Genomic DNA, 918031 nt, shown 5'->3' on the forward strand with positions numbered 1-918031 from the left:
CTCGTGTACGATGTTAGTCGGTGGGGGCGCTTCCAAGACTTAGACGAAAGTGCTCACTATGAATTCCTCTGCCGAGACGCAGGGGTCAAGGTTGAGTACTGCGCGGAGGGCTTCAAAAATGACTTCAGCATCGCGTCTACCCTAGGAAAGTACATCAAGCGGACACAGGCAGCCGATTTTAGTCGTGACCTATCCGTCAAGGTGCATGCCTCACACTCTAGGGTCATTCGTCAAGGGTTTTCGGTGGGGGCTCCGAGAACTTACGGCCTCAGACGCGAGCTGGTCGACCAGAAACAGCGACCGAAGATGTTTTTGCAGAAAGGCGAGGCCAAGTGTCTGCAATCCGACCGCGTGAAGATTCGGCAGGGGCCGCCCGATCAGGTCGCGATCGTCAAATGGATTTTTGCACAATGTCTCAAGGGAAAATGTGATGCGTGGATCGCGAGAGAGCTGAATCGTCGCGAAGTCGAGACCTCCACGGGGCACCCGTGGAATCCTGCGCTCGTCTATCGCATTCTCAAAAACGAAGCCTTTATCGGAAACCTCCTTTACAATCGAGTATCACGGAAGCTCAAAGGGCCAAGGGTCTTGAATCCACCCGAGCAGTGGGTCCGCGTTGAGGGGTGTATTGATCCAGTGATCAGCGTGTCCGCACGAGCGCGTCCAAAAAATTCTCGCTAACCGGCGCATCGAGATCACGGAAGCCGAAATGCTGGTTCGATTGCGCCGTACCCTTCAGAAAAGAGGACGGTTGAGCACTAATATCATCAATAGCACTGCCGGATTACCGTGCTTCCATACCTTCAAGCATCAACTGTTCATGTGCAGCCTGAAATGGTCACCGATTCCGACTTGACGCCAAACAACCGGAATAAGCTTCGTTGCCAAGTGAGTTGGTAGATCAGCGCCGGGAACCCGGAAAAGAAGAAGAGGATATGCAGGATTCGAGTTCGTGCCGAAGTGAATACTTCAGCCGGCGGAGCCGCGGACAACTCGATAGCTGTCATGGGATGCTCTCTGGAATTGGGTGCGACAACCTAAAGGAGGATCGGTTACCAACATCTGCGGTTAGTTGCATAAGGTGGCCCCATGCTGGCAACCTCGGAAACAAGCTTAAGGAAGGTTAGCGGAAGCTTGTTCCACCCAGAAGGCGTAGCTTCCGTGAACATTCTCAACCCAGGCTCTTGTGGACCACAACGGCAAGCCACCTACATTGATACCATTTCAGAGCGTGGGCGTCGTGTCCGCCGTAAAACCGCCGTGGAAGCTACAGCTTCGGTGAGTTGCTTCCTAAGTCAGTTTCGCCGTGGTTCAAGTCGATCGAAATCTAGAGCAACCACCCGTTCGCACCTCGTGTACGGCAATAGCCTGCTGAGAAGCGTCGACCTCGGCAGGGTAAGTTGCCAACTTCGCGGAGCAGTGCTTCGCAGCCGCGCGCCAACCATATCGGACTTGAGCACCAGGAGTGGATCGCCAAGGCAAGCGCCGACGGTGCCGAGCCGTTGAATGATCTGTGTCAGCTATTCCCGGCGAGGCTCGAAGCTCCACCGTAGGGTCCGAAACGCACCGAGGCATCAGCAGACAACCGCTGCAGGACAGACCGCGTCGCAAGATGACCCGTAGTCACCGCGCAAGCCACAGCTTCGAAACGTAGGGTCGCACGACGAATTTTGCGTTCAGGGACATGGCGCAGAAAGGTCGATCCGCCCGACGTCGGCCTGAGAGGGGAAGACCGTCCGTGAGATCGCAACCCGAACTGTGTCGCAGGCGATTGCGTCTCCAGGATCTGAACCTGCTCGGTAGCTTTCGAAGTCATAGTTGCATCGCGCACGAAGGCTGCATTGGGCCGACTATCAAACCGCGGCCAGTCAAGTTGCGTTGCCCGCCGATACGAGAACAGGGCTTCCAAAAATAGTGGGTCTAGCGCTGTAGAGGTCCGCTGGCTCATACCGCCGAAGGCGCTCGGTCTACTGTTCGGCCATTCCGACGGAGAGAAATTCCATTGCGGGTTGGCCGATTGGTTGATTCAAAAAAACCGGGAAACGACGATGATCTTCATGGCCCCGTTGTTTTGGAAACTGGATTGGCGAGATCTCGAACAACGGAAAGATACGTTTCCCCCTCACGCTCCCAGCACAGGTCATGGGCGGCCCGTTCCAACCCGCTTCGCCATGACGGCTCCAACTCCGTAGTCCTATCGATAGCATCGTCGATCAACTGAGCGAAGGATTCGGGAGTCTCCGTATTGCCGAGCAGACCAATATTGTAGCCCGCAACAATTCTGCGGATCTCGAGTAGGTCCGTAGAAATGATAGGAATCCGCGCCATGATGAACTCGAAGAGCTTGTTGGGCGTGCAGAGTTCTGTGTTCAGACAATTGGCTTCATAAGGAATGACACCGAAATCGGCGCCTTGTGTCATCTCCAACAACTCGGCTTGAGGGACTGCGGGGTGAAACCGCACGCGGTCGGCAAGTCCGTGGATGTGGGCTAGGCGCTGGAGTCCGGCCAGTACGGCACCGTCTCCGAGGATGACCAGCATAGCATCCTTATTTCGCACGCGGCCGAACGCGGCGATCAGCGTCTCGATATTGCGGCGAGCGGACAATCCGCCTTGATAGAGAAACACTTTTGCGGAGGCAGGAATGCCGAGAGCCTGACGAAGGCGGCTCCTATCGCGGTTGGACTGAACCTTCCGGTAGAGTTCAGCATTTTGCACGACGGTAGGTTCGGGAAGACCATGGCGTCGGGAGATTTCGCGCGCAATGGATGGGTTGACGGTTATTATCGCATCGGCCTGGCCGATTAGCCGCGTTTCCACCTTTCGCCACAGGCGCTTTTCCCAATCCGAGAACTCTTGCTCAGGGTAGAGTTCGTGGCTGTCGAGTAATATCCGGCCACCGTGGTGCCCGCGGGCAGCAATTGCGACCGGCAGCATGGGCAGGTCGTGTGCGATGTAAACACGTGCCGCAGCCCGTTCGAGTACAGGAGCGAAGAGCGTAACGAACACATGCTCGGGACTTGGAGTGGCGCGCCAGACCAGCCAGCGAAATGCCCCACGCAGCCAAGGCCATCGATCGGTAACCAGGCGATACAGGTTTAGGCCTTTGCCGCCAGCGCCGGCGGATTGGATGTCAATACGCTGTATCCAATCTGGCTCCTCCCCAAAGCCTGCATAGGCCGGCGCGAACAAGTGCACTCTCAGCCCATTTGCCATCAGGGTTCGTGCGGCAAGCAGGATTCGCCGATCAATCCGCGCGTCCATCGTGAACATGACGACGTCCACTGTCATCAGTCTGATGCTCCGACCAGCACGGCACAAATCCTGTCGGCGGCGTCGCCGTGTCCATACTCGGGAATATCACGACGGGTGGTCGAAGATGCATCCGAACCCCACAGGCGGTTCCAGCCGGCGTCCACTGTTTCAACCCATTCGGTTTCCTTTCGCATGGTGATGCAAGGCTTACGGTGGAAGTAAGCTTCCTTTTGCACCCCGCCCGAGTCAGTGAAAACGGTGGCGCAATTCTCCAGGAGTTGCGCCATGTCAAGGTATCCCACCGGAGGAATGACCATTAGGCCATCGAAAGTGAGACCAAGACGCTTGGCTGCTGCACGAGTTCTGGGATGAAGCGGCAATACGATCGGACGTTCGCGTGCGGCATTTTGTAGATACGCTAGCACCCGCGCCAGAGCCTCGCGTGTGTCGGTGTTGTCGGGCCGATGCACGGTGGCCAATGAGTACCCGCCAGGCGCAAGGTCAAGGCCCCTAAGGATGCGCGATTCGACGCGCGCGAGGCGTACCGCATCGAGAGCCGCGTCATACATAACGTCACCGACGTGGTGCACACCCGAGGCGATCCCTTCGTGCGCCAGATTGGTGAGAGCGGCGTGAGTCGGGCAGAATAGCCAAGTACTCACTCGGTCGGTCAAGATGCGGTTGATCTCTTCCGGCATCCTTCGATTAAATGACCGTACGCCGGCCTCCACGTGAGCAATGGGCAAATGAAGTTTGGAGGCGGCGAGAGCTCCAGCCAACGTAGAATTTGTATCGCCATAGAGCAGCACGATGTTGGGCTGTTCGTCGACCAGGATAGCTTCGATCTCGATGAGCATACGGCCTGTCATCTCGCCGTGTCGGCCACCGTTTATGTTCAGTTGATAATGGGGGGGCGCAATGCCGAGTTCGCGAAAGAAGACATCGGACATGTCCTCATCGAAATGCTGCCCGGTATGCAGCATGACCTCTGTGAGCCCGGGCATTCGCGCGATAGCTCGAGACACCGCTGCAGCCTTTACAAACTGGGGTCGCGCGCCGACGATCGAGACGAGTTTTTTTATCATTTATTGACCGCTTTTATAGGGTACTCCGCTTGAACGCGCTCATTACAGTGATCGCCAGATCAGCGGCATGATTCACAGAGGTCCACCCGTCGGATGGTAGCGGTGCGGAAACATGTGAGAAAGTAAATGGGGTGTTCGCTCATACCGTGGCGTGATCCCCCCGGAGGAGAGCTCGATAATCGGCGCCCCGATCGTGGAAGGTTTGATACCAGAGTTCCAGGCTCAGCAAGCCCCAAGTCTTGCGGGAGAAGGGCTGAGCTTGGCTGAAATTGGCGAGCACCGCATCGGCGTTGATGAACGGACGCCTTCGTTCCTTCATCGTGCCGAATATCTCAGATATCATGTCGTTAAGTGGTCCCGCGAACCACTCTTTGAGCGGCACCGGAAAGCCCATCTTGTCGCGTCGATCGAAGATTTCCTGCGGAACAAGATCCGCGAAAACGTCCTTCAGCAGTTGTTTTAGTCGTCCGCCGGAGAACTTGACGTCGGGCGGCAGCGTCGCCGCAAACTCAACGAGAGGGTGATCGAGAAAGGGCACGCGACTTTCCAGGCCGTGCGCCATGCTCATGCGATCTTCAACAGTGAGGAGCCCGGGCAAGAGACACTTGAAGTCAAAATGCGTCATCGCATCGAAGTAGGCTTGCTTGCGTACGTTCTTGCTGTTGTTGAAGATGCCACGATACGAGTCCAACACGGCCGCCATATCGAGTTCGTCCCAGACGACTTCCTCTTTCATGTCGTTGGCACGGTTAATGAGCCGAAAATAGCGATCGTCCATTGGGCCGAATAGCCCTTCACGCCAAAACTCGCGCATCAAAGGCCAGTAGTCGCGCAACAGGCCCAGGTTAGGCACGATGGATTCTATCGTGACGAGATAATTCCCATTCTTGTAGGAGCCGTCGGTTGCCGCTTTGATGCATTGCTCGAAATACGCGAGAAGATAGCGCGCATAACCACCAAAGATCTCGTCACCCCCTTGTCCGCCGAGGACGACGCGGACTTGGCGCGACGCTAAACCCGAGACCATGTACTGTGCGAATGAGCCTGGCCCGGCAACAGGGAAATCCAGGTGATAGATAACGTCGCGGATGTGACGACGGAAATCGCTATGGCTGATGTCTTTGACGTGGAGGTTTCCATCCACCACCCCCGCCGCCGCTTGGGCGTAGGCGCTCTCGTCATATCCCGGATATTCGGTGAAGCGGCCGTGGAAAAATTGCCGGTTCGCACCGTCGGAGCGTCCGGACATAATTCCCAGAAGACTCGAATCGACGCCGCCCGAGACATAAGCGCCCACGGGAACATCGCTGCGCAAGTGTAGCTTGACGGACTCTTCCGTGATTTCCCGAAGCCTGCGCTGGAAATAGGAAGAGTTATGATCGTGGTCGATCTCGTAGTGGACGTCCCAGTAACGCTTTACCGAGACGGCGCCGCTCTCGACCACGAGTAGATGCCCCGGTGGCAGTTGCTTGATTCCACTGAAGAGCGTGTTCTCGCCGATGCAGCATTGAAAGGTTAGATATTCAGCGAGTGCTGTTCGGTCAGTCTCGATGTTCGGTAGGAAAGGCAGAAGCGCCTTTGCCTCCGACGCAAAATGCAGCACCCCATCCACGATCGCATAGTAGAATGGCTTGATGCCGAACCGGTCGCGTGCGCAAAAGAGGCGCTGCTTGCGCTCATCCCATAAGGCAAATGCAAACATGCCGCGCAGATGGGTTAGGCAATCCATGCCCCAGCGATCGTAGGCCGCAAGTACGGCCTCGGTATCTGTCCCGCTGCGAAACGACCAGCGACTTGCCAATTGGTTTCGCAGTTCCAGAAAGTTATAGACCTCGCCGTTGTGAACGATGCAATTGCCGGACGGCGCCTGCATCGGTTGCGCGCCAGCTTCCGACAGATCGAGAATGCTGAGCCTGCGATGGGCAAACCCGGAGCCCCGTCCGTCGGCAACCCAGACGCCGCTTCCATTCGGTCCGCGATGAGCGACGAGTCGGCTCATGACCGCCAAACGCCGTTCGATGTCCTTTACGGGGCTGCGGTCGATCGCCACAAGCCCGGCAATCCCACACATGCGCTAGCTCCCGCTCTCACAGGCGTGAGGTAGGACAACCATACGCTTCTGGGGAGATTCACTGGGCCATGCGCACACTGGCAACCTCGTTCACTTTCAAGAGCAGCAATTTGAACGTCGCCAGTCGTTCTCTGCTACGGGCTTCCGGGCCCGACAGAATCGCTACCCAGCTGATTTAGATAAATTGGGATTGAAGGTCGTGCCGGAAGGCGTGATGCCGCCCAAGCACATAATACAAACGATACAGATCGCTCCCGCTCCAGTTGTGGCTAGGGCATCGGCCATGGGCTGTCAATTACTTTGTAATGGAAGAACCATCTGCCTAGACTTTTGGACAATTAAGCACACGCTTGCGCAACGCCGCTGCGGGCGCCAGAGACGCGGTCGCGGTTAGATGAACGAATGAGCTTGGCCGATGTGTCCGTCTGTGTGCGTCAATTGCTGAGAGGAAGATGGTACCGACTTTCAACGCAGTTCCAGTTGCCGACGTCGCGGCGCTCGGCGGCGACGACATACGAAGAATGATTGCCCACGCTGCACTGCGGTATGATATCGCTATTCTCAAGGAGCTTCCCTTGACGAAAGACGGGTAGCATTTCTGTGCCTCGCAGATGCAAGCTCGAAGGCCGTTGGAGTTCGCGAATTTTCGAGTATGAACCTGAGGTCCCCGAGGAAGGGAATCGTAAACACTAGCCGAATTGGCGGATCGCCCTTTTGTCCGATGAACCAACCGCCCGGAGAGGATGCGTAATGGATACCTCAGCATCAAGAACTGGGGTGCATCAACGCAAGCTTCCAAAGCAGCTCAGACGCCTGGAGGCCGAGTCCATTGAGATCATGCGCGAGGTGATCGCTGAATTCAAAAGGCCGGTCATGCTGTATTCGATCGGCAAGGATTCCAGCGTTATGCTGCACCTGGCGATCAAGGCATTCCATCCCGCGCCGCTTCCATTTCCACTTTTGCACGTCGACACGACCTGGAAATTTCGCGAGATGATCATGTTTCGCGATGAAACCGTACGCCGTCTTGGCGTCGATCTCCTGGTTCATACCAACCAAGAAGGTTTGGCTCGCGGCGTCGGCCCTATTGTCTCGGGCTCTTCGGTTCATACCCAGGTCATGAAGACGGAAGCCCTCAAGCAGGCGCTCGATCTCCATGGCTTCGACGCCGCATTCGGCGGAGCCCGGCGAGACGAGGAAGTGAGCCGGGCCAAAGAGCGTATCTTTTCTTTCCGCTCGCAGGGCCATGTCTGGGACCCACGCAACCAGCGCCCCGAATTGTGGAGTCTGTTCAACGCCCGCATCCGGCCGGGCGAAAGCATTCGTGTGTTTCCGCTATCAAACTGGACCGAACTCGACATCTGGCACTACATCATGCTGGAGGACATTTCCGTGGTGCCGCTCTATTTTGCCAAACCGCGTCCGGTGATCCGGCGCGACGGCACGTGGATCATGGTGGACGACGATCGTTTGCCGCTCGCCCCGGGCGAACGGCCGGAAATGCGGTTCGTTCGGTTTCGAACTCTCGGCTGCTACCCTCTGACAGGCGCGATCGATTCCGGCGCCACGACTCCCGAAGCTATTCTCACGGAGACGCGGTCGGCGCGCGCATCCGAACGCCAGGGACGCCTCATTGACGGCGACGAGACGGCATCCATGGAGAAGAAAAAGCGAGAAGGCTATTTCTGATGGACGACACCGATCATCCAGTCGTCGAATCGGGCAAAGACCTCTTGCGCTTCCTCACGTGCGGATCTGTGGATGACGGCAAATCCAGCCTGATCGGACGGCTCTTGCACGATTCACGGCTGATCTTCGAGGATCAACTGTCCGCATTGGCACGGGACTCGGTCCGACACGGCACCCTCGGAGATCAGATCGACTTTGCTCTTCTCGTGGACGGCCTCGAGGCGGAACGAGAGCAAGGCATCACGATCGATGTCGCCTATCGGTTTTTCACCACGGCGAAACGGTCCTTCATCGTTGCCGATACGCCGGGTCACGAACAATACACGAGGAACATGGCAACGGGCGCGTCGAACGCCGACCTTGCGATCGTTCTGATCGACGCGCGCAAGGGGGTTCTGGTCCAGACTCGACGCCATTCGTTGATCTGCTCCCTGCTTGGCCTGCGTCATGTTGTGGTCGCCGTGAACAAGATCGATCTCGTTTCTTATCAAGCCGACACCTTCGACAGGATCGTCGTTGAGTACAACGCTTTCGCGTCGCGGCTCGGTTTTTCGTCGATCATGCCAATTCCGATCTCGGCGCGATATGGCGACAATATTACGAGCAGGTCGGAAGCTACGCCCTGGTATCGCGGCCCGGTTCTGCTCGACTATCTCGAGACCGTCGACGTCGAGACCGAGGCCCTGGCAAAGCCATTCCGGTTTCCGGTGCAGTGGGTCAATCGGCCCAATGCGGATTTCCGCGGCTATGCCGGAACTCTCGTGTCGGGGACGATCAATACTGGCGATCCCGTGGTCGTCGCGGGTTCTGGCCGAACCACCTCCGTAAAGCAGCTTCTGGCCTATGAAGGGCCGCAGACCTCGGCGGAGGCGGGTGACGCCGTCACGATCACGCTGGAGGACGACGTCGACATCGGCCGCGGCGATCTACTGGCCGGCCCGGCGGATCGTCCTGAGGTGTCGGATCAATTCGCAGCGCACATCATCTGGATGAGCGATCAAAAGCTCATGCCAGGTCGCTCCTATCTGGCGCGTATTGGCACCAGAACGACGCCGATTACAGTGACTGGGATCAAATACAGAATTGATGTCAACACCGGCAATCACCTTGCGGCCAACACGCTCGGTCTCAATGACATCGCATTTTGCAATCTGGCGACTGGCGCGCCGGTCGCGTTTGACCCGTACGATCAGAATCGCAAGACCGGTTCGTTCATCATGATCGACCGGCTCAGCAATCACACCCTCGGTGCAGGAATGATTGCCTTCGGGCTGCGACGAGGCACCAACATCCACTGGCAGGCGACGCTGATCGGAAAATCCGAGCGCGCCACGCAGAAGCGTCAAAGGCCCGCGATCATCTGGCTGACCGGTTTATCGGCCTCAGGTAAATCGACCATCGCAAACATGGTCGAGCGAGCGCTTCACGCCGGCGGCTATCACACGATGCTGCTCGATGGCGACAATCTTCGTCACGGACTTAATCGCGACCTGGGCTTCACGGAGGCGGACCGGGTCGAGAACATCCGCCGTGTCGGCGAGGTCGCCAAGCTGATGACGGATGCGGGCCTGATCGTGCTGTGCTCGTTCATCTCACCATATCGCGCAGAACGCGAGATGGTGCGGGGCCTGGTGGCGGACGGAGAATTCATCGAGGTATTCGTCGACACGCCGATTGAAGAGTGCGCCCGGCGCGACCCCAAAGGTCTCTACGCGAAGGCGAAGGCCGGCACGATCAAGAATTTCACCGGCTTCGATGCGCCCTATGAAATCCCGCAATCCCCCGAGATACATTTGCGAACGATAGGCCAGCAGCCCGAGCAGCTGGCCGAACAGCTTTTGAGGACGTTGGCCGAGCTCGGTATTGCTGGGTAGATTGTCTCAATCCGCCGCCCGGTGGGCGGATAGTCTCTCCCGGCCAATGGCCGCAATTGTGGGGACTTAAGACTTTTGGCCTACCTTGTCTCCGATCCCGGACGAACAGGCGCCGCGTGCCACACATCGCCCCCTCAGCTGAACTAACTTGGTCACGCCGTCGAGGAGATCTTCATCGAGGTTCCGGGAGACCCGGCGAGGCGGGGCGGTGTGTCTTCCCTCTGGGGTTGTGTCCGCTCCTGCATCCGGCTATGTTAGATATCCGGTCGTTTCGATCGGCCCTCCGATACCTCAATCTAATGCCCGACCGGTAAGGTGACGGTATTGGTCACGATGAAATCGCGGGCGACGTAACGAATGGGTCGAGTTCTATTTGCTGCAATGAATTGTATTGGCTAACGCCGCGGGCGTTTTTACGCAGGCGGGTGGATCGGGGAATGGCGCGGTCAGCGCAAGTTAGATGAGAATTTTTCACGGACTGCAGAACATTGGCGGAATGGCAGGAGTACTAGCCGCTGCCCAGCGATCGCTTGGGCACAATGCCGTCTCGTGGTGCCGGACAACGGGATTCTTTGCCTATCCTGCCGATCGACTGCTGTCGGCAAACCCAATGATCCGCGCCGGCGAAATGCTTCGGCTTTTTCTGCTGGAGTCGGCGAGGTTCGACGTTTTTCACTTCTACTTTGGCGAATCGCTTACGGGGCCACATCTGCTGGATGTGAAATCGCTGGTTGGTCGCGGAGCGAAGGTGTTCTTCTATTTCTGCGGCTGCGATATCAGAGACGCCAAGCATGTGGTCGCGACCCAATCGATCTCGGCCTGTGCCGAATGCTGGCCGGTTGCATGCAGCGCCAATCGGGCGTGGGCCCGCAAAGTCGCTCTTGAGCTTGGAACCGGCACGTTTGTGAGTACTCCGGATCTGCTCGAATTTCTGCCTGGCAGTGTCTTTCTGCCTCAGCCAATCGTGCTGTCTTCGCTCGACTCGATCTCGGCGCTAGAAACGGCGCCGGAGGACAGGGACCCCAATATTTGCAGAATCGTTCATGGTCCCTCCAGCCGGATGTTGAAGGGAACCAAATATTTGCTGGAGGCGGTAGAAAAGCTGCAGGCCAAAGGCTGGCCGATCGAATTGAAGCTGGTCGAGGGCATGAAGTACAGCGATGCGATGCTGGCGTGCCGCAACGCGGACATCGCGGTTGACCAGTTGTTGATCGGTTCCTACGGGCAGTTTGCCGTCGAGATGATGGCGCTGGGCAAGCCGGTGATATGCCGCATTCGTGACGATCTGAGACAGTTTTATCCGGATGATCTGCCGATTGTTTCGGCCGACCCGAACACCATCGAACGTGTCTTGAAGGACTTGGTCGAGAACAGGTCCCGCTGGAGCGAGCTTGGGCGCCAGGGACGAAAATATGTCGAAGCGATCCACGATAGCACAGCTGTCGCCCGCCAAGCGCTGCAGCACTACGTCAAGTAGAATTCCGATGCGTATCGTGATGATCACTGACGACGTTGAGATTGACCGGCGCATCTTGCAGGAGGCCGAGAGCCTGATTGCAGTCGGCCACGAGGTTATCTTGATTGCCGGCCAGGGCGAGGGACGGCCGCGTTTTGAGTGGATCGACAAGATCAAGGTTGAACGTTTCTCGCCGTCCGATCAACTTCAGCCGGTCTTTCCGACCGTCGGCGACGTCAATTTCGTCAAGTATCGATTCGCGTGGATTCGACGCCTCGAGGCTTGGTACCTGGCTTACAAGGTCTCGAAATATTGGGCTCGGCTTTTCTTCCCATATGCGAAATCGATCGCGGTTAGGAAGGCGAGATCTTTTGCCCAGGCGGCCAAGCGATTGGTGGGCGCGATCGTCCGTACAATCGTGGCGGTGCTGCGGTCGGTACGTGCCGGCATCCGCTCGGTACGTGCCCGCATCCGCTCGGCTCTGTCGGCCGTGCGGTCCGGACTAGCCGCTGCGCTCCGTCATGCATGGCGTGGCCTCTCGTCGGCTCTACGATCGATCCGCCAGCTGCCGCGGCGCCCGAAGGTGTCGGTGCCGGTTCCGGTAGCAGTCGCTGTGGTCGAAACGGTGGCGGAGCCCTCGGCACTCAGCGCGCATGAACGACATCTGCTCGCCTGCGTTCGCCGGTATAATCCCGACGTGGTGCATGCCCATGATCTTCCGATGCTTGGCGCCGCCGTTCATCTCAAGCGTGAGCTCGGCGTTCCCGTCATCTACGATGCCCACGAGCTCTATCCTGAAATCTGTACGTTGTCCGCAGAGGACAAGGCGCGGCTCGATCGGAAGGAGCGGGAGCTGATCCGCGAATGCGACACGGTCATCACCGTCAATCCGTTGATCGCGACCGAGATGGCCAACCGCTATGCGATCGCCGAACCCGCCGTCGTCTTCAACGCGTCGTGGAAGCCTACCGGCTTTGATGCCAAACAGCCGCATGCGCTCCTGAGAGAGCATTTCTCGATCTCGGATCGCCATCAGATCCTGCTGTATCAGGGATGGATGTCCAAGACGCGCGGCCTGCAGAAGCTATGTGCGGCGATGTCCGGCGTTCGCGAGGATGTCCATCTCGTTTTCATGGGATATGGCGAAGCAAAGGAAGAGCTCGAGGAGATTGCACGATCTCGCAATTTGACCGAACGGGTGCACTTCAAGAGCACCGTTCCTCAATCAGAGCTGCTGTTTTGGACGGCGTCGGCGGATGCCGGGATCATTCCGTACCAGAGCATCGATCTCAACAACTACTATTGTTCTCCCAACAAGCTGTTCGAGTTCATTCTCGCGGGTCTTCCGATCATCGGCAACGACCTGCCGTTCCTGCGTTCAATCATAGCGGGTGAGGGATTCGGCCTGGTGCACCGCTTGGACGAGGAAAGCGATTATTCCGCGGCCATCAACGCGATGTTCGATGCCTCAGCGGGCGGGCCGGCCCGGTTCCGGCCGCGGTTGCTGTCGGAGCAAGATCGCTATTCCTGGGATGTCGAAAAATCGAAAATCCTCGATTTGTACAGCCGTCTGGGTCTCGATGCTGATAGCGCGAAACGCCAGATCGGCTACAGGGGTTGATCGCGATGTCGACTGCTTTCCACCGTTCGATGGCATCGATCGTTCGGCCGCGGATTCCATGATGGCCTCATTGACCGAGCTGTTTCGGCACCGATCCCTGTTGTTTCGCGTCATGCTGGCAGAACTCCGGAGCCAGCATGCCAGCACGATCTTGGGAACGGCCTGGGTTTTCCTGTATCCGTTGGCGTTCTTGTCCGTCTACGCGTTCGTGTTTCTGTTCATTCTGAATGTGCGACCACTTGGATTTACGCCGGTGGGGTACGTGCTGCTGATCTTCTGCGGGCTTGTGCCGTTTCTGAGCGCGTCGGAATCCATTACCGCAGGAGCCTCTTCGGTCCTCGGCAATATGGGCTTGCTGAGAAATACGCTGTTTCCCATCGAGCTTGTCCCGGTGAAGACGGTTTTGCTCAGCCAGGTGCCGATGACGGTTGGCGTTGTGATGATCATCGTCGCGACCACCGTGTCGGGGCACACCAGCTCGACGTTACTGCTCCTGCCGCCGGTGTGGGTGTTGTTCATCTGCTTCCTGACCGGCTTGGCGTGGACCTTGAGCGTCGTGACGGTTTTCGTGCGCGACATCATCAGGATTTTGCCGATCGTGATATTGCTGTTGATGATGGTGAGCCCCATTGCGTACACGATCGAGATGGTACCGTCCGAGCTGCGTTTCGTCTGTTACGTGAACCCGCTGGCTCATTTCATATGGGCGTTCCAGGACATCCTGGTGCGAGGGAAGGTGCCTGCGGCTGGCGTCTGGGCCGGAATAGTCGCTTGGGGCGTCGTGTCGCCCTTGATCGGCTACGGGTTGTTCATGCGCGCCAAGCGTGAACTGATCGAAAATCTCTAGGTTCGTCATGCAAGAGCCGGCAATCTCGATCGAAAATCTTGGCAAGTTTTACCGGGTCTATGGAAGCCCGCTGGATCAGTTGCTGCACATTTCCGGCTTTAGTGCGAGCCCGCTACGCAAGCGTGCGCTGTTTCGTGAATTCTGGGCTCTTCGCGAATTCGATCTCCGCGTCGAGGGCGGCGAGCGGCTGGGCGTGATCGGAGAAAACGGCTCCGGAAAAAGTACGCTGCTGAAGTTGATCGCCAACAAGCTGGTACCTTCCGAAGGTACGATCAATATCAGTGGCTCAGTGCAGGCACTTTTCGAGGCCGGGACCGGCTTCCATGCCGATCTGTCCGGCCGCGAGAATATCCGGGCCTCGCTGGCCTACAACAATTTGCCTGCGGCCAGTGTCGCTGCCCACGAAGCCGACGTCCTCGACTTTACCGAATTGGGCGCCTTCATCGATCAACCGATCAAGACCTATTCGTCGGGCATGCTGGCGAGGCTGGCCTTCGCCGTCGCTACGTGCATTCGGCCCAAAATTCTGATTGTCGATGAAATCCTCGGAGCTGGCGACGCGTACTTCGCGGGAAAATCGACCGAACGCATGCGCCAGTTGACAGAGCGCGACGACATGACGGTCCTGTTCGTCAGTCATGATCTCGGATCGGTGCAGCGGCTGTGCTCCCGTGTCATCTGGGTCCGCAACGGCCGCAACTTCATGTCGGGTCAGCCGCATGTGGTGATCAAGGAATATCTGAAGTTTATCGAGTCAAAAACCGAACAGCGACTGCGGGCCAGGGAGATGCGGCTGTCCCGTACGCAGCTTCAGGCCATGGAATCGCTGGAGGCATCGGCGGTCCCGCTGCTCCTTCGCCTGCGTACGACGGAAAAGGGCCCACAGCGGGCTTACGGGATTGGTGGCTTTGAGCTTTCGGCCGAGGGGCGCCCTGTCGCGAGGCTCGAACTCGGGGCGCCGATGGACAACAGTGTCGGCAGCGGCAGTTACATTGTCGACGACCCGGCCAACAACAATTGGGGCCGCTCGGTTCGTTCGCAATACGGTCTGACGCGGCAGTACGGCAATTTCGGGGGTAGGGACGGCCACGCGCCCTTTGTACTGTCGGTTGACGCAGCTGATTGGGCGAATGGGAGGTCGTTTGCGCTATCGATCGTCCACGAGGCCGCGTCCGACGAAGCGATCTACGTGGATTATTGGTCGACGCCTGCAAATAGCTATGTGACGCTCGGTCAGCTCGGAGCCGACGGTGCGGGCCTGATAACGACGGTGCTCTCGCTTCCTGGCCATTTGATCGAAGAGGGGATCGAGGCGGACAACGCGCCGTCGGTCGCAGTCGTCGAAGCTCCACCGCCCGCCGATGAGCCCGCTGCTGCAATGGAGACGGAAACGGCGACGCCCGTTGTGACTTTGACTGAACGCCCCGACGGGGCTGGGCGAGACGTCTTGCGGATCACGAGCGTCGAGTTCATCGATGAGCAGGGAATCTCGAAACGAGTGCTCGGCCTTGGCCGTCCGCTGACGGTCCGAATTGGTTACGAGACCAAGCGGAGCGTGGACGATCCCGTCTTTGCGGTCACGTTTTTCGGGCTCGACGGCGTACAAATGACACATCAAAATACCCGTCTACTTGGCCTCGACATGGGAACTGTTTCCGGACGTGGCTCGGTCGATTTCCGGTTTGATCCGTTCCGGCTCGGCGCAGGCGAATATCTGGTCTCAGTCGCCGCTCTTAAGTTCCTCGACATCACAAATTGGGGAGATCCTCCGCCAGCGTACGATCGCCATGATAGGCAGTACGTCATATCGGTGACGGTCGACAGCCGTCACTTCAAGAACCTCGGGCTGGTGGTGCAGGACTGCAGCGTTTCGCATGTTGCGGCTGCGCCGGTGGACCTGGCCGGGGCAGTGCGTGTTGGGACAAGAAATGACGGTTGATGCTCCTATCCTGATCGGCTCGCCGCCGAGCTCCGGTTCGACCCTGCTGAGCGTGATGCTGGATGCGCATCCCGACGTCGCCTGCGGACCGGAACTCTGCATCCTTGGGCATCCGTTGCTGTATCGCGACTTCGATCTGTTTCGCCGTCTTGCGATCGGGATCTACCTGTCCGGAGGCTTCACGTCGCGCGACACGTTTTGCAACGTCAGCGCGGGCCTGTCGCCTTACGCCTTTGCGTATGACGACAATTTTTCGTTCTACGGATTTGATCAGGGGCAGGTCGTCGAGATATTCCAGCGCAATCGCAACGTCGACGATTTCCTTTCCGACCTTTTTGGTCCGTTGCTCAAGTTGGAGGGAAAGAGACGCTTCGCCGAAAAATCGCCCACGAACATTTATGCGGTGCCGGAGTTTCTCGACGCGCTTCCCGCCGGTCGCGCCATCTGCTTGATCAGGGACCCGTTGGACCAGATCTGGAGTCTGAAGCGGCGAGGGTTTTCGTTTGGCCGGGCGTTGTCGATATGGTTGGTAGAGACGGCGATTTGCCTCGAGCATGCCAAGCTGGATCGCGTGATGCTGGTCCGCTTCGAGGAGCTAGTTCGGACGCCGGAGAAGATCTGCGAGGATATCGAGCACTTCCTCGGCATGACACCGGCTGTGGGGCAGATGCTGGATTACGTCAATCGGTCGAAGCGGGTGAAGGTTGACTCTTCGATCGGCCTCGCAAGCTGGTCGCACAATCCGCGCGAAGCGCTGTCGAGCGGCTCGATCGGGAATGGCCGGCCCAACCTCCAGCCTCAGGAGATCTATGCGATCCATCATGCGGCGCTGACCGGCGTGCCGGACGGATTGGCGATCCGTGCGGGAGAGACTGCAAAACTGGTGATCGAGCGTTGCGGCTATGATGTTCCATCGTGCCCAAATCTGGATGTGTCGTCGGCGCGGTCGTTCCTTGCGTCGGAGGGACTTCTGAGTGGCAGCAACACGCCACCGACGAATTTTCAGGAGCGGATGGTTTGCTGCCCGGTGTGACGGGGCGGTGGCGACGTCCGCGCAGGCGACCAATTTCGACCGGTCCGGAGCCCTTGGTTTACAATCCGGCCATTCCGACGGAACAAAATCCTGTAGTGGATTCAATGCCGCTTAGGGCAGTTAATTGTCGGAATGGTCATTGATTTTCCTACGATTTCACGCGTCTCTTAATCAGCAGCTCTGTCGGAAGTTTCCGGGTGGTAATTGATACGACTGGAGGCGAATTCGGCCAATTTTTCCAAACACGGCTTGAAATCGTTGAATGATCAAGCAGGTTTTGATTCCGCTGTGCTTGGGCTCGCTCACGCCAAACGTTGGCATGAAAATCAAGATCCTGCGGTTCGCTTCGGTGTTCGTTTGGAAGCCGTTCATTCGGAACAGCGCGCTTGGTTGGCCCTCTGTAGCGGTGGCCAACGAAGTGTCTCATGCCAAGGATCGAGCGAGGTAGTGTAGTTGCCGAGAAAAGGCGGTAGCGCTCCACGCCGTTTTGCCCGATCCGCAGGACCCTTTTTGAAAAGTACCTTTGCGCCCGAAATGCACCTCAACCTGCTCTTGGCCTCCGTAACCCATTGATATCGCATCAAATGCGGGCGCCCTCCGAGCGCACCATAAACCCACCACGCAGTACGACAGGAAGGATGCGTACCGAACCGGAGAGGGATGAGCAACATCGGCTGGGATCGATACGTCAGAGGCTCCACTGTCAACAACGAAGTTTAACTTCAGAGTGCCGTTTATGAGAGCGGGCACGTAAAAGGTCCCATTGCCTGAAACCATCCTCACGTGCGCGTCGCCCGCGGATAGTTCGGTCATTATCTGAGGTGCCGCGGGCCAAGGGACGCCGAGACGGGCCAATGCCGCCTGGGCAAAACGATTTCCGTGATCTGCGGCTAACCTGTACAGGCGGACTGCTTCGCGCTCATCTTTCACTAACCCGCCATCGCCGCGCTCGTATGCAGCTCCTAGATTTGCCTGACCTAGAGCGTTGCCACCATCCGCAGACATTTTGAAGAACCGTACAGCCTCGACAACATCTTTCGGCAGTCCTCCGACTCCACCCAAATAGGCAAGTCCCAGATTCGCCTGCGCCTGCGCATTCCTGTGTTCTGCTGCAAGTTTATAAAGCCGTACTGCTTCGGTCTCGTCCCTAGTTAAGCCACCGGAGCCGCGCAAATACGCCACGCCCAAGCTATTTTGCGCCTGATCGTTGCCTTGATCAGCTGACAACTTGTAGAGACGCACAGCTTCACGATCGTCTCTTGCTAGACCGCCCTCTCCACGCTCATAGGAAAATCCGAGGTTCGCCTGACCAACGGCGTTACCTTGATCGGCCGAAAGCTTAAAAAGTCGTACGGCTTCATGCTGGTCTTTTGATACCCCAGCGTGACCTCGCGCATAGGCGAGTCCAAGATAAGCCTGTCCGAGAGCATTATCTTGGTCGGCCGATAATTTGAACTGTCGGCCCGCTTCACGTTCATCTTTGGTGACTCCGCCGCGTCCCTCGAGATAAAAGAGCCCGAGATAGACTTGCGCGAAGGCGTTACCGCGCTCTGCGCCTGTTCTGTATAGACGGGCGGCCGCATACTCATCTTTGGCTAAGCCGCCACGTCCCGTTTGATACAATCTGCCGAGATTGTATTGCGCCGCCGGGAAGCCCTGATCTGCGGAAAGCCTAAAAAGACGGGCGGCTTCAGTATCATTTTGGGGAAGCCCGCCACGTCCCCCTAGATAAAGAACTCCAAGGTCGTTTTGACCTTGCGCATTCCCGTGATCTGCAGCGAATTTCGAGAGGCGGAGCGCTTCGGCGTCATCCTTCGGGATCCCGCATCGACATTCCGTCACGCATGTGCTCGAGCACGGAGTGGGTCAGAAACATATCGTTAGCGGCCCACATGACGTGGCTTGAGGCCTTGTAAACAGCTTTCACGAGATCGCTCGGACCGACGCCGAACTGGCGCGCTATGGGGTCCCACTTTGATGGGTTCTTTTCGACGGCCTCTCCAAATCCCTTGGCAAGGTTGTCGAGCGCGTTGCGCGAAATAACTCCGCCGTAAATCGTTCCGGCTCCGCTCTCACGCAATTGTTTCTGCAATTCGTCTTGCGTGACGACAGACTTGATCGCCTTCAGGCCATCCGTGGCAAGGCTCTTATAACCCCCGGTACCGGGGAGCCATCGGAAACCGCGCTCAACGAACCAGTGGGTGCCCACGTTGTTGATGTGCGCCGTCGGCATCCAGAAGATCGTCTTAGTTACAGCTTGGCTCAGTTGGCGCAGTCGATTGATTGCAGGATTGTTGATACCGGGCTGCGCAAAGTCATCCATGACATACGCAAGCTGTGGGTCCATTCGCCAGTTTTGAAAGTTTTTAAGAGTTGTCTCGACGTAGTTGTCTGGCGCCTTCTCCCCTGGTTTTCTGGCGTACTTCAAAAATTCAGGATTTGATTTGAGATCCTGCAAGAACTGCAAATGCCGCGCAATCTCGCCAAGGTCGAGATTTGCTGTGGAGGCGGAGAGGGCGGCGTTGTGATAATATTCGGGCTTGCCACCGCCGACTACACGCGCGTGCTCTTCAATCTCCGGGGTCGTCGCTTCCTTCATCGTGAAGTCGCGGTGACCGAGCTGGTACTGCCCGCCGCTTTCGTATTCGAAGTGCGGGTCGACGACCTTCATCGGTTGGCCGTTGTTCCAAAGTGTGAAGCCGTCATGGTTCAACGAAATGACATAACGACGACCCTCCGGGCTTTCCAATGCGACGAACTTGCGATCCAGCATCGTACCGCGAGGACGCGTGGCCAGCGCATACGTGCCCTCGATCGGATCGGCGCTCTCACCAGGGTTCAGGATGGCTCGCTCTGGTGAGTTGCCTTTTGTAATCCGGTAGATGTGATCCTGAATCTTGGGACCAAGCATGTCGGGATCAAGCTTCGAAATGTCATCGAACAGCCTGTCATTTTCGTCGAAGAGAGGCTTCAGGTGCTGATTGTAGAGCGCCTGTTCATGCGGATCGAGCTGGCCGATCTTGCCGGCCTCGCGCGCGAAATACATTCGCTCAAGCGTCTCTGGGTTGTTCAGCTCTTTCGGCAGCGATGCAGCCCATTTTTGCAGATCAATGACGTGCTGCTCTTTCGCCTTGCGCACCTTGTAGAGCTCGTCTGAGAGCGAGCGTGCATATTCTTCCTGCGGACTGAGATTGTCATCGTGCACGCCGCGGGCGATATAGCTCTTGGTCGGCTTGCGCCCCGGCTCGAGGAACGAATGGAGAAAAGCCGATCCTTTGAGCTTGGACTTGAGGTCGTCGGCAATCTTGCCGTGGTCGACCCAACCGCCTTCGTCGTTCAAAAGTTTTTCCATCAGGCCGCGCACGGTGGGCGACTTGGGGGCGCGCATCGTGTCCGGAAGGTCGGTCTGCGTGTGATTGTCTCCGGATAGTCCTTCGGCGCCTATTTCGCCTTGGACTTTGTCGTCGCCGATCGCACGAGCCGGCATCGAGGCGCTGGGTCCAGGCTCACCGGGCCCAAGTTCGCCCGGCATCTCGTCAAACGACGGCAGCCGCACACCCTCCGCCTGTTGGGCGGGACGCACTATTTGCGGCTGGTCGGGCTCTTGCGCTGGCTGTGGCGCAGATTGGCGCGCTGGCTTCCCCTCAAGTTGGTCCAGCAACGCCGCTGCCGTCGCAGGGTCCACTTCACCGGTCGTCAGCATGTCCCCCTGTTCAGGGGGCGTACTCTCCTTGCCGTAAACCCGATCCGACCGTTCCGGGCTCGACTGTGGATTGCCGATCGTATCCCCAGTCTCCGGAGGGGCGGTCTGAACGGTCGCTGCTTCACCCTCCACAACGGGCTGCTGCGATACCTGCGCTTCCTCCTGCGCTGGTTGAGCGGCCGGGTTGAGATCGACATTGGGACGGCCAGCGACGCGACCAACCGCGCGAGCGCCAGCACCGGACAGGGCTTCACCAACGCGGTTGAAGCGCGGAAACGCTGCGCCGGCTGCGCCTGCGACCGCCAGCTTCGTCGGATCGACCGTGCCTTCGCTGTAGAGTTCCTGCCCGGCTTCGAAACCGCCCATGAGCGCGCCGCCGAGGACACGCTCACCGACGCGAGCGCCCGCTGCGGGAGACATCGTTGCGATGGCCGGAGCAATGCCGCCGACAAACGCTGTCTTCGGATTCGCCTGGATATTGGCGGCACGCTGCGCGTCATCGTTGAACCCAATGGCATTAAGCGCGATCGACTGCGCCCTATCGATCGCCGTTGAACCGCCGATCATGCCGACCAGTCCGCCGATGATCGGTCCGGCCGGAGCAAGGGGGCCAAGGAATGGTGCCGCCGCCGTACCTAGTGCAACGCCGGCTCCGGCACCGCCAATGCCGCCCGCCGCCGGTAGCACGCCATGTGCGGCCTCACGCCCGAACGTCTTCAGTTTGCTTTCGGCTTGGGGACGTTGTGGCGCGCTGTCCGGCATGTCGTCGAACGACGGCAAGTCATCGAACATGAGGGGACGCTGCGGATTATCTCTATGCACCGACCTAAGGTAGGCGTCAGGATCAAACGGCTGCTCAGTACCGGGCCACTGCTGCGCGGAGCGCGGCGCAGCAGAACCGCTCGGCAGGCCTACGTCCTGATCAGACAGATATTGGCGAGTGCGGCCTTGCAGTCCAACGTCTCGGTCAGATAGGTACGCTGGCGCCGCAGATGGGCCTCGTTGAAGCCGGCGGCCACCTCCCTCTGGAAGATCATCGAACATGAGGGGGCCAGCGCTGCCAGACTGGGGTGGAGCGTCGGACCCGTCGTCCGGCATGTCGTCGAACGAGGGAAGGCGATAATTCTCGGCCATTGCAGCATCTCTCTGACGGGATCATTCCTCGTCCGAGCGTGCGTCCAACTGCGTTTATAGGAGCTTTGTGGCCTGCGATTGGGACTCCTCCAGAATCGGACGACGCAGTGGTTTTACGGAGCGCAATTTGTGAACTGGTTCACAAATCAGCGGCGTGAGGGCTGCTAGATCGTGCCTTGCTGGGGGATTTCAGGGGCCCAGTATCAGGGCGCCGTCGGGACAGCTCATTTCGAGCCCGGCGGCGTAGCTTTTATGGGGGACAAAATGCCGAGCCAGAAAGACGGGGAGATGGTGAAGATTGGCTTCACTGTAGCAGCTTTCATTGTCTCCCTAATTTCGCTGCAGACCTCGCTTCAAACGAGAAAGCGGATCGATGACGACGATTTCGAGGGTTTGAAGACTGACACCGCCAAGCTAATGAGAAAGAACATCGTCGCCGCGGAAGCGTTATCGCGATCAGGGCTCGACAGGGGAACTCCACTACTATAACTGCATGAGCTGCTTTTTTACTTTTTCACTATTAGGACTGTGGGCAGATGGTCGCCGACGATTTTATTACCTCCTATCATTTCGGAGGCTGGGACTTTGGAATTGATCCGGATGGCAATGTCATTATGACAGTCATCTATTTGGATCCCAAAACACAACCAAAAAGCCAGGCAGAATTGGACGCTGCAATTCGCAAGATCAGCTTCCGGATGCCAGAAAACTCGCTTTCAGAACTTGGCGGCGCTGCCCTGCGTGCCTCGGAATTTGCTTCCAGTCGCAGGAATTAGTGAGCCAGTTACGGCGCTCCTCGGCCGCAGGTCCGATCGTCATCGGTTGATCTTGGCTTCCACGTTTCAATCATCGGTCAACGATCCTATTGCGCTGGATCGTAATTCACGTTGATCCATTGGTTCGGGCCGAACACGTATATAACTTCGCCGTTCGCCGTTACGATCAGCGAACCATACTTGATGTCAATGCCGAGGTTGGCACCTTTGATGAGAACCGGTCCTTGCGACCGATAGACGGTATAAGCCCCTGCGCCAGCGGTCGCGACGACTTCCTTCATGTTGTGCTTCCCCCCAATCTCAGTCGGTGATGATGGTGCAACCGAAGGACGAGCGCAAGCCTAGCGCGTCGTACAAAAGTGGTCGGTGTTGGCGCGAAGCGGACAGCACCGACGATTTATGAGTACGCGTCCTAGGGCTAGCTCGCAGCAAATGGCGCGAAGGGCCAAAAGCAGTCGCTTCCGATGGTCGCGCCCACCGAGTCTCGCATTCGAAGCCGACCTTAGTCTCTGTTTGCGAACTGAAGTATGAAGAGGTTACCAGGCAATACAGAGTGCAGTCAGGCAACTTGCATGGCGGCCGATGATGCGCGCGCCAGTCCTTTTTTGCCTGGACGCCTGGAGTGTGAGGGATTCACAGTAAACGAGATCTAACGGGGTAGAACTCCTATTGCTCACGCATCGGTTGTGGTGCTACGTTCGCGCTATTTTCGGGGCGGGTACATTTTATGAGCAAATTGGAAGGGGTGACCTCCCGGTCGCCTGCGCTTGGTCTTGCCGACAATCAAGAGTTTTGGAAAATCGTCGTCGCCGTCTTCGCGGTTGACGTGATTTGGCTGTGGTCGTCAGGCATGCGTCTAACCATCGGCTACATACCTGCGGTGGTCTTCACCATGCTGATCGCCACCTATTTGTTTTATACGATCGTGCGACCAAACGAGCGGCTGGCCGCTCTTGCTCTGATGTTCTCGCAGTTTTCCGCCTTGACCAGTGTCAACGTCGTGCTGATCTACCTGACGGCGACCTCAAAATTTAAGTTGACTGATAACTACCTTGCGGCGGCTGACGCCGCCATTGGGTTCGATTGGCTCGTGATGTTCAACTGGGTGCAGACTCATCCGGTGATAGATTTCATCCTCATCCTGGCTTACGCCAGCATTACGATGCAAGCTTGCGCTATGCCGGTCATTCTCAACATGGCTGGCCGACTGGATCGGATGTGGGAATTTCTCTGGCTGTTTTCGGGCACGCTCTTGATCATCTCTTTGATTGCATGGTTGCTGCCGGCGGAAAGCGCATGGGTTTACTATGGTGTGGCCGATCTCACGCGCGCCTATCACCTTGCTGACTTGACCGCGCTCCGCACTGGTCAGATGCGGGAGATCGTCTTAGCCAAGGTGGTTGGATTGATCACATTCCCTTCGTTCCACGCCGCGCTGGGGCTGATCCTGATTTACGTGACCAGGGGAATTAGGATCCTGTTTCCGATCTCACTGGCGTTGAATGTGCTGATGATCCTGTCGACGCCCGTCGAGGGCGGACATTATCTGGTGGATGTCCTGGCCGGACTGGCACTGGTGCCGGCGGTGATTTTGATGATCCAGCAATTGAGGTTCAAGGTGAAAACATTCGGCGGCCCCATTCGCGCGCAATCTTGAATCCGTGGAGCATTCAGCCTTGGCTAGCCCTCCCGCGGAGGTGGCCGGAAGGTTATGCAGCGGCCTATTCCCCGGCTCGGAAGCCCTTTGGCAGCCGTGGCATCTTGCCTTCGTCCGGCTTGTTACAGGCCGGGCAGGGCGCTCCTGCAGCGCCGCACCGGCAGGCGTGGTTGCCGGTCCAGGGTTGGTCCGGATGATTCTCGCAGACCCAACCAGTATCGTCGCAAAGCATGCATGCCGGCTCGGTCATCGCATCAGCTCGAACAGCTCGAGGACGTCGGCGAGCCGCAGCTTGGTGCCCTTCGGCATGTGCTGGATCAGGATGTGCCGAGTGTCCGCAGCGATCTCGTCCCGCTTGAGAGGATCGTACTCCGCTTGGAACAGCCGCATGTTGGTGGCGAACTGCCGGGCGACCTCAGGCGGGATTTCCAGCGGCTTTCGGGTGATCGGCATACCCTGAAGATAGGTATCCGGGGCTGGTTTGGCGAGTTCCGTATAGACCATTGGCCCATTGCTCTGCGCAGGCCTATTTGGGGAAGCTCACGTCACGCAGCGGCGACGCTACAACGCTTGCGGAACTACAGCACCAGCGCTGGGTAGGGGCGCTGGTGTTTTTTATGATGTCTTCCCGGCTGAAGTACCCGCACGAATGTGCGGAGGAGGCTGCTAGCTGGATCACGGAGCATGCTCGAGCCCGCGACGGAAAATGGCACCCTAATAATCAGCCCGGCGGTCGACCGCGACGGGGCAGCTTGGGTCCAATTATTTTGTCCGCCGCCGCGCGAAGAGCGCCGGCAAGTTTCATTGCTTCATTCCGGGCAAGTCCCGGTGGCAAAATCCTCGCCTTGTCGAGAGCATCGATCGCTTCAGCATCAAGGTCGGATGCCGCGAACCCTTCAACAGTTTTCCTCATTGCCTGCCCGCTGTGCGATACTTACCCTTGGTAAGTTGTACGATACGGCATCGGGTCTCCTGAAACTGTGATGACCTTGCAACATCACAATTGTTCCGTTGTGCATTCCCTCTGTTTGAACTTCACATCCCGAAGAATTCCTCGTTTAGATATCGGCGGACCTTCGACAGCGAATTTATTTCCAAGACATTCATTTGAGATTGGGTCCCAAGAGGCCGCTATCGGCGGCCAGCGGCCTCTTCGCTTACTGACGTCATTTGATTGCAAAAGAGAGATTCCGACGCTGAGCTGCGTCATTCCGCCTGCATTAGGTCCAGGAGGACAAAATGATTGAAGGACTCAAACCCTACGTGGCATTCGGCGTCGATCCTGCGGGCGTCGCGCGCGCGACTTACGAATTCCGTTGCAACGACGACGAAGAAGCGAAGCGTCGAGCTGAGGATTATCTGGATGCGCATGAATTCATCGAGTTGTGGATAGACTGTAGGCGGATCGCGCGACTGAAGCGTTCTTGAACACAGCCAGAGAGAGAAGACTTCCTAGCCGGCGGCTATCTGTCTCCCAGCCACCATGTCGACGGTGGATTCATGGTTGAAATCTTTGTGGTCCGCAAAGCCACGAGGTTGCCGCGCTTGAACGGAAAGCCGTTCGATCGAGAGCACTGCCTGCACCGCATGTAGCGCTCGAGCTCGTGGATCGGTGTCCATTTCGGCCGGCGCACGATGTCGAGCGCTACGGCCTGATGGGTCTCGCAGCCGAGACACTTCACCTCGAGATAGCGGTAGCTGGCGTTGAGCGCATCGCCGAGGGCAGGGGACGGCTGGGCCGGTCCCTGAAAGGCGAGCATGCGGGCATTCCGAGCCTGGCAAGCCAGCCCGTCGGCGTCCCGTCGCGCCTCTGTGGCCCGTTCGGCCAGATGCCTGACCGTTGCGCCGAACATGTACTCTCGGGATTTCGAGCCCATTGCACATGATCGCGCCAAATCCCTCGGGAGAGAAGCCGCTAGGGCTATCGGGCAGCCTCCACCATGCCTACAACGACTTGGTCAACGGTCGCCGGCTATGACAGTGGGGCGGAGTGAGAGGTGCATCAGGACAAGTTAGCAAATAGTGACGGACCCGAGTAGCCCGTCACCTTATTCACTATTAGTCGTGATGACAGACGAGCCTTCGAGGAGGATTCGGCCCATTCTCCGAGATCAATTTCGATGGATGGCGTGGAGAATTGAACACGCGCTCCGCCAGATCACCATCGCAACGCTTGATGATCGTCACGTAGTCGCACGTTTCCCAAGCAGCCGGACGACGTAGATGGGGATTCTGATCCGGACACGGCTTGTCAAAGCCCATATAGCCGTCAACAGCCCACGCCGATGAGGATAGCGATGCGATGAAGATCGCGGCAAGAAATTGCTTCATGTGAGCCTACCGCTGCTTCTGCGGGTCGGTCTGATCCAGACCGGCCGCCTGAGCGGCAGGGCTGATCGGCTGGCTGCACCCGGTGGAATTGCAAGAGCGCTCAACAAAGTCCACCGACGAATCTGAATTGCCGCCGCCTTTTGAATCGCCATTGACAATCGTGACGATGGAATTTCCGCCGGATTTTTTGGCTTCACTCCAGCCATACGTCCTCACAATGTGAGGAGCATCGCCTTGGGTTTGGTCGAGTCCTGGCGAGACAGTTACGTGCGCGATGTACATGACATCGCCATATTGATTGACCACAACGAGGTCGGTCGCGCCGGGCGATACGCCGGTTACGGAAAGCAGGAACTTGTCGCCCAAGACAGATGATCGGACGACGTTGTTCACGCTGGCCTGGATATCTCCGATCATCCTGTTGAACTTGATCAGCTTGGCTTGACCAAGCCCGACTTTGACCTGTTCAACGGCAGAGATGATCTCTCCCTTCATGGGAGCACCCTGCGACGGGTCTTTGGCCGTCGTCTGTGCCTGGACAGAAAAGGGCAACGTCAATGCGAATAATGCAACTGCGAAACGGATCATAAAAAAATCCCCGCCTATATGAAAGGCGGCAGGGTACCACCGTAACCGGTGGTTGTGTCAATGGCTTAAATGCAACGGTGGTTAAGCTACGACCAGCTCCTTACAATCGGTCGGGAGGCGTTCGCCTGACCAAACCATCCGGCAGGATCAGTGCAATCGGCTTTCCGCACTTCCTCGCATAGCGCACGGTGTACCACGTTCCGCCGCGTGGCTGCTCGTCGAACTCAGCCGGCGCGGCAATCAGGGCAACAGTGTCGTCCACGATGTCCCGGTTGCGGGTTAGATATGGCCTCTCAGGACGCATTAGATGGCTCGGGGAAGAGCACCACGCGCGTTTGGTGTGATTGGTCGGCGGGTGCAAGATAGGAAGCAGGCCGCATTCCTCCGCGATCTCATGGGCCTCCGCGTCGGCTCCAATGCAATCGCCGTGATGCAGTTCGCCTTTGACGTCGGCCAGGATCGTTCGGAGTGCCGTCTTCTGGGCCCCCGTCATGCCCTTGCTGGTGCCGCTAAAGCCGATGTTGGCCACCTGAGGAGGCTCCTGACTTAGGTGAGGGCACCAGGCAGCCGAAGCCGCCCGGCGCGAGACCTTAGACCTTAGATGTGTTCCCACAGAGTCTCCGAAACCGTCTCGACGCGCAACATGGTGCTGTCGAGATATACCGGTGCGTCAAGCGAAACCGGGCACCGAATGTCACCGAAGGCCTTATAGGAGAACTGCCGATAGCTTGCGGAGAGGAAGCGCGGATAGGCGGCCTTGGCATCGGCGAGATCAAACTCGCCCTCCAGCGCGGCCAGGCACATTGCGCTGACGATCTCCTTGCGGCGCTCGAAGTCGATATTGCGGGGCACGATCTGATCGATTGTAGTGTAGACCTCGTGCGGTTGCGCCGCGATGATACCTGTCAGTGTCGGTCCGCGGTCCACGATCCCCCGCGGAGTGATCAACTTTGGCCGGTTGGCGCGCATGGGCGCGGTCTTGAGACCTTTGGTCCAAGCCAATGAGTGAACATAAGACAACTCCCGGCCGGTCTCTTCGGCGACACGCCGTGCAGTCCATTCGGGGTGCGCGGTGATGACTGCTGCGATTTCCGATCCAGACATGTAGCCCGCAGTCTTTGATTTCCACGTCCCAAGGCGCGATCGGTGCTTCGCGTCGGTATTGACCGCGGACTGATGCCGAACGCGCTCATTGAGGCCCGGGTCTTTGCTCAGGGCAAACGCAAGCGCTTCAAACTTTATGATCCGAGACCGGTCACCTCGCCGCGTTGTCACCTCGGAGATCGTCATGCCCTTATTCATGATGCAGTCGGTTGCGGTCTCGACCTGCTCCGCGGTGTATTTGTAGTTCGCCTTCTCGTAGGACGCACGCCGGCAGGCGCGGCAGGTGCGTCGTGGTGCGCCGGTTTTGGAATCCCGCTCCATGAGAAGGTTGTCGCCGGAGAAGGGATGGCCTTGCTTGCAGTGGGTTTGCTGCGCTTTCAGGGCGCGCGCCGCATTGGCTTTGTTCATCCGACCATTATGGTTGGAAAGGGCGGTGATGCGATTCCACCATACCGGATTGGAAGTCTCGCACTCCTTGAAGGTGAGCATCTTTGGCGCTGTCAGATCCAGTGATCGGATCGAGCCGCCGTTGAAGAAGTGCTTTTCGATCCCGGCTATGTCGCTGTCAGTTAGATCGAAACAAATCCTGCATCGACGGTACGGGTAATTGCCTTTCGTCGAGAACCTGAGCTGAGTGTTCTCCAGTGTGAGCTCGTGACCGTACCTGCAGTGGGTAGTGCCTGCCATTGGATCGCTCCATCATGCGCAGGATGCGCATGCGCGGAGCCCAATCCTGAGTCGCGTCGATGGAGTGTTCCGATCAGGTCGGAATAGCTGCGAAAATGAAGCGCGGTCGCCTTACGTCTTAATGGCGGCGTGACCGTAGCGGTCACTTCTTCGCCTTCAGCCCGATCTCGACCAGCCCGGCGGCCCGATACGAGTAGTCATCCCTCAATGATGAGGCGACCCAGGAACGCATTGCAAGCCCGTTCGGCTTCAGCGAACGTGCTGAAGGGCGATCCGGACACTTGAAGCGCGGGCATATTCAGAAAGTCTGGACGGTATGACGCAACAAAACCCGGCTCTCCATGCAAGCCTGGTCCACTTCGGCTCTCGTTGCTGATAACGAATGAATAGTCGTCGCTGCTTGCGATCCACATCTCCAGATCGCCAGTTTCGACGCGGCTGAAGTGCAGGGCCATTTCGCCCTCCACTGGGAGGCCAAACTTGGTCCTCCGTGGTTATCCAGATGGACGCTCAACCTGCTTTTGTGTGGTTGGCCGCTTCAGCTTCCCGCGCCAGCCGTTCTGCTTTTAGGCGCTCTCGATTATCGTGGAGCGCTTTTTGCTCTTTGGCGTAATCGGTCGTGGCTTCCTTCGCCTTGACCGCTTTGAATATCTTGTGGGCCTCGCGCTCTGCAGCTGTCGTTGTACGCCGCTCTCGGTTGATCATTATGACCTCCCACTTGGGGCTCAATAGTCAACGCGCGGAGAGGGCTTTCGATCCTGTCGGCCAACTCACCTAACCTTCGCCTTCAACCCAATCTCGACCAAGCGGCGGATCGCTTCTGGGCGGGATGGATCGTCATCCTGGCTCTCGCGCCAGCGGTCGATCGCCCCCGTCAGCGTGTCGTCCATCCGAACAAGCTGAGGCGGCTTACGGCCGCCCGTTGAGGGAGGGCCTCGTTTCTTTTTTGGGATATCCCGGTTTGACTTTGCCATGAAACTAGGATATCCCAATTGCAAGCCGAGGGGAAGGGTTCAGCTTCCGCCTCGGCTCTAACCAGGGCCACGAAGGAGTGGAAATCCAATGACCCAGGCTGACAGCGTGCTTAGCACGCCACCCTTAAGCACGTCTCCACAAACGCCAGCGGACTCCGCTAGTGCGCTCTTCCTCAAGACCGACATTCCCTCAGAGCAGATATTCAAGGCCATCTGGCGCCTCCGCCGTGAGGCCATGGACGAGATAGCCCGGCTGATCCGGTTTCTCGACGACACCGACAACCACATGGAGCGGGAGCCGGACGACGACGAGCCGTGGCTTGGTTTCCAGGAGGCGTTCCCCGGCCTTGGTGCGGGCGGTGGAGGCAGTGGCGACGATCGGGAAATGGACTTGGGGACCTTCGACCGTATGCTGGACCAGTCTCACGCCCCCCGGCAGTACCTCGGCGAGGAAACAGTCGTCCCCGACGCCGAGCACGACACGGCAGATATTGAGCCGAGCCTCGGCAGTCTTGACCAGAATGACAGTCAGGAGCGATGGGCCGCGGGCGGGCGACGCGATCTCGAGGGTGACCCGGCGGAGACGGGCATCGGGGACTATGACGGCTTGCTCGAGCAGGCTGGAATGCAGGACCCGTTTCAGGGGACCATGGGGTGAAGGCTAATGCCTCAGGCCGCCGGTTCTTACCGGCGGGCCTGGGGCCCCGATCTCACCACTTCGTGAACGTTTCGCCGGGGTGCAGGGCCGGAAAACCTGGATACCGACCCATTGAATGCGACTCGGCTGGGCCTGATCATGAATTTAATGATTTGCCCCATGGCCAATGGGCTAGCGCGGAATCCACCCTTTCATTGGGCCTCGGTTTCGCGAAATTAGCGAACCACGTGCGCTGTGGCTTGGCCGGCCGAGCGCCCAATGGAGCCTGTTTGATGTCGAAGGGTGCGCACACCTTCAGACAGAGTGACGTCACCAAGGCCGTCAAAGCCTTGATACGTGCTGGTGTGCAAGGTCACGTTGAAATAGCGGACAACGGTCGCCGCATCCTCGTCATAGTTGGTTCACCCGAGGCGCGCGACAACAAGCGCACCGATGAGTGGGATTGAGCCATGTCCGAGGAGGAACTGCCCTACATTCACAAATTCAGGGATGCGCGCGGGAAGATTAGGCGGGTGTTCCGCCGCAAGGGGCACAAGACAGTCACCATAAAGGGGTTGCCCGGCTCATCGGAATTTCTGGAGGCCTATCAGGCGCTGCTCGAACGCTCCGGAGGAGATCCTCCGTCGACAATCGGCAACGGCAACAATGCTGCCGGCACGATCGACGCTGACGTGATCGCCTATTTCAAGCATGAGGTTTTCACGGAAGGCCTTGCCAAGGAAACACAGAGGGCCTGGCGTTCGATCCTGGAACGATTCCGAGATCATAGGACGCCAAGCGGCCGCCGTTACGGCGACAACCGAACTTCAACACTCAGGGAAAAGCCGATTAGGGATTTTCTCGATGGCAAGAGGCCCAACGCGCAGAAGAACAACCTGAAAGCAATTCGCGGCTTTGTCCGGTTCGCGATCTATACAGGAAAGCTCGGCGGCGATCCGACCGAGAACATCAAGCCAGTCAAAGCAGGCATCAAGAGTCGCGGCCACATGACTTGGCTCGAGCCACAATTGGCACAATATCGCGAACGGTGGCCGCTCGGCACAGTTGCCCGTCTTGCTGTTGAGTTGCTGCTCAATATCGCCGCGCGCCGCTACGACGCGCACGAGATAGGAGAACTGCACGTCAAGGCCGGCAACAAGCTGGTATGGCGCCCCCACAAGACGCTGCGGAGCACGGGCAAACTTTTGTCGATCAAGATCCGACCGGAATTGCAGGCGGCGATTGACGCCATGCCGCAGGGAACGCGCGCCGAGGGCGTGGTGACATTCCTGGTCAACGACTACGGCAGGCCATTCGCTTCCGCTGCTGCGTTCGGAAACAAGTTCGCCGACTGGTGCCGCGCCGCGGAGCTCAAGGCCGTCAAGTGCGATGATGGCAAGGTGCGGAGTTATCGCGCGCATGGACTCAGGAAGGCTGCACTGCTCGCTCTGGCACATGCTGGTGCAACGGGTGTCGAACTCATGGCTGTGTCAGGCCACAGCTCACTCGCGCAGGTGCAGGAATATCTCGACGCAGTCGATCAGGAGCGCGCCGCGGAAGCGGCAATGGCGAAGCTCGCGAACAGCGTAGGAACAGGGAGTGGCTAACGCTTTAGGTTTGAGTGGCTAACATCGAAGGAAGTCATTGAGAATGCGAGAGAAGAACAAAGTAGTGGCGATCCCGGCAGGATTCGAACCTGCAACCCGCGGAGTAGAAATCCGCTACTCTATCCAGTTGAGCTACGGGACCGTGGCCGCCTTGTACCACCGCCATTATGAAAAATCCGCCTTTCCGCCAAGTCCGTCCGAACCGATTTCTGGGGGCGGACGACAAAGGCGAGCAGGGGTCTCGCCCTGCGTTGGCCTGTCCAGTCCGCCGAGCCGGCATCGCGCTGCCGCCGGGGCTGGTCGAAGGATGTCGGCAATGCGATCTGCGACGTTTTCGTCCGTTCATGTCTGCGCCTTCACTCCGTCACCTTTTCGCGCATTTTTAGCCCCAACGCGGCGGTCGACCGCGGGGCGTTCAGGAGCTCCATCATGATCGGATTGGTTCGTGCCGCCGCAATTTGCGCCACGCTGGCGCTCGCTCTGGTGAGCGCAGAGGCCGCGGACAAGGCCTTCAAGCGGGACGATCTCGCCGATTCCGCGATCAAGCTGGAGGCCCAGATCAAGAGCGAGGCCGGCGCGGTCAACAAGTCGGCCGCGACCCTGCGCACCGACGCCGACGCCGCCTTCAAGCGCAATGATTTCCGCGGCGGGCTCACGATCCTCGGCCAGATCGCGGCGACCACGCCTGAGGACGGCGCCAACTGGCTGCGGCTCGCCAAAACCGTTTTCCAGATCCGGTCGGCGAGCTCGAGCGAACAGACCTTCCTGATGGAGCGCGCCTCGACCGGCGCCTACATCGCCTATCAGCGCGCCGGCAATGCCGGCGAGGAGGCCGACGCGCTCGCGGTGCTCGGCAAGGCGCTCGCCGAGCGCAAGCTGTGGCGTCCGGCGCTCGACGCGTTGGGGATGTCGCTCGACCTGCGCGAGGTCGCCGATGTCAGGGGCCAGTACGAGAAGATGCGCGACGAGCACGGCTTCCGGCTGCTCGATTATACCGTCGATTCGGATGCGGCCTCGCCGCGGGCCTGCTTCCAGTTCTCCGAGGAGCTCGCCAAGCGCGTCGACTTCGCGCCGTATCTCGCGCTGGCCGGCACCGACAAGCCGGCCCTGTCGGCGGAAGGCCAGCAGCTCTGCGTCGACGGGCTCAAGCACGGCGAGCGCTACAACATCAATTTGCGCGCCGGCCTGCCGTCGACCGTCAAGGAGACCCTGCCGAAATCGGCCGAGTTCAACATCTATGTCCGCGACCGCAAGCCGTTCGTGCGCTTCACCGGGCGGGCCTATGTGCTGCCGCGGACCGGGCAGCGCGGTATCCCGGTGGTCAGCGTCAACACGCCGGCGGTCACGGTCGACGTCTTCCGGGTCGGCGACCGCAATCTGATCAACACGGTGATCGACAGCGATTTCCAGAGCACGCTGAGCCGCTACCAGCTCTCCGATCTCGGCGATCAGCGCGGCGTCAAGGTGTGGTCCGGCGAGCTCGCAACAGCGACCACGCTGAACCAGGACGTCGTCACGGCCTTTCCGGTCGACCAGGCGCTGGGCGACCTGCAGCCGGGTGTCTATGTCATGACCGCCGCGGCCAAGGGGCCGGGCACCGACGACGACGGCACGCTGGCGACGCAATGGTTCATCGTCTCGGACATGGGCCTGTCGGCCTTCTCCGGCAATGACGGTATCCACGTCTTCGTCAACTCGCTGGCCTCGACCGAGCCGGTCGCCAATGCCGAGGTGAAGCTGGTCGCCCGCAACAACGAGATCCTGGCCACCCGCAAGACCGATGTGGCCGGTCACGTGCTGTTCGAGCAGGGGCTGGCGCGGGGTGAGGGCGGCCTGTCGCCGGCGCTGCTCACTGTGACGGGTGAGAAGGCCGACTACGCCTTCCTGAGCCTGAAGACCAGCGCCTTCGACCTGACCGACCGCGGTGTCGCCGGCCGCGCGATCCCGGCCGGCGCGGACGCCTTCGTTTATGCCGAGCGCGGCGTCTACCGCTCCAACGAGACCGTCTATCTCACCGCGCTGCTGCGTGACGGGCAGGGCAACGCCCTGACCGGGACGCCGCTGACCATGGTGATCGAGCGGCCCGACGGCGTCGAATTCCGCCGCGCCGTGCTGCCCGACCAGGGCGCCGGCGGCCGGATGCTGGCGGTGGCGCTGAACTCGGCGGTGCCCACCGGCACCTGGCGAGCCCGCGTCTTTACCGATCCCAAGGGCTCGTCGGTCGGCGAGACCACCTTCATGGTCGAGGATTACATCCCCGAGCGGGTCGAATTCGATCTGACCAGCAAGGAGAAGGTGATCAAAGCTGAAGTTCCAGTGGAACTTCAGGTCTCGGGCCATTTCCTCTATGGCGCGCCGGCCTCGGGCCTGCAGCTCGAGGGCGACATGCTGGTCGCGCCCGCGGCGAACGGCCGGCCCGGCTACGCCGGCTACCAGTTCGGCGTCGACGACGAGCAAACCGCAAGCAATGAGCGGACCCCGATCGAGGACCTGCCGGAGGCCGATGCCAATGGCGCGGCGACTTTCCCGGTGAAGCTCGACAAGGTCCCGGCCTCGACCCGTCCGCAGGAGGCGCAGATCTTCATCCGCATGGCGGAGACCGGCGGCCGCTCGGTCGAGCGCAAGATCGTGCTGCCGGTCGCCCCTGGCGCCTCGCTGATCGGTGTCAAGCCGCTGTTCGGCGACAAGAGCGTGGCCGAGGGCGACAAGGCCGAGTTCGACGTCGTGTTCGTCGCGCCCGACGGCAAGCAGCTGCCGCGCAACGGGCTGCGCTATGAGCTGCTGAAGCTGGAGTCGCGTTACCAGTGGTACCGGCAGAATTCGTCGTGGAACTATGAGCCGGTCAAGTCGACCCGCCGTGTGTCCGATGGCGACGTCAATCTCGCGGCCGACAAGCCGATGCGCCTGACCTTCCAGCCGCAGCCCGGTCGCTACCGTCTCGACGTGAAATCGACCGACGCCGATGGACCGGTGACCTCGGTGCAGTTCGACGTCGGCTGGTATTCCGACGGCAGCGCCGACACGCCGGATCTGTTGGAGACCTCGATCGACAAGCCGGAATATGCCTCGGGCGACACCATGACGGTGTCGGTCAACGCACGCACCGCCGGCAAGCTCACTGTCTATGTGCTCGGCGACCGCCTGCTGACCACCCAGAGCGTCGACGTCAAGGAGGGCACCCAGCAGGTCAAGCTGCCGGTCGGCAAGGACTGGGGCACCGGCGCCTATGTCATGACGACGCTGCGCCGTCCGCTCGATGCAGCCGCCGGGCGCATGCCGGGCCGCGCGATCGGACTGAAATGGTTCGGCATCGACAAGAAGACGCGCACGCTTGCGGTCGAACTGTCGCCGCCCGCCCTGGTGCGGCCGGGCACGACGCTGAAGATCCCGGTCAAGCTCGGCGGGCTCAATCCCGGCGAGGACGCCAAGGTGGTGCTCGCTGCCGTCGATGTCGGCATCCTCAATTTGACCAACTACAAGCCGCCCGCGCCGGACGACTACTATCTCGGCCAGCGCCGCCTGACCGCCGAGATCCGCGACCTCTACGGGCAGCTGATCGACGGTATGCAAGGCACCCGCGGTCAGATCCGCAGCGGCGGCGATGCCGCCGGTGCCGAGCTGCAAGGCTCGCCGCCGACCCAGAAGCCGCTGGCGCTGTATTCCGGTATCGTCACGGTCGGCCCTGACGGCACCGCCGAGGTGAGCTTCGACATCCCGGAATTCGCCGGCACCGCGCGGGTGATGGCGGTGGCGTGGAGCGCCACCAAGCTCGGCCGCGCCAATGTCGACGTGATCGTGCGCGACCCCGTGGTGGTGACCGCGACCTTGCCGCGCTTCCTGCTGACCGGTGACAAGGGCACCATCAGCATGGATATCGACAATGTCGAAGGCGCCGCTGGCGACTATGCCATCAGCGTCAAGGCGAGCGGTCCGATCAAGGCCTCGGGCAACCCGACCACGATGGTGAAGCTCGCCGCCAAGCAGCGCAGCTCGCTGTCGCTCGGCCTCGAGGCCGGCGGCGCCGGGCGTGCCGACTTCGATGTCGACATTTCCGGACCGAACGGGCTGACGCTGGCGCGGCACTATGCGCTCGACGTCAAGCCGGCGACGCCAGTGCTGGCGCGCCGTTCGATCCGCACGCTGGCGAAGGGCGAGAGCCTGACGCTGACCTCGGACATGTTCTCCGATCTGGTGCCGGGCACGGGCAGCGTCTCGATCTCGGCGAGCCTGTCGACCGCGCTCGATGCGGCAAGCATCCTGAAGGCGCTCGACCGCTATCCCTATGGCTGCTCCGAGCAGATCACGAGCCGCGCGCTGCCGCTGCTCTATGTCAACGATCTGGCTGCCGGCGCCCATCTCGCGATGGATACCGCGGTCGACCAGCGCATCCGCGATGCGATCGAGCGGCTCCTCGCCCGACAAGGGTCCAACGGCTCGTTCGGGCTGTGGTCGGCGGGCGGCGACGACGCCTGGCTCGATGCTTACGTCACCGACTTCCTGACCCGGGCCCGCGAGAAGGGCTTTGCGGTGCCGGACGTGCTGTTCAAGAGCGCGCTCGACCGTGTCAGGAACTCGGTCGTCAACGCCAACGAGCCGGAGAAGGACGGCGGCCGCGACCTGGCCTACGGCCTCTATGTGCTCGCGCGCAACGGTGCCGCGCCGATCGGTGATCTGCGCTATCTCGCCGATACCAAGCTGAACAATCTGGCGACGCCGATCTCCAAGGCGCAGCTTGCCGCGGCGCTGGCCTTGGTCGGCGACAGAGCGCGGGCCGAGCGGGTCTATGGCGCCGCGCTCGACGCGCTGAACCCGAAACCCGTGATCGAGTTCGGCCGGGTCGATTACGGCTCGGCGCTGCGCGACGCGGCTGCGCTGGTCTCGCTTGCGGGCGAGGGCAATGCGCCGCGCACCACGCTGACGCAAGCCGTGCTGCGGGTCGAAGCGGCGCGCGGGCTGTCGCCCTATACCTCGACGCAGGAGAATGCGTGGATGGTGCTGGCAGCGCGCGCGCTCGCCAAGGAGACGCTGGCGCTCGACATCAATGGCCAGCCGGTCAAGACCGCGGTCTATCGCAGCTACAAGGCCGAGGAGATGACGGGCCAGCCGCTCAAGATCACCAACACCGGCGATGCACCGGTGCAGGCGGTGATCTCGGTGTCGGGCTCGCCGGTGACGCCGGAACCCGCGGCCTCCAACGGCTTCAAGATCGAGCGCAGCTATTTCACGCTCGATGGCAAGCAGGCCGATGTCACCAAGGCGAAACAGAACGACCGCTTCGCGGTTGTCCTGAAAGTCACGGAAGCAAAACCGGAGTTCGGGCACATCATGGTCGCCGACTATCTGCCGGCCGGGCTCGAGATCGACAACCCGAACCTGGTGTCGTCAGGCGATTCCGGCACGCTCGAATGGATCGAGGACGGCGTCGAGCCGAAGAACACCGAGTTCCGCGATGACCGCTTCACCGCGGCAATCGATCGTGGCGCCAATGACAAGTCGGTGTTCACGGTCGCCTATGTCGTGCGCGCGGTGTCGCCGGGCAAATATGTGCTGCCGCAGGCCTATGTCGAGGACATGTACAATCCCTCGCGCTACGGCCGCAGCGGCACCGGCGCGGTCGAGGTGAAGCCGGCGAAATGAGTGATGGTGAAATGAGCAGCGACGCCCGCTCAGAACTCTCCTCGTCATCCCCGGGCTTGACCCGGGGATCCACGTTTGCCGCGCGCGAGGAAGACGTGGATGGCCGGGTCAAGCCCGGCCATGACAAGCGGGGGCGATTGGCGCTCCGCGTCGCCGCTGCAATGGCTGTCGTGCTGGTCGCGATCACCGGCGCCTTCGCCGCCTGGGTTGTGTCGCTCGGACCGCTCCCGCTCGACCAGGCGCAGCAGGTCTCGACCACCGTGATCGATCGCAACGGCAAGCTTCTGCGCGCCTATGCGATGGCGGACGGCCGCTGGCGGCTGCCGGTCGACGCGACGACGTCAGTCGATCCCGGTTATCTGAAGCTCCTGTTCGCCTATGAGGACAAGCGCTTCTACGAGCATCACGGCATCGATCCGCTGGCGCTGTCGCGCGCCGCGTTCCAGCTCCTTACAAGCGGCCATATCGTCTCGGGCGGCTCGACCATCACGATGCAACTGGCGCGGCTGATCGAGCCGCGGCACCAGCGCTCGGTCTATGCAAAGCTGCGGCAGATGGTGCGCGCGGTCGAACTCGAGCGGCAGCTTTCGAAGGACCAGATCCTCGATCTCTATCTTGCGCTGGCGCCGTTCGGCGGCAACCTCGAGGGCATCCGCGCCGCCTCGATCGCCTATTTCGGCAAGGAGCCGAAGCGGCTGTCGCTCGCCGAAGCTGCGCTGCTGGTGGCGTTGCCGCAATCGCCGGAGCGGCGGCGGCTCGACCGTTACCCGGACGCGGCTCACGCCGCACGCGACCGCGTGCTCGAGCGCATGGTCGAGGATGGCGTGGTGTCGAAGGACGATGCCGCGCAGGCCACCGCGACGGCGGTGCCGAAGATGCGCAAGCAGATTCCGATCCTGGCGCCGCATTCGTCGGATCAGGCGATCGCGACGATGAAGGATACGCCCGTCATCAAGCTGACGCTGGACGCGACGCTGCAACGGAACCTGGAGGCGCTGGCGCGCGACCGCGCTATCGCGCAGGGGCCTGACGTCTCGGTTGCGATCGTCGTGGTCGACAATGAGACGGGCGACGTGCTCGCGCGCGTCGGCTCTGCGGATTATTTCGACGAGCGGCGCGCAGGGCAGGTCGACATGACGCGCGCGGTGCGCTCGCCGGGTTCGACATTGAAGCCGTTCATCTACGGCCTCGCTTTCGAGGATGGCTTTGTGCATCCCGACAGCCTGATCGAGGATCGGCCGATCCGCTTCGGCACTTACGCGCCGGAAAACTTCGACATGACGTTCCAGGGCACGGTGCCGATCCGCAAGGCGCTGCAATTGTCGCTGAACGTGCCGGCGATCGCGCTGCTCGACCGGGTCGGCGCCAGCCGGCTGTCGTCGCGGCTGAAGCAGGCCGGCACCAGTCTGGTGCTGCCGAAGGACGAAGCGCCAGGCCTTGCGATGGGCCTCGGCGGCGTCGGCATCACGCTGCAGGATCTCGCCCAGCTCTATGCCGGCCTGGCGCGGCTCGGCGCCACCAAGCCGCTGCGCGAGATCATGCAGGAGAATGACAGCCGCGACACGATGCGGCTGATGGATCAGGCCGCGGCCTGGCAGGTCGGCAATGTCCTGCTCGGCACGCCGCCGCCGGAGAACGGCGTGCACAACCGGATCGCGTTCAAGACCGGCACCAGCTACGGCTATCGCGATGCCTGGTCGGTTGGCTTCGACGGCCGTATCACGATCGGGGTCTGGGTCGGCCGTCCCGACGGCGCGCCGGTGCCGGGCCTGGTCGGCCGCACGGCGGCGGCGCCGATCCTGTTCGACGCCTTTGCGCGTACGGGGAAAATCCCGGCGGCGTTGCAGAAGCCGCCGCGGGGCGTGCTGGTCGCCTCCAACGCAAAACTGCCGCCGCCGCTGCGCCGCTTCCGGCCGCTCGGCGAACTGGTCCGCAGCGGCAGCGACCAGGCGCCGCACATCCAGTTTCCGCTGAACGGCTCACGCATCGACGTCGATCAATCCGAGGGCGGCCGCAATGCGCCGATGCCGGTCAAGGTCGCCGGCGGCGTGCTGCCGCTGACCGTCCTTGTCAACGGTGTATCAGCCGGGGACATCGATAGCCGGCGCCAGCGCCTGATCGACCCGCCCGGGCCGGGCTTCGCACGGCTCACCGTGATCGACGCCACGGGTGCCGCGGATACCGTTGTGATCCGCGTGCAATGATCGCACGGGAAAGCGGACGGGGACGGTCGGAAAGCGGAACAGCACGGTTGTTTGCGGTGCGGTTTCATCGTATGCGAAACCCATGGTGGATAGCCTCCAACCCCGGCGCTTCGGAGCAGGGCAACAGTCTGTAAAACCTGCGCATTCGAGCCGCAGGCTGTTCATGGCGTTCGAGTTCGCAACGGCCAGCCAATGGCGGTCGATCCTGTTCCTGACACTGACCTGCCTGGTGCTGTTCCTGCCGGGCTTCTTCACCATCCCGCCGATCGACCGCGACGAGGTGCGCTTCGCCCAGGCGACCAAGCAGATGGTCGAGAGCGGCGACTTCGTCGATATCCGCTTCCAGGATGACGTCCGCTACAAGAAGCCGGTCGGTATCTACTGGATGCAGGCGGCGGCGCTGAAGACGATCTCCGCGCTCGGGGTGCCGCGCGCCCAAGTCCGGATCTGGGTCTACCGCCTGCCGTCCCTGATCGGCGCCATCGGCGCCGTTTTGCTGACCTACTGGACAGCGCTCGCCTTCGTGACGCGACAGGGCGCGGTGCTCGCCGCGTTAATGATGGCGAGTTGCGTGCTGCTCGGGGTCGAGGCGCGGCTCGCCAAGACCGACGCGATGCTGCTGCTGACCGTCACCGCGGCGATGGGCGCGATGGCGCGGGTCTATCTGTCCTGGCAGCGCGGCGAGGATCCGGCGCATCCGTCGTGGGGACCGCCTGCGATCTTCTGGACCGCACTGGCAGTCGGCATCCTGCTCAAGGGGCCGCTGATCCTGATGTTCGTCGGCCTCGCGATGGCCGGGCTTGCGATCCTCGATCGCTCGGCGGCCTGGTTCTGGCGCATGCGCCCGGTCTGGGGCCTGATGTGGACCCTGGTGCTGGTGCTGCCGTGGTTCGTGCTGATCTTCCTGCGCGCCGGCGAGACCTTCTTCGCCGACTCGGTCGGCGGCGACATGCTGAGCAAGCTCGGGGCACAGGAATCCCACGGCGCGCCGCCCGGGCTCTATCTGCTGCTGTTCTGGATCACGTTCTGGCCCGGTGCGCCGCTCGTCGGCATGGCGGCGCCGGCGATCTGGCGTGCGCGGCGCGAGCCCGGTGCGCAGTTTCTATTGGCCTGGCTGATCCCGTCCTGGATCGTGTTCGAGGCGGTGCTGACCAAGCTGCCGCACTACGTGCTGCCGCTTTATCCGGCGATCGCGATCCTGACGGTCGGCGCGCTGGAGCGACGCGTGCTGTCGCGCTCGCCCTGGCTGCTGCGCGGTGCCGCCTGGTGGTTCGCGATCCCCGCATTCGGTGCGGTGCTGGTGATCGTCGGCGCGATCAAGGCGATCCACCAGCCGGTGTTTCCGGCCTGGCCGTTGTTCGCCGTCGCGATGGTGTTCGGCCTGGTCGCATGGTGGATGTTCGAGGACAGCCGTGCCGAGCGCTCGCTGCTCAACGCGGTGATCGCCGCGGCGCTGATGGCCGCTGCTACCTACGGCGTGGTGCTGCCGCGACTCACCACGGTGTTTCCGAGCCAGGAAGTCGCACGCGCCTTGCGCAACGTGACCTGCGTCGGCCCGAAGGCGGCGGCCGCGGGCTTCCACGAGCCGAGCCTGGTGTTCATGACCGATACCTCGACGCTGCTGACCGACGGATCGGGCGCGGCTGACTTCCTGGGGCAGGGCTCCTGCCGCTTCGCGCTGGTCGAACAGCGCTCGGAGCGCGCCTTCGTGCAGCGCGCCGAAGCGATCGGCCTGCGTTACAACGCGCCGGTCCGGATCGAGGGCTACAACATCTCGCAGGGCAAGGCGGTCTCGATTGCGATCTTCCGCTCCGAAGGGACGGAATGACATGCCGGCGCCGCCCGCCACCGCGGAACCCGCCACCTATTTCGGACGATTGCTGACGCTGGCCTGGCTGTCGTTGGCCCAGCTCGTGCGGGCGCCGTCGCATTCACGCCGGGCCGAGGCGGCGCGACGCTCCGCCCGCCACGTGCTGTTGCTCGTCGTCATCGTCGGCGCCGTGATCGTCACGCTGATGTATGCGGTCGATGTCGCCGAGATCAGCCTGATGCCGCCGCGCGGCACGCCGAGCCTGTGGTGGGTGAAGATACTTACCGATTTCGGCAAGGACGAGTACGTGCTGAGCGCGCTGGGTGCGCTGCTGATTGTTGTCGCATTGACGGCGCCTGCGCTGCGCGGTGTGCCGCGCGCGACCTTGCTCGGCATAGGGACGAGGCTGCAATATTTGTTCCTGTCGGTCGCGCTGTCGGTGGCGCTCGGTGAAGTGATCAAGTGGATCGTCGGCCGCGGCCGGCCGTTCGTCGGCGGCAAGGCCAATGCCTTCAACTTCCAGCATTTCGCGGGCACCGAGGCCTATTCGAGCTTTCCGTCGGGACATTCGATCACGGCATTCGCGCTGGCGTTCGCCGTGTCGGCAGTGTGGCCGCGGGCACGGGTCGCGATGCTGGTTTATGCGCTGATCATCATCGCGACGCGCCTGGTGCTGTTGGCCCATCATCCGAGCGACGTGGTGGCCGGCGCGGCCGTCGGCGTGATCGGCGCAATGGCCGTGCGCTACTGGTTCGCCGCCCGCCGCCTTGGTTTCGCCATTGATCGAGATGGCACGGTCGTGGCCCTGTCGGGACCTTCGGAAGGGCGCCTCAAAAGGGTTGCGAGGAGCGCCTTCGCCCCATAAAAGCGGTCGCCCGGCGGCCGGATCGGGCGGGTTCCAGCCGCGAACCCCACATCAACCACGAGTGCCGAATTGCCTGTTTCCGACCAGACGCCGGTCGCCGTTTCCATCGTCGTGCCTGTGCGCAACGAGGCGGACAATATCGCGCCGCTGATCGCCGAGATCGCGGCCGCGCTCGACGGGCGCTGGGCCTACGAGATCGTCTACGTCAATGACGGCTCGACCGATGCCTCCGGCGAACGGCTGAGCGCGATCATGGCGCAACGGCCCAATCTCCGGCAGCTCCGTCATGCGGTCTCCTCGGGCCAGTCGGCGGCCGTGCGCAGCGGCGTGCGCGCCGCGCGCGGCGCGATCGTGGCAACGCTCGACGGCGACGGCCAGAACAATCCGGCCTTCCTGCCCGACCTGATCGCGGCGATCGAGAGCGGCAATGGCCGCGTCGGCCTCGCCGCGGGCCAGCGCGTCGGGCGCAAGGACACCGGTTTCAAGAAGCTGCAATCGCGCATCGCCAACGTGGTGCGCGGCATCATCCTGCGCGACGGCACCCGCGACACCGGTTGCGGCCTGAAGGCGTTTCCGCGCGAAGTGTTTCTGACGATGCCCTATTTCGACGGGCTGCATCGTTTCCTTCCGGCGCTGGTTCGCCGCGAGGGGTTGGCGATTGCCTATGTCGACGTCGTCGACCGCCCGCGTCATTCGGGCGTATCGAACTATGGATTCTTCGACCGGCTCTGGATCGGGATCATGGATCTTGCCGGCGTGTGGTGGTTGATTCGCCGCAAGAAGCCGACGCCGGCCGTCACGGAGGTGACGGACGTCACTGAAGTGACTGATGTCACCGAGGTGAAGTGATGCTGATTCAGTACGGTCAGGCGTTGAGCGCCTATCTCTACGACGTATTCATCGCCAAGTTCGACTTCTGGCTGGCGTTCGGCCTAATCGCGCAATTGTTCTTCACCGCGCGCTTCCTGGTGCAATGGATTTCCAGCGAACGCGCCGGCCAGAGCGTGGTGCCGATGGCGTTCTGGTTCTTCTCGATGGGCGGCGGTCTGATGACGCTGGTCTACGGGCTTGCCAAGCGCGAACCGGTCATCATCATCGGGCAGGGCCTCGCCACGCTGATCTATATCCGCAACATCATGCTGATCGTGAAGAACCGCGGACGCGCGTCGAAGACGCTCGACAGCTGATCAATTGCGACCGAATCTGAACGACGGTCAAACAATCGCCCCAAGGCGTATGGCATCTACGGCCAGCCGTGGGCGTAGTGGCATGCCGAGACCGTGCCCCAGGGAATGAGGGGCGTTGATGACCGGCCGTGGCGATGCGACGAAAGCGGGCGGTCAGTCATCGGGCGGCCGCGATGTCCCGTCGTCCGACGCGCCGCCGCTGACCGGCGAGCGCGAGCTGCCGGACCGGCGCGCAATCAGTATCCGCTGGATGGCGGGAACGGTTCTGATCGGGGCCGCGGCGGTCGCTCTCCTAAGCGGAGCGCTTCGCGGGGCATTTGGCGATCACACGCGATTCGCAATCTCGCCGGTCGTTTCACTTCCGCGATTCACGGAACAAGTTGTTGACGAGGCCCGGCGCGGCAACCGTCTGGATCGAAGGGGCGGCGCGCAAGGCAATTCCTCTGCGCTCAAGATCGAGCAGCTGAGCGATACCGGCTCGGTCCGCCCATTTACCCGCGTGTCGGCGCGGCTCGCGGAGATCGATCCCGAACCACAACAGGACCATCGTCGCGAAGCACCGGGAGATGGTAAGGACGACCAGCGACTGAGCTCGTCGCCGGAATTGCCGGCCATCATACGGGCAGGTTCATCACGCGGCGGGCTGCCGGGCGGCACCAGCGCCTATGCGGCCGATGAAGACGCGCCGCATCCGCCGTCGCCGATCGGTGAGGCCGTCAACGTCACCAACCTTCCGAAGTCGCCCGCGTCGTCTCGTCACCATCGGCATGTCGTCATCGCGAGAGCCGGGGACACGCTGTCCGCCATTCTGAAGGCGTTGGCCGCGGCCGCGGAGGATGCGCCGGCGATCCTTGCCGCATTCGCGTCGCCAGGCGGGCAAGCGACGCTATCGGGTGGCGAGAAGATCACGATCATCGAGCAGAACGGCGACACCGTTTCGTCACGCGGCCATGTCGCGAAGGTGTCGATCGAGCGGGCGGACGCCAGTGTGGCCGCCGTCGGTCGCACGGATAGCGGCCAATACCAGGCGATCGTGCCGGAGCAGCCAGACGTCGGCGTGCGGAGCGAGAGTTTGCTGCGCGAGTCGATCGACACGCACGCCGTTCCCGGCGAAACGCTGCGTGATGGTCTCAACGCGCTTGCCCGCTCCAATCACGTCGACGAGGGGATCGTAGCCGAGCTGATGCGGCTGTGTGGCCGCGATTTCGACCTCGATGAGCCGCTCGGCGACGCCGATGTGGCCGAGATCATCTACGCTCCCAACGATATCGGCCAGCCGGAGCTGGTGTTCATCGACCTGACGGCGGGTGGGCAGACGCGGCGGTACTATCGCTTCACGGCGCCGGACGACGGCAGCTCCGATTTCTATGATGAGGCTGGGCAGTCGATCACCAAATTCCTGTTGCGCAAGCCGGTCGTCAGCGGACGTCTCGGCGACGGATTTGGCTGGCGCATTCATCCAGTCCTCGGCGACCGCCGCTTCCATGAGGGCGTCGATTATGCAGCGCCCTACGGCTCGCCCGTCGCGGCCGCGGGCGCCGGCGTCGTCGAGATCGAAGGCTACGAACGCGGCTACGGCAAATACATCCGAATACGCCACGATCGCGGTTACGAGACGACCTATGCCCACATTGCGAGCGTCCCGCCGGGGCTGAAGATCGGAGATCGGGTTCGTCAGGGCGAGACGATTGCCTATGTCGGATCGACCGGGCTCTCGACCGGACCGCATCTCTATTATGAGGTGCGGATCAACGGCCGCAACGTCGATCCGCTTCGTATGAAATTGTCGGGCGGCCGGCTGCTACAGGGCGACCTCCTTGAGTCCTTCGATCGCCAGCGCGACAGCATCGACGAGCTCGCGGCCGCCTTCGCATTTCCGCAGCGGCATCCCGGTTCCGAACACCGGCCGCCGACCTAGCGCAGATCGCGGCTCGCTCGATCAAAGCCGCCCGGGCGCTGGAAGTTCGGCTGGCTCCACCGCCTTCTCGCGATCGGCGGCGGTCTCGCCGCCGGCATCGAGCACCGGATAGGCGACCGAGCAGATGTGCGAGTGGATGCGGCGCAGGTCGCGCAGCACGTCGAGATGCAGCGACGTGGTCTCGATGGTCTCGGGCCGGCCTTCGCGCAGGCGCTCCAGATGGCGTTCGACCGCGGCCAATTCGGCCGCGCGCAGCGCCGCCTTCTCGGTGAGCAGCTTGCGCGCCTCGCCGGCGTCGCCCGACATGAAGACACCGAACGCGATCCGCAGCGAGTCGATCGTGCGCTTGTGGAACGCCGACAGCTCCTCGGCGCCTTCGGCGGAGAATTGCAGGCGGTGCTTGATCTTCTTGGTCGCGAGCTCGCTCAGATTCTTGTCGATGATGTCGCCGATATGCTCGAGATTGATCGCAAACGCGACGATCTCCATGGCGCGGTGACCCTCGCGCTCATCGAGACTGCCGCGGGTGAGCTTGGTGACGTAGAGCTTGATCGCCTCGTTCAGGCTGTCGACGGTGTTGTCCATCTTCGACACCTGGTCGACCAGGGCGCGATCATTGGTCATCATCGCCGCCATCACCTTGCGCAACATCGCCTCGGTGTGATCGCCCATGTGCAGCACCTCGCGCGCGGCATCGGCCAGCGCGAGCGACGGCGTCTCCAGTGCGCTCTCGTCGAGATAGCGCGGCCGTGACGGATCGGTCTCCTGCGCCCGCTTGGGCAACAGCCGCTCGAGCAGCCGCGCCATGTGGTCGAGCACGCCGATGAACAGCAGCGCGGTCGCGACGTTGAAGGCGATGTGGAACAGCGCGGTCGCCTTGGCGAGATCGGGCTGCCAGGCGTAGACGAACTCGGTGATCGGGCGCAGGAACGGCGCCACCAGCAGAATGCCGACAATGCGGTTCACGAGGTTGCCGACCGGCAGCCGGTAGCTCGCCGGATTGTCGCGCCGCGCGCCTTCCAGCAATGGATTGACGGCGCTGCCGAGGTTCGCGCCGAGCACCAGCGCGAACGCGGCATAGGGCGAGATGAACTGGGAATAGGCCAGCGACATCACCAGCAGCACGCTGGCGACGCTGGAATGGACCAGCCAGGTCACGACCGCGCCGATCAGGATGCAGAGCACGGGATCGCCGGTGATCGCGCCCAGGAAGACGCGCACGCCCGGCGCGTTCTCGGCCGGCGCCATCGTATCGAGCAGGATGTGCAGCGCGAGCAGCATCAGGCCGAGGCCGATCGAGACCCGGCCGAGATCCTTGATCCGCGAACGCGGCCCGCTGCGGAACGCGACGAGGCCCGTAATGAACAGCACCGGCGCCACGGCCGCGACGTTGAACGACAGCACCTGCACGATCAGCGTGGTGCCGATATTGGCGCCGAGCATGATCGCGAGCGCCGGCACCAGGCTGACGATCTCCTCGGCGGCGAAGGAACTGGTGATCAGCGCGGTCGCGGTCGAGCTCTGGAGCAGGGCGGTCAGGCCGAGGCCGGCGCCAAGGGCGGTGAACCGGTTGTTCAGCGCCCTCGCCAGCAACAGCCGCAAATCGGGCCCGAACGCACGCAGGATCCCGCTGTGGACCATGTGCAGGCCCCACAGCAGGAGCGCGACGCCCCCCATCAGATCAAGCAGAACAAGACTTCCCATACTTCGTGGATATCCCGGCAAATTCGAGTCGAAGGGGTCACGCTATAGAGCCAAACGACCTGGGATCAACCCCTTTTTGTTCTCGTTGGAACCGGATGGGTCAGGCGAAAGCCCGGCCTGATTCGGACGGCGACACATCGGACAGTGACCGGCCGGATCCGGTAAATGAATCCTAGAGATGACCAATCAATTGCGATTGGTTGCGCTAGGCAGTTCCCAATCTTTCCCGGCTATAACGAGTGGAACGAGACGCTGTCCAGAAAGGCTTGGGGATCAGAATGTTTATGAATCGCCGCAAGAGCGAACGCCGCGCGTGCCGGAGCGTCGCCAAAATTCAGTTGGGCACGGGTTCGTTGCCGCGCGATTGCATGATCACCGATATTTCCGCCGGCGGTGTCAAGGTGATCGCCGAATATCTCGAGATTCCGCCGGAATTCACCATCATTCTCTCGACCGGCAGCCCGCGTCAGTGCCGGCTGGCCTGGCAAATCGGGCACGAATTCGGCGCCCAGTTCGTCGACTGATCCGGCGAGCAGGCTGGCCTGCCAAGAACGCTGCGAAGACGCGCCCGGACCCGGTTTTCGGCCGGATGACGGCGACATGATGGCATCCTTAACCCGGCCTTAGGGTTAAGCTGTGAGCATCTTGGAACCTTCGCTGTTCCGAGTCTCATTGATGTCCGAGAAACTACCCCGACCTTCAGGCCGTGCCCGCCGTCTCGCCGGTTCGGCATCGGCTGTGATCCTGCTGATCGGGCTGTCCGCCTGTCAGACCTCAGGACCATCCGACATCACTGGGTCATTGGGCGATACGGCGGAGGCGACGCCGGCGCCGGCCGATCCCCGTCGCGACATCGCGACCTATCACGAGCGCGTCCGCGCCAATCCGAAAGACACCGACGCCGCCCTGAAATACGCCCGGGCGCTGCGCGCCACCGGCCAGCGCGCGCAGGCCGTCGCCGTCATGGAGCAGGCGGTGCTGGCGCAACCCAGCAACAAGGCGCTGCTCGCGGGCTACGGACGGGCGCTCGCCGACAACGGCAATTTCCAGCAGGCATTCGACGTGCTGGGGCGCGCCCACACGCCGGAAGATCCGGACTGGCGCATCCTGTCGGCGCAAGGCGCCGTGCTCGATCAGCTCGACCGTCACGACGAGGCCCGGCAGTATTACGCGAGCGCGCTGAAGATCGTGCCTGACGATCCCTCGGTGCTCTCCAATGTCGGTCTGTCCTACCTGCTGTCGAAGGACCTGCCGAAGGCTGAGGAGACGCTGCGCCGCGCCCGGGAGCGTGCGCCCGACGACATGCGGGTGCGAACCAATCTCGCCGTCGTGGTCGGCCTGCAAGGCCGCCAGTCCGAGGCTGAAACCATCATGAAGGCCGATCTGCCGCCGGAGCAGGGCTCGGCCAACGTCGCCGCGCTGAAGCGGCTGCTGGCGCGCAGGGACGCGAGCCGGAACGATCAGGACAAGATCCCGGTCGCAGCCAGCCGCCGCGACTAGGGCGTTTTCAAGCGGAAGCCTGCAAGGCTAGCCGGCGCGGCGCCCGTCGTTGCGGCGCGGCTGCAGCCTCTTGAGGATCGGCGACAGGAACGACTCGCGCGCCTCGGCGAGATCGGGACGGCCGGTGAGGCGTTGCGCGATCTGCAGGAAGGTCCTCGTGGTGCGATGACGCGCGGAGACTTCCGCGATCATCTGGCCGTTGTTGGCGGCTTCACCGAACAGCCTGCAATCGAACGGGATGGTCGCAATCGGCTGACTGTCGATCGTCTTGGCGAAGTCCTTGACCTCGATCTCGGGCCGCTTCGACATGCCGACCTGGTTCAGGCAGTAGAGCGGCGGCCGGTCGTTCGGACGTGCGGCCTTGAGCAGGTTCATCATGTTCTTGGTGTTGCGCATGTTGGCGAGATCGGGCTCGGCCACGATCAGGATATCGTCGGCGCCGACCAGCACGCGCTTGGTCCAGGCGGTCCATTGGTGCGGGACGTCGAGCACGATGCAGGATGTGGTCATGCGCATCGTATCGAAGATGGCATCGAACGCTTCGGCGCCGAAATCGTAGACCTGGTCGAGGGTGGCCGGGGCCGCCAGCAGGCTGAGATGGTCGCCGCACTTTGCGAGCAGGCGTTCCATGAAGGCGCTGTCCGGACGTTCGGGCGCGAACACCGCGTTGGCGATGCCCTGTGTCGGATCCTGGTTATAGTCGAGGCCTGCGGTGCCGAAGGCGAGGTCGAGATCGACGACGACCGAATCCAGCCCGAGGTCCCGCGCGATGGTCCAGGCGACATTGTGGGCGATGGTCGAGGCGCCGACACCGCCCTTGGCGCCCGCCACCGCGATCAGGCGGCCGACCGACACCGCTTCCGAGGACGAGAACAGGCCGCAGATCGAGCGCACGATGTCGAGCACCTTGACCGGCCCGATGACGTAGTCGTTGACGCCGCGCCGGACCAGTTCGCGATACGGCGCAGTCTCGCCGGGCATGCCGAGCACGACGACGCGGGTGCCGGGATCGCAGACCGTGGCGAGTTCGTCGAGACTGGCGAGCAGATCGTTGTCGGGCTCGGTCTCGAGCATGATGACATTGGGCGTCGGTGCCTTGTGATAGGCGTCGATCGCCGCGGCGATGCCGCCCATATGAACGGAGAGGTGAGCCTTGGCGAGCCGGCGGTCGTCGGCGGCGGCGCGCGCGGTCGTGGCCGTCGCGACGCTGGCGCAGAAGGCCTGCACCGAAATCCGCGGCGCCGGCGCGATGTGGTCGTTGGCGTGCTGCGGCTCGTCTTGTTGTTCGGTCATTTCGCGGCGTCGCTCAGCTTGGCTCGATCGGCTTCAGGGTAGGTGGTCGCGGTCGTTTCACCCTTGCGGTATTTCTGGAATGCTTCCGACCGGCGCGGCGTGTAGGCTGCGGTCTCGGTCCGCGGCTGTTCGAGGTCGGACGGATTGGCGACCATCGCAGCCAGATTGCGCTGCGTGGCGCAGCCGAAATTGTCGAACTGCTTGTTCTCGTTGTAGGCCGGATTGTAGATCGACGGACCAAGGTCGGCCGGCCACACGCCGCACGGGCCGGCGACCGCGGCCATCTTCGGATAGCTCAGGCGAACGGTCGGAAGCGCGCGCGGGTCGTCCAGGTGATAGGAGCGCCTGGTGATGGCGTGGGCGGGAACGCCCATCGACGCCAGCACGCCGCGGATCTCCTGGTACACCGCCTGCGCCGAGCGCGCGTTCGTGGTGTCGGCAGGCACGTCGATCGCGATCGCGCCGGTGCCTTCGCGGCGCCAGCTGCGGGCCAGTCCCATGACGTCGTCGCGCTGGGTTTCGGTGAGATTGCCGCGGGCGCGGCCGACGAACACCACGATCGACTGCTCACCCTCGGTGACCGCGATCGGATGCCGTTGCCGGTAGTCGTCCGGCACCGTGCCGGTGACGACATCGCCTGTCAGATTGCAGCCGCCGAGCGCGATCGCTGACGTGACGAGGGCGCCGAACAGCGACAGCGTCTTCACGTGACCGGCTTGTGTGTTGCGTGTCGTCATAGGATCCCCCAATCCCTTCAGGTCCGCGCTCAGTCGATGATGAAGCCGAAATTGACCGGCGTGGCGCCGATCGGCTCGGCGCGGGCGGCAACGCCGTAGATGCGATTGACGCGTGCCAGCAGCGCCGACTGCGCATCGGATGCCGGGGCAAATCCGTCATCGGGACGGGACAATTCCTTCTGGGCCACGGCGCGCACCACGTAGGGCGTCACGATGACCATCAGTTCGGTCTCGTTGTTGACGAAGTCCTGGCTCCGGAACAGTTGTCCGAGGATCGGAATCTGATCGACACCCGGCATGCCATTGATGGCCTGCTTGGTCTGCTCCTGGATCAGTCCGGCCATCGCGATCGAGCCGCCGGAGGGCACTTCCAGCGTGGTGTCGGCGCGGCGGGTCTTGATCGAGGGGATCGTCGTGCCACCCTGGCCGCCGGTCAACGCGTTGTCCATCGAGACTTCGGACACCTCGGTCATCACCTTCAGGCTGATGCGTCCCTCGGACAGCACCACCGGGGTGAAGTTGAGCGAGATGCCGAACTTCTTGAAGCTGACGGTCTGCACGCAATTGCCGATCGTACCCGTAGCCGAGGTCTGACAGGTCACCCCGGTCGGAATTGGAAACTCGCCGCCCGACACGAAGGTCGCCGACTCGCCGGAGATCGCCGTGAGGTTCGGCTCGGCCAGCGTCTTGACCACGCCCGCGCTTTCCATCGCGCGCAGCGTCGCGGTGACGGTCGGCACGCCGAGTTTGTTCAGCGCCGCGCCGGTCAGCACGTTGCTGTTGAGTGGTCCGTTGTTGGCTGTGAAGGGGTTGGCGTTGTTGAAGACAACAGCGGCGGTGCCGTAATTCATGTTGGCGCTGAGATCGACGCCGAGCTGCTTGACGACATCCCGCCGCACTTCGGCGACAGTGACCTTCAGCATCACCTGATCGCGGCCGCGCACCACAATGGAGTTGACGACCTTGTCGGCGCTACCGACCAGTTTGGCGGCGATGTCGCCGGCCTGCTGGGCTTCCACCGGGCTCGCCACCGTGCCGGTCAGCACGACGCTGTCGCCGACGCCCTCGATCTTGACGCCCGGCAGCATCTGATTCAGCGCGGCGCGCATGCCGTTGAGATCGCGCTTGATCGCGATGTCGTAGGCGGCGACCTGATTGCCCTCGGCATCGAAGAACACGACGTTGGTCTGGCCGACCGCCGCGCCGATGATATAGGCGCGCTGCGCCGAGCGGATCACGGCGTTGGCAATCTTGGGATCGGCGACCAGAACGTCCTTGGCCTCGCGCGGCAGGTCGACCACGACGGACTTGCCGACGCCGAGCGAGACGAAGCGCGTCTTGGCGGCAATGCTGCTCGTCACCGCGACGTCCGCGTTCTTGTCGGGATCGGCCGCACTGACGAGGGCAGGGACCAGCATCAGGGCGGTGACCGCCGTGAATGACAGCGAGCGGACCAGCGTGGTCCGTATCGCCAGTTGTCTTGCAGACGTTGTCATATCGAAGCCCCCATCACTTCTGTGTCGTCTGAGAGCTCAGGATGCCGAAACGCACCACCTTGATGCTCTCGCCCCGCTTCGGGGCATGATCTCTGGTCTCGTCGGTCTTCTCGTTGACATCGGCGATGCTGCGCAGCGCCAGCGAAAGCGTGCCGCTCTGCCGGGCCCGCGCGAGCGTCTCGGCCTGTTCGGGCTTAAGCTCGAGGGTCACGGTCTTGCCGACGAGGGAGTTGTTGCCGTCCTTTTCCTTCGGCGCCTGGTCGATCGCCAGCACGCGGACGTTGGACAGCAGTATTTCGGTCGTGATGATGTCGCGGCTGCCCTGCAACTGGTCGGGATTCTTGTCGCGTCGCGACAGGATCACATCGACGCGGTCGTTCGGCAGGATGAAGCCGCCGGCGGCGGTCTCCGGCGAGATTTCCGTGGAGATCGCGCGCATGCCCGAGGGCAGGATCGCGGCCATGAATCCGCTTCCATTCGCCTTGACCAGTTTTTGCTCGCGGATCGGTTCGCCGACGATGAAAGGAGCGCGTGCGATCGAGCCGATGACGTCGTTCATGGCGTCGGCATTGGTGTCCTGACGGATGAACGCGCTGCTCGCGCTTTCAGCCGGCCAGCGCTGCCATTGCACGTCTTCGGCCTTGACCGATTGACCGAGCCCGATGTCGGACCGCGCCACCAGAACCTCGACGGTCGGCAGCTGCGCCACTGGCGGCGCGACCGGCGCAGGTTTGCGATCGCCAACGCTCGCGAGATACATGGCCGCGAGGCCTGCGACGCCGGCGATGCCGAGGACCACGATGCGTGCCGTCTTCATGCGATTGTCTGAATGCCCTTAACACAGGGCAGTCACGTCCTTGCGGCACTGACAGCCCTTCCCGGGAGCATCACTACGGCCGCAAAAGTATAAGGGAACTTGATGGAAGGTCCGGACAATTAAGGGATTGGTGGGGATGGTGAACGGCGAGTTATCGGCATCCCTTGCATCTCCGCAGAATCCCGGAGGCCGTGCGCGCCCAACGTGTGCGACGCCAGTCGCACACCGGATCACGGCCGGTCGGCCGTGGTTAACATCGTCCAATGCGCGAGCTCGCGCGGGACGATCAGAGCGCGGCCTTCAACGCGGCAAACCCGCGATCGAGATCGGCCTTGAGGTCGTCGAGGTTCTCGAGCCCGATATGCAGCCGCAGCGTCGGTCCGCCCGGCGACCATTTGGTCGCGGTGCGATAATCGCTGCAGTCGAACGGGATGGCGAGGCTCTCGAAGCCGCCCCAGGAAAAGCCCATGCCGAACAGCGTGAGCGCGTTCAGCATCGCATCGACCGCGCTTTGCGGCACCGGCTTCAGCACGATGCTGAACAGGCCGGAGGCGCCGGTGAAGTCGCGTTTCCAGATCGCGTGCCCCGGATCGGTTTCGAGGGCAGGGTGCAGCACGCGATCGACCTCGGGCCGCGCGCCAAGCCAGCGCGCGATCTCAAGCCCGGAGCGGTGGTGCTGTGCGAGCCGCACCGACAGCGTGCGGACACCGCGCAGCGCGAGATAGACGTCGTCGGGACCGGCGCAGACGCCGAGCAGACGGATCGCCTCCTGCACCATCGGCCAGGTCTTCGCATTGGCCGCGATGGTGCCGAACATGATGTCGGAGTGGCCGCCGATATACTTCGTGCCGGCCTGCATGCTGATGTCGACGCCCTGCTCGAGCGAGCGGTGATAGAGCGCCGTCGCCCAGGTGTTGTCGTCGATCACGAGCGCGCCGCGGGCATGTGCCACGGCCGAGATCGCGCGCACATCGGGCATCTCGAAGGATTGCGAGCCGGGCGCCTCGAGCAGCACCGCGCGGGTGTTCGGCTTGAACAGCGTCTCGATGCCGGCACCGATCAACGGATCGAAATAGCTGGTTTCGATGCCGTAACGCTTGAGCATGTTGTCGCAGAAATTGCGCGTCGGCCGATAGGCGTTGTCGCACACCAGCAGGTGATCGCCGGTCTTCAGCACGGCGAGCAGCGTGGTGCTGATCGCGGCCAGTCCCGACGGGGCGAGGCCGACACCGGCGCATTGCGGCCCCTCCAGCGCCATCAGCACGTCCTGCAGCGCCCGCGTGGTCGGGCTGCCGTGGCGGCCATAGGTAAATTCGGCGCGATGCGCGTGAAGGTCCTCGGCGGTCGGATAGAGCACGGTCGAACCGTGAAAGACCGGCGGGTTGACGAAGCCCTTTTGGGCCTTGGTGTCGCGGCCGGCCGTGACCAGCCGGGTCGCGGCGTCTTGCGGGCGGGAGGGTGTGGAGCCGTCAGAGGAGGTCATGGATCGCTGCCGTTAGACTTTAGACTTCTTGCCGCAGCCGTACCGTGTCGGGAAGACAGGGCCACGCCGGGAGGTGTTACTAACAAGAGGTAGAAGACATGCGTCAACCCCTTGACCCGGCTCGTCAGTCGCTATGTGATGCGGCGCAACTACCAGTCGCCGCACGTTGAGGGGCCTGCCGCGACCTAAGGTCCGTTGCCTGATCGGGTTTGCATCAACCTGCCCGTCAGATAAGCATCTTTTGCTGCAAGGGATCATTGGGATGGCCCGTGAACGCGAGGCGATCACAAAGCAAACGTCCAACGGACGACCCTGAAAGGCCCCGCCCATGAAACGCGTTTCCCTGGCTGTCATCCTTGCCGCCGCCGCCGCCCTGTCGGTCCAGGCGGCCTCGGCGCAAACCCTCAAGACGGTCAAGGACCGGGGCCAGCTGTCCTGCGGCGTCAGCCAGGGCCTGCCGGGCTTCTCATCGCCGGACGACAAGGGGAACTGGACCGGGATCGACGTCGACGTTTGCCGCGCCATTGCCGCCGTGGTGCTCGACGACCCGACCAAGATCAAGTTCGTGCCGCTGTCGGCCAAGGATCGCTTCACGGCGCTGCAATCCGGCGAGATCGACGTGCTGTCGCGCAACACCACCTGGACGGTGTCGCGCGACACCTCGCTCGGCGCCAATTTCGCCGGCGTGACCTATTATGACGGGCAGGGCTTCATGGTGAAGAAGTCGCTCAAGGTCAATTCGGCGCTCGAATTGAACAGCGCGTCGGTCTGCGTGCAGACCGGCACCACGACGGAGCAGAACCTCGCCGACTTCTTCAAGGGCAACAACATGAAGTATGAGGTGATCGCGTTCGGCAGCATCGACGAGGCGGTCAAGGCCTATGAATCCGGACGCTGCGACGTCTTCACCGACGACGCCTCCGGGCTCTATGCCAGCCGTCTGAAGCTCGCCAACCCCGCCGATCACATCGTGCTCCCGGAAATCATTTCCAAGGAGCCGCTGGGGCCGATGGTGCGCCATGGTGACGACCAATGGTTTGATATCGTGAAGTGGACGCTGTTTGCGATGATCAATGCCGAGGAACTCGGCATCACCCAGAAGAACGTCGACACGATGCTCAAATCGGACAAGCCCGAGATCAAGCGGGTGCTCGGCACCGACGGCAATCTGGGCGAACAGCTGGGGCTTACCAAGGACTGGGTGGTGCGGATCGTGAAAGCCGTCGGCAATTACGGCGAAGCCTTCGAGCGCAATGTCGGCACCGGCTCGCCGCTCGGCATCGCCCGTGGCGTCAACAATCTCTGGAACAAGGGCGGTATCCAGTACGCGCCGCCGATCCGCTGATCGATCCAGCCGACGGCTGCGGCGATGAGCATCGCGCCCCGCAAACCACCGCTGCAATTTGCCCTCAGGCTGAAGCGTGCGCTTGGCGGCAAGACCGGCTGGAACGGGTTGGCCGCGCAGATTGCCTTCGCCGCGATCCTGGCCTGGATCGCCTATGAGATCGTGGCGAATGCGCGCACGAACCTGGAGACCCAGCACATTGCCTCGGGCTTCGGCTTCCTCAATTACAATGCGGGCTTTGACGTCAATCAGAGCCTGATCGCCTACAACAATTCCGACACCTACTGGCGGGTGTTCTTCGTCGGCTTGCTGAATACGATCCTGGTCTCGGTGATCGGCATCGTCTTCGCCACCGTGATCGGCTTCATCGTGGCGCTGTGCCGGTTGTCGCCGAACTGGCTGCTGTCGCGGATCGGCGGCATCTATGTCGAGATTGTCAGGAACTTGCCGCTCCTGTTCCAGATCCTGTTCTGGTATCTCGCAGTGCTCGCGGCGTTGCCGGCGCCACGGCAGAGCATCTCGGTCTTCAGTACGTTCTTCCTCAACAATCGCGGCCTGGTCGTGCCGCAGCCGGTCACCGAGCCGGGGCTCTATCCGTTCATGGCCGCGCTCGCGGTCGGCATCGTCGCGGCGCTCGGATTGCGTCATTATGCGCGGCGTGCCCTGTTCCAGCATGGGCGGATGATCCGGATTTGGCCCTATGTGCTGGGCTGCCTGGTAGGGCTGCCGCTGGTCTCGATGCTGATCTTCGGCTGGCCGCTGAAGTTCGAGCTGCCGCAGCTGAAAGGCTTCAACTTCGCCGGCGGCGCGCGGATCATCCCCGAATTCGTTGCGCTGACGGTCGCGTTGTCGACCTACACGGGGGCCTTCATCGCCGAGATCGTCCGCGCCGGCGTCATGTCGATCCACAAGGGGCAGATGGAGGCGGGCTCGTCGCTCGGCCTCAGCCGGGCGGCGACGCTGCGGCTGATCGTGGTGCCGCAGGCGATGCGCGTCATTGTGCCGCCGCTGACCAGCCAGTACCTCAATCTCACCAAGAATTCGTCGCTGGCGGTAGCGATCGGCTATCCTGATCTTGTCTCGGTATTCGCCGGCACCGCAGTAAGCCAGACCGGGCAGGCGATCGAGATCATCGCCATGACGATGGGCGTCTACCTGCTGCTCTCGCTGACGACGAGCGCGCTGATGAGCGTCTATGGCTGGCGCATCAACCGGAGCATGGCGGCATGACGGATATCTCCGCCTCGTCCTTTGTCCGGCAGGAACTGGTCGCCGAGCGTGCGGCGCCGGCGAAGACCACCGGCTTGATCGGCTTCCTCCGAACGCGGCTGTTCAATTCGCCGGGCAACATCCTGCTCACGATCCTCGGGCTCTTGCTGGCCTGGTACATCGTGATCCCGGCGGTCAAGTTCCTGCTGGTCGACGCGGTCTGGGTCGGCAAGGATCGCACCGCTTGCCTCGCCGAAAAGGCGGGGCACGAGGTCGGCGCCTGCTGGCCCTATATTCAGGCCAAGCTGACGCAGCTGATCTACGGCTTCTATCCGGAAGCCCAGCGCTGGCGCGTCAATCTGAGCTACGCGCTCGGCGCCGCGCTGTTGCTGCCGCTGCTGATCCCGCGCCTGCCGGCCAAGGGCCTGAACTCCGGCCTGTTCTTCCTCGCGTTTCCGGTGGTGGCGTTCTTCCTGCTGCATGGCGGCGGCATCGCGGGCCTTGGCGTGAGCTGGACCGCCGGCCTGTTGCAGCTGTTCGAGCAGAGCATCGGCGGCGCCGGGGACCTGCTGGTCAGTCTCAGCAAGAGCTCGGCGATCGCCCCGCTGTTCTGGGTATTGGGCAAGCTGCTCGTCCTGGCGGGCCTGCTGATCCATTGGCTGATCTTTCCGCTGACCTGGCTGCGCGATCAGTTGCAGGTCTCGTCGCAGCCGGTCTGGGGCGATTTCCTCGTCACCGCCGTGATCGTCACGGCCGTGCTGTTTGTGCTCGGCGGTGGTGTGCGGACCGGCCGCAGCGCGCTGATCGGCAGCCTGCTGACGTTTGCCGGGATCGCCGCGGGCATCAAGCTGATGGGGCTCGATCGCGGCGGCTTTCCGATCGTCGACACGCGGCTGTGGGGCGGCCTGCTGGTGACGCTGGTGATCGCCATCACCGGCATCGTCGCCTCGATGCCGATCGGGATTGCGCTGGCGCTCGGCCGTCGCTCGAGCATCCCGCTGATCCGGATCTTCTCGATCGCCTTCATCGAATTCTGGCGCGGTGTGCCGTTGATCACGGTGCTGTTCTTCGCGACCTACATGCTGCCGCTGTTCGTGCCGGGCAATTTCGCCGTCGACGGCCTGTTGCGGGCCCTGATCGGCGTGGCGATCTTCACCGGCGCCTATATGGCCGAGGTGATCAGGGGCGGGCTGGCCGCGGTGGCGCGCGGGCAGGCGGAGGCCGCATCGGCGCTCGGACTGTCGTGGTGGAAGACGACGTCGTTGATCGTGCTGCCGCAGGCGCTGCGCTACGTTATTCCCGGCATCGTCAACAGCTTCATCTCGCTGTTCAAGGATACCTCGCTGGTGTCGATCGTGGCGCTGTTCGATCTGTTGGGCTCGCTGCGGGCTTCGTTCTCCGACCCGAACTGGTCGACGCCGACCACGGCCTTTACCGGCTTCGCCTTTGCCGGAATGATCTATTTCGTGTTCTGCTTTGGAATGTCGCGCTACTCGCTGTTCGTCGAAAACCGCCTCAACGCCCACCGCCGCCACTGAACAGGGTCACCATGTCCACACCTCAGATCGTCAACATCTCCGCCCTCAACAAATGGTACGGCGACTTCCATGTGTTGCGCGACATCAACCTCGAGGTCGGCAAGGGCGAGCGCATCGTGATCTGCGGCCCGTCCGGCTCGGGCAAGTCGACCCTGATCCGTTGCATCAACGCGCTGGAGGAATTCCAGGAGGGCGAGATCGTGGTCGACGGCATCGACCTCGGCCCGAACCTGCGGCGTGTCGACGAGGTCCGCCGCGAGGTCGGCATGGTGTTCCAGAGCTTCAACCTGTTCCCGCATCTCACCGTGCTCGACAATTGCACGCTGGCGCCGATCTGGGTGCGCAACATCCCGAAAAAGGATGCCGAGGCGATGGCGATGAAATTTCTCGAGCGGGTCAAGATCCCGCATCAAGCCAACAAGTTTCCCGGCCAGATGTCGGGCGGCCAGCAGCAGCGCGTTGCGATCGCTCGCGCGCTGACCATGAACCCGAAGGTGATGCTGTTCGACGAGCCGACCTCGGCGCTCGACCCGGAAATGGTCAAGGAGGTGCTCGACACCATGGTCGACCTCGCCCGGGAAGGCATGACCATGCTGGTCGTGACCCATGAAATGGGCTTCGCGCGCGAGGTCGCCAATCGCGTCGTGTTCATGGACGCCGGCCAGATCATCGAGTCGAACACGCCGCAGGAATTCTTCGCCAACCCGCAGCACGCGCGGTCGAAGCTGTTCCTGAGCCAGATTCTGAGATGACCGGCAGGGAGTAGCGAACAGAGCTATTCGCTGCTCACCATTCGCTCCCTAGACGAACGGCAGCTCGATCTTGCTGCGCTTTTCCAGCCATTCCGGCACAGGCAGGTTCTTCGAGCGCATGAAGGCCGGGTTGAACAGCTTGGACTGATAGCGGTTGCCGGAATCGGCGAGGATCGTGACGATGGTCTTGCCGGGGCCGAGCTGCTTCGCAAGCTGGATTGCGCCGGCGATGTTGACGCCGGTCGAGCCGCCGAGGCACAGGCCTTCGTGCTCCAGCAGCTCATAGATGATGGTCACGGCGTCCTCGTCGGAGATCAGGAACGCATCGTCGACATTCGCCGTCTCGATGACAGGTGTCTTGCGGCCGAGGCCGATGCCTTCCGTGATTGAGTCGCCGGGCGTCGATTTGACCTGGCCGTTCTTGAACAATTCGTACATGGCAAAGCCGTGCGGATCGGCGCAGGCGGTGACGATGTCCTTGTTCTTTTCCTTCAGATAGCGGCTGATGCCGGCGAGCGTGCCGCCGGTGCCGACCGAGCAGATGAAGCCATCCAGTTTGCCGTTGGTCTGCTGCCAGATCTCCGGTCCGGTCGAGTCGTAATGGGCCTTGGGATTGTCGAGGTTGTTCCACTGGTCGGCGAACAGCACGCCGCTCGCCTCGGTCTTGCGCAGCTGCTCGGCGAGCCGCCTGCCGAGATGCTGATAGTTGTTCGGATTGGAGAAGGGCAACGCCGGCGCCTCGACGAGCTCGGCGCCGCACAGCCGCAGCATGTCCTTCTTTTCCTGGCTTTGCGTCTCCGGGATGACGATCAGGGTACGATAGCCGCGCGCGCTGGCCACGACCGCAAGACCGATGCCGGTATTGCCCGCGGTCGATTCGACCACGAGGCCACCGGGCTTCAGATCGCCACGCTTCTCGGCCTCCAGGATCATCCCTTTGCCGGCGCGGTCCTTGACCGATTGGCCGGGGTTCATGAATTCGGCCTTGCCGAGAATGGTGCAGCCGGTCAGTTCGGATGCGCGCTTCAGCTTGATCAGCGGCGTGTTGCCGATCGCTTCAATGACGTCTTTGTTGAATACCATGTCGGGGAATTTCTTTGCCGGTCTGTGTCTTGCTTGCCGCGAACCTAGTGTGCTGATCGAAAAAGGGAAGGGCTTTTGCACTGCGGCAAATGGCAGGTTCGACACGCCTTGCCGCGCGAGCGCGGCTGTCGCGGACGCGGGGGAGAACGGTGTTTTGCGGCAGTCGGACCGCCTGGCAGAATCATCCTGCGATCCGCGGTCTTTCGTCAGTTGCGCACGGCAGATCAATTCAAGACCCGGCGGTGGCTGCATGGCACCGCGAGATCGGCGCATCTTGCGGATTCGATGCAACAGGAGCCGAGAAATCCCCATGAAATCTTTGTAAGAATCGTGACTTCCGGCACGGGTCTGAAACGCGCGGAAATGCAGTAAAAATAGGGAAAAGTCAGCGTTCAGGGTAGCCGCGAATCGCTTGCGATGCGATGTCGCGCAATCGTGACAGGGCTGTCCGCCCCAACGTCCCAAGGGTAGGATGGGACAGCCAGGTTCCATTGGAAGCATTACCCGTGAACGTCACCCAGAGCATCGCTGAACGCGTCATTAGTGCGCCGCGGGCGAAGTCTGGCTTCGGCGGAGAACGGGTGTGACCCAGTCCGCGTCCGCGATGTTGCCTGGAGGCCGGTTCGGCCTCGCCGTCCGCGCGCGCCGGCTCGCGGGCCGCGCGCTGGTCGCGCTCGGGCTGGTTGCGGGCTCGGCCGGCTGCATCCTGACCCAGGACATCCCCGATCCGGCGCTCGACGTGCCGCAGGGCTACAAGGCCGCGCGCCTTGGCCGGCCCGGCGACGCACTTCCGACGCTCGACTGGTGGCGGAGCTTTCGCTCCAGGGAGCTGACGCAGCTGATGGAGGAGGCGCAGACCGTCAATCTCGACATCGCGGCGGCCGTGGCGCGCTTCCGCCAGGCCGACGCGCTGGCGCGGCAGGCCGGCGCGGCGCTGCTGCCGACCGTCAATCTGAATGGATCGGAGACCTATTCGCGCACCTCCGGCTCCAGCGCCAGCGGCCTCACCAATGGCGGGCGCGAGGTGGTGAATTACAGCGCCTCGCTCAGCGCCAGCTACCAGCTCGATTTCTGGGGCCAGAACCGCGACGCCGCGCAGGCGGCGGAGGAGACCGCGGTCGCCAACCGGTTCGACCGCGAGGTGGTGGCGCTGACCACGCTGGCGAGCGTTGCCAACGCCTATTTCACGGTGCTTGCCACCCAGGACCGGCTGCGCACTGCGCAGCGCAACATCGCAAGCGCCGAGCGCATCCTCAACGCGATCAAGGACCGCTTCAAGGCTGGCACCGGCTCCGATCTCGACGTCGCGCAGCAGGAGAGCGTGCTCGCCAACCAGCGCGCGCTGGTGCCGCCGCTGCGCCAGACGCTCGACCAGAATATCAACGCGCTCGCGGTACTGGTATCGCGGCCGCCTGAGAGCGTGCGCGTCGCCGGCGGCTCGCTCAACTCAGTCGCGATCCCGCGCGTCACGCCGGGCCTGCCGTCCGAATTGCTCACCCAGCGTCCCGATATCCGCAGGCAGGAGGCGCAGCTTGCATCCGCCACCGCCAATGTCGGCAGCGCGCGGGCGCAGTTCTTCCCGAGCATCCAGCTGACCGGGACGGGCGGCTACCAGAGCCAGGCGCTGGTCTCGCTGTTCCAGCCGCATGCGGCGTTCTTCAACCTGGTCGGCGGCATGACCCAGCCGATCTTCGACGGCGGCCGGATCCTCGGCAATTTCGAGTACAACAAGGCCAAGCAGGACGAACTGCTGCAGACCTATCGCAAGACCGTCGTGCAGTCGTTCACCGACGTCGACAACGCGCTGGTCGCAATCCGCGAGACGACGCGGCGGCTGCAGCTGCAGCGCGACGTGCTGTCGTCGTCGCGGCGCGCCTTCGATCTGGCCGAGCAGCAGTTGAAGGCCGGCACCGCCGACATCGTAACTGTGCTAAACACGCAGCTGACCCTGTTCCAGGCGGAAGATGCCTATTCGCAGGCCCAATTGGCCCGGCTATTGGCGATCGTCAGCCTGTATCAGGCCTTGGGGGGCGGCTGGGAACCGAAGATGGAAAGACCGGTCGATGCTCTTTAAGCCCGACTCCAAGGAAAGCGGCGAGGACGACGAGAAAGGCACGGCGCCGCGCAAGCGGAGCCTGATCTCGCGCCTGCTTGGGCGCATGGTGTCGCTGCTCATCACGCTCGTGATCCTGGGCGGGCTCGGCTATCTCGGCTGGCTCGCGTTCCAGCCCAGGCAAAATGGCGGCGGCGGCCGCGGGGCGGGCGCGCGGCCCGATTTGCCGGTGCCGGTGCTTGCGGCCACGCCGCATGTGCAGGACGTGCCGGTCTATCTCGACGGCGTCGGCTCGGTGAAGGCGTTGAACACCGTGACGGTGCGCTCGCAGGTCGACGGCAAGCTGCTGAAGGTGAATTTCGTCGAGGGCCAGGACGTCAAGAAGGACGACGTGCTGGGCGAGATCGATCCTGCGATCTATCAGGCGCAATACGATCAGGCGGTGGCCACGAAGGCCAAAGACGAAGCGCTGCTGGCCAATCAGAAGATCGACCTCGCCCGCTATCAGCAGCTCGCCGCCACCAACGCGGGCTCCAAGCAGCAGGCCGACACGCAGCGTGCGCTGGTCGCGCAGCAGGAGGCCATCATCCAGGCCGATCAGGCCCAGATCGACAATGCGCGCACCACGCTCGGCTACACCAAGATCGTTGCGCCCATCGCGGGGCGCGCCGGCCTGCGCCAGGTCGACCAGGGCAACATCATCCACGCTTCGGATACCACCGGGCTTGTGATCCTGACCCAGCTGCAGCCGATCGCGGTGTGGTTCAGCCTGCCGCAGCAGCAGATCATGCGGGTCAACGCCGCGGCCGCCAAGGGCCAGCTTGCGGTCGACGTGTTCGGCAATGACGGCGTCTCCGTGATCGACACCGGCAAGCTGACCGGGATCGACAACCAGGTCGATCCGACCACCGGCACGCTGAAGCTGAAGGCAGAACTGCCGAATGCCAGCTACCAGCTCTGGCCTGGCCAGTTCGTCAATGTGCGCCTCAAGGTCGAGACCTTGCCGCAGGCCATCGTGGTGCCGACCTCGGCCGTGCAGCGCGGCCCAGCCGGCACGTTCAGCTATGTGATCGGCGAGGACAACGTCGTCACCGCCAAGCCGGTCACGGTCACGCAGCAGGACGAGCATGAGGCCGTCATCGCCAGCGGCCTGACCACGTCGGACCGTGTCGTGACCACGGGCTTTGCCAACCTCTCCGATGGCGCGAAGGTCGTGGTCGGCAAGGACGAGGGGCCGCCGGCGGCCGATCTCGCGCCGCGCAAGCGCAGCCGCAATCCCGACGGCAAGCGCGGCGGCGGTCAAGGCGAAGGGCAGGGCAAGGACCAGAACAAGGACGGCAAGAAGGACTGGCAGGGCAAGAGCGGCGAGCATCGCGGCCGGCACGAGCACAGCGAAGGCGATCAGAAGGGGCAGACCGGACCGGCGCCCGCGCCGGCGGCAGGGGGCGAACAGTCGGGCGGCGCACCGAAGGCGCAGCCATGACTGACATCCTGACTTCGTGATGTCCGACCTATCATCAGCGAGCACGCAGCCATGAGCGTCTCCGAACCGTTCATCCGCCGGCCGATCGCCACCTCGCTGCTCGGCATTGCGCTGATGATCGGCGGCGCGCTCGGCTACTGGGCGCTGCCGGTCTCCGCGCTGCCGCAGGTCGATTTTCCGACCGTGCAGGTGACGACGCAGTTGCCGGGCGCCAGCCCCGACGTGGTGGCCTCGCTGATCACGGCGCCGCTAGAGCGGCAGCTCGGCCAGATCCCGTCGCTGTCGTCGATGAACTCGACGAGCTCGTTCGGGGTCAGCCAGATCTCGCTGCAGTTCGACCTCAACCGCGACATCGACGGCGCCACCCAGGACGTCCAGGCCGCGATCAATGCCGCGGCCGGCATCCTGCCGAAGACGCTCCCGTACCCGCCGGTTTACGCCAAGGTGAACCCGGCGGACGCGCCGGTCATGACCCTGGCGCTGACCTCGGACACGATCTCGCTGCGCGCGATGAGCGATCTCGCCGATACCATCCTCGGCCAACGGCTGAGCCAGATTTCCGGCGTCGGCCGGGTCTCGATCCTGGGCGGCCTGAAGCCCGCGGTGCGCGTGCAGGCGGACCTCGCCCGGCTCGCGGCCTATGGCATCGCGATGGAGGACCTGCGCAACGCGATCGCCGGCGCCAACGTGTCGGGGCCGAAGGGATCGCTCGACGGCGCCCAGCAATCCTACACCATCGCCGCCAACGACCAGATCGCCGCGGCCGACGCCTACCGGCCGATCATCATCGCCTACCGCAACGGCTCGCCGGTGACGATCGGCGACGTCGCGCAGATCGTCGACGGGCTGGAGAACGACCGCACCGGCGGCTGGTACCAGGGCACGCCGGCCGTCATCATCGACATCCAGCGCCAGCCCGGCGCCAACGTCATCGACGTCGTGAAGCAGATCCGTGGCGAAATCCCGCGGCTGCAGCGCGCGGTGCCGGCCGGCGTCAAGCTCACCGTGGTTTCCGACCGCACCGTGACGATCCGCGCCTCGGTCCGCGATGTGCAGTTCACCCTGATCCTGAGCGTGGTGCTGGTGACGCTGGTGGTGCTGTTGTTCCTGCGCTCGCTGCGCGCAACCCTGATCGCCGGCGTCGCGCTGCCGCTGTCGCTGATCACGAGCTTCGGTGTCATGTATTTTGCGGGCTTCAGCCTCGACAATCTGTCGCTGATGGCGCTGACCATCGGAACCGGCTTCGTGGTCGACGACGCCATCGTCATGATCGAGAACATCGTCCGCCACATGGAAGACGGCGAGACGGTGATGGAGGCGTCACTGAAGGGTGCCAGCGAGATCGGCTTCACCGTGATCTCGCTGACGGTCTCGCTGATCGCGGTGTTCATTCCGCTGCTGTTCATGTCCGGCCTGGTCGGCCGCATGTTCCGCGAGTTCGCGCTGACCTTGACGATTGCGGTCGTGACGTCGGCGATCGTCTCGCTGACGCTGACGCCGATGATGTGCTCACGGCTGCTCAAGAACATCCATGAGGAGATGGCGGTTCCGGGCCTCGCCGCGGTCAGCCGCTTCATCGACCGAATGGTGGAGTTCTACCACCGCACGCTGCTCTGGGTGCTGCGGCGCCAGCGCGCGACGCTCTTGGTGACGTTCGCGACCATCGCGCTGACGCTGATCATGTATGTGCTGGCGCCGAAGGGCTTTCTGCCGTTGCAGGATACGTCTTCGATCACGGCGGTGACCGAGGCCGGCCCCGACGTCTCGCTCGCCGAGATGCAGCGGCGGCAAAGCGCGGTCTCCGATATCATTAAGGCCGACCCCGACGTGGTCGGCGTGGTCTCGGTGATCGGCTCGGGCTCGGTCAATCCGACCACCAATGTCGGCCGCCTGGTGATGACGCTGAAGCCGCTCGACCAGCGGCGCGACGGCGTCGTCAAGGTGATCGAGCGCCTCAAGCAGAAGATCGCGGCCGTGCCCGGCATGACCGTGTACTTCCAGCCGGTGCAGGACGTGCAGATCTCGACCCAGTCGAGCCGCTCGCAATACCAGTACACGCTGACCGCAACCGATGCCGCCGAGGTGTCGCAATGGGCGCAGAAGCTGGTCGCCGAGATGCGGCGCGACCCGATCTTCCGCGACGTCTCCTCGGAGGCGCAGGAGGGCGGCTTGCGCGCGGCGCTCGACATCAACCGCCAGCGCGCCGGCCAGCTCGGCGTCAGCCTGCAGGGCGTCACCGACACGCTGAACGACGCCTTCGCGCAGCGCCAGATCTCGACGATCTACGGCCAGGCCAACCAGTACCGCGTCGTGCTCGAGGCGCTGCCGATGTACCAGCGCGACCCGTCGATCCTCGACAAGCTCTATCTGCCCGGCGCCAACGGCGCGCAGGTGCCGCTGTCGGCGGTGGCGACGCTGGTCCGCACCACGGCGCCGCTCGCGATCTCGCATCAGGCGCAATTCCCGTCGGTCTCGCTGAGCTTCAATCTGGCGCCGGGCGAGGCGCTCGGCGACGCGGTCGAGGCGGTCAAGGCGATCGAGACGCGGATCGGGATGCCCGGCAGCATCGTCGGCATCTATTCCGGCGACGCCGCCGAGTTCGCGCGCTCGCTGGCCGGGCAGCCCTGGCTGATCCTGGCCGCGATCATCACGATCTATATCGTGCTCGGCGTGCTCTACGAGAGCTACATCCATCCGATCACTATCCTGTCGACGCTGCCCTCGGCCGGCGTCGGCGCCATTCTCGCGCTGATGCTGTGCGGGCAGGACCTGTCGGTGATCGGCCTGATCGGCATCATCCTGTTGATGGGCATCGTCAAGAAGAACGCCATCATGATGATCGACTTCGCGCTGGAGGCCGAGCGGCACCAGGGCATGTCGTCCTATGACGCCATCGTGCAGGCCTGCCTGCTGCGGTTCCGGCCAATCATGATGACGACGCTGGCGGCGCTGTTCGGCGCGCTGCCGCTCGCGATCGAAAGCGGCACCGGCGCCGAGCTGCGCTTCCCGCTCGGCATCTCGATCATCGGCGGCCTGCTGCTGAGCCAGCTGCTGACGCTCTATACCACCCCGGTGATCTATCTCGCGCTCGACCGCCTCAACCGCCGGATCGAGCGGGCCGTGCCGGAGCCAGGTCCCAGCGGCGCGCCGATCGCGGGCGCCACCGAGGGCATGCAGTGATCTCGATCTCGGAGCCCTTCATCCGCCGGCCGGTGGGCACCACCTTGCTGGCGATCGGGCTGTTCCTGGTCGGGATCGTCGCCTACGAGTTCCTGCCGGTGTCGTCGGTGCCGAATGTCGACTTCCCGACCATCCGGGTGTCGGCGTCGCGGCCGGGTGCCGATCCCTCCGTGATGGCCGCGACCGTCGCGGCACCTCTGGAGCGCAAGCTCGGCACCATTTCGGGCGTCGACCAGATCACCTCGACGAGCTCGCTCGGCGTCACCAGCATCCAGGTGCAGTTCTCGATCGGCCGCAACATCGACCGCGCGGCGCGCGACGTGCAGGCCGCGATCAACGCCTCGCTCGCCGACCTGCCGAGCGACCTGCCGTCGCTGCCCAAGTTCCGCAAGGCCAATCCGGCCGCGGCACCCGTATTCGTGCTGGCGCTGACCTCGAAGACGATCTCGACGAGCGCGATGTACGACGTCGCCGACACCGTGCTGGCGCAGCGCATCTCGCAGGTGCCTGGAGTCGGCGAAGTCACGGTCAGCGGCGCCGACCAGCCGGCGGTGCGCATCGCGCTCAATCCGGTGTCGCTGGCCAATGCCGGAATCGCGACCGACGACGTCCGGCTCGCGATCATCAACGCCAACCCGCTCGGTCCGGTCGGCATCTTCAACGGCGACCGGCTGAGCGAGACGCTTTCGATCAACAAGCAGATGCGCACCGCGGCCGAATTCCGCGACATCATCATCAAGAGCTCGAACGGCAATTTCGTTCGCCTCTCCGACGTCGCCGAGGTCGAGGATTCCGTCCGCAACTCGCGCTCGATCGCCTGGTTCAACAAGCAGCCGGCGGTGCTGATCCAGATCACCAAGCAGGGCGACGCCAACGTTATCGACACCGTCGACGGCGTTCGCAGGATGCTGCCGGAACTGAAGCAGTGGATCCCGGCCGGCGTCGAGATATCGACCCTGGTCGACCGCACCGGAACGATCCGGGCCAGCGTCGAGGACATGCAGTTCACGCTGCTGGTGACGGCCGTGCTGGTGATGGTCGTGGTGTTCGTGTTCCTGCGGCGGGTCGTTCCGACGATCGCCGCCGGCGTCTCGGTGCCGCTGGCGCTGGCCGGCACCTGCGCCGGGATGTGGCTCGCCGGCTTCTCGATCGACAATCTGTCGCTGATGGCGCTCGCGATCTCCGTCGGTTTCGTGGTCGACGACGCCATCGTGATGATCGAGAACATGTACCGCAATCTCGAGCAGGGCATGGCGCCATATCCGGCGGCGGTCGAGGGCGCCAAGCAGATCGGCTTCACGGTGCTGTCGATCTCGCTGTCGCTGATCGCGGCGTTCACGCCGCTGATCTTCATGGATGGGATCGTCGGCCGGCTGCTGCGCGAATTCTCGCTGACCCTGACCTTTGCCATCATCGTGTCGACCCTGGTGTCGGTGACGATCACGCCGATGATCTGCGCGCACTACATTAAGGAGGCGACCTCGGAGCACGCCACCTGGTACGACCGCGCCATCGAGGGCACGCTGTCGCGGGTGGTGGCATTCTATGCGTCGACCCTGCGGATCGTGCTCGGCTATCCCTTCCTGACGCTGATCGTGTTCTTCGCCACCGTTGCGCTGACCGTGACGCTCTACATCAAGACGCCGAAGGGCTATTTCCCGACCGACGACAGCGGGTTCGTGATCGGTTCGACACGGGCCTCGGCCGATATCTCGTTCCAGTCGATGCTCCAGTTGCAGCAGCGGCTCGCCGACATCGTGATGGCAGACCCCGCGGTCGCCGGCATCGGTTCCTCGGTCGGCTCCGGCGGCGGGCCGGGCGGCGCCACCTCGAACCGCGGCACCATGTTCATCAGCCTGAAGCCGCCGGAGGAGCGGGGAGGTCTGTCGACCGCGCAGGTCATCGACCGGTTGCGCCGCAATCTGTTCATGGTGCCCGGCATCCGCCTGTTCATGTTCGCCGCGCAGGACATCCGCACCGGCGGCCGGCAGAGCGATTCCGACTATCAGTACACGCTCGCCTCGACCGATCTCGATCTGTTGCAGAAGTGGGCGCCGCTCGTCGCCAAGCGGATGGAGACGGTGGAAGGTATCACCGACGTCTCCTCCGACCGTGATCCCGGCGGCCTGCAGCTCAACCTCGTGATCGACCGCAAGATCGCCTCCAGCCTGGGCGTCCGGGTCCAGGACATCGACAACGCGCTCAACAATGCGTTCTCGCAGCGGCAGATCTCTTACATCTACACCCAGCGCAATCAGTACGTCGTGGTGCTCGAGATCGACCCGAAATTCCAGAACGACCCGTCGAACCTCGAGCGCATCTATGTCGCAGGGGCCAATGACGTGCAGGTGCCGCTATCGGCGCTGGTGCACTACCAGCGCGGATTGTCGGCGCTTGCGGTCTACCACTCCGGCGGCTTCCCCTCGACCACGGTCTCGTTCAACCTGCTGCCGGACGTGCCGCTGGAGGTCGCGACCACCAACATCCAGCAGGCGGTCAACGAGCTGCATATGCCCGAAGGCATTCGCGGCAGCTTCGACGGCAATGCCGGCGACTTCAACAAGACCAGCGGGCGGCAGCCGCTGTTGATCCTCGGCGCGCTGGTCGCGATGTATATCGTGCTCGGCGTGCTCTATGAGAGCCTGGCGCATCCGATCACGATCATCTCGACGCTGCCGTCGGCCGGCCTCGGCGCCTTGCTGGCGTTGCAGGTGACCAACACGCCGCTGACGGTGATCGCCTTCGTCGGGATCATCCTCCTGATCGGCATCGTCAAGAAGAACGGCATCATGATGGTCGACTTCGCGCTCGAGGCCGAGCGGCATCAGGGGCTGTCGTCGCGGGATGCGATCTTTGAGGCCTGCCGGGCTCGGTTCCGCCCGATCCTGATGACGACGATGGCGGCGCTGTTCGCCGGCATACCGCTGGTCATCGCGACCGGCCCGGGCACCGAGCTGCGGCGGCCGCTCGGCATCACGATCATCGGCGGCCTGTTCGTGTCGCAGATCCTGACGCTCTACACCACGCCGGTGATCTACCTCCTGATCGACCGGTTGCGGCAGCGCCGCGAGCCGTCAGGCGTGCACGCGCCTGCGGAATAGTTTGAATTGCACGGTCGTGAGCGCGTATAGCGGAGCGATGTCCGAACCGACCGAAGTCAAAACCGACGTTGCCGCCGAGATCGAGGATTGCCAGCATTGCGGCAAGCCGCTGCCGCTCTGCATCTGCGACAGCGTCACGCCGATCGAAAGCCGCATCCAGCTTCTGATCCTGATCCATCCGCAGGAGCAGGACAGGGCGCTCGGCACCGCGCGGCTGTTGGGGCAGCATTTCGAGAATGCCGTGGTGCGGATCGGGCTGTCCTGGCCGAGCCTTGCCAAGGCGCTCGGCCGGCCGGTGCCCGATCCGTCGCGCTGGGCGGTGCTCTATCTCGGCTCGGCCAAGGTCGAAGACCTCGAGACCGATGCCGAGATCGTCGCGATCAACCGCAAGGGCGAGCTCGAGCCGCATCAGCGCGCGATTCTGTCCGACATCGAAGGCATCGTGCTGCTCGACGGCACCTGGAGCCAGGCCAAGGCGCTGTGGTGGCGCAATGCCTGGATGCTGAAGTGCCAGCGGGTGATTCTCGGGCCGAAACGGCCCTCGCTCTACGGCAAGCTGCGCCGGGAACCGCGGCGCGACGGCCTGTCCACCATCGAGGCGGCCGCGATCCTGTTGGCCGGGCTGCAGAAGCGGCCCGATATCGCCGCAGCATTAACGGATAGTTTCGAGCGGATGCTGGCGAGATTCCGCGAAGTCCAGGCCGAAATGCCGGAATTGGCGCCAAAACCCAAGAAACGGGACTACCGGAGGCGCCGGCGTTAGCTGTTGGGCTTGGTTGCCTATCTGAGAGAGGGCGTATATGAAATGCGCCGCAAGGGGCCACGTGGCGGAGTGGTTACGCAACGGTCTGCAAAACCGTGTACACCAGTTCAATTCTGGTCGTGGCCTCCACTCATCTCATCAATGGCTTGCAGCCAACAAATGAGAAGCCGCATTAGCTAGCGGCGTACCAACCTTCAGGAAACGGAATCAGCGGCCACGGCGCCTGGTTGTCATTGGCGGCGCGCGGCGGCGGCTGAATGCGAGGCGAGGGTTGAGCCACGAAATCCTCCTGAGCAATAGGCGCGATCGCCGTTCGGACGGCGTCCAGCAGCAGATCAAATTCGACTTCGCTCATCGCGCTCTCCGAGGTTCGAGAGCGCCATGGTCGCAAAACTGTCTTCGGTCCGGATTGAGCGATTCGTTCGAATTTTATGAAAAGAACGATGGCGCCCGCTTTGGTTAATAAATCTCTGATGACCCCTTTTGGGGAACCTAGGTCGGCATGGCCGCACCTCGTGTGAAGGACATCACATCCCGGGAAAAACTCTTGCCGGATGTCCCGGCGGTATTCATAGCCGCCAAATATCGCAGGAATTTTAGGGTGACGTGACAATGCGGACAAGCCAGCGGGAGTCTTGCGCATGGCGCGTCGCATCGGTCCTCGGCTCCTCCTGACATCGTCCGCCAGCGCGGAATCCACGCCGATGTCTATCGCCTCTGCGCGGGGAAATTCCCGACGCCGGCGCGATCGTCAGGTCAATCCGGCGAGGTCATGCAGCAGCATGGCCTTGAACTGCGTCAACGTCTGCCGCGCCTTCTTCGACGGCAGCGTGATGGCGTGACGCACGGCGGCGGCGATCAGCGTCATCGTCAGCGTCGAGTACGTTGCAAGGGTCGCGGCCGGCATGGTCGGCGCAACCCGCCTGACCGCGTCGGACAACAGGCCGGAGAGCGCAGCCATGTCCTCGGCATCGAGCTTTTGCAGGGCGCGGTCGGCCTGGGTCGCCTGCCAGATGTCGCGCATGACCGGCTCGCGCATGAACATCTCGTAGTAGCTGTCGACGATCCGGCACAGCGCCGGGTGCAGGTCGCGCGCGGTCGCAACAACGGCCAGGTCGCGCCTGACGCAATCGCGCCCGACGGCGTTGTGCCGTTCCGCCAGCGTGCCGATGATCGCGGCCTTGTCCGGGAAATACTGATAGAGCGAGCCGAATGCGACGCCGCTGCGCTCGACGATGTCGCTCATGCGGAAGGCTTCGCTGCCCTTTTCCGCCATGATCTCGGTCGCGGAGGCAAGGATGCGCTCGAAGCGCTCGCGGCTGCGCTGCTGGGTTGGGGCAAGCCGCGCCAGGCCGGGCAGGGGCGCGTCGGCCGCCGGCGCGGCCCTTGCCGCTGCCGCCGGCGCGGCCTTTCGTCTCGCCATCAGGCTCCTCCGTAATCGGGGTTGACGCTTCTAATACGAGAGTCTATCGCATTTTACAAATCCGAGTATCTCTCGCATTTGGAGTGGAGCGATGCGCAATATCCTGACCTCGGGCTTGCTGTGGTTTTCCGCGCTCGGCTGCGGCGTGATGGCCGGCGTCTATTTCGCGTTCTCGGCGTTCGTGATGACCTCGCTCGGCCGCATCGATCAGGCCGCCGGCATTTCGGCGATGAACGCAATCAGCGTCGACATCGTGCGCTCGCTGTTCATGCCGGTCTTCCTCGGCACCACGCTGTCCTGCGCCGTGCTGGCCGTGCTCGGCGGGCCCAGATGGCAGGAGCCGGGGGCGATTGCGATGATTTGCGGCGGTGCCCTCTATGTGGTCGGCATGTTCGTCGTCACCATGGTCTTCAACGTGCCGCTCAACGATCAGCTTGCGGCGGCCGACCCCGCGAGCACGGCGGCCGCGCCGCTCTGGGCACGCTATCTGACCGACTGGACCTTCTGGAACCACGTGCGGACCATCACATCGCTTGCGGCGACCGCGCTGCTCATCATGGCGATTGCTGCGCGCTAGCAGCGCGCTTCGCATTTTGTGCATGATTTTTACTCATGCAGCGCGATCGCTAAGGAGGTGACGCCGCACACCGATGTGCGGCCGAAGGAGGATTTCAATGAAGCATATTTTGACGGTATTGCTTGTGATGGGACTGGCGTTGATCACCGCGCCCGCGTCGGCGGCCGACAACCGCAACGTCTCCGTGGTCAACGAGACGGGATACGCGATCAAGTTTCTTGGCTTCAACGGGCCCGATGACGGCCTCGATGAATGGGAGAACGAGCTCGAGGGCACGCTGAAGAATCAGGACACTGCCTACGTCGAATTCGGTCCCGACGACGAAGGCTGCGTCTGGAACATCAAGGTCGATTGGGCCAACTATGACGAGTCGGTGCTGTGGAAGAACGTCAACCTCTGCAAGCTCAACGTTCTGAGGCTGCGCTACGACCCCGGCACCAAGACCACCTCGTTCATTGCGGAATAATGTTCGGGGCAGCGCGTGCCGAGGCAGAATCACGGGCGTGGCGCGTTCGCCGCGCCACCGCGTCTCCGGAGTGCTTCAAGCGCTGGCGGGCCGGGCAGGGTGGCCGTGCATGGGCTGCGTCCAAACGCCGGCAACCCCTTGGTCCGTAAAGCGTTCACCGTCTCCGCTAAAGTTTGGCCGGAAGTCCCATTTGGTTCTTTGCAAGCCCGAAAGGCTTTGTTATACGCTGCCCGCTCGCGAACAGATGTTCGCCTATTCCTCGGTAGCTCAGCGGTAGAGCATTCGACTGTTAATCGAATGGTCGCTGGTTCGAATCCAGCCCGGGGAGCCAGTTTTGCTGGCCCCATCGACACTCCCTCATCGCCAATCACAAGCCCGTGGCTCGCTGCGCGCAGGCCAAAAACGTCGTCAAATCGACTCAATAGCCGTCGACACTCTGTCTCGCCGGGTCTTGAGAGGTGATTTTGATGGCCATTAACCTGATCGACCTGTCGATGCCGCAGCCGACGCTCGTTCCCAACGATGCCCCCTGCATCAGTGACGATGAGTGTGTTCGCCTGCTCGCCAAGGCCGTCGAGGAGCACGATTCCGAGCATCTCGACGAGGTGGCCCGCCTGATCGGCCGGCTCGCCGTCACGATTGAATAGGCCGCGCCGCGGAGCGCAGTTTGCGCGCCAACGGCGTGTTGCGTTTTGGCGGAGCTTGTTCCAAAAGATGGCCCTGTTCTAGCTTCTCCAGCGGCAATGCCGCGACTTGCAGGGTCCCCGCCAATGACCGGTTTTTCGACCGCGCGCCAGTACATGGTCGATGGTCAGGTGCGTCCGAGCGACGTGACCGATGATCGCATTCTCGAAGCCATGCTGACCGTGCCGCGCGAGGTGTTCGTGCCGGCCGGCAAGCAGGCGCTGGCCTATCTGGACCTCGATCTCGATGTCGCCGAGGGCGGCGCGGCCAAGCGCTGCCTGATCACGCCGGCGCTGCTCGCCAGGATGCTGCAGGCCGCCGAAATCAAGGCCAGCGACCGTGTCCTGGTGGTCGGCTGTGCAACCGGTTACGCCGCCGCGGTCGTGGCGCGGTTTGCTTCGGAGGTCTGCGCAACCGAGAGCGATCCGACGTTGGCTGCCAAGGCGACCGCGACGTTCGCCCAGCTTGGCCTCCAGAATGTGACGGTCAGGACCGCAGCGGCTGCCGACGGCGATGCCGCGGGCGCACCGTTTGACGTCATCGTCCTCAATGGTGCGACCGAGATTGTTCCGACTGGGCTGTTGGCCCAGCTCAAGGAGGGGGGCCGGCTGGTCGGGGTGTTCGGCCTGACGCCGCCGCCGCGCGCCACCCTGGTGACGCACTCCCACGGGGATTTCGGGCATCGCGAGCTGTTCGACGCTTCGGCCCCGGTTTTGCCCGGATTAGAGCGGCTTCCCGCCTTCGTCTTCTGACCGCTGCCGTGGTCCACTGGCTGATAAAATCCCGTTCCGAATCAGAAGTGTGGCCCGTTTGCCCCACGTGAAGAGTTTCGACCGTGTTACGTTGCGGGGTAGTTCCGTTGCCGTTAGCTGCGGACTAAGGTGAGGCCGGACTCACTTCGTCTGAAGCGACCGCCGGAACTTACGTACGTGTGGAGACGGCGACTACAATGATTGGATTACCGGGGATGCGTGGGGTGAAGGTTAACACCGCGGCTGCGATTGCGGTCCTTCTGTTGGCTCAGTTGGGCCCTGTGCCCGCACTGGCCGAAACGATCGAATCCGCGCTGGTGCGCGCCTACCAGAACAATCCCCAGCTGAACGCACAGCGTGCGTTCGTGCGGGCGACTGACGAAAACGTTCCCCAGGCGCTCTCGGGTTACCGTCCGAAGGTCTCGCTGACCGCGAATGCCGGGGGGCAATACACCGATGAGCAATTGACGCCGGGCTCTGCGGCTGTGTCTGGCGTTAGCAGGCAGCGCAGCGTTGGCATCACCGCCAACCAGTCGCTGTACAACGCGCAGAACGGGCCGAAGGTGCGCGCGGCCGAAAGCCAGGTGTCGTCCGCACGCGAGGGGTTGCGTGCGCTCGAGCAGACTGTGCTTTTGAGCGCGGCCACGATTTACATGGACTACCTCCGCGACTCGGCGATCGTCGAAGTCCAGCGCAGCAATACGCGCGTGCTGGAACAGACGTTGAAGCAGACCCAGGACCGCTTCAACGTCGGCGAAGTGACGCGAACCGACGTCGCGCAATCCGAGGCGCAGCTCGCGGCGGGCAAAACCCAGCAGCTCACCGCGGAATCGAATCTGACGACGACCCGATCGAACTACCGCCGCATCATCGGCGTCGAGCCGCAGAATCCCGCGCCGGGCTCGCCGGTCGACCGGTTCCTGCCGGCGTCGCTCTCGGCTGCTGTCGAGCTCAGCCTGACCCAGAACCCGAACGTCACCTCGGCGATGTTCGGCGTCGACGTCAACTTCCTGCAGACCAAGGTTGCGGAAGGCGCGCTGCTGCCGACGGTCGGGCTGCAGGCATCGGTCAGCCAGGGCTACGAAACGCAGTTGACCGTGTACCGCCTGTTCAATGCCTCGGTAGGGGTTCAACTGTCGCTGCCGATCTATCAGGGCGGCACGGAATACTCGCTGATCCGCCAGTCCAAGGAATCGCTGGCGCAGCAGCGTCTCGTGCTGGATCAGACCAGGGATCAGGCGCGAGCCAATGTCGTCACCGCATGGGGCCAGCTGGTTGCCGGCAAATCACAGGTGGCGTCGGCGCAGGCCCAGGTGGCCGCGTCGGAGATCGCGCTGAACGGCGTGCGTGAAGAGGCGAAGGCCGGTCAGCGCACCACGCTTGACGTGCTCAACGCGCAGCAGGCGCTCGTCAACGCCCGCAACTCGCTGGTCACGGCACAGCATGATCGCGTCGTTGCCTCCTACAATGTGCTGAACTACATCGGCCGGCTGTCGCCGCAAGTGATGGGCCTTTCTACCAACGTCTACGATCCCGGCGTTCACTACCAGCAGGTTCGTGACAACTGGGCCGGCGTACGCACGCCCGACGGCCGCTGAACGCCGCCGTCACTTCCGAACACTTCACATCTTCGTCGCTTGTCGCGCCATGTTTGTGGTTCTGAGTTAATCAGGACCACAAGCAGGCGCGTTTGCTTGCAATCGATAATTGGCCTGACATACCGTTTTGTCGGGCAGCAAAGCGATTCGCGGCGCGCCGCAGTAGCGTGATGACAGGTGCGACGCCACCTATGATCACGCTGCATTGGGCGACACGAAGCTTGCACATAGCCTTGGGCGGGCTTGATCTGGGGACAAGTCGGGCGGGAGCCGTGAAAATCTCCGCCCGCATTATCGGAACCGGCGAATCCTCTCGGGCTTGATGTAAAATAGTTTCGATGTGGAGTCGGAGATGACGCAACCTGCGAAGGTCCAAGAGCCCTCGATGGAGGAGATCCTGGCGTCGATCCGTCGCATCATTGCCGACGACGAGGCGAAGCCGGCCGCGGCCGAGAAGCCTGCTCCAGCCGCTGCAGCGCCACCGCCGAAGGTCGAGCCGCCGCCAGCGGCTACCAAGCCCGCGATGAAGAGCCCGCCGCCCGCAGCGCCACCGGCTGCGAAGGCCGCCGCGCCCGCTCCAAAATCACCGCCGGCAGCACCGGCGGCCAGCAACAGTCAGGACGACATCGATTCGCTGCTGGCCAGCCTCGACGAGGCGACCCCCGCGGCCGAGATCAGGCCGTCGCCGCAGCCAGAAGCCGATGTGTTCGAGCTCACCGACGACATGGCGCTGCCGGAGCCGGCCCCCGCAGCGGCGGCCGCGCCGTCGTTCCGCAAGGTCGAGCCGCAGGACGATGTCGAGTTCACGGAGGCCCGGGGCCGGGAGCCGGTCCGGGAACCGCCGCCGATCGAGACCGCGCCGATGCAGCAGATCATCTCGGGAACCACGATGCGGGCGGTCGAGTCCGCCTTCAACTCGCTGGCCAACACCGTGCTGAGCAACAATGCTCGGACACTGGAGGATCTGGTCAAGGAGATGCTGCGGCCGATGCTGAAGTCTTGGCTGGACGACAACCTGCCGGGGCTGGTCGAGCGGATCGTCAAGGCCGAGATCGAGCGGGTATCCCGCGGGCGGTAGCTCCACCGGGCGTTAGCTCCGCCGCGGGCGTCGCTCCGTCCGCAAGGGCTGGCAACCCTCATTCAGCCCCCCAAATTGCCCTAAACGCCGTTTTGACGTGCCGGTCCGGTTGACTTGGTGCGCTCCGGCGGCTTTCTACCCTTTCCCCAAGGTCCACAGCGCATTGTCATGATCGAGAAAAACTATCAGCCCGCCGATATCGAGCTCCGGATGGCCCAGATCTGGGAGGAGAGCGGTGCGTTCAAGGCCGGCCGGCCCGAGCGCAAGGACGCCGCGCCTTTCACCATCGTGATCCCGCCGCCGAACGTGACCGGCTCGCTGCACATGGGCCACGCGCTCAACAACACGCTGCAGGACATCCTGTGCCGGTTCGAGCGGATGCGGGGCCGCGACGTGCTGTGGCAGCCCGGCACCGACCACGCCGGCATCGCCACCCAGATGGTGGTCGAGCGTCAGTTGATGGAACGGCAGGAGCCGGGGCGGCGCGACATGGGCCGTGCCAAGTTCCTCGAGCGGGTCTGGCAGTGGAAAGCCGAGAGCGGCGGTACCATCGTCAATCAGCTCAAGCGTCTCGGCGCGTCCTGCGACTGGTCGCGCGAGCGCTTCACCATGGACGAGGGCCTGTCGCGCGCCGTCGTCAAGGTGTTCGTCGAGCTGCATCGCGACGGGCTGATCTACAAGGACAAGCGGCTGGTCAACTGGGACCCCAAGCTGCTCACCGCGATCTCGGATCTCGAAGTCGTGCAGAAGGAGGTCAAGGGCCATCTCTGGTACCTGCGCTATCCGATCGAGGGCCGCACGTTCAGCCCTGAGGACCCGAAATCGTTCATCGTGGTCGCGACGACGCGTCCCGAGACGATGCTCGGCGACACCGCGGTCGCGGTGCATCCGGACGACGAGCGCTACGCCGATCTGGTCGGCCAGCACGTCATCCTGCCGCTGGTCGGCCGCAAAATTCCGATCGTCGCCGACGCCTATTCCGATCCGGAGAAGGGCTCGGGCGCGGTCAAGGTGACGCCGGCGCACGACTTCAACGACTTCGAGATCGGCAAGCGCCACGGCCTGCCGCAGATCAGCGTGCTCGATCAGGAGGGCTGTCTCAGCCTGGTCGGCAACGAGGACTATCTGCGCGGGCTGCCGATGGCCGCCGAAGAATTTGCCGCCGAGTTCGACAAGATCGAACGCTTCGCGGCGCGCAAGAAGATCGTGGCGCGGCTGGAGGAGTTCGGCTTCCTCGAGCGGATCGAGCCCAACACCCACATGGTGCCGCATGGCGACCGTTCCGACGTCGTGATCGAGCCGTACCTCACCGACCAGTGGTATGTCGACGCCCACACGCTGGCGCAGCCGGCAATGGCGGCGGTGCGCTCGGGCGAGACGACGTTCGTGCCGAAGAACTGGGAAAAGACCTATTTCGAATGGATGGAGAACATCCAGCCCTGGTGCATCTCGCGCCAGCTCTGGTGGGGCCATCAGATCCCGGCCTGGTACGGCCCCGACGGCAAGGTGTTTGTCGCCGAGACCGAGGAAGAGGCGGTCGGCAACGCGCTCGGCTATTACGTCGAGCAGGAAGTCATCACGCCGGAGCAGGGCCACGACATGGCCACTGATCCCGCCAAGCGCGAGGGCTTCATCACGCGCGACGAGGACGTGCTCGACACCTGGTTCTCGTCGGCGCTGTGGCCGTTCTCGACGCTGGGCTGGCCGGACGACGCACCGGAGGTCGCGCGCTACTACCCGACCAACACGCTGGTCACCGGCTTCGACATCATCTTCTTCTGGGTCGCCCGCATGATGATGATGGGCCTCCACTTCATGAAGCAGGCGCCGTTCTCGACCGTCTACATCCACCGTCTCGTCCGCGACGAGAAGGGTGCCAAGATGTCGAAGTCGAAGGGCAACGTCATCGACCCGCTCGGCGTGATCGACGAATACGGCGCCGACGCGCTGCGCTTCGCGCTGACCCGCGAGGCGGCGCAGGGCCATGACATCCGTCTGTCGCCGCATCTGGTCGAGACCAACCGCAATTTCGCGACCAAGTTCTGGAACGCCTGCCGCTTCGCCGAGATGAACGAATGCGTCAAGCCGGACGGTTTTGATCCGAAGGCCGCCAAGGAAACGCTGAACCGCTGGATTGCGCACGAGACCTCGCGCGTCACCCGCGAGGTGACCGAGACGATCGAGGATCATCGCTTCAACGATGCCGCCGGCGCGATCTACCGCTTCGTCTGGAACGTGTTCTGCGACTGGTATCTCGAGCTCGCCAAGCCGGTGCTGATGGGCGAGGAGGGCGCGGCCAAAACCGAGACCCGCGCCATGATCGCCTGGGCGCGCGACGAGATCCTCAAGCTGCTGCACCCGTTCATGCCCTTCATCACCGAGGAACTGTGGGCCGTGACGGCAAAGCGCGACGGTCTGTTGGTGCTGGCGTCCTGGCCGCGGAAGTCGGGCGTGACCGGCGAGCAGCTCGCGGCGATCGCGACCGCGGGGCCAATCGTTGATCCGATCATTCCGCCGGTGATTGCCGCGCTCGACGCCGACGAGTTCAGCGATCCGGCAGCCGAGGCCGAGATCGGCTGGGTGGTCGATCTCGTCACCGCGATGCGCTCGGTGAAGGCGGAGATGAACATTCCGCCGTCGACGCTGACGCCGCTCGTGATCGTGACCTCGTCCGACGAGACGCGCGACCGTGCACAGCGCTGGAACGACACCATCAAGCGCCTCGCGCGCCTGTCGGAGATCTCGTTCGCTGACGCCGCGCCGGAAGGCGCCATGCAGCTTCTGGTGCGTGGCGAAGTCGTCGCACTGCCGCTGAAGGGCGTGATCGATCTCGCCGCCGAACGGGCACGGCTAGAGAAGGAACTCGGCAAGGCTGACGCGGATATCAAGCGCGTCGACGCAAAACTCTCCAACGAGAAGTTCGTCGCCAACGCGCCGGAAGAGCTCGTCGAGGAAGAGAAGGAAAAGCGCGCGGCAGCTCAGGAGCGTCGCGCCAAGATCCTCGAGGCGATCGAACGGCTGAAGAAGGCGTCATAACAGACGCCTTCATGGTAGACGCTTTGGTGCTCAGAACCGCTTGCTGAGGAATTTCGATCCCTTCAGCCCGTAGCGCCAGGGCAGCTCGACCGCCTTGGTGATGCCGATGCGGATTCCGGTGACGATGTCGGGCGTCTCGGTGCGCGTGTGGAGCGCGATCGGCGGACGGTCGAGCGGCAATTCGCTGTGCGCGATCGTGATGCCCATCGCCTCGCAGAGCTTGCCGGGCCCCGAGCACAGCGCGCGCTCGTCTTCCAGCCCGCGCCGCCGGCGCATCGCGGCGAGCCCATGGGTCGGCTCGATCGCACGGATCAAGACGGCGCTGGCCGAACCGGCTTCCTCGCAGACGAAGTTGACGCACCAATGGATGCCGTAGGAGCGGTAGACATAGGAGAAGCCCGGCGGGCCGAACATCACCTGGTTGCGCGGGGTCGGTCCGTTGAAGGAGTGGGCCGCCGGTTCGGTGTGATGGTAGGCCTCGACCTCGGTGATGATGCCGCCGACGCCGCCGACCAGGAAGGTTGCGCCGATCAGGTCGGGCGCAACCTCATGCACGCTGCGATCGAAGAACGAGCGTTTCAGCGCCTTGCCGAGGCGCGGCGCGGTCGCACGGGTGGATCGGGGTTTTTGAACCATTTTGAGGTGGGAATCGGCATGGAACGGACCGCAACACTGCCAATATCCGGGCTGATCTGCTAGGGTCGCGGCGCGGGTTGCGAGCCGCACCAACACCGATTAGCTATGGTTTCTCGCGACTTGCAGGCACCTATGGTCACCATCGTCGACACCATCTCCACCACCCAGCTCCGCCCGCGCCACCCCGAAAAGGTGAACCGGCCCGATGCCGTGTCCCCGCCGAAGCCGGACTGGATCCGGGTTCGCGCGCCGAACACGCGCGGCTATGCGGACACCCGCCGGATCGTGAAGGAGAACGGCCTCGTCACGGTGTGCGAGGAGGCGGGCTGCCCCAACATCGGTGAGTGCTGGGACAAGAAGCACGCCACCTTCATGATCATGGGCGACACCTGCACGCGGGCCTGCGCGTTCTGCAACGTCAAGACCGGCATGCCCGGCGCGCTCGAGGCGAGCGAGCCGGAATACGTCGCGGAGGCCACCGCCAAGCTCGGGCTCAGCCACGTCGTGGTGACCTCGGTCGATCGCGACGATCTCGCCGACGGCGGCGCCGAGCATTTTGCCCAGACCATCCGCGCCATCCGCGCGCGCTGCCCGACCACCACGATCGAGATCCTGACGCCGGACTTTCTGCGCAAGGACGCCGCGCTCGAGCGCGTGGTCGCGGCCAAGCCCGACGTCTTCAACCACAATCTGGAAACCGTGCCGTCGCGCTATCTGACGGTGCGTCCCGGCGCACGCTATTTCCATTCGATCCGGCTGTTGCAGCGGATCAAGGAGATGGATCCGACCATCTTCACCAAGTCGGGCATCATGGTCGGCCTCGGCGAGGAGCGGCACGAGGTGCTACAGGTGATGGACGATCTGCGTTCGGCCGACGTCGACTTCCTGACCATCGGCCAGTATTTGCAGCCGACCCGCAAACATCACGCCGTGATGCGCTACGTGACCCCGGACGAATTCGCCGGCTACGAGCGCGTCGCCTATACCAAGGGTTTTCTGATGGTGTCGGCCAGTCCGCTGACACGCTCGTCGCATCATGCCGGCGAGGATTTTGCGAAACTGCAAGCGGCGCGCACGGCCCGCGGCCGCTAGATTTTTTTTGAACGGCGATAAGCCGGCGCCGCCGCGCGCCGTTGCTTGATCGGCCTCGACCGAACCTTGACCCGAATCTTGGACTGGACCAATGCAGCGCGTTCTGGTGATGGGATCGTCGGGATCCGGCAAGTCGACCTTTGCGCGGCGACTGTCCGTCATGACGGGCATCCCGACCGTTTCAATCGACGCGCTGTTCTGGAAGCCGGGCTGGGTCGAGTCCGATAAGGACGAATTCAACCGCCGCATGACCGCAGCCGCGCGAGAGCCGCGCTGGATCATGGATGGAAACTACACCAAGAGTGGTGCAGGTGAGCTGCGCCGCGAGCTGTCCGATACGATCATCTGGTTCGACCTGCCGCGATCGACCTGCATGCTCGGAATCCTGGGGCGCATTGCCGGCAGCTATGGCCAGGTCCGCCCGGAAATGGCGGAAGGCTGCCCGGAGAAGATCGATCTGGAATTCTTCCGCTATGTCTGGACCTACCGCCAGCAGCAGCGGCCGAAGCTGCTCGAATACTTTTCAGGATTGCGCCCGGATCAATCGCTGGTCTGCTTTACTGCGCGGGCCCAGGCGGACGCATATCTGAACAGCCTCGCACTCCAGCAAAACCGTGCGAGTATCCACTGATGCCTCGATTCTCCAGCAAGCGGCGGGTCCGCCACACCGCGGCTCAAATGTTCGATCTGGTCGCCGACGTCGAGCGCTATCCGGAATTCGTGCCGTTGTGCCAGGCGCTCAAGATACGACAGCGGACTCCCAAGGACGACGGCACCGAGGTCGTGGTCGCGGACATGACCGTCTCCTTCAAGCTGGTCAAGGAAACCTTCACCAGCAAGGTGACGCTCGACCGGCCCAACCTGAAGATCCTGGTCGAATATCTGCGCGGCCCGTTCAGCAATCTGGAGAACCGCTGGAGCTTTGAGCCGAAGTCGGAGACCGAATGCGATGTCGGCTTCTTCCTGAACTACGAATTCAAGAGCCGGATGCTGGCAATGCTGATGGGCTCGATGTTCGATGCCGCGTTTTCACGCTTCGCCGCGGCGTTCGAAAAGCGCGCGGACCAGGTCTACGGCAAGCCTCAGCTGTCGACCTGATGGTCATGGCCGGGCTTGTCCCGGCCATCCACGTCTTTCGTGCAACTGGCGTCAAAGACGTGGATGCCCGGCACAAGGCCGGGCACGACGGAGAGTAACGTCAAGTGGTTACGGGCAGGAGCGGCGCACGCCGCCAGACGCGATGTAGGTACCCGAAGCCGGGTCGTAGGAGCGGAAGCGCTGCGAGCAATAGGCGTCGTTGTTGGCCTTGGCCTGGCTTGCTGCAATCGCGCCGCCGATGATCGCGCCGGCCGCCAGCCCGCCGATGATCGCAGCGCCGTTTCCGCCGCCATGACGGTGGCCATAATACCCACCACGATATCCGCCGCGATAGCCGTAGCGCGGGCCGCCGCCGTGCCAGTGGCGGTATTGCACATGCTCGACGGAAGTGGGTTGATCCTGCAGCCGGGCTGCGGGCGCGAGCGGGGCGGCGAACGAGGGGGCAACGGTCGTCAGCGTCATGGCGCCGGCGGTGATTGCGGCCACGACCATAGTTCCCAACTTCATCATTTTCTCCTTGTTGTGGGGATTTTGCCGTTCGAAGAACAGTTGAAACGGCAGAGTTGGATCAACAGAAAACGGCGAACCGACGTCCGAGTTCCACCTGAGGTCGGCGGCACTGGGTCGCAGTTGACTGGAGGGTAGTGCGAGGCAGCGCTTGGCGCGACTCGACTTGAGTAAGGCCTATCCGCGCGGCGGTCGCCGGCGTTTCGCGGCGTGGCTGCGCGGCGAACGGGCCACTCTCGTCCGCAGCCGGCTGGCGGCCTCGCGGCGCGGCTTTGCGGCCTGCGGCGGACGCGCAAGCTCCATCAGCATGCGCAGTGCTTCCACGACCGAGCGTTGGCGGACTGTGCTGCGGCCGATGGCGCCAAATCGCTGCTCGCGATGAAGGATGCGGCCGTCGCGCGCGGCGACGGCAAAGTGCACAAGCCCGACCGGCTTGCCCGGCGTTGCGCCGCCAGGGCCTGCGATGCCCGTGATCGAAACCGCAAGGTCGACGCCGGCCTTCTCCAGTGCGCCGATCGCCATCGCGGTCGCGGTTTCCTTGCTCACCGCGCCGAACGTCTCCAGCGTCGCCGCCTTGACGCCAAGCATCACCCGTTTGGCCTCGTTCGAATAGGTGACGAAGCCGCGATCGATCACGTCGGACGAGCCGGGGATGTCGGTGAGCGCGCCCGCGACCAGGCCGCCGGTGCAGGATTCGGCGGTCGCAATGGTCAGCTTGCGCATCCGGCACAGGTCGAGCAGCGAGCGGGACAGGGCACGAGCGTCGCTGCCGCCCATGTCAGGCACTCCAGCCCTTATCATCCCAGGGGAGACGGACCGTGGCGCTTGCGGTGGCCGCGATGCCTTCCTCGCGGCCGGTGAAGCCGAGCCGCTCGCTGGTGGTGGCCTTGACCGCCACCCGCGAGATGTGGACGCCGGAGATCTCCGCGATCTTCGCCCGCATGGTGTCGCGCAATGGGCCGATCTTCGGCCGCTCACAGATCAGCGTGACCTCGAGATTGGCGATCCGTCCGCCGCGCGCGGTGACGCGCTCGACGGCGTATTTCAGGAACTGGTCGGAGGAGGCGCCCTTCCACTTGGCGTCGCTCGGCGGGAAATGCGAGCCGATGTCGCCGTCGGCGAGCGCGCCGAGGATCGCGTCGACCAGCGCATGCAGCCCGACATCGCCGTCGGAATGGGCCAGGAATCCCTTTGTGTGTGGCACTCGCACGCCGCAGATCATGACATGGTCGCCGTCGCCAAAGGCGTGCACGTCGTAACCGGTGCCGGTCCTGATGTCGCCGAGCTGGCTTGCGAGCCGCGCTTCCTCGCGCACGAAGTCTTCGGGGGTGGTGAGTTTCATGTTGGCAGGATCACCTTCAAACGTCGCAACCGTCAATCCCGCCCATTCAGCAAGTGCGGCATCATCGGTGAAATCGCTGCGGCCCTCGCGCGCGGCGCGACGATGCGCCTCCAATATTACGTCGAAACGAAATGCCTGCGGTGTCTGCGCGATCCGCAGGCGCGCGCGCTCCGGCGTCGCCTCGACGTCGCCGGTATCGCCAGTGAGCTTGATCGTGTCGGTGACCGGAATCACGGGGATCGCGGCGCCGGTCCGGCCGGCGGCTGCGATCGCACGCGAGATCACGGCCGACGTGACAAAGGGGCGGGCGGCATCGTGGATCAGCACGATGTCCGGCTTCTCGCCGGCAAGCGCCTCGAGCCCGGCATGGACCGAGGCCTGCCGGGTGACGCCGCCCGGCGTTGGCGGCTGGTGGCGGAGGCCTGCCACCGCTTCATCGAACAGCGCAGCGTCGTCGGGATTGACCACCGGCTGCACGGCAAACACATCCGGATGTCCGGAGAACGCCTCCATCGCACGGTAGATCACCGTCTGCCCGCCGATCGTCCGATATTGCTTCGGCCCGCCGGCGCCGGCGCGCAGTCCACGGCCGGCTGCGACAAGGATGGCTGCGGTGCGCTCAGGCTTCGGCATTTTGAACCAATGACAGACGAATCGGGGATGAGGGGAACGGCTGATATCGCCGCGCACAGCCCTTAGCATGACCGCTGCGCAAAAACAGAGCGTTTGCCGATGACTGTGGGAAAAGCAGATTTTGTTGCAGTGCACTTGCGCAGATGGTAGAAATGTCTAAACCGTAGGCATGAACCTTGACTGCACAAGAATTGTGCGCAGAATAGACGATGTCAGCCGCAATGGCGTGGCTAACACAACGACGAGACGGCTGTGACCGGCGTGCAAAGTACTCCTCGTAACCCATTGAAGATAGGCGATATTGCTGTCGCCAACCGGGTTCTCCTCGCGCCCATGTCCGGCATCACCGACGCGCCCTTCCGGCGACTCGCAGCCAATCTGGGTGCCGGCCTGGTGGTCTCCGAGATGACCGCCAGCGACGATCTGGTGAACGGCAAGCCGATGTCGAAGCTGCGTTGTGAGGCAGCCGGGATCGGGCCGCATGTGGTCCAGCTCGCGGGCTGCGAGACCCGCTGGATGGCGGAGGGCGCGCGTATTGCCGAGAGCGCCGGCGCCGACATCATCGACATCAACATGGGCTGCCCGGCCCGCCACGTGACTGGCGGCCAGTCCGGCTCGGCCCTGATGCGCGACCTCGACCATGCGGTGACGCTGATCGAGGCGACGCTGTCGGCGGTCAGCGTGCCGGTGACGCTGAAGATGCGGCTCGGCTGGGACGATCGCTCGCTCAATGCGCCCGAGCTGGCGCGCCGCGCCGAGGCATCGGGCGTGCAGATGATCACCGTGCATGGCCGCACCCGCTGCCAGTTCTACAAGGGCGAGGCGAACTGGAACGCGGTGCGCGCGGTCAAGGATGCCGTCACGATCCCGGTCGTGGTCAATGGCGACATCACCTCGTTCGACAAGGCGGTCGGGGCGCTTCAGATGTCGGGCGCCGACGCGGTCATGATCGGCCGCGGCGCGCAGGGGCAACCGTGGTTGCCGGGTCAGATCGGCCGCCGCCTCGAGACCGGCGTCGCAGAGGCTGCGCCGTCGCTTGCGGAGCAGCTCAAGCATGTTCGTGCGCTCTATGACGAGGTCTGCAGCCATTACGGCCTGCGTGTCGGGCTCAAGCATGCCCGCAAGCATCTCGGCTGGGCGCTGGAGACGGCTGCGGCCTACAGCTGCGCGCCGGCGGCAACGCTGAAGGCCTGGCGGCAGACCATCCTGACCTCGGAGGAGCCCTCCAGCGTGCATCGCGCGCTCGAGGACGCCTACGACGATTTTGCCTGGAGTGCTGCCGCATGACGTCAGCCATGGAGTTTCGCCGGCCTGTGCCCACCGATGGCGAGGCCATCCTCAACGCGCTGCCCAATCCGGTGCTGCTGGTCGCGCCCGACGGGCGGATCGTCGATGCCAACATCGCGGCCGAATCGTTCTTCGAGATCTCGGCGCAGTTCCTGCGCCGCCAGTCGCTCAAGGAACTGGTGCCGTTCGGCAGCCCGCTGCTCGCGCTGATCGAGCAGGTGCGCACCAGCGGCTCGCCGGTCAACGAATACAAGGTCGATCTCGGCACGCCGCGGATCGGTGGCGATCGCCAGGTCGACCTGCACGTCGCGCCGCTGACCGAGCGGCCCGGCCATATCGTGGTGATGCTGCAGGAGCGCACCATCGCCGACAAGATGGACCGCCAGCTCACCCACCGCAGCGCGGCGCGCTCGGTGATCGCGCTGGCCGCGATGCTCGCCCATGAGATCAAGAACCCGCTGTCGGGCATCCGCGGCGCCGCGCAGCTCCTGGAGCAGCAGGCATCCTCCGAGGACCGTCTGTTGACGCGGCTGATCTGCGACGAGGCCGACCGCATCGTGACGCTGGTCGACCGCATGGAGGTGTTCGGCGATGACCGCCCGGTGGCGCGCGGCCCGGTCAATATTCATTCCGTGCTCGATCACGTGAAGCGGCTGGCGCAGTCCGGCTTTGCCCGCAACGTCCGTTTCATCGAGGACTACGATCCGTCACTGCCGCCGGTGCTGGCCAACCAGGACCAGCTGATCCAGGTCTTCCTCAACCTCGTGAAGAACGCGGCCGAAGCCGTCGCCGATCTCGGCACCGATGCGGAAATCCACCTCACCACGGCGTTCCGGCCGGGCGTGCGGCTGTCGGTGCCCGGCAAGAAATCGCGGGTCTCGCTGCCGCTGGAGTTCTGCGTCAAGGACAATGGCTCGGGCGTGCCGGAAGACCTGCTGCCGAACCTGTTCGATCCCTTCGTCACCACCAAGCAGACCGGCAGCGGGCTCGGCCTCGCGCTGGTCGCCAAGATCATCGGCGATCACGGCGGCATCATCGAATGCGAGTCGCAGCCGCGCAAAACCACTTTCCGCGTGCTGATGCCGATGTACAGCGCCGCCAAGCAACTCGACCAAAGCAACCGCGATGACGTTCCGGGTACGTCACCGCCTGCCTCTCAGGATGCACGATGAGGAACACCAATGCCTGCAGGTAGCATACTTGTCGCTGACGACGACACCGCCATCCGGACCGTCCTGAACCAGGCGCTGTCACGCGCCGGCTACGAGGTGCGCCTGACCGGCAACGCCGCCACGCTGTGGCGCTGGGTCAGCCAGGGCGAGGGCGACCTCGTCATCACCGACGTGGTGATGCCCGACGAGAACGCATTCGACCTGCTGCCGCGGATCAAGAAGATGCGGCCGAATCTGCCCGTCATCGTCATGAGCGCGCAGAACACCTTCATGACCGCGATCCGCGCCTCCGAGCGCGGCGCCTACGAATACCTGCCGAAGCCTTTCGACCTGAAGGAGCTGATCACCATCGTCGGCCGCGCGCTGGCCGAGCCGAAGGAGCGGGTCTCAAGTCCCGCCGACGACGGCGAGTTCGACTCGATCCCGCTGGTCGGCCGTTCGCCGGCAATGCAGGAAATCTACCGCGTGCTGGCGCGTCTGATGCAGACCGATCTCACCGTGATGATCTCCGGCGAATCCGGCACCGGCAAGGAGCTGGTCGCCCGCGCGCTGCACGATTACGGAAGGCGCCGCAACGGCCCGTTCGTTGCGGTCAACATGGCGGCGATCCCGCGCGACCTCATTGAATCGGAGTTGTTCGGCCATGAGCGCGGTGCATTCACCGGCGCCAACACCCGCGCCTCCGGCCGCTTCGAGCAGGCCGAGGGCGGCACGCTGTTCCTCGACGAGATCGGCGACATGCCGATGGAGGCGCAGACCCGTCTGCTCCGCGTGCTCCAGCAGGGCGAGTACACCACCGTCGGCGGCCGCACACCGATCAAGACCGACGTCCGCATCGTCGCGGCCTCGAACAAGGATTTGCGTATCCTGATCCAGCAGGGCCTGTTCCGCGAGGACCTGTTCTTCCGCCTCAACGTCGTGCCGCTGCGGCTGCCTCCCTTACGCGAGCGCATCGAGGATCTGCCCGACCTGATCAGGCACTTCTTCTCGCTCGCCGAGAAGGACGGCCTGCCGCCGAAGAAGCTCGACGCCCAGGCGCTGGAGCGGCTCAAGCAGCACCGCTGGCCGGGCAACGTCCGCGAGCTGGAAAACCTCGCCCGGCGGCTCGCCGCGCTCTACCCGCAGGACGTCATCACCTCTTCGGTCATCGACGGCGAGCTGGCGCCGCCTGCGGTCACCTCGGGCAGCACCGCGACCGTCGGCGTCGACAATCTTGGCGGCGCGGTCGAGGCCTATCTGTCCTCGCACTTCTCGGGCTTCCCGAACGGCGTGCCGCCGCCCGGCCTCTACCACCGCATCCTCAAGGAGATCGAGATCCCCTTGTTGACCGCTGCGCTGGCGGCGACCCGCGGCAACCAGATCCGGGCCGCCGACCTGCTCGGATTGAACCGCAATACCCTGCGCAAGAAGATCCGCGACCTTGATATCCAGGTCTACCGGAGCGGCGGCTAGGCGCCTTCGAGCCACGCAGGCACCGGGGCTCGCGTGAAGAAAACGCGCCGGAACAAAGGGCTAGAGTTTCGGTTCTGACTTGATCGGACGCGAAGCTCCAGCGAACCCCGGGGCGGGGCGCCAGGCCCCGCTACCGTTATTGAGTAGTCACAAATGGTTTTGAGGACACGGCGCCGCACCGTGGTTTGCGCCGCGGAAATGTCGCAATTCGGCAACATTGTGATATGATTGCATCAGTTCGCAATTCCCGCGGGCGATCGCCTTCAGCTCAATTGCCGGTATGACCAGCGCAGAGACCACCGCTTCAACGATCCACGCGTCACCGGCCGAGCCCAAGGCAGAGGCGCGGGGTTTCCCCCTGCGGCGCTGGCTGGCCCCGTTCGCCGTCGCGATCGCACTGCTGTCCGCCTTCCTGACCTTCGTGGTCCTGACCGGCCTGACCCCGATCGAGCCCACCTCCGAGGTGGTCCGCTCCTTCCTGATGATCAACGCCGCCACGATCCTGCTCCTGGTCGGCATCATCGTCCGGGAAGTCTGGCAGATGGTGCAGGCGCGGCGGCGCGGCCGGGCGGCGGCCCGACTGCATGTGCAGATCGTCGGCCTGTTTTCGGTCATCGCGGTGCTGCCCGCCGTGCTGGTGTCGATCGTCGCCAACGTCACCATCGAACGCGGCCTCGACCGGCTGTTCTCGGGGCCCACCAAGCAGGTGATCCAGAACTCGCTGACGATCGCCAGCGCCTACATGCAGGAGCACGCCCAGCTCATCAACGGCGACACGCTGGCGATGGCCAATGATCTCGCCCATGCGCGGCCGCTCTACGACCAGGACCGCATGACGTTCCTGCAACTGATGACGGCCGGCGCCGAGTCGCGCAACCTGCCGGTCGCGGTGCTGATGGACAAGGACGGCAAGATCGTCGCCAGCGCCGAAACCGGCGTTCGCCTGAACTACGAGGCGCCGCCGCCGGACATCCTGAAGGACATCAACGAGACCGAGCCGAAGATCTCGGTGTTCCCGGAAAACTATGTCGCCTCCGTGGTCCGGCTGCGGGCCTATGACGACATGTTCCTGTATGTGGCGCGGCTGCTCGATCCGGCGGTCGTCGCCCAGCTCAAGCAGACCCAGACAAGCGCCGCCGAATATGCCCAGCTCGAGACCCGCAGGCTCGGCATCCAGGTCGCGTTCGCGCTGATGTTCGCGGTGATCGCGCTGACCATCCTGATGGCCTCGGTGCTGATCGGGCTGAACTTCGCCAATGGCCTGGTGTCGCCGATCCGCCAGCTGATGGGCGCGGCGAGTGAGGTCTCGACCGGCAACCTCAACGTCCAGGTGCCCGTCAACAAGTCGGCGAGCGACCTCGCGCTGCTCGGCGAGATCTTCAACAAGATGACGCAGGAGCTGCGCACCCAGCGCAACGAGCTGGTCGACGCCAGCGAGACCATCGACAGCCGCCGCCGCTTCATCGAAGCGGTGCTGTCGTCGGCGAGCGCCGGCATCATCGGGGTCGACGCGTCAGGTACCATCGGCGTGCTCAACCGCTCGGCCGAGAAGCTGATCGGGCACGCCGAGTCGGAGACGCTCGGCCATCCGCTCTCGGACGTGCTGCCCGAGCTCGACGACATGATGAAGACTGCGCGCGAAGGCACCCAGCGCCTGGTGCAGGGGCAGGTCACGATCCTGCGCGACGGCAACGAGCGCAATCTGTCGGTTCGCGTTTCCGCCGAGCAGACCAGCCAGTCGCGCGACAGCTACATCATCACGCTCGACGACATCACCGAACTGGTGTCGGCGCAGCGCACCTCGGCGTGGGGCGACGTCGCCCGCCGCATCGCCCACGAGATCAAGAACCCGCTGACCCCGATCCAGCTCTCCGCCGAACGCATCCGCCGCAAGTTCGGCAAGACCATTACGGAAGAGAAGGACAAGTCGATTTTCGAGCAGTGCACCGACACCATCGTGCGCCAGGTCGACGACATCAGGCGGATGGTCGACGAGTTCTCGCGCTTTGCGCGGATGCCCAAGCCGGTGATGGAAGGCGAGGACGTCGCCGACGTGGTGCGCCAGGCAGTGTTCCTGATGAAGGTCGCGCATCCCGATCTCGACATCGAGGCCGACATCAAGCAGTCGCCGCTGCCGGCGCAGTTCGACCGCCGGCTGATCTCGCAGGCGCTGACCAACATCATCAAGAACGCGACGGAGGCGATCGAGCAGGTGCCGCGCGAGGAGCTCGGCAAGGGCCGCATCGACGTCGTGGCGCAGCGCGAGAAGGACGACATCCTGATCGACGTCGTCGACAACGGCATCGGCCTGCCCAAGGTCGCCCGTGCGCGCCTGCTCGAGCCCTATGTCACGACGCGGGCGAAGGGCACCGGGCTGGGGCTGGCGATCGTCGGCCGCGTGCTCGAGGATCATGGCGGCCGCATCGAGCTCAAGGACGCGTCAGATTTCCGCGAGGGGCAGCGCGGTGCCTGGATGCGGCTGCGTTTCGCCGTCACCGGGCAGGCCGCCAAGCCCGAGACGAAGCCCGACAGCAAGGACCAAAAACCGGACGTCAAACCGGAAAACAGCGAAAAAAATCCGCCGGAAGAGCCGACCAACGGCCCGGCACAGGCGACCAACAATGAACCAAAAATCCAAGAACCAGCTCAAGACCCCGCTAATCCTGAACCCAATAATCAAGAGCCAAATGCGCAAGAGCCAAAAATCAAAGCCGCGACGGGCGACTGACAAGACAGGTGTAACCCATGGCCAGTGACATTCTGATTGTCGACGACGAAGCTGACATTCGTGACCTCGTTGCGGGTATCCTGGACGATGAGGGCTTCTCCACGCGCACCGCGCGCGACAGCGACTCGGCGCTCGCCGAGATCGCCAACCGCCGCCCGAACCTGGTGTTCCTCGACATCTGGCTGCAGGGCTCCAAGCTCGACGGTCTGCAGCTGCTGGAGCAGATCAAGAAGGACAATGCCGATCTGCCGGTCGTGATGATCTCCGGCCACGGCAACATCGAAACCGCGGTCGCCGCGATCAAGCGCGGTGCCTATGACTTCATCGAGAAGCCGTTCAAGTCGGACCGGCTGATCCTGGTCGCAACGCGGGCGCTGGAAACGTCGCGGCTCAAGCGCGAGGTGAAGGAGCTCAAGCAGCTGGCTCCCGCCGCGAGCGTCCTGACCGGTCGCTCGGCCTGCATGAACCAGCTGCGCCAGACCATCGATCGCGCCGCCAAGGCCAACAGCCGCATCCTGATCGTCGGTCCGTCAGGCGCCGGCAAGGAACTCGCCGCGCGCACGCTGCATCATGCCTCCGGCCGCGCCGAGGGGCCGTTCGTGGTGATCAATGCGGCCGCGATCACGCCGGAGCGCATGGAGATCGAGCTGTTCGGCATCGAGGGATCGAACGGCGAGCAGCAGCGCAAGGCCGGCGCGCTCGAGGAAGCGCATGGCGGCACGCTGTTCATCGACGAGATCGCGGACATGCCGCGCGAGACCCAGAACAAGATCCTGCGCGTGCTGGTCGACCAGACCTTCCAGCGCCAGGGCGGCACCAGCAAGGTCCATGTCGACGTCCGCATCATCTCCTCGACCGCGCGTAACCTCGAAGAGGAGATCGCGGCAGGCCGTTTCCGCGAGGACCTCTATCATCGCCTCTCGGTGGTGCCGATCCGGGTGCCGCCGCTGTCGGAGCGCCGCGAGGACATCCCCGAGCTGATCGACTATTTCATGGACCAGATTTCGGCCGCCACCGGCCTGCCGAAGCGGCAGATTGGGCAGGACGCGATGGCCGTGCTCCAGTCGCACGTCTGGCCGGGCAACGTCCGCCAGCTCCGCAACAACGTCGAGCGGGTGATGATCCTGGCCGGCGGTGGACCGGAGGCGATCATCACCGCCGACATGCTGCCGCAGGACGTCGGCTCGATGGTGCCGGCGATGCCGACCTCCAACAATGGCGAGCACATCATGGGCCTGCCGCTGCGCGAGGCGCGCGAGGTGTTCGAGCGCGACTATCTGATCGCCCAGATCAGCCGCTTCTCAGGCAACATCTCGCGCACCGCGGAGTTCGTCGGCATGGAGCGTTCGGCGCTGCATCGCAAGCTGAAGGCGCTCGGGGTCGGCTGACCCCGGCACGCCGGATCGGCAATCAGGGGCAGGAGCCGGGGGTGGCCCCGGCTCGCGAGGCTGGGGAGTGACAGAGGGGGCGAGAGCGGGGCCGGTACAACCGGGGATTTATCCACTCTCCACGAGAATATTCGTCTCTTTCCCCGCCCTTTCTTAGAATTGCCACCGTGTTCCTACCGACTGCACCGCGAACCGGCTTGCCTAAAAACCGCGCGTGGCCTCTAATCCTACCGCTACGCCTGCCAGAGGGGGATCTCAGGGCAGGTGGGCAGCCGGAGGAGGCTCCGTCAGAGAGCCGCAACCGGTTCAATAAAAAGAAGCACAAGCTTGCGGGACAAAAACAATGGCGGCAGACCGCGCACAAAATCTACAAGACACCTTCCTTAATCACGTTCGTAAAACCAAGACGCCACTGACGATATTTCTGGTCAACGGAGTAAAGCTGCAGGGCATTGTCACATGGTTCGACAATTTCTGCTTGCTGCTGCGGCGCGACGGCCATTCGCAGCTTGTCTACAAGCATGCGATCTCGACCATCATGCCAGGAGCTCCAATTCAGTTGTTCGAAGGTGGTGAGGACGCACCGGCTTGAGAGTGAACTGATTGGAACCCTTCAATCGTGAAGGGGGCGCCGACCGGACCAAGTCTAGGCCCGGGTCGGCGGGGAACGGCAGCACCGGGCGGGTGATCGTCATCGGCCCGTACCTGCGCACGCGCCGTGGCGACGGCGATGCGCAAACGGATTCCTCTGTCCGCGACTATGAAGCGCGGATCGAGGAGGCCGCCGGCCTCGCCGGTGCGATCGACCTCACTGTGGTGGAAAGCGTCATCGCGCCGATCAGCCAGATCCGGCCCGCGACCTATCTCGGCAAGGGCAAGGTCGAGGAGATCAGCGGCCTCATCGCCAGCAACCAGGTCGAGCTCGTGGTGATGGATTGCGCGCTGTCGCCGATCCAGCAGCGCAACCTCGAGAAGGCCTGGAGCACCAAGGTGCTCGACCGCACCGGCCTGATCCTGGAAATCTTCGGCCGCCGCGCCAAGACCAAGGAAGGCGCGTTGCAGGTCGAGCTCGCCCATCTCAATTACCAGCGCAGCCGACTGGTGCGGTCCTGGACCCATCTCGAGCGCCAGCGCGGCGGCTTCGGCTTCATGGGCGGCCCCGGCGAAACCCAGATCGAGGCCGACCGCCGCCTGATCTCTGAGCGCATCACCAAGCTCGAAGGCGAATTGAAGAAGGTACAGGCGACGCGGCGGCTGCACCGCGCCGGCCGCCAGCGCGTGCCGTACCGCGTGGTCGCGCTGGTCGGCTACACCAATGCCGGCAAATCGACACTGTTCAATCGCCTGACGCGCGCCGACGTGCAGGCCGCCGACATGCTGTTTGCGACGCTCGATCCGACCTTGCGCGCGCTCAACTTGCCGCATGGCGGCAAGGCGATGCTGTCGGATACGGTCGGCTTCATCTCCAACCTGCCGACCCAGCTCGTGGCCGCGTTCCGCGCCACGCTGGAGGAGGTGCTGGAAGCCGACATCATCCTGCATGTCCGCGACATCTCGCATGAAGATGCCGAGGCGCAGGAACGCGACGTCGAGGGCGTGCTGCGCCAGCTCGGGATCGATCCCGACGCCGACGGCGGCCAGCGCATCATCGAGGTCTGGAACAAGATCGACCGCTTCGATCCGGAGGAGCGGGACAATCTGCGCAACATCGCAGCACGCCGGCCGCCAGAGCGGCCCTGCTTCCTGGTTTCAGCCGTGACCGGCGAGGGGATCGACGCGCTCCTGACCGCGATCGAGGATCGCCTCGCGGCCAAGCGCTCGACGCTGCAGCTTTCGATCGACGCCTCCGACGGCGCCGGCATCAGCTGGCTGCATCGCAACGCCGAGGTGCTGCACAAGGAGCTGCGTGGTGAGCGCTTCGACATGACGGTGCGCGTCGACGAGACCAAGCGCGACATCGTGGTGAGCCGGTTCGCCGCGGTGCCCCACGAGGCATAAGCAGGCCGCCGGGCGCCTCGCAATCTCCCGAAATATGACGGCGCCGTGACTTGGCCTCACTCGACCGCGCCTGCGACGCGCGGTCGCACTTTCTGTTTGAAATCTGCGCCGCCTTGGTTCATTGCGCTGCGAGACGCAAAGCCGAGGCCGATCGATGCAGGACACCGAAACCATCACCCACGACACGCCCGCCGGCCAGAACGGTGACCTGGCCCATGTGCGGGCCCCCGAGATCGTCGATGCGCTGAACGCCCGGGAGCCGGAGGATGCGGCAAAGCTGCTGCGCTCGCTGCCGGCTGAGAAGGCGATCGAGGTGCTCGACCTGCCGGGACTCGACAACACCTGCGAGATCCTGGCCGAATTGCCAAAGGACACCGCGGTGTCGCTGCTGTCAGGGGTCTCCGACGACCGCGCCGCCGACATCTTCAAGGAGCTGATCGAGCCGCTGCGCACCACGCTGCTGAACGGCCTCAATCCGGAGACCCGCAACGTCATCTCGGGGCTGTTGGCCTATCCCGAGCGCAGCGCCGGCAGCATCATGACGACCGAGTTCGTCAGCGTGCCCTCGAGCTGGACCATCGCCGAGGTGCTGCATCACATCCGAATGGTCGAGCGCACCCGCGAGACCGTCTACTCGATCTTCGTGATCGACCCGGTCAAGAAAACCCTGATCCAGGCGGTGCCGCTGCGCCGCCTGATCTCGGGCGATCCGCACGCCAATGTGCTGACCGCGGCACCGGCGCGCAAGCCGCTGATGATTTCGCCGGAGGCCGACCGCATGGAGGCCGCGCGGCTGATCTCGCGCTACGATCTGCTCGCGATCGCCGTCGTCGACGGCCCCGGCCATATCCTCGGCATCGTCACGGTCGACGACGTCATCGACGCCATCGTCGAGGAGTCCACCGAGGACGCCCAGAAGTTCGGCGGCATGGAAGCGATCGACGAGCCATACTTGCGGATCGGCTTCGGCGAGATGATCAAGAAGCGCGCCGGCTGGCTGTGCGCGCTGTTCCTGTCGGAAATGCTGACCGCGACCGCGATGCAGTCGTATCAGAGCGAGCTCGAGAAGGCGATCGTACTGACGCTGTTCATTCCGCTGATCATGAGCTCCGGCGGCAATTCCGGCTCGCAGGCGACCTCGCTGCTGATCCGCTCGCTGGCGCTGCACGAGGTGCGGCTGCGCGACTGGTGGCGTGTCGCGGTGCGCGAGCTGCCGACCGGCATCGTGCTCGGCGCCATCCTCGGCCTGATCGGCATCATCAGGATCACGCTCTGGCAGTCGCTCGGCCTGTTCGACTACGGCCCGCATTGGGTGCTGGTGGCCGCGACCGTCGGCGCTGCGCTGGTCGGAATCGTCACCTTCGGCTCGCTGTGCGGCTCGATGCTGCCGTTCATCCTCAAGCGCATCGGCTTCGATCCGGCCAGCGCGTCGGCGCCGTTTGTGGCGACGCTGGTCGACGTGACGGGTCTCGTGATCTATTTCGGTGTTGCCGCCGTCATCCTGCGCGGGACGTTGTTGTGAGGTGAGGGGACTGCGTGTTTGACGCGATCCGCATCCTCACACTCAATGTCGTCCCGGCGAAGGCCGGGACCCATAACCACCGGCCGTCATTGCTGACCGCAGTCGCAGTCCCGCATGAGTACAGGACTGGCACCGTCCATCACCGATAGATCACGCGGTATGGGTCCCTGCTTTCGCAGGGACGACGACGGATTTCGCCTCATTCCACAACGCATCCATCTCTTCCAGCGTCGCGCCCTCGAGCGAACGTCCCTTCGCCGCCAGCGCCTGCTCGATATAGGCAAACCGCCGCTCGAACTTGGCGTTGGTCGCACGCAGCGCGGTTTCCGGATCGGCGTCGACGTGGCGGGCGAGGTTGACCAGCGCGAACATCAGGTCGCCGGTTTCTTCCGCGATCTCTTGCTTGTCGTTGCGATCGAGCGCGGCCTCGATCTCGTCGGCCTCCTCGCGGATCTTGGCGAGCACGGCGCGCGGGTCGTTCCAGTCGAAGCCGACGGTGGAGGCCTTGCGCTGCAATTCCACCGCGCGCGTCAGCGCGGGCAGGCCGGCCTTCACACTGGCCAGCAGCGATTTGTGCGCGGTGTCCTCCGGCGGCCGCCGCGCCGCGCGCTCGGCCTTCTCCTCGGCCTTGATGCGTTCCCAGGCACTCTTGACGCCGGCCGGCTGGATGTTGCCGTCCTTGTCGGCGAACACATGCGGATGACGGCGGATCATCTTTTTCGTGATCGCCTCGACCACGTCGCCGAACGCAAACGCGTTCCGCTCTTCAGCCATCTGCGCGTGATAGACCACCTGCAGCAGCAGGTCGCCGAGTTCCTCGCGCAGATCGTCGAGATCGCCGCGCGTGATCGCATCCGCGACCTCATAGGCCTCCTCGATGGTGTAGGGCGCGATGGTCTCGAAATTCTGAACGAGATCCCAGGGGCAGCCGGTTCCAGGGGCTCGAAGAGCAGCCATGATCTCGATGAGGCGGGCGATGTCGCGGGAGGGCTTCATAATGAAATACTGTGCGCTCTTGTCATGAATTCGATCTCTGCCAGCCAATGGGATGGGCCAAAAGCGGAGGTCGGAAAGACTGCTCCGCCGGACGCCCAGTTTATCGTAGCCGCACGGATTAGCTAAGCAGCGGTGCCAGCTGCGGGCTTCGCGGTGATGAACTCAAAGCAGCTATTCATCGCTTATTTTTCGGTTGTTCGCCTATGCAACCGTTGCTCAATGACTTCCCCCAGCGGGCGATCCGGCCATTTTCGGAAAGCGCTGAGCTTTTTCATCCGACCTTTGCTCAATGCTTTCGATTGTGCTTCGTCGGCGACTTCGTCTGCGACAGTCCCCTGTGCGGCGATAAGAGCTTGTCGCACGGAGCGGCGTTCATCCTGATGTGAAAGCTGTTTGCTGCGCGGAATGTTCTTTCGACTGCTCTTCTGATTTTCTCCATAGGTGTTCCGTCGGTCGCTTTCGTAACTCAGTCGCTTCTTTTCTTGGGGAGTTTTGACCTTACTCACAAATTGCCTCCGAATTCGACAGGCGACGACAGTTTCGTATCAACAGCGTCTGTCCCCAGCAAGATAACAGCCGCCTTCGGGCGGCTTTTCTTTGGGGAGCGGGGGCGCAAAATGTATATTAGTTGCCTCAGGGACAGCCGGTCACGGGCGTGCGCAGCGCGGCCATGATCTCGATCAGGCGGGAAATGTCGCGGGAAGGGGTCATGGGGCACCTGACTGTGAGAGGTGTAGGCCTTATGCCAAATCGGCCCTGTCGATCCCAGCAAAACGGGCCGGAATCGCGGCACTGTCCACCAATTGGCGGTGAACCGAATGAGTGCTAAAGCGCCGTTCATGACCGATCAGAACGCTTCCGAGACTGCGCTGGTGCTGTTTTCCGGCGGCCAGGATTCCACGACGTGCCTCGCTTGGGCCCTGTCGCGCTTTGCGCGCGTCGAGATGCTCGGCTTCAGCTATGGCCAGCGCCATGCCATCGAACTCGGTTGCCGCGACCGGCTGCTGGCCGGGATCAAGCAGATGCGGCCGGACTGGTCGGCGAAGCTCGGTGATAGCCATACGCTCGATATCCCGACGCTGTCTGATATCTCCGACACCGCGCTGACCCGCGACGTCGCGATCGAAATGGGCGCCGACGGGTTGCCCAACACCTTCGTGCCCGGCCGCAACCTCGTGTTCCTCACTTTCGCCGCAGCGCTGGCCTATCGGCGCGGCATCCGCCACATCATCGGCGGCATGTGCGAGACCGACTATTCCGGCTATCCGGATTGCCGCGACGAGACCATCAAGGCGTTGCAGTCCGCGCTCAACCTCGGCATGGCCAAGGACTTCGAGCTGCACACGCCGCTGATGTGGCTCGACAAGGCCGCGACCTGGCGGTTCGCGCAAGAGCTCGGCGGGGCAGGGCTGGTCGATCTGATCCGCGAGCACTCGCACACCTGCTATCTCGGCGAACGCGGCGCGCAGCACGATTGGGGCTATGGCTGCGGCGAATGCCCGGCCTGCAGCCTGCGCGCCAAGGGCTGGCGGGAGTATGTGGCGCAGGGTGATGGCGACAATCATTGAGGTGTCCGGCGACGCAAGCTACCGCGGCGATCGCATCCAACGCCACGTCGTGGGGCACTCTGCAAAAATATCGAAAACAACCCCATGCAAAGGAGTCGCCGGTCGTCGGGGTTCGACATCGCCCTCTTGACACGTCGGGCAAATCAGCCGTATTTTTCCATTATTCCGAAATCGCGCGACTATGTCCCCAACTACAGCTGTCATCGCCCGGCTCGACCGGGCGATCCAGTACGCCGCGGTCTCTCGGCTCAAGCACGACCGTCTCTGGAATACTGGATCACCCGCTTTCGCGGGCGATGACACCGAACAAGTCGGAAAATTGATCCACAAATCCCACCCCGTCATCGCGAGGGGCGAAGCGACGAAGCGATCCATCGTCCCACATCTGCTGAGCGATGGATTGCTTCGCTTCGCTCGCAATGACGGTGAAAGAAGGGGTCCGCCGCTACTCGAAATCCACCGCCGTCAGCACGATCGGCTGACCGTGCGGGGTGCGATCGGCAGCGTGGTCCCAGGCGTCGCGGTAGCGGTGCAGGGTCTCCGCTGTGGTGACGCCTTTGGCGGCCACGAGGTGTTCGAGCGTCGCCAGCCAATGCTGGTAATAGGTCTCGCCGGTGTCGGGATCGCCGGCGGCCTGCGCGCGCTTGATCTGGTCGGCGAGCGCAGCTGCCCATTCGGGCCAGGTGAACACGCCGCGGTCATGCAGCGTCAACGCCATCGCGAACGCCTGCGCTTCCCAGGGCGCACGGAACACCGGGCCGTCCTGATCGCGAGGAATGCTGGTGACGGCGTTGGTGGCGCGCGCGGCGGCGCCGGCATCCATCAGACGGCCTCCAGATATGGCTCGAACGCGTCGATCGAGACCTTGATGGTCGGATCGGAGTCCGGTCCCCACAATTCGCGTCCGTCGAACACGACGGTGTACAGCCACTGCGGATGCTCGCCGGCGTCGTTCGCTACCGTGTCCGGAAACACGTGACAGCCGTGGTCCCGCTCGACCACGCCGACATGACCGCGAACATAGCGCGGCAACCGCGTGTGCGTGGCGGGATGGATGTTCTTCGCCCGCACCCGGTCGCCAGCCTTGAATTTCGCCAGTCCTGGCGCGGTGCGGCCGAACTTGCCGCGCACCATGATGCGCTCGACATCGGGGATGGAGAATTTTCCGTGCTTGAGCGATTTCGCCGGCGCGACGGCATGTCCGGCGGCGACGTCGTCCTTCGAGATAAAGCCCTTGTCGAGCAGCAGGGCTTCCAGCCCAAGGAACCATTTCTTGTAATAGGAGCTCGACAAATAGACCTGCGGGGGCAGGGTCTCGCGATAGAAGCGCGAGGCGTCGATGTTGAAGGCGCCGGCCGCACCCATCGCGCGGACCATCGCGAGCACCCGCGATTCCCATTCCTCATGGAACATCGGCTCGTTCGGCTCGGGCTCGACCTTGCCGAACCCGTCCATGCCGCCCATGTCGTGGACGCCGTTCATGACAGCGCTCCCGGCGTCTTCGGGAAGCCGGTGCCGATCATGGAATCGCGCGTCACAAGTTCGGCGAGCTGGTCTTCGCTCCAGCCCTCAGTGCCCGCAGGCCGCATCGGCAGCACCAGGAAGCGGGTTTCAGCCGTCGAGTCCCAGACCCGGATTTCCGTTTCCTTCGGCAGGCTGACGCCGAAATCGGCCAGCACGCCGCGCGGATCTTTCACCGCGCGCGAGCGGTACGGCGAGGCCTTGTACCAGACCGGCGGCAGGCCGAGCATTTCCCAGGGGTAACAGGAGCACAAGGTGCAGACGACCATGTTGTGACGGCCAGGCGTGTTCTCGATCGCGACCAGATGGTCGCCGACCCGGCTGACATGGCCGAGGGTGCCGACCGCCTTGCTGGCGTCCTCGAGCAGCGCCTGCTTGAAGGCGGGATCGGTCCAGGCCTTTGCGACGACGCGCGCGCCGTTATGCGGGCCGATCTTGGTCTCATAGGCCTGCACGATGGCGTCGAGCGCGGCAGCCTCGACATAGCCCTTCTCGGTCAGGATCGATTCCAGCGCGCGGACGCGCAGTTCGGTCTCCGACAGTTCGGAATGGTCGTGATCGTGGTGGTGATGATCATGTTCGCTCATGCCCACAGAATAGGCGAAACCGCCGTGCTATGTCGAGGCAACCAGTACACAACAATGCGAGCAGGGAGGTATGCGTGGCTGACCATGTGACGATCGAGAAGGGGCTCGGACCGGAGGGCCGCATCGCCGTGGTGCGGTTCGATCGCGGCGACGGTATCAACGCGCTGTCGCCCGACGCGCTGCGGCAGCTGACCGACGCGGCACGCGGCTTCGAGGACGATGGCGAGACCTCAGTGGTGGTGCTGACCGGCGGCGCCAAATCGTTCAGCGCCGGCTTTGACCTGAAGGACGCCGAAGGACGTTCGCGTCAGACCATGGACATGGGCACGCTGCGCCGGCACCTGAAACTCGGACCGCGGCTGACCCGCGCCTGGCAGGACATGGAGCAGGTCACGATCGGCGCGATCGAGGGCTTTTGCGTCGGTGGCGGCGTAGCGCTCGCGGTCGCGCTGGATTTCCGCGTCATGGCGCGTGACGCACATATGCGGGTGCCGGAGATCGCGCTCGGCATGAACATGAGCTGGCAGAGCGTGCCGCGCATGCTGCATCTGATGGGCCCGGCGCGCACCAAGCAGGCCGTGATCCTGGCCGATGACCGGATTTCGGCCGAGGAGGCTTATGAGTGGGGCCTGGTGGAGCAGGTGGCTGATCCCGGCAGATCCTATGAAGCCGCAATGGCGCTCGCGACCAAGGTCGCGGCGCAGCCTCCGATCTCGGTCGCGATGACCAAGCTGACGGTCAACCGGCTGGCGCATGCGCTGGACGATCTCGCCAGCCACATGGATCTCGACCAGTTCGCGCTGGCGAGCCTGTCCGAGGATCACAAGGAGGGCGTCGCGGCTTTCCTTGGACGGCGCAAGCCGCGCTTCAGGGGGCGCTGAGGGGTGTCACTGACGTTTGGCGATCTCGCTGCCGGACAGGTCGGCTTCCCAGCCGAACACCGAGCGCCCGTCGAGCGCAGGCGAACGGGCGCGCTCGTTGGCAACGAAAGCATCGAAGGACGGGCCGGTTGCGGTCAGCTCGAGCCTTCGAGCCTGATCGTCCAGCCGCTTCAACGCCTGCATCTCCTCGTCGCGGGCCGAGTTTGGCCTGCTGCACCGCCGACTTCAGCACGCCGATGGTCTCGTCATAGACCTTGATCGGCACCGGAAACGGATGACGGTCCTTGCCGCCATGCGCGAGCGAGAAACGCGCCGGATCACGGAAACGGTACGGCGTGCCGTGGACGACCTCGGCGACCATCGCAAGCGACTCCACGGTGCGGGCGCCGACGCCGGGCGTCAGCAGCAGCTCGGGAAAGTCCAGCGGCCCGCGCTCCGCGGCGGCGGCGAGGGTGCCGTGCAGGCGGCGGATGAAGACGTCGCTCGAGCGTACATCGTGGTGCGCCGGCATGATCAAATGCAGGAGATCGCCCTGCGCCTCCACCTTCTCGGTCAGGCCGGCATATTCACGCGCGATGCCGTCGGGACCGAGCGCGGCGAGCAGATCGAGCTGCGCCTGGCGCGAGGCATCGGCGCGGTGGTCGGTGAGATTGACGATCTCGCCCTGCACCGGACCGTCGATCGCACTGTGCGGTTCGTCGACAAAGCTGCGCAGGCCCTCGGAATGCCAGTGGTAGCGCCGCGCCTGCCGCTTGTGGTCGTTCATGCCTTGCTGGACCACGGTCCATTTGCCGTCCGCGGTGACGAAGAAGCCATGCAGATAGAGTTCGAAACCGTCCTGGACCGCAGCGCTGTCGACCTTGGCGACCAGCCGGCTGGCGCGGGTGAGGGCCACGCCATCGACCCCGGTCCGCTCGCCCAGCGACGTCAGCTCGTCCGGCGTGCGCCGCGAATGCTTGCCGCGGCCGCCGCAGACATAGATGCCGAGCTCGTCCTGCAGCGGTGCCAGCCCGCGCTTGAGCGCGCCGATGACGCTCGTTGTGATGCCCGACGAATGCCAGTCCATGCCCATCACGGCGCCGAACGACTGGAACCAGAACGGATGCGAGAGCCGCTGCATGAACGCGTCGCGGCCATAGTGATGGACCACGGCTTGCGTGATGACGGCACCCAGCGTCGCCATGCGCTCCGCCAGCCACGGCGGCACGCGTCCTCCATGGAGGGGCAGATCGGCGCTGCCGGTTCGTCGTGCCATCGGTCTCCAAGCCTCGGCGAGCCTCGATATGGCGTCCTTGAGTCGAGGGCAGACCATCAGGCCAACCGGCGAACCCCGGCGTCAAGCGCTCCGGAGCGCCCATATCCATAATTCGCATAAGGTATATTATGGAATATTTATATCTACAATTAGATCAGATATTTAGTGGGAAATCTTCGCACGAGACCGTAGTACGGCGCTGTTCAGGCCTGTCCCGACCATTGCGGCCAGCCGGTCCAAACGGCGCAGCGACCACGCCCACGCGTCTCGTCAGAAAGCCGATATTGCCGCGGCGTACGGACGCTGCAATAAGCGCCAGCTGTGCAGAGATCGCTGGTGACCCCGCGGCATCAGGTCCGTATAGGATGGCATCTCAGAACAACAACAAGCCTCCAAGGGAGCAACCAATGAGCTTTTCACGACGCACGCTGCTGAAGGTCTCCGCCGCTTCCGCCGTCCTGGGCGGAATTGGCGCGCCGTATGTCGCGCGCGCCCAGTCGGCCGAGTTCTCCTACAAGTTCGCCAACAACCTGCCGGAGTCACATCCGTTCGTGGCCCGCGCCCGTGAGATGGCCGCCGCGATCAAGACCGAGACCAACGGCCGGTTTGACCTCCAGGTGTTCCCGAACAGCCAGCTCGGTTCCGATACGGACATGCTGAGCCAGGTGCGTTCCGGCGGCGTCGAGTTCTTCACGCTGTCCGGCCTGATCCTGGCGACCCTGGTGCCGGCTGCCTCGATCAACGGCATCGGCTTCGCATTCCCGGATTATCCCACGGTCTGGAAGGCCATGGATGGCGAGCTCGGCGCCTATGTGCGCGGCGAGATCAACAAGGCCGGCCTCGAGGTCATGGACAAGATCTGGGACAACGGCTTCCGCCAGACCACGTCGTCGACCAAGCCGATCACCGGTCCGGACGATCTCAAGGGCTTCAAGATCCGCGTGCCGGTGTCGCCGCTGTGGACCTCGATGTTCAAGGCGTTCGATGCATCGCCCGCCTCGATCAATTTCAGCGAGGTCTACTCGGCGCTGCAGACCAAGATCGTCGAGGGCCAGGAAAACCCGCTGGCGCTGATCTCGGCCGCGAAGCTGTACGAGGTGCAGAAGTATTGCTCGATGACCAACCACATGTGGGACGGCTTCTGGTTCCTGATGAACCGCCGCGCCTGGGCGGCGCTGCCGGACGATATCAAGACCATCGTCGCAAAGAACGTCAACGCGGCCGCCGTCAAGGAGCGCGAGGACACCGAGAAGCTCAACGCCACCGTGAAGCAGGAGCTGACCGGCAAGGGCCTGGTGTTCAACCAGCCCGAGGTCGGGCCGTTCCGCGACAAGCTGCGCGCCGCCGGCTTCTACGCCGAATGGAAGGGCAAGTACGGCGAGAAGGCCTGGGATCTGCTCGAGAAGTCCGTCGGCAAACTGTCCTGATCGATCAGGCGGGAGGCTTGCCAGCGGGAGATTTGCTATGGCTCATGTCGAGATGACGCCGGCCGTGGCCGGCGAGGCGGCGTCACAGCCCCCTCGCCGCCGCTCTGTTCTCGGTTCCATCGAGACGGCGCTCGGATGGCTGGTCGAAATCCCGGCGGCGATCCTGGTCGTCGCCGAGGTCGTGATCCTGTTCGCCGGCGTGGTGTCGCGCTACGTGCTGCATGCGCCGCTGATCTGGTCCGACGAACTCGCCTCGATCCTGTTCCTTTGGCTTGCCATGCTGGGCTCGGCAGTCGCATTCCGCCGCGGCGAGCACATGCGCATGACGGCGCTGGTCGCAAGCGCAGGCCCAAGGCTGTGGGCCTATCTCGACGTGGTTGCGACCTGCGCCGCGCTGGCGTTCTTGATCCTGATCGTGCGGCCGGCTTATGAATACGCCTACGAGGAAAGCTTCATCACCACGCCGGCGCTGCAGATATCCAACACCTGGCGCGCGGCGGCGCTGCCGGTCGGCACCTGCCTGATGGCGCTGTTCGCGCTGCTGCGGCTGGCGCGGGTCGGCGAGTTCAAGACCTTCCTGCTGGCCGTGCTGACCGTGGCCGCGCTGATCGGCGTATTCTGGCTGGCGCAGCCGCTGTTGCGGCCGCTCGGCAATCTCAACCTGATCATCTTCTTCGTCGGCGTGGTCGGCTTCTGCGTGTTCGCCGGCGTGCCGATCGGCTTTGCCTTCGGCATGGCGATCTTCGGCTATCTGGCGCTGACGACGCGGACGCCGCTGATGGTGCTGGTCGGCCGGATGGACGAGGGCATGAGCCATCTGATCCTGCTGTCGGTGCCGCTGTTCGTCTTCCTCGGCCTGCTGATCGAGATGACCGGCATGGCGCGCGCGATGGTGGCGTTCCTGGCAAGCCTGCTCGGGCATGTCCGCGGCGGCCTGCATTACGTGCTGGTCGGCGCCATGTACCTGGTCTCCGGTATCTCCGGATCGAAGGCCGCCGACATGGCTGCCGTCGCGCCGGTGCTGTTCCCGGAAATGAAGCAGCGCGGCGCCAAGCCGGGCGATCTGGTCGCCCTGCTCGCCGCCACCGGCGCCCAGACCGAAACCATTCCCCCGAGCCTCGTGCTGATCACGATCGGCTCGGTCACCGGCGTCTCGATCTCGGCGCTGTTCACCGGCGGCCTGCTGCCGGGCGTCGTGCTGGCGATCACGCTGTCGGGACTGGTGTGGTGGCGCTACCGCGGCGAGGACCGCAGCCACGTGCAGCGCGCCACCGGCAGCGAGATCGGCAAGGCGTTCGTGTTCGCCCTGCCCGCATTGGCCCTCCCCTTCGTGATCCGCTACGCCGTGGTCGAAGGCATCGCGACCGCGACCGAGGTGTCGACGATCGGCATCGTCTATGCCTTCGTCATCGGCCTCCTGATCTACCGCAAGTTCAGCTGGCGGCGGCTTTTGCCGATGCTGATCGACACGGCGTGCCTGTCGGGTGCGATCCTCTTCATCATCGGCACCGCGACCGGCATGGCCTGGGGCCTGACCCAGTCCGGCTTCTCGCGGGCGCTGGCGGCGTCGATGACCGGGCTGCCCGGCGGGTCGGCGACCTTCATCGCGGTCTCGATCCTGGCCTTCGTGGTCCTCGGCAGCGTGCTCGAAGGTATCCCGGCGATCGTGCTGTTCGGGCCGCTGCTGTTTCCGATCGCGCACCAGGTCGGCGTCCACGAGGTGCACTATGCCATGATCATCATCCTGGCGATGGGCATCGGACTGTTCGCGCCGCCGTTCGGCGTCGGCTATTATGCCGCCTGCGCCATCGGGCGCGTCGATCCGGCCGAGGGTATCCGGCCGATCTGGGGTTACATGCTGGCGCTGTTGATCGGCCTGATCATCGTCGCCATCTTCCCCTGGATATCGATCGGTTTCCTCTAAGCACCTTGCGGATGGGATAGAGCCATGAGTGCAGCTCAAAACCAGTACTCGATCGGGCTGGACAAGACGCCCGCGAACTACGTGCCGCTGACGCCCCTGAGCTTCCTGGCACGCTCGGCCGCCGTATATCCCGACCACATCAGCGCGGTCTATGAGGGCCGCATCTTCACCTGGAGCGAGACCTACGAGCGCTGCAGGCGCTTCGCGTCCTATCTCGCGGGCCGAGGCATCTGCCATGGCGACACGGTCGCGGCGATGCTGCCGAACATTCCGGCGATGAACGAGCTGCATTTCGCGGTGCCGATGACCGGCGCGGTGCTGAACGCGTTGAACATCCGCCTCGACGCGGCGTCGATCGCGTTTCAACTCGATCATGGCGGCGCCAAGATCATTCTGGTCGATCCCGAATTCTCCGGCGTGATCGCCGAAGCCCTGACCCTGATGAAGGGCGCAAAGCCGTTCGTGATCGACGTCGACGATGCCGCCTTCGCCGGCGGCAAGCGGATTGGCGAGATCGAGTATGAAGCGGCGGTCGCGGCAGGCGATCCCGTGTTCGTGGAACGGCCGCCGGCCGACGAATGGGACGCGATCGCGCTGAGCTACACGTCGGGCACCACGGGCAACCCGAAGGGCGTCGTGACGCATCACCGCGGCGCCTATCTCAACGCCGTCAGCAACATCCTCGCCGGCAATCTCGGCCAGCATCCGGTCTATCTCTGGACGCTGCCGATGTTCCACTGCAACGGCTGGTGCTTCCCCTGGACCATCGCAGCGACCGCCGGCGTCAATGTCTGCCTGCGCAAGGTCGATCCGGCCAAGATCTTCGAACTGATCCCGAAGCACGGCGTCACTCATATGTGCGGCGCGCCGATCGTCTACAACACGCTGATCAACGCACCCGATGCGCCGAAGGGTGGCAAGGCCAAGTCCGTCGTCGGCCTGATCGCGGGCGCCGCGCCGCCGGTTGCGGTGCTCGAGGGCGCCGAGCGCATCGGCGTCAAGCTGACCCATGTCTATGGGCTGACCGAGGTCTACGGCCCCGCCTCCGTCTGCGCCGAGCAACCCGGCTGGGACGAGCTGTCGGCTGATGCGCGCGCGCAGCTGAAGCGGCGTCAAGGCGTGTCCTATCCGCTGCAGGAAGGCGTCACGGTGCTCGATCCCGAGACCATGCGCGAGGTGCCGCGCGACGGTGAGACCATCGGCGAGGTCATGTTCCGCGGCAACATCGTGATGAAGGGCTATCTCAAGAACGAGAAGGCGACGCAGGAAGCGTTTGCCGGCGGCTGGTTTCACACCGGCGATCTCGGCGTGCTCGACGAGCACGGCTACGTCATCATCAAGGACCGCTCCAAGGACATCATCATCTCCGGCGGCGAGAACGTCTCCTCCGTCGAGGTCGAGGATATCCTCTACAAGCACCCGGCCGTGCTGTTCGCGGCCGTGGTGGCCAAGCCCGACCCGAAATGGGGCGAAGTGCCCTGCGCCTTCATCGAGCTGAAGGACGGCGCCAAGGCGACCGAGGCCGAGATCATCGCCTATTGCCGCGAGCACATGTCGGGGTTCAAGACTCCCAAGTCGGTGGTGTTCGGCGTAATCCCGAAGACATCCACGGGCAAGATCCAGAAATTCCTGCTGCGCAACCAGGTCGGATCGGCCAAGGCGATCTCGGCCTGATGAGCTGCGGCGCTCAGCCGTCGGCAAGGCGGCTGAGCAGATCGTAGAGCAGTCGCCTCTGGTCGGCCCTGAGCGGCGCCAGCGTCGTCGCGGTGCATGCGATCTCGATCGGAATCAGCTGCTCGACCAGCGTCGCGCCGGTCGCGGTCAGGTCGATCAGGATCAGCCGCTTGTCGGTCGGGTCGCGCCGGGTCGCGACCAGCCGCCGCTTCTTCAGCCGCAGCACGACGTCGCGGATATTGGCCGGCTCCATCGCGACCAGGCGGCCGAGCAGGTTCTGCGACAGCGCCCCGCGCTCATAGAGCCGGGCCAGCGTCGCGTATTGCGGAGCGGTCAGATCGTACGATCCGATCCGCTCGACCAGGTTGGACGAGGCGCGCTGATAAGCCCGCCGCAGCAGGAAGCCGACCTGCTCCTCCAGCCGGTAATCCGAGGCAAGGCGCCTGATGGGCGCTGCTGCCTTAGTCGACGTTCTCGGCATCCCGGTACATCACCTTGTGGCGCGTGGTCGAAACCCATTCGTCGATGTCGGCTTCGGTCATGAAGTGCGAGGCGTCGAACCTGTTCCAGTTGCTGATGTCGGAGAGGCTCTTCTTCCAGCGCTTGTAAGGTGGCTTGGCCGGCGGACCGAAGCACATGATGTCGAGCACGGATAATTCGTCGGGAATGCCGAGCAGCGGCTTCATCGCCTGCTGCGCCTTCTCCTGCCCGATCGCGGTCACCCACCAGACGTTATAGCCGAGCGCGGCCGCCGCCAGATGCGCCGACATCGTCGCCGCCGCGACGCTCTGCAGCAGGATGCGCTCGGCATTCTCCTTGTACATCTTGTCGAGCTCGGAGCCGTCATTGAGCACCGGAAACGCCTTGACCCAGCGGAAGTCACTGGCGACCACGATGAAGCCCGGTGCCGACGCGAGCCCACGATAGTCGGGGGTCGGAAACTTCATCTTGAGCCGGGCACGCGCGACCTGCTCCTCGCGGAAATACTCCGTGATCCTGTTCTTCAGCTCCTGGTCGGTGACGGCAATGAAATGCCAGGGCTGCGCATTGGCGCCCGATGGCGCGTGCCGCGCGGCCTCCAGGATCATGTCGTAATGCTCCGGCGGCATCACATAACTGGAGTCGAACGCCCGGGTCGTCAGACGGTTCTTCACGACGTCCATCAGCGCGTCATAACGCGTGCGGTCGGTGTAATCGCGCGCTGCCACAGCCTCCGCCATTGAGGCCTCCCGATATTGTTATGATCATAACGATATCGACAACGCGCAAAACGGTCAATGGGCGACCATGTTGACGCGTGGAACCGCACTCGCCCGGTGCCGCGCGAGGTCCAACCAGCTCTGGACGATGTGAAGGTCAGCCTGCCCGATCGAGCGTCAGGCGCATGCCGTCATAGGCCGGGATCACGCCGGCCGGCAGGCTCTGCCGCAGCACCTCGTAGTCGAGGTCGGAATGCATGTTGGTGATCACAGCGCGCTTCGGCTTGAAGCGCTCGATCCATGACAGTGCGTCCGCGACGCTGAAATGGCTGGAATGTGGCGCATAGCGCAAACCGTCGACGATCCAGAGCTCAAGACCTTCGAGCGCCGGCCAGCTCTCCGCGGGAATGTCGTGCAGGTCGGGCGTATAGGCGGCATCGCCGATGCGGTAGCCGAGCGCGGGAATTCGGCCATGCTGCACCAGGAAGGCCTCGAGCTTCAGCGGACCGCCCTTCCCCTGCACCGTGTGGCTCTCGCCGGCCTCAATCGAATGCCGGGTCAGGATCGGCGGATAGTCGCTGCCTTCCGGCGAGATGAAGCAATAGGAGAACCGCGCCATGATGTCCTTGGCGGTCGACTGGTTGAAGTAGACCGGGATGCGGCGGCGCTGGTGCAGCACCACCGAGCGCAGATCGTCGATGCCGTGGGTCTGGTCGGCATGCTCATGGGTCAGGAACACCGCGTCGATATGCTCGACACTGGCGTCGATCAGTTGCTCGCGCAGATCGGGCGCGGTGTCGATCACGACCCGCGTGGTGCCGTGCTCCATGGTGCGCTCCGCCATGATCGAGCAGCGGCGGCGGCGATTCTTGGAGTTGCTCGGATCGCAGGCGCCCCAGCCGAGTGCCGGGCGCGGCACGCCGGCGGATGAGCCGCAGCCCAGAATGGTCAGTGTCAGCGTCATGCAGCAACCTTCGGCGCCGGCACCTTGGAGAACAGCCGGAAGAAGTTTTCGGTGGTCTGCCGCGAGATCTCCTCGAGTGAAACGCCGCGGGTCTCGGCGAGCACCTTGGCGACCTCGACGACATAGGACGGCTCGTTGCGCTTGCCGCGGAATTTGCCGGGCGCAAGGTACGGCGCATCGGTCTCGACCATGATGCGGTCGGCCGGCAATTCGGCTGCCAGCGCGCGCAACGTGTCCGACTTCTTGAAAGTCAGGATGCCCGTAAACGAGATCGACAGCCCGAGCGAAATTGCCTTCATCGCGAGCTCGCGCCCGCCGGTGTAGCAATGCAGCACGGCCTTGAACGGGCCCTTCGCAACCTCATCCTCCAGGATGCGGCCGCAATCCTCGTCGGCCTCCCTGGTGTGGATGACGAGCGGCAGGCCGGTTTCACGCGCCGCCGCGATATGCGCGCGGAAGCCGCGCTCCTGGGCCTCGCGCGAACCGTGCTCGTAGAAATAGTCGAGCCCCGCCTCGCCCAGCGCCACCACCTTCGGGTGCTTGGTCAGCTCGATCAGTTCGCTGGCCGGGATGCCGTCCTCTTCATCGGCATGATGCGGATGGGTGCCGACCGAACAGTAGACGTCCGGAAAGCGCTCCGTGATCGCAAGCAGCCCGCCGAGTCGCTTTACCCGGGTCGAGATCGTGACCATGCGGCCGATGCCGGCCGCCTCGGCACGCCCGACGATCCCGTCGAGATCGTCGGCGAAATCAGGAAAATCGAGATGGCAATGACTGTCGACCAGCATGAATTTCGAACCGCTCACTCGGTCTTCGGTTCCACATAGCGCGGAAACACACCGACAGGCGCCGGCAGCACCGTGCCGGGCTTGATCCGCTCCGCGATCGCCGTGAAGTTTCGAGCATCCGCTGCTATGCCGAGGCTGTCGAGCATCTTGCCGCAGGACTCGGGCATCACGGCCTGCGCCATGATCGCGATCTGGCGTACAACTTCGGCGGTGACGTAGAGCACCGTCTTCTGGCGTGCCGGATCGGTCTTGGCCAGCGCCCACGGCGCCTCACCCGCGAAGTAGCGGTTGGCCTCGGCGACCACCGCCCAGACCGCGTTGAGCCATTGATGGATCTGCTGCGTTGCCATCGCGGTCCGCGACGTCTCCAGCATAGCGTCCGCCTGCGCCAGGATTGCCTTGTCGTTGTCGCTGAATTCGCCGGGCTCCGGCAGCACGCCGCCGAGTTGTTTCGCGATCATCGACAGCGAGCGCTGCGCCAGATTGCCGAAATCGTTGGCGAGGTCGGCATTGATGCGCGCGACGATGGCCTCGTGGTTGTAGTTGCCGTCCTGGCCGAACGGCACCTCGCGCAGGAAGAAGTAGCGCACCTGGTCGACGCCGTACTGGTTGGCCAGGTTGAAGGGGTCAACCACGTTGCCGACCGACTTCGACATCTTCTCGCCCCTGTTGAACAGGAAGCCGTGTGCATAGACCCGCTTCTGCAAGGGAATGCCGGCCGACATCAGGAAAGCCGGCCAGTACACAGCGTGGAAGCGGATGATGTCCTTGCCGATGATGTGCACATCGGCCGGCCAATAGCGCCAGTGCTTGTCGCTTTGGTCGGGATAGCCGACGCCGGTGATGTAGTTGGTCAGCGCGTCGACCCAGACATACATCACGTGCTCGGGGTCGTTGGGGACCTTGACGCCCCAGTCAAAGGTGGTGCGCGAGATCGAGAGATCCTTCAGCCCGCCGCGCACGAAGCTCATCACCTCGTTGCGGCGCGAATCCGGGCCGATGAAATCGGGCTGGCTCTCATAGAGGTGCAACAGTCTGTCCTGGTAGGCCGAGAGCTTGAAGAAATAGCTCTTCTCCTCGACCCATTCGACCGGCGTGCCCTGCGGACCGCGGCGGACATTGTCCTCGCCGACTGTGGTCTCGTCCTCGGCGTAATAGGCCTCGTCGCGCACCGAATACCAACCGGCATAGGTGTCGACATAGATGTCGCCGTTGTCCCGCATGCGGCGCCAGATTTCCTGCACCGACTTGTGGTGAGCAGGTTCCGAGGTCCGGATGAAGCGGTCGAACGAGACATTGAGCCGCTCGTCCATCTCCTTGAACCGCGCGGCGTTGCGGGTCGCGAGATCGTAGGGCGTCATCCCCTCGCCCTGCGCGGTCTGGATCATCTTCTGGCCGTGCTCGTCGGTGCCGGTCAGGAAGAACACGTCCTTGCCGTCGAGCCGCTGGAAGCGCGCCAGCGCATCGGTCGCAATCGCCTCATAGGCGTGGCCGATATGCGGCTGGCCGTTCGGATACGCGATCGCAGTCGTGATGTAGTAGATGTTGCCGCGATCGGCGGCAGGTGCCGGAGCGGATGCGGACGCAGGCGCCGCCGCTGCGGGCTTGGGCTGCTTCGGGGCGCGAACCGTTGCTGCCCTCGGAGCCTTCTCGGCGGCCGGAGGCTTCGGAGTTGCGGGTTTCCTTGCAACTGGTGCGACGGCTGCCGCAGCTGCCTTCTTCGGCGGAGCTTTGGTGGCCTTGGCGGCAGCTTTCTTGGCCGTCTTCTTCGCGACCTTCTTGACGGCCTTTTTGGCGACCTTCTTCGCTGCCGACTTCTTGGCTCCCGTTTTGCTCTTGGCGGCCTTCTTCACCTTCTTGGTCACGCGCCCACCCTTCTTGGCCGCGCGCGATTTCGCCGCAGACTTCTTCTTGGTCGCGCGAGCGGGCGATGCCTTCTTCGTCTTCTTGGACTTCTTCGACGATTTCTTCTTAGCGGTCGCCACCACGGAATCCTTTGCAGATCGAAACGAGATTGTCGGGATTTTTGTCGGACAGATGTATTTTCAGACGAAGCGTCTACCGGGTCGCATCCGCGAGCATCGAAAACACCGAGAAAACCAGCGGCTTGCGCTCCAGATTGTAGGCTTCGGTATCGCGCGCGGCGCGGAGGATCTTTTCCCATACCTCCGCCAGCCGTGCAAGGCGCGGCAGATTGGCATTGACGTCGCCGCTGCGCATGCGCTCGCTCATCCAGCGATCGATGCCGTCGATGAAGGCGGCGAGCGCGACGCGGTCGCTGGTGCCGAGCGCTTCGCCCAGCGCATGCAGCTCACGCGGATCGACGCTCGGAAGCGTCGCGAGCAGCGCGGCCGTGCGCTGCTGCAGCTTCAGCGCATCGCCGCCGAGCAACGACAATGCCCGCCCGACGCTGCCCTCGGAGGCTGCCGCGGCTTCAGCCAGCGCCGGATCGTCACCGTCGATATCGGTTGCTGCCGCCGCCGCGCGCACGACATCATCTGTCTCCAGCGGCCGCAACAGCAATTTGCGGCAGCGGGACAGGATGGTCGGCAGCACCCGCGACGGTGCGTGGCTGACCAGGAGGAACAGCGACTGCTGCGGCGGCTCCTCGAGGATCTTCAGTAGCGCGTTCGCGGCATTCGGATTGAGCTCGTCCACGGTGTCGACGATGCAGACGCGCCAGCCGTCGACCGCGGCGGTCGAACCGAAGAATGAGATCGTCTCCCGCGTCTCATCGACGGTGATCACGGTGCGCATCACGCCGCGGTCGTTGAGGCCGCGTTCCAGCACCAGCAGCCCGCCATGGGCGCCCGCCGTGACTTGCCGCGCGACCGGATCGGACGGATCGACCCGCAGCGTCGGCGCCGCCTGGACCTGGGACGACTTCGGATTGCGGAACGCCAGCACGAAGCGCGCCATGCGGTAGGCCAGCGTCGCCTTGCCGATCCCCTGTGCGCCGCCGATCAGCCAGGCGTGCGGGATTCGTCCGCTGCGATAGGCATCGAGCAAGGCGGTCTCCGCCTCGCGATGCCCGAACAGATCGGATGTTTCGCGCGGATGGCGAGCTGCGCTCTCCTGTTCGACCTTGCGCGCGCTCATGCGGGAGTGTCCGCCGTCAGCGTTGCGCGCAGGTGTTCGCGCAGCGCGGCCCATATCCTCGCGGTGACCGTGTCCGGGTCGGCCGTGGCGTCGATCAGCACGCAGCGCTCCGGTTCTTCTGCCGCGATCCGGCGATATGCATCGCGCAAATCCTGATGGAACTTGATGCCTTCGGCCTCGAAGCGATCGGCCGAGGCATTGCCGCGGCGCGCGGCGGCGCGTTGCAGTCCAATCTCGACCGGCACATCGAGGATGAAGGTCAGATCGGGCTTGAGATCGCCGATGGTCACGCGCTGCATGGCGTTGACGAGTTCGGGCGACACCTGCCCGAGCTGGCCCTGATAGGCGCGCGTGGAATCGAAGAAGCGATCGCACAGCACCCAGATTCCCTGGTTGAGCGCCGGCAGGATCACGGTGCGGACATGGTCGTCGCGCGCGGCGGCAAACAGCAGCGTCTCGGCCTCCGGCCCGAGCAGCTTGCCCATCCCCGACAGCACAAGGTGACGGATGATCTCCGCCCCCGGCGAACCACCCGGCTCGCGGGTCACGATCGCGCGCAGCTTGGCGGTATCGAGCCGCTCGGCGAGCTTGCGGATCTGGGTCGATTTCCCCGAGCCCTCGCCGCCCTCAAAGGTGATGAAGCGACCGCGCAGGCTCGGCCGTTGGACTGCTGGTTCCGCCATGTCAGAGCTTCTCGACACCTGCGCGGAACATTCCGATGACGAGCTCTTGGGCGCCATCGAGCGCACGGCGCATCGTCGATCCCGTGCCGACCGCATCCGCCGCGAACACCGGAGCCTCCATTGCAACATTGGCGCCGCGCCAGACGCGCACCACGCCGATCTGCTGGCCGGCGGTGATCGGCGCCTTGACCGGGCCGCTATAGATGACGCGCGCAAGCAGTTTGTCGTTGCCGTTCTTCGACACCATCACCTTGATCGGATCGGGGCTGACGAGCTTGACCGAGCGGCTCTCGCCGCCGAACACCCGGGCATAGCCGACCGGCTGGTTGGCCGCGATCAGCACCCGGGTCTCGAAGCTGCGGAACCCCCATTCCAGCATCTTCTTGGCTTCGGTAGCGCGGTCCTCGGAATCCTCCAGGCCATTGATCACGACGATCAGCCGTGTGTCGTTCTGCACGGCGGAGCCGACCATGCCGTAGCCGCCTTCCTTGGTGTAGCCGGTCTTCAACCCGTCGGCGCCGGGCAAGGCATTGAGCAGCGGATTGCGGTTCTGCTGGCGGATCTTGTTCCAGGTGAATTCCTTCTCGCCGAACAGCTTGTACCGGTCCGGATAGGCCAGGATGATGTGGCGCGCCAGGACCGCGAGTTCCCGCACCGTCATCTTGTTGGCCGGATCCGGCAGCCCGTTGGAATTGCCGAAGGTCGACTTTGTCATACCGAGCTCGCGGGCCCGCTTGGTCATGAAATCGGTCGCGAAAGTATGCTCGTTGCCGGCAATGCCCTCGGCGAGTGCGATGCAGGCGTCGTTGCCGCTCGGAATGATCGCGCCATGCAGGAGATCGTCGACCGAGACCTTGCTGTTGATCGCCGCGAACATCGTCGAGGTGCCGGACGGCGCCCCGCCGCGTCGCCAGGCGTTCTCGCTGATCCGGTACTCATCAGTGAGCTTGATGTCGCCCTTCTTGATGGCGTCGAACACCACCTCGGCCGTCATCAGCTTCATCATGCTGGAGGGCGCGCGCAGCTCGTCGGCGTTCTTCTCGAACAGCACGCTGCCGCTGGAGGCCTCGACCAGGATTGCGGTCGGCGCATCGCCGTCGAAACCGCCCTCTTCCTTCTTGGCGCCCTGGACGCTGTTGTTGGCGGCATAGACCATCCCGCCGCAGCCGATGGCGAGTGCTACCGAGGCCGCGACCAGGCTGCGCCAGCAACGCCCGGCGCGGCTTAAGAACGTGCGGGGAACTGCGGTCTGGGCTGCCATCGGCGATGTCCTGAAAGACTGCGTTCTAACAGCTGGAAGTATCGCAAACAACTGAGGTTTCCGCGCCTGTGCACGGCCGGCTGGATTGCCGGCTGGGCCGATCGCCCGTATCCTTGGAACCAGCTCACGACAACAGAACCGGCAAACAAGGCGGAAACGCGAATGTCATCCTCCCGCACCATTTCCGCCAACGGCATCGACATGTTCGTGCGCGAGGCCGGGCAAGGCCCGCTTGTCGTGCTCTGCCACGGTTGGCCGGAACTGTCCTACTCCTGGCGACATCAAATCGCGGCACTTGCCGCGGCGGGCTTCCGGGTCGTCGCCCCCGACATGCGCGGGTTCGGCCGCACCAGCGCACCAGCCGATATCGGTGCCTACACGATCTTCGATACGGTCGGCGACATCGTCGCGCTGGTGGCTGCGCTCGGAGAGAAGACGGCGATGGTCGTCGGTCACGATTGGGGAGCGCCGGTCGCCTGGCACGCGGCCCTGTTCCGGCCCGATGTCTTCACCAAGGTTGCCGGCCTCAGCGTGCCGCCGCCGTTCCGCGGCCGCGGGCGCCCGCTGGAAACCCTGCGCGAGAGCGGCATCACCAATTTCTACTGGCAGTACTTCCAGCCGCCCGGCGTGGCCGAGGCCGAGTTCGAGCGCGACATCGCTCACACCATGCGGCTGGTGCTGGGCCGTGGCGTCTCCGATCCGAGCTCGATGTTCGTCGACGAGGCCAAGGGCTTCCTCGGCAAGCTGCCCGCTGGAATGCCGCTACCGGCCTGGATTTCCGAAGCCGACATCGCCGAGTTCGCCGAGGGCTACCGGCAGTCCGGCTTCCGTGGCGGCCTGAACTGGTACCGCAATCTCGACCGCAACTGGGAGCTGACCGCGCCCTGGCAGGATGCGCAGATCCATCAGCCGTCGTTGTTCATCGCCGGCTCGAACGATTCGGTGATCACGGGGCTGATCGGCGCCAAGCGGGTCGCGGACATGGAGCGCGTGCTGCCGAACCTCAAGCAGAAGCTGATCATCGAGGGCGCCGGTCACTGGATCCAGCAGGAGCGCCCCGACGAGGTCAATGCGGCGCTGATCGCGTTTCTGAAATGATCAGGCCAAGGGCCTGATTTACAACGGCGGGTCTCAGTAGAGACCGCGCCCGCTCAGGACTTCGGCGGGTCCACGCGCGTCGATCGGCACATAGGCTGCCGCCGGGCTCGGGGCCGCGGCGTAGCGCGGGTCACCCTCATAGGAGACTTCACGCGGATTGTTCGCGGCGCGGCGGTGCGACCGGCTCGAGGCCGACATTTCCGAGGTGGCGCTGACCGAGGCATAGTCGGCCTGGGTGTTGCCGAGGCTGTACGGCCGCCCCTCGGGCAGCGGAACATCGCCGCGGATCCGGCCGGGCGAGGACGACATCTCAGGCACGAACGGCCGTGCCGAGGCGACGCGGACCATCGACGGTGACGGCGCCGGCGTGCCGGTGCGCAGGGTCGCCATCAGCTGGCGGTCGTCGGACCCTTCGAGCGGTGCCCTGCCGACATACTCGACACGGACGCGGGCAACGCCATTGCCTTTGAAATCAAGCAGTTCGGCAGCTTTGTTCGAGACGTCTATGAGGCGGTTGCCGTGGTACGGGCCGCGGTCATTGACGCGCACGATGAGCGACCGGCCGTTGCTCAGATTGGTGACCCGCGCGTAGCTCGGCATCGGCAAGGTCGGATGGGCGGCCGTGAGCGAGCCCATGTCGAACACCTCGCCATTGGCGGTCAGGCGGCCATGGAAATCATCGCCATACCAGGACGCCATGCCTTCGGCGCGGTAGTTCTCGTTCTCTTCCGGCACATAGGTGCGGCCGGCGACGACATAGGGCTTGCCGATCCGGTAGGTGCCGCCGCCCTTCGGCACGGGGTCGCCGAGCGCCACGACGCGCGGGCTCGACGACACGCCGTATTTGGGATCGACCCGGCTGGCGAACTTGTTCGAGGAGGCACAATTGGCGAGGACGAGGCACGTCGCCACCGCAACGGCGCCGCGCGCCGTCCGGATCATCGAATCTGGCCGTCTAGTCCCCATCTGCCCCAAGTACCATTCTGCCGGACCCGCGCCTACTCCGAGACATCGGGATCGTTTTCGTCACTGTGCGGCCCACCTCCGCACCAGAGCTTGACGATATCGCAACCGGAACACGGCGGAAATGGGGAGAGCCTTAACCCTATGGCGCTTTGGTAAACCGCCTGTTGCGCCTCCTCAGTTGTTCTACGGAGCTTCGTCTCCGCAAAACGCCCTCGCCTGTCCCGGGATCAGACACACTGTTGCAGCAAATCATCAGTCGGGGGGCATCTTGGATTCCAACAATTGAATCTTTTTGACTGTGCAAGGCTGCAATCGTTTTCTCTCCCGCGTGGGGCGCAAAGGAAGTTTGCGATGATCGAGACGGTTACAGCGGTGATGGGCCTGGTGAGTGCGGCGATCTTCTTGGCGCATGCCGTGGAAGGCTATCGGTACCGGGCCTGACAGTCCGTTGAAAGGCGGAAAGACGCGTCACCTCTTTCCAGGAGTGAAGTTCGGAAAGCTTTAATCAATTCGGATGAGCATCGGGTCAAGGCAGGTGTATCATGCGTAATCACGATTTGGTCTCCGACGGGTTTCTAACCCTGACCGCAGCAAGCCTGGTGCTGCTGTGCTCGAGCCTGCTGGCGTTCGCTTTCGGCTGAACGTTGTTCGAGGCGCGCACATGGCCCGCCTCCCCTCAAGGCCGCCCACCAGCTCTCAGGTGAAGAAATGGCCGGCCGCACCTGCCGCATGAACGAGCGCAAGGCCGGTCGCATCCAAGAGATGCGTGCTTGTGATGTGGCTGCCGTCGAAGACCAGCTCGGTCTCTATTCCGGATGCGCTCTCGGTCAGAATAGCAGCCGCGCCGTTCTTCAGGTCGGTGACGTCGACAACCGGATCGTAGCTTCCCGATAGCAGGCTGCTTGCGACGAACTTGAAGTTATCGAAAAAGAGCAGATCAATCGCGCCCGTCGAAGACTGCGTCACGATGTCGGCGTGACCATCTCCGTTGACGTCGGCAACCCCTACGACTTTCCAGAACCCCTGGCTCGTCAGCGCACTCGATGTCAGCTTGCCCGCATCGTTGAAACCCAGGAAGTCAATCTGGCCGCTTGTCGCCGACTGGGTGACGAATTCGGCCTTGCTGGCTCCGCTGAACAAGCCGCCGCCCTTCACGTCCCAATAGGTCCCTGTCATCAGGAGCGAGCTTGAAAGCTGGCCTCCGCTGAAGTTGAGCAAGTCAATCTGGCCGTTGGACTGCGTAATAAGGCCCGGCTTCCCGTTCGACGCAAAGTCGATGTTGCCGACGACCTTCCAGAATGATTGCTGCGTCAGAAACGTACTCGTGAGATGTCCCGACGTGTCGTATTGCAGGAAATCCAGACGTCCATCGGCGAGTTGTCCAGCCGTCGAAACCGCGACGCCGGGAAGCACCCCGTAAAGAGCCCGCACACCGTCGATATCCGATTGCGTGAGGTCCGTGACCGCGGGATTGAGCACCGCATTCATGATCGCCGGACTGACGTTGTAATGATCCAGTCCCAGGCTATGTCCGATCTCGTGGAGCGCGACGACGTAGAACGAGACCCCGCCGTTGCTGACAAGCTGGCCATTGACGAGATGCCAGCCCTCATCCATGTCGAACGTGATATCGGCGGCAAGCTCCGTGCCGCCCGAATACGAGTTCTGTTCCTCGCCAACGACGTTGTTCAGGCCATCGATATGGCTCAGTCCAAGGCGAATCTGATTGCTGGCGGCGTCGGCGACTTCATGAAAGTCGATGTTGGCCACCGATTCCCATCTGTCGAAGGCCTCCCTGATCTCGGTCTGGAACATCCCGGTCAGGAAGCTGTCGAACTGAATGAATTGGCCGGTGAGGTTGGCGGTAGCGAAGCTCCAATCGATCTCGCCGGAGGGCGTGCCAAGCGCGCTGGAGCCCCATTTGAAGCCTTCGAGAACGTAGTCGACCATCTAATGCCCCTGGCTCAATGATGCCCCGTGGCGTGAGGCCAGGAGACGCACCCAATCAACCACTGTCCAATGCCTATTTCTACCAACGATTGCCGATTCTCGCCACGCGCTTCATATCTTGACACCAATTCCTGAACATTCCTGCTTGCGTCGCGGGCGAATGACGGCAAGGAGTCTGGAGCGCGGGACTACGCGGTTCCAAGCCGGACCGAGGATGAAGGATCAATGGTGGCGAACCCCGTGCGAGAAGGAACATCCGCGCTTCTCGTCAGCACCGACGGCCGCTTGCTCATGCAGCTGCGCGATGACCTTCCCCAGGTGTCGGACCCCGGGAAGATCAGCCTGTTCGGCGGCCGGCGAGAAGGAACAGAATCCTTCCTGGAGTGCGTCGTTCGCGAAATCCATGAGGAGATCGGCTACTATCTGCCGCCCGAGCGCTTTGAGCTGATCGGCCAGTATTCCGGAACGGATCATTTGACACCAAACGGCACCCTGCACGGCCAGGTGTTCCTCGCGCGTGACGTGCCGATCGATCAGCTGACGGTGACCGAAGGGCGTCTCGAGATCGTCGCCATGGACGACCTCGCGCGCATCGGCGGCAGGCTTGCGCGCCCGGCGGCGTACGCGCTGGAGATATTCCTGCAGCGCGAACCGATTATTTGAGCGACGAAACCAGCTCGCGGATGCGATCGTCCAGCATCGCCAGCGCGACGGACGGATGGGCGACGTCGATATCGTCCACGTGCCAATAGGTCACCCTGCCGGCAACCTCTGGGAACCGCCGCTCGATCAGCGGACGGTGCTCGGCCTCCTTGAGCGCGATCACGAGGTCGACGTCGTCGAAGTCGGCCAATGAACACGGCTGCGGATAGCGTGTTGCGCCTTCCGGAACGATCCCCCCTGCGCGGAGACGGTCGTCGGCGAAGGCCGACATCGGCCCGACATTGTCGGGCGAACCGCGTTCGGCCGCGCCTCTGGAGGATGCGCGCCATGCCAGGCGTTCGGCCGTTGCGAGGTGATTGAACAGCTCTTCTGCATATCGGCTTCGGTAGTAGTTGCCGGTGCAAAGGAACAGGACGCGCTTCATGGGCGCCATGATGGCCAACGTCGGCCCTCGCGGTCAACGGCGTTGCATGCATGCGCGAATGATTTGCGGCGTGGACGCGTCGGCCACCCGACAGCCAGGCCCGTCTCGTGAAACAAATCAGCCGCTTCCAGCGCGTGGACCGCGCAAATGACCGGCTGGCGCTGGCTTCGCCGCCAAGTTCGCGTTGCGTTCGACGCCGCCCTACGCTAAGGGCCTGATCCTATCCGGAAGGGTGGCCGAGTGGTTTAAGGCACCGGTCTTGAAAACCGGCGTGCCCGCAAGGGTACCGTGGGTTCGAATCCCACCCCTTCCGCCAGTACACTGTTCTCCGTTGTTCTCCACCGTTCGGAATCCCCAGTAAAATCAGCGCTTTCGTCGGCCGACTGTATTCCTCAGTTCGCCCGTCGTTCCTCACAATCAAGGCGCAAACCATGGCGTGGGACCGTAGGTTCGGAGGATGGTCTTGATCGGAGGAACACGTGGCTGGAAAACTTAGGCCGCTCGATGTCGAACGCGAAACGAAGCCCGGAAAGTATGCTGACGGCGACGGGCTCTACCTGATCGTAACTGGTCCCGCGGCGAAGAGCTGGTCCTATCGTTACTGGAAGGACGGCAAGGAGCGGTGGCACGGCCTAGGCTCCTTCAAGGAGGTCTCCCTCAAGAACGCGCGGCTCGCAACCATAAGCGCGGTCATGGTGCGTGAACTGAACGCACAAGGCCTTGGGGCTACCGAGATCGCTGGGTGGGAATAGGATCGGCATGGCCTATTGGGCCCTTGCGGAAGCATCATGGCCGGATTGGCGTCTCGTCTCACATCCCGATGCGGTGTTTCGAGTCGGAATGTGAGACAGCGAGACGGAAGTATTCGGTCTCCGCCCTTCGCCCGAACGGCCGCCAGAACCATTCGGGCACGGCGCGGCGATCCGGAATCCAGATCGCCGCGCCACCGCGACAATTGCAGAAGCACCGCCTCTGCTTAGCCCCGGAAGAACGCTAGGAGGTCGGCATTGATCGTAGCCGCCTCGGTCGTCGGCATGCCATGCGGGAAACCTTTGTAGGTCTTCAACACACCCTTCTTGAGCAACTTCGCCGACAGCGGACCGGAGTCCGCATATGGAACGATCTGATCGTCGTCGCCGTGCATGACCAGAACCGGAACGCTGATCTTCTTGAGGTCGTCGGTAAAGTCGGTCTGGGAGAACGCGACAATGCCGTCATAGTGCGCCTTGGCGCCGCCCGTCATGCCTTGCCGCCACCAGTTCTGGATCACAGCCTCGGATGTCTTGGCGCCCGGCCGGTTGTAGCCGTAGAACGGACCGGCCGCGAGATCTCGGTAGAATTGCGAACGATTGGTCGCGACCTGCACCTGGAAACCGTCGAATACTTCCTTCGGCAGCCCGCCAGGATTCCCTTCGGTCTTCACCATCAACGGCGGCACCGAAGCGACCAGCACGGCCTTCGCCGCCCTGCTCTCGCCGTGGCGAGCCAGGTAGCGGGCCACCTCGCCTCCTCCCGTTGAATGGCCGACATGGATCGCGTTCTTCAGGTCGAGGTGTGTCGTCAGCGCCGCAAGATCGTCGGCGTAGTGATCCATATCGTGACCGTCGGCCACTTGGGCAGACCGGCCATGGCCGCGTCGATCATGAGCGATGACGCGGAAGCCGTGATTGAGGAAGAACAGCATTTGCGCGTCCCAGTCGTCGGATGATAGTGGCCATCCGTGGCTGAACACGACCGGCTGTCCCTTGCCCCAGTCCTTGTAGAAAATTTCGACGCCGTCCTTTGTTGTTATGGTGGGCATAGCAGTATCTCCTTCATTTGGGCTCGAACTGAAGAGCTCGTTTGTCAATGTTGATCTTTGCCTGGTGCCTTGTGGTCAGGTCTTGAGAACGGGAAGAGCGCTCTCGATTTCTGCGCGGCGGCTCTCGAGGAAGCCGGGGAGCCTCAAGTCTCTCCCAAGCACATCTGTCGCTTCATCGACGGCGAACCCAGGCTTGTCGGTCGCGATCTCGAACAGGACGCCACCGGGTTCACGAAAGTAGATCGAGCGGAAATAGTTGCGGTCCTTCTGTTCCGTCGGGTGCCTTTTGTGTTCTGCTATAAGCTTCTCGACCATTTTCGCTTGCTCCGCGTCACTCGTTGCGCGGAAGGCGATGTGATGCACTGAGCCGCGGCCCTGATGCCCTCTCGTCACTCCCTTTCGTTCCTCGATGTCGACCACACACCCGTTCGTTTCACCTGATGCAGCGAACCGGATCAGTGCCCCATCGCGGCCGACCTCGCGGAAGCCAAGCACGTCAGTCAATATTGCCGCCGTCCTTTCCGCGCTATCGAGTACAAGCGTCGCACCATGAAGGCCACGGATCGCGTGCTCTACCGGGACATCTCCGTTGCTCCATGCAGGCCCGCTTTCTGCACCGGCAATCCCGACAAGCATCAGAGCTGTCCCGTCCGGATCAGAGAACGGAAGCACCGGCTCGCCAAACCGCGTCTCCATGGCTTGGCACGAGATTTCCCGTTCAGCGAAGCGCCGGGCCCAATAGTCCATTGAACGCATCGGCACGCGAAAGGCTGTCCGATGAACCTCGCCGCCGCCGCGCGAACCCGGTGCCGATCCCGGCCACAGAAAGAAAGTCAGGATGGTCCCAGGACTGCCGGCTGCATCACCGTAATAGAAGTGATAGGTCGAAGGATCGTCGAAATTGACCGTCTTTTTGACGAGACGCAGGCCGACATCGCGCGTGTAGAAATCCAGGTTTCTTGCGGGATCACCGGCGATCGCCGTGATGTGATGGATGCCCGACATTTCATGCCTCCCTGGCAGCCTGCGCGGGGGCGCTCTTCAACTTCCTGGGCAGATCAGCCGCGACTGTCGGTGAGGCCACAGTCTGGAGACGACTGGTGCGGAGCTCGAGGAGTCCGAGCAGAATCTCGTCCCTCTCGGCTTCGAGCTCTTCAATGGTGCGCGATCCGACTTCGGCATGAACGCCGTCGATCAGCTTCTTCTGCAGTTCCGGCGTGAGCACCGGCGAACCCAGCGCCTTCCACGAAGCCGACATCGGGCCCGCGAACTGATGAAAGAAGTGCTCGATACCACCCGGGCCGCCGCCGAGATGATTGAGCATCATATTTCCCATGATGCCCCAGCGGAGACCGGGCCCCCAGGAGAGCGCGTCGTCGACATCGGCAGCGCTGAGCACATCCTCGGCAATGAGGTAATAGACCTCGCGAGCCAAGGCGCCCTGCAACCGGTTGGCGACATGGCCCGGCATTTCCTTGTTGAGGCGTATCGCCTTCTTGCCGATGGACTTGTAGAAATCGATTGCACGCCGGATCGTCTCCTCCGACGTCTTGCCCCCGCCGACCACCTCGACAAGCGGAATCAAGTGCGGCGGATTGAAGGGATGACCGATGACGCAACGTTCCGGATGCAAGGCGACGCCCGACTGAATGTCGCTCATCTTGAGCCCGGACGAGCTCGATGCGATGATGACATCGGGGGGCAGCAGTTCGTCGAGTTGCCTGTAAAGCCCCTGCTTGAAATCCAGGCGCTCCGGCCCGTTCTCCTGAACGAGGTCGGCACCCGCCAACGCTTCCGCGAGATCGTGCGTAAACTTCAGGTTCGATTGCGACGCCCCCGGCGAGAGGCCCAATCGTTCGAGCGCCGGCCAGGCCTCCTTCACGAAGTTCCGCAGCGCGGTTTCCGCGTTGGGCGCGATGTCCGTCGCCACGACTTGCATCCCCTTGGCGAGATACTGGGCGGCCCAGCTCGCACCGATGACGCCGGTGCCGACGATTGCGATACGGCGAATGGTCTTGGTGTTCGACATGATCAATGCTCCTACAGTCAGTTCAGATGTCAGCGTATGCGATGCCGGTAAGATTGCCTTGGGCCGCGAGGATCGTGCGCTCCTCCGACCCATCGAGGCGAGCGGAGTAGAGCGATCCCGCGAAATCGGTCACGAACATCCGATCGCGCCATAGATCGAGCGCAATGCCGATTCCTTCCATCAGATGCTTGACGACGATCTCGGGCGCCTGGATTTCTGTGTCGATCCGCACCCGATTGACGGTGTTGCCGCGCGGTGGATCACCACGGTCGGTCCAATAGAGAGTACGCCTGCCAAGGTCCAGCTCGAGGTCGATCGGCTCCGGCAGATGATCGAGTAGCAGCTCGACGTCCGATCGGTTCACGGCGGTCTCGCCCCTGGGGATTTCAATTCCCGCACGGAAAAGCCGACCCTTGTTTCCCTTGGTCGGGCCCTTTTGGGTCCAGTAGATTTGCTGGCGCACCGGGTCGATCGTAACCCCGACGCACCACCGGGTCTGATCGCGCCGCTCGACGTCGCCGCGGCCTGCTTCAACGAGGGTCTCGATCTGAGAGCCGTCGAGATTGGCGCGCATCACGCGCATCCCCTCCCGATCGCCCCAATAGAGCTTGCCGTTTGGCTTATCGAGATGCAGTTGTTTCGGCGTAAACGTGCCGCCGGGAGGAACGATGAACATGCGGTTCTTGCCGTCAAGATCAGCGCGTTCAATCGAGCCGTCGTTCTGAGCGGGAACGCCCATATTGGTCCAGTAGACGTGACCCGCAGCGCTGTCGACGGCGACCCCGTCGGGATAACGACAGTCGGTCGCGATCACCGTGCGATTCGATCCGTCCGACTCCATTGAGAGAACGCGCCCTCCACTCAAGTCGAGGAGAAACAGCTTGCCGGAGCGCCCAGCAGTCGATGACGATTTTGCCTTTGCGGCGTCGAGCACGCTCATTGCTTGCTCCTTTCCGGGATTTGGCGCTGCACCTGCGCGGCCGTAGGACTGCCTGGTGCCGCAATGGCACCACTCTCGCGCAGGCTCTCGATGCTCCTGGCGTCGAACCCCAGCACGCCAAGTACCTCATCGGTGTGCTCGCCCAAGCCGGGCGCGCGCCGGGCCGGAACCTTCGCGATACCATGCATCTGGATCGGGCTGCTGATGGTCGAGGTCAACTTGCCGCCCGCACCTTCGAGCGGGACGATGATCTCGTTCGCGGTCAGTTGCGGATCGTTGATGACCTCCTGGGGGCCGCGCACTTCTCCGAAAGTGACGTTCACATCGGCAAAGACCGAATGCCAGTGTGCCATCGGCTGGGCGCCGAAGGCCTCGTCGAAGATCGCCGTGAGCTGCGGCATGTTCGCGAGCACCTGCGTGGGATCAGAGAATCGAGGATCAGTCAGCAGGTCCGAGCGGCCCATGGCATTGGCGACTGCCGCAAACCTGTCCGGCGGGATGACAAGGACGAACCAGGTTCCGTCGGCGGCGCGATAGACGTTCATCGCCGCACTGGCGGGATGTTTGCGGTCGTGCATTGGAGGAAATTTCGCGCCGGCAAGCGCTGCCTGAACGGAAACGCTTGCGGACCATACGCCTTCGGCCAGGAGCGAGGTCGTGACATAGGCGCCCTTGCCGGTGCGCTCGCGCCGGTAGAGCGCGGTCACGATCGCCGAATAGAGGCCTACGGCGGTCGCATTGTCTCCGCTGCCGCTCACCGGCCAGGTCGGTGGCGCGCCGGCATCCCGCGTCAGCGACAGCAGACCGCTGCGTGCCCAGAACGAGGTCAGGTCGAAGCCGGGCAGGTTCGCATCCGGCCCGTTCTCGCCAAAGCCGGTCAGGTCGGCGTAGATCAGCCGCGGGTTCCATCCTGCGACGTCTTCATATTCGAGCTTCAGCTTCTTGCGCGCATGATGCGGCGTGTTGACGATGAACACGTCGGCCCAGTTGGCGAGCTCGAACAGGACCTGCTGCGCGCCCGGTGACTTCAGGTCGAGAGCGATGCTGCGCTTGTTGCGGTTGGCGAGGTGCCATTGATAGGGGTCCTCGGCATGCGGCTGGATCGGCGTCGTGTGCCCGTGCCGCCATGGGTCGCCGTGCGGCGGCTCTACCTTGATGACGTCGGCGCCGAAATCGGACAGGATCACGGCGGCGCCTGGCCCCGCGATGAAGCTCGACAGATCGACGACCTTCAGTCCTGAGAAGATGTTTTCATTTGCCATTTGATGGCTCCTTGGTTGACGTGTGGCGTTCGCCCTTCGCAGGCATTAGTGACCGTGAAATTGCGCCGGGCGCTTCTGGAGGAATGCCGATGTACCTTCCTTCTTGTCCTCCGTTCCGGCGCACAGCCCGAAGTAGGAGGCTTCGAGAACGAGACCTTCGCTCTGGCTGATCTCCATTCCCTTGTTGACCGCGTCGAGTGCATATCTGACGGCGAGCGGCGCGTTGGCGACGATCTCCTTCAAGATCGCTTCTGCACGCGGAATGAGGTTGCCCGCAGGGACGATCTCGTTGACGAGCCCGATACGGTAGGCCTCTTGAGCGCTGATGATTGCGCCCGACAGAATGAGCTGGAGCGCGCGGCCCTTGCCGACCAACCGTGGCAGGCGCTGTGTACCACCACCGCCCGGAATCAATCCGAGCTTCACTTCTGGTTGGCCAAACTTCGCGCGTTCCACCGCGATGCGAATGGTGCAGGCCATCGCCGTCTCGCAGCCGCCACCCAAGGCAAAGCCATTGATTGCGGCAACCACCGGCTTGCCGAGATTCTCGATGAGATCGAGCACGCCTTGACCGTGCCGGCTCGACCGCTCGGCATCGATTGCGGTCGCCTGCGCGAGGTCGCCGATATCCGCGCCGGCGATGAAGGCCCTGTCGCCCGCTCCCGTCAGAATGACGCCGCGCACATCCGGGTCGTCTTGGGCACGCGCGAAAACGATGCGCAGTTCTTGCCAGGTCGCCCCGTTCAGGGCGTTCAGCACCTTGGGACGGTTGATGGTTACATAGGCAAGGCCGTTCTTCTTCTCGTAGAGGACGTTCGCAAGCGCCTGTGCCGGCGTCGACGCGACTGATTGCGAGGGAACTATTGCTACTGGTGCTGACATCGTGACTGCTCCTGTCTGATGGATGGGCCGGCAGGACGATGCGGGCCCATTGGTGACGTCACACGAAGGCGCTGAAGCCGGTGGCCGCCTTGGCGACGATCAGGTTCTGCATCTGGAACGTGCCTTCGTAGGAATACAGAGCCTCAGCGTCGGAGAAGAAGCGCCCGACATTGTTGTCGACGACGATGCCGTTTGCGCCGCACACCTCGCGTGCCCAAGCCACCGTCTCGCGCATTCGAGCGGTCGTGAACGCTTTCGCGAGCGAGGCATGCTGATCGAGCAGCTTGCCCGATTCCTCGATCTCCGCGAGCCGCAACATCGTCGACTGGCAGGCGGTGACGTTGCCCAGCATCCTGGCGATCAGATCCTGGACCATCTGGAATGAAGCGATCGGTTTGCCGAACTGCAGGCGCTGCTGCGTGTATTTGAGTGCGGCTTCATAGGCGCCCATCTGCAATCCGGTCGCCATCCAGCCGACTCCGGACCGTGTCAAGCGCAGCACGTGCGCGGTGTCGCGGAACGAATTGGCGTGCTGCAGGCGATTCGCTTCCGGAACGCGGCAGTCCGTCATCGTAATCAGGCCGTTCTGAACCACCTTGAGGGCCATTTTGTTCTGGATCTTCTCGACGCTGAAGCCGGGCGTCGCCTTGTTCTCGACGATGAAGCCCTTGACCTGGTTGTCGTCGACGTCGCGTGCCCAGATGATCGACACGTCGCACCAGGGCGCGTTGCCGATCCATTTCTTCTGGCCATTGAGGATCCAGGTGTCGCCTTCGCGCTTTGCGGTAGTGGTGAGACCGCCTCCGGTTCCCGAGCCGACCAGCGGTTCAGTAAGGCCGAAGCAGCCGATCTTCTCCAGGCGCGCCATCGGCGGAAGCCACTTCTGCTTCTGCTCTTCGGAGCCCAGCACGGCGATCGTGCCCATCGCTAGCCCGATATGGACGCCAAAGAAGGTCGCGAACGACGCGTCGACCTTGGTCATCTCCATGATCAGCATGCCATGGAGCTTGTCGCTGGCGCGCTTGTAACCGTAACCGTCGACGCCGAGGCCGCCGATGTTGAGTTCCTTCAACGCAGGCAGCACTTCGAACGGGAAGGCATCTTCAACCCAATATTTGTTGATGATGGGCGCGACCTTCGCCTCCATAAACTCGCGCACCTTCTTGAGAATGGCCTGTTCATCGGTACTTAAAGTGCCGGTAATCTGATAGAAGTCGCTGTTCGGCGCCGGAAGCGGTTTGTGGGCAGCGGACGGCTTGAGCGCTGTTACGGTCGTCATGTAGATCTCCATTGCGTTTGGCTTGCCTTTGCCGGGTGTCGATCCATCCCGGCGTCCCCCGCGTTATGCGGGCTTTCGTCGAACATGGCTTTGCACTGATTGCGGATGTTTTTTCATTGGTGGCTCTCTAGGTGCGAGCCGTCACCCGAGTTCGCCTTCTGCGCTACGACGAACGTAGTGGTGTCGTCAGCGGCGCGAACACCTTCAGTTGTCAGCCGAGCACGCCCACGGGGTGCAAAAGCCTCGAACGAATCTATCGGGGGGAGCGGGTGAAAGGTGAGCCGGGCTGAATCAGTCCGTCATAAAGCCGCAATTCGGCGGGCCATTCCCCGGTGGCCAAGCACGACATTCTCCGCAGCAACGTGCCGGGCCGTTGGCAGTTTGCGGATATTTAGTGGCTGTGACGTGGAGGTTGAGCTCGCCAACGATCGCCTGTCATTCGAGGCCGAAGTTTCCACCTTGTGGGCTTGACCCGATCGTGCCCCCATGACATTGGCCAGGCGGGCCCTAGCTTTTCGCTCGCCTAGCGCGCAGGTGATTTTGTCTCGGCCGGTCGGCCTTGCTGTGGCTTCGAACGCTTTGCCCGCAGCGCGGTAGCGCTCGCCTCACGACTCCTCGCTGGCTGTTCCGGGATCAACTCCGAGCTGCGCTGTCCGGTGAAATAGGACCACAACCACTGGCGCTGCACGCGTAGTCGGTTCTGCAGTTGGGGAAGCGCCATCAAGTGCACAGTGGCCCAAACGAGCCAGGTGAAAAATCCAGCTACGCGAACGTGTCTCGTCTCCAGGATGGCAAAGTTTTTGCCAACAACAGCCATACTACCCCTGTCGGCGTAGCGGAACGGGCCTTTCGGCGCTCGTCCTTTCATGTAACGCGCAATGGCGCTTGCGACGTAGCGACCTTCCTGGATCGCCGCCTGCGCCACGCCGGGTACCGGTCGCCCATCGCTCACCGTCATGGATGCATCGCCAATGACGAACACCCCGGAAGCTTGCTTGACATTCAGATATGGATCGACGACCACCCTACCCGCACGATCAGATTCCGCGCCGAGCAACTTGAGGAGCGGTGGTGCCGCCACTCCCGCGGTCCACAGGACTGTCGCCGCCGGGATTCTATTGCTGTTCGCTACGACGCCGGTCGCGTCGACGATCTCAACTCGCACTCCAGTCAAGATCCTGACACCGAGCTTCTCCAGCCGCTTCGCTGCCTTCGCCGCCAGACGATCGGAAAACGTCGGAAGAATACGCTTACCGCTCTCGATCAGGATGATCGAACTGTCCGCGGGATCAATATGTCGATACTGTCCGCGCAACGTCGTGGTAGCGAGTTGCGCGATCGACGCTGCAAGTTCAACGCCGGTCGGCCCGCCACCGACCAGTACGAACGTCATCTGCCGCGCGCGCACGGCTTCATCATTGGTTGTCTCAGCCAATTCGTAGGCACCAAGAATTTTCGCTCGAATATCCTCGGCGTCGCCGAGCGTCTTGAGGCTGGGCGCATATTTGGCAAATTCGTCGTGACCGAAATAGCTCGGCTGCACCCCGGTTGCGATGACCAGATAATCGAACGGAATTTTGAGCATCCCGGCCTTCGGAGATACGGCCTCGATCGTTCGTGACTCCAGGTCCACACCGGTTACATCGGCGAGCAATACGCTGACGTTCTTCTGTTCGCGTGCCAACTGACGAATCGGCGCAGCAATCTCAGAAGGAGCAAGCACGGCCGTCGCGACCTGGTAGAGCAACGGCTGAAAGATATGGTGGTTGCGCCGGTCGATGATTGTGACGTCCGCATCCACCCGCTTCAATCCACGTGCGGCGGCGATGCCTGCAAATCCACCGCCGACGATTACGATCTGCTTACGCAGCATACGCGTCGCGCGCACTGGTGACGGGACATTAACGTGCCGCATCGGCGCGCCATTCAGAATGCTTCGAGAGTCTGACCGCAGGATTTTAGGCATTGATTGCTTCCGCTGATGGAATACCTTCGAATAGAGATCGTCCCCGGCGCTTGGTACGGTCAACGGGCGATCAATCGTCTTTGAGTGCACGAGCAGTACGATGCGTGGTGGCCCGCGGCTTCTCGTGGGTTGCCAAAGCGTTTTCGCGTGTTGCTCTTCGCGGAAGTCGCACAGATGTTGCCATTGCTACGGATGCAGCAAATCGTTCGCCAGCTCGACCAGGATGAGACTAGGGCCGCTCGATGCTCGTCTCGTGACGCCCCTCCAATGTGAATCGGAGCGTTGAACGCGTTGTATCGAACACCACGAGGTCGGGCCATTTGCGGTCGGAGCGTATGCGAAGGCTGCCCCTCTCATGCACGAGCTTTTCGGAACGGTGGGGCACAACAGGGGCCGGGAGAAACCAGTCAGCAGCAAATAGTGCCGCGAGAAGGACGCTTCCAACCCAAACGAAGTATTGGCGTAGAGGCATGCCGCAAAGTCATTGATGCTCGTGAAACCATGAGAGGTGCGAAGTCCCCCCGATCTGAGCGACTCCATCGCCACTCATGGAGTCGAAGATAGTAGGACAGCCGCTCGCGGGCTTTTCATTGCGTGCCGTAGCTTTTTCATTTGTTGTTAGGGACCGACCGACACGTTAGGTGCCGGATCTCGGGCCAAGGTCGGCGTCGGTCGGCTGATCCCGACTGGGGAAAAGTCTGATCGCTGCGATCTGGCCATTTGCCTATATCGGCCAGGGGACTGACCTGTCGCTTGGGTAAAAGCTCGCGTAAAATTGGCTTGGCTGGAAAAGCTGAGTCCCAGCGCAATATCCAGTAGCGACCGTTCCCCTTGCAGCAACAGAGCTTTCGCTCGTTCGAGGCGCCTGCCGCTGACATAGCGATAGGGAGATTGTCCAACGGCTCGCTTGAAGGCGCGCGCAAAGTGGTAACGGCTCAGGCATGCGATTGATGCCATGCGATCGAAGGTGATATCTCCTTCCAGGTTTGATTCGATATAGTCCAGCACGCGAAGGAGCCTACGTCGATCGAGACCGGATCCAGAGGGAGGGATGAGTGATTGAGGCGCGCGGATGTGCTTTTGAACCAACCTCACCACCATGCTGTTGGTCAGGGAGTCGACCATGAGCCTGCCGGCAGATGTTTCGGATTTCAGTTCGGTCGCGATCGCGCGAGCCATCTCGCCAACAAGTGGATCTTCGAAGGATGTGTCGTATGCAAGCTGCTCGCCAAGCGATGACGCTTCGATATCGATACCTAGCTTGCTTGGTGAGAACTGGCTCGGCGAGAGATAAAGATGCAGTATGCCCGGCAGGTCGTCGGCGATATCGATCGAACCTTCACGCCAGCGCGGGGGAGTGAGCCAAACAGTTCCGTGGGTAGTGATAATCCGCTGTTCGATACTCGCGCCCTGCCGCGTGATGCGCGATTCCCCGCCGTGCACGTCCACGCAGATATGCGTATCGGATAGCGGCCCCTTCCAGGGGATCACGCCTTTGCCATGGCTCCGCAGTTCGGCTGTAAGGCCCGACCAGCCTCGATGCGCGGAGGATAGCAGCAGCTTCGAGGGACCGTTTTTCTCCCAGAAGTCGCCGCAGTAAGATGGCGGCTCATTTTGGCTCATGGCGAGGGTCGCAGCCATCTCTTTCCCCTACCGCCACAGAGAAGAACTGGACGTGCTGACGACAGCCGCCCGATCACCCGATCGCGCTCCCGGTACCCCCCAAAGTGCTGATCAATCAAGGCGATGGCGTTGTCCTGCGGGTTGGGCATTTCAAGCTCGGGCATGATAGTGTCTCCTTGATCTCCTGCGGTGAATCGAGTTCGCTAGGAACTGAGGCTTCCGCAGGTAAGGACGGCGCCGCCCTGAACAATGATCCGGGGAGGCCAAATGACTGGCTCGGGAACGCCAACGTGTTGAAGAAGGGCACGACCTCGTCCAATTGGGTGCGCGGCATTGCCGACACGCTTTCCGCGCAGGGGCTGGATGCGGCAGCGTTGTTCGCGCAGGCCGGACTTCGAATCGAAAATCTGGATCAAGTCGATTTTTGCTGGCCGAGCGAACGGATCAGCAAGCTATGGACGATCGCCGCCGAACGCGCGGGAAATCCGGATATCGGACTGTTCGATCCTGACAGGCCGCGACCCGACAACTACGGCGTCGTCAGCTATGCCATGATGTCGAGTCCCGACCTGGAGACCAGCCTGGCACGGATGATCCGCTACCACCGTCTTGTCAGCGATGCCGCGACGCTTTCGTTGGAGCCGGGAACGGGCGGCAAGTGGGCGCGCGTAGAAATACTTGGCGGCGAGTATCCGATTCCCCGCCAGCGCTACGATTACGTGATGCAGACCCTTCTCGCTTTCTGCCGCTGGATGCTCGGTCGTCCCCTGCGACCCTTGGCTGCCACCTTCACGCACCAGGTACCGAGCTCGCTTGTTGCGTATAACGAAGCGTTTGGCGCCCCGTTGCGATTCGACGCGCCCTTCAATGGTTTGCTTATCTCCAACGAGGATCTTGCGAGCAAGCTTCTGACCGCCTCCCCTGAACTTGCCGTCTTGCACGACCGCATGGCCGGACAAGCGCTGCGCGCGCTGGAATCGGCCGGCGTCAGCTATCGGGCACGCCAGGCGGTCGCACGCCATTTGCCGAACGGCGCACCAATGCGCGCGACCATCGCCGCAGAGCTGAAGATGAGCGATCACACCTTCCAGCGTCGGCTCACGACCGAAGGCACGTCGTTCACCAAGCTGATCGACGAAACGCGCCGCGAGCTCGTGCAGCACCATCTCGCCGATACGCAGCTGAGCTCTTCCGAGATCGCTTACCTGCTCGGTTATGCCGACCAGAGCACGTTCTTTCGGGCGACTCTTCGTTGGTTCGGCGAGTCGCCCGGCGAATACCGCGCGCGGGTAGCAGCGGGCCCTTAAGGGAGATAGCTCAGGCCGCGATTTTCAAGACTTGCCGTCGTGCGCGGACATCCCCTTCTCTACACGTTGTTGATATTATTGCGACTCGCGATAGTTAGCTGAAAAGCTACGGTCGAAATCCACGGTATCAGCACCACCGATGTGTCCGGCAGCCTAGATTGAGGTTTATTCTCTGTTTCAGTTGGCGTACGCGGCGAAACTGGAGCTGACGGATCGCGTCTGCAGTCGCGGAAAAGTTCTTCACGCGGAAGACGTACGTCAGCCCGTTCAAATACGTGCGTATTGCTTGCTGCAGTCATTCAGCGGTCAGATCATATCGGGCTCAGCCAGGACCTGCCCCGGATGGTCCAACCCTGTAGGAATGATGGCAGAGTTGATGGCCCCGATCGATACGCCCGCAACCCAGTCCGGATCAATTTTGGCTTCATCAAGGGCCTCATAGAGTCCGGCCTGATAGGCCCCGAGGGCCCCTCCACCCTGCAGGACCAGCGCGACACATTCGAATGGCAAACGCTGGTTGGCGTTTCCAAAATACAATTGGCCTTGAACGTCCATGGCGCGTGCTTTCTCATATCTCTGAGGTACGCATCGAAGGTAGAGAGGCTGGCGCCCCGAGGCTTTGAACGACATGCCGTCGCTTTGTCATCTGTTGCTGATCTTGAAGGTGCGTAACGGGGCACACCTCGCATAGTCCGCCGTAGCACCCACGCTTTCGGCTCTGGTCTACCGCACATTCCGGATGACCAACGGTTGGACCGATGGCGCATCCGCTGCTCCTGCACATCGGCCGCTGGCAAATATATCCCAGGCTCACGTGGTAACGCCGTCGACAGCAACCAATGAGAAGCAAAAAGCAAACCAGGCAAAGCGGCAGCGACCAAAAAAAGCGCATGTTGCGAGCACCGCCGAACCTCGACGGCTTGTGTCCTCAATGGAGAAAACCGATGACAAACCTGAAGCTATTTTCGACTGGATTGATTGCGCTTGCGATGCTGGCGACGCCGGCCATGGCACGCGAAGGACACCATACCTACCGGCGGCATGCGGTCGAGACCGGAGTTTCTGCGCCGCAGGCGCCCGTCGTGGCTGACGACCACGCATGCATTCCGGCGCCGCGCGTAGGCGCATTTGCAACGGCGCCGTGGATCGGCGACAACGTTCCCTGCGAACCATACTCGGGTACTTTGTACTGATCGCAGTTGCCGCTTGCCTACCGAACTGCCCGATCAGCAACCTGAGGCATGTTCTGCGCAAGTGCCCAAGAGAGAGCGAACGAAATGGGTTCGCTCTCTCTTTCTCGACGATCGTGGGTTAGCCGCACTTGACCGCACAAGTTCAGCGGCGAGCGATTCTTCCAGAATATCAGGATGACGATCTTCTCGAACATTCCTGAACGCTACTCCGTTGGCAGAACGGCTGCGAATGCATCATGCGGCGCGCTGGTATAGCTCCCGGATTGCCAGCAACAAATGACAAAACGAAAGCACGCCAAGCAAAGCCCGCGAGACGTCTTTCCTCTACCTTCAATTTCCTGAAGCGCAAATGAGACCTGCTTGGCACAGTCGTCGAAATATGCCGGGCCGCACGGCCATCTGGAGGAATTTCTATGAGCGAGCATATAGGGAATGAGACGATCGATGGCGTCATGACGCTAACCTTGCAGCGTCCGGAGAAGAAGAATGCGCTTAGCGGAACGATGTACGACGCCTTATCGAACGCGCTCCGGCAAGCTGAACGTGATGCTTCTGTCCGCACGGTCTTGTTCAGGAGCGAAGGTGACAGCTTTACCGCCGGAAATGATCTGGCTGACTTCGCACGCCAGGCATCGAGCCAGGATGCCGGCGATAGTCCCGCTCATCGCTTCATCAGGACCATAAGCAATGCGAGCAAGCCCTTGGTGGCTGCTGTGCAGGGCAACGCTGTCGGCATCGGTACGACCATGCTCTTGCACTGCGATCTGGTCTATCTCGCCGAGGACGCGCGGCTCATGACACCTTTTGTTAATCTCGCGCTGGTCCCGGAAGCAGCTTCAAGTTGGCTGTTACCGCTGCGAATTGGGCATGCGCGCGCCTATGCCATGTTTGCGTTGGGCGAGCCGATGGGAGCGGCCGAAGCACTTGCGTGTGGGCTCGCCAATGCCGTGGTGCCACGGAGCGAACTTCGCGAAAAGTCCCAGGGTGCGGCGGTCGCGCTCGCGAAACGGCCGCCGGGCTCGCTTGCAATGACCAAGAGTTTGATGCGCGATCCCAACCGGGTCGCGGCGCAAATCGCGGAGGAAGGGCGACGCTTCAAGGAATGCCTGAGGACAGCGGAGGCACGCGAAGCGTTCACCGCTTTCGCCGAGCGCCGGCCACCCAATTTCGCCGTGGTGCCGGGATGAAGCTGTCGACTGGCGCGGCGGCGCCCACCGTTGGCCGTCTCCCCAACGTAGGTTTGAGCCGTTAGTCCGAGGCGGATTGCGTTACCGTGCTGTTCCCCGACCGGAAGCGATCGCAGATGGGCTAGCTCGAGCCAAGCTCCATTTGATCTCTGCTGATTAACGTCTCGATGGCGAAGCGCTCCTCGGATAGACGTCGCTCGACGAAGCGCGTCTCGACGTCGTTCAGCTTGGTGCGCAGCAGTCCCCGATAGCGCTCAACATTTCGCTCATGCGTTCGCAAAAGTGCGATTTCGCGGTCTTGCATGTCCGCCTCCTCGGTCTCGGAAGTATGCATTTCGGCCGAGCTGCCCTAACGAGCGAGCTGCGAAACCAAACAGGTTCCTCAAGGAATAAGAACGCCAGGCATCGGCTGTGTGGACAGCGGTGCAAAGCTGCTCGGCTGGCCCCGGGCCATGGCTAGAACGGCCAGCACAACTGCCGCAACCGCTAAGGATTTCGCCATGATCGTGTTTCGTCAAAAAAATAAGTGACTGCAATTGTCGCAAACTGTAGCACTAGATTTGCGATGCTCATGTGAACCTACCTTTGGTCGTACAGAGGTGAACGGCTCCATCAGAGATTGGCGTCGGGGCTTGGCGTGATGATGAAGTAGGCAGCCCGAGGCCAGACAGCCCGCTGCCGGCGCGTCAGCTTCCCGCCACTCACGCCGATGAACTCTCCACAGCGTTGCCAGCAATTGTTCTACACATTCGGCAATCGCTCTCGCGCAGCCACGACTGGGATCCGCTAGATCATCACGGCGCCCCAGATCCAACTGGATGGAGCTGGAAGATGATCTGGAAAAACATCTTCAGTGCGCATGCAGCCGTACCGGCATCTGCGCGCTGGTCCGCCACGCCGCCAGATCAGTCAGCTTTTGCCGTCAAGCCGAAGAGAGCCCGCCTGACGTCGCTCAAAGACGTATCGTTTTGTCGCGATCCCACGTTCTTGCGATACCGGCCGGGCGCCACCCCGGTCGCTTGCTTGAATGCTCGGGCAAAGTTGGCGTGGCTGGAAAATCCAAGTGTCAACGTGATGTCGACCAGAGATCGATCAGCTTGCATCAACAATGCCTTCGCCCGCTCGAGACGTCTGCCGCTGACATAACGATGAGGCGATTGGCCAACGGCTAGTCTGAAGGCTCGCGCAAAGTGGAAGCGGCTCAGGCAGGCATTCGATGCCATGCGGTCAAGGCAGATGTTACCTTCCAGGTTTGCTTCAATGTAATCCAGCACACGATATAGTCTGCGCGGATCAAGTGCGCCTTTGACAGGAGAAGTAATGGATTGTGCCGCTGATCCGAGCCGGAACGTCGTTTCTCTTCGAGGACGCTTGGCCCATCTGGCTCAAAGCGGCGGGCGTCGAGTCTCTGCAGCCCGAGGTCGATCCGCTCACTTTCGAATATGCGCTGCCGGCAGTCGAGGCCGCCGCGTTTGGACTCGGCGTTGCGTTGGGGCGCTCACCGTTCGTCGACGACGATCTCAAAAGCGGGCGTCTGGTGCGTCCATTCGAGCAGTCCGTCGGGACGGGTCTCGCATACTACGTCGTATCGCCTCTCGAACTCGCCTCGCGACCGAAAGTGCGGATGTTCCGCAACTGGATACTCGATCAATTCAGTACCGTCGAAGTTCGATGAGCGTTTGAGCCTCGCGGTTCAAACAGCGGCTTCAGCGCTGTTGAGTGACGTCGATGATCGTCTGCGCGAACGGCCCGAAGAAACTGTCGGCTCAAAGCTTTGCCCGGCGTGCTGTCGCCTTGTCATTTGCTGCTGGCCTTGGGGGTCACGACGCTTATCTCGTGTGGTGAAGCATTGAGCGGACCGGGCGGCGATGCGATCGACGCTCCTCTCCCGAAATCGCAACCAGGGCGCGTGCCGCGTTGGCAGGCCCAAGCGCGCGGAAAAACCGCACCGCGATACCTATGTTCGCTATGCTAGGATACGCTCAAACGCCCTGCCGAAATCACTTAACCAGAGCGATATGGCCAAGCGACAGAGAAAGAGTGCGTCACCACAGGAAAAGAAGCGCGAAAGCGCCGCGCGACCAAGGGTGCCGTCCTTGCAGGGCCGCGAGCCCGAAATTGCTCTGATCGATCAGTTGCTCGACCGGATGGATCAAGGCGGGTCCGCCCTCGTCTTCAGCGGAGCGCCCGGCGTTGGAAAGTCGGCACTGCTGGAAGAAGCAAAGAGCCGGGCGCGCGACCGCGGCATCATCGTCCTGTCCATGGCCGGCGTGCTGGCAGAAGTGCATCTGGCGTTCGCCGGGCTCGAGCAGGCGCTGCGCCCGCTCATGAAACCGGTGAAGTCCCTGGTCTCCCACCAGCGATCCGCTTTGCTGAATGCGTTTGGCATGAGCGATGATGCGACGGAGGCCCCGGATGTCTGGCTGGTCGCGCTTGCGGCGCTGACACTCCTGACCGGAAGCGCTAGCCGGAAACCGATCCTGCTGGTGGCCGACGACGTCCAGTGGCTGGATGAGGCGACCCGGGAGGTGCTGTCGTTCGTTTCCAGGCGATTGAGCTCGGACTCCATCGTGCTGCTGCTGGCGGCACGCGAGGGCTTCGATTTTCCCTTTGGAGACGTCGACACGCTGCGGCACGTCATTCCGGCGCTTGATGATGCGGACGCTGCGCGCTTGCTTGATGTCCAGGCGCCCGGCCTTTCGAAGGAGTTGCGCAGCCGCTTCCTGCGCGAAGCATCCGGCAATCCGTTGGCACTGGTGGAGCTGCCGCGCGGGTCGCGTGCAGACGATGATCACGAGGCGACATGGCTGCCATTGACGCAGCGGCTTGAACGCACCTTCTCCAGCCGCCTGTCCGACCTTCCCGATGCCGCTCGCACGCTGCTGTACATCGCAGCCGAAAACGACGGAACTTCGCTCTACGAAATCATGCGGGCCGGCGAAGCGCTGCTCGGCCGGAGCATCGCAATCGATGCCTTCGCGCCGGCCATCGCGGTCAAGCTGATTGATCTCGATACAACGGAGGCTCGGTTTCGACACCCGCTGGTGCGATCCGCGATCCATCAGGCCGTCGACATCGCAACGCGCCAAAAGGTCCATGCCGCACTCGCTGACGTCATCGAGGATCAGGATCGCAGGCTTTGGCATCGGGCGACGGCGTCGATCGGCCCGGACGATGAACTGGCTACCGAGCACGATCTGATGGCCGCCCGCGCGTTGCGGCGCGGTGCGGTCGCGATGGCTATAGACGTCCTGCAAGTCGCGGCAAGGCTGAGCAGCACAATCAGCGCCAGGCGGGAGCGGCTACTGCAGGCCGCCGAACTGGCCGCCGATCTGGGGCGCCCGGAGTTGCTCGAGAAGCTGCTGCGCGGGGCCGAGGTAGACGGCACGGATCGGCTCAGCGCAGCCCGGGTCGGCTGGTGTCGCGAGATGAGCCAGTTTCTGATCGTCAGCGATCCCGGAAGGACCCCTACCCTGATCGCCCTTGCCGACCAGGCGCGCGCTGCAGGGGCTGGGGACCTCGCCGCGAACCTTCTGTGGCGGGCGGCCCAACGCTGCTGGTGGAGCAACGCAAGCAGCACCGTGTGCGGCAACGTCCTTGCCGCGACGAGCGAACTGGGATTGCCGGATGCCGATCCGCGCCGCATCGCGATATGCGGCTATGTCGAGCCGCTTCGACGCGGCGGCGAGATCTACGCCAGGCTCAAAGTGCTTTCCGAAGCGCGTGGCAGCGACCCCCATGTTGCGCGAGTCCTTGGAAGCACCGCGAACGTCGTCGGCGCGTTTGATCTGGGTGCGAGCTTTCTCGCCGAGTCCAGCGCAGAGCTGCGCAAGCAGGCACGGATCGGCAATCTGGCGCGCGTGCTGTTTGCGCAGGCCTGGGCCGAAATGGAAATCGGCGATTGGGTCGGGGCGAAGCGGGAAGCCGAGGAAGCGGTCCGCTTTGCCGAGGAGACCGGAAGCACCGTATGGACAGCTGCAGGCACGATCGTGAAGGCAAAGCTTGCGGGCATGCAGGGCGATCTGCGGCAGTCTGAAGCGCATGCGGCTCACGCAGAGCGCTTGATCCTGTCCATCGGCGCCAGTTTCTTGCTGGCGATGCTGCAATTGGCGCGCGGCATCGCCACCATCGGTGCCGGCCGGCATAGCGAGGCTTTCGAGCATCTGCGGCGGCTGTTTTCGCCTGCCGATCCGGCATTCAACGCCGGCCTGCAGTTTTTCGCGCTGGCCGATTTCGTCGAAGCGGCCGTCCAGACCGATCATGCGCAAGCCGCGCACCGCGTGATCGAGGAGATCGAGCGCGTCTCGGCGCCAAGGCCGGTGCCATGGGTCGCGACGATGCTGTCTTACGCCAAGGCACTGGTCGCCGCCAACGAGGATGCGGAGCAATCCTTCCTGCAGGGTCTCGGGCCGGCGGCGAAGAAATGGCCGTTCCTGCGGGCGCGCCTGCTGCTTGGCTATGGCGTTTGGCTGCGCCGGCAGCGCCGATCCGCCAATGCGCGCGCCCCTTTGCGCGAGGCCCGCGACATCTTCGACGCGCTCGGCGCCTCGCCCTGGAGCGAACGTGCGCGCGAGGAGCTGCGTGCATCCGGGGAAACGAGCCTGCGCCGGATCGAGCAAGTCTGGGAGAACCTCACGCCGCAGGAACTGCACATTGCGCAGCTCGCAGCACAGGGGCTTTCGAACAAGGTCATCGGAACCAGACTCTATCTGTCGCACCGGACCATCGGCTATCACCTGCACCGGGTGTTTTCCAAGACCGGGATCACGTCACGGTCCGGCTTGGCATCCATGCTCTCCATGGCGCAGAGCGGAGCGTCTTGACCCGACCTGTCACCGGACTGGTCATTTGACAGATACTGCGCAGGCCATCGGTCAGCTACCTCTCGGCGGGCAACCCGCAAGAGACGGTAGGAGGCCACGTGGCCAGCGCCAATACCAGCAATGCAAGAATCAGCACCGGGCGTGCGACCGAGGTCATTGACCGGGTCGTCACGTTCCGGGGCACGATCCGGTACCGCCCCACCCTGCCTGGGTGGGCGAGCCAATTCTCCGTCGGTAAGACCGGTCCTGATACCGCCGTCGGGACGGCATACGTTGGATCGCTGACCAGCAACATCGCGGCAACGCTGATGCCAACGTGGTCCTTTGCATCAGCCGCCCAATCTGTGAGCTCTCCCAGCGGAAGGGGGCTCGACCGCAGCAGATTTGCGCGCGTGCTGGCTTACGTCGAGTCCAATCTAGAGGGCGACATCTCGCTTGACCGCCTGGCATCGATCGCCTGTCTCAGCCGCTTTCACTTTGCCAGAGCGTTCAAGCAGTCCGTCGGACAATCACCGCATCGCTATGTGAACGCCAGGCGCCTTGGGCGCGCGAAAGCATTGCTGATCGAGGCCGATCGGCCATTGGTCGATATCGCGTTTGCGCTTGGATTCTCTAGCCAGGCCAACTTTGCTCGCGCATTCAAACAGGCGACGGGATTGGCGCCCGGCCAATTTCGCCGCGAGGCGCAGTCGCGGCAACGCGACCCATTGCTAGCGGATCAGGTACGCGCGCTCGGCTTCGACGCGAGGTCGCAAAGACCACTCCATCGCAGCAACAAGTGACAAAACGGCAGCGCGCCGGGCAAAGCCTGCGACCGGACATTCCCTATCCTGCCACCGCGTGAGCCGTTGAGGACGGCTCGCGCCTCACCGCTTGCGAAAGCAAGCCAGACAACGGCACCACCGTCGATGCATCCAACCGGAAGCCAGTAGCGAGGAATCAGGCCATGGCACGCACAGTTGCAGATCAATTCGCCGAGACTCTCACCGCGGCAGGCGTGAAGCGCATCTACGGCATCGTTGGCGACACAGCTCGGGTTGCCGGTGAAAGTCGTCGTCTTCAACAACGGCGCGCCCGACTTCATCGAGCTCTAGCAGAAGTCGACCGGCATCCTCGACTTCGGCACCGACTGAACAATCCGAACTTCGCCGCCATGGCGGAAGCCGCCGGCGTGTGCGGCATTCGTCTCGAGGATCCGGCGCCGCGGTGTCGGCCGCACCCCATGGTGATGAACCAGCGAATTCAAATCGACCCAGATTGACGACGTCGATAGCCACTATCGATCCAATCGGTTTGATCGATAGCGATAGCCTGACCATCTCCTCCGGCAAGGGTTCAACATTGATGCGGTCGTGATACGCCACCGCAAGAACCTGAAGGGATGGATCCTCAGCTTCGGACTCCGCGCCGCCGGGCCAGTGCGTGCTGGTGAAGGCGTTCGACCACTCCGTCAAAGCCATTGAGCAGCGCCACGGAGAGGCGGGATTGCTGCCGGCAGCAGAGCGATCAGAGGATTGCACCGAGATCAATGTTTCCATTGTACCGACTATTGCATCGGATCATACCTAGCTCACTGAACAGATTGCACCGCGCTAAACCCTGCGGGCCAGATGGAGGCGACTGAAATGGATTTGAATAATCTCGATACGTTCCTGGCATTCCTCGGAATGACCTTCGGACTGGTGTCAGCTCTGCCGAACCTCTTCTTCCAACCCAAGGCCGAGGCACACGGTGTGACAAGGCGGGGCTTGACCCGTGACTGATCGGCGCGCGGCCGCGCGTCGCGCGCGCGGACGATTCACACCGACGTCAGAGTAACGAGGACCGCTCCATGTCGACGGCCAGCGCACATCCCATCGCCGAGCGGCGACCAGAACCGCATCAGCATTGCGACTTCTGGCAGAGCCACGGACCGACGGACCTGCTGCTGTCTTCGTCCGATCGCGGCTGGTCAGGCCTGTCGGTCGAAGTGCGGGCGCACGGCAAGAGCGTGATCCCCTGGCGGGGGACGCAATCCGACACCGAAATCTGCGTCGATGTCAGCGGCAACGGATCGCTCGTCACGCGGCGAGCCACTGGAATCTCGGATCAAGCCGTCACCGGCCGCAACACGATCTGGCTCACCCCCGCCGGCTGGCACGAAGGTTCGGTCGATATCGGCGGCGACTTGCCCGAGATCGCGCATATCTATTTGCCGCCGAGCCAGTTCTCCCGCGCCAAGCTCGGCATCGAGGTCGACGCTTCGGCGCTCGGCACGCTGCGGTACGACCGCGCCTTTGAAGATCCGTTGCTCGGCGAGATGGCTCGCGCCATCGCGTCCGAACTGCGGACGGAAACCTCGGTCGGCAGATTGCTGGTGGAGTCGCTGGCGAGCAGCATGGCGGCGCGGCTGATTCAAAACTACATGACTAGCTCGACTGCACGGTCGGCCGCTCCCCTTGCAAGACAAGGGCTGGATCGGCGCAGACTGTTCCGCGTGCTGGACTACATCGATGCGAACCTGGAAGGCGACCTCTCGCTCGATCGCATGGCGTCGATAGCCTATCTCAGCCGATATCACTTTGCCCGTGCCTTCAGGCAGGCGGTCGGACAGCCTCCTCACCGTTACGTCGCGGCACGGCGCCTTCAGCGCGCAAGGGCCCTGCTGACCCAGAGCGACCGGCCCTTGATCGACATCGCGCTGGCGCTCGGCTTCTCCAGCCAGGCCAATTTCAACCGCGCATTCCGGCAAGCGACCGGAATGGCGCCAGGCCAGTACCGCCGCGCGCCGGTTTCACCACGGCCAGAGATGTCGCTGGCCGACATCAGGCAGGCTCTTCCGATCCTGGCGTGATGCGGCCTGGCCGCGCTCGCCGCGCGGCCTTCAGCAACGAATGAAAAAACCACGGCACGCCGGGCAAATCATTCGGCAGCACGCATCGATATTGTCTTTCGCAGCATGGAGCGAGACGCGCGGGCGGGCGCAGCGCGCGTTGCCGTCGAGTTCACGTGTTCAATCAGCAATGGAGACGAACTGCCATGAACCTGACCAATCTTCAAACGCTCGCGACGGTCCTCGGAGCCGTCTTCGCACTGGTGTCGCTGTATACCCGCCGGCTGTCTCAACCCGGTGCCCTTCGCAAGGCGCCGGCAGTCGCCCGACGTCGACAGCAAGCAATGACAAGATCACGGCAATCCGCGCAAAGCGGTCAGGGACCGGACACTCCATAAATCGAACCAAGCCGAGAACCCGACCCAGCCCCAACTACCAGGAGGCTCGCTTGCCCACTGTTGCACCTGTTCACGACTGCGAAGACCACACGCTGCTGCGCGCGCTGACGCACCGGATGCACGGCGACCTCGTTTCGTCGATCAATACAGTCTCTGCCGCCGCGCTCCGCGCGGACAATCCGGCCGTCAAGGTCGCGCTTGCGAGCGTCATCGAATTGCTCGAGCAGCAGGCCGGCGTTCATCGCGTGCTGGCAATGCCGGATCGCGACGGACTGGTCGACGCCGCCGAATCGATCCGCAAGCTCGCGCTCGGCCTGAGCCGGTCCTCGTTGGAGCCGGTTGGGATCCGTATTGCGCTGAATGCGGACAGCCTGCCGCTCGAAGCGGAGCGGTGTTGGCGCCTCGCTCTGGCTGTTCATGAGCTCGTGAGCAATGCCGCCCGGCACGCACATTTCGGCAGCCGGGATGGTGCGATCAAGATCAAGCTCTCACTGAGCGGGACAGTCGTCAATTGCATCGTCGCCGACAACGGTTCGCTCTCGGAGCGCCTGAAGCCGGCCCGCGGCTTGCAGATGGTCAACGACCTGGCCCGGAGCCTCGACGGCCGGATCGAATACGGCTTCGGAGCGCAGTTCTCGTCGTTCCTCGTCGTGTTTCCGCTCAGCGCGCGCGAACGGCGTGCCCACCAGATCGTCATGTCACGCCGCCTGCGGAGCGCCCGGAAAGTCATGCCGCCGCGACCGCGGCCGCAACCGGTACGCGCGCCCGCCGTTCCGGTGCCGGACGCAATACGAACCGACGTCTTCGCCGCTATTGAAAACGCCCTGGAGGCGACATGAAGGATCTCTTCAACATCGCAACGTTCGCCATCGGCGCGTTCGGCTTTGCACTGTTCGTGTCAAGCCTGCGCCCGGATGTGATCGGGCAAGATCGCTCAACGCGCCTAGCCAGTGCAGTCACCCGCCTCCTCATTCCAATCAAGGCCAGCAACGGAGCAGGAGAAAAACCATGACGACCCGCACGACCAATGAAACCATCGATCAGGGTCGCCGCCGGCTGTTGGGGACGGCCGCTATCGGCATTGCGGCGGCTGGCGCCGCCAACCTGCTGCCGTCCGGATTGCGGGGCGCGACCGCGAGCGAGGCCATTCGTCCTTTCCGCGTCGAAGTGCCGGAGGAGCAGCTCGTCGACCTCCGCCGCCGCATCGCCGCGACCCGGTGGCCCGACCGGGAAACGGTCGGCGATGATTCCCAGGGCGTGCAGCTCAAGACCATGCAGCAGCTCATGCAATACTGGCAGAGCAGCCACGATTGGCGAAACGCGGAGGCACGGCTCAATGCCCTGCCGCAGTTCATCACCGAGATCGACGGGCTCGACATTCATTTCATCCACATTCGCTCGAAGCATGCCGATGCATTGCCGATGATCGTCACACACGGCTGGCCCGGCTCGGTCATCGAGCAGATGAAGATCATCGAACCGCTCACCAATCCAACGGCGCATGGTGGGACCGCTGCAGACGCGTTCGACGTCGTCATCCCGTCGCTGCCGGGGCACGGCTTCTCCGGCAAGCCGACGGCGCCCGGCTGGACCCCAGTCCGCATCGCGCGGGCCTGGACCACCCTGATGCGGCGTCTCGGTTACAAGCAGTTCGTCGCGCAGGGCGGCGATTGGGGCAATGCGATCTCGGAGACGATGGCCTTGCAGGAGCCGGTCGAACTGCTCGGCATCCACACCAACATGGCGGCGACCGTTCCGAGCGACGTCTCGCGGGCATTGGCGTTCAACCAAGCGCCGCCGACTAAGCTCACGGCCGACGAGCATCGCGCGTGGGACCAGCTGCGCTACTTCTACGACAAGGGCCTGGGCTACGCCAACGAGATGTCCAATCGCCCGCAAACCTTGTACGCGCTGGTCGATTCGCCGGCTGGGCTGGCCGCCTGGATGCTCGATCACGACGCCCGCAGCCAGGCGATGATTGCCCGCGTCTTCGACGGCAAGACCGAAGGGTTGACGCGTGACGACGTGCTCGACAACGTCACGCTCTACTGGCTGACCAACACCGCGATCTCCTCGGCGCGGCTCTACTGGGACACCCACCAGGTTTCGACCGGCGGCTTCTTCGACGTGCGCGGCGTCACCATTCCGGTCGCCGTGAGCGCGTTCCCCGACGAGATCTACACGGCGCCGCGGACCTGGTCGGAGAAGGCCTATCCGAGGCTGATCCACTACAACAAACTCGCCAAGGGTGGCCACTTCGCGGCGTGGGAGCAGCCCGCGCTGTTTGTCGCCGAAATGCGCACCGCGTTCCGCCCGCTTCGCAACGCCCCATAGAACAATCGGCGGTGCGCGCAGATGTGCACGCCGCCATTCCCGTCGGCTATGCAATGAACCATCCTTCCTCATTCTGGGACCGGCATGCCGCCGCGATCTTCGCGGTGCGGACGTTTGCGGCGGCCATGTTGGCGCTTGCGATTGCACTGCTGCTCGACATGCCCCGTCCCTACTGGGCGATGGCGTCGGTCTACATCACCTCCAACCAGCTGACCGGGGCGACGTCGTCGAAGGCGGTCTATCGCATGCTGGGAACGCTGATCGGCGCCGCCGGCACGATCATGCTGATCCCGAATCTCGTCGACGCGCCCGAACTACTCAGCCTTGCGATGGCGTTGTGGGTCGGCGTCTGCCTGTATATCTCACTGATCGACGGCACGCCGCGCGGCTACGTGTTTCTGCTGTCCGGCTACACGATCGGTCTGCTCGGTTTCCCGATCCTTGCTACTCCCGAATCGACCTTCGACATCGTCACGGCCCGCGTGCAGGAGATCATGCTCGGCATCGTCTGCGCGGGCATCGTGTCAAAGCTCGTGCTGCCACGCACTGTCGGCTCTACCATTGCCGAACGCGCCGAGGCTTGGCTCGTCAGCACACGCCGGCTCGCCGCTGATATCCTGATCGGCCAGGGCAGCGACGCGGAGCACGACGATGAACGCATGCGCCTCGCTGCCGCGGCCTCCGAGATCGACCAGCTGAGCGGGCATCTCGGTTACGAGACCGCGACGTCGGCGAATACTGCACGCGGCCTGCAGCGCCTCCGTCTGCATATGCTGCTGTTGCTGCCGCTGCTCGCATCGCTCGAAGAAAGACGCGCTGCGATCGCTACGTCGGACGGCGCGGCAGCAAACCTCAAAAGCATCAGCGCCGCAGCGGCGCGCTGGCTTGATGCCGGGCGCGAAGACGGTCGGGAAGACGACGCGCTGCGTGCGGAAATCGACCAGGTGCGGCCGGCACTTGGCACGGACACGAGCTGGAGCGAGATCGCGGTCGCGAGCTACGTGGTCGAGCTGCGCCGCCTCGTGGACATCATGCAGGATTGCCGGATGCTACGCGATGCGATCGCAGATGGCCGCGACCCGGACACGCTTGCCCTTGCCGTGATGCCCGACACTCCGCAGGGTGCTGCCTCGCACAGCGATCACGGGCTTGCACTGTGGGCCGCCGCGGCAACCGCGCTTTCGGTCCTTGCCTGCTGCGCGTTCTGGATCGCCACCGGCTGGACCGATGGCGCATCCGCAGCGCTGTTTGCCGGTCTGATCGGCTCGTTTCTCGCCGCCCTTGACGAGCCGCTGCCGGCGTTTCGCAATTTCTGCGTCGTGATCCTGATTGTCATTGCGGTCAACGGCATCTACACGTTCGGCGTATTGCCGCGGGTCACGACGTTCGAGATGCTGGTCGTCGCCCTCGCGCCGGCGTTCCTGCTGTTCGGCTGGATGGCGGCGCGGCCGGCGACCAGCCGCGCCGGGACCTGGTTCGCGATCTTCACCTCGGTGCAACTGGCGCTGCAATCGGCCTACACAGCGGACTTCACCTCGTTCGCCAATTCCAGCGTGTCGCTCATGGTGGGCGTTGCGATCACGGCCGTGACATGCGGGATCGTTCGCACGCTTGGCGCAGCCTGGATCGCAGGCCGGCTGGTGCGGAGCAACTGGCGTACGCTCGCCGAGGTCGCCGGGCGCAATTCGAAGCAGGACCGCGCCGCGGTCGGCAGTCTCATGCAGCATCGTCTCGCCCTGCTCGCCGCGCGCATCACCGTGGTTCCCGCAGAGGCCAGACGCGATGCCGCCAATCTCCGCCAGTTGAGGACGGCGTTGAGCATCATCGACCTCCGGCGGGTGAGCCTTCGCCTGTCACGCACGGCAATGGCAGCGATCGATGAACTTCTCGCCCGTCTTGCGTCGATTTGCCGGAGCCATACGGCCGGGCGGCTGCCGGACGGGTTGGTCGACCACCTCGACGGCACGATCGCATTGACGCTGCGGGAGCCCCCAAGCGAGGAACGCAACGAAGCCCTCATCGGCCTCGCCGGCATTCGGGCCGGACTGTTCCCCGGCGCCGCGTCCTATCAACCGCACGAACCAGACCAAGGAGGAGTTGCCGCATGAGATACGAACTCGACTTGTTCGGCGTGATTGTTCCGAGCCTCCTGCTCTGGTGCATCGTCGCCTACGTGCTCACGCGCGCGGCCAGCAAGGCATTCGCGCGCGCCCGGCTCTACCGCCGCGTCTGGCACGCCGCGTTGTTCGATTTCGCGGTCTTCGTTTGTCTGCTCACGAGCTTCGTCTTCATCTCCAGGGAGTTGGTGTCATGAAATCCGTTCTCGGCGCGCTGCGCCGCGTCTCGCTCACTGCGCTGATGGTTCTGGTCGCGGCCTGGGCCGGCTACAAGCTGTGGGACTACTACATGAACGAGCCCTGGACACGCGACGGTCACGTCCGCGCCGATGTGGTCCCGGTCGCTCCCGACGTCTCGGGCTTCGTCACCGAGGTGCTGGTCAGGGACAACCAGCAGGTTCACCGCGGCGACGTGCTGTTCCGGATCGATCGGGCCCGCTACGAGATCGCGCTGAAGCAGGCCGAGGCTGTGCTGCTAGGCAAGAAGGCCCAGCTCGAGGAGGCCAACGCCGACCTGAAGCGCTACAGCGCGCTGACGCCCGATGTCGTCGTCTCCAAGCAGCGGCTGGACCAGGTGGTCGCCACGCAGGGCTCGGCACAGGCCGCCACCGACCAGGCCGTCGCGGACCTCAATCTGGCCAAGCTCAATCTCGAACGCAGCGAGGTGCGTGCCTCCGTCAGCGGCGTCGTCACCAACAGCGAGCTGCGACCCGGGACCTATCTCACCCCCGGCAAGGGCGTCATGGCGCTGCTCGATTCCGATACGCTGCGCGTCGAAGGGTATTTCGAGGAGACCAAGCTGGCCCGCATCCATCTCGGCGATCCGGTGAGCGTGCGGCTGCTCGGTGCCGACCGCACACTGCGCGGAACGGTGAGTAGCATCGAGGCCGGCATCGAGGACCGCGATCGCAGCGAAGGCGTCAACTTGCTCGCCAACGTCAATCCAACCTTCAACTGGGTGCGGCTGGCGCAACGCGTTCCGGTCCGCATCGCACTCGATCCCACCGCACGAAGCGAACTCGTCGCCGGAGCCACCGCGACCGTCGAGGTGCTCGGATCGCCGCGGAAAGGCGACCCGCACGTCGCCCAGGACCAGGCCAATGCCTCGCCGCGGCGGGTATGCCGATTGGAGCAAGCCGCAGCGTTCGAGCCCTCGTCGCCGTGCAACTGAGGCCCAGCGGCGAGGCTGCGCTGACGAATCCGGCGCAGTCGACATTATTGTACCGAGTTCAATGTTTTAATTGCACTGAACCAATGATCGGAGCATTTTGACTGCATCACTGGATTGCACGCCGCAATCGACCCACGCGCAGATGCGCGGGTGGGAGCGTGGTTCTTATGGAGAGACGAACATGGAACTGACGGTCACCACGGTCCTGATCGCCTTCGCCGGCGTCTTCCTGATCTGCTTCATGAAGGGCGCCTTCGGCGGCGGCTTCTCCATAGTCGGCATTCCGCTGCTGTCGTTCGTGATGGACCCGGTGACGGCCGGCGGCCTGCTCGCGCCCCTGTTCATCGCGATGGATTTGTTCGCGCTGCGCTACTGGAAGCCCTCGACCTGGTCGAAGCCCGATCTTCTTCTGCTGCTACCCGGGCTCCTGATCGGCATCGCCGTCGGCTATCTGCTGTTTCGGGTGATGGACCACCGCGCGGTCGCGATTGTGATGGCGGTCATCACCTTGATCTTCGTCGGCCTGTGGTTGATCGGAGGCTCCGAGGTGAAGATCCGCCCGCGGTCGTCGCCCAAGGCGGCGGCGGCCGGTTTCGCCTCCGGGATCACCACCATGGTCGCGCATTCCGGCGGACCGCCGCTTGCGATGTATCTGCTGCCGCTCGGGCTCACCAAGGAAGTCTATGCCGGCACGACCAGCCTGTTTTTCACGGTCGGCAACGCGACCAAAGCGGTGCCGTGGCTGCTGCTGGTGAAGCCTGCGGGCAGCGTCTGGATCGTGATGGCGATTTGCCTGCTCGCCATCCCCGCCGGGGTCTGGCTCGGTTGGCGGCTTCATGGACGATTGGACCAGCGGCAGATCTATCGGGCGTGCTACGCACTGCTGGTTGTGACGGCCGTGAAGTTACTGTGGGACGGCGTTTCCGGCTATCTCGCGTGAAATGGCTACGCTCGTTTCTCATATCGTCGACTCTGAGGAACTCAGGTCAGAAGTGGGTTCAGAGATATTGGCCAAAGCTGGAGCTCTTGCTAGGGCTATGCGCGAGCCTCGACGCCGTCATCTCCTCCCTCATTTATGTAGCATGGACGCCCTGCCCGTCCAGACAAGCTTCGTCGACGGAACGTCCCTCCTCCGCACGATATTGATATTGTTGCGCTCTGCGGCGATTGGCTGGAAAGCCACGGTTGGATTCCACGATAACTGCTTCGATCGTTGGAAGCAGCTTCTGTGTCAGCACTGTTAGACTGCGATCTTCGAAACAGTCGCCGAGAGCTCAGCGAGCTCAGTTTCAGCCTCTACGATCCCCTGCTCGACGGCACTCTCTAGCCAGTACTGCGCCTCGCGGAGTTTCTGTGGTTCCACGATCCCGCTCCGTAGATAACGTCCGAGCATGAGTTGCGCGTGGCCGTGGCCCCGCTCGGCAGCGACGCGAAACCAGCGCTCGGCAACGGCGCGATCAGCCGCGATGCCATGGCCTCCACTGTAGATCGCGCCCAACGCGAACATTGCGCCGGTATGTTCCTTGGCGGCGGCCTGTTCGCACAGCTTGACCGCCTTTGCGATATCCGCCGAGCCGCCGCGGCCGTTGACCAGCATCTCGGCCAAGGCTGCCTGACTGTCCGCATGGCCGGCCTCGGCTGCGCGCGCAAACCATTCGCGTGCGGCCCTGGGGTCCGCCTGAACGCCGCGACCTTCGCTGAGCAATCGGCCAAGCATGTACTGGGCTTCGGGTAAGCCCTCCGCCGCGCGTCGCAGCCAGATTGCTGCCTGCCGCTCATCCGGCTTCTCGCCGACGCCTTGCAACAGGCAGACTCCAAGATTGAAGGCTGCGACGAGGTCGCCACTTGTTGCAGTTTTCCTGAACCAATCCGCCACCGGCGGTCGCTCACCGGGCAAATTGGCGCCCTTAAGCAGTTCCTGCGCCAGCGTGACTTGTGCATTCGTGTCTCCGGCATCGGCCGCCACACGCAGCCATCTTGCGGCTTCCTCGGAATCTGTCGGCACACCTGCTCCCGTCATATAGAACGAGCTTAGGGACCGCGCTGCGGATGCACTGCCGGCCTCGGCGGCGCGCCGGTACCAGCCAGCGGCCTCCACATAGTTCGGCGGCAATGTTCCACCCTTGGTGCAGAGATCACCGATCATCTCGGCCGCGCGCGGATTCCCGGCAAGGGCTGCACGTCTCAACCATGATTCTCCAAGCACCGGATCCGGAGTGACGAATTTACCTTCAATCAGGGCGGCCCCCCATCTCGTCTGAGCTTCGCGGTGGCCGAGCTCTGCCGCCTTTTGATAAAAGTTGACGGCGCTCGCCGGATCCTTCTCGACGCCGGAGCCCTCTTCGGTGAGAACACCGAGCATATGGACGGCGCTCGGAATGTCGGCGGCAGCGGCAGCGCGAATGTGCTCGGCGATTTCCGCCCTGCGTTCCGACAGGACTGTGTCACCAGCGAGTGCCAGTGCGTAGCCAAGATGACCTTGCGCGCAGCGACCCGAAGCCGACCGCAGATAGTAATCTCTTGCTTCGTCGGGATTGCGCAGGTGGTCAGGACCGTAGGTCAGGACATAGCCAAGCAACGCCTGTCCTTCGGCAGAGCCGGCTTGTGCCGCCATACGCGCCCATTTGTGCGCAGCTTCGAAATCGGGGGCGGCGCTGGCAGCGTTGGTTGCGGCGCCGGAAAAGAGCCGCGCCGCTCCTTCGCCGGCACCCGCCCCGGGAGCAGCCACCAGCCCTTGCAGGAGGAGTGCAGCCAGCAGGCATTGGGCTTCGGCATTGCCATGCGAGGCCGCCTGCTCCAGCCAGCGCACCGCCTCGCTTTGGCTATACGGAACGCCTTCGCCCCGCAGGTAGAGTCGGCCGATCTGATACGCGGCCTCCGGCGCCCCCCCTTGCGCCGCCTGTGCCAGCAGGGGCACAGCCTCAGCGAACTGCTCCTTATCAAGCAACGCAAGACCGCGGCGCAGCGCGGCCGCTGGCGACGCTTTGCCGATCAGTCGATCAAAGAGCATGTTGCAACCGCTTCTGTCGCGGACTTCTCATTCTAGGGCTCCCGCATCGCTTCCTGGGTCACTGGCAGCACCAATCCAAGCAGATACTTCAGCACGGTACGCTGTCCGACCTTGATGTCAGCGGTCACAGGCATGCCGGGCACCAGCTTGAAGCCGGCGGGCACGTCGTGCAGCGCCATACGATCGAGGCTGATCCGGCCGCGATAGAACGGCTCCGTCGTGGCGGCTGCGGGAATTGCGTTCGTCGGATTGCGCGCCTCGGCCTGGGCATTGAAGGCGTCGGGGCTCACCACACGGACGGTCCCTTCCGCCATTCCATATTGCGAATAGGGGAAGGTGTCGAACTTGACCGCGACCGGATCATTGACGTGAACAAAACCGTTGTCGCGGCCGGGGATGTTGGCTTCCACCTCGAGCGGCGCATCGGCCGGCACCAGGGTGATGAATTGCTGTCCCGACTGCATCACCGAGCCGACCGAAACCCTCGCGACCGCCTGAACGATCGCATCCACATTGCTGCGCAATTCGACCAGCTTTCGCCTCAGCCTTGCCTTGGCGACAAGCTCGCGAGTATTGGCCGCCTTGACCGCACTCTCCTGCAGCTTCTGCGACGCCTCGGCCTTCCAGCCGCGGATGAAACCGTCCCGTTCGGAAGCGAGCGCCGATTGGTCGCGCTTGGCGCCCTCGCCGGTCGCAACCGCATTGGCCAGCGCGCGCTCCATTTCCACCCGGGTATCCTTGGCGATCAATGAGTTCAGCCGGCTGCCGGTCTGGGTGGCCTCCAGCTTCCTGCGCATATCCTCGATGCTCTGGGCGACGTCGAGACGCTCGCGATAGCCGGCCGCGTCCGAGTTTGATCGGGCGATGACGGAATCGAGCTCCTTCAGCTTCTGATCGTAGTTCTGCAGTTTCAGATCGAACTGCGCATGACGATGCTCGAAAATTGAGGCCTGCAACATCCAATGCGGATCGCTGCCGTCATTTTTGAAGGCTTGACCATCGGCCTCGGCGCGCAACCGCGCGACTTCCGCGTCCAGGCTGTTGGCCTGATCCTCCAGCGCGACGAGATCGGCTTCCGCAAACGTCGGGTCGAGCCGGGCAAGCACGTCACCGGCGTGCACGCGTTGTCCCTCTCGCACGTCGATCGACCGAACAATTGCGGTCTCGAGCGGCTGTACCAGGATCGTGGGGGCCTGAGAGACCACGATCCCTCGCGCGGAGACCACTTGATCCACCGGCAACACCGCCGCAGTCACGATCAGCGCGACCACCATGCTCGCCACGATCCAGACCATGTGCTGGGCCGAGCGTGGGATCGGAGCGTTGGTAATGGCCGTCGAGGGTTGCTGGAACTCGAGAATGATCGGCAACGTCGGATCGCTTTTCCTCGCGCCGAACAGAGTTGGCAATGAGGGGGTTTGGACCTCGCTCATGCTTCCGGCGCTCCCGTCACCAATCGCGGAGCTGCGCTGGGCCTTGGCGCTACACCGTGACGATTCTGCTGATTCCAGAGCTGGCGATAGATCGCACAGCGCTCCACCAGGACCTCATGCTTGCCGCAATCGACGATGCCGCCCTGCTCCAGCACCAGGATCTGATCGCAATCGACCAGCGAGGAAAGCCGATGCGAGACGATGATCATCGTTCGGCCGTTCGCGATCCGCTCCAGGTTGCCGGTCACGACGGCTTCACTTTCCGGATCAAGCGCGCTGGTGGCCTCATCCAGAATCAAGATGCGCGGGTCGATGATCAGTGCTCGCGCGATGGCGAGTCGTTGACGCTGACCGCCTGACAGATTGGGCGATCCTTCTTCGATGTAGGTTTCGAAGCCATTCGGCATGCGCTCGATGAACTCTTCTGCGCCGGCGAGCCGCGCAGCGTACACGGCATCGGACAGCGTCAGGCCGGGACGTCCCGCGATGACGTTGTCGCGGATCGAACCGCGAAACAGAAAGTTCTCCTGCAGTACGACGCCCAGGCTCTGCCGCAAATGGCGCAGATCGACGTCACGCAAGTCGACGCCGTCGATCTTCACAAAGCCCTTGTAGTCTCGATTGATCCCCTGCAGCAGCCGGGTAATCGTCGACTTGCCGGAGCCGCTGCGTCCGACAATTCCGAGGGTCGTTCCAGCAGGCACCGAGAAGCTGACGCGATCCAACGCCGGGACGGTTGTGTTGCTGTATGTGAAGGTAACGTCCTGGAACGAGATTTCACCCGCGAATTTTGGCCGCAAACCGGCGGATCGCGCGTTGCTCTCGGCGGGCCGGTTGAGCACTGAAGCCGCCTCGCCGATCGCCGCGCCGATCTCCTCATATTCCTCGATCAGTCGCGCCAGTCCGACCAGCGGTTGCGCAGCCCGACCAGAGAGCATGAAGAAGGCGAACAGGCCTCCGACCATGTAGCCGGATGGATCGTTCATGGCGATGTAGGCACCTAGCATCACGGTGCCGATCACCATGATCCGCTCGATCGGTGTGACCAGCGTTTGCGGCCAGTTCGACAGTTTGCTGAATGCAAGCTGCCATTTGCCGGCCTCGGCGATCCGCTCGTCCCACAACGACCGACGCTGCGGTTCCAGTGCCAGCGCCTTCACGGTCTTGATCCCGACGATGGTTTCACCGAGCGTGGCCGATTTCCAGGTCTCCGCCGTGGTCACCCGATTGTACATTTCGCGCATCGGCTTGAGGTAAGCGAGAATCACCAACAGGATGGCGATGGCGCAACCGAGCACGATGCTCGCCAAAATCGGACTGAGATAGAACAGGAACGGCAGCAGCACGCAGAGCGTGATCAAATCGAGGAATGTGGTCAGCAGACGCCCTGTGAGGAACTGCCGTACCTTGTAGACCTGGGCGATGCGAAACATGGTTTCGCCCGCCGGATGCCTCTCAAAATAGTCGAGTGGCAAGCGCAACAGGCGATTGAAGACGTGCAGATTGAGCCTCGCGTCGAGCCGTGCACCGACCACCGCGATAATCAGGCGACGGGCGTGACCCAGGACCGCCTCGTACACCACGACCACCGCCATTACGACGGCCAGCAGGATCAACGTGGAGATGCTGTGGAACTGCAGCACCTTGTTCACCATGGTCATCACGAGAAGCGGCGGGAAAATCGTAAGGAGACTGATGGTGACGGAGGCAATCCCGATGTCGCGCAGCGACCGATGTTCCTGGAGCACCAGGCTCGCCAGCCAGCGCAAGCTGAACGGTGCATCCGCCGCTATCCGTCCTCGGTTGGCGCGCACCAGGATCGCTTCGCCGTCCCAGACCTGCGCGAGGCGCAACTCGTCGACCGCGACGGGTTGCGCCTCCAGCGGCGCGTTCAGGTCTTGCATCATGATGACGTGTTGTTCGGCGCTGACGCCAACCATCAGCCCCGCACTGCCATCCTTGAACAGCAGGATCACCGGCTCGGCGTCGCTCATGCGCATCAAGTTGCGCCAGCCGATACGAACGGCGCGCGACCATAGCCCGGCGTTTTGCGCCCACTCCGACATCGCCGCGGCTGAAGGAAGCGATTGCGACGCGTCACCTCTGAATTCGTTGACGTCGAGTTCCACACCGTGATGGCGCGCCACCCGGATCACGGCCTGCAGCCGGATTTGACGTTGGGGGTTCGCGATATCGACGACATCGCCGTTTGCAATGTCGGGCCTGAAGTTCCGGAGTTGCGCCGCACTGTCGGAGCCGCTCTGTCCCGAAGATTTGCTCCCAGCCCGGTCTCTCCCGGCAAACCAGGAGGCGAGCCAATCGGAGCGGAGTTCGACGCGCGAGAGCGACGTAACCATCCGCTGTTTGGCAGACACCGCTGCTTCACTCAGTTGCACGCGCGCACCGACGGCCGAGCGAACAAGTCGGCCTCCGATCTTGCGTAGCATGTCGGGGCGCCCTTCCGGGCTCGGCCGGCGCCGCCGCGTCCGCTCGCGGGCTTCTCGCCGGGCCTCGACAGCGCGAGAGTCCGGCAAGACCATGGTCGCTGCGTTGGACTGAGGCTCTCGCCGGCCGAACGACACCGCAAGTGCGCGCGCGTTAGCCTCGACCTGGCAGACCGCGTCGTCAAACGTATGAATTTCTACTTTGGCTTCGGCGAGCGTGAGGTCCTTCCGCTCGTTCAGACCATTGATGAGCAACGACCGGCCACGATCATAGAGGTCACGCCGCCCCGCTTCATCGCCAGGGCTCAAGCCGGCGATGGCTTTTTGCAGCAGACGAACAAACTTGTTTTCGCCTGCCTGGTCGTTTCCACTACCCGGGGCGGCCAAAATAAATCTCCAATAAAATACTCCGCAGTTTTTCACTACGCCTCTGTAAAATCAACGTTTTTGCGGCGGCTCTTTCATTGAACTGCAGTGCATGGTTTACGTCACGGTTCGGATCGCGCGCATCAGGCTAGCCGGAGCAATTGTTGCAGCCGTGGCGGCAATTCCCCGCTCGCGCCAATCTCGGCGCAGCTTTGCTTCCAGCGCGCGACATAAGCCTCGATCGGCAGCGAGGTTCGTTCCGGCCAGCGATTGAGCGCGGCGAGATCCTCGACACATGACGGACCGGCTTCATAGACGGCAAGGATGCCGAGGATCGCGGGCCCCCGCGGAACGGAACGGCCCGCTTCCATCTGCGCTCGAGTAGCTTGGAACCACGACGCGGCATCATCAGGCGAACCGGCCGCGCCATCGGATCTGCTGGCCTGAAGCAGGTCGGCGCGGTATTGCCGGATCGCGCCGGCAAACGCCTGGTCGCCGGCAAACGGGGGCGATTGCTCCCAGCTCTCGGCGAGCAGCCGCAGCCCACGAATGGAGAAGGTCTCGACCAGGGCTTCCTCCAGCCATTGCGTCGGCGGTTGCGGTTTCGCCGAGAACTGCCAGCTGTTGGCGAGGACATGCCCGAGCTCGTGGCCGAATTGATAGGCGAGCTTGCACCAATCGGCTGGTCCGACGTTCAGGATGATCGAAGCCGTTTCCGGCTGATCGCGATGCAGCCAGATGGCCGGGGGGCCCTGATGATGGTTTTCGATCGACAGCTTTGCAGGCTGACGATCGGACAACAGGCGAAGCTTGGAGAAATTGACCGCCCTCACCCGCGACAGCACCCGCAGTGCCGCATCGCCATAGTCCCAATCCCCCTGCAACTTGATCGGTGCGGTCAACAGATCGCCCGTGCTTGCGCGCGCGGGCAACGCACTCCCGCTTGCAAGAACGGCGGCCGCCGTCAGTTGCAGGAACCGACGCCGGCCGATAGCGCTCGGACTTGATCTCATCTGCTGACAGGAACGGGCGCAGCCTGCGCCCGTTCCTCTCCTCTTCCTCGTTACGAGTCGTGTTTCGACACGTGGTCCATCCAGTTCGGACGGTCGTCGGTATGACCGACACTGCCGCTGGCATTGCCGTGGTTCGGATCGTTCGCCGAGCCCGCGCTCGACTGATTGAGCTTGGTCAGCAGACTGTCGGCCAAGCCCTTGATGGTGGTGAGATCCGTCGCCAGTTGGCTGCCGCCGTCGTGGTTGAGGCCCAGGATGGCATTTTCCAGCTCCGTCAGCTGCGACTGCAGCAACATCGCCCGCAACGGTCCGACGACACTGCTCTGATCGATCGATGTCGTCAGGTGCGGGTCGTGACCAGACTGTCCGGTCGCGCCGCTGGTACCCGTTGCTCCGCTTGCGCCTGTTGCACCGCTTGCATCAGTTGCACCCGTAGCTCCGGTGCTACCCGTTGCTCCCGACGCGCCCGTGCTTCCGGTGGCTCCCGTTGCGCCGGCCGGCGGATCGAGCGTCCACACCGTGTAGGTGTGACCGTCGAAGGTTGCGCTGCCGCTGTTGGAGTAGAAGCCGGCACCAACCTGGTTGCTGCTGTCGATGGTCACGCGTCCGCCATCGAAGGTCAGCTGGCCGGTACCATTCCAGGTCGGCACCGCGGCACCCACACCTCCGATGCTGTCGCCAGCATTGAAGTTTTGCACGGATGGGTTGCTGCCGGCACTGTTCGACACGTGCAGGAGATCGAGGCTGTTGACGGTTCCCGGCGCCATGTTGATCGTCAAGCCGCCGTTGTTCGTTCCCTCGATCACGACCGTCGCGTTGTAGGCGTCGATCGTTCCGGACAGGTTGTTGCCGGTCACGATCAGCGTCTCGTTCGTCGCAACGATCGTCGCACCGCCGGTCGGGCCGGTCGCGGTCTCGACGTGCGCACCGAGCCCGGTTGCTCCCGTTGCACCGGTTGCTCCCGTCGATCCGGTCGCACCCGTTGCGCCGGTCGAACCGGTCGCGCCCTTCGAGCCGGTGGCGCCGGTCGAGCCGGTCACACCGGTGGCTCCCGTCGAGCCGGTTGCACCCGTCGCGCCGGTCGAGCCAGTTGCGCCCTTCGAGCCGGTGGCACCGGTCGAGCCGGTCACACCGGTGGCTCCGGTCGAGCCGGTTGCACCCGTCGCACCGGTCGAGCCGGTTGCGCCCTTCGAGCCGGTGGCACCGGACGAGCCGGTCACGCCGGTGGCTCCGGTCGAGCCGGTTGCACCCGTTGCGCCGGTCGAGCCGGTTGCGCCCTTCGAGCCGGTGGCACCGGTCGAGCCGGTCACGCCGGTGGCTCCCGTCGAGCCGGTTGCACCCGTTGCACCGGTCGAGCCGGTTGCGCCCTTCGAGCCGGTGGCACCGGTCGAGCCGGTCACACCGGTGGCTCCCGTCGAGCCGGTTGCACCCGTTGCACCGGTCGAGCCGGTTGCGCCCTTCGAACCGGTGGCGCCGGTCGAGCCGGTCACACCGGTGGCTCCCGTCGAGCCGGTTGCACCCGTTGCACCGGTCGAGCCGGTAGCGCCCTTCGAGCCGGTGGCGCCGGTCGAGCCGGTCACACCGGTGGCTCCCGTCGAGCCGGTTGCGCCCGTGGCTCCAGTCGAACCGGTCGATCCGGTTGCACCGGTGTTGCCGGTTGCGCCGGTGGCTCCGGTTGCGCCGGTGTCGCCAGTCGCACCCGTGGCTCCGGTTGCGCCGGTATCACCCATCGCACCGCTGGCGCCGGTCGCGCCGGTGTCACCCGTCACGCCCGTGGCTCCGGTTGCGCCGGTGTCGCCTGTCACACCCGTGGCTCCGGTTGCGCCGGTGTCACCCGTCACACCCGTGGCGCCGGTTGCACCGGTGTCACCGGTCGCACCCGTGGCTCCGGTTGCACCGGTGTCGCCGGTCGCACCCGTGGCTCCGGTCGCGCCGGTGTCACCCGTCACGCCCGTTGCGCCGGTGTCGCCAGTCACACCCGTGGCGCCGGTTGCGCCGGTGTCACCCGTCACACCCGTGGCGCCGGTTGCACCGGTGTCACCTGTCGCACCCGTGGCGCCGGTGTCACCCGTCACGCCCGTGGCTCCGGTTGCGCCGGTGTCACCCGTCACGCCCGTGGCTCCGGTTGCGCCGGTGTCGCCCGTCGCACCTGTGGCTCCGGTTGCGCCGGTATCGCCGGTTGCACCTGTGGCTCCGGTTGCGCCGGTGTCACCCGTCACGCCCGTGGCTCCGGTTGCGCCGGTGTCGCCGGTTGCACCCGTGGCGCCGGTTGCGCCGGTGTCACCCGTCACACCCGTGGCGCCGGTTGCGCCGGGATCGCCGGTTGCACCTGTGGCTCCGGTTGCGCCGGTATCGCCGGTTGCACCTGTGGCTCCGGTTGCGCCGGTGTCGCCTGTCACACCCGTGGCGCCGGTTGCGCCGGTGTCGCCGGTCACGCCCGTGGCGCCAGTCGCGCCGGTGTCGCCTGTCACGCCCGTGGCGCCGGTTGCGCCGGTGTCGCCAGTCACACCCGTGGCTCCGGTTGCTCCGGTGTCGCCCGTTGCACCCGTGGCTCCGGTCGCGCCGGTGTCACCCGTCACGCCCGTGGCTCCGGTCGCGCCGGTGTCGCCAGTCGCACCCGTGGCGCCGGTGTCGCCTGTCACGCCCGTGGCGCCGGTGTCACCCGTTGCACCCGTGGCGCCGGTTGCGCCGGTGTCGCCCGTCGCACCTGTGGCTCCGGTTGCGCCGGTGTCGCCCGTCACGCCCGTGGCGCCGGTTGCGCCCGTCACGCCCGTGGCTCCGGTTGCGCCGGTGTCACCCGTCACGCCCGTGGCGCCGGTTGCACCGGTGTCACCTGTGACACCCGTGGCGCCGGTGTCGCCCGTCGCACCCGTGGCTCCGGTTGCGCCGGTGTCACCCGTCACGCCCGTGGCGCCGGTTGCGCCGGTGTCGCCAGTCACACCCGTGGCGCCGGTTGCGCCGGTGTCGCCGGTCACGCCCGTGGCGCCGGTTGCCCCCGTATCGCCTGTCACACCCGTGGCGCCGGTCGCGCCGGTGTCACCCGTCACGCCCGTGGCTCCGGTTGCGCCGGTGTCGCCGGTTGCACCCGTGGCGCCGGTTGCGCCGGTGTCGCCCGTTACACCCGTGGCTCCGGTTGCACCGGTGTCACCCGTCGCGCCGGTCGCGCCGGTGTCGCCCGTTGCACCCGTGGCGCCGGTTGCGCCGGTGTCGCCCGTTGCACCCGTGGCTCCGGTTGCGCCGGTGTCGCCGGTTGCGCCCGTGGCGCCGGTGTCACCGGTCACACCCGTGGCGCCAGTCGCGCCGGTGTCACCTGTCACGCCCGTGGCGCCGGTGTCGCCCGTCGCGCCCGTGGCTCCGGTGTCGCCAGTCGCACCCGTGGCGCCGGTCGCGCCGGTGTCACCCGTTGCACCCGTGGCGCCGGTTGCGCCGGTGTCACCCGTCACGCCCGTGGCGCCGGTTGCGCCGGTGTCACCCGTCGCACCCGTGGCGCCGGTCGCGCCGGTGTCGCCTGTCACACCCGTGGCGCCAGTCGCGCCGGTGTCGCCGGTTGCGCCCGTGGCGCCGGTGTCACCGGTCACACCCGTGGCGCCGGTTGCGCCCGTGGCGCCGGTGTCACCGGTCACACCCGTGGCGCCAGTCGCGCCGGTGTCACCTGTCACGCCCGTGGCGCCGGTGTCGCCCGTCGCGCCCGTGGCTCCGGTGTCGCCAGTCGCACCCGTGGCGCCGGTCGCGCCGGTGTCGCCCGTCACGCCCGTTGCACCAGTCGCGCCGGTGTCACCCGTCGCACCTGTGGCTCCGGTATCGCCTGTTGCTCCGGTTGCGCCTGTCGAACCGGTGTCACCGGTTGCACCCGTCGCGCCGACATCGCCCGTGGCGCCGGTTGCGCCGGTGTCACCCGTGGCGCCGGTTGCGCCTGTCGAACCGGTGTCGCCGGTCGCACCTGTCGCGCCGGTATCGCCCGTGGCGCCGGTTGCGCCGGTGTCACCCGTCACACCGGTCGCACCCGTCGAACCGGTAGCGCCGGTGGCTCCGGTTGCGCCTGTCGAACCGGTGTCGCCGGTCGAACCCGTCGCACCAGTCGAACCTGTTGCGCCCGTCGATCCTGTTGCACCCGTCGAGCCGGTTGCACCCGTCGAACCCGTTGCACCGGTCGAGCCTGTTGCGCCCGTCGAGCCAGTTGCACCGGTCGAACCCGTGGCACCGGTTGATCCTGTCGCACCCGTCGAGCCGGTGGCACCGGTTGATCCTGTCGCACCCGTCGAGCCGGTGGCGCCGGTCGATCCTATTGCACCCGTCGAGCCGGTTGCACCGGTCGAACCCGTGGCTCCGGTTGATCCTGTTGCACCCGTCGAGCCAGTTGCGCCGGTCGAACCCGTGGCGCCCTGATTGCTTGGAATGGAAGCGCCCGAGAAGGTATCCCCGCTAGCAGTTCCCGGCGTGAAGGTATTCGTATTAGCGTTGTACGTAGCAACAGCGCTCCCGCTTACGTTACCCGCGAAAATCGCGTACGTGTCGGTCGCGCTCGAAACCACGACAACTTGAGAAAAGTTCGTGAAGCCCGTTGGGACTCGATTGAGCAACATAAAGCTGCCGACAATCGTGCCAGTGGTCGTGTCCACCACAAAGAACGTGTTAACCGTCTCGGACCCGTTGTTTTGAGCAATTGTGCCAGTAAATGTCAGGTCGTAAGTCGCCAGCAGACCCGCATAGGCGCCAACACCCTCGACCCGGAGCGGCGGGCAGATTGCTTCAGCGTGGCCTCCAGATAGCTGCCAGGTTCCCCCTAGCGCTGCTGCACCGATCTTGCCGACCGCAGAACTGACCTGAACGTCAACAATTGCTTCGAGACTTTCAACGAAGAAGGCGCCGATTCTTCCCTGGCCAGTCTCGCAGCTCCACAGCCGCAAATCTCCAGCTTCGCGCAACGCTTCGCCGATTGCCGTCAGATGCGCCGCGTCACGAGCAATGGTCTCCGCCGACCACTCACCGCTGGTGAAACAAACCCGCCCAGGCGCGCCATGCGCGACGATGTGGATCGCATCGAGGCCGCTGATCCCCTCGAGGACTTCGGCCATCTGCTGCGCGGCGGGCCGGCGGTGATCGAGCACGACGGCCTGCACCTCGGGCCGCAAATTCTCGAGCAGCGTGTTGAGATCCGGAACGAATGAATCGACAAAAAGAATCTCGGACTTCCAGCCCATCTGCCTGGTCCTTTCGTCAAAAAACAAATGTTGGGCCGCGCGTTGTCGACGCTCGGCCCGAAATCAAAAAAATAACGCCGCCTGGCAAACGCTCAGGCGGCGGGTCCGCGTGCTCCACTCATCGGCGGAGTATCCAAGTCACTTCGAACTGAAAGAAATTCGGCCGGCGTAAATTCGCCGTTCTGTTCAAACGTGCCGATGTCGTAGGCGCCGGACACCCGTGCCACCTTGAGGCGGATCTCGACGGCATTGAACTGGTTCGATGCATCGGGAAGCGTGACCTGCGACACGATCGCTTTCGTATTGCGGTCGACGATGAAGTACGTGACGTTCTGAGTCGTTTGCCCGCGCGGCAAAGTTCCCGATACGAGAATCTCGTGAATGCCCATCGCGGAGAGGACGCCGGCGTAGGCCTCGATGCCCGCCGCCGTCATCGGCGGCCTCGCGTGCGCATGTTTCGTGGAAACGCCCGGCTTAGCTACGCAATCATTCGACATGAAAAAACTCGATACGCTATCCGCGATCGCCCCAAGCCCGGGCGCCGCAGTGAAATTGTCAGTCTGAAAAACACCCATTTCCAAGCAGTGCGGGAACTAAGCAGCCCGGGAACCGCGTTGGCCTCAATCTCAGAAAATTAACGACAACTAGAAGTTTACCCCAACGGGCGAGAATTGCTCTTTTAAAGCCGATTGAATCATTCCTAGCAAGAGATTTTTAATCAATGTCAGGTTCCGCTGCATCCGAGCAAATACGGGGCGGTCGCGTCACGGTGCTCGATTCACCGTAAAGCGGCTTTGCTTTCCTCATCGGATGATTTTGCATTAGTGTGAGAGATATCGAGGGGATGCGGACGAAGATTGCTCGTCCGTCTCGATCCGATCGGCAGATTTTCGCCGATCTGGAACCGGGATTAACCATAGTTCATAGAGTTCGCGCCGTGTCAGATGCCAAGCGGCTTTGCCTCAACAGGATCGTCGAAGACGAGACGGCAAGCCTGCGTCGCCGTCTTAAATCTGTCGCACTCCATGCCGGGCGTCTTCCCAGATCCGCCGATCCATGCGCCAGGCGCACCGATATCGGCGGATCACGGACACTTTCTTGAACCGGTTGGCACCACACATGGCCAGGCAAACCATTTGTCTAAGCATGATCGTCAAGAACGAGGCGCCGGTCATCGAGCGTTGCCTTCGATCCGTGCTTCCAATCATTGACGATTGGCTGATCTGCGACACGGGCTCGACCGACGGCACGCAGGAGATCATCCGCACCTTCTTCGTAAAACATGGCAAGCCGGGCGAATTGCACCAGCGGCCGTGGAAAGACTTCGCGCATAATCGCAGCGAGGCCCTCAGGCTTGCGCGCGTCAAGGCCGATTACACCCTCATCATCGATGCCGACGATACGCTCGAGCTGTCTTCAGATTTCAAGCTGCCGCGGCTGACCCTCGATTCCTATTCGTTCGATATTCTCCATCAGCAACTGCGATATCCTCGCACCCAGCTCGTGCGCAACACGCTGCCATGGATCTACGAGGGTGTTCTGCATGAGTTTCTGGCCCGGCGCGACGCCAAGGGAGACCGGATATTTCCAGAGAACCGGTCGCACGGTCCGCTGCCGGGTGTTCTCATCCATATGACGGAGGAAGGCGCGCGGCGACGCCAGTCACAGGCCGACCGGTACAGCCGCGACGCCGCCGTGCTGGAAGCCGCCCTGACGACAGAGACCGATCCGTTTCTCGTGGCGCGCTACACATTCTATCTCGCTCAGAGTTATCGAGACGCAGGCGAGCGGGAGAAAGCGCTCGCGCTGTATCTCAGGCGCGCGCAACTCGGCTTCTGGCAGCAGGAGGTTTACGTCAGCCTGTGGGCGGCGGGCAGATTGAAGGTCGAGCTCAATTATCCCGCGGAGGAGATCATCGAAGCCTTCGTTTCGGCCGCCCACGCCGACCCCGAGCGTGCCGAAGCGCTGCATGATGCCGCAAGATATTGCCGGGACCGGCAGCGGTTTCAGCAAGGCCATGATTTCGCCAGTCGCGCCATAGACCTTCGCTCTCCGGACGGCGCCTTGTTTGCGGAGCCATGGATCTATGACTACGGCGCACTCGATGAATTCGTGGTCAACGCCTATTGGGCGGGAAGATACGAGGACGCGGTGAAGGGCTGCCGCTTGCTTCTCGCACCGAGCAGCAAGCTTCCGGAATCGGAAAAGCAGCGCATCGAGGCCAACCTGCGATTTGCCGTGGAGGCGATCGAGAAGCGCAACAGTGCCGCAGATCCCGAGCCTCCCGAGGCCGAACCGGCCACCGTATCGCGTCCGTCGGACCAGGTGACCCAAACTGATCCGAGTCCAGTCGCACCAGCAAATGACCAAGTGAACGTAGTGCCTGCAAATAGGATCCACGTCCTCGGCGTTGCACACACCGTACCCCATGTCGACTATCTGGTGTGCGCCTTCACGGCTAAGGTGTTGTTGTTCTCGGACGTAATTCAGCCTTATGGATGGCATGTCGTCGAGTACAGCAACGAAGGCTCCAGTAGCTCTGCGCGGGAGCATATCGTAATCCTCAGCGCGGAGCGGTTGCGAACGTTGAGTAAGCGCACCTCGCGCGAAGAGCCAATGGACGCTGACGTCAACAATCAAGAGCTGCAGCGCGAGTTCCAGCACATCCTTGTCGAAAAGCTCAAAGGGCGCGTCCGAAAAGGCGATATCGTCTGCCATGTCTGGGGACCCAACATGGAGGTCTATGAGGCATTCCCGGATTGTCACCACGTCGAATTGTGCGTCGGCTACACGGCCTCGCCCGGATTGCCGTTTCGCATCTACGAAACCAGCGCCTGGATGCATTGGCATTACGGCAAGGCCGGGCACGAAGACGGCAACAACTACAAGTGGGCGATTCCTTCGCCCATCGACACGGAGATATGGAAGTATTGCGCTGCCCCCGGCAACTACGCGGTATTCCTCGGCCGCGTGACTTCGAGAAAAGGCATCAATACGCTCGTCGAAATCGCCCGGCGCCTTCCTGAACTTCCAATCCACATCTATGGCCCCGGCGACACCTCGCCGTGGGCTGATGCACCCGCCAATATCGTGTTCAAGGGGCCCGTCTTCGGCCAGGACCGCATCGAAGTGGTCAGACGCGCGCGCTGCATGTTGATGCCGACCGTCTTCATCGAGCCATTCGGAAATTCCGGCGTCGAAGCTCAGCTTTGTGGCGTACCGCTGATCGGAACTACGTTCGGCGCATTTCAGGAGACGGTCATAGATGGCGTCACTGGCTTTCGGTGCAACACCTTGGCCGACTGGATCGAGGCGATACGTGTCAGTGCCACCCTCGACCGCCGCCGGATCGCGGAGATTGCACGCACCCGCTATTCCAAGAACGTCATAGGACAACAATACGATCGCGCCTTCAGGCAGCTTGCGGACTTGTCGGGTCGCGGCTGGTACGCGGAGCAATCGCACAAGTTCGCCCATCCCTCCAATGCGACGGTAAACCCGGCTGAAGAGGTGGCGATCAGCAGTCCGCGGAAACCGAGGATCTGGCTGTACATGCCGTATTTCGGCACGTTGCCGAACTACTTCCAGCTCTATCTTGATTCGCTTGCGCGAAACCAGGATTGCCTCTCGGTCATTCTCGTCACGGACATCGATCTGGCCGGCTATCGCGTGCCGGCGAATCTGATCCGGGCCTCCATGACGCTCGACGAGATCCGGGAACGAGCCGCTCGCCTGCTGGCCGAGGAGTTTGGCGTTTCGGCAGCGCCCGACACGCTCATCAAGGGACCCTATAAGCTCTGCGATTACAGGGTGACCTATCTCAGATTGTTCTACGATATCAGTCAGCGATTGGGTCTCACTGACGAAGATTTCGTCGGCTGGGGTGACTGCGACGTCATTTACGGGCGATTTTCGGACTTCCTCGATCTGACGGACAATTACCAGATCATCGGCGGCTATCACGGACATCTGACGGCATTTCGCAATATCGAGCCTTTCCGCAACCTGTTCAGATCGATCGATGGATTATCGGCGCTGTTGATCGACGATAAATCGCACATTGTCGACGAAGTCGCTTTTCGAAAGCCGCTCCTCGAATTCCTGGAGCAACGCAAATACAGGATGTTCTACGCGAACAGATATCTCTGCGACATCGTTCCTCAGCAGTTCTTTGGCCTTTTCCGGCATGATCACGCGCAGCGTCCCAGCAACTTCTTCGATGCGTACAACCCGGACAAGGACATCGAACACGTATGCTGCGATCGAGAGGGCCGGCTATCGGTCGCCTACAAGGGCGGCGAGTCGCGACGGGCCATCTATTGTCACCTGCAGAAGCGCAGCGTCGCGGTCCAGCCCGATGGCTACGAAAATGGATACTTTATTCAAGAGAACGCCTTCATGCCCATCGATGCCGTGAACCAGAGCCCGCCCGATCCTGCGCTCAAGGCTTATCTGAGCGAGCCCGGCCCCCATCGTCTGGAAGTCGGCGCCGGATGGAATGTGAGGGATGGATGGTTCTCGACCGACCTCGATCCGCCACCGGGCCTGCCTTGCATGAAGCTCGACGCGACCAAGCGCTTCGAGATTCCCTCCGACGCTTTCGACTACGTCTATTCGGAGCACATGATCGAGCATGTCCCGTTCGACGATGGCCTGAACATGCTCGAGGAGTGCTACCGAATATTGAAACCCGGCGGAACGATCCGCATTTGCACGCCGTCGCTCGGCTTCCTGTCGCGCGTCATTTCGTCCGACCGGGGACTTGTCGAAGATCAATACCGCCGCTGGTCGGTCCAGACCTTCGTCCCGAATGCGCCGGCGGTGACGAACGCGTTCTTTCTCAACAATTTCGTCCGCAACTGGGGTCACAAATTCATCTACGACCGCGAGACACTCGAGCTCGCCTTGCAACTCGCGGGCTTCGAAAAGATCATCGGCTGTGAACTCAACGAGAGCGCACATCCATCGTTGCGGGGCTTGGCGAACGTCGAAAAGATTCCCCCCGGATTCCTCGATCTCGAAAGCATGGTGTTTGAGGCCACCAAGCCGGTAAGTACCGAAAGCAGCGCGAGGGGACGGATCATCTCGACCGGAAAGCACGCGACACAGAGCTCGATTTCGCCGTGGTCGCGCGAAGCGACGCCGGAAGCCGACGCCGGCAGGGTCGTAAGTGGCACCTTCACCGGTTCTTACAACAGTCATACGAACCTCGATTCCCCAGCGTGGTGGCGAGTTGATCTGGATCGGGTGCAGCAGATCAACGAAGTCCATATCTACAATCGCGTCGACGCCAATCCGGCGATCAGGGCACGTCTGAGCAGGCTCGAAATCCAGGTGTCCGACGACGACAGGAACTGGCACACGGCGTTCCGCAAAGAGACGGCCGTCCCCCTGGGCGGAAGACACGGACGAACTCCGTTTATTTGGAAGCCGGATGCAGCCGTCTCGGCCCGCTTTCTGCGTATTCAGCTTCTGGAGCGGCAGTATCTGCACCTGGAGCAGGTCGAGATTTTCGGTCCATGAGGCCGACCCGGAGTGGTCGCTACGCGGTACCAGCCTGCAAAGCTCAACAGAACCGTTTGGCAACCACCTGCGAGTTCGGAGACCAGATCAGGCGCATTCGATGAAAGTACAGGTTCAAGAACGCATCGACGGCGGGCTTGGGCGTATCGAGAATATCTTTGAACGGCGCATTTGGATGCCTCCATAGATAGTCGTCGAATACCATGTGACCACCAACCTTCAAGAGCTCGAACGACAAAACGGCATCAGCAAGAACATCCGGGGCTTCATGCGAACCGTCAATGTAGATCATATCGAAGTATTGCTTGAACCCCTCGCCTATCAGTTTCGCAAGCTGATCGGTTGACCGGCCCTTGCGAGCGATCAGTTTCACAGGGTGTTGCGCCCGCTTGGCGGCATCTGCGACGTTGTTTTGGAAGCGGATCTCGACAGCTGACATGTTAACACCGTCAGCCTTATGCTCGGAGCCTCCTTCCCACGTGTCGATGCATTGGATCTCGATTGGACGCTGCGATGCACAGGCGTCAATCAGGTAACAGGCGCTTGCACCTTCATAGCTGCCAATTTCCAGAATTCTTTCCGGTCGAATTTGTGGAATCAGTTGGTCCCATACCAGACGTGCGGTGACGTCAAACCAGTTGTTGGTAAATCCGGAAACAGTGTCAGTCATCGAACACACCTCATGCCAATCTGTGCGGAGTTCGGATTAGGCGATACCGTGATTTCCAAGCAGAGGCCGTCGGGCCAGGCTTCGCTCGAATTTGACACTAGCAGCTTTTCGAACAAGCCAGGGTGGCGGGAGGTCGCCATAAATCGATCTTGCCAGCGGATCACGGCAAGCAGAGCAATGCCGATTTCGGGGATCGATCTGGGACGTAGACCGTTATGCTTGTGCTGGCTGTCATCGCCAGCACAAATGGTGGGATTGCCATGGGCATTTCGAAACGCGTCTTTCGGTCGAAGCCGGTAGCAGCCATCATACCCCCGAACCCGGATCGGCTGACCCTCCGTTCGGTCCCGCTCGAGCTCGCCGGTGACTGGGGCCGTATGCTTCCCGCCTCGGTGCTGCATGTGCTCGAGCGCATGCGTGCAGCCTGCTTCGACGCTGTGCGCCTCGTCTCGGACGACCAGCCCGAGCGCCTGCGGGTTGACGAACACACATCCGGCGGCCCACCTGCGATCTGGCTGCATTCCGGCGAAAGCGATCTCGCCTGGATCATTGTTGATGTCGGCGAGCGTGACTGGTCGAAGCTTGCTTATCAGTTTGGCCACGAGCTCGGTCATGTTACCGCGAACTCCTGGCGATTTACCGCGAGGCCGGGTGGGCCCTGTCAATGGCTCGAAGAGGCGATGGTCGAGGCGTTCGCGCTGCGCGGCCTCGCGCTGCTGGCTGATAGCTGGTCGCGCGATCCGCCATTTCGGGATGACAGCGGCTTTGGTGCCGCCGTCGCCATGTATCGGCAGAACATCGTCGAGCGCTACGGGAAGCTGGCCATCGAACAGGGTAACCCAAAGGAGTTCAACGCTTGGTTCAGTCAGCATCGCGCTGCGCTCGAGGCCCAGCGGGGCCTCAGCTCCTTCGCTCAAGTGGCCTCACTTTCGATACTCACCGAATACGAGCGCGCTCCGAGCGCGATGGAAGCACTTGGGGCACTGAACAAATGGCCAGGGCGCAGTTCCATCGCGTTGGAGGAATATTTTGATGCTTGGCAGGCGAGCTGCCGGAAGTTGCGTGCCGCGGCAGATCTCCCACTTCGGCTACAAATGCTGCTCGGTCTTAGCTAAGCCCGCCGAATGGGGTGTTCGGGCGAACTCGAACGCCCGGCCAGCCGTGACTTGAACCGTAGCAATTAGAAGGCACGGTTCGAAAAATCCCAGCTAACTCAGTGGAGTTGACAGGATACCCCTTCCGCCAGATGTTGGGGGCGCCAGCCCAACGAGCCGGCAGCCCCCGACACCTACAAACCCATCGAGTCAGTCAGCGCCAATCTCCGCACCGGAGGTTGCGGCGCCTGAGTGATGCTCGTCACGGCGCTGGGCAATGGAAAGCTTCAGGATGCAGGGCATGGGAGACCAAGGGGTCTCTTCTCAAACCAGGAGGGAATGCCATGGCCTGCGGAATGCGAGAGACGATTACGGTGAGTTACTGGGGTGTGTGCTGGAAGTGGGGCTTCATCCCCTACCCCTGCAAGAAGACGAAGACGGAAGTGAAATACCAGTATGACTTCCGTCCCTGGCGCACCAGGTTCAGCTGGTCGCCCTTCCGTCGCAGCTACGAGGGCTGTTGCAACGGCGCGCTGTTCGGATGGTCGTACTGGACCTGGTCGCCGTTCGGCACCGGCAACGGACCCTGGATCGACCAGACCTTAACGTATTTCTCCGACTCGCAGATTGGTTCGACTGGCCCCTGTCCGTTCCAGAGCACATCCAGTCAGCCTGCGAAACGGTCGGAGGCAGCTAGCGGCTCAATCGTGCCGGCTGAAACTGCCGATGAGCTCTACGAGGACCATGGCTGTCCTTGTGTCTAGGCGCATCCGGGTTCGCTGCGGACCCGCTTCGCCTACCCATCGTCGAGCGCTTGCAGCCCGGCCGGTGAACGCCGGTCGGGCATCTTTCCAACGGTCGCGCGCAACAGAGGTAACGGGTTGCGCGCTGCCGTATCCCATCACCTCTCGTGACGTGCGTTCCGCAGAATGTGATCGCTGCGGCACGATGTGATTGTTTCCGAGTATTGCTCTGGCCGGAGCCGCGATGCTACCTCTGGCGAGCAATGCGTCGTGCACTACCTTGGGTTTTGGCCGTCACTTTCCTGATTGGCTTTGTCGCTTCCTTCACTGAGCTGCAAAGGATGCGCGACCGCTTCGGTGAAGTGTCCAGGCACGCCTTTCACGATCATGCAGCGGTGCGCGAATTCATGATACGTGCCGCGCTCGCCGACGCATCTGCCCCGATTGTCGTGCTTGGCGACAGCATCACCGAAATGGCTCCGCTGCCGCGGCAGCTCTGCGGGCGTCCGGTAATCAACGCCGGCGTCGGCGGCCAGACCATCCGCGAGGCCAAGCAACTCGCCCGGCGCCTGCTGGACGACCAAGGCGCGTTCCTGCTCGTCCTAGCGGTGGGCGCGAACGACGCGCGATCGCCAACGGCGCAGCGCGATTTCGCCGATCTCATCGAGACCGTGAAGCCGCTGTCGACCCGGCCACTGGTGGCGATCGCCGTCGCAGCCGACGCAGCAACCAATCAGGCGATCGAAGCCGCCGCAGTTGCGGGCGGCATTCGGTTTATCGACCCGCATTTGCCGCCTGGCGCGAAGATGGCCGACGGCATTCACTTCACCGCAGCCGCCTACAGAGCCTGGGTACCGGCACTCGACGCAGCGATCTCGGCGGAATGCACGATGTGATGTGCGCAGGGCCGAACCCCGGCGTGCTCTGCTCGCAGCGTTCGATCGAACACGCGCTCAGGTCTGCCGGACGAACTCCGCGATCAGGCCACCGATTTGCTCGGGCGCATCTTCGAAGCAGTAATGCCCGACGCCGGCAAGGCGCCTGACCGGTGCGGCCGGAAAGATCGCGGAAAACAGCGGCAGGAAATGCTCTGCACGCAGCGTGCGGTCCGCTTCGCCCCAGATCGCGAGCGCCGGCTTGCCGCGGATCAAGCGGTCGGCAGCGGGATCGGGCGTCGCGAATGCATGTGCACCGGTGGCAAAGCCCTTGGCCCATCCGATCGCGCCAAGGCAGTCGGCCGGACGCGCGAAGGGCGCTCCGTAAGCCGCGAGCCAGGCGTCGGTGATGACGGCGTTGTTCTCGAAGCCGTTGAGCTTGAGTGTGCTCAGGATGTTGAAGCCGAGTTGCCCGAGAACCGGCTCGAGTTCGCTGCGCGCGTCGGCCTTGGCGATCCATTGAAACCAGGGCGACGCCAGCGCATTGGCCGTGACGCGCTCGAACAGGTCGCTTTGCCCGAACGGCGTCGGCCCGTTGGCCGAGATGATGCGGCGGATACGCTCCGGATGGCGGGCCGCGAAGCCCATGCCGACCGGACCGCCGAAATCATGCATGATGAGGGTGATGTTGCTGAGATCGAGCGCAAGGACCAGCGCTTCGAGATTGTCGACATGGTCCTGCAGCCAATCGCTGCGCTGCGCCGGCGTCGCGCTCTTGCCGAAGCCCATGTGGTCCGGAACGACCACGCGGTGCGTCGCGCTCAGCACCGGTACCAGGTGGCGGAACAGATAGCCCCAGGTCGGTTCGCCGTGCAGGCAAAGCACCACCTCGCCGTCGCGTGGACCTTCGTCGACGTAGTGCATCCGGAAGCCGGGAGCCGCGCTGAAATGCGGCGCGAATGGAAAAGTGCCGTCGAACGTGGCGTCGGCCTGGATCATGGTAGTCCTCGCATGGTTTTAAGTTGAAACCGCTGTGTATCGCTTGAGGTTTTACTTTGCAACCGGTATATCGGGCTCACATGGTGGTGCCCCTACGCGCACCATCGATCGACACGCGAGATCAGGAGCGCCAGGCGAATCGCGATGGCCAAGAGAGTGAGCCACAGGGACTCGATGTGCGGCGTGGCCCGGCCGCTGGATGCGATCGGCGACTGGTGGTCGCTGCTGATCGTCCGCGATGCGTTCGAGGGGCTGCGCCGGTTCGGCGAGTTTCAGAAGAGCCTCGGGCTAGCCAAGAACATCCTGTCGGCCCGGCTCCGCAATCTGCTGGCGCACGGCATCATGGAGACGGTGCTCGCAGCCGACGGCAGCCCCTACCAGGAATATGTGCTGACCGAAAAGGGACGCGGCCTGTTCCCGCTCCTCGTTGCGCTCCGGCAATGGGGTGAGGATTTCTTCTTCGAACCCGACGAGGCGCATGTGCTCCTGGTTGATCGCAAGAACGGATTGCCGGTGCGGCGGCTCGAGCTGCGCGCGCAGGATGGACGCGTCGTTGGCGCGGAAGACACGATGGTGCGGCTACCTTCGATTGCACCTGAGTGAGAACACGCCTGCCGCCTACGTCGTCGGCCGCAACCGGATGTTAACCCTCCTTGCCGCAGCATCGGCCGCGTGGAGGTTCGATCAATGCAGACATTCCGGATTTCGCTGAGCGATGGGACGCGGCAATTCCACACGGCGATTCAGGCGCCGGATCCCGCCTCCGCGCGCATCAAGGCCGCCTACTTCTTCGACATATCGAAGTGGCGAATCCTGAGTGTGTCGCTGAGCGGAGCCAGTGCCGCGGCGGCCTAGTCGCTGCGCGCCCTACGCCATCCGGTCGAGTTCGGCCGCGGCAAGCCTTGCAATCTGCAGGTCGATTTCGGCGAGCGGATCACCATCGCCGAGAAACCATGCTGCCGACAAGCCGGTCCAGGCGACGATCCATGACAGCAGGCGCCGGCGATCGAGCCGCGCTGCTTCTACGACAATGTCCAGACGTCGCGCAAAGCGTCCGGGTTCGGTTGCGACCGGCCGTGTCGGATCCGCGAGATCCGGATTGGTGAAGATGTTGGCGAAGTCGAAGCCACGCTCGCCGACGAGATGCTTTGGATCGATCGCGAGCCAGCCGCGCGTGCCGAAGTCGAGCACATTGTCATGGTGCAGATCGCCATGCAGCACCACGATCTCGCGCTGATCGCCGAGCAACGCTTCGGCAATCTCCGCCGACCGATTCAAGATGCCGCCATGCGCCCTCGCCGCCGGCCAGAGCTCGCGAAACCAGTCCTTGAGTGGCGTCAACTCCGGCTGCGGTTTCGCGCGCCGGGCGTGCAGCCGATCGGCCGTTGCACAGAGGATTCGGCAGGCCTCATCGTCCCTGCCGGTGCGCGCCATCTCGCTGAGCGAGGCCGGTCCCGTTGCCCTTTCGAGCAGGAGTGCATCGCCGTCACGGGCAAGGACGCGCGCCGCGCCGTCTCCGTCCCACCACGCCATCACGACCGCGCCGAGGCGTTCGTCCGGCTCGTGCGAGACCTTGAGCATGGCCGGCTCGCCGTGCCGCCGCACCGGCAGTAACCGCGCGGCGTGCGTCACGATCGGGTCGCCGTCGGGGACGAGGCTCCAGGCTGAGAGATAGGGGGTGAACATTCGGGCGGACCGGCTGGCGACGAAGAAGCGAGACTTGAGGTTCTAATCATTGCGCCCACGCGCTGCCATGCTGGTTCCCCGCGGCGCATCGTGGCAGGCAGCGCGAACCAGTTCCCTGCTTGCCCTGCCCATGTTGGCTGATGACAGCCCCCACCCTTCTCGCGTTACAATGTCGCAGCCGGTGGTACGGAGGATGTGGCGATGCCGCGAAAGGGAATTACCGGACACGACGATTGGGTGCTCACCGAGGCCCTGGCCACGGCGCTGGTCGCGCTCGAACAATTGCCGTCGAAGCACCAGCCGCGCGCGCATATGGAGGATGTCCGGAAAATCCTCACCGCGCGATGCGAGGCCGGCGCCGTCACGCTACACCTCGCGCAAGCCAAGTGCCGGTTGTTTCCGGATACCGACCCCCTCACGATCTACGAGGAATACGGCCTCAAGGATGGACTCGGATAGCGGCAGCCGATCGAGCGGTTAGTCGCGGCTGACGCGCCAGATCGTGCCGTTGCCGTCTTCGGAGACCAGCAGCGCGCCGTCGCGCGCCACGGTTACGCCGACCGGACGGCCCCAGACCTCGTTGTCACCGAGGACAAAGCCGGTGACGAAGTCCTCGTACTCGCCGGTCGGCACGCCGTCCCTCAACCTGATGCGAATGACCTTGTAGCCGGTGCGCTTCGACCGATTCCAGGAGCCATGTTCGGCGGCAAAGGCATCGCCGCGATACTCCGCCGGAAAACTGCTGCCGGTGTAGAAGGTCAGGCCGAGCGAGGCAGAGTGCGCCTGCAACAGCACGTCGGGGACCGTCACCTTGTCCTTCAGATCGGGCCGCTCGCCGGCATGCGCTGGGTCTTCGTTGGCGCCGATATAGTACCAGGGCCAGCCGTAGAACGCGCCTTCGCGAATCCGCGTCACATAGTCAGGCACGAGGTTGTCGCCGCGGCCGTCGCGCTCGTTGGTCGAACACCACGGCGTGCCGCTACCGGGCTGGATCGCAAGCCCCACGCAGTTGCGGATCCCGGTGGCGAACAGCTTCTGGTTCTTGCCGTCGGGATCGAAGGCGAGCACGGCGGCGCGATCGGTCTCGGCTCCCCAGGCTGCGCCAAGCGCATGGTCGCGGCTCCATGCCTCGATGCCACCGGGCGGCTGGCCCAGCCCCTCGCCTGCGTTGCCGGCGGAGCCGACCGACACCAGCATCCGCTTGTTGTCCGGTGTGAACACGATGTCGCGGGTCGAATGGCCGTAGCCGTGCGGCAGGTTGGCGACGATCGTCTCAGGCTTTCCCTGTGCCTTGAGATCGCCGTTGCTGTAGGCAAAGCGCACGACGCTGTCTGTGTTGGCGACATAGAGCCATTGCGGATTATCGCCGCTCGGGAAGAACGCGACGCCGAACGGCCGATTTAGTCCGGTTGCGTAGATTTCATTGGCAAAACCCTTGGCACCACCGGCGCCGCGCAGGACGCGGATGCGGCCGGGGCCGGTTTCCACGACGATGATGTCGCCATTGGGAGCGGTCCGGATGATCCGCGGTCCGCTCAATCCGCTCGCGAACAGCTCGATCTTGAACCCCGCCGGCACCTGCGGCACTACGGAGGCGGGTCGCTGCACGACGCGCGATGAATTGCTGCTGGAGGCCGTCGCCCCCGGCTTCGGCAGGTCTTGCGGTGTGATCAGACGCACCGTGCCCGGTCTGTCGCGCTGCCAGTCGCCGAACGCTTCCGTGCCTTTCAGGACCGGCTCGGCCGCAGCGCCCGTGATGCCGATCGCTGCGAGGAGGATAACCGACAGACCTGCGCCGGCCAGATTTGTCTTGGGCATATGCTCCTCGCGCGATGTCCCTGTCAGTTGCAGAGTTCATAGCGCGGTTCGACCGCCGGCCGCGGTCACAATGTCGTCTGCCTCGTTGTCGTTGGAGGCGCTGCGTGTCGGATCGAGGGCCCGATGATCGATCTGCGCCGGATCAAACCCTGGAACTGACCATCGGCTTGCGCTCGGCCGCCGCCGACAGGTCGCGATAGGCCGCGGCTTCTCCAACCAGCGCCTTGAGAGGAACCGTGAGCCGGCAGATCAGGCCCTCGGCGCGCCAATCGAAATCGGCCTGGCCGCCGAGCTGGGTCTCGATGCTGGCGATGACGCTACGGGTACCAAAACCCTTCTGCTTCGGCTTGGTCACCGGAGGCCCGCCGGATTCCACCCAGGCCAGGATCAACGCGTCGTCCTGTACTTCCCAGGTGATGGCGAGCCGGCCCGGCAGTACCGACAGGCTGCCGTATTTGGCCGAGTTGGTGACGAGCTCATGCAGCGCCAGTGCCAGCGTCTGCGCGGTCGCGGGCTGCAACTGCACCTCCGCGCCCTCAATCTGGATCTGCCCGGCCTCGGAATACGGCGCGATCTCCTCGGTCACCAGCCGCCGGATTTCCGCGCCCTGCCAGCTCGACAGCGACAGCACGGTGTGGACGCGCGCCAGCGCCGTGATGCGGCCCTCGACCGCCCGCACATAAGCAGTGACGTTCTGCGCACGCGTCAGCCGCACGATCGATTGCGCGAGTGCGAGCGCATTCTTGGCGCGATGATCGACCTCGCGGGTCAGGAGACTCTGCCGCTCCTCGGCCTTCTTGCGATCGGTGATGTCGACGGTGACGCCGCTGACCCGCACCACCCTGCCGTTCCTGTCGCTGGTGGCGGCGGCCGTGCCGACGCACCAGCGGATCTCGCCGTCCGGCCGGACGACGCGGAATTCGGCCTCATAAGATGTGTGGCCGTTGCCGAAGCCGGTCCAGCCCTGCCGGAGTTGCTCGACATCATCAGGGTGAAACAGCGCCTGGATATTGTCTGAAGTCAGCGCGAAGGATTTCGGGTCGACGCCGAAGATCTTGTACTGCCCCTCGTCCCACATCCAGTCGCCGTTGACCCAATCCCAATCCCACGAGCCCATCTTGCCCGCGGCAATCGCCATGCTGCGGCGCGCCTCGCTCTCGACCAGCCGCGTCGTCGACTGCTCGAGCTCGGCGGTGCGGGCGCGCACCCGGTCCTCGAGCTCGGCATTGAGGCGTTCGAGCTGCCGTGTCTTGCGGTAGAGCTCGGCGAACACGCGGATCTTTGCGCGCAACACTTCCGGGACGACCGGCACCGGGACGTAGTCGACCGCGCCCATCTCATAGCCGCGCAGCCGGTCGATGTCGCTGACTTGAATGGCCGAGATGAAGATCATCGCGGTCTTTTGGAAGCGCGGATGCTCCCGGATCATCGCCGCGAGCTCGAAGCCGTCGAGCTCGGGCATGCAGACGTCGACCAGGATGACCGCGACTTCGTTCTTGAGCAGGAACTCGAGCGCCTCGCGGCCCGACGATGCCGCGACGAGCGTTTCACCGAGCTCCTTCAGGATGACCTCATAGGCCAGCAGCTTAGCCGGCTGGTCGTCGACCAGAAGGATGTTTACCTTTTCGTGGTCCATCATGTTCGATCGCCGATCAGCGGTGCAGCCACATGCGGATCGCCAGCAGCAGTTGCTCTGTATTCACGGGTTTCGCCAGATAGTCGGACGCGCCTGCTTCCAGGCATTTCTCGCGGTCGCCTTTCATCGCTTTCGCTGTCAGCGCGATGATCGGCAGCCGCGCAAAGGCGGGATTTTGCCGGATGGCGCCGATGGTCTGGTAACCGTCCATCTGCGGCATCATGATGTCCATCAGCACGATCGCGATCTTCGGATTGGACTCGACCAGCGAGATCGCCTCGTGACCCGTTGTCGCAGTCAACACCTTCATACCTCGCCGCTCCAGCACGCTCGACAGCGCGAAGATGTTGCGAGCGTCGTCGTCGACCAGCAGCGCGGTCTTACCAATCAGATCCTCATCGGAACTATTGAGCTTCTCCAGCATCCTCTGTTTTTCGACGGGCAATTCCGTGATCACACGGTGCAGGAACAGTGACGTTTCGTCGAGCAGGCGTTCGGGCGACTCCACGCCTTTGACGACAATGCTGCGGGCCATCGTGTGCAGTTCCGCGTCTTCCTCCGCCGAAAGTTCCCGCCCCGTAAACACGACAACGGGAATATTGGAGAGCGTCTCGTCCTTGCGGATCTGATCCAGCACCTCGAAACCGCTCATGTCGGGCAGGCGCAAATCGAGCACGACGCAGTCGCAGGGATTTTCGCGCAGCGTCGACAGCGCCCCTGCCCCGGTACCGCTGGTCACGATCTCGATATCCTCGTGCCCGAGCAACTCGGTGATGCTGAGTTGTTCCGCCGCATTGTCCTCCACGATCAGGAGGCGCTTGCGACGCGGCCTTGCATATTCCTTGATCTGCGACAGCGCCGCACTGACGCCTTCGGTCGTGGTCGGCTTGTTGACGAAGGAGAACGCGCCGCGCGCGAGTGCGTGTTGCCGATCCTCGTCGAGCGTAATGATCTGCACCGGGATGTGACGGGTCAGCGGATTGTGCTTGAGCTGGCTCAGCACGGTCCAGCCCAGCATGTCCGGCAGGAAGACGTCGAGCGAGACCGCGCTCGGCTGGAACTGCTTGGCGAGATCAAGCGCCTCGGCGCCGCGGCTTGCGACCAGGACCTTAAATCCCTTGTCGCGCGCCAGATCGATCAGCACCCGTGCATAATGCGGGTCGTCCTCGACGATGAGCAGGATGGTGTCGCCGGGCTCGAGATTGAGCCGGTCGTCCGGCAGCTGCTCGATTACGCGCTCCTGCGTGCCCGAGGCTTGCAACGACGGTGCCACCGTGTGCGGCATCGCGATCGGCTGGGCCTGCGGGCGCAATGCCACCGACGGCCCGGCATATTTCAACGGCAGATAGAGCGTGAAGGTCGAACCCTTGCTTGGCGCGCTGCGCAGATGGATCTCGCCGCCGAGCAGGCCCGCCAGCTCACGGCTGATGGCGAGGCCCAGACCGGTGCCGCCATATTTGCGGCTGGTGCCGGCGTCGGCTTGCTGGAACGCCTCGAAGATCAGCTTCTGCTTGTCCTGGGGAATGCCGATGCCGGTATCCGACACTTCGAACGCCACGACCGCGGGTGCGGCATTGAGGATCGGATGCTCCGCGCTCCAGCCGCCGAGCGCGGCCGATACCGTCAAACTCACGCCGCCGTCCGCGGTGAACTTGAATGCATTCGACAGCAGGTTCTTCAGCACCTGCTGCAGCCGCTTCGAGTCGGTGACCATGCTGCGCGCAAGGTTGGCATCGACATCGATGCTGAAGGTGAGATGCCGGTTCTCCGCCTCGTGCCGGAACGGCCGTCCGACGGTCTCGAGCAGGCTCGATGTCAGGATTTCCTCGGCCTCGACCGTCACCGTGCCGGATTCGATCTTGGACAGATCAAGAATGTCACTGATCAGGTTCAACAGATCGGTGCCGGCGCCGTGAATGGTGCGTGCGAACTCGACCTGCTTGCCGGTGAGATTGCCGTCCGGATTCTCGGTGAGCTGCTGACCCAGGATCAGGATCGAGTTCAGCGGCGTCCGCAGCTCGTGCGACATGTTGGCGAGGAATTCGGACTTGTACTTCGAGGTCAGCGACAGTTCGGTCGCCTTCTCTTCCAGCGCGCGTCGGGCCTGCTCGATTTCCTGGTTCTTGCGCTCGACGTCGACGTTGCGTTCGGCGAGCTGCTGGGCCTTCTGCTCGAGCTGGTCGTTGGTCTGCTGCAATTCCTTCTGCTGGGTCTGCAACTCGCCGGCGAGCTGTTGCGACTGTTTCAGCAGCGCCTCGGTCTGCATCGTCGCCTCGATGCTGTTGAGCACGATGCCGATGCTGTCGGTGAGCTGTTCGAGGAAGGTGATCTGCGAGGTCGTGAACGACGAGACCGAGGACAATTCGATCACCGCCTTGACCTGGTTCTCGAACTGCACCGGGAAGACCACCAGGTTCTTCGGCATGATCCGCATCAGCGCCGAATTGATCGGCACCGCATCGCCGGGAATGTCCGAGACCAGGCGCTGGCGCTTGTCGAGTGCGCACTGCCCGATCAATCCCTCCCCGAACTGGACGATCTGCGGATGCGGATTGCTGCTGTCGCTGGCATAGGCCGACAGCAGACGCAGCTGCGCATTCTCGGGATTGTCGACCTGGTAGATCACGCCCATATGCGCGTTGATCAGCGGCGCAAGCTCCGTCAGCAGCAAACGGCCGACGGTCGCGAGGTCGCGCTGGCCCTGCAACATGTTGGTGAAGCGCGCCAGGTTGGTCTTCAGCCAGTCCTGCTCGGTGTTGCGCTCCGTCGTGAGACGGAGGTTGCCGATCATCGTGTTGATGTTGTCCTTGAGCTCCGCGACCTCGCCGCGCACGTCAACCTGGATCGAGCGCGTCAGGTCGCCCTTGGTCACCGCAGTCGCGACTTCCGCGATCGCGCGCACCTGCGAGGTCAGGTTGGCCGCCAGCAGATTGACGTTGCCCGTGAGGTCCTTCCAGGTGCCGGCGGTGCCGGGCACGTTGGCCTGACCGCCCAATCGCCCCTCGACGCCGACCTCGCGCGCCACGCTGGTGACCTGTTCGGCAAAGGTCGCAAGCGTCTCCGTCATGTTGTTGATGGTGTCGGCGAGCGCGGCCACTTCGCCCTTCGACTTCACCGTGAGATTTTGCTTCAGGTCGCCGTTGGCGACCGCGGTCACCACCTTGACGATGCCGCGCACCTGCTCGGTCAGGTTCGCCGCCATGACGTTGACGGTGTCGGTGAGGTCCTTCCAGGTGCCGGCGACGCCACGCACCTCGGCCTGGCCGCCGAGCTTGCCTTCGGTGCCCACTTCGCGCGCCACACGCGTTACCTCGCCGGCGAAGGCGTTGAGCTGGTCCACCATCGTGTTGATGGTGTTCTTCAGCTCGAGGATCTCGCCCTTCACGTCGACCGTGATCTTGCGCGACAGGTCGCCGCGCGCCACGGCGGTGGTGACTTCGGCGATGTTGCGGACCTGGGTGGTCAGGTTCGCGGCCAACAGGTTGACGTTGTCGGTCAGGTCCTTCCACGTGCCGCCGACGCCGGGCACCACAGCCTGGCCGCCCAGCCGGCCCTCGGTGCCGACCTCGCGTGCCACGCGCGTCACTTCGGCGGCGAACGAGCGCAGCTGCTCGACCATCGTATTCAGGGTGTCCTTGAGCAGCAGGATCTCGCCGCGCACGTCCACCGTGATCTTCTTCGACAGGTCGCCGCCGGCGATCGCGCTCGCGACCTCAGCGATGTTGCGGACCTGGGCGGTCAGGTTCGACGCCATGAAGTTGACGTTGTCGGTGAGGTCCTTCCAGGTGCCGGCGACGCCGGGCACCTCGGCCTGGCCGCCGAGCTTGCCTTCGGTGCCGACCTCGCGGGCCACGCGCGTCACCTCGCCGGCGAAGGCGTTGAGCTGGTCCACCATCGTGTTGATGGTGTTCTTCAGCTCGAGGATTTCGCCCTTCACGTCAACCGTGATCTTGCGCGACAGGTCGCCGCGCGCCACGGCGGTCGTCACTTCCGCGATGTTGCGGACCTGCGCTGTCAAATTGCCGGCCATCGAGTTGACGTTGTCGGTCAGGTCCTTCCAGGTACCGGCGACGCCGGGCACGTTGGCCTGGCCGCCAAGGCTGCCGTCGGTGCCGACCTCGCGCGCGACGCGGGTCACCTCGCCCGCGAAGCGGTTGAGCTGGTCGACCATCGTGTTCAGCGTTTCCTTCAGCTGAAGGATCTCGCCGCGCACGTCGACCGTGATCTTGCGCGACAGGTCGCCGCCGGCGATCGCAGTCGCCACCTCGGCGATGTTACGGACCTGCGCCGTCAAATTGCCGGCCATCGAATTCACGGAGTCGGTCAGGTCCTTCCAGGTGCCGGCGACGCCGGGCACCTCGGCCTGGCCGCCGAGCTTGCCGTCGGTGCCGACCTCGCGCGCGACGCGCGTCACTTCGCCGGCGAAGGCGTTGAGCTGGTCGACCATCGTGTTGAGCGTTTCCTTCAGCTGAAGGATTTCGCCCGACACGTTCACCGTGATCTTCTTCGACAGGTCGCCCTTCGCCACCGCAGTCGCGACCTCGGCGATGTTGCGGACCTGCGCCGTCAGGTTCGAGGCCATCGAGTTGACGCTGTCGGTCAGGTCCTTCCAGGTGCCGGCGACGCCGCGCACCTCGGCCTGGCCGCCGAGCTTGCCCTCGGTGCCGACCTCGCGCGCCACGCGCGTCACCTCGCCGGCGAAGGCGTTGAGCTGGTCGACCATCGTGTTGATGGTGTCCTTGAGCTCGAGAATTTCGCCGCGCACGTCGACCGTGATCTTCTTCGACAGGTCGCCATTGGCGACCGCTGTGGTGACCCCGGCGATATTGCGGACCTGTGCGGTCAAGTTCGACGCCATGAAGTTGACGTTGTCGGTCAGATCCTTCCAGGTGCCGGCGACGCCGAGCACGTTGGCCTGGCCGCCAAGCTTGCCTTCGGTGCCGACCTCGCGCGCCACGCGCGTCACTTCCGAGGCGAAAGCGTTGAGCTGGTCGACCATCGTGTTGAGCGTTTCCTTCAGCTGAAGGATCTCGCCCGACACGTTCACCGTGATCTTCTTCGACAGATCGCCGCCGGCGATCGCGGTCGCGACGTCGGCGATGTTGCGGACCTGCGCCGTCAAATTCGACGCCATGAAGTTGACGTTGTCGGTCAGATCCTTCCAGGTGCCGGCGACGCCGGGCACCTGGGCCTGGCCGCCGAGCTTGCCTTCGGTGCCGACTTCGCGCGCCACGCGCGTCACTTCCGAGGCAAACGAGTTGAGCTGATCCACCATCGTGTTGATGGTGTCCTTCAGCTCGAGGATCTCGCCGCTGACGTCGACCGTGATCTTGCGCGACAAGTCGCCGCGCGCCACGGCCGTGGTCACGTTGGCGATGTTGCGCACTTGGGCGGTCAGGTTGCCGCACATCGCGTTCACCGAGTCGGTCAGGTCCTTCCACGTGCCGGCGACGCCGGGCACGATCGCCTGGCCGCCGAGCTTGCCGTCGGTGCCGACCTCGCGCGCCACGCGCGTCACTTCGGAGGCAAATGAACGCAGCTGATCGACCATCGTGTTGATGGCCTCCTTCAGTTGCAGGATCTCGCCGCGGACGTCGACCGTGATCTTCTTCGACAAGTCGCCGTTGGCGACCGCGATCGTCACCTCGGCGATGTTGCGGACCTGGCCGGTCAAATTGTTGGCCATCGAGTTGACGCTCTCGGTCAGGTCCTTCCAGACGCCGGTCACTTCCGGCACCTGGGCCTGACCGCCGAGCTTGCCCTCGGTGCCGACTTCGCGGGCGACGCGGGTGACCTCGGAGGTGAACACCGAGAGCTGCTTGATCATCGTGTTGACGATGTTTGCCGACTGCAGGAATTCGCCGCGCAGTGGCCTGCCTTCGACATCGAGCTGCACCGTCTGCAGCAGGTCGCCCTGTGCCACCGCGGCGACCGCGCGGGTCACCTCGCGAGTCGGCCACAGCAGATCGTCGATCAGGGTGTTGACCGAGCTCTCCATGTCGGCCCAGGCGCCGCTGGCGAGGCCGAAATTGACGCGCTGGCGGGTCTGTCCCTCACGGCCGACGACCTGTCCGACGCGCTCCAATTGCTGCGCCATGCGCTCGTTGGCAGCTGCGATTTCGTTGAAGGCGTCCGCGATCTTGCCGTCGATGCCGAGATAATCGCCGCGCATCCGGACCGAAAAGTCGCCGGCGCGCATCGCCTGCAGCGATTGCAGCAGATCGTGCGAGGAGTCGAGACTTCCGTTGGATGATTGGGCGCGGCGGGTATCAGCACGGGGACGAGGCGGCGAACCGAGATCGGTCATGGAATTTCCCCTACGCGCTGGCAACGAATCCAGGGACTCGGAAAAGCCAGTGTGACCATAAGAATGACTGCCCTTGATCTATTCAAGCGGGAAAACGCCAAAACCGCGATTTGTGACGCAAACCGAGTACCTTAATCGCGAGTGGAACCAAAAGTTCCCACGTGCATTGGAACTTTTTGGCTGACGGCGCAAACCGTTCGTATTGCTTGGTCCCCGCGGGCACGCGTGGTCTCATTGGAACATTGGCCTCGCCGGAACGTTCCGGCCGTTGGCAGGATTGGTGATGGTTAAGAAATCAGACCAGCTCAAGCGGGGCATCTTCGAGAGCGAGCGCAGGTTCCGGCTGTTAGCCGGAGGGGCAGTCGACTATGCGATTTGCACCCTCGCCCCCGATGGGCGGGTGATCCACTGGAACAAGGGCGCCGAGCGCATCACCGGCTATCCGGCCAGGGCAATCCTCGGCCAACACTTCTCGATCTTCTACCTCGAAGAGGATCGCGCATCGGGGCTTCCCGCCAAGGCGTTGCAGATGGCGCGGAAGGAAAAGCACGCTGTCGCTGAGGGCTGGTGCGTCCGCAGGGACGGATCGCAATTCTATGCCTCTGTGGTCATCGATCCAATCTACGAGAAGCGCAGGCTCGTCGGCTATGCGATGGTCACCCGCGATATCACCGAGCGCCGGCAGGCGCGTGCCGATCTCGATGCCAGCGAAAGCCAGTTCCGCCTGCTGGTCGGCAATGTCACCGACTATGCGCTGTACATGCTGACGCCTGCCGGCATCGTCGCCAACTGGAACGCCGGCGGCGAGCGCATCAAGGGCTATTCGCCAAGCGAAATCATCGGCCAGAGCTTTGCGCGGTTCTATACGCCCGCCGATCAGGCCGCGGGCAAGCCGGCCCGCGCCCTCAAGATCGCGGAAGAGACCGGGCACTACGAGGAGGATGGTTGGCGGGTCCGCAAGGACGGCTCGTTCTTCTGGGCCAGCGTGGTGATCGATCCGATCCGCGACAGCGACGGCAGCCTGGTCGGATTCGCCAAGATCACGCGGGACATTACCGAACGGCGCGAGGCGCAGCGGAAGCTCGAACTGGTGCAACGACAACTGGCGGAATCGCAGAAGATGGATGCGCTCGGCCAATTGACCGGCGGCGTCGCGCACGACTTCAACAATCTCCTGATGATCATTTCGGGCAATCTGCACCGCATCAGGCGCGAGGTGACGAGCGAGCGCGGCCGGCTTGCAATGAGCGCGATCGAAACCGCATCGGAACGCGCAGCGTCCCTGACCAGCCAGCTTCTCACCTTCGCACGCCGGCAGAGCGTCAACCCCCAGGCTATCGAGGTCACCGAGAGGATCACGGCGTTGCGCGCGGTCTTGACCAGTGCGCTGGGCGGCCTGGTCAGGCTCGACGTGGACGTCCCCTCCGATATCTGGCCGGTCTTCGTCGACCCGACGGAATTTGAGACGGCGCTGATCAACCTCGTCATCAATGCGCGGGATGCGATGACTGACGGCGGCACGCTGACCATTGCGGCGCGCAACGTTCCCGCCGAAGCCCAGGTGGCCGTCAGCGTGACCGACACCGGCGAAGGCATTCCCGACGATGTGCTGAGCAAGGTCTTCGACCCGTTCTTCACCACAAAGCCGGTCGGCAAAGGGACCGGCCTCGGGCTGTCCCAGGTCCACGGTTTCGCTCATCAAGCCGATGGCCGGGTCGAGATCGCAAGCGCACTCGGCAAGGGCACGACGGTCAGCATTTATCTGCCGCGCGGGACCGCCGCAGCAAAGCCCACGGCTGCCGGCCATAGCGTGGGCGGCTCCGCGACCGTTCTGCTGATCGAGGACAATCCTGCCGTCGCCGATGCAAGCATCGGCCTGCTCGAACAACTCGGCTACACCGTACGCTGGGCGTCCAACGCAGAGGCCGCCTTATCGGAAGTCGACGCGAACGGGATCGATGTGGTGTTCAGTGACATCGTCATGCCCGGCCGGATGGACGGGTTGAAGCTGGCGCGCGCGATCCGGGAGAGGAAGCCCGACCTGCCTATCCTGCTGACGACCGGCTACAGCGAGAGTGCGCGCGACGCGAGGTCGGACTTTCCGGTCCTGCGCAAGCCATACCACATTCAAGACCTCAGCCGCGAACTCTCGAAGCTGACGGCGCACGGTCCGGGCGGGGTGACGAACAGTCCGTCCGCTGACGCGCCGCGCGAGTTCGATGCCGCCGATCATGATCGGGCGACCAGGCCAAAGGCCAAAGCGCGCTCCTAATTCACTCCAAAGGTCAGCGGTCCGCAGGCCAGCTTCGCCGCACCAGCAGGATCCGCTCGATGCGGCTGCATTGTTCGCAGCGGTATTGAAGGATGTCCCTGCCCTCGCTGCCCGGAGAGCTGCTCTCAAGCCGCATCGTCCTGATGCAGCTGATGCAGGAGATCAGCGTCAGCAGCGGACTGCGATCGTCATTCATCGATGCCCGCGGTGGCGCGGTCGGATCGGCGATCATGGCGCTGGGCGATGCTAAGGTGTTGGCTCTCACTCCAAGAAAATGCCGATCCTGCGGATCGGGTTCCAGCCTGGAAACCTGATTTGGCGACCGACGGCGATCGGCCGGTCCGCCTTATACCCTGGCGCTGCTTTGGCTGGGCTTCGGCTTCGCCTTGTCCAATTTGACCTTCGGACCGGCGCGGTCCTCGTAGCTTCGGCTCAACCGCTCCCGAACCGTCGGCAAACGCTCGCCGCCGCCGGCGGCCTTCCAGCGCCCGATCAGTTCTGTCACCTCGGCGCGCATCGCCATCAGCCGGTATGACGCTTCGCTGCAATCGAGGTCGCGGTTGACCTGATCGCGGATCGACGCCTCGACGAGCGTCATCTCGGCTCGCAAGGTGCTGATCTTCCGGCGAATTTCATTGATTTTGTTGTCCATGGCTTGTTAGAACAAAAATAGAACATATTGTCAAGTCACGATCCGGCAAGCGAGGTGAGCTATGAGCATGGCAGCGGTGAGATTTGGCGGGGTTGCGGAGCACTTTGGCGGGCTGATGACCCGCTCCCAGGCGCTGCGGTTGAGGAGCCTTGCCGAGGAGGCCTACCAGCCCAACCAGTACGCGCGTGACCTGACGTCCGAGGAAGCCCAGCGACGCATCGATGCCCTGAAGGCTGAGATCGCGCTGGCGGACTCTTTCTGAACCGCCGACCCCGGCCGGGCCGGACACCCCCTTAAGGCTTTGATATAGCGGCGCAGCTAGTTCTGTTCCTGTTATTGCTGCTTTGTGCCTTTTGGGGGAGCCTGACGTGCTGGAGCTGGAGAAGCGATCGCCGCTTGCGTTCCCGATCACGCTGAAAGACGGCCGGACGCTCGCGACCGTTGGCGACGCCGCGGACTATCTGTCCGCCCTGAACGTGGATCAGCGCGATCGCAGCTACTGGAAGACGGCGATCATGATGTTCAACAACGCGATGCGCGAACCGAGCTATCTCAGGATCGCGACCATGAACCTGCGCTCTGCCCTTGTGTATGACCGCCTCGTCGACGATGTCGGCCACTGATTGTGGTGTAGCGGCTACAGCCGAATCGACGGTGGTTGCGTAAGGCGCTGTCCGTTATGGCCGCAAACAAGGTAACGGCGGTACACGCGACGGCTGGATGCGCATTGCGCTTCGGCCGCACTTTCGGGCCGCCTTGGAGGGCAAGGCGGCCCATTTCTTTTTCAATTCGTTTTCAAAGCAATTTTGCGCGGACGAACAGCGTCCGCAACGCGTTGGTTGCCTGCACGGTCAGCATGGCATTCCCGGCCGCGCGCTCCAGCGCAACAAGGGCGTCGTCGTGCAGGGAGCGGAACTCCATCCATTCGACGGCGCTGAGATTGCTGATGAAGCGGTAGGCCTGGCCGACGGTCGCAAGCGTCACCGTCTCGCCGTTCAGCCGCACCTTGAACGTCGCCTTCAGCGGCGTGTCGGATTTGGATACGTCTCCCATGGCGCGGTTGTGCTCCGCGCCGCGTTAATGTCAATCTAATTTCTCTGCGCCCGCGCAGCTGCGCCAGCCCCGCTGAATCGCATTGTCTGTTAGCGTTTCGTGGGGGTGATTCGTGCCTGATCTTGCCAACACAGCCTATCTCGATGCGCTCAATTCCGAGCAACGACGCGCCGTCGAGCACGGCGTCGGCAAGGATTGCATCGTCGGCGCGCCGCTGCTGGTGATCGCGGGCGCGGGCTCCGGCAAGACCAACACGCTCGCCCATCGCGTCGCGCATCTGATCGTCGCAGGCGCCGATCCGCGTCGCATCCTGTTGATGACCTTTTCGCGGCGTGCCGCCGCCGAGATGGCCGGTCGCGTCGAGCGCATTGCGCGGCGCGTGCTCGGCGATCGCGCCTCGGTCATGACCGACGCGCTGAGCTGGGCCGGCACGTTCCACGGCATCGGTGCGCGGCTGCTGCGCGAATTTGCCGAGCGTATCGCGCTCGACCCGGCGTTCACGATCCATGATCGCGAGGACTCCGCCGATCTGATGAACCTGGTCCGCCACGACCTCGGGTTCTCCCGCACCGAAAGCCGGTTCCCGACCAAGGGCACCTGCCTTGCGATCTATTCGCGTTGCGTGAACGCGGAGATGCCGATCGAGGCCGTGCTCGGCCAATTCTTCCCCTGGTGCTCAGGGTGGGCCAGCGAGCTGAAACAGCTGTTCGCCGCCTATGTCGAAGCCAAGCAGCGCCAGAACGTGCTCGATTACGACGACCTCCTGCTCTACTGGGCGCAGATGGTGACCGATGCAGCACTTGCCGAAGAGATCGGCGGCCGCTTCGATCATGTGATGGTCGACGAATATCAAGACACCAACCGCCTGCAATCCTCCATCCTGCTCGCACTCAAGCCTACCGGGCACGGGCTCACCGTGGTCGGCGACGATGCCCAGTCGATCTATTCGTTCCGCGCCGCTACCGTGCGCAACATCCTCGACTTCCCGACCCAGTTCAGCCCGGCCGCCGAGATCGTCACGCTCGACCGCAACTATCGCTCGACGCAGCCGATCCTGTCGGCCGCCAACGGCGTGATCTCGCTCGCCAAGGAGCGTTTCACCAAGAACCTGTGGACCGACCGGACCTCGACCCGCCAGCCGCTATTGGTCACGATCCGCGACGAGGCCGATCAGGCGCGTTACATTGTCGAGCAGGTGCTGGCCAACCGCGAGGAAGGCGCGCTGTTGAAGCACCAGGCGGTGCTGTTCCGCACCTCCTCGCACAGCGGGCCACTGGAAGTAGAACTGACCCGCCGCAACATTCCCTTCGTGAAATTCGGCGGGCTCAAATTCCTCGACGCCGCGCACGTCAAGGACATGCTGGCGCTGCTGCGCTTCACCGCCAATCCGCGCGACCGCGTCGCCGGTTTTCGCATCCTGCATCTGTTGCCGGGCGTAGGTCCGGCCTCGGCGCAGCGCGTGCTCGACCGCATGGCTGAAGCCGCCGATCCGATCGCCGCGCTCGTCGCGCTGCCCGCCCCGCCTCGCGCCGGTGCGGATTGGCGGCTGTTCGTCGAGACCATCGAGAACCTGCGCTACTCGGAATGGCCGGTCGATATCGAGCGCGCGCGGCTCTGGTACGAGCCGCATCTCGATCGCATCCACGAGGACAGCGAGGTCCGCCGCGCCGACCTCATTCAGCTCGAGCAGATCGCGGCCGGCTACCCGTCACGCGAACGCTTCCTCACCGAGCTCACGCTTGATCCGCCCGATGCGACCAGCGACCAGGCCGGTGTGCCGCTGCTCGACGAGGACTACCTGATCCTGTCGACCATTCACTCCGCCAAGGGGCAGGAATGGAAATCGGTCTATGTGCTCAATGTCGTCGACGGCTGCATGCCGTCCGACCTCGGCGCCGGCACGTCGGCCGAACTTGAGGAGGAGCGCCGCCTGCTCTATGTCGCCATGACCCGCGCCAAGGACGATCTGCATCTGTTGGTGCCGCAGCGCTTTTTCGTTCACGGCCAGGCCGCCAAGGGCGACCGCCACATGTATGCGTCGCGGACCCGCTTCATCCCGGAACGACTGCTGCCGATGTTCGAGCGGACCGTCTGGCCGCGGGCCGCCGCCGCGCAGGCCGCCTCCGCCAACCGCGCGGCGCCGATCGACATCGGCGCCCGGATGCGGGGCATGTGGCGCTGACGCCGGCTCGAAAGATTTTCAGGATATCTGGAACGAAGCTGGCGGCCTGGCGTTGAAGCGGCGTTCGTAATCGGCAAACGACCATCCCAGACGGCTTCGGCACGCAGCTGCGTGCGGGAGCCGTCTTTTTTGCGTCGCATCAATTCACGCCGGGAACAACGTAACGGGCTGATCGAAGCCCTTCAGCGCGTAGTCGGAACCTTCCGCCGTGACCATGTCGCGGGTTCGATCCCGCACCGCCGTCGTGACCAGGATCTCGCCGGACTTTGCCATCGCCTGGGCGCGTGCCGCGCGATTGACCACGGTGCCGACCGCCGTCAGGTCGCGATGGCTCTTGCCGAACTCACCGAAATTGGTGTCGCCGCTGTCGATCCCTATGCCAATGCCGATCTCGACATCGCCGGCGCCGATCGTGCGCACCAGCGCGTCGTGCCGGTCGCGAAAACTACTCTGAATGTCACGTGCCGCCTGCAACGCCCGCGCGGCATGGTCGTCGCGCTTCACCGGAAAATTGAAGATCGCAAACACGGCGTCGCCGATCGTCTTGTTGAGCAGGCCGTCATAGCGCCAGATCGCGGCGGCGCAGTCGTCGTAGAAGGCGTCCAGCAGCGACGTCAGCCCCTCCTGCGCGATGGTCTGGGTCAGCGTGGTGTAACCCCGCAGGTCGGCGAACATCACAGTGGCGTCGATGGTCACGGCGCGCGCCTTCATGACCTTCGAGAACGCCATCTCGCAGATCGTGCAGGTGTTCGGGTTCATGCGGCTTGGCTTGATGCCGAACAGGCGGAACGGCGCCGACAACGGGCCGCGCAAGGGGATCGGCATATGCAGGTTCTGCCAGCAACCGAGGCAGATCGATGCAGGTTCCGGAGTCATCGGCGTATCACCTGCTGTTCCAGCGACGAAACACCAGCCTAGCACGGTCGATCATGGACGTCCCCAGTCGAGATTGCCGCGCTCAGGCGGTCGTCACGAAACTCAGTCCAATCCGCGTCTTCTTGCTCCAGACCACCTGGCACTCGTAGACAACCGAGGCGTCGCGGGCCATCACCAGACGGAATCTGTGCGGGACGAAGGCGGGATTCTCGACCTCGATGGCCGCGCCTTCCGCCGATATGTTCACGATCGTGCAATGCATCACCGAACCGCCCGACGAGACGTAGCCGGGTTCATTGACCTCGGTTCGCGGATGCTTGCGCTTTTCGTCCACCCGGCCTTCCCCCTGAGCCTTCTTCACGCAAACGTGGGCGATCGGCATTGCAGGAGTCAACGGCTGGAGCGGCTCCCTTCGGGCTTTCGCACCATGATTTGTGCGCAGCAGTAGGCCGAATTGCTTATCGCGTCCGTGCAGATGAGCCCCGCGTCGGCACCGGCTTGCCGTTCGCGACGGCGCGAGGATAGCCTCATCCCATGAGCGATGCGCTGGCGCGACGCACGTTCCAAGAACAATGAACAGGCGCCATGGGGAAACGCGCCATGTTCGAGATTCTCGATCGCCGGACGACTCTGACCGGCAACCAGATCAAGATCCTTGCGGCGGCCATCATCGGCGATGCGCTGGAATTCTTCGACTACTTCCTGATCGGCTTTGTGCTCGCGTTCCTGATCGGGCCCTGGAAACTCACCTTTGGCCAGTCGGCCACCGTGCTGATGAGTTCCGGCATCGGCGCCATCCTCGGCGCCTATCTCTGGGGCTGGCTTGCCGACCGGATCGGGCGCCGCATCGTCTTCATCGGTACGGTCCTGAACTTCTCGATCGCGACCGGCCTGCTCTATTTTACGCCCGACAATGGCTGGGTTTACCTGGCGATCCTGCGCTTCTTCGTCGGCACCGGCGTCGGCGGGCTCTATTGTGTCGACCTGCCGCTGGTGCAGGAGTTCATGCCCTCGCACAAGCGCGGCTGGGTCGGTGGCCTCGTGACCTGTGTGATCCCGCTCGGCGTCGGCCTCGGCGCGGTGCTCGGAGCCATCATGGGCACCGACCAGTGGCGGCTGTTGTTTGCGATCGGCGTGCTGCCGGCCGTCGTCGTGCTGCTGGTCAGGCTCTGGGTTCCTGAGTCGCCGCGCTGGCTGTGCCGGCAAGGCCGCTACGACGAGGCCCGCAAGTCGCTCGCCTGGGCACTGGAAGTGCCGCCATCCGAACTGCCTTTGCCGAGCGCAGCCGACGCTGGGCCGATCGTCAAGACCAGCTGGTTCGACCTGTTCAAATATCCGCGCAGCCTGATCGTCTCGTGGCTCGGCAATGCCGGCGCGCAGACCGGCGTCTACGGCATCACGCTCTGGGCGCCCGCGCTGTTCGTGCTGCTCTTGAAGGTCACGCCGCAAGAGGCCGCCAAGATGATGATCCTGCTCAGCATCACCGGATTCATCGGCCGCGTGTCCTTCTCCTATTTCTCGGAGCTGATGGGACGGCGCGTCGCCGGCGGTCTGCTCGGTTTCGGCGCCGGCGCGCTCACGATCATCGCCGGCTATCACTACGATACGACGCTGTTCGGCATGTCGGCGTTCTGGCTGCTGCTCGGCGCCGCCTTCTTCTTCGCCGACGGCGGCTTTGCGATCGTCGGGCCCTATGCCGCGGAGGTCTGGCCGTCGCATCTGCGCACCACCGGCATGGGATCGGCCTATGGCTTCGGCGGCATCGGCAAGATCATCGGGCCGGTCGGCCTCGCTCTGATCGTCGGCTCGAACAACTACCTCAAGCCGGATGTGCCGCTGACCCAGATCCCGACCGCGTTCGTCTATCTCGGCTGCTGGTTCTTGATGGCGGGCGCCGTCTATTTGTTCTTCGGGCTCGAGACCCGGGGCAAGTCGATCGAGCAGATCGACAAGGAGCTCAACGCGACGGCCGATGTCGCGGCCTCTGCCACGACGATCCGGCGCGCTTGAGGGAGGCGGACATGACTGTGACTTCAGCCGATCTTGCCGGCGATCGCGACGTGATCGCCCGCGCCGAGGCGATCAGGGACACGGTGGCGGCGGCCTCCAACGAGATCGAAACGACGCGGCGGCTGCCGCCCGATCTGCTCGACCGGCTGCACGAAGCGCGGCTGTTCCGGCTGCTGTTGCCGCGCTCGGCCGACGGGATCGAGACCGATCCCGTCACCTTCTTTCATGCCATCGAAACCATTGCCAAGGCCGATGCCTCGACGGCGTGGTGCCTGAGCCAGGCCGGCGGCTGTGCGATGTCGGCGGCCTATCTCGATCTGCCGGTCGCACAGGAGATGTTCGCCGACCCGCGCGCCGTGCTGGCCTGGGGCCCGGGCCCGAAGGTCAAGGCGATCGAATGCGAGGGCGGCTACCGCGTCACCGGGGTCTGGTCGTTTGCGTCAGGCGGACGGCACGCCACCTGGCTCGGCGCCCACTGCCCGATCTACGCCGCGGACGGCTCGCCGCGACGCGACGCCAATGGCGAGCAGTTCGAGCGCACCATGCTGGTGCGGACCGAGGACGTCGAATGGACCGACATCTGGACCACGGTCGGGCTGCGCGGCACCGCCAGCGACCAGTTCGCGCTGAACGACGTCTTCGTCCGATCGGACCATTCGATCACCCGCGAGTTCGATCGCGAATGCCGCGAGAACGGTCCGCTGTACCGGATGAGCAATCACACCTGCTACCAGGTGGGCTTTGCCGGGGTCGCCTGCGGGATTGCCCGCAGCGCGCTGGACAATTTCGTCGACGTCGCCCGCAACAAGGTGCCGCGCGGCATGAAGAAGACGCTGCGCGACAATGCCGTCGTGCAGTCCGGCCTCGCCCAGGCCGAGGTCAATCTGCGCGCCGCTCGCGCCTTCCTGCTGCAATCGATGGCGGACATCTGGAAGGATCTGGTCGCCGGCCACAGCATCACGGTGGCGCAACGCATGACGATCCGGATGGCGGCAACGCACACTATCCACAAGGCGCGAGAGGCTGTGGATTTCGCGTACAACACGGCCGGCGCCACCGCGATCTTCGACGGCCATCCGCTGGAGCGGCGCTTCCGCGACATCCACACTGTGACCCAGCAATTGCAGGGCCGCTTCAGCCATTTCGAAACCGTCGGCGCCTGGATGCTGGGCGTCGATGCCGATCTCAGCTTCGTCTAATCTGAATTCTCAAGGAGAAGAACCATGCCATTGGGCGGACTACAGCATTACACCATCGAACCGCAGGACCTCGAGCGCACCAAGGAGTTCTATTGCGAGGTGCTCGGGCTCGAAAACGGCGATCGGCCGCCGCTCGATTTCCCGGGCTACTGGCTCTATTCCGGCGGCCAGGCCACTGTCCATTTAATGGGCACCCGCAAGCCGCGCGACGGCATCGTCGTGCGCGGCACCGCGAAGAAATATGAGGACACTGGCCGCCTCGACCACATCGCCTTCGCCGCTACCGACGTCGATGGCGTGCGCAAGCGCCTGCAGGCGAAGAACGTCACCTACCGCGAGCAGATCGTGCCGCGCACCGGCGACACCCAGATCTTCCTCTACGATCCCGACGGGGTCGGCGTGGAGCTGAACTTCCCGAAAAGCTGAGCGCCAGCATTCGTCGCGGTGACCCCTGTGGATAGTTCCCGACAAGGCCCAGACTCGGCCATTAGTCGGGCGTGATCCGGTCCGTTTTTCTTCAACATTGAATGACGAATTAGCCGGGCCGCGCCGCTGCGGCAGAATAGCCGGGTGCTGCGCCTTTAACCTACCCCAGGGCCTGGTGGCCCGGCTATTCGTCCCCACTTCGCCGACGACGGAGCGTTTTCGACCGAAGTGGGCACCGGTTCGCGTGAAGCAAACGCGTCAGATCCGGAATCTGGAGCCCCGTTCCGATTTCATCGGAACGGAATGGCTCTAATCGAGCCCGCGTTCGTGGCTGAGGCGGACCATTTCGTTGATGAAGATTTGTTTCTGCTTGTCGTCGAGGCTGGCAAACAGCGGCTCGGCGGCGTCGGCGACGCCGCGCTGATCGACCGCGCGGTCGTTGAGGAATTGAGCCTCGTTGCGCATCTGCTCGATGATGTCGTCGGGCGGATCGCGCTGTGCGCGCGCAATGCGCAGGTTGAGGCGGTCGGCGCCGTTATGGCCGAGATAGTGCATCGCACTGTTGAAGCCGGCCCAATTCTTCTCCTGCTCCGGCGTCAGGTTGAGCTCCTTCTTGATCCGCTCGATATTGGCGTCGCTGTTGGCAACGATCTGTTCGGCTGTGAGCTGCGGCGCGCCGGCCTGGGTCAGCACGGTCGGCGCTTGCTTCGCGCCCTTGTCCTTGGCGGCGGCGGTCTTGGCCGATTTGGTGGCCTTGGCACCCTGCTTGTCGCCTGACGCCGGGGCCTGCGCATTCTTGCCGTTGCCGGCATTGGGGTTGGCGTTATTGCCGGTCAACACCCCGGTCACGCCGGTCACCACCCCGACAACGCCGCCGATCGCGCCCCCCAAAACGCCGCCGACCGGTCCAGCCGCCTTGTTGCCCTCGCGCGCGCCTTTCTCGACGCCCTGCACGACCTGCGCATCGACCATATGAGGCACTGCGAGCAATGTGACGGTGGCGGCCCCAACCGCGGCGCACAATCTCCATTGTGCTCGCAGCTTCGCAACCGGGATGAGCATGATCGGGTCTCCGTGATCGATGTTGGATTGCAGATTTGATGCGGGGGTACGTCCGGCGAGTCCGAACCTTATCGTTTTCCGCTTCGGCAAGTCTATCGGTCACGCCGGGCATCAACATGACGGAACACGGCTCGATCAGGCTCGGCCGCAAACCTGCGGCTCAACGGCGCACCATCTGCGCGCGCATCTGCGTCGAACCTCGCGTGCGTCGCAGCATGATCGAGGAAATGCCGAAAACCATCCGCAGCGGCGGCGAAGCTAATGGCACTGCCTGCGATTTGACCACAACGTTAGTTCTACATGGCACAGGCATCTCGTTTCTCGACAGCAGCCGGCAATTCTGTTCTGATCGGTGTGAACGAAATCCCGCGACGTCGCGTGAACGCGGCGCACAAAAACAACAACGGGATTCAAAAAGTCTTTTGTCCGTCGGCTACCAGGGAGGGAATGCCATGTCACGGAAGAAGCTTTCGCGCCGAGAATTCGTTGCAGCGACAGCGCTGTCATCGGCGGCGCTCATCACAGCCCCCTACGTGCGTGGCGCCTACGCAGCCGGAAAGCTCTCGATGGGCTTCTGGGATCACTGGGTGCCGGGTGCGAACAGTGCGTCCACCGAGCTGGTCAATGAATGGGCCGCCAAGGAAAAGGTCGAGGTCCAGCTCGACTACATTACGAGCCAAGGCAACAAGAACCTCGTCACCATCGCCGCCGAAGCGCAGGCGAAATCCGGTCACGATATCTTCCAGATGCCGACATGGTGGCCGCAGTCCAATGCCGAACTGCTCGAACCGGTCAACGACATCATGGAGCCGCTGCTCAAGCTGAACGGCGACGTCAACGGCACCGTGAAATATCTCGGCCAGGCCGACGGCAAATGGCTCGGCGTTCCCGCCAGCGTCGGCAGCCAGATCAAGGGCCCCTGCTCGCGCATCGACCTGATGAAGAAGCATGCCGGCATCGATGTGCAGGAAATGTATCCGGCCGGAAGCCCGCCGAAGGCTGATCACTGGACCCTCGATACGTTCCTCAAGGCGGCTGAGGCCTGCCACAAGGCCGGCTTCCCGTTCGGCATCGGGCTCGGCGAAACCAGCGACAATGTCGACACCGCCGGGGCGATATTCCAGTCGTTCGGGGCGCAGCTGGTCGACGCCAAGGGCAACCTCACGGTCAAGACCGACGCGGTGCGCCAGTCGCTCGACTTCTACAAGAAGCTGCTCGCCTTCCTGCCGCCCGACGTCTCCGCCTGGGACGATGCCTCCAACAACAAGTGGCTGGTCGCGGGCAAGGGCGCGATGATCATGAACCCGCCGAGCGCCTGGGCGGTCGCCAAGCGCGATGCGCCGCAGGTCGCGGAGCAATGCTGGACCCACGGGTTCCCGGCCGGACCGAAGGGACGCTTCGCGCCCTATCTGCCGTTCTTCTGGTCGATCTGGTCGTTCTCGAAGAACAAGGAGGCGGCCAAGAGCCTGCTGTCCCACCTGTCGCAACCGGCATCGATCGAGAAGATGGTGGTCGCGAGCGGCGGCTACGACCTGCCGGCCTACGAAAAGCTCACGACGCTGAAGGTCTGGGAAGAGATCGGGCCGCCCAAGGGCACGCTCTACCACTACCCGAACCCCTACAAGCACCAGACGCTGTCGATTGCGGCCTCGCCGGCGCCGCCCAAGATTGCCCAGCAGATCTATTTCCAGGCCACCCTGACCAAGATGTGCCTGCGCTACTACCAGGGCGAAAGCATGGAAAAGACGCTCGCCTGGGCCGAGGGCGAGTGCGAAGGCTTCATGCGAAGCTGACGAAGAGCGAGCCCCGCACGGCCGCCTCCAGTGCAGGCCGCGCGGGGCTCCCTTGCATCCGCGCCGCTGAGAACCGGCGCGCTGTGCAACCAACCCGCGCGAGGGACCTGCGTTATGGTTGATGTCGCCTTCCAATCCAACCGCGCGGCTGCGGCCCAGACCGGGCGAAGGCGCGTCGGCCTGCGCAACGCGCTGCGGCGCAAGTCGATGTCGGCGTTCCTGATGACGCTACCGTTGATTCTCCTCATCGCGGTGCTGGTGATCTATCCGGCGCTCTACTCGCTGCACCTTGCGACCCTGAACAAGGCGATGACGAAGTTCGTCGGGCTCGGCAATTTCGAGTTCCTGTTCAAGCGCGAGACCTTCTGGCTGGTGGTCAAGCAATCCTGCATTTTCGCGATCTCGGCGGTGGTGTTCAAAGCGCTGATCGGCTTCATCGTCGCGCATTTCGTGCACAATGTGCCGGCCAACAAGCAGCGCAAATGGCGCGGCATGCTGCTGGTACCGTGGGTGATCCCGCCGGCCATGAGCACGCTGGCCTGGCTGTGGCTGTTCGATCCGTCCTACAGCGCCTTCAACTACACGCTGTCGTTCTTCGGGATCGGGCCGATCCCGTGGACCGGCGATGCGATGTGGGCGCGCTTCTCGGTGATCCTGGTCAATGTCTGGTACGGTGCGCCGTTCTTCATGATCATGTATCTGGCGGCGCTGAAATCGGTGCCGGAGCAGCTCTATGAGGCGGCGGCGATTGACGGCGCCAATTGGTGGCAGCGGATCTGGTACGTGACCCTGCCGATGATGCGCAACATCATCGCGATCACGACGCTGTTCTCGCTGATCGTGACCTTCGCCAATTTCGACATCGTGCGCATCCTGACCGCGGGCGGGCCGCTCGACCACACCCACATCTTCGCGACCTGGGCATTCCGCGTCGGCATCGAGGGCAGCGACATTCCGCTCGGCGCTAGCGTCTCGCTGTTCATGGTGCCGATCCTCGCGATCGCGGCGATCTTCATCCTGCGCGACATCACCAAACGCGGGAACGAAGCCTGATGAGCACGGTGACGATCGACAAGTCCGGACCGACCCGCAAGGTCAAGTACGGCAGCATGAGCCGCGATCGGACCTGGGCACTGCGCTGGTCCTATTTCTTCCTGGTGCTGTTTGCGATCTTCTCGCTGACGCCGCCGCTCTACATGCTGATCACGTCGCTGAAGAGCAGCGCTGAGATTTCGGCGGCGACCAACCCCTGGTGGGTCTATCATCCGACACTCAGCAATTACATCGAGCTGCTCACCTCGAACCAGTTCCTGCGCTTCTTCTGGAATTCGGCCTGGGTCTCGATCATCGTGGTCACCATCACGATGCTGATCTCTGTGCCGGCGGCGTTTGCGCTGGCGCGGATGAAGTTCTGGGGGTCGGCGACGCTCGCGACCGGGGTGTTCCTCACCTATCTCATCCCGGACAGCCTGCTGTTCATTCCGCTGTTCAAGATGTTCGCCGTGTTCGGCGACTGGACCGGAGTCCAGCTGGTCAATCGCTGGTACGTGCTGCTGTTCATCTATCCGACGCTGACGGTGCCGTTCTGCACCTGGATCATGATCGGCTATTTCGCCTCGATCCCGAAGGAGCTCGACGAGGCCGCGATCATCGACGGCGCGAGCTGGTTCCAGACGCTGACCCGGATCTTCATCCCGGTCGCCCTGCCCGGCCTGATCGCGGCGACGATCTTCGCCTTCACGGTCTCCTGGGCCCAGTTCCTCTATCCGCTGGTGTTCACGACCTCGACCGACCAGCTCGTGCTGCCGGTCGGCATCATCACGACCCTGATCAAGGGCGACGTCTTCAACTGGGGACAGATCATGACCGGCGCGCTGCTCGGCGCCGCGCCGCCGCTGATCATCTACGCCTTCCTGATGGACTACTACATTGCCGGCCTGACCGCCGGTGCGACAAAGGGTTGAACGCGACAAAGGTAGGATTCATGGCCGACGTCAGTTTGCGCAAGGTGGTGAAACGTTACGACGAGGTCGAGGCGGTGCGCGGCATCGACCTCGATATCGCCGACCATGAGTTCGTGGTGCTGGTCGGGCCGAGCGGCTGCGGCAAGTCGACGACGCTGCGGATGATCGCCGGCCTCGAGGATATTTCCGACGGCGACATCATGATCGGCGGCGACGTCGTCAACGACGTGCCGCCGAAGGACCGCGACATCGCGATGGTGTTCCAGAACTATGCACTGTATCCGCACATGACCGTCGCCGAGAACATGTCGTTCGGGCTGCGGCTCAAGCACTATCCCAAGGCCGAGATCAAGAGCCGGGTGACGGAGGCCGCCCGCATGCTCGACATCACCGACTTGATCGACCGCAAGCCGAAGCAGCTTTCCGGCGGCCAGCGCCAGCGCGTCGCGATGGGACGTGCGATCGTGCGCAATCCAAAGGTGTTCCTGTTCGACGAGCCGCTGTCCAACCTCGACGCCAAGCTGCGCGTTCAGATGCGGATCGAGATCAAGAAGGTGCACCAGAAGGTCCGCACCACGACCGTCTACGTCACCCACGACCAGGTCGAGGCGATGACCTTGGCCGACCGCGTCGTGGTGATGAACCACGGCAAGATCGAGCAGATCGGCACACCCAACGAGCTCTATCACAAGCCGGCGACCCGGTTCGTCGCAAGCTTCATCGGCTCGCCGGCGATGAACTTCGTGCCGTGCCGGCTCGAAGATGTCGGCGGCAAACTCAACGTCCGGCTGACCGATCGCCTCGCCTTCGCGCTGCCGCCGGCCCGCGCCGCCCGCTACCAGGCTCTCTCCCGCACCGACAGACTGCTGCTAGGCATTCGGCCCGAGCATGTCATGGAGGCGCGGCCGCATGCCGAGCCCGGCGTCGAGCCGTTCGATACGGTGCTCGACGTGACCGAGCCGATGGGCATGGAGACCCTGGTCTATTTCACGCTCGAGGGCACTCAGGTCTGCGGCCGGGTCAACCCCAATGCCGGCGCGCAGGATGGCAGCCCGCTTCGATTGGCTGTGGACCTCAACAATATGCATTTGCTAAACGAGGTGACCGGCGCCGTCCTTTGACGGTGCACAAGAAACCCCAAGGGCAGGAAATGGCCACCAACAAGAAGAAGATTTTCATCACCCAGACTCTGTCGCCGGGGGCACGGGTGCTCCTCAACGAGCGGGACGACGTCGAACTCATCGAATTTCCCAACCTGATCTCGGCCAAGGACTTCCAGGCGATGCTGGAGCAGCATGCGCCGGTCCACGGCGTGGCGCTGGGCGCGACCCGCTTCGGCGAAGCCGAGCTCGAAGCCTCCAAGGGCATGCTGGTGGTGACCCGGATCGGCGTCGGTTATGACGCGGTCGACGTGCCGGCGCTGTCCCGCCGCAAGGTGCCGCTGATGGTCGCAGGCACCGCGAACTCGCCGTCGGTCGCAGAGCATGCCCTGTTCATGATGTTGACGCTGGCCAAGCGCGCGCAGGAAATGCACACCATGGTCAAGGACGGCACCTGGGCGAGCCGGCTCGGCGTGCTGCCGTTCGACCTCTACGGCAAGACCGTCCTGATCGTCGGTTTCGGCCGCATCGGCACCCGCACCGCCAAGCGCTGCCTGGCGATGGAAATGAACGTGCTGGTCTACGATCCCTACAAGCCCGCCAGCGAGATCACCGCGGCCGGTTGTGAGGCGGTGCCGAGCCTCGAAGCGGCGCTGCCGCGGGCAGATTTCGTCACGATCCATTGCCCGAAATCGCCCGAGACCGTCGGCCTGTTCAACGCGGCGCGGATCAGGCTGATGAAGCCGACGGCCTATCTCATCAACACCGCCCGCGGCGGCATCGTCGACGAGAAGGCCCTGCACGACGCGCTGGTGTCGGGCAAGATCGCCGGCGCCGGTCTCGATGTGTTCGAGGTCGAGCCGCCGCCGGTCGGCCAGCCGCTGCACGCTTTGCCGAACGTGATCATGGCGCCGCATGTGGCGGGCGTCACCGTCGAGGCGGTCGACCGCATGAGCGAGCAGACCGCGCGCAATATCCTGAGCGTGCTGGACGGCAATCCGCTGCGCCAGAACGTGATCAACCAGGACGTCCTCGGCTGAGCTTCAGCCTTCCCCGGAGCGTGATGAGGTCATCGCGCTTTGGTTTGTTGTTTGAGCACGATCTTTTCGGAAAAGCCGCTTCACACTTTTCCGGATCGTGCTCTAGTTGCGCCTCGGCTGATCTTGCGAGGTCGGCCCGGCGATGCGGAGCATGCACATGGCCTTCAAGGAATTCGGCAACTACGATGCGGTCGGTCTGGCCGAGCTCGTCCGCAAAAGGGACGTGACGCCGAAGGAGCTGCTCGACGAGGCGATCGCGCGCACCGCCGCGATCGACCCCAAGATCAACGCCGTCGTCGTCAAGCACTACGACTACGCCGAACGCCAGATCGCCAACGGTCTGCCTGACGGCCCCTTCACCGGCGTTCCGTTCCTGCTCAAGGACCTCGATCTGCTCGAGGGCACCCGCACCACCTCCGGCGCCAGCCTGCTGAAGGACTTCGTCGCCGACCACAACGGCACGCTGACCCAGCGCTTCCTCGATGCGGGTCTTGCGATCTTCGGCAAGAGCGCGAGCCCGGAGTTCGGCCTGATGCCGACAACGGAATCCCGCCTGTTCGGCCCGACCCGCAATCCCTGGAATCTCGAGCATTCCTCCGGCGGCTCGTCTGGCGGCGCGGGCGCGGCGGTTGCCGCGCGCATCCTTCCCGTCGCGCATGCCAGCGACGGCGGCGGCTCGATCCGGATTCCCGCATCCGCCTGCGGCGTGTTCGGCATGAAGCCGACCCGCGCCCGCAACCCCTGCGGTCCCGACCGCGGCGAAGGCTGGGGCGGTTTCTCGGTCGGCCATGTGCTCAGCATCAGCGTCCGCGACAGCGCGGTCATGATGGATGCGATCCACGGCCCGGAGCCGTCGAGCCTCTACGTCGCGCCGCCGCCGGAGCGGCCGTTTTCCCAGGAGGTCGGCCGCGATCCCGGCCATTTGCGGATCAGCTTCACCGAAAAGTCGCCCTATGGCGATGCGATCGATCCCGAGATCGCGGAGGCGGTTCGCGACGTTGCCAAGCTGCTCGCGGGCCTCGGCCACCATGTCGAGGAGCGCGCGCCGCCGCTTGCGGCCGATCCCGCCGCGCTCATGACCACGATCGTCAGCGGCAATACCGCCCTGACGATACGCCTGCTCGAGCAGCGCGTAGGCCGCACGCTGACGTCTGATGATGTCGAGCGGTTGACGCTCGCCAGCGGCCAGAACTCGGCCAAGATGACGCCGGCCGACTATGTCGCCGCGCAGCTTGCAGCATTCCAGGTCTCGCGCGGGCTTGCGACCTTCTTCGAGGGCTGCGACGTCTTCCTCAGCCCGACCCTGTGCGCGCCACCGCTGCGTCTTGGCGAGCTGAACACGATGTCCGAGGATCTGTCCCACATCGCGCCGGTGTTGCGCCGCTACATGCCGGGGACCTCGATGTTCAACATGTCCGGGCAGCCGGCGATGTCGGTGCCGTTGGCCTGGAACAAGGCCGGATTGCCGCTCGGTATGATGTTCGCGGCCAAGCTCGGCGAGGAAGGGCTGCTGTTCCGCCTCGCCGGCCAGCTCGAACAGGTGCGCCCCTGGAAGGACCGCCGCCCGCCGATCTGTGCCTAGCGCCGGGCTGACAAAGGGCAGTCCGATCAGGTAGATAGGAAGGGCGTCGGCGCGATTCCGCCGGCGTCATGCCTGGGAGACCGAACCGTGAGTGACCCGACCGACAATGCGCTTGCCGCGATCGCGAGCATTCTCGATCAGACGACGACACCTCCCGAGAAGGCCAAATCTTCTGAGGAGGACAAGTCGCCCAACAAGGCTACGGACAAACCTACCGAGGACGTTGAGGCGCCACCGGTCTCAATCGCAATGCCGCCGCCCCTACCTCTCTCCGCTACAGTCGTGTCCGTTGAAGTCGTATCCGTCGAAGTCGCGCCCGCCGAGCCGGCGGCGATCGAGCCGGCACCGATCGAAGAGCCCGAGCCGGTCGAACAGCCAGAGCCGAGTGAACCCGAGCTGAGTGAACCCGAGCCGAGCGCGGCGGAGCCGGAGCCGATCCAGCCGCCGCAGCCGATCGAGGCCAACGGCTATTCCAAGTCCGGCCCGGGTCCTATGGCCGCGCTGCGCTTCCGCTGGACGGTGCGCGAGGACGGCGCACAGTACTATGTCGACGAGACTGTCGGAGAAGGGTCGACCCCGCTGGTCAACGGCCCGATGGACAGGGACGCCGCGATCAAATTCGTCGACGATCGGGAGGCCGAAGCGCGACGCCGCTTCGAGCACTTCAAGCACGAGATGATCAGCCGCAGCGCGACGCTGATGCAGGCGAGCAAGAACAATAACGAAGCCTGAGTCACGATGCGTGCCCGTCGGCGCGCGAATGGAGAAAGCCCCGATGTTTCGCGCGCTGGCCGGCCTGGCCCTCGTCTTGTTGCTGTCTGCCGCACATGCGCAGCCGGCTCCGTCCCGGCTCGACGAGATCGTCAAGCGCGGCACGCTGCGCGTCGGCATGACCGGCGACTACCTGCCCTTCACGGCGCTCGACAAGGAGACCAAGACCTTCCGCGGTTTCGACGTCGACATGGCGCAATCGCTCGGCAAGGCACTCGGCGTCAAGGTCGAGTTCGTGCCGACATCGTGGCCGCAGATGATGAAGGATTTTGAAGCCGACGATTTCGACATCGCGATGGGCGGCATCTCCATCACTTTCGACCGGCAGAAGAAGGGGCTGTTCTCGACCCCGATCATGCGCGAAGGCAAGACGCCGATCGTGCGCTGCGCCGACAAGGGCAAGTACGACACGCTCGCCGAGATCGACAAGCCCGGCACCCGCGTCATCGTCAATCCCGGCGGCACCAATGAGCGCTTCGCGCGTGCCAATGTGAAGGCCGCCGACATCCGCGTGTTCAACGACAACACCAAAATCTTCGACGAGATCGCCAACGGCGACGCCGACCTGATGATGACCGATGCCTCCGAGACGCTCTATCAGCAGAAGCTGCATCCCGGCGTGCTCTGCGCTGTGCATCCCGACAAGCCGTTCGACTTCGCCGAGAAAGCCTACTGGATGCAGCGCGACGTCGCCTTGAAGGCGTTCGTCGACCAGTGGCTTCACATCGCGCATGAAGATGGCAGCTACGCGAAGATCTATGCTGCGTGGTTCGAATAGCTGCTCACGATCTCATAAATTGATACACACGGCCTGAAACCAGACCGCAATCCCGGGATTTGAACCTAAGCCGCAAGGACACGACTCATGTTCTGACCGTGATTTGGGACACGTTCAAAGGGGCGGTCACCGGATAGCCTTGCGAACGGGGTTCCCTGCACCGGAGGTCGAAATGAGAAAGCTTCTGGCGATCGCCACGCTCGTGCTGGCGAGCACGGCCACGGCGCAAGCGCAGTACACTTTCGATTATGGCGGCCGCACCATCCGCATCGATCCGGATCGCGGAACGGTTTCGATCCCCGGCGTCTACGACAATACCGGCCGCCGCACCAAGCGCGCCAAGGGCGAGGACGCAGAGCAGAAGCGCAAGGCTCCGAAGGACGCCAAGACGGACGCCAAGACGGATTCACAGGCTGCGCCCGCCGCGGCTGCACCGCCCGCTCCGGCTGCCGTTGATCAGGCCGCTGTCCCGCCGGCGCCGGTCGTAACGCCGACGGAGCCGGCCAACACCAACGTCGCAGCCACGCCTCCCTCGGCAACGGCCGCGACCGCACCGCCGCCACCCGCGCCGCCAGCTGTGCAGCAAAACCCGGCGCTTGCAGCAAAGCCCGCCGCAGCGCCAACCGTTGGTGCCGCCTCGCCGAACTCCGTGCCCAAGCCGGCGGCGAGTCCCGTGCAAGCCGCCAACTCACCGCTCGGCGTCTGGCTGACCGAAGAGAAGGAAGGCAAGGTCCGCATCGAGCAATGCGGCGCCAATCTCTGCGGTTACTCCGTCGACAAGAAATCGAACGCCAACGGCGAACAGGTTCTGATCAACATGAAGCCGGGCAAGGACAAATGGAGCGGCCGCATCTTCGATCCGAACAGCGGCAGCACGTATGATTCCACCATCGCGATGAAGAGCCCGGACACGCTGCGCGTCCAGGGCTGTGCATTCGGCGGCATGTTCTGCGGCGGCCAGACCTGGACCCGGGTGAACTGATCGCTCGACCTCGTAGCCCGGATGCAGCGAAGCGAAATCCGGGTTCTTGCCGCGGGTAAGATTGCCCCCGGATTGCGCTGCGCTTCATCCGGGCTACAGACGGCGCATAAAAAAGCCCCGCAGCTTGCGGGGCTCTTTCTTTCGTCGAGGCAGCGGGCTCAGCCGACCTTGCCGTTGTATTCCTCGTCGGTGACGTGCTCCATCCAGGTCGAGAACACGCCGTCGAGCGCTTCCTGCATGGCGATGTGGGTCATGCCGTTGTCCGGCGAGGCGCCGTGCCAGTGCTTCTCGTTCGGCGGAATCCAGACGACGTCGCCGGGGCGGATTTCCCGGATCGGGCCGCCCTTGGCCTGCACGCGGCCGATGCCCGAGATCACGTAAAGCGTCTGCCCGAGCGGATGGGTGTGCCAGGCGGTGCGCGCGCCGGGCTCGAACGACACGCGCGAGGCGTTCAGCCGGGCCGGCGCCGGCGCCATGTTGATCGGGTCCTGCAGCACGCTGCCGGTGAAATTCTCCTTCGGCGCGCGGCGGGTCGGCCGCGAGCCGGAAACGTGGATATCCATGGGGTTACCTCCCTCTCTTGACGTTATTTCTTGGTCGCGGCGTAGCGCGCCTTGGTCTCGGCATTCATCGGATACAGGCCGGGCAGCTGGGCGCCGTTGTTCACCTCGTTGACGATCCAGGCTTCCATCCGTTCCTGCTCCGGCCCTTCCGCCAGCACGTGATCGAGGAACGCCTGCGGGATCAGCACCGCGCCGTCCTGGTCGGCCACCACCACGTCGTTCGGAAACACGGCAACGCCGCCGCAGCCGATCGGTTCGCCCCAGCCGACGAAGGTCAGGCCCGCGACCGACGGCGGCGCGGCATAGCCGTCGCACCACACCGGCAGGCCAGTCCCGAGCACGCCCTCGACGTCGCGCACCACGCCATCGGTGATCAGCGCCGTCACGCCGCGCTTGACCATGCGCGCGCAGAGAATGTCGCCGAAGATGCCGGCGTCGGTGATGCCCATGGCGTCGACCACGGCGATGCAGCCCGCCGGCATCGCCTCGATCGCGGTGCGGGTCGAGATCGGCGACGACCAGGATTCCGGCGTCGCCAGGTCCTCGCGGGCCGGCACGAAGCGCAGCGTGAAGGCCGGGCCGACCAGCCGCTTCTGCCCGGGCTTCAAGGGCTTGGTGCCGCGCATCCAGATGTTGCGCAGGCCCTTCTTGAGCAGGACGGTGGTGATGGTGGCGGTGGACACGTGCGACAGCGTCGCGATCGCTTCGGCGGACAGTGACATCTGGAAAGCTTGCTCCGATGGGAGGAAAAGACCGGCGCATGTTGCCGGGCAAAGGCGTTGCGTCAAGGGCTGCGAAAGAATCCTCCGATCATCGAAATTTATCGCCGGCATACCGATTAATTTATTGAAGTTGCTGCATCATTTTGCACGAAGCGAATTCCGTTTTTGATCGAAACACGCTAGCTTGATGGCCACCCAAGTCCGCTTGATCCATATGGCCGAACCCTTAAGTCCTCCCCGCCTTTTGCCGAGTGGCGATGCCGCCATCACGGTGGAATTCAGCCGCACCATCGACGACGCCGCCAACCGGCGGGTGCTTGCGCTCGACCGCGTGATCTCGGCCGAGCCGATCGCAGGCATCACCGAGACCGTGCCGACCTACCGCTCGCTGCTGGTGCATTACGATCCCGTACAGATCAGCTTCGATGCGCTCGGCGAGCAGCTGCTTGCGCACGCCGCCAAGGCACTGCCGACCGAGACCGGTACGCGGCGCTGGCGGATCCCCGTCAGCTATGGCGGCGAGCACGGCATCGATCTCGAGGATGTCGCGAAGACGCTCAAGACCACGCCCGATGAGATCGTCGCGCGCCATGTCGCCGGCGACTATCGCGTCGCCATGATCGGCTTCACGCCGGGCTGGTCCTATCTCAGCGGGCTGGAGGCGTTCCTGCACATGCCCCGACGCAAGGACCCGCGGCTCTTGACCCCGGCCGGCACGATCTCGATCGGCGGCATCCAGACCGGCGTGCAGTGCCTGGCCGGCCCGAGCGGCTGGCACCTGCTCGGCCGCACCCCGGTGAGGACCTACCAACTGCATCGCGATCCGACCTTCCTGCTGGAGCCGGGCGACGCCATCACCTTCACGGCGATCGATGCCAAGACGTTTGCCGAACAGGATCGCGCCGCCGAGGCTGGCGCGATCGTCGCAGAACTGGTGACGCCATGAGCAAGCTCGTCGTCGCCTCGATCGGACCGGCAAGCTCGGTGCAGGACGGCGGCCGTCCGGGGTCGCAGCGCTACGGCCTGACACCGAGCGGCGCGATGGACCGGCTGTCACTGGCCGCCGCCAACACGCTGGTCGGCAACGTGCCGCTTGCTGCGGCAATCGAGATCGGCCCGTTCGGCGCCACCTTCACCGCGCGCGGCGGCGGCGTACGTGTCGGGCTCGCTGGCGCGCCGCGCAATGCGGATATCGGCGGCCGGCCGGTTGCATTCGACAGTTCGGCGACGCTTGCCGAAGGCGAGACACTCAATCTCGGCTTCGCGCGCGGCGGCTCGTTCAGCTATCTCGCGATCGAGCACGGCATCGAAGGCGAGCCGATGTTCGGGAGCCTTGCGGTGAATGCGCGCGCCGGGCTCGGCAGCCCCTACCCGCGGCCGCTGCAAAGCGGCGACGAATTGAAGACACAGGCCGCCAGCACTGCACCCGAACGCCGTATCGAATTGCCGGCCGCAACCGATGCGCCGATCCGCATCGTGTTCGGCCCGCAGGACGACGAGTTCGCGGAGGACAACAAGAAGCTGTTCCTCGACAGCGAGTGGAAGATCTCGGCCACCAGCGACCGCATGGGCTATCGTCTCGAAGGTCCCGTGATCAAACACCTCGACGGCCACAACATCGTCTCCGACGGTACCGTGAACGGCAGCATCCAGGTGCCCGGCAACGGCCAGCCGATCGTGCTGATGCCGGATCGCGGCACCAGCGGCGGCTATCCGAAGATCGCGACCGTAATCACGGCCGATTTCGGCCGCTTCGCGCAGATCTCGGCCGGCCGGCCGTTCCGCTTCAAGGCGGTGACGATGGCGGAGGCGCAGGCCGAGGCGATCAAGTTCCACGCACTGCTGCGTTCCCTGCCCGATCGCCTGCGCGGCATCGAGGATTTCGGCCTCAACATCGAGGCTTTGAGCGATGCGAACGTTGCAGGTCAGGCCGTCAGCGCGGTTGATGCTTCGACCTGGCAGGTAGCGGTACCCTGAATCAATCAACAACAACGGATCGATCGTCATGACCTCAACCATCGACCTCAATTGCGATCTCGGCGAAAGCTTCGGGCCCTGGGAAATGGGCAATGATGCCGCGATGATCGAGCTTGCGACCTCGGTCAACGTCGCCTGCGGCTTTCACGCCGGTGATGCCGACATCATGCGCAAGACGGTCGAGCTCGCGAAGGCGCGCGGTGTCAGCGTCGGCGCCCATCCCGGCTATCGCGACCTGCATGGCTTTGGCCGCCGCCCAATGCCGGGGCTGACATCCTCGGAGATCGAGAATTTGATCGCCTATCAGATCGGCGCATTGCAGGCGATCGCGACCGCGGCCGGTCACAAGGTCACCCATGTGAAGGCACATGGCGCGATTTCCAACGTCGCCTGCGAGGACGACATGACGGCGCGCGCGATCGCCAATGCGATCAAGGCCGTCGATCCGAGCCTCGTGTTCGTGGTACTCGCCAACTCGAAGCTCGTGCGCGCCGGCGAAGCCGCCAACCTGCGGATGGCGCATGAAGTGTTCGCCGACCGCGCCTATGAGGACGACGGCAACCTGGTGTCGCGCAAGAAGCCCGGCGCCGTCCTGCATGATCCCAAGGCGATCGCCGAACGCGTGGTGCGGATGGTGCAGGATGGCGCGGTCGTCTCGGTCACCGGCAAGGTGATCAAGATGCAGACCGATACAGTGTGCATCCACGGCGACACGCATGGCGCGGTCGAGATCGCGCGCGATCTGCGTGCAGCGCTGAAGCAGGCCGGCATCACGGTTGCGCCGTTCAAGACCGCGCACTGAGCTGCCTGTGCACGAATCGACGAGGGCCGGCCGCCGCGCCGGCCCTTTAGATTCCGTTAAGAGTCTTCTTAAACCCAAACTTGCCGTTTGATTGCTAGGTGCAGCTTCCGAGCCTTTGATTGTCCTCTCAGGAAATTGGGTACGAAAGCATGTTCCGCACCAGCCTCTCCCTCGCCATTGCCGCGGTTGCCACCGCCGCCTTCACCAGCGCGGCGTCCGCCGGCTGCTACAGCTGCTATACGCCGCCGCCCCAGCCCTGCACGACCTGCTATCAGGTGCAGACCGTGCCGCCGCAATATCGCACGGTGCAGGAAACCGTGATGGTCGCGCCGGGCCGCGTCGTCGCCCATCGTACCCCGGCGCAGTATCGCACCGTGATGGTGCCGAAGACCGTGATGGTCGCGCCCGAAGGCGTCGCCTATGAGCGCATCGCGCCGCAATACGCCACCCAGGAACGCACCCAGATGGTCTCGCCGGGCTATTCCTACTACGCGCCGGTGCAACAGACCTGCAGCACCTGCGGCGGTGGCTACGGTTACGGCTACGGGTATGGTCGCGGCTACGGCTACTGAGCCGTCAGCATCCAAAGCGCGATTGTCATCGCGCATTGGTTATTGTTGAGCATGATCATTTCGGAAAACCGCTTCGCACTTTTCCGGATCATGCTTTAGCATCCAGCCAACACAAAGCCGCCGCCTGAGGACATCAGACGGCGGCTTCGCAGTTTCTCTCAGGGCCTCAAAACGGGTGGACGGACAGCGTGCCGAACACAATGGCCGCGATCACGGCAAAGGCGCTGTACAGCGCCGCCGTGTGAATTCCGGTCCCGGTTTTCCTTGAAATTTGTCGCGCGTAAAAGTGCAGGCGGGCTTCCGCCGATAGCTCGCGCATGGTCGATCTCCAACGCCCCATTCTCACGCATATGGAATATCGTTCGCGCAGAGATTCAAGCGGGCCGCCAAAATAGCGATGCCGCCGCCTCCGGGAACCGGGTTCCGAGAGGAATATTCCTTCTCGCGCGCAGGCCCGAGAATCTTATTCGTTGCAATTCGAGGCGTCGGGAACCCGGGCCAGTCCCGCAACAACCGAAAAATCTCGAAAACAACCCCATGCAAAGGGGCTGGAGCTGGCGGCCGCTGCCCGTTCAGGGCTTCCAGCGCCCGATCCTGAACGCCGCCAGGTGGCCCGGGACGTCGGCCGGATCGAACGGCGGGCCGGTGAACGCGCCGATGGCGTTGGAGGTGCCCAGCGGGCGCCCCGACGCGGCGTCGTAGAGGTCCGGCCTGAACACGGCCATGGCGGCCTTCAGCGCCTCCGGCCGGTACGGCGTCTGGCCCCAGCGAACCATCTGCGCGTAGAGCCAGGCCGCCTGCCCCGGGTCCGGCCGCGCGGCCGCCTCGCGCCCAACCAGCAGATAGCGATCGCTTTCGCGCATGGTGCCATCGGATGAGATCTTCAGCCGACCATCGAGCGTGCGCTGGATGACGCTGGCATCGACCCCGAGCCGCTCGGGTGAGCTGAGGATGCGCGCGACCTCGCCCCGGTTCTCGGGCTGCTCGATGAACTCGGCGGCGCGCAGATGCGCGCGCACCAGCGCCGCCACGGTCTGGGGATGCTTCTCCGACCAGCTCTGGCGTACCGCCAGCACCTTCTCCACCGCACTGAGCAGAATGTCGGAGACGAAGTGCAGGATGTGGCCGACGCCGAGATCGACTGCGATCGAATTCCAGGGTGCACCGACGCAGAACGCGTCGACGTGGCCGTTGGCGAGACTGTCCACCATGTAGGGCGGCGGCAGCACCACGAGCTGGACGTCCTCGTCGGGATCGACGCCGCCGGCCGCCATCCAGAACCGCAATTGATAATTGTGGGTCGAGAACGGAAAGGTCATGCCGAAGGTCAACGGCTCAGCCCCGCTCTTCCGCCGCTTTGCCACCACGCGGGCAAGCGCCTGCGCGGTGGCCATCGGATCGAAGCGGTCGCCGTCGATCTCTTCCATCAGCGCGGCGTGTAGTACCGGCGATACCGTGATGGCGTTGCCGTTGAGCCCGAGGTTGAAGGGCGCCGCGATCGGCACCTTGACGTGGCCGAGCCCGAGGTGTGATGCGATCGCGACCGGCGCCAGCAGATGGGCGGCGTCGAACAGGCCGATATTGAGCTTGTCGCGGACGTTCGACCACGACACTTCGCGCACCAACGTGACGTCGAGGCCCTCGGCCGCGGCAAAGCCCTTGTCGGCAGCAACGATCAATGCGGCGGCGTCCACCAGCGGAATGAACCCGATGTGCAACGGTGTGGTCATTTCAGGAGCTCCGACGCCGTCAGGATCGATTGCGCGATCTCGCCGATCTTCTTCTTCTCGCGCATCGCGGTCGAGCGCATCAGCACGTAGGCCTCCTCCTCGGTCAGCCCCTTCACCTTCATCAGGATGCCCTTGGCGCGGTCGATCACCTTGCGCTCCTCCAGCGCATGCTTGGTACGGTCGAGCTCGTCCTGCAGCTTGGCGAAGGCATTGAAGCGCGACACGCAGAGGTCGAGGATCGGCTTCATGCGCTCCTTCTTGAGGCCGTCGACGATGTAGGCGGAGACGCCCGCCTCCACCGAGGCCTGGATCGAGGCGGCGTCGCTCTGGTCGACGAACATCGCGATCGGCCGGCGGACGGCGCGGCTGACCTGGAACATCTGTTCCAGCACGTCACGGCTGGGATTCTCGAGGTCAATGACGATGATTTCGGGATCAAGCGCATAGATCCGCGAGAGCAGGCTCTGCATCTCGCTGATATGGACCACGTCCGTATAGCCGGCCTCCCGAAGCCCCTCCTCCAGGATGGCCGCACGGATCGGGCTCTCGTCGACAATGACGATCTTGGGAGACGATTCAGCGCTCATCGACAACTCTTAAGGCCCGGCAAAGACCATCCATATCACGCCGGAAGCCCCCGGAAAGGGTTGTAATTCTCGGCAATTGGGACTAGCTCCTGCCCATCAATCAGGCAGATTCAAAGATATGCAAGAGGCCGCCGCGCCGAAAGACGACGGCGTTCATGCATCATCGATGGCGTAGCGGATCAATCGACCGCAGACTTCCAGGCTGACATCGCTTGTCGATGCCCCCAGATCGTCAAGAAATTCGCGAGCGACGAAGCCCTCAAGGAAGTAGGCATAGTGCTTGCCCGACCGAAAAATCGAGTCGGTCGCGCTGGGTGCTTCACTTATCAGGAGTGCCTCGGCATCAGGGCTCCAAGGCTCGACCACATAGATGACTTCCTCTTCAGTCCAATCGTGCCGAGACGTGAGCAACTCCCGCAGAGTCATATTGACCTCCGATCCTAACCAGCAACCAGTACCTTGCCGGAGGGCTCCGCCGCCAGCTAAGTTCTGCCGGCAATGATCACCAAAAATGACATGTTCGACCCAATGCTCGTCGCGTGTCCGGCATTCGTGCCGGCCTGGCACGCTTTCGTCAACGAATGGGAAGGTAGCGAGGACGACCTACCATACTACGTGGCGCTCGGAGATTTAGCTCACCATCTCGTGGAGCAGCTCGACGCCGGTGCAACCCAAAATTTCGAAGCGGTCTTCGATGTGGTTGAGCGATGGCATTGCCAAGGGGATTCCTACGTGAAGGAGGCCGCCACGATTGGTCTGCTCGAGGGTATCCAGAACATCTCTCTGAATAGAGGCACCGATCCGAGAAGGTTCGAATTTTGGCTTAAACCTGAATCGAAGCGCCGGTGGGATGAGCTCAGTCGTTTCTGGAACGGCGAAAATGTCCTCTCCGACGACTGAATACCCATTCCAAATTGGCGGATATCCACCCTTTGGGTAGCGGTTGAATTTTTCCGTCAGATCAATTAGTTGGATCGCTATACCCGAACAATTCAGATCAGGCTCCAGGCGACCAGATGGAAAGAGCGCCCCATATTTCGTTCGTTAGTCTCAGCTGCTCCTGAGACAATGAATATAAACCTTCTGAGCTGACTATTCGCAAAACAAGACTACCGCCGGTCGCGGTTGTCGTCTGGCTCCGAACTCTAGCTAGCTTTGTCGGGCGGTGAGCTGATCCGACGGATTTCGCGAACGACAATCGACAGCCCGGCAGAGCAGTGGTACGCAGCCTTTGCTAAGTAACTGCCTGGACGTAACGCCAGAGCTTGATGATTGCCGCGCAGATCGGAGCCGCGCTCCGATGCATCAGTCAGCCACATTGCGCCGGACGCACCCGTCTCAAATTCCAGCCGCTCAGCGTCTGAACTTGCCAGAAGGTCCCGCAGTTGCGCTGTGTGCAATGCAGGCTCGATGAGTCGTTCGTCATCAACGCCAAGCCACTGGACGAGAGAGCCTCCGTCACCCTGACCATTGCTGTACCATGCCATGTCGCCGGCATCGCCAGATAACACAACAGCGCGGCCCTTGTGGCAGGCAACTGATCCCAGCCAAGTCGTTACTCTGCACGCACGAGCATAGTCACTCTGGTCAGCCGGATCTCTATGATCGCGCCATCCGTCGATACCCTGCCAATGAGAGAGTTGTTCATCAGCAATCAGCAAGTGAGGACCGCCGGTTGTCGCTATCCAGTTGTGCGTTCGGATCATGCGTCTAGTGATAGCAGTATTTTATCGTTGGCTGGCAAATGTTCGCTCTTTTGCCGGTAACGCGCGCTGAATTGTGGCATCCCTAGGAACTGGCGGATCCCAGATGGTCACGAACGAACAAAACTTTATCGCCGCCGGAACATGCCAGTGGTTGAATTTTGCCATCGGATCAATTAGTTGGATCGCACAATCCCAGCAATTCAGATGCAAGATTCATGGAAAGAGCGCCCCATATCTCGTTCGTTAGTCTCGGGTGCCCCAAGGCGCTGGTCGATTCCGAGCGCATCATCACCCGGCTGCGCGCGGAGGGCTATGAACTCGCGCGCAAGCATGACGGCGCCGACATCGTCATCGTCAACACCTGCGGCTTCCTCGACAGCGCCAAGCAGGAATCGCTGGCGGCGATCGGCGAGGCCATGGCCGAGAACGGCAAGGTCATCGTCACCGGCTGCATGGGCGCCGAGCCGGAGCAGATCGAGAGCGCCTATCCCGGCGTGCTCTCGATCACGGGGCCGCAGCAATATGAGAGCGTGCTGGACGCCGTGCACCGCGCGCTGCCGCCGGCGCACAATCCTCACCTCGACCTGGTACCGCCGCAGGGCGTCAAGCTGACGCCCCGGCACTACGCGTACTTGAAGATTTCCGAGGGCTGCAACAACCGCTGCAGCTTCTGCATCATCCCGAAGCTGCGCGGCGACCTGGTGTCGCGGCCGGCCAACGACGTGCTGCGCGAGGCCGAGAGACTGGTGAAGGCCGGGGTCAAGGAATTGCTGGTCATCTCGCAGGACACCTCGGCTTATGGCGTCGACCTGAAATACGCCGAGAGCCCGTGGCAGGATCGCAGCGTGCGCGCGAAATTCTACGATCTGGCAAAAGAGCTCGGCGAGCTCGGCGCCTGGGTGCGACTGCAATATGTCTACCCCTACCCGCATGTCGACGAAGTCATCGGCCTGATGACCGAGGGCAAGGTGCTGCCCTATCTCGACATCCCGTTCCAGCATGCGAGCCCGGACGTGCTGCGCGCGATGAAGCGCCCGGCCGCCCAGGAGAAGACGCTGGCGCGGATCCAGAAATGGCGCGAGCAATGCCCGGAGCTGACGCTGCGCTCGACCTTCATCGTCGGCTTCCCCGGCGAGACCGATGCCGATTTCGCCTATCTGCTCGACTGGCTCGATGAAGCCGGGATCGATCGCCTCGGCTGCTTCAAATACGAGCCGGTCGCCGGCGCCACGTCGAACGCGATTGCCAATGCCGTGCCCGACGAGGTCAAGCAGGAGCGCTGGAATGCGCTGATGGCGCGGCAGCAGAAGATTTCGGCGAAGCGCCTGAAGCGCAAGGTCGGCACCCGCCAGCAGGTGATCATCGACGAGGTCGGCCCGACGGTTGCAAAAGGCCGGTCAAAGGCCGACGCGCCGGAGATCGACGGCGCCGTCTATCTCAGCAGCCGCCGCCCGCTCAAGGTCGGCGAGATCGTCACCGCCAAGATCGAACGCTCGGACGAGTACGACCTGCATGGCAGCGTCGCGGGATTCTGACGCCGCCTAATTGGTCGTCGGCGGCGCGGCGAGTGCCGGGTCGAGCGTCCGCAGCACGCGATGGATGCGGACTGAACTGGCGATGCCCGCGTTGCGCACATAGGCATCGATGACCGCCTCGCTCTCGACCACGACGAGGCCGAACAGCTTGCGATCGTCCGTCGCATAGGTGCAGAGCCAGTGCATCTTGCCCTGCGTCGCGATGATGGCGTCCAGCGCAATCCGCGCGTGACGCGCCGCCTGCGCGTCATCGGTCACGTCGAAATTGGCCGGAAGATCTCGTTCGATCAGCAGCTTGATCACGGCCCACCTCCAAGATTACTCCAAGATTGCCTCGTCGCAGTCTAACACGCTCCGCGAGCCGACTGCGTGCGATATCACCTGCCGCTTGACACCACCGCCCTTTCGGCTGTATGGCCCTGCGCCATGAAGCTGAACCGGACCCACCGCCGCGCCATCAACCGTCGTCGCACCTGCGACGATGCTGGGCTGCGCCGTGTCCGACGCCATCGCTGATTTGAATAATCAGCCAAGGTTTTCGAGAAGGCCGCGCCCGCAAAGCGCGGCCTTCTTGCTTTTCGGCCTGCCCTTTTTCCCAACACTGACCCCAGAGGAGATCGACATGACCAACGCTACCCCTCCGTTCGACGCGCTGATGGACATCACCGCCCGCCCGGAGGTCGTGTTCGTGCGCGGCGCCGGCTCGTATCTCTGGGACTCCAATCGCAACCGCTATCTCGACTTCGTGCAGGGCTGGGCGGTGAATCCGCTCGGCCATTCGCCGGTCATCGTGGCCGATGCGCTGGCCGCGCAGGCCAGGCGGCTGCTGACGCCGAGCCCGGCGTTCTACAACGAGCAGAGCCTGAAGCTGGCAAAGATGCTGGTCGACAACAGCTGCTTCGACCAGGTGTTCTTCGCCAATTCCGGCGCGGAGGCCAATGAAGGCGCGATCAAGCTGGCGCGGAAATTCGGCGCCAAGTACAAGAATGGCGCGCACGAAATCATCACCTTCGAGGGAGGCTTCCACGGCCGCACACTCGCGACCATGTCGGCCTCGGGCAAGAAGGCATTCGAGCCGCTGTTCGAGCCGAAGGTGTCGGGCTTCCGCAAAGCGCGGCTGAACGACATCGCGTCGGTGCGGCAGCTGATCAGCTCGTCGACGGTCGCGGTCATGCTGGAGCCGATCCAGGGCGAAGCCGGCGTGTGGCCTGCGAGCGATGCATTCCTCAGGGAGTTGCGGGCTTTGACCCAGCAGCGCGGCCTGCTCTTGATCGTCGACGAGATCCAGACCGGCATCGGCCGAACCGGAAAGCTGTTCGGCTATGAGCACGCCGGCATCGAACCCGACATCATGACGCTCGGCAAGGGCATCGGCGGCGGCGTGCCGCTCGCAGCGCTGCTCGCGACCGAGCACGCTTCGTGCTTCGATCACGGCGATCAGGGCGGCACCTTCAACGGCAATCCCTTGATGTGCGCCGCGGGGCTCGTCGTGCTCGATCAGATCGGTAAGCCGGATTTCCTGAAGTCGGTTGTCGATGCCGGCCTGCTGCTCGAGCGCGAATTGCAGCGGCTGTCGGCGCGGCACGGGCTCGGCGAGATCAGAGGCCGCGGCCTGCTGCTCGCGCTCGATCTCAAGATGCCGATCGGTGCCGCTGTGGTCGCCGAGGCGTTCGCGGCCGGCGTGCTGATCAACTCGCCGCAGCCGGACACGCTGCGCTTCATGCCGGCGCTCAACGTCACCAAGGAAGAGATTTCCTTGATGATCGACTGCCTCGATACGGTGCTGACGAAAGTCGGCGCCGCAAGGCGGGTGGCGTAGCCGCCACCGCCGTCATTGCGAGCGAAGCGAAGCAATCCACCTCTCCGCGTATGCGGGACAATGGATTGCTTCGTCGCTTCGTTCCTCGCAATGACGGCTGAAACTACGGCCGGAGAATCGCCGCGCCCGTGGTCGCCCGGCTCTCCAGGTCGATATGCGCCTTGGCCGCGTCCTTCAGCGCATAGGCGTGGTTGATCGGCACGTGCAGCTTGCCGTTGATCACGGCGGCGAACAGCGTGTCGGCGCCTTCGAGCAATTCCTTGCGGGTGCCGACATAGTCGTTGAGCTTGGGCCGCGTCGCGAACAGCGAGCCGTGGTTGTTGAGCTCGGAAAGCGCGAATGGCGGCACCGGGCCCGACGCGTTGCCGAACGAGACGAACAGGCCGCGCGGCCTGAGGCAGGACAAGGACCCCGGGAAAGTGGTCTTTCCGACGCCGTCATAGACCACGTCGCAAAGCTCGCCGCGGCTGATCTGCTTGACGCGTTCGACGAAATTCTCCTCGTTGTAAAGGATGACGTGGTCGCAGCCATTGGCGAGCGCGAGGTCGGCCTTGGCCTTCGAGCCGACGGTGCCGATGACATGCGCGCCGAGCGCCCGCGCCCACTGGCAGGCGAGCAGTCCGATGCCGCCGGCCGCGGCATGGATCAGCACGCGATGGCCCTGCTCGACCTTGAAGGTCTTGTGCAGGAGGTACCAGACCGTGAGCCCCTTGAGCATCAGCACAGCGCCCTGCTCGTAGGTGATGTGGTCGGGCAGCTTTACAAGTTTGTCCGCCGGTATGACGCGCTCGGAGGCGTAACCGCCGAGGTTGTAGTAGTAGGCGACGCGATCGCCGGGATGGAAATTGGTGACCCCGGGGCCGACGGCCAAAACCTCGCCCGCAGCCTCGTTGCCGGCGACGAACGGCAGGCCGGGCGCCTTGTACAGGCCGGTGCGGAAATAGACGTCGATGAAGTTCAGCCCGACCGCGTGCTGGCGGATCCGGACCTCGCCGTTCCCCGGCGGGCCGACCTCGACGTCCTCATAGGTCAGGACCTCCGGGCCGCCCACCTTGTGCACGCGCACAGCCTTGGTCATGTCGTCGCTCCCCTCAGAAAACTCGCGTCAAGCGAGCGAATGCCATCGGGCCCGCCTTGTCAACCAAGCAGCCCGGAACTGGCCTGGAGCCTGATGAGATTAGGTTGAGCTGGACCAACAGTGGAGGTTCACCTCTCCCTAGGGAGAGGTCGGCGCGTCGCGCCGGGTGAGGGGTTACGGTCTCTCAATAGGGCTGCGGCCCCTCACCCGATTTGCTTCGCAAATCGACCTCTCCCCATCGGGAGAGGTAAAGCAAGTGGCCGAGCCGATTCGATCCAAGCTCATCTTGCGCTAGCCGGCCACCTTCTTGCGGTTGCGCTTGGCCAGGACGTTGAACGCCTCGACCGCGGCCGAGAATGCGATGGCGAAATAGATGTAGCCGCGCGGGATGTGGAAACTGAATCCGTCGGCCACCAGCGCCACGCCGATCAGCACCAGGAAGGCCAGCGCCAGCATCTTGGTGGTCGGATGCTCCGCGACGAAGCGCGCCACCGGTCCGGACGAGACGTACATGATGATGCACGCGATCACGACCGCGGCAATCATGATCTCGATGTCCTGCGCCATGCCGATCGCGGTGATGATCGAGTCCAGCGAGAACACGAGGTCGATGATGATGATCTGCACGATCACCCAGAAGAACGCGTTGGGGCTCGGCTTGTCCTTCTCCTCGACGTCACGCGCCTCGACCTCGGCATGGATCTCGTGGGTCGCCTTGGCGATCAGGAACAGGCCGCCGCCGATCAGGATGATATCGCGCCAGGACAGCGCGACGCTCGTGACGGTGATCACCGGCTGGGTCAGTCCGATCAGCCAGACCAGAACGCTAAGCAGGATGATGCGGAACACCAGCGCCAGCAGCAGGCCGATCTGCCGCGCGCGATTGGCCTGCGGTTGCGGGATCCGCGAGACGAGCACCGACAGGAAGATGACGTTGTCGATGCCGAGCACGATCTCGAGCGCAGTCAGGGTCAACAGCGCCGCCCAGGCTTCCGGGCTGGTGATCAATTGCATCATGCTCTGAAGGCTTTCATCCTGCGGATCAATGTATCGCTGCCGACGATGTAGACGGCAATGGCGCAGAGACCGAACGTGATCGGGGCTCCGACCACGAAATCATTCGCGAGCGTATACGCGCCGAGCAGCGCCCAGGCGGCGAGCAGCCACAGCGTCAGCCAGCGCAGCCGCACCACGCGGAACGGGTGCAGCACATGGAACGGCGCGAAGGTCAGCACGATCAGGAGCGCGACCACGATGGTCGACAGCACCGGCGGCAGATGCAGCAGGAACAGATAGAACGCCGCCGCATTCCACAGCGCCGGGAAGCCGCGGAAATGGTTGTCGTCGGCCTTCATGCGGCGATCGGCGAAATACAGCGCGCTGGAGACCACGATGCCGATGCCGAGGATCGGCGCGGCCAGCGGCAGCAGCATGCCGCTCGCGGTGATCGCATAGGCCGGCACGAACACATAGGTGACGAAATCAACCACCAGGTCGAGCACCTCGCCCGACCAGTTCGGTTGCAGGCGCACCACGTCGAGCCGGCGCGCCAGCGGGCCGTCGATCCCGTCGATGATCAGCGCGACCCCGAGCCAGGCGAACATGTTGGCCCAGTGCTCGCGCACGGCCTCCAGCATCGCCAGCAGCGCCACCCCGGCGCCGAGCGCCGTGAAAATATGAACGGAGAATGCGGCGGTCCGCATCCGTTCTGGCAACGCATCGGGCTGGCTCGAATGCTCCATCGGCCGAAGTGCTATCAGGAATCGGGCCGCTTTGCATATGCGGTCTTGCGGCGTTCCGCCGCGCAAGGCGTTGGAAACTCTTGGTGGTTACCGATGGCTTGAAAATCGGGCGGAGCATGTCAAATGTCCTGATATGACCGACAGCTCGCAGGATTATGACGTTATCGTAATAGGCGGCGGCCCGGCCGGATTGACGGCTGCGATCGCGCTTGCCGATGCCGGCGCACGGACCGCGCTGTTGGCGCGCCGTGTGCCCTATGCCGACAACCGGACCACCGCATTGCTCGGCGCCTCGACCGAGATCCTGGAGCGGCTCGACGTCTGGCGCCGTTGCAGCGACAAGGCGGCGGCACTGAAGACCATGCGCCTGGTCGACGACACCGGCCGCCTGATCCGCGCGCCGGAGGTGCGGTTCTCCTCCGACGAGATCGGCCGCGAGCAGTTCGGCTTCAACATCGACAATCGCGCGCTGGTCGCAGCGCTCGAGGACCGTGCCGGCGAGATGGCGGCACTGACCCGGTTCGACGACGAGGCCGCTTCGGTGCAGCCGGACGAGGCCGGGGTCACCGTGACGACGCGGCAGGGCCACGCACTGCGGGCCCGGCTCGTGGTCGGCGCCGACGGGCGCAATTCATTATCCCGCGAGGCCGCCGGCATCGAGGTGACGAGCCGCGAGCTCGGGCAGTCCGCCCTCACCTTCAACATCACCCATAGCCGGCCGCACAACAACATCTCGACCGAGTTTCACACCGAGCACGGCCCCTGCGTGTTCGTGCCGCTGAGCGGCAACCGCAGCAGCGTGGTCTGGGTCTCGATGCCCAAGGAGGCCGAGCGGCTGATGGCGCTTGGTGACGCCGAATTGTCTGACGCCGCGGAGCGCCAGTCGCATTCCATTCTCGGCCGCGTCGAGGTCCAACCCGGCCGCAACGTGTTTCCGCTTGCGATCGAGCGGCCCCGGCAGTTCGCCAGGGACCGTGTCGCACTGGTCGGGGAATCCGCCCATGTGCTGCCGCCGATCGGCGCGCAGGGCCTCAACATGGGGCTGCGCGACGCCGCCGATATCGCCGAGATCGCAGGCCAGGCGATCGGCCGCGGCGAGGATCCCGGCGCGCCGAACGTGCTGGCGCGCTATCAGGCGGCGCGGCGGCCCGACGTCGCCAGCCGGACCTGGGCGATCGACATCGCCAACCGCTCGCTGCTCAGCGACTTCCTCGGCGTGCAGACCGCGCGTGCCGCCGGCCTGCATTTGCTCGGCGCCTTCGGCCCGCTGCGGCGGCTTGCGATGCGCGAGGGCCTCGCGCCGTCATGGCGGCGCTAGACCTCTGGCGTCCTAGGGAAACACCAGCCGTCCGCTCTGGATGAACCACATCACGCTGGTCAGCGTGACCACCGAGGCGAAGGTGCCGATCAAGACCGCGACCGACGCCGGCTCGATCCAGGTGTCGTTCTGCCGCGCGATCACGAACACGTTGAGCGCCGGCGGCAACGAGGCCATCAGCACCGCGGTCGCAGCCCAGGGCTGTGCGAACGGACCGAACAGCAGCATCAACCCGAACGCCAGCAACGGGTGGATCAAAAGCTTGATCGCAACCACGCCCGGCACCTCCCACGGCACCCGTTCGAACGGCCGCAGCGCCACCGTGATGCCGAGCACGAACAGCGCCGTCGGCGCCGCAGCGTTTTGCAGGAACTGGATCGTCCGGTCGAGCGCTGTCGGAATCGGGATGTGAAACGCGGCGACCAGCGCGCCGAACACGGCCGACATGATCAGCGGGTTCTGCGCGATCTGCCGCAGCACCACGCCGAAGGCGTGCAGCAGAGAGGGATGGTCGCGGTCGGTGAGCTCGATCAGCAGCGGCACGATCGAGAACAGGAAGATGCTGTCGCAGCAGAAGATCAGCGCGGTCGGCGCCGCTGCGTTGGTGCCGAGCACGGCGAGCGCGAGGCCCGGGCCCATATAGCCGATATTGCCGTAGGCGCCGGATAGGCCGGCCAGCGTCGCCTCGCGCAGCGAAAGCCCGCCCATCAGCTTGCCCACGACCATCGCCAGGAAGAACGCGAGCACGGTTCCGAGCGAGGTGGCGATCAGGAATGGCGGGTTGTTCAGCTCGGCGAACGGCGTCTTGGACATGATCCCGAACAGCAGCGCCGGCAACGAAACGTAAAGCAGGAAGAAATTCATCCAGGCGAGCCCGCTCTCGGGCAAACCCCTGGCTTTTCCGCACGCATAACCGATGAAGATCAAGCCGAAATACGGCAACGCCAGATTGAGGATATCGATCATTCTGAAAGTAGTTTCTCGGCCGGCTTTCGGGTCGTTTTTGCAGGGCTGGAATCGGTAAACCCTGGGTTAATTCGGAGCTTAGCCCCTAGCATCGGCCACAATGTTGGTCTATCGACGAACCATGATCAAAGCGCGCACCGCCAAGTTTCAGATCGGGCAGATCGTCCGTCACCGGGTGTTCTCCTTCCGGGGCGTGATTTTTGATATCGACCCGGAGTTCAACAACACCGAGGAATGGTGGCTGTCGATCCCCGAGGACATGCGGCCGCACAAGGACCAGCCGTTCTATCACCTGCTCGCGGAAAACTCGGAGACCGAGTACGTCGCCTATGTCTCGGAGCAGAACCTGTTGCCCGACGATTCCGGCGAGCCGATCCGGCATTCGCAGGTGGCGGAGATCTTCATCAAGGACAAATCGGGCGGCTACCGTCCGCGCAATCCGTCGCTGAACTGACATTTGGCGCGGGCGCTCACACGCCCTCGCGCCTCGCCAGCACTACCGCAATCGCCCAGACCACGAAGCCCGCCAGCGCCAGACCCGCGCCGACGAGGCCGGTCGACGTCCAGCCATAGCCGGCGGCAACGGCCATGCCGCCGAGCCACGGCCCCAGCGCGTTGGCGACATTGAAGGCGGAATGATTGAGCGCCGCAGCGAGGCTCTGCGCCTCGCCCGCGACATCCATCAGCCGGGTCTGCAGCACGGTGGCTAGCGCCCCGCCAAGCCCGATCAGGAACACGTCGGCGCTCAGCGTCCAGACATTCATCGCCGCCAGCGGGTACAGCGCCAGCGTCGCCGCCGACCACAGCAGCAGGCCGCCTGCGGTCGCCATCAGCGCGCGATCGGCAAAGCGCGGCACGATGATGTTGCCGGCGGTGAGGCCGGCTCCGAACACGCACAGCGTGACCGGCACCAGCGCGGGCGATGTGTGCGTGACCGCCAGCATGGTCGAGGCGAGATAGGTGTAGACCGAGAACAGCCCGCCGAACCCGATCGCGCCGATCGCGAGCGTCAGCCAGACATGCTTGCGCCCAAGCGCCGACAATTCGCGCAGCGGGCTCGCATTGGAATTTGCGACGTCGCGCGGGGCGAAGATCAGCACAAGGATGGCGGTGAGCAGCGCGAGACCCGCAACGATCGCGAACGCCCAGCGCCAGCCGATCGCCTGCCCCACGCCGTTGGCAAGCGGCACGCCGATCGTGGTCGCGATGGTGAGGCCGAGCAGCACGCGGCCGACCGCCGCCGTGCGCTTGTCGATCGGCACCAGCGAGGCCGCGACCAGCATGGCGATGCCGAAATAGGCGCCGTGCGGCAGGCCTGCGAGGAAACGCAGCACCAGCATGGTGTGATAGTCGGGCGCGAGCCCCGAGAGGCCGTTCATCAGCGCGAAGAAGCCCATCAGCGCGATCAACAGCGTCCGCCGCGTCATCCGCGCCGACAGCACGGCGATCACGGGCGCGCCCACCACGACGCCGAGCGCGTAGGCGCTGATGGCGTGGCCGGCCTGGGGCTCGCTGACGTTGAGGTCACGGGCGAAGAACGGCAGCAGGCTCATGGTCGCGAACTCGGCGATGCCGATCGCAAACCCGCCCATCGCCAGCGCGAGATGGACGATGCCCGGATGAACGCGACCTCGGACGTTGTCCTGGCTGACGCGGATGCCGGCATCTGCCGAAGCACCGCCGCTCGGCCGCTGCAAATCCTCGCTCCCGGGCCGGGACAACGGTTCCCGCCGCTTGGTGTTGACTTGCTGGGACATTGCGCGACTTCCATGACTGCGAACGGCGGCCAGGGGTCGCGGAGAACCACGCGCGCACGTGCGCATCGAAGGCGCTGTTCCGCGCTTTCGTCTGGCCTCCCGTAACGGTTTTATGATTGTGCTTCGACGCCGGACTTGTCCGGACAAGGCACTGATCCGGACAAGGCACTCACGATCCGCGCTGACGGCGCGACGCAACCGGAGCACCCTTCAGCAAACATCGCACACGATGCGCGCGATCACCAGCGCGGCAGGCTGCCATCAGCCAGTCGGTTTCGCATGACAAAAAAGGCGCCCTTCCGGGCGCCTTTTGCTTGCGATGATCTCGCGCTGTCTTGAGCGCCTGATCGAACGTTCTTACTTCGCCGCCGGGTTGGCCGGAGCCGCCGGCGCAGCGCCACCGCCGGCGCCTTCCAGCTTCTTGCGCTGCTCTTCGGCGCGCTTCTGCAACTCTTCCTGCAGCTTCTTCGAGTTTTCCTCGAACACCTTCGGATCGGTCGGCGGGCCGTCATAGGCCTTGGCGAATTCGGTGTTGAGCGGCAGCGGCAGCGTCAGCGGTGCGCCGTTGGAATTGATCGCCTGAACAACGAGGTTCTGGCCCTTCTTCATGTTGGCGATCAGCTCGGGGGTTGCTTCATAGTCGGACATGCAACCGTTCTGGAAGCAGATCACATAGGGTGCCTGCTGCGGCGGGTTGCCGTCGACGATGATGCGGGTGCCGTGGACGAGCTGCATGCCGAGCGGCAGCGTGACGCGCAGGATCTTCTTCGGCTCGCCTTCCGGCTCGATGATCACGGCGGCGATCACCGGCTGGCCCGACTCGATGCGGCCGTCCTTGCCGGTGAAGCAGACCTGCTTGGCGTTGGCTTCCTGGCCCTTCAGACAGAACTTGGTCCAGGGCGCGTAGATCAGCTGGATCTGCTGATCCTGGGGCGGCTGCTGGCCGGCGGCCGCAGCGGGCGGCGCACCTGCGGCCGGTGCCTGGGCTGCGGGTGCCTGGGCTGCCGGAGCCGGCGCCTTCGGAGCTGCCTTGGGTGCCGCCTTGGGCGCTGCCTTCGGTGCCGCGGGCGCCGGCGCTGCCGGCTGCTGGGCCTGAGCGGCAGGAACCAGGAGCGCTGCAGAGAATGCCGTCGCCGCCATCAGGGCAACAATTCGCCCATGCGGCCGGACCGGGGCGGCCAAGATACGGAAATTCATTGCGGAAAACCCTTTCTGAACGGCAGCGCCCGAAACCGCTGCAGGCGCCGACACATAGCCGCGAAACACAGCTGCTCCCGCGGCTGTCTCCTCGTCAATTGAGGCGGATACGTGACAGGCGTTCCCGCCCCCCAATTGCACGCCTTCAATACAGCGGCGCGCGGAAAGATCAATGCCGACAAGCGCATTTGCACGCATCTCACGCCGAGTTTCAGCCGCCTGTGATAAACCTTCCGATGTGACGTTTCGCGAATCAAATCCGGCGCCTCACACACGTGTTCCCGGGCACGTTTGGCGCGCCGTGTCGGCCACCATTCGGCTCGCCTCCGTATTCGTGCTGGCTTTCGTGCTGGCATCGCTGACGGGCGGGCTTGTCCCCGCCGCGGCCGCCGAGAGCCACGCGATCGCGATGCACGGCGCCCCGGCGCTGCCGGCCGACTTTACCCACCTGCCCTATGCCAATCCCGACGCGCCCAAGGGCGGTCGACTGGTGCTGAGCCCGCGGGACGGCACCTTCGACAGCCTCAATCCCCTGATCGTCAGGGGGCTCGCGGTGCAGCAGCTCAGGGGCTACGCCTACGAGCGCGGCTATGTCTACGAAAGCCTGATGGCGCGGAACAATGATGAGCCCTTCACGCTGTACGGCCTGCTCGCCCGCAGCGTCGAGACCGACGACGCCCGAAGCTATGTGACATTCCATATCGATCCGCGCGCGCGCTTCTCCGACGGGCATCAGGTCACGGCCGACGATGTGGTGTTCTCGCTCGAATTGCTGCGCGATCACGGCCGTCCGGCGCATCACCAGTATTATTCGAAAGTCGCAAAGGCCGAGGTCATCGACCCGCTCACGGTGCGGTTCGATTTCGGCGGCGTCGCGGATCGCGAACTGCCGCTGATCCTCGGCCTGATGCCGATCCTGCCGCGCCATGCCACCGACGTCGCCAGGTTCGAGGAGACGACGTTGGCGCCGCCGATCGGCTCCGGCCCGTACCGCGTGACCGCGGTCAAGCCGGGCACCAGCGTGACCTTCACCCGCAATCCCGATTACTGGGGCCGCGACCTGGCCGTGAACCGGGGCTTGTGGAATTTCGACGAGATCAGGCTCGACTATTACCGCGACGCCAACGGCCAGTTCGAAGCCTTCAAGCGCGGCCTCTATGACTTCAGGACCGAGCACGAACCGCTGCGCTGGCACGACGGCTACGACTTCCCCGCGGCGAAGACCGGCGACGTGGTTCGCGAAACCATCAAGATCGGTACGCCACAACCGTCCGAATTCCTGGTGTTCAACACTAGGCGGCCGAAATTTGCCGACGTCAGGGTGCGCCAGGCGTTGCTGATGCTGTTCGATTTCGAATGGATCAACCGCAATTACTATTTTGAACTTTATTCGCGCGCCGGCGGCTATTTCGCGGGATCGGAATTGTCCGCCTATGGCCGCCCCGCGGATGACCGCGAGCGCGAACTCCTCAATCCCTATTTGTCACATATTACACCCGACATCCTCGAGGGCCGCTACCGCCTCCCGGTCACCGACGGCTCGGGGCGCGACCGCACCGTGCTTCGCGATGCGCTCAAGCTGCTGTCGGATGCCGGCTACGCGCTCGACGGCACGGTGCTGAAGCAACGCGCAACGGGCACGCCGCTGCACATCGAGATCCTGGTGACGAGCCGCGAGCATGAGCGGATCGCGCTCGCCTATCAGCGCGACCTGAAGCGCGCCGGCATCGACGCCGCGGTCCGGATTGTCGACGCGGTGCAGTTCGAGCAGCGCAGGGTCGCCTATGACTATGACATGATCCCCATTCGCTGGGACCAGTCGCTGTCGCCGGGCAACGAGCAGTGGTTTTACTGGGGCAGCCAGGCTGCCGATGTGCCGGGCACAAGGAATTACATGGGCGCCAGGGATCCCGCCATCGACGCCATGATCGCGGCGATGCTGGCAGCGCATGAGCGGCCGGACTTCGTTTCGGCGGTGCGGGCGCTCGACCGCGCCCTGATGTCGGGCTTCTACGCAATCCCCCTATTTAACGCGGGAGAGCAATGGATCGCACGCTGGAATCGGATAGAACGGCCTTCGGCCACGGCGTTGACGGGCTACCTGCCGGAGACCTGGTGGCAGAAGCCCAGCGTGCAATCCAAGTAATCGACCAAGTAATCTGCCAAGTATTCCGCCAAGTAATCCGCCAGGTGATGCGGCATGACCTGGTCCGATCGAAGCGATGCAACCAACGTTGAACCTGTGAACCAGTCGATCACCTCGCCAACGCTCGATACCCTGTTCAAGCGCACGCTGGCGCGGCAACCCGAGGCGCTGGCGCTGGTCGACCCGCTCAACAAGCAGCGCATCACCGGACAGACCCGCAAGCGCCTGACCTATGCCCAGGCCGACCGCGCGATCTCGGCGATCGCGGCGCATTTCGTCGAGAGCGGGTTGCCGGCCAACACGGTGATCGCGGTTCAGCTTCCGAGCACGATCGAATTCGCCCTGACGGTGCTCGCCGCCTATCGGGTCGGGCTGGTGGTGGTGCCGTTGCCGCTCTTGTGGCGGCAGGCCGAGCTGACGTCCGTGCTCAACCGCACCGCGGCGCGGGCGATCGTGACCTGCGGCAGGATCGACGGCGTCTCCTATGCCGACATCGCGATGAATGCCGCAGCCGAGGCGTTCTCGATCCGCCATGTCTGCGGCTTCGGGACCGACCTGCCTGAAGGCATGGCCTCGCTCGACCAGGCGATCCTCCAGGACTCCCGGACCACGCGCCGCATGATCGAGGACGGCCGCAAGCCGGCGCTGATCTCGTTCGACGTCACCAGCGACGGCTTCCGTCCGGTGCCGCGCGCGCATTTCGGGCTGATCGCCGGCGGGCTCGCGATGTCGCTGGAGAGCGATCTCGCGCAAGGCGCGACCATCATGTCGGCGTTCGCGCCGATGTCGTTTGCCGGCATCTGCTCGTCGCTGGTGACCTGGTTGCTGTCCGGCGGAACGCTCGTCATGCATCACCCGTTCGACGAGGAGACGTTCGAAGCCCAGTTCAACGATCACGCCTGCGACACGCTGATCGCGCCGGCGCAGCTTGCGCTGCGGCTCGACGAGCAAGGCCTGTCGGAGCGGCTACCCACTCTGCGCAACGTGATCGGCCTCTGGCGGACGCCGGAGCAGGTTGCCTCCAGTGCGCACTGGACTTCGCGGCGGGTGACCATGACTGACGTCTATCTGTTCGGCGAGGCCGGGCTGTTCGGCGCCCGCCGCAGCGCCGAGGACGGATCGCCGGCCGCGATCAAGCCCGGTCCGCATAGCGCACCGCGTGAGGCGCCCGGCGCATCGATCGCCGGCGAGATCCTGCTGACGCCGAAGGGCACGCTCGGCCTGCGCGGCCCCATGGTGCCGGTCGCCGCCTATGCGCCGCCGCCGCCTCCGGGCGACACCCTGATCGCGCCGCCGCCGCGCGATTACGTCGACACAGAATATGCCGCGCGGCTCGATCGCACGACCGGCGCCCTCAACATCACCGCTCCGCCGTCGGGGGTGATGACCGTCGGCGGCTACCGTTTCCTGGCCCAGGAGCTGCAGGAATGGTCGCGCCGCCTCGGCCAGGGCGCGCTGCTGACGGCATTGCCGGACCGGCTCAGCGGCCACCGGCTGGCCGGACGGGCGCAGGACAACGCACGGGCCCGCGACGCACTCACAGAACTTGGGCTTAACCCGTTGATGGTCGAGGCATTTCGCGACCGCGGCGGCGCCGGAATGAGTTAAAATCTTATCATTGCGTTAGTCTTAGCATTGTGTTGACGGCGCATTAAGCCATGGCATCTAGCATCGCAGCCGTTTGCTGATCTTAAGCATTGGTTTCGAGCGTTCGAATGTCTCAACAAGGTCCGGTTCTCATCGTATCGGCGTCGGCCAAGCCGCCGTTCGCCGCGGTCCTCGATGAGACCAAGCTGTTCCCGGTCGTGGTCACTGACTGGAACGAGGTCGGACGCGCCATCGAGCAGGTCAAACCGGCAGCGATCATCGCAGCCGCCGAGGGCGTCGACTTCGTCACGCTGGCGGGCCTGGCCAAGCGCGCCGCCGCTCGCGCCCCCTATCTGCCGCTGATCGCTGTCGATCCCGCGACCACCCTGCCCGACACCGTGATCGCGTTCTTCCAGAAGAAGGGCCTGCCGGATCGGCTGGTCGCCCGGCTCAACGCGTGCTTACGGGTTCGCGCGCTGCATGCGACGGTGATGCGCCGCCTGGTGCCGCCGGCGCCGATCGCGATGTCCGACATCGATCCCATCGGCGAGGCCACTGCGCTGTTGATCGGCCGCGGCGGCGCCTACCCGACGCTGTCGGTCGCGCTCGGCGAACGCGCCGGCGTGGTCGGCGCGCTCAGCATCGAGGCTGCGGCCAAGCATCTCTCAAGCCGCGACATCGACGGCATCGTGCTGGCCGAAGGCTTCACGCCGCGCGTGATGGACGCGTTCCTGACGGTGCTGACCGAGGACGTCCGCTTCCGCCCATTGCCGGTGATCGTGGCCTCCGGCGAGCTGACGCCGCGTTACGAGCTGCCCAATCTCGAGATCGTCACCGCTGGTCCGACCCGCGTCGCCGACRTGGCGCTGCCGATGATCCGCCAGCACGCCTTCGAGGCGCGGCTCGGCCGCATGCTCAAGGCGATCGACGCCAAGGGCCTGATCGATGCCCGCACCGGCCTGCTGACCAAGGCCGCGTTCGAGCGCGACTTCGCGACCGCCGTCTACCAGACCGCCGAGCGCGGCGGCGCGCTTTCGGTGGCGCGCTTCACCTTCGACAACACCCAGCCGCGCGCGCAATTCGACGGCGCGCGCATCATCAGCCGGCTGATGCGCCAGGCCGATTTCGGCGCGGTGCATGACGACCGCTCGCTCGTCGTGGCATTCGCCGGCACCGATCTGCGCAACGCGCAGGCGATCACGCGGCGCCTGGCGAGCGTGATGCGCCACACCCAGAACGGCCGCCGCGATGTCAGAGCCGAGCCCGCCGTCAGCGTCGCGACGCTGATGCCGGGTGACTCAGCGATCTCGCTGCTCGGGCGGCTGTTCGGCTCGCCGGAGCGCGCGGCGTCGTAATAAGCTCTCTTCGGTCGTTTGATGCACACGCCGTGCGTCATCATAATCGTCGTCCCTGCGAACGCAGGGACTCATACGCCGCGGCGGATGTTGTGAACTGGACTCGTCGTTCCGGTCTCGCGCGACAAGCAGCATTCGTGGTTATGGGTCCCTGCGTTCGCAGGGACGACACCGGATTTGTTGCGCGATTCGTGAGTCAAGCGCGCGCTCCCGGAAGGATGGATTGCTTCGTCGCTTCGCTCCTCGCAATGACGCGGAGAGGCCGATGGCCTCACGCGGCCTTTCCCCACTTCTCAGCACCAGGCCCATCTACAGCCGACGAAGCGATAGTAGTAGATTCTGCGGACGTGATGGACGCCGGTCGTGCGGCGCGGCCCACCTGCATTAAGGTTCTTCGGCACGTTGGGGTCCTGGCTTCCCGGGTCGACCTGGACCGCGCGGCGCCGCAGCTCGGCCGCTTTGGCCGCATCGGCTGGCCCGAGCAATCCCCGCTCCTGCATGACGGCAAGGTATTTGAGAGAATATCCGTCGTTGAGATCGGCCGCCTGCTGAAAATATTGTGCGGCCATGCCGTAGTCGCGCGGCGTTCCCTTGCCGTAGAAATACATCAAGCCGGTCTGGGCGAGAGCGAAGGGATTACCTGCCTCGATTGCCTTCTGATAGAGTTCGAGTGCGCGCGCCTCGTCCTTCCTGACGAAATTGCCATTGGAATACATCGCGCCGAGATTGCTGATCGCGCCCGGCTCTCCCGCTGCGGCCGCCTTGCTGAAGAGCTCGAACGCCCGCGGCATGTCTTTGACGACCCCGCGCCCCGTCGCAAAATAGACCCCGAGCTTGCCTTGCGCCGGCGCGTAACCGGCATCCGCGGCCTTGGTCAAATAGCGTTGCGCCGCCATGTAATTCTTCGTTCCGCCGTAGGCGAGGCCGAGCAGAAATTCCAGGCGTGGCTGATCGGGATTGGCACGCACTGCCGCCTCGCAGATCGGGACCGCGGCGGCAAAATCATGCGTGTTCTCGATCTTCAACTGTTCAGGGCTGGCGAACGGCGGCGCAGGCGCAGCCGCGCGCTCGCATTCGCTGTCGGAGGCGCCGGCGCCACTTTGCGGCGTTGGTGATGTGAGGCGCTGCGCGTCGGTTGGTGGCGTCGCCTGCGGCGCAGCCGCGGCCACCTGCTCCGAGCCGCCCGCCGCCGCTTGGGACGCCGCAGCCGATTGTACCGGCGTTGAGGGCGGCGAGCCGCTGACGACCGGGGACGGCGGAGTCGCCAGATAGACGTCGCCGACCAGCGAGGAACTGTCCCAGGGCGTCTGCTTCTGATCGGTTGCCGCGAGCACGTCGCCGCGAACCCTGGACAACATCTGGCGCACTTCGATGCCGGGTGTCGCGATATGCTTCAACAGCGCGGCGGTGAACGGCGAATTCCGCCCGGCGCCGTCGAGAGCAACGTTGTTCGGCTGCGTCGAATAGACGATCAGCGACCCCTGCCCGCTGGCGTCGACACGGCCGAGCCCGCGACTGGGCGCAGCGCGGCTGCCGCGCGCGAGCTTCTCGAGAAACGGATTGTTGCGGCAGGCATCAAGGATGATGATGTTGGCGCGTCCCGTCCCCTCCATCTCCTGCTGGATGTCGGTCAGGTTCACGGTGTTGAAGCGCACATCCGCCGGCGTTTCGATTTTCGCGTCGACCGGGACCAGATAATTTTCACCGTTCATCTGCAGGCCGTGACCTGCGTAGAAGAACAACGCAACGTCCGCACCGCTCAGTCGCGTGGAAAAGTCGCGCACCGCGTTGGCCATGGCGTCGCGAGTCCCGTCGCGGGCTTCGATCACATTGAAGCCCATGCCGCGCAACGCCGTGGCCAGATCGGCTGCATCATTGGCGGGATTATCGAGGACGGGAACGGCCTGATACTTGCTGTTGCCAAGCACCAGCGCCAGACGCGTGCCGGCGAAGGCTTCGATCGGCAGAATGGTCAGCGCAAGGCAAAGCCCGATGAAAAGCAGCCGGCAATGGAGGTGATGCATCGTGCTTGCTTACGGCTTTCAATACCGACTGCGAACGACTTTGAGATGCAAATCATACCGGCAACACCCAAGCCAGTCAAAACCCTGATCCAACACGACGTTGTGTTGAAACCAAAGGCGCTTGAAGATGACCACTGCCTTGTGCACGGAACCGCACACAGCATTGCAGTTCACGCACGACAAGATCAGTGAGCGAAGTGTGATCTCCGCATGGCCGCGACAGAGCGCAAGCCGACCGCAATGGCGCCGCGAGCGAAATCTCACGCCGCCTTCTTGCTCTCCGCGAGGTTGGCGAGCTGGCGCAAAATCTCCGTGGTGCCGGCGAGCCGTTCTTCCGGCGTGTCCCAGTCCTGGAAGAACACCACCTTCATGTCCGGCCGCACCTTGGCGGCCTGGCCGTGCTGGCGGATGAACGTCACCAGCCGCTCCGGATGCGCGAAGCTGTTGTCGCGGAATGCAATCACGGCGCCCTTCGGGCCGGCATCGACCTTGCCGACATTGGCCCTTCGGCAATAGGCCTTGATCGCCGCGACCTTGAACAGATAGCGGACCTCGTCGGGCAGCACGCCGAAGCGGTCGCGCATCTCGGCGGCGAAGGCATCGATGTCCTCGTCGGTGTCGAGATCGGCGAGCCTGCGGTAGAGCGACAGCCGCACGCTGAGATCGTTGACGTAGTCCTCGGGGATCAGGACCGGCATGCCGATCGTGATCTGCGGCGACCAGCGGTCGGCGGCGGGCTCGGCGACGCCGGCCTTGAGGTTGACGATCGCCTCCTCCAGCATCGACTGGTACAACTCGAAGCCGACTTCCTTGATGTGCCCGGACTGCTCCTCGCCGAGCAGATTGCCGGCGCCGCGGATGTCGAGGTCGTGCGAGGCGAGCTGGAAGCCCGCGCCCAGCGTCTCCAGCGATTGCAGCACCTTGAGCCGCCGCTCCGCCTGCGCGGTGATCTTCTGCTGCGCCGGCAGTGTGAACAGCGCGTACGCCCGCAGCTTGGAGCGGCCGACGCGGCCACGCAGCTGATAGAGCTGGGCGAGGCCGAACATGTCGGCGCGATGCACGATCAGCGTGTTGGCGTTCGGGATGTCGAGACCGGACTCGACGATCGTGGTCGAGAGCAGGATGTCGTATTTGCCGTCGTAGAACGCGGACATGATGTCCTCGATCACGGTCGGCGGCATCTGGCCGTGGGCGACCGCGACCTTCATCTCCGGCACGTTCTTGTCGAGGAAATCCTTGACGCCGGCGAGGTCCTCGATCCGCGGTACGACGTAGAACGCCTGGCCGCCGCGGTAGCGCTCGCGCAGCAGCGCCTCGCGAATCATCAGGGGATCATGCGGCGCGACGAAGGTGCGCACCGCGAGCCGGTCGACCGGGGGCGAAGCGATGATCGAGAGCTCGCGAACGCCGGTCAGCGCCAGTTGCAGCGTGCGCGGGATCGGGGTAGCCGACAGCGTCAGCACGTGGACCTGGGCGCGCAGCTGCTTCAGCCGCTCCTTGTGACTGACGCCGAAATGCTGCTCCTCGTCGACAATCAGTAGGCCGAGGTCCTTGAACTTGATCGCCTTGCCGAGCAGCGCGTGGGTGCCGACCACGATGTCGACGCTGCCCTCGGCGAGCCCCTTCCTGGTCAGGTTCAATTCCTTGGTCGACACCAGCCGCGAGGCCTGCGCGACATTGACCGGGAAGCCCTTGAAGCGCTCGGTGAAGGTGCGCGAGTGCTGCCGCGCCAATAGCGTGGTCGGGACGACGACCGCGACCTGCCGGCCCTCGAGCGCCACGGCGAACGCGGCGCGCAGCGCCACCTCGGTCTTGCCGAAGCCGACGTCGCCGCAGATCAGCCGGTCCATCGGACGGCCGATTTCGAGGTCCTTCAGGGTCGAGGTGATGGCGCCAAGCTGATCCTCGGTCTCCTCATAGGGGAAGCGCGCGCAGAACTCGTCATAGACGTGCGGCTGCAGCGGGAATTTCGGCGCCTCATGCAGCTGCCGTTCGGCCGCGATCTTGATCAGCTCGCCCGCGATCTCGCGGATGCGGTTCTTCAGTTTGGCCTTGCGCGCCTGCCAGCCGCCGCCGCCCAGACGGTCGAGTTCGACGTTGGCGCTGTCGGAGCCGTAGCGCGACAGCAGCTCGATGTTCTCGACCGGCAGGAACAGTTTTGTCTCGGCCGCATAATGCAGCTCGAGGCAGTCATGCGGCGCGCCGGAGACTTCCAGCGTCTGCAGGCCGACGAAGCGGCCGATGCCGTGCTCGACATGCACGACGAGATCGCCGGTCGAGAGGCTCGTCACCTCGGAGATGAAATTGTCGAGCTTGCGGCTCGCCTTGCGCGGCCGCACCAGGCGGTCGCCGAGGATGTCCTGCTCGCTGATGACGGCGAATTCGTCGGTCTCGAAGCCCGACTCCATGCCCAGCACCGCAAGCATGGTCTCGTTGCGCGGCGTCGCCTGCACGATCCGCCAGGTGTTGACGCTGGTCGTATTCAGGAGCTTGTGGTCGCGCAGCATCGCGCCCATGCGGTCGCGCGAGCCCTCGCTCCACAGCGCGACGATGACCTTCTTGCGCTGCGACTGCAACGCGCCGATGTGGTCGACCACGGCCTCGAACACGTTGACATTGCTGTCGGCACGTTCAGGCGCGAAATTGCGGCCCTGCCGCGCGCCGGCGTCGAACACCTCGGTCGAGCCTTCCGGCACGGCGAACGGCGTCAACCGCGCCAGCGGCGCGCCGCCGAGCAGCTTGGTCCATTCGGTCTCGGTCAAATAGAGCTTGTCCGGCGGCAGCGGCTTGTAGATCGCGCCGCTGCCGGGATGCTCCAGCGCCTCGCGCCGTGCGTCGTAATAGTCCGAGATCTGCGAGAAGCGCTCGCGCGCGGCGTCCTCGCCCTGCGGCTCGATCGCGACCACAGCGCCGTCGAGATAATCGAACAGCGTATCCATCCGCTCCTGGAACAGCGGCAGCCAGTGCTCCATGCCGGGATGGCGGCGGCCTTCCGAGACGGCCTCATAGAGCTGGTCGTCGCGCCCCGGCGCGCCGAACGCCGCGACGTAACCCATGCGGAAACGCCGGATGGTTTCGGTCGTAAGTTGGAACTCCGAGACCGGGACGAGGTCGAGCCCGCGCATGTCCAAGAGCGTGCGCTGGGTCTCGGCATCGAAGGTACGGATCGACTCCAGACTGTCGCCGAAGAAGTCGAAGCGCACCGGCTGGTCGAGGCCGGCCGGAAACAAATCGAGGATGCCGCCGCGTACCGCATATTCGCCGGGCTCGCGCACTGTGGACGAGCGCGTATAGCCATTGTGCTCGAGCCAGGCCACGACCGAGTCCATCGGCACGACATTGCCGGGCGCAACCGACAGCGCCTGCGCCGCGACCTGATCGCGCGCCGGCACCCGCTGCACGGCGGCATTCACCGTCGTCAGCACGATCAGCGGCTTGTCGGAGCCGACCAGCCGCGACAGCTTGGCCAGCGCAGTCAGCCGCTGCGCCAGGATGCCGGAATGCGGCGAGACGCGGTCATAGGGCTGGCAGTCCCAGGCCGGAACCTGCATGACCGCGATATCGGGCGCGAAGAACTCCAGCGCGCGGGCGAGCTGCTGCATCCGCGCGCCGTCGCGGCACACCACGGCGAGGCTGACCGCCGACCGCTTCGGCTGCGCGGCGATGGCGCGCGCCAGGTCGGAGATCACGAGCCCCTCGGCGCCCTCGGCGACGTTGGCGATGGTCAGCACCCGGCCGGGCGCGAGCATCGCGGCCGGCGATTTCATCGGCTGTTTCATGCGTTGGGATCCGCGACGCGGAACGCCTTGATGCGGGCAAACAGCGCGGTCGCATATTCTGAAGGCAGCACCCTGTCGCCGGTCAGCGCAGCGTAGAGATCGGGGTCCGGCACCTCGATCAGGTGCTCGAGCTCGCCGAGCTCCTGATCGGACAGGTCGGCAATGGCCGCGTCGGCAAAGCGGCCGAGGATCAGGTCCATCTCCCGGGTGCCGCGGTGCCAGCAGCGAAACAAAAGCCGCTTGCGGCGGTCATCGAGCCCGCTGCTCGATCGTGTCGATCCCGTCATGTCCCAAAATCCATCGAACGCCAAAAGCCCGGACGTGCCGGGCGGGGCTTGATATAGCGATGGCAACGGCCGATGTCAGCCCTCATTCGCCGCCTTTTGGGGTTTCCTTGCGCGCATGCCGTGAGTCGTGTGTAAAGGGCACCGATGCGCCCAGCCCTGCTCAATCCGCTGTTTGCCCAGGTCACGACGCTTTCGGGCGTCGGCCCGAAGCAGGACAAGCTGCTGCGCTATCTGCTCGACCGCAGCGAGACGCCGCGGCTGGTCGATCTGCTGCTGCACCTGCCGGCGAGCGTAATCGACCGCCGCGCCCGGCCGAAGATCCGCGACGCCGCGGTCGGAACCATGGTGACGCTGGAGGTCACCGTCGACCGCCATCGTCCGCCGCCACCGCGCAATTCGCGCGCGCCCTACCTGGTCTATGCCAGCGACGACACCGGCGACGTGGTGCTGACCTTCTTCCGCGCCCAGCCCGGCTATGTCGAAAAACTGCTGCCGGTCGGTGAGAAGCGCTACGTCTCCGGCACGCTTGCGATGTATGACGGCATCCCGCAGATCGTGCATCCCGATCGCGTCGTCGACGAGGCCGGTTTTGCAAAACTCTCCGGAATCGATCCGGTCTATCCGCTGACCGAGGGGCTGGCGATCGGCTCGCTCCGCCGCGCCATTGCGCAGGCGCTGACCAAGCTGCCGGAGTTGCCGGAATGGATCAGCCCCGAGGTGCTGCGCCGCTGCAACTTCCCGCCGATCCGGGAGGCGCTGACGCGGGTGCATGTTCCGGTCGAGCTGACCGACATCCTGCCCGACGGCCCGTTCTGGTCGCGGCTCGCATTCGACGAGTTGCTCGCAGGCCAGCTCGCACTCGCCCTGATCCGCGCCACGCTGCGCCGCCCGGCCGGCGTCCGCAACGCCGGCGACGGCCACCTGCGCAAGAGGATCATCGACGCCCTGCCCTATGCGCTGACCAGGTCGCAGCAGGAGGCGGTTGCGGCCATCATCGCGGACCTGCAACAGCCGGTGCGGATGCTGCGCCTCGTGCAGGGCGACGTCGGGTCCGGCAAGACCGTGGTGGCGCTGCTCGCGGCCGCAGCCGTTGCGGAAGCCGGCAAGCAGGCCGCGCTGATGGCGCCGACCGAAATCCTGGCGCGGCAGCACATCAAGACCATCGCCCCGCTCGCCGAGCGCGCAGGGATGCGGGTTGCGATCCTCACCGGCCGGGAGAAGGGCAAGGAGCGCCGCGAATTGTTGGCGCGGCTCGAGGCCGGCGAGATCGATCTCTTGGTCGGCACCCACGCCCTGATCCAGGACGACGTGATCTACAAGGCGCTGGCGCTCGCGGTGGTCGACGAGCAGCATCGCTTCGGCGTGCGCGAGCGGCTCGCGCTGACCTCGAAGGGCGAGGCCGTCGACGTGCTGGTGCTGAGCGCCACGCCAATTCCGCGCACGCTGGTGCTGACTTATTTTGGCGACATGGACGTCTCGGAGTTGCGCGAAAAGCCCGCCGGCCGCCAGCCGATCGACACCCGCGCGGTGCCGATGAGCCGGATCGAGGACGTCATGGACGGCGTCGGCCGCGCGCTCGGCGCCGGCAAGCTGGTCTACTGGATCTGCCCGCTGGTCGATGAATCGGAGGCAGAAGGTACCGAGCATCTCACCAATGCGACCGAGCGTTTCGAGAGCTTGCGAGAGCGGTTCGGCGATCGTGTCGGCCTCGTGCACGGCCAGATGAAGGGCACCGAGAAGGATCGTGCGATGGCGCAATTCGCCGCGCACGAGATCGGGCTGCTGGTCGCAACGACCGTCGTTGAGGTCGGCGTCGACGTGCCGGCGGCGACCATCATGGTGATCGAGAACGCCGAACGGTTCGGGCTGGCACAGCTGCATCAACTGCGCGGCCGCATCGGCCGCGGCTCGGAAGCCTCGACCTGCCTGTTGCTCTACAAGGAGCCGCTCGGCGAGATGTCGAAGGCGCGGTTGAAAGTGATCCGCGAGACCACGGACGGCTTCCGGATCGCCGAGGAAGACCTGAAGCTGCGCGGCGAAGGTGACGTGCTCGGCATCCGCCAGAGCGGCCTGCCCGGCTACCGCATCGCGCGCTCCGAGGTGCACGGCCAGCTCATCACCCAGGCCCGCGACGAGGCGCTGCGGATCATGAAGGACAATCCGAAGCTGAAGGGCGAGCGCGGCGAAGCCCTGCGCGTCCTGCTCTACCTCTACGAACGCGACGAGGCCGTGCCGCTGATCGGCGCTGGCTAGCTGCCAGCAGTCTCGTCGCCATCCGGCGGATAAGGCACCAGCTCGTGTCCCGCGGCCTGCCAGCCGCGGCAGCCACCCTGGATCACGGAGACGTCGGCAAAGCCGAGCTCGCGCAGCGCCTGCGCGGCGCGCGAGGCCTTGCCGCCGCCACCGCAGGTCAGGATGATCGGCTGCTCGCGATCACCGAGCGCCGGATCGGAGGCCGCGACGGCCGCGATCTCCTCGTGGCTGATATTGCGTGCACCGGCGATGGTGCCGCGCTCGCGCAGCTGCCAAGGCTCGCCGACATCGATCAGCGTCACGCCGCCTTGTCGTAGCTCGCGTTTGGCGTCGTCGGGCGACAGCATGCGCGCGCCCTCGCCTGGCTGCGCCTTGCCGGAACTCATCAGCCCTCAACCTTGGCCGGGGCCGCCGGCTGCAACGAGGCCTGATTGGCGATGCGCGCGGCATTGGCCATGCCGGCGAGTGCCGCGGCGCGCTTCTGATCGGCGGCGCCGGGCTGCACCACGCCGGCCGACATGATCAGCGTCGCCGCGTCCTCGGTGCTCATCTCGATCTCGATGATCTTGCTCTTCGGCACGTAGAAGAAGAAGCCGGTGGTCGGGTTCGGCGCGCACGGCAGGAACACCGAGATATGCTCCTCGTCTCCGGGGAAGCTGGCGGCAAGCTCGGGGCTCGGCGCCTGCGAGATCAGCACGATCGACCACATGCCGGGCGACGGAAACTCGACCAGGCCGACGCGGCGGAAGCTCGAGCCGTTGCCGGAGAACAGCGTCTCGAACACCTGCTTCAGGCCACGATAGATCGCGCGCACCGCAGGAATCCGCCCGAGCAGCCGCTCGCCCAGATCGACCAGGGTTCGCCCGATCAGATTGGCGGTGAGGAAGCCGAGCAGCGTCAGCGCGATGACGGCGACGATCAGGCCGGAACCGGGCAGCCCGAACGGCAGATAGGTTTCCGGCCGGTAGGCCGTGGGCACGAACGGCCGGACCAGATTGTCGACCCAGTTCACGAACCACCAGGTCAAATACAAAGTGATCGCAACCGGCCCGGCCACCACGAGGCCGGTCAGGAAATAGTTGCGGAAACGCGCCATCAGCCCGCGCGGGTGGTCCGGATGCAATTCGCCAGACGGGTCAGGAGGCACTTGGTCGGAGGTCATTGCGGTTCCAGGGTCGTCGAAGCGGCCGTAGTCCACTACCCAGCTAAGCCATTCCAGCGCATTTTTGAAGGGGCCGCGTGACGGGGCCCCTTGCGACTATTCGACCGTGACCGATTTGGCCAGATTCCGGGGCTGATCGACGTCGGTGCCCATCACGACGGCGGTATGATAGGCGAGCAGTTGCACCGGGACGGCATAGACCATCGGCGCGAAGGTCGCCCCCATGTCCGGCATCACGATCGTCACCAGCGACTGGATGGTCGCCTCCGCGGCGCCCTTGGCGTCCGTCATCAGGATGATCTTGCCGCCGCGGGCGGCGACCTCCTGCATGTTGGAGACGGTCTTCTCGAACACCTTGTCGTAGGGCGCGATCACCACCACCGGCATGTGCTCGTCGATCAGCGCGATCGGCCCGTGCTTGAGTTCGCCGGCGGCGTAGCCCTCGGCATGGATGTAGGAGATTTCCTTCAGCTTCAGCGCGCCTTCCAGCGCCAGCGGATAGCTGGTGCCGCGGCCGAGATACAGCACGTCGCGCGACTTCGAGATCTCGCGCGCCAGCTTCTCGATCTGCAATTCGGTGGTGAGCGCTTCCGACATCAGCCGCGGAATCTCGACGAGGCCGTGCACCAGCTTGGCCTCGTCGGCATCGGACAGCTCGCCGCGCGCCTTGCCGGCGGCAACGGCGAGGGAGGCCAGCACCATCAGCTGGCAGGTGAACGCCTTGGTCGAGGCGACGCCGATCTCGGGGCCGGCAAGCGTCTGCAGCACGGTCTCGCTCTCGCGCGCGATCGTCGAGGTCGGCACGTTGACGACCGAGAGCGTGTGCGCGCCCTGCGCCTTGGCGTAGCGCAGCGCCGCCAGCGTGTCGGCGGTCTCGCCGGACTGCGAGATGAAGATCGCGAGGTCGCCCTTGCGCAGCGGCGCTTCGCGATAGCGGAATTCGGAGGCGACATCGAGCTCGACCGGCAGCCGCGCCAGCCGCTCCAGCCAGTATTTCGCGACGAAGCCGGCATAGCTCGCGGTGCCGCAGGCCGTGATCGAAACGCGCTGGATATCCTTGAAGTCGAACGGCAGCTTGACCGGCATGGTGACGCGCTCGGTCGCCATGTCGACGTAGCGGGCGAGCGTGTGGCCGACCACTTCGGGCTGCTCGTGGATCTCCTTCGCCATGAAGTGGCGATAGTTCGCCTTGTCGACCAGCGCGGTCGCCGTCGTGTGCTTGATCGCCTCGCGATGGACGATGGCATTGTCCTTGTCGAAGATCGTCGCGCCCTTGCGGTTCAGCACCACCCAGTCGCCGTCTTCGAGATAGCTGATCGTATCGGTGAACGGCCCCAGCGCGATCGCGTCAGAGCCGAGATACATCTCACCCTCGCCATGGCCGACCGCGAGCGGCGGGCCGTTGCGGGCGCCGATCATCAGATCGTCCTCGCCGGCGAAGATGAAGCCGAGCGCGAACGCACCGCGCAGCTGCGACAGCACCGCCCTCACCGCCTCGACCGGCGCGACGCCGCCCTTGAGCAGGTTGTCGACCAGGTGCACCACGACCTCAGTGTCGGTCTCGGTCGAGAACACCACGCCCTTGGCTTCGAGTTCCTCGCGCAGCTCGCGGAAATTCTCGATGATGCCGTTATGCACCACGGCGACGCGTTCGGTTGAGTGCGGATGCGCGTTGTTCTCGGTCGGCCGGCCGTGGGTGGCCCAGCGGGTGTGGCCGATGCCGGTGTGGCCACCGAGCGGCTTGGCCTCGAGCCGGGTCTCGAGGTTCTTCAGCTTGCCCTCGGCGCGGCGCCGCGCCAGGGCGCCGTTCTCCAGCGTCGCGACACCCGCGGAATCATAGCCGCGATATTCGAGCCGCTTGAGCGAATCCACCAATTGCTCCGCGACCGGAGCGCGTCCAAGAATGCCGACGATGCCGCACATGCGGTTCAATGTCCCCAAAAATCGCCGAAAATTTGCCAAAGCGGCGACACGGTCCCTTAACGGGAATCGCCGGTCGCAAGATACTCAATAATTATTGCCGATTGCGACAGTCTTAAGCGGCAAGGTTGATGCGAAAGGCTGGTTAATCGGGGCTAACCAATTTGGCAAGAGTGCGTCACCCCGACGGACGCCATTGGCCCCCTTCAAGACATGATCTCATACGGGAGCACGAAGGCCGACCAAAGGATCAGCGCCAGTGACATTCCGACTGCTACCGACTGGAGCGCGACCACGCTCCAGAACATTGCCGGGTTCTCGTGACGGACCAGCACGACGCCGACGCCCATGCGGATCTGCATCGTTCGCAGACTGTTGAAGAGCCTCGCCGCAAAGAACACGAAGGGGATGAAGGCCACCAGAACCAGGGGATGATATGCCGCCATGGAGCCCTCTCGCCTCTGCGTCTGACTGTAGACGAACAGGAAGACCGCGCCCCAGAATATCATTCCGCTGATCATCGCCACGACGTCGTACGGCCGCAGGCCGACGAGGCCCCACAGCCCGCGACCGGTCTTCGTGAAGAACATTTCGACCAGAGGCTGGAGCAGAGATTGGATCAGGTCGTTCACGGTTCCCAGCCCCGGCCACGCAGCCAGACGTCGCGGCACGTCACCAGCATGCCGTGCAGTCCGTTCTTGAGGAAAAACAGATAGAGCGCAAACAGCAGCATGAAGCCAGGCCGATCGCCGGCCCAGGAAATAAACTCAGGTTGGTCCTGCGTCTTCCGCGACAGCACCGCCAGCTGTCCGGTCTCGGCCCATTGGTAGAGTCGTGCGGCGCTGAAGTAGGTCACCAGGCTACAGAAGATCCCGGTCAGAACGGTCGCAGCATGTTTGCGCATGATGTGCTTTTGCCCCACCCGCTCCTAAGAGCGATGAAAGCGCTGCCACCAAACGCCGTTGATCGCATCAACGCACCATTAACGCGTTTCGGCGAGGGTGCCGCCGCCGGAGGTAGCCCGATGCACACTGCGCAGGATCGCGAGGCCCGTCGCCTCGATACGCTCGCGGAACTCGACATCCTCGATACGCCGCGTGAACTGGCGTTTGACCGCCTGACCTCGCTATGCCGCAAGATGTTCCGCGTGCCGATGTCGACGCTGACCTTCATCGACGGCCACCGCCAATGGTTCAAGGCCTCCGACGGGCTCGACCTGCGCGAAACCGACCGGCGGCCGGCGCCGTGCAATGTGACCATCACGCTCGATGAGCCGCTGGTCGTCCCCGATATGCTGCGCGACCCGCGCTTCGCGGACAACCTCTTCGTGCGCGGGGCGCCGTTCGTCCGCTTCTATGCCGGCGCGCAGCTCAAACTGTCAGGCGTCGTGATCGGCAGCCTGTGCGCCATCGACACGCGCCCCCGCGATGATTTCGACGCCGAGGCGACCAGCATGCTGGTCGATCTCGCCGCGATCGCCGTCGACGAATTGCAGCTGCGGAACCTGTCGATGCAGGACGCCCTCACCGGCTGCTCCTCGCGGCGCGCCTTCCGCGGCGAAGGCGAACGGCTGACCGCGCTGGCGACCCGGCATGTCAGCCCGCTCTCCTGTTCGGTGCTCGATGTCGATCACTTCAAGCAGGTCAACGATACCTACGGGCATGCGGTCGGCGACATGGTGCTGGCGGGGGTAGCGGATGCCGCGCGCTGTGCGCTGCGCGGCTCCGACGTGATCGGCCGGCTCGGCGGCGAGGAATTCGGCATCCTGCTGCCTCACACCAGGCTCGACCAGGCGATGGGTGTGCTCGAGAAGGTGCGCGCCGCCGTCGCTGCGACGCGGATCGAGACGCCGGCGGGCACGATCGGCGTCACCTGCAGCCTCGGCGGCGCGGTGCTCTCGCCCGGCAATTGTTTCGACGACATGCTGCGCAACGCCGACCTTGCGATGTACGGCGCCAAGCAGGCCGGCCGCAATCAGGCGCTGGCCTGGGTCGACCGGGCGCCGTCGATTGCCCCGACCGCGCGGCGGGTGTTCAAGGCCGGCCAGATCACCTTCAACGCCGGCCATTCCACGATCGACTGCACGGTGCGCGGCTTGTCGCGCGACACGGCGACGATCGAGGTGATGTCGACCTCGGGCATCCCCAACCACTTCAAGCTCGCGATCGCCGCCGACGCACTGTCGCGCGCCTGCAAGATCACCGCGAAGGCCGACAACCGGATCGAGGTCGCCTTCACCTGACGATCATCTCCGATCGTCATTCCCAGGTACGCAATTGCGCACCGGGGAATGACGAGAGCTAGCGTCGCACCGGCGCCCTAATGCTCGACCCGGTAGAGCCGCCATCGCTCCGGCACGCCCTTGAGCTGGTGCGCGCCGCGGTCCTTGAAGCGGATTTCGGATTTCGACATCAGATCCTTGACCGCGCTCGACACCAGCACCTCGCCGGCGCGCGCTTTCGCCGCGACGCGTGCGCCGATGTGAAATGCCAGGCCGATGACCTCCGCCCCGCTCACCTTGTACTCGCCCGCGTGCAGTCCCACCCTGATCTCCAGCCCGAGCGTGCGCACGGCCTTGACGATCGCGGTGGCGCAATTGATCCCGGCAGCCGGTGCGCGGAACGTCGCCAGCACGCCGTCGCCCGTCGTCACCACTTCCTTGCCGCGCAAGGCCTTCAGCTCACGGCGGACGGCGGCGTAATAGTGATTCATCACCGTCGCCCAGCGGGAGTCGCCGAGCCGCGCGGCCTTTTCGGTGGATCGGACGATATCGACAAAGAGGATCGTGGCGAGCGCCTGCTTGAGCTCCGCGTCACGTGCGGCGGTTCGCCGCCGGTTTGCTATATTTCCGACCAGCGGTTCATAGCGATGGCTGCGCCGCCGTGCGACAGCCGCCTTGGTGTAGTCCTGGGCGCGCTGCACCGTGCGGCAGCGAATGGTTTTTTCCTGCGGCGGAAACGTCCAGTAGACCTTTCGCCGGTCGCCGGCACCCTCAACCTCCACGGCGCCCCATTTCAGGAAAACCGTCGAACCCGTGCGCCGAATGCACCATGCCTTCGACGTGTATCCGGAGACGTTCGATTGATGGACTCCGATGCGAAGGAATTTGGGCATGAGCGTCCGGCCGCGAGCGCTTGGTCCTACCTGCGGTGAAGCGTAGTCAGACATTCGCGCGTTGGCAACAGGACTGGTTCACCTGCCGGAGGATTAACCTGCAGCGATCCTCTGCCCGTTCGATGCAGCGTCGGCATCGGCGGACAGGATCGCCTGAGCTTCGGCTCCCGGCTGTTGTTCATCGCGAAACCGCGCCGGGGTCAGCCGGCTGCGATCGATCGTGACGCCAAAAATGTCGAAGCGGTTGTAGTAGCCGACCACGTCGTGAAACTGTTTCGGCTCGACGCAACGATTGAGATCGATCTCGGCGTAGGCGATCCCCTCCTGATCCTGCAATTCATCGCCAAAGACGACGCCCGTCGGATCGACGAAGAAGCTCGCCGCACGTGGCGTCCGGTCGATCACGTCGGCGATGGTTCTGTCGCGTTCAATGAGGAAGGTGCGCATTGGCTCGTCCATGTAGCCGGCGGTGACGATGCCGAACACCTTGGCTTCGAAGCAGTGCGCGCTGGCCCGGATGCGATTTGCGGCGACGTTGTCGAAATTGCCGCCGCCGGCCGGGCGCCGGGTCGGCCACATCGGCGGCCAGCTCGAGATGTGCACCTGTTCACCCTGCGCCATCAGCGCGAAGCGGGCCAATGGATTGGTGTTCTCGCCGCAGATCAACCCGCCGATGCGGCCCTGCCGTGTCTCCGCGACCACGAGGCCCGCACCGTCCCCGGACGACCACACCAGCTTCTCATAGAAGGTCGGAACCAGCTTGCGGTGATGGACCAGAACTTCGCCGGTCTCGCCGATCAACAGGTTCGAATTCCACAGCCCGCCTACGCTGACGGCCGAGCGCTCGCTGATGCCGATCGACACGGTGACGCCGAGGGCGCGCGCCTCGGCGCAAAGCCGCGCCACTTCCGGCCCGTCCGCCAGCACGGATTGCTCGGCCATGCGCACGAACAGGTCGTGATTGTCGATCGGAGGCCACAGCGCGGCCCAGACCGGAAAGGCGGGAATATAGGTTTCCGGAAACGCGATCAGCTCGGCGCCGGCCCTCGCCGCCTCGCGCATGATGGAGATCGCCTTCTCGGTGGTCGCCTGGCGGTCGAGGAAGACGGGTGCGGCGTGGACGGCAGCAGCCTTGAAACGAGGGAGCATGTCGAAAATCCCGGCTAGGATTGAGGGAGCGAAGCGGTATCATCCCTGCCTTGCGGGCATGCATCGGAATTGTCGCAAGCCCGGTTGCGAAGGATCGGAGTCCGTCGCGGCGTTGGAACGGGAATTGCTTTGCCGGCAAGGGCCGCAATCGGGAGGCAAGTCATGTTCGATACGATCAACTGGGACGATTTGCGGGTATTCCTCTGCGCCGCCCGCGCCGGCAATCTCAGCCAGACGGCGAAGCGGCTGCGGCTGGACCATTCCACCGTCAGCCGGCGCATCGCGCAGATGGAGGCCTCACTCGGAATTGCGGTGTTCGAGCGCCATCGCACCGGGCTCAAGCTCAACGAAGTCGGCGAGCGGCTGTTGCGTCATGCCGAGCGGGTCGAAAGCGCCGTCATCGCCATTCGCGAGGAGGCCAGCGCCAGCGACACCCAGGAGCTCGCCGGGACCGTGCGGCTCGCGACCATGGAGGGGATCGCCTCGCTCTATCTGGCGCAGCGCTTCGCCAGACTGCGGCGCACGGCGCCGCAACTCTCCGTCGAACTCGTCACGTCCGCCCAGACGGTCTATGTCCACAAGCGTGAAGCCGACCTGTTCGTGTCGTTCTTCCGGCCACCCGGGCCGGGCCTGATCTCGGAGCGCATCGGCAAGTTTCGTCTCGGCCTGTTCGCGAGCCAGGACTATCTCGACAATCACGGCATGCCCACAACCCTGCGCGACCTCGGGGATCATTGGTTCGTGTCCTATATCGGGGACTTGCTCCAGGTCGATTCGGTGCGCTGGCTCGCCGACGTCATCGAGGAGCCGAAGATCGCCTTCCATTCCAACAGCATGATCGCGCAGATGAATGCCGCGGCGGGCGGCCTCGGCATCGTGATGCTGCCGAGCTTTGCCACCAGGGACCGGCCCGACCTGATCCCCGTGCTGCCTGCCCTCGCCGGCACGGCTCGCGAGGTCTGGCTCAACGTCCACAGCGACCTGCAATTTGCCCCGCGCATCCGCGCCGTCCGCGCCTTTTTGAAGAATACCCTGAAGCAGGACCCCGACATGCAGGTCACGCTGGCCGATGCCGTGCCGCAGCCGCGCACAGCAGATTGCAAAAATCCATAATTCCCTTCCGTTGCAGCCCGCCTGAAGCTCGTCCGATTGGCGCTAGGCAAAGCGCGCTGAAGCTTTAAGGGGACCAACATGAACCTGGTTATTCCCGGCAATGCCGATCCGGCGTCGCGTGGCGTCGCATTGGCCAGGAAACTGGCCAAGACGCGGCTGACCGTCGCGCTGGTTCTGAGTGTTGCGATGATCGTGATCTATTTCGGCTTCATGGCGCTGTTCGCGTTCGACAAGCCGTTGCTCGGCACCATCCTGATGCCAGGCCTGTCGCTTTGCATCGTGCTCGGTCCGCTCGTCATCATCTCCTCGTTCGCGCTCTGCCTGATCTACGTGCTGTGGGCGAACCGGGTGCTCGATGCCGGCATCCGGGACCTTCGCTAAAGGGGCAGGCAAAGATGGGCAGCAGCACGCTTTCGATCGGGTTCTTCTTCGCCTTCATGGCGTTGACGCTGGGGATCACCTATTGGGCCGCGCGGCGCACGCGTACCACCGAGCACTTCTTTGCCGCCGGCGGCCAGGTCACGCCGTGGCAGAACGGCTGGGCACTCGCCGGGGACTTCCTGAGCGCCGCCGCCCTGCTCGGAATTGCCGGGATCGTCACCTCGAACGGCTTCGACGGCATGGTCTATTCGATCGGATGGCTGGTCGGCTGGCCGATCATTCTGTTCCTGATCGTCGAACCGTTGCGTAACGTCGGCCGCTTCACCTTCGCCGACGTCGTGGCCTATCGCCTGCGCCAGCGCCCGGTGCGGCTCGCCGGCGCCGTCGGAACACTTGCCGTCATCCTGTTCTATTTGATCGCCCAGATGGTCGCGACGGGATCGCTGATCAAGCTGCTGTTCGGCCTGCCCTACACCTGGTCGGTCGTCGTGGTCGGCAGCGTGATGCTGGTCTACGTGCTGTTCGGCGGCATGCTGGCGACGACCTGGGTGCAGGTGGTGAAGGCTGCGCTGCTGATGGGCGGCGGCATCCTGCTTGCCTTCCTGGTGCTGACCCATTTCGACATGAACCCGCTGAAGCTGTTCGCCGCGGCGTCCGAGAAATACGGCACCAAGGTCCTGCAGCCGGGGTCGAAGGTGGTCTCGGGCCAATGGGATGCGATCTCGCTCGGGCTCGGCCTGATGTTCGGGACCGCCGCGATGCCGCATGTGCTGATGCGCGCCTATACGGTGAAGGACGCCAAGGCCGCGCGGCTGTCGATCCTCTATGCCACCGGCCTGATCGGCGTGTTTCATCTCATGGTCTTCATCATCGGCTTTGGCGCCATGGTGCTGGTCGGCGCCGACGCGGTGGCCAAGGCCGGAGGTGGCGGCAACATGGCCGCGCCGCTGCTCGCACTCACCGTCGGCGGCAACGCCTTCTTCGGCTTCATCTGCGCGGTCGCGTTCGCGACCATGCTCGCCGTCGTCGCAGGGCTGACGCTGTCGGGCGTCGCCACGCTCTGTCACGACGTCTGGACCAATGTGATCCGCAACGGCGCCGCGTCCGAGGCCGAACAGCTCAAGGTCGCGCGCGTCGCAACGGTTCTGATTTCCATCTTCGCCATCATGCTTGGCATCGCCTTCGAAGGCCAGAACGTCGCCTTCATGGCGGGCCTCGCGTTCTCGATCGCCTGCGCCGCGAACTTCCCCTCGCTCGTGCTCTCCATCACCTGGCGCCGCTTCACGACGCCCGCGGCCGTGGCGAGCATCCTGGTCGGCACGCTGAGCTCGCTGGTGCTGATCTATCTGTCGCCGACCATCCAGGTCGACATCCTCGGCAAGCAGCTCGCCGCGATCGAGCATCAATGGTGGTTCGTGTCGCTACGCAATCCGGCGATCATCAGTATGCCGCTGTCCTTTGCGGTCGCGATCCTGCTGTCGCTGGTGACGCGGGAGAAGAACGCAAATCTCGCCTTCGACGAGATGCAGCGGCGCATCCTGCTCGGACCGGTCCAGCCGACCACCAGCGAGCCCGCCGAGGCGAAGAGCGCGGCGTGAGGCGCGGCGCGCAGGACGATCGGCCCTAGGCCGCGGAACATATTCGGTGTTGTCCCGGCCTTGCGCCGGGACCCATAACCACGAATGCCAACTGGTTTGCAGCGCTGGGGCCGCAGCTCACTTCGACAACATGACCCTGTGGTTATGGGTCCCTGCTCCCGTGCGCAATCGCGCACTAGGCAGGGACGACATCTCATGTGTGAAACAAGGTGCGATCACACTGGGAGAAGATCACTTCCCCTTCGCCGCCTTTTCTTTCAGCTTGGCCGCGCGGTAGCGCGCGGCGCCGCCTTCGCGGATGGACTGCTCACTGCGCTCGAGCGCCATCGCGTCGTCGGGGACATCCTTGGTGATGACGGAGCCCGAGCCGATATAGGCGCCCTTGCCGATCGTCACCGGCGCCACCAGCGACGTGTTGGTGCCGATGAAGGCGCCCTCGCCGATCAGCGTCTTGTGCTTGAGGAAGCCGTCATAGTTGCAGGTGATGGTGCCTGCGCCGAGGTTGGAATTGGCGCCGACATGGGCGTCGCCGACATAGGCGAGATGGTTGACCTTGACGCCGGCCTCCAGCCTCGAACCTTTGGTCTCGACAAAGTTGCCGATCTTCACGCCGTCGCCGAGCGAGGTGCCGGGCCGCAACCGCGCGTAGGGTCCGAGCTCCACCTTCTTGCCGATGCTGGATTGGGTGATGTGCGAGAAGGAATGGATCAGGGCGCCGTCGTCGATTGAAACGCCGGGACCGATCACCACGAACGGCTCGATCACGACGTCCTTGCCGAATGTGGTGTCGGCGCCGAGATAGACGGTCTCCGGCGCGATCAGGGTCACCCCGGCCTTGAGCGCCTGCTTGCGCAGCCGCGCCTGCATCACGGCCTCGGCCTCGGCGAGCTGCGCCTTGGTGTTGATGCCGCGCACTTCGTCTTCGCTGGTCTCGATCACGACGGCCTCCAGTCCCAATTCCCTGACGATGCCGACGGCATCGGTCAGATAATATTCGCCCTTGGCGTTGGCGTTGCCGATCTTCTCGATGATCGCGAGCGCCTTCCTGCCGTCGAACGCCATCACGCCGGCATTGCACAGCGTGATCTTGCGCTCTTCAGGGCCGGCGTCGGCCTGCTCGCGGATCGCAACCAGACTGCCGTTCTCGACCACCAGACGGCCGTAGCCGGTCGGGTCGGCGGCATGGAAGCCGAGCACGGCGAGCGCCGCGCCGTCGCGCAATGGAGCGCGCATCCGCGCAAAAGTCTCGGCCGAGATCAGTGGCGTGTCGCCGAACGCGACCAGCAGGTCATCGGCGCCGCGGGCGATCGCCTCGCGCGCGGCCAGCACCGCATGCGCGGTGCCGAGCCGCTCGCGCTGCACGAAAGTCTGCGCGTCGGGCCGCACCCGGCGCGCCTCGGCGGCGACCGCCTCATGGTCCGGCCCGATCACGACCGCAAGCTGCGATCCATCGCCGGTGGCGGCGGCATTGAGCACATGCGACAGCAGCGCCTGGCCGGCCACGGGGTGCAGCACCTTCGGCAGCGATGAGCGCATCCGCGTGCCCTCGCCGGCCGCAAGGACTACTGTCAGGCTGGTTCGCGCAGTCATTCACAATCCTCGATGTCTCGCGCAGGTCGCTGCGCCAAGCTTGGTTCGAGGCCGTCTTTAATTGTTTTCCCCGGCAGAAGAAACCGATTCGCCTCCGCGGCGCCTCAGATTCAAGTTCCCGGTCCATTTCCTGTTAATCTTTGCCTCGTGATTCGGCGGGCCTTGAGGAGGGCCAAGCGGGCTTTGGCCAAAGATCGCGACAATCTGGCGGCGGAATTCGACACCGAGAGCACCACCGGCTTTTTGGCCGAGGAGGATACTTTCGATCGCCGTATGCTGTGGCGGCTCGGGTCGTGGGGCGTGGCCGCGGTCGGCGCCGTCACGATCGCCGTGATGGCCAACCAATCGGCGCTGACGCTGCGGCGCGACCAGGTCGCCGCATCTGATATCGCGCGCCAGGCCCAGCAGTTGCAGACACTGGCGAAGGAGAGCCACAACGAGACGCGCCGGCTGGCGTCCGCGATCGATACGCTCAACGGCGATCGCGACCGGCTGTACTCGCGCGTCACCACGCTGGAGCAAGGCCTGGATTCGGTGACCGGCGCGATTGCCAAACAACCGGCGGCACCGGCGCCTGCACCTTCGCCCTCCGCAGCCGCGCCCGGTACGCCGCCGGCGACAGCCAATTCGGCTTCCGCCGCCCCGGCACCGGCCGTCGCCGCCGTGGCGACGACATCGCCTGCCGCGTCGGACAAGCCGGCGGCGGCCGATAAGGCGGCCGCATCCACCGACAGCAAGGCGGCCGCAGCGGTTGRGAAGCCGGTCGCGGCGGCCGAGAAGCTCGTGGCCCCCGACAAGAAGCCGGCCGCCGCGCCCCGGCTACTGGCCGCCGCGGAGAAGCCGTCAGCCTCGGACAGTTCGCCGCCGGCTTCTGCATCCACCGCTGCCGTTGCCAGTCCGATGAGCGCCGCCGCTGCCGCGGCCAGAACCGAGGACGAAAGAGCGCCAGTGGTCTCGGCCGCGCCGGTCGCCGACAAGCCGCCCGCTGAGAAGCCGCTGCTGGCCTCGCTCGAACCCGCGCCGAACAAGCCAACCGAGGCGGTCAAGCCAGTGACCGCCAACGATGTCAGCGCCGCGCCGATGCCGCCGCTGGTGATCACGGCCGATCCGGATTCCGACGTTGACGACGACGCGCCCAAGGCACAGATCCACCGCACCGAGTTCGGCGTCGATCTCGGCACCGCGAATTCAGTCAATGGGCTGCGCGCGCTGTGGCGTGGCCTGCTGAAGTCCAAGGCCAACACGCCGCTGGCGGCGCTGCGGCCGATCATCGTCATCAAGGAAAACAGCAATGGGCTCGGCATGCAGCTGCGCCTGGTCGCCGGACCGCTGAACGATGCCGGGACCGCCGCCAAGATCTGCGCGGGCCTCAGCCTGATCCAGCGGACCTGCGAGACGGCGATTTATGACGGCCAGCGGCTGGCGCTGAACGAACCGCCCCCCGGAGCCAAGCCGGCGCCAACGCACCGGCGGCTGGCACCGAGGCGCACCACCATCGCCCCGCCGCCGCAGCCGGTCGTCGAGGAAAAGAAGCCGGAGCCGACAACGATCTCCTCGATGTTCCGGCGAAACAGCCAATAATCATGTGAGGCGAAGGGATTGCGGCCAAATTCTCAACCGATTTTGCTGCTTTGACCGAGCCTTGTCCCAGTCCCCGTTCCCGACCATAGTGCCGCGATGACAAAACCTCCGTTCCGCCTCTCCCCCTATCAGGTCCAGTTCCTGATGGTCGTGGGCTTCGTCACCGTCGGCTACGCGCTCTACGTGCGCTACCTGGCGATCGAGTTCTCGCCGGTCGCGCTGGCCTGCGACGCCGGCGCGCAGACCATGCTCTGCAAGGCGCGCGCGCTCTCGACCGTGCTGTTCAAGAGCTCGGTGTTCGGCATCACGGCGCTGGTGATCGCGGTGTTGAACCTGATGCGGCCTTCGATCGTGCTGCTCACCGGCGGGCTGATCGCCGCCGGGCTCGGCATCGTGCTCTACAACGTGGTGCTGTCGGGGCTCGCGATCGGGCTGTTCATCCTGGGTTTTGCCCGGCCCGCGCCCGCCACAGCGTAGCTGCCAGCAGCAGGTACATCACGCAGGTCCAGTCCGACTGCCAGTTGATCGTGCCCTCGTTGTAGATCGTGTAGGCGGCGGCGATCGCCAACAGGCCGGCAAACACCGATTCCGCGATCGGCCGGAGACCTTCCTTCGGGCGGTTGAGCATGGTCAGCAGCGCAAACGGCACCACGGCCATGGTCAGCGAGGCGTACGGGAAATCGCGGTAGCGCGGATCGAAGGTGAAGCCGAGCGCGGTTTCGGCCGCGATCACGGTGGTGATGGCCAGCACGACCGCCAGCAACGCGCCGAACCTGCCCTTGCCGCGATAGTCGCGCGGTCCGACCAGCTCCAGGAAGGTCGGCAGCGAGCGCCCGGCGATCAGTGCATGCGCCGTCAGCAAGGGTGAGAGGATCGCAGCCGCGAGCAGCACGCCCCAATGCAGCCAGCCGCTGACGCCGTAGCTCTCGTAATACATCTTGTCGCCGGCGATCCCGAGCAGCGTCCCCGCTGTCGTCGCCGAAATGCCGACCGCAATCCAGGCCGAGGGCCGCGGTGTCCACGGCCGGCGCCGCAGCGTCAGCCAGGCCACGAGGAAGGTTGCGACCGACAGCGCCATGCCGCCCGCCATCTGCAGCTTCCACTCCGGATAGTTCGTGATCGCAACGCCCGGCGGATACTTCACCTGCCGCTTCACCGAATCGAACAGGCCCCAATTGCCGCCGACGGTGCCCTCGAGCTTGCGCTTCCAGGGCTGGTCATAGGCCTCGATCAGGTTGACCCGAAAACCCTCGCGCTTGGCGAGGTCGAGGATCTCGGAGACCACCCGCGCCTGGTTGGTGCGCGACGGCAAGGCGCCCTCCCGCATCCGCCCTGCGCTCGGCCAGCCGGTCTCGCCGATCAGGATCTCCTTGCCGGGGAATGTCACCGCCATGCGCTTGCGGATGTCGTCGACATGCGCGGCGGCGTATTTGGCCTTGATCGGGATGTCCTCCCAATACGGCAGGATGTGAATGGTGACGAAGTCGACCGCGTCATAGATCTCGCGGTTCTTCACCCAGTATTCCCAGACGTCGGCATAGGTCACCGGAAGATTGCCCGCCGCGGCCTTCACCGCGCGGATGTTGCCGGCAAGATCGTTGGCCGTCATCTCGCCGCGCAGCAGCACCTCGTTGCCGACGATCAGCGAGGTGACCACGCCGGGATATTCCTTGGCGAGGCGGACTGCGATCGCGATCTGCTGCAGATTCTTGAAGCGGTTGCTGCTGAGCCAGATGCCCTGCATCACCTTCAGCCCGACCTTGGCCGCAACGCCCGGCACCTGGTCGAGCCCGTTCTCGATCGAATAGGTCCGCACGCAATCGGTGACCTTGGCGAGATCGGCGAGGTCCTGCTCGATCTGTTCGACCGGAATCTGCGTGGTGGGATCAAGCGGCGTCTGCGCGCCGCGGAACGGCGTGTAGGACACGCATTGCAGGTTTGCGGCCGGATCGATCGGCGCGCGCACAAGCGTAATCGGCGTGGCGAGCCACCACCACACGGATGCAATCACGGCGAGCGAGATCAGAAGAAGCGCCAGCGGCGTACGAAGCGAAATCGGTTCCATCCTCCGGGGGACCGTCGAATTAGCCGGTCACAGCCCATCTGCCAAGTGTAGGAATCGGTCAATACCATGGTTGTCCTGCGACAGTTTTGCGCTGGATCGATAAAGTTGTGAGTTTGCTGGACAAAATACGAAATTCCAGTCATGGGATTCCGCCAGAGTCTCCGCCGCACTGGAGACCTATTTGGACGGCATCACGCGAGCCGTTAGGATGATCCCGCGGGGGCAGGAACATTATCGGGGAATACATGCGTCGACGGCTGCTTGAGTTGAAGAACACTGCTTTGCGTCACATTGCCGTAACGGGCCTTGTCACAGGCCTTGCGCTCCTGATCGGGGCCGGCGGCGCTTTCGCCCAGAGCGGCACACCCAATCCGCCCGACCAGGCCAAGCAGCAGCCTGGAAACCAGGCCGACGCCAACGCCAATGCGGCGCGCGAGGCCAACCAGCGCAAGGTCGAGGAATTCGTCGAGGCCCAGCAGGCCATCAACGGTCCGGCCGGCAACCCGGAGTGCGTCTGGCTCGGTCGCCGCGTGGTCCGCCTGATGTGGAACGACGACCTCGATACCGCGTTCCGCCATCTCGACCTCTATGACCGGTTCGGCTGCCCCGGCGGTCACGTCCAGGCCGCGTTCCGCTGCCTGACCCGGTTCGGCGCCCAGATCGACGACAAGGTGCGCGGCAGCCTCGACGGCCGCATCCACGCCTGCTGGATCAACCCGGGCGCCCAGCCACAGGCCGCGACGGCCGCCGCCGCGCCGACCCCGGCGCCGTCGACGGCCGGCAACGCCGCGCCCGCGCCGGCTGCCTCGCCCTCGCCTGCACCGACCCCGTCGGCCACACCAGCGCCGGCGTCGAAATAGCCGCATCGCGCAATCGTGGCCGGCCGCGATTTTTTTTCGCGGCTGGAACGGCTTGCGCCCTTAAAACGCCATCGCGGCACACCAGTTGTTAAATCGGATGGCGGAGATATCTTTCCCTCCGCCGCCATGTTGGTCGAACCCAGGGGACGGGTTCGCTTAGTCCTCAATCTCAGGCCCCGTATGGTTTAACCGCGATGCGCGCCGTCGTCGCCGTCCTGTTGCTTGTCACCGCCGCTCACGCCGCCCTGTGGGGTCTCTTCCAGGAGAAGCAGTCGGCGCCCGATTTCCGTGGCACGCTGCCGAGCCTGTCCTACGCCCCGTTCGAATCAGGCCACAGCGTCGCCGACGTCGCCGCCGACACCGAGAAGGTGCGCACCGACCTGCGGAAGCTGTCGGCGATCACGAAGGCGGTTCGCCTCTACTCGTCGACCGAAGGCAACGAGCTGGTGCCGCCGGTCGCCGCCGAGTTCGGCATGAAGGTCACGGTCGGCGCCTGGATCGACAAGGACGCCAACCGCAATAGTCGCGAGATATCGCAGGCAATCAGTCTCGCAAAGCGTAACAGCAATGTCATCGGCATCGTCGTCGGCAACGAAACTGTGTTCCGCGGCGAGCAGGTTCCGATTGAGAATCTCGGACCGCTGCCAAAGGACGATCCCAGCGCAGACGAGGCAGAGCGCTATCGCGAGGATTTTGCTCGCTTCCTTCGCGACGACGCCCCGCGCATTCAGCGCGAGGAGGATGCACGCCTGCACGACGCCGAATCGCAGCCCGAGGACAAGCGGGCCGAGGCGATAAAGTGGGCGATCGCCGAGAACAACGTGCACCGACTGATCAGGGTGATCCAAACGGTCAAGAAATCGGTCAACGTTCCCGTCACGACCGGTGAAATCTGGAACATCTGGCGCGACCATCCGCAGCTCGCCAATTCGTCCGACTTCGTCGCCGCGCACGTGCTGCCCTATTGGGAGAACTTCACCGACAAGCAGGCGGTCGACCAGGCGGTCGATCGCTACAATCTGTTGCGCGACTCCTTTCCCGGCAAGCGCATCCTGATCGCCGAATTCGGTTGGCCGAGCCAGGGTTACAATCTGCGCAGCGCCGAGCCCGGCCCGTTCCAGCAGGCCACGGTGCTGCGCAACTTCGTGACCCGCGCCGAAGCCATCGGCATGGACTACAACATCGTCGAGGCGATCGATCAGCCCTGGAAGTTCTTCGAAGGCGGCGTCGGCCCCTACTGGGGCATCCTCAACGCCGACCGCGAGGCGAAGTTCGCCTGGACCGGCCCGGTCACCGATCTGAATTACTGGAAGCTCGCCACGGTCGCGGTCCTGGTCGGGCTTTTCATGTCGTTGCCGATCCTGCGGCTGGACCAGCCGACAGTGATGCAGGCGCTGCTGCTGTCGGCCGCGGCCAACGGTGTCGGTGCCTGGGTCGCGACGGTGTTTTCGTATTGGACCACGCACTATTTCGTCTGGGGCTCGGCCTTTGCACTCAGCCTCGGCCTGGTGCTGCTGGTTCCGCTGGTCCTCATCGCGATGGCGCGAATCGAGGAGATCGCGGCGGTGGCGTTCGGCCGCGGCCCGCGGCGGCTGATCGGCAAGAGCGAACCGCTCGCCCCCGCCACGATCGGCGAGAGCGTGAAGTTTCCGAAGGTCTCGATCCACATCCCGGCCTATTTCGAACCGGTCGAGATGCTCAAGCAGACGCTCGATGCGGTGTCGCGGCTCGACTATCCGAACTTCGAGTGCGTCTGCATCATCAACAACACGCCCGATCCCGACTTCTGGCGGCCGATCCAGGATCACTGCCGGCTGCTCGGCGAGCGCTTCAAGTTCATCAATGCCGAGAAGGTGCAAGGCTTCAAGGCCGGCGCGCTGCGGATTGCGATGGAGCGGACCGCGGCGGACGCCGAGATCATCGGCATCATCGACGCCGACTATGTCGTGCATCCCGACTGGCTGAAAGATCTCGTGCCGGCGTTCGCCGATCCGCGCGTCGGCCTGGTGCAGGCCCCGCAGGAGCATCGCGACGGCGACCGCTCGCTGATGCACTACATCATGAACGGCGAGTATGCCGGGTTCTTCGACATCGGCATGGTCCAGCGCAACGAGTTCAACGCCATCATCGTGCACGGCACGATGTGCCTGATCCGCCGCGCCGCGATGGACAAGGCCGGCGGCTGGTCCTCTGACACGATCTGCGAGGACACCGATCTCGGCCTCTCGATCCAGCAGCAGGGCTGGCTCACGCACTACACCAATGTGCGTTACGGCGAAGGCCTGCTGCCCGACACCTACGAGGCCTTCAAGAAGCAGCGCCATCGCTGGGCCTATGGCGGCTTCCAGATCGTCAAGAAGCACTGGCGGCGCTTCCTGCCCGGCGCGAGCCGGCTGACGCCGGACCAGCGCCGCGAATTCTCGCTCGGCTGGCTCAACTGGCTTGGGGCCGAAAGCCTCGGCGTGGTGGTCGCGATCCTCAACCTGATCTGGGTCCCGATCGTCGCCTTCGCCGACATCGCGATCCCCGACAAGATCCTGACGCTGCCGATCATCGCCTCCTTCGTCGTCTCGCTGGTGCATTTCGTCGCGCTCTACCGGCTGCGCGTGAACATCAAGGCCGGCCAGATGCTGGGCGCCATGATCGCGGCGATGAGCGTGCAGTGGACGGTGTCGCGCGCGGTGGCGCAGGGCCTGATCACCGAGCATCTCGCCTTCGCCCGCACTTCGAAGGGCGGCCTGTCGCGGATGTCGATCGAATTCCAGGCGTTCTGGGAAGCCGTGATCGGCGTGCTGCTGTTGATCGGCGCCATCGTGCTGGTCGTCACCAACGGCTACAAGCAGGTGCGCGAGATCTACATCTTCGCCGGCGTCCTGGTGTTGCAGAGCCTGCCGTTCCTGGCGGCGGTCTCGATCGCGATCCTGGAGAATTCGCGGATCAACGAGTTCGCATTCTGGCGCAACAGCGCGATCCGCACCGCGGAACTGATCGGGTTGCGCCCGGTCAGCCTGCCCTCGGTCACCGCCCCCTCGCAGCCGGTCGGCTCCGAAATTCGCCACGACAGCTAGAGCATGATCCGGAAAAGTGCGCAGCGGTTTTCCGAAAAGATCATGCGCCAACAAGAAGCCTGCTTCAAGAAACGGCCCTAACCCGAGGGGCCGGAACGGCAAATCCGCCGCAGCGGTGCACAATTGACCGCCCCTCGGCTATTGACCCGATGGTCCCCGCCCCCTACACAGCGCGGGCTGGAGCATGATCCGGAGCGGTTTCACCGCTCGGTCCGGATCAGATGTTCAGGTGAGTGAGCGCGTAGCTCAGGCGGTAGAGCACGTGACTTTTAATCATGGGGTCGAGGGTTCGAGTCCCTCCGCGCTCACCAAACAAATTCCAATAGCTGACGCGAAACCACCCGGCCGCTTCAACGAACCGGCGGGTTGTAGCGATCCCAGATGACGGTTCTCGAGCCACTCTGCGCCGGTCGCGAGATGGCGTCGTCGAACTTGTGATAATGGTCGAGCTGCTGCTGCTCATCGCGCAGCTGCGGCGCTTGGGCATGCGGCGCTTGGGCAGACGAGTAAGGACTATTCGTACCGTTCCAATGATCAGATCCCGACACGACACAACCCCATCCTGGTTCAGATGTGGGCTGGTTAGCATCGTTGCGCTGGTATCTCTGTATCGTCGCCGCAACAGCGCCGGCAATCCCTGCAATATGAGCACACAGATTGTTTCCGTGGATCTCCGTGCGTGAGGAGCCTGCACATGAAGCTTGCCGGCGCAGTCGCAATTTGGCTCGTGCCTTGCGTATTTGCCGCAACCGCCAATGCACAAAGCTGCCTCACGGGCCCTATCAAAACGAAGGACGGCACGTTGCAGACGTGGACTGTCATCAATCGCTGCGGCGCACCGGTCACACTGCGCTATTCGCTGAACGGTCCAACAGGCAAGGAAACAAAAAGCGCAATCGTCTCCGCCTGCAGCAGACAGCGGATTGTGCAGACCTTCGAGACAGATCGGATCGATTTTCTAGGTACGGCCTATGGTCCAGGCTGGGAGAAGATTTGCCCGTCATTGGACGATGAGATCAGCCCCAGGAAACGACCGGAAAAATCGAACGGGGCAGATCAGATCCCGTTTCCATCCCTAAGCCCTCCGCCCCTTGCCGGCCCCAAGCCAATAGGTCCTGCGGGAGGGAAACCCATTCCCAAGGGATAGCCTTGGGGCTGCGGAACCGATCGGGCGTGCGCCGAGGCGCGACGTCCGAAACCGGTCGGCGGCATGGGCGGCACGGGCCTTGCATTTCTGGCGGTGATGGGAATTCCAGTGTGCTGGTTCACAAATGAACTGTCGCCCAACGTGTATTTTGCAGACGGGCAACCGAACCAATCGGGAGGTATCGTTGAGACATGCAACGCCTCTACAGGCCAGATTCATCGTTCGGCGAGGAAGCACCGCCTGGATGGTTTATGACCGGGAACTCAAAGGGCCGGCACAGGTGAAAAAGGATGGCCATTTCGCCGAGAGGCTGACCAAGGAACAGGCCGAACACATCAGGCAGGCGTTGACGGACGCCCTCGAGCCCAAGCCGTGATCGAGGGTATAACCAGTTCGAATACCCGATCGGTGGGAGTACAAACCGCCAACAGATGACACCCGTGTTACCTCGTAAGGTATATGAACAGAGTTAGGCAACGCGAACGAGGCGCGGCAGAAAGGCGGCGCGCCGGCGAAGCAAAATTGGGCCGTTGCGAAATTCACCTTTGAACACAGGACGTTTTGCTCGGACCGCCGTCAGCCGCTGCGGATGAACGATCCGCGAACAGCCCAAGGGCATAGCTGCACCGCAGCGCACACCCCGAGGGAAGCGGCACGAGAGTGCAATGCCGAGCGCGATACGCATCAAACGCCGAGAGCGCGTCGAGACTTCAAACGTCAGCCGAGCGGCAGTTCGCCCTGCCCGCCTGTCCAGTCGATGATATCGACCTGGAGCCCTCGCTTCAGCATCTCGGCTTCGAGACTGCCGGCATGGCGTTTCCACTCGGGCGTCGCGCGGACCCGGAATTTTGGCTCTTCGCCGATGGCTTCGAATTCATCGTCGGCCTTGAGCGCTCCGCGGACGGCTTCGTACATCATCTTCAAGCTGGCGTCGGTGAAGGCGCCGTAGTCCATCTGACGTCTCCCTCAGCACGGTCGGAAGCCAAAAAGGCCGCCACGAAAACAGTCCGTGGCGGCCTTTTGCACGCGGCCCATCCAGACGGCCCATCGAGAGCGTGGGCGAGTCGGGTTAATGAAACGTTGTTGGCGCGGCGGCGGCATCCCCTCGCGGGAGTTCGCCCGTGAAGAAGGGCCCCGCCGAAGCGAGGCCCTCTCTGGTGATGCATGGTGCTCCACTATCGGCTGCTAGTCGTCGTCCCAGTCGTGACGACGGATCACGACGCCACGCTCGCGATAGTAGTCGCGATGGTGGTACCAGCCGTGGTGCCAGCCGCGATCGTGCTCGCGGTACACGCGCGGACCGTCATATCGATCGCCGTAATAGCCGTGGCCGCTGCCGACATAGACGCCCACACCCTGTGCGCTGGCAATGGTCGGTGCCGCTATCGAGAGTGCCGCAACCGCGGCAAGAGCGTAAGTCAACTTCGTCATGGCATCCTCCTTATCCAGTACGCCGGGATAACGAGTGGCGTCCGCGCATGTTGCAGGAACAAGTTCGGAACTTTCCTGAACGCATGTTCAAGGTCATGGCGAACGCGGCGCGATTTGCAGAGCGACGTTGAGGAACCGCGACAGCGTTCCGTTGGCGGGACCGTGGAGGTTGCCGCGCTTATATCGTGACACGATCGAAGTCGACGGCCACGCGGCTGTTCGGGAAGATGCTCGTCGCCTCCGCCAAAATGTCCTGGTCCGGGTAGCGCCCCGAGATGTGCGTGAGGACGAGTTGCTTGACCCCGCTCCGCGCCGCGAGCGCGGCAGCCTCGGTCGCGGTCAAATGCCCGTACTCGCGCGCAGTGGCCGCGTCGCGCGCGAGAAACGTCGCTTCGATCACCAGCACGTCGGCATCCGCGACGTGACCGTCCAGCCCGTCGGTGGTTTCGGTATCGCCGACAATGACGAGCTTCCTTCGTCCCTCGGCGGGACCAAACACCTGGTCCGGATCGATGGTGCGGCCATCATCCAACCTCACCTGCCGTCCCTCCGCCAGCTCCTTGCGAACCGGCCCATCGGGCACGCGCAGCGCCAGCAGCCGGTCCGGGAGCAGATGCCGGCGGATCGCGCTCTGAAAGGAAAAAGCGAAGCTGTCCGTTTCCCGGTGGCGGACCGGAAAACAATCGATGGTGAAGTCGCCGGCGTCGATGACGCGTCCCTCGCTCAACGGCGCAAGCTCAAGCGGGATCGGCGCTCTGCCCTCGCCCCACAGCCCCGCCAGCATGCGGACCACGACATCGAGCGTGCCGGGCCCGGCATGAACAGTCATCGCATCCGAACTCTGCCGCAGTCGCAGCGTCGAGAACAGCCCGGGAATGCCGAGCACATGATCGAAATGCCCATGCGTCAGCAACAGGTGATCAAGCCGTCGAAAGCCGGCGCCGCTCCGCAGCAGCTGGCGCTGCGTCCCCTCGCCGCAATCGATCAGGATACGACTGCCGCCCGCCTCGACGAGGATGCCCGGGTGATTGCGCTCGGCGGACGGCACGCTGGCCGACGTTCCGAGAAAAGTCAGCGCGAACATCGCAGCACCTCGTCGTTGCCGACTGCCGGCGGCTGCATGCCGCCGGGATGCCGCATCTGATGGCAGCCTCGCCCTCGGTGTTCAAGCGCTTCGATGGCTTGCGTTGGAAAACCGTCAGCCTCGTCCGGGCAGTCGCGCCGTACCCTCTCGATCGGTCACAGCCTTAGGCATCGAAACAGTTGCGCGAGCGCGGTGTTGGCGGATTGGGCGCGGCGCTCGAGGAGCTCGGCGGCAGTGGCGTAGTTGCGCGCCAGGATCTGGAGCGCGCGGCGGGCATCCGGCAGCGTGGATTGCTCGGCCATCTCCAGGCACTGGTGCTCGAAATATCTGAGCTCCTCAAGTTCGGTCATTTGCGATTCGTCCGATCAGGTTCTGTATTGTCGAACCCAGTGCATCTGCGACCTAGTGAAAGTTTGGCAAGATTGTTACGGGCCCCTGACTATCTGGTCGGAGTGTTTCTGGACCCATGATTTGATAATCACCGCTCCGTGACCCGCGCGGATGCGCGCTACGCGAATCGACAAGCGCACCCGATCGCATCAATATGCGTGAGTCTTGCTTGGGGCGCAGCAACGTCGTGACCGGAGCGTGGGGCATCTTCGCGAAATCTGCGGCGGCGCCGCGTTGAGTTGGCTTTGTTGAACCAGATGAAGAAGCGCGATTGGGTCTTCGTGGCGTGCTGTGTCGCAGGTGCGCTGCTGTTCGGTGTCTGGAGCTTCCAGATGGGCCTGGCGTTTCATCGCTCTCAGCAGGGCCCAACCGATCTCTCCAGCTCGCACCGGCACAGCCAGGACGGCTCCCCCGCACCGACGGACTAAGCCCAGGCCAAGCCGGCAACGACGGCGCCGTCATCGTCGTCGGTCCTCGCGCGCGTGGGCTGCCTGCGGCGCGTGCCGTCCCTGGCGCGACGGTGACGCATGTCGAACCCGCGTAGCACGCCCGGCACTTGGCGTACCATGCCGCGGACGAACCCGATGGCCTGCCTGACGACGGCCACGATGGTCGCCACGCGCGTGAACAGGCCGATCAGGAAGATCATCGAGAAGACGTCGATATAGGCCAGCGCGTCGCCGACCAGCATCAGCTCGGGAGGCAGCGGGATCCGGTGCAGATAGGCGCCGATCACGATGACGACCGGGATCAGGGCGATCAGCTTGCGCAGCGTCAGGCGGTCGAGCAAGGCCGCGAGCTCGACGACCAGGATCTGCCAGAGCCAGTCGCCGAACGCCGCCGGCCTGTCGATCGTCCAGGTCTGCCACAACCGTTTCCACATCGCGGCGTCCGCCTCGTCTGGGGGCTGTTAGGGGCAATTAACGGCGGCTACGGTTTCGACGACGCTTCGCTGCCATCGCCCTCGATTGCGGCGCCTTGCCCATCCGCAGCATCGGCCGATGGAAAAATGCGCTCGTAGTTCGCGCGGGCCTCGCGGATCAGACGCGCGCGCTCCCGTTCGGATTTCGAGATGAACCTGATGATCTCACCCATTTGTCTCTCCAACGCAGAGGGTCACTCTGCGGCTATCCGCAATGCAACCATCGTGCCTGATGTCACGGAACCGACGTCCATGCTCCCGCTCAGCGGACCGCCCGCGGCGCCATGCGCTGCTGGCTGAACGCAACCCGCGGATTGACGCCGCAATAGGCGTCGCGGCCTGAGGCCGACGCCTGGCACTGCTGGTAGGTCTGGTAGCCGCAATAACCGGGATATCCCTCCTGGCGGCCCTGGATGCACCAGGGATAGTCATAGGGATCGGCGGCGGCCGGCTGTGCGGAGCCGACAATCCAGCTCGCCCCGAGCGCCGCGAACGCCAGAATTGCCCAATTCGACCTGCGCATGATCCTGCTTCCTTCCTCGATCGGCACCCAGCCGCTGATCTAGGTACGCAGGCGAAATCTGCGAGGTTTCCGCTCGCAGCCTCAAGAAGCTGTGACCCGGGCGTGACGGACCTGATGTCGAAGCGAAAAATGCCGTGAACGGATCTGCAGGGCACAAAAAAACGAGGCCCGGTGTGCCTAGGAGACCGGGCCTCGTTTCTGATGTCCCCCGCCTCGTGGCGGATCAGGGCTTTTGGTTACGCGAGCTTGTCCGCGCGATCCATCCCGGATGACTACGGGGTCGGGCGCGCGAAAGGCCTCACTTGCTGTAGCTGTAGAATCCCTGCCCGGTCTTGCGGCCGAGGTGGCCGGCATCGACCATCTCCTTCAAGAGCGGCGCCGGCCGGTATTTGGGATCGTTGAAGCCGGTGTAGAACACCTCCATCACCGACAGCATCGTGTCGAGCCCGATCAGGTCGGCAAGCGCGAGCGGTCCGATCGGATGGTTGCAGCCGAGCTTCATGCCGGCATCGATCTCCTCCGCGGTCGCGATGCCTTCCTGCAACGCGAAGATCGCCTCGTTGATCATCGGGCAGAGGATGCGGTTCACCGCAAAGCCCGGGCTGTTCTTCGCCGTGATCGCGACCTTGCCGACACGCTTGGCGAAGGCTTCGGCCTTGGCGACCGTGTCGTCGGAAGTCTGCAAGCCCCGGATCAATTCGAGCAGCGCCATCACCGGGACAGGATTGAAGAAATGCATCCCGATGAAGCGGTCGGGACGATCGGTGGAAGCCGCAAGGCGGGTGATCGAGATCGACGAGGTGTTGGTTGCCACCAGCGCGCTCGGCTTCAGCCCGGCGCAGAGATCCTTCAGGATCTTGACCTTCAGCTCCTCGTTCTCGGTCGCGGCCTCGATCACGAGATCGCACGCCGCAAGCCTGGACTTGTCGGTGGTCGCAACGATGCGTGCGAGCGTCGCGTCGCGATCGGCCGCGGTCATCTTCTCCTTGCTGACCAGGCGATCGAGACTGCTCCCGACCGTCTTCAGGCCGCGTTGCACCGCCGCGTCGGAGATATCCACCATGGTGACGGCAAGCCCCGCCGCCGCGCAGATCTGCGCGATGCCGTTGCCCATGGTCCCGGCGCCGATAATGCCAACCGTCTCGATCATTGTTTTCGTCCCTCGTCGCTTGCGCAGCCGCACGGCCGCATCGTCAAAACCGGCGGACCGTGCGGCCCGCGATTGGCGCAGGAATAGCAGTCCGGCCGGACGGCCGATACAGGAGATGGCGGTATTCTGATGGGGTTTATTCGGGGCGCGGCGGCACAGGTCGCCGTGGCGGGACGGCGGTGCGAGGCGGCAGTTCGGTCCGGGTCGGCTCGGACCTGCGCGACGGCTCGAGCGCGCGGTTCAGTCGCACGATCCACCAGGCCAGCCGCCCGTAGCTGCGGCGCAATGCGGGTACGAGCCCGTCTTCGATGTCCTGGTCACGATCCATACCCCTATCGTTAACGTGCATCCTTGAAGGAACGGTGAGCGCCATCAGGCACTGCGCCGGCAATCGTTAGGAACTTGGCAACTATTTCGCGCAAGCCTTGCTAGGTTCAAGCCTCGTCAGGCTGACGGCACCAGCGCCGGTAGTCTCCCGGATTGCACTGGAAAGTCCCTGCGCTGCAGCATGACAATGCCAGTGCGACTCGCATTTAGTTGATCGAATTTTCTGCCTAACGCCGCGACACAAGGAAATTAGACGACGAAGGGCTACGCCCATGCTTTCTGAAAAATTCTTTTTGGTTCTTGAGACGTTGCTGAACGGCCAGACCCATTCCGACGGAAGCCCGCGTGTGGTGAGCACCTCGCCCCACGTCCCGATCAAGCTCCCGCGCGTAAGCCAACCGGAAGGCAAACTCCCTCGCTAGGCCTGTTGCTGACGGCAGCTTGGTCACCACGGGGTTCTCAGCGCGCCGCAGCCGCGCCGCCGCGGAATGCTGGTCGCGACATTGCTGCGCGTGCCGGCTGGATGGTCGCCGCGACGCACGAAGCCAGCGTGACGCATGAAGCCTGGTGGCGGGAGCAGCCCCTCGCCCGTGATCCATCTCATAGTTGGTCGAGCTGAGCCGCGCTACACCGCTCCCGCAACGAAGTGGTGCCGCCGTGGACCATGACACCGACAGCAGGATCGATTTCGGAAGCATCGCCGTCGCGATCTGCGTCGCCGCCTACACGGCGATCATGCTTGCCTATCTTGCCCAATACGATCTCGGCCTATCAGCCACGCAGACGCGTCATCTCTCGATGGCGGCTGCGCTGTTCCTGGCGCTGCCGGTCGCGCTGGATTTGCTGCGCGCCGGAGCCGGCAACGCGCGCTGACGCCGGCATCGGCGCGGCTGCCGCATCTGATCGTCCCCTGCCGCAAACGTCTCTGCACAAACATACCGCTAGGTGAAGCGACGCGAATCAGCGTTACTTTGCAACTGATCGCTTCGTGGGATTTGGCGGCATGACCCAACCCGGCGTCCTTGATCAGAAAGCTCTGGATCAAAAGGCTTTGGATCAGAACATTCGCGAATTGCAGGAATGGCTGCGCAAAGCCTGGCAGCAACTCGCTGACCCTTCGCTCACCGCCTTCTCCCGTCGCGAACTGCGCAACCAGATGAAGCAATGCAACGCCGATCTGCGGGTGCAGCTGCGGACCGTTTCCGAGCGGACGGCAATGCAGCCGGCTTCGTCTGGCAGGACCTTCGCCAAGCCGGCGCTGCGGATACTCGCCTAAAACTTGTTCAGCCGTCACGGACGCCAGCGCGCCAAAATGCCGCGATCTCCTGCTGCATGCGCGCCATACGCACCCTCTGCTTGTGCAGGAACGCCCGACAAGGCACAGCAAAACCGCGCCGGAATGCCTATATAGGGCATCGTAGCGCGGCCAGCGCCGCCAAAGCTTAGGGACTCCCGTGTTATATCTGGAACTTGCGATCGTGGCGGTCTTGATCGTCGTCAACGGTCTGTTGTCGATGTCGGAGCTCGCGATCGTCTCCTCCCGTCCGGCGCGCCTCGCCGCGCTGGTCGAACGCGGCGTCAGCGGTTCGCGCCGCGCGCTGGCGCTGGCCTCCGATCCCGGAAAATTCCTGTCCACCGTGCAGATCGGCATCACGCTGATCGGCGTGCTGTCGGGTGCGTTCTCGGGCGCAACGCTCGGCCAACGGCTCGCGCAATGGCTGTTCGAGGTCGGGCTCGCCGCGAACGTCGCCGATGCGGCCGGTGTCGGCATCGTCGTCGGCGTCATCACCTATGCCTCGCTGATCGTCGGCGAGCTGGTGCCGAAGCAGATTGCGCTGCGCGACCCGGAATCCGTCGCGGTGCGGGTCGCGCCGGCCATGACCATGATGGCGCGGCTGTCGCTGCCGCTGGTGTGGCTGCTCGACCGTTCCGGCAAGCTGTTGCTGTGGATCCTCGGCCATCGCGAGGATGCGCAGGACCGCGTCAGCGAGGACGAGATCAAGACGCTGGTGGTGGAAGCCGAGAACGCCGGCGTGCTGGAGCCCGGCGAAAAGGAGATGATCGCCGGCGTGATGCGGCTCGGCGACCTGCCGGTTGGCGCCGTGATGACGCCGCGCCACGAGGTCAGCCTGATCGACCTCGCCGCTCCCGCGCCCGAGATCCTGTCGACGCTGCAGAAGAGCAATCATTCGCGCTGCGTGGTGTTCGACGGCAACCGCGATCATGCGCTCGGCATCGTGCAGGCCAAGGACGTGCTCGACGTCTACCTCGCCGGCCAGACACCCGACATCCGCGCGCTGACGCGCGACGCGCCGATCATTCCGGAGACCGTCGACGCCCGCGACGTGGTCGCGATCCTGCGCGACTCCGCGGTGCATATCGGCCTCGTGCACGATGAATACGGCACCTTCCAGGGCGTCGTCACCAGCGCCGACATCCTCGAGGCCATCGTCGGCGCTTTCCACACCGAGGAAGGTCCGGCCGAGCCCGCCTATGTCAGGCGCGCCGACGGCTCCTATCTGATTTCAGGCTGGATGCCGGCGCTCGAGTTCAGCGAGCTGCTCGGCATCGCGCTGCCCTCGCCGCGGCCCTACCAGACCGCCGCCGGCTTCCTGCTGCATGCTTTCGGCGCAATCCCCGATGTCGGCGCCAAAACCACCGCGCAGGGCTGGGAATTCGAGATCGTCGATCTCGACGGCCGGCGCATCGACAAGGTGCTGGCCGGCAAGCTGCCGGCAGCCTGACATTGCCAGCCGGCCGACCTGTTGATAACGGGCAGGATGACAAAACAGGCGGCCGCGCTGTGCTATCGGCATAACGGCAGCTCAAGTCCCCCAGACTAACCCCACGGAATGATCCCATGCGCATTACCCTCGTCGGTTCCCGCCATTTCGGCGTGACGACCCTGAACATGCTGCGCAACCACCATGTCACGCTGGTCAGGGTGGTCGTCCATGACGGCGAGGACCGGCTGGCGGCAGCGGCCAGGGCGGCCGGCATCGAAGTCGTCGTCCAGGCCGATCCCAAGCTGGTGACGGCTGCCGAGATCGCACCAGGCACCGACCTGATCGTGACCGCGCACAGCCACGCCCGCGTCAGCAAGGAGGCGCTTGCCGTGGCCAAGTTTGGCGGCATCGGCTACCACCCGTCGCTGCTGCCCCGCCATCGCGGCATCGCAGCGGTGGAATGGACCATCAAGGAAGGCGATCCGATCGCCGGCGGCAGCATCTACCACCTCGCCGACCGCATGGACGCCGGCGCCATCGCCGCGCAGGACTGGGTGTTCGTCAAGAAGGGCGAGACCGCCCGCGAACTGTGGGAGCGCGCGCTGGCGCCGCTCGGCCTGCGCCTGCTCGGCGAGGTGATCGACTACGGCAAGGTCAACGGCGCGCTGCCGGCCAAGCCGCAGGATGAGCAGTTTGCGACCAAGGCGCCCAGTCTGACCCCCGGCAAGCACTAGTTCGGACCTCGGTATCAATATACCGAGGCTCAGAGGCCCGGGATCAGATTCTTCGTTCCAGACCCGGAACCGAATTCACCATGATGTGTTTGAGTTCACAGGAACATTTGGGGACTCTCGCGACGCAGCAAATTTTGAACACATTGTGACAGGATAAGCCGCGTCATCACACGAAATTACAGGGATTTGATTCATGCGTTCGATCCGCATTCGCGACCTGATTTTGGTCACTTCGGTCGCTTCGGCTGCCGCCCTCACCTCCGCTCCGGCCTCTGCTCAGCAGCCTTATGACGGCCTTTGGAGCGTCACCGTCGTCACCAAGACCGGCAGCTGCGAACCGTCGTCCAGCTCGACCGTGACCGTCGCGGATGGAAAGATCTCGGCACAGGGCGCGGCGGTCTCCGGCACCGTCGGCAGCGGGGGACTTGTGCGAGTCTCGATCAATGGTGCATATGCGAACGGACAACTCAGTGGCAACTCCGGATCGGGGAAGTGGAATGGGGCATCAGCTGGCGTACCGTGCAGCGGCCGATGGGAAGCGTCCCGTCAGTAAGATCACCAGCGTATCGAATTTCTTCGCCATCGCGCGGCGGCCAGCATTTGCAGCCGCCGCGTTTTTCGTGACCGCACTCGCAAGCACCGCAGGTCATGCCCAGTCGGGACCGTTCGCCGGCATGGCGGGTACCTGGTCGGGCGCCGGCTCGGTCACCCTCGATGACGGCTCCAGCGAGCGGATCCGTTGCCGCGCGACCTATCATGTCGGCGGGCCGCGGATGACCATGAACCTCACCTGCGCCAGCGACGCCTACAAGTTCAATTTGGCGGCCGACGTGCAGGCCGAAGGCAGCGCGGTCACGGGCTCCTGGAGCGAGTCCAGCCGCAACGTCAGCGGCGACCTGCGCGGCCGCGGCGGCGGCGGCAATTTCCAGGTCGTTGCCAGCGCCCCCGGCTTCAACGCCGACATCTCGATGCGCACCAGCGGCAACAAGCAGTCCGTCACGATCCGGGCCGACAGCCAGTTCCGCGGCGCCAACATCACGCTGTCGAAGTAATCAGTCGATACGCCAACGAGAAAAGCCCTCGGGTCATCCCGAGGGCTTTTTGTTTGGCCGCGCAGCGATCGCCCGCGCGAAATTGGGCGGTGCTATGCCGCAGGCACGAACGCCGTCACCTCGATCTCGACCTTGGCGCGCTGATCGACCAGCCCGTCGATATAGAGCAGCGTGGACGGCGGGAAATTGCGCCCCAGCGTTTCCTTCCACGCCGCACCGATGCCGGCGCCTGCGGCCTCGTATTCGCTGCGGCTGGTCAGATACCAGGTCAGGCGGACGATGTGCTCGGGACCGGCGCCGGCTTCGTTCAACAGCTTGATGATCCGCTTCAGCGCGGTGCCGACCTGGGCGGCCATGTCGGGCGCATACTCGCCCTTCTCGTCGCCGCCGGTCTGCCCGGCGAGCACGATCCATTTGCCGGGCGCGTCGAACGCGACGCCGTGCGAGAAGCCGCGGGGTTTCGACCATTCGGCCGGTTGCAAGACACGCATGAGCAGATCCTCCTGATGTGATTATTCCCGACCTGCTTAGCATCGATCGCACGTCCGGCGCATCACCACGTCGGCAGAATTGCGCGTTGCAAATTCGTATCAGCTCGCGGATACCGGGTGTCCCTTCTCACCTCGTTCCCCGTCATGGATCGCACGCCCTCAAAGACCCGCGCCGCGCTATGGATGTCAGGCTGGCTCGCGCTGATGCTGATCATCGCGGTGGCCGGCCGCGAGGCGACGCGCGAGGTCAACGTCTTCCAGCTGATGGCCGTGCGCGGCGTGCTCGGCTTCGTGATGCTGTATCCGCTGATCCACATCAATGGCGGGCTTGCGATCGTGAAGACGGCGCGCCTGCACGTGCACATCGCGCGCAACCTGGTCCATTTCTGCGCGCAGCTCGGCTGGTTCTATGCGCTGACATTGATCCCGATCGGCCAGGTGGTCGCGATCGAGTTCACGATGCCGATCTGGACCGCGATCCTTGCGGCGAGCTTTCTCGGCGAGCGGATGACGTCCTGGAAGATCGTCGCGATCGTGCTTGGCCTGGTCGGCGTGATCGTGATCGTGCGGCCCGCGACCGGTGCGATCAATCCGGGCCAGCTGATCGCGCTCGGCGCGGCGGTCGGCTTCGGCATCTCCGTCGCGGTGGTCAAGTCGCTGACGCGAACCGAGCAGACGCTGACGATCATGTTCTGGATGCTCGTGGTGCAGTCGCTCGCAAGCATCGGGCCCGCACTCTTGGTCTGGACCTGGCCGCCGCTCTCGACCTGGGGCTGGCTCGCGGTGATCGCGTTCTGCGGCACCTTCTCGCACTATTGCATGGCGCGCGCTTTGCTCCACGCCGACGCGACCGTGGTGATCCCGATGGATTTCATCCGGGTGCCGCTGACGGCGATCGCCGGCTGGCTGATCTATGCTGAACAGGTCGACGCCTACACGGTGCTCGGGGCGGCGATGATTCTGGCCGGCAACCTCCTCAACCTGAAGCCAGGCGCAAGGAAGCCGGTGCACGCACGGTGACGCGCGCGTCGCGCCTTGAACGGCGCCGCTCCACCACGACAGCAAAAAGCCCGGGGATCATCCCGGGCTCCTTGTTTCGGAAGCGTGTTACTTCCCGGCCGCCTTGCGCAGCGCCGCGTTGATGCGGTCCTGCCAGCCGGGGCCGCCCTCCTGGAAGTATTCCAGCACGTCCTGGTCGATCCGCAACGTGACCTGCTCGCGGACGCCGGGGACGGCCGCGGTCTTTGGCACCGCGTCAGCGACCTTGGTGGTGGCGCGTTTGAACGCCGCCTCGGCTTCGCTGCGGGCATCGTTCAGGGTTCGCGGTCGCCTCGGCTGATCGGCCATGTCTTCGATTCCTGTCTCTCAGATTCCTTCAAACAGCACCGTCGAGAGATAGCGCTCCGAGAATGACGGCACAATCGCCAGGATGGTCTTGCCCGCAGCTTCCGGCCGCTTGCCGATCTGCAAGGCGGCCGCGATCGCCGCACCCGACGAAATGCCGCCGGGGATGCCTTCGTTGCGCGCCAGCGCGCGCGAGGTCTCGATCGCGGTCGCGCTGTTGACCTTGACGATCTCGTCGATCACCGAGCGGTCGAGGATGTCAGGGATGAACCCTGCACCGATGCCCTGGATCTTGTGCGGCGTGTGCTGGCCGCCCGACAGCACCGGGCTCTCTTCCGGCTCGACCGCGACAATCCGCAGCGACGGCTTGCGCGGCTTCAGCACCTGGCCGACCCCGGTGATGGTGCCGCCGGTGCCGACGCCGGCGACGAAATAGTCGATGTTGCCGCCGGTGTCGTTCCAGATCTCCTCCGCCGTGGTGCGGCGATGGATTTCGGGATTGGCGAGGTTCTTGAACTGCTGCGGCATGACCGCGTTGGGTGTCGTGCGCACCAGCTCTTCCGCGGTCGCGATCGAGCCCTTCATGCCTTGCGCCGCCGGAGTCAGCACGATCTCGGCGCCGAGGAAGGCCAGCATCCGCCGCCGCTCGATCGACATCGATTCCGGCATTACGAGCTTCAGCCGGTAGCCGCGCGATGCCGCGACATAGGCGAGCGCGATGCCGGTGTTGCCCGAGGTCGGCTCGATCAACACCGTGTCGGCGTTGATGATGCCGGCCTTCTCCATCGCCACGATCATCGCTGCGCCGATGCGGTCTTTCACGCTGGCGGCCGGATTGAAGTATTCGAGCTTGGCGAGGATCGTCGCGTTGACGCCGCCCGCCTGCGGCAGTCTCCGCAGCCGCACGATCGGCGTGGAGCCGATCGCGTCGACGATGGAGTCAAAGACGCGGCCGCGTCCGGGTTGCACTGCACTCGTTGTCGACGGCGCGTCCATCAAGCGGCTCCTGTTGCGGTATGTGCTGGGAATATACGGTCTTCTCCCATTAGAAGCAGCGCATCATGGCGCGCAAGTGAGAAACCGCCGCAACGCAAATTCGTTGCGTTGCAAAATCAGAACCTACGCAAATAACGTAAAACCTACGCATTTGTGTTGCGACAAGGTCAAAGAATTCTGGCTATATACTTAAGTCAGGTACAGCTCAGAACGCAAAGGAGGTCACATGCCAGCTCTCGCTGAAGTTCTGTCGACCACAGCGTCTCGGCCCGATCCGCGTGGCAGCGATCTGCCGACCTGTCCGGTATGTGCGGACTCCATGGTGGCGGCGGAAGCCTCCGCCTACCTTCATGACAATTTGATCAGCTATCTCTGGACCTGCGACACTTGCGGTTATGGGTTCGTCACCAAGCACGCGGTGAAACCGATCGTGTGCAACTGATCACATAAAGCTCACCTCGGAGCGATGTCACCGCGCGCCCAACCGGCGCGCGTTTTCGTTCTGAAGTCCTCGAACGTGCCGTTTGCCACCGCATCGCGGATGCCCTGCATCAGCTCCTGGTAATAGGCGACGTTGATTTCGGACAGCAGCATTGCCCCAAGTGTTTCGCCTGACCGCACCAGATGGTGCAGATAGGCGCGCGCATAGTCGCGTGCGGCCGGCCACGGACTCTCTTCGTCGAGCGGGCGCGGATCGTCGACGTGCCGGGCGTTGCGCAGATTGATTTGCCCGAACCGGGTGAACGCCATGCCGTGCCGTCCGTTCCGTGTCGGCATCACACAGTCGAACATGTCGACGCCGCGCGCCACGGCTTCCAGAATATCCTCCGGCGTGCCGACGCCCATCAGATAACGCGGCCGATCGGCCGGCAGCGCCGGTGCGGTCTCCTCGATCATCGACAGCATCACCGCTTGCGGCTCACCGACCGCGAGCCCGCCGATCGCGTAACCGTGAAAGCCGATGTCGGTCAGGGAGCGCGCGCTGGCGTGGCGGAGATCGGGGATATCGCCGCCCTGCACGATGCCGAACAGCATGTAACCGTCCGGTGCCGCCTCGAAGGCGCGCTTGGAGCGCTCGGCCCAGCGCAGCGACAGCTGCATCGCCCGCTCGATGTCGGCGCGCTCCGCCGGCAGCCGGACACATTCGTCCATTTGCATCGCGATGTCGGAGCCGAGCAGCCGCTGCACCTCGATCGAGCGTTCCGGCGACAGCTCGACCTTGGTGCCGTCGATATGCGAGCGGAAGGTCACGGCCTTCTCGGTCACCTTGCGCAGCTCCGAGAGCGACATCACCTGGAAGCCGCCGGAATCCGTCAGCATCGGGCCGCCCCAGCCGGTGAAGCGTTGCAGGCCGCCCAGCCCGGCAATCCGCTCGGCACCCGGCCGCAGCATCAGGTGATAGGTGTTGCCGAGCACGATATCGGCGCCGGCATCGCGCACCTCGCGCCAATGCATGCCCTTCATCGCGCCCGCGGTGCCGACCGGCATGAAAGCGGGCGTCCGGACCACGCCATGCGGCGTGGTGAGGCGCCCGGTGCGGGCGGTGCCGTCGGTTGCCAGCAGCTCGAAATGATTGGGAAGTGTCATGCGGCTGCTTATTGCGTGTCGGTGATGCCGGATCAACCCGTCGGACAACGCCTTTCGCGCGAGTTCGTGAACGCGATCGGCCGGACGGGAGCTTGCCCCGCAACAGTCCTTCCGTTAAACAAAACGAAACCGTATCGTTTTATGTCAAGAATATGGCAACGAACCTTCCCGCCGCGACTTCAATCCGCGCGAAAGCTGACTGACCGAGATGCCCTCCCCCTCCAGTGCCCGGCCTGACGGCATCCGCCACCGGATGAGCGGGCGCGTGATCCGGCAAGTGGCCCTGCTGTGCGGGCTCGCCTTCGCGCTGACGGCCTGCAGCTCGCTGCCGCGGACGCCCTACACGGCCGCCGACGCTGCCAATTCGCGGGTGCTCGATCTCGACGGCCTGCGCCGCTATGCCGACGAGCCGGCGTCCAAATTCCGGCTCGAGAAGGATAACCTCGCCCCGATCAAGACCTACCTCGCGCTCTCCGGCGGCGGTGCCGACGGTGCCTACGGCGTCGGCGTGCTCAACGGCTGGACCGCGGCCGGCAACCGTCCGAGCTTCTCGGTCGTCTCCGGCGTCAGCACCGGCGGGCTGATTGCGCCCTTCGCCTTCCTCGGCTCGCGCTACGACGACACGCTGAAGGAGGTCTACACGTCAGGCATCGCGGAGAGCCTGCTGCAGGATCCGAGCCTGATGCGGGTGCTGTTCGGCTCCGGCCTGTTCGGCAACAAAAGGCTGCGCGAACTGGTGGCGCGTTACGTCGGCCAGGACATCCTCGACGAGGTGGCGCGCGAAAACGCCAAGGGCCGAAAGCTCCTGATCGTCACCACCGATCTCGACACCCAGCGCACGGTGATCTGGGACATGGGGCGGATCGCCGCCGTCGGCACGCCGGAGGCGCTGCAGCTGTTTCGCGACGTGATGGCGGCCTCCGCCTCGATCCCGCTGGTGTTTCCGCCGATCATGATCGACGCCGAGGGCCAGGGCCGCCGCTTCCAGGAGATGCATGTCGACGGCGGCGTCACCGCGCCGGTGCTGACTTTGCCGGACGCGCTGATGTTCCGCGAGCGCGCCTGGCCCGCCAATGGCCGCATGAACATCTACATCCTCGTCAACAAGAAGCTCGAGGGCAATTTCGAGCTGGTGTCGAATTCCACGATCGATGTCGCATCGCGCAGCATTTCCGCGATCACACAGGCGCAGACCCGCTCCGTGATCCTCTCGACCTATGATTTCGCCCGCCGCAACCGGCTGGGCTTCCATCTGTCCTACATCGAGCGCGATTATCCGGCGCCGGAAACCCAGGGCTTCGACACCGCCTATATGCGCGCGCTCTACCAGTACGGCTACGACAAGGCCGCCGCAGGGCACGCCTGGACCGCGACGCCGCCTTGAGCAGCCTGCCCCGGATACCACCGAATGGACGAATCCGGGCCGCACGGGTTATAGACCGGACGAACCCGTCCGACGCACAACGAGATGAATGGGCAAATGGGATTGACCGCAACCAGGGCCAAGACGGCTAACAAGACGGCTAACAAGGCGGCCAAGCGCGGCGTGATCAAGTCACGCGGCGGCCGGCCGACCCGGGACGCGGCGATCGAGCGCGACCAGCGGCTGATCGAGGTCGCCACCCGCCTGTTCCTCGAGCGCGGCTTCGATGCGACGTCGATCGACGCGGTGGCTGAAGCTGCCCGCGTCAGCAAGCCCACCGTGTACGGCCAATACGGCGACAAGCGCGGCCTGTTCACCGCGGTGCTCCGGCGCGAGATTGCCCGCTGGCTCGCCCCGCTCGCCGCCGCCGCGGCCGAAGCACAGGGCGACGGCAATTGCGATGGCTCGGCCGAGGAACGGCTGATCGAGCTCGGGCGCCAGCTACTGGTGCTGAATTGCAGCGCCGACTCCATCGCCTTCAGCCGGATCCTGACCGCGCAGGCGATCAATTTCCCCGAGGTCGCCAAGCTCGCCGTCGACGAGGGCTGGTCGAAAGCCGTGTCCACGACCGCGGATTTCTTCGACCATCTGGCCGACAAAGGCGTGCTCGATCTCGAGGACACCACGATCGCCGCCGAGACCTTCCTCAACATGGTGGTCGGCCACACCCATCGGATGGCGACATTCGGAATTCCGATCGACATGAAGGCGGCCGAGACGCGGATGGAGGTCTCGATCCGGCTGTTCCTGGCCGGCGCCGTTGGGCCGCGGGATCGCCTCCGCGACGCGGCCAAAGAGACCTCCAAGGCGCGCCGCCGGCCGGCCCGCTGACAGTTTTATAGGATCGTTTGATCATCTTACACGTTGCCGTGATGAGCCTTGAATAAACAGAACGAAACCGTATTGTTTAGTTGCAATGAGACGCGGAACCCAAGTTCAGCCCCCCAGCGGTTTTGCGTCGCCTTGTCACTTCGATCGTCGACGAAGCTGCCGCCATCGCTTCGTCTGAACGTTCGGCGGCCGACCTCTGACTAACAAGGGTCGGCCGCATCTTTCTCCGCCCGGGCGGCGGTTCGACGCGACGGAAGCGACTATGACGACGGGACGACTACACGCATTGCGGCATTCGGCATTCGGAACGCAGCTGCTCGCGGCCGCGCTGCTCACCCTGCCCTTGAGCCTTCCCTTGGGCCTTCCCCTGGCGTCACCGGCCCATGCGGTCACGGGTTCGGAAGCCGCCGCGCTCACCCCGCAGGACAACGACAACGCGCTCGACGTGCACGCGGTTCGCCGCGAGCTCGACAGCTTCCAGGCAGCGCAGATCTCGCTGCGCAAGGCGATGGCGATCGCGGAGGCGCTGCATTCCGGCTCGATCACCGCCGACATCAGCTTCGACGGCGCAACCGAGCCCGCGGTCTACCGGGTCAAGACCATGCAGCGGGACCGCATCTGGCAGCACGCGATTGACGCCTCGACCGGCGAAGTCGTCGGCGGCGAGGCCCCTTCGTCGCTGGCATCCCTCGGTGCCGACGACCGCGACAACCTCATGGTGCTCAGGGCGCTCCGGCATCGCCTCGGCGACGCGGTGCGCGTCGCCGAGCACACCACCTCGGGCAAGGCGATCTCGGGCGGCTTGATGCGCGAACGCGGCAAGCTCAATTTCGTCATCGTGGTGCTCGCCGGCAGCGATCTGAAAGAGGTGATCCTCGAGCCGCCCGGCGTGCGCAGGCGCTGAGGCTGCCCCGGGCAAGGTTCTTCTCTGGCCAGATTTTCGCCCAAAAGCCGTTGACGGACGCCGATCTCTCCCGCATAAGTCCGCACCATGATCACCGCGACCAAACGCACCAGCAAAACCACCAAGCCCTCCGGGGCCTCGGGAGGCGTGCGCGCGTAGTCGGTCGTACCGCATCATCTCTACCCGAAGCCCCGCCTGATGAAGGTCCGGGGCTTTTTTATTGCCTGCAGCACAGCACACCCAGCACATCTGAAAACGGAGGACAAAGTGAGTAACGATCCCGTCGTCGCGATTGTCGGCGTCACCGGCGCAGTCGGCGCCGAATTCATCGCCACCATGGACAAGCGCGGCTTCCGCGTCGGCAAGCTGAAGGCGCTGGCGAGCGCCCGCTCGGCCGGCAAGACCGTCTCCTTCCGCGGCCAGCCTGTCGTGATCGAGGAGCTGACCGAGCGCGCCTTCGAGGGCGTCGACATCGCGCTGCTCTCGGCCGGCAGCGGCATCTCGAAGAAGTTCGCGCCGCTCGCGGTGAAGTCCGGCGCCGTCGTGGTCGACAACTCCTCGGCGTTCCGGATGGATCCGAACGTGCCGCTGGTGATCCCCGAGATCAATGCCAACCGCATCCGCGACCACAAGGGCATCATCGCCAACCCGAACTGCGCTGCGATCACCGCGCTGGTGCCGCTGTGGCCGATCCACCGGAAGAACCGCATCAAGCGCGTGATCATCTCGACCTATCAGGCCGCGAGCGGTGCCGGAGCCGCCGCGATGGATGAGCTCGTCGAATCGACCCGCGCCAATCTCAACGGACAGGTCTACACCCCGAAGGTGATGCCGCACCCCTACGCCTTCAACCTGTTCAACCACAACACGGCTGTCGATCCGGAGACCGGCTACAACGACGAAGAGACCAAGGTCATCAAGGAGACCCACAAGATCTTCGAGGACGAGAAGATCGCGGTCGGCGTCACCTGCGTACGGGTGCCGGTGCTGCGCGCGCATTGCGAGGCGATCACCTTCGAATGCGAGAGGCCGATCACCGAGGATCAGGTGCGCGCGATCATGGCGCAGGCGCCCGGCGTCAAGATCGTCGACGATCGCGCCAAGAACTACTTCCCGATGCCGATCGACGCGTCGGGCCAGGACGACGTGCTGGTCGGCCGCATCCGCAAGGATCTCAGCGATCCCTCCGGCCACTCGATCTCGATGTTCGTCGCGGCCGATCAGCTGCTCAAGGGCGCTGCGCTGAACGCGGTGCAGATCGCGGAGCTGTTGCCCGAACGCGCGATGGCGTGAGGTTAGGACACGACGAAACTAAACCCGTCATCCTGAGGTGCGAGCGAAGCGAGCCTCGAAGGATGCACGGCCCCAGTCGGGCCGTCGCCCTTCGAGGCCTCCGCTACGCTCCGGCACCTCAGGGTGACGGTGAAATGGCTGTGCTCGCGGGCCTAACTCTTCGCCCGAAACAGCAGGCACGCATCGCCGTACGAATAGAACCGGTAGCCATCCTTGATCGCATGCGCGTAGGCGCTCTGCATCGTCTCGAGGCCGGAGAACGCCGAGACCAGCATGAACAGCGTCGAGCGCGGCAGGTGGAAATTGGTCAGCAGGATATCGACCGCGCGGAAGCGGTAGCCCGGCGTGATGAAGATCGAGGTTTCCGCCGCAAATGGCTGAATGCTGCCGTCGGCATTGGCGGCGCTTTCGAGCAGCCGCAGCGACGTGGTGCCGATTGCGACGATCCGGCCACCCTTTGCTCGCGCGGCGTTCAAGGCGGCGGCGGTCTCTGCGGTGATGCAGCCCCATTCGGCATGCATCCTGTGCTCGGAGGTTTCGTCCACCTTCACCGGCAGAAACGTCCCTGCCCCGACATGCAGCGTCAGGCGATGCAGTTCGACGCCGCGGTCCTTCAGCGCGGCTTCCAGCGCCGGCGTGAAATGAAGTCCCGCCGTCGGCGCTGCGACCGCGCCTTCATTGGCGGCGAACATGGTCTGGTAATCGCTGACGTCCTGGTCGTCGGGCGTGCGCTTGGAGGCGATGTAGGGCGGCAGCGGCGTGGCGCCGACGTCGGCGATGGCCTGGTCGAGCACCGGACCATGGAACGAGAATGACAGCGTCACCTCGCCCTCCTGCCCCTTGGCTTCGACCTCGGCGTCGAGATTGCCGAGCAGGCAGACCTTGCCCTCATTGCCGAAGCGGATGGTGTCGCCGGGCGCGAGCTTCTTGGCCGGCTTCACCAGCGCCTGCCAGCGCGAGCCGTCAAGCCGCTTGATCAAGGTCGCCTCGATCTTCGGTTCGGTCTCGCGCCCGATCCGGCGGCCTTTGAGCTGGGCCGCGATCACCTTGGTGTCGTTGACGACGATCTGATCGCCGGGCTCGAGCCAATGCGGCAGATCGGCAATCGTCGCGTCGCGCAGCACGCCGTCCGGATGCACCACCAGCATCCGCGCGGAATCGCGCGGGCTCGCAGGCCGGAGCGCGATGCTCTCGGGCGGCAGTTCGAAATCGAAAAGGTCGGTGCGCATGGTTATCCCGAGCCGTCGTTCCGGGGCGATGCGGCAGCATCGAACCCGGAACCTCGAGATTCCGGGTTCACGCTCCGCGTGCCCCGGAATGACGGAGTGCTTGGCTTACGCCGCGTCGGCGGCCATGCGCGCCTTCACGATCTTGTCCGGATCCTTCACCGGCTCGCCGCGCTTGATCTTGTCGACGTTCTCCATGCCCTCGGTGACCTTGCCCCAGACCGTGTACTGGCCGTTGAGGAAGGAGGCGTCGTCGAAGCAGATGAAGAACTGGCTGTCGCCGGAATCAGGATTGGCGGCGCGGGCCATCGAGGCGGTGCCGCGGACATGCGGCTCCTTGTTGAACTCGGCCTTCAGCTTCTTGCCGGAGCCGCCCATGCCGGTGCCCTGCGGGCAGCCGGTCTGCGCCATGAAGCCGTCGATCACGCGGTGGAACACGATGCCGTCGTAGAAGCCTTCGCGCACCAGCTCCTTGATCCGCGCGACGTGACCGGGCGCGAGATCCGGGCGCATTTCGATCGTGACCGGGCCCTGGGTGGTTTCGAGGATCAGAGTATTTTCGGTAGCAGCCATGCTCGCTTCTCCTGGCTTCGGGGTGGATATTTCTTATTCCTGAACGGGATCGCGAATGGGCGGCCAGCCACTGCGCCGCCCAGGCTCTCGGTAAATGGCAACGGCGTGCAGCGCTGCAACGTCTCCATCACCGCGACCCGGTACGCAATCCGGTCGTTGTCGGTCGCCTCCTGCGATTCATAGCTGATCCTGGGATGCCCGAGGATCGCGCCCTCACGGTTGAAGCTGACAATGAGGGTAATGTCGATCGGACCGGCCTTGTCCGCCGGCGGCGGCCGCCAGCAACGGTGGATGGCCAGGACAACGTCCCTGATCGAATTGAGTTGCTCCGGCTCGGCCTGCGCCGACGTGGTCAGCGCGAGGCACAGCAGCGGCGCGGCGAACCAGGCAAGTGGTTTGCTGCGCGCCGCCATCGCGCCGATCACTTGATGTCGGATGCGACCTGCACCTTCACCATCTTGTCGGGATCGGTGACGCTGCCGCTGGGCGAGCCCGCGGGCGCCTTCTTCAGCTTGTCGACCACGTCCATGCCCGACACCACCTCGCCGATCACGGTGTACTGGCCGTTGAGGCTCGGTCCGTCGGCGAACATGATGAAGAACTGCGAATTGGCGCTGTCGACGCTGTCGCCGCGGCGGGCCATGCCGACGATGCCGCGCTTGAACGGGACCTGCGAGAACTCCTGCTTCAGGTTCGGATATTTCGAGCCGCCGGTGCCGTTGAAATTCTGACCGTCGCCGGTCTGCGCCATGAAGCCATCCATCACGCGGTGGAACGGCACGTTGTTGTAGAAGCCTTCGCGCGCCAGCTGCTTGATGCGTTCGGCATGCTGGGGTGCGATGTCGGTGCGCAGCTTGATGACGATGCGGCCCTTGGTGGTGTCGATCACGATCGCATTGGCCTTGTCGAGATTGGCAGGCAGCGGCTGTGCGACCGCGGGCACGACGCAGAGCAGCGCGGCAACGAATGCAAGAATGCGGATCATGGAAACTCCGGATCTCTGTAACGTTCGGGATGTGGCAGCCGCCGGTATCAGGGGGCGAACTTGGCCTTCAGGCTAGCGGCGACTGATGACGGCACGAATGCAGAGAAGTCGCCGCCCATCTGGGCGATTTGGCGCACCAGTGTGGCGGTGATCGGGCGGACCGCGACCGATGCCGGAACGAACACCGTATGCACTTCGGGCGCCATGGCCTCGTTCATGCCGGCGAGTTGCATCTCGTAGTCGAGATCGGTGCCGTCACGCAGGCCGCGAATCATCAACGTGGCGTTGGCCGCGCGGGCCGCCGCGACCGTGAGATTGTCATAGGTCGCGCTCTCGAAGGCGCAGCCCGCCTTCTGGGCGATGGGGCCGAACACCTCGTGGACCATGGCGAGCCGCTCCTCGGTGGAGAACAGCGGCTTCTTGCCGGGATGGACGCCGATGGCGACGATCAGGCGGTCGCAGAGGAAGACGGCCTGTCTCACCACGTCCAGATGGCCGTTGGTGACGGGATCGAAGGAGCCTGGGTAGATCGCGATACGGGACATGGTCCCTCCTAACCCGCCCCGCTCGCCCCGGCAAGCCGCCCGGGTTCCATGAGCCGGGCGAAATAAATCTCCGCTCGTCCAGTGAACGAGTCCTGGGATGCCAGCGTCTACGTGGGTGAATGTTTCGTCGGCCGGTGGCGGACGAAACAAAACCGGCCCGCGACGAAACCATTTCCCGGGGTGGCGAAGACACCAGGAAACTTGCGGCCGGTAGACATTGCACAACGAAACGACGGGCCCGGGCGGGTCCGTTCATATGGGGACCGTCATGATCAAGGCACTTTCCGCTATCGCCGTTGCCGCGTTCATTGCCGCCGCGCTCACCGTGCTGCCGGGCTTTGCGCCGCAGGTCGAAGCCTCGACCCCGCAGCCGCTGGCCAAGGCCGACCGTCTCGACATCCACCCGGTCGGCAAGGACTGCTCGCAGCAGGCCTGGCCGAATTTCGAAGCCTCCTGCCTGCGCAGCGCCGGCACCAAGACCGTGGTTCGCGAAGCCCGCCTCGTCACCGCCGACCGCACCCCGTAGAACAAATTTCCAACAAGCTGAATGCCGGTCCGCGCGACGACAGCGCATCGAAGCAATTGTTCAGCCTGGCGTAAGGTCAGGCTGTCACGCAAAACCCAATGGTAATTTGCGACGTCCCGTCGCAGACTATCGTCTAAGGCGCCCGGCCGGATCACCCGGCGGGCGCGAGCCATCGGGGGATTGCCGTGACCAGTACGCCCGCCATCGTTTCTTCTGGCCACCCTCCCACCAGCCCGATTCCGGTCGCGGTGACGCTCGGTGCCCTGGGTGTCGTCTATGGCGACATCGGCACCAGCCCCCTCTACGCCCTGAAGGAAGCCGCCAAGGCCGCCACCCATGGCGGGCCGCTCACCGAAAGCGCCGTGCTCGGCGTGGTCTCGCTGATCCTGTGGGCGCTGATCCTCATCATCTCGGTCAAATACGCGATGCTGATCCTGCGCGCGGACAACCGCGGTGAAGGCGGCATCGTCGCGCTCTTGGCGCTGCTGTCGGCGCGCAACGCGGCGCCCGGCACCTGGCGCGCCCATCTTCTGGTGGTCGGGCTGATCGGCGCGGCTCTGCTCTATGGCGACGGCGCGATCACGCCGGCCATCTCGGTGCTGTCGGCGATCGAAGGTCTGAAGGTCGACGCGCCCTCGCTGACGCCGGCGGTGGTGCCGCTCACCGTCGTCATCCTGATCGGCCTGTTCATGATGCAGAAGCAGGGCACCGGCTTCATCGGCAAGATCTTCGGCCCGGTGATGCTGTTCTGGTTCGGGGTGCTGGCAGCGCTCGGCATTCACGGCATCGTCAAGGCGCCCGGCGTGCTGGTGGCGCTGAGCCCGTTCTATGCATTCAATTTCCTGATCCATCAGGATTTTCACGTCAGCTTCGCGATCCTCGGCGCCGCCTTCCTCGCAGTGACCGGCGGTGAGGCGATGTATGCCGACATGGGACATTTCGGGCGCTTTCCGATCCGGCTCGCCTGGTTCGCCGTCTGCCTGCCCGCGCTGGTGCTGAACTATTTCGGCCAGGCCGCGCTCTTGATCACCGACCCGACCGCGATCGACAACCCGTTCTTCCAGCTCTCGCCGGACTGGTCGCATTACCCGCTCGTGCTGCTTGCGACCATTGCCACCGTGATTGCCTCGCAGGCGATCATCTCGGGTGTGTTCTCGCTGACCCAGCAGTCGATCCAGCTCGGCTTCCTGCCGCGCATGCATATCCAGCACACCACCAGCGACGCGATCGGGCAGATCTACGTGCCGCTGGTGAACTGGCTGCTCGCGGCCGGGACGCTCGGCGCGGTGCTCGCCTTCGGCACCTCGGACGCGCTGGCCGGCGCCTACGGCATCGCGGTGTCGCTGCTGATGGCGATCACCACCCTGCTCGCCGCGCTGGTCGCGATCCAGTGGGGCTATTCGCCGATCCTCGTGATCGCGGTGAACGGCTTCTTCTTCATCATCGACGCGATCTTCTTCGCGGCAAACACCGAGAAACTGTTCGAGGGCGGCTGGTTCCCGCTGCTGCTCGCCGCTGCCGTGGCGTTCCTGATGATGACCTGGCGCAGCGGTGTGAAGCTGGTCGAGAGGGCGCGCAGCAAGCTGCGCCAGCCGGAAGAGGATCTGATCGAGACCGCAGTCAACAAATGCAGCGCGCGCCTGCCGGGTACTGCGGTCTTCCTCGCCTCAGCCCCCAACGGCGTGCCGCTCGCGCTGACCCAATTCGTCAAGCACAACCACGTGCTGCATCAGCGCGTGCTGCTGGTCACCGTGCAGATCGAGGAGCGGCCGCGCATCCCCGACGAGGAGCGCGCCGACGTGGTCGAGATCAGCCCGGGCATCACCCGGATCATCCTGCATTACGGCTTCATGCAGTACCCGACGATCTATGAGGGACTGCAGCTCGCCTGCCGGCAAAGCAAGCTGCCCGGCATCGATCTCTCCGACGTGACCTACTACATCGGCCGCGAGACCATTATCCCGCGCGAGGACGTTCCGGGCATGTGGGTGTGGCGGGAATCGCTGTTCGCCTTCCTGCAACGCAACGCCGAGCGCTCCGCGGCCTTCTTCGGCGTGCCGACCGGCCAGGTCGTGGAGTTCGGCACGGAGATCGAGATTTGATTTCACGATCGACGCAGCCCGGATGATGCGAGGCGACAGACCCGGTGAAATCAGTGCGAATATCAAACGATCCGCATCTTCAGCTCAAACGGCGGTTGGCGATCTAGGTTGACCAGGCACAGGTGATCGTTGATCGCGTGCCGCTGCACGCCGCGGTGACCTTGCTTACCACTTAGGCGTGGTTTAGGCTTCTTTCTCACGCCGAGGTTTAAACATGGTCTGGAAGATCATCGCGCTTGCTTACGCGTTCTTCTGCTTCTACCTCTTCTTCGACCCGACATATTACGAGACCACAATTCGGGCCGTCGGGCTCGCGCTATACGTAGGCGGATTGATCGGCCTTTTTGTGTTCGCCTTCAAGAAGCGCATGCTCTCGGCGCAATTTTGGAGGCTTTTTACAGTGGTCTACGTCGGCTATGCGGCAGTCGGCTTGCTGCTGGGGGCTCAGACAATTATCGCCGCGCATGGTGTTCGGACCTACCTTGTCGCGATTGCCATCAACCTTATTTTTCAGTTCCCGATCGTATTGAGCCTGTGGCGGCTTTCCTTTCCGATCATGCAAGTCGGACCGCCGCCCCTTCGCGAAGCAGCCACTCCTTAAGCCAAAATCTCCGGAAATGAGCGGCCCAGTCGAAATCTTTGGGTGTCTCATTCAACGACGACACGGGACATAAGACGCGGGAGGGACTGTGTTCAAATCATGGTTTGGCCGAAAGTCCACCGAACAGCCGAAATCACAATCCCCGGACCGACCGCCTTCGCAAGACCGCGATCAGTCGCCGTTGCTGTCCTCTTCAGGTCAACCCGTACCGCGCTTGTATCTGGCTGGTGATCCCGAGGTGGCAAATCGGCCCAGCGGTCCTCGCTTTCCCATCAAATATCGAGGGCCGGCACTAATCTTGACCGAGGAGATTGAAAGCATCTCGTCAGCGGCCCTCGAACAGGCCATCCGGCGGCGCGCGCCCGACATCCACTTCAAGGCCGAACCGCCGCCGGAGCCGACGAAGCCGGGTCAACGCCCGACAGCCCTCGGTACCTATCCGGACGCCATTAAGGCCTTCCAGAACGGCCGGACACCCCTGCTTTGCGGCGTCAGCTACATCCCCAACATCAATCTCCATGGCATGGACAGGCAAAGCTGTGTCACGACGAGTTGGTGGTGGCCGGAGACGCGCGAGGTGGTGGCCCGGACCAAAGCGCACGCCGTCACCGCTATATTCGGTGAGATCGAAGAAACTCCGCCCAAGGAACGAATCCTCATCGAGATGCAACTGGTCGCAGCGGCCCTCGATGTATTGCAGACGGCGACCGCAGTGATCTGGCCTGACGCAAATGCGATGTGGCCGCCAAAGGCTTTCCTGTCCCAGCTCGATCGCGACAAGGGCGAGATTCCCGTCACGTTGGCGGTCGCCGTGAAGCTTGGCAGGGACACCGAACATCTACACCCAAACGGCACGCCGAAATGGTTCGCGCGGACCGAAGGATTGCACGCCTTCGGCATGATGGAAGTGGAATGGCGCGCCTTCAGCGGTGAAGTCCCGAAACTGGCGAGCTGGATTACTGCCGTCGCCTGGTATCTCATCACGAACGGGCCGATCATTGCCAGCGAAGATTCAATGGGGTCGGACGCACCGGGAGTCATGCCGCCCCTCGTTATCCGTCAGGAGCCGTCTACGACGGTCCTCGGCACACTGGCCTATGTCGTTTACCCGCAGCCGCTGCTGTAGGTCGGCGGTCCCACGCGAGGATGTTTCGGGCAAATGTCCAACGATCCGCCACTTCAGCTCAAGCCGCGGCTCGCGATCTCGATCGACCAGGCGCAGGCCATCGTCAGCCGCGTCGGCCCTCGCACAGCGGTGCGCGACGTGATCGAGCTGCGCGGCGGCGAGATCAGCACGATCCTCGAGATCGCGCTGGTGGACGCGCCTGGCTACATCCTCAAGGTCTATCCCGCGCAGCTGCAATGGAAAATGGCAAAGGAGGTCCACGTCCTCGGCCTCCTGCGCGACGTCGACATCCCCGTCCCCCGAATCCTCCTCGCTGACGACACAAGATCGACGATCGACCTCAGCTTCGTGCTGATGAGCAAGCTCGACGGCGTCGTACTCGGGCAGCGAGAGCCGGAGCTGGCCGATCAGGAGCTGTTTACGGTCTATGCCGCGATGGGCACCGCGCTCCGCAGCTTCAATGACGTCACCCTCGACAGCTTCGGCTATATCGGCCCGAACGGGGTCTGGACGCCTCACGCCAATAACCGCGCCTACATGTCCGCGCAATTCGACCGCAAGCTGACTGAGTTCTGCACGCGCGGCGGGGACGAGGCGCTTGCCGCGCAACTGCGGGCCGGCATTGCCGCGCGCAGCCATCTGCTCGACGCAGTCCACACGCCGCGGCTGTGCCACTACGATCTCCACGCCGGAAACGTGCTGGTGAATCCCGAAGGAAGCCCGCAGCTCACCGGCATTGTCGATTTCGAGAACTGCACCGCCGGAGATCCGCTGATGGATATCGCCAAGGCGCTCTACTATTTCACACCGAAGGACGCGCCGAAGCGTGACGGACTGCTCGCGGGCCACGGCACGCGCGAACGCCTCGACTGGGAGCCGACGATCGCGCTGTACCGGCTCGCCTGTACGCTCGAGCTCTGGTGCTGGTACGCCAAGATTGGAAAGATTGACGAGCTCCCCAAACTCACTACGGAGCTGGAGAGCGCCACGTGAACGCGCCTGCCTGACGAGCATCGGATGCGGCCGAGGCCGGCCTGTGACAGGGCTATCGTCTGGAGGAACTCGAAGAGTCAAACAGAAATGCCGGCTTCCAGGTCAGAGCCTGACTCTTTTCGGCGGCCTCGATCGTCTTGGCTCTACACAGACATGGGAGCCAACAAATGAGCCTCGAGAATAAAGTCGCCGTCGTCACCGGAGGAAGCCGCGGTCTCGGCCTGGGCCTGGTTGAAGCGCTTGTCGCCGAACGGGCAAAAGTCACGGTCGTTGCACGCGGAACGGACTCGCTCAAGGCCGCCCACGACCGGCTCGGCGTCACGACGATCTCGGCGGATGTGACCGATCGCGCCGCCGCCAATCGCATCCTCTCCGAGATCAAGCCGGACATTCTGGCGCTCAATGCGGGCATCACGCCGCGGATGAGTCGACTGGATCAGTTGAGCTGGGAGGATTTCTCGGCAACCTGGGAAACCGACGTCAAAGCGGGTCTGTTCTGGCTTCAGGCAGCCCTCAATCTACCTTTGAAGCCGGGCAGCAGAGTGCTCGTCGGATCAAGCGGCGCCGCTGTCACGGGATCGCAGATGTCGGGCGGTTACGGCGGCTCCAAGCGAATGCTATGGTTCATGGCCAAGTATGCCGACGGCGTTTCGCAGGAATTGAATCTCGGCATCCGCTTTCAGGCCATCGTGCCGCGACAGATGATCCTGGGGACCGGAATCGGAGATGCCGCAGCCGGCGCCTATTCGGGATCGATGGGGATTACGCCCGAACAGTTTGTCGCGCGCTTCGGCGCCCCCATGCCTCCCCGGGAATTCGGTGATCTCGTGATCTCAATCTTGAAAGACCCGCAATACGCCGACGGCATCGTATTCGGCCTCAACGGAGACGCCGGCGTGACTATCATGGAGGGGGCGGCAGCTTGACCGGCGGCGAAGACCATTCGAGCACCAATCGGTGGGCCGCGCTTCTCGCACTGGCCGAGGAACTGCGGCCCGAGCTTCATCGGTATTGTTCGCGTCTGGTGGGCTCGGTGATCGAGGGCGAGGACGTCGTCCAGGACACCTTCGCCAAGGCCTTCGTCGCCATGGAAGCAATGGTCGAACTGCCCCAACTGCGCGCGTGGTTGTTTCGTATCGCTCACAACCGTGCCTTGGATGTCTTGCGCAGCAAGGCCATCCGCGCCGCCGAGCCGATCGAGGCAGCGTACAACGTGGTCGACGGAGCAAGCCCTGATCCCGTGGAGCAGTTGATGCATCAGGAAGCGGTGCGGACAGCGGTATCGCGCTTTGCGGAGCTCCCGATCCTGCAACGTAGCGTGATTATCCTGAAAGATGTCCTCGACGAGCCGCTCGCCGACATCGCCTCCCTGCTCGGTCTCACCATCGATTCCGTGAAGGCGCATCTTGCGCGGGGGCGTGCGCGTCTTCGCGAGATCAATGCAACCGCATCCCCGCCGCCGGACGTCAGATCGCCCTCCGCAGCAGTGATGCGGTATGTCACCCTGTTCAACCAGCGGGATTGGGACGGGTTGCGCGCGATGCTGGCGGATGACGTGAAGCTCAATCAATCAGCTCACCCGGTCCGGATCGGACGGAATGACGTTGGGATGTTCTTCAGCATCTACGGAAAAATGGACCGGATGCGGCTGGCGCCCGCCTGGTTGGAGGGCCGGGAAGTCATTGCGGTGTTCGAGAGCGGCATCGAGACCAAGCCGAGCTACTTCATGTGGCTCGAGTGGCGCGGCGACGAAATTACGTTCATCCGCGACTACAGGTACGTCCGCTACATCATGGCGGACGCGGAGCTCACCTTCTCGACCGACAGCGGAACGCACGCGTAACGAACGGCGCGTCCCGGTTAACGGTTGTTCGAAGAATGTATCCGCACCCTGATGCTCCGGGATGGAGCTTTCCGGCACATCCCGAAGCTCACTCGACTGAGGCCTGATCAGATCAACGGCGGCGCTAGCCGCCGTTGCCGTTCTCGCCGTTTTCCTCTTCCGGAATGTGCTCGACCGAGACCACGTGCTCGTCCTCGGCGGTGTCGAACACGATCACGCCCTGGGTCGAGCGGCCGGCGACGCGGATGTCGGCCACCGGGCAGCGGATCAGCTGGCCCTTGTCGGTGACCAGCATGATCTGGTCGGCATCCTCGACCGGGAACGACGCCACCAGATTGCCGTTGCGGTTGTTGACGCTCATCGCGACGATGCCCTTACCGCCGCGGCCGGTGGTGCGGTACTCGTAGGACGAGGTCCGCTTGCCGTAGCCGTTGACCGAGACGGTCAGCACCACCTGCTCGGCTGCCGACAGCTCGGCATAGCGCTCCTGCGACAGCTGGATCGCATCGTTCGCCGTCTCCTCGCCCTCGGCCTCGACCGGCTCCTCGGCCGTGGCCTCGCCGGCCACCGCGCGGCGCATCTTCAGATACGCCGAGCGCTCGTCCGAGGTGGTCTCGACATGGCGCAGGATCGCCAGCGAGATCAGCCTGTCGGCTTCGGCGAGCGCAATGCCGCGCACGCCCATCGAGGTGCGGCCGGTGAAGACGCGCACATCGGGGACCGGGAAGCGGATGCACTGGCCGCCGGCGGCGGTCAGCAGCACGTCGTCGCGCTCGGTGCAGATCTGCACGTCGACGATCGCCTCGCCCTCCCCGAGCTTCATCGCGATGATGCCGGAGCGGCGGACGTCGACGAAGTCGGACAGCTTGTTGCGGCGAACGGTGCCGCTGGTCGTCGCGAACATCACGTCGAGATTGCCCCAGGAGGATTCATCCTCCGGCAGCGGCATGATCGTGGTGATGCGCTCGCCCTGCTCCAGCGGCAGGATGTTGATCAGCGCCTTGCCGCGCGCGTTGGGCGCCGCCATCGGCAGCCGCCAGACCTTCTCCTTGTAGACCTGGCCGCGCGACGAGAAGAACAGCACCGGCGTGTGCGTGGAGGCGACGAACAGCCGCGCGACGAAATCCTCGTCGCGGGTCTGCATGCCGGCGCGGCCCTTGCCGCCGCGGCGCTGCGCCCGGTAGGTCGACAGCGGCACGCGCTTGACGTAGCCCGCATGCGACACGGTGACGACCATGTCCTCGCGCTGGATCAGGTCCTCGTCCTCGACCTCGCCTTCCTGCTCGATGATCTGGGTCTTGCGCGGCGTCGCGAACTGCTGCTTCACCTCGGCGAGCTCGGTCTTGACGATGCCCTGCACGCGCGCACGCGAGCGCAGGATGTCGAGATAGTCGGCGATTTCAGCCGCGAGCTTGTCGAGCTCCTCGGAAATCTCGTCGCGCCCGAGCGCGGTCAGGCGCTGCAGCCGCAGATCGAGGATGGCCCTGGCCTGCTCGAGCGACAGGCGGATGGTGCCGTCGTCGTTGATCCGGTGCCGGGGATCGTCGATCAGCGTGATCATCGCCTCGACGTCGCGCGCCGCCCAGTCGCGCGACATCAGGGTGTCGCGCGCGGTGTTCGGATCGGGCGAGGTCCGGATCACCCGGATCATCTCGTCGATATTGGCGACCGCAATCGCAAGGCCGACCAGGATGTGGGCGCGGTCGCGCGCCTTGCCGAGCAGGAACTTGGTCCGCCGGGTCACCACCTGCTCGCGGAACGCGACGAAGATGGTGAGCAGGTCCTTCAGGGTCATGGTCTGCGGACGACCGGAATCCAGCGCCAGCATGTTGGCCGGGAAGTTGGTCTGCAGCGGCGTGAACCGGTAGAGCTGGTTCAGCACCACGTCGGGCACCGCTTCGCGCTTCAGCTCGATCACGACGCGATAGCCGTCGCGGTCGGACTCGTCGCGCAGGTCGCCGATGCCCTCGATCTTCTTCTCTTTCACGAGGTCGGCGATGCGCTCGACCATCGTGGCCTTGTTCACCTGGTAGGGAATCTCGGTGATGATGATCGCTTCGCGATCCTTGCGGATGGTGTCGATCGTCACCTTGCCGCGCATCACGATCGAGCCGCGGCCGAGATGATAGGCGGAGCGGATGCCCTGACGGCCGAGGATGATGCCGCCGGTCGGGAAATCCGGACCCGGAATGATGTCGATCAGCTCGTCGATCGACAGCGCCGGATTGTCGATCAGCGCCACGCAGGCGTCGACCACTTCGCCGAGATTGTGCGGCGGGATGTTGGTCGCCATGCCGACGGCGATGCCGCCGGCCCCGTTGACCAGCAGGTTCGGGAACCGGGCCGGCAGGACCGACGGCTCCTGCTCCGAATTGTCGTAGTTCGGCTGGAAATCGACGGTATCCATGTCGATATCCGCGAGAACGGCCAGCGCCGCCTTGGTCAGCCGCGCTTCCGTATATCGGTAGGCCGCCGGCGGATCGCCGTCGATCGAGCCGAAATTACCCTGGCCGTCGATCAGCGGCACGCGCAGGGAGAAGTCCTGCGCCATGCGGACCATCGCGTCGTAAATCGACTGGTCGCCATGCGGGTGATATTTACCGATCACGTCACCGACGACGCGCGCGGATTTGACGTACTTCTTGTCCGGCGTATGCCCCTGCTCATGCATCGAGTACAGGATGCGCCGGTGCACCGGCTTGAGCCCGTCGCGCGCATCGGGCAGCGCACGCGACACGATCACGCTCATCGCGTAATCGAGGTAGGACTTCTTCATCTCGTCGAGAATGGAAACGGGACGAATATCTGAGGGCACCGGCGGCTCGCCGGGCTTGTCATCTTCGTTATCGGACAAAGGGGAAATCCGGTCAGTTTTACTCGGGAATCATATAGCCCATCGGGGGCCTGATAACCACCCTTGCGCGGCTCCCGCAAGCCGTTTTTCCCTTCGTTTTTTCATGGACTTACTGGCGACATTGCAGGCTTGCGACGGGCCCGCCTCGCGCCAGCATTGCCGCCTTGCGAAGACGCCCTGGAACCGGCCCTCGCTGCGGTCTCGATTGCGCATTTAGTGGCCGAAAATCACCGCATGCATGATCCGCCCGGGCATCAAGGTGAACAGCCCGGCGATGATAAGCGCGCCGAAGAAAATGCCGATCATCGTGAACTTGTGGCGGCGGACATTGTGGCTCCGCGCGGCCGTCACGCCGAGCACCAGCATCACCAGCGTGAAGATCGACAGCAGGTGAATCGGGCTCCACGGCCCAAGCAGGCGGATCTGATGGATCCAGAACGAGCTTCCGGCGACCACCAGCATCAGGATCACCCAGATCCAGCCCAGCGTCCGGTGCGGCAGCGTGCCCTTGGGAGCGGCGAGCTGGATGGAGCCGAGCACGAAGGCGGCCATCGCGGCGAAGGCATGGAGCGGGATCGCAGGCGCAGCGTCGAGCAATGGCGCGAGGCTCATGATGGCGGCCCTTGAATTGAGCTGGCGGCCAGACATCGCTCGCCGCAGGCCAATGTAAATATCATTCACATCGACCTGTGTCAAAGTCAGGGGAACCCGCTCCCGCCGTCTCCAGCGATCAGAGAGCGAGCAAGCGATTACCGAGTTATCCTCATAATTCACACGAAGATGTTGCCATCCTGCGCCAAAACGCCGCCCCGCGAAATGATCTTCACCGGACAGCCGCGCAGGGTCTCGGAAATGCGACGTTCAGATCAGAACGGGATGTCGTCGTCCATGTCGCTGTTGCGGCTGCCGCCGCCGGCGGCGACCGAACGGCGCGGCGCCGAGCTGACCGGACCGGACGAGCCAAAATCGCTGCCGCCATCATCGGAGAAGCTGCCGCCTCCACCGCCGCGCCCGTCGAGCATGGTGAGGTTGGAGTTGAAGCCCTGCAGCACGACCTCGGTCGAGTACTTCTCGACGCCGGACTGGTCGGTCCATTTGCGGGTCTGCAACTGACCCTCGATGTACACCTTGGCGCCCTTCTTCAGATACTGCTCGGCGACCTTGCAGAGGCCCTCGTTGAAGATCACGACGCGGTGCCACTCGGTCTTTTCCTTGCGCTCGCCGGTGCCCTTGTCGCGCCAGGTTTCCGAAGTTGCGATGGAAAGATTCGCGATCGGACGGCCGTCCTGCGTCCGCCGGATTTCCGGATCCTTGCCGAGGTTTCCAACCAGGATCACCTTGTTCACGCTTCCTGCCATCGCATCTCTCCACTCAAAAACCGGGCGACCGGACATCGGCCGCCGCTCTCAACCTTCGCCACTTACCTTGCAGGCGCCGTGGATGACCCTATACGCCGGCGCCGGCTTCCCGCCTTCGCCGTCGCGCGGTTATCCACGATAATCAGATATAGCACCGCGGCCGGAAATGTTCCAGTTTTGTTCGCCACAACCAGCCGTAGCGGCGGCCGATGGCCATGCAGCGGCAACCGATTTCGGCTCCGGTCCCCTGCCTGCTCAGCCGTCGTTGAAAAACCATCAACAAATCAATGGCTTGCAGCAGACACACTTCTTCCACGAGTGTGGCTTTTGGGAGACGGCGTTTCCGGTTGAATCAGCGTATAGCTACCACCCATGACGCGGGCGCTCGCGTCTGAGATCGCGCTTCGGGACCATTTGGAAGCCGATTGGGGAGCTGGAAGATTTGATGATGAAGAAGTTTTTGCTCGCTACGGTTGCTCTGATTGCATTTGCGGCTCCTGCTGCGGCCGCCGACCTCGCTGCCCGCCCCTACACCAAGGCGCCCCCGATGATCGCGGCCGTCTATGACTGGAGCGGCTTCTACATCGGCGCCAACGGCGGCTGGGGTTCGAGCCACAATTGCTGGGACCAGGTTCCGGCCGGCATCTTCATTGGATCGGATGGTTGCCATGATGCAACCGGCGGCGTCGCCGGTGGCCAGATCGGCTACCGCTGGCAGGCTGGCGCCTGGGTGTTCGGCCTCGAAGCGCAGGGCGACTGGGCTGACCTGAAGGGCAGCAACAACAGCGCTCTGTTCCCGGGCTTCTTCACCAACCAGTCGAAGATCGACGCCTTCGGCCTGTTCACCGGCCAGATCGGTTACGCCGTCAACAACGTGCTGCTCTACGCCAAGGGCGGCGCCGCGCTGACCGACAACCGCTTCAACACCTACTTCACGCCGACCGGCGTGCTCGTCGGCAGCGCCAGCGACACCCGCTGGGGGGGCACCATCGGCGCCGGCATCGAAGTCGGCTTCGCGCCGAACTGGACCGCCGGCATCGAGTACGATCACCTGTTCATGCAGGACAAGACCTACAACCTCACCGCCCCCAACGGCGTGCTGTTCAGCAGCATCCGTGACCGCCAGGACGTCGACCTCGTCACCGTCCGCGTGAACTACAAGTGGGGTGGCCCGGTCGTTGCGCGCTACTGATCGCGCGAGCGAGATCTGATCCAGACGGAAGGCCGGCCTTGCGCCGGCCTTTTTGTTTGTGCGGGGCGCAGCGCTCCGCAAGCTACACGCCCGCGATCAACAATCGCTCTGAGTGGAAGGACACTTTCCACACCGTCGAGCTCGGCATCAATTACCACTTCAATTCGCCGAGCCTCGTGTCGGTGAAATACTGAGGCGTCGCCGCTCGCGCGCCGCGGCTATGCATCGAAAAACCAGAGCCGGCCTCGCGCCGGCTTTTTCGTTGCGCGTGCGCACGCCGCAACAGGCCCTGTTTTCCGTGCATTGTGGTTTCCCGGATACACAACTTCCAGCATTTCCCTGTAGAAGCACGTGCACGTCGCGCAACACTGCTGTGACACTCCCTTCAGACGTTTGAAGGGACAACAAGAAAATGGGACTGGGTCTTTGAAAATCAGGAATGTTCTGCTGGCATCGGCCGGCATGTTTGCACTGAGCGCTTTTGCACCGGCCATGGCTGCCGATATGGCGGCTCGCGCCCCCTACGTGAAGGCTCCGCCGCCGGCTGCGATCTACAACTGGACCGGCTTCTACATCGGCGGCTTCGGCGGCTATGCCAGCGAGGATTCCGGCAACCCGAAGATGGAAGGCGGCTTCGGCGGCGGCACCATCGGCTACAACTGGCAGGCCGGCAACATCGTGTACGGCCTCGAGGTCGACGCTGCCGGCGGTGACATCGACGCTTCGGCTTCCGCGCTGGGCATCACCGCCCGCAGCAAGATCGACTCCCTCGGCACCGTTCGCGGCCGCCTCGGCTTCGCCGTCGACAAGGTGCTGTTCTACGGCACCGGCGGCTACGCCTGGGCCAACAACGAGCTCAGCGTCACCGCGCTCGGCGTGACTGCCTCGCAGAGCAACTTCCACTCCGGCTGGACCGTCGGCGCGGGCATCGAGGCGTTCATCGCCCCGCAGTGGTCGATCAAGGGCGAGTACCTGTATCGCAGCCTCGGCGGCGAGACCTATTTCGGCATCCCGTCCGGCGACATCAACCTGCACACCGTGCAGTTCGGCGTGAACTATCACTTCGGCGGCCCGATCGTCGCCAAGTACTGAGTTCAAGTACTAAGCTGATCTGACACGCTCAGATCGCACGGAAAGGCCGGCCTCGCGCCGGCCTTTTTGCGTAAGAGCGTTTTCGAGCGAAGTGGATCCCCGGAGCCCCGTTCCGATCCGGTCGGAACGGGAAAAGCTCCGGAGGAACCCGTCCTGCTGACGGCTGCTGCCAACAGGCAAACTATCCGTTGATGGACGCTATTCAGCACTGGAAATTCCCGGCCGTTCTTCCTACGTTCCAGTCTTCACACCCCATCGGCGCAAGCTCCCGGCATCACCGGCGATGCGCGCCCAAAAAGGCGCCCGATCATGCGCCCGGAACTGTCGCTATGGATGAAGTGCTCAAGGCGAAGCGCCAACAGAACGCGGGCTCCTCATCGCGCGCCATCACGATCCGCGGCGCGCGCGAACACAATCTGAAGAACATCGACGTCGAGATTCCCCGCGACAAGCTCGTGGTGTTCACTGGCCTGTCCGGCTCCGGCAAATCCTCGCTCGCGTTCGACACCATCTACGCCGAAGGCCAGCGCCGCTACGTCGAGTCGCTGTCGGCCTATGCGCGGCAATTTTTGGAGATGATGCAGAAGCCGGACGTCGACCAGATCGACGGCCTGTCACCGGCGATCTCGATCGAGCAGAAGACCACCTCGAAGAACCCGCGCTCCACCGTCGGCACCGTCACCGAGATCTACGACTACATGCGCCTGCTGTGGGCGCGCGTCGGCGTGCCCTATTCGCCGGCCACCGGACTTCCGATCGAGAGCCAGATCGTCTCGCAGATGGTCGACCGCGTGCTGGCGCTGCCGGAGGGCACCCGCCTCTATCTGCTGGCGCCGGTCGTGCGCGGCCGCAAGGGCGAGTACAAGAAGGAGCTCGCCGAGTATCTCAAGAAGGGCTTTCAGCGCGTCAAGATCGACGGCACCTTCTATGAGCTGGCGGAAGCGCCCGCGCTCGACAAGAAATTCCCGCACGACATCGACGTCGTGGTCGACCGCATCGTGGTGCGCCCCGACCTCGCCCAGCGCCTCGCGGAAAGCTTTGAGACCGCGCTGAAGCTCGCCGAGGGCCTCGCCGTGATCGAGTATGCCGACGCGCCCGCGGCGGCCGCCACTGAAGACAAGAAGAAGACCGCAAAAATCCACGACAAGAGCGGGCCCGAGCGCATCCTGTTCTCGGAAAAATTCGCCTGCCCGGTCTCCGGCTTCACCATCCCCGAGATCGAGCCGCGCCTGTTCTCGTTCAACAACCCCTATGGCGCGTGCCCGGCCTGCGGCGGCCTCGGCGTCGAGCAGCATATCGACGAGGACCTCGTCATCCCCGACAAGGAGCTGACGCTCGGCAAGGGCGCGATCGCGCCCTGGGCGAAATCGTCCTCGCCCTATTACATCCAGACCCTGACCGCGCTCGGCAAGCACTACAAGTTCACGCTCACGACCAAGTGGAAGGACCTGCCCAAGAAGGTGCAGAACGCGTTGCTGCACGGCTCCGGCGACGACGAGATCAAGTTCTCCTATGAGGACGGCGTCCGGTCCTACGACACCAAGAAGCCGTTCGAGGGCGTCATCACCAACATCAACCGCCGCTACCGCGAGACCGAGAGCGAGTGGGCGCGCGAGGAGCTTGGCAAGTATTTCTCCGACGTGCCCTGCGCCGGCTGCAACGGCCACCGGCTGAAGCCGGAGGCGCTGTGCGTCAAGATCGGCGGCAAGCATATCGGCGAGATCTCCGAGCTCTCGGTCAAGCGCGCCGGCGAATGGTTCGAGACGGTGCCGGAGTCGCTGAATGCGCAGCAGAACGAGATCGCCGCGCGCATCCTGAAGGAGATCCGCGAGCGCCTGACCTTCCTGCTCGACGTCGGCCTCAATTACCTGACGCTGTCGCGCTCCTCGGGCACGCTGTCCGGCGGCGAGAGCCAGCGCATCCGTCTCGCCTCGCAGATCGGCTCTGGCCTGACCGGCGTACTCTACGTGCTGGACGAGCCGTCGATCGGCCTGCACCAGCGCGACAATGCCCGCCTGCTCGACACGCTGAAACGGCTGCGCGACTTGGGCAATACCGTGGTCGTGGTCGAGCATGACGAGGACGCCATTCGCCTTGCGGATTACGTACTCGATATCGGCCCCGGCGCCGGCATGCATGGCGGCCACATCGTCGCCGAAGGCACGCCGGACCAGATCATGCGCAACCCGAAATCGCTGACCGGCAAGTATCTGACCGGCGAGCTTTCGGTCCCGATTCCCGACCGGCGGCCGCCGAACCACCGGCGCACCATCAAGGTCGTCAACGCCCGCGGCAACAATCTGAAGAACGTGTCGGCCGAGATCCCGCTCGGCCTGTTCACCTGCGTGACCGGCGTCTCCGGCGGCGGCAAGTCGACGCTGCTGATCGACACGCTCTACAAGTCGATCGCGCGCAAGCTCAACAACGCCAGCGAGGGCGCGGCGCCGCACGACCGCATCGAGGGCCTCGAGCACATCGACAAGATCATCGACATCGACCAGTCGCCGATCGGCCGCACGCCGCGCTCCAACCCCGCGACCTATACCGGCGCCTTCACGCCGATCCGCGAATGGTTCGCCGGCCTGCCCGAGGCGAAGGCGCGCGGCTACGAGCCCGGGCGCTTCTCCTTCAACGTCAAGGGCGGCCGCTGCGAGGCCTGCCAGGGCGACGGCGTCATCAAGATCGAGATGCACTTCCTGCCCGACGTCTACGTCACCTGCGACACCTGCAAGGGCAAGCGCTACAACCGCGAGACGCTGGAGGTGCTGTTCAAGGGCAAGAGCATCGCCGACGTGCTCGACATGACCGTCGAGGAAGCCGCCGAATTCTTCAAGGCGGTGCCGCGCGTGCGCGAGACTTTCCAGACCCTGCACCGCGTCGGCCTCGACTACATCCATGTCGGCCAGCAGGCCACCACGCTGTCCGGCGGCGAAGCCCAGCGCGTCAAGCTGGCCAAGGAGCTGTCAAAGCGCGCCACCGGCCGCACGCTCTACATCCTGGACGAGCCGACCACCGGCCTGCACTTCCACGACGTCGCGAAGCTCCTGGAGGTGCTGCACGAGCTGGTCGCCCAGGGCAACACGGTGGTGGTGATCGAGCACAATCTCGAAGTCATCAAGACCGCCGACTGGGTGATCGACCTCGGCCCCGAAGGCGGCGACGGCGGCGGCGAGATCGTCGCCTGGGGCCCGCCCGAGGACATCGTGAAAGCGCCGCGCAGCTACACCGGCAAGTTCCTGGCGCCGGTGCTGAAGAAGGCGAACAGCAAGCCGAGGAAGAGCTCAGCGAGCGAGGCGGCGGAGTGAGAATCGAACTGGGGAAAAACTAGACCACGGCTTCCACTCGCGAACAGTTCTCTGTATGTTCGGATTGTTGGGAATCGTTTCTTTTCTGTGACGACCTTCACAACGCCAATTGCTGGGACCGACTTAGCTGACGCGCGCAAGCGTGCCGGCTGCAAAGGTCGCCGACACAACACGTGCGTCATCGACGCAATGGTGTCGCCAACAACGGGCGGAGGTGCCAATGCCTACGGTGCTTAAATTAAAACGGGCTAAGCACATTTGTAACGAGGCCGGAAGCAGCGGGAGGCGGTATCAAAACACCACTCGTTCACTGTTTGTTCTTCTGGCAACTTTTGCCACGTGGACTTACTTTGGCGGGGCTGCGGCGGAGTTTCCCGGTGGGATTGCTCTTGAAGCAGAAGCGACAGCGACAGTCGGGCTGACGCGCGCAAGCGTGCCGGCTGCAAAGGTCGCCGACACAACACGTGCGTCATCGACGCAATGGTGTCGCCACTTCCAGCAGGCTTAGGAAGCACCGGAATGTTTGAACCTAAGCCTGTGGGTAGTGCTGTTCGTATAGGGCAGCCAAAACCCTCGAGAATTTTGTCGAAAAGCAATCTCTTCCATGCTTGGAATTTTTCGCGAGATCGCACAACTCACGCAGCCAGTCCAGGTGTTGACAACGAAACGGCCAAGAACTTCGCCGCAAATCTCGACTCGAATCTGGGCGAGATCAACAAGCGCTTGCGAGAAGGTTCGTTTGGTTTCTCGAAGTTGCGGCCTGTCTTTATTCAGAAACCTGGCTCAGTCAAAGAACGAGTAATTTGCGTTCCGACAGTTCGCGACAGGATAGTTCAGCGAGCGATCGTAAGCTACTTAACAACTTCAGGGAAACTGCCGATCTACAACGCCTCTTCTTTTGGCTTCATTCAAGGGCAAGGTACAGCTAAAGCGATACAGAGAGCCGTAGAGCTCCGCTCAATGTTCGAGTGGTGCATAAAGGCCGACATTGAATCCTTTTTTGACCAAGTGCCGAGGGCATTCCTCAAGCAACGTGTTTCAATTGCTTTGCAAGATCATAGTCTTGTTCCGTTGATACACAACGCGATCGATTGCGATATCAAGGGAACGAAGCAGATCGTAGCGAGAGCGTCGGCTCAAGGAATCAAACCGGGCCTGGGCATCCGCCAAGGCATGCCGCTTTCTCCGATACTTGCAAATCTAACTCTCGCAAAATTTGACCGCTCTGTGGAAGCGAAGCGCATCCCCATGGTGAGATACGCCGACGATATTCTTTTGTTTTTTAGTACCGAAGAAGAGGCACGGAAAGGCCAAGCCTTCGTTGAAGGCCAACTCGGCCAAATCGATCTCAGGCTCTCCGCAACGAAGACAAAGTTGCTCGGGCCGAATAGTAACGTCTTCTTCCTAGGGCTAGAAATTGCGTTCTTAGAAGTGCTCAAGAAGTGCTCAATAAGTATGTTGCACGGGTATCCCGTCCTCAGATCCAGAAAATCAAAAGCCGGCTTGAGGCAGATTTTTCCTACACATCAGCGACCCAATCACTGAGCACACTAACTGAATTGTCGGGGCGGCTATCAAGATCAATTGCGGCATACTTAGGCGTTTATCAATCCGCTCATGATCATTTCATTTTGAAGATGGAATTAGAGAATACCATGAAGACCATACTGTCGAACCTCTACTGCGATATCTTCGGTGAAGATGTTTGCGATGGGCTTGATGAGCGCGCGAAGAAATTCCTCGGCATTGACTTCGATATGCCACAGCCGGCAAGTGACTTGGACTGGTGCTAGGGTCGGGGCCGCCAAATCTCACATTTGAAGCCCGACCTGTCGCGTATCTATTTGCTAACTTGGCCCGCGATCACCTCGTCGATCCCAACGCACCCCTTCCGCGCGATCGTTCCGAGTCGCCCGAACTCGATCCTGCCTTCGTTGAAACCGTCGAGCAAGTAGCCCGCACGAGCGAAGTGATATGCGCGATCTTGTTGGCTGGACACGCTGACGGTTCCCGCGTGTCGCTTCGCTCATGCGAGCTACGGGCTCTACTAGTCTGAATTCCCCCGGTACGTCGCGATCTGCCAGACGTTCGCCCAGCAATCCCGGACCATCGCGCGTCTGTCGCCATAAGGCGTATCCGCGGGGGTCTCGATCGCTTCAGCGCCTGCCGCGATCGCCCGCCGGCAAGTCTCGTCGGCGTTCTGAACATAGACGTAGAGAAAGGCCGGCATTGCCTCGCGCAGGCCACCGCCGTCGCTGATCATGATCATCGAGTCTCCGATGCGCATTTCCGTTGGCGCACCGGACCGGACTTCGCCTTGCGCACCGAAGACGTCTCGCAGAAATGTAGTCAAACCAGCGAGGTCGCGCGTGACAATTCTCGGGATGACGGAAGGCCAGCCAGCGGGCTTGAATTGGGTCATGTGTCTGCCATTGAATACGTAGCCCGGATGAGCGAAGCGATATCCGGGATCACCGGGCGGACACATCGACAGCTCCCGCATGTCGCTTCGCTCATGCGGGCTACAAGACCGCGCCCTCACCTCGACGCTACACCGCCCAATAGTTCGGGTGCGTATACGACTGCGAGCGGTCGCCCCAGTCGAATTCGTCGCCGTCGAACTCGGACGGCCCGGCGCGCAAATCCTCCAGCGTCACCTCGGCCTCGAAGGCCTGCCGCACGGGATCGAAGTGCAGCGCGGTCCATCTGACGGGATGGTGGTGATGGGTACTCAGCACGCCGCCGGTCTTGATGATGGCGTAGGCCACCGTTCCGCTCACCTTGTCGAGCATCAGCCGCTCGATCGACCCGAGCTTGGCGCCGTCGCGTCCATAGACGCAGACGTGCTCGACCCGGTCACTGGGCACCAAGGTATGATGCATGGCATCCTCCCTATTCTCCCCTGTTCCGCGGACATTATAGCACTTGCGCGCGCCGGGTGTGCAGACAAGTAGCCCGGATGAGCGCAGCGATATCCGGGAATCCCTCGTCACATCGTCCCGCATGTCGCTTCGCTCATGCGGGCTGCTTACCTGCGCCTTTCCGAGTCAACGGGTCGCGCGGCGGCGGGCACTTGCACCATTTCGGAATAATAGAAACGTATCACTGAGTTGCCCGACGCGTCAAGTCGCTTTTCCGGGCGCCGGCGGACAACCTGCTCCTTTGCATGGGGTTGTTTTCGATATTTTGGGATGCGTGCCTTTGCGGCGTCGCTTCAGCACGCCGGGCGTGCGGACAATTAGCCCGGATGAGCGCAGCGATATCCGGGATTCTCTCGTCACATCGTCCCGCATGTCGCTTCGCTCATGCGGGCTACGGCCCCTACTCCGTCCGTCTGAGGAACGCCCCGAACGCGCGCGGGCCGTCGCCGACCTTGACCTCGCCGGTCACCTTCATCTCGACGGCATCGATCACGCTGAGCGTGTTGCTCTCCCAGTTCGCGACCAGGATCCGCTGGCCGTCGGCGGTCGCCTCGATGCCTTCGGGGTAATCGCCGACGGTGATCCGCTTCACGGGCTGCAAGGTCGCGAGGTCGAACACGCTGACCTTGCCGTCATACTGATCGGTGACGAAGCCGCGGCCCTGCGCCAGCGCCACCGCATACGGCCGCAGGCCGACATGGACGCGGCCGATCTCGCGCGCGGTGGCGATGTCGATCACGGAGACGTCGTTGGAGCCGACATTGGCGGTGTAGGCGCGCTTGCCCTCGGCATCGATGGTGACGCCGAACGGGCGGGTCCCGACCTTCACGATCCCTCGCCGCTCACGCGTAGCGGTGTCGATGATCGACACGCTGTCGTCGTCGCGGTCGGCCGACAGCAGCAGCAGCCCGTCCGGCGTCACCGCCAGCCCGGACGGTGATGCGCCGACCGCGATGCTGGCTGTGACACGCTGCTCTTTCGCGTCGATCACCCGAACCGCGGCGGCGTACCAGTCGGCGACATAGACCGTCGCGCCATCGGGGGCGACGGCGATGCCGAGCGGCCCGCCGCCGACCTCGATCCGGCCGACCACCTTTCGCGAGGACGCGTCGACCACCGTCACCGCCTTGGCATCGGGGCTAGTCACATAGGCGAAGCGGCCGTCAGTGCTGACGGCAACGCCCGCGGGCTTGCCGCCGATCGCGATGGTCGCGACCGGATTCGCGGTCGTGAGATCGACCACCGTAAGGTCGTCGCTGAGCTGGTTGGTGACGAACGCCTCCTCGGCGCGCGCGCCCGCGCCGCCGAGGCCGGCGAGCAGCACGACCAGCGCGATCGCGCGCATGGTCAGCTTCCGCTCTCGATCTTCTTCTTCAGCGCTTCGAGCCCGGCCTTGTAGAGCCCGCTCACCGCCTTCACCGCGGCCTCGTCGCTCAATTCCGGCGGCGGGTCGTTGTTGGGAAAGCCGCGGTAGAACGCGCCGGCCCATTCCAGCTTCGACTTGCCGTCCGGCGCCGGCGACACCGTCAGCGTCGAGGAATAGTTGGTGACCGGCAGCACCTTCACGTCGACCGCCGTGATCCGGTACGAATAGCTCATCATCTCGGGCTCGTACTTGTAGAGCTCCTCGTCGACGGTGGCGCCGGGCGCCAAGGTCAACCGCCGCGTGGCGCCGATCTCGTTGCCCTTCTCGCCCTCGGTCTTGCTGACGCCGGCGAGCCAGCTCATGTCCTGGAAGTTGCCGATCACCGCCCACACCTTGGCCTGCGGCGCGTCGATCTCGATGGATTCCCGCACCTTCTGGCGGGTCGGCCCGTGCGCCCACGCCGCCCCCAACACAGCCAATGCCGCCACCACGACGCCAGCTCGCGCGATCGTCAGCCTCATCCTTGCTCTCTCCCGATATGTGTCGGCCATGCGCCGCCTGGCGCGTGCCGCAGTTTATGATCGGGGTTTTAGACCGGATCGAGGACCGGCTGCTTGCACCAGAGTGAAGTCGCGGGCGGTGTCTTCCCCGGCAGGCAAGCCTGCCCGGGCACAGTGATCCGGGAAACAACGGCGGCTCACCCGGTTTATGATAGGAGCCCGCGACAATCCCGGTCCATGCCCCGCAAAGATTAGATGCCCCGCAAAGCCGACATGCCCAGCAAGGCCTACGCCCTCTTCCGCAACGCGATCCTCACCGAACAGCAAGCGGTCTGCATCTATGACGGCCAGCCGCGCGAGCTCTGCCCGCATATCATCGGCCACAACAAGAGCGGTGAAGAGGTCGTGCTGGCCTGGCAGTTCGCCGGCGAGAGTTCGGGCCAGCTTCCGCAATGGCGCTGCCTGCGGCTCGCCCGTGTCAGCGACATCAGCCTGGGCAAGGGCCGCTGGTACGAAGGCGGCTCGCACCAATCCGAGCAGAGCTGTGTCAGCGCGATCGACCTCGACATCAACATCCATGTGCGCAGGCGGCGGTGATGCCTCATGCGGGCGCGTGACCAGCGGGCCGCGCAACACACTCGCCGTCGTCCCGGGCAAGCGAAGCGCGACCCGGGATCCATAACCACAAATGCGAATTGGCTTGAGATGCTGGGGCCGCAGCTCGCCTCAACAACGCTGTCCTGTGGTTATGGGTCCCTGCTTCGCAGGGACGACGCGTGGAGAGAACTACGGCTGCTCCGCCTCCTCCAGCACCTCGAGCACGAGCTCCATCGTCATCAGCACCGGATTGTCGCCGCGCACCAGACGTCCCTCGGCGATGCCGCCGAGGTAATCGACCAGCGCGATGTCGATGGCGGCGCGCAGGCGGCGATTGGCATCGGGCGCGATCTCTCCCGCGGTCACCGCGAGCTCGGTCGCGAACGGCACCACGCTGTGGCCGCCGGTGAGGACGGCGCCGATTGTCGAGCCGACACCGCCATGCAGCCGCGCGCGCAGGATGCCGTGCTGGCGGCAGAAGCCCTCCAGCGCGCAGGCGAAATCCTGGTTCGGGCGCAGCCGCAACGCAAAGGCATGGCTCGTGGTCTTCGCCCCCGCCGGTGCGCTGGCGACCGGACCGAACAGCTTGAAATTGGTCTCGCTGTCGGGCTCGGCCAGGAAGGTCGCGCCGTCGATCCCGAACGCGTTGACCTCGAACGGCTCGGCCACGACGGTCTCGTCCGGCATCATGTGGCCGCCGTTGAAGCGGCCGTCGGCCTCGGTCCACAATCCGTGGCAATGAAAGAACGGCGCGCCGTCGCGTTCGCCGAAGGTCAGCGCGGCGAGCTTGAGCCGCGTGACGCCGTCGGGACGGAACGTGTCGCTGTAGAACGCGGCATTGACGCCGTCCTTCGAGAGCGCCGGCATCACATAGGCGAACGGCCCGAGCGCGCCGCCTTTGGCGCTCAGCACGCCGCCGGAAAACCCCTCCGCCGCGAAGCCGCGTCGCACCGCCTCGAGCAGGGGAATGCCGGCCTCGAGCATGAATGAAAAGGCGCGGCCGCGCGCGGCGGCCCATTGGATGCGCTCCGGGACGGGAGCGCCAGGCTGGGCGATGCTGCGCATCGCCTCACGCGCCCGGCGATTTGGCGATCACCTCGAGCAGCCCGCGCGCCTCGAGCTCGTCGCGGATCAGCCGCTTCGGCACCTTGCCGTAGCCGGACTTCGGCAACGCCTCCCAGAAGAAGAAACGCTTCGGCATCTTGTAGCGCGGTACCTTCAGCGCGAGATACGCCGCAAGCTCGGCTTCCGCGACCGCCGCGGTGCCGTCGCGCGCGACGCAGACGGCGACGCCGACCTCGCCCCAGAACGGATCGGGCACGCCGAGCACCGCGACCTCGCCGACCGCGGGATGCGTCAGCAGCTTCTCCTCGATCTCGCGCGGGTAGATGTTGGAGCCGCCGGAGATGTACATGTCGGAGGCGCGGCCGGTGATGTAGACAAAGCCCTCCTCGTCCATGTGGCCGAGATCGCCGGTGCGGAACCAGCCGTCGCGGAACGCCTTCGCATTGGCGTCGGGGTTGTCGTAATAGCCGGCGAACACGCCGGGCCCGATCACGCAGATCTCGCCGGTCTCGTGCGGCTTCAGCTCGCGTCCGTCGTCGCCCTGGATCGAGACCTGCATGCCGGTGCGCTCGAACCCGCAGGTGCCGATCCGCGCATGCGGCCCATCCTCGGGATCGTGCAGGCCGGGCGGCAGCACGGTGATGTTGCCGGTGACCTCGCCGAGGCCGAAATACTGCACCAGCACGCCGCCGAGCTTATGCAGCGCGGCCTTCTGGTCCTCGCGATACATCGGTGCGCCGGCATAGATGATGTAGCGCAGCGAGGAATGATCGTGCTGGTCGGCGGCGGGATGCTCGACCATCATCTTCAGGATCGTCGGCACCGTGAACATGTTGCTGACGCGGTGCTTGGCAATCAGGCGGAACGCCTCGGCGATGTCGAACTTCTCCGACGGCAGCAGGATGGTCGGCACGCCGCGCGCGGTCTGCACCAGCTGATGCACGCCGGCGCCGTGCGACAACGGCGCCACCACCAGCGAGGCGTCGTCCTCGGTGGTGCCGGGCATCAGGTCGGCGAGATGGTTGGTGATCACGAAGGCCATCTGGCCGTGGGTCAGGACCGCGGCCTTGGAGCGGCCTGTCGTGCCGGAGGTGAAGAAGAACCAGCAGGGATCGTCGTAGTCGACGGCCGTGTTCTCGACCACCGCGCTCGCATGCCTGGCGATGACGTCGCCGACGGTCGCCTCGCCGAAGGTGCCTTGCTCGCCGATGCTGTTTTGCTCGCCGATCCGCCAGACGAATTCGAGCGCGGGATTGGCCGCCGCCTTCGCATGCTCGGGGAAATCGGCATGGCAGAGAAACGCCTTGGCGCCGGAGGCCGCCGCCAGATAGGCGACCTCGTCCGGCATCAGGCGGAAATTGGTCGGCACCCAGACCGCGCCGAGCCGGAACGCCGCGAACATCGACCAGAACATCTCGTCGCAATTCTTGGAATGCACCAGGATGCGGTCGCCCTTGACGATGCCGCGTGCGGCCAGCGCCGCCGCCAGCGCCGAGACGTTCTGGTCGATATGGCGCCACGACCAGGCCTTCTCGTTCCAGATGAAGCCCGGACGATCGCCATGGCGGCGGGCGTTCTGGGTCAGGATGTAGGCGAGGTTCATGACCCGGCGCGACACCCGCGCGATCCCGCCGCGCGGCGCGGTAGCCTCCGCCCCGCTCATTGCCGCCCCGCCGAGACGCACAACAGACAGGGCATGGTCAGGACGGACATCGGGGGTTTCCTCGGTCAGAACCGGGCGTCTTCAAGCGCCGCAAGGGGATAGTGCTGCCCGGTTTATCGCCAAGCCGCCGCCCTCGGCAAGGCCCGCCGGGCGCGGCGCGATGATACCGCGCGCCCGGCGGCGGCCAGCCCGTCGGTGCCTGCCCGGGGACCGCTACTGCGGATGCTTGGCGAGTTCCTGCTCGCTCAGGTTCCAGTCCTGCCAGAGCTGCAATGCGCCGATCATGGCGACCAGCGCCCCGAGCAGGATGTGCCAGAGCTGCAGCGCCTGGTCTTCGGAGTAGCCGAAGATGGTCGGCGACGCGATCAGCCAGAGGCCGAGCAGAATGCTCGCCACCTCCTCCCAGCGATGCAGCGCAACATATTCGAGCTGGGCGAGACCCAGCACCAGCATGCCGACCACGAAGCTGTTGAGCACCAGATGGCTGCGCTCGATATCGACGACGTTGCTGACCTGCATCGGAAACCAGGGTGAGACCATGATCAGCACGCCGAGCAGCATGCCGAGCCAGTCCTCCCAGGAGCGGTGAGTGTTGAAGAAGCGATTATCCGACACGACGAACCTCCTTGCGACAAGGGGCATACGTCAGCGGCCGGGTCCCACCACACTGTACCAAACGACCATCGGGCCGCATCAGGGGCGTATGTCTCAGCTCAAGCCTAATCGAATTGCATCGGCCTGCAAGGCCCGATCCGCGCGTGTGCGATGCGGCAAGATCGGCGGCTGCCTGCGCCAGACGTCATTACCCTCCGCCGAGACGCGCCAGCGCCTCCTTGGCGGTCTTCAGATCAGGCTGCAGCTCGAGCGCCTTGCGGAGGTCGGCCGCCGCGCCCTTCTTGTCGCCGAGCCGCAGCTTGGCCTGGCCGCGGTTGTTCCAGGAATAGACGTCGGCGGGATCATATTGCAGCGCCTTGTCGTAATCGGCGATCCCGCCCTTGTTATCGCCCTGAAACAGCCGCATCAGGCCGCGGTTGCGCCAGCCGCGCGCGTCGGTCGGCGCGAGCTTCACTGCCTCGCCATAATCGGCGGCAGCCCGATCGAGCTGCTCGGCGTCGCGATAGACATTGCCGCGGTTGATGTAGGCGAGCACGTTGGGCTCGAGCTTGATCTCGGTGGTGAAGTCGGCGATCGCATGGGCGGCGTCGCGCTTGCGGTAGTAGACGAAGCCGCGATTGCCATAGGCCGTGGAGAGCTGCGGATTGTATTTGATGGCGAGGCTGAGATCGGCCAGCGCGCGGTCGAGATCGCCCTTGTTGATCCAGGCGTCGCCGCGATTGTTGTAGGCCATCGCGAAGCCTGGATCGATCCGGATCGCCTCGTCATAGTCGGCGATGGCATGATCGAGATCATTCTTGAATCCGTAGACGCGGCCGCGATTGGTATAGGCGCAGGCAAAGTCGGGATTGAGCTTGATGGCCTCGTTGAGGTCGGCGAGCGCGGCGTCGAGCTCGCGCTTCTCGGTCAGTCCATGACCGCGGTTGCAATAGGCCCCGGCCAGCCGCTTGCCGGTCTCGGTCTTGCCGTCGATGACCGCGGTGCAGGCGGTCACGCGATCGCCGGGCGCCGTCGTCTGGCCGATGCAGGTCTGCCAGCTCGGGTCATCGGCGGCGGCCGCTGTCGGAGGATGAGGCAGGGTCAGGGCGGCGCCGAGCAATGCGGCGGTCAGGCAGGCCAAAATGCGCATATCGACAATCCACAAATGCCAATTTGCGGGTTGGTCGCGGCTTTGCAGCGGCGGGTTCACGCGCTTAGATCAAACCGAGTGAATCAAATCAGGATTTTGCGATGGCCGTCGTCCGCGACAACAGGGACCAAAACCGCTTCGAACTCGACACCGAGGGCGGCACAGCCTTTGCGAATTACCGGCGGACGCCCTCGGCCGTGATCATCACCCATACCGAGACACCGCGCGCCCTGCGCGGCCGCGGCATCGCATCGGAGCTGGTCAAGGGCGCGCTGGAGCTGATCCGTGCCGACGGCCACAGGGTGATCGCCGGCTGCGGCTTCGTGGTGGACTACCTCGACAAGCATCCGGAATACGCCGACCTGGCGGGCTGAAATCCGCCCGGCGTCAGGCGATCTTGATCGACATGTCGGGCAGGCCCTCGAGCTTGCAGAGCAGCACGTCGCCCTTGACGACCGGGCCGACGTTTTCCGGCGTGCCGGAATAGACGATGTCGCCGGCCTTCAGCTCGAACGCCTCGGAGAGCTTTGCGATCTGCTCGGCGACGCTCCAGATCATGTTCTTCAGATCCGAGCTCTGCCGCACCGTGCCGTTGACCGCGAGCGAGATCGCGCCCTGGGTGAAATGGCCGGTCTTGGTTGCCGGATGGATCGGCCCGAGCACCGCCGCGTGGTCAAAACTCTTGCCGATCTCCCAGGGCTTCTTCTCCGCCGCCATGCCGTTCTGCAAGTCGCGCCGCGTCATGTCGAGGCCGAGCGCGTAGCCGTAGACGTGATCGAGCGCCTTGTCGGCGGGAATGTTGGTGCCGCCGGATTTGAGCGCGGCGACCAGCTCGACCTCGTGGTGGTAGTTCTTGGTCAGCGACGGATAGGGATGATCGGCGACCGTGCCGATCGCGACATTCTGAATCGCATCCGTGGGCTTCTGGAAAAAGAACGGCGGCTCGCGGGTCGGATCGGAGCCACGCTCGAGCGCATGCGCGGCGTAGTTGCGGCCGATGCAGTAGATGCGGCGGACCTGGAACACCTCTGTGGCACCGACGATCGGGATCGTCACGGCCGGGACCGGAAATATCGCCTTCGGCGCGGTCTCGGCATGTGCCGGCGTGGATTGCGCGGCGGCGCCGGCCAGTGCGAGGGCGCCGGTCGCAAGCATGGTCCGGCGATCGAGGTCAGTCACGGAAGTTTTCACGGGGCGTTCTCCTTCTTGTTCGCCGATCTATAGAGGCTCGCCGATCCATAAAAAAGGGCCCGCGCTGGCGCGGGCCCTGGCCTTGTGCGGGACGATGATCCCGTCAGTGCTTGATGTCCGCCGGCAGCACGCCGCCATTGGCCGCGAGCTTGGTCATCACCTGCTTGTGCAGCCAGATGTTCATGCTGGCGGAATCGTTGGTGTCGCCGGTGTAGCCGAGCTCCTTGGCGAGCTCCTTGCGGGCCGACAGGCTGGAGTCGATGTCGAGCGCTTTCATCAGGTCGACGATCGAGGTGCGCCACTCGAGCTTCTCGCCCTTGGCGGCAACGGCCTTGTCGAGAATCGGGGCGACGTCGACGGACTGGGCGGGCGCCGCACCGGCGGGCACTGCAGCAGGAGACGCCGATGCGCTGCCGGATCCGCCGGCGGGAGCTGCGCCGGTGGCCGTTCCCCCGGCGGGCGCTGCGCTGGCGCTGTGGCCGAAGATCGCGCCCATGATTTTTCCGAAAATGCTCATCGTTCGCTCCCAAGAGAGTTGAGATGTGAAGGCCACACGGCAATGCGCCGGCTGACCGAGGTCGCAGTTCAAGTCTATCGCCCCCTCCATAGCTTGCCAATGCGACATTCACTTAAGCGTGAGTGCTTTTGGCGCGGTTTGGGAGTACCCTCACTGCACAGTTCGCGACACGGCCAGTTCCCTGCTCTGTCTTTCGCGTCTGGCTTGCTCGTGATCGCTTCGAGAGGCGGTACGTTTGTGCCCGCTGCCGGGCGCAGAATGCGACCGCCCAGAGGGAGACAACGACCATGGCCACGCAATACCAAGGCAATGTCACATCGGTGACGCAGAGCGGACAAGGCACCGCGTCTGCGCCCATCATCCGCACCATCGGCCTGTCCGATTTGCATCGTGCGCTGCAGCTCGGCTGGGAAGACTTCAAGGCCGTGCCGAGCCACGCCATCATCCTGTGTCTGATCTATCCCGTGCTCGGCATCGTGATTGCGCGCACCGTGCACGGCTATTCCGTGCTGCCCCTGCTGTTTCCGCTGGCCGCGGGCTTTGCCCTGCTCGGCCCGTTTGCCGCGATCGGCCTCTACGAGATGAGCCGCCGCCGCGAGGATGGCGGTGAAGCATCCGCATGGGACGCCATACAGGTGTTCCGCTCGCCGTCATTCGGCGCGATGCTCGGGGTCGGAACATTGCTGTTCGCCCTGTTCGTGACCTGGATCGCGACCGCGCAGGCGATCTACACGGCGGCGTTCGGCTACGCAATCGCGGCCGACATTCCCGATTTTGCCGAACGCGTGCTGACCACCCAGCAAGGCTGGTGGCTGATCGTGGTCGGCTGCAGCGTCGGCTTCCTGTTCGCGCTCGTGGCGCTTTGCATCAGCGTGGTCGCCTTCCCCATGATGCTCGACCGCCAGGCAACCGCCGGCGAGGCCATGGTGACGTCGATGCGCGCCGTCGCGCAGAACCCGGTGCCGATGGCGGCCTGGGGCCTGATCGTCGCGCTGCTGCTGGTGCTGGGTACGATCCCGTTCTTCCTCGGGCTTGCCGTGGTGATCCCGCTGCTCGGTCACGCCACCTGGCATCTCTATCGCGAGGTCATCGTCAAGGATCCGAACGCGCGACCGGTCTTCCCCGAGCCGCGCGAGCGCAAACCCGCCGCGGACTTCCCGGCCAATCTGTTTCCGTGGCGGCGCAGCGATCGCAGCTGAGAGCCGGCTGAACCTGAAGTCGTAAACGTCAAAGCAACCGCCGGCCGATACATTCGGCCGGCGGTTTGTCGTCCCGGACCGTCAAATGGGTGTGAAGTTGGCGTGGCATTTGCAGCGCTACCTGAGATAACGGCTCGATCACGGGCCTTGTTTTGGCCGCTGTTGCCGCGAACATACCCGCCTCCTTTCGCGACCAATCGATGACATCGCAGACTCCGGAGTGAATTGCCTGATGACCTCTCACCTTTCCATTCGCACGCTCGCCATTGGCGCGTGGCTCGTGGCCTCGACCGCGTCGGCGCTGGCCGCCCAATGCGGTACCGGGACGTTCGAGTCCTGGCTCGACGATTTCAAGAAGGAAGCTGCGGCGAAGGGCATTTCGCAGAACGCGATCCAGACCGGATTGAATGGCGTCACGCAGGACAAGGCGATCCTGGCGCGCGACCACTCGCAGCAGGTCTTCAGCCAGACCTTCGAGCAGTTCTCGGGCCGCATGGTGCCGCCGCGGCTCAATCGCGGCTCGGACATGATGAAGCGCTACGGCTCCGTGCTGTCGCGCATCGAGGAGGCCTATGGCGTGCCGGGTGAGATCCTGGTCGCGATCTGGGGGCTGGAGACCGATTTCGGCGTCAACACCGGCAAGTTTCCGACCCTGCGCTCGCTGGCGACGCTGGCCTATGATTGCCGCCGCTCCGACATGTTCAAGGCCGAGCTGATGGATGCCCTGCGCATCGTCGAGCGCGGCGACCTTCCGCCGCAGGAGATGCGCGGCGCCTGGGCCGGCGAGCTCGGCCAGACGCAATTCATGCCGTCGTCCTACATCAAGTTCGCGGTCGATTTCGACGGCAACGGCAAGCGCGACCTCTTGCACAACGTGCCCGACGTGCTGGCGTCGACGGCGAACTTCCTGAAGAGCTACGGCTGGAAGAAGGGCAAAGGCTGGGAGCCCGGCAGCGAGAATTTTGCGGTCATCCAGCAGTGGAATAAGAGCGAGGTGTACGCCAAGACGATCGGCTACTTCGCCACCCAGCTCGCCAAAGCGCCATAAGGTACGTCAAAGGGCCGACTGCCCCAGGCAATCGGCTTATCGCCTTGATCTAAGATTACCTCGCCGTGCTGGGGCGCACGGCGATGCGTTTGCCGTCAGTGGCGCAGCGAAGCGGCGCGGATGTCCGACGGCGTTGCGCCATAATACCGGCGAAACGTCCGATTGAAGTAGGACAGATCGCCGAAGCCCGATTCAAACGCGATCATGCCGATGGTGTCGTCGCTCCGGACCGGGTCCGTCAAGAGGCGATGGGCGTGCGCCAGGCGCTGAGCCAGCACGAATTCCGAGAACGTCGTGTCCGCGCTTTCGAACAGTCTCTGGATGTAACGCGGCGTGAGCCGCAGGCGCGCCGCCACGGCGAGCAAGGTCAGATCGCCGTAGCTGAGATTCTCGGAGATGTCGGCCTTGACCGCGGCGAACCGCGCGGCCGCCAGCCCTCGATCTTCCGCGACCGCCGTCCCGTCCGGACTAGCGCCGACGACCAGCGCCCCAAGGTCGATCAAATGGGTGGCCACGGCCTCGAGCAGTCCGGGTGTCGAAAAGCGATATCCGTCGTCCAATTTCCGAAGGTAAAGCGCGAGCAACCGCAGTGCTTCCGTGTTCGACGGCAAACCACGCATGAGCACGTCGTCGAGATTGGAGACCAGTGGCGCCAACGCCTTGCGGGGCAGCCTGAGCCCGATGAAACGGGCTGGCAATTGCGGGAGGACGGCCATGCGGCCGACTTCCGCGCTCGACATCAGCACGGCTTCACCCGGGCCGAGCGTCACCTCCCGACCGCGTTGTGATGCGTGCATGCTGCCGCTTGTTGCGATCGTCAGGGTGAGGTCGTCAGTGCCGTCGAGCAATTCGCGCGGTCGTACGACCTGCAGATTGGTGCACGCCCAGGATCCGGTGCCAAGGCCAGTGCCAGGGCCGGGCAACTCACGCAACCGCGCTTCGGCATGGAATGCACCTTCGACCAGCGGCTCCGGGTCGAGCCTCATGACCAGCCGTCCGACCTGTTCCCGGAAAATCGCCAATCGGTCTCGTTCGCCCCAATCAGCCGTCGAGAACCGAAATTCGATGATACCTTGCGGCTTCCTTGTCATCGGCACATCCTCGTGGGTGGGGCCCAAGATTCTTGCCATCTGGCCAGCGACTATCGTCGCACGCGCGATGGGGATGGATATTGCGGTTACCGCGAGCGGTCAGAACGACGCGCAAGTGGTCGAGAGCGTGAGGCCAACCGACTGTTGATGAAAGCGCTGCCTGTACGCGGCGCCGATCTGCGTCAAGCGTGCCAAGGTCTCCGGGGTCTCGGCAGCGATGATGCGCACGACAAAGGACTGCTCGCGTGTGATCCGGCCCGTGTCCGGGTCGCGCCACTGGCCGGAAGCCCTGAGCAGGGTCAAGCCATCTGGAAAGCGCGGTGTCACCTCCTTCAGAAGGAAGTCCGACCACTGGGCATCCGATACGCGGCCATGTCCGGCGATACGACGTCCGAACAACAGTTCGGCCTGCATCATCGACTTGCCGTTGATCAGCTGGCAGGAAGTTGCCGCGCCTTCGGCGCTGGACGTGTGACTTCCCGCAACGAGGACAAGCCACGCTGCAGCCTGGATCAGTGCGCGCATGAAGTTCGGACTGTGAGCTTTGTCACTCCGGCCACGATGCCCGTGGCAAGCCTGAGGTCGCCGGGCGCGATATCGGCACGCAAAAGAACTGCTAAAATCACCCTTTGTCCTTCTGCGAGCGGGCCAATCTTGCGCTACAGCGTTTAGTGACTTGTCCGCCCGCCGGCTTGGACAGGCGCGACAGCACATTGGATGAAAACGACTTGGCGGGTCGGTATTTCGCTTTGACAGGGCCGGGTCATTGGCTAGAAGCCCCGCGTCGCGTGCGTTCGTTGCCGCCGAACCGGGTCGCCCTGGTGAACCAGACGCAGCAATCCGGCGACATCTGTTGCGACAGCCTGAGTTTCCCCATGACCTCCCCTGCCAACGACGTTGCAGTTTCCCGGTTTTCCCTGGAAGATTTTGCCGAGCAGGACCGTATGGCCGCATGGCGTGATCTATACGGCCGGCTGGTGCTGAAGGCCGACCTCGCGCCACTGCCGGATCATTCCTTGCATGCGGACGTGACCGTGCGGATGCTGCCCGGGCTATCCATCACGTCGGCCAGCATGTCGGCGTTTCGCTACGAGCGGGGTGCCGAACAGTTGGCGGATGGCAACGACGGGCTTGTCCTGGTGATGGGTTCGCACGATGCCATGATGGTGCAGCGTGGATGTGAGGTCACGTGGCGCGCCGGTGATGCGCTGTTGGTCAGCTCGGCGGATCCGGTCGCGATGGTCTGCCCCGCCCCGGCGAAGATTCTGTGCCTTCACGTTCCACGGCCGGCGCTGGCACCGCTGGTGAGCAGCGTCGATTCCTCCGTGATGCAGCCTATTGCGCGCTCCACCGAAGCGCTGAAATTGCTGGTGAGCTATGTTGGGGCTCTGCAGGATGATTATGCGCTTGCCACGCCTCAGCTACAGCACCACGTGGCCTCGCATGTGCACGATCTGATCGCTGTGGCGCTCGGCGCAACGAGAGATGCCGCGGCTGTTGCCGATGGGCGGGGTGTCCTCGCAGCGCGGCTGCGTGCCATCAAAGCCGATATCATCGACCATCTCAATCACGGCAACCTCACGGTTGCGGCCGTAGCGCGGCGGCACGGCGTCACCCCGCGCCAAGTGCAACGGATGTTTGAAGGCGACGGGACCACATTTTCACAATTCGTGCTTGGGCGCCGTCTCGCACGAGCGCATCGATTGCTCGTCAATCCGCGCTACGCCGATCGGCCTGTGAGCGCGGTCGCCTTTGAGGTTGGTTTCGGCGACGTGTCCTATTTCAACCGCACCTTTCGCCGGCAATACGGAGCGCCCCCCTCGGACGTGCGTGAATCGGCGCGAAGAGAGCTGATCGCGAACAGTGGTTCCTGATTCAATCCGGGCCGCTCGCGCTCCCACCAAATCAAAGGGCCGATCGCCCCAGGCGACCGGCCCCTATCGTCATCGACAATAGCTTACTTCGCCATGCTGGCTTCAGCAGCCTTGCTGAGGTGCGCGCCGCATGCGCCCCACTTGTTGTTCAGCATCGCGTCCTGGGCGAGCGAGACTTCCTTCTCGGCCCCGAATTTGACCTCATTGTCAGCCATAGCTTCGACCGCGGCTTCGGTCTTGCCGAGATTGGCACCGCTGCAGCCGAGGCCCGCATGATGGCGATGAGCGGCCTGCGCGGGGGCGACAGCAAAAGCAACGGCAGCCACAGTCGCTGCTGCGATCAATGTTTTAATCATGGGATGATCCATCTCTTGTTCTTGGACAGATCCCAGCGTGATTGCGGAATCTGCAGAACAATTATTCGCTTGTTCCCGGCGCTGTTCAGAATGAACTTCACGCGATACGAATGTGATCAGCGCTGCGCGCGGATCGCGCATGCGTTGCATAGTGTTTTGATTACATGTCGGTAAGGAAGCGCTGCCGCATTTGGTCTGCCGCGGGCGTTCACTTCAACTGAACAGCATTTCCGGTAATCAGCAGAGCGTTCCACGCGACGTCCTGATCGCGACGGAAACTTCTTCAGGCACAGGACCGAATTACCTTTCACGTCAATGCGACTGATTGACGCTCACCTCATAGGGTGTCAGCGCCGGAATGAACTGAACTAATAATCACTTCTATTGCCAAAAGTTTGCATGCGAATCACGCATGGAGCACATCGTGGTGATCAGGGTCGCAAGTGGGCATTCCGGCTTGAATAAACGGTCCGTAATTACCACATGGTCAGGACCACAAGGTTCGTAGAATTCTTCTCAAGCATCTGATCTATATATCATTTTGTCAAAGCGGACTGTCTCTGCGGAACTTCCGTCTGCGGGCCTGATCCCGATGCGGCAAACGGTTAATCGAAACTTACCGCCGCCATGCGTTTTGAGCTTAGCTGCATCGCAACATTGGAACTACCGCACTGCACTATATCATCTATATTCACTTCAACGATGAGGCTTTGGAAAAGCTGAATCTGAACTACTAGGAGACTACCATGTTGCTCTCGCTCATCCGCATGATCCAGGCTTTCCGGGATTATCAGCGCAATGTCAGCGAACTGTCCCAGCTCAGCGATCGCGAACTGGCCGATATCGGCCTCGACCGCTCGGACATTCCGCGCGTTGCCGCCGGTACCTACAACGGCTAATCGGCCGCAAGCCATCTGCTGAACGGATAACGCCCGCTTCCACAGCGGGCGTTGTCGTTTTTGGTGCGGTTTCAGATGCATATGGGATCGAAACGCGCTAACGCTGCGCGATGACACCGCATCAATCCTCTTCCCAACCCGTGCACATCGTGGGCGCGGGGCTCGCCGGCTCGGAAGCCGCCTGGCAGGTCGCCAATGCCGGCGTCCGCGCCGTGCTGCATGAAATGCGCCCGCACCGGATGACCGAAGCGCACCGGACCGAGGGCTGCGCCGAACTGGTCTGCTCGAATTCCTTCCGCTCCGACGACGCCGCCAACAACGCGGTCGGGCTGCTGCACGCCGAGATGCGGCGGCTGGGCTCGCTCATCATGCGCTCGGCCGATGCCAACCAGGTGCCCGCCGGCGGCGCGCTGGCGGTCGACCGCGACGGCTTCTCCGCCGCCGTCACCAGGGCGCTCAACGAACACCCGCTGATCGAGATCAGCCGCGAGGAAGTCGCAGGGCTGCCGCCGGCCGACTGGAGCAACGTCATCGTCGCAACCGGTCCCCTCACCTCGGCGCCGCTCGCCGACGCGATCAGGCAGCTGACCGACGAGAACGCGCTGGCGTTCTTCGATGCGATCGCGCCGATCGTGCACAAGGATTCCATCGATATGTCGGTGGCCTGGTTTCAGTCGCGCTACGACAAGGTCGGCCCCGGCGGCACCGGCGCCGACTACATCAACTGCCCGATGACGAAGGAGCAATATGACGCCTTCGTCGCGGCGCTGCTCGACGGCGAAAAGGTCGACTTCAAGGATTGGGAGACCAACACGCCCTATTTCGACGGCTGCCTGCCGGTCGAGGTGATGGCCGAACGCGGTCACGAGACGCTGCGCCACGGGCCGATGAAGCCGGTCGGATTGACCAATCCGCACAATCCTACCGTGAAGCCATACGCGATCGTCCAGCTGCGGCAGGACAACAAGCTCGGCACGCTCTACAACATCGTCGGCTTCCAGACCAAGCTGAAGCATGGCGCGCAGCAGCGCGTATTCCGCACCATCCCGGGCCTTGAGAACGCCGAGTTCGCCCGCCTCGGCGGCCTGCATCGCAATACCTTCCTCAATTCGCCAAAGCTGCTCGACGCGCAGTTGCGCCTGCGCGCACAGCCGCGGCTGCGCTTCGCCGGCCAGATGACCGGCTGCGAGGGTTACGTCGAATCGGCCAGCGTCGGCCTGATCGCCGGCCTCTGCGCCGCCGCCGACATGCGCGGCACCGCGCTGACGCCACCGCCGGCCACCACCGCGCTCGGCGCGCTGCTCGGCCACATCACCGGCGGCCATATCGAAACGATCGAAGCCGGTTCGCGCTCGTTCCAGCCGATGAACATCAATTTCGGTCTGTTCCCGCCGCTGGCCAGTGCACCGACCAAGAAGCCGGACGGCTCGCGGCTGCGCGGCAACGAGAAGACCGTCGCCAAGAAGCAGGCGCTCAGCGCGCGAGCGCTCGCCGATCTCGACCACTGGATCGCAGAACATCTGCGCGTTGCGGCAGCGGCCTGACAGTCATGAGCTTGCCGAAAGACGACGACGCCACCCTGTCGGCGCGATGGAATCAGGGCGTCCTGCTCAAGCGCGACGTGTTCTCGACCGTCGAGCGCGGCCGCTTCCGCACCGATGACGGCGAGGTCGACGGCGTGCTGCGCCGGCTCGATCAGGTGCCGTTCTGGTCGTTCGGATTGGCGCTGCATCTGTTCTCGCGCGAACGCCGCGCGCTGACCCTGGCGCGCGACCTCGACGTCGGGCCGAAGCTGTTGTGGGCGGGCCGGCGCGCGCTGGTGCGCGGCTTCATCGATGGCGCGGCGCTGCATCTGGCGAAGCCGCACGGCGACGTCGCCTATTTCCGTTCCGCCAAGGCCGCGTTGCGCAAACTGCATCGCGCCGGCATCTGCCACAACGACCTCGCCAAGGAGCAGAACTGGCTGGTCGGCCGCGACGGCCGCGCCTATCTCACCGACTTCCAGCTCGCCGCCTGCTTCAAGAGCCGAAGCCGGCTGTTCCGCATCGCGGCCTATGAGGATCTGCGCCACCTTCTCAAGCACAAGCGCAGCTACGCACCGGAGGCGCTGACGCCGATGGAGCGCAAGGTGCTCGCGAAGAAGTCGGCGGCCGCCAGCATCTGGCTCAAGACCGGCAAGAAGGTCTACCAGGCGATCACGCGCGGCATCTTCAATTTCACCGACCGCGAGGGCGGCGGCCGCCGCCTGGTCAACGACGCTCCGGTGCTGGTCGATCTGATCCGCAGGAATCCCGACGTGCGCGACACCGCGATCGTCGCCTTCGCCGACCGCCGCGTCGGCGTCGGGCTTTATGCATTTGTCGAAGCGGACCAGTCCGCGCTGGAGAAGACGCTGCGCAACGAGCTTGCCGCGGCCAAGGGCGTCAAGCCGCCGGAGCACATCCAGATCGTGCACGCCTTGCCGCGCGATGCGGCCGGCAAGCCGCGCACCGAAATCCTGCAGCTCGTTGCGATGAACCAGATCGACCTGATCGAGCCGATGATGCGCAGCGACGCCGATCGCGAGTTCCTCAAGGACATCCTCGAGCAACGCAAGAATCTGCGCGATCGCTTCAATTTTGAAGTGGCCGAGATGGATCGGCCCGCCGGCTGATTTGCGCGCATCTTGCTGCGCGCGTGACCCTCGACAAATTCGGCGCAAACCCCCACTGTTGCCAAGGGCTAGCGCGCTCAAGGGACAAGTTTAATGCCACTCACCCGCGGCCGTATCGGGGGATATGATTCCGAACGACTGGCGTTCGGATTCACCATGATGCACGGCGACCAGGAAGTTGAATGCCAGATCAGCGACGCCGCAATGGACGAACTGGCCGGCACGCGTGGAACAGCGAGCATGGCGCGGCAGGCGCAATTCGTCGCGTTGCGCGATGCGGTCGAGCAGATTGCATCCGACATTTATGACAGCGGCCCGATGGTCAAGGGCGTAACGGTCCGGATCTTCACCAAGCACATCTCGAAGGAGCCGAGCTAGCTACCGAACTCTTCGGTGCGCGCGGCTCGCCACAACGTCCAGAGCGCGCGCAGGCGTGACACCGGTTTCGGCAGGAACGGATCGTTATCGGCCCTCCTCGCCCGGTTCAGCTCGCGCCTGACATGAGCGAGCGGCAGGAAGATCGGCCGCACGCCGGACGGCACATCGGCAAGCAGCCCGAATGCGGTCTTGAGATGGCCTTGGGCCTCGTCCGCAAGCTGATCGATCGCAGCGCGGATATTCGGCGTCGGCTTGCCGGCAAACACCTCATCCTTGCTGCTGCCGTGCTGTTGCAACAGCTGTAACGGCAGGAACAGCTGCTGCCGCGAGGCGTCGCGGCCAAGCGTCGCGATGACCTGCGCCATGCCCTGGGCAAGGCCCGCATGACGGGCCAGGTGATCGATCGCCTCCGATGGCCGCGCCACCACGCGCGTGGCCTGCGAGAACAGCGCCGCCGCGGTGGCGTCGAGATAGCCCTCGAGCGCGGCCAGCGTCGGCATCGGGTCGTTGTAGAGATCGAACTGATGCTCCTCGACCAGCTGCGAGAACGGCGACACCGGCAGGCGGTGATTGCGGATCGCATAAAGCAGTTCCGCCGCGACCGGATTGCCCTCGACGCCGCCGCGCCCCGTGCCCGCCAGCATGTCGGTCCACCATTGCAGCCGCATCTCGCCGGGCAGCGGCTGGCTGACCTGTTCGTGCACGCGCGAGACCTCGATATTGAAGGCATACATCGCGAGCAATGCCCGGCGTTCCGGCGCCGGCAGGAACAGGGTCGACGCGTAGCGCACGAAGTCGTGGGTCCGCACCAGATCGGCGCAGAAGGCCGCCCCGTCCTTCGGCGCCTCCGTCGCGCTCATGGCACCGCGATCAGCGCCGCCGCGACGCGCCGCCGCTCACCCAGCATGATGTTGTAGGTGCGGATCGCGGGGCCGGTCTGCATCGGGTCGAGCACCACCCGCACCGCGCGCAGGGCCTCGCGCAGGCCCTTCGGCGGCACCCAAACCTCGGTGCCGCTGCCGACGATCAGCGTGTCGATCGCATTGGCGGCCGCGAACACCTTTTGCAGCGTGTATTCGTCGATGTCCTGCGGCCTGGTCACCGGCCAGGCCCAGATCGCGTCAGGCAGGCACAGCAGCGAGCCGCGGTGCGACATATCGGCAAACGCGAAGCCGCCCTTGCCGTAGGCCTCGATCGGCGCCGACCTCGGAAGATGGGGAGCGTCCGAGGAGTTGCTCATGTCAGCTACTTCTTGGCTGCCGCCGCGTCCGGCTTCTTTTCCGACGCGTCCTGCGCCTCACCCCGCGTGGTGTGAACGCCGAGATAGATCAGGATCGGCGCGGCGATGAAGATCGACGTGTAGGTGCCGACCAGCACGACGCCGAACATCATCACGGCGGTGAAGCTGTGGATCGCCTGGCCGCCGAACAGCAGCAGCGCGAGCAACGCCAGCGTCACCGTGACGTGGGTGATGATCGAGCGCGACAGCGTCGAGTTGATCGATTCGTTGAGGAGCTGCGGCATCGGCATCTTCTTGTAGCGTCGCAACATCTCGCGGATGCGGTCGTAGATGACGACGGTGTCGTTGAGCGAGTAGCCGAGAATGGTCAGCAGCGCCGCGATGCTGGTGAGGTCGAAATCGACCTGGGTGATCGACATGAAGCCGATCGTCAGCACAATGTCGTGGACGTTGGCGATCATGGCGCCGAGCGCGAACTGCCACTCGAACCGGAACCAGAGATAGATCAGGATGCCGACGATCGCGAGCATCAGGCCGAGCATGCCGAACGCGAGCAGCTCGCCGGAGACGCGCGGCCCGACCACCTCGACGCGGCGGTAGTCGACGGAGTCGCCGAGCGCGCCGCGGACCTTGCCCACGGCCTCCTGCTGCGCGGCATCGCCGCCGGGTTGTTCGGCGACGCGGATCAGGACTTCGGCCGGCCCACCGAATTGCTGCAACTGGACCTCGCCGAGCCCGAGACCGTTCAAGGTCGTGCGCATCGCGGCAATGTCGGCGGAGCCCGACTTGGCCCGGACTTCCAATAGCGTACCGCCCTTGAAGTCGATGCCGAAATTCAGGCCGTGGGTGAAGAACAGCGTGATGGCGAGGATCGAAAGCAGCGCGGAGATCGGGAAGCTGATGCGGCGAAAGCGCGTGAAGTCGAAATGCGTATCGTCGGGCACAATGCGCAGCGACGGCATCAGGCCGAGCGCCGCGACCACGGTCAGGACGGCGATCAGGATGCCAAGGCCAATGAGAACGATATGGGTCACGAGAGGCCTCTCAGATCGGCACGGTTTGCGGCCGCTTCCACCGCACCCATGCCGCGACGATCAGGCGCGTCAGGGTAAAGGCGGTGAACACCGTGGTGATGATGCCGATGCCGAGCGTCACGGCGAAGCCGCGGACCGGGCCGGTGCCGATGTAGAACAGCACGGCGGCAGCGATGAAGGTGGTGATGTTGGAGTCGAGGATGGTCGCCAGCGCCCGCTTGAACCCGGCGTCGATCGCCGAGATCGCGTTGCGGCCGCCGCGCAGTTCCTCACGGATGCGCTCGTAGATCAGCACGTTGGAGTCGACCGCGATGCCGACGGTCAGCACGATGCCGGCGATGCCGGGCAAGGTCAGCGTGGCGTTGAGCAGCGACAGCAGCCCGAAGATCATGGCGACGTTGATGGTCACGGCGATGTTGGCGAACACGCCGAACAGCCGATAGGTGATCAGCATGAACACGATGACCAGGATCGAGCCGACATAGGCCGCGAGCTCGCCCTTCTCGATCGAGTCCTGTCCGAGGCCGGGACCGACGGTTCGCTCCTCGATCACGGTCAGCGGCGCCGGCAACGCACCGGCGCGCATCAGGATCGCCAGATCGTTGGCCGACTGCACGGTGAAGCTGCCGGAGATCTGGCCCTGTCCGCCGGTGATCGGCTCACGAATGACGGGTGCGGAGATCACCTTGTTGTCGAGCACGATCGCAAACGGCTGGCCGACATTCTCGGCGGTCGCCTGGGCGAATTTACGCGCGCCCGATGTATTGAACTTGAAGCTGACGATCGCCTCGCCGGTGCGCTGGTCGAAGCCGGGCTGGGCATCGGAGAGTTCGCCTCCGGACACCAGGACCTGCTTCTTCACGACATACGGAACCGGTGGCGGCGACGCACTCATCAGCAGCTCGGAGTCCGGCGGCAAGCGGCCCTGCTGGGCCTGGTCCGGCGACACTGACGTGTCGACCATCCGGAATTCCATCTTCGCCGTCTTGCCGAGCAGTTCCTTGAGGCGGGTCGGGTCCTGCAGGCCCGGCACCTGGACCAGGATGCGGTCCGTGCCCTGCCGCTGGATCACCGGCTCGACCGTGCCGAGCTCGTTGACGCGCCGTTCGACGATCTGGATCGATTGCTCGATGGTCTGCCGGATGCGCTCGGTGACCGCAGCCTGCGGGACCGACAGGCGGATCAGGCCGCCGCCGGCATCCGAAACCTCGAGGCTGCGCTGGCCGCTCGAGCCAAGCAGGCCGCCGAGCGGCTGCGACAGCTCACGGAGCTTCGACAACGCCGTCGCCAAGTCGCCTTCCTTGGAGATGCGAACTTCCACCGCGTCGTTGCGGACGTTGAGGCCGGTGTAGACGATCTTGGCCTCACGAAGCACCTTACGGGTGTCGTCGCGGATCTGGTCGAGCTTCTCCTTCTTCACATAGTTGGAGTCGACCTCGAGCAGCAGATACGAGCCGCCCTGCAAGTCGAGGCCGAGCACGAGGCGCCGCTGCGCCCAGGCCGGCCAGGTCTTCACCTGCGCCTCGGGGAAGAAATTGGGCACGGCGCACAGGCAGACCACCAGCGCTGTCAGGATGATCCCCAGCGCTCGCCACCGCGTGAAATACAACATCGAATTGACCTGTCAGATTCGGCAAAAGGCTTCCGCGGCGATCAGCTCGCGGACGCCTCGTCCTTGGCGTCGCCCTTCGCCGGCTCACCCTTGGTCCGCACGCCCGAGATCATCTGGCGCATCTGCCGCACGCGCACCCCGTCCGAGATCTCGAACTCGATCTGGTCGTCGTCGACCACCTTGGTCACCTTGCCGACGAGGCCGCCCGAGGTCACCACAGTGTCGCCGCGGCGGATGTTCTTCACGAGGTCGGCGTGATCGCGCACCTTCTTCTGCTGCGGGCGCAGAATCAGGAAGTACATGATGACGAAGATCAGCGCGAATGGCAGCAGCGACATCAACATGCTGTTGGTGTCACCACTTGCTCCAGCCTGAGCAAACGCAGGAGTAATCAGCATTCGGACGATCCTCGGATAAGACGGGAAAGAACCGGCAGCGCCCTCGGATTCGAGGCGGTATGGCGGTCCGGACAAATTCGCGCGGACTATAGCGGCCGCGGTCCCAATTGCAACGTTAACGGACCTTCATTTAGGGCGCTTGCGGGACCGCCGCCAGCCCGATAAGGCTGCGCCGTCAGGAACTGGACAAATGCCGAAAAAAGCCAAGAAATCCACTGGTAAAACGACCAGTAAAACAAGCAGCAAAACTGCCCCCAAAGCTGCCGCCAAGCGCGCCGCAAACGCCGCGACAAAACGCCCGGAAACGGCGCTCGATGGTGCGGCCGCCGAGCGGATCGCGAACGCCCTGGAGGCCATTGCCAGCCGCCTCGCGGACGCCTCCCCGGCTCCCGATCCGGCCGAGACGTTCGGCGCCGCGGACGCCTTCGTCTGGCATCCGGACGGACGCCTCGCCCCGGTGCCGCGCGTCAGCCGCGTCGAGATCAGCCTGCTCAAGGGCGTCGACCGGATGCGCGATATCCTGATGGAGAATACCGAGCGCTTCGCCGACGGCCTGCCCGCCAACAACGCGCTGCTCTGGGGCGCCCGCGGCATGGGCAAGTCGTCGCTGGTCAAGGCCACCCATGCCAGCATCAATGTCGACCGCAAGCCGGCCGACCGGCTCAAGCTGATCGAGATCCACCGCGAGGACATCGAGAGCCTGCCCGGCCTGATGGAGCTGCTGCGCGGCTCCTCCTTCCGCTTCATCGTGTTCTGCGACGACCTCTCCTTCGACGGCAACGATGCCTCCTACAAATCGCTGAAGGCGGTGCTGGAAGGCGGCATCGAGGGCCGCCCCGACAACGTCATCCTCTATGCGACCTCGAACCGTCGGCATCTGTTGGCGCGCGAGATGATCGAGAACGAACGCTCGACTGCGATCAATCCGGGCGAGGCGGTCGAGGAGAAGGTGTCGCTGTCGGATCGCTTCGGGCTCTGGCTCGGCTTCCACCGCTGCAGCCAGGACGAATACCTCGCAATGGTGAAAGGCTATTGCGACCACTATGGCATCAAGATCGCCGACGACGAACTCGAACGCGAGGCGCTCGAATGGTCGACCACCCGCGGCTCGCGGTCGGGCCGCGTCGCCTGGCAGTACACGCAGGAGCTCGCGGGCCGGCTCGGCGTACGGCTGAGCGGGAAATAATCTCGAATCAGCTTCGAGCAATCTCGCAGGCGCCCTTCTGAATTCGGCTCGGCATGAGTACACTGTGGTCATGCCGGCCGATCCAAGCGCCACTGCGAGACAATGCGGCGAGTGTACAGCTTGCTGCGACGGCTGGCTGAGAATCCGGATTCGCGATCACGACGTCTATCCCGGGCATCCGTGCCGGTTCAGTTGCGCGGGCAAATGCACGATCTACGACGAGCGCCCGGTCGACCCTTGCCGGAATTTCGTCTGCGGCTGGCTTGCGCCGACGAGCCCGCTACCTGACTGGATGCGTCCGGACAAATCCAATCTCATCTTTCTTCCCGCGAGCTTCACCTGGCGGACGATTGCAGTGGATGTCGCAGTCGCCGTTGGGGCGCGCCCGAAGGCGAAGGCACGCGCGTGGATCGAGGCCTTCAGCCGGGACGCACGACGCCCCCTCCTGCTCCAATCGGATGGGGAATGGCACGCACACGGACCACCCGCATTCCTGCGTGACATGGTCGAGCGTCTCGCCGGCGGCCGCGACCCGCTGCGGTAATATAAAACCGTAATATTGGCATCCAATATGCCAAATATCGCTACTCTTTCCGCGATGCGGTAATAGTACGTCAGCAGACGTGCCTTATTTTTTCACCCAAATTATCTATTTAGATTCAAGCCAATCCGTTGGACATGCGAATTATTCCGAACTCGGCATGCGACAATTTGATGCAGTGCAATAGTATTATGGTACCATTAATGTCACAGCGCAGCTTTTCTTGACGGTACCCGCTTCCGCTACGTGTATTTGGCATTTGGTATACATTAACGTTTCCTCACTTTGCAGCGCTCGGCACCCTGCCGAGGCGATTGGCAAGGGGGGAAACAGATGAAGAAGGCACTTCTCGCTGGAACGGCATACACCGCGATCTGCCTCGCGCTCGGGCAGCAGCCGGTGCAGGCAGCAACACTCGATGACGTGATGGCGCGTCTCGACGCACTCGAGCGCAACAACGCGAAACTCGCCAAGGAGAACGCGCAACTCAGGGATCGCGTGAATCACATCGCTAGCCATCCGGCCGAGCCCGCTTCGACAGCCTCGCCGCCAAAGGGAAACCCGGTGCAGCACGCCTCTGTCGCGCCTTCCCCGAAGCAGCCGCCGGAGCGTCCCATCGTCAGCATCGGCGGCGCGCCGCTCTACAGCAAGGCGCCGGGTGGCAACGCCTTCGTCGACAACACGACCGTCACGCTCTACGGCCACGTGGATCTGTCGGGTGACCTCTTCAACCCCGGCGTGTTCGATCAAGGCACCAAGACCGGAGTGGCGAGCAACCTCACCTTTTTCGGCATTCACGCGCGCCATGATCTTGAACCGTATGGCTACGCCGGGTGGGCCGCCGTCGCGCAGTTTGAATCGCTCGTCGAGGCCGCCGCAGTTCCGACCGAACGCGCCGCGTTTGGAACGCGCGACAGCTTCATCGGGATGCAAACGCCGTGGGGCACCATCAAGGCCGGCAAATCAGATACGCCCTACAAGAAATCCACATCGAAGTTCGATCCGTTCTCGGCGACGCTCGGCGACTACAACTCGATCATGGGCAACACCGGCGGCGACCTGCGCGCCGAGTTCGATTGGCGCGCAGCGCATGCGGTCTGGTACGAATCGCCGGTCTGGAACGGCTTCCAGGCAACCTTGATGGCCTCGCCGGGACAGAACACCTCACGCGACAACAGCGATTTCGCGCTCGGCGACTTCAACTGCCCCGGCACGTCCGCACGCGGCAGCGGCAGCGGCTTCCCGCTGACGTCGGCGCCGGAAGGCTGCACCGACGGCTCCTACGGCAATCTCTACAGCGCATCACTGACCTACAACCAGGGACCGTTCACGGCGGTCGCAGCCTACGAGATGCATGAGGGCACCAACCGTACCGGCGACGAGGCCGTCACGCCGCTGAGCAATGGCGGCGTCTTGATCGTGCCGCCGGGGGCCGTCGGTATTGCAAATGAATGGGCCGCGAAGATCGGTGCCGGCTATCGCTTCGACGACGGCATCGGCAAGCTGCAACTCTACGGCATCTACGAGGTCATGCGGCGCGAGAACACCGTGGCCGACTTCAACGAGCGGTCGCGCGACGGTTACTTCATAAGTGCCACTCAGAGTATCGGCGCCTGGGATGTCAGCGGGTCATGGGCGCACGCGAACGCCTCACCCGGCTCGCCCGGGACAGGCGTGTTCAACAACTACACCGTCACTCCGGCAGCAGGATCGGCCGACTTTGCCCTCAACACGTTGGACAGCAGCGCCGATCAGTATGCAGCGGGCGTCAAGTACCATTTCAGCCCGGTGGTGGCCTGGTATCTCGTCGGCAGTTACCTGCGCAACGGCCCCGGCGCACATTACTGCCTTGGCGTGAGCGGTCACGGCTATGGCGTATGCGGTCGCGACGCCAACAACAACGTGGTCGCAGGCAACAAGGCAAGCGCCGTCACGACCGGCATGACGTTCGACTTCTAGATCAAGCAAAACGGGGGAGGCTTGCGCCTCCCCCGCTGTCTTTGTTGTGAGACTTGGAAGTCCCTTGGAAGTCCGGACGCGTAACTTACGCGCCGTTGAGGAACTGGAGCGGATCGACCGGAGACGATCCCTTGCGAATTTCGAAGTGGAGCTGCGGCGAGCCCGCCTCGCCTGACTGGCCCGACTTGGCAATCACCTGGCCGCGCTTGATGGTGTCGCCCCGCTTCACCAGGATCTCGCTCGCATGGGCGTAGGCGGTGACGTAGCCGTTGGAGTGGCGCACCAGCACGAGGTTGCCGTAGCCCTTCAGCTCATTGCCGGAGTAAGCGACGACGCCATCTTCGGCAGCTTTCACCGGCGTGCCTTCAGGGACTGCGACGTTGATGCCGTCATTGACCTTGCCGTTGGTCTTCGAGCCGTAGGCGGTGATGACCTTGCCGCGTACCGGCCAGCGGAAGGTCGGCAGCGCACTGGTGGTCTCGGCCGGCTTGGCCGCTTGTGTCTCCACGACCGCTGCCGGCTGTTCGACACTGGCGGTCGGCTGGACCAACCGGGCACTCTGCTGCGGCAGCGCGCTGGCGACGACCTTCGGGGCCGCCACGGCCGGCGCCGGAGCAACAGCAGCGACCGGGGCCGCAGCCATAGGCTGCGCAACGGGCGCAGGAGCCGCCATCGCGGTCTTGGCGCCGGGCACGACGAGCTTCATGCCGAGGCTCAAACGAGCCGACTGGTCGAGATTGTTGGCGCGGGCGAGCTCGGCCACCGGGATATGGTGCTGGCGCGCGATGCTGTGCAGCGTGTCACCGCGATTGACGTAGTGGACGCCGGCAGGCGCTGCGGCCGCCACGGCGACAGGCCGCGCGGCCGGGGCGGCCATCGCAGGCGCCGCGGCAACGGCCCCCGGACGCGGAATGATCAGCTGCTGGCCCGGCGACAGCGCGCGCGGTCCCTTGTAGCCGTTGGCGCGCAGGATCTCGGCGGTCGACACGTTGTAGCGGCGCGCCAGTACTTCCAGCGTGTCGCTGGTGCCGACGATGATCGTGGTGCCGGCGTGCCCGGCATGGGCCGCTGCGACCGAATGCGGAACACTGCCGGTGGCTTCGATCTGCGGGCGCGCGGGCGGCGGCGTGTAGGACGACATCCCGCGCCCGCCGCCGGAGACGCCGGCGTTCGCATTGGCGACCGGATAGGACTGCGGCGCTGCGGCGACCGGCGGCGGCAACGGCTGCGACTGATACTGCGAATACTGCGGCTGCGTTCGCGGCCGCGCGTATTGCGGCAGCTCGCGCGGCTGCGGCGCCTGCACGGTGCCGGTCGGCTGCGGATCAAACGCAAACGGATTTTGCGAGTAGGAGTTTTGCGAGAAGCGCGACGACATATCGGCGCTGCAACCGGCAAAAGCCATGGACATCAGCGTCAGCACCGCAACCTGCGGTACGCGACGCGAGCGAAGCAACTCAACAACCCCAGACATGGTTACTCACTCGTACGCAACAAAAGACTGTTTTGAGTAAACACGTACCGAGTAAATAACCGCTTAACCCTGGGAATAAGGCGTTGGCGCCAAGCAGCAAATCGCCGAATTTACAATTCGCGCGCGATTCCCGGCAGCGCCGGCACGAAGCGGACGTCGACCAATTCCTTGCGGTCGAAACCGTTCTCCGTCCGTACCATGCGGATCAGGGTCTGGGTGCCCTGGTGCGGTCCGACCGGGGCGATCAGGACGCCATCAGGCTCGAGCCGCTCCAGCAGCTTCTCCGGGATCTGCTCCATCGCCGCGGTGACGATGATGCGGTCAAAATCGCCCGCGCCCGGTGGGATATCGAAGCCGTCTCCGAGCAGCACCTCGACGTTGTAATAGCCCAACTTCTCGAGGCGCTTGCGGGCGCCGTCGGCCAGCGTCCGGTAACGCTCGATGGTCAGGACCTGCTTGCACAGGCGGGACAGCACGGCGGCCTGGTAACCCGAGCCGGTGCCGATCTCGAGCACGCGGTGATCCCTTTGCAAATGCAGCTGCTCGGTCATGTAGGCCACCACGAAGGGCTGGCTGATGGTCTGTCCGCAGGCGATCGCGAGCGCACTGTCGCGATAGGCGTAGTTGCGATCGCGGGGATCGACGAACAGCTCGCGCGGCACCTCCTCCATGGTGCGCAACACCGCCTGATCGCTCACCCCTCGCCGCCGCAGGGTGAGCTGAAACATCATCTTCTCGGTCGGATCGGGCTTCAGGGCCATGTTCATCAGCGTCTCTGGGCAGCAGCGCGGAATCTTGCTCCAGCTTGATGCCATTGAAATCCGAAATACCGCGTTAAGGAAAAATTTCCCGTCGCGTTTGTTCCCGGCCAGGAACCATAGCCGGATTTCACCTTGGCGCCGGCCCGGCCGCTCCACATATAACCAGTCATGACCCGCGGTCAGTGCCTGGGCGGTGCGAACCGGGGCTCTCGCCGAGCCGCCACCGATGGTTGGCTGCTGAGCGAATCTTGCCCAACATGTCAGTCAAGGCGATCCCGGCGAACGCTGTTGCGCGCTGGAAAGGGACGAATTCCCAAACGTTTGCATTGCGCCTCGAAGTGTTATTTGCGAGCCTTATTCAGGGACGGGCAAGGATTCCATCATGACAGCGATACGGCCGGCGGGCTGTTCAGTTTTCCTCGTGGAGGACGAGGTCATGATCCGGATGATGGTCGCCGATATGCTGGAGGAGCTCGGCCACAGCGTCGCGGCCGAGGCCGGCGAAATCGGTGAGGCGGTCAAGCTCGCCCAATCGACCGAATTCGACCTCGCGATCCTCGACGTCAACGTCAACGGCAAGGTGATCACCCCGGTCGCTGAGCTGATCAACGCCCGCAACCGCCCCTTCATCTTCGCGACCGGTTACGGCTCGTCCGGCCTGCCGCCGGAATATCGCGACCGTCCGGCGCTGCAAAAACCCTTCCAGCTGGAAACGCTGGCCCAGATGATCTCCAGCGCGATGAAGAGTGCGCCGGTCTGATCGTCAGATATTGCGCGTAGCCGCGTAGCCCGGATGAACGAAGCGATATCCCGGACTACTGCTCGCGCTGCCCCCGGATATCGCGGAGCCTGTCATCGGGCGCGCGTTCGCGCGACCGGGTGGCTACGAAGATCATTTCAGCGTATCGATCAGCGTTTCCGAAAACACTTCATCGGTGCGGTCGAGCCGCAGCGGCGTCACCGAGACGTACCGTGCGGCCAGCGCCGCAAGATCGGTGCCTTCGGCCGGCGTATCCATCATCGCCGCGCGCTCGAAGCCGATCCAGAAATACGGATTGCCGCGGCCGTCGTGCCGGCGATCGATCTTCAGAAAACCCTGATTGCGCTTGCCCTGCCGCGTGATCCTGATGCCCTTGACGTCATCGGGCATGCAGGACGGGAAGTTGACGTTGATGACGGTGTTCCTCGGCACGCCCGCGCCGATCACCTTGCGGATGATGTCGGGCCCGAATTTCAGCGCGGTGTCCCACAGCGGCGCGTTGCGCGTCTCGATCGAAAATTCCTGCGACAGTGCAAATGACGGGAAGCCGAGGATGGTGCCTTCCAGCGCACCGGCGATGGTGCCGGAATAGACCACGTCCTCGGCGACGTTGCGGCCCTTGTTGACGCCGCTCAGCACGAGATCCGGCAGCTTGTCTCCGAGAATGTGGCGCGCGCCCATGATGACGCAATCGGTCGGCGTACCGCGCACCGCGAAGTGACGCGGGCTGACTTCACGCAGACGCAGTGGATCGTTGAGCGACAGCGAATGCGAGACGCCGGACTGATCGAGTTCGGGGGCGACGATCCAGACGTCATCGGACAATGCGCGCGCGATCTGCTCGACGACCTGCAGGCCTGGCGCGTGGATGCCGTCATCATTGGTGCAGAGAATTCGCATCCGTCAAAGTGCCTTCTGTTCCGATTCGACGCGGGCCTATCGAGCTACGGCGTCTTGAGTTGATTGCCGTCTTAACCGGCTAGGACCGCGGAGGCAAACCCGGCGAAGGCCCGTGCCATCGCGCCGACGTCACGCGCCACGGACGCACAAATCGGCCGCTGCCGGCAATCTTGCGCTCGAACACCGGCCAGGCCGGTTTGGCCGGCTGCCGAACAACCGTGATCAGAGGCGCCGGCCGCGGCACCTCGGTTTTTTTGACCGGTGTGGCCTGACGCACCTCGGCCCTCACAACCCGCGACATGACAGCTTCTGACCTGGGGGGCTCGGGCTTTGCAGGTTCGGGCTTGGCAGGTTCGGGCTTCAGAGCCGCAGGCTTGAAAACCGCAACCTCGGGAGCTTCGACCTTGGGCGGCTCAGCCCGCCGAGCTTCAGGCCTGCGCGCCTCAGGAGCATTTGGTGCGGTTTGGCGAATCTCAGGCTCAGGAGGCTTCGGAAGCTCCGGTTTGGACAGCTCGGATCTGATGGGATCGGTCTTGATGAGATCGGTCTTGGCGGGCGCAATCGTGACAGGCTCAGTCGGAGCTGCAAACGCGAGGGGTTCAGGCTTGGGCGGCTCGGGGGCGACCGAAGCCGCCTCTGGAAGCTCGGGCGCGACGCGGTCGACCTTCGAAGGCTCGAGATCGGGCGGCTCGGGTCTGGGCGGTGCCGCTGCGGGAATCTCGGCCGGATCTGCGCCCGGCGCCGGTGCAGCCGATTTCGATTTCAGCCTGGCCAGCAGCTCCTCGATCGAGGGCACCGATGTCGCGTCGAGCGGCGCACGCGGCGCGGCCGGCGGCGGCGTCCGCACCGGAGGCGCCGGCGGCGCGAGTGCCGATGGTGGCAGGTCGGCCGGCGCCAATTGGGCGAACTTGCCGCGCGCGATCTCGAGCGCCTTGTCGAAGTCGGGCCTGTCGATCCAGGCCTTCGTCTGCACCTCGGTCACGCGCGCCTCCCACAGGCGCGCGGCCTCGATGTCGTAATAGCCCATCTGCTTCTGATTGATCAGTTGCAGGCCGTGACCCGTGACGGCCCATTGTCGACCAAGCCAGTGGATGTCACGGTGCAGCGGCATCACACTGGCCCTCGCCTCACATGCCGTGCTCGATGACCTTGAGCCCGCCCATATAGGGCTGCAGCACATCGGGCACCGCGATCGAACCGTCCTGCTGCTGGTAGGTCTCCATCACAGCGATCAGGGCGCGCCCGACCGCCGTGCCGGAGCCGTTCAGCGTATGCACGAAGCGCGGCTTGCCGTCGGGGCCGCGGGAGCGCGCGTCCATGCGGCGGGCCTGGAAATCGCCGCACACCGAGCAGCTCGAAATCTCGCGATAGGCGCCGCCGTCGCCCTGCCCCGGCATCCAAACCTCGATGTCGTAGGTCTTCTGCGCCGAGAAGCCCATGTCGCCGGCGCACAGCGTCATCACGCGATAATGCAGGTCGAGTTTTTGCAGGACCTGCTCGGCGCAGGACAGCATGCGCTCGAGCTCGTCCTTGCTGGCTTCCGGCGTCGTGATCGACACCAGCTCGACTTTTGTAAATTGGTGCTGGCGGATCATGCCGCGGGTGTCACGTCCCGCGGCGCCCGCCTCGGCGCGGAAGCACGGCGTCAGCGCGGTGAGCCGCATCGGCAGCTCCTTCTCGTCGAGGATGGATTCGCGCGCGAGGTTGGTCAGCGACACTTCCGCGGTCGGGATCAGGCCGAGGCGCTCGCTGCGCAGATCGGCATTCGGCGTCGAGAGCAACTCACCCTTGATCGCCCAGAACTGGTCGTCCTCGAACTTCGGCAATTGCCCGGTGCCGAACATCACGGCGTCGCGCACCAGCAGCGGCGGATTGATCTCGGTGTAGCCGTGCTCGCCAGTGTGCAAATCGAGCATGAATTGCCCGATCGCACGCTCGAGCCGCGCCAGCCCCTTCTTCAGCACGACGAAGCGCGCGCCCGACAGTTTCGCCGCCGCCTCGAAATCCATGTAGCCGAGCGCGGTGCCGAGATCGTCGTGCAGCTTCGGTGCAAAGCCGTAGTCGCGCTTCTTGCCATAGACGTGGTGCTGAACGTTGCCGTGCTCGTCGGTGCCGTCGGGCACCTCGTCGAGCGGCAGATTGGGAATCGACGACAGCTCCTTGGTCAGCTCGTCATCAGCGGTCTTCGCGGCAAGCTCGAGCTCCGGCATCGTCGTCTTGAGCTCGGCGACCTCGGCCATCAGCTTGGCCGCGCGCGCCTCGTCCTTTGCCTTCTTGGCGTCGCCGATCTCCTTGGAGGCCGCATTGCGCCGCGCCTGGGCCTGCTCGGACGCCAGGATCGCGGCGCGCCGTTTCTCGTCGATCGCCAAGAGCGACGGCGACAGGGGCCCAAGTCCGCGGCGTTTCAGGCCGGCGTCGAAGGCTGTCGGGTTGTCGCGGATGGCTTTGATGTCGTGCATGGTGGTCCTGATGGCGGGCTTGCAGATAACGTCGTACGTCAACGCTTGCGTTGCATGTTTCCACTACCACGACCGTCATCACCCGCGAAAGCGGGTGATCCGGTATTCCAGAGACGTCAATGTGTGACGGAGGGGGCCCAGCGTCCTGGATACCCCGCTCTCGCGGGGTATGGCACTGGATGGGTGACCGAGACGGCCCTACTCGGCCGGGTTGGTCGCCCCGGACGAGGCGCTCGACGTCGCGGCCTTCTTCTCCACAATGCGGACCGCGATGATCGCGCCCTCGTAGAGCGCGAGCAGCGGGACCGCGAGCGAGGCCTGGCTGAGCACGTCGGGCGGCGTCAGCACCGCGGCGATGATGAAGGCGATCACGATGAAGTAGCGCCGCTTCTCCCGCAGCATCTTCGAGGTGACGATGCCGATGCGGCCGAGCAGCGTCAGGATCACCGGCAGCTGGAACGCGATGCCGAAGGCGAAGATCAGCGACATCATCAGCGAGAGATACTCGCCGACCTTGGGCAGCAGCTGGATCTGCGCGGTCTCCGCGCCGCCGGCCTGCTGCATGCCGAGCGAGAACCGCACCAGCATCGGCAGCACGACGAAATAGACCAGCGCCGCGCCCATCACGAAAAACACCGGGGTCGCGACCAGGTACGGCAGGAAGGCGTTGCGCTCATGCCGGTAGAGGCCGGGCGCGACGAATTTGTAGATTTGCGTCGCGACGATCGGAAACGAGATGAAGCCCGCGCCGAACAGCGCAAGCTTCAGCTGGGTGATGAAATATTCCAGCAGTGCGGTGTAGATGAACTTGGAATTCTCAGGTCCCGCGATCCAGACGAAGGGCCAGACCAGCACGTTGTAGATCTGCTTGGCGAAGAAGAAGCAGATGATGAACGCCACGCCGAAGCCGAGCAGCGCCTTGATCAGCCGCGAGCGCAGCTCGATCAGGTGATCCATCAAGGGGGCCTTTGAGGCCTCGATGTCTTCGTCGCTCATGACGCCCTCACGTCCTTGAGCACGTCGGGCTGTGCCTCCGTCGCGTCCTGCGGCTGAGGCTCCGGCTTCACCTCTGCGGTGATCGCCAGCGGTTCGTTGGTGGCCGCATGCGCCTCAGCCTCGACGAAGGTTTCCGGCGTCGGCTCGGCCGGAGTCGTGGGGGTCACCGGGGCGTCGATCGCGGAGGCGACCTGCGCATCGACCGGCTTGTCGATTTGCAGGGCGTCGCTGACGTCCTTTTGCAGCGAGGTCATGATGTTGCCGCTGGTGATGCCGGTCGCGGCTTCCCTGACCTCGTCAAAGCTCTTCTTGAGGTCGGCCATCTCGGCCTCGCGCATGGCTTCCTGGAACTGGCCCTGGAATTCGGAGGCCATCTTGCGGGCCTTGCCCATCCATTGCCCGACCATCCGCAGCACGCCCGGCAGTTCTTTCGGGCCGATGGCGATCAGCGCGACGACCGCGATGACGACCAGTTCACTCCACCCGATATCGAACATGGATTCTTCCGCCTACGCGCCGCCATCGGCCCCACCGCTCCCAACAGGATGTGGGGCTGCCGGCGTCTTTTCTCAATCGGCGTCCATAGCGCGTCTGTGCGACGGCGTCACCGTTTCGCGCAAAGAAAAACGTCGAAATATGTGTCAGTACAAGCGCGTTAGACGGCCTTGCTGCCGACGTCCTGGCGCGCGGCCGACGGCGCCGCATTGTGATCGATCGACTTGGTGGGCTCGGTCTTCTCCGCAACCTTGTCGTCGTCCTGCATGCCCTTCTTGAACGCCTTGATACCCTGGGCGACGTCACCCATCAGGTCCGAAATCTTGCCGCGTCCGAACAGCAGCAGGACCACTGCGATCACGACGATCCAGTGCCAAATGCTCAACGAACCCATCCTGCAACCCTCCAGAAATGGCCGGCGGACCGGCCTGAACATGGCCGGAAGTTAGGCCCGCGGGGTGTCAAAAACAAGGACCTCTGCCGCGGCAAATCGCTGTCGCGGCTACGTAATATTGCTAGGCTTAACCGGGAATATTCCGCCCTATTCGCCCTTCTCGGCGCCGTCGTGATCGCCCGCCTCGTCGGCGCGTTCGTCCGGCTCGTCGGCGTCGGGCTCCTCGGCGGGCTCGGCCGCGTCGGGTTCGTCCGTCTCCATCTCTGCGACGACTTCCGCTTCGGCTTCGATTTCCGCCTCGGCCGACGTTTCAAGCTCGGCAGCCGCCTCGCTCTCGGCCTGCGGTTCCTCCTCGGCCTCCGGCTCGACGGCCGGTGCGAGCAGCAGTTCCAGCGTATCGCCGGGCTCGAGCGGCTCCTCGTCCTCCCGCAGCGCCGCGTCATCCGACGGCGACGGAACGGAGAATCCGGTCGGCAGACGCGAGTCGAGCAGGCCGGTGCCCTTCAGTTCCTCGAGCCCCGGAAGATCGCCGAGCGCTTCGAGGCTGAACTGCGACAGGAACCCGTCCGTGGTTCCGAAGGTCAGTGGACGGCCGGGCGTCTTGCGGCGGCCGCGCGGGCGAATCCAGCCGGTCTCCAGCAGCACGTCGATCGTTCCCTTCGAGGTGACGACGCCGCGGATCTCTTCGATCTCGGCGCGGGTCACCGGCTGGTGATAGGCGACGATCGCCAGCACCTCGATCGCGGCACGCGACAGCTTCCTCGTCTCGGTGCTCTCGCGCGTCATCAGCCACGACAGATCGCCCGCGGTCCGGAACGTCCACTTGTTGGCGACCCGAACCAGGTTGACGCCACGCGGGGCGTATTCCGCCTGCAACTGCGCGAGCGCCTGCTTGATATCGACGCCGTCGGGCATCCGCTTTGCGAGCGTCGCCTGATCGATCGGTTCGGCCGATGCAAACAACAGGGCTTCCAGGAGCCGCAATTCCTCAGGACGCGCCACCGGATCCATAGGAGAAACCTCCTCCTCGGGCTCTTCTCTGCGCACTTCCGCCAAGCTTGCCATGGGCTTGCTCTCCTTCTTCCACTTACTCAACCGACAGGTCCGGCGCGGCCATTGCGGCTTGCGCTTGACGCTTTCGGAAATAGATCGGCGCGAACGCCTGCTTCTGGTTGATTTCCATCTCGCCTTCGCGAACCAGCTCGAGGGCGGCAGCGAAGCTCGAGGCGAACACCGTCGCCTTCTGCTTGGGATCGGCGACGTAATTCATCAGATACTCGTCGAGGCAGCTCCAGTCCTCAGCGAGGCCAACCAGCCGCTCCAGCGAGGCGCGCGCTTCTGCGAGTGACCACACGGTACGCTTTTGCAGATGAACCGTGGTCAGCACGCGTGATGCGCGCTGCGTGGCGTAGGCCGACAGCAGGTCGTACAGCGTCGCGGTGAATTTCGGATGCTTGATCTCGGCGATCGATTCCGGATTGCCGCGCGGAAAGATATCGCGCTGGAACTGCGGCCGGTTCATCAGCCGGTTCGCCGCCTCGCGGATCGCTTCCAGCCTGCGCAGCCGGTTGGCGAGCGCAGTCGCCATTTCCTCGGCGCTCGGCCCCTCCGCGCTCGGCGGTTCGGGCAGCAACAGCCGCGACTTCAGGAACGCAAGCCAGGCCGCCATCACCAGATAGTCGGCCGCGAGTTCGAGACGGATTTTGCGCGCCGCCTCGATGAACGAGAGATACTGGTCGGCAAGCGCAAGGATCGAGATCTTCGACAGGTCGACCTTCTGCTGCCGCGCCAGCGTCAACAGCAGGTCGAGCGGGCCTTCATACCCTTCGACGTCGACCACCAGCGCCGGTTCACCCTCGGCGAGGTCGGCCGGCCGCCCGGTGTCAAACGATAGAATTTCAGCGGTCATGCCGTCCCTACCCGATCCAACAACGCATCCAGTTCAGCCCGTGCCGCCTGCCGGTCGAGCGGCTCAGGCTGCTTCCGCGCAGCGAGCGCAGCATTGGCGCGCTCAAGCGCCTTGCCGGTCAGTTCCGGCGTCTCCCGCGCGACCTCGCGCATCTCGTCGATATTGCCGTTGCAGTGCAGAATCATGTCGCAACCGGCGGTGACGATGGCGCGGGTCCGCTCGGCAATTGATCCGGCCAGCGCATTCATCGACACGTCATCACTCATCAACAAACCCTGAAACCCGATCAGGCCGCGAATCACCTGTTCGATGATTGTCGCAGAAGTCGTTGCCGGATGGGCGGGGTCCAGCGCGCTAAACACAACATGTGCAGTCATCGCCATCGGCAGGTCGGCCAGCGGCTGGAACGCGGCAAAATCGGTCCGTTCCAGCTCGGCTTTGGCGGTATCGACCGTCGGAAGCCGGAAATGGCTGTCCGCCGTGGCCCGGCCGTGGCCGGGAATATGCTTGAGAACCGGCAGCACACCGCCCTGTTCCAGGCCTTCCGTGACCGCACGGGCAATTGCCGCGACCTTGTCCGGTTCGGTTCCATAAGCCCGGTTGCCGATGACCGCGTCGGCGCCCGCCACCGGAACATCGGCCAAAGGCAGGCAATCGACGGTGATCCCGAGATCGATCAGATCGGCCGCAATCAGCCGCGAGGTCAGCCTGGCGGCCGCAAGCCCGAGCTTCGGGTCGAGGTCGTAGAGCACACTGAAGCTCGCGCCCGGCGGATAGAGCGGCCAATGCGGCGGCGCGAGCCGCTGCACCCGCCCGCCTTCCTGGTCGATCAGGACCGGAGCCTCGGCGAAGCCGGCGGCGGACCTGAGTTCCCCAACGAGAGCCAAGACTTGCGCCGGACTCTCGATGTTGCGCTTGAACAGGATGAAGCCCCATGGCCGCTCGGCGCGAATGAATTCGCGTTCAGCGTCATTGAGGGTCAGCCCTGATATGCCCGTGATGAATGCGCGGTTCGTCATTCGGCCGATTAGGCCGTATGCAGCTCACGGGTCAAGGAAACGGCCTTTAATTTCTTTGGATGAGGCACTGCGGCCCACCGGCCGACATCAGGCTTTTGCACACCTGGCTCGCTTCTTCCGATGACGCGAACGGACCGGCGAAGGCACGGTAATAGACGCCCTTCTCGCCGAGATCGACGCGTTTCACCACCAAAGGCTGCGACCCGAGCACGCTGCGATATTTGCCCTGCAATGTCCGATAGGACGCCTGCGCGTCCGCCTCGTTCTTCTGCGACGACACCTGGACCAGATATCCACCGCCACCAACCGAGGCCGTCGAGGTCGACGCTACCCGGGTCGGAGGTGCAGCAGGCACCGGAGCCGGGTCGGCCTGGCCCGGAGCCAGCGACATCGGCGCGTTCACGCTGGCGTTGGCTGCGGCCGGGTTGCCGCGCGAAATCGCCTGCTTCGCGGCGGCTGCAGGCTTGGTCGCCGGCGGAGCAGCCGCGGCCTGCGCGCCATCGGGCGTATCGCCCTTGACCGACAGGGTGCGGATCTTGCGCGGCTCGTTGTTGGGCAAGGTCCCGTTCGCGCTGAGCGGCGCCGGCGCGGGCTGCGCCGTCTGCACGCTGGCCGGCGGCGGCGGATTGGCATTCGCGTTCAGCGGCGGAAACACCACACGCGGTCCGGCGGTCTTCGAATTGACGTCGACCGGGGTCTCTTCGCGCGACACGATCTTCTCGCCGCCGTCACCCGTCGCCATACGATCCGGCGTCTTGGCCGACGCATCGGCCTGGACCGGGATCACCTTGGTCGGCGTGTTGTCCGCCTTGATGATCGGCGGCTCGCCGCTGCGGGGCGAGCCGACATAGTTGCGATACGCGAGCGCACCGCCGGTGCCGACCACCGCAAGCGCCACGACCGCAGCAACCGTCATCAGGCCGCTGCTGCGCCGCCGCGGCTCCGGTTCTTCCTCATCGGCCTCGTAAGCATAGGGGTCGTCCGGGTAAGCCGGCTCCCGTTGCAAATCCTGTTCGCCGGCTTCCAGCTGGCCATACAGCGCGTCGTCATAGCGCGACGGATCCTGATTCTGACCGCCATAGTGCGGCTCGTCGTCAAAGGCCTCGGGCTGCCGGGGCGGTTCGACCGGCCGATAGGTTGCGACCGGCTCGGGCGCCGGCGGCTGCGCCTGCCGCGCGGCATAACGGTGCAACGGATGCACTGGCTCCGGCTGGTAGTCCGGCTCGGGCTCTTCGTATTCGGTGTGCTGCACGGGAGGCGGAACGACCGCCTCCTGCCGCGCTCGCTGCATCCAGGGCGGCGGGCCCGCACGCGGCGTCTCGTCCTCTTCAGCCTGCTGCTCATATTGTTGCGGCCGGGCATTGGCGCGCGACTGCAACGGCCGCGGCGGCGGCTTGTTGGCGGTGCCGAATGGATCCGTCTGGCCGATCAGCCGCGCCAGTTCGGCAAGCGGATCGCTCTCGGCCTTCGGAGCCGTGTCGGCGGGAAAATGTCGGTCCTGATATCGATCAGCCATTGTGATGATGCATCCCCTTCGGGACAGCGCCAACTTCGCCGGCACAGCCGGTCCGAACGAGTTGGCCCCTGCCAGATGCCCTCACAAATCCCCACTCGTGAGGGCCTAATGCCCCTGCCTACCGCATCTCGGTCGGAGCGTGGACGCCTAGAACAGCTAAGCCCGATGCCAGAACCGAGACGACGCCCTGAACCATTGCCAGTCGCGCCCTCGTGATCTCTGCATCATTATTGATAATGAAGCGTAAATAGGGCAAATCGCGCCCCTTGGTCCAAAGCGCATGAAATTCACTGGCCAAATCATAGAGATAAAAAGCGATTCGGTGCGGCTCATGTGCCACCGCCGCAGCCTCGATCATCCGGGGATAAAGCGCAAGCCGCTTGAGCAGGTCGAGCTCGGCCGGGTCGGTCAGCCGTTCGACCGTAGCATTACGGAGATAGGCCAGCCGGGCCTCGTCGGTCGCGGGTAGATCCGGAACCGCCTCCTCCCGCGCGTTGCGGAAGATCGAGTGGCCGCGGGCGTGGCCGTACTGGACGTAGAAGACGGCGTTGTCCTTTGACTGCTCGATCACCTTGGCAAGGTCGAAATCGAGCACCGCGTCGTTCTTGCGGAACAGCATCATGAATCGCACGGCGTCCGAGCCGACCTCGTCGACCACCTCGCGCAGCGTGACGAATTCGCCGGACCGTTTCGACATCTTCACCGGCTCGCCGTCGCGCAGCAGCTTGACGAGCTGCACGATCTTGACGTCGAGCACGGCCTTGCCCGCGGTCACCGCCTTCACGGCCGCCTGCATGCGCTTGATGTAGCCGCCGTGATCGGCGCCGAACACGTCGATCAGATTGGTGAAGCCGCGCTCGAACTTGTTGCGGTGGTTGGCGATGTCGGAGGCGAAATAGGTATACGAGCCGTCCGACTTGATCAGCGGACGATCGACATCGTCGCCATAGGCGGTGGCGCGAAACAGCGACTGCTCGCGGTCTTCATAATCCTCGACCGGCTTGCCCTTCGGCGGCGGCAGCCGGCCCTCGTAGATGTCGCCCTTGGCGCGCAGGAAATCGATGGTCTCGGCGACCTTGTTGTTGCCTGATGTGATCAGCGAGCGCTCGGAGAAGAACACGTCGTGATGGATGTTGAGCGCGGCGAGATCGCCCTTGATCATCTCCATCATCATGGCGATCGCCTTGTCGCGCACGATCGGTAGCCATTCGGCTTCCTTCATGTCGAGCAGCTTCTCGCCATACTCCCCGGCAAGCGCTTCGCCGACCGGCACCAGATAATCGCCGGGATAGAGCCCTTCCGGGATCGCGCCGATGTTCTGCCCCAGTGCCTCGCGGTAGCGCAGGAACGCCGAGCGCGCGAGCACGTCGACCTGGGCGCCGGCATCGTTGATGTAATATTCGCGGCAGACATCGAAGCCCGCGAATTGCAGCAGGCTGCACAGCGCATCGCCGAACACGGCGCCGCGGCAATGGCCGACATGCATCGGTCCGGTCGGATTGGCCGAGACGTATTCGACATTGACCTTCTCGGCCTTGCCGATGTCGCTGCGTCCATAGGCCGAGCCCGCGGCCAGCACGGCGCGCAGCGCGTCGGCCCAGACCTGCGGTTTCAGGGTCAGGTTGATGAAGCCGGGTCCGGCGACATCGACGGAGGCGACCAGCGCGTCGGCGCGCAGCCGCTTGGCGATCTTGTCGGCAAGCTCGCGCGGCTTGGCCTTGGCATCCTTGGCGAGCACCATCGCCGCATTGGTCGCCATGTCGCCATGGCTGGCATCGCGCGGCGGCTCCACCACGACGCGGGACAGATCGATCCCGGCGGGCCAGTTGTCCTCGGCTCCGACAGCGGCACAGATCGCGTGCACGCGCGTCAGCATGTCGGCAAAAAGGTGTGGTGAAGCAGTGATGTCGGCCATGGCAGGGCGCTAACGCAAATCCGGGGTCGAGTCAAAAAGCCTTTGGTGTTCGATCAGGGCGAAACGGTCGGTCATCCCGGCAATGAAATTGCCGATCCGCCTGTTCCGCGCGCTCGCGGTCTCCTGCACGCTCCCCTCGATCCATTCCGCCGGCAGGTCGCCGGGTGACTGCCGGTAGCGCTCGAACAGATTACGGACCACCTGCTCCGCCTCCCGCATCACGATCATCACCCGCGGATGGCGATACATCCGCCGGAACAGGAACGCCTTGATTGCCGCCTCCTGCTCGACCACCTCAGGCGGAAACGCGATCAGCGGCGCGTTGTGGCGGCGCACGTCCTGGGCCGATTGCGGCTGGGCAGCCGCAAGACGCCTGCTCGCCTCGTTGAAGACCGCGCTGATGAAATGTGAGATCAGCTCACGCACCAGCTCGGCGCCGCGCCGGACCTCATCGAGCCCGGGGTAATGACGGTCGATCTCGGCGATGATCTCTGATGTCAGCGGCATCTCCTTGAGATCGTCGACCGCAAACAGGCCGGCGCGCAAGCCGTCGTCGATATCGTGGGCGTCATAGGCGATATCGTCGGCGAAGGCCGCGATCTGGGCCTCGAGCGAGGCATAGCTCCAGAGCTCGAGGTCGTAGGTCTTGTTGTAGTCGGCGATCCCGACCGGAATGCCGCTGTCCAGATAGCGCCCGGCCGGCGCGCCGTTGCGTTCGGTCAGCGGGCCATTGTGCTTGACGATCCCCTCGAGCGATTCCCAGGTCAGGTTCAGGCCGCCGAATTCGGGATAGCGGTGCTCCAGCGAGGTGACGACCCGCAGCGCCTGGGCGTTGTGGTCGAAGCCACCATCCTCTTTCAGGCATTCGTCGAGCGCCCGCTCCCCGGCATGGCCGAACGGCGGATGGCCGAGGTCGTGCGCGAGCGCCAGCGTCTCGGTCAGATCCTCATCGACGCCGAGCTGGCGGGCCAGCGCGCGGGCGATCTGCGCCACCTCCAGCGAATGGGTCAGCCGCGTGCGGTAGTGATCGCCCTCGTGGAAGACGAAGACCTGGGTCTTGTGCTTGAGGCGGCGGAACGCCGTCGAGTGGATCACCCGGTCGCAATCGCGCCGGAACGGGCTGCGGGTCCGGCTCGGCGGCTCCGTGACCAGCCGGCCACGGCTGCGGTCGGGGTCGCAGGCATAAGGCGCACGGGGGGCAGCCATTCCGACCGACACTGTATTTTAGTCCTTATCCATTTGATTCCACGGTCCGACGCACTTAACTATGTCTGAGGCGGCCGACCAAATGAATTGGGTATGACGCCGGGCATGATCCGCTCCGATCGTGCTCAAATAGGGTTTCGGAGACCGACCATGACTGCTGCCATCACTGTCAGCGAACGGGCCGCCCGCCGTATCGGGCAGATCCTCAGCAAGGAAGGCGACGGCGCCAAGCTGCGCATTTCCGTCGAAGGCGGCGGCTGCTCCGGTTTCCAGTACAAGTTCGACGTCGAGCGCACCCAGGCCGATGACGACCTCGTGATCGAGCGCGACAGCGCCGTGGTGCTGATCGATCCCGCCTCGGTCCCGTTCCTGGCGGGCTCGGAAGTCGACTTCGTCGACGACCTAATCGGCGCCTCGTTCCGCGTCGTCAACCCGAACGCCACCGCCTCCTGCGGCTGCGGCACCAGCTTCTCGATCTAACGCCCCACGCCGCCAGGCAGTTTCTCGACGCGCGCCGGTAACGGGTTCGCGTGAGGGATGACGCTATTCCGCCGCGACCACCTGCGGCCGCTCCACCTCGCCATCCGCCTCGGCCTGCGGATCGAGCTTGCGCCGCAGCCGGCGGTCGATGCGGTCGAGATAGATGTAGATGACCGGCGTGATGAACAGCGTCAGCAGCTGCGATACGCAGAGGCCGCCGACCACGGCGACGCCGAGCGGCTGACGCAGTTCGGCGCCGGCACCCGCGCCCAGCGCGATCGGCAGCGTGCCGAAGATCGCAGCGAACGTCGTCATCATGATCGGGCGGAAGCGCAGCAGCGCCGCCTCGCGGATCGCGTGCTCGGCACTGAGGCCGACACGGCGGCGCTCCAGCGCGAAGTCGACCATCATGATGGCATTCTTCTTGACGATGCCGACCAGCATCACGATGCCGATCATCGCAATCACCGACAGCTCCATGCCGAACAGCATCAGCGTCAGGATCGCGCCGATGCCGGCCGACGGCAGGCCGGAGATGATGGTGATCGGGTGGATGAAGCTCTCGTAGAGAATGCCGAGGATCACGAACGCCGCGAACACCGCGGCGAGGATCAGGACACCCTGCCCGCGCAGCGAATCCTGGAACACCTGCGCGGTGCCGGAGAAGCCGGTCGCAATCGTCGGCGGCAAATTCGCGCTCTGCTCGAGCTCGGTGATCTTGTCGACGGCATAACCGAGCGAATTGCCGGGCGCGAGATTGAACGAGATCGTCACCGCCGGCTGCTGGCCCTGGTGGTTGATCTGTAATGGCCCGACCGTCGGCACCAGCCGCGCCACCGCATCCAGCGGAATGGTCTGGCCGTTCGCCGTCTTCATGTAGAGTTTTGAGAGATCGGACGGATCGACGCGGAATTGCGGCTGCACCTCGAGGATGATCTGGTAATCGTTCGACGGCATGTAGATGGTGCCGACCTGCCGCGCGCCATAGGCGTTGTAGAGCTGGTTGCGGACCTGGTCGACGGTGACGCCGTAGACCGCCGCCTTCTCGCGGTCGATGTCGACCGTCATCTGCGGGTTCTTGATGTAGAGGTCGGTCGTGACGTCGAGCAGGCCCGGGATCTTCTCGATCTTGTCGCGCATCTCTGGCGCCAGCCGGTACAGCGCCTCGGTATCGCCGCTCTGCATCACATACTGGTACTGGCTCTTCGAGATGCGGCCGCCGATGTTGAGGTTCTGGATGCTCTGGAAGAACGCCTGCATGCCGGGGATCTCGCGGGCCTTCTGCCGGAGACGGCCGACCACGACGGCGGCGCTGTCGCGCATCTTCTGCGGCTTCAGCGCGATGAACAGGCGGCCGTAATTTGCGGTCGGATTCGGACCGCCGGAGCCGACCGTGGAGTTGATGTACTCGATCGCCGGATCGGTCCGGAGCACCTCGACCAGCGCCTGCTGCCGCACCTTCATCGCCTCGAACGAGGTGTCGGTCGCGGCCTCCGTCACGCCGATCAGGAAGCCGGTGTCCTCCTGCGGAAAGAAGCCCTTCGGCACGATCATGTAGAGATAGATGGTGCCGCCGAGCGTCGCGAGCGTCACCACCAGCATCAGGGCCTTCCTGGCCAGCACCCAGTCGAGCGCCCATTCATAGGCGCGCAGCCAGGCTTCGAACATCGCCTCGAATGCCCGCAGCACGATGTTCGGCCGCTTGGTCGCATCATGCGCGCGCAGCACGCGGGCGCACAGCATCGGCGTCAGGGTCAGCGACACGAAACCGGAGACGATGATGGCGACCGAGATCGTGACCGCGAATTCGCGGAACACGCGGCCGACGATGCCGCCCATCAAGAGCACCGGGATGAACACGGCGATCAGCGAGAAGGTGATCGAGATGATGGTGAAGCCGATCTCGCGGGCGCCCTTCAGTGCCGCCTCGAACGGCTTCATGCCGTGCTCGATATGGCGGACGATGTTCTCCAGCATGACGATGGCGTCGTCGACCACGAAGCCGACCGAGAGCGTCAGCGCCAGCAGCGTCATGTTGTTGATGGAGTAATCCAGCGCGTACATCGCCGCACAGGTGCCGAACAGCGAGATCGGCACCGCCAGCGCCGGAATGAAGGTCGCCGACGCCGAGCGCAGGAACAGGAAGATCACGAGGATCACGAGCCCGATCGCGATCAGCAGGGTTTCCTCGACGTCGCTGACCGCCTGCCGGATCGAAACCGAGCGATCCATCATGACCTGCATGGTCACCGAGGGCGGGATCGCGGCGCGCAATGACGGCAGCTTGGCGAGGACGGCGTCGACCACCGCGACCGTGTTCGCGTCGGGCTGCTTCTGGATCGCGAGCACGATCGCGCGCTCGTCGTTCATCCAGGTCGCGATCTTGTCGTTCTCGACGCTGTCATAGACCTTGGCGATCTCGTCGAGCCGGACCGGCGACCCGTTGCGCCAGGCGACATAGATCTGGCGGTAGTCGGCCGCCTTGTCCATCTGGCCGGAGGCCTGCAGCGCAACGTCCTGCTTCGGTCCGTTCAGCGTGCCGACCGGGGTCGAGGAATTGGCGCGCGACACCGCCGAGCGGATATCCTCCATCGAGACGCCGCGGGCGGCCGCGGCCTCCGGGTCGGCCTGGACGCGGATCGCAAATTTCTGCGCGCCATAGATCAAGACCTGGGCGACGCCCGGCAATTGCGACAGCGCCTGCCCGATCGTGATGTCGCCGTACTCATTGACCGCTGACAGCGGCAGCGTCGCCGATCCCAGCGAGACGAACAGCACCGGGAAATCCGCCGGGTTCACCTTCCGGAAGCTCGGCGGAATCGTCATCTCGATCGGCAGCCGGCGCTGCGCGATCGTCAAAGCCGTCTGCACGTCGAGCGCGGCGGCGTCGATGTTGCGGTTGAGGTCGAACTGGATCGTGATGACGCTGGTGCCCTGCGAGGAGTTCGAAGACATCGAGGAGATGCCGGCGATGGTGGAGAGCTGGCGCTCGATGATCCCGGCGACCGAGGCCGCCATGGTGTCGGCGCTGGCGCCCGGCAGGGTCGCGGTGACCGCAATCGTCGGGAAGTCGACCTTGGGCAGCGCCGAGACCGGCAGCAGGCGGAAGCCGAACACGCCGAATGCGATGATCGACGCCGTGATCAGCGTCGTCATGACCGGGCGGCGGATGCAGAGCTCGGAGAGCGTCATCGGTCAGGCTCCGGCCTTGCGCGCGCGGAGCTCGACCCGCGATCCCTCCGACAGCAACAGCTGGCCGTCGACCACGACGCTTTCATCGCCTGCCAATCCGTCCGAGATCACCGATGAGCCCTGGAAGGTGCGATCGACCTTGACCGGCTGGACCTTGGCGACGCCGTCCTTCACGACGAAGACGAAATTGCCGTTCTGGCTGCGCTGGACTGCAACAGTCGGCACCACGACGGCGTCCTCGCTGCGGATGATCAGCTTGGTCTGCACGATGGTGCCGGGCCACAGCGTCTCGCTGGCATTGTTCATGATGCCGCGCACGGTGACCATGCCGGTGGTCGCATCGACCGCGTTCTCGACCATCGCGACCTTGCCGCTCTCGGAGCGCTGGTGGCCGGGAATTGTCGCGATCACCTTGGAATCGCCCTTCCCCATGGCGTCGCGCAGGTCGACCAGCGCGCGCTGGGGGATCGCGAAGGTGACGTAGACCGGCGCCATCTGGTTGATGACCGCGAGCGGCTGGGTATCGGCGGGACGCACGAAATTGCCGACCTTGACGTTGGCGGCGCTGATGCGCCCCGCGAACGGGGCGCGGATCACCGTGTAGCTCTTCTGGACGCGGAGGTTTTCCAGCGCGAACTGGTCGGCCTTGATGGTGCCGATCAGGACGTCGGACTGGGTCTTGGCGTTGTCGAGATTGACCTGGGTGGTCGCGCCCTTGCCGACCAGCTCGGTGTAGCGGCGGAGATCGCGCTGCGCGCCCTCGAGCTGGGCCTGGTCACGGGCCAGCACGCCCTCGGCCTGCTCGATCTGGGCGTCGATCTGCCGCGCGTCAAGCATGAACAGCAGGTCGCCTTCATTGACCTTGGCGCCGTCCTCGAAATGCACCGAGACGATGGTGGTCTCCAGCCGCGACTTCAGCGCGACGCTGGAGATCGGCGTGACCTGTCCGATCGCGTCGACATCGACCGGCACCGATCGGCGTTCCGCCTTGGCCAGATCCACCGAGACCACGCGTGGCCGCGGCGTCCCTTGCGCGGTGGCGGGACCGCCACCCATCCATGAAGAGCGGGTCATGTAAGCCGCCCCGGCCGCAATGCCGAGAACGGCGACAGTCAGAACCAAATTGCGTTTTTTCATAAGTTTTGCACGTGCGCCACAGGCCACCCTTGAAGGCCGGGACGCGTCGTCACTCCCCCGTCGGCAATTGTTACGCCTTGTTTCCGGACAGGGTTAGCACAGGCGGACAGCCCATGGTATGCCACATAAGTGAAATAGTACGGCCTTCGGTCCGATCCCCGTGCGCGTATCGCCGGACATTCGGGCGTACCGTTTCGCCTTCAGGCCCTCCGAATCGCGACCTCATGCCCGCTTCAGTCCTCATCTGCACCTGGGAACAAGCCCGCGAACGCGCCGCTGCGATCCGGTACAACGTCTTTGTCGAAGAACAGGGCGTGCCGGTCGAACTGGAGTGGGACGACATGGACATGCCGAGCTGGCACGCGCTGGCGTTGACCGATGAAGGCATGGCCGTGGCGACCGGCCGGCTGCTGCCCGACGGCCATATCGGCCGGATGGCCGTGCTCAAAATGGCACGCGGAACGGGCGTCGGCGCGCGCGTGCTGGACGCGCTGATGGCCAAGGCGGCCGAACTCGGCTATCCCGAATTGATCCTCAACGCGCAGACACACGCGGAGCCGTTCTACGCGCGCGCCGGGTTCGAGCGGGTCGGCGACGAGTTCGAGGACGCCGGCATCCCACACATCGAGATGCGGAAACGTTTGAGCTAGCCGAAGCGCTTACCAACGCGCCGCGTCAAATAAAGGACTTCCGATGACCGTTCGCATCGCCACCTGGAACGTCAATTCGGTCCGGCAACGGATCGAATTGTTGGTCAGCTGGCTGAAGGAGTGTTCTCCCGACATCGTCTGCCTGCAGGAGATCAAGTGCGTCGACGATGCGTTTCCGCGGCTCGAGGTCGAGGCGCTCGGCTATAACGTCGTCACCCACGGCCAGAAGACCTTCAATGGCGTCGCGCTGCTCTCCAAGCTGCCGTTCGACGAGACCAAGTCGGGCCTCGCCGGCGACGACGAGGACGCCCATGCCCGCTTCCTCGAGGGCGTGGTCACGCTGAAGCAGGGCGTGGTGCGGGTGGCGTGCCTTTATTTGCCCAACGGCAACCCCGCCAATACCGACAAATATCCGTACAAGCTCAAATGGATGTCGCGGCTTCTTGAGTACGCGAAGGAACGGCTTAAGGCCGAGGAGCCGCTGATCCTGGCCGGCGACTATAACGTCATCCCGGCGGCCCGCGACGTCTATAATCCGGCCGCCTGGGCCGGTGACGCCCTGTTCCGCCCCGAGACCCGCGAGGCCTTCCAGTCGCTGCTCGGCCTCGGCCTGACCGATGCGCTGCGGGCGGTCAATGACGAGCCCGGCCAGTACACCTTCTGGGACTACCAGGCCGGCGCCTGGCAGAAGAACTGGGGGCTACGGATCGATCACCTGTTGATGTCGCCGCAGGCCAGCGACCGCCTGATCGATGTGGGCATCGACAGCTACGTCCGCGCCTGGGAGAAGCCGTCCGACCATGTCCCGGTGTGGGCCGATCTCGATTTCGAGACTGCCTGAAGGTTGCCGGCCGCCCGGGATATCAATCCCGGCGGCCTCTAGTCGCGACGCCCCTGCACCCAGTGCTCGAGCATCTGCAGCGCCATCGCGCGGTCGTCCTCGGAGGCCTTTGCGATCGCCCGGTTGTAGCTTTCCTTGATCCAGGCTTCCTCGGGCGTCGCGCTGTCGCGCGCCAAGGTCAGCCACATCAGGCCGCGGGCCCGCTGCGGCGGCAGCCGGTCGCCGTTGAACAGCATCTGGCCGAGCAGCGCCTGCGCCTGATGCTGGCCCTTCTGAGCCGCAAGCCCGAGCCAGCGTGCGCCATAGCGGAAATCGTCCCGCGAGGCGTCCGGCGTCTTCAGGTACAGCCGGGCCAGGTCGTACTGGGCGTCGGCGTTGCCGAAATAGGACGCCGCATAGGAGAACATCTCCCGCGCCCGCTCGGTATCCGCCTTCACCTTGGAATTGGGAATGCCGCTCAGATAGTAGCGGCCGAGCGCCACGAAGGCGTTGGCCACGATCGAGGCCTGCGGCGCCGACGGGGAATCCTCGGCATGCGCATTGGCGATCCGGCTGAAATACTCGAAGGCGCGTAGGTCGTCCTGGATGACGCCGTCGCCCTCGGCGTACATCTTGCCGAGCTTCCACTGCGCCACGGGGTGACCGCCCTCGGCCTGGTATTGCAGCGTCGAGAACGAGGAGGTCGGAGACGTTGCGGTCGGGGTAACCGGCGCTGTGCCGGCCCGCTTCAGCGCGGCAGCCGTCCCCGGCTGCGGGGAAACCACAGGAAGAACGGTATCCTGGGGGTTGACCGGTGCTCCGTCGAATCCGAATCCGGGGCCCGCCACCGGAATGGCCCCTAACGCAAACGCAAAAATCGTACGCCTAAACGTCCGCATAACACTGTTTCTCGTGCGCGCCACCCGGATGGGTGACTGCGCCATCCACCGCCGGCCCCACTTGCTCGGCGTACTTCCACAGCGCACCAGTTGTATGGTTCGTCGCGCGAGGGGCCCATTTGGTCTTACGATTTGCGAGTTCGGCGTCGCTCAATTTTACGTTAAGGGTGCCGGCGACCGCATCGATCTCGATGATGTCGCCGTCTTGCAACAACCCGATCGGCCCACCGACGGCCGCTTCAGGTCCAATATGTCCGATGCAGAAGCCACGGGTGGCGCCGGAGAACCGGCCATCGGTGATCAGGGCAATCTTGCCGCCCATCCCCTGCCCGGTCAGCGCCGCCGTCGTCGCCAGCATCTCCCGCATGCCGGGACCGCCCTTCGGCCCCTCGTAGCGGATCACAATCACTTCGCCTTCCTTGTAGGTGCGCTTCTGCACCGCCTCGAAGGCGTCTTCCTCGCGGTCGAAGCACCGGGCCGGACCGGTGAACTTCAGGTTGGACATTCCCGCGACCTTCACGATCGCACCCTCCGGAGCGAGATTACCCTTCAGCCCGACCACCCCACCTGTGACGGTGATAGGATTGTCGGCGGGCCGCACCACGTCCTGGTGCGGATTCCATTTCACGCTTTTGAGGTTTTCGGCGATCGTTCGGCCAGTGACGGTCAGGCAATTCCCGTGCAGGTGGCCATTGTCGAGCAGCGTCTTCATCAGCAGCGGAATGCCACCTACTTCAAACATGTCTTTGGCAACATAACGGCCGCCCGGCTTCAAATCCGCGACGTAAGGAGTCTTTTTGAAGATTTCGGCAACGTCGAACAAATTGAATTTAATGCCGCACTCATGGGCGATCGCCGGCAGGTGCAGCGCAGCATTGGTCGAACCACCTGAGGCTGCAACCACGGCCGCAGCATTTTCAAGGGCTTCGCGGGTCACGATGTCGCGGGGCCGGATGTTTTTCTCGATCAGCTCCATCACCTTCTCGCCGGCGGCGGCGCAGAAGGAGTCGCGGATCTCGTAGGGCGCCGGGGCCCCGGCCGAGTACGGAAGCGCCAGCCCAATCGCCTCGGACACGGTCGCCATGGTGTTGGCGGTGAACTGGGCGCCGCAGGCGCCGGCCGACGGGCACGCCACCCGCTCGATCTCGTCGAGGTCCTCGTCCGACATGGCGCCGACCGAGTGCTTGCCGACCGCCTCGAACATGTCCTGCACGGTGACCGGCTGCCCGCGGAAGTTGCCCGGCAGGATCGAGCCGCCATAGATGAAGATCGAGGGCACGTTGAGGCGGACCATCGCCATCATCATGCCCGGCAGCGACTTGTCGCAGCCGGCGAGCCCGACCAGCGCGTCGTAGGAATGGCCGCGCACGGTCAGTTCGACCGAATCGGCGATGCATTCGCGCGACGGCAGCGACGAGCGCATGCCGTCATGGCCCATCGCGATGCCGTCGGTCACGGTGATGGTGCAGAACTCGCGCGGGGTGCCGCCGGCGGATGCCACGCCCTTCTTCACCGCCTGCGCCTGGCGCATCAGCGAAATGTTGCAGGGGGCCGCTTCATTCCAACATGAAGCAACGCCGACAAAGGGTTGATGAATCTGGGCTGTCGTCAGCCCCATCGCATAGAGATAGGAACGATGCGGTGCGCGCTCGGGGCCCTCCGTCACATGACGGCTCGGCAGCCTGCCCTTGATGTTCGTCTTGGCGTCCATCGCGACCCTGTTCCGACGCTCGTTTCCCGCGCTCTTTCCTCCATCAACGCCGGAACCCGAAAAAATGTCCCGTCGTCGGAGCGCTGGCTCTTCAGCTTGGTGAATATCCTTTCATGTCAGGGTGTGGCTAAAAAGCGGCGTGACTACGGATGGGCTGCTTTTAGGGTTAAATGTTCAGGTATCGTTGCAACAACGCAACAATCGTGGCCGCCGGGCAACCATGTATTATCAGTCCTTATGGGAACCCTGACACGAGTCTGACAAGGCAGCCGTAAAGTAGTTGTCTTGGAATTAGGTTCGCTTTGGTTGTGAACCGACCGACGAGCACGAGATACAGCTTCGCGAGCCCCGGAATGACGAGTCTGTGGGATGGGTGGCGCTTCGCTCGATCCACCCTGCAATCTACTCGGCCGCCAGCTTCGGTGGCGCCGGAGGCGTCCAGCACTGCGTACGATTGCGGCCGCCTTCCTTGGCCTGGTAGAGCGCGGCATCGGCGGCCTTCATCAGGGCATCGATCCCGGACATGCTTGTAATGGCCTCGGCAACGCCGACGCTCACCGTCAGTCGCACCGGACGATCATCCGCCGGCAACGTCAACGCTTCCGCCCGCTTTCGAATCCGCTCGGCGACCGTCCGTGCGCGCGACAACGTCGTTTCCGGCAGCAGAACCGCGAACTCCTCGCCGCCGACACGGCCGACGACGTCGGACTTGCGCTTGCCGCGCGTGCAGATTTCGGCGACGGCCTTGATGGCCTCGTCGCCGACCGCATGGCCGAACCGGTCATTGATGCTCTTGAAGTGATCGACATCGACCATCAGGACGGACACGGAACGATAGTAGCGCTGGAACCGGCTCCACTCGGCATCCAGCGTCGTCAGGAAGTGCCTGCGATTGAACAGCCCGGTGAGCGGATCGGTGGTCGCGAGCACCTCGAGCTGTCGTGCATTGTGGACAAGATCGGTGACGTCGACAAAGGTCAGCATCCGGCCGCCGTTCGCCATCGTCGAGCAATGGACCCTGATATTGCGGCCGTCCGGCGTCTGCACGTCGCGCTTGTGATCGCCTGCCTTGATCTCGGCGATCCGCTTCGCCGGAAAAGCCTTGATCTGCTCAGGGGTCGCGCCGCTCGGCACTGCCCGTCGATTGCGCGTGATAAGCGTGATGTAGGGAGGATGTCGCGCGACCTCCTCCTCGCTCACCTCCCAGAAATCCCGCATTCTCCGATTGAGGAAAATCGCATTGAGATCGCGATCGAGCAGGACGACGCCGTCCTCGACGTTCTCGAGCGCACCGGTCAGCACCTTCAGCTTGTCCGATGCGTGCACGATATCGGTCACGGGCGTGTAGCTCACCATCCGGCCGCCGTCGGGCAGCGGCGTGCACTGACATCGCACCACATCGCCATTGCTGCGCCTGAGATCAATCGGATTTACGTCGCCGACGCTCACGAGGCGGACGCGTTCGGCAACATAGGCCTGAAGCTGCGCAGCCGGCAGCTCATAGGCCATGGTCTTGCAGCCGTGATGCATCAGGTCGGTGAAGGTGGGGTTGCGGTCGGCAACCTCGTCCGGAAGCGTCCACATTCTCCGGAACGCACGGTTGATGAACAGGGCCTTCAGCTCCGCGTCCAGCAGCAGGATGCCGACCGGGATCTGATCGAGCGCTGCGCGCAGCGCCAGCATGTGCCCGCGCAGGATATCGCCGCTGCGCCGCTCAGGAATGGCGGCCGGCGCAGAAGCAGCAGGCGTGGACGCGGGCGCGGGAGCCGCAGCGTTGGCCCGCTGCTCCTCAAAGACCAGGCCGAGCTGCCGGTCCGATTGCCACAGCCGTTTGCACGGCCGCACCTGATGGCTTCCGACAAGCAACAGCTGAACGTGGTCGGGAATCCCGATCGTGGTTTCGAGTTCGACGGTCGCTCCCGCGTCGGTGAGCTGCCGGACCGTGCAATCGAAGGCCGACCGGCCGAAGTTGAAGACGATCTTTCCGGCCAAGAATGTTCGGCCCCGAGACGCTGACACCTGTCCGGACATGGCGAGAATCCACCTGGAGCAATTGCGAGCTCGCTCACCTCAGCACTTTTGAGTCACCAAGCGATGAACGCTTTCGGAGGATTTTGAATCGGGAACCGAGGACGCAGGCCGTGTGCGCCGCAACACTGGTTCCATCCGAACGGCCAGTCCACGAGGCGATCTGTGTCGCTGCCCACTCCGGAGTACAAGCCGCTCCACAATCTCGCCGCCGAAGGCGGCGTGCGGGATTTCGACCGATCGGATCGGCCGCCTCTCGGCCAGCCCCAATCACCAACAAACGGTCAAGGTTGCTGTCGAGAAGAATTTAGTTCTATCGTATAATTATGCTGCACTAGACGCAGTCGGAGGAGTAGCGTCGCAGCTCCCTCAGTAACAGTCAGGGAAGCGCCCGCCATGTCTGCTCTTCAAGCGAAGCTGGAACGATTTGAGATCCTCGCCAACGAATGCGAGCTGATCGCTAGCAGGACGCTGGATGGGAGTAACCGCGAACTGTACCAGCGGCTGGGCGGGCACTATCGCGAGCTGGCCACCGATATGCGGGCCGTGATCGCGACGATCGACGCGACGGCGGCATAAGAAAAAGGGCCGCTCGAAAACAACAAGCGGCCCAAGTCTAGGGAGGAAACGCCCTCAAGGAGGGCGGCGCTGGCGCAAGGCGCCGGCGCACGATGCGTATATGGGGTGAGCGTCCGGCTTCGGGAGCCCGGACTGCGCAAGTCAGGCACGCCCTTGTGCGCCTTGAATCTGTGCTTCGCAGTGCATAGCTGCCATTGGACAGGTTGGCCCATCATCTGCACCGCGGATATGAACGATGGGTTTCGCTTCCGCCTTCGCTCTTGGAGCTACGGCGGACAAGTCGCTCTCACCCATCCTGAAAACTACAAGGCGCTGAGCCGCTTCCGTTTCGCGTTGAGCGCTGAGGCGACGCGGCTGACTGGCGGGCGGCCGAGCAGCCCGGCGACCTCGTTTGTCGTGGCCAGCAGCTTGTCCATATCGATCCCGGTTTTCACGCCCATGCCTTCCAGCATGTAGACGACATCCTCCGTCGCGACGTTGCCGGTGGCGCCCGGCGCATAGGGGCAGCCACCGAGGCCGCCGGCGGCGGCGTCGATGACCCGCACGCCCTCTTCCATGCCAGCATAGAGATTGGCGAGCGCCTGGCCGTAGGTGTCGTGGAAGTGCATCGCGAGGTTGGCCACGGGAAGCTCGGCGCCGACCGCGCGCAGCATCTCCCTGGCCTTGAGCGGCGTGCCGACGCCGATGGTGTCGCCGAGCGAGATCTCGTAGCAGCCGAGATCCCACAGGGTCACGGCGAGGTCGGCCACCGCCTTCGGCTTGATCTCGCCGTCGAACGGACAGCCCAGCACGCAGGAGACATAGCCGCGCACCTTGACGCCGTCGACCTTGGCGCGCGCCAGCACCGGCCTGAAGCGCTCGATCGACTCCGCGATCGAGCAGTTGATGTTGGCACGCGAAAAGCCTTCCGAAGCCGCCGCGAACACCGAGACCACCTGGGCGCCGGCCGCACGCGCGGCGTCATAGCCCTTCTCGTTCGGCACCAGCACGTGGAATTCGGCATCCTTGACTTGGCTGACGCCGCGCAGCACCTCATCGGAGCTTGCCATCTGCGGGATCGCCTTCGGTGACACGAAGGCGCCGACCTCGACGGTGTTGAGCCCCGCCGCCACCAGCGCCTCGACGAAGGCGATGCGCGCCGCGATGCTGACCGGCGTCTTCTCGTTCTGCAGGCCGTCGCGCGGCCCCATCTCGACGATGTGGACCTGACTGCTCATGGCGCGGCCGCAGGTTCGACTTCGGCAAGCTCGACGCCTTCGCCGACGATGTCGCCGACCTTGCATTTGAGCTTCTTCAGCACGCCGGCGTAGGGCGCACGCAGCGTCTGCTCCATCTTCATCACCTCTAGCGTAAGGATCGGGGAACCCTTCTCCAGGGTCGCGCCCTCCTCGGCCAGCAGCGCGACCACGGTGCCGGGCAACGGTGCCACGATCTTGTCCTCACCAACCTGCTCCTCGCTCTCACCGCCGAACGGATCGACCCAGTGCAAATCGAAGCGGCCGTTGCGGGTGCGCAGGTAAAGCTCGTGGCCCTCGATGACGGAGGCAACGCGCGACTTGAGGCCGTTGAGCGTCAGGTCGAAGCCGTCATCGCCGGGCGATGAGATGGCAAACGCGAACTCGCGCCCGCCGACCGACAGCGTCGATGGTCCGTTGCCATAGTGCAGCGTGATGGTCTGCGCGGGCTCATGGCCCTGCCGCAACAAGAACACCCGCTGGCGGCGGCCGACCGGCATCCAGCCGAACGCCTGCCAGGGCGAATTCGCCTCGCGCCGCGCGGCCTTTTGCTCGTCATTGACGATGGCTGCCACCGCTGCACAAAGTTCGAACTCGCCGGCCGCGCCGGTGCCGGCCGTCAGGTTCTTCAGCTCCCGCTCGATGAAGCCGGTATCGATCGCATTGGCACGGGTGGCCGGATGCGTCACCAGCGCCGACAGGAACGGAATGTTGGTGACGATGCCGCGGACATCGGTCTGCTCAAGCCCGCGATTGAGCTTCTCGATGGCGCCCTCGCGGGTCGGCGCCCAGGCGATCACCTTGGCGAGCATCGCGTCGTAGTAAGGCGAGACGTTGTCGCCGCTGCGATAGCCGGCATCGATACGCAGGCCGTCGCCGTCCTGCGGCGTCCGCCAGGTCTTGATGCGGCCGACCGAGGGCATGAAGTTCTTCTGCGGGTTTTCCGCGTAAACGCGCGCCTCGATGGCGTGCCCGTTCAGCCTGATCTCATTCTGCTTCAGCGGCAGCGCCTCGCCGAAGGCGACGCGCAGCTGCCATTCCACGAGATCGACGCCGGTAATCAGCTCGGTGACGGGATGCTCGACCTGAAGGCGGGTGTTCATCTCGATGAAGAACACGTCCTTGCCGTCGGAGACGAACTCGATGGTGCCGGCGCCGACATAGTTGACCGCACCGGCCGCCTTGCGCGCGGCCTCGCAGACCGTCTCGCGCTGCGCTGCGTTCAGCGTCGGCGACGGTGCTTCCTCGATCACCTTCTGGTGGCGCCGTTGCAGCGTGCATTCGCGCTCCCACAGCGAGAGCAGATTACCGTGGCTGTCGCCGATGATCTGCACCTCGATGTGGCGCGGGTTCTGCACGTATTTCTCGATCAGCATGCGGTCATCGCCGAACGCCGCCTTGGCCTCGCGCTTGGCGCTGGTGATCGCTGCCGACAATTCAGCCGCCGAATTGACCACGCGCATGCCGCGGCCGCCGCCGCCGGCCGACGCCTTGACCAGTACTGGGAAGCCGATCCGGTTGGCGGCTTCCGCCAGGATCGCCTCGTCCTGCGCCTCGCCGTGATAGCCCGGCACCAGCGGCACACCGGCCTTCTCCATCAGCGCCTTCGAGCCTGATTTCGAGCCCATCGCCGTCATCATCCCGGCGGTCGGGCCGACAAACACCAAACCAGCGTCAAGACAGGCCTGCGCGAACTCGGCATTCTCCGACAGGAAGCCGTAGCCGGGATGCACGGCCTCGGCGCCGGTCTCCTTCGCCGCGGCGATCACGCGCTCGATGTCGAGATAGCTGTCGCGCGCCCGCGCCGGGCCGAGCAACACGGCCTCGTCGGCGAGCGCGACATGCATCGCATCGCGGTCGGCCTCGGAATAGACCGCGACGGTGCGCAGCCCCATGGCGCGCGCCGAGCGGATGACGCGGCAGGCGATCTCGCCGCGGTTGGCGATCAGAAGCGTGCGGAAGCGCCGGTAGAGTTTTGAGCGGTCCATGGTCAGATCCTGGGTCACATCCTGAACAGGCCGAATTTCGTCGGCTCGATCGGCGCATTGGCGGCGGCCGACAGGCCGAGCCCGAGTACCAGGCGGGTGTCGGCGGGATCGATCACGCCGTCGTCCCAGAGCCGCGCGGTCGCGTAATAGGGATTGCCCTGCTTCTCGTATTGCGCGCGGATCGGCTCGCGGAATTTGTCTTCTTCATCCGCAGACCAGCTCTCGCCCTTGGCCTCGATGCCGTCGCGCCGCACTTGACTGAGCACCATCGAGGCCTGCTCGCCGCCCATCACCGAGATGCGGGCGTTGGGCCACAGCCAGAGGAAGCGCGGGCTGTAGGCGCGGCCGCACATGCCGTAATTGCCGGCGCCGTAGGAGCCGCCGATCACGACGGTGAATTTCGGCACGCCGGCGGTCGCAACCGCCGTCACCAGCTTGGCACCGTCGCGCGCGATGCCGCCGGCCTCATACTTCTTGCCGACCATGAAGCCGGTGATGTTCTGCAGGAACACCAGCGGAATGCCGCGCTGGCAGCACAGCTCGATGAAATGCGCGCCCTTCAGCGAGCTTTCGCTGAACAGGATGCCGTTGTTGGCGATGATGCCGACCGGATAGCCCCAGATGTGGGCGAAGCCGCAGATCAGCGTGGTGCCGTAGAGCTTCTTGAACTCGTCGAATTCGGAGCCGTCGACGATCCGCGCGATGATGTCGTGCACGTCGAACGGCTTGCGGCCGTCAGCGGAGACCACGCCGTAGATCTCCTCGGCCGGAAACAGCGGCTCCTGCGGAGGCCGCATGTTGAGCTGTGCCTTCGCCGGTTGCTTCAGCGTGCCGACGATGCGGCGCGCGATCCCGATCGCGTGCGCATCGTTCTGCGCGTAGTGATCGGTCACGCCCGACTGGCGGGAATGGACATCGGCGCCGCCGAGCTCTTCGGCAGTGACGACCTCGCCGGTCGCGGCCTTCACCAGCGGCGGGCCGCCGAGGAAGATCGTGCCCTGGTTGCGCACGATGATGCTCTCGTCGGACATGGCAGGCACGTAGGCGCCGCCCGCGGTGCAGGAGCCCATCACGATCGCGATCTGCGGGATGCCCTGCGAGGACATCTGGGCCTGGTTGTAGAAGATGCGGCCGAAATGCCGCTCGTCGGGAAAGATTTCGTCCTGTAGCGGCAGGAAGGCGCCGCCGGAATCCACCATGTAGACGCAGGGCAGATTGTTCTGCCGCGCAATGTCCTGGGCGCGCAGATGCTTCTTCACCGTCAGCGGATAATAGGTGCCGCCCTTGATGGTCGCATCATTGGCGACGATGATGCATTCGCGGCCCGCGATGCGCCCGACGCCGGTGATGACGCTGGCCGAATGCACGTCCCCGCCATAGAGCCCGTTGGCGGCAAGCGGCGACAGCTCGAGGAACGCGGTGCCGGGATCGACCAGGAGATCGACGCGGTCGCGCGCCAGCATCTTGCCGCGCGAGGTGTGGCGCTTGCGCGAGGTCTCGCCGCCGCCGCCGGAAACCTGCTTGAGCTTGTCGCGGAGCTCCGCGACCAGGCCCCGCATCACCTCGGCGTTGCGGGCGAATTCTGAAGATGTGGGATCGATCGTCGAATGAAGCGGCATCGGTGTTGCACGTTTCGTTGGAGGACACGGTAGGACTACGAGCGGAGGACTCTTCTGCCACCGTTGATGCGGTGACGCCCCTCACCCCAACCCTCTCCCCGCAAGAGCGGGGCGAGGGAGAGAAGAGACTAGGCCGTCTTGGCGAACAGCTCGCGGCCGATCAGCATGCGGCGGATTTCGCTGGTGCCGGCGCCGATCTCGTAGAGTTTTGCGTCACGCAGCAAGCGGCCCGTGGGGTAATCGTTGATGTAGCCGTTGCCGCCGAGCAGCTGGATCGCATCCAGCGCGCATTGGGTGGCCTTCTCGGCGGCATAGAGGATGGCGCCGGCGGCGTCCTCGCGCGTGGTCTCGCCGCGGTCGCAGGCCTTCGCCACGGCGTACACGTAGGCGCGCGAGGCGTTCATCGTGGTGTACATGTCGGCGATCTTGCCCTGCACCAGCTGGAACGAGCCGATCGGCTCGCCGAACTGCTTGCGCTCGTGGACGTAGGGCAGCACGACGTCCATGCAGGCCTGCATGATGCCGATCGGCCCCGCCGCCAGCACCGCGCGCTCATAGTCGAGGCCAGACATCAGCACGTTGACGCCGCGGCCGACCTCGGAGAGCACGTTCTCCTCCGGCACCTCGCAATTCTCGAACACCAGCTCGCAGGTGTCGGAGCCGCGCATGCCGAGCTTGTCGAGCTTCTGCGCGGTCGAGAATCCCTTCATGCCCTTCTCGATGATGAAGGCGGTGATGCCGCGCGGGCCGGCATTCGCATCGGTCTTGGCATAGACCACGAGCGTATCGGCGACCGGGCCGTTGGTGATCCACATCTTGTTGCCGTTGAGGACGAAGCGGTCGCCCTTCTTGTCGGCGCGGGTCTTCATCGAGACCACGTCCGAACCGGCGCCGGGCTCCGACATCGCCAGCGACCCGACATGCTCGCCCGAGATCAGCTTGGGCAGATATTTGCGCTTCTGCGCCTCGTTGCCGTTGCGGCGGATCTGGTTGACGCAGAGGTTGGAATGCGCGCCGTAGGACAGGCCGACGGAGGCCGAGGCGCGCGATATCTCCTCCACCGCGATGCAGTGCTCGAGATAGCCGAGGCCCGACCCGCCATACTCTTCCTCGACGGTGATGCCGTGCAGCCCGAGCGCGCCGATCCTGGGCCAGAGGTCGCGCGGAAACTGGTTGCTGCGATCGATCTCGGCGGCGCGCGGCGCGATCTCGTTGGTCGAGAAATCATGCACCGTCTCGCGGATCGCATCCGCGGTCTCGCCAAGGTCGAAATTGAAGATTGCCGCCTGGTTCGAGGCCATGATCCCTCCCGTGAGATTCATCCTGCAATTAAACGATCATACGTTTTTTTCTTTGCTTCGCAAGCAATCGTGCTATGGTTCGGGCATGAAATCCGCAGTTCGTTGAATTCACTGGGGTTTCATGCGATATACATACGGTCGTTCGCTTGTTTCCTCCGTATTCCGGCAAGCCAACACCCTCCGAGGCCCCGATGGCACGCACGATCGGCTCACATGGCCCCACCACGCTGGAGGCGATCCGCAAGGCCGGCGTGCGCCTGATCTTCGAGCGCGGCTATGAAGCCATGAGCCTGCGCCAGCTCGCCGCCGAGGTCGGCATCCAGGCCGGCTCACTCTACAACCATATCTCAACCAAGCAGGACCTGCTGTTCGATCTGGTTCAGGACCATATCAACGATTTGCTGCGCGAGCTCGATCTGGCGCTGGCGGGCAAGGCCGATCCTGTCGAGAAGCTGCGCGCCTTCGTGGCCTTCCACGTCACCTATCACATGACCCGCAAGCGCGAGGTCTTCATCGCCAATTCCGAGCTGCGCAGCCTCGATGCCAAGAACTACGACGCCGTGGTGGCGCTGCGCGGCGCCTATGAGGCGCGGCTGGCGCAGATCCTGACCGACGGCGTGGCGGACGGCGTGTTCGAGGTCATCGACATCCAGGTCGCGACCTTCGCGATCCTGGCGCTGCTGACCGGGCTGTGCACCTGGTATCGCCCCGGCGGACGGCTGACCCGCGACGCCATCATCGCGGCGCATGAGAAGCTGGTGCTGTCGGGCGTCGCGCCGCGGGCCGAGACCGGTCAGGCGAGCCACGGCAGCAGGACCCCGCGGACCGCGGTTGCGGGTTCGTGACTGTGACAGAGCGCCCACAATTCGATGACATCGATCTGCGGATCCTGGCCGAGTTGCAGCGCGACGGCCGGATCAGGATCAACGAGCTCGCCGAGCGCGTCGGCATCACCGCCCCGCCCTGCCTGCGCCGGGTCCGCGCGTTGCGCAGCCGCGGAGTGGTGCAGGCGGTCCGCGCCACGCTCGACGAGCGCATGCTCGGCTACGAGGTGACCACGTTCGTGCTGATCCAGCTCGACAGCCAGAACCTGGTGGCGATCGAGGCGTTCGAGGCGGCGGTCGCGGCCGTGCCGCGCTTCCTGCAATGCTGGCGGATCTCGGGCGACGCCGATTTCATGCTGCGATGCGTTGCGCCCAGCGTCGACGACATGCGTCAGCAGCTGCTGCAATTCGCCGGCCTGCCCAACGTGCGGAAGATCAGAAGCTTCCCGGTGCTCGGCGTCTCCAAGGACGCGCCACTGCCGATCCCGGGCGCCCTCGCCGCGAACCCGGCCAGCTGATCGCCGGCCCCGGCGAGGCCAGACTTAGTGCGTCCAACCTTAGTGCGTCCACGGCTCCCAGCGGCGGAACGCGAAATTGTCGGCATAGGCGATCTGCCGGTGCGCCGAATCCTTCGGCTCGATCACCTGGTAGGCGATGCCCTTGCGCTCGCAATAAGCGACCGCCTCTTCCTTGGTGTCGAAATGCAGCGTCAGCTGCTGCTTCATGTCGGTCGACGAGGTCCAGCCCATCAAGGGCTCCACGGTGCGCGGCTGCTCCGGCTCGAAGTCCAATTGCCACGCCTTGGTCTTGGCACGTCCCGATTGCATCGCGTTTTTGGCGGGCTTAAAAATGCGTGCGGTCATGGATGGTCGGCCCCGTGGGATATGCGACATGGAAGCGATTTGAAGGAAACCGCCGGGATAGTATAGAGACACCATTCAACGAATGAATCGGTGATTCCTCGATCTCGGAGGTAACCTTCGCCGGACCGGTATAGTCATTCTACCGCGCTGTGACAATCTGGCCCCGGGAGGCTTCCATATGGACTCCCCTCGGCCCGCGGCCAGATTGTCACACCACGGTCTTCTCGACAGCATCATCTCGAGGAAACGGCGCTCCCATGGAAATCCACGCTCACCTGCCTGAAAAAGGACGTGACCTCCGGCTCGACCTGTTCCGCGGGATCGCCAACTGGTACATCTACCTGGACCACATCCCCGACAACGTCGTGAACTGGATCACGACGCGGAATTACGGCTTCAGCGACGCTGCGGACCTGTTCGTCTTCATCTCCGGCTACACCGCATCCTTCGTCTATGCCCGCATGATGCTGGAGCGCGGCTTCATCGTCGGTGCGACAAGGCTGACCAAGCGGGTCTGGCAGCTCTACGTCGCCCACATCATCCTGTTCGTGATCTACATCGCTTCGATCAGCTACCTGGCGCTGCGCTTCGGCGATTCCGAGATCATCAACGAGTTCAACGTCGCCGGCCTCGTCGACAACGCCACCGAGACGCTGCGCCAGGGCCTGTTCCTGAAATTCAAGCCGGTCAATCTCGACGTGCTGCCGCTCTACATCGTGCTGATGGGCCTGTTCCCGCCGGTGCTGTGGTTCATGCTGCGGCAACCGAACTGGACCATGCTAGCCTCGATCGCGCTGTGGCTGGTGTCGCGCCACATGGGCTGGAACCTGCCGGCCTACCCGGCCGGCACCTGGTACTTCAATCCGTTCGCCTGGCAGGTGCTGTTCGTGTTCGGCTCGTGGTGCGCGATGGGCGGCGCGCGCCAGAACATGCACATCATCAATTCGCGCTACACGCTGTGGTTCTGCATCGCCTACATGATCTTCGCGCTGATCATGACCATGGCCGGACGCTTCCCGGAATTCGGCGCCCAGTTCCCGGACTGGCTGTATTCGGCGTTCAACCCGAACGACAAGACCAACCTCGCGCCCTACCGCTTCCTGCACTTCGTGGTGATCACGGTGCTCGTCATCCGCTTCATCCCGAAGGACTGGGCGGCGCTGGAGTGGAAGGTGTTCGATCCCCTGATCGTCTGCGGCCAGCAGTCGCTCGCGGTGTTCTGCGTCGGCGTGTTCCTGTCCTTTGTCGGACATTTCGAGCTCTCGATGAGCTCGGGCTCGCTGTTCGCGCAGATCTTCGTCAGCATCTCCGGCATCGCGATCATGACGATCGTGGCCTATTACATCTCGTGGTCGAAGCGGCAGGACAAGCCGGTCAAGCCGCCGGCGCCGAAGCCCGCGGCACCGGCGAAGGCGGCGTAAGTTCCTTTACCCAAGCATGGCCTTCTCGGAAAACCGCTTCACACGTTTCCGGGCCATGCTTCAGCTGCCTCCCCGGCTGCCGTCCGCCGTGGTCGAGGAGACGATGGTGGCGACGTCGCCGAACGTCGTCATCACGGGTGTCACGACCTTGTGCATGGCGGTCTTCGACACCAGCGTGTCGTGCATCACGAGGTGGTCGATCCCCGTCGTGAGGAAGCAGCTCACCGCGTCCTGCGGCGTCTCGATGATCGGCTCGCCCTTGACGTTGAACGAGGTGTTGATCAGGACCGGCACGCCGGTCAGCGCCTCGAACTCCTTGAGCAGGCGGTAGAGCATCGGGTTGGTCTCTTCCCGCACGCTCTGCACCCGCGCCGAGCCGTCGACATGCACGATCGCCGGGATCCTGTCGCGCCATTCGGGGCGCACCGGCTTTGCGATCAGCATGTAGGGCGAGTCCTCCTCGCCCTCGAAGATCTCCTTCATGCGCTCCGCCAGCACGATCGGCGCGAACGGACGGAACGCCTGGCGGTGCTTCACCCGGCTGTTGAGGATGTCCTTCATCTCGGCCTTGCGCGGATCGGCGATCAGGCTGCGGTTGCCGAGCGCACGCGGGCCGAATTCGGAACGGTCCTGAAACCAGCCGATCACCCGCTGGTCTGCGAGCAGTTTTGCGGTATCGCGGCAGACATTGTCGCTGCGTTTGGCATCGACCTGGATCCGGACCAGGAAGCTTTGCAGCGCGGCCGCGACCTCGGCGCCGCTGTAGGGCCGGCCGACATAGGCGTGGTCCATCACGAACGAGCGGCGCTGCTTGAGGAGCTCGAGCCAGCCGTAATAGGCGCAGCCGATCGCGATGCCGTCGTCACCGGCGGCGGGCTGGATCCAGACATTCTCGAAACCGGCCTCGCGCGCGACGCGCCCGTTGGCCACGCAGTTCAGCGCGACGCCGCCGGCGATGCAGAGGTTCTTCGCACCGGTGGTCTCGCGCAGCCAGCGCGCCCGCGCCAGCAGCACATTCTCGGTGTCGTCCTGCACCCGCCAGGCGATGTCCTCCCAGTGCCGCATCGTCGGGCTCTTGTCCCAGCTGCCGCCGTCGAGCACGAAGGGCTGCTGGTTGTCGGCGCCCCAGAACGGCACGTTGAGCCTGCCGTCCTTCATCTCGAGGAGACTGCCGACCTGCTCGCGGCGGCCATAGGGTGCGAGCCCCATCAGCTCGCCGCATTTGTTCCAGTCGCCGAACACGTAGGTCGAGACCCGGCTGTACAGCGCGCCCAAGCCCGGCATGTTGTAGAACTCGTCCGACAACAGCCCGCGCGCCGGCTCCATGAACACCTTCTTCAGGCATTCGAGCCTCGTATCGTCGAACCTGTAGTAGCTCTCGGACTCGCGGGCGAGCGGCGACGCGCCGTCCTGCGGATAGGACTCCATCGCGTCGGCCTGATAGTTGCCGACGCCGTCGACGATCATCACGACGCCGTCCTTGAACGGCGACACCGCGAACGCGCTGTAGGCATGCGCGAGGTGATGCGAGATCGACACCACCTTGTCGGATTTGGAACGAAACAGCGGATGCTTGATGGCCTCGTTGCGCTCGGCAATCGGCAGGAAGCCCGGCATGTCCTGGTGGAGCATCCGCTCCTCCATCTCGGGCACCGGCAGGATGTAGCTGTTGCGCACCACGAGATCGACGTCGTCGAGCGTGATGCCTTCGGCCGACAGGCAGTAGTCGATGACTTCCTTGTAGAAGCCGGAGGCGTGCTTCTCGCGGGTGATGCGCTCCTTGGAGATCGCGTAGGCGATCGCACCGTCACGCAGCAGGCAGGCGCTCACGTCATGGTCGTAGACGTTGAGACCAAGGACGTAGGTGTGTTGTTTCGGCATGGGCACTCTTCAGGAAGGATTCTGAAACGCTCAGAGAACAGGATCGTGTCGACTTCAAGTTCTCGATGGCATTTTCCGCGGCTCGCAAATCTCTGCTTCTGCGATGCACAAATCAAACCGGCGCAGTGCAAGATGAACAGAATGAACGGCGGATGAACGACAAGATGAGCGCAGCAACCACATCATCCTTTGCAGGTAGGAACGTAACTTGACCTTACCTGTTGGCCTCAATAGAGTCGTTAAAGCTCGCAAGAACCTTAGTGAAAATATTGTCTTAGCATGCTCGAACCGGATGCCGGTCTCGCGCGTCTAAGCGAGACAGCCAGCATCAGTTCAGATGTTTGGAAGTGACTGGAGATCTTCAGAATGACTAAACGCTACAATATCCTGACTCGTTGCCTTGCAGCAGTCGCTTTGTTGTTCGTCTATGTCGCAAGCACCTCTGCCATCCTGGTCGGCGCCACCACATCGTCCGCGCAGGCCTACTGGCGCGGCGGCGGACGTGGCTATGGCTATCGCGGCGGCTGGGGTCGCGGCCGCGGATGGGGCTATGGCCGCGGCTATGGCTACGGTGGTTACGTCGGTCCTCGTTGCTGGTGGACCCCGCGTGGTGTTCGCGTTTGCCGGTGGTAACAACCGCCGACACTCAAGCACATTACCGATACAAGCGATTTTGAAGACATAAATCAGGTGCGTTGGTCCCGGCGCACCTGATTTTCTTTTGGAGCGTGCCCGCTCGCGGCACGCAAGAAAGAGCCCCGGGAGACGCGCCGGGGCTCTAGTCACGGGAGAGAACGCTTCAGAAATCGGGACGCGGGGACGAGCCGCCAGCCCGATCACCCAATGCATCTACGACGTGCATCTGAGCAGATTCGGCTGCTTCAAGCTGTAGCCGTGCCGCAACAACCCACCGGAATGAACAGGCTGTCCACCGGTTCCCGCGCCTAGCCGTCAAGGATCGCAACCGCCCTCGTCCAGCCTGCCGACGCGCGCTCGATCTTCACCGGGAAGCACGACACCATGAAGCCGGCCGGCGGCAAAAGCTCCAGGTTGTGCAGCTTCTCGATGTGGCAGTAGCCGATGTGCCGCCCGGCCTTGTGGCCTTCCCAGATCAGGCTGGCGTCTTTCGTCTCGGCGTATCGCTTCGCCGTGAAGACGAACGGCGCGTCCCAGCTCCAGCCGTCGATGCCGGTCAGCCGCACGCCGCGCTCGAGCAGATACATCGTTGCCTCGTAGCCCATGCCGCAGCCCGAATTGACGTAATCGGCCTGGCCGTATTTCGCGCCGGCGCTGGTGTTGACGACGACGATCTCGAGCGGCGACAGCGTATGGCCGATCCGCTTCAGCTCGGCTTCGACGTCGCCTGCGGTCGCGACGTAGCCGTCGGGCAGATGCCTGAAGTCGAGCTTCACGCCCGGCTGGAAGCACCACTCCAGCGGCACCTCGTCGATGGTCCAGGACCGCTCGCCGCGGTTCATGGTCGGATGGAAATGCCAGGGCGCATCGAGATGCGTGCCGTTGTGGGTGGAGAGCGAGACCTGCTCGACCGCCCAGCCCTGCCCGTCCGGCAGATCGGCGGCCTTCAGCCCATCGAAGAACTGCAGCATGCGCGGCAGCCCCTGCTGATGGTCGATATACTGGATGGTCGGATGATTGCCCGGCGGATCGGCCGGGACGTCGTTCTGCAGGGGGACGGAGATATCGATCAGTCTGCGCGCCATGGTGCCTCCTCGCGGAATTGTTCTTGTCAGGCAGAGCTTGCGATGCCGGCGCCGAACGCTCGGCAGGATGTTCTTCCCTAATCGGGAACGACAAACGTCTCCGGCGCCAGGCCGGCCTGGCCGCGTTGATACATAGCGATGTAGGCCGCCTCGATCTGCCTGGTAAAGCGCTTTGTATCGAACAGCGGCGCGGTCAGGCGATTCTGCGCGAGCTTCGTCTTTATCGCCTTGAGCGTCTCCGGCTGCCTTGCGATCTCGATCGCCAGATCTTCATAGGCTTTTGAGTTGTGCGTGATCAGTTCCGGCAAGCCGACTGCGTTCAGCAGGCTCGCAGCGACCCTGCCCGCCAGGGCCTCGCCGGCCTGCGTCAACACCGGCAAGCCTGCCCAAAGCGCATCGCTCGCCGTGGTGTGCGCATTGAACGGCAAGGTGTCGAGAAACAGGTCCGCCGCACGATGGCGGGCCAGATGATCCGAGAGCGACGCCACGCGCTTGGCGAATACGATACGCTCGGCGCTGACGCCTCGTGCTTCCGCGTCCTTCTTCAGATTGATTGCCGCGGTGGCGTTGTCCTCGCGGAGCCAGAGCACACTTCCCGGCACCTTGCTCAGGATCCGCATCCAGAGATCGAAGACGACCGGCGTGATCTTGTAGAGGTTATTGAAGCAGCAGAAGACAAAGCCATGCTCGGGGAGTCCGCATTCCTCCCTGGTGAACACCGTCTCCGATATCGCCCGCGTTGAATCATTCGCCTGGTAGCTGTTCGGGAGATACGCAATCTTTTCCGAGAAATCGCCCTGCTGCGCGTCCGGAATGATGGTGCGATCCGCAATGATGTAGTCGATGACGTCTGCGCCTGATGTGCCGGGATAGCCGAGATAGCCGACCTGGATCGGTGCCGGCCGCTGCGCGAAGATGTTTGTACGACTGCCGCGGGTGTAGCCGTTCAGGTCGACCAGGATGTCGATCTCCGCAGCCCTCAGCTTCGCAGCGACTTCGGCGTCACTGAGCAGGCTGGCTTCAAGGAACTCGCCGAAAGCACCTTGCAGGCGTCGCCGCATCGCGGAGTCATTGGCCGGACCAATCGAGACTGCCGTCGTTTCGAACCTAGATGTGTCGTGATTTTCAAACATGCCGGCCGTCAGATGGGCGACCGGATGTTCCTGAAAATCAGACGACACATAGGCAATGCGGATCTTGTCGTGCTGGTAGATTTCACCATTCCAGAGCAGGGTTTTGGCTGGCGGGTGCCACTTGCCGACCCAGCGCCTCGCATAGTCGTACTGGTCCTTGCCGGACGGACTGACCGCAACAAACGTAAATGGATCGGTGAATGGCTTGTCGTCTCGGGCCGCGCCGATCACTTGATTGCAGTCGGAGGCGAAGCTCTCCCACCTGCAAAGATTCATCTTGAGCTGCAGATGAACGCCTTCGAGACCCGCCAGATCAGGCTTCAGCGCCAACGCCTTGTCATAGGCGGCAAGGGCCTCGTCATAGCGTCCCCGATCCGTGAAGACATTGCCGCGGCCGCACCACGCCTCGGTTAGTTCAGGATCGAATGCCAGCGCCTTGTCGTGGGCGGCAAGAGCTTCGTCAAATCGCTTCAGCTTGTGGAGCACATTGCCGCGACCAAGCCATGCTCCGGCAAGATCGGGCTTGAGTGCGAGTGCCTTGTCGTAGGTGGCGAGGGCTTCGCCGTAGCGATCCAGTTTAAGCAGGCAAAGGCCGCGGCCGAGCCATGCCTCCGCCAGATCGGGCTTGAGCTTCAATGCTCGCTCGCAGGCGGCAAGGGCTTCGTCATAACGCTCCAGTTCGACGAATACGTTGCCGAGGCTGAGCCACGCCTGCATCAGATCTGGCTTCAGTGAAAGCGCCTTGTCGTACGGCGCAAGAGCCTCGTCTTGACGATCCAGTTTGACGAGCAGATTGCCGCGACCGAGCCAGGCCTCAGCCAGATTGGATTTCAGCGCGAGCGCCTTGTCGTAGGCCGCGCCGGCTTCGTCATATCGCTTGAGCTCGGTGAGCAGGTTGCCACGACCAAGCCACGCTTCAGGCAGGTCAGGCTTGAGCGCCAGCACCTTGTCGAACCCCGCAAGGGCGTCGTCGAGACGCGCCAGTCTAAACAGGACGTCTCCCCTGGCGAGCCATGCTTCGATCAGGTCCGGCTTGATTGCCAGCGTCTTGTCGTAAGCGGCAAGAGCTTCACCGTAGCGCTGCTGGCTGGCCAGCAGATGACCGAGCCACGGGGCGGCCGCGCCTGGCTCGAGTGCGAGCGCCTTGTCATAGGCCGCGAGCGCCTCGGCGTAGCGCTGTAGCTTGACCAGTGAATGGCAGCGGCCAAGCCATGCCTCCGCCAGGTTGGGCCTCAATGCGATGACCTTGTCGTAGGCGGCAAGCGCCCTGTCGAAGCGCCCCAGGTTGGTCAGGAGATGACCGAGCCACGGCCCCACCAGATCCGGCTTCAATGCGATCGCCCTGTCGAACGCGGCGACGGCTTCGTCATGCCGCCCCATTCCCGCGAACGCATTGCCCCGGCCGAGCCACGCCTCAGCCAGGTCGGGCTTGAGTGCCAGCGCCTTGTCAAAATGCGCGACCGCCTCGAGTGGCCTCCCGCCATTCATGGCATTGATGGCATTTTGGTATGCTTTTTTCGCCGCGCTCATCCTGCGTCCCGTCGTTCAAGGAGCGGGACACTAGCAGGCAACCAGAACGGGACAAGGTTCCCGCATCGCGTTGCCGCCGCACGAACGACGCTTGCGCGATCACCCGTCCCCGCCAGCCTGCGCGCGCACGCCGCATCCGCCCGCGGCCGCGGCGGGGCCTGCGACATTACAACGGCGCGCAAGGCCGTCATGAGGTTGAACCTATCCTCCGCCCGGACGACCCATTGGCACTGGGGATTTCAGGGCCCAGTATTCCGACGGCGCCGTCTGGACGAACATATTCCGTCCAGGCGGCGTTGTTGCGTCAGGCAAGACAATCAAAGCCTGCTCGCACGGCGGCCGCGACTTGCCGCGGCAGGTCTTGCGGTGAAGCCCTGGGATGGGATGGTCGGGGCAGCTGGATTCGAACCAACGACCTGCAGTACCCAAAACTGCCGCGCTACCAGGCTGCGCTATACCCCGACATTTCCGAGAGGCCCCGTGGATACACGCTTAGGCCAGCGCCAGCAAGGCGCCGGTGCGGGGCTTGCGGCGGTGAAATCGGCACTGGTCTCCGCCGGAAAATCGCGTCGAAACAGCGCCCTATCGGCCGCCGAACAGTGGATGCCCGACCCGGTCGCCGGGCTGGATGCCGTATTTCTGCGCGGTGCCAGCAATGACCTCGAGCACGCCCTTGGCGAGCCCGCGCGACGGAATGATCTTGGTCGAGAGCGGCTCGGTGTTTTCAGCGATCCTCAGGATCCGCCCGTCGGCACGGATGAAGATCATGTCGAGCGAGATGTAGGTGTTCTTCATCCACATCGACACCTCCTGCTCCGGCGTGAAGTCGAACAGCATGCCTTTGCCGTCCGCGAGCTCCTTCCGGTACATCAGGCCGGTCTCCTTCTCCTGCTCGGTGGTCGCCATTTCGACCGAGAAGACGTGCACGCCTGATTTTGTGACGATCTCAAGCGGCTGGACGCTGGCGGCCTGCGCGGCCTGGGTCAGCAGCGCCCCGACCATCATGACGAGGCAGGCCAGCAGCGACGGACGCAGCCGCCCAACAATGCGAACGAAATTCATCGACGAATACTCACACCGGGGAAGATTTTCCGGCGGGACCCTAACCCGATGATTGCGGCAAATGCCAGAGCCCAAGCGGCTCGCCGGCGGCTCACGTTTCCGTCAGGGAAGCCGATGGGATTTAGTGCGACGACAGCGCCGAGGGGCCGGTCTCCGGATGGATCTCGGCGGCCATCATGCCCTTGGAGCCGGGCCCGAACCGCACCAGCACATATTGGCCGGGGCGCAGCTCGGTCATGCCGAAGCGGCGCAGCGTCTCCATGTGCACGAAGATGTCGGGCGTGCCCTCGCCGCAAGTCACGAAGCCGAAGCCGCGCAGCCGGTTGAACCACTTGACCTGTGCACGTTCGAGCCCGCTGGTCGCGGTCACCGTGACATGGGTTCGCGGCGGCAGCATCTGCGCCGGATGGATCGCGGTCGACTCGTCCATCGAGACGATGCGGAAAGCCTGGTAGCCCTTCGCGCGCTGCACGCATTCGACGACGAGCCGCGCGCCCTCATAGGCGGTCTGATAGCCGTCGCGCCGCAGCACCGTGACGTGGAGCAGGATGTCGGGCCAGCCATTATCGGGGACGATGAAGCCGTATCCCTTCGAGGCGTCGAACCATTTGATGACGCCGGAGACTTCGACGAGGTTGGCCGCGGCGTCGCCGAGACCGGAGAAGGCATCCATCGCCGGATCGCGCGGCGCGTTGCCGTACTCGCCTTGTCCAATCCTGCTTTGCCCAACTCCGCCGATCGGCGGTCCGCCGAGCTTCTTGGACTCAAATCCGTCCGACCCCATGACCCCGGACCCCACACATCAAATGCAGATCGCCGACATTGCGGCGCACCCTGTACACGCTGCTCTCCATGACCAACTCACTCGGACTGATTTTGGACGCTGCGCGAATCTCTCAACCAAAAGATAACACTCCCGCTTGCCGGGCATAGCTAAAAAACGATTCTTGCGGGAACTATGAACAGGCTTGCACAGCCGCGAATCAATCAGGCGTCAATTGCCTACGAAAGGACCAAGCGTGTCGCCGATGTCGTGGCGGATCACCAGGTCGGCGAGGTCGTCCTGATCGGTCGGCTCGTTGTTGATGATCACGAGCCGCGCGCCGCTCTCCTTCGCCATCATCGGAAAGCCCGCGGCGGGCCACACCACCAGCGACGACCCGATCGCCAGAAACAGGTCGCAGTGCCGCGCGAGTTCCGCCGCTCGGCGCATCGCATCCTCGGGCATCGATTGTCCGAACGAGATCGTCGCGGTCTTCACCGGGTCGCCGCAGTCCGCGCAGTCGGGTGCATGACCGGTCTTGTCGAAATGCTGCTGCACCCACGAGAGGCCGTAGTCCTTGCTGCACCCGATGCAGCGGGCGTAGGTCGTGTTGCCGTGCAGCTCGATCACGTCATCGGATTTGAAGCCCGACGTCTGATGCAGATTGTCGATGTTCTGCGTGATGATGCCGGGAATCTTGCCCGCCCGGTAGAGCGAGGCCAGCGCGCGATGCCCGCGACCGGGCTTAGCTGCGGCAAACGTCGGTTCCATCGCGAAGCGGCGGCGCCACGACTCGTCGCGCGCCTCCTGACTGGCGACAAACTCGTCGAACGGAATCGGCCGGTTGCGCGTCCACAGTCCGCCCGGCGAGCGGAAGTCGGGAATGCCGCACTCGGTGGAGATGCCGGCCCCGGTGAAGGGCACGATCGACGACGCCTCGGCAATCATGTTGCCGAGCTGCTCGACGCCGCTGCGCAGGTCTTTTGCCATCGAGCCCTTTGCCATCGAGTCTTTTGCGATCACTGGAAACAATCCGGTTGGACGATGCGACTATAGCACGATCGAACCGATTGCGAGCTCAACCATGACGCGAGCGATCGGGCCGCCTACCGCCTTGGCATCATCACAATCCCGCAATCCCTGCTCCGCATTCACGCCCAATTCGCCGACGCCAATGCGCGCGGGATAGGACCATGATCAAGAGGATGGGCAATGACCGATCTGGAAGACCGTGTCGCGCGCGAGCGCGAAGAGATCGTCGCGCGCGTTGCCAGCTTCCGGGCGACCCAGCGGAAGTTCGAGCGCGATCGCGAAGAGTACTACGACAACACGCTCGGCAATGTCTGGAGTGGATTTCAGCGCAAGAGCGCTTGATAAGGCGCATGCCGCGCGCTCCGCGGACAGTCGATGCGGGCGCACTCATTTGGCGCTGACACCGTGACGCGCAAATGAGAAAGCCCGGAGCGGTGTGCTCCGGGCTCGTCGCCATTACCAATAATGGCGGTAGTAGTGGTGCCGATAATACGGCCGGCCATAATAGGCGTATCCGTCGTCGTAATAGCCATAGCGCGGGCCGTAGTAACCGTAGCCGGGCCCGTAGTAGCGTGGGCCGTAATAGGCACCGGCCGCGCCCGCGGCGAGTGCGCCGGCGGCCAGACCGAAGGCCAGGCCAGGTCCGATGTGACGCGCCTGCGCCGGCGCACTGACCATCGTTGCGCCGACCGCGGCAACCGTCGCCAAAACTGCCAATACCTTTCTCATCGCAACCTCCTCACGTAAGTTCGCAGGGCTAACGCCGGCTCGTTGGGATGGTTGCAGCGAAGCTCAGTCCGGGCGCGCGTTCCGGTTCCACAGCCATGCGATTGCGCAAAGCTACCATCGGTTAGCGCGGGAACAAAAATGCAACCTCAGAGATTAGCTTGTGAATATGCGAGGTTGGCACTGATGCCGGCGTGGATGGAACTGCTGCTGAATGTGATGGGCTTTGCCGGTTTCGTCGGCATCGCGATGTATCACAAGCACCCGAACGGGAAGCTGCCGGACTGAGCGTCGGCAGGACGCTTCTCAATTCGCCTTGCGTGGCTCTCCCGCCGTGCGGGTCAGCCGGTCGGCCTTCACAAGCACCTTGCCGCTGTCCGGCTGCGGCCGCAGCCAGAAGCTGATCACGACAAAAGCGGAACAGAACAGCAGGCCCACCACCATCACTCGCCGGTGGGTCGGTCGATCCGCGCTGTGGAACGATGGCATCATGGCTGTCACCCGCGGCCATCCCAATCACAATCGCAGGTGGCAGCAACAACAGGCTGCGCTTAACCTAACCAGGTAGGGTTAGCGGCGATCGGGTCCTGCCTCGTTCGATGCACCCGATCGCTGTGGCGTCCACAGGATATCCCATGCTTGTCCGCAGCAAATTCACAGCGTCAGCGGCACCATTTCCCCAGCAAATTTCGGCTCTTGCTGCGCAATCGTCCACAGCCTGCATCGCGTGCGCACGGTCAAGCATCCGCCAGCCATTTCAGGGTCGCCTGGAAGCCCAGGCTGCGGGTGCCGACCAACACGGTGCCGAACACCTCGGCCTCGCCGCCGCTGAAGGTACCGGAAAAGCCGCTCGTGACCTCCTGCCCCGCGAACAGCGGACGGGCGAACGGGTCGGAAAACGGCGAATGCTGATTGGTGCTGAGGTGCCCCTTCCAGGTCCCCTCGCCGACCGTGTAGGCGCCGATCGACCAGAAATACGGCCCGCCGCCGACCAACAGACCATCGCGCAGGATCAGGACTCCGCTGTCGCGGCCGCGCACGCCGTCGGTCATATGGATATGGATCGAATAGAGCCCATTCTTCATCGGTCACGCCGCCGGTCCCCGAAGGCACCCCAGTATGGCCCCAACCCGGACGGCGCGCGAGCGGCCGAGGCCGCCAGGGCCCGCGATTCGTCACAAAAGGCGCCGGTTCCGGGCGCTTACAAATCGTTAAGAAAGCCCTGACAAGGTTCGACCACCGGAGGGAGAGAGCCATGCTCGTTTACCCCGTACCCGTCGAAGTGACGCAAGCCAGAGTGCACCTCGTTCTCGATCAGACGGCGAAGGAGCAGCCGCGCATCATCAATGAGGATGTGCTTGACGTCTTCGCCGCCAAGAACCAGGCCGACCGTGACGCCGTCGAGACCATTCTCGACATCAAGGTGTGAGACCGGCATCGGGCTAAAGATCCTTGCTTTCGGCCGAGTGCGATGCGCCGGCGCGGCTCTCGCTTGAGCAGCACTGAATCGCCCGCGCTGCAACGCGAGGAGCCAATCGCTCAAATTTGAACCTTACGCGCGGTGCCAAGACAAAATGACGCTGGGAATTTCAGGGCCAGCATTAGGCACAGCGCTGTGGGACGAACATATTCCGTCTACGCGGCGCTGTTGCATTTTACAAATTCAACCTTAAGTTTGATCCCCAACAGTTGGCGGCTCACGCCCTGAGAGATCCCCAGTCCGTCAACTGGGAAAGCCCCGCATCCAGCCTGCGGGGCTTTCTATTTCCAGGACCAGACTCTTCGATCCGGAGGAACCTTCTGCACCGCGAGCCGTTGGATGCCCGGTTGCCGGTACGATCTCCCCAAGGCCTGCTGGCATCAGACCTCGCGAGCCCACTCGCGGGGTTTTGCTTTTTAGAGGACGTCCAACCTCGCGCGTCCTTGATTGGCTGTGATGGGCAATCGATGAGATAGAGGCGCAGCCTCCAAGGCTCGACCACGAAAGCCCTGTCCCGGATTTTTCCCGGGCGGGGCTTTCTCGTTACTGGTCTCGTGCGAGCATGTCGCCGGCGCGTCCGTTCGCGGCAGGCTGCGCGATGGCGCGGTCGCTCAACGGCAGTGCGCGCTCGCGAAAGCTTGAGAATGCGGAGGCGGCGTGCAGTCGGCAAAACGCGTGCGCCCCCCTGCCCCGCGCCGCGTTTAGCTGCTATTTCTTGGCCGTCTCGCCCGAGCCCAAACAAAATCTCTGAATTCCCAGGAGGACAAGAAAATGCGCTATCTGCACACCATGCTGCGCGTCCGCAATCTCGACGTCGCGATGAAATTCTATCAGGACGCGCTGGGGCTGAAGGAAGTGCGCCGTATCGACAATGAGAAGGGCCGCTTCACGCTGGTGTTTCTCTGCGCGGAGGAAGACCTCCATCTGCTCAAGTCGCTGCCGCAGACCCGCGGTGCACCGCTGGTCGAGCTGACCTACAATTGGGACGAGGAGAAGTACGGCGAGGACCGCCATTTCGGCCACCTCGCCTACGAGGTCGACGACATCTACGCGACCTGCGAGAGGCTGATGAAGATGGGCGTCACCATCAATCGTCCGCCGCGCGACGGCAACATGGCGTTCGTCCGTTCGCCGGACCTGCACTCGATCGAGATCCTGCAGAAGGGCGACCCGAAGGCGCCGGCCGAACCGTGGGCGTCGATGCCGAACACCGGCCACTGGTAAACACCGCACCCGCGCGCACGTTCCTATCTGCGCCGCTCGCCCGGTGAGGAGCGATCGCGAGGAACGTGCCGCGGCCGTTGACGTTGCCTCCTCACAATCGACTGCGAGGAGGCAATGAGATGGGAAAAGGAATTTTACTTTGGCTGTTGGGTGTACCGATTCCGGTGATCATCGTGTTGTGGTTGTTGTTCGGTCACTGACTGCGTTCTAATGCCTGCGTATGAGCGAGGCTCTGCCGCGATGCGGCGGAGCCTCTTTTTTGCTCTCGATACAATTCATCACGGGCTTTTCCCTGACGCTTCAGCTAAGAACGCGCGCAAAGCAAAACAGCGGGAAAGAAACGCGTGATGGACAGCAAACTGACGATCTGGGGCCGGGCCAACTCGGTCAATGTGCAGAAGGTGCTCTGGTGTCTCGCCGAGCTCGACCTGCCCTATCATCGCGTCGATGCCGGCATGCAGTTCGGCAAGAACGATCAGCCTGACTATCTCGCGATGAATCCGAATGGCCGCGTTCCGACGCTGGTCGACGGCGACTATGTGCTGTGGGAATCCAATTCGGTGATGCGCTATCTCTGCATGGCCTATGGTCAGGGTTCGCCGATCTATCCGCACGCGCCGAAGGCGCGCGCCGCCGTTGACCGCTGGCTCGACTGGACGCTGTCGACGCTGCAGCCGGTCGACCGGCCGGTGTTCTGGGGGCTGGTGCGCACGCCGCCGGAGAAGCGCGACATGACCCAGCTCCAGCAGGCTGCCGATGCCGAGGCCGTGGTGTGGCGCGTCGCCGACGCGCAGGTCGCGTCCCGCCGCTTCATCGAGGGCGATCAGTTCACGATCGCCGACATCGCGATCGGCGCCTTCGCGCGGCGCTGGTTCGGCGTCGAAGGCGTCACCAAGCCGAAGCTGCCCAATCTCGAACGCTGGTTCAGCGAGATCGCCCGGCGGCCTGCCTTCGTGCGCTTCATCGCACCGCCGATGTCGTGAGCCGCACGCCGCTCAGCGTCCGCTGGACATCCCCGCACCGACACTGATGCCGCCACCGAGCTTCACGCAGGTGTCGGAACCCTCGACCTTGACGAAGCCCGGTCCGTACGACGCGCAGGGATTGCTCCGTGCCGCGGGTTTCGACGGCAAGGTTTTCCCGGCGCCGGGAGGTGTCTGGAAATTGCGGCGGTCGGCCTGCTGCGCGAATGCAGCGGCGGGAAGCAGGATGGCGATGGCGAGACAGATCTTGCGCATCCGGCCTTCTATCGCGTGCAGTCGAACGAGGCTAGCGCACGAATTTGACGCCGAACGTCTTGCCCTCGCGCCACACCACTTCGCAGGCGCGCCCGGTGCGGGCGTCGCGCGAAAACGCCAGCCGCAGCTTGGCCGGCAGCGTGTTGTTGTCCTGGACGGTGATCTTTGCGCCCGACGCGGACATGTCCTCGACCACGCAAGGCCGCGCGGCGAATCCGCCGTCGAGCGTGATCCAGCCGGATTGACGCAGCGATTTGCGCGTTTCGCGCTTCTTGGACCCTAAAGCCATCACATCATTCCCGGGCACACGCGTATCGCCGGTCGCTTTACAAAAGGTTGCGAAATCGCCGCGGATTGCAGCGATTGCGGGGTTGTTCACACCTGCCGGGAGGCACGGCAAAGCGCTCGCTTCCGCGATAATCCCTTGAGTTTGCTGGATTTCCGATTTGGCGCTGATGGCGCTCCCTAGCGGAATCGAACCGCTCTCTCCACCGTGAAAGGGTGGCGTCCTAACCGATAGACGAAGGGAGCAAAACTCCCGGCAAATCAACACGTTAGGTGTGATATGCGCCGGACTGGCCGCAACCGTCAACGGCCGCGACGGGCGAACGTATAGTGGCGATTGGCCGGGCGGGCAAGCGTCGAGACACGCTTTTCCCGGGTTGCCGCCCAGATCACACGCGGGAGGTCACCTGCAGGACAATCCGGCCTCGATCGAGGTCCAGAAGCCGCAATGCGGCGGCACATGCGCGTGCGCCCGCGAACCACCGACATGAATCAGGATAGCGGCAGCAAGCGCGACGACGACGGCAGGAACGATGAGTCTGCGGAACGACATGGGGCTGCGCATCGAACGACATCGTGGCCTAACTAAGGCCAGCGGACACGGACCGACATTTCGGAACGGCGCCCCCTCCGATCGCTAGTGATTGCTCGCGACATCCTGCCGGTTGTTCACCTGTGCCGCGACCGGCGTCGTCCGCTTGATGCAGGTGCTGCAGATCACGAGTTTGCGCGCGAGCCGATCGTCCGCATCCTCTTCCGACAGTTGCGCGCCGGAGGTCTCGGCGACGGCCGGTGACGCATTGCGCGCATGGCGGCGCGGCTGCGGCGAATTGGGGTCTTGTCCGGCACCGTCCCAGGCCAGCGGACCTGTTCCGGGCGGCGGTGCCGTCATGCTGTATTGCTGTGAATATTGCGCGCAGGCGCCGAGCGCGATCGGAAGAAACAACACGGCGGCCTTGCGAGCCCAGTTCCGGAATGCAGACATGATCACACTCACACGCTATTCGTACTGCGACCTAAGAGCAGAACCGCTAAGAAATCGTTTGCCCTGATTGTTCCGTCGCATCCAACCGCGACGGCATCAAGACGGGATTGAGGCGTCAAGACGCTAATCCGGAGTCCAACCATGCCAGGCATCAACGGTCGCTTCGACGGCAAGCGCGTGCTCGCCGATCTCAACGCGCTGCGTGCGATCGGCGCCTACAAGACCGGCGTGCACAAGCCGACATTCTCGGAGCCGCATCTGGGCTCGCTCGACTGGCTCGCGACACGCCTGCCCGACGCCGAGCTCACCGCGACGATCGACGGCATCGGCAACGTGTTCGGCACCAGCGCGAAGGCAGGACCGAAACTGCTCGCCGGCTCGCATCTGGAGAGCCAGAATCATGCGGGCTGGCTCGATGGCCCGCTCGGCGTGATCTACGCGCTGGAAGCCGCGCGCGTCATCAATCCCGATCCGGACATTCACGGCGCGGTCGAGGTCGCCTCGTGGTGCGATGAGGAAGGACATTTCGGCAGTTTCCTCGGCAGCCGCTCGTTTGCCGGCAAAGTGACCGAAGCCGATATCGATGCGGCGCGCGACCGCTCGAGCGATCGCACCATGCGACAGGCGTTGCACGATGCGGGCTTCGCCGGACGGCCGCGCCTCAACGCAGAAGCCGGCCGCCATATCGGCTATCTCGAAGCCCATATCGAGCAAGGCGATACGCTCGAAGGCAGCGGGCTCAAGATCGGGATCGTCACCTCGATCGTCGGCATCTGGCAGTATCGCATCAGCTTCACCGGCGCGCAGAACCATGCCGGCACCACGCGGATGGCGGTGCGCAAGGATGCGGGCCTGGCGCTGGCGCGGTTCTGCGTCGCGATCGACGACAGCTTCCCTACCCTGTGCGGACCACGCACGGTCTGGACCACCGGCCGCATCACGCTGGATCCGGGGGCGCCGAGCGTCATCCCGGGCGGCGCCGAGATGCTGTTCCAGATCCGGGACGACAATCCCGAGGTGATCGCTCGTCTCGAGCAACATCTGAATCAGATGGCGGCCGAGGTCACCGCGCAAGGCCGCTGCGCCGTGACCGTCGAGCGCATCCGCACCGGCGTGCCCGCGATGATGACATCAGCGTTCCAGGATACGATCGAGGCCGCGGCTGCAGCCTGCGCCGGCGGCAAGTCGATCCGCATGCCGAGCGGCGCCGGCCACGACGCCCAGGTCCTCGCCACCATCATGCCGGCCGCGATGCTGTTCGTGCCGTCGATCGGCGGCATCAGCCATCACTGGAGCGAGAACACCGCCGATGCCGACATCGTCACGGGGGCCGAGGTGTTTGTCGAAACCTGCCGCCGCCTGCTGGCGGGCTAGCCTCCTCGCGGACGTCCCCCACGGGCAGTGTCGCCGTCAGGTCGGGCCGCCCCGCTCGCCCGATCTCAGCGAAGCCAGCGCATGCGAGCTCTGTACCGTCCCTCTTCGCGCGGTGAAGAAGACGTACAGCAGGCAGACGTCGATCAGGATCGTGCCGGCCATCACGCTGTAGGCCCACGGGCTCTCCATCAGCTTCACTTCGATCAGCACGCGCGACAGACCGAAGCCCACGACCCACGCGTCAAAGCTCATGCAGATCCGGCGAAACGTCTCCGCATCCAGCCGCCGGATCAGCCAGGCGCCGAGCGGTATGCCGACGACAACGCAGGGAACGAGCACGAACAGGATGCTCCGGCTCTCTTCGATGAACAGGCCGAGCTTGTAGTACGCGATCGCAGTCAGGCTGGACTCCGTCACACGGACCAATGCAAGGCCGGCCCGAAACTCGTCTTTGACGAGGCCCTGATTGTTGAACAGGATCGCCAGCGGCGGTCCCGAAATGGTCGTGACCGAGTACAGGATCCCGAGCGTCGTCCCAAAGGGCAAACCGACCAGCCATTTCGACTGGATCGGCCTCCGCCAACCGGCCGCCTGCAGCAGGATCAGCGGCAGAATGATCGAGTAGGTCGCGAACTTGGTCCAGCCGGGCTGCAGCGACGTCAGCGTGAAGGCGCCGACTGCGATTCCCGGCACGAGGCCGATCAGGATCGGCAACACGCGCCGCCAGACGGCCGGAACGCCGCTCAGGTTGATGCAGAGAACATACAGGTTGACGAAAACTTCGACGATGACGACCGCGGGATTGAGGATGCGGTTGGTGTAGAAGACAAGCGCGACCGGCACGGTAAGCGAGGAGAACCCGTAACCCAGCGCACCGTTGACGAAGGCCGCAAACAAAGCGATCACGGCAAGAACGATCACAGCAGAATCAATTGAAAGCATCTTTAGCTTTTACCGGATCTGTCCCTATGCCCGCGACATTATAGCCCAACGCGTGGGGACACTGTGCCGAAACTTGCGACTGCCGGGCGTTACGAAGCTCCCGGGATGTCGTTGGCGGCGGCCACCTTGGCGCCACAGCTACGCACCGTGAAAGTTCGCGGCGATCTGCTGCTCGATGATGCCGTCATGGGCCAAGTTACCGCGCCGGTGCGCCCCTATCGTCACAGCAACCCAGACGCGCCACCCATCATGGTTCGAGGCACCGCCCCGCTCCGCATGGGGCTTCCCCGTCAGGAACCAGGCCCGATAGCCGTTCTGGTTTGATCTGCAACGGCACGCTTCCGCCCGCTTTCGCGAGCCACCGTGGCATATTGGACACGAGAACGGCGTCGGTCGAACCGATTTCCCCCATCGCCCGATTTGCAATCCGCTGAACTTGCTGCCATTTCTTCGGCACGCATCACTTTTGGTGCCATCAAAGGGGCCCGTCCGGCTCATGTTGTTGCTTGAGTCACTTCCGACCGTGATCGGCGCCGCCGCCATCGCTCCCGCACTGCTGGTGTTATGGCTGGTGATTGCCGCCGACGAGCGCCCCGGACCGCCGGTACAGGTGTGGCTTGCCTTCGTGCTCGGCGCGGCCAGCATTTCCCTGCTCGGCCTGGCGCGAATTCCCTTCAATGCGCTGCTCGCCATTCCCGATAATCCCTGGGCGACGCAGGCGGTCCGCGCGGCGTTCGGCGTCGCGGCGCCGGAGGAGATCGTCAAGGTTCTGGTCATCGTCGCCATCTCGACGCGGCGCCGCGCCTTCGCCGATCCGATGGATACGGTGGTCTATGGCGCGGCTGCCGGACTTGGATTTGCCGCCTACGAGAACCTCGCCTATCTGGTCCAGCACAAGGACATGTGGCGCGCGCTCGCCGCGTTGCGCAGCGTACTGACTGTGCCGTTTCACGGCGCGCTCGGCATCATCGCCGGCGCCTACCTTGCGATCGCGCGCTCCGGCGGCGCGCTCGGCGCCTATCGGGGCCACCGCGACTGGGCCCGCATCACCAACTGGGCGCTGGTGCTGGTCGCGCCGGTCGCGCTGCACGCAGCATTCGATTTTCCGCTGCTCGCGCTGCAGCGCATGCCCGATCTCGGCCCGACCGCGCGGCTGCTGCTCGGTTCGGCCAGCGTGCTGGTCGGCTTCTCCTCGATCGGTTTTGCGATCCGCCTGGTGCGCCGCCTCGGCAAGCATCATGCCCCGCGCACTGACGTGGCGCGCGAGCGGCTCAGCCAGCTGCGGCGGATGTGGGCACTGCTCTTGATCGGCGGCGGCACCGGCTTTGCCGGCGTCGCCTTCCTGCTCACCTCGCTGCATCATTGGTACGTCAATCCCGAGCGCAATGCGTCGTTCATCCTGGTCCCGATCGGCTTCACCTCGATCCTGATCGGACTGGCGCTCCTGATCGCGACCACCGCGGTCTACTTCCTCGGCCGCAACCGGATGCGGACCGCCTCGGAGGGCTTTCCGTCCGCGCCCGGCCAGGGTTAGGATAGGTCGCACGCGCGCAGATCCGGAGAGCCGCGATGACCCTGTCCAACGACCTCGACAAGCTGCGATCGCAGATGCAGGCCGCCGTCAAGGCGCACTGGAAGGCGTTCCTGTTCGAAGGCATCCTGCTCGTGGTCCTCGGCATCGCCGCGATGATCGTGCCGGCATTCGCGAGCCTCGCCGTCACCATCTTCCTCGGCTGGATGTTCCTGATCTCCGGCATCGGCGGCTTGATCGTGACGTTCTGGGCGCGGAACATGCCGGGCTTCTGGTGGTCGCTGATTTCGGCCGCGCTCGCCGTGCTGGCCGGCATGGTGCTGCTTGCCCGTCCGATGCAGGGCGTGCTGACGCTGACCATCGTCGTCGGCGCCTATTTCGTCGCCGAGGGCGTCGCCACCATCATGTACGCGCTGGAGCATCGCCGCGAATTATCGGGACGCTGGTCCTGGCTCCTGATCGCCGGCCTGATGGATATCGTGATCGCCTTCTTCATCATCGCCGGGCTGCCCGGCTCGGCAGAATGGGCGATCGGCCTCCTCGTCGGGCTCAACCTGATGTTCGGCGGGGCGACCCTGATCGGCATGGCGTTGGCGGCGCGCAACACCTGACGGCGAACCGCGGCGGGCTTGCATTTGGGGGGTGACAGCCCCAAATGGCTGGGTTATAGAGCCGCCCCATGATCACCGTCGCCACCAGCTATTTTTGGTACTTTAGCTACGACAGCTCGCTGGCGGCAGGAGGATCGCGCTCAATCTGAAGAATTGCAGCAAACGTCCAAAACAAGCCGCCAGACCTGGCGGCTTTTTTGTGCCGGCAGGTCCGAAAAATCCAAAAGGAGCCAGCCGTGTTGAGTACGACAGACGATCTTCGCATCAAGGAATTGAAAGAGCTCAGTACGCCCGAAGAGGTGATGCGGGAGGTCCCCCGCACCCTGACGGCGACCCGCGTCGTGATGGGCGCCCGCAACGCCATCCACGCGATCCTCAACGGCACCGATGACCGCCTGCTGGTCGTCGTCGGCCCCTGCTCCATTCACGATCCCGCGGCGGCCGTCGATTACGCCGAGCACCTCGCCAGCCTGCGCGAGCAGCTCGCCGACCGCCTCGAGATCGTGATGCGGGTCTATTTCGAGAAACCGCGCACCACCGTCGGCTGGAAGGGGCTGATCAACGACCCCGGTCTCGATAACAGCTTCGACATCAACAAGGGCCTGCGGCTTGCCCGCAATGTGCTGTCGGCCGTCAACAATCTCGGCCTGCCCGCCGGCACCGAATTCCTCGACATGACGACGCCGCAATACATCGCCGATCTGGTCTCCTGGGCCGCGATCGGCGCACGCACCACCGAGAGCCAGATCCATCGCGAGCTGGCGTCCGGACTATCCTGCCCGGTCGGCTTCAAGAACAGCACCGATGGTGGCGTGCGGATCGCGGCGGACGCAGTGAAATCGGCGTCGCACCCGCACCACTTCATGGCGGTCACCAAGGGCGGCCGTTCGGCGATCGCCGCAACCAGCGGCAACGAGGACTGCCACGTCATCCTGCGCGGCGGCCGGATGCCGAACTATGATGCCGCAAGCGTCGATGCCGCCGCCGCCGAGCTCGGCCGTGCCGGTGTCGCGGCGCGGCTGATGATCGACACCAGCCACGCCAACAGCAGCAAGAAGCCGGAGAACCAGCCGGCGGTTGCCGCCGACATCGCGCGCCAGGTCGCAGGCGGCGAGCAGCGCATCGTCGGTGTGATGATCGAGAGCAACCTTGTTGCGGGACGCCAGGACGTCGTGCCGGGCAAGGCCCTGACCTACGGCCAGAGCATCACCGATGGCTGCATCGACCTCGCGACGACGGCTGACGTGTTGAAGCAGCTGGCCGATGCCGTCGACGCAAGGCGCAACGTGCGGCGCGACGGTCTGCAGGAGCGTTCGGCCTGACGCGGCCGAACGGATTGAGCGTTGCCGGCGGGGTGGATAGCGCGCTCCGCCGGCCTCTCGCGTGGGTTAGCAACCGCGGCAGATGCTCTTGATCTTCTTGTCGAGCGCAGCGTCTTCCTTGTTGGCCTGGCTGTTCGGATCGCTGATGTTCTTTTCGCTGCCAACGTCGCCGCGGCGCGGCTGACGGTGACCGACCGGCGCCTCCGGCACCCCCGTATTCTTCTGCATGGAGGACGATCCGCCCTGCTGCTGCGCCCAGGCCAGCGACGTTCCAAGCTGGGGCGTTCCGGCCACAACCATCGTCAGAGCCATCAACAAAACTGTCTTCCGCATCTCGCGTCTCCGCTTCTCAACCCTATCGCGCCCGTTCCGGCACCTCGACGGTAGCACAGTTGCGACGCCCCTGCGCTGCGCAATCCTGTACCTTCCGTATATCGGCCATCGCCCCAAGGAGCCAGATTCCCGCGGCCACCAGCACCACAAAGAAGCCGAACATCACAGCATTTTCGATGCTGCGGCTGCCCTCGTGCTCGGGCGGCTCCTGCCGTCCGTCCCCGGCCCCGCCCATATCAGCCTCAGGATTGCGGCGGATAAAGATGAACGTCTCCGCAATAATCCACGATGCGGTAGCGCCGTTCCCCGGAATCTTCACGTTCGCGGGAGGCTGGCTGCGACAAATAGGTCGGGCCGATCGGCGCCTTGCCGTGGCCGCCGGGGATGTCGAGCACATAATCCGGCTGACAGAGCCCGGAGACCCGTCCGCGCAACGCCCGCATCAATTCCTGCCCGTCCTCGATCGTGGTGCGCAAATGCGCGGTGCCGGGCGCAAGGTCGCCGTGGTGCAGGTAGTAAGGCTTGATCCGGCACTCGACGAAGGCGCGCATCAGCGCCGTCAGCGTCGCAGCATCATCATTGATGCCACGCAGCAGGACCGACTGGCTGACCAGTGGAATGCCGGCATCAACGAGGCGCGCGCACGCCGCGCGGGCATTGGCGCCCAACTCGCGCGGATGGTTGGCGTGGATCGCAATCCAGGTCGAAGCTCCTTCGCCCCGCAGTGCCGCGATCATCTCGGGATTGATGCGGCCGGGATCTGCGATCGGGACACGGGTGTGAAGACGGATGATCTTCACGTGATCGATGGCGGCGAGATCGGCCATGATCTCGGCCAGCCTGCGCGGCGACAGCATCAAGGGATCGCCGCCGGTCAGGATGACTTCCCAGACTTCCGGATGGGTGCGGATGTAATTCAGCGCCGCGCGGTAGGCGTCGTCGGACAAGGCCGAAGCCTTTCCCGGTCCGACCATTTCACGCCGGAAACAAAATCGGCAATAGACCGCGCAGACATGGACGAGCTTGAACAGCACCCGGTCCGGATAGCGATGCACGATGCCTGAGACCGGCGAATGGGCATCGTCGCCGATCGGATCGGCGTTCTCGCCTGGCTGCTCGACGAGCTCGTCGGCGCTCGGGACGAACTGCCGCGCGATCGGGTCGGCGGGATCGGCTGGATCGATCAACGCAACGAGCTCCGGCGTCACCGCGACCGCGTAGCGCAGAGCGACCTGCTCGAGCTCGGCAAGGGTGGCAGCCGGCGCGAGGCCGGCATCGACCAGCTCGCGCGGCTGGCGCAGCGTCGCCGCCAGTTTCGGATCGATCCTGTTCATGGCTCTCCTGCAGGCGGTGTCCAGACCACCTGATCAATTCGCGGCGCGCCGCTCGCCAGCATCACCAGCCGGTCGAAGCCGAGCGCGACGCCGCTCGCCTCCGGCATCTGGCCGACCGCGGCGATGAAATCGTCGTCGAGCGGATAGCGCTCGCCGTAACGGCGCGCCTTCTCGTCCATCGCTGCGGTGAAACGATGGCGCTGCTCGGCCGCATCGGTCAGCTCGCCAAAGCCGTTGGCGACCTCGACGCCGCAGGCATAGACCTCGAAGCGTTCGGCGACGCGGGGCTCACCCGCCTTGGTGCGCGCCAGCGCCGCCTCAGGCGACGGATATTCGAACAGCACCGTCAGGCGGCCCTGGCCCAGATTGGGCTCGACATGCTCGACCAGCACCTTGCTGAAAATGTCCGACCAACTGTCGTCATCGGCGATCCGCACCCGCTCGCGTGCGGCCGACGCCAGTGCCTCGCGATCGCCCTCGCCGCTCGAGATCGTCGCCAAGAGATCGATGCCGGCGAAGCGCTCGAAGCCTGCCGCGACGGTCAGCAGCTCCGGCTCGGCAAACGGGTCGGCCATTCTGCCGCGGAAGGCAAACCGGCCGATCCCGGTCGCCTGTGCCGCATGGGCGATCACGACGATCGTATCGGCCATGATCGCGTCATAGCCGGCATTGGCGCGGTACCATTCCAGCATGGTGAACTCGGGCAGATGCAGGTCGCCGCGCTCGCGATCGCGGAACACCCGTGCGAACTCGTAGATCTTCGGCTCGCCGGCCGCGAGCAGCTTCTTGCAGGCGAACTCCGGCGAGGTGCGCAGGTAGCGCGTCGCATGCGAGCCGTCGGCCCGCCTGAGCTCGGTGCGGGGGGCGTGCAGATGCGTCTCGTTGCCAGGCGAGATCTGCAGGATGGCGGTCTCGACCTCGGCAAAGCCCTGCTCCTCGAACCAGGCCCGCAGCGCCCGCGTGATCGCGGTCCGCGCCTGCAGGAATGGCCTGCGGTCGGCGTAGCGTTGCGGCGTCCACCACGGCGAGGGCTGGTCGTGAGCGGTCATCGCCAGTCTGCTCCGGCGGTTGCGGATTCAACATCAACAAGCCCCCGCCTCCAATTAAGAGTCGAATGCAAATGGTTGATTCCAAACAGATACATGATCCACACGGCCTGGGCCTCCGCGGAACGCGGCGAAGCTGATCCCTTTCTTGTCGAAAGATGCCGGCGTTGTCCATGCGCAGTCTCGGCTGAACCTGATCGGGTGGTCCAGCGTCCCACACCCAGTTCAACTGGAACGGATCAAGCCATGTTCCGCCGATTGCGAACCGCTGGATGCACTTTGCTGCTCGGGTTGGCCCTGCTCGCGCCGGCCAATGCCGACGGCCCGGGAAAGCAGTTCAAGCGCGTCACCGATGCACCCACCTTCACCTCACCGGACGGCACGGTTCGGCTCGAGCAATACGCGCGCGACATGGGCGATGATGGTCTGCTGTTTCAGTTCTGGACCTTCGACCTCACCCACAAGCACACCTCTCTCCTGAATAAGGGTGAAACCACCGATCAGGCCGGATATCAGGCCGGCTTCCGCTTCAGCCCCGACAGTCAGTGGCTGGTGCGGATGCAGAAGATTGGCTCGGGGGTTCAGACGCTGTTCCTCTACAAGCGCAGCGGCGACCGGTTCGCACCGGCAACCGCAAAACCGCTCGGCGATGCCGCCTGGGACTATTTCTTCACCCAGCCGGCCGCCACAGGCGTTCGACACGATCCCAAAGACCCCTATTCGCTCGATCATATGCGAGTGGGCCTGATCAAGGGGCTGGAGGACAACTACGCTGGGCTCGGCGAGCATTGGCCCGATAGCCGCTACCTGGTGATCGGCCTGTCGTTCGACATTCAGGGCGAGGAGACGCCGTTTCCCTGGGTCGAGGACTGGCGCTGCCTCTATGACCTGAAAACCGGGACATTCTCGGTTCCTGCGAGCTTCGCCGAGCACAACGAGAAGGCACGAAAAACGCCCGATCCGGCCCGAAAATAGCGCCTGATGGCACGGCCAGAACGGTTGGCAACCTGCCGAAATTAGCCGCAAAAGACTGGCATCTCAGCGACAAATCAGTATGTTGCAGCCCGAAATCGCCGCCATGGCCGAGGGCTGCCGAACCGGTTTGCGCCCTTAGGCTCCCAAATTCAGGAAAACACCTTTGAAAGTCATCGCCAGTTCCATCCGCAAGGGCAACGTCATCGAGCAGGACGGCAAGCTCTACGTGGTCCTCTCCGCCGAAAACATTCATCCCGGCAAGGGCACCCCGGTCAGCCAGATCGAAATGCGCCGCATCGGCGACGGCGTGAAGGTGTCGGAGCGCTACAAGACCACCGACCAGGTCGAGAAGGCCACCGTCGAGGACCACAACTACAACTACCTCTATGAAGACGGCGACGGCTTCCACTTCATGAACAACGACAATTACGACCAGGTCCAGGTCTCCAAGGAGATCATCGGTTCGTCGGCGCCGTATCTGCAGGAGAACATGACCGTGAAGCTGTCGATGCACGACGGCAATCCGGTTGCGATCCAGCTGCCGCAGCGCGTGACGCTGGAAGTGGTGGAGACCGAGCCCGTGACCAAGGGCCAGACCGCCTCGTCGTCCTACAAGCCCGCGGTGCTCTCCAACGGCATCCGCACCGGCGTGCCGCCGCACGTTTCCACCGGCACGCGCATCGTCGTCATGACCGAGGACGGCTCCTACGTTGAACGCGCCAAGGATTAAACAAGGATTAGGCGCTAGTTTCTCTGGAGATTCGAACCGGGGGGTGCAGTGAACAGGAAGGTGGTCAGCTTCATCAGTTGCTGGCTGGCAGCCCTGCTCTCGCCTCCTCCCGGCGCCCATGCCGACGAGTTCCGGACGCCTTCGATCTCGGCCATGCGGGTCGAATGGCGTGCGGTGGTTGACCAGCTGCGGCAGGAGATCACCGCCCACCCGGCCATCGCGGCGAACTTCACCTTCGCCGGACAACGCCGCGTCCCCGCCACCGATCCGCGCGCGACACCCGCGCTGGTGCAGCTGAACGCGGTGACCGCAGGGTTCTTCCCCGGCATCGCGCGCAGCCCGATCCCGGTGCTGCTGCCGTTCGACGCCGCAGGCTATCTCGAGGCGCGGCAAAGCGGCATCCCGGACAATGCGCCGGTCGCGCGCTTTCAGGCCGATTTCCGCGCTGTCGACTTCTTCGACGCCGGTGCGTCCGGCTACGACGCGGTGTTCTCGCTCGACCCCGGCGCCGGCGACGGCATGCCGCCGCGGACCTTTGCAAAGCCGGTCGAGGTGCAGATCTCGGGCTCGATCCTGGTCTACGACCTCGCCGACCGGCTCGGCGGCAAGGGCGAGCCGGTCAAGACGCTGGCGGCACAGTTTCCGGACATGCGCCGCTTCATCCGCGAAGGCTATGTCCGCTACGCCTTCACCCGCTTCGGGATTCCCTATGTGGTCTCGATCCAGTGCCTCGACAGCGCGCCGCGGCCGAAGCGGCTGGCCTGCCGCGAGGCCACGCCGGTCGCCGAACGCTTCCTGAAGGCATTGCGCATTGCCGGCGGCCAGCCGTCGCGGCCGCGCAGCGACATCGCCTCCGGCATCGCCGAGCGGCCGATCACGCCATCGGCCGACTTCACCTACCACCCGAGCGGCGACATCATCGCGGGCAGCGGCGGCCGCAGGCAGCAAGGCGGCCATGCCGACTTCACCGTCTATTCGCAGATCCGCTTTCCGCTGCAGAAGGCGCCGGCCTTCGCCCACTCGCAATCCTTTCCGAAGCGCGGGCGGCTCGACGCGTATCCCTGGCAGGACAATTTCTGCGAGGCGCGCAGCTTCGAGGTCGGCCAATGCGCGAGCGGCTACGGCCATCAGGGCCAGGACATCCGCCCGGGCGCGTGTCCGGCCGACAGCACGGATGGTTGCGATCCGCGGCAGCAGGCGGTCGTCGCGGTGCGCGACAGCATCGTGATCCGCTCGGCGCAGCAGCAGGCCGCGACATTGCAGGTCAACACCCGCACCGAGCACGTGCGCTTCCGCTACATGCACATGAACCCGTCGGTGATGGACGCTGACGGCCTGCTCAACGGACGCCGCGTCAGCGAGGGCGAGAAGGTCGGTGTGGTCTCGAACTACCTCGACCATCCCAACGGAACGTCACGGCATCTGCATTTCGACGTGCAGGTATTCACGCGCGACGGCTGGCTGTGGGTCAATCCCTACACCACGCTCGTGTCGGCCTATGAGCGGCTGATCCGCGGCCGCGGCCGCGAGATCGGACCGGAGCCCGGAGTTGCGGCCGCCGTGGCCCACGCCCTGCCCGACGACGTCGTGCATCGGATCGACACCCAGGAAGGCGGCGGCAACTAGCGCATGATCCGGAAAAGTGCGAAGCGGTTTTCCGAAAAGATCATGCTCAACGATGACGCTAGGGCGCGACGACGATTCAATTCAATCTCGCCGCGACGGTCATTCCTGCCGGCGTGAGTAGGAGACCGGATACGCGGCCGACCGCGCCTCGATCATCGGATCCTGCACCTCGATGCCGGACGGAAGCGCGTTCGGCAGGAACAGCAACTGCCGCTGGGCGGCGTCGCTGTCCTGGACCGCTTTCGTGATCGAGATCGTGCCGAGTTCGACGGTCTGTCGCGTGTCGGGCCAGGAGATCGACGGATCGTCGAGCTTGTCGTCGGCCGCGGCGAGTTGAAGCAGCAGCCTGAAATTGACCGGCCCCTGCGCGACCCGCGCCCGGATCTCCGTGCTCAGATAGTCCGCCGCTTTCTTTGCCGCCTCCTCGTTGCTCAGGAAGTGCGCGCCGGCCACCGGCTGGAATTGATAGCGGCCATAGGTGGCCTTTCCGGCGCCGTTGACGAACTTGAAGGTGTTGACGCCGAAATATGGCAGCGTGCCGTAGCTCTCGGGCGCCGGCTTCGGCGCGGTCAGGAAAGCCTTCGCGACGGGATGCGTCGCCAGATACTTGTCGAGCGGCGTCGGCTTGGCGGCGTTGGCACCGCTGCTTCCCAACGCAACCAGCAAATCGTGAAAGTCGTCCGCGTTGGGCGAAGGAAAGCCGTTGAACGAGTGCGCAACGATGTCGCTGTCGCTGCCGTCGGGTAGCTTGAACTTGATCGCAAAGCCGCGCGGACTGGCCAGTTCGTGATTGTCGGGAATGTCGGGAATCCCGGCAAAGTCCGAGAAGCGCACTGTCACGGGCACCGCCGTGCTTTGCAGATGCGGCGCCTTGCTGATGCTTGATGCCTGCGCGCCGGGTGTGAACGTGCCCTCCAGCACAATGCCCTTGGCGTGAACCGCACGCGCACCGGGGTGCTTGCCGAACACGCCGTTCAGGGCATCGACCAGTTGCTCCGGCGTCGATGTCTGGGGAGCCGGCGTCTGGGCGCCGGCGGCGCCCGTGAAGCCGAGCGAGATCGCAAGCATGAAGAACGGCAAGGAACGAGGCATGATCCGACTCCAGGATGAGAGAAAACGAGATCGCCGTTTCACGGCTCCGCCGCCGCGTCGGCAAGATTAGTCCAGAACGGAAGGCGAAGTCGGATCTATTTCAGTTCGCCGGTGATGAACTGCGCCCGCCCCATGCCGAACGACCAGTCCTCGTCGTCATTGATCACGAAATTGATGACGAGATCGCTCGGCGCGATCCCGCAGGCCGACGACAGCCGCTCGGCGAGGACCCGATAGAAATCCAGCTTCAGCGCCTGGTCGCGCGGCCGGCTGGTCAATTGCAGCATCACGAGCTTATCCGTCCGGCCGATACCGAGCCCGGTATCGAGCGCGACGACGCGTGATCGCGGATGAACATGCACGACCTGGTAGCGGTCACGCGGCGGCACGCGGAGGGTTTCGACCAGCACTTCGTGAGTGACGTCCAGCAGCCGCTGGACTTCGGCATCGCTTCGTCCCTCGATCAAATCAAAACGCAGAAACGGCATGTTGGTGGCTCCTTGCTCGACCTGCCGAGGACATAGGTTTAGGTGCAACTGCCGGCGATCAGTTGCACCGCGCGCGGCGAGCCGACTGGAGCGGAGGTGATCCGTTCTCCATCAACTTCGATGTCTTGGATTTTTGCCGTGCCCGTTCGCCGATCTCGACGTCGGCCTTCAGAGCGAACTGAACCGCGCTCTCGCAGGCTGTTTGAGCATGCCGCGGAGCAAAAGAACAATTATTATGCGAGATGGTTGCGATCTGAATCGCAGATCACGTCTCGACGCGGCGCCAAACCGAACGAGCCGATGGCCCTTATTTCTTCCAGGGCGCATCGCCGCGCGCCGCGGCTGCCGCGAAGACGCCCTGCTCGTAATCGATGAAGGCGCGGATCATCGCGCGATAGGCGGCTTCCGCGACCTTCGGCGACAGCCCGTCCGCTTCCGCCAGCGCCATCGCCTTCTTCACGACCGCCTCGGCGCGCTCAGGTGCCTCGACCTGCGCGGGGTTGGCCTTGAAGCGGGCGGCTTCATGGACGTAGCGGCCGCGCTCGGCCATCAGGCGCACGATCTCGCGGTCGAGCCGGTCGATATTGCTGCGCACCTCGCCAAGCGTCTTGCAGCAGGCACCGTTGTCGACGGTGGGGCTGCCCCACAGCGCCGGCGCATTGGTCGCGGGCTCCTCGGCCCAGACCACGACGGGAACCAGAAGCACCAACAAAACGACCGGCAATCGCATCGAACGCCTCCCCGTCAGCGCGCACGCCCCGGCGATTGTTATGCCGATTTTGTACGCCTATGGAAGCCACGATGGCCGGATGCTGCCTTGGAGCGGTCAACCGATGTCCATTGCGGCCAGCACCTCACCCACCTTCTTCTGGGCATCCGGGGGCAACGGCAAGATCGGCCGCGGCGGCTCGGCCGCACAGATCCCCTTGAGATTGGCGATCGCGTAGGCAACCCGCAAGCTCGAGAAGGTCTTGAGCAGGTGCCAGACCGGCTCGAGACGCGCGTCAAGCTGCCTCGCCCTGGCGGCATCGCCGCTCGCCGCGGCTCGCACGATCTCAAAGCAGATCCTCGGGAACACACCTGCGAGAACGCTGTACCAGGTCTCGCCGCCCGCCAGCAGCGCCTCGGTGCAGTTCCAGTCGGCACTGTAACCCAGCGAGAAACCGCTCGGAACGATGGCGCGCAATTCGGCGATATGGCCGGCGAGCGTGGACGCGTCCAACGCGGGGCTCTTCACCGCGATGATCCCGTCCAGTTGACTGAGGCGGCCAACCAGGGCCGGCGTGAAGCGAAAATGCGTGGTGCCCGGATTGTCGTAGATGCAGATCGGCAATCCGCTCTCGCGTACCACGGTTTGAAAATGCTCGAACACCTCGTCATCCGTCAACGGTGTGTAGGAGACCGCGGCCAACAGGCCTGCCGCCGCGCCGGCATCACGCGCATCCTGCGCCAGCCGCACCGCATCGTCGGTGCGTAGCGCGCCGACGCCGACCAGGATCGGCGTCTTGCCCGCCATGGCGACAGCGGCCTGCACGGCGCGCCGACGCTCGTCGCGGCTGAAATACGGATACGAGCCGGTGCTGCCGAGCAACCCGATCGAATCCACCTTCGCGGCGATCAGCGGCTCCAGCAACGCGCGGAGCGCTCCCGCGTCGACTTCCCCGTCCCGATTGGAGGGCGTGATCGGGAAGGCAGAAAGCCCGTTGAGATTGACCATCGGTTGCTCCTCTTCGGCGGCCAGCGCGCGGCGAAATCGCGCGCCGACGTCACTGCCGCACCATCAATCGCCATGCGCAGTCCCGCTTGCAAGGTCCAGTTTGCTACCGAGTTCACGGCAAACTGGTCCAGTGCGCGACAGCTCCCGCGCCCGCCGATTATTCCAGCATCGTCGTCAGCTGCGCGCCTTCATCCGCCACGAACACCGCGATCAGCTCCGCCGGCTCCGTGGTGCTCGCATTGGCCGAGACCATGTGGGTCGACCCCGGCGGCTCGAAGAAGGACTGCCCGACATGGAAGGTTTCCACCGGTCCGCCGCCGAGCTGCGAGCGGATCTCGCCCTTGGTGATGTAGGCCGTTACCGAGCCGGAATGGCGGTGCGGCGGCGTGAAACCGCCCGGACCGTAGAACACGCGCACCACCGTGACACGCTTGCCCGCGACGTTCGGCAGTGCATGCGAGGTGATCACCTCGACCTTGTCGAGCGGCGACGCCGCATTGGCGCTGGCGCAGAGCGGCGCGATCACCGCCGAGATCGCATCCATCGGGGTCGGCAAGGCCTTCCCGATCACGAAGGCGCAGGAAAGTCCCGCGACCACGGCCAGCATGACCGGCCGCGGCGGCCGGGCGAATGGAAGAGATGGCGTCATCGTCATCGAGGTCATCGGTTCGTCTCCCCTGTCAGTTGCTGTTTGATCCGTTTCGACTTGCGCATCCGCTCACTGCCGGCGCGGTGGCGGGGTCCAGCGATAGGCTGCGCCGAACCGGTTCCAGACATTGATCGAAGCGATCGCCGAGGTCAGGTAGGTCAGCTCCTGCTCGGAGAATTCGGCGGAGACCTCGGCATAGACCTCGTCGCTGACGCCGTTCGGCATGGTCGTCAGCGCCTCGGTCCAGGCCAGCGCCGCGCGCTCACGGGCCGAGAATTGCGGCGCCTCGCGCCACACCACGACGAGGTTGAGCTTGTCTGTGGGCACGCCGAGGCTCTCGCCCTGCAGGATGTGATACTGCACGCAGAAGGCGCAGCCGTTGATCTGCGAGGCGCGCAGCTTGACGAGCTCGAGCAGCTGCTTGTCGAGGCCGGCCTTCGCCGCGAACTGGCCGAGCGCGCGCACGGCGGCGAACACATCTGGGGCGAGCTTCTCGAAGTCGGTGTATTCCTTGCGGGCATGTGACATCGGCGTGGCCTCATGTTATCAGTGAACTGACATATTATCAGAGCTCTGATATCGAGCAAGACGCGACATTGGCGAAGGCAACATGGCGGCAATGCAGAAACGAGGGAAATCCGGTGCCGCCGAGCGGCGGCCGGCGGGGAAAGCGGCGGGCAAGGTTGCGCTGGGATCCGGATCGGCCGCCGACGCCCCGCTCGCCTCCCCGGTCCCGCCGCCCGGCGAAGGCAAGCGCGGCGAACAGGGTTACCTCGCCTATCTGCTGCGCCAGGCGCATGCCGCCTCGCGGCTGTCGATGGAGCGCGAACTCGGACGCCTCGGCGTCACCTCGCCGCAATTCGTCGTGCTCACCATGCTGAAGGCCTATCCGGGGCTGTCAGGCGCCGATCTGGCGCGAGTCGCGCTGCTGACGCCGCAAACCGTCAGCGTGATCATCCGCAACCTCGAACGCGACGGCGCGATCCGCAAGACACCGCACCCCGTGCACGGCCGGGTGCTACAATGGACGCTGACCAGTCATGGAACCGCCGTGCTGGAGAAATGCCGTCATATCGCCCAGGCCCAGGAGCGCCGGCTCGCCGCCAGCCTAGACGCCAAGTCGGAGCAAATCGTCCGGCAATGGCTGTCAAAAATCGCCATAGATTTGCAGGATACATAGCCTCCTGCGGCGGCGTGACTTTTGGCTCACCCGATCGGCGCCGCTAGACTGGGCGCATGAAACAGCCTGATTCTCCTGAATCCCCGGCCCGCCGCACCGCCCTCAAGGCGGGGCTTGCAGCGGGCATCACGCTCGCCACACAGTTCGACGTATTGGCGGCCGCCCCTCCCGGCTTCGACCAGTGGCGCGACAATTTTCGCGCCCGCGCACTCGCAAAAGGCATTTCGGAGGCGACCTGGAATCGCTGCATGGCACATGTCGAACCCGACATGAGCGTGTTCAAGCAGATGCGCAACCAGCCCGAATTCCACGAGCAGATCTGGCAGTACATCAACCGCCGCGTCTCCGACTGGCGCATCATCCATGGCAAGGAAGCGCTGAAGAACAATCAGGCGCTGTTCGCCCGGATCGAGCGCGATTTCGGCGTCGAGCGCGGCACGCTGCTCGCGCTGTGGGGCGTCGAGTCAGCCTATGGCGATCCGCTGGTGCAGCAGAACCACATGACGCCGGTGTTTCCCTCGCTCGCCGCACTCGCCTGGAACGAGCCGCGCCGCAAGGCCTATTGGGAGACCGAGCTGATCAACGCGATGAAGATCGTGCAGCGCGGCTGGAGCACGCCGCAGGAGATGAACGGCTCCTGGGCCGGCGCGATGGGCCATTCGCAATGGATGCCGGAGGTCTGGCTCAATGTCGGCTTCGACTATGACGGCGACGGCAAGGTCTCGCCGTTCGGCCGCCCCGACGACGCGCTGGGCTCGACCGCAAAGTATCTCGTCAATCGCGGCAAGTGGCACCGCGGCGAGCACTGGGGCTACGAGGTCCGCGCGCCCGGCGGTGGCGCCAGCGGCAGCCGCAGCTATGCGGCCTGGGCCGGCGCCGGCGTCGTCAGAGCCGACGGCCAGCCGTTTCCGCAGCCGAATGCATCGGCGCAGCTCTGGATTCCGGTTGCGGGCGGCCCGGCCTTCCTGCTCGGCCCGAACTTCAATTCGGTGAAGAGCTACAATCCCTCGATGAACTATGCGCTCGCGATCTGCCATCTCGGCGACCGCTGTCTCGGCGGGCCGCCCTTCATCCAGCCTTTCCCGGGCTCGGAGCGCGCGCTGACGCTTGCCGAAGTGCAGGAGATGCAGACGCGGCTGACCAAGGCCGGCTTCGACACCGGCGGCACCGACGGCCGCGTCGGCAACGACACCATGAAGGCGATCAAGGATTTTCAGAACAAGGCGGGCCTCTTGCCCGCCGACGGTTACGGCGGGCTCAAGGTGCTGGCGCGGTTGCGGCAAGGCGGTTAGCCATCCTTGCGATCCGCGTAGCCCGGGTGAGCGAAAGCGACACCCGGGAAGGTATTCCCGCATATCGCTTCGCTCATGCGGGCTACAAACTAACTGCTCGGAGGCTGCCGCACCACGCCGCCGGCGTTCATGCCGCCATCGATCACGAGTTCGGAGCCGGTGACGTAGCGCGACGCATCCGAAGCGAGATAGAGCACGCCCTGCGCGATCTCGATCGCCTGGCCGGCACGGCCGAGCGGCGTGGCGAACCTTGCGCGCTCCTCGGGATCGATCCGTGCGTTCTGGCCGGCGCCGGTTGCTCCGGTCGGGATCTTACCCCAGATCGGTGTGTCGATGATGCCGGGATGCACCGAGTTGACGCGGATGCCGTCATTCACCTGCGCACATTCCATCGCAATCGACTTGGCGAATAGCCGCACCGCGCCCTTGGTCGCGCTGTAGCCCGACAGGTTCGCCGCGCCACGCAGGCCGGCCAGCGACGACATCATCACGATGGAGCCGCCGCCATGCTTTCGCATCAGCGGCAACGAGTGCTTCACCGACAGGAATACGCCGTCGATGTTGATCGCGGTCTGCCGGCGCCAATCCGCAAGCGTCATGTCGACGATCGAGGGCACCGCGATGCCGATGCCGGCGTTCGAGACCATGATGTCGAGGCGGCCGTGGCGCTTGCCGATCTCGGCGATGATTTCGCTCCAGCGCTCCTCGCTGGTGACGTCCTGCTGCAGGAAGGTCACGTTGCGCCCGGCCTTCGTGAGCCGCGCGGCGAGCTCGGGTCCCCTCAACTCGTCGATATCGGTCGCAATGACCGTCGCGCCCTCCTGCGCCAGCAGCTCGACGATCGCTGCACCAATACCCGATGCGCCGCCGGTCACCAGCGCGACCTTGCCTTCAACCTGTCCTGACATGTCCTCTCCCAACGTTTCTTATCGGATCACCGTCGGGCCCTGATCCGGCACCGCGACGTCGAGGACACGGAATTGCACACGTTCGGTGCCTTGCCAACGGTCGACTGCAAGAGAGCCCGCCACGTGCAATTGCTGGCCGCGATTTTGCGTCAAGGCGCTGCCGAGCTTCTGTCCGACCGAGCGGAATGCGATACCGTTGACGATCGAACCGTCGCCGGACTTGAAGCGCAGCCGCAAATGCGCCTGCCCGACCTCGTCGGCATAGACCAGCTGATGCGACGGCAGCGCGATCACCGGCTCCGGATTGGCGCTGCCGAACGGACCTGCGCGATTGAGCATCGCGGCGAATTCAGGTGTCACGGCGCGCGCGGTCACCGCGCCATCGATGAACAGCTCGTTCTCGTGACGCGAGTTGGCGACGTCGGCCGCGAGCGCGCTTTCCATGTAGGCGCGGAATTCGGCGAGCTTCTCCTTGCGCAGCGTGACGCCGGCCGCCATTGCGTGTCCGCCGCCCTTCATCAGCAGGCCGTCATGCACCGCCTGGCGTACCGCCTTGCCGAGATCGACGCCGCCGATCGAGCGGCCCGATCCGGTGCCGATGCCGCCGGGCTCGAGCGCGATCGCAAACGCCGGACGCGCGAACTTCTCCTTCAGCCGTGCCGCGACAAGCCCAACCACGCCGGGATGCCAGCCTTCCGCCGCAGTGACGATGACAGCGCCCTTGTCCTCGAGCCCGAGCGAGGCCAGCGCTTCCGCTTCGGCCTGCGCCTCGGCCGCCTGCTCGATCACGCGCCGCTCGGTGTTGAGGCGATCGAGCTCGGCCGCGATCCGCGCGGCCTCCGACACATCGCCTTCAAGCAGCAGCCGGACGCCGAGATCGGCGCGCCCGATGCGGCCGCCGGCATTGATGCGCGGCCCCAGCATGAAGCCGAGATGCCAGGCCTCCGGCGGGCCGTTGAGCCGTGCCACATCCATCAGCGCGGTGTGGCCGACGTGGTCGCGGCGGCGCATCGCGATCAGGCCCTTGGCGACGAAGGCCCGGTTCAGCCCGATCAGCGGCGCAACGTCGGCGACGGTGCCGAGGGCGACGTGATGCAGCACGCTGAGCAGGTCGGGCTCCGGCATCTCGCTGGTCCAGAAGCCGCGCTGGCGCAGCTCGCGGTTCACCGCGACCAAGGTCACGAACACCAGGCCGACGGCCGCGAGATGACCGAGGCCGGAGAGATCGTCGGGCCGGTTCGGATTCACCAGCGCGTCGACCTCGGGCAAATCATCGCCGGTCTGGTGATGATCGATCACCACGACCGACATGCCGAGCCTCTTGGCTTCCGCCAGCGGCTCGATGCTGGTGGTGCCGCAATCGACCGTGACCAGCAGCGTCGCGCCCTTCGCCGCTAGCCCGCGGACGGCATCGACGTTCGGGCCATAGCCTTCGAAGATGCGGTCGGGAATATGGATCAGCGGGTCGAGCCCGCAATGGCGCAGATGCCAGGTCAGCAGCGCCGCCGAGGTCGCGCCGTCGACGTCATAGTCGCCGAAGATCGCGACCTTCTCGCCACGCGCTGCGGCGTCAGCGATGCGCTTGGCGGCATGCTCCATCTCGGTGACCGTGTGGGGATCCGGCATCAGCTTGCGGATGGTCGGGTCGAGGAAGTCGGTGACCTCGTCGATCGCGACGTCGCGCCCCGCCAGCACCCGCGCCAGCATTTCCGGCAGATTGTGCCGCTGCACGATCGCGAGCGCCCGTGCCGCCCCGCGCGCATCCAGCCGGTCGCGCCAGAGCTTTCCGGTCAGCGACCGCGCCACGCCGAGGAACGCCTGTGGCGCCTCGATGGGCAGTGCGGATGCGTGGAGCGTCATGATTCCTTCCGAACAGAGCGTTTTCAGGCGAAGCGGATACCGGTTCGCGTGAAGAAAACGCGCCAAACAAAAATCCGGAACATCGGCCCTGATCCAATCAGGGCCGATGCGTCCGGAAGGAATCGTAGCGCTTCAGTGAATCCCAGGCCAGTTCTAGCAGCCCATCCGGCTGGCGATTTCCCCGAAATCCTTGGCCACGATGTCCCACTCGCCGGTGGCCTCGAAATCGTATTTTTGCAGCGGGCCGTATTCGGCCGGACGCGCCACGAAGGCGGTCTTCAGGCCGAGCTTCTGCGCGTGCTTCAGGTCGTAATTGTGGGCGGCGACCATCATCACCTGCTCCGGCGGCAGGCAGAGCAGTTTTGCGGCGCCGAGATAGGTTTCCGGATCGGGCTTGTAGTGCTCGAACAGCTCGGCCGACATCACGAGGTCCCACGGCAGGCCTGCGAACTTCGCCATGTTGGTGAGCAGCGCGACGTTGCCGTTGGAGAGCGGCGAGATGATGTATTTGGTCTTCAGCCGGGTCAGGCCGGCGACGCTGTCGGGCCAGCCGTGCAGGCGATGCCAGCCCAGCGTCAGATGCTGCAGATCGAGTTCGGTCAGCCCCTTGATGTCGAACTGCGCGACCAGCTTCTCCAGCGAGCGGCGGTGCAAGACGTCGAGGATGACATAGCCGTTCTGCGGGTTCTTGCGCACCTCGTCCATCGAGGCCGCGTAGACCGCGCGCCAGCCGTCGACCAGCGCGGTCCAGTCGGCCTTGATGCCGCGCTTCTCTCCCCATGTCGTGAAGTCGTTGATCAGGCTGGTGCGCCAGTCGACGACGGTTCCGAACACGTCGAACACCAGCGCCTTGACTGCGGACAGATCGGACATAGTGCCTCCCGCTTTTGTTGTTCTTGCTTACGCCGCACTCTCTCTTCGTCATTCCGGGATGCGCCTCTCGGCGCAGGCCCGGAATGACAACCACTGTTAAGCTCGCCCTCAGTCGAGGTGGAACTTCTCGAGCTGGCGGTGCTCGGCCTTGATGTAGCGCACGGTGCCGGTGACCGAGCGCATCACGACGGTCTCGGTCTCGATCACGTCCTTCTTGAACTTCACGCCGGTCAGCAGCGAGCCTGTCGTGACGCCGGTGGCGGCGAACAGGCAGTCGCCCCGCGCCATGTCCTCGATGCCGTAGATCATCTTCGGATCGGTGACGCCCATCTTGTGCGCGCGCTCGCGCTTCTCCTCGGTGTCGAGGATCAGGCGGCACTGCATCTGGCCGCCGATGCAGCGCAGCGCGACCGCCGCCAGCACGCCCTCGGGCGCGCCGCCGGTGCCGATATACATGTCGACGCCGGTCTCATCGGGCTTGGCACAGTGGATGACGCCGGCGACGTCGCCGTCGGTGATCAACTGCACGGCAGCGCCGGTCGAGCGCACGCTGTTGATGATGTCGGCATGGCGCGGACGGTCGAGCACCAGCACGTTGATCGCGGTGGGATCGACGCCCTTGGCCTTGGCGAGACGGCGGACGTTGTCGGCTGGCGGTGCGTCGAGCTCGATCACGTTCTTGGCGAAGCCCGGGCCGATCGCGATCTTCTGCATGTAGACGTCGGGCGCGTGCAGCAGCGTGCCGCCATCGGCCATCGCCATGGTGGCGATCGAGCCCGGCATGTTCTTGGCGCACAGCGTCGTGCCTTCGAGCGGGTCGACCGCGATGTCGACCTTGGGCCCGGCGTTGAGGCCGACCTTCTCGCCGATGAACAGCATCGGCGCTTCGTCGCGCTCGCCCTCGCCGATCACGATGGTGCCTTCGATCGGCAGCTTGTTGAGCTCACGCCGCATCGCGTCGACCGCGGCCTTGTCGGCGGCCTTCTCCTGGCCGTGGCCGCGCAGCCGCGCGGCCGACACCGCCGCGCGCTCCGTCACGCGCACGATTTCGAGCGTCAGGATGCGCTCGAGCAGCATCTGCGGCGGAACGGAAATATGGGTCGACATCGGCGTACTCCTTAAGCCTCTGGGACAGGCCAGCCTGCCCGCATCAATCGTCTCACGCCCGACCCGTTCAGGCCATGCGTTAGTTTTTCTCGATCCGGATCACCTGCGGCCGGCCGCTGATGACCTTATCGCGTTGCACTGCGGCCAGCGCACGATGCACGGCATCCTCGCTGGTCGCATAGGTAATCAGAATGACCGGAACCGGTGAAGGTTTTTTGGCCGCACCGTTCACATCGACGCCATCCGGGTGCCGCTGCACGATGGATTCCAGGGATATCTTCTGTTCCGCAAGGCGGGTGGCGATTGTTGCGGCAGTGCCTGCAAGATCGCGCGCCATCAGGCGGATATAATAGCCACCTTCGTGGCGCTCCATCGGCGCCTTGGTGGTGTCGCGCAACCGCTCCACGGGACGGCCGAACGGCTTGGCGCGGATGCCGCGGGCGACGTCGGCGATGTCGGCGACCACGGCCGAGGCGGTCGCGCCGCCGCCGGCGCCCGGGCCGACCAGCGTGATCGGCGGAATCCCCTCGCCGTCGATTGCGACAGCATTGGTGACGCCCATCACCTGCGCGATCGAGGATGATTTCGGCACCATGGTCGGGTGCACGCGCTGCTCAATGCCCTTTGCCGTGCGCACGGCGACGCCGAGCAGCTTGACGCGGTAGCCGAGTTCCGAAGCCGCCCTGAGATCTTCCGGCGTGATCGAGGAAATGCCTTCGACATAGACCGCGCTTTCCGCGACCTTGGTTCCGAAGGCGAGGCTCGCCAGGATCGCAAGCTTCTGCGCGGTGTCGTGACCATCGACGTCGAATGACGGGTTGGCTTCGGCATAGCCGAGACGCTGGGCATCCTTCAGGCATTCCTCGAACGACAGGCCCTCCTGCTCCATCCGGGTCAGGATGTAGTTGCAGGTGCCGTTGAGGATGCCGTAGACGCGGTTGACGCTGGTGCCGGCAAGGCCCTCGCGCAGCGTCTTGATGACCGGGATCGCCGCACCGACGGCGGCCTCGAAGTTCAGCGCGCCGCCATGCTTCTCGGCGGCTGCGGCGAGGCGCAGCCCGTGCTTGGCGATCAAGGCCTTGTTGGCGGTCACGACCGACTTGCCGGCCTTCAGCGCGGTTTCGATCGCCGACAGCGCCGGATCGCCGGCGCCGCCCATCAATTCGACGAAGCAGTCGATATTGGGATCTTCGGCCAGCGCCTCGGGGCTCTTCGCCCAGGCGATGCCGCGCAAATCGAGCCCGCGCTTCTTGGCTTTCGAGCGCGCCGTCACAGCGACGACACGAACCGGCCGGCCGCTGCGCTCGGCAAGCGCCCGTCCTTGCGTTTCGATGAGGCGGACGACATCGGCACCGACGGTGCCGAGCCCCGCTATGCCCACGTTCAGGGGTGCGACCATGGATTTAAGGGACCTGGAGATTAAGCAACCTGGAAGGATTAGCGTCGGTTGGCGAGAGGAACGACGTTGTGCAACGTTTCGATGCCGCTTTCAAGGAAGCGGCGCACGCCGCGCGCGGCCTGCCGGATGCGCTGCTCGTTCTCCACCATCGCGATGCGGACATAGCCTTCGCCATGCTCGCCGAAGGCCACGCCCGGCGACACCACGACGCCGGATTTCTCCACCATCAGGGTCGCGAACTGCATGCTGCCGACCGCTTCGAACGCCTTGGGCAGCGGCGCCCAGGCGAACATCGAGGCCTGCGGCGGCGGAATGTCCCAGCCGGCGCGGCCAAATGACTCGACCAGCGCGTCGCGGCGCTTGCGGTAGGTGTCGCGCATCTCGCGGATGCAGTCGTCGGGGCCGTTGAGCGCCGCGGTCGCCGCCACCTGGACCGGCGTGAAGGCGCCGTAATCGAGATAGGATTTGACCCGCGCCAGCGCCGCGATGATGCGCTCATTGCCGACCGCAAAGCCCATGCGCCAGCCGGCCATCGAGAACGTCTTCGACATCGAGGTGAATTCGACGGTGACGTCGATCGCGCCCGGCACCTGCAGCACCGACGGCGGTGGCTTGTCCTCGTCGAAATAGACTTCGGCGTAGGCGAGATCGGACAGGATGAAGATGTCGTGCTTCTTCGCGAAGGCGACCAGATCCTTGTAGAAGTCGAGGTCCGCGACATAGGCGGTCGGGTTCGACGGATAGCAGACGATCAGCGCGATCGGCTTCGGGATCGAATGGACGATCGCCCGCTCGACCGCCTCGAAGAACTGCGGCGTCGGCTCCGACGGCACCGAGCGAATCACGCCGCCCGCCATCAGGAAGCCGAAGGCATGGATCGGGTAGCTCGGATTCGGGCACAGCACGACATCGCCGGGCGCGGTGATCGCCTGCGCGACGTTGGCGAACCCTTCCTTGGAGCCGAGCGTCGCGACGACCTGGGTGTCGGGGTTGAGCTTGACGCCGAACCGGCGGGCATAATAGGCGGCCTGGGCCTTGCGCAGGCCGTTGATGCCGCGCGAGGCCGAGTAGCGGTCGGTCCGCGGCTTGCCCAGCGTCTCCTTGAGCTTCTCGATCACATGCGGCGGGGTCGGCAGGTCCGGGTTCCCCATGCCCATGTCGATGATATCGGCCCCGGCATTGCGCGCGGCCGCCTTGGCCTGGTTGACCTTCTCAAAGACGTAAGGCGGCAGACGGCGAATGCGGTAAAAATCTTCCATGGGACCCTTGCTCCGACAACCGCGATGCCAGAATCGACCCCCTTGGTTGAGTTGCGGAAGCCTGCACGGCCTCTTACAGAAATCGCGCTGAATCAATGATTTAGAGCGAATTCAGGCGCATGATCTGGGGGCTGCGGCCGGATCTGCGGTTGAACTGGGTTTCTTTTAGCACGGACACCGGGCGGCGCCAGCGCTGATCCGCCGCTTCCTGCGGCTCACTTCCCGCTCGCGGCTGCCGCCGACGCCTGGGCCTGGCGCTCGCGCGCGGCAATCAGCTCCTGCTCGATCTTGGCCTGGTCCGCCGGCTTGATCGTCGGATCGGAGCGGTCGGGCGGAAGGTCATGGACCGGAAGGTAGCCGCCCGCATCCTTTTGTCGCGCCGGCGCGTCGGCCGGCATCGCCATATCGGCAATCGTGCTCGAGCACCCGCTCAGCGCCAGCATTGACGCGAGCAGCACTGCGGCCGCGAGCCCCCTGTTTACTCTATCGATCGGCATGCGCCGAATTGTCCCCAACAAGCTAGCGCGCACGTCGCGTTGCCGACACGGGTCGCACTGGTACGAGCCTTGCAGCGTCCCCGCTGCGTTAATTCCGACTTTAGCGTTTCAAACCATTGTCGCCCGAAACGCTTAAAGCGGGAACAACAAAAGCGACCCCTGAGGCTTCAATATGACGGAACAAAGATTTTTTCTCGCACCGCAACACAGCGAAATGCTGGATTTTGACTGATTTCCGTTGCCGCACCGCGCGATGACGCCCCCCAAACGACGCGATATTGTCCTTCAAATGAGCAACGTCAGTACCGACACCCAAGCCGCCCCTAAATTCAACGCCGAAGCCTTCGCCATGAACATCGCCCGGGCGATGGAGAGCAGCGGCCAGGCGCTGGCAGCCTATCTCAAGCCCCGGCAGACCGGCGAAGTCCGCGACAAGCCGCCGAACGAGCTCGGTGAGGTCATCAAGACCTTCAGCGTGATCGCCGAATACTGGCTGTCCGACAAGGAGCGCGCCTCCTCGCTGCAGATGCAGCTCGGCAAGGACTACCTCGATCTCTGGGGCTCGGCCGTGCGCCGCATGGCCGGCGAAGCCGATGCCAAGCCGGCGATCGCGCCGGCCCCGCGCGACAAGCGCTTCCAGGACCCGGAGTGGAAGTCGAACCAGTTCTTCGACTTCATCCTGCAGCTCTATCTCTTGACCGCGAAATGGGCGCAGCAGCTGGTCCACGATGCCGACGGGATCGATCCGCACACCCGCAAGAAGGCCGAGTTCTATGTCCAGCAGATCACCAACGCGCTGGCGCCGTCGAACTTCGTGCTGACCAATCCGGAAGTGCTGCGCGCCACCGTCGAGACCAACGGCGACAATCTGGTGCGCGGCATGAAGATGCTGGCCGAGGATATCGAGGCCGGCCACGGCACGCTGCGGATCCGCCAGTCCGATTCGAGCAATCTCGAGGTCGGCGTCAACATGGCGACGACGCCGGGCAAGGTGATCTACCAGAACGAGCTGATGCAGCTGATCCAGTACTCGCCGGCGACGGAGAACGTGCTGCGCACGCCGCTGCTGATCGTGCCGCCGTGGATCAACAAGTTCTACATCCTCGATCTGCGTCCCGAGAAATCCTACGTCAAATGGTGCGTCGACCAGGGCATCACCGTCTTTGTGATCTCCTGGGTCAATCCCGACAAGGAGCTCGGCAAGAAGACCTGGGCCGACTACATGACCGAAGGCCCGCTCACGGCGATGGACGTGATCGAGAAGGCCACCGGCGAGATGAAGGTGCACACCGCCGGCTATTGCGTCGGCGGCACCCTGCTCGCCTCGACGCTGGCCTATCTCGCCGAGAAGCGCCGTCAGCGCGTGACCTCGGCGACGTTCTTTGCCGCGCAGGTCGACTTCACCCACGCCGGCGACCTGCTCGTCTTCGTCGACGAGGACCAGATCACCGCGCTGGAACGCGACATGCAGGAATCCGGCGTGCTCGAAGGCAGCAAGATGGCGATGGCCTTCAACATGCTGCGCTCGAACGACCTGATCTGGTCGTATGTCGTGAACAATTATCTGAAGGGCCAGGCGCCATCCTCGTTCGACCTGCTGCACTGGAATTCGGATGCGACGCGGATGCCGTCGTCGAACCACTCCTACTACCTGCGCAACTGCTATCTGGAGAACCGGCTGTCGACCGGCACCATGGTGCTCGACAACACGCTGCTCGATCTGTCGAAGGTGAAGGTGCCGGTCTACAACCTCGCCGCACGCGAGGATCACATCGCGCCGGCGGAATCGGTGCTGTACGGCTCGCAGTTCTTCGGCGGCCCGGTGAAATACGTGCTGTCCGGCTCCGGCCACATCGCCGGCGTGGTCAATCCGCCCGCGTCGAAGAAGTACCAGTACTGGACCAACGACAACATCAAGGACATGAAGCTCGCCGACTGGCTGAAGGGCGCCGAGGAACACAAGGGGTCGTGGTGGCCCGACTGGCGCGGCTGGCTGGAGAGCCATGATCCCGAGACTGTCCCGGCGCGCATGGTGGGCTCGAACGGAGCGCCGGCGCTCGAGGATGCCCCGGGCAGCTATGTCCGCGTCCGCGCGTAGCGTCCAGTCTTCCGCTCAGCTATAAACAGACGATCCCGGCGGTCGGGAATCGAATTGACGTGAGGGGGAGACGATGACGCGCGAACTGTTCTGGCTGTCGCTGACGGTGATCCTGACCGGGCTGTTGTGGATCCCCTACATCATCAACCGCTGCCAGGTGCGAGGCCTCTCCGGCGCGATGGGCAATCCCTCGCGCGGCGACAAGCCCCACGCCGAGTGGGCCAACCGGCTGATGTTCGCCCATGACAACGCGGTCGAGAACCTCGTGATCTTCGCGCCGCTGGTCTTGATCCTCAACGCCGCCGACTACTCCACCAAATGGACCGTGCTGGCCTGCGCCGTCTATTTCTGGGCCCGCGTCGCGCATCTGATCGTCTACACGCTCGGCCTGCCGGTGTTCCGCACCCTGGCCTTCACGGTCGGCTTCATCGCCCAAGCCGTGCTGGCGCTCGCGATCTTCAAGATTCTCTAGAGCTACCTACCGGTCGCGGCACAGACCCGCCGGCGGCCGCTACGGCTCTACTCTGGAGATGGCGGAACGAAAGCCGTAGCTTTCTCCGTTATCGCCTGCTCGCTTTCAGTAACCCACCTCCACTCGGTCGGTAATCCGGACCGATGGTTACGCGGGCTGTTTATTCTCAAAGTACTCAACGAGTATTGTTGCGATGTCGCTCAGGTGATGCACCGCATCCTTATAGAGCGCCGTCATGTCGGATTGCAACTTCTCGACATCTCCGGCCGCTTCCTCCTTGAGGGCGCGGTATTGAGTGTGAACGCGAGTATATTGGGAGGATATGGTTTTGACCTTGCTGCCGAAATGTTGAAGCAGTTTCCTTGCCAGCGGCTCCCTGGGGTATTTCTCGTGATTGAACGGGCCTACTTCGATGATCAGTCCAAGCTTTTTAGGTTCCCAGGAAAACCAAAATAGCACAGGCCTCGCTTGTCCGAACCAATTCATGCCACGCATTTCGGGGGCAGCGTCGTAAATCGAAGCTGGTAAGAAAGCTGCCCTGCTTGGCTTTAGGGTGCTCCAGCGAAATTCGGGATGCTCTTTGAAGAAGTTGCTCGCGGCTGTATGGAAGCTGTTAACGTCCCCATAGCGGTAGATAAGTTCAAGGGCCTGCCGATGCTTGGCATATATCTGCCGACACTGTTCGATCAACTCGTCGTCAGGCACGATATTTCTCCGGATCAATTCGACGTAGTGGTTTATCGTTAGCTGGATTTCGGGCGCGAGTACTTTTGATTGGCGTGCTTTTGTTAGTGCCTGAAGCACATCCGCGTAGCTGATTGACGACCACCGGCTGCTCGACGGAGTGTCCGCATCCGGCGGAGTGAGATAAGCTAAGGCGCACCGATAGTGTGGATAGGTCGCGTCGATAACCTTCTCGTACTTGGAAAGCTGGCCATTTCCTTCGCCAGCGTCGATCTTATTCTCGATCGCCAACACAAATCGATTGGATTTCGACTCGATCAGAATGTCGATGTTCCTCCATTCCGTCTGCACTAAGGCATCTTCAAAGCTCGCGAGAGAAAATGCTAGCGGACGAATAGGCGGATCGGACTGACACCTCTCAAACACCTTGGCAATGAATTCTTTTAGAAATGCGTCGCCGAGCCCGTGGCGCTCCGCGGGAGTTAGTAGAAATTTTAGAAATCTGGAATGCTTGATTTCCTGTCGATCCAAACCCACAAGCTCGAAGATGTTTAGGCTCGAGCGATCTGATTGTGCGGCAAACAGCTCCAAATCTGAAATCAGCGCCAAAAGGCGCTGTTCCTCATCAATGGCCGGCGAAACAGCCGCTGATACAACCTCGTCCACGGTGCCCTCATCGTGCTCGTGCGGTGGTTCTGCCGAGTATTGGTGCCTCGCCTTCACGCCTGAAGACCATTCAATTGGGTCTCTTCTCATTTGCTGCTTCAATCCTAGCTTCGATCTTGTAGTGCCACTCCTTTACGATCTTGACGAGCAACGAGGTGAGATCGTTGACAACGGCTAGATTGACTATTGCCCACTCCTTTAGATGCTGGTCACCTTTGATACTCTCTGGGTAACGAAAGATGCTCCCATTAGGGTCGACTTCCATAATGTCAGTAACGATACCTGTGACGAATCTGATCTCATTAGGATCAACGTCGAGCTTTGTCTGTTTGATCAAGTGGAGGGCGGTACTCCAATTTCCCTGCAAGGAATGGTTCATGTGAAACTTTGCGTTCGATCGAGTGAGCTTTGTAAGGTCCGATATGAGATACTTGATGTAGAGTTCGACTGCATGGCGCAGATTGAGGCAGATCGGATAAACGATCAAGTCGTTGACCCACCCCTCTTTTCTCACCGACTCCAAAAGCAGCACCGTCGCTTCGAAGTAGCCGTAGGCATAGTCATAGAGGCTGTACGGGCCTCCGTTATCTCCCACGCACGCATTAAAATCAGCGCGCTCGAAATCTGGCCTGAATAGTTCGTTCTGTTTGAACGCTCTGAAGAACTTTGCCATTAGGGTCTCTTAAGCGGGTGAACTATTGGCATTACGGGTGCGACCATCGTCACTTCAGCAAGCTTTGGTTCTAAGCTGTTCGCCCCAAAGCCAAGTATGAGCGGGAAATGCCGCACGGCCGTGGTCACCTATGCTGCTACTATCAGCGGAGTATTTTCTCCAACTCGGCCACCAGCGTAAAAGTGGCATCGAAGAATTGCTTTAAGCGCGCCGGTCCTAACGACTGACCGCCACCATGAGCGACCGAATTGCGAACTGCGTAGCAGGATGCCACTTCGACCTTCATCCGTTCGTTGCCAATTACGAAAGCTTCAAATGCTCTCCCCCAATCAATATCGAAACGAAACATGAGCTGTTGGATATTCTCGCAATCGTAATTTCTTCCCGACTTAAAGTGGCCCTTAAGAAAATTCGAAACGCGGGGATGTGATGCGTTCCCTACTTTCTCTAAAACCAGATGCTCGACACATCTTTCAAGGTTGCCGCAGATCAACACACTTCCTAACTTGCACAGATAGGATGCGGTCTTTTCATCAAGGCCTCTTGCGCTTGCGGATTGAACAAGCTTTTCGAGCTCGCTAAACCGCTGTTCGATCTCAAAGCTCACTTAAATGCCCTTGAATGCGGCAATAGCGATCTTTTGACGAGTTTCCAAAGTGTCTTCTCGTGCGGTGGCTCTTTCGCACGCCTTCAGAAAATCGGTGTTTTTCATCAGCTTGTCGTAGGAGGCTGCGAACTTCTTTGGGTCGGGAGCCGACTTCTGTGCGTCGAGGCGTTCTGCTAATCCCACCATCACCGCCTCGAACACAGCGGCATTCAACGCACGCGACGGTCTAAATGCTTTGTTACCGTAGCTGGCGTTCACAAGCGCCATCGCATCCTTAAAATGCTTTTTGAGCCGCTCGGCTTCCTTTTTTTCGATGTCCTTGTCGGCAAACTCGTTCAAAAACTCTCTCATTGGCGATTGATAGCCTTCACGCCCATCGAACATGGCCAGGGCTCGGAGAACCAATTCTTGGTCTTTGAGGCGCCGGTTTTTTCTCTCACCGAAGATATCGCGCCAGTCCGAGTTATCGTTCAATTCGCGGGCAAGGCCAATTGCGACGCCATCACTGATACAGTTTCGAATCTCCTGTGGCGAAAGCCTCATGCCACCCGAATTGATGCGCTCGAAAACAAAATAGACGCTCTTCAGCTGATCCTTCGGTTCGTCCTGCTGAAAGATTGTGGCATGCACAATGGAGTCGTCGAGCTTTAGCTGGAGCGCGGAAGGCAGGTCCTTATAGGCCATGCCCTCCCACTCATCTCTGACGCCGACTAACTTAAATGCACGGTCGAGGAATACGCCTGAATGGAAATACTGGAGCGTACGGAGCCGCTGCTGACCGTCGACCACGAGGTGTCGCCCGGTCTTGGCCTCTTTGTAAAGGAAGATTCCAGGAACCGGCAGTCCCATCAAAAGGGACTCGATGAACCGCGATGCATGCCGTTGGGACCACACAAACTGCCGCTGAAATGGCGGCACAAAGAACGCCTGTGTCTCCAGTCTCTTTACAACGGTCTCTACGGGATAATCAGCTCCGTAACTAGAGATCGTGAATTGGATACTAGTGGAGCCCTCTTTGTCGCTCTCATCGTCGATGTTGTCCCTAAGATCCAGCTCATAGTCGTCTTCGAACTCAATCGGCTGCTGAGCTTTCTTTGCCATCGACCATTCCGTGCTAAAATCAGAGGTGGCGCATTATAAGCATCATCAAGTCGCGGCGGAACTGCTACTTAAGGTCGATTCACAACCTCCGCCATCACTTGAAGGGGTGTCTTCCATTGTTCGATGGCTGCCCGCGCGTCCGTTGGAGCCTTGAGCGCTTGTGTGTCGGGGTTTTCAATTGCGGCCGAAGGCTCGCGCTGCACTTCTCCCGCGGTGCGGGAGAGCGATGCAATTCAACCTCGACCGCCTATCGCGGACTGCGGCGCCCGGGCCCGGCACTAGGAGATATGACCCTGCCTCGACGAAAGAAGAGCGCCGCGCGGCAAACAATGGCATCTGACTATGCCAACTACGAGCAAGCGCCAGCAGCCGGAAGCTACTCTGCATGCGGTTGTTTTCGATATTTTGGCCGCGCGCACCTGCGGTGGGGAGCTCCTCCACCGTCACCCGCAGTTGTGGTTGCCTCGTCAGCGTGACAAACGCAGCCGGTTCGGCTTCAATTATCCGCCCTTTCGGACCACAATATGCAACATCGTCGCGGGCGCCTCATCAAAGCTCTTGATCTCACTGGTGTCCGACGAGACCTCGGTCCACGCCCCTGACGCGGTGTAGGTCGCCGCCAGCCATTCCACCGCCGGATAATTGTAGTAGCGGCCGATGCTGTCGCGGCCATCGCCATGGCCGATCTTGTAGCTCGCGTAGAACACGCCGCCGGGCTTCAGCGCGCGATGGATGCGGCCGACGACGCCGGCCAGCTCGTCGCGCGGCACGTGCAGCAGGCACGCGCTGGCCCAGACGCCGTCATAGGCTTCCAGATCCTCGAGCTCATCGAACAGCATCGCCTCGACCGGATGATTGATGCGCCGCGCGGCGACCTCAGCCATTTCAGGCGAACCGTCGGTCGCACGCAGCACGAAGCCTTCAGCGAGCATGACGGCGGCATGATTGCCGGCGCCGCAGCCGAGTTCGAGGATCGTGCCGCCCGGCGGCAACAGCTTGAGAAAGCCGATCAGCCGGGTGGACGGCGCTTTCGCCCACCCGGCATAGGCCTCGGCATTGCGCCGGTAGAATTGCAGCGTGGCGTCGTCCACGATGCGCGTCCCGTCAGATGTCGGAGAGCCCGAGCATCAGCCGCATGTTCTGGACCGCGGCACCCGAGGCACCCTTGCCCAGATTGTCGAGCCGCGCGACCAGCACCGCCTGGCGATGCTTGTCGCTGGCGAAGACGTAGAGCTCGAGCTGGTTGGTCTCGTTGAGCGCCTCCGGCTCGATCTTGCCGCCCGCGGCGGCTTCGTTCTGCAGCGGCATCGCCGACACGTATTTGCTGCCGGCATACCACTTCGCCAGCTCGGCCTGCAGATCGGCACCATCAGGCTTGCCCGGCAGCGCGTCGAGCTGCAACGGCACCGAGACCAGCATGCCCTGCCGGAAGTTGCCGACCGACGGGATGAACAGCGGCCGCCGCGTCAGATGCGAATAGAGCTGCATCTCCGGCACGTGCTTGTGCTCGAAGCCGAGACCGTAGAGGTGGAAGGCCGGCGCCGAGCCGTCCTCGAAGCTCGCGATCATCGACTTGCCGCCGCCCGAATAGCCGCTCACCGCATTGATGGTGACGGGATAGTCGGCCGGCAGCATTCCGCCGTCGACCAGCGGCCGCAGCAGCGCGATCGCGCCGGTCGGATAGCAGCCCGGATTGGAGACCTTTTTCGCGTTGCGGATCTTGTCGGCCTGATCGGGCGCGAGCTCGGCGAAGCCATAGGCCCAGTCGGGCGCGACCCGATACGCCGTCGAGGCGTCGAGCACTTTTGGCGCGGCATTGCCCATGGTGTCGATCAGCGCCACGGTCTCCTTCGCCGCCTCGTCAGGCAGGCAGAGGATCACGAGATCCACCTCCTCCATCAGCGCGCGCTTGGCGCCGGCGTCCTTCCGCTTGTCCTCGGCGATCTGCTTCACCGCGACGTCGCCGATGGCGTGCAGCCGCTCCTGAATGCCGAGCCCCGTGGTGCCGGAGCCGCCATCGACGAACACGGTGGCCTTGGTCGCACCGCTCTTGGTCTTCGGATTGGTTTCGGTGAGGGTCATGGCACGTTCCTTTCGAGCTCGTTCGTTTCGTTTGCTAACACATCTGGCCGCGCTGCGCCGCCAATCCGGCGATGGGCAATTGTCGTTGGATCGAGCGTATTCCCGTCCACGACAACCACCCCTTTATGGAAACAGCGCGATCTGCTCCAGTCCGGTGGTTTCGGGCAAGCCGAACATCAGATTCATGTTCTGGATCGCCTGCCCGGCCGAGCCCTTCACGAGATTGTCGAGCGTCGAGAGCACGATGGCGCGATCCTTGATCCGGTCGGCGACGACGCCGATCTGGACGTAGTTCGAACCACGCACGTTCTGCGTCTGCGGCAGCACGCCCTTCTTCGTCACATGGACGAACGGCTCGTTGGCGTAGGCCCTTTCCAGCTCGGCACGCAAATCGTCCGGCGTTGCGCCGTCGAGCCTGACATAGGACGTGCAGAACTCACCCCGCGCCATCGGAATGAGATGCGGGGTGAAGTTCACGGTCACGGCCGAGCCCGCGGCTGCGCCGATCTCCTGCTCGATCTCCGCCGAGTGTCGATGGCTTCCGATCGAATAGGGCGACAATCCTTCGCCGGCCTCGCTGAACAGCGTGTTCTGTTTCAGTCCGCGTCCGGCGCCGGTGACGCCCGACTTTGCATCGATGATGATGTCGTCGACGTCGATCAGCTTTGCCTTCGCCAGCGGAACAAGCGCCAGCAGCACTGCGGTCGGATAGCAGCCGGGACAGGCCACGAGCCGCGCGGCCGTGATCTTCTCCCGGTAGAGTTCGGTCAGCCCATAGACAGCCTCGCCCTGCAATTCCAACGCCCGGTGCTCATGACCGTACCATTGCGCGTAGCTGTCCTTGTCGCGCAGCCGGAAATCCGCAGACATGTCGAGGATCTTGATTCCGGGATTGGCTTTGAGCACCGCGGCGATGATCTCCTGGGTCGTCCCGTGCGGCAGTCCGCAGAACACGGCATCGAGCCGTGTCCAATCGACCTTTTCCCATTCCACGAGTTTTGGCAGGTCGAGCATGAAGAAGTGAGGAAACACCTCGCTCATTGCCTTGCCGGCATGGGTGTTGGCGGTAAGCGCTGCGATGTCGGCATTCGGGTGCCGCGCCAGCAGGCGCACCGCGTCGGAGCCGGTGTAGCCGGACGCGCCGAGGATGCCGATCTTCTTCTTCGTCATCACATGCCCCCTTGCAGCTTCGTCATCTCGGTTTGTGTCGTTGCGAAAGCCTCCGGACGCACCTCGCGCATCAAAGCCGCGATCTGCCGGGCACCAGCTTCGGCCTGCAAAGCGAGCGCGTTACCGACCGCGGCAAAGTCGGCCTCGGATTTGTGCTGGTTCAGCTTGAAGCTGCCCTCCACCTCTTCCACCGTCATCTCAAAGCCCACGATCGCCTTCTTCATGGCGTCGAGCCGCGCCGCTGTCATCTTGCCTGACATCCACGGCTTCTTCGGCAGCAGCCGGTCCTCGAACTTGGCGCTCAGCGCGTCGATCTGAACCGCAAGTTCCTCACCCGACAGGGTCCGCACCGGCCCGGTCAGATGCACGGCCTGATAGAGCCAGGTCGGCACCTGGTCGGGCGACACATACCAGTCGGCCGAGACATAGGCATCCGCGCCGTTGACGGCCAGCAGCCAGGGAACGCCGCCATCCGCCAGCTTTACCAGCGGATTGTGACGGGCAACATGAAACAGCGCCCGCGGCGTGCCGTCGGCGGCGTAGCTCAGATAGAACGGCAGCGCGGAGGCGATCGGCTTGCCGCCGTCGCACGCGCAGGCGATGCCGAAACCGCGCGCTTCCGCGAAGCGGAGGCTCGCGGCGCGGTCAGGCTTGAAAGGCGGCGGCGTATACATGGTCTTGAGCTCCTGCATGACGAAGGAGCCGCCAGATCGAACCGCGTGTCTTTTTCAGGAGAGCGCCGCGGGATCAGATCCGGCGGCAGAGGCGATGGTCTAAACGCGAGCGACCGCCCATACCGCGAGAATGCGGCGGCGGCGGGCGATGATGATGGTCGCGGCGTTGATCATGGGCGCGGCTATAAGGCCGCGCCCCCTAGACGTCAAGAAAAACCGTCAGATCACCGGATTCCACGGCGCCGGCACGACGCGGTAGCCGCTGCCGTCCTTCACCACATTGCCGAGGCCGGGGAACGGATAGTGGAAGCCCTGCACCTGGAGCCGCTCGGCGACGATCATCTCGTAGACGCGGCGGCGGGTCTTCTCCGCCACGTCGCCGTCCTGGTCGAAGAATGCGTGCCAGCCGGGGTTGGTCGCGAACAAATGCGGATTGTTGGTGACGTCGGACTGGATGAAGACCTTCTCCGAACCCGAGGCCAGCACGTAGGAGGTGTGGCCCGGCGTGTGGCCGACGGCCTCCACCGAGGTCAGACCCGGCGCGATCTCCTTGCCCCATTCATAGGGCGTGACCTTCTTCTTCAGCCCGGCCTCGAAGATGTTGCGGTTGTTCTTGAACAGGCCCTGCATGCGGCCGGCGGGCGCCCGGCTCATCTCGCCGTCGTCCATCCAGAACTTCCATTCGGTCGCCGGCACCAGCACCTCGGCGTTCGGGAATGCCGGCGTGCCTTCGGCGGTGAGCAGGCCGTTCACGTGGTCGCCGTGGAAGTGCGAGATCACGACCATGTCGACATTCTTCGGATCGAAGCCGGCGGCGACGAAATTGTCGGCGAACAGGCCGTTGGCGCCCTTGCTGCTGGCCTTCGCCAGCGCACCATTGCCGGTGTCGATCACGACGAGCTTGCCGCCGGTGTTGAGCACGAGCGGCGCGAACCAGATCGTCACCATGTCGCGCGGCATGAACGCCTTCTCCAGCGCCGCGTTGACATCGTCCCGCTTCGCATTGGGAATGAAGGCATCTTCCAGCTTGAACACGTTCTTGCCGTCGGACACCACGCTGACCATGATGTCACCGACCTTGTAGCGATAGAAGCTCGGTGCCTGCTTGTCGGCGGCCGGACCCGCGGCGGACGCGGGAACGGCAGATAGCAACGGTGCGGCGGCAACGCCGGCGGCGCCGGCGAGCGCATGACGTCGTGTCAATTCCATGTGTTGTCCTTCCCGGTGAAACTGTATTGGCGCCCAGTGATTTCGCCCTTCACGGGCGAGGTTGTAGCAGCGTTTCGATGCTCGCGCGATGACGACAATGCGAGCGCCTGTCCCCCGCCTAACCCCTGCAGGTGGCCGTTATTCCGGTGCTCGCTACACCACGCGCCACATCCACTCGACGGCCTGGCCTATGACGTCGCCGAACAGCAGCAGCGCCGCCGACCAGACCAGCGCGGAGACGAAATTGGCGATCTGGAATTGCCAGTACGACATCTCGAAGATGCCGGCCGCAAGCGGCACCGAGGCGCGCAGCGGGCCGAAGAAGCGGCCGATGAAGATGCTGGGCACGCCCCAGCTCTTCACGAAGGCCTCGCCGCGCGGCAGGATCTCCGGATAGCGCGACAGCGGCCACATCTGCGCGACGTGCTCCTTGTAGCGATAGCCGAACCAGTAGGAGACCCAGTCGCCGAGCGCGGCGCCGATGCCGCCCGCGATCCAGATCGGCCAGAAGCTGATCCCGCTGACGCCGATCAGCGCGCCGATCGCAACCAGCGCGCCCCAGGCGGGCACCAGCAATGAGATGAAGGCGAGCGATTCTGCGAACGCCAGCAGCATGACGATCGGAGCGGCCCAGGCCTGGTGATGGCGCACGAATTCGGCCAGAGCCCGCGCAAGGTCTTCCATCTCGTCGTGTGCCTTCCGCTCCGTTGAACCTCGAATGAACCTTTCTAGCGGCACGCAGCCTAAGAACAGGTAAGCCAGCCCATTGCGTGACATCAAGTCACAAAGGCGGGGATCAAACGTGATTTCCGGCAAGGCCCCGCGGTCCGGGCTGTCTGGCATCTCCCTCACAAGAAAAAGGAAACACTGGATGATCGGGTCACTGATGATGTGCGTGAGCGTTGTCGTCTTGCTGTTCGGAATGCTCGCGGGCATCGCCATGGGTATCCAGCACGACTTCACGTTGGGGCCTGCGCACGCGCATCTCAATCTCGTCGGCGGCGTATTGCTGTTCCTGTTCGGCCTGTACTACCGGCTGGTGCCGGCGGCGGGCGGCATGCTGCTCGCCAGGATCCAGGGCTGGCTGCATATCGTCGGCGGCGTGCTGTTTCCGGCCGGCGTCGCTGCCGTGCTGCTGAAGGGCCCCTCTTTCGAGGCCGCCCCGATCGTCGGATCGCTGCTGGTGGTCGCCGCGATGGCCCTGTTCACGGTCGTTGTATTCCGCACCTCGCGGGCGTAATCGCAGGCTCCTATCTAGGGGGATGGCCGGGGCCCCAGGGCGCGGCCGTCCCCCATTGCCAGCCCATCCGTGGCATAGTCAGAGCAACCGATTCGCCGCGCCAGGACCGGCGCGCCACTTGAAGAACGATGGCCAAATCATTGAAGTCAAACGCTAAAAGCAAACCTTCCAACGACCTGTTCGAGGCCCCGGAACCGAAGGGACGCGCCCCGGCGAAGGCTGCGGCCAAGCCCGTCAAGGACGCCGAAGCCAGCTATACGGCGGCGAGCATCGAGGTTCTGGAGGGCCTGGAACCGGTTCGCAAGCGCCCCGGCATGTATATCGGCGGCACCGACGAGAAGGCGCTGCACCACCTGTTCGCCGAGGTGATCGACAACTGTATGGATGAGGCGCTGGCGGGCCACGCCACCTTCATCGACGTGGAGCTGACCGCAGACGGCTTCCTGACCGTGACCGACAACGGCCGCGGCATTCCGGTCGACCCGCATCCGAAATTCCCGAAGAAGTCCGCACTTGAAGTCATCATGTGCACGCTGCACTCGGGCGGCAAATTCAATTCCGATGTCTACGAGACCTCGGGCGGCCTGCACGGCGTCGGCGTCTCCGTGGTCAACGCCCTCTCCTCACGGCTCGAGGTCGAGGTTGCGCGCAGCGGACAGCTGCATCGCATGACGTTCGAGCGCGGCCATCCCAAGGGCAAGCTCGAGGACCTCGGCAAGGTCAACAATCGCCGCGGCACGCGGATCCGCTTCAAGCCGGACACCGATATCTTCGGCGCCAAGGCGGTCTTCAAGCCGCAGCGCCTGTTCAAGATGACGCGCTCGAAGGCCTATCTGTTCGGCGGCGTCGAGATTCGCTGGCACTGCGATCAGGAACTGCTGAAGGGCGTCGAGGACGTTCCGCCGGAAGCCAAGTTCCACTTCCCCGGCGGCTTGAAGGATTATCTGGCCGCGGCGATCCACGCCGACACGCTGGTGCATCAGGATATCTTCTCCGGCAAATCCGGCCGCAGCGGTGCGCATGGCGCCTGCGAATGGGCAGTTGCCTGGACGGCCGATGCCGACGGCTTCCTGTCGTCCTACACCAACACGGTGCCGACGCCCGACGGCGGCACTCATGAATCCGGCCTGCGCAGCGCGCTGCTGCGCGGCCTGAAGGACCATGCCGAGCGCGCGGGCCAGGGCAAGCGCGCCGCCTCCGTCACCTCGGAAGACGTGATGGTGGGCGCGGCCGTCATGCTCTCGGTGTTCGTGCGCGAGCCTGAATTCCAGGGCCAAACGAAAGACCGCCTCGCCACCGCCGAAGCGCAGCGCATCGTCGAACAGGCGATGAAGGATCCGTTCGACCATTGGCTGTCAGGCAATCCGAACCAGGCCAACCGGCTGCTCGATTTCGTGATCGATCGCGCCGAGGAGCGGCTGCGCCGCCGCCAGGAAAAGGAGACCGCGCGCAAGACCGCCGGCAAGAAGCTGCGCCTGCCCGGCAAGCTCGCCGATTGCTCCGACGCCGGCACCGAAGGCTCGGAACTGTTCATCGTCGAAGGCGACTCGGCCGGCGGCAGCGCCAAGCAGGCGCGCGATCGCAAGACGCAGGCCGTGCTGCCGCTGCGCGGCAAGATCCTCAACGTCGCGTCCGCCGGCAAGGACAAGCTGACCGCGAACGCGCAGCTCTCCGACCTCGTGCAGGCGATCGGCTGCGGCACGCTCGCACACTACCGCGAAGAGGATCTGCGCTATCAGCGCATCATCATCATGACCGACGCCGACGTCGACGGCGCCCACATCGCATCGCTTCTGATCACCTTCTTCTACCGGCAGATGCCGCGGCTGATCGACGAGGGCCATCTCTATCTGGCGGTGCCGCCGCTCTACAAACTGAAGCATGGCACCAAGTCGATCTACGCCCGCGACGACGCCCACAAGGAAGAGCTGCTGAAGAGCGAGTTCAACGCCAACGCCAAGGTCGAGGTGAACCGCTTCAAAGGCCTCGGCGAGATGATGCCGGCGCAGCTCAAGGAAACCACCATGGATCCGGCCAAGCGGACCCTGCTGCGCGTGGTGTTGCTGGCCGATGACCGCGAGGGCACCGCCGACTCGGTCGAGCGGCTGATGGGAACCAAGGCGGAAGCCCGCTTTGCCTTCATCTCCGACAAGGCCGAATTCGCCAGCGACGATCTGCTCGACGTTTAGGGTCAACCAACTGATTTGGCATGACTTTTCGGCCGCCTCCTGATCGGGGGCGGCCGTTTTCATTGGCCCTTTCGGAGAACGTCTGCGGTTTCGTTTTCGGCCGGTTGTGTCTCACCCGCAACAGCATTTCCGGCGGAACCACGTATAGTCCCTGACATGACGGCTGGGGAATCGGCGCCAGAGCGCTTCCGGTCAAGCGACGAGATCGAACGAAAGTCGGGGATTTGGACATGAAAAAGTTTTTGCTGGCTCTGACCGCGGTTGCTGCGATGACGGGTTCGGCGTCGGCTGCTGACCTGGCTGCCCGCCCCTACACCAAGGCTCCGGCCCCGATCGCGGTGGCGCCGAGCTGGACCGGCTTCTACATCTTCGGCGGTGGCGGCGGTGGCCTCTGGGACGCTGACACCGGCACCCAGTCGACCGTCACTGGCGCGCCGATCCTCGGCTTCAACCAGCGCCAGGGTGGCGATGGCTGGTACGGCACCGTCGGTGCCGGCTACGACTGGCAGACCGCCAACAGCTGGGTGATCGGCGTGTTCGCCGACGGTCAGTTCGGCAGCCTCAAGGGCACCATCCAGGATCAGTTCAACCTGGTCGCCGGCAACATCAAGAACGACTACAGCTGGGCCGCCGGTGCGCGCTTGGGCTATCTGGTCGCTCCGAACGTTCTGTCCTACGTCAACGCCGGTTACTCCAGCTCGCACTGGAAGGGCACCACCCTGTTCAACACCGCGAGCGCTCTCCCCTCCGGCCTGCACACCAACAGCTTCGATCGCAGCGGCTGGTTCGTCGGCGGCGGCGTCGAGAACAACCTGAACATCTTCGGCATTACCGCGCCGGGCTGGTTCATGAAGACCGAGTATCGCGCCGCTTACTACGACAGCAAGAACATCTCCGAGCTGGTCGACGGCACCAACCTCTCGAACGGCACCGACATCACCTTCAAGCCGCTCGTCCAGACCATCAGCACCTCGCTGGTCTACCGCTTCAACTGGACCGGTCCGGTTGTCGCCAAGTACTGAGCTTTGCTGACATAGCAGATCAAAAGCCCCGGCATCGTCCGGGGCTTTTTTGTTGCCCTGATGGCTTCGGGAACCGGGCCGCGCGCACCGCGGGCTGGCGCAGGGCCGACCGGACGCGGCTGATCTGGTCAGCGCTGTGACGATCGGGCACTCTCGCGGCCGGATTCAAACCACAGCGGGCAACAACAATGAAAAACGGACAGTTTGATCTCACCGGCCGGGTCGCGATCGTCACCGGCGGCAATGGCGGCATCGGGCTCGGCATGGCGCGCGGCCTGGCGGATGCCGGCGCCGCGGTCGCCGTGGTCGGCCGCAACGAGGCGAAGTCGAAGGCCGCCGTCGAGGATCTCGGCAAGCGCGGCGCCAAGGCGATCGCGGTCGCAACCGACGTGACCGACAAGGCCGCGATCGCGGCCATGGTCGAGCGGGTGATCGGCGAGCTCGGCCGGATCGACATCCTCGTCAACAATGCCGGCATGAGCATCCGCAAGCCGCCGCACGAGCTCGAGCTCGACGAGTGGAGCAAGGTGATCGACACCAACCTCACCAGCGCCTTCCTGTGCTCGAAGGTGGCCTACCCGGCGCTCAAGGCGTCGGGCCACGGCAAGATCATCAATATCGGCTCGATGATGTCGATCTTCGGCGCGAGCTTCGCTGCGGCCTACGCCGCGAGCAAGGGCGGCATCGTGCAGTACACCCGTGCCTGCGCCAACGCCTGGGCTCCCGACAACATCCAGGTCAATGCCATCCTGCCGGGCTGGATCGACACCGACCTGACCAAGGGCGCGCGCCAGCAGGTTGCCGGGCTGCACGAGCGTGTGCTCGCCCGCACGCCGGCGGCACGCTGGGGCGTTATCGACGACTTCGCCGGCATCGCCGTGTTCCTGGCATCGCCCGCGTCGGACTTCGTCACCGGCACCGCGATCCCGGTCGACGGCGGCTATTCAGTAATGGTCTGAAAGCACGAGAGCCCCTTAAAACACGAGAGCCCCGGCATTCGCCGGGGCCCTCGCATCCTGCTCGCCTCTGTCTAGCTCAGTAGCGCGCGATGACCGGCGCGTCGAACTTGTAGTTCACGCGCACCACCGCCCACTGAATGTCGCGCGGCTTGGCGTCGAACGTATAGGTGCCTGCCGCGGTGCCGGCGAGCTGATAGGTCTGACGCTCGAAGGCCGCGTAATTGTATTCGACGCCGATGGTCCAGTTGCGGGTGATGCCGTATTCCCAGCCGGCGCCGACGGTCCAGCCGCTGGCCCAGTGGGTCTGGCTGCCGGAGCCGGTCGCCGGCGGAAGGTTGTCGACGACGGACAGGCGATTGTTCACGCCGGCATAGCCGCCCTTGATGTAGAGCAGATTGTTCTGGATCGCGTAACCGGCGCGGCCGACGATCGTCGCCATCGCATTCGAGCGCCAGCTGAACTCATCATCGCGGCCCGCGCCGAACACCGTGTTGGTGACACGGCCGGAATTGTCGAGCCCGGAGATCGTGCCCTCGACGCCGAACACGAAATTGTTGGCCTGCCAGTTGTAACCGATCTGGCCGCCGCCCATGAAACCCGATCCGCGCTGACGGAAGCCCTGCCCCGGCGACAGATCGCCGAATGCCGAGGTGTTGGCGCTGTTGACCCACTGCTGGTTGGTCCAGGCGCCGCCGAGATGGCCGCCGATGTAGAAGCCGGACCAGTTGTAGATCGTCTCCACATAGACCGGCGCCTTGGTGTAGGGACGCGCGGCGAGATCGGCGGCGGACGCGGCGCCGAGGCCGAGCGCAGTGGTGGCGGTCAACGCGGCAATGAATTTGGTCCGAAACACGGCAGCACCCCCAGGTTGTCTGATGGGCACAGCATTCCCCGAGGACCCTTACCAAAAGAAAACTGCTGAAGCTGCCGGTGCGGAATCGGCTCACGCGCATTTCGAATCTTGTCGCGCTGTTGCTGTCGAGCAACTTTTATTGTTCGCTTTAAGCGACTGTTATCCTTGATGGATTCTTAGCAGTCAAGATGCACGGCGTCAGCTCGCGGCCGGCGAATGCACGTGCTCCGGCCGCACCCCGACGGCGACGAGACGGGCCGTCAGCCCCTGCAGCCAGGGCATTGCCGTGATCAACCGCAGCGCGAACGGCACCGGTTGATCGCCGCCCTTCAGCGCCGCGCTGATGATATTGCTCTGCGCGATCACCTGCATGCGCTGCGTCACGCGCACCGGAAACTCGCGCCGGCGCCGCACCGCGTCGAGCTCGTCCTCCGACGGTACGCCGTGAACGAGCTTCGCCGCCAGGATGTTGGCGGTGGCGACCGCGTCCTGCACCGCGAGGTTGACGCCGACGCCGCCGATCGGCGACATCGCATGCGCGGCGTCGCCGATGCAGAGCAGGCCGGGACGGGTCCATCGTCTCAGTCGATTGATCGCGACCGTGAGCAGCTTGACGTCGTCAAAACTCTTCACGTCGCCGATGCCGGGCTTGAGGATCGGCGCGAGATGCAGCACGTCGTCGAGCATTGCCGGCAATCCCCTCGCCTTCACGGCCTCGTATTGTCCCTTGGCGATCACGTAGGCGCATTGCCAATAGTCGCCGCGGTCGAACGTCACCATCATCTTGCCGTGGTCGATGCGCGCGAACAGATTCTCGGTCTCGTCCGGACGCCGCCCGACGCGAAACCACAGCACGTCCATCGGCGCGCCGATTTCCTCGACCTCGAGGCCGGCGCGCTCGCGCACGATGGAATGGCGGCCGTCGCAGCCGATCGTGAGATCCGCCTCGATGTCGATCGGGCCATCGGGCGTATTCGCGCGGACACCGGCGACAGTATCGCCGCGCCGGATCAAATCGGTCGCCTCCGCGTTCATCAGCACCTTCAGCGACGGGAAACGCCTGCCGCTGTCGCGCAGGAAATTCAGGAAGTCCCACTGCGGCATCATCGCGATGAAGGGATATTTGACGCTGAGGCGGCTGAGGTCGGCAATCCGCACCGAGGTGCCGCCGAACAAGCCGTCGAGCTTCTGGATGTCCTGGTGCGGCAGCTTCAGGAAGCCGTCGATCAGACCGAGTTCGTCCATCACCTGCAACGTCGAGGGATGCACGGTGTCGCCGCGGAAGTCGCGGAAGAAGTCGGCGTGCTTCTCCAGCACCACGACGTCGACCCCGGCGCGTCCGAGCAGATGGCCGAGCATCATGCCGGCCGGCCCGCCGCCGACCACGCAGCAGCGCACCTTCATCTGTCGCCTGTTCGCCTGCCTCGGATCACCCGCATCCATGATGCCGTCCTTGTAGCTGCCTCGCCGCTCAGGCTCCGACTGTAACGCGGATCGGACGACAAGGATGCAAGGCTAAAGCATGATCCGGAAAAGTGCGAAGCGGTTTTCCGAACAGATCATGCTCAAACAAAAGGCTAAAGCGCGATGACGATTCAAGCAAATCTCATCGCGCTTTAGCGCCGGAACGTCTTGATTTCCGACACGCTGCCGTCGCGATAGGTCAGCTCCACCGAGACCGCCTTGGTCTGCGGTGCGAGTTTCAGATAGGGCTGCGCGTCGGACGGGATCGCACTCGGGTCGCGCTGATTGCAGGCGGGCATCTTCAGGACCTTGTCCGGCACCGCGGTGTCGATGCCGATCCGCACCTCGCGGATCGCACAGCGATACGACATCAGATGCGTGTAGTAGACCAGCAGCCCGTTGAACTCGCGGAACGACAGCCAGCTCGTCGCGGTCATGTCGAGGATCTTGCGCTGGTCGCGGATCAGTGCGGCGTCGGGATCGAACTTGATCGGGAACGGACCCTGCATCACGCCCTGCGTATCGACATAGCGAATCTCGATCGTGGCCGCCGGCGCGTCGGGTGGCAGCTCGATCGACGGATTGGGCATCCGCTTGCGCGTGCGCGGATCGAGCGTATCGATGAAGCCGGTTTCGCGGAAATCGCCGCTGTCGCCCATCCGCCAGGAAATGCCAAGCGTCGGATCGGCGATCGAGAACACCACGGTCCAGCCGCCATTGTGCCGCGAGAAGCTCGCGATCGGGGCGTTGACCGAGTCTTCCTTCGGCAGCTTCGGCACCGCGACCGGCGGCAGCGCGGCGACCTGCTGCGGCGGCGCGGACGGCTTGGCCGCCTCGGCCTGCCCCTTCGCGATCCCGTTCAGGAAGACGTCGTCGACCATCTGGTCGAAATAGACCGGGATCTGCTTGTGCTTCACGGTCTCGGCCATCTCGCTGACCAGGCGCCGGGTGCGCTGCGCGACCTGCACCAGGTTTTCACCGGGTTGCAGCAACTCCTTGGCGAAGGTCCGCGTGAACACCGAATTGGGATTGGCATCGTCGTTCGACAGCCGGTCGAGCGCGGTCTGGCGCGGCCCCGCCGAAAACACCGAGAACACGCCTTCCGGCAGCTGCGTCATCGGCGCCAGCCCACCGCCGCCGGCCACCGCGCGCGTGCCGGCGCGCTCGAACGGATTGTTGCGGCAGGCGTCGAACACCAGGATCGAGGTGCGCGCCTTCTTGTTCTGCAACCGCTCGACGATGCGGTCGGCGAGAACCGAGGCGTCGCGCACCAGTTCCTCCTGGCCTTCGGTCGCCGCCGGCACGTCGGTCGGCAGCAGGAAATTCTGGCCGGCGATCTCGAAGCCGTGACCGGCATAGAAGAAGAACGCGGTATCGCCGGGTTCCACGGCGCGGTCGAACGCGAGCAGCGTCTCCGAGAACGCCTGCCGGTTCAGATTTTCGGCCACCATGACGTTGAAGCCGAGCTGCTTCAGCGTGTCGCCCATGGTGCGGGCGTCGTTCACCGCCTTCTGCAGCTTCGGCACATTCCTGTAGTCGTTGTTGCCGATCACCAGCGCGACGCGCTTTTCGGCCTGGGCGGGCGCTGCGAATGTCGCAAATGCGACCGCCAACAGGGCCGCTGAAAATCTTGAAAGCCAGCTCTTCATCCCAATTCCCGCCTGCGCCGCTCGTGCGACTGCCGCCTAAAGCATGATCCGGAAAAGTGCGAAGCGGTTTTCCGGAAAGATCATGCTCAAACAAAGACCTAAAGCGCGATGACGATCCAGACTGATCTCGCCGCGCTTTAATAGTCGGATCAGCCGTTTGGCCGGTTCAAGGCCTGCGGCGGACGGCCGTCATGACCGGCCATCCCGCAGCGACCATGGGGCGTCCGATCCGTCCCAGGTCAAGTTTCTTTTTACAGCCCGCGTGATAGATTCGAGGCTTCACTCCGGCGCGAGCTCTCCACAGGTCCCAGGGGCTTTTCCGTGCACACATGGTCTACTGATCAGGTCGATCCCCGGGATCGCTTCGACTATTGGCGCGAGGTTCGCGCCAAGGGCCTGTTCGGCGTCACCGCCGAGCTCGAGCCCGAGCGGCGCCGGGACTTCTTCGGCGAGTTCTCGCTGCGCAAGCTCGGCGATGCCGGGCTGGTCGAGCTGCGCGCCTCGCCCTACCGCGTGGAACGGCGCGCCGGCGACATCGCCGACGCGGCCAGCGACAGCCTGTGCGTCTACCAGCAGCTCGGCGGCGGCGGCTGGTTCGGCGGCGCGCGGCTCGATGAATTCGCGGTGCGCGACGGCATGTTCGCGACCAGCTATTCGGACTTGCCCTATCGCACCGTCCCGCTGCATGAGGACGGCTTCCATTTGCGCATCATCAAGATCCCGGTGGCGAACCTCGTCCCGCCGGGCACCGAGCTCGGCGAGCTCGTCCCCAGGCCCTTGCAGGATGAGACCGCGCTGCGGACGCTGCTGGAATCATGCTTCCGCGACCTCATCGAAAGCAACGAGGCCACCGCGGCGGCGGATACGGCTCCGATGGTGCAGGCGCTTGCCCATGTCGCGCTGATCGAGCGCGGTCACATGCGGCCAAAGAGCCGGCTCGCCCAGCAGGCCCTGCGAACCGCCCATCTGTCGCTGGCCCGCCGACTGATCCGGCGGCACCTCTCGAGCGCGGCGCTGACGCCCAGCCTGATTGCCGGCCTGACCGGCATCTCGGTGCGTCACCTGCACATCCTGTTCGAGGAGACCGAGAACAGCTTCTCGGAGACCGTCACCGCGCTCCGGCTCGCGCAAAGCCGCCGCCTGCTCCGCGAGCAGCCCCGGCAGACGATCGCCGAGGTCGCCTTCGCCTGCGGCTTCGAGAGCCTCGCGACGTTCTACCGCCTGTTCAATGCGTCCGAATCGATGACGCCGGGCGACTACCGGGCGCGATTGGCCTGAGCGTCCGTCCGCACCGGCCTATTGCGGGTTGCTAAAGCGCCTTGTTGCCCGTAATCGGGATTCCCGGCGTCGCGCGCCGTCCCCTTGTCGTCCTCGGAATCCTGATGTCGAAGAAGATGATCAAGCCCGGACCTGACCTGCTGACGCAGGTCAACCAGGCTTTTCTCGACTACGGCTATAGCGGGCTGTCGATGGTCGGCCTGGCCAAGGCCTGCGGCTTCACCCAGCGCGCGCTGTATTACTACTTCAGCAACAAGGAAGAGGCGTTTCGCGCCGTCATTGCCTGGCGTCACGTCGAGGACGTCGCGCTGGCGCTGGAAGCCGGCCGGTCCGTGCGGGCGAAGGGCGGCGGTGCGCTGGATATTTTCGCGACCATTCTCGACGTCCGCTACGGCGAGACACGGCGGCGCCTGACGCATTCGCCGCATACCGTCGAGCTCAATGCCGAAGCCTTCAAGCGCTGCCGCGACCTGATGATCAAATCGGCGGTCTCGTTTCAGGCTGACCTGGAAAAACTCGTGATCGAGTTGCAGGCCGCGCGGCTCTTGAAGCTGAACGGCGAGTTCACCGCGGCGCAGATCGCACAGGCACTCGCCGACGGCGCGCGCGCCGTCAACCAGGCGCTGCCGCCGATCGCCCGCGACGACTTCTCCGCACGCTATCGCCAGATGTGCGCAATGGTGCTCTACGGCTGCGCCGTGATGCCGAAGCGGAAGTAATCCGCACGACGGCCGGCGCGCGCAGTCGCCGCTGATCCGCCCCCCCCCCCCCCAGGACGATCGACCATCCGAGGACCCGGCAGGGCCATGCCGCCGGGGCCGTGGACATCTTGCGCCACATGTTACATGTTTCATATTTTACATGACTATGTGAAATATACGATATTGCATCGCAAAGACCTTTGGAGACGTCTCGAATGGCTGACATGGGACAAACCGACGACCCGGCCGATCGTCGCGCGATCCGGCGCTCTCTGGACCGAAGTGATCAGCCTGCGCGCATTGAGAAGATAATTTCCGTCGATTTCGCCAGAACCGCGCTGGCGCTTCGCCCGGGCTCGGCACAGCCGATTTCCTTACCGGCGACGCGCGCTCTGATGCAGAGCGAGAGGTCATGCACGATGCGCATTAAGCTTGGGGATCACAGCCCGGAAACGCTCGCCGCAGGCTCCGCACGCACGCTTGTCGCGGATGCCATGGAGCTGCACCCGGATCAGGCTCCGGCACACGAGCTAGCTCTTCGGAGTTCTCCGGCGACAGGCAATCGCGGCTGGGCGCCGTTGCTCGAAGCCTGCCTTGCCGACTTCAAGGAGGCGACCGAGGCCGGCGATACCGCGAGCATTCCTGCGCTGGTCAAGATCGTGGCCGACCTTGCGCTGATCGAGCGCGGCGCGATCAGGCCGGGCAGCCGCCGCGCGCAGCAGGCGTTGCGCGTCGGCCGGCTCAGCCTCGCGCGCCGCCTGATCACGCGCCACCTCGCGAAGCCGGCGCTGTCGCCGGGGATGGTCGCCGACATGCTCGGCGTCTCGGTCCGTTACCTGCACGTGCTGTTCGAGGCGACCGGCGCGAGCTTCTCGCAGACCGTCACCGCCCAGCGCCTGAGCGAGAGCCGCAGGCTGCTTTGCGAACAGCCGCCGCGGCCGATCGCCGACGTCGCCCTCTCCTGCGGCTTCGGCAGCCTCGCCACCTTCTACCGGATCTTCAGCGCATCGGAGGGTTTGACGCCCGGCGAGTACCGGGCTGCGGGGCACTAGCCGCAACGGCGATCCAACGATCGTGGAACGTCGGTTGCAGAACCGTGCAAATGCCAAATGCACCCTGCGGTGAGCATGCGCCTGCGTGATTTCGGAATATTAGAAGTGTATCGGTGAGTTGCCCGACATGTCAACTGGCCTGGTCGAACACCGGCCACCGCCGGCTCCTTTGCATGGGGTTGTTTTCGATATTTTGGCAACGCGCCCCCCGCAACGGTGGCGCGGGCCCCCGCCGGGGCTTTGTCATCGGATCCGGGACCGGCGATTCATTTGACCGCCAAATGACGGAAATGACGGTTATTTTGGCGAAAACGTTAAGCTTTTTCGGCTATCCGGCCGGTTCCAAGATTGACTTTACCGGTTTCGCCCCTATGTTGCGGGGCAACGCGGCCCTCGGATCGAAACGCGATTCGTCAGGTTTGCCGTCCGTCAGCGTTAGTCAGAGCCCCCGAGCTTTATAGAAAAGCGAGCCGTTTCGGGGCCGAACGCGACAGCCTTTTACCTTCGATTCCGAACGGCGGTTTCGACCAGAGGCTCAATGTCTTTTTCCAATCTAGGCCTGTCCGATAAGGTCCAAGCCGCAGTGGCGGCCACCGGTTACACCAATCCCACCCCCATCCAGGAACAGGCAATCCCGCACGTCCTCGCCCGGCGCGACGTCCTCGGCATTGCCCAGACCGGCACCGGCAAGACCGCTGCCTTCGTTCTCCCGATGCTCACGATCCTCGAGAAGGGCCGCGCCCGGGCACGGATGCCGCGCACCCTGATCCTGGAGCCGACCCGCGAGCTCGCCGCGCAGGTGAAGGAGAATTTCGACAAATACGGCGCCGGCCAGAAGCTCAACGTTGCGCTCCTGATCGGCGGCGTCTCGTTCGGCGACCAGGACTCCAAGCTGATGCGTGGCGTCGACGTCCTGATCGCAACGCCCGGCCGCCTGCTCGACCACACCGAACGCGGCGGGCTGCTGCTCACCGGCGTCGAACTGCTGGTCATCGACGAAGCCGACCGCATGCTCGACATGGGCTTCATCCCCGACATCGAGCGCATCTGCAAGCTCGTCCCGTTCACGCGGCAGACCCTGTTCTTCACCGCGACGATGCCGCCGGAAATCAGCCGCATCACCGAAGCCTTCCTGCACAATCCGGCCCGGATCGAAGTCTCCAAGCCCGCAACGACTGCGGTGACGGTGACCCAATCCCAGGTGCCGGCGGGCCGCGAGCCGCACGAGAAGCGCGAGATCCTCCGCCGCCTGCTGCGCGACGCCAAGGACCTCAACAACGCGATTATCTTCTGCAATCGCAAGCGCGAAGTCGCTGTGCTTCACAAATCGCTGCAGAAGCACGGCTTCAGCGTCGGCGCCCTGCACGGCGATATGGACCAGAGCGCGCGCATGGCCGCGCTCGATCAATTCCGCAAGGGCGAGCTACCGCTGCTGGTGGCCTCCGACGTCGCCGCCCGCGGCCTCGATATTCCCGCGGTCAGCCACGTCTTCAATTTCGATGTGCCGCATCACCCCGACGACTACGTCCATCGCATCGGCCGCACCGGCCGCGCCGGTCGTACCGGCACCGCGATCTCCATCGTTACACCGCTCGACAGCAAGTCGATGGCCGCGATCGAAAAGCTGATCGGCCAGCAGATCCCGCGCGCCGAAGGCGACTACACCGTTCACAGCGAAGCCTCCGACGAGGACGCGGCACCGCGCCGCTCGCGCAGCCGCGAAGGTTCGCGCGATGGCGCCCGCGGCGGCCGCAAGCCGCGGCGTGAGCGCGAGCCGCGTCACGGTGAGCGCGAGGCTCGTCAGGACCGGGAGCCGCGCCAGGAGCGCGAGCCCAAGCCGGAGCGCGAGCCGCGCCACGGCCGCAACCCGGCCCCGCAAGCCGCCCCGTCGCACGTGCCGTCGATCGGGCGTGCCGAGCCGCGGCGGCCGCAGCGCGAGGTCGACCACGAGCCTGCCGATCACTCGCACCTGCCCGCCTTCCTGCTGCGACCTGTGCGCGCACGCGCGTAAGGCCTGCTCTGAAGCCGCCGCGCCCGCGGCGGCGTCCCGGCGAGTCTGTGTCGCCGGCGGCGACCGACGCACACGCTGATTCCTCGCGTTTGAAGCAAATCCGCGCCGTTTGCGCATTCGCATTGGCGCGCAAGCGAAAAGCTTGCGCAAGCGCGCGCGATCCGGCGGCGGAATCGAGCGCGTGCCGCGTCAGGCGCGGCCAAATCCCCGTAGTTCCACTGTTTACCTTGCCTTCATTCTCGTCCCGTACCCTCGCGCCAATAGTTTAGTCATTGCTGCCGGATATGACCGGCATTGCGTGCATTGAGGACGTAACAGTGGTCAAGCTGCTGGACGAACACGAACGTACGTTGGCCTTTGCCGAAGTCGCGCTTGGTCAGATTCGCTCGCTTCGCCAGACCGCCGTCCCTCGCAACTATGAGATCTGGTACGTCTACGCCACCGGATACAACGCGCCGCTCAACAAGGTCATCAACGAGACGCTGGCGCGCAGCGGCAAGCTCTCTGAATCCGATCTCGAGCAGATCTACGAAACCTATCTCTCGCACATCAAGACCTCGGACCGCATCGACAAGGTCGGCGCCCGCGTCATCGGCGAGATCGACGCCGTCATGAAGCTGATCACCGATGCGCTCGGCGTGTCGGCGAATTATGATGCGAGCCTGGTCGGCGCCAGCAACAAGCTTGCGAGCGCCACGACCCACGATCACATCAAGACGATCGTCGAGAGCCTGGCCAAGTCGACGCGCGAGATGCGCGAGACCAATCAGGCGCTGGAGAACCGGCTCGCGCTGTCGAAGTCGGAGATCAGCGACCTGCAGCACAGCCTCGAGGCGATCCGCGCCGAGAGCCTGACCGATCCGCTCACCGGCCTCGGCAACCGCAAATACTTCGACCGCTCGATCGACATGGCGGTGCAGACCGCACTCGCCAGCGGCGAGCCGCTGTCGATGCTGATGTTCGACATCGATCACTTCAAGTCGTTCAACGATTCCTACGGCCACCTCACCGGCGACCAGGTGCTGCGGCTGGTGGCGCAGTCGCTGAAGCAGACCATCAAGGGCCAGGACATCACCGCCCGCTATGGCGGCGAGGAATTCGCGGTCGTGCTGCCCAACACTGCGCTGCGGCAGGCGCTGACGGTCGCCGACCACATCCGCCGCGCCGTGATGGCCAAGGAATTGAAGAAGAAGTCGACCGGCGAGATCCTCGGCCGGGTCACGATCTCGGTCGGCGTGTCGATGCTGAAGCCGGCCGACGACACCGATTCGCTGATCGAGCGCGCCGACGCCTGCCTCTACGCCGCCAAGCGCGCCGGCCGCAACCGCGTGATCTGCGAAGCCGATCCGGAATACAGCGCCGAGACCCAGACCCGCGTGGCGTAAATTTCCTCTTTCAGAACTTCGTAGCGCTGCAAAGGCGCGATAGCGCCGTGCTCACCATCCTAGCGCCGCCGAGTTTGGTGGGCACGCTTCGCTTTCCCCGCCCTGCCTTTCGATTTCGCGGTCCGCGTCTTTGCCGCGCCCTTCTTGGCCACGGTCTTCTTTGCGGCAGCTTTCTTCGCCGGCGCCTTCGTCTTCGAAGCAGCCGCTCGTTTCCTCGGCCGCTTGCGCAGCGCGGCACGTTGGGCGGCGCCGAGCGCAAGGCGTGCCCAGACCGCGAGTTCCTCGGCATCGTCGAACAGCCGCGCCGGCAGCTGCCAATAGGAGTTCACAGTGACCGTCTTCGAACTCGTCTGGTACTGGAACGGCTTCGAGCCTTCCGCCTCGAATTGCGGGATGGTCTCTTCGTCGGCGCGGAAGTAGAGCCCGGCCCGCAAGGCCAGCGCGAAATTGGTGCCGTCAGCGGAGATGCCGTAACCGGAGAACATCCGGCGCAACGTGACCGGGCCGAAATCGACGAACAGGTCGGTGAGAAATTCGCGGTCCATGTACCCACCTCATCGCAGCGCGACCGGACACGCCCGCCGCAGCCTGTTGCGCGCAGTATGATCGACCAACACGTCGATACGCAACGATGGTGGATTTCGAGTCTAAAAGGCGCGAACGCTATCGCGCGGGCGCCCGGCGCGGCAGCGATCAGACCGTGGCCGGCTTGAGCTGCACCGATTCGCCGCAGCCGCAGGCGGAAACCTGGTTCGGGTTGTTGAACACGAACTGGGCCTGCATCTTGTCGGCGACGTAATCCATCTCGGTGCCGAGCAGGAACAGCACGGCCTTCGGATCGACCAGGATCTTGACGCCCTTGTCCTCGACCACTTCGTCGGTCGGGCGGATCTCGTGGGCGTATTCGACGGTGTAGGATTGTCCGGCGCAGCCGCCGTTCTTGATGCCGACGCGCAGGCCGACGATCTCGGAATCAGCGCGCTTGGTCAGCTCGCTGATCCGCTCCGCCGCGGCATCGGTCAGTTTCATGACCTGCGGGCGCGGCCGCTTCGGCTTGGCTGGGGTTGGTGAAGCTTGCGTCATGTCACTCATGTGGTCAGTCCCAGCGGCAAATCAATTGCCGATCTTCTCGAGCCTAAGTCCAATCCCCTAACGCATCACCACATATTGAGGACGAGGCGCGCCTCGTCCGACATCCGGTCCGGCGTCCAGGCCGGATCCCACACCAGATTGACGTTGACGACGCCGACGCCGGGAACGCTGGCAACGGCGTTCTCGACCATGGTCGGCAGCTCGCCCGCCGCCGGGCAGTTCGGCGTGGTCAGGGTCATCAGGATATCGACGGAGCGATCGTCCTTGAGATCGACCTTGTAGATCAGGCCGAGCTCATAGATGTCGGCCGGGATTTCCGGGTCGAACACCGTCTTCAGCGCCGCGACGATCTCGCCGCTCATGCGCTCGGTCTCCTCCGCCGGCAGTGCCGAGGTGGTTTCCATGGTGGCCGTCTTGACTTCGGCTGTATCGGTCATGCGAACAATTCCCGCGCCTTGATCAGCGCTTGCGCCAGATGGTCGACTTCTTCCTTGGTATTATACATCCCGAAGGATGCGCGGCAGGTGGCCGTGACGTTGAACCGCTCTAAAAGCGGCATCACGCAATGCGTGCCGGCACGCACGGCGATGCCCTGTCGATCGATCACGGTCGCGACATCGTGGGGATGCGCGCCCTTCATCTCGAACGAGATCACCGGGCCCTTGGTGCGGGCGGTTCCGATCACCCGCAGCGAGTTGATCTCGCGCAGGCGATCCTGGGCATAGGTGAGCAGCTCGTGCTCATGCGCGGCGATGCGCTCCTTGCCGATCGAATTGACATAGTCGATCGCGGCGCCGAGCCCGATCGCCTCGACGATCGGCGGCGTTCCGGCCTCGAATTTGTGCGGCGGATCGCCATAGGTGACCCAGTCCTTGGCCACTTCGCGGATCATCTCGCCGCCGCCGTTGAACGGCCGCATCGCCACCAGATGCTCGTGCTTGGCGTAGAGCGCGCCGATGCCGGTCGGCCCGTACACCTTGTGGCCGGTGAAGGCGTAGAAATCGCAGTCGAGGTCCTGGACGTCGATCGGCAGATGCACCGCGCCCTGCGCGCCGTCGACCAGCACCGGGATGCCGCGGGCATGCGCCAACCGGACCACGTCCTTGACCGGAACCAGCGTGCCCAGCGCATTCGACATCTGGGTGATGGCGACGATCTTGGTGCGCGGCGTCAGGAGCTTCTCGAACTCCTCGATCAGGAAGTTGCCCTCGTCGTCGACCGGCGCCCACTTGATCACGGCACCCTGGCGTTCCCTGAGGAAGTGCCACGGCACGATGTTGGAGTGGTGCTCCATGATCGAGAGGACGATCTCGTCGCCCTCCTTGATATTCTCGCCGCCCCAGGACGACGCCACCAGGTTGATCGCCTCGGTGACGTTGCGGGTGAAGACGATCTCTTCACTGCGGCGGGCATTGATGAACTGCGCGACCTTGCCGCGGGCGCCCTCATAGGCCTCCGTCGCCGCATTGGCGAGGTAATGCAGGCCGCGATGCACGTTGGCGTATTCGCTCTTGTAGGCTTCCGTCATGCGGTCGAGCACCGCATTCGGCTTCTGGGCCGAGGCCGCGTTGTCGAGATAGACCAGCGGCTTGCCGTAGATCTGCATGGCGAGCGCCGGAAAATCCTGCCGCACCAAAGCGACGTCGTAAGAACCGTTGGCGACCGCCTTGTGCATGCTCACGCCCTCGCTTCCAGCCAGCGCTGCGCGGTGGCAATTGCGACCTCGCGCAACGCGTCGCTGGCAATGGTCTCGATCGCCTCGCCGACGAAGGCCTGGATCAGCAGCGCCTGCGCTTCCTTCTCGGGCAGTCCGCGGGCGCGCATGTAGAACAGCAGGCTCTCGTCGAGCGCACCGGTGGTCGCACCGTGACCGCAGGTGACGTCGTCGGCGAAGATCTCGAGCTCCGGCTTGTTGTCGGCTTCCGCATCGTCGGACAGCAGCAGCGCGCGGGTCATCATCTTGGCGTCGGTCTTCTGCGCGTCGGGGCGGACGATGATGCGGCCCTGGAACACGGAATGGGCGCGGTCATCGACGACGGCACGGAAGATCTCGCGGCTCGCGCAGTGCGGCACCGCGTGATCCATGAACAGCGTGGTATCGGCGTGCTGCTTGCCGTTGATCAGGTTGACGCCGTTGGTCTCGACCGTCGAGCCCTCGCCGGCACAGGTCACCGTCAACTGATAGCGGCTGACGTGGCCGCCCGAGGTCAGGCCGAAGGTGTTGAAATGGGCATGCGCGCCGAGCGTCACGGTCGCCGAGGAAATGTTGAAGGCATCGATCGCGTCTTCGACCAGACGCACGTGGTCGAGCCGCGCGTTGTCGCCGATCGCGACAACCAGCCCGTCATGCGTCTGGTAGGCCTTGGCGCCTTCGGCGGCGAGATAGCTCTCCACCAGCGTCACGCCGGTATCGCGACCAAGCCGCAACAGCGAGCGCGTGAACATCGAGGCCGGCGCCGTGCCGGACGCGACGTGCACAATGTGCAGCGGCTGGGACAGCATCGTGCCGTTGGCGATGTCGATGACGACGCCGTCGGTCGCCATCGCGCCGTTGAGCGCGATCATCGGATTGGAGATGTCTGACGCAAAGGCCTGCTCCGAGAGCGCGCCATCGCCGGCGTCGAGCACCTCACGCAACGGGCGGATGCTGAGACCCTTTTCGGGATTGCCGAGGTCGGACAGATCAGGCGCGAAGGCGCCATCGACCAGCACGAGGCGGCGCACGCCATCGATCGCGCGCAGCTTGACGGCGGCAGCGGCGCGGCTGAGCACCGCGGCATCCGGCGCAGGCGCCAGCGGCAGCACCTCGCGCATCAGCGCGCGCAGGTCGGTGTATTTCCAGTCTTCGATCCGGCGGTGCGGCAGGCCCGATCGTTCGTAAGCCTCGAACGCCTGGCGGCGCTGATCGGCGATCTTGCCCTTGCCCGGCAGACGGTCGCGCACCACGGCGAACACATCGCCCAGCGCGCGTCCGGTCTCGGTCTTTGCAACAACGTTCATCTGAGAACCCGTACCCGTCAGGCAGCGTCTTCGAACTGCGCGTAACCGGACTCTTCCAGCTCCAGCGCCAGTTCCTTGCCGCCGCTCTTCACCACCCGGCCCTTCGACATCACGTGCACGACATCGGGCACGATGTAGTTGAGCAGCCGCTGATAGTGGGTGATCACGACCATCGCGCGTTCCGGCGAGCGCAGCGCGTTGACGCCGTCGGCGGCGATCCTGAGCGCATCGATGTCGAGGCCGGAATCCATTTCGTCGAGGATGCAGACGGCCGGCTCGAACAGCGCCATCTGCAGGATCTCGTTGCGCTTCTTCTCACCGCCGGAGAAGCCGACGTTGACGCCGCGCTTCAGCATGTCCTGCGGAATGTTCAGCGACTTGGCGACCTCGCGGACCTTCTTGAGGAAGGCCGGCGACGAGATCTCGTCCTCGCCGCGCGCCTTGCGCTGGGCGTTGAGTGCCGCATGCAGGAAATTCCAGGTGGTGACGCCGGGGATTTCGACCGGATACTGGAACGCCAGGAACACGCCCTTGGCGGCGCGCTCGTTCGGCTCCATCTCCAGGAGATCCTCGCCCCTGAACAGGATCTGGCCGCCGGTGACTTCATAGCCCGGCTTGCCTGCGATGACGTGGGAGAGCGTCGACTTGCCGGAGCCGTTCGGCCCCATGATCGCGTGCACCTGGCCCGGGTTCACCGTAAGCGACAGCCCGTGGAGGATCTCGCGCTCCTCGACACGAACCTGCAGATCTTTCACTTCAAGCAAAGACATCTGATTTTTCCTGAACATCATCCACGAGGCGCGTCAGCCGCGCCACAGCGGGATGGATTAGCCAACCGAACCTTCAAGGCTGATCGAGATCAGCTTCTGCGCTTCCACCGCGAACTCCATCGGCAGTTGCTGCAGTACGTCCTTCACGAAACCGTTGACGACGAGGCCGACGGCTTCTTCCTGTGAGAGCCCGCGCTGGATGCAGTAGAACAGCACGTCCTCGGAAATCTTCGACGTCGTCGCTTCATGCTCGAACGTCGCCGAGGAATTCTTGGCCTCGACATAGGGCACGGTGTGCGCGCCGCATTTGTCGCCGATCAGAAGCGAGTCGCAGGCGGTGTAGTTGCGGGCGCCGGTGGCCTTGCGATGGGCGCTGACGAGGCCGCGATAGGTGTTCTGCGACTTGCCGGCGGCGATGCCCTTGGAGATGATCCGGCTCGACGTGTTCTTGCCGAGGTGGATCATCTTGGTGCCGCTATCGACCTGCTGGAAGCCGTTCGAGATCGCGATCGAGTAGAACTCGCCGCTCGAATTGTCGCCGCGCAGGATGCAGCTCGGATATTTCCAGGTGATCGCCGAACCGGTCTCGACCTGGGTCCAGGAGATCTTGGAATTCCGGCCGCGGCAGTCGCCACGCTTGGTGACGAAATTGTAGATGCCGCCCTTGCCCTCGGAGTTGCCGGGGTACCAGTTCTGCACCGTCGAATACTTGATCTCGGCGTCATCGAGCGTGACGAGCTCGACCACCGCGGCATGCAGCTGGTTCTCGTCGCGCTGCGGCGCGGTGCAGCCTTCGAGATAGGAGACGTAGGAGCCCTTATCGGCGATGATCAGCGTGCGCTCGAACTGGCCGGTGTTGCGCTCGTTGATGCGGAAATAGGTCGACAGCTCCATCGGGCAGCGCACGCCCGGCGGCACGTAGACGAACGAGCCGTCGGAGAACACCGCCGAATTCAGCGTCGCGAAATAGTTGTCCGAGGTCGGCACCACGGTGCCGAGATATTTCTGCACCAGATCGGGATGCTCGCGGATCGCCTCCGAGATCGGCATGAAGATCACGCCGGCCGCCTTCAGCTCCTTCTGGAACGTGGTCGCAACCGAGACCGAGTCGAACACGGCGTCGACCGCGATCTTGCGGTTCGGCGTCTGCTCGCCACCGGGCGGCGGCTCGACGCCCTCGAGGATCGCGACCTCGCGCAGGGGAATGCCGAGCTTCTCGTAGGTCTTGAGGATTTCCGGATCGATCTCGTCGATCGAGGACAGCGTCTTCTTCGGCTTCGGCGCCGCGTAGTAATAGATGTCCTGATAGTCGATCTTCGGATAGTCGACGCGCGCCCAGGTCGGCTCGGTCATGGTCAGCCAGCGGCGATACGCCTCCAGGCGCCATTCCAGCATCCAGGCCGGTTCATTCTTCTTTGCTGAGATGAAGCGGACGGTGTCTTCCGACAGCCCCTTCGGGGCCTTGTCGGACTCGATCAGCGTCTCAAACCCATATCGATACTGGTCGACGTCGATGCGCCGGACGCGCTCGACCGTCTCTTGTACAGCAGGCATTCAATCCTCCGCTCGCGGTTTCAAGGACCGCGGTGGATCTCAAGTTCCGAAAATCTCTTACGATGCTTTGACGATGAAATCCGCTTAGAACAGTTCAAGCTGTGTTTCGTCGTTCCCCCTTAACTAAGGTATCGGCGAGCTTTCGCCAAGCCTTGAGGGCCAAATCCACGTCTGTCTCCGTGGTAGACCAGCCAAGACTGAGCCGCACCGCTCCCTGGGACACCTCTGAACGGTATCCCATTGCCTCCAACACGTGGGATGGCTGGACTTTGCCCGACGAGCAGGCGGAGCCGGACGAGACTGCGATTCCCCCCAGATCGAACCCGATCACCGCCGTTTCGGCCTTCATCCCCGGCGCGCCGAACAAAACGGTATTTGGCAACCGCTTCACATCATCGGAGAACACCAGTACGTCGGGCGTCTGCCGGAGACCATGCTCGAGCCGGTCGCGCAGCCCTCGGACGCGGGCGGCGTCGGCCTTCAGCGCCAGCATCGCGGCCTTCGCGGCCGCACCAAAGCCTGCGATCCCCACGACGTTCTCGGTCCCTGCCCGCCGCCCGAGCTCCTGCCCGCCGCCACGCAGCAATGCCTCCAGCCCCTCGACGCCTTCGGCAAGCACCAGCGCGCCGACACCCTTCGGCCCGCCGATCTTGTGCGCCGACAGCGTCACCAGGTCAGCCCGGGTCGAGGCGAGATCGAACGGGATCTTGCCGAACGCCTGGATCGCATCGACATGCAGCAGGCCACCGGCCGCGTGGACGATCTCGGCAACGTCAGCCACAGGCTGAATGGCCCCGGTCTCGTTGTTCGCCAGCATCACCGAGACCAGCGCGGGCGGACCGTCCGCGAGCAGCGCGCGCAGATGATCGAGATTGATCACCCCCGCGCGCGTGACATTGATGGCGCCGATCGCTTCACGCGAAAACCGTCCGCCCGCGAGGACCGACGGATGTTCGATCGCGGACGCCAGCAGCCGCTGCACCGGCGCGCCCGCGCCGCGGTGCAGTCCCGGCGTCAATGCGAGCGCATTGGCCTCGGTCCCGCCGGAGAGAAAGACGACGTCCTGCGGCCGGCCGCCGACCGCCTTCGCCACCGCGTTGCGGGCATCCTCGACCAGCCGGCGCGCGCGACGTCCCTCGCTGTGCACAGAAGACGGGTTGCCGCTCAGTTCCCACGCCGCGGCCATCGCCGCCTTCGCCTCCTGGCGAAGCGGCGTGGTGGCATTCCAGTCGAGATAGACGCGATCGGCCATCGAGCTTGTCCGCCGCACCACCGTGGTTGCGGCCTCACTGCGACATAACGACAGTCGGGCACCGAGACCAGATCAGAGTCGCCGGCGTGCGGGATTTTTCATGCGCGCCGGAGTTTTGTCATGTTGCCAGGCAAGACATTCGCGGCGCCGTGCGCGCGATAGTATTGTGACGAAGCAAAACTTCAGGTAGCCGGCGAACAATTCGGCGTGTTGATCCGGATCGCCGCCGACGCGCGGGCAGCGCGCGTGTCACAGAGCGGATTAGCCTCTGCCAAGCGGCACAATTTCCTTGATTTTTGCCCCTTGCGTCATGCTAGAAGGCCCAACAGCGTGCCGCCCCGCGGTACCTGCGCCGATTTCACATGAGCCGCCCTGTTCGCGCCCCGTCGCTGAAGATGGCTCCAACCGGTTGATTGATCGACGTCAATCAAGGGAACGCGTCAATCAAGGGAACACAATGCCTGAAGTGATTTTCACCGGCCCTGCTGGCCGTCTCGAGGGCCGCTATCATCCGGCCAAGCAGAAGAACGCGCCGATTGCGATGATCCTGCATCCGCATCCGCAGTTCCACGGCACGATGAATCACCAGATCGTCTATCAGTGCTACTACGCCTTCGCGCATCGCGGCTTCTCCGTGCTGCGCTTCAACTTCCGTGGCGTCGGCCGCAGCCAGGGCTCGTTCGATCACGGCACCGGCGAATTGTCCGATGCGGCGAGCGCGCTCGACTGGGCGCAGGCGATCAACCCGGAGGCGCGCGCCTGCTGGGTCGCGGGCTTCTCGTTCGGCGCATGGATCGGCATGCAGCTCCTGATGCGCCGGCCGGAGGTCGAGGGCTTCATCTCGATCGCGCCGCCCGCCAATCTCTACGACTTCTCGTTCCTCGCGCCCTGCCCGTCCTCTGGCCTGATCGTGCACGGCGACAAGGATGCCGTGGTGCCGCCCAAGGACGTCAACACGCTGGTCGAGAAGCTGAAGACGCAGAAGGGCATCGTGATCGACCAGCAGGTCATCCCCGGCGCCAACCACTTCTTCGACGGCAAGCTCGAGCCGCTGATGGAGACGGTGACCGGCTATCTCGACATGCGTCTCGCCAACGTGCGGTGACGCCCTGCCGTAGCCCGCATGAGCGCAGCGACATGCGGGACTGCTTGCGCCACAATTTGGGTCGGCCCCGGATATCGCTTCGCTCATCCGGGCTACGCATCCCCTACTCCGGCGCGAACTTCAACGCGGCGATGCCGACCAGCACGAGCGCGATCCCGGCGACCTTCATCGGGTTCAGCGCTTCGTTGAACAGCAGCACGCCCATGGTCAGCGTGCCGACCGCGCCGATGCCGGTCCATACCGTGTAGGCGACGCCGACGCCGAGCACCTGCAGCGCGCGCCCGAGCAGGAACACGAAGGCGGCAAGCAGCAGCAGCGAGACCAGCGTCCAGCCGAGCCGGGTATAGCCCTCGGCATATTTCATCGAGACCGCCCAGCCGACGTCGAGAAGACCGGCGACGACGAGCGCGATCCAGGCAATGGAATGCGACATGGCTTAGGCGGCAAGCTTCAGCATGTGCGCGCGGTGGCCGACCAGGAACGCGTGCAGCAGCGCGGGATAGTCGGGCGAGACCGCACTGCGCACGCTCGGCCGCTGCGCCAGCGCGCTGCGCCATGCGCGAAGCTTCGGCGTGTGGGTAAACACCGCGAGATCGGTCAGCTGGTCGAACAGATCGAAATAGCGGAAGATCGGTGCGAACACCGCATCCACCAGGCTGAATGTGTCGCCGGCAAAGAACCGACCCGCGCCGAGTGCGGCCTCGACGCGCGCGAATTTTGCCGCGACTGCCTGCCGCTTGCTCTCGAAGGCCGCGGCATCGGTCGCGGTCTCGAGGCCCCAGAGGTCGCCGAGAATGGCCGAGCCGAACTCCATCCAGGCGCGATGCTCGGCGCGGATCAGCGCGTCCTGCGGATGCAGCTTGGCGCCGGCTTGCGTCTCCTCGATGTACTCGCAGATCACGTTGCTCTCGAACAGCGCGATCTCCTTGCCGTCGTCGCGGGTCACGACCAGCACCGGCACCTTGCCGAGCGGCGAGATCTTCAGGAACCAGTCCGGCTTGTTGGCGAGATCGATGTCGATCCGCTCGAACGGAACGCCCTTCTCGTGCAGCGCGATCACCGCGCGTTGCACATAGGGACAGAGCTTGTGGCTGATCAGCTTCAGGGCGGCCATGACGAACCTCGCGTTCAATGCAACTGCATCGAATTAAATTCAGCTGCATGGATCTGTCAAGGTAGATGCATTTGCATCTAAATCACGGTCGCGCGATGATGCCCCCGGTCATCGGGATCGGCACCCCCGTGGTGGCGGGGTAGCTCAGCGGCAGGCCTTTCATGCCGCGCGCGGCGAGGAAGCCGAACGCCTGCGCCTCGATCGCATCCGCCGCCCAGCCGAGCGCCTCGGCGGGCTCGACGGTTGCCGGCGCCAGCCGCGCGCGCAGCATCCGCAGCATCGTGAGGTTGGAGGCGCCGCCGCCGCAGATGATCCAGCTCTTCGGCCGTTTCGGCAGCAGCGGCACGACGCGGGCGATCGCGGCCGCGGTGAACGCGGTCAGCGTCGCGGCGCCGTCGGCCGGCGCCACCGCGCCGAGCTTGAGGCTTGCGAAGTCGTTGCGGTCGAGCGATTTCGGCGGTGGAGCCGAGAAGAACGGCAGCCTCAGGGCCTGTGCGATCCAGGCCTCGTCGGCCTTGCCCAGCGCGGCGAACCGTCCCTCGGTGTCGAACGGCTGGTGCATCTGGCGGAACATGAAGTCGTCGAGCAGCGCGTTGCCCGGCCCGGTGTCGCAGGCGATCAGCGTGTCGGTGCCGTCGATATAGGTGATGTTGGAGACGCCGCCGATATTGACCACGACGATCGGCCCCTCGCGGTTCAGCGATTGCGCCAGCGCGCGGTGGTAGACCGGCACGAACGGCGCGCCCTGCCCGCCGGCCTCGACATCGGCGGCGCGGAAATCGTGCATCACCGGAATGTGGATCGCCTTGGCGAGCGCCAGGGCGTCGCCGATCTGCACCGTCAGCTTCCGCTCGGGGCGATGCAGCACGGTCTGGCCATGGAACCCGACGATGTCGATCTCCTGGGCGGCGATCCGGTGCTGCGCCGCAAAGCTGGCGACCGCCTCGGCATGGGCTGTGGTGACCGCCTGCTCGGCCTGCCGCAAGATCCCCGGCCGGGCGTCGCGCTGCGACAGGTGAACCGCCTCCGTCAGCGCCTGGCGCAGCAGGCTGCGCTCGCCGTCGGTATAGGGTCGATAGCCGGATGGTCCGAAGGCCTTGATCTGGCGGCCATCGGTCTCGATCAGTGCCACGTCGACCCCGTCGAGCGAGGTGCCGCTCATCAGACCGAGTGCCGTTAACATCATCTTGGAAGCGCCCCAGCCGGGAACCCCCGGCTTGTCTCAAACAAGTACATCCTATAATGCCACTGCGCGTCCGCCTGCGGCAGCCTCAAGCATCAAGGTTCCGCAAATAGATGCAAAAACCGTAAAACAAGAATGATCTGGCTCGCCGACAAATGACTGCATTTAAATCGGATTTCCTGAACACTCTACAGGAACGCGGCTTCGTCCACCAGTGCTCCGATTTCGAGGGCCTCGACGCGCTCGCGGCGAAGGGCGAGGCCACCGCCTATGTCGGCTATGACTGCACCGCGCCGTCGCTCCACATCGGCAATTTCCTGACCATGATGATGCTGTACTGGCTGCAGCAGAGCGGCAACAAGCCGATCACGCTGATGGGCGGCGGAACCACGATGGTCGGCGACCCCTCGGGCAAGGACGAGACGCGCGCGATGCGCACGGTGGCGGAGATCGAAGCCAACAAGGCCTCGATCCGCGGCGTGTTCGCCAAGGTGCTGCGCTATGGCGACGGGCATTCCGACGCCATCATGCTCGACAACGCCGAGTGGCTGACCAAATTGAACTGGATCGAGATGCTGCGCGACATCGGCCGGCACTTCTCGGTCAACCGCATGCTGACGATGGATTCGGTGCGACTCCGGCTCGAGCGCGAGCAGGAGATGAGCTTCATCGAGTTCAACTACATGGTCTGCCAGGCCTACGACTTCGTCGAGCTGTCGCGCCGCGCCGGCTGCCGGTTGCAGATGGGCGGCTCCGACCAGTGGGGCAACATCGTCAACGGCGTCGATCTCGGCCGCCGCATGGGCTCGCCGCAATTGTTCGCGCTGACCACGCCGCTGCTCACCACCGCCTCGGGCGACAAGATGGGCAAGACCGCGAAGGGTGCGGTGTGGCTCAACGCCGACCAGTTCTCGCCCTACGACTTCTGGCAGTACTGGCGCAATGTCGAGGACGCCGACGTCGTCAAGTTCCTCAAGCTGTTCACCATCCTGCCGATGAGCGAGATCAACAAGCTCGCGGCGCTGGCCGGCGGCGAGATCAACGAAGCCAAGAAGGTGCTGGCGACCGAGGCGACTGCCCTGCTCCACGGCCGCGACGCGGCCGTTGAGGCCGCCGAGACCGCGCGCCGCACCTTCGAGGAAGGTGCGCTGGCCGAAACCTTGCCGACCGTAGAAATTCCGCGCGGCGAATTTGAAGCCGGCGTCGGCGTGCTGGCTGCCTTCGTCAAGGCCGAGCTCGTCGCCTCCAACGGCGAAGCGCGCCGGCAGATCAAGGGCGGCGGCCTGCGCGTCAACGATGCTGCCGTCACCGACGAGAAGATGCTGCTGACACCGGCCAATCTCACGCCCGAAGGCGTGGTGAAGCTGTCGCTCGGCAAGAAGCGTCACGTGCTGCTGAAGCCTGCATAGGCGCATTCGCATTTGTCGGTTGCAGGGGGTACCGAAAGCGCGCTCCCATCTTTCCGATGGACCAGACCACGCCCCCGAGCGAGACGCTTGCAACGCCGGCGAAACAGTCGCGCGTCGCGCTGAACGTGCTCGCGCTCTGCTTCGTGCTGTCGGTGCTCGGGCGCGGGCTGAGCGACAGCTTCACGGTGTTCCTGAAACCGATCTCGGAAACTTTCGGCTGGGACCGCGCCTCCGTCGTGTCGGTCTATTCGCTGACCTGGCTCGCCAGCGGCCTGACCGCGCCGCTGGTCGGACGCATGTTCGACCGCTCGGGTCCGCGCGTGGTCTATGCGCTCGGCCTGTCGCTGCTCGGTTGCGCATTCCTCGTCGCCTCGCGCGCACAGCAGCTCTGGCAATTCCAGCTCTCTGTCGGGCTCTGCGTCGGCTTCGGCACCGCGCTGATCGGCAATGTCTCGAACTCGATCCTGCTCGGCCGCTGGTTCGGGCCGCGGCTGCCGACCGCCATGGCCGTGATGTATTCGGCAACCGGCGCGGGCCTGTTGCTGCTGCTGCCGCTGTCGCAGGTGTTGATCGACCGGATCGGCTGGCGCGAGGCCTATCAGGTGTTCGGCATCGCTGCGCTTGGCCTGCTCGTGCCGCTCGTCTTCCTGCCGTGGCGGCTGCTCGCCAGCGGATCGCCGCACATCGTCAAGAAGGCGCAAGCAGGTCTCGCCGAGGAAGGCTGGACGTTGCTCGCCGCGATGCGTCACCACGCCTTCTGGGCGCTGTTCTCGACCTTCTTCTTCACGGCGATTGCGATGTACGCGCTGACGGCGCAGATCGTCGCCTATCTGATCGATGTCGGCTTCCCGCCGCTGCAGGCGGCGACCGCCTGGGGCTTCTCCGGCGTCGCGCTGTTCGTCGGCATGCTCGGCGTGTCCACGCTCGACGGCATCATCGGCCGCAGGCCCTCGGTGCTGTTCAGCTACGGCGTCTCGATCGCAGGCATCATCCTGCTGTGGCTGTTGCAGTGGTATCCGAACTACTGGCTGCTGACCGGCTTCATCATCTGCTTCGGCAGCATGATCGGCTCGCGCGGGCCGCTGATCACGGCGACGGCGCTCAAGATCTTCCGCGGCGAGCGCGTCGGCACGATCTACGGCACGATCATGATCGGCAGCGGGCTGGGCTCCGGCCTCGGCTCATGGGGCGGCGGCCTGATCCATGACTGGACCCACAGCTACAACCCGCTGATCGCCTTCGCGCTCGTCAACGTCGTGCTCGGCCTGATCCCGTTCCTGGTGGTGCCGGCGCTGCGGCGCTGAGTCCGGACGCGTGTGCCCGCCTCGGCTCGGAAGGTGGCGCAGAGGCCGCGAATGCGCGTCGGCCTCGGGCCAACAGGCGACATTCGCGAGATAAAGAGGCCGCCTACTCAGGCGGCCTTAGTGGATGGCTCCCAATTTCCTGATTTCGAGAGCCGGCTCGAACGATCTTGTGCGCGCCCCGGAGGTCGATCTTAGTAATCGCAACGACGGACCCTGCGGACCGAACCGTCGTCACGCTCGACCGTGACGGTGCGGCATCCGCGATATCCGCGATCGTAATCGTAGGCGCGATAAGCGCGTCGATCATAGTCGCGGTAGTGACGAGGCTCCGGGCCCACTCTTACGCCGCCGAGCGGAGTGTCGACGGCCACTTGAGCTGACGCGGGTGCGATGGAGATCGGCGTGGCCATAGCGAAACCAGCAACTGCCAGTACACCGGCCAACAACAGCGTCCTCATGAGAGCTCCTCCTGAGTTGTTGAATGGCTCTCCAACATCCCAGGCAGGGCAAGGTTCCTGCGCGAACTTCACCCGAACGACGAGACCTCAAGGAGTTCCTTCCCCGCGTCCGCACTGATTTCAGAATCTGCGCAACTGACTATGAACAGGTATTTGTTCGAATTCGTCCAATCGAACCCGTTTCGCGCCGATCAGATGGAAGTCACCGTGAGTGAAAAAGCTCATGGGATCGTCCTTGTCGCTGGTCTCAGCGCTCAGTCTGAGTTCGGCTGGACAATCCCTGGGATTATCCACGTTCAGCGTGAATGGAATGGGGAGCGTGGTCATCGTATTGGGAATCATGAAGGTCTGAAATTCCTGGCGTCTCTCGCCGCCATACGCTCCGTCGCCTCGCACGATCTCCGAAAGCGTCAAGCGCAGAAATTTACGCGGCGAAGCGAGGGGAAGGTCCGGCGACTGCACCAGTTCTCCGCGCAGCGTCGTCTTGCATGCGCCTGACGCGCCGGCCGGGATTGCCACCACAAGCGACGTCACGACGGCGGCTATCGCCGATACGAAGCTCGTCATGTCAGCGATGGCACGTACCTCGACATCAACATCAGGTCCGCACCGGGCTCAACTTGCTCTAATTGTTCGTCGTCGGCAGATCGTTCGGGCCGTATTGCTTGAACTCGAAGATCTTGCGCGTCAGGCCGGGCGCCAGCGCCGAGATCGGATTGACGCGCAGCACCGGCTGGCTCGGCGTGCCGACCACCTCATAGGTCACGCCGATCAGGCCTTCATTGCTGCCGGCGCCGAGGAAGATCCCGAAGAACGGGATCTGGCCGAACATGTTGTTCAACCCGTACATCGGAATGAAGGTGCCGTTCATCCGCACCTGATTGCCGACATAATCGATGCTGCCCTCGATGGTCGCGCCGATGCTCGGTCCCTTGACCACGCCGTTGCGGATCGAGAGCTGGCCGCTCTGGCGCGTGAACTCGGCGCGCAGCGCGTCGAACCCGATGCCGTTCTGGGTGCTGACCGGCCCTCCGGCGACGGCGCGGTCGAGCTGCGTTTCGCCCTTCACCGAGAAGCCGGTGATGTTGATGAGGCCTTCCCTGGGGCTCGGCTCGGGGATCGGCGGCTCCATCGCCAGCGTGAGCTGGCCGCCGACCACCTTGGAATAGGTGTCGATGAAGCGCAGGAACGCGCCGGCGTCGCCGGTCTGCAGATAGATCACCTCGCGCCCTTGCTGGCGGCCGCGCATGTCGACCGAGACCGGGGTGTCGCGGCCGACCTTACCGCTCAGCGTGAACGCCTTGAAGAAACCGTTGCGGCGCGAGATCTTGGCGTCGACGCTGCGCAGCGCCTCGCCGTTGAATCCGGCCACCGCGCCGAGTTTCAGATCGACATCGAAATCGGTGGTCTTGGTCTTGCTCTTGGGATCATCGCGGCCGGAGATCGCCGATTTCAGGAAGCCGCGGCCATCGAACACATCGCCGCGCATCGTCACCTTGATCACGCCATCCTGACCGCGATCGGCCCGCAGCGATGTCTTGTCACCTTCCGACGGTGCGTAGGTCGGGAAGTTCGCGTTCATGAGGTCGCCGTTCTGGTCGACCTCGAGCGCCCCCTTGATCGACACGCCGGGGCCGTCGATCGAGATGTCCTCGAACCGCGTCGATTGCCCCTTGGGCACCACGTTGAAGGTCGCCTTGCCCGCCCTGCCCGACGCCTTGACCCAGCCCGGCAGGATATTGTCGAGCTTGAGCTGGGTCAGGTCGGCCTCGACGCCCATCTTGGTGGTCGGATTGTCGCCGCTGCCGATCTTGCCGTTCAGCTTGATCGGGATCGCGCCCGACACCGCGGGCCCGAGATCAAGCCCGAGGCGCGCGCGGCTCGCATCATCCAGCGTTGCCTGCAGCTTGACGTCGGCGTCGCCGTCGGCCGGCTTGCGGTAGTCGAGCGAGGCCGCCTGTCCGTTGATCTTGACGTCACCCTTGACCTGGAAGCCGGCGTTGCTGGCAATCACCTTCAGCGTGTTGGCCTCGAGCTTCTGGTTCATCACCAGCTTGTCGACGGCAACCCCGGAGATGTCGGCGGTGACGGAGTAAAGCGTATCGGCCTTGGTCAGCTCGCCCTTCACCGGCATGCCGAGATTGATCGTCGCCGTGACGTTGCCCTTGCTGGCGTTGGGATCGATCGGCGGACCGGAGAGATCGCTGAGCCGGTCGGACGCGAGGATCTCGGCGGCGGCCGGCACCGGACAGTCGACCCGGAACTTGACCTTCGACGGCGACGGCTTCGGTGCCATGTCCGGCACCTCGAAGGTGAAATCCGACAGCGTGATCTTGCGGCCCGCAGGCGTGTCGGCGATGCCCTGATTGATGGTCACGGTCGCAGTGCGGCCGGTCACCCTCGCCTTCAGATCCGCATCATGCACGGCAGGCATCTGATCGACCGGGCGCACCGTGACCCCCGAGGCGACGATGTTGACCGAGAGACCGTCATCCGGAATCGGCGGTCCCTTGCGCGATAGATTATGCACCGGCGAATTGACGCCGACATCGATGCGCTGGAGCGTGCCGCGGTCGATCCGCTCGAGCACCCACTCGCGCACCTCGGGCACGATGATGACCGGCCACATCCGCTTCAGCGCGGAGGCCGACATCGGCGTGCCGGCAAATCCGAGCTGCAACCGCGGCTCGCCGGAATAGTCGATGCTGCCGGTGCCGGCGACACCGATCTCGCCGTTGGAGATATCGGCCTGGGTCAGCAGCACGCGCTTCTTCTCGGTGTCGAACCGGAACCCGATGTTGATGCGGTTGAAGATCAGCGGCGGCTCATTCTTGTCGGCGCCCGCCAGCACGATGGTGCCGCCGGACAGGCCGGCCTGCCAGTCGGTGACATTATCGTTGGGTGGTTCGAGGTGCCCGAGCAGCGTGATCCGGTTGGCGCCCGAGACGATCTTGATCGGGGCCAGCAGCACGCGCCGTCCCGAATCCCATTCGACGCTCATCTCGGCAGAATCGACCGGCATCGGGTAGTCGGGCGTATCGGTGTCGATGATGTTGCCGGCGCCGACATTGATCTTGCCGCGGAAATAGGTCGGCAGGCCGTCGCGGCCGAGCTCGCCCTTCATCTCGCCCGACAGCGGCAGGTCGGCCGTGTAGGTGAGATCCTTGGTCCGCATCGCGAGCAGGATGTTTCGGGTGGACACCTTGTCGGCCTTGATGTCGACCGAGCGCACGCCGTTCTGCTGCGGTCCGACCAGGACCCGCACCGACCACGGCTTTGCGCCCTCCTCGCCGAAGCTCAGCGCAACGCCGCCGCCGCTCGGGCGCCGCAGGCTCAGGCTGATATTCTCAAAGCTCCATTTGTTGCCGCGCTGCTGGTCGTCGACGACGAGGTTGCCATTCTTCAGGCCGATCTCGTTGAGGTTCTGACCGTCGAGGCCGGTCATGCTGAGGCTGTCGAGCCAGTCGAGGCCGGCGAGCAGCCCGCTCTGGGCCGAATCGGGTGCAGCGCCCGACGGCTCGGCGGCAACCGGCGGCGAGGCAACGGGCGGCGGCGGCGCGGCGGGCGCCGGACGTGGGAATGTCGGCGGCATGCCGGCCTCGCGCTTGGAGGCAACGCCGGTCGCCAGCGGTTTTGCGGTGTCGCCCGCGGACACCGTCACATTGCCGTCGGGCGTGATGCGCACCGACAGTTCCGCATCGACCAGGTTGAGGCTCTCGGCCCGCAACTGGCCCATCAGCAGTGCCGTTCCGGACAGGCGCACTTCGGCCTTCGGGGCACTGGCAACAATCGCATGGTCGCGATCGCGGACGATGATGTCGCGAATCCGCACCGCGATCCTGACGCGGCCGGCGCGCTCGATCTGGGTGCCGCCGACCTCGACCGTATTGCCGTGGCCGATATTCTCCTCGATCGCGGCGGCAAGCCAAGGCGTCGCCAGATCGAGATTGATCGGACCGGCGCCGAGCCGCCACCACAGCGCGCCGAAGCAGGTCGCAAACATCACGACCAGCACCACGAGGACCAGGCCGATGCGCCGGATCCAGCGCTCGCCGTTCAGCCAGCGCTGCATGCCGGAGCAGAAATCGGTGAAGCGATGCAGATTGGTGTTGGAACGCGACAGCAATTGCCGCGCACGGTTGCCCGCCGCCTCATCCTGCTCGTCCCACGCGGCGTCGTCTTCCCATTGCGAGAAGTCAGCCCCGGCGCGCGGATTTGGACCCTGCGGCGACGTGTTCCTTGCCATTGCCTCTCGGTGCTGACGGCGAAGCTGATCACCGCCATCGGGGCGCCCGTCGATTCGTATCGAGCGCTCCTGTGCCGGCATCGCCGCCTATCCTCGCCTAATCGTGTTACTCGCCGATGGCCCCCGGAACGGACCAAACCAACCAATCAAAAGCCAATTCAGCAAGCGGACGGGTAACGCGTCGAATTCCTTGTCACCATACTCCGTGGCCATCAAACTTGCCCAGCGGCCGGTGCGAATCCGGCTGCCGCGAATGAGACCCGCAATACCCCAATGGTTGAGCTTCGGAAAGCGACGAAAGGAAGGCGTATGTCCAAGAAAACGCGCAAGAAATCCTCCAACACAACCGGAAAGCGGGTCACAACGAAGGTTGCGCGCGCCGCAGGCGCAAGCACTGGGAAGTCCGCGACGAAAACCCGCACAACGGTTGCGAAGAAGGCAACGGCCAAGACGACCAAGGCGCCTGCGAAAAACAAGACCGCAGCGGGTGTTCAAGGCAAAGCCTCGCACACAGCTGCATCGAAACCGTTAAAGCGAGAGGCGGCCGCGACCGTGACCAAGTCCGTGACCAAGTCGTCCGCCGTCACACTTGCCGAAGGCGCCGCGGCGCCGGCCTTCGACCTGCCGCGCGACGGCGGAGGCAGCGTTTCGCTGGCGGATTTCGCCGGCAAGAAGCTGGTCCTGTTCTTCTATCCCCGCGCCGATACCCCCGGCTGCACAAGGGAGGCGATCGACTTCACCCGGCTCAAAAGCGAGTTCATCGCCAGCGGCACCGAGGTGGTCGGCATATCCGCCGATACGGTTAAGGCGCAGGAGTCATTTCGAAACAAACACCAGCTGTCGGTGCCGCTCGCTTCCGACCCGGCCCATCAGATGCTGGAGGCGTATGGCGCCTGGGGCGAAAAATCCATGTATGGCAGGACCTTCATGGGAATTATTCGCACCACGGTTCTGGTCGATTCCAGTGGAAAAGTCGCCCGTGTCTGGCGCCATGTGAAGGTCGACGGCCATGCCGAAGCGGTATTGGAGGCCGCCCGGTCGCTCTGACCGGAGGGGTTCCGTTTCCTGAAAATTAACCATGCCGAGCTCAAATCGGCCGCGCAAATTAGCCGTACGGAGCTTGGTCCGACCGGCCGCGGGAGTACCGATGTCGAGCCGGTCCGGTCATCACCAGGAATACCACAGACACCATCATCCGCAGGACCATGCAAGGGCAGCGGCGCGCCGTCCGGCCGCCCAGCACGCCACGCCGGCGGTGGCGGCCTCCGGCGAGGGCTATACGCTGGTCCATGCCGGCAAGCAGGTCCGGTTCGGGCCGGTCGTGTTCTGGATCGCGGTCGGCACTGTGGTCCTGCTCGGCATGTGGTCGGCGGCGACCGCGACCTATTTCGCGTTCCGCGACGACGTGCTGACCCGGCTGATCGCGCGCCAGGCCGAGATGCAATACGCCTATGAGGATCGCATCTCCGAGCTGCGTGCCAAGGTCGACCGCACCACCAGCCGCCAGCTGCTCGACCAGGAACAGTTCGACCAGAAGCTCGACCAGATCATGAAGCGGCAGTCGACGCTGGAATCGCGCGCCACCGCGCTCGGCGCGATGCCTGACGTGACGACCACCGGATCGATCAAGCCGCAGGGCCGCGCCGAGGCCACCCCTTCCTCGGGACCGCTAAAGCCCTCCCCGATCAGCGACACCGTGATCTTCGTGGCGCCGCCGGATCGCGAGGCGCGGCTCGAATCGCGCGCGCCGCTGATCGCCAAGGCGCAGCCGAACCAGTTCGCCAAGGCCCAGGGCGTCGACAACGTGCTGGTCCGCCTCCAGACCTCGCTTGACCAGGTCGAGCGGCGCCAGGTCGCAGCCCTCTCTTCCGTCGAGGACAGCATCGATTCCAGGGTGCGCCGGATGCGCGGGGTGATCAGCGACCTCGGCCTCAACATGGCGCAGCTCGAGGCGGCTGTGCCGCGCTCCGGCATGGGCGGTCCGTTCGTGCCGGTGAAGCTCGCACCCGACGCCGGCGCGTTCGAGCGGCAGCTCTACCGCATCAACATCAACCGCGCGCAGATGCAGCGGCTGAACCAGACGCTCGCGCTGGTGCCCTATCGCAAGCCCGTTGTCGGCGAGGTCGAGTTCACCAGCGGCTTCGGTGTCCGCACCGATCCGTTCCTGGGGCGGCCGGCGATGCACACCGGGCTCGACTTCCGTGCCGCCCAAGGCGATCCGGTGCGCGTCACCGCCAACGGCAAGGTGGTGTCGGCGGGCTGGGCCGGCGGCTATGGCCGCATGGTCGAGGTCGATCACGGCAACGGGCTGTCGACGCGCTACGGCCATCTCTCGGAGATCGGCGTCAAGGTCGGCGAATACGTCAAGATCGGCCAGGTGATCGGCGCCGTCGGTTCGACCGGCCGTTCCACCGGTCCGCATCTGCACTATGAGACCCGCATCGACGGCGAAGCGGTCGATCCGCAGAAATTCCTCCGCGCCGGCGTCCGGCTCAGCGCGGGCTAGCTAATCTCACAACGATCGGTCTGACCATCGGCGCAAGCGGTCTCGCTTGCGCCGGTTTCGTTTGTGGCTCAGCGCCGGCCACCGCCGCCCATGCCGCCGCCCGGTCCGCCACCGCCGAATCCGCCGCCAGGCCCGAACGGACCGCCGCCACCGCTGGGGCCGAATGGCCCACCGGGCGGGCCAAAGCCACCGGGGCTCGGGCCGGTCGTTCCACCACTCAGAGGATCAGGCGCAGGACCGCCGCCGCCAGGCGGACTGCCGCCAGGCATCCCGGACGGCCCGCCGCCGGGGCCACCACCCGGACCGCCGCCGGGCGCGCCGCGCCCGCCCGCGCCACCAGGCCCTGATCCATGCCCGGATCCGCCGCCGCCGGAGCCGCGGCCCGGCGTGCCCGGGTTACGCACCGAGGAGCCTGGGAACTTGCCGACCGATTGCACCGATTCGACGCGCAGCTCGCGCGTGCCCGACAGCTGCGCGTTGACGACCACGCGCGTATCGGCCCCCGGTGAAAAGCGTGAGTGATCGCGCGCGACAAAGCCGGAGCCGAGTTGCAGGTCATTGCCGACCCGCCGCACATAGGCCTCGATCAACAGCCGCTTCGCGCCGGCGAGATCGGAGAAGTCATCGGCGCGGCTGCGCGACACCTGCATGACGCCCTGCGCGACATGGCCCTCGGCCTGCACGCGCTGACCGACCAGCGCCGCATCGACGCCGGCGAGCTTGAGCTCGCCGATCCGCAAGGCACCGGCGCGGTCGCGCTCGAGCGGTCCGGCGACGCGCATCGCGGTGTCGTGGCGTTCCTGCACGAGGCTCGCGACGACGATGCCATCGGTACGGCGCAGCCCGAACACCGCGACATGCGCGCCCGGCTTCAGCCAGCTCTCGCCGCCGCTCCAGGCGACCTTCTGGCCGAGCACCACAAGCTCGCCCGACTTCACATGCTCGACCGGCCCGGTCACTTCGCTCGCCACGTCGATGCGCTTGGTCGACAGCGTGCCGCCGGAATCGCGTTGCGCCACCACGCGGGCAAGCTGCCCGATCCGCAGCGCCTTGGCGCTCGCCGCCTCGCCGTCGATCCTAACCGGCACGTCGGCCGCATAGGCGACACGCTCGCCGTTGACATAGATCGAGCCGAAACGCTGGATCACGCCGACAATACCGGTGCCGCCGATGCCCTGGTCGGAGCCGGTGATCCCGGTGCCGCCGATGCCCTGATCATTGCCGCGCTTCTTGACCTGCGCGCCCGCGAGCGAGGTTCCGCCGAGCCAGAAGCCGATCAGCAGCGCGCGGCGCGAGATATGCGGCGGGCCCTTCACGTCGCACCGCCTTCGTCGCCATCGTCGTCGACCGGACCGTCGGGGCCCTCGCGATAGATGTAGATGCCGAAATTCCAGCGGTAGTCGCCGCCCTTGTCTTTTGCGAGTGCGCGGTTGGCCTCGCGGTTGGCGACCTTGAGCGCTTCCATCGCAAGCTCGCGCGAACGGCCTTCAAGTCGCTTGGCGAGTTTCGCCGACAGCCCGTCGTAATGCACCGCGCGTTCGAGGAAGCGTGGCGCGGCCGAGGACACGTTGAGCTCGGCGGCCGCGACATGGTCGTGCAGATTGCGCCCGAGATAGTGCCATTTGCGGTCGTCGTCGCCATGCGGGACGAAGGCCTCCTCGACCAGCATGATCTCGTCGTCGTCATTGATGGTGACGAGCTTGCGGTCAAGCCATTCGTCGAGCACCGCGCGCGGCCGCACGTCCTTGGTGATCGATTCGACCAGCGTCTCGAACGACGGCGCGCCGTCGTCCGCGGTGCGCGGGAGCGGCAGCGGATCGCCCTTCGCATCGGTGAATTCGGGCGCCGCCAGCCAGCGTGCGATGATCGCGCTGGTGCGCGACAGCGTCGCCGGCACCACGTTGACCGGCGCGCCGGCGCCGCGCAGCCGCGCCACCTCCTTGCGGTGGATGCCGGTCAGGAGGCTGACGCGGCTGTCGGTCTGTTCCTTGCCCTCGAGCGCGAAGTCGTGTTCGGCGACGTTGACATAGAGCTCGCGCAGGAGCCGGGTCAGCGCCGGAAATGTCATGCCGCCGCGAATGCAAAGGCGAACCAGCGGACGCAGCATCCGCGCCAGCGGCGAATGCAGCTTCGCTGCGGCGATCGGCGCGGACGATCCCACCTTCGACTTCGGGGCCTTGGCATTCATGCCTAACTTTTAGCCGTCCGCTGCGTGGGACACAATCCCACTTCCCTTGACGTGTGACATTTTCCCACCTATGGGAAACAAAGTCACCACCGGACACAATCCTGCGCCTTGCGGGCGGGTGTCACGGTGCCCAGGCACTGCCGCCATCGACACGGACCGTTCATGACGCCTGCCCGATTCGACCTTGCGATCGCGGAAGCCTGCCGGATCGCCCAGGTTCCCTACGAGGAATTCGTCTCGACGGTGATGGCGGGCGGCTATCCCTGCCTGCCGGGCGCGGTGCCCGGCACGCCGCGCCGCTTCGACGAAACCGACCTGCTGGCACTGTACATCTACGGCCGCCTGCTTGCCTTCGGCTTCGGCGGCCTGCGCGCCGGCGAATATGCCAGCCGCGCACACGCCGGCCTCTGCGCAGAGCCGCGCGCGAAATCGATCTCGATCGCGCTGACGTCTGACGGCGGCAAGCGCGTCGTCATCGAGCAGGATCTGCATCGGCCCGTTGCCGCGATGCTGCCCGAGCGCATCCATTTCGACATCGCCGCGATCAGGCTGCAGTTGCAGCCATCCGCCGCGAGCAGTCCAGCCGAACCGGCCTGACGCTCAGCCACAAACTCGTCATGGCCGGGCTTGTCCCGGGCATCCACGTCTTTGACTGCTACCCGAAGGCAGACGTGGATGGCCGGGACAAGCCCGGCCATGACGATGTGGGAACATCACGTTCAAAACTCGCCCCCTCACCTCGCCGCTCCGCGCAGCCGCGGCGATCGCACCGCCATGCGCGCCGACCCCTCCCGCCGAAAAAGTTATCCACCGCCATACGTGGGACACATTCCCACATTTTAGTCCGACGCCATTGACGTGGGTATTTTTCCCACGTACTCAGAATTCAGCCAGCAGGGAAACCGACGCAATGTCTCTTCGTTCGGCCCGCGAATCCCATTCGCTTTGCGAATCCGGTCGGTTCGCCGCCACCACACTCAGCTTCACGCCGCAGGCGCCATTCTCGTTCACACCGCGGGCGCCATTCTCGTTCACGCCGCGGGCGCCTTGCGGCCCGATCGAGCCGGTGTTTCCAGCGCTGCTGCGTTCCGCGGTGTTCTTCGCCGCGCTGGCGCTGCCGTTCGTCGTCGCCCTGTACGCAGCATGATCCGGATCGAGCCCCCCATGATCGTCGTCAACGAGCCGGCCCGGCGTCCGTCGGTGCTACACATCTTCAAGGTCTACTATCCCGACCTGTTCGGCGGCACGCTGACGGTGATCCGCGACATCTGCGCCTCCCTGAAGGACACCTTCAACGCCGCCGTGCTGGTCTGCTCGCGCTCCGGCGGCGAGCGGCAGATCGTGGTCAATGACGTTGCCGTCGAGCGCGTGCATTCGTTCGGCGACGTGCTGTCGCTGCCGGCGGCGCCGACCTATCCGTGGCGGCTGTGGCGCCGCATCGCCGATCACGATCTGCTGGCGCTGCATGCCCCCTTCCCGCTCGCCGACCTCGTGTTCGCATTCGGGCTCGGCCGCGCGCGGCCGCTGGTCGTGCACTGGCACGCCGACATCGTCTCGCACGCGGCGTTGCGCTTCCTGGTCGAGCCGATGATGCGGCGAACCTTGCGGCGCGCCGCGGCGATCATCGTGTCCGATCCGGTGCTGATCGAAACCACGCCGCTGCTGCAGGAATTCTCCGACAAGTGCCACGCCGTTCCATTTGGTGTGGACGTTGCGAAATATGACCGGCCGGCCGCGCAGACGGACGACGTCAATGCGCGCGGCCGCCTCGTCCTCGCCTGCGGACGGCTCGTGCCGTACAAGGGCTTCGACGTGCTGGTGCGATCAGCGCACGCCCGCAATTTCGAGGTCTGGATCGTCGGCGAGGGCCGCGAGCGCGACAACCTCGAGCAGCTGATCCGCGACTACGGCCTGCAGGACCGCGTCCGTCTGCTCGGTTCGGTGTCGGAGAGCGAACGCGTCAAGCTGATGCGCATCGCCGACGTGTTCGTGATGCCCTCGGTGACCAATGCCGAGACCTTCGGGCTGGTGCAACTCGAGGCGATGGCCGCGAGCCGCCCGATCGTCAACACCGCGCTCGACACCGGCGTTCCCCATGTCGCCCGCCACGGCCTTGAGGCCATCACGGTGCCGCCCGGCGACCCCACGGCACTGGCCGATGCCATCGAGACGCTGATCAACGATCCGGAGCGGCGCCGCCGCATGGGTCAGGCCGCGCGCCATCGCGCGGTGACGAAATACTCGACAACAGCCTTCAAGGAGGGAGTGGAGACGGTGTACCGCAAGGTCGTTGCCGAAGAGGCCGCCACGAAGGATGCAAGCTCGTCAGCCCCAGGCTTGCATCCCCAAATGGCCGGCCCCGTCGGTGCGATCCGGATCGCCGCCGCGCTGGCATGGTCCGACATGCGGCATCGTTACGTCCGCTCCCTCCTTGGACCCTTCTGGATGTCGATCCAGATGGCCATCATGGTGGCCGTGCTCGGCTCGGTCATCGGTCATCTCTCCAACGCCAGCGCGGTGGCGCGGCTGCCGATGCTTGCGGCAAGCCTCACCGCCTGGACCTTCCTCAACAGCGTCGTGCTCGATGCCACCACCGCGCTGCAAGGCTCGGCCAGCCTGATCAAGGATCGCGCGCTGCCGCCGGTGATCTTCCTGCTGCAATGTACCTTCAGGCAGGCGCTGTTCGCGGCCCATAACGCGGTCGTGCCGCTGCTGCTCTGGCTCGTGCTGACGCCGCGCGATTTCGGCGGCGCCATCGTCGCCCTCCCCGGCTTTGTCTTGTTCGTCGCCTGCACACTCGCCCTGAGCCTCGTGCTCGGCGCGCTGGCGACGCGCTACCGCGACATCAAGCCGATCATCGAATCCTCGCTGACGCTGGCCTTCCTGGCTTCGCCGATCATCTGGACGCCGGAGATGATCGATCGCGGCTCGACCGTGATGCGGCTCAATCCGCTGACCCATCTGTTCGCGATCTGGCGCGATCCGCTGGCGTCAGGTCATGTCGCAATGACGAGCGTGCTCTACGTGCTGGCCTGCCTCGCCGCGCTCGCCGTCGCCGCCACCGTCACCATCGCCCATCTGCGCAAAGCGGCATTCTGGATCTAGCGCATGGCAAGCATCCATCTCCGCGACGTCTGCCTCGATTATCCGCTGTACGGAGCCTATGACTTCTCGCTGAAGCGCCGCCTGCTCGGCCGCCTGTTCCGCCAGACCAGCGAGATGCGCACCATCCGCGCGGCCGACAACATCTCGATCGAAGCGAAGCCCGGCGCACGCATCGGCCTCGCCGGCCCCAACGGCTCCGGAAAGTCCACGCTGCTGCGGCTGATCGCAGGCGTATTCCCGGCAACCAGCGGCCAGGTCGAGATATCAGGCAATATCGTGCCGCTGCTCGGCCTAGGCGCCGGCGTCAATCTCGATTTCGTCGCCGCCGACAATATCAGCCTGCTGCTGCGGATCTCGGGACGCAAGCCGACGCCGGCGATCCTGGACGAGATCTGGGCCTTCACGGAACTGGAGGAGCGCATGCGGCGGATGCCGCTGCGCATGTTCTCGTCGGGCATGCTGATGCGCGTGCTGTTCGCGACCGCGACCGCGTTTCCGGCCGACATCCTGCTGCTCGACGAATGGCTCAGCGTGGTCGACGAGAACTTCTCGGCCAAGGCCGAGCAGCGGCTGCGCAAGATGGTCGAGACCGCGGCGATCGTGATCATCGCCTCGCACGACCACGCCCTGCTGCGCCGGACCTGCAACAGCATCATCAATCTCGATCACGGCCACATCGCCAGCACCGTCGCGCTGGATACGCCCGTCCCGCATCACCTCGAGCTCAGAGAAATAAGCGCATGACAAAGATCCTGGTCGTCAGCGAGGCGCTCGGCGAACCCAACCACAAGCGCGGCATCTTCCATTTCACGCGTGAATTGATCCGCTCGCTGGCCGGCGACGGTCATGCCCTCACCCTGGTCGTGGAGACCACGCGCCGGTACCGGAAGCTGCGCCGCAGGCAACAGCGGACGCGTCTGCTGCCGGAGGACTCACGGCTGATCGAGCTGCTCGCGCTCTATCGTTACCTCGATGAAACCGACATGAACTCGCCGATCATGCGCGGCGGCCTGCGTCGCACCGTCGACTGGTTCAAGCACAAGCTCAACGCGGCGACCTCGCTGGAATTCATCATCGCCTTCCTGCGCTCGATTCATGTGCTGCCGACCAGCGTCAAGCTGATCGAGAACCGCACCGAGGGCCTCGAATACATTCCGACCGATTTGCGCCATCTCGAGCTGTTCGGCGATTTCCTGCTCGAGCCCGGCTTCTACAGCTATCAGGACACCTCGGCCCTGACCCGGTTGCCCCCGCCGCGGGTCGATGCGCGCGACTACGACGTCATTCTCATCGACACCCCGACCCGGGTTGCGATCAAGCGCCGCCGAAATGCCAAGGTGATCTGCGTGGTCCACGACTTGTTGCCGATCACCGATCTCAAGCTGGACGACATCGCGACCCGCCTGTTCCTGTCGCGCCTTTTCACCAGCGTGCATCAGGCCGATGAGCTCGCCTTCGTCTCGAACTACAGCATGAACCGCTTCCGCGCCCTGCTCCCGCAATATGCGCACATTCCGGCGCGGGTGGTCTATCCGCGGACCCGTTTCGATGTGGAGGAAGCACCGCTTGCGCCGCTGTCGACCACCGTCCCGGCACGGCCGAGCTTCGTCGTGATCGTCTCCAACGAGCCCCGCAAGAACCTCGCGGCCGTCATCCGCGCCTTCCGCAAGCTGCCGGAGGCCGATCTCGTCGTGATCGGCTATGCCGGTGGCGCCAACCAGGCGCGCAACCTGCCGAAGAACGTCCGCTTCTCCGGCTATGTCGACGAGCACGAGAAAGCGGCGCTGATCGCGGGCGCGCATGGCCTGATCATGCCGAGCCTCGCCGAAGGTTTTGGCGTCCCGATCATCGAGGCGTTCGCAGCCAACACACCGGTGCTGTGCTCGGATATTACCGTGTTCCGCGAGGTCGCGGGCGAGCTTGCCGACTATTTCGATCCATTCTCGACCGAATCGATCTGCGCCTCGGTGCGGCGCGTTCTGGCGCAGCAGGAGCAATGGCGCGACCGGATCCGCGCGCAGCGGGGCGAGCTGGCCGAGCGTTTCGGCCACCACACCCAGGCGCGCGACCTGCTTACCCATCGGGCTGCCCCTGATGTCACGGCCGCCGCCGCGGCTCTCACCGCCGCGATGACGAACTTCAGCGGCGCGACCGCGCACGGCGTGTGACCGGTCATGAGCACCGAATCCGGCGCGGTCGGCCTCGCCATCGAACCGCCGCGCTGGCGCGGTCGCGTCCGTGCCTGGTCGGGTTCGGCCGCCTATGCCCGCACCACCGACATCCTGATCGTGCTGGCCGCGGCCGCGCTGCCATGGTCGACGTCGCTGCTCGCCGTCTTCATGCTGCTGTGGCTTGTCGCCGTGATCCCGACCATCGACTGGGAGCAGTTCATTCTCGACCTCGCGCAGCCGGCTTTTGCCTTGCCGGTCGCGCTGGTCGCCCTCGCGGTGATCGGCCTGGCGTGGTCGGAGACGAGCTGGGCGGAACGGCTGCAAGGCATCAAGCCGCTCAGCAAGCTGCTGCTGCTGCCGTTCCTGCTCGGCTATTTCCAGCGCTCGCAGCGCGGGCTCCTGGTGTTCTTAGCCTTCCTGGTGTCGTGCGCGCTGCTGATGATGCTGTCCTGGATCGTGCTGGCGCTGCCGCAGCTCAAGCTCGCACACACCGCATCCGACGGCGTGCCGGTCAAGAACTACCTCGACCAGAGCCAGGAATTCGCGCTCTGTGCCTTCGCGCTGGCGCTGCCGGCGTTGACGGCGCTGCGGGCCAGGCAGTGGCGCATCGCCGCCGGCGCGATCGCGCTGATGCTGCTGTTCGCCGGCAACATGCTCTACGTCGTCTCAGCGCGGACCGCGCTGGTCTACATGCCGGTGCTGTTGATCCTGTTCGCCTCGCTGCATCTGTCGCGCCGCGCCACGCGGCTATTGTTCGCCGCCGTCGCCGTCACGAGCCTCCTGGTCTGGACCACATCGCCCTATTTGCGCCAGCGCATCGCCGACGTCAGCATCGAGTATCGCGCGCAGGATACGTCGGGCATCGCCTCCACCGCGCAGCGCCTGACCTATTGGCGGAAGTCGGTGAAGTTCATCGCCGCGGCGCCGTGGCTCGGGCACGGCACCGGCTCGATCAGGCAGATGTTCACCCAGGATGCCATCGGGCAGACCGGCCTGCAGGCCGAGGTGATCAACAACCCGCACAACCAGACCCTCAATGTCGGGGTCCAGTGGGGTCTCCTCGGCATCCTGCTGCTCTACGCGATGTGGACCAGCCACGTCAGGCTGTTCGCTGGCCGCGATCTCGTGACCTGGATCGGGCTTGCCGTGGTGGTCCAGAACATCACGAGCTCGCTGCTCAATTCGCACCTCGCCGATTTTCACGAGGGCTGGATGTATGTGATCGGCGTCGGCGTCGCCGGCGGCATGGCGCTCCGCGCCCGGCGGCCGGAGAAGATCGTGGTGGACGGTACCGCCGCCCGACCGAAATAACTGCGACGGGTACGAGGCGTGTGACTCACAGCCCGTACAACGCATTGTCGTCCTGCGAAGCAGGGACCCATAACCACGAATGGTTATTGCTGCACGATAGCGGAACGACGAGTCCCGTTCACAACGCAGGCCGAGGAGTATGGGTCCCTGCTTTCGCAGGGACGACAGCGGTGGGTTGGCGCGGGCAATCGCCTGACGGACGAGCCCCCTACCTTGTCGCCTCGTGCCCGACCTCGCCGGTGATGACGTCGCCGAACAGCTCCCACGCCTCGCCGTTGAACCGCATCAGCTGCATCTGCTCGATCGGGAAATAGTCGTCCGGCGAGGTGTTGACCATGACGCCGGGCAGCATCAGGTCGGAGTGGAAGTTCTTCAAATTGGCGGCCTGCTTCATCACGTTCTCGCGCGTGAGATTGTCGCCGCACTGCTTCAGCACCTGCACCATGGCCTCGGCCTGCACATAGCCATAGAGGTTGTTGGCATTGCCCTTGTCGCCGTCAGGATAATATTTGTCCATGAAGGCGCGCCAGTTCTGGACGGCCGGATCCTTGTCCCAGGTCGGATCGGTCGGGTCCTTCAGATAGGCCGTCGAGATGATGCCCTTGGAGTATTCCAGCCCTGCCGGCTTCAGCACCGAGGCGACCGAGGTCGCGGTGTTGGCGAGGAAGAATTTCGGCTTCCAGCCGAGCTCGCCGACCTTGCGGATCGCCTGCGCCGAGCCCTTCGGCGCCGCCCAGGAGAAGAAGATATCAGCGCCGGAATCGTGCAGCGCGACGATCTGCGAATCGATCGAGGGATCGGAGACCTCGTAGGATTTGTCGGCGATAATCATGTTGACCTTGTCGCCGAGCCCGTCCTTCAGGCCCTTGAACTGATCCTTGCCGGCGTCGTCATTCTGCCAGAACACCGCGATCTTGCTGTTCGGGAATTTGTCGCGGATGTATTTCGCGTAGATGCGCCCCTCGCTCTGGTAGTTGGGCTGGAAGCCCATCGTCCAGGGGAAGTTCTTGGGGTCGCCGAATTTGGTTCCGCCGGACGCAACGAACAATTGCGGCACCTTCTTGGCATTCATGTATTTCATGATTGCCGAATTGGAGGGCGTACCGAGCGGTTGGAAGATCAGCAGCACCTCGTCGCTCTCGACCAGCTTGCGCGCCTGCTCGATCGCTTTCGGCGGCGAATAGGCATCGTCGTAGCTGATGAAGTTCACCTTGCGACCGCTGATGCCGCCCTGCTCGTTGATCATCTTGAAGAACGCGGCCTCGGTCTTGCCGATCACGCCGTAGGACGACGCCGGGCCGCTGTACGGCATGATGTTGCCGATCTTGATTTCGCTATCGGTCGCACCGGGATCGTACTTCTTCTGCGCATATGCCGGGGTCGCGATCAGGGCGACCGAGGTCGCGATCAGTGCCGCACTTGCGAACGCCGCGATTGCGCCAATATATCCAGAACGAGCCGGCATGGTTTTCTCCCCGATTTTTGTCGTTGGTTTTGGCGGCAAGTCTCGCAAGAGACGCATGTGCTGGCAAGCACTGGGTTTTTCCGTTGGGCGAAACGGCATTGTTGCCTGGCGCTATTTGTGATTGAAGGTCGATCTGGGGATCACGAGTCGAGGCGTTCTGATTGCGTAAACCGGACATTCGTACCGGTCCGCGGCATCCGCATGTTGCGGCCGCGGGCTATGAGATCACGCGCCGCCTCAGCGAGCGTGCTTTGGCGAAGCGTGGCCTGCACAAGGCCAATGGCGAGCTCGCGCAACGCACGATCGCCTCGATCCGCGACAAGCTGCAGCGCGGCGAGACCGTCTACATCGCCGGCCTCGCCTGCCCCGGCACGCACAATACCGGCGTCGCGCTGGTCGAGGTCACCCAGAAGGACGGACCGCGCCTGATCGTCAACAACGAGGAAGAGCGCTTCTCCGGCAACAAGCACACCAACGAGTTCCCGCAATACGCGCTCGACGACATGCGCAGGGTGTTGCAGCGGATGGGCCGCGACGTCGGCGACATCGCAGCCTTCGTCACGACATGGGACTATCCCGCTTTGCTGGCGATGCTGATCCGCACCTCGCTCGAGGAAGCGCCGGCCAGCATCAAATTGTTGCGTGCGCCGATCGCGCCGGCGATCAATCTGCGTCAGATGGATCAGGTGCGGCGCATCTCGCGCCGTCTCGGCAGAATGTACGGGCTCGGCGAGCAGCTGCCGCTGATCTGCATGCCGCATCACGACAATCACGCCTGGTATTCGTTCACCGCCTCGCCGTTCGCCGATACGAAAGAGCGCGTCGCGATCGCGGTGCTCGACGGCACCGGCGACGTCGGCTCGATCTCGCTCTATGTCGCCGAGAACGGCGAGATGAAGCAGCTCTATTGCAATGAGAGCCTGTTCGACTCGCTCGGCGCTTTCTACACCGTGATCTCGTCGAGCCAGGGCGGCTGGACCTGGCTCTCCAGCGAGGGCCGCTACATGGGCGCCGCGGCCTGGGGCGACATGAACCGCGCCACCAATCCGTATTATCAGCGCCTCAAGGCGGTGTTGCAGCTCGGGCCCGATGGCAGCGTGCGGCTCAATCGCGCGATGGCCAACTGGTATGCCGATCCCGCCGACAATCCCTATCATCAGCCGCTGATCGATATTCTCGGTCCGCCGCTGCGGCCCGACCAGCTCTGGAATCCCGACGCCGTGCTGCGCGTCGAGGACATCAATCACCGCCCCGACACCAAGGATCGCGTCGACAAGGCGGCCGCGACGCAATTGGTGTTCGAGGACGCGATGATCCATGTCATCGATCATCTCCTGCGCATCACCGGCACCGATCGCCTGGTGCTGACCGGCGGCGTGGCGCTGAACGCGCTCGGCAACATGCGGCTGCTCGAGCATTTCGACGAGGCCTGGTTCGAACGCGCGCAGCAGCGCAAGACGCGGCTGCATATGTGGGTGCCGCCGGTGCCCGGCGATCCCGGCGTGCCGATCGGCGCGGCGTGGCTGTTCGCGCATATGGCGGGCGCACCGCGCGGCGCGCCGCTGTCGCACGCATTCTATTGCGGCCTGCCGCCGTCGAACGCCGACATCACCGCGGCGCTGCACGCCGATGACATTGCCTCGACCCAGATCGGCAATGTGGCGACAGCAGAGGGACGCGATGCGGTTGCCGATCTGATGGCCAGCATGGTGGCGCAAGGCGGCGTGATCGCGATCTATCAGGGTGCGGCCGAGACCGGCCCGCGCGCACTCGGCCATCGCTCGATCCTCGCCAACCCCTGCGACCCCGAGGTGCGCGAACGGCTCAACGAGCGCGTCAAGTATCGCGAGGCGATCCGGCCACTGGCGCCGATGGCGACGCTTGAGGCGGCGCGCGACTATTTCGAATTGGAAGACGGCGCCTCCGACGGAGACTACAACGCCTACAACTACATGGTACTGACGGCGCATTCGAAGCCGGAGGCACGCGCGAAAATTCCGGCCGTGGTGCACGCCGACGGCACCGGCCGCATCCAGATCGTGCGCGAGGGCGACGATCCCCTCACCTACGCGTATCTCAAGGCGCTCGGCCGCCATATCGGCGTCGAGATGTCGGTCAACACGTCGTTCAACGTCGCGGGCCCCATCGCGCAGACGCCGGCACAGGCGATGGACACGCTGCGCCGCTCCAGGGGACTCGATGCCGTGGTGCTGGTCGCCGACGACGGCACCGCCTATGCCGCCTGGCACGGCGGCGAGCGCGACAGCGGGCGCTTCAGCGGATGGTATGCGGCGTGGAAGCAGGCGAGCGGCTGAACAGGCTCAGCACCCGCCCATCGATCAGCAGCAACGCGCTCGCGATCACAAGCGCGCCGATCACCTCGCGCAGCGCGATCGGCTCGCCGAGCACGAGATAGCCAAGCAGCATCGCGGTGACGGGAATGAGTAGCGTCACCAGCATCACGTTGGTCGCGCCGGAGCGTTGCAGGATCTGGAAGAACACGATATAGGCCAGCGCCGTCGACAGCGCCGCGAGCCCGAGCACGGCAAGCCACGTGGTCGCGTGCGGCATCGGCAGCAGCCAGGGCCGGTCGGTCACCGCGGCGATGGGTGCCATCATCACGGCCGACGCCATCATCTGGAAAGTCGCCGTACCTAACGGCGGTACACGCTGCGGCAATCGCCGCCCGACCAGCGCCGCGATGCCGTAGCTGAAGGCGCCCGCAAGACACAGCAGGATGCCGACGCCCTGCCTGCTCTCGAAACCGAGCGCATCGCCGTGCAGGATCGCAACCCCGATCAGGCCGACGATGACGCCCGCGACGCGGCGCGCCTGCAGCCGCTCCTCGCCGGCCGCCGCCATGATGACCACCGCAAACAACGGTGTCGTCGCATTGAGGATCGAGGCCAGCCCGCTCGGGATATAGGTCTGCCCGAACACGATCAGCGAGAACGGCAGCACGTTGTTGAACAGCCCCATCGCGAAGAACGGCGCCCAGCCGGACGCCCCGCGCGGCAATTCGATCTTTGCGGCGCGCAGCAGCGGCAGCAGGATGATGGTGCCGAGCACGACGCGCAGCAGCACCAGCGTCAGCGGCGGCAATTCGCGCAGGATCACGCCGTTGAAGAAGAACGAGCCGCCCCAGAGTACCGACAGCAGACCCAGCAGTCCCCAGTCGCGGCGATCGATCCTGTTGTCGGACGGCATGTCGGGCACTCGGCTGCGCTCACGGAGGTGACTAGCGCGCTGCGGCGAATATTCCCACCCGATTTCCGTGAATGGCTGCCCGGCCTATTTGGGCCGCGACACGATCTCGATCATCTGGCCTTCGTCGCCATCAGGCGCGTGGGCCCTCGCCTTGTCGTAGGCAGCGAGCGCGGCGCGGCTCACGGGCACACCGGGCAGCAGGGTTTCGGCCAGTCGCACGGCGTATTCGGCATCCTTGTGACGCAACGCCGCGGTGAACGACGCGCCGGAGAAGTTGCGGTCGATCATCCGCTTGCTGTGGCGGATCACCTGCGGGCTTGCGATCGCGCCGGTGCCCAGCGCCTCGGCGACCAATTGCATGTCGAGGCCGGCCTGCTCGGCGATCGCAACCCCCTCGGCGAGACTTGCGATCTGCACCGCGCCGATCAGATTGTTGATCAGCTTGAACACGGTGCCCGTGCCGACCGCGCCGAAATGGCGGATCGTGCTGCCGATCGGCGCGAGGAACGGCCGCGCCTTGTCGAGGTCGGCGCTGTCAGCGCCAACCAGCAGCGTCAGCTTGCCGGCGGCCGCCGCCTCCGGCAGGCCGGTGACCGGGCAATCGATGTAGATCAGGCCGCGGCTATGCAGCTCGCGCGCCATATCGAGCGTGTGCTGATAGGAGACCGTGGAGCATTCGATCGCGAGCGTGCCGGCCTTCATGGTGGCCGCCGCGCCGTCCTTCGTCAGCCAGACGTCGCGCGACGCCGCGTCGTCGGCGACCATCGTGACGACCGCATCGGCGTCGATCGCGGCATCCTCCGGCGAGGTCGCCCATTGCGCGCCGCGGGCGATCAGGTCCTCGGCCTTGGCCTTGCTCCGGTTCCACACCGCGACCGTGAAGCCGGCATCGAGGTAGCGGCCCGCCATCCCGTGGCCCATGCGTCCCAATCCGATGAAAGCGACGCGCGGCATGGCTTAATCCACATCCTCGACGGAGCCGGGCCCGGTGCCGAATGCACGCTGCGCCAGCGTCGCCGCCATGAATTCATCGAGATCGCCGTCGAGCACCCCCGACGTATCGGAGGTCTGCACGCCGGTACGCAGGTCCTTCACCATCTGGTAGGGCTGCAAGACGTAAGAGCGGATCTGGTGACCCCAACCGATATCGGTCTTGGCGGCCTGATCGGCAGCCGCCTGTTCCTCGCGCTTCTTCAGCTCGATCTCGTAGAGCCGCGCGCGCAGCATGTCCCAGGCCTGCGCCCGGTTCTTGTGCTGGGAGCGGCCGGCCTGGCAAACCACCGCGATGCCGGTCGGAATGTGCGTCAGGCGCACCGCCGACTCGGTCTTGTTGACGTGCTGACCACCGGCGCCGCCCGACCGCATCGTGTCGGTGCGGACATCGGACTCCTTGATCTCGATCTTGATCGAGTCGTCGATGACAGGGAAAATCTGCACCGACGAGAACGAGGTGTGCCGCCGCGCATTGGAGTCGAACGGCGAAATGCGTACCAGGCGGTGCACGCCGGCCTCGGTCTTCAGCCAGCCATAGGCATTGTGGCCGGAGATCTGGATGGTGGCGGACTTGATGCCCGCCTCTTCACCCTGCGACTCTTCGAGGAACTCGATCTTGAAGCCGTGCTTCTCCGCCCAGCGCGTGTACATGCGCAGCAGCATCTGCGCCCAGTCCTGGCTCTCGGTGCCGCCGGCGCCGGCGTGGACCTCGAGATAGGAATCGAACTTGTCGGCCTCGCCCGAAAGCAGCGCTTCCAGCTCGCGCCGGGCGACCTCCTTCTTGAGATCCTTGAGCGCCTTCTCGGCCTCGGTGACCACGGCCGCATCGTCCTCGGCCTCGCCGAGCTCGATCATGCCGACCTGGTCTTCGAGCTCGCGCTCGACCTTGCCGATTCCAGAGAGCGCGTCCTCCAACGAGGTGCGCTCCTGCATCAGCCGCTGGGCCTTCTGGGGATCGTTCCAGAGATTGGAGTCTTCTGCGAGCTTGTTCAGCTCAGCGAGGCGTGCCGTCGATTGTTCGACGTCAAAGATGCCTCCTCAGCAGCCCGACTGACTGCTTGATCTCTTCAACAAGGCGTTCGATTTCCGCGCGCATGGTCTTTCAGGTGTTGGCAAAAAACGTTCCCGGGGATGTAGCGAGCGGCGCGGCAAAGCGCAATCGGCTTGGCCGCCCTATCCCGGCGATTTGGACGATCGGGAGGCTAATAAAGGCCCCCGGTTCCCGGCCGCATGAAGAAACCGCCGTCGGGCTGCTGGCCGCCGCCTTGCGACGGCTGGGGCTGCGGCGCACGGCCGTCGGCATCGGCCACGCCGATCACCGAGTAGTTGTCCGGCGGCGCGGTGCCCGGCTTGAAGGCTTCGAGGATGGTGTTGCCGCCGTCGCCGGGGCCGGCCCGCATGCCGGTCTTGGCGTCGACGCGGATCAGCTTGATGCCGGCCGGCACCTTGAACGGCGTCGGCGGCTTGTCGGCGAGCGCAAGCTTGAGGAAGTCGCGGGCGATCGGCGCAGCCACGTGACCGCCGGTGGCGGCGCGGCCGAGATTGCGCGGCTTGTCGTAGCCCATGTAGACGCCAACAGCGAGATCCGGCGAGAAGCCGACGAACCAGACGTCCTTCTCGTCGTTGGTGGTGCCGGTCTTGCCGGCGATCGGCTTGCCGACCTCCTTCACGACGGTCGCGGTGCCGCGCTGGACCACGCCTTCCATCATCTCGGTGATCTGGTAGGCGGTCATCGGATCGAGCACCTGCTCGCGGCGGTCAACGAGCTGCGGCTCCGGCTGGCTCTTCCAGCCCCCGGGCGCATCGCAGCCGCGGCATTCGCGGGTGTCGTGCTTGAAGATGGTATGGCCGTAGCGATCCTGGATGCGATCGATCAGCGTGGGCTTCACCCGGCGGCCGCCATTGGCGAACATCGAATAGGCCGTGACCATGCGCATCACGGTCGTTTCACCGGCACCGAGCGCATAGGACAGATAGTTCGGCAGTTCGTCATAGACGCCGAAGCGCTTGGCGTATTCGCCGACCAGCGGCATGCCGATGTCCTGCGCGAGCCGCACCGTGACGGTGTTGAGCGAGCGCTGCAACGCGTTGCGCAGCGTGGTCGGGCCGTAATATTTGCCGGTCGAATAGTTCTCCGGCCGCCACACGCCGGCGCCCTGCCCCTGGTCGATCTCGATCGGCGCGTCGATCACCGTGGTCGACGGCGTATAGCCGTTGTCGAGCGCCGACGAGTACACGATCGGCTTGAACGACGAGCCGGGCTGCCGGTAGGCCTGCGTGGCGCGGTTGAACTGGCTCTGGTCGAACGAGAAGCCGCCGACCATCGCGAGCACGCGGCCGGTCCAGGGATCCATCGCCACCATGGCGCCGGAGACTTCGGGCAATTGCCGCAGGCGATACTGGCCTTCGACCGGATTGCCGTCCTTGGTCACCAGCGGGTCGGCATAGATCACGTCGCCCGGCTGAAGCACCTGCGAGACCGCGGTCGGCGCCTTGCCCTTGGACTTGGCCCAGCGCACGCCGTCGATCGTGATGATGCCGGTCTGCCGCTCCTTGCTGACCGCGCCGCCGAGCTCGCGGCCCGGCTGGAAGCCGATCCGCGCCGACTGGTCGCTGGTTTCAAGCACCACCGCCATGCGCCACGGCGAGATGTCGGACAGCGATTTGACGTCGGCGAGCTTGACGCCCCAATCGCCTGACGCGTCGAGCTTGTGAACCGGCCCACGCCAGCCCTGCGCCTCGTCGTAATTGACGAGACCGGCGACCATGGTCTTGCGCGCCATCACCTGGATCTTGGGATCCAGCGTGGTGCGGACCGACAGGCCACCTTCGTAGAGTTTCTTCTCGCCGTAGCGCTCGAAGATGTCGCGGCGGACCTCCTCGGCGAAATATTCGCCGGCGAAGATGTGCGCGCCGTTCGAGCGGCTGGTGACGTTGAGCGGGTCCTTGCGCGCCTTGTCGGCGTCGGCTTGCTTGATCCAGCCGTTCTCCAGCAGGCGGTCGATCACGTAGTTGCGGCGCTCGATCGCGCGGTCACGGTTGCGCACCGGATGCAGGGCGGCCGGCGCCTTCGGCAGCGAGGCGAGATAGGACGCCTCCGCGATCGTCAGCTCGTTGACCGATTTGTCGAAATAGACCAGCGACGCCGCCGCGATGCCGTAGGCGCCGAGGCCCAGATAGATTTCGTTGAGGTAGAGCTCGAGGATGCGGTCCTTGGAATAGGCGCGCTCGATACGCATCGCCAGCAAGGCTTCCTTGATCTTGCGCGCGAACGAGACCTCGTTGGTGAGCAGGAAGTTCTTCGCGACCTGCTGGGTGATGGTCGAGGCGCCCTGCGGGCGGCGATTGGAGCCGTAGTTCTGCGCGTACAGGATCGCGGCGCGCGCCATGCCCTGATAATCGATGCCGCCATGCTCGTAGAAATTCTTGTCCTCGGCGGCGAGGAACGCGTTGATCACGAGTTTCGGCACCGCCTGGATCGGCAGATAGAGCCGGCGCTCCTTGGAATATTCGCCGAGCAGCGCGCCGTCGGAGGCGTGCACGCGGGTCATCACCGGCGGCTCGTAGTCCTGGAGCTGCGAGTAGTCGGGCAGATCCTTGGAGAAATGCCAGATGGCGCCGGCGACGGCGGCAACACCGACCAGGAACACGACCGTTCCGGCGGCGAACAAGAAACCCATAAACCGCACGAGCAGGCGCATTACGACGTTCCGTTCCTACCCTCCGGCGCCCAATCGTGAGCGGCGCCTGTCCAAAAGTGCGAAGCCTCACACAACGAAGGCTCTTCCAACAAGGCTTGGCCCGGCGAGCCGCCTCACGCACGCGAATATTCAAGAGCCGCCGGACAATATGGTCGATTCTGCGGACCTGCGGTCCCTTGTCTATACCGTCGCCGCTGTGGCCAAACTAGGGCTTCGGGGCAACGGCCCCGGCTTTTCAGGCGGCGAATTTCACTTTGCCGGTCCGGCGGTTGCCAGCCGTTTGGCGAAGAACGCATCGATCGCCTGGACCATCGAGCCGACGGCCTTGTTCCGCCAGTTCTCGGAGACCAGGTGCTCGAGATCGCCCTTGTTCGAGACGTAGCCGATCTCGACCAGCACCGACGGCACGTCGGGCGCCTTCAGCACCCGGAAGCCGGCCGATTTGAGCGGGTGCTTGTGCATCCGCACCGTGGTCTTCATCTCGTCCATCAGCAGACGGGCGAAGCGGTTGGAGAAGGTCTTGGTTTCGCGCTGCGCGAGGTCGATCAGGATGTCGGCGACCTCGGTCGGCTCATCGGTCAGGTTGACGCCGGCGATCGCGTCGGCCTTGTTTTCCGCTTCCGCCAGCCGCTCGGCCTCGGCGTCGGAGGCCTTGTCCGACACCGTGTAGATGGTGGCGCCCTGGGCGTCGCCCTCGCGGCGCGGCAGCGCGTCGGCATGGATCGAGACGAACAGCGCGGCGGATTGCGAGCGCGCGATCTTCACCCGATCGTTGAGCGGGATGAAGGTGTCGTCGGACCGCGTCATGACCACGCGATATTTGCCCGACTTCTCGATCCGATCGCGCAAGGCAAGGCCGAAGCCCAGCACCAGGTTCTTCTCGGTCTGGTCGCCGGATTGGGTGCCGTTGTCGATGCCGCCGTGACCGGGGTCGATCACGATCAGCGGGCGCGCGTCGGTGACCGCAACCGGCGGCAGCGCCGCCGTGGTGACGGCCGGAATGGTCGCCGTGGTCGAATCGGAGATCGCGGGCTTCAGTTCGGGCCGGCTCTCGGGTGCGAGCGACTGCACGAAGCTGGTGCGATCGACCTGCTCGAAATCCAGCACCAGCCGCGGCGGCTGGCCGTTGGCAGCATCGAGCACATACGAATTGGCGATCTTCACCGGCCCTGTCAGGTCGAACACGATCCGGGAGCCGCCGGGCATCACGAGGCCATAGCGGAAGGCCTTCACCAGGCCCCGCCCGGCCGAGCCGGTGCCGGTGGCGAGCTGGAAATTGACCTGCGGGATATCGACCACGACCCGGTAAGGGTCGGCCAGCGGGAAGGCGCGGAATTCGATCTTGCGGTCGAGATCGAGGATGAATCGGGTCTGCTTGTCGTCACCGGCGAGCCTGGCGCCGGATGCGACCGGGAAATTCGGGGCACTGGTGGCCGGGGCACTGGCGGCCGGGGCAGACGGGCCGGCCTGCGGCCCCTCGGCCGCGCTCGGGGCGCCGGCCACGGCAAACACCGATGCTGCAGCGCACAGCAGCCCGCATCCCAGAAAAACAAGGTGTTTTGCGCGGTTCTCCACCCGATTCGGAGCCTCCCAGCTGCTTCTTACCGCATTAGAACCACACGGTTAATCGCCGCCTAATGACGCCTGGGCGAAAAGAACCGAGTGTTGCGGCGGCGTGACGCTTCCCTTGCACGCGGCGGCCAATCCACGTATGTACGGAGTGCTGACGGCTAGTACTCCCGGTTGTGTCGCGTTCAGCCTCCCGGTGCAGCGGTGGAACCTTCCAAGTCGAAGATCCCATCGTGTTTTTCCGGTCCCTCCCCAGCCAGCGCCGCGCGCGGCTGACATGGAGTGGCGGATTCGAGCCCGAGCGGCGTCCGGTCCCAGGCACACTCCCTCGCCAGAGGGACGGTTTGAGACACGGCATAACCGATTATCCGGTCCTTGGGGGATTCCTTTGGGGCCTCGATATGCGATGGCCGGCAGGCGCTTCGGCGCCGAGCCGGGCTTTCAGCAAAAGATACGGCGGTATTTCTCGCCGCCAACATGTTTAGACGGGCCGACGCTTAATGCGCCAGACTGCATTGCCGACCAGGATCCCCCGAATGATCGCGTTGACGCGAGGTGAAAACCTCGCCCGTCGCATCATCCCGGTGAGTTCCCGTCCGGCGCTGCGCCGCGAGACGCGTTTTGGCCTTCCCCTCACCCCCGAATCAGGTGGACCGTCGCGTCACCGGGCGGCGCAGTTTGCGCGCGCCATGATCCGCGCCCGCCGCCGTCAAGAGCTCCAAAATGCCCAACAAGATGTTGATCGATGCCACCCACCCGGAAGAGACCCGGGTCGTTGTGGTCCGTGGCAATCGCGTCGAAGAGTTTGATTTCGAGACCGCCCAGCGCAAACAACTGCGCGGCAACATTTACCTCGCCAAGGTCACGCGCGTAGAGCCGTCGCTGCAGGCTGCCTTCATCGAGTATGGCGGCAACCGGCACGGCTTCCTGGCCTTCAGCGAAATCCATCCGGACTACTACCAGATCCCGGTCGCCGACCGTCAGGCGCTGATCGAAGCCGACGAGCGCGCCCATCGCGAGGCCGAGGAAGAGCACGAGAACCGCGGTCATCGCCGCCGCTCGCGCCATCGCAATGCCCGCCGCCGCGGCCATGGCGACCGCGTCCAGAGCGAGGTGATCGAGGGTACCGGCGATGCGCAGGCGCAGCCGGCGGTCGAGGCTCACGAGCAGCCCGTCGATGCCGAGCATCACGAGCATGGCGTAATCGCCCACGAGGATCACGAGCACGAGGGTCACGAGCGCGAAGCGCATGATCATGCGCATCACGACGACCACGAGCATCACCATGATCACGAGCACCATGACCATGGTCACGACGATCATGGCCACGATGATCACGATCATGATCACCACGACCATGACCACCACGACCATGATCATGCGCACGACCACGCTCCCGCGGTGAGCGGGGCGCCGGCCACCGAGACCGTGTCCGACCCCGTTGTCGCGGCGGTCGAAGCCTCCGTTGCGTCGGCCGCGCCGGACGCTGCCGAACCCGCCGAGGTCAATCATGAGCCCGAGCGGGCCCATGAGGAACAGGTCGAGGAAAACGCCGCGCACGCCGACGACGCGCCGCATGTCGCTGCCGACGAAGTTCACGCCGTGGCCGATGAGCACGCGGTCTCCGAATACGCAGGGTTCGCGGAAGTGGCCGCGCCCGAGGCCGTGCCTGGCGACGACGCCGGCGAGGATGACGAAGAGGACGACGGCGAGGAAGGCGAAGAAGAGGACGTTGTCGAGTCCGTCGGCGGCGACGACGTGCTCGAGGAGGTTCCGGAGCGCCCGTTCCGCCCGCGCCGCCAGTACAAGATCCAGGAAGTGATCAAGCGCCGGCAGGTGATGCTGGTGCAGGTCGTCAAGGAAGAGCGCGGCAACAAGGGCGCCGCGCTGACCACCTATCTGTCGCTCGCCGGCCGCTATGCCGTGCTGATGCCCAACACCGCGCGTGGCGGCGGCATCAGCCGCAAGATCACCTCGGCGCAGGACCGCTCGCGGCTGAAGGAAGTGGTGCAGGATCTCGACGTGCCCGAGGGCATGGGGATCATCCTGCGCACCGCCGGCGCCTCGCGCAGCAAGCCGGAGATCAAGCGCGACTTCGAGTACCTGATCCGGATGTGGGAGACGGTCCGCGATCTGACGCTGAAGTCGCAGGCGCCGACGCTGGTCTACGAGGAAGGCTCGCTGATCAAGCGCTCGCTGCGCGACCTCTACAACAAGGAGATCGACGAGATCCAGGTGGCGGGCGAAGCCGGCTACCGCGAAGCCCGCGACTTCATGAAGATGCTGATGCCGGCCAATGTGCGCGCGGTGAAGCAATATCGCGACGGCCAGCCGCTGTTCTCGCGAATGGGCGTCGAGAGCCAGCTCGATGCGATGTTCTCGCCGACCGTGCAGCTGCGCTCCGGCGGCTACATCGTCATCAACCAGACCGAGGCGCTGGTCTCGATCGACGTCAACTCGGGACGGGCGACGCGCGAGCACCATATCGAGGACACCGCGCTCAAGACCAATCTGGAGGCGGCGGAAGAAGTCGCGCGGCAGTTGCGTCTGCGTGACCTTGCCGGCCTGATCGTCATCGACTTCATCGACATGGACGAGAAGCGCAACAACCGCGCGGTCGAGCGCAAGCTGTCCGACTGCCTGCGCCAGGACCGTGCGCGGATCCAGGTCGGCCGCATCTCGCATTTCGGCCTGCTGGAGATGTCGCGCCAGCGCATTCGCGCCAGCGTGCTGGAGAGCTCGACCGAGCCCTGCCCGCAATGCGGCGGAAGCGGCCACGTCCGCTCGGTCTCGTCGGTGGCGCTGCAGCTGCTGCGCGGCATCGAGGAAATCCTGATGAAGGGCGCGACCCATAATCTGGTGGTCCGCACCCGCACCGACGTCGCGCTCTACGTGCTCAACCACAAGCGCGGCCATCTGCGCGACCTCGAAGACTCGTTCCGCGTCTCGCTGTCGATCGTCGCCGACGCCACGGTGCACGGCCAGCAATCCTACATCATCGATCGCGGCGAGCAGGTGCATACGCTCGAAGCCGCCAAGGCGCTGCTCGCGGCGCAGGCTGCATCGGCACCCTCGCAGGCCGAAGAGGTCGATGACGAGGAAGAACTGTTCGAATACGAGGCCGAGATCGAGACCGACGAGACCGAAGGCCTCGCCGACGATCGCGCGGCCGGCGAAGAAGCAGGCTCCGCCGAGGGCGAAGGCGACGGCCAGCGCCGCAAGCGCCGCCGCCGGCGCCGCGGCCGCGGTGGCAGCGGCGAAGCGCGCGAAGGCGCCCAGCCGCCGCGCGAGGACGGCGACCTCATGCATGTCCTGCCCGAAGGCACCGAGGCGGTTGCTGCCTCCGATGCCGAAGGCGAAGAGGAAGAAGGCGACGACGCGCAGGGCGCGGCCCGTGACGACCAGGCCGGCAACGGCGATCGCCGTCCGCGCCGCCGCGGACGTCGTGGCGGCCGCCGTCGGCGCGGCAGCGGTGGACCGGATGACGGTCTCGCCGGATCGATCTCCGACGAGTTGAGCCCGGCGGCAGCGCCGGAAGCCACCGACGCGGTCGCCGATTTCGATAGCCATGATTCGGAGCCGGCGCCCTCGCTCGCGCAGCCCGAATTGGTCGCCGCGCCGCCGGAATGGCAGCCGGTCGAGGCCCCCCCTGTCGAGGCCGTTGCGGCGCCCGAACCGGAGGCTGCCACTGCCGCCGTCGAGGACACCGCCGCCGAAGGCGACCGCGCGCAGCGGCGCCGTTCGACGGTGCGCGAAAAGGTCAGCTTCGCGTCGAGCCCGCAGCCCGATGCATCAGCGCCCGCACTGGTTCAGAGCCCGGCGGAGGAAGCCGCCCCTGAACCCGCAGCGGCCGCTCCGGAGCCTGCACCGGCCGAAACCGCCGAGGCTCCGGCCCGCAAGGGTTGGTGGTCGCGCCGCTTCGGCGGCGGCAACTAGCCCACCTGCAAGTCAAAACGCCCGGTTCACGCCGGGCGTTTTTATTGGACAGGCCATCCGTTCGTCAGACGCCAGCGTGACGAAGCCTGACGGAGACGAATCCCGATGCGAAGCGCGATCGTTCTTGGCAGCGGCATGGTGGGCGTCAGCACGGCGCTGCATTTGCAGCGCCGCGGCTGGTCGGTCACCCTCATCGACCGCAAGGAACCCGGCCGCGAGACCAGCTACGGCAACGCCGGCATCATTCAGAGCGAGGCGGTGCGGCCCTATCCGATGCCGCGCGATCCCGCGGTCCTCGCCAGGATCGCGATGGGGCGCACCAATGACGTGCGCTATCGGCTGGCGTCGCTGCCGCGGCACGCCGGTCCGCTGCTGCGCTATTGGTGGAACTCGACGCCCGAGCGGCATCGCGAAGCCACCCTCGCCTGGTCACGCCTGATCGCCCATGCCATCGCGGAGCACGACACGCTGATCCGCGATGCCCATGCCGACAATCTGATCCGCCGTGCCGGCTATCGCCTGCTGCATCGCGACCCGGCGGCGCTGGCGCAGGCGATCGCCGTCGCCGAGGAGAACCAGCGTGAGTTCGGGGTGCAGTTCCGCGTGCTCGACGGCCCCGCGCTCGCCAAGGCGGAGCCGTTGCTGCGCGACGACCTGCCCGGCGCCATTCACTGGCTTGGGCCGTGGACGGTGTCGGATCCCGGCGGGCTGGTGTCCGCCTATGCCGGCCTGTTCGAGCGTCTCGGCGGCACGCTGCTGCGCGGCGATGCGCAAACGCTGACGGAGACCGCAACCGGCTGGTCGGTCGATACGACGAGCGGCCGGATCGATGCCGCCCACGTCGTCATCACGCTCGGACCCTGGTCACCGCAATTGCTGCGCAAGTTCGGCTACCGGATCCCGCTGGTGCGCAAGCGCGGCTACCACATGCACTATCAGGGCGGCCGATCGCTCGACCTGCCGCTGGTCGATACCGCCAATGGCTATGCCATGGCGCCGATGGCCAAGGGTATCCGCATCACGACAGGCGCGGAATTGACCAGCCCCGACGCGCCGGCGACGCCCATCCAGCTCGGCTACGCGGAAACCGCCGCGCGCGAGCTGATCGAGATCGGCAGCCGCGTCGAGCCCGAGCCCTGGTTCGGCACCCGCCCCTGCACCACCGACATGCTGCCGGTGCTCGGGCCTGTGCCGCGCCATCGCGGCCTGTGGGTGAATTTCGGTCACGGCCACCAGGGTTTTACGCTCGGCCCCGCGACGGCGCGCGTGCTGGCCGAAACGATGAACGGCGAGGCATCCTCGGTGGACACCTCGCCGTATCGGTTGGACCGGTTCTGATTTAGGACGCGGATCTAGTCGGTCGTGACCGCGGTCTCCATGTCGGTCGGATCGATCTGCCTTGCGAGATTGGCATTGAGCTTGTCGCGGTCGAGTTCGCCTTCCCACCAGGCGACGATCACGCAGGCTACGCCGTTGCCGCACAGATTGGTCAGCGCGCGGCACTCGCTCATGAACTTGTCGATGCCGAGCACGATCGCCATGCCCGGCACCAGCCGCGGATCGACCACCGCAAGCGTCGCCGCCAGCGTGATGAAGCCCGCGCCGGTGATGCCGGATGCGCCCTTCGAGGTCAGCATCGCCACGATCAGGATGGTGATCTGCTGGCTGAAGGTGAGATCGAAGCCGAGCGCCTGCGCGATGAACAGCGTCGCCAGCGTCATGTAGATGTTGGTGCCGTCGAGGTTGAACGAATAGCCCGTGGGCACCACGAGGCCGACCACGGATTTCGAGCAGCCGAGCCGTTCGAGCTTTTCCATCAATGACGGCAGGGCGCTCTCGGACGACGAGGTGCCGAGCACGATCAACAGCTCGTCCTTGATGTAGGCCAGGAACTTGAAGATCGAGAAGCCTGCGATCCGCGCGATGATGCCGAGCACCACGAACACGAACAGCGCGGCGGTCAGATAGAACGTCGCGATCAGCCCCATCAGGTTGAGGATCGCGCCGGTACCGAACTTGCCGATGGTGAAGGCCATCGCGCCGAACGCGCCGATCGGCGCCGCCCGCATTACGATCGAGATCACGCCGAACACCGCATGTGCGGCATCGTCGATGAAGGAGCGGATGGTGTGGCCGCGCTCGCCGAGGCCCATGATCGCGAAGCCGAACAGCACCGAGAACAGCAGCACTTGCAGGATCTCGCCCTGCGCGAATGCGCCGACCACGGTGTCCGGAATGATGTGCAGCACGAAGTCGACGCTCTTCTGCGCCTCCGCCTGCTTGGCATAATTGGCAACCGCCTGCGCGTTCGCCGCCGCATTGCCGAAGCCCGCACCCGGCTTCACGATGTTGCCGACCAGCAGTCCGATCACCAGCGCGAAGGTCGAGACCACCTCGAAATAAACCAGCGCCTTGACGCCGATCCGGCCGACCTTCTTGGCATCTTGTATATGCGCGATGCCCGAGACCACGGTGCAGAAGATGATCGGCGCGATCACCATCTTGATCAGCTTGATGAAGCCGTCGCCGAGCGCCTTGATCCACTCGTTGGTGGCAAGCGAGGGCCAGAACGCGCCGACCAGCGCGCCGAGCACGATCGCGATCAGGACCTGGACATAGAGAATCTTGTACCACGGCTTGCTACCGGCGCTCGCCGGTGAAGCCGTGGCAACGGTTGCCGTTGCCATGTGTCACTCCCCCTCAGAAATGGCGGAAATAGCCAAGATCAACTTGGCCGTTCAAGTCAAATGGAACTGTGTGGGCCCTGCCGTTTATCCGCGGCGATCTGTCGCGTGCCGCCCGGCCGAAACCGGGGCCAGGCGCTTGCGAAACCGATCGAACCGACGTGATGGAGGGCTCTTGAAGACTGCGGGCTATTTAAGCCAATGCGCGATCCGCGCAACTGCTTCCTGCATGTCCGCGGCCGAACGCGCATAGGAAAAACGGATGAAGGCGCGGCCGTGGATCGGATCGAAATCGACGCCCGGGGTCGCCGCGACATGCGCCTTCTCGAGCATCTCGCTGGCGAAGGCGAAACTGTCGGAGGTGAAGTCGGATACGTCGGCATAGAGATAGAACGCGCCGTCGGCCGGCAGGAACTTGGTCAGCCCGGCCTTCGGCAGGCCCTCGATCAGGATGCGGCGGTTCTCCTGATAGCCGCGCTTGATCGCCTCCATCTCCTCGCGGCCTTCGAAGGCCGCTTCGGCGGCGATCTGCGACAAGGTCGGCACCGAGATCGACAGGTTCTGCTGCAGCCGTTCGATCGGCCGCACCAGCACATCGGGCACCACCATCCAGCCGACGCGCCAGCCGGTCATGCAGAAGTACTTCGAGAACGAGTTGATCACGAGCGCGTTCGGCGACAGCTCGGCCGCCGTCACCGCGGGGAATGCGTAGTCGAGCCCGTGATAGATCTCGTCGGAGATGAAGCGGATGCCGGCGCTGTCGGCGGCGGCCATCAGGCTCGACAGCGCCGCGCGCGACATCATGGTGCCGGTCGGGTTGGCGGGGCTGCCGACCAGCACGCCCTTCAGCGGCGCCTTGCGATGGGCTGATAGCAGCGCCTCGCCGGTCAGCGCATGGCGGGTGTCGCCTGAGGTCTCGATCAGAACCGGCTCGCAGCCGAGCGCGGTCAGGATGTGCCGGTACGGCGGATAGCCCGGCACGGTGACTGCGACCCGGTCGCCCGGCTCGAACATCGCAAGGAACGCCAGGATGAACCCGCCCGACGAGCCCGTGGTGACGATGATGCGCTCCGCGTCGACCGCGCAGCCATACGTGTCGCGGTAATGCCGGGCGATGCGCGCGCGCAGCGAGGGAATGCCGAGCGCGGAGGTGTAGTCGATCCGCCCGTCGACCAGCGCCGCCTGCGCCGCCGCGATCGCCGGCTTCGGCGCCGGCGCCGCGGGCTGGCCCACCTCCATGTGGATGACATGGCCGCCGGCGGCCTCGATTCGCGCGGCGGCCGCCATCACGTCCATCACCATGAACGGCGGAACATCGCTCCGGCCGGACGCTGTCAAAAGGCTGCTCACACGGTCTCTCGCTGTCGCTTCAGGCATGGATTTCTGCTATTGCACGGCCGCTGCCGAATTCGGGTTCCCGCCAGCTGCGGCCGCCCCAGACTGGCCGCATTCGGTGGCTCCTTATAACGCTTTCAGGCCAAGTGAATACCCCAGTGAATACCCGGTTCGCGTGAAGAAGAACTGCAAAAACAACAGACTGCGCCACGCGCCTGATCCACTCGGGCCCGGAACCTGCCCTTGCGCGGGCGCGGTCAGCCATCGCCGATAGATCGCCCATGCTGTTCCGCCTCACCCTTCGCACCGCGACCTTCAAGCTGACCGCACTGCTGACCGCGGTTGCGATCGCCCTTGGCCCCGTCGTCCCCGCGCGCGCCCAGCAGAAGGGCCCGCCGGTGCTGCGCGACACCGAGTCCGAGCAGCTGCTGCGCGAGTATACGCGGCCGATCCTGCGTGCCGCCGGTCTGGAGAAGCAGAACATCCAGATCGTGATCATCAACGAAAGCTCGTTCAACGCGTTCGTCGCCGACGGCCGCCGCATCTTCGTCAATTACGGCGCGCTGCTGCAATCGGAGACGCCCAACCAGATCATCGGCGTGCTGGCGCATGAAACGGGCCATCTGGCCGGCGGCCATCTCGCCAAGATGCGCGAGCAGCTGGCTCAGGCGCAGACCCAGATGATCATCGCGATGCTGCTCGGCGTCGGCGCGCTTGCCGCAGGCGCGGGCGGCCGCAGCGGCGGCAACGGCCTCTCCAGCGCCGGCGCCGCCGCGATCTCGGCGCCGCAATCCGTCATTCAGCGCACGCTGTTGTCCTATCAGCGCCAGCAGGAAGAAAACGCCGACCGCGCCGGCGTCAAGTTCCTGACCGCGACCGGGCAATCCGCCAAGGGCATGTACGAGACTTTCAAGCGCTTCACCGACGAGAGCCTGTTCGCCTCGCGCGGCGCCGACCCTTATCTGCAATCGCATCCGATGCCGGTCGACCGCGTCTCAGCGCTCGAGGAACTGGCGCGCTCCAGCCCCTATTGGGACAAGAAGGACGATCCGGCGCTGCAGCTGCGTCACGACATGATGCGCGCCAAGATCTCGGGCTTCATGGAGCGGCAGGACACGGTCTACCGCCGCTATCCCTTGACCAACACCAGCCTGCCGGCGCGCTATGCGCGCGCCATCACGACCTATCTGCACGGCGATCTGCGTTCGGCGATCGCGCAGATCGACGGCCTGATCCAGGTGCAGCCCAACAACCCCTATTTCTACGAACTGCGCGGCCAGGCGCTGCTCGAAGGCGGCCGGCCCGCGGAGGCGATCGCGCCGCTGCGCCGCGCGGTGCAACTGTCAGGCAATTCGCCCTTGATCGAGATGCTGCTCGGCCAGGCGCTGGTCGCCTCCGACAACAAGGCCACCACCGACGAGGCGATCAACATGCTGCGTGCCGCCGTGGCGCGCGAGCCCGAGGCGCCGCTCGGCTATACCCAGCTCGCGATGGCCTATGGCCGCAAGGGCGACTACGCCCAGGCCGACCTCGCCTCGGCGCAGGCCGCCTATCTCCGCGGCGACACCAAGACCGCCCGCGACCTGGCGTCGCGCGCCAAGACGCGGTTCGCGATCGGCACGCCCGGCTGGGTCAAAGCTGACGACATTGTGAGCGCCAAGCCCATGCCGGGTCAGAAAAACAACTAGAAATAAACCGTAGTTCCATACAACGATCACCGAAACCGGCCCACGGCCCCGCCGCATTTCGGGCCACCTCGAACAAGGATTTTATCCATGCCAGCGCTTCGTTTCCTTGCCCCTGCCCTGCTCGCGCTCGGCATCTGCGCCACGCCGCTGACCGCGTCCGCGCAGAGCTTCAACGATACCCAGCGTGGCGACATCGAGACCATTGTGCGCAACTATTTGATCGCGCATCCCGAGGTGCTCGAAGAGGCGATGAACGAGCTCAGCAAGCGGCAGGCCGCCGCCGAAGCCGAGAAGCACGAGCAGAGCGTTTCCAAGAACGCCGACACCATCTTCAATTCGCCGCGCGGCGTCATGCTTGGCAACAAGGACGGCGACGTCACCTTCGTCGAGTTCTTCGACTACAATTGCGGATACTGCAAACGTGCGATGGCCGACATGATGGACCTGATGAAATCGGATCCGAAGCTGAAGGTCGTGCTGAAGGAATTCCCGGTGCTGAGCCAGGGCTCGGTCGAGGCCGCGCAGGTCGCGGTCGCCGTCCGCATGCAGGATCCGACCGGCAAGAAGTATCTCGAGTTTCACCAGAAGCTCCTGGGCGGCCGCGGCGCCGCCGACAAGGCGCGCGCGCTTGCGGTCGCCAAGGAGGTCGGCCTCGACATGACCAAGCTCGAGAAGGACATGGCGAGCCCCGAGGTGAAGGCGACTATCGAGGAGAACTTCCGCCTCGCCGAATCCATGGGCATGAACGGCACGCCGAGCTACGTGATCGGCAAGCAGGTCGTGATCGGCGCGGTCGGCGTCGACAATCTCAAGGAAAAGATCGGCATTGCCCGCTGCGGCAAGGCGACCTGCTGACCTCCCCTTCGACAGCGCTCATTTCGCAAAATCCGGCTGCCAAGGCAGCCGGATTTTTTATTGCGGTCACCGAACCGATTCCGCGCTGGACGCAACCAAGGGCCGTCACCAACAACGGAAGCTGCGCGCCATGCCTCTGGCACCGCCAACCCTTGGCTACGACCTCACGCTGCTGAAGACGCCGCCCGAACGCGGCTCGAACGACGATCACGGCTGGTGCTACGGCCTGCCGCCGGGCATCCGCACCGAGCAATGGCCGCTCAGCCCGCATGACGGCTTTCCGATGCAGCACTGCTTCACGCTGCGGATTCCCCCGCAATATCGCGCCAAAGGCGACGCCCATGTCGCGCTCGCGATGTTCGCCGATCAGCAATATGACGAGCCCGTCGAGATCGACGCGGTCGCGCAATATCTCGCCGCGGAAATCACCGAGCGGCCGGCGGATCCCAATCTGCTGCCGTACTTCGCCTACCGGCAGAACCGTCATCCGATGGAGTTTCGGATGAAGGACATCATCGACCATAATTTCGCGGCGATCTGGCTCACCGAGGCCGAGTTCGCGGCACCGCTGTGCCGGCCGCCGGAGCTCGCCGGAAATCCATTGCTGGAAGCCAATCCGCCGCCGCGCTGGCTTTCGAAAGGCGCGGCGCGCACCGCGTTCGACGTCAACGTCGGCCGCACCAGTCGCATCGACGAGTTGGAGAAGACATATTGGTACCGCCTGTTCGGCGGCATCCCCGAGACCGGCCACCACGCCTACGGCATCGCGCTTGCGCCGCGCGAGAACGATCCCAATGTCGGCAAGCCGCCGCGCGATCATCTGCTGCACAAGGGTGAGCTCGGCGACTACATCGCGCCTTACGGCGAGCACGGCAGTGCGCGCGGCCTCGAGCGGTTGCACGGCCGCAACCATCTCGGCGGCACGATGTTTCCGAACCAGTGGACGCCGAAATACAGCGCGACCTATCTCGAGATCGAAGAGCATTTCGGCGGCTTCAATTTCGGCGGCGGCAACGGCCAGCTCGATCTCGCGAGCATGGAGTTCGACTGGGCCTGCGGTTGAATCGCGCGCGCATTCATCGCGCATTCACACAGGATACAAACTGCAAGGAACCGCAAATCTACAGGAACATCGCACATTTTCTCCCGTTGTCGGCGCGGGCAATGCTGAAAACGAGGAGGAATATGATGTCTAACCGCTTTCTGATTTCGGTCGCCGCAGCGGCTCTGATCGCCGGCACCGGTTTTGCGAATGCACAGGGCGCCGGCGGCGCCAGCAAGGAAACCGGGGCCGGTGGTGGAGCAACCATGCAGCACTCTGCCCCGTCCGGTGGCGCGTCATCGGGCACCATGCAGCATGAGAAGAGCGGCATGAAGGGTTCCGAGCATTCCACGACCGGTGAATCCCCGAGCACCAAGGGTGCGGAGTCCGAGAAGTCGGGCACGGCCACCAAGGGTGCGCAGGACAATACCCAAAAGTCGAAGGGCATGAGCTCGGAGAACGAGTCCACCAAGGGCTCCAGGGAGAGCTCGAAGGACATGAAGGCCGAGGGCCGTGACAAGAGCGGTAACATGAAGGCCGAGGAACGCGACAAGAGCGGCAACATGAAAGCCGAGGAGCGTGACAAGAGCGGCAAGATGAATGCCGAAAGCCGCGACAAGAGCGGCGCCACGACCAACCAGAACGCTCAGACCAAGAGCCCGACCGACACCAACCGCGCGCAGACCAACGACACGAGCCGCACCCAGACCACGACCGGCAACGCGGCGACGTCGGCCACCGCGGCTCCGCCGGCCGAGAAGCGCACCCAGATCTCGACCGCGATCAAGTCGGAGCACGTCACCGAAACCACCAACGTGAACTTCAACGTGTCGGTGGGCACCCGCGTGCCGGCTGACGTGCACTTCTATCCGCTGCCGGAGCGGGTCGTGACGATCTATCCGCAGTGGCGCGGTTACGACTTCATCCTGGTCAAGGGCCGCTACATCATCGTGCAGCCGGAGACCCACGAGATCGTCTACATCATCGAGGGCTAATGCCGGCCTCGGTGCGAGGGTGCCATCAGGGGCCCTCGCTCCGCGCTCGACCCCGCCCCCTCAGGGGCGGGGTTTTTGCACTCGCCCGCAACCGGCATGCGGCGGTGGATGACTGCCGGGAGCGCCCGCCCCGGCGCGTCTTCCGCCAGGCTTGGTTAACCAGCAATTTCCGTAGGTTACATCGACCATTTGACGGGCCGGAGCAAGCCGTTGAAGGCGTTCCGATCTCACCTAAAGGCTTCCCCTGCGGCCGGTTGTTACCTATAACCCGGCCCACTCCACCCCTCGTCGGAACCCTCGTTGGCCGGAACCCCTCGGCAGGAATCTTTGGCAGGAATTTTTGGAATGGCTGCTGCCGGAACGATCTATGTGCTGAACGGCCCGAACCTCAATCTGCTGGGGACGCGCGAGCCGGAGACCTACGGCCATGCCACTCTCGCCGATGTCGAGAAACTGTGCGCCGACACCGCGCGCCAGTTCGGCCTGACCGCCGACTGCCGGCAGTCCAACCGCGAGGGTGAACTGATCGACTTCATCCATGAAGCCCACGCCAAGAAGGCGGTCGGCATCATCATCAACGCCGGCGGATACTCCCATACCTCGATCGCGCTGCATGACGCGCTGGTTGCGGTGAAGATCCCCGCCGTCGAGGTCCATGTCAGCAACATCCACGCCCGCGAGAGCTTCCGGGACCATTCGTTCACTGCTAAAGCCGCCTTCGCGTCGCTTTGCGGCTTCGGCATCGACGGCTACCGGCTTGCGATCATCGGCCTCGCCACCAGGATTGGCGCCAAGATCGATGGCAAGACCGACGCCAAGCCAAAGACTTAATCGTCAATCCTGACGTTCCCCGTCACCAGACAGAGATTTCGGATCAAACAACATGGCGCGCCAGCCAGACGACAAATCAGCCGCAAAGTCCAAGAACGACTCCAAGAGCGACGACAGCGTCCTCATTCGCGAGCTCGCGCTGCTGCTTGCTGAGACCAACCTCACCGAGATCGAGATCGAGCGCGCCGGCCTGCGCGTCCGTGTCGCACGCAACATCAGCATCGCGGCCTCGGTGCCCGCGGCCGTGCATGCGGTTACCGCGCCGGTGGCGGTGCCGGCTGCCGCCGCGGCTGCGACCGACCTCGCCAAGCACCCGGGCGCCGTGCCTTCGCCGATGGTCGGCACCGCCTACTGGGCGCCGGAGCCCGGCGCCAAGCCGTTCATTGAAGTCGGCACCAAGGTCACGGCCGGCCAGACGCTTCTGATCATCGAGGCGATGAAGACGATGAACCAGATCCCGTCGCCGCGCGCGGGCACCGTGACACAGATTCTCGTCGAGGACGGCCAGCCGGTCGAATTCGGCGAGCCACTCGTCATCATTGAATAGCTTCCGTCAACGTCAGGCGCTGCGATGTTCGACAAGATCCTCATAGCCAATCGCGGCGAGATCGCGCTCCGCGTGCTGCGCGCCTGCAAGGAGCTCGGCATCTCCACCGTCGCGGTGCATTCCACCGCCGACGCCGACGCCATGCATGTGCGGCTCGCAGACGAGAGCGTGTGCATTGGCCCGCCGCCGTCGAAGGATTCCTATCTCAACGTGCCGGCGCTGCTCGCGGCTTGCGAGATCACCGGCGCCGACGCCGTGCATCCCGGCTACGGCTTCCTGTCCGAGAATGCGCGCTTCGCCGAGATCCTCGCCGACCACAATCTGGGCTTCATCGGACCGAAGGCCGAGCACATCCGCCTGATGGGCGACAAGATCGAGGCCAAGAAGACCGCCAAGCGGCTCGGCATTCCCGTGGTGCCCGGCTCGGACGGCGCGGTGACATCGGAGGCCGACGCTCTTACCATCGGCCGGGACATCGGCTTCCCGGTGCTGGTGAAGGCGGCGGCCGGCGGCGGCGGCCGCGGCATGAAGGTCGCCCACAGCGAGGCCGACCTCGCGCTGGCGCTCTCGACCGCGGCCAACGAGGCCAAGTCGGCGTTCGGCGACGCCTCGGTCTATCTGGAGAAATACCTGCAGAAGCCGCGCCACATCGAGATCCAGATTCTCGGCGACGGCCGCGGCGGCGCCATCCATCTCGGCGAGCGTGACTGCTCGCTGCAGCGCCGTCACCAGAAGGTCTGGGAGGAAGGCCCCTCGCCCGTGCTCGCGGCGGCCGCCCGCGCCAGGATCGGCGAGACCTGCGCAAAGGCGATGCGGGACATGAAGTATCTCGGCGTCGGCACCATCGAATTCCTCTACGAGGACGGCGAGTTCTATTTCATCGAAATGAACACCCGCATCCAGGTCGAGCATCCCGTCACCGAAAGCATCACCGATATCGATCTGGTGCTGGAGCAGATCCGGATCGCCGCCGGCGGCGACCTTCCCGCCAAGCAGAACGACATCGCGATCATCGGCCACGCCATCGAGTGCCGCATCAATGCGGAGAACCCGCAGACCTTCCGGCCCTCGCCCGGACGGATCACGCAATTCCATCCGCCGGGCGGCCTCGGCGTGCGGATCGATTCCGCCGTCTACCAGGGCTACGTGATCCCGCCCTATTACGACTCGCTGGTCGGCAAGCTGATCGTGCACGGCAAGACCCGCGGCGAATGCCTGATGCGGCTGCGCCGGGCGCTCGACGAGATGGTGGTCGACGGGATCGAGACGACGCTGCCGCTGTTCCGCGCACTGGTGCGCGAGCCGGACATCATCGAGGGCGACTACCACATCCACTGGCTGGAGCAGTATCTCGCGGGCCAGCCATCGGACGCCCCAAAATAGTTCGGAACCCGGTGGAACCCAGTGCCCTGTTCAAACGTACTTAAGGGTTATTGGCTTTCCACGGGGACGCATTGAATCCCACTCCCGCAACGAGACCGTCGTGACCGAAGTTTCGCGACGCCGCTCCACGCTACAGATCCTGCTGCTCTCGGCGGGATTTTTCGTGCTGGTCGCGATCAGCGTGGCGTCTGTCCTGCTGGTCAACAAGGCGCGCGAGGACAACGCCCTTGTGGTCCATACGGTCGAGGTCGAGAGCCAGGTCGCCAACCTGCTGGTCGACGTCAGGCGGGCCGAAAGCGCGACCAGGGGCTATCTGCTGACATCAGCACCACAATACCTGTCCGAATACCAGGCCGCGGCCGCGGGCCTGCCGGCCACGCTAGGTCATCTCCAGATGATGACGGTCGACAATCCGGTGCAGGTCGCCAATGCCGCCAAGCTCAGGGCCGCCGTCGAGCAACGGCTGGCCGAGTTCGCCCTCAGCATCGAGCGCGTCAAGAACAACGACACGGTGACCAGCATCGACATCCTGCGCAAGGGCGCCTCGACCGATGCGGTGGAGGCGATCGCCCGGATCGGCCGCGACATGCGTGCCGAGGAGGATCGCCTGCTGGCGGCCCGCACCGCGACCGCGGACAGGACCCAGGTGCTGGCCTCCTCGGTCACCATCGCCGGCTCCTGCATGGTGCTGGCGCTCGCCGCCCTCTCGGTCGTGCTGCTGCGGCAATCCTCGCGGGCGCGCGACGAGGCCGAGGCGAAGCTGCGCGACAGCAACCTCAATCTCGAAACCATCGTCGACGAGCGCACCTCCGACCTGCGCGAGGCCAACGAGGAGATCCAGCGCTTCGCCTATATCGTCAGCCACGATCTGCGTTCGCCGCTGGTCAACATCATGGGCTTCACCAGCGAGCTCGAGGAATTGCGCGGCGACATCTTCAAGCGCATCGCCACGCTCAATCGCACCGCCTCGCTGGCGCCGGCGATGCCGGAAGACGCGACCGACGCGGCCGAGCCGGAGCTCGAAGGCTCCGACAAGCAGCTGTCCGACGATTTCACCGAATCGCTCGGCTTCATCAAATCGTCGATCGCCAAGATGGACCGCCTGATCAGCGCGATCCTCAATCTCACCCGCGAGGGCCGCCGCGAGTTCAAGCCGGAGCGGATCGATCTCCGCGAGCTGATCGACGGCATCGTCAAGACCGTCGCCCATCAGGCGGTCGAGGCCGACGCCACCATCGACGTCGGCGCATTGCCCAATATCGTCAGCGACCGCCTTGCGCTGGAGCAGATCTTCTCCAACCTGATCGACAATGCACTCAAGTACCTCAAGACCGGCGTTCCCGGCGAGGTCTCGATCGAGGGCCGCACCAAGCTCGGCTTCGCGATCTTCGAGGTGACGGACAACGGCCGCGGCATCGATCCGAAGGATCACCAGCGCATTTTCGATCTGTTCCGCCGCGCCGGAACCCAGGACAAGCCCGGTCAGGGCATCGGGCTTGCCCATGTCCGCGCACTTGTGCGCAGACTGGGCGGCACCATGTCGGTAGCATCGGAACTCAACAACGGCAGCACGTTCACGATCACGCTGCCGGTCAATTGGTCAGGCAAGAACCGGGATAAGGCATCATGAGCGATCCAGTCACCATCATCATGATCGAGGACGACGAGGGCCATGCCCGCCTGATTGAGCGGAATATCCGGCGCTCAGGTGTCAACAATGAGATCATCCCGTTCACCAACGGTACAGAGGCGGTCAACTACCTGTTCGGCAAGGATGGCAGCGCGGTCGAGCGCAAGGGCCAGGCCCTGCTCATCCTGCTTGATCTCAATCTTCCCGACATGACCGGCATCGATATTCTGAAGCGGGTCAAGGAAAACAAGTATCTCAAGTCGACGCCGGTGGTCGTGCTGACCACGACGGACGACTCCCAGGAGATCAAGCGTTGCTACGAACTCGGTTGCAACGTCTACATCACCAAGCCGGTGAACTACGAAAGTTTCGCCAACGCCATTCGCCAGCTTGGCCTGTTCTTTTCCGTGATTCAGGTGCCGCCAGCTTCCGTATGACCAGCGCAACGCCGACACTGCTCTATATCGACGACGATGCGACGCTGGCGCGCCTGGTCGAACGCGGGCTGACGCGCGCGGGCTACAACGTCGTGCACGCTGCAAGCGGCCAGGAGGGCCTCGACCGGCTCGCCCAGGGCGGCATCGACGTCGTCGCGCTCGACCAGTATATGCCCGGCCTCGACGGGCTGGAGACGCTGGAGCAGATCCTCAAGATACCGGACGCCCCGCCGGTCGTGTTCGTCACCGCCTCGCAGGATTCGGCGATCGCCGTCACTGCGCTGAAGGCGGGCGCGGCGGACTATCTGGTCAAGGACGTCAGGGGCGAGTTCATCCCCCTGCTCCAGGTCGCGGTGAACGGCGCGATCCGGCGCGCGGCGATCCAGAAGGCGCGCGACGAGGCCGAAGCGGAAGTGCACGCCTCACGCGACCGCTACGCCGCGCTCGCGGCGGAGCGCGAGGTGCTGCTGCGCGAGGTCAACCATCGCGTCGGCAATTCGCTGCAGATCATTGCATCGCTGCTGCATCTGCAAGCCAACTCCGCGAGCCAGCAGGACGTCAAGGCGGCGCTGACGAATGCGATGGGCCGCGTCGCCGCGGTCGCGCAGGTGCATCGCCGCCTCTATACTTCGCATGACTTCAAGACCGTGATGCTCAACCAGTATCTCGAGGCGCTGCTCGAGGATTTGAGACGATCGGCCGAAGGCAACAAGATGTCGCGGCTGACGCTGAAGGCTGACCCGGTCGAGATCGATCCCGACCGTGCGGTCGCGATCGGCATCATCGTCAACGAGCTGGTGATGAACGCCGTGAAATACGCCTATCCCGACGGCGCCGGCCCGATCCATGTCGAGCTCAAGCCGCAGGGCGACGATTTGCAGCTCGCGATCAGCGATGAAGGCGTCGGCTTCGACGACAAGGCCGATCCGCGCGGCACCGGCATGGGCCAGCGCATCGTCGCGGCGATGGCCGCCAAGCTCGACGCCAGCGTCGAGCGCGACCCGGGCCACGAGGGCACCCGCTTCGTGGTGCGGTTCGCCCGCGTCAGCCCGGCGCCGGCGAAAACGACAAGTGCCGCCGCCAGTTAAGCCGGCCGCCGGGGCCGATCGATCGAATTTTCGCGTTGCCCTTAACGGCCGCCTCACCCTGTTGCTCGATCGCGGCCGGCTGCCCTGACCGATTAAGACAAATCTCGGCATTGTTCGTCATGCTTTTCCCCCAGCTTGGCAGGAACGGCACGCAATGTTCGGGCGCAGGGTGGTTTTCGGAAAGAAGCAGGAGACCTTGGGCGAGCTCAAGGAAGCCGAGCGTCCGGCACCGGACGCCGATCGCGCGCGCTCCTCTTTTCACAAGACGCAGTGGGACCATCCGCTGATCGGGTCGATGCTGCGCGATGCGGGCTTCGCGCCTGACGACGAACACAGCCTCGCGCCGGCCGCGGACGATCACTTCGCCATCTTCGCTGCGGCCAACAAGCGGCTGCAGGAGCGCACCGAAAGCTTCAACCGCGACATGACGGCGCGCCACGGCTACTGCCAGGCGGTGCCGTTCCTGGTCATCGATCAGAAGATCTGGGACGGGCCGCATGGCGCGTTTCTCCACGGCCAGATGGATCTGATCGGCTACGACGAGTGGAACGTGATCATGCTGGCGGGAGATCCGCAGACCACCGAAGCATGCGGCCTGGCGGGCCATCCGGGCTTCCTTCCGTCCGTGACGCAAGTCATGATCGAGCACGTGATCGCGTGGAAGGCACGGCACAACGCCCTGCTCGAGACCTTCGGCATCACCGCGCGCGGCGGCCAGGACATCCCGCATCAAGAATACGAGATGGAAAAGGACACGCTGCGCCGGGAAATCATCGACAAGGCCGGCTGGATGAAGCCGCGCATCATCGACGAGCTCCAGCGCTGAACGCCTCAGTCGTGCCTGTCGCGGTGCCGTCGTGCACGATGCGGACGGCAGTGCTGACAGGGCGCACCGAAGATCACCTGCGATGGATACGGCCGCGCCGAATGCTCTGGCGTCGAACCGAACAGGCCCGCCGCCCCGAACCCTGCACTGAAGGGATCGGCTGCAAAGTTGCCGGGAAAATAGCCGTTGCTGCGAAAATCGCGGCCGTCGTCGCGGCCGTCGAAATAGGCGCCGCCGGTGCTGCCATAGCGTAGCGGCCGCTCCTGCGCCGACGCAGCCGCCACGCTGAGCGCGATGGCGGCGCAGGCGATCAGTCCCCTGATGGCGGTCATGGCCGGAGTCCTCATTGCGGGATGGTCCCCCAATCGCCCTTCCAGGCGATCAGGCGTCCCTTGCCGAATTGCAGATAGAGCCCGTCGCTGCGCCGCGACAGCACGCTGCCCCTGACATTGGGCAGCGCCACGAACAATTCATTGCCCGGCGTGCCGCGTACATAGTTCAGGGGAACACCGAGCGACTGGCTGGCCTGGTCGGCGCTCATGCCGAAGGCGAGCGGCACGCTGTTCGGTGCGCGCTGCTGCGCGTGCGCCGTGCCGAGCGGCGCACCCAGCGCGATGACGAGGGCAATGACGAAGGCTGTGACGTACCGCTGCATGACCGACCTCATTGCACCGCCGCGGCGAGCGTCCCGGCGGGCGTCCAGCCGCCGCCGAGCGCCTGGAACAGGCTGCTCGCCGCGAGCAACTTGTTGAGCCGGACCGTGACCAGATTGTTCTCCGCCGTGAACAGCGTCTGCTGCGCCTGCAACACCGTGATCAGGTTGACCGTGCCGCCGCGCAACTGCGTCTCCGCGACTTCGAACGCCTTGCGCGAGCTCGCCACCACGTCAGACTGCAGCCTCTCCTGCAACGTATATTTCTGCAAGGCGATCAGCGCCTTCTCGACATCGGCGAAGGCCGACAGCACCGCCTTGCGATAGGCCTGCAAATTTTGCAGCTGCTGGCCCTTGGCGAGCTTGAGCTGGCTCTCCAGCAGGAAGCCGTCGAACAGTGGCTGGGTCAGCCCAGCGGCGAGCGTGTAGTACCAGGCGCCCGGCGCGAACAGCGAGGCGAGTGCTGCGCTCTGGAAGCCGGTAGTGCCGGTCAGCTGGATCTGCGGGAAGAACGCCGCCCGCGCCGCGTCGACGCTGAAATTGGAGGATGTCAGCTGGGCCTCGGCCTGACGAATGTCGGGCCGCTGGTAGAGCAATTCCGACGGCAGCCCGGGCGTCACGCGCGGCACGGCGATCTGCGTGGTCGAGCCGCCGCGCACCTTGAAATCGGCCGGCGCGCGCGCGACCAGCACGGCGAGCGCGGCGATGTTCTGCCCGACCGTCACCTCGAGCGGCGGGATCGCCGCGCGCTGCGTGGCAACCAGCGCCTCCTGCTGCGACAAATCGAGCTGCGAGGCGGTGCCGCCGGCGAATTGCGACTTGATCAAAGCGAGGATGCGCTCGGCCGCCGCCAGATTGCGCCTTGTGACCTTGATCTGGTCCTGCGCCGCCAGCACCTGGAAGTATGTATTGGCGACGGTTGCCATCGTGGTCAGCGCCACCACCTCGCGATTGTAGCGGGCGCTGGTCGCGCTCTCCTCCGAGGCCGACAGCGTCGCGCGGTTCTTGCCCCAGAAATCCACGATGTAGCTCGCGCTCAGCCCCAGGCTGTACTGCGAGAACGTCCCGCTGCTGCCGCCGAGCGACGAGCTCGAACCGGTCGCGAGCTTTTCGCGCTCGGCATTCGCGGTGCCGGAGACCGATGGCAAGAGCGCGGCGCCGGACACGCCGACCTGGGCGTCGGCCTGCGCGATCTGGGCAATCGCCACCGCAATGTCGAGATTGTAGAGCTGCGCGGATTCCATCAGCCCGGTCAACTCGGGCGAGCGGAAGCCGCGCCACCAGGCGAGCGCCGGAACGGCCGCGTCGGCATCGCCCTTGCCCGCGGTCTTATAGCTTGCCGGCACTTCGAGGCTGAGCTCGGGCCGCTCCGCACCGGGGATGCAGCCGGTCAGACCGAGGCTGAGACTGCCGAGCGCCGCCACGCGCAGAAGCCGGGCCGGCTTCCGCAACACCTGAAGATTTCGCAACGCTGCACCTGTCGGCATTTACTCGCCCGGTTGAAGTGAGGAGCCCGGCATCCGCATCGCACCGCTGCGGCGGACGCGCTGGGCCCACAGGCGGAACCGGTCGAGATAGAGGTAGATGACCGGCGTCGTGTAGAGCGTCAGGACCTGGCTCAGGATCAGGCCGCCGACGATGGCGATGCCGAGCGGCTGCCGCAGCTCGCCGCCGTCGCCCATGCCGATCGCGAGCGGCACGGCGCCAAGCAGCGCGGCCATCGTCGTCATCATGATCGGACGGAAGCGCAGCAGGCAGGCCTCCCTGATCGCCTCGAGCGGCTCCAGCCCGCGCCTGCGTTCGGCCTCCAGCGCAAAGTCGATCATCATGATGGCGTTCTTCTTCACAATGCCGATCAGCAGGATGACGCCGATCAGCGCCATGATACTGAACTCGGTCTTGAATGCCATCAGCGCCAGCAAGGCGCCCACACCTGCCGAGGGCAGTGTGGACAAGATGGTCAGCGGATGAACGTAGCTCTCGTAGAGCACGCCCAGCACGATGTAGATCGTCACCAGCGCCGCGAGGATCAGGAACGGCTGGTTGTTGAGCGAATCCTGGAACGCCTTCGCGGTACCCTGGAAGGTGCCCCGGATCGTGGCCGGGACGCCGATCCGGTTCATGGTCGCCTCGATGCTGCCGACCGCGGTGCTGAGCGACACGTTCGGCGGCAGGTTGAACGAGATGGTGTTGGCGACCAGCAGGCCCTGGTGATTGACGGCAAGCGGCGTCGCGCCCTGCTTGAAGGCCGCCACCGCCGACAACGGAATCATGGTCTCGCTGTTGGTCGAGACGGCCGAGCCGGTCGAGGCCACGCCCTTGCCGGTCGAGCCGATCGAATTGGTGGCCTGGTTGCGCGCGGCCTGGGCATTGGCTGCATTCGCCGCGCTCGAGGTTCCCGGCGCCACCACGGTACCGGCCACCGCGTTGGTCGATTGCGACCCGCCGACCGATCCGCCCGACGTGCTGATATAGACGTCCTTCAGCGTCTCCGGGTTCTGCCAGTAGCGCGGCGCGACCTCCATGATGACGTGGTACTGGTTGCGGGCGACATAGATCGTCGAGACCTGCCGCTGGCCGAACGCGTCGTAGAGCGTGTTGTCGATCTGGCTGACCGTAATGCCGAGCCGCGCCGCGGCGTCGCGGTCGATCACGAGGTCGGATTCCAGGCCCTTGTTCTGCTGGTCGCTGTTGACGTCGGCGAGGTTCGGATCACGCTGCAAGGCGGCCGCGATCTTCGGCGTCCATTCATTGAGCTCCTCGAGCGTCGATCCCTGCAGCGTGTACTGATACTGGGCGTTCGACGCCCTGCCCCCGACCCTGATGTCCTGCACCGCCTGCAGGAACAGGCTCGCGCCGGGTACCACCGACATCTCCCGCCGCAGCCGCGAGATCACGCCGTCGGCGCCGATCTTGCGCTGGTCGAGCGGACGCAGCGAAACGAACACGAAGCCGGAATTGGTCTGCCCGCCGCCGGTGAAGCCGACCACGGTCTCCACCGCCGGATCGCGCTTGATGATGCCGACGAACTGCGCGAGCTTCTGCTGCATCAGCTGGAACGAGACGCTCTGGTCGGCCTGGATCGAGCCGACCAGTCGCCCGGTGTCCTGCTGCGGGAAGAAGCCCTTCGGGATCACGTCGTAGAGATAGAAATTGAGGCCGAACACCGCCGCCAGGATCAGCATCACCGACAGCGGATGCGCCAGCGCCGCGGTCAGCGTCCGCCGGTAGAAATTCAGCATCGCCTCGAAGAAGCGTTCGCTGGCCCAATAGAGCCGGCCGTGGCCGCCGCGGTCCGGCTTGAGCAGCACCGCGCACATCATCGGTGTGGTCGCCAGCGAGACCGCGAGCGAGATCAGGATCGAGATCGAGATCACCATCGCGAATTCGCGGAACAGCCGGCCGACGATGCCGGCCATCAGCAGGATCGGAATGAACACCGCGATCAGCGAGATGCTCATCGACAGCACGGTGAAGCCGACCTCGTTGGCGCCCTTCAGCGCCGCCTCGAGCGGGCTCAACCCGTCCTCGATGTAGCGGGTGACGTTCTCCAGCACGACAATGGCGTCGTCGACCACGAAGCCGGTCGCCACCGTCAGCGCCATCAGCGACAGATTATCCAGGCTGTAGCCGATCAGGTACATCGCCCCGAAGGTCGCGACCAGCGACACCGAGACCGCGACCACCGGAATGAAGGTGGCGCGAAAACTGCGCAGGAACGCGAACACCACGATGATCACCAGCAGCACGGCCAGGACCAGCGTTCGTTCCACGTCATGCAGCGAGGTGCGGATGGTGGTCGAACGGTCGACCGCCAGCCCGATGTCGATCGCCGGCGACACCGAGGCCTGCAATTGCGGCATCAGCCCTTTCACCAGGTCGACGGTCGAGATGATGTTGGCGTTCGGCTGCCGGTACAGGATGATCAGCACCGCCGGCTTGCCGTTGGCGAGACCGGCATTGCGCAAATTCTCGACGCCGTCGGCCACCTCGCCGACGTCGGAAAGGTGCACCGGCGCGCCGTTGCGGTAGGCCACGATCAGCGACTTGTAGTCGTCGGCCTTGTTGGCCTGGTCGTTGGCGTAGACCTGGTAGCGCTGGTCGCCGACGTCGATACCGCCCTTCGGACTATGGGCGTTGGCGCTCGACAGCGCCGCGCGGACGTCCTCCAGACCGATGCCGTACTTGTAGAGCGCCTGCGGGATCAGATCGACACGCACGGCAGGCAGCGAGCTGCCGCCCACCACGACCTCACCGATGCCATCGACCTGCGACAGTTTCTGCGCCAGCACGGTTGAGGCGGCATCGTAGAGATCGCCGCGGGTCAGTGTATCCGACGTCAGCGTCAGGATCAGGATCGGCGCATCGGCCGGATTGACCTTGCGGTAGGTCGGATTGCTGCGCAGGCTGGTCGGCAGATCGGCCCGCGCCGCGTTGATTGCCGCCTGCACGTCGCGCGCCGCGCCGTTGATGTCGCGGTTCAACCCGAATTGCAGCGTGATACGGGTCGAGCCAACCGAGCTCGACGACGTCATCTCGGTGACATCGGCGATCTGGCCGAGATGCCGCTCAAGCGGGCTGGCGACCGTGGTCGCGACGTCCTGCGGGCTGGCGCCGGGCAGCGTCGCCTGCACCGAGATGGTCGGGAAATCCACCTGCGGCAGCGGCGACACTGGCAGCTTGAAGAATGCGACAATGCCCGCCGCGGCAAGCCCGAAGGTCAACAGCGTGGTTGCGACCGGCCGACGGATGAAGGGCGTTGACGGATCCATGGCTCAACGCGACCCGCTCGCCTCGCCGACCTCGTCCGCCCGCCCGGCAAACCGCAGCGCCAGGCGATCGAACCAGAGATAGATCACCGGCGTCGTGAACAGGGTCAGCAGCTGGCTGACCAGCAGGCCGCCGACGATCGAGACGCCGAGCGGATGGCGCAGCTCGGAGCCCGCGCCGCTGCCGATCATCAGCGGCAGCGCGCCGAGCACGGCCGCCATCGTCGTCATGATGATCGGCCGGAACCGCAGCAGGCAGGCCTGGTAGATCGCCTCCCGCGGCGGCTTGCCCTCGTTGCGTTCGGCATCGAGCGCGAAGTCGATCATCATGATCGCGTTCTTCTTCACGATGCCGATCAGCAGGATGATGCCGATGATCGCGATGATGGTGAGATCCTGCCCTGCCATCATCAGCGCCAGCAACGCGCCGATGCCGGCCGACGGCAGCGTCGAGAGAATGGTCAGCGGATGGATGAAGCTCTCATAGAGCACGCCGAGCACGATATAGACCGTGATGATCGCGGCCAGGATCAAGAACAGCTGGTTGGACAGCGAGGACTGGAACGCCAGCGCCGCGCCCTGGAAGCTCGTGATCATGCCGAGCGGCTGGTTGACGTCGGCCTGCGCCTGCTTGATCGCCGTCACCGCGCTGCCGAGCGAGGCGCCCGGTGCGAGATTGAACGAGACCGTTGCCGACGGGAACTGGCCGAGATGCGAGACCTGCAGCGGCGCGGTCTCGACCCGCATCTTGGCCATGACCGACAGGGGCACCGGCGTCGAGCCCACCGATGACGGCAAATAGATCGACGACAGCGAATCCAGCGAGTTCTGCAGCGAAGGATCGGCTTCCAGGATCACGCGGTACTGGTTCGAATTGGTGAACACAGTGGAGACGATGCGCTGGCCGTAGGAATCGTACAGCGCATTGTCGATCGTCGCCGGCGTGATGCCGAACCGCGCGGCCTGGTCGCGGTCGATGTCCACGAACACCGAAAGCCCCTGCGCCGAGATGTCGCTGGTGACGTCGCTCAGTTGAGGCAGCTCCCTCAGCTTGTCGACCAGCTTCGGCGTCCATTCCGCGAGCTCGTTCGGGTCGGCATCCTGCAGGATGAACTGGTACTGCGTCCGGCTCACCGTGCCTTCGATGGTGAGGTCCTGCACCGGCTGCATATAGAGCGTGATGCCGGTCAGCGCGGCGGTACTCGCCTTGATCCGATCCATGATCGCCAGGACGCCGGCCTTGCGCTGCGCATGCGGCTTCAGGTTGATCAGGATACGGCCGCTGTTGAGCGTGGTGTTGGTGCCGTCGACGCCGATGAACGACGACAGGCTCTCGACGTCGGGGTCCTTCAGGATCGCGCTGGCGAGCCGCTGCTGCCGCTCGGCCATCGCCGCGTAGGACACCGATTGCGGCGCCTCCGAGATCGCCTGGATCACGCCGGTGTCCTGCACCGGAAAGAAGCCCTTGGGGATCACGACATAGAGCAGCGCCGTGAGACCAAAGGTAGCGAGCGCGATCAGCAGAACGAACGTCTGGCGATCCAGCACCCAGTTGAGCATCCGGCCATAGATCGCGATGACATAGTCGAAGCCTTCCCGGCTCAACCGCTGGAAGGTGTTTTCCCGCGACATCGCCTCCGGCTTCAGCAATTTCGCGCAGGCCATCGGCACCAGCGTCAGCGACACCACGGCTGATATCAGGATCGTGACCGACAGCGTGATCGCGAACTCGCGGAACAGGCGGCCGACGACGTCGCCCATGAACAGCAGCGGGATCAGCACCGCGATCAGCGACACCGTCAGCGAGATGATGGTGAAGCCGATCTGCTCAGAGCCGCGCAACGCCGCCTCGAGGGGGGATTCGCCCTCCTCGATGTAGCGCGAGATGTTCTCGATCACGACGATGGCGTCGTCGACCACGAAGCCGGTCGCGATCGTCAGCGCCATCAGCGACAGATTGTTGAGGCTGAAGCCGAACAGGTACATCGCGCCGAGCGTGCCGACCAGCGACAGCGGCACCGACAGGCTCGGGATCAGCGTGGCGCGGGTCGAGCGCAGGAACACGAAGATGACAAGCACGACCAGCACCACGGCGAGCGACAGCTCGTATTCGACGTCACGGACCGAGGCGCGGATCGTCACGGTGCGGTCGGTCAGGATGTTGAGGTCGATCGCGGCCGGCAGCGTGGCCTGTAGCTGCGGCAGCAGGTCCTTGATGCCTTGAACGACCGAGATCACGTTGGCGCCGGGCTGGCGCTGGATGTTGAGGATGATCGCCGGTGTCTCGTTCATCCAGGCGCCGAGCTTGTCGTTCTGTGCGCCGTCGACCACGTTGCCAACGTCGGACAGGCGGACCGGCGAGCCGTTCTTGTAGGCGATGATCAGCGAGCGGTAGTCGCTGGCATTGCGGATCTGGTCGTTGGCATTGATGGTGTAGGCCCGCATCGGGCCGTCGAAGTTGCCCTTCGGCGTGTTGACGTTGGCATTGCCGAGCGTGGTGCGGAGATCGTCGATGTTCAGCCCGTAGGCCGCGAGCTTGCGGATGTCGGCCTGGATGCGCACCGCGGGCCGCTGGCCGCCGCTGATGCTGACGAGGCCGACGCCCGGGAGCTGCGAGATCTTCTGCGCCAGCCTGGTGTCGACGAAGTCCTGCACCTGCGTCAGCGGCATGGTCTTCGAGGTCAGGCCAAGGGTCAGGATCGGCGCGTCGGCCGGATTGACCTTGGCGTAGATCGGCGGCGCCGGCAGGTCCGACGGCAGCAGGTTGCCCGCAGCGTTGATCGCGGCCTGCACCTCCTGCTCGGCGACGTCGAGCGAGATCGACAGGCCGAATTGCAGCGTGATCACGGACGAGCCGGCCGAGCTCACCGAGCTCATCTGGTTCAAATTCGGCATCTGGCCGAACTGCACCTCGAGCGGCGCCGTCACCGACGACGTCATCACGTCGGGGCTCGCGCCCGGATAGAACGTCTGCACCTGGATGGTCGGATAGTCGACCTCCGGCAGCGCCGCGACGGGCAGGAATCTGAACGCCAGCATGCCCGACAGCATGATGGCGATCATCATCAGGGTCGTCGCCACCGGCCGCAGGATGAATGGCCGCGACGGGTTCATTTCTTCTGCCCGTCCTCGGACCGCTTGTGGTGGCCGCCTCCGGGATCAGCGCCGTCCTTGCTATCTCCCTTGCCGTCACCCTTCGCAGCCCCATTGGCCGCGCCCTTGGCGTCACCCTTGGCCGCACCGGCCGGGTTCGCGGCGTCGGCGGCGGAACGTACGACCACCTTCGCGCCCTCGCGCAGCTTGTCGGCACCGTCGATCACGATGCGATCGCCTTGGGTCAGTCCCGACAGCACCTCAACGCGGTCGCCGTCGGTGACGCCGAGCTTGACCGGCCGTACCGAGACCGTGCTGTCGGCATTGACGAGATAGACGAAGGTGCCGGGCACGCCGCGCTGGATGCCGGCGGTCGACATCGTCGTGGCATCCTTGTGGGTGTCGAGCAGCAGGCGGATGTTGACGAACTGGTTCGGATACAGCGTCCGCTTGTCGTTCTCGAACTGGGCGCGCAGCTTGATCGTGCCGGTGGTCGCATCGATCTGGCTGTCGAAGGTCTGCAGCGTTCCCTCGGCGAGCTTGTTGGCGCCGCTGCGGTCATAGGCCGCGGTGGGCAGCACCGCGCCCTCCCTCAACCGCTTCGCCACCGCCTGCAGATTGTCTTCCGGTAGCGTGAACAGCACGCTGATCGGCTCGAGCTGCGTGATCACGACGAGGCCGTTGGTGTCGCCCGGCGTCACGTAATTGCCGAGGTCGACCTGGCGCAAGCCGACGCGTCCGTTGATCGGCGACACGATGTGGCAGTACGCCAAATTCACTTCGGCCGACTTCACCGAGGCGCGGTCGGCTTCGACCGTGCCCTGATACTGCGCGACCAGCGCGACCTGGGTATCGAGCGTCTGATGCGGCACGGCGTTCTGCGCCGCGAGGCCCTGGTAACGGGTGAGATCGACCTGGGCGCCCTTCAGCTGCGCTTCGTCGCGGGCGAGCTGTCCCTTGGCTTGCGCCAGCGTCGCCTCATACGGCCGCGAGTCGATCTCGGCGATCAGGTCGCCCTTCTTGACCTCATCGCCCTCCTTGAAATCGATCTTCATCAGGTAGCCGCTGATCTGGCTCCTGATCGTCACGGTCGCGAGCGACGTCACGGTGCCGAGCGCGTTGAGGCTGACGCCGATATCGCCCTTGCCGATGGTCTCCGGTACGATCGACATCGGCCCGGCGTTGCGCCCGCCGCCGGCCTGCGGCGGTGCGGCCTGCTGTCGCGTCCACCAGACGATGCCGGCAAGCACCGCCAGCACGAGAAATCCCGTCAGAATGCCCGGCCAACGCGACGCTCGCCTGACGGGTCCAGGTGCGACGATCAACGGGTCTTTGATATGCTGGTCCATCACTTGCCCACGAAGAAACACGAACGAGCTCGCGCGGCTCTATGTGTCCCCTGAAATCCGCGCGCGCCACATTCGAGGAAGCATTTTGAACGCTTCCGTCCGACAAAGCGCGTTAAGAATCGGAAAGGATGGCCCCTCCTTCCCGGTCGAGCGCTGTTTCACGCTGGATTGTGGCTATTTTACCCGACCGTCTGTAACCAGGGCAACACGATCAGCAACAATCCGGCAAAGTAGATCAGGCCGAAGATCAGCCCGAACTTCCAGAAGTCGCCTTTGCCGATATAGCCGCTGCCGTAATACATCGGCGCCGGTCCGGTGGCATAGGGCGAGATCACGCCCATCAACCCCAGCGAATAGACACACAACAGCATCAGGGTCTGCACCGACAGGCCGGGAATGCTGGAGCCGACGGCGAGCACCACCGGCAGCACGGCTGCGGTATGCGAGGTGATGCTCGAGAAGAAATAGTGGATCCAGAAAAAGAAGGTGACGAGCAGGATCATGCCGACCAGCGGCGAGGTCCCGGCGAGCGGCTTGGCATAGCCCTCGGCCACCCATTTGATGAAACCGATCTCGTTGAGGCCCGACGACAGCGTGAGCAGCGAGGTGAAATAGAAAAATACCTCCCAGGCACTCTTCTCCGCGACGATGTCCTCGAACGCGATCACGCCGGTCAGCAGCATCAGCGAGATCACGACGAACACCACCGTGGTCGCGTTGATGAAGTTCGAGCCGAGCAGCGGCACGCTGATATTGGGATTGGAGCCGCAGATCCACAGGAACATCGCGAGCAGCACCAGCACCGCCATGATCCATTCGTGCCGCGACGGCGGCCCCATCTTGGCGAGCTCGCCCTCGCTCCAGGTGACGATCTCCGGGCTCTCCTTGATCTCCGGTCGGCACACGACGTAGCTCAGCAACGGCACCACGATCAGCAGCAGGATCCCGAGCGGCGCGAAGCCGATGAACCATTGCGACCAGCCGACCTCGATATTGACGAGCTTCTTCGCGATCGACAGCGCGGCGGCATTCGGCGCCAACGCGGTCAGAAACAGCGAAGAGGTGACGGCGGTGGTCGCGAACGCCGTCCACATCACGAAGGTGCCGATCTTGCCCGCGGTCGGCCCCGGCTCGGAGCCATAGATGCGCGGGATGTTGCTGACGATCGGATAGATGGTGCCGCCGGAGCGCGCGGTGTTGGACGGCGTGGCCGGCGCCAGCACGAGATCGGAGAATGCCACCGCATAGCCGAGCCCGATGGTGCGGCGGCCGAGGCCGCGCACCAGCAGGAGCGCGAGCCTTCGGCCGAGCCCGCTCTTGCGGTAGCCGATCGAGAACACGAAAGCGCCGACGATCAGCCACACCGTGCTCTCGGAAAAGCCGCCGAGCATCCAGCGCAGCGACTTGTTCGGATCCGGCTCGACATAGCCGCCGACGCCGGCGACCGTCAGCCCGATCAGGCCGACCGCACCGACCGGCATCGATTCGAGGATCAGCCCGGTAATCACGGCGGCGAACACCGCAAAATAATGCCACTGATTGGCATTCAGCCCCGATGGCACCGGGACCAGATAGATCACCAGCCAGACCAGCAACGGCGCAAATGCCCGCCATGACCATTTCATGCAGCGTCCCCCTCACCTGTGTTGATTGTCGGGCGCGCGAGCCGCCATGTCCCGGGCGGCGGCGCCATCTTTTTTGGCAATGTAGCAACGGCCACACAGTCCGTCTCGGAAAACTGCGGCCGAACGGCGCGGCTTCTGGAGGAACCGGTGCGTTTCGTCAACACCGTGCTAGTGCCGAGACAGCCCCCATCGCAAGGTCGGCCGCGCTTTGCTATTCTCGCGACCATGACGTCACGCGACTCCGCCTCTTCCGAGATCACGCCCGAGGTCCTGCTGCGCGCCTATGCCTGCGGCATCTTCCCGATGGCCGAGAGTGCCGACGATCCGACGTTGTTCTGGGTCGAGCCGGAATTGCGCGGCGTGATTCCGTTCGACGGCTTCCGCATCGCCTCCCGCCTGGCGCGCACCGTGCGCTCGGATGTGTTCACGGTCACCGTCGATACCGCGTTCAAGGCTGTGATCGCCGGTTGCGCGGCGCCGCAGCCCGGCCGCGACGACACCTGGATCAACAAGCGGATCCGCGATCTCTATCTCGGGCTGTACACGTCGGGCCATTGCCACAGCGTCGAGGTCTGGCAGGACGACAATCTGGTCGGCGGCCTCTATGGCGTCAGCCTCGGCCGCGCCTTCTTCGGCGAAAGCATGTTCCACACCACGCGCGACGCATCGAAGGTCGCGCTGGTGCATCTGGTGGCGCGGCTGATCGCAGGCGGGTTCGAGCTGCTCGACACGCAATATGTCACCGAGCATCTGAAGACGTTCGGCGCGGTGGAGATTTCGCGCCGCCGCTATCGCGCGCTGCTCGACAAGGCGATATCGGGCGTGCCGGCGGATTTCCGCAAGCTCGACGCCACGCAGCCGGTCAAGGGCGCCGACGCGCTCGCAATCATCGCCGCGCGCAATTGAAACAGCCCGGACCGCGCTGTCGCTCGATCCGGGCTACGAAACCTCAATCAGTTTCCGAACAATCCGCCGAACAACCCGCCCGGCCGCTGCTGTTGCGGCGGCGGAGGTGGCGGCTGCTGCTGATATTGCGGCAGCGGCTGCGGCGGCGGACGCGGCGCGGCCTGCTTCGGGGCTGCGCGCTTCTGGGCCGGCGGCGGAGGCGGCGTCGGCGCCTTCGGCGGATCGGGCGCGGCGGTCACGATGGTCTGGTCCGGCCCTTTGCAGTCGGTCAACCAGATGTCGTAGATCGGATGCTCGACGCCGTGCAGGCCGGGGCTCGCTGCGAACATCCAGCCCGAGAAGATCCGCTTCACCTCGCCCTGCAAGGTGATCTCGTCGACCTCGACGAAGGCATCGGTGTTGGCGGCTTCCGTCGACGGCCGGGTGTAGCAGGCGTCGGTCTTCACGCGCAGCGCGCCGAACTGCACGGTCTCGCCGATATCCTCGTCGAAATTGATGATGCGCCCGGTGATCTTGTCGAGACCGGAGAAGCTCGCCTTCTTGTTGGTGATCTTGGTCGACGGCGGCTCCTGCACGACCTCGTCGCCCGGCTGCAACGCGGCAGGTGTCTGCGGCGGAGTGCCCGGCGCGGCTTGGGGCGCGGCGCCCTTGGGACGCTGCCCCGGCGGCAACGGATTGGCACCCGGCGGCGTGTTGGCAACGGCGGGACCGCCGGGCTGCGGCGGTTGCACGGCTGCGGGCTGGCCCTGCGGCGCCACTGTGGTACCGGGCGGCGGCGCCAGAGGCTGCGACTGCACGTTACCGGGCGGCGGCACGGCCTGGCCCGGCGGCAGCGCCCGCGGCTGCGTCGGCAGCAGGCGGCCACGCGGCAATTCCGGCACTTCCTCGTCGTCGTCGCTGGGCGGCGCCACCTGACCACGCGGAATCGAGCCGGGCGGACGCGGCGCGGGATCGGAGAAAATCGTTCCGATCTGCGCGCGCGCCGGCGGCGCAAGCGAGATGGTTGAGGCGGCAACCAGGGCCGCAAAGCCAGTCAGGGCAACGGTTCGAAGCATCTCGCGCGGCTTTAAAGGGCGAATCGGGCTCGCGACAGTCTACCTTGATATCGGCCGCTCGCAGGCCACCGGTTAACACGCCGAATACGGCGGGGAAAGGGCACCCGGCCACCTCTCCCCGGCCCGCTGCTCACGCACTGGCCACCCTCTGGCCACCACTGGTCACCCTTGGGAACACGTGTGATAGTCCTCACGCTGAAGGCACGCGGCACCGCGTGAAAACCAGGAAAATCCGGATCGAACCGGACCAGCCAGAGGAAACCCACCATGCCAGATCGCATCAGGCTCGACGGCCGGGTCGCCGTCGTCACCGGGGCTGCCGGCGTCATCGGAACCGCGACGCTCCAACTGCTCGCCGAACGGGGTGCGCGGATTGTCGCAGTCGACCGCAAGGGCGCCGACCTCAAAGCCGCCATCAAGGACCTCCCCGCCTCGGCCGAGCCGCTCGCGATCGAAGCCGACGTCACCGACGAGGACGAGGTCAAGGACTATGTCCGCGCCGCCGTCGACCGCTTCGGCAGCATCGACGCCTTCTACAACAATGCCGGCATCGAGGGCGACATCAAGCCGATCCCGGAATACTCGCTGGAGAGCTTCCGCCGGGTGCTCGACGTCAATGTGGTCGGCGTCTTCCTCGGCATGAAGCACGTGCTGCCTGTGATGCTGAAGCAGAACAAGGGCAGCATCATCAACACCGCCTCGATCGCGGGCCTGGTGGGATCGCCGATGATCGCGGTCTACAGCGCCAGCAAGCACGCGGTGATCGGCCTGACCAAGAGCGCGGCCTGGGAATGCACCGGTACCGGCGTGCGGGTCAATTGCGTCTGCCCCGGCATGATCGAGAGCCGGATGCTGAGCACCATCCTGCAGGGCCGCGCCAGTGGCAACGCGCCGCCGCCGGTCGAGAAGATCGTCGACCGCATCCCGGCGCGCCGGCTCGGGCTCGCCAGCGAGGTCGCCTCCATCGTCGCGTTCCTGGCCTCCGACGAGGCGAGCTACGTCTCCGGCTCCGCCTACACCGTCGACGGCGGCCGCACCGCCGCCTGACAATTCAGTTCAGCATCACAAGAAGGTTTTTTCTCCATGCCCGTCGTTCTCGATCCCGATGCCGCCGCCGTCTACAAGGCCTTCCAGGAGGCCGGCCGCCCCGCCTATGAGACGCTGACCGCACCGGAAGCCCGCGACTATTATCGCGCCGCCCGCATCGTCTCCAATCCCGAGCCGCCGGCGCTTGAATCGAGCAAAGAGTTCGCGATCCCGGCGCCACATGGCAGCATCCCCGCACGCATCTACACGCCGAAGACGGTGCGCAAGACGAACGGACTGGCGCCCTGCCTGGTGTTCTTCCACGGCGGCGGCTGGGTGATCGGCGATCTCGATACCCATGAGGTGGTCTGCCAGAAGATGGCCCATGAGGGCGAGCTGATCGTGATCTCGGTCGATTATCGGCTCGCGCCCGAGCATCGCTTCCCCGCCGCAGTGGACGACGCCGTCACCGCGACGCGATGGGTCGCCGCCAATGCGAAAGATCTCGGCATCGACGCCGCGCGCCTGATCGTCGGCGGCGACAGCGCCGGCGGCAACCTGGCGGCCGTGGTTGCGCTGACCGCGCGCGACGGCGGACCGAAGCTCGCCGCCCAGCTCCTGGTCTATCCCGGCACCGATTTCTCGCGGAAGCATCCCTCGCACCGCGAGCCCGAGACCAGCATCCTGCTGACGCATTCGGTGATCGGCTGGTTCGCCAACCATTATCTCGGCGACGCCGACAGCACCGACTGGCGCGCATCGCCCGCGCGCGCCAAGAGCTTTGCCGGATTGCCGCCGGCCTATGTGCTCACCGCCGGCGCCGATCCCTTGCGCGATGAAGGCGACGAGTATGCGAAATTCCTCAAGGACGCGGGCGTACCCGTGACCTACCGGCATTTCCCCGGCCAGTTCCACGGCTTCTTCACCATGGGCAAGCTGCTCAATCAGGCCAATGTCGCGGTGACCGAGATCAGCACGTGGTTGAAGGGACTTGGCTGAAGTCGCTGGGCTGACCGACCGGATCGGGGCGACGCGCCCGGCGTCGTCCCCGATCGAGACTCGCGCGCGCATGAGGTGCGCGGCTTGCGGCGTTAGCGCGCCTTGAAGTTCCCCGCGCCGCGCGATAGTGCGGCCACGCGTACTTCACGTCGAGCACTCCAGCCAGCGAGATGATCTTGCTCACGCCTATCCTCGTCTACGGTATCCCGCTCGATTTCATCCTGTTCGCGCTGACCCTGCTCGGCGTCGCGATCTTCCACCACCATACGCTGGCCGTGGCGTTGACCGGCCTGGCCGCGATCGTTGCCTACAAGCTGATCTTTGCAGGCTTTGCGAAATTCGGCGCGGGCATGCCCGGCCTCGTGCACCACATGGAGCATGAATGGGTCACGCTCGCGAACCTGTTCCTGCTGTTGATGGGCTTTGCATTGCTGTCGCGGCATTTCGAGGAGAGCCGCATCCCCGACGAGATGCCGGCACTGCTGCCCGATGACTGGAAAGGCGGACTGCTCCTGCTGGTGATCGTGTTCGTGCTGTCGGGCTTCCTCGACAACATCGCAGCCGCGCTGATCGGCGGCACCGTCGCACGTTATGTGTTTCGCGGCCGCGTCCATATCGGCTATCTCGCCGCCATCGTCGCCGCGTCGAACGCCGGCGGCGCCGGCAGCGTCGTCGGAGACACCACGACGACCATGATGTGGATCGACGGCGTCAGCCCGCTCACCGTCCTCGATGCCTATGTCGCCGCCATCGTGGCGATGCTGGTGTTTGCGGTGCCCGCCTCGCTGCAGCAGCACCGCTTCTCTCCGATCGTGAAGAACGCGCCGTCCGGCCTCAAGATCGACTGGACACGGGTTGCGATCGTCGCGGTGATCCTGCTCGCCGCGCTGACCGCCAATGTCACCGCCAATCTGAAATTCCCCGCCCTGCTCGACGCGCTGCCGGTGCTCGGCCTCGCGGTGTGGGCTGCGATCCTGGTCACCGCGCTGCTGCGGCGGCCGGACTGGTCGGTGATGCCCGAGACGCTCAAGGGCACCGTGTTCCTGCTCGCGCTGGTGACGGCGGCCTCGCTGATGCCGGTGGAGAAGCTGCCCGCCGCGTCTTGGCAGACCGCGCTCGGGCTCGGCTTCGTCTCGTCGGTGTTCGACAACATTCCGCTCACCGCGCTGGCGCTGAAGCAAGGCGGCTACGACTGGGGCTTTCTCGCCTACGCGGTCGGATTTGGCGGATCGATGGTCTGGTTCGGTTCGTCCGCGGGGGTTGCGGTGTCCAACATGTATCCGGAAGCCAAGTCGGTGGTCCGCTGGATCACCCAGGGCTGGCCGATCATGGTGGCCTACGTCGTCGGCTTCTTCGTGATGCTCGCCCTGCTCGGCTGGCATCCCGACGCGCCGCATTGAAGTCTCCGCGCCACCCGGTTGGGCGCGGAATCCGCTGAACTCAATACTCCGCGACGACCGGGCCGCCCCATGTTTCCGGCGCATCTGCCGGGTTGCGTTGCCGAAATACAGCAACCTGCAAGCTCGCCTGCCCGGCGGCGCTCGACAACATTCCCCCGGCCGCGCCGGCACGTTGCCCGGCGGGCACCTCACCTACCTCATTGATACAAATGCAGAATTTTCCGCGATGCGACGCACGATCGCACCTATTTCAAAACTGTGGAAAAGCGAGACAAATCCGTTGACATTGCTAAACTCTATTTTGCCGTAACAACTTATGGAGCGTTCGCATGAGTGTTAGTGCAGAAGTCCTCGCCCGCGCCCCGGTGGAACAGATCGAGGGCGAAATCGAGACGGTCAGTTCGCATCGGCCACGCAACAACGTCAGGCCTCTCTCACCGATGCCGGACTATGTCGAGCATCGCAACGGGGTCAACGAGGTGGGCAAGCTGTCGGCCGAGGCGGTCGTGCGCGAATATGAAGCGGCGGTGAAGGAGATCGAAGCCCTTGGATCGGAACTGCAATTGGCCGCCAAGAACTGCGAGGTCATGGTGGCCGGGGTCCATGAGATGATCGCGGAGATCAAGGAGTTCGCCGCCGGTTATCGCGATCAGGGCAAGCGCTTCTTCCTGCAGATCGAAGCCGTCTCGTTGATGACGACGGAGGTCCGGGATACCTGCGAAGCACTCAAGAAGAAGATCGCGACCGACACATTGACCCGGTAATTTTTCGGTTGAAGCATATTTCGTGATCAGTGCATCCGTCGATCTCGTCGATCGCGGGCTGATCCTGTCGTTGGTGAATGACTGCGCTAGTCCGGCGCGGCAGAACCGTTAGTTCTATTCAAGACCAAATCGTTCCGAACCAGGTCGCGCAAAATCAAGTCGTGCAACATCTTGCCCCGCCTCGGCGGGGCTTTTGTTGTGAGCCGACCGATCGCTGGGCGCGGCGCGTCCTCGAATTCGCCGGCTCTCCATCCATGACCGATCTAGCGCGCGTCAGATGCGCGCTCGGTGTCCGCCGTCGGCGACAAAGCGGAGATCGGGGACCAGCGGTCGCTGAAATCCTTGGCCGGGAGCGTGTCTGCGCCGGAGGCGACAATGCCGTCGGTCCGGGAGGCGTGCGAGCGCATGGTGGCGGCGGTTGCGGTGACGGCCAGCAGGGCGACGGCCACGAACCCGGTAATCGTTCGATGCCTTGTCATTTAGAAACCTCCTCCGGTCCCCAATGCCCACTTAATGTGGGTCACGGGAACCTTCGCCAGGTTCATCAAGGCGAAGACGACATTGCTCGCGTGAAATCGGGCAACGATCTTGTCCCATACTCAATTGCCTTTGCCGGCAGCGCGAATGAGTTTGGCGACACTTCGTCCTCGGCAGCCGTGTTTCGCTTGGCGTCCGCGCCCTAGCCCACCCGCGCGGCCCGGCGCAGCGATTGCGGCGGCTGGCCGAAGGCGCGAATGAAGGCACGGCGCATCCGCTCCGGATCGCGGAAGCCGGTGATCTCGGCGACGCGCTCGATCGCCTCGCCCGACGACTGCACGCGCTGCCGCGCCACCTCGATGCGCAGCCGTTCGACTGCTTTCGATGGCGTGGTGCCGGTCTCCGCGATGAAGGCGCGGGTGAAATGCCGCGAGCTCATCCCTGCCTTGTCGGCGAGGTCCTCGACCGTCAGCGGTGCGTCGAGATTTTCCCTCGCCCAGGCGAGCAGCGGCCCGAACCTTCCGTTCGGCGTCTTCAATTCCAGCAGCGAGGAGAACTGCGACTGGCCGCCGCTGCGCCGGTGATACAGCACGAGCTGCCGCGCGGTGTTCTGCGCGATCTCGTCGCCATAGTCCTCGGTGATCATCGCCAGCGCGAGGTCGATGCCGGCGGTGATGCCGGCCGAGCTCCAGATGTTGCCCTCGCGAACGAAGATCTGGTCCGGCTCGAGCTTGATCTTCGGATAGGCCTTCACGAAATGCGGCGTGCGCTGCCAATGCGTGGTGGCGCGGCGGCCGTCGAGCAGGCCGGCCTCGGCCAGCACATAGGCGCCCGAGCAGACGCTGGCGACGCGGATGCCGCGGCCCGCCATCCGCCGCACGAAAGACAGCGTGGCCGGACAGGTCGCAGGCCCGCGCACGCCGTTGCCGCCGGCGATGATCAGCGTCGTGATCGCCGCCGACGGCTTGAGGCCGCGCGCGAGCATCTCGACGCCGGACGACGAGCGCACCGGCCCGGCCTTCACCGCAATGGTCCTGATCGCGGGCGCGTTGTCGGCGAAGCGCGCCGCGATCTCGAACGCCGCGATCGGGCCGGCGGCATCGAGCAATTGGAAGTCGGGAAAGATCAGGATGCCGATCATTTGCTTAATTCTCGCATCGTCAAATCCTCGCAGATGGCCCTAGTCCGAAAATGAGGGAAATACGCCATTTTGGACAGGAGGCCATCATGGCATCGTGGTTCCGTCAAGCGCTATTTGGAGACTTCCGATGCCCGAACCCCTGCAGATTGGATTGCTCGTCTTCCCGAAGGTGACCCAGCTCGACCTAACCGGCCCGCTCCAGGTGTTCTCCTCGGTGCCTGGCACCAAGGTGCATCTGATCTGGAAACGGATCGAACCCGTCGCGACCGATTCCGTCATGGTCCTGACGCCGACCACGACGTTCGCCGACTGCCCGCAACTCGACGTGATCTGCGTGCCCGGCGGGTTCGGCACCGACGACATGGTCGGCGACGAGGAGATGCTGGCCTTCCTGCGCAAGCAGGCCGAGGGCGCGAAATACGTCACGTCGGTCTGTACGGGATCGCTGGTACTCGGCGCCGCCGGCCTGCTCAGGGGCTATCGTGCCACCACACATTGGAGCGCGATCGACTTCCTTTCGGGCTTCGGGGCCATTCCGACCAAAACCCGCGTCTGCGTCGACCGCAACCGCTTTACCGGCGGCGGCGTCACGGCCGGCATCGATTTCGCGCTGACGCTGGTGTCCGAGCTGATCGACCGCAACACCGCCGAAGCGATCCAGCTCCGGCTCGAATACAACCCGGCGCCGCCGTTCAATGCCGGCTCGCCCGACACCGCACCAGCGGAAATCCTCGCATTCATGAAGGAGCGAATGGGACCGGCACACGCACGCCGCGGCGAATTGATGAGCCGCGCCGCGGCGCGGTTGTCCTGACGCGATCGTCGCAAAAAAGAAAAAGGCCGCCCGGTTTCCCGAGCGGCCCTTCCTGTCTCACGGTAGCCTCACATTCACGGGCGATTTCAGGACATCTGTACCGGGGGCCTATCTCCCGGCCGCATCCAACTCGGAGGCCGCTGCTCATCGGGACAGTCGCGATCTGGAGCCCGATCCGACGCGATGGTTTCCCATCTCCGTAAGATGGCTCCATTGAGCGCCGAAGCCGTGCGCGGCGCAAGCGGTCAGCACCGGCCGCCGCCGACCTGTCCCCGCTGTTACCGTTGTCCACAGGCGCGCATGCGCTGCCCACAGGCGCGCGTGCGATGCACGCGCGCGGTTAGGCGCGTGCACGTCCGAAACAACGATGCGTGAAGGTCAGCTTCCCGGGGTCCAGGCGTGGTAGTCGCCGGTCGCCTTGGGGCGGCGGCCGCTCGCCAGCGTCGAGCCGGACGGACGGTAGGCCTGTGCGGTGCCGGTCATGTTCGGCAGATGCGGCTTTTCCCACTCGCGGGCTGCGTATTTTTCCTCGGTCGGGGGCACATCGACCGTGTGATGCAGCCAGCCGTGCCAGCCCGCCGGGATCCGGGATGCTTCGGCATAGCCGTTATAGACCACCCAGCGGCGCTCGAAATGCAGCGTCGGGTCGATCTCGCCGCCCTTGGTGCGATAGTAACGGTTGCCCTGCTCGTCCTCGCCGACCAGCTCGCCGTAGCGCGAGGTCCAAAATTGCGTGCCAAAGGTCTGGCCGTTCCACCAGGTGAAGAATTTCAGCAGGAATTGTTTCATGCGCGGGCCGGTCGTCGGTTCGAGGCAGTCCGGCTCTGATGCCACCTGAATCCCCAAATGTCCAGCCGCCGCCGCGGTAGCCCGGCACTCCCCAGACGCTGCTGTCGACGGAGTCATTTGGCGACCAAATGACGCGGTCACGGAGAGTTTTGTTCAGCCGCCATACATGCGCCGCCGGCTACGCAAAGATGACGGACAATCAATGTCGCGTGCGGGAACGTCCGACCGCAGAAATGGTTAGACATTGTCCGTTTTGATGGAGTCCAAAATGATCAGTATGAAGGTTCTGAGCACTGCCGCGGCGCTGGCGCTCGCGCTGCCGTTGGCTGTGGCGCCGACCGTTTCGTTCGCCCAGACCGCCGCGCAGATGGGCGCGATGGGCGGCGGTGGCGGAGGCCGCGGTGGCGGCGGCGGTGGTGGCGGCTGGCACGGCGGTGGCGGTGGTGGCGGCGGCTGGCATGGCGGCGGCGGCGGCGGTGGCCACTGGGCCGGTGGTGGCGGCGGCGGTTGGCGCGGCGGTGGCGGCTGGCACGGTGGCTATCATCGTGGCGGCGGGTTCTGGCCCGGCGCGGTGGCCGGTGCAGTCGTCGGCGGCGCCCTCGCCTCGGGCGCGTATTATGGCGGCTATGGCCCCGGATACTATGACGACAGCTATGGCTACTACGACGAACCGTCGGTCGCCGTGGAGGCTGTGCCGGGCGGCGATGCGAGCTACTGCGCGCAGCGCTACAAGTCCTACGATCCGGCCTCGGGCACGTATCTCGGCTACGATGGCCTGCGGCACCCTTGTCCGTAACGACTCCGCCCGTAACGGCGGTCTGAATTTCCATCCTTTGAAGGGCGGCGGCAACGCCGCCCTTTTTCATGAGCGCAAGGTGATGTCGGCCAAGCTCATGTCCGCAAGGCCACCGCGACGGCGGCGAACGTCACCAGCAGCGCTGCGATGTCGCTCGCGCTTAGCGGTTCGCGCAACATCGCCGCCGCCGCGAGCACGCCGACGACGGGCACCAGCAGCGTGCCGATCGAGGCGGTCGCCGCCGGCAGCCGCTCGAGCGCCGCAAACCAGCAGACATAGCAAAGGCAGAACTGGATCAGCGTCATGTAGAGCATCGACGCCCAGCCGAGTTGCGACAGCGCGGCAAGCTGCGGCTGCTCGATCAGGAGGCCAATGATCGCGACCGGCACGCAGCCGATCGCAAGCTGCCAGGCCGCGAGCGCCAGCGGCGGCATTGCGAGCTTGAAGAACTTGGTCAGCACCGTGCCAAGGCCGACGCAGAGCGCGCCCGCGAGCGCGAACAGGATGCCCGGCAATTTGCCGAGGCTCGCGTCGATGCCGCCGCCGCCGATCAGCGCGGCGATGCCTGTGAGCGCCACCGCAAGCGCGAGCGCGCGAGCCGGCGACACCCGCTCGCCGAGCACCGGCCAGGCCACCAGTGCGACCCATACCGGAATCGAGATCCCGAGCACGGCCGCCTCGCTGGCCCGCAGCCAGATCAGCGCCAGCCCCATCGACGCGACCCAGCCGCCGATCGACAGTGTTGACACCAGGGCAAGCCGCAACCACATGCCGTCGGGAACGCGCAGCGTCTGTCCGCGTGCGAGCGCCACCACACCGAGGGCGATTGCGCCGACCACGCCGCACAACCCGCGCGACGACAGCGGCGGCCATTCCGTCAGCAGGAACTTCATGATCGGAAAATTGAGACCCCAGCCGGTCGAGGCGACGACCAAAAATGCGAGGCCGAGCGGTGACAGCGGGGCGCGGCCGGCGGCGGGAACTGCGGTCATGGACCTGTCGTAATGTGGTCGGACAAATACAAGTGATGGTATCAGGGCTAGCTGGGAATCTGCTTGTCAGCAAACAGCATATGCATTCTATGATACAGACTTTCCATCCAGGTTCCGCCTTAATCGGCAGATGGGCCAAGCGAGTCGACGGCACGCGAGGCCGTAGCAAGAGGATGCATCGTGCCGAGCGTTCTCGTGGTCGATGACGACCCGATGGTGTGCGTTGCCATCGAGGTGTGCTTGCAACGCCAGGGCTTCGACGTCACCGTCGCCGATGGCGGTGAAGCGGGCATGCGCGCGCTCGAGAAGGCCACGTTCGACGTCATGCTGGTCGACGTCTTCATGCCGCATATGCGCGGTTTCGAGGCGATTCGCGTCTTCCACGAACGCGCCCCCGATATTCCCGTCATCGCGATGTCCGGCTACGCCTTCGCCAATGCCGACCGCGCGCCCGACTTCCTGCGCATGACGATCGAGCTCGGCGCGTCGGCCTGCCTGCGCAAGCCGTTCACCCCGCAGGCGCTGATTGCCGCCGTTAACGAATGTCTTGCGAAGTCCGCTCCTTCCGCTCGTCTTTCTAAATAATTGCTCGTACTAATCGTCGATGGCTTCCCAGCGTCTCATCCTCGGCAGCGGCCTTGCGATCCTCCTCGTCATCAGCGCGGCGTCGATCGGGCTCGACGTCAAGTCGCGCAGCGAGATTGATTCGGTCGACCGTACGCTCAGAATCCTCAAATGCATTTCGGACGCGCGCCCGCTGCCGCGCGCCGTCGAGAGCGCCGCACGCGGGTTTGCCCTGACCGGCGACGCCTCCTTCGCCGACGAGTTTCGCGAGCAGAGCACAGCCCTCACCGCTGCCTTCGACGAGTTGACGACCGCCGTGAAGGCGGCGCCCAACGAGGCCCAGCTGCTCGCGGGCACCAAGGGACAGATCCAGCGCGCCATCGCGCTCGGCGCCGAACTGATCAGGTTGCGCACGGCCGGTGATACGGCCGGTGCCGCGGCGCTGATCTCCACGGACGAGAGCCGCGGGCTGATGGACAAGGTGGGCACCGCGCTCGATCGCCTGGTCACCGAGGAACGCCGCCTGCTCGGGATCCGCACCGACCAGTCGAAGACCAACGGGCGGCTGCTGCTGGCGATCGACCTCGCCGGCGTCGCGATGATCCTGGCGCTCGCGGTCGCGCTGACGCTGACGGCCCGGCGCGCCAGCCGCGAATTGCAGGGCGCGCTCAGTGCCACCAAGGCGACCAATCTGTCGCTCGAGGGCAAGGTGGCCGAGCGCACCAAGGATCTCGGCGCCGCGCTCGAGGAGCTCCGCCGTTCCACCTCGGTGATGGAAACCACCTTCCGCACCATGGCCGAGGCAGTGCTGGTGATCGACAGCACCGGCACCGTGCTGCTCTCGAACCCCGCCTCCGAAAAAATGCTGCGCTACAAGCCGGGCATGACGGTGCGGCAGCTGCGCGCCATGAGCACCGTGTTCCAGGCCGACGGGGTCACGCCGATGCTGGCCGACGACATGCCCTCGGCCAAGGCGCTGCGCGGCGAGGAATTCGACGGGCTGGAATTCGTTGCGAGGCCGGTGCGCGGCTCGCCGGAGATTCACCTCGTGGTATCGGGCCGCCCGCTGCGCGACGGCGACAGCACCATCACCGGCGCGGCGCTGATCTATCACGACATCACCGCCTCGCGCGAAACCGAGCACAAGCTGCAGCAGGCGCAGAAGCTCGACGCCATCGGCAAGCTGACCGGTGGCGTCGCGCACGACTTCAACAACATGCTGACGGTGATCACCGGCACCACCGAGACGCTGGTCGACAGCCTGCGCAGCCAGCCGAAGCTGGCGCAGACCGCCGAATTGATCGACCGCGCCGCCGAACGCTGCCGCGAGCTGATCCAGCATCTGCTGGCCTTCGCCCGCCGCCAGCCGCTGGAGCCGCGCACCGTCGACATCAACGGCACCGTGGTCGACATTTCGAAGTTGCTGCGGCCGACGCTCGGCGAGCAGATCGAGATCAATTCGGTGCTCGCGCCCGATGTCGCCAGCGTCCATATCGATCCGTCGCAGCTCGCCAACTCGCTGCTCAACATGGCGATCAACGCCCGCGACGCGATGCCGAACGGCGGCAAGCTCTTGTTCGAGACCAGCAACATCGTGCTCGACGACGCCTATGCTGCTGTCAATCCCGACATCACACCGGGCCGCTACGTGCTGCTTGCGGTCAGCGACACCGGCACCGGCATGTCGCACGCGGTGCAGGACAAGGTGTTCGAGCCGTTCTTCACCACCAAGGAGGTCGGCAAGGGCTCCGGCCTCGGCATGAGCATGGTGTACGGCTTCGTCAAGCAGTCCGGCGGCCATATCAAGATCTACAGCGAGGAAGGCCACGGCACCACGATCAAGCTCTATCTGCCCCCTGCCCGCGGCCAGGTCGAGGTCGAGGCCGCAGCGCCGGAGCCGGTGCGGCGCGGCAGCGAGGTGATCCTTGTGGTGGAAGACGACCAGCTGGTGCGCAACTACGTGGTCACGCAGCTGACCAGCCTCGGCTACAAGACCATCGCCGTGCCCGAGGCCCGCGCCGCGCTGGCGCTGGTCGACAAGGGCGAGAAGTTCGACCTGCTGTTCACCGACGTCATCATGCCCGGCGGCATGAACGGCCGTCAGCTCGCCGACGAGGTGAGGAAACGGCGGCCCGGCCTCAAGGTGCTCTACACCTCAGGCTATACCGAGAACGCGATCGTGCATCACGGCCGGCTCGATGAAGGCGTACTGCTATTGGCAAAACCCTACCGCAAGGCGCAGCTCGCCAGCATGCTGCAGCAGGCGCTCGGCGAGTGATGTGACTCTTGCCGCGATGTTCCGTTAGCCCGTCATCCTGAGGTGCGAGCCTCTTCGGCGAGCCTCGAAGGATGCACGGCCCGGCTGGTGGCCGATTCATCCTTCGAGGCTCGCCCAGCGGTGCAAGTGCACCGCAAGGCTCGCACCTCAGGATGACGGGGTTAGATGCGAGCTACCGCGTCGCCAGCGCGACGCCGGCGAGCGTGAACAGCAGCGCTGTGATCTGGGTCGGCCCGAGCGGCTCATGCAGCGCGACGGCCGAGGCGATCACGCCGATCACAGGCACCGCCATGGTTCCGATCGCGGCCACCGAGGCCGGCAGGCGGGCAAGGGCTGCGAACCACGCGACATAGGCGACGCAGAACTGGATCAGCGTCGAATAGACCAGCAGCCACCAGCCGACGGTCGTGATGCGGTCGATATGCGTGGTCTCGATCAGCAGGCCTATGATTGCGATCGGCACGCAGCCGAGACCGATCTGCCAGGCCGCGGCCGGGATCGGCGGCATCACCAGCGGGTATTTCTTCGCCAGCACCGTGCCGAGCGCGAAGCCGAACGCGCCGCCGAGCGCCATGATGATGCCCGGCAGCTTCTCCTCGCTCGCGGAAATCCCGTTGCCGCCCATGATCGCGGCGAGCCCCGCGAACGCCATCACCAGCGCAATGGTCCGCAGCAGGGTCGGCCGCTCGCCGAGCACCGGCCAGGCCAGGAGCGAAGCCCACACCGGCATGGTGTAGGCGATCAGCGCCGTCTCGCTCGCCGGCAGCCAGAGCAGCGCCAGCCCCATCAGCACCATCCAGCCGGTGACGTTGAGCGCCGCATACAGCACGAGCCGCGGCCACAGCCTCGCCTCGACATGCAGGCTCTGGGAACGGATCAGCGCCAGCGCGGCCAGCAGCACGGCGCCGATGACCCCGGTGGTGCCGCGCAGGGTCAGCGGCGGCAGCTCGCTGAGCAGGAATTTGGTGGACGGCCAGTTGAACCCCCAGCCCACCGAGGTGATGGCGAGGAACATCAGGCCGGCGGGCGCAAGGCGCGGCCGCGCGTGAGGCTTCTGGTCTGTCATGGAACCCGGCAGGGAGATGTGAGTCGGCCGCAGCTTGCCCGCGATTTTGTCGCCCGACCATCACGCCTCTGACATGCCTGATCCGTAGTTTGCCCGTAGGCCTACGTGAGTCCCCAAAATTCAATCCGGGACGGCGAATAAAAACTTCGCCTGTGAACAGCGGGGCGAAACTCCAATCCACAGGCGGGGTGAATTTTTTTGGCTTGGGAATCCCTGAGGACTCACCGATAGTTGGCCCGATCACAGGCGCGGCATCGACCCCTGTTATCCCCCTCCTTCCACCATATTTAGTGTTTGATTCAGAAACTCGTACTAGTCCTTGACGGGCGCAACGGACATGGCCTAGCTTTCAACCTGTTCGGCGCGAGTGTGTTTGGGTCCCCGCCGGTCGCTCCCACAAGGGTTCCAAAATGACCACTCCGCCAGGCCTTCGGGCCGCGGTGAAGGGCGTTTCTGCCCTGATTTTGGGCCCAGGTCTTAGGCCAGGTTGGGGGCGACAAACGGGCCGAGAAGGACCCGGAAACAGAGGCCGTAACCGGCCCGCGAGAAGCGTAAGCGTGACGTGTCGCGTGAAGCGTTTGGGGTTGAATGCATGACCTGGAGGACCCGGCCAGCCGGGCAACCCCCTAGGGATTGTGCCACCGCAGGGCCGGGTCACACCGGCGCCGAACGGTGAAGAGAAAACAGGCCGGATCCACCGGCTGAGCTGCGGATGACGGGAGGCGTGCCCACACGTGTTCCCAGAGTCCGCGAACAGATAACATTCCGGCAACCTGCGGGGAAACGTGGGGCCGGGCAGAACGAAGAGACGGGGCTCGACCATGCGAATCGAACGACGCAACACCACCAGCGGACAATCCCCCTACGCCGGGATCAATTTCCGCCTGACCACCTCAGAGATCCGCAATCCGGACGGCTCGGTCGTGTTCCGCGCCGAGAACGTCGAGGTTCCGGAGTTCTGGTCGCAGGTCGCCTCCGACGTGCTGGCGCAGAAGTACTTTCGCAAGGCCGGCGTCGCCGCGCGCCTGAAGAAGGTCGAGGAAGAGACCGTGCCGTCGTGGCTGTGGCGTTCGGTGCCGGACACCGAGGCCTTGGCGTCGCTGCCCGAGAACGAGCGCATCGTCGGTGAGACCAGCGCAAAACAGGTGTTCGATCGCCTCGCCGGCTGCTGGACCTATTGGGGCTGGAAGGGCGGCTACTTCTCTTCGGAAGAAGACGCCCTCGCCTTCTACGACGAGCTCCGCTTCCAACTGGCAAAACAGATGGTCGCGCCGAACTCGCCGCAGTGGTTCAACACCGGCCTGCATTGGGCCTACGGCGTCGATGGTCCCGGCCAGGGCCACTATTACGTCGACTGGAAGACCGGCAAGCTGACCAAATCGAAGTCGGCCTATGAGCATCCGCAGCCGCATGCCTGCTTCATCCAGGGCGTCGGCGACGACCTCGTCAACGAGGGCGGCATCATGGACCTCTGGGTGCGCGAGGCGCGCCTGTTCAAGTATGGCTCCGGCACCGGCTCCAACTTCTCGAGCCTGCGCGGCGAAGGCGAAAAGCTGTCCGGCGGCGGCCGCTCGTCGGGCCTGATGAGCTTCCTCAAGATCGGCGACCGTGCAGCCGGCGCGATCAAGTCGGGCGGCACCACCCGCCGCGCCGCCAAGATGGTCGTGGTCGATGCCGATCATCCCGACATCGAGACCTATATCGACTGGAAGGTGAAGGAGGAGCAGAAGGTCGCAGCCCTCGTCACCGGCTCCAAGATCAACCAGAAGCACCTCAAGGCCGTGATGAAGGCCTGCGTGAACTGCGAAGGCAGTGGCGACGACTGCTTCGACCCCGAGAAGAACCCGGCGCTCCGCCGCGAGATCAAGCTCGCGCGCCGCAGCCTGGTGCCCGACAACTACATCAAGCGCGTCATCCAGTTCGCCAAGCAGGGCTACAAGGAAATCTCGTTCGACACCTACGACACCGACTGGGATTCCGAGGCCTACCTCACCGTCTCCGGCCAGAACTCCAACAATTCGGTGTCGCTGAAGGACGATTTTCTGCGCGCGGTCGAAACGGACGGTGATTGGAATCTCGTCGGCCGCACCACCAAGAAAGTCACAAAAACGCTGAAGGCGCGCGACCTCTGGGAGAAGATCGGTTACGCCGCCTGGGCCTCCGCCGATCCCGGCCTGCACTTCAACACCACGATGAACGACTGGCACACCTGCAAGGCGTCCGGCGACATCCGCGCGTCCAATCCGTGCTCGGAATACATGTTCCTGGACGACACGGCGTGCAACCTCGCTTCCGCCAATCTGCTGACGTTCTACAACACGACCACCAAGCGCTTCGACGTCGAGTCCTACGAGCATCTCTGCCGGCTCTGGACCATCGTGCTCGAAATCTCCGTCATGATGGCCCAGTTCCCGTCGAAGGCGATCGCCGAACTGTCCTACGAGTTCCGCACCCTCGGCCTCGGTTTTGCAAATATCGGCGGCCTGCTGATGACCATGGGCCTGCCCTATGACAGCAAGGAAGGCCGTTCGCTGTGCGGCGCGCTAACCGCCGTGATGACCGGCATCTCCTACAAGACCTCGGCGGAGATGGCGGCCGAGCTCGGCACCTTCCCCGGCTACAAGAAGAACGCCGCGCACATGCTGCGCGTGATCCGCAACCACCGCCGCGCCGCCCATGGCAACGCGACTGGCTATGAGGCGCTCTCGGTCAACCCGGTGCCGCTCGATCACGCCTCCTGCCCGCAGGCCGACATCGTCGCGCACGCCAGGCTGGCGTGGGACGACGCGCTGGCGCTCGGCGAAGTGAACGGCTATCGCAACGCCCAGACCACTGTCGTGGCGCCGACCGGCACCATCGGCCTCGTGATGGATTGCGACACCACCGGCATCGAGCCCGACTTCGCGCTGGTGAAGTTCAAGAAGCTCGCCGGCGGCGGCTACTTCAAGATCATCAACCAGGCGGTGCCGGCGGCGCTGCGCGCGCTCGGCTATCGCGAGAGCGAGATCGCCGAGATCGAGGCCTACGCCGTCGGCCACGGCTCGCTGTCGAATGCGCCCGGGATCAACGCCTCGACGCTGAAGGCAAAGGGCTTCACCGACGAAGCCATTGCCAAGGTGGAGAAGGCGCTGCCGACCGCGTTCGACATCAAGTTCGCCTTCAACAAGTGGACTTTTGGTGAGGACTTCATCCGCGACCAGCTCGGCATCGGCTCCGAGGCGATTGCTGCGCCGGGCTTCGACCTGCTCCAGGCCGTCGGCTTCACCAAGCGCGAGATCGAAGCCGCCAACGTGCATATCTGCGGCGCGATGACGGTGGAAAGTGCCCCGCACCTGAAGGCCGAGCACTATCCGGTGTTCGACTGCGCCAACCCCTGCGGCAAGATCGGCAAGCGCTATTTGTCGGTCGAGAGCCACATCCGGATGATGGCGGCCTCCCAGCCGTTCATCTCGGGCGCGATCTCCAAGACCATCAACATGCCGAACGACGCCACGGTGGAGGACTGCAAGTCCGCATACCTGCTGTCGTGGAAGCTGGCGCTCAAGGCCAACGCGCTCTATCGCGACGGCTCGAAACTGTCGCAGCCGCTCAACTCGCAGCTCATCAGCGACGATGAGGACGAGGACGATGCGGTCGAGGCGCTCTACGAGAAGCCGATGGCCGCGCGTGCCACCCAGGTCTCGGAGAAGATCGTCGAGAAGCTGGTCGAGCGCATCGTCGTGATGCGCGAGCGCGAGAAGATGCCCGATCGCCGCAAGGGTTACACCCAGAAGGCGGTGGTCGGCGGCCACAAGGTCTATCTCCGCACCGGCGAATATGACGACGGCCGGCTCGGTGAGATCTTCATCGACATGCACAAGGAAGGCGCCGCACTCCGCTCCTTCATCAACAATTTTGCGATCGCGGTCTCGCTCGGCCTGCAATACGGCGTGCCGCTCGAAGAGTATGTCGACGCCTTCACCTTCACCCGCTTCGAGCCCGCGGGTCCGGTACAGGGCAACGACTCGATCAAGTACGCGACCTCGATCCTCGACTATGTCTTCCGCGAGCTCGCGGTGAGCTACATGTCGCGCTTCGACCTCGCCCATGTCGACCCGAACGAGTCGGGCTTCGACGCGCTCGGCAAGGGCGTCGAGGAAGGCAAGGAGCCGGATGAGGCGCCCGCCCAGCACCAGGCCACCAAGTATCTGTCGAAGGGCCTGACCCGGTCGCGCACCGACAACCTCGTCGTCATGCGCGGCGGCTCGGCGGCAGTCAGCGGCAATTCCGACAGCGCGCCCGCCGGCGGCAGCCGCGTCACCGCGCTTGCCTCCCACGGCGCAACCGCGCGCGGCGCCTCCGACACCGTCGAAGGCGCGGTCGCCCTGAAGCAGGAAGTCAGCCACGACCTCTCGCCGACCGAGAAGCTCGAGGCCCTGCAACAGTGGAGCAAGCCCGGCACCGCCGCAGCCGCCGCCCCGTCCAAGGCCGAGCGTCGCGCCGAAGCCAAGGCCAAGGGCTACGAAGGCGAGATGTGCTCGGAGTGCGGCAACTTCACGTTGGTGCGGAATGGGACCTGCATGAAGTGCGATACTTGCGGCAGCACGACGGGATGTTCGTGATGCGGTAGATAGCGCTGTGGAGTGCAGGCCAAGTTGGCCATCCAGCACTCTCCGGTGTCCTTTTCGACCACAGTTAAATGTCCAAAGAAAAATATTCTCGCCGGCGGCTTTTTTTCAAAGCCGCCGGCGATCGTGTTTCAGGAGTCTGACCGCTGACTAAGCCCCCTTCGCCAACGAGTGAATTCCTTCCGGAAGCCAGTGAAAGACACCGAGATGCGCACCGTCGAAGATCATCTGATCGACCGGCTCGAAGCCACCCAGACCCGGAAATATGCAATCCTGGCTCGGCACAGTCTTGGCTGGGAAGGTCTAGATCGGATTGACCTGCTGTCGCTGACACGGGTCCGCGAAATCTGGACAGTGCGCGGTCGGGCGCCTTTCCAGCTATGTTTTGTGAACGACGACATCAGAAGCCATCCGGGGCGCACAACATTGGAAGGCTCGACTTTCGTCGTACGGATTCCGGAGAATGCGCGCCGGAAGGCGCTTTTTGGAGACGGTTACGCGCGTTTTGCCATCGCACGGGAGTTCGCTCATGCCGCGCTCCGGCATCCGGAGACACGGGCGCTGCTCCTCGAAAAGTACCCGCCAGACGGCTGCGAAACGCGAAGGGTCCTTGTCTCGGCATTCGGTTCAATTGACTTCCAAGCTAATGTTTTCGCGGCGACGCTGCTAATAGGCGATAACGTGGATCCGGGCTCCGCCTCTCCCGAAGAACTCGCAGTCCGACATGGCATCGACGTCCTCTCGGCCCGCGTCTTTTTCACGGAGATACAATCGGCAGTCCGGTAACCGCGACTAGCCCCCACGATCGGGCTAGACGGTGCTGAAGCGGCTCGTTTCAGAACAAAGCAACGATCTATATTTGCTCGACGACGCACCGACGCAGCTAAGGCAGCATCATCCGGCTTTTCGTGTGGCACTCGATCAATGGTGGTCCCGCCGAGCAGGTCGTGATTCGGACGTCGACCGTGGGGCTTGTCCCGCCGGAGCTGGAACGCGGCTCTCCTAGCGGTACAATGCTTGGACGAACCGAAGCCTGACGGCGGCGACACTCGGCTTTTCATGTGGTCCAGTCGAGTTTCGACACCAGTGGCGGCGGCCAAGGCAACGCGTCCCCGGACAGCTCTGCCTGAAGCACTGAGTTTTTCGGATTGGCGCGATTTCGGCCACTTCAAGGGCACTGAGTGCGTGCTCTAGATGGCGCCATTCGGCTTTTCGTGTGGTCTAACCGAGCAATTCAACGCGTTTGGTCATCCTGTTCACCCCGCGGCGCCCGCACAATCATCGCAACGCTGGTCGACGCGCTCGGCTTTTTGTGTGGAGCACCGTCAACAACCATCCTGCCCATCAAACTTCGATTTGGATGACGACCGGCGAGTGCCCGTCAGGGCCGGAACGCGATCTTTTGCGATCCTCCGCACGGTCTTCTCATGAACTCCGAAGTCCGCGGCTATTGCGGAGAACGGGCGCCGCAGGACTTCGACGCTGATGCGCTCAACCGCGCGTTCGGTCATGCGGAACCTGTCATCCAAGTCCGGCAGGCGCTGCAGAAACGTCATTCCGCAGAAGCGGCATCGAAATCTCGCTCGCTCGACTGCGATCCCAACGATTACCCCATCCCCTTGAGGCAGATCGCGAAACATGGCGGTCTTCCTGCCATGGCGACGCAGCGATCGAGGGTCGCCGCACTTGGCACAACGCCTGGGCGGATCTTGATTGGCAACTGCGTTGACAACGGTGCCGATCGGTCCACAGCATCGCTTCGTGATCCGCGTAATCGTTAAGCGCAAGCTTGTGAAATCGTTCATGAGCTTTCAGGATGTCTGAGATACTACCGACCGCCGTGTCTCTACGACTACTCCTGGAAAGTACCGAGTCAGGCACTCGGCTTTTCGTGTGGCGCCGCGCTAACTCGATTCCTCGTCCGTACGCGGCAAGTCTCTGATCGACGCAACTTGCGGCGCGTCCCTTAACGGCTTGACGCCCTGACGCGACATGGAATGTTCAACAATTCGTGAGAAGCTTTGCGGCCTGAGCTCTACGAGCGGAGGAGTAACCGTAAAGCACCGTGCCAAGCTGCCATCATTGCGATGCTTGGCTCATTCTGGCGAGGCGAAGGGTTCAATCGAAATTCCTATAGCCGTCGAATGATTCGGCAATGCCGGCATGCCTGTGGGCCGCTTATCGATCGCCCGGATCCATCACGACGCACCTTCAATGTTGGCAACTCGTGCGAGTATCCGGTGTCCGACCGCGTTTCATTCGAAAGTGAGATTCTTTGAGACTCTCTCCGGTCGGCAGGCGATCATCCTCTAACGCGTCCCTTAGTGGGGATCGATTTGAGAGGAATGCATCGATGACAATCGACACCTGCTAGATAGAACGCCCGCCTCGGCAAAGGCGGGCGTTCACGCGATCGACGAAGACCTATTATTCCTAGGACATTAAGGCCGTTCGCACCGCGTCACACAAGACGCAAAGCAGCGGTATTGTTTTCTCGTCGATCTCTCTGCGTAACCGTCGTCCCCATTGGCTCGCCTCGTTATCGAGCCGGAGAGAAAATGAATGACAAGCGACCATCTGCGGCTCGTCCACAGTTCTGATGTTAGTGCGATCGACCTTCCGGACGACTTTTTAATTCCCGAGATTCCTGCGAACGTACGCGAAGAACTAGACAATATTTGGCAGGAGCCCGAAGAGACCTATCAGGTAGCATGGGTGTGTTCCCTGCTAGATCTCGAGGCTTGGAAAGGGCTTCGTTTCAAAACTCCCGAACAGATCCTAGGAGCGATCAAATTCATCAATAAGGCGCGTCACCGCTATTATCTAGAGCACGTCGCAGAAACGCCCTTCGAAGCCCCTACCCTTCTTGCGCTCCGATTGTCGCGCCTACTGTACGAGAAAACCGAGGTGGTCATGGAATCATGTGCCGATATGGCCGATCTCTTCAATTGCAATGACGAGGACTCCTTGCTCGATACGCTGGGCCGCTATCGCATTTGGTGGCGTGTCCGCGACGAAGCACAGCGGGCCATCGCGCGGTCGATCCGCTTGATGGATCCGTCTATCGATCGCTGGACATCCGACACTCAGATCGCCCCCATCGTCGAAGTCATACTCAGGATGCGGCGCTACGATCCGTACGTCTCATATAACCTGCATGAGATCGACGAACTCCTGCGCTCCGAAACGTGAATACGTCTCCATTCTCGCATTGCTTAGCGTCTAAAGCGAGAACGGACGGGCCCGCCGACTTACTTCAACCGCTCCGAAGACTGGTGCCGTACGGACATTCTCACTAGTGGCGAAAATCGTGATGCGAGCGGCGCCCGCGCAGAGGAATTCAGATCTTCAAGCGGTTAGCTCGCTCCAATTGTCGTCGGCAAACTGAGCAAACCGAAGTAATCGACTAAGCGCCTCGTGAGCTTCAATCTCCGAAATCTTGGACGCTGCGCCGTGTGCCGCGTCGTCTCGCCAGCAGGAAAGTAACCCGGTAGCGCTTCGAAAAGGTCCCGCCAACTCGGCGCGGGCGGCCCCCACGACCTGGTCGGTGGTTCTGCGTCTACCCTGTGAGCTACGGTGCAGTAGTCGGGATCAGGTACCAAGCTGACACCACCGAAAGCGTAGGCTTGCGCCGCTAGTCGTGAACAAAACTGCTTCCGGCTTCTGGCACGGCGCATCTTTCGTGCCACGACGGCGACAGCCTCACTTTTGGAATACTCCGTTCCAGTAGCGGCTCTTGCAAAGTCCGTAATCTTACGGGTCGCCTCTTCGCCAAGCGGGAGCCTCGATCGCAAAACGTAGACAGCCGAGTCGTCCTCGAAAAACATGCGCTGGATATTGCTTGAATGCACACCCTCGGCGGTCGCATCGATGATTGACGAATGCTGCACGTAGACCATCGCGTGCGAAATATCGCTGCCAGTAGCCCGCCGAACCGCCTTGCTTACCTTGTTTGGTCCCGAAGTGAGAATTATATCCCCTACCTGAAGTCGCTGATCGTTTAGCTTCTGCATCCGCTCAGATCACCTCAGGCATATGCTCCGGACGAGCTAAGGAGCAGTATTGCGCAATGTACAACTATTTATATACTAATGATATTCTATCTCTCCTGGGTAGAGTATCCAACGCATTTCCGTCAAGCCATGCCCAGACTTCGAACTGCCCCAGCCGACTTGCCAGAATCTCTCCGGAATGTGGTCGAGTACCGCAAGTCCGGCCTTAGTCTAAATCATGTGGTCGGCTGCCCGCTTGATTGCGGATACTGCGTGCGTCATCTCTTCCAAAATTTTGAGATGAAGCAGCCCCATCTGGTGCTGAGCGATAGCGAAGCGGTGGACCTTCTCGTTGGCCATTGGGCGTTTCGGCCGCACACAACCCCTATTCAAATCTTCAACCGGGCGACCGATCCGTTCCTGCCCGGCGTCAAGGACCATCTCCTCGAGACGCTTGATCGGTTGGATAGCCGAGGGCTCACGAACCCCGTCCTCGTCATCACCCGATGGAAAATCGAGCCCACCGATGTCGCGCGACTGGAGCGCCTCAAGAACCTGCGCTTGACGGTCTTGATCACATGGTCAGGTATAAACGATGACCGGATTGAACCCGTCGACAGCCTCCATGCCGAAAACTCACTCCGTGTTCTTAACGAGAACACAGCTAGGACCAAGTCGATTCTGTACTGGCGTCCGCTCATTGCAGGTCTCAACGACAGCGACGAACACTTAAACCGCGCTCTGGCGTTGTCTTCGCTCGCCGGCGCCACAGTCTTCACGGGTCTATTCCATCGCGCCGAGATTCGTGAGTATCTTCGGCTTGCCGGCGTCCCCGATATCTATCCTCAGATAGCGCGCAGAAAAATCCTCCCGGCGGAGACGGAAATGCGTGTCCTCAGCGCACTCAAGGATCGGCCAATTTTCCGGAAGACGTCTTGCGCAGTAGCCTATTTGCACCGCACAGCTGACTACAACGGGCACTACGGAATACGAGAGATCTGCGATATCTGCCCTCCTGAGCAGGTCGCGCGATGCGCTTTGGCCCATCGTCGGCCGGAACTTTCAAGGGTAAGAGAGCTTGCCGAAATAGCTAAGTTGGATGCTGATCACATCGACATCGATGAGCGTAGAATCGAGGTCAGCAATAGCTCCGAGCAGCAGCGTTACTTCATTCAGCACACGCTGAACTACCAGGTCCATGATCAAGCGCACCCGCACCTTTACGGGCGGCATGGTCGGGCGGAGGTCGGATGGAAATAGAGACCGAGCGGTTCTGGGTCGTCGACGTCGAAGGCAGCGGCGGTTCCCCTCCAGAGATCGTCGAATTAGCGATGCTGGAGGTCGAACATCTGGCGTTGACTGACAACAAACGCCATTGGTTCGTGCAGCCAGAACGCGGGATCCAGCCGGCTGCCACACGGATTCACGGGCTGACGGACGACGACGTCGCCGGCGCTCCATCCATGGGCGACATCGCGGACGACGTTGTCATTTGGCTCGAGGGCGCGCCTATCGTCGGGCACAACGTCAAGGTCGAAGTTGAAATTCTCAAGCGATCATTGCCTGATTGGACCCCGTCGGCCGCCATCGACACCCTGAAGCTTGCGAAGGCCCTCAAGCCTGGTTTGGCGTCTTACAGCCTAGCCAATCTGGGAAACGAATTCGGACTTGCTGATCAAGCCGCGCAGCGCACGGGGGCACAGCATCACTCTGCCCTCTACGATACGACGCTGGCCGCGCTCCTGTTTGTCCACTTGCTTTCCCCTCTGACGAGCGATGAACGCCAGACGGCGGTTAGGGACGCCAACATTCTTGATCCGAAGCAAGGATCCCTCTTGTGATCTCACCTCCGATAAAGATTGGCGTTACAGGTACTCATTCGACAGGCAAGACCTCGTTCTTAGATGCTCTGGAGCGAGAACTCGTCCAGATCAATCTTAGAGTCCGCCGCTTGGGCAATTTCGCCTCGGACGCGCAGAAAATGGGATTTCCGATCCTGAGAGATCATAACTACGATAGCACGCTGTGGATCATGACCCAGTGCATGCGCCTCGAAGCCGAGGCCGCCCTCTCCACTGACGTCATTCTGGTCGATCGTCCGGTCATCGATGCATTGGGCTATCTGAGAGCCGCGCTGCATCTTACACACCGAAGCATCGGAGATCGACGGCTCGATGAATTGACCGCGATCGTTAGGGTGCACACGCCCGAGTACGATCGACTGATCAAGACATCCCTCGACAAAGATATCGACCTTGGCGTTGGACGAGACCAGGACGAGGAATTTCGTGAAACCGCCGCGTCGTGGATCGATCGGCTCGTCTCCGACAACGCGCCGGACGCGCTGACGCTGACTTCGTCCAATCAAGACACCATTGTGCAGGACGTTGTCCGATACGTCTCGTCCCGCCCTGCAGACATAGACACCGATGGATAGCTCCTCCTCCGCCCTGAAGCGCCGGATCGGATTGGGCTGTATGCCGTTGACCGGGATTTACGGGCCAGTTTGCCGCGATAATGCTTTAAAGATCATACACCATGCGCTCGATTTGGGTGTCTCCAGCTTCGACACAGCGGAGCTCTACGGGCCGTATGTGAATGAAGAGCTGCTGGCTGAAGCGCTTGGCTCAAATCTGGCGCGAGTGGAGATTGCTACCAAGTTCGGATATCGCATTCACGATGGTAAGATCGCGGGGCTAGACAGCCGACCCAAGTCGATCCGCTTTGCGGTGGAAGGCTCGCTGCGGCGACTGCGTCGTGACTACGTGGATGTCTTGTACCAGCACCGGCCTGATCCCGCCGTCCCGGTCGAAGATGTCGTCGGCACAATGGCGGATTTGGCGCGCGAAGGAAAAGTGTTGGCTCTGGGTTTGTCCGGTGCTCAGCCAGACTCGCTTCGGCGCGCCTCCGCGATACACCCGATTGCTTTCATCCAAAATGAATACTCTCTGATCGCCCGCGATCCGGAGAAGACGCTTCTGCCGAGCCTCCTAGGAACCCAAACTCAATTCGTCTGCTATTCCCCCTTGGGACGCGGGATACTTGCAGGCAAGCTACCGAAGGCGACCCAACAATCTCCGACAGATTACCGCAACAAAGATGATCGGTTTCAACCGAAGCGCCACGCCGAACTCGTCGACCGGCTTGCACCGCTGTGGCAGATCGCCGCCACCCGATCCGCTTCACCGGCCGCGATTGCCCTTGCCTGGCTGCTATCCAAAGGCCCCACAATCCAAGTCATTCCCGGTGCGACCGATATCGAGCAACTCAGGACAAACACGTGTAGCACGGACCTTATCCTAACAGATGGGGAAATCGCGGCTCTCGACCTCACCATCTAATTCCGCATTGCCTCCCAAGAGCGGATTCTCTTCCGACTAGGTATTTCCCAAGGTCAGTCAGAATCCAATTCAACCCGTGCTGGGAAAAAAGCAAACGTGTGGGATTTGGCGCTCGATAGCCAAAGGTCATGGCGCTGCCACAACAAGAAACTCGCCCTTCTGGATGGTTTTTGGTGCTGCGGCAACTCTTTTCGGTCTGCTGTTCTGTTCTATGAATGCGCCCGTCGTGTTAGCTGGCATTCGCGACCGATGACCACGCCTTGTCGACGCCGTCGACGATCGCGGCGTTCAGCGCCTTCGTCACACGATCCGTGACCCAATCACTTTGGTGCAGTCTGGTTTCGTCCCCCGGGTCGACCATCCGATCGAACGAGATTCCCTCGACCTCGTACAAGGCTTCCATAAACGTGAAGCGGCGGAACACATTGACGCCTTCGGCGTCCGCCGCCAACTTGCTGATTGCTTTCACCATCGCGATCGCCTTGCCCTTCTTGGCAGGCGTCAGGACGGCCGGTACATATTGGAGGTCCATCAGGATCACGTCGGCCCGCGTTTCATTTCGCAGCTTGACGAGCCCGTCGTGGATGGCGTTGATGGTTTCGTCGAATGTGGGAGGCGGCGGCTTCAGGTCCGAGCTTTGCCAAACTGCATTCGTTCCCACCTGCCAGATGACGAGATCGGGTTGCTCGGCGATGACATCGGTATTGAACCGCTCGAGCTCGAGCGGCGCTTCCTGGCCGCCAATCCCTGCGTTGATCATGGTAATCTTGGCGTTCGGATAAGGGATCTGAAGAAGCGACGGCAGCCGGTCTGGATAAGGCTTGATGCTGCCTTCGCCCGCCGTCGTCGACGAGCCGATCGCAACGATCTTGGGCCTGCCTCTGGTGATGCCGCGCGCAAAGTGAGGCAGGTCGCGCTCAAAGGGGACCGGCCCGATGGGGATGGTCTGCGAGGGATCGTTGTCCACGGGCCACCTGCCGATTGCAGCCGAGATCATGTAAGTTGGATGCAGAATAGCGCGTCTAGGCGAGATGGCCTAGCCTGCCGCACCAAACTCTCACGTGACGGGCTGGGTCGTTCGTTGGCAATGGGTGCCAATACCCATCCATCGCATGCTGATGGCTCGACTGTCTCGATCGGCCTGTCATCACGTTGACAGATTGGCCGAGTTGAATGCAACCTCTGGTAAATCGGCAGCGGAGGCTTGCAGGTGCGGCGCGCGGTTTCGATCGGTATTCTGGCCTTGGCTCTCGGCGTCGTCGCGGCCCCTGCCCGCGCATGGTGGGACGAGGGGCACATGCAGATCGCCTACCTGGCATACAAGCGCTTGTCCGACCCCGTCCGTGACAAGGCCGACGCCCTGCTGCGGCTCAACAAGGACTACGCGAAGTGGGCGGCGGGTGCGTCCGACGACAGGACGGCGAAGATGTACGCCTTCATTCACGCCGCAACCTGGGCCGACGACATCAAGACCAAGGAATACGGCTATACGCGCGATGCGGTCACTAGCCCTACGGCAGGCCAGAACATCGGCTACTCGGACCACAACCAGCATGCCTACTGGCATTTCAAGGACACGAACTTCTCGCCGGATGGCACGCCCCTGCCTGCCACGGACCCGGTCGATTTCGTCACTCAGCTGAAGGTCATGATCGCCGCTTTGCCCGCAAACTCGGGTGCGTCCGACGACATCCGCTCTTACGATCTCGTCTGGATACTGCACCTCGTCGGCGACGCCCATCAGCCACTTCACGCAGCAGCCCGGTACACGATTCAGATCCCCGACGGCGACGCCGGCGGCAACGCGGAGTCCGTGATCCCGGCGAGCGGCTGGAGCATGGCGTTGCACGCCTACTGGGACGCGATTTTCGGCGGCTACTCGTCGCCGTATGGAGCCGTCTTCGATGCCGACGACAAGGATGGGCTGTCCAGCGTCGGCGTCAGCCAGGCAGAGGTCCAGATCGCCGATCCGGCCGTCTGGGCTCAGGAGAGCGCGGATCTAGCCAAGCAATTCGCTTACATGCCGCCCGTCAGCACGGGAAAGAATCCGGTGCTTCTGACGCGCGACTACGAAACGAACGCGAAAAACGTGGCCCGGGCGCGGGCCGCGTTAGCTGCCGCCAGATTGGCCAACCTTGTCGAGACCGCGCTCAAATGACATTTCGCCGGCCGCCGGCAAAGAGAACTTTTGGAGGAACATCGATGAAACGGTCTATTGCGGCTATCTGCGTATGCTTCGCGGTACTTGTCTCAGGACCTGCATGCGCCGGATCGCCTCTCGCGCAGCTGACGCCGATTGCGGGCGCTCCCGTCTTCTTCGACGCCAAGCGGATCACCGCAGTGGTAGCCCTGCCGACCAACGAATTTACCGTCAGCGCAGAAGCGATCCGCCTCTCGCCGCAGATCTTCTTCCCGTTGCCGGCGGAGGTCGCGTCGAACGGCCCCAAGAAGCCGGTCACGCAGGTACTTGGGATCTTCGCCAATCTGATGCCGGTAACGGAGTCCGTGGACGACGTCCTCCAGCTCGCCGGACGAGATCAGTTCGCCCAGTTCACGCTGATGTCCGGCGAAACAGTCTGGATGCGAGCGTCCGCGGTCGGGTGGGTCTCCCATGAATTTCCGGCGGCCGGAATCCCGAATGCCGGCAGTTTTGTGGGACTCGGACTTGCGCCCGGTCGGCCGACCGCTCTGAAAGAGGACGTCGACCAGGTCCGAAAGGCAATCGATCAGATCGCGCCGTAATGGACGATTTTAATCGGATTTCCGTCGAAGCAATTTCAAAGGTGCATGCCGGAAGGCTTAGGCAGCTCTCTGCGACCTGGTCGGGAGCATTGACGGCAACCTCATCGACATCAAGGTCTTCAGGGACACTGAAGCCGTCCCGCAGACGCGATCGTATAGCACGCTCATCTGAGGAGAGTTCAGCAGATCGGCCGTCGCACGCAGATCGGCCATCGTCGCTTCGGGTGGAGGCGTCAGCACGATGACGTGGTTTTCCGCGACGAACGGCCCGACCTCATCGATGAACCTCCGGTCGACGACGGCCGCATTGATCCGACGCTTCTGCTTCCGGTTCGACGTCCGTTGGATCACCAGGCATGGCCGCCGCACGACGTAGGAAAGCTCGGTGTCGACGACGACGCGGTGACCGTCCACGTTCGCTTTCATATGGTCGAAGTCCACTGACCCGTCAGGTCGGATCGCCACCGCCCACAGCAGGGCGACAGATGACGCCGCGCGGATCTTCGAGATGCGGTCCTCCCATCGATGGGGGACGACGGGACCGACCTTGCCGGTCCAACCGATTTCCGACAATGACGCCCCCGTCGCGATCGTCTCGGGTGCGGGCATCTCCCAGCGCGCGCCTTCGCGATCGAGTTTGATATTGCCCAGCAGGCGATCCTTCCCGTCGCGCCCGAGGCTGCCGACGCGGACGGTCGGCCGCTGTTCGATGCCCCGACGCATCGTCACGACGATGCAGTCCTGGATGACGTCGAGAAATACCCGCTCGCGGTTTTCGATCCGATCGATCGCAATGATCTCGGAAGCAATCGACTTCCGGAACGCGGCGAATGACGGCCCGCCGATCATGCTCGCCGGCATGACGAACGACAGGAGACCGCCGGGCTTCACGAAGGTGCGGCAGTGATGCAAGAAGGCCATCGAAAGGTTGAGGTAACCGCCCCTGTCGGTGAGATCGGGCCAACGCCGAACGTAATTGTGGTAGTCCTCGCGACCGATCCTCGCGTAGGGCGGATTGCCGACTACCACGTCGTATTTGCCGACGGCATTTATCTCCAACGTATCCGCAATCTCGACGCAATCCTCGACCGCGCGATAGTCGCGATCGGTCGGCTCGTCGACGCCGCGCGCCAACGCCGCGCGCCATGCCAACAGATTCTTCGAAACCCCTGCGAGCCGTCGGTCGATTTCGATGCCGCGAAGAAGCTTGAGCGCCCTGCCGGCATCCGTCGACGGCAGCGAAGCACTAATGAGGCCGTGCAGGGGCGCCAGGAACGCAGCGCCGCCGGCCGCCGGATCGACGATCGAATGCCGCGTCGGATCGTACCCGTGAGCAACGAGCCTGCTCAACACGTACGTTGCCAGATACGGAGGAGTGAAATAGGCCCCCAGACGTTCCCGCTCGCCGGCCTTGAGTTGAAGCGCCGCGACCACCGCAGCCGCGTGTTCCCGCCACTCAAGAGGCAAAACCCTCAACTTGGCGTGGGCGATCCGGACCGGATTCGGAGCGCGCGTGATCCGGCCGTGCGCGATGCTGGTGGCCGGATCCGCACACCGCCATTCCTCGGTGTCGATTGCGCGACGGACCGCGCCGAAGAAGCGGTTCGTGACCTGCTGGTAGCTCGTCTGCTGCTGATTCATCGGAACACAGTAGCCATCGTGCCGGAATTTCAGAACAGATATCTCTGCAGCTTTTTTTGTTAGTTAACGGGATAAATGACTTTCCTATATACCTATATTTGACCACATCAGGCCGGCATGGTTAGCTAATGGCATATTCAGGAAAACGGATGATCCCATGTCCTCCTGTTCAGCCACAGAATTCGATTCTAGATTGAAAAATTCCTGGTCAATTCAACGCACGAGGGTGGACGCATGGGAGGTTCGGCCCTTTCCGCCCCTCGAATGGGTCGAGTTCGAAGCATTCCTGTACGGCACGGCGACCACCCTCTCAGCCGTCGTCGGGTCCGCTCCGAACCTCGAGCGAGAGCTGGCCGAACTGGTCGGCTCCTACCTCAGCCGAGAACGGATCGCCCAAACGGATACCCCCGCGTCCCCACCGCCCGGCCGGGCCTGGTCGGCCATGCCGCTCGCTGCTCTTTCGGGCGGATTCGTCGACGCGATGCGGCGACTGCATGCCTATGGATCGATCGGCACGCTTCTCGATGACGATTTGCCCCAGACGGCGGACCAGTTCGCCCGTCGGATCGAGACGGACATCGAGACGCTCGAATCGCTTTTGAACAAGCTACCGAAGGTTCCTGCCGCATCCGGACGCCTGAACCTGCAAATGCTGCGCGACATCGCCCTCGCGCGCCTTGCCGTGGATGAAGGAACTCGGCAGGCTCCGGCCGCCGGCCTTGCCTGGCTTGGGGGCGTCAGCGTCAAGACCATCCAAAACCTGCTCTCCCGGCAGCAACTCACGGGCTCAGCGGGATCCGCCGATCCTCACGCGGCGCGGAGCTGGCTCGCCGACCGTAAGGATTGGTCCCGCTCTTGTTGGCGCGAGGCAATCGAGGCCATCAACTCCGGGCTCGTAGCGCCTTTTCAGGAATTCGACTCCCAACCCGATGATGCGAGGTCTGCCGGCAAGGAGAGCGACGTCGTCGAGTGGTCCTTCGTGCCGCGGGCGGCGGACGGTGCCCTATTTCTTCCGGACTTGATGCGTCAGCGAGGCTGGACGATCGGTCCTCGCGGGGCCGAACGCTCGTTCGGCGATTACTGGCGTGCGCTCGAGCATTTGCAAAAGACCGATCGCCCGCATTGGCGCCGCCCGAACGAGGCCGGCGCGTACAACATCGTCGTCGGCAAGGACTGGGTGAGGATCGCACGCGGCGAGCTCGAATTGCAACTGACCGCGGTGCTGAAGACCGGGGGACGTCCATGAGGGGACGCGATGGAGACCCGAGAAACCGGTTCGGCTCCAACCTCGACGTCATCAGGCAGTCGCAGCAGAACGATCGCGAGCGTCGGCGCAGCCTGCTGTCGAAGCCCGCCATCGATCGGCCGGCCACGACCGACGGCCCTCCCGGCAAGAGTCCCGTTCGGGACGCGCGCCCGGTACTGCCGGCGCTGCGCCTCTATCACCGCTCGGATCTCGGGTCGGAGGTGAACTACGTGCCGGCGGCGGCGAGCGCGGTCTCAATGATCGCCGACGCGCTGGTGGAGCGGACAAGCAGAGTCGTCTTCACTTGGCCCGACAAGCTCAACCGGCCACTCGGTGCAACGATCTCGGCTTTGCTGCGCGCACAGTCCGCTCAGCCGATGCTTCGGTCCACGGTCGCATACTATCCGTTTACGGACCGCAAGACGCACAGCCTCAAGTCGATCCTGGTGGACGAGCAGGATCTGGCGACCCGCTACCTCGATTTGATCCGGAATATGGACAGTTCGAAGTATCACGGCGCCGATTACCAGAACGCCTATCTTCTGAAGAGCCTCAAGGACGCTTCGCCCAACAAGGCCGGAGCGAACGTCAGCCATCCCAATCTGCGCGAATTGATCCCGACCTTCGGACCGCTCGCGCATAATCACGTCATTCGCTACGCCGACCGCGACGAGGACTTCCTTGGCGAGATCGCGTCGCGCCGGACCCTGATCCGCGAAGCCTCGAAATACCGGCGCGAGATCTCCTCGAAAAGCGCGGCGCCCATCGCGATTCTCGGGCTTCCCGCCGCCGTCGACGACATCAATCGTCTATTCAAGACCGAGTCCCGACTGGCGGAGCGATGCGACCTCGTCGTCGCCGACGCCACTGACGTGGCGTTCGGTGGCGCGGACGCCTGGCTCAAGGGTCTGCGCCGCATCGCCCACCTCGTGGGCGGCCTTCCCCGCGAGGTGCCGATCGTCGTCATCACCCAGGATGGCTTCATCGCGAAGGCCGCCGCGGAAATTTTGGCGAAGCGTGCCGCGAACGGCCGCACCGTACCCGAACGCGCCAAGATCGACGCCTTCGTAAAGATCGTCCCGAACGATTTCACGGCGCAGGGAGGCGGCACGGACGGCTGGAACACGGTGTCGTTCGCCACGCATCTGAAGGCCGAAGAGCTCGCGAAGTTCCGGGCCGACGCCCTATCGCTCGCCGCCGCTCTCCGAAACGCCGGCTATGCCGGCGCGGCCGACGCTGTCGTGAAGGCGATTACCTTCGTAAGAACCGTGGCCTGCCTTCCGATCCCTCTGACGGAGTTTCGCGAACATCTCGACTTCATGGAGCGGGCCGGCGCCGTGAGCGATTTCGTCGTCGCCAGATATCGTTACCTCGCCGTCGCGGATTCGCTGCGCAAGGCTGAAGCGACCTCCGACAGCTTGGGAGATGCCGTCTTCGCCTTTCGCCAGCGCACCGAGGCTATGGTCGAGCGTTACGCCGACGGCGGCGAGGTCTCCGAGTTCGTCCGAGAACTGATCTACAAAGCGGCCAACAAGGCGAACCGCACAATAGTGGCGTTCCGCGACCGCGTCGTGCTCTCCGCCATCTCGGAGTGGCTGGCCGGCCGGGACGACGTCGATCAGGAGAAGCTCGCGAACAAGTTGATTCTGACGACGACGGAAGCGCTCGCATCGACTTTGTCTGCGACGTCGCGCGGTGCGCCGATCGACTCGCTTCTGCTCGTCAACCCGAAGGTTCGCGACTTCGAGCGCATCATCCTGTCGCCTTCGCTGCCCCGCAAGGTCGGATTGATAGGCGACGGGGGAATGCTCGGTGCCATCACAACCGTACTGGCGCCGGTGCTGCCGCTGTTCGCCGGCAAGCCGGCGGAGCGGCTCGGCGCCGTTTCGAAGAGCCTGGCGCAGTGCGCCGAAGGGCTGACATCGTTCGACTTCGAAAAGACGATCTCTCCCGAGTTCGAGCCCGACCTGACACTCGATTTCACCGTGCAGGACTCCTCGGACGGCGCGCCCTACGATGGTCCCGTGATCGAGCTCCGTACCGAGGACGGCTACCTCCTGCGGCTGCTGCCGCAGTCCGAATGTCTGGTCATCCAGGACGACGATGTGAACCCGTTGCGGGGACTGGCGGCGGAAAAGGTGGCCATCGGAGACCGCATCTTCGTCTTCAGCCGGGACCTGCACGATCGTATCGAATTCCTTCTCGGGCCCGTGAAGTCCGAGGGCACGACCCTGCTCTCGTCCTACCAGAAGGCGGTGCGCGACCGCGTCGCGCTGATCCCGGGCGGCAGACAAGAGCAGGCACAGGAGGTTCTCGCGCGGATGAAGGCTGCGGCCGAGGAGATCGACGAGACGCTCGACGTCGGCCGAAACGAGCTTTCCAACGTCCTGCGTTGGATGTCGACGGGCCGCGCCGGCGGCCGTCCGGACGCGCCGCGCTCCGTCAAGACCTTCGCGATCTTCATGAACGCGCTAGGCATGCCCGAAATGATGTCCGCGCAATACTGGTACAACGCGGTCGTCAGTTCCCGCGTGATGGCCATCCAGGTCGGTCTGCACGCGCACAGCCGCGCCCAGGAGTTCGTGAAGAACCCGCACGCCTTCTATTCGCGTGCCGCCGAACGGAAGCCCGAGCTCAAGCAACTCTGGGAAGAGATGGTCCGCAGCGCGAGCGTGATCGTCCAGAAGGATCTCATTTCGGCCAAACAACGCAAGGAGCACGCCCGATGACAGCGGCACCCACCGGCCTTCCTGGCGTCAATTCGGCGCTTCGAGATGAACCCGACCTCGCGCAGGAGCTCAAGGAGGCGGTCTGCGACGCGCTCGTCAACGCCGTCGCGTCCAAGGCTTCCGGCACCGGCGCCTTCGGAGAGATCGTGCTGGGACAGCGCCCGCGAGACCAGTTCTCGTCCGGTTTCCTCCTCAACCAGCTTTCGTCGGCCGGCGAGGACGAGAGCAGCGACATCCGCATTGCGGTCCACGGCGCGAGCCTCAAGCTATCGGACGGCGCACAAGGCGAGATCGAGGTACGACCGCATCTGGCGGTCTACGTGCGGGTGCTTCCGACCTGGCAGGATCTGGAAAACGACATTCTCGGCCTTCGTCCGAAGCCGCGTCTCTCCAGACCCGTCCGCCTCGAGGTCAATGCCGAGGCGGGGAAGATCGCGGAGGCCGCGCGTGGTGAGGGCGACGCTCGCCCGCGGAAGGTCATCTTTAAGGAAGCCGTCAGGAAACTGCTCACGAAGCGCGGGGTGCGTTTCGAGAAGACCGAAGAGCCCGTCGTCATCGTCAATCCGGAGGAGGAGCCGGAGAACACGCCGGATGCTCCGCCCCTCTCGTCACGGAAGGTCGAGGCGGTCGCCGGCGAGGAGACCCCCATCGAAGTGGCCGAGACTGTCGACGGAGCGGTCTATCCGGACGAACTCTGTTCGCCCGAAGATATTCCGATGAAATTCCGACGCCTGTACGTCGCCCTGCCCGTGCTCATCCTGCCGTTGCCGGGCAGCGCGGAGGAGCGCGCCAGGCTCGTCCGCGAACATTCCATGCAGATGTGCAAGGCCATCGAAGCCGCCTACGACGACTTCATCCGCTCTCCCGAGGGCGACCAGTGGTGCTGGCGCAAGCAACGCCTGCGTCCGAGCGTCTTCCGGTCCCGGCAGGCCTGGGAAGCAGCTCTCGCCAACATCCGCGCCACACCGGTCAACAAGGCTCATCTCTGGCCGGATCAAATGATCGAGATCTCCATCGAATGGGCGGCCAGTCCGATCGAACCGAACGTCGTGCAGGCCGCGATCGGCCTCCTGCATCGCTCGTGCGGAAGCGTTGGAGAGCAGGAGGGCGACGGCGGAATCTTCCAGGTGCGCGTCGACATCGAGGTCCGCCCCGCGGCCGCGTTGGTCCCCTACGTTCTCGAACGCGTCAAGCCCGCCTACGACAGCCAGGGTTTCCACTCCATCTTCGCGGCCGGCTGGAACGCCGGAGTAGAGCGGGTATCCTTCGAGGGAGGGGTCCGGCTGACGACGACCTGGGCGCCGCGATACGTCCTGCCGCGCATCGTCCCGAACCGTATTGAGAACCTCGACATCGACTTTAAGACCCTCGCCGATCCGAACATCGAGATCGATCAACTCGATCTTGTCCCCGAAGCCTTCGGTCGCTGGATCGCCGAACAGCGGGCGACGGTCGACCCGACGACCGGGCTCGATCCCTTGGACACCGTCGGCCGCGAGCGCGAGCGGGAAAAATTCGAGCAGGACATCGTCGCCTACGGAGAAGAGGTCGCGGACCTCCGCGTCGGCATCGATCTGCTCAAGCGCAGCCGCGAAATCTGGCTCGACGATCCGACGTCGGCGGGTGCGGCGCCGTTCAAGGCCTGGTATCTGACCAACCGAGCGTTCCTCGAGGTCGGACGCACCGAAGCCAAGACGTCGTGGCGCCTGTTCCAGCTGGGCTTCATCCTCTCCAACCTGGTTTCTCCTGCAACCAGGCTGAAGGAATTCGAGCATCTGTACCGACCCAACAAGGAGTCGATCGAGTCGGCGTCCCTGCTCTATTTCGCCACCGGCGGCGGCAAGTCCGAGGCCTTTTTCGGCCTGCTATTGTTCACCCTCTTCCTCGACAGGCTGCGCGGAAAACATCGAGGGATTTCGGCACTCATTCGCTATCCGCTGCGGCTGCTGACTGCGCAGCAGGCCCGACGTCTCGCGAGGGTGCTGGCGAAGGCGGAGATGATCCGCCGCGACGAGCGCATCGCCGGCGCCCCATTCGAGATCGGCTTCTGGGTCGGAAGCGGCAGCACGCCCAACAGGCTCGCCAACGGCGACCAGGTGCTGGATGAATTCAAATGCATCCCGGCGATCGATTCCGACGCGCATGCCGACGAGCCCGCCAACCGTCGCGACCCGGCCTACCTCGCCGCGCTGCGCGACTACGACAAGCTGCCGAACTGTCCGTTTTGCGACCGTCCCACCGCCCTGCGCCGCTATCCCCAGGAACAGCAGCGGCTCGGCATCGTATGCCTCGAGGCGGCATGCGAATGGAACGTCAGGACGAAGACCAACCTCCAGCGGCCGCTGCCCTTCCTTCTGGTCGATTACGACATCTACCGGTCCGCGCCGGCGATCCTGCTCGGTACGATCGACAAACTCGCTTTGATCGGACAGCATTGGTCCACGATCAACCGGATCGGAGGAATGTTCGGGCTCGCGCGCCTCCTCGACGACAACGGCCTCATCGAGACCCCCTACGATCTGAACGTGTCGAAGGCGATGGAAGGACGCCGCACGATCGCTCCGTCCTTCTCGAACGGAGTCGAAGTGTTCGTCGATCCCGTGCCTTCCCTCATCATCCAGGACGAAGCCCACCTTCTCGAGGAGAGCCTCGGCACCTTCGCCGGCTTGTTCGAGACGACGTTGTACCAGTGGTTCCGCTCTCTGCGCCCCATCCTGGGCGACCGGATGTCTGTTGTGCCCGGCGGCGATGGGGACATCCGGCTTCCGAAGGTCGTGTGCGCCACCGCCACGATCTCCGATCCTGAGCGCCAGATCCGCGTCCTCTACCAGAAGCGCGTGCGGCAATTTCCCCGCAAAGGCACCCGGCTCTACCGATCGTTCTACGCCAATCCAAGCCGCTTCGAGGGAAGCGCCGGAGAGCGCAACGATATACTGGCGCTCCCCTCGACCGAGCCGAGTGCGGTCGAGACCTATGCGCCGTGGGCGCGGGTCTACGTCAGTCTTCTCACCAACGGTCGCCCCCACACGACCGCATCCGTCATGATCCTCGGAGCCTTCACGGCCATCGTCACGATGCTGCTGCGCGATCTCTGCTCCGGAGATGGCGCCCGACAGTCTGCCGCGGTCCGCCTCGTCGCCTCGCATCTCGGCGCCGGCCCGCTCGCCGGCCGCCATGGTGCCGCGCTGGCTCGCATCGAAGCTGACGCGCGTTTCGACGTCCTGGCCTCCACGGTCGACCTCCACCGCGTGGCGCTCACCTACGTCACGAACAAGAAGGGTGGCGACCAGATATTGTCCGCGCTGCCCGGCATCGCGGACCGCCAGCATAAGGATTTCGGGCCGTCGGCGATCGTCGAAGGCATCCGCACGGACCTGATCAGCGGCGGCGTGGAATCCGGGACGGTCGAGGCGATCGTGCGCCAGGCCGAACGGAGGTTGGATCCCACGACCGAGGACGTGCAGGATGTGCTGCGGATGATCGTGGCCACGTCGGCGGTGTCGCACGGCGTGGACGTCGAAAACTTCAATTCGATGTTCTTCGCCGGCATGCCGACGGCGATCGACGAATTCATCCAGGCGAGCTCGCGCGTCGGGCGCACCCACGTCGGATTCTCGATGTTGATCCCCACTCCGCAGAACCGGCGGGACCGCTTCATCTTCGAGGTCCACGAGACATTCCATCGATTCCTCGAGAGGATGATCGCGCCGCCGGCCATCGAGCGCTGGGCCGATCGCGCCGTCGTGCGCGTCGTTCCGTCCCTGATCCAGAACTGGTTGATCGGTAAGATCTACCAGGAGCAATTCGTTGCGGACTCCGATCCCGAGAAGAAACGGGCACGGATATTCAGCAAGGTCTCGTACGTCCGATCGCTGGTGAACCGCATGAAGACGGCCCCCTTCATCGACGGTCTGGAGAAATACATCGCCGGCTGCCTGGGCATCGACGCCGAAGTCGGCGGTGCCGATACGCAACGGCAGATCGTCACGACGATGGTGCGGGAGCGGCTCAGGGAGTTCGTGCGGCTGCTCGAACTGCCGACGGCGGACGGCGACCTCGCGGCGTTCTGGGAGCAGTTCCGCGGCAACGTGGACAGCCCAATGACCTCGCTGCGCGACGTCGACGCTCCGGGTACGGTGCGTCCTCAGATCTCGAGCCGCAAGGCGGACGCCAAGGATCGTTTCCAGAAAATGATGAGGTTCATCCGGGAGGGCGGCACCCCGCGTCCGACCGGCGTGGTCGAGGCGACGGCGGAGTTGCGAAATGACTGACGAAAACTTTTCGATGAAGCGCTCTCGTTCGCAGCTTGCGACGATCTACGCGCCGGGCGCCTTCTTCACGTTCGAGGGCGGCATGGGGGCCTGCATCGCCCATCCCGCCGCTCGCATCAGGGCGGACCTCACCGACATGCTGAAGAACCAGATCGTCGACAGCATCAACGAACGGGTCCGCAACTGGGAAGCTCAGGGCCTGAATTGTCGGCGGGAAGGCGGGCAGCCGCCGGTCGACCCGGAGCTTGTCCTCGACGCTCAACTCCGAAACGACGGGGCGGTCCCGCGACTGCAGGGAGACCGCCTCGCCTTTCTCGTCCCGGACGTCATGAACTACGTGCCGGAGCCGCTGACCTTCGTCTGCCGGCGGTGCGGACTGATGAAGGACTTCCGGAATGTCGAGGACTTCGAGACGCGCAGCGGCACTCTTGAGGACGGGTGCCCGCTCCGCATCCGGAACGAACAGTGTCAAGCGAACTGGGAGCAGCTCGACGTCGTACAGGTTCACTGGTCGGGTGGCTATCAACGCATCTCCACACTCTACAACCGTTGGGACCGCGACCGGCAGGACATCGTCTGGAATAGGGTCCAGTGCCATTGCGGCAACCCGCACTTCCTGCTCGACCGCACGTCGCCGACGTTCAGCAAGTGGCGCTTGATCTGCTCGGCCTGCAACAGCGCGACCGAACTTCCCGTGGTCAAAGATCCGGCCAGTTTGCGGGCCCTCGGCGAGGGCATCGCGCAGGGGCGCAACCAGCTGGTCGAAGTCAACATGGAGCCCGTGTCGTACCGCGCCAACAGCGCCTACTACGTCCAGGGCGATCGGGTGCTCGCCCTGGCGAACGAAGACTACTTCCCGCTCCTGCTGCGGGGGCGCACGGACGACCTCAAGAATTTCATCGCCAAGTCGTTCTCCTATCCCGTGCTCGAGATCGCCGAGGCGGACATCGAGAACACCCTGCGAGAGAAGAACCGTTCTCAGGAATGGCTTTCCTACCGGCAATACGCCGAAATGGCCGCCATGATGAAGCAGGCCAACCGGCCTGACCTGGCCGAAGCTTCGGTCAAGGCGCAGCAGGATCAACTGGACCGCTGGCGCGCCGAGGGTCTCATCCCTGATGTCTACCAGCGCACTCCCGCCTTGAATCAGGCGGTAGAAATTCGTGGTTCTGAGTGGAACCGAAAATTCGATCCGATCCGCCAGGCGATCGAGCACAAGACCCTCGAGATCGACGTGCTCAACGACGGCAGCAAGGTGATCAATGTCAAGGAGCCGAAAGAGCCGATCATCCCCGACATGACCGCGGCCGAAGTCGACACCACTAAACGGCGGATTTCGGACCTTCTCTCGATGCTAGGCGTCGAGGACATGCGTCTCGTACGCAAGTTTCCCGTGTGCGAATTCACGTTCGGCTATTCGAGGGTCGAGTCCGGCCCGCGCGTGGTTCGAGACAAGACCGGCGAAGCCTGGGAGATGCCGGTCAAGCTGAACCTCTTCCCTCGTGCCTACTTCCACGAGGAACACGTTCAGCCCATCTACGTCATGAAGCAGGACAACGAAGCCTTCTACGTCCGCCTCGACGAGTCCTGCGTGCGAGCGTGGCTCGACGCCAACGGCATCGCGTATACGCTTCCCGCACCGAACAGCAGGCTGGGCGCAGTTCTCATCGACGATTACGAAACGATCAATCCGGGAGGCCACGGATTTTCGAGTTGGCTCGACGAGTACCGGGGCAACGCAACGGCCGACAGCCGCAATCTATGCTCGTACGTCTACACGCTGCTCCACACGATGTCGCACCAGATGATGCACGCGGTCGCGCAGGTCTCCGGCCTCGAACTCGGCAGCCTCACGGAGCACATCTTCCTGCCGGATCTGGCGTTCGTCGTCTACAGACGGGGAACGACGATGGATCTCGGGTATCTGAGTTCGGCCTGGCGTATGGCCACGAATCCGACCGACGGCAACCTGATCCTGTCCTCGATGCTGGATCCGACCAGCCTGCGATGCGGCTCGGGAGTCCTTTGCGACGAGCGCGGCGGCGCCTGTCCGGACTGCATTCTGATTCCGGAGGTCTGCTGCATCACTCGCAACAACCTTCTTAGCCGCTCTGTGCTGCGAGGGATGGCGAAACCGCATTGGGACGTCGCTATCCCCCGCGACCAGAGCATCGAAGGCTATTTCGAGGTGGTTCGGATTCTGCGTCAGGGACGGCAGAGTCGCGAAGCGGCCGAATAGCGTTGCGCTCAAATCGCGACCGCGCGCGGCGCGACGCGTTCGATGGGAGCATACAGAAAACCGTCGGCGCCAAGCTGGACCGGTCCCTCGCTTCGGCGCGGCCTCGCGTCGAGGCGCTGGCCTGCGAGCGCTCTCCGGATGACATCCGCATCGACCCCTACGAACCGGATCGAATCCGGAATCGTTTGTGCGAGGGTCAGAGCCTGTCCAAGTGGAAACGGCAACACGCCAAGTGGCCCAACGGGTACGCCCAGATAGGTCGCGGAGGTCTCACCGTCCGACCCGAGGAACGCTCCTTCCAGCGCCCTGTTGCCGCCGGCGACGTGCTGCGCCAAAAGCTGCGATGCCATCTCGCTGAACCCCATGCCGGCCAGAAGGTAGCCGACATGGGCCCGAGCGATATCCTGGACCATATCGTCCCGCTCGTGTGCCGACGGGGGTTCGCCGTGGGTATCCGGATCGAGCACGTAGAGGAAAGCGTCGCGCGGTGGGATTTCGACTCCCCAGCGCGACATGACTGCCCACCCCTTGGTGCGGACGGCAGTCCAGCGCTCCTTGCCAGCCACTTTCCGCAACCTCTCGACCACGACGCCCTTTAGTTGACCGTCGGCGGTCCTTATGGGCCCGGGCAACCCAGCGCCGGTGCCGTTTGACGCTTGGCTCGTTCCCTTGGCCTCGGCGACCGCAACTCGATCCGATCCGGAGCCGCATATCCAATCCGGAAGCTCGGTCCCCTTCCCCGAAAGTCGGGTCACACGCAAACGCTTCGAGACGTTCGTCGGATCTCCGTCGATCGGCGTGAACCAGGCGAAATCGTGGTACCTGGTCAGGTAGGCCCGGGCAAAGAATCGTCCGAACAGGCCTGAAAACGCGCGGCGCATCTCCTTGCCGCGCCCCGGCCCGTTGCCTTTCCAGATCAGTTCGTTTCCGCCGGAAACAAGAAGCTCTTGGAACAGCAGGGCTAACGGCCTGCTCGATCCGCCGCCAGTCTGAAAGAGCTCTCCCATGGCGCATGCCGCCACGAAATCGGTGTCCACCTCGCACGTGCCGCCGGGACCTTTTCCGGAGAGCAACTCCTTCGGGCAGGCGCCAGGCGGCCGAACTACATAGCGAATCTTGTGCACGCCCATCCGTCAACGTCTCCGGCCCCCTCACAAATGCCCACTGAAGCCCAGGTTACGCGCATGCATCACGACGAGGCTTCCACCGCGGCTAAAATTCCCTTAGATTGCGCCAGTTGTCCCTGCAATCGATAATTGAACAACATTGTTAATTTTGGTTGGAGTATTAGCGGACGGAGGGATTGGCACCGCACTTCTTATTTCTCTTCTTGTCTTTATCGTTTTGCATGAGCGAAATGATCAGCGTTTCAGCGCAGTCTCCGTCCTCCGCGAATTGCTCCGGTGGTTGAATGCGGAGAGGTCAGACTGACAAGCTGTTCTAGGTCAATATGTCGAGGAGTACGCCAATCGCGCGGGCGAACTGGTCGAAAAGCATGCGCTGGTTACCCACGAGGTTTCCAAGGCGCTTGCGCGCGCCATTCGCTAGTGGCGCGGAGTTGGCGAAGGACAAAGTCGACGCACTCCCGTCCGTCAGTAAGATCCAGATAGGAAGCGAGCGCTGTGTCGACTTGCACCAGCTTCGCCCGCTGATCGTCTCGCAGGTTCGATAAACCCCGCGCATAGTGTGAGGATCCTCGAAGCAGTGACCATGATGCATTCACCTCAGATGTAGAACTTGAGGGATAGCTGCGCGCCCCGCCGCAAGTATCTTTCCGAGGGGCCACAACTTCTCATTGCTTGGGGCGCGTTTTCGTGCTGATGTTGAGTCACCACGTCGGATACCTGTCCGGCCAGATGCTCGCTTTGCGAGCATCAATTTATTGATCTCGATCAACGCCTCGGCAGCTCTGCGGATTGCCCCGGGCTGTTCATGTATGTGTAGTCCTAAAGCTTATTTTTGATCTGCCTTGTTATTTCAGGTGGCGAACGTGGCGACAGGGGACGACGACGCAGTTCCAGATATCGCTCAGTCTGCTGACGCAGATGCATTCCGGAATGATAATACGTCTCTGACGCGCCGCGGCTTCCTAATTGGTACGGGCTCGGTTGCCGGGGCCTACGCGACGGGTGCCTTCGCCGACGATGCCCGGCCGACGCATCGATGGTCGATTTACCGCACGCCCGATCCTGACGCGGATGGGCGTAGTGTCGTTGCGGTGTCGTTCGATGATCAGGGCAAGAACAAGTCGCCGTGGCGTTCCTTGCGCGAAATTTCGTTCGGCGAATACGCGAAGGTAGCTGTACAGCCTCTGAAGTCGGCAATCCACGGCGTCGCCTATGACGTCCAGGTTGTGTTTTCCGGGCTGGAATTGGCGCGCCGAAGCAAAGAGCCGAACCATTTCGGTTTGATATTCAAATTCATCCATACTCGCGATCCGCTCGAGCCAAGAATAGAGATCGCAGTCCGAGGTCTGCTATCTCGGGGGGAGCGGACTCTGGTGGCGAACCTCAGCCTGAGCGACTGGCTCGGCGCAGGGGAAATCAACACTTCCTCGGATACTCGGCTGGCGCGAGGCCTGCTCAACGAGGTGTTTTTATCCCGATTGCGCCTTCCGCGAACCGACAAGATGACGCTCTCTCTGGTCCTGCCGACGGAGAAAGACCAGCCCTTTATATGGCGTTTCCGGTCGGTTGGTTCCACTGTCGAACACACGAACGGCTTCGCGGTGGTGGCCGACGCCAATCCAATGCTCGGCGATGCCGCGTTTCGGCAAGTTTTGGTCGGCAGCTCGAGCCGCGTCGATCTATGGCGCGACCATGCGGCGGTCGGCGTGACTCCGGGCCACGGACAGACGCAGCGTCCCGCGCCGGGTGTGCAAAACCAACCGGTCTCAGCCAATCAGAAGCGTACGCCGCAAGCCAACCAAGACCCTGCGCGCCCCGACGAAGGTCAGCCAGCCTCGCTCGCATCGAACGCGCCTTCGGTGCCGTTGACCGCGAACAAAAAGCAAAGATCGGTGACGCCTCGGACAGTGGCGATGATGCCGGAGTTTCGGGCCAATGCGCGCCGCCTATTGCTGGGCGAGCACAAACTGAACAACGGACAGTCGAACAGCCTGGCTCTTGACCATATCGCCGTCGCTGCGTCATCGCCTGTTTTGTTGGTCCGGCGCGATCCTTCAGGTGATCCCCAGGGCATTCAACTCGAGGAAAATGGTCCACGCCTGTCCGTCGCGATCGAAACGACATTGAAAAACGTGAGCGCCGAGCTTTCGGTGCTCACGACCCGCGACAAGAAGGACTCGCGTCGGGAGGGCCCCTTCCGGCTCGTCGATGGCAGGTTGACCTTTTCGGGAGCCGCCGATGGCTCGCCCTTGCTGCTCGACGCCGACTTTCAGCTGTCCCAGCACAGCATTTCACTTTTGACGGCATTCGGCCCGTTCGAGATCGAAGCCCCCGAAGACAAGCGAGTTCGCCGGCGCGACGCGCTCGCGGTACCCCAGCAGGGCGACGACGGGCCGAGGCCGTCACAATATGAATTGCGGCGACCGGTCCGGTTGCAGGTAAAAGATCGCACGATCAGAGCTTTCGAGGCGACCGCTCGGGTCAGAAGCGCCGGCGTCGCACTCAACGACGCCGAAGCACCGGCCGGCAACGTGGTCGGTTCTTTGGCGGACCGCGGGCGGGCTTGCCGCGTTGATCTCGCGTTTCCGCAGGGATGCGAAGTGTTGTTCCGGTTGTTCGGGCTCGACGACAGCGCCAACACCCGTCACGGCATCGGCCGGCTGTCGCTGGGAACTTCCACCAAGGCAACACCGGCAGCCGGCACCTACGGCGGCCCGTATGTGCTGCCACTCGACAACGCCTTGCTGCGGTTGCGGCGCTGGCGCGACTTGACCTGCCTCACCTATCGCTTCACCGGACTTGATCTCGTGCAAGACGTCGGTGGTAAAGACCAAAAGGCTTGGCTCATACCGCGCGGCCTCGCCCGGCAAACGGCACTTGAGTCTCCCGCGGACCGCAATAAGGACTCCGGCAAGAGCCCGGACGCGAACCAAGCCGGCGCCGGCGATCCCGACATGAGCATCGCTCCGTTCGATCCGCGCGCCATGATGGTGGTGGAATTTCCCTCTCAGCACGTGGCGGAAGAGGCTTTCTTCGAGCAGCGACCGGCTAGGCCCGTCCCACCCGCCTACCCCGCTTCGGTGCTTAGCGACCACCCCGAGCTGACTGAGAAGTTCGAAAAACTGCGGTCCCTTTATCTGTCGCAGAGACCGCGCCAGAAGCAACCGCCCGATGCGCCGACCTTGGACACCAGGGCGAAGCAGCGAATAAAGTTGCGCCGCCACCTGACACAGGCGATGTCGGGTGATGCCGCCTTCTCGGCGTTTGCGGACGAATTTAAAAAAGCCGGTAAAGATCTCCTCACTGCGGAACAGCAAATCTACGTTGGCGAGGAGTTTCTCGATCCCCAAGCGCGGCGCGTCGCGGAAATCGTTGCCAACAACACCCCCGTGGCAAGGGCAAATTATTTCGACGCACTGCCGGACGATCCCGTCAGCAACCAGGATATCGAAGCGACGGTCTCGCATCTGCTGGATTTCAAACCGAAGGATGACCCGAGCCGGAAGGTGGCGGACGCGGCGAGCCAGCAGCTGATGGGCATTGCGGCGCAGCAGCCGAACGACCCCGCACTCAAGGCTTCGCTCGAGGCTCTGGTCGACCAAGCGACTCCAATCCTCAAAAAGATCCGGGAAGCCCGTGATCCTTTCTTCGTCACGCTGAAAAAAGCGTACGACGATGCCGCTAAGCCTTCCTCAGGCGACGGCGGGGTCAACGGCAGCCTTAGCACTTTCACAGGCCGGATACCACTGCTCGAAACGATTGCGAAGATTCGCCAAAGACAGGATGCGGCCAACTTCAAAGCGTTCTTGGAGAAAGACTTCCCACTGTTCGTGCGGAATCTCGTGACGACGGTCCAAGCCCAGTTGGGTTTGACGGGCGATGAAATTCCGACGCCGCTATCGCGTGCCCGACTGTCCGGTCCCTCGCGGCTGGCGTTCCGCATCAATACCGACGATTTCGAGACCGGCGACAACGGCGGACGGATTGAATTTTCCTTCAGCGAGTTGACCAACTGGTCGCGGCACGAGCTTGTGGTGATACGCCGCGCCCAAAAGCTTCTCAAGGCCTATGCGGATGGTTCACGCCGGCCCCTCTGGGATCGGGTGGAGGACCAGGATCTCGCAACACAACTTCTGCAGCAAGGCTTTAGCCGCGGCGGCCAAGCCGCCAGCAACGACAAAAGCACGACCGCCAATCGGACCAGGCGCAATTGGCCGGCCGCGACGGTCACTGCCGAGCAGCGGCTCGCCGAGGTCGCCGCGTCCGCCGCGGCCCCACCTGGCCCGTTCGAGACCGCGATCGAAATGCCTTTCCGGCTCTTCTTGTCGCCGGCCCAGGACGGGAGGTTCCGAACGCGGCGGGTCGTTCCGCCTTGGCTGTTCGGGTCGACGAGCGGGACACGCGCCACCAAGCCCGTGACGGTCGTCGAACCGCTGTGGACGGCGGCCTTCGAGACGCAACCCAATTCGGCCGTACGCGCCATCTGGTCGCCCGACTTCCGCCCTGAAGCTTTCGTGCCGGGCACGGTAGGCGCCGGCACTGGCAGAGGGCTCAATCCTCCCCCGAGCCGGGTCAACCGTCCGCCCATGCGTGGGCCCTACGCGCCATGGGCGATGGGCAGAGAAGCCCAGGACAATCCGCTTCCCGACACTTTCCCGCCGCGCTTCCGCACCGCGCTAGACGCCTTCGATCGGCACGAATTGGTCACTCTGTCGTCTGTGCACGGCCTGCCGGTGATCGGCAAGATCGGCAGGGATGCTCAAGGCAACGACGTGCGGCTCGGCAAGGACCAGGTCGAACCGCCGGACGGATTTCAGGTCTCGACGCCGAACTGGGACGGGGTCGACGTTGACGCCCAAAAACTGCTGCCAACCCTCAACGACGTCTATCTGCCGCGGCCACTCGACCCGCAAGGGCTTGAGCTGGCGCTTTCCTCACTCGGCGGTTTTTTGCGCGTCAATGCCAGCTTCGACCCGCCAGCCTCGGTCCTCACGGGCAACGGGACCGATTATTTCAACGCACTGTCCATCGAGCGGTGGCGCCACAATATCGTGTTGGGTCGGGATATCAGCGCAGAGGTGGTCTACAAGGGCTACCTCTTCCCCATCGGCCTGCATTGCGCTCTCATCAAGATTACCGAACGGCGTTTCCAAGCTGTTGCAGGTCGCCAGGGCCCCATGGCGGTGCTCCGCCAGCGCATGTTCCTGAGGATCGGCAAACCGACCAAGGAGTTTCCCGCCTTTCAGCAACCCGATGGCGGTCGCCGCCTACCCTTCAAGTCACTGACAGTTGTTACTACGCAAACTCCTGACATCGTCGATCCCTATGACCAGTCCGGCTCAACTAGCAATGATATTTATCCGAACGGCCGCATTGATTTCAAAACGAATCCCAGCGCGCGTGGCACAGCCTTCTGGCCACGCACCGCCAAACGCCTCGGCGGCGAGGTAAAGTTCGACGTCCTAGTCGACGGTAACATCCCGACGCGCCTACCGCTGATTTTTGTCGACAACGCCGCAGCCAACAATGAGCACGCGGTCCAGCTGATCTGCGAGCACTATAACCGGCTCGGAACGAGCACCGCCCCAACGTTCATACCAGCGTTGACACAGGCCGGGTTTTCCGGCGCAAAATTGACTTATGCGCCCGAAAGCAAAGCCGGCGACACGCAATTTGAAACTCAGTTCGTGGTGTTCGGCGCCGAGGGCCGCAGCACCACTGGCTCCGCATGTGTATTGCCCACGAATTATCGGCCGTTCTCGTCTAGCGGCGCCTCGACGCCATTTAACGCCAATTTCGTCAGCGATCCGTATATGCAAGGTGCCGACCAGCCGCCGTTCTATCCGGCGATGCGCTTTGCGGACGTCAAGATCGGCCAGATAGAAAAGCTCGTCGGCCACCCACTGCCGCCGACCCGTGTCTCCTACGACCCCAGCTATGCGCTCTACGGCTTTCCGGAGCCTGACGAACCCGCGAACGGCACCAATCCGCCAGCTTGTCCAGCAGGAATGGATCCGCGCGCGAATCCGAAAGAGATTTTCCTTTCCACAATCAACCCACCCCAACTCACGTTCGGGCACGGCGGCGACAAGGGCGGAGCAGTTTCACGGCCGGAAATGACGGTCCACGCGCTGTCGCGCGCCGCAGGCCCGATCAGCGCCAATCCGGCCCCCTCGTCAACACCCGCCGCCATCTCCGGGCAGCCGGCCCCCGACCCTGACGCGCCCGACGCGGTCACCGACCGACTTAATGCGCTGACTATAGCTGCAGATCCCGCAAAAGCACTCGCACAAGCTCTTTTTGGCTCGGATGCAACGCTCCTTGGCCTCATCAAACTTTCGGACTTGCTGAAGTCCATCATGACTTTGGCGGGCGGCAGCGTTCCCGTGCTCCAGGAGCTGGTGGAATATGGTGGTGGCCTCGCGGGCGACGTCGACGCCCAGATAAAGGACCGCGTGCTCACGCCGCTGCAACAGGCGCTCGCAGCGCTCAGCGGTCCGATGACGACTCCTGTCGATCTCGGTGTGTCGGGCGCGGTCAACGTCAAAGACGTCTACCCCGACGTCGTCAGCGGTTTCTTTGCGTTTCAAAAAAGCGTCAACGCCGCGCTCGCCACACCACCGCCGTCGGCCATATCGGGCGCGGGCGATACGCTAAACACCTATACTGCCGTCTACACCGACGGCCGCAGATTTGCGAACGCCATCGAGCGGGCTCTGCGCGACCCGATCACCCCGCTGCGCGAAGCAGCTAAAAAGTGGCTCAACGAGCGAATAGCAGCCGTCAAGCAGCAATTCGATAATGCCGTCACCACCCTTCAACCGATACTCGAGACTATCAATCCACGACAGCTGCGCTCCAAGCTTCGAAACTATCTCGCCAAGACTGTCCTCACGGAGTTGCAGACGCTGCTTTTCGTTATGCCGCCACCGACCAGTCCGTTCACGACGCCCAATGCGGATACGTGGCGAGACCTCGCTGGTACATTCTATTTGTCCATAGCGGATGCATTGAACGTCTGGGCCGGGACCAGCGACGACAGTCAGCCATTTTTTGATCCGAAGCAATTCCAGAAAGAATTGACAACTGCCTTCGTGGTTAGGACGCAGAATAAAGCCGGCGATGTCTGGGCCCAACAAGTCCTTTCCCTGAACCGGATGGCTGACCATCCGCAAGACCTCCTCGTTCCCGAAGCCGTCGCGATATTGAACGCACTCGACCAGGCAACCGGAGGGTTCAAGGACTTCCAGTCGACCGATCCTGGCGCGGTGACGACTGTCCTCAAGATGGTTGACCCGATCGGCGACAGCTTCAAGCAACTCAAGTTGGTCGCGCAAGTCGGCTCTGCGATCGACGGTCTCGGCACGACGCTCGTCAATCAGTGTGCCGAAAGCGTCACCGCCATCAACAACCTGATTGCCGCCACGCTGCCGACCGACGCGGCGTCGGCAGCCGCGCTGCTTGATCCCGCGGTAGATGCGTTCAATCGTTTGGCTGCGGGTTTATCCAGCCTCAACACGCAAGCGCAATCTATCGCCGTTACGACCAATCTGGTCCCGATGCTTGCCACGCTAAAGATACAGCTCAACCACGCAGCTGTGGATCAGCCGCCGGCTGTGTCGGCGCGGGCTCTGTCCGAGTTGACCGCAAAAGACCTTGCCATGCTCAAGGACATGATCCTCAGCTTTGCCAGCGAGCAGGTAAACTTCGACCCGCAAGTTTGCAACGCGCTTCCCACTCAATTCCCGTGGCAACTTCGACGCCAACTTGGCTACGTCCGCGCGCTTTCGAACCAGGCGGCGCGCTGCATCAGCGGTGCGCACCGAGTCGTGACCGCCCTCGCCGATCTCTTGAAGGATCCGGCTACCAACGTGCTGTTCTTGCAATTTCCCCCCTATCAGACCAGCTACAGCCAGCCGGTAGGAGGCGCACCTGCAACGTGGCCATCGCAATGGCCGCCCGCATCCGCGGCCGACGACGACGAGTCTCGGTACTGGATCGACCTTCTGCGCCAGCGCTTCTTTTATGTAGCGGCGCAGGCGCTATCCGCTGCGGCAAACCTGTTGCAGAAGCTCTCACTTGCCGGCGTCATTGTCGATGCTGGCGCTTCGCCTGGCCCACGCCTCGTGGCATTCAACGCGCTGAGCACGACGGTCGGCAAGATCGTCAGCACCAGCCCAAAATTCAATGATCCGGCCGAACGCGATGCAATCTCCCAACTGCTGACTTATCTCCAAAACGTCCATAGCGCCGCCCCCACTGCGATCAGCAGGCAAGTGAAGCTTGCCGTCAACGACCTTACGGTGGCAAGTAACGCCCTCACTACTCTATTGGACGGTCCTTCCGCTGCGATCTCTACGAAAATCGTCGAAAATGCGACAGCGCTGGCCGCCAAGAACGGCAACCTCGACAAGGCCGCGCAGACTGTCATCACGCAGGTAGTAGGTATGGTCGACCGCGCCATTGGCACGGGCCCGTTCGGGCTACTGCCCACAGATGCGGGCGCGCAGCCACCGATTCAGGCGCTGTTGGCACTGCTTTTCGACCGCATGGCCGGGCAATTCCAGGACATCGTCAACGGGATCGTCCAAGGCGACGATAAAATAGCTGGGATCGTCAAAACTACGATCGCGAAGCGCCTTGCGGGCTTTTACGACGACGCCCGCAGGTACCGGGACGAACTCTTCATTAAAGTCTCGGACGCAGGCAAGGACGTCGGGGCAGTGGCGGCGCAAGTCGGCAACGCGCTAATTGCGCCCAAGGATCGTAATCTCGATGTCGGCCACGACGCTTTGTTCGGCCAGGATCAAAGGATCAACGGCATCGCTTCTGACCTGAACGATCCAAACAAGCAGCTCAATGCACTCGTCGACCTTTTCGACTTCATCAAAAGCTGGAAGAGCCATGCTTACGAAAATGCGACGCCACCGGTAAACGGCCCGAATGCCGTCCTGTTGATCGCTGATCAGGCGCGGGACCTCGTCACCAACCTAGTGCGCGACGTACTCAAGGGAGATCTTGGTAAGATCATCGATTTTGCGGCGATCAAGGCCGAGGTTGAGCGTCGTCTGCGCGAACTGATTCCGACGAAGGTGACCTTGGCTTACGACTTCGATACGGAATTGCAGGAGGTCGCGGGCATCTTCAAGCCCGCGAGTGGCTCGCGCCTGACGCTCAAGGCGCGTACAGTCATCGACGTCCTGAACGGCGGACCGCCTCAAATCACTTCGTCTGGTGACATGGGGCCGTTTAGGGTCAAGATCCTCGGCGGCTTTCTCGACATCGTCACGCTATCGTTCGACGGCGCCAAGTTCGGTAGCGAGACAGGCGGCAAGCTCAAGGCCAATGTCATCGACGTTCAGCTCGGCGAAGCGGTCAGCTTTCTGCAGGCGGTCAGCTCGTTCTTCTCCTTCGGCGCCAATGGTTTCTACCTCTCCGCGCTGTTCGACCCACCTGGGCTCGAAGCGGGCTACCGCATGCCACCGTGCGGTTTTGCATTGGGCGTGCTCGGTGTCAGCAACATCTCGCTCAACGCAGCGGCCATTCTACCGTTCGACAATTCGCCTGCGCTTTTCAAGGTTGGTCTGTCACGGCCGGAAGCGCCCTTCCTGATAAATGTCGCCGTGTACGGCGGCGGCGGGCATCTCGCACTCTACTCGAACTCGCAAGGAATTATCGGATTCGAGGCGAGCTTCGAGTTCGGTGCGGTTGTCAGTTTTGCTATAGGCCCGTTGACCGGCAACGCCCGAATAACCGTCGGGGTATTTCTTCGCAGCTTCAAGGAAACCGCTACTGGACGTAGCCTCTCAACGATCGAGGGCTACACGACGATCGCTGGGTCGGCCAGCATCGCGATTTTCCATTTCGCGGCTATGTTGCAGGTTCGGGTCGGCCAGCAGCCCAACGGAAACATGGTTGGCACCGCCATCTTCACTTTCTCGTTCTCGATGGGAATCAAAGACATTGAATTCCGCGTCACCGCGCGCAAAGAAATGGGCAGGGGCTATTCGTCGAACGCGCAGGTCGGCGATGCAGGGGATACGATCGATCCGCAACAAAAGCGGGTGAAGTTAGCGAGCAACGTTCCCTTCGAGCAGCTCGCCGCCAGCGTCCCGAGCACGTTCGCCGCCCATGTCACGACAGCGGACGAAGGAAAATGCAAGGACACGAATGGCGAAGCACAGTGCAAACACCCGATGGCCTACCTGAACTACAAGGCGGTCTGCAAAGGCAAGGACTACACGAAATACCAGAGTTACTTCGATCATCGACAACCCTGGCAGCCCACGTTCTTCTGAGCCCGCCACATGCATCCCCAGCTTAGAATGAAGTTCGATCATGGACGAAGTTACCTGAGAGCAAAATGAGGCCGGAAGGTTTCCGCGCCTCGTCCCTTAGCGACCGTGCGGCGGACCAAGCGCCGCAGACCGAGCGTGTGTCATGGCAGACAAATTGACGATCACTGTCGTTCCCCGGACTATCTGTAGCTACCGTGACAGCCGCGGCGATGGGGTTAGGATCGGAGCGACGCTCGTTCTGCGTCCGGGAACGATCGGCACAGCCGAGGCTGCAGGCTCCCAACTGTTTGAGAACTGGCCGAGCATTATACATCACTTGTTCTCCAAGCATGCGTTCAAGGCTCAGCTGGGCGTAGCAGATACGGCAGGTAAGCTAAATCGGAATGCGAAGGTCATCCAAGAAGATGGGCACACCACCAACACCAGTTTTTCTGTTGCGCTGACATCAATTCCAGAAGTCGGCAAGGACCCGGGTTTCGGCGGGCTCAAGCTTGCGGACATCACCGACATCTGGAACGGCCTTTTGAAGGACGGCGACCACGACATGACGCCCCTTCGTCGCGCCCTCCTCGATGCGACCGTCCAACCCGCCACCACCAACGGTCACGCGACGCCCAACAACCAGCCTCCCCACCCTTATCAAGACGTTCAGCAGCCCGCAGACCCAAAGGACCCTTCGAGCCAGCCTGCCCCGAATATCGTTGGAATGCCACGCGCCGAACTCGCGCAGCAGATCACAATGGCGCGCGCCATGGCAGTGATCGGCCGCGTGAAAGGCCAACCGTGCGCGCGCCAAGCATTTCTCGGCGAAGGCGCCTATTTTCAGCGCCCGTGGTCGCGTTCGGCCACGCGCATGGAACGCCTCGCCCTCGACAGCGCTAACGAAGGGCCGAAACCCAGCGACCTAGCAGGCTTCGCGCCGGACGGCACCCCCATTATCTTTGCTGCGGCCAACCTCGCATCGGACGCCAAGCCGCTGCTGAAATACGATCCCTACCGCTACGGCAAAACGCCCGAAGACACACCGGATATGCAATGGTCGTTGATCAAGAACGCCCTTATCGGTGAACGCCAGGACAAGGAGCAAATCTATCAGAGCGCGTTGGCGACGAGGCAGGGCTCGGCTCAGACGGTCCACGCGGCCGAGGCCAGCTTGCTAAGCTCCGGGGCCGGCGTCGACAGACGAAAAGCGTTGGCCGAAGTCCGCGGCGTGCGGGCCAGGCACAACACGTTGCAGCAGTCCACGCAATTTGTTCGCGACAATGGTGGCAATCTGGACCCCGACTTCCTACACGTGCACGGTGCGGCCACGTTGGAAGACTATGGCAGCCCGCCAGACGCCAACAGTCATACAAATAAGCCTGATAACAATCCGGCAACACAGGCAGCCATTGACGCCGCCAAGCGCCGTTGGTTTGCGCTGCTCGGTCTCCCGGCCCTTCATCGGCTGCTTCTTCTCAGCGTCAACGTCGATTTGTCGTTTCGTCGCAGTGAATTCGACCAGCTCCTCGATGCAGCCGTAACGACGCCTGACTTCGTTCAGTCGCCCAACAGGTCAGCGGCGTTTTTTGTCATCCGCCTCGACGTGGCAGGCGTCGCCGACTCGCAGCTTGGGCACGTCGACTATCGGGGACAACCGTGGACGTTAGCCAAATGTCCGCTGTCTTTCGGTGAAAAAAACAAATGTTTCATGCCCGCGACCCTCGAGGAACTGCTTGAATGTTTACCCGACGGCCACGCGCCGATCTCGGCGCAAGATCTTCGAGAGCGCGGTACGATTGACCAGTTCGGCGGCGTGCTCGATCTTGAAGCCGCGGCCGTGGACGGCGGTAATAGATCACTGCGCTTTTCGATCGAAACAGTGGACATCCATGCCGCCACCGAATCTGACATGCGGCGCGATGCCGCCATGGCGAACGCCGCCGACCTCACTGGCGATAAATGGATCCCCTTGCCTGCCGTTGCGGAATTGACCGCTGGCGCCGCAGTCGAGCGCAAGCTGAGGACGGCCGGCTTGCAATTGCTCGATCAATGGCGCGGCAGCGTGGTAGTCAAGCAGTTCAGCCGGTCGCTCTCCCTGTTGACCTCTCCGGGCCCCGAGGACCTCGTTCTCGATGCCGACGACCTCGCCATCGGATACCGGCTCGACGTGGGATTCTGCACCGCCGCGACAAGCCTATTGCAGTGGGCCTGCCTGACCAACCGTGAAGTCAGGTACTCGCTGCCAAAAAGGAAGAATCTCGATCTCAACAAGGCCATCGACGCGGCACTCGGCCTTTCTACCGCTGCTGCTCAGACGATCCGTGCCGAACTCGACGGCAGCGTGCTGGCTATGCCAACGCGGCTATTGCAGAACGCCGATGGCAACAAGACCGGATTTGCCGAGGCGGTGCTGGCTGCTTGGCAAGGGGATCCGCTCGGCATCCACGCGCACGAACAGCTTCTAGGCGTGTGCCCTGGCGAGGGCTTGGAGTTAGACTTGGATTTCAATTTACCGTCGGCGAGCAACCACCTCCCCGCCAAGCACCGCATCGGCGTGCCCTATTGGCTCGGCGCGCGTACGGTATTTCTCGGCGGCGTTTGTTTGCCGCTCTCCGACGCAATTGAGCTTTATGAGAACGGATTTGGCGGCGGCATGTTGCTGCCGCGCCAGGGCGAACTGCGACGTCTCCTACGCCACGAATGGATTGATCCGCCGATGGTTGCGGTGCCTTGGGCCGACATCGTCTCCGAGCTGGGAATCGCGACGAAACCCGCCGCGGGAAAGCCTCAGACGCCGCTTTGTCGCGGGCTCGACGGCGACACGATGGTGGTGCGTACACCGACGGACCCGCATCCCCTTCCGGATGAACCGGACGACGACTGGCGCTTCAAACCCGATGTTGCCCGACGCGCCGTGTGCGCTCCGGGCGTCGATTTCACCTTCGCGCATCTGCACTCGATGTTCGACTCCAATCCAGGCCTTGCAACGAAGCGTGGGCTTGCGGGCGTCGACTACGAACCCAGTATGGGTGGATTTCCCGCCATCTCTCCGGAGGCCCCCATCGAGGACGCCTCGATCATCTTCGAGCAGCGCAAGCCCGGCTGCGCCGGGACGGCGCCCAGCGGCATCGCGATCTTCCGCGCCCGTACCCACTCGTACAAGGTGCCGTCCGGGTCCGAGGAACTGTATTTTCCCGACCCCGCCGCGCGCTCCCTGGTTATCGGCCTGAGATATCCATGGACTACGGACACCTACCTCAAAGGCGCTCCCATCGTGGTCCCGCTCTACGGCGGTGGCAAATCTGGCTGCCCTGTTCGCAACTATCCCGACGCCATGCCGGTGCTGATTGCCGTGCACGCCATTCCGAAGCAAGGCGCCCGGCTGACCGAATACCAGCAATTGGCACAGCGGGCCGGCGGCAAACTAATGGCGCCGGCGTCTATCGCTAAGGGGCAAGCGGCGGGTACAGCCATTGAGGTAACGATCAAGCTCGCACCGGGCGAAGACTTTTGCATCGATATCTGGGCGCTGCACGACCTCGGGCAATTGGCGCAATGGTTCGATGGGCCGGAATCCGTCGCCTTCTACTGCGCTGGTACCTACAACGGGTCGCCGGACCCGGCCGTAGAGAAGCAAAAACTCGAAAAGATGCTAGGTAAAATCCCGGACAAGCCACTCCATTCGCCTGTTCGCGTGATTCGTCGCAGCGACGCGGTGGTTAGCTCAGCGGCCGTAGCCGACGCGGCCACGGCGCTGCACGCGACCCTCAGTCACAAACCGATCCCCGAATTGTCAGCGGTGCGCACCTTGCGCGCGGTTCACGCCGTCGAGCAGCCCCCCGTAGCGGCAAAACTGTGCAAGGCGGGAATGCCTAAGCCCGAATTGCGATTCCTGCGCGTCGAAGCACAGGAACGCCAGACGATTCTAAACAACGCCGCTGATCCCAAGCACGATTGGCGCAAGTGGAAGCGCACGGACGACTCGCCTTCGGCGACGGACATTCTGGCCGGCGGCACCATTCGCATCGATAAGGCGATCCACGAAAACATCGAGCTACGCGTTCGGGCGGTTTCGCCCAATGGACGCCCGATGGACAATCCGCTGCTCGGCCGAACACCTGAGGACAGGTCGCGCGGATTGTGGCCCGAAAAGCCTGCAGAGAACACCTCAGTGAATAGCGGCGCCTCCTTGACCCGGCGGCTGTACGGCTTCGACGTCGATGAAGAGGGGCGCGTTTGCTTCACGCCCGAGGAAATCGTCTTCAACAAATGGTCGCCGAAGCCCGACTGCAAGGTCGCACCGGAAGACATCACCCTGGTGGACCTGGCCGCCGAGAGTGAATACGGCGCAGTTGCTCCGCCGCAGCCAGCCCAGTCTCACACCGGTGTCGACCAACCAGCGCAGCAAACCAGCGATAACGGCCGACGCTCGCCGCAGCGTTATTTTACCGACGGCACAGCCCGTCGGGTCCAAGCCTATTTTGCGGTGACCTCGCGCACAGCGCGCCTTGTTCCCGAGCGCTCGAGCTACCCTGACGCTGCGCAACAGCAACACGATAGGGATCGCCTGTTCGCGTACGAACGGGATGCTCGCGGCAAGCCGGCGATGACTTCCGCAATCATCCGTTCCATCGTCCGCCCGCTCGCGCTTCCCCGAAACAACGTCCTTCCCGCCTTCGTGTGGACGACGGATTTTAGTGCGATCACCGGCATATCGACCATCTCCCGCCGGACTCGTATCCGCATTCCGTTCGTTCGTCCGGCTATGACCTCGGGTGAGGATGAGCGCATCGGCATCGTGCTCTGGCCGCCCAACATACTTGGGGCGTCAACCGAACCTGGAGCCGCCGGTCCGCTGTCGACATGGACCGAGGCTGACCTGACCGTCGGTAAGATCCGCCGCGCCGAGCCGCTGGAGACCAACGAGCCGCAGAACAAGCTCATCGACCTGCAAGCCTTGGCGAAGAAGGATCCGCAGGTAAAAGGCCAAGACGGAGCCGACTGGCGGTTCGGCTACTTCAGCGACGAGGATCTGGGGCCGGGCGGAATATATGTCAGTCGCTGGGGCGCCGACCCGATTCACGATGCAGGCGAAATGGCTTGGTTCATGCACCCGCGGGCGTTCCGCGACCTGCCCGACTGGTCGGCGACCGCTGTCGATTCGATCGCTGCAGAAGACGAGGACACTGGTGTGCTGTGGCCGGAGGAAGACCGTTACGCACCGAGGCTGGTTGAAAACGTACTTATGCCGATACCGGGCAACAATCCCGGAAAAATCGGCGCAGACGAGAATCAAGGACAGGTTGGAGATCAGAACGATCCGTCAAAGAAGCCCGAATTCATGCTGGTATCGCTACTGACCTACGCGCCGCGCTTCGATTTGGAGAGCGAGACCTGGTACATCGACGTTGAGATCGATCCAGGCACGGCGCCCGATCCCTTCCTGCGGCTCGGTCTCGTCCGCTTCCAACCCCACGCTAATCGGCCAGTCCAAGTGTCCTACCCGGTAGACCAAGAGATCCAGGTGGTCGGCTATCGTCGGGACGTGAAGGTTAGCCGGGTGCGTGAAGGAGAAGTGACTGTGAGGGTCGAAGGCCCGGTCATCGGCAAGATGACCTCCGAGGCGCCGCTGACGATCATCCGCGCTTCTCTGATCGAGCGTCGAACGACTGAATACGGCCTCACTTATGAATGGCCGGCGCGCGCCGTCGGCCCCGACGGCTCGCTCGGCGAGCCGATCGAACAAGTGAGCTATGCCAATTCGCAAAGCGATGATCTCATCTGGGAGGGCACCTTCCACCTTCCTACCAAGGACTCCAGCGACGATTTGGTCCAGTACGCAGTCTTTATCGAGGAATGCTACCGAATGCGCCGTGCGACTTTTGACGAAGAGCCGGTCAAAGACGAGCCTGACCCCACCCAGCGCAACGACCCCACTTACTGGCGCGACTCCGGACCGCGATTTGCCGTGCGAATCGACTTGTAGTGAGGCGTCTCACAATGAAATCACGAGGGGAGCTGATGGAACACACGCTCAGAAGTATAGCCGCCGCAATGGGTCTTGTAAGAAAGGTAGCCATTGGCTGCGTCTGCTGGATCATCTGCATTTCGTCAGCAAGTGCCTACAAGAGGCTTGCAGGCGATTGGACATATCAGGCTAGTCCGCTCGAAAGTCACATCGTTGTATGCGAAAAAGGGGTTCCGCCGGGCACCGCAACTATTATCAAAGAGGCTGCTGCAAAATGGAATTACGCGAGGTTCAAGTTTGTCTTCGACGCAGATTCCTGTGAACCCGACTCGACCGCTTTCTACGTCTACTTCGAACCGGGAGGACGCGATCCCGCTTACACTACTACTATAAAAAGTGGCACGCCTGAAAATCAGCTTAGCATGTGTAAAATGCGGTTTAACGCGGACAGAAATTGGAACTTTTCGTTGAATGACCCCCAGCCGAATCAAAACGACCTCGCGAGCGTGGCCTTGCATGAGTTCGGCCACTGCGTAGGACTTGATGATCTCCCGATGAGTGGCCCAGTTATGCAAGGGGAGCTTCTTCTGGGCACGAAATTACGCGAGCTGCAGGCGGATGACATAGCGGGTCGAAATGCGATCTATGGGCCGGAGTTCTAGGCGTTCGCCCTTACGGATTGAAGCCCGTCACAGTCTGGGAACAATTTCGCCTCTCGCTATTTTACGTTTTGACAATCCTCCGGCGTGAGCTTTCGGACTAGGCCTTGAATCGTGAAGGTGCGGGCAGCCATTTGTCATTGGCCTGCCTGGGAAACATTCTAGGTTCATTCCAATCGGAGAAGCGACTATGCGCCACGCTATTGTTCTTGGTTTGCTTTTTTGTCTCAGTGCCATCACGTCAACGGTCGCATGGTCACTTGATTGCCAATGCATATCGGCGTCAGGGGGATGCAACTTTGCACTCTTCGACGATGCTGCTGGACAGCCTCGACATACTTGGTCACAGGATTTTACGCCGCCCGGCGATAGCTCAACCCCGCATGACCGAGCAGCCGCGTGCTGGCGGAAACGCGAAGTACAGAAGCTTGGTGATGGGCTGTGCTGTAGCTTCAACAACAACGAGACCGACGCAGACCGCTACTTCAGGGGAGATGATTAGCTTCAGGGAGACCTATCCGTCCCGCTTGCTTATGCCGACTTCCGCTGCGGCTTCTTTGCGACTGCTTCCCGCGCATACTTCTTGCCGGCGATCGGCATCAACATCTCCTTCTGGCCAGCGGAAGCTTTCTTTGCCTTCTTCGCTGTTTTCTTCGAAGCGGCAGTCCTGTCCGCCGATTTTGCCCCGCCGATGCTCTTCCGCAGCGCATCCATCAGATCGACGACGTTCTCTCCACGAGGACTTTCCTTCGGCACAATTGATTTGCCGGTCCGCTTTTGATTGATGAGATCAACGAGAGCGGCTTCGTACTGGTCCTCGAACTTGTCCGGCTCGAAACTTCCGGACTTTTGCTCGACGATGTGCCTGGCGAGTTCGAGCATGTCCTTCGTGACTTTCACGTCCCGGATATCAGTGGCTCGAGATCGAGTGCTCGCGTTGCAAGACGGCGCGGAAGGTCAACCTCGCGGCGCTGCGACATCCGTCGACGACCTTTGTTCATGACCTTGCCAGCAGGCTGCGGTGCAGCAAATGTGCTAGGGCCGGTCGGCGACCAACCGCTACATTGCGCAATTGGCCCAGCGTTCAGGTCACGCGCCGCCAGAGGTCTGAGATGTGCAACTTGTACTCGATGACGAAGAACGTCGACGCAATCCGTCGCTTGTTCGACGCGCTCAACAGCCGCGTCGGAAACCTGCCGTCGATGCCGGGCATCTTTCCAGACTACCCCGCGCCAATTGTCCGCAATTCATCCGAAGGACGCGAAATTGCGTTGGCGCGCTGAGGCATGCCATCCTCGCAAAAGGCCCTGATGGACGCCACCAAAAAACGGGCTCAAAAACTGCAGGCCAAGGGCACGGCCGTTGATTTCAAGGAACTGCTACGGATGGAGCCGGACAGCGGCACAACGAACATCCGCAACGTCGGCAGTGCCCATTGGAAGCGTTGGTTGGGTCCGGAGCACAGTTGCCTGGTGCCTTTCACATCGTTCAGCGAGTACGACACTATCGATGGCAAGAAGGTGCCCGTGTGGTTCGCTCCGGACGAGGGTCGGCCCCTCCTCGCGTTCGCGGGTCTCTGGACGAACTGGACGAGCGTGCGCAAAACTAAAGAAGGCGAGATCACCGCCGACGTCTATGGCTTTCTAACCTGCGAGCCAAACGTCGAAGTGAAGCGGGTGCACCCAACGGCCATGCCGGTGACCCTGACCTCCGAGAACGAATTCGATATCTGGATGCGCGCTCCCTGGGACGAGGCAAAAGCCCTGCAGCCGCCTCTTGCGGATGGGACGCTAGAGATCGTAGCAAGGGGCGAGAACGAAGACCCCGCACCGGCCGCTTAGATGACGCCGAAGAGGCCGGTAACTACCGGTCCCGCTCCGACAATCATCCTTGCCGACAGAACCGCACCACCTGAATCAAGCGTTCCGCTTCGCTGACGGAAATTTCGGCTCGCGCTTTTCCCTGACTGCAGCCACGCCTTCCTTGGCGTCGTCGCCGAGGAAGCAGAGCATCTCGAGCGCGAGCGAGGCGTCGAAGGCTGGCTGTGACGTACGCATCCAGTTGTTGAGCGAGCGCTTGGTGTAACGGATCGCCATCTGGCTGCCATTGGCGAGCTTGTCTGCGGTCGCCATCGCCTTGTCCATCAACTGCGCTCGCGGCACGCAGAGGCTCACCAGGCCGATGCGCTCAGCCTCCTTGCCGTCTACGAAATCGGCGGTCATCAGGTAGTATTTGGCCTTCGCCATACCACAGAGCAGCGGCCACAGGATCACGGCGTGATCGCCTGCGGACACACCAATCCGGACGTGGCCGTCGGTGATCTTGGCCTCCTCCGCCATGATGCTGATGTCGGCCATGAGCGCGACAGCGAGACCCGCGCCGACCGCGACGCCGTTGATCGCCGAAATAATCGGTTTCTCGCACGCGAGCATGTTGAAGACGATGTCGCCAGCCTCCTTCAGCGTGTCGGCGACCTTGTCGGGGTTACCGACGGTCTCGCCGATCCAGGAAAGATCGCCCCCCGCCGAGAACGCGCGATCGCCGGCACCCGTCACCACGATTACGCGGACCGCGGGATCGTGATTGACCACATCCCAGACCTTGGTGAGCTCCCAGTGCATGCGCGCGTTGGTCGCGTTCATCGCGTCGGCCCGGTTGAGCGTAATGAGCATCGTTCCATTGGACTTCGGATCGAACTTCAGAAACTGGAAATCGGCGTAATTCATGCTCAGGTCCTTTCCTCTGGGTGCGCGGTTCTGGTTCAACAGTAAAATAGTGGGTCGCGCGCCACACCGCGCTTCCTGTATCCGGTACCGGGTTATGCGCCCTGCTCTTCCGTCAGCGTGCGGTGAGATCCCGGCCGATGACCTGGCGCTGGATCTGGTTCGTCCCTTCCCAGATTTGGGTGATCTTGGCCTCGCGCATCAGGCGCTCGACACGATGCTCTCGGGTGTAGCCGTGGCCGCCGAACATCTGCACGGCTTCCGTTGTCAAGCGCATGGCGAGATCGCTGGCCTTGATCTTGATCATGGATGCTTCGACGCCGATGTCCTTTTCCCCCTCGTCGACCAGGCGACCGACGTGATCCAACAGCAACCGGGCCGACAGGAGTTCGGTCGCGAGGTCGGTCATCATGAACGTGTTCGCTTGATGCTGCACGACGGGCTTACCACCTTGGATTCGCTCGTTTGTGTATTCGAGCATGTCCTTGAAGGCCGCCGACGCGATGCCGAGCGCTTGGGCACCGACGCTCGGGCGCGACTTGTTGAGGGTCGCGATCATGACCTTCATGCCGTCGCCCGGCTTGCCGAGCAGGTTCGACCGCGGCACCCGGCAGTCGGTGAAGGCGAGAGCCGCCGTCGATGAGGCGTGCGTACCCATCTTCTTCTCGAGACGCAGCGTCTCGAAGCCGGGCGTCCCCTTCTCAACCAGCACTGCGCTCACCGCTTTCGGCGAATCCTCGATCTCGGTCCACTTTCCAAACAAGAGCACGAAGTCAGCCACATCACCCGTTGTGATGAAGATCTTTTCGCCGTTGATTACGATTGAGTCGCCGTCGGGTCGGAATTTCGTACGAATATTACCCGCGTCGGATCCGGCATGCGGCTCGGTGATCGCGAGCGCGCCAAGCGCGCCCTCGGCGAACCGAGGCAGAAAACGCTTCTTTTGTTCCGCGTCACCGAACTCGATGATCGGCTTGGCGGTAGCGCTGTTGGTGCCGAAGATGATTCCGGTCGCCGCGCAGGCAGCGGAGATGATTCGCACGACTTCCAGATAGCACCGGTACGTGATCGGGGTGCCGCCGTACTCCTCGGGCACGAAGATGCCGCTCAGACCAATGGCGCGCAGATCCTCGATGTTCTTCCAGGGAAACTCCTTTCGCTCGTCATAGCCTTCCGCGCGGGGCGCGATGGCTTCGCCCGCCAGACGCGACACCTGCTCGAGCACGATGGCCTCCTCGGAGGTCCAATTGCGCGATCTCTCGAAATGCTCAAACGACTTCACAGCGAAATCCTCCTTTGCGCGCCGGACGCATTGCGCCGGCGTTATATGTCAAGATATTTGCGTAAACGAGGCTCTCGGGGTTTTACCCGACGGTCTACCTCACGCCACGCAGTGTGCGCCTATGCCATTTTTTGCATTTGTTTGATTTTTCCCTCTCAGGCCAATAGCCGCAGTTGGTTCCAACCATGCAACATGATATAACAACATATTGCTATAAATGGCAAGTCCAAGGGAGGATTTATGAAGGCCTTTTCGATCGCCGTTCTGGGTGCGTCACTGCTGCTCGCGTCCGCGGCTTACTCGCAGACTACATTGAAGATCGGTGTTCTCACGGACCTGAGCGGGCCGTACGCGGATCTGTCCGGCCAGGGCTCGATCATCGGCACACAGCTGGCCGTCGACGAGTTCAAGACCCAGCACAAGGACTTCACCATCGAGGTGATCTCGGCGGATCATCAGAACAAGCCGGATATCGGCGGCACGATCGCACGAAAGTGGTTCGACCAAGAAGGAGTGGACGCGATCATCGACGTCGCCAACTCCGGTGTGGCGTTAGCTGTCAACCAAATCGCGAAGGACAAGGACAAGGTGTTCCTTGCTACGGGCCCGGCGACCTCCGACCTTACGGGCAAGGCTTGTTCCCCGAACACGGTGCACTGGACGTATGACACCTATGCGCTCAGCCACGGCACCGGCGGCGCGCTCGTCAAGGCCGGTGGTGACACTTGGTTCTTCCTGACCGCTGACTACGCGTTCGGTCAGGCGCTCGAACGCGACACCAGCTCGGTCATTGTCGCACAGGGTGGCAAGGTCGCGGGCAGCGTAAAGCATCCGCTCAACACCAGCGACTTCTCGTCCTTCCTTCTGCAGGCGCAGTCAGCGAAGACGAAGATCATCGGTCTGGCGAATGCCGGCGCCGACACGGTAAACGCCATCAAGCAGGCAAGCGAGTTCGGCATTACCGAAAATACCAAGCTCGCAGCACTCCTGTTCTTCATCACCGACGTGCACAGTCTTGGTCTGAAGGCATCGCACGGCCTCGTCCTTACCGAGGCGTACTACTGGGATCTGAACGACGGATCGCGCGCCTTCGCAAAGAGATTTGCCGAGAAGGCCCCAGGGCGCGCCCCCTCGCAGATCCATGCGGGAGCTTATTCCGCCACGCTGCACTATCTGAAAGCGGTGGCGGCTGCTTCCGGGAACAAGTCCGGCGCGGCGGTGGTCTCAGAGATGAAGAAGCTGCCGACCAGTGACGCCGCATTCGGCGAAGGGTCGGTCCGCGAGGACGGCCGCCACCTTCACGAGATGTACCTGTTCGAGGTCAAGAAACCCGAGGAGTCGAAGGGCGCCTGGGACTATTACAAGCTTCTCGCGACGATCCCGGCGAACGACGCCTTCCGGCCCCTGTCCGAGAGCGCCTGCCCGTTCGTTAAGAAGTGACCTCGCCGGCGCCTCTGATGCTTCGTCAGGGGCGCCGTTTGCCTTTGCTTCGCTCGCGCTTGGGCTGTTCGAGGCTCACCTTCGTCAACAGGCCCTGCAGCGAATTGAGGTAGTGCGCGAACGCGACCCGATCGTCGAATTTGAAGCCGCTCACCGCCTGATCGTAGAACTGGAAGATGCGCTCGCGGAGCTCTTTCCAGAAGGCAAACCCCTCCGGCGTGAGTTTGACGACCCGCCCGCGCTTATCGTCCGGGTCGGTCACTCTCTCGACGAGGCCATCGCGCTCGAGGCGCTTCAGGACCCCGTCCAGATTCTGACGGCTGACGACCAGGAAGTCGGCCAAGGTGCCGACGGATACGCCGTAGGTCGGTCGCGGGTCGGACAGGGCACCGAGCACCGCCCATTGGACCGTCGTGACGCCGAGCTCCTTGACGGCCTGTTTCTGCAGCGTGTTCGCCACCTGGAAAAGCCGGAAGAATATCCGGTTGTTCAGGTGGTCTGCGATACGCTCAGCATTGCCGGCAGGCGGGGCACCCGGCTGTTCGCCGGGTACCGCCTCAACAGCCTTCCGCGAGTTCCTCACCGAAGCCATTTCGCCTACCGATTCCGATACTATTCCCGCTTTCCTGCCTCGAAAGAGCATGAGAACGGCCGCAACGCAACAATAGGAGACCGATAATCGTGAGAAACCCCCGGGTACCTCACCCGTTCATGGTCAGGCCGCCGGAGACGCTGATGACCTGCCCGGTCATGAAATTGGCGTCGTCGCTGGAAAGGAAAGCGACGAGCCCCGGGATGTCCTCGGGCTGCCCCAGTCGCTTCAACGGGATGGCCTTCTTGAGGCCGTCGTAGATCTTCTGGCCGTACTCGCCCTCGCCGACGAACGAGCGCAGCAGCGCGGTGTCGGTCGGCCCCGGACAAACCACGTTGACCCGAACGTTGTCGCGGGCGGTCTCCCGCGCGATGGTCTTGGAGAAAGCAATGAGACCCCCCTTGCAGGCGGAGTACACGGACTCGCCGGACGAGCCGACGCGTCCGGCGTCCGAGGCCACGTTGACGACCTTGCCACCGCCACCGGCGATCAGATGCGGTAGCGCTGCCTTGTGCAGATTGAGCGGCCCCTTGAGGTTGATCGCGATGATCTTGTCCCAGAGATCGGGCTCCGTCTTCAGGAAGGGCGAAGCGACGTCCCAGCCGGCGTTGTTGACGAGAATGTCGAGTTTCCCGAACTGCGCGGCCCCCCGGTCGACGGCTTCCTTCACCTTCGCATAGTCGGTAATGTCGACCGTCAAGCAGAAGAGACGCCTTTCGTCGGCGCCGAGGCCGGTGGCCAACTGCTTCAGCGCGTCGGCGTTGACATCAAGAGCGACGACGCTGGCTCCCTCCTCAAGGAAGCGCCGGCATATTTCCCGGCCGATGCCGCCGGCAGCGCCGGTCACGACCGCTACGCGTTTATCAAGACCTCTCATTGCCCTACTCCGTCATGCTGTTGGCGCTCATGCGCCGCGGGCGCGGTCGCGAAGCTTGAACTTCTGAACCTTCCCGGTGGACGTACGCTCGATCGGACCGAAGACGAACTTCCTCGGCAACTTGAACTTGGCGAGCCTGGCCCGGCAGAATTCGAGCATCTCCTCTGCCGAGATCTTTCCATCGTGGCCTTCCTTGAGCTCCACGAAGACGCAAGGCGTCTCGCCCCAGCGTTCATCCTTCATAGCGACGGCAGCCGCGTACGAAACGGACGGATGCTGGAACACGACCTCCTCGATTTCGATCGACGAGATGTTCTCTCCTCCCGAAATGATGATGTCCTTCGAGCGGTCCTTGATCTCGATGTAGCCGTCCGGATGGGTGACGGCGAGATCGCCAGTTCGATACCAGCCGCCCGCGAAGGCCTCGTCGGTCGCGGCCGGATTCTTGAGATAGCCCTTCATGCCGTTGTTGCCGCGGAATAGGATCTCGCCGATCGTCGTCCCATCAAGCGGCAGAGGTTCGAGTGTCACGGGGTCGCCGACGATCATATCGTCGGTTACGACGGTGCGCACACCCTGACGCGCCATCTGCTTCGACCGCTGTTCGGCCGAAAGTGTGTTCCACTCGCGATGCCAGTCGCAGAGCGCTGCCACACCGTGTACCTCAGTCATGCCGTAGACATGCCGGACGACGAAGCCGAGCTCCTCGGTCGACTTGAGGATGGGAGCCGGTGGCGCCGCGCCCGCTGTCATGATCGCCACGGGCCGCTTGAGCTTGATACCTGTCTTCGCCGCACCTTCTATCAGCATGCCGAGCACGGTCGGAGCGCCGCACATATGCGTCACGCTAAACTTGTCGATCGAGTCGAAGATTTCTGCGGGAAGCACGCGGCGCAGGCAGACGTGCGTGCCGCCGATCGCCGCCACGGCCCAAGAAAAGCACCAGCCGTTCACATGAAACATCGGCAGGGTCCAGAGATAGACGGAGTCACTGCTAAGCTGATGATGGATGATTTGGCTCAGTGTGTTCAGATAGCAGCCACGATGATGATAGAGTGCACCCTTCGGATTACCAGTGGTACCGGAAGTGTAGTTCAGCGTGATCGCGTCGAACTCGTCTTCGGGCCAGCGTACTTGCCCGTTCGGGTCGCCGCGCCCAATGAACGCTTCGTAATCGAGGTCCCCGATCAGTTCCCCCCCCTCGGCATACGGATCGTCGATGTGAACGACCAGGGGACGACTCTTAAGTTTCGCCAAGGCGGCTGACGCGACCTCACTCCACTGGCGGTCGACGATGAAGACCTTTGTCTCGGAGTGCTCGAGAATGAAGGCGATGGCCGCGGCGTCCAGGCGCGTATTCAGCGTGTTAAGGATCGCGCCCGACATCGGCACGCCGAAGTGGGCTTCCAACATCGCCGGTGTGTTCGGGCAGAGTATGGCGACGACGTCGCCCTCGCCGGCGCCGGCGCCTTTTAACGCGGACGCAAGCTGCCGGCAGCGGCGGTCGTGGTCGCGCCATGTGTAGGAGATGTCACCGTGGATCACCGCCGTCCGATCAGGAAAGACGTCGGCGGCGCGCCGGAGAAACTGAATCGGCGTCATCGGACTGAAGTTCGCCGGCCGGCGCCTCAGAAAGTCGGCACTGAGATCTATCGTCATTGAATGTTCCCTCGTCCAGCTTTGATCCGGCGTTCTCCGCGCTGTTTTCCGTCAGATGCGGTTACCGAGGATCGCGCCTTCATAGATGGCACGTTTGGCGTCGAGCTCGCCGGCGAGCCGCGCTCCTCCGATCACATGCGCGGTCTGACCGTTCGCCGTGATCGCGTCGGCGATGGCACGATCCGACTCCTGGCCCGCGCAAACAACGATCGTGTCGGCGGCAAGGACCTCGATGCGGTCCGGCAGCGCGATGTGCATGCCTTCGGCATCGATCTTCAGATACTTCGCTTCGGCTATCTGACGGACCTTCAGGTCCTTGAGCTCCTGACGCAAAATCCAACCGGTGCTCTTGCCGAGCGTGCGGCCAAACGCACCTGGCGAGCGCTTGACCATGGTGATCTGTCGCTTCGGGGGATGATGCTTAGGCTTTCCCTCGATACCCCAGCGCTCGAAGAACTCTTCACGTGTCTGGCGGCGGCCGCCCGTTTCCATGGCAAGGAAAAGCGCGACGTCGTGACCGATGCCGCCGCCGCCGATGACCACGACTCGATCGCCGGCCTTGACCTTGCCGCTCAGGATGTCGGTGTACCCGACGACGCGCGGATCGCCGCCGCCGGGAATATCGATCAAACGCGGATTGATGCCGCTCGATACGACGACCTCGTCGTAGTTCTCGCGCTTCAGGGTCTGCGCATCCACCGCGGTGCCGGTCTTGATCTCAACGCCGGCGTCGGCCAATTGCGCTTCGTAACTCTTCAGCGAGAGGCCATAGTCCTCCTTGCCGGGAATGACGGCAGCGAGCGCGAATTGACCGCCGATGCGCGGCGCAGCCTCGAACAGCGTGACGTGATGACCGCGGCGCCCTGCTTCGAGCGCGGCGGCCATCCCAGCGACGCCGGCGCCCACCACCGCAACGCGCTTGATCGACGCGGCAGGCCCATCGGCGAACTCGCTCTCGCGCGCCGCGCGCGGGTTGACCAGGCAGGTGATCACCTGGTCGGTGAAATAGTGGTCCAAGCAGGCCTGGTTGCAGGCGATGCAGATATTGACAAGATCGGGGCGCCCACGCGCCACCTTGTTGACGAACTCCGCGTCGGCCAGCAGCGGCCTCGCCATCGAGACCAGATCTGCAGAGCCGTCGGAGATGATCTGCGCGGCGTCCTCCGGTAGATTGATCCGGTTACTCGCTGTGACGGGAATCTTCACGACCCCCTTCAGACGACGGGTCGACTCGATAAACGCGGCGTGGGGAACGGGGCCAGCGATCGTCGGCACGGCGGCCTCGTGCCAACCGACGCCGGTCGAGATGCAATCGGCGCCAGCCTTCTCTACTTCCTTCGCCAGCCAAAGAATTTCGTCTTGGGTCAATCCCCCCTCAATTAGCTCAAGAGCCGAAATGCGGTAAGAGATCAGTCCCTCGCCGATGGCTGCACGGACCGCGCGCACGACGGAGATCGGAAAGCGGCCGCGATTCTCCAGCGAACCACCCCACCGATCGGACCGGTGGTTCGTCCGCGGCGCGAGGAATTCGCTGATCAGATAGCCCTCCGAGCCCATGATCTCGACGCCGTCGTACCCCGCTTCCATCGCGAGTTGCGCGGTCGTCGCGTAGTCACGGATGGTCTGCTCGATCTGCTCGTCGGTCAGCTCGGCCGGCACGTCGCGGTTGATCGGCGACTTGATCGGCGATGGGGCAACGACGGCGGGATGATAGCCGTAGCGGCCGGCATGCAGGATCTGAAGCAGGATGCACCCTCCGGCGGCGCGGACAGGTCCGGCAATCTTCCTGTGATCAGCAATCTGGTCCGGGCGCTCGAACGTCCCTGGTTCATTCTTCATGCGTCCAGCGAAGTTCGGCGCGAAACCGCCGGTAACGATCAGGCCGGCGCCTCCCTTGGCGCGCTCGGCATAAAAGCGTCCCAACTCGTCGAAGCGCTCGGGGTGATGCTCAAGGCCGGTGTGCATCGATCCCATGACAATTCGACTCTTGAGGGTCACAGAACCCACCCGAATGGAATCGAGAAGCACTGACCGAGCGTCCATGGGCGATCCTCCGAGTTTTTGATGAGCCTTGAATGGCCCCCGCCAACTCTACATACTCAGCCAGTATTTTATGTCAACATATTTATATATTGCCGACCAATCGAATCCAAATGCGTGGGCGGCCGACGGTCATTGGTCTAAGCGAATATGCCTCCAATATTTGAGACTTGGGTGAGAACCCAACTCAACCCAACCCTCGCCCGTAATGCAATATATTGTCATTATAGCCGATCGCGGAGAAGCGCATCTCGGCGGAAATTAAGATAGCCGCCCCCGTCCGGGTGTGCAGTCCTGCATCTGGCATCGAGCGAAAAGGAACCCGACGCGACTGGGCGCGTCGGGTTCAAGTAACGAGGATTCGGTCGTCCAGAACCCTCTTGGTCCGGCCAGGAGGGGCCGAATTCTGTCTTCAAGCATCCCAACAGGGATACAAATTGAGGGATCGAGGGCGCGAACGGCTTTTGACGAGTTGCTCGGTCCGTTCCGCCGTTCCGATCTTATGCGGTGCTCGACTTCGCCGACGAGCTCCGACGAAAGGTCCGTACGTGGGCCACGAACATCACGCGCTGGATCAGCGTCGCCTAATTTGTCTGGCCCGGCTGCAACCCGTCGTAACCCTCGACGACTACCAGATCGGCGATTGAGACAGGTGTGCGGAGCGCTTTTGCCACTTGGTACTCAGGTGAGCGATAGCAATCGAGAGCCGCCTGATAGTCAGGAAATTCGATCACCACGATCCGCGAACGCGGCACACCTTCGACCTTTTCAGCCGATCCGCCCCGGATGAGAAAGCGCGCACCATACTTCTCGAGTGCGATCGCGTTCTCGCGAACATATGCCTTATAGGTCTCCGGATCCTGGACATCCACCATGCTGACCCAATACCCCTTCGCCATCCTAATCTCTCCTGTTTCAAATTAACCAGCCGTTCATATCCGCGGCGCTTCCGATCTTCAGAGGGTACTGGTACTGGTACTGGTACTGGTACTGGTACTGGGGAAGGATCTTGAAAGCGCAAGGTTGACGCTTGCATGCGCCGCTAATCATGCTCCGCATGTCTGCCGCGAGAGCATGACAGGCGGGGAGCGGACGTTAGGCAACCTGTTCGTATAGCAATCGCATGGCGGCTCCGAGCCGCCTGACAGCTTCATCCAAACGATCGGGTGGATTGAGCGTGAAGTTTAGGCGTAAGCCGCTGCGATCTTCACCTTGCGGATCAAATACCCTGCCCGGCGCCACCAGGACTCCCGTCTTAAGCCCCGCCGATACCACCGCGTCCGTGTCGAGCGAACGGTCGCGCGCGGTGGCCCAAATGAACATGCCGCCGACCGGAACGTCCCATTCGAACCAATCTGACAGGTGTTCATCCATCGCTGCGGCCAGCGCATCTCGCCTTTCACGATAGAGCCCGAGCAATTTGGGGCGCATCCGCTCCGTCAACCCGCCCCGCATCGCTGCCAAAGCGATCCGTTGTGCCATGCCGTTCGAACACAATGCCGCGCTCTGCTTGGCAGTCGTCAGCGCCTGGATGATGTCGGGCGAGCCGATGGCCCACGCAACGCGCAACCCAGGGACCAGTTCCTTGGAAAAAGTGCCGAGATAAACAACGGGACCCCGATAGGCTTCACCGGGCGCCAAGTCAGCCGAGAGCTCGATCAAGCGCGGCAAGGGCGTCTCGTCGTAGTATAGCGAGCCATATGGATCGTCCTCGACGATCCATACCCCTGTGCGATGTGCAGCGTCGACCAGCGCTCGGCGAGCGGCCAGGCCAACCAATTTTCCGGTTGGATTTGAGAAATTCGGAACAGCATAGACAAATTGTGCCTTTGCCGACGACAAATCTAAATCACCAGCCTCCGCCCTCAAACAGTGATACCGCGGTTGCCTTGGCCGCCAGGCGTCGAGCGCACCGGCATACATGGGGAATTCACCCGCTACTACTCCGCCTGCTTCTAGCAAAACCTTTCCAATGAGATCTAGCGCCTGGGTGCCCCCAGCTGTGATCAACACATTGCTTCGATCAAGACGCAGCGATTGCGTACTAAAGCGAGACGCAATAGCGTCGCGCAACTCCACCAACCCGTCAGTGGGCCCGTACCCCAAACTGTCGCGAGGAAACTCCCTAACGACAGCTTGGGAGAGCGCCGCCAGTTCCTCGACCGGAAACGTCTCGGGTGCCGGAAGTCCGCCGGCGATGTTGATCAATCCTGGAACGCGTTCAGCGGCCACAAATCGGCTGGTCAGGTCATTGGTGCTCGATAACCAATTCGCGAACGCTGGCCGGACAGCGTCACTCTCTACGTTCCGTGCAAGGTAAGGAGTTGTCATTCTGGTCGTCGCATTTCTTTGGGGTCTCTCAATCGTACACTTTGGATTGAGGTGGTTGAGTGCGTTGTTCGCTGCGTTTCCCGTCGGCTGCAATCGAATATTTCAACAATCGGCGCATTCTTGGCACGCGATTCCAGATTGGCTCTAGCTATAGCTAGGCGAGCCCATCGCGTCTTCGGGGACCAACACTGGATTCACCCCAGGTTTGTCCGAGCTGCCGGAAAAACAGCCTGCCTCTCAAGTTGAGCTTGCGACGTATCGGCTCAGCCGCGCGTTTTGTCTCGCCTATAGGCCACGCTGGCGCGTCGCGGCGGCGCAAAGGCTGAAGTGCCGTAAGCCTCGAACAGCGCCTTGCTTGCGTGATAGTGGTTGGCGAGACCGCCGCGAACAACCCTCTCAATCGGGCCGTCGGGATAGCCGAGACCAAGCTTACAGGTCAGATCCATATCGGCCTGGCTCGCCAATCCCTCGTCGAGGAAGCGCAGCGCTGCGTTGTACTTCGGGATGACAAGACGGTCGATGATCCGGCCGGCCTGATCACTGCACACCACGACCTCAAATCCTGCCGCAGCGAACATCTCACGTGCCGCGGCGACGGCCTTCTCACTGGTGTTCGCATGTCGAACCAATTCCACGAGATTCGACGGCTTGTCATGGCCGTTGCGATAGCGAGCGAAGCCCAGCACGTTGATGCTCGTGGATTCCTGATCGTCGATATGCTCTCCAAGGCACTCGTTCAACAGCTCGATCAGGATGGCAGCCTTGGCGTGATCCGGCTTGAACCGTGCACCGCTGAAAATGACAATCTCCGCCGTATCAGGCTCCGATTGAGCGCAAAAAAATGCGTCGTCTTCGGGAAAGGAGCGGCTCGGCTTGGATTTTACGAACGTATATCGCATGATTTCATGCTCCGAACATGGAGTTGCCTTCATAGGTGAAGAAGCCTCTGCCGGATTTGCGTCCGAGGAGGCCCGCGGCCACCATCCGTCGCAACAACGGCGGCGTTGCTGCCCGCGGATCAAGCGTGATCGGATAGAACGCCTCGCAAAGCCGTACCTGGGTATCGAGACCGATCAGGTCGATCAGCTCCAGCGGGCCCATCTTGTAGCCGAGCCCCGCCTTGATCGCGCGATCGATGTCGGCCGGTTCTGCCACGCCGGCTTCAACCGCTCGTATTGCGTCGTTGTTGAACGGCACAAGAAGCGCGTTGAGGATGAAGCCAGGCTTGTCCTGGGTCTTCACCGGAGTCTGACCGCAGGCCTCGGTCCACTGCCAGGCGGTCTTGAACGTGTCGTCGGATGTCAGGATGCCGGGCGACATTTCAATCAACTTCATCAATTGGGCCGGGAGGCAGAAATGCATGCCGACGGCACGCTCCGGTCGCTTCGAACCCGAAGCAATTTCCGTGATTGACAAGGTCGACGTGTTCGAGGCGAAAATGGTGTCCTCCGCGCACACCGCGTCGAGGCGGCCCAGCAGTTCGCGCTTCGCGGCGAGATCCTCGAACACAGCTTCGATCACCAAATCGCAGTCGGCTAGATCCTCGATCCTGGTGGTCTGGGACATCGATGTGAGAACTTGATCCCTCTTCGCGCTGTCGAGCTTGCCCCGAGCGACCGATTTATCGAGGAAGCCGGCCGACTGCCTGGCTGCCTTCTCAAGACCGTCGCCGGATCGATCAAAGCATACCGTCGCAAAGCCGGCTCGAGCCGCCACGAGTGCGATCCCGGCGCCCATGGTTCCTGCTGCGCCACAGACCCCAACAGTCTTGATGGTTTTCGTCATTTCGTTACGAAGCTCCGTCCGATTAACTGGCGATGGACCTGGTTCGTCCCCTCCCAGATTTGAGTGATCTTGGCGTCGCGCATCAGACGCTCGACCCTGAAGTCGCTGCAATAGCCGTAACCGCCATGCATCTGGACCGCTTCAGCGGCGATACGGTTGGCGACATCGGAGGCCTTCATCTTGGCTATTGAGGCTTCAAGTCCAAAGTCCTTGTCGTCGGCGTCGATCCGCTCCGCCAGACGATCCAACCAGAGTTCGGCCATGGCGAGATCGGTCGCAAGATCGGCCAGCAGGAATTGATTGGCCTGGAACTCGATGATCCTGCGTCCCGATTGCTTGCGCTCGTTGATGTAGGCCGTCGTGTCCTTGAAGGCGGCGGTCGCAATGCCGAGGGCGTGCGCCGCAATGCTGGGACGCGATCGGTTGAGCGACGCGAGCAAGATGCCGAGACCGTCGCCAGGACGCCCGAGAAGATTCGCCTGTGGGACCCGACAGCCGTCGAAACGAAGCGAGGCGGTTGATGATCCACGGTGCCCCATCTTCTTTTCGAGCCCTGTAACCTCAAATCCCGGCGTTCCCTTCTCAAGCACCAGCACCGAGATTGACTTGCGCGGATCGTCGACCTCTGCGTATTTCCCGAACAGCAGGATACGGTCCGCGACGTCGCCGTTGGTGATGAAGAGCTTGGTGCCGTCGACCACGATATCGTCTCCGTCCGGGCGGAACCTGGTCTTCATGCCAGTTGCGTCCGAGCCCGCGGTCTCCTCGGTGATGGCGAGCGCGGCAAGCCCACCTTCGGCGATCCGCGGCAACAGTCTCGCCTTTTGCTCCTCCGATCCGAACTCGATCAACGGCTTCATCGCATGGAAATTGGTGGCGTACACAATGCCGGTCGATGCGCAGGCCTCGGCGATCCTACGCACCACCGCCAAATAGAGTTTGAAAGACATCGGCGTTCCGCCGAAGGCTTCCGGGACGAAGATTGCGTTCAGGCCGAGTTCGTTGATGGCGTTGACGCTGGCCCAAGGGAAGCCACTGCTTTCGTCCACTTTCGCGGCATTCGGTGCGATCACCTCCGCGGCCAAACGATCGACTTGCACGAGAAGCAGCCGCTCCTCCTCGGTCCAGCGGCGTCCTTGTTCCAATGCTTCGAATATCTTCATCAGAGGTTGGCTCCCTGCCCACCATCGACGTAGATGGTCTCACCGGTCAGAAAGCCGATCTTTTCGGCAAACAGCGCACCAACCAGCCGCGCGACTTCCTGCGGACGGCCGGCCCGCCCGACGGGCACGCGTCGCTTCAACCAGCTTTTGACCTTTTCGTTGGCCAGGAATTCGCGGTTGAGGTCCGTTTCGATGTAGCCGGGAGCGACGTCGAGAACTCGGACGCCGTCCTTTGCCCATTCCGAGGCAAGACATCGGGTGATGGCTCCGACCGCGGCCTTCGAGGCACAATAGGCCAGGTTTTCGGCGACGGCCAAGCGATCGAAGAAAGAGCCGATATTGACAATCAGCCCCTCACCCGACTTCACCAGATGCGGGTAGATTTCGCGACTGGCGACGAGGACTGCGGATGCATTCAGCCGCATGCAGGCTTCGAACTCCGAAAGCGACAGGTCGACGCTCGCTCTCGCCTCGTGCGCTCCGGCATTGTTGACGAGCCCTACGACATGTCCGCGCCGTGCGATCGAAGCAATGGCGGCAGCGATCGACCGTTCGTCAGTCATGTCACAGACGACACCTTCCCCGACCGGCGATTTTCCGCTCCGGGACAGGGCCGCCACCTCGAACCCGCGTCGATCGAGCTCGATCGCGATGGCCTCGCCAATGCCCCTGCTCGCTCCGGTAACGACGACCAGACCGTTACTCATCTCTGAAGGCCGCCTTCCGCTTTTCCGTGAACGCCGCCATCCCTTCCTCGGCGTCCGCCGTACTGAATGCCAAGGTTGAGAGATCCGCTTCGATCTTCAATCCCTCATGGACCGGGACATCGAGCGCGCGTGTCACTGCGTCGCGCGCCAATCCCAGCGCCACGAGACTGTACGATGCAAACTCACGCGCCAGCGCCACTGCCCCGCCGACGGCGCCCCCTTCTACGAGGCGATTGACGAGACCGATCTTTTCGGCTTCCTCGGCGGTCACGGTGCGCCCAAGCATGATCATATCGAGCGCTCTGGCTTCGCCGATGATCCGCGGCAGTCGCTGCGTTCCGCCGTACCCCGGAATGAGACCGAGCTTGATCTCTGGCAGGCCCAGCTTGGCGCTGCGGACAGCCACCCTGAACGTGCAGGCCAGCGCCAGTTCGAGCCCTCCGCCGAAGGCAAAGCCGTTGATCGCGGCCACGGAAGGAAACGGCAGCCGATCGAGCTTCGCGAAGGCGGCTTGACCAAGTTCCGCACCGCGCTTGCGCTCGGTCATGCTGCGACCGCGCAGCTCCTTGATGTCGGCTCCGGCGCAAAATGCTTTCTCGCCTGCGCCGGTGACGATCAGGCTCCTGACCTTCCAGGATGCGACATCGTCCAACGCCTTCGCGATATCGCGAAGGATCGAGAAGGACAGCGCATTGAGCGCATCCGGCCGATTGAGGCGCAGCAAGGCATAGTCGTCGATCTTCGAGAGTTCCACGGTCATCGCGCTATTTCCCGAACTTGGCGCTGTCGGGCTTCCGCTTGCCGGCGAACGAGGCGGACAGTTCGTGGCTCTCGTCCGTATCGAGATAGGGCCGGAGCAGCAAATCGTGTGACACGCGGGCGAGGCCGGAAACGCCGCCATGACGGGCGTTGAAGGCCGCCTTGATCGAGGCCAATGCGAAAGGTCCGCGCTCGGCGATTTCCAGTGCGAACTGTCGCGTCTCTTCCTTCAACTTGTCGTCGGGGACGACTTTGTTGATCAACCCGATCTCGAGCGCCTCGCGCGCGGAGATCTTCGGATTGCGGTACCACATTTCCTTAGCCTTCTTCTTTCCGACGAGGTCCTCGAGGTACCAGGTGCCGTATCCGGCGTCGAAGGATCCCATCATCGGCCCGACCTGCCGGAAGACCGCGCTCTCCTTTGCGATGGTAAGGTCGCACACGACCTGCAAGACGTTTCCGCCGCCCACTGCAAAGCCATTTACGCTGGCAATGACGGGCTTCTGCAGCCGGTCGATTGCTTCGTACATCTCCAGGGTCGGAAGAACGCCGGCGTAGAGGATCGTCTTCTCCATGCCTTCCTTTCGACCACCGATGCAGAAAAACTTGTTGCCGGCTCCGGTAATCACGATCACGCGCGTGCGCGTCTCGCGCCGGATGTCATTGATGCAGTCACGGATCTCGTGACACATTTCGACCGTGAACATATTGCCGTCATCCGGCCGATTGAGCGTGATGGTTCCAATGGGGCCATCCTCTTCATAGATGATCGTGTTGAAGCTCATGGTTCTTTCCTCCTTATGATGTTCCGTTCCTGTCGGAGCACTTCGCCGAAATGTTCAGGTCCGCGCGCGACGCGCGTGAGCGAATGTGCCCGTCGATCAAGACTCCCTGTGCAGACTTGCGTGGCGTCTCGACGCAGTTGCGCCACGGGACGAATGGCTGGTCGCATCCATCTCACGACCTCCTGTCAAACACGACCGCGGCCTTGCCTTGAATCCCGCCCCGCCCGATCAGCTCGAGCGCGGCAGGCAGTTGGTCAAAGGCGAATGCCCTCGTGGCCGGCGGACGCAGGGCGCCGCTCTCCCACAGGCCGAATATCTCGGCCTGAGCATCGGTGACCCGTTGCGGCATCCGCTCCCGGTAATCGCTCCATTGCAGGCCGCTTACGCTGATGTTCTTCACGAGGAGGTAGTTCGCCTTCACCGACGGGATTTCACCGCCGACAAAGCCGATCACGACCAACCTTCCACGCCACGCGAGCGCACGCAGCGCGGCTCCGAAAAATTCGGCTCCGACGGGATCGAGCACGACATCCACGCCGCAGCCCTCCGTTGCGGCAAGCACCTGTGCACGCAACTCCTCGCGGAGATCCCGCCCGCTGACATTGATCACAACATCCGCGCCGCACGCACGCACGAAGTCAACCTGGTCCGGCTTGCGAACCGCGGCCAGAACGCGCGCGCCGAAGGCCTTGGCAAGCTGGATCGCCGCGACGCCGACACCGCCCGCGGCTCCTCCAACCAGCACGGTTTCACCCGACTGCAAGCTGGCGCGGTCGCGCAACGCGAAGTAGGCGGTCTGGTAAACCAGTCCCATAGCGGTCGCGTCGGCAAATCCGAGCCTATCCGGAAGGCGGAACGTATCCTCTGGTCTGACCAATGCCTGTTCGGCGAATGCGCCGTGCTCAAGCTGGCTCAGCACGCGGTCGCCCGGCGCGAAGCCCCGCACGCCGGCCCCTACGGCTCGTACGACGCCGGCGATTTCCTTGCCGGGGACAAACGGTCGTTGCGGCAGGATTTGGTAGTGTCCGGACACCACTAGCACATCCGGATAGTTGATGCCGGCTGCCGCAACGTCGACCAATATCTGGTCGGCGGCAGGCACGAGATCCGCGACCTCAGCGAGCCTGAGGGCAGACGGCGGTCCGAATTCGACGACTTGATAAGCGCGCATCAGACCCGCTCCTTGGACAGTAAGGTCTCGGTCTGGGCGCCGAGCAGCGGGGCAGAACGGTTGAGCTCGCCACGAAAGCAGGCCGCAACCGGTCCCGGGATCGCCGGAATGGATCGCTCGTCGGTGACGACCTTCTGGACAAACAGTCCGCGAGCGGCAAAGTGCGGATCAGCGACAGCTTCCTCGAGGCTTACGACGATCGAGCAGCAGACGTCATAGCCCTTAAAGACGACAAGCCAGGTGTCTGCCGTTCGGCTGGCAATGATGCCGGCGACGACACGTTTGACCGTTTCGGGATCGGCGTCGGCGCGGCGCAGTTCGGGGGCAAGTCCGATCAGCTCACAGAAATTATTCCAGAACCGATCCTCAATCGGAGCAGCCGCCAAATAGCGCCCGTCGCCGGTCCGATAAATCTGATAGCGAGGACTGCCGCCCGTGACGAGAGCATCGCCACCACCCGGCCAATCGCCGGTCGCGAACCCGTTTCCGAGTCCCCAATAGGCAAGCGGAAGTAAATTCTCGCCCATCGCGATGTCGAGATAGGCGCCCTCACCGGTTTGATCTCGCCGACGCAGCGCCAGCAGAATATTCACGACCGCAGGCAGCGCACCCGCCGCGAGATCGGCGATGAGGACGGGAGGCACCACCGGCGCGCCGTCACTGCCCCGGCTCAGCCCGAGCAACCCGGCTTCCGCCATGTAGTTGAGGTCATGGGCCGCGACTGCCGATTTTGGCCCGCTCTGGCCCCAGCCGGTGATCGCACAATAGATCAGGCGAGGATTGACCGCGCACAAAGCCTCGTAGCCAAAGCCGAGCCGATCCATCACGCCGGGCCTGAACTGCTCCACGACGACGTCGGTTTGCCTGATCAACGGCCGCAGGCGCTCAAACGCATCCGCGGCCTTCAGATCGATGGCGATGCTTTCCTTGCCGGCATTGAGGAGATGGAAATTCGTGCTGTTCTCGCCGAGCTTCGGCGCGTAGCTGCGCATTTCGTCGCCGCTTCCAGGCCGCTCGACCTTGATCACACGAGCACCGGCCTCCGCCAGCATCAAAGTCGCGAACGGTCCCGGCAGTAGAGTGCTGAAGTCGAGAACGCGGATATCCTGAAGGGGGCGCATCATCAAAACGCTCACTAGGCCTTTGCTGTGGACTTGCTTGCAACGGCGGACGGCTGAATCTCGCCGCGACGTACCTGCAGTGTTAGCTCCCGCTTCAGGATCTTGCCGCTCGCGGTGAGAGGAAATTCGTCAACGCGAACGAAGTATTCCGGCATGTCGTATTTTGAGATGCCCTGATCACGCAGATGCTGCATCAGGTCGTCGACCTCCGCGGTCCCTGAGATCGCGATGCATACGCGCTCGCCGAGCCGGTCGTCAGGCACCGGAAATGCCGCTACCCGGTCAACTTGCTTATGACGAACGGCGACGGCCTCGATATGCGATGGGTAGATGTTGTGACCGCCGCGGATGATCAGGTCTTTCAAGCGACCCTCGATCCGAAGATTCCCGGACGCGTCGACAATGCCGAGGTCGCCGGAGAGGAACCAGCCGTCTCTGTTGAAGCTGGTCTCGGTGGCAGCTTGGTTGTTGAAATAGCCGAGCATCAGCGCGGCACCGCGCCCGCCGATCTGGCCGACCTCCCCGGGTCCCACCTCCTTGTCGGAATCGGACGGATCGAACAGCCGGACCTCGTAAGCACTCCCACCTCGGCCGCAGGTCGTGACGATCACATCGGGGGAGTCATCAGGATGCGTGTATTGATGCGACGAATTCTCGGTCATGCCATAGACGTTCTGCGGCTTCACGCCTTGATCGACGAAAGCGGCAGCCGTGGCGGGCGGGATCGGCGCTCCGGCCATGTAGAACACCGACACCTTGCCAAGTGCGCGCCGCCCCGCCCGCTGCTGCTCGGCGAGGATATCCATCGCGTGGGTCGGTACCCCGAGCACGTAGGTGGCGCCGGTCGCATCGATCCAATCGAGGCGGCTCATGCCGGATGGGGGATCATCCGTCACAAACCGACCGCCGCTCAGCAGCCACTGCGCGACGCCGACCCAGGCGATATGATGCGACAACGGTGAAAGCGACAGAAGCACTGTGTCGGCGCCGTGCCGCCAGTCCGCGACCAGGTCCCGCGCATTGGCAAGCAGAGTATTGTCGGAGTGCATCACGCACTTGGGTGCAGCCGTCGTCCCCGACGTGAAGGCGAGATAGCTGACCTTGTCGGGATCGTCGCAAGGCGGCGTTGCGCAACCGACCGGCGCAGGGAACGTATCCGGCGTATAGACCATCTTCAGGCTGGGAAGCCTGACGAGCATCGAATCGAGATCGACCTTGGCACGATCGGCGCCCCATCCGGGTTCGGTGAGGAAGGCGCGCACCGACAATGTCGACAACAGGTCGACAATTTCCGCGCAGGTGTAGGTTTTGTGCAGCGAAGGATTGCAGGCAAATCCCTCCCGCGCACAGGCGAGGAACATCACGACCGCTTCGATCCGGTTCGACATCCAGATCGAGACGCGATCGCCGCCGACCAAGCCGAACTCGCGAAGACTACTGGCGACGCCGTCGACCCAAGGAAGCAGCTGCGACCATGACACTGCACGCCGACCGTCTTGAAGAGCGATCGCGTCGGGACGCTCGAGAGCGTGCCGGCTCAGCAAGCTGTAGAAGGTGTCCTTCCGCCAAAGCCCTTGCTGGTAGTAGCGGGTCGCGTCCGCCGGGTGATGAAGGGTGAGGAACGGTCTCATGACGATCTCGCGCTTGCAGCATGAATTGGGCGCTGTGGGTTACGACCAAATCAGCAACGGCCGTGCCATTCCGTGCACAGCCACTGGAACTCGAAAATCCGTAGATATTTCAGTGTCCGGTCTCTCGGCACCAAACCGATCGTGTCCTCTGCGGCAACAAATGTCCTTGCCAGCATCGTCTCGCCGTGCTCACGTGTCCTCAAAACGGACACGAGGAAATGCCAACGACACCCCAAATCGCGGGAGCAGCGCTCCTCGGCAAGGACGGTCAGACGACTTTCAGCACCGGGCTCGGCTCCGACCCCCGCTTCAAAGCGCTGGTCGCTGATCGCGCGTGGCTGAACGAGCTGCGCGAACGGCGGCTGACGACCCTCAATTTGGACCGCAAGGTCTATGCGGTTCTGCTCGCTCCGGCGGCGGACGGCGAGTTGCTTGTCGTCAGCCACGCACCGGGAGATCCGCTTCTGCATTTCGTCGGCAGCGTGAATTTTGCGTGGGATATCATTCAGTATCTGCTGACCGATCCTCACGATGCGATGACGATCGTCGACGATCAGTCCCGTCTTGTATTCATTTCACCAATCCACGAGGCGTTCTTCGGCCTCAAGCTCGGCGAAGGCAACGGCAAGCCGGTCGAACAGGTGATCGAGAACACCCGATTGCACGAGGTTGTGACCACGGGAAAGGCCGATGTCGGCGCCATACAACGGATGCGCGGCGCGGAACGCGTGGTGTCACGGGTCCCGATCAAGCGCGACGGCCGCGTGCTTGGCGCCATCGGGCGCGTCATGTTCAAGGGACCGCAACAGCTCGAAGCGCTGAGCCAGCGCATTAAGGATCTCGAGGGCGAGCTCGAGTTCTACAAGCGAGAAACCGAAACGCTGCGCGCGCGCGACTATGGTCTGGAGGCGATCATCGGCCGAAGTCCGGCGGTGCAGCGCTTGCGCGCGCAGATCACGAAGGTGGCCGCCCTGGAAATTCCGGTCTTGATCCGCGGCGAGAGCGGCACGGGCAAAGAACTGGTCGCCCATGCGCTGCATCAGCTGAGCCCGCGCCGCGACCGATCAATGATCAATGTCAATGCCGCCGCACTGCCGCCCAATCTCGTGGAATCCGAACTGTTCGGATACGAGCCCGGCGCCTTCACCGGCGCGGACAAGAAAGGCCGCAAAGGCAAGTTCGAGCAGGCAGAAGGCGGCACGATCTTTCTCGATGAGATCGGCGACATGCCGCTGGAGGTTCAAGCCAAACTGTTGCGCGTCCTTCAGGACAGGATTGTTGAGCGCGTGGGTGGTGACCGAGCAAGGTCGGTTGATTTCCGTCTCGTATCTGCCACGAACCAGGATTTGCAGTCGATGGTGGAGCGCGGGGATTTCCGCCTCGACCTGTTCTATCGCATTTCCCCGATCGTCATCGAACTGCCGCCGCTTCGAGAACGAATCGACGACATCCCGCTACTCGTTGCAAAGTTTTTGCAAGATTTCGCCTATCGGCATGCGCGTCCCCTGCCCGGCATCAGCCCGGAGGCACTTGCGGAGCTCGCCGAACGCTCCTGGCCCGGCAACATTCGGCAGTTGCAGCACGAGATCGAGCGCGCCCTCGTGTTTTCGGACGGCCTCCTGATCGGAGTGGAGGATCTCTCCGAAGTGCCGCGTCGTCCCCACAACACGCTGAGCCGGAAAGTCGAGCCCGCCGCTGGACCACGCGAACTCAAGCAGGTGATTTCCGAGGTCCAGCACGAACAGATCAAGGAAGCCATCGCGGCTTGCGGCGGCAACAAGAAGAAGGCCGCCGCAAACCTCGGTATCTCGCGGTCTTTTCTTTACAAGCGCCTCGCCGAAATCGAGGCGCAGGGTAACTGACCGACAGGTGGTGGGGCAGATCTTTCGCCCCACCTGGTCGGGCTACTTCCTGACGAGAGGACACTCGCTCTCGGAAAGAGGCCGAAAGGCATCTTCCGCAGGAATCGTCGCGACCACGTTCATGAGGTCCCAGGCGCTCCTCGACTCCGAAGGTTTCTTCGCCTGCAGCAGGTACATGTCCCGCATCATCCGCCCATCCTCGCGGATCGTTCCGTTCTTGGTCATGAAATCGTTGACCGGAATCTTTTTCATCTGCGCAATCACTGCAAGAGCTTCATCCGTCCCAGCGGCCTTCACCGCCTTTAGATAGTGCATCGCCGCGCTGTAGATTCCGGCCTGGAACATTGTCGGAGGCTTTCCTCCATGTCGTTCAGCGAAGCGCTTCGCAAAGGCACGAGTTTCGTCGTTCTGATCCCAATAGTAGGCCTCGGTGAACAGCAAACCTTGGGCGTCCTTCAGACCAAGGCTGTGGACGTCCGTGATGAGAACCAGCAGTCCAGCAAGCTTCTGTCCGCCTGCCGTGAGTCCGAATTCGGAGGCCGCCTTGATCGCGTTGACCGTATCGGCGCCGGCGTTCGCAAGACCAATCACCTGAGCCTTCGATGATTGTGCCTGCAGGAGGAAAGACGAGAAGTCCGAGGTATTCAGCGGCGCCTTGACGCTGCCAAGCACCTTTCCACCGTTCTTCTTCACCACCGCGGACGTGTCCTGCTCGAGAGCGTGGCCGAACGCGTAGTCCGTGGTCAAGAAGAACCAACTGTCCGCCCCACCCTGCTTCATCATCGCAGTCGCGGTACCTTTCGCCAGGGCGTAAGTGTCGTACACCCAGTGAATGCCGTTGGGAGAGCAAGCCTTTCCGGTCAGCGCAGTCGAACCTGCCGCAGTCGTGATCGCGACCTTGTTCTTCTCCTGGGAAATCCCTTGGACCGCGATCGCGACCGCGGAGTTGCCGAGGCCAAGGATCGCGTCCACCTTCTCGACATCATACCAGCGCCGCGCGATTGCACTACCCACATCAGCCTTGTTTTGAAGGTCACCCGAGACTACTTCGATCGGCTTGCCATTGACGCTGCCGCCGAAATCCTCCACCGCCATCTTGACGGCGACGACGTCGCCGGGTCCCTGAATGTCGGCATAGGGTCCCGACATATCGTCCAGAACACCTATCCTGACCACGTCGTCCGAGATTTGGGCTCGGACACCGACCGCCGAACCGACCAACGACACAGCGACGATTGCCGCCGCAAGACCGCACCGCATGCTTACCTCCCTGTTTGCTCGGGTCTGGCTTAGCAACTCGGATGCCAGTCGGCTTTTGCATAGAGATTCCAAGATATTTGGTTCTTCTCCGCGGCGTGACTGACCTCAGGGAGGACACGTGTCCTTGAAACCATCACCAATGAACAGCCTCTCACCGGCACCCACTGCGCCGCACCATCGGGTAGTTGCATTGCACCGCACTTGTTTGAATATTCAGCAGCGCATTCTTGTTCGGGAGACACGGGGCTATGAGCGAACTCGATAGGATCGATCGACGCATTCTGCGGGTCCTTCAAGAGGACGGACGCATTCAGAACGTCGACCTCGCCAAGAAGGTTGGTCTTTCCCCCTCGCCATGCCTGCGTCGAGTTAGGATGCTCGAGGACTCGGGCGTGATAGAACGCTACGTCGCCCTGCTCGACGCTTCAAAGATCGGCGTGGGGATGACTGTGTTTGCCCGCGTCTGGCTGAAAGCTCAGGATGCTCAGACTGTCCAAACCTTCACTGAGGAGGTGCAGCGTCTGCCTCAAATCGTGGAGTGCCATTTAATGGCGGGAGATTGTGATTTCCTCCTCCGCGTGGTGACGGCCGATCTTCAAGCCTATCGTCAGTTTCAGATTGATCACTTGACCAAAATCAAGGGTGTGCAGAGCGTGAAGACCGAGATTCCGATGCAGAAAATCAAGCTCACCTCCGAACTGCCTCTGTGAACGCTGCCCTTGTCTGCCGAGGCCAGGAAGCTGAAGCCCCCCGGAGATGTGAAATTATCGAGATTGTGACGGCTTTTTTCTCTTTTGGGAGCTAGGCAGTTGCAGAGCGGCACGATATTTCGCGACCGTACGCCTTGCTATGCGATAGCCCTCTGCCGACAATAGGCCGGCCAACGTCGCATCGGTTGCCTTTTCATCCCGCCCAATCAATTCAGCAATTCGGGCTTTAACCTCGTGCACCGAGACCTGGTTGCCGCCGCTGGTCGAAATGCCGTCAAAGAACAGATCGCTGAGCCGCAGGCATCGATTCTCGAGCCTAACAATCAGGTGCTGACGCACGCGCCCGACGGTGGTCTCGTGCAGTCCCAGCGCGGTTGCGACCTGGCGTCTCGTTACAGCGACCGGGGCGCTTCGGATTCCCCTCATGAAGTCGCTCTGAAGATCAAACACGCAACGAGCAACGTCCGCAATCACGCGGTCGCGCCGTTCAAAGGACCGCAGCGTCGCAGACGCAGCGCTCGCGGCCCGGGCAGCGGCGCGCCCCTCAGGGTGCGTGATGGCCAGTTTCGGCTGCAGCCACGTGCCACGCTCAAGAACCCAGCCGGTTTTCTTGTCAAAGTGGAGAATTAGATCGGCGGACCTTATCGGTATGGGTCCGGCACCGAACGCTGTTCCAGGTTTGGGGTTGAGGCCACGTAGACGGCCGATCAAAAGCGGAAGTTCGGCCATCGGCACACCGGCGGCGGCGGCCAGATCGGCCAGCCGGCCGACCGCAAGATATTCGAGATGCGCCGTAACTGCAGCCATCGGCGGGGTGAGCATTCCCTCGGACTTCAGCTGCAGCTCGAGACACTCACGTAGCGAACGCGCGAACAATCCGGCGGGTTCGGCTTGCTGTAGCAGTTGCAACACCGCCAAAGCCGTATTGGCGTCCTCCCCCGCTTCTGCCGCGATGTCGTCGACCGTACAAGCGACCCATCCGGTTGGCTCCAGCGCAGTGAGCCAAGCCATAGCGACCCGGTGCAATGAGCGATCCTTAACCAAAAACTGAACCTGCGGCAGAACATGCGCATACAGCGAGCCTTCCGTACCCGCATCGTCCTTAAAGGCGTGATGCCCGACCCTCCGCAAGAAAGGAGCACGTTTTGCAACAGCTTCGTCATCGAGAAGAAAAGACAGTCGCAGAACAAACGAATTGACAGCGGAACGTACCAAGTTCTCCAAATACGTCGGTGTCGGCCATGCCAGCATTTCGGCAAACGAAATTGTGTTAGCCAATGACGCCCCTTGGGGTCGTCCGCTTGGACGCATGTGCGGGCTTGGTCCTTCACGCACGTTAGAGGCAGCTCCGTTCCCTGTGTCCCATGGGACATGCGATTGCACGCAGACTACGCAGTTTCGTGGATTTTGTCGGCACCGGACCGCCATGGCGCCGCTGCATCCTGAACATCGTGATGCGCTCCATGCGGCTCAACAACGGACGCTCCTTCTGCCGGTTGAGACAAGCTCGATGTAAGCCAGATTGACCGCGTTCATCGACGCAGGCTGATTACTACAACATTGCAATCTCACATCACGGACCGGTAGAGGCTGCAAACCTGGGCGAAATTCATGTCACGGGGATTCGCGGCTATGAGGCGAGTAATTTTCTGGGTCACCTCTTCGGCCATCGGCTCCACATCCGCCTCGGTCACGCCGAGCGCGGAAAGCCGTGTTTCAAGTCCGCTCTCGGCGAGCATCTCTTCAAGCCTTGAAACGAAGGCGTCGGCGGCAGCACCAGGAGAAGAAAAGCGCTTTCCCGGCAACACGACCGGGGCAAGTTCTGCATACTCCTTCGCAGCCGCCGGCAGATTGAAGCGAAAGACCGCCCCCATGACAAGCGCGTTGGAATGGCCATGCGGGACATGGAAGCGGGCTCCCAACGGATAGGAAAGCCCGTGGACAGCTCCGACGGATGCGTTGATGAACGCCATGCCTGCAAGCGTAGCGCCCAGCAGCATCGCATTGCGCGCTTGAAGATTCTTACCATCCGAGAGCACGATCGGAAAATTTTCGACGAGCAGAGCCAGTCCCTTCAGCGCGACTGCGTCCGAGATCGGGTTCTTGCGGGTTCGACTGGTAAAGGCCTCTATGCAATGCACCATGGCGTCGAGCGCGGTGGCTGCGGTAACATGGCGCGGCATCCCCAGCGTCAGCTCGGCGTCGAGGAGCGCGATGTCCGGCATCAATTGAGGCGCAAAGATTGCCCTCTTCTCGTTCGCATCATTGGTCAAGACCGAGACGAACGTCACCTCTGAGCCGGTGCCGGCGGTTGTCGGTATCGCCACCAGAGGCAGGCGATTGCCCTCGACGCGGTCGTTGCCAACCATATCATCCAAAGACTGCTCCGAATTGATCGACACCGAAACGACCTTTGCGGTATCGATCGAACTGCCGCCTCCCAAGCCGACAACGCAATCGCAGCCGACATTTCGTGCCAGCTGCACGGCAGCCCGGACCACCGAATAAGGTGGATCGGCCGCGACCTGGTCGAAGATTGTCGTTGCCGTCCCGCCCTTGCGCATCGCATGCGCGGCGCGTTCGGCAAAACCGCTGGCGACGATGCCTGGGTCGGTGACGATCAGTGCGTGGCGCCAACCGGCCTGCTCACAAAGGCCCGCCAGTTCCGAAAGACTGCCTGGCGCGCAGATCAGTTTTGGTACAGCAAGAAAATGAATGGCCGACATTGCAGTCCTCCATGACCCGAGATCAGGGAGCGGTCGAATGGGATTCGACTACCCTCTGCATTCGATAGGCCGCACCGACGCTGCAGCTATCCGACAACCGTCTTGGGCAAGACGGGCAGCCCCGGGTCAACTGAGCTTGAAGCCCGAGTAGCCATTTGCTGCGCTTTCCTTGAATTTTGCGATGTAGGTCGGGAGGCCGAGCGGGAAGTTCAGGCTCTCGACGGGCTTACCCGGGATGTTGGAGCCTTGGTACCAGGACTTGGCGCGCGGGAAGAGCGACGACGCCCAGAAGTCCGCGATCAACTTGCGCCACTCCTCTTGTGCCGCGGGATCAGCTTCGATGCGCGAGATCTCCTGCTTGCGCAGATGGCACATCAGCTCGATCATCAGGTCGCCTTGGTACTCGGCGCTGCTCGGACCATTGCAGAACCCGCACGGCGATTGCGGCCCGTAGCCGAAGAGCAGGTTCGGGAAGCCCGCCGTCGCAACACCCAAATGGGTGCGCACCCCGTCGGACCACACCTGCTTGAAGGTCTGGCCCTCACTGTTGTGAATGTCGATGCTGGTGAGCCCGCCGGTCACCGAGTCGAAGCCGGTCGCGAAGGCGATCACGTCGACCTCGACTTCGCTGTCCCTGGTCACGATGCCGTTCTCGGTGATGCGCAGGATCGGCGTCTCGTTCAGGTCGACCAGCTTCACGTTGTTCTGGTTGTAGATCTCGTAGTACCACTGCTCGAGCGATGGCCGTTTGGTCCCAAACGGATGCGGCGCTTTGGTCGGTGCCAGCTTTTCGGCGACCTTTGGATCCTTGATACGGGCGCGGACCTTGTCGCGCCAAAACGCGTAGGCGAAGTCATTGGACTTCTCGTCGAAATACGTGTCTTGGAAGTTGGCCAACCAGTATCGGAATCCGCCGGCGTTCCAAAGGTCCTCATAGACCGCGTTGCGCTCGGCCTCAGAGACGTCCGTGGCGTTCTTCGGCACGAAATCGAAATCGAAGCCAGCGAAGCATTGGCCGCGCCGTTCGAAAGCCGCCGGCAATTCGGGCTTCATACGACGGTTATCTTCGTCGCTGAGCTGCTTCTGATGCATCGGCAGCGCGAGGTTCGGCGTACGTTGGAACACCGTCACGTGTTTGGCGTTCAATGCCGCCTCTTGCGCGACCTGCACGCCGCTTGCGCCGGTGCCGATGACGGCGACGCGCTTGCCGGCCAGGTTCACGCCGCCCTGGGGCCACAGTCCCGTGTGGTGCCACTCGCCTTTGAACTTGTCGAGTCCCTCGATCTTGGGTGTCGCGGGACTGGCGCCGAAGCCGAGATTGGCGATCACGAACTTGGCGCGGATCGGTTGATGCCCGATCGAGCGGACCGTCCACTCGCGCTTGCCCTCATCGAACTCGGCCGACTGCACCCGGGTGTTGAAGCTGATGTCCCGGCTGAGGTCGAGCTTGCGATCGACGAAGTGGAAGTATTCGCGCATCTGCGACCAGTCCGGAAACAGCTCCTTCCAATTCCACTCCTTCCACAGCTGCTCGATCGAGTATTGGTAGATCTGGCAGTGCGTGTCGACACGGGCGCCGGGATAGCAGTTCCAGTGCCAGATGCCGCCGATATCCTGGCCGGCGTCGACCAGATGCACCTTGAAACCGAGCTCGCGCAGCTGGTGCAGTTGGTAGAGTCCGGAAAAACCGGCACCGATCAGAAGAACGTCAAGGCGCTCATTGATCGAATTATTCATGGTGCTCATTGTGTCATCCTCAATTGGCTGATGGTGCGGCTGTCGCACCGGACTGTTGTGTCTGACTTGGTGTTGACGCGCGCGGGCAACCGCCCACGATCAAGGTGTGCCGGCGTGCGCTACATCCACCGTAGTGGCCAGCATCCGGGCCTCGCGCGCGGCCGTGCGGGCCCCCTCGTCCCAGTCGGGTGCGGCGCAGAGGAATAGCGTCTTGCCGTCGACTCCGCCCAGCGCAACGGCGAAGATGCCCTCGGGAGCGGTATCGATTTCATCCAAGATCTCCCCGCCCTCCGCCATGCGGACCGCCCGCCGATTGATGGTGTCGGCGAACCACACCGCACCTTCAGCGTCCAATGCCAGGCCATCGGGGATGATCTTTGCACGTTCGAGACGAACTCCGACGTTCGCTTCGTTGCCGAGATCACCGCAGTTCGCGAAGTCGCGACGCGGCCCCAGTGTGCTATCCGGTCGGATGTCGAATTGGGAGATCCTGTTGCCGAACAGCTCGTTGACGATGAGCCTCTTACCGTCTGGCGTGATGACCGATCCGTTCGGGAACGCCAACCCATCGGCGACGATCTGCGAGCTGCCGTCCGGCCGAACCAGCACGAGCGTGGTGTTCTCGTGGCCGGCGCCGCCCATTAGGTCGTAGCCGAAGTTGCCGACGTAGGCATTGCCGTTTGGCGCGACGACCATATCGTTGGCATGACCGCCGCACTTGTCCCAGATGTCGGCGTGGACAACCAGGTTGCCGTCCCGCTCGAGCCGCATCACCTTGCGGTCCTTCATCGACACCACAAGCATCCGGCCGTCCGGGAGCCAACCGAGACCTGAAGGCTGCTTCTCGACGTGGACGACCTTCTCTGCCCCACCGCCGTCGACGCAGTAAACACCGTGCGTATAGAAGTCTACGAACCACAGCTTGCCGTCGTGCCAGCGTGGTCCTTCCAGATAGGTGAACCCATCGGCCACCGTCTTCAACACTCGCTTTTTCATTTCTAGAGTCCTCCCCGTTCAAGATTGATCCGGACGGTTGATCCGGAACGCGCTTCTTGCTTGGGATGGACGCTCACTTCGTGCCAACCGGCTGAAGACCACTAACTTCTTGATATCAAACGAACCGCTCGGACAATTCCCCGCTTGGAATTCTCAAAATGAGAATCTAAGCGTGCCTTCCATTCCAACATTGAGAAGCCAGGTCGTGCGTGCCGAATTGGGCAAGCAGCCAACCACTTGCTCGCAATGCCGAACCTCGCGGTTTGCACGGCACCAAAGCGATCGCGCGTGCCGCACCGGCCAGGCGGCTTGCAGCGGGTTCCGACCGGGTACAGAGTCCCGGTCGATCAGTGATGCTTGGCAGGATTTTACTTGTGGGACAGCGCGTTATAGGATGGTTGCGGCCGCAAGAACCAAACACCCAAAAGGGACAAGAGCGGCACTGCTGATGGCTGTGATGGAGGCACGCTGATGCAGACAGGCGATCTGTCGCGAATTGGATCCAGAGAGTATGCGCGCGAGGTCGCCCATCTCTGGGATCGGCTGTTAGGGGATTACGAGGTCAGCCAGATCGGTGTCCGCGATATCGTCTATCAATCCTGGTTGCGCTGTAAGAAGATTGGCGTCGATCCTCTGAAGAGAGCCGCGCCGAAGGCCCCTCCACTCGCGCGGCCAACGGCGGTGAGCGAAGCGCGATTGCGAGCGGTTGTGCATGCGTCGCTGAACTCCGTCGCGCCATATCTGAGCGAGGCACGATCCGTTTTGATCGGCAGCGGGCGCACTGGCAATCTCTTCTTCGTCGGAGGTGACACACACCTGTCGGAAGCGCTTGCCGAGAATTCAGTCGTCGCGGGCGCCACTTGGGAAGAGACTAAAATCGGCACGAACGCGATCGGTACCGCTCTTGAGATCGAACAAAAGGTTCTCATTCATGGCGAGGAGCACTTTTGTAACGCCGGAAAGCCTTGGAGCTGCGCTGCTGACGTCATCCGAGATCCGGTAGATCGGAGCGTTCTCGGAATAGTCGACCTCACCGGACCGGCAGAAGCAGTAGCGCTTCGAGCGAATGCGCTGATTTCAGCCCTCGTCGAGCGCATTGAAAGTGAATTGTCGCGGCTAGACCTGCTGGATCGCATCAATCTCATCGACCTCTTCCACGAGAGGAAGCGACTGGGCGAGGGATTGGTGGTCGTCGACCGGCGCGGTCTCATTATCCGTGCGACCTCTCAGTCACCGCTCGAAGCGGCCAATATTCGTCAAGGTGAGTACCTCGCCGGGCTGAAAGGGCTCTCCTCTGATAAGTGGACACTCGATCTCACGCACGAGGTGCTCCACGGCGCTGAGGTTGAATGGATCGCGAAAGATGACGAAGTGATCGGCGCTGCGATCCACGTCAGCCCAAGGCCGATACAAGCGCCAGCGCGCGCAAACTTGCCGACGCCGCTAAAGACCCTGCAAGATTCCGCTCCATCGCAATCCCTGCTGGTGCAGAAAGCGGCGATCCTTGCGCAAAACAGCTTGCCGGTGCTAATCACCGGCGAGACCGGAACCGGCAAGGACGTGCTGGCGAACGCAATTCATCTCTCGGGTCCGCGAGCACGGAAGCCCCTTATCTCGGTCAATTGCGCGGCAATTCCGCGTGAACTCATCGGGGTCGAGCTATTCGGGTATGTTGAGGGAGCATTTACGGGCACCCGGCGCGGCGGCATGTCCGGCCGGATCGAAGATGCCAATGGCGGCACGCTCTTTCTGGATGAGCTGGGCGACATGCCACTCGACGTGCAGCCCTATCTTCTCCGCGTCATTGAAACCGGCCTTGTCTCTCGCCTGGGCGAAAGCCGGCAGCGGCAGGTCGATGTGCGCATTATTGCTGCGACGAACCAACCGATCGAGCAATTAAAGGACGACGGCCGTTTTCGTTCTGATCTGTACTACCGGCTGAATGGCGCGCGACTCCATATTGCGCCGCTGCGTCAGCGGCGCCAGGACATCCCGGCCTTGGCCGAGCGGATCTACGCGCAGATTCGCAAATCCGATCAGTCCCGCCCGCTCGATCGCGACGCTATAGATCATCTCATGACCCAGGACTTGCCGGGCAACACCCGGGAGCTCAGGACCAAGATTGAACGCTATGTTGCGGGTTTGCCGATCGACGATGACGCTCTGAAGCCGCCGTCGGCTGCCGCAGGCACACTGGCGGGGATCGAACGCGACGCAATATTGGGCGCGCTGGCACGCCATGGAGGCAACGTCGGCTTGGTTTCCGACGAATTGTCGATTCCCCGCTCAACCCTGTACCGAAAACTCGCGGAATATCGCGCGAAGGGATCCTAAGGCATTCGCTAACGGTCGCATGGACGGTGCGAGGCGAGACGCCTGATCGCATCTCGCCAGGCGATTGTCCTGCCGCGACCTCAGTTCGGCGGCCGTTTTGCGCGCACCTGGCGCGATCGGCGGTACATCACCACCATCTTCTCCTGGGTCATGTCCCGCATCGTATGAGGAATGCCGCCGACACCGTATCCTGCCTCACGGCGTCCGGCGAACGGCATCCAGTCGGTTCGGAACGTCGTCGGATCGTTGATCATGACCGCCGACGCATCAAGCCGTTCGCTGGCGCGCAATGCGACGTCAATGTCATCGCTGAAGATGCAGGCTTGGAACGGTGCACGAAGGGCATTGGCCCGCGCGATCGCCTCGTCCAGTTCCGCGTATCGATACAGGCAGGTCACCGGACCGAAAACTTCTTCGCGCGATACTCTGGCATCAGCCGGTGGATCAATGAGTACGGCTGGCTGCAACGTGGTCGCCGACAAGGTGCTCCCGCCGCTCGCACGGCGCGCCCCGCCCGCAACGGCTTGCGCGACCCAACTCGCGACCCTCTCGACTTCGCGTGGGTGGATCAGAGGCCCGACTTCGGAATCTTGAGATGTTGGATCACCGACACGAAGCCGTCCGACCTCGGCAACAAACCGCTCTGTGAATTCGTCGGCGATATCCTCGTGAACGAAGATTCGCTGGGTCGAGACGCAGACTTGCCCGGCATGGTAGTAGCCACCCTTGACCAAGGGCGTGATCGCATGGTCCAAATCCGCACTGCGGTCGACGATGGCAGGCGCGGCGCCCCCGTGCTCGAGGGCTGAGCGCGTGCCCGGCGCAAGCTTGCTGTGCAATCGCCAGCCGACCGCTGCCGAGCCGATGAAGCTGAGGAAACTGATGCGGGGATCGCAGGCGAGTTGCTCCGCCAATGCCGAGCTACGCGGGATGAACGTCTGGCACCACGGACCCGGCAGGCCGGCTTCTTGCAAGAGCGCCACAAGATCACGGCAACTCAACGGTGTAGCACTCGCCGGCTTGACGATGACCGGACAGCCCACGGCGATCGCCGGTGCAACCTGGTGGACGATCAGGTTGAGCGGATGGTTGAAAGCCGAGATCGCAAATACGATGCCAATCGGCTCACGGGTCGTGAACGCCCATCGTTTCTCCGATGCGGCCGTGAGTCCCATCGGGACTTCGCGTCCAGCGAAGCTGCGAAGTTCATCGGCCGCGCAATGCAGCCCGTCGATCGCGCGCGTGACCTCGATCGTTGCGTCTTGCAGAGGCTTGCCGCCCTCACGCGCGATCTGGATCGCGAATTGCGCGCGCCGGTCGTCAAGCAACGCCGCGGCACGTCGCAGTATCCCGGCACGCTGATGCGGCGCGAGCCATTGGTCGCGCGCATTGAAGGTGCGCAGCGCCGCTTCGAGCTTGGTCTCCATCGCTGCCGCGTCATCGACCGCAATCTCGGCGAGAGGCGCTCGGTCGTACGCCTGGACCACTTGCAGCATTGGACCCTCCCTATGACCGGTCGATGGCCGGGGTCCGGTTGCCGAGCTCGTCGACCAGGACCCGGAGGTTCTCGGAATAGTCGATCGGGACGTCGACCAGATGGACGCCTCCGACCTTGAAAGCTGCTTCCAGCGTCGGCAACAAGGCGTCGACGGAGGTCACACGAGATCCCTTGGCGCCGTAGGATTCCGCGTAGCGCACGAAGTCCGGATTGCCAAAGGTCAGGCCGAAATCCGGGAAACTGTCCACCGCCTGTTTCCACCGGATCATGCCGTAGGCCCCGTCGTTCAGGATCAGAACCACAAGATTGAGCTTGAGCCGCACTGCGGTCTCCAGCTCCTGGCTGTTCATCATAAAGCCGCCGTCGCCGCAGATCGCCATCACGCGACGCTCCGGATAGAGAATCGCCGCCATCATTGCCGACGGCAGGCCGGCGCCCATCGTGGCCAGCGCGTTGTCGAGCAGCAGCGTATTGGCGACGTAGGTCCGGTAGTTGCGCGCGAACCAGATCTTGTACATGCCGTTGTCGAGCGCGACGATGCCGTTCTCGGGCATCACCTGACGGATGTCGTGGACGAGCCGCTGCGGCGTCACCGGCCAGCGGCTCTCGGTCGCGCGATCGGCAACGCGGCCAAGAATGCTTTCGCGGAGTGGCAAGAGGGCCTTGGCCTGCGGCAACTTGCCCTCGATCCGATCCGCAAGCAGCTCCAAGCTCGGGCCGACGTCGCCGACCACTTCCGCATGCGGAAAATAGACCTGCTCGACCGTCGCCGGCGTGTAGCTGACATGAATGACTTTCGGCCCGCCCGGCCCCATGATGAACGGCGGCTTCTCCACGGTATCGTGGCCGATCGCGATGATCAGATCGGCTTGATCGATTGCCTCGTGCACGTAGTCACGCTCGGAGAGCGCCGTCGTCCCCATATACTGGCTGGTGCCGCCGGGCACCGTTCCCTTGCCCATCTGCGTCGTGAAGAACGGAATGCCGGTGCGCCGCACGAAGCCGGCGATGCCGAAGGTCGAGCGCGGTCGGCTCGCTGCGGCACCCAGCATGATCAGCGGCCGTTGTGCAGCCAGAATGATCTCGGCGGCACGATCGAGCGCCGCGCGATGCGCCACCGGAATGTCAATGGGATGGATCGGAATCATCGGGACCGGCTCGACCTCGTCGCCGGCGATGTCTTCCGGCAGTTCAAGCAGCACCGGGCCCGGTCGTTCTTCCATCGCGACGCGAAACGCGTCGCGAACCAGCGTTGGAATGCTCGCAGCACTGACGATCTGGCGCGACAGCTTCGTCAGCGGCTTCATCGACGCAACGACATCGACGATCTGGAAGCGGGCTTGCCTGCTGCTCATAATGGCCTTCTGCCCGGTCAACATCAGCATCGGCATCGCACCGAGGTGGGCGTACGCTGCTCCGGTCGAGAAATTGAGAGCCCCGGGACCCAGCGTCGATATGCACACGCCTGGCCGACCGGTGAGCCTCCCATGCGTCGCCGCCATGAAGGCGGCGGCCTGCTCGTGCCGGGTCAAAATAAGGGCGATCTTCGAGTTGCGGAGCGCTTCCACCACGTCGAGATTCTCCTCGCCGGGCACCCCGAAAATGCGGTCGACGCCCTCATGCTCCAGCGCTGCGACAAGCAGATCCGCCCCCTTCGCCATGTCTCAAGCTCCTTGCGACGCGAACCGTCCCTGCGCGGCTGGCCGCACCCGCGGCGCACCCGTGCTTCAGTGATTCAATTCTCATGACACGCGCCTGCGGCGGCCAATCCGGCCACGCACGGCGGACACCGACCGCGCGGCCGATCCTTTGATCTTCGATCGAGGACCTACCCCTCAGCACCAATGTGGCGGACGCCGCCATTGCGCGGCTTGGCCTGGCCTAGGCGATCGGGAGCGGCTGATTGTCCGAGATCTTGTGCTCGACCGTCACGAAGACAAGTTCGGTATCGCCGACATTTTCCAGATCGTGGATCATGAATTCGCCGCGACCGAATTTGTAGTGCTTGGTGGAGCCGGCCGTATACTCGGTATCGACCACCCGTCCATCGTGCATATGGGAGCGCGACTTTCCGCCGGTGACAGCGGTCCAAAAGTAATCGAGCACATGCATGTGGAAGCCGATGCGTTGCCCTGGCTTCAGACTGAGGTGCCAGACCCGCACCCGGTCGTTCTCCGACACAAGGATGGATCCAACCCGGCCGTTACGCCACGCGGAGTTGAATTCGGCGATCCGATCAGCGGGCCAGTCAAACCCGTTTGCGCGAGCCGGTTCTGTCATTGAGCTTTCCTTTCCAGAGTTGGGGCCAGCGGAATGTGCGGCGATCAGTGGGCTACTGACGTGGCGTAGTCCTCAAGAAACGCCGATGCAGCTGTTTCCTTCATCACGGCTTCGGGCGTCCGGTAAATTTCGGCCGCGCGCCGCTCCTCTGCCGAGGCGATCTGGGCCTGCATATATCGACCGAGGGCTTGAGCGTGCTGCACAACGCGGGTGCCGAAGGGAACGCGTTCGGCCTGGTAGCGCGCGAGCGCGCGATCGATATCGGGCTGTTCGGTGAGCGCATCGAACAGCGCCGACGCATCCTGCGCGGCCTTGGTGACGCCCATACCGCAGTGCGGACGGGCGACAAAAGCGGCATCGCCGAGAAGAATGACACGGTCGAACACCACCTGCTTGGAGGTGACGTCGTAGATCGGCTGGATCATCGGCAATTCGGTGCGATGAACGATCTCGGTAAACTGGGGAGATAGCCGTCGATTGGCTTCGCTCCGAAGTTCTCCGAGGACATCGGGATGAATCGCCGTTGGAGCCACTGACATGCCATTGCTGTTTCCGTTCTTGTCGGTCAACAGACGTCGGAGCTCCGTGCGCTCGTCGGCGGGGCGATACCACACGAAATTGTAGCGCCGATGGCCGAGGCGCATGTCCTCGTTCGCTCCCGCAACGGGGTAGCCGAGCATCTGTTCGCGCTCGGGCAGACTGAAGGAAAAGTGACGAAACAGCGCTTCACGCGTGTCAGGCGAGAGGGCCGATTCCTGAACCAGACCGCGCCAAGCGACGTAGCCGGCATATTCCGGCTGAACCTCGGGGGCGTATTGCATCCGGACGGTCGAGCGGTGACCGTCGGCGCCAATCAAGAGGTCGGAGCGGATGACGCGGCCATCGTCGAAGGTAGCGACAACCTCGTCGTCCTGTTGCGCGATCGAGATGAGCGAGCGCCCCTGATGGTAGCGCTCCCGGGGAAATCGGTCGTACAGCAGTCGGTAAAGCCGATCCCACGATGTCAGCACCTGCGGGAATGGCAAGCTACCGGTGACCACGCCATCCGACGCGAAGACGCGTCGTCCTTCTACGGCGACGCCGACGTCACCGTCCGGCATCGCATCAATGCGCCTCAGGGCGTCAAACAACGGCGCATGGGTCACGATACCGGCTCCGCGGCTCTTAATCTCGTCCGGGACGCGCTCGTAGATATCCACCTGCCAGCCGGCCTTCCGGAGGAAGAGACCGGCAAACAGGCCGCCAATGGAGCCGCCAATGATTGTGACGCGCTTATGCTTCGGATCTGAAAGGGTCATTTGCTTCTTCTCAAGCCGTCAAAGCGGAAGGCGATCGATGCAGGAGCAGCATGCCACCTCTTAAGTTATCAATCAATAACTATTTTCGCGAAGCCGGCAGATGTTTGACGGCTGGCCCGTTTGAGGACCGGGTTCGGCGGGTTTACTCGGCAGGAAGCGGAAAGGTCACGCGATTGAGAACAGCGCGCATGCCTCCGACCACAATGCCGGCAAGCAGCTCAATGGCCCTCGGGTTGTCTACCTTCGGCGCGGTTCCGTAGACCCGGTCGCGAACGCCGTAGTAGAAGATGCCGCCATGGAACAGCCAGAGCGCCTCGATCTCGTCGGCGGTCAGCGGCACGTCGTCGACCGGCGGAAACCCCAGAACAATGCGCAGCTCAGCGCCGATGCGACCGAGCACCCGCTCCTCCACGAGACGCACGTACCAGCGGTTAATTTCCAGCCGTTTGAGGCCGGAAAATAGATAGATCCGGATCCAGTCGGTTTCGAAGATCTTCTTGGTGTATTCGACATAGAATGCCGCCAAACGGGCCTCGATGTCGGCGCTTCGATTGGACAAAATGACGTCCCAGGAGGATTTCCACTCGCTCAGGAAAACCCGTTCGTAAACCGCGTTAACGAGGTCGTCCTTGGTGGGAAAGTGGCGATAAATCGCCGGTTGCGTCACCCCCAAGCTCTGCGCCAGTTGATGCGTGCTGCTCTCGAACCCCTGTTCGGAAAACAGGCGTATTGCAGCTGCGATAATTTGCTCCTTGCGGTCGGCGGCCGACATCCGCTTGGGTGGCGCCCCCCGCTTTCTCGCTGCTTTGCTTGCCATCTCTACCCCGCCCGCTCGGCGATCAGCCCTTGTTGCCGTCCAACCGGACCGGCAGTTCTGGCATACAAGAGTAAGGCCTTCCCGTCCGACGCCGGACCGGCCGCCCATAGGACGAGTTCCGGAGCACCTGGCTAGTTGGCATGTCCAGCAACCATAAGTTATTAATCAATAACTATTATGACTGGCGCGGCGATCAAGTCCAGTGATTATCTGCGGCTGCGCCCTCGCGCGCAGAAAATCCGCGCACCACACCCGGTGCACGTGATTTGCCATCGGTTGCGCGTCTGGCCGCGGCATTGCAACGCGCCCCTCAAGCCGCGATCCCCGCGCTGTAGGGAACAGCCGCGGCCAACTCCGTCGCGCAAATGGTCAGCGTTCCGACAGAAACGGGAGCATTGCGTCGATCAATTCGGACGGCTTCTCTTCGGGAACGTAGTGACCACAGTTTGCAATCACGGTCCCTCGTACGTCCAAGGCTGCTCCAACGATAGATCTGTGCATGTTCTCACCTACTCCAAAGTCACCCCCGATCGCGAGAACTGGCATCGGAAGCGGGATTCTCGAGGAGACTTTGTTCTGCGCGATCGATTCGAAGATGCTGCGATAGTACGCAAGCCCGGCGGTCCAGCGGCCCGGCCTGGCGTAAGCCGACGCGTATTCATCGATCGTTCGGTCGTCGAACGCAATGTTCCAATCGACCGACTTTGTCCTGAAGAGCCAGGCGAGGAATTCGCGTTCCCGCCCAGTCACGAGCAATTCCGAGAGCTCGGGCAGAAAATTAAACGCAAAGTGCCACGTCTTTTCGAGCGTTTGCGGCGTCAACCGGTAGATGTCATCGGGGGCCAATCCAGGCACGGCCGCATCGATCAGCGCCAAATGCGTAACCCTCTCGGGCCGCTGAGCGGCGTAGGCGTAACTGATCCAGGATCCCACGTCGTGGCCGACCAACCGACATTGCGTATCACCCGTGTACGCAAACAGCGCATCCAGATGCAGCGCGATCGCCCTGGTGTCATAGCCGGACACCGAAGGCCCGCTATCCCCAAGTCCAGGGGGATCGATCGCCAGCACGCGAAATGTGTCGGCAAGGCGCGGAATGACTTTCCGCCAGGCTAACCAGGTTTGCGGCCAACCCGAGACAAGAACGAGCAGTGGACCATTGCCCTTCTCCACGAAATGAAGCTTCGCGCCTTGGGCGTCTATCACACGAGACGTCAATCCAAGCTCGCCAATCATATCGTGCTCCTTCAATTAGCCCGGCGCGCCGCCTCACTTCCGGTCTTCTCCCGGAGTTAGGCTCGCTCAGGCCGGGCTGTCCCGATACCGCAATCACCCCGATGCGACCACGAATGCAAACCTCAGTAGCAACGCGCTGAAACATTGATACTGAAAGAAAAACACCTGCAACGTTGCGGTTGCAGGTGTTTTCTGATTTCGAAACGAGCTATCCCGAAATCTTGCCGTGGCGCAACGCGCTTACTTCTGCCGCGCGCAGGCGTACATGTTGATTTCCATGCCGACGGCAACTTCGACGATCTTTGGTGCTCTCCAGGCCATGCTGCTTCCTCTCTCAGGTTGTGGAGACAATTCTCCATTGAACACTCTCAATGACAGGCTACGACATCCGCGAGCCTAGCCTCTCACCGCTTCTCCTGCGCGGATCGACTTCAAGCTGCTACACCTTACTTTGCATCCTTGAGACTGACGATAAAGGCGGTCAACTCCCAGATCTGTGCCTCCGAGAGCCCATTCTTCCATTTCGGCATGACTGAAGACCCGCGAATCCGTCCGTTCGAGATGGTGTCGAAGATAAACTGCGGCGCCAGGTCAGAGCGATTCCGCAGAGTTGCACCTTTGCCACCGACGCCATCCTGGCCATGGCAGTAGAAGCAAGCCTGATTGAAGCGCTTCTGTCCCGCCGCGATGAGCGCGGGATCGCTCAGATCTGCTGGAGGTTCCGCAAACGCAGTCGTCGCCCACATGAGCAGTAAGGCCGCAGCACTATATCGAGTTAACGAACCTATGGAGATGTGACTCTTTTCCACGTGTCTCTCACTTGAAGCTGGATGAGGAAGGCACGAAGTTGTCTTCGCGCCTTCCGATTGACACCTGCCGGCTAGATCAGTCTACCGTGAAGGCGATCAATGCTGATCCGCCATTCACCTTCCTCAAATCGGGAAAGGCTGCCGGGAGGAAGTCGGCCGCGTGAGAGCCGAGCCCGGTAGGCACGACGATGTACTGCTTGCCACCGGCGGAATAGCTGATAATCCCGCCGCGCACGCCGGAGCCTGCATAGAAGCTCCAAAGCACGTCTCCCTTTTCCGCATCATAGGCGTTGATGACACCGGTTATTTCGCCGTTGAACACAAGGCCGCCAGCGGTTGCCAGCACTCCTCCCAGACCAGGCATCGAGTAGCGCACACTCCATTTCTTCTTGCCGGTCATGGGATCGATCGCGTCAAGCCAAGCCGAAGCTTCCTTTCCCCGAGGAGGGCCAATTTTGAAGCTGTCGACGCCAAAGTAGAGCTGCGCCAAGGGCAGTTTTTCCGGATCCGATTTACCTGCTACGACGGTGTTACAAGCCTCGAATCTGTTCGTGTACCAGAGACCGGTCTTGGGGTCGAAGGCCCCCTGGTTCCAGCTACGACCGCCCAAGAGCGTCGGACAGATATAGGATTCCTTGTTCGCAACCGGCTCGTTCCGGCCAATCAGTTCACCCGTCTTCGGATCGATTTTCTCGACGAAGTTGATATTCTCGGCATACGGCCACACGTTGACGAGCTTGCCGTTGTTGCGTTCATAGAGGAATGCGTAGCCCGACTTGCTCGGATGAAGCAGCAGTTTCTTTCCGTCGCGTTCAAACAGGATCGACTCATAGGGCGAGTCAAAATCCCACACATCATGCGGGATTTCCTGGTGGTGCCATTTCAGCTTCCCGGTCTTGGCTTCCAACGCGAGCAGTGTGCTCGTGTAGAGATTGTCTCCCTTCCGGTCCTCACCATAGTAGTCGGGGGCGGGATTGCCCGTTCCGATATAGACCGTATCCGTCTCCGCCTCGTAGGTGCCCGGCAGCCACGAACTGCCGCCGCCGGTATCGCCGGAATTTCCCGGCCAACTCGCCGGGTCATTGCGGATCGTGTCAAATTCCCAGAGCTTCTTACCGGTTTCGAGGTCAATTCCGTAGATTGCGCCACGCTGACCGATGTCACCACCGGTTGACCCAGCTACCAGCACGGTCCCGGCCAGTGTCGGCGGCGAAGTGAAGTTAGCGCCCTTCTTCTTTCGTGTGTCGACGAGCTGAGTAGCCCACAGCTCCTTGCCAGTCTTCTGATCGAGGGCAATCACGCGACCATCGAGCGTGCCGAAGAAGACCTTGCCACCCGCTACACTGACGCCGCGGCTCGAAGCAGCAAAGAACACCTCGCCCGCGACCGGATCGAGTTTCGTTTCGTATCGCCACAACTCCTTACCGGACGTGGCATCCAGCGCCTGGACTTTGTTGTTGGCCGAAATGTAATAGAGCACGCCGTCGATCACGATCGGGGTCGCCTGCAGACCTCCTGTAATGTCGCCAGGCTGATGGATCCACGCGACCTTCAATCGCTTGACGTTAGACTTGTTGATCTGATCCAGCTCGCTATATCGCCACGATTTTTCGTTGCCTTGATAAAGTGGCCAATCGCTCGGCTTGTTTGTTCCTTCCGCCGCAAGCACCGCACGCCCAGCCGAGAAACTGAGCAGCGCGAGTACTGTTGCTATCGCAGTGGATGTAAGGCGGCTACGCGCCGGCCGTGGAATCTTACCATGGTCGCTAGAGCTGAACATTCGCTTCCTCCTCTGATGAAACCGTGTTTTTCTATAAGTTATCAATTGATAATTTGCAGTCAACTAAATATTTTGATCGAAACGAGCCTGCCAAGCAGTTTCAATCAAAAATGACAGCAATTGCTGGATAACTTGACGATCTCGCGCGACCCTCGCCTGACGTCAGACGTAATCAGGCGATAATTTATCTGAGAGCATTACCGCTTCGAATTTGCGTCTGGAAGCCCCTCGCCTGACCAATGCGGCGAAGGCGTGACGATTCCTGCCGCGTTGCGCCGTCGGCGGCCGCTTTCGGCTCGCATCGATGGGTTTGCTCGCGCACTTTCCGCCGACAGATGCGTGGATCACGGTCCAGCACAACGACAAACCCGTAAAGGCGGTCAAGCCTATCGAGCCGGCGCGCCGACGAACGACTGTAGGCGCGCGGACGCGCAGTCACACGGAGCAATATCGCTCCTGGATCTCCCGATCGGCCAGCAAATCCCGCGCGCTTCCCTGATGGACGATCGCGCCCTGGTCGAGAATGTACGCGCGATCCGAGATCCTGAGCGCGATTTCCACATTTTGCTCGATCAGCAAGATCGTGGTGCCCTGCCCCCGCAGCCTGTCGAAATACTCGAACATTTCGTCAACGAGCACCGGCATGATGCCCTCAGACGGTTCGTCCAACAGGATCATCGCGGGCTTCGAGGCGACCGCGCGGGCGATCGCCAGCATTTGCTGCTCTCCGCCGGAAAGCGTAACGGCCTCCTGGGACAGCCGCTGCTTCAGGCGCGGAAACGTCTCTGCGATCTCGTCGATGATCGCGTGCTCGTTTCTCTTCAAGGGAGATGCAATCAGACCCAACCGCAGGTTTTCCAGCACCGTCAGGCCGGGAACGATGCTGCGATGTTCGGGGACATAGGCCAATCCGGCCTCGAACCGCTTCCAGGACGGCGCCGCCAGAACTTCGCCGGTGCCGAAAATCACCGAGCCGGTGCGCTTTGCGACGAGCCCCATGATCGAGCGGATGGTGGTGCTTTTGCCGGCCCCGTTTCTGCCGAGTAGCGTCACAATCTCGCTGGGCGCAACCTCGAACGACACGTCCTGCACGACGTGACTTCTGCCATACCACGCGTTGAGCTTGTCGACCTTGAGCATCAATGCCGTCCCTGACCGAGGTAGACCCGTTTGACGTTGGCGTCGTTTCGAATCTGGTCCGGCGTCCCGTCCGCCAACAATTCTCCGTGATGCAGCACGATGACCCGTTGGCTGATGCCCAGCACCATTTTCATCTTATGCTCGACCAGGATCACGGTCCGACTACGCGCGAGGCCCTCGATCAGCTGCACCATGTCCTTGGTTTCTTCGGGGCTCATGCCCGCCGTCGGCTCGTCCAAAAGCAAGAGACGAGGCTCACAGGCCATAGCCATGGCAATTTCGAGCGCTCGTTGCTGACCATGCGCGAGCTCGCCGGCTCTACGCCGTGCAACTCCTTCGAGTCCGACCTCAACCAGCAGCGCGCGCGCCGTCTCGTCCGTTTCGATCAGGCGAGATCTTCTCGACCAAAAATTCTTGCCGGCCACCATGGCTTGCGCCGCCACGCGCACATTCTCGTGGACCGAGAGTTGCGGAAACACGTTGGTGATCTGGAATGACTTTGAAATGCCGGCGTGGACGAAACGGTGCTGCGGAAGTCCGGTAACATCGTTGCCCTCGAAGAGGATACGGCCGTCCGTGGGAGCCAGCGAACCCGACAATATGTTGAAGAGCGTGCTCTTTCCCGCACCGTTCGGACCGATGATCGAGGCGAGCTCGCCCGACCTGAACGATAGCGAGACTTCGCGAAGGGCTACGAAGCCGCCGAATCGACGGCTGATCCCTTCCGCTCGAATGATCGGCTCCTCCATCATGCGCGCAACCTCGCAAGAATTGATCCCCAGATGCCCCTCGGGAAGAACCGCACACAAGCGATGAACACCAACCCGGCAATCAACTGCCAGTGCGACGTCCAGTTTGCCGTAATATCCTCCAGCGAAAGGAACGCTGCGGCCCCGACGAATGGCCCGAAGAAAGTCCCCATGCCTCCCAGCAGGACCATCATTACGACCGTGCCGGACGTCGTGTAGAACAGGCTATCGATTGAAACGACGCCAAGGTGGATGGCGTTGAGCGCCCCGGCAAGGCCACAGAACAACCCCGAGAGCACGAAGCTCATCCACTTCAGAAACCAAACGTTGTATCCGGAGGCCCGTGCCCGATTCTCGTTTTCGCGGATTCCCTCGATCACCGCTCCAAACGGAGAGTCGAGAATTCGCGAGAACGCCATCAAGGCGAGCACGACAAACGCCAGCAAGAAGTAGTACTTTTGCACGGGATCGAAGAGATCCAGATGGATCGGTCCAATGTCGATGCTCGGAACCATCACACCGCGCAATCCGCTCTCGCCGCCCGTGACCGATACCCACTGGTAGAAGAGAAAATAGAGACATTGCGCAAGCGCCAGCGTCACCATGCCGAAATAGACGCCCCTGGTCCTGATCGCGAGGCCACCGATCAGCGCCGCCGACACGGTCGAAAACACCAGACCAACGAGAATGGCCGCATACCAAGGCAGGCCCAGAACCGCTATGGCAATGCCGCAACCATAGGCCCCGGTCCCAAACAGCGCGGCGTGGCCCAGGGACAACAATCCCGTATAGCCGAACACGAGATTGAAGCCTGCGGCAAACAGCCCATAGATCAAGACGTTGATGGCAAGCGCCGGGTAAGGAACCAGCAGCGGCAACACCGCAAGCACGGCCGCGGACGCGAGCACGCGATGCTGCGAAACACCCCCCATCAGCCTCCTGGGATCCATGCGCTCCCACATCGAGGGCGTTGCAACGGCGGTCGATTTCATCGAGCGAACTCCGGGCGGCCGAGCAGGCCTTGCGGCCTCACAAGAAGAACTGCGGCCATGATCGCGAACATCACCACGTTGGAGTAGTCCGCCGCGAAATAGGACGTGAGGCTAACGACGACGCCCATCGAAAGCCCCGCAATCACGGCGCCCGGCAAGGATCCCATTCCGCCGACAACCGTTATCACGAAGGCTTCGATCAGCACCGTCACCCCCATTTCAGGAATCACCCCGCGCATCGGCGCGGCGAGAAAACCCGCCACGCCGGCGACCGCCGTGCCAAGCGCGAAGATCAGCATCCAAACCCGCGATGTATCGACGCCGAGGACGCTGACAATCTCCGGGTTGCGCGCACCGGCTCGAATGATGAGACCGAATGACGTCTTCTCGATTAAGAACCAAAGTCCCGCCAACAACGCCGCGGTAAACGCCATCACAAAGAGCCGATAGCGCGGAAAGGCGATGTCGCCGAAGAACAGGCTGCCCTTCAATGCCGCCGGGGCATTGAACGGAATTCCGTCGGTACCGAACGCGATGCGGATCAGTTCGACGATGACGTATCCCAAGCCGAACGTCAGCAGCAATGGATAGCTAGGATCGCGCCCGTAGACGGGGCGCAACAGAAACCTCTCGGTTGGCAAGCCGATCAAGGCCATGCCGAACGGCACGGCGACCAGCGACAGCCAGAAATTTCCCGTATAGGTGAAGGCGAACACACCCAGATAGGCGCCGGCCGCATAGAAGGCGCCGTGCGCAAAGTTCACGATGTTCAGAAGCCCGAAGATCAGGGTCAGGCCGGTGGCCACGAGCACGTAGATGCAGCCCAACGCCAGGCCGGTGAGGACCTGAAGCGCGATGAGGTCGAACGGAATCTCGGTCACGAGCAATCTCCCGCTCAAGCCTTGTGTCCCAGCTCGGCGCAACTGCGCAGCTTGCTTTCATCACCCTGCACGATCGACACGATTTCGAACGTATCGTTGGGCCCCTTCATTTCGGCTTCGGCCTTCGACTTGAGGATGAAGACCGCCTGAATTGACTGATGATCGCACGCGCGGATTTCTTGGGGACCCTTGTAGAGATCGAACTTGAACCCTGTGCTTGCAGCATCCGCGAGCGCGGCTGCGCCAACACCGCCGGCCTTTCTCGCCAGTTCGAGCATCGAGCGAACACCGCCGTAACCGTAGCTGCCGTAGTCCGACGGCACCCCACCTTTATACTTTGCGGCATAGGCCGCATTGAACGCCTTTGCGGACGCGAACTTGGTCTCGGCTGCCCAATAATAGTTCGACGCGCCAATGACGCCGGCGTAGGCGTCGGCGCCGCCCGCGATTCGCTGCGTTGTGGACAGCGCGCCCACCACGATGCTCATGCGCTCCTTCAATCCGAACTCGCTTGCCTGCTTCAGCACATTGAGCTGATCCCGGCCAAAGTTCAGAACGCACAGAACGTCCGGCTTGGCGCTGATAATTTTGGGAAATAGGCTGCTGAAGTCCTGCATTCCCAGGGGATGCTTGATCTCGGCGACTGTTTGCGCGCCTGTTTGTTCCGCCACTGATTGAAACGCACGCCGCATTTCGTAGCCAAACTCATAGTCGGCGATCAGATAGGCGACTTTCTTGCTCGATCCGGCGAAGGCGTATCGTCCGAGTGCGCCGACCGATAGATGAGGCGCAAGACCTTCATGATAGGTCGTTGGACCGAAATCCTTGGCCTCATTGATCCGGTCCGAGATGCTCAGGCCGTTGTAGGGCACGCCCCGCGCCTTGCACGCTTCGTTGACCGCCAGCAGGACGGCGCCCGATAGCGAGCCGACAATCATGTCGACCTTGTCTTTCTCGATCAGTTCGAGGGTCCGGGTGACGGCCTCCGCGGCGTTCAGTTTGTCGTCCCGCACCAGGAGTTCGGCGAGCCGGCCGTTCAGTCCGCCCGCCTTGTTGAAATCCTCGATCGCCAGCTGCGCACAGCGCACCTGGTCAGCGGCCTCGGACCCATAAGGACCGGTCAACGGCACGGGAAATCCGACCTTGATGCTGGCTGGTTGCGCGAATGCGCGCCTGTGGAAGGCAGGCAGCGCGCAGCCAGCCGCCAGGGCCGCGGTGAATTTCAGAATCGTCCTGCGCGACGATCCCGTCACGGCCTTGGCGCTGTCTCTCATTGGGKTCCTCCTCGCGATTGTTTGTTTTCGGCGACCAGCTTCGTTTCCGAGCGCTATCCGGCCGCCATTGCCTCGCTGCTGAGGAATGGATAGTCGACGTACCCGGTCTGGTCTCCGCCATAGAGGCCGACATTGCGCAGCTCGTTGAACGGTCCGTGGCGGCGAATGCGCTCCGGCAGATCAGGATTTGCGATGAACTCGCGCCCGAACGCGACGGCGTCGGCGGCGCCCGCTTCGACCAGTTGTTCGGCGCTTTCCGGAGTAATGCCGGCGTTGACGATAATCGAGCCGTTAAAGTGGGGCTTGATGATCGGCAGGATCCTTTGCAGATCCGGCGCTCCAGCCCACGCATTGGTGTCGGCGATGTGAATGTAGGCCACACCGAACTCGTTGAGCATTTTTGCGACGTAAGCGTAGGTCGCCGGAGGATCGGTATCCCTCACGTTGTTGTAGGCAGCAAACGGCGACAGTCTGACCCCGACCCTCGATGCGGGAATCTCGGAGGTAATGGCCTGGATGATCTCTCGCAGAAACCGGGCGCGGTTCTCGACGGACCCGCCGTAGCTATCGGTTCGCTGGTTGGTCGTCGGCGACAGGAATTGATGCGGCAGATAGCCGTTGGCCGCATGGACCTCCACCCCATCGCATCCGGCTTGGATCGCATTGATGGCGCCGGCCTTGTACTCCAGGATCGTGGCCTTGACTTCGGCTTCGGTCATCGCGCGGGAGGACGTCGCCGCGATGCGGACGTAGTTTCCGTTCGCCAAGAGGCCCCAGACCTGCAGCGCATCGAGATCGTCATTGACGCCGGATGGAGAGAGCGGATCGTTGCCATCAAGCAGTCCCGACGCGCCGACGCGGCCGCAATGCCAGAGCTGCATAAAGATTCGGCCGCCCGCATCGTGAACGGCTCGCGTGACCAGCCTCCACCCCTCGACCTGCGGCTGCGTCCAGATTCCCGGAGCGTGCTCGAAGGCGCATGAGTTCGGGCTGACATTGGTTGCCTCGGTGATGATGAGACCTGCCCCGGCGCGTTGTGCATAATATTCGGCATTGATCTTGACCGGAACATCACCAGCGCCAGCCCGGCAGCGGGTTAGCGGCGCCATCAGCACGCGGTTCTTCAACTCGAGCGCACCAAGTTTCAGACTATCTTGAAGCCTAGCCATGATCGTCTCCGAATTTTGCTTCTCAACTCGCTCAATGGTGGGGCGTGGTGGCGTCCGACCTGCGGTGCCGTGGATGGTGAATGGCATCACCCCGTCAGCGCGGCGCCTACATCCCCAAGGGCTAAGGACGCCTCGACAATCAAGTTATCAATTGATAATTAAGCCGTCAACAGAATTCATGCCCTGCGAACACCGGGTGAACAATTGCGCCGCCATTTTGGGTAAAACTCGGGAATGAAACAGTAATCAATTGATAAATAATGCGGAATTCGTTTCGCGCCGTCTCGGCCGACCTCCCGCACGCCCCTGCCCCGGCCAGATGGCGGACTTCGAAAATATCGCGACGAAAGGGCCATCCTGAAATTCAACGACAGCATCAACTGGAGAGACACCGGCACGCGTCTATCTTTACCCACGTCCTCCACCTCAAGCCGGGGGCTTCGCCCTGTTCAGCAACCGCTCGATAGCCAGCAGCGCCAGACGGTAAGATTCCACACCGAGACCAGTTACCATGCCAGCGCACTCGGACGCCGTCACCGAATGCATCCCCCGCGCGTCGATGTTGGTCATGTGCACTTCGATGTATGGTAGGGGAACGGCCTTTAGGCAATCGCGCAGCGCGTAGCCGGAATAGAGGAATCCGGCCGGATTCATCACGAGGCCATCGACCTTCTCGCGCACTGAGCGGTAGATTGCGCTGATCGCTTCACCTTCAATGTTCGTATAGACGATATCGAGCGCCATACCCAATTGAGCGGCGTCCGCACGCAAGATCTCGTCGAGTTCGGCCGCTGTAGTTCTTCCATAGATCTCCGGTTGGCGAGAGCCGAGATACTCCATATTCGCTCCCTGGATCAGCAGCACCTTCAACATCGATCCTCTCCCCTCAAGGCGCACATCAATTGATAGACTCCGACGTCAGCCTCAAAAACGTCGCGTCTTACCTTCTCGGAGCAGCGCAATGCGGCATCACGCCGAAGGAACTCGAGAACCAGGCAGCCACTGATCTTGGCGTCGGCGCCGCGCAGCTTCTCCTCCGCGGAAGGTGCATCCTCTCTCTCAGCGGCAATCCAAATCTCTGAATGCGCCAGCTCGCTGCTCAAATGCCATCTACCGACGACACGCTGTAGCCGGGCCATCGGCTCGGGCTGATTCAAAGCAACCGTCAGCGCGATTCCATCTCGGCAATCGCCGCGGATTGCGTGCCGCTTGCACATGGTGCGACGCATATTCACCAGACCGTCGCGCATGATCCGCGCCGTTCGCTCGGCCGGATTGGCCAGGCGCTCGCGATACGCCGCCGAATGAAGGACCGCCGGCGTCTCAACCTCATAAGTTGTCAGGAACTGCCGCGCGGCATCTATTGCTTCATATCGACGACCGACAACGAATCCATTGACGGCGAGCCGCTCGGCCAGATGCTCTTGCTGATACCATTCCTCGTAGGCGGCCCCGCGCCCACGCGCACAATCATTCCAAATTGCGAGCACACCGCTCATCTGTTCATTCGCCCATTTTTCGTCATTGCTGCGACGGAGGCAGACCTAGCAATCGCCGCGTCCAATACAACGAACGTGATGCATCAAAGCGCCTCCGAACTGGCGCGGGTGCACGTCGTCCCATGGCTCGGCAGTCGACTTTAGAGCGAGCTCAGAATTCCGAACAATACGTTCTCGAATTGCCGGCTATAAGCGCCCCCTATCGATTTGCGGGCGGAAGGCGGGACCGCGAAGCTAACTCCAGCCATTGAACTCTCAGAGAACCGGACCGGCGCAACGCCTCCACCGCGCATATTCCCGGTACCAACTGCATGTCGCCGTTTTTTGGCGGACCCAGGCATCGATGGTAAATCTGACGCTCCTAGAGCCGGAGACGCTCGCAGCCATTTGGATCAAAAAAATGGCTCCGTCGACGCAATCGACAGGAGCCAGTGAGGGAGACCGTTCGCCGAGCCGAGCGGGCCTGATGCAATTGTGCCGTCCCTCCGCTCTTCACGTTGATCGGCGAATGCTACGCCGGCCCAGTCAGAAGCCCTGCTTGGCAATCTACTACTTGCCTTCCGCCAATGCGTTCGCGAGCTCCTCGCGCGTCAGAAGCTCGGCGTGGGGGTAACAGAATGCAGCGCTCGTGAAGTAGAAGCCCCATACGATTTCGAGGGGATCCTTGGGTCTCAAGGCGTAGACATCGTGGGACTTGTCCAGGAACTCCAGCTCGGTAAATTTTAGGTCGCGAGCGCACCGTCCGATCGCGGGGTAATGGCCGCTGTAAAAGCTATCTCCTGCCTTGGTGATGTAACGCAGATGCGAGCGAACATAATCGTCTCCTGCAGGTCCGACCGTGGCGGTCGTGCGAATGATCGCGCGCCCCTGATCGAATAGCGTGGCAACGAGCACGCCGTCCTTCAGCTCGAGCACGGTACGGCCGCCGGGACGGGCCGGTGTTCCTACTTTCTTGACGTACTCGCTCATTTCAGCGCTCGACGACCAATAATGCGTCCACCAGCGCGCAGGCACCACCTCACTCACGTCGAGACCGCGCACGTCGACGCCGAGATAGGTCAAATTGTAGGCGCCAAAATGTGAGGTGTACTCTTCACGATCCACTTCATACGTATTCATGAATACTTGACTGTTCGGTTGGGCTCGCAGTTCAGGCGGCAGGAGACGACGAGCCGCTTCGGGATCGGCGGGCACCCATCCGAAGTAGAGCATGCGAGAGTTGGCAACAAGCTGTGGCGGTCGAAGCTGGGTCATTCTACATTTCCTCCTCTTCCTTGATGATACCAATAGCTCTCCGAATGCTCGGAGCGCACGACGCATGGCGCGCGTTCGCGCCATGCTCCACGCGGAGTCCTCCTTTGCTCTCTGTGAAAGCCCAGGGCAGCGCGGCACTAGGCCAGCGCTCACCCTCTAAAATCACGCCTTGAGGCGCTCGCTTTCCCGGATCTTCTCGCGCAATGCCCGCGGCGAGATCGGCAGGCTTTCCACCCTGATTCCCATCGGCCTCAATGCATCTTCCACCGCGGAAGCAATGGCCGCAGGCGCTCCCATTCGCCCGCCCTCGCCGCCGCCTTTGATTCCGAATTCTGTAAACGGCGATGGCGTCTCCACATGGCCGGCGCGCACGTCCTGCGGGACCTCAAAGGCGGTCGGGATCAGATAGTCAGCGAAGCTGGCCGTCGTGAGTTGACCGGCCTTGTCATAGTGCAGATGCTCATAGATCGCGGTCCCGATTCCGGCGGCAGTCCCGCCGCGAATATGTCCCTTCAGCGTCATCGGATTGACCACGGTGCCAGCATCATGCACGGCCACGTAATCCAAAAAGCTGATCCGCCCGGTCTCGATATCGACCTCGACGACCGGCATATGACACATGTTTCCCATGATCGGATAAAACACACCGAGATCGCTGCGGTCTTCCTTCGGCATTGTCGTGAACGGATGATCGTAGACGTGGGTTGCATCGATGCCGCTGGTGAGCTCGCGATCCTCCAGGGGCATCGAGAGCCGGAAGTAGTGGGCATGCAGCGCAATCTCGGGAATGGACTTCTTCTGGTTCGTCCCCTTGACGGACACGTGACCATCGACAAGTTCGAGATCACCGACGTCAGCCTCAAGCATGTGGCTTGCGACCTTCAACAGCTTCGTCTTGATCTTCTTCGCTGCCCCGGTGATCGCACCGGCAATCATGACCGTGTACCGGCTACCGCCGGGTCCGGTGCCGTTCAATCCGGCGTCTGAGTCGGCGTAACTGACCGAGATGTCGGCGGGATCCATGGTCAGGTGCTCCGCCAAGATCTGCACCACCATGGTCTCGGGACTGTTGCCCCAGAACGGCGCGTTGATTGTGGCGAAGGCCTTGCCCGTTGGGTCGATCTTCACCTGAATGCCCTCGGGCGAGCTGGTCAGCGTAAAGCCGGGTGTCTCGTTGGGGTTCAAGAACCAGAACTCGGTTGAACTGAACACCGACCGCTCCTGGCAAGTCGCGACACCGATTCCGATATAGCGTCCCTGCTTGCGCAGCTCTGCCTGCTTCTTGCGCCAACCATCATAGTCAAGCATCGTCTTTGCCTGCTTCAAGACTGCCGGATAGTCGCCGCTGTCATAGACGTTGCCAGTCGGTATCTTGTAGGGAAACTGATCAGGTTCGATCAAATTGCGTTCGCGGAACGCGGTCGGATCTTCGCCCAACTCCGCCGCCGCGGCGTCGACCAGCCGCTCAAGCACGAAGTTGGCGACCTCGGAGCCGAACCCGCGATAGGCGCCCTGCTGCCCCTTGTTGGTGAAGACAGCCGTCAACTCCATCCCAACGGAACGGATCTTGTAGGGTCCCGTCACCTGGGACAGGGCATTTCCGTGCGTTCCATAGCCGTATTGCAGGTAGGCGCCGTAATCGTCGATGACCTTGAACCGAAGCCCGGTCATCATGCCGTCCTTGACGGCAAGCTCGGCCTCGTAAATCCGATCGGAGGCATGGTTGTCCGAGCTCATGATGTTGTCCATCCGGTCTTCGATGAACTTCACAGGCCGGCCCACCGCGCGAGCCAAGGTCGCCGCGATGGTCGGCACCTTGTGGAGAAACAGCTTCGAGCCGAAGCTTCCGCCCGCCAAGGTTGGGATGATGTTCACCTGGCTTGCGGACACCTTGAGCGAAACGGCAATCAACCATCCCACATAATTGTACATGGACGTGTTGGCATAGATGGTGAACTTCCCGGTTCCTTCATCATAGTCAACAACCGCACCCGCCGTCTCCATCGGCATTCCGGCAACGCGGCTCCAGCGCAAGTTGCGTTTCACGACGTGATCCGCCTTGGCGAAGTCCTCCGCCAATGGACCAAAGTTCAAAATGCGGTGCATCGCCACGTTGTTGTCGCCCCGTTCCGGGTGAAGCACCGCGTCACCCGTCGAAGTGATCGCATCCCGGGGATCGACTACGGGCGGCAGCTCCTCGTACTGCACCTCGATCAAGTCGATGGCGTCTTCCGCGATGTACCTGCTCTCGGCGACGACGGCGGCAACCGGTTCGCCGACGTGGCGCACGCGATCGGTCGCGATAGCCCACTGCGTGACCGGCGGGCTGGCGAAACTGGCCGTGGGCCCCGTCACCTCGGCGGCCTCCTTGCCGGTCATCACCAACAGCACACCAGGCAGCTTCTTTGCCTTCGACGTGTCGATCGAGACGATCCGCGCGTGCGCATGCGGACTTCGCATCACAGCGGCATGCGCCATGCGCGGCAGCTCGATGTCGTCGATGTACTTTCCCTTGCCGGTTAGCAAGCGCGGATCCTCGACCCGCTTCATGCTCTTGCCGATCCAGTTGTACTTGCTCCGCGGCTGCTCCTCCTGCCGCGACATCTCCAGGAAATGAGATTCCTTAGCCATTGGTGGCTCCCTGCATTTCGTAAGCGGCGGAATAGATCGCCTCGATGATCGTCTGGTATCCCGTGCAGCGGCACAGATTTCCGGAGATCGCCTCTCGAATTTCGTCCCGGGTCGGCCTTGGATTGCGGTCCAACAGTTCTTTCGCTGTCATCAGCATGCCGGGAGTGCAGAATCCGCATTGCAGGCCGTGCTTTTCCCAAAACGCTTTTTGCAGCGGGTGCAAGGCATTAACCCGACCGAGACTTTCCACCGTCTCGATCTTGGCGTTGTCGAGTTGCGACGCGAAGACCAGGCAGCTGCGAACCGTCGAGCCGTCAACCATCACGTTGCAGGATCCGCAAACGCCGTGCTCACACCCGACATGTGTGCCGGTGAGGCCCAACTCCTGCCGCAGAAAATCCGAGAGCAGCAGCCGCGGCTCCACATATCGCGTGTAGGCAACACCGTTGACCTCCACATTGATCTGGACGGTTTCAATTGCCGGCCCCTCAGCCACGTTTGCGATTTTGTTCATGCTAACCCTCCCCGATCGCTTGAGACAGTGCGCGCGCGGTCAGCGCACGCAGCAGGTCGGACTTGTAGGCGGCGTCACCGTGGTAGTTTTGCAGGGTCGGCTCGATCGACGCGGTCGCTTTGGCCGCCAGGGCGACTTGCTCACCCGAGACCACCTTGCCGCGCAAGGCAGCTTCGGCATCGGCCACCTGCCCGGGCATCTCGCGAACGCCTCCATGGACGACCGACGCGGATACGCACGTGTCGCCCTTCATCTCGAGGGCGACGGTCGCGATGGCGATCGCGAAGTCGCCATGGCGGGGACTGAACTCATCGAACCCGAAGCGCTGGTTGCGCGCAGCCACCGGAAAGCGAATCTCCGAAAGAAACTCGCCCGGGCTCACGTCCGTCTCGAACATACCCTTGAAGAATTCCGCGGCCCGCACCGTGCGATTGCCTTCGGAGCTCGACACAACAAACTTTGCATCGAGGCAGATCGCCACGGCCGGCAGCTCCGAGCTTGGATCTCCATGGCTGAGATTGCCGCCGATCGTTCCGCGATTGCGAACGGTCACGTGCGCGATGTGATCGTAAGCTTTCGCAATCAGCGGAACGTTTGCCTTGACGAGCGCTGACTCCTTGACAGTCACATGGCGTGTCATCGCTCCGATCGCCAACGCATCGCCATCCAGGCGGATGTAATCCAACCCGTCCACCCGATTGATGTCGATCAGGACTTCCGGCGTCACGAGTCGAAAATTCATCATCGGCACGAGGCTTTGCCCCCCTGCCAGGATGCGCGCGCTGTCGCCGTGTTTCGCCAAAGCACGGCATAGCGCTTGAATGGTGTCAGGCCGCTCCAACCTGAACGGTGCAGGCTTCATGGACTCCTCCCGATCCGCACGAAATATAGTTATTGTTTGATAACTTAGTTCCGGTTCGCAGAGGCTGTCAATAGGGTTACCACCCTGCCAAATCGCTTTTAGAACGCTGGAATGCTGATAAGAGGATGAATCGACACGCGAACTTCCATTACCTCTATCTTGGTAATTGGCTGATAAGTCACGCCGTCTAACTTCCCAAGGCAAAGGGTCCACAGAGTGGCGAAAATGGCAAAGCGAAAGGTAAAGAAGGCTGACACACGCTCTCGTCAGCGCATGTCTGCCGAAGATCGCAAGGAACAAATTGTCGCTGCGGCAATCCGACTGTTCTCAGAACACGGTTTTGAGAGCAGCACGCATGACCTCGCCAAAAGCCTGGGCGTCACTCAGCCAGCCATCTACCGGCATTTCCCTACCAAGGATGACCTGGTCAATGCGGTCTATGAGCGGGTTTTTCTCAGCGAGTGGCGATCCTCTTGGGACCTGATCCTAGCGGACCGCAATGTAAATATTGAGGATCGCCTATCCGCTTTCTACACCGAGTATACGCGCCGAATATTCGAAACCGACTGGAGCCGGATCTACCTTTTCTCCGGCCTGAAACGGCTTCAAATCAATCGTTGGTATGTAGCCTTGGTCGAAGAGCGCGTCCTAGGCCGCATCGGCGCCGAGTTGCGGATCGCCTTTGGCTATCCGTCCGCTGAAGAGGTCCCACTGACCGCCGAAGAGATCGAGGCGCTTTGGTTATTTCACGGCGGCATATTCTACTACGGAGTACGAGACCGCGTTTACGGGATCACGCCAAAAGTCGATTCGGCGACAGCCGTCGAACTGCTTGCTCGTGTCGTAGTGGGCGGCATGCGAACCGTCCTCGAGCGCATAAAATTTCCGGCGATGGCTGGCTGACCGCCGATCTAGGCGGAATCAAGCCTAGGCCAGGAGCCGTGGGCACCAAGCCCGGACTCCTCGTTGGTTCGAAAACCATAGTTATTGATCGATAACTTATAAAGTGACAATCTCCTTAGCCGCGGTGACATGCGTCACCCGCATCGGCAGAGGTAGATATGGAACTGAACGACAGCATTGTGATCCCCGCTCCACCTGCTCGGGTGTTTGCCGCACTTAGTGACCCTTTGATCTTGCGCGGCTCAATTCCGGGCTGCGAAACCCTGGATCGCATCGACAATGATCGGTTCGACGCCACCGTCGTCCTACGCATCGGCCCGATCAAGGCGCGTTTCGGCGGCCAAGTAAAACTAGATTCCAGCGGGGCTCCCGATCATTTCTCGCTTAGTGGCGAAGGCAGCGGAGGCATGGCCGGCTTCGCCAAGGGTGCAGCCCACGTGCAGCTTGCGGCGGTACCGGAGGGGACTTGCCTCACGTACAAGGTCGACGCTCAAATCGGCGGAAAGCTCGCCCAATTGGGAAGCCGGTTGGTTCTGGGAGCCGCGCGCACCCTTGCGGCGACGTTTTTCGAGCGGTTCTCGAGAGAACTCGTTCAAGGAACCGACTCCCAATTTTAGGCTTCGCAAGACAGCGGGCAAAGACTCCGCTGCGCACGCGGTGCTACTGGACGCCATATGAATTGAACTCAATACTGACCACTGATAGGCGATGCAGGTCGCATCCTATCTCGCGGCTACACCACGATACAGACCGCGTGCGATTGGCGCGCCCGGCGCATTTCGCAGAGGTGCTCATCGCTTTCAGATCACGAGCGATTGCCGGTACCCTTAGTAGTCAGACAGCTCATGCGATTGGAGCCGAGACGCCAAGCATTTTCAAGCATTGAGCGACACGCGCCACGAAGAGATCACGATTGGACGCGTTGCCTTCGCCATGACTAACCGATGGTCTCACATCTCACGGAGATTGGCCCGTGCGAGTGTCGGCTCCTACGCCGAGGTCTACGATCGGCTCCTCAAGGTGAGTATAGTGGATATCGAACGGCTTGTTCGTGATGAATAGGAACGTCACATCGTTATCGACCTGCGCACCATGAAACATCCTGGTTCCTTCGGGAAACCAGACAAAGCTTCCGGGCCCGAATTCCCCTGCAGATGTCACCAGAATGCCGTCCAGCACGTACATGCCGTGCGCACAATTATGCCAGTGCGACACATTGGTGAAACCCGCCTTGTAGCAGACCTTAGACACGGTCATCCCCTTGTCGCCATCGATGACAAGCGGCTTTGCAAGAATGCTTGAATTGAGTTCCGGTATGTTGAGTGTCTCCCACGACTTCTTGTTTGTGTCGATCGAATAGACTTCGTCTCTATTCACCACATCTCTCCTTCCTTGCGCATGCCATTCGGAAACGCAAATGACCGCTTTGGTTACCAGCCAGCGACGTCCGACAAGGTTGAGCTTTCACGTCTTGCGATTCAGGAAATCGTGCAAGCGCCACCGGAGCAGGCGTCGGCCCGACCAACAGCCCTCAAGAGAGCTGCCTCGAAGATTTCTACTGACTGCGCTCCGCTAACTACCTCGCCATCGATGTCGAAAAGCGGCACACTCCGTATCCCCTGTTGCTGCGCAGCCCGTTCGATGTCCCAAACCTTCTGTGTCTCGTCCTCACTTGCGAGAAAGGCTGCGACGCGATCGCGATCAAATCCATTTTCCGCGGCGACATCTGCCAGCACTGATGCGTTTCCGATGTCACGGCCCTGCTCAAAATAGGCTGAGAGAATCCCCTTCGCCACCGGCGTTGCAAGACCCCGCAGTTCTGCGAGCCGCATTAACCGATGCGCCAGCAATGTGTTGGGAGTCCGCTCCATCGCAGCATAGTTGAATCTGACATTATCGTCCCTTGCGGCTTCGACAGTATGGGCGTCTAGCCTTTGGCTGCGGTCCCAACTGCCGAACTTGAGTGTCCGATAGGTCTGCCGCTTCATGCCTTCGGGCGGCATATCGGGATTGAGTTCGAATGGCTGCCATTTCTGCTCGACGATAACGTCATCCGGCAGTTTGGCGAGCGCCCGCTCCAGCCTGCGCTCGCCGATGAGGCACCACGGGCAGATGAAGTCCGACGTGATCGTAACAGTAAGCGTCATGAGTTTTTCTCCGCTTCGTGGAGCTCATTTGCGCCCACTTACCTGGAATGATAATGAGCTGAAATCTGTGATGTTCTTTGCGCTTGGCGCAACGGTGGGAGATGGACAGATTTGCGGCCCTGACGAGCTTTGTCGCCGTCGTTGAACATGGCGGCTTTGCCCCCGCAGCCCGCCGCTTGGGCGTAGCGCCGTCGTCGCTGACCCGGCAACTCAACGCTCTTGAAGAAGATCTTGGCACGCCGCTCCTGAATCGCTCGACGCGCAGCCTGACCCTCACCGAGGCTGGCACCCACTACTATGAAGACGCCCGGCGGATTCTTGAGGAACTCGAACTCGCTGATCGGGCAGTGAATGAACTTTCCGGGCCGCCAAGTGGTCTGCTCAGGGTGACGATTCCCGTCGCTTTCGGAAGACTGCATGTCGCAACCGCCATTCCGATGTTTCTCCGCCGTTATCCGGGAATGCGCCTCGATGCGCGGCTGACCGACACGGTAGTCAATCTTGTCGAAGATAGAATCGATGTGGCGATCCGGCTCGGACCGCTAGTCTCGTCCAATCTAGTGGCTCGAAAACTGGCGCCACATCGCCGAGTCATCTGCGCGAGCCGGGATTATCTCGGAGAACGTGGTTCTCCCGCCACTCCGCAAGACCTAGCCCATCACAACTGTCTGCTCTTTGACTATCTTTCCGGCGATAGCTCCTGGACATTCACTCGGGATGGAATGACTGAGAAGGTCGCAGTGTCTGGCAATCTGCGAGCAACCAACTCCGAATTCTTGCGAGAAGCCGCAGTTGGCGGTGCGGGATTAATTCTCATGCCAACCTGGTTGGTAGGCGATGATATTGCTGCGGGAAGACTTTTGCCAGTCCTTGAACAATGGTCGACCGCACCAACGGGCGATCAAGGTGCCATCTGGGCTATATATCAACAGAACCGGCGCGGATCAAAAAGGCTGACGGCCTTTATCGATTTCCTCGCGGATCATTTCGGCTCGCCGCCCTATTGGGATCGCTATCGTGACAATGTCCCGACGAAACTCGGATGACCTATCCCAGCATCGTCCTGGCCGAACATTGCGTGAGGCGCAAAGGATAAAGCGACATTCGTCCAATTATCATTGGCAAAACATAGGATCATCTAAACGGGCATCAGGAAAGGAAAGATGCCCATGGCTCCCCTTACTCGCCTTAGTGAGCAGAATAATAGGCCGCGCCGCGCGTTGGTCATCGGCGGCTCTCTCGGCGGCCTTTTCGCAGCCAATCTCTTGCGTAGTATCGGTTGGGACGTCGATATTTTTGAGCGTTCCGCTCATGATCTTGACAGCCGAGGCGGCGGTATCGTGTTGCAACCGGACGTGGTCCGCGTCTTCCATCGCATGGACATTGACCTCAAAGCGATCGACCTCGGCGTGCGCTCCGTCTATCGGACGGTTTTCGCGCCAGACGGCTCGGTCCGCTCCAAGCATTTCGCACCCCAGACCCAGACGTCTTGGTCACTAATTTACACCACGCTGAAAGAGGCCTTCGGCGACAGACGCTATCATTCAGGGAAAACACTTCGTCGGATTGAGCAAGACGTCGAAAGCGCAACAGTTACCGCGCTATTCACGGACGGATCGATCGAAGAGGGTGACTTGCTGGTCGGCGCGGACGGCGGCAATTCCGCGGTTCGGCAGCAATTCTGGCCCGAACAGATTCCAACTTACGCCGGCTATCTCGCCTGGCGCGGGCTTGTTCCCGAAGGCGCGATGCCGCCCATCGCTCGCGAGATGCTGCATGGCGATTTCGGCTTCGCGAGCAACAAGGGGTCTCACATACTCGGGTATCTGGTACCCGGCGAACACAATGATGTGCGCGAGGGTCATCGGCTCTACAATTGGGTCTGGTATCGCGTCGCTAACGCTGAACTACTCTCCGCGATCATGACCGATCGCGATGGTCATCATCGCGGCTACTCCGTCCCGGAAGGCATGCTTGATGAGAAATGGATCGACCACATTCGCAACGACGCCAAGGCCATGCTGCCTCCTGCTTTCCGCGAGATCGTCGAGGCGACCAAACAGCCATTTGCCCAAGCTATCCGCGACCTAGCATCCGAACGCATGGTCGCTGGACGGGTCATCGTCTTGGGGGACGCGGCGGCGATCCCACGCCCCCATACTGCAGCGAGCACCTCGAAGGCCGCGTCGAACGCACTCGATCTCGTTGACGCGCTGCAGTCCTTCCCTGGTGACGTCGAGACCGCTCTGGCCAATTGGGAGCCAAACCAAGTGGCCCTTGGCAAGGCTCTGTACAGGCAGGGGACCGAGGCAGGAAGCTACTTGCTTTTCCATCGCCCGCCGCCGGTACAGGTCGGCTAGAGCCGTGTCCATGGGCGTCACCGGCGGGAGAAACTACTTGTGCGGCGACGTCAGCGACGGACCCTAACTGCACTGAGGTGACGCAATCGACATCCGAGGAACGATTGATGATTGCCAGTCAGCACGATGCCGGCACAAAGCTATACCAGGATGGTCAACTGTCCGTCGGAATCGTTTTGCCAGTACGCCAGACGGAACATGACACGGTTGACTTTCAAGAACAGGTGGAGTTGGCGAGACTAGCGGACAAACTTGGCTTTACAGCTGTTTGGGTACGTGACGTTCCGTTGAATGGGCCTTGGTATCCAGAGACTTTTGGGCACCCCGACCCATTTAGTATGCTAGGTGCGATTGCAATGGCAACGTCGCGCCTTTCAATCGGGACAGCGGCTACTGTCTTGACGCTTCGTCACCCGCTTCACATCGCGAAGGCTGCGATCACTCTGGATCGACTGACTGGAGGTCGTTTCGTCCTAGGCTTGGGGTCTGGCGATCGACGCGAGGAGTTCGCGGCGTTCGACGCGGACACTCAGGATCACAAGATACTGTTTCAGCGTCACTGGAGCGCGCTCGCGGCCGCGCTAGAACAACCTTCGCGCATCGCTCAGAATCTCCTAGCCCCCGCTGTCACGTACGAGATGCGTCCATCCGCATTGAGCCGAATTCCAATGGTTGCGATCGGATCAGCCGGGCAATCCTTAGAATGGATTGCACGCAATTGCTCGGGCTGGACGACCTATCACAGACCGCCGGACGTTCAGCGTGATCGGCATGCGATGTGGCGACGGGCTGTCGATCGCGTAGCTACTGGTCAGTTTCGCAGCTTCGGCGTCGGTGTTCACATTGAGCTGCTCGACAACGCGTCGGCGCCGGCCGACCCCATCCACCTCGGCTACCGCACGGGAACGTATTCATTGTCCCGTGTCCTCGGCAACATGCGAGACGCGGGCGTTCACCACGTACTCCTCAATCTGCCACCTACCGGCGAACCGCCGCGACACAAGCTTGAACGTATCGCGGCCGACGTTCTATTGCCCCTTACGAGATGATCCTCGGACGATCACCCTAAGCTGACAATTGCTTCCAGAGACACGAAATACCTACCTCGGCCGCCGACATGGCTGAGTACGCGGCCGCCTATAGTCAGCCAGGCCCCTTCAGGGCCGGGATGGAGATGTACCGGCAATTCCCCCAAGACGCGGCCGACAACAAGGCTGCGGGACGTCTTCCCTCGGAACTGAAGGTGTTGACACTCGGCAGAGAAAAACGGTGGGGACCGGTCATGGTGCAGCGGATCGGGAGCATGACGTCCAACGTCCGGGGAGGCTCAGTTAGCGACTGCGGCCATTTCCTGGCTGAAGAACAACCTGCACAGGTCATTCAGGCGCTACGAGAGTTTTGCCGCTAAGCGACCTACTTTGATCGACGGTCAGCCCAACGTTGAGATTCCGACTCCGACCCCATCAGAAAACAGGAACCGGATGCCACGCGTTTCGAAAACTTTGCATATGTCGCGAAGGGTTCTTTGTTCGGCTGCCGACGTGTCCCGCTCCAGCCGCATGATGGTGTGCCGAGTCAATCCCGCTGCTGTCGCGACCTGATCTTGGCTCATGGCAAGCCAAACCCTCGCGGCCCTCAGTTGGGCCGCGTTAACCACGCCGGAGCTTACTTCTTGTACCATAAGTAACACTATGTTATTTTTGAAGCGCCTTCCGTCGGGGAGAACACTCGCGGAAGCTTGACGGCTATTAGGATGCCTGAAGGGCAGTCGAATCCTTTAGCCCCCCTCCAAAACCAGCACTTTCCCATCGACGCCAAGACTCCCTTGACGCAGCCGCCACTGCGTCAAGGACTGGAATCGCGTTCTGAGCGTAATGGATGGCTTCCCCCCGTTCAACAAAACCGGGAGAGACGCCCAAATCGTCGTCTCCTGCCGACCTGAGACGGATCCAGTCGGGTGACGCACCGCCCGCCCATATCTTAGAAGGAAGCCCGCTTTTGGATCGGTGGTCGTTTGGCTTCTTGCCGGCCGCTTGTCTCGTTGGCGCCGTCTACCAGCATCCACTGCTCGGAAATCGGACCTCACTGCACACTTCAGAGGTCGTTTTCATTGATCCGAGCAAGCGTTGGGCACGTACACGATCCATGTACTATCGATTGGGGACAGAGCAGCAGGATCCTTTGCCGGCGAGCTGATTCCCGCACGGGAGTCACAGGGGATCTGCTGCCGCCGCGCGTAGCGCGGTGCGCCACCGAACCACAGACCGCCCCAAAGGGTTGGCCGCAGCGAGGCGTAGCCGCTCGTGGTTACGCGCTTCTCGCGCCTGCGTACCTCCCCTTTCTCCTGCGCCACGTCCGCTTGGATAGTCCGGAACACAAGCGTGTGTTGGTCTCTGTAGACGCTGTCGTCTGTCAGAGTGAGTGCCGCATGAAGATTCAGATCTTCTCCGACCTTCATATCGATGTCCTTCCCAACAAGGATATCACGATCGTCGATAACATCGACGTCGTGGTCGTTGCTGGTGATGTGTGCGAGGGTGCGCTGGATGCCTTTAGTCACCTGCGATGGATCGTGCCCATTCGTATCCCGATCGTGATGGTGCTCGGCAATCATGAGTACTACCGCAGCTTCATTGGGGACGAGCTTGAGCTTGCGCGCTCCGAAGCGCCGGCGTCCAATATCCACATCCTTGAGGACGACAGTGTCGTAATTGGTGGATGCCGTTTTGTCGGCGCGACGCTTTGGACCGACTACCGGATATTCGGTGATGGCAACATTCCGAACGTGATGGCTACTTGCGCCGCTGGAATGAATGACCACCGGCGGATCGGGTGGACAAAGCAGCCGTGGCGACGCTTTCGACCACAGGAGGCGGCACATCTGCACCATCGGTCCAAGGCCTATCTAAACAGAGTTCTCTCGACTTCCTTTGCCGTTCCGACGGTCGTGGTCACCCACCACGCCATCCATTGGGACTCGATTCTTCCAAAATACCGCAACGACCGCCTGACCGCGGCCTACATGTCCGACCTTTCGGAGGTGATCACCACCCATAAGCCTGCCATGTGGATCCACGGACACGTCCACAATTCCTCGGACTACATGATCGGTGACACCCGGATCATCTGCAATGCGCATGGTTACGGCTCCGAAAACGAGCGATTCGACGGCGCGTTGGCGGTTCAGATCAGCGACTGAGGCACGTAGCGCTCCGGCCCTCTCACTCTCCATTCGAACTGTGTCGAGTATGCACATGTTGACATCATTGTTTCCGTTTCTCGACCCCGCGCACATCTCGCCAAATCTGTCGCGCCGCCTTCGTGACCTGGCCGATGATTGCGACCGGCTCGAACTTAGGCGCTCTGTCTCAGAGCTACTGAAACAGGCACCTTTGCTGGAAGACTGGGTCCCAGTCGTAACCCCACGAGGTGTGAAGTTGGTCGGACGTGTCACCGGTCATCCCATCCTCGGCGATGGCACCGCGGCGACGAGCCAACTGTGGTTCGCCGATCCTGACGGCTCTTGGGTTCGGACGCTCTCGCGATTCTATCGCCTTAGAAGGCCGCTCGAGCGCAATGGCCTTTGACACATCTTGACCTCGAAGGCAGCACCAGTTGGTAGCGGCGGTTGGAGAACGAGACATGAGCGCAGCTGATGACATCGACGACTCCGAACTGCCGCCGCCTTCGGACCGCATCTCGTCTGGTGCGGCAACGGATTCGAGCACTTGGGACGAGCGCTTCAAGGGACTGCCTCGGATCCAACGCTACGCCATGCTCTTCGTCGAGGGGGCCATTCACATACCTCAGCGGCTAATGGCGGAGACTGCCGAACTCTGTCCATTGCTGCCAGAGAATGCTGCATGGGCCACGTTGCCGACGCCGAAATCCGCTTCAGCACTCGCGGCGCGGATTGATCATCTCGCCGTCAGCCAGAACAATCCAGATCTTAGGAGCCTTGCTGACTGCGTTCGACTGGTGTCATTGCCATTGCCCTGCGATGCGATCTATTTCGATGACTACCGCCGGGTGGGGAAGGCCCTGGTAATTGCGTTCCAAATGCTCGCTAAGCAACAACACGCTTTACGCTTCGACCTCGAGCGCTTCACCTTCGGTTGGGCCGCACTCCCCGCATGCACCGACCTCGTGCCGAGAAACGGCTCAGCAGCAGAGAGCGCCCCGTACCTTGGAAGCCGGATCGCAGAGCACAGGATAATCGAAGCTGCTGTCAGGGCTCGACGGAAAGCCAGGGAGGAGCACGAGCGCCAAGACGAAGCACGCCGTCAGGCGGAGGAAGTCGAGCAGGAAACGAAAGCGCCAGCACTCCTCCCGTCGGTTGCAACAGAAGTCGTTCCAGATCACCACCTCGTGGTTGCGCGGCTAAGCGAAAATCAGATGAAGAGTCCAAAGCTGAAGGACATCCTCGGCCCGCTGAAGGATGCCATCAATGATCCGCTGCCATTGGTCGAAGTACGACTGCTGCACGAGGTACGCGCCGCGCTGATGTTCGAGTTCCCCTATGCTATTGAGGTGATCGACTTCGCACTGACTGATCTTGTTGGGCGTAGCACTGTGCACCTGCGCCCCCTCTTGATCGTTGGTGACGCGGGCGGGGGCAAGAGCCGGTTCGCCCGTCGCCTCGGGGAGACCCTGGGCCTCAACGTCTGGCGGACCGACGCCAGCCGCTCGGACGGCGCAGTGTTCGGCGGCACCGATCGACGCTGGTACTCGGCAGAGCCGTGCCACTCGTTTCTCGCAGTGGCACAGGGGAAGATTGCTAATCCGCTCGTGTTGATTGACGAAATCGAAAAAGCCGGAACGCGTTCCGATTACGGTCGGTTCTGGGATTGTCTGCTTGGCTTCCTCGAGCCGGAGACCAATTCCCGGTATCCTGACCCTGCATTGCAGACAAATCTGAATCTGTCACAGGTCAGTTACGTCGCGACCGCCAATGCGCTGGACCCACTTCCGTCACCGCTCCGCGATCGCTTTCGCGTTGTTAGGTTTCCGAAACCGACGCGAGAACATCTCGATGCATTGCTGCCGGCTGTCATGGCCGATCTCGTGCGCGAACGTGGACTCGACAAGAACTGGGTGACGCCCCTGAATGCTATCGAGCGGGCAGCGGTGACGCAGCACTGGCCCGGCGGGTCGGTCCGCCTTCTGCGTCGCGTCGTCGAGGCACTCTTGGTCCACCGCGATAACCAAGCGTCGAGGCACTGATCAGCAAACATTTCACAATCTTGTGTTCAAGACGCCTCTTTTTCCTGTGGAAACGCGCGACTTGAGGCCCTTGAGGACAGCCAAAACATCAAAAAACTCGCCCCGCTTCGCGCCAACTCTCCGATATCTCGCAGCGGACGCCGAGTAGCAGAATCATTAAGACCCATCGGTCGATTCAGGCATTCGAGAGGTCGCGGCACACGCCTTATAGGTCGACTGAATCAGTCGGGCGGCAAAAGTCGAATCGTTTCCTGAGCTTATCCGGCTAACAGATTCAGGATTCTCAGAAAATGCTATCTCTCTCCCGCTTTCAACATGCAGGTTTCCGGGTCATAAGATCGCCCTAACGCGCCCATGCGGCGTCCACTGATCAAGAGGGTGTCCAATGTCCATAACGATCATCACTTAGCAAAAATGCGCACCGTTGCGGGTGCGCATTTCGCAGGTCAAGGCCGAAGCCCCAGGCTGTGTCCCTAGCAGGACAGTCTGAGAATCGCATGCACCGTAGCAAGGTGCAAGCGCGATTTGCTGCCTCGGTACTTGACCTCCCCTTTCCGAACTTTCCGGAGCGCTGCTTGTCCGTCCATTTGGACTGAGCGCTCCTCCTTTGTCTGGAGGTCACATAGATGCAGTTGCGCAATCAGGGCGCCGTCCCGGCCCGTGGGCCACTTCCCGAAGCGGACCATGATATTTGGAAACCCACCGCCCCCAGCGGCGGAAGCCGCTTGCCCAGCCTACGATCTCGGTACTCATCGACGGGATTCATCGTCGAGGACGGCCGCGTCGTGTCTTTTGAAAGCCGCCCGGAGCGCTTTGCCGCTGAGGCTTTCGCGATGGATCCCAATATTTCGTTCATCCTTGAGCAGCCTCCGCGCGTCGCATACCGAGATGGCGGTAAGCTCCACCACCATACGTTCGATTTCTACACGGAGATGGTCAGCGGACGGCGAACACTCACGGCGATCAAACACTCTCGTCGTGTAGTCCGCAGCGGTATCCGCCGTACGATTCAGCTGATCGCCCAGCAAACCGGCCGCGGCCTGGCTGACGACATCGTGCTGATGACAGAGCTCGATTTCTCGGTGAACGAGAGATTCAACGCGGAGTTGGCGCATGAAACAAAGCGCTGTCCGGCTCCCGCCGATGACCAACAGGTTCGCGAGATCACGTCCGAACTTGAAGGCGTTGTAACGATCGATGACATCGTTTCACGTAGCGGCCTCGGCGCCCAGGGCTTTCGATCCATCGTACGTCTGATCGCCGGCGGCTTCTTCCAGCTCGCTGATCCGGACACCCGTATTGACTACGGCACGAAGATCCGCCGAGCCAAGCCCACCTCTCCCACATCGAACTGAGTGGTCAGCATGAGCCCGTATCCCATCTTGAGACGCGGCGAAAGTCGACCTCGTGCCCGCGGACCGCCGCACAGCGCCAAACAATCTAATCCGGACCAAGAACTGCACCTTTCACTGTCAGACCACAGGAAGAACTCATGACTGCCCACAAGAACCTACGCCGGCGCCCGATGCACGAGGGTCGCGCCTTCACGCACATCCCGAAGGCTCCGCCTCGCCAGGACTTTGGCCCGTACTTCGCTGGTGGACCGTTCCGTCAAACTGTGCGCGCAGCCGTCCCGGCTATACCAGAGCCCCGTTCTCGCTAGTCGACGCTTCGACCAAGAAGGAGATCACCAACATGCATTTCATTTTCAGGCCTGGCGATCATATCGCCATCCGTCGTCGCGACTGTCGCCAGCTGAACCGGGAGCCATGCGGTTCTGAGCTCATCCCAATCGACTCTGACGAACAGTACCGCGATCTCTCGGTTCCTCCCACTGCCCTTTTTCACAGCGAAGATCGACAGGTCGGCTCGAAGCAGCAAAGCCGCCCTCGTCGACGAAGCCAACACGCAAGAGCATGTCCATGTACGCCTTTAAGAAGACCCCACCCCGGCGGTTCGCCTTCGGGCCGCTTGACCGGATCGTCCTCCGTTCCCGCGAATACCGCTGGAGTTCGTCGGACGAATTCGGCCACGTTCTAATCGCGACGCTCGCGGTTGGAGAGCCCGTCCCAGAGGGTTTCTCGCACGAGGAGCTCGAGGAGATTGCAGCCAAGGGACAGCTGCACCACGACGTCCGCTATTACGACCAAGCAAAGACGATGACGCGCCTTAAGAATGGTGGCGCTATTTCATTGTTCGACCTATCGGCGAAAGAACAGCAGAAGCTGCTCGAACGCCAGGAGATCTCCACCATCGCCGTGAAGATACATGAGTGGGACCAACTTTCGCCAGAAGCTAAGCGCAAGGCGGCCCGTGAACGGCTCGTCGTCCATCTCGCAATCTGTGGAGCAACACGCTGCGTGGCAGGCGTTCGGTTCTCTCCGACTGAGAACAAAGAGACCGCTAACGCGCTCCTGCGTATGTCAGTCAGCGACAAGGCACGGTACGCGCGAGCTGCCGGCTGCAAGTCTGACTGGCCGATGGCGGCTCGTCCGGGCAGTGTGCACACCGACACCGGCAGCGCGTGGATCGCGAACGAGTTCCGCAGTTCCGTAGCTGACTTGCGCGCGATCTACGAGACGGCGCCAGTTGGCCTTCCGCAGATGCGGAGCCACGGCGAACGCATGTTCGGCACGATCGACCGTGGTCTGCTCCCGCACTTTTCCGGACGTACGTTCGGCAGCACCGACGAGAAAGGCGATTACGATCCGGCCGCACACGCAAGCCTCTTCTCTGAAAATCTCGGCTTCGTGTTTGTAAGATACATCGTCGACAAATATCACCACACCCCGCATGGCGGGCTGAACGGGATGACGCCATACAACAAATGGCTGCAGCTCGTTGAGCGCTACGGCATTCTTCCGCCCCCGTCGTCGGATGAGTTGCGCAACGTGTTTGGCCCCCGGATCGAACGAGCCCTCGATCATCGCGGCGTCAGGGTGGCAGGCATCCACTACCAGTCGCCGCGCTTGCAGGAATATCGTCGGAAAACCGGCGATGGGCGGGTCGCCGTCAAGTTCGACCCTGAGAACCTAGGAAACGTTAGCGTCTGGGTCGACGAAGGCTGGTTAACGGTACCCGCGATGCGAGGTTCGTTCGCCGGCGTTCACTTGGATCTCTGGACCGAGGCGGTGCGCGATCTCCGCCGCCGCAACCTGGTGCAGTCCGCATTGTCGCAGCAATACGTGGACGACGCGATCAGAGCGATCTCTACCATGGGGCATCTCGCGATGGCCCGCGCCAACATCGCCGCTCCGACCGTTTCCGCAGAGGACCTTGAACGAAGCGAACGGGAGCTCCTCTACGGTTTCGATATCGTCGGACCGGACGACACCCACGACGGTGCCGTGACGGCGAACCGTGACAAGGACGGCCGCCGCGACCGCTTCGCGAATGCCGTGCCGATCCTCGATCTTCCGGCCGCCCACGATGCCACCGATACGACCATCGGCAACGAAGTTCCACCACCCGCGGCCGCCGACAAGCCGGCCGTCCGTACCCGCAAATCGAATTTGAAGTTGGAGGACTGATCCATGACCCACAAGCCCATCGACGCCATCGCCCGCCTTCGCGCTTCGCTGCCGTCAGAGTTCCGCGCCCAGTACGACACGATCGAGACTTTGCGTAAGAAATTCATCCGCACGGATCGTGAAACCGCGTTGGAAAAGGAGATGAACCTCCTCATCAACAACGCTGTTCAGTGCCGCGATCCCGACCTTCCGCCCTCGCTAGAGAACCGCATGGAAGGACGAGGACTTGCGCTCATTGGTCCGACGGGTGTCGGTAAATCGACCTCATTGAAGGACCTTTTCAAGCGTCACGCTGAGTTCTCCAGTTATCGTGAAGTGACTTCGACGTCACCGCTCCTGTGGATGTCGGCCCCTTCGCCGTGTACGTTGATCCAGCTCGGTCGGCGTATCCTCATTAAATCGGGCTATCCGCTCGAGCGCGAACTGCCGTCACATCGGCTCTTTGAGCTGGTGGGCGAGCGGCTCAACGCAATGGGAAAGATCATTCTCTGCATTGAGGAATTCCAGCACGTTGTCCATAACGTTTCTCTTAGGGATCAGCTGACAACGGCCGACTCACTCAAAAACTTGATGGAGACTGACCGGATTACGCTCATCCTAAGCGGCGTCGAGACGTTACTTCCCTTCCTTGCGCTTGATCCGCAGCTCGACCGCCGCCTGACAAAGGTCCCTTTCCGGCGACTGACACTCGCTGACTTGGACCTCATCGCTGATGTGGTTCACGCATACGTCGAAGAGGCCGGTTTACAGATCGCCTATTCGGACGGCGATGCTCTCTTTGCGCGCCTCACGCACGCATCCCTTTATGCTCTGGGGCTAACGATCGAGAATACCATTTCCGCGATCGCCTACTGCAAAGTTAAGGGCGATTCGGCTCTCACGCGCGATCACTACGCTGATGTCTACGCGGCAAAGGCGGGTAAGGGCGCGCAGGACAATCCGTTCCTCGCGGAGCGGTGGTTCGAGATCGCATGCAGAACCTCTGTTGAGGAAGCTGACGTCGCCGGACCGCCACCGGCGACGACGCGCGGCAAAGGCCGCAAGTAGACCTCAACCCATGTCGGGGGCACCTGAAGCAGGTGCCCCCGACGCTCCCAGCACTTTCCCCCTTCCAATCTGGAGCTCCCTCTATGCAGAAGCTCGCATTAACCGTCCCGGCAGGCGATGGCGAGACGCCGACAAGCTTTGCTGCTCGCCTGGCGGCAAGAAATTTCGTAAGCGCCCGGGACTTGCTCCGCGACTTCGGCCTCTCCTTTCAAGAGGTCGCAGATGGCGACGAGTGCACCATTCGGTGTCTCGCCGATATCGGCGGCGCCGAGTTCGAATGCTTGAACCAGAACTCGATCCACAAAGCTGGTATGACATTCAGCCTGAAAGGCCAGACGATCACGAAAACCGGAATTAGGCGTCGCCGCGTCCACCTGTGCCCGGTATGCATCCAAGGCGACATCGCGGCCTCAGATCTCGCGCCTGCCCTCGCCGCTTATGGTCGTTCAGAGTGGGCCATTGAGTCAGTCCGCACCTGCGCTCGGCACTCGGTCGCACTCGTCGAAGTCAGGAACGACATTCCGTCAAGCGAGCTTCATGACTTCACGCGCAACATCATGGACAGGATTCCGGATATGGATCGCTTAGCTCGGAATGTGCGGCGCCGGCCAGCGTCGGGCTTGGAAACGTACTTACTGAGCCGCATAGAGGGACGCACCACGTATCCATGGCTAGACCGCTTACCTTTTTTCGTCGCCGCGTACACGACCGAGCTATTCGGAGCGGTCTCGCAGTTTGGAAAAGGCGTCAACCTCCGTTCGCTGACTGACGATGACTTGTATCAGGCTGGAGCCGCTGGATTCGCGATCACCGCATCCGGCGCAGCTGGGGTCGATCACTTCATGACAAAGTTGAAACGCGAGCACGTTCGAAAGCACGATCGGTCGGTCGACGGCCTCCAAGCTACCTACGGCAAACTGTATGTTCCTTTTGCGCAAGGCCTAAGCGATGCTGGTTATGATCCCGTCCGAGAAGCCATGGCTGAACATATCTTGGCGCAATTTCCGCTCGGTCCCGGAGATGAACTCTTCGGCAGACCGGTCGAAACGCGTCGTTTGCATTCCATCCGCACAGCTGCGGTCGCGTACAAGATGCACTCCAAACGTCTGAGGAAGCTCATCGACGCCGAAGGTCTCATCCCAAACCCTTCGGTCAAAGACCGGGACGTGCTTTTGGACGCAGCGGTAGCAGACCGGCTGTTCGACCGCGAACGCAACGCCATTACAGCGAAGCAAGCTGAGCAGTACATCAACGCTCCTCGTGGGCTACTAAAAACCCTCTGCCATGCAGGCATGATCCCGCAGCACTCAGTCGGCAGTGCCATGAACAATGTATACTTTGAATCGGAGCTCGACGCGTTCCTTGCCAGGCTTTTTCGTAAAGCCAAAAAGGTCAAGAGCGCGGGACCCCAAGCCTGTGACATGGCAACGGCTTGTCGGCGGGCTAACTGTTCGGTCCTCGAAATCATCCGCCTCATCATCGACGACCAGATCGCCTGGGTGGGCCGCCGAGCCGACGCAAAAGGTCTAGCGGCCATTTTAGTCGATTCCGACGAAATCCGAGCTCTCACTCGACTCCCGGACCTCTGCGGTCTCATTTACCAGGATGCAATCCGAACACTCCACGTGAGCGGCACAGTGATGGCTGGCCTGGTCAGAGCCGGCGCGTTAAAAACCGTCGTCCAGCGACACCCTGTTAAGCGAAATCCTCAAGTCGTCATTCCGTTGGAAGAGATCGGGCGCTTCAAGAGTATGTATGTGTCGCTCCATCAACTCGCGCGCGAACGCGGCAAGTACATGGGCACTCTGAACCGCGAGCTTCAGGAGGCTGGCGTGCGACCGACTCCCGAACTTGACGGCGTTGGGGCCTCTTTCTTCAAGCGCAGCGATTTGCCCTCGTAGCTATTCGGCCTCATTTTGCGTCAAAATGCTCCCGCCGGCGGGAGCATTTTTTTTTGCGCGCGAACTTGTGCCGCCTCTTAGGGCATCTTTCGTGGACAGGTTTTGCCATCACTGGTGGACATTGAGGTCCTCATCCAAACTAAGAAAGCGACGAAAAATGGGGACTCTATGCACTGCTGAAGGACAACTTTTCTTGGTTTTCACAAGCGCTGACGAAAATCACAAAGGCCGCTCCGACGAGCGGCCTTTACTTTTGTAGCCCGGATGAGCGAACCGACATCCGGAACCGACACGTAACTCGCAAGATCAATCCCGCATGTCGCTTCGCTCATGCGGGCTACTCGCTCCGATCAGGTCGAAGCATGATCCTTGTCCTCCTCCAGTAGGCGCATGCACCCGGTGCATGATATCTATGCTGCCCTTAGGCCTGCCTGCTGGGTTGCCTGATTCGCCCTTTTCAAACGGCCTGCCCACCGGCATCCCATCTGGGCGACGATCAGTGGAGGTCTTGCCGCTGTTCACCCCTGATAGTAACTCGAACAGCGGTACCATAAAACCACCAAAGATACGTGTTCTTATTTTGTTCTTAAAAATTGTTTGGAAACAAAGGCTTGGGTTTTGCAAAACCTTGGCTTTGGTGTACACATGAGGAATGGCAACACCTGACCTCAATAGTGTTCGGAACCGGCGGCGGGAAATTTGGTCTCTGGTCACTTCGCTGTGCGAGGAAGACCACGAGATGTATACCGCCGAGAAGGTGCTGATGCGCCTATCGGGCGCACCGGGCAGGCCTTCCCTCCCCTTGACGTTGACGCCCGCACAGATCGGGACCGCCACGGCGGACATGAGCGCCCTGCTCAGCGCAGGCTCCTATCGCATCGCGGCTCGCCTCGCCCCCAGCGAGTTCACCGACGTCGATGTCGTCGAGGCCGAGCGCACCTTCGCCCAGGCCGAGGAGGAGGATGAGCAGGAAGACGAATGCGTCGATGAGGACGAGGACGACGGCGGCGCCGGCCTGGTCAAGCTGGTGCAGGACGTGATGGCCGGCAACGAAACGCTCGAACAGCTCACCCTACTGCTCTTCCGCAACTGCTCCGACACATGGTGGACGGCCAACGAGATCCAGGACTACCTGCAGCGCATCAAAGGCAAGGACGTGCCGATGAGCAGCATCTCGCCCATCCTGACCGCGCTGAAGAACAGCGGCGTTATCGTTCGCGAAGGTCACAACATCGCCCTCACCGAGAAGGCCCACAGCATGCGCCTGATCGTGCACAGATAGGAGGATAACTGATACGGCAGCAACGACTCACCTTTGGGTGACCCTTGCTTTTTGGTAATTTGGCTTTGTGCGACCATCGATTCGGCTGGCCCCGTCCTTTTCGTCAAAGGTTTGGGCGCTGATTCAGGCCCCAAAGGGCGGGCGGAACCATACCGTCGTCGGTGGAAAGGAGGGACCCATGTGGTCTTGTCCGTTGCACATGCCCGTCCGCGTGATCGCCTACGTGCGGTTCCGGTTCGGAAGGTGGGAGCAGGTGTGCTCGCACTGTAGGAGTCTCCCGAGCCGTTGAAGCCGGCTCAGGAGACGTTAGTCCTACCACTCGGGGCCGCCTACGGGCGGCCCCTCCCTATTTCCGGGTTGCCCCGGAAATCCGAGCCCCGACCAGGGAAAAGGTATGGCCGGCAGAAACTGAGTTTGGGATTCAATGACGGGCTCGCCAAAGCCTCGTTGGGATCGATTACCATCTGGTTAAGATGGGGCACGCCGCCACTCCCGGTGGTCTACCTGACTTATTGAGTCGTCAGTTTATTCGTACATACGTTTTGTATGACGGGTTTTTGCCCGATTCAACCCCTGTACGGGTGTTGCCAGCAGCTTTCAGGGCCTTGGTGAACGCATGGCGGCCGGATGGTCACCATGATGGTCATGCGATGGTGGCCTTGGTGACCATGCTGGTGATCGTGCTGACCATGGTGCTGGCGATTGTGGTCACGATGGTGACGCGCTGGTTGCACATCACCTGCTGGTGCAGACCATCATCGCCCTGATGTATGTATTGATGGTCGCGAGTGCAATTAATTGCAAAAGCAAGCGTAGCCCGGATGAGCGAAGCGACATCCGGGGCCAACACGCAGGTTGCAAGGCTAGTCCCGCATATCGCTTCGCTCATGCGGGCTACTTGCTACTCGCTGACGATCAAGACGCTACCGTCTACCGCGAGGCATGGGCGCGCTTTTCGAGAAGCAGCGTACGGTCGGCGATGTCCTTCAATTCGAACGCCTGGGAGTCGAGGAACGCGACGGAGCCGTTGTTGGGGTCCGCGGCGAGGCGATGGGTTTCGCTGAGATGATGCTTCAGCCAGGCGCGCTGCTCGGTCAGCAATTGCGCGTGCGCCTCGCCCATCGAGTTGGCGAGAAGGGCTTGATAGGCGGTGTTGAGCCGCGTGTCCCACTTGCCGATTTCGGTCTTGCCGCAATCGAGCATCTTGGTCGACACGCCTTCCGCCCTGTCCATGCATGCATCATAGTCGGCGCTTTGCTGCGCGCGGACCGATAACGTCCCGAGCACGAGCATGGCCGCAACAATGACAGGCCTCCGCGAAAGCATCACCACGTCCAAATCACCCTGGCTGCATCTTTCGCCAACCATCGCCGCACAAAAGCGTCCGAAATGAGATCAAGGAATTGATGCACCGGCCATCTGGCGGGGGCCTGCTCAGTAAACATAGCAAGCGTAGCCCGGATGAGCCAACGGGCCGCACAAACGCGCGCCCGATGACAGGCTCCGCGACATCCGGGGGCAGACGCGCATGTTGCAAGGCCAGTCCCGCATCTCGCTTCGCTCATGCGGGCTACCTACCACTTGCCAAGGCTATTTCGGTGCGGCCAGTCGATCGACTTCCTGTTGGAGTTTCTGGAGGTCGTAACCCGAGCCTTGCAGCATCGTGCTGTTGAAACGGACCAGCGCAGCGGTTGCAATGGCCTCCTTGATTTGCGCATCGGTCGCACCGGCGGCTTTTGCCAGCTTGGTGTGACCGTAGACGCAATAGACACACGGAATCTGTGCTGCCACACCGAGGGCAATGAGTTGCTTGGTTTTCCCGTCCAATGCTCCCTTGGGATTCATCACAGCCAGTTGTTCGTCCCAATGCGCCTTCAGTGCCTGCTCGGGAACGGTCTGCTTCAGATATTCAGGAGCCTCCTGAGCGTTGACGCCTGGTTCCGTTGCCAGGGCCAACAACAGCGCTAAACCGGCACTCGCCAATAAGGTTCTCATGACTGATCTCCCTTAAGTACAATTTGCGCGAGCAATGAAAGTCGCCGCATGCCTGTGGCTCAGAACCACAGCAGCGGCTTGCAACGACGCTGATTATACCGCAGGAAAATCCGACCGGCGAAATGGAGTTCAGGGCTGCGTTTGCACAGCAGCAATCCAGAGCATGTCCGCGTTGGGTCAAAATCCGACCATGGCGGCCAGCCTGGCCCAGGTCGCTCACCTTCCGAAGGCGGATGTTGCAGCCTTCAAAGCAAGGAAGCGTAGCCCGGATGAGCGAAGCGACATCCGGGGGCAGACGCGCATGTTGCAAGGCCAGTCCCGCATATCGCTTCGCTCATGCGGGCTACTGGCTACTGGCTACGGCGGGCACGTCGCTAGCCCGCCCTACGCGCTACAATGATGTAGAGTACCATTTGGTGCAGCTTGGAGCCGGGCAAATGAAGTTGCTCAAGTGCCGATCCCTTCTGATTGCGCTGGCCGGCCTCTTGTGGATTTCATCGTGTATGGCGGATGAACTCACGGTCGTGGTCAGCACCGTGATGGCAACATATGACAAGCAAACAGGGAAGCCGGTCGTGTACGTCATCTTCCCGCAGGCTTCGTATGAACCGCTTCTTCAATGGAGCCAGAACAATGTCGGTAAAATGGTCGAACTTCTCATCAACAGCCAAGTCGTTCATCGGACGATGTTGAAAGAGCCGTTATACGACAGAAAGCTCATCTTCAGCGACCCTGACTGGACAGACCTGGCGGAGGCAAACGCCCTTAGGCGACAATTCGTCAAGTCCCCGCATGGACAAGTTGAGCTCAGGTCGTCTTCACAATCCAATTAGCGAGCGTAGCCCGGATGAGCGAAGCGACATCCGGGGCAGATGCGCATGTTGCAAGGCCGGTCCCGCATATCGCTTCGCTCATGCGGGCTACTTGCTCCGGCATGATCCGCCGTTTCGCTGGCAATAGTCGCGGCGGGTTGCGCTTCCTCCGTCGCTCAATGAACTGCGGCGGACAAGTCGCTAACCCGCCCTACTCGCAATTCTCACGCCGCTTTCGCGGTCTTTTCCTCTGCCGGCGCGGTCTCCATCGCGCGCATGTAGAGATCGAGCAGGCTCTCACGCTCGTCGCGCTCGTCCTGGTCCTGCTTGCGCAGCTTGATGATCTCCTTGAGGATCTTCACGTCGAAACCTTCGCCCTTCGCCTCCGAGAACACTTCCTTCTTCTGCTCGCTCAATTCCCCGATTTCGGTGTCAAGGTTCTCGATCCGCTCGACGAAGGAACGAATTTTTCCGCCGGGAATGGTGATGTCGGACATGGTGCCTCCTGCTCAATGAGGTCGTGAAAATGAGAGCAAAGAGGTGACCAATGTCTTAACCGTGCGGTCGCCGCGGCGTCGGTATTGTAGGATGGGGTGAGCCTTGTAGCCCGGATGAGCGAAGCGATATCCGGGACCGGCATCGCCGGACGCACGACCGACCCCCGCATATCGCTTTGCTCATGCGGGCTACCGCTGCCGCCCTGGCCGAGAGGCAGACAGGAACGACGCGCATCGCACGCGTTCGAGTTCACGCGCGAACGCGACAACGATGCGATCGCGCCACCCCATACGAAACAAATCACTCAGCCGTCTTCAGCCACACGCAACGTGATCTGTGTCAATTCGGACGGGCGGCCGAGCCGCAAGGCAAAACCCGGCCACAGCGCGGTGCCGTTGTTGACGTAGAGCGTCATCCCGTCGACGTCATAGCGGCCCGAGACGAAGCCGGCATTGGCGCGCGCGGCCAGGCGGTCGATGCCCACGATCAATCCGCCATGGGTGTGGCCGGAGAGTTGCAGGGCGACGCCGAGCCGAGCTGCGTTGCGCGCGTCGGCCGGCTGGTGATCGAGCAGGATGACGGGCGCGCCCTCGGGGGCGCCGTCGAGAACCGCGGCAAGGTCGCGGATCGAATGCCCCCGGTGGCGCGAGGCGCGGTCGGTGATCCCCGCGATCACCAGCCGGCCGCCGCCGCGTTCGAGCACGATGTGCCGGTTCTCGAGCGAGCGCAGGCCCAACGCTTCGTAGTGCGCCATCCAGGCGTCGTAGCCGAAGATATATTCGTGATTGCCCGAGATCACGTAGACGCCGTCGGCGGCCATCAAGTCACGCAACGCCGCGATGTCGTTGCGCCGCGCATCAATGGTGCCGTCGATCAGATCGCCCGTGATCGCGATCAGATCCACACCGAGCTTGTTCGACCGCGCGACAAGCTCGCGCGCCCAGGGCGCGGGAAACAACCGGCTGATGTGCAGATCGGTCAGGTGCAGAATGGTGTAGCCGTCGAACGCGCGCGGCAGTCCAGGGATCGCGACCTCGACATCGTTCAGCGGCGGAATCCGCATCGCCTGATGGACGCCGATCGCGGCGACGATGGCCGCGACGCCGGCAATTGCGTAGCGGACGCCGTCAGGCGCGCCGACGATGCCGCCGTGGATCACAGCAGTGACGATCAGCCCGGCATCGAGCACCAGTTGCAGCAGCGCCAGCAGCATGATCGCGCCGAACGCCCAGTTGAACAGCGCGACCACCGGGCGCGGAAACTCCGGCGAGAATTCCGATCCCGACGACAGCCTGTTCCAGCGGTGAAACTGCAAGGCGACCAGCACGAGCAGCGCGGCGGCGATCTTTGCCGGCAGCGGCCAGTCGAGCGGCCAGATGAAGCGGGCCAGGATCAGGAGACTGGTCAGGCCGAAGATGAGTTGGGGAATGGGTTCGCTCCGGATCGGATCGGTGGGTTGCGCGGTCGGCGCTCGGCAAAAGGTAGGGTGGATCGGCCGCAGGCGTAAGCCGCCAGCATCAGCACATTTTCGGCAAGTTGGGCTTCGCTGAAACGTCCTCCGCGCTGGTGGTTTTGCCCTGGAGCACGGCCGGCGCCGCCATAGCCGTCCGCCACGCAGCGCCGCTGCCCTATTACGGTCACCCTGACGAGCTGTGAAGCTTTCAGCGCGGTCACTGCGAGGAGCGATAGCGACGAAGCAATCCACGCTTCCGCGCATGCCGCGCGATGGATTGCTTCGCTTCGCTCGCAATGACGCGGATAGAGCGGTGCACTCCCTCCCCGCCACCCCCGCGCAACGGCTTCGCCGTTGTCGCCGGAGGAGCGCGCCCTTGCCGCATCTCTCGAAGGGTCGACGGCCCCGTTTTGAAGCCTCGCTGGAGGTCACCTTCCCCCTTGCTGCTGCTTCGCCAGAAATAGAACTTGAACATCGCTCATTTTCCTGATTTATAATTGAACATTGTTCATTTTCATTGGAGCCGACCATGCAAACGACCTTCCGGATGGACGGATTGACCGGGTCTGACCGGCCCCGGAAGCCGTGGATGAAAGTCACCCCGGCGATCATCATGATCGGCATCATTGCGGCATTCGCGGTGCATGGACGCATCGCGCAGCCGCCCCACTACAATGATTTCGCCGACCACTCGGCTCTCCTGGGCATCCCCCACGCCGGCGACGTGCTGTCCAACGCAGGCTTCGCGCTGGTCGCGATCTGGGGCTGGCTGGCGCTCTGGCCCCACCGCCACAGCGATCCGCTCCGCGCCGGATGGCCCGGCTATCGCCTGTTCCTGATCGGCCTGTTCCTGACCGCGTTCGGCTCCGCCTTCTTTCACCTCGCCCCCGGCAATGACCGGCTGACCTGGGACATGCTGCCGATCGCGCTTGCCGGCGCGGGCCTGCTGGTCGGCGTCCGCGGCGACACGCAAGGCGGATCGAAGACGAACATCGAAGCGATCGGGCTCGGGCTTTTCGCCGCAGCGAGCGTCGCGTGGTGGGTGTACACCGACCGACACGGCGCGGGCGACCTGCGGCCGTATCTGTTGCTGCAGGTCCTGCCGCTGATCCTGATCCCGCTCTGGCAGGCGATCTATCGCGCGCCGCGCACCGAGCGCATCGCCTTCGCCGCGGCGATGGGGCTGTACGTCGTGGCCAAGATCACCGAGGTGCTCGACCATCAGATCGCCAACACGCTCGGCTTCGTCAGCGGCCACACCTTGAAGCATCTGATCGCAACGGCCGCCACCGCCGCGGTGGTCTGGGGCGTGACGCGGCGGTTCTCCGGCGGTGGCCGGAGAACGGCGGGTCACGCTTCGCTACGAGCCTCAGGCCAATCCCGTCATCCTGAGGTGCGAGCGTAGCGAGCCTCGAAGGATGCACGGCCGCCAGCCGGGCCGTCGACCCTTCGAGACGCCGCTACGCGGCTCCTCAGGGTGACGGTGACAGCATGTAGAGCGACTTGTCCAACATGACTCGAAGAGAGCCATCGCTTGCTCGCCAAGCCTCCTACGCGATCCGCACAATTTCGGAATAATGGAAATGTATCGCTGAGTTGCCCGACGGGTCAAGTCGCTTTTTTTGGATGCCGGCGGCCGCCTGCTGCTTTGCATGGGGTTGTTTTCGATATTTTGGGACGCGTAGCCCCGTAGGATGGGTGGAGCGAAGCGATACCCATCATTCGTGACCTTGGTGAGCAGGCGATGGGTTTCGCTTCGCTCTACCCATCCTACGGTATCGAGTTCGGCGGATTGACCCCCACGCGGACAGTATCCATATGCATCTGCATGAACCGGCCCCCGCGCCGTTTCGCACCCACCTGGACACAGCCAAATACCACCGGCTCCCGTCCCTAACGTTCCGGAGCCGCCGTGGCCGCCCTCTCCATTCTCGATCTCGTCCGCGTCACCGAGGAAACCGACGCGCGCGGCGCGCTCTACAATGCGCGCGATGTCGCCCGCCATGCCGAGGCGCTGGGCTATCGCCGCATCTGGGTGGCGGAGCACCACAACATGGCGGGGATTGCGAGCGCCGCGACGTCGGTCGTGATCGGGCATATCGCGGCGGGCACCAGCACCATCCGCGTCGGCGCCGGCGGCATCATGCTGCCGAACCACGCGCCTTACGTGATCGCCGAGCAGTTCGGCACGCTGGCGCGGCTGTTTCCGGACCGGATCGACCTCGGCCTCGGCCGCGCGCCGGGCACCGATCAGCTCACGTTGCGCGCGTTGCGCCGCACGCCTGAATCCGCCGAGAACTTTCCGCAGGATGTGCTCGAGGTGCAGGCCTTCCTCGCGGCGGCCGGTCCCAACCAGCGCATCCAGGCGGTGCCGGCGGCGGGCACCGACGTGCCGCTGTGGATTCTCGGTTCGAGCAATTTCGGCGCGATGCTGGCCGGCGAGCTCGGCCTGCCCTACGCCTTCGCCTCCCACTTCGCCCCCGAGCTGTTGCTTCAGGCGCTGCAGATCTATCGCGCGCGCTTCAAGCCGTCGGAGCAGCTCGCGCAGCCTTACACCATGGTCGGCGTCAACATCATCGCCGCCGACACCGATGCGGAAGCGCGGCGGCTTGCGACCACGCAGCAGATGTCGTTCACCAACATCTTCCGCGGCGCGCGCGGCCTGAGCCAGCCGCCGATCGACGACATCGAGACCTACTGGTCGCCGCAGGAAAAGCTCCAGGCGATGCGGATGCTGGAGCGCACGATCATCGGCTCGTCCGAGACGGTGCGCGCCGGGATCGATGCGCTGGTTGCCGAGACCGGCGCCGACGAGCTGATGATCGTGTCCGACGTCTACGATCACCAGAAACGGCTGCGCTCCTTCGAGCTGATCGCCCAGGCCGGCGGGATTACGGCCTGACCTTGTCGCAGCTTCGTTCCCGCTCCGACTCCATTTTGTTCGCAAGGAACGAATCGGAATCGGGCAAATCGGCTCGTACAACTTCCTAACAAGGCGTTGCCATGCGCAATGTCAGGGGCGATCGAGAGCTTACGCTTCCGCCGTCGCCAGGACCTTCGCCGATCCAGCGCCAGCCTTCGCGATAGGCCGGTTGTTGTCGTCGACCAGCACGACGCGCGGCTGAAACTTGCGCGCTTCATCGGCGTCGAAGCCCGCATAGGCGACGATGATGACCTTGTCGCCGGCCATCGCGAGCCGCGCGGCCGCGCCGTTGAGGCCGATGGTGCCCGATCCCGCCGGCGCCTCGATCACATAGGTCGAGAACCGCGCACCGGTATCGATGTTGTAGATGTCGACGCGTTCGTTGATGAGGAAGCCGGCGGCTTCGATCAGATTGCGGTCGATCGAGATCGATCCCTCATAATGCAAGTCAGCTTCCGTGACATGCGCGCGATGAATCTTGCCCTTCATCAAAGTCACTTGCATCAAGGCCATCCCGTGTCGTTGCGTCGGAATTTTCCGCGCCGCCCATAACGGCGGGCCGCCCCGGCGTCAACGCCTTCCGGCCGCGCGCCTCGCATTGCCGCGGTGGATTTGTGCTGGAATCAGCGGTGGCGGCGGCCCGGAATCGCTCCGATCAGGATCGATCCGGGAATGAACGGCCTGCAGCGAAGGCCTTTCGGAGCAGGTTATTATTTATAGCCCCCCTCGTCCGCCTACTTGCTCGCGATCTCGTTCGCCGAGACCAGCACCACCTCGCCGTCGATGATCGGCTTTGCCACCTCGAAGAACCGCGCCACGGCCGGCGAATTGTTGTGCCGGTCCATCGCGGCCTTGTCGACATAGCGCTCATAGGTCGCGAACACGCAGGGATCCGAGATGTCCTGCGACACGTGATAACCGACGGTGGTCGGCTCGCTGGTCCGGACATGCTCGACGACATCGAGCAATGCCTGACGCATCGTCGCCTCGTGCCCCTTCTTCGCGCGGATGACCGCCGTGATCGTCAACATGCCTGCTCTCCTGCCCTGCGCATTTGCTCACACCCTGCTCAATGCCTGCGCGATGTCGGCGACCAGATCGGACGGATGCTCGATCCCGATCGAGAGCCGGATCGTGGTATCGAGCACGCCGATCTTCTTCCTGATGTCGGCGGGCACACCGGAATGCGTCATCGTGGCCGGCAGGCTCGCGAGCGACTCGGTGCCGCCCAGGCTGACTGCGAGCTTGAAGATCTGCAAGCTGTTGAGGAATTTCTCCGCAGCCTCTTGCCCACCGACGATGTCGAAGGAGAAGGTCGAGCCGGCGCCGGAGCTCTGGCTCGCGAACACCCGCCCCGCAGGCGACGCCGCGTCGTGATGGCCGAGATAATGCACCGTCGCCACCTTGGGATGGTCGCGCAGATAGTCGGCGACGATCCGCGCGTTGCGGTCGGCCTTTTCCATGCGCAAGCTCAGCGTCTCCAGTGAACGGCTGATCATCCAGCAGGAATGCGGATCGAGCTGCGTCCCGATCGCGCCGCGCAGCGCCTTGACGTCCTTCATCAGCCTCTTCGAGCCGAGCGCCGCGCCCGCGATCAGATCGGAATGGCCGCCGACATATTTGGTCAGCGAGTACAGCGACAGATCGGCGCCATGTTCGATCGGGCGCTGAAACACCGGCCCAAGCAGCGTGTTGTCGCAGGCGATGATCGGGGTAAAGCCCTGCGCCTTGCCGATCATGTCGGCGACGCGCCGCGTCAGCGCGATATCGACCAGGCCGTTGGTCGGATTGGCCGGCGTCTCGATGAAGATCATCGCCACCCGCCCCTTCTTCATTGCCTCCTCGGCCGCGGCACGGACGACGCGTTCGTCGAGGCCGTCGGCAAAGCCCACGGCGCCAATCGAGAACGCCGCTAGCGTTTTGGTGAACAGCGTCTCGGTGCCGCCGTAGAGCGGCTGCGAATGCAGGATCACGTCACCGGGCCGCGCGAAGGCGAACACCGTGGTCGAGATCGCCGACATGCCCGAGGAAAACAGCGCGCAGCTTTCGGTTCGCTCATAGATCGCAAGCCGGTCCTCGACGATCTCGCTATTCGGATGATTGAAGCGCGAATAGACCAGCCCTGCCCCCATGCCTTCTGGAGGCTCGCGGCGGCCCGCGACGAAATCGAAGAAGTCCTTGCCGTCCTCGGCGGTGCGGAACACGAAGGTCGAGGTCAGAAATACCGGCGGCTTGACGGCGCCCTCCGACAGTTGCGGATCGTAGCCGTAGTTCAGCATCTGGGTTTCCGGATGCAGCAGATGGTTGCCTATGTGGGTTTTGGACGGAAACGGTTTTGTCATGGCCGGTCTCCTGTTCGCGAGACCGCCGCGCCGGCGGCGATTCCCGGAATGATGGACCGAGCATACCCCAGCTTTATGCCATTCCGCCAAAGCACGGCATCAGGCAGTTCTGGATAACGGACGGCCGGCGTGCGCGCCCTGCGCCGCCGGCCGTCCGGAAATCTCACGCGGCGGTGAAGACGCGGCTACCAGCCGCGATCCACATTGCGCACCTCGCCGGTTCGCGCGTCGACATCGACCTGCATCCAGCGGCCGAGCCGGTCGCGGCCCTCGACCTCCCACTCGTCGCCGAGGAACTGGGTGTTGGACACCGTCACGACACCGATACTGGTCGCGACGTCGAGCGCGGCTTCCATCGAGATCTGGCTCCCGGAATCATAGGCCATCGCCGGCGTCGCGACCCCGATCGCAAGCGCCGCGATCGCGGGAATAATGAAGTTTCGCATGGTTCACTCCTCGTGGAACGGGATGTTATGCCGCATAAAACGAGCGGCGCACCCGATCAGTTCCGAAAGCAGGGATCGCGGAGCAGCGCGCAACTTCGGCAGTTGCGGCAATTTGGTGGCAGTTCCAGTTTCGTCAACGCGCGCTACTTCGCCTTGCGCGCGGCCTTCTTCCACATCCGGAATCCGCCCTCGAATGCGTTGGCGTTGTCGCCGAACCTCACCTTGGGCGGCGGATTGTCGACCTTGTCGGCATTGCCGCCGCCGAGCACGATGTAATCGGGCTCCAGCGCGGCCGACAACCGCGCGATGACGTCGTCGACGCTCTTGCGCCATTTCTTCCGGCCGCGCCGCTCGAGGCCCGCGGCGCCGACATAGTCCTCGAACGTCTCGCCCTTGCGGTACGGCAAATGACCAAGCTCCATCGGCTCGTAAACGCCTTCGACGATCATCGCAGAGCCAAGCCCGGTGCCGAGGCCGAGGAACAGCATCCGGCCGCCCTGATAGCTGCCGATCGCCTGCATCAACGCATCGTTGACGACCTTGGTTGGCCGGCCGAACGCGCCGTGAAAATCGAAGCCGGCCCAGCCGCGGCCGAGATTGTGCGGCTCGGTCAGCGGACGGTTGTGAACCACGGGCCCGGGATAGCCGACCGAGATCACGTCATAGGACCAGTCCCTGGTCAACGCCTTGACCTGACGCACCATCTCGGTGGCGGACAGAGTTGGACCTGACTCGAACTCGCGCTTGGTGCGCTCCCTGTCGGTCATGACCTTCACATGCGTGCCGCCGATGTCGATCGTCAGCACCGTGCGACGCGACGCGGGCCCTGTGGTCTTGCTGGCTGTCGTCTTTACCGTTCTCTTGGCCGTTCTCTTGGCTGCCTTCTTGGCCATCGATCCGCTCTCTCTTGTGTGCTCCGAGTGGAGCAGAGAAACGCATTGCGCGCCACAGCCGCGTTCTGGGTCTGACTCCAATTTGTTCGCGCGGAACGAATCGGAATCGAAAAAATCGGCGCAGTCCAAGCCTTAACAAGACGTATGCATCAGCCGCATCCGCGCCACCAATGCTGTACCATGATGGGATTATCGCGCGCGACGCGCACTATCGCCGAACTGATCAGACACGTTGCGCGCAATTGCTTCTCGGATCGAGCGGCAGGCGGCGCGACGTGCGCGTTCCCCGTTCGACTCCATTTCGTTCGCGAAGAACGAATCGGAATCGAGAAAATCGGCGCGAGGCGATTCTTAACAACACGTTCGCACGACTCCGATGCTACGACACTTTGTAGGGCGAATGAGCGCAAGCGTAATCCGCCATCCCTCCGCGACCTGAGCGCGGCAGTTGCGGTGCGCCGGTTCACCGCGCGCGCTTCGTGCGGCCCCGTTTGCTCCCGTGCGCCGCACGCCGGGTGAACCGCCAGCCCTCCAGGTGATGCCACAGCGCGTCCGCGACCGGTCCGTGCGCATGCTGGCGATGCCGGATCGCCGCCAAAACTTCCTCGCGGCCCGGAAGATTCGGTCCCGCGATGCTGATCAGCCGGCCATTCCTGAGTTCATCCTCGATCAGCCATGCCGGCAGATGGCCCCAGGCGAGACGATGCAGGATCAGCTCCTTTTTCATCGCCTGGTCCGGCACGGTACACTGATGAGCACCGTCGATCAGGAAGAAGTTCTCCGGCGACGTCCGCCGCGCCGTGTCGCGGATCACGCATTGCGTGAAGGGCCGCATCTGCTCCGGCGTGATCCGCTTCGTCCATGCGAACGGCAGAAACCCCGGCGCAACAACCGGCACCATGGCCGTGGTCGCGAGCTTGATCTGTTCGAGGCGCGGATCCGACGGGTCGGCGCGATGAAACACCAGATCAGTCTCCCCGTCGATCAGGCGCTCGAGCGGTCCCCCGACAGCTTCATATTCCAGATGCAGCCGCGTATTGGGATATTTGGCGAAGAACCCCGAGAGCATTTGCAGGACAGGCGGCCGCGGGCACAGATCGCCGATGACGACACGCAAGACGACTTCTTCGCCGCTGGCAAGCTGGTCCGCATAGTCTTGCAGCAGATCGAGTTCGCGCAGCGTCACCCGCGCACGCGCGTGAAACGTCCGCCCCGCCTCGGTCAGCCCGACGCGGTATCCGCTGCGATCGAACAGCGTGAGACCGAGCTGCTGCTCGAGCCGGGCGACCGCCGCGAACACCGATGGGTGCGACCGGTTCAGCGCCGTGCCGGCGGCCTGAAAGCTTCCCTTGGTCGCGACGGTGTCGAAGCAGCGCAAATCGTGGAGCTTGATCCGATCCATTGTCCATAAATCCTACAGAGATTTGTTGATCTTAGTAATTTATCTCGTTGCACGCGAGCCCTAGCCTGCCTCAACGCGAAGCCATCGGCTTCCAGCAGAACAAGGGACCAGCGAGATGAGCGGAAATCGACATTTCACGACCGGGGACGGCTGCCGGATTGCGTACCGGATCGACGGCCCCGCCGACCGGCCGGTGCTGGTGCTGTCGAACTCGATCGCCACGAACCTGCAGATGTAGGATCGCTCGGTGCCGGCGCTCGGCCGCTCCTTTCGCCTGCTCCGCTACGACACCCGCGGCCACGGCGGGTCGGACGCGCCGGTGGGCGCCTATTCGATGGATCGGCTCGGCCGCGATGTGGTCGAGTTGCTCGACGTCCTCAACATCGATCGGGCGCATTTCCTTGGTTTGTCGCTCGGCGGATTCATCGCGCAATGGCTCGGCATCTTCGCGCCTGAACGCATCGATCGCCTGATCCTCTCGAACACCGCGTCCTATCTTGCGTCAGAGCTGCATTTCGACGACCAGATCCGCGCGGTGCTGGCAGCCCCGGACATGAATGGAATCGCAGACGGCTTCATGCGCAACTGGTTTCCCGCGACGATGCTGACCGGGCCGAACGAGGTCGTCGACCAATTCCGCAACATGGTGCTCACCACTCCGCCGCGCGGCCTTGCCGGATGTTTCGCCGCACTGCGCGATGCCGACCTTCGCCGGACCATCTCGCTGATCGCGGCGCCGACCCTGGTGATCGGCGGCGAGAGCGACGCTGTCACGCGCCCCAGTCACAGCGAAGCGACCGCGGCAACGATCGCCAATGCGAGGCTCATTCTGCTGCCCGGCGTCCACATCCTCAATGTCGAGCAGGCGGAGCGATTCAACAGCGAGGTTCTGGGCTTCCTGGAGTCCGCACCGTAATCGTTCCCCATCCGACTCCATTTTGTTCGCAAAGAACGAATCGGAATCGAGCAAATCAGCGCGGGGCGAATCTTAACAACACGTTTGCGGCTTCGACTCCGATCGATTTTGTAGGGTGGGTTAGCCGAAGGCGTAATCCACCTTCCGAGCGGGAAAGATGGCGGGTTACGCGGAGCCTGTCATCGGGCCGCCCTATGGGCGGACCCGTTGGCTAACCCGCCCTACGCGATCACCCTCATATTCAAGCTCAGGCCGCAGCGCGCGCATCTTTCCGGCGAGCCTGCGGCTTGCCGTCTCCTTCGCATGCGCCAGACGGTCGACGAGTGCGACATAGTCGGCGTCGCTCTTGTGCTGGTTGAGCTTCGACTGCCCTTCGATCACGTCGACGACAATATCAATCACCCTGATCGCCGACAGCATCTGTTCGCGCTTGGCGGGCTCCATCTGCGTGAGGTCCCAGGGCTGCTTGGGCAGCCGCGCCTCGGAGACTGCGAGCAGCGCGTCGCCGTGGCCGCGGTTCTCGCCGTGTTCGCGCAGATGCGCGACGCCGGACAGATGCACCGCCTCATAGAGCCAGGTCGAGACATTGTCGCGCGAGACATACCAGTCGTTCGAGATATAGGCGTCGTCGCCGGAGACGATCAGCAGGAAGCGCCTGACGCCGTCGGCGAGCTCGACCAGCGGATTCTTCGCGGTGAGGTGGATCTGCACGATCACCCGATCGTCGCGCCGCGCAATCACGAACGGCACATGCGACGCCCGCGGGCCCTGCGCATCGGCGGCGACGATGGCGCCGAAACCGCGCGCCGCGGCGAAGGCCAGCGCGCGGTCTTGCTCGATGCGAAACTGGGGACGGAGGATGTGCATGGCGGCGGCGCTCGCGGCTGGAGGGAGACGACCCAGCGAGGCTAGCGCAAGTTTCGCCGGAGATCACCGCCATGCACCGTCCGGCTCAGCAGATCATGGGATTGTCGCCGTGGTCGCAGACGCCGCCGGGCTGCTCCTGGGGCAGCGCCTCCGACTCCCCGAAGCGCGGCGCCGCCATGCGCGGAGGCCCACCGCTCCAGTGGCCGGCGGCAGCGGCATGGCCCTTTGCGAGTGCGTACAGGCCGGCCGCCGGGGCCTCGTGCGCCATGGCCGACGTCGTCAGCATGGCGAGCGCAATCAGGCCCGCCGCGACGTGCTTGATCCCAGTCATCGAACTTCTCCTGTTGAATTCAACAGGATGGCAGCATCTCGCCGGCCCGTTGAAGCGTTTTCGCTGCATCCATGACGAGCGGCGCCATCAGATTATTCCGCTGCGACCCAGCTAATTTTCGGGTCCTGCGGTTCAGTTCGACACGTTCGGTTGATCGGAGCGTGAGCGGGCGGTGCCATCGGGATGGGTGGGGCGCGGCGATACCCATCAGTTCAGCCGGAGATCAGTGTCGTCCCGGCGAAGGCCGGGACCCATAACCACGAATGCTGATTGTTGCTCGATGCTCGAACGACGAGTCTCTCCCACGACACCGGCCGCGGAGTATGGGTACCTGCTTTCGCAGGGACGACAAGTCGGGAGATCGCGGGCTCGGAACATCAAGGTCATCCCGACGAGGCCGCGCAACGGCCATGTCCGCCGTTGAACTGGCGGCAACGGGCGGGTTACGCTGGCACCCATCTCACGCCCTCCCGCTGGAAGGATCACCATGAACGGCAATCGATATTATGGCGTCCGCGTCGAGGGCGCGAAATACGGCGTGGGGTTCGGCTCGGCGCTGGCGATCGCGATCTCCTACACCAAGAACCATTCGATCCTGTGGGCGATCATCCACGGTATCCTGGGCTGGCTCTACGTGATCTACGCCGCGCTGTTCGGGTGATGCAGCCAACATGACGGTCATCTCGATCCAGTCACAGGTCGCCTGGGGCCATGTCGGCAACAGCGCCGCAACCTTTCCGATCCAGCTCCACGGCATCGACGTCGTCGCCGTGCCGACCACGCTGCTGAGCAACCGGCCGGGCTATCCGACCATCCGCGGCCGGGTGCTCGACGTGCAACTCGTCGCCGATCTCCTGCGCGGCATCGAGGAGCGCGGCGCGGTCGAGGGCGCGCGGATGATCCTGTCGGGCTATCTCGGTTCGGCCGACATCGCGATGGACCTCGCCGATTTCGTCGCCCGGGCCAAAGCGGCGAACCCGGCCCTGCTCTATTGCTGCGATCCCGTGCTCGGCGACCGCGACCGCGGCATGTTCGTGCGCTCGGACATTCCGCCGCAGGTGCGCGACCAGCTTTGTCCGCTGGCCGACATCATCACGCCGAACCATTTCGAGTTCGAATTCCTCTGCGGCGCCCGCGTGACGACGATCGATGACGTCGTCGCGCAGGCGCGCACGCTGATGACGAAGGGACCGGCGACCATCGTGATCACCAGCGCCGAGCTCGCGGGCACACCTGCCGATGAGATCGAGACGCTGGCGATCGAGCGCACCGCCGCCTGGCGCGTGCGTACGCCGCGGGTGCCGATCAGCCCGTCCGGCACCGGCGACCTGTTCGCGGCGCTGTTCGTTGCGGCACGCGTGCGCGGCCTTGCGACGCCGGACGCGCTCAGCCACGCCGCGTCGGGCATCCACGGCGTGCTGGCACGCACGGCGCAGCGGGGAACCGAAGAAATGCGGATTGTCGAAAGCGCCGACGTGATGCTTGATCCGAAGCCGCGCTTCGCGGCGGTCGCTATCCCTGCATCCTGACATCCCGGACATCTTGCATGATCGAGATCACCACCCTCCTCACCTATGCTGCCGTCGTGCTCGGCCTGTTCCTGATCCCCGGGCCGGCCGTGCTGCTGGTGCTGGCGCGTTCGGTCACCGGCGGGCCGCGCGTCGGCGTCGCGACCGGGTTCGGCATCGCGCTCGGCGACCTCGTCCACACCGCGATGGCGACGTTCGGCCTGTCAGCCGTGCTGATGACCTCGGCGCTGGCATTCTCGATCGTCAAATACGCCGGCGTGATCTACCTGATCGTGCTCGGTGTCCGCGCCCTGTTCGAGAAGAATGACGATCTACATCTGCCGGCGGCGCAGCCGGTTGATCCGCGGCGCGCGTTCCGGCAGGCGATCTGGGCGGAAATGCTCAATCCGAAGACCGCGCTGTTCTTCCTCGCTTTCCTGCCGCAGTTCGTCCATCCCGGCCACGGCTCGGCCGTCGCGCAGTTTGCGACCCTCGGCCTGATCTTCGTCGTGATGAGCGCGGCCTACACCTCGCTGCTCGCGCTTGCCGCCGGCCAGATCAGCCCGTGGATCAGGCGGCACCGCCGCATCGGGCAATGGCAGGGCCGCGTGGTCGGCACGATCTATATCGCGCTCGGCGTCCGCCTCGCATTTCAGGAGCGCTGATGTCTCCGCTCAAGCCGCAAGCCACCTATGACGACTTCGCCCGCCTCGACATCAGGATCGGCAAGGTGGTCGAGGTGCAGCCGTTTCCCCGCGCCCGCAACCCCTCCTACAAGGTCGGCGTCGATGTCGGCGCCGAGCGGATCATGTGGTCGAGCGCACAGCTCACGAATTATGAGCCGGCGGCGCTGGTCGGCTCGCTGGTCGTGTGCATCTGCAATCTGGGTCCGAAGAATATCGCCGGTTTCACCTCGGAACTCTTGATCCTCGGCGCCAGGGGCGCCGGCGGCGAGGTGATCGTGCTCGGCCCGCGCAGCGAGGTTGCGATCGGCGAGCCGATCTTCTGACGCCGCCCACCGATCACGGCCGCGTGATTCAAATCGTCTGGAATCCCCGTAGTTTACCGATGGGGGATGATCCGGATTCTCCGTGCCTTCGCGCGCTGCTATTCCAGCGCACGAGAATCGCTTCGGCATGGGAATCGGAAGATGTCTGCAGTTTTCTTTCACTGCTCCGACGACAAGCACGTCATCCTGGATCGCACCGGCTTCGCAATGGACCTTGCGGAGGCGCGCCTGCATGCGGAGCAGCTGGCGCGCAGCTTTGTCATGACACCGAGCATCGAAGACTGGCGCAATTGGGCGGTCCACGTCACCGACGATATCGGGACCGAGATTTTCGAGCTGCCGTTCACCGCCGTCCTCGGCGAATTGCACTGAGGGCGCGCCATGAACTCGATGGAACTCGCCCTGCGACCCCTGCGCCGCCGCCTCGCCCACCTCGTTGAGCGCTGCGTCGCGCTGATCGACGGCGTCATCAACCCCTATCGCCCCGAACTGTATTACATGCGCGGGCCCGGCCCGAAGTGCCGCGCCCGGCGGCAGGCCGCATTGCGCGACTAGTTCGAGGGCTCCGCGACGAGAAAAGGCCGGCGGGCGTTACGCCACCGGCCTTCTCCTGCAGCTGCCGGTTCCCGGAGTCCGGTTCCGCTGCAATTCCAATTGGGCTCAAGCTTGCGCCGACTGTTTTAATCAAATCTTAACGGCATGGCGGTGAGCTGGGTCACAGGACTCCTTCGCCGTGCCGCGCGTGCTTGATCGTTCATCGTGCTTGACGCGTTGCACATCGTTTTTGCGCGGATCGCTCGACGATTGTGCGCGATGCATCTTAGGGAACGCTCGACTCAGTGTTACCCTGTGATGCAAACCGAAACGGAGACTTCGGGATGCCGTACTACACCTTCGATCTCGTGGTGGGGGACGAGTTCCGCAATCAAGGAACGATCATCCTCGAAAATATCAACGTCGCTTCCGACCGTGCCGACCAGCTCGCCAACGAGCTGTCGCAGGTCAAGCCGGAGTTGAAAGCGCGCGGTTGCGCGGTGCGCGTCACCGACATCGACCGGCGCGAACTCTACCGTACGCCGCTCGATCCCGTGCCGCAGTGGCGCAGGGCGGGCTAGCGTCCGCAGGCTTCGGGTTCAGCTGATCGTGCCCGTCGGCGCGCGGTCCTGATCTTGCTGCGCGGCAACCGGTGTTGTCGCATCTGCAAGACAAGTCTGCGCGCGGCCCGGATCACTTCTTCAGATTCAAGCGGCCGATGAAGTCGCGCTTGCCAAGCGGCGCGCCCTTGTGGCGGAGGATGTCGTAGGCGGTGGTCGAATGGAAGAAGAAGTTCGGCAGCGAGAACGACATCAGGAAGCCTTCCGCCGTGAACGGCATCGACCGGTCGGCGACCTTGAACGTCACCTCGCGCCCGATCAGTGCATTGACCGCATCCGGCGTCAGGGCTGACAATTCGCTCTGCGCGTCCTTCACCAGCGCCTGCAGCGCGGCGTAGTCGAGATCGGGCTTGCCGGACGGCGGAACGAACACGCCGTTCTTCGCGGCCTCCATCGCGCCACGGGAATGATGCGCGAGCGAGACCACCTGAAAGCGCAGCGGCAGCATATCCGGAAACAGCCGGGTCTCGACGATCTCGGCCGGATCGATGCCGTTCGCCTTGAAGTGCGCGAGGCCCTTGTCGAGAAAGCCCGAGGCGGCGCCGAGGATCTGCAGATAGTTTGCAACGGTCGCGTCGTAGAGTGAAAAGGTCATGGCGAATTCCCCCAGATAGAATTTGTCTTGCTGCTTGCCTAAGCAGAGTTCCCGGAATTTCCGGCGAACGCAAGCGACGCTTGGGGGGCACAACTCGAACGATCCGGCGGGCGGCACCGGACTCATTCGATCAGACATAGTGATTGACGTAATCAGCTCTGATGCGGCCCGCGCATCATCTTCAAGGCGTCCTCGATGTGGCGCCAGTCGCGGGCGTCTTCGGTCTCGCCCTTGCTCTCGCAGGCCACTGCATTCTGCGCCGCCTGGGCAATCGCCTCTGGACCGTGCTTCAGCAACATCTGCCGGGCGATGGTGTGGATCTGCATCTCGGCTATCATGGCGCTCTCCTCGGCTGTCGACTGCCGCAGGGAGGCGTGTGCGCATCCCCGCGGCGCTGACATAGAAACCGCGCAGCGCCGCGTCTGGTTCCCGCAATCGACGGTTCCCATGCGTCGCGGCGGCAGTTACAGAGAGGCGAATTCCGCTCCGTCCCGGGTTGCCGCACCATGGCGCAGAACATCTATGACGATCCCGGCTTCTTCGCCGGCTACAGCCAGTTGCCGCGGCAGGTCCGCGGACTGCTCGGTGCGCCCGAATGGCCCGCGATTCGTGCCATGCTGCCCGAGATCGCGGGCAAGCGCGTGGTCGATCTCGGCTGCGGCTTCGGCTGGGTGGCGCGCTGGATGCGCGAGCAAGGCGCCTCCGGCGTGCTCGGTGTCGACCTCTCGCAGAACATGATCGCCCGCGCCGGCGCCATGACGCAGGATCCGGCCATCACCTACGAGATCGCCGACCTCGAAACGCTGGAGCTGCCGAAAGCCACCTTCGATCTCGCCTACAGCGCCCTCACCTTCCACTACATCAGGGACTTCGATCGCCTGGCGCGCATGCTGTACCGCACGCTGGTCCCGGACGGGTATCTGGTCTTCACCATCGAGCACCCGATCTACATGGCGGCCGCCCATCCGGACTGGGGACAGGACCAGGACGGCCGCAAGACCTGGCCGGTCAACCGCTACTTCATCGAGGGCGAACGCAGGACGGATTGGTACGTCAAGGGCGTGCTGAAATATCACCGCACCATCGGCACCACGCTCAACGCATTGATCGGCGCCGGCTTCACCCTGCGCCATGTCGAGGAATTCTCCCCGACGCGCGAGCAGATCAAGGCTGCGCCTGAACTGGCCGACGAGCTGGAACGGCCGATGATGATGCTGGTGTCGGCGCAACGGTAACGTCAGGCCGCGAGCAGCTTGTCGAACTCCTCGGGCGGGTATGATTTTCCGTCCTTGTCGGTGATCACCACGTGCCACCCCTCGCTCGCCCAGACCCTGGCCTTGGCGATGATGATGAAGGTGCTCTCCCGCTCGATCCTGACCGTTTCGTTCTCGCGTTCTGCGATCATCTTGTAGGCCAACGCTTGTCCCTCGCCGACGTCATCCATCCGGCGGTGTGTTGGCAGCGGCTTTGGGCCGCAATTCGCTGGGAGTGTGACAATTTGGTGGAACCGCCGGCGCCAGATAAGGCGGAGCGCAATTTGCGGTCGCGTCTATACCAACTTGCCCATCAAGGTCGGCATGTCCAGCGCCTGCGAGTTGACATTGACGCTGCGCGCGAATCGCATCTGCGGTCCCTCGAAGGTGCAGGTCACGGTGTCGCGGAACGCCGATTCCACGAACGTCCACGTCATCACGAAGGTGCGCAGGTCGCGCCAGGTGCCACCGGCGACCACGCGTATCACGTCAGGCTGGTATTCGTGATGCAGCTTGTTGCCGGTCATCGTCGTGGTGCCCTCGCGCGGCGCATCGAGGCCGACCTCAACGCGGTGCGTGCCCCTGCCGTCCTCGAGCGTGAAGGTGCAGGTGTTGTCGGCGAAGCTGAGACTGACCGATTTGATCGCGTCGGCATTCTCGGGCATCTGCCAGGTCTTGCCGGAAATCTGCGCCGCAACCGGCGACGAGGCCGCCACCAATGGCGGCAACAGCTGCAAGGCCGCGGTGCGCGCTTTCAGTCGGTCGGCGTCGGCATCGTTCTTCGCCGCGGTGCCTGCGAACATCGCCGGGAAATGCTTGAACACCAGCTTGTTGAAGCCGCTGCGTTGCGGAATGCCGGCGGTGATCGCGAGAACGGCGTTGTGCCTGGGAAACACGAAGCTGAGCTGGTCGAACAGGCCGTCGGCGTAGAACGTCTCGGGCCCGATCCACCATTGATAGCCATAGGTGTCCTTGACGTGCGGCTGCTGCACCGCCGCCACCCAATCGGCCGGCAACACCTGCTTGCCGTTCCATATGCCGTTCTGCGCATGCAGGATGCCGAGCTTGAGGCAATCGACCGTCTTCCAGCTCAGCCCGTTGGCGCCGGGCGAGATGCCCTCCGGCCCGACCGGCCACTCATAGCCTGCGATTCCAAGAGGATCAAAAAGCCGCGGCTTGAGATAATCGGCGACCGTCTCGCCGGTCGTCTTGGTAACGATCGCGGACAGCAGATAGGTCGCGGCCGAGGTGTAGACCCATTTGGTGCCGGGCTGGTAGACGACCGGAATCTTGAAGAACTCGGCGACCCAGCTGGTCTTGATCGGCCGCCACGCCGAACCCGAGGTCATCGACGCATGGCCGGTGCGCATGGTGAGGAGATCCTCGACCGTCATCGCCGCAAGCTTGTCGTCGACGACAGGCGGCAGTTTGTCCTTGAAGAACGACACCGCCTTGTCCTGAAGGCCGAAGCGCTTGTCGGCCATCGCGAGCCCGACCGCGCACACGGTGACGCTTTTGGTCAGCGAATGCATCATGTGGTTGCGGTCGGCGCGATACGGCGACCACCAGCCCTCCGCGACCACCTTGCCGTTGCGCCAGAGCATGAAGCTGTGCAGCTCGTAACCCTGGCGGTCGACCTCGTCGAGGAAATCGAGAATCGCCGATGGCGCGATACCCTGGTCCTCCGGCCGGCCGCGCGACAATCCGTCGGCAAAGGCGGTCTCGGCCTGCGCCGCCGTCACCGCGCCGAAGCGTCCGTCCGGCGCCAGCAGCACGGCGCCGCCGCCCAGCAACAGTTGCAATGCCCCGCGCCGCGATGGGCGGCCCAATGCGACGCCGTCCGTTTCTTGATTGTTGTTTGGCATGGGCCGTCCTCCGAACGCAGAACGGAGGTTATGGTTCCGGCCCGCGCTGTCAACGCATCCGGTACGCATGGCCGCCACAAGAAAAATCCCGCCTTGGCGGGACACTCCAAGGCGGGGAAGGTTCATTGGGTAGAAATCCACGCGCCTGGAAATGGCGTGCGCGGGAAGTAGCGGCGCCAATTCTATTTGGACGGGCGGTTCGGACAACAGGATTAATGCGCGCACAATGCCGGGAGATTTTCCCGATCCGGCTGGCAAAAATCCCGACCCTGGCTGATGCGCCGCGGCTCACTCGACCACGTCGAGCCGGACATTGGCGACGCCCTTGCCGATCATGCCGAGCGACTGTGCGGCAGAATAGGAGACATCCACGATGCGTCCGGGAACGTAGGGTCCGCGGTCATTGACACGCACGGTGACCGAGCGGCCGCTCTTGACATCGGTGACGCGCAGCCTGGTGCCGAACGGCAGGGTCGGATGCGCCGCGGTCAGCTCGCGTCCGTCGAATTTCTCACCGCTCGCGGTGGGCTGCGCCTCGCTGTAGAAGCTGGCGACCCCTTGCGACGCGATCTTCGTGTCGCCGGATTTGCGCGAGGCATAAGGCCTGTGCGAACGCGTCGTTGCGACGCGTGTGCGTGGTGCCGACGACGCAGCCCGTGTCGGTTGGATCGAGACCGATCGGCTGGCAAGCGCCTGCGATCGCTCGTTGACGACCGAGGACTGCGCGCAGGCCGCAAGCGAGGCCGCCCCGATCACGACGGCGAGCAGCTGCAGTGGCTTTCGTGCATGCGAAAACAGGATCGGAGGCGCCGCGCCGCGCGCGCTGCGTTTGACGCCGACGTACGAGATGACTGCATCGTCGCGTGACATGTTGCACCCCCAACTCGCGCCCCCAGCCCAAGCCGAAAATCCAACACCGCCTATCAGCCGAATCCAATCGGGGCGGAACGGAGGCAGAGTGCGACGAGATGCAGCTTGCGCGCTGCGATTTCCCCTCGGCTGTGGTGGATGCGCAACACAACCCGATCGAGACACGGCGCGAGACTTCGCGCGGCGAGCACGCCTCCACCGGCGCCCCGGCTCCAGCGCCGGTTCCCGAAACTCCCCAACCTCTCCACCCTCTTGCCTTGCTTTGGTCAAACCGGACTGGAGTCGTGGGGCCCGGGCCAGGGGTCGAAACAGAGCGAGGATTCGCCGGCCGCCATTTGCGGTTGACCTTGGACTGAAACGGGGACCGCCATGCAATCCACACTTAAAGACGCTGATCCGCACGATATTTTCGCGATCGAACCTAGCTTCGCGCCGGCCCGCCCGGACAACACCGCCGCTGCACCAGCCCCCGCAGGCAAGGCAGCGCCGGGGCCGCGCGAGCCGTATTTCGGGCCGAACCTCGCCCCCTCGTCCACGCCATCGATCGCGTACGCGGCGGCCGCCGCTTCGGTGCCGCCGGTCGCGCCAACGCCCGTGACGCCGGTGCCGCCACCCGCGCCGGAATACAGCGCGCCAAGCCACGACGGACGACTGGACGACATCAGACTGGAGCGCGCACCGCGCCCCACCAACAAATGGGCGATCCGCGCCTTCTGGTTCCTGTTCGCGATCGCCGGCGCCATGGGCACCGCGGCGTGGCAGCACTACGGACATCGCGTCAAACAGCTGGCGGCGGAGTACGTGCCGCAGGTCGAGGCCCTGACATCGCTGCTGCCGGGCAAAGCCGCTCCCGCAGCAGCCGACCAGGCAAGCCCGCCCGTGGCGCAAGCCGCCGCCACTGATCAGCCCGCCGAGGCCGCTCCGGCGGCTGCGCCGCAAGACGTCGCCGCCGCGCAGCCGGCGGCCGCTGCAGCTCCGGTCGCCGCCGCGGCACCGGTCGCGCCCGCCGCTCCGACGACGCCGGCTGTCGCCGCAGCCGCGCCTGACCAAACGCAGCTGCTGCAGTCGATGGCACGTGATCTCGCGTCGATGGGGCAGCAGATCGAGCAGCTCAAGACCAGCATCGATCAGCTCAAGGCGAGCCAGGATCAGCTGACGCAGCGGGTCGCAAGGACGACCGAGACCCGGGCCGTCGAGCCACGGCCGGCCGCGCCGCGCCCGCGCGCCGCGGTCACGCCTCAGGCGGCGCCGCATGCGGCCGTTGCTCCGCCTCCGGTACGCCGGCCGGCGCAGGCCTATATCCCGCCGCCCCCGCCCGCATCGGCGGCGCCGCTGCCGGCCCCCGTGGCTGCCGCGCCGCAGCCTGCGGCACCACGGCCGGTGCAATCGCAGCAGCAATCCAGCGTCGTTGATGCAGACGATGGCGGCCCTGTGGTTCGGCCGCCGATGCCGCTGCGCTGAGGGCGAGCCGGCCTACAAAAAAGCGGCCGATCGCGCTGACGCAATCGGCCGCTTTGTACTTCGAATAAGCGTTACGCGCTCTGTCCCGGCGGCAGCACGACCACGGTCGCGCCCGGCTTGACGTGCTGGTAGAGGTCGATGACGTCGGCGTTATTCATACGGATACAGCCCGACGAGATCGCCTGCCCGATATACTCGGGCTGGTTGGTGCCGTGGATGCGGTACAGCGTGTCCTTGTTGCCCTGGTAGAGGTAGATGCCGCGGGCACCGAGCGGATTGGCCGGTCCACCGGCAACCCGCTTCGGATACGGCCCGAGCCGCTCCTGGATGTCCTGGGTCGGAACCCAATCGGGCCACTCCGCCATGCGGCCGACCGTGGCCACCCCGAAGAACGCCATCGCCTCCTCGCCGACGGCGACGCCGTAGCGGATCGCCTTGCCGCCGGGCAGCACGTAATAGAGGTAGCGGGCGTCGGTATCGACCAGGATCGAACCCGGCTGCTCCCGCCGCGTGTAAGTGACAATGTGGCGCTGGAACTGATCCGGGATCTTGGCGTCCGCATAGGGCGGATGCGCCAGCAATTGCCGATCACGCGGCGTCATCGCAGCATCCGTCACCGGCGACAGCGTCGCCTGCATGCAGCCGCCAAGTGCAAGCGAACCAACCAGCACTGCAGCAAGCCCCAACTTCGACACGATCATTCTCCCCTGCGTCAACTTGTGGCAGTTGCTGCCGAAATCGTGCTGAAATCGTGGCAGCCCCGATTGGAACACGGCGGTTTGATCGGTTCCTTCGACAAGTGTGTCCTGACGGTTGCAGTCGGTTCCCGCGGACGCTAGCCTTGCGACAAAATGTCCAAAACACCGGGAGGAATTCGATGCGTTACGCTCTGCTGATCGGCGGCCTGATTGTCGCGGCAACACCGGCCCATGCCGATCCGCGCGCGGCCTATGTCACGATGGTGCTGCAGGCCTTCGCCGCCAAGGTCGAGTGCCCCGGCACCGACCTGGTCTATCAGGATCTCGTGCAGCGGGCGCAGGACATGCACCTGCCCGACGGCACCACCGAACAGGTCCGCAAGGCGATCGCCTTCATGCACACCGGCGGCAAGATGGGCGAGAAGCAGGCCGACGACCTGATGACGGAAGTCGCGATCGCAACCCAGACCACCGACCTCGACCAGCGCCGCGCCGGCAGCATGACGACCTGGTGCCAGGACCAGAAGACGCGGCTCGCGGGCTACATCAGGACCAAATAGGCTCCGCCTCTCAGTCGAGCTCCGGCGGCGCGAACCAGTTGGTCAGCGACAATCCGCCGTCGACCACGATCGATGCGCCGGTGACGTAGCCGGAGAGCTTGTGCGACAGCACGGCGAGCGCCATCGGTGCGAGATCCTCCGCTTGACCAAGCCGGCCAAGCGGAATGTGCTTTGCGAGAGCTGGATCGGCGACGAAGCCACCGGCCGCGATCGCGCCGGGCACCAGCGCATTGACGCGGATGCCGTAGCGGCCCCAGCTCTTGGCGAGCTCCTTCACCAGCATCGCCATGCCGGCCTTCGCCGTCGAGTAGTGCGGGAGGTTGCGCGGCGTGCCGGCATGCAGCGAGGTGAGCAGCAGGAACGAGCCCGGCGCTTTTGCCGCGATCAGCTTGCGCGCCAGCTCGCGCGACAGATGAAAGCCGGCATCGAGATTGACCGCATGCATCTGCCGCCAGGTCTCTTCATCCACCGCCATCGCGTGATCGGCCTCGCGGCGCGGCGGCGAGGCGCTGTGAACGAAATGGGTCACCTGCCCGACCGTGTCTTGCGCATATGCCAGCAAAGCGTCGCACGCCGCGCGCTGCGCGAGATCGCCGACCCACGGCGCTGCCAGTTCGGGGCAAGGCGCGGCCTTGATCGCGGCCAGCACCTTGTCCTCATGCAGGTCGGCGAACACCGTGCGCACACCTTCGCCGACCAGGGCCTGCGCGATGGCGCGGCCGATGCCGTTGCCGGCGCCGGTCACCAGGGCTGCCTCGCGCGCGGGATCGAAGGGCGATGTGAACAGGCTCATGGTTCCTCAACTCCCGAGCTGGCGAACTTGAGCTCAGCACTTGTGCTCAGTATGGCGGTGCCTTGCGCGCCCGCTGGGCCTTGGCGGCTTCGATCCACCAGGTGAAGTCGTCGGCAAAGCGCGGAAAGGCCCGTTCGAGCGACTTGCCGCCCTCACCGATCGGCTTGCCTTCGGCCGACAGGGTCTGCGCGATCGGCCCGGCGCTGATCGTGCTCGATACCACCACCATGCCCATCTCCGACAGCGTGCCGTGCCAGGCGGTCGCGGCGCGTGCGCCGGCAAATCGTCCAGCCGAATAGCTCGCGATCGCCGCCGGACGCCAGAACCATTCCTCGAGGAAATGATCAGTCAGGTTCTTCAGCCCGGGCTGGATGCCCCAATTGTACTCGCCGGTGACGAACAGGAAGCCGTCGGCATCACGGATCTTGCCGGCAAGCGTTTCGAGTGTGGCCGGCGCCTGCCCCTTGGGATGCTCCTTGTACATCCGGTCGAGCATCGGCAGGCCGACCTCCTTGGCATCGATCAGCTCGACATCGTCGCCGCGCCCACGAAGACCGTCGATGACGAAGTGCGCCAGGCGGATGCCCATGCGATCCGAACGATAGGAGCCGTAGAGAACGAGAATGCGGTGGGTCATGATGCGGCGACCCTAGCACGGCACTGCGACAGCCGTCCCGCGGCCTGGCTCGCCGACTCGGCGCTCAGCTGTTAACCGGCATTCCGGCTGGTTTTCCCGGCATTAAGCAATTGGTCGCAGGCCGTTCGCCGCGGCCCAAAATCGCCAGATTTGTTTTCTGGATATGTTTTCGCCTCGAGAAGGAGAACCCGACATGCGGATCGCAAAGCTGGTTTTCGCTGGCTCGCTCGCAGCCATCGCTACCATGGCCACGCCGGCGCTGGCCAAGAGTGCCGAGCGGCAGAAAGCCGACGAAAAATCCACCACCACCAATTCCGTTGGCTGCCAGGCCTACCAGCAGACCGCCGACGGCACCTGGAACCAGCTTCCCTGCGGCGAAGCAGGCGCGAACGGCGCCACCGAGCACCGCGCGGCGACCAAGGGCGCTGGCGACGACGAGCATTGACCGCGGCGTCCTGCGGCCACGCGCGGCCGGGCCAAGCGGCGCCCTCGACTTTCGGACAATACGAAGATGCGGGACCGCGACGGCTCCCGCATCATAAACCCTAGCTTAATGCGCACCCGGTACGGTTGAGGCCTCCCCTCTCTCGTCAAGAAATGGCGCGCATCCCATGAAAATCGGTACTCTCCTGACGGCCGCGATCGTCTCCTTGTCCGCGGTCGGCGGCGGACTGGCGGCCTATGTCGCGGTCACCAAGTACCAGACCATGGACAAGGTCTCGACCGCACAGAGCCGGCTCGAAATCGTCCGCGCCGTTGGCGACATCCCGCGCTACATGAATCCGGAGCGGGGCTACGCCACCAACCTGCTGCTCGCCGGTGGCTCGATCGATCCGAAGCAGATCGCAGAGCTCGACCGTCAGCGTCAGCTGACCGACGGTGCGCTTGCCAAGGTCAACCAGGTGCGCGCCACCCTGCCGGGATCGCTCGACGATGGCGAGGCGGTCGCACGCGAAATCGACGCGCTGAAGGTGAAGTTTGCCGGGCTGCGCGATGCCATTGCGGCTGCGATCGCCGGCCCAGCTGACGCCCGCCGCGCGGCCGCCGGCAAGATCGTCGCCGACAATTCCGTGTTCAACGCCGGTGTCACCACGCTGCTCGACGAGCAGGTGCGCCGCCTCGCCGGCCTCGACGGCAATGCCTATCGCCAGGCCAGCTACGCCAACGTCGCCTGGATGCTGCGCGACACCGGCGGCCTCAATGCCAGCCTGCACAAGGCGTTGGTCGGCGCCAAGCGCGTTGCGACCGAGCCCGAGAAGCAGGAACTCTACCGCTCGACCGGCCGCACCGAGCAGATCCTCTCGACGCTGCAGGAGCTGCGCAACAATCCCGCAACGCCGGCGAACGTCATGACGGCGCTCGGCAAGATGCAGGCGGATTACGTCGAGCGGTTCGGCAAATCGCTGAAGCTCGTCAAGGAAGGCGCGGTGACCGGCAAGTACGAGCTGGATCTCGACACCTACTATCCGGAATCGCAGGTCGGTCTCGCCGCCATCATCACGGTGCGCGACGCGTTCTACGAGAATGCCGAGCAGGTCCTTGCGAGCGCCTACTCGACGGCGCGCTTCAGCTTCGTGATTGCGTTGATCGGCCTGCTCGCGGTCATCGCCGTCAGCGCCGGCCTGATCGTCGTGGTCCGCCGCCGGATCCTCAACCCGATTGCCGCCCTCACCGGCCGCATGTCGCGCCTCGCCGCGGGCGAAATCGCCGAGCCGATCCCCGGTGCCGCGCGCAATGACGAGATCGGAGCCATGGCCGCCGCCGTGCAGGTGTTCAAGGACAACAAGATCGAGGCCGATCGTCTCGCGATCGAGAAGGAAGCCGAGAACGACGTCAAGATGCGCCGCGCCCGCGTGCTCGACGATCTGACCCGCGCCTTCGAAGCCAAGGTGACCGAACTGGTCGGCGGACTGTCGGCGGCGTCCTCTGTCATGGAGGACACGGCGCAATCGATGTCGGCCACGGCGGCCGCCACGAACCGCCAGGCGGCGGTCGTCGCCGCGGCGTCGGACCAGACCTCGACCAACGTTCAGACGGTCGCGAGCGCGACCGAGGAACTGACCTCCTCGATTTCGGAGATCGCCCGCCAGGTCGCGACCTCGACCGAGATCGCCGCGCGTGCGGTCGACCACGCCCGCCGCACCGGCGACACCGCGCGTTCGCTGGCCGAGGGCGCCCAGAAGATCGGCGACGTCGTGACGCTGATCCAGAGCATCGCGGCACAGACCAATTTGCTCGCACTTAACGCCACCATCGAGGCGGCCCGCGCCGGCGAGGCCGGCCGCGGCTTTGCCGTCGTCGCCTCGGAGGTGAAGTCGCTGGCCGGGCAGACTGCGAAGGCGACCACCGAGATTTCCGAGCAGATCACCGCGATCCAGACCGCGAGCGACGAGACCGTGACCGCCATCCGCAGCGTCGTCGACGTCATCAGCGAGATCGACCAGATCGGCACCGCGATTGCCGCCGCGATCGAGGAACAGGGCTCGGCGACCAAGGAGATCTCGCGCAGCGTTCAGGAAGCCGCGCGCGGCACCCAGGAGGTCAATTCCAACATCTCCGGCGTGCAGCGCGCCGCCGACGACACGGGCGCGGCGGCAACCCAGGTGCTGGGCGCGGCCGAACAGCTCTCGACGCAGTCGAAGGACCTCGCCGGCCAGGTCAACCGCTTCCTCTCCGACGTGCGCGCGGCGTAGTCGAGGACGGGTGGTGCCCCCTGGCAGGTTCTCTCTTCGTCATTGCGAGGAGCGACAGCGACGAAGCAATCCATGTCTCCACTGCGGTACGATGGATTGCTTCGCTGCGCTCGCAATGACGGGATTGGCCTGAGCGCCTCGTAGCCCCCTAACCTCCCCGCAGGCCAAGCACGCGGCGGGCGATCGCCTGGCGATGCACCTCGCTCGGGCCTTCGTAGACCCGCATCAGGCGGGCCTTCTGCCAGAGCGCGTTCAGCGGCAGTTCCAGCGTCACGCCGAGCGCACCCAGGGTCTGCATGGCGTGATCGCAGGCGTCATAGGCCATCTCGGTCGCGAACACCTTGATCATCGAGGCCTCGTGGCGGATGTCCTCGCCGCGATCGGTCTTGTCGGCAGCCTCGCGCACCATGAGCCGGCACGCATGCATGCGCGTGGCGATATCGGCGATCCACCACTGGATCGCCTGGCGCTCGGCGAGCTTGACGCCGAACGTCTCGCGCTGCTTGGCGTGCTCGCACATCATCTCGAGCGCGCGCTTGGTGATGCCGACACATGTCGACCCCATCTCGAGCCGCCGCGTGCGCAGCCGCAGCTGCATCGGCGCGTAGCCCTTGCCGACCTCGCCGAGCACGGAGTCCTTCGGGATGCGGCAGTCCTCGAACACGATCTCATAGGTCGACCCGCCGCCGACCATCGGGATCTCGCGCTCGATGATGAAGCCCCCCGTGCCCTTCTCGACGATGAAGGAGGTGATGCCGCCCTGGCGCTGGTCGTTGCCGACCCGCGCCATCACGATGATGAAGTCGGCGGCGCGCGCATTGCTGATCCAGATCTTGCGGCCGTTCAGCACCCACTCGTCTCCTTCGAGCACCGCGCGGGTCTTCATGCCCGCGGGATCGCCGCCGGCGCCGGGCTCGGAGATCGCGATCGCCGATGCCATCCGGCCCTCGATATAGGGCTGCATGTATTTCTTCTTCTGCGACTCGGTTCCGACCGCCTGCAGCATGCGCAGGTTCGGCGAGTCCGGCGGCAGCACGAACGGCACGCAGCTGCGGCCGAGCTCTTCGTGCACCGCGGCCATCGTGCGCGTCGGCAAATCGTGGCCGCCGAGATCCTCGGGCGCATCGAGGCCCCAGAGGCCGAGTTCCTTCGAGACGTCGCGCAGCCGGTTGCGATGCTCCGGCGTCAGTTCGGGATGATCGCTGCCGGGCAGTTTCGATCTCAGATATTGCGGCTCGAGCGGGATCAGTTCGCGATCGACGAATTTCGCGACGGTCTCGCGGATCATGGCTGTCTGTTCATCATCGCTCATCTGGGGTTCCTCGCCTGTGCTGTTTCGCTTCACAAAACCAGTAGCGCATTTTTTACCGGCCGGAATAGCGGAAACGCGCACGCGCGCTCACTGTCGCGCGATGGTTTCATGGAGCGGAATTCAATATCCCGCGGCGCGGTCAGCGCGTGCGCAATTGCGCCGGACGCTCAGGCGCGTCGAGCAATCGATCGCGCAGCACGAGGTTGTTGTCGCGAAGAAAGCGATCGACGATCGGCGCCCAGATCGCCGTTCCGTTTTCATTGAACAGCGTGTGACCGTCGCTGCCGAATGCCGCCGTTCGAACCAGCGCGAGCTTGCCGCCTGATTTCGCGAACGCATCCGACAACCGCGTCACGAGTTTCGGGCCGAAGAAATGATCGTTGTCGGCGGAGACCCAGAGCAGCGGAATGCGCGAGGATCTGCCGAACTGCGCGAACGCGTCGACGAGTTCGTCCTCCACGCAGACCGTATCGGGGCCGGTCGATCCGCGGCCCGGTGCGAACACGATCGCGGCGGCGAGACCCGAGGGCGCCGTGGACGTCAATGCGACCGTGGCGAAGCCTCCCGCCGAGCGGCCGACGCTGATCCACCTGCCTTTGCTGACATACGCCTGGCCGGTCATGAATTTGGCGGCGGCGGCGATGTCGGTGGCCCCGGCGCGGCCGGCTTTCGCATAATCCGGCGCGGCGCATTGCCCGTAGGTCTCGGCCCATCCGCCCTGCGAGACGCCGTAGCCGCGGCGCAGGAACGCCACCGCGACCCAGCCGCGCCGCGCGAACTCGGCCGCCTGCGCCCACATCCCGTAGGGGCTCATCGACGGACGATCGCCCGCCGAGCGCGGCGAGCCGTGATTGAGCAGAACGAGCGGATGCGGCTGGCCGTCATCCGGCCGCAGCACGATCGCATCGAGCAGCGCTGTGGACGGTCCTGCCCCTCCCGGATTCGGCACCGGGATCTTGAGGGCGTCGAGACGTATGCCCTGCGCCTGCACCGGGCCGAGCGCCAGGATGCAGACGACGAGGGCGAGAGCGACCGCGCCGAGGCTGCTGCGGGTCCGCACCGGTCGGTTCATGCTCTACTCGGCAAAGCCGACGTAGCGGACAAAGTCGCTGTTGGCCTCGCGATCCGAGCGCACCGCATTGGCGGCAAAGCTGTCGTCGGGATAGCCCATCGCGACGCAGGTCATGATCACCTGGTCTTCTGGGATATTGGCGACCTCGCGCACGATGTCGGAGCGCATGATGCCCTGACCGTTGATCACGCTGCCGAGGCCGCGATCCCAGGCGGCCAGCACGATGCCGTAGCAGAGCGCGCCGAGATCGAAATGGCAGACCGCGCCGGGATCGAGGATCCGGTCGTAGGCCAGCACCAGCGAGACCGGGGCATCGAACTGGCGGAAGCCGCGCAGCACCCAATCCTGCCGCATCGGCTTGTCGTCGCGGGCAATCCCCATGGCGCCGAACAGCTTCTTGGCGATGTCGACCTGCCGGCCGCGGTGCACGCCCTGATACTCGCCATGGCTGACGATATCGCGCTTGGCCTTGGCGCCGGCGATCATCTCTTCCATGTTGCGGCGGCGCACTTCCTCGAGCGGCTCCCCGGTCAGGACGTGGACGTGCCAGGGCTGGGTGTTCATCGAGGACGGCGCCCGCTTGGCCACCTCGATGATCTCCTCGACGGTCGCCCGTGACACCGGCTGCTTCTTGAACCCGCGCACGCTTTTGCGTGTCTGTACCAGCGTCTCGAATTCCATTCCGCGCTTCCCCCATTTTGTTCCGCGCCGCACACGGAATTTTCTCACGGCTAACCGGGTATTTTATAGACAAAATCGGCTGTGGGAACTTGATCGGGCCAAGAATCCGATATCCAATCCGGCCACTGGTTTGGTTTAGGGAGAACCCAGATGAAGCGGATTTTCTTGGCGGCCGTGATCGCGACCTTTGCCGCCGGTTCGGCATTTGCACAGGACGCCTCCTGCGAGACGAAGGCCGTCGGCAAGGACGGCAAGCCGCTGGCCGGCGCGGCCAAGACCTCGTTCATGAAGAAGTGCACGATGGACACCTGCGAGACCAAGGCGGTCGGTTCGGACGGCAAGAAGCTCGCCGGTGCCGCCAAGACCTCGTTCATGAAGAAGTGCCAGAGCGGCGCCTGAGCCCCTCGCCGACGCCCTTTTCGACCCCTTCAACCGGGACAGACCATCGGGTCGCGCACAGCGCGGCCCGTTGACTATTGACGGGTCGCGCAGGGCGCGGCCCGAACGTCTATTGGTGGGTGGACGGATGCTTTGAGACGCGCTCAGAACGAGACGCCGACCCGTACACCCCTGCTCCAAACCCGCCGGCACCGCTTTCTGGTATTGCCGTGAAACATCTCGAAACGTTCCGGAAGCTGGACGGGCTTCTGAAACTCCAGGCAGGCCCCGCCGGCGGAATAGTCCACCAGCCGGCATTCGATCAGCGGCGCCTTCGGTTCAAGCTGGAGCTTGACCACGCTGGACACACATCCTGACGGACGAACACGTGCAAATCGCCGGGGATGCATCAAGCCGCCTCTGGTGGAATCGTACCAATAGATTCCCTGCCGGCCGTTAAGATTCCGTTCAGACGGATTGTTACGATTCGTGTCCATCCGCGGATTGATCGGCGCGCACGGTGCCGGGACGGCGCGAGGCCGCCAGCGTCTCCGACGGCGCTTCGCCGAACTGGGAGCGGTAGCTCCGCGAGAAATCGCTCAGGTGCCAGAAGCCATAGGCCAGCGCGCAGGCCTTGACGCTGGGGGCACCCGCGAGCAGCTGCTTGCGCACCAGCCAGAGCCGGCGCAGCCGCAAATAACGATGCAGGCTGACGCCCCGGTAGCGCTGGATGGCGTCGTGCAGCGTGCGTACCGACACCCCGATCTGCCTCGCCAGTTCGCCGCTGTAGATCGGGTGCGCCACATCGCCGGCCAGAATGGCCCGCGCGTCGTTGAACACCTTGAACTGGCGCGTCGTATTGGCCCGCGTCGCCCACCTGGCCGGCACGATCTCGGCGAACGCGTTGTCGATCGCCGCAAGCAGCGTCTCCTTGATCGACGCCCCCGTAGCGAACTCCGCGACCGTCGCCTGATCTCGCGTGACGAGCAGAACCTGCCTGACCACGTTCCGCAGCCGATCCTGCGCGCCTTGAGAAATCTCGTGGATGCTGAAATGCAGACCGGGGTTCGGCCAACCGCGGTCGGTCATCTCGGGCGTGAACATCACCGAGACATATTGGCGGGGTGTCTCCTCCACGGACGTATAGAACGCGCCGCCACCGCCAAGCACGATCACCGCACGATCGCGCTCGACGCCGTTGAACCGCATCGGAACGCCGTCATCCATCGTGAAGCCGACCGCAGTCGTATGCCGCGCAAGCAGCGCGTCGACGATCCGCGGGAAGGACTGCGTGTAATTGAGCTCGCATCCCGGCAAACTCAGGATGATCTGCTCGGCCGAAATCTTCCGCACAAGTGGCGTGAAATCAACATCCAGATTTCGGATCGAACTCCGGAATGCATCAACATCGTCAAAACGAAAGACTCTCGGCACCAGCAATGGCGCCGTCAAATGACTGCTCCTGTGAAATGCTCTTGAAATGTTTTGCGCGGCGCCACGCAAAGCGCGCCGGCCTTATCGATAATTTCCATGCACCAAATGCGAATCGTCGAATGAATACAATCGGGGAAAATGCGGGCCGCTTGGCGAACCGGACAATCAGGCAAAGCATCGCGGCTGCCGAATTTCGATAGTGTTTACCGGAATATCCACTGTCGAGATCGGCTCACCCCATCAATTTCTATACCCCTATTAAAGATTCGGGGAGCAGATTGGGGTTGGGAACACTGATGTTCCTCGTCGCGGAACATTTTAGGTACCGCAATGACAGTCATTGCCTCGCCCGACCTTATTGCCAAGCTCGACCACGTCTTGAAAGCCGGCTCGCCCGACCTCCGCACGCGGATGCTGCGGGAGGTGGCGGGGCTGTTTCTCGAAGACGCTCATCGCCTCAGCGAGCGCCAAGTCGAGATGTTCGACGGCCTCCTGGTCCGCCTGACCGACAGCGTCGAGCTGTTGACCCTGACCACGCTCAGCCGCTCGCTGGCCGACCTGCATCTGGTGCCCAAGGAGCTCGCACGGCGTCTCGCCAACCATGACGACGCCGACGTCGCCGCGCCGATGCTGCGAACATGCGAATGCATCCCCGACGCCGACCTGATCGACATCGCCTGGATGCGCGCCGAGGGACATCTGTGTGCGATCGCAGGACGCAAGGCCGTCGGCCAGGAGCTCACGGACATTCTGCTGATGCGCGGCGACAGCAGCGTGCTGCGCACCCTCGCACGCAATCCCGGCGCCGATATGACCAGCGCGGGCCTTGCGATGATGGTCGATGCCGCCGAGCGCGACGATGACATCGCCGACGCATTGATGGCGCGCAAGGATCTGCCTCACCACGTGCTTACCGACCTCGTGATGCGGTCCTCGCCGCGCCAGCAATCCCGGCTGCTCAAGCGCGCACGGCCCGAACTTCAGGGCGCGATCCGTGCCGCCATCGATGTCGCCGCAGCCCGCGCCTCCGCAAACCCGCCTGGCACGATCGACGATGCGGAGGCGCGGGTCGCGGTGACGACCAAGCGCTCTCAGGCAATGTGAGCGGTGCAATGACGTATGGTGACCGCAGGGCGGAGCGCGTCAAGCTCGAGACGCGCCATCCCGTCAATCTCATGGGTGTCGACGGCACGTGGCGGCGGAGCTGCATTTTGCTCGACGTCTCGCAGAGCGGCGCGCGGCTCGAGGTCGACGGAACGCTCGATGTGCTGAAGGCCCAGGAATTCTTCCTGGTGCTGTCCTCGCGCGGGCTGGCGTTCAGGCGCTGCGAGCTGGTTCGTGTCGACGGCGCCGAGATCGGCGTGCGTTTCATCGAGGAACGACGGCGAAAAGGCCGCCCGGTGATTCCGAAATGAGAGTTGCCGCAACGAGAAATTGGCCGCGGCCGGCCTGAAAGGAAGTTGACGACATGACCGTGCAGAGAGCGACGAGCATCGCGGTATCGACCGCGTCCGCCGTGCCACTCCGTGGGACCATCGAAATCGATTGCGCGGGGACCGTCGCGAGGTTCGCGATCGACGAGGAGCTCGCGCATCGCCTGTGCGCAGATCTGGAACGGTTTCTCACCCAGGTTCCGCACCGGGCCCGGACGGCGCGGTCCTGATCATTAAGGAGCTCCCGGCCGGCGGTGCCTACTCCCGCTTGAAGCGATAGTCGAAGCGGTCGCCGTCCGCCTTGATCAGGCCGACGGTCGGGACCGGAAAATGGATCGGCAAGATCAGCGTGTCGGTCCCGGCGACGGAGGCAAAGAACTTCCGCCGCGATAGCGCCGACTGCTTCGGGTCCCAATCGGGCTTTGCCGACCATTCCGGCTCGCGGCACTGGATTGCGTGATGCATCAGATCGCCGGCAACCACCGCGCGCTGTCCCTTCGAGAAGATGTTGACGCAGCAATGGCAGGGCGAGTGGCCCGGCGTCGGTGTCAGCGTCACCGTGTCGTCGAGCGCATAGTCGTCGTCGACCAACAGCGCCTGCCCGGCCTCGACGATCGGCAGGCAATTGTCGCGAAACACCGTGCCGGGCGGATTGGCGCCCTTGGCATTCTCGGCCTCCCAGGCCGCATACTCCCCCCTGTGGAAGACGTATTTCGCGTTCGGGAACGTCGGCACCCAGCGCCCGTCGCGCAGCGTGGTATTCCAGCCGGTGTGGTCGATGTGCAGATGGGTGCAGAACACGTAGTCGATCTGCTCGTAGGAGATGCCGAGCGCGAACAGCTCGTTGCGCCAGCGCTCCTTGCCCGGGAAGTCGAACGGCGGCGGGTGCCCCTTGTCCTCGCCGGTGCAGGTATCGACCAGGATGGTGTAGCGCGGCGTCCGCACCACGAAGGTCTGATAGGTGATCACCATCATGCCGCGCGCGGCGTCGAAGACCTCGGGCTCCATCGCCTTCAGATGATGCTTGAACACGTCATCCTGTGGAGATGACCCATCGCGCGATTCAGATTGCCCTCCTGATGCTGACGACATTGCCGGCCGCCGCAACGGCGGCACCCGACACGGTTTTCTTTCCGAGCGCCGACGGCAAGACCGAGATCGTCGGCTATCTGTTCAGGCCGCAAACGGCGGGCCCGCACCCCGCGATCGTGCTGCTGCACGGCCGCGGCGGGCCTTATTCGATCAACGTCAACAAGGACTGCACGCTGGTGTCGCGGACCAATCCGTCGCCGGCCTGCAATGCCGGCAGCCTGTCCAGGCGCCACGCGATGTGGGGCCAGTATTGGGCCGACCACGGCTATGTCGCGCTGCTGCCGGACAGTTTCGGGCCGCGCGGCAAGGCCCACGGCTTCGGCCGCTTCACGCATGACGATCCGGATCGCACCGACGTCAATGAAAAGACCGTGCGGCCGCTCGACGCCGAGGGCGCGCTGAGCTGGCTGCGCAGCCAGAAGGATGTCAGCGGCAATCGCATCTTCCTGCAGGGATGGTCGAACGGCGGCAGCACTGCGCTGAACGTGATGCAGCGGCAAGGCACGGCGACGTCGGGCTATCGCGCCGCGCTCGCGTTCTATCCGGGCTGCGGACCGGCCGCGCTGCTGGCGCAGACGCTGACGTCAGCCGCACCGATCACGATGCTGCTCGGGACGGATGACGAAGAAGTATCGCCCGAGCGCTGCCAGGACGTCGCCGGCCGTTCCGTTGCCGCCGGCAGCAGGATCGATGTCGTGGTCTATCCCGGTGCGACCCACGATTTCGACGATCCCGGCCGCAAGCGCCAGTCAAATCCCGCCAACAGCGCGGCGCTCAAGGACGCAATGGTGCGGGCGATTGCCATCACCGAAGGGCTCAAGAACTAGTGCGGCTTGCTGAACGCTCGCTAGGCGAGTATTTGCTGAGCGCTTGGCACTCATCGCAATCCGACGCCTGAACTTCCATGGTGGAGACGCCAATGACGGCAATTGTTCGAGTCGATCGAAACGGGGCCATTAGTCACTGGAACGCAGCCGCCGAGCAGCTTTTCGGATTCACCAGCCTGGAGGCAATCGGAAGCGCACTGGAGTTGATCATTCCGCCGCCGTCTCATGCCTGTCATCGCGATGGGTTTGCGAGGTATGTCGAATCCGGAATCAGCACTCTGCCCGAGACGGTGGTCGCGGTTGGACGTCACAAGAACGGTCAACCCGTCAGATTTCAGATCTCAACAAGGGCGGTGCTGGATGAACTGGGAGCCATCGCTGGAGTTGAAGGCCTGATGCGCGCTGATTGAAGCGACGCCCTCCACTGCAGGCATGTCAGCACCATCGGACTTTTGCTCCGGCTTTGCCATTTCCGCAATACCTCCGCCAGCTACGCCTCCGTCAGGCCTGGGATTGTCGACGCGGCCTCCCATTGTCATCTCACCGTAACAAAAATTGTGCGACTGAACGGCTCGCTGTATCGAGGACAAACCTGATGACCGAACCGAAGCCTTCCCGCCCCAAGATTGCCGAGACCGTCATCGAGCCGACGGTCAAGCTGCGGGAGGTCAAGGTCGGACGCTGCTGCGAAGTGCTCGGTGACACCGCAATCGAATACACCGAGCTTGGCGATTACTCCTACCTCGGCAGCGGCTGCATGGTCGCCGACGCCGTGATCGGAAAGTTCTGTGCGATCGCGGCGCAGGTCCGGATCGGCGCGCCCAATCATCCGCTCGAGCGTCCCTCGCAGCATCGCTTCACCTACTGCCCGGAATACTACACGGATGCCGCGGAGCGGGATCATGACTTCTTCAGGAACCGGCGCGCGGATCGCGTCGTGATCGGAAACGACGTCTGGGTCGGCCATGGCGTGATCGTGCTGCCCGGCGTCACCGTCGGCGACGGCGCGGTGCTGGCCGCGGGCGCGGTGGTCTCACGCGATGTCGCGCCCTACACCATCGTTGGCGGCGTGCCGGCCCGGCCGATCAAGGAGCGGTTCAACCGCAAGATCGCAGCCGAGCTGTCGCAGATCGCCTGGTGGAATTGGCCGCCGGAAACCATCTGGGAGCGGCTGCCCGAATTCCAGTCCGGCGATGTCGATGCGTTCTGCGCGCGGTGGAGAGCCTGAGCTAGCTCCGCAACCCCGGCGCTTCCTGGCCGGTGCGCGCGACATATTCGGTGTATCCGCCGCCATATTGATGGATGCCGTCGGGCGTCAGCTCCAGCACGCGGTTGGAGAGCGCGGCGAGGAAATGCCGGTCGTGCGAGACGAACAGCATGGTGCCCTCGAACTCGGAGAGCGCATTGATCAGCATCTCCTTGGTGGCGAGATCGAGATGGTTGGTCGGCTCGTCCAGCACCAGGAAGTTCGGCGGGTCGAACAGCATTTTTGCCATCACCAGCCGCGCCTTCTCGCCGCCCGAGAGCACCCGGCACTTCTTCTCGACGTCGTCGCCGGAGAAGCCGAAGCAGCCGGCGAGCGCGCGCAGGGAGCCCTGGCCAGCCTGCGGAAACGCGTCCTCCAGCGACTGGAACACGGTACGCTCGCCGTCGAGCAGGTCCATCGCATGCTGGGCGAAATAGCCCATCTTGACGCTGCCGCCGATCGCGACCGCGCCGTCGTCCGGGTCGGTTGAACCGGCGACGAGCTTGAGCAGCGTCGACTTGCCGGCGCCGTTGATGCCCATCACGCACCAGCGCTCCTTGCGGCGGATCATGAAGTCGAGGCCGTCATAGATGCGCTTGCTGCCATAGGCCTTGTGCACGTTCTTCAGGCTGACGACGTCCTCGCCGGATCGCGGCGCGGGCTGGAATTCGAATGCCACGGTCTGGCGCCGCCGCGGCGGCTCGACCCGCTCGATCTTGTCGAGCTTCTTGACCCGGCTCTGCACCTGGGCGGCGTGCGAGGCGCGCGCCTTGAAGCGCTCGATGAACTTGATTTCCTTGGCGAGCATTGCCTGCTGCCGCTCGAACTGCGCCTGCTGCTGCTTGTCGGAGAGCGCGCGCTGCTGCTCGTAGAATTCGTAATTGCCGGAATAGGTGGTGAGCTGGCCGGCGTCGATCTCGACCACCTTGTTGATGATGCGGTTGATGAACTCGCGGTCGTGCGAGGTCATCAGCAGCGCGCCTTCATAGCCTTTGAGGAACTGCTCGAGCCAGATCAGGCTTTCGAGATCGAGATGGTTGCTCGGCTCGTCGAGCAGCATGACGTCCGGCCGCATCAAGAGGATGCGCGCCAGCGCCACGCGCATCTTCCAGCCGCCGGAGAGCTTGCCGACGTCACCGTCCATCATCTCCTGGCTGAAGCCGAGACCGGCCAGCGCCTCGCGCGCGCGGCCGTCGAGCGCGTAGCCGTCGAGCTCCTCGAACTGATGCTGCACCTCGCCGTAGCGTGCGATGATGTCGTCCATCTCGTCCGCCTTGTCGGGGTCGGCCATCGCGGCCTCGAGTTCCCGGAGCTCGGCCGCCACCACGCTGACCGGCCCCGCCCCGTCCATCACCTCGGCGACGGCGCTGCGGCCGGACATTTCGCCGACATCCTGGCTGAAATAGCCGATCGAGATGCCGCGATCGAGCGACACCTGGCCCTCATCGGGGATTTCGCGGCCCGAGATCATGCGGAACAGGGTGGTTTTGCCGGCGCCGTTCGGGCCCACAAGGCCGATCTTCTCGCCCTTCTGGAGCGCCGCGGAGGCTTCAATGAAGAGGATCTGGTGGCCGACTTGCTTGGAGACGTTATCGAGACGGATCATTCGAATACTGGGAACTGAGGGGTTGCGGCCTCTTATTCGATCTGGGACGTGGGTGGAAGCCCATTCCGTTGGGTTTCACGCCGTGCGCCATGCATGCCACGACCGTTGCAGATGGAATATGACATGACTTCCTTCGGCGAAGCGGTTTTGGGGCATCACATGCAAGTCTGGTTTCTCTATCTCCTGGCGCTCGGCGCCGGCATCAGCGTCGCCACCCAGCAGGTCCTGAACGGCAATCTCAGGTCCGCCCTCAACTCGCCGGCCTGGGCCGGCCTCGTCAGCTATCTCGGCGGGCTGGTGACGATGGCGGTCGTGCTGGTCGCAACGCGCGAGCCGGTCCCGTCCTGGAAGCTGGTGACGGCCGTGCCGTGGTGGGCCTGGAGCGGCGGCATCCTCGGCGGCGTCTTCATCCTGCTGATGATCCTGCTGCTGCCGTCGCTCGGCGCCGCGACCCTGCTCGCGCTGGTGGTGGCGGGCCAGATGACCGCGGGCATCGCAATGGACCATTTCGGTCTGTTCGGGCTTGCCCAGCACCCCGTGTCGGTCTCACGACTAGCCGGCATCGCGTTGATCATCGGCGGCGTGCTTCTGATCAAGGATTGAGGACGCGCTCCGGTTATCCGCGGCGCATCAGCCGCAATTCGGCCGACAGGCGAAGGCTGCGCTTGCCGGCGAGTGCGATACCTTCGAGCTCGGCGCCATCCTCGCGGCACGAGCCGGAGAAGCCGATACCGACCTCATAACCGCCGAACACCGGATACTCGCCCTTCGCCGGCGTGTGCTCCTGGTTGACGATCTCGCCTCGCCAGCGCCCATCCGCGGACGAATACGAGCCGAGATAGTAGAAGAACGCATCGCCGCCGAGGATGCGGCCATCCATCAGCAGCATCACCCCGGTGAGGCCGGCGTCAACGCCGTCGAGGGCGCGGAGCTGGATGGAATAGAGCCCGTTGACGATGCCGCCCGGCCCGACCGCCCCGCGCGGCGGCAAGGCCTCATCATCGAGCGGCGCCAGATTCGCCCAGAACACGCCGTCCGGCATGGCGTCCGCCCTGCCCTCGAGCAGGATGGTCGAGCCTTCCGTCCTGCCCCGCACCTTGATGACCGCGACGTCGGCGCCCATCAGCGGCTTGAAGTTGGGATCGTCGTTGTGCCGCTCGGTAATCACCTCGGCGGCAATTTCGCCCTTCGTGACCTGATAGGTGCCGAGATGGGCGAAGGCCGAATTGCCGCCCATCATCCTGCCGTCGTGCAGGCACATGATGCTGCGGCCGAATGCGCCGTTGATGCCGTACTCGACCTTGTAGAGTCCGTTGAGCACGCAAAAAATCCAAAAAAATCAAATTGATTCTGTTCGCCACATAGCACCGGGCCGGAGGCCGCACCATTGGGTCTTTTGGCGCAGGCAAGCCCGCAATGTCCGGGTGTGGACACCGGCCGATTCGTCGCTTAGCTGTAGGCATCGCCCGCCTCGTGCTGCGTCCCGCGGGATCTATACTCCCTGTTCACTTCTCTCCAGTTCATTGCGTCCAGGCATTAGCGCATTCCGCCAATGATCGCGCGGCCGCATCCGGCCGCGACGCTGGCGCGAGGCTTCGAGGAGCATCACATGACCAATCGCTTTGGCCTGGCCGCCGCACTGGCGCTGCTGCTCGGCAGCGGTAGCGCTGCGCTGGCCCAGTCGCTGCCCGACTACATGGGGCCGATCTCCGGCAAGACCTCATCGACGCCGGCCGATGTCGCGACCAAGGATGTGCTCGCGCTCAACACCGGCATGTTCGAGCTCTATGGCGATGCGGCGCGGATCTTCCAGAAGAACATCCTCGACAAGCATCCGGTGATCCTCGGCCTGTTCTCCGGCGCCGGCGGCCGCCTGATCCTGTACCGGCCGGGCAAGCCGCCGACCGAGGCGCCGCAGGTGCCGATCGTCTATCAGCTGCTGAAATCGGTCGGCCACAGCACGATGGCGCTGGCCGAGGTGGTCGGCCCCTACGTCAACAATCCCGACGACAAGTCGTGGCGCGGCTCGATGCAGGCCTATCGCAGCCGGATGCAGTCGGCGCTCGACGGGCTCGATGCCACGGCGATGCAGGCGGACTGGCGCGACAACAACCGCGCCATCCTCAAGAACAACATCGCCTTCATGGATGAATGCCTCACCGCCGGCGCGATCCCGTTCGCGACGCTCGAGGCGTTCGGCAAGAAGCAGGCGCCGCTGCTCGCCAAGAACGTCGCCTGGGCCGCGCAGACCCAGGTCGCGCACTGGATGACCGTGATGGCCGACTGGAAGACCCAGCTCGGCGCCGACTGGGACAAGACCTATGCCGCCAGCAACACGATCTATGTGGCGCGGCAGAACAACGTGATCTTCAGCGTGCTGGCGCAGTTCTTCGGGCCTGATGCCATCAACAGCCGCCTGATGCTGATCGAGACGATCTCCTTCACCACGACGCCGGCGGACATGCTGGAGTCGCTGACCCGGATCATCGCCGACCGCTCGGTCGGCGCGCTGTTCTTCGGCAGCTACCATCTGATGGACTACGAACTGATGGGGGGCGACGCACGCGAGGCGATCATCGCCGAGACCAAGAAGCGCGGCATGACGGCCTTCCTGCCGCCGCTGGTGCCGTTCGGTTCCAAGCAATGGCCGGCGCTGATCACCCCGGGTCCGGGACCGGCCACCATCGCCGACCTCAAGTGAGGCCAAAGCTGAGCAGACTACGACCTATTGCGGCGTTGCGATCGCGTTCGCTTTGCCGCAATTCTTCTGCGTGCATTGTTCTAACTTATAAACCCCGGCGCGATATGCCGATAAAGCGTAGATGAGAGATCGAACCATGCGGCCTTCGCGACGCGAATTCGTGAAGTGGTTGTCGGCAGGCGGCATCTCGGTCAGCCTGTCGCATCTGGCGATCGCCAAGGAACCGGCGTTCGCGACCCGCGAGACGCTTCCCGGGCGCGGCCATTTCAATCCGGCGGCCAAGGGGGCCGGCCGCGTCGACGGCGTGGCCAAGGTCACCGGCGCAAAACTCTACGCCTCCGACTTTCGCGCCGCCGACATGCCGGGCTGGCCCGCGACCACCTCGCACGCCATCCTGGTCCGCGCCAACGACGCCACGCATGTCTATGCCGGGATGGACCTCGCCCGCCTCGATGGTCCGGCGAAGCCCTCGGTCGTCGTGACCGCTGCCGATCTCGACCGGATCGGCACAAGGGTGCCGGAGTTCTACACCGGCGATCTGTTTTGCCCCGTCGGCAAAACCCCGATCTATCTCGGTCAGCCGGTCGCACTGTTGATCTTCGAGCAGTTCGACGCCTTCGACCGCGCGCGCCTTGCGCTGCGCGACGTCGGCTTCGTCAGGTTCGGCGACGAAACCGGTCCGGTGATCCTGCCGAACTATGGCGCGTATCGCTTCACCCGGGTGGCCGGCGCGACGCCTGATGTGCCCGACGTCTATTCGCCGATCCAGGCCGGCTGGGTTTCGCCGAGCCGGATCCAGAACGCGGCGCTGCCGGTCTGGCTGCCGCTCGCCAAGGAGACCAAGGCCGACTACGCCAAGGCCGCGACCCACGGCGAAGCGATCCGTGCCGAGCTCAGCAAGGACGATCCATCGCAGCTCGTGCTCTACCGCGAGTTCGAGACCCAATCGGTCGATCCGATGTTCCTCGAACCGGAGAGCGGCCTCGCCTGGTACAGCGACAACAGCGGCAATCTCGAGCTGGTGCTCGGCGTGCAGTCGCCCTATGAGGCGACCGAGTCGATCGCCTTCATGCTCGGCAAGGCCCGCCCGCCGTTCCGCCCCTCGCACATCAACGCGCAGTTCGCCCATGTCGGCGGCGGCTTCGGCGGCCGCGACCATACGCCGTTCGTGCTTTACGTGGCGCTGGCGGCGATGTTCTTGCCGGGACGGCCGGTGCGGCTGGCGCAGGACCGCTACCAGCAATTCCAGGGCGGCATCAAACGCCACCCGATCAAGATGCGCTCGCAGATCGGGATCGATCGCAAGAGCGGCAAGATCACGGCATTCGCCGCCGATCATGTGCTCGACGGCGGCGGCCTCGCCAATTTCTCCGCCAACGTCTCGGTGGTTGCCGCGACCGCCGCGATCGGCATCTACGACATCCCGAAGGTCGACGTCACCACCGTGGCGCTGCATTCGCGCGGCGTGACCGCCGGCTCGATGCGCGGCTACGGCACGCTGCAGACCATGACCGCGCTCGAAGTCCTGATCGATGAGGCGGCCAGCGAGCTCAAGGTCGATCCGATCGCATTCCGCCGCAACAATGCGTTGAAGCAGAACGGCCGGACCATGACCGGCAATCCCTACATCGTCTCGGTGCGCACATCAGACATCCTCGACAAGCTCGAGACACATCCGATCTGGCAGCAGCGCGCCGACTTCAAGCAGAAGGCGCCGGAAGGACGGCTGGTCGGCACCGGCCTCGCCTGCGTCACCAAGGATTACGGCTCGGGTGCGGATTGCTCGCTCGGCCGGGTCGAGATCGATCCCGAGGGACGGATCGCGATCCACTGTGATCACGTCGAGATGGGCAATGGCGTCGGTACGGCGCTCGCCAACCGGGTCGCAGGCCATCTCGGCGGCATTGCCGAAGAGGTCGCGGTGTCCCGGGTCGACAGCTATGACGCGCTCGGGCTCATCACCTCCGGCGATCCCTACACGATGGATCAGAAGACCCAGGATCGCGCCGAGAAGAACCCGCGCTGGGTGCCCGCGATCAGCTCGGCGACCAGCGCCTCGATCGGCGCCCATGTCGGCACGCATTCCTCGGCCGAGGCGGCCCGCGTCATTTTCCGCTTCGGCCTGTGGCCGGCGGCGCTCGAGCTCTGGCACATCGGCAAGGCCGATCCCCGCGCCCGGCAATGGGATAAGGCACGCTGGCGGGACGGGCAGCTCGTGCTCGACGATCTCGCGCCGCTGCCGTTGCCGCAGCTTGCCGCGACCGCGCATGCGCGCAGCTTCGTCACCGGCGCAATCGCGCACAGCTTCTCGCGCTGGGCCTGGTCGCGCGCGCGCTTCCCGCTGTTCGGCGAGCAGTACCGTGCCGAGATCGACGCGCTCGCTGTTCGCCGCGGCCGAAGCGAGTTCGAGCGGATCGACCGCGTTAGCGTGAAATTCCCGCCGACCGACAACAACCGGATCGGTACCGCCTACACCTCGATGTGCGGCACGCTGGTGCGCGTCGAGATCGAGCGTGCGACCGGCATCTTGCGCATCGCCAAGGCCTACAGCGTGTTCGAATGCGGCCAGGCGCTGGTGCCCGAGGTGGTGCTCGGCCAGTCGCATGGCGGCTTTGCCATGGGCGTCGGCTACGCGCTGCTCGAAACCCTGCCGCCGTTCGAAGGCGGCCCCGGCAACGGGCAGTGGAATCTCGGCCAGTATTTGATCGCGCGCGGCTCCGACCTGCCGCTGCACGATCTCGAGATCGAGATGCTGCCGCCGCTGACGCCGGACGAGCCGCCCAAGGGCATGGCCGAGGTGGTGATGATCCCGATCGTGCCGGCGCTGCTCAACGCCATCAACGATGCCACCGGCCACCGTTTCCGCTCATTGCCGGTGACATCAGCCCTGCTCAAGGGAGCGCTTGCGTGACGACGCTCAACCTCACCATCAATGGCGAGAGGCACGGCCCGATCGAGGTCCGCGACGACCTCTCGATGAACGATTTCCTTCGGGAAATGCTCGGCATGACCGGCACCAAATTCGGCTGCGGCGCCGCGCAATGCCTGAGCTGCGCGGTGATCATCGATAACCCCGACGGCACCAGCTACACCACGCCGACCTGCATCGTGCCGGCGGCGAATTTCGACGGCATGGCGATCCGCACCGTCGAGGGCCACGCCAAGGACGGCGAGCTCTCCGCGTTGCAGCGCGCCTTCATCGACCACTTCGCTTTCCAGTGCGGCTATTGCACGGCCGGCTTCCTCAACGAGGGCCAGGTGCTGCTCGAACGGCTGGCGAAGGCGCCGGTGGCGCGGGACCAGCTCGAGACCGTGATTGCGGATGCGCTCGACGGCCATCTGTGCCGCTGCACCGGCTACATCAAATATCACCAGGCGGTGCGCGACGTGATCCTCGCCGATTCCAAACGCTATTTGACCGCCAACAAGTGAGCCCGCGAGCAATGCCATCGGAAACGCGGTTTCGGATCATTGCGGTGCTCACCGCGCTGGCGACCAGCCTGTGCGCCGGCTATGCGGCGTCGGAGAGCGCGAGCCACGCCCTCGCCTCGCCGGAAAGCTTTGCTGGGATCGAGAATGTCGAGCAGCGCTCCGCGGCGATCTTCACCGAGCTCGGCAAGGTCCTGACCCATCCGCGCTGCACCAACTGCCATCCCGCCGGCGACAGCCCGCGCCAGGGCGACATCAGCCGCATGCACCAGCCGCCGGTCACGCGCGGCGCCGACGGCCACGGCACCAGCGCGATGCGCTGCTCGATCTGCCACCAGCACGCCAACTTCGATCCCGGCCGCGTGCCGGGCCACCCGGAATGGCATCTCGCACCGCGTGAGATGGCGTGGGCCGGCAAGACGGTCGGCGAGATCTGCGCGCAGATCCGGGATCCCGCGCGCAATGGCGGCCGCAAGGTCGAGGAGCTGATCGAGCATATCGGCAAGGACACGCTGGTCGGCTGGGCCTGGCATCCGGGCTTCGGCCGCTCGCCGGCACCGGGCACGCAGGCGCAGGCCGGCGCGCTGGTCGAGGCCTGGGTGAAGACCGGCGCCGCCTGCCCGGCGCCGTGAGCGCATGATCCGGAAAAGTGCGCAGCGGTTTTCCGATAAGACCATGCGCAAATAAAGAGCGCACAAATTCAGTGGCGCTTGAAATACTGCACGTCGCGCTCGTGCTTCTCCGCCGCCGCGCGTGACTTGAAGGTGCCGAGATTGCGGCGCTTGCCGGTCTTCGGATTGACCTTGCGGGAATACAGCCGGTACTCGCCGGAACGCAGTTTGCGGATCATGAGTTCGCCTCGCCAACACGTTTCGCAGCTCAACGAGATGCTGCGGCGAGCGTTCCTAGAAGCAGAGATTGGTCACCGGATTGCCGCGCTTGTCCTTGATGACGTACGGACAGCGGGCGCGCTCCAGCGCCTTCTTGGCATCCTCGTCGCCGAGCGCGGCCGCTCGCTCGTAGTAGGCTTTTGCGGCATCGCTATCCTTCGGCCCGCCGCGGCCGGCCTGCGAAAAGGCGCCCATCCGCTCCAGCGCGCCCGCATGGTTCTGTGCCGCCGCCTTCTCGAACAGCGCCCGCGCGCCGGCATCGTCCTGCGCGCCGCCCTTGCCCTCGGCCAGCATCATGCCGAGCTGGTACTGCGCCTCCGCATTGGTCTCGGCCGACTTGGCGAGCAGTTCGCGCGCGCGTGCCGGATCAGCCGCCGCGCTGCCGCCGAGTGCGGCGAGATTGCTGACGCCGCGCGCATTGCCGGCCTGCGCCGCGCGCTCGAACAATTTGCGCGCCTGCGCCTCGTCCTTGGCGACGCCGGTGCCGTTGCCGTAGAGCACGCCGAGCTCGACCATCGCCGATGTCGAGCCCTTGTCGGCGGCCTTGCGCCAGGCGCTTGCGGCTTCTCCGGTCTGCCGGTTGGCGGCATAGGCACGGCCGAGTTCATACATCGCGCGGCGCGATGATCTTGCCGCCACCGCGCAGTATTTGATCGCGGTCGCGACATCAGCCGACGCGATCTCGGACACACCCTTCACGTCGGCCGGCTTGTCGGGATCGGTGGGATCGGCGGCGAGCCGGTCGCACAGCACGAGGTCCGCCGATTGCGCGTGAACCAGCACGGGCGCGGCCAGCGCTGCGACGACGATGATGGCTTGGAAGGGTTTGAACATGGGCGGCAGGTTGCGTCGCGGGACGGGCAAATTCAAGGCTCGAGCCCGGTCTCGCGCAGCACCGGCGCGACATCGGCGGATGAAAGGTAGCGCAGCAGATGATCCGCGGCCCCTGCGCGCTGCGCTGCCGTCATGCGGCCGGCGGAGAATACCGCCGGTGTCTGCAAATTCGGGGGAATTGGCCCGACGACCTCGATACCGTCGATCTGCTTCAGCTCGCTGATCTGCTGGATCGCAAGATCGGCTTCGCCGCTGACGAGCTTCGCCGCGGTGAAGCCCACCGGGATGATCACCGCGCGCGCGTTGATTTCGGCGGCGATGCCGAGCCGCTCGATCAGCCGCGCGAACAGGATGCCGCTGGCGCCGAGCCGCGAATAGGCTACCGCGCGAGCACCGAGCAGTGCCGTCCGCAGCGCGGCTTCCGTTGCGATGTCGGGATGCGCCGCGCCCGCTTTGACCGCGACACCGACATAGGAGCGCGCGAGGTCGACGGCACTTTCCGGCGCAACGCGGCCCTCGCCGATCATCTCGTCGAGGCCTTCGCGGGTCAGGATCACAAGGTCGGCCCCCTCACCGCCGCGCAGGCGTTCGAGCAATGCCAGCGTCGGTGCGAAGTCGGCATCGATCGCAACACCGCTCGTCGCCTGATAGGTCTCGGCAAGGCGCGCGACCGCGCCCTTCAGCGCCAGCGTCGAGAGCACGCGAACCGAATGGCCCATTCCGCTCATGCCCGCCGCATCAGCTTGAGCGCGGCCGTGAGGCGCAGGCTGCGCTTGCCGGCAAGCGCGGTCGCCTCCAGCACGGCACCCTCCGCATCGCAAGTGCCGGCAAAGCCGATGCCGACCTCGTGGCCGCCGAAGATCGGGTTCTCGCCCATCGCCGAAGTGTGCTCCTGGTTGAGGATCTGGCCCTTCCAGCGGCCTTTCTCCGAGGTGTAGGTGCCGAGATAGTAGAAGTGCGCGTCGCCGCCAAGGATGCGGCCGTGGTTCAGCAGCATCACCCCGGTGAGGCCGCCATCAACCCCATCGAGCACGCGGATTTGGATCGAATAGAGCCCGTTGATGACGCCGCCCTCGCCGACCCCGCCGGCTATCGGGATGTCCTCCTCAGTGATCGGTGTCATCACCGACTGGAACGGGACGCCCGGCAATTCCTTCAGCTCGCCCTTGAAACGGTAGAGATCGCCGTCCGGCCATCCCTTGGCGATCAGCGTCGCGTCATCGGTGCCGGCCATCGCGCGGTAGTTCGGATCGGGATTGTGACGGACGGTCTGGATCTCGACCGCGACGTCGTCGCCGGCCTTCTCATAGGTACCGATATGGGCGAAGGCGGAATTGCCGCCGAGCATCTTGCCGTCGCCGACATACATCACGCTGCGGCCGACAGAGCCGCCCAGTTCGAACCGGACCTTGTAAAATCCCTCAAACAAGCGCCGCGTCCCCGGCAGCCAAGATGCAATCGTTATCTAGCGCGGTTCATAACGCCACGAAACCGCTTTCGGCGGAAGGCCGCCGGCAAAGACTGTCGCCAAAATGCAAGGGTCCGCCAAGGCAGTCGCCCTGGCGGACCCGATTGCGGTACCGGATGGCTCATCCGGGTCCGGCTGGCTGCTTAGGCGGCAGCCTTGGCGCCAGTCGGAACCTCGGAGATCGTCTTCAGGATCTGCGAAGCGATCTGGTAGGGGTCGCCCTGGGAGTTCGGGCGGCGGTCTTCCAGATAGCCCTTGTAGCCATTGTTGACAAAGGAGTGCGGCACGCGGATCGAGGCACCACGGTCAGCCACGCCATAGCTGAACTTGTTCCACGGCGCGGTCTCGTGCTTGCCGGTCAGACGCTTGTCGTTGTCCGGGCCGTAGACGGCGATGTGGTCCATCAGGTTCTTGTCGAAGGCCTTCATCAGGGCTTCGAAATAGTCCTTGCCGCCGACTTCGCGCATGTACTTGGTCGAGAAGTTGGCGTGCATGCCCGAGCCGTTCCAGTCGGTGTCGCCGAGCGGCTTGCAGTGGAATTCGATGTCGATGCCGTAGCTCTCGGTGAGACGCAGCATCAGATAGCGAGCCATCCACATCTGGTCAGCGGCGGTCTTGGAGCCCTTACCGAAGATCTGGAATTCCCACTGGCCCTTGGCCACTTCGGCGTTGATGCCTTCGTGGTTGATGCCGGCGGCGAGGCAGAGGTTGAGATGCTCTTCCACGATCTTGCGGGCGACGCTGCCGACGTTCGAATAGCCGACGCCGGTGTAGTACGGACCCTGCGGCGCGGGATAACCGGCCTCCGGGAAGCCGAGCGGACGGCCGTCCTTGTAGAAGAAATACTCCTGCTCGAAGCCGAACCAGGCGCCTTCGTCGTCCAGGATGGTGGCGCGCTTGTTCGAGACATGCGGCGTCTTGCCGTCGGGCATCATGACTTCGCACATCACCAGCACGCCGTTCTCGCGCGCGGCGTCGGGATAGCAGGCGACCGGCTTCAGCACGCAGTCAGAGCTGTGGCCTTCAGCCTGCTGGGTGGACGAACCGTCAAAGCCCCACAGCGGAAGCTGTTCGAGGGTCGGGAACGACGCGAATTCCTTGATCTGCGTCTTACCGCGCAGGCTCGGCGTCGGCGTATATCCGTCGAGCCAGATATACTCGAGCTTGTACTTGGTCATTGAACCTCTCTGTTGATGATGCAAAACCGTGAGGAACCGAAAGCCAGTCGGCCGCCGCACGCGTACCCGGCCACCATCGGCCGGCTCTTACTAAGCAATTAAAATGCCAGTCGCTGCACCGCGGGACTGCCGAGCCTGCGGATGTCCACAGCGGACATCGCATTTTTAGCTGCGACATAGCAGCGCGGCTGGCATGCGCCGTGATCAGCCAAAATCTTCTCTCCGCCGCCTCCGCCGCCCGTTTCTGCAGCAAATTCGGCTACGGCACCTGCCGCCGATTAATGCGACGGCAGCGTCATGTGACAGTTCGTGTCCAACCGCCAGGCGCCCAGCAACTATCGCCGCGGCTCAAGCGTTAGTCAGCTACATCCTGCCTCACAGGAAGCAAACCCAGACTTGCCTACGAATTGGACAGATACTGACTATTTATTGAGCACTTGCAGCCCGCCAGGCCCGGACCGATGTTGAAAGCACGGTAACCACACGCGAATGAGTCGGGCGCACCATGGAGGCTCGCTCCGGCCAAAGGAGACTTTGACATGATCACCACGGGCCAAAATCAGGGATCGGCAACGATCTATCAATTCCCGGCAGGGGGCCGCGCGGCTCTCGGCGGGCGCCGCTACGGCGAAGCGCGGTCAGCGCGCGACCTTGCCACTGAAGTCGAGACCTCGGCATGCAGCGAGAGCTGGTACCATCAGGCCGCGATCGATGACGCCAAGCCGAGCCGCGACCACTGATGCCGAGGCAACAGAGAGGCATGACGCAAAAACGTCAGCAAGCAGCAGAGCAATAGAGAAGGGTCGAAACGAAGCGTTTCGGCCCTTTTTTCATGCCGGTCGTTTCATACCAGCTCGCAGGCCGTGGCCGGCCGCTTTGCATGGCGCAGCCTGGTCAGCCCGGCCCGGTTGATCTCGAGCGTGACCCCACCGCCCCTGTAACGCGTGCCCGTCAGCGACAGACGCTTCGTCAGCGTCACCGCCTTGCCGTCGAGCTGCAGATGCGCACGCGTATCCCCGTTGAAGAACGCAGCGATGAACTGCGTGCCGTCGGCACAGCGATAATTCCGGAACGCGGATTGCGCTGACGCAGCCGAGGAACCAAGAGCCTCGAAAAGAATTGCGCCGATTAAAATGGCGCACTGGCGATAAGTCATATTCTCCCCCCGAGAGGCCGGTTATAGACCTGTCTGCGCCAACACTCCCGCGCCAAAGATTGAGCCAAGACCTCAACAGCTGCAACAGGTCCGCCCGATGTCAGAAACCCCTGCCCGTCACCTCAATCTCGCCGGCGCCAGCAATTTTCGCGACCTCGGCGGTTACCAGACGCGTGACGGCCGGACGGTGCGCTGGCGGCAGATCTTCCGCTCCAACCATCTGGCGCATCTCACCGAGCGGGACGTCGAGGTCGTGCGCTCCCTCGGGGTCAAAAGCGCCTTCGATTTCCGCGGCGTCGCCGAGCGCGCCGAGGCGCTGTGCGGCATGAGCGACGTCACGGTACATTCGCTGCCGGTCGAGCCGACGGTGGTGGCGTCGCTGCGCGAGATCGCCAGCAACCGGCAACTGTCCGAAGCCGATGCGATCGACGTGATGCGGGATTCCTATCGCGGCTATGTGCAGGACAACACGCCGCGTTATCGCTCGCTGTTTGCCCATCTGCTCGAAGACCGTGCGCCGCTGGTGATCCACTGCACCGCCGGCAAGGATCGCACCGGCTTTGCCTGCGCGCTGATCCTGCACGCACTCGGCGTGTCCGAGCAGGTGATCGCGGACGACTATCTCCTGACCAATCAGTTCTACAAGCGCGACCCGGCGCACAGCACCGAGCTGCCCGACGACGTCAAGCAGGTGCTCGGCACAGTCCGCGCGGCGTTCCTGGAGGCTGCGTTCGAGGCGATCGATGCCGACTATGGCGGCCTCGACGGTTATTTCCGCGAAGGCCTCGGGCTCGGCCAGGTCGAGCGCAAGGCGCTTGAAGGCCGCTATCTGCAGGCCTGATCGGTTCGCGCGCGAGCGTTTTCGAGCGAAGTGGACACCGGTTCGCGTGAAGAAAACGCGGCCGAGACGAGAATCTAGAGCTTCGGTTCTGATTCCATCAGAACCGAAAGCTCTAGGCCGCAGCGGCCTCGAGCTCGAGCTCAGCATCGAGATCGGCGATCACGTCCTCGAACGCCGAGATCGCCTGCTGGATCGCAGCGATCTGCATCAATTCCCAACTGCCCACCGGCCCCTTGCGATTCTGAAGCGCTACGACGAGATCGCGCCGCTGTTCTTTAAGCTGAACGAGCGGTAAACCGTGATCCGGAAGATTTCCCATTGCAAAACCCCTACCGTGGCTGGAGTTCCGCTTCTACGGAAAGGGTTCTGCAAACGACTTACAGAACTGCTGCAAATTTTATCCAACCGGCCTCCCCCCGTAGTCTTACGTAGTCAGGACGACGAGTTTGCGCTGCGTGCCACCGCATCGTTGATCGCACCGAGCAGCGCTTGAGTGACACAATCGGTCGCCCACTCGCTCGTATGGAGATGCTCCTGCGCACCGTCATCGAGTTCGGAGAGCGGAATTCCGGCATCGACCCATTGCTTCATCAGCGCAAAGCGGCGGAACAGGTTGACTTTCCTGCTTGCGGCGACGTCGGCGATCATTGGCATGAACTGGTTGGCGAGCTTGAGCACGTCGGGCGTGCCGATGATTGCCTGGGTGTACTGCGAATCCATCACCACAACGTCCAGCGGCAGCCCGGCGAGCACATCGAGTCCTGCCTCGAATGTCGCCTGCACCTGATCGAAATTGTAGTTCCTGTACACGGCGTTGGTGCCGACCTGCCAGATTACCATCACCGGTGCTTCAGCGATGACGTCGGACTCGATGCGCGCGAACTCTTCCGGCGCCTCTTGCCCGCCGATCCCCCGGTTGATGATGTCGATCATCCGGCCAAAGGACTGCTTCTGGCTTCGCCATAAGATCTCCAGCCGTGGCGGAAATGGGAGGACTTTGTCGGCCCCCGCGGTCGATGACGAGCCGAGGGCAACGATCTTGATCTTGCGTTCGCGCTCGAGCGCTTGCGCAAGATGCGGCAATCCGTAACTGAACTTGACGAGCTCGGGATGGGTTTCGCACGGCCTTTGTGTCGGCATCACAAACATCCTTGACGCGAATGAACTAATGAATGCGCGCAGTAGGAGACGAAATCGGCGGCATTGCAAATGAATTCCGCCTGATCATAGTGGACGGCAGCCTGTCGTGCGTACGGAGACTGCCATGAACGGAAAAGCCATCGTCATCACCGGCGCCCTCGGCGCGCTCGGCAAAGTGGTCGCCGAACAGGCGCTGGCGCGCGGCGCGCGCGTCGCCGGCATCGATCATGCTGCCTCGCAGCTAGCGGCGACGGCAGACCGTATCGAACTCGGCGGCGTCGATCTCACCGACACTGCGCAGGCAGCGGCCGCAATCGACAAGGCGGCCGCGCATTTCGGCCGGCTCGACGGGCTGATCAACATCGCCGGCGGGTTTACCTTCGAAGCAATCAGCGACGGCGATCCTGCGACCTGGCAGCGCATGTACGCGATGAACGTGATGACCGCGTTCAACACGTCGCGCGCCGCCATCCCGCATCTCACCAAGTCCGGCGCCGGACGCATCATCAATATCGGCGCGCTCGGCGCCTTGCAGGCGGCATCCGGCATGGGTCCCTATGCCGCCTCGAAGGCCGGCGTGCATCGCCTGACCGAGTCGCTCGCCGCGGAACTCAAGGGCAAGGTCACGGTCAACGCCGTGCTGCCCTCGATCATCGACACCGCGGCCAATCGCGCCGCGATGCCGAAGGCCGATATCTCCAAATGGGTGACGCCGAAGGAGCTCGCCGAGGTGATCTTGTTCCTCGCCAGCGACGCCGCAAGCGCCGTCACCGGCGCGCTGCTGCCGGTCAACGGGCGGGTTTAGTCAGCCACCAACAGCCGCAGCTTCGATCTGAAGCGGATGCTCTGCTTGCCGGCGAGCGCCATGCCGTCGCCCTCTGCGGTCTGATCGGTGTAGGTGCCGGTGAAGCCGATGGTGACCACCTTGCGTTCCCACACCGGGCGTTCGCCATAGGTCGGCGAATGCTCCTCATTGGTGACCTCGCCCTTCCATTTGCCGTCGGCCGCGGTGTAGCTGCCATGGGCAAAGAAGAATGAGTCCCCGCCACGCATTTGGCCGTCGCGCAGCACCATGACGCCCTGGTTGCCGCCAGAGACGCCGTCGAGAAATTCGACGGTGATGTGATAGAGCCCGTTCCGGATCATGCAATGGTCGCGCCGTTGTCCCCGGCCTCACAATAGCCGCTCGGGCGAACTTTGAGCAAATTCCGTCCGCATCGGCAGGGCTCTTTCCGGGTTATGCTGCTGTCATGAGTCGCGGCCAAACTGCCGCTGGAGCTTTGCCCGTTGGAAACCGCGCTTTATCTGCCCGTCAAACGCTTCCTCGAAAGGCTCGGCTTCACGGTGAAGGGCGAGATCGGCGGCTGCGACCTCGTGGCGCTGAGCGGCGATGATCCACCGGTCGTGGTGATCGGCGAACTCAAGCTCGCCTTCAATCTCGAACTGATCCTGCAGGCGGTCGATCGCGCCGGCGCCGCCGATGAGGTGTGGATCGCGGCCAAGGTCTCGGCCCGCGGCAAGGGCCGCGAGAGCGACGCGCGGTATCGCAACCTGTGCCGGCGGCTCGGCTTCGGCATGCTCGGCGTCACCGATCGCGGCGACGTCGAGGTGCTGGTGCCGCCGCCGACCACAGCACCGCGGCGCAATCCGAAGAAGCGCTCGCGCCTGATCACCGAGCACCGCAAGCGAAAGGGCGATCCCGCGATGGGCGGATCGACCCGCGCGCCGATCATGACTGCCTACCGGCAGCAGGCGCTGGCCTGCGCCTGTGCACTGTCGGACGGACCCCGGCGGGTAAAGGACCTGCGGGCCGAGTGCCCTGACGCCGGCAAGATCCTGCAGCATAATGTCTACGGCTGGTTCGATCGCGCCGAGCGCGGCATCTATGTGCTCACCGATGCCGGCCGCGCCGCGCTGAAGCGCTGGCCGCAGCAGCCGATGAATGTGACAGGGGCCGAAGCCGCCCCGTAAAGCATGATCCGGAAAAGTGCGAAGCGGTTTTCCGAAGAGATCATGCTCAAACTAGAGGGGGAGACCATGATCGTCGTCACCGGCAGCGTCACCGCCCGCCCCGACTCGTTCGACGAGGTACGGCGATTGAGCCTCGAGCATGTCCATCGTTCGCGCACCGAGCCCGGCTGCATCTCGCATGCGGTCCATGTCGACTGCGAGAACCCGCTCAGGCTGGTGTTTTTCGAGCAATGGGCCGACCGCGCCGCGCTGGCGGCGCATTTCGCGGTCCCCGCATCGCGCGAATTCGTCCGCGCCCTGCAATCTCTTGCGGCGGCAGCGACCACGATCGAGCTTTATGACGGTCACAAGATTGAGAGACTCTAGCTGCATGGCTGGATTGCCATCTCACATTCATATTGCAATGCAACATTGGGGACCTTACGTATCTCCCGCGATTCACAGATGAGGCGGCGATGAGCGGAGACTGGAACACCAAGTATGGCACCCGGCGCGTGCGGCACGATCCGCCGACGCTGGAGGAGGCAATCTTCGCTGCCGTCGGCATCACCGACGACGTGGAGGCCCAGGCCGAGATCGCGTCGTCGCTGATGGGGCTGCCCTATGACGAGGTGCTGGCCGAGGTGAAGAAGACGGCGCGCGTCAGCGCCCGCACCGGCACGGCGACCCGTGTGATCGCCGGCGAACAGGGCGCGCAGCGCTCCGTCGTGGTCGAGCGCCGCGTGGTCCGCCGCTTCGCGACCGACAAGCGCACCGGCACCTGAACAAACACCATCCGATGACTTAAAGAAAAAGGGCAATCCGCTGAGCGGACTGCCCTTTTTTGCTTTGATGTGAAGTCTCAGCTCAGGCTGCCCGGCCCCAACCGGACATCTGCATCACCATCCGCCAATAGGCGCGGTTCATGTCGACGATCGCGCGCGCAGCCTCCACCGGCGTCACCGGAGCGACAGCCGGCGCCGGTTCGCCCTGGTGCTGCTCGGTCAAGTCGATGCTGCCGGTCGACTCACCGTGACGGAAGGTCAGCTGCGCACCGAACTTGGTGGCGAGCGCGCGCATCGCGTCGTTCTGCGCACCGGTGGTGATGCGCAGGCTGGCGTAGCCCTTGGCATGCGCCTCGGCGATCAGCTTGCGGAACAGGGTGGTGCCGACTCCCTTGCGCCGCGCCGACCGCTCGACGCTGAAGGCGATCTCGGGCTGCGCATCCGGTGACTGCTCCGGCGGATGCAGTTCGGCCGCACCGCGGACCACGCCATCCTCGAAATAGGCGATGATCACCGTGCCGTCGTTGGCGCAACGCTCGGCATAGCGGCGGATGAAACTATCGTCGATGAAGCCATGAAAACGATCATGACGGCTGGTTCGATCCAGTCTCAGCAGATGATCGCGCAGCAGGGGAAGCTCCTCCTGCTGGCTCAACGTCCGCACGGTGCCCCGCGCAGAGGTCAAACTGATGGAATCGTGGTTCATTTCATAACTCCTCTTGGTGGCCCTCGAGGAGGCGTCGACTCCCTAACTCGATCTATATTGTGCGTCGCAACATATAATTCAAGTGTCTAGATTCATTTAAGTAAACAATGATGTGATCAGAAAATCACATCATCGCCCCATCATAATACCAATTGCGTTTGGGTGATCACCGCGACCAGCTTGCCGTCCTCGGTCTCCAGCCGGGTCTGCCAGACCTGGGTCCGCCGGCCCCGATGCACCGGGGTCGCGGTGGCGATCACGGTGCTGCCCTCCTTGGCCCCGCCGATGAAGTTGGTCTTGCTCTCCAGTGTCGTGGTGCCCTTGGCGTCCTCGGGCAGGTTGATCACGGTGGCGGCGGCGCCGACCGAGTCCGCAAAAGCCATCACCGCGCCGCCATGGATGGTGTTGCGGAGGGTGCAAAGGTCCGGCCGCACCAGCATCTTGGCGACCACCCGGTCCTGGTCGGCCTCGACGAAGGTGACGCCCTTCAGTTCCGCGAACGGCATCTTCATCGATTGGATCTTCTCGAGCGGCGTCATCATGTTCCTCCGGTTCTTGTTTGGGCGTCGCGGGCGGGCTGACCCGCGATCCATCTTTCTCAGCAGCAAGCTTTCTCGGACATGATGGATTGCCTGAACGGGCCCGGCAATGACGTCCGAGGTAATGATAGGGATGACGTCATGGCCGCCGTGACATTCGCGGGCGATTCTGCATAGCCTCACCGATGCGCGACTTCCCTCCCCGCCGGATCGTCTGCCTGACCGAAGAGACGGTCGAGACGCTCTATCTGATCGGCGAGCAGGATCGTATCGTCGGCGTCTCCGGCTACGCGGTGCGGCCGCCGCCAGTCCGCCACGAGAAGCCGCGCGTTTCGGCCTTCATCTCCGCCGACATTCCAAAGATCCTGGCGCTCGACCCCGATCTGGTGCTGGCCTTCTCGGATTTGCAGGCCGATATCGTCGCCGATCTCGTGCGCGCCGGCGTCGCCGTCCATGTCTTCAACCAGCGCGATGTCGCCGGCATCCTGGCGATGATCCGCACCCTCGGCGCAATGGTCGGCGCCGCCGATCGCGCCGACGGGCTCGCGCGCGGCCTCGAGCAGCGACTGGCCGCGATCGCGGCAACGCCGCGTCGGGCGCCGCGGCCAAAGGTCTATTTCGAGGAATGGGACGATCCCCTGATCAGCGGCATCGGCTGGGTCTCCGAGCTGATCGAGATCGCCGGCGGCGCGGACGCGCTGCCGCATCTGCGCGCGCACAAGGCCGCCAAGGATCGCATCGTCCCGGCAGACACCGTGCGCGCGGCGATGCCCGACGTGATCCTGGCCTCCTGGTGCGGCAAGAAGGTCGTGCCCGACCGCATCCGCAAGCGTGCGGGATGGAGTGATATTCCAGCCGTGCGCGACGATCGCATCGTCGAGATCAAGTCGCCGATCATCCTGCAGCCCGGCCCCGCCGCGCTGACCGATGGTCTCGATGCGATCGTCAAGGCGTTGTGGCCGGAGCGCCTATGAGTGCGCCCCCCAGGCCATTGAGCGGCTTCGGGACAACCCTCGTGCTTACGTCACTGCATTGACGACCTGATATTCTTGCCGGCGCCATACCTCGCCATTGATCACCTCCTCGATGATCTCGGCGGCCTTCAGCACCTCGGGTTCGCCGATATAGAGCGGCGTGATCCCGAACCGCATGATGTCCGGCGCCCGGAAGTCACCGATCACCCCACGGGAAATCAGCGCCTGCATGGCGGCATACCCACCGGCAAAGGCGAAGGAAACGTGCGACCCGCGCTCAGCATGCGCTTGCGGCGTGACCAGCCTCAGCGACGGACAGCGTCGGGCGACTTCGGCTATCAGCAAGTCGCCGAGCGCGAGTGAGCGTGCGCGGACTTCGCCGATATCGACACGATCCCAGATGTCGAGCGATGCCTCCAGCGCGGCCATCGCCAGCACCGGCGGTGTGCCGACACGCATGCGCTCGACGCCATCGGCGGGTTGATAGGCGAGATCGAATGCGAACGGCTTTGCGTGCCCCATCCAGCCCGACAACGCAGCGCGCGCCTGATCGGCATGCCAGGGCGCGACGTAAAGGAAGGCCGGCGCGCCGGGACCGGCATTGAGATATTTGTAGGTGCAGCCGGCGGCGAAATCGACGCCAGTCCCCCCGAGGTCGACCGGCAGCGCACCGGCCGAATGCGCGAGATCCCAGACCGTGACGATGCCGAGCGCATGCGCCTTCGCGGTCAGGGTCCGCATATCGTGGCGACGGCCGGTGCGGTAGTCGACCTCGGTCAGGTAAAGCACCGCAATGTCGTCCGACAGCGCTGCCTCGACCTCATCCGGGGCCGCCAATCGCAATTGGTGGCCGCGCCCGAGCGTCGCGATCAGCCCTTCGGCCATATAGAGATCGGTCGGAAAATTACCGGTATCGGAGAGAACGACCTTGCGCTCCCGGTTCAGCTCGAGCCCGGCCGCGAGCGCCTGATAGACTTTGAGCGACAGCGTATCTCCGACCATCACCGTGCCCGGCGCGGCGCCGATCAGGCGCGCGAGGCGATCGCCCACGCGGCGCGGCTGCACGTACCAGCCGGCGCTGTTCCAGGCGCGAATGAGTTCATTGCCCCATTCGGCCGTGATGACATGCGCGACGCGTTCGGCAACGCCCAGCGGCAGCGCACCGAGCGAGTTGCCATCAAGATAGATGACATCCGCGGGCAACTGAAACATTGCCTTGGTGTCGTCGTAGACGCGCAGTTGCGATTTCGCTTCGGTCATGGCTTCTCGCCTACAGAATGGTGCGGACGCGCCACAGTTCAGGAAACAGCTCGACCTCGAGCATCCGCTTGAGATAGCTGACCCCACCGGTGCCGCCGGTGCCGCGCTTGAAGCCGATGACGCGCTCCACCGTGGTCACGTGATTGAAGCGCCAGCGGCGAAAGTAATCCTCGAAGTCGACCAGTTTCTCGGCGAGCTCGTAGAGCGTCCAGTTGGCTTCGGGAGCCTCGTAGACGCGGCGCCAGGCTTGCATCACGCCCTCGTCGAAGTGATGGGTCTCGTGGACGTCGCGCGACAGGACGGTCACGGGCATGGTGAGCCCCTTGCGGTCGGCGAAGCGGAGCACCTCGTCATAAAGGCTCGGCGTCGCAAGCTCAATTTTGAGCAAAGCCATCACCTCGGGGTCATGCGCGTGCGGTTTCAACATCGCGTCATTGCGATTGCCGAGCAGATACTCGATCAGCCGGTATTGATACGACTGGAAGCCCGAGGATTGGCCCAGCCGCGAGCGGAAATGGGTGTACTCGCTGGGCGTCATGGTACGCAGCACGTCCCAGGCATTGTTCAACTGCTCGAAGATGCGGGAGACACGCGCGAGCATCTTCATCGCCGGCGACACCTCTTCGCGGGCGATGGCGTGACGGGCGGCGCGCAGCTCGTGGATGGCGAGCCGCATCCACAGTTCGGAGGTTTGATGCTGGATGATGAACAGCATCTCGTCATGCGCATCCGAGATCGGGTGCTGGGCGCCGAGCAATGCATCGAGTCGCAGGTAGTCGCCATACGACATCTTCCGCGTGAAATCGGTCTCGGCGCCCTCGACCGCGGGATCGTAGTCGTTGTTGCTCATGACGTCCTCTCGATCGATCCACGACCTCAAACGAGGCCCAGAAGGTGCCTCGTGATGGCGGAGGATGGATCCTTCAGCCCATCGACAACAGAGAAATGGTTATGCCCGGGGTCGATGACGAGGCGCGTGGGCACGTCGAATCCGGTCCAGATATTAGCCATCAGCTCTGCCTGACGGATGAACTCGGGTCGTTCGCCGCCACCGACCCAGGCGGTGAGCGGCGATTTGCCCCGCGGCAGATGCAAGGCGGCGCTTTCGCGCGCTGCCTCGCCTGCGTCCATCCGGAGCGTCTCGTTCATCGCGGTCTTCAGAAGCGGCCGCAGATCGTGCAGACCGCTGATCGACAATGTCGCCACGATCCTGTCGTAGACCCCAGGTGCGAGACGGCCGTCGTCGCACTGCATGCGGGTAACCAGGTGGCCGCCGGCGGAATGGCCGGCCAATCGAATAGGCCCGGAGACCTCCGCCGCAGCCGAGGCAATCGCGGCCGCGATCTCGGAGATGCGCGCGGCCGGTGTCAGCGTGTAACTTGGCAGCGCCACCACCCAGCCGTGGCTTCGCGCGCCTTCCGCGAGGTCGGTCCATGACGATTTATCGAAGCGCATCCAGTACCCGCCATGCACGAAGACGACGAGGCCCTTGCTGTCGCCGTCCGGCAGGATCAGGTCGAGGCGCTGGCGCTCTCCCGATCCATAGGCGATGTCCGGCCTGAATGATTTGAGGCCGGCGCGATAGGCTGCCGCCCGCTCCGCCCACCGCGCCGGCAATTCATCCGACCCCGGCACGTGGGCCGAATTTGCGTAGGCATCGTCCCAGTCGCGCATCGTGGCTCCCCCGAAGATTCGCCGTCGATCGGACGCCATTTTGCCACCGGCTGGGCTGTTCGCCCAGTCTTTATTTTAGACTTAAAGCATCTGCTTCCTGATGCCTCCCGGGCAAGCGGTGCCTTGGCCCACGGGTCCGATCCGGCGAAGCGCCGGGGGTTCAACGCCCCGAGCAGCGCCCCTCATCGAGCCCACAACACACGAAGCTACGCCTTCTCCACGCCACACCATTCCGCGATGAACAGTGCCATGGCCTTGGTCGCTTTCCGCAGCGAGTCCAGCTCGACATATTCGTTGAAGCCGTGCATCGCAGCGCCGCTGGCGCCGAAGCAGAGGCTCGGGATGTCGTAGTTCAGGCCGTAGAAGCGCGTGTCGGTCAGCGCGGTGAAGGCGCGATCTTCCACTGCCCCGCCATAGACCGCCTGGTGTGCCCTGGCGAAGGCCGCTTCCGGCGCCTCGGAATTCACCAGCTCATAGCCTTCCGACAGGAAGCCCGACCATTCCACCTGCGGCGGATTGTTGGAGAGGAAACGATGATCGCGCGCCGCGGCCGACACGCAGGCCAGAATCTCCTTCTGGCATTCGGCGATCGACCAGCCCGGCAGCACCGCGATGCGGCAGTCGACATCGCACCAGGCCGGCACGCTGGAAGCCCAGTCGCCGCCCTTGATGATGCCGGGATTGAAGTTGATCGGATGATTGACGTCCTTGAAATGGCGGTCGGCCTTGGCGCGCTCGTTCCAGGCGATCTCGAGCTTCTCCAGCGCATGCACCAGATGATACGCCGCCATGATCGCGTTCGCGCCGGCGCCCGCCTCGAACACATGCACCGGGAAGCCGCGCACCTTGAGGCGGAACCAGATCACGCCGACCTGCGAGCGGATCATCTTGCCGCTGGTCGGCTCCGGGATGAAGCAGGCATCGGCGCGATAGCCGCGTTGTAAGGTCGAGAGCGCACCGACGCCGGTGCTCTCCTCCTCGATGACAGACTGGAAGTGAATCCGCGCCGTCGGCTTCAATCCGGCCTTCCTGATCGCATCCAGCGCATAGAGCGCAGCGATGGTGCCGGACTTCATGTCGCAGGCACCGCGGCCATACATCCTGCCGTCCTTGATCACAGGCGAGAACGGCGGCGTCTCCCACATCTCGAGCGGACCGGTCGGCACCACGTCGCAGTGGCCCTGCAGGATCAGCGATTTGCCGGCATTGGTCGCCGGGCGATAAGTGCCGACCACGGTGCGCGCCTTGGAGAAATCATGCTCGATCGGGCCGAAGCCGCGCAGATCCTTCAGGTCGTCGAGATTGATGTGCCAGTCGTCGACCTCATAGCCGCGCTCGCGCAGCAGATCGCCGATCATGTCCTGGCACGGCCCCTCGGCACCGCGGGTCGAGGGGATCGCGACAAAGGCCTGCGTCGTCGCAAGCTGCGCATCGAATCCCTCATCAACGGCGGCAAGGATTCGTTGTTGCGTCTCGGCAGTCATGCGGCAGCTCCGTGGGGGACATCAGAAAAGGTGGGAGCAGCAGCGTAACCTGATTTCACTCCGCGGGGTATTGCGCAAAATAGGCATCCCGCAATGCATCTTCGAGCAGACGGCCCTCCGAATAGCCATCGAGCGTCTTCGGCCGCGTCACGCCGTCGAGCAGCCGCGGACACGGCTCGGGCGCGCCGAGCACCGTGCGCACCGGAATGCGCTCGGCATAGATCGGCAACTCGTAATCCTCGTCGTCATCGGCGACGCCCTTGGCGCGCACCTTTGCGGACGCCTCCTCGATCTCCATCGCGATGAACGAGGTCGCCTTGATCTCCTGCTTGTTGCTGGCGCGCAGGCCCGCGGTGCGCTCGGGAAAGAAGCGGTCGACCATCGCGACGATGGCGCGTTCCTTCTCCGCGGGGTCGGTGACGAGATAGGCTGACCCGAACGCCATCACCGCGCGATAGTCGGCCGAGTGGTTGAAGCCGCAGCGTGCCAGCACCAGGCTGTCGAGATGGGCAACCGTCAGGCAGACACGCTGCCCTTCCGACTGGTTCTCCAACATCCGGCTCGCGCTGGAGCCGTGCCAGTAGAGCTTCGTACCCTCGCGCCAGAAGAAGGTCGGCGTGCAGTAGGGCTGGCCGTCGATCACGTAGGAGACGTGGCACAGCATCGAGGCGTCGAGGATCTTGTGCACGGTGGCGTGGTCGTAGAAGCCACGGTCGTGGCGGCGCTTGACCCGGTTGCGGGACGAAAGGGGATAGGACGGAGTGGATGCGCCTTCGGTCACGGTTGAGCCTCGTCAAATCTGGAATCTGTCCAGAGTTGTAGCTGTTCATTTGGTCTGCGATAGTGCCAATTCCATGCGAAAAATTCCGACCAATTCCCGCAAGCCCGCGGCGCGCAAGCCGGAGCTGCCGCTCGACCTCACCGGGGCGCATGTGACGCCGGGCGCCGCGTCGCAGCAGCGGCTCTATCAGGCGCTGTGCCACACCATCGTCGGCGGCCTGGTCAAGCCGGGCGAGCCGCTGCCACCGTCGCGCGCGCTGGCAAAACAGACCGGCTTCCGCCGCAACGCCGTCACGACGGCCTATGAGCGCTTGATCGCCGACGGCTTTGCGGTAGCAACCACCGGCTCCGGCACATTCGTCGCCGCGCGCATTCCCGCGCAGGCCGGCACGCCGCGACGCGCGAAGATCGCGATCGAGCCGCCGCAACACAATGCGCTGTCGCTCGGCTGCACCCATATCGACGAGCGCGCGCTGCAGCGCTTCCGCGCCTTTGCCGGCCGCAGGCTGCGCGCCTTCGGCTCCGAGCACCTGCATTACGGCGATCCGCGCGGCAGCGGCGAATTGCGGGCGGCGATATCAGACCATTTGCTGTCGGCGCGCGGGCTGCGCTGCGATCCCGACCAGATCATGCTTGCGTCAGGCACGCTGCATGCACTGCGCATCGTGTTAGGGGCGATCCTCAAGCCCGGCGATCAGGTCTGGTGCGAGGACCCCGGCTATCCGGCGGCGCGGCGCGCGATCGAGCATTGCGGCTACCGGCCGGTGTCGGTGCCCGTCGATGGCGCCGGCATGCGCGTCGACAAGGGTCGCGTATCCGCGCCCGCGGCGCGTGCCGCCTATGTCACGCCGTCGCACCAGTTCCCGCTCGGCGTGCAGATGTCGATGCCGCGCCGGCTCGAGCTGCTCGACTGGGCACGCGATGCCAGCGCCTTCGTGTTCGAGGACGATTACGACAGCGAGTTCCGCTACGACGGCGCGCCGCTGCTGTCGCTCGCCGGCATCGATCATCTGCGCCGCGTGATCTACATGGGCACGTTTGCGAAGACGCTGTTCCCGGGATTGCGGATCGGTTACTGCGCCCTGCCCGAGGCCTTGATCGGTCCGGTCACCGAAGCGCGCGCCGCGCTCGACCGCTTTCCCGCCACCTTGATGGAAGGCGCGGTCGCCGACATGCTGAACTCCGGCGCCTTCGCCGCCAATTTGCGCAAATCGCGAAAACTCTATCGCGAGGCGCGCGACATGCTGGCGTCGACGCTCACCAGTGCATCCGAGGGCGAGCTCACGGTTCCCGTGCCGTCGCAGGGCCTGCATCTCGTGGCGCGGCTCGATCCGGCGACCGATCCTTTGATTGCCGCGCAGGCCAAGGCCGCTGCGGGCGTCGGCGGCTGGCTGCTCGCCGAGACCTATCATCGCGCGCGGCCACTGCCCGGCTTCGTGCTGGGATTTTCCGGTCATCCGGTTCCGCAGCTCGTCGCGTCAGCGGAACAATTGGCGAAGACAACGCTCGCTGCGCTGCGCGCGACGCGCAAGGTATCTGTCAAGGATCCGCGAGGCCGCGCTCTAGGAGAATCGCAGCTGCCTGACTATGGTCGCCCGCGTTGAGTCGTTGAGTCAGTGTCCGCTTATGGAGATACCGGATGCCCAATCGCAACGTCCTGTATCTCGTGATCGGCGCGCTGGTCGTGATCACGGGCATGCTCGGCTACAATCTTTATCAGGCGAAGAAGCAGCCCGAAGGCCTGCAGATCAATGTCGGCCCAGACGGGCTCAAGATCCAGAACAAGTGATGGAGGCCGCGATGTTGCGCATGGGACTGGTCGCGCTGGTCAGCGCCGCAGCACTTGGCGCGATGGTTCACTCCGCCGCAGCGGAGCCGTCCTTCATGCGCGAGGGTGACATCGTCGACCTCAGGGTCGGTCAGCGCGTCTTCGTCGATGATGGCTCGTGTCCCGCCGGGCAGATCAAGCAGGTCGTCGGTTCCAAGCTGAGCGAGAACGGCGTGGTGCGCACCCGCAGCTGCGTGCCGCGCCTCGCCAAAAAATAAAACGCCGCGCTGTCGCGAGGCGTTTCCTTCATCTTTGCTTTGACGCGCCGTTCAGTTCGAGATCGGCTCGAACATGCATTGCAGCGTCGGCTTGGCGATCTTGGTAAAGGTCGGGCCGATCTCGCCCTGCTTGGAGGGCGGCACCCAGTCGGTCTCGATGGTCGGCACGCCGGTCTCGCTGATCCCGCGCAGCAGTGCCTGGCGGAGATCAGGATCGTCCACCGTCGCAGCGGCGTGGTCATGCAGGCAGCCGCACACGGCCTCGGGATGCGCCCAGCGGCCGAGCATATGCGGCGCGCATTGCCGCACGAACTCGTCACGGGGCTCGGGCACCCGGTACAGCGACCGGATCTGCATCGACTCGAGCGGAAGCTGGGATTGAGCCTGCGCGGAACCTGCCATGACGAGTGAAGCCAACATCACGGCGGAGGAAATTCGGAGCAACATGGGGAGCCTTTGCCGGCTGTTCTGTTTTTCGCGTCGCGCTTAGTTGGCCTGCGCCATCACCATCGGGGCCGAGGTGACGACCGGCGAGCCGTTATAGGTGAAGGTGCCGATGCCGGGCAAACCGTTGTCGGGGGTCCCAGCCATCGACGAACCGGCCATCACGAAAGCGAAGGCGAGGATCAGGCTCATGGTCCGCATCTGACAGTCTCCGTTATTCCGGTCGGCGTCCGGCGCCGTCGTGTTGACGCCCTGATAACGATCTGCCGTTTCGGGAGTTCTGCGGAACAAGCCGAAAATGGTTTCGTCGGCCTGAGAATTGTTTCGTCGGCTGGCGGTCCACGAAACATTCGCCGGAAAACGTCAATGTTTTCAGTGGCTGCGGCCCGGCAGGCAGCCCGCTCAAGATTTCGCGCGGTCAACCTGCCTGGCTGTGGATGGCTCGATTATGCGTGCAAATTGAGCGCCCTAGCGCGCTTTCTTAACTTTCCTCTGCTGAGACGGGACGCAGCACAGCAAGGGCGGCGAGTGAACCCGGCGACGGTTCGGCCGACTCATCTGGGCGCCGTGCAACCATCTCGGTGGTGGCACGTTGTGGTGATTCCCGATCCAACGGTTGTTGTGATCCAATCCAACGAAGGATGTCAGTCGTGGGCAATGGCAACATCGGTGTTGGCAATGAATCCGCGGTCAGCAAATCCGGCCAGCAGCAACAGATGACGGCCGCGATGCCGCAGCAGGGCGCTTATGTCATGGGCGACAATGAGTGCGCGCCGCAGAAGCTGGTCCGCCTCGTCGGTTGCCGCGACTCGAAGCTCAAGCCTGGCTTCGGCGTTGGCGCGAAGCAGTTCGGGCAAACCAAAAGTTAGCTCGCCCGACGCTTCAGTCGACCGGGGTAAGCCCCTGCTCCCGCTATTGAATGAACTCGCCGCACTTCTGAACGGCGGCGGCATCGGCCGCGCCCCAAGGCATGATCGGCACCGACGACGTCGAGTTCTTCGGCGAGCCCTCGATCAGCTTGTCCGAATAGACCATGTAGACCAGCACGTTGCGCTTGGCGTCGCAGCCGCGCACGATCTGCATCTTCTTGAAGAACAGCGACCGCCGCTTGCTGAACATGTCGTCACCCTGGCTAAGCTTGTTCTTGAAGCGGATCGGCCCGATCTGCCGGCAAGCCAGCGAGATATCAGAGACTTCCTCGGCAAGGCCGAGCCAGCCCTTGAAGCCGCCCTTCTCCGGCACCGTGAAGTGACAGGCGACGCCCTCGACCTCGGGGTCGTCGACGCCATAGGTGGCGAGCTTGTCGTTGGGGCTGACCCATTTGAACACCGTCGAGCGGCGGAAGATCAGGTCCGGCTCGTCCGCCGCGGCCGCGGGCGCCGCCTGCCCCAAGGTCAGCAACATCAGCAGCGCCGCACATCCCCATCGAGACAAATGTCGCAGGTCACACAGGCTCAAAGTTCTCGATGTCATTGAGGTCTCCGCAGGATGGGTGTCGCCTATGTAGTGCGCAAACGCCGCGCAGGAAGGCGCTGACAGTTCGGTGATCGGACCGGGCGTTTAACCTCTTGTGAGGCTTTTTTGTTACTCTTTCGTCGAAAATTCGCCCCTCACGGAAGGGTTAGATCGCTTGCGCTGGTGAACGTATTCCGCGTCTGCGACAACCAAGGAATAGTTTGGACTGGGATTCGGAATATGCGCGCAAGCGGTCGTCGGATTTCGATTGTTGATTCTGCGAATGGGCGGTTCTGGCAGCTTGCAATTCTGACGGCGGCCGGCACCGTCGCGGCCTCCTCCCAGGCCAATGCAGCGCTGTTCTACTGGAATCGCGACTCCGCCTACTACGGCAATTACGAACCGATGCCGATGGCACAGCCGCACCGGCAAAAGCCGAAGCGCAGCACCGCGAAGAACAAGCCGGCACTCGAGAAGGAGGCCGGCAGCAAGCCGCAAGGTCCCCTGATCATCTCGGTCTCGATCGACCAGCAGCGGGTCAGCATCTACGACGCCAACGGCCTCTACGCCGAGAGCCCGGTGTCGACGGGCATGAAGGGGCATTCGACCCCGATGGGTGTCTTCAGCGTCATCCAGAAGCAGAAGTACCACCAGTCCAACATCTACAGCGGCGCGCCGATGCCTTACATGCAGCGCATCACCTGGTCGGGCATCGCGATGCACGCCGGCGTGCTGCCCGGCTATCCGGCCTCCCATGGCTGCATCCGCATGCCGATGTCGTTCGCGGTCAAGATGTACAACTGGACGCGGATGGGCGCCCGCGTGTTCGTCACGCCGGGCACGATCTCGCCGGAGAGCTTCTCGCATCCGCTGCTGGTGACGCAGAAGGTCGCCCCGCAGCAGCCGGTTGCCGACGAGATTCTGAAGATGGACGCGCCGCTCGGCGTGAAGAGCGACAAGGGCGCGGACAAGCCGCAGACCGGTCTCGATTTGCGCACCAGCGTCGGTCACGCCGCCGCCACGTCGCTGCGCGACAACACCCACACCGCCGACGCCAGCGGTGCAATGCCGGCGGCGAGCGCATCGGTGACGATGTCCGATGCGTCCTCCGCGGCGAGCGATCCCATCGCCGAGAAGCTTGCATCGGACCCGGCGCAGCCGACGAAGCCCGGGATCGCCGCGGCGGACAAGCCGGCCGAGACGAATGCCGCCGGCAACGGCAGCGTCGCTCCCAACGACAAGTCGGCCAGCGATACCACCGGCAGCACCGACACGCCGAAGACCGAGGTCTCCGCGAACGACAAGGTGAAGGCCGAAGCCAAGACCGAAATCAAGGCCGACGAGCCGAAGCCGGACGCCGCCAAGCCCGGCGCCGCCGAGGCGGCCAAGGTCGATACGTCGAAGACCGATGCGCCGAAGGCTGATGTGGCCCAGGACGCTGCCAAAGCTTCCGATACCGCCAAGACCACTAACAAGCCTGCCGAGGCCGCAGCCGATACGCCCGACGCCAAGAAGGATCCGGCACGGCTGCCGGGCATCGCGCGGATCGACGTGTCGAAGCGCGCCGGCCAGATCGCGGTGTTCATCAGCCGCAAGGATTCCAAGCTCTACGTGCGGCAGAACTTTGCGCCGCTGTTCGAGGTGCCGGTGACGATCGCGGCCAGCGACCGGCCGCTCGGCACCCATGTGTTCACGGCCGAAGCCGACAAGACCGATGCCAACCTGCTGCGCTGGTCGGTGGTGACGCTGCCGACCCGCAACGCCGCCCGCATCGACGTGGAGGAGCGCAGCTCGCATCGCCGCAAGGTGGCGGCCGCAGCGCCCGTCGAGACCAAGCCGCAGCCGGCGACCAACACCCCGGCGGAGGCGCTCGACCGCATCTCGATTCCATCAGACGTGATGGCGCGCATCAACGAGGCGCTCGGCACCGGCGGATCGATCATCGTCTCCGACCTCGGCGTCAACCAGGGCGAGACCGGCGAAGGCACCGACTTCATCCTGCCGATGCGCTAGGCATCGATCTCACCGTCATTGCGAGGAGCTCGCGACAAAATTGCGAAGCAATTTTGCGCTGAAGCGACGAAGCAATCCATGCTTCCCCGAGCTGAACCATGGATTACTTCGTTCCGCTCGCAATGACGATGGGCCGAACTTGCCCCCATCAGCCTCCTGCCATCTCGCCACCCATAACGCCTTCTTGAAAACTTCCGCCCGCTCTCCTGGACTATAGTCCCCAGCGAACATCTGTTCCGGGGATGAGACCATGATGGACCGCAGGACACTGATCGTGGCGGCCTTCGCCGCGGCCGCTGGATCCCATGCGCTGCATGCCGAGCAGCCCGCGATGAGCCGGATCACGGCCTACGCCTTCTCGTTCCCGGCCCTTGACGGCGGCAACATCCGCCTTGCCGATTATAACGGCCGTCCCCTGATGATCGTGAATACGGCCTCGCTCTGCGGCTTCACACCGCAATATGCCGGCCTGCAGCAATTGTGGACCGAATTCCGCGATCGCGGCTTCGTCATCATCGGGGTGCCATCGAATGATTTCGGCGGCCAGGAGCCCGGCGGCCCGACCGAGATCGCCGAGACCGCGCAGCATCAGTATGGCGTGACGTTCCCGATCACAGCGAAAGCGGTGGTCCGGGGCGCGAGCGCGCATCCGTTCTACCGCTGGGCGGCGGAAGCGCGGCCGAAGGACGTGCCGCGCTGGAATTTCCACAAATACCTGATCGGCCGCGACGGCTACATCGCGGATGTCTTCCCTGAGTCGGTCACACCCGACGACACGCGCATCAAGACCGGGATCGCACGGGCATTGGCGGCGGCCTGAGAGGCCACGACAATCCCCGGAATTAACTGATCCCACAAGGATTTTGGACACGAGCCCGCCACGTTCATTGCCTTGGCGTCGGCACTGCGACTAGGGTACGATTGGTTGGGGGCGAAAGCGGCCCGGTTGCGGCGATGCCGGCACCGGGAGCGCGATCAGCAGGGAACACGCCATGCGCATTGCGGCAGGTCTGATTTTCGCAGGGACCGTATCGTTGCTCGCCTCGAGCGCTGCCTGGTCGCAGACGCCGCCCGCCAAGGGCGCCGCTGCCGCGCCGGCGGCAGCTCCTGCGGCCGCAGCTCCAGCGCCGGCCGCCGCGGCGCCTGCGCCCGCTGCTGCCGCGGCAGCGCCGGTGCCGCCGAAGCAACCCCCACAGCCGGCGCGCGCCGCCTGCACCAATCCGAACGCGCTCGGCGTTGCCCGCACCGTCGAGATCGACACGACCGGTGGACCGGGGTTCGGCTTCGAGCATTTCAAGCAGCTCGACTTCCTGCGCGACCATGAAGTGGTGCTGACCTTCGATGACGGTCCGTGGCCCGCCAACACGCCGGCGGTGCTGAAGGCGCTGGCGGATGAGTGCACCACGGGCATCTTCTTCCCGATCGGCAAGCACGCCACCTATCACCCCGAAATCCTGCGCCAGGTCTATGCCGCCGGCCACACGGTCGGCGCTCACACCTGGTCGCATGCCAATCTGAACAACAAGAAGCTGACCGAGGATCAGAAGAAGGACGAGATCGAGCGCGGCTATGCCGCGGTCAAATGGGCGCTCGAGACGTCACCCTCGCCGTTCTTCCGCTTCCCGGCGCTGCAACATCCGCCGGAAATGGTGACCTATCTCGGCAACCGCAACATCGCGATCTTCTCCTGTGATATCGACTCCTTCGACTTCAAGTCGAAGAACCCGCAGCAGGTGATCGACACCGTGATGAAGAGGCTCGCCAAGCTCGGCAAGGGCATCATCCTGATGCACGACTTCCAGAAGCACACCGCGGAAGCCTTGCCCACGCTGCTGACGCAGCTCAAGGCCGGCGGCTACAAGGTGGTCGCGATGCGCGCGAAATTCCCGGTGACCGTGCTGCCGCAATACGAGCAGGAGCTCGCCAAGGACGTCAAGCTGCCGACCGTCAGCTCGCGGCCGGTGAACAGCGTCGTTACCACGGTCGATCAGTAAACGACCCGGCGATAATCTTGGTGCCTGGTTTGCGTATCGAGGGTTTTGTCATCGTCTCCGCCGATGGCCGGTTGGCGAATGCGCGGAATGTGATGCCCGACGATCTCAAGATCGAGGGTGACAAGCGGTTCTTCACTGCAGCCCTCGACCGCGCCGATCTCGTCGTGCACGGCCGCCACTCCCAGGAAGAGCAGCCGAACGCGCCGAAGCGGCGCCGCCTGATCCTGACGGCCAAGGTGGCCTCCACCGCGCCCGCCCCTGACAATCCGAAGGCGCTGCTGTGGAATCCCGCCGGCTGCCCGTTCGAGATCGCGAGCCGCGAGGCCGGCGTGACCTCCGGCATGGTCGCCATCATCGGCGGCCCGGGCGTGTTCGGCATGTTCATGGATCGCTACGACACGTTCTGGCTCTCGGTCGCATCGAAGGTGCGCATCCCCGACGGCGAGCCGTGCTTTCCCGGCGTCCCTGCCCGCACCCCGCAGCAGGTGCTGTCGGCGCACGGCCTCGTCGCCGGCGAACCGCAACTGATCGATGCCGCGCAGGACGTCAGCGTCACACCGTGGCGGCGCGTGGGTTGAAATCGTGGAATTTGTAGGGCGGGTTAGCCGAGGGCGTAACCCGCCGCCGCTCTCGCCGATAAGCTGGGTCGGCGGATTACGCGGAGCCTGTCATCGGGCCGCGCTTTGCGCGGACCCGTTGGCTAATCCGCCCTACGCAACGCGACGCCCTACACGTCCCCATACGCCGGATCGTCGCGGCGCGGGCCGCGGCCGTAGCCGGCGATGATGAACAGCGCGCCGACCAACGACAGGTTCTTCAGCGCGTCGATCAGGGTCCGGAGATTGTCGGGCGCCGGTTGATTCCAGAAATCATGGAAGTAGAAGGTGACGACGCACACGTAGATGATCAGGAGGAGCGCGAAGAACCGCGCCAGCACGTTCACCGCGATCATCAGCCCGGCGAGGATCTCGAAGCCGCCGACCACAATCGCCAGCAGCTGCATGAACGGCATGCCGACGGCGGTTTCGATCTGCTGCGTATAGGGCACGACCACGGCCGGGATCGTCAGCTTCGCCGCGATCACATCCGCGGTGGCCTGGATGCCGAACAGCTTGCTCGCTCCCGAATAGAGGAACAGCACGGCGAACAGAATCCGCCCGAAGGTGATGAACGCTGGCATGGGTCGGCCTCACTGGATGGCAGAAATCGGACGAAGCAGGCGGAGCGATTATGGCCGCCCCGCCTGCTTCGATCAAATCGAATCCATCTCGGCCCAGGCACGATCAAGCACGATTAGGAAAACCGCGCTGCGGTTCTCCGAACATAACGTGCTCAAACAACGACCGCTCAGCCGAACAGCGTCGGCTGCGCGCGACCGGCACGCTCCTGGGCCTCGACCGCGGCGACCGCGGTCATGTTGAGGATGCCGCGCGCGGTCACGCCGGGGGTCAGGATGTGCGCCGGACGTGCCGGACCGATCAGGATCGGCCCCACCGGCAACGCGTTGGCGAGCGACTTGATCATCTGATAGGCGATGTTGGCGGCATCGAGGTTCGGCATGATCAGGATGTTGGCCTCGCCTTCCAGCCGCGATTGCGGCAGCACCATGCGCCGCGCCGCGGCCGACAGCGCGGTGTCGCCCTGCATTTCACCGTCGGCCTCGATCTCCGGATGCTTGTCCTTCAGGAGCTGGGTGGCCCGCCGCATCTTGCGCGAGGAGTCCGTATCATAGCTGCCGAAGTCGGAATGTGACACGAACGCGACCTTGGGCTTGAACGCGAAGCGCTGGACGTGGATCGCCGCGAGCGAGGCCACTTCCGCCAATTCCTCCGCGCTCGGGTTCGGGCGCACCTGGGTATCGGCAATGAAATGGGCACCGGTGGAGGTGATCATCAGCGCCAGCGCGGCATAGTCGCTGACCCCCGGCAGGAAGCCGATGATCTCGCGGACATGGCGCAGATGGCTCATATAGCGGCCCTCGACGCCGCACAGCATCGCATCCGCCTCGCCGCGCGACACCGCAAGGGCCGCGATGACCGTGTTGTTGGTGCGGACCACGGTCCGTGCGGCCTCCGGCGTCACCCCGCGGCGGCCCGCGACGTCGATATAGGACTGCACATAGGAGCGGTAGCGCGGATCGTCCTCGGGATTGACGAGGTCGAAATCGCGACCGGCCTTGATCGACAGGCCGAAGCGCTTGATCCTGGTCTCGACCACCGATGGACGGCCGACCAGGATCGGCCGCGCCAGCTTTTCCTCGAGCACCACCTGGGTGGCGCGCAGCACCCGCTCGTCCTCGCCTTCGGCATAGATCACGCGCACCGGCTGGGTCTTCGCCTTGGCGAACACCGGCTTCATGGTGAGGCCGGAGCGGAACGAGTAGCGTTGCAGCTCGGCGCAGTATTCGTCGAAGTTCTTGATCGGCCGCGTCGCAACGCCCGACTCCATCGCCGCCTTGGCCACCGCCGGGGCGATGCGCAGGATCAGGCGCGGATCGAACGGGCTCGGGATCAGCGAGCCCGGGCCGAAGCCCTGGGTCTCGCCGGTCTCGAGGCCATGGGCCACCGCATCCGACGGCGGATCGCGCGCGAGCTGCGCGATCGCATCCACCGCGGCATGCTTCATCGCCTCGTTGATCGCGGTAGCGCCGACGTCGAGCGCACCGCGGAAAATGAACGGGAAGCACAACACGTTGTTGACCTGGTTCGGGAAGTCCGACCGTCCGGTGCAGATCATCGCGTCGGGACGCGCCAACCGCGCCTCGTCCGGCATGATCTCCGGCACCGGATTGGCGAGCGCCATCACCAGCGGCCTGTCGGCCATCTGCTTGACCATGTCGGGCTTCAGCACGCCGGGCGCCGACAGGCCGATGAAGATGTCCGCGCCCGGAATGACGTCAGCGAGGACGCGCGCGTCGGTCTTCTGGGTATAGACCGCCTTCCAGCGATCCATCGTGGTGTTGCGGCCGTCATAGACCACGCCGTCGATGTCGCAGACCCAGATGTTCTTGCGCTGCGCGCCCATCGAGACCAGCAGATTGAGGGTCGCGATCGCGGCGGCGCCGGCGCCGGAGCAGACGATCTTCACGTCGGCCAGTTGCTTGCCGTTCAGCAGCAGCCCATTGACGATCGCGGCGGCAACGATGATGGCGGTGCCGTGCTGGTCGTCGTGGAACACCGGGATCTTCATGCGCTCCTTGAGCTGCGCCTCGATCTCGAAGCACTCCGGCCCGCGGATGTCTTCCAGATTGATGCCGCCGAAGGTCGGCTCCAGCGCGGCGACGGTCTCGACCACGCGCTCGATCGTGTCGGCCTTGATCTCGATGTCGAACACGTCGATGCCGGCGAATTTCTTGAACAGCACCGCCTTGCCTTCCATGACGGGCTTCGAGGCCAGCGGGCCTATATTGCCGAGACCGAGTACCGCGGTGCCGTTCGAGACCACCGCCACCAGATTGGCACGGGCGGTCAGCGTCGCCGCCTCGGCCGGGTTCTTGGCGATCTCGGTGCAGGCGGCGGCCACGCCCGGCGAATAGGCCAGCGCCAGGTCGCGCTGGTTGGCGAGCGGCTTGATCGCCTGGATCTCGAGCTTGCCCGGTCGCGGCAGCCGGTGATAGGCGAGCGCGGCGTTATGGAGTTCTTCAGACGATGACGACATGCGTGCTCCCCGCGTTTCCGGCCCAAATTTCTTGTTTCTGTGCTAATCCAGGCAAAAGTCAGTTGTCCGGCAAATCGAGCTGGATGTGAAGCATGTCCGGCCGCTTGGATGCAACATCCGATCATATCCCCGTCAACAGGCCCGGGCGGGCCCGCTCATGGATGCGGCACTTTCCGGCCGCGGATTGGCAATTTTTTTCCCTTGATCATCCGGAGTTGACCGAATGAAGAAAATTCTGCTCGGCCTGATCGCGCTCGTTGTGATTGCGATCGGCGGCTTCTTCGGCTTCGATCTCTATACCCAGCGGCGGATCACCAGCGCCGTGGAGGCCGCTTTCGACCAGGTCCGTGCCGAAGGCGGCACCGCGAGCCACGGCCGGATTTCGTTCGATCTGATGCAGCGCACCCTGACCATCGGGGACATCGCCGTCGAGACCGGCACGCAGCCGCCGTTCAGGCTGAAGGCGGCCAACGTGATGGCCTACGGCGTCGACCGGTCGGACACCTCGCGCTTTTCCGCCGCGAGCCTGGAGGCCCGCGACGTCGAGATCGATGCCACGATGGGCGACAAGCAGGCCTTCACGCTCAACTACAAGATGCCGCTGGTCACGGTGAAGGATTTCATCGGCCCCACTGGCGTGCGTGAACTTCGGAAATCGGCGTCCCTGTTCGATCTCTACGGGTTCGGCCTCGCGTATCTGGCCGGCGTCAGCGCCTCGTCGATCACGGCCCCCGGCCTGACCGGGACGATCAAGATCGCGACATCGGGCGCCGAGGGCAGCAGCGGCGAGTACACCTATTCGAACCTTGTGCTCGACAACATCAAGAACGGAAAGATCGCCTCCAGCAAAAGCGACGGCGTCACGTACACGTTCAACTCGCAGGCGGCGGGCAAGGCGGTCAAGATATCAGGCAATCTCGCCAATGTCGTCGCGAGCGACATCGATATCGGCGCGCTGGCCGCGATCTTCGATCCGGGCAAGAGCAGCGACGATCGCGACTATCGGGTTTACCGGCACGTCTCGGCCGGTCCCTATGAGGTGACGTCGACGCAAGGCATGAAGATGCGGATCGACGGCATGACCGTCGATGACGTTGGGTTCACGCCGTCGCGGATGCAATTACCGGCGCTGATGGCGCTGATCCCGCCGCCTGGCGCTGCCCCGCCGTCGCCCGCGCAGGCGCGCGAACTGATGGACAGGCTGGCCAACGTCTATCAAGGCATCCGGATCGGAAACACCGAGATGCACGGACTCTCGGTCGAGACCCCGCAAGGCCCGCTCAAGCTCGCCTCGATGCGGCTCAACCTCGAGGGCGGCAAGATCGGCGAGCTTGCCATCGAAGGACTTGATACCCACGCGCCGAACGGTCCCGTAAAGGTCGGGCGCTTCGCGCTGAAGTCGCTCGATGTCGCCAACTTCATCCGGCTGTCGGCACAGTTCGCCGGGCAGAAGCCCTCACCCGAACAGGCGCTGGGGCTGATCCCGCTGATCGAGGGCGTCGAAATCAAGGGCGTCACGTCGCCCTACAAGGCCACCGGCAAGCCGGTCAACATCGATGTCCTCAGCCTCGACTGGGGTCAATTTGTCGGATCGATCCCGAGCAGACTGCGGCTGATCGCGAAGATGGCCGCACCGCTGGATGCGGCCGATCCGCGACAGCAGGCACTCGTCGCAGCCGGGATCGACCGGATGGCGGTCGATGCCGATCTCGGCGCTGTCTGGACCGAGGCGACACGCGCATTCGCGCTCGAGCCGGTCAAGCTCGACATGGCGGGCCTGTTGAACGCATCGGCCAAGGTCTCGCTCGCCAACGTGCCGCGCGAGGCGTTTTCGACCAGCGCCGCGGAATCCATGGGCGCGGCCGCGCAGATCGAAGCCGGTACGATCGAGCTTGTCGTCCACGACCTCGGCGTCATCGATCTCGCGATCGCTCAATACGCGCGCACCCAGAACGTCAGCCGCGACGAGGCGCGCAACGCCGTCCTCAACAGCATCAAGACGCAGGGCGATGCAATTGGTGGGGCCAATCCCGATGCCACCGCCCTCATCACTGCGATCAGCCAGTTCATCGAGACGCCGGGGCAGACGCTGGTGATCAAGCTTACTCCGCGCGCCAAGGTGCCGGCGCTTCAGTTGATCGAGCTGCTCAAGATCGATTTGCAGTCGGCGCTGGCGCAGTTCAAGATCGAGGCCTCGACGGGGCTGTAAGCTTGCATCCGGGCAACGCGCCCTCCACTTGTCATGGCCGGGCTTGTCCCGGTCATCCACGTCTTCCTTCTCGCGAAAACCAAAACGTCGATGCCCGGGACAAGCCCGGGCATGACGAGTTTTTGCGGCAGTCCTAGCTAGCTCTTCGCCGGCAGGTTGGTCTTGATGTGCAGCTCCTTGAGCTGCTTCGGCGTGGCTTCCGACGGCGCCCCCATCAGCAGGTCCATGGCCTGCTGGTTCATCGGGAACAGCGAGATCTCGCGCAGATTGTTGGTACCGCACAACAGCATCACGATGCGGTCGAGGCCGGCCGCCATGCCGCCATGCGGCGGAGCGCCGTACTGGAACGCACGGTACATGCCGCCGAAGCGGTCGATGACCTCCTGCTCGCCATAGCCTGCGATCTCGAACGCCTTCACCATCGCTTCCGGCTTGTGATTGCGGATGCCGCCGGAGGCGATCTCGTAGCCGTTGCAGGCGATGTCGTACTGGAACGCCTTGATGGTCAGCGGATCCTGCGACTTCAGCGCGTCGAGGCCGCCCTGCGGCATCGAGAACGGGTTGTGCGAGAAGTCGACCTTCTTGTTCTCCTCGTCATACTCGTACATCGGGAAGTCGACGATCCAGGCGAGCTCGAAGCGGTCCTTGTCGATCAGGTTCAATTCCTCGCCGAGCTTGGTGCGCGCAAGGCCTGCGAACTTCCAGAACTTCTCGGGATCGCCGGCGACGAAGAACGCCGCGTCGCTCTCCTTGAGGCCGAGTTGGTCGCGGATCGCAGCCGTGCGCTCGGGGCCGATGTTGTTCGCCAGCGGACCTGCGCCCTCGCCGCCCTCGCGCCACATGATGTAGCCGAGGCCGGGCTGGCCTTCGCCCTGCGCCCACGAGTTCATGCGGTCGCAGAACGCGCGGCTGCCGCCGCCGGTGCCGGGGATCGCCCAGACCTGGTTCTTCGGGTCTTCCAGCATCCGCGCGAACACCTTGAAGCCGGAGCCGCGGAAGTGCTCGGAGACCTCCTGCATCACGATCTTGTTGCGCAGATCGGGCTTGTCGGAGCCGTATTTGCGCACGGCTTCCGCGAACGGAATGCGGGGCCAGTTCTTGGTCACCGGCTTGCCCTTGGCAAAGTCCTCGAACACGCCCGTGATGACCGGCTCCATCGCCGCGAACACGTCGTCCTGGGTCACAAAGCTCATCTCGACGTCGAGCTGATAGAACTCGCCCGGCAGGCGGTCGGCGCGCGGGTCCTCGTCGCGGAAGCACGGCGCGATCTGGAAGTAGCGGTCGAAGCCCGACATCATCAGCAGCTGCTTGTACTGCTGCGGCGCCTGCGGCAGCGCGTAGAACTTGCCGGGATGGATGCGCGACGGCACCAGGAAGTCGCGCGCGCCTTCCGGCGACGACGCCGTCAGGATCGGGGTCTGGAATTCGAAGAAGCCCTGCTCCTTCATCCGCTTGCGCATGGAATCGACCACCGCGCCGCGGGTCATGATGTTCTGGTGCAGCTTCTCGCGACGCAGGTCGAGGAAGCGGTACTTGAGCCTGATATCCTCAGGATATTCCTGCTCGCCGAACACCGGCAGCGGCAGCTCGGCCGCCGGGCCCAGCACCTCGATCTCCTTGATGTAGATCTCGACCATGCCGGTCGGCAGTTCGGGATTGTCGGTGCCTTCAGGACGGCGGCGCACCTTGCCGTCGATCCGCACCACCCACTCCGAGCGGAACTTCTCGACCTCGGCGAACGCCGGCGAGTCCGGATCGGCCACGCATTGGGTGATGCCGTAATGGTCGCGCAGATCGACGAACAGCACGCCGCCATGGTCGCGGACCCGGTGGACCCAGCCTGAGAGCCGGACCGTCTGGTCGATATCGCTCTCTCGGAGCGCGCCGCATGTGTGTGACCGGTAGCGATGCATATTCGTTCCAAAACTGATGTCGGAGGGTCGAATCGCGACAGGGCCAAAATCCCCTGTCCGAAACTGCGGAGGGTTTACCCGACGAGGCCGGGTGCGGCAACCAAGGGAACGCCGCCTTTTCGGGCCAAACCGCAGATTTTCCGCGCCAGCGCCGCCAATCGTTTGCCTATTCGGCCCGCAGGCCTATCTTCCCGGTATGACCATCCATTTCCCGTTCCAGAACACCTATTCGGCGCTGCCGGCGAACTTTTTCGCCCGCGTCGCGCCGACCCCGGTGGCCTCCCCCCGGCTGATCAAGCTGAACCGGGCCCTCGCAGTCCAGCTCGGGCTGGACCCGGACCTGCTGTCGACGCCTGAGGGTGCCGAAATCCTCGCCGGCAAGCGGCTGCCTGACGGCGCCGATCCGATCGCCATGGCCTATGCCGGCCACCAGTTCGGGCACTTTGTTCCCCAGCTCGGCGATGGCCGCGCCATCCTGCTTGGCGAGGTCATAGACCGGGACGACGTCCGCCGCGACATCCAGCTCAAGGGATCTGGCCCCACCCCGTTCTCTCGCCGCGGCGACGGCCGTGCCGCGCTCGGACCGGTGCTGCGCGAATACATCGTCAGCGAGGCGATGTTCGCGCTGGGCATCCCGACGACAAGGTCGCTGGCCGCCGTCGTCACCGGCGAGCCGGTGATGCGCGAGACCGCGCTGCCGGGCGCGGTGCTGACCCGCGTCGCCTCGAGCCACATCCGCGTCGGGACCTTCCAGTTCTTCGCCGCCCGCGGCGACACCGACGGCGTCCGGGCGCTGGCCGACCATGTCATCGCCCGGCATTATCCCGAGCTGAAGGACGCCGCCCAGCCCTATCACGCGCTGCTCGCCGGCGTCGTGGCGCGGCAGGCCGCGCTGGTTGCGCGCTGGCTCCTGGTCGGCTTCATCCACGGCGTGATGAACACCGACAACACCTCGATCTCGGGCGAGACCATCGATTACGGCCCCTGCGCCTTCCTCGACGCCTACAACCCGGCGCAGGTGTTCTCCTCGATCGATGAGATGGGCCGCTACGCCTATGCCAACCAGCCGCGCATCGCGCTGTGGAATCTGACCCGGCTCGCCGAGTGCCTGCTGCCGCTGTTCGACGGCGAGCAGGAGAAGGCCATCGAGCAGGCACAGACCATCCTCGGCGAATTCCCCGAAAAATTCACCGCGGCCTACCAGGCCGGGCTGCGCGCCAAGGTCGGCCTGTTCACCGCACGCGACGGCGACGAAGCGCTGATCCAGGACCTGCTCGACGCGATGGCGAAGAACGCGGCCGACTTCACACTGACCTTCCGTCACCTGGGTGCGGCCGCAGCCGATGACGCCGCCGACGTCCGCGCGCAGTTCACCGATCCCGCAGCGTTCGACGAATGGGCGGCCCGCTGGCGCACCCGCCTCGCGCTGGAACAGCAGACGCCGGCCGAGCGCAAGGCCGCGATGGGTGCCGTCAACCCGGCCTTCATCCCGCGCAACCACCGCATCGAGGCGGTGATTGCGGCTGCGGTGAACTCGGACGACTATGCGCCGTTCGAGGAGCTGGTGACCGTGCTGGCAAAGCCGTTCGAGGATCAGCCGCAGTTCGCGGCCTATGCCGATCCGCCGCTGCCCGAGCAGATGGTGACGCAGACGTTCTGCGGGACGTAGCCGCCTTCGTCATTGCGAGGAGCGAAGCGACGACGCAATCCATCTATCCGCGCATGCGGGCCGATGGATTGCTTCGCTTCGCTCGCAATGACATGGAGAGACTGGCCCTCACAGCGTCACCACGATCTTGCCGAACTGCGCGTTCGACTCCAGGAAGCGGTGCGCCTCGACGATCTCTTCGAACGGAAACGTCCTGGCGATGATCGGCTTCAGCGCGCCGTCGGCGAGCCCGTCGAGGATGAACGCCTTCGCCGCGGCGAGCCGCGACGGATCCTGGACGACCTCATGCACGCGGTAGCCGCGCAGGATCAGGCTCTTGCTCAGCACGGTGAACAGCGGAAACGGCGTCGGCTCAGGGCTGAGCCCGCCATACTCGATCAGGATGCCACCATGCGCCATCGCCGCTGTCAGCGGCACGAAGATGGGGCCGCCGACCGGATCGAGCACGACACGAACGCCGTCCAGCCCCGCGATCTGCTCCAGCCTCGATTGCAGATCCTCCTCTGCGGACGCGATCACATGCGCGGCGCCGGCATCACGCAGCGCCTGCACCTTCGCCGAGGTCCGCGTCACCGCAATCGGGATCGCACCGACACGGTTGGCGATCTGGATCGCGGCGAGCCCGACGCTGCTCGATGCCGCCGATATCACCGCGAACTCCCCACGGGCGAGCTTCGCGATGTCGATCAGGGCGCCATACGCCGTGAGATATTGCATCCACACCGCGGCCGCCTCTGCAAACCCCAGCGCCGGCGGATGCTTGACCACCAGCTCGGCCGGGAACGTCGCGAGTTCGGCATAGGCCGGCCACCGCGCCATCGAGATCGGCGGCACGATGCTGACGGCATCGCCTTGCGCGAAATCGCTGACGCCCTCGCCGACCGCTTCGACAAGGCCGGCGGCCTCGAGGCCGAGGCCCGACGGCAGCGCCGGCGTCTCGATATAGGTCCCCCTGCGCATCAAGGCCTCGGCGCGGTTCAGTCCGAGCGCCTTGATCCGGATCCGGACCTCGCCGCGCGCGGGCGGCGCGATCGCGACCTCCTCGATGCGCAGCACCTCGGGACCGCCAAGTTGATGAAAACGAACGACGCGTGCCATCGGCAACACTCCAAAACAGTTGATTTGAATGAGCTATGCCAAGGCCAATTCAGCGGATAAATCATCCCGCCGACTGAACAGTCAAAACCAGGAGTTTCGAATGATGGATCGCCTGACCAGCATGGCCGTCTTCCTCAGGGCGGTTGATCTCGGCTCGTTCGCCGCCGCGGCCGAGGCGCTCGAGATGTCCGGTCCGATGGTCGGCAAGCATGTCCGCTTCCTCGAGGAGCGGCTCGGCGTCCGCCTGCTCCACCGCACCACGCGGCGGCAGAGCCTGACCGAGTTCGGTCAAGCCTATTACGAACGCTGCCGCACGGTGCTCGCCGAAGCGGATGCCGCCGACGCGCTTGCTGCCGATCAGCTGTCCGAACCGCGCGGTCGGCTGCGCGTGACGATGCCGGCGCTGCTCGGCCGGCACTGCGTGGCACCGCTGCTGCTCAAGCTGGCGCAGAAATATCCGGCGCTAGAGCTCGATCTCTCGTTCGGCGATCCCGTCGCCGATCTGATGGAGGGCGGCTACGACCTTGCGATCCGGACCGGCGAACTCAACGAGCAGGTGAGCGTGATCACGCGACGCATCGCGCGCCAGCGCATGGTGGTGTGCGGCTCGCGCGCGTATTTGAAGGCGCACGGCAGGCCGCGCGCGCTCGACGAACTCGACCGGCACCAGGCGATCGTCTATCGCCGCCTGGGGCGCGCTAGGCCGTGGCTGTTCCCGCGCGACGGTGCGCGGCCGCACGAGGTCTGGCCGGCCGGGCGGCTCCGGCTCGACGATCTCGAAGCGATCGCCGATGCTGCGGCGCGCGGCATGGGACTGGCGTGGCTGCCCTCGTGGTTGGTACGCGACCGCCTCGCAAGTGGCGCGCTGGTCCAGGTTCTCGGCAATGAAGGGGAACTGCCCTATGACTGCCACGCGCTGTGGCTGCCGACGCCGCAGCTGCCGCCAAAAGTCCGGCTCGCGGTAGACGTGCTCGCCGCAGCGTTGCCGAAACTCGTGGCATAGCGCGCTCGTTTTGATCCCGTGCCGCGCTCGTGAGCGTTAACTCACCCTCCACCATGCCGGGAGGCCGGCGGCGGTAACCATAAGGCTTAACAGCGCGTCAACGCTCCCCCAACAAGTCTAACTGTTTCTGATGGGGGAGAACGGCCCGTGGACGCATTTGCATTTGAATTTATGGGACTGGCGATGATCGCGCTGTGCCTGGTCGTGCTGGCGATGCCTGCCGCGCGCCGGCCGTCGAAGAAGATGGGCTACGAGTGAACGGCGCGACCAACGTTCGTAGGGCGGATTAGCGCCAGCGTAATCCGCCTCCTTGCGAGGACACAGAGGTTGCCCTCGCGCGCTTCGAGCACGAGACGCCATCGGTTGGTTTCCGCGACCTAGCAACCCCGGCGGATTACGCCTTCGGCTAATCCGCCCTACTTTTTGCACGCATCCTTTCCCGCACATCTCTGCCTTGCCCGATGACGGCCACGCAGCCCGGTTCCGCGGTGCTATGGTTGCCGCGTCCTGCCCTCGTTGCATCTGATTCCCGTCATGACCGAGACCGCCTCGTCGCTGATCCATCCCGGCTGGTTTGCCGCGATCGCCATATTGCTGTGGGCCACCGGCCTGCTGCCGGAATTCCTCACCGCGCTGCTGTTCTTCGCGGCGGTGGCCGTGTTCCGCGCGGCGCCGCCGGACGTGCTGTTCTCCGGCTTCCAGTCGGAAGCGTTCTGGCTGGTGCTGGGCGGCTTCGTGATCGGCAGCGCGATCCGCAAGGTCGGGCTCGCCGACCGGATCGCACGCGCCCTCGCGGGACACCTCTCGGGCTCCTGGTTCCGGATGGTTGCCGGTGTCATCCTGCTGACCTACGCGCTCGCCTTCGTGATGCCGTCGAACATGGGCCGCATCGCGCTCTTGATGCCGATCATCCTCGCGCTCGCCGATCGCGCCGGCTTGGCTGAGGGATCGCCGGGCCGCACCGCGCTCGCGCTTGGCGTCGGCTTCGGCACCTATCAGCTGTCGGCATCGATCCTGCCGGCGAACGTGCCGAACCTGATCATGACCGGCGCCGCCGAGCGCGCCTATGGCGTGCAATTCGACTACATGTCGTATCTCGTGCTGCATGCGCCCGTGGTCGGCATCCTCAAGGGCATCGTGCTGGTGGGCTGCCTGGTGTGGCTGTTTCCAGCATCGCCGAAGCCGATCGAGGGCTCTGTCGAGACGACACCGATGACCGCGGCCGAATGGCGGCTCTCGATCATCCTGCTTGCGACACTCGCCTTCTGGATGACGGACAGTCTGCACGGCATCCGCCCGGCATGGGTCGGGCTGGTGTCGGCGTGTCTTTGCGTGCTGCCGCGCATAGGCTTCCTCAACGGCGAGGAATTCGCCGCCGGCGTCAATGTCCGCACCTGCATCTATCTCGGCGGCATCCTCGGGCTTGCTGCCGTCGTCGCCTGGTCCGGGCTCGGCACCGCGATCGGCGATCGCATCATCCCGCATCTGCCGCTCGACCCGGCGCGGCCGGCAGCGGATTTCGCCTCGATGATCGGGCTCGCCAGCCTGTTGAATTTCGTCGTCACCGCCAACGGCGTCCCCGCGGTGTTCACGCCGCTCGCCGCCTCGCTCGCCGCGCATACCGGCTTGAGCCTTCAGACCGTCTTGATGTCGCAGGTCTTCGCCTATGCGACGCCGCTGCTGCCGTATCAGGCGGCTCCGATCGTGGTCGCCGCCGGCATGGCGCGGGTGCCGACCAGCGCGGCGGTCAAGATGTGCCTCGTCGTCGGCGTGATCTCCTTCGTCGTGCTGGCGCCGCTCTATCTGGTCTGGTTCCGGCTGCTCGGCTGGATCGGCTGAGCGGCCCGCGCCTCGGCAAGGAACGGCCGCAGCGCCGGGTTGAGATTGCCCGGCCGCCAGGCGATCACATGCTCGATCGCAGGCGCCGCCTGAAGATCGCGCTGCACCAGATTGTCGATACCGAGCTTGCCCATCGATTCCGGCACCAGCGCGATGCCGAGATTTTCCGCGACCAGGCTGACGATGGTCTGCTGCAGCTCGACCTCGAGCCGGATGGTCGGCTCGAATCCGCCGGAGCGGCAGTACTGCACGATCGCCTCGCGCAGCATCGGCGCCGCTTCGACAGGCGTCGCGATCAACGGCTGGCCCTTGAGCTGCCTGGCGCTGACGCTCGTGCGGCTGGCGAGCGGATGGCTCGGATGCAGCGCGAGGCACATGCGCTCGCGATGGATGATGCGGGTCTCGAGTCCCTTGATCGGTCCGGGGTTGAACATGATGGCGGCATCGAAGCGCCCGCCCAGCACGGCCTCGGCGAGCGCGCCCGGTACCACCTCGCGCAGCTCGACATGCACCTCGGGATGGCCCGCCATGTAGCGCCGCGCGAGGCCCGGCAGGCTGGTATAGGCCGCGTGCATCATGAAGCCGATGGCGAGCTCGCCGACCTCGCCGCGTTCGGCGAGCCGCGCGTTGCGGCAGGCCTGGTCGAAACTCATCAGCACGGCGCGCGCATCCTCCAGAAAGCGGCGGCCGGCCGGCGTGAGGCTCGCGCGCCGGGACTCCCGCTCGAACAGGTGGACGCCGAGCTCCTTCTCCAGCGCCGCGATCTGGCGGCTCAGCGGCGGCTGGCTGATATGCAGCCGCTCGGCGGCGCGGCCGAAATGCAGCGTCTCCGCCACGGCCACGAAATAGCGCATTTGCCTGATGTCGATCATGATACCGAAAAGGTATGAACTGGAGCCTCAATCAGTATTGGATGATATCAGAGCCGAGGCGTAGGACTGAAGCGCTTTCGTTACCCAGGCCCCCAATGCTCGCGACCCTCGCCGCCGTTCTCCCGATCTTCTCGCTCATCTTCGCCGGCTGGCTGGCGCGCCGGATCGGCGTGGTCGGCCCAGCCGCGTCGAGCGAGTTGAACCGCTTCGTCGTCTACCTCGCGCTTCCGGCGCTGCTGTTCGACGTCATCGCGCACGCGCAATGGAGCGATGTCTGGCAGCCCTCCTTCATCGCGGCATTCGGCATCGGCGCCGCGCTGGTGTTTGGCCTGACCATCGCGATCGCCCTGATCCGCCGCAGACATCTGGTCGATGCCGCGATCGACGGCCTCAATGCCGGCTATGGCAATACCGGCTTCGTCGGCTTCCCGCTGGCGGTGGCCGCGCTCGGCCGCGAGGCGCTGGCGCCGACGCTGGTCGCAACCATCATGACGGTGTGCGTGCTGTTTGCGATTGCGATCGTGCTGATCGAGACCGGGCTGCAAACCGAGCGGCGCGGCAAGGATGTCATCGTCAAGGTCGGCCGCTCGCTGCTCACTAATCCCTTGCTCGTCGCCCCCGTGCTCGGCGCGATCGTTCCGCTTGCCGGCCTGACTATTCCCGCCCCGGCGGAAAGTTTCCTGAAGCTGTTGGGCGGCGCGGCCTCGCCCTGCGCGCTGGTCGCGCTCGGGCTGTTCCTCGCCACCAAGCGCGAGGCGACCGAGCAGAACATCGGTTCGGCGGCGCTGCTGGTCGGCTGCAAGCTCGTGCTGCAACCGGCGATCACCTGGGTGATGGCGACCACCGTGTTCGGCCTCTCCCCGCTGCTGACGCACACGGCGGTGCTGCTCGCAGCACTTCCGACCGGCACCGGCCCGTTCATGCTCGCCGAGTTCTACCGGCGCGAAGCCAACATGACGTCGAACGTCATCCTGGCCTCCACGGTGGTGTCGGTCATCACCCTCAGCGGCTATCTCGCGATGGCCCGATAATATCGCGCCGTCGCGTCATCGAATGGCGATATGCTTGCCCTGATGAGTCCTGACATGGGACGCAAGTCAGGGAATCGACGCTTGAACGACACCGACGTCCAGCAGCCCAGCACGCTGCCCTCGAGCACAACGCACTCGCCGCTCGAGGTGCTGCTGATTTTCCTCAGGCTCGGCGTCAGTTGCTTCGGCGGCCCGATCGCGCATATCGGCTATTTCCGGGACGAGTTCGTCGTTCGCAGGCGCTGGCTCGACGAGCAGGCTTATGCGGATTTGGTCGCGCTGTGCCAATTCCTGCCCGGCCCCGCGAGCAGCCAGGTCGGCTTTTCGCTCGGCCTGATGCGAGCAGGCTATCTCGGGGCGCTGGCGGCCTGGACCGGCTTCACGCTGCCCTCGGCGATCGCGCTCGTGCTGTTCGCGTATGGCGCCAGCGGATTGAGCGGCCCGGCCGGCACAGGGCTGGTGCACGGCCTGAAGCTGGTCGCGGTCGCAATCGTGGCCCAGGCGGTCTGGGGCATGGCGCGCTCGCTCTGTCCCGACCGCGCACGCGCATCGATCGCGACGGTGGCGGCGCTCGTCATCCTCGCCAGTTCGTCGTCGATCGCACAGATCGGCGCCATCGTGCTCGGCGCCGTCGCCGGGCTGTGGTTCTGCCGCGCGCAACAGACCAACGGCGCGACCCATATGGCGATGCCGGTGTCGCGCCGCGTCGGCGTGGCCGCGCTGATCCTGTTCGTCGTGCTGTTGGTCGGATTGCCGCTGCTGTCCCGCACATGGCCCGGGCTCGGCCTGTTCGAGGCCTTCTACCGCTCCGGCGCACTGGTGTTCGGCGGCGGCCATGTCGTGCTGCCGTTGCTGCGCGAAGCGGTGGTGACGCCGGGCTGGATCGGTGACGATGCGTTCCTGACCGGCTACGGCGCCGCACAGGCCGTGCCCGGCCCGCTGTTCACCTTTGCCGCCTATCTCGGTGCCGTGATCGGCGGCGTGCCGGGCGCGATCACGGGCCTCGTCGGCATCTTCCTGCCGGGACTTCTCATCCTGCTCGCAGCCTTGCCGTTCTGGGATCAATTCCGCAAGCAGCCGGCGGCCCAGGCGATGATGCGCGGCGTCAACGCCGCCGTGGTCGGCATCCTGGGTGCCGCGCTCTACGATCCGGTGTGGACCAGCAGCGTGCACCGTCCGCTCGATTTCGGCGTCGCGCTGGCCGGCTTCGTCCTGCTCACGGCATGGCGCGCGCCGCCGCTCGTGGTGGTCGTGCTTAGCGCGGCGGCCGGCATCGCCACCGGGCTCCTGCAATCGTGAACGACCCTCAGCCGTTTCGCCCGCCGAATTAACAACGCCTTCACGGCTGGCGGCCAGAATACCGGCATATGCCAAATGTTTCCAAACATGCGGATCCGACCCGTGTTCCCGTGCTGGACCTGCTGCGGCTCGCCGCGGTCGGGGCCGTGATCCTGTATCACTACGGTTTCTGGGGCACCGCATCGCACGGCGTTCAGAAGGTGGCGCTGCCCTACCTCGCGCCGGTCGCGCAGTACGGCTTCCTCGGCGTCCCCGTGTTCTTCGCGATCTCCGGCTTCGTGATCGCCTACTCGGCCGAAGGCCGCACGCCTGTCGGTTTCGCGATCGCCCGCTTCAGCCGGATCTATCCGACCTTCGTCATCTGCATGTCGCTGACATTCCTCGCGACGCTGCTGCTCGGCCACGCCTGGTTTCAGGTGACGTGGGGGCAATGGCTGGCGAACCTGTTCATCGCCGCGCCGATGCTCGGCCAGCCCTACATGGATGACGCCTACTGGTCGCTGGTGATCGAGGTGGTGTTCTACGCCTGGGTCGCGCTGTTCCTGGCCTGGGGCATCTTCCCGCGGCGGATCGACACCATCATCGTGGCGTGGATCGCCGTCACCTTCGCCAACGAGTTGACGCTGGACGTTCCGCTGTTCGAGAAACTGTTCATGGCCGACGACAGCGGCTTCTTCGCCGTCGGGCTTCTGATCTATGAACACTACCGCGGACGGCGCGACACGAGGCTCTACAGCCTGCTGACGCTGGCGATGGGCACGGCGACGTTTCAGGCCGTGCACAAGCTGGAGCGGCTCGGCGTCCACACGCATGGCAGCTTCGATCCGCGCGTCGTCACCGCGATCTGCATCGTCTCGCTCGGCATCGTGTTCGCCGCGACCCGCATCAAGACCGTGCCGCTGCCGGAAAGCCTGGTCAGAGCCATCGGCGGCATCACCTATCCGCTCTATCTGCTGCATCTGCAGCTCGGCTACGTGATCCTGCTGCTGATCACGCCAACGCCGGACGCGCTGTCCACCGCACTGGTGGTGGCCGGCATGGTCGTGCTGGCGTGGTTCGTCTGGCGCTTTCTCGAAGCGCCCGCGCATTATCGCGTCAAGGACCGGCTCACGATGCTGGCCGCACGCCATGGATGGCCGTCGCGCACTCGCGCAGGCGAAGCGCGGATCGATCCGGGACACGTCTCTGCGCACGTCGAAGCCGGGCGGATTGCCAATCACTGATTGCGCTGCAACCAGCGATTGCTCGCCCATCCCGCACAGAACACCGCATCGGCGCCGTCGGGAATGGTCTGCGCGAACCACCGGGCGACCTCCGGCGAGGTTTGGGTCCGCGGCTCGTCGCGATAGCGAAGCTGGCCGTACGCACCCCGCATCGCCATCGTCGCCTTCTCGATGCCCTGACGAGGATACAGGGTCGCAGCCAGGCTGAGACAGAGATCATCGAGATCGCCGCCCTGCGTCTCGGCTGGAATGGCCGGCACAACGCGTCGGCATTGTGCGCGCCCCAACACGTAGATGACGGGATTTCGCGTCCGCCAGCACAGGCAGAATTCTGCGGGCGCTGCCGGGTGACCGAGCTCCGCGGCCATCGCAGCATCGAACATCCGCTTGAAAGAGCCGCGACCACGATGCGTGTCTCTGACTGCCGTGCCCGAAAGATAGATCACGGACGTGCCGGCAAAGGTCAGGCGCTGAATGATGAGGTAAGCCACGCATTCACCGCTGTGGTGGAGCAGGACGATGCCGTGGTCAGGCTTGAACGGAGAATGCTGGCGGGACCAGAATCTTTCCGTTGTCAGCCAGTTCGTGTCGATGATGCTGTTGATGTCCTCGAGCACGGCATCGCGGCGATGTTCAGGGACGTCAGAGGCGATTTGAAACAGCTCACTGCTGACGGCCCCTGGCGGCGTCGCAATCACGGCGGCTCCTACTGACATTCGACTTCAAGTTGCTTCCGCAGGGTACGGCACCCACGGTCGGCCTGGCAAGCCGGGGCAACGCTCGATCCGCACCTGGCTTTTCCTGCACGCTCTTCAAGAGAGGCGAAACGACAGGCGGGACTCGGACAAATCATGTCGCGAGAATGCGAAGCTGCGCCATCATCACCACTCGTCATCGCCCGGCTTGACCGGGCGATCCGGTACGCCGCGAACTCTCGGGAGCCATTCCCCCCCGATGCCATTGCCGCGGGACCGCGGCGGCGATCTCCCGATCAATGAATTCCGGTGGTTATGGGGCCCCTGAATTCACCCGGCTTTCGCCAAGACGACGGCCAAATTCGCGGCACGACCGGGCCGAAAACGCCCTCGAATCACGTCCGATTAATTCAAAAATGCCCTGTCCCTCACTCCATGCAGGGCCAAAATCCCTGCAAGACCCTTGACATAGCTGCCCTTTCGGCAGAACGCGTGTGGTCAAGCCGTCATGGACATTTCATGGATCTGATTAGCACGACCTCCGACCTCGCCGCCGCCTGTGATCGGCTCGCCCAACACAAGGTCATCACTGTCGACACCGAGTTCCTGCGGGAGACGACCTACTATCCGCTGCTCTGCGTCGTGCAGATGGCAAGCGCGGACGAAGCCGTCGTGGTCGACGCGCTGGCGCCCGGCATCGACCTCAAGCCGTTCTTCGAGCTGATGTCGAACGAAGCCGTGCTGAAGGTCTTCCACGCCGCGCGGCAGGATATCGAAATCGTCTGGCATCTGTCCGGCACGATCCCGCATCCGATCTTCGATACCCAGGTCGCAGCCATGGTGCTCGGCTATGGCGACAGCATTGCCTATGACCAGCTGGTCGATCGCGTCACCGGCCACCGCCCCGACAAGACCCATCGCTTCACCGACTGGTCGCGCCGTCCGCTGAGCGAGGAGCAATTGCATTACGCGGTCTCCGACGTCACCCATCTGCGCGAGGTGTTCGCGGCGCTCGATGCCGATTTGCGCAAGCGCGACCGCAGCGACTGGGTCAGCGAGGAGATGGAGATCCTGACCTCGCCGAAGACCTACGACTTCCATCCCGAGCGCGCCTGGGAGCGGCTCAAGACCCGCGTGCGCAAGCCGCGCGAGCTCGCGGTGCTGATCGAGGTCGCCGCCTGGCGCGAGCAGGAGGCGCAGAGCCGCGACGTGCCGCGCTCGCGCGTGCTCAAGGACGATGCGGTCGGTGATATCGCCACCCATGCCCCGACCTCGCTCGACAAGCTCGGCAATTTGCGCTCGCTGCCGAAGGGTTTCGAGCGCTCGAAATGGGGCGCCGACATCATCGCTGCCGTGCAGCGCGGGCTCGCCCGCGACCAGGCCACGCTGCCCAAGCTGGAAAAGCCGAGAAACAATTCCAACGGTGCGGCGACTGTCGAGCTGTTGAAGGTGCTGCTGCGCATGACCTCGGAGCGCCACGGCGTCGCCAGCAAGGTGATCGCCACCGTCGATGACCTCGAGCAGATCGCGGCCAGCGATCAGGCCGAGGTCGGTGCCCTGCACGGCTGGCGGCGCGAATTGTTCGGCGAGGCCGCGCTCAAGCTCAAGCATGGCCAGCTCGCGCTCGCGATCGACAAGGGCCGCGTGGTGCGGGTGGATCGGGGCTAGCACCAGTTCCCGCACCTCGGTGCCGTCGGCCAACGGCCGATGCCTTGCGGCGCAGCACAGGCTGAGGTTGCGTCACGCGAAACCACCGCGCTTGCTAAGGCGCAATTTTCGTGTTGCAATCCCTTCACAATCGGATTGCGGCCGTTCGACTGTGCGTTTCACGACGTTGATACCAAGGCTTCAAGAGGCGGCTTCGAGAGGCGAAACTTCGGACTTGAAGACTTTGGATCTGAAGACCCGTGAACTGAACAGACAGCGGACAGCCCGCTTGTGGCGTGGCACGTGGAAAACGTGGCCGCGTCTTTTTTATGTCTAAACTGGGAGAGAGACGATGCCGAAGGGTACCGTCAAATGGTTCAACCCGACCAAAGGATACGGGTTCATCAAACCGGCCGTCGGCGACAAGGATGTGTTCGTCCACATCTCGGCGGTCGAACGCGCAGGCCTCAGCACACTGAACGAGAACCAGACCGTCGAGTACGAGCTGGTGGAGAACCGCGGCAAGGCGTCGGCAGAGAACCTCAAGGTTCACTGAGCGTCGCTGCTCGCGGAATTCATCCTGATGCCTCCCCCGGCCGCATCACCCGGGGGATCCTTCTCGGAGATCTCTTTCGCATCCGCGCCCTAGGGCGCCGGCGCGATCAGCGTGCTGCCGGTTGCAGCGCTGCCCTCTGTCCTGCAGACGTCGCCTTCGAGCTTAAGCCGGCCGCTCGCAAGCAGCCGCAGCGCCTCCGGATAGATGCGATGCTCGATTCCGATCACGCGTGCCGCGAGCGTCTCGGCCGTGTCGTCGTCGGCCACCATGACCGCGCCCTGCATCACGATCGGTCCGGCGTCGGTCTCCGGGATCACGAAATGCACCGTCGCTCCCGACAGCTTGACCCCTGCGCGCAGCGCCTGGCCATGCGGATCGAGGCCGGGGAAGCACGGCAGCAGCGAGGGATGGATGTTGAGCATCCGGCCGTACCAGTGCCGGGCGAAGTCGGCGGTAAACAGCCGCATGAAACCGCCGAGACAAATCAGCTCGACCTGCTTGTCGTCGAGCGCCTTTTGCAGCACCGCCTCGAAGCCGGCGCGGTTCTTGCCGAACGGCTTGCTCTCGATGACGATGGTCGCAATGCCGTTCGCGGCCGCCCTCTCGAGTCCGGCAGCATCAGCGCGGTTGGAGATCACAGCCACGATCTCGGCCGGAAAATCCTGAGCCTTCGCAGCCTCGATCAGCGCGGCCATGTTGGAGCCGCGGCCGGAAATCAGGATGGCTGTGCGGCGCTTCATCGCGAGAGATCGAGATGACCGTTATAGACCACGCGATGCTCGTCCTTGTGATTCCCCTTGGCCTCGATCACCTCGCCGAGCTGCGTCACGGTCTCGCCGCTCTCGGTGAAGACCTCGATGACCCGTTCGACCGCCTCACGCCTGACGATCGCGATCATGCCGATGCCGCAGTTGAAGGTGCGCAGCAGCTCGAGCTCGGCGATGCCGCCCTGCTCGGCCAGCCATTTGAACACCGGCAGCACCGGCAGCCGCGCCAGATCGATGCCGACGCCGAGATGCTTCGGCAGCACCCGCGGGATGTTGTCGGTGAAGCCGCCGCCGGTGATGTGGGCAAGCCCTTTCACCGCGCCGGTCTCGCGGATCGCGCGCAGGCAGGATTTCACATAGAGCCTGGTCGGCGTCAGCAGCGCTGCGCCGAGCGTCATGACCGGTGCGAACGGCGCCGGCGCGTCATAGGCAACGCCGGACAGCTCGACGAGCTTGCGCACCAGCGAATAGCCGTTGGAGTGCACGCCGGACGACGCCAGCCCGATCACGGCGTCGCCGGCCGCGATATCCGCGGTCGGCAGCAGGGTGCCGCGTTCGGCCGCGCCGACCGCGAAGCCGCCGAGGTCGTAGTCGCCGTCCTTGTAGAGGCCGGGCATCTCGGCGGTCTCGCCGCCGATCAGCGCGCAACCGGATTCGCGGCAGCCCTCGGCGATGCCGGCGACGATCTGCGCAGTGGCCTCCGGATGCAGCTTGCCGCAAGCGAAATAGTCGAGGAAGAACAGCGGTTCCGCGCCCTGCACGACGAGGTCGTTGACCGACATCGCGACCAGGTCGATGCCGATGCCGCCATGGATGCCGGTCTCGATCGCGATCTTCAGCTTGGTGCCGACACCATCGGTCGCGGCCACAAGGACAGGGTCCTTGAAGCCCGCGGCCTTGAGGTCGAACAACCCGCCGAATCCGCCGATCTCGGCGTCCGCGCCGGGCCGTGCGGTGGCCCGCACCATCGGCTTGATCAGATCGACCAGACGATTGCCGGCGTCGATATCGACACCCGAATCCGCGTAAGTGAGCCCGTTTTTGCGCTCGGTCATGCCCAATTCCAGATGATAAGGGGCTGGTTACGAGGAATTCCGCCCCCGCGCAATGGCTCGCGGGCAGCTCGCCGCGATACTATGTAGATAACACCCGGCCGCTGCGCAAAAGAGCCGGATATCGAGTAAAATCAGGCTTCTAGCCGGGAAGCGATTCAAGTTGAACATTCCGAACATCATCACCCTCGGCCGCATCATCCTGGTGCCGGTGATCGTCTGGGCCATCGTGTCCAGCCAGATGGAGATCGCTTTCGCGATCTTCGTAGTCGCCGGCGTCTCGGACGCGGTCGACGGTTTCCTCGCCAAGCGCTTCAACATGACGAGCGAGCTCGGCGCCCTGCTCGACCCGCTCGCCGACAAGGCGCTGCTGGTGTCGATCTATGTCGCACTGGGAATCTGGGGCGCGGTGCCGCGCTGGATCGTGATTCTCGTGGTGTCGCGCGACATCATGATCGTCTCCGCCGTGATTGTGTCATGGTTGTTCGACAAGCCGGTCGAGATGAAGCCGCTGATGGTGTCGAAGCTGAACACGGTGGCGCAGGTCGCGTTCGCAGCGTTGGTGCTGGCCTCGCTCGGTTTCGGCTTTCAGCCGCATCCCTACGACCTGATCCTGATGGGGCTGGTCACGATCTTTACTTTGGGATCGGTGTCCCTCTATCTCGTGGAGTGGGTGCGGCACATGAGCACGATCGAAGCTCGGTAGCGCACCATCCGGAAAAGTGGAAAGCAGTTTTCCCGCGACAAGCGCACAGCGTTTGCGCCGAGATCATGCTAAAATAAAGTGGTTTGGAGACTTGTGTGGCCAGTAGCGTTCAACCTCGTCAATTGGCCTTGGCCCTGCCGCACGAGGAGAAGCTGACCCGCGACGATTTCCTCGAGGGCCCCGCCAATGAAGCGGCGCTGGCGCTGATCGACGGCTGGCCGGACTGGCCGAACCGAATCATGCTGCTGGTCGGGCCCGACGGCTCCGGCAAGAGCCACCTCGCCGCGATCTGGGCCGAGAGTGCCGGCGCGCGTTCGACCGCGGCGCATGCGCTGACGGCTGAGGCGGTGCCGACCGCGCTTGCGACCGGCGCGCTGGTGGTCGAGGACCTCCGGCCGTCGGATTTCGACGAGCGCGCGATGTTTCACCTGATGAATCTCGCGCGCCAGGACGATGCCTTCGTGCTGATCACGGCGCGCGTTCCGCCGTCGGCGTTCGAGATCGAGCTGCGCGATTTGCGGTCACGGCTACGTGCTGTGCCAACGGTGACGCTGCTGCCGCCCGACGACCAGCTGTTCCGCGGCCTGATCGTCAAGTTCTGCGCCGACCGCCAGATGAGCGTCGACGAGCCCCTCGTCAGCTATCTCTGCAACCGGATCGAGCGCTCCTACGTTGCCGTCCGGCAGGCGGTCGAGCTGCTCGATACCGAGGCGCTGCGGCTCGGCCGGCCGGTCACCAGGGCGCTGGCGGCGGAGCTGTTGCGCGACGCCTGAGCCGTGCCTGCGGCTTGACGGCACGGGCGAGCAGCACATCAATGTCATCGAAACGTCATCGCAATATCACATGGTCGGAACTGCCTTCGGCTAGATCGCCCCGGCCCCCTGCCTCGAATTGGACCAGCACTTGATGGACTCGGCACAAGCACCTGAAATCAAAGAGAAAGAGGCGGAACTCCCGCCCGTCCCCGCGATCGCGACCAGCCCCGAGCGATTCATCAACCGGGAGCTCTCCTGGCTGCATTTCAACCGGCGGGTGCTCGAGGAATCGGTCAATCTCGGCCATCCCGTGCTGGAGCGGGTCCGCTTCCTGTCGATTTCGGCGAATAACCTCGACGAGTTCTTCATGGTCCGTGTCGCCGGTATCAAGGCGCAGGTCCGCGAGGGCATCACCGAGCGCAGCCCGGACGGCCTGCTGCCGGCCGAGCAGCTCGTGATGATCAACAAGACCGTGTCGCAACTCGCCTCCGACCAGCAGGCGATCTGGAGCGACCTGCGCGACATCCTGTCCAAGGTCGGTATCCAGCTGGTCGATGGCCGTGACGTCACCAAGTCCGAACGCAGCTGGATCGAGGATCACTTCCTCCACAGCATCTTCCCGCTGCTGACCCCGCTCGCGATCGACCCGGCGCATCCCTTCCCGTTCATCCCGAACCTCGGCTTCACGGTGGCGCTGCAATTGTCGCGGATCTCCGACGGCAAGGCGATGAACGCGCTGATCCGCATGCCCGGCAAGATCGACCGCTTCATCCGCATTCCCTCGTCGAAGGAAGGCGCGCCGGCCCGCCTGATCACGCTCGAGCAGGCCACCGGCCTGTTCATCGGACGCCTGTTCCCCGGCTACACCGTGAAGGGACAGGGCGCGTTCCGCATCATCAGGGACTCCGAACTGGAAATCGAGGAAGAGGCCGAAGACCTCGTCCGCCTGTTCGAGACCGCGCTCAAGCGCCGCCGCCGCGGATCGGTGATCCGGCTCGAGATCGAGGCCACGATGCCCGAAGAGCTGCGCGTCTTCGTGCAGCACGCCTTGTCGGCCGCGGACGATGAAGTGATCCTGGTCGACGGCGTGCTCGCGATGAACGAGCTCTCGCAGCTCACCCGCCTCAATCGCCCCGACCTCGAATTCCCGCCCTATGTGCCGCGCCATCCCGAGCGGGTGCGCGATCATGGCGGCGATATCTTCGCCGCGATCCGCCAGAAGGACCTCGTGGTCCATCACCCCTACGAATCCTTCGACGTCGTCGTCCAGTTCCTGCAACAGGCGGCGCGCGATCCCGATGTGGTCGCGATCAAGCAGACGCTCTATCGCACCTCGAACAACTCACCGATCGTGCGCGCGCTGGCGGAGGCCGCAGAGGCCGGCAAGTCGGTCACCGCGCTGATCGAATTGAAGGCGCGCTTCGACGAGGAAGCCAACATCCGCTGGGCGCGCGACCTCGAACGCGCCGGCGTGCAGGTGGTGTACGGCTTCATCGAACTGAAGACGCATGCCAAGCTGTCGATGGTGGTGCGCCGCGAGGGCGGCAACCTCACCACCTACGTGCACACCGGCACCGGCAACTACCATCCGGTCACCGCGCGCATCTACACCGACCTCTCCTACTTCACCTCGGATCCGATCATCGGCCGCGACGTCGCGCGTGTCTTCAACTACATCACCGGCTATGCCGAGCCGAGCGACATCGAGAAGATGGCGGTGTCGCCGCTGACGCTGCGCAAGCGCATCATCGAGCACATCCATGGCGAGATCGCCCACGTCAAGCACGGCCGGCCCGGCGCGGTCTGGATGAAGATGAATGCGCTGGTCGACCCCGACATCATCGACGCGCTGTACGAGGCCTCGCAGGCCGGCGTCTCGGTCGAACTCGTGGTGCGCGGCATCTGCTGCCTGCGGCCGGGGCTGCCGGGATTGTCGGAGAACATCCGCGTCAAATCGGTGATCGGCCGGTTCCTGGAACACGGCCGAATCTACTGCTTCGGCATGGGCCAGGGCCTGCCGAGCACGAAAGCTGCTGTGTATATCTCGTCCGCCGACATGATGCCGCGCAACCTCGACCGCCGCGTCGAGGTTCTCTGTCCGCTGCAAAATCCCACGGTGCATCAGCAGGTTCTGGAACAGATCATGGTCGCGAATCTGAAGGACAATGAGCAGAGCTGGCAATTGTTGCCGGATGGATCGTCAACGCGTATGAAGGCCGCGAAAGGCGAAGAGCCTTTCAACCTGCATGACTATTTTATGACAAATCCGAGTCTGTCCGGCCGTGGTAAGTCTCTCAAGGAATCTTCACCGCGCCGTCTCACGCGTCGTAACGAGCGTCAGCAGCCATCGTCTTAAGGGGGCTCACCGGTGAAGCGGCCGCGGAAGCGCGCTTCCAGCGTCGCTGTGATCGATATCGGCTCGAACTCGGTTCGACTCGTGGTTTACGAGTCGATGGCGCGCAGCCTCGTCACCATCTTCAACGAGAAGGCGCTGTGCGGGCTCGGACGCGAGGTGCAGAGCACCGGCCTGCTCGCAACCGACGCCGTCAACAAGGCGCTCACCGCGCTGCGCCGCTTTCGCGCGCTGTGCCGGATCCAGCAGGTCGGCCGCGTCTACGCGATCGCGACCGCGGCCTGCCGCGACGCCAAGAACGGTCCGGACTTCATCGCCCAGGCCGAGCGGATCTGCGGCGCCAAGATCGAGATTCTCACCGGACCGCGTGAGGCGAAGCTGTCTGCGCTCGGCGTCGTCTCGGGCGTGCACAATCCGAACGGCATCGTCGGCGATCTCGGCGGCGGCTCGCTCGAACTGATCGACGTCAAGGGCAACCGCGTGCGCAGCGGCGTGACGCTGCCGCTCGGCAGCCTCGCGCTACAGGACCTCTCGAACAAATCGCTCAAGCGCGCCGAACGCATCGTCAAGAACGAGCTGCTCGGCGTCGCCCAGCTCAAGACCGGGCGCGGCCGCACCTTCTACGCGGTCGGCGGCACCTGGCGCGCGCTCGCGCGCATCCACATCATCCAGAGCGGCTACCCGCTCAAGGTGATGCACGGCTATTCGATTCCGGCCGCGGATGCGCTCGACTTCGCGCAGCGGCTGCGGCGGCTGGCGGCCACCAACATGCTGGCCAACATCGAATCGATCGCCGATGCGCGGCGGCCGCTATTGGCCTATGCCGCGCTCGTGCTCGAATACATCATCCGTGTCGCGCAGCCGAAGACCATCGTGTTCTCGACCTTCGGCGTGCGCGAGGGCCTGCTCTACGAGATGCTGCCGCAGGTCGAACGCGCCAAGGACGGACTGGCCTGTGCCGCGCAGAACCTCAACGTATTGCTGTCGCGCTCGGCCCGTCACGCCCAGGAGCTGACCGCCTGGACCGACCGCCTGGTGCGGGTCGTCAGGCTGCGCGAGACCGAGGAAGACCGCAGGCTGCGGCACGTCGCCTGCCTGCTCTCCGACATCGGCTGGCGGGTGCATCCCGATCATCGCGGCGAGGAAACCCTCAGCCTGATCATGAACGGCAATTTCGGCTCGATCACCCATCAGGGCCGCGCCTTCGTCGCGCTCTCGGTGTTCTATCGCTACGCCGGACTCAGCGAGGAAAATGAGCCGCCGCCGCAGATTCGCGCGCTGGTGACGCCGGCGATGGACGAGCGCGCGCGTGTGCTCGGCGCCGCGTTCCGCGTCGCGCATCTGATCACGGCCGCACGCACCGGCGTGCTGCCGCTGACGCATTTCCGCACCCAGGGCCGCAAGCTGATGCTGGTGTTCGAGCACCGGATGGTGGATCTGGTCGCCGACCGGGTCGGCAGCCGCTTCAGGCAATTGGCGCGGCTGGTCGGGCGCGCCGGCTCGATCGTGCGGCGCTAGAGCATGATCCGGAAAAGTGCGAAGCGGTTTTCCGGAACGATCATGCTCAAACAAAGCGCCAAAGCCCGATGACGATTCAACCTAATCTCATCGCGCTTTAGTCAGTCTCGTCACGCCGCCTTGGCGGCGTGCTTGGCCTTGCGCAGCGCGTGGCGGCGCCAGAGCGATCCCATCACCAGCACCACGATGATGCCGAGCACCGCGAGCGCGATCTCGCCGCCGCTGCCGCCATGGCCGAATTGCGGCGACATCCCGATCGACGCCAGCCAGGAATCGAGCTTGGCGCCAAGCGGTCCGGCGAACAGCGCATCGAGCCTCGGATGCACCGCCGGATCGGTCGCGATGACGTCGCCCGCGATCCAGCCGAGCAGCGCGGCGCCGGCCCAGACCAGGATCGGCAGCTTGGTGAGCAGCGCCATGATCAGCGCCGCACCGGCAACGATCAGGGGAACGCTGATCGCAAGCCCGAGCACCAACAGCGGCACGCTGCCATTGGCGGCGGCAGCCACCGCGATCACGTTGTCGAGGCTCATCACGATGTCGGCGACGACGACGATCTGAACCGCGGCCCACAGATGCGAGGCCGCATGCACACTGTCCTCGTCCTCCTGCTCCGGCACCAGGAGCTTGGCGGCGATCACTAGCAGCGCCAGTCCGCCGACGAGCTTCAGATAGGGAAGCTCCATCAGGCTGGCGACGATGCCGGTGAAGATGACGCGCAGCAGCACCGCCGCGGCGGCGCCGAGAATCATGCCCCACAGCCGCTGCCGCGGCGCGAGCCCCCGGCAGGCGAGCGCGATCACGAGCGCGTTGTCGCCCGACAGCAGGACGTTGATCCAGATGATCTTGCCGACGGCGACCCAGAAGGCCGGCGTCGCCATCTCGTTCTTGAACTCGGTGAAGAACGCGCCGATGTACGCCGGATCAAAGATCTGCCACAGCCAGTCCACAGCGAGTCCTATTCGGCCTTACGGCCGCCCCTGGCGGCGGTCGTCCGCCGCTCCCCGGTTTATTTCGACACGGTCTCCTCGAGGAGACCGTGCCATTTTCAAACTGTACGTGGTTAGCCGACGATCTCGTTGCCGGCGAAGAACTGCGCGATCTCGATCACAGCGGTCTCCGGCGCATCCGAACCGTGCACCGAATTCTCGCCGATCGACTTCGCATAGAGCTTGCGGATGGTGCCTTCGGCCGCCTTCGACGGATCGGTCGCGCCCATCACGTCGCGATACTTCAGGATGGCGCCCTCGCCCTCCAGCACCTGGACCACCACCGGGCCCGAGGTCATGAACTCAACCAGCTCGCCGAAGAACGGGCGCGCCTTGTGGACCGCGTAGAAGGTCTCGGCCTGGCCGCGGGTCATCTGGATGCGCTTCTGCGCCACGACCCGCAGGCCCGCCTTCTCGATCACCGCATTGACCGCGCCGGTCAGGTTGCGCTCGGTGGCGTCGGGCTTGATGATCGAAAAGGTGCGTTCAATCGCCATGATTTCGTCCTTGTAAACGGTGGCTGGGAGTTGCCGGGGCTTATATCGGCGCGATGGGGTAACGGCAAGCGACCCTGTGACGCGTTAGCCATTAGTTTTGACGCATTTTCGCGGCGAAAACCGCCAGCCGGGTGGTCCCTGGACGGAGGCAGCCTCGGCCGGCTTACCGCGATTTCACCAAGGTGAACCCATTCTGTCAGCGCCGTGCCGCTGCCGTTCAGCTCCTGCCACGTAGGCTCTCCTCCGATCGGACGCCTTGCTGGCCCCCCATCCGCAAGCCTCACAGGACGTCTCGGGAAACGATGTCACCGCGGGCGCGTCACGCGCGCCCAAACCTCGAGGAGACGATCATGTTACGCAAAATTTCACTTGCTGCCGTTGCCGCGGTTTCGCTCGGCGCCGCCGCGCTCGCCCCGACCTCCGCCTCCGCCTGGGGCGGCTGGCACGGTGGATGGCATCACGGCTGGTGGGGCGGCCCGCGCGTCATCGTCGGCGGTCCGGCTTACTATGGCGGCTATGGCTATGGCGGCGGCTGCTATGTCCGACGCGTGGTGCCGACTCCGTGGGGCCCGCGCTGGCGCCTGGTCAACCGCTGCTACTGATCCATCTGTTCCGTCGACCTACTCCCCCTGACTTGGCTCAGCCCCGGCCCTCGCGCCGGGGCTTTTTTGTCTTCGGGAACCCGCAACCGTGTGATGGGCCGCACTACTTCAGGGTGACAGCAAGGCAGAGCGGAAACCAATTTCGGGGTCGCGACTTGTCATGACAAGAACTTGCTCGAACAGCGAGGTGGAACTCGCCAAGAGACATGCCATGACAATGACGATGACCCAGATCGACAACGATCCCGATCAGATCGATCGCAAGACCTGCCGTTACATCTGCGATGCCGTGGGTGAACGGCTACAGCAAAGCATGCGACCAGAGCCCGCACTTTCGTCCCGCCTGCAGCAGCTCCTCGAGGAGATGCAACGACGGGAAAGCGATCAGCATTAGGTATTGTGGGCGCGCCAGCAGCCCAATTGCGTTTTTGCAACAGCCCCCCGGAGAGATTTTACAAATAGACGGGTTGCGTTTGGCAGCGGGTCCGGTGACAACGCTGCATGCTCTCCATCACTGACATCTCGGTCCGGATCGCCGGGCGGCTGTTGATTGATCACAGTTCTGTGCAAATTGTGCCCGGCGCACGCGTCGGATTTGTCGGCCGCAACGGCGTCGGCAAATCGACGCTGTTTCATGCCATTCGGGGCGACCTTCCGACCGAGAGCGGCAGCATCACGCTGCCGCCGCGCTGGCGTATCGGCAGCCTCGCGCAGGAGGCTCCCGACGGGCCCGAAAGCCTGATCAACGTCGTGCTGAAGGCCGATTTCGAGCGCGACGCGCTGCTGAGCGAAGCCGAGACCGCGCACGACCCGCATCGGATCGCCGAGATCCAGACCCGCCTCGTCGACATCGACGCCCACTCTGCCCCTGCCCGCGCTGCGGCGATCCTCTCCGGCCTCGGCTTCTCGACATCAGACCAGGCGCGGCCCTGCGCGGAATTCTCCGGCGGCTGGCGGATGCGCGTGGCGCTGGCGGCGACGCTGTTCTCCGCGCCCGATCTGCTGCTGCTGGACGAACCGACCAATTATCTCGACCTCGAAGGCACGCTGTGGCTCGAGAACCATCTTGCCAACTATCCGCGCACGGTGATCGTGATCAGCCACGACCGCGATCTCCTGGACACCTCGGTCGATCAGATCCTGCACCTCGATCGCGGCAGGCTGACGCTCTACAAGGGCACCTATTCCTCGTTCGAGGAACAGCGCGCCGCGCGCGAGCTGCTCGACGCCAAGCACGCCAAGCGGCAGGCCGATGAGCGCAAGCGGCTGCAGGACTTCGTCGACCGCTTCAAGGCGAAGGCCTCCAAGGCGCGGCAGGCGCAGTCGCGCGTCAAGATGCTGGAACGGATGAAGCCGATCACCGCGCTGGTGACCCAGGACGTTCACGAGATCTCGTTCCCGGCGCCGGAGAAGCTGCTGTCGCCGCCGATCATCGCGGTCGATGACGTCTCGGTCGGTTATGAGCCGGGCAAGCCGGTGCTCAATCGCGTGACGCTGCGCGTCGATACCGATGACCGCATCGCGCTGCTCGGCTCCAACGGCAACGGCAAGTCGACGCTGGTCAAGCTCCTGGCGGGCAAGCTCGCGCCGTTCTCGGGCAGGATCACGAAAGCCGACAAGCTCTCGGTCGGCTATTTCGCCCAGCACCAGGTCGACGAACTCAATCTCGACGGCTCGCCCTATGATCACATCCGCAAGCTGATGTCGGAGGCGCCGGAGAGCAAGGTGCGCGGCCGGGTCGGCGCGATCGGCTTCTCCGGCAAGGCCGGCGACACGCTGGTGAGGAGCCTGTCGGGCGGCGAGAAGGCGCGGCTGCTGCTCGGGCTTGCAACGTTCTACGGCCCGAACATGATCATCCTGGACGAGCCGACCAACCATCTCGACATCGACAGCCGCGCGGCGCTGGCGGAGGCGATCAATGAATTCCCCGGCGCCATCATCATGGTCTCGCACGATCGATATCTGATCGAGGCCTGCGCCGACCGGTTGTGGGTGGTGGCCAACCAGACCGTCACCGCCTATGACGGCGATCTCGACGAGTATCGCCGCATGATCCTGTCGGCCAATGACGGACGGCAGGCCTCGCGCGAGCGCGTCAAGGAGCCCGCAAAGCAGGAACGCGTCCGCAATGAGAAGCGCACCTCACCGAGGCAGCGGATCGCGCAAGCCGAGGCCGAGATCGAGCGCATCAACGGCATCATCGCCAAGATCGATACCGCGCTCGCGCTGCCCGATATTTTTACGCGCGATCCCAAGCAGGCGGCGCAGCTCACCACGGCGCGCGCCGGTGCCGAAAGCGCGCTGCAACGCGCCGAGGAGGAATGGCTGGAAGCCAGTGCCGAACTCGACGAAGCCGCGAACTAAAGCGTTTTCGAGCGAAGTGGGTACCGGTTCGCGTGAAGAAAACGCGTCAAAACTAGAATCCAGAGCTCCGTTCCGATTCAACCGGAACGGAAAACGCTCTAGGACCTTGTGGATTGCGGCTCAACCGTTCGAGGTTGCCGCCGGCTTTTTCGGCTTCTTCTTCGGCTTCACCGCCTTCGGCTCCGGCACCGGATCCGGGCCACGTTCGACGGACGACAGGCGCCCCGAGGTGAACGTGTAGATGCCGGCGCGCGGGCCGCGCGACCAGGTCACGACCGCAACGCGCCCGCCGCCCGGAGCACTGGACAGATTCACGCTGTCGGGAGCACCGATGCCGCGCACGACGTCGCATTCGGTGTGGCCGAGCGCGACGCTGCCGCCCACGGGTTGCGGCGGCGGCGCACCGGGAGCCTGGGCGTTGGCGTCAGTGGCGCCCGCAGGCGGCGCCATGCCCGGACAGCCTCCGTCGGCGCTGACCAGATCGTCGTTCGTCACCGGCTTGTCCGGCGTCAGCGGCGGCGATTCGATCGAGATGTTGCGGATGAACACCCGCCCGGGACGCGAAAACCATTCGGCGTCGCGCGAAAACAAGTCGGATCCGGCGCCTGAACAGCCGGCAAGGCCAGGTGCAAGCACCAGCAACGCCAGCAGCGACTTCCGACTGAATGTTCCGTCTCGCACGATCGACAAGGCTCCTGACCCCACTACCTAAGGGCTTGTCCGAACATCACTTTGCGGCATGACCGTGACCCGCCCCAGGAAACCCAGAGAAACGTCGAATTATCATTAATTAGTCGATATCGCTATTGGCGCCGCTGCCAGCGTCCCCGCTCATCGGTCTGCCAATAGGTGACCTCGAAGCCGCGTGCCTTGCAAGCGGTCCAGCTTTCCCTCGCCGACGCGACCGCGTCGGGGTCGTCGCCATTGAACACGAGCACCACCCGCTCGTAGCTGTCGCAGTCGGCCGGCAGCGCCGCATTGTCGACCAGGAAGCGGACATTGGCCCGGTTCGGATTGCCCTCCTCGATCGACAGGACGATCGGCTGGTCCTGTGCGTCGGCGACGCGCGAGGTCGCGTGCGGCAGAAACGAATCGTCGCTGTAGGTCCATAGATGCGCGTCGAGCGTCTCGGCGCGCTCCTGCGACGTCGACTGCACGACCACGCGCCAGCCGCGCTCGAGTGATTTCTCGAGCAGCGGCGGCAGCACGCTCTCCAGCGTCATGTTCTGCAGATGGTAGAACAGAACCTCGGTCATGCGCCGGCCGACACTCTATTACTTGGCTTCATTTCTTGGCTTCGTAATAGTCGGAGACCAGCCGCTCGAGCAGCCGGACGCCGTAGCCCGAGCCCCAGCTCTGATTGATCTCGGTCTTAGGCGCGCCCATCGCGGTGCCGGCGATGTCGAGATGGGCCCAGGGCGTGCCGTCGACGAAACGCTGCAGGAATTGCGCCGCCGTGATCGAGCCGCCATTGCGGCCGCCGGTGTTCTTCATGTCAGCGAATTGCGAATCGATCTGCTTGTCGTATTCGGGGCCGAGCGGCATGCGCCACACCTTCTCGCCGGTATCGAGGCCGACCTTGGCGAGGCGCTCGGCGAGCTCGTCGTTGTTGGAGAACAGGCCGGCGTGATCGGTACCGAGCGCGACCATGATCGCGCCGGTCAGCGTCGCCAGGTCGACCATGAATTTCGGCTTGAACTTCTTGGCGACGTACCACAGCACGTCGGCGAGCACGAGCCGCCCCTCGGCGTCGGTGTTGATGATCTCGATGGTCTGGCCGGACATCGAGGTGACGATGTCGCCGGGACGCTGTGCGTTGCCGTCGGGCATGTTCTCGACGAGGCCGATGGCGCCGACCGCGTTGACGCGCGCCTTGCGCGCCGCGAGCGCGTGCATCAGCCCGACCACGCAGGCCGCGCCGCCCATGTCGCCCTTCATATCCTCCATGCCGCCGGCCGACTTGATGGAGATGCCGCCGGTGTCGAAGCAGACGCCCTTGCCGACGAATGCGACCGGCGCCTCGCTCTTCTTGCCGCCGTTCCAGCGCATGATCACGGTGCGGCTCGGCCGCGCCGATCCCTGGCCGACGCCGAGCAGCGCGCCCATGCCGAGCTTGGTCATCGCCTTGACGTCGAGCACCTCGACGGTGACGCCGAGCTTGCGAAGCTGGCTTGCACGGCGGGCGAACTCTTCGGGGTACAGCACGTTCGGCGGCTCGTTGACGAGCTCACGCGCCAGGTTCACGCCGTCGACGATCGACGCTTCAGGCGCAAAGGCCTTCTTGGCAGCGGCGACGTCGTCGACCGCGATCGAGACCTCGGCGCGGACGGCGCTGTCCTCGCCGTCCTTCTTCTTGGTCTTGTAGCGGTCGAACTTGTAGGCGCGCAGGCGGACGCCGGTGGCGATCGCGGCCGCCTGGCCGGCTTCCATCGCCGCATCGGGCAGTTCGGCGATGACGGTCATCGCAGCGCTGCCGGCGTTCAGCTTGCCGGCCAGCACGCCGCCGAATTTGAGAAAATCCTTCTCCTTGAGGTCGGCCGCCTTGCCGGTGCCGATCACGATCAGGCGGTCGACCTTGATTCCCTCCGGCGCCAGGATGTCGAGGGTTGCCCCGCTCTTGCCCTTGAACTGGTTGGCGGCGGCCGCCCGCTTGACGGTCTCGGCGGCCGCACCCAGCGCCTTCCTTGTGGCGGCTCCCAACTTCAACTGCTCGTCGCAAAAGGCGACCAGGATGCCGCGAGCGGACGCGGAGAATGGGACAAAGCCGACCTTGACGGCGTCGGACATAGGAAAATCCTCCAGAACTCAGGGTGTTGCTCGGACCTGAGGCGGTCCTTCCGGGACACGGCGTGAGCATTGCGATGGCGGTCCGGAACCGGCCCGGACCGGGCTTGTCACCCACTATGACCCGTCGGCCGCGCCGCTGCCAAGCGCTGGAGTGGCCGGAAGGCCACAAAAGCGATTAATTAACCATAAATTAAGCGTGCCTTGGCCCGGCCATTTTGTTGACGGATCAAAGGGATGGTAGTGAGAGAGTGGACACAAAGTGAGCCGGATGGGTCCGCGGCTCGACCATAGGGGAACCCGGGTTGACGGGAATGGTCGAAAGCCGTGCGTTCGGTTGCGTACTGGGGGTCTCGGGGGTCGTGCGGTAGGCGATGGGGTCGATCGACAAGTACATCTTTAAGACGACGCTGGCGTCGTTTGCGCTTGTCCTGGTCAGCCTCACCGGCGTGATCTGGATTACGCAGGCGCTGCGCGGCATCGACCTGATGACCAGCCAGGGTCAGACCATCCTCACCTTCCTCGGCATCACCGGCCTCGTGATTCCGGCCCTGGTCCTGATCATCGCCCCGATCGCGCTGATGATCGCGATCTCCCACACGCTGAACAAGCTCGCGACCGATTCCGAAATCATCGTGATGAACGCGGCCGGCTTCTCGCCGTTCCGGCTGTTCCGGCCGTTCTTCCTTGCCACCTGCGTGGTGGCGGCGCTGGTCGCCTTCATCGGCGCCTACCTCGCCCCCGACGGCATGCGCCGAATCAAGCAGTGGGACGCGGAGATCACCGCCGACGTCCTGACCAACATCCTGCAGCCCGGCCGCTTCGCCCAGCTCGATCAGAATTTGACGATTCGGATCCGCGAGCGCCTGCCCGGCGGCGTGCTCGGCGGCGTCTTCGTCGACGATCGCCGCGATCCGCAGCAGCGCGTCACCATCGTCGCCGATCACGGCACCGTGCTGAAGAACGAGAGCGGCTCGTATCTCGTGCTGGAGGACGGCAACCTCGAGCGGTTCGAAGTCGGCAAGCGCGATCCGACGCTGGTGGTGTTTCAGCGCTACGCGTTCGACATGTCGAAATTCTCGCAGGGCCGCGACGTGACGCTCGGAATTCGCGAACGTTACCTCTGGGAGCTGATGTGGCCGGACGAGAACGATCAGACCTATCAGCAGCTGTCGGGCCAGTTCTTCGCGGAGCTGCATGACCGCTTCATGGCGCCGATCTATCCGTTCGCGTTCGCCGCCCTCACCTTTGCCTTCCTCGGCGCGCCGCGCACCACGCGCCAGAGCCGCAATTTCTCGATCGGCGGCTCGGTGTTCGCGGTGTTCGGCCTGCGCATGGTCGGATTCGCCTGCTCGGTCATGGCGGTGAAGACGCCGATCGCGGCGCTCGTGCAATATCTGATGCTGTTCGGCGGCATCGGTGTCGGCATCTGGATGATCGTCGGCGGCGTGGTCGTCGAGCCGCCGCCGCGGCTGATGGAGACCATCAACCGGAACAACGAGCGCATTGCGCGCCTCTTCCGGAGGCCGGCAACCGCATGAGCATGGTCACCAATACGCTCGGGCGTTATTTCGCCGGCCGCTTCGTCGTGGCGGCGGTGGGCGTGTTCGCGGGCATCTTCGTGCTGCTCGTGCTGGTCGACTACATCGAGATGGTGCGCAAGACATCCGGCCTGGTCGGCGCTTCCGCCATCACGGTCGCCGAGACCTCGCTGTTCCGCGTGCCGCAGCTGCTCGAGAAGCTGATGCCGTTCTGCGTGCTGATCGGCGCGATGACCTGCTATCTCGCGCTGTCGCGGCGGCTTGAGCTCGTGGTGGCGCGCGCCGCCGGCGTCTCGGCCTGGCAATTCATCTCGCCGGCGCTGGCGAGCGCCATCGTGCTCGGCATCTTCGCGACCACCGCCTACAATCCGATGTCGGCCAATCTGCGCGAACTCTCCAAACGGATGGAAGCCGAGCTGTTCGGCTCCGCGCCGGGCGGCGGCATTCAGGACGCGTCGGGCTTCTGGCTCAACCAGATCAACGACGAGGGTCAGGCGATCATCAACGCGGCGCGCAGCGAGCAGCAGGGCGTCCGGCTGACCGGCCTCACGGTGTTTCGATTCGATACGGCGCTGCAGTTCAAGGAGCGAATCGAAGCCCGCGAAGCTGCGCTCGAAGAGGGCCGCTGGGTGTTCAAGGGAGTACGCCGATACACCCTCGATAAGGCTCCGGTGGACCAGGACACCTTCTACCTGACCACCACCCTTACCCCGGCACAGGTGCGCAACAGTTTCTCCACCCCCGAAACTGTGTCCTTTTGGCAACTGCCGAACTACATCCGTTCGTCGGAGAGCTCAGGGTTCGCGACGGCCGGCTATCGCTTGCAGTATCACAAGCTCATCGCACAGCCGTTTTTGCTGGCTGCGATGGTGATGTTGGCGGCTTCTGTGAGCCTCCGCTTCTTTCGGATGGGCGGCGTGCAGAAGATGGTTTTGAGTGGCGTGGGCGCAGGCTTTCTGCTCTACGTGCTGTCGAAAGTAACTGAAGATTTGAGCAAGGCTGAGTTGATGCATCCCATCGCTGCGGCGTGGTTGCCCGTCGTTGTGGGTAGCCTCACCGGTTTCTTAGCCTTGCTGTACCAGGAGGACGGGTAGTGGCTACCGTCGCCGCCCGCCAGTTGATGTCGCCTGCATTCGGGCGGCGCAGTGCCCTGCGCCGTCAACGGAGCCGCATGGCCGCGTTTGGCGTCTCGATTACGACTCTTCTCACTGCGTTCATCGTGGTCAGCGCGCTCGACATTGTCGTGCCGTCGCCGGCCGCTGCGCAATCGTTCACCTACAATCCGCGTCCGCCGAAGCCGACCCGCGCGCCGCCCAAGAATGACGGGCAGATGCTCGTCCAGGCGACCGAGGTCGATTACGACTACAACAACTCGCGCATCTCGGCCGTCGGCAACGTGCAGATGTTCTACAACGGCACCAGCGTGGAGGCCGACAAGGTCATCTACGACCAGAAGACCAAGCGTCTTCATGCCGAAGGCAACATCCGCATGACCGATGCGGAAGGCAAGATCACCTACGCCAACATCATGGATCTCAGCGACGACTACCGTGACGGTTTCGTCGATTCGCTGCGCGTCGACACTGAAGACCAGACCCGCATGGCGGCGACCCGCGCCGACCGGTCCAGCGGCAACTACACGGTGTTCGACAACGGCGTTTATACCGCCTGCGCGCCCTGTAAGGATGATCCGAAGAAGCCGCCGCTCTGGCAGGTCAAGGGCGCGCGCATCATCCATAACCAGACCGAGAAGATGCTCTATTTCGAGAACGCCCAGCTCGAATTCTTCGGCGTTCCGATGGCGTATCTGCCCTATTTCTCGACGCCCGATCCGACCGTGAAGCGGAAGAGCGGCTTCCTGATGCCGGGCTTCACCTCGTACACGGCCTTCGGCTACGGCGTCGAAATCCCCTATTATTGGGCGATCGCGCCCGACATGGACGCGACCTTCAACCCGCGCATCACGTCCAAGCAGGGCGTGCTGTTCCAGGGCGAATTCCGCCAGCGTCTGTCGAACGGCGCCTATCAGGTCCGGCTCTACGGCATCGACCAGCTCGATCAGGGCCAGTTCGCCGGCCAGCCGGGCGACCGCCAATTCCGTTGGGGCGTCGACACCAAGGGCCAGTTCGCGCTGAACGACAAATGGGTCTGGGGCTGGGACGGCGTGGTGCTGTCCGACTACTTCTTCATGTCGGACTACCGGCTCGCCCAGTACAAGGACCCGTTCGGATCGTTCCTGTCGCTGCCGACGGAAGCGATCTCGCAGCTCTATCTGACCGGCGTCGGCGACCGCAGCTTCTTCGACGCGCGCGCGATCTACTATCTCAGCTACTCGGGCAACCAGAACCAGGTCCCGGTGGTCGCGCCTGTGATCGACTACAACAACGTGATCAACAACAACGTCCTGGGCGGCGAGTTCAGCTACAAGATGAACTTCGTCAACCTGACCCGCGAAACCGCGGTGTTTGATCCGATCACGACGACCGCCAACACCAATGGCCTGTGCCTGACCACGTCGGCCGATCCGATGGCGCGCACGCCGTCGCAGTGCCTGCTGCGCGGCATGCCGGGCACCTACACCCGCCTGACGGCCGAGGCGCAGTGGCGCAAGTCGTATACCGACTCGCTCGGCCAGATCTGGACGCCGTTCGCCAGCATCCGCGCCGACGCCATCAACGCCGACGTTTCCAACCAGCCCGGCGTTTCCAACTTCCTGCCGGTCGGCGACACCCAGACGGTCCGCCTGATGCCGACCGTGGGCCTCGAATATCGCTACCCGTTCATCAATGTGCAGCCGTGGGGCACCACGACCGTCGAGCCGATCGCGCAGGTCATCATCCGACCCAACGAGCCCGACGCCGGCAAGCTGCCGAACGAGGACGCGCAGAGCCTGGTGTTCGACACCTCGAACCTGTTCTCGGTCGACAAGTTCTCCGGCTACGACCGCGTCGAAGGCGGCGGCCGCGCCAATGTCGGCGTGCAGGCGACCACGCAGTTCGACCGCGGCGGCAGCGTCAAGGCGATGTTCGGACAGTCCTATCAGATGTTCGGCCTGAACTCGTTCGCGGTCGCTGACGTCACCAACACCGGCCTCGACTCCGGCCTGCAGAACCCGCGCTCGGATTATGTCGCGAGCCTCGCCTATTCGCCCAACCGCACCTATACGTTCAGCGTCCGCTCGCGGATGGACGAGGCGACCTGGAACATCAACCGGTTCGAGGCCACGGCGGCAGCGAATTTCGACCGCTGGTCGGTCGCCGTCACGTATGGCGATTATGCCGCGCAGCCGGAACTCGGCTACCTGACGCGCCGCGAGGGCATCCTCACCAGCGGCTCGGTCAAGGTGGCGTCGAACTGGGTGGTTCAGGGCGCGGCGCGCTGGGACCTTGAAGCGAACAAAATCAACCAGTATGCGGTCGGCGCAGGCTATGTGGACGACTGCTTCGTGCTGGCTGCCAACTATGTCACGTCCTATACCTATCAGGCGGGTTCGCAGCCGCCGGTTCTCAGCCACGCGATCATGTTCCAGATCGGACTGCGGACCATTGCCCAGACCTCCACGACCAGCAGTTCGGCTGGCATGCAGTAGCGAGCGAGGGGCTTGTATTGCCGCGGGCCTGTGGCCCCGGCTTGAATTGGTTTAAACGGCTGACATGAAAATAATGACGACCGCTAGCCTGCCAACGCGCCGCCATTCGCTTGTGTTGAGCTCCCTGTTGGCGCTTTTCCTCCTGGTGGGGGGCGGTGCGCGAGTACATGCCCAGACCATCGCCGTGATGGTCAACGGCGAACCCATCACCAATTACGACATCGAGCAGCGCGCCAAGCTGAACGCCCTGACCGGCGGCAAGACCCCCGATCGGAAGACCGTCCTCGAGGAGCTGATCGACGAGAAGCTGAAGATCAAGGAAGCCAAGAAGTACGGCGTTGATCCCTCCGCCAACGATATCGAACAGTCGTTCGGCGGAATGGCGCAGCGGATGCGGCTTTCGGGCGACCAGCTCAGCAAGGTGCTGGAGAGCAAAGGCATCCGCCCGGATTCGCTGAAGCAGCGCATCAGGGCCGACATGGTCTGGACCAGCCTGGTCCGTGGCCGCTTCAAGGAGAGCCTGCAGGTCGGAGAAAAGGACGTCGCCACCGCGGTCAAGGAGACCGGTGACGCCCCCGACGCCGAGGCGTTCGAATACCGGATGCAGCCGGTCGTTCTGATCGTGCCCCGCGGCGCGCCGCAGTCGGAATTCGAGGGACGCCGCAAGGAAGCCGACCAGCTGCGCGAGCGTGTGACCAGCTGCGAGGAAGCCAACACCTTCTTCAAGTCGATGCGCAACGCCGCGATCCGCGAGATCGTGGTGAAGACGTCGGCCGACCTGCCGCAGACGCTGCGCGACATCCTGGACAAGACCCCGGTCGGCCACCTCACCCCTCCTGAGGTCACCAAGCAGGGCATCGAGATGGTCGCGCTCTGCGGCCGCAAGGCGACCACCGTGGACACGCCGAAGAAGCGTGAGATGCGGGACAAGATGTACGTGCAGAAGTACGAGGCGAAGTCGAAGGCCTACCTGCAGGAAGTCCGAAAAGCCGCGATGATCGAATATCCAGGCGGGCGCTGATCGACTATCGTTGACGCATGGTCCAACCCCTCGCACTGACATCCGGCGAGCCCGCAGGCATCGGCCCCGACATCACGCTCGCCGCGTGGCTGCGACGCCGCGAACTCGACCTGCCGCCGTTCTATCTGCTCGGTGACCGAGCCTCCCTAGCCGACCGGGCGAAGACGCTCGGGCTTGTCGTCGAGTTTGCCGAGGTCAGCGCTGAAGAGGCATCCACAGCGTTTGCGCGGGCCCTCCCCGTCGTTGCGACCGGCAAGACGGCGACCGCACGGCCGGGCAAGCCGGACGGGACCAGTGCGGATGCGGCGCTGGCGTCGATCCGTCAGGCCGTCGCCGACGTCGCCGCGGGCAAGGCCAGCGCCGTCGTCACCAATCCGATCGCCAAGAACGTGTTGTACCGCGCCGGCTTCCGTCATCCCGGCCACACCGAATTCCTCGCCGAGCTTGCGGGGCGCGGCGGGCACGCGCCGCAGCCGGTGATGATGCTGTGGTCGCCGGCGCTGGCCGTCGTCCCGGTGACGATCCATGTCTCGGTCCGCGAAGCCCTGGCGCAATTGTCGACCGACCTGATCGTGTCGACCGCGCGGATCGTGGTCGCGGACATGAAGGCGCGGTTCGGCATGGCGACGCCGCGGCTCGCGATTGCCGGCCTCAACCCGCATGCCGGCGAAGACGGCACGCTCGGCATGGAAGACGTCGAGATCGTCGCGCCCGCGGTCGAGATCCTGCGCCGCGAAGGCGTTGCCGCCCGCGGCCCGCTGCCGGCCGACACCATGTTCCACGCGGCGGCACGCAAGACCTATGACTGCGCGCTCTGCATGTATCACGACCAGGCGCTGATCCCGATCAAGACCGTCGCCTTCGAGGACGCCGTCAACGTCACGCTCGGCCTGCCGTTCATCCGGACCTCGCCCGATCACGGCACCGCGTTCGATATCGCCGGCACCGGCAAGGCCAATCCGTCGAGCCTGATCGCCGCGCTGCGGCTTGCCGCGCGGATGGCCGCGGCGTCAAGCTGAGTGAGCGCGATCGACGATCTGCCGCCGCTGCGCGACATCATTCGCGAGCATTCGCTGTCGGCGCGCAAATCGCTCGGCCAGAATTTTCTGCTCGATCTCAATCTCACCGCGCGGATCGCCCGTGCCGCGGGCCCGCTGGAAGACTCCACCGTGATCGAGGTCGGGCCCGGCCCCGGCGGACTGACGCGCGCGCTGCTTGCGATGGGTGCGAAGCGCGTCATCGCGGTCGAGCGCGACGAGCGCGCGATCGATGCGCTCGACTACATCGTCAAGCGTTATCCGGGCCGCATCGAGATCGTGCATGGCGACGCACAGCGGTTTGACCCGCGTCCCTTGCTCGACGGCGGCAAGGCCAAGATCGTCGCCAACCTGCCCTACAACATCGCGACCCAGCTCTTGGTCGACTGGCTGTCGATCGAGCCGTGGCCGCCCTGGTACGACACCATGGTGCTGATGTTCCAGCGCGAGGTCGCCGAGCGCATCACAGCCCATGAGGACGAGGAGGCCTACGGCCGGCTCGCGGTGCTCGCCAACTGGCGCGCCGAGACCAAGAGCCTGTTCGACATTTCGCCCGCCGCGTTCGTGCCGCAACCGAAGGTCACGTCCTCGGTGGTCCGATTGATCCCGCGCGCCGCGCCCGAGCCGTGCGACCGCCGCATGCTCGAGCAGGTCGCCGCCGCCGCCTTCGGCCAGCGCCGCAAGATGCTGCGCCAGAGCCTGAAATCGCTCTCGGTCGATCCGGCGCGGCTTGCCGCCGCAGCCGATATCGACGCCACACGCCGCGCCGAAACCATTCCGGTTTCGCGCTTTGTTGCCATGGCGAGGGAATTGGCCGATATACGGTCCACAAAATAGAACAACAGGAGAAAACGTAATGGCGCGTATGGTTCGCCAATCCCTCGTCAAATTCGATGCACCGCTGTGCGAAACCATCGTCGACACGCCGAAGCCCCAGGGACGCGAAGTGCTTGTTCGCATCGAGCGCTGCGGCCTGTGCCATTCCGATCTCCACATCCAGGACGGCTACGCCGATCTCGGCGGCGGCAAGAAGCTCGACACCACCCGCGGCATGACCCTGCCCTTCACGCTCGGCCATGAGATCGCGGGTATTGTCGACGAGGTCGGCCCCGATGCGCCGAAGGATCTGGTCGGAACGAAGAAGGCGGTATTCCCCTGGATCGGTTGCGGCCAGTGCCGCGACTGCCTCGCCGGCGACGAGAATCTCTGCGTCAAGCAGCGCTTCCTCGGCGTCTCGATCGACGGCGGCTTCGCCACCCACGTGCTGGTGCCCGACGCAAAATACCTGCTCGACTACGATCCGCTGCCGGTCAATCAGGCCGCCACCTTGATGTGCTCCGGCGTGACAGCCTATGGCGCGCTGAAGCGCCTGGTCGATCGTCCGCGCCAGCGCAATCTGCTGCTGATCGGTCTTGGCGGCGTCGGCATGATGGGCCTGTCGTTCGCGCAGGCGATGTTCAAGCAGCCGATCACGGTGGCCGACCTCAGCCCCGCGGCGCGCGAGACCGCGCTGAAGAACGGCGCGGCGGCCGCTTACGATCCCGCGGAGCCTGACGTCGTCAAGCGCATGCTGAAGGAGAGCGACGGCGGCTTCGACGGCGTCGTCGACTTTGCCGGCAACGAGAAGTCGATGGCGTTCGCGGTGTCGACGGTCGCACGCGGCGGCAAGATCGTGGTGTCCGGCCTGATGGGCGGCCAGTTCACGCTGCCGATGGTGCAGTGGGTCTACAAGCGCATGACCATCGAAGGCTTCATGGTGGGTACGCTGGCCGAAGGCCAGGAACTGATGGCGCTCGCCCGGGCCGGCAAGATCAAGCCGACGCCGATGAAGGAAGAGCCGATGGCCGACGTCCAGAAATGGATCGACGAGCTGCGCGCCGGCAAGGTCGTCGGACGGATCGTCCTGAAGAACTAGCGAACACGTCCCGCCGGCGTTGCAGCGCCGGCGGGACGCAACGTTCCTGCAACGCCTGCACTGCAATCAACATCAGTTCGGCCTCCGGCTTGCCGCAATTGCGACACGCCGCGAGCCCCAATTAAGCCCTACCCGTTCCGGATTTGCGGCGCATTGCGACCCAACTCTTTGCCGAGATTGGTTTCACCAGCGTTTGCGTAAAAAAAGAAATACCGGGGACGTGTATGTCAAATCGTTCAGCGAAATTCGCTGCGGCGCTTGCCGCCGCCAGCCTCTTGGCCTGCGCCAGCTCCGGCGCCATGGCCCAGACCGCCGCCAATACGGCGAGCACCAACAGCGCGAATAGCAAGACGGCGGACACCTGTCAGTCCGCGCCGAAGGGAACCGCGCCTGCGGGCAGCCACTGGTTCTATCACCTCGACCGCAGCACCCAGAAGAAGTGCTGGTACCTCGGTGACGCCAGGAACAAGGTTGCCAAGACCACGACCGCGCAGCAGCAGCCGGCGGCCGCGCCCGACGGCGCGACGGCCGACGCAGCGCCGCCCCAGAGCCAGCCGGCGACTGTGGTGCCGCCGCCCGCGATGCGCAAATCCGTCGCCAATGCCCATGCCGAGTGGCCCTCGCCGCAGGCCGCCGCCGCGCCAGTGGCAAGCCCCGATGCAGCACAGGCCGCCGGCACGCCGGCGCCGACCGATCCGGCAGTGTCGGCCGCGCCCGCCGGCGCGAACGCCCAGCCGTCGGAGGTCAACGCCCGATGGCTGGATGCATCGAGCATGGCCGGAACCAACGGAACCCGGCATGCCGCGGACCAGCCGACCGTGGTCGCGCAGGCCGATGCGACGCCGCAACAGGCGGCCGCGCCCGCACCTACCGCGCCCGCCACGGCCGAGGCGTCGGTCGAGAAATCATCCTCGACGCAGATGCTGCTGATCGTGATGATCGGCGCCCTGGCGCTGGCCGGCCTCGTCAGCGCGCTGGTGTTCCGCCTGACGCGCACGCGGACGCCGCCCTACGAGATCAAGGACGAGTGGCAGGCGCCCTGGGATTCGCTGCACACCGAGCCGGCGCCGCCGATGTCGGTCGTCGGCCGCGATCGTCCGTTGCGTCTGTCGGAGGCCGCGCCGCGCCGTGCTGAAACGCCGGTCGCTCGCAGCGCCCAGACGCCGCCTCCCCGCCGTGAGACGGCGCGTGCTCCGGATCAGACCGAGCAGGACAACAAGCAGATCGCAGCGATGCTGCAGCGGCTGGCGCGCAGCGCGGCGAATTAGCGCTCGTTCTGGAATAGGGGAATGAGACGTGATGCGATCCCTTGCGATCGCATCACGATCGCGCGGGGCTATTTCTCGAGCTGACGCTGCAGGCCGCGAACGAATTCCGTGAGGCCGGTGCGGCGCTCACGCTTGAGACGCTCGGCCTTCAGGATCGACTGCACCTCGGCAAAGGCGTCGTCGACGTTCTGGTTGACGACGATGTAGTCGTATTCCGCCCAGTGGCTCAGCTCGTGGGTGGCACGGTTCATCCGCCCGCGGATGACCTCCTCCGAATCCTGCGCCCGGGTGTGCAGCCGTTTTTCGAGGTCGGCGGCCGACGGTGGCAGGATGAAGACGCTGACCACGTCGGCGCGGGCCTTCTCACGCAGCTGCTGGGTGCCCTGCCAATCGATGTCGAACAGCACGTCCTGACCGGCTGCCAGTGCAGCCTCGACCGGCGCGCGCGGCGTGCCGTAGCGGTTGTCGAACACGGTGGCCCATTCCAGCAGCTCGCCTTGCGTGGCCATCGCCTCGAACTTCGTCTTGTCGACGAAGAAATAGTCGCGGCCCTCGACCTCGCCCGGCCGCTTCGGCCGCGTGGTCGCCGACACCGACATCCGCAGGCCCGGCATGCGATCGATCAGCATGCGCGACAGCGTCGTCTTGCCGGCGCCCGAGGGCGACGACAGGACGAACATCAGTCCGCGCCGCTCAACGCCGTCAAAACCCTGCGCCGTCATCATTCACTCCAGATTCTGGACCTGTTCGCGGAACTGTTCGACCACGTTCTTCATTTCAAGCCCGGTATTGGTCAGCTCGACGTCGTTCGACTTCGAGCAGCAGGTGTTGACCTCGCGATTGAACTCCTGGGCCAGGAAGTCGAGCCGCCGCCCGACCGGGCCGCCCTTGCCGATCATCTCGCGCGCCTGGGTGATGTGCGAGGCGATGCGGTCGAGCTCTTCGCGGATATCGGCCTTGGTGGCGATCAGGATCGCCTCCTGGCTCAGCCGGTCGGCATCGAAGCGATCGGAGGTCTCGAGCAGCGCCGCGATCTGCTCGGCAAGCCGCGCCTTGATCGCCTCGGGCTTGCGGCCGGGCGCCGTCTCGGCGCGCTTGGCGAGCCGCTCGATCTCGTCCATCCGCTGCATCAGGATCTGGCCCAGCGCGTCGCCCTCGCGGCGGCGCATCTCGACGAGGCTGCCGAGCGCCTGCTCGAAGGCCATCGCCGCGGCTTCGCGCGCCGCCTTGTCCTCGTCCTCGTTGCTCTCGGGCTCGACCACCTCGATGACGCCCTTGATGCCGAGCAGTCCGTCGATGCTCGGCGCCACCGCGTCGATCCGCTGCGACAGCGTGCCCGCGACCTTCACGACGGCGGCAAGCACGTCCTCATTGATGCGGATCGTCTGCGCCGCATCGGTGCGCTTGACGGTGAGATTGGCGTAGACGGTGCCGCGCGACAGCAGCTCGCCGGCGCGCTTCTTGGCCAGGGCTTCCAGCTCGTCCCAGCCCGGCGGCAGCCGCAACCGCAGGTCAAAGCCCTTGGCGTTGACCGACTTCAGCTCCCACTCGAACGTGTAGGGACCGCTCGCGCCATGGCTTCGGGCAAAGCCAGTCATGCTCGACAGCGCCATCGCGTAAAACTCTCCAACAGAAGGATATGGCTTCACCCGGAGCCAAACAGACTCGCAGGCAGCCGATGCGACCTTAAAACGGTTTCCGTGAAAGTGGAATTACGTCCACCTTCCGGAAATGCAGAGCTAGCGCTGCACAATGGGCGGCGAAGTGGTCTGCTGGGCTGCGCCCTGGCGACCGCTGCGCGGCGGCTTCTTTTGATTGGTGGGCTTCGGCGGCGTCGTCGCCGTCGGATTGGTGTCGGCCGCCCCGGGCGCCGCGGCGGCCGGTGCCGGATCATCCGCAGGCTCGACGGTGTCGTTCTGGATCTGCTTCTCCGACGCGCGCAGCTTGGCGACGTTCTTGGCGTGCTGGTCGTAGGTTTCGGTAAAGGCGTGGCCGCCGGTTCCGTCAGCAACGAAGAACAGGTCGCGCGTGCGCGCCGGATTGGCGGTCGCCTCCAGCGAGGCGCGGCCGGGATTGGCGATCGGTCCCGGCGGCAGGCCGTCGATCACATAGGTGTTGTAGGGCGACGGCTGCGTGATCTCGCTGCGCTTGATCGGGCGTCCCAACGTTCCCTTGCCGCCCACCAATCCGTAGATGATGGTCGGATCGGATTGCAGCTTCATCCGCTGGCGCAGACGGTTGACGAACACGGCGGCAACGCGGCTGCGCTCGTCGGCGCGGCCGGTTTCCTTCTCGACGATCGAGGCCAGCGTCACCAGCTGATCCGGCGATTTCAGCGGCGTATCGGTGTTGCGGCGTTCCCAGATCTCGGCGAGCACGCGCTTCTGCGCCTGCTGCAGGCGCTGGATCACCTGGTCGCGCGTGGTGCCGCGCGGGAATTTGTAGGTCTCCGGCAGCAGCGTGCCCTCGCGCGGGATCTCGCGCACCGAGCCGGTGAAGATGTCGTTGTCGGAGAGCCGCGTCACGATCTGCTCGGAGGTCAGGCCTTCCGGAATGGTGATGGCGTGCTGCACCACCTTGCCGTCGACGATGGTGGCGATGACGTCGCGCAGGCTGGCATTCTTCTGGAACGAGTATTCACCGGGCTTCAGATCGGAGCTCGCCTTCAGCGCAAACACGCCGCCGATGAAGACCCACGGATTGACGTTGATCACGCCCTCGCGCGACAGCACGTCGGCGATGTCACGCTTGCCGGCACGCGCCGGGATGTTGACGATCTTGTCTTCCTGCAGCGGCCCTGGGGATTCCAGCGCCTGCTTGCCGTAGTAGTAGGTCGCGCCGGCGCCGATCATCAGGATGATCAGGATCGTGAAGATGGCATTGCCGACGATCACGAAGGGATTGCGGGCGCGATCCGAACGCTTGGGCGGCGGCGGGACCTGTTCGGGCTCCAGCGCTGCGCGTGGACTCCTCGGTGAAATGGGCGGCCTCTCACTCATCGATGCAAACCAATATCCTGCCGGTTGAATCGTGGCCGGACAAACCCCTGCCCTGCCAATAGCATACGCCCGCTATTAGGAGTCACCGCGGAATACGGCAAAACGGTGGACTAGTTCTAAAGACCTACTAATTGGTCACGCGCTGCACGATCACGGAGGCGTTGGTGCCGCCGAAACCGAAGGAATTGGACAGCGCCACATTCACGTCACGCTTGCGCGACGTATGCGGCACGAGATCAATCGCGGTCTGCACCGACGGATTGTCGAGGTTGATGGTCGGCGGCACCACATTATCGCGAATCGCCAGGATCGCGAAGATCGCCTCGATCGCGCCGGCCGCACCGAGCAGATGTCCGGTCGCGGACTTGGTCGAAGACATCGAAACCTTGGAAGCCGCATTGCCGAGCAGACGCTCGACCGCGCCGAGCTCGATCTCGTCGCCGACCTGCGTCGAGGTGCCGTGCGCGTTGATGTAGTCGAGATCGGATGCCGCGAGGCCGGCGCGCTTCAACGCCATGCTCATGCTGCGGAAGCCGCCATTGCCGTCCGGCGGCGGCGAGGTGATGTGGAAGGCATCGCCCGAGAGGCCGTAGCCGGTGACCTCGGCATAGATCTTCGCGCCGCGGCGCTTGGCGTGCTCGTATTCCTCGAGCACGAGGACGCCGGCGCCCTCGCCCATCACGAAGCCGTCGCGATCCTTGTCGTAGGGCCGCGATGCCTTCTCCGGGGTGTCGTTGAAGCCGGTGGACAGCGCGCGCGCCGCGCAGAAGCCGGCGATCCCGATCCGCGAGATCGGCGATTCGGCGCCGCCCGCGACCATCACCTCGGCATCGCCGAGCCCGATCAGCCGTGCCGCGTCGCCGACCGCATGCGCGCCGGTCGAGCATGCCGTGACGACCGCATGATTGGGGCCCTTCAGGCCGTGCTCGATCGAGACGTAGCCGGATGCCAGATTGATCAGGCGGCCCGGAATGAAGAACGGAGAGACCCGGCGCGGTCCACGCTCCTTCAGGAGCACCGCGGTCTCGGCAATGCCGGTGAGGCCGCCGATGCCGGAGCCGATCATCGTGCCGGTGGCGAACTGGTCCTCATCGGACTTCGGATGCCAGTCGGCATCGTCGAGCGCCTGCTTGGCCGCGCACATCGCGTAGACGATGAAGTCGTCGACCTTGCGCTGGTCCTTCGGCTCCATCCACTGATCGGGATTGAAGGTGCCGTTGGAGCCGTCGCCGCGCGGAATGTAGCAGGCGACCTGGCTCGGCAGATCGGACACTTCGAACGTGTCGATCTTCTTGCCGCCGCTGTCTCCGGCGAGGATACGCGCCCAAGTTGCGTCAACGCCGCAGCCGAGCGGTGTAAGCATGCCCAGCCCCGTGACGACAACTCGTCTCATTTCCACGTCTCCGGCCAGCAATGCGCGGCTGATAATAAGAAGCCGGGGGACCGCTCGATCACGGTCCGTCCGGCCCCGTCAACTTCGCGATCGGCGTCAGCTCTTCGCGTTCTTCTCGAGAAACTTGGTCGCGTCGCCAACGGTGAGAATCGTCTCCGCCGCGTCGTCGGGAATCTCGCAACCGAACTCTTCTTCAAAAGCCATCACGAGCTCGACCGTGTCGAGGCTGTCGGCGCCGAGGTCATCGATGAAGCTCGCGCTATCGACCACCTTCTCGGGTTCGACACCAAGGTGCTCGACCACAATCTTCTTAACCCGCTCGCCAATCTCACTCATCGTTCAACCTCGTTGTTCCATTGGACCCGACCCCAAGACGATACGAGCCATCGTGGTCGTCTCGATTACTCAGTCGCGCATAGTCTTGATTCGGCCCGGTCGTAGCCGACTAAAGCCCCGGCGAACGGCAGGCGTCGCCACGCCAATATACAGGGTTTCAAAATCCTGCAATGGCGTTCTTCGCCCATCCACGGGGGGTTCAGCTATCATACTTCCAAAGCCTTGACTACACGCCTGAACCGGCTCCCGAAAACGGCTTTTCGCCGCATTGCGAGAGGCCGGTAAGTAGCTCAAATCATGGCCATCCCACCGTTGACGTGAATCGTCTGTCCGGTGACGTAGGCGGCCTCGTTCGAGGCCAGATAGACCGCTGCCGCAGCGATATCCTCGGGCGTTCCGAGCCGCGCCGCAGGAACCTTCGCCAGGATGGTTTCGCGCTGCTTGTCGTTCAGCGCATCGGTCATCGGCGTCTTGATGAAGCCCGGCGCGATACAGTTCGCGGTGACGCCGCGCTTGGCATATTCGGCGCCCAGCGTCTTGATCAGGCCGATGATGCCGGCCTTCGAGGCGGTGTAATTGCCCTGCCCGGGATTGCCGGTGACGCCGACGATCGAGGTGATCGCGATGATGCGGCCGAAGCGCTTGCGCATCATCAATTTGGTCGCGGCGCGCGCCAGGCGGAATGTCGCGGTCAGGTTGACCGCAATGACGTCGTCCCAATCCTCGTCGCGCAACTGCACGAACAGATTGTCGCGGGTGATACCGGCGTTCGCAATCAGGATGTCGACCTGACCCATCGCAGCTTCCGCTGCCGGCACCAGCGCCTCGACATCATCCTTGCTCGAGAGATTGCACGGCAGCACGTGAACGCGCTCGCCGAGCTTGGCCGCGAAGCCGTCCAGCACCTCGCGCCGCGTGCCCGAGATCGCCACCGTCGCGCCCTGCGCATGCAGCGCCTGCGCGATCGCGCCGCCGATGCCGCCGGTTGCGCCCGTCACGAGCGCGGTCTTGCCAGTCAGATCAAACATCGAATTCCCCTCCCGGCTGCTTCAAGCCGACGCTGCCAGCGCATCCTTGGCCGCAGCAATATCGTTCGGACCGCCGACGGACACGCCGACCGCGCCGTCCGCAATGCGCTTGACGAGGCCGCTCAGCACCTTGCCGGCGCCGATCTCGAAGAACCGCGTCACGCCCTGCCCCGCCATATAGGCAACCGACTCGCGCCAGCGAACGGTCCCGGTGACCTGCTCGATCAAGCGGCGGCGGATCTCGTCGGGGTCGGTGATGGCCGAGGCCAGCACGTTGGACACCAGCGGCGCCGCGGGCGCCTTGATGGTGACGCCGGACAGCGCCTCTGCCATTGCATCGGCCGCCGGCTGCATCAGCTTGCAGTGGAACGGCGCCGACACCGGCAGCAGCATCGCGCGCTTGGCGCCCTTGGTCTTGGCAATCTCGACCGCGCGATCGACGGCGGCCTTGTCGCCGGAGACCACGACCTGGCCGCCGCCATTGTCGTTGGCGGCCTGGCAGACCTGGCCCTGCGCCGCCTCGTTGGCGACCGCGACCGCCGCCTCGTAATCGAGGCCGAGCAGCGCGGCCATCGCGCCGGCGCCGACCGGCACCGCCTTCTGCATCGCGAGCCCGCGGGTGCGCAGCAGCCGCGCAGTGTCGCTGACGGTCAGGCTGCCGGCGGCAGCAAGCGCCGAATACTCGCCGAGCGAGTGCCCGGCAACGAAGGCCGCTTTGCCGACCGAGAAGCCGGCTTCGCTCTCCAGCACGCGCAGGGTGGCGATCGAGACCGCCATCAGCGCCGGCTGGGCATTCTCGGTGAGTTGCAGCGTCTCCGCCGGCCCCTCCCAGATGGTCGCGGTCAGCTTCTCGCCCAGCGCGGCATCGACCTCGTCGAACACCGCCTTCGCCACCGGAAAGGCGTCGGCCAGGGCCTTGCCCATGCCAACCGCCTGCGAGCCCTGCCCGGGAAACGTAAATGCTGCCGTCATCGGCGATCCCTACCTTGTTGAGCGTGATCCCCGCGCAGGCGCCGCGCGCCTGCCGCAGGGGAAAACGGTATCCGCCTCGCGCTAAACGCGCCACAGCGGGTCCGGGCCAATCCCTGCAACCAAGTCTTGGCAACCAAGACTTGCAACCGGCCTCGAACCGGGCCGTAAGACACTGATGGGGGGCGCTATGTCAAGCCGCGCAGGCGGAACCCTGGGGATGCCGGGCGGGTTCGGGCCCTAGAATCCACCGGCATTCTGGTCGGCGTTAACCTTGCCCCCGGCCCTCGCCCGGCGTGCGCTGTTGACCAATTGCCCCGGACGATCCTCGTGGGCGGGCCTCGCCGTCGCCAGCCGCAGCACGGCGGCGTAGCCCGGCTGCACCTCCATCCGTTCCGCATAGCGGCTTCCGCTCAGGATGCGGTGGACGCGCGGCAGGTTGTAGCAGGGCACGTAGAACAGCAGATGATGCTCGAGGTGATAGTTCACGTAATACGGCGCGATGAACAGCCGCTCGAGGATATTTGCCCGCGTGGTGCGGGTGTTGCGCAAGGGGTCTGCGCTGTCGGGCACGACGGCATGCTCGGCGATGTTGCGGATGCGCGTGATCACCATCATCCAGGTCAGTAGCGGCACCAGCCACAGCAGCGGATAGGCCCACCACACGCCGGCGGCGGCAAGGCCCGCGAACAGCAGCGCATTGGTGACGCATTGCGGTCCGAGCTTCTGCCAGAAATTGGCGGCGCGCCGCGACAACGGCCACTCCTTCGGCCCGATCGCATTGAGCAGTTGCGCCTTGCGCTGCTGGTAGCCGGTCTGTCCGGTGATGTCGCGGAAGAATTTCCGGCGATAGCTCATCTTCGTGATCGGGAACGGCGCCGACAGCACGAGGTCCGGATCATCCTCCTGCTGCGTGCGGGCGTGATGCTGCAAATGATAGCGGCGATAGCCGCGGGTTTCCGCGAAGATCGGATAGGCGCAGAACCACTGGCTCAGCGCCAGATTGGTGTCCTCGTTCGCCGAGAGACAGCCATGCGCGCCGTCATGCATCAGGATGGCGAGCCCGAGCTGGCGCGAGCCGATGATCGCAACCGCGAGCAGATAAGTCAGCGGATTGGGCCACCACGCCACCAGCGCGATCGCGCCCAGGATCAGCGCCCAGGCGTGCACGATCAGGGCCACGCCCTTCCACGTCGCGCGCTCGCGCACGGACACCAGTTCGTCTTCGGTCAGGAAATCGCGAGCACGCATGCGAAGCGCGGTCATGAGCCTGTCTCCCCGTCCGTTGAGGGTGAATGATCGCGATCGCCGACCAGGCGCAGCCGCGATCCGTCATTTGCCGAGGCCGCGGTTGCCTGCTCGCCGAGTGCGCGCAGCAATTCGCGGCACATTTCGTCGGAGCCGCGGCCCATGGCGAAACCTTCGACGATCACGCCGATCGCAATCGCCCAGAAGCGCCGCGAGCTTTCCTCGGGGGCGCGCAGCGAGCGCCAGCCATGCCGCTCGACCTGGCCCGCATAGGCGCGCGCGCCTTCGCTGTGCAGACGTTCGATGGTGCGTTCGACCAGTGGTGCGAGGTCCTGCCGGCGCCGCGTCAGCGTCAGCGCCTCCGCGAAGAAAGCGACCGTGTCGGTCGCCGTCACGGTCTCGGCCAAAGCGTGCGTGTAATCCCGCGGCGTGTGCGCCTCGAGGGCCGCCTGCTCGGTCGCGCGCGCGAGATAGAGCATGTCGCGGCTCGCGGCCTCGACGAACAGCGCTTCCTTGGTGCGGAAGTAATAGGTGATCTGGCTCGGAAAGGCGTCGGCAGCCGCAGCGATATCGGAGATCGAGGTGCCCGACAGCCCGCGCTCCTTGAACAGGCGGCTGGCGGCATCGAGCAGCAGCGAGCGCATCTTGCGCCCCGCCGACCGTGTCGCGCGAACCGCGTGCTTCGGATCGGGCGCAGGCATGCCGCTGGCGGTCTCCGAACCCATCGATCGTCCTCCCGACAATGTTTGTATGATATACAAACAAAGAAATCAACAGAAAACGCCCAAAAGTTGCGCCTGATGGCCTTGCGGGCTACGACCTCCCCGCTAATCCGCCAGGCCGAGAACCCTTGCTTTCGCGGCCAAAATCCGTATAAGCGCGCCATTCGTGGGCTCCGGCCGGGAGCTGAACGGACGGTCTCAGCAAATTCACCCGTTGATTTTGATGTGGCAGGGCCAGTCGGCCCGTCGTCCCGTGCTCCCGCCTTCTGAGCAGCTCGAGTCCTTTCCGAAGGTCTCGAAGGGCTTGTCGCCGGAAACCGCGCCAACACAGGAAAGGACAACCATGCCTCTTTATGAGCATGTTTTTCTCGCGCGTCAGGATGCGAGCACCCAGCAGGTGGATGAACTGACGGCCCAGATGACGGGTATCGTCGAACAGGGCGGCGGCAAGGTCACCAAGACCGAGAGCTGGGGCGTGCGCTCCCTCACCTACCGCATGAACAAGAACCGCAAGGCGCATTTCGTGCTGATGAACATCGACGCTCCGTCGGCTGTCGTCACCGAGATCGAGCGCCAGGAGCGGATCAACGAAGACGTCATCCGCTATCTCACCGTGCGCGTCGAGGAGCACGAGGAAGGCCCGTCCGCGATGATGCGCAAGGCCGACCGTGATCGCGAGCGCGACGACCGTGGCGGCGGCTTCCGTGGCGACCGCGAAGGCGGCGGTTTCCGTGGTGACCGCGAGGGTGGCTTCCGTGGCGACCGTGGTCCGCGCCGTCCGCGCGACGAAGAAGCTGCGACCGAGGAGTAAAGAATCATGGCTGATGCTGGTGCCCGCCGTCCGTTTTTCCGTCGTCGCAAGTCCTGCCCGTTCACGGGCGCGAATGCGCCGAAGATCGACTACAAGGATTCCAAGCTGCTGATGCGTTACGTCTCCGAGCGCGGCAAGATCGTGCCGAGCCGCATCACGGCCGTGTCCGCCAAGAAGCAGCGTGAACTCGCCCGCGCCATCAAGCGCGCGCGCTTCCTCGGCCTGCTGCCCTACGTTATCCGCTAATCGTTTCCGGCCGGCGGCACACGCCGCCGGCCGCTTCTTCTCATAAGGCTTCCGGGTCGTCCGGTCGCCGATGGTTGGGGTTCTCCTAGCAGGACCCCTAACCGCTCAAAGGGGGCGGGACAGCTGATGATCGCGATATTCACCGTTGCACTCGCAGCCGGCGCCGCGTCGGCGCTGATGTTCGCCTCGATTTTTTCGGGCGCCGCGATCTCGTTGCCGCTCGCCTATTTGGCTCCGCTCCCGCTGATGGTTGTCGGACTTGGCTGGGGTCCGGTCGCCGCCGTCGTCGGCGGAATCGCCGCAACCGGCGCGATGGCGATCGGTCTCGGTTGGTCGCACAGCATCGGATTCGCGCTAGCAGTGTTCTTGCCGGCGGTGTGGCTCGGTCATCTTGCCATGCTCGGTCGGCCGGTCGCCGCCGCGGCACATGCCGCCAACCCATCCGATATGGAATGGTATCCAGTTGACCGGATCCTTCTCTGGATCGTGGTCATCGCGGTCCTCGTAGCAACTGCCATCCTGCTGGTATTCGGCACGGACGCCCAAAGCATTGCCGAGACCGTTCGGCAATTGTTGCGCGAAACCGTGCGCGGAACCGACGGTGATCTGACGGCCGAGCAGATCGATCAGTTCGCAAAGTTGTTCGCGTTCCTCGCCCCGGTGGCGCTGCCGGTCAATGTGATCCTGTGGCTGACGCTGAACCTGTGGCTCGCGGCGAAGGTCGCGCTGACATCCGGGCGGTTTCATCGGCCATGGCCCAATCTGCGAAGCGTCACGTTGCCACCGATCGCGCTCGTGATCATGGCGACCGCGATCGCCTTCTGCTTTGTCGGCGGGACTGTTGCGATGCTCGCAACAGTGGTCTCTGTGGCATTGCTGCTCGCGTACGCGATCGTCGGCTTCGCAGTCCTGCACATCCTGACCCTGTCGGCGAGCAACCGGGTGTTCTGGCTCGCCTCTACCTACGTGCTGATGTTCCTCTTCAGCGGACTGATCCTGGTGATGTCCGCGCTCGGCATCGCCGACGCCGTGTTCGGACTGCGCCAGCGCTATCTGCAAACCAGGCCGCCGCCTCTGCCGGCGGAGTGAGATTCAATCCAACCACTCAAAACCGTACTTAGCATCTAAAGGAGAACGAAAATGGAAGTCATTCTGCTCGAACGCGTCGCCAAGCTTGGCCAGATGGGCGAAGTCGTGCGCGTCAAGGACGGGTTCGCCCGCAACTTCTTGCTCAAGCGCGGCAAGGCGCTGCGCGCCACCGAGGCGAACCGCGCCAAGTATGACGGCATGAAGGCCGAGCTCGAGGCCAACAACATCAAGGCCAAGGGCGAAGCCGCCGTGGTCGCCGAGAAGATCGACGGCCGCGACATCATCATCATCCGCCAGGCCTCGGAGTCCGGCCAGCTGTTCGGCTCGGTCACCGTGCGCGACATCGTCACCGCGCTCGCCGCCGACGGCGTGACGGTGTCCCGTCCGCAGGTCTGGCTCGACTCGCCGATCAAGGTGATCGGCGCGCAGAAGGTGACGATCGCCGTTCACCCCGAGGTCGAAACCAGCGTCACCGTGACGGTCGCCCGTTCCGCCGAAGAGGCCGAGCGCATCAAGCGCGGCGAGGACATCTCGACCCGCCAGGAAGACCAGGACGCGGCCGCCGAGGCGCTCGCCGCCGCCGGCGAGTTCTTCGATCCGGAAGCCCAGCACGACGACGAAGCCGCACCGGCTCCGGCTGCCGAAGAGAAGTAAGCTTCTCGCCCTCGTCCAACCGAAGACACGCTACGAAGCCCGGCCCTCATCAGGCCGGGCTTTGGATTCGTGCCGCCGCCTGATCGTCGAGCATCGCAATCGACGCCAGCGCGGTCGCGGTGTGCTTCTCCTTGCCGTCGATGATGCAGAACACGTCGGCCGCAACGACGGCGACCTGACGTCCCGGCTTGATCACCCGCGCCCGGCAGATCAGCCGATCGCCCGACGCCGGCGACAGCAGATTCAATTTATATTCGGCCGTCAGCGCCGGCTGGCCGCGCGACGTCGCCGCCGCGATCGTGGTGGCGTTGTCGACCAGGAACGCCGTCACCCCGCCGTGAAACAGGCCGTGCTGCTGCAACAGCTCGGGCCGCCGGTCGACCGCGAGCGTGCACGCACCGCGCGACAGCTCGGCCACCTCGGCGCCGACGAGCCCCATAAAGCCCTGACGACCGACATTGTCGCGAATGCGCGTTTCGATCGGCGCGAAGTCCGGATCGGTCTCGCTCATGACATTCCTCCCACTCGCTCCGGCGCACCCGGCGCCACCACCGCGCGGATCGCACAGGCGATCAGCGTCTCGACCTGTTCGCGCGGATCGCTCTGATGGCGGCCCGACAGATAGGCGCGGCAGAAGATTTGTGCCGGCCCGATGATCTGGCTGAAGAACAGCACAGCGCTCATTGGCAGCAATTCGCCGCGCGCGAGCAGCGGCGCACGCCAGCGCTCGATGCCGTCGGTGAGCCGCGAATTCTCGGTGCGCTGCGCGCCGCGCACCTCCTCGCCCCACTCACTGCGCGAGATCTCGAACAGGAAGCGCGCCTCGCGCCTGTTGATCACGACCCAATCGAGATGGGCGCGGATCAGCCGCGCAACGCCCTCGCGCGCACCGCACCGGTCGTCGACCGAGGTGATGATCGCGGCGTGATAGGTCTGCAGGATTTCCAGGAACAGGGTTCCGGCGAGCTCCTTCTTCGAGGTGAAGAAGTGGAAGAAGCTGCCGTTCGACGCGCGGGCGCGAGAGCGGATCTCGGCCACCGTCGCGCCCTCGAAGCCGTCGCGGTCGAACACCGCAAGCCCCGCCGCCAGCAGATCTTCCCGTGCCGTGCTCACCTCGTCTCACCTCCGGCTAGATCAACACTCTAGAGCATCGCTCTAACGACGGTCAAATGAATACGCCGGACCTCACGGCCCGGCGTTCGCGATTACTTCGAGGACGGCGCTTCCGGCGGACCGGAGCCCGGCGTCGTCGGGGGCGGCGGAGGCGGCGCCGTCGCGGTCACCGGCGGCGCAGCGGGCGCCGGCGTGGGAGACGCGGCAGCGGCCGGCTCGGACGCGACAGGCGCCGGCGTGACCTGCGGAACCGGGTCCGACCGCACGGGCTCGCTACCGGCGTTGCTCCTGGGCGCATCTACCTTGGCCGTATCAGGTTGGGCGGCCGGCTTCGCCGGCTTCTCGGCCTCGCCCTTCTCCTCGTGCTTGATGGCAGACTGGGACTTGGGCTCATTGCTGGAGGACTCGCCCTTCGGGGTGTCCTCGGACTTGGGCTCCTCGACGGGTTTACCGCGACGGCCGTGCTTCTGCCGCGACGGCTTGGCCTCGCCTGCGGCCTGCGGGGTCTGGCCGTCGTCCGGCTTTGCGCCCTCCGGCGCCTCGCTCGGGCGCGCCATGCGCCGCCCGCGGTGGGTGGGACGCGCTTCGGGATTCGGGCCGTCGGCCTCGGGCTTCGCGGCTGCCCCTTCCTTGGCGCCGTCCTGCGACGCCGCATCCTGGTGCTGGTGGCGGCGGGCCGGACGCTCGGCCGGCTGCTCCGGAGACTGGTTCGCCTCCTGCCGGCCTTCCCTGCCCTTGGCCCCCTTCGGCTGATCCTTGGCCTGGTAGCGCGGATCGTTGGCGCCGTTGGAAATCAGATAGGACGCGAGCACGCCGGCCATGTCGCTCGACGTCGTATAGTGCTGGCGCAGGAAGCCAGGCAGCGAGCCGGCCGGCACGGTCTTCAAGAGGCCCCGCGGGCTCTTGTGGCAGGCCGTGCAGGTGTTGGCGAAAATCTGGGACGGACTTTTGCCAGCCTCGAGGTTTTGCGCTTGCGCCGATACGGCTGACAGGCAGCCAATCAGAAGCGTCACCGTCGCCAGACTGAGGGCTCGGCTCAACATTCCTTAAGTCTCCAGATTCCGGAAAATTCGCCGCCTGCGCCTGATGGATCGGCCGCGGCGGTCACCTTTTATCCGATTATCGCGCGAATGGAAGCGCGCGCGTGACGCATCCACGCAATTGTCACATTTTGGAATATCGGCTTTGACGCCAACGCAATAGCGCGATCCAATTCCCTGCCTATGTTTGGTTTGGGGACACATTGGAGTGATCAACTCCGGTGGTGTCGGTGTGCAGCTTGCCGTTCCGTTGGTGTTTCGATGGACCGATTGTTGCGATATTTCTTGGGGCGCTTCATCCGCCGCGGTTCGATCACGTTCACGACCGCGAGAGGCGCTCAATTCACTTGCGGTGACGGAACTGGCGTTCCGGTCGCGGCGCGCTTCATGACCCGAGCGGCCGAAATCCGCGTCCTGGTCGATCCCGAACTTTACCTCGGCGAAGCCTTCATGGACGGCACGTTCGTGGTGGAGCAAGGCACCATCGCGGACGTGCTGGCTGTCTTGATGGGGCAGGCAGCCATGTTGCCGAATTTCGCCAGGCTGCAGGCCTGGGTCCGGTTCCTCGGACGGCGCGCCCAACAGATCAATGTGCGCGGCCGCTCCAGAAGCAACGTCGCTCGCCATTACGATCTCGACGGCCGTCTCTATTCCCTCTTCCTCGATGCCGACAAGCAGTACAGCTGCGCCTATTTCGAGACGCCGGACACGTCGCTGGACGACGCCCAGCTCGCCAAGAAGCGCCACCTCGCCGCAAAACTCCTGATCGAGCCCGGCCACCGCATCCTCGATATCGGTTCAGGCTGGGGCGGGCTCGGGCTCTATCTTGCCGAGATGAGCGGTGCCGACGTCACCGGCGTCACGCTGTCGACTGAACAGTTGCAAATCTCCAACGCCCGGGCAGCGGAGCGGAACCTGACGAAGTCAGCGCGGTTCCTGATGCAGGATTATCGCGACATCCCCGGCCCGTTCGACCGCATCGTCTCGGTCGGCATGTTCGAGCATGTCGGGGTCGCCTACTATGAGACCTTCTTCAAGCACTGCGCTGACCTGCTCAGCGACGACGGTGTCATGGTGCTGCACTCGATCGGCCGTTCGACCGGTCCCGATGTCACGAGCCCCTGGATCCGGAAATACATCTTCCCCGGCGGCTACATTCCCGCGCTCTCCGAGGTCATGCCGGCGATCGAGAAGGCCGGCCTCTTGATCTGCGATATGGAGATCCTGCGCCTGCACTACGCCGAGACGCTGAAGGCGTGGCGCGAGCGCTTCATGGCGCGGCGCGAGGAGGCGGTGCGGCTCTACGACGAGGCCTTTGCGCGGATGTGGGAGTTCTACCTGGCCGCCTCGGAGATGTCGTTTCGCGTCCAGAACATGATGAACTTCCAGCTGCAACTGACCAAGCGCCAAGGCGTCGTGCCGATGACCCGTGACTATATCGGCGGCGAAGAGGCCCGCCTGCGGCTGAAGGAGGCCGGCGCGGCCAAGCCGCGGCTGCAACTCGCCGGCGAGTAGTTCTGAAGGAACGGGTGCTGCTAGTTGCGCAGGCTGTAGGCCGAGCCGCGATGGACGACGGTCGGGGCCGGACGCGCCAGATGCGCCGCCGCGGCCGAGATCAGCTTGATATCGCAGGGAACATTCCGGACCTCCGGACGCGCCGTCTGCTCCATCGCGTCGACAAGCGCCGTCAGCCAGCGGCGGTCCATGCCACCTGCCCGGCCAAGCCCCAATCGCGCGGTCTGAAACTCCTGAGCCATCGACGCCGTATCTTCCCTGAGCGAAGACAACCCGGAATCCGCCGGGTCGTTCCCGCCAACCTGCCGCAAAAGAAATTGCGGAGGTGTGATCTGCTTCACAGAGGTCTGGTCCGGACTGTCGTAGTGGTCCGGAATGACCCGAGAAACGCACCAGACGATGTTGGACCCGCAGCGCGACCTCGCGACCGACTACGCCCTGATTGCCACCGGCGTGGCGGCCGCCTTGATCGCGCTCGCCTTCCTCATCCTGATCTGAGGAGCCGAGGCCAGCAGCGACTTCGCTCCTGGTTGGGCGCAGCAGCCCGGCAAAAGGTTCAGGCTGCGTCGAATTTTTACCAACGACATTGCTGACCGGCCCGCCCGCCGCCCGGTTGCGGGCAAAACCCCGTCAAGCGGAATGCATCCGGCCGTCCCGGATTCACACATCGTGTTGTGTGAATCGTGCATAAGAAACATCCGTCCTTTCGCTTCGTGCCGGGCTGGCGCTTGATCGCCGCCCCACATCCGAAAATCTCAGTAACGACGAAATCAGAAGAATAAGCTCGTCCATGGCCTTGATTGATTCGAACGTCCACAAGCTCGCGCCCGACGCCGCATCGCCGACCTATCGGAGTGCGCCGCACAACATCGAAGCGGAACAGAGCCTTCTGGGTGCGATTCTAGTCAACAATGACGCGTTCTACCGCGTCTCCGACTTTCTGGAGCCGAAGCATTTCTTCGAGCCGCTGCACCAGACGATCTACGAGACCGCAAGCTCGCTGATCCGGATGGGCAAGGTCGCGACTCCCGTGACCCTGAAGACGTTCCTGCCGGCCGATACCGACATCGGCGGCATGACGGTCAGCCAATACCTCGCCCGCCTCGCCGCCGAAGCGACCACCATCATCAACGCGCAGGATTACGGCCGCACCGTTTACGACCTGAGCCTGCGGCGCAATCTGATCCAGATCGGCGAGGACATCGTCAACGTCGCCTACGATGCGCCGGTCGATTTCGCGCCGCGCGCGCAGATCGAGGACGCTGAACGGCAGCTCTACAGCCTCGCTGAAACCGGCCGCTACGATGGCGGCTTCCAGCGCTTCGCGCAGGCGCTGACGATTGCCGTCGACATGGCGGCGAAGGCGTTCCAGCGCGACGGCAAGCTGTCGGGCATCTCGACCGGCCTGCGCGACCTCGACGCCCGCATGGGCGGCTTGCAGCCGTCCGACCTCATCATCCTCGCCGGCCGCCCCGGCATGGGCAAGACCTCGCTTGCCACCAACATCGCCTACAACATCGCCAAGGCCTATGAGGGCGAAGTCCAGCCGGACGGCACCACCAAGGCGATCCACGGTGGCTCGGTTGGCTTCTTCTCCTGCGAAATGAGCGGCGAACAGCTCGCCACCCGTATTCTCGCCGAGCGCACCGGCATCCCCTCGAGCTCGATCCGCCGCGGCGGCATCTCCGAGCTCGATTTCGAGAAGATCCGCGACTGCTCGATCGAGCTGCAGTCGCTGCCGTTCTATGTCGACGAAACCGGTGGTCTCTCGATCTCGCAGCTGACCGCCCGCGCCCGGCGGCTGAAGCGCCAGAAGGGCCTCGACCTGATCGTGATCGACTACATCCAGCTGCTGCAGGGTTCGGGCAAGAAGGGCAACGACAACCGCGTCCAGGAAATCACCGAGATCACCACCAATCTGAAGGCGCTGGCGAAGGAGCTGAACGTTCCGATCATCGCGCTGTCGCAGCTCTCGCGTCAGGTCGAAAACCGCGACGACAAGCGGCCGCAATTGTCCGACCTGCGTGAATCAGGTTCGATCGAGCAGGACGCCGACGTCGTGATGTTCGTGTATCGCGAGGAATATTACCTCGCCAACAAGGAGCCGCGCCCCGGCACCCCCGAGCACGAGAAATGGCAGATGGAAATGGGGCTCGCCCACGGCAAGGCCGAAGTCATCATCGGCAAGCAGCGCCACGGCCCGACCGGCACGGTCGATCTGCACTTCGAAGCCAGCGTGACGCGCTTCGGCGACCTCGCGCCCGACGGTCAGGTTCCGGATCGCGCTTATTGACCGGTGGCCGCGGTTGAACGCTGCAAGGCGCCCGCGTACAACTGAACCATGAACATCGTGACCGACGCGAAATCGCAGCTAACGCCCGACGCTAATCTGCTGGCGGCCCATCCGGCCGCCACCGGCATCCTGACCATCGACCTCGACGCCATCATCGCCAACTGGCGCAAGCTCGAGAAGACCGCGGTACCGGCCGAATGCGCCGCCGTGGTCAAGGCCAACGCCTATGGCTGCGGCGCCGAGCAGGTCTCGCGCGCGCTGGCCAAAGCCGGCTGCAAGACCTTCTTCGTCGCCTCCGTTGATGAGGCTGCCGTGGTGCGCGCGGCGGTTCCGCAGGCGACGGTGTATTCGCTCGGTGGCTTCTTCCAGCAGACCGGCGATGCCTACGCCAAGATCGACTGCAAGCCCGTGATCGGTGATCTCAACGAGCTCGCCGAATGGGACGTGTTCTGCCGCCGCTCCGGCTGGTCCGGAGGCGCGGCCATCCATATCGACACCGGCATGAATCGCCTCGGCCTCACCGTCAGCGAAGCGCAGGGCATCATCCCGCGGATCAATGCCGGCGATCACGGCATCACGCTGGTCATGAGCCACCTCGCCTCCGCCGAATTGCTCAACAATCCCGCGAATGCAAAACAGCTTGCGAGCTTCCGCGAGATTGCGAGCCTGTTCACCGGCGTCCCGGCGTCGCTGGCAAACTCTTCCGGCGTGTTCCTCGGCGCCCAATTCCAGTTCGAGATGGTGCGGCCGGGCTGCGCGCTCTATGGCGTCAATCCGACGCCGGAGGCCGACAACCCGATGCAGCCTGTGGTCGACCTCAAGGCGCGCATCGTCCAGATCCGCAACATCGATCGCGGCGAGACCGTCGGCTATGGCGGCACCTGGACCGCGCGGCGGCCAACCCGGCTTGCGATCGTTTCCGCCGGCTATGCCGACGGCTATTTCCGCGCCGCCAGCGCCAATGACGGCACCCGCGGCGCCGAGGTCGTGGTCGCCGGCAAGCGCTGCCCGATCGCCGGCCGCGTCTCGATGGACCTGATCGCGGTCGATATCACCGACCTCGACAAGAACGCCGTGCGCCGCGGCCACATGGTGACGCTGATCGGCGAAGGCATCACGGTCGACGAGGTGGCGCATCATTTCGGCACCATCGGCTATGAGGTGCTGACCAGCCTCGGCCGCCGCTTCGTGCGCATTTACAAGGGCGGCGACGCGGTCGCAGCGGCCAGCGCTCCTGTCGCCGATAGCGCCGACGCCACCGCCGGAAAGAGCGAGCCGGCCGCCACGCAAGCCGCGCCTCCGGCCTTCCCGACGGCAGAGCCCGCGGCGCCGCCGCCATTGCCGTCCGCCTGACGAACCGCCTCGTCGCGATTGCACGTGCGCATGAAGATCGCGACCTTCAACATCAACAACGTCAATCGCCGGCTGCCGAACCTGCTGCGTTGGCTGAAGGCGGCGAAGCCCGATGTCGTCAGCTTGCAGGAGCTCAAGGCTGATGACGCCGAGTTTCCCGTTGCCGCGATCGAGCAGGCCGGCTACGGCGCGGTCTGGCAGGGACAGAAGACCTGGAACGGCGTCGCGATCCTGGCGCGCAAGGCCGAGCCGGTCTTGATCCGCACCGCCCTGCCCGGCGACACCGCCGATCACGAGGCGCGCTACATCGAGGCCGCGGTGCGCGGCATCGTCGTGACCAGCCTCTATCTGCCGAACGGCAATCCGCAGCCCGGACCGAAATTCGATTACAAGCTCGCCTGGTTCAAGCGGCTGCGGGCGCATGCCGCCAAGCTGCTCAAGCAGGATGTCCCCGTGGTGCTCGCCGGCGACTACAATGTCGCGCCGACGCCGTTCGACATCTATCCGACGAAGTCCTGGGACAAGGACGCGCTGATCCAGCCGAAGAGCCGCGCCGCGTTCAAGGCGCTGGTCGACCAAGGCTGGTGCGATGCGATCCGCACGCTGCATCCGGATCAACAGATGTTCACCTTCTGGGACTACAAGCGCCAGCGCTGGCCGCGCGATGCAGGCCTGCGGCTCGATCATCTCCTGCTCAGCCCGCAAGTGGCGCCGCGGCTATTGAAAGCCGGCGTCGACCGCGACCTCCGCGGCGAAGACGGCGCCAGCGACCACGCACCGGCATGGGTCGTGTTGAGGTGATGGATTTGGGTATCGCGCTCGCACCCCAATCACTCTGTCGTCCCGGAGAAGGCCGGGACCCATAACCACCGCTTTGGATTGTGAAAGGGATCGCGGCCCCAGCATCGCGCAACGATGAGCTTTCGGGGTAATGGGTCCCTGCTTTCGCAGGGACGACGAGGAGGACGGGTCTCGATTCAAGACGCCAAACACGCGGTGTCATCGCCCGCGAATGCGGGCGATCCAGTATTCCAGAGACGGCTGTGCTTGAGCCGATGGGCCGCGGCGTACTGGATCGCCCGGTCAAGCCGGGCGATGACCGATGGGGATGAGGACGCAGCCTCTAAGTCTCGCGACATGATTTGCCCGAGGCTGACGCGAGGGCTTGCGCCATCGGGCAAATCAGTGGCATGGCCGATTGCCAGCGGAGCGCGCAGATGGGCTTTCTCTTCGTCCTCATCGTCGGCCTGGTCGCCGGTACCATCTCCGGCATCGTCGGCACCGGCTCGTCGATCATGCTGATGCCGGTCCTCGTCTATCAGTACGGGCCGAAGCAGGCGGTACCGATCATGGCGGTCGCCGCCGTGATGGCCAATCTGTCGCGCATCCTGGCCTGGTGGCGCGAGGTCGACTGGCGTGCCTGCGTCGCCTATTCGATCACCGGCATTCCGGCCGCAGCCCTCGGCGCGCGCACCCTGCTCGCGCTGCCCTCGCGCGCAGTTGATATCGCGATCGGCGTGTTCCTGATCGCGATGGTGCCGGTGCGGCACTGGCTCGCCAAACACAAGCTGAAGGCCAATCTCTGGCACCTGATGATCGGCGGCGCGCTGATCGGCTATCTCACCGGCATCGTGGCCTCGACCGGCCCGCTCAGCGTGCCGCTGTTCCTGTTCTACGGGCTCAGCAAGGGTGCGTTCCTCGCCACCGAGGCGGCAAGCTCGCTCGGACTCTATGTCAGCAAGTCGGTGACGTTCGAGCGCTTCGGCGCGCTGACGCCTGATATCGCAATGAAGGGCCTGATCGCCGGCGCCTCGCTGATGGCCGGAGCCTTCATCGCCAAGCGCTTCGTGCTGCAACTGAAGCCGGAGGCGTTCCGCCTGATCATGGACGGCATCATGCTGGCGGCGGGCGTGTCGCTGTTGTGGTCGGCTGTCGGGGCGTAGGGCCAACCTTTTGCCGGTGACGCGCACGCCTGACGCTTTCCGTGCTAATGGATGTCGCGGATTCGAAACCACCGTTGCATCAATCCCATCATGGCCAAATCCACCCTCTCCTTCGTCTGCCAGAACTGCGGCGCGGCGTATAATCGCTGGCAGGGCAAATGCGACTCCTGCGGCGAGTGGAACACACTGGCCGAGGAAGACACCACGGGCTCGGTGCCAGTCTCGATCCGCAGCAAGCGCAAGGGGCGGACGTTTGCGCTGGAATCGCTCTCCGGCAAGACCCAGGACGCGCCGCGGCTGTCGTCGGGCATGACCGAGCTCGACCGTGTCACCGGCGGCGGCTTCGTCCGCGGCTCGGTGCTCTTGGTCGGCGGCGATCCCGGCATCGGCAAATCCACGCTCCTGACGCAAGCCACCTCCATGATGGCGCGCGCCGGCCACCGCGCGGTCTATATCTCCGGCGAAGAGGCGGTCGCCCAGGTGCGGCTGCGCGCCGAGCGGCTCGGGCTTGCGGATGCGCCGGTGCAGCTCGCCTCCGAGACCTCGGTCGAGGACATCGTCTCGACCCTGTCGGAAGGCGCGGTGCCGCGGCTGATCGTGATCGATTCGATCCAGACCATGTGGACCGACACGGTGGAATCGGCGCCGGGGACGGTGACGCAGGTCCGCGCCTCGGCGCAGGCGCTCATTCGCTTTGCCAAGAAGACGGGCGCGGCGATCATCCTGGTTGGCCATGTCACTAAGGACGGCCAGATCGCCGGTCCCCGCGTGGTCGAGCACATGGTCGATGCGGTGCTGTCGTTCGAGGGCGAAGGCTCGCAGCAGTTCCGCATCCTGCGCTCGGTGAAGAACCGGTTCGGCGCGACCGACGAGATCGGCGTGTTCGAGATGACCGGGCTCGGCCTGAGCGAGGTCACCAACCCCTCGGAATTGTTCCTCTCGGAGCGCGAGCTCGGCAGCCCCGGCACGGCCGTGTTCGCCGGCATCGAGGGCACGCGCCCGGTGCTGGTCGAGTTGCAGGCGCTGGTGGCGCCGACCTCGCTCGGCACGCCGCGCCGCGCCGTGGTCGGTTGGGATCCGAGCCGGCTGTCGATGGTGCTGGCGGTGCTCGAGGCGCATTGCGGCGTCAAATTGTCCGGACATGACGTCTATCTCAATGTCGCCGGTGGCCTGCGCATCCAGGAACCGGCCGCGGACCTTGCCGCCGCCGCCGCGCTGGTGTCCTCGCTGGTGAATGCGCCGTTGCCGACGGATGCGGTCTATTTCGGCGAGATTTCGCTGTCGGGCGCGATCCGGCCGGTGGCGCAGACCCCGGCCCGGCTGAAGGAAGCCCTCAAGCTCGGCTTCGGCCGCGCCATCCTGCCCGAATCGGCCCGCGGCGAACCGGGTGGCGATATGGGGCTCTCGCTTAACAGCGTCGGCAATCTGACCACGCTGGTCGCCGAAATCGCCGCGCGCGGAACGCCCCGCGGCGGTCGGGCTGCGCCTCGGGACGACCAAGACAGCTCCGGAGGCGCTGATAAGGCTGGGAAAAATGCCACACCGGCCCGATTCCGTCGCGAGACCACCTAAAGCGGGCGTGACGTCACAGCCCCTCGCCGCTATACATCCGGCGCGCGGGACAGGTGGCGCTCCGGCCTTGCCGGATGCCCCCAATGCGCCTCAGTTAGGACGGCACCGACTTTGCCGATTCGCGAGAGCTCTTCACAGCGTAAGCCCTTAACAGCGTACCGAAACGTACCAGCGGACCTGACCAGCCGATGCCCGTAACAATACTCGATCTCGTCCTGCTCGGCGTGATGCTGATCTCGGGCCTGCTTGCCATGGTGCGCGGCTTCATGCGCGAGATCCTGTCGATCGCGGCCTGGGGCGCCGCCGCCTTGGTCACGCTCTACGCATTCTCGAAGCTGCTGCCGACCGCCAAGACCTACTTCAACAACGACACGGTCGCCGCCGTGGTCGTGGTCGCCGGCGTCTTCATCGGCACGCTGATCGTGGTCTCGATCGTCACGGTGCGGATCTCGGACATGATCCTGGATTCCCGGATCGGCGCGCTCGACCGCACCCTCGGCTTCCTGTTCGGCCTCGCCCGCGGCCTCTTGATCGTGGTCGTGGCGTTCATGTTCTTCACCTGGCTGGTTCCCGACAAGCAGCGGCCCGACTGGGTGACCGGGGCGAAGTCCCGCGTGGTGCTGCAGGGAACCGGGGATTGGCTGATGTCGCTCTTGCCTGACGACCCCGAGAACACCATCTTAAAGAAGTTCAAGAAGAATAAGCCAGACGACGATTCTGCGGCCGATACCAACGATCAGGCGACGCCGGCGTCGGGTGATGGCTATAGCAAACCTGCGCGTGACAGCTTGAAAAAGCTGATCGAGAAACCCGCGGGCCGATAAACTATTTGGGCCCTTACGAGAGGCGATGAACGAGATGCAGACCCCTTCGGATCATAGTGACCAAATGGATCTCGACCTCGGCCCGATCGAACTGCAAGACGACCCAAAAAACGACCCTCTCAGATACCACCCCGACCTCGATGGCGACACGCTCCGTGAGGAATGCGGCGTGTTCGGCATCTTCGGCCACTCCGAGGCCGCCGCGATCACCGCGCTCGGCCTGCACGCGCTCCAGCATCGCGGCCAGGAAGCCGCAGGCATCGTCTCGTTCGACGGCAGTCGCTTCCACAGTGAACGCCGCCTTGGCCTGGTCGGCGACGCCTTTTCCCGCCGCGAGGTGATCGAGCGCCTGCCCGGCAATGCCGCGGTCGGCCATGTCCGCTATTCCACGACCGGCGGCACCATCCTGCGCAACGTGCAGCCGCTGTTCGCCGAGCTCAGCGCCGGCGGCTTTGCGGTCGGCCACAATGGCAATCTGACCAACGGGCTGACCCTGCGCCGCGAGCTGGTCAAGGGCGGCGCCATGATGCAGTCGACCACCGACACCGAGGTGATCCTGCATCTGGTCGCGCAGTCGAAGCGCACCCGCTTCATCGACCGCTTCATCGAGGCGCTGCGCACCATCGAGGGCGCCTATGCGCTGGTCGCGCTGACCAACAAGAAGCTGGTCGGCGCGCGCGATCCGCTCGGCATCCGCCCCTTGGTGCTCGGCGATCTCGACGGCCATCCGATTCTGACCTCGGAGACCTGCGCGCTCGACATGATCGGTGCGAAATATGTCCGCGACATCGAGCCCGGCGAGATCATCGTGTTCGACGAGAAGGGCGCGCACAGCCACAAGCCGTTCCCGCCGAAGCCGGCGCGGCCCTGCATCTTCGAATACATCTATTTCGCGCGGCCGGATTCCATCGTCGGCGGCCGCTCGGTCTATGACGTGCGCAAGGCGTTCGGCGCCCAGCTCGCGCGCGAGAGCCATCCCGATGTCGACGTCGTGGTGCCGGTGCCGGATTCCGGCGTGCCCGCCGCGGTCGGCTACAGCCAGTATTCCGGCGTGCCGTTCGAGCTCGGCATTATCCGCAACCACTATGTCGGCCGCACCTTCATCCAGCCGACCCAGACGGTGCGCGAGCTCGGCGTGCGCATGAAGCATTCGGCCAATCGCGCCGCGATCGAGGGCAAGCGCATCATCCTGATCGATGACAGTCTGGTGCGCGGCACCACCTCGAAGAAGATCGTCCGCATGATGCGCGACGCCGGCGCCCGCGAGGTGCACTTCCGGCTCGCCTCGCCGCCGATCCTCTACCCCGATTATTACGGCATCGACCTGCCCGACCGCGGCGGTCTGCTGGCCGCGACCCATTCGCTCGAGGAGATGCGCGACATCATCGGCGCCGACTCGCTCGCCTTCCTGTCGATCGACGGCATGTACCGCGCGATGGGCTACGAGGGGCGCGATCCGGCCAATCCGAGATTCGCCGATCATTGCTTCACCGGCGCCTATCCGACCCACCTCACCGACCAGAGCGAAACCGAGCCCGCGCCGCGCCAGCTCTCTCTGCTGGCGGAGGCGAGCTGAGGCGGAGCCCGCAACGATGCAGGCAGCCATCCCCATCGTCGGTGGTGTGCTGCTGATCGGCTTTATCGTGTTTGCGTTTCGTCAGGGCATGAAGATCAGCCCGGATGATCGCCCCGATCGAAGCGGGCAGACCAACTATGGCGACGGTGGCGGCGATACCTAGCTGAGGCAGAGAGCAACGATGCAGCTGATCATCGGCATTTTCTGCGGCGTGCTTCTGCTCGGCTTCATCGGGTTCGCCTTCCGGCAAGGTTTCAAAGTGACCCCCGACAGCTCGGGCAACGCCAGCAACGGCGACAACATGACCGGCTAGGGTCGCGACAGCAGCGAATTCGTCATGGCCGGGCTTGTCCCGGCCTTTTCTGTCTGTAATACCCGCCGCCAGACACGGACGGACAGCCATGACAAAACCCCTCGCCTCCCGGATTGCCCTCGTGACCGGCGCCTCGCGCGGCATCGGCTATGCGACCGCCATAGCTCTGGCAAAAGCCGGCGCGCATGTCGTGGCGGTGGCGCGAACCCAGGGTGGGCTGGAAGAGCTCGACGACGAGATCCGCAACGACGGCGGCAGCGCCACGCTGGTGCCGCTCTCGCTCACCGATTACGACGGCATCGCGCGGCTCGGGCTCGCACTGCATGAGCGTCACGGCAAGCTCGACATCCTCGTCGGCAATGCCGGCACGGCCGGTCCGTCGTCACCGCTCGGCCATATCGAGCTGAAGCCGTGGAACGACGTGATGGCGATCAACGTCACCGCCAACTTCCAGCTGATCCGCTGCATGGACCCGCTGCTTCGCCAGTCCGACGCCGGCCGCGCGGTGTTCGTGACGTCGGGCGTGGCGCACAAGGCCAACGCCTATCTCGGCCCCTATGCGGCCTCGAAGGCCGCGCTGGAGGCGCTGGTGCGCTCCTGGGCCAACGAGACCGCCAACACCGCGCTGCGCGTCAATTTGTTCAGCCCCGGCCCGATCCGCACCCGGATGCGCGCGCAGGTGTTTCCCGGCGAAGATCCGATGACGCTGGATACGCCCGACATGGCCGCCGAATTCATCGTGCCGATGTGTTCGCCTGGCTGGACCGAGACCGGCAGGCTCTACGACTACAAGGCGCGCACGCTGCGGAGTTTCCAGCCGCCGGTGTAGGTCTTTCCCCGTCATTGCGAGCGAAGCGAAGCAATCCATCTTTCGGCATGTGCGGACGCATGGATTGCTTCGTCGCTGTCGCTCCTCGCAATGACAGCGGTACCCGTTGACTCGTCCCCCGCCCCGCGATTGACTGCCCTCCCCAGCGGCACGGCCGCCAAGAAAACTCTCGGGAGGCATCATGACGCCGACGTTCAATCGCGCGCGCTCCATTCTGTCCGGATTGTTTCTCTCCGCCTGCATCACCTCATCAGCCATGCTCGCTGCGCCAGCACCGGCGCACGCCGGCGACGTTCCGACCTTCGCGGTCGATGCGTCATGGCCGAAGCAGCTTCCCAACAACTGGATCATCGGCCAGGTCGGCGGCATCACCGTCGACTGGCAGGGGCACATCTGGGTGGTCCACCGCCCGCGCTCGCTGACCGACGGCGAGAAGGCGGCGAGCCTCACCCCGCCGCGCGCGAAATGCTGCGTGGCGGCGCCGCCGGTGCTCGAATTCGACGCCGACGGCAATCTGCTGCGCGCCTGGGGCGGCCCCGGCGACGGCTATCAATGGGTCGGCCGCGAGCACGGCATCGAGGTCGACGAGCGCGGCTTCGTCTGGATCGGCGGCAACGCCGATGACGACAGCGCGATCCTGAAGTTCTCGCTCGACGGCAAGTATCTCGGCCAGATCGGCAAGATCGCAGCCCGCACCAACAGCAACGACACCACGCAGCTCGGCCGCCCCGCCGAGATGGCGATCGACAAGGATGCCAACGAGCTCTACATCGCCGACGGCTATGGCAACCGCCGCGTCATCGTGTTCGACGCCACCACGCTGGCCTACAAGCGGCACTGGGGCGGCTATGGCAAGCTGCCCACCGACGACAAGCAGCCGCCCTATGATCCAAGCGCCGCGGTGCAAGAGCAGTTCGGCAATCCCGTGCATTGCATCAAGATCGCCAATGACGGGCTGGTCTATGTCTGCGACCGCAGCCAGGACCGCATCCAGGTGTTCCAGAAGAACGGCACCTTCGTCAGGGAATGGTTCTACGAGAAGAACACCCGCGGCGACGGCGCGGTGTTCGATCTCGCGCTGTGGCCCGATCCGAAGCAGAGCTATCTGCTCAACGCCGATGGTGCCAACAACGAGATCCGCGTCATCAAGCGCGACGACGGCTCTGTGGTCGGCAGCTTCGGCCATAGCGGCCGCAATGCCGGACAGTTTTCGCTGCTGCATGTGATGGCGGTCGACCAGAAGGGCAACGTCTACACCGGCGAGGTCGAGGGCAAGCGGATCCAGAAGTTCAAGCTGACCTCGGACGCGCTGAAGTAAGGATGACCGCGGGATGACGCTTCGACGCGGTTCATTCGGCTTTATACGGATTGCCGCTTGCCCCCGGACAGGGTAAGCGGGAACCCGAACGACCGGCACAAGGCTCCGCAAGAGGGCCGTCCGGAAAAATCACAGTGGAGGGAATGTCTCATGACGACGACGCTCGCACGGCGCCACGCCGTGCTTCTCGCTTGCGCTGCACTCGGCCTCGCTACCCCTGCCTTTGCCCAAGACAAGAACGTCAAGATCGGCGTGCTGAACGACATGTCGGGCCTCTATGCCGACATCGGCGGGCCGAACTCGGTGGCCGCGGCCAACATGGCGGTGGAAGATTCCGGCCTGCGTGCCAAGGGCTGGAAGATCGAGGTGGTCAGCGGCGATCACCAGAACAAGCCCGACGTCGGCGTCAACATCGCGCGCAACTGGATCGACAACGAGAAGGTCGACATCATCACCGACACGCCGAACTCCGGCGTCGCGCTGGCGGTGAGCAACCTCGCCAAGGAGAAGAACTCGATCGTGCTCAATTCGGGTGCGGCGACCGCCGATCTCACCGGCAAGGCCTGCAACGCCAACACGATCTCCTATACCTTCGACACCTACATGCTCGCCAACGGCACCGGCAAGGCGCTGACCAAGGCCGGCGGCGACAGCTGGTTCTTCCTCACCGCCGATTACGCCTTCGGCCATGCGCTGGAGCGCGACACCGCGGCGGTGGTCACGGCGAACGGCGGCAAGGTGCTCGGCGGCGTCAAGCATCCGCTCAACACCGCTGACTTCTCCTCGTTCCTGCTACAGGCGCAGGCCTCCAAGGCCAAGATCATCGGGCTCGCCAATGCCGGCGGCGACACCACCAACGCAATCAAGCAGGCGTCCGAATTCGGCATCACCGCAGGCGGACAGAAGCTCGCGGCGCTGCTCTTGTTCGTCAACGACGTGCACGCGCTGGGCCTGAAGATCGCCCAGGGCCTCACCTTCACCGAGTCGTTCTACTGGGACATGAACGACCAGACCCGGGCCTGGTCGAAGCGCTTCCAGAAGGTCTCGCCGAAGGGCTCGATGCCGTCGATGACGGTCGCCGGTGTCTATGCCGGCGTGCTGCATTACCTGAAGGCGCTCGACGCCATGGGCGGCAATCCGCATGACGGCGCCAAGGTCGTGGCCAAGATGAAGGAGATCCCGACCGACGATCCGCTGTTCGGCAAGGGCCCGCTGCGGATCGACGGCCGCCGCATCATCCCGGCCTATCTGTTCGAGGTGAAGAAGCCGGAAGAGTCGAAATATCCGTGGGACTATTACAAGCTGATCGCCACCATCTCGCCGGAAGACGCCGCCAAGCCGCTCGAGGCCAGCGATTGTCCGCTGGTGAAGAAGTAAGCGAAGTCTGTAGGGTGGGTTAGCCGAAGGCGTAACCCACCGACTTCGTGCCGCGGAGAAGATGGTGGGTTACGCTTCGCTAACCCACTCTACGCTCTTACATCACTTCGCCGCCGCCTTCCGCGCCGGCGGCGGCAACGAGGCCCATTCCCGGTCGGCGCGCGGGCCGCCGACGTCGCCGGTCAAACCGACGAGCTGTCCGGGCTGGACGTCCAGCGTCTGCGCCCAGGTCTGGGTCTGGCACAGGAACCTCATGAGACATCCCTTGAGCTTCAGCCGGTCGGACTTGTCGCGCCACAGCGAGACCGAATAGGACCTGCCGTCCTCGGCATTGTAGATGTCGCCGTCGAAGCGGCCCTCGGGTGACAGCTTCAATCCCAGGATCAGCTGATGGCCGAGCAGCGCGCGCGTTCGCTTGTCGGGATCGGGGTTAAAGCTGTCGCGAAACGGCTGGCCGTGCGGATCGAGCGGATCCTTCATCCACACGATGAAGCCGCAGATGCGGTCGCGCGCGGTGCCGCAGCGCTCGAGGCGGATGCGTGCGCGCCCGTCCTCGGTCTGCCAGGTGCCGCTGGGATCGGCAGGTGCGATCGTCTCGGCGCGGCCGGTCGAGCTCATCAGCAAGGCGGCGACGAGGCTGCGCAGAAACATGCGAACCAGAAAGTTCATTGTCCGAGACCTTTCGTTGTCGGGATGATTTGCGGACGCGCGAGGCGCCTCACTTCAGTTGCGCCATGAAGGCGTCGGCACCCTTGTCGATGCCGGCGGTGGCCGCGGCGAGATCGCCGACGCTGGCCTTGATGTCGTAGGCGTTGGGATATTGCTTGCTGACGTAAGCGCCGAGCAGCCGCGCGGTCGCGCTGTCGAACATCTCGACGGCATAGATCACCGAGCCCGTCATGGTGCCCTCGCCGTCACGCGCGGCCTGCACGCCGTTATAGATCGCGCCGGCCATATCGAAGCGCGACAGCGTGCCGAGCACCGGCGTGTTGGCGACCGCGCCGGTCAGCGTCAGCCGCACACGAAACGTGTTCGGCCCGCGCGTATTCACCAGCGTGAAGCGGCCGCGCAATTTGTCGGCGAAGCGGGTCTGCATGTACGCGGCGAGCGTCTCCTTGTCCTTCTCGGACATCTCGCCGAACTGATGATCCGCGCCGCGATAGATCACGACCGGTTCGAGGATCACCTTGTTGTAGGTCCGCCAGTCGACCGGCGGGGCGTAGCGATACGGCACCCGCCCCGAGGAATCCGACGTGTCAGGCGTCATGTAGGCCGACGAGGCCACGTCCGAATAGGCCACCGGCGTGACGGCGGCACATCCTCCCGCGAGGACGCAAAGCGCCATCGCTCCCAGACCGCGCGCGGCGATCGAGCTCTCCATTCCAATCTCCTCATCCGATCCTGAAGCGGAAGAGCAGCTCGGCCGCAGCCGCGTCCGGGGCTAAAGTTACGGCTGCGGCCGTCACTGCCGATCTGGCTCGCTGTGAGCGCGCCGCCAGACCTTGCCTCAGTGCACACATCTATAAAACCGACCAGGCGGTTTGTAAAGTTGCAATCGCAGGAACGCGTCAGAAAAATGCGCCCGGCCGAAACGGCCCTGAAATTGATGAGACCGCTTCGAATGGCGGTCGTGCGCTGTCACAAACCTGCGACATCTCCTGTGCTACCGCAAAGTTCGCCGGGGGATTTCAGGGGCCCGGTGCCGATCCAACGCCGCCGAGCGACCCATATTCCGCTTGGGCGGCGTTGTGTTTTCAGGCGACGCCCGACATTCAGCCGCGCTTGCGCGCCGCGACCGGCTTTGCGGCCCGCGTGCCGGCAGGCTGCGGCGATGCCGCGCGTGCTCCCGCCGCCGTCTTGGCTGGCTTTGCCGCCGCGCCCTGCTCCAGCGCAGTCCACTTGCTGTCGTCGAGCAACCGCTCGAACAGCCGATCGCGCTCGGCATCGGTCAGCGACGACAGGCCGAACAGCGAGCTCAGCAGCAGTCCCCTCGCCGCCGCCCAGCGCAGCAGCGCGAGATCCGGATCGCGCGCTTCGGCCTTCATGCGCGCGACCTTCTCGATGTCGACATCGCGCGGCATCGCCATCAATTCGGGATTCTCGTTCATCGCCGCCAGCAGTGCGAAGGCCCCCGACCGCGGCGTCGAGATCGCCTCCCTGAGCGTGGCGATCTGCGCCGCCAGCTCGGGCTGATCCGTGGTCTCGCGCGCCCTTGCGATGTAGCGATTCGAGAACTCCTCGAAATACGCCATCTGCTGCTCGAGCAAGGCACGCAGCACCGCTTCCTTGGTGCGGAACTGATGCATCACGCCGCCCTTGCTGAGCCCGCTCTCGCGCGCGATCGCATCCAGCGTCAGGCGTCCCGGACCATCGCGCGTCAGGATGGTGGTCGCAGCCTCGAGCGCGGCGTTGCGGGAGCGTTCCGAGCGGGAAGGATTGTCCATGGGATTACTCAAAAAGGAGTCGCGTGAGAGCGCAGTATCTCAGCGGCATCAGTCAATCTCAAGCGCTGCATCAGAGCCTGCCTGGCAGCGCGAACGACGTTCTCCGAGAGCCGGTGTCGGCTCGGGGTGGCGCATCAGTTCGACGACATCATCATCGAACTATCCGATCGCCCGCGCGCACCAGCCATCGGTGCCGCGAACCCTTTGCAGCAGGCGACGGCGCAGGCCGTGAAGGAAGCCGTGAGCCACGCGGCCGATCACCTTTTCACCGCGGCCACGCCGGCGGGCGACCGATTGCGCGTCGGCGTAGCTGGCGGCGACGATCGTGCCGTGCCTGTTGCCGTCGAGCTTCAGGTCGGTCAGATAGACGAGGCCGCGCGACGTCAGCAGCGCCGCCTGTGCGTCGCTGAAGCGGGTCAGTTCATCGCAAGCGTCGATCGCCTCGTCGTTCACCATGCTCCTCCTGGCCGAGCCGCGCCCGGAAGCGGGCGCGCGCAGGTTCATCTCATGCCTTATACAAACCAACCGGATGGTTTGTAAATAGCCAAAATGGCGCAGTTCTCCTTCACGCGGCCGGCCCGGACGCATGTCGGATCGGCGCCGTCGCGTTCGTCCTCGAAGCATCGATCAACCAGGCACTCGGAGCACGACAGCGATGACACAGCACAAACAGACGGCGGAAACCGAAATCAGGGCACTCATCGACGCCTGGGCGGACGCCGTCCGCAGGCAGGACTATCCCGCCATTCTCGCCCATCACGATCAGGACATCGTGATGTTCGACGTTCCCCCGCCGTTGCAATCACGCGGACTGGATGAGTACCGGAAGACGTGGGATCTGTTCTACACGTGTTACCGCCCCTCCCACGCCTTCAACATCGAGGAGATCGCGATCACGGCCGGCGACGATGTCGCCTTCGCGGTCATGGTGATGCGATGCGGCCCGCCCGACGGCAGGTTCCAGTTCAGGCTGACGACCGGACTGCGCAAGATCGACGGCAAATGGCGGATCACGCATGAGCACCATTCGGTGCCAGCGACGGACTAGAATGTAGGGTGGGTGCGAAGCCGCAACCCACCGACTTCCTCACCGCGAAGACAATGGTGGGTTACGCCTTCGGCTGACCCACCCTGCGAAGCTACGCTGTCTTCTGCGCCGTCGCACGCGCGGCGATCGCGAGCGCGAGAAGCAGCAGTGCGCCCGCCAGATAGAACGGCGCGCCGGGCAGCTTGAGCGGCGCGCCGTCGCCGATGAAATATGCAAAGGTCAGCGTGAACAGGAACGGGCCGATCAATTCCGACATGCTCTGCACGCTCGATGTCGCGCCCTGCAACTGGCCCTGCTGGTCGGCGGCGACGAGCTGCGTCGTCAGTGCCTGTGTCGCCGCGCCGGAAATGCCCCACAGCGCCATCACGGGAATGCCGATCCAGAACAGCTGGCCAGTCGGCGCCGCGCCGAAGATCACGAAGCCCAAGGCACCGCAGACGAGGCCGAGGAACAGCGCGTTGCGTTCGCCGAGGCGCTGCACGATCGGGCCGATCGCCGCGCCCTGCACGATCATGCCGCAGAGCCCGACCAGCGCCAGCGTCGCGCCGACCGTGCCGGTGTCCCAGCCGTAGCGATAGGTGGCGTAGAGCACGAACACCGACGGCAGCACGACATGCGCGAGCTGGCCGAAGAACGTCGCCAGCGACAGCCCGGCGAGCGTCGGGTTCGCGCGCAGGAAATGCAGCGCGCCGATCGGATTGGCGCTCTTCCACTTGAACGGCGCTCGCCGCTCGACCGGCAGCGATTCCGGCAGGATGAACAGGCCATAGAGCCCGTTGACGAAGCTCAGGCCTGCCGCCGCCCAGAACGGCAGCCGCGGATCGATCTCGCCGAGCAGGCCGCCGAGCGCCGGTCCCATGATGAAGCCCGCGCCGAAGGCAACGCCGATCTTGCCGAACATCGCGGCGCGCTGCTCCGGCGCCGTGACGTCGGCGATATAGGCGAACACGGTCGAGATGCTCGACGAGGTGATGCCCGAGATCGCCCGCCCGATGAACAGCCAGATCAGGTTCGGCGCCAGCGCCATCAGCACATAGTCGGCGGCAAGGCCGAAATTCGACAGCAGCACCACCGGCCGGCGGCCGAAGCGATCCGACAGCGCGCCAAGAATCGGCGAGCAGACGAACTGCATCAACGCCCAGATCGAGCCGAACACACCGAAGATGCGCGCCGCGCTTGCGGTGTCGTTGCTGACGAAGCCCTCGATCAGCTTGGGCAGGATCGGAACGATGATCCCGAGCGCCAGCATGTCGAGGAGCAGAGTGATGAAGATGAAGACCACCGCGCCGCTGCGCGCCGGGGCTGCGGCAACCGTATCACTCGCCGCCTCGCCGCTCATGACGGCCGCTTGCGCTTGTGGGCGAACGGGTTGGCCTTTTCCCTTAGCGTAATACGAATCGGCGTACCCGGCAGGTCGAAGGTCTCGCGCAGCGAGTTGATGAGGTAGCGCAGATAGGATCGCGGGATCGCATCGGCGCGCGAGCAGAACAGCACGAAGCTCGGCGGGCGCGCCTTCACCTGCGTGATGTAGTTCAGCTTCAGCCGGCGGCCCGACACGGCCGGCGGCGGGTTGGCCTGGATCGCCTGCTCGAACCAGCGATTGAGCGCCGAGGTCGGCAGGCGCCGGTTCCAGACCGCATAGGCCTCCTGGATCGCCGTCATCAGGCGGTCGATGCCCTCGCCCATCAGGCCGGAGACGGCAACGATCGGTGCGCCCTTGACCTGCGGCAGCCAGTGGTCGGCATCGGTGCGCAGTTGCGAGATCTGGTTCGGCTTGCGCTCGACGAGGTCCCATTTGTTGACCGCGAGCACGATCGCGCGGCCCTCGCGCTCGATCAGGTCGGCGATGCGCAGGTCCTGCTCCTCGAACTTGTTCTGCGCGTCCATCATCATCACGACGACCTCGGCGAAGCGCACCGCGCGCAGCGCATCCGCGACCGAGAGCTTCTCCAGCTTCTCCTCGATCCGCGAGCGGCGGCGCAGACCGGCGGTGTCGAACACCCGGAACTGGCGGCCCTGCCAGGTGATCTCGACCGCGATGGAATCGCGCGTCGTGCCGGCCTCCGGGCTGGTCAACAGCCGCTCCTCGCCGAGCAGGTGATTGATCAGCGTCGACTTGCCGGCGTTGGGCCGGCCGACGATCGCAACCCGGATCGGGCGCTGCGCGGCGTCCTCCTCCGAGATGTCCTCGTCGTCCTCGACCTCGTCGTCCTCCTCCGGCGTCTCGGGCACCAGCGCGCTCAGCGCCTCGTGGAGGTCACCCATGCCCTCGCCATGCTCGGCCGAGATCTGCACGGGATCGCCGAGCCCGAGCGCGTAGGATTCCATCGCCCCGATCTCGCCGTGCTTGCCCTCGGCCTTGTTGGCGACCAGCACCACCGGCTTGTTGGCCTTGCGGGCGAAGTCGGCGAAGGCGCGGTCGGTCGGGGTCAGGCCAACGCGGGCGTCGATCACGAACATCAGGGCGTCGGCGAGCTCGATCGCGGTTTCGGTCTGCTCCTGCATCCGCGCCGTCAGCGAACCCTTGGCGCCCTCGTCGAGCCCCGCGGTATCGATGATAGTGAAGTCGAGATCGTAGAGCCGGGCCTGGCCCTCGCGACGGTCACGCGTCACGCCTGGCTCGTCGTCGACCAGCGCGAGCTTCTGGCCGACCAGCCGGTTGAACAGCGTCGACTTTCCGACATTGGGCCGGCCGATGATGGCAATGGTGAAAGACATGGATCATCCAGGCGCCGGCGCGATGGCGCGCGTCAATGAATTGAAGCAGGAGCCTAACGCGCGATGAGATTGGGTTGAACCGTCATCGCGCTCTAGATTCTTGTTTTAGCATGATCTTTTCGGAAAACCGCTTCGCACTTTTCCGGATCATGCTTTAGCGGCTAAATCCGCCGCTCGGTAGCGGCGCAGGGAAGCCTCCGCCGGATTGTTGCGTGGTCTGGGATTGCTGGGCCGGCGCCGCGGGCTGCGCCTGCTGGTCGTCGGCGGGCGGCGCAGTGGTGCGGCGGCGGACGATCTTCTTCGGCTTCGGATCCGGCGGCACCGCGGCGGGCGCGCCCTCCTCGGTCGCAGCGTCGGGAGCCGCCGCCTGGTCGGCGGCCGGCGCGGCCCGCTTGGTGTGCTTCTTGGCGCCCTTCGGCGGCTCCGGCGGCGGAGCCGGCTGGGCAGCAGCGGCCGCCGCGGCGTTCTGCTGGTCGAGCTGCTCCTGCTGCGAGCCCTTGTACAATTCCTTCGGCACGCCCTGCTCGAGGCCGGGCACGCCTTCGGGGAACACCGGCTTGCGGTCGCCTTGCAGCTTCTTCTTGGTGTCGAGGAAGTCGAGCAGGTCGCTCGGGTCGAAATTGGCCATGCCGCCACCGCCGCAGCCTGCCAGCGCGCTGCAAAGCGCGGTCAGAACTGCGGCTGCGATCAGGCGTTGCGAGCGGCGCATGGTCGATCTCTCACTCAAACTCGGGTTTCGCGCCAAGTCGGCTCTCAAGTCAGCTCTTGGCGACGGGCGGCAACAATGCCTGCAGCGCTTCGGCGCGCGAGCGCATGCTCGGCGGCGTCTCGCCGTCATTGGCAATCTGGTCGAGCCACTTCCGCGCGGCGGCGGCATCGTTGGCGCGCCAGGCCGACAGCGCCAGCAGCTCGCGCGCGGAGTGACGGAAGGTCGAGTCCGTCGACGTCGCCATCGCCTCGAGCCGTTGCAGCATGTTGGGATAGGTGGTGGTTTCCATCAGGATCTGCGCGGCGCGAATCCGTGCCAGGTCCTGATCGGGGCCGCCGACGCTGCGGTCGGCTGCAATCTCGTCATAAAGCTTCGCGGCGGCCGGTTGGTCGCGCGTCGCGACCTCGGCGGCCATGCGCAGCCGCGCCAGCGTGCGGTAGCCGGACGGCGCCTTGGTGATCAGGTCGGCAAAGGCGGCCTCGGCCTCGGTGTGCTTGTTCTGGTCCGACAGCTCGACGGCGCGGTCGAACGCCGCACCGGCCTCGGCGGCCTTCTTGGCCTCGAGATACTGATAGCCGCGCCAGCCGCCGACGCCCGCGACCACCAGGATCGCCAGCGCGATGATAAAGATCGAGTACTTGTCCCACAGCTTCTTGAGCTGATCGCGACGGACTTCCTCGTCTACTTCGTCAAATAATTCAGACACTTAAAGCTATCCCATCCCCTCGGGACCGCGAATCTCGGTGGGGCCCAGCCCGACCCGATCCCCACATCGCGGCGGCGTTACCCTAATGGTGTGGCGGAGGCAAGGCAAAGCGAGGAGGATCAAAGCGTTAACAGTAGAGGTTTGCCTGCCCCGCCTCACGCCCCTGCCGCAGTCAGGCTCTCCCGGAGCTGGCGCTTGATCACCTTGCCGTTGGCATTGCGCGGCAGCGGCTCTGCGGTCAGCGCCATGGTCTCCGGCACCTTGTAGTCGGACAGACGCTCGGCGCACCAGGCGCGCAGGCTCTCCGCGTCGACGCCGGTGCGGGTCACGATCACGGCGTGCACGCGCTCGCCGAGCACCGGGCACGGTTTGGCGATGATCGCGCTCTCGACCACGGCCGGGTGGCCGGCCAGCACCGATTCCACCTCGGCCGAATAGATCTTCAAGCCGCCACGGTTGATCATGTCCTTCTGGCGATCGAACACGCGGACGAAATTGTCCGTATCAACGGAGCCGAGATCGCCGGAATGCCAGAAGCCCGCGGTAAAACTCTCCGCGGTCGCCTTCGGATTATTCCAGTAGCCCTTGATGACGGAGGCGCTGCGGATCCAGAGCTCGCCGATCTCGCCGCGCGGCACCTCGCGGCCGTCAGCCCCCATCACGACGATCTCGGCGCCCGGGCACGGCAGGCCGACGCTATCGATATGGGCTGCCGTCAGTTCGCCCGGCATCAGGGTTGACGGCGACGTGGTCTCGGTCGCGCCGTAGCAATTGGCGAGCTTCAACCCGGGAATCTTGGCCTCGAGCTTCTCGATGGTCGCGACCGGCATCGGCGCGCCGCCGAAGCCGCCGATCCGCCAGCTCGACAAATCGTAGCTGTCGAAATCGGGCTGCATCAGGCAGAGATTGTACATCGCCGGCACCATCACCGTGTAGGTGACGCGCTCGCGCGCCGCGACCTTCAGATACTCCGCCGCCTTGAACTCCGGCATGATGATCAGCGCGCCGGCGCAACGCGCCATGGTGGTGACGTTGGCGACCGCGCCGGTGACATGGGCGAGCGGCACCGCGGCGATCGAGCGATCGGCGCTGGTCAACTTCAGGCAGGATGCGAACACCATCGAGGAGTGGATGATGTTGCAATGGGCGAGCATCGCGCCCTTCGGCCGCCCCGTGGTGCCCGAGGTGTAGAGGATCATCGCGGTGTCCTCTTCCCTCACCTCCGCCGGCGCCTGCGCCGGCGCATTGTCGCGCAACACGGCGAATTGCGACGCGCCGTCGTCGCTGACCGCGATGCGATGCACGAGGCCGGGAATATCGGCGACGTCGGGGATGCGGTCGGCCAGCGTCGCCTCGTGAACCAGACACTTCGCGCCGCAATCGTTCAGCACATAGGCGATCTCGGGCTTCTGCTGGCGGGTCGAGAGCAGCACCGTCACCAGCCCGGCATGGGCCGCGGCGAACATCGTCAGCACGAACTCGGTGCGGTTGCCGAGCAGGATCGCGACGCGGTCGCCGGGCGCAAGGCCGAGTTTTGAAAAACCCGCCGCGACCCTGGCCGATTGCTCGGCGACCTCGCGCCACGTCATGCGCGTCGCGCCGCAGACCAGCGCCTCGCCGTCGCAGTTCTCTGCCACGGCGTCCGCGATCATCGCCCAAAGGCTGGCCGGCCGCTCCGCGAATGCAGGCACGACACGGTCGCCGAACCTGGGCTCGAGCCGCATCGGCGGCAGTGCGTGTTGCGACCAGTCCATGCGCGCCTCGTCAGCTCTTCTTCATTCCGTAGACGTGCTCCGGCCCCGGGAAGGCGCGGCTCTTCACGTCGCGCGCATAGCCCGCGATCGCTTCCTCGATCATCGGCCCGAGATTGCCGTAGCGGCGCACGAATTTCGGCGCGCGCGGCGACAGGCCGAGCATATCCTCCAGCACCAGCACCTGGCCGTCGCAGGCCGCGCTCGCGCCGATGCCGATGGTGGGCACCGCGATCGATTGCGTGATCTTGCGCGCCAGGGGCTCGGCGACCGCCTCGACCACGATCGAGAACGCGCCGGCCTCCGCGATCGCCTTGGCGTCGTTCTCGATCGGCGCCCAGTTCTCCTCCTCGCGGCCTTGCGCGCGGAACGAGCCGAGCGTGTTGATCGATTGCGGCGTCAGGCCGATATGGCCCATCACCGGAATGCCGCGCTCGGACAGGAACGCCACCGTCTCCGCCATCCGCGCGCCGCCCTCGAGCTTGACCGCGCCGCACAGCGTTTCCTTCATGATCCGCACCGCGGACTGGAACGCCTGCTCCTTCGAGCCCTCATAGGAGCCGAACGGCATGTCGACCACGACGAGCGCAGCCTGCGAACCGCGCATCACCGCGCGGCCCTGCAGGATCATCATGTCGAGCGTGACCGGCACCGTGGTCTCGAAGCCGTGCATGACGTTGCCGAGGGAATCGCCGACCAGGATGGCGTCGCAGTGACGGTCGACCAGGGCTGCGGTGTGCGCGTGGTAGGAGGTCAGCATCACGATCGGCTCGCCGTTCTTGCGGGCGCGCAGATCGGGCGCGGTCTTGCGCTTGATGGCGGATTGAACAGACATAGTCAGGCTCCCATGACAGGCACGCCGATCACGACCGGATGGAACGCAAACGCAAGCGCCAGATAGACGATGACACCGACCGCGATCGCGATCAGGTCGTTGGTCGGGCCGCCCACCGGGATCGGCGGCGCGCCGGCATCCGCGCGGCGCTTCAACGAGATGCGGTCATAGACCGCCCAGCCGAGAAACGAGCCGAACAGGATGATCGAGCCGAGGTCGCCATTGGCGAGCAGATGCGCGAACGCCCACAGCTTCACGCCCGCCAGCATCGGGTGCTTCAGCGTGGTGTAGATGCGACCGCGGATATAGGAGGCGACGACGAGGATGACGGCGGGCAGCATCAGCGCCACCGTGATGTGCTTGAAGGCAGTCGGCGGCGTCCAGACGTCGATCCAGCCGGTCGCGCGGTAGTGACCGAAGCCCCAGATGATCAGCGCGAGGCCTGCGAACGACACCAGCGAATAGACGCCCTTGTAGGCCCCCTCGCCCATCGCCTTGACCAGGCCCGCGCGCAGCTCGCGCAGGCTGGTCAGCACATGGATGCCGAGGAACAGCACGAGACCCAGGATCATGACGAGCAGTCCCACGAAGTTCCTCCCCTGATAGATTAACGCCTTCGCGTATCACCTTCGCCGGGCGGGTGGCAATGCGTCAGCTTCACGGCTTGTCGGCCGATTTGGCCAGCTCGCGATTGTCGACGTAGCGGATCATGATCGGGCGGCCGGCCAGCGCGCCACCGAGCCCGCCGGTGAATTTCAGCGGCAGGCAGGCATCGAGCGAGGCATTGATCGCGTTGAGATAGGTGGTGCGGGTATCGGCCGGGATGCCCCGCGTCGAAAACGTCAGGCGCGGCGTGCCGATCATCTCGCCCGATCGTTTGAAGCTGAAGCGCACCGACATCTGCATGCCCTCGCGCGCGTCGTCCGGTGGCGGCGGCGCCCAGCAGGCGCGCAACGCCGCAAACAGATCGCCGATGGTATCGAGATCATGATCCGGCTTGCGGTACTTCTCGGCCTGATCTTGCGGCGGCACAGTCAGGATCGTGAGCTGGAGATTTTCGCCGTACGGATAATCCATCTCGGGAAAGCACGGCCCGTGATTGAACACGCCGCAATAGGACGGGATGCAAGGCCCTTCGTCGAGCACACTGCAAGGCGTGTGTGCGAACGGCGCTGGGTTGGTCTGTTGCCGCTGCTGCGCAGAGGCGGTGCTCGCGAGCGCAAAGGCCAGCACGGCAAGAGCGAGACAGATGGCGACGCGTCGGAGCATGCAGACGAACCCGGATTGCGCTCCGGGGAACATGGTACCGCGGCCGGACCGCATCAAGCGGGCTGCCGTTCAATTCCTTGCGCGGGCGCAACCGTCACGCGCGGCACCGCAACCTCCGCCGTCATCGCCCGGCTCGACCGGGCGATCCAGTATCCCAGAGACGGCAGTGATTGAACGGATAGGCCGCGGCGTACTGGGTCCCCCGGTCGAGCCGGGGGACGACACCGAGTATGCGGCACGACACCGCTTCTTCTCGTCCTCGCATTCGCCGCAACCACAACTGTCATCGCCCGACTTGATCGGGCGATCCAGTATTCCAGAGACGGCAGTGATTGAACGGATAAGCCGCGGAGTACTGGGTCCCCCGGTCAAGCCGGGGGACGACACCGAGTATGCGGCACGACACCGCTTCTTCTCGTCCTCGCGCTCGCCGCAACTACAACTGTCATCGCCCGGCTCGACCGGGCGATCTAGTATTCCAGAGGCAGCAGTGAGCAGCGGAGAAGCCGCGGCGTACTGGGTCCCCCGGTCAAGCCGGGGGACGACACTGCGTATGCGTTACGACACCGCCTCTTCAGGTCCTCACGCTTTTCTCGCCACAACCTCACTGTCATCGCCCGGCTCGACCGGGCGATCCAGTATTCCAGAGGCAGCAGCGAGCAGCGGAGAAGCCGCGGCGTACTGGGTCCCCCGGTCGAGCCGGGGGACGACAGCGAATGCTTGGCCGCACTACGCCTTCTTCTTCACGTCCTTGACGTTGGAGAAGCTGATGCCTTCGGCGCGCTCGCGGGTGTAGCCGAGATAGAACTCGTTCTTGGCCATGAACACGGGATCGCCGTCGACGTCGTCGGCGATGCCGGAATTGTTGGCGGCGATGAACGTGTCAAGCTTCTTGCGGTCGTCGGACGAGATCCAGCGCGCCAGCGAGAATTCGGAGATCTCGAACTCGACCGGCAGCGAGTATTCCGCATCGAGCCGCGCCTTCAGCACGTCGAGCTGCAGCGGGCCGACCACGCCGACCAGCGCCGGCGCACCGTCGCGCGGCCGGAACACCTGCACGACGCCCTCCTCCGACATCTGCTGCAAGGCTTCCTTCAGCTTCTTGGCCTTCATCGCATCGGTCAGGCGAACGCGGCGGACGATTTCCGGGGCGAAGCTCGGCACGCCGACGAAGGTCAGATCCTCGCCCTCGGTGAGCGTGTCGCCGATCCTGAGCGTGCCGTGGTTGGGAATGCCGACGACGTCGCCGGCAAACGCCTCGTCGGCCACCGAGCGATCCTGGGCGAAGAAGAATTGCGGGCTCGACAGGCTCATGTTCTTGCCGGTGCGCACCAGCTTGGCCTTCATGCCGCGGCTGAGCTTGCCCGAGCACAGCCGGGCGAAGGCGATGCGGTCGCGATGGTTGGGATCCATGTTGGCCTGGATCTTGAACACGAAGGCGCTCATGCGCGGCTCTGATGCCTCGACCTTGCGCAGATCGGAATCCTGCGCGCGCGGCGCCGGCGCGAACTTGCCGAGGCCCTCCAGCAAGTCGCCGACGCCGAAATTGCGCAGCGCGCTGCCGAAATAGACCGGCGTCAGATGGCCCTCGCGGAACGCGGCGAGCTCGAACGGTTTGCAGGCCTCCGAGGCCAGCGCGAGTTCGTCCTTGACCTCGGCGACGTCGAGATTGGGGTTGCGCTTGCCGAGATCGGCGATGTCGATCTGCTCGGTGGCGCCGGTCTTGGCGCCGCCGCCCTCGAGCAGCCGCACGCCGCCATTGACGACGTCATAGGTGCCGAGGAAGTCGCGGCCGCGGCCGACCGGCCAGGTCATCGGCGTGGTGTCGAGCGCCAGCGTCTTCTCGATCTCGTCCAACAGCTCAAACGTGTCGCGGCTCTCGCGGTCCATCTTGTTGATGAAGGTGATGATCGGGATGTCGCGCAGCCGGCACACCTCGAACAGTTTTCGCGTGCGCGCCTCGATGCCTTTCGCGGCGTCGATCACCATGACCGCGGAATCGACCGCGGTCAGCGTGCGATAGGTATCTTCCGAAAAGTCCTCGTGGCCCGGCGTGTCCAGGAGGTTGAACACCAGCTCGTTGAACTCGAAGGTCATCACCGAGGTGACGACCGAGATGCCGCGCTCGCGCTCGATCTTCATCCAGTCCGAGCGCGTGTTGCGCCGCTCGCCCTTGGCCTTGACCTGGCCCGCGAGATTGATAGCGCCGCCGAACAGCAGCAGCTTTTCCGTCAGTGTGGTCTTGCCGGCGTCCGGATGCGAGATGATCGCAAAGGTGCGCCGCCGCGCCACTTCCTCTGAAAGCGGCGAGCGGGACGGCGATTCGGCTGAAACTGAGATGTCGGACATGGCGGGGCATTTGGCAGGGAAAACGGGCGCAATCAAGGGCGTTTTGTCGCAATGCGGAACGGTCGCCCCACCCCCATATAGGCGCGGGAAGGACGACCTTCTCCTCACCATACCATCTGCGGGGACGACCCTGCCTATCTGGAGGGTTCGTGATGGCTTGGGCCATTCTGTTCACTGCTGGTCTGCTCGAGATCGGCTGGGCGATCGGGCTGAAATATACCGAAGGCTTCTCGCGGCTGGTGCCGTCGGTGCTGACGCTGGCGGCAATGGCCGGCAGCATCCTCCTGCTCGGCATCGCGCTGAAGACACTGCCGATTGGAACCGCCTACGCGGTCTGGACCGGGATCGGCGCGGTCGGCACCGCGGCGCTCGGCATCATCCTGCTCGGCGAACCCGCGACCGCGATGCGGCTCGCCAGCATCGGGCTGATCGTGTCCGGCATCGTCGGGCTGAAGCTGGTCGGTTAGTTACTTCAGAACCTGCACAATCCAGTAGGTCGCGGCGGCGACCGCGGCCGACGCCGGGATCGTGATCACCCAGGCGTAGACGATCGAGCTTGCCACGTTCCAGCGCACGGCGGAGAGCCGCCGTGCGGCGCCGACGCCGACGATGGCACCGGTGATGGTGTGGGTGGTGGAAACGGGAACCCCGAGATAGGTCGCCATGAACAGCGTCGCGGCGCCGCCGGTCTCGGCGCAAAACCCCTGCATCGGCGTCAGCTTGGTGATGCGCAGCCCCATGGTGCGGACGATCCGCCAGCCGCCCATCAGCGTGCCCAGCGCCATCGCGCTCTGGCAGGCCAGCACGACCCAGAACGGAATTTCGAAGGTGTCACCGAGATGGCCCTGCGAATAGAGCAGCACGGCGATGATGCCCATGGTCTTCTGCGCGTCGTTGCCGCCATGGCCGAGCGAATAGAGCGAGGCCGAGGCGAATTGCAGGATGCGGAAGGCGCGATCGACCGCGAACGGCGTCGAGCGCACCGAGAGCCAGGACACGATCGCAACCAGCACCAGCGCCAGCAGGAAGCCGACCAGCGGCGACAGCACGATCGCGAGCAAGGTCTTGCTGAGCCCGCTCCACACCGCCGCCGAGATCCCCGCCTTCGCCATGCCGGCACCGACCAGGCCGCCGATCAGCGCGTGCGAGCTCGATGACGGAATCCCTAAGCCCCAGGTGATCACGTTCCAGACGATCGCACCGACCAGCGCGGCGAAGATCACGGTTGCGTCCACCACCTCGGGATCGATGATCCCGGTGCCGATCGTGTTGGCGACATGCAGGCCGAACACCGCGAAGGCGACGAAGTTGAAGAACGCCGCCCAGAACACCGCATATTGCGGCCGCAGCACGCGGGTCGAGACGATGGTCGCGATCGAGTTCGCGGCATCGTGCAGGCCGTTCAGGAAATCGAACAGCAGCGCGACCGCGATCAGGATGGTCAGGACCGGAAGACCCAGCGTGGCGTCCACGTGATGCCCCGCCTTTAGTATGTTTTCTTGAGCATGATCTTGTCGGAAAACCGCTGCACACTTTTCCGGATCATGCTCAGATCTGCTCAATGACGATCGAGTTGATCTCGTTGGCGACGTCGTCGAAACGGTCGGCCACCTTCTCGAGGTGATCGTAGATCTCCGCGCCGACGATGAAGTCCATCGTGTTGGCGTCGCGGTGCTTGAGGAACAATTCCTTGAGCCCGATATCCTGGAGATCGTCGACCCGCCCCTCGAGCTTGGTCAGTTCCTCGGTGATCTGGGTCAGCATCGAGACGTTGTGGCCGATCGACTGCAGCAGAGGCAGCGCGCGGCCGACCAGATTGGCGCATTCGACGATCAGGCCGCCCATCTCGCGCATCGGCGGCTCGAACTCGCGCACCTCGAACAGCATCACCGCCTTCGCGGTCGCCTGCATCTGGTCGACCGCGTCGTCCATCGCGGTGATCAGGTTCTTGATGTCGCCGCGGTCGAACGGGGTGATGAAGGTGCGGCGAACCGCGGTCAGTACCTCGCGGGTGACGCTGTCGGCGTCGTTCTCGAACTGGTTGACGCGCTGGCAGTAGACCGGCGTCTCCTCGCCGCCCTTCAGCATGTCCTGCAGCGCCAACGCGCACTGCACGGAGGTCTGGGCGTGACGGGCGAACAGGTCGAAAAATCGCTCTTCCTTGGGGAGGAAGGCGCGAAACCAGCGCAGCATGTTTCAGTTCCATCGTTCCGGGACAGCCCTTTTAGCGACTGTCACAAAACTGTCATAGAACAAATTGCGCTGAAAGCACCTCGGCTTGGCCGCCCGGATGGGCGGTCATCCACTGCTATATCGAAGGGAGCGAGGTCGGCCCCCTGCCCTCAGAGCGACCGCCGCAACAGATGAGCCAGTTCGCCGACCAGACCGCGCCGGAACAGCAGCACACAGGCCACGAAGATCACGCCCTGGATCACCGTCACCCACTGGCCGAAACCGGCCAGATATTGCTGCATGGCGATGATCACGAACGCGCCGACCACCGGCCCGAAGATGGTGCCGAGGCCGCCGACCAGCGTCATCAGCACGATTTCACCGGACATCGACCAGTGCACGTCGGTGAGCGAAGCGTTCTGCGCCACGAACACCTTCAGCGAGCCGGCAAAGCCCGCCAGCGTGCCCGACAGGACATAGGCCAGCATCTTGTACTGGTCGGTCTTGTAGCCAAGCGAGATCGCGCGCGGCTCGTTCTCGCGGATCGACTTCAGGACCTCGCCGAACGGCGAGTTGATGGTGCGGTAGATCAGCAGGAAGCCGCCGAGGAAGCCGACCAGCACGACGTAATACAACACCAGCGGCTTCGAGAGATCGAAGATCCCGAACAAATGGCCCTGCGGGATGCCCTGGATGCCGTCTTCGCCATGGGTGAACGGCGCCTGCAGATAGAGGAAGTAGAGCAGCTGCGACAGCGCCAGGGTGATCATCGAGAAATAGATGCCCTGCCGCTTGATCGAGATGTAGCCGGTGACGAGGCCGAGCAGCGCCGCCGCGGCGGTGCCGACCACGATGCCGAGCTCCGGCGTGAGCCCCCACACCTTGAGCGCATGCGCCGAGACGTAGCCGGCGGTGCCGAGGAACATGGCGTGGCCGAACGACAGCAGGCCGCCATAGCCGATCAGCAGGTTAAAGGCGCAGGCGAGCAGCGCAAAGCACAGCGCCTGCATCACGAAGAACGGATAGATCCCCGTGAACGGCACCACCGCCAGCAGCACCGCCATCACGGCGAATACGATCATCTCGTCGCGCATCGCGCGCGGCGTCACCGGAAGTGTATCGTCGGTCAATGCTGACATATCAGGCCGCCCGTCCCGTCAGTCCCGTTGGCTTCACAAGCAACACCACCACCATCAGGACAAACACCACGGTGTTGGAGGCCTCGGGATAAAAATACTTGGTCAGTCCCTCGATCACGCCGAGCGCGAAGCCCGTGATGATCGAGCCCATGATCGAGCCCATGCCGCCGATCACCACCACCGCGAACACCACGATGATGAGATCGGCGCCCATCAGCGGGCGGACCTGGTTGATCGGCGCCGACAAGACGCCGGCGAGCGCGGCGAGACCGACGCCGAGCCCGTAGGTCAGCGTGATCATGCGCGGCACGTTGATGCCGAAGGCGCGCACCAGCGTCGGGTTCTCGGTGGCGGCGCGCAAGTAGGCGCCGAGCTGCGTCTTCTCGATCAGGAACCAGGTGGCAAGGCACACCACCAGCGAGAAGATGACGACCCAGCCGCGATAGACGGGTAAGAACATGAAGCCGAGATTGACGCCGCCCTTGAGCTGATCCGGGATCGAGTACGGCAGGCCCGAGGAGCCGAAATAGTTCTGGAACACGCCCTGCACGATCAGCGCGATGCCGAAGGTCAAGAGCAGTCCGTAGAGGTGGTCGAGGCCGGTCAGCCATTGCAGCATGGTCCGCTCCAAGATCATGCCGAAAATGCCGACCACCACGGGCGCGATGATCAGCGCCCACCAGTAGTTGATGCCGCCCAGATTGAGCAGGAAATACGCCACGAAGGCGCCCATCATGTAGAGCGCGCCATGCGCGAAATTGATGATGTTGAGCATGCCGAAGATGACGGCGAGCCCCAGACTGAGCAGCGCGTAGAACGAGCCGTTGATCAGTCCCACCAGAAGCTGTGCGTAGAGAGCCTGCATCGAATGAGCTTTCGCTAGATAGATGAAGCCCGCCGGCCACGCGCATGGCCGGCGGGCATGACCGTCACTTCTTCAGAAGCGCACAGGTGCTCTTGTCGAGCGGCGTGAAGGCCTGGTTGCCCGGCACGGTGCCGACCAGCTTGTAGAAGTCCCACGGCCCCTTGGACTCCGAGGGCTTCTTCACCTCGAACAGATAGGCGTCGTGGGTGACGCGGCCGTTGGCCTCGATCTCGCCCTTGCCGAACAGCGGATCGTCGGTCGGGATCGTCTTCATCTTCGCGACCACCTTGGCGCCGTCATGCGGATTGCCGCCGAGCGCTTCCAGCGCCTTGAAGTAATGCATCAGGCCCGCATAGACGCCGGCCTGCACCATGGTCGGCGGCGCGCTGTTCTTCATCCGCGCCGAGAAGCGTTTGGAGAACGCGCGGGTGTTGTCGTTGAGGTCCCAGTAGAACGTCTCGGTGAAGTTGAGGCCCTGCGCGGTCTCGAGCCCGATCGCCTTGACGTCGGTGAGGAACAGCAGGAGCGCGGCGAGCTTCTGGCCGCCCTTGACGATGCCGAACTCGGCCGCCTGCTTGATCGAGTTGGTGGTGTCGCCGCCGGCATTGGCGAGACCGATGATCTTGGCCTTGGAGGCCTGCGCCTGCAGCAGGAACGAGGAGAAGTCAGCGGTGTTGAGTGGATGCTTGACGCCGCCGACCACCTTGCCGCCGTTGGCGACGACAACCGCGGTGGTGTCACGCTCCAGCGCCGCGCCGAACGCGTAGTCCGCGGTCAGGAAGAACCAGGTGTCTCCGCCCGCCTTCACCAGCGCCTGGCCGGTGGCGTGCGCCAGCATGTAGGTGTCGTAGGTCCAGTGCACCGTGTTCGGCGAGCACTGCGCGTTGGTGAGGTCCGAGGTCGCGGCACCCGAATTGATGTAGACGCCGTTCTTTTCCTTGACGACGTTGTTGACCGCGAGCGCGACGCCGGAATTCGGCACGTCGACCACGGTGTCGACCTTGTCGACGTCGAACCACTGGCGGGCGATGGTGGTGCCGATATCGGGCTTGTTCTGGTGATCGCCGGAGATCAGGTCGATGGTCCAGCCCTTGGCCTTGAGGCCGGAGTCCTCGATCGCCATCTGCGCCGCCAGCGTCGAGCCGGGACCGGCGAGGTCCGCGTAGAGGCCGGACTGGTCCGACAACACGCCGATCTTGACGACCTTGTCGTCGGCGGAGGCAATGCTGGCGACGCTGAGCGCCAGCGCGGTGCCGAGCAGAAGCGCTGAAATCGTGTTCTTCATGTGCGTATTCCCTCAGTCTTTAAATTTTCTGGCTCGGGCGATGTCAGACGCCGAGATAGGTATGAAGCTTGTCCATGTTGGCCGACAGCTCGGAGTTCGCGAAGCCGTCGATCACCTTGCCGTGCTCGACGATGTAGTAGCGGTCGGCAACCGTCGAGGCGAAGCGGAAATTCTGCTCGACCAACAGGATGGTGAAGCCCTGCGACTTCAGGCGCGCAATGGTGTGCCCGATCTGCTGAATGATGACCGGCGCCAACCCTTCGGTCGGCTCGTCCAGCATCAGGAAGCGCGCGCCGGTGCGCAGGATGCGCGCGATCGCCAGCATCTGCTGCTCGCCGCCCGAGAGCTTGGTACCCTGGCTGGTGAGCCGCTCCTTCAGGTTGGGAAACAGCGTGAAGATCTGGTCGAGCGGCAGGCCGCCCGGGCGCACCACCGGCGGCAGCAACAGATTCTCGCGCACGTCGAGGCTCGAGAAGATGCCGCGCTCCTCGGGGCAGAATGCGATGCCGAGCCGCGCGATGCGGTCGGAGGTGGCGCGGATGATCTCCTTGTTGTCGAAGCGGATCGAGCCGGAGCGCTTGCCGATCACGCCCATGATCGACTTCAGCGTCGTGGTCTTGCCGGCGCCGTTGCGGCCGAGCAGCGTCACCACCTCGCCGGCCCTGACGTTGAAATTGATGCCGTGAAGAATGTGCGATTCGCCGTACCAGGCCTGCAGATCGTTGACCGTCAGCACCTCGGCACCGGCCGCAGCCACGGGCCTCTCCGCCAGTTTTGCCTCAGCCATGACCCGCTCCCAGATAGGCTTCCTTCACGCGCTCGTCCTTGGAGAGGTCGGCGTAATTGCCCTCCGCCAGCACCTGCCCGCGCGTCAGCACGGTGATGATGTCGGAGAGGTTGGCCACCACCGAGAGGTTATGCTCGACCATCAGGATGGTGTATTTGGCCGAGATCCGCTTGATCAGCGCCGCGATCTTGTCGATGTCCTCGTGGCCCATGCCGGCCATCGGTTCGTCGAGCAGCATCATCTCGGGGTCGAGCGCGAGCGTCGTTGCAATTTCAAGTGCGCGCTTGCGGCCATACGGCATCTCGACCGCCGGCGTATTGGCGAATTCGCTCAGGCCGACGTCGTTCAGCAGTTCATGCGCGCGCGGATTGAAGCGGTCGAGCACGGTCTTGGAGCGCCAGAAATCGAACGACGAACCGTGCTGGCGCTGCAGCGCCACGCGCACGTTTTCGAGCGCGGTGAGATGCGGAAATACCGCCGAAATCTGGAACGAACGGACCAGCCCGAGCCGCGCCACGTCGGCCGGCGGCATCGCGGTGATGTCCTGGCCCTTGTAGCGAATCTGCCCGCCCGTCGGCTTCAGGAATTTGGTCAGCAGATTGAAACAGGTCGTCTTGCCGGCGCCGTTCGGCCCGATCAACGCATGGATACTGCCGCGACGCACCTTCAGCGCGACGTCGCGAACGGCGAAGAAACCCGCGAATTCCTTGGTCAATCCGCTGGTTTCGAGGATGAACTCATCGGCCAAATAGATTCCCCCATACGCCATCGCCGCGAAGCCCCTCGCCCGCGTGGCCTGCTTTTATCGTGTCCGACAGGTTGTCCGTACGTCTTGGAAACCGTCCGGGGCCTGTCGCCTCCGGGCCGGAATATGCCGTCATCTGCGGCGGTTACGCAAGGTGCAAAGCTGTGCAGTGCGATATCGTCGCGACTGGTTCCGGTTGATCCTTAGTCGAATGGCGTTCGGGCGGGCTTTGCGCCTCGGAAAGTCGCCATTAAGGCTGTTTTGCTCCGGTCACTCCCTTTCATAGAATATTTCCGCCTCTCGCCGAAGCTCCGGCCATTGCATGATGAATGGCTAGAGCCTTGCATTTCGAGAGCGCCAATTCCTCGGTCGTCAAATCGATCCGGCAACGTGACATCCTGAACACGTGGCTGCGGCTTTATGCCCGCAGCCAAACCATCCCGCGCTTCGGCTAGCCGATGCCATTCAAGAGCGCCGATCCATCGGTGGTCAAATCGATCACGCAGCGGGTGCTGCTGAACGCCTGGCTGCGCGCACTGCGCACGCCGGACACGCTTCCCCTGCTCTGCGACTTCCACACCGAGGGCAGCGCCGACGAGCGCGCCGACATGATGGGCTTTGACGTGGTGGGCAGCGGCGACGACGCGCGCTTCCTGATCACGCAGGAAGGCGCGCGGCTGACGAGCGCCTATGGCAACGAGCATGTCGATCCGCGGCTGCGCACCAACCGCTATCTCGACGACGCGATCGGCCCGGAGCGTTATGCCGGCGTGATCCGGTCCTATCGGGCCTGCCTGACGCGCAAGCGTCCGACCTACACGGTTGCGGAGGTCGCGGACGCCGACGGCAAGGACGTCTCCTATGAGCGGCTGCTGCTGCCGTTCGGATGTGGCGATCGTGTCGAACACATCATCGGCTCCTACAAGGCGATCAGCATCGACGGCGGCTTCCGGCTGCACAATCTGATGGGCGTGAAGGCGAAGGCCGTCCCGGTCGTCACCGTCCGCGCGGTGATCGACCGCAGGTTCGTGCCGGCGGATCGTGCGGCAAGCCAGGATGCGGTCGAGTTGATCTAGGGCGCGTACTCATACATCCGCCGGCTCTACCCCCGAAAACCGGAGCGGAAATTCGCCACGACGCAGCTTTCGCATTCAAGCCGTTCGAGCGCTCGGTCTAAACTGTGTCAAGGCGACACCAGAGATCGCCAGCAGCGCACCAACAATCAACTTCGGAGTCATCGGCTCGCCAAGGAACAATGCGCTCGACATTAAGGCGAACACAGGCAGGAGCAGACCGTAGGGGGCGACGCGCCCCATGGAGCAGCGAGCGATCAGCCAGAACCAAAGGCCAAATCCGACAATTCCTCCGATGAAAATTGTGTAGGCGAGTGCCAGCCACCCCCATTCATCCGCAGCAACGAGGCTCGCCAGTTGTCCATATTCAAGGAGCAACGACATCAACATGACCTGCGGCACCGTGAACAGCGACGACCAACCCATCAACATCAAGGGGTCAAAAGGGCCGTAGCGTTTCGTCAGGACGTTGGATACCGCGAATGCGAACGCAGCTCCGACCACCAGCAGCAGTGGCAATCCGTTTGCAGACAGGCCGGGCTCCGCCCTCAACACAAAGACGCCGGCGAATGCAAGCGCCACCCCGGAGAGAGTGGTGAGAGACGGCCTCTCCGCCAGCAGCGGCCACGCCAACAGGACCGTGAAGGGCGTGGAGAGTAGATATGCAACAGCCGTCATGCTTCCCGAGCCGAGCCCAAGACCGACGTAGAAGAGCCCGAAGTTCAACCCACCGAGAAAAAACGAGATAGCTGCGATCGGACGCAACTGTTCTCGCGTGGGCTTTTTGACGAACGGAATAAGCAGGAGCGCAGTGGCCAGGAAACGCAGCGCCAGGAAAAAGAACGGCGGAAACTCCGTAACGCCCATTTTGATGACCACGAACTGATATCCCCAGAGCAAGGGAACGGCCACCGCGCAAACCATCTGGATCGCAGACATCGTATTCTCCTTTAACGACCGATCGGTCCAGATATTGACGAGCCGATTGCGAGAACGGGCTCTGGACTTGGTTACCTGATGAAACGATCGAGCAGAGCGTCGGCGGCGGCGTGCGTTATGGCTCCCGAGGACGCCGTTTTGCTGATTACTCGCAGCCCCTCAACGAAACAGACGAGAATGCGGGCAGCATTTGCGGGGTCGACACCATCGGCTAACTTGCCCGCTGCCTTCGCACGGGAAAGTGCATCCGCCACCCGCGCCTCCATGACTTTGAAGAAGCTCGCGATGCGACGATTGACGTCAGCGTCACGCCCGGCCAGTTCCATGGCTGTGGCGATCACCAGACATCCGCGTCGACCATGGGCACCGCTCGTGCGGTTAACATACCCAGCAAGGTAGGCCCGCAAGCCATCTACGGGGTCCTTGCGAGGGTCAAGCTCGATATTCAACCGTGTCACGGCATCGTCGATGTAACGATCGAGCGCGCGCAGGAAGAGCGAGTGCTTGTCGCCGAAAGCAGCGTAAAGGCTGCCACGCGAGAGCTTCGTCGCACGAAGAAGGTCCGGCAGCGCCGTGGCATGATAGCCGCGCGACCAGAACACCCCCATCGCGCGCTCGACGGCAGCGTCCTCATCAAAACTCCGCGGGCGACCGCGGGGCAACGGCACAGAGGTTCGGTTGCTCATCAAAGAAATATAGACCAACCGGTCTTTAAATCAAGCGGCCGCTATTGGCCATTTCGACCGATTTCACGTGGATCGCGATATCAGCTTATTCTGCGGAAGCGGACATCGGACCGCTGGCGCTCATGAGTATGCGCTAGCTCGCGCCGTACGCATCAGCCCTTCTTGCGCGCCTTCGCCGGCACTTCCTTGGCGTAGATATCCGGCTTGAAGCCGACGACGCGCTTCGGCCCGAGGTCGAGCACCGGACGCTTGATCATCGAGGGCTGCTCGGCCATCAGCGCCAGCGCCTTGCGCTCGTTCAGGCCTTCCTTGTCGGCATCGGGCAGCTTCTTGAAGGTGGTGCCGGCACGGTTGAGCAGCGTCTCCCAGCCGACCTCGTCGCTCCACTGCTTGAGCTTGTCCTTGGCGATGCCAGCGGTCTTGTAGTCGTGGAAGTCGTAGACAACGCCATGGTCGTCGAGCCAGGCGCGCGCCTTCTTCATGGTGTCGCAGTTCTTGATGCCGTAGATGGTGATGGTCAAAGCTGGTCCCCGCATGCGATTGCCGCGGGGAAACTAGCCGCGCGGCAATCCCCGCGCCAGATCGGGAGGAGCCGGTCTCCACACCGATTTCGCGCGCGTCGTTACGGCATTATGGCGCAAACGCCACAAGATGAAGAATGCCTATGTGACCTACGCCGACCTGGTGAAGCGGCTGAAGAAGCACGGCCTGAAAGACGAGACCGAAGCCGGGATCACCATGAAGCTCAAGCGAGGATCGTTTACGGCGATCTTCCTTCTTGCATGCATTGCAGCATTAGAGCTTGAACAGGAGATTTTGGAGGAGATTTAGGCTCTTCAAGCCATCCGCTTAACGTCGTAGAGCCGGAACTTTTTCTTTGCTGCGCGTTATGATTTTTGGGCAGGCAACGTCAGCTTTGGAGAGAGGAGCCATGAAGCGGCGGCGACGAGTTAAGCAGATATTCCCACTTGAAGAACGCCTTACCGAAGAAGCCGAACGGCTACGCAGACGGGCTAAGGCACTCCCCCCGGGTCGAGAGCGCGAGACGCTACTGAGACGAGCGAGGCACGACGAAACCACTGCCAATTTGACGGAGTGGCTTCTGTCCGCGAGCCCGCGCGCACCGATCTAAGGAGGCCTCGCCATGCAGATGGATCACCGTGATTTGGACGGGGTTGAGGTCGCATTTGTCTGCACTGCGGCTGTGTCTTTCGCCGCCCTCATCGCGAGCATGACTTGGCTATTACTGCAATGAAGCAAGGAAAAGGCCGCCTCAGTTGGCGGCCTCTCCGGCTTGTGGCGTTTGCGCCATAATACCGCGTCCTCAGACCTTGCTGACGTCGATGATGGCCTGGACGAAGGCCTGCGGCGCCTCCTGTGGCAGATTGTGGCCGATGCCGCCGGGGAGCTGGCGATGCTCATAATGCCCGGAGAACTTCTTGGCATAAGCGGCGGGCTCCGGATGCGGCGCGCCGTTGGCGTCGCCCTCCATCGTGATGGTCGGAATCGCGATGCCGGGGGCCTGCGCGAGCGTCTTCTCGAACGCGTCGTACTTGGCTTCGCCCTCGGCGATGCCAAGCCGCCAGCGGTAATTGTGGATCACGATATCGACGTGGTCGGGGTTCTCGAAGGCACCAGCGCTGCGGTCATAGGTGGCGTCGTCGAACTTCCACTGCGGCGAGGCGAGCTGCCAGATCAGCTTGTTGAAGTCGTGCCGGTTCTTGGCATAGCCCTCGCGGCCGCGCTCGGTCGCGAAATAGAACTGGTACCACCATTGCAGTTCGGCCTTCGGCGGCAGCGGCAGCTTGCCGGCCGCCTGGCTGCCGATCAGGTAGCCGCTGACCGACACCATGGCCTTGCAGCGCTCGGGCCAGAGCACCGCCATGATGTTGGCGGTGCGCGCACCCCAGTCGTAGCCGCCGAGCACCGCCTTCTCGATCTTCAGCGCGTCCATCAGGGCGATGATGTCGGCGGCGACCGCGACCGGCTGGCCGCTGCGCTTGGTATCTGAGGAGAGGAAGCGCGTGGTGCCGTAGCCGCGCAGATGCGGCACGATCACGCGGTAGCCGGCTTCCGCCAGCGCCGGCGCGACGTCGGCATAACTGTGGATATCGTAGGGCCAGCCGTGCAGCAGGATGACGGCGGGACCGGTGGCCGGTCCCATCTCGACATAACCGGTATCGAGCACGCCGGCATTGATCTGCTTGACCGGACCGATCGTGGTGTGGCCGCCAGTCTTGACCGCCGGTAGCGCCGGCTTGGTCTGCGCGCTGGCCGATCCAATCAAGCCAAATCGGGAAGCGGCGAGGATCCCGCCGGCGATGCCAAGGAAGCGGCGGCGTTGCTGATTGAAGGTCTCGGACATGGCGATCTCCTGACGTCTGGTGTCGAAATCAATATTGCAGAGACCGAACCCGTCCGCTTTGAGAGGACATGGATTTGTCCTTCAGACCGTCGTGATTTTGGCTCCGCCCGGCCTGTGCTAGGTTCCGCCGCGGACTCAGCCGCCGGCCGCCGGACTCTTCGATTTGACCTACCATTTCAACGACTTGACCCTCGATTCCGAGCGCCGGGAGCTGCGCCGCGGCAACTCCCTGGTGGCCGTCGAGCCGCAGGTCTTCGACCTCCTCGAATTCCTGATCCGCGCCCGCGATCGGGTGGTCAGCCGCGACGAGGTGCTGGCGGCCGTCTGGCACGGGCGGATCGTTTCGGAGGCGACGCTGAGCAGCCGGGTCAACGCCGCGCGGACCGCGATCGGCGACAATGGCGAGGAGCAGCGATTGATCCGCACCCTGCCCCGCAAAGGTCTCCGCTTTGTCGGCGATGTCAGGGAGGACACCGCGCCCGCTCGTCCGGTTGCCGATAACGCCACCCCGCCACGGCCGAGCGAGGGCCCGTCGATCGCCGTGCTGCCCTTCACCAATATGAGCGGCGATCCCGAGCAGGACTATTTCGCCGACGGGATCGCCGAGGACATCACCACCGCGCTGGCGCGTTGCAGCCGCCTCACCGTGATCGCGCGCAACTCCGCCTTCACCTACAAGGGCAAGGCGGTCGATATCCGCCAGGTCGGGCGCGATCTCGGCGTCGGCTACGTGCTCGAGGGCAGCGTCCGCCGCGGCGGCGATCGCCTGCGCATCACCGGACAGTTGATCGACGCCGTCTCCGGAGCGCATCTGTGGGCCGACCGGTTCGATGGCGCGGCGACCGATGTGTTCGACCTGCAGGACCGCATCACCGAGAATGTGGTCGGCGCGATCGAGCCGACGATGCTGGTCGCCGAGGCCGAGCGGGTGCGGGCCGCGCCACCCGACAAGCTCGACGCCTACGACCTGCTGCTGCGCGCCTACAGCCTGCGCTACGAGTTCACGCCCGAGAGCATGGAAGCCGCGCTCGATTGCCTCGACCAGGCGCTGACGCTCGACCCCTCCTATGCGCCCGCCCTTGCCGCGTCGGCCTATTGCCATGCGATGCGCCATGTCCAGGGCTGGCTGAAGCCTGATGACGCCTACCGGGAGCGCGCGGTCGCGCAGGCCTGGCGCGCGGTGGAGCTTACGCCCGGTGATCCGCAGGTGCTGTGGATGGCGGCGTTCGCGATCTGGAACATGGCCGACGAGATCGAGCCGGCGCGCGACTTGTTCGAGCGCTCGCTCGCGATCAATCCGAACTCGGCGATGGCGCTCGTGCTCTGCGGCTGGATCGAGGCGATGCGCGGCAACCAACAGGCCGGCCGGACCATGATCGAGCGCGCGCAGCGGCTCAACCCGCGCGACCCGCGCGGCTGGTTCGCCTCCGCAGCACTCGCGATCTGCGCGGTGCTCGACGGAAACTTTGCCGAAGCGGTGATTTGGGCCGACAAGGCGCTGGCGCAGAACCGCCGCTTCGCAGTCGCCCTGCGCGTCCTGATCGTCGCGCTGGTGAAAACCGGCGAGACCGCCCGCGCGACCCAGATCGCGCGCGAATTGCTCAAGGTCGATCCGGAGTTTTCGATCTCCGGATTCCTGTCGCGGATTCCGTTCCCGGTGGAAGCGATGTCGGCGACCTATCGCGAAACGCTGAGGGCGGCCGGCGTCCCGGACTGAGGCCGCTCTCTCTGACGGCTCTCTGACGTCGCGACGTCATTCGACCGGGGCCGTCGTGGGGTGTGCGCTTGACGCTTGGCCGCTATCCCCGTTGAGCGCATCCGCTTATGATCGGCCACATGGATATAGCCGGCTTCGACCTCAACTTGATGAAGGCCTTTGATGCGTTGTACGCGGAGCGTCACGTGACGCGCGCCGGATCGCGGATCGGCCTCAGCCAGTCGGCGATGAGCGGAGCACTCACGCGCTTGCGAGAGCTTCTTGGGGACGAGCTCTTCGTGCGAACGCCTTCAGGCATGCAGCCGACGCCCCGCGCCCATGACCTCGCTGGTCCCGTCTCGGATGCGCTCCGGCTTCTCCGGAGCGCGCTACAGTCCGATAGCTTCGACCCCGCGACGGCCGACAATACCGTGACGCTCGCGATGACCGACTATGCGGCGTTCGTGTTGTTGCCGCCGCTCATGGCCCGCCTCAGCGTCGATGCCCCGCATATCAACGTGCGCGTCTGCGGGATGTTCGGGCGAGACGAAGCTATCACGCTGCTCGACAGCGGCGAGGCGAACCTCGCGATCGGTTTCCCCGTCGAGACATCGGCGCGCATTATCAGCAGCCCGCTGTTTCTTGAGAGTTTCGCCTGCGTCGTGCGGGAGGGACATCCGGCGTTCGCAGGGGGTCCAAGCCTGAAGGCTTTCGCGGCGGCGCCGCACCTTCTGGTTTCTCCCGAAGGCGACCGCTCCGGGATCGTCGATCTGAGGCTTGCCGAACTCGGCCTCGAACGGCGCGTCGTGCTGAGCCTGCCGCAGTTTCTGGCGGCGCCCTTCGTGATCGCCGGAACCGACCTCGTCGCGACGCTGGCCTCCCGGGTCGCACGAAGGTTCGCTGATACCGGAGCTGGAATAATGATGTATGACCCGCCGCTCGAACTGCCCACCTGGCCGCTCCATTTGATGTGGCACCGGCGGGCCGATACGCATGGGGCGATCGCCTGGCTGCGCGGCATCATCACCAAAGTAGCCGCCTCCGCTTGACGCCATCGGCGCGATCGATAGCGCCACATCAGGACTCGCGATTTCCATCCGCATTGTCGTTCCGCTTTGTTGGATTCACCGACATTGAAGAGGTGATCGACATGCGAGTTTTGGTAACGGGCGCGACGGGATTGATCGGCGGTGCGGTCGCGCATCGATTGAAAGAGGACGGTCATGACATCGTGGGGCTCGCCCGGTCGGAAGCGAGCGCGGCCAAGCTGCTCGACCGAGGCTTCGTGGTGGAAAAAGGCGAGCTTGCCGACCCTGTGAGCCTGGCCTCGGCGGTGCGGGGCGTGGACGCCGTCGTCCATGCCGCTTCGCCCAACGACCAGAATGCCGCGTCTCTCGATGAGATTGCGACGCGTGCAATCCTTCAAGCCCAACGCGGAACGGGTCAGCGCTTCATCTATACAAGTGGCAGCCTGGTCTACGGCTCCACGGGCGACACGCCAGCGACCGAGGACACTCCACTGAACCCAATCGAGATGGTCCGCTGGCGCCAGGCGCTGGAACGCGAGATCCTCGCGGCCGGAGCCGAGGGCGTCCATCCGGTCGTTATCCGCCCTGCCTGGGTCTACGGCAACTGGGGCGGCGCCGCGATGATGATGGTCGCAGCGGCCAGGGAACATGGTGCGGCGCTTCATGTCGGTGACGGTCAAAATCGCTGGTCGACCGTGCATGCCGACGACCTGGCCGATCTCTATGCGCTCGCGCTCGAACGGGCACCGGCGGGATCCGTCTTCAATGGCGCGCACGGTTCGGCGCCGCGGCTCGTCGAGATCGCCCGCGCAGCGAGCGAGTTGGGCGGTGCCGGCGGCCGAGTGGCGGCATGGCCGCTCGACGAAGCGCGCAAGGTCCTCTGGGGCTTCGCCGATGCGATCGCCTCCGATCAGATCATCTCGGGCGAGAAGGCGAAGCGCGAACTCGGCTGGAATCCCTCGCGGGCATCGATCATCGACAAGTTGCGCGCTTATGCGTTGGCGGTCGCTTAAGCCATGCACATGATATTCCTCAGGCTGCTTGCCGTTGCCTTCGCCAGTGCAGGTCTGTTCAATGCGATCGCGACATCGGCGACGCGCAGCAACTTTGTTCGATGGGGGTATCCTGCGTGGTGGTGCCGAGTCACCGGCGGATTGGAAATATCGGCCGCAATCCTGGTCGCTGTCCCGGCAACCCGTACAGCAGGCTTGGTCCTCTGCGCCATCATTCTCGCGGCGGCAGCTTTGACCATCCTGCGACATCGGGAGTTTTCCCATCTCGCGCCGATCGGTTGCTTTGCTGCCTTGCTCCTGATGGCGTGTCGGATTTCCTGAAAGATCGGTGGCTTCCGTGCACTTGGCGAAGATGCCGATCTGCTTGGCTTGGTATGCCGAAGGAAGACGAGTCCCCTTGGGCGCCAAACCGTCGGGTCGCCCGGATCTTCCTTGCAAGCGCAGAGCCACAGCCGGACTGAGCCGAGCACTACAATCCCGGTAATCTCGCCACCCAGGCCTTGGTGGCCTGGCAGCTGTCGATCGCGCGGACGTAGCCAAGTCGTGCGGGCGAGATAGTCCCGCTCGACCGAACCGGAACGTAGTTTCCGGTTCGCAGGCCGAGGCGGATTCCGTTCCCGGTGCAATCGATGTCCGCGACTTATCGTGAAACCCTCAAGGCGGCCGGTGTGCCGGACTGACGCCGCTCTGACCTCGCAATGTCATTCACCCGTGGCGCGCCGCGTGGCTCGTTTGGCAGCGTCGGCTCACCACCCCGTCAACACCTCACGCTCATGTGTCCAGAAAAGGCAGGCGGCCTTATTGCATTACGATCGTAATTTAATATTATGATCGTAATGGCATCGAGCTGAGCCGCTGTTGAGCGGCTGCGGAATGCCGCAAACACGCTCTGTGCGAGGCCCCCATGAACGACATCAGCACCATTTCAGGTCGTGGCGAACCGCGAGGAGTCTTGGACCCCTCCTCGCTGGGGCTGGCAGCGGCTGCGGCAGCCATTCGTGAAGGTCACATCACATCCGAAGCGTACACTGCGGCGCTTCTGCTTCGGGCCCGAACGCTTGCCGAACTCAACGCATTCATCACCATCGACGAAGCCGCCGTCTTGGAGGCCGCGAGGGACGCTGACAAGGCACGAGCCGCCGGGTCGGCGGCTCAGCTACTCGGTGTGCCGCTCGGGGTGAAAGACAGTTATCTGACGAAAGGGCTGCCTACGAGCCTAGGTCTCGATAGCCTCGCTCGCTTCGTGCCGCGCGAAGATGCTGACGCTGTCCGCGCCGTCAAGCGTGCGGGTGCCTTGGTCTTCGGGAAGAACAACCTCGTCGAGATGTCTTACGGCTTGACCGGTCACAACGCACGTTACGGCCAAGTCAAGAATCCGCACGCACGGGACCGCGTTTCGGGCGGCTCCTCGAGCGGCTCCGCCGCATCGGTGGCCGCAAGCCTCGTTCCCGCGTCGTTGGGCGGTGACACCGTCGGGTCGATCCGGGTGCCCGCATCCTTCTGTGGGGTCGTGGGATTCAAACCAACCACGGGGCGTTGGCCGCGCAACGGCGTTGCTCCGATCTCCCATACGCTCGACACGACGGGTGCATTCGCCCGAAGCGTCGAGGACTGCATTTTGCTGGATCAGGTCGTGACGGGTGAACAAACGGCCGAGTTCTCCGGCGACGGCAACGATCTAAAGGGGGCTCGACTGGCCTTCGCGCCCCGGCAATTCCTCGATCTGGTGGACTCCGAAGTCGAGATCCGCTTCCGCGAGGTGGTTCGGCAGCTACGGGACGCCGGCGCCGAGGTTGTTGAGATCGACCTTGGTGACGATTTCAACGCCCTCATCCAAACCGCCACATGGGGCATCTTCGCGCACGAGACGATGGGCGCGATTTCGGAATTCCTTCGTCGTCACGACATTCCGACCACGTTCGAGGCGATCTACAACGGGCTTAAGCCCCAACTTCGGGAAGCATGGGGGCACATCGTCCTGCCGGGCGGTGCAGGCGCTGTCTCGGCAGAGGCCTATCAGACTGCGCTCAAGGTGAGCCGGCCTGAAATCCAGCGCCGTCTCGACAAGGCGTTCGTTGCTGACGGAGCGCGGGTCATTCTGCAACCGACCACACCATGCACCGCGCCCTTGATCGAAGAGCAGGCGACCGTCCGTATTGCGGGGCAAGACGTCAGCTACCTCGCCTTGGCGAACCACACCGTGTCGGCGAGCAGCGTGGGGCTGCCGGGTATCAGTGTTCCCGTCGGCCGCTCTCGCGCTGGGCTGCCGCTTGGCCTTGAACTTGACGCCGCGGTCGGTAGCGACCGATTGCTTTTGGTCCTTGCTCGCAAGATCGAAGGCGTTTTGGGTACCGAGCCGGCTGCGATCTAGAGCATGATCCGGAAAAATGTGGTTTTCCGAAAGATCATGCTCGCTGCGTGACATTGGTGGAGTTGGCACAAGATGCGTTTCGAGAAAGGTCACAAGTTGTCGACGAGACGGCACATCGTCGATGTGGCATCGAAGTGCATGCGCCGCGACGGCATATCCGCGACAGGAATTTCGGCGATCATGGGCGATGCCGGCCTGACCAAAGGAGCCTTCTCTCCGCACTTCCAGTCCAAGGAGGTGCTTGTTCGCGAGGCGCTGGCACTGGCACTGAGCGCTCAGCAGCACCGCCTTGACGAAAATCAGCTCAACGGCCTTGACCTGGAAGGCGCAGTTCGTGGATACCTGAACCGCGCTCACCTCGAAGCCCCTGCGGACGGTTGCCCCTCCGCGGCGTTGCTTCCGGAAATCGCCCGCCAGCCCCTGTCCATCAGGCAAGACTACGAGAAGGCGCTACGAAGCTACGTTGCGACTTTGGCCGCGCTACTTCCCGGCACAGATTCTGTAGAAAAACACCGGCGCGCGACGGCCATCTTCGGGCTCATGGTGGGCACCCTGCAGTTTGCGCGGGCCGTCCCCAACGCTAACGAAGCGCAGCAGATATTAGATGGCGGCGTTGAGGCCGCATTGCAGTTAGCGCGAACTCCATGACCTTAAGGTCAGACAGAACGGAGAGGCTCAGTCCGAGCGCTACAATCCCGGTGATCGCGCCGCCCAGGCCTTGGTGGCCTGGCAGCTTTCCATCGCCCTGATGTAGCCAGTCGTGCCGTCGTGCGGGCGAGATAGTCCCGCTCGGGCCGCCGGCGTCCCGGACTGACGCCGCTCGGAGAACGCGACGAACGTTCACCCGGTGGTACCCCGCGCAGCCTGCCTGGCGGCATCGGCCTCACGGAAGTCGGTCCCTCGTCGGAGAGATCGTAGCGCAAGATTCGGCCCCTTCGATTCAGGATCTGAACCATGGCTCGGCAGTGGGCTCAAGGAGCCCGTGCCGATGGAAGCGATCGCGATCTGCCCGAACGCGGACGTATTACGCCCACGTTGAGTCTTGTCGAGTTTGACCCGAAGCGGACATTCGTTGATCTAAATCAACACCAAACTGCCGGCCGTTTATTTCAGTGTCAGCATGTGCGCCCCGCGCGTCGAGCCCGTCTGGAGGATCGATAATGAAATTGTCCGCACTGATGTTGTCTACTGCTACATTGACCTTGCTCACAACGCTGCCCTCGATAGCGCAGCAGAAGACCGGAGCAGCGGGTTCGCCCAGCGCTACAATCACAATCGACGGCAAGCAGCTTCCGCCCGAACCTCCGAAGTTCGGCGGCGTGATCAACGAAACCGCCAAAGATTCAAAGCCCTACTGGCCACCGTCGGTCGTGCCGCCCAAGGGCGCGCCAAACGTCTTGCTGATCATGACCGACGACCAAGGTTATGGTGTGTCGGGTACGTTCGGTGGCGTCGTTCCGACCCCCGCGATGGATCGTGTCGCCAAGGCCGGCCTGCGCTATACGCAATTTCACTCGACCGCACTTTGCTCGCCGACGCGGGCGGCATTAATTACCGGTCGTAACCACCACTCTGTCGGGTTTGGCGTGATCGGTGAAATGTCGACCGGCTATCCCGGATACGATTCCGTCATCGGACCTGAGAGCGCGACAATCGGGACGATTCTGCGGGACAATGGCTTTGCCACCTCATGGTTCGGTAAGAACCACAACACGCCCACCTATACGTACAGTTCAGCGGGGCCGTTCGATCAATGGCCGATCGGCATGGGATTTGAATATTTTTACGGGTTCATGGGCGGCGAGACGGACCAGTGGACGCCCTATCTGTTTCGTAACACGACCCAAGTATTTCCGTGGATAGGCAAGCAAAACTACAACCTCATCACCGATATGGCGGACGACGCCATCAATTACATGAACGGATTGAACGCTGCTGCTCCCGACAAGCCGTTCCTCGTCTATTACGTGCCCGGCGGAACGCATTCGCCGCATCAGCCGAAAAAGGAATGGATAGACAAGTTCAAGGGCAAGTTCGACATGGGTTGGGAGAAGCTGCGTGAGCAGATCTTCTCGAACCAGAAAAAGCTCGGCGTGATCCCGGCTAACACCCAGCTCACGCCATGGCCCGACACGTTGCCGAAGTGGGACTCGCTGTCATTGATCCAGAAAAAGCTGTATGCGCGCGAGGCAGAGGTATTTGCTGGCTACGCGGCCTATACCGACTATGAGATCGGCCGCGTCATCCAGGCCGTCCAGGACATGGGCAAGCTCGACAACACGCTGATCATCTACATCAGTGGTGACAACGGCACCAGCGCCGAAGGCACTCTGGAAGGCACTCCGAACCAGATGACCGCCTACAACGGCGTGTTGAAGCTGCCCGAAGCCGAGCTGATGCTGCACTACGAGAATTGGGGCTCCGACAAGACCTACCCACATATGTCGGTGGCATGGTCGTGGGCCTTCGATACTCCGTTCAAATGGACCAAGCAGGTGGCATCGCACTTCGGCGGCACCCGGCAGGGCATGGCCATCTCGTGGCCTGGACACATCAAGGATGTCGGCGGCATCCGCTCCCAGTTCCATCACATCATCGACATCGTGCCGACCATTCTCGAAGCCACGGGCATCCAGGCTCCGACGACCGTGAACGGAATTGCACAAAAGCCCATCGAGGGCGTGAGCATGGCCTACACATTCGACCAGGCCAACGCCAATGCGCCGTCGAAACGCGACACCCAGTATTTCGAGATGTTCGCCAACCGCGGAATCTATCACGATGGCTGGTACGCATGCACGACGCCACCCGTGCCGCCGTGGCTTCTGGGCACGGCCAAGCTGCCTGAGATCAGCGACTACAAATGGGAACTCTACAACATCGCTGACGATTATTCGCAAAACAACGACCTCGCCGGCCAGAATCCCGACAAGTTGAAAGAGATGCAGACACTGTTCCTGGCGGAGGCAGCCAAATTTCAGGTGTTGCCCTTGGATAATTCAATTCTGCCGCGCCTCATCACGCCGCGGCCGAGCGCGACCGCGGGACGGACCGTCTTTACGTACACAGGGTTCAATTCCGGTATCCCGGTCGACAACGCGCCAAGCCTCTTAAATAAAGACTACAAGATCACTGCCGAGATCACGGTCCCACCGGGCGGGGCCGAGGGCATGATCGCAACGCTGGGCGGCCGCTTCGCCGGGTATGGCCTCTACCTGCTGAAAGGCAAGCCCGTCTTTGTCTACAACATGCTGGATTTGAAACGATATCGCTGGGAATCCGGCGTAGGAGCGCGCGACTGGCTTGGCTCTGCGCTCAAGGCGGGCAAGCACACGATCGTGTTCGATTTCAAATATGATGGGCCCGGCTTCGGCAAAGGCGGCACCGGTGTGCTCTCGGTAGACGGCAAAGAAATTTCTCGCCAGTCGATGCCGCACTCGATCGCGTTCCTGATGGCCATCGATGAGTCCTTCGACATCGGCTCCGATACCCGGACCGGCGTAGATGACAGCTACAAGCTGCCATTCCAGTTCACAGGGAAGATCGACAAGCTGACCTTCAACCTCGGGGCGGCGCAACTAACGAGCGATGAGCAGAAGGTTATGCGGCACGCGCTTGAAAAAGCCAGGGATTGAGCGGACCTTTTGCTGATAACAAGCCCGCGATTTGGCACAAGGCGGAAACAATTAGCCACGAGCTGACGTCTGCTACCGGCCCTTCGGCGATCTCGGGAGATGTCCGCTTTCCACCGCTGTGGGGGTTAAGCGGACATCGGGCGCCCGTTCAATGAATACACGGCCTAGGTATTAGACTTGTAAGCGCGGAGCCACAGCCGGATTGTATCGCGCACTACAATCCCGGTGATCTCGCCGCCCAGGCCTTGGTGGCCTGGCAGCTTTCCATCGCCCTGATGTAGCCAGGGCGTGCCGTCGTGCGGGCGAGAGAGTCCCGCTCGGTCGAACCGGGGACGTAGTTGCCGGTTCGCAGGCCGAGCAGCAGGACGTAGCTCACCGAGATATCCGCAGCCGTGAATCGGTCGCCGGCGAGATAAGGGCAAAAGCTAATTGCCGCGCCGCAACCTGTCCTACAAGTCTGCTTACGTCCTTCTACATTAGCTGCGCGAGGCAATGGCGGATGAATTGAAGGGGCGCGCCATTGGTGGCGAGGGCAAGACGGCCGAGGTGGATGGCGGCAATTTGGGCGGATACGTAAAGCCAGCAAACCAGAAAGAATATCGCCGCGACCGCCGATATGCCCGCAATCAGAATGGGAAACGGAAGGTCGTCGTCATCGTCCGACAGCGCGGCGGCAATTCTGTGCCAGCAGTGTTTGGCTCTGAAAGCCAAGCCGCCACCTTCATCTGTGCCCGCATTGCGAAGGGGACTGTCGTTCATGCCGACGAAGCCGCTTCTTGGGATAGATTACACGAACGTTCTGAAATGAAACGAATCAACCACCAGGAAGCTTACTACTTAGACGGTGCCGGCACCAATCAGCCCGCCGCGTCTTGAACGGCAATCAGGTGATCGGGGCGCAAGGACATCCGCGCCATTTCGGAATATTAGAAATATATCCCTGAGTTGCCCGACGTGTCAAGCTGCCCCGTCGAATGCCTGCGGCCGCCGGCCCTTTGCATGGGGTTGTTTTCGATATTTTGGCGCCGTCCCCTGCGACGGCCCCACAACTTCATACTGCCCTAGCCCGAGCCGCCCGGCTCCAGCGCCTCGCCGAGCTGGAGCGGATGCGCCATCGTCTCGTGCAGCGCGTCCTTGTCGAGCTCGCCTTCGGAGAGGCTGATCACGACACAGGCGACGCCGTTGCCGATCAGGTTGGTCAGCGCGCGACACTCGCTCATGAACTTGTCGATGCCGACCAGGATCGCGATCGACTGGATCGGGATGTCGGGCACGATCGACAGCGTCGCGGCGAGCGTGATGAAGCCGGCGCCGGTGACGCCGGAGGCGCCCTTCGAGGTGATCATGGCGATGCCGAGAATGCCGAGCTCCTGCCAGATCGTCAGATGGGTGTTGGTGGCCTGCGCCAGGAACAGCGTCGCCAGCGTCATGTAGATGTTGGTGCCGTCGAGATTGAAGCTGTAGCCGGTCGGCACCACGAGGCCGACCACCGAGCGCGAGGCGCCGAGATGCTCCATCTTCTGGATCATCTGCGGCAGCACCGTCTCCGACGACGAGGTGCCGAGCACGATCAGGAGCTCGTCCTTGATGTAGGCGATGAAGCGGATGATGGAAAAGCCCGCCAGCCGCGCGATCGCGCCGAGCACGATCAGCACGAACAGGATGCTGGTGAGATAGAAGGTGGCGATCAGCGCCGCCAGATTCCACAGCGAGCCGAGGCCGTAGGCGCCGACCGTGAAGGCCATCGCGCCGAACGCGCCGAGCGGCGCGACGCGGACGATGATCCGGATGATGCCGAAGAACATCTTGGCGGCGGTGTCGATCGCCGCGGCAATCGGCTCGCCGACCTTGCCCATCAGGGCGATGGCGAAGCCGGAGAGGATCGAGATCAGCAACACCTGGAGCAGGTCGCCGCGCGCGATCGCGCCGAGATAGCTGTCCGGAATGATCGCCATCAGATGGGCGACGATGCCCTGCTCTTTCGCCTGCGTCACGTAGGTGGAGACCGATTTCGGATCGATCGTGGCGGGATCGATGTTGAAGCCGTGGCCCGGCTGCAGCACTTCGCCGACCAGGAGGCCGACCGCGAGCGCTACCGTCGACACCGCCTCGAAATAGATCAGGGTCTTCAATCCGACCCGGCCGACCCGCTTGAGGTCGCCCATCGAGGAGATGCCGTGCACCACGGTGCAGAAGATCACCGGCGCGATCATCATCTTGATCAGCGCGATGAAACCGTCGCCGAGCGGCTTCAACTGCTTGCCGAGGCCGGGGTAGAAATGTCCGATCAAGACGCCCGCAAAGATCGCGATCAACACCTGGATGTAGAGGATCTTGTACCAGGGCTGGTGATGGGGATGGGCAACGGGCTTGATCGCGTCTGTGGTCATGAGGTGCCCCGGCTAGGATGAACTCGACTGGTGATGCCATCTTGGCGGAGCCGCGCGCAAGCGACAATGCCCTTTCGCGCCGCCGCGGGCGCACACGAATCTGTCATAGACTACAGCCGGCTCGCATCCGGAGGCTGAGGATGGAATTCACAGCGCTGTTTCTCGCCATCACCATCGCCATGGTGGTGGCGTGGCGTGGTCCGCGTCCCCTGGCGATCGGCTTGTTCGCGGTCATCCTGGTCGCCTGCGTCGCAACCTTGCTGCACCACGCCACCGACCGTCTCACCCTGTCGTTCTGAGGCCAATCATGACCGACACCCGGGCCGTGACCCTGAATGCGCTCGCGCTCTATGGCCTCGCGCTGCTGCTGACGGCTGCCTTTGCGGCGCAGCTCATGCTGCACGAGCTGCCCTGCCCGCTGTGTTTGTTGCAGCGCATCCTTTTCGCCTTGCTGGCGATCGGGCCGATCCTGAACATCCGCTTCGGACCACGGCCGAGCCATTATGCCCTATCGCTGCTGACCGCCGTCCTCGGCGCCTCGGTCTCGACCCGCCAGGTGCTGCTGCACATCCTCCCCGGCGATGCCGGCTACGGCTCGGCGCTGCTCGGCTATCACTATTATACGTGGGCGCTGATCGCCTTCATCGCGGCGATCGTGCTGCTCGCGGCCATGCTGCTGTTCGACCGCCAGTTCGACCAGCGCACGGCACACATCACCGCACCCGGCGGGTTCGCGCAGGGTGCGGTGTGGTCGGTGGTCGGGCTCGCGGCACTGAATGTGCTCTCCACCCTGCTCGAATGCGGCATCGGCGCCTGCGCCGACAATCCGATCGTCTATGAGCTGCTGAAGCGGGCCAGCTAGGGCCGCTTGGGAATGTTGAGACCGCGTTCCACGGCCGGCCGCTTCAGCGCGCGCTCGAGCCAGGCCGCGACGTGGGTGGACCGGTCGAATTCGACGAGCTCGCGCGCGCCGTAGAAGCCGATCAGATTGCGTACCCAGCCGATCATCGAGATGTCGGCGATGGTGAATTCATCGTCCATGAACCACTGCCGTCCGGCGAGATGGGTCTCCATCACGCCGAGCAGGCGCGCGGACTCGGCGACGTAGCGCTGCAACGGCCGCTTGTCCTCATAATCCTTGCCGGCGAATTTGTGGAAGAAGCCGACCTGGCCGAACATCGGCCCGATGCCGCCCATCTGGAAATGCACCCACTGGATGGCCTGGTAGCGGCGCGCAGCATCCGCCGGCAACAGCTTGCCGGTCTTCTCGGCAAGATATTGCAGGATGGCGCCGGATTCGAACAGCGGCAGCGGCTTGCCGCCGGGACCGTTCGGATCGAGGATCGCCGGGATCTTGCCGTTCGGGTTCAGCGACAGGAACTCTGCCGTCTTCTGGTCGTCCTTGTTGAAGTCGACGAGATGGACCTCATAGGGCAGCCCGATCTCCTCGAGCATGATCGAGACTTTCACGCCGTTCGGCGTCGGCAGCGAATAGAGCTGCAGGCGGTCTGGATGCTGGGCGGGCCAGCGTTTTGTGACGGGAAAGGCGGACAGGTCGGTCATATCAGACATTCTTTTGCAGGGTTGTTGTTGGATCGCTAATGTACGGAGCACATTGAAAGCCGCAAGGTCTGCAACCGGCCATGACAACTCAACAGACCGACGATCAACAGACAGGGGCTAAGCTCGGCTTCTCCGACGACGAACTCGCGGCACACCCGACCGTGTTCGCGGCGGATGCACTGGCCGGTCAGGTGGCCGTCGTGTCCGGCGGCGCCGGCGGCATTGGCCGCGCCATCGCGTGGCTGTTCGCCCGGCTCGGCGCGCATGTCGTTGCGGTCGGCCGCAATGCCGACAAGCTCGACGCACTCGTCGATCACATCAGCCATCGCGGCCTGAAGGCATCCGCGCATGTCGCCGACATCAGGGAACCTGACGCGGTCAACGCGATGTTCGACGCGCTGTGGGACGCGCATGGCCGCGTCGATCATCTCGTCAACAGCGCCGGCGGCCAATTCCCGCAAGCTGCGATCGACGTCTCGATCAAGGGCTGGAACGCAGTCATCAACACCAACCTCAACGGCACCTGGTACATGATGCAGGCCGCGGCGCAGCGCTGGCGCGACCAGAAGCATCAAGGCAGCATCGTCAACATCGTCGTGGTCACGACGCACGGCCTCTACGGCATCGCGCACTCGATCGCAGCGCGCGCCGGCGTGATCGGGCTGTCGCGCGCGCTCGCAGTGGAATGGGCGCCGCTGAACATCCGCATCAATTGCATCGCGCCCGGCGCGATCGAGACCGAGGGCTGGAACGTGTACAGCGAAACGGCGCGCGCCGCCTATCCGCGCTCGAACCCGATGATGCGGCCCGGCACGCCGTGGGACATCGCGGAGGCCGCCGTCTATCTCGCCGCGCCTTCCGGCAAATTCATCACCGGCGAGATGCTGACCGTCGACGGCGGCGGCCAGCATTGGGGCGAGACCTGGACCACCGGCAAGCCCGACTACTTTAGGGGCGGCGAATAGCGCGCACATACCGATCGCGGCCGCTCCCTCCATTACTTGCCATCGTCGAAGCTGACGATGACGGCGGCGTTCGCGATCAGGATCGGATCGTTGCCGAGATCGGATGGAATCTCGAGCCCGCCCGCGATCGCTTTCACGGTCTTGGTGCCGTAGGGCAGTTCCTTGGCGACCGCCGCAGTATCGACATCTTCGGGATTCGGCACGGCGATCGTGACGTCGACGAACATATCGTTGGCGGTCTTGCCGAGCATGCGGAAGAAGCCGAGGCTGGAATGGCGGATGGCGTCCGAGACCGCGCGCTTGGCAGCCTTGGTGGCATCGCGGCCGTGAACGTCGACGCCCATGCCCATTTCGGTGATACAGCGCACGCGTGTCATGAAACTTTCCCGTTGTCGTTGGCGTGAGAGACTGATCACTCCTTCGGCCCCCACACGCGCGACGTCAAGCCGGGTCGTCAGCCTCCCCCACGCGCTTGTGATCGCCGCGCGCCAGCATCCACGCAGCCAAGCCCGCGAGGAGCGCCGCGGCAACCACCAGGACGCTCGCCGCGCCCCAGCCCCATGCCGAGACGACGGCGCCGACCGCGATCGGCCCGGTCACCTGGCCGAAATTGCTGCCGGTCATCAGCAGCCCCATCATGACCGGAACCATGGCCGCCGAGCGCGCCGCCGCCGGTGCGGTCGCGAGCAACGTCGCCGGGATCAGGCCGCCGACAGCCGAGAACAGCAGGCACAGCCAGAACGCGCCCCACCCGCCGAGCATCGGCAGGAAGATTCCGAGCGCGGAGGCGCCCATCACGACGGCTGCAACGGCGATCAGCGCGATCCGGCTGACTCCGCGCGCGAGCAGATTGCCGGCAGCGAGGTTGCCGACGACGTTGCCCGCCGCCGCCAACGCACTGAGCCCGCCGGCGCCCTGGCTGGAGACGCCGAGCCGTTCGGTCAGCAGGATCGGCAGGAAACTGAACAATGCAAAGAACATCAGGCTGTAGAGCGCGAACAGCACCATCAGAAGCGCCGGGGTGCGCTGCTGCGCCAGCGCGGCGGCTTGCTGCATCAGACCGCTACGCTCCGCGCCGGTCCGCGACGCCACTTCAGGCACGATGATGCCGGCGAGGACGAACAGCACCGCGACAACGCCGGCGCTGGCCCACCAGATCGCGCGCCAGCCATCGAAGAGCGGTCCTGCGACCAGCGCCAGCGCGATCCCGAACGGCATCACGCAGCTCCACACCGCCATGGTGACGTCGCGCGCGCTGACGTCGACGACGCGATCGAGCAATGCGGGTGCTGCGACCATCACCAGCAGGAAACCGAGCCCTTCGAGCAGCCGCGATGCCAGCAGCACCGCGAGCTGCGGCGCGAGCGCGCCCGAGGCCGCGCCGAGCGCGATGGCCGCGAGCCCGCATAGCAACACCCGGCGCGCGCCAACCGCGGCGATCACGACGCCCGCCGGGACGCTGCCGAAAAGTCCCAGGACCGCAAAGATGCCAGCGACCGTTCCGACCGCGGCGAGATCAATCCCGAGGTTCTGTTGCAGCATGGCCGCGGCGATCGGCACCTTGCCGACCTGAAGCGCGGCGCCGATCCCGCAACCGATCACGACGGCGACCGTCGCCCATCGCTTCGCCTCGTTCTGCTGCGCCACGGCCGTCTCGATCGTCATGCGTCCACCCGCCCCGGTTCAACTCATCACAAATAGCGTTTCCCGGCCATCGACAGAAGTGATATGTTTTGCATCCACTTGATCGATTTCATAGATCATGCTCGATAACCTCACGCTCGATCAGATCCGCGTCTTTGTCACCATCGCCGACAGCGGCAGCTTTCGCGCCGCCGCGACCAAGCTGGCGCGGGTGCAGTCCGCGATCAGCCACGCCGTCGCCAATCTCGAGGCCGAGCTCGGCCTGATGCTGTTCGATCGCTCCAGCCATCGCCCGGCGCTGACGGCCGAGGGCAAGGCGCTGCTCGGCAATGCGCGCGACCTCCTGCTCCGCGTCGATGCGATGCGGGCGCGCGCCCACGGCCTTGGCGACGGGGTGGAGCCGGAACTCGCGCTGGTCGTCGACACGCTGTTTCCGATCTCAGCCGTCGGCGCGGCGCTGACGGAGATGCGCACGGCCTATCCGTCCGTCAGCGTGCGGCTCGCGGTCGAACCGATGGGCGGTCCGATCGCGGCCCTCACCGAACGGCGCAGCGCGCTCGCCGTGACCGTCGGCGAGGATTTTCGTGATCCCCGCCTCGCGCTCGACGCGATCTGCGCCGTGCAGATCATCGCGGTCGCCTCCGCAAGCCATCCGCTCGCGCGCCGTGGCCGCAAGAGCGTCGCCGACCTCGCCGACCATCTGCAGATCGTGCTGTCGGACCCGACGCCGCTGTCGGAAGGCCGCAACTTCGGTGTGCTCTCGCCGCAGATTTGCCGGGTCAGCAATCAGGACACCAAGCACGCCATGATCCTGGCCGGGCTCGGCTGGGGCCGGCTGCCGCACTGGCAGGTGGCGCGCGACCTCAGCGAACGCCGCCTGGTGCGGGTCGAGACCGGCGCGCTCGGCCGCAACGCCGCGGTCGCGATGGAAGCCTATCTCGCGCACCGGCTCGACGAGCCGCTCGGCCCCGCCGCACACGCGTTTGCAGATGCACTGACGCGGATCGCCGCACGCACGCACGCGCCGAAGGTCGGCGCGAAGAAGCGCTGAAGCGCAGCCGGGCGCGGTCCCTCCCCGGCCCGTTCAGCCTTCAATCCTCAATCTCGCCGCTGCGGATCGCGAGCCGGATGGCCTGCGCCGTTGTCGCGACGCCGAGCCGAAGCCGTGCGCGCCGCAAATGGTTCTCGACCGTGCGTTCCGAGAGCCCGAGCGACGCCGCAATGTCGGCCTGGCGCCGTCCGGCGGAGATCCAGCGCAGCACCTCACGTTCGCGCGGCGACAGGCTCGACGCACCATTCGGTTCGCGTGCCTCGATCAGGCGGCGGGCTGCGCGAAAGGCCGCGGCGCCGATCATGGTCAGCGCCACGCGCGCCGGCGCCGACGCGTCGATCCGCGTGCCGGCGAAGCTCATCGCGCCTTCGAGGCCGGTGCGCCCGAACACCGGGACCTGCAATCCGTGGAAACCGGGTCCGCGCGGCGTACGCACCACGCGGTATTTCTCACCGCGCGCGGACAGCACCTTGGTCCAGAAAAACGGCTCATCCACATTGAGGAAGTTGCGCGTCACCGGGCAATGCCGGACATAGGTCTCCGCGTCGACCGTCACGCCCTTGCCGAACCAGTCGCCTTCGACCCAGTAGATGCTGTCAACCAGATCCTCACGCGCCGGCGACGCCGAGAACATCACAAACCGGTCGTATCCGAGCGGCACGCTCGCAGCCCGCACCGCCGCCTGGATCGTGGGCAGGCTTTCGCTGCCCTCGATCGCAACCACGGCTTCGATGTAGCGGTCCATGTCGATGCCATCGTGTCCCGGGAAATTCCGTCGCGCGCGCTCCCGCGCATTGAGGACTTTCCCTCAAGCCGGGCGGGCCTGCAAGCCGCGCAAAATCGTCCGGCCACGGGCGGCGCGGCGGGGTCACCTCGCCGCCTCGCGCCTGGCCGATGGCTTCAGCGTCCGCCGAGCGTATCGAGCAAAGCCTTTGCGGCCGCCTTGCCGACATTGTTGGCGGCGAACGGGCTGTCACCGGTGATCAGCTTGCGATCCTGATACGTCTTGCCGGTGATGTCCTTGTTCACGATCTCGACCCCGAGCGCTTGCAGCTGTTCGCCGAAAGCCCAGGTCAGCGCGCCCGGCATGTAGCCGATATCGGGCGTGGTCCGATCGATGGCGTCGGGAAATGCGCAGATCTTGTAACCCTTGAACGGATAGTCGCCCTTGGCCTCGCCGACCGCGGACGCCAGCAGCGCCGCCGGGCCATGGCAGAGCGAGACGATATGCTTGTCGTTGTCGAGCGCCCATTTCAGCGCGGCCTTCACGTCGAGGCTTTGGGGAAGGCCGATCAGCGCACCATGGCCGCCTGGAATGAATACCGCGATATAATCGGAATCCTTGCCGAGCTTGTTCTCGATCACGTCGGAAAGCTTGAGCGGCTGCTTCAGCCGGCCGAGATACTTCTGGTAGATGCTCTTGACCGCGTCGTCGGCGTTCGGAAACGCCCAGAGCTCGAACTTGACCGGGTTGCCGGACACGGTTGCGATGTCGAACTCGAACCCGGCCTTGTCGAGATGATACATCGGCAACAAGGTCTCGACGGGATGGTTGCCGGTCGAGAACATCGTGCCGTTCTGCAACAGCAGATAGCGCTCATCCGCAGCGATCATCAGGATTTTCCAGCGGCCACCCCTGTAGGCATTGGGGTAGTCCGCGCCGGAGAGATCCGACTTGGCCGAGGTGAATTGCCCAAGCGAGTAAGGCGACGGAAAGAAGGCGTTGTTCTCCGCCGGATCGGCTACGGGACGCTTGTCCTGGGATTGCTCGGACATCGCAATATCCTCTCTCATCGTGTTGCGGTCCGGCAAAGGTAAGCACGGGCCGCGAAATCACGAATGAGGGATTTCCCTCAATGGCGCGCAGGATGGACAGGACTAGTGACGCATCACCGCTTCGATGCGACGGACGAGAACGCCGCCAGCGTCCGCTCGACCGCCGCCCGGTCGATATGGCGATGCGTGACAAGCCGCAGCTGGCTCGCGCCGCTGGCCTGCACCAGGATGCCGTGCGCCTCGAGGCGCGCTGCCCATTCGGCGGCACTCAGCGCGCTGCCCGCGACATCGATGCGCAGGATATTGGTTTGCACATGATCGGCCTCGCCGAGCGCCGGGTCGAGCCATGCCAGCCCGCGTGCGAGTTGTCCGGCGGCCTCATGATCGTCGCGCAGACGCGCGATCATGGTGTCGAGCGCGACGAGACCGGCGGCCGCGATCACGCCGGCCTGGCGCATGTTGCCGCCGACAAAGCGGCGGAATGCCCGTGCCTGCGCGATCAAGGCGGCATCACCGACCAGCAGGCTGCCGACCGGCGCGCTCAATCCCTTCGAGACGCAGAACATCAGACTGTCGGTATGCGCGGCGATCTGCTGCGCACTCACCCCCAGCGCCACAGCCGCATTGAACAGCCGCGCACCGTCGACATGCACGGCAATGCCGTTGCTGCGGCCGAGCGCGTGAACGCGCGCCATATGCGCCAGCGGCAGCACGGTGCCACCGGCGCCATTGTGGCTGGTCTCCATCCAGATCAGTGCCGGTCGTGGCCGTCCCGCCGATGACGAGGCACCGATGGCCTGCGCCAGCGGCTGCTCCTGCATCGCGCCGCGCTGGCTCGCCACCGGTCGCGGCACCAGGCCCGCCACCGTCACGACGCTGCCGATCTCCGAATTGAACAGATGCGCGCCGGAATCGGAAAACACCTCCCCGCCCCGCTCGCCATGCGCCAGCATCGCCAGCAGATTACCCATGGTGCCGCTCGGCACGAACACGGCCGCCGCCTTGCCGGTCAGCTCAGCCGCCCTCTCCTCCAGCGCGCGCACGGTCGGATCGCCGTCGCGGCTGTCGTCACCGAGCGGCGCGCTGCGCATTGCCGCGAGCATGGCATCCGTCGGCAGTGTCACGGTGTCGCTGCGCAGGTCGACGACACCAGCCGCGCTCGGGAGAATGCCTTTGCTCATCATGCGTCCTGGGTCTTCAGCGCGAGCGGCGCGGCTTCCGGCGCCCCGACGGGAAGCTCGCCGCCGAAGCGCTGCACCAGCTTCACCGCAACGGTATTACCGAACACGTTGATCGCGGTGCGGCCCATATCGAGGAACGCGTCGACGCCGGCGATGATCGCCAGCGCCTCGACCGGCAGGCCGATCGCCGACAGCACCATGGCGATGGCGACCAGCCCGCCCGAGGGGACATTGGCACTGCCCTTGCTGGCGATGGTGGTAACCATCACGATGGTCAGCAGCGTCGACCAGGTCAGCGTCACGCCATAGGCCTCCGCCAGGAAAGTCACGGCGAGCGCGAAATACATGATCGCGCCGTCGCGGTTGAAGGCATAGCCGAGCGGCAGCACCACCGAGACGATCCGATTCGGCACGCCCATCGCCTGCAGCTTCTCCATATGGAGCGGCAGCGTGACCTCCGACGAGCGGGTGGAGAATGCCAGCAGCATCGGCTCCATCACCGCCTTGGTCACCGCGATCGGTTTCTCGCCGATCGCAAGCAACATCACCCAGAAGATCACGACCATGATGGCGAGGCCGAGATACATCACGGCCACGAGCTTGGCGAGCGCGACCACCGTCGCGAGCCCTTGGGTCGCAAACAGCCACGACATGATCGCAAACACCGCGATCGGCGCCAGCGACGTGATCCATTTCGTCATCTTGAACATCGCCGCCATCACGGCTTCGAGCACCGCGACCATCGGCTCGCCGACCCTGCCGATCGAGGCCAGCGCCAGCCCGAACGGGATCGCGAACACCAGCGTCGGCAGGATTCTCTGTTCGGCCATCGCAGCGACGATGTTCGACGGGATCATGTCCATGAAGAACTTGATCCAGTCGACCGATACCGCGAGGTTCGCCGGCACCTTGCCGGTCGCCGCCAGCGGCGCGCCGGCGCCGGGGTGGAAGATCCCGTTCAGCAAGAGCCCGATCAGGATCGAGATCACGGTCGCCAGATAGAAATAGCCGAGGCAGATCACGACGACGCGGCCGAGCACCTTGAGCTCGCTGCCCATCCGGTAGATGCCGAGCGCGACCGACGAGAACACCACCGGGATCACGATCATCTTCACCGCCTCGACGAAGGCGGTGCCGACCGGCCGCAGGCTCGCGCCGAAATCCGGCCAGAGCAGACCGACGGCAAGCCCTGCGACGAGGCCGATCAGCATCTGCACCGCGAGCGGCAGTCTCAGGACACGCCGCAAGGCTGATCGTTCGCTCATGAACGCTGGTCTCCATTTGCCGAGATGCGCGGCCGCACGGCGCCGAGCGCCTTCAGCCGCGCCTCGAATGCCGAGGACAAATGCCGCCACATCCGCTGCTGCGCGGCATCGGGGTCCTGCGCCGCGACCGCGGCATGGATGTCGAGATGCTCGCTGACCGCCTGCCGGGTGCGCTCGACGTTGTATTGCGGCATCTTTTGCAGGGCGAGCCCGCTCTGCGCGCGCAGATTGTCGTAGGCCTCGACCAGCCGGCCGTTGCCGGTGGCGCGGAACAGTTCGTCGTGAAAGCTCCAGCCGGCCTGCTGGGCCTCCTCGACGTCGATCGTGGCGCGCGACTTGATGCGGCGCAGCTCCTTGGCACATTGCGCGAGACTATCGGTCGGTCCGCGCGTCGCGGCGAGATAGGCTGCCATGCCCTCGAGCGCGAGCCGCAGCTCGTGGATCTCGCGCAAATCGTCGAACGACAATTGCCGCACGAAGGTGCCGCGCATCGGATGGATGGTGAGCAGCCCATCTTTCGCGAGCGCCTTCAAAGCCTCGCGCACCGGCGTTCGCCCGAGCGCGAGCCGGTCCGACAGGCTGCGTTCTGACAACGGCTCGTCCGGCGCGAACTCGCCCGAGATCACGAGGTCGCGGATGCGCGCATAGGCCTGATCGCGGTGCAGAGCAGATGACACAACTGACATACCAGCAGTATGTCAGTGGCATGTCAAGCATAGGAGCGCATCGCCGTGCCGGGCTTCCCGCCCCACAGCGGTGTCCTTCACAAGGTCGCGAGCTACCGCGCCGCGTCCGCGCCGTTTGGCTCCAATTCATCTCCGCGGATCGAAAATGAGCGCAACAGGTCGTGGTCTCGCAAGGAGCCGCACAGCAATGCCGATCAGTCGCCGGCGAGCACTGACGCTCGCCTCTTTCCTCGTGGCGCCCCCGCTGCTTGGCACCGAAAGCCGCGCCGAACCGGCACCGAACGCCGGAGCCGCGACCTTCGACATGGCCGCCTTCACCGCGGCATCCGGCGGCGACGCCGACGCCGCCTTCGCCAAGGCGCTGGCCGCGATCGCCAAGGCAGCGGCGGACGCCAGCAAAGCGGGGCCGGTTCACATCATTCTCAACCTCGAGAAGAACGCCAGCTACCGGATCAAGCGGCCACTCGCGTTCCGGCAGCTGCACGGCTTCGAGCTGAACGGCAATGGCGCGCAGCTGGTCAACACGACGCGCAGCGGCACCCTGGTGATCTCCGGCTGCAACCGCCTCACCGTCCGCGACCTCACCATCGACTACGACCCGCTGCCCTTCACGCAGGGAACGATCACCGCCTTCGACAAGCAAGCGGTCGACATCACGGTGAAGGTCGATCCCGGCTATCCCGACGATGCCGCGCTGCTGGCCGCCTTCACCGATGGCTTCTTCAAGGTGATGGACCGCCGCAACCGGGCGCTGAAGACCGGCGCCAGGGATTTCCTCTCACCCGCCAATGCCGTGCGGCTCGGCGACGGCCTGATGAAGGTGCATCTGCACTGGAGCGCGAATGATCGCTTTCCGAGCCAGCTGCCGATCACGGTCGGAGACGTCGTCACCATCGCAAATGGCGACGCGCACGCCATCGCCGTGGACTCCAGCGTCGCCACCAGCCTGATCGACCTGAAGCTGCTGGCCTCGCCGGGCATGGGCATCATCGAGAACGGCGGCGACGGCTCGATGATGCTGCAAAAGGTGTCGGTAGTTCCCGGACCCCGGCCAAAGGGTGCGACGGCCGACCGGCTGATCTCGACCAATTCGGATGGCTCCCACTTCATCGCGGTCGCGCGCGGCCCGACCATGGAGGATTGCAGTTTCGCCAACACCTCCGACGATGCCGTCAACGTGCACGGCTTCTACTATTACGTCGTGGCGAAGACCGCAGCCCGGCGGTTCCTGCTCAGCCCGAAATGGGACATCGGGCTTGCGGCCGGTGACGACATCGAGAGCTGCGACCACGCGACGTTTCGTTCACTCGGGCGCGGTAAGGTCGCGCAATTGACCAAGCGCCACGCGCCGGAGCTGAAGGCGAAGATCGCCCAGCTCTGGAAGAACCGGAGCCCGACCACCCAGCCGGACCTGGTCTATGACGTCGTGCTGCAACAGGACCTGCCGCTCAAGACCGGCGATGCCGTCACCTCGCTGACCCATATCGGGTCCGGCGCCACGGTGCTGCGTTGCAACTTCCACGCCTGCGGCCGCGTGCTGATGAAGGCACCGAACGCCATCGTCGAGAACTGCCAGTTCACCTTCTCGACCGGCGTCGCGTTGCAGGCAGGCAGCGACATCGGCTTCTGGTCGGAGTCCGGATTTGCCGACAACCTGGTGTTCCGCAACAACCGCTTCAGCCACTGCGTCAACGGCGCCAACGAGCTGACCGGCGGCAGCGGAACCCTCGGCGCGATCTATGTCGGCATGGTGGCGCCGGAAGGCGCCAAGGGATTTCAGGACAATTTTGAGAACCGGCGTATCATCATCGAAGGCAACCACATCGACGATTCCTATATCTACGCGATCTTCGTCAGCAATGCCGACGGCGCCAAGATCGCCGGCAATGTGATCGGCCAGACTTTTCTGCGCGGCAATGCGTTCGGGGCCGGCGAACTGTTCCACATCAAGCCCGACAGCGCGATCTTCGTCGGCCGCGCCAGGAATGTCGAGATCAGCAACAACGTCGCCGCACGCGGCAAGATCGCGACGACTCCGGTCGCGATCGATCCCAGCTGCGACAAGCGCACGGTGCATCTCGCCGGCAACCGGCTGGCATGAGCCGTCCGCTTATGCGCCCTGCTTCTGCAACACCGTGATGTGCAGACGGCGGCGGATTTCCATGCCCTGGCGGCGGTAGAGGGCGATCGCCGAGACGTTGCTGGTGAAGACGTGCAGGAACGGAATTTCGCGCCGCGCCACGATCTGGCGGGCGACGGCCGACAGCAGCGCCTGCGCATAGCCTCGGCCGCGATGATCCGGATGTACGCAGACCGCGGTCATCTCGGTGTAGTTGCCCGGCTTCATCCGCTCGCCGGTCATCGCGACCAGTTCGCCGCCGACGCGAATGCCGAAGAAGTTGCCGAGCTCATGGGTGCGCGCGCTGAATGGTCCGGGCTTGGTCAGTTCCGTCAACGCCAGCATCGCCGGCACGTCGGCGGCGCCGAGCGTGACGATCTCGACACCGGGCGCGGAATAGTCCGCGGGCGTGCCGATCATCTGCTCGCCGGTCTCGGCCAGCAGTACCTTGAACTCCGGCGGCACAGCGACCGGATCGGGCGTGAACAGCACCGCGATCTCAGGTCCCGACAGCAGCGCGCCGAGCGCGGCAAAGCTGTGCGGCGACATGTCGACCATGTCGGCGAAAGGCGCGATTGCGAGCGGAAAGCGCCTGGCATCGGTGCCGCCTTCCGCCAGCTCGCGCTGCCTCGTGGTCAGCGCGCTCCAGATCGGGCGATCAAGCGGATGAATGGGCGGGATGTCGGACATGCGGCGCTTCGCTCCTGATTCTTTCGGAGCAGAGCAAGAAGCGCCGGCAAAATCCAGCATGGCGTGATGCCGTCACGGCTCACAATCACGCCAGCAGGTGAACCCCGCTACGCCACCTTCAGGCAGAGCTCGGTGCCGCCCTTGAGCGGCAGCGTGATCGACACGAAGCCGTTGTTCGGATCGCGCACGAACTCCAGGAAATCCGCCTCGGCATTGTCGTTCATGACATAGCCGCCCACACGAAGCTGCGGGGCGACGATCTCGATCACCTGGCGTGCCAGCGTCGGCCCCTTGTCGCCCGGCCAGCCGTCGATCAGGATGAAGTCGACGGGACCGCCGAGATCGCGCAGGGTCTTGCGCGCATCGCCTTCACGGATCTCGGCATAGTCGGCCAGGCCGGCGTCCGCGAGATTGCGCTTCGCGGTCGCGACCTTGGCCGGCACGATCTCCGAGCCGATCACGGTGCCGCCGCCATTGTCGCGCATCGCGGCGGCGAAATAGAGCGTCGACATTCCGACCGATGTCGCGAACTCGGCGACGCGTTTGGCGCGCAGTCCGCGGCACAGCAGATAGATCAGCTCGCCCTGCTCCGGGTGGATCGAGAATCCCTGCTCGGCATAGTCGTGCGGATCGCGGCTGCCGCTCTGCATCGGATTGCCTCGCACCGGCGCCCGGCGTGTGGCCTGCAGGCGCTCGATCACGGCGGCGACGCTGATATCGGCAATCGCGCTGTGTGGTTCAGCATTGTACATGAAGGGTCTCCGTTCCGACTGCGTCATTGCTGGAGGATTTCCGCGGCGGCGCGGTCGAGGATTTTCGCGATGCGCCGTGCCTCGGCGGCATCGCAGCCGCGCTTCTGGCGCAGCGCGCTCTTCAGCGCGTGACGGGCGCGGTGCACGTCGTCGGACGCTTCGCCGTCGAGATCGCTGACGCCGGCGAAGGCTTCGCGCACCTCCTCCATGCGGCGACCGATCCGCGACAGCGCCTCGAGAATGGTATCGGCGGTGGCGCGGTTCTCGGCGAGATACGCCTTGCCCTGCTCGGTGATGCTGTAGAGCTTGCGCGCCGCATCCTGGGTGACGCTGGCATGGCCGATCTCCTCGAGGAAGGTCAGCGCCGGATAGATCACGCCCGGGCTCGGGCTGTAGAAGCCGTCCGACCGCTCCTCGATTTTCTTGATCAGTTCGTAGCCATGCGCCGGCTGCTCGCCGAGCAGCGCCAGGATCACGAGTTGCAGATCCTGCGACGACAGCCGCCGCGATCCCGGAAAGTCACCGCCGCCACCCCGCCCGAAGAAGCCATGGCCGCCGCGGCCGAAGCGATGGCCGCCCCTTCTGTGCCGGCCCATGGCGAAGAACCCAAACCGGAAGCCATCATCGTCCCGGTCGCGAAACATCGATCGTCTCATTCTGTCATTCCTTACTAAAAACATATCTTACGATATATCTATCGATGGATCGAACGACAACTTACGATTTCGTGAGCCGTGCGCGAAACCAGCCAGGGATCGCCGGCTTAGGTTCGGGCTTGTCGGCCCTCACGCTGCTGGAATATGGCTTTGAAGCCCTTCCCCATTGCGACCCATGCGCCCCAAGAACTTCGAAGCCCACTGCATGCGCCTGCCCGCCGCCACCAAGATGGTGCAATGGGAAGGCACGTCGGTGTTCAAGGTCGGCGGCAAGATGTTCGCGCTGGCCGGCGGCTACATCGAGAGCACCGGCGGCTTCATGTTCAAGACCTCGAACATGGCCTATCAAGTGCTGATCGAGCAGGGCCTGGCACGACCGGCGCCATATCTGGCGCGCGCCACATGGGTGCAGCTGATCGGCAACGACGCCCTGCCCGACGCCGAGCTCAAGGCCTATCTCAATCAGGCGCATGGCCTCATCGTCGAAAAGCTGACGCGAAAATCGCGCAAGGCGCTCGGGCTGGACTGATCGGCGAAGCCCGTCGCGCGGCTCAGCGGTGACGGATTTATGCTCGTCATTGCGAGCGAAGCGAGGCAATCCATTGCGCGGCACACGCGGAAGCATGGATTGCTTCGTCGCTATCGCTCCTCGCAATGACGGGCTGAATAAATCTACAGGCTCTCAGTCGCCCAGCGGCTTGTCGGAATCGCCCCACAGCAATTTCGGAAACAGCTCCTTGAAGGCGAACTTGTCGTCGCCCTTGGCGCGCTCGAAGCGCAGCACGACGTCGAAGCGGTCGCCTTCCCATTTGGTGGGCGGCTTGCCCTTGCTGACCGGGATCAGCGGCAGGATGTCGGAGATGATCGCCTTGTGCTCCCAGCACAGCAGCACGACGCCCTTCAGCGCGAGGATCGCCTGCATCAGCGCCGGCTCGTCGCCCTTGCCAAAACCTTCGTTCGGCGTCAGGCCGCGGCGCGCTGATAGCGCCGAGATCGTCTCGGCCGGCCGGCTCGACGGCGGCTGATTGGGCTCGGTTCCGGGCGTCGCGGCGTAGATCGCATCGGGCTTGGCGTAGTCGCCGCCGGTGAGATCGGTGCCGAACAAGGCCGTCCACGCGCCGGCGCGCTGCCAGCCGCGGAGCACGAGCGACTCGGTATCCGACACGCCGTTCGCGGTGAAGCCCGGTCCCGGCCAAAACTCGCCCGGCTTCTCGGCATGTCGGATGATGAAGAGCGTGAGCGCGTCCATGGCAGCCTCGCGGATCAGTTGCATGATTGAGAGTGGCGTCAGACAGGTTGATCCTACCCTCGATCAGGCCTCAACTTCATGAACGGCGTCACAGTTTGCGAAAACTCGATCGATACTGCGCGGGCGACACGCCGAGCCGCTCGCTGAACACGATGCGCATCCGGTCCGCCGAACCGAAACCGCAGTCGAACGCCACCGCCTTCAGCGGCCGGTCACTGCCCTCGAGCAGCCGCCGCGCCGCGTCGACCCGCGCCCGCTCGACGAATTCGTGCGGCGTGATGCCGGTCTCCTGCGCAAAGGCGCGGCCGAAATTACGCACGCTCATGCCGACGGCGCCGGCCAGCGATTGCAGTGTGTGGCGCTCGCCGACATGCTGCATGACATGGGCCTGTGCGCGCGCAATCGGCGAATCCTCGTCGACCGGCGCGGTGAGATAGGGACTGAACTGCGACTGCCCGCCCTGGCGTTGCGCCACCACGACCAGCCGCTTTGCCACCGCGACCGCAACCTGCGGCCCGTGCCGTTCGGCGACCAGCGCGAGCCCGAGATCGATCCCCGCCGTCACGCCGGCCGAGGTCATCAGCTTGCCGTCGCGGATGTAGATCCGGTCAGGGATCACCTCGGCGGCCGGAAAGCGCGCCGCCAGCCGCTGCGCGTTCTGCCAATGCGTCGTCACCTTGTGACCGTCAAGCAGCCTGGCATGGCCGAGCGCAAACGCGCCGGTGCAGATCGAGCCGTAAAGTTCTGCGCGCTCGGGCGCCGCGCGCAGCCACTGCGTGAGGTCGGGATCAGGCTCGGCGTCGGGCAATTCGGGCCCACCGGCGACGAGCAGGATGTCGAACTTCTCCGTTGCCTCGTCAAAGCTGAGATCGGCCGATATCTTCATGCCGCTCGATGCGCGCAGCGGTTCGCGGCTGGCGCCGACCAGCACGGTCTCATAGCCATGACCGGCGGGCACGAAGCCGTTGGTTTCCGCGAACACGTCGACGGGACCGGCGACGTCGAGCGCCTGAACCCCTTCGTGAATCGCGATCGCGACCTTCTGAACCGCCATACCTTCTCCCTGCCCGCTGGCGCGAAACGATGTCTCGTTGGCCCGATCCGGCGGCGCGCGATCGTTGCGGGATCGGACCCGAACAGGCGAGAAAGCCGCCCACGGATCACACCACCAGGCGATCCGGACACATCGCAGAGACGGCCGCTGACCTTGCGTGTTCGCACGCCACGGCTTCGTCTTGCCACATCGAGGAGCGTCTTGAAATGACCGAGATCATCGCCGGCATCCGCGTACCCGACAGCGCCATGGCCCGCGCCGCCACCCAGCTGGTGCGCGATACCGAGGACGATTTGCTCTACAATCACAGCCGCCGCGTGTTCTTCTGGGGCGCGCTGACCGGCAATCGCCGCAAGCTGCAGTTCGATCCCGAGCTGCTCTATATCGGCGCCATGTTCCACGACATGGGCCTGACCGCTGATCATGCCAGTCCCGATCTGCGCTTCGAGGTCGACGGCGCCAACGCCGCGCGCGACTTCCTCAGGGGGTACGGCGTGCCGGAGCGCGACATCGAGGACGTCTGGACCTCGATCGCGCTGCACACCACGCCGGGTATCCCCGAGCACATGCGCCCGACCATCGCGCTGGTCACCGCCGGCGTCGAGATGGACGTGCTCGGCATCGCCTATGACGATTTCTCGCACGAGCACCGCGACCACGTCTGCGCGCACCATCCGCGCGAGGCGAACTTCAAGGACAACATCATCGATCACTTCGCCAGCGGCACCATCAAGAAGCCGCTGACCACCTTCGGCAACGTCAAGGCCGACGTGCTGGCGCTGAAGGACATGAACTACAGCAGGATGAACTTCTGCTCGATCATCCTCGGCTCGAAATGGCCGACATGAGGTGACGTCACTGACGGTTGGCCGGGCCGCGGTCCGGTCCGGGATCGCGGCCGGCAGCCGCGAGCGAGAGCCGGCCCATATAGTGCGCCCAACCCTTGTCATGGCTAGCGCACTGCTCGGCGTTCGGCAGACCGCTATGGGTCATGCGCAGCAGCGTACCGCTATCCTTGTCGATCAGGTCGATCTCGATCAGGCTCGATCCCGGCGGCACTTCCGCGCCGCCTTCCCAGCCGAAGCTGTAGGCAAGACGATGCACCGGCACAACCTCGCGGAACGTGCCGCGCGCGGCGCGGCCGCGATCGTCACCGAGGCCCTTGAGCAGATAGAGCCCGCCGGGATGCAGTTCGGTCTCGGCCTCGAGCCCCATCCAGCTCACGATCTTCTGTGGATCGGTCAGGAACGCGAACACGGTTGCGGGCGGGGCCGCGATCTGGATCTCGCGTTGAACGATGAAGGCTTCAGTCATCGGTCCATTCTCCATTGACGGTGGGTCTTCCGGGATAATTCGTGACAAGGGCGGCGCAACACCCCCATGATGGGGTGATGCAATTGTCCTCGACACTGAGCTGGCTGGTCGACGCCGCGGCCGAGACCGCGAGCGCAAACCGGTTGCTGGCGGACCTCGGTCGTCACCTTATCACGGATCGCCTGCCGCTTGCCGGCGGCGCCCTGACGCTCGAAGTTCCGCACCCGCTGATTGCAAGACGAACCTGGCTGTGGCGTGCCGACAATGGCGAAGTCATCGAGGCGCTCGGCTTCGCGCCGGAACAACCCTTTGCGATGCCCGATATGGTGGGATCCGGCGACGCCGGCCGGCGCTGGCTCGGCAGCCTCGCGCCCGGCCCGATCCACGAGGACACGGTTGGAACGCGGCCGGATGGCCCGACCCTCGGCTGGATCGGAACACGCCCCTTCACCTCCAGAGAGGCGGATCAATTGCGCGAGGCGGCGCGGTTCACGGCCGCACCGCTCGCCGCGCTGGCGGCGCGCGCGACATTGACGGCGGCGCTGGAAGCCTATCTCGGCCGGCGCAGCGCGGGGCGCGTCCTGGCATCGCCGTTGCGGCGCAACACCGGCGAGACCATTCGGGCGGCGCTGTTGTTTGCCGACCTGCGCGGCTTCACCGCGCTTTCCGAAAGCCGTCCGCCCGCCGAGGTGATCGCGGCACTCGACGCCTGGTTCGATCGCATCGCCGGTGCGACCCACGCTTTCGGCGGCGAGGTGCTGAAATTCATCGGCGACGGCCTGCTCGCGATCTTTCCGGTCACGACCAGCGCGCGCCGCGCATCCGAGGCGGCGTTGCGCGCGGTGGCGGCGGCGCGCGTCGGCATGGCGCATCTCGATATTGAGCGGCGCAAGCAGGGCCTGCCGCCGCTGCCCTTCGGCGTAGCGCTGCATCTCGGCGAAGTGCATTGGGGCAATATCGGCGCCGCCGACCGCCTCGACTTCACCGCGATCGGCGCCGCGGTCAATCTGGTCAGCCGTCTGGAGGGCCTGTGCAAGCCGCTGGAGCAAACCGTGCTGGTCTCGGGCGCGCTCGCCGCCGAGGTCGAGACGCCGCTGATCGCGCTCGGCACCCATGAACTCCGCGGCATCGCGCAGCCCTGCGCGGTCTTCACCCTGCCGGAGACATGAGCCGGTCATCGGAACAGGCGCAACCACGGCGCCAGGTGAAATGCGCACATCAACGCGTACATCGGGACCATCCCCTGCAATGAGAACGATCCCTGCATCGCGCCGCAGATCATGTCGTCCGGCGCCATCGCGGCCACCAGCGCCATGACAGCGAAGGTCGGCGCCGCCGCCAGCGACAGCAGGCGCGCCATGACATCGCCGCGTCGGCCAAACCGGCCCTTCAACCAGGCTTCACGCGTTTCCATGCTGGTCATCATTCGATCTCTCTGGAGATGATCCATGTCGTCATGTGCTAGGTTAGAACCGGGCCTCGGAGGGTGAGAGTGACAAGTGTGTCGGGATTCGAATGGACTCGCTGATATCAGCTGCGGCGCGCGCGCTCGCGGCGGGTGATCCCCTCGGCGCACTGAAACGGGTAGCCCTGCGCGACGATGCGCCGGCGCTGGCGCTGCGCGGCATCGCGATGGCCCGGCTCGGCGATTTCGCCCGCGCCAAGGAGCTGTTGCGGCGCGCCGGACGCGCCTTCGGGCCACGAGAAGCCATCGCGCGGGCGCGCTGCGTGGTGGCCGAGGCCGAGATCGCGCTGGTGTCGCGCGATCTCTCTTTTCCCTCGAAGAGCCTCGCTGCGGCGCGCGCAACGCTCGCGGCGCGTGGCGATGCACTCAACGCCGCGCATGCCGGCTACCTCGAGATCCGCCGCCTGCTCTTGATCGGGAGCATAGATGCGGCCGAGCGCATGCTTGACGGCCTCGATCCGGCGCCCTTCCCGCCGGCGCTGCGGGTCGGCCATGAACTGGTTGTCGCCGGGATCGCGATGCGGCGGCTGCGGACCAAGCCGGCACGCGATGCGCTGGCACGGGCCAAGGATGCGGCACACCGCGCCGGCATCGCGGAGCTTGCGGCCGAGGTCGAGAGCACCGCGCGCCTGCTCACGACGCCTGCGGCGCGCCTGATCGCGCGCGGCAGCGAGCGGCCGCTGCTGCTGGAAGAGGTCGAAGCCCTGATGGCGTCGAAGGCGCTTGTCGTCGACGCCTGCCGCTATGTGGTGCGCGATATCAAGACCACGGTCTCGCTGACGCGCCGGCCGGTGCTGTTCGCGCTCGCCCGCGCGCTGGGCGAAGCCTGGCCGCAGGACGTGTCGCGCGGCACGCTGATCGCCCGCGCCTTTCGCGGCAAGCACGCCGATGAATCACACCGTGCGCGGCTGCGGGTCGAGATCGGACGGCTGCGCCGGGCGCTGCGGCCGCTTGCCGATCTCAGTGCCACGCCTGATGGCTTCGTACTGGAGCCGCATGGCCGCCGCGAGGTGACCGTGCTGGCGCTGCCGGTCGAGGAGGAGCACGCGGCGGTGCTGGCGTTTCTCGCCGACGGCGAGGCCTGGTCGAGCTCGGCCCTGTCGGTCGCGCTCGGGGCGAGCCAGCGCACCGTACAGCGCGCGCTCGACGCCCTGGCCGCCGCCGGCAAGGTGCAGTCGGTCGGCCGCGCCCGAGCCCGGCGCTGGATGACGCCCCCGGTCCCGGGATTCACGACGACGTTGTTACTCCCTGCTCCGCTGCCGAACGGCTAGCATCGGGTTGAAATCAGACAACTGGAGCGCCGCATGAAGAAGTCCGAAGCCGAGATCATCCGTGAATATGTCTTCGAAGGCGTCGAGAGCGTCGGCGGCGTCAGCTTCGACGGCGAGCAGGTCTGGTTCGCGGCCGGCGGCCAGCTGGTGGCGTTCGATCCCGACAGTGGCAACAGGACCCGCACCCTCGACATTGCGGCCCATGCCGGCACCGCGTTCGACGGCAAGCACCTCTATCAGATCGCCGAGGACCGCATCCTGAAGATCGAGCCGAACAGCGGACGCGTGCTGTCGACGATCCCCTCGCCCGGCGGCGGCCGCGATTCCGGCCTCGCCTGGGCGGAAGGCTCGCTATGGGTCGGCCAGTATCGCGACCGCACGATCCACCAGGTCGATCCGGAAACCGGCAAGATCATCCGGACCATCGAAAGCAACCGGTTCGTCACCGGCGTTTCCTGGGTCGATGGCGAACTCTGGCACGGCACCTGGGAAGGCGACGAGAGCGATGTGCGGCGCATCGATCCGCAGAGCGGCGAGGTGCTCGAACGGCTGGAGATGCCGCAGGGCGTGTTCGTCTCCGGGCTGGAGTCCGATGGCAAGGACCGGTTCTTCTGCGGCAGCGGCTCGACCAACAACAAGGTGCGCTCGATCCGGCGGCCGAAGCGCGGCCGCGCGTGAAGCAGACTCACGCCGTCGCGGGCGCTGCCGTGGTCCGCACCGCCGGCATCGGGCGGAAGGTCATCATGATCAGGAACGCGCCGATGCCGACGGCCCAGGAGCCGACATAGAGCCACGTGTAACTCGCGAAGGTGTCGTAGATCAGGCCGCCGGCCAGAGGCCCGGTCGCCATGCCGAGACTGCCGGCCATCGCGGTGCCGCCGATCACGGTGCCCATCATCCGCAGCGGAAAATTCTCGCGGATCAGCACCGAATAGAGCGGCATGGTGCCGGCATAGATGAAGCCGAAGATCGCCGCGACCGCGTAGAACGCCGCGAGCTCGCGCACGAAGACATAGCCGAGTGCGCCGAACGCCTGCGCCAGCAGCCCGAGCACCAGCACGCGCTTGGCGCCGAAGCGGTCGCCAAGCAGGCCGAAGGCGATGCGGCCGCCCATGCCGGCGAGCCCTTCGACGCTGTAGATCGTCACCGCAGCGACCATCGGAATGCCGCAGGTGACCGCGTAACTCACAGTGTGGATGATCGGTCCCGAATGAGTGGCGCAGCAGAAGAAATTGGTCGCGATCAGGATGATGAATTGCGGTGAGCGCAGCGCTTGTCCCAGCGACATCGGCGGCTCGCCGTTCTCGGAGGGCGCTTCAGCGTGGCCGCCTTGCAGCGCCGGCGGACGGCGCACCAGCAACGAGACCGGGATCATGATCGCGCCGACCACGCCCGAGACGATCAGCATCGCGGTCCGCCAGTCGTGGTGGGAGATCAGCCAGGCCGCGAGCGGCGACATCGTCATCGGCGCCATGCCCATGCCCGCCGATACCAGCGAGACGGCGAGGCTTCGATGGGTATCGAACCAGCCGGTGACGCAGGCCATCATCGGGGCGAAGATCGCGGCCGTGGCGGCGCCCACCAGCACGCCGAACAGGAATTGAAATACCAGCAGTGACGGCGACTGGCTGGCGAGCGCAAGGCTCGCCGCCAGCACGACCGATCCGGTCAGCACCACCGCGAGCGGCCCGAAGCGGTCGGACAGCGTGCCCCAGATCATGCTGGTGAAGGCCATCGCGAGGAAGCCGATCGTCATCGCGCTGGAGATGCCGGTCACCGACCAGCCGGTCTCGCGCGCCATCGGCTGCAGGAACACCGGCAGCGAAAACATGCCGCCGATCGCGACGCAGCCGAGCAGGCCGCCGGCCGCGACGATCACCCAGCGATAGGTCGAATTGCTCATTCCGGAACTCCCATGCAGCTCATTCTGGATGGAAGACGAGCGGCCCGGAGTGGAACCGACAGCCGTTGATCGCACCTGCTCACTTTTTTGCGAGCCCGGCGGCCTCCAACGGCCGCTACCGCGACCATCGCCCCGTGGTCAGCGGCCGGCCACACTGCATCCGGGCTGCGGCGCGATCTCGCCGAGCGCACGGACCTGCACGAGATCAGAGCCTTGCGTCTTGGCAATGAACATGTTCATCGCCGCGTGATGATCTCGACCGAGCGTCACCGGGCCGGTCTGCGACGCGATGGTGACGCCCGCCATCGCATCGATGATGGCCTCCTTGTCGAGCTTGCCCGCCTTCTCTGCCGCCGCCTTGAGTGCGATCAGGGTGTTGTAGTGCGTCATCACGTAGTTCGACACTGCGACGCCCGGCTCAGCGGCAGCGCGCGCTTTCGCGACGAACGCCTTGACGGCGGGATCCTCGCTCGCCGCAACCGCCGGCACCACCGTCACCATGTTCTGGCCCTTGCCGCGGAAGATACCGAGATCGACCTCCGACAATCCGAGGAAGGCGACAGTGATGTCCTTCAGAAGCCCGGCCTCGTCGGCCTGCCGGATGAAATCCATCCCGTCGCCCTTCAGCGCGAACAGCAGCACCTTGGCCTTGCTCGCCGCGACCTCCTTGATCAGCGGTGAGAAGTCGGTCTCCGTCCCCAGCGTGTACTTGGTCCCGACCACCTTGCCGCCGAGCTTCTCGATCAGGGGCTGCGCGATGTCGAACATCTGATGCGGCCAGACCCGGTCGGCGCCGAGCAGGAAATACGTGTTGCCGAAGGTTTGCGTCATGTAGGGCAGCAGCTGGCCAAGCTCCTGGTTCGGCACCGCGCCGAACGAAAACAGATAGCGGCTGCATTTGCCGCCCTCGTAATTGGTGGCATAGAGCAGCGGCGTCTTCGAGCTCTCGGCAAGCGGCACCAGCGCATTCAGATTGCGCGAGGTGATCGGACCGACCACGGCCAGCACGCCCTGCTTCTCGACCAGCGAACGCATCGCGTCGACGGCGGCCTCCGGCCGTGTCTTGTCGTCGGCATAGATCACCTCGACAGGCCGGCCGAGAATGCCGCCCGCGGCGTTGATATCCTTGGCCGCGAGATCGAGCCCGAGCTTCGCCTGCTGGCCATAGAGCTCGACGCCGCCGGAGAACGGCAGCACGGCGCCGATGCGGATCGGCTCGCTGGATTCCGCCGCGCGCGAAGGCGGAAGCGCAGCGCTACAGAGCAGCAGTGCGAGCGTCGTGCAGATGATCGAGCGTGATGCCATGTACGTCTTTCCTGCGAGGCCGGATGCGACCATGCTTTGGTCGACATTATCGGCGTGGCACTGAAGAATTCGTCAAGCGCGCCCCCATTTGCGTCACATTCGAGGCTATCCTCACACCGCGCGTTGAGACATCTCCGCGTCCTTCTCCCCCGGATTTCCGGCCGATCGGGCAACCCGCATCCGCGGAATGCCCGCTCACGCCTTGTCATGATTGATGAAAGGACACCTCTTGCAAAACCACTTCGTCCTGATCTCCGGCTGCTCCGGCGGCGGAAAATCGACGCTGCTGGCCGAACTGCGCAGACGCGGCTATCCGGTCGTCGAAGAGCCCGGCCGCCGCATCATCGCCGACGAGCTCGCGTCCGGCGGCACCGCGCTGCCCTGGGTCGATGCCCCGGCTTTCCTCCGTCGCGCCATCGACGTCGCGCTGAACGATATGGCGATGGCCAAGGCTCATTCCGGATGGGTGTTCTTCGATCGCGGCCTCATCGACGCGGCGGCGGCGCTGGAGGCCTTGACCGGCGAGCCGGTGCTGCGCGCGATCTGCGCCGCACATCGCTATCACTGGCGCGTGTTCATGGCGCCGCCATGGCCCGAGATCTACGTGACCGACGCCGGGCGACGGCACGGCATCGAGGCGGCGACGGCGGAGTATCGGCGGCTGATGGAGACACTGCCCATGCTCGGCTACGACGTCATCAGCCTGCCGAAGAATTCGCCATCCGCGCGGGCCGATTTCGTGCTGGCGACACTCAGCCTAGAATGAGGTTCCGCCGCCGAACCTGAACTCCTGCACGATGTCGTATTTGCCCTTCGTGATCGGCACCGCGTAATCGAAGCGCAGCGGGCCGAACGGCGACGCCCAGATCAGGCCGACACCGACCGAGGTTCGCACCACGTTCTCATCGTCATACTGGAGTCCGCATTTGCAAGCAGCCGTATTCACCTCGCCGGTCGCAGCCCATGACGTCGGGCCCTGGTAATCCCACAGCGAGCCGGCATCCGCATAGACCGCGCCCTTCAGCCCGACCTCGGAGGGCAGGAACCAGAACGGCATCTGCAGCTCCATCGACGCACCCCAATATTTGGTGCCGCCGAGCGCATCGCCGACCGCCCCGAAGCTCGCATAGGTGATGTCGCGCGGCCCGATGCCTCCGGTCGCAAAGCCGCGCACGAGGTTCGGCCCCATCTGGAAATTGTCGAGCATGCGCAGATCATTGTTTCCGACCTTGCTGAGCAGGCCGCCCTGCAAATGGATCAGGCCAACGAGGTCGGACACCAAAGGCGTATAGTACTTCGCGTCGATCGCGCTCTTCAGATAGGTCACGTCGCCGCCGACCCCGGCAAAGTCCTGCTTGAAATCGATCAGCAAGCCATCCGTCGGGTTCTTGTTGTTGTCGAGCGTGTTGTAGGTCAGGGTGTATCCGATCATCGAGGTCCAGGTTGCCCCCTGAGCCAGTTCCTCGCGCACCGGAAGAGTGGATTCGCCGTCGCCGTAGCAACCATATCCATAGAGCCCTGACGAGACCGAGTTGGTCGGATCGACACCGCCGAGCACGCTCTTGATGTACGCAGGCGTCGGATTGAACGCGAGCGAGGTGTTGGAGGCATTGTTGTTGCAGTTCGCGTAGGCACTATCGAGCGAGATTTCCTGCTGATAGAGCGAGTACCGCAGCTGGAGGGTGAGGTCCTCGCGCAAGGCGAGACCCAGCCTCGGCGAGAACCCGATCGTCTTCACGCCATAGCTCGTATAAGCGGTCGGCAGTTGCTCCTTGTAATAGGCATCGAGGCCGAGCGCCACGCGGTAGTCGAGCAGATACGGCTCGACAAAGGACAAGGTCAGGCCGCGCGAATATTCGCCATAGCTGACCGATGCTTTCGCAAACAGGCCCCGGCCGAGCAGGTTGCGTTCGGAGATGCTGACCTCGGCGAGCGGGCCGTCGGTCGTGGAGTAGCCGCCCGACACCGAGAAGTCGCCGGTCGACTTTTCCTCCAATACGACGACCAGCACGACCCGATCGCTCGATGAGCCGGGCTCGGTGGTGATCTTGACCGTCTTGAAGTAATCCAGGTTCTTCAGCCGCCGCTCGGCGCGATCGACCAGCGCGCGGTTATACGCATCGCCCTCCGAGAGATCGAACTCGCGCCGGATCACGTAGTCGCGCGTACGGCCGTTGCCGCGAATATCGATGCGCTCGATATAGGTATGCGGCCCCTCCTCGACGCGAAACACGATCCCGACGGTGTGGGCTTCGAAATTCCGGTCGCCGTCCGGACGAACCACCGCGAAAGCGTAGCCGCGCCGCGACGCTTCGATCTGCATCTCCTCGACCGACTTCTCGACCGCCTCGGCGTTGTAGAGCGAGCCTTCGCTGACGCGCGACAGCGAGCGCAGGGTATTTGGATCGAACCCGGCAATGTTCGAGCGGAAGCTCACCGTCGCAACGCGGTACTGCTGCCCCTCCTCGATCTTGAACGTGACCTGGAAACCCTTGTGTTCCGGATCATACTCGGCAAGCGCGGCCACGACCTGCACGTCCGCATAGCCGTGCTTCAGGTAGAAGCGCCGGATCAGGTCGCGGTCGGCCTCGACACGGTCGGGATCATAGATGTTGGCGTTGCCGAGAAAGCTCAGGAAGTTCGTCTCATGGGTCTTGATCACGTCTTTCAGGCGCGACGCCGAGTAGCTGTTGTTGCCCATGAACTCGATGGTCTTGATGCCGGTCTTCGCGCCTTCGTCGACGGTGAAGACGAGATCGACGCGGTTGTTCGAACGCTCGATGATCTCCGGCGTGACGCGCACGTCGTAGCGGCCCGAGCGCCGGTAGATTTCGGCGATCCGCAGCGCATCCGACTGCACCATTGGCCGCGACAGTGTGCCGCGCGACTTGGACTGCACCTCGGCCGAGAGCTGCTCGTCCTTGATCTTCTTGTTGCCCTCGAATGCGACACGATCGATCACCGGATTCTCGATCACCGACACGACGATCCGGCCGCCCACCCGATTGATCTTGACGTCCTGGAACAAGCCGGTCCCGACCAGCTCTTTCAGCGCATCATCGATCGCAGCCTGATCGAGATGCCCGCCGGGACCCGGCCTGAAATAGGAGCGGATGGTCTCCGCCTCTATCCTCCGGTTACCCTCCACCGTGATCGCATCAACGGATTGGGCCGCCACTGGTGCCAACACCAGCCATGTCCCTGGGACCAGGAAGCCCGAGAGCACGATCGCCGCGACAAGGCTCCGCCACGTCTTCATTCCACACCTCGCAAACAAGCCGCCCGTTGTGTCGCGATGCTGATGGCTGCGGTGTGGCTGCCGGATTGCGGGATTATTTCCAATGGTTTGGGACTGTGAGCGCATCGCGGCGCCGCTGCGGCCGCGGTTTGTTTCCGCCCGCGCGCGCCGCTCACAGTTCAGAAACACTATGCTTATGAAAAGGCGTAATGCCGCCCACAAGCAACGCCTATGCTGGTCGATGGGTGGCAGAGCGCGCGGCAGAACGCGTGCGAAAGACGCTATGATGAGGCCCAGTCGCGGACCATGCTTGCACACACGCCAAAGATCCTGGTCGTCGAAGACGATCTGCAAACCAGAGACCTGATTGCGCGCTACCTCCGTGACCAGTCCTGCCTGGTGGCCACGGCCTCGAACGGCAGGGAAATGGATCGTTACCTTGCCGGCCACTCGCTCGATCTCGTCGTGCTCGATCTGATGCTGCCGGGAGAGGACGGATTGACGCTGTGCCGTCGCCTGCGCGGCGACTCGACGATTCCCATCATTATGCTCACGGCGAAAGGCGAGGACCTCGACCGCATCCTCGGGCTCGAGATGGGGGCGGATGATTATCTCGCCAAGCCGTTCAATCCGCGCGAACTGCTGGCCCGGATCAACGCCGTGCTGCGCCGTCAGGCCCAGGCCGGGCTTGCCGGGCGCTCCAGCCAGAGCGCCGCGCGCCTGCGTTTCCAGGATTGGACGATCGATCTCCGCTTACGCGAATTGCGCGATCCCGACGGTGCCCAGGTCCCGCTGACCAGCGCGGAATTCGATCTGCTGCAGGTGTTCTGCGAACGGCCCGGCCGGATCCTGACGCGCGATGGCCTGTTGACCATGACGCGCAGCCGGCCGGCCAGCCCGTTCGGGCGCAGCATCGACGTGCTGGTCAGCCGGCTCCGCCGCAAGCTCGATACCGGCGAAGGATCGTCGGTGATCAGGACGGTGCGCACCGGCGGCTACATCTTCACCCCGCATGTGGAGGACGCATGAGCTGGACCCGCAGGATTGCCGCGCTGTTCAGCTTCCACCGGATCAGCGGCCAGATCGCCGCACTGATCCTGCTGTCCTTGATCTTGATCCACGCGCTGATCGGGCTCTACGTCATCGGCCAGAAACCGCGGACGTTTCCGGACCGGCCGGTGCATCAGTTCGAGATGATCGCAAAGCTCCTGGCCGGAAGCTCCGGTGCCGATCGCGCAACGGTGCTGCAAGCTGCCAGGCGAGCCTTCCCGAGCCTCCGCATCGCGCTGCATGAAGCAAGCCCGGACCGATCCGGCGATGTTTCGTCCGGGACGCCGCGCCCAGGCACGATCGATCAGGAATTCGCCGCGAAGGCCGCGCCGGCCACGATTCGGCTACCGGATGGAGCCGTGGTCGAAGCGACCATCGGCTCGGCAAAGCTCCCGCCCTTCTTCGGCGGCTTCTGGGTCAGCACGGTGCTGTTCCTGTTCGTGAGCGTCACGCTGCTCGGCGTGTGGGCGGGTCGCGCGCTCAGCGCGCCGCTCTCGGCCTTTGCCCGCGCCGCCGAGAATTTCAGCATCAGCCAGGCCGCCGCGCCGCTGCCGGAGAGCGGCCCGGAGGAGATCCGCGCCGCGGCGGTCGCGCTCAACCGCATGCGCGAACGCATCACCACCCTGATGAACGACCGCACGCGCATGCTCGCCGCCATCAGTCACGATCTGCGCACGCCGATCACCCGGCTGCGGCTCCGATCCGAATACATCGAGAACGATGCCCAGCGCGCGGAGACGCTGCACGATCTCGACCAGATGCAGGCCATGCTGGAATCCGTGCTGTCATTCCTGAGCAGCGGCAGCGCGGCAAAGCCGACCCTGGTAAACGTCGCCGCCCTGCTGCAGACGATTTGCGAGCAATTCTCGGATTGCGGCCATGTCGTGCGCTATCACGGCCCGGTCAGGGCTTCGCTCCTGATCCGCCCCAGCGAGATCAGCCGCACCGTGACGAACCTCGTCGAAAACGCCCTGCGGTTCGGCAGCGAGGTCGATATCCGGCTGGCCGCATCCGCCGATCAGACCATTATCGACGTCGCAGACGACGGTCCCGGGATTCCGGAGCACCGCCGCGCCGAAATGCTGAAACCCTTCGTCCGCGGCGACGAGGCCCGCACCATGGACGAGAAGAGCGGCTTCGGACTTGGGCTTTCGATCGCGCAGGCCATGGTGTGCGGGCATGGCGGCGAGCTTTCCTTGCACGACAACACGCCGCACGGCCTGCTTGTCCGCATCCAATTGCCCGGCGCTACGCATCTCGGATCGGATCGAAGCGAGGCAAGCCCGCCTCTATCAGCGCTTCCCGAGCTCGTCTCCGGTTAGGTCAAGCTTCAGGATCGCTTGCCCCTGCCGCCCGGCCGCTTCTGGTCGGTGCCCGAGCCTTTCAGTTCGTCCGGCGTGACACGGCAGTCGCCGTTCTTGTCATATTGCAGGATGAACTCGTTCGGCTTGTCGACGAACTCGCGACGGGTGATCTTGCCGTCCTGGTTCTCGTCGAAATAGCCGAAATCGGCGTCGGCGAGTGCGCTGCCGGCGCGACGAACGCCGTCGAACTCCGCAGGCGTGAGCTGTCCGTCGTGATTGCGGTCGGCGCGATCGAACAGCCGCCCGAGATAGGCCTTCCACTCGTCGCAGGTGTAGACGCCATCATGATTGTCGTCCCAGGTCTCGGCGGCGGTCGCCGGCGAACGATCGCCGCCCGCGCGAGGCGCCGACGGTGCTTGATCCGGCGCAGCCGGTTGCGCCGCTGCAAACGGCGTGGCCGTACAAGCCAGGCTCATCGCGGCGATCATCCCGCAGATGGTGTGCGACGTCCTGCGCAAATCGATCTCTCCTCCACGTCGTCCCGAAGCGACGCGGAGTTGCCGGTTACGCCGTGGCGAAAATACGGACGCATGGGAGGCGGATACAGCCCGTTACAATTTGGTCCGGCGCGCACATCGCGCAGCACTGATGCATCGCCGCCACAGAATCAGCCCTTCTTCGGATCGCCGCGCGTGTGGTTCAGCAGATTGTCGCGCAGCCTGACCACGCTCTTCTGCACGATCGGGAATTCGTCGCCGAGCCCGGTGGCTTCGACCAGGGACGCGTTGATCTCCTTGTCGAGCAGGCGCCGCCCGGCCGGCGTCAGGCTGACGCGCACCTGCCGCTCGTCGGCGGGATCCCGGGTGCGGCTGATATAGCCGCTCTGCTCCAGCTTCTTGAGGATCGGCGTCAGCGTATTGGATTCCAGGAACAGCTTTTCGCCGAGCGCGCTGACGGTCTGATCGTCGGCCTCCGACAGCGCGATCATGGCAATGTACTGGGTGTAGGTCAGGCCGACCGCGTCCAGGATCGGCTTGTAGGCGCGGCCGAAGGCCAGATTGGCCGAATAGACCGCAAAGCACAGAAAATTAGACAGTCTTCGGCCTTTGGGCTCGGCCCTGGATGAGCGGGTCACGGGCGTCTCCGGAGTTTGTGAAGTTCCGGCCAATATAAATCGTATCCGATTAAATCGGAAGTGCTTGACATGACCGGACCGCGGGTTTATTTCGACGCGTATCCGATTAGATCGGACACGATCTAAATTCATCCAACAGGAGTTCGCCATGACCGCCAATGCCAAGGTTCTCGTTACCGGAAAGACCCACGTCACCGCCGGCCCGAACGGCGCCGCCCGCTCGCAAGACGGCTTCCTCGACGTCAAGCTGCCGCAGCCGCATCCGGCTGCCGAAAACCTGTTCGCCGCCGCCTGGTCGGCCTGCTACATCGGCGCGATCCAGCTCGCCGCCGGACAGCGCAAGGTCAAGCTCGCAAGCGAGCCGGAGGTCGACGCCGAGATCGATCTGAACCAGGCCGGCGGCGCCTTCTTCCTGAGCGCGCGCCTCAACGTCCACGTTCCCGGCGTCGAGCGCGAGGTCGCGCAGCAGCTGATCGAGGCCGCGCACGGCATCTGCCCCTACTCCAAGGCAGTCCACGGCAACATCGACGTCACGACCACCCTCGTTTGATCTCTTCCGGCGCGGACCGGCCGCAGGCCGGCCCGGTTCGCGGCCGAAACACCTGGAGCTAAGAGATGACCAGCAAGCTGATGACGGCGACGCGCCTCCTCGCAAGAACGGCGTTGTTCGCTGCAAGTCTCCTGACGATCCCGAGCGCACAGGCGCAGCAACCGGCCGGCTTCACGCGAACCGACCTGCAGCGCCATGACCTTAGCGTCCCCGGACGCGAAGCCGTCCAGGTCCGTGTCGACATCGAGCCGGGCAAGGCGTTCGGCCGGCACACCCACCCCGGCGAAGAGATCATCTACGTGCTATCAGGCACGCTCGAATACGACGTCGACGGCCGGCCGCCGGCAACGCTGAAAGCCGGCGACGTGCTGTTCATTCCCGCGGGGACGATCCATGCGGCGAAGAATGTCGGCAACGTCACCGCCAGCGAGCTTGCCACCTATATCCTCGAGAAGAACAAGCCGGTGTTGACGCTCGTGAAGTGAACTCGCCTGCCCGCCCCATCGTTGGGGCGAGCGCGGCGAGACCGCTTTACTTGGTGCCCTGCACCTCCGGCTGCCGCACCGGCTGCGCATTGAAGATCAGGAAGCTGATCGCGGCCATGATCCAGACACCGATGCCGCCATAGAGCATCACCCAGCCGAAGCCGCTGGCGAGCGCCTGATGGATCACCGGGCCGGTCAGCTCCGGCGCGGATGCGGCGTCGCCGGATGCGATCCGTTCGGCGATGACACGGAGTTGCGCGCCGTCCAACGCCGGCAACACCGCCTTCAGATGCGCGAGCACGCCGCTCGCCAGGATGAAGCCCATCAGCGCGATGTTGACCGAGAGCGACACCATCCGCGCGCTCATGTCGATGCCGGAGGCCATGCCGGCGCGGTCGCTCGAGACCGAGCCGGTCGTGGTGTTGGTGACCGGCGTGTTGGTGATGCCGAGGCCAATTCCGGCAAGCAGGCAGCCCGGCAGCATCGTCAACCAATCCGGCTGCGCGGCGGCGCTGCCGAACTTCATCAGCATGAAGCCAGCGCCGATGGTGAACAGCCCCGCCGGGATGATCAGGCCCGGCTGGTAGCGCAGCGACAGGCGCTCGGCAAAGGGCGGCATCACAAGCGTCGGCAGCGTGTAGGCGAGCAAGGCAAGTCCCGCGGACACGCTGTCATAGCCGAGGCCGGCGTGGAACCAGATCGGCAGATAGATCATGAAAGGCCAGTAGCTCAGGTTCATCGCCGCCGAGCCGACGATCGCGCCGGAGAACGCCGGAATCCGAAACACGGAGAAGTCGAACATCGGCCGCCGGTTGATCCTCTCGGCGACCAGGAACGCGACGAAGCTCGCGGCCGAGACGCCGAGGATCGCGAGCCCCTTCGGGCTGCCGAAACCGAGATCGGGCCCCTGCGTGATGTAGAAAGCGAGACAGAACACCGCGACCGACATCGTCACGATGCCGGCGACGTCGAGGCTGCTCGCCTTCGGATCCCTGGATTCATGCACGCCGCCGATCGTGAGCACGAACGCGACGGCTGCGAACAGCACGTGAACCAGGAACACCCACTCCCAGCTCAGCACCGCAACGACGGCGCCGCCGATGATCGGGCCGAAGCCGAGGCCGATGCCGAAGATCACGCCCCACCAGCCCCAGGCGACGGCGCGCACCCGGCCGCCCTGGAACTCATGCGACAGCACCGCGATCTGACAGATCAGGAGCGCGCCGCCGCTCAGCCCCTGCAGGAAGCGGGCGGCGATCAACATTTCGACGCTCGAGGCGACACCGCAGATCAGCGACGTGATGCCGAACGCCGCAATCGCGACCAGGAAGATGCGCTTGCGCCCGTAGCGGTCGGCCACCGTCCCGATCGCCATCAGCACCGTGGTGACGGCGATGGTGTAGGCGTTCATGATCCATTGCAGCGCCTTGAAGTCGGCCTGCAGCACCCGCTCGAGCGTCGGCAGGATCGCGGGGATGCTGGAAATCTCCAATCCGAACATCAGGCAGGCAAGGCATACTGCGGACAGCACGACAGCGCCGCGGCGGCTCAATTCAGTGGACATGATCAGGCCTTTTGTTGTGGCGAGCCAACGGCATACCGCACGCTGTTGCCAGGGTGCTGGCAGCAGCGTCGGATCGATCGACTCACGATGTATTGAGGCAGCAGCGGCAGGAATCGGGTGGCCACAGCGCATCACAACGCAAAGCTAGTCACGGCTTGAGCATTGGTGAATTGGATGACTAGATATTTCAGAGACAACAAATCCGGATGACTGACATGACCACGCTCGACGTCGACGCCGTGAAGACATTCGTGACCATCGCTGATCTCAAGAGCTTTACGCGCGCCGCCGAGGTACTCGGCACCACCCAGGGCGCGATCAGCGTCAAGCTGAAGCGGCTGGAGCGCCAGGTCGGCCACAGGCTGATCGAGCGGACACCGCGGCTGGTGCGCCTGTCGGCACAGGGGGCCGCGTTCCTCACGCCGGCGCGCGAATTGCTCGCCGCGCATGATCGCGCCGTCGCGGGGCTTGCGCCCACGCGCTTAGGTCGCTTCTCGCTCGGTATCGCCACCCACGTCGGCGGCGCCGAGGTGCCTACCCTGCTGGCGCGGCTGCACGCGCATGACCCGGCGCTCACCATCGAGGTGCGGCTCGACGATTCCCGCGATCTTTTGGATGCGTTCGACCGCGGCGACATCGACGCCGCCATCATCCGCCGCGAGGACGACCGCCGCGACGGCGAGATGCTGGCGACTGACCATTATGGCTGGTTCGCGACGCCGGACTTTATCCATCGAGCCGGCGAGCCGCTGCGGCTGGCCGCCTCCTCGCCGTCCTGCGGCGTGCTCAACATCGCGACGCGCGCGCTTGCGGCGGCCGGAATCCCGTGGACGGAATCTTTCCTCGGTTGCGGATCCTTTGCGGTCGCCGACGCGGTCGCCGCCGGCCTTGCCACGTCCGTGTTCTCCTGCCGGCTTGCGCCGGCCGGAACGATCGAGGTCAGCCGGCGGTTCGGCCTGCCCACGCTCCCGCCGTCCGAGATCATGCTGCTGTCAGCGCTGTCAGATGCGAAATCCCGCGCGGTCGTGAAGACGATTGTCGGTGCCTTTCGTGAGCATCACCGCCTCCCCGCAGAGCGCGCGGCAAACAGCACCCCGGCCGAAGTTCTCTAGATGTGAATGATCTGCGCCGACTAGCGCCCGGCGCGTCTTCGCTCGAACAGCGCGCGCTCCGACGCCAGCGCCTTGGCGAGAAAATCGAGCGTGGCGCGGATGCGCGCGGTGCGCTTGAGATCGTCATGCGTCAATAGCCACAGCGCCGAGCGCGGCTCGGCGAGCGCCTTCGGCGTCAGGCGGCGCAGCGCGGGCGCAAGGTCGCCGACATAGCAAGGCAGCAAGGCAAGTCCCAATCCGGCCACCGCGGCATCGCACAGCGCCGGAAGCGCATCGACGCGGCAGGCGATCCGCGCCGCGTGCAGCCTCTCGCGCATCCAGCCCGCGATGACGGTCCCCGCCAGCGCGTCGTCGAGCCCGATCCAGTCATGCGCCGACAGATCCTTGTCGCCGCGCCGGGCGAGATATGCGCGCGATCCGTAGACCGCATGGGCGATATCGGCGATGCGCCGTCCGACCAGCAATTCGGACGGGGCCGGCGTCGGCCGGATCGCGATCTCGGCCTCGCGGCGGGTCAGGTTCGCCATCGTATTGGAGATGATGATCTCGGGCTGGATCTCCGGATGCGCGGCACGCATCGCGGGCAGATGCCGCATCAGCACCGCGCCGAGCGTGTCCGTTGTCGTGATCCGGACCGTGCCCGACGGCCTGAGGTCCTGTCCCGCCAGCTTACGCTCGAGCGCAAGCACCTCGTCCTCGAGCCGGGCCGCCGATGCCGCCGCGGTCTCGCCGGCCGGCGTCGGCGCGTAGCCGTCGCGGAATCGCTCGAACAGCCGCGTTCCGATCGCCGCTTCGATCGCGCCGAGGCGGCGAAACACCGTCGAATGCGTGACGCCGAGCTTGCGCGCCGCCCCCGACAGGCTGCCCTCCCGCGCAACGGCGAGGACGAGACGGAGATCATTCCAATCGAGGGGGCTGTGCATTTGTGCAAACTCTCTTCGCAAGTCTCGATAATATCTTATCACAGACAGACAGGCCATCTTCCTCGAAATCGATCGGCGGCCGCACCTCATGCGATGCGCCTGCGAACGGAGAGGAGCTGCCAGGTGACAAGCGAGACCACCGAGACCATGCAATTGCACGACACGCGGCCGGCAGCCGTCGACCCGCGGCGATGGCTGGCGCTGCCTGTTCTTCTGACCGGCGCCTTCCTGCCGATCCTCGACTTCAACGTCGTCAACCTCGCGCTGCCTGCCATCCGCGACAATCTCGGCGCGACGGCGAGCGAGGTGCAGTTCGTGATCTCGGCCTATGCCGCGACCTACGCGGTCTTCCTGATCACAGGCGGCCGGCTCGGCGACCTCCTGGGGCGGCGGCGCATGTTCCTGACCGGCGTCGCCGGCTTCACGATCGCATCGGTGCTGTGCGGCATCGCATGGTCGCCCGCCGTGCTTGTCGCCGGACGCATCCTGCAAGGCCTCACTGCCACCGCGATGGCGCCGCAGGTGCTGGCCTCGATCCGCGTGCTGTTTCCCGCGGCCGAACAGAGCCGCGCGCTCGGCTTCTATGGCGCCACGTTTGGGCTCGCGAATATCTGCGGCCAGGTGCTGGGCGGCATCCTGGTGTCGGCCCATCCGTTCGGACTGGCCTGGCAGGCGATCTTCCTGATCAACGTGCCGATCGGCCTCGCCGCGTTCATCGGCGGCCTGTCGTTCCTGTCTGACTCGCGCGCCGAGCATGCGCAGCGGCTCGACATCGGCGGCGTCATCCTGCTGTCGGTCACGCTCGGCCTCCTGGTCTATCCGCTGATCGAGGGCCGCGAATCCGGCTGGCCCGTCTGGATCATCGCGATGCTGCTGATCTCACCGCTGATGGCCGCCGGCTTCGTCCGCTTCGAGGCGCGCCTCTCTGCCCGCGGCGGCGACCCGCTGGTCGCCCTGCATCTGCTGCGCAACAGCGATTTCGTCATCGGCCTGCTGATGGCGCTCGCCTTCTACATGCTGTCCTCGTTCTATCTGACCTTTGCGGTCTACCTGCAAAGCGGACTGCATCAATCCCCGCTGGCGGCGGGCCTCGCCACCCTGCCCTTTGCCACCGGCTTCTTCATGAGCTCGCTGGTGTCATCGCTCGTCATGCAATGGCTTGGCGCGCGCACGCTGACGCTCGGCTTCGCGCTCCAGGTCATCGGCTTCGGGGTCGTGATGCTGTCGGTCAGTGGCGTGCTGCCGCAAAGCCTTGAATTCGGCCTGATCTGCGGCGGGCTCGGCTTCGGCACCGTGATGCCTTCGGTGATCAAGGCCGTGATCGGCAGCATCGATCCGCGCCATGCCGGGCTGGCATCGGGCATGATGATCTCGACCTTCCAGATCGGCGCCGCGCTCGGGGTCGCCATCATCGGCGGCGTCTTCTACAGCCTGCTCGGGCCGCATCCGCAAGCCGACGATTACGCGCACGCCTTCACGATCGCGCTCGGCTGCAATGTCGCGCTGCTGGCACTCGGCGGCTGGCTGTCGCTATGGCTGCCGCGCGAGGCGGCGGGCTGAAATCAGGAGGAGAGAAATCCATGAACGCTCCGCTCTATGATGCATCCGTGCCGGTGTTTCGCCAGATGCTCGACGCGCTCGCCTACCTCTTGCGCAAGGGTGAGACCCACGCCCGCGAACGCGGTCTCGATCCCGACGCCATGCTGGCGGCTCGGCTGGCGCCCGATATGCTGACGCTGGTCGGCCAGGTGCAACGGGCCAGCGATCATGCCAAGGGCGCGGCCGGGCGGCTCGCCGGCCTCGAGCCGCCGCCCTTTGCCGACGATGAGCGGAGCCTCGCCGAGGCCCACACCCGCATCTCGCGAACGCTCGACTATATCGACACCGTTCCGGTTAAGGCATTCGACCGGGCCGCAGAACGCATCATCACTCTGCCGTTCGGTGTCCCGCAAATGCAGGCAGCACGTTATCTGTACGGCTTCGCGCTGCCGAGCCTGTTCTTCCACGTCACCACGGCCTACGCCATCCTGCGCCATCGCGGCGTGCCGCTCGGCAAGCGGGATTTCCTCGGCAACTATCTCTCCGATTGAAACAATACCTTGAGCAGAACGGCGGCGAGCAACGTCATCAGGGCAAGGCCGGTCGAGAGATAGAGCGCGCTCGCATCGCCGAGCCGGTCGATCACGACCGCATAGACCAGAGGCGCCGCGGCCGGCAGGATGAAGCTCGGAACGATCAATCTGCCGACCAGCGTGCCATAGCTGCGATGATCGAACAGGATCAGCGGCAGCGTGCCCCTGGTGATCGTGAGAATGCCGTTGCAGGCGCCGTAGAGCAGCGCGAAGGCGATCCCCATCTCCTTCGACGCCCCACTGAACAGGCCGGCGATGAACGACAGCGGCATGATCAGGCAGGCCGCAAAATTGAGTGCGAGCGGATCGAGCCGTGCGCCGAACAGGATTTCGCAAAGACGCGCGGCGGATTGGCCGACGCCCCGCAGCGTCGCAATCCACACCGCCACAGTGACGGTGAGCCCGAGGCCCGAGAGCACCGCGATCATGTGCGCCGACATGCCGGCATTCAGGAAGTTGGCGCCGGTCATGATCACGGCATAGAGCCCGCCCGCCGCCGCAAGCTGCCGGCGGCCGACGGCGCGCGGCTGCTTGGGCACCACGGCCGACGAACTGAGTACGGCAGCAAACCGCTTGTTCGGGATCATCAGATGCAGCGGGATCGTCAGCAGCGCAAAGCCGGCATAGGCCAGCACCGCAACGCGCCAGCCGAAATGTTCCGACAGCGCATGGCCGAGCGGCCAGAACACGGTTGCCGCCAGGCCGCCGAGCAAGGTGATCCCGGACATCGCGCGGCGTGCCTCCGGTCCGCCGATGCGGGCCAGCGCCGCGAACGCAGCATCGTACAGCGTCAGCCGCATGCCGAGGCCGAGAACGAGCCACGACGCGAAATAGGTACTGATCTGATAGGACGCCGCGAGACCGGCGCAGCCGAGCGCGTTGATCACGGCGCCGGCGACCATCACCTGCCGGCCACCACTTCGATCCACCCACCTGCCCGCGAGCGGCGACGCCACACCCATCACCAGGAGTGCAGCGGCAAACCCGCCATAGACGATGTCGCGGCTCCAGCCGAGATCCGCAACAATCTGCTCGCCAAAACCGCCGATCAGGTAGTAGGTCGCGCCCCACGAGATCAACTGAGCGAGCCCGAGGGCGACAACGACCCGGCGTGCGATCACCGGGCTGTTTCCTTGTCCGAGGGAAGCGCAGAAGCGCCCAACCCCAGCGGCCGCTGCATCAGGACGGTATCGACCCACTGCCCGAGCTTGAAGCCGACCGATCGCAGCGTCCCGACCATCTCGAACCCCATGCGACGGTGCAGCGCGATCGATCCGGCGTTGCCGCTGTTGCCGATCACGGCGATCATCTGCCGCCAGGGCCCCGCCTCCGACCGTTCGATCAGCGTCCGCAGCAGCGCCCCGCCGACGCGGCGGCCGCGCAGGGCTTCCGACACATAGACCGAGTCTTCGATGGTGTTGCGATAGGCAGGCCGCGGCCGGTACGCCGTCGCGTAGGAGTAGCCAGCCACGCGTCCATCGATATCGGCGACGAGATACGGCAGCCCCGCGGCCAGCACGGCGGCGCGGCGCCTGAGCATCTCGTCGAGCGTCGGCGGTTCTTCCTCGAAGGTCGCGAGCCCGTTGAGCACGTGGTGCGCGTAGATGCGCTGCACCTCCGCCATGTCGACCTCGGTGGCGTCGCGGATCACGGTGTGTTCGCTGTCTCTCATTTTTCCACTCTCGTCTCGCGGCATCATGCCTGCGCTTCGCCGGCGCGTCGATGCCGGCTGCGGATACCACGGGCTCATCTCGACGTCGCAGCGCGACAGCCCGACATCCGCCAGCAGGCGATCGTCGAGTTCGCGCAACGCCTGCCAGCGGCGGATGCGCGAATGCGGCGAGACCGCAAGATGGCGTCCCAGCTCGACGATGACGTTGCCAATGGATTTGAGGCCGGGCAATGCCTGCTCCCGATCTGGCCGAAACCGTCGCTTGCCGGACTATGCGCCCTGGCCCTATATAAGGGAAGCTTTGACATCTTATGCGCTGCATAAGAGATACTTTGATGAAGACGCTTCGATGAAGAGCCTCAACCTCGACTATCTCGAAAGCTTCGCCGCCGTGATCGATTGCGGCAGCTTCTCTGCCGCCGCCGAGCGGCTGCAGCTCACGCAGCCTGCGGTGAGCCTGCAGGTGCGCCAGCTCGAGCGGAGCCTGAATGCGACCCTGATCGAGCGGGTCGGACGTCGGGCCAGACCGACCGCCGCCGGTGTCGCGCTGCTCGCGCACGCGGGGCAGATCCACGCCGCCGTGACATCGGCGGTCGACGCCGTCGCGCAGCAGACCACGGGAACCGCGGGCCGCGTGCGGCTTGGCACCGGTGCGACCGCCTGCATCTTCCTGCTGCCGCCGATCCTGAAGGAGCTGCGCGCCGCATTGCCTTCGCTCGAGATCACGGTCACGACCGGCAACACCGCGGAGATCGCGCGGGCCGTGGAGGACAACACGATCGACATCGCGCTGGTCACGCTGCCGGTCTCGGGGCGCAGTTTCGAGATCACGCCTGTGATGAACGACGAGTTCGTGCTGATCGCGCCGCGCGACATGAAACTGCCGGCGCGGATCACGCCGGAGGTGCTGGCGGCAAGGCCTGTCCTACTGTTCGAGCCCGGCGGCAACACCAGGCGCACCGCGGACGAATGGCTCGCCCGCGGCGGCGTGTCGGTCAAGCCGTTGATGTCGCTCGGCAGCGTCGAGGCGATCAAGGAGATGGTGCGTGCCGGCCTCGGCTGCGCGATTCTGCCCGGCATGGCCGTCCCGGCCAAGACCAGGCAGCGCGACCTGATCGTCCGCTCGCTGTCGCCAAAACTCTACCGCCGGCTCGCGGTCGTGATCCGGCGCGACAAGCGCCTCGACCGCGGGCTGCGGCAGACGCTGTCGGCACTGAAGATGCTATCGGCTGCTAAAGACAAGAGCGGCTAGGGAGGACGCGGCGCGTCCTCCCTGCTCCACCCGTCAAGTGGCCTTGCGTTCCTCTTCCGCGATCTTGCGGAACGCGGCCTCGCCGGCATCGGTCACCGCCGCCCACTTCGCGTTCGGCGTGGCCTCGGCCTCGTAATTGTCGTGCCAATTCCACCATTTGTAGGTCGGGCCCTGCGGATAGCCTTTCGGCGAGTCCTCCCAGAGCTCCTGGCGGCCGAACGGCGTGATATCGAGATAGCTCCACACCGTACCCATTGATTCGTCGCCGCGGCTATTGACGAGATAGGTGCGGAAGATCCGTTCGCCGTCGCGGATGAACACGTTGTGGCCGTGCCACTCGGCAACGCCGAAGTCGGCGTCAAAGCTGTCGGTGATCGTGTACCACGGCATGTCCCACTCCATCCGCGCCTTCAGCCGCGCAATGTCGGCCTGCGGCGCGCGCGAGGCGTAAGCGAGCGTGGTGTCGCGCTGGTTCAGATGCGAGAGATGGCTGACCTGGTCGGCGCCGAGCGAGCAGCCGCGGCAGCCGTGATCCGGCCACCCGAACACGCCGGGCTCGAAGAACGCGCGGTAGATGATCAACTGCCGGCGGCCCTCGAACAAATCGAGCAGGCTCGCCTTGCCGTTCGGCCCTTCGAAAACATATGTCTTCTCGACCGCCATCCAGGGCATCCGCCGCCGCTCGGCCGCGAGCGCGTCGCGTGCCCGCACATGCGCCTTTTCCTTCACCAGCAGTTCCAGGCGCGCCGCCTCCCACGCCTCCCGCGTCACGACCGGCGGGGTCTGCATTGCCGCCAGCCCGCCGCGATCGTTTTCAGCTGATTTGGTCATGATGATCTCCATCTTTCGAATTGGACGAACTCCGGCACCACTGCGCAGTTCCATTGCTGGCGGCCGTTCGTCATTGGCCATGCCGTAATCTGGCGCGGCGGCAGCGGATGGTGGGAGTGACAAGTGTGTCGGGATTTTCGCACTTCCGCCGGAGCGCTCGACTTTGTTGCAGATGGCGCGACGCGGCCGCCGCCAATTGACGTCGACAAGATTTCTGACTAAAGTCAGATATATGCTCGACCCTGTTTCCCGCGTCCGCCGCTTCAACCGTGCCGTCACCTCCGCCGTCGGCGCGCTCGACACCTCATTCCTCGGCCGCGGCCGCCCGCTCGGCGCAGCGCGCGTGCTGAACGCGATCGGGCATGGCCGCACTGACGTCGGCGAGATCAGGGATTATCTCGGGCTCGATTCCGGCCTGATGAGCCGGCTGCTCCGCAGCCTCGAGGACGAGGAACTGATCGAGACCACGGCGCATGAGAACGACGCGCGCCGCCGCATCGCAAGGCTGACGGCGGCGGGCAAGCGCGAGTTCAACGCCTATGAGGCGATCTCCAACCGGCAGGCGAAGGATTTTCTTAGCCACCACACGCAACGCGAGGCGCTGCTGGCGGCGATGGATCTGATCGCTTCGGCGCTCGGGCGCGACGGCACGGCGCTGGACGAAATGGACCCGCGCAGCGACGAAGCGCGCTACTGCCTCGGCGAATATTACGCCGAGCTGGCGCGGCGGTTCAAACAGGGCTTTGACGTCAAGCTGTCGCGCGATCCTGATGCCAAGGACATGGTGCGCCCGCGCGGCAGCTTCATCGTGGCAATGTCAGACGGCCTGCCGCTCGGCTGCGTCGGGCTGAAGGGGGCGAGCGGTGAATTCGCGGAGATCAAGCGGCTCTGGGTCGCACCGAGCGCACGCGGCCTCGGCCTCGGCCGGCGCCTGATGGACGCCGCGGAGCGCGCCGCGCGCGAGCTTGGAATTGAGGTGCTGCGGCTCGACACCAACAGCGCGCTGGCGGAAGCCGGTCAGCTCTACCGCCGGAGCGGCTGGACCGAGATCCCGCGCTTCAACGACGACCCCTACCCCGATCTGTTCTTCGAAAAGCGCCTCTGAGCGGTGTGCCGCGCGCGGGTTGTCCAACGTCCTACGCTGGCCTAAGACGCTCGTATGACCATTCGTCCCATCGTCCGCTATCCCGATCCGCGGCTGGCACTGCCGGCCGAGCCGGTGACCGTGTTCGACGACGCGCTGCGCGAACTGGCGCAGGACCTGCTCGAGACCATGCGTGCGGCGCCGGGCATCGGCATCACCGCGCCGCATATCGGCGTGTCCTTGCGCGTCGTGGTGCTCGAGCTCGACACCAGCGAAGGACCGCGGACCTATGTCAATCCGGAGATCATCCGCACCTCGGACGAGATGATCCTGCACAAGGAAGGCAGCGTCTCGATGCCCGGCGTCACCGACGAGGTCGAGCGCCATGCGCGCGTCCGCATCCGCTATCAGGACACGGATGGCAACGCGCAGACCGAAGAGTCGGATGGTCTGCGCGCGGTGTGCCATCAGCACGAGATCGACCAGCTCGACGGCATGTTCTGGATCAGGCGGCTGTCGCGGCTGAAGCGGGAGCGCCTGATCAAGCGGTTCGAGAAGATCTCGCGCGGTTAGGCCGCAGACCGTAGCCCGCAGGAGCGAAGCGACATGCGGGACAGATCATGGTGAACCTGCAAAAGAGCCCCGGATATCGCTGCGCTCATCCGGGCTACGCGTCCTACGCGGCTGAATCAATCCGCCTCCGTCCTACGCTCCCGCCATCAAGTCCTTGGCCAGCGCCATATACGCCGGCAGCGTCACCGGGTCGTTGGCGGCGTTGCCGGCCATCGGGTGCGAGGCGTAGCGCGCGATCACCATCTCGGCCTTCGGATCGATGTAGATGCCCTGGCCATGCACGCCGCGCGCCATGAAGGCGCCGTGCGCATTGTGCGTCACCCACCACTGGTTGCGATAGGACGCGCCGGGCAGCGTGCTGTAGCCGGCCGGCTTGAATTTTTCGGGATCGCCGCCGCGCGCGATGTCTTCGACCACCTGAGACGGCACGATCTGGCGGCCGTTGAAGCGCCCGTGATTGCGGATGGTCTCGCCGAAGCGGGCGAGATCGCGCAGCGTGGTCGACAGCCCGCCGCCGCCGCTCTCGGTGCCGATGCGGTCGACGTGGTAATGCGCGTCCTCCTCCGCGCCCATCGGCGCCCAGATCCGCTCGGAGAGCAGGTCCGACAGCGTCATGCCGCTGGCGCGGCGGCAGATGAAGGCCAGCACGTCGGAATTGACGGTCTTGTAGGCGAAGGCCTTGCCGTGCTCGCCCTGCTTCTGCTGCGCGCAGAGGAAATCGAAAATGTTGGTCGCGCCTTCATAACCCGGCGGGATCGGCGCCATGCCGTTGGCGCGCCGCAGCCCCCAGACGTCGGAATTCCTGTCGGTATAGACCTCGGTGTATTTCAGGCCCGTGGTCATATCCATCGCCTCATGCACGCGCGCGTCGCCGAACGCGCTAGCCTTCAGCTCCGGCACGTAGTCTGTGATCGGCGCCTGCGGATCGATCTTGCCCTCGGCGATCAGAATGCCGGCGAGCGTGCCGGTGAACGACTTCGTCACCGACATCGCGATATGCGGCTTGTGCGGCCTCAAGGCACCGAAATAGCGCTCGTAGATCAACTTGCCCCGGTGCAGCACGGCGATACCGTCGGCGTAGCTGTCCTCGAGCATGCGCGCAAAGGTCTGCGGGCGTCCGTCCATCGTGACCGACGCGGACGCACCGATATCGTGGTCCTCGCGCGGCAGCACCGACGCCGGCCCTGCCCCGCGCCAGACATTCACCGTCGGCACCAGCTGGCGAATATTGCTCCACGCCCAGCGCAATTCCGGAAAGCTGCGGAACGAGCCGTCCTGGAATGTGATGGTCTTGTCCTGCGGCGGCGGAAAGCCCTGCATCCAGCCAAGCGTTTGCGGATCGCTCTCGGCGGCGGTGGCGGGCTGTTGTTGATTGGGGGCGGCTGCGACGGACATCAAGGCGGGCTCCAAAGCTGCGATACGAATTTCGTATCACGCGATGGCAAGGGAGACATCCCGCGTTTGCGCCGGGGTGATCGTCGCCCCGAGCGCATGGTGATCCGCGCAGCTCGTTATTTCCGGCACACGGATTACACAGCGGCCGCCCGCTCGATCGCGGCGATGTCGATCTTCTTCATCGTCATCATCGCCTCCATTGCGCGCTTGCCGACGGCGCGATCGGCTGCGTTGACGAGCGCGAGCAGCCGCCGCGGCGTGATCTGCCAGGCAAAGCCCCAGCGATCCCGGCACCAGCCGCACGGCAATTCCTGGCCGCCATTGCCAGTGACCGCGTTCCAGTAGCGATCGGTCTCCTCCTGGCTGTCGGTCAGCACCATGAAACTCACCGCCTCGTTCGGCGTGTAGTTGGAACCACCATTCAGCCCGACGAAGCGGCGGCCGAGCACGGTGAACTCGACGGTCAGTTCATCCCCCTGCCCGATGCCCGGTATCGGCGATTGATGGCCGACGTCGACATGGCTATCCGGAAAGGTCGCGGCATAAAACTCCGCCGCCTCACGCGCTTTGCCCTGATCGAACCACAGGCAGGTCACAAGATCCGTCATCGCAGTCTCCTTTGTTTGCCCGGAGGACGATTGGCCGGCGCAGGATCCGACAGCACCTGGGAGAGTAATTTGCAGGATGGCGATTGTCACAGCGCCGTCTCTCCACGCACGACTGTCGTCCCGGCGAAAGCCAGGACCCGGAACCACCGAATTTGATGATGAACGGGATTGGGGCCCCAGCGTCGCGGAACAATGCGCGGCTGCGGTAATGGGTCGCCAGGACGACGATGGTGATTGTTCGCAATGCAAGATGTCAAACAACGCGGTGTCATCACCCGCGAAAGCCGGTCATCCAGTATTCCAGAGGCAACCGCTATTGAACCGATGGGCCGCGGCGTACTGGATCGCCCGGTCACGCCGGGCGATCACGGCTGAGGATGGGGTACAGACTGTAGCCAAGATTGAGCCAACGGTGCGCGCTTTGCGCCGGCCCGTTGGCTCAGTCCAGGGCCAGGTTCGCTAGTCGAATGCCTCGTGTTCTGCCAGCGGTTCGGTCAGTTCGAACCCTGGATGAAGCTGCGAGATGATGTTGAGCGCGGTGCGGCCGGGCGCGATCCCGGCGGGGTGCACGCCCGACGCATTGAAATACTGGTTGCTCAACACCGCGACGCCGCACTGCAGTTCCGGCACGACGATCACGATCGCTTCGAACCCGCCCTTGCTCGTCGCGCCGTTCTTTGTGAACACGGTATGGCCCTGCGTGTCGGCGGTAAGTTGCCAGGCGAGGCCCATGGTGACCGTGTCCTTTTTGTTCCCGCAGACGGGGTATGTCCCCACCTTCTGTTGCGTGAGCGCGATCTGCTTCCCGATCTTCCCGTTCGGGGCCGCGATCTGCGCGGCAAGAAACTTGATCATGTCGTCGCCGGTGGTCTTCAGATCAAATGCCGAGTCGCCGGTCGGCGTATTGCCGTCGAAAACGATCGGATATGGCGGCTGAGAGCTCTTGCTCCAATGCCCGATGCATCCCTGCGCGATCTTCCATGATGGATTGACGACGGCTCCGGTCTGCTTCATGTCGAGCGGACCGGTGACGTATTCGGCCAGGATCTCGTTGTAGTTGTGGCCCTGGTCTTTGCCAAACATCTGCGTGACCGCAAAACCCAAAGTCACGAAGCCGATATTGGAGTACTGCCAGCAGCCGGACGGCGGCGTGTCATATTGATTCCACCACGCGATAAGTTCGCTGGAGGGCGGCTCGTCGGCAAACAATTGCTTGCTGTAGCCGGTCAAGCCGTCTCCAGGCTGCTCCGGCATGCCGGATGTATGGGTGGCGAATTGCTGGAGCGTGATGGCGTCCAGCACCGGCGTTCCCACCGGATTCGTGCTGAAATTGTTCAGATAAGGGCCGATGGGATTGTCGAGAAAAGGCCCGCCCGCCTCGACCGCCACCGCCAGCAATGTGCTGGTGAACACCTTGGTCACCGATCCGATCTCGAACACCGTGTCGGTCGTGACGGCAAACGGCGCGGGCGACGAGCCGGCAACGCCTGACAGTCCCTTGGGATAGACGTAGCCCTTGGTGCCGAACGACTTTTGGTCGTAGACCGCGATGCAGCAGCCAGGCGCATTGCTGACATTGAGATAATCTGCGGCTGCCTGCTGAACGATCTGTGCCGGACTTGTCGCCGCTTCGATGATTTGGCCGCTCATGTCGCCCTCTCGCCAGTGAAGATGCACGATTAACCTTTGGTTGCATCATATCGCAAAACTCCGTAACACGCGAATGAAATCACCGTTACTGTTTGTTTCAATTTCGGTTGATGGAAAAGTTCGTGCGCCGGCATGAGTAGCGCGACATGCGCAACGCCACCTTACGGGCGCTGATAGGAGATCCCGGATATCGCTGCGCTCAGCCGGGCTACGCCGGCGACCTGCCGCGCATCAGTCGCGCGACACGGACAATCCCGCGAGAAGCGGCGCGTACGCGGCGAGCCTGCGCGATACGAACTCAGTGAACAACCGCACGCGCTTGGTCTTGCGTGTCTCGCCCTGGGTGAGAAGCCAGAGCGTGCCGTGCATGTGCAGCTCGGTGCCGGGCACCTTCACCAATAGGGGGTCGGCATCTCCGACAAAGCACGGCAGTGTCGTCATCCCGAGCCCTTGCCGGACTGCAGCGAGCTGCGCCTCGCCGTCCGTGGTCCTGAACGGAACCCCGGTGGTGCGAACCTCACCCTCGCCGGCCCAGTCCGGGATGCCATGCATGCTGATGACGATCCACCTGACAGGGTCAGGCGCGCCCGCACGCCACGCGGCCAGTCGATCGCGGGACATGTAGACGCCGCCGAACAGCTCCGGGCCCTTCAGGCCGTGAAGATTGAGCGGCAGGGTTTTGCGGTCGTAGACGACGCGGATCGCGACGTCGGCCTCTCGATTGGTCAGATTTGCCAGTTCGCCGGACGACAGGATTTCAATCTCGATGTCCGGATGCAGACGCGCGAAATCGGCGAAGTCCGGCATCAGCAGATGCGTCGCCAGCGTCGGGGCCAGCGTGACCCGCAGCAGCCCGCGCACGCCCTGGTCGCGCCCGAAGACGCGCGTCGCCAGCTGGTGCGACGACGCATCCATCTGGTCCGCGAACTCGAGGACCTCCTCGCCCGCAGCCGTCAGGCGGTAGCCCGAAGGCAGCTTTTCGAACATGTGCGCCCCGAGGCGTTCCTCGAGCTGTGCGATGCGCCGAAGCACGGTCGAGTGATTGACCCCGAGGCGCTCGGCGGCGGCCCGCACCGAGCCTCCACGCGCGACGGCAAGAAAGTAGCGAACGTCATCCCAGTCGATCATGGTGCAATCCGGCACCGCGTGGTGCGCCTTCCAAAGCCCGCCTCTAGCACATCGAACGGCAATAACGGCAGTCATCATAGCCTATGCCGACGAGCGCGGCTGCCGTTGGACGTCCAGCCGGATCGATTTCGCACCACCGGTGTGCGCGGTTCCCTACTCAACGCCTGACGCCGCCGGACCCATGTTGCGGGTCTCGGGGCCTCCCCGAACGACCAAAGGCGGAGCTTGAAAGGAGAAGTCATGGGAAAGCTAGAGGGTAAGGTTGCAGTCATCACGGGTGGGTCGAGCGGCATGGCGCTGGCAAGCGCCAAGCGGTTCGTTGACGAAGGCGCCCATGTTTTCATCACCGGCCGCAGGCAGGAGGCGCTCGACGCGGCCGTCAGGCTGATTGGCCGGAACGTGACCGGCGTGCGCGGCGACGCGGCCAATCTCGACGACCTCGACCGCCTGTTCGATACGGTGAAGCGGGACAAGGGCAGGATCGACGTCCTGTACGCGAGCGCCGGCATCGGCGAATCCGTCCCGCTCGGCGAGATCACCGAGCAGCATTTCGATGCGGCCTTCGGCCTCAATACGCGCGGCACGCTGTTTACGGTTCAGAAGGCGCTGCCGCTGTTCAACGACGGCGGATCGATCTTCATGACCGGGTCGGTTGCCTCGGTGAAGGGCTTTCCCGGTTACGGCGTGTATGCGGCGAGCAAGGCCGCGTTGCGCTCATTCGCACGCACCTGGCTCAACGAACTGAAGGGCAGGAATATCCGCGTGAACGTGCTGAGCCCGGGACCGATCGCCACACCGATGCAGGACCAGGTTCTCACCGCGGAAGCGAAGCGGATGTTCGAATCCCTGATCCCGCGGGGAAAGATGGGTCGTCCTGAGGAAATCGCCGCGGCCGCGGTGTTTCTTGCGTCTGACGAGTCCAGCTTCGTGAATGGCGTCGAGCTGTCTGTCGACGGCGGCTTCTCGGCCATCTGACGGCAGCCAATCAAGACCAACATGGATCGGAGAAACATCATGAGCTACGCGATTGTCGGATTCGGCAAGATCGGCCAGGCCCTCGCCCACGCCTTCGCCCGCAACAACATCGACGTGACCGTCGCAAGCCGCCGGTCGCCCGAGGCCTTGGCGCCGCAGGCCCGGGCGATTGGACCCAATGTCGTCGCCAAGTCGCTGCGGGAAGCACTCGCGGCCGACACAATCTTCCTGGCGGTCCCGTTCGAGGAGCATCGCGAGATCGCGAAGGCCCTGCCGAGCTGGCAAGGCAAGACGGTCATCGACACCATGAACACGTTAGCTCCGCCTGCGGAGCTCGACGGTCTCCCCTCCTCCGGCTTCGTCGCAAAGGCCTTCACCGGCGCCAGGCTCGTGAAGGGCTTCAATCACCTGATTGCGGCTAAGCTCGCTGCCGATCCGGTCGTCGAGGGCGGGCACCGGGTCGTCTTTCTGTCTGGTGACGACGAGGACGCGACCGCCCCCGTGGCGGCCCTGGCCAAACAACTCGGGTTCGCCCCCGTCAAGCTCGGAAAGCTCAACGAGGGAGGCGCGCTGGTGCAGGGACGCGGCGGCACCTGGGGCCGGCTCATCTTCCAGGATTTGTTCAAGAAGGAGCAGTGATCGATCCACGATCGCGTGATCGAGGCGAGAAGCGCGTAGCCCGCATGAGCACAGCCGCATGCGGGACACCGCGCGACGCGATGACAGAGGTGCCCCAGCGCTGCGCTTGATTGCGGGCCACGCCTACTCACGCGACGTTGAGCCGGCGTGAGCGAGGATTGCATTTAAGTCCGCCATTGCCGCGCACATCTATCCGGTGAGGCCAGACTCCTTGGCCCCATAAAAAACGGAGTAACTCAATGACGAACGTCAAACTTCTGTCGGCTGCTTTGATCGCGGTTGCCATGATCGCGTCGCCGGCAATGGCGCGTGAAACCCGTGCCGTGTCCCGCCATGTCGCAGAGGCCAACGCCGCCGCGCCGGCCGAGCCCGTCTACGTCGACGGGCGCGCGTGCATTCCAGCGCCGCGCGTCGGTTCATTCGCCACCGCGCCCTGGACCGGCGGCAATGTCCCGTGCGAACCGGGTCCGTATTGATCGCGCTGCGCGCACTGATCAGAGATCGTGGGCGGGTTGGCGAAGCGAAGCCCGCCATCACGAGCGTGGCTTCAAAGGTGCGGTGGATTACGCTTCGCTAATCCACCCTACGAGTTGCTCAGTGAAGAGCCCCGCGCGTCCTCGCGCATGATCCGGAAAAGTGCGAAGCGGTTTTCCGAAAAGATCATGCTCAAGCAAAAAGCTAAAGCGTGATGACGACTCGACCCAATCTCATCGCGCTTTAGCCTTGTGGCCCGGGCGCTACGCCCTGCTCTGAACGTCGGCAATGAGCTCGATGATCTTTGGTCGTACGATGGCGATGTGATCGAGAATCTGGCGGGGCATCTGATCGACATAAGTCACGAACTTGTCCAGCATGTCGTGGGCGGCTGAAATACCGACCTCGCGAACGTGTGCGTCCACCTTTTGCTTGCCTTCCTTGAACTGACTGTAGAAGCCGCCGATCTGCTTGCACATCAGCTCGTCGATTGGATCGATCGACTGCTGCGGATGCAGGGGAAGACCGCCCATGGCCGCCTGCGTCGCCCGGTCCATCGGGAGGTAGACGATATTCCAATCGTCATAAGGCAACAGGTGCATCACCTTGACCAGCCATTGCCCGAGTTCGCCGTTCCAGACCGGCCCGGAAAGCACGAAGAACGGTCGGATCGCGTTGTGGCCATGGGCCCGCAGCATTTCCGTTTCGATCTCGGTCCGGCGCGCATCCTGCGTCGCCAGGGATTGCTTGATCCTGCGCTCGTCCTCGGCCTGGTCGGGAATGATATTCGCGGCGTCGTTCAGGCTGAATCCCAGCGCCTGCAGCATGGCGCCGTGGCGTCCCGCGAACACGTCTTCTCCGAACACGCGGCGCTTGCCGTCAGAATCGACTGGAGGCAGCGGGAATGCGGAATCGCCCGGTGTCTTGCGCCTGCCGAACATGCGGAACTCCCCGTTGTTTTGCGCGGGAAGTTAAGCGGCACCGATTAAGAAATTGAAGGTCGCGAAAGGTAAAATTTGCCTTACACAGGGCCAGGATACGGCCGCGTAGCCCGCATGAGCGCAGCGATATGCGGGAGTTCACGACGCAAATCGAAGCCCTGGATATCGCTACGCTCGTCCGGGCTACGCCTGCTGCGGTCGCACATTGCAGCTCTCTGCGTTTCGGAGCGCTTCGTAGAACGGGTCAGCGCCAGCGTAACCCGCCATTGCGCCCCGCCGCGCCAGCAACAGCATTCACATTTCAAACAGCTTAAGCATTCGCGATCTCGCGACATGATCTGTCCGAGCTTTGTGCGTCGTTCCGCCTCTCTGGAAACAGAGGGCGCAGGGAAAGCCGGGTGCCGATCGCACCCATGGGCCCCGAGCAATAGGTAGAAAGCTCGGGGGGTAGGACCACAGGTGTAACCGGAAACAACCCGGCTTTCCCTGCGCGATGGGCTACGGCTTACTTCGTGCTCTCCCCGGCGAGACCAGGCTTTTTTGTCACCGCCTTCGCCACGCGCACCGCGCAATGTGAAGAGACACCTGCCATGAGGGCGTCAGGACCACACGACTTCGCCGTCCGCCTCACGCGCACTCGTCAGTCGCGCATTCAGCGTCCACCGCATCTCGACCCGCGTTCGTGACGATCGCGATCCGCCCCTCGTGTCGGGTGAGACGCGCATATTGAACAGCTGAGTTGGGTCAAACGCCAAGCGGAATATTTTCTTATTCGCGGATTGACAGGTTTTGCTGAGTTGCCCGTCGGGGTGATTTGTCGCAGGTGATGCGGAGAGATTTGATTTGCGTCAGCCGCGTAGCCCGCATGAGCGCAGCGATATGCGGGAGACCACGACACGAATGAAAGTGCCCGGATATCGCGGAGCCTGTCATCGGGCGCGCGTTCGCGCGACCCGTTGGCTCATCCGGGCACCACTTGGGACACTTGCCGATCCGCCCTCGCACAGGACTCGCGAGAGCCGACGTGCACAGTCTCCGCTCAACCAGACGCCTTTCAACCAGACGCGTTGGCCGGCTCGGACATCGCGATCCGGTTCCTGACGCTGGGACGCTCCTGCATCCTCGCGTACCATGCCGAAAGAGCCTCGCACTCCGCCGGCACAGGCACCTTCAGGAGTCCGGCGAAGATCAGGCCGCCGATGAGGGTGATATCGGCCATCGTGAACGCCTCGCCGGCGACGAACGGCTGCCGCTGCAGAATGCCGTCAAAGTAGTGCATCCCCCTGAGAGCCTTGTCGCGCTGACGGAAGCCCCATTCGGGGTTCTGATAGATCTCGACATGAGGCCCAAGACCCGGCGTGGCGTGGTGGAAATAGACGCTGATGGGGTCGAGCACCTCCAGTTCCGCGCGTTTGCTCATCATGTGGATCACGCCCTTTTCGCGTGGCGTCCTGCCGGTCAGCGTCGGCGCGCCATCGAGCGCGTCGAGATATTCGGTAATGGCCGTGCATTCGCCAATGTAGGTCCCGTCGTCGAGTTCGAGCACCGGCAGCGTGCCCGAGTAGTTCTTCGCGAGGAATTCCGGTTTCTTGTGCTCGCCCTTGTAGAGATCGACCAGGACGAACTGCACCTGCGGCCGCAGGTTCTTCTCGGCCAGGGCGATGCGAACGCGGGCCGGATATGGACCGGTCGGCCAATCGTAGATCTTCATCACAACTCCCATTTTGTCTACCTGTCACTTGGTAGGTCCGATATGAGTACTTCACATCTGGCTGGTCAAGCCCTACCTGTCACTTGGTAGATAACGAAGCAGTGAGAGGACGACGTGAGTTCAAGCGCTCGGGAGGCCATCTTGGCGGCAGCAAAGCGGACCGCGCAGGCGCGCGGCTATGGCGGCTTGAATTTCCGCGATCTCGCGGACGAGGTCGGGATCAAGGCAGCCAGCATCTATCACCATTTTCCGAGCAAGGCCGAACTCGGCGCCGCCGTCGCCCGGCGCTACTGGGAGGACACCGCCGCCCAGCTCGAGGCGATGCTGGCGGAAACGGCGGATCCTGTCCGCTGCCTGCGTCGATATCCCGAGGTGTTTCGCAAGGCGCTCGAGAACAACAATCGCATGTGCCTGTGCAGCTTCATGTCCGCGGAGGTCGACGACCTGCCGGACGCGGTGAAGCAGGAGGTCCAGACCTTTGCCGACGTCAACGTGGCGTGGCTGAGCAAGCTGCTGGTTGCGGCGCGCCTGGCCAGTGCAAGAAAGAGCGAACAGCGCGCCCGCGCCATCTTCGCCGCCGTCGCCGGCGCGCAGCTGATGGCCAGAAGCCGCTCCGATATTTCGCTCTACGACTCCCTGATCGACAGCTATCGCGCCGCCGGTCTGCTGCCGGCGTAGCTAGCCGCGTAGCCCGCATGAGCGCAGCGATATGCGGGAGACCACAACGCGAGTGAAAGAGCCCCGGATATCGCTACGCTCATCCGGGCTACGCCTGCCAATTGTCCACAAGCTCATTGCTTGAAGCAATGCTCTCGATGCCATCGAAGGAAATGCGGATGCGGACGGTCAGACGTGCGTTGCGGCGCAAGCGCAAGACCTGACTTGTTAATGATCGATCGTATGCCTTGCGGATCGTTGGTCTGCCGCGAGATCAATATTTCCAGATTGTCAGCCAAGCTGATCAAGCCGCGGTCAAACATCCAATGCGCCGTGCCTGAAAGCGCGATCCCGTTGCTGATGATGTCGGGTCCGCTAGCTTCCACTGGCCGAATGTGTGCGGCCGCAACCTCTGCCCGCCCTCTTCCATTAATGAGTTTTAGCCCTGTAATGGCGCACCGCTCATCATAGGCGCGCAGGACGACGCGTCGGAATATCCGATCGCGCAAGATCCTCGACATAGTGACTGTGGCGCGATCACGCTGTTGGTCGTACGTGAAAGGCACCTGCTCTTCTGCAAGAGTAGGCAGTGGCATTTCATCATCGAGCCGAGGCAGTAAGGGAGCCTTTTCCTCGAGGCCGATTCCAACGATTCTACTGAAATCTTCAGGAGAGATTGGCCGGACTGCCGACTGAGCGCGTCCCGAAATCCGTCCCTCGTCGTTGAGAACTCCTCGTTCTATCGGCTGCCCGGTTGGATCGTTAAAGGGAACCGGATTGGCAAAGTCGAGGTAACTTCCCGGCTCAATCAGCGCAAGATACATCCCAGGTGCGCTTGGGTCTGCGATAACTTGATGAACCTTTGCAATCGCAAAGTAGCCACGCGTTTCCGCGACCTTGCGCGGTTCGTAGTAAATTATCCAATCACCGACGCACGCTTCTACGCGACGCAAATACTGGCTGGGAAATTGATACTGTTCGGCTGGACTGTCCTCATAGATCGAGTCCAGCCGATGAATGAATACTCCCAGTCCCATAGCTTGATCGGCAAAGCCTTCCCGTCTTGATCCTCGAGGCTAAATCTCCAAGAAAGATCGCCTCATGTTGTCTCTACTCCCACTCAATCGTCCCCGGCGGCTTAGACGTCACGTCGTACACCACCCGGTTGACGCCCTTCACCTCGTTGATGATGCGCGTCGCGGTCTCGCCCAGGAATTTCATGTCGAACTGGTAGAAGTCGGCAGTCATGCCGTCGGTCGAGGTGACGGCGCGCAGGCCGACGACGTATTCGTAGGTGCGACCGTCGCCCATCACGCCGACGGTCTTGACCGGCAGCAGCACCGCGAAGGCCTGCCAGATCGCATCATAGAGGCCGTGCTTGCGGATCTGGTCGATATAGACGGCATCCGCGTTGCGCAGGATGTCGAGCTTCTCCCTGGTGATGTCGCCGGGGCAGCGGATCGCAAGGCCGGGGCCCGGGAACGGGTGGCGGCCGACGAAGACTTCGGGCAGGCCGAGCTCGCGGCCGAGCACGCGCACCTCGTCCTTGAACAATTCGCGCAAGGGCTCGACCAGCTTCATGTTCATGCGCGCCGGGAGGCCGCCGACATTGTGGTGCGACTTGATGGTGACCGACGGGCCGCCGGTGAAGGAGACGCTCTCGATCACGTCGGGATAGAGCGTGCCCTGCGCCAGGAACGCGGCCGGTCCTTCGCCTTTTTTTGCGATCTTCTTGGCTTCCGCCTCGAACACGTCGATGAACAGGCGGCCGATGGTCTTGCGCTTCACCTCGGGATCGGTGACGCCTTCGAGCTCGCCGAGAAACTCTTTCGACGCGTCCACATGGACCAGCGGGATATTGTAGTGGTTGCGGAACAGGTCGACGACGGTCTTGGCCTCGTCGAGCCGCAGCAGGCCGTGATCGACGAACACGCAAGTGAGCTGGTCACCGATCGCCTCGTGGATCAGGACCGCGGCGACGGCGGAATCGACGCCGCCGGAGAGGCCGCAGATCACCTTGCCCTTGCCGACCTGGGCGCGGATCTTCTCGATCGCCTCCTCGCGGAAGGCGCGCATGGTCCAGTCGCCGGTCAGGCCTGCAACCTTGCGCACGAAATTGCGCAGCAGCTTCGCGCCGTCGGGCGTGTGCACCACCTCGGGGTGGAACATCAGGCCGTAATATTTGCGCTTCTCATCCTGGATGATCGCGAACGGCGCGTTCGGCGAGGTGCCGGCCACCGAGAAGCCGGGCGGCATCTTGGTGATGCGGTCGCCATGGCTCATCCACACCTGGTGCTTCTCGCCGTGGTTCCAGAGGCCGTCGAACAGCTGGCTGTCGGTCTTCACCTCGACATCGGCGCGGCCGAATTCGCGGTGGTGGCCGCCCTCGACCTCGCCGCCGAGCTGGGCCGCCAAGGTCATCTGGCCGTAGCAGATGCCGAGCACGGGAACGCCGGATTCGAAGATCAGCTGCGGGGCGCGCGGCGAGCCGGTCTCGTGCACCGATTCCGGACCGCCGGAGAGGATCACCGCCTTCGGCTTCATCTCCTTGAAGGCGGCCTCCGCCTTCTGGAACGGCACGATCTCGGAATAGACGCCCATCTCGCGGACGCGGCGGGCGATCAGTTGCGTGACCTGGCTGCCGAAATCGACAATCAGAATCTTGTCATGCGCCGAGGCCACCGAGGGCGCCGACGATTCACGGTCTGTGTGCTGGGCTGTCATGGCAAGCAGATACGCGACAGCGCCCGCCCCCGCAACCGCGGCCAGCGTTGCGCCCACATTCTTCTTTGGGCATGGACAAATCGATATAGGTCAGTATTATTGACCTAATTTGGCCACAAGCAAACAAGGAGGAAACCAATGCCGGATTTTCACGACCCGTCCCGCCTCTTAGCCCTCGGCCGCGACTGGATCGCCGCCTGGAACGCGCGCGACCTCGAGCGGGTGCTGGCGATGTATGCTGACGACACCGAGATGACCTCGGACCGGATCCCGGCGTTCGGCTTCGGCGCGTCGGGCACGGTGCGCGGCAAGGCGCAGCTGCGCGCCTATTGGAGCGCGGCGCTGGCGAAATTGCCCGAGCTGCATTTCGAGCTGATCGACCTCTTTGTCTCGCCTGACAGCGTCGTCGTGTTCTACCAGAACGAACGCGGCAAGAAGATCTGCGAGTATCTGCGGCTCGATGATCAGGGCAAGATCAAGCAGGGCTCGGCGAACCATCTGGTGCATTGAGGTTGCTGCGCATGCAGTCATCCGTCACCCTGAGGAGCGCGTAGCGCGTCTCGAAGGGCGACGGCCCGGCTCTATCCCCATCCTTCGAGGCTCGCCGAGCGCTGCTTACGCACCGCTCGACGCGCACCTCAGGATGACGCCAGTATGTAGGATGCAGAGCGTAGGACCACGCACATGAAAATCCCCACCCTGCCCTTCACCGTCACCGACTGGAGCCGCGTCGAACCGTCAGTGCATCCCGGCGAAACCGGGCAAGCGCTGTGGCGCACGCTCAATATCGGCGAGCTGCGGGTGCGGATGGTCGAATATTCGCCTGATTATCTCGCCGACCACTGGTGCGATCGCGGCCATGTGCTCTACGTCGTCGCGGGCGAGCTCGACACCGAACTGCGCGACGGCCGCAAATTCACGCTGACATCAGGCATGAGCTACCAGGTCTCGGATTTCGGCGACGCCGCGCACCGCTCGTCGACGAAGACGGGGGCAACGCTGTTCATTGTGGATTGAGCAGGCAGCTCTACTCTCTCCCGTCACCCCCGCGCAACGGCTTCGCCGTTGTCGCTGGAGGAGCGCGCAGCGCGTCTCGAAGGGCGACAGCCCGGCTCCATCCCGTCATTGCGAGCCACCCGGTCGGCGCGAAGCGCCGCCGGATGACAGGCTCCGCGAAGCAATCCATCTGTCCGCATGCTCGGAGCGATGGATTGCTTCGTCGCTACGCTCCTCGCAATGACGTGACGTGGATAGCGCCCCGCACTCACCGCCTCCGCCCCGCAACCTTCCTCACCTTCGTCTCCGCCCAGCCCAGCGGCTTGCCGCTCTTCGACGGCAGCACCAGTTGCCCGACCGCCTGCCCGGCCTGGTCCAGCAGCACCGAATGCGCCTCGCCGCGGGCGTAGAGATGCGCCTCGCCCCATTGCCGCAAGGAAACCACGACCGGGAACAGGTCGCGTCCCCGCTTCGTGAGCGCATATTCCTGATAGGCGCTGCCGTCGGACGCTGCGACCTGCTCGAGCACGCCGAGCTCGACCAGCGTGCGCAGCCGGGTCGTCAGCATGCCCTTGGCGATGCCGAGATTCTTCTGGAAGTCGCCGAACCGGCGCAGGCCGTCGAACGCGTCGCGCACGATCAACAGCGACCACCAGTCGCCGATCGCATCCAGCGCGCGCGCCACCGGGCAGTCCGCCCTGGCGAAACCGGTCCGCTTCATCGCAGCCCTCCTCCTCGATCACGATTCCGAACTGGTCTTAAAATAGGACTAGACAGCGCCTGGCGCAACTGGTCTCATTATAAGACCAGATTGCAGACGCAGCGGAGGCGTGATGACGAACCAGACCATGACGGCGGCCCGGCCGGCCAAGGGCGACGACAAGACGGACAACACGGTGGCGAGCGCGCTGTCGCCCGCCGTTGTGCTGCTGTTCGCCGTCGCCTGCGGGCTCAGCGTCGCCAACATCTATTTCGCGCAGCCGCTGCTCGACACCATGGCGCAGGATCTTGCCATCACACCCGCTGTGATCGGCGGCGTCGTGACGCTGACGCAGATCGGCTACGCCTTCGGCCTTGTGCTGATCGTGCCGCTCGGCGATCTCCTCGACCGCCGCAGGCTGATCGTCGGCCAGACCGTGTTGTCGGCGCTCGCGCTCACCATCGTCGGCACCGCGCCGAACGCCGCCGTGCTGCTCGCCGGCATGGTGCTGGTCGGGCTGCTCGCGGTCGTGATCCAGGTCCTGGTCGCCTATGCCGCGACGCTGGCCGCACCCGCCGATCGCGGCCGCACCATCGGCACCGTGACCAGCGGCGTGGTCTCGGGCATTTTGCTGGCACGTTTTGCCGCCGGGGCGCTGGCCGATCTCGGCGGCTGGCGCGTGGTCTATCTCACCTCGGCCGCGCTGACGCTGGTGCTGGCGGCGCTGCTGGCGCGCGCGCTGCCGCGCCATGCGCCGCAGCCGATGGCCGGATCGTCCTACGCGAAGCTGCTGCGCTCGACGGTCGCGCTGTTTGTCGAGGAGCCGGTGCTGCGCGAGCGCGCGGTGTTCGCGCTCCTGATCTTCGCAAGCTTCAGCGTGTTCTGGAGCTCGGTGGTGCTGCCGCTGGCGGCGCCGCCGCTGTCGCTGTCGCACACCACCATCGGCATGCTCGGGATCGCCGGCCTTGCCGGTGCGCTGGCGGCGCGCAATTCCGGCCAGCTCGCCGATCGCGGCTGGGGCCAGCGCACCACCGGATTGTCGCTGCTGTTGATGCTGGCCGGCTGGGTGCCGATCGCCTGCCTCAGCACATCGCTGTGGCTGGTGCTGGCGGGCGTCGTGATGATCGACTTCGCGGTGCAGGCGATCCACGTCACCAACCAGAGCCTGATCGTTACCGCGCGCCCCGAGGCCGCGAGCCGGCTGGTCGGCGGCTACATGGTGTTCTATTCGATCGGAACGGGATTTGGCGCGATCTCTTCGACGCTGGCCTATGCGACGGCCGGCTGGCTCGGTGTCTGCGTGCTGGGTGCTTCGATCAGCGCGGTCGCGCTGCTGTTCTGGGTGATCGTGGTGAGCAGGACGCCGGTGACGGTGGCGGTGTGCTCCGAAGCGTAGGGTACTCAACCCGTCATTGCGAGCGAAGCGAAGCAATCCATCGCACCGCATGTGCGGAGGCATGGATTGCTTCGTCGCTACGCTCCTCGCAATGACGGCGGAGAAAGCCTCACGTCTTCTTCAGCACCGAGACGTAAAACCCGTCCGTTCCAGTCCGGCGCGGCGTCATCAGCAGGCCCTCCGCCGAGACCAGCGCGGCCTCGCCAAATGCCTCGGCCTTGTCCCACAGCACCGATGCGGTCTGCTCCGGCGGCTGCACGGAAAACTCCGGATGCCGCGCGATGAACGCCTTGACCTGCTCGCCGTTCTCCTCCGGCAGCACCGAGCAGGTGATGTAGGCGATGCGGCCGCCGGCCTTCACCAGCGGCGCGGCGCGCTCCAGCACCTCGGCCTGGTCCTTCAGCCGCACCTCGAGCGCGCCGGGGCGCATCCGCCATTTGGCGTCGGGATTGCGGCGCCAAGTGCCGGTGCCGGTGCAGGGCGCATCGATCAGCACGAGGTCGGCGGACGCCTTGATGTCGGACAGCACCTCCTCCTCGCCGCGCGGCGTGCGCACGTCGCAATTGTGCACGCCGGCGCGCGACAGCCGCTCATGGATCGGCGCGAGCTGGCGCTTGTCGCTGTCGGTCGCAATCAGCCGGCCCTTGCCTTGCATCTGAGCTGCAATCGCCAGCGTCTTGCCGCCGGCGCCGGCGCAGAGGTCGATCACCTGCTCGCCGGGCTTGGCCGCCGAGAACAGCGCGGCGAGCTGCGAGCCCTCGTCCTGGACCTCGATGGCCCCCTTGATGAAATCCTCCTCGGCATGGATGCCGGGATTGCGCGCGTCGGCGCCGAGCTCGATGCGCAGGCCGAGCGGCGACCACGGCGTCTCCTTCGCGCCGAGATGCGACAGCCGCGGCAGCACCTTCTCGCGCTTGCCGCGCAGCGTGTTGACGCGCAGGTCGAGCGGCGCACGGCTCGCCATCGCGGTCGCTTCCGCGGCGCGGTCGTCGCCGAACACCTTTGCCAGATGCGGGTCGAGCCAGTCCGGATAGTCGCCCGCGACGTGCGCCGGCGCATCCTTCAGCGTGCGCGAGGCCAATGCAGCCTCTTCAGTCGCGGTCAACGGATCCGGCGCGAAGCGGCCGCCGTCGCACAACGCCGAGATCGTCGGGATATCCATGCCGCGCTCGAGCTTGAGCATGCCGAGCACCCGCGCGCGGGCGCTGGAATCGTCCATCAGCCAGGCGGCGGAGGATTGCCGGCGCAGCACGTCCCAGATCAGGCCGGAGATCGCGGCGCGATCGCCGGAACCGGCATAGCGGTGCGCGGTGCCCCATTCCTTCAGCGCTTTCGCCGCGGGAATGCGCTGTGCGTCGATGGTGGCGATCAGCTCGATCGCGGCGGAAAGCCGGGCAGCGGGGGTCATTGGTCTCTTTCGGTTGGGCGCATCAGATCAGCAGCAGCAGTCTGAGCGCGAAATACAGCCACATCGCCGCCAGCACCAGCACGCCGGCGAACCAGGCGAGCGAGCGCGGCCGCACGTCGTTGGAGGTGACGAACACGCCGGCATGGGCAAACCGCGTGACCACGAACACCCAGGACATCAGCACGATGAACAGATCGGCACGGCGCAGCGGCAGTGCAATGGCGATCAGGACATAGAACAGCACCGGAAGCTCGAACTGGTTGGCAAAGCAGTTGCCGAACTTGGTGGCGCCGGCCGGCCAGTTCGGTTCGCGCAGCGCGATATCGGCCATCTTGGTCTCGCCGCTCGTCAACGTCCTCGTACGTGCCGTCGCCATCGCGAACAAGAGCGCGAAGGTGAGCCCAATCTGGATGAAGACCGGCAACAGAACCATTTGAACCGACATCAAAAATCTCCCTCAGCCACGGGCGCGATTTTGTACAGGCGGACTGCCGCCCTCTTAGCCGCCGCGGCCGCCGAGCACAATGAAGCGTACGCGGTAGCCTGTTGAACCATCATCCGAGCCCCGGTGACCAACTCCCAGGACCAATGGCGGTTTCAGCCCTCACGGATGACGCGATGAGCCTCATCACCCCGATCCTCGACGGCGCTGCCCGGGCGGCCGAGGCGCTCGGCGATCTCCTCACCTCCTTGCTGACGGCGATCGACCCCGGCACCGGCGGGTTCGACGAAGGAGCCGATGGCGGGCTCGGCATGGTGATGGCGGGGCTCGCCGGCGTCGCCGCGGCGCTGCTGGTCGCGATCCTGCTCTCGGTCTATTTCCGCGGCTTCTATCGCTCGACGCACGACATTGTCACGCACTCCTTCGCCACCGCGCTGGTGCTCGGCCTGCTCGGCTTTGCCGTCTACGACATGCGGCAGGACATGCGCGATTATTTCGGACTGAGCGCAGCGCCATCGGACACCGGAACAAACCTGCCCAGCACCGGCCTGCTCGGTAGCCGCAGGAGTCCGCCTGTCGTGCCGGCGCCCGCGATCAAGCCGCTCGCGATCAAGGGCTCATTCAAACAAGACATCAAACAACCCATCAAACAGGGCATCGAAGAAGACGACGAAAACGTCATCGTTCCGACTCCGCGCCGACCTATGTTCCAGGCGAAAGGAGCGATGCAATGCCCCAGTTTCGCCTGACCCAAATCTCCGACACCCACCTCGCGCGCCGCTTCAAGCCGCTGATCGACAACTTCCATCGCGTCAGCGAGCACATCGACGCAACGCGTCCCGATCTCGTGCTCAACTCCGGCGACGTCTCGTTCGACGGGCCGACCAGCCGCGACGACATGGCCTTCGCCAAGCAGCTGCACAGTGCGCTGCCGGTCGATTGCCTCTATCTGCCGGGCAATCACGACATCGGCGACAATCCGACCGCGGTCGGGCCTGCGCCTTCACAGCTGCCGACCGAAGAAACGCGGCACGCCTTCACCTCGGTGCTCGGCGAGGACCGCTGGCATTTCGACGCCGCCGGCTGGTGCTTCATCGGGCTGAACTCGCTGATCATGAACACCGGCCTCGACAGCGAGGCCGAGCAGTTCGACTGGCTCGCCACAACGCTCGACAAGGCCGTCGGCAGACCGGTCGCGCTGTTCCTGCACAAGCCGCTCTATCTCGACCTGCCCTACGATGCCGAGCGCGTCGAGACCGCGATCCGCTTCGTGCCGCAGCCGGCGCGGCGGCGCCTGATCGAGATGTTCGGCAAGGTCGACTGGCGCCTGGTCGGCAGCGGCCATGTGCACCAGCGCCGCGACTACACGTTCGAGCATGTCAGGCAGATCTGGGCGCCCTCGGCCGGCTTCGTCATCTCGGACGCGCGGCAGGAGGTGATCGGCATCAAGGAAGTCGGTCTCGTCGAGTACCGCTTCCAGCCCGACAGTTTCGAGGTGCGCCACGTCAGGGCGAAGGGCCAGGTCGATGTCGACCTGGACATGCTGCTGGGCAAAGAGCCGGCTTGAGCAGCGTCAGTTCCGCGCCGCGTCGTGCAGGTCCCGCTTGATGACGGTGAGCAGCGCTTGCAGCGAGTCCTTGTTCGGCTGCGGCGCTGCCGGCGCCGGCCGCACCCGCGGTACGTGCGGCATGAAGCGCACCGGCTCGGCGGCCGGCTCCTCTTCGACGAATTTTCCGTGCAAGACGTCGTCGCGGCGGCCCATGACGAACATCGTCGCCCAATAACCGACGGCGAGGACAATGACCCCGACAACAATAGCTTCAAAAACCATGGCTACACCTGAAATATAGCCATATTGAATCAAGTACTTCCGGTCCTCGTCAAGCAAATGGGGGCCAAAAGGCCCCCAAAACCCCGCCAATGTGGCGTTTTTGATACTTTGTTGCGCGGATTGGGAGCTGAAAGGCCCCCTACTTCAGGCCTTGTCCGGCCCGACCCGGACCAGCTGCTTGCCGAAATTGGCGCCCTTGAGCAGGCCCATGAACGCCTCCGGCGCGCTATCCAGACCCTCGGTCACGAACTCCTTGTACTTGACCTTGCCCTCGCGCACCCACTGCGACATGTCGCGCAGGAACTCGCCGTGCATCGCGGCGAAGTCGCTGACGATGAAGCCGCGGAACGTCAGCCGCTTGGTCAGGATCGCGAACATGATCGACGAGGCCCATTTCGGCGCCCGAGCTTCGCGGTCGTTGTAGTGCGCGATCAGGCCGCACACCGGCACGCGCGCGAACGCATTGAGCTGCGGATAGACCGCCTCAAACACGGGGCCGCCGACATTCTCGAAATAGACGTCGATCCCCTTCGGGCAGGCCTCCTTCAGCTTCGCCGCCAGATCCGGATCACGGTGATCGAGGCAGGCATCGAAGCCGAGCTCGCGCGTGACGTAATCGCACTTGTCCTTGCCACCGGCGATGCCGACCGCGCGCGCCCCCTTGATCTTCGCGATCTGGCCGACCGCCGAGCCGACCGCGCCGGAGGCGCCGGCAACCACCACCGTCTCGCCCGGCTGCGGCTTGCCGATCTCGAGCAGGCCGGTATAGGCGGTCATGCCGGGCATGCCGAGCACGCCGACCGCGGTCGAGATCGGGGCGATCTTCGGATCGATCTTGGCGAGGCCCTTGCCGTCGGACAGCGCATGGGTCTGCCAGCCCGCGCGCGACAGCACGATATCGCCCTTGGCAAAGCCGGGATTGTTGGACGCGATCACCTCGCTCACGGTGCCGCCCTCCATCACGCCGTTGACCGGGACCGGTGCGGCATAGGACGGGCCGTCGTTCATGCGGCCGCGCATATAGGGATCGAGCGACAGCCAGATGGTGCGGAGCAAGACCTCGCCGGCACCCGGTGTCGGCGGCGCGTAGTCCTCGAGCCTGAAATTGGCCGGCGTGGGCTCGCCATGCGGGCGCGAAGCCAGAACGATGCGCTTTCCTTGGGACATGATTTTTCCTCTTGAGGTGATTGGTTCGTGGCGCACACGTAGTCACGCAATCAGCCTCCCCGCAAGGGAGATGGATCGCGCCGACTTGTTTGAAACGTTGTTTGAAATGACGGCCGTCATGCCGAGCGAGGCGCTGGCGCCACCGTCATTCCCCGATGCGCAATTGCGCATCGAGGGCGATGCCAAGCACGAGCCCGGGATCCATTCCATCCACCAATGATGGCACCCATCCCGCTTTCTTCACGCGCCCCTTTTGAAGCATGTTGACACTAAGTACGATTTTTGTCAGACTGTTTACATCGTGACAAACAAGCTCACCCAGGACGAAGCAGAGGCGCGCCGCCTGAAGATTCTCGTGGCGGCGCGCTGGTGCTTTCTCAACTTCGGCTTCTCGAAGACCTCGCTCGACGACATCGGAAAGCGCGCCGGGATTTCGCGCACGCTGCTCTATCGGACCTTCAAGGACAAAGAGAACATCTTCACTGCGGTCTTCACCGATTGGCTCATCTCCCGCCATCCGGCTGCGAAGAAAGCTACCCTCGGCGCCGGCTCGCCGGGCGAGCGGCTGCTTGAAGTGTGCAGGCTCATGGTCATTGAACCCTGGGCTGACATGGTCGGAGCGCCGATGGCGGGTGAATTCTTCGACGTCTGCGAGCGCCTGGACCCGCAAATCGAGGCCCGGCACCGCAGCGTGGCCACCGAATGCGTTGCGAGGATCCTCGGCGGCGACGAAGCAGCCGCAGAGGTTTTCGTGCTCGCGCTTGATGGACTTCTCAGCGACGAGCCCACCACGGTAGTGCTGGAGCAACGCGTGCAGCTTCTCGTGGCTCGCTTCGCGCCGCCCAACAGACGAAAGTAATGAGTATGACTAAAGCATGGACGGTGAAGGACATTCCTTCACAAGTCGGAAAGCGCATCATCGTGACCGGCGCCAACAGCGGCATCGGCTGGCATGCGGCGCTGGAGTTGGCGCGTGCCGGAGCGGAAGTGACAATTGCCTCCCGGAACGAAATGAAGGCCGCCGACGCGGCTCGCCGGATCCTTGCCATCGCGGCGAACGCCAACGTCGACATCGGGAAACTGGATCTGTCGAATCCCAGGTCGGTGAATGCGTTCGCGGAGAGCCGGCTGTCGCTGTCCCGGCCGATCGACGTACTGATCAACAATGCAGGCGTGATGGCGCTCCCGGAGCGCCGGGAAAGCGTCGACGGACATGAGATGCAGTTCGCGACCAACGTCTTGGGTCCATACCGCCTGACGGCCTTGCTGCTACCCGCGCTGCTGCAATCGGCCGCGCCGCGCGTCGTTACCGTAGCGTCCGGGACCCACGCGATGGGAGGCCCGGTGCCCGTCGCAGACCTCGACTCCAGGCAAAGCTACAAACCGATCAAGGCCTACGCGAAGACGAAACTCGCGAATATCCTGGTCGCAAGGGAGTTGCAGAGGCGCGCCGGAGACCGTTTGCTATCGGTCATCTGCCACCCCGGCGCGGCGAAGACGAACCTTTTTGCCGATACCAGCGCCCTCATGCTGCTCGCGGCGTTTGCCGTCTATCCGTTGGTTCAGAACGCCGGCATGGGAGCGGAGCCGACTCTCATGGCTGCAACCTCGACTGACGTGAAACCGGGCGGCTACTACGGACCCGGCGGCTTCATGAGACTGCGTGGTCATCCGACCGAAGATAAGACGTCGTCGATCGCCGAGAATACCGAGGCCGGCCGCATCCTGGTCGACGAGCTCGAGCGGATATCGGCGATAGGTTTCCCACTCTAACGTCGAAAGGCCACGGCCACGTGGCTCCCACATCAGAAGGACCGAATCGTTATCCCGAGATTCCGGGTTCGCGTCTTCCGACGCGCCCCGGAATGACGTCGTGTGAGGCTTACACCCCGCCCGGATAGTTCGGGGCTTCGCGCGTGATCGTCACGTCGTGGACGTGGCTCTCGCGCAGGCCCGCGCCGGTGATGCGGACGAACTCGGCCTTCTCGTGGAAGTCCTTGATGTCCTTGGCGCCGACATAGCCCATCGCGGCGCGGAGGCCGCCGGCGAGCTGGTGCATGACGTTGCCGACCGGGCCCTTGTAGGGAACCTGGCCCTCGATGCCTTCGGGCACGAGCTTCAGCGTGTCCTTGATGTCCTGCTGGAAGTAGCGGTCGGCCGAGCCGCGCGCCATCGCGCCGACCGAGCCCATGCCGCGATAGGCCTTGTAGGAGCGGCCCTGCCACAGGAAGACTTCGCCGGGCGTCTCGTCGGTGCCGGCGAGCAGCGAGCCGACCATCGCGATGTCGGCGCCGGCGGCGAGCGCCTTGGCGAGATCGCCGGAATATTTGATGCCGCCGTCGGCGATCACGGGCACGTCGGCCTTCTTCGCGGCCGCCACCGCGTCCATGATCGCGGTGAGCTGCGGCACGCCGACACCGGCGACGATGCGCGTGGTGCAGATCGAGCCAGGGCCGATGCCGACCTTGATGCAGTCAGCGCCGGCATCGATCAGCGCCTGCGCGCCGCCTTCGGTGGCGACATTGCCGGCCACGACCTGCACGGCGTTGGACAGCCGCTTGATGCGGTTGACGGCGTTGAGCACATGGCGCGAGTGACCATGCGCAGTGTCGACCACGACGACGTCGACGCCGGCATCGATCAGCCGCTCGGTGCGCTCGTAGCCGGTCTCGCCGACCGTGGTGGCGGCGGCAACGCGAAGCCGGCCCTGCGCGTCCTTGCAGGCGAGCGGATGGGCGACCGCCTTTTCGATGTCCTTCACGGTGATCAGGCCGACGCAGCGATATTGGTCGTCGACGACGAGCAGCTTTTCGATGCGATGCTTGTGCAGCATCCGCTTCGCCTCGTCCTGGCTGACGCCCTCGCGCACGGTCACGAGGTTCTCGTGCGTCATCAGCTCCGAGACCTTCTGCCTGGGATCGCTGGCGAAGCGCACGTCGCGGTTGGTCAGGATGCCGACCAGCTTGCCGGGCGTGTTCTTGGCGGCGCCGGTGACGACCGGAATGCCGGAAATGCCGTTTTCCTTCATCAGCGCCAGCGCGTCGGCCAGCGTCGCGTCGGGGCCGATGGTCAGCGGATTGACCACCATGCCGGATTCGAACTTCTTCACCTGCCGCACCTGGGCGGCCTGGCCCTCGGGATCAAAGTTGCGGTGGATGACGCCGAGGCCGCCCGCCTGCGCCATCGCGATCGCCATGCGCGCCTCGGTGACGGTGTCCATCGCGGACGCCATGATCGGGATGTTGAGCGAGATCGCGCGGGTGACGCGCGAGCGGATATCGACTTCCGAGGGAAGGACATCCGACAGACCGGGCTTCAGAAGCACATCGTCGAACGTGAAGGCTTCTCGGATAGCCGGAAATCCCGTGGCCATTGCCAACTCCTTATCTGCGGCCGCGGCCGCGATGGGTCTTACGGATGAACGCCGCCTTCGGCGACGCTAGCTGCGTCACCGTCGAATCGGTGCCCATCGGTGGGGTTGACGCTGGTCGATAGCATGGCGGCATGACGAATCAAAGTGTTTGCCAGCCATGCACAGGCTTTTTACGGCCCCCGGCAGCCTATTTAGCGATAACCCTGCGGCGGCCCGTACCGGCGGATCGCCTCGACCATCTCGCGGTGGCGCCGGTCCTCCCGCTTCATGTGGACGGCGATGACCGCATGGGCCGACGGCACCAGCAGCAAGACGTGGAAAAACAGCCCGAAAATCGCGCAAAACACGATCAGGACCAGATTGAAGATGGCCGAAAACAGCTGTCCGTTCAGGAGCAGCCCGATCGGCGGCAAGAGAGCGGCGAGGACGTAGATCACGGCGAACCTTCCAGAGCGTTTTCGAGCGAAGTGGTTACCGGTTCGCGTGAAGAAAACGCGTCAAAACATGAATCCAGAGCCCCGTTCCGACCCTGTCGGAACGGGCTCGAGCACGGGCGGATGCATACCAGCGTCACGCTGGATTTAGGGCGTTTGGCCGGTTCCGCAATAGCGCCGCTCAGGGCAGGATGATATGGCCCCCTCGCCCGCCTTTTCAGCATAGCTGTCCTATTTTGATGAACAAACAACGCCTGATCCCGCTCATCGTGGCCACTGCCCTGTTCATGGAAAACATGGACTCCACGGTGATTGCGACCTCGCTGCCGGCGATCGCCGCTGATATCGGCACCAGCCCCCTCACGCTGAAGCTCGCGATCACGTCCTATTTGCTGTCGCTCGCGGTGTTCATCCCGGCGAGCGGCTGGACCGCGGACCGCTTCGGCGCCCGTATCGTGTTTGCCGGTGCGGTCGCCGTGTTCATGCTGGGCTCGATCGGCTGCGCGCTGTCGGGCTCGGTGACCGATTTCGTGTTCGCCCGCATCCTGCAAGGCCTCGGCGGGGCGATGATGACGCCTGTTGGGCGATTAGTGCTGTTACGCTCGGTCGACAAGAGCGCGCTGGTCAACGCGATGGCCTGGGTGACGGTGCCGGCACTGATCGGCCCGGTGATCGGGCCGCCGCTCGGCGGCTTCATCACCACCTATTTCTCCTGGCACTGGATCTTCCTGATCAACATTCCGATCGGGCTGCTCGGCATCTTCCTGGCGCTGAAATACATCGACCCGATCAAGAGCGAAGACCCCGAGCGCTTCGACCTGATGGGCCTGGTGCTGGCCGGCATCGGGCTTGCCGGCATCGCCTTCGGGCTCTCGGTCGCCGGCCTCAATCTGTTGCCGTGGCCGATCGTCGCTGCGCTGGTCGGGGTCGGCACGATCTCGATGACGCTCTACGTCCTGCATGCGCGGCGCACCGGTTCGCCGGTGCTCGATTTCGGACTGTTGCGGCTGCCGACCATGCGGGCGTCGATCGTCGGCGGCTTCATGTTCCGCCTCGGCATCGGCGCGCTGCCGTTCCTGCTGCCGCTGTTGATGCAGGTCGGCTTCGGCCTGTCGCCGTTCCAGTCCGGTCTCGTCACCTTTGCCTCGGCGGTCGGCGCCATGGGCATGAAGACGCTGGCGGCCCGTATCATCAAGGCCTTCGGCTTCCGCAACATGATGACCGTCAATGCGGTGGTCAGTTCGGCCTTCCTCGCCGCCTGCGCCCTGTTCACGATCTCGACGCCGCTGATGCTCATCTTCACCATCCTGGTGGTCGGCGGCTTCTTCCGCTCGCTGCAATTCACCGCGATCAACACCGTCGCCTACGCCGAGGTCGAGGCCCCGCAGATGAGCCGCGCCACCACCCTCGTCAGCGTCAACCAGCAGCTCGCGGTGTCGGCGGGCGTCGCCGTCGGCGCGTTCTCGGTCGAGACCGTGCTGGCGTTGCACCATCAGACCGAGCTCTCCGCCGACGTGTTCGGGCCGGCCTTCATCGTAGTCTCGCTGATCTCGGCGGCCTCCGCCTGGTTCTTCTGGCAGATGCCGGCCGAAGCCGGCAACGAGATCGCCGGCCGCAAGGCGATCGACATCTCGAGCCGCAAGGGCGCCGAGAAGCGCGCCGCGGCCGAAGCGGTCAAGGTCGCAACCGAAGACACCCAGAACGCGCGGGATCAGCGGCTGGGGTAGTCGATCGAGCGAGCTGTTCGCGAGGCACGGTACAAGCGCGCCGTCAGGTCACGACCGGGCCGCTAAGGATGGCCGGTCATTCCCGTTGTCTGTCGTCGATCCGGACGTTCGATAAGTTCGTATGTGGGAACGTGGGTCGCTTCCAGCCACGATTCCAGCGCAGCTCCGCAAACCGTGCAGATCGCGTCACCCGTGTGCGGCACCAAGAACTTCTCGTCAGTGCGTCTGTACTCGGCGCCGCAATTGCATTGAACAATTGTCGCCATTGCCAGGATATGCGCCTGGGAATGTCGCTTTGCCAGCCCTTTATTCATCAAACGGCCCGAGTGCGCGAAACGCTGCTGCACCAAGGCCGCCAACCCAGTGGGGGGTTTTCTCCCGGTGGGGCTTGGGGGGCTCGGGCGCCGGGAGCAAGGATTCGACTCCGGCCGTCCCTTCCAGGTTCCTATCGACCACGCTGAAACGTTCGCCTGAGCGCATCCCGATCCGGACGACGTCGCGTCCTGCAAAAAAATCCCCGCGAGAGTCAGAAAGCGAACGGAAGCGCCGCTGCCGATCCTGCACAGTGCGGCTCAAGCGGGCACGCAGTGACGCCGCATCAGCAGAAAACATGCACGAGGAAGCGCTCCGGAATCCCTTCCGTGGTGTCCGTACACCACGGAAGGTCCGATTTTCGTTGATTGAGTTTCGCTTGAAAGGATCAGAGCCAGTGAGTGACGCAAATACGAACGAAGTGAACGGCAATCCGAAAGTCGGCTTCGGCCTACCCCTGCTTGCCTTCCCCAAGGCCTTCCAGGGCATCGCCCAGCAAAACGCGACGCGCGCCAAGGAGCAGTTCGAGAAGGTCAAGGAGGCCGCGGCGGACATCTCCCTCCTGCTCAGGGAAGCCTATTCGATCAACGCCAACGGCACCGCGGATTATGCAGCCAAGCTACTCGAGATCACGAGCACCAACGCCAGTTCGGCCCTCGCCTTCGTGACCGATCTTGCCGGCACCAAATCGCTGTCGGAAGCGATCCAGCTTTCGGCCGAGCATGGCCGCAGGAATTTCGAGGTCACCACCACGCAGAACAAGGAGCTTTGGGAGCTCACCAAGAAGGTCGCGACCGAGACCTCCGAGCCCCTCAAGAAGAGCCTTGCAAGGGCGTTGAAGACAGCTTCCTGAGGAGCAAGCCCCCCGCTCCCGGAGCCCCGGCTGGAACGAGCGTCCCCCACAAGAAGAGACGCCGTCCAGCCGAGGGGTGCGGATCCAGCATACCCGACATTGGAGGAGGACGCCGTGGGCGTGATCATGATCAGATGTCCGCGGACAGGCCGCGCGATCACAACCGACAAGAAAGCCGACCGCGAGACATTTCGCTGCAGCGCCGTGTTCTTTTCGCGCACCTACTGCACGATCTGCCGGGCCACCCACGAATGGTTTGCCAAGGACGCCTGGGTCGACGAACCCGGCGAGCGGATGCTCAAGGCGTCCTGACGTCCGCGGTCGCCTGACAGGCTGATCAATGGCTGCGTGATCGCGAGGCACCCGCCACATGCGGGCGTACCTGAACCTTGTCGCCGTTGGTCCATGGCTGAGCGTGCGGACGCTGCGGCCCTTGCGCTGCGGTGGCACCGCGACCGGACGGTTTCAATCCTTCGGCCGAAACGATGCGATCGATCCTGTCCCGCATGATTCCGTAGCACTCGCAGGCCGCGGCTTCGAGGCCCTGTCTGTCGACCTCGATCGAGCTGCGCCGGTTGGACCGGATCGCGCCCGAGGCGCGAAGCTTTTGCACGACGTGGGTTACGGTCGTTCGCCTGACGCCCAGCAATTCCGACAGCGTCTCCTGCGTCAGCGGGAGCGTGTCCTGGCCGATCTGGTCGTGAATCTGCAGCAGCCAGCGAGCCAGACGGGCTTCCACCGAGTGCAGCGCATTGCACGCCGCCATATGCTGGAACTGCACCAGCAACGACCGCATATGGAGCTGCACCGCATCTGCGAGCGCGTGGCTCCGCACGAGCGCAGCCTGAAACCGCGCCGGCGAGATCTGCCAAGCCGTGCCGGCGACCCGAACCACCGCCGTCATCGGCGAATGCATCGTCCGCAGTGCCGACAGGATGCCGGCCGCTCCCTCATTGCCGATCACCGTGGTCGCGACGGCCTGTCCGTTCGGCATGTCCATGACGAACGCAATCAACGCTGTGCACGGGAAATAGATCTGTCCGACGGGATCGCCCGACCGCACCAGCACGAGGTCGCGTTCGAGCGATGTCTTGCGGAGATGAGGCACAAGCAGATCGAAATCTGCGTGCGGCAGCGCAGCCAGAAGACGATTGCCTATGCGCGTCCTGTACTCCATCGCGGGACATCTCCCAGACGGAGGCGCGGCTCGTTGCACGGATCCCGCGGTAGCGTCAGGCTGAGATACGCAACGAACAGACCGCGCCGGGAAAATAGAATACGCCGCGCGGGAGGGAGTTCCAATAGATTCAGCTCGGTGCGCGCCCGCTTCTTCCGAGGCACCCCCCGCGTATCGCCGTACCGGGGTAACGCTACAGCCTTGCCCGCCAGGGCTATCGGCTGCGTCGGGCTGGCCGCGGCGAGGGCCGGCCTGCGCAGACGCAACGCAAGTTTTGTTGAATTGCTGCGCCGGAACGATGCCTCGTTTGCGCGGTAGGAGCGGATCGTCAGTCCACTGAGATTCTCCGCATGAACTCCATCGAATACACCAGAAGCAAGGTTCCCGAAGTCACGCTGGTGTTCTGGATCATCAAGATCGCCGCGACCACGCTCGGCGAGACCGGCGGCGACACCGTCACGATGACGTTGAACTGGGGTTACCTGGCCGGGACCATGCTGTTCCTGTTCGTGCTGGTGGCGCTCGTCGCGGCGCAGATCGCGGCGAAAGCGTTTCACCCGGTGCTGTATTGGGCGACGATCGTCGCATCGACGACATTCGGCACGACCATGGCCGATTTCGCCGATCGGTCGCTCGGCATCGGCTATGCCGGCGGATCGAGCCTGCTACTCCTTCTGCTGCTGCTCACGCTCGGCCTCTGGTACTGGTCCCTCGGCTCGATCTCCGTCAACACCGTGAGCAGCCCCAGGGTCGAGGCGTTCTACTGGACCGCGATCACCTTCTCGCAGACGCTCGGCACCGCGCTCGGTGACTGGATCGCCGATTCCGGTCTCGGCTACGAGGGTGGCGCGCTGGTGTTCGGCGCCGCGCTGGCGGCGATCGCCGCGGCGTACTATTGGACCTCGATGTCGCGCGTGACGCTGTTCTGGCTGGCCTTCATCCTGTCGCGGCCGCTGGGCGCGACCGTCGGCGACTTCCTCGACAAGCCGGTCAGCGACGGTGGTCTCGCGCTGAGCCGCCCGATCGCGTCGGCGGTTCTCGCGATCTTCATCATCCTCTGCGTGCTGGTCCTGCCGCAGCGCGCCGGATCGCACCCGAGAGCGTCGGAGACAGCGGCGTAGGAGTTCGCGAGGGCCTTTGCACGGCTCCCTCCCCGTCATTGCGAGCGGAGCGAAGCAATCCATCCAGCCGCATATGCGGAGCGATGGATTGCTTCGTCGCTGAGTTTATCATCGGGCCGGCCCCTGGCCGGACCCGTTGGCTCCTCGCAATGACGGCTGCTGCCCGCGGAACCCGGTCGCCAGCACGTAACGCTCGGAGGAGTCCTGCCGGCTCGCGGACGGCTTGACGTGGCGGACGGTGGCGAAATCGCGCTTCAGCTGTCCGACCAGCTCGGCGTCCGCGCCGCTCTGGAACACTTTTGCCAGGAACGTGCCGCCGGGATTGAGCACCTCGCCGGCAAAATGCGCGGCGGTCTCGACGAGGCCGATGATGCGCAGCTGATCGGTCTTGCGATGGCCCGTGGTGTTGGCCGCCATGTCGGACATCACGATGTCGGCGCGGCTCCCCATCATCGCGATCAGCTTCTCCGGCGCGTCATGGTCGAGGAAGTCGAGCTGCGCGAAGGTGACGCCGGGGATCTCGCCCATCTCCAGCAGATCGATTGCGACCACCTTGCCCTTGCCGTCGGCGGCGCCGGTGCGTTTCGCGGCGATCTGGCTCCAGCCGCCGGGCGCAGCGCCGAGGTCGACCACCGTCATGCCGGGCTTGAGCAGGCGATATTTGTCGTCGATCTCGAGCAGCTTGAAGGCCGCGCGAGAGCGATAGCCCATCGCCTTGGCCTTGGCCACATAGGGATCGTTGAGCTGGCGCTCGAGCCAGAGTTTTGACGACAGCTTTCGCTTGCCGCCGCTCTTGACCGTGACGTGCAGCCGCCCGGTGGTGTCTTTCGCCATACTACTTCTCTACTCCCTCGCCCCGCTCTTGCGGGGAGAGGGTTGGGGTGAGGGGCTGTTTCCGCAATTGAGGTGAGAGATGGGCTCGTGGAGAGTCCCCCTCACCCGGATTGCATTGACATGCAATCCGGCCTCTCCCCGCAAGCGGGGCGAGGCAAGAGAAGCTCTAGCACGCCCGCAGCGCGCCGTCCTCGCGCATCATCTCGACCAGCATGCCTTCGCGCAGGCCGCGGTCGGCCACCCGCAGCCGCGGCATCGGGAACGCGTTGCGGATCGCGTCGAGAATCGCGCAGCCGGCAAGCACCAGGTCGGCGCGCTCGACGCTGATGCAGTTGTTGCTGACGCGCGCCTCATAGCTCATGCCGAGCAGCTTCTGGATCGTCGCGGTGACGTCGCAATCTTTCATCCAGATGCCGTCGATGCGGCGGCGGTCGTAGCGCGACAGATTGAGGAAGACGCCGGCGAGCGTGGTCACGGTGCCCGAGGTGCCGAGCATGTGCATGTCGCGCAAATCCCGGCCGTGCTCGGCCGCGAACGGCGCGACATGGCGCGCGACCTCGTCGATCATCTGCGCATACATATCCCTGGTGACGTTCCGGCCGCCGAAATGTTCGGCCAGCGTCACGACACCGAGCGGGATCGACATCCACGCCTTGATGCGCGGCGGCGTATCGGGCGCATCGGGATCGCGCTCGATCCGCACCAGCTCGGTCGAACCGCCACCAATGTCGAACAGGATGGCGCCCCGCCCCTTCGGGTCGAGCAGCGGCGAGCAGCCGATCACGGCGAGCGTCGCCTCGGTCTCGCGGTCGATCACCTCGAGCTCGATGCCGGTCTCGGCCGCGACGCGCGCGCGAAAGCTTTCCGCGTTACCGGCGGCGCGGCAGGCCTCGGTGGCGATCAGCCGCAGCCGGCGGGCCTTGCGATAGCGGATCTTGTCGCTGCAAATGGCCAGCGCCGCAATCGCGCGCTCGATCGCCGCCTCGCTGATCGAGCCGGTGGCGGCGATGCCCTCGCCGAGCCGGATGATCCGCGAGAAGGAATCGACCACGCGGAAACCGTCGCCTGTCGGACAGGCGATCAGGAGCCGGCAATTGTTGGTGCCAAGATCGAGCGCGGCGTAGACGCCACTTTCCGAGGCTGCCGCAACCAACCCTGACGGGGCTTCGCCGGCCGCAAGGCCGTCGCAAAGCCGCACATCGTCATTCATCAAAACTGTCTTTCCGCAGGACCCAAATGGGCTGCCGAATAATTGTCGTTCACGGAAACTTTAGCAGCGTCAAAGCGCTACGCAAACTCCGTTCACATTGGGTCCATGCCCAATCGGGCGTTGTCGTTAAGGGGGGTGTGCGTTATCTCCTCAGCGCCCCCAAACTCCAGCAAATCCGGGCATTTCAGGTCATTTTCCGATGCAAGATCACACGCCGCCGGCCTCCCTCGAAAACGCTATCGCACTGCAAAAATACGGTGTCGGACAGCCTGTTCGACGAAAGGAGGACGACACCCTGGTGCGCGGCAAGGGCAAATACACCGACGATTTCTCCCTGCCCGGCCAGGCCATCTGCTGGATGGTCCGCTCCTCCCATGCCCATGGAATCATCAAGAGGATCGATACCGCAGCCGCCCGGGCGATGCCGGGCGTGCTCGGGGTGTGGACCGGCGCCGACCTTGCCGCCGCCGGCTACAACCCCTTCACCTGCGGCCTGCCGCTGAAAAACCGCGACGGCTCGCCGCTGCTGCAGACCAACCGCCCGGCGCTCGTCACCGACAAGGTGCGCTTCGTCGGCGATCCCGTAGCCTTCGTGGTGGCGGAGACCGCGGCCCAGGCCCGCGATGCGGCCGAGGCCGTCGAGGTCGATATCGAGCCGCTGCCTGCGGTGACGGATGCGGCCGAAGCCGCCAAGCCCGGCGCGCCGCAGCTCTATGACACCATCCCCAACAACGTCGCGCTCGACTACCACTATGGCGACACCGCCAAGATCGACGCTGCTTTCGCTGCCGCCGCGCACGTCACAAAACTCGACATCGTCAACACCCGCGTCGCCGTGGTCTCGATGGAGCCGCGCGTCGCGCTCGCGCATTACGACAAGAAGACCGAACGCTTCACGCTGCAGGTGCCGACCCAGGGCGTTTCCGGCAACAAGGCGATCCTGGCGCGCCTGCTCAACGTGCCTGCCGACAAGGTCCGCATCCTGACCGGGAATGTCGGCGGCTCGTTCGGGATGAAGAACCTCAATTATCCCGAATACACCTGCATCGCGCATGCGGCGCGCCAACTCGGCCGACCCGTGAAGTGGCTGGACGAGCGCTCGACCAGCTTCCTGTCCGACAGCCAGGGCCGCGCGCAGCTGATCCACGCCGAGCTCGCACTCGATGCCGACGGCAAATTCCTCGCCGTGCGGCTGTCCGGCTACGGCAATCTCGGCGCCTACATCACCGGCGTCGCGCCGGGGCCGCTGTCGCTCAACACCGGCAAGAACCTCGCCAGCGTCTATCGCACGCCGCTGCTCGGCGTCGACATCAAGACGGTTCTGACCAACACCACGCTGATGGGCGCCTATCGCGGCGCCGGCCGGCCCGAGGCCAATTACTACATGGAACGGCTGATCGACGCCGCCGCCGACGAGATGGGCATCAACCGCTTCACCTTGCGCAAGCGCAACTTCATCAAGCCGTCGCAGCTGCCGTTCCCGGCCGCCTCCGGCGTCACCTATGACAGCGGTGACTTCGCCGGCGTGTTCCAGAAGGCGCTGGAGATCTCCGACTACGACAATTTCGCCAAGCGCAAGAAGGAGAGCAAGAAGAGCGGCAAGCTGCGCGGCATCGCCGTCGGCTCCTATCTCGAAGTCACCGCGCCGCCGTCCGGCGAGCTCGGCAAGATCAGCTTCGAGCCGGACGGTTCGGTGAAGCTCACCACCGGCACGCTGGATTACGGCCAGGGCCACGCCACGCCGTTCGCGCAGGTGCTGTCCGACCAGCTCGGCGTCCCCTTCGAGAAGATCACGCTCGAACAGGGCGACAGCGATCTGGTCCGGTTCGGCAACGGCACCGGCGGCTCGCGCTCGATCACCGCGACGGGACAGGCGATCGTCGAGGCCTCCGCGCTCGTGGTCGAGAAGGGCAAGAAGGCCGCCGCGCACATGCTGGAGGCCTCCGAGGCCGACATCGAGTTCGGCCAGGGCCGCTTCACCATCGCCGGCACCGACCGCTCGATCGGCATCATGGAGCTCGCCGAGCGGATGCGCGACAGCAAGATGCCGGAGGGCACGCCGGAGACACTCGACGTCGATCACGCCACCAAGGAGACGGCGTCGACCTTCCCGAATGGCTGCCACGTCGCCGAGGTCGAGATCGATCCCGACACCGGCGTGACGCGGATCGTGCGCTATTCGGCGGTCAATGATTTCGGGGTCGTGGTCAATCCGATGATCGTCGCCGGCCAGCTGCATGGCGGCGTCGCGCAGGGCATCGGCCAAGCGCTGATGGAGGAAGTCAGCTACGACGCCTCCGGCCAGCCGATCACCGGCTCATTCATGGACTACGCGCTGCCGCGCGCCGGCGACGTGCCGTCGATGCAGGTCGGCGATCATCCCTCGCCGGCGAAATCCAACCCGCTCGGCACCAAGGGCTGCGGCGAAGCCGGCTGTGCCGGCAGCCTCGTCTGCATCGTCAACGCCGTGGTGGATGCGCTGTCGGAATACGGCATCAAGCACATCAACATGCCGCTGACGCCGGAACGCGTCTGGCGCGCGATCCATGACGCCAAGGCGAAGGCGGCGTAAGGGCGCTCCGTCACAACGCGTACAACTGTCATCACCCGCGAAAGCGAAAGCGGGTGATCCAGTATTCCAGAGACGTCAGCGATAGAACCGAGAAGCCGCGGCGTACTGGATACCCCGCATGCGCGGGGTATGACACCGGTCAAGGTGATGCGTCGCGCCCCTTCCTTACGCCGCCGCCTGCTCGCGCGGTTGGGTGATCGCGATGTGCCAGCAATGCGCCAGCGGCCTGCCGTTGCCGAGCACCAGCGCGTCGAGCTCGACGAAGCGGTGGCCCTTCTTGTCGTAATTGCCGATGACCTTGGCGCGCGCCGTCAGTTCGTCGCCGATCTTGCCCGCCGACAACAGTTGCATCCGTGTGCCGACATGGATCCAGGGCCCGAGGATCGCATTGTCGACCAGCACCTTGTTCATCACCCGCGGCAGCAGGCCGGGATGGCCGAGACCTTCGCGCAGATAGATTGGGTCGGTCTCGCGGATATCGGCAAGATAGTCCTTGGCGGCATCGCCGGACCAGTCGCGCGGGATGACGCCGAGCCACTTGCCCTCTTCATAGGACGAGGCGCTGACCGGCTTGCGCTCGGCAACCGCAGCAACCTGCTCGTAATCGTCGAGCACGAATGTCGGCGCTGAGGCCGGCAGCGATGCGGTGCCGGTGGCACAGAGCTCGCCACGGCTGGAGAGCTCGATCGTCAGCCCATTGCCGGTCTCCCGGCCGGTCAATTCGGCGATCTCGCCGTCATAGACCGGCTTGACGAAACGCGCCTCGATCAGCCCGCGTTCGAGGAAATCGCGGCCCCACTTCTCGACCGGCAAATGCATCATGTAGGCCATCACATCGACGCCGGGCACCAGCCCGCCGGAAAAGCCGAACTTCCGCGCCACCGTGTCGTCGTGGATCTTGTTCTCTGACAGTTTCGAGGTGTTGTACGCTGAGACGCGATAGGTCAGCGAGGGCGTCGTCGAATCCATGGGGTTTCCCCTTATTTCGGTTGTTTTTCTCAGGCAATCGTAGTCGAACCGGGCAGCGTGACAAGCCTCTCGTTTTGCTCGCAATTTTCCGCACCATGGAGTACACGCAGGCCGTGCCTGCGAACCCGGAATCGATGACTGAAACCCCTGCCCTCACCCGCATCTATGTCGACGCCGACGCCTGTCCGGTGAAGGACGAGATCTATCGCGTCGCGATCCGGCTCGGCGTGCCCGTCAGCGTGGTCGCGGGCAATTTCATCCGCGTGCCGCAGGATCCCCTGATCGAGCGCATCGCCGCAGGTTCCGGCATGGATGCGGCCGACGACTGGATCGCGGAACGCGCGCATGAAGGCGACGTCGTGATAACAGCGGACATTCCGCTGGCGAGCCGCTGCGTCAAGGCCGGCGCCGACGTGATCGCGCCAAATGGCAAACCGTTCACGGAACAGTCGATCGGCATGACGCTAGCCGTGCGCAACCTGATGACCGATCTGCGCTCGTCGGGCGAGATCACCGGCGGACCGAAATCATACTCGCCGCGCGACCGCTCGACCTTCCTGTCGACACTTGACCAGACCATCCGCCGCATCCAGCGCCGCCGCGCCGAGCAGGCGCAGGCGAGCCAGCACGGTTAGCGCGATGGCTCCGCCTCCTCTCATCCAGCTCAAGGACATCAGCCTGACCTTCGGCGGCACGCCGCTGCTGTCAGGCGTCGAGCTGTCGGTCTCGGCGGGCGAGCGCGTCTGCCTGATCGGCCGCAACGGCTCCGGCAAATCGACGCTGCTGCGGATCGCGGCCGGCCTGGTCGAGCCTGATGCCGGCAGCCGCTTCGTGCAGCCCGGCGCGACCATCCGCTATCTGCCGCAGGAGCCTGACTTCGGCGAGCACAAGACGACGCTGGCCTATGTCGAGGCAGGCCTCGGCCCTGGCGATGACCACTATCAGGCCCGCTATCTGCTCGAACAGCTTGGGCTGACCGGCGAGGAAGATCCCGCGCATGTCTCCGGCGGCGAGGCGCGGCGCGCGGCGCTGGCCCGCGTGCTGGCGCCCTCGCCCGACATCCTGCTGTTGGACGAGCCGACCAACCATCTCGACCTGCCGACCATTGAATGGCTCGAGGGCGAACTGGAGAGCCGCCGCTGTGCGCTGGTCCTGATCAGCCACGACCGCCGCTTCCTCACCAACCTGTCGCGCACCACCGCATGGCTCGACCGCGGCCAGATCAGGCAGATCGAGCGCGGCTTCGGCGCGTTCGAGGCGTGGCGCGACGAGGTGCTGGCGGAAGAAGAACGCGAGCAGCACAAGCTCGATCGCAAGATCGTCAACGAGGAGCACTGGCTGCGCTACGGCGTCTCCGGCCGCCGCAAGCGCAACGTCAAGCGGCTCGGCAATCTGCATGCGCTGCGCGACCAGCGCCGCAACTATCGTGGCGCCACCGGCAATGCGACGCTCGCCGCCGCCGAGGCCGACAAATCCGGCCGCCTGGTGATCGAGGCGAAGGGCATCGTGAAGGCCTATGGCGAGCGCAAGATCGTCGACGGCTTTTCGAGCAGGATCCAGCGCGGCGACCGCGTCGGCATCGTCGGTCCCAACGGTGCCGGCAAGACCACGCTGGTGCATCTTCTGATCGGCAACGATCCGCCCGACTCCGGTTCGGTGCGGCTGGGCGCCAATATCGAGATGGCGACGCTCGACCAGCATCGCGAGAGCCTCGATCCGAAGCTGACGCTGGCCGAAGCCTTGACCGGCGGCCGCGGCGATCACGTCATGGTCGGCGACAAGTCGAAGCACGTGATCGGCTACATGAAGGACTTCCTGTTCGCCCAGGAGCAGCGCGGCACGCCGCTGGAGGCGTTGTCCGGCGGCGAGCGCGGCCGGCTGATGCTGGCCCGCGCGCTCGCAAAACCGTCGAACCTGCTGATCCTGGACGAGCCGACCAACGACCTCGACCTCGAAACCCTCGACGTGCTCGAGGACATGCTCGGCGACTACGAGGGCACTGTGATCCTGATCAGCCACGACCGCGACTTCCTCGACCGCGTCGTGACGTCGGTGATCGTGCCCGAAGGCCAGGGACGCTGGATCGAATATGCCGGCGGCTACTCCGACATGCTGGCGCAGCGCGGCACTGATGTGAAGCGCGAGACGGTGAAGGCGGAAGCCCCGACTGAAGAGAAGAAGGAAGCCAGGACCGCAGCGCCCGAGGCGGCGCCGCGGCGCCGGCTGAGCTTCAACGAGAAGCACGCGCTGGAAACGCTGCCGAAGACGATCGACAAATTGCACACCGAGATCGCCAAGCAGCAGAAGCTGCTCGACGATCCCGACCTCTATGCGAAGGATCGCAAGAAGTTTGACGCCGCCTCGGCCGCGATCGCCAAGGCGCAGGACGAGCTCGCCGCCGCTGAGGACCGCTGGCTCGAACTCGAAGTGCTGCGTGAAGAGATCGAACAGGCATAACACCGATGTTCTTCCGTCATTGCGAGCGAAGCGAAGCAATCCATTTCGCCGCTTGCGGAGAGATGGATTGCTTCGTCGCTGCGCTCCTCGCAATGACGAAAACGTCAAACCCGGAGTTGACCCGATGAGCACGCCCCTCGCCGCCAAGATCGCCAAGGAATACGGCACCCCCTGCGCCGTGATCGACATGGACCGGGTCGAGCGCAACATCGCGCGGATCCAGAAGGCCTGCGACGAGGCCGGTGTCGCCAACCGCCCGCACATCAAGACGCACAAGAACCCGATGCTGGCGCAGTTGCAGATCAAGGCCGGCGCGAAGGGCATCACCTGCCAGAAGCTCGGCGAGGCCGAGATCATGGCGGATAGCGGCATCGACGACATCCTGATCAGCTACAACCTGCTCGGCGACGAGAAGATGGCGCGGCTCGGCGCGCTGCAGGACAAGGCCAACGTCACCGTCGCTGCGGACAATTCCGTCGTGGTCGGCGACCTGCCGAAGGCGGCCGCCGCTTCGGGGCGTCCGCTCTCGGTCGTGGTCGAATGCGACACCGGGCGCAAGCGCGCCGGCGTCGAGACCCCGGCCGAAGCGATCGCGCTGGCGCGCGAGATCGCGGCCTCAAAGGGCCTGAGCTTCGCGGGCTTCATGCTGTACCCGACCGAGACCGGCTGGGCGGACGCCCAGAAATTCTACGACGAGGCGCTCGCCGGCGTGCGCGCCCACGGTCTCGATGCGGCCATCGTCTCCACCGGCGGCACGCCGAACCTGGTCAATCTCGGCAGACTGAAGGGCGGCACCGAGCACCGCTTCGGCACCTACATCTACAACGACCGAATGCAGGTCGCGGCCGGCGTCGCGACCTGGGACGATTGCGCGCTGCATATCTATTCCACCGTCGTCAGCCGCGCCGGCCCCGAGCGCGGCATCCTCGATGCCGGCTCCAAGACACTGACCTCCGACACCGGTGGCCTCGAAGGCCACGGCCTGATCCTCGAACATCCCGAGGCCAAGATCGCGCGATTCGCCGAGGAGCACGGCTTCCTCGATCTCTCCCGCAGCAACACGCGGCCGAACGTCGGCGATGTCGTGCGGATCGTGCCCAATCACGTCTGCGTCGTCGTCAACATGATGGACGAGGTCGTGATGGTGCGCGGCGACGAGATCATCGGCGCGCTGCCGGTGACGGCCCGCGGGAAGTTGCGCTAAGTGAGCGCCCGCGCATCCTTCGAGGCTCGCCCAGCGGCGCAATTGCGCCGCAAGGCTCGCACCTCCAGCGACAAAGGCAAAGCCTTTGCGCGGGGATGACGCTCTCTCTGCAGCTTGGTACCGCTCTCAAGAATCCGTCACCCTGAGGTGCCGGAGCGCAGCGGAGGCCTCGAAGGGCGGCGGCGGGCTACAAGTCGCGCGGCGTAGACACCTTGCTACCCGCTGATCAACGCCTGCAGCTCACGGTCCAGCGCCGACCGAAACACCTCGATCGGCCGCGCCAGGCGGCCGGCGGGCGGACGGTGCACGATCCAGGCGCGGACTGCCGGATTGAAGTCCGCGATCTTCACGGTCTTGAGCCTGTTGCGGATCGGGCTCCGCTTCAGCGCCACCGGCGTGACGAGGCCGATGCCGAGCCCGCGCGCCACCAGCGACAGCCGTAGCTCGCTGTCGAGCGCCTCGACCGCGATGTTGAACGGCAGATGCGCCGCATCGAAATGCCGTTTCAAGGTCTGGCGGAAGCCGCAGCCATCCTGGTTGATCACCCAGCCGATCTGCGACAGCCATTCGAGGTCGACTGACTTCGGCGTCTTCATCTCGCGCGCGACGACGAACACCACCGGCTGCGCGCCGAGATCGGAGGCCTCGAGATCGTCCGGCGGCGCGGTGCCGTCGGGCAAACAGATCGCCGCCGCATCGAGCTCGTTGCGGCTGACCCGCTCCATGTGGTTGGGCGACCAGCCCGAGACGACGCGCACCGCAAGCGCCGGAAATTCGCCGCGCACGGCGTCGAGCGGCCCGGTGAGCCCCGCCTCGGACAAAAACGGCGTCAGCCCGAGCCTGAACTCGCCGCGCACCACCCCGTCATCGGCGACGCCTGACTTGAGGTCGTCGAGCATGCGCAGCAGGCGGCGGCCCTGTTCATAGGCCTCTATTCCGGCAGCGGTCGGCTTCAGCGGCTTCGACAGCCGGTCCAGCAGCTGCGCGCCGAGCATCTCCTCGAGATTCTGGATCCGCCGCGTCACGCCGGGCTGGGTCAGGTTCAGCCGCGCCGAGGCCGCGACGATCGATCCGGTCTCCACCACGGCGACGAACGCCACGAGGTCATGGGTGTTCATAACAATCTCGCATATTCTTCATCATCTTATTTGAATTGTAGCATATTAGGCCGATCCCCTAAAGGGGGCCTCGCCACTCCCTCGCGAGGTCCCATGACCATCTCCGAAGCCACAAAACTCTCCCCTGACCGTACCGTCTCGGTGCGGCCGCTGATCTGGATCGGCGCCATCACCACCGGCACCGTCGTCACCAATTTGTTTGCCCCACAGATCCTGGTCGGCCTGATGGGCCGCTCACTCGGCATGACCGAGTTGCAGGCCGGCCTGATCTCGACACTCACCCTGCTCGGCTACGCGCTCGGGCTGCTGTTGCTGGTGCCGCTGGTCGATCTCGTCGAGAACAAGCGGCTGATCCTGCGCACACTCGCCTGCGCCATCATCGCCGCGATCGGCACCGCGATGGCGCCGACGCCGCTGATCTTGCTGGCAGCCACCTTCATCCTCGGCGCATCCTGCGCCGCGATCCAGATGGTGGTGCCGCTGGTGGCGTCGATGGTGCCGCCGGAACGCCGCGGACAGGCGATCGGCGACGTGATGAGCGGTCTGATGATCGGCATCCTGCTGTCGCGGCCGGCGGCGAGCCTGATCGCGGACAGCTGGAACTGGCGCGGCTACTACGTCACCTCGGCCGTGCTGATGACGGTGCTCGCTTGCGCCTTGGCGCGCACTCTGCCGAGTTTGCAGCCTGCGGCGATGGTCAGCTACGGCGCGCTGCTGGGCTCGTTTCCAAGATTGCTGCGCGAGGAACCGGTGCTGCGCGTGCGCGCCTGGACCTCGGCGCTGGTGATGGCCTCCTTCACTTCATTCTGGGCCGCCGTCGCGCTGCGCCTGCCGGAGGCGCCGTTCCATCTCGACGCCGGGGGGGTTGCGCTGTTCGCGCTGATCGGTGTGGCCGGAGCTGCTGCGACCTCGATCGCCGGCCGCTGGGGCGACAAGGGTTTTGCGCGGCCGCTCCTCATCGGCTCGCATCTGCTGATCATCATCGCGGCAGCGCTGTGCGTGTGGGCCGCCGTGCTGGAGTCCCGGATCACGGCGCTCTTGCTCATGAGCGCGGGCGCGATCCTGCTCGATCTCGGCATCACGACGGACCAGACGCTCGGACGACGCGCGGTCAATCTGCTACGCCCCGAGGCACGCGGCCGGATCAACGGCCTGTTCGTGGCGCTGTTCTTCATCGGCGGCGCGGTCGGTGCGGCAGCGGCGTCCGCGGCGTGGAGTTATGGCGGTTGGACTGCGGTCTGCGCGGTGGCGGCGGCGTTCGGGGTGCTCGGCTTGATCACCGACCTCGCGACGAAGACGGGGTCGGAATGAATTGTCCGATTGGGATGGACTGAGCGCCCGCGCATCCTTCGAGGCTCGCTTCGCGAGCACCTCAGGATGACGCTCTCTACGATAAAGTCAGCCTCGAAGCCGTCACCCTGAGGTGCCGTAGCGCAGCGGAGGCCTCGAAGGGCGGCGGCGGGCTACGCGATGCCGACATAATGTAATGCCCCCTTCCCGGCCGCAGCACCGGTCGCGAACGACGCCTGCAACAGATAGCCGCCGGTCGGCGCCTCCCAATCGAGCATCTCGCCGGCAGCGAAGACACCGGGCAGCCGGTGCAGCATGAAATGCGCATCGAGCTCATCGAACCTGATGCCGCCGGCACTCGATATCGCGCGCGCGATCGGCGCCACGCCGGTGACCTCGACCGGCACCGCATTGGTCAGGGCGGCCAGTTCGGCCGGCGGCAGCGCGGCCAGCGACCGGCCGGAGGCGATGGCCGCCTCCTGCAACAGCCCGATGCCGACCGGCGAGAGCTGCGCGGCTTTGCGCAGGAAATTGGAAAACGACTGCTTGCCCTTTGGCGCCGACAGGCGCGCGACCAGTTCGTCGCGCGCAACATCGGGCCGCAGCGCCACACTGAGCACAGCGGTTCCCTCGGCCAGCACCGCATCGCGCAATTCCGCCGATAGTGCGTAGATCGCGCCGCCCTCGATGCCGGTGCGGGTGACGATGGCTTCGCCGCGCACGGTATGCGGACCGATCGTGAGCGCGACGCCCTTCAGCGGGTCCCCCTCGAACCGATCGCGGAAGATCGCGGACCAGGCGACAGTGAAGCCGGAATTGGCCGGCTTCATCGGCTCGACTGCAATGCCCTTCGCGGCGAGGATCTCCGCCCAGGCACCGTCCGAGCCGAGCCGCGGCCAGCTCGCGCCGCCAAGTGCGAGCACGGTCGCATCAGCATCGACCACGCGTGGGCCGTCGGGCGTCTCGAACAGCAGTGCGCCCTGCGCATCCCATCCGATCCAACGATGCCGAAATGCGAATGCAACCCCCGCGGCATCGAGCCGCCGCAACCATGCACGCAGCAAGGGCGAGGCCTTGAACGCCTTTGGGAATACGCGGCCGCTGGTGCCGACGAACGTCGGCTGACCCAACGCCGTACACCAGGCGCGCAAGGCGTCCGGCGGAAACGCCTCGACTGCGGCCTTCAGGCACGGCATCGCCTCGCGATAGCGCGTGAGGAAATCCGGCAGCGGCTCGCTATGGGTGAGATTGAGCCCGCCGCGGCCAGCCATCAGGAACTTGCGGCCGGCCGACGGCATCGCGTCGTAGACGGTGACGGCAGCGCCACCTTGCGCGAGCACCTCCGCCGCCATCAGGCCGGCGGGGCCGGCTCCGATGACGGCGGTGTGTTGCAAAGGCGAAGACATGGCTGGAGTGTATTCCGCGTTCGCCACAATAACAGTCGTCATGCCCGGGCTTGACCCGGGCATCCACGTGTCACCACCACGACGCGCTGCAAGACGTGGATGGCCGGGTCAAGCCCGGCCATGACGGCGGATAGATCCGCGAAGCGATTACAGCTTGATCCCGGCCCGCGCGGCGGCCTGGGCGACATACTTCTGCGTCTGCTCGAACGCGCCCTGCAGTGCCTTCGCGGTCGACATGTCGCTGATCGCATTGAAGTGCGCGGCGACGCCGTCCGGCGTCCATTCGGACTGCGGCAGGTTGACGCCTTCGGTCTCCAGCACGCGGATCACCGCGAACGAGCCGGCGCCGGCGCCCATGATGGTGCGGGTCGGCGCGTCCTCCGAGAGCAGGAATTCGACCGCCGGCGTGATCGCCTCCGGCTTCATCAGCTGCAGCGCCTGCGGCGGCAGCAGTTCCTCGGTCATGCGGGTCGCCGCCGTCGGCGAGATGGTGTTGACCTTGATGTTGTTCTTGCGGCCCTCTTCGGCGAGCACGTTCATCAGGCCGACCATGCCGGCCTTGGCCGCGCCGTAGTTGGCCTGGCCGAAATTGCCGAACAGGCCGGAGGACGAGGTCGTCAGCACGATGCGGCCGTAATTGCGCTCGCGCATGCCGGCCCACACCGCCTTGCAGCAGTAGAAGGTGCCGGTCAGATGCACGTCGAGCACCTTGGCCCAATCCGCGACCTCCATCTTGGCGAACGACTTGTCGCGGAGGATGCCGGCATTGGCACAGAGCAGATCGACGCTGCCCCACTCCTTGGTAGCGCGCTCGACCATCGCGGTGACCTGCTCGAAGTTCGAGACGTCGGCGCCGTCGGCCATCGCGGTGCCGCCCGCCTTGCGGATCTCCTCGACCACGGTCTCGGCCGGCGACAGCGAGCCGCCGGTGCCGTCGCGCGCGCCGCCGAAATCGTTGACCACGACCTTGGCGCCGCGGCTGGCGAGCCCCAGCGCATGCGCCCGCCCGAGACCATTGCCCGCGCCGGTGACGATAGCGACGCGTCCGTCAAACCTGATTGCCATGCTTGTCGTTCCTGCTCTTACTTCCCTTCTCCCCTTGTGGGAGAAGGTGGCGCGCGTAGCGCGCCGGATGAGGGGTCTGTCCCCGCGAGCTCAAGCGAGAGTCTTTACGTGGAGACAGACCCCTCACCCGGCTTCGCGTTCCGCGAAGCCACCCTCTCCCACAGGGGGAGAGGGTGCGAACGCTCGCGATTGGCAGCTTTTGAGCAGCGATGGATGGCCGGGTCAAGTGCGGCTCTGACCGCCTACCGGGGGCCGCTTAGACCGACGGGGTCATCGACCCGCAGGGTTTCAGGCTTTTGAGCAGGTGCCCGCTCCAGCACTCGTGATGCTCCTGAGCGTAGCTGATCGAGCCGATCACAATCAATGCGATGACGACAAGTCCGGCGACGATGTTCTGCACCATGGCTGCCACTCCCGGGACCGCACCGCCTTAAGGTGGCATGATGGACACCGGGGATCAAAGCCGTCAATGCGCTACTTGGTCTAGGCGGAGGTTCGTTCCACCCTTCCCGCGTACGGGAAAGGTGGAGCTACTCAACCATCTCCTGGAGCCCCGTTCCGATTGAATCGGAACGGGGCTCTGGATTCTTGTCCGGACGCGTTTTCTTCGCGCGAACCGGTGTCCACTTCGCTGCAAAACGCTCTAGCTGAAATAGATCAGGCCGAGCCAGTCGGCGACCAGCGCGGGCTTCTCCTCGCCCTCGATCTCGACCGTGACGTTGGTGCGCGACAGCAGTTCCTTCGGCTTGCGCAGCGTGGCTTCCGCCAGCACGAAGCGGCCGCGCACGCGTTTCCCCGAGCGCACCGGCGAGATGAAGCGCAGCTTGTCGAAGCCGTAATTGACGCCCATCGCAGTGCCCTCGAGCACCGGCATCACCTCGTAGGACATGATGCTGAGCAGCGACATGGTGAGGAAGCCATGGGCGATCGTGGTGCCGAAGGCGGTCTCTTTGTTCGCGCGCTCGGGATCGACGTGGATGAACTGGTGATCCTCGATCACGTCGGCATAGGTGTCGATGCGGCCCTGATCGAGCAGGTGCCACGAGGACACGCCGATCTCCTTGCCAACCATGCCCTGGTAGGTTTCCAGCGACACCGGCGGCTTCTTCCAGACTTCGTTCATTGGCTAACCTCCTAACCGGAGGTCCGCACCTTCTGCAGCTCCGGAAATTCTTCCTCGCGGAACTCGGCTCCGCGCAACGCATCCGTGCGATTATCGTCATGTTCGAGCCGGCGCAACTGCACCCGGCGGATTTTTCCGGAGATCGTCTTCGGCAATTCGGTCACGAGCTCGATCTTGCGGATGCGCTTGAATGGCGCCAGCCTTGTGTGCAGGTGCTGGAAGATCGACAGCGCCGTCTCCGGCGTGCGCTCGACGCCCGATACCAGCAGCACATAGGCCTTGGGGATCGCCAGCCGGATCGGGTCCGGGCTCGGCACCACGGCGGCTTCCGCCACCGCGTCGTGCTCCAGCAGCACGCTCTCCAGCTCGAACGGCGAGATACGGTAGTCGGAGGATTTGAACACATCGTCGGTGCGGCCGACGAAGGTGAGATAGCCCTCGTCATCGGTGAACACGACGTCGCCGCTGCGATAGATCTCGCCGTCGGTGCCGATCAGCCTGCCGTCGTCGCCCTGATAGCCCTGCATCAGGCCCGCCGGCCTGTCAGCACCGAGCAGCAGGGTCACCTCGCCTTCCTTCGCGGCATGGCCGTCATTGTCGGTGACTTGCACGCGATAGCCCGGCAGCGGCCGGCCCATCGAGCCGACCTTCACCTTCTGGCCCGGCGAATTGCCGGCCAGCGCCGTGGTCTCGGTCTGGCCGTAACCGTCGCGAATGGTGAGACCCCAGGCCGATTTGACCTGGTCGATGATCTCAGGGTTGAGCGGCTCGCCGGCGCCGCAGACCTCGCGCAGCGAGACCTTGAAGCTCGCGAGATCTTCCTGAATGAACATCCGCCACACCGTCGGCGGCGCGCACAGCGTAGTGACGCCGCAGCGGCCGATGATCGAGAGCAGTCCCTTCGCCTCGAAGCGCGGCTGGTTGGCGATGAAGATCGTCGCGCCGGCATTCCACGGCGCGAAGAAGCAGCTCCAGGCATGCTTGGCCCAGCCGGGCGAGGAGATGTTGAGATGGACGTCGCCGGGCTGCAGGCCGATCCAGTACATGGTCGAGAGATGGCCGACCGGATAGCTGCGCTGGCTGTGCCGCACCAGCTTCGGCTTTGCCGTGGTGCCCGAGGTGAAATAGAGCAGCATCGGATCGTCGGCCTTGGTCGGGCCGTCGGGCGTGAAGTTATCTGACGCCCTCGCTGCGTCCTCGAACGGCAGCCAGCCGTCCTGCGGCTGCGTCGCGCCGACCACGATGCGGACCAGCTTGTCGCTGCCGAGGCCCGCGAATTTCGCGACCTGATCCTGGGTGGCGACCACCGCCCTCGCCTTGCCGCGATCGAGCCGGTCGCGCAATTCATCCGCGGTCAACAGCGTCGTCGCGGGGATCACGACCACGCCGAGCTTCATCGCCGCCAGCATGGTCTCCCACAGCGGCACGACATTGCCGAGCAGCAGCAACAGATGATCGCCGCGCTGCAGCCCCTGCGCGCGCAGGAAATTGGCGACTTGATTCGAGCGGCGCGACAGCTCGGCGAATGAAAGCTTGGTCTCGTTGCCGCTGGCGGCATCGACGATCCACAGTGCCGCCCGGTCGCGGCTCTCAGGCGCGCGCGCCAGTTCGGCGTCGAACCAGTCCAGCGCCCAGTTGAACGGCACCGGATCCGGCCAGCGGAATCCCTTCACCGCGGCATCGTAGTCGGTGCGGTGCTTGAGCAGAAAGGCGCGTGCGTTCTGAAATGTGGTCATCCGGCTTCACCACGTTTTCTAGCGTCATCCTGAGGAGCCGCGCGAAGCGTGGCGTCTCGAAGGATGGGCCACAGGCACCGCATCCTTCGAGGCTCGCTGGCGCTCGCACCTCAGGATGACGGAACCAAACCTACTTCCCAGCGAGGCTGCGAACGTGCTGGATAATTCCTGAAAAGTCGACCCCGCCATGGCCCGACGCGTCGAAGGTCTTATAGAGCTCCTGCGCATGCTTGCCGAGCGGCGTCACCGCGCCGGCGGCATTGGCGGCGTCCTGTGCCAGCGTCAGGTCCTTGACCATCAGGTTGGAAGCGAAACCCGGTCTGTAGTCGTTGTTGGCCGGCGAGGTCGGCACCGGGCCGGGAACCGGACAATAGGTGGTGAGCGACCAGCACTGCCCCGACGAGGTCGAGGCGACGTCGAACAGCGCCTGGTGCGACAGGCCGAGCTTTTCGGCGAGCACGAAGGCCTCGCCGACCGCGATCATGGAAATGCCGAGGATCATGTTGTTGCAGATCTTGGCCGCCTGGCCTGCGCCACCGGCGCCGCAATGCACGATCTTCTTGCCCATGTTGGCCAGCATCGGCTGGGCCGCCGCGAACGCCTTCGCCTCGCCGCCGCACATGAAGGTCAGCGTCGCGCCCTTGGCGCCGCCGGTGCCGCCGGAGACCGGCGCATCGACCGAGGCCATGCCGTGCTTGGCCGCCAGCGCATGCGCCTGCTTGGCGCTTTCGACGTCGATGGTCGAGCAGTCGATGATCAGCGCGCCCTTGGCCATCGCGGGCAGCACCTCGTTCCAGACGCCGAGCACGTGCTTGCCGGCCGGCAGCATGGTGATGACGACATCGGCACCCTTCACCGCAGCGACGCTGCTCTCGGCGATCGCGGCACCGTCGCTTTTCGCCTGATCGCGGGACGCGGCGACCAGATCGAACGCGGTCACCTTGTGGCCGGCCTTGACCAGATTGGCCGCCATCGGCCCGCCCATATTGCCGAGCCCGATGAATGCGACGTTTGCCATGGGAAGTCCTCCGCTTGCGACGTTTCTATTTGCTGTCTGGGAATTTCAGTTCGTCGGCGCCGATCTCGGCGAAATAGGGCGCGACCATCTCCGGCGTCACGTCCTCGATCCGGCTGGGCTGCCATTTCGGATTGCGATCCTTGTCGATCACGGCGGCGCGCACGCCCTCCCGGAAGTCGTCGCTGGCGAACACCTCGAGCGCGGCGCGATATTCGCGCACCAGGCACTCTTCCAGTGTCTCGGTCGCCCGCGCCAGCCGCAGCAGCTTCAGCGTC

At 64.0% G+C, this 918031-nt stretch carries 842 protein-coding genes, 7 tRNA genes and 7 pseudogenes (2 of these 856 cut by a window edge); 405 read left to right on the forward strand and 451 right to left on the reverse strand.

Annotation, left to right across the window (positions count from 1 at the left end; all coding sequences use genetic code 11):
• Positions 1-681, forward strand: the 3' portion of a protein-coding gene (locus BI327_RS07950; RefSeq protein WP_076859411.1) for a recombinase family protein. It extends 273 nt beyond the left edge of the window; 681 of the gene's 954 nt are visible here — the last part of the coding sequence; the start codon falls outside the window, past its left edge; its stop codon occupies positions 679-681.
• A gap of 1374 nt (positions 682-2055) precedes the next feature.
• Here BI327_RS07950 and BI327_RS07960 read toward each other — a convergent pair.
• From BI327_RS07960 to asnB, 3 genes are all read right to left on the reverse strand, one after another.
• Positions 2056-3291 (reverse strand): glycosyltransferase, encoded by a 1236-nt coding sequence (locus BI327_RS07960; RefSeq protein WP_076859415.1) that lies wholly within the window; start codon positions 3289-3291, stop codon positions 2056-2058.
• Positions 3291-4340 (reverse strand): non-hydrolyzing UDP-N-acetylglucosamine 2-epimerase, encoded by a 1050-nt coding sequence (gene wecB / locus BI327_RS07965; protein ID WP_076859417.1) that lies wholly within the window; start codon positions 4338-4340, stop codon positions 3291-3293. Before wecB ends, BI327_RS07960 begins: the two co-directional genes overlap by 1 nt.
• A gap of 139 nt (positions 4341-4479) precedes the next feature.
• Entirely contained in the window at positions 4480-6411 is a 1932-nt protein-coding gene (asnB, locus tag BI327_RS07970) for an asparagine synthase (glutamine-hydrolyzing) (protein WP_076859419.1), read from the reverse strand.
• A 750-nt stretch (positions 6412-7161) separates the two neighbouring features.
• Between asnB and cysD the strand changes: the two genes are divergently transcribed.
• From cysD to BI327_RS08005, 7 genes are all read left to right on the forward strand, one after another.
• Positions 7162-8100 (forward strand): sulfate adenylyltransferase subunit CysD, encoded by a 939-nt coding sequence (gene cysD / locus BI327_RS07975; RefSeq protein WP_076859421.1) that lies wholly within the window; start codon positions 7162-7164, stop codon positions 8098-8100.
• Positions 8100-9974, forward strand: coding sequence for a sulfate adenylyltransferase subunit CysN (cysN, locus tag BI327_RS07980; RefSeq protein WP_076859422.1), 1875 nt, complete (start codon positions 8100-8102; stop codon positions 9972-9974). The genes cysD and cysN overlap by 1 nt, the downstream gene beginning before the upstream one ends.
• Positions 9975-10434: 460 nt before the next feature.
• Positions 10435-11451 carry a glycosyltransferase gene (locus BI327_RS07985; RefSeq protein ID WP_083741979.1) on the forward strand — a complete coding sequence of 339 codons (1017 nt, stop codon included), beginning with the start codon at positions 10435-10437 and terminating at the stop codon, positions 11449-11451.
• Positions 11452-11458: 7 nt separating this feature from the next.
• Positions 11459-13051, forward strand: a complete 1593-nt coding sequence (locus BI327_RS07990) for a glycosyltransferase (protein ID WP_076859426.1) — start codon at positions 11459-11461, stop codon at positions 13049-13051.
• Between the two features lie 70 nt (positions 13052-13121).
• Positions 13122-13898: an ABC transporter permease gene (locus BI327_RS07995; RefSeq protein ID WP_210191180.1), complete on the forward strand. Its 777-nt coding sequence runs from the start codon at positions 13122-13124 to the stop codon at positions 13896-13898.
• A 7-nt stretch (positions 13899-13905) separates the two neighbouring features.
• Positions 13906-15837: an ABC transporter ATP-binding protein gene (locus BI327_RS08000; protein WP_076859430.1), complete on the forward strand. Its 1932-nt coding sequence runs from the start codon at positions 13906-13908 to the stop codon at positions 15835-15837.
• Complete coding sequence (locus tag BI327_RS08005) at positions 15773-16870, forward strand: sulfotransferase family protein (protein WP_083741982.1); 1098 nt, start codon at positions 15773-15775, stop codon at positions 16868-16870. The genes BI327_RS08000 and BI327_RS08005 overlap by 65 nt, the downstream gene beginning before the upstream one ends.
• 423 nt (positions 16871-17293) lie before the next feature.
• Here BI327_RS08005 and BI327_RS08015 read toward each other — a convergent pair whose 3' ends face one another.
• The 3 genes from BI327_RS08015 to BI327_RS43510 form a co-directional block, all read right to left on the reverse strand.
• Complete coding sequence (locus BI327_RS08015; RefSeq protein ID WP_076859435.1) at positions 17294-18712, reverse strand: SEL1-like repeat protein; 1419 nt, start codon at positions 18710-18712, stop codon at positions 17294-17296.
• On the reverse strand, positions 18678-21365 hold the full coding sequence (locus tag BI327_RS08020; protein WP_076859437.1) for a hypothetical protein: 2688 nt from the start codon (positions 21363-21365) through the stop codon (positions 18678-18680). Before BI327_RS08020 ends, BI327_RS08015 begins: the two co-directional genes overlap by 35 nt.
• Before the next feature lie 119 nt (positions 21366-21484).
• Entirely contained in the window at positions 21485-21610 is a 126-nt protein-coding gene (locus BI327_RS43510; protein ID WP_283807769.1) for a hypothetical protein, read from the reverse strand.
• A 633-nt stretch (positions 21611-22243) separates the two neighbouring features.
• Here BI327_RS43510 and BI327_RS41515 point away from each other — a divergent pair.
• Positions 22244-22483 (forward strand): hypothetical protein, encoded by a 240-nt coding sequence (locus BI327_RS41515; RefSeq protein ID WP_143271554.1) that lies wholly within the window; start codon positions 22244-22246, stop codon positions 22481-22483.
• An 86-nt stretch (positions 22484-22569) separates the two neighbouring features.
• On the opposite strand, the gene BI327_RS08030 is transcribed toward BI327_RS41515, so the two are convergent.
• Positions 22570-22764 (reverse strand): hypothetical protein, encoded by a 195-nt coding sequence (locus BI327_RS08030; protein ID WP_076859441.1) that lies wholly within the window; start codon positions 22762-22764, stop codon positions 22570-22572.
• Positions 22765-23210: 446 nt separating this feature from the next.
• On the opposite strand from BI327_RS08030, the gene BI327_RS08035 reads away from it, so the two are divergent.
• The gene (locus tag BI327_RS08035; protein WP_076859443.1) at positions 23211-24140 is read left to right on the forward strand and encodes a phosphatase PAP2 family protein; all 930 of its coding nucleotides are present in this window, start codon (positions 23211-23213) and stop codon (positions 24138-24140) included.
• 246 nt (positions 24141-24386) lie between these two features.
• On the opposite strand, the gene BI327_RS08045 is transcribed toward BI327_RS08035, so the two are convergent.
• Positions 24387-24644 (reverse strand): hypothetical protein, encoded by a 258-nt coding sequence (locus BI327_RS08045; protein WP_076859447.1) that lies wholly within the window; start codon positions 24642-24644, stop codon positions 24387-24389.
• A gap of 735 nt (positions 24645-25379) precedes the next feature.
• Between BI327_RS08045 and BI327_RS08050 the strand changes: the two genes are divergently transcribed.
• The gene (locus tag BI327_RS08050) at positions 25380-25568 is read left to right on the forward strand and encodes a hypothetical protein (protein WP_076859449.1); all 189 of its coding nucleotides are present in this window, start codon (positions 25380-25382) and stop codon (positions 25566-25568) included.
• A gap of 35 nt (positions 25569-25603) precedes the next feature.
• Here BI327_RS08050 and BI327_RS08055 read toward each other — a convergent pair whose 3' ends face one another.
• The 7 genes from BI327_RS08055 to BI327_RS08080 form a co-directional block, all read right to left on the reverse strand.
• Positions 25604-26017: a hypothetical protein gene (locus BI327_RS08055; RefSeq protein WP_076859451.1), complete on the reverse strand. Its 414-nt coding sequence runs from the start codon at positions 26015-26017 to the stop codon at positions 25604-25606.
• 181 nt (positions 26018-26198) lie between these two features.
• Positions 26199-26471 carry a hypothetical protein gene (locus tag BI327_RS41520; protein WP_143271555.1) on the reverse strand — a complete coding sequence of 91 codons (273 nt, stop codon included), beginning with the start codon at positions 26469-26471 and terminating at the stop codon, positions 26199-26201.
• A 6-nt stretch (positions 26472-26477) separates the two neighbouring features.
• On the reverse strand, positions 26478-27059 hold the full coding sequence (locus BI327_RS08060) for a pilus assembly protein N-terminal domain-containing protein (protein ID WP_076859453.1): 582 nt from the start codon (positions 27057-27059) through the stop codon (positions 26478-26480).
• A 100-nt stretch (positions 27060-27159) separates the two neighbouring features.
• Positions 27160-27588, reverse strand: a complete 429-nt coding sequence (locus BI327_RS08065; RefSeq protein WP_143271556.1) for a hypothetical protein — start codon at positions 27586-27588, stop codon at positions 27160-27162.
• A gap of 68 nt (positions 27589-27656) precedes the next feature.
• Positions 27657-28850 carry a hypothetical protein gene (locus BI327_RS08070; RefSeq protein WP_076859456.1) on the reverse strand — a complete coding sequence of 398 codons (1194 nt, stop codon included), beginning with the start codon at positions 28848-28850 and terminating at the stop codon, positions 27657-27659.
• Between the two features lie 197 nt (positions 28851-29047).
• Positions 29048-29305, reverse strand: coding sequence for a hypothetical protein (locus BI327_RS08075; protein WP_076859458.1), 258 nt, complete (start codon positions 29303-29305; stop codon positions 29048-29050).
• A gap of 55 nt (positions 29306-29360) precedes the next feature.
• A complete protein-coding gene (locus tag BI327_RS08080; RefSeq protein WP_076860677.1) occupies positions 29361-29555 on the reverse strand; it encodes a hypothetical protein in 195 nt (64 codons plus the stop codon).
• A gap of 357 nt (positions 29556-29912) precedes the next feature.
• On the opposite strand from BI327_RS08080, the gene BI327_RS08085 reads away from it, so the two are divergent.
• From BI327_RS08085 to BI327_RS08090, 3 genes are all read left to right on the forward strand, one after another.
• Positions 29913-30482 carry a hypothetical protein gene (locus BI327_RS08085; protein WP_076859460.1) on the forward strand — a complete coding sequence of 190 codons (570 nt, stop codon included), beginning with the start codon at positions 29913-29915 and terminating at the stop codon, positions 30480-30482.
• Positions 30483-30754: 272 nt separating this feature from the next.
• Positions 30755-30928: a hypothetical protein gene (locus BI327_RS42230; protein ID WP_159450417.1), complete on the forward strand. Its 174-nt coding sequence runs from the start codon at positions 30755-30757 to the stop codon at positions 30926-30928.
• Positions 30929-30931: 3 nt separating this feature from the next.
• Positions 30932-32068 carry a tyrosine-type recombinase/integrase gene (locus tag BI327_RS08090; protein WP_076859462.1) on the forward strand — a complete coding sequence of 379 codons (1137 nt, stop codon included), beginning with the start codon at positions 30932-30934 and terminating at the stop codon, positions 32066-32068.
• A gap of 65 nt (positions 32069-32133) precedes the next feature.
• On the opposite strand, the gene BI327_RS08095 is transcribed toward BI327_RS08090, so the two are convergent.
• Positions 32134-32210: transfer RNA gene (locus tag BI327_RS08095), tRNA-Arg, on the reverse strand.
• Positions 32211-32497: 287 nt separating this feature from the next.
• Between BI327_RS08095 and BI327_RS08100 the strand changes: the two genes are divergently transcribed.
• The 7 genes from BI327_RS08100 to BI327_RS08130 all read left to right on the forward strand — a co-directional run bounded on the left by BI327_RS08100 (position 32498) and on the right by BI327_RS08130 (position 45689).
• Positions 32498-37705 carry an alpha-2-macroglobulin family protein gene (locus tag BI327_RS08100; protein WP_076859464.1) on the forward strand — a complete coding sequence of 1736 codons (5208 nt, stop codon included), beginning with the start codon at positions 32498-32500 and terminating at the stop codon, positions 37703-37705.
• A 95-nt stretch (positions 37706-37800) separates the two neighbouring features.
• Entirely contained in the window at positions 37801-39909 is a 2109-nt protein-coding gene (pbpC, locus tag BI327_RS08105; protein ID WP_076859466.1) for a penicillin-binding protein 1C, read from the forward strand.
• An 82-nt stretch (positions 39910-39991) separates the two neighbouring features.
• Positions 39992-41737 (forward strand): ArnT family glycosyltransferase, encoded by a 1746-nt coding sequence (locus BI327_RS08110; protein ID WP_076859468.1) that lies wholly within the window; start codon positions 39992-39994, stop codon positions 41735-41737.
• A gap of 1 nt (position 41738) precedes the next feature.
• Positions 41739-42584 (forward strand): phosphatase PAP2 family protein, encoded by an 846-nt coding sequence (locus tag BI327_RS08115; RefSeq protein ID WP_076859470.1) that lies wholly within the window; start codon positions 41739-41741, stop codon positions 42582-42584.
• Positions 42585-42653: 69 nt separating this feature from the next.
• Positions 42654-43433: a glycosyltransferase family 2 protein gene (locus BI327_RS08120; protein ID WP_076859473.1), complete on the forward strand. Its 780-nt coding sequence runs from the start codon at positions 42654-42656 to the stop codon at positions 43431-43433.
• Positions 43433-43771: a lipid-A-disaccharide synthase N-terminal domain-containing protein gene (locus tag BI327_RS08125; protein WP_076859475.1), complete on the forward strand. Its 339-nt coding sequence runs from the start codon at positions 43433-43435 to the stop codon at positions 43769-43771. The genes BI327_RS08120 and BI327_RS08125 overlap by 1 nt, the downstream gene beginning before the upstream one ends.
• A gap of 118 nt (positions 43772-43889) precedes the next feature.
• Positions 43890-45689, forward strand: coding sequence for a M23 family metallopeptidase (locus tag BI327_RS08130; RefSeq protein ID WP_076859477.1), 1800 nt, complete (start codon positions 43890-43892; stop codon positions 45687-45689).
• Positions 45690-45710: 21 nt separating this feature from the next.
• Here the strand turns inward: BI327_RS08130 and BI327_RS08135 are convergent, their stop codons facing one another.
• Positions 45711-47393, reverse strand: a complete 1683-nt coding sequence (locus BI327_RS08135) for a Na/Pi cotransporter family protein (protein ID WP_076859479.1) — start codon at positions 47391-47393, stop codon at positions 45711-45713.
• 278 nt (positions 47394-47671) lie between these two features.
• Between BI327_RS08135 and BI327_RS08140 the strand changes: the two genes are divergently transcribed.
• Positions 47672-47917: a PilZ domain-containing protein gene (locus tag BI327_RS08140; RefSeq protein WP_029083893.1), complete on the forward strand. Its 246-nt coding sequence runs from the start codon at positions 47672-47674 to the stop codon at positions 47915-47917.
• 151 nt (positions 47918-48068) lie between these two features.
• Entirely contained in the window at positions 48069-48893 is an 825-nt protein-coding gene (locus tag BI327_RS08145) for a tetratricopeptide repeat protein (RefSeq protein WP_076859480.1), read from the forward strand.
• A gap of 27 nt (positions 48894-48920) precedes the next feature.
• Here the strand turns inward: BI327_RS08145 and BI327_RS08150 are convergent, their stop codons facing one another.
• The 5 genes from BI327_RS08150 to metC all read right to left on the reverse strand — a co-directional run bounded on the left by BI327_RS08150 (position 48921) and on the right by metC (position 54719).
• Positions 48921-50186, reverse strand: a complete 1266-nt coding sequence (locus tag BI327_RS08150) for an AAA family ATPase (protein WP_076859482.1) — start codon at positions 50184-50186, stop codon at positions 48921-48923.
• The gene (locus BI327_RS08155; protein ID WP_076859484.1) at positions 50183-50923 is read right to left on the reverse strand and encodes a CpaD family pilus assembly protein; all 741 of its coding nucleotides are present in this window, start codon (positions 50921-50923) and stop codon (positions 50183-50185) included. The genes BI327_RS08150 and BI327_RS08155 overlap by 4 nt, the downstream gene beginning before the upstream one ends.
• Before the next feature lie 29 nt (positions 50924-50952).
• The gene (locus tag BI327_RS08160; RefSeq protein ID WP_076859486.1) at positions 50953-52419 is read right to left on the reverse strand and encodes a type II and III secretion system protein family protein; all 1467 of its coding nucleotides are present in this window, start codon (positions 52417-52419) and stop codon (positions 50953-50955) included.
• Between the two features lie 13 nt (positions 52420-52432).
• Positions 52433-53236 (reverse strand): Flp pilus assembly protein CpaB, encoded by an 804-nt coding sequence (gene cpaB, locus BI327_RS08165; RefSeq protein ID WP_076859488.1) that lies wholly within the window; start codon positions 53234-53236, stop codon positions 52433-52435.
• Positions 53237-53522: 286 nt separating this feature from the next.
• Complete coding sequence (gene metC, locus BI327_RS08170; RefSeq protein WP_076859490.1) at positions 53523-54719, reverse strand: cystathionine beta-lyase; 1197 nt, start codon at positions 54717-54719, stop codon at positions 53523-53525.
• Positions 54720-55047: 328 nt separating this feature from the next.
• On the opposite strand from metC, the gene BI327_RS08175 reads away from it, so the two are divergent.
• From BI327_RS08175 to BI327_RS08190, 4 genes are read left to right on the forward strand one after another with little or no spacing between them, the layout of a single operon-like run.
• Entirely contained in the window at positions 55048-56064 is a 1017-nt protein-coding gene (locus BI327_RS08175; protein WP_076859492.1) for an amino acid ABC transporter substrate-binding protein, read from the forward strand.
• Between the two features lie 24 nt (positions 56065-56088).
• Positions 56089-57294 (forward strand): amino acid ABC transporter permease, encoded by a 1206-nt coding sequence (locus BI327_RS08180; RefSeq protein ID WP_076859495.1) that lies wholly within the window; start codon positions 56089-56091, stop codon positions 57292-57294.
• A complete protein-coding gene (locus tag BI327_RS08185; RefSeq protein ID WP_076859497.1) occupies positions 57291-58811 on the forward strand; it encodes an amino acid ABC transporter permease in 1521 nt (506 codons plus the stop codon). Before BI327_RS08180 ends, BI327_RS08185 begins: the two co-directional genes overlap by 4 nt.
• 11 nt (positions 58812-58822) lie before the next feature.
• A complete protein-coding gene (locus tag BI327_RS08190; RefSeq protein ID WP_076859499.1) occupies positions 58823-59563 on the forward strand; it encodes an amino acid ABC transporter ATP-binding protein in 741 nt (246 codons plus the stop codon).
• A gap of 48 nt (positions 59564-59611) precedes the next feature.
• Here BI327_RS08190 and BI327_RS08195 read toward each other — a convergent pair whose 3' ends face one another.
• On the reverse strand, positions 59612-60646 hold the full coding sequence (locus BI327_RS08195; RefSeq protein WP_076859501.1) for a cysteine synthase A: 1035 nt from the start codon (positions 60644-60646) through the stop codon (positions 59612-59614).
• Positions 60647-61250: 604 nt separating this feature from the next.
• Between BI327_RS08195 and BI327_RS08200 the strand changes: the two genes are divergently transcribed.
• The 6 genes from BI327_RS08200 to BI327_RS08225 all read left to right on the forward strand — a co-directional run bounded on the left by BI327_RS08200 (position 61251) and on the right by BI327_RS08225 (position 71355).
• Positions 61251-62720, forward strand: a complete 1470-nt coding sequence (locus tag BI327_RS08200; protein WP_076859502.1) for an efflux transporter outer membrane subunit — start codon at positions 61251-61253, stop codon at positions 62718-62720.
• Positions 62710-64182 (forward strand): efflux RND transporter periplasmic adaptor subunit, encoded by a 1473-nt coding sequence (locus BI327_RS08205; protein WP_076859504.1) that lies wholly within the window; start codon positions 62710-62712, stop codon positions 64180-64182. Before BI327_RS08200 ends, BI327_RS08205 begins: the two co-directional genes overlap by 11 nt.
• A gap of 51 nt (positions 64183-64233) precedes the next feature.
• Positions 64234-67362 (forward strand): efflux RND transporter permease subunit, encoded by a 3129-nt coding sequence (locus tag BI327_RS08210; protein WP_076859506.1) that lies wholly within the window; start codon positions 64234-64236, stop codon positions 67360-67362.
• On the forward strand, positions 67359-70463 hold the full coding sequence (locus BI327_RS08215) for an efflux RND transporter permease subunit (RefSeq protein ID WP_076859508.1): 3105 nt from the start codon (positions 67359-67361) through the stop codon (positions 70461-70463). The genes BI327_RS08210 and BI327_RS08215 overlap by 4 nt, the downstream gene beginning before the upstream one ends.
• Before the next feature lie 37 nt (positions 70464-70500).
• A complete protein-coding gene (locus BI327_RS08220; RefSeq protein ID WP_076859510.1) occupies positions 70501-71226 on the forward strand; it encodes a tRNA-uridine aminocarboxypropyltransferase in 726 nt (241 codons plus the stop codon).
• A 55-nt stretch (positions 71227-71281) separates the two neighbouring features.
• A tRNA-Cys gene (locus tag BI327_RS08225) sits at positions 71282-71355 on the forward strand.
• Between the two features lie 43 nt (positions 71356-71398).
• Here the strand turns inward: BI327_RS08225 and BI327_RS08230 are convergent.
• Together BI327_RS08230 and BI327_RS08235 are read right to left on the reverse strand one after the other, a co-directional pair.
• Positions 71399-71581 carry a hypothetical protein gene (locus BI327_RS08230; RefSeq protein ID WP_024584196.1) on the reverse strand — a complete coding sequence of 61 codons (183 nt, stop codon included), beginning with the start codon at positions 71579-71581 and terminating at the stop codon, positions 71399-71401.
• 396 nt (positions 71582-71977) lie between these two features.
• Positions 71978-72649, reverse strand: a complete 672-nt coding sequence (locus BI327_RS08235; RefSeq protein WP_076859512.1) for a TetR family transcriptional regulator — start codon at positions 72647-72649, stop codon at positions 71978-71980.
• A gap of 91 nt (positions 72650-72740) precedes the next feature.
• On the opposite strand from BI327_RS08235, the gene BI327_RS08240 reads away from it, so the two are divergent.
• From BI327_RS08240 to BI327_RS08275, 8 genes are all read left to right on the forward strand, one after another.
• Positions 72741-73226 carry an anthrone oxygenase family protein gene (locus BI327_RS08240; RefSeq protein ID WP_076859514.1) on the forward strand — a complete coding sequence of 162 codons (486 nt, stop codon included), beginning with the start codon at positions 72741-72743 and terminating at the stop codon, positions 73224-73226.
• A gap of 97 nt (positions 73227-73323) precedes the next feature.
• Entirely contained in the window at positions 73324-73692 is a 369-nt protein-coding gene (locus BI327_RS08245; protein ID WP_076859516.1) for a hypothetical protein, read from the forward strand.
• A 256-nt stretch (positions 73693-73948) separates the two neighbouring features.
• Positions 73949-74023 (forward strand) — tRNA-Asn (locus BI327_RS08250).
• Between the two features lie 136 nt (positions 74024-74159).
• The gene (locus BI327_RS08255) at positions 74160-74339 is read left to right on the forward strand and encodes a hypothetical protein (protein ID WP_076859518.1); all 180 of its coding nucleotides are present in this window, start codon (positions 74160-74162) and stop codon (positions 74337-74339) included.
• A gap of 123 nt (positions 74340-74462) precedes the next feature.
• A complete protein-coding gene (locus BI327_RS08260) occupies positions 74463-75128 on the forward strand; it encodes a protein-L-isoaspartate O-methyltransferase family protein (protein WP_076859520.1) in 666 nt (221 codons plus the stop codon).
• 215 nt (positions 75129-75343) lie between these two features.
• The gene (locus BI327_RS08265) at positions 75344-76726 is read left to right on the forward strand and encodes a TolC family outer membrane protein (RefSeq protein WP_076859522.1); all 1383 of its coding nucleotides are present in this window, start codon (positions 75344-75346) and stop codon (positions 76724-76726) included.
• Between the two features lie 352 nt (positions 76727-77078).
• Positions 77079-77804, forward strand: a complete 726-nt coding sequence (locus BI327_RS08270) for a PopZ family protein (RefSeq protein ID WP_076860678.1) — start codon at positions 77079-77081, stop codon at positions 77802-77804.
• A 168-nt stretch (positions 77805-77972) separates the two neighbouring features.
• The gene (locus tag BI327_RS08275; protein ID WP_076859523.1) at positions 77973-80840 is read left to right on the forward strand and encodes a valine--tRNA ligase; all 2868 of its coding nucleotides are present in this window, start codon (positions 77973-77975) and stop codon (positions 80838-80840) included.
• A 30-nt stretch (positions 80841-80870) separates the two neighbouring features.
• Here the strand turns inward: BI327_RS08275 and BI327_RS08280 are convergent, their stop codons facing one another.
• Positions 80871-81476: a DNA-3-methyladenine glycosylase gene (locus BI327_RS08280; RefSeq protein ID WP_076859525.1), complete on the reverse strand. Its 606-nt coding sequence runs from the start codon at positions 81474-81476 to the stop codon at positions 80871-80873.
• A gap of 132 nt (positions 81477-81608) precedes the next feature.
• On the opposite strand from BI327_RS08280, the gene lipA reads away from it, so the two are divergent.
• The 3 genes from lipA to BI327_RS08295 all read left to right on the forward strand — a co-directional run bounded on the left by lipA (position 81609) and on the right by BI327_RS08295 (position 83666).
• Positions 81609-82568, forward strand: coding sequence for a lipoyl synthase (gene lipA / locus BI327_RS08285; protein WP_076859528.1), 960 nt, complete (start codon positions 81609-81611; stop codon positions 82566-82568).
• A 160-nt stretch (positions 82569-82728) separates the two neighbouring features.
• Positions 82729-83199, forward strand: a complete 471-nt coding sequence (locus BI327_RS08290; protein ID WP_245334748.1) for a DNA topology modulation protein — start codon at positions 82729-82731, stop codon at positions 83197-83199.
• Positions 83199-83666 (forward strand): type II toxin-antitoxin system RatA family toxin, encoded by a 468-nt coding sequence (locus BI327_RS08295; RefSeq protein ID WP_076859532.1) that lies wholly within the window; start codon positions 83199-83201, stop codon positions 83664-83666. Before BI327_RS08290 ends, BI327_RS08295 begins: the two co-directional genes overlap by 1 nt.
• Positions 83667-83774: 108 nt before the next feature.
• Here BI327_RS08295 and BI327_RS08300 read toward each other — a convergent pair whose 3' ends face one another.
• From BI327_RS08300 to BI327_RS08310, 3 genes are all read right to left on the reverse strand, one after another.
• Positions 83775-84176: a BA14K family protein gene (locus BI327_RS08300; protein WP_076859534.1), complete on the reverse strand. Its 402-nt coding sequence runs from the start codon at positions 84174-84176 to the stop codon at positions 83775-83777.
• A gap of 174 nt (positions 84177-84350) precedes the next feature.
• Entirely contained in the window at positions 84351-84950 is a 600-nt protein-coding gene (locus BI327_RS08305) for a CinA family protein (RefSeq protein ID WP_076859536.1), read from the reverse strand.
• A gap of 1 nt (position 84951) precedes the next feature.
• A complete protein-coding gene (locus tag BI327_RS08310; protein ID WP_076859538.1) occupies positions 84952-86148 on the reverse strand; it encodes a bifunctional 2-C-methyl-D-erythritol 4-phosphate cytidylyltransferase/2-C-methyl-D-erythritol 2,4-cyclodiphosphate synthase in 1197 nt (398 codons plus the stop codon).
• Between the two features lie 285 nt (positions 86149-86433).
• On the opposite strand from BI327_RS08310, the gene dusB reads away from it, so the two are divergent.
• From dusB to mgtE, 8 genes are all read left to right on the forward strand, one after another.
• Positions 86434-87435 (forward strand): tRNA dihydrouridine synthase DusB, encoded by a 1002-nt coding sequence (dusB, locus tag BI327_RS08315; protein WP_076859540.1) that lies wholly within the window; start codon positions 86434-86436, stop codon positions 87433-87435.
• Positions 87432-88607: a two-component system sensor histidine kinase NtrB gene (locus BI327_RS08320; protein WP_076859542.1), complete on the forward strand. Its 1176-nt coding sequence runs from the start codon at positions 87432-87434 to the stop codon at positions 88605-88607. The genes dusB and BI327_RS08320 overlap by 4 nt, the downstream gene beginning before the upstream one ends.
• A 9-nt stretch (positions 88608-88616) precedes the next feature.
• Positions 88617-90059, forward strand: coding sequence for a nitrogen regulation protein NR(I) (ntrC, locus tag BI327_RS08325; RefSeq protein WP_050419700.1), 1443 nt, complete (start codon positions 88617-88619; stop codon positions 90057-90059).
• Positions 90060-90339: 280 nt separating this feature from the next.
• Positions 90340-92787 carry a sensor histidine kinase NtrY-like gene (locus BI327_RS08330; protein ID WP_076859544.1) on the forward strand — a complete coding sequence of 816 codons (2448 nt, stop codon included), beginning with the start codon at positions 90340-90342 and terminating at the stop codon, positions 92785-92787.
• A gap of 17 nt (positions 92788-92804) precedes the next feature.
• A complete protein-coding gene (gene ntrX / locus BI327_RS08335) occupies positions 92805-94175 on the forward strand; it encodes a nitrogen assimilation response regulator NtrX (RefSeq protein WP_021079343.1) in 1371 nt (456 codons plus the stop codon).
• A 343-nt stretch (positions 94176-94518) separates the two neighbouring features.
• Positions 94519-94767, forward strand: a complete 249-nt coding sequence (hfq, locus tag BI327_RS08340; protein WP_006020546.1) for an RNA chaperone Hfq — start codon at positions 94519-94521, stop codon at positions 94765-94767.
• 11 nt (positions 94768-94778) lie between these two features.
• Entirely contained in the window at positions 94779-96173 is a 1395-nt protein-coding gene (hflX, locus tag BI327_RS08345; RefSeq protein ID WP_076859545.1) for a GTPase HflX, read from the forward strand.
• Between the two features lie 154 nt (positions 96174-96327).
• Positions 96328-97695: a magnesium transporter gene (gene mgtE / locus BI327_RS08350; protein ID WP_076859547.1), complete on the forward strand. Its 1368-nt coding sequence runs from the start codon at positions 96328-96330 to the stop codon at positions 97693-97695.
• Between the two features lie 150 nt (positions 97696-97845).
• Here the strand turns inward: mgtE and mazG are convergent, their stop codons facing one another.
• On the reverse strand, positions 97846-98691 hold the full coding sequence (mazG, locus tag BI327_RS08355; protein ID WP_076859549.1) for a nucleoside triphosphate pyrophosphohydrolase: 846 nt from the start codon (positions 98689-98691) through the stop codon (positions 97846-97848).
• Positions 98692-98873: 182 nt separating this feature from the next.
• Positions 98874-99197: a hypothetical protein gene (locus BI327_RS41525; RefSeq protein WP_143271557.1), complete on the reverse strand. Its 324-nt coding sequence runs from the start codon at positions 99195-99197 to the stop codon at positions 98874-98876.
• A gap of 333 nt (positions 99198-99530) precedes the next feature.
• Between BI327_RS41525 and queC the strand changes: the two genes are divergently transcribed.
• Positions 99531-100259, forward strand: coding sequence for a 7-cyano-7-deazaguanine synthase QueC (gene queC, locus BI327_RS08365; protein ID WP_076859553.1), 729 nt, complete (start codon positions 99531-99533; stop codon positions 100257-100259).
• 445 nt (positions 100260-100704) lie between these two features.
• On the opposite strand, the gene BI327_RS08370 is transcribed toward queC, so the two are convergent.
• From BI327_RS08370 to nthA, 3 genes are read right to left on the reverse strand one after another with little or no spacing between them, the layout of a single operon-like run.
• Entirely contained in the window at positions 100705-101082 is a 378-nt protein-coding gene (locus tag BI327_RS08370; protein WP_076859555.1) for a nitrile hydratase accessory protein, read from the reverse strand.
• Positions 101082-101741: a nitrile hydratase subunit beta gene (gene nthB / locus BI327_RS08375; RefSeq protein WP_076859557.1), complete on the reverse strand. Its 660-nt coding sequence runs from the start codon at positions 101739-101741 to the stop codon at positions 101082-101084. The genes BI327_RS08370 and nthB overlap by 1 nt, the downstream gene beginning before the upstream one ends.
• A complete protein-coding gene (gene nthA, locus BI327_RS08380) occupies positions 101738-102367 on the reverse strand; it encodes a nitrile hydratase subunit alpha (RefSeq protein ID WP_076859558.1) in 630 nt (209 codons plus the stop codon). Before nthA ends, nthB begins: the two co-directional genes overlap by 4 nt.
• Positions 102368-102441: 74 nt before the next feature.
• On the opposite strand from nthA, the gene BI327_RS08385 reads away from it, so the two are divergent.
• Positions 102442-103248 carry an enoyl-CoA hydratase/isomerase family protein gene (locus BI327_RS08385; RefSeq protein WP_076859560.1) on the forward strand — a complete coding sequence of 269 codons (807 nt, stop codon included), beginning with the start codon at positions 102442-102444 and terminating at the stop codon, positions 103246-103248.
• 6 nt (positions 103249-103254) lie between these two features.
• Here BI327_RS08385 and BI327_RS08390 read toward each other — a convergent pair.
• Positions 103255-104503: pseudogene (locus BI327_RS08390) on the reverse strand (DUF763 domain-containing protein).
• Between the two features lie 407 nt (positions 104504-104910).
• Here BI327_RS08390 and BI327_RS08395 point away from each other — a divergent pair.
• From BI327_RS08395 to BI327_RS08405, 3 genes are read left to right on the forward strand one after another with little or no spacing between them, the layout of a single operon-like run.
• Complete coding sequence (locus BI327_RS08395) at positions 104911-105930, forward strand: TRAP transporter substrate-binding protein (protein ID WP_076859562.1); 1020 nt, start codon at positions 104911-104913, stop codon at positions 105928-105930.
• Positions 105931-105967: 37 nt separating this feature from the next.
• The gene (locus BI327_RS08400; RefSeq protein ID WP_076859563.1) at positions 105968-107854 is read left to right on the forward strand and encodes a TRAP transporter large permease; all 1887 of its coding nucleotides are present in this window, start codon (positions 105968-105970) and stop codon (positions 107852-107854) included.
• A 24-nt stretch (positions 107855-107878) separates the two neighbouring features.
• Positions 107879-109528 carry an acyl-CoA synthetase gene (locus BI327_RS08405; protein ID WP_076859565.1) on the forward strand — a complete coding sequence of 550 codons (1650 nt, stop codon included), beginning with the start codon at positions 107879-107881 and terminating at the stop codon, positions 109526-109528.
• Between the two features lie 13 nt (positions 109529-109541).
• Here the strand turns inward: BI327_RS08405 and BI327_RS08410 are convergent, their stop codons facing one another.
• From BI327_RS08410 to BI327_RS08445, 8 genes are all read right to left on the reverse strand, one after another.
• A complete protein-coding gene (locus BI327_RS08410) occupies positions 109542-110009 on the reverse strand; it encodes a MarR family winged helix-turn-helix transcriptional regulator (RefSeq protein WP_076859567.1) in 468 nt (155 codons plus the stop codon).
• Positions 109990-110748 (reverse strand): nitroreductase family protein, encoded by a 759-nt coding sequence (locus tag BI327_RS08415; protein ID WP_076859569.1) that lies wholly within the window; start codon positions 110746-110748, stop codon positions 109990-109992. Before BI327_RS08415 ends, BI327_RS08410 begins: the two co-directional genes overlap by 20 nt.
• A gap of 136 nt (positions 110749-110884) precedes the next feature.
• On the reverse strand, positions 110885-111691 hold the full coding sequence (locus BI327_RS08420; RefSeq protein WP_076859571.1) for an MBL fold metallo-hydrolase: 807 nt from the start codon (positions 111689-111691) through the stop codon (positions 110885-110887).
• Positions 111688-112479, reverse strand: a complete 792-nt coding sequence (locus BI327_RS08425; protein WP_076859573.1) for a TatD family hydrolase — start codon at positions 112477-112479, stop codon at positions 111688-111690. Before BI327_RS08425 ends, BI327_RS08420 begins: the two co-directional genes overlap by 4 nt.
• 14 nt (positions 112480-112493) lie before the next feature.
• Complete coding sequence (metG, locus tag BI327_RS08430) at positions 112494-114464, reverse strand: methionine--tRNA ligase (RefSeq protein ID WP_076860679.1); 1971 nt, start codon at positions 114462-114464, stop codon at positions 112494-112496.
• Positions 114465-114537: 73 nt separating this feature from the next.
• A complete protein-coding gene (locus BI327_RS08435; RefSeq protein ID WP_076859575.1) occupies positions 114538-115578 on the reverse strand; it encodes a DNA polymerase III subunit delta' in 1041 nt (346 codons plus the stop codon).
• Positions 115575-116261, reverse strand: coding sequence for a dTMP kinase (gene tmk, locus BI327_RS08440; RefSeq protein ID WP_076859577.1), 687 nt, complete (start codon positions 116259-116261; stop codon positions 115575-115577). The genes BI327_RS08435 and tmk overlap by 4 nt, the downstream gene beginning before the upstream one ends.
• Position 116262: 1 nt before the next feature.
• Positions 116263-117522, reverse strand: a complete 1260-nt coding sequence (locus BI327_RS08445) for a D-alanyl-D-alanine carboxypeptidase family protein (RefSeq protein WP_076859579.1) — start codon at positions 117520-117522, stop codon at positions 116263-116265.
• Between the two features lie 162 nt (positions 117523-117684).
• On the opposite strand from BI327_RS08445, the gene BI327_RS08450 reads away from it, so the two are divergent.
• Entirely contained in the window at positions 117685-118620 is a 936-nt protein-coding gene (locus BI327_RS08450) for an alpha/beta fold hydrolase (protein WP_076859581.1), read from the forward strand.
• Positions 118621-118653: 33 nt separating this feature from the next.
• Here BI327_RS08450 and BI327_RS08455 read toward each other — a convergent pair whose 3' ends face one another.
• Entirely contained in the window at positions 118654-119562 is a 909-nt protein-coding gene (locus BI327_RS08455) for a septal ring lytic transglycosylase RlpA family protein (RefSeq protein ID WP_076859583.1), read from the reverse strand.
• Positions 119563-120282: 720 nt separating this feature from the next.
• On the reverse strand, positions 120283-121536 hold the full coding sequence (locus BI327_RS08460; RefSeq protein WP_076859586.1) for a matrixin family metalloprotease: 1254 nt from the start codon (positions 121534-121536) through the stop codon (positions 120283-120285).
• Positions 121537-121761: 225 nt separating this feature from the next.
• Here BI327_RS08460 and BI327_RS08465 point away from each other — a divergent pair, with 225 nt between their 5' ends.
• Positions 121762-122199, forward strand: coding sequence for an NUDIX domain-containing protein (locus BI327_RS08465; protein ID WP_076859588.1), 438 nt, complete (start codon positions 121762-121764; stop codon positions 122197-122199).
• On the opposite strand, the gene BI327_RS08470 is transcribed toward BI327_RS08465, so the two are convergent.
• Positions 122192-122632 carry an arsenate-mycothiol transferase ArsC gene (locus BI327_RS08470; protein ID WP_083741984.1) on the reverse strand — a complete coding sequence of 147 codons (441 nt, stop codon included), beginning with the start codon at positions 122630-122632 and terminating at the stop codon, positions 122192-122194. The two genes, BI327_RS08465 and BI327_RS08470, sit on opposite strands and share 8 nt — an antisense overlap.
• A 217-nt stretch (positions 122633-122849) precedes the next feature.
• Here BI327_RS08470 and BI327_RS08475 point away from each other — a divergent pair.
• Positions 122850-122939 (forward strand) — tRNA-Ser (locus tag BI327_RS08475).
• 163 nt (positions 122940-123102) lie between these two features.
• Entirely contained in the window at positions 123103-123375 is a 273-nt protein-coding gene (locus tag BI327_RS08480) for an Arm DNA-binding domain-containing protein (RefSeq protein WP_245334749.1), read from the forward strand.
• 224 nt (positions 123376-123599) lie between these two features.
• Here the strand turns inward: BI327_RS08480 and BI327_RS08485 are convergent, their stop codons facing one another.
• The 9 genes from BI327_RS08485 to BI327_RS08525 all read right to left on the reverse strand — a co-directional run bounded on the left by BI327_RS08485 (position 123600) and on the right by BI327_RS08525 (position 134423).
• Positions 123600-124424 carry an alpha/beta fold hydrolase gene (locus BI327_RS08485; protein ID WP_076859590.1) on the reverse strand — a complete coding sequence of 275 codons (825 nt, stop codon included), beginning with the start codon at positions 124422-124424 and terminating at the stop codon, positions 123600-123602.
• Positions 124425-124499: 75 nt separating this feature from the next.
• Positions 124500-125429, reverse strand: coding sequence for a ring-cleaving dioxygenase (locus BI327_RS08490; RefSeq protein ID WP_076859592.1), 930 nt, complete (start codon positions 125427-125429; stop codon positions 124500-124502).
• 1 nt (position 125430) lies between these two features.
• Complete coding sequence (locus BI327_RS08495) at positions 125431-126453, reverse strand: 3-hydroxyacyl-CoA dehydrogenase NAD-binding domain-containing protein (protein ID WP_076860681.1); 1023 nt, start codon at positions 126451-126453, stop codon at positions 125431-125433.
• Positions 126454-126475: 22 nt separating this feature from the next.
• Positions 126476-127393, reverse strand: coding sequence for a 3-hydroxyacyl-CoA dehydrogenase (locus tag BI327_RS08500; protein WP_076859594.1), 918 nt, complete (start codon positions 127391-127393; stop codon positions 126476-126478).
• The gene (locus BI327_RS08505) at positions 127390-128655 is read right to left on the reverse strand and encodes a CaiB/BaiF CoA transferase family protein (RefSeq protein WP_076859596.1); all 1266 of its coding nucleotides are present in this window, start codon (positions 128653-128655) and stop codon (positions 127390-127392) included. Before BI327_RS08505 ends, BI327_RS08500 begins: the two co-directional genes overlap by 4 nt.
• A gap of 45 nt (positions 128656-128700) precedes the next feature.
• The gene (locus tag BI327_RS08510) at positions 128701-129537 is read right to left on the reverse strand and encodes an enoyl-CoA hydratase-related protein (RefSeq protein ID WP_083741985.1); all 837 of its coding nucleotides are present in this window, start codon (positions 129535-129537) and stop codon (positions 128701-128703) included.
• A gap of 58 nt (positions 129538-129595) precedes the next feature.
• Positions 129596-130816 carry an acyl-CoA dehydrogenase family protein gene (locus tag BI327_RS08515; protein WP_076860683.1) on the reverse strand — a complete coding sequence of 407 codons (1221 nt, stop codon included), beginning with the start codon at positions 130814-130816 and terminating at the stop codon, positions 129596-129598.
• Between the two features lie 523 nt (positions 130817-131339).
• Positions 131340-132689: an NAD(P)/FAD-dependent oxidoreductase gene (locus BI327_RS08520; RefSeq protein WP_076860684.1), complete on the reverse strand. Its 1350-nt coding sequence runs from the start codon at positions 132687-132689 to the stop codon at positions 131340-131342.
• Between the two features lie 711 nt (positions 132690-133400).
• The gene (locus tag BI327_RS08525; protein ID WP_245334751.1) at positions 133401-134423 is read right to left on the reverse strand and encodes an AraC family transcriptional regulator; all 1023 of its coding nucleotides are present in this window, start codon (positions 134421-134423) and stop codon (positions 133401-133403) included.
• Between the two features lie 272 nt (positions 134424-134695).
• Between BI327_RS08525 and BI327_RS08530 the strand changes: the two genes are divergently transcribed.
• Positions 134696-135712 carry an AraC family transcriptional regulator gene (locus BI327_RS08530; protein ID WP_245334752.1) on the forward strand — a complete coding sequence of 339 codons (1017 nt, stop codon included), beginning with the start codon at positions 134696-134698 and terminating at the stop codon, positions 135710-135712.
• A 306-nt stretch (positions 135713-136018) separates the two neighbouring features.
• On the opposite strand, the gene BI327_RS08535 is transcribed toward BI327_RS08530, so the two are convergent.
• On the reverse strand, positions 136019-136267 hold the full coding sequence (locus tag BI327_RS08535; RefSeq protein ID WP_283807770.1) for a patatin-like phospholipase family protein: 249 nt from the start codon (positions 136265-136267) through the stop codon (positions 136019-136021).
• Between the two features lie 389 nt (positions 136268-136656).
• Between BI327_RS08535 and BI327_RS08540 the strand changes: the two genes are divergently transcribed.
• Together BI327_RS08540 and BI327_RS08545 are read left to right on the forward strand one after the other, a co-directional pair.
• Complete coding sequence (locus tag BI327_RS08540) at positions 136657-136905, forward strand: hypothetical protein (protein WP_076859600.1); 249 nt, start codon at positions 136657-136659, stop codon at positions 136903-136905.
• Between the two features lie 413 nt (positions 136906-137318).
• The gene (locus BI327_RS08545; RefSeq protein WP_076859602.1) at positions 137319-138092 is read left to right on the forward strand and encodes an enoyl-CoA hydratase; all 774 of its coding nucleotides are present in this window, start codon (positions 137319-137321) and stop codon (positions 138090-138092) included.
• A gap of 121 nt (positions 138093-138213) precedes the next feature.
• On the opposite strand, the gene BI327_RS08550 is transcribed toward BI327_RS08545, so the two are convergent.
• Together BI327_RS08550 and BI327_RS08555 are read right to left on the reverse strand one after the other, a co-directional pair.
• Positions 138214-138396, reverse strand: a complete 183-nt coding sequence (locus tag BI327_RS08550) for a hypothetical protein (RefSeq protein ID WP_089025453.1) — start codon at positions 138394-138396, stop codon at positions 138214-138216.
• 601 nt (positions 138397-138997) lie between these two features.
• The gene (locus tag BI327_RS08555) at positions 138998-139366 is read right to left on the reverse strand and encodes a helix-turn-helix domain-containing protein (RefSeq protein WP_076859605.1); all 369 of its coding nucleotides are present in this window, start codon (positions 139364-139366) and stop codon (positions 138998-139000) included.
• A 53-nt stretch (positions 139367-139419) separates the two neighbouring features.
• Here BI327_RS08555 and BI327_RS08560 point away from each other — a divergent pair, with 53 nt between their 5' ends.
• The 13 genes from BI327_RS08560 to BI327_RS08610 all read left to right on the forward strand — a co-directional run bounded on the left by BI327_RS08560 (position 139420) and on the right by BI327_RS08610 (position 152687).
• Positions 139420-139767 carry a LysR substrate-binding domain-containing protein gene (locus tag BI327_RS08560; RefSeq protein WP_076859607.1) on the forward strand — a complete coding sequence of 116 codons (348 nt, stop codon included), beginning with the start codon at positions 139420-139422 and terminating at the stop codon, positions 139765-139767.
• A 343-nt stretch (positions 139768-140110) separates the two neighbouring features.
• Positions 140111-142915: a helix-turn-helix transcriptional regulator gene (locus BI327_RS08565; RefSeq protein ID WP_076859609.1), complete on the forward strand. Its 2805-nt coding sequence runs from the start codon at positions 140111-140113 to the stop codon at positions 142913-142915.
• 98 nt (positions 142916-143013) lie between these two features.
• Positions 143014-143697, forward strand: a complete 684-nt coding sequence (locus tag BI327_RS08570; protein WP_076859611.1) for a helix-turn-helix domain-containing protein — start codon at positions 143014-143016, stop codon at positions 143695-143697.
• A gap of 164 nt (positions 143698-143861) precedes the next feature.
• Positions 143862-144176, forward strand: coding sequence for a hypothetical protein (locus tag BI327_RS43055; RefSeq protein WP_245334753.1), 315 nt, complete (start codon positions 143862-143864; stop codon positions 144174-144176).
• Positions 144177-144540: 364 nt separating this feature from the next.
• Complete coding sequence (locus tag BI327_RS42235) at positions 144541-144678, forward strand: hypothetical protein (RefSeq protein WP_159450418.1); 138 nt, start codon at positions 144541-144543, stop codon at positions 144676-144678.
• 68 nt (positions 144679-144746) lie between these two features.
• Entirely contained in the window at positions 144747-145748 is a 1002-nt protein-coding gene (locus BI327_RS08580) for a helix-turn-helix domain-containing protein (RefSeq protein WP_083741988.1), read from the forward strand.
• 427 nt (positions 145749-146175) lie between these two features.
• On the forward strand, positions 146176-146964 hold the full coding sequence (locus tag BI327_RS41535; RefSeq protein WP_159450419.1) for an ATP-binding protein: 789 nt from the start codon (positions 146176-146178) through the stop codon (positions 146962-146964).
• Positions 146961-147137: a hypothetical protein gene (locus BI327_RS42240; protein ID WP_159450420.1), complete on the forward strand. Its 177-nt coding sequence runs from the start codon at positions 146961-146963 to the stop codon at positions 147135-147137. Before BI327_RS41535 ends, BI327_RS42240 begins: the two co-directional genes overlap by 4 nt.
• Positions 147134-148459 carry an epoxide hydrolase family protein gene (locus BI327_RS08590; protein ID WP_076859615.1) on the forward strand — a complete coding sequence of 442 codons (1326 nt, stop codon included), beginning with the start codon at positions 147134-147136 and terminating at the stop codon, positions 148457-148459. The genes BI327_RS42240 and BI327_RS08590 overlap by 4 nt, the downstream gene beginning before the upstream one ends.
• 53 nt (positions 148460-148512) lie before the next feature.
• Positions 148513-150567, forward strand: coding sequence for an FUSC family protein (locus BI327_RS08595; protein ID WP_076860687.1), 2055 nt, complete (start codon positions 148513-148515; stop codon positions 150565-150567).
• Positions 150564-150773, forward strand: a complete 210-nt coding sequence (locus tag BI327_RS08600) for a DUF1656 domain-containing protein (RefSeq protein WP_076859617.1) — start codon at positions 150564-150566, stop codon at positions 150771-150773. The genes BI327_RS08595 and BI327_RS08600 overlap by 4 nt, the downstream gene beginning before the upstream one ends.
• Positions 150770-151747, forward strand: coding sequence for an efflux RND transporter periplasmic adaptor subunit (locus BI327_RS08605; RefSeq protein WP_076859619.1), 978 nt, complete (start codon positions 150770-150772; stop codon positions 151745-151747). The genes BI327_RS08600 and BI327_RS08605 overlap by 4 nt, the downstream gene beginning before the upstream one ends.
• Positions 151748-151928: 181 nt before the next feature.
• Positions 151929-152687 carry a sulfite exporter TauE/SafE family protein gene (locus BI327_RS08610; RefSeq protein WP_076859621.1) on the forward strand — a complete coding sequence of 253 codons (759 nt, stop codon included), beginning with the start codon at positions 151929-151931 and terminating at the stop codon, positions 152685-152687.
• A 300-nt stretch (positions 152688-152987) separates the two neighbouring features.
• Here the strand turns inward: BI327_RS08610 and BI327_RS08615 are convergent, their stop codons facing one another.
• The 7 genes and pseudogenes from BI327_RS08615 to BI327_RS08650 all read right to left on the reverse strand — a co-directional run bounded on the left by BI327_RS08615 (position 152988) and on the right by BI327_RS08650 (position 165648).
• Positions 152988-154757 (reverse strand): SEL1-like repeat protein, encoded by a 1770-nt coding sequence (locus tag BI327_RS08615; protein WP_076859623.1) that lies wholly within the window; start codon positions 154755-154757, stop codon positions 152988-152990.
• 32 nt (positions 154758-154789) lie between these two features.
• Positions 154790-156190, reverse strand: coding sequence for an HlyD family type I secretion periplasmic adaptor subunit (locus BI327_RS08620; RefSeq protein ID WP_076859625.1), 1401 nt, complete (start codon positions 156188-156190; stop codon positions 154790-154792).
• Positions 156187-159021 (reverse strand): peptidase domain-containing ABC transporter, encoded by a 2835-nt coding sequence (locus BI327_RS08625; protein WP_245334754.1) that lies wholly within the window; start codon positions 159019-159021, stop codon positions 156187-156189. The genes BI327_RS08620 and BI327_RS08625 overlap by 4 nt, the downstream gene beginning before the upstream one ends.
• A 122-nt stretch (positions 159022-159143) precedes the next feature.
• A complete protein-coding gene (locus BI327_RS08635; protein WP_143271559.1) occupies positions 159144-159902 on the reverse strand; it encodes a hypothetical protein in 759 nt (252 codons plus the stop codon).
• A 161-nt stretch (positions 159903-160063) separates the two neighbouring features.
• Positions 160064-164005: a beta strand repeat-containing protein gene (locus BI327_RS08640; RefSeq protein ID WP_245334804.1), complete on the reverse strand. Its 3942-nt coding sequence runs from the start codon at positions 164003-164005 to the stop codon at positions 160064-160066.
• Between the two features lie 819 nt (positions 164006-164824).
• Positions 164825-165214: pseudogene (locus BI327_RS43060) on the reverse strand (DUF4347 domain-containing protein); the annotation flags it as partial.
• 92 nt (positions 165215-165306) lie between these two features.
• Complete coding sequence (locus BI327_RS08650) at positions 165307-165648, reverse strand: hypothetical protein (RefSeq protein WP_076859629.1); 342 nt, start codon at positions 165646-165648, stop codon at positions 165307-165309.
• A 685-nt stretch (positions 165649-166333) separates the two neighbouring features.
• On the opposite strand from BI327_RS08650, the gene BI327_RS08655 reads away from it, so the two are divergent.
• Positions 166334-170737 carry a DUF6625 family protein gene (locus BI327_RS08655; RefSeq protein ID WP_083741991.1) on the forward strand — a complete coding sequence of 1468 codons (4404 nt, stop codon included), beginning with the start codon at positions 166334-166336 and terminating at the stop codon, positions 170735-170737.
• Positions 170738-170780: 43 nt separating this feature from the next.
• Here BI327_RS08655 and BI327_RS08660 read toward each other — a convergent pair whose 3' ends face one another.
• A complete protein-coding gene (locus tag BI327_RS08660) occupies positions 170781-171407 on the reverse strand; it encodes a class I SAM-dependent methyltransferase (protein ID WP_076859633.1) in 627 nt (208 codons plus the stop codon).
• A gap of 215 nt (positions 171408-171622) precedes the next feature.
• Between BI327_RS08660 and BI327_RS08665 the strand changes: the two genes are divergently transcribed.
• The 3 genes from BI327_RS08665 (at position 171623) to BI327_RS08675 (ending at position 174140) form a co-directional block, all read left to right on the forward strand.
• Complete coding sequence (locus BI327_RS08665) at positions 171623-172522, forward strand: hypothetical protein (RefSeq protein ID WP_083741992.1); 900 nt, start codon at positions 171623-171625, stop codon at positions 172520-172522.
• A 353-nt stretch (positions 172523-172875) separates the two neighbouring features.
• Positions 172876-173265, forward strand: coding sequence for a hypothetical protein (locus BI327_RS08670; protein ID WP_143271560.1), 390 nt, complete (start codon positions 172876-172878; stop codon positions 173263-173265).
• A gap of 320 nt (positions 173266-173585) precedes the next feature.
• Complete coding sequence (locus BI327_RS08675) at positions 173586-174140, forward strand: SGNH/GDSL hydrolase family protein (protein ID WP_159450421.1); 555 nt, start codon at positions 173586-173588, stop codon at positions 174138-174140.
• 57 nt (positions 174141-174197) lie between these two features.
• Here BI327_RS08675 and BI327_RS08680 read toward each other — a convergent pair whose 3' ends face one another.
• Entirely contained in the window at positions 174198-175118 is a 921-nt protein-coding gene (locus BI327_RS08680) for an alpha/beta fold hydrolase (RefSeq protein WP_076859637.1), read from the reverse strand.
• Between the two features lie 144 nt (positions 175119-175262).
• On the opposite strand from BI327_RS08680, the gene BI327_RS08685 reads away from it, so the two are divergent.
• Both BI327_RS08685 and BI327_RS42630 read left to right on the forward strand, forming a co-directional pair.
• Positions 175263-175721 (forward strand): winged helix-turn-helix transcriptional regulator, encoded by a 459-nt coding sequence (locus BI327_RS08685; protein WP_083741994.1) that lies wholly within the window; start codon positions 175263-175265, stop codon positions 175719-175721.
• Between the two features lie 84 nt (positions 175722-175805).
• A complete protein-coding gene (locus tag BI327_RS42630; RefSeq protein ID WP_016847764.1) occupies positions 175806-175973 on the forward strand; it encodes a hypothetical protein in 168 nt (55 codons plus the stop codon).
• Between the two features lie 12 nt (positions 175974-175985).
• Here BI327_RS42630 and BI327_RS08690 read toward each other — a convergent pair whose 3' ends face one another.
• Positions 175986-176804, reverse strand: a complete 819-nt coding sequence (locus BI327_RS08690; protein ID WP_076859642.1) for an aminoglycoside phosphotransferase family protein — start codon at positions 176802-176804, stop codon at positions 175986-175988.
• A 201-nt stretch (positions 176805-177005) separates the two neighbouring features.
• On the opposite strand from BI327_RS08690, the gene BI327_RS08695 reads away from it, so the two are divergent.
• Positions 177006-177263: a hypothetical protein gene (locus tag BI327_RS08695; RefSeq protein WP_076859644.1), complete on the forward strand. Its 258-nt coding sequence runs from the start codon at positions 177006-177008 to the stop codon at positions 177261-177263.
• A gap of 18 nt (positions 177264-177281) precedes the next feature.
• Here BI327_RS08695 and BI327_RS08700 read toward each other — a convergent pair whose 3' ends face one another.
• The 3 genes from BI327_RS08700 to BI327_RS08710 form a co-directional block, all read right to left on the reverse strand.
• The gene (locus tag BI327_RS08700) at positions 177282-178622 is read right to left on the reverse strand and encodes a PQQ-dependent sugar dehydrogenase (RefSeq protein WP_076859647.1); all 1341 of its coding nucleotides are present in this window, start codon (positions 178620-178622) and stop codon (positions 177282-177284) included.
• Between the two features lie 142 nt (positions 178623-178764).
• Entirely contained in the window at positions 178765-180258 is a 1494-nt protein-coding gene (locus BI327_RS08705) for an HWE histidine kinase domain-containing protein (protein ID WP_076860691.1), read from the reverse strand.
• Between the two features lie 16 nt (positions 180259-180274).
• Positions 180275-186565, reverse strand: coding sequence for a HAMP domain-containing protein (locus BI327_RS08710; RefSeq protein ID WP_076859649.1), 6291 nt, complete (start codon positions 186563-186565; stop codon positions 180275-180277).
• 283 nt (positions 186566-186848) lie between these two features.
• Between BI327_RS08710 and BI327_RS08715 the strand changes: the two genes are divergently transcribed.
• The gene (locus BI327_RS08715) at positions 186849-188837 is read left to right on the forward strand and encodes a hybrid sensor histidine kinase/response regulator (RefSeq protein WP_076859651.1); all 1989 of its coding nucleotides are present in this window, start codon (positions 186849-186851) and stop codon (positions 188835-188837) included.
• Positions 188838-188929: 92 nt separating this feature from the next.
• Complete coding sequence (locus tag BI327_RS42245) at positions 188930-189151, forward strand: hypothetical protein (RefSeq protein WP_159450422.1); 222 nt, start codon at positions 188930-188932, stop codon at positions 189149-189151.
• 32 nt (positions 189152-189183) lie between these two features.
• On the opposite strand, the gene BI327_RS08725 is transcribed toward BI327_RS42245, so the two are convergent.
• Positions 189184-189435 carry a hypothetical protein gene (locus tag BI327_RS08725; protein ID WP_143271561.1) on the reverse strand — a complete coding sequence of 84 codons (252 nt, stop codon included), beginning with the start codon at positions 189433-189435 and terminating at the stop codon, positions 189184-189186.
• 115 nt (positions 189436-189550) lie between these two features.
• Here BI327_RS08725 and BI327_RS08730 point away from each other — a divergent pair, with 115 nt between their 5' ends.
• Positions 189551-189751, forward strand: a complete 201-nt coding sequence (locus BI327_RS08730; RefSeq protein ID WP_245334755.1) for a DUF3072 domain-containing protein — start codon at positions 189551-189553, stop codon at positions 189749-189751.
• A gap of 106 nt (positions 189752-189857) precedes the next feature.
• Positions 189858-190112, forward strand: a complete 255-nt coding sequence (locus BI327_RS08735; RefSeq protein WP_076859656.1) for a hypothetical protein — start codon at positions 189858-189860, stop codon at positions 190110-190112.
• 172 nt (positions 190113-190284) lie between these two features.
• Here BI327_RS08735 and BI327_RS08740 read toward each other — a convergent pair whose 3' ends face one another.
• Positions 190285-190542 (reverse strand): hypothetical protein, encoded by a 258-nt coding sequence (locus BI327_RS08740; RefSeq protein ID WP_076859657.1) that lies wholly within the window; start codon positions 190540-190542, stop codon positions 190285-190287.
• Positions 190543-190654: 112 nt separating this feature from the next.
• On the opposite strand from BI327_RS08740, the gene BI327_RS08745 reads away from it, so the two are divergent.
• The gene (locus tag BI327_RS08745; protein WP_076859659.1) at positions 190655-192724 is read left to right on the forward strand and encodes an ATP-dependent helicase; all 2070 of its coding nucleotides are present in this window, start codon (positions 190655-190657) and stop codon (positions 192722-192724) included.
• 144 nt (positions 192725-192868) lie between these two features.
• Here BI327_RS08745 and BI327_RS08750 read toward each other — a convergent pair whose 3' ends face one another.
• Complete coding sequence (locus tag BI327_RS08750; protein WP_076859660.1) at positions 192869-193600, reverse strand: adenylate/guanylate cyclase domain-containing protein; 732 nt, start codon at positions 193598-193600, stop codon at positions 192869-192871.
• A gap of 82 nt (positions 193601-193682) precedes the next feature.
• Positions 193683-193982: a PilZ domain-containing protein gene (locus BI327_RS08755; protein WP_245334756.1), complete on the reverse strand. Its 300-nt coding sequence runs from the start codon at positions 193980-193982 to the stop codon at positions 193683-193685.
• Between the two features lie 218 nt (positions 193983-194200).
• Here BI327_RS08755 and BI327_RS08760 point away from each other — a divergent pair, with 218 nt between their 5' ends.
• The 3 genes from BI327_RS08760 to BI327_RS08770 are packed head-to-tail and all read left to right on the forward strand — an operon-like array spanning position 194201 to position 197235.
• Entirely contained in the window at positions 194201-195610 is a 1410-nt protein-coding gene (locus BI327_RS08760) for an MFS transporter (protein WP_076859664.1), read from the forward strand.
• An 11-nt stretch (positions 195611-195621) separates the two neighbouring features.
• A complete protein-coding gene (locus BI327_RS08765) occupies positions 195622-196809 on the forward strand; it encodes an acyl-CoA dehydrogenase family protein (protein ID WP_076859666.1) in 1188 nt (395 codons plus the stop codon).
• A 24-nt stretch (positions 196810-196833) separates the two neighbouring features.
• Positions 196834-197235, forward strand: coding sequence for a VOC family protein (locus BI327_RS08770; RefSeq protein ID WP_076859668.1), 402 nt, complete (start codon positions 196834-196836; stop codon positions 197233-197235).
• A 309-nt stretch (positions 197236-197544) separates the two neighbouring features.
• Here BI327_RS08770 and BI327_RS08775 read toward each other — a convergent pair whose 3' ends face one another.
• On the reverse strand, positions 197545-198297 hold the full coding sequence (locus BI327_RS08775; RefSeq protein WP_076859670.1) for a Spy/CpxP family protein refolding chaperone: 753 nt from the start codon (positions 198295-198297) through the stop codon (positions 197545-197547).
• Positions 198298-198749: 452 nt separating this feature from the next.
• On the opposite strand from BI327_RS08775, the gene BI327_RS08780 reads away from it, so the two are divergent.
• The 9 genes from BI327_RS08780 (at position 198750) to BI327_RS08820 (ending at position 208307) form a co-directional block, all read left to right on the forward strand.
• Entirely contained in the window at positions 198750-200090 is a 1341-nt protein-coding gene (locus tag BI327_RS08780) for an ABC transporter substrate-binding protein (RefSeq protein ID WP_076859672.1), read from the forward strand.
• 114 nt (positions 200091-200204) lie between these two features.
• Positions 200205-201143 (forward strand): carbohydrate ABC transporter permease, encoded by a 939-nt coding sequence (locus tag BI327_RS08785; protein ID WP_076859674.1) that lies wholly within the window; start codon positions 200205-200207, stop codon positions 201141-201143.
• Entirely contained in the window at positions 201143-202054 is a 912-nt protein-coding gene (locus tag BI327_RS08790) for a carbohydrate ABC transporter permease (protein ID WP_076859675.1), read from the forward strand. The genes BI327_RS08785 and BI327_RS08790 overlap by 1 nt, the downstream gene beginning before the upstream one ends.
• 20 nt (positions 202055-202074) lie before the next feature.
• Entirely contained in the window at positions 202075-203175 is a 1101-nt protein-coding gene (locus BI327_RS08795) for an ABC transporter ATP-binding protein (protein WP_076859677.1), read from the forward strand.
• A gap of 29 nt (positions 203176-203204) precedes the next feature.
• On the forward strand, positions 203205-204194 hold the full coding sequence (locus BI327_RS08800) for a hydroxyacid dehydrogenase (protein WP_076859680.1): 990 nt from the start codon (positions 203205-203207) through the stop codon (positions 204192-204194).
• Between the two features lie 157 nt (positions 204195-204351).
• On the forward strand, positions 204352-205776 hold the full coding sequence (locus BI327_RS08805; RefSeq protein ID WP_076859682.1) for an amidase: 1425 nt from the start codon (positions 204352-204354) through the stop codon (positions 205774-205776).
• Positions 205777-205863: 87 nt separating this feature from the next.
• On the forward strand, positions 205864-206508 hold the full coding sequence (locus tag BI327_RS08810; protein ID WP_143271562.1) for a hypothetical protein: 645 nt from the start codon (positions 205864-205866) through the stop codon (positions 206506-206508).
• 43 nt (positions 206509-206551) lie between these two features.
• Positions 206552-207325, forward strand: a complete 774-nt coding sequence (locus tag BI327_RS08815) for a transporter substrate-binding domain-containing protein (RefSeq protein ID WP_245334757.1) — start codon at positions 206552-206554, stop codon at positions 207323-207325.
• 172 nt (positions 207326-207497) lie between these two features.
• Complete coding sequence (locus BI327_RS08820; protein ID WP_076859686.1) at positions 207498-208307, forward strand: DUF2147 domain-containing protein; 810 nt, start codon at positions 207498-207500, stop codon at positions 208305-208307.
• A gap of 158 nt (positions 208308-208465) precedes the next feature.
• Here BI327_RS08820 and BI327_RS08825 read toward each other — a convergent pair whose 3' ends face one another.
• Together BI327_RS08825 and BI327_RS08830 are read right to left on the reverse strand one after the other, a co-directional pair.
• Positions 208466-208870, reverse strand: a complete 405-nt coding sequence (locus BI327_RS08825) for a (R)-mandelonitrile lyase (RefSeq protein ID WP_076859689.1) — start codon at positions 208868-208870, stop codon at positions 208466-208468.
• Between the two features lie 23 nt (positions 208871-208893).
• The gene (locus BI327_RS08830) at positions 208894-209592 is read right to left on the reverse strand and encodes a ribonuclease activity regulator RraA (protein WP_028332032.1); all 699 of its coding nucleotides are present in this window, start codon (positions 209590-209592) and stop codon (positions 208894-208896) included.
• A gap of 214 nt (positions 209593-209806) precedes the next feature.
• On the opposite strand from BI327_RS08830, the gene pxpB reads away from it, so the two are divergent.
• The 4 genes from pxpB to BI327_RS08850 all read left to right on the forward strand — a co-directional run bounded on the left by pxpB (position 209807) and on the right by BI327_RS08850 (position 212943).
• Entirely contained in the window at positions 209807-210538 is a 732-nt protein-coding gene (gene pxpB / locus BI327_RS08835; protein WP_076860694.1) for a 5-oxoprolinase subunit PxpB, read from the forward strand.
• Positions 210535-211569, forward strand: coding sequence for a 5-oxoprolinase subunit C family protein (locus BI327_RS08840; protein WP_076859691.1), 1035 nt, complete (start codon positions 210535-210537; stop codon positions 211567-211569). The genes pxpB and BI327_RS08840 overlap by 4 nt, the downstream gene beginning before the upstream one ends.
• Positions 211570-211597: 28 nt before the next feature.
• Complete coding sequence (locus BI327_RS08845; RefSeq protein WP_076859693.1) at positions 211598-212371, forward strand: LamB/YcsF family protein; 774 nt, start codon at positions 211598-211600, stop codon at positions 212369-212371.
• Positions 212372-212520: 149 nt separating this feature from the next.
• Entirely contained in the window at positions 212521-212943 is a 423-nt protein-coding gene (locus BI327_RS08850; RefSeq protein WP_076859694.1) for a hypothetical protein, read from the forward strand.
• Positions 212944-213109: 166 nt separating this feature from the next.
• Here the strand turns inward: BI327_RS08850 and BI327_RS41290 are convergent, their stop codons facing one another.
• The 4 genes from BI327_RS41290 to BI327_RS08865 all read right to left on the reverse strand — a co-directional run bounded on the left by BI327_RS41290 (position 213110) and on the right by BI327_RS08865 (position 215686).
• Positions 213110-213262: a hypothetical protein gene (locus tag BI327_RS41290; RefSeq protein WP_167386855.1), complete on the reverse strand. Its 153-nt coding sequence runs from the start codon at positions 213260-213262 to the stop codon at positions 213110-213112.
• Between the two features lie 253 nt (positions 213263-213515).
• The gene (locus BI327_RS08855; RefSeq protein WP_076859696.1) at positions 213516-214673 is read right to left on the reverse strand and encodes a CmpA/NrtA family ABC transporter substrate-binding protein; all 1158 of its coding nucleotides are present in this window, start codon (positions 214671-214673) and stop codon (positions 213516-213518) included.
• On the reverse strand, positions 214670-215260 hold the full coding sequence (locus BI327_RS08860; RefSeq protein WP_028332037.1) for an ANTAR domain-containing response regulator: 591 nt from the start codon (positions 215258-215260) through the stop codon (positions 214670-214672). The genes BI327_RS08855 and BI327_RS08860 overlap by 4 nt, the downstream gene beginning before the upstream one ends.
• A 153-nt stretch (positions 215261-215413) precedes the next feature.
• Positions 215414-215686, reverse strand: coding sequence for a hypothetical protein (locus BI327_RS08865; protein ID WP_076859697.1), 273 nt, complete (start codon positions 215684-215686; stop codon positions 215414-215416).
• A gap of 72 nt (positions 215687-215758) precedes the next feature.
• Here BI327_RS08865 and BI327_RS08870 point away from each other — a divergent pair, with 72 nt between their 5' ends.
• Positions 215759-216160, forward strand: a complete 402-nt coding sequence (locus BI327_RS08870; protein ID WP_076859699.1) for a DUF7674 family protein — start codon at positions 215759-215761, stop codon at positions 216158-216160.
• Between the two features lie 245 nt (positions 216161-216405).
• Here the strand turns inward: BI327_RS08870 and BI327_RS08875 are convergent, their stop codons facing one another.
• Positions 216406-216966, reverse strand: a complete 561-nt coding sequence (locus BI327_RS08875) for an Imm21 family immunity protein (protein WP_076859700.1) — start codon at positions 216964-216966, stop codon at positions 216406-216408.
• A gap of 215 nt (positions 216967-217181) precedes the next feature.
• On the opposite strand from BI327_RS08875, the gene rimO reads away from it, so the two are divergent.
• Complete coding sequence (rimO, locus tag BI327_RS08880; protein ID WP_076859702.1) at positions 217182-218501, forward strand: 30S ribosomal protein S12 methylthiotransferase RimO; 1320 nt, start codon at positions 217182-217184, stop codon at positions 218499-218501.
• Positions 218502-218507: 6 nt separating this feature from the next.
• On the opposite strand, the gene BI327_RS08885 is transcribed toward rimO, so the two are convergent.
• Positions 218508-218804, reverse strand: coding sequence for a hypothetical protein (locus BI327_RS08885; protein WP_076859703.1), 297 nt, complete (start codon positions 218802-218804; stop codon positions 218508-218510).
• A 319-nt stretch (positions 218805-219123) separates the two neighbouring features.
• On the opposite strand from BI327_RS08885, the gene BI327_RS08895 reads away from it, so the two are divergent.
• Complete coding sequence (locus BI327_RS08895; protein ID WP_076859708.1) at positions 219124-220320, forward strand: acetylornithine transaminase; 1197 nt, start codon at positions 219124-219126, stop codon at positions 220318-220320.
• Positions 220321-220423: 103 nt separating this feature from the next.
• Here BI327_RS08895 and BI327_RS08900 read toward each other — a convergent pair whose 3' ends face one another.
• The 3 genes from BI327_RS08900 to pcsA form a co-directional block, all read right to left on the reverse strand.
• Positions 220424-221398 carry a quinone oxidoreductase family protein gene (locus BI327_RS08900; RefSeq protein ID WP_076859710.1) on the reverse strand — a complete coding sequence of 325 codons (975 nt, stop codon included), beginning with the start codon at positions 221396-221398 and terminating at the stop codon, positions 220424-220426.
• Between the two features lie 291 nt (positions 221399-221689).
• Positions 221690-222415 carry a TerC family protein gene (locus BI327_RS08905; RefSeq protein WP_076859712.1) on the reverse strand — a complete coding sequence of 242 codons (726 nt, stop codon included), beginning with the start codon at positions 222413-222415 and terminating at the stop codon, positions 221690-221692.
• Entirely contained in the window at positions 222412-223140 is a 729-nt protein-coding gene (gene pcsA / locus BI327_RS08910; RefSeq protein WP_076859714.1) for a phosphatidylcholine synthase, read from the reverse strand. Before pcsA ends, BI327_RS08905 begins: the two co-directional genes overlap by 4 nt.
• Positions 223141-223273: 133 nt before the next feature.
• Between pcsA and BI327_RS08915 the strand changes: the two genes are divergently transcribed.
• Positions 223274-224458, forward strand: a complete 1185-nt coding sequence (locus BI327_RS08915) for a UbiH/UbiF family hydroxylase (RefSeq protein WP_076859716.1) — start codon at positions 223274-223276, stop codon at positions 224456-224458.
• A 12-nt stretch (positions 224459-224470) separates the two neighbouring features.
• On the opposite strand, the gene BI327_RS08920 is transcribed toward BI327_RS08915, so the two are convergent.
• Entirely contained in the window at positions 224471-225424 is a 954-nt protein-coding gene (locus BI327_RS08920; protein ID WP_076859718.1) for an AEC family transporter, read from the reverse strand.
• Positions 225425-225545: 121 nt separating this feature from the next.
• On the opposite strand from BI327_RS08920, the gene hspQ reads away from it, so the two are divergent.
• Positions 225546-225878 (forward strand): heat shock protein HspQ, encoded by a 333-nt coding sequence (gene hspQ, locus BI327_RS08925; RefSeq protein ID WP_050406639.1) that lies wholly within the window; start codon positions 225546-225548, stop codon positions 225876-225878.
• A 16-nt stretch (positions 225879-225894) separates the two neighbouring features.
• Here the strand turns inward: hspQ and BI327_RS08930 are convergent, their stop codons facing one another.
• A complete protein-coding gene (locus tag BI327_RS08930) occupies positions 225895-227181 on the reverse strand; it encodes an MFS transporter (RefSeq protein ID WP_210191181.1) in 1287 nt (428 codons plus the stop codon).
• A 357-nt stretch (positions 227182-227538) separates the two neighbouring features.
• Entirely contained in the window at positions 227539-228378 is an 840-nt protein-coding gene (locus BI327_RS08935; RefSeq protein WP_076859721.1) for an invasion associated locus B family protein, read from the reverse strand.
• 409 nt (positions 228379-228787) lie between these two features.
• Between BI327_RS08935 and BI327_RS08940 the strand changes: the two genes are divergently transcribed.
• From BI327_RS08940 to BI327_RS08950, 3 genes are all read left to right on the forward strand, one after another.
• Positions 228788-230524, forward strand: a complete 1737-nt coding sequence (locus BI327_RS08940; protein WP_089025455.1) for an extracellular solute-binding protein — start codon at positions 228788-228790, stop codon at positions 230522-230524.
• Positions 230525-230578: 54 nt separating this feature from the next.
• Complete coding sequence (locus BI327_RS08945) at positions 230579-232132, forward strand: AMP-binding protein (RefSeq protein WP_089025426.1); 1554 nt, start codon at positions 230579-230581, stop codon at positions 232130-232132.
• 107 nt (positions 232133-232239) lie between these two features.
• Positions 232240-233466 carry a hypothetical protein gene (locus BI327_RS08950; protein ID WP_076859725.1) on the forward strand — a complete coding sequence of 409 codons (1227 nt, stop codon included), beginning with the start codon at positions 232240-232242 and terminating at the stop codon, positions 233464-233466.
• Positions 233467-233759: 293 nt separating this feature from the next.
• On the opposite strand, the gene BI327_RS08955 is transcribed toward BI327_RS08950, so the two are convergent.
• The 3 genes from BI327_RS08955 to BI327_RS08965 all read right to left on the reverse strand — a co-directional run bounded on the left by BI327_RS08955 (position 233760) and on the right by BI327_RS08965 (position 239556).
• Positions 233760-235490 (reverse strand): caspase family protein, encoded by a 1731-nt coding sequence (locus BI327_RS08955; RefSeq protein WP_076859728.1) that lies wholly within the window; start codon positions 235488-235490, stop codon positions 233760-233762.
• 260 nt (positions 235491-235750) lie between these two features.
• Positions 235751-239269 carry a transcription-repair coupling factor gene (mfd, locus tag BI327_RS08960; protein ID WP_076859731.1) on the reverse strand — a complete coding sequence of 1173 codons (3519 nt, stop codon included), beginning with the start codon at positions 239267-239269 and terminating at the stop codon, positions 235751-235753.
• A complete protein-coding gene (locus tag BI327_RS08965) occupies positions 239266-239556 on the reverse strand; it encodes an FAD assembly factor SdhE (RefSeq protein ID WP_076860697.1) in 291 nt (96 codons plus the stop codon). The genes mfd and BI327_RS08965 overlap by 4 nt, the downstream gene beginning before the upstream one ends.
• 144 nt (positions 239557-239700) lie before the next feature.
• Between BI327_RS08965 and recG the strand changes: the two genes are divergently transcribed.
• Positions 239701-241809, forward strand: a complete 2109-nt coding sequence (recG, locus tag BI327_RS08970; RefSeq protein WP_076859734.1) for an ATP-dependent DNA helicase RecG — start codon at positions 239701-239703, stop codon at positions 241807-241809.
• Here recG and BI327_RS08975 read toward each other — a convergent pair.
• The 5 genes from BI327_RS08975 to BI327_RS08995 all read right to left on the reverse strand — a co-directional run bounded on the left by BI327_RS08975 (position 241806) and on the right by BI327_RS08995 (position 245795).
• Positions 241806-242195 (reverse strand): rhodanese-like domain-containing protein, encoded by a 390-nt coding sequence (locus BI327_RS08975; RefSeq protein WP_076859736.1) that lies wholly within the window; start codon positions 242193-242195, stop codon positions 241806-241808. The genes recG and BI327_RS08975 overlap by 4 nt on opposite strands.
• Positions 242195-242971, reverse strand: a complete 777-nt coding sequence (locus BI327_RS08980; RefSeq protein WP_076860698.1) for a DUF502 domain-containing protein — start codon at positions 242969-242971, stop codon at positions 242195-242197. The genes BI327_RS08975 and BI327_RS08980 overlap by 1 nt, the downstream gene beginning before the upstream one ends.
• 96 nt (positions 242972-243067) lie before the next feature.
• Entirely contained in the window at positions 243068-244894 is a 1827-nt protein-coding gene (gene glmS, locus BI327_RS08985) for a glutamine--fructose-6-phosphate transaminase (isomerizing) (protein ID WP_076859738.1), read from the reverse strand.
• Positions 244895-245097: 203 nt separating this feature from the next.
• Complete coding sequence (locus tag BI327_RS08990; protein ID WP_076859740.1) at positions 245098-245523, reverse strand: hypothetical protein; 426 nt, start codon at positions 245521-245523, stop codon at positions 245098-245100.
• Positions 245520-245795 carry a hypothetical protein gene (locus BI327_RS08995; protein ID WP_076859743.1) on the reverse strand — a complete coding sequence of 92 codons (276 nt, stop codon included), beginning with the start codon at positions 245793-245795 and terminating at the stop codon, positions 245520-245522. Before BI327_RS08995 ends, BI327_RS08990 begins: the two co-directional genes overlap by 4 nt.
• 120 nt (positions 245796-245915) lie before the next feature.
• Here BI327_RS08995 and BI327_RS09000 point away from each other — a divergent pair, with 120 nt between their 5' ends.
• The gene (locus BI327_RS09000) at positions 245916-247133 is read left to right on the forward strand and encodes a GGDEF domain-containing protein (RefSeq protein WP_076859744.1); all 1218 of its coding nucleotides are present in this window, start codon (positions 245916-245918) and stop codon (positions 247131-247133) included.
• A 77-nt stretch (positions 247134-247210) separates the two neighbouring features.
• Here the strand turns inward: BI327_RS09000 and BI327_RS09005 are convergent, their stop codons facing one another.
• Both BI327_RS09005 and BI327_RS09010 read right to left on the reverse strand, forming a co-directional pair.
• Entirely contained in the window at positions 247211-248005 is a 795-nt protein-coding gene (locus BI327_RS09005) for an adenylate/guanylate cyclase domain-containing protein (RefSeq protein ID WP_076859746.1), read from the reverse strand.
• Between the two features lie 93 nt (positions 248006-248098).
• Positions 248099-249154, reverse strand: a complete 1056-nt coding sequence (locus tag BI327_RS09010; protein WP_076859748.1) for a carbon-nitrogen hydrolase family protein — start codon at positions 249152-249154, stop codon at positions 248099-248101.
• Between the two features lie 162 nt (positions 249155-249316).
• Here BI327_RS09010 and BI327_RS09015 point away from each other — a divergent pair, with 162 nt between their 5' ends.
• From BI327_RS09015 to BI327_RS09025, 3 genes are all read left to right on the forward strand, one after another.
• On the forward strand, positions 249317-250267 hold the full coding sequence (locus BI327_RS09015; protein WP_076859750.1) for a LysR family transcriptional regulator: 951 nt from the start codon (positions 249317-249319) through the stop codon (positions 250265-250267).
• A 78-nt stretch (positions 250268-250345) separates the two neighbouring features.
• The gene (locus BI327_RS09020; RefSeq protein WP_076859752.1) at positions 250346-250648 is read left to right on the forward strand and encodes a DUF485 domain-containing protein; all 303 of its coding nucleotides are present in this window, start codon (positions 250346-250348) and stop codon (positions 250646-250648) included.
• Between the two features lie 14 nt (positions 250649-250662).
• Positions 250663-252246, forward strand: coding sequence for a solute symporter family protein (locus tag BI327_RS09025; RefSeq protein WP_076859754.1), 1584 nt, complete (start codon positions 250663-250665; stop codon positions 252244-252246).
• Positions 252247-252477: 231 nt separating this feature from the next.
• Here BI327_RS09025 and glmU read toward each other — a convergent pair whose 3' ends face one another.
• Entirely contained in the window at positions 252478-253836 is a 1359-nt protein-coding gene (glmU, locus tag BI327_RS09030) for a bifunctional UDP-N-acetylglucosamine diphosphorylase/glucosamine-1-phosphate N-acetyltransferase GlmU (protein ID WP_076859756.1), read from the reverse strand.
• Between the two features lie 183 nt (positions 253837-254019).
• Between glmU and BI327_RS09035 the strand changes: the two genes are divergently transcribed.
• Positions 254020-255417: a hypothetical protein gene (locus BI327_RS09035; protein WP_076859758.1), complete on the forward strand. Its 1398-nt coding sequence runs from the start codon at positions 254020-254022 to the stop codon at positions 255415-255417.
• A 96-nt stretch (positions 255418-255513) separates the two neighbouring features.
• The gene (locus BI327_RS09040) at positions 255514-255894 is read left to right on the forward strand and encodes a hypothetical protein (protein WP_076859760.1); all 381 of its coding nucleotides are present in this window, start codon (positions 255514-255516) and stop codon (positions 255892-255894) included.
• Here BI327_RS09040 and BI327_RS09045 read toward each other — a convergent pair.
• On the reverse strand, positions 255854-257482 hold the full coding sequence (locus BI327_RS09045) for a glycoside hydrolase family 17 protein (protein ID WP_076859762.1): 1629 nt from the start codon (positions 257480-257482) through the stop codon (positions 255854-255856). The two genes, BI327_RS09040 and BI327_RS09045, sit on opposite strands and share 41 nt — an antisense overlap.
• Positions 257483-257727: 245 nt before the next feature.
• On the opposite strand from BI327_RS09045, the gene BI327_RS09050 reads away from it, so the two are divergent.
• From BI327_RS09050 to BI327_RS43515, 5 genes are all read left to right on the forward strand, one after another.
• Complete coding sequence (locus tag BI327_RS09050; RefSeq protein ID WP_076859764.1) at positions 257728-258342, forward strand: beta-1-3, beta-1-6-glucan biosynthesis protein; 615 nt, start codon at positions 257728-257730, stop codon at positions 258340-258342.
• 194 nt (positions 258343-258536) lie between these two features.
• Positions 258537-261410, forward strand: a complete 2874-nt coding sequence (locus BI327_RS09055; RefSeq protein ID WP_076859765.1) for a glycosyltransferase — start codon at positions 258537-258539, stop codon at positions 261408-261410.
• A gap of 235 nt (positions 261411-261645) precedes the next feature.
• A tRNA-Lys gene (locus tag BI327_RS09060) sits at positions 261646-261721 on the forward strand.
• Positions 261722-262104: 383 nt separating this feature from the next.
• Positions 262105-262557 carry a hypothetical protein gene (locus tag BI327_RS41540; protein ID WP_143271563.1) on the forward strand — a complete coding sequence of 151 codons (453 nt, stop codon included), beginning with the start codon at positions 262105-262107 and terminating at the stop codon, positions 262555-262557.
• A gap of 244 nt (positions 262558-262801) precedes the next feature.
• Complete coding sequence (locus tag BI327_RS43515) at positions 262802-262933, forward strand: hypothetical protein (protein ID WP_283807771.1); 132 nt, start codon at positions 262802-262804, stop codon at positions 262931-262933.
• A 341-nt stretch (positions 262934-263274) separates the two neighbouring features.
• Here BI327_RS43515 and BI327_RS09070 read toward each other — a convergent pair whose 3' ends face one another.
• The 4 genes from BI327_RS09070 to BI327_RS09085 all read right to left on the reverse strand — a co-directional run bounded on the left by BI327_RS09070 (position 263275) and on the right by BI327_RS09085 (position 265422).
• Positions 263275-263511 (reverse strand): hypothetical protein, encoded by a 237-nt coding sequence (locus BI327_RS09070; RefSeq protein WP_076859769.1) that lies wholly within the window; start codon positions 263509-263511, stop codon positions 263275-263277.
• A gap of 231 nt (positions 263512-263742) precedes the next feature.
• Positions 263743-263988 (reverse strand): hypothetical protein, encoded by a 246-nt coding sequence (locus BI327_RS41545; RefSeq protein ID WP_076859771.1) that lies wholly within the window; start codon positions 263986-263988, stop codon positions 263743-263745.
• A gap of 178 nt (positions 263989-264166) precedes the next feature.
• Entirely contained in the window at positions 264167-265072 is a 906-nt protein-coding gene (locus BI327_RS09080) for a ribonuclease Z (protein ID WP_076859773.1), read from the reverse strand.
• A gap of 155 nt (positions 265073-265227) precedes the next feature.
• Positions 265228-265422 carry a hypothetical protein gene (locus BI327_RS09085; RefSeq protein WP_076859775.1) on the reverse strand — a complete coding sequence of 65 codons (195 nt, stop codon included), beginning with the start codon at positions 265420-265422 and terminating at the stop codon, positions 265228-265230.
• Between the two features lie 288 nt (positions 265423-265710).
• On the opposite strand from BI327_RS09085, the gene BI327_RS09090 reads away from it, so the two are divergent.
• On the forward strand, positions 265711-265890 hold the full coding sequence (locus BI327_RS09090) for a hypothetical protein (protein WP_143271564.1): 180 nt from the start codon (positions 265711-265713) through the stop codon (positions 265888-265890).
• Here BI327_RS09090 and BI327_RS09095 read toward each other — a convergent pair.
• The 4 genes from BI327_RS09095 to BI327_RS09105 all read right to left on the reverse strand — a co-directional run bounded on the left by BI327_RS09095 (position 265887) and on the right by BI327_RS09105 (position 268057).
• On the reverse strand, positions 265887-266345 hold the full coding sequence (locus BI327_RS09095; RefSeq protein ID WP_076859779.1) for a hypothetical protein: 459 nt from the start codon (positions 266343-266345) through the stop codon (positions 265887-265889). The genes BI327_RS09090 and BI327_RS09095 overlap by 4 nt on opposite strands.
• Before the next feature lie 47 nt (positions 266346-266392).
• Positions 266393-266557 carry a hypothetical protein gene (locus BI327_RS42635; RefSeq protein WP_167386856.1) on the reverse strand — a complete coding sequence of 55 codons (165 nt, stop codon included), beginning with the start codon at positions 266555-266557 and terminating at the stop codon, positions 266393-266395.
• Between the two features lie 89 nt (positions 266558-266646).
• Entirely contained in the window at positions 266647-266907 is a 261-nt protein-coding gene (locus BI327_RS09100; protein WP_167386857.1) for a DUF3551 domain-containing protein, read from the reverse strand.
• 298 nt (positions 266908-267205) lie between these two features.
• The gene (locus BI327_RS09105) at positions 267206-268057 is read right to left on the reverse strand and encodes a 3-hydroxybutyryl-CoA dehydrogenase (protein WP_076859780.1); all 852 of its coding nucleotides are present in this window, start codon (positions 268055-268057) and stop codon (positions 267206-267208) included.
• A gap of 984 nt (positions 268058-269041) precedes the next feature.
• On the opposite strand from BI327_RS09105, the gene BI327_RS09115 reads away from it, so the two are divergent.
• The 6 genes from BI327_RS09115 (at position 269042) to BI327_RS09140 (ending at position 272896) form a co-directional block, all read left to right on the forward strand.
• The gene (locus BI327_RS09115) at positions 269042-269257 is read left to right on the forward strand and encodes a hypothetical protein (RefSeq protein WP_076859784.1); all 216 of its coding nucleotides are present in this window, start codon (positions 269042-269044) and stop codon (positions 269255-269257) included.
• A gap of 130 nt (positions 269258-269387) precedes the next feature.
• Entirely contained in the window at positions 269388-269660 is a 273-nt protein-coding gene (locus BI327_RS09120) for a hypothetical protein (protein ID WP_076859786.1), read from the forward strand.
• A gap of 178 nt (positions 269661-269838) precedes the next feature.
• Positions 269839-271128, forward strand: a complete 1290-nt coding sequence (locus BI327_RS09125; RefSeq protein WP_076859788.1) for a hemolysin family protein — start codon at positions 269839-269841, stop codon at positions 271126-271128.
• Positions 271129-271244: 116 nt separating this feature from the next.
• A complete protein-coding gene (locus BI327_RS09130; protein WP_076859789.1) occupies positions 271245-271844 on the forward strand; it encodes a formyltransferase family protein in 600 nt (199 codons plus the stop codon).
• Positions 271845-272037: 193 nt separating this feature from the next.
• Positions 272038-272397 carry a hypothetical protein gene (locus BI327_RS09135; protein ID WP_076859791.1) on the forward strand — a complete coding sequence of 120 codons (360 nt, stop codon included), beginning with the start codon at positions 272038-272040 and terminating at the stop codon, positions 272395-272397.
• Positions 272398-272518: 121 nt separating this feature from the next.
• On the forward strand, positions 272519-272896 hold the full coding sequence (locus BI327_RS09140) for a hypothetical protein (RefSeq protein ID WP_089025457.1): 378 nt from the start codon (positions 272519-272521) through the stop codon (positions 272894-272896).
• A gap of 92 nt (positions 272897-272988) precedes the next feature.
• On the opposite strand, the gene BI327_RS09145 is transcribed toward BI327_RS09140, so the two are convergent.
• A complete protein-coding gene (locus BI327_RS09145; protein WP_074127783.1) occupies positions 272989-273387 on the reverse strand; it encodes a RidA family protein in 399 nt (132 codons plus the stop codon).
• 144 nt (positions 273388-273531) lie between these two features.
• On the opposite strand from BI327_RS09145, the gene BI327_RS09150 reads away from it, so the two are divergent.
• Positions 273532-274407: a DMT family transporter gene (locus BI327_RS09150; RefSeq protein WP_076859796.1), complete on the forward strand. Its 876-nt coding sequence runs from the start codon at positions 273532-273534 to the stop codon at positions 274405-274407.
• A gap of 87 nt (positions 274408-274494) precedes the next feature.
• Here BI327_RS09150 and BI327_RS09155 read toward each other — a convergent pair whose 3' ends face one another.
• Positions 274495-274734, reverse strand: a complete 240-nt coding sequence (locus BI327_RS09155) for a BrnA antitoxin family protein (protein ID WP_076859798.1) — start codon at positions 274732-274734, stop codon at positions 274495-274497.
• Positions 274735-274752: 18 nt separating this feature from the next.
• Positions 274753-275727 carry a cysteine synthase A gene (gene cysK, locus BI327_RS09160; protein ID WP_076859800.1) on the reverse strand — a complete coding sequence of 325 codons (975 nt, stop codon included), beginning with the start codon at positions 275725-275727 and terminating at the stop codon, positions 274753-274755.
• 226 nt (positions 275728-275953) lie between these two features.
• On the opposite strand from cysK, the gene BI327_RS09165 reads away from it, so the two are divergent.
• Positions 275954-276169 (forward strand): hypothetical protein, encoded by a 216-nt coding sequence (locus BI327_RS09165; protein WP_076859802.1) that lies wholly within the window; start codon positions 275954-275956, stop codon positions 276167-276169.
• 11 nt (positions 276170-276180) lie between these two features.
• Here the strand turns inward: BI327_RS09165 and tgt are convergent, their stop codons facing one another.
• On the reverse strand, positions 276181-277314 hold the full coding sequence (tgt, locus tag BI327_RS09170; RefSeq protein ID WP_076859804.1) for a tRNA guanosine(34) transglycosylase Tgt: 1134 nt from the start codon (positions 277312-277314) through the stop codon (positions 276181-276183).
• A gap of 253 nt (positions 277315-277567) precedes the next feature.
• Here tgt and BI327_RS09175 point away from each other — a divergent pair, with 253 nt between their 5' ends.
• The 4 genes from BI327_RS09175 to BI327_RS09190 all read left to right on the forward strand — a co-directional run bounded on the left by BI327_RS09175 (position 277568) and on the right by BI327_RS09190 (position 281765).
• Positions 277568-278698 carry a patatin-like phospholipase family protein gene (locus BI327_RS09175; RefSeq protein WP_076859806.1) on the forward strand — a complete coding sequence of 377 codons (1131 nt, stop codon included), beginning with the start codon at positions 277568-277570 and terminating at the stop codon, positions 278696-278698.
• Between the two features lie 96 nt (positions 278699-278794).
• A complete protein-coding gene (locus BI327_RS09180; RefSeq protein ID WP_076859808.1) occupies positions 278795-279568 on the forward strand; it encodes a TetR/AcrR family transcriptional regulator in 774 nt (257 codons plus the stop codon).
• A 262-nt stretch (positions 279569-279830) separates the two neighbouring features.
• Complete coding sequence (locus BI327_RS09185) at positions 279831-280472, forward strand: PepSY domain-containing protein (protein ID WP_076859810.1); 642 nt, start codon at positions 279831-279833, stop codon at positions 280470-280472.
• A gap of 267 nt (positions 280473-280739) precedes the next feature.
• Positions 280740-281765: an aspartate-semialdehyde dehydrogenase gene (locus tag BI327_RS09190; RefSeq protein ID WP_076859813.1), complete on the forward strand. Its 1026-nt coding sequence runs from the start codon at positions 280740-280742 to the stop codon at positions 281763-281765.
• A 152-nt stretch (positions 281766-281917) separates the two neighbouring features.
• Here the strand turns inward: BI327_RS09190 and queA are convergent, their stop codons facing one another.
• The 5 genes from queA to coaD all read right to left on the reverse strand — a co-directional run bounded on the left by queA (position 281918) and on the right by coaD (position 285094).
• Positions 281918-282994 carry a tRNA preQ1(34) S-adenosylmethionine ribosyltransferase-isomerase QueA gene (gene queA, locus BI327_RS09195; protein WP_076859815.1) on the reverse strand — a complete coding sequence of 359 codons (1077 nt, stop codon included), beginning with the start codon at positions 282992-282994 and terminating at the stop codon, positions 281918-281920.
• A gap of 105 nt (positions 282995-283099) precedes the next feature.
• A complete protein-coding gene (locus BI327_RS09200) occupies positions 283100-283564 on the reverse strand; it encodes a peptidylprolyl isomerase (protein ID WP_016846097.1) in 465 nt (154 codons plus the stop codon).
• On the reverse strand, positions 283540-283977 hold the full coding sequence (locus BI327_RS09205) for a hypothetical protein (RefSeq protein WP_076860700.1): 438 nt from the start codon (positions 283975-283977) through the stop codon (positions 283540-283542). Before BI327_RS09205 ends, BI327_RS09200 begins: the two co-directional genes overlap by 25 nt.
• Before the next feature lie 8 nt (positions 283978-283985).
• Complete coding sequence (locus tag BI327_RS09210) at positions 283986-284549, reverse strand: peptidylprolyl isomerase (RefSeq protein WP_076859817.1); 564 nt, start codon at positions 284547-284549, stop codon at positions 283986-283988.
• 47 nt (positions 284550-284596) lie between these two features.
• Complete coding sequence (gene coaD, locus BI327_RS09215; RefSeq protein WP_076859819.1) at positions 284597-285094, reverse strand: pantetheine-phosphate adenylyltransferase; 498 nt, start codon at positions 285092-285094, stop codon at positions 284597-284599.
• A 268-nt stretch (positions 285095-285362) separates the two neighbouring features.
• Between coaD and BI327_RS09220 the strand changes: the two genes are divergently transcribed.
• From BI327_RS09220 to BI327_RS09250, 7 genes are all read left to right on the forward strand, one after another.
• Positions 285363-285620 (forward strand): hypothetical protein, encoded by a 258-nt coding sequence (locus BI327_RS09220; protein ID WP_076860701.1) that lies wholly within the window; start codon positions 285363-285365, stop codon positions 285618-285620.
• Positions 285621-285868: 248 nt separating this feature from the next.
• Complete coding sequence (locus tag BI327_RS09225; protein ID WP_076859821.1) at positions 285869-287722, forward strand: potassium transporter Kup; 1854 nt, start codon at positions 285869-285871, stop codon at positions 287720-287722.
• Between the two features lie 214 nt (positions 287723-287936).
• Positions 287937-288323: a hypothetical protein gene (locus tag BI327_RS09230; RefSeq protein WP_076859823.1), complete on the forward strand. Its 387-nt coding sequence runs from the start codon at positions 287937-287939 to the stop codon at positions 288321-288323.
• A 298-nt stretch (positions 288324-288621) separates the two neighbouring features.
• The gene (locus BI327_RS09235; protein WP_076859825.1) at positions 288622-289449 is read left to right on the forward strand and encodes a DUF4261 domain-containing protein; all 828 of its coding nucleotides are present in this window, start codon (positions 288622-288624) and stop codon (positions 289447-289449) included.
• 33 nt (positions 289450-289482) lie between these two features.
• Complete coding sequence (locus BI327_RS09240; RefSeq protein ID WP_076859827.1) at positions 289483-290442, forward strand: phosphotransferase family protein; 960 nt, start codon at positions 289483-289485, stop codon at positions 290440-290442.
• A gap of 167 nt (positions 290443-290609) precedes the next feature.
• Positions 290610-291368: an SDR family oxidoreductase gene (locus tag BI327_RS09245; RefSeq protein ID WP_076859829.1), complete on the forward strand. Its 759-nt coding sequence runs from the start codon at positions 290610-290612 to the stop codon at positions 291366-291368.
• On the forward strand, positions 291365-292285 hold the full coding sequence (locus BI327_RS09250) for a sigma-70 family RNA polymerase sigma factor (protein ID WP_076859831.1): 921 nt from the start codon (positions 291365-291367) through the stop codon (positions 292283-292285). Before BI327_RS09245 ends, BI327_RS09250 begins: the two co-directional genes overlap by 4 nt.
• Before the next feature lie 124 nt (positions 292286-292409).
• Here BI327_RS09250 and gyrA read toward each other — a convergent pair whose 3' ends face one another.
• The 3 genes from gyrA to BI327_RS09265 all read right to left on the reverse strand — a co-directional run bounded on the left by gyrA (position 292410) and on the right by BI327_RS09265 (position 296497).
• Positions 292410-295139, reverse strand: a complete 2730-nt coding sequence (gene gyrA, locus BI327_RS09255; protein ID WP_076859833.1) for a DNA gyrase subunit A — start codon at positions 295137-295139, stop codon at positions 292410-292412.
• Positions 295140-295352: 213 nt separating this feature from the next.
• On the reverse strand, positions 295353-295751 hold the full coding sequence (locus BI327_RS09260) for a DUF2306 domain-containing protein (RefSeq protein WP_076860702.1): 399 nt from the start codon (positions 295749-295751) through the stop codon (positions 295353-295355).
• 254 nt (positions 295752-296005) lie between these two features.
• Entirely contained in the window at positions 296006-296497 is a 492-nt protein-coding gene (locus BI327_RS09265) for a single-stranded DNA-binding protein (protein WP_076859834.1), read from the reverse strand.
• 448 nt (positions 296498-296945) lie between these two features.
• Between BI327_RS09265 and BI327_RS09270 the strand changes: the two genes are divergently transcribed.
• The 5 genes from BI327_RS09270 (at position 296946) to BI327_RS42250 (ending at position 303879) form a co-directional block, all read left to right on the forward strand.
• Complete coding sequence (locus BI327_RS09270; RefSeq protein WP_076860703.1) at positions 296946-297689, forward strand: outer membrane protein; 744 nt, start codon at positions 296946-296948, stop codon at positions 297687-297689.
• 432 nt (positions 297690-298121) lie between these two features.
• A complete protein-coding gene (locus BI327_RS09275; RefSeq protein ID WP_076860704.1) occupies positions 298122-298781 on the forward strand; it encodes an outer membrane protein in 660 nt (219 codons plus the stop codon).
• 329 nt (positions 298782-299110) lie between these two features.
• Complete coding sequence (uvrA, locus tag BI327_RS09280) at positions 299111-302086, forward strand: excinuclease ABC subunit UvrA (RefSeq protein ID WP_076859836.1); 2976 nt, start codon at positions 299111-299113, stop codon at positions 302084-302086.
• A 519-nt stretch (positions 302087-302605) separates the two neighbouring features.
• Positions 302606-303631, forward strand: a complete 1026-nt coding sequence (locus BI327_RS09285; RefSeq protein ID WP_159450424.1) for a reverse transcriptase domain-containing protein — start codon at positions 302606-302608, stop codon at positions 303629-303631.
• Between the two features lie 110 nt (positions 303632-303741).
• Positions 303742-303879, forward strand: a complete 138-nt coding sequence (locus tag BI327_RS42250; protein WP_159450425.1) for a hypothetical protein — start codon at positions 303742-303744, stop codon at positions 303877-303879.
• A gap of 254 nt (positions 303880-304133) precedes the next feature.
• Here BI327_RS42250 and BI327_RS09290 read toward each other — a convergent pair whose 3' ends face one another.
• The 4 genes from BI327_RS09290 to BI327_RS09305 all read right to left on the reverse strand — a co-directional run bounded on the left by BI327_RS09290 (position 304134) and on the right by BI327_RS09305 (position 306894).
• Positions 304134-304589 carry a VOC family protein gene (locus BI327_RS09290; protein WP_210191182.1) on the reverse strand — a complete coding sequence of 152 codons (456 nt, stop codon included), beginning with the start codon at positions 304587-304589 and terminating at the stop codon, positions 304134-304136.
• Between the two features lie 46 nt (positions 304590-304635).
• A complete protein-coding gene (locus BI327_RS09295; RefSeq protein ID WP_076859842.1) occupies positions 304636-304968 on the reverse strand; it encodes a PRC-barrel domain-containing protein in 333 nt (110 codons plus the stop codon).
• A 439-nt stretch (positions 304969-305407) separates the two neighbouring features.
• Positions 305408-306352: a YVTN family beta-propeller repeat protein gene (locus BI327_RS09300; RefSeq protein ID WP_076859845.1), complete on the reverse strand. Its 945-nt coding sequence runs from the start codon at positions 306350-306352 to the stop codon at positions 305408-305410.
• Positions 306353-306354: 2 nt separating this feature from the next.
• Positions 306355-306894: an SRPBCC family protein gene (locus BI327_RS09305; protein ID WP_076859847.1), complete on the reverse strand. Its 540-nt coding sequence runs from the start codon at positions 306892-306894 to the stop codon at positions 306355-306357.
• 234 nt (positions 306895-307128) lie between these two features.
• Between BI327_RS09305 and BI327_RS09310 the strand changes: the two genes are divergently transcribed.
• Positions 307129-307470 carry a hypothetical protein gene (locus BI327_RS09310; protein WP_083741999.1) on the forward strand — a complete coding sequence of 114 codons (342 nt, stop codon included), beginning with the start codon at positions 307129-307131 and terminating at the stop codon, positions 307468-307470.
• Positions 307471-307659: 189 nt separating this feature from the next.
• Here the strand turns inward: BI327_RS09310 and BI327_RS09315 are convergent, their stop codons facing one another.
• The 4 genes from BI327_RS09315 to BI327_RS09330 form a co-directional block, all read right to left on the reverse strand.
• The gene (locus BI327_RS09315; protein ID WP_076859849.1) at positions 307660-308535 is read right to left on the reverse strand and encodes a PCC domain-containing protein; all 876 of its coding nucleotides are present in this window, start codon (positions 308533-308535) and stop codon (positions 307660-307662) included.
• 4 nt (positions 308536-308539) lie between these two features.
• Positions 308540-310198: an acyl-CoA synthetase gene (locus tag BI327_RS09320; RefSeq protein ID WP_076859851.1), complete on the reverse strand. Its 1659-nt coding sequence runs from the start codon at positions 310196-310198 to the stop codon at positions 308540-308542.
• Between the two features lie 213 nt (positions 310199-310411).
• Positions 310412-310813, reverse strand: coding sequence for an SPW repeat protein (locus BI327_RS09325; RefSeq protein WP_076859853.1), 402 nt, complete (start codon positions 310811-310813; stop codon positions 310412-310414).
• A 187-nt stretch (positions 310814-311000) separates the two neighbouring features.
• Entirely contained in the window at positions 311001-311942 is a 942-nt protein-coding gene (locus BI327_RS09330) for a tetratricopeptide repeat protein (protein ID WP_076860706.1), read from the reverse strand.
• Positions 311943-312043: 101 nt separating this feature from the next.
• Here BI327_RS09330 and BI327_RS09335 point away from each other — a divergent pair, with 101 nt between their 5' ends.
• A complete protein-coding gene (locus BI327_RS09335) occupies positions 312044-312316 on the forward strand; it encodes a GNAT family N-acetyltransferase (protein WP_076859855.1) in 273 nt (90 codons plus the stop codon).
• Positions 312317-312329: 13 nt separating this feature from the next.
• Here the strand turns inward: BI327_RS09335 and BI327_RS09340 are convergent, their stop codons facing one another.
• Together BI327_RS09340 and BI327_RS09345 are read right to left on the reverse strand one after the other, a co-directional pair.
• Positions 312330-313121, reverse strand: a complete 792-nt coding sequence (locus BI327_RS09340; RefSeq protein WP_076859857.1) for a fumarylacetoacetate hydrolase family protein — start codon at positions 313119-313121, stop codon at positions 312330-312332.
• A 115-nt stretch (positions 313122-313236) separates the two neighbouring features.
• A complete protein-coding gene (locus BI327_RS09345; RefSeq protein ID WP_076859859.1) occupies positions 313237-313650 on the reverse strand; it encodes a DUF3597 domain-containing protein in 414 nt (137 codons plus the stop codon).
• Positions 313651-313937: 287 nt separating this feature from the next.
• On the opposite strand from BI327_RS09345, the gene BI327_RS09350 reads away from it, so the two are divergent.
• Both BI327_RS09350 and BI327_RS09355 read left to right on the forward strand, forming a co-directional pair.
• Entirely contained in the window at positions 313938-314849 is a 912-nt protein-coding gene (locus tag BI327_RS09350) for a DUF2189 domain-containing protein (protein WP_076859861.1), read from the forward strand.
• Between the two features lie 232 nt (positions 314850-315081).
• Complete coding sequence (locus BI327_RS09355) at positions 315082-315897, forward strand: lytic murein transglycosylase (RefSeq protein ID WP_076859862.1); 816 nt, start codon at positions 315082-315084, stop codon at positions 315895-315897.
• A 95-nt stretch (positions 315898-315992) separates the two neighbouring features.
• Here the strand turns inward: BI327_RS09355 and BI327_RS09360 are convergent, their stop codons facing one another.
• Positions 315993-316988: an AraC family transcriptional regulator gene (locus BI327_RS09360; protein WP_076859864.1), complete on the reverse strand. Its 996-nt coding sequence runs from the start codon at positions 316986-316988 to the stop codon at positions 315993-315995.
• Between the two features lie 99 nt (positions 316989-317087).
• Positions 317088-317513 carry a DUF3574 domain-containing protein gene (locus BI327_RS09365; protein WP_076859866.1) on the reverse strand — a complete coding sequence of 142 codons (426 nt, stop codon included), beginning with the start codon at positions 317511-317513 and terminating at the stop codon, positions 317088-317090.
• Between the two features lie 296 nt (positions 317514-317809).
• Between BI327_RS09365 and BI327_RS09370 the strand changes: the two genes are divergently transcribed.
• A complete protein-coding gene (locus tag BI327_RS09370; RefSeq protein ID WP_143271565.1) occupies positions 317810-318862 on the forward strand; it encodes an AraC family transcriptional regulator in 1053 nt (350 codons plus the stop codon).
• 83 nt (positions 318863-318945) lie between these two features.
• Here the strand turns inward: BI327_RS09370 and BI327_RS09375 are convergent, their stop codons facing one another.
• Complete coding sequence (locus tag BI327_RS09375) at positions 318946-319230, reverse strand: hypothetical protein (protein ID WP_076859868.1); 285 nt, start codon at positions 319228-319230, stop codon at positions 318946-318948.
• Positions 319231-319964: 734 nt separating this feature from the next.
• Between BI327_RS09375 and BI327_RS09380 the strand changes: the two genes are divergently transcribed.
• The 4 genes from BI327_RS09380 (at position 319965) to BI327_RS09395 (ending at position 323148) form a co-directional block, all read left to right on the forward strand.
• The gene (locus BI327_RS09380; RefSeq protein WP_016846063.1) at positions 319965-320117 is read left to right on the forward strand and encodes a DUF1127 domain-containing protein; all 153 of its coding nucleotides are present in this window, start codon (positions 319965-319967) and stop codon (positions 320115-320117) included.
• A gap of 110 nt (positions 320118-320227) precedes the next feature.
• A complete protein-coding gene (gene trmFO / locus BI327_RS09385; RefSeq protein WP_076859870.1) occupies positions 320228-321661 on the forward strand; it encodes a methylenetetrahydrofolate--tRNA-(uracil(54)-C(5))-methyltransferase (FADH(2)-oxidizing) TrmFO in 1434 nt (477 codons plus the stop codon).
• A 5-nt stretch (positions 321662-321666) separates the two neighbouring features.
• Complete coding sequence (locus tag BI327_RS09390; RefSeq protein WP_076859872.1) at positions 321667-322770, forward strand: serine/threonine protein kinase; 1104 nt, start codon at positions 321667-321669, stop codon at positions 322768-322770.
• A gap of 93 nt (positions 322771-322863) precedes the next feature.
• Positions 322864-323148, forward strand: coding sequence for a DUF1488 family protein (locus BI327_RS09395; protein WP_074126131.1), 285 nt, complete (start codon positions 322864-322866; stop codon positions 323146-323148).
• Here the strand turns inward: BI327_RS09395 and BI327_RS09400 are convergent.
• Genes BI327_RS09400 through yajC form a run of 5 tightly spaced genes read right to left on the reverse strand, consistent with a single transcriptional unit; the run spans position 323145 to position 327432 of the window.
• On the reverse strand, positions 323145-324008 hold the full coding sequence (locus BI327_RS09400; RefSeq protein WP_076859875.1) for a phytoene/squalene synthase family protein: 864 nt from the start codon (positions 324006-324008) through the stop codon (positions 323145-323147). The genes BI327_RS09395 and BI327_RS09400 overlap by 4 nt on opposite strands.
• The gene (locus BI327_RS09405) at positions 324005-324388 is read right to left on the reverse strand and encodes an Mth938-like domain-containing protein (RefSeq protein WP_076859877.1); all 384 of its coding nucleotides are present in this window, start codon (positions 324386-324388) and stop codon (positions 324005-324007) included. The genes BI327_RS09400 and BI327_RS09405 overlap by 4 nt, the downstream gene beginning before the upstream one ends.
• Before the next feature lie 5 nt (positions 324389-324393).
• Positions 324394-325422: a protein translocase subunit SecF gene (gene secF, locus BI327_RS09410; RefSeq protein WP_076859878.1), complete on the reverse strand. Its 1029-nt coding sequence runs from the start codon at positions 325420-325422 to the stop codon at positions 324394-324396.
• A 10-nt stretch (positions 325423-325432) separates the two neighbouring features.
• A complete protein-coding gene (gene secD, locus BI327_RS09415) occupies positions 325433-327034 on the reverse strand; it encodes a protein translocase subunit SecD (protein ID WP_076859880.1) in 1602 nt (533 codons plus the stop codon).
• Between the two features lie 41 nt (positions 327035-327075).
• A complete protein-coding gene (yajC, locus tag BI327_RS09420) occupies positions 327076-327432 on the reverse strand; it encodes a preprotein translocase subunit YajC (RefSeq protein WP_021081225.1) in 357 nt (118 codons plus the stop codon).
• A 190-nt stretch (positions 327433-327622) separates the two neighbouring features.
• On the opposite strand from yajC, the gene BI327_RS09425 reads away from it, so the two are divergent.
• Together BI327_RS09425 and BI327_RS09435 are read left to right on the forward strand one after the other, a co-directional pair.
• The gene (locus tag BI327_RS09425; protein ID WP_076859882.1) at positions 327623-328618 is read left to right on the forward strand and encodes an ATP-binding protein; all 996 of its coding nucleotides are present in this window, start codon (positions 327623-327625) and stop codon (positions 328616-328618) included.
• Positions 328619-329492: 874 nt separating this feature from the next.
• Complete coding sequence (locus tag BI327_RS09435; protein WP_076859885.1) at positions 329493-331118, forward strand: porin; 1626 nt, start codon at positions 329493-329495, stop codon at positions 331116-331118.
• An 85-nt stretch (positions 331119-331203) separates the two neighbouring features.
• Here the strand turns inward: BI327_RS09435 and BI327_RS09440 are convergent, their stop codons facing one another.
• Both BI327_RS09440 and BI327_RS09445 read right to left on the reverse strand, forming a co-directional pair.
• Positions 331204-332592 (reverse strand): LysM peptidoglycan-binding domain-containing M23 family metallopeptidase, encoded by a 1389-nt coding sequence (locus tag BI327_RS09440; RefSeq protein ID WP_076859887.1) that lies wholly within the window; start codon positions 332590-332592, stop codon positions 331204-331206.
• 110 nt (positions 332593-332702) lie between these two features.
• Complete coding sequence (locus BI327_RS09445; RefSeq protein ID WP_076860708.1) at positions 332703-333359, reverse strand: protein-L-isoaspartate(D-aspartate) O-methyltransferase; 657 nt, start codon at positions 333357-333359, stop codon at positions 332703-332705.
• 376 nt (positions 333360-333735) lie between these two features.
• On the opposite strand from BI327_RS09445, the gene BI327_RS09450 reads away from it, so the two are divergent.
• The gene (locus BI327_RS09450; RefSeq protein WP_076859889.1) at positions 333736-334113 is read left to right on the forward strand and encodes a response regulator; all 378 of its coding nucleotides are present in this window, start codon (positions 333736-333738) and stop codon (positions 334111-334113) included.
• Positions 334114-334245: 132 nt separating this feature from the next.
• Here BI327_RS09450 and surE read toward each other — a convergent pair whose 3' ends face one another.
• The 12 genes and pseudogenes from surE to BI327_RS09510 form a co-directional block, all read right to left on the reverse strand.
• Positions 334246-335013, reverse strand: a complete 768-nt coding sequence (gene surE, locus BI327_RS09455) for a 5'/3'-nucleotidase SurE (RefSeq protein ID WP_076859890.1) — start codon at positions 335011-335013, stop codon at positions 334246-334248.
• A 79-nt stretch (positions 335014-335092) separates the two neighbouring features.
• The gene (locus BI327_RS09460) at positions 335093-336124 is read right to left on the reverse strand and encodes a hypothetical protein (RefSeq protein ID WP_076859892.1); all 1032 of its coding nucleotides are present in this window, start codon (positions 336122-336124) and stop codon (positions 335093-335095) included.
• Positions 336125-336140: 16 nt separating this feature from the next.
• Positions 336141-337472 carry a serine--tRNA ligase gene (gene serS / locus BI327_RS09465; protein ID WP_076859894.1) on the reverse strand — a complete coding sequence of 444 codons (1332 nt, stop codon included), beginning with the start codon at positions 337470-337472 and terminating at the stop codon, positions 336141-336143.
• Positions 337473-337670: 198 nt separating this feature from the next.
• Positions 337671-338468, reverse strand: coding sequence for a twin-arginine translocase subunit TatC (gene tatC, locus BI327_RS09470; RefSeq protein WP_076859896.1), 798 nt, complete (start codon positions 338466-338468; stop codon positions 337671-337673).
• The gene (gene tatB, locus BI327_RS09475) at positions 338465-338965 is read right to left on the reverse strand and encodes a Sec-independent protein translocase protein TatB (protein WP_076859898.1); all 501 of its coding nucleotides are present in this window, start codon (positions 338963-338965) and stop codon (positions 338465-338467) included. The genes tatC and tatB overlap by 4 nt, the downstream gene beginning before the upstream one ends.
• Before the next feature lie 158 nt (positions 338966-339123).
• Positions 339124-339357: a twin-arginine translocase TatA/TatE family subunit gene (locus tag BI327_RS09480; RefSeq protein ID WP_028332136.1), complete on the reverse strand. Its 234-nt coding sequence runs from the start codon at positions 339355-339357 to the stop codon at positions 339124-339126.
• A gap of 159 nt (positions 339358-339516) precedes the next feature.
• Positions 339517-340422 (reverse strand): annotated as a pseudogene (gene scpB / locus BI327_RS09485) (SMC-Scp complex subunit ScpB); the annotation flags it as partial.
• Positions 340423-340444: 22 nt separating this feature from the next.
• On the reverse strand, positions 340445-341266 hold the full coding sequence (locus tag BI327_RS09490) for a segregation and condensation protein A (RefSeq protein WP_076859901.1): 822 nt from the start codon (positions 341264-341266) through the stop codon (positions 340445-340447).
• Entirely contained in the window at positions 341263-342285 is a 1023-nt protein-coding gene (nagZ, locus tag BI327_RS09495) for a beta-N-acetylhexosaminidase (RefSeq protein WP_076859903.1), read from the reverse strand. The genes BI327_RS09490 and nagZ overlap by 4 nt, the downstream gene beginning before the upstream one ends.
• A 46-nt stretch (positions 342286-342331) precedes the next feature.
• Entirely contained in the window at positions 342332-343801 is a 1470-nt protein-coding gene (locus tag BI327_RS09500; protein WP_076859905.1) for an SPOR domain-containing protein, read from the reverse strand.
• Positions 343802-343919: 118 nt separating this feature from the next.
• Entirely contained in the window at positions 343920-345716 is a 1797-nt protein-coding gene (gene argS, locus BI327_RS09505; RefSeq protein WP_076859907.1) for an arginine--tRNA ligase, read from the reverse strand.
• A 9-nt stretch (positions 345717-345725) separates the two neighbouring features.
• Positions 345726-346934 (reverse strand): deoxyguanosinetriphosphate triphosphohydrolase, encoded by a 1209-nt coding sequence (locus BI327_RS09510; RefSeq protein ID WP_089025428.1) that lies wholly within the window; start codon positions 346932-346934, stop codon positions 345726-345728.
• Between the two features lie 138 nt (positions 346935-347072).
• Between BI327_RS09510 and erpA the strand changes: the two genes are divergently transcribed.
• Positions 347073-347402, forward strand: coding sequence for an iron-sulfur cluster insertion protein ErpA (gene erpA, locus BI327_RS09515; RefSeq protein ID WP_021081206.1), 330 nt, complete (start codon positions 347073-347075; stop codon positions 347400-347402).
• A gap of 63 nt (positions 347403-347465) precedes the next feature.
• Here the strand turns inward: erpA and BI327_RS09520 are convergent, their stop codons facing one another.
• Both BI327_RS09520 and BI327_RS09525 read right to left on the reverse strand, forming a co-directional pair.
• Positions 347466-350594, reverse strand: a complete 3129-nt coding sequence (locus tag BI327_RS09520; RefSeq protein ID WP_076859911.1) for an efflux RND transporter permease subunit — start codon at positions 350592-350594, stop codon at positions 347466-347468.
• Positions 350595-350597: 3 nt separating this feature from the next.
• Positions 350598-351731 carry an efflux RND transporter periplasmic adaptor subunit gene (locus tag BI327_RS09525; protein WP_076859912.1) on the reverse strand — a complete coding sequence of 378 codons (1134 nt, stop codon included), beginning with the start codon at positions 351729-351731 and terminating at the stop codon, positions 350598-350600.
• Positions 351732-351955: 224 nt separating this feature from the next.
• Between BI327_RS09525 and BI327_RS09530 the strand changes: the two genes are divergently transcribed.
• Positions 351956-352381, forward strand: coding sequence for a GNAT family N-acetyltransferase (locus BI327_RS09530; RefSeq protein ID WP_076859914.1), 426 nt, complete (start codon positions 351956-351958; stop codon positions 352379-352381).
• A 43-nt stretch (positions 352382-352424) separates the two neighbouring features.
• Positions 352425-353222 carry an exodeoxyribonuclease III gene (xth, locus tag BI327_RS09535; protein WP_076859917.1) on the forward strand — a complete coding sequence of 266 codons (798 nt, stop codon included), beginning with the start codon at positions 352425-352427 and terminating at the stop codon, positions 353220-353222.
• Between the two features lie 38 nt (positions 353223-353260).
• Here the strand turns inward: xth and BI327_RS09540 are convergent, their stop codons facing one another.
• The 3 genes from BI327_RS09540 to BI327_RS09550 form a co-directional block, all read right to left on the reverse strand.
• Positions 353261-354100, reverse strand: a complete 840-nt coding sequence (locus BI327_RS09540) for a tetratricopeptide repeat protein (RefSeq protein ID WP_076859919.1) — start codon at positions 354098-354100, stop codon at positions 353261-353263.
• On the reverse strand, positions 354087-355811 hold the full coding sequence (ilvD, locus tag BI327_RS09545) for a dihydroxy-acid dehydratase (protein WP_076859921.1): 1725 nt from the start codon (positions 355809-355811) through the stop codon (positions 354087-354089). Before ilvD ends, BI327_RS09540 begins: the two co-directional genes overlap by 14 nt.
• Positions 355812-356213: 402 nt before the next feature.
• Entirely contained in the window at positions 356214-357803 is a 1590-nt protein-coding gene (locus BI327_RS09550) for a sensor domain-containing diguanylate cyclase (protein WP_245334759.1), read from the reverse strand.
• 432 nt (positions 357804-358235) lie between these two features.
• On the opposite strand from BI327_RS09550, the gene BI327_RS09555 reads away from it, so the two are divergent.
• Positions 358236-358418 (forward strand): hypothetical protein, encoded by a 183-nt coding sequence (locus tag BI327_RS09555; RefSeq protein ID WP_076859925.1) that lies wholly within the window; start codon positions 358236-358238, stop codon positions 358416-358418.
• 302 nt (positions 358419-358720) lie between these two features.
• On the opposite strand, the gene BI327_RS09560 is transcribed toward BI327_RS09555, so the two are convergent.
• The 4 genes from BI327_RS09560 to BI327_RS09575 all read right to left on the reverse strand — a co-directional run bounded on the left by BI327_RS09560 (position 358721) and on the right by BI327_RS09575 (position 364561).
• A complete protein-coding gene (locus tag BI327_RS09560) occupies positions 358721-359635 on the reverse strand; it encodes a hydroxymethylglutaryl-CoA lyase (protein WP_076859927.1) in 915 nt (304 codons plus the stop codon).
• Positions 359632-361641 carry an acetyl/propionyl/methylcrotonyl-CoA carboxylase subunit alpha gene (locus BI327_RS09565; RefSeq protein ID WP_076860709.1) on the reverse strand — a complete coding sequence of 670 codons (2010 nt, stop codon included), beginning with the start codon at positions 361639-361641 and terminating at the stop codon, positions 359632-359634. The genes BI327_RS09560 and BI327_RS09565 overlap by 4 nt, the downstream gene beginning before the upstream one ends.
• Before the next feature lie 14 nt (positions 361642-361655).
• Positions 361656-363260, reverse strand: a complete 1605-nt coding sequence (locus tag BI327_RS09570; protein WP_076859929.1) for a carboxyl transferase domain-containing protein — start codon at positions 363258-363260, stop codon at positions 361656-361658.
• Between the two features lie 128 nt (positions 363261-363388).
• Complete coding sequence (locus BI327_RS09575) at positions 363389-364561, reverse strand: isovaleryl-CoA dehydrogenase (RefSeq protein WP_076859931.1); 1173 nt, start codon at positions 364559-364561, stop codon at positions 363389-363391.
• 191 nt (positions 364562-364752) lie between these two features.
• Between BI327_RS09575 and BI327_RS09580 the strand changes: the two genes are divergently transcribed.
• Both BI327_RS09580 and BI327_RS09585 read left to right on the forward strand, forming a co-directional pair.
• On the forward strand, positions 364753-365406 hold the full coding sequence (locus BI327_RS09580; RefSeq protein WP_076859933.1) for a TetR/AcrR family transcriptional regulator: 654 nt from the start codon (positions 364753-364755) through the stop codon (positions 365404-365406).
• A 2-nt stretch (positions 365407-365408) separates the two neighbouring features.
• Entirely contained in the window at positions 365409-365903 is a 495-nt protein-coding gene (locus BI327_RS09585; protein WP_076859935.1) for an Lrp/AsnC family transcriptional regulator, read from the forward strand.
• A 39-nt stretch (positions 365904-365942) separates the two neighbouring features.
• Here the strand turns inward: BI327_RS09585 and BI327_RS09590 are convergent, their stop codons facing one another.
• Positions 365943-366248 carry an ETC complex I subunit gene (locus BI327_RS09590; protein WP_076859937.1) on the reverse strand — a complete coding sequence of 102 codons (306 nt, stop codon included), beginning with the start codon at positions 366246-366248 and terminating at the stop codon, positions 365943-365945.
• A 257-nt stretch (positions 366249-366505) separates the two neighbouring features.
• Between BI327_RS09590 and BI327_RS09595 the strand changes: the two genes are divergently transcribed.
• The gene (locus BI327_RS09595; protein ID WP_076859939.1) at positions 366506-367669 is read left to right on the forward strand and encodes an OpgC domain-containing protein; all 1164 of its coding nucleotides are present in this window, start codon (positions 366506-366508) and stop codon (positions 367667-367669) included.
• 60 nt (positions 367670-367729) lie between these two features.
• Here BI327_RS09595 and BI327_RS09600 read toward each other — a convergent pair whose 3' ends face one another.
• A complete protein-coding gene (locus BI327_RS09600) occupies positions 367730-369550 on the reverse strand; it encodes a carbamoyltransferase family protein (RefSeq protein WP_076859941.1) in 1821 nt (606 codons plus the stop codon).
• A gap of 366 nt (positions 369551-369916) precedes the next feature.
• On the opposite strand from BI327_RS09600, the gene BI327_RS09605 reads away from it, so the two are divergent.
• On the forward strand, positions 369917-370183 hold the full coding sequence (locus BI327_RS09605) for a hypothetical protein (RefSeq protein ID WP_076859943.1): 267 nt from the start codon (positions 369917-369919) through the stop codon (positions 370181-370183).
• A gap of 311 nt (positions 370184-370494) precedes the next feature.
• On the opposite strand, the gene BI327_RS09610 is transcribed toward BI327_RS09605, so the two are convergent.
• The 6 genes from BI327_RS09610 to BI327_RS09635 all read right to left on the reverse strand — a co-directional run bounded on the left by BI327_RS09610 (position 370495) and on the right by BI327_RS09635 (position 376749).
• Positions 370495-371271: a cyclase family protein gene (locus BI327_RS09610; RefSeq protein ID WP_076859945.1), complete on the reverse strand. Its 777-nt coding sequence runs from the start codon at positions 371269-371271 to the stop codon at positions 370495-370497.
• Between the two features lie 77 nt (positions 371272-371348).
• Positions 371349-373934: a tetratricopeptide repeat protein gene (locus BI327_RS09615; protein ID WP_076859947.1), complete on the reverse strand. Its 2586-nt coding sequence runs from the start codon at positions 373932-373934 to the stop codon at positions 371349-371351.
• A gap of 385 nt (positions 373935-374319) precedes the next feature.
• Positions 374320-374396: transfer RNA gene (locus BI327_RS09620), tRNA-Pro, on the reverse strand.
• 120 nt (positions 374397-374516) lie between these two features.
• The gene (locus BI327_RS09625) at positions 374517-374939 is read right to left on the reverse strand and encodes a DUF192 domain-containing protein (protein ID WP_394329851.1); all 423 of its coding nucleotides are present in this window, start codon (positions 374937-374939) and stop codon (positions 374517-374519) included.
• Between the two features lie 178 nt (positions 374940-375117).
• Entirely contained in the window at positions 375118-375780 is a 663-nt protein-coding gene (locus BI327_RS09630; RefSeq protein WP_076859951.1) for a cold-shock protein, read from the reverse strand.
• 210 nt (positions 375781-375990) lie between these two features.
• Entirely contained in the window at positions 375991-376749 is a 759-nt protein-coding gene (locus BI327_RS09635) for an SIR2 family NAD-dependent protein deacylase (protein ID WP_076860710.1), read from the reverse strand.
• 222 nt (positions 376750-376971) lie between these two features.
• Here BI327_RS09635 and BI327_RS42640 point away from each other — a divergent pair, with 222 nt between their 5' ends.
• Entirely contained in the window at positions 376972-377133 is a 162-nt protein-coding gene (locus BI327_RS42640; protein WP_167386858.1) for a hypothetical protein, read from the forward strand.
• A 114-nt stretch (positions 377134-377247) separates the two neighbouring features.
• Here the strand turns inward: BI327_RS42640 and BI327_RS09640 are convergent, their stop codons facing one another.
• The 3 genes from BI327_RS09640 to BI327_RS09650 all read right to left on the reverse strand — a co-directional run bounded on the left by BI327_RS09640 (position 377248) and on the right by BI327_RS09650 (position 378602).
• Complete coding sequence (locus tag BI327_RS09640) at positions 377248-377520, reverse strand: hypothetical protein (protein ID WP_076859953.1); 273 nt, start codon at positions 377518-377520, stop codon at positions 377248-377250.
• A gap of 303 nt (positions 377521-377823) precedes the next feature.
• The gene (locus BI327_RS41560; protein WP_076859955.1) at positions 377824-378009 is read right to left on the reverse strand and encodes a hypothetical protein; all 186 of its coding nucleotides are present in this window, start codon (positions 378007-378009) and stop codon (positions 377824-377826) included.
• A 245-nt stretch (positions 378010-378254) separates the two neighbouring features.
• Positions 378255-378602, reverse strand: coding sequence for a GrlR family regulatory protein (locus BI327_RS09650; protein ID WP_076859957.1), 348 nt, complete (start codon positions 378600-378602; stop codon positions 378255-378257).
• A 170-nt stretch (positions 378603-378772) separates the two neighbouring features.
• Between BI327_RS09650 and BI327_RS42255 the strand changes: the two genes are divergently transcribed.
• From BI327_RS42255 to BI327_RS09660, 3 genes are all read left to right on the forward strand, one after another.
• Positions 378773-378946 (forward strand): hypothetical protein, encoded by a 174-nt coding sequence (locus BI327_RS42255; protein WP_159450426.1) that lies wholly within the window; start codon positions 378773-378775, stop codon positions 378944-378946.
• 822 nt (positions 378947-379768) lie between these two features.
• On the forward strand, positions 379769-380221 hold the full coding sequence (locus BI327_RS09655; protein ID WP_076859958.1) for a VOC family protein: 453 nt from the start codon (positions 379769-379771) through the stop codon (positions 380219-380221).
• Positions 380222-380565: 344 nt separating this feature from the next.
• The gene (locus BI327_RS09660; RefSeq protein ID WP_076859960.1) at positions 380566-381204 is read left to right on the forward strand and encodes a glutathione S-transferase family protein; all 639 of its coding nucleotides are present in this window, start codon (positions 380566-380568) and stop codon (positions 381202-381204) included.
• A 12-nt stretch (positions 381205-381216) separates the two neighbouring features.
• On the opposite strand, the gene BI327_RS09665 is transcribed toward BI327_RS09660, so the two are convergent.
• From BI327_RS09665 to BI327_RS09680, 5 genes are all read right to left on the reverse strand, one after another.
• Positions 381217-381459 (reverse strand): hypothetical protein, encoded by a 243-nt coding sequence (locus tag BI327_RS09665; protein ID WP_076859962.1) that lies wholly within the window; start codon positions 381457-381459, stop codon positions 381217-381219.
• 31 nt (positions 381460-381490) lie between these two features.
• The gene (locus BI327_RS09670) at positions 381491-381748 is read right to left on the reverse strand and encodes a PilZ domain-containing protein (RefSeq protein ID WP_076859964.1); all 258 of its coding nucleotides are present in this window, start codon (positions 381746-381748) and stop codon (positions 381491-381493) included.
• A 167-nt stretch (positions 381749-381915) separates the two neighbouring features.
• Positions 381916-381990 (reverse strand) — tRNA-Glu (locus BI327_RS09675).
• Positions 381991-382147: 157 nt separating this feature from the next.
• Positions 382148-382309 (reverse strand): hypothetical protein, encoded by a 162-nt coding sequence (locus BI327_RS42645; RefSeq protein WP_210191201.1) that lies wholly within the window; start codon positions 382307-382309, stop codon positions 382148-382150.
• A 72-nt stretch (positions 382310-382381) separates the two neighbouring features.
• Positions 382382-382729: a hypothetical protein gene (locus tag BI327_RS09680; RefSeq protein WP_076859967.1), complete on the reverse strand. Its 348-nt coding sequence runs from the start codon at positions 382727-382729 to the stop codon at positions 382382-382384.
• 141 nt (positions 382730-382870) lie between these two features.
• Here BI327_RS09680 and BI327_RS09685 point away from each other — a divergent pair, with 141 nt between their 5' ends.
• A complete protein-coding gene (locus BI327_RS09685; protein ID WP_076859969.1) occupies positions 382871-384103 on the forward strand; it encodes a Zn-dependent hydrolase in 1233 nt (410 codons plus the stop codon).
• 36 nt (positions 384104-384139) lie between these two features.
• Here BI327_RS09685 and BI327_RS09690 read toward each other — a convergent pair whose 3' ends face one another.
• Positions 384140-385045, reverse strand: coding sequence for a sulfite exporter TauE/SafE family protein (locus BI327_RS09690; protein ID WP_076859971.1), 906 nt, complete (start codon positions 385043-385045; stop codon positions 384140-384142).
• Between the two features lie 496 nt (positions 385046-385541).
• Here BI327_RS09690 and BI327_RS09695 point away from each other — a divergent pair, with 496 nt between their 5' ends.
• From BI327_RS09695 to BI327_RS09705, 3 genes are all read left to right on the forward strand, one after another.
• Positions 385542-386579 carry a PrsW family glutamic-type intramembrane protease gene (locus tag BI327_RS09695; protein ID WP_076859973.1) on the forward strand — a complete coding sequence of 346 codons (1038 nt, stop codon included), beginning with the start codon at positions 385542-385544 and terminating at the stop codon, positions 386577-386579.
• A 35-nt stretch (positions 386580-386614) separates the two neighbouring features.
• Positions 386615-387187, forward strand: a complete 573-nt coding sequence (locus BI327_RS09700) for an HdeD family acid-resistance protein (RefSeq protein WP_076859975.1) — start codon at positions 386615-386617, stop codon at positions 387185-387187.
• Positions 387188-387423: 236 nt separating this feature from the next.
• Entirely contained in the window at positions 387424-388509 is a 1086-nt protein-coding gene (locus BI327_RS09705; protein ID WP_076859977.1) for a 3-deoxy-7-phosphoheptulonate synthase, read from the forward strand.
• Positions 388510-388575: 66 nt separating this feature from the next.
• Here BI327_RS09705 and BI327_RS09710 read toward each other — a convergent pair whose 3' ends face one another.
• From BI327_RS09710 to epmA, 3 genes are all read right to left on the reverse strand, one after another.
• Complete coding sequence (locus BI327_RS09710) at positions 388576-388842, reverse strand: hypothetical protein (RefSeq protein WP_076859979.1); 267 nt, start codon at positions 388840-388842, stop codon at positions 388576-388578.
• Between the two features lie 242 nt (positions 388843-389084).
• Positions 389085-390176: a lysine-2,3-aminomutase-like protein gene (locus BI327_RS09720; protein ID WP_076859983.1), complete on the reverse strand. Its 1092-nt coding sequence runs from the start codon at positions 390174-390176 to the stop codon at positions 389085-389087.
• The gene (epmA, locus tag BI327_RS09725) at positions 390173-391225 is read right to left on the reverse strand and encodes an EF-P lysine aminoacylase EpmA (RefSeq protein ID WP_076859985.1); all 1053 of its coding nucleotides are present in this window, start codon (positions 391223-391225) and stop codon (positions 390173-390175) included. The genes BI327_RS09720 and epmA overlap by 4 nt, the downstream gene beginning before the upstream one ends.
• A 288-nt stretch (positions 391226-391513) precedes the next feature.
• Here epmA and BI327_RS09730 point away from each other — a divergent pair, with 288 nt between their 5' ends.
• The 3 genes from BI327_RS09730 (at position 391514) to BI327_RS09740 (ending at position 394553) form a co-directional block, all read left to right on the forward strand.
• Positions 391514-392197 carry a hypothetical protein gene (locus BI327_RS09730; protein ID WP_143271566.1) on the forward strand — a complete coding sequence of 228 codons (684 nt, stop codon included), beginning with the start codon at positions 391514-391516 and terminating at the stop codon, positions 392195-392197.
• Between the two features lie 163 nt (positions 392198-392360).
• Positions 392361-392927, forward strand: a complete 567-nt coding sequence (efp, locus tag BI327_RS09735) for an elongation factor P (protein WP_050629376.1) — start codon at positions 392361-392363, stop codon at positions 392925-392927.
• Between the two features lie 48 nt (positions 392928-392975).
• Positions 392976-394553 carry a peptidoglycan DD-metalloendopeptidase family protein gene (locus BI327_RS09740; protein WP_076859989.1) on the forward strand — a complete coding sequence of 526 codons (1578 nt, stop codon included), beginning with the start codon at positions 392976-392978 and terminating at the stop codon, positions 394551-394553.
• 99 nt (positions 394554-394652) lie between these two features.
• Here BI327_RS09740 and BI327_RS09745 read toward each other — a convergent pair whose 3' ends face one another.
• The 6 genes from BI327_RS09745 to BI327_RS09770 form a co-directional block, all read right to left on the reverse strand.
• Positions 394653-395645, reverse strand: coding sequence for a catalase family peroxidase (locus BI327_RS09745; RefSeq protein WP_076859991.1), 993 nt, complete (start codon positions 395643-395645; stop codon positions 394653-394655).
• 95 nt (positions 395646-395740) lie between these two features.
• Complete coding sequence (locus BI327_RS09750) at positions 395741-396133, reverse strand: tautomerase family protein (RefSeq protein WP_076859993.1); 393 nt, start codon at positions 396131-396133, stop codon at positions 395741-395743.
• Positions 396134-396440: 307 nt separating this feature from the next.
• The gene (locus tag BI327_RS09755; protein ID WP_083742006.1) at positions 396441-396863 is read right to left on the reverse strand and encodes a chorismate mutase; all 423 of its coding nucleotides are present in this window, start codon (positions 396861-396863) and stop codon (positions 396441-396443) included.
• Between the two features lie 96 nt (positions 396864-396959).
• Positions 396960-397850 (reverse strand): dihydrodipicolinate synthase family protein, encoded by an 891-nt coding sequence (locus BI327_RS09760; protein ID WP_076859996.1) that lies wholly within the window; start codon positions 397848-397850, stop codon positions 396960-396962.
• A 157-nt stretch (positions 397851-398007) separates the two neighbouring features.
• Complete coding sequence (locus tag BI327_RS09765) at positions 398008-398514, reverse strand: cupin domain-containing protein (protein ID WP_076859998.1); 507 nt, start codon at positions 398512-398514, stop codon at positions 398008-398010.
• 54 nt (positions 398515-398568) lie between these two features.
• On the reverse strand, positions 398569-399027 hold the full coding sequence (locus BI327_RS09770) for a carboxymuconolactone decarboxylase family protein (RefSeq protein WP_076860000.1): 459 nt from the start codon (positions 399025-399027) through the stop codon (positions 398569-398571).
• A gap of 82 nt (positions 399028-399109) precedes the next feature.
• On the opposite strand from BI327_RS09770, the gene BI327_RS09775 reads away from it, so the two are divergent.
• Positions 399110-399679 (forward strand): MarR family winged helix-turn-helix transcriptional regulator, encoded by a 570-nt coding sequence (locus tag BI327_RS09775; protein ID WP_083742007.1) that lies wholly within the window; start codon positions 399110-399112, stop codon positions 399677-399679.
• A gap of 56 nt (positions 399680-399735) precedes the next feature.
• Positions 399736-400971, forward strand: a complete 1236-nt coding sequence (locus BI327_RS09780; protein WP_076860002.1) for a lytic murein transglycosylase — start codon at positions 399736-399738, stop codon at positions 400969-400971.
• Between the two features lie 89 nt (positions 400972-401060).
• Here the strand turns inward: BI327_RS09780 and BI327_RS09785 are convergent, their stop codons facing one another.
• The 7 genes from BI327_RS09785 to BI327_RS09815 form a co-directional block, all read right to left on the reverse strand.
• Positions 401061-401879: an SDR family NAD(P)-dependent oxidoreductase gene (locus BI327_RS09785; RefSeq protein ID WP_076860004.1), complete on the reverse strand. Its 819-nt coding sequence runs from the start codon at positions 401877-401879 to the stop codon at positions 401061-401063.
• 18 nt (positions 401880-401897) lie between these two features.
• Positions 401898-403739 carry a single-stranded-DNA-specific exonuclease RecJ gene (gene recJ, locus BI327_RS09790; protein WP_076860007.1) on the reverse strand — a complete coding sequence of 614 codons (1842 nt, stop codon included), beginning with the start codon at positions 403737-403739 and terminating at the stop codon, positions 401898-401900.
• A gap of 153 nt (positions 403740-403892) precedes the next feature.
• On the reverse strand, positions 403893-404612 hold the full coding sequence (locus BI327_RS09795; protein WP_076860009.1) for a haloacid dehalogenase type II: 720 nt from the start codon (positions 404610-404612) through the stop codon (positions 403893-403895).
• A 108-nt stretch (positions 404613-404720) separates the two neighbouring features.
• On the reverse strand, positions 404721-405719 hold the full coding sequence (glpX, locus tag BI327_RS09800) for a class II fructose-bisphosphatase (RefSeq protein ID WP_076860011.1): 999 nt from the start codon (positions 405717-405719) through the stop codon (positions 404721-404723).
• A 79-nt stretch (positions 405720-405798) separates the two neighbouring features.
• Complete coding sequence (locus BI327_RS09805) at positions 405799-407118, reverse strand: homoserine dehydrogenase (protein ID WP_076860013.1); 1320 nt, start codon at positions 407116-407118, stop codon at positions 405799-405801.
• 38 nt (positions 407119-407156) lie between these two features.
• Positions 407157-408377 (reverse strand): LL-diaminopimelate aminotransferase, encoded by a 1221-nt coding sequence (locus BI327_RS09810; protein WP_076860014.1) that lies wholly within the window; start codon positions 408375-408377, stop codon positions 407157-407159.
• A gap of 215 nt (positions 408378-408592) precedes the next feature.
• Positions 408593-408874: a hypothetical protein gene (locus tag BI327_RS09815; protein WP_076860016.1), complete on the reverse strand. Its 282-nt coding sequence runs from the start codon at positions 408872-408874 to the stop codon at positions 408593-408595.
• Positions 408875-409163: 289 nt separating this feature from the next.
• Between BI327_RS09815 and BI327_RS09820 the strand changes: the two genes are divergently transcribed.
• Both BI327_RS09820 and BI327_RS09825 read left to right on the forward strand, forming a co-directional pair.
• Complete coding sequence (locus tag BI327_RS09820) at positions 409164-410972, forward strand: PHA/PHB synthase family protein (RefSeq protein WP_076860018.1); 1809 nt, start codon at positions 409164-409166, stop codon at positions 410970-410972.
• 73 nt (positions 410973-411045) lie between these two features.
• Positions 411046-411444, forward strand: coding sequence for an MAPEG family protein (locus tag BI327_RS09825; protein ID WP_076860020.1), 399 nt, complete (start codon positions 411046-411048; stop codon positions 411442-411444).
• A gap of 147 nt (positions 411445-411591) precedes the next feature.
• Here BI327_RS09825 and BI327_RS09830 read toward each other — a convergent pair whose 3' ends face one another.
• The 10 genes from BI327_RS09830 to BI327_RS09875 all read right to left on the reverse strand — a co-directional run bounded on the left by BI327_RS09830 (position 411592) and on the right by BI327_RS09875 (position 420994).
• Complete coding sequence (locus BI327_RS09830) at positions 411592-412794, reverse strand: PDDEXK-like family protein (protein ID WP_159450427.1); 1203 nt, start codon at positions 412792-412794, stop codon at positions 411592-411594.
• Between the two features lie 70 nt (positions 412795-412864).
• On the reverse strand, positions 412865-413467 hold the full coding sequence (locus tag BI327_RS09835) for a hypothetical protein (protein WP_076860025.1): 603 nt from the start codon (positions 413465-413467) through the stop codon (positions 412865-412867).
• A 142-nt stretch (positions 413468-413609) separates the two neighbouring features.
• Positions 413610-414074 (reverse strand): HEPN domain-containing protein, encoded by a 465-nt coding sequence (locus BI327_RS09840; RefSeq protein WP_076860027.1) that lies wholly within the window; start codon positions 414072-414074, stop codon positions 413610-413612.
• Positions 414075-415175, reverse strand: a complete 1101-nt coding sequence (locus BI327_RS09845) for a DUF262 domain-containing protein (RefSeq protein WP_083742009.1) — start codon at positions 415173-415175, stop codon at positions 414075-414077.
• Positions 415176-415675: 500 nt separating this feature from the next.
• Positions 415676-416266, reverse strand: coding sequence for a class I SAM-dependent methyltransferase (locus BI327_RS09850; RefSeq protein WP_076860029.1), 591 nt, complete (start codon positions 416264-416266; stop codon positions 415676-415678).
• 13 nt (positions 416267-416279) lie between these two features.
• Positions 416280-417257: an N-acetyl-gamma-glutamyl-phosphate reductase gene (gene argC / locus BI327_RS09855; protein ID WP_076860031.1), complete on the reverse strand. Its 978-nt coding sequence runs from the start codon at positions 417255-417257 to the stop codon at positions 416280-416282.
• A 123-nt stretch (positions 417258-417380) separates the two neighbouring features.
• Complete coding sequence (argC, locus tag BI327_RS09860) at positions 417381-418427, reverse strand: N-acetyl-gamma-glutamyl-phosphate reductase (RefSeq protein WP_076860033.1); 1047 nt, start codon at positions 418425-418427, stop codon at positions 417381-417383.
• A complete protein-coding gene (locus tag BI327_RS09865) occupies positions 418427-419101 on the reverse strand; it encodes an FMN-binding negative transcriptional regulator (protein WP_076860714.1) in 675 nt (224 codons plus the stop codon). Before BI327_RS09865 ends, argC (BI327_RS09860) begins: the two co-directional genes overlap by 1 nt.
• 219 nt (positions 419102-419320) lie before the next feature.
• Complete coding sequence (locus BI327_RS09870; RefSeq protein WP_076860035.1) at positions 419321-420310, reverse strand: MBL fold metallo-hydrolase; 990 nt, start codon at positions 420308-420310, stop codon at positions 419321-419323.
• Positions 420311-420463: 153 nt separating this feature from the next.
• Positions 420464-420994: a DedA family protein gene (locus tag BI327_RS09875; protein WP_076860037.1), complete on the reverse strand. Its 531-nt coding sequence runs from the start codon at positions 420992-420994 to the stop codon at positions 420464-420466.
• A gap of 187 nt (positions 420995-421181) precedes the next feature.
• Here BI327_RS09875 and BI327_RS09880 point away from each other — a divergent pair, with 187 nt between their 5' ends.
• The 4 genes from BI327_RS09880 (at position 421182) to BI327_RS09895 (ending at position 425720) form a co-directional block, all read left to right on the forward strand.
• Positions 421182-421550 (forward strand): hypothetical protein, encoded by a 369-nt coding sequence (locus BI327_RS09880; protein WP_076860039.1) that lies wholly within the window; start codon positions 421182-421184, stop codon positions 421548-421550.
• Between the two features lie 128 nt (positions 421551-421678).
• Entirely contained in the window at positions 421679-423739 is a 2061-nt protein-coding gene (gene parE, locus BI327_RS09885; RefSeq protein ID WP_076860041.1) for a DNA topoisomerase IV subunit B, read from the forward strand.
• 230 nt (positions 423740-423969) lie between these two features.
• Positions 423970-424761, forward strand: coding sequence for an outer membrane protein (locus BI327_RS09890; protein ID WP_076860042.1), 792 nt, complete (start codon positions 423970-423972; stop codon positions 424759-424761).
• 188 nt (positions 424762-424949) lie between these two features.
• Complete coding sequence (locus tag BI327_RS09895; RefSeq protein WP_076860044.1) at positions 424950-425720, forward strand: glucose 1-dehydrogenase; 771 nt, start codon at positions 424950-424952, stop codon at positions 425718-425720.
• A gap of 76 nt (positions 425721-425796) precedes the next feature.
• On the opposite strand, the gene BI327_RS09900 is transcribed toward BI327_RS09895, so the two are convergent.
• The 3 genes from BI327_RS09900 to BI327_RS09910 all read right to left on the reverse strand — a co-directional run bounded on the left by BI327_RS09900 (position 425797) and on the right by BI327_RS09910 (position 429686).
• Positions 425797-426573 carry an outer membrane protein gene (locus tag BI327_RS09900; RefSeq protein WP_076860046.1) on the reverse strand — a complete coding sequence of 259 codons (777 nt, stop codon included), beginning with the start codon at positions 426571-426573 and terminating at the stop codon, positions 425797-425799.
• 198 nt (positions 426574-426771) lie between these two features.
• Positions 426772-428016, reverse strand: coding sequence for an FAD-dependent oxidoreductase (locus BI327_RS09905; protein ID WP_210191183.1), 1245 nt, complete (start codon positions 428014-428016; stop codon positions 426772-426774).
• Between the two features lie 173 nt (positions 428017-428189).
• Complete coding sequence (locus BI327_RS09910) at positions 428190-429686, reverse strand: caspase family protein (RefSeq protein WP_076860050.1); 1497 nt, start codon at positions 429684-429686, stop codon at positions 428190-428192.
• Between the two features lie 321 nt (positions 429687-430007).
• Between BI327_RS09910 and BI327_RS09915 the strand changes: the two genes are divergently transcribed.
• From BI327_RS09915 to BI327_RS09935, 5 genes are all read left to right on the forward strand, one after another.
• Positions 430008-430964: a helix-turn-helix transcriptional regulator gene (locus BI327_RS09915; RefSeq protein WP_076860052.1), complete on the forward strand. Its 957-nt coding sequence runs from the start codon at positions 430008-430010 to the stop codon at positions 430962-430964.
• Positions 430965-431068: 104 nt separating this feature from the next.
• Positions 431069-431683: a TetR/AcrR family transcriptional regulator gene (locus BI327_RS09920; protein ID WP_083742010.1), complete on the forward strand. Its 615-nt coding sequence runs from the start codon at positions 431069-431071 to the stop codon at positions 431681-431683.
• 197 nt (positions 431684-431880) lie between these two features.
• Positions 431881-432717 carry a helix-turn-helix transcriptional regulator gene (locus tag BI327_RS41025; RefSeq protein ID WP_083742011.1) on the forward strand — a complete coding sequence of 279 codons (837 nt, stop codon included), beginning with the start codon at positions 431881-431883 and terminating at the stop codon, positions 432715-432717.
• A gap of 538 nt (positions 432718-433255) precedes the next feature.
• Positions 433256-434728: a DEAD/DEAH box helicase gene (locus BI327_RS09930; protein WP_076860056.1), complete on the forward strand. Its 1473-nt coding sequence runs from the start codon at positions 433256-433258 to the stop codon at positions 434726-434728.
• Positions 434729-435045: 317 nt separating this feature from the next.
• A complete protein-coding gene (locus BI327_RS09935) occupies positions 435046-436113 on the forward strand; it encodes a GGDEF domain-containing protein (RefSeq protein WP_076860058.1) in 1068 nt (355 codons plus the stop codon).
• A gap of 59 nt (positions 436114-436172) precedes the next feature.
• Here the strand turns inward: BI327_RS09935 and BI327_RS09940 are convergent, their stop codons facing one another.
• The 8 genes from BI327_RS09940 to BI327_RS09975 form a co-directional block, all read right to left on the reverse strand.
• Positions 436173-436658, reverse strand: a complete 486-nt coding sequence (locus tag BI327_RS09940) for a TfoX/Sxy family protein (protein ID WP_076860060.1) — start codon at positions 436656-436658, stop codon at positions 436173-436175.
• Between the two features lie 148 nt (positions 436659-436806).
• A complete protein-coding gene (locus BI327_RS09945) occupies positions 436807-437196 on the reverse strand; it encodes a HesB/IscA family protein (protein WP_050629414.1) in 390 nt (129 codons plus the stop codon).
• Between the two features lie 74 nt (positions 437197-437270).
• Positions 437271-437642 (reverse strand): SUF system Fe-S cluster assembly protein, encoded by a 372-nt coding sequence (locus tag BI327_RS09950; RefSeq protein ID WP_021081118.1) that lies wholly within the window; start codon positions 437640-437642, stop codon positions 437271-437273.
• The gene (locus BI327_RS09955) at positions 437639-438886 is read right to left on the reverse strand and encodes a cysteine desulfurase (RefSeq protein ID WP_089025431.1); all 1248 of its coding nucleotides are present in this window, start codon (positions 438884-438886) and stop codon (positions 437639-437641) included. Before BI327_RS09955 ends, BI327_RS09950 begins: the two co-directional genes overlap by 4 nt.
• On the reverse strand, positions 438883-440205 hold the full coding sequence (sufD, locus tag BI327_RS09960; RefSeq protein ID WP_076860062.1) for a Fe-S cluster assembly protein SufD: 1323 nt from the start codon (positions 440203-440205) through the stop codon (positions 438883-438885). The genes BI327_RS09955 and sufD overlap by 4 nt, the downstream gene beginning before the upstream one ends.
• Positions 440206-440222: 17 nt before the next feature.
• A complete protein-coding gene (gene sufC, locus BI327_RS09965) occupies positions 440223-440975 on the reverse strand; it encodes a Fe-S cluster assembly ATPase SufC (protein ID WP_076860717.1) in 753 nt (250 codons plus the stop codon).
• A 57-nt stretch (positions 440976-441032) separates the two neighbouring features.
• Entirely contained in the window at positions 441033-442529 is a 1497-nt protein-coding gene (gene sufB, locus BI327_RS09970; protein WP_076860064.1) for a Fe-S cluster assembly protein SufB, read from the reverse strand.
• A 94-nt stretch (positions 442530-442623) separates the two neighbouring features.
• Positions 442624-443781, reverse strand: a complete 1158-nt coding sequence (locus BI327_RS09975; protein WP_076860065.1) for a cysteine desulfurase family protein — start codon at positions 443779-443781, stop codon at positions 442624-442626.
• Positions 443782-444238: 457 nt separating this feature from the next.
• Here BI327_RS09975 and BI327_RS09980 point away from each other — a divergent pair, with 457 nt between their 5' ends.
• On the forward strand, positions 444239-444886 hold the full coding sequence (locus BI327_RS09980; protein ID WP_016843213.1) for an alpha/beta hydrolase: 648 nt from the start codon (positions 444239-444241) through the stop codon (positions 444884-444886).
• Between the two features lie 103 nt (positions 444887-444989).
• Here BI327_RS09980 and BI327_RS09985 read toward each other — a convergent pair whose 3' ends face one another.
• From BI327_RS09985 to BI327_RS09995, 3 genes are all read right to left on the reverse strand, one after another.
• A complete protein-coding gene (locus BI327_RS09985; RefSeq protein WP_076860067.1) occupies positions 444990-445319 on the reverse strand; it encodes a DMT family transporter in 330 nt (109 codons plus the stop codon).
• A gap of 3 nt (positions 445320-445322) precedes the next feature.
• Positions 445323-446000 carry a glutathione S-transferase family protein gene (locus BI327_RS09990; protein WP_076860718.1) on the reverse strand — a complete coding sequence of 226 codons (678 nt, stop codon included), beginning with the start codon at positions 445998-446000 and terminating at the stop codon, positions 445323-445325.
• A gap of 82 nt (positions 446001-446082) precedes the next feature.
• Positions 446083-447186 (reverse strand): anhydro-N-acetylmuramic acid kinase, encoded by a 1104-nt coding sequence (locus tag BI327_RS09995; RefSeq protein WP_076860069.1) that lies wholly within the window; start codon positions 447184-447186, stop codon positions 446083-446085.
• Positions 447187-447338: 152 nt separating this feature from the next.
• Here BI327_RS09995 and tyrS point away from each other — a divergent pair, with 152 nt between their 5' ends.
• Both tyrS and BI327_RS10005 read left to right on the forward strand, forming a co-directional pair.
• Complete coding sequence (gene tyrS, locus BI327_RS10000; protein ID WP_076860071.1) at positions 447339-448592, forward strand: tyrosine--tRNA ligase; 1254 nt, start codon at positions 447339-447341, stop codon at positions 448590-448592.
• A gap of 56 nt (positions 448593-448648) precedes the next feature.
• Positions 448649-449896, forward strand: coding sequence for an MFS transporter (locus BI327_RS10005; protein WP_076860073.1), 1248 nt, complete (start codon positions 448649-448651; stop codon positions 449894-449896).
• 191 nt (positions 449897-450087) lie between these two features.
• On the opposite strand, the gene BI327_RS41565 is transcribed toward BI327_RS10005, so the two are convergent.
• From BI327_RS41565 to BI327_RS10020, 3 genes are all read right to left on the reverse strand, one after another.
• Complete coding sequence (locus BI327_RS41565; RefSeq protein WP_143271568.1) at positions 450088-450354, reverse strand: hypothetical protein; 267 nt, start codon at positions 450352-450354, stop codon at positions 450088-450090.
• Between the two features lie 120 nt (positions 450355-450474).
• Positions 450475-450921 (reverse strand): hypothetical protein, encoded by a 447-nt coding sequence (locus BI327_RS10015; RefSeq protein ID WP_076860077.1) that lies wholly within the window; start codon positions 450919-450921, stop codon positions 450475-450477.
• Between the two features lie 58 nt (positions 450922-450979).
• Complete coding sequence (locus BI327_RS10020) at positions 450980-454681, reverse strand: YhdP family protein (protein ID WP_076860079.1); 3702 nt, start codon at positions 454679-454681, stop codon at positions 450980-450982.
• A gap of 228 nt (positions 454682-454909) precedes the next feature.
• On the opposite strand from BI327_RS10020, the gene BI327_RS10025 reads away from it, so the two are divergent.
• Entirely contained in the window at positions 454910-455647 is a 738-nt protein-coding gene (locus BI327_RS10025; RefSeq protein ID WP_076860080.1) for a peroxiredoxin, read from the forward strand.
• A 100-nt stretch (positions 455648-455747) separates the two neighbouring features.
• Positions 455748-457106: a M23 family metallopeptidase gene (locus BI327_RS10030; RefSeq protein WP_076860082.1), complete on the forward strand. Its 1359-nt coding sequence runs from the start codon at positions 455748-455750 to the stop codon at positions 457104-457106.
• 68 nt (positions 457107-457174) lie between these two features.
• Here BI327_RS10030 and BI327_RS10035 read toward each other — a convergent pair whose 3' ends face one another.
• Together BI327_RS10035 and BI327_RS10040 are read right to left on the reverse strand one after the other, a co-directional pair.
• On the reverse strand, positions 457175-458422 hold the full coding sequence (locus tag BI327_RS10035) for a DUF5666 domain-containing protein (protein WP_076860084.1): 1248 nt from the start codon (positions 458420-458422) through the stop codon (positions 457175-457177).
• On the reverse strand, positions 458419-459294 hold the full coding sequence (locus BI327_RS10040) for a DUF6502 family protein (RefSeq protein WP_076860086.1): 876 nt from the start codon (positions 459292-459294) through the stop codon (positions 458419-458421). Before BI327_RS10040 ends, BI327_RS10035 begins: the two co-directional genes overlap by 4 nt.
• 162 nt (positions 459295-459456) lie before the next feature.
• On the opposite strand from BI327_RS10040, the gene BI327_RS10045 reads away from it, so the two are divergent.
• The 6 genes from BI327_RS10045 to BI327_RS10070 all read left to right on the forward strand — a co-directional run bounded on the left by BI327_RS10045 (position 459457) and on the right by BI327_RS10070 (position 465881).
• Positions 459457-459891, forward strand: a complete 435-nt coding sequence (locus tag BI327_RS10045; RefSeq protein WP_076860088.1) for a hypothetical protein — start codon at positions 459457-459459, stop codon at positions 459889-459891.
• Between the two features lie 313 nt (positions 459892-460204).
• Positions 460205-460441 carry a hypothetical protein gene (locus BI327_RS10050; RefSeq protein WP_076860089.1) on the forward strand — a complete coding sequence of 79 codons (237 nt, stop codon included), beginning with the start codon at positions 460205-460207 and terminating at the stop codon, positions 460439-460441.
• Positions 460442-460458: 17 nt separating this feature from the next.
• The gene (locus tag BI327_RS10055) at positions 460459-462399 is read left to right on the forward strand and encodes a glycosyltransferase (protein ID WP_076860091.1); all 1941 of its coding nucleotides are present in this window, start codon (positions 460459-460461) and stop codon (positions 462397-462399) included.
• Between the two features lie 3 nt (positions 462400-462402).
• Positions 462403-463143 (forward strand): ABC transporter ATP-binding protein, encoded by a 741-nt coding sequence (locus BI327_RS10060; protein ID WP_076860093.1) that lies wholly within the window; start codon positions 462403-462405, stop codon positions 463141-463143.
• On the forward strand, positions 463140-464567 hold the full coding sequence (locus tag BI327_RS10065; RefSeq protein WP_076860095.1) for a glycosyltransferase family 4 protein: 1428 nt from the start codon (positions 463140-463142) through the stop codon (positions 464565-464567). The genes BI327_RS10060 and BI327_RS10065 overlap by 4 nt, the downstream gene beginning before the upstream one ends.
• Positions 464568-464573: 6 nt before the next feature.
• Entirely contained in the window at positions 464574-465881 is a 1308-nt protein-coding gene (locus tag BI327_RS10070; protein WP_076860097.1) for an O-antigen ligase family protein, read from the forward strand.
• Between the two features lie 208 nt (positions 465882-466089).
• On the opposite strand, the gene BI327_RS10075 is transcribed toward BI327_RS10070, so the two are convergent.
• Positions 466090-467346, reverse strand: coding sequence for an ABC transporter substrate-binding protein (locus BI327_RS10075; RefSeq protein WP_076860099.1), 1257 nt, complete (start codon positions 467344-467346; stop codon positions 466090-466092).
• Positions 467347-467507: 161 nt separating this feature from the next.
• On the opposite strand from BI327_RS10075, the gene BI327_RS10080 reads away from it, so the two are divergent.
• Positions 467508-469661, forward strand: a complete 2154-nt coding sequence (locus tag BI327_RS10080) for a carbamoyltransferase C-terminal domain-containing protein (RefSeq protein ID WP_076860101.1) — start codon at positions 467508-467510, stop codon at positions 469659-469661.
• Here the strand turns inward: BI327_RS10080 and BI327_RS10085 are convergent.
• The 6 genes from BI327_RS10085 to BI327_RS43520 form a co-directional block, all read right to left on the reverse strand.
• Positions 469621-470553 carry a DMT family transporter gene (locus tag BI327_RS10085; RefSeq protein ID WP_076860103.1) on the reverse strand — a complete coding sequence of 311 codons (933 nt, stop codon included), beginning with the start codon at positions 470551-470553 and terminating at the stop codon, positions 469621-469623. The genes BI327_RS10080 and BI327_RS10085 overlap by 41 nt on opposite strands.
• 84 nt (positions 470554-470637) lie before the next feature.
• A complete protein-coding gene (locus BI327_RS10090; protein ID WP_076860105.1) occupies positions 470638-471507 on the reverse strand; it encodes an NAD(P)-dependent oxidoreductase in 870 nt (289 codons plus the stop codon).
• A gap of 3 nt (positions 471508-471510) precedes the next feature.
• A protein-coding gene (prfB, locus tag BI327_RS10095; RefSeq protein ID WP_143271570.1) for a peptide chain release factor 2 occupies positions 471511-472642 on the reverse strand; the annotation gives its coding sequence in 2 pieces (ribosomal slippage) (positions 471511-472572 and positions 472574-472642; 1131 coding nt in all).
• 106 nt (positions 472643-472748) lie between these two features.
• A complete protein-coding gene (locus tag BI327_RS10100; protein ID WP_076860109.1) occupies positions 472749-475247 on the reverse strand; it encodes a penicillin-binding protein 1A in 2499 nt (832 codons plus the stop codon).
• A gap of 249 nt (positions 475248-475496) precedes the next feature.
• Positions 475497-476822: an N-acetylmuramoyl-L-alanine amidase gene (locus BI327_RS10105; RefSeq protein WP_076860111.1), complete on the reverse strand. Its 1326-nt coding sequence runs from the start codon at positions 476820-476822 to the stop codon at positions 475497-475499.
• 627 nt (positions 476823-477449) lie between these two features.
• Positions 477450-478433 (reverse strand): hypothetical protein, encoded by a 984-nt coding sequence (locus BI327_RS43520; protein ID WP_283807772.1) that lies wholly within the window; start codon positions 478431-478433, stop codon positions 477450-477452.
• Here BI327_RS43520 and BI327_RS10110 point away from each other — a divergent pair.
• Together BI327_RS10110 and BI327_RS10115 are read left to right on the forward strand one after the other, a co-directional pair.
• A complete protein-coding gene (locus tag BI327_RS10110; RefSeq protein WP_283807773.1) occupies positions 478419-480752 on the forward strand; it encodes an Rne/Rng family ribonuclease in 2334 nt (777 codons plus the stop codon). The two genes, BI327_RS43520 and BI327_RS10110, sit on opposite strands and share 15 nt — an antisense overlap.
• A 105-nt stretch (positions 480753-480857) precedes the next feature.
• The gene (locus tag BI327_RS10115) at positions 480858-482090 is read left to right on the forward strand and encodes an NAD(P)/FAD-dependent oxidoreductase (protein ID WP_076860114.1); all 1233 of its coding nucleotides are present in this window, start codon (positions 480858-480860) and stop codon (positions 482088-482090) included.
• A gap of 14 nt (positions 482091-482104) precedes the next feature.
• Here the strand turns inward: BI327_RS10115 and BI327_RS10120 are convergent, their stop codons facing one another.
• The gene (locus BI327_RS10120; RefSeq protein WP_076860115.1) at positions 482105-483439 is read right to left on the reverse strand and encodes a dicarboxylate/amino acid:cation symporter; all 1335 of its coding nucleotides are present in this window, start codon (positions 483437-483439) and stop codon (positions 482105-482107) included.
• Between the two features lie 186 nt (positions 483440-483625).
• Positions 483626-484813, reverse strand: coding sequence for a pyridoxal phosphate-dependent aminotransferase (locus BI327_RS10125; RefSeq protein WP_076860116.1), 1188 nt, complete (start codon positions 484811-484813; stop codon positions 483626-483628).
• A gap of 239 nt (positions 484814-485052) precedes the next feature.
• Here BI327_RS10125 and BI327_RS10130 point away from each other — a divergent pair, with 239 nt between their 5' ends.
• The 11 genes from BI327_RS10130 to BI327_RS10180 all read left to right on the forward strand — a co-directional run bounded on the left by BI327_RS10130 (position 485053) and on the right by BI327_RS10180 (position 496093).
• Positions 485053-486459 (forward strand): M48 family metalloprotease, encoded by a 1407-nt coding sequence (locus tag BI327_RS10130; protein ID WP_076860117.1) that lies wholly within the window; start codon positions 485053-485055, stop codon positions 486457-486459.
• Positions 486460-486546: 87 nt separating this feature from the next.
• Positions 486547-487314, forward strand: a complete 768-nt coding sequence (locus tag BI327_RS10135) for a DsbA family protein (protein ID WP_076860118.1) — start codon at positions 486547-486549, stop codon at positions 487312-487314.
• 130 nt (positions 487315-487444) lie between these two features.
• Positions 487445-488377, forward strand: a complete 933-nt coding sequence (locus BI327_RS10140; RefSeq protein ID WP_083742012.1) for a hypothetical protein — start codon at positions 487445-487447, stop codon at positions 488375-488377.
• A gap of 125 nt (positions 488378-488502) precedes the next feature.
• Complete coding sequence (locus tag BI327_RS10145; protein ID WP_076860720.1) at positions 488503-489351, forward strand: DUF1236 domain-containing protein; 849 nt, start codon at positions 488503-488505, stop codon at positions 489349-489351.
• A gap of 345 nt (positions 489352-489696) precedes the next feature.
• A complete protein-coding gene (gene aroQ / locus BI327_RS10150) occupies positions 489697-490182 on the forward strand; it encodes a type II 3-dehydroquinate dehydratase (protein WP_076860119.1) in 486 nt (161 codons plus the stop codon).
• 52 nt (positions 490183-490234) lie between these two features.
• The gene (gene accB, locus BI327_RS10155; protein WP_076860120.1) at positions 490235-490729 is read left to right on the forward strand and encodes an acetyl-CoA carboxylase biotin carboxyl carrier protein; all 495 of its coding nucleotides are present in this window, start codon (positions 490235-490237) and stop codon (positions 490727-490729) included.
• Positions 490730-490753: 24 nt separating this feature from the next.
• A complete protein-coding gene (gene accC, locus BI327_RS10160; protein ID WP_076860121.1) occupies positions 490754-492112 on the forward strand; it encodes an acetyl-CoA carboxylase biotin carboxylase subunit in 1359 nt (452 codons plus the stop codon).
• A 100-nt stretch (positions 492113-492212) separates the two neighbouring features.
• Positions 492213-493742, forward strand: coding sequence for a sensor histidine kinase (locus tag BI327_RS10165; RefSeq protein ID WP_076860122.1), 1530 nt, complete (start codon positions 492213-492215; stop codon positions 493740-493742).
• A complete protein-coding gene (locus tag BI327_RS10170) occupies positions 493739-494179 on the forward strand; it encodes a response regulator (RefSeq protein ID WP_076860123.1) in 441 nt (146 codons plus the stop codon). The genes BI327_RS10165 and BI327_RS10170 overlap by 4 nt, the downstream gene beginning before the upstream one ends.
• Entirely contained in the window at positions 494176-495267 is a 1092-nt protein-coding gene (locus BI327_RS10175; RefSeq protein WP_076860124.1) for a sensor histidine kinase, read from the forward strand. Before BI327_RS10170 ends, BI327_RS10175 begins: the two co-directional genes overlap by 4 nt.
• Before the next feature lie 154 nt (positions 495268-495421).
• Positions 495422-496093: a hypothetical protein gene (locus BI327_RS10180; RefSeq protein ID WP_076860125.1), complete on the forward strand. Its 672-nt coding sequence runs from the start codon at positions 495422-495424 to the stop codon at positions 496091-496093.
• Between the two features lie 5 nt (positions 496094-496098).
• On the opposite strand, the gene BI327_RS10185 is transcribed toward BI327_RS10180, so the two are convergent.
• From BI327_RS10185 to BI327_RS10215, 7 genes are all read right to left on the reverse strand, one after another.
• Positions 496099-496425: a BA14K family protein gene (locus BI327_RS10185; RefSeq protein ID WP_245334760.1), complete on the reverse strand. Its 327-nt coding sequence runs from the start codon at positions 496423-496425 to the stop codon at positions 496099-496101.
• Between the two features lie 11 nt (positions 496426-496436).
• Positions 496437-496748 carry a hypothetical protein gene (locus tag BI327_RS10190; protein WP_076860127.1) on the reverse strand — a complete coding sequence of 104 codons (312 nt, stop codon included), beginning with the start codon at positions 496746-496748 and terminating at the stop codon, positions 496437-496439.
• Between the two features lie 8 nt (positions 496749-496756).
• Positions 496757-498232, reverse strand: a complete 1476-nt coding sequence (locus tag BI327_RS10195; RefSeq protein ID WP_076860128.1) for an efflux transporter outer membrane subunit — start codon at positions 498230-498232, stop codon at positions 496757-496759.
• Positions 498233-501517: an efflux RND transporter permease subunit gene (locus BI327_RS10200; protein WP_076860129.1), complete on the reverse strand. Its 3285-nt coding sequence runs from the start codon at positions 501515-501517 to the stop codon at positions 498233-498235. It lies immediately after the preceding gene.
• Positions 501518-501520: 3 nt separating this feature from the next.
• Positions 501521-504628, reverse strand: a complete 3108-nt coding sequence (locus BI327_RS10205) for an MdtB/MuxB family multidrug efflux RND transporter permease subunit (protein WP_076860130.1) — start codon at positions 504626-504628, stop codon at positions 501521-501523.
• Positions 504625-505956 (reverse strand): MdtA/MuxA family multidrug efflux RND transporter periplasmic adaptor subunit, encoded by a 1332-nt coding sequence (locus tag BI327_RS10210; protein ID WP_083742013.1) that lies wholly within the window; start codon positions 505954-505956, stop codon positions 504625-504627. Before BI327_RS10210 ends, BI327_RS10205 begins: the two co-directional genes overlap by 4 nt.
• A 179-nt stretch (positions 505957-506135) precedes the next feature.
• A complete protein-coding gene (locus BI327_RS10215) occupies positions 506136-507581 on the reverse strand; it encodes a DASS family sodium-coupled anion symporter (RefSeq protein WP_076860131.1) in 1446 nt (481 codons plus the stop codon).
• Positions 507582-507806: 225 nt separating this feature from the next.
• On the opposite strand from BI327_RS10215, the gene aat reads away from it, so the two are divergent.
• On the forward strand, positions 507807-508487 hold the full coding sequence (gene aat / locus BI327_RS10220) for a leucyl/phenylalanyl-tRNA--protein transferase (protein ID WP_076860132.1): 681 nt from the start codon (positions 507807-507809) through the stop codon (positions 508485-508487).
• 47 nt (positions 508488-508534) lie between these two features.
• On the opposite strand, the gene BI327_RS10225 is transcribed toward aat, so the two are convergent.
• Positions 508535-509542 (reverse strand): DUF2155 domain-containing protein, encoded by a 1008-nt coding sequence (locus BI327_RS10225; protein WP_076860133.1) that lies wholly within the window; start codon positions 509540-509542, stop codon positions 508535-508537.
• Between the two features lie 267 nt (positions 509543-509809).
• Between BI327_RS10225 and BI327_RS10230 the strand changes: the two genes are divergently transcribed.
• The 4 genes from BI327_RS10230 to BI327_RS10245 all read left to right on the forward strand — a co-directional run bounded on the left by BI327_RS10230 (position 509810) and on the right by BI327_RS10245 (position 513731).
• Positions 509810-510589 (forward strand): SDR family NAD(P)-dependent oxidoreductase, encoded by a 780-nt coding sequence (locus BI327_RS10230; RefSeq protein WP_076860134.1) that lies wholly within the window; start codon positions 509810-509812, stop codon positions 510587-510589.
• 36 nt (positions 510590-510625) lie between these two features.
• Positions 510626-511567, forward strand: a complete 942-nt coding sequence (locus BI327_RS10235; RefSeq protein ID WP_076860135.1) for an alpha/beta hydrolase — start codon at positions 510626-510628, stop codon at positions 511565-511567.
• A gap of 170 nt (positions 511568-511737) precedes the next feature.
• Positions 511738-512967: a citrate transporter gene (locus BI327_RS10240; protein ID WP_076860136.1), complete on the forward strand. Its 1230-nt coding sequence runs from the start codon at positions 511738-511740 to the stop codon at positions 512965-512967.
• Between the two features lie 329 nt (positions 512968-513296).
• Entirely contained in the window at positions 513297-513731 is a 435-nt protein-coding gene (locus tag BI327_RS10245) for a hypothetical protein (protein WP_245334761.1), read from the forward strand.
• 263 nt (positions 513732-513994) lie between these two features.
• Here BI327_RS10245 and BI327_RS10250 read toward each other — a convergent pair whose 3' ends face one another.
• Together BI327_RS10250 and BI327_RS10255 are read right to left on the reverse strand one after the other, a co-directional pair.
• Complete coding sequence (locus tag BI327_RS10250; protein ID WP_143271571.1) at positions 513995-514210, reverse strand: hypothetical protein; 216 nt, start codon at positions 514208-514210, stop codon at positions 513995-513997.
• 200 nt (positions 514211-514410) lie between these two features.
• Entirely contained in the window at positions 514411-515349 is a 939-nt protein-coding gene (locus BI327_RS10255; RefSeq protein ID WP_076860138.1) for a GlxA family transcriptional regulator, read from the reverse strand.
• A 127-nt stretch (positions 515350-515476) separates the two neighbouring features.
• On the opposite strand from BI327_RS10255, the gene BI327_RS10260 reads away from it, so the two are divergent.
• A complete protein-coding gene (locus BI327_RS10260) occupies positions 515477-516163 on the forward strand; it encodes a DJ-1/PfpI family protein (RefSeq protein WP_076860139.1) in 687 nt (228 codons plus the stop codon).
• Positions 516164-516541: 378 nt separating this feature from the next.
• On the opposite strand, the gene BI327_RS10265 is transcribed toward BI327_RS10260, so the two are convergent.
• On the reverse strand, positions 516542-516952 hold the full coding sequence (locus tag BI327_RS10265; RefSeq protein WP_076860723.1) for an NADH:ubiquinone oxidoreductase subunit NDUFA12: 411 nt from the start codon (positions 516950-516952) through the stop codon (positions 516542-516544).
• 268 nt (positions 516953-517220) lie between these two features.
• On the opposite strand from BI327_RS10265, the gene BI327_RS10270 reads away from it, so the two are divergent.
• Positions 517221-517748 (forward strand): BA14K family protein, encoded by a 528-nt coding sequence (locus tag BI327_RS10270; RefSeq protein ID WP_076860724.1) that lies wholly within the window; start codon positions 517221-517223, stop codon positions 517746-517748.
• 95 nt (positions 517749-517843) lie between these two features.
• Here the strand turns inward: BI327_RS10270 and BI327_RS10275 are convergent, their stop codons facing one another.
• Complete coding sequence (locus BI327_RS10275; protein ID WP_076860140.1) at positions 517844-518740, reverse strand: DMT family transporter; 897 nt, start codon at positions 518738-518740, stop codon at positions 517844-517846.
• A gap of 180 nt (positions 518741-518920) precedes the next feature.
• Here BI327_RS10275 and BI327_RS10280 point away from each other — a divergent pair, with 180 nt between their 5' ends.
• Together BI327_RS10280 and BI327_RS10285 are read left to right on the forward strand one after the other, a co-directional pair.
• Entirely contained in the window at positions 518921-519325 is a 405-nt protein-coding gene (locus BI327_RS10280; RefSeq protein ID WP_076860141.1) for a response regulator, read from the forward strand.
• A gap of 19 nt (positions 519326-519344) precedes the next feature.
• The gene (locus tag BI327_RS10285; protein WP_076860142.1) at positions 519345-521582 is read left to right on the forward strand and encodes a CHASE3 domain-containing protein; all 2238 of its coding nucleotides are present in this window, start codon (positions 519345-519347) and stop codon (positions 521580-521582) included.
• Between the two features lie 172 nt (positions 521583-521754).
• Here the strand turns inward: BI327_RS10285 and BI327_RS10290 are convergent, their stop codons facing one another.
• Entirely contained in the window at positions 521755-522648 is an 894-nt protein-coding gene (locus BI327_RS10290) for a DMT family transporter (protein WP_076860143.1), read from the reverse strand.
• An 821-nt stretch (positions 522649-523469) separates the two neighbouring features.
• Here BI327_RS10290 and BI327_RS10295 point away from each other — a divergent pair.
• Both BI327_RS10295 and BI327_RS10300 read left to right on the forward strand, forming a co-directional pair.
• The gene (locus BI327_RS10295; RefSeq protein WP_076860144.1) at positions 523470-527249 is read left to right on the forward strand and encodes a vitamin B12-dependent ribonucleotide reductase; all 3780 of its coding nucleotides are present in this window, start codon (positions 523470-523472) and stop codon (positions 527247-527249) included.
• Positions 527250-527462: 213 nt separating this feature from the next.
• Positions 527463-528041 carry a hypothetical protein gene (locus BI327_RS10300; protein WP_143271572.1) on the forward strand — a complete coding sequence of 193 codons (579 nt, stop codon included), beginning with the start codon at positions 527463-527465 and terminating at the stop codon, positions 528039-528041.
• Positions 528042-528580: 539 nt separating this feature from the next.
• Here the strand turns inward: BI327_RS10300 and BI327_RS43715 are convergent.
• Positions 528581-528766, reverse strand: a complete 186-nt coding sequence (locus BI327_RS43715; protein WP_394329852.1) for a transposase family protein — start codon at positions 528764-528766, stop codon at positions 528581-528583.
• Here BI327_RS43715 and BI327_RS43070 point away from each other — a divergent pair.
• Both BI327_RS43070 and BI327_RS10310 read left to right on the forward strand, forming a co-directional pair.
• A complete protein-coding gene (locus BI327_RS43070) occupies positions 528683-529036 on the forward strand; it encodes a hypothetical protein (protein ID WP_245334762.1) in 354 nt (117 codons plus the stop codon). The two genes, BI327_RS43715 and BI327_RS43070, sit on opposite strands and share 84 nt — an antisense overlap.
• Positions 529037-529817: 781 nt before the next feature.
• Positions 529818-530447 (forward strand): hypothetical protein, encoded by a 630-nt coding sequence (locus BI327_RS10310; RefSeq protein WP_076860147.1) that lies wholly within the window; start codon positions 529818-529820, stop codon positions 530445-530447.
• A 164-nt stretch (positions 530448-530611) separates the two neighbouring features.
• Here the strand turns inward: BI327_RS10310 and BI327_RS43720 are convergent, their stop codons facing one another.
• Positions 530612-531268, reverse strand: coding sequence for a YiiX/YebB-like N1pC/P60 family cysteine hydrolase (locus tag BI327_RS43720; protein ID WP_076860148.1), 657 nt, complete (start codon positions 531266-531268; stop codon positions 530612-530614).
• A 252-nt stretch (positions 531269-531520) separates the two neighbouring features.
• Here BI327_RS43720 and BI327_RS10320 point away from each other — a divergent pair, with 252 nt between their 5' ends.
• Genes BI327_RS10320 through BI327_RS10335 form a run of 4 tightly spaced genes read left to right on the forward strand, consistent with a single transcriptional unit; the run spans position 531521 to position 534588 of the window.
• Positions 531521-532507 carry a radical SAM protein gene (locus BI327_RS10320; protein WP_245334763.1) on the forward strand — a complete coding sequence of 329 codons (987 nt, stop codon included), beginning with the start codon at positions 531521-531523 and terminating at the stop codon, positions 532505-532507.
• On the forward strand, positions 532498-533088 hold the full coding sequence (locus tag BI327_RS10325) for a 3'-5' exonuclease (protein ID WP_076860149.1): 591 nt from the start codon (positions 532498-532500) through the stop codon (positions 533086-533088). The genes BI327_RS10320 and BI327_RS10325 overlap by 10 nt, the downstream gene beginning before the upstream one ends.
• The gene (locus tag BI327_RS10330) at positions 533085-533684 is read left to right on the forward strand and encodes an AAA family ATPase (RefSeq protein ID WP_083742014.1); all 600 of its coding nucleotides are present in this window, start codon (positions 533085-533087) and stop codon (positions 533682-533684) included. Before BI327_RS10325 ends, BI327_RS10330 begins: the two co-directional genes overlap by 4 nt.
• Positions 533677-534588 carry an aldo/keto reductase gene (locus tag BI327_RS10335; protein ID WP_076860150.1) on the forward strand — a complete coding sequence of 304 codons (912 nt, stop codon included), beginning with the start codon at positions 533677-533679 and terminating at the stop codon, positions 534586-534588. The genes BI327_RS10330 and BI327_RS10335 overlap by 8 nt, the downstream gene beginning before the upstream one ends.
• A gap of 229 nt (positions 534589-534817) precedes the next feature.
• Here BI327_RS10335 and BI327_RS10340 read toward each other — a convergent pair whose 3' ends face one another.
• Positions 534818-535555 carry an SGNH/GDSL hydrolase family protein gene (locus BI327_RS10340; protein WP_089025461.1) on the reverse strand — a complete coding sequence of 246 codons (738 nt, stop codon included), beginning with the start codon at positions 535553-535555 and terminating at the stop codon, positions 534818-534820.
• Positions 535556-535798: 243 nt separating this feature from the next.
• On the opposite strand from BI327_RS10340, the gene BI327_RS10345 reads away from it, so the two are divergent.
• Positions 535799-536746 carry a S1/P1 nuclease gene (locus BI327_RS10345; protein ID WP_076860727.1) on the forward strand — a complete coding sequence of 316 codons (948 nt, stop codon included), beginning with the start codon at positions 535799-535801 and terminating at the stop codon, positions 536744-536746.
• A gap of 44 nt (positions 536747-536790) precedes the next feature.
• On the forward strand, positions 536791-537330 hold the full coding sequence (locus BI327_RS10350; RefSeq protein WP_143271573.1) for a hypothetical protein: 540 nt from the start codon (positions 536791-536793) through the stop codon (positions 537328-537330).
• A gap of 57 nt (positions 537331-537387) precedes the next feature.
• Here the strand turns inward: BI327_RS10350 and BI327_RS10355 are convergent, their stop codons facing one another.
• Entirely contained in the window at positions 537388-538971 is a 1584-nt protein-coding gene (locus BI327_RS10355; RefSeq protein WP_076860153.1) for an Eco57I restriction-modification methylase domain-containing protein, read from the reverse strand.
• A 1122-nt stretch (positions 538972-540093) separates the two neighbouring features.
• Here BI327_RS10355 and BI327_RS42260 point away from each other — a divergent pair.
• From BI327_RS42260 to BI327_RS10375, 3 genes are read left to right on the forward strand one after another with little or no spacing between them, the layout of a single operon-like run.
• Positions 540094-542946, forward strand: a complete 2853-nt coding sequence (locus BI327_RS42260) for a hypothetical protein (protein WP_159450428.1) — start codon at positions 540094-540096, stop codon at positions 542944-542946.
• Entirely contained in the window at positions 542943-547217 is a 4275-nt protein-coding gene (locus tag BI327_RS10370; RefSeq protein WP_076860156.1) for a helicase C-terminal domain-containing protein, read from the forward strand. The genes BI327_RS42260 and BI327_RS10370 overlap by 4 nt, the downstream gene beginning before the upstream one ends.
• Positions 547210-549456: a hypothetical protein gene (locus BI327_RS10375; RefSeq protein ID WP_076860157.1), complete on the forward strand. Its 2247-nt coding sequence runs from the start codon at positions 547210-547212 to the stop codon at positions 549454-549456. The genes BI327_RS10370 and BI327_RS10375 overlap by 8 nt, the downstream gene beginning before the upstream one ends.
• A gap of 8 nt (positions 549457-549464) precedes the next feature.
• On the opposite strand, the gene BI327_RS10380 is transcribed toward BI327_RS10375, so the two are convergent.
• Positions 549465-550586, reverse strand: coding sequence for a hypothetical protein (locus BI327_RS10380; protein WP_076860158.1), 1122 nt, complete (start codon positions 550584-550586; stop codon positions 549465-549467).
• 860 nt (positions 550587-551446) lie between these two features.
• Here BI327_RS10380 and BI327_RS10390 point away from each other — a divergent pair.
• From BI327_RS10390 to BI327_RS41030, 3 genes are all read left to right on the forward strand, one after another.
• Positions 551447-560881, forward strand: coding sequence for a hypothetical protein (locus BI327_RS10390; protein ID WP_143271575.1), 9435 nt, complete (start codon positions 551447-551449; stop codon positions 560879-560881).
• A 142-nt stretch (positions 560882-561023) separates the two neighbouring features.
• Positions 561024-566849, forward strand: a complete 5826-nt coding sequence (locus BI327_RS10395; protein ID WP_076860161.1) for a hypothetical protein — start codon at positions 561024-561026, stop codon at positions 566847-566849.
• A gap of 35 nt (positions 566850-566884) precedes the next feature.
• Positions 566885-567493, forward strand: coding sequence for a matrixin family metalloprotease (locus tag BI327_RS41030; protein ID WP_159450429.1), 609 nt, complete (start codon positions 566885-566887; stop codon positions 567491-567493).
• 528 nt (positions 567494-568021) lie between these two features.
• Here the strand turns inward: BI327_RS41030 and BI327_RS10405 are convergent.
• Positions 568022-568402: pseudogene (locus BI327_RS10405) on the reverse strand (Ku protein); the annotation flags it as partial.
• Between BI327_RS10405 and BI327_RS43075 the strand changes: the two are divergent.
• Both BI327_RS43075 and BI327_RS10415 read left to right on the forward strand, forming a co-directional pair.
• Positions 568396-568601 (forward strand): annotated as a pseudogene (locus tag BI327_RS43075) (hypothetical protein); the annotation flags it as partial. The pseudogenes BI327_RS10405 and BI327_RS43075 sit on opposite strands and share 7 nt — an antisense overlap.
• 1 nt (position 568602) lies before the next feature.
• Positions 568603-569331 (forward strand): annotated as a pseudogene (locus tag BI327_RS10415) (SOS response-associated peptidase).
• A 75-nt stretch (positions 569332-569406) separates the two neighbouring features.
• Here BI327_RS10415 and BI327_RS10420 read toward each other — a convergent pair.
• Both BI327_RS10420 and BI327_RS10425 read right to left on the reverse strand, forming a co-directional pair.
• Positions 569407-570216 carry an enoyl-CoA hydratase/isomerase family protein gene (locus tag BI327_RS10420; protein WP_076860163.1) on the reverse strand — a complete coding sequence of 270 codons (810 nt, stop codon included), beginning with the start codon at positions 570214-570216 and terminating at the stop codon, positions 569407-569409.
• Between the two features lie 112 nt (positions 570217-570328).
• Positions 570329-571495: an acyl-CoA dehydrogenase family protein gene (locus tag BI327_RS10425; RefSeq protein WP_076860164.1), complete on the reverse strand. Its 1167-nt coding sequence runs from the start codon at positions 571493-571495 to the stop codon at positions 570329-570331.
• Positions 571496-571735: 240 nt separating this feature from the next.
• Between BI327_RS10425 and BI327_RS10430 the strand changes: the two genes are divergently transcribed.
• Positions 571736-572935: an ABC transporter substrate-binding protein gene (locus BI327_RS10430; protein WP_076860165.1), complete on the forward strand. Its 1200-nt coding sequence runs from the start codon at positions 571736-571738 to the stop codon at positions 572933-572935.
• A 25-nt stretch (positions 572936-572960) separates the two neighbouring features.
• On the opposite strand, the gene BI327_RS10435 is transcribed toward BI327_RS10430, so the two are convergent.
• From BI327_RS10435 to BI327_RS10505, 15 genes are all read right to left on the reverse strand, one after another.
• Complete coding sequence (locus BI327_RS10435) at positions 572961-573527, reverse strand: MarR family winged helix-turn-helix transcriptional regulator (RefSeq protein WP_083742018.1); 567 nt, start codon at positions 573525-573527, stop codon at positions 572961-572963.
• 109 nt (positions 573528-573636) lie between these two features.
• Positions 573637-574374, reverse strand: coding sequence for a glucose 1-dehydrogenase (locus BI327_RS10440; protein WP_245334764.1), 738 nt, complete (start codon positions 574372-574374; stop codon positions 573637-573639).
• A 57-nt stretch (positions 574375-574431) separates the two neighbouring features.
• A complete protein-coding gene (locus tag BI327_RS10445; protein ID WP_076860167.1) occupies positions 574432-576063 on the reverse strand; it encodes an AMP-binding protein in 1632 nt (543 codons plus the stop codon).
• 51 nt (positions 576064-576114) lie between these two features.
• A complete protein-coding gene (locus BI327_RS10450) occupies positions 576115-578106 on the reverse strand; it encodes an NADPH-dependent 2,4-dienoyl-CoA reductase (RefSeq protein WP_076860168.1) in 1992 nt (663 codons plus the stop codon).
• Between the two features lie 581 nt (positions 578107-578687).
• On the reverse strand, positions 578688-579002 hold the full coding sequence (locus tag BI327_RS10455; protein ID WP_076860169.1) for a DUF1330 domain-containing protein: 315 nt from the start codon (positions 579000-579002) through the stop codon (positions 578688-578690).
• A 196-nt stretch (positions 579003-579198) separates the two neighbouring features.
• Positions 579199-580434, reverse strand: a complete 1236-nt coding sequence (locus BI327_RS10460; protein WP_076860170.1) for an aminotransferase-like domain-containing protein — start codon at positions 580432-580434, stop codon at positions 579199-579201.
• Positions 580435-580697: 263 nt separating this feature from the next.
• Positions 580698-581333: a 3-hydroxyacyl-CoA dehydrogenase family protein gene (locus tag BI327_RS10465; RefSeq protein ID WP_076860171.1), complete on the reverse strand. Its 636-nt coding sequence runs from the start codon at positions 581331-581333 to the stop codon at positions 580698-580700.
• Positions 581334-581337: 4 nt separating this feature from the next.
• Positions 581338-582219, reverse strand: coding sequence for a 3-hydroxyacyl-CoA dehydrogenase family protein (locus tag BI327_RS10470; protein ID WP_076860172.1), 882 nt, complete (start codon positions 582217-582219; stop codon positions 581338-581340).
• Complete coding sequence (locus BI327_RS10475) at positions 582216-583382, reverse strand: acyl-CoA dehydrogenase family protein (RefSeq protein WP_076860173.1); 1167 nt, start codon at positions 583380-583382, stop codon at positions 582216-582218. Before BI327_RS10475 ends, BI327_RS10470 begins: the two co-directional genes overlap by 4 nt.
• Entirely contained in the window at positions 583382-584089 is a 708-nt protein-coding gene (locus BI327_RS10480; protein ID WP_076860174.1) for an SDR family NAD(P)-dependent oxidoreductase, read from the reverse strand. Before BI327_RS10480 ends, BI327_RS10475 begins: the two co-directional genes overlap by 1 nt.
• Positions 584082-584849, reverse strand: a complete 768-nt coding sequence (locus tag BI327_RS10485; protein ID WP_076860175.1) for an enoyl-CoA hydratase/isomerase family protein — start codon at positions 584847-584849, stop codon at positions 584082-584084. The genes BI327_RS10480 and BI327_RS10485 overlap by 8 nt, the downstream gene beginning before the upstream one ends.
• A gap of 4 nt (positions 584850-584853) precedes the next feature.
• Positions 584854-585633 carry an enoyl-CoA hydratase-related protein gene (locus BI327_RS10490; protein WP_076860176.1) on the reverse strand — a complete coding sequence of 260 codons (780 nt, stop codon included), beginning with the start codon at positions 585631-585633 and terminating at the stop codon, positions 584854-584856.
• 172 nt (positions 585634-585805) lie between these two features.
• Positions 585806-586804: an NADPH:quinone oxidoreductase family protein gene (locus BI327_RS10495; RefSeq protein WP_076860177.1), complete on the reverse strand. Its 999-nt coding sequence runs from the start codon at positions 586802-586804 to the stop codon at positions 585806-585808.
• Positions 586804-587928 (reverse strand): CaiB/BaiF CoA transferase family protein, encoded by a 1125-nt coding sequence (locus BI327_RS10500; RefSeq protein WP_076860178.1) that lies wholly within the window; start codon positions 587926-587928, stop codon positions 586804-586806. Before BI327_RS10500 ends, BI327_RS10495 begins: the two co-directional genes overlap by 1 nt.
• Positions 587929-587939: 11 nt before the next feature.
• Positions 587940-589556, reverse strand: coding sequence for a class I adenylate-forming enzyme family protein (locus tag BI327_RS10505; RefSeq protein WP_076860179.1), 1617 nt, complete (start codon positions 589554-589556; stop codon positions 587940-587942).
• 218 nt (positions 589557-589774) lie between these two features.
• On the opposite strand from BI327_RS10505, the gene BI327_RS10510 reads away from it, so the two are divergent.
• Positions 589775-591418 carry a sigma-54 interaction domain-containing protein gene (locus tag BI327_RS10510; protein WP_076860180.1) on the forward strand — a complete coding sequence of 548 codons (1644 nt, stop codon included), beginning with the start codon at positions 589775-589777 and terminating at the stop codon, positions 591416-591418.
• A gap of 42 nt (positions 591419-591460) precedes the next feature.
• Here BI327_RS10510 and BI327_RS10515 read toward each other — a convergent pair whose 3' ends face one another.
• Positions 591461-592678, reverse strand: coding sequence for an ABC transporter substrate-binding protein (locus BI327_RS10515; RefSeq protein WP_076860181.1), 1218 nt, complete (start codon positions 592676-592678; stop codon positions 591461-591463).
• A gap of 248 nt (positions 592679-592926) precedes the next feature.
• Between BI327_RS10515 and BI327_RS10520 the strand changes: the two genes are divergently transcribed.
• Entirely contained in the window at positions 592927-593388 is a 462-nt protein-coding gene (locus tag BI327_RS10520; RefSeq protein WP_076860182.1) for an Lrp/AsnC family transcriptional regulator, read from the forward strand.
• 54 nt (positions 593389-593442) lie between these two features.
• Here BI327_RS10520 and BI327_RS10525 read toward each other — a convergent pair whose 3' ends face one another.
• The 4 genes from BI327_RS10525 to BI327_RS10540 all read right to left on the reverse strand — a co-directional run bounded on the left by BI327_RS10525 (position 593443) and on the right by BI327_RS10540 (position 598847).
• A complete protein-coding gene (locus tag BI327_RS10525; RefSeq protein WP_159450430.1) occupies positions 593443-594666 on the reverse strand; it encodes an RNA polymerase factor sigma-54 in 1224 nt (407 codons plus the stop codon).
• A gap of 290 nt (positions 594667-594956) precedes the next feature.
• A complete protein-coding gene (locus BI327_RS10530; RefSeq protein ID WP_076860184.1) occupies positions 594957-596114 on the reverse strand; it encodes an iron-containing alcohol dehydrogenase in 1158 nt (385 codons plus the stop codon).
• Positions 596115-596240: 126 nt separating this feature from the next.
• Entirely contained in the window at positions 596241-597860 is a 1620-nt protein-coding gene (locus BI327_RS10535) for a flavin-containing monooxygenase (protein ID WP_076860185.1), read from the reverse strand.
• Between the two features lie 90 nt (positions 597861-597950).
• Positions 597951-598847, reverse strand: coding sequence for an SMP-30/gluconolactonase/LRE family protein (locus BI327_RS10540; RefSeq protein ID WP_076860186.1), 897 nt, complete (start codon positions 598845-598847; stop codon positions 597951-597953).
• Between the two features lie 471 nt (positions 598848-599318).
• On the opposite strand from BI327_RS10540, the gene BI327_RS10545 reads away from it, so the two are divergent.
• A complete protein-coding gene (locus tag BI327_RS10545) occupies positions 599319-601181 on the forward strand; it encodes a sigma-54-dependent Fis family transcriptional regulator (RefSeq protein WP_076860187.1) in 1863 nt (620 codons plus the stop codon).
• Between the two features lie 80 nt (positions 601182-601261).
• On the opposite strand, the gene BI327_RS10550 is transcribed toward BI327_RS10545, so the two are convergent.
• The 21 genes from BI327_RS10550 to BI327_RS10650 form a co-directional block, all read right to left on the reverse strand.
• Complete coding sequence (locus tag BI327_RS10550; protein WP_076860188.1) at positions 601262-602677, reverse strand: aldehyde dehydrogenase family protein; 1416 nt, start codon at positions 602675-602677, stop codon at positions 601262-601264.
• Between the two features lie 10 nt (positions 602678-602687).
• Entirely contained in the window at positions 602688-604340 is a 1653-nt protein-coding gene (locus tag BI327_RS10555) for an acetolactate synthase large subunit (RefSeq protein ID WP_076860189.1), read from the reverse strand.
• A gap of 220 nt (positions 604341-604560) precedes the next feature.
• Entirely contained in the window at positions 604561-604860 is a 300-nt protein-coding gene (locus tag BI327_RS10560; protein ID WP_210191184.1) for a hypothetical protein, read from the reverse strand.
• 143 nt (positions 604861-605003) lie between these two features.
• A complete protein-coding gene (locus tag BI327_RS10565) occupies positions 605004-606257 on the reverse strand; it encodes an FAD binding domain-containing protein (RefSeq protein ID WP_076860191.1) in 1254 nt (417 codons plus the stop codon).
• Positions 606258-606399: 142 nt separating this feature from the next.
• A complete protein-coding gene (locus tag BI327_RS10570) occupies positions 606400-607074 on the reverse strand; it encodes a TetR/AcrR family transcriptional regulator (protein WP_076860192.1) in 675 nt (224 codons plus the stop codon).
• Positions 607075-607443: 369 nt separating this feature from the next.
• Positions 607444-608310: an alpha/beta fold hydrolase gene (locus BI327_RS10575; RefSeq protein WP_076860729.1), complete on the reverse strand. Its 867-nt coding sequence runs from the start codon at positions 608308-608310 to the stop codon at positions 607444-607446.
• 240 nt (positions 608311-608550) lie between these two features.
• A complete protein-coding gene (gene pqqA / locus BI327_RS10580) occupies positions 608551-608631 on the reverse strand; it encodes a pyrroloquinoline quinone precursor peptide PqqA (RefSeq protein WP_076860193.1) in 81 nt (26 codons plus the stop codon).
• Positions 608632-608756: 125 nt separating this feature from the next.
• A complete protein-coding gene (locus BI327_RS10585; protein ID WP_076860194.1) occupies positions 608757-609119 on the reverse strand; it encodes a c-type cytochrome in 363 nt (120 codons plus the stop codon).
• Between the two features lie 76 nt (positions 609120-609195).
• Positions 609196-610899, reverse strand: coding sequence for a pyrroloquinoline quinone-dependent dehydrogenase (locus BI327_RS10590; protein ID WP_076860195.1), 1704 nt, complete (start codon positions 610897-610899; stop codon positions 609196-609198).
• Between the two features lie 435 nt (positions 610900-611334).
• Positions 611335-612039, reverse strand: a complete 705-nt coding sequence (locus BI327_RS10595) for an ABC transporter ATP-binding protein (protein ID WP_076860196.1) — start codon at positions 612037-612039, stop codon at positions 611335-611337.
• Complete coding sequence (locus tag BI327_RS10600; RefSeq protein WP_076860730.1) at positions 612039-612788, reverse strand: ABC transporter ATP-binding protein; 750 nt, start codon at positions 612786-612788, stop codon at positions 612039-612041. Before BI327_RS10600 ends, BI327_RS10595 begins: the two co-directional genes overlap by 1 nt.
• Positions 612788-613780, reverse strand: a complete 993-nt coding sequence (locus BI327_RS10605) for a branched-chain amino acid ABC transporter permease (protein WP_076860197.1) — start codon at positions 613778-613780, stop codon at positions 612788-612790. Before BI327_RS10605 ends, BI327_RS10600 begins: the two co-directional genes overlap by 1 nt.
• Positions 613777-614661: a branched-chain amino acid ABC transporter permease gene (locus BI327_RS10610; RefSeq protein WP_089025434.1), complete on the reverse strand. Its 885-nt coding sequence runs from the start codon at positions 614659-614661 to the stop codon at positions 613777-613779. The genes BI327_RS10605 and BI327_RS10610 overlap by 4 nt, the downstream gene beginning before the upstream one ends.
• 14 nt (positions 614662-614675) lie before the next feature.
• A complete protein-coding gene (locus BI327_RS10615) occupies positions 614676-615935 on the reverse strand; it encodes an ABC transporter substrate-binding protein (protein WP_076860198.1) in 1260 nt (419 codons plus the stop codon).
• A gap of 53 nt (positions 615936-615988) precedes the next feature.
• Positions 615989-617191 carry an alkene reductase gene (locus tag BI327_RS10620; protein WP_245334766.1) on the reverse strand — a complete coding sequence of 401 codons (1203 nt, stop codon included), beginning with the start codon at positions 617189-617191 and terminating at the stop codon, positions 615989-615991.
• 339 nt (positions 617192-617530) lie between these two features.
• Positions 617531-617977, reverse strand: coding sequence for a type II 3-dehydroquinate dehydratase (locus tag BI327_RS10625; RefSeq protein ID WP_076860200.1), 447 nt, complete (start codon positions 617975-617977; stop codon positions 617531-617533).
• Positions 617971-618603, reverse strand: a complete 633-nt coding sequence (locus tag BI327_RS10630) for a hypothetical protein (protein WP_076860201.1) — start codon at positions 618601-618603, stop codon at positions 617971-617973. Before BI327_RS10630 ends, BI327_RS10625 begins: the two co-directional genes overlap by 7 nt.
• 549 nt (positions 618604-619152) lie before the next feature.
• Positions 619153-619857 carry a hypothetical protein gene (locus tag BI327_RS10635; RefSeq protein ID WP_076860202.1) on the reverse strand — a complete coding sequence of 235 codons (705 nt, stop codon included), beginning with the start codon at positions 619855-619857 and terminating at the stop codon, positions 619153-619155.
• A 162-nt stretch (positions 619858-620019) separates the two neighbouring features.
• On the reverse strand, positions 620020-622488 hold the full coding sequence (locus BI327_RS10640; protein ID WP_076860203.1) for a xanthine dehydrogenase family protein molybdopterin-binding subunit: 2469 nt from the start codon (positions 622486-622488) through the stop codon (positions 620020-620022).
• Positions 622481-623002, reverse strand: a complete 522-nt coding sequence (locus BI327_RS10645) for a (2Fe-2S)-binding protein (protein WP_076860204.1) — start codon at positions 623000-623002, stop codon at positions 622481-622483. Before BI327_RS10645 ends, BI327_RS10640 begins: the two co-directional genes overlap by 8 nt.
• A gap of 1 nt (position 623003) precedes the next feature.
• The gene (locus BI327_RS10650) at positions 623004-623864 is read right to left on the reverse strand and encodes an FAD binding domain-containing protein (protein ID WP_076860205.1); all 861 of its coding nucleotides are present in this window, start codon (positions 623862-623864) and stop codon (positions 623004-623006) included.
• A 225-nt stretch (positions 623865-624089) separates the two neighbouring features.
• Here BI327_RS10650 and BI327_RS10655 point away from each other — a divergent pair, with 225 nt between their 5' ends.
• Together BI327_RS10655 and BI327_RS10660 are read left to right on the forward strand one after the other, a co-directional pair.
• Positions 624090-624767: a TetR/AcrR family transcriptional regulator gene (locus tag BI327_RS10655; RefSeq protein WP_076860206.1), complete on the forward strand. Its 678-nt coding sequence runs from the start codon at positions 624090-624092 to the stop codon at positions 624765-624767.
• Positions 624768-624925: 158 nt separating this feature from the next.
• Positions 624926-625384, forward strand: a complete 459-nt coding sequence (locus BI327_RS10660) for a CoxG family protein (RefSeq protein ID WP_076860207.1) — start codon at positions 624926-624928, stop codon at positions 625382-625384.
• A 340-nt stretch (positions 625385-625724) separates the two neighbouring features.
• On the opposite strand, the gene BI327_RS10665 is transcribed toward BI327_RS10660, so the two are convergent.
• Positions 625725-626144 (reverse strand): cupin domain-containing protein, encoded by a 420-nt coding sequence (locus tag BI327_RS10665; protein ID WP_076860208.1) that lies wholly within the window; start codon positions 626142-626144, stop codon positions 625725-625727.
• Between the two features lie 101 nt (positions 626145-626245).
• Positions 626246-626914 carry a DsbA family oxidoreductase gene (locus tag BI327_RS10670; protein ID WP_076860209.1) on the reverse strand — a complete coding sequence of 223 codons (669 nt, stop codon included), beginning with the start codon at positions 626912-626914 and terminating at the stop codon, positions 626246-626248.
• A gap of 101 nt (positions 626915-627015) precedes the next feature.
• Here BI327_RS10670 and BI327_RS10675 point away from each other — a divergent pair, with 101 nt between their 5' ends.
• The 3 genes from BI327_RS10675 to BI327_RS10685 all read left to right on the forward strand — a co-directional run bounded on the left by BI327_RS10675 (position 627016) and on the right by BI327_RS10685 (position 630323).
• Positions 627016-627960, forward strand: coding sequence for a LysR family transcriptional regulator (locus BI327_RS10675; RefSeq protein ID WP_076860732.1), 945 nt, complete (start codon positions 627016-627018; stop codon positions 627958-627960).
• Positions 627961-628083: 123 nt separating this feature from the next.
• Positions 628084-629274: an FAD binding domain-containing protein gene (locus BI327_RS10680; protein ID WP_089025435.1), complete on the forward strand. Its 1191-nt coding sequence runs from the start codon at positions 628084-628086 to the stop codon at positions 629272-629274.
• 107 nt (positions 629275-629381) lie between these two features.
• Positions 629382-630323 carry a TIGR03571 family LLM class oxidoreductase gene (locus BI327_RS10685; protein WP_076860211.1) on the forward strand — a complete coding sequence of 314 codons (942 nt, stop codon included), beginning with the start codon at positions 629382-629384 and terminating at the stop codon, positions 630321-630323.
• A gap of 380 nt (positions 630324-630703) precedes the next feature.
• Here the strand turns inward: BI327_RS10685 and BI327_RS43725 are convergent, their stop codons facing one another.
• The gene (locus BI327_RS43725) at positions 630704-630955 is read right to left on the reverse strand and encodes a helix-turn-helix transcriptional regulator (protein ID WP_083742024.1); all 252 of its coding nucleotides are present in this window, start codon (positions 630953-630955) and stop codon (positions 630704-630706) included.
• A 197-nt stretch (positions 630956-631152) separates the two neighbouring features.
• On the opposite strand from BI327_RS43725, the gene BI327_RS43730 reads away from it, so the two are divergent.
• The 8 genes from BI327_RS43730 (at position 631153) to BI327_RS10740 (ending at position 640975) form a co-directional block, all read left to right on the forward strand.
• On the forward strand, positions 631153-631470 hold the full coding sequence (locus BI327_RS43730; RefSeq protein WP_394329843.1) for a DUF6634 family protein: 318 nt from the start codon (positions 631153-631155) through the stop codon (positions 631468-631470).
• Between the two features lie 232 nt (positions 631471-631702).
• The gene (locus BI327_RS10700; RefSeq protein WP_076860734.1) at positions 631703-632473 is read left to right on the forward strand and encodes a metallophosphoesterase; all 771 of its coding nucleotides are present in this window, start codon (positions 631703-631705) and stop codon (positions 632471-632473) included.
• 55 nt (positions 632474-632528) lie between these two features.
• Positions 632529-632861 carry a DUF6634 family protein gene (locus tag BI327_RS43655; RefSeq protein WP_076860735.1) on the forward strand — a complete coding sequence of 111 codons (333 nt, stop codon included), beginning with the start codon at positions 632529-632531 and terminating at the stop codon, positions 632859-632861.
• 55 nt (positions 632862-632916) lie between these two features.
• A complete protein-coding gene (locus tag BI327_RS41035; RefSeq protein WP_083742025.1) occupies positions 632917-634497 on the forward strand; it encodes an AAA family ATPase in 1581 nt (526 codons plus the stop codon).
• Between the two features lie 626 nt (positions 634498-635123).
• Entirely contained in the window at positions 635124-635852 is a 729-nt protein-coding gene (locus BI327_RS10720; protein ID WP_143271577.1) for a hypothetical protein, read from the forward strand.
• 567 nt (positions 635853-636419) lie between these two features.
• Positions 636420-638027: a Mu transposase C-terminal domain-containing protein gene (locus BI327_RS10730; RefSeq protein ID WP_159450432.1), complete on the forward strand. Its 1608-nt coding sequence runs from the start codon at positions 636420-636422 to the stop codon at positions 638025-638027.
• Between the two features lie 3 nt (positions 638028-638030).
• The gene (locus tag BI327_RS10735; protein ID WP_076860217.1) at positions 638031-639074 is read left to right on the forward strand and encodes a TniB family NTP-binding protein; all 1044 of its coding nucleotides are present in this window, start codon (positions 638031-638033) and stop codon (positions 639072-639074) included.
• Between the two features lie 83 nt (positions 639075-639157).
• Positions 639158-640975 carry a TniQ family protein gene (locus BI327_RS10740; protein WP_076860218.1) on the forward strand — a complete coding sequence of 606 codons (1818 nt, stop codon included), beginning with the start codon at positions 639158-639160 and terminating at the stop codon, positions 640973-640975.
• 306 nt (positions 640976-641281) lie between these two features.
• Here the strand turns inward: BI327_RS10740 and BI327_RS41575 are convergent, their stop codons facing one another.
• A complete protein-coding gene (locus tag BI327_RS41575; RefSeq protein WP_143271578.1) occupies positions 641282-641620 on the reverse strand; it encodes a DUF5681 domain-containing protein in 339 nt (112 codons plus the stop codon).
• A 94-nt stretch (positions 641621-641714) separates the two neighbouring features.
• Between BI327_RS41575 and BI327_RS10745 the strand changes: the two genes are divergently transcribed.
• Positions 641715-642257 carry a hypothetical protein gene (locus tag BI327_RS10745; protein WP_076860219.1) on the forward strand — a complete coding sequence of 181 codons (543 nt, stop codon included), beginning with the start codon at positions 641715-641717 and terminating at the stop codon, positions 642255-642257.
• Positions 642258-642900: 643 nt separating this feature from the next.
• Here the strand turns inward: BI327_RS10745 and BI327_RS41580 are convergent.
• From BI327_RS41580 to BI327_RS10755, 3 genes are all read right to left on the reverse strand, one after another.
• Positions 642901-643146: a hypothetical protein gene (locus BI327_RS41580; RefSeq protein WP_143271579.1), complete on the reverse strand. Its 246-nt coding sequence runs from the start codon at positions 643144-643146 to the stop codon at positions 642901-642903.
• Positions 643147-643187: 41 nt separating this feature from the next.
• A complete protein-coding gene (locus BI327_RS10750; RefSeq protein WP_245334767.1) occupies positions 643188-643490 on the reverse strand; it encodes a lysozyme inhibitor LprI family protein in 303 nt (100 codons plus the stop codon).
• 357 nt (positions 643491-643847) lie between these two features.
• Positions 643848-644252: a carboxymuconolactone decarboxylase family protein gene (locus BI327_RS10755; RefSeq protein WP_076860221.1), complete on the reverse strand. Its 405-nt coding sequence runs from the start codon at positions 644250-644252 to the stop codon at positions 643848-643850.
• A 437-nt stretch (positions 644253-644689) separates the two neighbouring features.
• Between BI327_RS10755 and BI327_RS10765 the strand changes: the two genes are divergently transcribed.
• On the forward strand, positions 644690-645085 hold the full coding sequence (locus BI327_RS10765; protein WP_076860223.1) for a hypothetical protein: 396 nt from the start codon (positions 644690-644692) through the stop codon (positions 645083-645085).
• A gap of 203 nt (positions 645086-645288) precedes the next feature.
• On the opposite strand, the gene BI327_RS10770 is transcribed toward BI327_RS10765, so the two are convergent.
• The gene (locus BI327_RS10770; RefSeq protein ID WP_076860224.1) at positions 645289-645561 is read right to left on the reverse strand and encodes a DUF2312 domain-containing protein; all 273 of its coding nucleotides are present in this window, start codon (positions 645559-645561) and stop codon (positions 645289-645291) included.
• A 305-nt stretch (positions 645562-645866) separates the two neighbouring features.
• Positions 645867-646991 (reverse strand): metallophosphoesterase, encoded by a 1125-nt coding sequence (locus BI327_RS10775; RefSeq protein WP_076860737.1) that lies wholly within the window; start codon positions 646989-646991, stop codon positions 645867-645869.
• Between the two features lie 613 nt (positions 646992-647604).
• Between BI327_RS10775 and BI327_RS10780 the strand changes: the two genes are divergently transcribed.
• The gene (locus BI327_RS10780; protein WP_076860225.1) at positions 647605-648420 is read left to right on the forward strand and encodes a hypothetical protein; all 816 of its coding nucleotides are present in this window, start codon (positions 647605-647607) and stop codon (positions 648418-648420) included.
• Between the two features lie 507 nt (positions 648421-648927).
• Entirely contained in the window at positions 648928-649917 is a 990-nt protein-coding gene (locus BI327_RS10785; protein WP_076860226.1) for an LLM class flavin-dependent oxidoreductase, read from the forward strand.
• 129 nt (positions 649918-650046) lie between these two features.
• Here the strand turns inward: BI327_RS10785 and panD are convergent, their stop codons facing one another.
• The 6 genes from panD to BI327_RS10815 all read right to left on the reverse strand — a co-directional run bounded on the left by panD (position 650047) and on the right by BI327_RS10815 (position 655021).
• Positions 650047-650442, reverse strand: a complete 396-nt coding sequence (gene panD / locus BI327_RS10790; RefSeq protein ID WP_076860738.1) for an aspartate 1-decarboxylase — start codon at positions 650440-650442, stop codon at positions 650047-650049.
• A gap of 230 nt (positions 650443-650672) precedes the next feature.
• Positions 650673-650969, reverse strand: coding sequence for a putative quinol monooxygenase (locus tag BI327_RS10795; protein ID WP_076860227.1), 297 nt, complete (start codon positions 650967-650969; stop codon positions 650673-650675).
• A gap of 27 nt (positions 650970-650996) precedes the next feature.
• Entirely contained in the window at positions 650997-652280 is a 1284-nt protein-coding gene (locus BI327_RS10800; protein ID WP_076860228.1) for a cystathionine gamma-synthase family protein, read from the reverse strand.
• Between the two features lie 185 nt (positions 652281-652465).
• Positions 652466-652726 (reverse strand): PepSY domain-containing protein, encoded by a 261-nt coding sequence (locus BI327_RS10805; protein WP_076860229.1) that lies wholly within the window; start codon positions 652724-652726, stop codon positions 652466-652468.
• A gap of 143 nt (positions 652727-652869) precedes the next feature.
• Positions 652870-653619 (reverse strand): ROK family protein, encoded by a 750-nt coding sequence (locus tag BI327_RS10810; RefSeq protein WP_076860230.1) that lies wholly within the window; start codon positions 653617-653619, stop codon positions 652870-652872.
• Between the two features lie 463 nt (positions 653620-654082).
• The gene (locus BI327_RS10815; RefSeq protein WP_076860231.1) at positions 654083-655021 is read right to left on the reverse strand and encodes a LysR family transcriptional regulator; all 939 of its coding nucleotides are present in this window, start codon (positions 655019-655021) and stop codon (positions 654083-654085) included.
• Positions 655022-655136: 115 nt separating this feature from the next.
• On the opposite strand from BI327_RS10815, the gene BI327_RS43660 reads away from it, so the two are divergent.
• Entirely contained in the window at positions 655137-655259 is a 123-nt protein-coding gene (locus BI327_RS43660; RefSeq protein WP_347337664.1) for a hypothetical protein, read from the forward strand.
• A 9-nt stretch (positions 655260-655268) separates the two neighbouring features.
• Positions 655269-655937, forward strand: a complete 669-nt coding sequence (locus BI327_RS10820) for an alpha/beta fold hydrolase (RefSeq protein WP_347337665.1) — start codon at positions 655269-655271, stop codon at positions 655935-655937.
• Between the two features lie 192 nt (positions 655938-656129).
• Here the strand turns inward: BI327_RS10820 and BI327_RS10825 are convergent, their stop codons facing one another.
• Both BI327_RS10825 and BI327_RS10830 read right to left on the reverse strand, forming a co-directional pair.
• On the reverse strand, positions 656130-656804 hold the full coding sequence (locus BI327_RS10825) for an FMN-binding negative transcriptional regulator (protein WP_076860232.1): 675 nt from the start codon (positions 656802-656804) through the stop codon (positions 656130-656132).
• 85 nt (positions 656805-656889) lie between these two features.
• The gene (locus tag BI327_RS10830; RefSeq protein ID WP_076860233.1) at positions 656890-657135 is read right to left on the reverse strand and encodes a hypothetical protein; all 246 of its coding nucleotides are present in this window, start codon (positions 657133-657135) and stop codon (positions 656890-656892) included.
• A gap of 487 nt (positions 657136-657622) precedes the next feature.
• Here BI327_RS10830 and BI327_RS42655 point away from each other — a divergent pair, with 487 nt between their 5' ends.
• The 7 genes from BI327_RS42655 (at position 657623) to BI327_RS10855 (ending at position 660767) form a co-directional block, all read left to right on the forward strand.
• Entirely contained in the window at positions 657623-657796 is a 174-nt protein-coding gene (locus tag BI327_RS42655) for a hypothetical protein (protein WP_016840760.1), read from the forward strand.
• A 10-nt stretch (positions 657797-657806) separates the two neighbouring features.
• Complete coding sequence (pdxY, locus tag BI327_RS10835) at positions 657807-658664, forward strand: pyridoxal kinase PdxY (RefSeq protein WP_076860234.1); 858 nt, start codon at positions 657807-657809, stop codon at positions 658662-658664.
• Positions 658665-658681: 17 nt separating this feature from the next.
• Positions 658682-659308, forward strand: a complete 627-nt coding sequence (locus BI327_RS10840; protein ID WP_076860235.1) for a LysE family translocator — start codon at positions 658682-658684, stop codon at positions 659306-659308.
• Positions 659308-659652 carry a tRNA-binding protein gene (locus BI327_RS10845; RefSeq protein WP_076860236.1) on the forward strand — a complete coding sequence of 115 codons (345 nt, stop codon included), beginning with the start codon at positions 659308-659310 and terminating at the stop codon, positions 659650-659652. Before BI327_RS10840 ends, BI327_RS10845 begins: the two co-directional genes overlap by 1 nt.
• Before the next feature lie 141 nt (positions 659653-659793).
• Positions 659794-660024, forward strand: coding sequence for a DUF6894 family protein (locus tag BI327_RS10850; protein ID WP_076860739.1), 231 nt, complete (start codon positions 659794-659796; stop codon positions 660022-660024).
• Positions 660025-660033: 9 nt separating this feature from the next.
• Positions 660034-660207: a hypothetical protein gene (locus BI327_RS42660; RefSeq protein ID WP_167386860.1), complete on the forward strand. Its 174-nt coding sequence runs from the start codon at positions 660034-660036 to the stop codon at positions 660205-660207.
• A gap of 323 nt (positions 660208-660530) precedes the next feature.
• Positions 660531-660767, forward strand: coding sequence for a hypothetical protein (locus BI327_RS10855; RefSeq protein WP_076860237.1), 237 nt, complete (start codon positions 660531-660533; stop codon positions 660765-660767).
• A gap of 112 nt (positions 660768-660879) precedes the next feature.
• Here the strand turns inward: BI327_RS10855 and BI327_RS10860 are convergent, their stop codons facing one another.
• Both BI327_RS10860 and BI327_RS10865 read right to left on the reverse strand, forming a co-directional pair.
• Positions 660880-661401 (reverse strand): DUF1993 domain-containing protein, encoded by a 522-nt coding sequence (locus BI327_RS10860; protein ID WP_076860238.1) that lies wholly within the window; start codon positions 661399-661401, stop codon positions 660880-660882.
• Between the two features lie 152 nt (positions 661402-661553).
• Complete coding sequence (locus tag BI327_RS10865; RefSeq protein ID WP_083742063.1) at positions 661554-661739, reverse strand: hypothetical protein; 186 nt, start codon at positions 661737-661739, stop codon at positions 661554-661556.
• Between the two features lie 168 nt (positions 661740-661907).
• Here BI327_RS10865 and BI327_RS10870 point away from each other — a divergent pair, with 168 nt between their 5' ends.
• Positions 661908-662636 (forward strand): class I SAM-dependent methyltransferase, encoded by a 729-nt coding sequence (locus tag BI327_RS10870; protein WP_076860239.1) that lies wholly within the window; start codon positions 661908-661910, stop codon positions 662634-662636.
• 2 nt (positions 662637-662638) lie between these two features.
• On the opposite strand, the gene BI327_RS10875 is transcribed toward BI327_RS10870, so the two are convergent.
• The 3 genes from BI327_RS10875 to BI327_RS10885 all read right to left on the reverse strand — a co-directional run bounded on the left by BI327_RS10875 (position 662639) and on the right by BI327_RS10885 (position 665389).
• Positions 662639-662845, reverse strand: a complete 207-nt coding sequence (locus BI327_RS10875) for a hypothetical protein (protein WP_076860240.1) — start codon at positions 662843-662845, stop codon at positions 662639-662641.
• 105 nt (positions 662846-662950) lie between these two features.
• Positions 662951-664519, reverse strand: coding sequence for a serine hydrolase domain-containing protein (locus tag BI327_RS10880; RefSeq protein ID WP_159450433.1), 1569 nt, complete (start codon positions 664517-664519; stop codon positions 662951-662953).
• A 288-nt stretch (positions 664520-664807) separates the two neighbouring features.
• Positions 664808-665389, reverse strand: a complete 582-nt coding sequence (locus tag BI327_RS10885) for a septal ring lytic transglycosylase RlpA family protein (protein WP_083742027.1) — start codon at positions 665387-665389, stop codon at positions 664808-664810.
• Between the two features lie 369 nt (positions 665390-665758).
• On the opposite strand from BI327_RS10885, the gene BI327_RS10890 reads away from it, so the two are divergent.
• Positions 665759-666850 (forward strand): hypothetical protein, encoded by a 1092-nt coding sequence (locus tag BI327_RS10890; protein WP_076860241.1) that lies wholly within the window; start codon positions 665759-665761, stop codon positions 666848-666850.
• Positions 666851-666921: 71 nt separating this feature from the next.
• On the opposite strand, the gene BI327_RS10895 is transcribed toward BI327_RS10890, so the two are convergent.
• Positions 666922-667551, reverse strand: coding sequence for a L,D-transpeptidase (locus tag BI327_RS10895; protein ID WP_394329844.1), 630 nt, complete (start codon positions 667549-667551; stop codon positions 666922-666924).
• A gap of 176 nt (positions 667552-667727) precedes the next feature.
• Here BI327_RS10895 and BI327_RS10900 point away from each other — a divergent pair, with 176 nt between their 5' ends.
• Positions 667728-668108 carry a hypothetical protein gene (locus BI327_RS10900; protein ID WP_076860242.1) on the forward strand — a complete coding sequence of 127 codons (381 nt, stop codon included), beginning with the start codon at positions 667728-667730 and terminating at the stop codon, positions 668106-668108.
• A gap of 10 nt (positions 668109-668118) precedes the next feature.
• Here the strand turns inward: BI327_RS10900 and BI327_RS10905 are convergent, their stop codons facing one another.
• Both BI327_RS10905 and BI327_RS10910 read right to left on the reverse strand, forming a co-directional pair.
• Positions 668119-668901, reverse strand: coding sequence for an SDR family NAD(P)-dependent oxidoreductase (locus tag BI327_RS10905; RefSeq protein WP_076860243.1), 783 nt, complete (start codon positions 668899-668901; stop codon positions 668119-668121).
• Positions 668902-668947: 46 nt separating this feature from the next.
• Positions 668948-669538 carry an NADPH-dependent FMN reductase gene (locus BI327_RS10910; protein ID WP_076860244.1) on the reverse strand — a complete coding sequence of 197 codons (591 nt, stop codon included), beginning with the start codon at positions 669536-669538 and terminating at the stop codon, positions 668948-668950.
• A 193-nt stretch (positions 669539-669731) separates the two neighbouring features.
• On the opposite strand from BI327_RS10910, the gene BI327_RS10915 reads away from it, so the two are divergent.
• Positions 669732-669983, forward strand: coding sequence for a hypothetical protein (locus BI327_RS10915; protein ID WP_076860245.1), 252 nt, complete (start codon positions 669732-669734; stop codon positions 669981-669983).
• Positions 669984-670149: 166 nt separating this feature from the next.
• Complete coding sequence (locus tag BI327_RS10920) at positions 670150-672231, forward strand: methyl-accepting chemotaxis protein (RefSeq protein WP_076860246.1); 2082 nt, start codon at positions 670150-670152, stop codon at positions 672229-672231.
• A 148-nt stretch (positions 672232-672379) separates the two neighbouring features.
• On the opposite strand, the gene BI327_RS10925 is transcribed toward BI327_RS10920, so the two are convergent.
• The 3 genes from BI327_RS10925 to BI327_RS10935 form a co-directional block, all read right to left on the reverse strand.
• Complete coding sequence (locus tag BI327_RS10925; RefSeq protein ID WP_076860247.1) at positions 672380-673543, reverse strand: acyl-CoA dehydrogenase family protein; 1164 nt, start codon at positions 673541-673543, stop codon at positions 672380-672382.
• Positions 673544-673682: 139 nt separating this feature from the next.
• Positions 673683-674615, reverse strand: a complete 933-nt coding sequence (locus BI327_RS10930) for an alpha/beta hydrolase family protein (RefSeq protein ID WP_076860248.1) — start codon at positions 674613-674615, stop codon at positions 673683-673685.
• Between the two features lie 3 nt (positions 674616-674618).
• Positions 674619-675296 carry a nitroreductase gene (locus tag BI327_RS10935; protein WP_076860249.1) on the reverse strand — a complete coding sequence of 226 codons (678 nt, stop codon included), beginning with the start codon at positions 675294-675296 and terminating at the stop codon, positions 674619-674621.
• Between the two features lie 150 nt (positions 675297-675446).
• Between BI327_RS10935 and BI327_RS10940 the strand changes: the two genes are divergently transcribed.
• Entirely contained in the window at positions 675447-675695 is a 249-nt protein-coding gene (locus BI327_RS10940) for a hypothetical protein (RefSeq protein ID WP_076860250.1), read from the forward strand.
• Positions 675696-675838: 143 nt separating this feature from the next.
• Here BI327_RS10940 and BI327_RS10945 read toward each other — a convergent pair whose 3' ends face one another.
• Both BI327_RS10945 and BI327_RS10950 read right to left on the reverse strand, forming a co-directional pair.
• Entirely contained in the window at positions 675839-676084 is a 246-nt protein-coding gene (locus tag BI327_RS10945) for a PilZ domain-containing protein (RefSeq protein ID WP_076860251.1), read from the reverse strand.
• 70 nt (positions 676085-676154) lie between these two features.
• The gene (locus BI327_RS10950; RefSeq protein ID WP_347337666.1) at positions 676155-676883 is read right to left on the reverse strand and encodes an AraC family transcriptional regulator; all 729 of its coding nucleotides are present in this window, start codon (positions 676881-676883) and stop codon (positions 676155-676157) included.
• 555 nt (positions 676884-677438) lie between these two features.
• On the opposite strand from BI327_RS10950, the gene BI327_RS10955 reads away from it, so the two are divergent.
• From BI327_RS10955 to BI327_RS10965, 3 genes are read left to right on the forward strand one after another with little or no spacing between them, the layout of a single operon-like run.
• Positions 677439-678212, forward strand: coding sequence for a DUF2336 domain-containing protein (locus tag BI327_RS10955; protein WP_076860253.1), 774 nt, complete (start codon positions 677439-677441; stop codon positions 678210-678212).
• 8 nt (positions 678213-678220) lie between these two features.
• The gene (locus tag BI327_RS10960) at positions 678221-678523 is read left to right on the forward strand and encodes a PilZ domain-containing protein (RefSeq protein WP_076860254.1); all 303 of its coding nucleotides are present in this window, start codon (positions 678221-678223) and stop codon (positions 678521-678523) included.
• A 53-nt stretch (positions 678524-678576) separates the two neighbouring features.
• A complete protein-coding gene (locus tag BI327_RS10965; RefSeq protein ID WP_076860255.1) occupies positions 678577-678771 on the forward strand; it encodes a hypothetical protein in 195 nt (64 codons plus the stop codon).
• A gap of 28 nt (positions 678772-678799) precedes the next feature.
• Here BI327_RS10965 and BI327_RS10970 read toward each other — a convergent pair.
• Positions 678800-679579: pseudogene (locus BI327_RS10970) on the reverse strand (MBL fold metallo-hydrolase); the annotation flags it as partial.
• 41 nt (positions 679580-679620) lie between these two features.
• Between BI327_RS10970 and BI327_RS10975 the strand changes: the two are divergent.
• From BI327_RS10975 to BI327_RS10985, 3 genes are all read left to right on the forward strand, one after another.
• Positions 679621-680460 carry a dienelactone hydrolase family protein gene (locus tag BI327_RS10975; RefSeq protein WP_089025436.1) on the forward strand — a complete coding sequence of 280 codons (840 nt, stop codon included), beginning with the start codon at positions 679621-679623 and terminating at the stop codon, positions 680458-680460.
• Positions 680461-680537: 77 nt separating this feature from the next.
• Positions 680538-680870: a PAS domain-containing protein gene (locus tag BI327_RS10980; RefSeq protein ID WP_076860258.1), complete on the forward strand. Its 333-nt coding sequence runs from the start codon at positions 680538-680540 to the stop codon at positions 680868-680870.
• Between the two features lie 185 nt (positions 680871-681055).
• Positions 681056-681688, forward strand: a complete 633-nt coding sequence (locus BI327_RS10985; RefSeq protein ID WP_076860259.1) for a DapH/DapD/GlmU-related protein — start codon at positions 681056-681058, stop codon at positions 681686-681688.
• A 1-nt stretch (position 681689) separates the two neighbouring features.
• Here the strand turns inward: BI327_RS10985 and BI327_RS10990 are convergent, their stop codons facing one another.
• Positions 681690-683312 carry an ABC-F family ATP-binding cassette domain-containing protein gene (locus tag BI327_RS10990; protein WP_076860260.1) on the reverse strand — a complete coding sequence of 541 codons (1623 nt, stop codon included), beginning with the start codon at positions 683310-683312 and terminating at the stop codon, positions 681690-681692.
• Positions 683313-683471: 159 nt separating this feature from the next.
• Here BI327_RS10990 and BI327_RS10995 point away from each other — a divergent pair, with 159 nt between their 5' ends.
• Positions 683472-683915: a DMT family transporter gene (locus BI327_RS10995; protein WP_076860744.1), complete on the forward strand. Its 444-nt coding sequence runs from the start codon at positions 683472-683474 to the stop codon at positions 683913-683915.
• 13 nt (positions 683916-683928) lie between these two features.
• Here BI327_RS10995 and BI327_RS11000 read toward each other — a convergent pair whose 3' ends face one another.
• A complete protein-coding gene (locus BI327_RS11000) occupies positions 683929-684633 on the reverse strand; it encodes a GrlR family regulatory protein (protein ID WP_076860261.1) in 705 nt (234 codons plus the stop codon).
• Between the two features lie 288 nt (positions 684634-684921).
• On the opposite strand from BI327_RS11000, the gene BI327_RS11005 reads away from it, so the two are divergent.
• The 4 genes from BI327_RS11005 (at position 684922) to BI327_RS11020 (ending at position 690074) form a co-directional block, all read left to right on the forward strand.
• On the forward strand, positions 684922-686013 hold the full coding sequence (locus BI327_RS11005; RefSeq protein ID WP_076860745.1) for a hypothetical protein: 1092 nt from the start codon (positions 684922-684924) through the stop codon (positions 686011-686013).
• Positions 686014-686149: 136 nt separating this feature from the next.
• Positions 686150-688924 carry a xanthine dehydrogenase family protein molybdopterin-binding subunit gene (locus BI327_RS11010; protein ID WP_076860262.1) on the forward strand — a complete coding sequence of 925 codons (2775 nt, stop codon included), beginning with the start codon at positions 686150-686152 and terminating at the stop codon, positions 688922-688924.
• Complete coding sequence (locus tag BI327_RS11015) at positions 688921-689445, forward strand: (2Fe-2S)-binding protein (RefSeq protein WP_076860263.1); 525 nt, start codon at positions 688921-688923, stop codon at positions 689443-689445. Before BI327_RS11010 ends, BI327_RS11015 begins: the two co-directional genes overlap by 4 nt.
• An 11-nt stretch (positions 689446-689456) precedes the next feature.
• Positions 689457-690074: an Isoquinoline 1-oxidoreductase subunit gene (locus BI327_RS11020; RefSeq protein ID WP_076860264.1), complete on the forward strand. Its 618-nt coding sequence runs from the start codon at positions 689457-689459 to the stop codon at positions 690072-690074.
• Between the two features lie 68 nt (positions 690075-690142).
• On the opposite strand, the gene BI327_RS41295 is transcribed toward BI327_RS11020, so the two are convergent.
• The 5 genes from BI327_RS41295 to BI327_RS11040 all read right to left on the reverse strand — a co-directional run bounded on the left by BI327_RS41295 (position 690143) and on the right by BI327_RS11040 (position 693812).
• Positions 690143-690292 (reverse strand): hypothetical protein, encoded by a 150-nt coding sequence (locus BI327_RS41295; protein WP_016843021.1) that lies wholly within the window; start codon positions 690290-690292, stop codon positions 690143-690145.
• A 55-nt stretch (positions 690293-690347) separates the two neighbouring features.
• Complete coding sequence (locus BI327_RS11025; protein WP_076860265.1) at positions 690348-691166, reverse strand: tetratricopeptide repeat protein; 819 nt, start codon at positions 691164-691166, stop codon at positions 690348-690350.
• Positions 691167-691198: 32 nt separating this feature from the next.
• Positions 691199-691885, reverse strand: coding sequence for a substrate-binding domain-containing protein (locus BI327_RS11030; protein WP_076860266.1), 687 nt, complete (start codon positions 691883-691885; stop codon positions 691199-691201).
• Between the two features lie 5 nt (positions 691886-691890).
• Positions 691891-692595, reverse strand: coding sequence for a GrlR family regulatory protein (locus BI327_RS11035; RefSeq protein WP_076860267.1), 705 nt, complete (start codon positions 692593-692595; stop codon positions 691891-691893).
• A 182-nt stretch (positions 692596-692777) separates the two neighbouring features.
• A complete protein-coding gene (locus BI327_RS11040; RefSeq protein ID WP_076860268.1) occupies positions 692778-693812 on the reverse strand; it encodes a glutamine synthetase beta-grasp domain-containing protein in 1035 nt (344 codons plus the stop codon).
• Positions 693813-694351: 539 nt separating this feature from the next.
• On the opposite strand from BI327_RS11040, the gene BI327_RS11045 reads away from it, so the two are divergent.
• Complete coding sequence (locus BI327_RS11045; RefSeq protein WP_076860269.1) at positions 694352-694552, forward strand: DUF2735 domain-containing protein; 201 nt, start codon at positions 694352-694354, stop codon at positions 694550-694552.
• Between the two features lie 104 nt (positions 694553-694656).
• Here BI327_RS11045 and BI327_RS11050 read toward each other — a convergent pair whose 3' ends face one another.
• Positions 694657-694968 (reverse strand): MliC family protein, encoded by a 312-nt coding sequence (locus BI327_RS11050; RefSeq protein ID WP_076860270.1) that lies wholly within the window; start codon positions 694966-694968, stop codon positions 694657-694659.
• 97 nt (positions 694969-695065) lie between these two features.
• Here BI327_RS11050 and BI327_RS11055 point away from each other — a divergent pair, with 97 nt between their 5' ends.
• Entirely contained in the window at positions 695066-695809 is a 744-nt protein-coding gene (locus tag BI327_RS11055) for a tyrosine-protein phosphatase (RefSeq protein ID WP_076860271.1), read from the forward strand.
• 432 nt (positions 695810-696241) lie between these two features.
• Here BI327_RS11055 and BI327_RS11065 read toward each other — a convergent pair whose 3' ends face one another.
• Positions 696242-696958 carry an SGNH/GDSL hydrolase family protein gene (locus BI327_RS11065; RefSeq protein WP_245334769.1) on the reverse strand — a complete coding sequence of 239 codons (717 nt, stop codon included), beginning with the start codon at positions 696956-696958 and terminating at the stop codon, positions 696242-696244.
• Between the two features lie 115 nt (positions 696959-697073).
• Here BI327_RS11065 and fabG (BI327_RS11070) point away from each other — a divergent pair, with 115 nt between their 5' ends.
• On the forward strand, positions 697074-697754 hold the full coding sequence (fabG, locus tag BI327_RS11070) for a 3-oxoacyl-ACP reductase FabG (RefSeq protein WP_076860272.1): 681 nt from the start codon (positions 697074-697076) through the stop codon (positions 697752-697754).
• On the opposite strand, the gene BI327_RS11075 is transcribed toward fabG (BI327_RS11070), so the two are convergent.
• Positions 697751-698095 carry a GrlR family regulatory protein gene (locus BI327_RS11075; protein ID WP_050401415.1) on the reverse strand — a complete coding sequence of 115 codons (345 nt, stop codon included), beginning with the start codon at positions 698093-698095 and terminating at the stop codon, positions 697751-697753. The two genes, fabG (BI327_RS11070) and BI327_RS11075, sit on opposite strands and share 4 nt — an antisense overlap.
• Before the next feature lie 141 nt (positions 698096-698236).
• Between BI327_RS11075 and BI327_RS11080 the strand changes: the two genes are divergently transcribed.
• The 3 genes from BI327_RS11080 to BI327_RS11090 all read left to right on the forward strand — a co-directional run bounded on the left by BI327_RS11080 (position 698237) and on the right by BI327_RS11090 (position 699684).
• A complete protein-coding gene (locus tag BI327_RS11080; RefSeq protein WP_076860273.1) occupies positions 698237-698920 on the forward strand; it encodes a DUF2161 domain-containing phosphodiesterase in 684 nt (227 codons plus the stop codon).
• A gap of 42 nt (positions 698921-698962) precedes the next feature.
• A complete protein-coding gene (locus BI327_RS11085; RefSeq protein WP_347337668.1) occupies positions 698963-699286 on the forward strand; it encodes a putative quinol monooxygenase in 324 nt (107 codons plus the stop codon).
• Between the two features lie 89 nt (positions 699287-699375).
• Positions 699376-699684 (forward strand): hypothetical protein, encoded by a 309-nt coding sequence (locus tag BI327_RS11090; RefSeq protein WP_076860275.1) that lies wholly within the window; start codon positions 699376-699378, stop codon positions 699682-699684.
• A gap of 82 nt (positions 699685-699766) precedes the next feature.
• Here the strand turns inward: BI327_RS11090 and BI327_RS11095 are convergent, their stop codons facing one another.
• The gene (locus BI327_RS11095) at positions 699767-700390 is read right to left on the reverse strand and encodes a GNAT family N-acetyltransferase (protein ID WP_076860276.1); all 624 of its coding nucleotides are present in this window, start codon (positions 700388-700390) and stop codon (positions 699767-699769) included.
• Between the two features lie 140 nt (positions 700391-700530).
• On the reverse strand, positions 700531-700929 hold the full coding sequence (locus BI327_RS11100; protein ID WP_076860747.1) for a PaaI family thioesterase: 399 nt from the start codon (positions 700927-700929) through the stop codon (positions 700531-700533).
• Positions 700930-701114: 185 nt separating this feature from the next.
• Here BI327_RS11100 and BI327_RS11105 point away from each other — a divergent pair, with 185 nt between their 5' ends.
• The gene (locus tag BI327_RS11105) at positions 701115-701903 is read left to right on the forward strand and encodes a cobalamin-binding protein (RefSeq protein ID WP_076860277.1); all 789 of its coding nucleotides are present in this window, start codon (positions 701115-701117) and stop codon (positions 701901-701903) included.
• Between the two features lie 45 nt (positions 701904-701948).
• Here the strand turns inward: BI327_RS11105 and kynU are convergent, their stop codons facing one another.
• The 5 genes from kynU to BI327_RS11130 all read right to left on the reverse strand — a co-directional run bounded on the left by kynU (position 701949) and on the right by BI327_RS11130 (position 707102).
• Positions 701949-703163, reverse strand: a complete 1215-nt coding sequence (gene kynU / locus BI327_RS11110) for a kynureninase (protein ID WP_076860278.1) — start codon at positions 703161-703163, stop codon at positions 701949-701951.
• 10 nt (positions 703164-703173) lie between these two features.
• The gene (gene kynA, locus BI327_RS11115) at positions 703174-704013 is read right to left on the reverse strand and encodes a tryptophan 2,3-dioxygenase (RefSeq protein ID WP_076860279.1); all 840 of its coding nucleotides are present in this window, start codon (positions 704011-704013) and stop codon (positions 703174-703176) included.
• 26 nt (positions 704014-704039) lie between these two features.
• Positions 704040-704837, reverse strand: a complete 798-nt coding sequence (locus BI327_RS11120) for an alpha/beta hydrolase (protein WP_076860280.1) — start codon at positions 704835-704837, stop codon at positions 704040-704042.
• A 206-nt stretch (positions 704838-705043) separates the two neighbouring features.
• Complete coding sequence (locus BI327_RS11125) at positions 705044-706321, reverse strand: ArgE/DapE family deacylase (protein ID WP_076860281.1); 1278 nt, start codon at positions 706319-706321, stop codon at positions 705044-705046.
• 55 nt (positions 706322-706376) lie between these two features.
• Positions 706377-707102, reverse strand: a complete 726-nt coding sequence (locus tag BI327_RS11130) for a pyridoxamine 5'-phosphate oxidase family protein (protein WP_076860282.1) — start codon at positions 707100-707102, stop codon at positions 706377-706379.
• A 73-nt stretch (positions 707103-707175) separates the two neighbouring features.
• On the opposite strand from BI327_RS11130, the gene pdxR reads away from it, so the two are divergent.
• The 3 genes from pdxR to BI327_RS11140 are packed head-to-tail and all read left to right on the forward strand — an operon-like array spanning position 707176 to position 709147.
• Positions 707176-708705 carry a MocR-like pyridoxine biosynthesis transcription factor PdxR gene (pdxR, locus tag BI327_RS11135; RefSeq protein ID WP_076860283.1) on the forward strand — a complete coding sequence of 510 codons (1530 nt, stop codon included), beginning with the start codon at positions 707176-707178 and terminating at the stop codon, positions 708703-708705.
• A 35-nt stretch (positions 708706-708740) separates the two neighbouring features.
• Entirely contained in the window at positions 708741-708890 is a 150-nt protein-coding gene (locus tag BI327_RS42665; protein ID WP_167386861.1) for a hypothetical protein, read from the forward strand.
• Positions 708887-709147 carry a DUF6719 family protein gene (locus BI327_RS11140; RefSeq protein ID WP_083742028.1) on the forward strand — a complete coding sequence of 87 codons (261 nt, stop codon included), beginning with the start codon at positions 708887-708889 and terminating at the stop codon, positions 709145-709147. The genes BI327_RS42665 and BI327_RS11140 overlap by 4 nt, the downstream gene beginning before the upstream one ends.
• A 51-nt stretch (positions 709148-709198) precedes the next feature.
• Here BI327_RS11140 and BI327_RS11145 read toward each other — a convergent pair whose 3' ends face one another.
• A complete protein-coding gene (locus BI327_RS11145; protein ID WP_076860284.1) occupies positions 709199-709594 on the reverse strand; it encodes a hypothetical protein in 396 nt (131 codons plus the stop codon).
• A 39-nt stretch (positions 709595-709633) separates the two neighbouring features.
• Complete coding sequence (locus BI327_RS42670; protein ID WP_167386862.1) at positions 709634-709792, reverse strand: hypothetical protein; 159 nt, start codon at positions 709790-709792, stop codon at positions 709634-709636.
• Between the two features lie 440 nt (positions 709793-710232).
• Here BI327_RS42670 and BI327_RS11150 point away from each other — a divergent pair, with 440 nt between their 5' ends.
• Entirely contained in the window at positions 710233-710460 is a 228-nt protein-coding gene (locus tag BI327_RS11150; RefSeq protein ID WP_076860285.1) for a hypothetical protein, read from the forward strand.
• A 43-nt stretch (positions 710461-710503) separates the two neighbouring features.
• Here the strand turns inward: BI327_RS11150 and BI327_RS11155 are convergent, their stop codons facing one another.
• Positions 710504-711064, reverse strand: a complete 561-nt coding sequence (locus BI327_RS11155) for a CreA family protein (protein ID WP_076860286.1) — start codon at positions 711062-711064, stop codon at positions 710504-710506.
• A 222-nt stretch (positions 711065-711286) separates the two neighbouring features.
• On the opposite strand from BI327_RS11155, the gene BI327_RS11160 reads away from it, so the two are divergent.
• The 4 genes from BI327_RS11160 to BI327_RS11175 all read left to right on the forward strand — a co-directional run bounded on the left by BI327_RS11160 (position 711287) and on the right by BI327_RS11175 (position 715631).
• Positions 711287-713059: a L,D-transpeptidase family protein gene (locus tag BI327_RS11160; protein ID WP_076860287.1), complete on the forward strand. Its 1773-nt coding sequence runs from the start codon at positions 711287-711289 to the stop codon at positions 713057-713059.
• A gap of 250 nt (positions 713060-713309) precedes the next feature.
• Positions 713310-713879 carry a glutathione peroxidase gene (locus tag BI327_RS11165; RefSeq protein ID WP_076860288.1) on the forward strand — a complete coding sequence of 190 codons (570 nt, stop codon included), beginning with the start codon at positions 713310-713312 and terminating at the stop codon, positions 713877-713879.
• A 172-nt stretch (positions 713880-714051) separates the two neighbouring features.
• Positions 714052-715053: a polysaccharide deacetylase family protein gene (locus BI327_RS11170; RefSeq protein ID WP_076860289.1), complete on the forward strand. Its 1002-nt coding sequence runs from the start codon at positions 714052-714054 to the stop codon at positions 715051-715053.
• Between the two features lie 20 nt (positions 715054-715073).
• The gene (locus BI327_RS11175) at positions 715074-715631 is read left to right on the forward strand and encodes a dihydrofolate reductase (protein WP_076860749.1); all 558 of its coding nucleotides are present in this window, start codon (positions 715074-715076) and stop codon (positions 715629-715631) included.
• A gap of 149 nt (positions 715632-715780) precedes the next feature.
• On the opposite strand, the gene BI327_RS11180 is transcribed toward BI327_RS11175, so the two are convergent.
• Together BI327_RS11180 and BI327_RS11185 are read right to left on the reverse strand one after the other, a co-directional pair.
• Positions 715781-716233, reverse strand: a complete 453-nt coding sequence (locus tag BI327_RS11180; RefSeq protein ID WP_076860290.1) for a DoxX family protein — start codon at positions 716231-716233, stop codon at positions 715781-715783.
• 167 nt (positions 716234-716400) lie between these two features.
• Entirely contained in the window at positions 716401-718710 is a 2310-nt protein-coding gene (locus BI327_RS11185) for an NADP-dependent malic enzyme (RefSeq protein WP_076860291.1), read from the reverse strand.
• 223 nt (positions 718711-718933) lie between these two features.
• On the opposite strand from BI327_RS11185, the gene BI327_RS11190 reads away from it, so the two are divergent.
• Positions 718934-720919, forward strand: a complete 1986-nt coding sequence (locus BI327_RS11190; RefSeq protein WP_076860292.1) for a hypothetical protein — start codon at positions 718934-718936, stop codon at positions 720917-720919.
• A 137-nt stretch (positions 720920-721056) separates the two neighbouring features.
• Here BI327_RS11190 and aspS read toward each other — a convergent pair whose 3' ends face one another.
• The gene (gene aspS / locus BI327_RS11195) at positions 721057-722832 is read right to left on the reverse strand and encodes an aspartate--tRNA ligase (protein WP_076860293.1); all 1776 of its coding nucleotides are present in this window, start codon (positions 722830-722832) and stop codon (positions 721057-721059) included.
• Between the two features lie 196 nt (positions 722833-723028).
• Between aspS and BI327_RS11200 the strand changes: the two genes are divergently transcribed.
• Positions 723029-724501 (forward strand): protein adenylyltransferase SelO, encoded by a 1473-nt coding sequence (locus BI327_RS11200; RefSeq protein ID WP_076860294.1) that lies wholly within the window; start codon positions 723029-723031, stop codon positions 724499-724501.
• 108 nt (positions 724502-724609) lie between these two features.
• Here BI327_RS11200 and BI327_RS11205 read toward each other — a convergent pair whose 3' ends face one another.
• Positions 724610-725599 (reverse strand): zinc-dependent alcohol dehydrogenase family protein, encoded by a 990-nt coding sequence (locus tag BI327_RS11205; protein ID WP_076860295.1) that lies wholly within the window; start codon positions 725597-725599, stop codon positions 724610-724612.
• A gap of 103 nt (positions 725600-725702) precedes the next feature.
• Between BI327_RS11205 and BI327_RS11210 the strand changes: the two genes are divergently transcribed.
• Both BI327_RS11210 and BI327_RS11215 read left to right on the forward strand, forming a co-directional pair.
• Complete coding sequence (locus BI327_RS11210) at positions 725703-726602, forward strand: LysR family transcriptional regulator (RefSeq protein ID WP_076860750.1); 900 nt, start codon at positions 725703-725705, stop codon at positions 726600-726602.
• Positions 726603-727136: 534 nt separating this feature from the next.
• Entirely contained in the window at positions 727137-728441 is a 1305-nt protein-coding gene (locus tag BI327_RS11215; protein ID WP_076860296.1) for an SLC13 family permease, read from the forward strand.
• Here the strand turns inward: BI327_RS11215 and BI327_RS11220 are convergent.
• Positions 728402-729295: a LysR family transcriptional regulator gene (locus BI327_RS11220; RefSeq protein WP_245334771.1), complete on the reverse strand. Its 894-nt coding sequence runs from the start codon at positions 729293-729295 to the stop codon at positions 728402-728404. The two genes, BI327_RS11215 and BI327_RS11220, sit on opposite strands and share 40 nt — an antisense overlap.
• Positions 729296-729408: 113 nt before the next feature.
• On the opposite strand from BI327_RS11220, the gene BI327_RS11225 reads away from it, so the two are divergent.
• The 3 genes from BI327_RS11225 (at position 729409) to BI327_RS11235 (ending at position 732866) form a co-directional block, all read left to right on the forward strand.
• Entirely contained in the window at positions 729409-730344 is a 936-nt protein-coding gene (locus tag BI327_RS11225; protein ID WP_076860298.1) for an AEC family transporter, read from the forward strand.
• 54 nt (positions 730345-730398) lie between these two features.
• On the forward strand, positions 730399-731643 hold the full coding sequence (chrA, locus tag BI327_RS11230) for a chromate efflux transporter (protein ID WP_394329845.1): 1245 nt from the start codon (positions 730399-730401) through the stop codon (positions 731641-731643).
• A 68-nt stretch (positions 731644-731711) separates the two neighbouring features.
• Positions 731712-732866 (forward strand): acyltransferase family protein, encoded by a 1155-nt coding sequence (locus BI327_RS11235; RefSeq protein WP_245334772.1) that lies wholly within the window; start codon positions 731712-731714, stop codon positions 732864-732866.
• On the opposite strand, the gene BI327_RS11240 is transcribed toward BI327_RS11235, so the two are convergent.
• Complete coding sequence (locus BI327_RS11240; RefSeq protein WP_143271580.1) at positions 732860-733564, reverse strand: hypothetical protein; 705 nt, start codon at positions 733562-733564, stop codon at positions 732860-732862. The two genes, BI327_RS11235 and BI327_RS11240, sit on opposite strands and share 7 nt — an antisense overlap.
• Before the next feature lie 516 nt (positions 733565-734080).
• Between BI327_RS11240 and rnd the strand changes: the two genes are divergently transcribed.
• The gene (gene rnd / locus BI327_RS11245) at positions 734081-735229 is read left to right on the forward strand and encodes a ribonuclease D (RefSeq protein WP_076860301.1); all 1149 of its coding nucleotides are present in this window, start codon (positions 734081-734083) and stop codon (positions 735227-735229) included.
• Positions 735230-735560: 331 nt separating this feature from the next.
• On the forward strand, positions 735561-735764 hold the full coding sequence (locus BI327_RS11250; RefSeq protein ID WP_021079877.1) for a cold-shock protein: 204 nt from the start codon (positions 735561-735563) through the stop codon (positions 735762-735764).
• An 89-nt stretch (positions 735765-735853) separates the two neighbouring features.
• Here BI327_RS11250 and purN read toward each other — a convergent pair whose 3' ends face one another.
• Together purN and purM are read right to left on the reverse strand one after the other, a co-directional pair.
• A complete protein-coding gene (purN, locus tag BI327_RS11255) occupies positions 735854-736504 on the reverse strand; it encodes a phosphoribosylglycinamide formyltransferase (RefSeq protein ID WP_076860302.1) in 651 nt (216 codons plus the stop codon).
• Positions 736501-737586, reverse strand: a complete 1086-nt coding sequence (gene purM / locus BI327_RS11260) for a phosphoribosylformylglycinamidine cyclo-ligase (RefSeq protein WP_076860303.1) — start codon at positions 737584-737586, stop codon at positions 736501-736503. The genes purN and purM overlap by 4 nt, the downstream gene beginning before the upstream one ends.
• A 160-nt stretch (positions 737587-737746) precedes the next feature.
• Between purM and BI327_RS11265 the strand changes: the two genes are divergently transcribed.
• From BI327_RS11265 to ppx, 4 genes are all read left to right on the forward strand, one after another.
• Positions 737747-738289 (forward strand): CDP-alcohol phosphatidyltransferase family protein, encoded by a 543-nt coding sequence (locus tag BI327_RS11265; RefSeq protein WP_076860304.1) that lies wholly within the window; start codon positions 737747-737749, stop codon positions 738287-738289.
• Between the two features lie 95 nt (positions 738290-738384).
• A complete protein-coding gene (locus BI327_RS11270) occupies positions 738385-739062 on the forward strand; it encodes a DnaA/Hda family protein (protein ID WP_076860305.1) in 678 nt (225 codons plus the stop codon).
• A gap of 133 nt (positions 739063-739195) precedes the next feature.
• Positions 739196-741400: an RNA degradosome polyphosphate kinase gene (locus BI327_RS11275; RefSeq protein ID WP_076860306.1), complete on the forward strand. Its 2205-nt coding sequence runs from the start codon at positions 739196-739198 to the stop codon at positions 741398-741400.
• Positions 741401-741412: 12 nt separating this feature from the next.
• A complete protein-coding gene (ppx, locus tag BI327_RS11280) occupies positions 741413-742915 on the forward strand; it encodes an exopolyphosphatase (protein ID WP_076860307.1) in 1503 nt (500 codons plus the stop codon).
• A 110-nt stretch (positions 742916-743025) separates the two neighbouring features.
• Here ppx and BI327_RS11285 read toward each other — a convergent pair whose 3' ends face one another.
• Together BI327_RS11285 and ndk are read right to left on the reverse strand one after the other, a co-directional pair.
• Complete coding sequence (locus tag BI327_RS11285) at positions 743026-743865, reverse strand: TerC family protein (protein ID WP_076860308.1); 840 nt, start codon at positions 743863-743865, stop codon at positions 743026-743028.
• Positions 743866-743978: 113 nt separating this feature from the next.
• Positions 743979-744401: a nucleoside-diphosphate kinase gene (ndk, locus tag BI327_RS11290; RefSeq protein WP_076860309.1), complete on the reverse strand. Its 423-nt coding sequence runs from the start codon at positions 744399-744401 to the stop codon at positions 743979-743981.
• A 350-nt stretch (positions 744402-744751) separates the two neighbouring features.
• Between ndk and BI327_RS11295 the strand changes: the two genes are divergently transcribed.
• The 3 genes from BI327_RS11295 to BI327_RS11305 all read left to right on the forward strand — a co-directional run bounded on the left by BI327_RS11295 (position 744752) and on the right by BI327_RS11305 (position 747367).
• A complete protein-coding gene (locus BI327_RS11295; protein WP_076860752.1) occupies positions 744752-745003 on the forward strand; it encodes a sulfur globule protein precursor in 252 nt (83 codons plus the stop codon).
• Between the two features lie 211 nt (positions 745004-745214).
• On the forward strand, positions 745215-745397 hold the full coding sequence (locus BI327_RS11300) for a hypothetical protein (RefSeq protein ID WP_083742064.1): 183 nt from the start codon (positions 745215-745217) through the stop codon (positions 745395-745397).
• A gap of 107 nt (positions 745398-745504) precedes the next feature.
• A complete protein-coding gene (locus tag BI327_RS11305; protein WP_076860311.1) occupies positions 745505-747367 on the forward strand; it encodes an ABC-F family ATP-binding cassette domain-containing protein in 1863 nt (620 codons plus the stop codon).
• Positions 747368-747487: 120 nt separating this feature from the next.
• Here the strand turns inward: BI327_RS11305 and BI327_RS11310 are convergent, their stop codons facing one another.
• From BI327_RS11310 to BI327_RS11320, 3 genes are all read right to left on the reverse strand, one after another.
• Positions 747488-748057, reverse strand: coding sequence for a hypothetical protein (locus BI327_RS11310; RefSeq protein ID WP_083742029.1), 570 nt, complete (start codon positions 748055-748057; stop codon positions 747488-747490).
• A 113-nt stretch (positions 748058-748170) separates the two neighbouring features.
• Entirely contained in the window at positions 748171-748623 is a 453-nt protein-coding gene (locus tag BI327_RS11315; protein WP_076860312.1) for a DNA polymerase III subunit chi, read from the reverse strand.
• Positions 748624-748651: 28 nt separating this feature from the next.
• Positions 748652-750154 (reverse strand): leucyl aminopeptidase, encoded by a 1503-nt coding sequence (locus BI327_RS11320; protein WP_076860313.1) that lies wholly within the window; start codon positions 750152-750154, stop codon positions 748652-748654.
• A gap of 371 nt (positions 750155-750525) precedes the next feature.
• Here BI327_RS11320 and lptF point away from each other — a divergent pair, with 371 nt between their 5' ends.
• The 8 genes from lptF (at position 750526) to BI327_RS11360 (ending at position 760522) form a co-directional block, all read left to right on the forward strand.
• A complete protein-coding gene (lptF, locus tag BI327_RS11325; RefSeq protein ID WP_076860314.1) occupies positions 750526-751692 on the forward strand; it encodes an LPS export ABC transporter permease LptF in 1167 nt (388 codons plus the stop codon).
• The gene (gene lptG / locus BI327_RS11330) at positions 751689-752786 is read left to right on the forward strand and encodes an LPS export ABC transporter permease LptG (RefSeq protein ID WP_076860315.1); all 1098 of its coding nucleotides are present in this window, start codon (positions 751689-751691) and stop codon (positions 752784-752786) included. The genes lptF and lptG overlap by 4 nt, the downstream gene beginning before the upstream one ends.
• A 77-nt stretch (positions 752787-752863) precedes the next feature.
• Positions 752864-755281 carry an LPS-assembly protein LptD gene (locus BI327_RS11335; RefSeq protein ID WP_076860316.1) on the forward strand — a complete coding sequence of 806 codons (2418 nt, stop codon included), beginning with the start codon at positions 752864-752866 and terminating at the stop codon, positions 755279-755281.
• 73 nt (positions 755282-755354) lie between these two features.
• Positions 755355-756302 carry a SurA N-terminal domain-containing protein gene (locus tag BI327_RS11340; RefSeq protein WP_076860317.1) on the forward strand — a complete coding sequence of 316 codons (948 nt, stop codon included), beginning with the start codon at positions 755355-755357 and terminating at the stop codon, positions 756300-756302.
• Positions 756303-756319: 17 nt separating this feature from the next.
• Positions 756320-757321 carry a 4-hydroxythreonine-4-phosphate dehydrogenase PdxA gene (gene pdxA / locus BI327_RS11345; protein WP_076860318.1) on the forward strand — a complete coding sequence of 334 codons (1002 nt, stop codon included), beginning with the start codon at positions 756320-756322 and terminating at the stop codon, positions 757319-757321.
• Entirely contained in the window at positions 757322-758176 is an 855-nt protein-coding gene (rsmA, locus tag BI327_RS11350) for a 16S rRNA (adenine(1518)-N(6)/adenine(1519)-N(6))-dimethyltransferase RsmA (protein WP_076860319.1), read from the forward strand.
• Positions 758177-758195: 19 nt separating this feature from the next.
• Complete coding sequence (locus tag BI327_RS11355) at positions 758196-759254, forward strand: alcohol dehydrogenase (RefSeq protein WP_076860320.1); 1059 nt, start codon at positions 758196-758198, stop codon at positions 759252-759254.
• Positions 759255-759478: 224 nt separating this feature from the next.
• A complete protein-coding gene (locus BI327_RS11360; protein ID WP_076860321.1) occupies positions 759479-760522 on the forward strand; it encodes a hypothetical protein in 1044 nt (347 codons plus the stop codon).
• Between the two features lie 68 nt (positions 760523-760590).
• Here the strand turns inward: BI327_RS11360 and gmk are convergent, their stop codons facing one another.
• From gmk to BI327_RS11405, 9 genes are all read right to left on the reverse strand, one after another.
• Positions 760591-761244 (reverse strand): guanylate kinase, encoded by a 654-nt coding sequence (gene gmk, locus BI327_RS11365; protein ID WP_076860754.1) that lies wholly within the window; start codon positions 761242-761244, stop codon positions 760591-760593.
• 3 nt (positions 761245-761247) lie between these two features.
• Entirely contained in the window at positions 761248-762135 is an 888-nt protein-coding gene (locus BI327_RS11370) for a YicC/YloC family endoribonuclease (RefSeq protein ID WP_076860322.1), read from the reverse strand.
• A 126-nt stretch (positions 762136-762261) separates the two neighbouring features.
• Positions 762262-763521, reverse strand: coding sequence for an endolytic transglycosylase MltG (gene mltG, locus BI327_RS11375; RefSeq protein ID WP_076860323.1), 1260 nt, complete (start codon positions 763519-763521; stop codon positions 762262-762264).
• Positions 763522-763648: 127 nt separating this feature from the next.
• The gene (fabF, locus tag BI327_RS11380) at positions 763649-764914 is read right to left on the reverse strand and encodes a beta-ketoacyl-ACP synthase II (RefSeq protein WP_076860324.1); all 1266 of its coding nucleotides are present in this window, start codon (positions 764912-764914) and stop codon (positions 763649-763651) included.
• A gap of 96 nt (positions 764915-765010) precedes the next feature.
• A complete protein-coding gene (locus tag BI327_RS11385) occupies positions 765011-765250 on the reverse strand; it encodes an acyl carrier protein (protein ID WP_002716125.1) in 240 nt (79 codons plus the stop codon).
• Positions 765251-765540: 290 nt separating this feature from the next.
• Positions 765541-766278, reverse strand: a complete 738-nt coding sequence (gene fabG, locus BI327_RS11390) for a 3-oxoacyl-[acyl-carrier-protein] reductase (RefSeq protein WP_024581467.1) — start codon at positions 766276-766278, stop codon at positions 765541-765543.
• 21 nt (positions 766279-766299) lie between these two features.
• Positions 766300-767250, reverse strand: coding sequence for an ACP S-malonyltransferase (gene fabD, locus BI327_RS11395; protein ID WP_076860325.1), 951 nt, complete (start codon positions 767248-767250; stop codon positions 766300-766302).
• A 237-nt stretch (positions 767251-767487) separates the two neighbouring features.
• Entirely contained in the window at positions 767488-768513 is a 1026-nt protein-coding gene (locus BI327_RS11400) for a fatty acid desaturase family protein (protein WP_076860326.1), read from the reverse strand.
• On the reverse strand, positions 768510-769220 hold the full coding sequence (locus BI327_RS11405) for a TetR/AcrR family transcriptional regulator C-terminal domain-containing protein (RefSeq protein WP_076860327.1): 711 nt from the start codon (positions 769218-769220) through the stop codon (positions 768510-768512). The genes BI327_RS11400 and BI327_RS11405 overlap by 4 nt, the downstream gene beginning before the upstream one ends.
• 340 nt (positions 769221-769560) lie before the next feature.
• On the opposite strand from BI327_RS11405, the gene rpsF reads away from it, so the two are divergent.
• From rpsF to rplI, 4 genes are all read left to right on the forward strand, one after another.
• Positions 769561-770028, forward strand: a complete 468-nt coding sequence (gene rpsF / locus BI327_RS11410; RefSeq protein ID WP_021079846.1) for a 30S ribosomal protein S6 — start codon at positions 769561-769563, stop codon at positions 770026-770028.
• A 6-nt stretch (positions 770029-770034) separates the two neighbouring features.
• Positions 770035-770274 (forward strand): 30S ribosomal protein S18, encoded by a 240-nt coding sequence (gene rpsR, locus BI327_RS11415; protein WP_016844287.1) that lies wholly within the window; start codon positions 770035-770037, stop codon positions 770272-770274.
• A 177-nt stretch (positions 770275-770451) separates the two neighbouring features.
• Positions 770452-771363 (forward strand): DUF2232 domain-containing protein, encoded by a 912-nt coding sequence (locus tag BI327_RS11420; protein ID WP_347337672.1) that lies wholly within the window; start codon positions 770452-770454, stop codon positions 771361-771363.
• A gap of 51 nt (positions 771364-771414) precedes the next feature.
• Positions 771415-772017: a 50S ribosomal protein L9 gene (rplI, locus tag BI327_RS11425; RefSeq protein ID WP_076860329.1), complete on the forward strand. Its 603-nt coding sequence runs from the start codon at positions 771415-771417 to the stop codon at positions 772015-772017.
• Positions 772018-772066: 49 nt separating this feature from the next.
• Here the strand turns inward: rplI and BI327_RS11430 are convergent, their stop codons facing one another.
• The 3 genes from BI327_RS11430 to BI327_RS11440 all read right to left on the reverse strand — a co-directional run bounded on the left by BI327_RS11430 (position 772067) and on the right by BI327_RS11440 (position 774173).
• Positions 772067-772528: a PaaI family thioesterase gene (locus BI327_RS11430; protein ID WP_076860330.1), complete on the reverse strand. Its 462-nt coding sequence runs from the start codon at positions 772526-772528 to the stop codon at positions 772067-772069.
• Positions 772525-773130, reverse strand: a complete 606-nt coding sequence (locus BI327_RS11435) for a TetR/AcrR family transcriptional regulator (RefSeq protein ID WP_076860331.1) — start codon at positions 773128-773130, stop codon at positions 772525-772527. The genes BI327_RS11430 and BI327_RS11435 overlap by 4 nt, the downstream gene beginning before the upstream one ends.
• Positions 773131-773222: 92 nt before the next feature.
• Entirely contained in the window at positions 773223-774173 is a 951-nt protein-coding gene (locus tag BI327_RS11440; protein ID WP_076860332.1) for a hypothetical protein, read from the reverse strand.
• A gap of 258 nt (positions 774174-774431) precedes the next feature.
• Here BI327_RS11440 and BI327_RS11445 point away from each other — a divergent pair, with 258 nt between their 5' ends.
• Positions 774432-775685, forward strand: coding sequence for an SAM-dependent methyltransferase (locus BI327_RS11445; protein ID WP_076860333.1), 1254 nt, complete (start codon positions 774432-774434; stop codon positions 775683-775685).
• Between the two features lie 20 nt (positions 775686-775705).
• Here BI327_RS11445 and BI327_RS41590 read toward each other — a convergent pair whose 3' ends face one another.
• Positions 775706-775927, reverse strand: coding sequence for a hypothetical protein (locus tag BI327_RS41590; RefSeq protein ID WP_143271581.1), 222 nt, complete (start codon positions 775925-775927; stop codon positions 775706-775708).
• A gap of 133 nt (positions 775928-776060) precedes the next feature.
• Here BI327_RS41590 and BI327_RS43525 point away from each other — a divergent pair, with 133 nt between their 5' ends.
• The 13 genes from BI327_RS43525 to BI327_RS11495 all read left to right on the forward strand — a co-directional run bounded on the left by BI327_RS43525 (position 776061) and on the right by BI327_RS11495 (position 789083).
• Positions 776061-776183, forward strand: a complete 123-nt coding sequence (locus BI327_RS43525; RefSeq protein ID WP_283807776.1) for a hypothetical protein — start codon at positions 776061-776063, stop codon at positions 776181-776183.
• A 292-nt stretch (positions 776184-776475) separates the two neighbouring features.
• Positions 776476-777978: a replicative DNA helicase gene (locus tag BI327_RS11450; RefSeq protein WP_076860334.1), complete on the forward strand. Its 1503-nt coding sequence runs from the start codon at positions 776476-776478 to the stop codon at positions 777976-777978.
• A 48-nt stretch (positions 777979-778026) separates the two neighbouring features.
• Positions 778027-779331: an alanine racemase gene (gene alr, locus BI327_RS11455; RefSeq protein ID WP_076860335.1), complete on the forward strand. Its 1305-nt coding sequence runs from the start codon at positions 778027-778029 to the stop codon at positions 779329-779331.
• Between the two features lie 30 nt (positions 779332-779361).
• Positions 779362-780132, forward strand: a complete 771-nt coding sequence (locus BI327_RS11460; RefSeq protein ID WP_076860336.1) for an exodeoxyribonuclease III — start codon at positions 779362-779364, stop codon at positions 780130-780132.
• A gap of 416 nt (positions 780133-780548) precedes the next feature.
• Positions 780549-781274 carry a sulfite exporter TauE/SafE family protein gene (locus tag BI327_RS11465; protein WP_076860755.1) on the forward strand — a complete coding sequence of 242 codons (726 nt, stop codon included), beginning with the start codon at positions 780549-780551 and terminating at the stop codon, positions 781272-781274.
• 90 nt (positions 781275-781364) lie between these two features.
• Positions 781365-782846: a DNA repair protein RadA gene (radA, locus tag BI327_RS11470; protein WP_076860337.1), complete on the forward strand. Its 1482-nt coding sequence runs from the start codon at positions 781365-781367 to the stop codon at positions 782844-782846.
• A 188-nt stretch (positions 782847-783034) separates the two neighbouring features.
• The gene (locus BI327_RS11475) at positions 783035-783670 is read left to right on the forward strand and encodes a CvpA family protein (protein WP_076860338.1); all 636 of its coding nucleotides are present in this window, start codon (positions 783035-783037) and stop codon (positions 783668-783670) included.
• 25 nt (positions 783671-783695) lie between these two features.
• Positions 783696-785246: an amidophosphoribosyltransferase gene (gene purF, locus BI327_RS11480; RefSeq protein ID WP_394329846.1), complete on the forward strand. Its 1551-nt coding sequence runs from the start codon at positions 783696-783698 to the stop codon at positions 785244-785246.
• Positions 785247-785262: 16 nt separating this feature from the next.
• Positions 785263-785409: a hypothetical protein gene (locus BI327_RS42675; RefSeq protein ID WP_167386863.1), complete on the forward strand. Its 147-nt coding sequence runs from the start codon at positions 785263-785265 to the stop codon at positions 785407-785409.
• Between the two features lie 18 nt (positions 785410-785427).
• Entirely contained in the window at positions 785428-785559 is a 132-nt protein-coding gene (locus BI327_RS43530; protein ID WP_283807777.1) for a hypothetical protein, read from the forward strand.
• An 88-nt stretch (positions 785560-785647) separates the two neighbouring features.
• Positions 785648-786388, forward strand: a complete 741-nt coding sequence (locus BI327_RS11485; protein ID WP_076860339.1) for an SDR family NAD(P)-dependent oxidoreductase — start codon at positions 785648-785650, stop codon at positions 786386-786388.
• A gap of 256 nt (positions 786389-786644) precedes the next feature.
• Positions 786645-787706 (forward strand): hypothetical protein, encoded by a 1062-nt coding sequence (locus tag BI327_RS11490; RefSeq protein ID WP_394329853.1) that lies wholly within the window; start codon positions 786645-786647, stop codon positions 787704-787706.
• Positions 787707-787856: 150 nt separating this feature from the next.
• Complete coding sequence (locus BI327_RS11495; protein ID WP_076860341.1) at positions 787857-789083, forward strand: ABC transporter substrate-binding protein; 1227 nt, start codon at positions 787857-787859, stop codon at positions 789081-789083.
• Positions 789084-789185: 102 nt separating this feature from the next.
• Here BI327_RS11495 and BI327_RS11500 read toward each other — a convergent pair whose 3' ends face one another.
• The 4 genes from BI327_RS11500 to BI327_RS11515 form a co-directional block, all read right to left on the reverse strand.
• A complete protein-coding gene (locus BI327_RS11500) occupies positions 789186-789752 on the reverse strand; it encodes a DUF2147 domain-containing protein (protein ID WP_076860342.1) in 567 nt (188 codons plus the stop codon).
• A 49-nt stretch (positions 789753-789801) separates the two neighbouring features.
• Positions 789802-790464 (reverse strand): DUF3313 domain-containing protein, encoded by a 663-nt coding sequence (locus tag BI327_RS11505; RefSeq protein ID WP_076860343.1) that lies wholly within the window; start codon positions 790462-790464, stop codon positions 789802-789804.
• A gap of 391 nt (positions 790465-790855) precedes the next feature.
• Positions 790856-791527: a TetR/AcrR family transcriptional regulator gene (locus BI327_RS11510; protein ID WP_076860344.1), complete on the reverse strand. Its 672-nt coding sequence runs from the start codon at positions 791525-791527 to the stop codon at positions 790856-790858.
• Positions 791528-791686: 159 nt separating this feature from the next.
• The gene (locus tag BI327_RS11515) at positions 791687-791983 is read right to left on the reverse strand and encodes a hypothetical protein (protein WP_159450435.1); all 297 of its coding nucleotides are present in this window, start codon (positions 791981-791983) and stop codon (positions 791687-791689) included.
• 199 nt (positions 791984-792182) lie between these two features.
• Between BI327_RS11515 and BI327_RS11520 the strand changes: the two genes are divergently transcribed.
• Complete coding sequence (locus BI327_RS11520) at positions 792183-792575, forward strand: YybH family protein (protein ID WP_076860346.1); 393 nt, start codon at positions 792183-792185, stop codon at positions 792573-792575.
• Positions 792576-792666: 91 nt separating this feature from the next.
• On the opposite strand, the gene BI327_RS11525 is transcribed toward BI327_RS11520, so the two are convergent.
• The 9 genes from BI327_RS11525 to BI327_RS11565 form a co-directional block, all read right to left on the reverse strand.
• Positions 792667-793914: a TCR/Tet family MFS transporter gene (locus BI327_RS11525; RefSeq protein WP_076860347.1), complete on the reverse strand. Its 1248-nt coding sequence runs from the start codon at positions 793912-793914 to the stop codon at positions 792667-792669.
• Positions 793911-795293: a ribosome biogenesis GTPase Der gene (der, locus tag BI327_RS11530; protein ID WP_076860348.1), complete on the reverse strand. Its 1383-nt coding sequence runs from the start codon at positions 795291-795293 to the stop codon at positions 793911-793913. The genes BI327_RS11525 and der overlap by 4 nt, the downstream gene beginning before the upstream one ends.
• 154 nt (positions 795294-795447) lie before the next feature.
• On the reverse strand, positions 795448-796002 hold the full coding sequence (locus tag BI327_RS11535) for a hypothetical protein (protein ID WP_076860349.1): 555 nt from the start codon (positions 796000-796002) through the stop codon (positions 795448-795450).
• A 49-nt stretch (positions 796003-796051) separates the two neighbouring features.
• Positions 796052-796708 carry a tetratricopeptide repeat protein gene (locus BI327_RS11540; RefSeq protein ID WP_076860350.1) on the reverse strand — a complete coding sequence of 219 codons (657 nt, stop codon included), beginning with the start codon at positions 796706-796708 and terminating at the stop codon, positions 796052-796054.
• 155 nt (positions 796709-796863) lie between these two features.
• The gene (locus BI327_RS11545; protein WP_076860351.1) at positions 796864-798462 is read right to left on the reverse strand and encodes a class I adenylate-forming enzyme family protein; all 1599 of its coding nucleotides are present in this window, start codon (positions 798460-798462) and stop codon (positions 796864-796866) included.
• 10 nt (positions 798463-798472) lie between these two features.
• Positions 798473-799294: a 3-methyl-2-oxobutanoate hydroxymethyltransferase gene (gene panB / locus BI327_RS11550; protein WP_076860352.1), complete on the reverse strand. Its 822-nt coding sequence runs from the start codon at positions 799292-799294 to the stop codon at positions 798473-798475.
• 2 nt (positions 799295-799296) lie between these two features.
• Positions 799297-799881, reverse strand: coding sequence for an NnrU family protein (locus tag BI327_RS11555; protein ID WP_076860353.1), 585 nt, complete (start codon positions 799879-799881; stop codon positions 799297-799299).
• 70 nt (positions 799882-799951) lie between these two features.
• Positions 799952-800563, reverse strand: coding sequence for a hypothetical protein (locus BI327_RS11560; protein ID WP_076860757.1), 612 nt, complete (start codon positions 800561-800563; stop codon positions 799952-799954).
• Positions 800564-801292: 729 nt separating this feature from the next.
• A complete protein-coding gene (locus BI327_RS11565) occupies positions 801293-802912 on the reverse strand; it encodes a peptide chain release factor 3 (protein WP_076860354.1) in 1620 nt (539 codons plus the stop codon).
• Positions 802913-803064: 152 nt separating this feature from the next.
• Between BI327_RS11565 and sugE the strand changes: the two genes are divergently transcribed.
• Complete coding sequence (sugE, locus tag BI327_RS11570) at positions 803065-803379, forward strand: quaternary ammonium compound efflux SMR transporter SugE (RefSeq protein WP_076860355.1); 315 nt, start codon at positions 803065-803067, stop codon at positions 803377-803379.
• Here sugE and BI327_RS11575 read toward each other — a convergent pair whose 3' ends face one another.
• The 7 genes from BI327_RS11575 to BI327_RS11605 all read right to left on the reverse strand — a co-directional run bounded on the left by BI327_RS11575 (position 803380) and on the right by BI327_RS11605 (position 809908).
• Complete coding sequence (locus tag BI327_RS11575; protein WP_076860356.1) at positions 803380-804384, reverse strand: inorganic phosphate transporter; 1005 nt, start codon at positions 804382-804384, stop codon at positions 803380-803382.
• A gap of 76 nt (positions 804385-804460) precedes the next feature.
• Entirely contained in the window at positions 804461-805105 is a 645-nt protein-coding gene (locus tag BI327_RS11580) for a DUF47 domain-containing protein (protein ID WP_076860357.1), read from the reverse strand.
• 149 nt (positions 805106-805254) lie between these two features.
• Positions 805255-806223, reverse strand: a complete 969-nt coding sequence (locus BI327_RS11585; RefSeq protein WP_076860358.1) for a branched-chain amino acid ABC transporter permease — start codon at positions 806221-806223, stop codon at positions 805255-805257.
• Position 806224: 1 nt separating this feature from the next.
• Positions 806225-807088 (reverse strand): branched-chain amino acid ABC transporter permease, encoded by an 864-nt coding sequence (locus BI327_RS11590; RefSeq protein ID WP_076860359.1) that lies wholly within the window; start codon positions 807086-807088, stop codon positions 806225-806227.
• A gap of 64 nt (positions 807089-807152) precedes the next feature.
• On the reverse strand, positions 807153-808373 hold the full coding sequence (locus BI327_RS11595; protein WP_076860360.1) for an ABC transporter substrate-binding protein: 1221 nt from the start codon (positions 808371-808373) through the stop codon (positions 807153-807155).
• Positions 808374-808416: 43 nt separating this feature from the next.
• On the reverse strand, positions 808417-809160 hold the full coding sequence (locus BI327_RS11600) for an ABC transporter ATP-binding protein (RefSeq protein ID WP_050419038.1): 744 nt from the start codon (positions 809158-809160) through the stop codon (positions 808417-808419).
• Positions 809153-809908, reverse strand: coding sequence for an ABC transporter ATP-binding protein (locus tag BI327_RS11605; RefSeq protein ID WP_024581422.1), 756 nt, complete (start codon positions 809906-809908; stop codon positions 809153-809155). Before BI327_RS11605 ends, BI327_RS11600 begins: the two co-directional genes overlap by 8 nt.
• 326 nt (positions 809909-810234) lie before the next feature.
• Here BI327_RS11605 and BI327_RS43535 point away from each other — a divergent pair, with 326 nt between their 5' ends.
• The gene (locus BI327_RS43535) at positions 810235-810360 is read left to right on the forward strand and encodes a hypothetical protein (RefSeq protein ID WP_283807778.1); all 126 of its coding nucleotides are present in this window, start codon (positions 810235-810237) and stop codon (positions 810358-810360) included.
• 3 nt (positions 810361-810363) lie between these two features.
• Entirely contained in the window at positions 810364-810981 is a 618-nt protein-coding gene (locus BI327_RS11610) for a hypothetical protein (RefSeq protein ID WP_076860361.1), read from the forward strand.
• A gap of 75 nt (positions 810982-811056) precedes the next feature.
• Here the strand turns inward: BI327_RS11610 and BI327_RS11615 are convergent, their stop codons facing one another.
• From BI327_RS11615 to BI327_RS11625, 3 genes are all read right to left on the reverse strand, one after another.
• On the reverse strand, positions 811057-811917 hold the full coding sequence (locus BI327_RS11615) for a DMT family transporter (RefSeq protein WP_076860362.1): 861 nt from the start codon (positions 811915-811917) through the stop codon (positions 811057-811059).
• A 71-nt stretch (positions 811918-811988) separates the two neighbouring features.
• Positions 811989-812621 (reverse strand): TetR/AcrR family transcriptional regulator, encoded by a 633-nt coding sequence (locus BI327_RS11620; RefSeq protein ID WP_449240134.1) that lies wholly within the window; start codon positions 812619-812621, stop codon positions 811989-811991.
• A gap of 134 nt (positions 812622-812755) precedes the next feature.
• Positions 812756-813124: an ArsC family reductase gene (locus BI327_RS11625; RefSeq protein ID WP_089025440.1), complete on the reverse strand. Its 369-nt coding sequence runs from the start codon at positions 813122-813124 to the stop codon at positions 812756-812758.
• A 130-nt stretch (positions 813125-813254) separates the two neighbouring features.
• Here BI327_RS11625 and BI327_RS11630 point away from each other — a divergent pair, with 130 nt between their 5' ends.
• Positions 813255-813434 carry a DUF6471 domain-containing protein gene (locus BI327_RS11630; protein ID WP_076860364.1) on the forward strand — a complete coding sequence of 60 codons (180 nt, stop codon included), beginning with the start codon at positions 813255-813257 and terminating at the stop codon, positions 813432-813434.
• Positions 813435-813927: 493 nt separating this feature from the next.
• Here BI327_RS11630 and BI327_RS11640 read toward each other — a convergent pair whose 3' ends face one another.
• The gene (locus BI327_RS11640) at positions 813928-814968 is read right to left on the reverse strand and encodes an alpha/beta fold hydrolase (RefSeq protein ID WP_076860365.1); all 1041 of its coding nucleotides are present in this window, start codon (positions 814966-814968) and stop codon (positions 813928-813930) included.
• A 163-nt stretch (positions 814969-815131) separates the two neighbouring features.
• Between BI327_RS11640 and BI327_RS11645 the strand changes: the two genes are divergently transcribed.
• From BI327_RS11645 to BI327_RS11675, 7 genes are all read left to right on the forward strand, one after another.
• Positions 815132-816685, forward strand: coding sequence for a winged helix-turn-helix domain-containing protein (locus BI327_RS11645; RefSeq protein ID WP_076860366.1), 1554 nt, complete (start codon positions 815132-815134; stop codon positions 816683-816685).
• A 119-nt stretch (positions 816686-816804) separates the two neighbouring features.
• A complete protein-coding gene (locus tag BI327_RS11650) occupies positions 816805-817713 on the forward strand; it encodes a LysR family transcriptional regulator (RefSeq protein ID WP_076860760.1) in 909 nt (302 codons plus the stop codon).
• Between the two features lie 53 nt (positions 817714-817766).
• Positions 817767-818705 (forward strand): NAD-dependent epimerase/dehydratase family protein, encoded by a 939-nt coding sequence (locus BI327_RS11655; protein ID WP_083742031.1) that lies wholly within the window; start codon positions 817767-817769, stop codon positions 818703-818705.
• Between the two features lie 3 nt (positions 818706-818708).
• Positions 818709-819026, forward strand: coding sequence for a DoxX family protein (locus tag BI327_RS11660; protein WP_076860367.1), 318 nt, complete (start codon positions 818709-818711; stop codon positions 819024-819026).
• A 583-nt stretch (positions 819027-819609) separates the two neighbouring features.
• Entirely contained in the window at positions 819610-821076 is a 1467-nt protein-coding gene (locus tag BI327_RS11665; RefSeq protein WP_076860368.1) for an amidase family protein, read from the forward strand.
• Between the two features lie 72 nt (positions 821077-821148).
• Complete coding sequence (locus tag BI327_RS11670) at positions 821149-821724, forward strand: TetR/AcrR family transcriptional regulator (RefSeq protein WP_076860369.1); 576 nt, start codon at positions 821149-821151, stop codon at positions 821722-821724.
• 512 nt (positions 821725-822236) lie between these two features.
• A complete protein-coding gene (locus BI327_RS11675; RefSeq protein ID WP_076860370.1) occupies positions 822237-824711 on the forward strand; it encodes an arylsulfatase in 2475 nt (824 codons plus the stop codon).
• Positions 824712-824925: 214 nt separating this feature from the next.
• On the opposite strand, the gene BI327_RS11680 is transcribed toward BI327_RS11675, so the two are convergent.
• The gene (locus BI327_RS11680) at positions 824926-825087 is read right to left on the reverse strand and encodes a hypothetical protein (RefSeq protein ID WP_245334774.1); all 162 of its coding nucleotides are present in this window, start codon (positions 825085-825087) and stop codon (positions 824926-824928) included.
• A gap of 116 nt (positions 825088-825203) precedes the next feature.
• On the opposite strand from BI327_RS11680, the gene BI327_RS11685 reads away from it, so the two are divergent.
• Entirely contained in the window at positions 825204-825587 is a 384-nt protein-coding gene (locus tag BI327_RS11685) for a transposase (RefSeq protein ID WP_076860371.1), read from the forward strand.
• A gap of 185 nt (positions 825588-825772) precedes the next feature.
• On the opposite strand, the gene BI327_RS11690 is transcribed toward BI327_RS11685, so the two are convergent.
• Positions 825773-827101, reverse strand: coding sequence for a dicarboxylate/amino acid:cation symporter (locus BI327_RS11690; RefSeq protein WP_076860372.1), 1329 nt, complete (start codon positions 827099-827101; stop codon positions 825773-825775).
• 140 nt (positions 827102-827241) lie between these two features.
• On the opposite strand from BI327_RS11690, the gene BI327_RS42680 reads away from it, so the two are divergent.
• Positions 827242-827400, forward strand: a complete 159-nt coding sequence (locus BI327_RS42680; RefSeq protein WP_167386864.1) for a DUF5993 family protein — start codon at positions 827242-827244, stop codon at positions 827398-827400.
• Between the two features lie 8 nt (positions 827401-827408).
• Positions 827409-827963, forward strand: a complete 555-nt coding sequence (locus BI327_RS11695; RefSeq protein ID WP_076860373.1) for a disulfide bond formation protein B — start codon at positions 827409-827411, stop codon at positions 827961-827963.
• Here the strand turns inward: BI327_RS11695 and BI327_RS11700 are convergent.
• On the reverse strand, positions 827960-828664 hold the full coding sequence (locus BI327_RS11700) for a glutathione S-transferase family protein (RefSeq protein WP_076860374.1): 705 nt from the start codon (positions 828662-828664) through the stop codon (positions 827960-827962). The genes BI327_RS11695 and BI327_RS11700 overlap by 4 nt on opposite strands.
• Positions 828665-828744: 80 nt before the next feature.
• Here BI327_RS11700 and BI327_RS11705 point away from each other — a divergent pair, with 80 nt between their 5' ends.
• The gene (locus BI327_RS11705) at positions 828745-829629 is read left to right on the forward strand and encodes an SDR family oxidoreductase (RefSeq protein ID WP_076860375.1); all 885 of its coding nucleotides are present in this window, start codon (positions 828745-828747) and stop codon (positions 829627-829629) included.
• Between the two features lie 32 nt (positions 829630-829661).
• On the opposite strand, the gene BI327_RS11710 is transcribed toward BI327_RS11705, so the two are convergent.
• Together BI327_RS11710 and BI327_RS11715 are read right to left on the reverse strand one after the other, a co-directional pair.
• A complete protein-coding gene (locus BI327_RS11710; protein ID WP_026192671.1) occupies positions 829662-830006 on the reverse strand; it encodes a Lin0512 family protein in 345 nt (114 codons plus the stop codon).
• Between the two features lie 64 nt (positions 830007-830070).
• Positions 830071-831294: an MFS transporter gene (locus tag BI327_RS11715; protein WP_076860376.1), complete on the reverse strand. Its 1224-nt coding sequence runs from the start codon at positions 831292-831294 to the stop codon at positions 830071-830073.
• 97 nt (positions 831295-831391) lie between these two features.
• Between BI327_RS11715 and BI327_RS11720 the strand changes: the two genes are divergently transcribed.
• Entirely contained in the window at positions 831392-832324 is a 933-nt protein-coding gene (locus BI327_RS11720) for a LysR family transcriptional regulator (RefSeq protein WP_076860377.1), read from the forward strand.
• Positions 832325-832364: 40 nt separating this feature from the next.
• Here the strand turns inward: BI327_RS11720 and BI327_RS11725 are convergent, their stop codons facing one another.
• The 5 genes from BI327_RS11725 to BI327_RS11745 all read right to left on the reverse strand — a co-directional run bounded on the left by BI327_RS11725 (position 832365) and on the right by BI327_RS11745 (position 837232).
• The gene (locus BI327_RS11725) at positions 832365-833069 is read right to left on the reverse strand and encodes a PA1136 family autoinducer-binding transcriptional regulator (RefSeq protein WP_076860378.1); all 705 of its coding nucleotides are present in this window, start codon (positions 833067-833069) and stop codon (positions 832365-832367) included.
• A gap of 155 nt (positions 833070-833224) precedes the next feature.
• Positions 833225-834100 carry a glyoxalase III HchA gene (hchA, locus tag BI327_RS11730; protein ID WP_076860762.1) on the reverse strand — a complete coding sequence of 292 codons (876 nt, stop codon included), beginning with the start codon at positions 834098-834100 and terminating at the stop codon, positions 833225-833227.
• 113 nt (positions 834101-834213) lie between these two features.
• On the reverse strand, positions 834214-835281 hold the full coding sequence (locus BI327_RS11735; protein ID WP_089025441.1) for a GntG family PLP-dependent aldolase: 1068 nt from the start codon (positions 835279-835281) through the stop codon (positions 834214-834216).
• The gene (locus BI327_RS11740) at positions 835281-836546 is read right to left on the reverse strand and encodes a dicarboxylate/amino acid:cation symporter (protein WP_089025442.1); all 1266 of its coding nucleotides are present in this window, start codon (positions 836544-836546) and stop codon (positions 835281-835283) included. Before BI327_RS11740 ends, BI327_RS11735 begins: the two co-directional genes overlap by 1 nt.
• The gene (locus BI327_RS11745; RefSeq protein ID WP_083742032.1) at positions 836543-837232 is read right to left on the reverse strand and encodes a GntR family transcriptional regulator; all 690 of its coding nucleotides are present in this window, start codon (positions 837230-837232) and stop codon (positions 836543-836545) included. Before BI327_RS11745 ends, BI327_RS11740 begins: the two co-directional genes overlap by 4 nt.
• Positions 837233-837419: 187 nt before the next feature.
• Here BI327_RS11745 and BI327_RS11750 point away from each other — a divergent pair, with 187 nt between their 5' ends.
• Positions 837420-839333: a right-handed parallel beta-helix repeat-containing protein gene (locus BI327_RS11750; RefSeq protein ID WP_076860380.1), complete on the forward strand. Its 1914-nt coding sequence runs from the start codon at positions 837420-837422 to the stop codon at positions 839331-839333.
• A gap of 9 nt (positions 839334-839342) precedes the next feature.
• Here the strand turns inward: BI327_RS11750 and BI327_RS11755 are convergent, their stop codons facing one another.
• The 3 genes from BI327_RS11755 to BI327_RS11765 form a co-directional block, all read right to left on the reverse strand.
• Complete coding sequence (locus BI327_RS11755; protein ID WP_076860381.1) at positions 839343-840041, reverse strand: GNAT family N-acetyltransferase; 699 nt, start codon at positions 840039-840041, stop codon at positions 839343-839345.
• A gap of 107 nt (positions 840042-840148) precedes the next feature.
• Entirely contained in the window at positions 840149-840793 is a 645-nt protein-coding gene (locus BI327_RS11760) for an O-methyltransferase (protein WP_076860382.1), read from the reverse strand.
• A gap of 23 nt (positions 840794-840816) precedes the next feature.
• The gene (locus tag BI327_RS11765; protein WP_245334775.1) at positions 840817-841449 is read right to left on the reverse strand and encodes a PadR family transcriptional regulator; all 633 of its coding nucleotides are present in this window, start codon (positions 841447-841449) and stop codon (positions 840817-840819) included.
• Positions 841450-841624: 175 nt separating this feature from the next.
• Here BI327_RS11765 and BI327_RS11770 point away from each other — a divergent pair, with 175 nt between their 5' ends.
• Entirely contained in the window at positions 841625-841978 is a 354-nt protein-coding gene (locus BI327_RS11770; protein ID WP_076860384.1) for an MmcQ/YjbR family DNA-binding protein, read from the forward strand.
• 153 nt (positions 841979-842131) lie between these two features.
• Here BI327_RS11770 and BI327_RS11775 read toward each other — a convergent pair whose 3' ends face one another.
• A complete protein-coding gene (locus tag BI327_RS11775; protein ID WP_076860765.1) occupies positions 842132-842698 on the reverse strand; it encodes a histidine phosphatase family protein in 567 nt (188 codons plus the stop codon).
• A gap of 88 nt (positions 842699-842786) precedes the next feature.
• Complete coding sequence (locus BI327_RS11780; RefSeq protein WP_076860385.1) at positions 842787-843752, reverse strand: GlxA family transcriptional regulator; 966 nt, start codon at positions 843750-843752, stop codon at positions 842787-842789.
• Positions 843753-843958: 206 nt separating this feature from the next.
• On the opposite strand from BI327_RS11780, the gene BI327_RS11785 reads away from it, so the two are divergent.
• Positions 843959-844600 (forward strand): HD domain-containing protein, encoded by a 642-nt coding sequence (locus tag BI327_RS11785; protein WP_076860386.1) that lies wholly within the window; start codon positions 843959-843961, stop codon positions 844598-844600.
• A 7-nt stretch (positions 844601-844607) separates the two neighbouring features.
• Here the strand turns inward: BI327_RS11785 and BI327_RS11790 are convergent, their stop codons facing one another.
• The gene (locus BI327_RS11790; RefSeq protein ID WP_076860766.1) at positions 844608-845066 is read right to left on the reverse strand and encodes an SRPBCC family protein; all 459 of its coding nucleotides are present in this window, start codon (positions 845064-845066) and stop codon (positions 844608-844610) included.
• A gap of 77 nt (positions 845067-845143) precedes the next feature.
• Here BI327_RS11790 and BI327_RS11795 point away from each other — a divergent pair, with 77 nt between their 5' ends.
• Entirely contained in the window at positions 845144-846235 is a 1092-nt protein-coding gene (locus tag BI327_RS11795) for an adenylate/guanylate cyclase domain-containing protein (protein ID WP_076860387.1), read from the forward strand.
• A gap of 5 nt (positions 846236-846240) precedes the next feature.
• Here BI327_RS11795 and BI327_RS11800 read toward each other — a convergent pair whose 3' ends face one another.
• Positions 846241-846480, reverse strand: a complete 240-nt coding sequence (locus tag BI327_RS11800; protein WP_245334797.1) for a hypothetical protein — start codon at positions 846478-846480, stop codon at positions 846241-846243.
• A gap of 101 nt (positions 846481-846581) precedes the next feature.
• Between BI327_RS11800 and BI327_RS11805 the strand changes: the two genes are divergently transcribed.
• Both BI327_RS11805 and BI327_RS11810 read left to right on the forward strand, forming a co-directional pair.
• The gene (locus BI327_RS11805; RefSeq protein WP_076860389.1) at positions 846582-847802 is read left to right on the forward strand and encodes a helix-turn-helix domain-containing protein; all 1221 of its coding nucleotides are present in this window, start codon (positions 846582-846584) and stop codon (positions 847800-847802) included.
• 33 nt (positions 847803-847835) lie between these two features.
• Positions 847836-848480 carry a Vgb family protein gene (locus tag BI327_RS11810; RefSeq protein WP_076860390.1) on the forward strand — a complete coding sequence of 215 codons (645 nt, stop codon included), beginning with the start codon at positions 847836-847838 and terminating at the stop codon, positions 848478-848480.
• 7 nt (positions 848481-848487) lie between these two features.
• Here BI327_RS11810 and BI327_RS11815 read toward each other — a convergent pair whose 3' ends face one another.
• Positions 848488-849705 (reverse strand): MFS transporter, encoded by a 1218-nt coding sequence (locus BI327_RS11815; RefSeq protein WP_076860391.1) that lies wholly within the window; start codon positions 849703-849705, stop codon positions 848488-848490.
• Between the two features lie 138 nt (positions 849706-849843).
• Positions 849844-851010 (reverse strand): substrate-binding protein, encoded by a 1167-nt coding sequence (locus tag BI327_RS11820; RefSeq protein WP_159450436.1) that lies wholly within the window; start codon positions 851008-851010, stop codon positions 849844-849846.
• Positions 851011-851224: 214 nt separating this feature from the next.
• Here BI327_RS11820 and BI327_RS11825 point away from each other — a divergent pair, with 214 nt between their 5' ends.
• Positions 851225-851776, forward strand: coding sequence for an AAA family ATPase (locus BI327_RS11825; protein ID WP_076860393.1), 552 nt, complete (start codon positions 851225-851227; stop codon positions 851774-851776).
• Here BI327_RS11825 and bamA read toward each other — a convergent pair.
• A complete protein-coding gene (gene bamA, locus BI327_RS11830; RefSeq protein WP_076860394.1) occupies positions 851768-854269 on the reverse strand; it encodes an outer membrane protein assembly factor BamA in 2502 nt (833 codons plus the stop codon). The genes BI327_RS11825 and bamA overlap by 9 nt on opposite strands.
• A 285-nt stretch (positions 854270-854554) precedes the next feature.
• On the opposite strand from bamA, the gene BI327_RS11835 reads away from it, so the two are divergent.
• On the forward strand, positions 854555-855277 hold the full coding sequence (locus BI327_RS11835) for a response regulator (RefSeq protein WP_076860767.1): 723 nt from the start codon (positions 854555-854557) through the stop codon (positions 855275-855277).
• Positions 855274-856620 carry an ATP-binding protein gene (locus BI327_RS11840; protein WP_076860395.1) on the forward strand — a complete coding sequence of 449 codons (1347 nt, stop codon included), beginning with the start codon at positions 855274-855276 and terminating at the stop codon, positions 856618-856620. The genes BI327_RS11835 and BI327_RS11840 overlap by 4 nt, the downstream gene beginning before the upstream one ends.
• A gap of 8 nt (positions 856621-856628) precedes the next feature.
• Here the strand turns inward: BI327_RS11840 and BI327_RS11845 are convergent, their stop codons facing one another.
• Together BI327_RS11845 and BI327_RS11850 are read right to left on the reverse strand one after the other, a co-directional pair.
• Positions 856629-857120, reverse strand: coding sequence for an EF-hand domain-containing protein (locus BI327_RS11845; RefSeq protein WP_143271584.1), 492 nt, complete (start codon positions 857118-857120; stop codon positions 856629-856631).
• A gap of 149 nt (positions 857121-857269) precedes the next feature.
• On the reverse strand, positions 857270-857737 hold the full coding sequence (locus BI327_RS11850) for a MarR family winged helix-turn-helix transcriptional regulator (protein WP_076860397.1): 468 nt from the start codon (positions 857735-857737) through the stop codon (positions 857270-857272).
• A gap of 148 nt (positions 857738-857885) precedes the next feature.
• Here BI327_RS11850 and BI327_RS11855 point away from each other — a divergent pair, with 148 nt between their 5' ends.
• On the forward strand, positions 857886-858287 hold the full coding sequence (locus tag BI327_RS11855; protein WP_076860398.1) for an Ohr family peroxiredoxin: 402 nt from the start codon (positions 857886-857888) through the stop codon (positions 858285-858287).
• Between the two features lie 80 nt (positions 858288-858367).
• The gene (locus BI327_RS11860; RefSeq protein WP_210191199.1) at positions 858368-858772 is read left to right on the forward strand and encodes a cupin domain-containing protein; all 405 of its coding nucleotides are present in this window, start codon (positions 858368-858370) and stop codon (positions 858770-858772) included.
• A 46-nt stretch (positions 858773-858818) separates the two neighbouring features.
• On the opposite strand, the gene BI327_RS11865 is transcribed toward BI327_RS11860, so the two are convergent.
• On the reverse strand, positions 858819-860336 hold the full coding sequence (locus BI327_RS11865) for an MFS transporter (RefSeq protein ID WP_076860400.1): 1518 nt from the start codon (positions 860334-860336) through the stop codon (positions 858819-858821).
• Positions 860337-860551: 215 nt separating this feature from the next.
• On the opposite strand from BI327_RS11865, the gene BI327_RS11870 reads away from it, so the two are divergent.
• Positions 860552-861448, forward strand: coding sequence for a LysR family transcriptional regulator (locus tag BI327_RS11870; RefSeq protein ID WP_210191186.1), 897 nt, complete (start codon positions 860552-860554; stop codon positions 861446-861448).
• A gap of 20 nt (positions 861449-861468) precedes the next feature.
• Here BI327_RS11870 and BI327_RS11875 read toward each other — a convergent pair whose 3' ends face one another.
• Complete coding sequence (locus tag BI327_RS11875; RefSeq protein ID WP_076860402.1) at positions 861469-862371, reverse strand: LysR family transcriptional regulator; 903 nt, start codon at positions 862369-862371, stop codon at positions 861469-861471.
• A 123-nt stretch (positions 862372-862494) separates the two neighbouring features.
• Between BI327_RS11875 and BI327_RS11880 the strand changes: the two genes are divergently transcribed.
• Positions 862495-863931, forward strand: coding sequence for an MFS transporter (locus tag BI327_RS11880; protein ID WP_245334776.1), 1437 nt, complete (start codon positions 862495-862497; stop codon positions 863929-863931).
• 20 nt (positions 863932-863951) lie between these two features.
• Positions 863952-864461, forward strand: a complete 510-nt coding sequence (locus BI327_RS11885) for a DUF1993 domain-containing protein (protein ID WP_076860403.1) — start codon at positions 863952-863954, stop codon at positions 864459-864461.
• On the opposite strand, the gene BI327_RS11890 is transcribed toward BI327_RS11885, so the two are convergent.
• Positions 864446-865624: an MFS transporter gene (locus BI327_RS11890; RefSeq protein WP_076860404.1), complete on the reverse strand. Its 1179-nt coding sequence runs from the start codon at positions 865622-865624 to the stop codon at positions 864446-864448. The two genes, BI327_RS11885 and BI327_RS11890, sit on opposite strands and share 16 nt — an antisense overlap.
• On the reverse strand, positions 865621-866406 hold the full coding sequence (locus BI327_RS11895; protein ID WP_076860405.1) for a GNAT family N-acetyltransferase: 786 nt from the start codon (positions 866404-866406) through the stop codon (positions 865621-865623). The genes BI327_RS11890 and BI327_RS11895 overlap by 4 nt, the downstream gene beginning before the upstream one ends.
• 118 nt (positions 866407-866524) lie before the next feature.
• On the opposite strand from BI327_RS11895, the gene BI327_RS11900 reads away from it, so the two are divergent.
• Positions 866525-867427, forward strand: a complete 903-nt coding sequence (locus tag BI327_RS11900) for a LysR family transcriptional regulator (protein ID WP_076860406.1) — start codon at positions 866525-866527, stop codon at positions 867425-867427.
• 33 nt (positions 867428-867460) lie between these two features.
• On the opposite strand, the gene BI327_RS11905 is transcribed toward BI327_RS11900, so the two are convergent.
• Positions 867461-868258, reverse strand: a complete 798-nt coding sequence (locus BI327_RS11905) for a DUF899 domain-containing protein (RefSeq protein WP_089025469.1) — start codon at positions 868256-868258, stop codon at positions 867461-867463.
• Between the two features lie 232 nt (positions 868259-868490).
• On the opposite strand from BI327_RS11905, the gene BI327_RS11910 reads away from it, so the two are divergent.
• Together BI327_RS11910 and BI327_RS11915 are read left to right on the forward strand one after the other, a co-directional pair.
• On the forward strand, positions 868491-869363 hold the full coding sequence (locus BI327_RS11910) for a bifunctional helix-turn-helix transcriptional regulator/GNAT family N-acetyltransferase (protein WP_076860407.1): 873 nt from the start codon (positions 868491-868493) through the stop codon (positions 869361-869363).
• A gap of 54 nt (positions 869364-869417) precedes the next feature.
• Entirely contained in the window at positions 869418-869915 is a 498-nt protein-coding gene (locus tag BI327_RS11915; RefSeq protein ID WP_076860408.1) for a peptide deformylase, read from the forward strand.
• Between the two features lie 132 nt (positions 869916-870047).
• On the opposite strand, the gene BI327_RS11920 is transcribed toward BI327_RS11915, so the two are convergent.
• The 4 genes from BI327_RS11920 to BI327_RS11935 form a co-directional block, all read right to left on the reverse strand.
• Positions 870048-871310, reverse strand: a complete 1263-nt coding sequence (locus BI327_RS11920) for a serine hydrolase domain-containing protein (RefSeq protein WP_076860409.1) — start codon at positions 871308-871310, stop codon at positions 870048-870050.
• Between the two features lie 134 nt (positions 871311-871444).
• Positions 871445-871918, reverse strand: coding sequence for a VOC family protein (locus tag BI327_RS11925; RefSeq protein ID WP_076860410.1), 474 nt, complete (start codon positions 871916-871918; stop codon positions 871445-871447).
• A 459-nt stretch (positions 871919-872377) separates the two neighbouring features.
• A complete protein-coding gene (locus BI327_RS11930) occupies positions 872378-873568 on the reverse strand; it encodes a serine hydrolase domain-containing protein (protein ID WP_076860411.1) in 1191 nt (396 codons plus the stop codon).
• 231 nt (positions 873569-873799) lie between these two features.
• Positions 873800-874696, reverse strand: a complete 897-nt coding sequence (locus BI327_RS11935) for a LysR family transcriptional regulator (RefSeq protein WP_076860412.1) — start codon at positions 874694-874696, stop codon at positions 873800-873802.
• Between the two features lie 240 nt (positions 874697-874936).
• Between BI327_RS11935 and BI327_RS11940 the strand changes: the two genes are divergently transcribed.
• The 3 genes from BI327_RS11940 to BI327_RS11950 all read left to right on the forward strand — a co-directional run bounded on the left by BI327_RS11940 (position 874937) and on the right by BI327_RS11950 (position 876786).
• Positions 874937-875671 carry an SDR family NAD(P)-dependent oxidoreductase gene (locus tag BI327_RS11940; protein ID WP_076860413.1) on the forward strand — a complete coding sequence of 245 codons (735 nt, stop codon included), beginning with the start codon at positions 874937-874939 and terminating at the stop codon, positions 875669-875671.
• Positions 875672-875710: 39 nt separating this feature from the next.
• Entirely contained in the window at positions 875711-876310 is a 600-nt protein-coding gene (locus BI327_RS11945) for an NADPH-dependent F420 reductase (protein ID WP_076860414.1), read from the forward strand.
• Between the two features lie 239 nt (positions 876311-876549).
• Complete coding sequence (locus tag BI327_RS11950; RefSeq protein WP_076860415.1) at positions 876550-876786, forward strand: hypothetical protein; 237 nt, start codon at positions 876550-876552, stop codon at positions 876784-876786.
• A gap of 261 nt (positions 876787-877047) precedes the next feature.
• Here the strand turns inward: BI327_RS11950 and BI327_RS11955 are convergent, their stop codons facing one another.
• Together BI327_RS11955 and BI327_RS11960 are read right to left on the reverse strand one after the other, a co-directional pair.
• A complete protein-coding gene (locus BI327_RS11955) occupies positions 877048-877725 on the reverse strand; it encodes a hypothetical protein (RefSeq protein ID WP_076860416.1) in 678 nt (225 codons plus the stop codon).
• 1054 nt (positions 877726-878779) lie between these two features.
• Positions 878780-879436 carry a glutathione S-transferase gene (locus BI327_RS11960; RefSeq protein WP_076860417.1) on the reverse strand — a complete coding sequence of 219 codons (657 nt, stop codon included), beginning with the start codon at positions 879434-879436 and terminating at the stop codon, positions 878780-878782.
• A 114-nt stretch (positions 879437-879550) separates the two neighbouring features.
• Here BI327_RS11960 and BI327_RS11965 point away from each other — a divergent pair, with 114 nt between their 5' ends.
• Positions 879551-880114, forward strand: coding sequence for a TetR/AcrR family transcriptional regulator (locus BI327_RS11965; RefSeq protein WP_076860418.1), 564 nt, complete (start codon positions 879551-879553; stop codon positions 880112-880114).
• A gap of 113 nt (positions 880115-880227) precedes the next feature.
• Here BI327_RS11965 and BI327_RS11970 read toward each other — a convergent pair whose 3' ends face one another.
• Positions 880228-881130 carry an HNH endonuclease gene (locus BI327_RS11970; protein WP_076860419.1) on the reverse strand — a complete coding sequence of 301 codons (903 nt, stop codon included), beginning with the start codon at positions 881128-881130 and terminating at the stop codon, positions 880228-880230.
• 73 nt (positions 881131-881203) lie between these two features.
• A complete protein-coding gene (gene guaA / locus BI327_RS11975) occupies positions 881204-882817 on the reverse strand; it encodes a glutamine-hydrolyzing GMP synthase (RefSeq protein ID WP_076860770.1) in 1614 nt (537 codons plus the stop codon).
• 138 nt (positions 882818-882955) lie between these two features.
• On the opposite strand from guaA, the gene BI327_RS11980 reads away from it, so the two are divergent.
• Positions 882956-883327 (forward strand): nuclear transport factor 2 family protein, encoded by a 372-nt coding sequence (locus tag BI327_RS11980; protein WP_076860420.1) that lies wholly within the window; start codon positions 882956-882958, stop codon positions 883325-883327.
• A gap of 174 nt (positions 883328-883501) precedes the next feature.
• Positions 883502-883834 carry a DHCW motif cupin fold protein gene (locus tag BI327_RS11985; protein WP_076860421.1) on the forward strand — a complete coding sequence of 111 codons (333 nt, stop codon included), beginning with the start codon at positions 883502-883504 and terminating at the stop codon, positions 883832-883834.
• A 247-nt stretch (positions 883835-884081) separates the two neighbouring features.
• On the opposite strand, the gene BI327_RS11990 is transcribed toward BI327_RS11985, so the two are convergent.
• On the reverse strand, positions 884082-884534 hold the full coding sequence (locus BI327_RS11990) for a winged helix-turn-helix transcriptional regulator (RefSeq protein WP_076860422.1): 453 nt from the start codon (positions 884532-884534) through the stop codon (positions 884082-884084).
• A gap of 112 nt (positions 884535-884646) precedes the next feature.
• Between BI327_RS11990 and BI327_RS11995 the strand changes: the two genes are divergently transcribed.
• Positions 884647-885909 (forward strand): MFS transporter, encoded by a 1263-nt coding sequence (locus tag BI327_RS11995; protein ID WP_083742034.1) that lies wholly within the window; start codon positions 884647-884649, stop codon positions 885907-885909.
• A gap of 109 nt (positions 885910-886018) precedes the next feature.
• Here the strand turns inward: BI327_RS11995 and BI327_RS12000 are convergent, their stop codons facing one another.
• Both BI327_RS12000 and BI327_RS12005 read right to left on the reverse strand, forming a co-directional pair.
• Positions 886019-887317 (reverse strand): RsmB/NOP family class I SAM-dependent RNA methyltransferase, encoded by a 1299-nt coding sequence (locus tag BI327_RS12000; protein WP_076860423.1) that lies wholly within the window; start codon positions 887315-887317, stop codon positions 886019-886021.
• A gap of 22 nt (positions 887318-887339) precedes the next feature.
• Positions 887340-887762: an MAPEG family protein gene (locus BI327_RS12005; RefSeq protein WP_076860424.1), complete on the reverse strand. Its 423-nt coding sequence runs from the start codon at positions 887760-887762 to the stop codon at positions 887340-887342.
• Between the two features lie 173 nt (positions 887763-887935).
• Between BI327_RS12005 and BI327_RS12010 the strand changes: the two genes are divergently transcribed.
• Positions 887936-888508: a hypothetical protein gene (locus tag BI327_RS12010; RefSeq protein ID WP_143271586.1), complete on the forward strand. Its 573-nt coding sequence runs from the start codon at positions 887936-887938 to the stop codon at positions 888506-888508.
• Entirely contained in the window at positions 888490-889326 is an 837-nt protein-coding gene (locus BI327_RS12015) for a metallophosphoesterase family protein (protein WP_076860426.1), read from the forward strand. The genes BI327_RS12010 and BI327_RS12015 overlap by 19 nt, the downstream gene beginning before the upstream one ends.
• Positions 889327-889332: 6 nt before the next feature.
• Here BI327_RS12015 and BI327_RS12020 read toward each other — a convergent pair whose 3' ends face one another.
• Both BI327_RS12020 and BI327_RS12025 read right to left on the reverse strand, forming a co-directional pair.
• A complete protein-coding gene (locus tag BI327_RS12020; RefSeq protein WP_394329847.1) occupies positions 889333-889647 on the reverse strand; it encodes a hypothetical protein in 315 nt (104 codons plus the stop codon).
• Between the two features lie 87 nt (positions 889648-889734).
• Positions 889735-890757 carry an NADP-dependent oxidoreductase gene (locus BI327_RS12025; protein ID WP_076860428.1) on the reverse strand — a complete coding sequence of 341 codons (1023 nt, stop codon included), beginning with the start codon at positions 890755-890757 and terminating at the stop codon, positions 889735-889737.
• A 70-nt stretch (positions 890758-890827) separates the two neighbouring features.
• On the opposite strand from BI327_RS12025, the gene BI327_RS42265 reads away from it, so the two are divergent.
• From BI327_RS42265 to BI327_RS12035, 3 genes are all read left to right on the forward strand, one after another.
• Entirely contained in the window at positions 890828-890977 is a 150-nt protein-coding gene (locus BI327_RS42265) for a hypothetical protein (protein WP_159450437.1), read from the forward strand.
• Between the two features lie 81 nt (positions 890978-891058).
• Positions 891059-891616: a TetR/AcrR family transcriptional regulator gene (locus tag BI327_RS12030; RefSeq protein WP_076860429.1), complete on the forward strand. Its 558-nt coding sequence runs from the start codon at positions 891059-891061 to the stop codon at positions 891614-891616.
• A gap of 5 nt (positions 891617-891621) precedes the next feature.
• Positions 891622-892530 carry an oxidoreductase gene (locus BI327_RS12035; protein WP_076860430.1) on the forward strand — a complete coding sequence of 303 codons (909 nt, stop codon included), beginning with the start codon at positions 891622-891624 and terminating at the stop codon, positions 892528-892530.
• Between the two features lie 109 nt (positions 892531-892639).
• Here the strand turns inward: BI327_RS12035 and guaB are convergent, their stop codons facing one another.
• Positions 892640-894130: an IMP dehydrogenase gene (gene guaB / locus BI327_RS12040; RefSeq protein ID WP_076860431.1), complete on the reverse strand. Its 1491-nt coding sequence runs from the start codon at positions 894128-894130 to the stop codon at positions 892640-892642.
• 191 nt (positions 894131-894321) lie between these two features.
• On the reverse strand, positions 894322-894567 hold the full coding sequence (locus tag BI327_RS12045) for a hypothetical protein (RefSeq protein WP_076860432.1): 246 nt from the start codon (positions 894565-894567) through the stop codon (positions 894322-894324).
• Positions 894568-894803: 236 nt separating this feature from the next.
• On the opposite strand from BI327_RS12045, the gene BI327_RS12055 reads away from it, so the two are divergent.
• The 3 genes from BI327_RS12055 (at position 894804) to BI327_RS12065 (ending at position 897768) form a co-directional block, all read left to right on the forward strand.
• Positions 894804-896291: an MFS transporter gene (locus BI327_RS12055; protein WP_076860434.1), complete on the forward strand. Its 1488-nt coding sequence runs from the start codon at positions 894804-894806 to the stop codon at positions 896289-896291.
• A 709-nt stretch (positions 896292-897000) separates the two neighbouring features.
• Positions 897001-897456 carry a phasin family protein gene (locus BI327_RS42270; protein WP_159450438.1) on the forward strand — a complete coding sequence of 152 codons (456 nt, stop codon included), beginning with the start codon at positions 897001-897003 and terminating at the stop codon, positions 897454-897456.
• 114 nt (positions 897457-897570) lie between these two features.
• Complete coding sequence (locus BI327_RS12065; RefSeq protein WP_076860772.1) at positions 897571-897768, forward strand: hypothetical protein; 198 nt, start codon at positions 897571-897573, stop codon at positions 897766-897768.
• Between the two features lie 25 nt (positions 897769-897793).
• Here BI327_RS12065 and BI327_RS12070 read toward each other — a convergent pair whose 3' ends face one another.
• Entirely contained in the window at positions 897794-898633 is an 840-nt protein-coding gene (locus BI327_RS12070) for a Crp/Fnr family transcriptional regulator (RefSeq protein WP_076860436.1), read from the reverse strand.
• A 350-nt stretch (positions 898634-898983) separates the two neighbouring features.
• Here BI327_RS12070 and BI327_RS12075 point away from each other — a divergent pair, with 350 nt between their 5' ends.
• Positions 898984-899754: a COG4705 family protein gene (locus BI327_RS12075; protein ID WP_076860437.1), complete on the forward strand. Its 771-nt coding sequence runs from the start codon at positions 898984-898986 to the stop codon at positions 899752-899754.
• A gap of 108 nt (positions 899755-899862) precedes the next feature.
• Here the strand turns inward: BI327_RS12075 and BI327_RS12080 are convergent, their stop codons facing one another.
• On the reverse strand, positions 899863-900588 hold the full coding sequence (locus BI327_RS12080) for an RlmE family RNA methyltransferase (RefSeq protein ID WP_076860438.1): 726 nt from the start codon (positions 900586-900588) through the stop codon (positions 899863-899865).
• Positions 900589-900754: 166 nt separating this feature from the next.
• Complete coding sequence (locus BI327_RS12085; protein WP_083742036.1) at positions 900755-901798, reverse strand: Ppx/GppA phosphatase family protein; 1044 nt, start codon at positions 901796-901798, stop codon at positions 900755-900757.
• 199 nt (positions 901799-901997) lie between these two features.
• Here BI327_RS12085 and BI327_RS12090 point away from each other — a divergent pair, with 199 nt between their 5' ends.
• Positions 901998-904370, forward strand: coding sequence for a xanthine dehydrogenase family protein molybdopterin-binding subunit (locus BI327_RS12090; RefSeq protein ID WP_076860439.1), 2373 nt, complete (start codon positions 901998-902000; stop codon positions 904368-904370).
• 165 nt (positions 904371-904535) lie between these two features.
• On the opposite strand, the gene BI327_RS12095 is transcribed toward BI327_RS12090, so the two are convergent.
• Positions 904536-905339: a hypothetical protein gene (locus BI327_RS12095; protein WP_076860440.1), complete on the reverse strand. Its 804-nt coding sequence runs from the start codon at positions 905337-905339 to the stop codon at positions 904536-904538.
• Between the two features lie 134 nt (positions 905340-905473).
• Between BI327_RS12095 and BI327_RS12100 the strand changes: the two genes are divergently transcribed.
• From BI327_RS12100 to BI327_RS12110, 3 genes are all read left to right on the forward strand, one after another.
• Positions 905474-905974 (forward strand): YaiI/YqxD family protein, encoded by a 501-nt coding sequence (locus BI327_RS12100; protein WP_076860774.1) that lies wholly within the window; start codon positions 905474-905476, stop codon positions 905972-905974.
• 4 nt (positions 905975-905978) lie between these two features.
• Positions 905979-907796 (forward strand): ABC-F family ATP-binding cassette domain-containing protein, encoded by a 1818-nt coding sequence (locus tag BI327_RS12105; RefSeq protein ID WP_076860441.1) that lies wholly within the window; start codon positions 905979-905981, stop codon positions 907794-907796.
• 124 nt (positions 907797-907920) lie between these two features.
• Entirely contained in the window at positions 907921-909000 is a 1080-nt protein-coding gene (locus BI327_RS12110) for a D-TA family PLP-dependent enzyme (protein WP_076860442.1), read from the forward strand.
• Positions 909001-909215: 215 nt separating this feature from the next.
• Here BI327_RS12110 and BI327_RS12115 read toward each other — a convergent pair whose 3' ends face one another.
• On the reverse strand, positions 909216-910118 hold the full coding sequence (locus BI327_RS12115) for a LysR family transcriptional regulator (protein ID WP_076860443.1): 903 nt from the start codon (positions 910116-910118) through the stop codon (positions 909216-909218).
• A gap of 93 nt (positions 910119-910211) precedes the next feature.
• On the opposite strand from BI327_RS12115, the gene BI327_RS12120 reads away from it, so the two are divergent.
• Complete coding sequence (locus tag BI327_RS12120; protein WP_076860444.1) at positions 910212-911429, forward strand: MFS transporter; 1218 nt, start codon at positions 910212-910214, stop codon at positions 911427-911429.
• A gap of 152 nt (positions 911430-911581) precedes the next feature.
• On the opposite strand, the gene BI327_RS12125 is transcribed toward BI327_RS12120, so the two are convergent.
• The 7 genes from BI327_RS12125 to BI327_RS12155 form a co-directional block, all read right to left on the reverse strand.
• Positions 911582-912814: a TIGR03862 family flavoprotein gene (locus tag BI327_RS12125; protein ID WP_076860445.1), complete on the reverse strand. Its 1233-nt coding sequence runs from the start codon at positions 912812-912814 to the stop codon at positions 911582-911584.
• Between the two features lie 147 nt (positions 912815-912961).
• Positions 912962-913879 carry an SDR family NAD(P)-dependent oxidoreductase gene (locus BI327_RS12130; protein WP_076860446.1) on the reverse strand — a complete coding sequence of 306 codons (918 nt, stop codon included), beginning with the start codon at positions 913877-913879 and terminating at the stop codon, positions 912962-912964.
• Between the two features lie 256 nt (positions 913880-914135).
• Positions 914136-914282 (reverse strand): hypothetical protein, encoded by a 147-nt coding sequence (locus tag BI327_RS12135; RefSeq protein WP_245334777.1) that lies wholly within the window; start codon positions 914280-914282, stop codon positions 914136-914138.
• Positions 914283-914522: 240 nt separating this feature from the next.
• The gene (locus tag BI327_RS12140; protein WP_076860447.1) at positions 914523-915002 is read right to left on the reverse strand and encodes a MaoC family dehydratase; all 480 of its coding nucleotides are present in this window, start codon (positions 915000-915002) and stop codon (positions 914523-914525) included.
• Between the two features lie 11 nt (positions 915003-915013).
• The gene (locus BI327_RS12145; RefSeq protein WP_076860448.1) at positions 915014-916738 is read right to left on the reverse strand and encodes an AMP-binding protein; all 1725 of its coding nucleotides are present in this window, start codon (positions 916736-916738) and stop codon (positions 915014-915016) included.
• Between the two features lie 130 nt (positions 916739-916868).
• Complete coding sequence (gene mmsB / locus BI327_RS12150; RefSeq protein WP_076860449.1) at positions 916869-917756, reverse strand: 3-hydroxyisobutyrate dehydrogenase; 888 nt, start codon at positions 917754-917756, stop codon at positions 916869-916871.
• Positions 917757-917781: 25 nt separating this feature from the next.
• On the reverse strand, positions 917782-918031 hold the end of the coding sequence (locus tag BI327_RS12155) for an enoyl-CoA hydratase/isomerase family protein (RefSeq protein WP_076860450.1). Its footprint extends 833 nt past the window's final position; the window shows 250 of its 1083 coding nt (coding positions 834-1083); its start codon lies off the right edge, out of view — the gene reads right to left on this strand; the stop codon is at positions 917782-917784.

The sequence above is a fragment of the Bradyrhizobium mercantei genome (assembly GCF_001982635.1).
Classification (GTDB): Bacteria; Pseudomonadota; Alphaproteobacteria; order Rhizobiales; family Xanthobacteraceae; genus Bradyrhizobium; species Bradyrhizobium mercantei.

Coding starts and splice junctions, on each gene's coding strand:
- BI327_RS07960 (WP_076859415.1), bottom strand. CDS start 3,291: ATGACAGTGGACGTCGTCATGTTCACGATGGACGCGCGGATTGATCGG.
- wecB (WP_076859417.1), bottom strand. CDS start 4,340: ATGATAAAAAAACTCGTCTCGATCGTCGGCGCGCGACCCCAGTTTGTA.
- asnB (WP_076859419.1), bottom strand. CDS start 6,411: ATGTGTGGGATTGCCGGGCTTGTGGCGATCGACCGCAGCCCCGTAAAG.
- cysD (WP_076859421.1), top strand. CDS start 7,162: ATGGATACCTCAGCATCAAGAACTGGGGTGCATCAACGCAAGCTTCCA.
- cysN (WP_076859422.1), top strand. CDS start 8,100: ATGGACGACACCGATCATCCAGTCGTCGAATCGGGCAAAGACCTCTTG.
- BI327_RS07985 (WP_083741979.1), top strand. CDS start 10,435: ATGAGAATTTTTCACGGACTGCAGAACATTGGCGGAATGGCAGGAGTA.
- BI327_RS07990 (WP_076859426.1), top strand. CDS start 11,459: ATGCGTATCGTGATGATCACTGACGACGTTGAGATTGACCGGCGCATC.
- BI327_RS08000 (WP_076859430.1), top strand. CDS start 13,906: ATGCAAGAGCCGGCAATCTCGATCGAAAATCTTGGCAAGTTTTACCGG.
- BI327_RS08005 (WP_083741982.1), top strand. CDS start 15,773: ATGTTGCGGCTGCGCCGGTGGACCTGGCCGGGGCAGTGCGTGTTGGGA.
- BI327_RS08020 (WP_076859437.1), bottom strand. CDS start 21,365: ATGTTCGATGACTTGCCGTCGTTCGACGACATGCCGGACAGCGCGCCA.
- BI327_RS43510 (WP_283807769.1), bottom strand. CDS start 21,610: ATGATCTTCCAGAGGGAGGTGGCCGCCGGCTTCAACGAGGCCCATCTG.
- BI327_RS41515 (WP_143271554.1), top strand. CDS start 22,244: ATGGTCGCCGACGATTTTATTACCTCCTATCATTTCGGAGGCTGGGAC.
- BI327_RS08030 (WP_076859441.1), bottom strand. CDS start 22,764: ATGAAGGAAGTCGTCGCGACCGCTGGCGCAGGGGCTTATACCGTCTAT.
- BI327_RS08035 (WP_076859443.1), top strand. CDS start 23,211: ATGAGCAAATTGGAAGGGGTGACCTCCCGGTCGCCTGCGCTTGGTCTT.
- BI327_RS08045 (WP_076859447.1), bottom strand. CDS start 24,644: ATGGTCTATACGGAACTCGCCAAACCAGCCCCGGATACCTATCTTCAG.
- BI327_RS08050 (WP_076859449.1), top strand. CDS start 25,380: ATGATTGAAGGACTCAAACCCTACGTGGCATTCGGCGTCGATCCTGCG.
- BI327_RS08055 (WP_076859451.1), bottom strand. CDS start 26,017: ATGGGCTCGAAATCCCGAGAGTACATGTTCGGCGCAACGGTCAGGCAT.
- BI327_RS41520 (WP_143271555.1), bottom strand. CDS start 26,471: ATGAAGCAATTTCTTGCCGCGATCTTCATCGCATCGCTATCCTCATCG.
- BI327_RS08060 (WP_076859453.1), bottom strand. CDS start 27,059: ATGATCCGTTTCGCAGTTGCATTATTCGCATTGACGTTGCCCTTTTCT.
- BI327_RS08070 (WP_076859456.1), bottom strand. CDS start 28,850: ATGGCAGGCACTACCCACTGCAGGTACGGTCACGAGCTCACACTGGAG.
- BI327_RS08075 (WP_076859458.1), bottom strand. CDS start 29,305: ATGGCCCTGCACTTCAGCCGCGTCGAAACTGGCGATCTGGAGATGTGG.
- BI327_RS08080 (WP_076860677.1), bottom strand. CDS start 29,555: ATGATCAACCGAGAGCGGCGTACAACGACAGCTGCAGAGCGCGAGGCC.
- BI327_RS08085 (WP_076859460.1), top strand. CDS start 29,913: ATGACCCAGGCTGACAGCGTGCTTAGCACGCCACCCTTAAGCACGTCT.
- BI327_RS42230 (WP_159450417.1), top strand. CDS start 30,755: ATGTCGAAGGGTGCGCACACCTTCAGACAGAGTGACGTCACCAAGGCC.
- BI327_RS08090 (WP_076859462.1), top strand. CDS start 30,932: ATGTCCGAGGAGGAACTGCCCTACATTCACAAATTCAGGGATGCGCGC.
- BI327_RS08100 (WP_076859464.1), top strand. CDS start 32,498: ATGATCGGATTGGTTCGTGCCGCCGCAATTTGCGCCACGCTGGCGCTC.
- BI327_RS08110 (WP_076859468.1), top strand. CDS start 39,992: ATGGTGGATAGCCTCCAACCCCGGCGCTTCGGAGCAGGGCAACAGTCT.
- BI327_RS08115 (WP_076859470.1), top strand. CDS start 41,739: ATGCCGGCGCCGCCCGCCACCGCGGAACCCGCCACCTATTTCGGACGA.
- BI327_RS08125 (WP_076859475.1), top strand. CDS start 43,433: ATGCTGATTCAGTACGGTCAGGCGTTGAGCGCCTATCTCTACGACGTA.
- BI327_RS08130 (WP_076859477.1), top strand. CDS start 43,890: ATGACCGGCCGTGGCGATGCGACGAAAGCGGGCGGTCAGTCATCGGGC.
- BI327_RS08135 (WP_076859479.1), bottom strand. CDS start 47,393: ATGGGAAGTCTTGTTCTGCTTGATCTGATGGGGGGCGTCGCGCTCCTG.
- BI327_RS08140 (WP_029083893.1), top strand. CDS start 47,672: ATGTTTATGAATCGCCGCAAGAGCGAACGCCGCGCGTGCCGGAGCGTC.
- BI327_RS08145 (WP_076859480.1), top strand. CDS start 48,069: ATGTCCGAGAAACTACCCCGACCTTCAGGCCGTGCCCGCCGTCTCGCC.
- BI327_RS08150 (WP_076859482.1), bottom strand. CDS start 50,186: ATGACCGAACAACAAGACGAGCCGCAGCACGCCAACGACCACATCGCG.
- BI327_RS08155 (WP_076859484.1), bottom strand. CDS start 50,923: ATGACGACACGCAACACACAAGCCGGTCACGTGAAGACGCTGTCGCTG.
- BI327_RS08160 (WP_076859486.1), bottom strand. CDS start 52,419: ATGACAACGTCTGCAAGACAACTGGCGATACGGACCACGCTGGTCCGC.
- cpaB (WP_076859488.1), bottom strand. CDS start 53,236: ATGAAGACGGCACGCATCGTGGTCCTCGGCATCGCCGGCGTCGCAGGC.
- metC (WP_076859490.1), bottom strand. CDS start 54,719: ATGACCTCCTCTGACGGCTCCACACCCTCCCGCCCGCAAGACGCCGCG.
- BI327_RS08175 (WP_076859492.1), top strand. CDS start 55,048: ATGAAACGCGTTTCCCTGGCTGTCATCCTTGCCGCCGCCGCCGCCCTG.
- BI327_RS08180 (WP_076859495.1), top strand. CDS start 56,089: ATGAGCATCGCGCCCCGCAAACCACCGCTGCAATTTGCCCTCAGGCTG.
- BI327_RS08185 (WP_076859497.1), top strand. CDS start 57,291: ATGACGGATATCTCCGCCTCGTCCTTTGTCCGGCAGGAACTGGTCGCC.
- BI327_RS08190 (WP_076859499.1), top strand. CDS start 58,823: ATGTCCACACCTCAGATCGTCAACATCTCCGCCCTCAACAAATGGTAC.
- BI327_RS08195 (WP_076859501.1), bottom strand. CDS start 60,646: ATGGTATTCAACAAAGACGTCATTGAAGCGATCGGCAACACGCCGCTG.
- BI327_RS08200 (WP_076859502.1), top strand. CDS start 61,251: ATGTTGCCTGGAGGCCGGTTCGGCCTCGCCGTCCGCGCGCGCCGGCTC.
- BI327_RS08205 (WP_076859504.1), top strand. CDS start 62,710: ATGCTCTTTAAGCCCGACTCCAAGGAAAGCGGCGAGGACGACGAGAAA.
- BI327_RS08210 (WP_076859506.1), top strand. CDS start 64,234: ATGAGCGTCTCCGAACCGTTCATCCGCCGGCCGATCGCCACCTCGCTG.
- BI327_RS08220 (WP_076859510.1), top strand. CDS start 70,501: ATGTCCGAACCGACCGAAGTCAAAACCGACGTTGCCGCCGAGATCGAG.
- BI327_RS08230 (WP_024584196.1), bottom strand. CDS start 71,581: ATGAGCGAAGTCGAATTTGATCTGCTGCTGGACGCCGTCCGAACGGCG.
- BI327_RS08235 (WP_076859512.1), bottom strand. CDS start 72,649: ATGGCGAGACGAAAGGCCGCGCCGGCGGCAGCGGCAAGGGCCGCGCCG.
- BI327_RS08240 (WP_076859514.1), top strand. CDS start 72,741: ATGCGCAATATCCTGACCTCGGGCTTGCTGTGGTTTTCCGCGCTCGGC.
- BI327_RS08245 (WP_076859516.1), top strand. CDS start 73,324: ATGAAGCATATTTTGACGGTATTGCTTGTGATGGGACTGGCGTTGATC.
- BI327_RS08255 (WP_076859518.1), top strand. CDS start 74,160: ATGGCCATTAACCTGATCGACCTGTCGATGCCGCAGCCGACGCTCGTT.
- BI327_RS08260 (WP_076859520.1), top strand. CDS start 74,463: ATGACCGGTTTTTCGACCGCGCGCCAGTACATGGTCGATGGTCAGGTG.
- BI327_RS08265 (WP_076859522.1), top strand. CDS start 75,344: ATGCGTGGGGTGAAGGTTAACACCGCGGCTGCGATTGCGGTCCTTCTG.
- BI327_RS08270 (WP_076860678.1), top strand. CDS start 77,079: ATGACGCAACCTGCGAAGGTCCAAGAGCCCTCGATGGAGGAGATCCTG.
- BI327_RS08275 (WP_076859523.1), top strand. CDS start 77,973: ATGATCGAGAAAAACTATCAGCCCGCCGATATCGAGCTCCGGATGGCC.
- BI327_RS08280 (WP_076859525.1), bottom strand. CDS start 81,476: ATGGTTCAAAAACCCCGATCCACCCGTGCGACCGCGCCGCGCCTCGGC.
- lipA (WP_076859528.1), top strand. CDS start 81,609: ATGGTCACCATCGTCGACACCATCTCCACCACCCAGCTCCGCCCGCGC.
- BI327_RS08290 (WP_245334748.1), top strand. CDS start 82,729: ATGACGGGCATCCCGACCGTTTCAATCGACGCGCTGTTCTGGAAGCCG.
- BI327_RS08295 (WP_076859532.1), top strand. CDS start 83,199: ATGCCTCGATTCTCCAGCAAGCGGCGGGTCCGCCACACCGCGGCTCAA.
- BI327_RS08300 (WP_076859534.1), bottom strand. CDS start 84,176: ATGATGAAGTTGGGAACTATGGTCGTGGCCGCAATCACCGCCGGCGCC.
- BI327_RS08305 (WP_076859536.1), bottom strand. CDS start 84,950: ATGGGCGGCAGCGACGCTCGTGCCCTGTCCCGCTCGCTGCTCGACCTG.
- BI327_RS08310 (WP_076859538.1), bottom strand. CDS start 86,148: ATGCCGAAGCCTGAGCGCACCGCAGCCATCCTTGTCGCAGCCGGCCGT.
- BI327_RS08320 (WP_076859542.1), top strand. CDS start 87,432: ATGACGTCAGCCATGGAGTTTCGCCGGCCTGTGCCCACCGATGGCGAG.
- ntrC (WP_050419700.1), top strand. CDS start 88,617: ATGCCTGCAGGTAGCATACTTGTCGCTGACGACGACACCGCCATCCGG.
- BI327_RS08330 (WP_076859544.1), top strand. CDS start 90,340: ATGACCAGCGCAGAGACCACCGCTTCAACGATCCACGCGTCACCGGCC.
- ntrX (WP_021079343.1), top strand. CDS start 92,805: ATGGCCAGTGACATTCTGATTGTCGACGACGAAGCTGACATTCGTGAC.
- hfq (WP_006020546.1), top strand. CDS start 94,519: ATGGCGGCAGACCGCGCACAAAATCTACAAGACACCTTCCTTAATCAC.
- mgtE (WP_076859547.1), top strand. CDS start 96,328: ATGCAGGACACCGAAACCATCACCCACGACACGCCCGCCGGCCAGAAC.
- mazG (WP_076859549.1), bottom strand. CDS start 98,691: ATGAAGCCCTCCCGCGACATCGCCCGCCTCATCGAGATCATGGCTGCT.
- queC (WP_076859553.1), top strand. CDS start 99,531: ATGACCGATCAGAACGCTTCCGAGACTGCGCTGGTGCTGTTTTCCGGC.
- BI327_RS08370 (WP_076859555.1), bottom strand. CDS start 101,082: ATGGATGCCGGCGCCGCCGCGCGCGCCACCAACGCCGTCACCAGCATT.
- nthB (WP_076859557.1), bottom strand. CDS start 101,741: ATGAACGGCGTCCACGACATGGGCGGCATGGACGGGTTCGGCAAGGTC.
- nthA (WP_076859558.1), bottom strand. CDS start 102,367: ATGAGCGAACATGATCATCACCACCACGATCACGACCATTCCGAACTG.
- BI327_RS08395 (WP_076859562.1), top strand. CDS start 104,911: ATGAGCTTTTCACGACGCACGCTGCTGAAGGTCTCCGCCGCTTCCGCC.
- BI327_RS08400 (WP_076859563.1), top strand. CDS start 105,968: ATGGCTCATGTCGAGATGACGCCGGCCGTGGCCGGCGAGGCGGCGTCA.
- BI327_RS08405 (WP_076859565.1), top strand. CDS start 107,879: ATGAGTGCAGCTCAAAACCAGTACTCGATCGGGCTGGACAAGACGCCC.
- BI327_RS08410 (WP_076859567.1), bottom strand. CDS start 110,009: ATGCCGAGAACGTCGACTAAGGCAGCAGCGCCCATCAGGCGCCTTGCC.
- BI327_RS08415 (WP_076859569.1), bottom strand. CDS start 110,748: ATGGCGGAGGCTGTGGCAGCGCGCGATTACACCGACCGCACGCGTTAT.
- BI327_RS08420 (WP_076859571.1), bottom strand. CDS start 111,691: ATGACGCTGACACTGACCATTCTGGGCTGCGGCTCATCCGCCGGCGTG.
- BI327_RS08425 (WP_076859573.1), bottom strand. CDS start 112,479: ATGCTGGTCGACAGTCATTGCCATCTCGATTTTCCTGATTTCGCCGAC.
- BI327_RS08435 (WP_076859575.1), bottom strand. CDS start 115,578: ATGAGCGCGCGCAAGGTCGAACAGGAGAGCGCAGCTCGCCATCCGCGC.
- tmk (WP_076859577.1), bottom strand. CDS start 116,261: ATGGCGGAACCAGCAGTCCAACGGCCGAGCCTGCGCGGTCGCTTCATC.
- BI327_RS08445 (WP_076859579.1), bottom strand. CDS start 117,522: ATGGCAGCCCAGACCGCAGTTCCCCGCACGTTCTTAAGCCGCGCCGGG.
- BI327_RS08450 (WP_076859581.1), top strand. CDS start 117,685: ATGTCATCCTCCCGCACCATTTCCGCCAACGGCATCGACATGTTCGTG.
- BI327_RS08455 (WP_076859583.1), bottom strand. CDS start 119,562: ATGATCCGGACGGCGCGCGGCGCCGTTGCGGTGGCGACGTGCCTCGTC.
- BI327_RS08460 (WP_076859586.1), bottom strand. CDS start 121,536: ATGGTCGACTACGTTCTCGAAGGCTTCAAATGGGGCTCCAGCGCGCTT.
- BI327_RS08465 (WP_076859588.1), top strand. CDS start 121,762: ATGGTGGCGAACCCCGTGCGAGAAGGAACATCCGCGCTTCTCGTCAGC.
- BI327_RS08470 (WP_083741984.1), bottom strand. CDS start 122,632: ATGGCGCCCATGAAGCGCGTCCTGTTCCTTTGCACCGGCAACTACTAC.
- BI327_RS08485 (WP_076859590.1), bottom strand. CDS start 124,424: ATGCCCACCATAACAACAAAGGACGGCGTCGAAATTTTCTACAAGGAC.
- BI327_RS08490 (WP_076859592.1), bottom strand. CDS start 125,429: ATGTCGGGCATCCATCACATCACGGCGATCGCCGGTGATCCCGCAAGA.
- BI327_RS08495 (WP_076860681.1), bottom strand. CDS start 126,453: ATGTCGAACACCAAGACCATTCGCCGTATCGCAATCGTCGGCACCGGC.
- BI327_RS08500 (WP_076859594.1), bottom strand. CDS start 127,393: ATGAGCGTGCTCGACGCCGCAAAGGCAAAATCGTCATCGACTGCTGGG.
- BI327_RS08505 (WP_076859596.1), bottom strand. CDS start 128,655: ATGGCAAATGAAAACATCTTCTCAGGACTGAAGGTCGTCGATCTGTCG.
- BI327_RS08510 (WP_083741985.1), bottom strand. CDS start 129,537: ATGTCAGCACCAGTAGCAATAGTTCCCTCGCAATCAGTCGCGTCGACG.
- BI327_RS08515 (WP_076860683.1), bottom strand. CDS start 130,816: ATGACGACCGTAACAGCGCTCAAGCCGTCCGCTGCCCACAAACCGCTT.
- BI327_RS08520 (WP_076860684.1), bottom strand. CDS start 132,689: ATGCTGCGTAAGCAGATCGTAATCGTCGGCGGTGGATTTGCAGGCATC.
- BI327_RS08525 (WP_245334751.1), bottom strand. CDS start 134,423: ATGGCTGCGACCCTCGCCATGAGCCAAAATGAGCCGCCATCTTACTGC.
- BI327_RS08535 (WP_283807770.1), bottom strand. CDS start 136,267: ATGGACGTTCAAGGCCAATTGTATTTTGGAAACGCCAACCAGCGTTTG.
- BI327_RS08540 (WP_076859600.1), top strand. CDS start 136,657: ATGACAAACCTGAAGCTATTTTCGACTGGATTGATTGCGCTTGCGATG.
- BI327_RS08545 (WP_076859602.1), top strand. CDS start 137,319: ATGAGCGAGCATATAGGGAATGAGACGATCGATGGCGTCATGACGCTA.
- BI327_RS08550 (WP_089025453.1), bottom strand. CDS start 138,396: ATGCAAGACCGCGAAATCGCACTTTTGCGAACGCATGAGCGAAATGTT.
- BI327_RS08565 (WP_076859609.1), top strand. CDS start 140,111: ATGGCCAAGCGACAGAGAAAGAGTGCGTCACCACAGGAAAAGAAGCGC.
- BI327_RS43055 (WP_245334753.1), top strand. CDS start 143,862: ATGGCACGCACAGTTGCAGATCAATTCGCCGAGACTCTCACCGCGGCA.
- BI327_RS42235 (WP_159450418.1), top strand. CDS start 144,541: ATGGATTTGAATAATCTCGATACGTTCCTGGCATTCCTCGGAATGACC.
- BI327_RS08580 (WP_083741988.1), top strand. CDS start 144,747: ATGTCGACGGCCAGCGCACATCCCATCGCCGAGCGGCGACCAGAACCG.
- BI327_RS42240 (WP_159450420.1), top strand. CDS start 146,961: ATGAAGGATCTCTTCAACATCGCAACGTTCGCCATCGGCGCGTTCGGC.
- BI327_RS08590 (WP_076859615.1), top strand. CDS start 147,134: ATGACGACCCGCACGACCAATGAAACCATCGATCAGGGTCGCCGCCGG.
- BI327_RS08595 (WP_076860687.1), top strand. CDS start 148,513: ATGAACCATCCTTCCTCATTCTGGGACCGGCATGCCGCCGCGATCTTC.
- BI327_RS08600 (WP_076859617.1), top strand. CDS start 150,564: ATGAGATACGAACTCGACTTGTTCGGCGTGATTGTTCCGAGCCTCCTG.
- BI327_RS08605 (WP_076859619.1), top strand. CDS start 150,770: ATGAAATCCGTTCTCGGCGCGCTGCGCCGCGTCTCGCTCACTGCGCTG.
- BI327_RS08610 (WP_076859621.1), top strand. CDS start 151,929: ATGGAACTGACGGTCACCACGGTCCTGATCGCCTTCGCCGGCGTCTTC.
- BI327_RS08615 (WP_076859623.1), bottom strand. CDS start 154,757: ATGCTCTTTGATCGACTGATCGGCAAAGCGTCGCCAGCGGCCGCGCTG.
- BI327_RS08620 (WP_076859625.1), bottom strand. CDS start 156,190: ATGAGCGAGGTCCAAACCCCCTCATTGCCAACTCTGTTCGGCGCGAGG.
- BI327_RS08650 (WP_076859629.1), bottom strand. CDS start 165,648: ATGACGGCGGCGGGCATCGAGGCCTACGCCGGCGTCCTCTCCGCGATG.
- BI327_RS08655 (WP_083741991.1), top strand. CDS start 166,334: ATGGCCAGGCAAACCATTTGTCTAAGCATGATCGTCAAGAACGAGGCG.
- BI327_RS08660 (WP_076859633.1), bottom strand. CDS start 171,407: ATGACTGACACTGTTTCCGGATTTACCAACAACTGGTTTGACGTCACC.
- BI327_RS08665 (WP_083741992.1), top strand. CDS start 171,623: ATGCTTGTGCTGGCTGTCATCGCCAGCACAAATGGTGGGATTGCCATG.
- BI327_RS08675 (WP_159450421.1), top strand. CDS start 173,586: ATGCGCGACCGCTTCGGTGAAGTGTCCAGGCACGCCTTTCACGATCAT.
- BI327_RS08680 (WP_076859637.1), bottom strand. CDS start 175,118: ATGATCCAGGCCGACGCCACGTTCGACGGCACTTTTCCATTCGCGCCG.
- BI327_RS08685 (WP_083741994.1), top strand. CDS start 175,263: ATGGCCAAGAGAGTGAGCCACAGGGACTCGATGTGCGGCGTGGCCCGG.
- BI327_RS42630 (WP_016847764.1), top strand. CDS start 175,806: ATGCAGACATTCCGGATTTCGCTGAGCGATGGGACGCGGCAATTCCAC.
- BI327_RS08690 (WP_076859642.1), bottom strand. CDS start 176,804: ATGTTCACCCCCTATCTCTCAGCCTGGAGCCTCGTCCCCGACGGCGAC.
- BI327_RS08695 (WP_076859644.1), top strand. CDS start 177,006: ATGCCGCGAAAGGGAATTACCGGACACGACGATTGGGTGCTCACCGAG.
- BI327_RS08700 (WP_076859647.1), bottom strand. CDS start 178,622: ATGCCCAAGACAAATCTGGCCGGCGCAGGTCTGTCGGTTATCCTCCTC.
- BI327_RS08705 (WP_076860691.1), bottom strand. CDS start 180,258: ATGGACCACGAAAAGGTAAACATCCTTCTGGTCGACGACCAGCCGGCT.
- BI327_RS08710 (WP_076859649.1), bottom strand. CDS start 186,565: ATGACCGATCTCGGTTCGCCGCCTCGTCCCCGTGCTGATACCCGCCGC.
- BI327_RS08715 (WP_076859651.1), top strand. CDS start 186,849: ATGGTTAAGAAATCAGACCAGCTCAAGCGGGGCATCTTCGAGAGCGAG.
- BI327_RS42245 (WP_159450422.1), top strand. CDS start 188,930: ATGTCCCTGCCCTCGCTGCCCGGAGAGCTGCTCTCAAGCCGCATCGTC.
- BI327_RS08725 (WP_143271561.1), bottom strand. CDS start 189,435: ATGACGCTCGTCGAGGCGTCGATCCGCGATCAGGTCAACCGCGACCTC.
- BI327_RS08730 (WP_245334755.1), top strand. CDS start 189,551: ATGAGCATGGCAGCGGTGAGATTTGGCGGGGTTGCGGAGCACTTTGGC.
- BI327_RS08740 (WP_076859657.1), bottom strand. CDS start 190,542: ATGGGAGACGTATCCAAATCCGACACGCCGCTGAAGGCGACGTTCAAG.
- BI327_RS08750 (WP_076859660.1), bottom strand. CDS start 193,600: ATGACTCCGGAACCTGCATCGATCTGCCTCGGTTGCTGGCAGAACCTG.
- BI327_RS08755 (WP_245334756.1), bottom strand. CDS start 193,982: ATGCCGATCGCCCACGTTTGCGTGAAGAAGGCTCAGGGGGAAGGCCGG.
- BI327_RS08760 (WP_076859664.1), top strand. CDS start 194,201: ATGTTCGAGATTCTCGATCGCCGGACGACTCTGACCGGCAACCAGATC.
- BI327_RS08765 (WP_076859666.1), top strand. CDS start 195,622: ATGACTGTGACTTCAGCCGATCTTGCCGGCGATCGCGACGTGATCGCC.
- BI327_RS08770 (WP_076859668.1), top strand. CDS start 196,834: ATGCCATTGGGCGGACTACAGCATTACACCATCGAACCGCAGGACCTC.
- BI327_RS08775 (WP_076859670.1), bottom strand. CDS start 198,297: ATGCTCATCCCGGTTGCGAAGCTGCGAGCACAATGGAGATTGTGCGCC.
- BI327_RS08780 (WP_076859672.1), top strand. CDS start 198,750: ATGTCACGGAAGAAGCTTTCGCGCCGAGAATTCGTTGCAGCGACAGCG.
- BI327_RS08785 (WP_076859674.1), top strand. CDS start 200,205: ATGGTTGATGTCGCCTTCCAATCCAACCGCGCGGCTGCGGCCCAGACC.
- BI327_RS08790 (WP_076859675.1), top strand. CDS start 201,143: ATGAGCACGGTGACGATCGACAAGTCCGGACCGACCCGCAAGGTCAAG.
- BI327_RS08795 (WP_076859677.1), top strand. CDS start 202,075: ATGGCCGACGTCAGTTTGCGCAAGGTGGTGAAACGTTACGACGAGGTC.
- BI327_RS08800 (WP_076859680.1), top strand. CDS start 203,205: ATGGCCACCAACAAGAAGAAGATTTTCATCACCCAGACTCTGTCGCCG.
- BI327_RS08805 (WP_076859682.1), top strand. CDS start 204,352: ATGGCCTTCAAGGAATTCGGCAACTACGATGCGGTCGGTCTGGCCGAG.
- BI327_RS08815 (WP_245334757.1), top strand. CDS start 206,552: ATGTTTCGCGCGCTGGCCGGCCTGGCCCTCGTCTTGTTGCTGTCTGCC.
- BI327_RS08820 (WP_076859686.1), top strand. CDS start 207,498: ATGAGAAAGCTTCTGGCGATCGCCACGCTCGTGCTGGCGAGCACGGCC.
- BI327_RS08825 (WP_076859689.1), bottom strand. CDS start 208,870: ATGGATATCCACGTTTCCGGCTCGCGGCCGACCCGCCGCGCGCCGAAG.
- BI327_RS08830 (WP_028332032.1), bottom strand. CDS start 209,592: ATGTCACTGTCCGCCGAAGCGATCGCGACGCTGTCGCACGTGTCCACC.
- pxpB (WP_076860694.1), top strand. CDS start 209,807: ATGGCCGAACCCTTAAGTCCTCCCCGCCTTTTGCCGAGTGGCGATGCC.
- BI327_RS08840 (WP_076859691.1), top strand. CDS start 210,535: ATGAGCAAGCTCGTCGTCGCCTCGATCGGACCGGCAAGCTCGGTGCAG.
- BI327_RS08845 (WP_076859693.1), top strand. CDS start 211,598: ATGACCTCAACCATCGACCTCAATTGCGATCTCGGCGAAAGCTTCGGG.
- BI327_RS08850 (WP_076859694.1), top strand. CDS start 212,521: ATGTTCCGCACCAGCCTCTCCCTCGCCATTGCCGCGGTTGCCACCGCC.
- BI327_RS41290 (WP_167386855.1), bottom strand. CDS start 213,262: ATGCGCGAGCTATCGGCGGAAGCCCGCCTGCACTTTTACGCGCGACAA.
- BI327_RS08855 (WP_076859696.1), bottom strand. CDS start 214,673: ATGACCACACCGTTGCACATCGGGTTCATTCCGCTGGTGGACGCCGCC.
- BI327_RS08860 (WP_028332037.1), bottom strand. CDS start 215,260: ATGAGCGCTGAATCGTCTCCCAAGATCGTCATTGTCGACGAGAGCCCG.
- BI327_RS08865 (WP_076859697.1), bottom strand. CDS start 215,686: ATGACTCTGCGGGAGTTGCTCACGTCTCGGCACGATTGGACTGAAGAG.
- BI327_RS08870 (WP_076859699.1), top strand. CDS start 215,759: ATGATCACCAAAAATGACATGTTCGACCCAATGCTCGTCGCGTGTCCG.
- BI327_RS08875 (WP_076859700.1), bottom strand. CDS start 216,966: ATGATCCGAACGCACAACTGGATAGCGACAACCGGCGGTCCTCACTTG.
- rimO (WP_076859702.1), top strand. CDS start 217,182: ATGGAAAGAGCGCCCCATATCTCGTTCGTTAGTCTCGGGTGCCCCAAG.
- BI327_RS08895 (WP_076859708.1), top strand. CDS start 219,124: ATGACCAACGCTACCCCTCCGTTCGACGCGCTGATGGACATCACCGCC.
- BI327_RS08900 (WP_076859710.1), bottom strand. CDS start 221,398: ATGACCAAGGCTGTGCGCGTGCACAAGGTGGGCGGCCCGGAGGTCCTG.
- BI327_RS08905 (WP_076859712.1), bottom strand. CDS start 222,415: ATGATGCAATTGATCACCAGCCCGGAAGCCTGGGCGGCGCTGTTGACC.
- pcsA (WP_076859714.1), bottom strand. CDS start 223,140: ATGGAGCATTCGAGCCAGCCCGATGCGTTGCCAGAACGGATGCGGACC.
- BI327_RS08915 (WP_076859716.1), top strand. CDS start 223,274: ATGACCGACAGCTCGCAGGATTATGACGTTATCGTAATAGGCGGCGGC.
- BI327_RS08920 (WP_076859718.1), bottom strand. CDS start 225,424: ATGATCGATATCCTCAATCTGGCGTTGCCGTATTTCGGCTTGATCTTC.
- hspQ (WP_050406639.1), top strand. CDS start 225,546: ATGATCAAAGCGCGCACCGCCAAGTTTCAGATCGGGCAGATCGTCCGT.
- BI327_RS08930 (WP_210191181.1), bottom strand. CDS start 227,181: ATGTCCCAGCAAGTCAACACCAAGCGGCGGGAACCGTTGTCCCGGCCC.
- BI327_RS08935 (WP_076859721.1), bottom strand. CDS start 228,378: ATGAATTTCCGTATCTTGGCCGCCCCGGTCCGGCCGCATGGGCGAATT.
- BI327_RS08940 (WP_089025455.1), top strand. CDS start 228,788: ATGCACGGCGCCCCGGCGCTGCCGGCCGACTTTACCCACCTGCCCTAT.
- BI327_RS08945 (WP_089025426.1), top strand. CDS start 230,579: ATGACCTGGTCCGATCGAAGCGATGCAACCAACGTTGAACCTGTGAAC.
- BI327_RS08955 (WP_076859728.1), bottom strand. CDS start 235,490: ATGCATCACCTCCATTGCCGGCTGCTTTTCATCGGGCTTTGCCTTGCG.
- mfd (WP_076859731.1), bottom strand. CDS start 239,269: ATGAAACAGCCGATGAAATCGCCGGCCGCGATGCTCGCGCCCGGCCGG.
- BI327_RS08965 (WP_076860697.1), bottom strand. CDS start 239,556: ATGACGGGATCGACACGATCGAGCAGCGGGCTCGATGACCGCCGCAAG.
- recG (WP_076859734.1), top strand. CDS start 239,701: ATGCGCCCAGCCCTGCTCAATCCGCTGTTTGCCCAGGTCACGACGCTT.
- BI327_RS08975 (WP_076859736.1), bottom strand. CDS start 242,195: ATGAGTTCCGGCAAGGCGCAGCCAGGCGAGGGCGCGCGCATGCTGTCG.
- BI327_RS08980 (WP_076860698.1), bottom strand. CDS start 242,971: ATGACCTCCGACCAAGTGCCTCCTGACCCGTCTGGCGAATTGCATCCG.
- glmS (WP_076859738.1), bottom strand. CDS start 244,894: ATGTGCGGCATCGTCGGCATTCTTGGACGCGCTCCGGTCGCGGAGCAA.
- BI327_RS08995 (WP_076859743.1), bottom strand. CDS start 245,795: ATGCGCAAACATGCTGCGACCGTTCTGACCGGGATCTTCTGTAGCCTG.
- BI327_RS09000 (WP_076859744.1), top strand. CDS start 245,916: ATGCACACTGCGCAGGATCGCGAGGCCCGTCGCCTCGATACGCTCGCG.
- BI327_RS09005 (WP_076859746.1), bottom strand. CDS start 248,005: ATGCCCAAATTCCTTCGCATCGGAGTCCATCAATCGAACGTCTCCGGA.
- BI327_RS09010 (WP_076859748.1), bottom strand. CDS start 249,154: ATGCTCCCTCGTTTCAAGGCTGCTGCCGTCCACGCCGCACCCGTCTTC.
- BI327_RS09015 (WP_076859750.1), top strand. CDS start 249,317: ATGTTCGATACGATCAACTGGGACGATTTGCGGGTATTCCTCTGCGCC.
- BI327_RS09020 (WP_076859752.1), top strand. CDS start 250,346: ATGAACCTGGTTATTCCCGGCAATGCCGATCCGGCGTCGCGTGGCGTC.
- BI327_RS09025 (WP_076859754.1), top strand. CDS start 250,663: ATGGGCAGCAGCACGCTTTCGATCGGGTTCTTCTTCGCCTTCATGGCG.
- glmU (WP_076859756.1), bottom strand. CDS start 253,836: ATGACTGCGCGAACCAGCCTGACAGTAGTCCTTGCGGCCGGCGAGGGC.
- BI327_RS09040 (WP_076859760.1), top strand. CDS start 255,514: ATGACAAAACCTCCGTTCCGCCTCTCCCCCTATCAGGTCCAGTTCCTG.
- BI327_RS09045 (WP_076859762.1), bottom strand. CDS start 257,482: ATGGAACCGATTTCGCTTCGTACGCCGCTGGCGCTTCTTCTGATCTCG.
- BI327_RS09050 (WP_076859764.1), top strand. CDS start 257,728: ATGCGTCGACGGCTGCTTGAGTTGAAGAACACTGCTTTGCGTCACATT.
- BI327_RS09055 (WP_076859765.1), top strand. CDS start 258,537: ATGCGCGCCGTCGTCGCCGTCCTGTTGCTTGTCACCGCCGCTCACGCC.
- BI327_RS41540 (WP_143271563.1), top strand. CDS start 262,105: ATGAAGCTTGCCGGCGCAGTCGCAATTTGGCTCGTGCCTTGCGTATTT.
- BI327_RS43515 (WP_283807771.1), top strand. CDS start 262,802: ATGGTTTATGACCGGGAACTCAAAGGGCCGGCACAGGTGAAAAAGGAT.
- BI327_RS09070 (WP_076859769.1), bottom strand. CDS start 263,511: ATGGACTACGGCGCCTTCACCGACGCCAGCTTGAAGATGATGTACGAA.
- BI327_RS41545 (WP_076859771.1), bottom strand. CDS start 263,988: ATGACGAAGTTGACTTACGCTCTTGCCGCGGTTGCGGCACTCTCGATA.
- BI327_RS09080 (WP_076859773.1), bottom strand. CDS start 265,072: ATGTTCGCGCTGACTTTTCTCGGAACGTCGGCCAGCGTGCCGTCCGCC.
- BI327_RS09085 (WP_076859775.1), bottom strand. CDS start 265,422: ATGACCGAACTTGAGGAGCTCAGATATTTCGAGCACCAGTGCCTGGAG.
- BI327_RS09095 (WP_076859779.1), bottom strand. CDS start 266,345: ATGTGGAAACGGTTGTGGCAGACCTGGACGATCGACAGGCCGGCGGCG.
- BI327_RS42635 (WP_167386856.1), bottom strand. CDS start 266,557: ATGGGTGAGATCATCAGGTTCATCTCGAAATCCGAACGGGAGCGCGCG.
- BI327_RS09100 (WP_167386857.1), bottom strand. CDS start 266,907: ATGCGCAGGTCGAATTGGGCAATTCTGGCGTTCGCGGCGCTCGGGGCG.
- BI327_RS09105 (WP_076859780.1), bottom strand. CDS start 268,057: ATGATCGAGACGGTTGGCATTATCGGCGCCGGGACCATGGGCAACGGC.
- BI327_RS09120 (WP_076859786.1), top strand. CDS start 269,388: ATGACCCAACCCGGCGTCCTTGATCAGAAAGCTCTGGATCAAAAGGCT.
- BI327_RS09130 (WP_076859789.1), top strand. CDS start 271,245: ATGCGCATTACCCTCGTCGGTTCCCGCCATTTCGGCGTGACGACCCTG.
- BI327_RS09135 (WP_076859791.1), top strand. CDS start 272,038: ATGCGTTCGATCCGCATTCGCGACCTGATTTTGGTCACTTCGGTCGCT.
- BI327_RS09140 (WP_089025457.1), top strand. CDS start 272,519: ATGGCGGGTACCTGGTCGGGCGCCGGCTCGGTCACCCTCGATGACGGC.
- BI327_RS09145 (WP_074127783.1), bottom strand. CDS start 273,387: ATGCGTGTCTTGCAACCGGCCGAATGGTCGAAACCCCGCGGCTTCTCG.
- BI327_RS09150 (WP_076859796.1), top strand. CDS start 273,532: ATGGATCGCACGCCCTCAAAGACCCGCGCCGCGCTATGGATGTCAGGC.
- BI327_RS09155 (WP_076859798.1), bottom strand. CDS start 274,734: ATGGCCGATCAGCCGAGGCGACCGCGAACCCTGAACGATGCCCGCAGC.
- cysK (WP_076859800.1), bottom strand. CDS start 275,727: ATGGACGCGCCGTCGACAACGAGTGCAGTGCAACCCGGACGCGGCCGC.
- BI327_RS09165 (WP_076859802.1), top strand. CDS start 275,954: ATGCCAGCTCTCGCTGAAGTTCTGTCGACCACAGCGTCTCGGCCCGAT.
- tgt (WP_076859804.1), bottom strand. CDS start 277,314: ATGACACTTCCCAATCATTTCGAGCTGCTGGCAACCGACGGCACCGCC.
- BI327_RS09175 (WP_076859806.1), top strand. CDS start 277,568: ATGAGCGGGCGCGTGATCCGGCAAGTGGCCCTGCTGTGCGGGCTCGCC.
- BI327_RS09180 (WP_076859808.1), top strand. CDS start 278,795: ATGGGATTGACCGCAACCAGGGCCAAGACGGCTAACAAGACGGCTAAC.
- BI327_RS09185 (WP_076859810.1), top strand. CDS start 279,831: ATGACGACGGGACGACTACACGCATTGCGGCATTCGGCATTCGGAACG.
- queA (WP_076859815.1), bottom strand. CDS start 282,994: ATGCGCACCGACCTTTTCGATTTCGAACTGCCGCCCGAGAGCATCGCG.
- BI327_RS09200 (WP_016846097.1), bottom strand. CDS start 283,564: ATGGCTGCTACCGAAAATACTCTGATCCTCGAAACCACCCAGGGCCCG.
- BI327_RS09205 (WP_076860700.1), bottom strand. CDS start 283,977: ATGGCGGCGCGCAGCAAACCACTTGCCTGGTTCGCCGCGCCGCTGCTG.
- BI327_RS09210 (WP_076859817.1), bottom strand. CDS start 284,549: ATGATCCGCATTCTTGCATTCGTTGCCGCGCTGCTCTGCGTCGTGCCC.
- coaD (WP_076859819.1), bottom strand. CDS start 285,094: ATGTCCCGTATCGCGATCTACCCAGGCTCCTTCGATCCCGTCACCAAC.
- BI327_RS09220 (WP_076860701.1), top strand. CDS start 285,363: ATGATCAAGGCACTTTCCGCTATCGCCGTTGCCGCGTTCATTGCCGCC.
- BI327_RS09230 (WP_076859823.1), top strand. CDS start 287,937: ATGGTCTGGAAGATCATCGCGCTTGCTTACGCGTTCTTCTGCTTCTAC.
- BI327_RS09240 (WP_076859827.1), top strand. CDS start 289,483: ATGTCCAACGATCCGCCACTTCAGCTCAAGCCGCGGCTCGCGATCTCG.
- BI327_RS09245 (WP_076859829.1), top strand. CDS start 290,610: ATGAGCCTCGAGAATAAAGTCGCCGTCGTCACCGGAGGAAGCCGCGGT.
- BI327_RS09260 (WP_076860702.1), bottom strand. CDS start 295,751: ATGAGCCTCGCGCCATTGCTCGACGCTGCGCCTGCGATCCCGCTCCAT.
- BI327_RS09265 (WP_076859834.1), bottom strand. CDS start 296,497: ATGGCAGGAAGCGTGAACAAGGTGATCCTGGTTGGAAACCTCGGCAAG.
- BI327_RS09270 (WP_076860703.1), top strand. CDS start 296,946: ATGAAGAAGTTTTTGCTCGCTACGGTTGCTCTGATTGCATTTGCGGCT.
- uvrA (WP_076859836.1), top strand. CDS start 299,111: ATGGATGAAGTGCTCAAGGCGAAGCGCCAACAGAACGCGGGCTCCTCA.
- BI327_RS09285 (WP_159450424.1), top strand. CDS start 302,606: ATGTTTGAACCTAAGCCTGTGGGTAGTGCTGTTCGTATAGGGCAGCCA.
- BI327_RS42250 (WP_159450425.1), top strand. CDS start 303,742: ATGAAGACCATACTGTCGAACCTCTACTGCGATATCTTCGGTGAAGAT.
- BI327_RS09290 (WP_210191182.1), bottom strand. CDS start 304,589: ATGCGGGAGCTGTCGATGTGTCCGCCCGGTGATCCCGGATATCGCTTC.
- BI327_RS09295 (WP_076859842.1), bottom strand. CDS start 304,968: ATGCATCATACCTTGGTGCCCAGTGACCGGGTCGAGCACGTCTGCGTC.
- BI327_RS09300 (WP_076859845.1), bottom strand. CDS start 306,352: ATGCGCGCGATCGCGCTGGTCGTGCTGCTCGCCGGCCTCGGCGGCGCG.
- BI327_RS09305 (WP_076859847.1), bottom strand. CDS start 306,894: ATGAGGCTGACGATCGCGCGAGCTGGCGTCGTGGTGGCGGCATTGGCT.
- BI327_RS09310 (WP_083741999.1), top strand. CDS start 307,129: ATGCCCCGCAAAGCCGACATGCCCAGCAAGGCCTACGCCCTCTTCCGC.
- BI327_RS09315 (WP_076859849.1), bottom strand. CDS start 308,535: ATGCGCAGCATCGCCCAGCCTGGCGCTCCCGTCCCGGAGCGCATCCAA.
- BI327_RS09320 (WP_076859851.1), bottom strand. CDS start 310,198: ATGAGCGGGGCGGAGGCTACCGCGCCGCGCGGCGGGATCGCGCGGGTG.
- BI327_RS09330 (WP_076860706.1), bottom strand. CDS start 311,942: ATGCGCATTTTGGCCTGCCTGACCGCCGCATTGCTCGGCGCCGCCCTG.
- BI327_RS09335 (WP_076859855.1), top strand. CDS start 312,044: ATGGCCGTCGTCCGCGACAACAGGGACCAAAACCGCTTCGAACTCGAC.
- BI327_RS09345 (WP_076859859.1), bottom strand. CDS start 313,650: ATGAGCATTTTCGGAAAAATCATGGGCGCGATCTTCGGCCACAGCGCC.
- BI327_RS09350 (WP_076859861.1), top strand. CDS start 313,938: ATGGCCACGCAATACCAAGGCAATGTCACATCGGTGACGCAGAGCGGA.
- BI327_RS09355 (WP_076859862.1), top strand. CDS start 315,082: ATGACCTCTCACCTTTCCATTCGCACGCTCGCCATTGGCGCGTGGCTC.
- BI327_RS09360 (WP_076859864.1), bottom strand. CDS start 316,988: ATGACAAGGAAGCCGCAAGGTATCATCGAATTTCGGTTCTCGACGGCT.
- BI327_RS09365 (WP_076859866.1), bottom strand. CDS start 317,513: ATGCGCGCACTGATCCAGGCTGCAGCGTGGCTTGTCCTCGTTGCGGGA.
- BI327_RS09375 (WP_076859868.1), bottom strand. CDS start 319,230: ATGGATCATCCCATGATTAAAACATTGATCGCAGCAGCGACTGTGGCT.
- BI327_RS09380 (WP_016846063.1), top strand. CDS start 319,965: ATGTTGCTCTCGCTCATCCGCATGATCCAGGCTTTCCGGGATTATCAG.
- trmFO (WP_076859870.1), top strand. CDS start 320,228: ATGACACCGCATCAATCCTCTTCCCAACCCGTGCACATCGTGGGCGCG.
- BI327_RS09390 (WP_076859872.1), top strand. CDS start 321,667: ATGAGCTTGCCGAAAGACGACGACGCCACCCTGTCGGCGCGATGGAAT.
- BI327_RS09395 (WP_074126131.1), top strand. CDS start 322,864: ATGCCACTCACCCGCGGCCGTATCGGGGGATATGATTCCGAACGACTG.
- BI327_RS09400 (WP_076859875.1), bottom strand. CDS start 324,008: ATGAGCGCGACGGAGGCGCCGAAGGACGGGGCGGCCTTCTGCGCCGAT.
- BI327_RS09405 (WP_076859877.1), bottom strand. CDS start 324,388: ATGAGCAACTCCTCGGACGCTCCCCATCTTCCGAGGTCGGCGCCGATC.
- secD (WP_076859880.1), bottom strand. CDS start 327,034: ATGTTGTATTTCACGCGGTGGCGAGCGCTGGGGATCATCCTGACAGCG.
- yajC (WP_021081225.1), bottom strand. CDS start 327,432: ATGCTGATTACTCCTGCGTTTGCTCAGGCTGGAGCAAGTGGTGACACC.
- BI327_RS09425 (WP_076859882.1), top strand. CDS start 327,623: ATGCCGAAAAAAGCCAAGAAATCCACTGGTAAAACGACCAGTAAAACA.
- BI327_RS09435 (WP_076859885.1), top strand. CDS start 329,493: ATGAAGAAGGCACTTCTCGCTGGAACGGCATACACCGCGATCTGCCTC.
- BI327_RS09440 (WP_076859887.1), bottom strand. CDS start 332,592: ATGTCTGGGGTTGTTGAGTTGCTTCGCTCGCGTCGCGTACCGCAGGTT.
- BI327_RS09445 (WP_076860708.1), bottom strand. CDS start 333,359: ATGAACATGGCCCTGAAGCCCGATCCGACCGAGAAGATGATGTTTCAG.
- BI327_RS09450 (WP_076859889.1), top strand. CDS start 333,736: ATGACAGCGATACGGCCGGCGGGCTGTTCAGTTTTCCTCGTGGAGGAC.
- surE (WP_076859890.1), bottom strand. CDS start 335,013: ATGCGAATTCTCTGCACCAATGATGACGGCATCCACGCGCCAGGCCTG.
- BI327_RS09460 (WP_076859892.1), bottom strand. CDS start 336,124: ATGCCGCTGCACCGTGACATCCACTGGCTTGGTCGACAATGGGCCGTC.
- serS (WP_076859894.1), bottom strand. CDS start 337,472: ATGCACGACATCAAAGCCATCCGCGACAACCCGACAGCCTTCGACGCC.
- tatC (WP_076859896.1), bottom strand. CDS start 338,468: ATGAGCGACGAAGACATCGAGGCCTCAAAGGCCCCCTTGATGGATCAC.
- tatB (WP_076859898.1), bottom strand. CDS start 338,965: ATGTTCGATATCGGGTGGAGTGAACTGGTCGTCATCGCGGTCGTCGCG.
- BI327_RS09480 (WP_028332136.1), bottom strand. CDS start 339,357: ATGGGTTCGTTGAGCATTTGGCACTGGATCGTCGTGATCGCAGTGGTC.
- BI327_RS09490 (WP_076859901.1), bottom strand. CDS start 341,266: ATGACCGCTGAAATTCTATCGTTTGACACCGGGCGGCCGGCCGACCTC.
- nagZ (WP_076859903.1), bottom strand. CDS start 342,285: ATGACGAACCGCGCATTCATCACGGGCATATCAGGGCTGACCCTCAAT.
- BI327_RS09500 (WP_076859905.1), bottom strand. CDS start 343,801: ATGGCTGATCGATATCAGGACCGACATTTTCCCGCCGACACGGCTCCG.
- argS (WP_076859907.1), bottom strand. CDS start 345,716: ATGGCCGACATCACTGCTTCACCACACCTTTTTGCCGACATGCTGACG.
- erpA (WP_021081206.1), top strand. CDS start 347,073: ATGACTGCTGCCATCACTGTCAGCGAACGGGCCGCCCGCCGTATCGGG.
- BI327_RS09520 (WP_076859911.1), bottom strand. CDS start 350,594: ATGACGCTCTCCGAGCTCTGCATCCGCCGCCCGGTCATGACGACGCTG.
- BI327_RS09525 (WP_076859912.1), bottom strand. CDS start 351,731: ATGAAAAAACGCAATTTGGTTCTGACTGTCGCCGTTCTCGGCATTGCG.
- BI327_RS09530 (WP_076859914.1), top strand. CDS start 351,956: ATGCCCGCTTCAGTCCTCATCTGCACCTGGGAACAAGCCCGCGAACGC.
- xth (WP_076859917.1), top strand. CDS start 352,425: ATGACCGTTCGCATCGCCACCTGGAACGTCAATTCGGTCCGGCAACGG.
- BI327_RS09540 (WP_076859919.1), bottom strand. CDS start 354,100: ATGCGGACGTTTAGGCGTACGATTTTTGCGTTTGCGTTAGGGGCCATT.
- ilvD (WP_076859921.1), bottom strand. CDS start 355,811: ATGGACGCCAAGACGAACATCAAGGGCAGGCTGCCGAGCCGTCATGTG.
- BI327_RS09555 (WP_076859925.1), top strand. CDS start 358,236: ATGTCTGCTCTTCAAGCGAAGCTGGAACGATTTGAGATCCTCGCCAAC.
- BI327_RS09560 (WP_076859927.1), bottom strand. CDS start 359,635: ATGAGCAGTCAGGTCCACATCGTCGAGATGGGGCCGCGCGACGGCCTG.
- BI327_RS09565 (WP_076860709.1), bottom strand. CDS start 361,641: ATGGACCGCTCAAAACTCTACCGGCGCTTCCGCACGCTTCTGATCGCC.
- BI327_RS09570 (WP_076859929.1), bottom strand. CDS start 363,260: ATGCCGCTTCATTCGACGATCGATCCCACATCTTCAGAATTCGCCCGC.
- BI327_RS09575 (WP_076859931.1), bottom strand. CDS start 364,561: ATGGCCTCGAACCAGGCGGCAATCTTCAATTTCGACCTTGGCGAGACC.
- BI327_RS09580 (WP_076859933.1), top strand. CDS start 364,753: ATGGCACGCACGATCGGCTCACATGGCCCCACCACGCTGGAGGCGATC.
- BI327_RS09590 (WP_076859937.1), bottom strand. CDS start 366,248: ATGACCGCACGCATTTTTAAGCCCGCCAAAAACGCGATGCAATCGGGA.
- BI327_RS09595 (WP_076859939.1), top strand. CDS start 366,506: ATGGAAATCCACGCTCACCTGCCTGAAAAAGGACGTGACCTCCGGCTC.
- BI327_RS09600 (WP_076859941.1), bottom strand. CDS start 369,550: ATGCCGAAACAACACACCTACGTCCTTGGTCTCAACGTCTACGACCAT.
- BI327_RS09605 (WP_076859943.1), top strand. CDS start 369,917: ATGACTAAACGCTACAATATCCTGACTCGTTGCCTTGCAGCAGTCGCT.
- BI327_RS09610 (WP_076859945.1), bottom strand. CDS start 371,271: ATGGCGCGCAGACTGATCGATATCTCCGTCCCCCTGCAGAACGACGTC.
- BI327_RS09615 (WP_076859947.1), bottom strand. CDS start 373,934: ATGAGCGCGGCGAAAAAAGCATACCAAAATGCCATCAATGCCATGAAT.
- BI327_RS09625 (WP_394329851.1), bottom strand. CDS start 374,939: ATGATGGTCGGGGCGCTGCTGACCCAGGCCGCGCAGGCCGCCAGCGTC.
- BI327_RS09630 (WP_076859951.1), bottom strand. CDS start 375,780: ATGGGGTCGGACGGATTTGAGTCCAAGAAGCTCGGCGGACCGCCGATC.
- BI327_RS09635 (WP_076860710.1), bottom strand. CDS start 376,749: ATGGCAAAAGACCTGCGCAGCGGCGTCGAGCAGCTCGGCAACATGATT.
- BI327_RS42640 (WP_167386858.1), top strand. CDS start 376,972: ATGACCGATCTGGAAGACCGTGTCGCGCGCGAGCGCGAAGAGATCGTC.
- BI327_RS09640 (WP_076859953.1), bottom strand. CDS start 377,520: ATGAGAAAGGTATTGGCAGTTTTGGCGACGGTTGCCGCGGTCGGCGCA.
- BI327_RS41560 (WP_076859955.1), bottom strand. CDS start 378,009: ATGATGCCATCGTTCCACAGCGCGGATCGACCGACCCACCGGCGAGTG.
- BI327_RS09650 (WP_076859957.1), bottom strand. CDS start 378,602: ATGAAGAATGGGCTCTATTCGATCCATATCCATATGACCGACGGCGTG.
- BI327_RS42255 (WP_159450426.1), top strand. CDS start 378,773: ATGCTCGTTTACCCCGTACCCGTCGAAGTGACGCAAGCCAGAGTGCAC.
- BI327_RS09655 (WP_076859958.1), top strand. CDS start 379,769: ATGCGCTATCTGCACACCATGCTGCGCGTCCGCAATCTCGACGTCGCG.
- BI327_RS09665 (WP_076859962.1), bottom strand. CDS start 381,459: ATGCGCAAGATCTGTCTCGCCATCGCCATCCTGCTTCCCGCCGCTGCA.
- BI327_RS09670 (WP_076859964.1), bottom strand. CDS start 381,748: ATGGCTTTAGGGTCCAAGAAGCGCGAAACGCGCAAATCGCTGCGTCAA.
- BI327_RS42645 (WP_210191201.1), bottom strand. CDS start 382,309: ATGCGCAGCCCCATGTCGTTCCGCAGACTCATCGTTCCTGCCGTCGTC.
- BI327_RS09680 (WP_076859967.1), bottom strand. CDS start 382,729: ATGTCTGCATTCCGGAACTGGGCTCGCAAGGCCGCCGTGTTGTTTCTT.
- BI327_RS09685 (WP_076859969.1), top strand. CDS start 382,871: ATGCCAGGCATCAACGGTCGCTTCGACGGCAAGCGCGTGCTCGCCGAT.
- BI327_RS09690 (WP_076859971.1), bottom strand. CDS start 385,045: ATGCTTTCAATTGATTCTGCTGTGATCGTTCTTGCCGTGATCGCTTTG.
- BI327_RS09695 (WP_076859973.1), top strand. CDS start 385,542: ATGTTGTTGCTTGAGTCACTTCCGACCGTGATCGGCGCCGCCGCCATC.
- BI327_RS09700 (WP_076859975.1), top strand. CDS start 386,615: ATGACCCTGTCCAACGACCTCGACAAGCTGCGATCGCAGATGCAGGCC.
- BI327_RS09710 (WP_076859979.1), bottom strand. CDS start 388,842: ATGCGGAAGACAGTTTTGTTGATGGCTCTGACGATGGTTGTGGCCGGA.
- BI327_RS09720 (WP_076859983.1), bottom strand. CDS start 390,176: ATGAACAGGATCGATCCGAAACTGGCGGCGACGCTGCGCCAGCCGCGC.
- epmA (WP_076859985.1), bottom strand. CDS start 391,225: ATGACCGCTCACGACCAGCCCTCGCCGTGGTGGACGCCGCAACGCTAC.
- BI327_RS09745 (WP_076859991.1), bottom strand. CDS start 395,645: ATGCCTCGTTCCTTGCCGTTCTTCATGCTTGCGATCTCGCTCGGCTTC.
- BI327_RS09750 (WP_076859993.1), bottom strand. CDS start 396,133: ATGCCGTTTCTGCGTTTTGATTTGATCGAGGGACGAAGCGATGCCGAA.
- BI327_RS09755 (WP_083742006.1), bottom strand. CDS start 396,863: ATGCGATTGCCGGTCGTTTTGTTGGTGCTTCTGGTTCCCGTCGTGGTC.
- BI327_RS09760 (WP_076859996.1), bottom strand. CDS start 397,850: ATGGTCAATCTCAACGGGCTTTCTGCCTTCCCGATCACGCCCTCCAAT.
- BI327_RS09765 (WP_076859998.1), bottom strand. CDS start 398,514: ATGACCTCGATGACGATGACGCCATCTCTTCCATTCGCCCGGCCGCCG.
- BI327_RS09770 (WP_076860000.1), bottom strand. CDS start 399,027: ATGTCACATGCCCGCAAGGAATACACCGACTTCGAGAAGCTCGCCCCA.
- BI327_RS09775 (WP_083742007.1), top strand. CDS start 399,110: ATGGCGGCAATGCAGAAACGAGGGAAATCCGGTGCCGCCGAGCGGCGG.
- BI327_RS09780 (WP_076860002.1), top strand. CDS start 399,736: ATGAAACAGCCTGATTCTCCTGAATCCCCGGCCCGCCGCACCGCCCTC.
- BI327_RS09785 (WP_076860004.1), bottom strand. CDS start 401,879: ATGTCAGGACAGGTTGAAGGCAAGGTCGCGCTGGTGACCGGCGGCGCA.
- recJ (WP_076860007.1), bottom strand. CDS start 403,739: ATGACGCTCCACGCATCCGCACTGCCCATCGAGGCGCCACAGGCGTTC.
- BI327_RS09795 (WP_076860009.1), bottom strand. CDS start 404,612: ATGTCCGATCTGTCCGCAGTCAAGGCGCTGGTGTTCGACGTGTTCGGA.
- glpX (WP_076860011.1), bottom strand. CDS start 405,719: ATGTCGACCCATATTTCCGTTCCGCCGCAGATGCTGCTCGAGCGCATC.
- BI327_RS09805 (WP_076860013.1), bottom strand. CDS start 407,118: ATGGTCGCACCCCTGAACGTGGGCATAGCGGGGCTCGGCACCGTCGGT.
- BI327_RS09810 (WP_076860014.1), bottom strand. CDS start 408,377: ATGGAAGATTTTTACCGCATTCGCCGTCTGCCGCCTTACGTCTTTGAG.
- BI327_RS09815 (WP_076860016.1), bottom strand. CDS start 408,874: ATGCCGATCGATAGAGTAAACAGGGGGCTCGCGGCCGCAGTGCTGCTC.
- BI327_RS09820 (WP_076860018.1), top strand. CDS start 409,164: ATGAGCAACGTCAGTACCGACACCCAAGCCGCCCCTAAATTCAACGCC.
- BI327_RS09825 (WP_076860020.1), top strand. CDS start 411,046: ATGACGCGCGAACTGTTCTGGCTGTCGCTGACGGTGATCCTGACCGGG.
- BI327_RS09835 (WP_076860025.1), bottom strand. CDS start 413,467: ATGGCAAAGTTCTTCAGAGCGTTCAAACAGAACGAACTATTCAGGCCA.
- BI327_RS09845 (WP_083742009.1), bottom strand. CDS start 415,175: ATGGCAAAGAAAGCTCAGCAGCCGATTGAGTTCGAAGACGACTATGAG.
- argC (WP_076860031.1), bottom strand. CDS start 417,257: ATGACCCTCACCGAAACCAATCCGAAGACCAAGAGCGGTGCGACCAAG.
- argC (WP_076860033.1), bottom strand. CDS start 418,427: ATGACGAAGAAGAAGATCGGCATCCTCGGCGCGTCCGGCTACACCGGC.
- BI327_RS09865 (WP_076860714.1), bottom strand. CDS start 419,101: ATGTATACGCCGCCGCCTTTCAAGCCTGACCGCGCCGCGAGCCTCCGC.
- BI327_RS09870 (WP_076860035.1), bottom strand. CDS start 420,310: ATGGAATTGACACGACGTCATGCGCTCGCCGGCGCCGCCGGCGTTGCC.
- BI327_RS09875 (WP_076860037.1), bottom strand. CDS start 420,994: ATGGAAGACCTTGCGCGGGCTCTGGCCGAATTCGTGCGCCATCACCAG.
- BI327_RS09880 (WP_076860039.1), top strand. CDS start 421,182: ATGATCGGGTCACTGATGATGTGCGTGAGCGTTGTCGTCTTGCTGTTC.
- parE (WP_076860041.1), top strand. CDS start 421,679: ATGGCCAAATCATTGAAGTCAAACGCTAAAAGCAAACCTTCCAACGAC.
- BI327_RS09890 (WP_076860042.1), top strand. CDS start 423,970: ATGAAAAAGTTTTTGCTGGCTCTGACCGCGGTTGCTGCGATGACGGGT.
- BI327_RS09895 (WP_076860044.1), top strand. CDS start 424,950: ATGAAAAACGGACAGTTTGATCTCACCGGCCGGGTCGCGATCGTCACC.
- BI327_RS09905 (WP_210191183.1), bottom strand. CDS start 428,016: ATGGATGCGGGTGATCCGAGGCAGGCGAACAGGCGACAGATGAAGGTG.
- BI327_RS09910 (WP_076860050.1), bottom strand. CDS start 429,686: ATGAAGAGCTGGCTTTCAAGATTTTCAGCGGCCCTGTTGGCGGTCGCA.
- BI327_RS09920 (WP_083742010.1), top strand. CDS start 431,069: ATGTCGAAGAAGATGATCAAGCCCGGACCTGACCTGCTGACGCAGGTC.
- BI327_RS41025 (WP_083742011.1), top strand. CDS start 431,881: ATGGCTGACATGGGACAAACCGACGACCCGGCCGATCGTCGCGCGATC.
- BI327_RS09930 (WP_076860056.1), top strand. CDS start 433,256: ATGTCTTTTTCCAATCTAGGCCTGTCCGATAAGGTCCAAGCCGCAGTG.
- BI327_RS09940 (WP_076860060.1), bottom strand. CDS start 436,658: ATGGACCGCGAATTTCTCACCGACCTGTTCGTCGATTTCGGCCCGGTC.
- BI327_RS09945 (WP_050629414.1), bottom strand. CDS start 437,196: ATGACGCAAGCTTCACCAACCCCAGCCAAGCCGAAGCGGCCGCGCCCG.
- BI327_RS09950 (WP_021081118.1), bottom strand. CDS start 437,642: ATGACCGATACAGCCGAAGTCAAGACGGCCACCATGGAAACCACCTCG.
- sufD (WP_076860062.1), bottom strand. CDS start 440,205: ATGAACGTTGTTGCAAAGACCGAGACCGGACGCGCGCTGGGCGATGTG.
- sufC (WP_076860717.1), bottom strand. CDS start 440,975: ATGTCTTTGCTTGAAGTGAAAGATCTGCAGGTTCGTGTCGAGGAGCGC.
- sufB (WP_076860064.1), bottom strand. CDS start 442,529: ATGCCTGCTGTACAAGAGACGGTCGAGCGCGTCCGGCGCATCGACGTC.
- BI327_RS09975 (WP_076860065.1), bottom strand. CDS start 443,781: ATGGCCGATCGCGTCTATCTCGACTGGAATGCCACCACGCCGCTTCGC.
- BI327_RS09980 (WP_016843213.1), top strand. CDS start 444,239: ATGCCTGAAGTGATTTTCACCGGCCCTGCTGGCCGTCTCGAGGGCCGC.
- BI327_RS09985 (WP_076860067.1), bottom strand. CDS start 445,319: ATGTCGCATTCCATTGCCTGGATCGCGCTCGTCGTCGCCGGTCTTCTC.
- BI327_RS09990 (WP_076860718.1), bottom strand. CDS start 446,000: ATGGCCGCCCTGAAGCTGATCAGCCACAAGCTCTGTCCCTATGTGCAA.
- BI327_RS09995 (WP_076860069.1), bottom strand. CDS start 447,186: ATGATGTTAACGGCACTCGGTCTGATGAGCGGCACCTCGCTCGACGGG.
- tyrS (WP_076860071.1), top strand. CDS start 447,339: ATGACTGCATTTAAATCGGATTTCCTGAACACTCTACAGGAACGCGGC.
- BI327_RS10005 (WP_076860073.1), top strand. CDS start 448,649: ATGGACCAGACCACGCCCCCGAGCGAGACGCTTGCAACGCCGGCGAAA.
- BI327_RS41565 (WP_143271568.1), bottom strand. CDS start 450,354: ATGAGGACGCTGTTGTTGGCCGGTGTACTGGCAGTTGCTGGTTTCGCT.
- BI327_RS10015 (WP_076860077.1), bottom strand. CDS start 450,921: ATGACGAGCTTCGTATCGGCGATAGCCGCCGTCGTGACGTCGCTTGTG.
- BI327_RS10020 (WP_076860079.1), bottom strand. CDS start 454,681: ATGCCGGCACAGGAGCGCTCGATACGAATCGACGGGCGCCCCGATGGC.
- BI327_RS10025 (WP_076860080.1), top strand. CDS start 454,910: ATGTCCAAGAAAACGCGCAAGAAATCCTCCAACACAACCGGAAAGCGG.
- BI327_RS10030 (WP_076860082.1), top strand. CDS start 455,748: ATGTCGAGCCGGTCCGGTCATCACCAGGAATACCACAGACACCATCAT.
- BI327_RS10040 (WP_076860086.1), bottom strand. CDS start 459,294: ATGAATGCCAAGGCCCCGAAGTCGAAGGTGGGATCGTCCGCGCCGATC.
- BI327_RS10045 (WP_076860088.1), top strand. CDS start 459,457: ATGACGCCTGCCCGATTCGACCTTGCGATCGCGGAAGCCTGCCGGATC.
- BI327_RS10050 (WP_076860089.1), top strand. CDS start 460,205: ATGTCTCTTCGTTCGGCCCGCGAATCCCATTCGCTTTGCGAATCCGGT.
- BI327_RS10055 (WP_076860091.1), top strand. CDS start 460,459: ATGATCGTCGTCAACGAGCCGGCCCGGCGTCCGTCGGTGCTACACATC.
- BI327_RS10060 (WP_076860093.1), top strand. CDS start 462,403: ATGGCAAGCATCCATCTCCGCGACGTCTGCCTCGATTATCCGCTGTAC.
- BI327_RS10065 (WP_076860095.1), top strand. CDS start 463,140: ATGACAAAGATCCTGGTCGTCAGCGAGGCGCTCGGCGAACCCAACCAC.
- BI327_RS10070 (WP_076860097.1), top strand. CDS start 464,574: ATGAGCACCGAATCCGGCGCGGTCGGCCTCGCCATCGAACCGCCGCGC.
- BI327_RS10075 (WP_076860099.1), bottom strand. CDS start 467,346: ATGCCGGCTCGTTCTGGATATATTGGCGCAATCGCGGCGTTCGCAAGT.
- BI327_RS10085 (WP_076860103.1), bottom strand. CDS start 470,553: ATGCCGTCCGACAACAGGATCGATCGCCGCGACTGGGGACTGCTGGGT.
- BI327_RS10090 (WP_076860105.1), bottom strand. CDS start 471,507: ATGCCGCGCGTCGCTTTCATCGGATTGGGACGCATGGGCCACGGGATG.
- BI327_RS10100 (WP_076860109.1), bottom strand. CDS start 475,247: ATGCGCCTGCTCGTGCGGTTTATGGGTTTCTTGTTCGCCGCCGGAACG.
- BI327_RS10115 (WP_076860114.1), top strand. CDS start 480,858: ATGCGAAGCGCGATCGTTCTTGGCAGCGGCATGGTGGGCGTCAGCACG.
- BI327_RS10120 (WP_076860115.1), bottom strand. CDS start 483,439: ATGGCAACGGCAACCGTTGCCACGGCTTCACCGGCGAGCGCCGGTAGC.
- BI327_RS10125 (WP_076860116.1), bottom strand. CDS start 484,813: ATGCCTGAAGCGACAGCGAGAGACCGTGTGAGCAGCCTTTTGACAGCG.
- BI327_RS10130 (WP_076860117.1), top strand. CDS start 485,053: ATGCTGTTCCGCCTCACCCTTCGCACCGCGACCTTCAAGCTGACCGCA.
- BI327_RS10135 (WP_076860118.1), top strand. CDS start 486,547: ATGCCAGCGCTTCGTTTCCTTGCCCCTGCCCTGCTCGCGCTCGGCATC.
- BI327_RS10140 (WP_083742012.1), top strand. CDS start 487,445: ATGCCTCTGGCACCGCCAACCCTTGGCTACGACCTCACGCTGCTGAAG.
- BI327_RS10145 (WP_076860720.1), top strand. CDS start 488,503: ATGTCTAACCGCTTTCTGATTTCGGTCGCCGCAGCGGCTCTGATCGCC.
- aroQ (WP_076860119.1), top strand. CDS start 489,697: ATGGCTGCTGCCGGAACGATCTATGTGCTGAACGGCCCGAACCTCAAT.
- accB (WP_076860120.1), top strand. CDS start 490,235: ATGGCGCGCCAGCCAGACGACAAATCAGCCGCAAAGTCCAAGAACGAC.
- accC (WP_076860121.1), top strand. CDS start 490,754: ATGTTCGACAAGATCCTCATAGCCAATCGCGGCGAGATCGCGCTCCGC.
- BI327_RS10170 (WP_076860123.1), top strand. CDS start 493,739: ATGAGCGATCCAGTCACCATCATCATGATCGAGGACGACGAGGGCCAT.
- BI327_RS10175 (WP_076860124.1), top strand. CDS start 494,176: ATGACCAGCGCAACGCCGACACTGCTCTATATCGACGACGATGCGACG.
- BI327_RS10180 (WP_076860125.1), top strand. CDS start 495,422: ATGTTCGGGCGCAGGGTGGTTTTCGGAAAGAAGCAGGAGACCTTGGGC.
- BI327_RS10185 (WP_245334760.1), bottom strand. CDS start 496,425: ATGACCGCCATCAGGGGACTGATCGCCTGCGCCGCCATCGCGCTCAGC.
- BI327_RS10190 (WP_076860127.1), bottom strand. CDS start 496,748: ATGCAGCGGTACGTCACAGCCTTCGTCATTGCCCTCGTCATCGCGCTG.
- BI327_RS10195 (WP_076860128.1), bottom strand. CDS start 498,232: ATGCCGACAGGTGCAGCGTTGCGAAATCTTCAGGTGTTGCGGAAGCCG.
- BI327_RS10200 (WP_076860129.1), bottom strand. CDS start 501,517: ATGGATCCGTCAACGCCCTTCATCCGTCGGCCGGTCGCAACCACGCTG.
- BI327_RS10205 (WP_076860130.1), bottom strand. CDS start 504,628: ATGAACCCGTCGCGGCCATTCATCCTGCGGCCGGTGGCGACGACCCTG.
- BI327_RS10210 (WP_083742013.1), bottom strand. CDS start 505,956: ATGGACCAGCATATCAAAGACCCGTTGATCGTCGCACCTGGACCCGTC.
- BI327_RS10215 (WP_076860131.1), bottom strand. CDS start 507,581: ATGAAATGGTCATGGCGGGCATTTGCGCCGTTGCTGGTCTGGCTGGTG.
- aat (WP_076860132.1), top strand. CDS start 507,807: ATGACGTCACGCGACTCCGCCTCTTCCGAGATCACGCCCGAGGTCCTG.
- BI327_RS10225 (WP_076860133.1), bottom strand. CDS start 509,542: ATGCTTCGAACCGTTGCCCTGACTGGCTTTGCGGCCCTGGTTGCCGCC.
- BI327_RS10230 (WP_076860134.1), top strand. CDS start 509,810: ATGCCAGATCGCATCAGGCTCGACGGCCGGGTCGCCGTCGTCACCGGG.
- BI327_RS10235 (WP_076860135.1), top strand. CDS start 510,626: ATGCCCGTCGTTCTCGATCCCGATGCCGCCGCCGTCTACAAGGCCTTC.
- BI327_RS10240 (WP_076860136.1), top strand. CDS start 511,738: ATGATCTTGCTCACGCCTATCCTCGTCTACGGTATCCCGCTCGATTTC.
- BI327_RS10245 (WP_245334761.1), top strand. CDS start 513,297: ATGAGTGTTAGTGCAGAAGTCCTCGCCCGCGCCCCGGTGGAACAGATC.
- BI327_RS10250 (WP_143271571.1), bottom strand. CDS start 514,210: ATGACAAGGCATCGAACGATTACCGGGTTCGTGGCCGTCGCCCTGCTG.
- BI327_RS10255 (WP_076860138.1), bottom strand. CDS start 515,349: ATGATCGGCATCCTGATCTTTCCCGACTTCCAATTGCTCGATGCCGCC.
- BI327_RS10260 (WP_076860139.1), top strand. CDS start 515,477: ATGCCCGAACCCCTGCAGATTGGATTGCTCGTCTTCCCGAAGGTGACC.
- BI327_RS10265 (WP_076860723.1), bottom strand. CDS start 516,952: ATGAAACAATTCCTGCTGAAATTCTTCACCTGGTGGAACGGCCAGACC.
- BI327_RS10270 (WP_076860724.1), top strand. CDS start 517,221: ATGATCAGTATGAAGGTTCTGAGCACTGCCGCGGCGCTGGCGCTCGCG.
- BI327_RS10275 (WP_076860140.1), bottom strand. CDS start 518,740: ATGACCGCAGTTCCCGCCGCCGGCCGCGCCCCGCTGTCACCGCTCGGC.
- BI327_RS10285 (WP_076860142.1), top strand. CDS start 519,345: ATGGCTTCCCAGCGTCTCATCCTCGGCAGCGGCCTTGCGATCCTCCTC.
- BI327_RS10290 (WP_076860143.1), bottom strand. CDS start 522,648: ATGACAGACCAGAAGCCTCACGCGCGGCCGCGCCTTGCGCCCGCCGGC.
- BI327_RS10295 (WP_076860144.1), top strand. CDS start 523,470: ATGCGAATCGAACGACGCAACACCACCAGCGGACAATCCCCCTACGCC.
- BI327_RS10300 (WP_143271572.1), top strand. CDS start 527,463: ATGCGCACCGTCGAAGATCATCTGATCGACCGGCTCGAAGCCACCCAG.
- BI327_RS43070 (WP_245334762.1), top strand. CDS start 528,683: ATGAACTCCGAAGTCCGCGGCTATTGCGGAGAACGGGCGCCGCAGGAC.
- BI327_RS43715 (WP_394329852.1), bottom strand. CDS start 528,766: ATGACCGAACGCGCGGTTGAGCGCATCAGCGTCGAAGTCCTGCGGCGC.
- BI327_RS10310 (WP_076860147.1), top strand. CDS start 529,818: ATGACAAGCGACCATCTGCGGCTCGTCCACAGTTCTGATGTTAGTGCG.
- BI327_RS43720 (WP_076860148.1), bottom strand. CDS start 531,268: ATGCAGAAGCTAAACGATCAGCGACTTCAGGTAGGGGATATAATTCTC.
- BI327_RS10325 (WP_076860149.1), top strand. CDS start 532,498: ATGGAAATAGAGACCGAGCGGTTCTGGGTCGTCGACGTCGAAGGCAGC.
- BI327_RS10335 (WP_076860150.1), top strand. CDS start 533,677: ATGGATAGCTCCTCCTCCGCCCTGAAGCGCCGGATCGGATTGGGCTGT.
- BI327_RS10350 (WP_143271573.1), top strand. CDS start 536,791: ATGAAACGGTCTATTGCGGCTATCTGCGTATGCTTCGCGGTACTTGTC.
- BI327_RS10355 (WP_076860153.1), bottom strand. CDS start 538,971: ATGAATCAGCAGCAGACGAGCTACCAGCAGGTCACGAACCGCTTCTTC.
- BI327_RS10370 (WP_076860156.1), top strand. CDS start 542,943: ATGACAGCGGCACCCACCGGCCTTCCTGGCGTCAATTCGGCGCTTCGA.
- BI327_RS10375 (WP_076860157.1), top strand. CDS start 547,210: ATGACTGACGAAAACTTTTCGATGAAGCGCTCTCGTTCGCAGCTTGCG.
- BI327_RS10380 (WP_076860158.1), bottom strand. CDS start 550,586: ATGGGCGTGCACAAGATTCGCTATGTAGTTCGGCCGCCTGGCGCCTGC.
- BI327_RS10395 (WP_076860161.1), top strand. CDS start 561,024: ATGGCAGACAAATTGACGATCACTGTCGTTCCCCGGACTATCTGTAGC.
- BI327_RS41030 (WP_159450429.1), top strand. CDS start 566,885: ATGGAACACACGCTCAGAAGTATAGCCGCCGCAATGGGTCTTGTAAGA.
- BI327_RS10420 (WP_076860163.1), bottom strand. CDS start 570,216: ATGAATTACGCCGATTTCCAGTTTCTGAAGTTCGATCCGAAGTCCAAT.
- BI327_RS10430 (WP_076860165.1), top strand. CDS start 571,736: ATGAAGGCCTTTTCGATCGCCGTTCTGGGTGCGTCACTGCTGCTCGCG.
- BI327_RS10435 (WP_083742018.1), bottom strand. CDS start 573,527: ATGGCTTCGGTGAGGAACTCGCGGAAGGCTGTTGAGGCGGTACCCGGC.
- BI327_RS10445 (WP_076860167.1), bottom strand. CDS start 576,063: ATGACGATAGATCTCAGTGCCGACTTTCTGAGGCGCCGGCCGGCGAAC.
- BI327_RS10450 (WP_076860168.1), bottom strand. CDS start 578,106: ATGGACGCTCGGTCAGTGCTTCTCGATTCCATTCGGGTGGGTTCTGTG.
- BI327_RS10455 (WP_076860169.1), bottom strand. CDS start 579,002: ATGGCGAAGGGGTATTGGGTCAGCATGGTGGATGTCCAGGATCCGGAG.
- BI327_RS10460 (WP_076860170.1), bottom strand. CDS start 580,434: ATGACAACTCCTTACCTTGCACGGAACGTAGAGAGTGACGCTGTCCGG.
- BI327_RS10465 (WP_076860171.1), bottom strand. CDS start 581,333: ATGCGATATACGTTCGTAAAATCCAAGCCGAGCCGCTCCTTTCCCGAA.
- BI327_RS10470 (WP_076860172.1), bottom strand. CDS start 582,219: ATGACGAAAACCATCAAGACTGTTGGGGTCTGTGGCGCAGCAGGAACC.
- BI327_RS10475 (WP_076860173.1), bottom strand. CDS start 583,382: ATGAAGATATTCGAAGCATTGGAACAAGGACGCCGCTGGACCGAGGAG.
- BI327_RS10480 (WP_076860174.1), bottom strand. CDS start 584,089: ATGAGTAACGGTCTGGTCGTCGTTACCGGAGCGAGCAGGGGCATTGGC.
- BI327_RS10485 (WP_076860175.1), bottom strand. CDS start 584,849: ATGACCGTGGAACTCTCGAAGATCGACGACTATGCCTTGCTGCGCCTC.
- BI327_RS10490 (WP_076860176.1), bottom strand. CDS start 585,633: ATGAGCTTCAACACGATCATCTATGAAGAGGATGGCCCCATTGGAACC.
- BI327_RS10495 (WP_076860177.1), bottom strand. CDS start 586,804: ATGCGCGCTTATCAAGTCGTCGAATTCGGACCGCCGTCTGCCCTCAGG.
- BI327_RS10500 (WP_076860178.1), bottom strand. CDS start 587,928: ATGATGCGCCCCCTTCAGGATATCCGCGTTCTCGACTTCAGCACTCTA.
- BI327_RS10505 (WP_076860179.1), bottom strand. CDS start 589,556: ATGAGACCGTTCCTCACCCTTCATCACCCGGCGGACGCGACCCGCTAC.
- BI327_RS10510 (WP_076860180.1), top strand. CDS start 589,775: ATGCCAACGACACCCCAAATCGCGGGAGCAGCGCTCCTCGGCAAGGAC.
- BI327_RS10515 (WP_076860181.1), bottom strand. CDS start 592,678: ATGCGGTGCGGTCTTGCGGCGGCAATCGTCGCTGTGTCGTTGGTCGGT.
- BI327_RS10520 (WP_076860182.1), top strand. CDS start 592,927: ATGAGCGAACTCGATAGGATCGATCGACGCATTCTGCGGGTCCTTCAA.
- BI327_RS10530 (WP_076860184.1), bottom strand. CDS start 596,114: ATGTCGGCCATTCATTTTCTTGCTGTACCAAAACTGATCTGCGCGCCA.
- BI327_RS10535 (WP_076860185.1), bottom strand. CDS start 597,860: ATGAGCACCATGAATAATTCGATCAATGAGCGCCTTGACGTTCTTCTG.
- BI327_RS10540 (WP_076860186.1), bottom strand. CDS start 598,847: ATGAAAAAGCGAGTGTTGAAGACGGTGGCCGATGGGTTCACCTATCTG.
- BI327_RS10545 (WP_076860187.1), top strand. CDS start 599,319: ATGCAGACAGGCGATCTGTCGCGAATTGGATCCAGAGAGTATGCGCGC.
- BI327_RS10550 (WP_076860188.1), bottom strand. CDS start 602,677: ATGCTGCAAGTGGTCCAGGCGTACGACCGAGCGCCTCTCGCCGAGATT.
- BI327_RS10555 (WP_076860189.1), bottom strand. CDS start 604,340: ATGGCGAAGGGGGCGGATCTGCTTGTCGCAGCGCTGGAGCATGAGGGC.
- BI327_RS10565 (WP_076860191.1), bottom strand. CDS start 606,257: ATGACCCTTTCAGATCCGAAGCATAAGCGCGTCACAATCATTGGCGGC.
- BI327_RS10570 (WP_076860192.1), bottom strand. CDS start 607,074: ATGGCAAGCAAAGCAGCGAGAAAGCGGGGGGCGCCACCCAAGCGGATG.
- BI327_RS10575 (WP_076860729.1), bottom strand. CDS start 608,310: ATGATTGGCGAGCTTGGATTGACGTCTCGTGTGATAGACGCCCAAGGC.
- pqqA (WP_076860193.1), bottom strand. CDS start 608,631: ATGGCCTGGAGAGCACCAAAGATCGTCGAAGTTGCCGTCGGCATGGAA.
- BI327_RS10590 (WP_076860195.1), bottom strand. CDS start 610,899: ATGTTCAGCTCTAGCGACCATGGTAAGATTCCACGGCCGGCGCGTAGC.
- BI327_RS10595 (WP_076860196.1), bottom strand. CDS start 612,039: ATGCTCAAGGTCGACAAGCTCAACGCGTGGTATGGCAGAAGTCACGTC.
- BI327_RS10600 (WP_076860730.1), bottom strand. CDS start 612,788: ATGGAGGAGCCGATCATTCGAGCGGAAGGGATCAGCCGTCGATTCGGC.
- BI327_RS10605 (WP_076860197.1), bottom strand. CDS start 613,780: ATGAAATCGACCGCCGTTGCAACGCCCTCGATGTGGGAGCGCATGGAT.
- BI327_RS10615 (WP_076860198.1), bottom strand. CDS start 615,935: ATGAGAGACAGCGCCAAGGCCGTGACGGGATCGTCGCGCAGGACGATT.
- BI327_RS10620 (WP_245334766.1), bottom strand. CDS start 617,191: ATGCCATTCACCATCCACGGCACCGCAGGTCGGACGCCACCACGCCCC.
- BI327_RS10625 (WP_076860200.1), bottom strand. CDS start 617,977: ATGTTGAAGGTGCTGCTGATCCAGGGAGCGAATATGGAGTATCTCGGC.
- BI327_RS10630 (WP_076860201.1), bottom strand. CDS start 618,603: ATGAGCGGTGTGCTCGCAATTTGGAATGATTGTGCGCGTGGGCGCGGG.
- BI327_RS10635 (WP_076860202.1), bottom strand. CDS start 619,857: ATGACCCAGCTTCGACCGCCACAGCTTGTTGCCAACTCTCGCATGCTC.
- BI327_RS10640 (WP_076860203.1), bottom strand. CDS start 622,488: ATGGCTAAGGAATCTCATTTCCTGGAGATGTCGCGGCAGGAGGAGCAG.
- BI327_RS10645 (WP_076860204.1), bottom strand. CDS start 623,002: ATGAACAAAATCGCAAACGTGGCTGAGGGGCCGGCAATTGAAACCGTC.
- BI327_RS10650 (WP_076860205.1), bottom strand. CDS start 623,864: ATGAAGCCTGCACCGTTCAGGTTGGAGCGGCCTGACACCATTCAAGCG.
- BI327_RS10655 (WP_076860206.1), top strand. CDS start 624,090: ATGGCAAAGCGAAAGGTAAAGAAGGCTGACACACGCTCTCGTCAGCGC.
- BI327_RS10660 (WP_076860207.1), top strand. CDS start 624,926: ATGGAACTGAACGACAGCATTGTGATCCCCGCTCCACCTGCTCGGGTG.
- BI327_RS10670 (WP_076860209.1), bottom strand. CDS start 626,914: ATGACGCTTACTGTTACGATCACGTCGGACTTCATCTGCCCGTGGTGC.
- BI327_RS10675 (WP_076860732.1), top strand. CDS start 627,016: ATGGACAGATTTGCGGCCCTGACGAGCTTTGTCGCCGTCGTTGAACAT.
- BI327_RS10680 (WP_089025435.1), top strand. CDS start 628,084: ATGGCTCCCCTTACTCGCCTTAGTGAGCAGAATAATAGGCCGCGCCGC.
- BI327_RS10685 (WP_076860211.1), top strand. CDS start 629,382: ATGATTGCCAGTCAGCACGATGCCGGCACAAAGCTATACCAGGATGGT.
- BI327_RS43725 (WP_083742024.1), bottom strand. CDS start 630,955: ATGGTACAAGAAGTAAGCTCCGGCGTGGTTAACGCGGCCCAACTGAGG.
- BI327_RS43730 (WP_394329843.1), top strand. CDS start 631,153: ATGGCTTCCCCCCGTTCAACAAAACCGGGAGAGACGCCCAAATCGTCG.
- BI327_RS10700 (WP_076860734.1), top strand. CDS start 631,703: ATGAAGATTCAGATCTTCTCCGACCTTCATATCGATGTCCTTCCCAAC.
- BI327_RS43655 (WP_076860735.1), top strand. CDS start 632,529: ATGTTGACATCATTGTTTCCGTTTCTCGACCCCGCGCACATCTCGCCA.
- BI327_RS41035 (WP_083742025.1), top strand. CDS start 632,917: ATGAGCGCAGCTGATGACATCGACGACTCCGAACTGCCGCCGCCTTCG.
- BI327_RS10720 (WP_143271577.1), top strand. CDS start 635,124: ATGCAGTTGCGCAATCAGGGCGCCGTCCCGGCCCGTGGGCCACTTCCC.
- BI327_RS10730 (WP_159450432.1), top strand. CDS start 636,420: ATGTACGCCTTTAAGAAGACCCCACCCCGGCGGTTCGCCTTCGGGCCG.
- BI327_RS10735 (WP_076860217.1), top strand. CDS start 638,031: ATGACCCACAAGCCCATCGACGCCATCGCCCGCCTTCGCGCTTCGCTG.
- BI327_RS10740 (WP_076860218.1), top strand. CDS start 639,158: ATGCAGAAGCTCGCATTAACCGTCCCGGCAGGCGATGGCGAGACGCCG.
- BI327_RS10745 (WP_076860219.1), top strand. CDS start 641,715: ATGTATACCGCCGAGAAGGTGCTGATGCGCCTATCGGGCGCACCGGGC.
- BI327_RS41580 (WP_143271579.1), bottom strand. CDS start 643,146: ATGAGCGAAGCGATATGCGGGACTAGCCTTGCAACCTGCGTGTTGGCC.
- BI327_RS10750 (WP_245334767.1), bottom strand. CDS start 643,490: ATGGACAGGGCGGAAGGCGTGTCGACCAAGATGCTCGATTGCGGCAAG.
- BI327_RS10755 (WP_076860221.1), bottom strand. CDS start 644,252: ATGAGAACCTTATTGGCGAGTGCCGGTTTAGCGCTGTTGTTGGCCCTG.
- BI327_RS10765 (WP_076860223.1), top strand. CDS start 644,690: ATGAAGTTGCTCAAGTGCCGATCCCTTCTGATTGCGCTGGCCGGCCTC.
- BI327_RS10770 (WP_076860224.1), bottom strand. CDS start 645,561: ATGTCCGACATCACCATTCCCGGCGGAAAAATTCGTTCCTTCGTCGAG.
- BI327_RS10780 (WP_076860225.1), top strand. CDS start 647,605: ATGAAAGTCACCCCGGCGATCATCATGATCGGCATCATTGCGGCATTC.
- panD (WP_076860738.1), bottom strand. CDS start 650,442: ATGCAAGTGACTTTGATGAAGGGCAAGATTCATCGCGCGCATGTCACG.
- BI327_RS10795 (WP_076860227.1), bottom strand. CDS start 650,969: ATGTTGACGATCACGGCGGTCATCCGCGCGAAGAAGGGGCACGAGGCG.
- BI327_RS10800 (WP_076860228.1), bottom strand. CDS start 652,280: ATGACAAAACCGTTTCCGTCCAAAACCCACATAGGCAACCATCTGCTG.
- BI327_RS10805 (WP_076860229.1), bottom strand. CDS start 652,726: ATGCGAAACTTCATTATTCCCGCGATCGCGGCGCTTGCGATCGGGGTC.
- BI327_RS10810 (WP_076860230.1), bottom strand. CDS start 653,619: ATGGCCAAGAAGGCAGCCAAGAGAACGGCCAAGAGAACGGTAAAGACG.
- BI327_RS10815 (WP_076860231.1), bottom strand. CDS start 655,021: ATGGATCGGATCAAGCTCCACGATTTGCGCTGCTTCGACACCGTCGCG.
- BI327_RS43660 (WP_347337664.1), top strand. CDS start 655,137: ATGAGCGGAAATCGACATTTCACGACCGGGGACGGCTGCCGGATTGCG.
- BI327_RS10825 (WP_076860232.1), bottom strand. CDS start 656,804: ATGCACATCCTCCGTCCCCAGTTTCGCATCGAGCAAGACCGCGCGCTG.
- BI327_RS10830 (WP_076860233.1), bottom strand. CDS start 657,135: ATGACTGGGATCAAGCACGTCGCGGCGGGCCTGATTGCGCTCGCCATG.
- BI327_RS42655 (WP_016840760.1), top strand. CDS start 657,623: ATGAACGGCAATCGATATTATGGCGTCCGCGTCGAGGGCGCGAAATAC.
- pdxY (WP_076860234.1), top strand. CDS start 657,807: ATGACGGTCATCTCGATCCAGTCACAGGTCGCCTGGGGCCATGTCGGC.
- BI327_RS10840 (WP_076860235.1), top strand. CDS start 658,682: ATGATCGAGATCACCACCCTCCTCACCTATGCTGCCGTCGTGCTCGGC.
- BI327_RS10845 (WP_076860236.1), top strand. CDS start 659,308: ATGTCTCCGCTCAAGCCGCAAGCCACCTATGACGACTTCGCCCGCCTC.
- BI327_RS10850 (WP_076860739.1), top strand. CDS start 659,794: ATGTCTGCAGTTTTCTTTCACTGCTCCGACGACAAGCACGTCATCCTG.
- BI327_RS42660 (WP_167386860.1), top strand. CDS start 660,034: ATGAACTCGATGGAACTCGCCCTGCGACCCCTGCGCCGCCGCCTCGCC.
- BI327_RS10855 (WP_076860237.1), top strand. CDS start 660,531: ATGCCGTACTACACCTTCGATCTCGTGGTGGGGGACGAGTTCCGCAAT.
- BI327_RS10860 (WP_076860238.1), bottom strand. CDS start 661,401: ATGACCTTTTCACTCTACGACGCGACCGTTGCAAACTATCTGCAGATC.
- BI327_RS10865 (WP_083742063.1), bottom strand. CDS start 661,739: ATGATAGCCGAGATGCAGATCCACACCATCGCCCGGCAGATGTTGCTG.
- BI327_RS10870 (WP_076860239.1), top strand. CDS start 661,908: ATGGCGCAGAACATCTATGACGATCCCGGCTTCTTCGCCGGCTACAGC.
- BI327_RS10875 (WP_076860240.1), bottom strand. CDS start 662,845: ATGGATGACGTCGGCGAGGGACAAGCGTTGGCCTACAAGATGATCGCA.
- BI327_RS10880 (WP_159450433.1), bottom strand. CDS start 664,519: ATGCCAAACAACAATCAAGAAACGGACGGCGTCGCATTGGGCCGCCCA.
- BI327_RS10885 (WP_083742027.1), bottom strand. CDS start 665,389: ATGTCACGCGACGATGCAGTCATCTCGTACGTCGGCGTCAAACGCAGC.
- BI327_RS10890 (WP_076860241.1), top strand. CDS start 665,759: ATGCAATCCACACTTAAAGACGCTGATCCGCACGATATTTTCGCGATC.
- BI327_RS10895 (WP_394329844.1), bottom strand. CDS start 667,551: ATGATCGTGTCGAAGTTGGGGCTTGCTGCAGTGCTGGTTGGTTCGCTT.
- BI327_RS10900 (WP_076860242.1), top strand. CDS start 667,728: ATGCGTTACGCTCTGCTGATCGGCGGCCTGATTGTCGCGGCAACACCG.
- BI327_RS10905 (WP_076860243.1), bottom strand. CDS start 668,901: ATGAGCCTGTTCACATCGCCCTTCGATCCCGCGCGCGAGGCAGCCCTG.
- BI327_RS10910 (WP_076860244.1), bottom strand. CDS start 669,538: ATGACCCACCGCATTCTCGTTCTCTACGGCTCCTATCGTTCGGATCGC.
- BI327_RS10915 (WP_076860245.1), top strand. CDS start 669,732: ATGCGGATCGCAAAGCTGGTTTTCGCTGGCTCGCTCGCAGCCATCGCT.
- BI327_RS10920 (WP_076860246.1), top strand. CDS start 670,150: ATGAAAATCGGTACTCTCCTGACGGCCGCGATCGTCTCCTTGTCCGCG.
- BI327_RS10925 (WP_076860247.1), bottom strand. CDS start 673,543: ATGAGCGATGATGAACAGACAGCCATGATCCGCGAGACCGTCGCGAAA.
- BI327_RS10930 (WP_076860248.1), bottom strand. CDS start 674,615: ATGAACCGACCGGTGCGGACCCGCAGCAGCCTCGGCGCGGTCGCTCTC.
- BI327_RS10935 (WP_076860249.1), bottom strand. CDS start 675,296: ATGGAATTCGAGACGCTGGTACAGACACGCAAAAGCGTGCGCGGGTTC.
- BI327_RS10940 (WP_076860250.1), top strand. CDS start 675,447: ATGAAGCGGATTTTCTTGGCGGCCGTGATCGCGACCTTTGCCGCCGGT.
- BI327_RS10945 (WP_076860251.1), bottom strand. CDS start 676,084: ATGCATCCCCGGCGATTTGCACGTGTTCGTCCGTCAGGATGTGTGTCC.
- BI327_RS10950 (WP_347337666.1), bottom strand. CDS start 676,883: ATGCGGTTCAACGGCGTCGAGCGCGATCGTGCGGTGATCGTGCTTGGC.
- BI327_RS10955 (WP_076860253.1), top strand. CDS start 677,439: ATGACAGTCATTGCCTCGCCCGACCTTATTGCCAAGCTCGACCACGTC.
- BI327_RS10960 (WP_076860254.1), top strand. CDS start 678,221: ATGACGTATGGTGACCGCAGGGCGGAGCGCGTCAAGCTCGAGACGCGC.
- BI327_RS10965 (WP_076860255.1), top strand. CDS start 678,577: ATGACCGTGCAGAGAGCGACGAGCATCGCGGTATCGACCGCGTCCGCC.
- BI327_RS10975 (WP_089025436.1), top strand. CDS start 679,621: ATGCTGACGACATTGCCGGCCGCCGCAACGGCGGCACCCGACACGGTT.
- BI327_RS10980 (WP_076860258.1), top strand. CDS start 680,538: ATGGTGGAGACGCCAATGACGGCAATTGTTCGAGTCGATCGAAACGGG.
- BI327_RS10985 (WP_076860259.1), top strand. CDS start 681,056: ATGACCGAACCGAAGCCTTCCCGCCCCAAGATTGCCGAGACCGTCATC.
- BI327_RS10990 (WP_076860260.1), bottom strand. CDS start 683,312: ATGATCCGTCTCGATAACGTCTCCAAGCAAGTCGGCCACCAGATCCTC.
- BI327_RS10995 (WP_076860744.1), top strand. CDS start 683,472: ATGCAAGTCTGGTTTCTCTATCTCCTGGCGCTCGGCGCCGGCATCAGC.
- BI327_RS11005 (WP_076860745.1), top strand. CDS start 684,922: ATGACCAATCGCTTTGGCCTGGCCGCCGCACTGGCGCTGCTGCTCGGC.
- BI327_RS11010 (WP_076860262.1), top strand. CDS start 686,150: ATGCGGCCTTCGCGACGCGAATTCGTGAAGTGGTTGTCGGCAGGCGGC.
- BI327_RS11020 (WP_076860264.1), top strand. CDS start 689,457: ATGCCATCGGAAACGCGGTTTCGGATCATTGCGGTGCTCACCGCGCTG.
- BI327_RS41295 (WP_016843021.1), bottom strand. CDS start 690,292: ATGATCCGCAAACTGCGTTCCGGCGAGTACCGGCTGTATTCCCGCAAG.
- BI327_RS11025 (WP_076860265.1), bottom strand. CDS start 691,166: ATGTTCAAACCCTTCCAAGCCATCATCGTCGTCGCAGCGCTGGCCGCG.
- BI327_RS11030 (WP_076860266.1), bottom strand. CDS start 691,885: ATGGGCCATTCGGTTCGCGTGCTCTCGACGCTGGCGCTGAAGGGCGCG.
- BI327_RS11040 (WP_076860268.1), bottom strand. CDS start 693,812: ATGACCAAGTACAAGCTCGAGTATATCTGGCTCGACGGATATACGCCG.
- BI327_RS11045 (WP_076860269.1), top strand. CDS start 694,352: ATGATCACCACGGGCCAAAATCAGGGATCGGCAACGATCTATCAATTC.
- BI327_RS11050 (WP_076860270.1), bottom strand. CDS start 694,968: ATGACTTATCGCCAGTGCGCCATTTTAATCGGCGCAATTCTTTTCGAG.
- BI327_RS11055 (WP_076860271.1), top strand. CDS start 695,066: ATGTCAGAAACCCCTGCCCGTCACCTCAATCTCGCCGGCGCCAGCAAT.
- BI327_RS11065 (WP_245334769.1), bottom strand. CDS start 696,958: ATGTTTGTGATGCCGACACAAAGGCCGTGCGAAACCCATCCCGAGCTC.
- fabG (WP_076860272.1), top strand. CDS start 697,074: ATGAACGGAAAAGCCATCGTCATCACCGGCGCCCTCGGCGCGCTCGGC.
- BI327_RS11075 (WP_050401415.1), bottom strand. CDS start 698,095: ATGATCCGGAACGGGCTCTATCACATCACCGTCGAATTTCTCGACGGC.
- BI327_RS11085 (WP_347337668.1), top strand. CDS start 698,963: ATGCTCAAACTAGAGGGGGAGACCATGATCGTCGTCACCGGCAGCGTC.
- BI327_RS11090 (WP_076860275.1), top strand. CDS start 699,376: ATGAGCGGAGACTGGAACACCAAGTATGGCACCCGGCGCGTGCGGCAC.
- BI327_RS11095 (WP_076860276.1), bottom strand. CDS start 700,390: ATGAACCACGATTCCATCAGTTTGACCTCTGCGCGGGGCACCGTGCGG.
- BI327_RS11100 (WP_076860747.1), bottom strand. CDS start 700,929: ATGACGCCGCTCGAGAAGATCCAATCGATGAAGATGCCGTTCGCGGAA.
- BI327_RS11105 (WP_076860277.1), top strand. CDS start 701,115: ATGCGCGACTTCCCTCCCCGCCGGATCGTCTGCCTGACCGAAGAGACG.
- kynU (WP_076860278.1), bottom strand. CDS start 703,163: ATGACCGAAGCGAAATCGCAACTGCGCGTCTACGACGACACCAAGGCA.
- kynA (WP_076860279.1), bottom strand. CDS start 704,013: ATGAGCAACAACGACTACGATCCCGCGGTCGAGGGCGCCGAGACCGAT.
- BI327_RS11120 (WP_076860280.1), bottom strand. CDS start 704,837: ATGCGCGACTGGGACGATGCCTACGCAAATTCGGCCCACGTGCCGGGG.
- BI327_RS11125 (WP_076860281.1), bottom strand. CDS start 706,321: ATGACTGCCGAGACGCAACAACGAATCCTTGCCGCCGTTGATGAGGGA.
- pdxR (WP_076860283.1), top strand. CDS start 707,176: ATGCGAAAAATTCCGACCAATTCCCGCAAGCCCGCGGCGCGCAAGCCG.
- BI327_RS42665 (WP_167386861.1), top strand. CDS start 708,741: ATGCCCAATCGCAACGTCCTGTATCTCGTGATCGGCGCGCTGGTCGTG.
- BI327_RS11145 (WP_076860284.1), bottom strand. CDS start 709,594: ATGTTGCTCCGAATTTCCTCCGCCGTGATGTTGGCTTCACTCGTCATG.
- BI327_RS42670 (WP_167386862.1), bottom strand. CDS start 709,792: ATGCGGACCATGAGCCTGATCCTCGCCTTCGCTTTCGTGATGGCCGGT.
- BI327_RS11150 (WP_076860285.1), top strand. CDS start 710,233: ATGTCAGTCGTGGGCAATGGCAACATCGGTGTTGGCAATGAATCCGCG.
- BI327_RS11155 (WP_076860286.1), bottom strand. CDS start 711,064: ATGACATCGAGAACTTTGAGCCTGTGTGACCTGCGACATTTGTCTCGA.
- BI327_RS11160 (WP_076860287.1), top strand. CDS start 711,287: ATGCGCGCAAGCGGTCGTCGGATTTCGATTGTTGATTCTGCGAATGGG.
- BI327_RS11165 (WP_076860288.1), top strand. CDS start 713,310: ATGATGGACCGCAGGACACTGATCGTGGCGGCCTTCGCCGCGGCCGCT.
- BI327_RS11170 (WP_076860289.1), top strand. CDS start 714,052: ATGCGCATTGCGGCAGGTCTGATTTTCGCAGGGACCGTATCGTTGCTC.
- BI327_RS11180 (WP_076860290.1), bottom strand. CDS start 716,233: ATGCCAGCGTTCATCACCTTCGGGCGGATTCTGTTCGCCGTGCTGTTC.
- BI327_RS11185 (WP_076860291.1), bottom strand. CDS start 718,710: ATGTCGTCATCGTCTGAAGAACTCCATAACGCCGCGCTCGCCTATCAC.
- BI327_RS11190 (WP_076860292.1), top strand. CDS start 718,934: ATGAAGAAAATTCTGCTCGGCCTGATCGCGCTCGTTGTGATTGCGATC.
- aspS (WP_076860293.1), bottom strand. CDS start 722,832: ATGCATCGCTACCGGTCACACACATGCGGCGCGCTCCGAGAGAGCGAT.
- BI327_RS11200 (WP_076860294.1), top strand. CDS start 723,029: ATGACCATCCATTTCCCGTTCCAGAACACCTATTCGGCGCTGCCGGCG.
- BI327_RS11205 (WP_076860295.1), bottom strand. CDS start 725,599: ATGGCACGCGTCGTTCGTTTTCATCAACTTGGCGGTCCCGAGGTGCTG.
- BI327_RS11210 (WP_076860750.1), top strand. CDS start 725,703: ATGGATCGCCTGACCAGCATGGCCGTCTTCCTCAGGGCGGTTGATCTC.
- BI327_RS11215 (WP_076860296.1), top strand. CDS start 727,137: ATGACCGAGACCGCCTCGTCGCTGATCCATCCCGGCTGGTTTGCCGCG.
- BI327_RS11220 (WP_245334771.1), bottom strand. CDS start 729,295: ATGCGCTATTTCGTGGCCGTGGCGGAGACGCTGCATTTCGGCCGCGCC.
- BI327_RS11225 (WP_076860298.1), top strand. CDS start 729,409: ATGCTCGCGACCCTCGCCGCCGTTCTCCCGATCTTCTCGCTCATCTTC.
- chrA (WP_394329845.1), top strand. CDS start 730,399: ATGGGACGCAAGTCAGGGAATCGACGCTTGAACGACACCGACGTCCAG.
- BI327_RS11235 (WP_245334772.1), top strand. CDS start 731,712: ATGCCAAATGTTTCCAAACATGCGGATCCGACCCGTGTTCCCGTGCTG.
- rnd (WP_076860301.1), top strand. CDS start 734,081: ATGGATCTGATTAGCACGACCTCCGACCTCGCCGCCGCCTGTGATCGG.
- BI327_RS11250 (WP_021079877.1), top strand. CDS start 735,561: ATGCCGAAGGGTACCGTCAAATGGTTCAACCCGACCAAAGGATACGGG.
- purN (WP_076860302.1), bottom strand. CDS start 736,504: ATGAAGCGCCGCACAGCCATCCTGATTTCCGGCCGCGGCTCCAACATG.
- purM (WP_076860303.1), bottom strand. CDS start 737,586: ATGACCGAGCGCAAAAACGGGCTCACTTACGCGGATTCGGGTGTCGAT.
- BI327_RS11275 (WP_076860306.1), top strand. CDS start 739,196: ATGGACTCGGCACAAGCACCTGAAATCAAAGAGAAAGAGGCGGAACTC.
- ndk (WP_076860309.1), bottom strand. CDS start 744,401: ATGGCGATTGAACGCACCTTTTCGATCATCAAGCCCGACGCCACCGAG.
- BI327_RS11295 (WP_076860752.1), top strand. CDS start 744,752: ATGTTACGCAAAATTTCACTTGCTGCCGTTGCCGCGGTTTCGCTCGGC.
- BI327_RS11300 (WP_083742064.1), top strand. CDS start 745,215: ATGACAATGACGATGACCCAGATCGACAACGATCCCGATCAGATCGAT.
- BI327_RS11305 (WP_076860311.1), top strand. CDS start 745,505: ATGCTCTCCATCACTGACATCTCGGTCCGGATCGCCGGGCGGCTGTTG.
- BI327_RS11315 (WP_076860312.1), bottom strand. CDS start 748,623: ATGACCGAGGTTCTGTTCTACCATCTGCAGAACATGACGCTGGAGAGC.
- BI327_RS11320 (WP_076860313.1), bottom strand. CDS start 750,154: ATGTCCGACGCCGTCAAGGTCGGCTTTGTCCCATTCTCCGCGTCCGCT.
- lptF (WP_076860314.1), top strand. CDS start 750,526: ATGGGGTCGATCGACAAGTACATCTTTAAGACGACGCTGGCGTCGTTT.
- lptG (WP_076860315.1), top strand. CDS start 751,689: ATGAGCATGGTCACCAATACGCTCGGGCGTTATTTCGCCGGCCGCTTC.
- BI327_RS11335 (WP_076860316.1), top strand. CDS start 752,864: ATGGCCGCGTTTGGCGTCTCGATTACGACTCTTCTCACTGCGTTCATC.
- BI327_RS11340 (WP_076860317.1), top strand. CDS start 755,355: ATGACGACCGCTAGCCTGCCAACGCGCCGCCATTCGCTTGTGTTGAGC.
- pdxA (WP_076860318.1), top strand. CDS start 756,320: ATGGTCCAACCCCTCGCACTGACATCCGGCGAGCCCGCAGGCATCGGC.
- BI327_RS11355 (WP_076860320.1), top strand. CDS start 758,196: ATGGCGCGTATGGTTCGCCAATCCCTCGTCAAATTCGATGCACCGCTG.
- BI327_RS11360 (WP_076860321.1), top strand. CDS start 759,479: ATGTCAAATCGTTCAGCGAAATTCGCTGCGGCGCTTGCCGCCGCCAGC.
- gmk (WP_076860754.1), bottom strand. CDS start 761,244: ATGACGGCGCAGGGTTTTGACGGCGTTGAGCGGCGCGGACTGATGTTC.
- BI327_RS11370 (WP_076860322.1), bottom strand. CDS start 762,135: ATGGCGCTGTCGAGCATGACTGGCTTTGCCCGAAGCCATGGCGCGAGC.
- mltG (WP_076860323.1), bottom strand. CDS start 763,521: ATGAGTGAGAGGCCGCCCATTTCACCGAGGAGTCCACGCGCAGCGCTG.
- fabF (WP_076860324.1), bottom strand. CDS start 764,914: ATGAGACGAGTTGTCGTCACGGGGCTGGGCATGCTTACACCGCTCGGC.
- BI327_RS11385 (WP_002716125.1), bottom strand. CDS start 765,250: ATGAGTGAGATTGGCGAGCGGGTTAAGAAGATTGTGGTCGAGCACCTT.
- fabG (WP_024581467.1), bottom strand. CDS start 766,278: ATGTTTGATCTGACTGGCAAGACCGCGCTCGTGACGGGCGCAACCGGC.
- fabD (WP_076860325.1), bottom strand. CDS start 767,250: ATGACGGCAGCATTTACGTTTCCCGGGCAGGGCTCGCAGGCGGTTGGC.
- BI327_RS11400 (WP_076860326.1), bottom strand. CDS start 768,513: ATGACCGCGCTTCGCATGCGTGCTCGCGATTTCCTGACCGAAGACGAA.
- BI327_RS11405 (WP_076860327.1), bottom strand. CDS start 769,220: ATGGGTTCGGAGACCGCCAGCGGCATGCCTGCGCCCGATCCGAAGCAC.
- rpsF (WP_021079846.1), top strand. CDS start 769,561: ATGCCTCTTTATGAGCATGTTTTTCTCGCGCGTCAGGATGCGAGCACC.
- rpsR (WP_016844287.1), top strand. CDS start 770,035: ATGGCTGATGCTGGTGCCCGCCGTCCGTTTTTCCGTCGTCGCAAGTCC.
- BI327_RS11420 (WP_347337672.1), top strand. CDS start 770,452: ATGTTCGCCTCGATTTTTTCGGGCGCCGCGATCTCGTTGCCGCTCGCC.
- rplI (WP_076860329.1), top strand. CDS start 771,415: ATGGAAGTCATTCTGCTCGAACGCGTCGCCAAGCTTGGCCAGATGGGC.
- BI327_RS11430 (WP_076860330.1), bottom strand. CDS start 772,528: ATGAGCGAGACCGATCCGGACTTCGCGCCGATCGAAACGCGCATTCGC.
- BI327_RS11440 (WP_076860332.1), bottom strand. CDS start 774,173: ATGTTGAGCCGAGCCCTCAGTCTGGCGACGGTGACGCTTCTGATTGGC.
- BI327_RS11445 (WP_076860333.1), top strand. CDS start 774,432: ATGGACCGATTGTTGCGATATTTCTTGGGGCGCTTCATCCGCCGCGGT.
- BI327_RS41590 (WP_143271581.1), bottom strand. CDS start 775,927: ATGGCTCAGGAGTTTCAGACCGCGCGATTGGGGCTTGGCCGGGCAGGT.
- BI327_RS43525 (WP_283807776.1), top strand. CDS start 776,061: ATGACCCGAGAAACGCACCAGACGATGTTGGACCCGCAGCGCGACCTC.
- BI327_RS11450 (WP_076860334.1), top strand. CDS start 776,476: ATGGCCTTGATTGATTCGAACGTCCACAAGCTCGCGCCCGACGCCGCA.
- alr (WP_076860335.1), top strand. CDS start 778,027: ATGAACATCGTGACCGACGCGAAATCGCAGCTAACGCCCGACGCTAAT.
- BI327_RS11460 (WP_076860336.1), top strand. CDS start 779,362: ATGAAGATCGCGACCTTCAACATCAACAACGTCAATCGCCGGCTGCCG.
- BI327_RS11465 (WP_076860755.1), top strand. CDS start 780,549: ATGGGCTTTCTCTTCGTCCTCATCGTCGGCCTGGTCGCCGGTACCATC.
- radA (WP_076860337.1), top strand. CDS start 781,365: ATGGCCAAATCCACCCTCTCCTTCGTCTGCCAGAACTGCGGCGCGGCG.
- BI327_RS11475 (WP_076860338.1), top strand. CDS start 783,035: ATGCCCGTAACAATACTCGATCTCGTCCTGCTCGGCGTGATGCTGATC.
- purF (WP_394329846.1), top strand. CDS start 783,696: ATGAACGAGATGCAGACCCCTTCGGATCATAGTGACCAAATGGATCTC.
- BI327_RS42675 (WP_167386863.1), top strand. CDS start 785,263: ATGCAGGCAGCCATCCCCATCGTCGGTGGTGTGCTGCTGATCGGCTTT.
- BI327_RS43530 (WP_283807777.1), top strand. CDS start 785,428: ATGCAGCTGATCATCGGCATTTTCTGCGGCGTGCTTCTGCTCGGCTTC.
- BI327_RS11485 (WP_076860339.1), top strand. CDS start 785,648: ATGACAAAACCCCTCGCCTCCCGGATTGCCCTCGTGACCGGCGCCTCG.
- BI327_RS11490 (WP_394329853.1), top strand. CDS start 786,645: ATGCTCGCTGCGCCAGCACCGGCGCACGCCGGCGACGTTCCGACCTTC.
- BI327_RS11495 (WP_076860341.1), top strand. CDS start 787,857: ATGACGACGACGCTCGCACGGCGCCACGCCGTGCTTCTCGCTTGCGCT.
- BI327_RS11500 (WP_076860342.1), bottom strand. CDS start 789,752: ATGAACTTTCTGGTTCGCATGTTTCTGCGCAGCCTCGTCGCCGCCTTG.
- BI327_RS11505 (WP_076860343.1), bottom strand. CDS start 790,464: ATGGAGAGCTCGATCGCCGCGCGCGGTCTGGGAGCGATGGCGCTTTGC.
- BI327_RS11510 (WP_076860344.1), bottom strand. CDS start 791,527: ATGGACAATCCTTCCCGCTCGGAACGCTCCCGCAACGCCGCGCTCGAG.
- BI327_RS11515 (WP_159450435.1), bottom strand. CDS start 791,983: ATGGTGAACGACGAGGCGATCGACGCTTGCGATGAACTGACCCGCTTC.
- BI327_RS11520 (WP_076860346.1), top strand. CDS start 792,183: ATGACACAGCACAAACAGACGGCGGAAACCGAAATCAGGGCACTCATC.
- BI327_RS11525 (WP_076860347.1), bottom strand. CDS start 793,914: ATGAGCGGCGAGGCGGCGAGTGATACGGTTGCCGCAGCCCCGGCGCGC.
- der (WP_076860348.1), bottom strand. CDS start 795,293: ATGTCTTTCACCATTGCCATCATCGGCCGGCCCAATGTCGGAAAGTCG.
- BI327_RS11535 (WP_076860349.1), bottom strand. CDS start 796,002: ATGCGCCGCTCGCAACGCCTGATCGCAGCCGCAGTTCTGACCGCGCTT.
- BI327_RS11545 (WP_076860351.1), bottom strand. CDS start 798,462: ATGGACTGGTCGCAACACGCACTGCCGCCGATGCGGCTCGAGCCCAGG.
- panB (WP_076860352.1), bottom strand. CDS start 799,294: ATGTCTGTTCAATCCGCCATCAAGCGCAAGACCGCGCCCGATCTGCGC.
- BI327_RS11560 (WP_076860757.1), bottom strand. CDS start 800,563: ATGCTCCGACGCGTCGCCATCTGTCTCGCTCTTGCCGTGCTGGCCTTT.
- BI327_RS11565 (WP_076860354.1), bottom strand. CDS start 802,912: ATGTCCGACATCTCAGTTTCAGCCGAATCGCCGTCCCGCTCGCCGCTT.
- sugE (WP_076860355.1), top strand. CDS start 803,065: ATGGCTTGGGCCATTCTGTTCACTGCTGGTCTGCTCGAGATCGGCTGG.
- BI327_RS11580 (WP_076860357.1), bottom strand. CDS start 805,105: ATGCTGCGCTGGTTTCGCGCCTTCCTCCCCAAGGAAGAGCGATTTTTC.
- BI327_RS11585 (WP_076860358.1), bottom strand. CDS start 806,223: ATGTCAGCATTGACCGACGATACACTTCCGGTGACGCCGCGCGCGATG.
- BI327_RS11590 (WP_076860359.1), bottom strand. CDS start 807,088: ATGCAGGCTCTCTACGCACAGCTTCTGGTGGGACTGATCAACGGCTCG.
- BI327_RS11595 (WP_076860360.1), bottom strand. CDS start 808,373: ATGAAGAACACGATTTCAGCGCTTCTGCTCGGCACCGCGCTGGCGCTC.
- BI327_RS11600 (WP_050419038.1), bottom strand. CDS start 809,160: ATGGCTGAGGCAAAACTGGCGGAGAGGCCCGTGGCTGCGGCCGGTGCC.
- BI327_RS43535 (WP_283807778.1), top strand. CDS start 810,235: ATGGCTAGAGCCTTGCATTTCGAGAGCGCCAATTCCTCGGTCGTCAAA.
- BI327_RS11610 (WP_076860361.1), top strand. CDS start 810,364: ATGCCATTCAAGAGCGCCGATCCATCGGTGGTCAAATCGATCACGCAG.
- BI327_RS11615 (WP_076860362.1), bottom strand. CDS start 811,917: ATGTCTGCGATCCAGATGGTTTGCGCGGTGGCCGTTCCCTTGCTCTGG.
- BI327_RS11630 (WP_076860364.1), top strand. CDS start 813,255: ATGAAGAATGCCTATGTGACCTACGCCGACCTGGTGAAGCGGCTGAAG.
- BI327_RS11640 (WP_076860365.1), bottom strand. CDS start 814,968: ATGTCCGAGACCTTCAATCAGCAACGCCGCCGCTTCCTTGGCATCGCC.
- BI327_RS11650 (WP_076860760.1), top strand. CDS start 816,805: ATGGATATAGCCGGCTTCGACCTCAACTTGATGAAGGCCTTTGATGCG.
- BI327_RS11660 (WP_076860367.1), top strand. CDS start 818,709: ATGCACATGATATTCCTCAGGCTGCTTGCCGTTGCCTTCGCCAGTGCA.
- BI327_RS11665 (WP_076860368.1), top strand. CDS start 819,610: ATGAACGACATCAGCACCATTTCAGGTCGTGGCGAACCGCGAGGAGTC.
- BI327_RS11670 (WP_076860369.1), top strand. CDS start 821,149: ATGCGTTTCGAGAAAGGTCACAAGTTGTCGACGAGACGGCACATCGTC.
- BI327_RS11675 (WP_076860370.1), top strand. CDS start 822,237: ATGAAATTGTCCGCACTGATGTTGTCTACTGCTACATTGACCTTGCTC.
- BI327_RS11685 (WP_076860371.1), top strand. CDS start 825,204: ATGGCGGATGAATTGAAGGGGCGCGCCATTGGTGGCGAGGGCAAGACG.
- BI327_RS11690 (WP_076860372.1), bottom strand. CDS start 827,101: ATGACCACAGACGCGATCAAGCCCGTTGCCCATCCCCATCACCAGCCC.
- BI327_RS42680 (WP_167386864.1), top strand. CDS start 827,242: ATGGAATTCACAGCGCTGTTTCTCGCCATCACCATCGCCATGGTGGTG.
- BI327_RS11695 (WP_076860373.1), top strand. CDS start 827,409: ATGACCGACACCCGGGCCGTGACCCTGAATGCGCTCGCGCTCTATGGC.
- BI327_RS11700 (WP_076860374.1), bottom strand. CDS start 828,664: ATGACCGACCTGTCCGCCTTTCCCGTCACAAAACGCTGGCCCGCCCAG.
- BI327_RS11705 (WP_076860375.1), top strand. CDS start 828,745: ATGACAACTCAACAGACCGACGATCAACAGACAGGGGCTAAGCTCGGC.
- BI327_RS11710 (WP_026192671.1), bottom strand. CDS start 830,006: ATGACACGCGTGCGCTGTATCACCGAAATGGGCATGGGCGTCGACGTT.
- BI327_RS11715 (WP_076860376.1), bottom strand. CDS start 831,294: ATGACGATCGAGACGGCCGTGGCGCAGCAGAACGAGGCGAAGCGATGG.
- BI327_RS11720 (WP_076860377.1), top strand. CDS start 831,392: ATGCTCGATAACCTCACGCTCGATCAGATCCGCGTCTTTGTCACCATC.
- BI327_RS11725 (WP_076860378.1), bottom strand. CDS start 833,069: ATGGACCGCTACATCGAAGCCGTGGTTGCGATCGAGGGCAGCGAAAGC.
- hchA (WP_076860762.1), bottom strand. CDS start 834,100: ATGTCCGAGCAATCCCAGGACAAGCGTCCCGTAGCCGATCCGGCGGAG.
- BI327_RS11735 (WP_089025441.1), bottom strand. CDS start 835,281: ATGAGCAAAGGCATTCTCCCGAGCGCGGCTGGTGTCGTCGACCTGCGC.
- BI327_RS11740 (WP_089025442.1), bottom strand. CDS start 836,546: ATGAGCGAACGATCAGCCTTGCGGCGTGTCCTGAGACTGCCGCTCGCG.
- BI327_RS11745 (WP_083742032.1), bottom strand. CDS start 837,232: ATGTCAGTTGTGTCATCTGCTCTGCACCGCGATCAGGCCTATGCGCGC.
- BI327_RS11750 (WP_076860380.1), top strand. CDS start 837,420: ATGCCGATCAGTCGCCGGCGAGCACTGACGCTCGCCTCTTTCCTCGTG.
- BI327_RS11755 (WP_076860381.1), bottom strand. CDS start 840,041: ATGTCCGACATCCCGCCCATTCATCCGCTTGATCGCCCGATCTGGAGC.
- BI327_RS11760 (WP_076860382.1), bottom strand. CDS start 840,793: ATGTACAATGCTGAACCACACAGCGCGATTGCCGATATCAGCGTCGCC.
- BI327_RS11765 (WP_245334775.1), bottom strand. CDS start 841,449: ATGAGACGATCGATGTTTCGCGACCGGGACGATGATGGCTTCCGGTTT.
- BI327_RS11770 (WP_076860384.1), top strand. CDS start 841,625: ATGCGCCCCAAGAACTTCGAAGCCCACTGCATGCGCCTGCCCGCCGCC.
- BI327_RS11775 (WP_076860765.1), bottom strand. CDS start 842,698: ATGGACGCGCTCACGCTCTTCATCATCCGACATGCCGAGAAGCCGGGC.
- BI327_RS11780 (WP_076860385.1), bottom strand. CDS start 843,752: ATGGCGGTTCAGAAGGTCGCGATCGCGATTCACGAAGGGGTTCAGGCG.
- BI327_RS11785 (WP_076860386.1), top strand. CDS start 843,959: ATGACCGAGATCATCGCCGGCATCCGCGTACCCGACAGCGCCATGGCC.
- BI327_RS11790 (WP_076860766.1), bottom strand. CDS start 845,066: ATGACTGAAGCCTTCATCGTTCAACGCGAGATCCAGATCGCGGCCCCG.
- BI327_RS11795 (WP_076860387.1), top strand. CDS start 845,144: ATGCAATTGTCCTCGACACTGAGCTGGCTGGTCGACGCCGCGGCCGAG.
- BI327_RS11800 (WP_245334797.1), bottom strand. CDS start 846,480: ATGGAAACGCGTGAAGCCTGGTTGAAGGGCCGGTTTGGCCGACGCGGC.
- BI327_RS11805 (WP_076860389.1), top strand. CDS start 846,582: ATGGACTCGCTGATATCAGCTGCGGCGCGCGCGCTCGCGGCGGGTGAT.
- BI327_RS11810 (WP_076860390.1), top strand. CDS start 847,836: ATGAAGAAGTCCGAAGCCGAGATCATCCGTGAATATGTCTTCGAAGGC.
- BI327_RS11815 (WP_076860391.1), bottom strand. CDS start 849,705: ATGAGCAATTCGACCTATCGCTGGGTGATCGTCGCGGCCGGCGGCCTG.
- BI327_RS11820 (WP_159450436.1), bottom strand. CDS start 851,010: ATGGCATCACGCTCGATCATCTGCACGACGCTCGCACTGCTGCTCTGT.
- BI327_RS11825 (WP_076860393.1), top strand. CDS start 851,225: ATGAAAGGACACCTCTTGCAAAACCACTTCGTCCTGATCTCCGGCTGC.
- bamA (WP_076860394.1), bottom strand. CDS start 854,269: ATGAAGACGTGGCGGAGCCTTGTCGCGGCGATCGTGCTCTCGGGCTTC.
- BI327_RS11835 (WP_076860767.1), top strand. CDS start 854,555: ATGCTTGCACACACGCCAAAGATCCTGGTCGTCGAAGACGATCTGCAA.
- BI327_RS11840 (WP_076860395.1), top strand. CDS start 855,274: ATGAGCTGGACCCGCAGGATTGCCGCGCTGTTCAGCTTCCACCGGATC.
- BI327_RS11855 (WP_076860398.1), top strand. CDS start 857,886: ATGACCGCCAATGCCAAGGTTCTCGTTACCGGAAAGACCCACGTCACC.
- BI327_RS11860 (WP_210191199.1), top strand. CDS start 858,368: ATGACGGCGACGCGCCTCCTCGCAAGAACGGCGTTGTTCGCTGCAAGT.
- BI327_RS11865 (WP_076860400.1), bottom strand. CDS start 860,336: ATGTCCACTGAATTGAGCCGCCGCGGCGCTGTCGTGCTGTCCGCAGTA.
- BI327_RS11870 (WP_210191186.1), top strand. CDS start 860,552: ATGACCACGCTCGACGTCGACGCCGTGAAGACATTCGTGACCATCGCT.
- BI327_RS11875 (WP_076860402.1), bottom strand. CDS start 862,371: ATGCACAGCCCCCTCGATTGGAATGATCTCCGTCTCGTCCTCGCCGTT.
- BI327_RS11885 (WP_076860403.1), top strand. CDS start 863,952: ATGAACGCTCCGCTCTATGATGCATCCGTGCCGGTGTTTCGCCAGATG.
- BI327_RS11900 (WP_076860406.1), top strand. CDS start 866,525: ATGAAGAGCCTCAACCTCGACTATCTCGAAAGCTTCGCCGCCGTGATC.
- BI327_RS11905 (WP_089025469.1), bottom strand. CDS start 868,258: ATGACCAAATCAGCTGAAAACGATCGCGGCGGGCTGGCGGCAATGCAG.
- BI327_RS11910 (WP_076860407.1), top strand. CDS start 868,491: ATGCTCGACCCTGTTTCCCGCGTCCGCCGCTTCAACCGTGCCGTCACC.
- BI327_RS11915 (WP_076860408.1), top strand. CDS start 869,418: ATGACCATTCGTCCCATCGTCCGCTATCCCGATCCGCGGCTGGCACTG.
- BI327_RS11920 (WP_076860409.1), bottom strand. CDS start 871,310: ATGTCCGTCGCAGCCGCCCCCAATCAACAACAGCCCGCCACCGCCGCC.
- BI327_RS11925 (WP_076860410.1), bottom strand. CDS start 871,918: ATGACGGATCTTGTGACCTGCCTGTGGTTCGATCAGGGCAAAGCGCGT.
- BI327_RS11930 (WP_076860411.1), bottom strand. CDS start 873,568: ATGAGCGGCCAAATCATCGAAGCGGCGACAAGTCCGGCACAGATCGTT.
- BI327_RS11935 (WP_076860412.1), bottom strand. CDS start 874,696: ATGATCGACTGGGATGACGTTCGCTACTTTCTTGCCGTCGCGCGTGGA.
- BI327_RS11940 (WP_076860413.1), top strand. CDS start 874,937: ATGGGAAAGCTAGAGGGTAAGGTTGCAGTCATCACGGGTGGGTCGAGC.
- BI327_RS11945 (WP_076860414.1), top strand. CDS start 875,711: ATGAGCTACGCGATTGTCGGATTCGGCAAGATCGGCCAGGCCCTCGCC.
- BI327_RS11950 (WP_076860415.1), top strand. CDS start 876,550: ATGACGAACGTCAAACTTCTGTCGGCTGCTTTGATCGCGGTTGCCATG.
- BI327_RS11955 (WP_076860416.1), bottom strand. CDS start 877,725: ATGTTCGGCAGGCGCAAGACACCGGGCGATTCCGCATTCCCGCTGCCT.
- BI327_RS11960 (WP_076860417.1), bottom strand. CDS start 879,436: ATGAAGATCTACGATTGGCCGACCGGTCCATATCCGGCCCGCGTTCGC.
- BI327_RS11970 (WP_076860419.1), bottom strand. CDS start 881,130: ATGGGACTGGGAGTATTCATTCATCGGCTGGACTCGATCTATGAGGAC.
- guaA (WP_076860770.1), bottom strand. CDS start 882,817: ATGACAGCCCAGCACACAGACCGTGAATCGTCGGCGCCCTCGGTGGCC.
- BI327_RS11980 (WP_076860420.1), top strand. CDS start 882,956: ATGCCGGATTTTCACGACCCGTCCCGCCTCTTAGCCCTCGGCCGCGAC.
- BI327_RS11985 (WP_076860421.1), top strand. CDS start 883,502: ATGAAAATCCCCACCCTGCCCTTCACCGTCACCGACTGGAGCCGCGTC.
- BI327_RS11990 (WP_076860422.1), bottom strand. CDS start 884,534: ATGAAGCGGACCGGTTTCGCCAGGGCGGACTGCCCGGTGGCGCGCGCG.
- BI327_RS11995 (WP_083742034.1), top strand. CDS start 884,647: ATGACGAACCAGACCATGACGGCGGCCCGGCCGGCCAAGGGCGACGAC.
- BI327_RS12000 (WP_076860423.1), bottom strand. CDS start 887,317: ATGACCCCCGCTGCCCGGCTTTCCGCCGCGATCGAGCTGATCGCCACC.
- BI327_RS12005 (WP_076860424.1), bottom strand. CDS start 887,762: ATGTCGGTTCAAATGGTTCTGTTGCCGGTCTTCATCCAGATTGGGCTC.
- BI327_RS12010 (WP_143271586.1), top strand. CDS start 887,936: ATGAGCCTCATCACCCCGATCCTCGACGGCGCTGCCCGGGCGGCCGAG.
- BI327_RS12015 (WP_076860426.1), top strand. CDS start 888,490: ATGCCCCAGTTTCGCCTGACCCAAATCTCCGACACCCACCTCGCGCGC.
- BI327_RS12025 (WP_076860428.1), bottom strand. CDS start 890,757: ATGTCCCAAGGAAAGCGCATCGTTCTGGCTTCGCGCCCGCATGGCGAG.
- BI327_RS42265 (WP_159450437.1), top strand. CDS start 890,828: ATGGATCGCGCCGACTTGTTTGAAACGTTGTTTGAAATGACGGCCGTC.
- BI327_RS12035 (WP_076860430.1), top strand. CDS start 891,622: ATGACTAAAGCATGGACGGTGAAGGACATTCCTTCACAAGTCGGAAAG.
- guaB (WP_076860431.1), bottom strand. CDS start 894,130: ATGGCCACGGGATTTCCGGCTATCCGAGAAGCCTTCACGTTCGACGAT.
- BI327_RS12055 (WP_076860434.1), top strand. CDS start 894,804: ATGAACAAACAACGCCTGATCCCGCTCATCGTGGCCACTGCCCTGTTC.
- BI327_RS12070 (WP_076860436.1), bottom strand. CDS start 898,633: ATGGAGTACAGGACGCGCATAGGCAATCGTCTTCTGGCTGCGCTGCCG.
- BI327_RS12075 (WP_076860437.1), top strand. CDS start 898,984: ATGAACTCCATCGAATACACCAGAAGCAAGGTTCCCGAAGTCACGCTG.
- BI327_RS12080 (WP_076860438.1), bottom strand. CDS start 900,588: ATGGCGAAAGACACCACCGGGCGGCTGCACGTCACGGTCAAGAGCGGC.
- BI327_RS12085 (WP_083742036.1), bottom strand. CDS start 901,798: ATGAATGACGATGTGCGGCTTTGCGACGGCCTTGCGGCCGGCGAAGCC.
- BI327_RS12090 (WP_076860439.1), top strand. CDS start 901,998: ATGCAAGATCACACGCCGCCGGCCTCCCTCGAAAACGCTATCGCACTG.
- BI327_RS12095 (WP_076860440.1), bottom strand. CDS start 905,339: ATGGATTCGACGACGCCCTCGCTGACCTATCGCGTCTCAGCGTACAAC.
- BI327_RS12100 (WP_076860774.1), top strand. CDS start 905,474: ATGACTGAAACCCCTGCCCTCACCCGCATCTATGTCGACGCCGACGCC.
- BI327_RS12105 (WP_076860441.1), top strand. CDS start 905,979: ATGGCTCCGCCTCCTCTCATCCAGCTCAAGGACATCAGCCTGACCTTC.
- BI327_RS12110 (WP_076860442.1), top strand. CDS start 907,921: ATGAGCACGCCCCTCGCCGCCAAGATCGCCAAGGAATACGGCACCCCC.
- BI327_RS12115 (WP_076860443.1), bottom strand. CDS start 910,118: ATGAACACCCATGACCTCGTGGCGTTCGTCGCCGTGGTGGAGACCGGA.
- BI327_RS12120 (WP_076860444.1), top strand. CDS start 910,212: ATGACCATCTCCGAAGCCACAAAACTCTCCCCTGACCGTACCGTCTCG.
- BI327_RS12125 (WP_076860445.1), bottom strand. CDS start 912,814: ATGTCTTCGCCTTTGCAACACACCGCCGTCATCGGAGCCGGCCCCGCC.
- BI327_RS12130 (WP_076860446.1), bottom strand. CDS start 913,879: ATGGCAATCAGGTTTGACGGACGCGTCGCTATCGTCACCGGCGCGGGC.
- BI327_RS12135 (WP_245334777.1), bottom strand. CDS start 914,282: ATGGTGCAGAACATCGTCGCCGGACTTGTCGTCATCGCATTGATTGTG.
- BI327_RS12140 (WP_076860447.1), bottom strand. CDS start 915,002: ATGAACGAAGTCTGGAAGAAGCCGCCGGTGTCGCTGGAAACCTACCAG.
- BI327_RS12145 (WP_076860448.1), bottom strand. CDS start 916,738: ATGACCACATTTCAGAACGCACGCGCCTTTCTGCTCAAGCACCGCACC.
- mmsB (WP_076860449.1), bottom strand. CDS start 917,756: ATGGCAAACGTCGCATTCATCGGGCTCGGCAATATGGGCGGGCCGATG.